The following is a 922,746-nucleotide window of genomic DNA, read 5'->3' as shown; positions in this document are numbered from 1 at the left end:
CATGAAAGAAACAAAAACAACATACAAACCAACATTAGAAGCCATTGAAGCTGCGGCAGAAAAATTAAGAGGTATTGCATCGGTTACTCCTTTAATCAAAAATATAAGGTATTCTAAGGAGTTTAATGCTAATATTTATTTTAAACGCGAAGATTTACAAGTTGTACGTTCTTACAAAATTAGAGGAGCCTATAATAAAATATCCTCGTTAAGTCCATCCCAAATTAAAAATGAAATTGTGTGTGCAAGCGCAGGTAACCATGCTCAAGGTGTGGCTATTTCGTGTAAATTATTAAAAATAAAAGGCACTATTTTTATGCCTTCACCTACACCAAATCAAAAGATCGAGCAGGTTAAAATGTTTGGTGAAGACTATGTCGATGTTGTTTTAGTTGGTGATACTTTTGATGATGCTTACCATGCCGCCATGCAGCAAAGCGAAGAGCTCAACAAAACGTTTGTGCACCCTTTTAATGACGAAAAAGTAATTGAAGGTCAGGCAACCGTTGGTTTAGAAATTATAGATCAAGCAAAAGCACATCCTATTCATTATGTTTTCGTACCCGTTGGTGGTGGTGGCTTAGCTGCTGGATTATCCTCTGTTTTTAAAATTCTATCTCCTCAAACAAAAATTATTAGCGTGGAACCAAAAGGCGCACCAGCCATGCTGACCTCTATTAGAGCTAATAAAAACACACAATTAGAAACCATAGATAGCTTTGTAGATGGAGCCGCTGTTAAACGTGTTGGTGACTTAAATTTTGCGATATGTAAAGAAACCCTACATCGAGTGGTTACAGTAGACGAAGGTAAAATTTGTCAGACTATCTTAGATTTATACAATAAAGACGCAATTGTGGTTGAACCTGCAGGTGCATTAAGTATTTGTGCCTTAGATCAGTTTGCAGAGGAGATAAAAGGCAAAAATGTGGTTTGTGTTATTAGTGGGAGTAACAATGATATTACGCGAATGGCAGAAATAAAAGAACGCGCGTTACTCTATGCCAATTTAAAACATTATTTCATTGTAAAGTTTCCACAACGTGCTGGAGCGTTACGTGATTTTGTGGTAGATATTTTAGGACCTACCGACGACATTACACACTTTGAATACACCAAAAAAGTTAATCGTGAAAATGATGTGGCCGTAGTGGGATTACAATTAAAATCACCTGAAGACTTAGAGCCGTTAATTGCAAAAATGAAGCGCCATAATTTCTTTGGAGATTACCTTAATGATAAACCCGATTTATTTCAGTTCTTAGTATAGCTTAACACAAACTTAACCTATTTAAAAAGCGCCATTTAGTATCTTTAGTACTTATAAATAAACAGTTCAAAAATAAGTTGATATGACTTCTACATTTACGGATATTCCCGAACAATTTCAAATTAAAAATTTAGTAAATCAAGATACTTATTTGGTAGATGGTGGACTTATACCTTGGCGAGGAGAAACATCTAATGTGTATTCTACAATTTCATCAACCGAAGATTACAAACCAACTTTATTAGGGAGCATTCCAACTTTAGGAAAAAAAGAAGCCATAAAAGCGCTCGATGCTGCTGTTACTGCGTATAATAAAGGACAAGGTTTATGGCCAACAATGAAAGTTGTAGACCGTATTGCCTGTATGGAAAAGTTTGTAGAGCAGATGAAAACCAAACGTGCGGAAGTCGTAAAATTATTGATGTGGGAAATCGGTAAAAATCTTCCAGATTCTGAAAAAGAATTTGATAGAACCGTTGAATATATTTACGATACCATTGAAGATTACAAACAAATGGATCGTGATAGTGCTAAATTTGTAAAAAGCTCTGGTGTTTATGCCCATATTAGACGAGGCCCTTTAGGTGTAGTGCTTTGTTTAGGCCCTTATAATTACCCGCTTAATGAAACCTTTGCACTATTGATTCCTGCTTTAATTATGGGAAATACTGCCATTTTTAAACCAGCAAAACATGGTGTTTTATTAATTTCACCATTACTTGAAGCTTTTAGAAATAGTTTTCCTAAAGGAGTGGTGAATATCATTTACGGACGTGGAAGAACCGTTGCCGCACCAATTATGCAATCTGGTAAAGTTGATGTTTTAGCATTAATAGGAAATAGCAAATCGGCTAATGCACTACAAAATCAACACCCAAAAAGTAACAGACTGCGTTTAGTCTTAGGCCTAGAAGCTAAGAACCCAGCAATTGTATTGCCAGATGCCGATTTAGATTTAGCCATAGATGAATGTATTGCAGGAACAACGTCTTTTAACGGTCAACGCTGTACTGCGTTAAAAGTTTTATATGTTCATAGTGATATTATAGACGAATTCAACAAACGTTTTGCCGCTAAAATAGATGCGCTAAAATTTGGAAACCCATGGGTAGACGGTGCAAAACTAACACCGTTACCTGAACCAGATAAGCCAGCTTACATCCAAGATTTAATTGATGATGCCACCGAAAAAGGAGCAAAAGTAATTAATGAAAAAGGAGGACAAACAACTGAAAATTATATTTTTCCAGCAGTTTTATACCCAGTTACCAAAGATATGCGTGTGTTTCAAGAGGAGCAATTTGGACCTGTAATCCCTATCGTTCCATTTTCAGATATTGAAGAACCTCTTGATGATATGGCAGAATCAAACTACGGTCAACAAGTAAGTTTATTCGGTAAGGACGTAAATACGTTAGCACCTTTAATTGATACACTCGTCAATTTAGTTTGTCGTGTTAATTTAAATAGCTCTTGCCAACGAGGACCAGACGTTTATCCATTTACAGGACGCAAAGATTCAGCAGTAGCGACATTAAGTGTGCATGATGCGTTGCGTTCATTTTCAATTAGAACATTTGTAGCATCCAAAGACAACGATTATAACAATACAATTTTAAAAGATCTATTAGATTCTAGAGCATCAAACTTTGTAAATACCGATTATATTCTATAATTAAAAAACGATTAAAGGGATTGAAAAATGAAATATCTACAGTTTTATTTTAAGAAATTATGAATTTCATAAATCTTTTAAAAAATGACTGAGATTAAGACCATTATCAAATAATAATTATAAATTTACACCATGTTAAGTCAAAAAAATAGAATTGAAAGACCCACACGCTTGTTATTAAACATGCGACGTCGCTAATGGATCTACCTTAAAACCATTTAGTTAATCAATTTTAATTTTTTTTTACCTTGAACACTTTACCACATTTATTCCCCTTTTTAATTATAGCAAAACCTAATACTAGGTTGGTTGCTGTACGCCGTATTTTTAGTCGTCGCCCGTAAGGGTACAATTCATATTAGGAACTAAGGTGTGTCCAGTTCTTCACTCAAAAAAATTAAAAAGTTTATAATTTAAAACTCAATAACAATGAAAATTGTCATTGCTGATAAATCACATAGTATTTACGCAGAAACGATCTGCAACACTATTGCTGATGCTGCTCAAGTTAGAGGTACAGGTATTGCCAAGCGTAAACCAGAATACATCGTCACCAAAATGGAAAATGGTAACGCAGTGATTGCTCTAGAAGGTGATAAATTTGCAGGATTCTGCTACATTGAAGCGTGGAGTCATGGCAAGTTTGTTGCCAATTCTGGGCTCATTGTACATCCAGATTTTAGAAATCTAGGTCTTGCCAAAAAGATTAAAAAAGTCATTTTTGAACACTCTCGAACAAAATATCCTAATTCAAAAATTTTTGGTATTACTACGGGTCTAGCTGTTATGAAAATGAATAGCGAACTTGGCTATAAACCTGTAACATTTTCAGAATTAACGGATGATCAATCGTTCTGGAAAGGTTGCCAAACTTGTAAAAATTTTGACGTTTTAACAAGAACCGAGCAAAAAATGTGCCTATGTACAGGTATGCTTTATGACCCAAATAAAGCCGAAGATTCAAAACCAAAAGAACATAATTACGATAACAAAGCATGGACAAGATTGAAAAATTTAAAACAATCAATGTTCCTGAAAAAAGATAAAAAAAATGAACCGAGCAATTAAATGCGAACACATTTTACAATTGAAAAACAATAAAAGCGAAAAATGAGTAAGAAATTAGTTATAGCATATAGTGGTGGATTAGACACATCCTATTGCGCAGTAAGTTTAAGTAAAGCCGGTTACGATGTTCATGCTGTAAGTGTAAACACAGGTGGTTTTACAGATGAAGAAATTAAAATCATAGAAAATAATGCCTACAAAATGGGTGTATCAACCTATAAAAACATTGACGCTATTGCTTCATATTATGATAAAGTGATTAAGTATTTAATCTTCGGAAATGTGCTTAAAAACAATACTTATCCCTTATCTGTAAGTGCGGAACGTATTATTCAAGCCATTGAAATTATAGAATACGCTAAAAGCATTGATGCAGAATACATTGCACACGGAAGCACAGGTGCTGGAAACGACCAAGTACGTTTTGATATGATTTTTCAAACCTTAGCGCCAAACATTAAGATTATTACACCAATTAGAGATGGCAGTTTAAGTAGACAAGAAGAAATTGACTACCTTAAAGAAAACGGCATCGATATGTCATGGGAAAAGGCAAAATACTCAGTTAACAAAGGGCTTTGGGGAACTAGTGTTGGTGGCTCTGAAACACTTACTTCAGAAAAACCATTACCAGAATCTGCTTTCCCTTCACAATTAAAACATTCTGAACCAGAAAAAGTAGTGCTTACATTTTCTAAAGGAGAATTAGTAGCATTAAATGGTATTAAAAACAATCCTGAAATCAACATTGAAGTATTAAATAATCTCGCTTCGGCGTATGCTATTGGTAGAGACATTCATGTTGGAGATACTATTGTTGGAATAAAAGGCAGAGTTGGTTTTGAAGCTGCCGCTGCTTTAATCATAATAAAAGCGCATCATTTACTAGAAAAGCATACGCTTACTAAATGGCAATTGCAACACAAGGATTATATGTCAAATTTCTATAGTATGCATTTACACGAAGGTCAATATTTAGACCCAGTATTGCGAGATATGGAGGCTTTTTTACAAAGTAGTCAAGACAAAGTGACTGGTGATGTTTTTGTAACCTTGAAGCCTTATCATTTCGATTTAGATGGCATTTCTTCTAAGCACGATTTAATGAATGCTAAATTCGGAAGTTATGGTGAAGAAAATAAAGGTTGGACAGCAGACGAAGCCAAAGGTTTCATTAAAATAGTTGGTAACCAAAATAAGATTTATCAGCAGGTAAATAATTAAGTAAGACCTCGCAGGTTTTTAAAACCTCGCAGGTCTGAACAAAGTGTAATCAAATAAAGATAGCCGTTTTCACGGTCATTAAGATGAAAAATTTAGAAATAGGAATCATAGGAGGCGCAGGTTATACAGCTGGAGAGTTGATAAGATTATTACTCAACCATCCAAAAACCAACCTAAATTTTGTATTCAGCACTTCTAACGCAGGAAACAAAATCTATAAAGTACATCAAGATTTAATAGGTTCTACTGAGTTGGAATTTACGAGTAACATTAATCCAGATGTAGATGTTCTCTTCTTATGTTTAGGTCATGGCAACTCAAAAGCCTTTTTAGAAAAAAACAACTTTTCAGACCACACTAAAATCATTGATTTAAGCAATGATTTTAGACTAACAAAAGATGAAGTTTTCAATGGTAAAACGTTTGTTTACGGCTTACCAGAATTGAACAAAGAAGCTATAAAAAAAGCAAATTACTTAGCTAATCCTGGTTGCTTTGCTACAGCAATTCAGTTAGCATTATTACCGTTAGCCAAGGCTAAAACCATCCAAAACGATGTACACATTAATGCTGTAACTGGTGCAACTGGAGCAGGAACCTCACTTTCTGCAACTACACATTTCACCTATAGAGATAATAATTTTTCACATTATAAAGCTTTTACGCATCAGCATTTAGGCGAAATTAATCAGACGGTAAATCAATTACAGTCTTCTTTTAATTCTGAAATAAACTTTATGCCAAATAGAGGTAATTTTTCAAGAGGAATTTTTGCTACGCTTTACACCAAATACGAAGGAACTTTAGAAGAAGCAAAAACATTGTACAACGATTATTATAAAGAAGCAGCCTTCACGTTTGTTTCAGATGAAGATATTCATTTAAAACAAGTGGTTAATACTAATAAGTGTATTCTTCATTTACATAAACATGAAGGCAAATTACTAGTAACAAGCATCATTGATAATTTACTAAAAGGTGCCTCAGGACAAGCCATACAAAACATGAATTTAATGCATGGATTTGAAGAAACCGAAGGTTTACAATTAAAGGCTAACTATTTTTAATATCCTGCAAGGTCTTGGAGACCTTGTAGGTATAGAACAACAATTAATACCTACAAGGTTTTTGAAACCTTGCAGGATAAATAACAACACCAATAATATGAAAATAGCAATCATAGGAACAGGAAACTTAGGAAAATCCATCGCAAAAGGACTGATTACCAATAATGCCATAACCACACTATACTTAACCAAACGTAACTTGGAGGATATTCAAGATTTGGAAGGTTATAAGAATGTCATATTAACAACAGATAATATTGAAGCGGTAAAAAATTCAGATATTTTAATATTTGCTATTCAACCAAGACATTTTGATAAAATATTAAATGATTTAAAACCGTATTTAACAGAAAAACACGTTTTAATTTCTACCATTACCGGATTTCTAATTCCACAGATTGAAGCTATTGTTGGTACTGACCAATTCATCATTAGAGCCATGCCAAATACAGCGATTGCTGTTGGTAAATCTATGACTTGCATGTGTAGTAATGAAAAAGGCGCTAAACGCATTCAAATCGCAGAAGCTATTTTCAATAGATTAGGACATACGTTGGCTATACCAGAATGTCAAATGCAAGCTGCAACTGTAGTTTGTGCAAGCGGAATTGCATTTTGGATGCGACTGATACGTGCTACAACCCAAGCTGCTATTCAGTTAGGTTTTGATGCTAAGGAAGCACAAGAATTAGCCATGTACACCAGTGAAGGTGCAGCGAGTTTATTAATCACCAACGGCAATCATCCAGAAGAAGAAATAGACAGAGTAACCACACCAAAAGGTTGTACTATAGAAGGCTTAAACGAAATGGAACACAAAGGTTTGAGCTCATCATTAATACAAGGTATGGTAGCTTCTTTCAATAAAATTAATAACATCAAAAAAGAGCAGATTTGATAAAGATTTCCTGCAAGGTCTTGGAGACCTTGTAGGTATAAAACCTAAAAATCATACCTACAAAGTTTTTGAAACCTTGCAGGATAAAGTAACAATAATATGAGTTTATTTAATGTATATCCACTCTTCGACATTACACCAGTAAGCGCAAAAGACATTTACGTTTACGATGCTAAAAATGTGGAATATTTAGACCTTTATGGAGGACATGCTGTAATATCAATAGGACATTCACATCCAAAATATGTAAATGCCATTTCAAACCAAGTTTCGACATTAGGATTTTATAGCAACGCAATTCAAAATCCATTACAAGTTGAATTAGCAGATAAGCTTGAAGCTGTATCTCGCTGCAAAGATTACCAATTATTTTTGTGCAATTCTGGTGCTGAAGCTAACGAAAATGCCTTAAAACTAGCATCGTTTCATAATGGTAAAACGAAAGTTTTATCATTTAAAAACTCGTTCCACGGTAGAACGTCTGCAGCTGTTGCCGCAACTGATAATCCAAAAATTGTAGCACCAATCAATGCACAACAAGACGTTGATTTTGTAGAATTAGGTGATTTAGAAGCGGTTGAAACCATTTTAAAACAAAACCAGACTTGTGCTGTTATTGTTGAGTTCATTCAAGGTGTTGGTGGTTTAGACCAAAGCACTACCGAATTTTACCAAGGACTAGAAACTCTTTGCAAACTACACAACACGGCATTTATTGCAGACGAAGTACAATCGGGATTTGGCAGAACTGGTGACTTTTTCGCTTACCAAAAACACAATATTACACCAGATATTATTTCTATTGCTAAAGGTATGGGAAATGGGTTTCCGGTTGGAGGGATTTTAATTCACCCTTCCATTAAAGCTTCTTTTGGATTATTAGGAACAACGTTTGGCGGCAATCATTTAGCTTGTGCTGCAACGCTTTCTGTTTTAGAAGTTTTGGAAGAAGAAAAGTTAATGGAAAATGCTAAAAACATATCAGAGTATTTTCAAGAGAAAGCAAAATCATTACCAAATTTAAAATCGATAAAAGGTCGTGGATTAATGTTAGGTATAGAATTCGATTTTCCGATTTCAGACTTACGGAAAAAGCTCATTTTTGACCATCATATATTTACAGGAAGTGCAAAGAATCCTAATTTAATTAGAATACTTCCACCATTAACGATTCAGAAAAAGCATATTGACATCTTTTTTGAATCGTTAGAAAAAGAATTAAATAAATTATAACATGAAACCGTGAAAAAACACCCCTAATGTCCCCTCAAGAGGACAATCCACTCAGACGAATTGGACAATTGTCCCCTTGAGGGGACTTTAGGGGTGTAAACGCAAAGAAAGTCAAACTAAAAGTCACCCACTTTCGTGGGCACGAAGATGAAAAACTACACCAAAATAAAAGACATTTCTAATCTATCAGAAATTATTAAGGATGCTATTTTATTAAAAATGAATCCCTTTGAATTTGAAGACTTAGGAAAACACAAAACCTTAGTCATGCTGTTTTTTAATTCGAGTTTAAGAACCCGATTAAGTACAGAAAAAGCAGCAAAAAACTTAAGCATGGAAGTGATGATTTTAAACATCAATGATGCTTGGAATTTAGAATTTGAAGATGGCACCATAATGAACATGGACAAATCTGAACACATTAAAGAAGCAGCGCGTGTTATTTCGCAATATGCAGATATCATTGCGGTAAGAGCATTCCCAACGCTACAAGACAAAGCTAAAGACGAATCGGAATACATTCTCAATAACTTTAAAAAATATGCTACAGTACCAATTGTAAATATGGAAAGTGCGACAGCACATCCTTTACAAGCACTCGCTGATGCCATCACCATTACTGAGCTGACAGAAAAAGCGAAGCCAAAAGTGGTTATTTCTTGGGCACCACATCCAAAAGCTTTACCACAAGCGGTTGCGAATTCCTTTGTAGAAATGATGCAAGATTTAGGAGTAGATTTAACCATTACGCATCCTGAAGGTTATGAGTTAAATGAAGCTATCACTAAAGACACACCAATAAATTACAACCAAGAAGAAGCCTTAAAAGATGCTGATTTTGTTTACGTTAAAAACTGGAGTAGTTATAATGATTATGGAAAAGTACTGAATCAAGATGAAAATTGGATGCTTACAAAAGCGAAATTAGGCCATGCGAAATTTATGCATTGTTTACCTGTAAGACGAAATGTTATAGTTGAAGATGCGGTTTTAGACAGCGAACAATCTGTAGTTATAAAACAAGCCAATAATAGAACGTATGCTGCTCAGATTGTATTAAAGCAAATTTTGGAAGATTTATAATTTCTGTCAGGTCGAGCGCAGTCGAGACCTCATTAACCTCTCGACTGCGCTCGAGGAGACAAAAGATTAAAAATGGAAACACTAAAAGTCATAAAAATAGGTGGAAACATCATCGATAATGAAGAAGCACTAACTGCATTTATCAAAGATTTTTCAACTTTAGCAGGTCCCAAAGTTTTGGTACATGGAGGTGGAAAATTAGCCACCAAGTTAGCGGCAAAAATGAATATTCCGGTTACCATGAATGAAGGCAGACGCATCACAGATGCCGATACTTTAGACATCATCACCATGGTTTACGCAGGTAAAATTAACAAAAATATAGTAGCGCAATTGCAAGCCAATAATTGTAATGCTGTTGGATTCTCTGGTGCAGATGGCAATACTATTATTTCCGAAAAAAGACCTATTAAAACTATTGATTATGGATTTGTTGGCGATGTAAAAAATGTTAATACAAACGTTTTAGAAATATTATTAAACAACGAAATTACACCTGTTTTTTGTGCCATAACTCATAATAAAAACGGACAATTACTAAACACCAATGCAGACACTATCGCTTCAGAATTAGCCATAGGATTGTCCTCAATTTTTAATACAGAATTATATTACTGTTTCGAAAAAAATGGTGTGCTCAAAGATGTTGAAAATGAAGATTCAGTAATTGAAAACATTGACACAGAAAGTTACCAGCTTTTAAAAGATAAAAATATCATTTTCGAAGGCATGCTACCTAAATTAGATAACTGCTTTCATGCTATACATAAGAACGTTCAAAAAGTTTGTATCGGTAAATCAGATATGCTTTTCAATATAAACAACAAACACACTACCATAACACAATGATTCAAAAACTAACAACAGAAGCCATTGCTTTATTAAAGCAGCTTATAGAAACGCAGTCATTTTCCTCTGAAGAGGACCATACAGCTTTGCTCATTGAAAATTGGTTTACAACACACCATGTACCTTTTAAGAGGAATAATCACAACATTTGGGCAACCAACAAATATTTTGACGAGAGCAAGCCAACCTTATTATTAAACTCACATCACGATACTGTAAAACCAAATAATGGTTACACCAAAGACCCTTTTAAAGCCATTGTAGACGATGGAAAATTATATGGTTTAGGAAGTAATGATGCTGGTGGATGTTTGGTGTCTTTAATTGCTACATTCACTTATTTTTACGATAGAAAAGACCTGAATTACAATTTAGTCATTGTCGCTTCTGCCGAAGAAGAAAGCAGTGGACCAAACGGATTAAATAGCATGTTACCCATCATCCCAAAAATTGATGTTGCTATTGTTGGCGAACCTACACTTATGAATTTAGCCATTGCTGAAAAAGGTTTAGTTGTTTTTGATGCCAAGGTAAAAGGAACGGCTAGTCATGCAGCACATCCAAATTCAGACAATTCAATTTATAATACCATTGATGTTTTAAAATGGTTTCAAGAGTATAAATTTGAAAGAAAGTCGCCAGTTTTAGGTGATGTAAAAATGACGGTTACACAAATTAATGCAGGTAAACAACACAATGCTGTTCCTGCAGAGGTAAATTTAGTGATTGATGTACGTGTGAACGACAAATATTCTAATCAGGAAATTGCAGATATTTTAACTCAGAAATCACCTTGTTCATCAATTACGGCCAGAAGTTTACGATTAAATTCGTCCTCAATTTCTAGTAACCATAAACTTGTAAAAGCCGGAATTGAATTAGGACGAGAAACTTACGGTTCGCCTACACTTTCTGACCAATCTGTTTTAACTTGTCAGTCTTTAAAATTAGGACCAGGCGATAGTACGCGTTCGCACACAGCCGATGAGTTTATTTATTTGGCTGAGATTGAAGAAGGTGTTGATTTGTATATTAAGTTGTTAGAAAAAGTATTGTAGAAATAACAGACCTAGCAGGTTTTTAAAACCTTGCAGGTCTAAAATTAAAAACAGATTCCTGCCGAAGTTTATCTTGAGCGATAGCCGAAAGGCAGGAATGACAAAAACGAATAAAAGATGAAACTTTGGGACAAAGGCTATTCCATAGATAAAAAAATAGAATTATTTACCGTTGGTAACGACAGAGAAATTGACATGCATATTGCTAAATATGATGTTGAAGCCTCAAGAGCGCATGCTGTGATGTTAGAATCCATCGGAATTATTACTTCGGATGAATTAGAACAACTAAAATCAGGTTTAAAGGTTTTAGCAGATTCTATTGAAGATGGTACTTTTATAATTGAGGATTCATTTGAAGATGTACATTCTAAAATTGAACATGAATTGACTAAAACTTTAGGCGACGTCGGAAAGAAAATCCATACGGCACGTTCTAGAAACGACCAAGTTTTAGTAGCCCTTCAGTTATACTACAAAGAGAATTTACAAATCATTAACGATAAAACTAAAACGTTTTTCGATACACTTTTAGGTCTTGCTGAAACTCACAAGACTAAACTTTTACCGGGTTATACACATTTGCAAGTTGCTATGCCTTCCTCTTTTGGGTTATGGTTTTCTGCTTATGCTGAATTATTAATTGATGATGTTTATGTGTTGAATGCAGTTTCAAAAATTACAGACCAAAATGTTTTAGGTTCAGCTGCTGGTTATGGAAGTTCATTTCCTATTGATAGAGATATTACTACTAAAGAACTTGGATTTTCGACTTTAAAATATAATGTGGTTGCAGCACAATTAAGTAGAGGAAAAAGCGAACATGCAATTGCAAGTGCACTAGGTGGTTTATGTAATACTATGGCACGTTTTGCCATGGATATTTGCTTATATATGAGTCAGAATTTTGGATTTATTACGTTTCCGGATGAGTTAACTACAGGAAGTAGTATTATGCCACACAAAAAGAATCCTGATGTATTTGAATTGATACGAGGTAAGTGTAATAAAATTCAAGCACTACATTCTGAAATGTTATTAATCACGAACAATTTACCAAGTGGCTACCACAGAGATTTTCAATTATTGAAAGAAAACATTATCAATGCTTTTGAAGATGTAAAAGATATTTTAGACATCTTTAATTATTCCATTCAACAAATTATAGTTAAAGATATTGACCTCAACGATGAGAAATACCAATACTTATTTACAGTAGATAGCATAAATAATTTGGTTGTTGATGGTATGAGCTTTAGAGAAGCCTATCAAAAAATCGGCAGCCAAGTACAAGCCGGAACTTATCAACCTGACTTAGGGAAAGAGCATTCTCATATAGGAAGTATTCATAATTTATGTTTAGATAAAATCAGTAAGAAATATCCAAATTAAGAGACTAAAGCAATACATAAATAGTTTAGACTTTAAGAATTTAAAAAATATTAACCTTTAAAAAATAAATAAAATGAGCGTAATTAGATTAGGTGATGAAGCACCAAACTTTACAGCACAAACTTCAGAAGGAGAAATAAACTTTCATGATTGGCTAGGCGATAGTTGGGGAATATTATTTTCTCATCCAGCAGATTACACGCCTGTTTGTACAACGGAATTAGGAACTGTTGCGAAATACAAAAGTGAATTTGAAAAAAGAAATGTAAAAACCATAGCATTAAGCGTAGATGGTCTTTCTTCTCACAAAGGTTGGATTAAAGATATTAATGAAACGCAAAATACATCTGTAGATTTTCCTATTATAGCTGATGAAGACAAAAAAGTTTCAAATTTATACGATATGATTCATCCAAATGCAGATAATAATTTAACCGTTAGATCTGTATTTATTATAGATCCTGATAAGAAAGTGAAATTAATCATTGTATATCCTGCTTCAACTGGTAGAAATTTTGAAGAATTATTAAGAGTTATAGATTCTTTACAATTAACAGCTTACCATAAAGTTGCGACACCTGCAAACTGGAAAAACGGAGACGATTGTGTAATTTCACCTGCAGTATCCAATGAACAAATCCCAGAATTATTTCCGAAAGGACACAAAGAGGTTAAGCCATATTTAAGGTTAACACCTCAACCTAATTTATAATTAATATTTCTATAAAAGGGCATCATTTTGATGCCCTTTTCAATTCTAGAATAATTAAATAACTGCAATTAATAGAACATATATCTTAAAGTTATATGAGAACTTTTTAACCACTTATTAGGACTCTAAACAAAAAGCATCTGTTTCCAGATGCTTTTAAATTTCTACTCTAATAAAAGACTACCCCTAGAATTTATAGCAGCAGAAGTATTTTTAGTCTTATAACGCAACCAAATCACCGTCAGGATTTTTAGTCGCTAAATCAGATTTACCCATTAAATAAATATCCACTTGGCGTGCAGCTTCTCTACCTTCGGAAATAGCCCAAACAATTAGAGATTGTCCTCTACGCATATCTCCAGCTGTAAATATATTTGGAATATTCGTTTGATACTTTCCGTAAGCGGCTTTATAATTAGAGCGCACATCGCGTTCTAAGCCTAATTTATCTGCAAGTGTAGATTCTGGACCTGTAAAACCTAAAGCTAACAATGCTAAATCGCATTTCCAAGTTTTTTCCGTACCAGCAATTTCTATTAGTTTTGGACGTTCGCCAGGAACCATTTCCCACTCTACGTTTACCGTTTTTATAGCGGTTAGTTTACCTTTAGCATTGGTTACAAACTCTTTAGTATTAATTAACCAATTACGCTCCACTCCTTCTTTATGAGACGTTGACGTTTTTAATTGTAAAGGCCAATACGGCCAAGGTGTTGCTGGTGAACGATGTCCTGGCGGCTTTGGCATAATTTCAAAATTAACTACCGATTTTGCACCTTGACGATTCGAGGTTCCTATACAATCACTTCCGGTATCTCCACCTCCAATAACAATCACGTTTTTACCAGTTGCTACCACTTGATCTTTTATTTTTTGCCCAAAAACAACTTTTGTTTGCTGCGTTAAAAAGTCCATAGCTTGTACTACGCCATCTGCATCAATGCCTGGTGTTGGTAAACTTCTTCTTTCAGTTGCTCCACCACAAAGAACCACAGCATCAAATTTTTTCAATTCTTCAACATCGTAATTGACACCGACATTCACATTAGTCTTAAAAACAATACCTTCTGCTTCCAGAACTTTTAAACGACGATCAATTATTCCTTTTTCCATTTTAAAATTAGGAATACCATAACGCAACAATCCTCCAATAGCATCATCTCGTTCAAAAACAGTAATTGTATGTCCGGCTCGATTTAATTGTTGAGCTGCAGCTAAACCTGCAGGACCTGACCCTACAATGGCAATCGTTTTTCCTGTTCGCGTTTTTGGCGGTTGTGGCTTTATCCAACCTTCTTTAAAAGCACGTTCAACAATACTTTTCTCAATGTTTTCTATGGAAACTGGGTCTTCAATAATCCCAAGAACACATGATTGTTCACAAGGTGCAGGGCACAATCGGCCTGTAAATTCAGGAAAATTATTAGTGGAGTGTAAAATCCAAGAGGCTTTTTGCCATTCACCTTGATGCACCATATGATTAAAATCAGGAATTAAATTACCTAATGGACAACCACTATGGCAAAATGGAATTCCGCAATCCATACAACGCGACCCTTGTTCGGTCATGTCTTTATCCTTTAAAGGTATAGTAAACTCATTATAATGTTTTACACGATCCTTTACGGGTTTATATGACTCGTCTTTTCTTTTAAACTCTTTAAAACCTGTTACTTTTCCCATTGTATTGCTGTAAAAGCAGGAGTTTTATCCTAGCTTTCTAATTTTAATTCTACTGTATTTTTATTTTTTCTAAACAAATTTGAATTACACAACCTCTAATTCTTCAACCATTTGTTCTTCGGTTTCCAAGCGCTTTAAAGCACGTTTATATTCTGTTGGCATAACACGAACAAAATGACTTAAACTTGTCTCCCAATCCGCGAGCAATTCGGCACCTCGCCTACTATCTGTATATTTCACATGTTTCTCTATTATAGCTTTTAATTCTTGCCCATCTTTTTTAAGAATTTTCTCAAATTCTATGGTTTCAGTATTACATAATCCGTTTACAAATGCTTTTTCGGGATCATACACATAAGCGATACCTCCACTCATTCCAGCTGCAAAATTTCGTCCTGTTTTACCGAGGACAATCACTTTTCCGCCAGTCATATATTCACAGCAATGGTCACCTACACCTTCAACGACAGCTATAGCACCAGAGTTTCTAACCGCAAAACGTTCTCCTGCAATACCATTGATAAACGCTTGGCCTTCCACAGCACCAAACAAACATACATTTCCGATAATAATATTCTCTTCAGCCTTAAAATCTGCTTTTAAAGGCTTTTTAACAATTAACTTTGCTCCAGATAATCCTTTACCTAGATAATCATTGGTGTTTCCTTCTAATTTAAAGGTTAGACCGTGTGCACCAAAGGCTCCGAAACTTTGTCCAGCTGACCCCTGAAAATTGATACTCAGAGTGTCTTCTGGCAAACCTAAATGACCATATATTTTTGAAATCTCATTACTTACAATTGCACCAACAGTACGATTTGTATTTTTAATTGGGTAAGACAATGTCATCTGTTCTTTACGATATAACGCGCGGTGCGAATCCTTTAATATTTTGAAATCGAGAACATTGTCTAAATTATGATCTTGCTTCTCAGTATTCTTAACAATCATGGTGCTATAAGCCTCCGATCGATGTAGTATAGAAGACAAGTCCAAACCTTTAGCTTTATAATGTTTTATAGCTCTATTGGCATTAATCTTATGCGTTTGCCCAATCATCTCTGCCATGGATCTAAAACCTAATTCTGCCATTATACCTCTTAGCTCTTCAGCGATATAGTAGAAGAAATTAATAACATGTTCTGGTGTCCCTTTAAAGTTTTTACGTAGTTCTTTGTCTTGTGTGGCAATCCCAACAGGACAAGTGTTTAAGTGACACTTACGCATCATTATACAGCCTGAAGCAACAAGTGGAGCAGTCGCAAAACCAAATTCTTCCGCTCCCAATAAGGCGGCTATAGCCACATCTCTACCTGTTTTTAACTGACCATCACATTCAACAACAATTCTACTTCTTAGATTATTAAGAACTAAGGTTTGCTGCGCTTCTGCTAATCCAAGTTCCCATGGTAAACCTGCGTGTTTTAACGATGTTAAAGGAGAAGCTCCTGTACCACCATCGTAACCTGAAATAAGCACTACATCTGCTTTTGCCTTTGCTACACCTGCCGCAATAGTACCTACACCAACTTCAGATACTAATTTTACATTTATTCTGGCTTCACGGTTGGCATTTTTAAGGTCGTATATTAATTGCGCCAAATCTTCAATGGAATAGATATCGTGATGTGGTGGTGGAGAAATTAACCCCACAAATGGAGTTGAGTTTCGAGCTGAGGCAATCCATGGTAAAACTTTTTCGCCTGGTAACTGCCCTCCTTCTCCAGGCTTTGCGCCCTGAGCCATTTTAATCTGAATTTCTTTAGCATTCGTCAAATAGTGCGAGGTCACACCAAAACGGCCAGAAGCCACCTGCTTTATTGCTGAATTCCGACTATCTCCATTGACATCGGGCTGAAAACGCCTACGATCCTCTCCTCCTTCACCTGAATTAGATTTACCTCCAATTCTATTCATAGCAATGGCTAAATTTTCATGCGCTTCACGAGAAATAGACCCATAAGACATGGCTCCTGTTTTAAATCGTTTTACAATTTCCGTCCATGGCTCTACTTCTTCAATAGGAATAGGATCAATGTTATTAAATTCAAATAGCCCACGGATAGTCATTAAATTTTCGGACTGCTCATTGATGGTTTTTGCATACAAATCATAACTAGCCTGATCACTTAACCTAACCGCTTGTTGTAATTTTGCAACCGTTGTAGGGTTAAACAAGTGCTTTTCACCATTTCGTCTCCAACGGTAATCACCACCTATATTTAATCCTAAGCGTTTATCGACTTCAGTATCTGGATACGCATATTTGTAGCGCTTATCAATTTCTTTTTCAATCTCATAGAGACCAATACCTTCAATTCTAGACGCTGTATACGGAAAATACTTTTCAACGAATTGAGAATTAAAACCTACAATTTCAAAAATTTGAGATCCTCTATAAGAACGCAACGTTGAAATTCCGATTTTGTTCATTACCTTAAGAATTCCTTTACCAATTGCTTTATTAAAATTATCTACCGCCTTTTGCTCATCCATATCAGTAATAAAGCCTTCTTTAACTTGTATTCTAATAATTTCATTAACCATATATGGATTTACAGCACTCGCACCATAACCAAATAATGTCGCAAAATGATGTGGTTCTCGAGGTTCTGCAGACTCTATTATAATATCAAAATACGAACGCTTACGTAAACGATTCATTTGATGACTAACATAAGAACATGCTAATAATGGTGGTATTGGAGCCTTTTCTTTACTCACTCCACGGTCTGAAAGAATTATAATATTTGTTTTTCTATCTAAAGCCTTTTCTATTTGTGTAATAATACCATCTAAGGCATCTTCTAAACCATTAAGACCTCTATCTTTATCATATAACATTTCAACTGTTTCAGCTTTAAAGCCCTCCACTTGAATGTTTCGAATTTTTGCTAAATCATCATTTGATATAACAGGATTTTGAATTTTTAATTTTCGACATTGACGCTCTGTGATGCTAAAAATGTTTCTATCTTTTCCTAAAGCCAAACTAATATCGGTCACAATTTCTTCCCTAATACCATCTAATGGTGGGTTGGTTACCTGAGCAAATAATTGCTTAAAATAGTTTGAAATGAGCTGCGGCTTATTTGACAAGACAGCCAAAGGAGTATCAATACCCATAGAGCCTAAAGCCTCTTTAGCCTTTTGTGCCATAGGTGTAATAACTTCCTGAATATCTTCGAAGGTATAGTTAAACAAACGCTGTCTGGTTTTCATATCCAGCGTTTCAATCGGACAGGTTTCGCCTGTATAAGGAATATCTTTTAAATGTAACCGTGTTTTATCTAACCATTCTTGATAAGGTCGTTCTTTTACGATTTTACTTTTTATTTCTTCGTCATTAATTATACGCCCTTGGTTCATGTCTACTAGAAACATTTTCCCAGGCTCTAAACGACCATGACTTTCAACATCTTCTGGAGCAATATCCACAACTCCAATTTCAGACGACATAATTAACTTACCACTTTTGGTTACCGTGTATCGAGAAGGCCTTAAACCGTTTCTATCCAACAGTGCACCAATATAGTTTCCGTCTGTAAATGGTACTGATGCTGGGCCATCCCAAGGCTCCATAATACAAGCATTATAATCGTAAAAGGCTTTTCGTTCTGGCGACATCGTTGCATGTTTTTCCCATGCTTCAGGTATCATCATCATCATTACCTCTGGCAATGATCTTCCCGTATGTGTTAATAATTCTACTACCATATCCATAGAAGCAGAATCCGATTTTCCAGGTAAAATTATAGGAAACAATTTATCGATCTGAGGACCAAAAACATCACTCTTCATAATCTCTTCCCGAACGCGCATTCTACTCACATTACCACGGAGTGTATTTATCTCTCCATTCTGACACATAAAACGGAAGGGTTGTGCCAATTCCCAAGTTGGCATTGTGTTTGTAGAAAAGCGTTGGTGTACCAAAGCTAAGCGTGTTACCAAATCATTTTCTTGTAAATCTTTGTAATATGCACCAATATCTTCAGGCATAATTATACCTTTATATATCAATGTATTCATAGACAAACTAGATACGTAAAAATAAGAGCTTTGCGACATCTTAGATTGACGAACTGTATGCTCTGTAATTTTCCGTGCAGCGTATAATTTTGCTTTAAAATCGGCCTCAGAAACCTCGTTTGATTTTCCAACAAAAAGCTGCTCTATATTTGGCTCTGATGCTAATGCTATTTCACCGAGTTGAGTAGAGTCTACCGGAACCTCTCTCCACCCAATAACAGTAAGCCCTTGAGCAATGATTTCTTTCTCAAAAGTATCCTTACAAAAACGGTATTGATTTCTGTTTTTTGGCAAGAACACCATACCCACAGCGTACTTTCCTCTAACAGGAACTTTAAAACCACAAACGCGTTTAAAATAAGCATGTGGTATATCAATTAACAAACCCGCTCCATCTCCAGTTTTTCCATCAGCACTTACACCACCACGATGCTCTAATTTTACTAGAATTTCTAGTGCATCATGTATAATTTGATTTGTCTTTTCTCCCTTTAGATTACAGATGAATCCTGCTCCACAATTTTCGTGTTCAAATTCTGGTAAATAGAGCCCTTGCTTTTTAAACATATTTTACAAAAAATTTCAAGGTTTTTACACCTTATTACTCCTCTAATATATATTCAAAAAATTGATTTAAAAAATACACGAAACACTTTTCCCATATCGATAGTTAAGTGCATTTTCAATGAAAATATTGCAATAATAACGTGTTTTATTAAAGAATAGCCAATATGAATTACGCAACAAAAATATCTATTCACTAACAAAACATCTAAAACTTAAACCAAGAAGTAAATTTTAATCATTTTTTATGCAATTTTTATGAATTTTTAAAAATTCCAATTATTGATATAATAAAAAAATCACAATATTTAATTTTAACCCTAAATTTTAGAGGGTATAAAATTAAATATTCATAAAAATTTCATTTTAACCCCAAAAATTTAGAGGGTATCAATAAAGATTATATAGATTTGAGCAGAACTAACTATTATTAAACACGTTATTATGAAAAAATTACTTACGCTTTCATTGTTCTTTATTGCATTTGGCTTAACTGCCCAAGAAGAAGAAACCGAAGAAACCAAATCTTTTACTATTAGCGGTAGCGTTGACGCCTACTACCAAACCTACCTCACTGCTTCTGATGATTCCGGACAATCTTTTGGGACCGCCTTCGCCGACCAAACAGGATTTGCCTTAGGTATGGGTAACCTAATTGCTAGTTACGAAAGCGGTAAAGTTGGAGCTGTTCTCGATTTAGTAACAGGACCAAGAGGTGGAAGCGCAACATTTAGTAATGATATTGTGGATGGCATAGTCAACCAAGCCTATGTATATTGGAATGTATCCGAAACAACTACGTTAACCATGGGACGTTTTAACACCTTTTTAGGCTATGAAGTTATAGCTCCTGCAGCAAACTTTAACTATAGCACATCTTACTTGTTCTCTAGTGGACCATTCTCTCACATGGGACTAAAAGCAGATTTTGCTATATCTGACGATTTTAGCTTAATGTTAGCTGTTATGAATCCTTGGGACACCAACGACACCTCTACAACTGGTGAATATTCTTTTGGAGCGCAACTCGGATACAAAGGACAATACCTCAACTTATACTACGACAGTGGAGCCAATGCTGGCTTAGGGTTTGAAATTGATTACACAGGTGGTTTTGATCTTTCTGATGATTTCTTCTTAGGAATTAACGCTGCTTACCAAACATCTTCTTATTACTACGATGACGAAGGAGCAGTACTTAGTGATGATTTTGAAAATGGCTTTTACGGAGCAGCTCTATATCCACAATACACACTATCTGAAGAATTTGCACTTGGATTAAGAGGGGAATATTACGGATTCCACGCAGAAGAAGGAGATGATTTACCTAGCGTTATCGGCCTTACAGTAACAGGAAGCTACATAGTAGACAGTAACTTAATTATTAAACCAGAAGTGAGATTAGATTCTTGGAGTAATAATGATGCCGCATACTTTGACGCTGATGGTGAAGACTCAAGTAGTTTAGAAGCATTTACTTTGGCTGCAATCTACACGTTCTAAACCATAATACTAACTAATACTTTTACATATGATACCTAATTTTTTAACTATACTCCCAACTCTAGCTGCAATACAAGACGCAGCAGAACCTACTGAAATTGAAGCAGCCGTTGCAGCTGTAAATGGTGACATGGGAATGCTTTGGATGCTCTTATCCGCTATCCTAGTGTTCTTTATGCAAGCTGGATTTACACTTGTTGAAACTGGCATGACACGTTCTAAAAATGCAGCTAATATCGCAATGAAAAACCTACTCGACATCTGTGTAGGCTCATTAACCTATTGGTTTGTAGGCTATTCTTTAATGTATGGTGACACTTCAAACGGATGGTTTTTCTGGAGTGGCCTAATGCAAGGTGAAGGAGCCGACTTACTATTCCAAACTATGTTTGCTGCAACAGCTGCCACTATCGTATCTGGAGCAATTGCAGGTAGAACAAAATACTCAACCTATGCTATTTTCTCAATTATAATGACTGCTTTAATTTATCCTATTGCTGGCGGATGGCAATGGCAGGGCTCTGGATGGTTAACAGAACTTGGTTTTATTGACTTTGCAGGATCTTCAATAGTTCACTCTGTAGGTGGATGGGCAGCTTTAGTAGCCGCTTACATGGTAGGTCCTCGTATTGGAAAGTTTATAGACGGAAAAGTAATGCCAATTCCAGGTCACAACCAAATTTTAGCAACCTTAGGTGTTTTTGTCCTTTGGTTAGGATGGTTCGGATTTAACGGAGGTTCTCAACTCGCTTGGGGAGGTGACGATGCTGTTGCCGCTTCAAATGTAGTATTGGTTACAAATTTAGCTGCTGCTGCTGGTGGTCTTGGCGCCCTAATTACCACCTGGATCTGGTACGGAAAACCCAATCTACCACAAACTTTAAACGGTGCCTTAGCTGGTTTAGTAAGTATTACTGCTGGCTGCGGAAACATGTCTGCTGGAGGAGCTCTTTTAGCCGGTCTTATTGGCGGTATCATTGTTGTATTCTCAATTGAGTTTATTGAGAAAAAATTAAAGATTGATGACGCTATCGGAGCCGCATCTGTACACGGCGTTGCAGGTGTATGGGGAACAATTGTAATTGGTCTTTGGGGCATTGACGGAGATACAGGAATTGGATTATTTAACGGAGGTGGATTTAGCCAATTAGGTGCACAAGCTACAGGAGCTTTAGCTTATGGTGTTTGGGCTGTTGTTTTATCTTTTATTGTTTTGAAAATTTTAAAATCTACAATGGGCCTAAGAGTAAGCGAAGAAGAAGAACTAGTTGGACTTGACCTTTCTGAGCATGGTGAAATTGCTTACCCAGGAAAAAGAGAAAGATAATTGAATTCTTTCATTTAAGTTTAAATTGATAATTAATTTAGTTGTTAGAATAGAAACCTTCGAAGCCTAACCTTCGAGGGTTTCTTTATCACTTATAACATCTAAATATTCAGCACAAAAAAATCCTCAGAAGAATAACAACTTCTGAGGATTTTTATTTTCTAAAACGAATGCTTTTTATGCAGAATTACGACTGGCATTAATATTACCAAATAATGATCTGGTTACCATTTTTTCAAAAATCTTAATCTGTGCTTCATCGCGCACCTCTGCTTTTTCAAGCTCTTGAATCTTTTTTAAAGCATACTGTTGAATTGTTAATAAAGGTAATACAATAGATTCTCTAACAGCTATCGAAGCTTTACCCGAAGGCTCCTCCTCCATTAGTTCCTTATAACCCGTAAGTTTTAAAATTAGACGTTTAGAAGTTTCGTACTCCTCATAAATCAGGTTCCAAAATTCACCGTATTCTTCATCTTCAGACATATAACGTGTTAAATCAAAAAATGATTTTGATAAAGACATCATACTGTTTTCAATTAAAGTCTTAAAGAAACTCGAAGTTTTAAACAAATGTTGTGCCTTATCAAATTCTCCAATGTCTTCATAATGCTTTAATGCCGTACCCACTCCAAAAAAACCAGGTACATTTTGTTTTAATTGACTCCAAGAACCTACAAAAGGAATAGCTCTTAAATCTTCAAAAACCAACCCTTCCGATTTACCTCTTTTAGATGGTCGACTTCCAATATTTGTTTTCGCATAATACTTAAGCGTACTCATATGCTCTAAATAAGAGATAAATTTAGGATGTGCTTTAAAAGCCGCATACGCCTCGTAACTACGCTTTGCCAAATCGGTCATAACCTCTCTGTTTTCGGGCTGCATTTTTAAATCCACATCACTTAAACTATTACCAATACCAGAACTAATTAATTGTTCTAAGTTATATTGAGAAGACTCTAAAGTACCGAAATTAGAACTTATGGTCTGACCTTGAATCGTTAATTGCACTTCTTCATCTTCTATAGTAGGACCTAGAGAAGCATAAAAGTTATGTGTTTTTCCTCCACCTCGTGCTGGTGGCCCACCACGACCATCAAAGAAAATGACCTTAATTCCATGCGCTCTGGACACCCTAGTTAAGTTTTCCTTAGCCTGATAAATTGCCCAATTTGCCATTAGATAACCACCATCTTTAGTCCCATCACTAAAACCAAGCATAATAGTCTGTTTATTTCCTCTAGATTTTAAATGTTTCGCATAATCAGGATTTGTATACAACTCTTCCATTACCTGCGGTGCATTTTCTAAATCAGTTATGGTTTCAAACAACGGCCCAATATCTACAGTTAAATCTTCGTGAAACGCCACTAATTTTAGCATCGCAAATAATTGCATAACATGCAACGTTGATTGATTATTACTTATAATATAGCGATTAGCTGCCTGTTCACCATTTGTTTCCTGAATTGTTTTTATAGCTTTTATGGTTTCTAAAGCTTTTAATGTTTCTTCATCCTTAATTAAAGACAAATTAACAGATCCTTTTACTTTAGAGAGAACTTTAATTTGCTCACTTTCTGATAAATCGTGATAATTGTTAGGAAAAACCTCACTACCACTCTCAATTAACGCATTCACCATATCATTAAAAAATTGCGCGTGCTTGCGGCTATCTTGTCTGATATCTAAATTTGCAAAGTGAAATCCAAATAAATGCGTTTTGTTAATTAAACTATTGAGCTCATCAACGTATAAAGACTGATGCTTATCGATAATGATTTGCTTCACAGCTTTTAATTCTGAAACAAAATATGCCAAAGTTAAATCGGATGGCTCATTAGTTATGATACTATATAGTTCTCGTTCCAAATTAATCATACGATCCTCAACACCTTGAAATGTTAATTTTCGCTTCAACTGTCTTACATTTCTATAATAGTTTTTAATAATTGAAAGCCTTAAACGATCTGCAACTTTTAATGTAATTTCTGGAGTCACAAAAGGATTTCCGTCTCTATCTCCTCCTGGCCAAAAACCTACATTAATAATATCGTTATCAATAGGTTCACCATCAAATATATTCTGTTGAATATAATCGTATATACTACCAAAGGATTTATAAAACACATTTTCTAAATACCATATGAGACTCACAGCCTCATCAAAAGGTGTGGGTTTCTTGTGCTTAAAAAATGGTGTTTTTCCTAATTGCGCTAAAAGGTCATTAATTTTTAATAAATCATTTTCACGAATTGCTTCCGTTAAATCAGTAATAATCCCCAGAACTGAACCTGGATAAAATTGTGTAGGATGCGCTGTTAAAACAATTCTAACTTTAAATTCTTCTAAATATTTTCGAAGCGTTTCTAACTTATTATCTGCAGAGACGGTTTCCTTCAAGCTTCGCAAAGTCCCAATACCATCCATATTATTAACTATAGGAAAAGCAGCATCTTCAATGGCATCGAATAAAACAACTTGTCTTTCGATATATTGAATAAATCGAAACAACAAATTCACCTGACTTTCAGAAGATCGCCTTGCTTGATATTTCTTAAAAAATGAATCTACTATTGCTGTGGGAGTATCTTTATTTGCAAATCCTTTTTGACAAGTTTCATGAAACAAAGGTAAAAGCGCTCCTGTTTTTGTAACGGCATCAAAAGGCAAAGTCATAAATATACTGTTGTATATCTGATACTTAGATAATACATTTTGATTGAATCGTGTTAATTTTGGTTGTGTAGGCATTATCTTAAAATTATATTATAGTGGACTGCCCTAAATGGATATTCTTAAAATTGAGATTAGTATCTTTTGGATTGTAGATAAAATCTTCAATAAAATCACCAACATTAGAGGTTGTCACCGTATTTACCACCGAATTTATATCTGGTGTTGTGATGTTTAATTTTAATGATTTTTCTACAGCTAACCTAATTAATTCTGCTTCATTATATAAATCAAAATGACTCAACAACATAGCAGCAGATAAAATGGATGCAATAGGATTAGCAATACCTTTATCAGCGGCCTGTGGATAAGAACCATGAATAGGCTCAAACATCGCATATTTATCTCCTACAGAAGCCGAAGCCAACAACCCTATAGAACCTCCGATAACACTAGCTTCATCACTAATAATATCTCCAAACATGTTTTCGGTTAAGATCACATCAAACTGTTTTGGGTTTAATATCATTTGCATCGCTGCATTGTCTACAAACAAAAAGTCGAGTGTAACCTCTTGATATTGTTGAGCAACTTCTTTTACTACCGCTCTCCAAAGCCTGGAGGTTTCTAAAACATTTGCTTTATCTACTAAAGTAACTTTATGATTTCTATGCTCTGCTGCAACGAAGGCCAAGTGCGCTATACGTTCTATTTCTTCACGTGAATAACGACATAAATCTGAGGCTTCATTTCCATCTTCAGATAATTGCTTTTCGCCAAAATAAATGCCGCCAGTTAATTCTCTATAAATAGAAATATCAGTACCTTGGATGATATGTTTTTTTAAAGGAGATTTCTCCAACAAGCTCGTATAAGCTTTAACAGGTCTTATATTAGCATACAACCCCAACTCCTTACGCAGTTTAAGCAAACCTTGTTCTGGCCTTACTTTTGCCGCAGGATTATTGTCGTATTTAGGATCTCCAATCGCTCCAAATAGAATTGCATCTGTATTTTTACACAAGTCTAATGTTGCATCTGGCAACGCATTATTATGCTTATCTATTGCAACAGCACCAACATCTGCAGTTGTAAATTTAAAATTATGATTAAATTCTGAAGCAATTGCTTTTAAAGCTTTTATAGCTTGATTTGTGACTTCTGGACCAATACCATCTCCTGGTAATACTGCTATATTTAATTTCATTGAAAAAAATTATGATTTCCGAATCCAAACGGAACTTTTACGTTTGTTAATTAGTATATTTTTTGAGCTTCAAAAGCTTCTATTTGTACTTTGTTATTAATGAGGTAGTCGATATCATCATAACCATTAATCATGCAAGTTTTTTTATAGGGATCAATGTCAAAATTTTCGCTTAAGCCCAAACCTTTTACCGAAATGTTTTGGTTTTCGAGATCAACTACTAATTCCGTCTCTGGATTAGACACAATAGCTTGCATTAAGTCACTTAAAAAGTCTGCCGAAACCTGCACAGGCAACAACCCATTATTAAGGGCATTTCCCTTAAATATGTCTGCAAAAAAACTTGAAACCACGACTTTAAAACCATATCCTGTAATAGCCCAAGCCGCATGCTCTCTACTAGAACCGCAACCAAAATTATCGCCAGCAACCAAAATACTTCCGGAATACCGTGAGTCGTTTAACACAAAATCTGTGTTAACTGTGCCGTCCTTCTGATATCTCCAGTCCCTAAAAACATTGTCTCCAAATCCTTTTCTATCCGTTGCTTTTAAAAAACGTGCTGGTATGATTTGATCAGTATCTACATTCTCAATATTTAACGGAATGCCTTTTGATTGTAATGTTGTAAACTTTTCCATTAATTTAATTGCTTTGAAATATCTATAATTTTACCTTCTACAGCGGTTGCTGCTGCCACAAGCGGACTTGCCAAAATGGTTCTAGAACCCTGTCCTTGACGTCCTTCAAAATTACGATTTGAAGTAGACACACAATATTCCCCTTGCGGTATCTTATCGTCATTCATGGCTAAACATGCCGAACAACCTGGCTGACGCAATTCAAACCCTGCATCATCAAAAATAGATTTCAAGCCTTCTTCTATAATTTGAGATTCTACTTGCTTACTACCTGGCACTAACCAAGCCGTAACATTATCGGCTTTTCGTTTTCCTTTAATATAATTTGCTGCCACTCTAAAATCTTCAATTCTAGAATTTGTACAACTCCCTATAAATACAAAATTAATAGGCTTATTAATTAGACTTTCGCCAGCTTCAAAATCCATATAGGCTAAAGATTTTTTAAACGACGGATTTTCATCTACTGGAATTGTTTCAGAAATTTTAATACCCATACCTGGATTTGTGCCGTAGGTAATCATAGGCTCAATATCTTCGGCATCAAAACTGTATTCCTTATCAAATGTGGCATCACTATCGGTTGGCAGAGTTTTCCAGTAAGCCACTTTCTTATCAAAAGCTTCACCTTTTGGCGCAAATTGCCTTCCTTTTACATATTCAAAAGTAGTATCATCTGGCGCTATCATACCTCCTCGCGCTCCCATTTCTATGCTCATATTACAAACAGTCATACGACCTTCCATGCTCATTTCTTCAAAAACATTTCCTGCATACTCACAGAAATAACCGGTACCAGAATTAGTTCCTAATTTTGAAATGATATATAAAATGACATCTTTAGGAAGCACTCCTTTTTTCAATTTCCCATTTACGGTCACTCTAAGACTTTTGGGCTTGGTAAGCAACAAGCATTGACTAGCAAAAACCTGTGCAACCTGACTGGTACCAATACCAAAAGCAATGGCTCCGAACGCACCATGTGTTGACGTATGACTATCACCGCAGACCATGGTTAAGCCTGGTTGCGTCACACCTAACTCTGGAGCCATTACATGCACAATTCCGTTATATTTATGTCCTAATTGGTATAGTGTTATATTATTTTTTTCACAATTTTCTGATAATTGCTCTAGTTGTTTTCTAGATAAAGCATCTCGTATCGGTTGATCTTGATGCATCGTCGGAGTATTATGATCTGCCGTAGCAACAATTTGGTTCGGCCTAAAAATAGGAATTCCACGATCTTCTAACTCATTAAAAGCTTGTGGACTCGTAACCTCATGTATTAAATGCTTGTCAATATAAAGAATTTGTGGCCCATTCTCAATTGTACTGACCACATGTGAATCCCAAACTTTATCAAATAATGTTTTACCCATCTATGCTGAAATTATTTGTTGATACACCTTACTTGTTTCAATGATTTGATGAATATCACTATCATTTATCTCCTTTTTTTGATCTGCAAAACGCAAAAAATTAGCATAGACATCATCTAATTGTAGCTTGGTAAGTTCGTAACCTACATTTTTTGCCCTATATGCCAAAGCTGCTCTTCCACTTCTTGCCGTTAAAACAATAGCAGATTCAGTTACTCCAACATCTACAGGATTAATTATCTCGTAAGTTTCTCGGTTTTTTATAACACCATCTTGATGGATTCCTGAACTATGCGCAAAAGCATTAGAACCAACAATCGCTTTATTTGGCTGAGTATAAATACCCATACTATCACTAACCAACTGACTCATACCATATAACATGGAGGTGTTTACATTGGTGTCTAAATTTAAATAAGGATGTTGCTTCAACACCATGACGACTTCCTCTAAAGCCGTATTACCTGCACGTTCACCAATTCCATTAATTGTGCACTCTATCTGGCGCGCACCATTAATAACACCCTCAATAGAATTAGCAGTAGCCAAACCTAAATCGTTATGACAATGACAAGACAAAATAGCCTTTTCAATACCTTTTACATTTTCTTTTAAGTACTTTATCTTAGCACCATACTCACTCGGCAAACAATAGCCCGTGGTATCTGGAATATTTAATACCGTAGCACCTGCCTTTATAGCCGCTTCACAAACTCTCGCCAAGTATTCATTTTCAGTACGACCCGCATCTTCTGCATAAAACTCCACATCCTCAACAAAGGATTTAGCATATTTTACAGCATCAAAAGCACGCTCAATAATAGCATCTCTGTTAGATTTAAACTTATGTAAAATATGTAAATCTGAAGTTCCAATTCCGGTATGAATTCTAGGCCTTTTTGCATATTGTAAAGATTCTGCAGCCACTTTTATATCATTTTCTACAGCCCTTGTTAAACCGCAAACCGTAGCATTTTTAACGATCTTAGAAATAGCGTTTACAGATTCAAAATCACCTGGACTAGAAACTGGAAACCCAGCCTCAATGACATCAACTCCAAGTAAATCTAATTGCTCCGCAATCACAACTTTTTGTTCCGAATTAAGTTTACAACCTGGTACCTGTTCACCATCGCGAAGTGTTGTATCGAAGATTTGTATGTTGTTATTTGACATATATCAAAATATATTTATAGTATTGTCTAACGAATATATGTTTTGAAATTGCTTTGAACCTGGTTAATAATGTAACTTTACGATGTTCAATAGACAAAATGCATTTTAAATTCTTGATTAACAGTCTTATAAATCTATTTTCAATTGATAACTAAAGACCAAAAAGATAATTTATTTTCACTTGTAAAGTCACTTACAAAGTCAGAAAAACGACAATTTAAGCTTTATGTAGGGAGACTTGGTGTAAATTCAGATTCTAAATTCTTAAATCTTTTTAACCTTTTAGACAAAGCCAAAACCTATAACGAATCTGCAATTATCAAAAGTGGCATCGTAAAAAAACAGCAATTAGCAAACGTTAAAGCACATTTATACAAACAAATTTTAATCAGCTTAAAACTCAACCCTTCGCATCAAAATGTACGCTTACAAATTAGAGAACAATTAGATTTTGCTTCCATTTTATATCATAAAGGTCTTTATAAACAAAGCTTAAAAATTTTAGACAAAGCAAAAGAACTAGCGATTGTAAACGAAGAAAAAAATTCGGCTTTTGAAATCGTTGAACTCGAAAAAGTTATTGAATCGCAATATATTACCCGTAGTATTAGCACACGTGCAGACGAACTCGCAATACAAGCCAAGGAATTAAGTTCTCTCAATGTTATTGCTAGTAAACTCTCTAATTTATCGCTTCAACTGTATAGTACCATTTTAAAAACGGGCTATGTAAGAAACGAGGAAGAAGCTCACATGATTACGGATTATTTTAACAAACAACTTCCTAAAGTTAAGCTCGAAAAATTAGGCTTTCGTGAAAAATTATGGTTTTACAAAACCAATCTTTGGCAGAGCTTTTTATTACAAGATTTTTTGAATTGCTACAAATACGCGTCAAAATGGGTGGATTTATTTTATCAAAACCCCAGCATGATTAACCTCAACCCTGTCTTTTTTTTAAAGGGCAACAATTACCTTTTAGAAGCTTTATTTTTTATTGGCAATAAACCAAAATTCCTTGAAAAGTTTTCTGAATTTGAAGCTACTATTCAAAATTCTAGCTTTCCACAAGACGAGAATGTTGCATCTTTAGTTTTCTTATACACCAATTTCCATAGTATCAATCAGCACTTTATTGATGGCAGTTTTGAAGAGGGTTTAGATTTAATTCCAAAAATTGAAAAGGCCTTAATTCCTTTTAATGATAGAATAGACCCACACCACAAAATGATTTTCTATTACAAATTTGCAAGTTTGCATTTTGGTGCCGGAAACAATAAAGCGTGTATAAAGTATTTGGATAAAATTATCTCAAACAAAACCCTTTCTATGCGCGAAGATTTACTCTGTTTTTCGCGCGTATTAAATCTTGTAGCGCATTACGAAGCTGGCTTAGACTATCATTTAGAAACGCTTTTACGAAGTACGTATAAGTTTTTAATAAAGATGAATGATCTCCACGAAGTTCAAAAAGAAATGATAAAATTCATTAGAGGTCTGCAAGATATCTACCCGCATGATCTAAAAAATGCATTTAGGAAATTACATCAAACGTTAAAGACTTTTGAAGACCACCCATATGAACGTCGTGCTTTTCTATATCTCGATATTATTTCATGGTTAGAAAGCAAGATTGAAAACAAACCCGTCGGAGAAATTATTCAAAATAAGTATTTTTCAAAGAACAATCAATAATTTTAAGAATTTCATAAAAAACTCACAAAATCAAGAAATTATTTGGATTTGTGATTTTTGTATTGCAATATTTGTGCTCACAAAGTTCAAACACTTACTGAAATGTTATCAAGAAAGGTGGAGGGAATGACCCAATGAAGCCTTAGCAACCCTTAGATTTACTAAGAAGGTGCTAAATTCTACTTAATTATTTGATTCATTAATCGAATAATTGGATAGATAACTCAAGACTAATTACCCATCTGTAATTAGCATTTTCTTTATAATATTTTTCTATTAAGTTCGCTTCTAACGAGGCTTATTTGGCTTTTGGTTTAATCTTTTATTAACTCAAAAACTTAGAAAAATGAGTACACAAAAATTTGCAACACAAGCGTTGCACGCAGGACACGACGTTAGTCAAACTTCAGGTACAAGAGCTGTTCCTATTTACCAAACTTCATCGTATGTTTTTAATGACTCGGATGATGCCGCAGGACGATTTAACCTTTCTGTTCCTGGCTACATTTACACCCGTTTAAACAACCCTACGAACGATATTTTAGAGCAACGTTTAGCGGCTTTAGAAGGTGGTATTGCAGCTGTAGCAACAGCCTCAGGAACCTCTGCAATCGCTACCACACTCCTTACACTTTTAAGAGCAGGAGATCATATTGTAGCATCGAGTAGTTTGTATGGTGGCACATACAATTTACTAAGTGTCACTTTACCAAGACACGGTATTACAACAACCTTTGTAGACGCTTCAAATCCTGAAGAATTTGAAAAAGCGGCACAAGAAAACACAAGAGCTTTTTTTGTAGAATCCTTAGGAAATCCAAAATTAGATGTCTTAGATCTCGAGGCCATTTCTTCTGGAGCTAAAGCACACAAAGTACCGTTAATAGTAGACAATACGGTTGCAACACCTTATTTATTAAACCCAATACAATATGGTGCTAACATCGTTATTCACTCCTTAACCAAATACATTTCTGGAAACGGAACATCTCTTGGAGGGGTTATCATTGATGCTGGTACATTTGACTGGACCAATGGAAAATTCACAGAATTCACAGAACCATCAGCGGGTTACCACGGATTGGTCTATAGTGAAGCCATTGGTGCCGCTGCATTTATCGCTAAAATTAGAGTAGAAGGTTTACGAGATTATGGTGGTGCGTTAAGCCCATTTAACGCATTTCAAATTATTCAAGGTTTAGAAACCTTAGAACTTCGTATTAAAAAACATAGCGAAAATGCTCTCGAACTCGCCAAATGGTTAGAAGAACAACCTGAAGTAAAATGGGTAAATTACCCAGGACTTGAAAGCAGTGCATATCACAGCTTAGCCAAAAAGTATTTACCTGAAGGTCAAAGTGGCGTCGTAACATTTGGTGCCATTGGTGGTTATGAAGCTGCAAAAACCATTGCAGATACCACCAAATTATTCTCTCTATTAGCAAATATTGGAGATACAAAATCTCTAATTATTCATCCAGCAAGTACAACGCATCAACAATTAAGTGACGATGCACAAGAAACTACCGGAGTCACAAAAGACTTAATTCGTTTGTCTGTAGGTATTGAAAATATTGAAGACTTGAAAGCCGATTTAAAAGAAGCTTTTGCTGTAGTTAATCAGAAAAAAGCACTTCAAAACTAAATTTAAATTGTGATGAAAAATGGATGTCTTTAATCCATAAAGGCATCTATTTTATTGTTTTCAACACTTAACAGATAAAAAAACATGAGTGATTTAAAATTCTCAGTAGTAGGAGACAGTACTTCTGCTACTCAATTTATAGCTAAAACAAGACAATTTTCATTAGTTGTAGATGAACCAGAAGCTTTAGGAGGAACAGATGAAGGTGCTAACCCTGTAGAATACATCTTAGCAGGTTTTGCCGGATGCGCTAATGTTGTTGGCCACCTTGTAGCAAAAGAATTAGGTTTCAAAATAAAACGTTTAAAAATTGAGGTTTCAGGTGAATTAAATCCTGATCGGTTTTTAGGCACCGCTACCAAAGAACGTGCGGGCTTTAAAAGCATTAATCTCAACCTTATTCCTGAGACTGACGCCAGCATTGAAGTCTTAACCAAATGGCTTCAGATTGTCGAAGATCGCTGTCCTGTAAATGACAATTTACAGCAGGTAACTCCTATAAAACTGTCCGTAGAAAAAGAATATACGGCTATATAATCAAATTGTTATGATAGACTTACAGTATATCTCAATTCGTAATTACACAACCGAAAGTGGTAAGACAATTAGTCCAAAATTGTCTTACCAAACTTTTGGCAAACCTTTGCATTCAGCACCTATCGTTTTGATAAACCACGCCCTGACCGGAAACTCAAATGTAGTTGGCGAACATGGTTGGTGGAATGATATTGTTGGAGACCATAAATGCATAGACACTAACACATACACCATTTTAGCGTTTAATATTTTAGGTAATGGCTATGACAACGATCCAACACAACTTATAGAAAACTATAAAGATTTTACGGCTAGAGATGTGGCAAATTTATTGGCATTAGCTATTGCTCAACTCGAAATTAAAAAATTATTTGCCGTTGTTGGAGGCTCTGTTGGAGGGGGCATTGCATGGGAATTAGCAGTACTACAACCACAATTAATTCAACATGTAATACCTATTGCAACAGACTGGAAATCGACCGACTGGGTAATTGCCAATTGCCATATTCAAGATGCCATATTAAACAACTCCGCGCAACCCTTAGCCGATGCAAGAATGCATGCCATGACCTTGTATCGCACACCCGAATCATTAACCCAAAAATTTGAACGCACCAAAGCATCTAGTAACTTATTTAATATAGAATCTTGGTTGAGCTATCATGGTAAGGCTTTAGAAAATCGTTTTCAGGTAAGCGCATATAAACTGATGAATCAAATTTTAAGAACGATAGATATCACTAGAGACCGAACACATTTTTTAGATGTGGCTTCAAAAATCGAGAGCGACATTCATATCATTACAATTAATTCGGATTTGTTTTTTAAAGCCGATGAAAATTGGAATACCTATGTGGATTTAAAAAGCGTTAAAGATAACATCAGTATTCACGAAATTAAATCAGTGCATGGTCACGATGCCTTCTTAATAGAGTTTGATCAATTAGCGCGCTTTCTAAAACCTATTTTTTCTAGTGTATCAAAATCTAATACCGCATTAAAACAACAAGTGGCGTAGATTTCCTTAGATTTAACTTATCACAAAAAAAAAGCCGGACAATGAGTTCGGCTTTTTTTTGTCATACCAAATTCACTCTTCAATTTACTTCTTATATTTAGTTAAAAATTAACTCGAGAGCGTTAATATTATTAGCAATAAAGACAATTATAATACTTTTACACGTATATCTTTGAGAATTTAAGATGACCGAAAACACAGCATCCCCAAAACCTAAAAAGCGAAAATTTCGTTGGTTACGCAGAACCTTACGTATTCTGCTCGGTATTTTGCTGTTTTTATTGTTGGTCGTACTTTTTGTCCGCAGTCCTTGGGGACAACGTATCATTGTAAATAAAGCTGTAAATTTTATTTCAGATAAAACAGGAACCAAAGTAGCTATAGAAAAGCTCTTTATTACATTTGACGGTGACTTACAACTTGATGGTTTATACCTGGAAGACAAAAAAAGAGACACTTTAATTTATTCTAAATCACTCGAAGCAAACATTCCGCTTTTTAAAATTATAAGTGGTAATGGTATTGGAGTCGATGCTTTAAATTGGGATGGATTGCGCGCCAATGTCATTAGAAAAGATAGTATTGAAGGTTTTAATTTTCAATTTTTAATTGATGCATTTGCAACCTCAGACACTACCAAAGTTGAAAAAGACACCACCTCTACTCCATTAAACCTAGTTTTGGGTCAGTTAAATTTCAATAATTTTGATGTGGTTTATGACGATGCTGTCACAGGAATTGATTCTAGATTTAAAATTGGCCACTTTAATGCTGATATGAAAACCACCAATATTGAAGCTATGATTTTTGATGCTTCAGCTATTGAACTTAACGACGCGCATATTAAATTTATTCAAAAACCTGTTGCAATTGATACTACCTCATCTAACGGTCCATTACCGCAATTATCAGTTGAAAATATTGCCTTAAACAACGTTGTAGCGTATTACGAATCCCAACCAGGTCAATTAATTGCAGATGTTACCATCTCAGAATTTGAAGCCACATCACCACTAATTAATTTAGTTAATAGTGAATTTAATCTCGATAGAATCACGCTTAAAAATTCTAAAGTGTCTTTAAATACTGAGTTTAAAATCAATGGTATCACACAGAGAACCGAAGACGTCACCACTACATCAGAAACCAATACTTCTGGTTTTGAATGGCCACAACTAAAGCTCAATGTCGCGGAAATTGATTTTGAAAACAATCAAATTAATTATGCCGTTGGAGAGGCCGAAGCTCAAAAAGAAGTGTTCAATCCAAATGCCATTGCACTTTCAAATTTTACGCTTCAAGCTAAAGCCATCGCATTACAAGATAAAAGTGCAACTTTAAATTTAGAGCAACTAAGTTTTAAGGAATTTTCAGGCTTATACCTAAATCAATTGGCGGTTAATTTTAAAGCCACAGACGAGCGTATGCGCTTGAATGATTTAGACTTCCGACTCAATAAAAATGCGATTTCTGGTTATGTCCATTTAGATTACCAATCTCTTTCAACTTTTATAGAATCCCCTGAAACGACTAAGATTGCACTAAATCTCCCATCATTTCAGCTTTCATTCTCGGAACTATTTAAGTTTCAACCCAATTTAAAAAACAATACTTACCTCAACACTTTAAGCAAAAAACCACTCAAAGGAAACATTAACGCCTCAGGCACTTTGGCCGCTATTAACTTAACAAATGCGGAATTAAATTGGGGAAATGCCACTAAAATTACCACCCAAGGAACCCTTCAAAATGTAACCAACACCGAAATATTACAATTAAACATTCCACAGTTTTTAGCAATCACAAAACGCACTGATTTAATTCAATTTTTTAACGAAACAGATTTGGGTGTCCATTTACCTAAAGATGTTCGGTTTACCGCTCAAATAGAAGGTACGCTCAAGGCTATTTCAACTACAGCAAAATTAACCACCACACAAGGTGTAGCTACGTTAGATGGCAGATATCAAAACACAAATAATATCGCTTTTAATGCCGACGTTGCCATTGAGAACTATAAACTAGATGAACTTTTAAATAACCCACAACTTGGCTCCCTAAGCCTCACCCTAAAATCGCAAGGAAACGGAAGTACCTTAAACACTTTAAATGCCGATTTAGAAGCTAAAATCTCGGAATTTCAATTGAACGATTACGCTATTAAAAATCTAAATATCAATGGTAACGTTGAAAATGGTAATGGTACCATCAACTCTCAATATAAGGATGATAATCTCAATGCGACGCTCAATGCTTTAGTGGTTTTAGACTCTATACAACCTGAAGCAAAATTAGAAGTGGACATTATAGGTGCCAACTTACAAGCTTTAGGTTTGATGAGCAGAAATGTTAAAACAGCCATGCACATCAATGCAGAATTTAAGGGTAACGGAGACCGCTACAATGCCAATGCTTTAGTAGATAACGGTGTGGTTGTGTACGATAACAATAGTTATTTAATTGGTGAAATTGACGCTTCCGCATTTGTAGCAAACGATACGACATCTGTGGCATTAACTAATAAAATGGTTCATTTAAACTTAGAATCTAACACCAATCCACAAACCTTTAGCAAAGCTTTAAAACGGCATGTATTAAGTTATTTTTACCGAGATGAAGCCGTGTCTGATACCATAACAGATTTCGTTAACCTAAAACTTAAGGGGAAAATTTCTGAATCTCCATTACTCAATGATGTGTTTTTAGTCAATGTACAAGATTTAGACACCATTGATGTAGCCATAGATTTTAAAGAAAGAGACCGTTTACTAACGGCAAATATCACAGCTCCGCACTTTAATTATAGTGGTAATACTATAGATAGTCTTGTACTTTCCATGGATACCGATAAAGATAATTTCAATTTCAATCTTGGCTTTAAAAATATTAATGCTGGTCCTTTAGACGTGCCTAAAACAATTATTAAAGGGAAACAATCAGATCATGAATTAGCTTTAGATTTTTTAGGTTATCATGACGATGAACAATTACTGAACGTCAACACAAAACTCACAGGAAATCGTGATCGTTTAGCATTTACTGTAAATCCTGAAAATTTAATTTTAAATAAAGAACCATGGACCATTCCTCAAGAGAATGAAATGATTATAACTGATAAGCATTTAGAATTTAACGCTTTTAAAATCACAAAAAACAGTCAGTCCATCACTCTAACAGACCAGTTAGAACGTATTGAAAATCAACATGTCGCCATAACCTTTGAAGATTTTGATATCAACGAAGTTTTTAATTACTTAAGTCCAACATCTGAACTAGCCAACGGTAGATTAAATGGTGATTTTATCTTAGAAAATCCTTTTGGAAACACTGGGATTCTAGCCAATATTAATATTGAAGAATTTGAATTATTAGATACAAATTTAGGCACTTTTAGTCTTAACGGAAATTCTATAGAAACAAATAATTATGCTTTTAATGCAGGTTTAAAAGGTGGTGATATCGATTTTGATCTCGCAGGTGACTATACGGTAACTGGTAAATCTGCAAACCTCGATCTCGATTTAGATATTAATACATTTAAGATGAAAGCACTCAATACCCTTTCATTGGGTGAAGTAAAAGAAGGAGAAGGTTATTTCACCGGTAATTTTAAGGTTACTGGCACCACTGCAGATCCACAGTACAATGGTTTTTTAAACTTCAAAGATGCCACATTTAATATTGCCAAACTCAACTCTGAATTTAGTATGGCTGATGAAAAATTGAACATTAACAATGCAGGTCTATCCATGACGGATTTCACCATTAAAGATGAAAATAAAAATGCCTTGGTACTCTCTGGAACGGTAGGTACAGAACGTTTTGTAAATCCAACTTTTGATCTCAATGTAAAAGCTACAAATTTTCAGGTTTTAAATGCCACTAAAGAAGATAATGAGAATTTTTATGGCAAAGCCTCTTTTAATGCCAACGCCAAACTTACGGGCGATTTACAAATCCCTAAATTAGATGCCAAACTTACTATAGGTTCTGATACCGATTTCACTTACGTTATGCCTGCTTCAGTAGCAAGCATTGAAGAACGCGATGGAGTTGTCACTTTTGTAAATCGTGAAAATCCTGATGCTATTCTAACGCAAACGGAAGAAGAAACAGCCACAATAAAAGGCTTTGATATTTCTTCTCAAATTAATATTGGTAAAAATGCAGCCGTAACAGTGGTCTTAGACGAAGAAACTGGAGACAATTTTAAAGCATCTGGCGAAGGTGAACTTCTTTTTACAATGACGCCAAACGGTCGTATTACACTTACCGGTTCTTACGAAATAATAGATGGCCATTACGAACTGAACTTATACAATTTAGTTAACAGAAAATTTTTAATGGCTTCAGGAAGTCGTGTTACTTGGTCTGGTGATCCCCTTGATGCCGAACTCGATGTTCGCGCCATTTATAATCTTGAAACCTCTGCTTCAGGATTAATGGCTTCTCAGATTTCGGGTTCAGACCCTTCTGTTCAAAATAAATTTAAACAAGTCTTGCCGTTTAATGTTTACCTTAATATCGATGGAGAATTACTGCAACCCAAAATAACCTTTGGTTTAGATATGCCAGAAGAAGAACAAGGAGCTATTGGAGGCCAAGTTTACAGTAGAGTGCAACAAGTCAACCAGCAAGAAGGCGAGCTTAATCGTCAAGTATTTTCACTATTAGTGCTTAATCGATTTTATCCAGATTCTGGTAGCGATGGTAGTTCTGGTGGTTTCGCTACCATTGCCAGAGACAATTTAAACGATGCTGTCTCTGACCAATTAAATTCATTTTCAGATAAATTATTAGGTCAATCTGGCATAGAACTCGATTTTGGACTTAATAGCTACACCGATTATCAAGGAGATGCACCAACAGATCGCACACAGTTGGATATTGCTGCTCAGAAAAAATTATTTAACGACAGACTAACGGTAAGCGTTGGTAGCGAAGTGGACGTGCAAGGCAGTAGCAGTACGGGAGAAGAAACACCGATTATTGGTAACGTCAGTTTAGAATACACTATTACTGAAGATGGCAGGTACCGATTAAAGGGCTTTAGAAAAAGTGAATTTGAAAACGTAATTGATGGCCAAACCATTGTTAGTGGCATAGGACTAATCTTTACGCAAGAATTTAACCAATTCAGTGAACTTTGGGAGGCTATTTTACGATCTAAAAAGAACAAAAAAGAACAAGAAGAAGCTGAAGAAAAACAAGAAGCTAAAGCAGCTAACACAGACCAAAGCATAGAACAAAAACAACATTAAATTTGAAACGATTTTTAAAACATAGTATCGCTCTCTTAAGCTTCGGGATATTGGTATACTCTTGCAGTATTACAAAATATATTCCTGAAGACGAAAAATTATATACAGGTGCTAAAATTGAAATTGAAGCAGATTCAACAGTTCAAGATACTAAGAATTTAAAAACGGAATTAGAAACCGTTTTAAGACCAGAACCAAATTCAAAGTTCTTGGGCATGTATTTAGGGTTATATTATTATTACAAATCGCAAAAAGAAAATCCAGGATTTATAAATCGATGGTTAAATAAAAAAATCGGAGAAAAACCTATTTACCAATCGGATGTTGAACCCTTTGAAGTTGAAGAAATCTTAAGAAACCGTTTAGAAAACAAAGGTTTCTTTTACAGCTCAGCAAGCTCAACCATCGTTGAAGGTGACACAAAAGCATCCGTAAATTACAATATCAATGTAGCACAACCGTACAAAATGGCGAGTTACCAATTAGATTCCATGCCTTCACCAATCCATGAAGAGGTTGCCAAAGAAATAAAAAAATCTCCTTTTAAAATAGGTTCAAACTTTGACCTTTCACATATGAAGTTAGAGCGTCAACGTATAGATGGTATCTTAAAAAAGAAAGGGTACTATAATTTTAATTCCGAATTTTTCACATTTGAAGCCGACACCAATCAGTACGATAATAAACGGTTCAATTTATTCTTAAAATTAAAAGCCGAAGTACCCCAAAAAGCGACCGTACCTTACCAAGTACGTCGCATAAATGTTTTTCCTAATTACGATTTACAAGATTCCACGCACACGTCGGTAGAACGTTTTAAAGAAAAAAACTATTACCAAGACACGCTTTTTATTAAACCAAAGTATCTCGACAAATACATCACTCTAAATGAAAACGACATTTACGACCCCCTTGCTTCAAAAAATACAGCAAGGCGCTTATCCTCTATCGGAGCTTACAAATATGTTAATATTCAATATAAAGAATTAGATTCACTTTTAACGGATAGCTTAGGCGTTTTAGAAGCCAACATATACTTGTCGCCTTTAACAAAACGTGCCGTTCGTGCCGAATTACAAGCAGTTACAAAATCTAATAATTTCACAGGTCCAAACCTCGCTTTAACCTATAGTAACCGGAATCTTTTTAAAGGAGGAGAAACACTTAATATTAGTGGAAATGTTGGTTACGAAACCCAATTTGGCAGTGGTGATAATGCCGGACTCAGCAGTTTGGAATTAGGTCTAAAAAGTGAACTTATTTTCCCTAGAGTTATCTTTCCTTATACTTTTAATGAAGACTTCTTTGAATACTCTATACCCAAAACAAAAACCAGCCTTGGTGTCGATTATTTAAGTCGAAGTAAATTATACACCCTATTATCTGGAAGTGCTTTATTTGGTTATGCATGGAATGCTAATCGTTACATTACTTACGAGTTTAATCCGATTTCGGTAAATTACACACAACTTCTAAAAACGAGTACAGAATTTGAAGCCATTTTAGACAACAACCCGTATTTAGAACTCAGTTTCGATCAGCAGTTTATTTCTGGTTTAACGTTTTCCTTTACTTATAATGAAATGGTAGACAGCAACGATGCAAATCAATTTTACCTCAACACCACTATAGATGTTGCCGGAAATTCCATTAGTCTATTAAGTAAAGATCAAGGCGCTGATGAACCTAAAACCTTCTTAGGATTACAATACGCACAATATGCCAAGGCTGATATGGATTTTAGATTCCATCTCAATTTCGGAAAAAACAAATCGCAAACAATAGCCACCCGTTTATTTGCTGGCTATGGGATGCCTTATGGCAATTCGGAAGTAATTCCATATGTGAAACAATATTTTTCAGGCGGACCATATAGTGTAAGAGCCTTTAGCATTCGCTCACTAGGTCCTGGAACCTATAACTCAGATGATTATACCGATAGTGACGGTACATTCTTTGATCAAACCGGAAACATTCGGTTAGAGGCCAATGCAGAATACCGTTTCCCTATATTTTCATTCTTTAAAGGAGCTATATTTGCCGATGCAGGAAATGTTTGGAATTCTAAAACCAATCCGAGTTTTAATGGAGAAGATAAATTCACCTCTAATTTTATTAATGAATTAGGAATGGGAACTGGTGTAGGACTTAGAATTGATGTGCAAGGATTTGTGATTCGTTTCGATTTAGCAGCACCATTTCACGACCCTTCTTTAGAAGAAGGAGACCGATGGAATTTTAGAATTGATGATTCCGTATTAAATTTTGCCATTGGCTATTCGTTTTAAATTTATTTGATTTTCTATATTCGCTTTTGGCACTTAAAAAGCCATTTGATACTTATAAACTAAATAATAGACTTTAATTACCTATGACAGATAAAAAGAAATTTATGAAAGAAGCCGTAAACGCGGCATTAAAAGGTATGAACAATAATGAAGGTGGCCCATTTGGTTGCGTCGTTGTAAAAGATGGAAAAATTGTAGGACGAGGAAATAACAAAGTTACCTCAACTAACGATCCAACGGCACATGCAGAAGTTACAGCTATTAGAGATGCTTGTAAAAATTTAGATTCATTTCAATTAGACGGTTGTGAAATTTACACTTCGTGCGAACCTTGCCCAATGTGCTTAGGGGCTATTTATTGGGCACGACCAGATAAAGTTTACTACGGAAGTAACCAAATAGATGCTGCTAATATTGGCTTTGATGACGAATTTATTTACAAAGAAATCCCCCTGCCTTACGAGAAAAGAAGTATCCCTTTTGAGCAATTAGCCAGAGAAGTGGCTTTAGAACCATTTCAGGAATGGACCAAGAAAGTTGATAAAACAGCCTATTAAATTGTAGAGTTTTCTTCAAAATTCTGTAATCTTTAAGATTTAACTTCGACAGAATGTAGTATATTGATTTTTTTAATCAAAATACAAACATATGTCAAAACCATATTATGATGCTGCGGACTTACGCAAATTTGGAAAAATTACAGAATGGAGCGAGGAATTAGGAAACAAATTCTTTGACTATTACGGAAAAGTATTTGAAGAAGGTGCTTTAACCGCTCGTGAAAAATCATTAATTGCTTTGGCTGTAGCACACACAGAACAATGTCCTTATTGTATAGACGCTTACACTAAAGATTCGCTTCAAAGAGGAGTCACCAAAGAAGAAATGATGGAAGCAATCCATGTTGGTGCTGCCATAAAAAGTGGTGCAACCTTGGTTCATGGTGTACAAATGATGAACAAGGTTAATAAACTAGATGGGTAAAAAAGCCCCTTTTAATTTTCAAAAAGGGGTAAAACCAGTACTCAATTAATTAGCAAGCATTCAAAACCCGAAATAGATTAATGGCGACAGCAACAAAATCCCTAAAAAAGCAAGGAAGCGATTTAGCACAAAGTAATAAACAAATAGAGATTCTTTCTAATGGTATTTTTCAGAATGGCGAATTACCAACGTTTAAAAACAAAATTTCCGAAACGAGTCAATTTCCTTTAAAAGCTAAAAAGCTTGAAATTCTACAAATCAACGTTGGCTATATGTGTAACCAAGTTTGTGACCATTGCCACGTAGATGCTGGTCCAGACCGAAAGGAAATTATGACTAGAGATACCATGAGACAATGTCTTGAGGTTATTAAAAACACAGGCGCACATACTTTAGATTTAACAGGAGGTGCACCAGAAATGAATCCCGATTTTAGATGGTTTGTTGAGGAAGCTGCCAAAGCGGGAATTAAAGATTTCATTGTACGCTCTAATTTGACCATAATTCGGGCGAACAAAAAATACTACGATTTACCTGAATTCTTTAAAAAACACAATGTACATGTGGTAAGTTCTATGCCTCACTGGACACGTGGAAAAACAGACAAACAACGTGGTGATGGTGTTTTTGATAAATCTATTAAAGCCTTACAAGAATTAAATGCGGTTGGTTATGGCATGCCAGGAAGCGATTTAAAATTAGATTTAGTTTACAATCCGTCAGGCGCTTTTTTACCTGGAGACCAAGCTGCGATGGAAAAGGATTTTAAAAAGGCCTTAATGGAAGATTTTGGTATTGAATTTCATAATCTATTTGCGATTACTAATTTACCTATCGCACGATTCTTAGATTATTTAATCGCTTCAGAAAACTACGAAGATTATATGTATTCGTTGGTTGAAGCTTATAATCCTGCTGCTGTAAAAAATGTGATGTGTACTAATACACTATCCATTAGTTGGGATGGCTATTTATTTGATTGCGATTTTAACCAAATGTTAGAATTGCCTGTAAATAGTAAGTCTAAACATATTTCAGAATTCAATGAAGAATTATTAGAAGGACGAAACATCGTCATTTCACAACATTGCTATGGTTGTACTGCAGGTGCCGGAAGCAGCTGCCAAGGTGTTGTTGCTTAAAACAAATTTAGATTCCTGCCTACGTAGGAATGACATATGAATAAAAAAACCGCCATATTAATCTTTGCAAATTCTGCAGAAAAAGAATTGATGTCTTCATCAGTTGCTTCTGCTGATTTTTTTGAATTGCTAGATTCTAAAACGGTAAAAACGGTTGAAAAAACAGGTTTACCTTATTTTCATTATTCTGAAAAAGAACAAATAGGAAACACCTTTGGCGAGCGTTTTACAAATGCTATTGATGCCATTTACAACAAAGGTTTTAACCAGGTTATTACGCTTGGTAATGATATACCGCATCTTACAGCCAATCATATATTAAAGGCAAAGGACAAACTAAATCATTCTGATGTTGTTTTAGGACCTTCTACGGATGGTGGTTTTTATTTAATGGGTTTCAAACAAACGCATTTTAATACCACTAAAATTCAGAATTTACCTTGGCAAACCAAACAACTTCGTCATTGTTTAAATGCGGAACTACAACAGCAACAAATAAAAACCGCTTATCTTGAAACTTTATCAGATATCGATGATGCTTCGGATTTTGAGCTAATCTTAGAAAGTTTCAAACCGTTAGATTTTAAGATAAAAAAGTTACTCTTAAAGCTTCGGAAAGCCATTCAAACAAACTCTAGTTTTACGGCTGTTTTTCATGATAAATCAATTTTCAAAAAGCACCATAACAAAGGCTCGCCTATTTTACTTCATATTTAAAACGGGAATTTAAATTGTTCTAATTCCCACGATTTTTTCATTCAAACCAAAACATCTCAAAAAAATCGCCACACATTGTGGTCTTAATATGAAGCACATTTACACAGGCTTACTGCTATGCTTATGCTTTTTCAGTAATGCTCAAATTACAATTACCGGAATCGTCACAGATGCGGTTTCTGCAACACCTTTACCGTTTGTAAACATTACATCAAACACAGGTTTAGGCACCACAACAAATGACGATGGAACGTACAACATTGTGGTTTCGTCTAACTCAGATACACTTACATTTTCGTTTTTAGGTTTTAAATCTCAAACTATTGTGGTTGGCGACCAAACCCTAATTAATGTTACTTTAGAAGAAGATTCTGCGGCTTTAGATGAAGTTGTTATTACAGCATTAGGTTTAGAACGCGATACCAAAGAATTGGGTTATGCTGTACAAGCGATTTCCTCAAAAAGTTTAAACGAGGTAAAAACCATTAATTTTTTAGACAACTTACAAGGCAAATTGGCTGGTGTAACCGTTACAAAAGGCGCAACTGGTGTTGGGTCGTCTTCTAAAATTACCATTAGAGGCGAAGCGTCTTTTTCTAATAACAATCCTTTGTTTGTGGTAGATGGTGTACCTATTAATAACGAAACTGTTTTTAATTTTACTAATGAAGCTGCTGCTGGATTTCAAGAAATTGATTTTGGAAATGGTGGTATGGAAGTAAATCCGGATGATATTGCGTCTGTTACCGTTTTAAAAGGACCAAGTGCTGCAGCTTTGTATGGTACAAGAGCCTCTAATGGTGTTATTGTTATCAACACTAAAAATGGTAGTAACAAAAGAGGCTTAGGCATTAGTATCAACACCTCATTGTTTGTAGATTCGGCCTTTAGATTACCTGATTTTCAAAATTCTTATGGTCAAGGAAATTCTGGTCAGTTTGAATATGTTGATGGTCTTGGTGGTGGCATCAACGATAATATTACCTATTCTTGGGGACCACGTTTAGATGCTGGTTTACTTATTCCGCAATTTGATAGTCCTGTGCAATTAGCAAATGGTTCTGTTGTAAGAGGTGGCGACACTGCACTTTATAACGGTTTAGACATTACTGCGACACCTTTTATTTCAAATCCAGATAACTTAAAAGATTTCTATCAAACTGGGACCACAACCATTAATAACATTTCAGTTTCTAATGGATTTGATTCCGGAAACTACCGACTGTCATTTACAGATTTAAGAAGTGAATCTATTATTCCTGGTGTTAATTTAGATAGACAAACCATTGCGGCAAAATTAAATTTTAATCCAAGTGAAAAGACCGAAATTAATGCGTCTATTAGTTATATAAATTCTAGTAGCGACAACAGACCTTCTAATGGTTACGGAAGTGAAAACGCCAATTATTCGCTTGTGGCTTGGGGACCACGTTCTTTAAATATTGAAAATTTAAAGGATTATTGGCAACCTGGTTTAGAAGGCACGCAACAATATTCTTTTAATTATACGTTTTTTGATAATCCGTATTTTATCTTGAATGAAAACACCAATGCATTTAATCGTGACCGCATTTTTGGGAACATTTCTATTACTCAAGAATTAGCCAAAAACCTAAGTATTTCATTAAGAACAGGAATGGATTACAGTACAGAAAAGCGTCAGTTAAGACGCGCTTATAGTAGCAATCGTTTTAGCAATGGTGCTTATGCAGAGCACGATGTAATGTTTAGAGAAGTGAATACCGATTTTTTAATCAACTATAAAAATCAGTTTAATGACTTTTCTGTGGATGTGTTTTTAGGTGGCAATAGACTTAACCAAACCGCAACCACAAATCAATCGCAAACTGTGAGTTTGGCGCAACCTGGAATTTACAATCTCAATAATGCAGCTTCGCCCATTGAAACGTTTCAATTTGAAAGTGAAAAACGCATCAATTCATTTTATGGCATTACAAAATTCGGATATAAAGATTTTCTGTTTTTAGATATTACAGGCCGAAATGATTGGTCTAGTGCTTTAGCAACACCATTTTCGGTAGATGGTACATCATTCTTCTACCCTTCTGTATCGTCGAGTTTTATTTTATCTAACGTTACGGAATTGCCAAGGATATTCTCTTTTGCAAAGTTAAGAGCGAGTATTGCCCAAGTAGGAAATGATACCAGTGCGTACCAAACTTCTGGCGCTTTTGTATCGCAAACGCCTTACAATAGCGAGCCAACCTTTAGCAACCAAGATTTTATTCCTAATTCTAATTTAAAACCAGAACGTACCACTTCTTATGAGTTTGGTACCGATTTACGTTTTTTAGATAATAAATTACGATTAGATTTTACGTATTACAATGCCAACACCGAAGACCAAATCATTTCGTTACCAGTCGCTATTTCTTCAGGTTACAGTCAGCAAGTGGTAAATGGCGGAAAAGTAAACATGCAAGGTGTAGAAATCATTTTAGGCATTACACCAATACAAACGGATAATTTTAACTGGAACACCACGTTTAATTTCGCTACAAACCGTTCAGTGATTAAAGATTTACCACAATCTGATGGACGCCTAACACTCGCTTACAGTAGAATTTATGATAGTTCTAACCAAACCGTTTGGTTTCAAGTGGAAGAAGGCGGACGTGTTGGCGATTTCTACGGAACAGCTTATCAGAAAAATGATAACGGACAATTTTTAATTGATGATAACGGGAATTACATTGCTGATGACAATTTAAAAAAGCTAGGAAATTACAATCCAGATTTCACTTTAGGATGGCGAAACAATTTCAATTATAAAAATTGGAACCTAAGCTTTTTATTCGATTGGCGACAAGGAGGCGAAATCGTTTCTAGAACACGCGCCTTAGGAAATGTTGGTGGCCAACTAGCCGAAACCAGTTACAGACCAGAGGACGGCATTGTGGCACAGGGTGTTAATGTTAATACTGGTGCAGCAAATACGGTTGCCATTACAGCAGAAAGTTATTACAGACAATTTTACGATAGAAACCATGAAGAAAACAATGTTTACGATGCGTCATTTTTAAAACTGCGTCAATGTGCCATTGGTTACACCTTTAATTTTAAAGATGGCTTTTTAGGCTTAAAAGAAGGTGCAGATTTAAACCTGTCTTTGGTAGGAAATAATTTATTCGCCATTACTGAAAATCCACATTTTGACCCAGAACAATTAGCCGTACAAGGCAACGGATTTGTAAGTGGTGTTGAAGATATGAGTTATGCCACAACACGAAGCATTGGTTTTAAAGCCGGATTTAATTTCTAAAATAGTACGATGAAAAAATTTATATATACCATTTCAATTTTAAGTTTAATTTTTACAATAAGCTGTACCAAAGATTTTGAAGATATCAATACCAATCCTAACTCGCCAAGTTCAGTACAACCGAGTTTGTTGCTGCGACAAGTGATTTATGATTTTGGCGAAAACATGAGCTACGAAGGTTTTGTGGCTGGCGACTTATTAGCACAACACAGAACCGCTTTAGATTTTAATTTATTTGATAGACATGCTTTAAAATCGCCACAATTAGGTGGTAATCCTTGGCCTATATTTTATACCAACTTAAGAGACAATGAAATCATTTTAAAGCAATCGCAAACTGTGGAGACTTTTGCGGTTTACGAAGGTCCTGCGTTAATCTTAAAAGCCTATATGGCTGCTGGTTTAACTGATTTATTTGGAGACGTACCGTATTTTGAAGCCTTTAATGGTATTGAAGGTTCCGTTACACCTAATTATGATTTACAGGAAGATATTTACCTGAATGAAAACGGTATTTTAAATAATTTAGATAAAGGTATTGCTGCCATTGAAGCCTATTCGGATGCCATTCCACTCGAAGGCGATATTTTATTTTATGGAGATTTAGACGCTTGGGTAAAATTTGCAAACGCTTTAAAAATCAAACATTTGCTTCGTATTTCAGATAAAATAGATGTATCTAATGATTTACAAACGCTTTTTGATGAAGGCAATTATATCACTTCAAACAGTGAGAATGCTATTTTCAACTTTACAAATACAGACCCAAACAGTTTTAGATTAGCACAATTACGCATTGGAGATTTCAACAACTTCGTGTTATCTGAAACAATGGAAGATATTTTAATAAATTTAAACGACACTAGAATTTCAAGTTTATTTCGTCCGTTTTCTAATTCAACTACAAATGAATATAACGGATTATTAAATGGCATCGATGCGTCTTCCACTTCTATTGCCTTAGCCGATTACTCGTTAGCAAGTACTGCTTTTAGAGAAGACACCTCTACTTTAGACGCTAATTTTATTACCGCTTGGGAAGTGCAATTTGCTTTAGCAGAAGCGGCTGCCAAAAACATAATTTCCGCAGATGCACAAACGTTATACAATAATGGAGTTACGTTGGCTTTTGAATATTGGAACACAGAATTACCAGCCGATTATTTAACTGGTCCTGCGGCTTACAATGCTTTTGGGTCTAATCCTATTGAGCAAATTTTAACTCAAAAATGGATAGCCAATGTGATTAATGGCTATGAAGGTTGGATAGAATTTAGAAGAACAGGTTTCCCTGAATTAAGAACCATTTCTGCGAGTTTAAACAACGATTTAATTCCGGTAAGAATGCCTTATCCTGCGGAAGAAGAAGCTTTAAATTTTGAAAATTATAGTCTTGCTGCATCTGCAACCGATAACAATAGTATAAATGTGCCAGTGTGGTGGAATGAATAAAAACGTATGGATATAATTGACTGGCAATGGCTTTTAATAGTCACATCGAGTGTTTTGCTCTTTGTGCTTTCGCCATTAGCTAAAACTACAGACCAATTTTTCAAGGCCGTTCATAAAAAGAAAGCGCCAAATGCTTTGGTGCTTACTGGTAGCCTTATTATTTCTTGGATATTTGCCAAGAGTATTACCAATGCTGCCAATTTAGGCTTAAGCTTTGGTATAGTTGGTGGTGTGGCTTATGCTGGTTATTATTTATCTTTTGCTGTAGCAGGTGTATTGATTTATAAAATTAGAACTGTTGGTGGTTTTAAGAGTATTCATGAATTCCTAACGAGTAAATTCGGCAAAGGTGCCATGGCTTTATTTTCAATTTTAATTGCTATTCGTTTATTTAATGAAGTTTGGAGTAACACCATGGTTATTGGAAGTTATTTCGGAGACATTGGAAGCTCAAATTATTATTGGGCCATTGTGGTTTTTACAGCCTTAACTTTAGCCTATGCGATTAAAGGTGGTTTAAGCAGTTCCATTTTTACAGATGTGATTCAAATGGTCTTATTTAGTGTTTTATTATTAGTCATCCTTTGGAAAATCTTTTCAGTGGAATCCTTTACCATTAATGATGTTACGTCATCAGGTACATGGAGTTTTGAGTTGGGTTTAAACTTATTTTTTGCTGCCTTTATTCAATCCTTCAGTTATCCCTTTCACGACCCAGTTTTAACGGATAGAGCATTTATAAGTTCGCCAAAAGTCACGCGTAAAAGCTTTTTGTGGGCAAGTTTATTAGGTGCTATTTGTATTATTTTATTTAGTATTATTGGTGTTTATGCACAAACACAAGGCTTTACTGGTCAGGCAGCAGTGCAAGTTGGTAAAGCATTCGGTGTTATTATTCTTTTAGTTATTAATTTTATAATGATTACCTCTGCAGCGTCGACATTAGACTCTACATTTTCGTCATTTTCTAAATTACTGGTTATTGATTTAGGCATGGTAAAAGACCTCACATTCGGACGTGCTTCCATGGCTGCCATTGCTATTTTAGGCACCTTACCCATATTTTTAAATGCCGAAATTTTATCTGCAACCACCATTTCTGGAACTATGGTTATTGGCTTAACACCAATTTTTCTATTCTGGAAAATGAAAGCCCCAAAAATCAGTTTTTATTTGAGTATTATCACAGGATTAATTTTTGGGTTCTTGCTGGTTTTTAATGTATTTCCTGAATCATTAATTTTCACGCAAGGTAAATATGCGGACTTGCTTTGGGTAAATATTTGGGGAATTTTAAGTTGTAATATTATATATTTCATTCCGAAATGGTTGAAATCAAAAAAATGAGATTTCCACTTTCGTGGAAAATGTTATGGATAAAAAAATAACAGACATAGGACATTTAACTGGTAAAGTATTACTATTTGGTGGTGTTTACAGTAATCTTCAAGCGCTAGAAGCTTTAATTGCTGTAGCAGAATCAGAAGGTATTCCGCCAGAAAATTGTATTTGTACAGGCGACATTATTGGGTACTGTGCTCAGCCAGAAGAAACCATTCAAACGTTTAAAAACTGGAACGCAAAAAGCATTGTTGGCAATGTAGAAATACAATTGCGCGATGATGAAGACGATTGTGGCTGCGATTTTAGAGAAGGCTCACGATGTGATAATTTTTCCCAACAATGGTATCCTTATGCTAAAAGTAAATTATCAAAGGATTCTTTAAATTATCTTGAAACGCTTCCTGACCATATTACTTTTACTATTGGGAATCAAAACGTGATGGTTGTTCATGGTTCTTGTTTTAATATTTCAGAATTTATTTTCAAATCTACAGATTGGTCCATAAAAGCTAAAAATTTTTCAGCCACAAAAAGTGATATCATCATTGCAGGACATTGTGGTTTACCTTTTTTAGACCAACAAGACGACAAACTTTGGGTTAATCCTGGCGTTATTGGTATGCCTGCCAACGACGGAAATCCTAGTGTTTGGTATGCTATCTTGGACGATTCCGAGCAATCGACTACAGTAAATTTCCGTAGATTAGATTACAATTATAAACGCACAAATCAACTGATGTTAAACGGATTATTACCAGAATCTTATGCAAAAACTATAGTCTCTGGTATTTGGGATAACATGGAAATTTTACCTGAACCCGAAAAACAATTACAAGGAAAAACCATACTACTGTAAGGTTAAGTAAATTATTTACACTAAAAGCACATGCAAAAAATTGTTATCCTATCGTTTTTACTCTTAAGCTATCTGGGACATAGCCAAGAAACGATTCATGAACTTTTAAAAACGCATAATAAAGAAAATATACCATACATTTCTGTAGAGGAATTAGCGATGCCAAAAACGGAAGCTATTTTGCTAGATGCTAGAGAACTTTCAGAGTTTAAGGTTAGTCATTTAGAGAATGCCATACACGTTGGTTATGAAGCGTTTAATTTAGAAGCCACAACAGCTTTATTACCAAATAAATCGGCAACTATTGTGGTGTATTGTTCGTTGGGCATTCGCTCAGAAGATATCGCAGAGCAACTTAAAAAGAACGGTTACACCAACGTATACAACTTATTTGGTGGTATTTTTGAATGGAAGAATACTAATTTCAAAGTTTATAATAAGGAAGGAGAAACAGAAAATGTACATGCATTTTCTCATCATTGGAGCCAATGGCTATTAAAAGGAAATAAAATATATGACTGATACACTCGTAATTGTGTTTGTAAAAAACATCACTTTAGGAACTGTAAAAACACGACTCGCAAAAACCATTGGCAATCTTGGAGCTTTTGAAGTTTACACAGAATTGGTTAAAATCACCGAAAACGCAACCGAACAATTACCTATAGATAAACGTATTTATTTTTCTAATACTGTAGTGGAATCGCAATGGCCAAACGATTATAAAACGGTACAAAACGGAAATGATTTAGGCGAACGTATGATGAATGCTTTTAAAGACGGTTTTGAAGCCGGTTATAAAAGAATAGTACTAATTGGTTCCGATTTACCAGATATTAATGCCACACATATTATGAATGGTCTAAAGGCTTTAGAAGCTAATGACGTTGTGTTCGGACCAGCGGAAGATGGTGGTTATTATTTAGTAGGCATGTCTCAGCTTGAAGCTTCCGTTTTTACAAATAAACCTTGGAGTCAACCCCATTTATTAACAGAAACGTTACAAGAGTTACAGAAAAATAATGTTTCCGTTAGTACCTTAGACACTTTAAATGATATAGATACTTACGAAGACTTAATTGCTTCAGATTTCTATAAATCGAATATCAAATTACAAGAAAAAATACAACAACTCAATGATTAAACAGATAACAGAAAGCACAGAATATTTACAAAGCAAAGGTTTTGACAACCCGGAAATCGGCATCATTTTAGGAACCGGTTTGGGACAATTAATTAATGAAATAGACATTATAGCCGAAGCCAGTTATAATCACATTCCAAATTTCCCCACAGCCACTGTAGAATTTCATAAAGGCAAACTTATTTACGGTAATCTTGCCGGAAAAAAAGTCGTTGTTATGCAAGGTCGTTTTCATATTTATGAAGGCTATACTTTACAAGATGTTACGTTTCCAGTTCGCATTATGGAAAAATTAGGGATTAAAACGTTGTTAGTTTCTAATGCTGCTGGAGCTGTAAATTTAGATTTCAAAAAAGGAGAATTAATGCTTATTGACGACCACCTAAATTTACAAGGAGGTTCGCCTTTAGCCTTTAAAGGAGTGTCTGAATTAGGTGAACGTTTTGCAGATATGAGCGCACCTTATGATGCAGACATCAATTCAAAATTTGAAAGTATTGCTAAAGCGCAAAACATCACCTTACACAAAGGAGTTTATGCTTCAGTGGTTGGTCCGCAGTTAGAAACACGAGCAGAATACAGAATGCTGAAAACTATTGGTGCAGATGCCGTTGGCATGAGTACTGTGCCCGAAATTATAGTCGCTAATCACCTTAAGCTCAAAGTCGCTGCAGTTTCGGTGTTAACAGATGAATGTGATCCAGACAACTTGAAACCTGTTGATATTTCTGAAATTATTGCTATGGCAGAAAAGGCAGAACCACATATGATTACACTTTTTAAGCAGTTGATAAAGACGCTTTAAAAGTTGGCAAGATACGGACAATCCTACAGAGCCTTTGAGGAAGACCTGCTAGGTTTCAAAAAACCTTGTAGGTCTAATAAAATGTCCAATAAAATAAAGAATCAATACCTACAAGGTTTTTAAAACCTTGCAGGATTAAAAATAAGATTCCTGCCTTCGCAGGAAGTTGCATGGAAAAATACCTAGACATATTCACCAAATCCTATTCCAATTACTGGAATTATTTAAAATATGAACTCATTGACCTTAATCATTGGGACAACTATTTTTATGGTCTTATTCTAATTTCAGTTTTAGTCTGGATTTTAGAAATTGCATTCCCATGGCGAAAAGAGCAAGCGCTTTTTAGAAAGGATTTTTGGTTAGACATTTTTTATATGTTTTTCAATTTCTTCATATTAAACCTTATTATACTCATTGCCTTATCTAATACAGTTTCAGAAGCATTTAATGATGTTTTAGGGCTGGTTGGTTTATCGGTTTCTAGTTTCCAGTTAGTCGATATTAAAGCACTGCCTAGATGGTTGGGCTTATTTATTCTTTTTATCGTTTCTGATTTTGTACAATGGAACACACACCGACTTTTACACCGTTTTGAATGGCTCTGGAACTTCCATAAAGTACATCACAGCATCAAAGAAATGGGCTTCGCAGGACATCTACGTTACCATTGGATGGAACCTGTGGTGTACAAGTCACTATTGTATATTCCTTTGGCAATCATCGGTGGTTTTGATGCGCAAGATGTAGCGATTGTATATTTCTTTAACATCACTATTGGGCATTTAAATCACGCCAACTTGGGGTGGGATTATGGCGTCTTTAAATACATTTTCAACAATCCTAAAATGCACATTTGGCATCATGTAAAAGAATTACCTAAAGGCGAACGCTTTGGTGTGAATTTTGGCATTACCCTCAGTTTGTGGGATTACATTTTTAAGACAGACTATATTCCACACGATGGTAGAGATATTGAACTTGGTTTTGATGATGATGAAAATTTTCCAAAAGACTTTATTAGGCAATCGGCATATCCTGCATTTCAGCAAAAACGTAAACCTCAACCCTAACAACATCTAAGATGAACTATCTATCAACATTACTTATCACCCTTATTTTCACATCGTCTTGTTTGGGTTTTCAAACCCCAATTAAACATCAAGACAACAATGTTGAAGTTCACCTTCCTCTGCCGCCTAAACCACCAAAGCAGTCTGAAAATTATAAGGAATCCATGCACAATAGATGGCATTCCATTTTACAAAAGCATGTTACCATTAATGGAAATGTGAATTATGAAGCCATAAAAAACGATTCAGAATTTGACGTCTACATCGATTATTTAAGTGAAACATTACCTGATGACACATGGTCTAAAAATGAAAAACTAGCCTATTGGATAAATGCTTATAACGCGCTTACCATAGATTTAATTCTTAGAAATTACCCTGTAAAAAGTATTAAAGACATCAAAGATCCTTGGGATCAACGCCTTTGGCAATTTGGCGGCACTTGGCAAAATCTTAATAATATTGAGCACAAGATTTTAAGAGAAATGAACGAACCTCGTATTCATTTTGCGATAGTTTGTGCCTCTATTTCCTGTCCGAAATTACAGAACGAAGCCTTTACAGCTTCAAATTTAGAAACACAATTAACAAAAGCGACTAAAGAATTCTTAAACGATGCTTCTAAAAATGAAATTTCAGAAGACCACATTAAACTGTCTAAAATCTTTAAATGGTTTAAAAAAGATTTTGAACATGATGGCGATTTAATAGACTTCTTAAATCAATATTCGGATGTAAAAATTTCACGTGCAGCTAAAAAAAGCTTTAAAGATTACAACTGGGATTTAAATGATTAAAAGTACATGCTCTAGTTTTTCGTAAATAGCTCTATGATAAGTATTATTATTCCTGTTTTAAATGAAGTTGATACTATTGGTAAATTATTATACCATATTAAACAAAATGTATCGGCTTCTAATATTTCGGAAATAATTGTTGTGGATGGTGGAAGTACAGATGGAACTTTAAATATTATTAGCGATTTCGTCACTTCGAGTGATTCTGAACAACGTGAAGAATTGAATCGAGAAGCTAATAAGAATGTTCTCGACACAAAATTCAAAAAAAGGAATTTCACTCGAACTGACGTTCAACTATGCAGCGATGTTATAGACACTGAACGAAGTGCAGACTTTCAAAATCAATCTAAAATTCTTTTAATTAATTCTAAAAAAGGCAGAGCCAAACAAATGAATTTAGGCGCAAAACATGCCACAGGAAATATCTTATATTTTCTTCATGCCGACTCGTTTCCGCCAAAAAATTTTGACCAACTGATTATTAATGAAGTTAACAAAGGAAATAAAGCCGGTTGTTTTAGATTGCAATTTGACAGTAATCATTGGTGGCTACAATTAGCGAGTTGGTTTACCCAATTTTCTTGGCGTGCTTGCAGAGGTGGCGACCAGAGTCAGTTTATAACCAAAACACTGTTTAATGACATTGGTGGTTATGACGAAAACTACATTATTTATGAAGACAATATCTTAATCAATGAACTCTACGCTCGAAATGAATATGTGGTCATCAATAAAAAAATTAAAACCTCAGCAAGACTGTACCGAAAACATGGAGTTTGGACATTGCAATATCACTTCTGGACCATTTATGTAAAAAAATGGTTGGGTGCCTCCGCTGATGACTTGTTAGCTTATTACAAGAAGTATGTGTGTTAAGTGATCTTATAATAAACACTTAATTGCATGGAATAAATGAGTAGAACCGACGAGTTGGGCAAATGTTTTAAGGCACCTTGTTTTCATCGCTATTTTTTATTTCGTCCTAATTCATCCGGATATAAATCTGTAAGCTTATCACTTTGAAACACTTCTTTAGTAGCAACATCTATTGCAGATAATTTACCTGTAAATGCGGATCCTGTATCTACATTCCAGACGTTAGCGACGTTAATAGGCACTTCAATATTGTAATTAATAGTTGGTGTATGCCCAATGTAAATTTCTGAATAATGTTTAAAACGCTTTGGAAATTTTTCTGATACAGGACTTAGAGATTCGTCCATTGCCATGGCCATTTCCCATAAGGTTCTATCATAATAAAAATTAGCATAATCAGATTCTTTTTTTACTCCGTGCATTGAGGTAAAACCAGCGTGAAGAAAAAGCCGGTTTTGAGCATCAATATGATACAATTTCATTTGTTCAAAAAATAACAGATGGATTTTACGCTGATTTTCACTAAAAGTCTTATAACTTTCTATCGTCTCTTTTCCGCCATGTTGATACCAAACATCGTTAACATTACCTGTAGATAGCCACTGCTCACACCACACATCATGGTTACCTTTAATAAATACGCAAGATTGTGTTTTAGACAATTCAATGATATAATCAATAACTTGTGCAGCTTCACTCCAACCATCAACATAATCTCCTAAAAAGATTAAGGAATCATCAGGCTTTAAATGTAGCTTATCTAAAAGCTGAATTAATCCTTTTAATCCTCCATGTATATCTCCCACAGCTAACGTTCTCATATTAATTTAATTTTTTCAAAGCTAAAATTTAATTTTCAATAATGTTTCGCTTCAATATTATTCTTAAAAAATCTTAAAGATGTTAAACTTAAGATAAATCTTACTTAACAAAAGTTTAAATCAATTTTCAATATTAATTCAATCTTCTACTTTGCTGACTATTAACCAATCAATCAAAAAATGAACATTAAATCAATCCTTATTGCGATATCACTATTGTTGGTATCGCAATCTTACGGACAGCAAACGTATTCTTCAACCTTATTAGATGCAAAGACAAAGCAAGTCATTCCTTTTGCAACCATTCAATTTAATGCTAAAACTGGAGTTATCAGTAACGATAATGGCGAATTTAATATTACCATAACGCGCCAAATAAAAGCGACAGACTCACTTCATATTAGTTGTTTAGGTTATGAAGAAAAACGAATAGCACTTCTAAATTTCAACAATGATAAGATATATTTAGAGTCTAAAACCGTCGATTTATCAGAAGTGTTAGTCACTAATAAAAATTACACCATTGACGAAATTCTCGATAATATAAAGGAAAATCTTGAGGTTAACTACGACTTTAACTACAACAAACGCAAGCTCTTTTACAGAACTTCATATTATAATGAAATGGATAAATATGATGTGAATTTAGAGGTATCTACCATACCAGAATTCAATCAGCAATTAATTGATAGTTTGTTGCAAATTATGCCTAAAACAAATAGTCATCACACCGAAATATTGGGCGAAATCTTTGGTAAAATTGACCCTCAATCCCCACAGAAATTAAACATTCTAAAAGCTTGCCGTTTATATGATAAATCTAAGGACATCAATATGGACAACTACGAAAAGCGATTCAATACTATATTTAAAAAATATGTAAAACGCGATTCGTATTTTAAGATTAAATCGGGCTGGTTTAGCGTTAAAGAAGATATCGATCCGTCGTTGTTTGGCGAGAATCAAGAAGAAGATCAACAAGCATCAGAAGTCTTACTTGCTGAACAAAAGCGAAAAGATTCCATACAAAAAATTGGTTTTTTACACTGGAGAAAGATGCAGATTCACAATTTTGAAAACAATAATTTTATTGATGAAGACAACGATCTTAATTTTATTCATAAATCGAGACGTTACGAATTTGAAATTGCAGATTACGCTTATATCAACGACATGTTTGTATACGTTATTCCTTTTAAGCCCAAGCGCAGTGAAGACTTTTCTGGAACAATGTATGTAAATACTGAAGATTTCGCCGTGGTAAGAGTCGATTACAAAAATGTAAAACCTTTAAGTAAGTTCTCATTACTTGGTATTTCCATGAAAAAATATTTAAAAACAGGGACTATCATCTTTCAGAAAAATGAAAATGAAAAGTACAGCTTAAAATACAGAGATGAAACATTAGGTCAACAAGTAGGCATCAAGCGGCCAATAAAAATTGTTGAAAAAAACAAACATGTAAAAGGCAGACGTAAACAAAATGAGTTAAAAGGCGACATCCATTTTGTTGTAAGAAATATTGAAAAAACAGAACTCATTGTTTTTGAAACCGATGCGATTACGGAATCCGATTTTAAAACCTTAACACAAACCGCCTTTACGGAGCCCACACAATTAAACCAATACGATCCTGAATTCTGGAAAGGGTACAACATTATAGAACCAAACAAAGCCATAAAAGAATTTAAAACTCTAGAAAGCGAATAGTCTTTTATTACAACGCGTTTTTATAGTGAGCTTTAATAATTTGCTCCACAGGTTTATTCTGCGGAGTAAATTGATTGTCTTCCAAACCACCTACGTCGTTATGATTAATAAACCACTTCCAAAGGTAACCACCTGCAAACCATTCTTCATTCCAAACGGTTTCAAATAGTGCTTGTGTAGCATTTTGCTGTGCTGTGAGATTTACAGAGGTCATTGACCTATCGTAGCGCCAAGGCTCTTTACCTGTGTAGTCTACACTTCGATATCCGTATTCTGTAAATACAATTGGGCGGTTTAATTTTTCTGAAAAGGCCTTAAGACCAGGTTTGTGCTTTTCCCATCCTTTAATACAATCTTCAATCGTTGGAGTTTGCATATCGCTCACAGGAAAATACGCATCGATACCAATATAATCTAATTCTGGCCAAAACGGTGTGGTCCAAAACTCGTCCCAATTCGCAGCGTAAGTTAATTTTCCGGTATAAATTGTTCTAATTTCTTTTATTAACTGATGCCAATATGCTGGTCTATTCTTTACAAATTCTTCTAGCTCAGTACCAATACAAAACACTTCAACATTTAATTCTTCGGCTAGTTCTGCATACGCTAAAATAAAGTTGGTATACGATGTTTCTAAAAGTTTCCAATCGGCTTCAGAATTCATTTTCAAAAAGCCTGTAAACTCTCCATGCCAAATCCAAATCTGAGGTTTTATCATAACTTCAATCTGGTCTTTATGCAATGTTTCTATGTATTGTTTTGCGCCTGCTCTTGTTTCTCCAAACCATTGACGGTCTGTGTTATGAATAATTTTAGGATGATTAACATCTTTTAGAAAGCCAAATGGCATAATAGCCGCAGCATTGGCATTAATACTAATAATCGGTTGGGTATGTGTCTGGTCAATAACATCTCTTGCCGCCACAAAACTAACACCATTAATTTTTGTAGGCTTGTATTTAGCAGCAGCACAACTAAAGACAATGAAACATAAAAGGAAATAGAAAATCTGTCGCATACTATAAAATAATGTCTAAATTTAAAGAAATTCGACTAATCGGTTAAGGTTTTAACAAAAGCTTCGACCTATTGGTTATATCAACAACATCAATTTATGGAACACATCGTTATTATTGGTAACGGCATTTCTGGAGTTACACTTGCGAGACATATAAGAAAGTTATCTGATAAAAAAATAACTATTGTCTCTGCCGAAACCGATTATTTCTTTTCTCGAACAGCGTTAATGTATGTTTACATGGGCCATATGAAGTTTGAAAACACGCAACCCTACGAAAACTGGTTTTGGGAAAAGAACAACATTATCCTTAAAAAAGGTTATGTAAATACGGTAGACACCAGCTCTAAAACACTACATTTTGAAGAAGGAGACACGCTAACCTATGACAAATTGGTCATTGCAACTGGCAGTAAACCCAATAAATTTGGTTGGCCAGGACAAGATTTAAAAGGGGTTATGGGCATGTATCACAAACAAGATTTAGAACAATTAGAACGATACGCACCTAATAATGAAATCTGTAAACATGCCGTAATTGTTGGTGGAGGTTTAATTGGTATTGAATTAGCAGAAATGCTAAATAGTAGAAGTATTCCGGTAACGTTTTTAGTTAGAGAAGCTAGTTTTTGGAATGGAGTTTTACCTAAAGGGGAAAGCGCTATGATTACTAGACATATTAAAAATCATCATATAGATTTACGATTATCGTCAAACCTTAGAGAAATTAAATCGGACAATAACGGTAAAGTAACATCTATCATCATTGACGAAACTGGTGAAGAAATACCGTGTAATGTGGTTGGTTTAACCGCTGGTGTGACTCCTAATATCGATTTTTTAAAAAATTCTGATATTGAGTTGGGAAGAGGTGTAAAAGTGAATCGTTTTTTAGAAACTAATATTTCTGATGTTTATGCCATTGGAGATTGTGCAGAACAGCATGAAGCCATTGGCAATCGAAGACCTATTGAAGCGGTTTGGTACACAGGTCGTATGATGGGTGAAACTTTAGCGCAAACAATTTGTGGCAACAAAATGGCTTATAATCCAGGTCATTGGTTTAATTCGGCGAAATTTTTAGATATCGAATACCAAACTTACGGGTGGGTGTTTGGTGAACGTGGACGCCCAGGATACGAACAGCATTTTCATTGGAAACATGACGATGACACCAAATGTATAACCATTGCTTACCATAAAAACACGAATGAATTTTTAGGCATCAATACCTTTGGGATTCGTATGCGTCACGAAGTTTTTGACCGTTGGCTTACCGAAAAACGCGATGTAGATTATGTTATACATCATTTACCTGAAGCCAATTTTGATCCTGAATTTTATTCAAGATTTGAAAATGATATTCTTAAAACCTACAAAAACACCTTACAAACTATATCCTAATGAGCAACAAATTAAATCACAGCATGTCTTTGGCTAAACCAGATGCCTTAGGTATTAACAACAAACAAAAAGCAGCCGTTGCCATTGGAGTTATTGGGTTATTTATATTAACCTTAGCCCTACTAAACACTAATTTCCCTAACCAAGGGGTATTTCTTACCTTAGCCTTAAGTGCCATTATTGGTGGTACTCTATGGTTTTCTAGAGAAGCATACCTCGCCAAGCATGAAGGTATAAAAAACGATGGTGTTTGGTTTAAATCTATTTCATCGCGTGGAATTTTAGGGTGGATTCTCGGAGTTGTTTTAACCACCTTCTATATTGTTCTATATTTTTTTCCAAAATATTTGGGTTTAGGTACAAACGGAGAAGCAAACACAGGATTAATTGCCCTTTTTGATCCCTTGAGTCAATTATTAAGCGGGCGTAATGCCAGTCAGTGGTTTGTGTATGGTACACTTTATACTGTTGCTATTTTGGCTTTTGGATATAAATTTATTTTGAAATACAGGCACAATCGTTACCAGCAATTACGTACAGTCTCAGTGATGTTTTTTCAATTGGGTTTTGCCTTTTTGATTCCTGAATTTATGTACGTTATGAATAATGATTTGCCCTACTACGACCTTAAAAGTATTTGGCCATTAAACTACTATATTTTTGATGAGTGGTCTGTAAAAGGGTTTTTATCTAGTGGTAATATTGGACTAGCTTTACTCATTTTTGGCATCCTATCAATTTTTGTTTTTACACCAATCTTAACCTATAAATATGGTAAACGTTGGTATTGTTCTTGGGTTTGCGGTTGTGGTGGCTTAGCCGAAACGGCTGGTGACTCTTTTAGGCAATTATCCTCTAAAAAAATGTACGCATGGAAAATTGAGCGTTGGTTAATCCATGTGGTATTAGTTTTTTCGGTGATTATGACCACAGCAGTCGTGTACACTTATCTCGGATACGATAAAAATGATTTTTGGCTTACGCGAGGTGTTTTCATCAGTTTAGTTATTGGTTTATTAACCTTAGTCTTTGCGGCGACTATGATATTTAAACGTCAGGAATTAGCAAAAGATGCAAAATACGGAGCTATTAGCTTCTTTATTGCAATTGCACTTTTGTTATTTATGCATTTTACAGGCACAACAGATCATCTTTTCTATATTAAAGCCGGAGCATTAAGAGCAGCATATGGTATCTATATTGGCTCCATCTTTTCTGGGGTAATTGGCACCGGTTTTTATCCAATATTAGGTAACCGCTCTTGGTGTCGTTTTGGTTGTCCTATGGCTGCTATTTTAGGCCTTCAGCAACGCTTATTTTCTAAATTTAGAATTACCACTAACGGAGGGCAATGTATTTCTTGCGGTAACTGTTCCACGTATTGTGAGATGGGAATTGATGTGAGAGCATATGCACAGAAGGGTGAAAATATTGTACGCTCTAGTTGTGTGGGTTGTGGTATTTGTTCTGCGGTTTGTCCTAGAGGAGTTTTAAAGTTAGAAAACGATAGCATGAAAGGTAGAATTAACTCAAAAGATGTATTATTAGGGAATGATGTTGATTTAATGGAATTGGTAAATCAGAAGTAAGGATTCATCACTTATCGTTTAAAAGAAACATCAGAACATTAGCATAATTAATTGCTGTCTTTGTTAGCTTAGATAAAACTTCCGGTGAATACCTAAGCTAATGCCTTTTCAAAATTGTATTATTGCATTTTTAATTGAATTAAATGCCCAACATAAAAGTTATTATTCCAGCTTATAACGAGGAAGCATCCATTCCTTTAGTTATAAAAGACATACCCTCAATAGTTGATGAAGTTATTGTGGTGAGTAATAATTCTACCGACAATACTGAAATTAATGCCAAAAACGCAGGTGCAACTGTACTTGTTGAGCACCAAAAAGGCTATGGTTACGCTTGTTTAAAAGGAATGGATTATATTTCTAAATTAGAAAAAAAGCCAGATATCATCGTTTTTTTAGACGGAGATTATAGCGATTATCCTGAAGAACTCACAAAAATCATTCAACCTATAGTAAAAGAAAATATAGATTTCGTAGTTGGTGCACGCGTTAAAAACTTACGGGAAGAAGGCTCTATGACCACACCTCAAATTTTTGGTAATTGGCTAGCAACAAGCTTAATGGCGTTATTTTTTCAATCAACTTTTACAGATTTAGGTCCTTTTAGAGCTATTAAGTACTCTAAATTATTAGGCCTTAATATGGAAGATAAAACGTACGGCTGGACGGTAGAAATGCAATTAAAAGTTTTAAAACAGAAATTAAGCTATAGAGAAATTCCTGTTAATTATAGAAACAGAATAGGTGTCTCAAAAGTTTCAGGTACGATAAAAGGTGCTATCTTTGCAGGCATAAAAATCTTAGGTTGGATTTTTAAATACAGTTTTAAAAAATGATTCTCGAATCAATCGTTATTGTTATCTACACCGTTGCCATTGTACTCATATTTATGTACGCTTTAGCGCAACTAAATTTACTTTACAATTATTTATCTTCAAAAAAGAAAAGACAAGATTGCGATATCTTTGATTTTTCTATTGCTGAAGAAATCCCATTTGTAACCATTCAACTTCCTGTTTACAACGAAATGTATGTGATGGAGCGTTTATTAGATAATATTGCGCTTTTAGAATATCCTAAAGACAAATTAGAGATTCAAGTTTTAGATGATTCTACAGATGAAACTGTGGCGACAACCAAAGCACATGTAGAGCAATTAGCAAAAACGGGTTTAGACATAAAACATATTACCAGAACTGACAGAAGTGGATTTAAAGCTGGAGCTTTAAAAGAAGGTTTAAAAATTGCAAAAGGTGAATTTATAGCTATTTTTGATGCTGACTTTTTACCACAACCAAACTGGTTAAAGCGTACCATTCCTTATTTTAAAAATGAAAATATAGGTGTGGTTCAAACGCGTTGGGGTCATATTAATAGAAATTATTCCTTGTTAACGAAGATTCAAGCTTTTGCTTTAGATGCGCATTTTACATTAGAGCAAGTAGGTAGAAATAGTAAAGGTCATTTTATTAATTTTAACGGCACAGCCGGAGTTTGGCGAAAAGCTTGTATCCTAGATGCTGGAAATTGGGAAGGCGATACCCTGACTGAAGATTTAGATTTAAGTTACCGAGCACAATTAAAAAATTGGGAGTTTAAATATTTAGAAGATGTTGAAACTCCTGCAGAATTACCAGTAGTCATTAGCGCTGCGCGTTCACAACAATTCCGTTGGAATAAGGGTGGAGCCGAAAACTTCAGAAAAATGCTTTGGCGCGTTATAAAATCGGACAATATTTCGTCTAAAACTAAAATTCACGGGTTATTGCACTTATTAAACAGCACCATGTTTTTAAGCATTTTTACTGTTGCTATTTTAAGTATTCCGATGTTGTACATAAAAAACGAATACGCGCATTTAAGAAATTATTTCTATGTGATGAGTTTCTTTGTAATGAGCACCATTATTTTCTTTGTGTGTTATTGGTTTATGTATCGCAACATCTATGGTAGTGGTTTTAAGAAATTCTTTAGTTATATAGGAATGTTCTTTACGTTCTTCTCAATTGCAATGGGCTTTTCGCTTCATAATTCAATTGCGGTAATTGAAGGTCATATTGGAAAACGTAGTGAATTTGTAAGAACTCCTAAATTTAATATTAGCACCATTAGAGATTCATGGAAAGGCAATAAATACCTCAGAAAAAAATTATCTCCACATGTGGTGATTGAAGGTTTTTTAATGCTCTATTTTGCTTTTGGTATGTATAGCGCTTTTATTGTAGGAGACCAAGGAGGTGATTTTGGTTTGTTCCCATTTCACTTAATGCTTTTTATTGGTTTTGGCTATGTATTCTTTAAGTCATTAAGCTCTAAGGTGTGAGTTTGCTTTGGAAATATCACAAAGTTCCTATCCTATTTTTTATTCTTAGTTGTGTTCTATACATTTGGTTTGCTTATGGCATAATGCGTGCAGACGCATTACCATTAATCGGTATTTATGTTACGCTCTTTATCCTAACTTTTCAGATTATAAAAAGACAATTAGATTTTAGACTTTTAATTGTTTTCTCTGTTGTTGTTCGCTTATTATTTCTGTGCGCGACTCCAAATTTATCTCAAGATTTTTACCGCTTTATATGGGACGGCCGTATGATTATGGAAGGATTTAACCCCTATCTATACACACCTGATTCTTTTATTCTCAACGGAAAATTTCCAATTGCGCAAGCACAAACCTTATATAATGGTATGGGAGCTTTAAGCGCTTCTCATTTTACCAATTACCCTCCCATAAATCAGTTATGCTTTACCATTGCAGCATTCTTCTCTAGTAAAAGTATTTTGGGAGCTGTTATTGTTATGCGTCTTCTTATCATTGCAGCAGACATTGGCACCATTTACTTCGGAAAAAAACTTCTGAAAGCATTAAACATGCCTGTTCATCGCATTTTCTGGTACTCCTTAAATCCGTTTATAATAATTGAACTTACAGGAAATCTTCATTTTGAAGGAGTCATGATTTTCTTCTTTATTTGGTCGCTTTACCTCTTACAAATTAACAAATGGAAATGGGCAGCTTTTATCTTGGCTTGTTCGGTTTCGGTAAAATTAATACCATTGATGTTGCTACCGCTGTTTTATAATTATTTTAAAAGAGCGGATACAAGCAAGATTTCATATTCAAAACTTATAATGTTCTACACCGTTATTGGACTCTCGCTAATAGCCTTCTTCTTGCCATTTTTCTCAATGGAATTTATAGACAATTATTCTAAAACGGTGGGACTTTGGTTTGGAAATTTTGAATTCAACGCAAGTATCTATTACCTTGCTAGAGCTATTGGCTATAGTATTACAGGTTATAATGAAATTGCAATAATTGGTAAAGTACTGCCGATTATTGCTATACTGATTATTTTAAGCTTTTCGTTTATAAAAAAGCATATGCAGTTACCACAATTAATAACTTCAATGTTATTGGTCTTAACATGTTACTTGTTTTTAAGCACCACAGTACATCCATGGTACATTGCTACACTCATTATATGTGGCATATTCACCAATTACAAATTCCCACTAGTTTGGTCCTTGGTCATCATTTTAAGTTATCTGGCTTACACAAACGCTTCAAATACCGAAAACCTATGGATTATAAGCCTAGAATATATCATTGTATTTGCTGTATTTATCTGGGAAGTACTTCTCAAAAAATCGTTATCAATAAAATACCTAAAGCTTGATTAATTTTATCTTTTAATCAGGTTGCTAACAAAAAAACTCAGCTATATGAGTTCTGCAAACAGAATTATAGCTGAGTAATAATTTATAGGATTTTAAAACGAAATTTTAAATTACTGTTTAGGTAAAATCGGCGTCTTCAGCACCTGGTTCTAATTCCGGATCTACCACTGCATTTGGATCATCATCTTCGAAATCTTCATAATCATCCTCGTCGTAATTTTCCATTGTTTGTTCTAGCTTGGTGCTTACTTTTACCAAATATTTGGTATCCTCGGTAGTAACTTCAACAGCTTCAACAATTTCATTTTTAGCATTTTTAAACGAGATAACATTATCATCGTCATATCCATCAGGATATTTTTCTACTAGAAGCGCTAATATTTCAGGGGTTAACTTTTTAAAGTCAACAATTACTCGTTTTAAATGGGCGTCTTTTGGTTTCATCAGGTAAATTTTATTTTTTCTATATGTCAGCTGTTATATCCATAATAAAAATGATGCTCCACAATAAGGGTTAAGATATGGCGACGTCATTTTCTCATAATATCTCTGAAGCTATTTTTTTTTTAAATATAATACTTATTTGTTTACACGTATAACATCGTAAACATCTTTTCTGCGATCTTTTAAATTTTTAACTGCTCCAAAGGAATGCAATTCTCTTAACAATCCCAAATCTATATCAGCAACTAATATCATTTCTGTATTAGGTGTAGTTTCTGCCTTTATGCCATTACTTGGAAAAGCAAAATCACAAGGCGTAAACACAGCAGATTGCGCATATTGGATATCCATATTATTTACATTGGGTAAATTCCCTACACTACCTGCAATGGCTACATAACATTCATTTTCAATCGCTCTAGCTTGTGCACATAAACGCACACGAGAATACCCATTTTGAGTGTCGGTTAAAAACGGCACAAATAAAATATCCATCCCTTCATCTGCTAACAATCTAGACAATTCAGGAAATTCGGAATCATAACAAATTAATACACCTATTTTTCCTGCATCCGTTTCAAATGTTTTGAGTTGATTACCCCTTTGCATGCCCCAGACTTTAGCTTCATCTGGTGTGACATGGATTTTCTCATAGCGCTCTAAACTCCCATCTCTTCGGCATAAGTAACCCACATTATACAAAACATCATCAACAATTTCTGGCATACTTCCAGAAATGATATTTATGTTATATGAAATGGACAATTGCTGCATCTTTTCTACCACAGTTTTTGTATAACCTGCCAGTTTTCTAATGGCTTGCGACTCATGCAAATGATTGTATTTTGCCATCAATGGTGCATTAAAAAACTCAGGAAACACAGCGAAATCTGAACGATAAGCAGACACACTATCTACAAAGTACTCCACTTGTCGCATGAGATCCTCTAAATCGTTATAAGGTCGCATTTGCCACTGAATCAACCCTAAACGCACCACAGTTTTAACACTACTCGCCTTTTTGTTCGGTTTGGTATAATAAATATTATCCCATTCCATTAACACTGCATATTCACTTGAAGCCGTATCGCCTTCTAAATATCCTTTAATGATTCGTATGGGATGAAAATCATTAGACATCTGAAAGTTTAAAACCGGATCGTGAATTTCCTTATACTTCACCTTCTGAATATATTCTTTAGGGGAATATTGTGCTTTATACTTGTAATAATTTGGCATTCTACCGCCAAAAACTATACCCTTAAGGTTTAGATTTTCACACAATTCTTTTCGGTAATCGTATAAACGTCGGCCTAATCGGAGACCTCTATATTCAGGTTTAATAAAAACGTCAATACCGTAAAGCACATCTCCATTAGGATCGTGGTTTTTAAATTTATCCCCTTCAATAATATCTGCATAAGTGTGGTTGTCATCAATTTTATCGTAATCGACAATTAAAGACAACGCACAACCAGCCAATTGGCCATCAATTTTGATAACCACTTGACCTTCAGAAAAAATAGAAGTTAAACGCGCAATATGGTCTTTTTTCCAATACGAATTTAAAACACCACCATAGGCTTCTAAGGTTGCCGATTTTAAGGCTTCAAAATCGTCAACCGTTAAAAAACTTAATTCTATGTTGTCTATTTTATGCTCTTCCATTACATATCTAAAAGATAAGCAAAAATCAATGGTGCAACAATGGTAGCATCACTTTCAATGATAAATTTCGGGGTATTAATATCTAATTTACCCCAAGTTATTTTCTCATTAGGAACCGCTCCAGAATACGAGCCGTAACTTGTAGTACTATCACTTATTTGACAAAAATAACTCCAAAATGGGGTCTCGGTACGTTCCATGTCTTGATATAACATAGGTACCACACAAATTGGAAAATCACCAGCAATTCCACCACCTATTTGAAAGAATCCAATACCATTTTCTGAATGATCGGTATACCAGTCCGCCAAAAAGGTCATGTATTCTATACCAGATTTCATAGTACTTGCTTTTAACTCACCTTTTAAAACATAGCTAGCAAAAATGTTCCCCATAGTGCTATCTTCCCAACCCGGACAAACAATAGGTAAGTTTTTCTCTGCGGCAGCATACATCCAAGAATCTTTAATATCTATTTCGTAATATTCTTCTAAAACACCTGACAACAACAACTTGTACATATACTCATGTGGCAAGTAGCGTTCACCTTTAGCTTCAGCGTCCTTCCAAATTTTTACAATATGTTCTTGTATTCGTCTAAACGCTTCCTCTTCTGGAATACACGTATCAGTAACTCGATTTAATCCTTTTTCGAGCAAATTCCATTCATCTTGAGGTGTTAAATCTCTATAATTTGGGACGCGTTTATAATGTGAATGCGCCACTAAATTCATAATATCTTCTTCGAGATTTGCTCCTGTACAAGACACAATTTGAACCTTATCTTGACGAATCATTTCGGCAAAAATCTTACCCAGTTCAGCTGTACTCATAGCACCAGCCAAAGAAACTAACATCTTTGCTCCAGAATTGAGTTGTTCTTCGTACCCTTTAGCGGCATCAACTAAAGCTGCAGCATTAAAGTGTAAATAATATTTTTCTATAAATTTTGAAATTTCTCCTTTAGTCGTTGTCATCTTCTGTGTTGAATTTAGTTTTTTTGTTTCCGTTTTGTGTTGAATTATGAAAGTTGCTTTCAAAATGATCTTCTATATTTTGATCTTGAAATTTGTAGCTCAACATTTTGTAGTACAATTTAGCCGCTAAAAAATCTGACGATTTATCAATCTCATTAGGACATAATTCTACAATATCAAACCCAACCACATTTTTTTCTTCGAAGACTTGTTTTAAAAATTCTAAGGTTTCGTAATACAATAAACCTCCTGGTTCTGGAGTTCCTGTGCTAGGCATAATTGAAGGATCAAAGGCATCCAAATCGAATGTGATAAATACATTATCGGTCATTTGATCAATTGCCGCATCCATCCAACCATCATCAACAGCCATCTCATGAGCGAAATAAGTTTTTTCTTCGTCCATAACGGTTTTCTCAATGCTATCCATTGATCGGATACCTACTTGAATTAAATTGGTGGCTTGACTCGCTTCATAAACCGCACAAGCATGGTTGCAGGTAGAACCTTCGTAGCTTTTACGTAAATCTGCATGCGCATCGATATGCAAAACCGTTATGTTCTCGAACATTTCATTGAAAGCTCTAATGGTGCCAATAGATATAGAATGTTCTCCACCAATTACAGTTACGAATTTGTTCTTCTTAATATACGATTTGGTGACTTTATGAACGGCTTCTACCATAGATTCTGGTGATGTATTCTCAGTAACAGCATCTGCCAAGAATACTCCTTGTAAATAGACTTCAGAATCTGTTTCAATATCATAGAGCTCCATATTAGCAGAAGCATCTAAAAAAGCATCAGGACCTTTGTCAGCACCTTTTTGCCATGTACTTGTACCATCATATGGTACCGGAATTAATACGATTTTAGCCGTTTCTAATTTGGCTAAATCTTCTGGAATACCAGCGTAAGTTTGTTTATTCATAATCTTTTCCCAGAGAAGTAGGATTTTATTAAATGTTATTCTTAAAACTTAATTCTTTAATTGTATTTTCATTGTTTTCTCGATTAAACCTTCTGGTTCATTCTATCTTCGATTGATAGTTTCGACTCAACAATTTTAGTTCTAGTTTATATTCTATTTTCTAACAGTTCAGCGGTCTTAGCTCTTGAGGTATTTGTCTCCTTCGACTCTGCTTCATACCCCAAAATGCTTAATAGATCTTCACTTTTTTGTTGTTCTGCAAAAACACGAGTGCTTAATTTCCCATCTTCATCCTTTTGTATTAAAACATGTTTAGGAGTTGGAATTAGACAATGTTGCAACCCTCCAAATCCTCCAATGGTTTCTTGGTAAGCTCCTGTATTAAAAAAACCGATATACAAATCTTTATCCTTATTGTATTTTGGTAAATAAATGGCATTAACGTGCTGCTCGCTGTTGTAGTAATCATCACTATCACAAGTTAAACCTCCCAATAGCACACGCTCATAGCTATCGCGCCAACGATTGATTGGCAGCATAATAAAACGCTTATTTATAGCCCAAGTATCTGGTAAAGTTGTAATAAATGAGGAATTAATCATGTTCCATTTTTCACGATCATTTTGTTGCTTTTGGTAAAGGATTTTATAAATAGCACCTCCACTTTCTCCAACGGTAAAACTTCCAAATTCTGTAAAAATATTCGGAGTGTCAACCTCTTCTTCATCGCAAACAATTTTAATTTGGTTTACAATTTCATCTACCATATAAGCGTAGTCAAAATCGAATGCGAGCGAGTTTTTAATAGGAAAACCTCCTCCAATGTTTAAACTATCTAAGGTTGGACAAATTTTCTTCAGTGACGTATAGACCTTTAAACATTTGTGCAATTCATTCCAGTAATACGCATTGTCTCTAATGCCTGTGTTAATAAAAAAGTGCAACATTTTTAACTCGACCTTCTTATTCGTATGAATTTGATTTTTATAAAAAGGTACAATGTTTTTATAACCAATGCCTAATCGAGAGGTATAGAATTCAAACTTCGGTTCTTCTTCAGAGGCAATTCTTATACCTACTTGAAATTTTCCGTTTATTTCTTCCGATAATAAGTCTATTTCCTCATAGTTATCTATGATTGGAATACAGTTTTGGTGTCCATCATTTATAAGAGCAGCGATATTAGAAATGTATTTTTCGCGTTTAAAACCGTTGCTTAACACATACGTTTTGTCAGTGATTTTTCCTTCTTTTTTAAGTGCTCTAACAATATCTAAATCAAACGCCGATGAGGTTTCAATATGAATATCATTAGATAGTGCTTCGTCTAAAACGTGCTTAAAGTGCGAACTTTTAGTACAATAGCAATACTTGTATTGTCCTTTATAGTTATACTTTTTAAACGCATCTGCAAACCATGTTTTAGCACGCTGAATGTTGTTAGAAATCTGTGGTAAATAGGTGAATTTTAAAGGTGCACCATAGGTTTCTACTAATGTCATGAGGTCTATATCATGGAAATGTAAGGTTTTATCCTCTAGCTTAAATTCTGGCTGAGGAAAGTCGAATGATTGATCAATGAGATCAATATATTTATTGTTCATGTTGTAAAAAAAATTCAAGTATAAATTAAAAAAATAGGGTCGTCATACAGCTCGTAATGACACTATATCATACTTGAATCTGGCTTTGTGTCGTAGGTACAAAACCATAAATATGCTGACTAGCAGCTATCGAAGATGCGGAAGTTAGCTCTAAAATTCGGTTACTTATCTTATAAGCAGCTTTTGAATATGACTTCCTAATTTTCAAAAGCCCGAACATAAAAACACGTTTCAATTGTTCAGCTAAAAATTGAAATTATAAATTAATACATGGTATCCAATTTTCGCAGCAAATGTAATTTATTTTTTAATACAATGATCTTTTTTTTATTTTTTTTAAATTATTTTTAACACAACTGATTACCAAAGATTTAAACCCACACCTCATTCAGAAAACATTGAGAATTTGCTATTGATTACAGATCATATAATCTACTCAATTCTGGTTTCACCGTATAGAAAAAAGATCTTTTTAGTTCTTTTTTTCGCTACTTGTTTAAGTCATTCCATAAAATTAGAACAACAATTGCATCCCAAAATCTATCCCTAATCCAAATCACTACTTTACGTACTTAAAGGATGACATTACTCAATTTAACTATAATATGGTAACGCTAGCATATAGATTTACTGTAAACAAAACAATTTAATATTATGATCTCAACATTAAACATCACTCAAAAACCAACTAGCAAGATTTTAAATGTATTTGGCCTACTACTACTGCTAACCGTTATGTCATTACATCCTATGTATGGACAAACAGCTACACGCTCAATTTCAGAAGTAACCTCTAGTGAAAAGGTTATTAAAGGAATAGTTAGCGATGAAACTTCAGGTTTAGAAGGCGTTAACATTATTCAACAAGGTACTACTAATGGGACTGTAACAAATGAAAAGGGGGAATTTACGTTTCCAAACACCTTAAAAGCTGGTGATATTTTACTATTTAGTTATTTAGGATATAAAACTCAAAAAGTAGAAATAAAAGATGACACGACCTTTATTACACTAATATTAACTGAAGATTTAATTGAAATTAGTGGCGCATTACAATCCGTAAAACCATATACATCTAAACGTAAAAATTAAAACGTATCTCTTGAAAATATATCTATTGATATGGCCCTTTATTTTTGTTACTCAGATTTACGCTCAAAGATCTGATTTTAATCATCTCGATTTTAAAAAATCAGATAGTATTGCTTTAGCTTACAAAGACGAAGGGCTTTCTAACTTGCCTCTACTTGCTTATAATCTTACGTCTCATTTAGATACAGAAGTAGAACGTTTTAGAGCCATTTACATATGGGTATGTCAGAATATATCTAATAATTACAATCTGTTTTTAAAACAAAAACGCCAACGTCAACGCTTTAAAAATGACAGCACTAAGCTCGAAAAATGGAATAGCAAATTCAGAAAAAAACTATTTAGTAAACTTCGTAAAGATCAAAGTACAATTTGTACAGGCTATGCATATCTCGTTAAAGAACTTTCACAACTGGCACATATAGAATGTGAAATTGTAATAGGCTATGGAAGGGTAAGTACTACAAATATAGATAAATTAGACCAACCTAACCATTCTTGGAATGCCGTAAAACTAGATAATAAATGGTATTTATGCGACCCAACTTGGGCAAGCGGATACCCAAACCCTAAAACCAATCGGTTTACATTTCAATATAATGATGGCTTTTTTCTAACCAATCCTATGTTATTTTCCGTAAATCATTTTCCTGTAAAATCAAAATGGTGGTTAATAGAAAAGAACCCTCCGTCTTTACATCACTTTTTAGACTCTCCAGTACTATACGGAAAAGCTTATACACTTCTAAATAAACATATTCTACCAGACAAGATGAATCAAACGGTTCTGCCTTATCAAAAAGTAAGGTTTGAATACGACTTAAAATCCACGGCCCAGATAAAAGGTATTAAACTTCTAATAGACAATGGATTTACGTCATGGGAAACAATACCTTTTTCGACATCAACTCTAAACGCTTCGCTTATAATTGAACATCAATTTAAAACCTCGGGTTTTTACGATGTACATGTTATAATCAATGAAGACTTCATCGCCTCCTATACCTTTAAAGTGAAATAGTAAAACGGTTATAGGTTGCCTTATATACCTAAAACGGATAAAACATTGTTGATATCAATCTCAACTTCAACACTTTCACAAGGAAAGGCTGTTAGCTCGATTTTATGACCTCCGTAATCAACATTATTAATAACAATGAGAATGTCATTATTTGGTAATTCTATCCATTCACTTTGATCGGAAATAGATAAATTTTCTTCATAAATCTCGCTGAGACCCTCTTGATTGTAAATAATTAAGTCGAAATTAACAGTACCGTTATTTGTGACTTTAACTTGTGGCAAATCGTCCACACAATTATAAGCTTCAACACTTAATTGATTTTGAGGTTCGAGTACACTAGATGAATCCGCTGTACAATTTACCATAAGTAGAAATACAAAAATGAGTATTACATTTTTCATAAGTAGGTTATTTTTAACTATTTGGGTTGGCAATATAGAAAAAACAACGAACCGACCGATAAAATGTAACATTTATTCGACGAACGGTAAGTTTTAAAAATTTTGTAAATTGAGGCTTAGCGCAGTGCCTATAGCATTTTCAAGGTATTTACCTCTTGTTCAGTAAGATGCTTCCAATGACCTCTAGGAATATCTTTTTTGGTTAAATGACCTATCGCTACACAATCAATTTTCACAATATCGTAGTTAAGATGATCAAAAATAGTGCGTAAAATTGTATTTCCTGTATTTTTAATTTTGATACCTACTAGATTTTTAGACTCATTTTGAATGTAGCTTACTTCCTCAACGGCAACAAGTTTACCTTCAATTTTAAATCCGGATTGAATCTTTTTTAAATCTTCAAACTTTAAATTTTTATCGAGTTCCACTTGAAATAATCTCGCAACTCCGTTCTTAGAGTTAGTAAATTTTTGAACAATAGTATCATCATTCGTAAATAAGAGTAATCCTAATGAATTTCTTCCTAATCTACCAATAGGTTTTATATTGGCATTCGTTGCATTGGCTACTAAATCCATAACTGTTCTACCTTTACCTTCAGCAGTTGTAGTTGCAAAACCTTTAGGTTTGTTTAATAAGACATAAACTGGTGGCTCTGGTGCGATGCGTTGACCATCAAAACGTACATCATCCGTTCGTTTTACTTTATATCCCATTTCTACGATAACTTTTCCGTTTACGGTAACTAAACCAATCGCAATATTCTCATCAGCTTCGCGACGCGAACAAATACCGCTATTAGCAATGTATTTATTTAAACGAATCTCATCTGAATTAGATGGTTCATTAGTAGCTTTCGCTTTCTTTTTTACTGGAGCATTACCTTTAGTAAAACTATTAGTTTTACTATTTGCATTTCCTCTCCCTGAAGTTTTCCCTTTTCCTTTGCTATGCTGATTTTTGCTCATGTTTAATATTTTTCGCAAAGGTAAACAATAGTTTACATCTTGCTATTATTAATTTTTGTTGTTTGGTTGATTTAATAACCTAATTGGTAAAAATCACAATTTCTATGACTAAATTCGGTTTAAGACTATGGAAACATCAATTAAAAGAATAGAAAACACACCACTTACAATGATGAATTTAAGAATGTTATGCAAAATTAAATAATGTGTTTTCTTATTCGATTTTAATAAAATTATAAGATATAAAATGATTAAAGCAATACTGAGGTAAAAGAAATAATACATATGACCTATTTTAAAAAACAGAACCAATATTACGGCTGAAATAATGGTACACACTGCAACAAGTGTTAACATTAATTTTGATACTTTCTCACCATAAATAACCGGAATTGTTCTATAATTAAGCGCTAAATCCCCTTTTAAATTCTCTAAATCTTTTGTGAGTTCTCTCATAGAAATCAATAAAAACAAAAAGAGGCCATGAGCAAAGACAACGGTTTCAAAATTTTGATAATAGATAAAAATGGCAAAAAATGGTGTTACTGTAAGTATGGCAGAGACCATGTTACCTACAATCGGCAGCTTTTTTAGGCGATGTGAATACAACCAAATCGCAAAAATGTACATTGAAAAAAAGATAACCGCTTTAAAAGACACATAGCTGGCAAATACAACAGATAAAAAGTTTAAAACAAAATAAAAGGATAGTTTTGTGTTTTGGCTTACTAAACGATCTAGCATCGTTTTTCTGGGCTTATTGATTAAATCTTTTTCAGAATCGTAAAAATTATTAATAATATAACCACCTGCAATAGTTGCTGAAGAAGCCAAAACTAACATGAGAAGATTAAGATCTAAAAGTACCGATTTAACAGGTTTATCGTGCGCAAAAATATAGACTGAAGCCAAGTATTGCGCCAATACTACCACTAGAATATTATAACCTCTAACTACAGAAAATAGGCTGAAAAATTTTAGAAGAATGTGTTTCTGCCGTCTTGATAACATTAGTTTAATTCTGTAAATTTCTGAAACAACAGTTAGCTCTAAGCGTAAAACTCAAAAGCTAAAAATTTAGAAATTATATACTACCTCTAATTTCTGACCTTTAAGTGCTTTCCTTGCAATGTCTATATTTTCAGTGAATCCTAAGATGTAACCACCTCCACCAGAACCGCAAAGTTTTAGGTAATATTCGTTGGTTTCTAATCCTTTTTTCCATAGCTCATGAAATTGAGCAGGAATCATAGGTTTAAAGTTATTAAGCACTACTTTAGATAGCTGCTTTGTATTCTTAAATAAAGATTTCATATCTCCTTTTAAGAAATCATCAACACAGGCATCCGTATGTTTTATAAATTGATCTTTTAGCATGCTTCTGAACCCTTCGTTTTTCATGCTCTCCATAAAGATACTAACCATTGGTGCCGTTTCTCCAACGATACCACTATCGATTAAAAACACTGCGCCTTTTCCTTCGGTTTTTTGAGAAGGAATACCTGTCGCTTCAATATTATCTTTAGAATTGATTAAAATAGGAAGACTTAAATAACTGTTTAATGGATCTAAACCAGAGGATTTTCCGTGGAAAAAGGATTCCATTTCAGAAAAAATGGCTTTTAATTTTAGCAATTTTTCGCGCGTTAAATTTTCTAAAACCGTAATTTTATCACTGGCATATTTATCGTAAATCGCAGCCACTAATGCACCACTACTGCCAACTCCATATCCTTGAGGTATAGAGGAATCAAAATACATACCTGAAGCAACATCTTCTTGTAACTTATTAATATTAAAGGTTACTAAACTATGGTCTAAACCTTCTAAATAGGCAGCAAAACGTTTTAAACTTTCGTTAGACTCTTGTGCTTCTTGGGTTGGATTCTCGTCACGCTTAAGCGCTCCGTTATAAAAATTATAGGGTATAGATAACCCTTTGGAATCTTTGATAATTCCATACTCGCCAAACAAAAGTATTTTAGAATAAAATAGTGGTCCCTTCATGTATAATTAGCAATTTCTTTAACAAATATACGTATTAAAATTCTATTTGGTTGGCGCCTAGACCAATTTGATCGCAAATATAATGTCCATTTTGGCAATAGCTAACCAATTCAGTCTTAATAAATTCTAAGATTGAAGCTTTTTCATTTTCAGGATACAATACATGAACATTGGCTCCTGCATCTAGGGTAAAACAAACTTTTGAATCCGTTTTTAATCTGTATGCCCAAATTTTATTAATAATTTCTAATGTATTTGGTTTCATAAGAATAAAGTAAGGCATACTTGTCATCATCATTGCATGAAGCGTTAAGGCTTCACTTTCTACAATTTTCACAAAAGCCTCTAAATCACCAGACGCTAAAATAGTTTTCAGTTTTGCTAAATTATCATGAGCTTGAGCAAAACGTTCTTTTGCAAATGGATGTCCATACATTAATTGATGACCAACAGTACTACTCACTTGTTTTTCACCTTTATCTACAAGTAAAATGGTATCTTGGTAATTTTGAAAGTTAGAATGTACCTCCTCTTCATATTTCACTCCATATAAATCTGAACTGCCTTCAAAAGTGTTGTTATTTCCCCAAACAACAAGTGTGCCTTCAACACTTCGGCATGCACTTCCGGAACCTAATCGAGCCAAAAACGATGCCTTTTGCTTAAAATAAGTCGAATTATAAAAACCATCTGGCGCATCTAAAGTACTGTAATTAGTTAAGATTTGTTCAATACTCATTAAGCACAGAGCAATGGCACTCATACCAGAAGCAGAAGATGCAATACCTGAGCTATGTGGAAATGTATTTGAGGTTTCAATCTTAAAATGATACTCCTTTAAAAAAGGTACATAATTCTCTATGCGCTTAAAAAACGTCTGAATTTTAGGCTTAAAGGCTTCATTTTTTATACCTTCAAAAAAAACATCGAAACTAAAGCCCTCACTTTCTTTCTTAGTAAAAGTTACTTCAGTAATCGTTTTACAGTTTGAAAGGGTAAAACTAATTGATGGGTTTTCTGGAATTTGATGTTCCTTTTTCCCCCAATATTTTACTAATGCGATATTGCTTGGTGATTCCCATTTTACAGATCCGTTTTCTACTGTGGTCTGGTAAGATTTAAGAATAAAGTCTTGTGCTGTCATTGCCTTTTAAATATCGGACAAAGATAATAGTTTTACCATAGTTTTATAGTTTCTGGCTGTAGCATTGACATTAAGTTTTCTCTCAAAATAATTCAGATTAAATTTTGAACGGCCATAACCTTTTGTACAGTGCAAGTAAATACAATCTTTTATAATAACATAAGTATCATCAGGATATGTTTTTTCTGACACTTCGTCGATATTTTTTTTAGGAGGATTATCGCTTAACAACACAAAATAGCTTTCCGTTTTTTTTTCATCGGCAAAAGGACAATTATTAAATATTGTTTTTAATTGTTGGTTGGTTCGTACCAAAACAGGCACCTCAAAACCAAACCCTCCTAAAATCAGCGACTTAACACTTTCTTCTAGTACAATTGTATCGGTTTTTAAAGATTGAAATGTTACATTTCCACTTTGAATATAGGTTTTTACATTTTCAAATCCTGATTTTGACAGCAATTCTCTAAGTTCCGCCATGGGCATTTTTTTATGACCTCCGACATTTATACCTCGTAAAAGAGCAATATACGTTTGCATGCGATATGTTTAAAATTAAAATGTAAATATAGCTAAAACAGATCTTCATATAAATAAACCCATAACCAATTAAACTACAATGTATTAAATAATTTCACAATATAAATTCAAAAAATTAACATTCTATAAAGTGCAAATAAAGCCGATTAAATGTTGCTCAAATAGATAAAAAGTTTAGTTTTGTCTCAATAATCCCCTAAAAGCATGTGTTTCCCCAAATCAAACACTGTTATTGTTTTGTTTATAGCGCTGATTACTAATGTCTTCTTTGCAAATGCACAAGAATCACTTGTAAACACAGATAGCAGTTCGTACTCGTTTAATAGTTATAAACTAAATTCTCTTGTAAGAAGCGATAGCCTATATGAGGCGGCCGTTCTTATTCATAATGCTATTGCATTTTCCAAAAAAAATGGATTAAAAAATATAGAAGCTGAATCTTATAATGCATATGGACAGGTCTTAACAAAAATGTCTAATTTTCAGAAAGCTGAAATATACCACACCAAGGCATTACAATTATATGATTCGCTAGATATTGATACAGGGCGCGACCTAGCTTATTCAGGTTTACTCAATGCTTTTGTATTAGCGAAAAACTATTCAAAGTTTGATAGTCTTTATCCAAAAGCTCAAGATATTTCTAAGAAACTCAATAGCGAAATATACTTTATTAATCTGGAGTATAAGATAAAAAAAGCCTACTACAGTTTTGATAATATAGGCATGCTCAACTCTAGTAATTTTGCTTTATCAAAATTAAAAAACTCGGATTTTATTACACTCAATCCCTCCCTTAATTATCCTATAAATAACCTCAAAGAAAATTTATTTCAATCTTACCAGTACTATAATGCTATTGCTCAAATTAAACTTTCAGATTTTGATGCTAAGGATTACGGTGCGTTGTTTGCAATAGAAGAAGACAAATTGAAAGCTTCTATTATTCTTACTGATGTTAACTCGTACAGAAAATTGGCCTCTCTAAACTACTATAAATATCTTTATTATACCAATAGTAAGAAGAACCTAGATTCAGCCAATAAATACCTTTTAAAATCTGACACTTACAAGTACCAAGCATTAAATCATTTAGAATATAAAATCATTAGAAATGGTGCTTTAGTGCATAAAATTATTAATGCAGAAGAACAGCTGGCTATAGCAAATGAGATTCGTAATAAAGCCGCACTTAACTCAAAAAGATTTGCAATAATAACAATTATAATGAGCATCACTTTAGCCATTATATTAACCAGTTTCTACTTTTATTTTAAAGCCAAGAAGAATATTACCAAAGTTAATGAAGCCTTAAAACAATCTAATTCTAAACTATTAGCCATTGATAAAGATCGACTAGAATTTTTCTCAATTTTAAGTCATGAATTACGTACACCAATTTACGGTATTAACGGTTTAGCTATACTTATCAATCAAGAAAATGATACTAGTAAAAAACAATCGTATTTAGAGTCATTGATATCTTCTAGTAACTATTTATCTATTTTAATAGACAATATTTTACAAGCCAATAGACTAAAATTTGAAAATAAAAATCTCCGATTAAAACCAGATAAAATTGAGAAAATCGTCAGCCATGTGGTGAGTACTATTGCAGTAGCCGCCAAAAATAAAGACTTAGAACTAAGAGTACATATAGACGAATCTGACGACAACGAATATATCTTAATTGACAAAGTAGCCTTTAGTCAAATCTTAATTAATTTGGCCTATAACGCTATACGATACACCAAGAAAGGCCATATTACCATCAATGTTTTTGAAAAAAGCAGAGAAAACGGCAACATTACATTACGCTTTGAGGTGAATGACACAGGCATTGGTATAAAGGAAGAACATCGCTCTATTGTATTTAGTGCTTTTGAAAACAAAACATTTTTAAATAAAAACAGTAGTGGATCTGGCCTAGGCTTATATATTGTAAAGACGTTACTAAAAAGTCATAATTCTGATATTGATTTTGTGTCCACTCCAAATGAAGGCACTAGTTTCTTCTTTGAAATAACGTTTCAGCTTTCTATGGCAACTACGCATTTAACAAGTGCTTCAACATCAGAAAAACGAAGCATGCATGTTTTAATAGTTGACGATAATAAAATTAACTTACTAATTACTAAAAAGAATATCGAAAAAATAGAAGGCTATACTTGTGTCACTATATCCAATGGAAAAGAGGCCATATGCTTAGCTAAAGAAAAGGATTTTGATCTTATCTTAATGGACATAAATATGCCAGATATGGACGGTTATGAAGTTACAAAACATGTAAGAATGTTTAATCCTAATATTCCAATTTTGGCGTTAACCGCTTTAAATTCTAGTGAAATCTCAACCAAAGCTGAAGCTGCTGGTATAGATCAGATTATTACAAAGCCTTATATTTTTGAAGATTTTAAAGCCATTATTACATCCTATCGCCATAAACGAAATCAAGGTAACGTAATAGAAGCTGAAGCCATATAAGCACTGGTCCATGCATTCTGAAAATTAAAACCACCCGTTACAGCATCGACATTTATAACTTCGCCTGCTAAATACAGGTTTGGAAGGCGTTTACTTTCAAAAGTTTTAAAATTAATATCTTTTAAGTCTACACCTCCAGCCGTTACAAATTCTTCTTTAAATGTGCTTTTTCCGGTAACTTTAAATAAAGCTTTGGTTAATTGTGCTGCTAAATTGTCGAGTTGCCGCTTATTAATATCCGCCCAACGTTCTTGATCGTTAATTTTAGAAGCTAAAACAAGTGTTTTCCATAACCGTTTTGGCAAGTCGAATTGCGCTGAGTTAAACACCGTTTTTTTAGCAAACTCTTGCTTAAAATTTCTCAGTTCTTCAACGCAGGTTGCAAAATCTTGTTGAATAAAATTAATTTCAATCTCAAAATTATAATTCAGTTTCGCTAATGCTACGGCTCCAAATGCAGACAATTTTAAAATCGCTGGTGCGCTCATTCCGACATGTGTAATCAATAATGGTCCATTGGATTCTAAATCTGTGCCAACCACTTTAACGTCCACGTGTTTGGCTACAACACCAGGAATACCTTTTATTCGATCGTCTTTAATATCAAAGGTAAATAAAGACGGTACCGGTGGAACAATACGATGACCTAAATCTTGAAGAATATCCCATATTTTAGGATTGCTTCCTGTGGCGAAGATTAATTTTTTAGCATAAAAATCGCCTTGAGAAGTGGTAATTGTAAAACCATGTTCTAAGGCTTTTACTGTTTTTACAGCATGATTATAAAGCACTTCAACCTTATGTTTTTCTGCCTCTTCTAAAAAGCAATCAATGATAGTTTGTGAGGAATTAGACATCGGAAACATTCTACCGTCTTCTTCAATTTTTAATGCCACACCACGTTCTTCAAACCAAGCGATGGTATCACCTGTCATAAACGTATGAAAAGGCCCTAAAAGCTCCTTTTCTCCTCTTGGATAATTTTGAACTAATTCAGATGGTATAAACTCTGCATGTGTCACATTGCAACGACCACCACCGGAAATTTTTACTTTTTGTAAACCTTCTTTTCCACGTTCTAAAATAGCAACAGATGCTTTTGGGTATCGTTCTGCAATGTTAATGGCAGCAAAGAAACCAGCCGCTCCTCCGCCAATAATGATAATATCCTTTTCCGTATTCAAACTGTTATATTAAGAAGATTTTGTGATTATTTTTTTGTGTGTTTTAATGACGAGCATTACTTTGAATCAAAGTATAAAATTACAATGATATACATCAAAAGACTAATATTTCTATTATTTATTGTGAGTTCTTGTCAATCTACGGGGCAATTAAAAATTGAAGCGCGTATTACTGAAGAACTAGAAGAAGTATCTGCCGCAGAATTTAGCAAAAATTCGGATCTTACTTGGGTCATTCAAGATGCTGGTAATGCCAATAACCTCATAGGACTAAACCAAAACGGACATATAGTAAGAAACCTCTATATTACCAATGCTAAAAATAGAGACTGGGAAGATTTAACCTCTGATGATCACGGCAATATTTATATTGGCGATTTTGGAAATAATAACAAAAAACGGAAAACATTTACCATCTATAAGGTAAACCCAGAGGATTTAAATGCAGCCACTGCCACTGCTGAGCGTATTGAATTCACACTGCCTAAAGATCAAAAATCTGAAGATTTTGAATCCTTTTTCATCTTTAACGACTCCTTTTATATATTTAGTAAAGAGCATAAGAAGTTTGTTGTTTTAAAAGTTAAAAATAGAACAGGAAAGCAGGTTGCTGAAGTGCATTCTAAATATAATTTGAAAGGCAAAAACAATAAAATTACCTCAGCCGATATTAGCAAAGACGGCAAAACTATAGTACTCTTAAATCATGATAAATTATGGGAACTTTCAAATTTTAAAGGCGATGATTTTTTCTCAGGAGATATTAGAGAAATTGAATTTGAACATAATTCTCAAAAAGAAGGCATTTGTTTTAAAACGGATTCAACCGTAGTTATTACAGATGAAAGAAAAGATTTTGAAGGAGGCTATATCTATACTTTTAATTTAAACTAGAAGTTATATTTCATATCCCGACGTATTTACTTGTCGCAAGCGTTCAATACAAGATTTTATAATGCCAATATCTGCTTCATTGGAATGATTATCCAAGGCATCTTTTTCGAGATTCTGTATTTCCTTAACCACAATTTGATGATATTTTTCGTCTAAGACCTCATCATTTTGCAGTAAATATTGCAGCATTAAAAATAATTTTTGCAGGATAATTATATCGTGTTTACAGTAAGTTCTTAATGCAGCCATCACATTATAAAGTAATTGCTCAAAACTCACGGTTTTAATAAAGATGAGTGCGTTTCCATTGTCATCAAAATAATAACTCTCGTCTTTTTTTGTCATGCGTAAAGCAAATAGCTCAGTGAGATAATCAATGGCATTAATACAAGTACCTGGATCGTTAATACCAGGTGACATGGCCTTTAAAGCAATCTCTGTTATTTGCTTAAACGCTAGGATATAGTTGTCTTCTATTAATTCGCTGTTAGAAAACGTGATGGTTTCTCCTAGCTTTTTCTCTAACGCTTTATCGCTATTACCTTTGTATTTCAGAATCGGAATACCTTTTAAAACATAGGCTCCTTTTATAGGCACAATCTCAATTTTTAATTGGTGTTCTTCCGCTAAATCAGCTAAAGCATTTAAGCTCATATCTTGTATATAACCTGTTGAATCTGCCATAACATGATTCCACTTTGAAGTATCCTCAAATGTGGTATCATGATGTTGTTCATTTTCAATGAGCGTTTCTAATCGGGTTTTAGATTTTTTATAAATCTTATCCATAATGGTATTCACTTGAATTTCTTGAGAAATCGAATGAATAAAATAAATAAAAGCAGCCAAACTAAGGGTCATAAAAACAATACTTAACAATACTGAAAACCCAGGAATTTGATATTTATCACCAGTTGGAGCAATTGAAACCAAGGTGAAAATGCAGTAAAGTAAGGTAGAATTATAAATGCCTAAAATTATCTGATGTCGTCTGTTTGATATTAATCCTGGTAATACTCTAGGTGAAAAATTACTTGAAGCTTGATTGAGAAGAATCATTACCAAAGAAAAACTAAATACCATGATTGAAATTAATCCGGCAATAAATGTGGTTAACAAACTTCTCGCAGTTTCGGTATTGTTGACTACTAAAATTGGTGCATGCTCCACCAAATATTTAGAAACACCTTGACTTTCTAAATAAATCATAAAAAAAGCAAAGACCAACCCTAATAAACTAATTATAGAAGGGTAAAATGCAATTTTACTTTCTAGCTTATCTAGCGATTCAAAGACTTTATATAGGTATTTTTTCACGGGTTGATGGTCAAATGATAGCATTGAAAAATACATTTTTCAACAAAGCTCTAAGAAACATCTTTAGGACATAAGTCCTTAACCCTTTTGCATTAGATTGTAATCCTTATCATTTTTGCCACAAACTATCAGTGAAATAATGTTTACAATCGAGAAAATTGTTTTCTACTTTAAATTTAGCGTGTTCAGCCAAATCGTTAATTTCCTCTAGTGCATACTTTTTTGAAAGTTCCGTCCAGATAAGTTCGTCATGGTCAAAATGGATATACTTATCTATAGCTTTAAGATGTACGGTTTGTTTTCTAAGACTCACTATATAGCTTTTTACGTCACCCGTTATTGGATTATAATGGCAATAAAAATCAAAATCATCAATCTTAAAATCGGCATCTAATGTTCTATTAATTCTCACCAACAAATTCAAATTAAATCGCTTTGTAATACCGTGTTTATCGTAGTAAGCATTATGAATGATTATTGGGTTTTTCTTAAGGTCAAAACCAATGAGCAACTTGTCACCACGTTTCATATTCTTATGAAACAAGGCCAATAATTCTTTGGCTTTATGCTCTAAATAATTCCCGATATTTCCACCTAAAAACAGTAATAAGCTTGGGTAATCACTTTGCCTGTTATCCTTTAAAATTTCAAAATAATCACCCACTTTTGGATCTATTTTTAATGCAGGTAATTTTTCCTTTAGGCGTCGGGTGAGGATATCTATCGCTTCTTGAGAAATGTCGATGGGTACATAATGAAAATCCACTTCGTTATTTACCAAATACTCTAAAAGCTTAAAGGTCTTAAAACCATCTCCAGCACCCAATTCTACGATATTAAATGGCCTAGAAAATTTTAAGGCTTCAATAATTTGTTTGGATTGCATGGATAAAATCTCAAATTCCGCATTGGTAGGATAATATTCTGGCATATTCATTATTTCCTGAAATATGCGACTCCCGTTATCGTCGTAAAAGTACTTAGATGGTAAGTGTTTATCCTTGGCCGTTAAGCCATCCACTATATCTTTGGTAAAGGTATCTGTCATTTATTTTGCTAATCTAATTCCTGAAAATAGCCAACGCATGTCTGGCTGAAAAAAATTTCTGTACGTTGGTCTACAATGATTTTTTGACGTCGCTACAGAACCTCCACGCAATACCATCTGGTTCACCATAAATTTGCCATTGTATTCACCAAGGGCACCATCTACTTTGGTATAATTAGGGTATGGTAAATAAGCACTATTTGTCCACTCCCACAACTGTCCAAAGTTAAATTTTGAGGATGCAATTTCCCATTCAAACTCTGTAGGTAAACGCATACCTTTCCATTGTGCAAAGGCAAATGCTTCGTAAAAAGTTATATGAGTAACAGGCAAATCGCCATTAACCTCAACAAAGCCATTCAGTGTATAATGCATCCATTTACCATCTACTTTATGCCAATATAATGGAGCTTCTAAACCGTTTTGCTGCACAAAATCCCAGCCTTCAGCATGCCAAAAGTTGAAGTTTTTATACCCTCCATCATCTATAAAAGTTATGTATTCTGAATTTGTTACCAATTGATTTGAAATTTGAAAATCATGCAAATAAACGTTATGCCTTCCTAACTCATTATCAAAACAAAATCCTTCGTCCTTATGACCAATTTCATAAACGCCTTCTTCAATTTGAAGAAATTGCTGCGGACCATGTTCTACTTCCAATTGAATTTTATAATCCAAAACGGGAAATGAAGGTTGATTTCCGAATATATATTTGATATCGTAAATTAATAATTCTTGATGCTGTTGCTCGTGCTGTAAACCGATTTCAATAATATTAAAAACAGCTTCAGTGGTTCCTTTGGATATAAATGCTGCCAATTCAGCGTTGACATAGGCTCTATAATCTAAAACTTCTTGTAAGGTTGGACGTGTCATTAAACCACGTTCGGCACGCAACACACGCTCTCCAACATTGTTGTAATAACTATTAAAGTAATAGGCAAAATCTTTATTAAATACTTTATAATTCTGTAGATATTCTGACAGCACAAATTGCTCAAAAAACCAAGTCGTATGTGCTAAATGCCATTTTGGAGGCGACACAAATTCTGCTGGTTGAATTGAAACATCTTCAGGTTGCAGCGATTGACAAATTAATTCCGTGTGATGTCTAACGTCTAAAAAACGTTCTTTTGAAATTTTATGTGTTGTTATAGTTTTCACGTCTAAATTTATAGTATTTCTGTTTCAAAAATGACTTCGCTTGCTAAAGTTTTGTGCACAGGACAACGCGATGATATGCTTTTTAAACGGTCTTTCTGTTCGGAAGTTAAATCACCTACAAACTTTAGTTTCTTGCTAATATGATCTAAGTATTTAGGTTTGTCCGATTTATCCTTCATATCTTCACTATGCTTTCTAGAATGTGTAATATAAACAAAGACTTCTTTTAAATCCCATTTTTTTCGTTCGGCATACATTTTTAAAGTCATTACGGTACAGGCTGCTAAGGCTGCATTGAGATATTCGTATGGAGACGGCCCAAAATCATTTCCTCCTACACTTGCAGGCTCATCGGCAATAAAAGTATGATTTGCCGTTTGAATAGAGGTGGTAAAATTGTCTTCAACACTATTGAGATGTCCTACCAATTGTTCTCCTTCGGTGTCTAATATTATATTTTTAACCTTTGGAAAATAACGCATTGCCCAAGTACCAATCATATGACCAACATACCGACTATCTTCTTCTTTAGTTAATAAATGATCTGCATTATCTAATGTTATAAAACTTTTGGGATGATGTGCTTTTTTATAAAGTTGTTCTGCGTTTTCAATACCTACAATTTTATCGAAAGGCGCATGCATAATTAATAAAGGCTTACGCAAATCTTTAACTATTGCAGGTAAATCTGTGTTATCAAACGCTTCTACAAAATCTTGATTAATAACAAATAGTCGACCACCAATATTGACTTCGATATCTCCTTTTTCTTCAGATTCTTCAACTTGATGCGAGAATAAATGCTTTACATGATTTACAGTTGATGGCGCACCTACAGTAGCAACCGCTTTTACGGTTTCAAGTTTTGAAGCCGCCACTAATACGGCTGCTCCGCCTAATGAATGACCAACTAATAAACTTGGTGCTTGGTAGTGTTCTTCCATAAATTTATGGACATCTAACAAGTCATCCACATTTGCGGAAAAATGACTGTCCGCAAATTCGCCTTCACTTCGACCTAAGCCTGTAAAATCGAAACGCAACACCGCAAATCCGTTTTGAGTTAATGCTCTACTCACATTTCTAACCGCACTTAAGCTACTACTACATGTAAAACAATGTGCAAAAATGGCATAGTAATTTGGTTTCTGATTGGCTGGTAATTCCAAATTGGCATTGAGAGTAATTCCTTTTCGATTTTTTATCTTGAGTTTTGTGCTTTTCATAACCTAATTTTAATCTTCAATTGTTACACCTCTCCAAAAAGCGACATGGTTTTTAATCCCCTTTGCCAATTCTGATACTTCTGGATAAAACCAAGCAGCATCTTTATTTTCTTTGCCATCAACTTCTATAGTATAGTAAGATGCTGTGCCTTTCCATGGACATACGGTGTGTAAGTCACTTGCTTTAAAAAATTCCTTTTTTATACTTTCGTAAGGAAAATAATGATTTCTTTCTATGACTATAGTGTCATTACTCTCTGCTATGACTTTATTATTCCAAATTGCTTTCATCTTTATTGTTTTTTATCAAACAGAAACTTGAATCTCGCTCCATTTGTGGATGCTTAATTTCTATCTGTATTCCGGGTTTTCAAAAGACCAATGTGTACCGCTATCCCATGCTTCTCTCGAGTTTCCATAATTACTATAGCCTTTATTTTCTTTCAATAGCTTTGCTAAATGTAAAAGATTGTAAGTCATAAATGTGGTATTTCTATTGGTGAATTCAGAATCAAAACCTACTGGTGGATTAATGCTTTTATCTTTCCATTCGGTATCACCATAACTTGGACCTGGACCAACTTCTCCAATCCAGCCACTATCGGCTTGTGGTGGAACTGAGTACCCAATATGCTGTAAGGAGTATAAGATGCCCATGGCACAATGTTTTACTCCATCTTCATTACCTGTTATCATACAACCGCCAACTTTACCGTAATAAACGTATTGACCTTTGTCGTTTGTTTTGCCACTCATAGCATAAAGACGCTCAATTAACTTTTGAGCCTCAGAAGACTTTTCTCCCAACCAAATGGGTGTGCCAATAATTAAAATATCGGCGTCTATTACTTTTTTGTAAAGCTCTGGCCAGTCATCTTTATCCCAACCATGTTCGGTCATATCAGGATAAACACCTGAAGCCACATCTAAATCTATAAGTCGAATGCTCTCAAAGGACACCTTTTCTTTTTCTAGAATATTTTGAGACAGCTTCATGAGTGTTTCAGTATGACTCACTGCTGGTGATTTCTTTAAGGTACAATTAATGTACACTACTTTAAGTTTTGAAAAATCCATATTCTAGTGTTTTTTTTAATTAAGAACTACAACTCAACATAGAGCACCCTACTTTATGTCTTGCCCATTCTGGGCGTTTAGCAAACCATTTTTCATGTTCAGGTTGCGCATCATAAGGTTTTTTAAGCAATTGAAATAATTCATTTACCACATCATAATTACCTTTATCTGCTTCATCTATGGCTAATTGTGCCATATAATTTCGAAGTACATATTTTGGATTAACAGTGTTCATCTTTTGTTGTCGCTCATCATCTGTTAATTCTTCTTTCTGTAACCGTTGGTCGTAAGATTTAAACCAAACTTTCCAAAGGTTAGGTTTTTCTTCGTTAAGCGCTTCTGGTTTATAAAAAGCATTTTCAATGAGCTCTAAACCATTTTCTGGATATCCTTTTTTGTAATTTGATAATAATCTAAAGGCTATAGTCATATCCGTTTCAGCTTGTAGCAAACAATCTTCAAAATCTCTAATTAGCTTTGTATCTCCATCCATTGCAACTTGAAGACCTAATTTAGATCGCATCATTTGAAGGGATTGATTTTCAAAATCAATTTGATACTGGTTTAAAATAGCTTCTATAGGCTCCGCTTCTTCAACTAGCGGATATAAAGCATTTGCTAGTTGTAATAGATTCCAAAGGCCAATATTGGGCTGATTACCGAAACGGTAGCGTTTGTTTTCGCGATCTGTAGTATTTGGCGTCCACCCAAAATCAAAACCTTCAAGCCAGCCATAAGGACCATAATCTATAGTTAACCCTAAAATAGACATGTTATCGGTATTCATCACTCCGTGCACAAATCCTACGCGCTGCCAATGTACAATCATCTGCAAAGTGCGTTGTGTCACGGCTTCAAAAAAACGGATATACGTTTCTTTTGATGGTGCTCCTAATTCTGGATAAAAGTATTTTATAGTGTAGTCAGTTAATTTTTTGAGGTTTTTAATATCGTTTCGTGCTGCAAATAGTTCAAAATTTCCAAAGCGAATAAACGTCGGTGCTACTCGTGCTACAATCGCCCCTTTTTCGTAATCCGCATTACCGTTATAAAGCATATCGCGTAGAACATCATCACCAGATAACATAAGACTTAAAGCTCTGGTGGTAGGTACACCGAGATGATACATGGCTTCACTACATAGATACTCGCGAATTGAAGAACGTAACACGGCCAAGCCATCACCTTGTCTCGAGTAGGGTGTTTCCCCTGAACCTTTAAGTTGAATAGCCCAACGGTTATGGTGATGCTCAACTTCAAATAAATTAATTGCTCTTCCATCTCCCAATTGCCCTGCCCAATTGCCAAACTGATGTCCGGCATAAGCCATAGCATAGGGTTTTGTTTTTGGATAAATTTTTGAACCCGAAAACACCTCTAAAAAATCTTTAGACATCAGACTCTCTTCCTCTAAACCAATAGCATGTGCAACCTCTTTAGAGGCATGAATTAGTTGAGGGTTCGAAGGCTTTTTAGGCGTTACATAAGAATGTGTCGCCTCGGCAACTTGACGCCTTGTATTATCCGTATTTGGATCGGAAGGCAATTCTTTATTAAACGTATCTTTTATATTAAGTTGCATGAAATTTCTAAATGTCGGTTGCATGAAATCTAGTTATACACGATTGCAATAAAACAATTAATAATTCTATTAATTATAAAAATACAGTTTGATGTTAACCCATTTACGAAATACTATAATATCGGTGACGCGTTTTCGTAATTTGAAAACGGAACAGAATTATATTTCGTTAAAAACCAAAACCGAGATTAAAGGCAAACCTTACTCCTTCCGTACTATTAAATGCTGATAAATTTAAAGTTACTTTATCTGCAGCAATGGCAAAAATTCCGCCTCCAGCAGAAGTATGCCAAAGGTTAGACTCGTCATTCGCTATCCAAACTCTACCGTAATCAAACCCTCCATATAAGCCTAATCGCACAGGTATCACACTGGTTTTAAATTTCTTAACATTCCATCTTAAGTCCGAACGTTGTACAAAAGCCGTTTTACCATTAAATCTGTTATTTCTATAAGCCCTTAACCCATTTTGAGCTCCAATGGTGGCACCTTGGTAAAACTCAAAATCATCTCCAAAATTAAAATGGCCTCTTAATTTTGAAGCCAATACTAAGGCTCCGCTAGGTACTAATTTATAATCTACCCCAAACTCTGATATAATATACCCGAAGCCTTTAGAAGTATCTATATTATTTCTGAAACCACCTTGAATATTGAAAAGCATCCCTAAGGTTGGAAACGTTTCGTTATCTGAGTGATCGAATTCAAATTTTGCATCAGTTCCGTAAAAGCTATTTCTAATTTCAGTGTTGTTCCCTATAAATTGATTGATATATCTATCGTCAGAAGCTTCAACTTCAATAGACTCGTAGGTGACACCGAACTCAAAACTAGATCCGTATCGGCCTTTCCACATTAAAGTTGGAGCCACTTTAAAGGTTTCAAGCTTTACTCTATTATAATCCATATTAACGTCTAATCCATCATTCTCATCCTCTTCAGGATTTAAAGATTCATTTCCAATTCCGAAGAAATTAAAAGCATAATTAGGACTGGTAAAACGTACATCTATGCCTAAATTAAACTGACCAATGACATTGGCAAATTCACCTTTATAATTAATATCGAAACCATGTGTGGCAAAATAATACGAGGCGGCTAACTGATGTTTAGCTGTAAAAGGATTCCTTTCAAAACCATAGGTGGTATAGGCATTAACAAATCCTACTCTAAGTCCATCATCTGGATTTGCTCCAATAGCCGGAATTAACTGATTGGTATTAGTTTTTAGTTTTTTATAGTCGTAAACATTGGTTTTATAATCGTCTGTGAGTTTTTGATGACCTTTAGTCGTTACAATGGTGTTGTTCTTTGATTTGTAATCGTAATACACCACGCGTTTACCATTATCTATTGTGTAAGTGTCATTGTTTTGTCCACCTATTAATCTCAGCTTTATTAAATGATCTCCCTCGCCTTTAACATGAAATACATCATCATCATCTAAAGCATAAATCCATATTTCCTTGGTGTCATCTTTTGTATAGGTACGCTCATGAAATATATCTGCTTTTTCATCTCCTTTAATACGATAGGCTGTGATTTTGGTTTGTCCATTAGGCAGACGCTCTACATCGAACCAATCGTCTTTATTAGTTCCCTTTATAACAGCATATTTATTAATTAGTGTGTAATACCGATCAGAAATCTTTTGAAGATTACTGCGTCTCGCTTTCAATAGTCGTTTCATTTCAGCAATAGAAGCTTTAGGCATCTCTTCTGGTAAATTTTGAAACGCTTTTTCTATAACAGCATCGGTGATATTTTGTTGAATAAGTTGTACTTGTGCATCCCAAACAGCTTTGCCAGATTGTGTTATAATTTCCATATCGATAGAATAGGGTTCAACATTAAGCCCTTTTACATCGACCAAATCCTCTGAATACGCTCTTAGTAAACGTGCCGCCGGAATTAACTTTACCGCAGCTCCAAATAGAAATCCATCGGACATCATTGAAAATGCTTGATCTCTATCTCTTGGCATTGGTCTATATACTTCCTTACCATCTTCTTTAAACTCAATCCATCTCCATTGATCGTGATGCCTATCCCAATCTCCAATAAGCATATCGAATAACCTGGCTCTAATATAAGCAGCTTCATCTACAACTATATCTTCATCCTTATGAATCTTCTTCATCATATCTTCTGTAGATACGAGCTCATTCTGAAAACCGAAACTCGCTTTATCAGCATGACCTTCAGAAGTATGTTCCTCAATCATGTATAATTCATCACCAAAATCATCATTATAATGCCCTAAGCGTTCTTGTTTTGGTACATAATACAATACCGGATTGGTATGATACACACCAATAGCATCTGCCAAATCACCAACAACAAGAGGAGCATAAGGATACGAACCTGTAAAAACGTCTAAGATTAGATCTTCGGTAGCTGTATCTTCAAACTGACCTTCAATATATTCATCCTTAAACATAACCGCTTGAAGGTATCTAAGCGCTTCTTTTCTCACGGCACGCATTACATATTGCGCTCCATTTTTATCTTCTAAACGCAACGATTTTGATTGATTTCCTCCACCTTTACGAACAGGAATTAAACCACCAAATAAAGTGTCTAATTTTACATTTGGGACTGTAACTTTGGTACTATATGCATCTCTATAACGTTCTCCCCAAAGTAATTTTCCAAAACCGCTCACCTTAGTTTCCTCTTCAGAATACACTGAGGCGGTTGAAAATGGACTATCATTTGCGTATTCGGTATGATTCTCTGGTTTATCTTCTGAAAAAACTTCTGTTTGAAAAACCTCAGTCTCCTTGTCAATCGCCACAAATGTAACATGCGATGACCCATCTTTATACACATTTAGTTTAGCATATCCTGGTGCTGCATAGCCAAAAACACCACTGCCTATATTGCGTACTGCTGATACTTTAGAACCCGAACCCGATACGATTTGATGTAAATTATCTTCTACCAAATATTGCATATTGTGCTCATGGCCAGACACAAAAATTACTTTATCATTAGCTTGAGCTAAAGTTACTAATCGTTTTTTAAGCTCATTATACATCTTATTCTGAAGATCTACATTGGCAATACCACTTGTTTTTCTAATTATATTTTTAAGGGTCCCTAAAATTGGAATCGGAGCCATATGACTTCTAAAACTAAATTGTCCGCCATGTGAACCATTAGAATACATAGGATGATGAATGGCAACAATGGTCGTTTTACCTCTAGCTTTTTTTATGAGACTATCAAACTCATCTAAAAATCGTTGTCTTGTTTTAATTTCACAATCATCATTAATGGTGGGTTGCTCATTCCAGTTGGTAATGTACCAATGAGAATCTATGATGATAAGTTCAATAGCATCTGAAATATGGATCTTATCAATAGGGCAGCCATCTTCTGGTAAAAAACTATCTTTCCCTAGCGCTTTTTCAACAATTTTTTCTTGAGCTTTTAAACCCGAGATATCGGAATACCAATCGTGATTTCCAGGAATAAATATAGTTTCCCCTTTAAAATCCTTAACAGCTTCGGTCTGAATTTCTATACGGTGTTTTGCTAAGTCATAGTCTTCGTCTGATTTTTTTGGAAGCCCAACAGGATAAATGTTATCTCCTAAAAAAATAGCTGTACTATTTTTACTAGCACGTTGCAATTCGGTTTTAAAAAATTTTAGCGCCTCAGAACTCTCACCTAAATCAGAATTTCCTGCATCTCCGATAAGATAAAAACTATGTTCAATCTCTTTTTGCGAAGGTCTGGCTTTTTCAGAACCTTCAATCATTTGCATTTTAAATGTAGCACAGGAGGTGTGCACTAAAATTAAAATCAATAGAATAACAAACTTGTAAGATATTCTCATAAAAATAGGGTTAGATATCAAAGGTACAAATTAGAATAACGACATACTTTATGATAGACAGAATTAAAAATATTAAAAATAATCCCTTCAATTTACAATAATTGCAATGAAAAGTAATTATATTCCATGTAAACCGACAAACTGTTTGTCGCTAAACTAGGATCGAGATTGCAACATTATAAATTTTAAGAAACGTTTATAAGTATTGATACGTAAGATTCCTAACAAAATTCCTTAATTTAGTCTCTTATTCCCACTTCATGGAAAACATTATTTTAAAAACCGAAAAATTTGTTGTTCAGCTTTTAAATGAACATTTAGATCATAATTATGTCTATCACAACCTTGCACATACACAACACGTTGTTGCAAGTATAAAAACGCTTTCAACAGATTTAGAACTTAATGATACCGATAAAGAACATTTAGAGTTAGCGGCATGGTTACATGACACTGGTTTTACAAAAGGTCATAAGGCTCACGAAAAGGAAAGCGTAAAAATAGCTTCAGACTTTTTAAAAGCACAGCAGTATCCGGATCCAGATATAGAAATTGTTCTAAATTTAATTTTAGCAACTGAAGTGAACCGCGAACCCACTCATCTTTTAGAAAAACTTATGCGAGATGCCGATTCTTCTCATATAGGTAGTAAAAGATACCTTGAGAGTTGCGAATTACTGCGAAGAGAATGGGAATTGACTTGCGATAAAGTTTTAACAGAATCTGAATGGCTAAAAGAAAACATCCATTGGCTTACAACACAACACAAGTTTTATTCTGATATTGCAGCGACAAAATGGGAAGAGCGCAAAAGTAAAAACCTCGCTCAATTATTAAAAAAACAAAATAAAGTAGAACGAGATAATATAAAGCTTCAGCAAAAAAAAGACCAGTTGAAATTTAAAAAAAACAAAATAGAACTTCCTGAACGCGGAATTGAAACCATGTTTAGAGTAGCCCTTAGAAATCATATTACTTTAAGCGATATTGCAGATACCAAAGCCAATATATTATTGTCTGTAAACGCCATTATCATTTCTTTAGTTATCTCTAATCTTATTTCAAAATTAGACAATCCGTCTAACGGCTATTTAATATTACCAACGGCTATATTTGCGTTATTTACAGTGGTTTCTATTGTCTTATCAGTATTGGCCACTCGACCAAATGTAACTAGAGGAAAATTTACAAAAGAAGATGTAGCTAATAAAAAAGTGAATTTATTATTTTTCGGAAATTTCCATAAAATGAAACTCGATGAGTTTGAATGGGCAATGAGCGAAATGATGCAAGACAGAGACTACCTTTATGGATCACTCACTAAAGACCTTTACTTTTTAGGACTTGTATTAAATAGAAAATACAAATTATTACGCATCACGTATACCGTCTTTATGGTTGGCATCATTGTAAGCGTTATTGCTTTTGTATTGGCCTTTCAGCTTTCTGGTATTGAAGCCAGACCAATAACATAATTATAGTGGCTAAAAAACTTTAGTGGCTCCTTGAATTATTTATTGATCTCCTGCATTAAATCTTCGTAAGTATAAAAAGATTTGTCATTCTTATCTTTGTGATATAACACACTTACGCGTATCGCTTTTAAACCTGTTACGGCTTGTAAATCCTGAAGTTCTACAATTTCAACATCCGTATCTAAATAGTGTTTAGACTGTAAGAATTTGATATATCTTAAATACTCTAACTCATCTTCTTTTTGCGAATATACAATGGTTATTTTGCCCTTTTCTGTGGCGCGTTTTTGGGTGCCTTTTACAAAAGCTTTATCAACACGTTTTTTTACAATTTCGTATCTCGCATTATAAGTGCCATCAACATCAAATTGCTTTTCATCCATTCTAAAACTTATAGATAATGGCTGATTAAAAACCAAGATCATAGAGGCCACATCTAATTTAATAGGAAAATCGGATTGCATCTGGTAATACCTATTTTCCATTTCTACCATAATTTGCAATTGCCACAATCTTAAATTATATAAGTAAATTGGACTAAAGGTATCCTCTTGAGTGATCGATTCACCGATATACATATTATGCTCAACACCATCTGTTTTAAAACGCTCAAAATAATGTGGATACATCAGTTGGGCTTCTATCTGCTTAAGGTCTAATAACGCTGCCATTTCTTTATTGATAGAAGCAATGGTATCATCGTAATTTTTTCTATGATGGTATAATACATTAACTCGATTATCTATAGACTCAAAATAGGCATCAATTTCATCTTTTAAAATATTTGCAGCATACAAATGTTGAAGAACAGGTTCTATTTCAATTTTAATAAAATTTGATATTTGATGCTCACTATCTACCTGAAAGTGTTCATCTATAGCACTGATAAAATCATCAATTTGAAAAATATACTGCGCATAAATTGGCAGATTTTCTTTTTCAATAGCGTTTTTCAGAATGTCTTTTAAAGTATTTAACTGTAATGATAAATCTTGTTGTGTAGCCCAGTTTCTAGCTTCGGAAGAGCCTTTTATGTCAATCTGACCATATAAAGGATAGATGTTTTCAAAAGCTATTTTATTAAAATTAGCATCTTTACCATCTATCTGATGTCTTATAAAATTTTTAGCTTCTTTTTTAAATCTCCATTTTACACTTGGATGAATAGAGGTACATTCTTTTTGAATTACAGCCTCTATTAAATTCGCTTCCTCATTTTTAGAACGCTCTACGGCTGCAATAATAAATGGCATTACATCCACTAATTTATTTGCGTTAATGCTATTTAAGACTTTAGGCGTACTAGAAACAATTTCTAAAATACCCAGTAAGCCGTTTTCATTAGCTATTGGTGCAAAAATGGCACTTTTAAATCCTTGCTTCTTTAAAACTTTAATATGTGGTGCCTCATCATTAGAACAGGTTAGGGATTTATCTACGTCGGAAACAGAGAAGAAATCATGTTCTCGTAATAGTTTATTATAAGACCATTCGCATAACACGTCGGCACATAATTTACTTTCTAAATCATTGAGCAAATAGCTATGTGTACCAACTCCATAAATCTGCTCAAACGTATCTTCTTCTTCATTGTAAATAGAAAAACCAACTTTTATGTTTTTCAATCCAAATAAAGACTGAAAAATTTCAACAAACTCTTCAACAAAACTTGAATTGGAGCGTTTTTCTTCTTTAATTAAATTCGATTTAATATTGGATATCGATTGATCATCTGTAACATCAAAAATATTAGAAATCACAAATCCTTTGAAGGTGTAACTATTTGGAGGAAACTTCTTTCTCCATAATTCAATATTATCAAAGTTATCTAATAACTCATCATAGTCTTCTTGAGTAATCTTTGGTGCATTTTCATTAGGAATGATTTCAGTAAAATCAGCATTATATAATATTTTATAGTAACGCGTTACACCATCATCATCTGGTATTTCGTAAAAAAGCGGACGCTTAACATTAAGATTATACCCATAACAGAAATTAAGAATCGCAGTACAAGCCATTATGTAGCGTTGATTTTCTGGTAAATTCTTCATTTCTAACTTAAAGTCGTCTCCAGCAATATTTAAAATAGACTTAAAGCGTTCTGAGGCATTAAATATAAAATCGTGATAAGGAACAGAGGCTGTTTTAATTTCATTCTTCGTTAAAACAGGACTGAATGTATCTTGTAATATGGATTTTATTTCTTTTTCATGCGTTTTAAATATAGTAGCATCGCTAAATCCATCCACAAGTATAGGATTCTCTTTAGCAATATCTAATACACGTTGCGCAGTGGCTGACACGTGTTCATCGCTATTCGCAATTAATTTTTCGTATTGCTTAACAAGCTTATTAAAGCTTACTTTAAGCAAAAGCGGTGATTCTATATTAGCGTTAATATCCAAAGTGTGTAATTTTTTATATAGGCAAAGTTATCGATTAAATAAATAGTCGACAATTACTTGAGCTACTTACAGCACTTTTTATTAAAAATTAAATGCTAAAGCGGCTCTAAAGCCCAATATGACCGTAGGTCCAATTGGCACCATCGCTTATAAAGATAAGTGTTTTTGTGATATCTCCACCATTATTGTCAATATCTGCAGTCATAATTACAGAGCCTAGTGGACCTTGACTATTTCTGCCATCACCGCGATAAAACTCTACACCAGCTCCAGATGTAGCATCCGCTCCGAAAGTATAAATTACCGCATTCTCTGCATCAGAGATGTTTCTAAGGATATAAATTCTACCAGGAACGAGACTTGCGTCGGGTAAGATAAACTCAACATTAGAAGCTGTTGGTACTAGATTAATATATACACCATCATCGATGGGAGTCGCTGCCCAACCTGGACCTCCGTTGTATTCAACTACTTTAACAGATAAATTACCATTAATATCTAGTGTACTCTTTGGATCTGTAGTATTAATACCAACCTGAGCAAATGCTGTATTAATAAAAAGAATAAATATCGCAATAATTATAGATTTCATAGTAAACTGGTATTATATTAATTCGTCTTTTTTAAGCTTATGGCAAACCCACCTCCTTCGGCAAGTTTCACTTTTAATTGTGAATCTTTATTAACTTCAATCGTCTCAATTTTAATATCCAACGGGTTGTTATCCCAATGAGCTTCCTCTCCATCCTTATAGATCGTAGCCTCATAGGTTTGATTTTCATCTAAAAAAGTGAATGCAATATTTACTGTTCTAGCATCTTCATCGGTAATACCTCCCACAAACCAATTTCCGGTGCCATGTTCTTTTCTGGCAATAGTGACATAATCACCAACTTCGCCATTTAAAACTTTAGTTTGTTCCCAATCGACACCAACATCTTTTATAAATTGAAGTGGTTCTGGATTCGCCTCATAATGCTCTACCAAATCTGCTGCCATTTGCACCGGACTGTAAATCACCACATACAAAGCTAATTGTTGTGCTATGGTTGTATTAACTTGATTGTCTTTTTTGTATTCATCAAATTTTATATTGAAAATACCTGGAGTATAATCTATGGGTCCCGATAACATTCTTGTAAAAGCTACAATTGGTAAATGTTCTGGTGGATTTCCGCCATCTGTAGCCCAAGCATTAAATTCTTGTCCTCGAAGTCCTTCTCTAGAAATGATATTAGGATACGTTCTACGCAAACCTGTGGCTTTTATCGGCTCGTGTGCATTGACTGCAACTTGATATTGTGCTGCTTTAATAGCCGCATTGTTATATTGATTCACCATATACTGCCCATGGTGATATTCGCCTTTAGGCAGAATTTTACCAACATAACCAGACTTTACAGCATGCATGCCGTATTTCTGCATTAACGCATAAGCCGTGTCTTGCTGTTTTTCGTAGGTTTCTGTTGCTGCTGAGGTTTCATGGTGCATTATAATTTCTACCCCTTTTTCTTTTCCGTAACGCACTACTTCGTCAATATCGTAATCAGGATAAGGTGTTACAAAATCGAAAACTCCTTCTCTATCTTCAAAACCAATCCAATGTTCCCAACCAGTATTCCAACCTTCAACTAAAACGCCTCCGATATTATTTTTGGCAGAGAAATCTATAAAATTCTTTACGTTTTCTGTAGTTGCTCCATGAGTTCCATTTGATTGTCCACCATCTGTCCAAGTACTCATATCTTGAGTCATGCCATAATCCCAAGAGGATTTACCCAAGTGCATTTCCCACCAAACACCTGTATATTTCATCGGTTTAAACCAAGATACATCGCCTAGTTTATTCGGTTCGTTTAAATTAACAATAAGTTTAGATTCAATTAAATCTGGCGCATTATCAGTAATTTGAATGGTTCTCCATGGCGTGTTAAACGGCATAGTTTTCTTCACCTTATAATCTCTATTTTCTGAGCCTACTAAATTGCTTTTTAAATCTAAGTTTTCGATATCTACTTTTAAAGTCATACCAGAATAGTCCACTAAAGCTGCCTCATGAAAGCTTAAATGTGTTCCATCAGCCCCTACCATAGTCACAGGTGTGTTTACAGCATTTTCAGGAATATGAGTTTGAGCCAAGTTTTTATGGTTTGCTAATTTTAAAGCATCAATTTCAGATAACTTCGTGGTGTTGTATAAATGCTCATAGATATCCCAATCTCCAGGAATCCAAAAGGTTTTATAATCTTCTGTAAGGTTGAATTCGGTATGCTCTTCTGTTATAAAAACGTCTCCCGTTAAGTTTGCTTGCTCCGGAAATTCGTATCGGAATCCGAGACCATCATCGTACACTTTAAAAACGATATTTAATTGTCGGTTTTGTTCAGAAGTTTCTTCGAGTTCAATCTTTAATTCGTTGTAATTGTTAACCACATCTAACTGCTCTCCCCAAGGCATTTGCCACGTTTCGTTAAACGTTGATGTGCTTGTGTTTTTAATACTAAAATTCTTATTAAAGGCTGGTTCATCTTTAAATTCAAAACCTAAATAAGAGGTATCAACAACAGTTTTGTTATTGAATTTCACGAGATAATAGAGTTGTCCTTCTTTATTAACGTTAAAATCGACTATCACTTTTTCGTTAGGTGATTTGATTTTTGTGGTTTGTTTTTTTTCTGAATTGCATGAGACTAATGCTAATGCCATTACTAAAATTGAAATGTAGATTTTCATGTATATATATTTTTAGTCCTATTAGATTTCACTATGACTAGTTGTAGTCGAAGTCGAATAGGTTAATTTTAGTTTATTTATTTTGCTTTTCTATGAGACCTGCTAGGTCTTAATTTCTTCAATTTATATTTAGTTTACACCCCTAAAGACCCCTCAAGGGGACAATCTTTCTTTTCATTTGAGTGCATTGTCCCTTTGAGGGGACTTTACGGATATTTTTTCTACTTTCAAGACCTGCTATAGGTCACTGTCTGTAATTAATCTATTCCTTCTCTAATAATACAACTTCAAAATCGGAATTTATAGTTACAGTTCCATTTTCTACCGTTGCTGTTTCTCCAGAATAGGCGTCACGCAGCATGACGCGTTCTTCAAAAACTTTAGAGACATCGATTACTTTTTTACCTTTTTCTAAATCTAAGCCAACAACTACATTATCCTTATAAGCACCTGATTGATAACTTCTAGAAAAATAATACGGTGAAGCTGATATCATTTGATGCGTTCCTGCACCAATTGAAGGATGCTTAGCTCTAAATTGACCTAATTTTTGCCAATGCGATAAGACTTCTTTTATTCTTTTTCTTTTGGCAATAGCATCCCAATTCATAAATGAACGTAAGGTTGCATCACCTTCCGTACCTGGAATTACTAGTGATCTAGCAGACTCATCACCATAATACACCTGTGATGTCCCAGGCGATAACACTAATTTATTTGCCGTTTCAAAAGGTTTTTGTCTGTTGGCATCAAAAGGACTACCATCGTCATGAGAGCTTAAATAATTTAAGGTTCCAAAACCTTTTAAATCGCCATTTAATACATTAGAATATCTACTAAACAACTCCTCATAATTCATTTCTTTTGAATTCCATTTAAATTCAAAATTAATTAAACTTTGAAAGCTCGGTGGATTAAAATAATTAACTTTTTTATCGCCAAAATCAAATTCTTGACCACTACTTACTCCGTAGTTATAAACTTCACCAACGAGATAGAACTGATTATCATCTAAAACCTTTTCTGGATGGTTCTTTTTGAATTGCTCGAAAGCGTAATCACATTCTTTTTTAAATTCTTCCCAAACATAAGCCTCGGTATGTTTAACGGTATCTGCACGGTAACCATCAACTCCAAATTCAGTGATGTAATCCGTTAACCATTTCATGATGTAAAAACGAGGAGCTCTTGGATGGCCGGTTCTTTCAAAAAAGGCATTGAGCTCTTGTACTTCTTGTTCGTAACGACCTTCGGCTTTCCATTTTTCGACTAATTGTGGTGGCAATGCGACATCTTCATTGCTTTCCGTTCTAATATCTGGCAAATTGGCAACTAAAGTACAGCTAACGGTGTTTTCATAATTATCGTAACTACATTGTTTATCTGTTCTTACCCATTCTTCTGGCCAAACCGGATCTTTATCCGTTACGGGGCCTGTGTGGTTTATAACAGCATCTAAAACGATACGAATACCTCTGGCATGTGCTTCGTTTACAAGCTCGTGTAAATCTTCTTTGGTTCCAAAATTTGGATCAATTTTTGTCCAATCTTTAGCCCAATAGCCATGAAAACCATAAGTAACCCCTGTACCTTCATCAGTACCACCATGAATTTGTTCAACGATTGGTGTCATCCAAATGGCATTGATACCTAAATCTGTAAAGTAACCTTCCTTTACCTTTTGAGTAATTCCTTTAATGTCTCCTCCTTCAAAACCACGAAGTTCTCCTGTTTCTTTGGTTCTATCGAAATTAACATCATTAGTCGTATCTCCGTTATTAAAGCGGTCTGTTAATAAAAAATAGAGATTAGCTCCTTCCCAAACGAAAGGTGTTTCCATAGTTTGTACTGGTTCTACAGTAGCGATTTTGTGTTCCGTCTCCTTATTTTTGCAGCTCAAAGTGAATAGGATTAGGGTTAATAAAATTAGTTTTTTCATGTGTTTTTATTATTACTTCTCGATACAAATTTGTTCATGCTTCACAAATTCACTCGAAGTGACGATTATTTATGATTTTAAGACCTGTCAGTTTTTAGAAACCTGACAGGTCTGTTGCGATTAACTACTATTCTTCAATTTTTAAAATTAATGACTCCAATGGTTTAATATCTATTCTTACCTGCGCTTTTCCGTTTTCAACTTTTAAGGTTGACGTATATTGATTATACAATTGGTCTTTTACGTCGTATTCACCATCTTGAAGTCCTAATTTCTGAACCAAATCTTCTGGTAATTGCAATTCGAAGCCATAGGTGTTTTCTGCATTGAAATTTGAAATAATAATCAATTTTTCATTATCGCTCCAACGCACAAACGACAAGACTTTATCATTATACCATTCTGTATGTTGATGATTGTAATGTTGAATATCTTGATAGTCGCCCATTAAAGCCGAACTATTTATCGTAAAATTCAACAGTCGTTTATAAAAATCACGAAGTGTTTTTTCTGCTTCTGTGGATTGCCCACCATCAAACTTTTTATCATTTACCCAACGGACTAAGCTAGGCACTGAACCATAATCAAAAATTGACGTTCTCGTTGGATCTCCAAAACCTAAATCTTCAGCGCCTGGTTCTCCGAATTCCTGACCGAAATAAATCATCGTTGGTGCTGTGGATGACGTTGCAGAAACGACCATTGCAGGTTTTCCTTTTTCTGCATTACCTGCAAAATCTGGACTTGCAATACGTTGCTCATCGTGGTTTTCTAAAAAGTGAAGCATGTTGTGCTCAATATCCCGTAAATCATCTAAAATTGGTGGCACATTATTGGTGCTACCGTGACCTTGCATCACGTGTTTTAAGGTATCGTATAACTGAACTTTATCGTAGAGGTAATCCATTTTTCCTTTTCGGATGTAATCGCGGTACAAACTTGGATTGTACACCTCTGCCAATAAAAAGGCATCTGGATTTTCCATTTTTATAGCTGAATTCATATAACTCCAAAATTCAACTGGCACCATTTCTGCCATATCATAGCGAAAACCATCAACGCCTTTAGCCGTCCAATACAAAGCAATATCTTTAAATTTTATCCAAGAACTAGGAACGGTTTTATCTTTCCAAAATTCGAAATGCTTTTTATAATCTTCACTGTCGAAACCATCTGCTAACTCATCAAAATCTTTTTGACCTTCGGGTGAAATTCCATAATTGACTTTTACTGTCTCATACCAATCATTCATATCGGGTTGCGATGCTCTAGAACCATTGCCTGTCCATTTTGCAGGAATTTCTTCAAACTTACTATCTGCTAATGGATGCTTCTCACCTCCTAAAGGCTGATAGCCATGTTTCCATTCTGGCACTTTAAAAGCCTCTCCTGGATTATAATAGAAATTGTTATTAACGACGTAAGTCTTAGTTTTATCATCGTCTGCACCAAAATCGGTTATCCCTTCAGGATTGGTTAAACTTTGGTAATTACGCGCCACGTGATTCGGAACGATATCTATAATCACTTTTAATCCGGCCTTATGGGTACGTTCAATTAAGGCTTCAAATTCTTCTAACCGGTTTTCAACATTTTCTGCTAAATCTGGATTTACATTATAATAATCCTTTACGGCATATGGTGAACCTGCACGACCTTTTACGATATCAGGATCGTCATTTGAGATGCCGAATTCCGTATAATCTGTAATAACATCATGATGTGGCACTCCTGTATACCAAATGTGTGTAACGCCTAAATCTTTAATTTCTTTTAGAGCTTTATCCGTAAAATCGTTGAATTTACCAACGCCATTTTCTTCTAAAGTTCCCCAAGGTTTGTTGGTGGTATTGGTATTACCAAACAGACGTGTAAACACTTGGTAAACGACTTCCTTTTTCTTCATTTGAGTTTTAATTTCTTTTGTTTTTGGCAACTCTTTTATGTCGTTTTTACAACTCACAAACACTGTAAAAACTAAAGGAATTAAGATAAGATTTTTTATATGCATTGCATTATTTTTTTAGTTTGATTTTGATTAGAGAATGTTCCCTTGGATTGCGCTCAACTGGGATTTTAAGCACTTTTGAATTTTCATCCCATTCAAATCGACGACTTGGTCCAACAATTACGCTTTTTGGTTTTTTATCTAGTCCATGAATTAGTAAATAAAATACGCGACCTTCTGTTTCAAGGTTATCACCGATAACGTCATTAATTTCAAATTGTAATCGATGTCCTTTTTTGCTCATATTAAACGAAAGCAATTCATAATTTTCATTTTGAATGGGACCTGAAGACATGCCATTATCTGTGTAAATTTGAGCTGAACTCGCAGTTACAGATTCATCATAGTAATAATGCACCTGATAATACGTATCCTTATAATCTATGGTGGTTTGCACCAACTCTGCTATTGGAATAAAAGCACCAGCTCTCACATACGTCGGAATTGAATTTTCTTTTAGTTGAACCGTTTTTGTTTGTCCACCTTCAATCTTTTCATGAGTATAAAAATCGAACCACACATTGTTCTTTGGAAAATAAACCTCCTGCTCTTTTTTACCAGCTTCCAAAACAGGCGACACCAAAATATCATTTCCCCATAAATAGGTTTTTGAGTAATTAAATAATTCAGGATTATCAGATTCTTCAAAAAATAATGGTCGCATCAACGGTTTCCCGAATTGGTTATTTTCATAAACCAAATTGTAATTGTATGGCAATAATCTGTAACGTAACTCAATCGCTTCTTTAGCTAAAGATTTTGCTTTCTCGCTTCTAAAAACAGGTTCGCTAGGCACATCTTCTTGAGCATGTGGTCTAAAAATAGGATTGAACACGCCGTATTGCAACCAACGCACATACAATTCATCATCTAAATTAGCACCCGCAAAACCGCCTAAATCAGAATGCATATACGCCAAACCTTGCATGCCCATTTGTAAGGCAATTTCAGGTTGTGATTGTAAACCTCCCCAAGTTCTATTCACGTCGCCAGACCATGGAATCATACCATAGCGTTGCGAGCCCGAATAACCTGCACGCATTAAAATGAAGGGTCTTGTGTTTGGGAAATCACGCTGATAACCTTCGTGAATTAACCGTGCCCAATCGTGACCGTAGATATTATGAACTTCGTCTGCAGAACCTGTGTGATGTTGTACCCAACTTGGATGCACCTCAGGTTCTCCTAAATCTCCCCAAATACCTGCAACTCCCATTTTGACAAGCTCTTTATAAATATTCCAGAACCACTTTTCGCCTTCAGGCTTGTAAATATCTATGAGTCCGGTGTTACCAAAATAGAAATCGTATTTGGCCGGATTCCCGACAGAATCTTTAGCCAACACATCTTTTTCAACAGCTTCATCCCATTTTTTAGACGTGGTTAAAACAAACGGTTCTGTGATGGTGATGGTTTTTACACCTTTATTGTTCAGACGTTTTACCATGCCTTCAAAATCTGGAAAAGAATCTCTAAACACTTCCAAATTTCCCATGGTGCCTTTTAAGTCTTTCCCGAACCAATATAAATCGAGAATAATAGCATCCACGGGAATTTCTTCGTCTTTAAATTTAGCGATCGTCATTTCTACTTCTTCCTGAGAATGGTAGCCAAAACGACTTGAGAAATTCCCCAACGCCCAACGTGGTAACATGGGTTGCTTCCCTGTTAAATCAGTGTAATTATTGGTAATGTCGTACCAAGAATCTCCAACAATCACTTGATATGTTTTTCGTCCTGAAATAGTTTCATACTTCAACGTATTATCTCCTTTGCTATCCAAATCTAAAAAGCCGATAGGTGCGTTATCAAAATGGATCATGTATTTGTTAGACGACAACACAATTGGCATGGTAAAGTTCATTAATTCACTATGGGTTTCGTAACCGTAATGTGCTCTGTTGTAGAGTTGCAGTCGATGTCCACGACGATTCATTCCTAAAGCTCTTGCGCCTCCTCCGTAAAGCACCTCGTCTTTGGTGAGGTTGAATTCTATAGTTTCTAGACTGTCGTTTTTAACATAACCTGCTTTTTCAGACGTGATGAGTTTGCCTTTGTAATAGTAGGAAATTTGAAATGGGGTTTTAGTGATGGTAACAGATAACTCATCATTAGTTGTTAGAATAATATCTTGCCCAATTTCTGAAATTTTAAACTTAGATGCATTTGGCTTTAAAATAACTGTATGAGATTCTGGTTTTAAAACTTCTCCATTCGGCACAAATGTGGTTTCTACAATATGAGAAGAAAATGGTCTAATTAAATAATAACCATCGCTCACTTTAATTGAAACCTGTGTCCCATCGTGAATATTTTCAGCATCTATAAACTTACGCGCTACATTTTGAGCCGAAATTGAAACCGTAAAAAATAGACTGAGGATTAAGAAAATATATGTTTTCATATTTAGCATTTATACCTAAAAGGTTTTAGACACCTTGCAGGATATGTTTCTGTGATACTATTTTAGATCTGCTAGGTTTTAAAAACCCGCTAGGTCAGGTCTAATTAATTTAATTAATTTTTACTTATCTAATAAAAATGTTAACGGTTGATCTAATCGTTTATTCCACGAATTTTCAGAATGATCTGTACCTTCAAAAAATAAATTTTTAGAATCCTTATCTGTATAGCCTTTGGCTTTTAAAATGACATCAACTCGTGGAGCGTATTGCGGATAATGTTCGTCTAAGGTTTTGTTACCATAATCGAAGTACAATTTGTGTTGTCCAGCTTGTGGTAAGTTGGCTTCCATGTATTTAAAAATGGCATCAGGATACGGATTATTAACCATTGGCATGGCGCCAACCCAATGGGTTGATAAACATGCTGCACCACCAAAAATTTCAGGATATTCTGAAATGGCATACATTGACATTAGACCTCCCATACTTGAACCCATAACAAATGTGTGTTCTCGTTCAGTACTTACAGAATATGTTTCATCTATTACAGGTTTTAACTCTTCAACTATAAATTTTAGATAGTTATCACCATTAAGCTGTATGTTCTTTTTACCTGCTATATCAACAAGCGAATCCTTAATGCGTTCATCTATAAAATCTATAGCTTTTTGCGGAAACAAATCTTGCCAACGGATTTCGGGTATATTATGAACGGCTACGACAATAAAATCTTTAGTTTTATTCTTCTCCATTAACTTTGAAGCCCAATCATCAACTTTCCATTCCTGTTTATTCCATGTTGTTTTAGCATCAAATAACATTTGTCCATCATGCATATACAAAACTTTATACTTCTGTGAATCCACATAATCTTCTGGCAACCAAACATCAACTGGTCTTGGTTGTATATACTTTGAAGGAAAGCTATCTACACGATGTATTTCGCCCTTATAAAGTTCGGTTGACTTTAAATGTTGAAATTTAACTGCTGGCACGTTGGTTTCAGTGTTCACCTTTTCAACTGGTTTTGTTTCGTTCTTACATGAAAACAATATCAATAAAATTAAAGCGTAGCATAGATTTTTCATCATTATAATTTTGTGGTCAGAATTACACTGCCTTTTTTATTTAGTTTTAAACTCTCATCCCAAACCATAGTATTTCCGGTGATCACATTCTTTAGGGTTTTGCCTTTTAACCCTATTTCTTCATAATAATTTAAATCAATCTCTATAGGAGTCTCATTTTTATTAATCACATGAACAATAGTTTCATTCTCGATAAATCTAGCTAAAACATAAACACCGTCTTGTGGTGCAAAATGCATAGTTTTTCCATTGTGAATGGCTTCACTCGTTTTTCTGTAATTCAATATTTTTTTGAGAAAAGACTGCATCTCTTTTTGAGCATCTGAAAGACCTTCTCCTGTAAAAGCATTAATCGTATCACCTTCCCAGCCACCAGGAAAATCAGTACGAATTAAACCATGGTCTCCAGGATTATCAAAATCGTCCATTAAGATTTCAGTTCCATAATAAATTTGTGGGATTCTTGGCAGCATTAATAAATAACTTAACGCCATTTTGGTGTTCGCTACATCACCATTAAATTCTGTAAACACACGACTCTTATCATGGTTATCTAAAAATGCCATAATATCTTTTGGTGACGTATAAGCAAAGTCGTTAGCTAAACCTTCATACATTTTAACAAGGCCTTTGTCCCACGACTCTTCTTCGTTTAAGGCATCAATTATATGTTTTTGCATGGCAAAATCCATAGTCGATTTTAAGTTAGAATCGTATTGATCCTTATTTTCATGGCCTTCTTGCCAGTACCCAATTAGTAGTGGATTATAACTCCATTCCTCACCTACTATAGAAAAATTAGGGTATTCGGTCATAATGGCTCCTGCCCATTGACTCATAAATGTTTTATCTGGATAAGGATAAGTATCTTGACGAATGCCTCCTAAACCTAATGTTTCTACCCACCAAATACTATTTTGAATAATATAGTTGGCCATAAACGGGTTGCGTTGATTTAAATCTGGCATACTAGATACAAACCAACCATCGGACATCTCGCGATGATCTATTTGAGACGCGTACGGATCTTGATTTGTAGTCCGTCTATGATTTGAGGTTTTAGTAACTTTCCAATCCCAGTTATCTATATTTTCTTCGTATAGATCTTGGTAATTTACCCAATCTTTAAATGGTAAATCTTTCATCCACCAATGCTCTAATCCACAATGATTGGCGACTTGATCCATGATGAGTTTCATATTTCGCGACCTTAAATCATCAGCTAAATTTCGATAGTCATCTAAGGTCCCAAACCGAGGATCGACTTTATAAAAATCCGTCATGGCATAACCATGATAGGATCCACTTGGCATATCGTTAATTAATAGTGGACACGGCCATACGGCAGTAAATCCTAAATCTTCAATATAGTTTAGATGCTCTGTAATTCCCTGAATATCTCCACCGTGTCTTGCATAATTATCTGTTTTATCAATGCCTTGTTGAAGTAATCCTTCTACGCTATCATTTTGAGGATTGGCATTCGCAAAACGATCAGGAGTGATTAAATAAATGGCATCTGAACTGTCAAAACCAACGTAATCTTCTGCCGGTTTTTCACGAGATTTTAGTTCGTAAGTTTGAATTAATTCTGAACCGTCCTCATGTTGGAATTTAATATTGAATTGCCCTGCTTTTGCCGTTTCAGAAATCTCTAAATCTAGAAAGAGATAATTAGGACTGTCTGCTTTATGAACTTTAATTATAGAAACACCTTGATAAGACATTTTAGGTGTAGCCTTCCCTATATTAGGATGCTTAACTAAAAGTTGAAGTCTTTGATTTTTGAAGCCAATCCACCAATGAGGTGGCTCAACTTTTTCGATGTCGTTTTGAATTTCTGTTACAGATTCTGAAACCTCTTTCACCTCAGATGTGGTTTCTTGACACGAAAACACGATTGCAACTAGTAGCGTTAATAGAGTTAATTTTAGTGTTTTCATTGTATTTTATTTTAAAAAAGAAACAAGTTGTTATCGTAACCTTAAACAAATACCTACAAGTTAGATACTGAATCAAGTTCAGTACATGCCTTGCAGGATATTTATTTTTTATTTTAGACCTTGCAGGTTTTAAAACCTGCAAGGTCAGTTAAATTAAACAGTAACCATATTATTAGGACTTATAGCCACTTCTTTTCCATCCACGTAAATGGTTAAATCTTTATCGCCTTCAAGCTTAAATTGTGTTTCATTCTGACTAACACTCACAGTAATAATTTGATGTCTAAAATTCACCTTAAACGAATAGCCTTCCCATTGTGCAGGAATTTTAGGTTCAAAAGATAAGGTGTCATTCTTTACACGCATACCACCAAAACCTTCAACGATACTCATCCAAGTACCAGCCATTGATGTAATGTGTAAACCTTCATGAACTTCGTGATTATAATCATCTAAATCTAAACGCGATGTTCTTAAATAGAACGTATAGGCTTGATCCATGCGATCTAACTTCGCTGCCTGAATACTATGCACGCAAGGAGAGAGTGAGCTTTCATGAACTGTGAATGGTTCATAAAAATCGAAATGACGTTCTAATTCTTCATTGGTAAATTGATCTTCAAAGAAATACATCCCTTGTAACAAATCGGCTTGTTTAATATAAGGTGAACGTAAAATCCTGTCCCATGACCACTTTTGATTAATTGGGCGTTGTGATTTATCTAAATCGGCTACTGTAATTAATTCTTTATCTAAGAAACCATCTTGTTGAAGATATACATTATGTTCTTCCGAATAAGGAAAATACATATTATCTGCAACTTTTTTCCAAAGTGCTAATTCCTCGTGTGTGATTTTTGTTTTACCTAAAATTCTTTCGTAATCATCAGCATAACCTTCTTTCACTTTTTCAATGGTTTCCAAAGTGTAATCAATACACCATTTAGCAATGTAATTAGTGTACCAATTATTATTAATATTGTTTTCGTATTCATTTGGTCCGGTTACTCCAAGAATTACATACTTATTCTTTTGTGAAGAGAAATTAACTCTTTGATGCCAAAAACGTGAAATTCCAATTAAGACTTCAAGTCCCATTTCAGGAATGTAACTAAAATCTCCTGTATATCTATAATAATTAAATATAGCAAAAGCAATTGCCCCATTTCTATGGATTTCTTCAAAGGTAATTTCCCATTCGTTATGGCATTCTTCGCCATTCATTGTTACCATAGGATATAATGCTGCTCCATTAGTAAATCCTAATTTTTCGGCGTTTTCTATGGCCTTTTGTAAGTGGTTATGTCTATATGCTAATAATTTTCTGGCTACGCTTTGATCTTTTGTAGCCATGTAAAAAGGAATACAATAGGCTTCAGTATCCCAATAGGTACTTCCTCCATATTTTTCTCCAGTAAATCCTTTTGGACCAATATTTAACGTTTCATCAGTACCAAGATATGTTTGGTTGAGGTGGAAAATATTAAATCGAATACCTTGCTGTGCTTTGACATCTCCTTCGATAGTAATATCTGCCATATCCCAAATTTGAGCCCAAGCTTGCTTTTGATCATCTAATAACTTTGAATAGCCAGCTGATTTCGCTTTGTCTAAGGTGTTTTTTGCAGCGGACACTAATTCATTTTTTTCGTGATCACGATCAACAGTATACCCACCAAATTTGTGAATGGTATAGGTTTCGTTTTGCTTTACGTTATACGAATATTTAAAAGACGCTAAATTGGCATCTGAGGTAAAATCTGGTTCTATTAAAACGGATTTACCGTCAATAAACACCTCAGATTCCATAAACGTACAGGTATAAAAATCGGTTTTCATGGTTTTAGCCTCTATAAAGGCTTGATGATTCTCATGGCTCACCTTTAAAGTATCCCAAAACTTATCGTCCCAATTGGTATCTTCATTTGTGATACCTGAATCTAAATATGGCTCAAAAGTAATTTCGGCATCCGAATTTAAAGGGGTAATATTATAGTTAATAGCACCTACTTCATCCAAATCTAGACTTAAGAAACGTTTAGTTTTAACTTCAACCTCGATATCATTTTGAAGCGTTGCAACAAAACTACGAGACAACCAACCTTCTTTCAGGTTTAATTCTCTACGGAAGTTTTTCACGTCTTTACAAGCAAATAAATCGAGTTGCTCGTTATTAACTGTAATGTTAATACCTATCCAACTTGGTGCATTTAATACTTTAGCAAAGTATTCTGGATAGCCATTTTTCCACCAACCAACTCTGGTTTTATCTGGATAATACACTCCTGCAATATAGCTTCCTTGAAATGTTGGTCCGGTGTATTTTTCTTCAAAATTAGCACGTTGTCCCATGGCTCCATTACCTATACTAAATAAGCTTTCAGATGCTTTTACATGAGTTGGTTCGAATCCTTCTTCTAAAATCGACCAGTTGTTTGGGATGATATAATCTAGGTTCATTATTATAATGTTTAAAAATCTCTAATTGAGATGTTTGACTTTTGATTAATTTTCTATTAGAGATTTTATAAAATCGTCTGAAATTTCAGTAAAATCACTGAATACATATGTTGCGTGTCCTAAGACGTCTTTACTTCCTATACCTATGGAAATCATATTTGCAGAATTAGCCGCTGTAACACCAGCTACAGAATCTTCAAAAACAATACAATCTTTAGGTGCTATATTAATCTGTTTGGCTGCAATTAAAAACACTTCTGGATCTGGTTTTGCTTTTGAAACATCGTTTCCATCTACAATGGCATTAAAACTAGACCTTAGATTAACACGTTCTAAAATTGTACGTGCATTTTTACTTGCAGAACCTAAGGAAATTGGCTGATCCATTTCTTTTAAAAGGTTTAAAACTCTAGGAACATCTGGTAAGATTTCGTTCTCGTCCATCTCAGCGATAAAGCTTAAATACTCTTCATTTTTTTTACCCATAAGTTCATTAAACAATTCTTGTGAAATGGTTTTATTTCCCCAGGCTAATATTTTTTCTAAAGAGCGCACGCGGCTAACTCCTTTTAATTGCTCGTTTTCTTCTTCTGTAAAATCAATATCTAGGCCTTTAGCGAGTCTCTGCCAAGCTAAAAAGTGATATTTTGCAGTATCTACGATGACACCGTCTAAATCGAATATGAATCCTTTTTTACTCATTTTTTTATTTTTGTACAACGTCGTCAACGTCTTTAACTTTTGATACTAATGCTGCTGCGATTAAGAAACTAATACCACTCATCATTAAAGCAAATATGGCTTGATTGCCATAAGCATATTTTACAAGAGGGCCACCAATTAAGGCATTGATAATTTGAGGAATTACAATGAAGAAGTTAAATATTCCCATATATACTCCCATTTTTTTAGGCGATATAGAACCTGCTAAGATAGCATACGGCATCGCTAAAATACTTGCCCACGCAATCCCTATTCCGATCATAGAAACGATAAGCCAGTTTTTATCTGGCATAATATAAATAGATAGTAATCCCAATCCACCAATTACAAGAGAAATGGCATGTGTACGCTTTCTCCCTAATTGCTTAGCGATGTAAGGCAATGCAAATGCGTAAAAAGCAGACACAAGGTTATAGACTCCAAAGAGAATACCAATCCAATCACCAGCGTCTTGATATGTAGAGCTACTACTATCTGTATGCGGCAAGCCATAAATATGTTGAGCGATAGCTGGTGTAGCAAACACCCACATACCAAAAAGCCCAAACCACGAAAAGAACTGCACCCAACTTAATTGACGCATTGTAGCAGGCATTTTTGTAAAGTCTTCAAAAATATCTAACAGGCTCGATTTTTCTTCCACAAGAATTTCTGTATTAGCAGAATCGAGGTGTTCATTATCGAAAGCCTGAAGTTCCTCTGGAGAATATTCTTTAGTAGTAATAACGGTTACTAGAATAGAGCCAATTAAGATTAGAGCTCCTATAATAAACGACCAAACGAGATTTAAAGGAACTACACCTGCTACTGTTACGTTTGACACTCCAAACCAATGGTTTAAAGCATAAGGTAACCAAGAGCCAATTACTGCTCCAAAACCAATTAAGGCCGTTTGAATACTAAAACCTGCAGTACGCTGATCGGTTCTTAAATTATCACCAACTAAAGCCCGAAAAGGCTCCATGGCAATATTAAAAGACGCATCCATAATCATTAGCATTCCGGCTCCAACCCATAGTGCTGGCAAAAATGCAATGAACATGTCGGCTTGTGGCATTAAAACCAAACCAATAGATGCCAAAATAGCTCCAACTAAAAAATAAGGTTTCCTTCGTCCTAGTTTTCCCCAAGTTCTATCACTGTAATAACCTACAATAGGTTGTACAATAAGTCCCATTAAAGGGGCTATAATCCAGAACCATGATAACTCATGGACATCCGCTCCAAAAATTTGAAGAATTCTACTTGCGTTGGCATTTTGAAGGGCAAAACCCATCTGAATTCCTAGAAATCCAAAACTCATGTTCCAGATTTGCCAGAAACTTAATCTACGCTTTTCCATTAAATAGTATAATTAAAGTTAATACTATTCTGACAAGCTTAGCTTATCAAAACTTATTTATTGAGAAGTGAAAATATAAGTTTTGAATATGCTACAAAGATATAAAAGATTTTAAAACAACAATGAAAAATTTCTATTTGGTGGATTCTCGCTCTATTAGCTCTGTATTAATTACAATGGTTTGAAATTGTTCTTCTTCAGTACTAAATTCAGATTCAATTTTATCAATTAAAAGGTCCGCAGCACGCTCGCCCATTTGTTGTGCATGCTGACTAACTGTAGTTAAACTAGGGGTTGAATGCTTAGACAGCACTCCGTCAGTGAAGCCAATAACCTGTATGTCTTCTGGCACATTTAAGCCTAATTTTCTAGCTACTTTCATAGCTGATAATGCGTACAATTCATTTACCGCAAACACACCATCAATCTTTTCATGGGCTTTAAATAGTTGTTCTATTTCAGCCTCTAATTTCTCTAAATGAACCTCGTAATCTAAAGTATCGTCCATTTTTAATATCAATTCGGCTTGCGGTGTAATATGATGTTCTTGTAATGCTTCGATGTATCCTTGTGTTCGTAACTTCCCAACACTAACGTAGTCTCTAGTAGTAATCAATGCTATGGATTTACATTTGTTGGCAATAAGCTTGTTTACTGCATTTTTTGCTCCGTTAAAATCATCAACAATCACTTTATCACATCTAATATCAGACACCACACGATCAAACATAACAATAGGCATCCCTTGATTCATGGTTTCGTTATAATGGTGATAATCTTGCTGCTGTAACGTTTCCTTGGACATAGAAAGAATAAAACCATCTATACTTCCATTGGCAAGCATTTCCATATTGATAACCTCTTTTGAAAAAGACTCATTAGACAGACCAATAATAACATTATAGCCTCTTTGGTTAGCGACCAACTCTACACCTCTAATAACCTTAGAGAAGAAATGATGCACAATTTCGGGAATAATGATACCGATAGTATTTGTTTTCCTGTTTTTTAAACTTAATGCAATATTGTTTGGTCTATAATTATATAGTTTTGCAAATGCTTGTACTTTTTGAATTGTATCTGCACTAATTTCTTTACTATTTCTTAAAGCTTTCGATACTGTAGAAATTGAAACATCGAGTTCTCTAGCGATTTGTTTTAGGGTAATTTTTCTTTTCATAACGGACACAAAATAGGCAACGAATATAAGTCAAAAATTAGATTCATAATTTGTAACTTCATAATTTTTAGGCAACTTTATTGAAAAAAGCACAATTTTTGATTATTTGACTGACAATCTCCCTGTTTAACAAAAAGTTCTTAACACGAAAACGTTTTCGTGACTTTCGTCATGTTATTTTAAAGTTAAATCAGATTAAATTTACATAGATTTATCCCGAGAAGTGAAAATATAAATCAAATAAACTAAGCAATTAATTTAAAAACATTTTATGAAAACAGTTTTAAATGCTTTACTACTCTGTCTCATTATGTTGCCTGCAACTTTGCTGGCGCAAACTACCGTTACAGGTACTGTTACAGATAAAGCAAACGCCATGCCTCTACCAGGTGTAAATGTTATTATTAAAGGTACTGCCAGAGGAACCTCTACAGATTTTGACGGTAAGTTTGCCTTAGAAGTTAGCCAGGGTGAAATTATTGTAGTTTCTTACCTAGGTTATACTACTCAAGAAATTGAGTATACTGGACAAGCTAGTATAAATATTGCTATAGAGGAGGATGCTTCTCAATTAGATGAAGTTATACTAATTGGTTACGGTACTACCACTAAGAAAGATGCCACAGGGTCTGTGGACGCTGTTACATCTAAAGATTTCACACGAGGAAATATTGTAACGCCAGAAAATTTATTAAGTGGTCGAGTTGCCGGAGTTACCGTTAATACAAGTGGTGCCCCAGGATCGGGTTCCGAAATTAAGATTAGGGGTGGTTCTTCGATTAATGCTTCAAATAATCCTTTAATTGTTATTGATGGATTACCAATTACTAATGATAACGTTGGTGGTTCTAGAGGTGTTTTAGCAAGTATTAACCCTAACGACATTGATTCCTTTACTGTGTTAAAAGATGCATCTGCTACTGCTATCTATGGTTCTCGAGCTTCAAATGGTGTTATTATTATTGTCACTAAAAAAGGTAAATCAGAGTTTAGTGTTGATTATGATGTACAATATACTTTTGGAGATATTGACGAACAAATCGAAGTCTTCTCTGCAGATGAATATCGAGAATTAGTTACTGCACAGAACTTACCAGATAACTTTGTTTCGCAACTAGGAGATGCTAATACAAACTGGCAAGATGAAATTTTTAGAGAAACAGTATCTGTAAACCATAACCTTACGCTAAGAGGATCTTTATTTAATGCGATTCCAGCACGTTTTTCTTTTGGTGTCACAGAACAAGAAGGGGCTATTTTAACCTCAGAATTTGAGAGACGTAACCTATCTTTATCTTTAAATCCAACGTTTTTTGATAATCATCTTAAAGTTAACTTAAACACCAATCTTTCATATGAGGATAATAGGTTTGGTGACTCTGGACAAATTGGTGCAGCAATTGGGTACGACCCAACACAACCAGTTTATGATTCCACATCGCCATTTGGAGGGTTTTACCAACACAGAAATGGAAATACACTTTTATTAGGGGGTTCTAATCCGGTCGCATCATTATTACAAACTAATAATATTGGAGATTCAGAACGTTTTTACGGAAACATCAATTTCGATTATAAATTTCATTTCTTACCTGAAATGAAGCTTGTATTGAATTTAGGTTACGACAAAACTGAGGGTATTACACGTAACAACTCTGTATACGCAACTAATGACCCAATTAAAGGTAATAGATCATTCAGTTACCAAGAAAGAACAAATCAGTCTTTAGATGGTTTCTTGAATTATAAAAAAGATTTTGGTTCAATTGGTACCGATTTAACAGCCGGCTATTCTTACCAAAAATTTACAAACGAAGGGAATTATACAGGAAACCAGATTGACCCAAATAGTTTTGGAGATACATTTGCCGATCCGGATACTGTTTTAATAGGATTCTTTGGAAGAGCTAATTTATCAGTAGCTGAAAAGTACTTAATGACGCTTACCTATAGAAGAGATGGGACATCACGTTTTAGTGAAGATAATAGATGGGGAGATTTCTATGCAGGAGCATTTGCATGGCAATTGAGCGATGAAGATTTTCTTAAAGATTCTAATACCATATCTAATTTAAAATTAAGAGTAGGTTATGGTATTACAGGGCAACAAGAAATTGGAGAACGCGATTTATTTTTAAGCCGTTATCAAGCGGGTCAAAACAATTCTCAATACCAATTTGGTAATGGTATAGTTTCTTCTTTAATACCTTCAGAAATAAATCCTGACTTAAAATGGGAAGAAACAAAAACATTAGAGATCGGTCTGGATTACGGGTTATTCGAAAACCGTGTTTCGGGTAGTTTAAATGTATTTCAAAAAGATTCTGAAGACTTACTATTTAATGCCCCTGTTCCAGATGGAAGTAACTTCTCAAACAGTATTGTACAGAATATTGGTAATTTGAGAATTCAGGGATTAGAGTTTACAGTTAATACAGACGTTATTAGAAAAGAAGATTTTAACTTAAACTTTAATTTTAACGCTACACTTTTAGATAGAGAGATCACTGAGTTAGCCTTTGGACAAGATGTAACTACAGGAGGGATTGCTGGAGGAACTGGAAACTTTGTTCAATTATTTAGAGAAGGAGAATCTCCAAACTCTTTCTACGTATTTAAACAACTACAAGATGGACAAGGCAACTATATTGAAGGTGCTTATGCTGATTTAAATGGTGACAATATAATTAATGATGAAGACCGTTACCTTAAAGAAAACCCAGATGCAGATGTTATTTTAGGGTTTCAAACTAACGTAGAATATAAAGGTTTTGATTTATCATTCAACTTAAGAGCTAATATTGGGAATTATGTTTACAACAATGTAAATTCTTCTCGTGCTCAATACGATTTATTGCGAAGTAACGCCGTATTAGGGAATATACCAACATCTGTATTAGATACTAATTTTCAAACTACATCTGATGTTATCATCTCGGATGTCTATGTTGAAAATGCTTCTTTCCTAAAAATGGATAACATTACATTAGGCTATACCTTTAAAAACTTATCAAAATTTATATCATCGATTCGACTTTGGGCTGGTATCCAAAATGTATTTACTATTACAGAATATAGTGGTTTAGATCCAGAAGTCTTTAATGGTATTGACAATACAATATATCCTAGACCAAGAAACATATTAATTGGTGCTAATTTCAAATTTTAACAACTATGAAAAGAATAATAAAAAATATTAGTGTCTTCACTTTATTAGCAGTGTTTTTATTGACATCATGTACTGATGACCTCAATATTACACCGAATGACGACGACACTTTATTAGGCATTGAACTTTACGAAGACGAGTCTGCCTACGAACGAGTAATTGCTGGTGTATATGCAAATCTTGCCTTAACAGGAACCAGTGGTCCGGAATCTTCAAATATTGAGGGTATTGATGCAGGAACAAGTCAATTTGGACGTGTATTAGTTTATTTACAGACGTTAACCGCGGACCAAATGATTTGGTCTTATGAAAACGACCCAGGAACAAGAGAACTTCAACGTAACATTTGGACAGCTCAAAACCCTTTAATTTTAGGAATGTACAGTAGATCTCATTTAACTATTGCTCTTGCAAATAATTTTTTGAGAGAAACTACCTCAGACAAGTTAGATGCCCGAGGTGTGTCTGAAACTACACGTGCTGAAATAGTAGAATATCGTGCAGAAGCTAGATTATTAAGAGCATTATCATATTACTACTTGATGGATCTTTTTGGAAAAGCAAACTTTGGTACAGAAGCAGATGCTGTAAACACTGTTTTACCAGTGGCTAACCGAACTGAACTTTTTGAATTTATTGAAAGTGAATTGTTAGATATTGAATCTGATCTAGTAGATGCAGGTCAAAACCAATACGGTAGAGCAGATAAGGGTGTAGCGTATATGCTACTCGCTAAAATATACCTTAATGCAGAAGTTTATACAGGCACACCAAGATATGCTGATTGTATGACGTATTGTCAACAGTTACTTAACTCTGGGTACGTATTAGCATCAGAATACAAACAAAACTTCCAAGCAGACAATAACTTAAATTCAGCAACAGGAGAAATTATTTTTCCTATTATTTCTGATGGAGTTACCATTCAAAACTATGGACCTACAACAGTAATGATTAATGGTTCTGTTGGAAGTCTTGAGGTTAATGGTGCAGAGGTTGGTGTATCAGAAGCAGCTTGGGGTGGAGCCTTACGAGTGAGAAAAGAGTTTGCTCAACTTTGGGAAGGTGGTGATTTTATAGATGACGATAGAAATACTATTATATCCGAAGATCGACCAATAGGTATCACAGATATTTCCGACCCAAATCAAGGGTATATTATCCAAAAATATTCTAATGTAAGTTCAGATGGTGTTGCAGGTGCAGATGAAACTTTTGTTGATACTGATTTTCCATTATTTAGATTAGCTGATGTATATTTAATGTATGCAGAAGCACACCTTCGTGGAGGTGGAGGAACTATCACCGAAGCTGTTAATTTAGTGAATGAGTTGAGAACTCGTGCCAATAACCCTAATATGATTGCTGCTTCTGATTTAACCCTACCTTTTATATTAGATGAAAGATCTAGAGAATTACATTGGGAAGGACACAGAAGACAAGATTTAATTCGTTTTGGATTATTTACTGGTGGAAATTACAATTGGGCATGGAAAGGAAATGGAAGTAATGGTATTGCTATACCAGCTCACTTAAACCTTTTTCCAATACCTAGTTTAAGTATGTCTTCTAATCCGAATCTTACTCAAAATCCTGGATACTAAAAAATAAAGCGATGAAAAAAATATTAAAACTTAAAGTTGTACTATTAACTGTGCTCTCTCTAGGATTCCTTGTGAATTCTTGTGAAGATGACACTTCAGTATTTACAGCTACAGAAACAGACCCAATTACCCTTGCAGAACTTCCTATTACAGTTATTGAGTTGGATGCCTCTAATCCTGGAAATCCTGCAATAACATTTAATTGGAATGAAGCAGATTATGGACAGCCAGCCTCAGAAAATTATAGCGTTATTTTTGCCGCTGATGAAGCGTTTACAAATCCTGTGGTAGCTACAACTATTACTGGAACAACATCAGCAACATTATCGGTTAACGAATTAAATTCTTCTGCAGGTGCTGTTGGCTTACCTCCTTTTATGTTCAGCACTTTATATGCTAAGGTAGAAAGTTCTATTGGAACTCAAAATGGTCTTCCGGTTAGCTCTAATATCATCAGTTTTCAAGTTCAACCTTACTTCAATTATGTTTTTGAAGAGTTTTATTTAGTTGGAAATGGAACCGCTGCTGATTGGAATAACAATAATAATAACCCTCCATTATTTAGAGATGGGGAAAACAGTAATATTCATACTTATACTGGTTTTTTCACTAAAGGAGCCGGTGGCATTGATGATGGTCGATTTAAACTCTTAGAAATAAGAGGTCAATGGCAACCACAATGGGGAACTTTAACACCTGAAGGTAGTGACGATATTATATTATCTACTGCTGAAGCTATAGCTGGAAACCCAGGAACTCAAGATGGTGATCCAGGTCGTTTTGGTGTGCCAAGTGATGGTTATTATACCTTTACCATTAACTTTTCGTCTAATACTTATATAACGGAAGCTTTTGATGCCTCAGGTGCTGCTAGCTATACAAGTATGACACTTCAAGGTTCAGCACTGAACGCTGATACTGCTTTAACACAATCTACTTTTGATAGCCATTTGTGGTATGTGAACAGTGTAAATCTTCAATCTGGAGATTTGCAAATTGTAACTAACACAGGTAGCTCTTGGGGAGGGTCAACATCATTTTCTGGTGTAGCCACTGATGGAGGCGGATCTATTCCTGTCATTGTTCAAGACGATTATGAGGTTTGGTTTAGCGACTTAACTGGAGATTATATATTAATCCCACTTAACTTATAAAAAAATAACACTATGAAATTCAATAAAATTAGTGCGCTTATATTAAGTCTATTCTTAGTTTTTGTAGCGTGCGAAACAGAAGAAAGTATTGATATTACGACTCCAGAAGCTTCATTTACACTTTTGGAGCCAGCGATATCTAATATCAATTTAAATTATAACCTTCCAAATAACGAAGCTTTCACTATTGTGTGGAATGACCAATTAGATTCTGGAGATAGTTACATCGTAGAGTTATCACCTGATGCTTTATTTGAAAACCCGACCGTAATTGGATCGTCTAGTACAGATCGCTTTACAATGACAGTTGCAGAATTCAACAATACATTGTTAGGTGCTGGAGCAGATGCTTTTGAGCCATTCACTGTTTTTATGAGAGTAACGGCTGGATCGATTACGACTAATAGTGTAAGCTTTAGTGTATCTTCATATTCTGAAGCTATTCCTGTAATTACTAGTCCTGATAATACCTTCGAAATCGTATTACTTGAGACGACTTTAAATGATGAGGCTATTGCAGTATCTTGGGAAGACCCAGACTTTGGAGAAAACACCACTGTCACCGTAAATTATGAAATACAATTTGCGCAAGCAGGAACAGACTTCGCTAGTGCAGTATCTGAAATCGCAGAAGGTATGACCTATACAAGCACGCACGAAGCCTTCAATGAAATTGTACTTAATGCAGGTCTTACGGCTGAAGAAGCGGCTAGTTTAGATGTAAGAATTAAAGCTACTATAGAAATGGATGGTGGCAACATGGAACGTTATTCAGATCCTATTACAATTACTGTTACTCCATTTAATATTGAGTTAGCTCCTGTGTTATATATTGTTGGTGCAGGCGCCGTAGATGCAGGATGGGATTGGGCAACTCCAGTAGAACTACCTTTACAAGGTACTAAGTATTCTGGAAACATCAATTTAATTAACGATGCCTTTAGATTCTTTACCGTGGCTGAAGATTGGGGCTCTGGATTAAACTATCCTTATTATGAAGCTGTAGGTTATACCATAGACTCTAATTTAGTTAATGCATTAGATGGTGACAGTAACTTTCAGTTTACCGGAACACCAGGTGAATATTTTATTGAGATAGATACTGAAGCTAAGACAATTACATTAGGACCACCCGTAGTTGGCCCAAACTGTAACTTTGATCAATTATGGTTAGTAGGTGCAGGTATTGCTGATGCTGGTTGGGCATGGGATACTCCTGTTGCTTTACCTTGTACAGGAAATGGAACCTACTCAGGAAATGTAGCTTTGATTAATGATGCTTTTAGATTCTTTAACGTCAATGGAGATTGGGGAACAGGTACTAACTATCCAACTTATGAAGGAATGGGTTATACTATAGATAGTAACTTTAGTAATGCTATGGATGGTGACAGTAACTTCTCTTTCAATGGTACACCAGGTACATATTTCTTAACTGTAGATGATATAAACAAAACAATAACATTAGGCCCTGAACAATTGCAATGCGAATATGAACAATTATATTTAGTTGGTGCTGGTGTCGTTGGAACTGGATGGGATTGGGCAAATCCAGCTATTTTATCATGTACTGGTGCAGGTATCTATTCTGGTGAAGTGGAATTCACTAATGACGCCTTTAGATTCTTTACCGTAAATGGAGATTGGGGAACAGGCACTAATTATCCAACTTACGAAAACGAAGGTTACATTATTGATGCTAATTTTAGTAACGCCATGGACGGAGATAGTAATTTCTCATTCGATGGCACACCAGGTACATATACTTTAACTGTTGATACCTTAAATTTAACGATAACACTAGATTAATTAATATATAATTATAAAAGAAGCTATGTTTCATGCATAGCTTTTTTTATTAAAAATTTTAACTATGAAAAAAACACTACTTATACTTTATATTTTATTTTCTTACGTCACTTATGCGCAAGTCAGTCTTAGCGTAAGTGCCATTGAAGTAGATGAACCAGTAACTATTACCATAGACGTTAATAGTACAGATAGTAACTGTAACGGATTAGATAACCCTACAAAAGTATATATGCATTCAGGTATAGGAAATAACTCTGATGCTTTTGGATATGGTGTTGTTGGAAATTGGGGATTTGATGATGGCGTTGGTGAAATGACAAATAATGGTGATGGTACTTTTAGTATCACTATTACTCCTCAAACATATTATGGTATTACACAAACTCAAGCAGATAGTGCAACCCAAATAGGGATGGTATTTAGAAATGAAAACGGGAGTCAAGAATTAAAAGATGATGGTTGCAACGATTTCATCTATCCGGTAGGTAAAGTGCTTATTAATATAGCACAACCTTCTAGTGAAATTGTTGTTATCAATTCTGGAGATGATTTAGACATAAGTGCTACAGTTATATACCAAGGCTCTACTACAGTAATGGGTAGTTTTGAAATATTTTATAACGAAGTCTCTGTAGCAACTGGCAGCTGTGGTTTTCCTTCATGTAATTCAACTCTTTCAAATATTACAGAAAGTGGTACTGTAAAATTCGTCGGTACACCTCCAGGCTCTACCGAAACTGGAGAAACTAGTTTTGAAGTCATCGTTGTACCCAATTTAATAACAGAAACAATGCCAGCTAATATGGTTGATGGCATTAATTACCATTCAGACGCTACAAAGGCGACACTAGTTTTAACAGCTCCTGGTAAAGAGTTTATTCAAGTTGCAGGAAGTTGGAACAACTACTCGCCAACCAATAGTGATGTAATGAAACGTGACCCTTCTACTGGTAAATATTGGTTAGAAATCTCTGGTCTAACATCAGGAGCTATAGAAACCTATCAATATTGGGTGTTTGACACCAACCCTATCGCAAATTCTCCTTCTATAGTTAAAGTTGCAGATCCTTATTCTTCTTTAGTTTTATCTCCTTTTGATGATCCTTATATTTCAGAAACCACATATCCGAATATCCCTGCTTATCCTGTAGGGCAAGAACGTGAAGTTACTGTTTTACAAACAGGTCAAACTCCTTATGATTGGGAAGTTCCTAATTTTATAAAACCAGCAGAAGAAGACTTAATTATTTATGAGGTCCTATTAAGAGACTTCGACACAGATCGCAATTTTCAAGATATTATTGACAAAATTGACTATTTCAAAAACTTAAATGTCAATGCCATTGAATTAATGCCAATCATGGAATATGAAGGTAACGAAAGTTGGGGTTATAACACGGCATTCCATATGGCTATCGATAAATATTATGGTACACAAGAAAAGTTTAAAGAGCTTGTAGATGTTTGTCATCAAAACGGTATTGCTGTTATTTTAGACATCGCATTCAATCATGCATTCGGCAGAAATCCTATGGTAAGAATGTGGATGGACGATCCTGATGGTGACGGTTGGGGAGGCCCATCTACTGACAATCCTTATTTTAATGTTTACCCAACACACTCATATAGTGTTGGTAACGATTTTGACCACAGTTCTGATTATACAAAAACATATGTTAAGCAAGTAGTAAGTTATTGGATTGAAGAATATAACATAGATGGGTTTCGCTGGGATTTAACAAAAGGATTTACGCAAAATTGTGGCAATGGTACATACGGTGGTGATGAAGGTTGTACTGGAAGTTATCAGCAAGATCGTGTAGATGTTTTAAAAGAATACGCAGATCACTCATGGTCTGTAGACCCAGATCATTATGTTATTTTTGAACATTTAGGATCAGACAACGAAGAAAAAGAATGGGCTAACTACCGTCTAAATGAAGGTAAAGGTGTAATGATGTGGGGCATTATGAATTCCCCCTACAGTGAACTCACTATGGCTCAAGGTGGTGATAAAAACATTAGCCGAATGGGACATAAAGCTCATGCAAACTTTAATGGACCTAGAGTTGTAGGTTATGCCGAAAGTCATGATGAAGAGCGCTTAATGTATAAAAATATTACCTTCGGAAATACAACCAACAGTAGTCATAATGTACAAGACTTAAATACGGCATTATCTCGAATGTCTGCATTAGGAGCCGTATCCGTAATGGTACCTGGCCCAAAAATGATTTGGCATTTTGGAGAATTAGGAATGGATATTTCCATTTTTACTTGTAACGATGGAAGTTATAATAATGACGGTTGTAAACTAGATACCAAACCTCAACCTCAATGGGCAAACAACTGGTTCACCGATGCGTTAAGAGGTCAGATTTATGAGGATTGGTCTAAGCTACATAAGTTAAAAATTGAAGAACCAGTATTTGAAGGCGATTATGCGATTACTTCTGGAGATTTAACTCCAAGAATTGATATTTTTGATACTTCAATTCCATCATCACAATTACGAAACGTAATTATTTATGCTAATTTCGATGTGGTTACTAGAAGTATAGACACTAATTTCCCTAATAATGTTACTACAACTTGGTATGACTTAATGGATGTGACTGGTAGTACAACCGTTAGTAACTCTAATTCTGCAATTACGATTCCAGCAGGTCAGTTTAGAATTTTAGGAAATACAACTTCAAATGCACTTAACGTCGATGATATAGCACTATCAAATTTTAATCTTTATCCTAATCCTTCTTCCTCAAAATTTCATATAAATACCAATGTTTCTAATATTGAAATTTATGATTTAACAGGCAAAATGGTTCAATCCTATAAAGGAGATTTTAACAGAATGGATCAATTTGATATCTCTAATTTAAATACAGGAATGTATATTGTTAAGGCTATCAATAATAAAAATCAAATAAAAACAACGAAGTTAGTCAAGCTCTAAATTTTTAAAATATTTATAGCGTATAGAAAAGAGTTTCTCACATTGGGAAGCTCTTTTTTTTTATACTTAAAATTCTTCCAAATCTATAGTAAGGCAGTTTCGAATTAACAAGAATGATAGGCTAGTTTTTCAATTTTCTTGATTTTTCTCATGCGATAAAATAAGATACTAAGCGCTACAATAGCACCCAAAAAGGCAAGAGCCGCTCCTACCAATGAAGAGGAAGATACACTATAACCAAAAGCTATAGGTAAACCTGCTAAATAAGCACCTAAAGCATTACCCATATTAAAAGCACTCTGATTCATAGAAGAACCTAGCATTTCTAATCCTTTTGCACTGTTAATAATTGCCATTTGTATAGGCGTTGAAATGGTAAATGCAATCATACCTACTAAAAACGTAAACCCTAAAGCTATAATAGTATTAGTAAGTAAAAAAGAGTTTAAAATTAACACTGTACTCATTGCAACGAGACTAATTGCTACAGCTCTTAAAGGCGAAAATATTTCAGCTAATTTTGCTCCAATAAAGTTACCAAAAAACATCCCCAATCCAGCCATTATCATGGCATAGCTAATCGCATTACTAGATAAGCTTACGGTTTCTTTTAATAGTGGTGCAATATAACTGTACCACGCAAAAAAACCACCTGTTCCTACAGTCGTTAATGCTATTAACGCCCATAATTCTAGATTTTTTAGTCCTTTATGATCTGGTGTAATGGTTTTCTTTTCAGTCTTATTAAGCTGTGGCATCCAATAGTAAATACTCACTAAGGTTATTAATCCTACAACACCTACCATAATAAATGAAGCGCTCCAATGATATTGATTACCTAGATATGTTCCAATTGGTACTCCTATAACATTAGCTACGGTTAATCCCGTAAACATAATAGCGATAGCCTGTGCAGATTTACCTTGCCTAGCAAGCTTTCCTGCGACCACTGCGCCTATTCCAAAAAATGCTCCATGTGGTAAACCTGACAAAAAACGCATCATTAGCATCATTTTATAACTTGGAGAAAACGCAGATAAGGTATTAAAAACGGTGAACCATAGCATTAAGAGCAAAAGCATGCGATGTGGTTCTATTTTACGGCTTAAGCTAGTAAGTAAAGGCGCACCAACAACAACCCCTAATGCATAAGCCGCAATAAAATGGCCGGCTTCAGGAATTGTAATATTTAAGGCATTTGCTACATTAGGTAAAATACCCATAATAACAAATTCGGTTAACCCAATACCAAAGCCTCCTATCGCTAAAGCAAATAATGCCTTTTTGTTAGAAATTTCATTCTTCATAGTTTACTACTGCTTCTAAAATTATACGTTGCAAATTTCGAAACAACTAGGTCTACAAATAAATGGTAACCTAACAAATAATTATAGTAAATTATCTTTCTTCTTTTTGTACTCTGAATTTAAAAGTATAAAACGCATAAAATAAACTAAAAAAGTCATACGGATACTTATTAAGACCCTACCTAAGCAGCTAATAAACGGGGTATTATAAAAACAAAAAGCCTCTCAAAATTGAGAAGCTCTTTTACTAAGTACAGGCGGAGAGACTCGAACTCTCACACCTCGCGGCACTAGATCCTAAGTCTAGCGTGTCTACCAATTCCACCACGCCTGCAACTATCCAATAAATATTGGGATGCAAATATAAACAATAGTTTGAATATACAAATACTAATTTTTCAAGAATTCTAAATCATTTCTTAAATTTTTGAGGAGATGAATTTATTCCTCTTTAAATTCCTATTTTTGAGTAAAATCAAACCGTATTATGCAATCCATACAATCTTATATTAATGACAATAAAGATCGTTTTCTAAACGAACTTATAGATTTACTAAAAATGCCATCCATTAGCGCAGACTCTGCCTATAAAGGAGACGTACTTAAAACAGCCGATGCCGTAAAATTAAGCCTCGAAAAAGCAGGCTGCGACCACGTTGAAATTTGTGAAACAGCAGGCTACCCTATTGTGTATGCCGAAAAAATAATTGACAAAAATTTACCGACTGTTTTGGTTTATGGCCATTACGATGTACAACCACCAGACCCTTTAGATTTGTGGAACTCACCTCCTTTTGAACCTGTTATTCAAAAAACAGAATTACACCCTGAAGGTGCCATTTTTGCCAGAGGTGCCTGTGATGATAAAGGTCAAATGTATATGCATGTAAAAGCCATGGAATACATGACAGCTAACAACGAATTGCCATGTAATGTAAAGTTCATGATAGAAGGTGAAGAAGAAGTAGGTAGTGTCAACTTATCAACATTTGTAAAAAATAATCATGAAAAATTAAAAAATGATGTCATACTGATTTCTGATACAGGAATGATAGCACCAGATGTACCATCCATCACAACCGGCTTAAGAGGTTTAAGTTATGTTGAAGTTGAAGTTACAGGTCCAAACCGAGATTTACACTCTGGACTTTATGGAGGTGCCGTAGCCAACCCAATTAATGTATTAACTAAAATGATTGCATCACTACACGATGAGAACAATCATATCACCATTCCAGGTTTTTATGATAAAGTTGAAAACCTTTCGGATGAAGAACGTGCCGAAATGGCAAAAGCTCCATTTTCTTTAGAGGGTTATAAAAAATCTTTAGATATCGATGCTGTTTATGGTGAAGCTGGTTATTCTACTAACGAGCGTAATTCTATTAGACCAACTTTAGATGTGAATGGTATTTGGGGAGGTTATACAGGTGAAGGTGCCAAAACAGTAATTGCCAGTAAGGCTTATGCCAAAATCTCTATGCGTTTAGTGCCTCACCAAGAATGGGAAGAGATTACAGACTTATTTAAAACGCACTTTGAAAGTATAGCACCAGATGGAGTAAAGGTTAAAGTTACACCTCATCATGGTGGACAAGGTTATGTGACTCCTATTGATAGTTTAGGTTATAAAGCAGCTTCAAAAGCATATGAACAAACGTTTGGAAAAACACCAATCCCTCAACGAAGTGGAGGAAGTATTCCTATTGTCTCGCTTTTTGAAGAAGAATTGAAAAGTAAAACCATTTTAATGGGCTTTGGTTTAGATAGTGATGCAATACACTCACCAAACGAACATTTTGGAGTGTGGAATTACCTTAAAGGTATTGAAACCATTCCGCATTTTTATAAATATTTTACAGAATTATCAAAATAAACCACGACGGACTAGAAGTCCGTAGCTTTGATAAAGAATGAATTTCTTTTTAAAAATCGTTTGTCATTCCTGCGAAGTCAGGAATCTAAAAATGTAGAATATTAATGGATTCCTGCCTTCGCAGGAATGACAAGTTGCGGTTAAAAGTTTATAGAAACTAAATTAACTGCAATGGAATTTCCGGGTTTTAATCTTTAATTAGTTAAGAAATGATAAGTGGTTCAGGATTGCTAAAACCTATTTAACGCAATACATTTAGACCAAAAAAAACAGAATCCGTTCCGCTTGAACGGATTTTTTTATTGGTATTTCAACTCTACACTTGTAGAATTAAAACATATACTCTACATTTGTAGAGTCAATTCTAAATATGTAGAGCATGCAACTTTCAAAAACCGAAGAACAATTAATGCAGTACCTCTGGAAGCTTGAAAAAGCTTTTATGAAAGATCTCTTAGATATCTATCCAGATCCTAAACCGGCCACCACAACAGTTGCCACCTTGCTTAAACGTATGATTGGTAAAGGTTTTGTAGATTATAAAACCTTCGGGAAGTCTAGAGAATATTATCCATTAGTAAAGAAAGAAGATTATTTCTCAAAGCACGTTAACGGACTCATTAAAACATTTTTTAATGATAGCGCTTCGCAATTTGCTTCCTTTTTCACGCAAAAAACCGATTTAACTAAAGAAGAGTTAGAAGCACTAAAGAAAATTATAGATACAGAAATAAAAAACCGATAATTATGGAAACGTATATATTAAAATTTTCGGCGTGCTTAGGTGTATTTTGGTTAGTCTATGTATTCTTTTTAGAACGGCAAAACATGCACCGTTTTAAGCGTTTCTATTTACTAGCTACATTAATTTTGGCATTAGTAATTCCTACGTTAACCATAACAGAATATGTTGAGCCTTTTGTTACCGGTTTTGAAACGGCTCCTGAATATTTTCCAATAGAATTAGCAATAGAAGAAGTAACTATTGAAGAAGTGCCTTTCTTCAATTTAGAAACCATACTTTGGTTAATTTACGGACTTGGCGTTTTAGTATTTACGTCACGATTTATTATAAATCTTATAAGAATGCAACGACGTATTTCTAAGAATGAAAACATCAAAACGCGTTCATTTATTTATGTTTTACTTCAAGAAAACACAATTCCACATTCCTTTTTTAGATATATCTTTTTTAATAAAACAAGATATGCATCTAACAACATTCCGAAAGAAGTCTTACTTCACGAAGAAACGCACTCCAAGCAGTTACACAGTTTAGATATTATTATTTTAGAGTTACTTCAAATTGCATTTTGGTTTCATCCCTTAATTTACATATTGAAACATCATGTAAAACTTAATCATGAGTTTTTAGCTGACCAAGCCGTTTTAAAACAAGGTGTGAACACTAAAACCTATCAAAACATATTATTACAATTTTCATCAAACACTCAAGACTATCAATTCTCGAGTGCCATCAATTATTCATCAATCAAAAAACGATTTACAGTTATGAAAACACAAACCTCCAAAACCCGAGTTTGGCTAAGTACCTTATTAGTATTGCCAATTATTGCGATTCTTTTTTACAGTTTTGCTGAAAAGGAATATGTTGAAAAAGAAGAATCATCCATTATTGACCATGTTGAACACATTAAAGATGAATTAAAAATAGTGGAGGAGTTGCCAATTCATTATGTAGACCAAAACGTTGTTGAAATCTATTTAAAAAAATACGACATCTATGAAGCGCTTAGAACTACTGAACCACATTACATCAACAAATTAAAGCAAGAACAAGAAAAGTTAGATGACTTATTTTCAGATTTAGGAGGTCTATATTATAGAATGTCTGAAGAAAATAAAGCAAAAGTAAAAAGACCTATTTCACCAATAAAACCTTATGTACAAATTACCCTTAATGGTATAACATATTACAAAAAACGCAATGAGTTAACAGCAGAAGAAACAGCTGCGCTTCTTCCACCTCCTCCACCTCCTTTATCTATTCAAAAGGCTAATTATAATCTGAAGGAAAAACCAATCATGGTAATTCTAATCAACAGAAACGGAGAATTATTAGTAGAAAACAATTATGCTTCTTTGGAGAGTATTGAGTGGAGATTAAAAACATTATCGAAGTCCTTTGATGAATCCAACTCAGTTTTCGTCAGAATCGATAAAAGTGATGCTTCAGAAAAGACATTAGAAAACGTAATCGCTTTGGTTAGAAAATATGACTTTAAGATTATTCAATCTGATGCACCCTCAATAGCACCTCCTCCACCTCCTATAAAACAAACATCTAAAGGAGGTCCAAACGCTGGTGACACCCAAAGTGTATATAATCCTTCGTTTTTAGAATATATTATTGAAATGGACAACGAAGATGCCACGTTCTATTTAGATGATGAAAAAATCTCTGCTAAAGAAGCAAAAGCTATTGCCATAAACAACAACGGCAAACGAACCAATATGACAACTCAAAAAGATGCTGACGGAAATTATTTAGTTAAACTTTCAAGTGCTGAGAAAAAAAAGATCTACGCAAGAAGTATTGAGTTAAAAGTTTTAAATGAAAATTCATATTTGATAGATGGCATAAAAGCAACAAAGGAAACATTTGTAGATGTATTTAATCAATTACATCAAGATATTACTCCTGAGCAGCGTAAAATTTATATGAATATTCATGTGAAATCTTCCAAAGAAATTTCAAATAAGGAAGTTTGGTTTATTTATAATTCGCTTCAGGATTACGGATTTTATCGTATTGTAGCACCTAATCAAGAAATAAATAGAGCAAAAGGTAATACGCCTTTTGCCATTGAGAGTCATTTTTCAGAACAAGAAATAGCAACAGATAAAGAAGTTGCAGAATACAATGCTTGGGCGAGGCAACTAAAAAAAGAAACACTGGCTGCTCAAGAAGACGAAAGCAACGGTAAAACAGCGAATTATCCAATTGTAAAACAAAAAGACTTAATAAAATATGTTGGAATCTATAAACGTATGACTTCAGCCCAGAAAGAAAATTCTGTAGAATTACCAATTGCGGATGATGAACTAAAGACAACGGGCTTAAAATTTCCACCTCCACCACCACCAGAAACTACATTAGATTTTATCGTTAGAATGGCAAAAGCAAACGCTAAATTCTTTAATCAAGGAAAATCTATTTCTTCAGATGAAGCCATTGCTTTAATAAAAACGAATCCTAAACTGAATGTTAATGCTCAAAAAACTGATACAGCTCGTCCTTTAATTTATATATCCAAAAAACCAATCCTTATCGGAGTGAAAGGAAAAGCTGATGAGCAACTATCTATTAATGTCATGGTTAATGGTAAAGCCATAAGAACATCGGAAATAGAAATGACAATAGAGACATTTAAAAATTTAGAACTTTCTACTAAAAACGGAAATATATCCTCGTTTAAACTCAAGATTCCAGGAAAAGCAACCCAATTTTTAAAAGGACATTCTATTGATTTAAATTCGGTAAAGCACATTAGTGATATTAATATAGGTGATCATCTTGTTCTATTTGACATTAAAGACGACTCTGACATAATAATTGAACCGCTAATCATTAAGATTACCAATTAAATACTTAAGAAGTATCAATATTTTTAGATTTTTATAAAAAAGGCCTCTTAATTGAGGCTTTTTTCATCTAAACATGTAACAAACAGTAAGTTTTAGCGTTTAATAGTCAATCAATCAGCCTAAATTTTAGGTCAATCAAAAAACAAACACTTATGTTAAAGCAATTCTTCATCCTTTGCTCTGGCGCTGACACCGACATTTTAAACGACTGCTCCATTGGCGAACAGAACAAATATGCAGGTATTGGAGCTACCGTTTTCTTTACCGCTGTTATGGCTACCATTGCAGCTAGTTATGCACTTTTCTCGGTTTTCGACAATCTGTATGCTTCAATTTTCTTTGGCCTCATTTGGGGTTTACTCATTTTTAATTTAGACCGCTATATTGTTTCAACGATTAAAAAGCGCGACAATATTTTAGATGAAATCCTTCAAGCCACTCCACGACTTTTCTTAGCACTTATTATTGCAGTAGTGATATCGAAACCTTTAGAATTGAAGATTTTTGAAAAGGAAATTAATCAAGTGTTATTAGAACAAAAAAATGATTTAACCTTAGCGAACCAAAATCAAATCGCTGAACAATTTAGTCCTAAAATTGCTGCGCTTGAAAGTGAAATTTCAGGCTTAAATGCTCAAGTTGATGCCAAAGAAACGGAAGTCAATGGTTTATATGATACTTATATTTCAGAAGCTGAAGGCACAGCGGGTTCTAAACTTTTGGGCAAAGGTCCTGTGTATAAGGAAAAGCGCGACAAGCATGATGCTGGATTAGCCGAGTTACAACAATTAAAATCTGATACTAAAACTAAAATCGAAGCGCTTGAAACCCAAATAGCAACGCTTCAAGACGATTATACAGCTCACGTTGAAACCTCACAACCTATTATTGATAATTTTGATGGTTTAATGGCACGTATCACCGCTTTGGGCGAATTACCTTGGCTACCATCCTTTTTTATTTTTCTATTGTTTTTAGCGATTGAAACCTCGCCAATCATAGCCAAACTATTAGCGCCAAAAGGGGAATTTGATTATAAACTGCAAGACCAAGAAACCGTGATTCAAGCCTGGACCATGCAAAAAGTTGCTGAGCGTCAACTCCTTTTAAAAACCGATAATGACATTAACAATAAAGTTTACACTGAAATTGCAGATGAAGAAGACGTGATGAACTATAAGCGGAAACAAGCAAAAATTCTTATGCAAAATCAAGCTGATGCGTTTTTAAAACAACAAAAAGGTATACTTTAGAAAATTAGTTGTTATTTTTAAATGATAAACAACAACCAATTCTTATGAAATATATTCTCGCCATTGCTATAGCCCTATTGTGTTTTAGCTGTATTAGCATTAAGGCTGATGTGACCACAGAAACCACTAACACTGATGATTCTACATCACTTGCTGAAGCTGGTATACACTTAGTAATGGAAGCACAAGAAATTGCTTGGAACAATCATGATTTAGAAGGTTTTATGCAAGGGTATTGGAAAAGTGATTCCCTAAAATTTTACGGCAGCAGAGGGCTAACATATGGTTGGGATCAAACTTTAGCCAATTATAAAAAAGGCTATCCTACAAAAGCTGAAAGCGGAACACTTCATTTTGTAATCAATGACATATCAAATATCGAAGGCGATAACTATTGGGTGATGGGTGAATACCATCTAAAACGCCAAGCAGGAGATGCCAACGGAGTCTTTATGATAATTTTTAAAAAGATAGATGGCGAATGGAAAATAGTCGCTGATATGTCTTGCTAATATTTAATTCAACAAGCATCAAAAATAAAGTGATTCCGAGACGACCTTCTATCACTATAAGGGCTTTAGAATCACTAAACCTCTATTACTTTATCAGACTTGTCTATGGTTAAGCTGCTACAACCTTACGCGGAGAAACTACAGTCTGTTTTGTTTCTTCAGTTTTAAAGTGCTGATACAACTCTTTACATCCAATACCAATTATAGATAATTGTTTTGATTTTGAAATGGATTCGTTATGTAATTTTGCTAAGGCCATTACACCTGCTCTATCAATACTATGAACCTGTTCAATATCCAGTAGGATACTATCCAGTTTATCAAATACGTTTGAAAAATGCGCATCGAAAGTTTTTAGGTTCAGCTTATTTAAAGCTCCCTTAATTTGAAATCGATTATTGTAATTTGTAATTTGTAAGTCCATAATAAATAATGTTTAAGTGTTGATACTAATTGAGGCTATTAATCAGCAAACTTTACGATATTATTTAGAGGGATTACCACAATATCGGATTTAACCATATGATTTTCAGTTATTTTCGACAAAGCGCCAATTTGCCTTGTTAACTCGAATTATTTGGTTGATAATCTCGATAAACAACATCGTATTAAATAAAAAAAACAAAGCCCGAATCAATTAAGAATCAAGCTTTTAAATTGTATTTATTTGATACTTTCTGTATCAAAACAACCTTTATTAGGTCTTCTTTACATAGTCCGTAATAATAACAATTTGTTGGCCATCTACTCTTCCTTCTATATAGGTTTCATTTTCATGATCTAACCTAATATTTCTAACAGCAGTACCTTGCTTGGCCACCATACTAGACCCTTTTACCTTAAGATCTTTTATTAAAACCACAGAGTCTCCATGTTCTAAAATGACTCCGTTAACATCTCTATGAATTAATTTATCATCCTCATCTTCACCGTCTCCAGAGGCCTTAGCTAATTCTAAAATATCATCTTCTAAATACATCATATTTAAAAGATCTTGGGTCCAATCTGCTTCAATTCTATTTAGCATTCTCCAAGCCATAATCTTTACGGCATCGTGCTCACTCCACATACTATCATTAAGACATCTCCAGTGATTGATGTCGATAGCATCAGAATCAGTCATTTGATTGACACACAGATTACAAGCATATAAGGCTAAATCTTTAGTGTCTGGCACTTCGTAAACAGATAGTTTCTCAGTATTACCACATAATTCACAGCAACCGTTACTTCTTTGTTGAAGTGTTTTTTCTATACTCATCTTATTATTTATTTTATGGATGAGCAAATATAGAATTATCTCTCTATTATTTTAGTCTAACCCCTTAGAATTATTACATTTCTAGGATCTTACAGTACAAGCTTAGTCGGTTAATAAATTTGAATTTCTATTACCTGGATTATCCTTATACCAATCTAAAGCCTGTGTTCCACCTGATTCTGCCCACTCATTAAAATAATTATAAGCGTCGTTAATTTTTACAGCTTCTTTTGGCACATTAAAATCGTGTATAATACTAATTGCCCAAGGATAACCATTACTAGATACGTAGTTTCCATTAGGATCGTTATTTAAACCTTCGATCTCAATACTATTATTACCCAAACTTGTAGGATTATAATAAGGCAAGTGTATTTCATTTTCACGAACCTTATTTGCAATAATAAACGGATTAAATGGTGCAACTCCCAACGCTTCTGTAGATACTGGTTCCGTAAATTTGATAGAAATAGTTGTTTGGTTCGTTAAATTAATAGCATTATCTGTTAATATCACAACCGCTTTAGCTTGATTGGTTTCAGTTCCATTGGTAGCTACTTGAATATAATTTTCGGTATAACTCGTTCCTGAGACACTTTCAATTTGATCACTAGTTAACCCTTCTATTTCTACTCCTATTCCATTTATATAACCTGCTGAATTTGATTTCACCTTAGCAATAAAGTCTATTTGTACTGCTAAATTATCGGAATTTAATACGGCGATTGCTTGATAATTTAAAGCCATATCGTTAAAATCATAATCACCATTAGAAGGCCATAGGTCTTCAAAAGCAATGGTTCCTGTACCGTATTTACTTGGTGTAAACATTTCAAAAGCCTTATCTGCTTCTTCTGGGTAGGCATCATCTCTATCTAAAATCCCATCTCCATCTGTATCGGTATTATCTGTATCTTCAGAATAAACTCTAAAGGTTGTAAGATCATTTATTGTCACTCCAAAATCAGTAGTATTATTGGCACTTACACCATAGGCATACTGCCAACCACCTGTTACGGTATCCATAATAATTAAATCTGAACTATTACCATTACTTGCCAACCATAATTCTTGATTAGAATCAAACGTCATAGAAGTTGGTGAGAAAGGTAAATTATCTGCACTAATACGATAGCTATCATATTCGCCATTAGCATTAAGTTCTAAACGGTACAAACCAGAGAACGTACATAAAAATAAGGTACCATCTTCAGCAAATGCTAAATCACCACCACTTGTATTATGTAAATCGTTAATGGTCCATATATTTAAGTTATTTCCATTTGCTGGATCAAATGTGTATAATTTATCTAAGTTAGAAAAATACAGTAAACCATCATTTTTATTGAAGTCTAATCTTGGTCCACCAATACCTAAATTAGCCACGGTTTCCCATGTATCATTTTCTATTGAGTATTTCATAAGTGGATGCGGATTACTTTTTCCAATAGAGTACAATACTTTATTTTCTTGGTCTATTGCACAAGTCCAACTTCCCATTGGCATATCTGATATATAGGTAAGCACTCCATCTAAAGGATTAACTTGAAATAACTCACCAGAACCATTAACGCAATATAAATAATCGTTTACAATGGTACTATCCGTAGATGATCTTCCTGAAGATGTAAAGTGTGTATAATTAACCTCATTGCTATAAATCTCTTCTATTGAAGACGTATAATTTAAATCCTTTACTCTTCGAATATACACTTTATCATAAAATGTAGGAATATTAATAGACTGCTTAAGAAGGCCATTCTGAGTTACTCCTGAAAAAATTAACTTGTTAATAATGTCATTTCTGTAAATATTTTCAGTGACCGTTTCATTAGATTGGTTAACAAACGTTTCACTTCCTAAAAAATAAGGATCTTCTATGTAAGCATAGACATCATATTTAGCAGATTCGTTATCATTAATTACAATATCTACGGTTCTATAGGTACTATAGTCAAAGCCTTCAGGAACATTAATACTATTATCCGTATCCGTTGAAGATGATCCATCTCCATTAATGTCTGGTTTAGCACAAGAGCCAAAAACAACTAAAAGCGCTAGGCTTAACACGTGTAAAATATTTATTTTCATAATAACTTGTTTTTTCATTTCTGTAAAATTACCTCGTAATTAGACGCGAGATTTATATTTTCTATATGTCGTATAGCACAAGGGCTAGAAAGCTATTTACTATCGACGAATTGCAGAATGTATTTTAACTTATCTTTTGAGACATTGCTAACACCTTATCTAGGTGTTTAGGTATTGAAAACAAACTTTGGTAATAAGTTTGTTTAACTTTTTTCGCAGCGATTTCTTCTTTAATTAAAGTGATTATAGTTTGCTGATGACTCTCAAATTTTTTTACAAATTCAAAACTCTCTAAACTTGAAAAATCAGCGATATAACCCACATATTTAAGGTTATAATGGTTATATACATATCTGGCTCCAGCTTTTACTGCGGAAGAAGTTGATTTGGTTCGTTTGGTACTTACAACAGCTATATGATCTCCGTGATAAGCGATCTCGTTAAGCTGCTCCAACACTATATCATCATTACTATTACAGACCAAACAAATCTTAATATTATGAAGTGCTTTGAGTGAAGTAATAAAATCTGACTTAAGCTGTGAATCCTTAAAATGATTAAATACAATGATGAGGCCTACGTGCATATTTGCTGAATTTTCTTTATTAAAATGCACTATTAGTGTGCTCTTTTTGCACGTTCCCAGTTTACCGATTGATTATTATTTATAAACCTAAAAAAACCGAGGACTACGGATAAATTCATGATAAAGAAATAGTAAGGTACAAATAGTATTTTAACACTTGTAGCATTATTTTCTAACAACCAACCTAATAAAGCACAGACATACATCAGTAATTGTGCCCAGAAAAATAGACTATAAAAATGAAGACTACTAAAACCAACGTTTGCTGCTAAAATCGCAGATATCGGAAGTAACAATAATAAACTAAGCGGAGTTACCGTCCAACGCAAAACACGATGCGATATATACTGAAATGATAAAACACCATATTTAAAAATATTAAGTAAAGCATGTAGTCTTATTACAGACTGTATACCACCTGCTGAAATTCTAACTTTTCGTTTTAATTCTTCTTTTACATTTGCAGAAGCTGTTTCTATAGCATAGGCTTCAGGATTATATTGTATGGTATAACCTTGTTGAGCAACTCTTAAAGAGATTATAAAATCATCTAACAACGTATCTTGTTCAACTTCTTGATACAACTCAGTTCTAATTGCAAATAATTCGCCAGCTGCACCAACAGCTGAATACAACTCTGCATCCCATTTTTTTAACATGGATTCATATTTCCAATATAAACCCTCTCCGGCTCCAGCTGCAGCATCACTAGTCTTATCCACAATTCTTTTTTCACCAGATACACAACCTACTTTGGCATCTTTAAAACAATTAACAATATGAATAATTGAATCTTTGCCGAGATCTGTATTTGCGTCACTAAAAATGACTATAGGCGTTTTTACAAAAGGCATTACGCGGTTCATAGCATTTATTTTACCTTTTCTTTCGTCTTTATGATAGAGCTCTACATTATCATATTGTTTTAAGCGAGCGTCCGTACCGTCATTAGATCCGTCTGTAACCCATACAATTTTCAATTTGTCTGAGGGATAATTCAACTGCATGGTGTTCTTCATCTTCTGGCTCACATAATCACTCTCGTTGTATGCTGGAATTAAAAGGGTGACTTCTGGCCATTCATCAGCACTGAAAGTATCCTCGGTCTTTCTTTTAAAAAGTCGTTTAATTTTCACCAACGCATACAGCACAACGCCATAGCCAACATACGTGTATATAATGATGATTAATAAAATCCAGAACAATACTTTTAAAGTTTCCATGACGTTGATTTTACCGTAAAATTAGACCGTCACTAGATGAATTTTATTAATTTTCTTTATGATGACTTTCTGTATAGACAAATCGCCGATTAGTATCGATAGACTGTTTCCTATCTTTACGCAAACGGCTTTAAATTGTTTTCTCCCAAAGTTGAGTTTCAGGATTATACTGTTTTAAAACTTTTGCCGGATTACCAACTATAACAGAATATGGTGGCATACTTTTAGTCACCACACTACCAGCTGCGACAATAGAATGTTTACCAATGGTAACACCTGGAACGATAACAACATTGGCTCCAATCCAAGATTCCGATTCTATAACTATAGGTTTTGTAGAAACACCTTGCTCGTGAATTGGACTCTCAATACCTTCATAGTTATGATTTAAACCCGATAACACCACATTTTGTGCCAACCTTACATCGTCACCAATGGTTACCGGACCAATAATAGTATTACTTAATCCGATACGAGTTCTATTCCCTATTATAACATCTCCTACTCCGTTATTTAACGCAGAAAAATCTTCTATAGTTGATGCGTCTCCTAAACTAAATTTACTCCAAGGCACTACATCGAGTCTTGTTCGTCTTCTAATACAAGAATTTTTTCCTCTATGATGAACAAAAGGGTTTACAAACCATTTTATCCATAAACGTGGTCTTGCTTGATTAGGTATAAGTATGGACCAATGCGCAAGTCGTTTTAAAGTCGGATTTGATTTTATTGCTGTTACAAAAGACATAACTAATTATTTTTTAATGAGGATTGCATAGCGTTATAAATAGCGTTAACACTATTGCTCCAAGTATGCGTATTTGCAAAATCAATTTGTTGTTTTGCTTTAATATCTGAATGTTCAGATAGTGCTTTTTCTATTAATTGCACATAATCTTCCTTTGTTTCACCTAAATAGGTGTAATCTTTAAACATTTGCATAGCCTTAGTGGTTGTGGCAACTACAGGTTTACCCATGGCTAAATATTCATCTATTTTTCTGGGGTAATTACCTATAGTAATTTCATTAACAACCTGAGGATTTATAGCAATATCAAAACCTTTTATATATGACGCTAATTGGTCTGCCGGCTTGTTCCCAAAAAAATAAACATTAGATAACTGATGTAAACTAGAAGCCTTAAAATTGTCATCTTCAGGCCCTACTAAAACGATATTCCAATCTGGTCGTTGTTGAGCTATAAACGTAATTAATTCAATATCTAAACGCAAGGTTGTTAGCGACCCAACATAGCCAATAACTGGTCCCTTGATGGCTGCAAACTCTTGTGGTATTTTTATAACCCCATCTTCATCGTTAAACATAGTGACATCGCAACCCTGACCTACCATAAAACTATGGGCATTATATTTTGAAGTATAATCTACATAGTATTCAGAATTATTAACCACAACATCTGCCTGAGCAATGACCTGAGGTTCTATGCGTTCTCCATGTTTTTTCCAATACGGAACTTTTATTAAATTATCTCTAACATAATATGTGTAGACATCAGGATTTAAATAGTTTTTTAAATAAAGCCCTAAGAACATGGAACTATCATTAAACAACAAAACATTGTTAAAGCCTAAACGGGTTGCAGCCGCTTTTATATCTTGCGCAAACAGTTTTGTATTACGTTTATTAAAAAAATCAAAGACAGATGCGTTATTAATCCAATTGATTGATTCTATTAATGTTTTTGGATACAGATTCCATAAGTTGTGCTCTATTTTTTGTAAATCAGGTGCTTCACCTTTCGCAATTTTTAATCGTTTCTGAATATGTTCTTCCTGTTTTTGCTTGTATTTGGTAATTCTGTCTAATGGTGGATTAACGTACAATACACGATTATGCTTAGCAAACTCTGCAGCAATGTTCTTACAATTACTGCCAATTTTAATATCCCAAGGTTGTATACCAATGACTATTATGTCTCTATCTTGTATCATAACGACTGACTATTTTTTTTATCGAATTGCTTATAAATTTCTAAAACTTTTTTTGCCGCATTTTCCCATGTAAATAATTGGTACTGCTTAAGTCCTTTTTTAATAAGCTCTTTTTTTAAGGTTGTGACTACACGTATTTTTAGAATAGCTTCAAAAATTTCTGTTTCATTTTTAGGATTTACTAAGTATGCCGCATCGCCCGCCACCTCTGGCATAGACGAAGTGTTTGAAGTAATTACCGGAACACCACAAGCCATAGCTTCAATAATAGGGATGCCGAAACCTTCGCGCAACGAAGGGAACAAGAAAACCTCAGCTAAATGAAATATAATGGGTAAATCTTCATCTAACACATATCCTGTAAGGACTATTTTATCTTTAAGTACTTTACCTAAACCAATTTGTTTTAATAGAGTGTTTAAAGTAGCTTCATTCAGTCCGACCAAAACAAGTTTAACATCATCTGTAGTAGTGCCAATATATTTATAAAATGCCCTTAGCACTCGTGCTGTATTCTTTCTAGGATCGGTATTGGCAAGGTGTAATAAAAAATTTTGAGGTAATTGATAGTTTTGTTTGACCCGTTCAATTTCAAACCTGTTAAAACTGGATACAAAATTTGTATTTACACCGTTATGAACCGTATTTATTTTTGATGTTTGAAGCTGATACCTATTGCTAATATTTTCTTTTTCAAAATTAGAAACTGTGATGAGCACGTCGCTTTGCTTTACAACTTTATTAACGATTAATCTTCTGTAAAAATTTCCGAATTTTTGATACCAAGAAGCGCTACTAATCAGTTGCGAAAAAACACTTGTTTCTTTAAAAATAATATCGTGAAGTGTTGTAACCAATGGCACATCTATAAATAAAGGTGCGGTATTACTGGTACAATGAAGCACATCGCATTGATGCGCTTTTACCATTTTTGGAAGTTTTAACTGTTCCCAAATAGGATAAGATGCGGCCTCTACTTCAACAATTTTAAAATTCTCAGTTTCCGAAATTACCGTGTTATCAGTATCAGGTTTCACAAAAATAACGTAATCGTTTTCTTTGTCTAAGACTTGCAAATTCTTAATCAACTCTAACGCTACTCTATCCATTCCGTGCTTATGCGGACGATATAATCGCTGGGCTTCAATACCAATTTTCATCCTCTAGTTTTTTGTGACACCGTGTGATGTATGAATAAATTTTGAATTTGCACCTTTTAAATTAAAAAGCAAACGGAACATCCTAAAGAACGCAGAAGGCATTGAAGCCATAGCTTTTAAGGTGTTTGCATTGTAAAATGATTTAGGCAAGGCTAAAACAAACGTAGCGATTAATAATGCGTAAGTAATTATCCAGTAATAGCTAGATATGAAGGTATTTACTTTAAATCCGAAATCGATTAATATGTAAATGAGCGTAATGATTGTGGTTACACCTAATAATAGAATTCTAGGTGGTACCATCATCTGAAACACTTTATCAAAGAAATTCATATTTCCATTGAGAAGTGCTTTAAACCCTAATTTATAATTGCGTTTAAAATAGATAAATTGTGTCGCTAACCAACGTCTTCTTTGATTAGAAAAGTCTGACGATCGCTGAATTTTTTCATCTAAAACTACGGTATCCTGAAGATATTCGATTGTAATGTTATTTTTTGCTAATTCAAATTCCAATTCTTTATCAAAACCACCAACAGCTGTTACAGTTTTCATAATTGATTGAAACAAACGGTACTCAAAGCCCATACCAGAACCAATTAAACCCGAAGACAATCCTAAAGCACTATGACCTTTTCTAAAAATATGGTTGTTAATTTCTTCGCTTGCAGCATCTAAAATAGCAAAAGATGTATTTAAATTTTTCGCCTTTCTATGAGCCTGAACTACCTGAAAGCCATGATTAAAGGCATTATTCATTTTATTTAGAAACTCGGCTTCCATTATATTATCTGCATCGAGAATGATGGCATAATCATAATTCTCAGATAAGCTATTAATTGCTGCATTTAACGCTTTAGCCTTTGTACTATTTTCAAAATCTACCTCTACTAATTTAATAGGAAGTTTTTTAAGATTAGTAAGCGTTTCTGCTTGTAATGAGTCTGCGATCACTATCACATCAAAATTAGCAGATGGATAATGTTGTTCTAATGCTGTTTTTGCTACACTTACAATCACAGCATCTTCCTTATAGGCTGGAATAAAAACAGCCATGCTATTTATATTTTGATTAGTAAAAACCTTTCGTCTTTTGTAGCCATGACCAGCTAAAGCAAAAAGTAAGACGTATACACTAGATACAGCAAAGTAAATGAGTATAATAACTTCAAAACTATTGATAATATATCTTATTATTTGATTCACAGTTTCCATGGATACAAGGTTTAAAAAAATTGAATAATTAATGAGACTTAAACTTTAGCTCTTTACGTTTTAACTTACCAAGCTTTGTTCTAAGTTGAAGTGCGGTTTCTCTTAAAAATGGTAAATACTTTCCACTTTTAATGTTATAAGTTAGAGATTCTGAGTCATAAATCATTTTAAAGTTTTCTGTACAGAACACAGGTTTTTTAGTCAGCTTATTGATCTCTATGGCTTGTCTTAAATCGCTTTCAATAAATAAGTTGTAAGTACTATTTTTATACTCTTTAGCTTTATGGCTACCATGACAATTAGCCTTTTGTCTCGCTTTCATATCTGGCAAGTCTAACATCACCAATTTGTCGTATTTAATGCCATGTTTTTTTAACCAGATTTCAGTTTCTTCGCGATATTTTTCTAACCTAGAAGTCACTAAAGTGCCTATTTTACTTCCTGGAATATATAATGGTGCTGCATTAAGTAAAAACGATTTATAATTAGGACCATCATCGTTTTGTTCTTTAGAAGGATCAACACAAAGCACACCGTCAATATCAAAACAAGCCTTATCTAATGTAGAATGGTTAAAGATATTCCATTGAAAATAGCGAGGTGTTGCTACATTTTCTAATGCAAAATCTACAGCCTTAGCTTTTTCTGGAGTTGCATAAACAACACAGTAACTAAAATTAAATTTTTGATTTAAATGTGCTAAGCTCTCCTTACATTCTGCTAATGCCGAACCCGATGCAATACTATCATCTACCACCAAAATATTTTTATATTCTGAAGCATCAAAAAATTGTTTTCGCGCTCCGGCTTTATACACAAAACCTTTAATAAATGAGTGAATATCTGTATAAGGTAAATTGAGGTAAAGGGACAAAAGGTTTGCTGGCATCATACCACTTCTTGGGACACCGACAACCAAATCAAAATGTCTCGGTATAACGTGAAGTTGTCGTAAAATAGTTTCGTTTAAATCGCTGATACTTCTAAAATTCATGACTTATTTTTTTATTGCTGTAATTGCTTTTTTATCTAATTGAGGTGCTATAAACATAAACACCATGGTGACGTACATAAGTATTCCTGTTGGCATTTGCCCAAAAACACCATTGCCATAAGAGGCCATCATAATACCTGCCATACCGCAGGTAATCGCGGTGATTTGTATTTTAAGGTTTTTATCTTTTATCTTAAACATGACGTTACGTGCTCCTGTAATAAGAATAAAGAATAGCATAAATAGGTAATATACCAATCCAACCACTCCTGTATCTGCCCAGATCATTACATACCAACTATCGGTAGCCGTATTGGCTAAAAAGCTTTGTGGTGTAAAACGTTGCCCCCAATTTCCTGTGGCACCAAGTCCTCCGCCAAATGGTCTTGTTGCCAAATAGCCTTTTAACTTTCTTTGGTTGGCCAATCGTACCTGCAAGGATGCTTCATTGGGATCAAAGGCGGTTCGCATTCTCCTTATTTCTGCATTTCCCTGGCCTATAGTGGTATGCGCAAAAAACACATAGACACCAATACCTAAGACAGCTCCCAGAATAAGAATTTTGATATTTTTTCTAAGAATTAAAAACATAAAACCACCAATAGCCGGAACTGAAATAGCACCTCTCGTCCCAGAAATCATCATTCCTAGAAGTCCAGCTAAAGCGACAGTGATAAAGAACAATCTAAGTTTTAAGCTCGATTTTCTAAACAAGGCTAAAATACCAAACACAACTCCGGCATGGCCTTGTGAAGCACCATACTGACCAGCATCTGAGTAAAATGAAAATACTCTTAATTTACCAAAAAGCACATGAGTTTCTGCACCTCCTTGATCTAGCCAGCGCTGCTCAAAAGGATCTACTCCAAAATAAAATTGCTGTAACCCCTTTACCGTTCCTATAACAGAAAGCACTCCCCAAATAATGAAAAAGTTATTGAGATCTTTCTGCTTATTAAATAACATAAATAGTAACGGAATTACTAAGAATTGATATAAGCCAACACCTCTCATAGCATAAAACCAAGCCTCTCTGCTCAATACTTCTGGGTTCCCTAATTGAAGAAAAACGTAAGCCATCCACAAGGTAACCACCACTGTTAAGCTAGATTTTGCTCTATACCATGGAATTTGTATCGCAAACCCTTTAAAAAAGAGAGCAACATAGACTAAAACTAACATTGCATCAATGGTTAATCCCCAAGGCGCTACAACATATCGAGAAGCACCTGTAACAAAAAAACCTAAAATAATAAGTAAGTAAATACCAAATTTAGGCGTCTTAAAAACAACATACACCAAACCTATTATTGCTAATAATCCCACACACAGTGCTAAACCTATAATCTGAGCTTTAACAATGACCAAACCTGAAATTAATAATAAACTAATTACTGCAATTATGGTATTACGATTTGTAATACGCATAGAACCAGATTTTGTTTCAAATGGGTTGATATGTTTATTTAAAGCATTCATTGTCAATAGATCAGACTTTATAATAGTCTGTTTATCACTACAAACATACTTTTCAATTAGAGAGAATTCTGTTAGATTTCGATGGATGAACCTTTAATGTAGACGAATAGTTAACTGGTATTGATTAAGTAATTTTAATAAGAAAGACATTTGGTACGGTAACTTTCGGCCATTGAAATAAGTTACACAAATAATGAAACACCTAAAGTAGATTCATATTCTATAACTATATAGTAGCTTGCTTACTTCTAAAGGCCTTAAATTGTAACCATAACGATTTGTAAAAGGAATTACCTTGCTTAAAAATTTCTAACAAGGAAATGCTGAAATTTTTATTGAGAAAATGGAAGCCTACAACTATCCCTAAGCTTGTAAACACTAGCGTAGACACCGCAACCATTTCAATAGACTTAAAAATATAGATGGCTATAAAATCTCCAATAATGTTAGCCGATAACATAATTAATACCTTTAACGCATTTATTTGTGGCTTATTAATGCTATCTAGCCCTATTCCCGTCATCCTATCAATAGGCAGCAAAACACCATAAACAGATAAAATTCTAACAATGGAAACAATATCTATACCCATAACCGATGATTCTAAATATTGATAACCAGATATGAGAATTACAAATTCTTTTGCAAAAACAAAAGTGATTAATGATAGTGCAAAAAACATATAAGTTAGTGCACCGGAATAGACTTCAAACAAAGCCTTCACTTTTTCAGTCTTCATTTCTAAACTGGCCTTAGACATTTTAGGAAATGCGGTAGCAGTAAAACTTCTTAAAGGAATTTGTTGAATTTCGGTAAGCTTTAATGGAATACTAAACAAAGCTACTGCGACATCTCCAAACGGACTAATACTAATGATAAAAATATCTGCATTACGTAATAAGTTTGTTCCTATTAAAGTAAATGTGCTGTATTTACCAAAGTTTAATAGGGTTTTAAAGGTGCTTTTATTAGCTCTTCTAAACAATGTTATGCCATCCCAAGATTTTAATATGCAAATCAGTGAAGTAAATGCATTAATGCCTATAAACACAAGGATGACATCTAATATCGATCGTTTTAAATAAAACGTATTCATAACTAAGAAAGAGAAAAACAAACCGCTATTAATTGCTTTAATTATTAAAATTTTGTCATACTTCATTTTTGCCTGTTGTACAACTAAAGCGTTATTAAATGGAAGATTAACAAATGCCAAAATAGGATACCAATTAAAAAATAGCGCGTATGATGAATTCGCTATAGTACTACTAAAAATTTGTTTAAACGCTATTAATATAAGAGCTATAACTATGGTTGCTAAAACACTAATAATAACATTAGCACCTATAAATTGGTCTCTACGCTCTGCCGCAGCACCAGATAAAAATCTTACCAATCCGTTGTTTGTAATACCGTAGCGCAACATTTCTACAAGTGAACCTCCGGAAATAAATAAAACCCATTGTGCAAATTCTTCTGTTTCTAAACTCCTTGCAAGCAAGGCAAAACCACAAAACCCTAAAAACGCAATAATTAGATTTCCTGATAAGGACAAGAAATTATCCTCTTTAATAATTTTATGGAGCAGTTTTTTCATGTTTTAAATATGGTTACTAGTATAAAACTGAAAGCGAAACATGTTTTTTAATCGCACTCTAGTTGCAGATCGCTCTTTAGGTAATTCGCCTATTACATTCTCTACTTCTTTTAGATCGACACCGTTAATGATAAATTTAACCTTACCTCCCAATAATGATTTTACCTGATCTAGCATTGTATTATCTGCATTAGACCACAATCTATTTGAGCGACACACCATTAATGCTAAATCTGATTTTGTCAATAATTCTGCAGGATAATTGCACTCTAACATACTTGGCAATTCGATTAAGATATAATCAGGTGTATTTTCACTTTCATTAATATCTATACCGAGGTCATTAACCGATTTAATATCTCTGTAATCTGCACCAACCGAATAGGTTTGATACTCTTCAGCCTCTAAACTATTATCCGTAACAGCGGTAAGAAAAGGATGTTTATAATCTATGGTAGGATTCTGATATCCAAAAAACTTATATAACCATGTATATTTAGGAGGTTTTGCAATGGATAGCTTTTCGTTTGAATGATTGATAACCTTAACCGAATGACCAGATGCCTTTATACGCTTAGCAATATTAGTTGTAATTACACTTTTACCTTCATACTTCCGAGTACTAAACACTGTAATAATTTTTGGAGATTTGGTTTTATCTTTAAATGTTTGATAAAAATTTTGCATTATAAAATCCATTAAACGCTCTTGAATTTTAACCATATCTAAATGTGGTTTAGCCACAAACAATTTAGGAAGCATTCCCAATGCAGGTAGATTAAGCTTTTGCTCTGCATTTTTTTGATTTTTTAAAGTATCATCAAAAAATTCCATAAATAAGATCGCGGCAAGAATTATAATTCCTGTGACTAATACCAATGCTATTACAATAATTTTACGTTTAGAGGGTATGGGCTTAAGTGGAAAAAAGGGAGGATCTACAGCTGTTAAATTACTAGACAATTGAGCATCTTGGAATTTCAGTTTTGCCAAATTAAGTCCATGTAATATTTCTAAATACTCCTGCTCTGCTACGTTAATCTCTCGTTCTATACGTTTTAAATTAGCTCCTGCAGGTGCATAGGCCGCAAACTGCTCATCTATGGCCTGACTTTGAGCATTCATCACAGAGAGTTTCGCTTTTAAATCTTCTGTTTCAACCTCTTTATCTACCCAATCTGGAAGCACTTTTTTAATAGGAACACCATCTGTTGAATTCTGAAACGTATACAATTCATCAACATTAGACTTTATTTTTTCTTGAAGTACTTTAGCCTGCTTATTTAATGTCTCTAATTTTTGCTTTGACGCTTCATCATCTCCAGCTTTGGCACTGTACATACCAATTTTGTAATTAAGATCTCCCAATTCCTTTTTACTATTTACAATGGCATTGTTCTTCTGCTGTATGGCTTCTTGAATGGCCAATTTCTTTTGTAATCGTTGTGCTGACGCCTCTGAACCTGCTAACTGCGCCATACCTTTTTTGTAGGCCACACCCATATCTTCTTTTACAATAGCTACGGCTTTACTTTGTTCGTAATAATTAATGATATTATTTTCCTGATTAAACTTTAATAATTTTTGTTCAATGGCCTTTAATTTTTTTTCAGATTCTGAAAGTTGCGCTTCAAAATATTTTACAACCGTATCCGATCCGCTCTCTTTTAAATCTTTATACTTTTGCTTACAGACTTCCGTATAAATCTTAAGGGTTTGCTGACAAATACCAGGATCATCAATTTCGTAGGTTAATTTTACAAGATCACTCGAAGAGATGCGTTCTACCTTAACTTTAGATATCGCTTCTAAGGAATAATGCGGATGGTCGTAACTTAACAAAGAATAGACAAAGTTTGAATTATCGCTGTTCATCAATTCTATTAAATATGCAACGGTAGCTTCATATTGAGATGCTGCATCTTGATTTAAGTCTACAGCTTTAGCCAAATCCAATTTTAAATTTTCTGGAAGAATGTCTTGTAGTTCTTCAAAAGCATTTTCAGATATAAATTTATGATTAGGCTGATCTAGTAATATGTGCTGACTCAACAATCTAACAGCCACTTCTTCTTGTGTATCTCTAGACTTTAATATATTTATAAGATTATCGAAGGCATTGTTAGCAGCCAAATAGTTAAAAGATTTATCCATTTCTATAGATGAACCCGAAGCTATACCAGTATATAATACCGTTTCTGAGTAGTAATTTCTTTTTGGGTTAGCCGTAAGTACCAAAGCCAAAACCCCAAACAAGAGTGGTACAACAATTAAAATTACCTTGTGTTTAAGTATTAGTTTTATAAAGTCTAGTGGTTTCATTATGATACGTCTTAAGGCTTAGTTGATTTTAATCCCTGTGTAATTTTCTAATAATTTTTTTGCAAGCAATAAATTAGATTTTGCTTTTTCAAATTCTGTAGCCACACCTGCTGTAATGTCAGAAATTCTAATGTATTCGTACATTTCTATTTGGCCATTAGTGAATTCTTTTTTAGCCATTTCCATATTAACCCTTGCATCGCTTAAGTTGATAGCTTGAATTTTTAAAATATTTTCTTTAAGAAGTAAATCTTCGTAATACCGAATTACTTTTTCTCTGATTTCATATTCTTGAAATTTTACAAAATTTTCTGCTTGAGAGATTTCGAATTTGGCTTGTTTCATTTCAGACTTACGATTAAATATATCGAAGACTGGAATTTTAAGATATAGTCCTACGGCATAGGTTGTTTGTGTGGTTGCACTAGTTAAGGTTACTGTTTCCGCTTCGCTAACACTATTTGAAAAGTTGTTATAATTACCATATCTGGTATCTGCTTGAATTCCAAAATTTCTAGTCCAATTACGACGCTTAGCTTTTAAGTTGGCCTTTTTTACTTCAATCTCATCCTTTCTATATGCTAACATACCATTATTAACTAAAGCCGAATCCATTAAGACTTCTAATTTAGGCACCATTAACTTTAGAGATTCTTCTTCTATGGTACTTGCTATAGAATCTTGCGCTAATAAGCAAGAACTAGCAAATACAAAAAGTACCGATGTTAGTATTATTTTTATTGTTTGTGTCATAGCTTGGGACAAATGGTCTCGATTATACTTATATTACTCGTACAAAACTACATGGAGCTTAGAGCGAATTCGGCTATATTTCGATGGATGGACAGTTAGTGTAGATGAGTTGAATGGGTACAATGATTAAGCTATGTTATTCCGTTAAAGATTGTTCCTTAAAAAAAAAAAAGCTACTATCTCATTCATATGAAATAGCAGCTCTCTCAACCAAAAATATATAAAACTAAACTGTACTTTTTTGAAATAATGCAGGCACGGTTCTTAATAGAATTTTTAAATCGAACCAAAGTGAATAATTATTTCCTGTAAAATAATCCGCATATCTATTATCTAATGCAATACGCTCTTCTTCAGACATATCACCTCCTTTACCTCTTAATTCCACTTGCCACAAACCTGTAATACCAGCTGGCGCTAAAAAACGCTTAGACATTTGATCTTGGGTTAGTAACTCGGCTTCGTAAACGGGAAGCGGTCTGTTACCTACTAAAGACATATCTCCTTTTATAACATTAATGAGTTGAGGTAATTCATCAATACTTGTATTTCTAATAATTTTTCCCACTTTAGTGATTCTTGGGTCATCTACTATTTTAATAAAGCTAGAGTTATTAGATTGGTCTTGCTTTTTGAGTTCCATATACCAATAATCACAAACTTTGTTTTCTTCTGCGTATTTAACTGGTGAACAAAATTCACCTTTTGGCAATGCATTACATCTAGGACAAGATGATGTTTCGGTTTTAGTTGTATCTGGAGTTTTACTGTACTGATTCTTTTCTTTAGCCAACTGCTTTAGTAACTTATCAGAACCATTATGCATAGATCTAAGTTTGTAAAAATCAAATGTTTTTCTGCCTACTCGTTTTGCAATGTAATAGACTTTGCCTTTGGACTCTATACGAATGGCAATAATGATAATTAGTAACAAAGGGGAAAGCATTAACAAAATAAAGGATGCTATTGTTATATCAAAAATACGCTTAGATATTGGAAATTTGTATGTCGCAGGTTTACTTGTACTATGAGGCACTGCGGTTTCTTTATTTTGGTGAGCTAATTGTCTCGTTCTTAAAATAATCTGCTCGATTGAAGTAGATTTCATTACAAAGTAATCATTGACGCCAGCTTTAAAAGCTTCGCTATAAATTTTAGGACTATGCTCTTCTAATAACAACACAAAAGGTATGGAAGATAGATTATATTCTTCCTTAAGTTGTTGATGCAAAAACAATCCATTATTTCCCGACAGATTGTATTCACAAATTATAGCGCCTATATCCTTTTGGGTTTTTAGTATATTAATGGCTTCTAGACCATTGTTGGAATACAAGACTGAGATTTCGGTGTTTTCGACACTCCATTGTACCTCATTCTTATTTTTTCCTATGTAGAGTGTTTTCATGTTTTCTGGGAATTATATCTACGTAAAAGCTTTACTTCTACCAGGCGTTAGCATAATGTATTGGGTACAAGTTTTTTTTCACTACTTCATCTAATTCTTCAGGATTAAATGGTTTTGTAAGATAATCTTGTGCACCGAGTTTATAGCATTTTACACGTTCTTTACTTTCTGCTCTACCCGACAGCATTATTACAGGTGTATGCTTTGTATAGCCTCTTAACCTAAACTGTTTTAAAAACTCAAAACCATCGAGATCACTCATTTGAATATCGCTAATAATTAAGTCTGGTAAATTACCATCTAACCATTTTAAAGCTTCTTTACCAGAATTGACAGTAACTACATCGTAATTGTTACCTAAAAAGAATTCTAACAAGGTTGTCATTGTTAGCTCATCATCTATAGCTAGTATTTTTTTCTTCATAATATTTAAATTAAAATGTATTTGTAGTTAGGGGCTTAAAATTTTATAACTGTTAATTTGAAATATTCTTTTTTAAGAACTTTAATTATAATCGGTTAGAGTTTTTATTTTTCTCTGGTACAAACTTAGCCGTGCGTTATGTGTTTTTAGCTTAAATTTCGATAGACTAACATTTAGTGTAGACCAATGACTTAAAATAATTGGTGTCTTGTTTTTAGATGTTTTGAAGCATTTACCTATTATTAAGAAAACACAGAAATAGCTTACAATGAGTGTATTTAAAAACAAAAAGGCAAAAACGAATGTTTCTGCCTTTTCCAAATTAGCTATTAGCTAGGGTTGTACTAAATGTAGGGTAGTACAAAATATTATGATAAATGTGATGAAGCTCTTTTTGAATACGTAATAAAAAGGACAAAATAACTTTGTCCTTTTTTCTTAACTACCAAACCTTAAAAATCATAACCACTTGATTTCTAATTCAAAATTAGTGGAAATGTTAATAGCGTTTGTAATATTTAGATAAGGTCTAAGCAGAACACTTTGAGTGTAAGTAATGTATCGACGAATGGTTTTACAACAAATTTAGTCGTTTCATTAATTTTGGTCTGTTAGATCTACTAACAGGAATGACATCTTTTTTAATTAGCACACTATTGTCTTCGATGTCAATAATCTTTTCGACGTTAATAATATAAGAACGATGAATCTTTAAGAAAATACTATCTGGTAATTTATCTTCAATTTTTTTCATGGTAGAATGTACCGTGTAGTTCTTCGTTTCTGTTTTTATTTGAATATAATCTCCCTTAGCTTCTATTAAATAAATAGTAGGTATATCTATTTTAATCAACCTTCTATCAATGTTTATATACAGATCATTCCCAGAACTTGTCTCTACCTCATCTGAAGCCCCAATGTCGTCTTTAACTTTATTTGGAATAGCCTGTGCTTTAATAATAGCTTTTAAAAAGCGCTCAGGAATAATAGGTTTAACGAGGTAGTCTACAATGCAATCGTACTCAAAAGCTTGAATTGCGAAATTTGGATCGGAGGTTGTTAGTATTATTTTAGGAGGATTTTTTATGGTTTCAATAAAATCGAAACCGGTAAAATCTGGCATATGAATATCTAAAAAGATAAGATCTACCTCATGTTGATTGAGGTATTTTATAGCTTGAATTGCATTAGGAAATTCCTCTAGCACATTTAAAGAAGATTCATTAGTACACAACTGACTAATGATCGCTCTTGCTGTTGCCTCGTCATCGATAATTATACAATTCATAACATAGTTTTAAAAGGTCTCTAAATAATCTGTGATTGTATCTAGAATTGCTTCAAAATCTTTCCGTCCGTCTTCTTTACCATTTAATAGGTTTTCTTCATAAGTAACTGCAATTCCGTAACTCTTTTCAAGTCCTAAAATACTAATTTTATGTTTAAGTTTATGAACATTATCTGCGGAGTCTTTATATTTTTTTGCTTCAATGTTATGTAAGTAGGTTTGTTTTTCTTTCGGATATTCAATTTTTATAATTCCCATTAACTTTTCTTCAAAGTCTTTATCTCCTCCAGACATTTGATTAATGTACGATAGATTAGGCTGTTCTCTCATGATTTTTTTGTATTGTAAAAAAGAAAGTTGTTCCTTTTTTTATTTCTGATGTTAACCAAATTTTACCACTATAAAATTCAATAATTTTCTTAACGATAGACAAACCAATTCCTGAAGATTCTGCAGTGTTTTCTAACTTTACAAAAGTTTTAAAAATCCGATCAAAATATATTTGGTCAATACCTTTACCATTATCTTTGACATAAAATTGCCAATATTCCCCAATATCTTTTCCTCCTATTTCTACTTGGCCTATTTCTTTATCGTTGTACTTAATGGCATTTTCTAATAAATTTTGAAACAGTTGAATTAATCGGCTCCTGTCTCCACTAACAATAGGTAGCGGATTTACTTTTATTTTAAAATCCTTTGGAACATTTATAGAAGCAATAGTATTTTTTATTAAGACATTTAAATCTACATCATAAAAATTCTTATCTCCCTTACATACGGTTGAATAACTTAAAATTCCACTGATTAAAGTATCCATTTTTTGAACATTGGTTCTAATCAATTGCAATTGGTTAGCTCCATGCTTGTCTAAATTATCTATGTGATCTTTTAATAGCCAAGAGGTCAGTGTATCGATATTGCGTAATGGTGATTTTAAATCGTGCGAGACCATATGCGCATAATCGCTCAATTCTTGATTTTGTTGGGATAAGGCACTAAGCAATGATTCTTTCTCTTTGCTCATTTCTATAATCTCTTTGGCCTGACCCTCAATAAAATCTACTAACTTTAACCCACTTATATCGGTGTTAGTAGTATTTTGGTTTAGATTACTATCCAAGACTCCAAGTTTGTTTATAAGACTTTTCAATTTTACAATGAGCTCTTTCTGTTCTTGAGCCTCTAAACGCAATTGTTTGTTTGCTGCAAATAATTCTTCTGAGCTAATAGCCATGGCTCTTTGAATCATTGCAGAATGCTCATCATAATTATTGTACGATCGATCAATAGCACTTAGAAATTCATCTAAATCTTTATTTTCTCTAAGTTCTTCACTTAAATATTTACGTACCTGTCTTTTTAATAGCGAATTCATTTATTCACTTATTAAAGTTATGGTCATGGTTTGGTTGTGCAATTGACAAGCCATTTCTCCATGAAAAGGTGCAATTTCTCCGTAAGAATAAAATCCTGAAATGGCGGTCTTTGGCCCTAGGACTTCAATAACTTCTTCTATTTCTTCTTCTACACGTTGGTCTAACACCAATTTTCTACCAATACAACTTACCAACATCGCCAATTCTGGTGTAGATGATCTTAGCTCAAGAGCCTGCCTTGCTGCTCGCTCAGACGCATTTGCAATTTGATCTACGTTGGTCATCATTAATTGTACTTTGGCTCCTTCTGCTATATCGCCTGCTAAAACAACTGCATTCTGGTCTTCATCTACACTAAGAATTGACCTTACTATAGATTGTTTTTCGGATAATAAAGTGACATTTAGTGGATACAAAAGTGCTGCGCTTGGCAAATCTTTAGCCTTATCACCTAAGTATGTTTTATATAAGTCTAGTGCTGGTTTACCATCTAATTCATAAAGAACATTACCTTCAGATTTAGTCACCGTACGTTCTGGTCCAAAAGGTGTCCAACCTCCATGAATAGAAAATGAAATCTCTAGTGAGTCTCCATAAAAACCAATAGCGACTATTTCTCCTTGTTTAGGATTTTCATTATATCCAGCAATAGTTTTCTCAAAACGCTCATCATCACCACAAAGTCCACCTGTTATTAAGATGTTCTTTTCAATAGCATCTCGCATCCCTTTTGTTAATTGACTACCGTTAACAAAACTACCTTCAGAAACTACAAATACATATTTTAAACCTTCTTTAGGAAACTGTTTAACTAAAGCGCCTCCGGTTTTGTAACTATCTAAATCTTTATTTAAAATATTACTCGTTTTAATTATAAAATGAGTTCGCTCAAACTCTATTGCTGTAATTGTAATACTGCCTTCGTTAACCGTAACCGATGAAATTTCTGCACAGGCAGAACCAAACACAATATCACCATCAGGAAACAACACTTTAATGTCTTCATAGATTGTAGGACACTCTAAAAGATGACGGTTTCCAAAAACTATCACCAATGGCTTTTTAAGCACATGCTTATCAGTAAGATATTCCCAGTCCTTTTGCCTGTACTTAACTAATTGAACTATTTTCATGATTATTTTTTTAAGGTGAAATAAAATGTAGTGCCAACATTCGGTGTACTTTCTAACCAAATCTTACCACTATGTAGTTCAACAATTTTTTTAACAATAGATAACCCTACTCCTGTTGAATCTTTACTTTTATTGAGTGCATGAAAAATTTTAAAAATTTTATCGTGAAAGCGTTTTTCTATTCCCATACCGTTATCTTGTATAGAGAACTCATAATAATCTGATAAATCTTTTACTGCAATTTCAATCCTTCCTTCTGGCTTATCAATAAATTTTACAGCATTGCTGATTAAGTTTTGAAATAACTGTTGCAATTTGGTTTTGTCTCCTGATATCGTTGGTAAGGGATGGCTTATTTTAATCTCAATATGATTAGGAACATATAATATTTTCACTAATCCTTCAACAAGATCATTTAAATCCACAGGTTTCTTTTGTGCCTGACTTGAACCAATACTTGAGTATTCTAGAATGTCTGAAATTAGTTGTTCCATCTTTTCTAAAGTTACTTCTATTAGGCTGATGTTTTGTAGACTTAATTCATCTAAACTATCTTTATTATCTTCTTTAATCCATTGCAAAAGCGCATCAATACTTCTTAGCGGAGATTTTAAATCGTGTGAAACAATGTGTGCATACTCTTGTAATTCGTTATTACTTTTTTCTAACTCTAAGAGTAGACTTTCTTTTTGTATTTGCAGTTCTTTTAATTCGGTAATATCATATATAATACCAATGGACCCAGAGATTTTTCCATTAACATTATAATTAGGTGCCCCACTTAATAACCAATGTCTTAATTCTCCTTTTTTATTTCTAATTTTTACTTCGTAGGCGTTGGTAACACCTTTTTTTCTTTTTTCCATTTGGGATTCTACCATATCTCTATCAGCTTTTGCTAATAAGATATCTTTCCCAACTTCTCCTATAATCTCATCTTCAGTATAGCCAGACATATTAAGATAACTTTGATTGGCCATTAAAACTCTACCTTCCTCATCAATTTCAACCAACCCAAGATGCATATTTGCAATGATACTTCTATACTTTTCTTTTTCTATTTCTATGCTTTGTCTATAATGTCGCTTTAAGGTGACATCTCTATAACTCCATAGATTTCCTTTGTATTCATTATCACTGATGATGGGTATAAAATCTCTTTCGAGTATATCTCCTTTTGTAGTGTTGAGTTCATCTCCTATAACCACTTTTTTAGATTTTAGAAGTACATTAACTCTGGTAATAAACCCTTTAGGAGCTCTAAAAATCGTTTTAGATTGTTCAAATATCTGTGCACTATCTTTACCGACCAATTCCTTTGGATTTAGCGCTAACCTAAACATATCACAGAACTTCTGATTTACGAGTATAATCCGTCTGTTTTCATCTTCTAATAAAATTCCTGTTTCTAGGTTGCTTATTAGTGTTAACAGTCGGTTTTCGGATTGTTTTAATTTGTCTTTAGCTTGTTTTTCTAGGGTAACGTCTCTTAAAATACCTTGAGCTGCTATGGGCTCTCCGTTTTCATTTAAAATAATACTAGCATTAACCTGTGTAAGGATTTGAGCACCACTTTTGGTGTTGAGTTTAACTCTAAAATCAGTTACCGATCCTTGCACCAGTAACACATCGAAAGCATTCATAACGTTTTCTACTTCAGACACGTCTGCAACGCTCAATAAATTAAAATCTTCGTAAGAATCAAAGCCCAACAAATTGGCTGCAGCCTCATTCATTTTAATAACATTACCCCACAAATCCATAACAATGTAGGCATCGATAATGTTTTCGAATACACCTTGCAACTCTAGTGTGCGTTCTGTAAGAATTTTTTGTAATTTGTGATTAGAGCGTTTTAGTTCTTGAGCCGTATTGTAGAGTTCTGTAGATTTGTCTTCAAGAATTTTCTCAGCTGCTTTTCGAGCTAATTTTTCTCGAGCAAGAGCTCTTTTATAGACTTCTAATTCACTATCGTTTGAGCTCATTATTTCTTTGTTATAAAAAACCGAACCTCAGTTCCTTCTGCATTGAGTTTTTCATAATTAATTTCAACAGGAACCTTAAAAAGTTTAAAAGTTTCTAACATTAAACCTTTACCTAATACGTAAAGTCCTTTGTCTGATTTATAAACCAGAACCATGTGTTGGTCGGTTTGCTCTTCAAGCTCAAAAGTAGGTAATTGAGCATCTGGATAGATTTTTTGAACTTCGACATGAATATGATTTTCAATTGAAGCTAAAAGTTTCATAGGATCCTTGTAATGCTCTACTAAATTTGGATGTGCCTTTACCAATGCTTTAAACAGATGTTCTGAGTACACCATGAGTAAATCATCTATAGAAATATCAGTGTTTTCACTGAGATGCGTTATGAGTTGTAACATTTCTGAAAACTCGTACGTTCCTACTGAGGTGTATGCTCCTTCAGATTCTAGGTTAGATTGATTAATAATTTTATCAACCATTCCTAACCCAAATTTCTCTTCAACTAAATCTAAAAACTCAGTAAATATTATACCTTTCATTATACAGTTATCAATTCATTTACACTCCAATATCTTAATATTTTTTCGATTTTAGAAATATAATCCTCGTATTTTAATGGTTTTAACACATAGCCAGCAATTCCAACTTCAAAACATTCTAGTAAATCTTTCTGATTACTAGAGGTTGTTAGGATAATTGTTGGTATATATCTTAATCGTTCATCGGCTTTTAAAATTTTAAGAAACTCAATGCCATTTATTTTTGGCATATTTAAATCTAGAAGAATAATATCTGGTAATTGATCTTTTTTCTTAAGTAACTCTAAAGCCTCCTCTCCATTATTTGCTTCAGTGATTTCGTGTGTTAACCCTAGAGAATTAATTGCTCTATTAAATTTCATAACCTCAATCATATCATCCTCTATAAGTAGTATATTAAGATTTCTCATCCCTAAAGTTTATTTTAAATTTAAGAATCAAAATTACAATAGTGTATGTGTTTTAAAGCCTAATTTTCGTTTAATTGGTAGGTAATATCGCTTATTTACATTTTAGTATCGACGAACGGTTATGTATCTAGAAAACACCTATGAATTTAAATATTCTTTTTTTAAAATTAAAGCACCCCAAACTACTAACTACCAATACTTTAGTCTCTATTTCACACAAAGCTAAACCCCTTTTTAACTCATTTGTTTTTTAAGATCTCTAAAATGGCAAAGCAGTGAGGTTACAAAACAGCCCAAATAAGCTTTTATTTTAATAATGCTTGTGTCTTTTTTGGTAACCCTTTCACTACCATATCATAAGAATGATCTATTAAATCTGTAATAAGTTTTGGAGAGAGTTCTCCTGTAAGGACATAAACGCTATTCCATTGTTTTTTGTGCATGTGGTAACCAGGCTTTACACTATCGAATTTGGCGCGTAACTCTTGGGCATATTCTGGATCGCATTTTAGATTGATAAAAGCTTCGCCATTTTCCCAACGTTTTAATGAGGCAAGTGCAAACATTTTATTACAGACTTTAAAAACTAGTGTATCATTATCAAAAGGAAAATGTTCTGTCACCTCCTTTTTATTTAGGCAATAATTTCTGTAGTCTTCTATATTCATTTCAACAATTTATTGTCCTCATCAGTTTCAATCTTTAGTGCTGAATAATCTAATTTCCATCCAATAGTTTCCGCTAAATTTTCTATAAGATTAATAGTTTCTAAAGCTTCTTGTTTAGCTAAATTAAACAAACCACTTTCTGGCACTTTATCCATAATGTGGGCTTTTGCTTTGGTGTGTAAATCGGTTAAATCCGATGCTTCAAACCGATTAAACATACCATCTTTTTTATCGTAATAATTAATGTTACTTTCTATAGATAACACTTCAGGTTGCGGAAATTTAGATAAAATAATGGTTTTAGTCTTAGCATTAGAACGCATTTCTACTTTACTAAAGTCAAAACCAACGTGAGCTTTCGCATTGATAACTACAAGCGCTTTTTTACGACTTAAAATTAGTTTTAAAAATTTCTCTTTGACATCTTCATAATGGTATATTTCAGCAAAATCTCCTTCAACAGTAATAAATTTACAAACCCGTTTTATTTTATCTAGTAAAATTACAGATTGAGAGTTTCGAACCTGCTTCGTTTTCCATTGTTTGTAAATGGTCACTAAACCCAAAGTCACCAAAACACTGATAATAATGATAAAAAATGTTTCCATAGTATGTAAATATATGACACTAAAAATAAGTTAATGTCACAGGCTATTTATCTATAATCTTATACAAAATAGGTTTGCTTGGGCTCGCATCATTCTCAAAAGGTGCAATCTGAAGATTAAGCATGTATTTACCATCTTCTATGTTATTAGATACGTATATTAACTCGGTTATTGTAGCATCTAAACGCAATTTTCCGCTAGTATTCCAAAAGGCATTATGAGCCAAAAGCGCTCCTCCATCTTGCTCTTTATCTACACTAGGCAAATCTACTAGCAAATGCTTTACACCTTTAGTCTTAAGGTAATTGGCTGCATCCTCTAAAAGGTAAGTAGGATTGGTATCCGAGTATTGTTTAGAACATTTTTCGCGTGTATTTGGCATGGTTCTAATTACAATAGCTTCACGTTTTTTATTACCTAAGGCAAATTGTAACTGTTTACGTGAAATGACATAATCATCTCCTAATTTTTCTGGCGCCACAGTAACAACCTCAGCGAGGAAGAAAAACTGTTTTAAACATTTGTTTATAGGATAACTTTCTTTAGTGATATGACCAACCGTTTCGGTGTGCGTACCATGAGAATGTGGGTTAAATTTTATGGAATTAAAGTTTACCACGGCTCCATCTGCAACACTTATGGTATCTCCATCTATAACTTCGGGTTGTATGGTTGGCGGCTCTAAATACCATGCATTTACATTGGTAGACTTTCCTGTTATAGGAATTGAGAGGTCTAACGGTTCTAATAAATCTATTTTTAATTTTCTGGATTTGTATTGAATAGTTGCGATCACGCTTTGTTAATTTTAAATAGTTCACTGGCAATACCATCACATAAAAACTGTCCTTTTTTAGTGACGCGTATATGCTTATCATCAATATACAATAATTGTTGATTTATAAAAATTTTGGACTGTTCAATTAAATAATCTTTATAATCTATACCAAATTCGTTTTCTACTTTTAATAGCGACACTCCCCAAATGGTGCGCAAACCAGTCATTACATATTCGTTGTACTGATCTGTTTGGGTTAAAGTTTCAACTTCTATTGGTAATTGCTGCTGCTGAAGGGCTTTTATGTATTTTGAATTATTACTCACATTCCAGCCACGTTGCCTTCCATTAAACGAGTGTGCCGAAGGACCAATTCCTAAATAGGATTTCCCTTGCCAATAGGCCGAATTGTTCTTGCTAAAAAAACCTTCTTTTCCAAAATTAGACAATTCGTAATGTACAAATCCTGAAGCTTCTAATTTAGCTTTCAACATATGAAATTGCTCATGCGCTTGCTCGTCATCAACATCGTCAATTATACCTTTTTTTATAAATGACGCTAAGGCTGTTTTAGGTTCTACCGTTAAAGCATAACTTGAAATATGAGGAACTCCAAAACGTAAGGCCGTTTCTATATTTTCTAACCACTGTGCGTTTGAAGCTCCTGGGATGCCATAAATTAAATCTAAAGAAATATTATCGAAGTGGCGCGTCGCCACAGACAAACATTCTTTAGCTTCGTTTGCATTATGTGCGCGATTCATCAATTTTAAATCGGCTTCAAAAAAGGATTGAATACCAATGGATAAACGATTTATGGGACTTTTAGAGAGCTCAATAATTCGCTCTTTAGATAAATCATCTGGATTGGCTTCAAGTGTAATTTCTGGGTTAGCTGAAACCTTATAATTTTTATAAACTGAATCTATTATAAATTGTAACTCAACATTGGTTAAAAGGCTTGGTGTTCCACCACCAAAATAAATCGTTTCTACGCTAGAATTTTTAAATTCATCTTTACGAAGTTTTAATTCTTGAGCTAAAGCATTTACAAGTTCATCTTTTTTCTTCAAGGATGTCGAAAAATGGAAGTCGCAATAATAACATGCTTGCTTGCAAAATGGGATGTGGATATAAATACCGCTCATTTTATTTTTAATATTCAGTCAGACTTTATTTTAGTCTTCAAATAAGTTATACAGGGTTAAAATTCGTAAATCGCAATAGCGTTTTAAAAAATTATAATACAACATATCAAATTGACTTCCATAAATTTCTCGTCTTGTTTCCCAAGATTCAAACCTTGGAAATTTCAATTTAAATTGCTCATCTACAAATAGATTCCAAAATTCTTCTGAAGTATCTAAAGCTGATATAAAGGTAGTGTCCTTACTATTTAGTTGTTTCAATTCACTAACTAAAGAATCTTTTATTTTCTGAGATTGATAATAATTTTCATAGGCAATATCATTCATTTCTACTTGTCCTTGACTAAAACTTAACAGGGACTGGCTAAATATTAAAAGTAAAATAATGTATCTCATTTACTATTTTTAACGGCATACTACAACGGTAAATTATTTACTTCTTTATGCGGTCTTCATTCTGCTTTACAAAGGCAGACCAGCCCGAATAGCTTTTACCAACTTCAACTCTACCTTCGTTATAAAAATGACAAACGGCTGCGGCCAAACCATCCATAGAATCTAAATTCTTTGGAATAGTTTTAAGACCTAACATGCTTTGTAACATTTTAGCCACTTGCTCTTTACTCGCACTTCCATTTCCGGTAATTGCCATTTTTATTTTTTTAGGAGCATATTCTGTAATTGGAACTTCTCGAGACAAACCTGCTGCCATAGCAACACCTTGAGCACGTCCTAACTTTAGCATACTCTGTACGTTTTTACCAAAGAAAGGAGCTTCAATCGCTATTTCATCAGGGTGATACGTATCGATGAGTTCTACGGTACGTTCAAAAATAAGTTTTAATTTAAGATAATGGTCATCGTATTTTTTTAGGATGAGCTCATTAAGCTGCATAAATTCCATTTTTTTACCTACAACTTTTATGAGTCCAAAACCCATAATTGTAGTTCCTGGATCAATGCCCAAAATAATTTTCTCTTTACTCATGCTTTTAATTACAGTATTCGCAACCACTTAATGAGACTGCCAATCCAAAGGTAAGGTTAAATACACTGCCATTAAAAGCTCCCAAGCCATTTAATGCCGGATTATAATTGTCTAAAGAAGTTAATCCGTAAATATAAGAAACGTCCGTATAGACCGAAACCTTCTCATTTATAGCATAGTTAAATTCCAAACCTCCTAAAAGATTCATAAAAGTTTGCTTATTATCACCCAAGGTTCCTAAAGGCTTTACAAAGGATACACCTGGTCCTGCATGAGCCACAGTCCGAAGTCGCATGGGTAAAATCCCGATAAGGTCAGTTGGGTCATAAACAAACTGCGCATTAACTCTTGTGTAATTAATTTTAAATTCTGGTGTCTCATCATCATTTTTAAAACGGTTAAAACCCAAATCTAATTTTATACCATATTGACGTTTTAGCATGTGTTGAATCCCTAAATTAACCGTTGGAAAATTTAATGACTGAGCATATGAGCCTTTTACAAATCCGTCTGTGGTTGGGTAATTGACTCCAACCGCAAACAGTGCTTTCCATTTTGCAGTGTCTTTTAATTGGGCTTCACTTTTAAACGTTATAAAAAGGATTACAAAAAAGAAAAGGTATTGTTTAAAATAGTATTGCATCTGTTAGTTTTTGATTTTATTTGTAGTATGCATAACAATGGATCTCACAAAATTAAACAATTCTTCTTTGTACTTATCAAGTTGATTATTGTTGTTGCAGCTTTTTATTTTATTTATACTAAAATTGTTGAAAACGAACATTTAGAATTCAACAAATTTGTCGTTTTTCTGAATAAAAATGAGGTTTTTTCATTAAAGAATAGCCTTGTTTTAATTATTTTAACTGGTTTTAACTGGTTTTTCGAAATTACAAAATGGCAACAGCTCGTTAAGGTAATTAAGGGTATTTCATTTATATCTGCTTTAGAACAGAGTTTAGGAGGGCTAACAGCCTCATTGATTACTCCCAATCGTATTGGTGACTATGGTGCCAAAGCAATTTATTATACCAAACCTTACCGAACTAAAATTGTATTATTAAACCTGTTGGGTAATATGGCGCAAATGATTATAACAACATTACTTGGCTGTATTGGTTTTACACTATTTGCAAGGCAATATGCTATAGCTATTAATTACACTAACATGATTACTATAGGCATTATTATTTTAATTATTGGACTCTTCACTGGTATGATATTATCAAAAAAACATTTTAAAATAAAAGGGTTTTCGCTTATTTCTGTCATTGATTTTATTAAATCTATACCACTAAAAACACATGTTTTAAACCTAATTTTATCTTGTGCTAGGTATCTTATATTTTCATTTCAATTTTACTTTCTATTAACTGTATTTAATATCGATCTTAATTATTACGATGCTATGCTAGTAATTACAAGCATGTATCTTCTCGCTTCTATTGTACCCACCATTTCAATTTTTGATGTCGTTATAAAAAGTAGTATTGCTGTGTTTTTATTTGCATATATTCCGGTTAATGAGTTTATTATTTTATCTATAACAAGTCTCATGTGGCTACTCAATTTTGTACTTCCAAGTGTTTTTGGCAGTTATTTTGTGCTCAACTTTAAACTTCCTAAATCCGTAGATTAATGCTGACCTATGTAGTTGTTTTTATCATTATAGCGTACCTCTGTATTATAGGTCTGCTTTGCTACGGATTTGACTTGGTAGATAATTTTAAGCTACGAGATATACCACCAAAGACAAAATTTTCTGTCATCATTCCATTTCGAAATGAAGCAAATAATCTTCCAAATCTGTTAGATTCTATTTTAAAATTAGCGTATCCAAAATCCATGTTCGAAATTATTTTAGTCGACGACGATTCTGAAGACAATTCTGTAGCCGTCATCAATTCAATAGTACTAAAAAACTCATTTAAATTTGCGAATGTTGACCTTCAGATTATAAAGAATATTAGAATTTCTAATTCACCTAAAAAAGATGCCATTACTGCTGCTGTTTCAGTTTCAAAATACAACTGGATTGTTACGACAGATGCCGACTGTAGTTTACCTAAGTACTGGCTAGATGCCTTGGATGAATGTATTCAATTAAAAAAACCTGATAGTATTGTTGCTCCTGTTACCTATCACGGTAAAATGACCTTTTTAAATCGTTTTCAGACTTTAGACATGCTGAGTTTGCAAGGAGCAACCATTGGTAGTTTTGGCATAAAAAAGCCCATATTATGTAATGGAGCGAATTTCTGTTATCGCAAAGAGTTATTTTATACCGTAAAAGGATTTAACGACAATAACACTATTGCCAGTGGAGACGATATATTCCTTCTTGAAAAATTTATAGCCCACGATGCTAAAAAAGTGCAGTATTTAAAATCTAAAAATGCTATCGTAACCACAAATCCTGCTTATGGCCTGAGCGCACTAATACACCAACGTTTACGCTGGGCCTCTAAAACAAGTGAAAACAAAAATAGATATACAAAAGGAACTGGATTCGTTGTTTTCTTTGGCAACTTAACGTGTTTAGGCTTGCTACCCGCTATTTATTTTAATAGTATAGCACTAGACATTGCTGTGGCCTTATACAGTATTAAATTCAGTATTGATTTTTTATTGCTATTTAAAACCACCCGTTTTTTTAAACAAGAAAATCTTTTATTATCCTATATCTTTTTGAGTATTATCTATCCAATATTTAACGTTAGTATCGTTTTTTTAACCTTTTTTAAATCTTATGAATGGAAAAATAGAACCTTTAAAGCCTAAAACTACTCAGTAAAAAAAATTATTTAATACGTACAATAACAGGTAACTCAAAAGCAGTGGTAACTTGCTGATTGCGCTTAATCGCTGGATAAATTTTGGGGACACCTTTTAGACTCTGTCGTAGTAAGCTGTCAATTTTTGGTATCTCTTGAATTGTTTCAGGTCGTATCTTAATAGATGTAACCTTTAATAAGCCTGATTTATCAATTTTTATTTTAAGTGTAATGGTATCGTTAACATCATTTGAAACGACAAAATTTTGAGCAGACAAATATTGATTAACGCTAGAAATTAAAGTATTTTGAAAACATAATTTATGAGTTTCCTTAGAAGTCATATGCTCACAATCCGTAAAGGTCGGATAGGTGTCGACCTCATTCCAGTTGAAAGTTTGCAATTCTTCTTCAAGCAAATCTTCAGGATAGACTTTCTTCTTTTCAAAATAATTGCAAGAGGTTGCAAAAAGCAAGATTAAAAGACAAACAATTCGATTCATTACTAGTGTTATGATAGCGAAAAGTACGATATTTTATTGAAAAAGAAGCGAGACTACTAGGCTTTTAGATTGAAGCGTAATATGGTATGATAATTTTTATTTTTACAAGGAATATTATTCGCCTTCTAAAAATTTTTCTTCTTTTAATTCTTTTAATCTGCCTTTAACATATCCTAAAAACGGACTTTTTTTATGCTTTTCAATAAACTGTTCGTACAATTTAATTTTAGAGTCAATGTCGGCATAATATTCATCTTTAGTTCGAAGTAGATAGAACTCAGACATCATGTTTGAAGGGTCTTCTTTTATTGATTTCTGAAAAGCTTTAATAGCTTGATCGTATTTTTTCTGCCGATTAAAAATAATTCCCAAACGCTGATATTCATCTGACAATGGCAGATCCTTTAATAATAAAGCCATTGTGATGTACTTTTCAGCCATTTCAAAATTATTTAAACTTTGATAATAAGACCCAATAGTGAAGATGGCATTGGCATCATTTGGACTATACTTTAAGGCTTGTTTTCGGTGATAAATAGCCTCGTCGTAATCTGAATTTTGGGCGTAACTCAAACTTAATTTTTCATGTATAAATTCGGAATTCTCACCTAAATCCAACAGTTTTTTAAACCAAACTACAGCATGGGTATAGTACTCTTGATGGTAATAGGCTTGTGCTTTTAAACTGATTAGCTCTATATTGTTTTCGTAGCTTTCTAGGCCACGGTCTATATATCTATGAGCTTCTAAAAAATTGCGTTTTTTTAAATGCTGTTTTGCAATTTTAAAAATCGCCTTTTGATGTGTTTCATCTAGTTCAAATGTTTTCTGAAATTGCCGTAATGCTGTAGTGTCTTTTTGTTTTTCTAAAACCACACCCAATTCATAATAGTAATCGGGGTTTAAACTATCGGCTGCAATTAAGTTTGAAAACAGCTGATTTGCCTTATCGTACTTTTTAGTTCGAGATAAAAGTTTAGCGTATTCATATTGCAACAGAAGGTCTTCTGGGTTGGCTTTAGTCGCTTTTTCGTAATTTACTATAGCTTCCCCATAATTACCTATGGCTATATAAGCCTTTGCAATCTCATCGTAAACGGGATCTAAATGATCTAGTGATTTATAGGTCGCAATGGCCTTTGTAAAATTGCCCGTATTATAAAGGTGATCTGCCTCTTCTTTAGAATTTTGAGCATGTATGCTAAGTGCAACAATAAAACATGAAAAGAAAAAGAATAGTTTCATACGGATTATAATTAGTCTTTTTTAATGTCATGAATTTGAAAAACAATAGGCAAAGCATACGATACTGCTACAACTTCACCTTCTTGTGTAGCTGGTCTAAACTTTGGCAATAACTTTAAAACTCTAATAGTTTCTTCTTCTAATTTAGGATGTGGTCCTCTTGCTACGATATTGGTAACGTTTCCTGATTTATCTATTATAAATTGTGTGAAAATTCGTTTTTTTCCTGCTGGTAAACCTAAAGAATTTGCAAGATCAGTATTAAAATTTTTTCCAACGAGCTTATTAATAGCATGAGCTAAACAATCTTTTAGTTCTATAGTGTTAGATAGCGATTCACAATCGGGATGAATTGGAGCAACTTCTACTTCGCTAAAGGGCACAGCTTCCGATCTTTCAATATCTTTTTCTAGTTTTTTGATTTCTTCTTTTAAAAATTCTACAAGTTCTTTTTTGTTACTTTTATTTGACGAATTATATAAAGCCTCCTTCAAGTTTTTTGTTTCATCAACATTTGTAGTATCAATTCCTTTACTTGCAACCTGAAAAACAATTGGTATAGAAAAAGGCACTATAACAGCTTTTCCTTTTTGTTTCCCTGGTATAAATTTAGGTAAGGTTGCGATAACACGTTTGGCTTCTTCCTCCAACATTGGGCTTGGCCCTCTCGCTACGATATCCTTAACACTGCCATCGGTATCAATTTTAAACTGTACAAAAACACGTTTTCGTCCTGGACTTAAATTATCTCCGACACTTGTATTGAAATTTTTACCAATGTGTTTATTAACAAATTTATTCATACAATTTTTTTGTTCGAAATTACTTTCTAAGTCTTCACACTCAGGTAATGTAGGACTTTCTTCTACAACAGAGAATGGAACTTCTATATGTTCTTCAACCTCTTGTATTATTTTGGACGTATTATTAGAAGTATACGAATCAATCGTAAACGTTTGTGTACCATCTGTAACCACTAGTTTTTTAAAATATGAATCACTTTCTAATTGCTTTAGCAAGCCATTAAATTTAGATTCTTCTTGCGCTGTTTTATTTGCTAAATCTTCTACAAACAATTTTAACACACCATCATGTGTACTTAATTCCCAATACTCTTTGGCTTCTTTTGTGTTTTTATAAGTTTTATACTCCTGGTAATCTCGATATTTTCTGTCCTTCATAAATTGAGAGAGATTAATATCATCTTGAGTTAAGGTTCCATCTTCTGATTTCCTTTGAATATTACCATCTGCAACAAACCTATTAAATGCAATTGATTTCAAAAACTCTTCTCTTGAAAGCATGTATTTCAACCGAGTTTCTTCAGAAAATCCTGCGTAATCTGAAACCTCAGTAAAATTAGCTCCAGCTTTCTTCATGGTTACTATTTCATCATAATACTTTTTAATTAGTTCTTCGTCTGTTCGTTCTTGACTAGCTGCTTGTTCTTGTTGTGTCTCCTTTTGTTGTGCTCTAACTTCTGTAGAGGTATAAATCAACATTCCAAAAACCAAAGGAATTAATAACGCATACTTAAGGAGATGAAGTTGTTTTGATTTTGATTTTTGTAACATTACGATTCGTTTTTTGATTAATGATTTATTAAAAAATGTATTGGTAAAAGACACCTGTTTAACATCTAATACCTGATTGAGTAAACTTGTATAATATTCCGCTTTACCACTTTGTTTTACAGCTTTAGCGTCGGCAATATATTCGTGTAATTCTTTAATTCTATTTTGATAGATAAAAACTAAAGGATTGAACCAAAATACTATTCGTAGCACTTCAAAAAATAATAAATCTACAGTGTGAAATTCTTTAATATGAACCAACTCATGCTCATAAATGGTTGGTTTTTCTGATTCTGAGATTTGTTCACCTAAAAATATGGTGTTGAAAAACGAAAATGCCGCACTACTTTTAATTAAGTTTACAATAAGAATATTGCCTTTCCAACGTCTTGGGTTTGTATGTTTCAACCAATATAATTTCGTGATTTTAATGAGAAATATCAGAGAGGCAATCACAATACCTGTTACGGCAATTATTTTCCAAAGTGGTGTTGGTGGCTCCTCTAAAATAATACCAGCTAGTTCTGCTGTTTGAATGTTATATGCCGTTGGTGTTTTGGTTCCGATAAACACTTCTGGTAAATGAATGACCATATCTTCTGTCGTCATCGTTTTTAATTGGGGAAATTTAAGAAATGGTAGTACAAGCGCTAATACAGACGTAATTATTAAATAAGCTCTGTTGTAATTGAAGAAAGTTTCTCGCTTTAAGAACATATCGTATATCAATAAAAACAAGGCCTGAAAAGCAATAATTTGAAGAATGGAATACAACATAATGTTTAAAGTCTATAATAGTTAATTTTTAAAATGAAGGCATTATTGCGGATTGTTCTTATTAATCTCATCCAATAGCGTTTCAATATCTTTAACATCGACATCATTTTTTTGAACAAAGAATGATACCATACTTTTAAAAGACCCTTGAAAATAATTGTCCACCAACTTATTAATAGACTGATTACTATACGATTCTTTAGCTACAATTGGAAAGTAAATATGCCCTTTTCCTTTTTTTTCGTAATCCACAAACCCTTTACTTTCTAAAATTCTAACGATGGTAGATACGGTATTATAAGCAGGTTTGGGCTCTGGTAAAATTTCAATGATAGATTTTACATTGGCTTTTTTTAGCTGCCATAAGGCTTGCATAATTTCCTCTTCAGCTTTTGTTAACTGTTTCATATAGCAATAACTTCTCTTTGTAATTAAACTTAAATTCCAGAATAAAAGTGGAATTGTTTATATAATTTATTATAAATCATACCGCTAATATAACTAAAATATTAGTTTGAACTAAATTTTTAGTTTATAAAAACGTAACATTATCACTTATTCAGCGTCTTATAAAAGAATTTAAGTATGATTTATGGAAATTTTTTTAGTGTGTATAGCACTAATTTTAATAGTTTTAGGCATATTAGGTAGTTTTCTTCCCGTATTGCCAGGTCCGTTAACAAGTTGGGCTGGTCTTTTAGTGCTTCATTTTACCGAAGGTGTAGAAATGAGTAGGACGTTTTTAATAGCAACTCTTTTAGTGGCTCTGTTAATTTATGTCTTAGATTATATTATTCCTGCTATAGGCACCAAACGATTTGGCGGAAGTAAAGCCGGTATGATTGGTACAACCCTAGGTTTAATTATAGGGTTATTCTCTCCTATTCCATTTGGCATCATCATAGGACCTTTTATCGGTGCACTTATTGGAGAAATGATACATCGTAACGATTTTAACAAGGCATTAAAAGCTGCTTTTGGCTCGTTTTTAGGTTTTATAGCTTCAACGTTTTTAAAATTTATTGTAGCTATAATTTATTTAGGCTTTTTTATTGTAAAATTATCCGAGCACAATAGCAGCTGGTTTTAATAGAAAAAACCTAGTCACATCTTATGTAACTAGGTTTCATTTCTTGCTATTAATTCAACAATTACTTAATAAGGGATTAATTAACTCTTGCTGACTTCGGTAAATATATTGAAGTCATTTAACTTTTTGCTGCGGAAAAACCACACACTTGCTGTGGAAAAACCATACTTTCCTTATTTTACGGTAGTTTCAAGAGGGTAAAAATCTTAAAAAAAGGCTATTTTTTACAAATTATTTTATAAATATCCTTTTTCTCGAGCTTCTTTTAACAAACTTTCATCTTTTCCGTCTTCAATACAGAACAAATTTTTAAGCTGTTTTTTACGTTTTTCTATAGCACTTGTAGAAATATCAATATACTCATTTAAGCTTTTAGTTTTTATACCTTGAGATAATAGATGCAGGATTTTTCGATTGATATCGTCGACATAAATATCACTAGAAATCGCTTTTTTAGTGTAATTACTCACAGTACTACTATAATAAGGTGGGGATTTTAGAATTTGCTGAAAACCATCTGCTAATTCCATTGACGTTAAGTCGCTTTTAATAAGAAAACCATCAGGATCAATTTCCTTTATAATATTATGGATTCTGAACGTTTCATTGAACATCGTAAGAATAACAATTTTAGTTCTTGGCATTAATCGTTTTGCCAAGAGCGCTAAGTCCTCACCAGAGGCATATCTACCATCCTCTGATCCGGGTAAACTAATATCAAAAAAGCAGATATCGTAAGGATATTTTTTAGAAGCCCGTTCAATCATTATTATAGCAGTATCGCAATTATTTGCAGTGTCTATGTATAAATTTTGATCCTCTTTTTTGGTTGCCATTAATACATTCTGATAGCCTTCTATAATAATGGGATGATCATCTACCATTAAAATTTTGATGTGATCCATTTTAAATTAGTTTGTATAAGGAATTTTAACATTAACTGTTGTACCAGTACCGAGTTGCGACGTAAAGTTGATAGTACCATTGATATCACTCACTCGTGATCTCATATTTTTTAAACCAATGCCTTTTTTACTTTTTGAAATATCAAAGCCAGAACCATCGTCTACAACATCTAAGCAAATTAAGTTTTTTTCTAATGAAACACAAATGGTAATAACATTAGCATTGGCGTGTTTATAGATATTCTGCATGGACTCTTGAATAATTCTATAAATATTTATTTTCACCTTGTTAGACACTAAATCCCAATTGATATCATCGGTATATGTAAATTTGTGTTCTAAATTATATGCATGCGTTTGTGATTCAATAAGTGTTGTAATAATACCCATAAAACTTGAGCCAGAGATAAAATCAGTATTTAATTCATGTGATATTTTCCTAATATCATGCTCAATAGTTTTAAGCTGACTAATATACTTAGCTCGCGCCATCATAGCCTCCTTACCTTCATTAAAATTAATACTATCTAAACTGAGACGCACTCCAAAGAGACTACCCAAAACGCCATCATGTAACTCTTTTGAAACTCGTGTTTTTTCTTTCGCTCTGGCTTCATCAACCTTATCCTGTTGACTTAACATAAGGTTATAAATATCTTCATTTGCTTTCTGCTGTACTTGTATCAACTTTAATTTTCTGTTTTTAGCACGTTGAGAAATTAAAACAAGAACCAAAATTGCAGTGACTAATAAACCTAACGACAGAATCACTAAATATAAATTCTCTTTAGATATTTGTTCATTTTCTGCAGCTAACTGATCGGTTTCGTATTCTATTCTAGCAAATTTATTTCTAACGTTTCGCTCAATATTAACTAAACTGTCGCTTAACCTTATATGCTCTTTTAAATAACGCTTACCTTCTTCTCCTTCTTTAATTTGAGAGAGTAACATAAGTGCTTCTAAAGTATAAGTATTGGCGTATAACTTTTTTGATATATCGTAAGCCTCCTTAGCATAGATATAAGCGGAATCATTCTTTTCAAATTCATGATAAAACTTAGACATATCAATATCTACTGCAATCCTAATAAGATCGTCGTCGTATTTTACAGCTAAATCATGTGCATCGTGAAATGTTTTGGAAAGTTCAGAGTAATTTCGATAACCATTTAGTAATTTGGTATGCCCAAGATTACTCATAATTAAAGCATAAAAAGTAGGATCATCCTCTTGGTACTTTGACCTTAAAGGCAACAAACTACTGTATAATTCTATGGCTTTATCATAATCTTTAATTTTCTTATACACAAAAGCCTTATTATGAATTGAGAATATACGATTAAGAAAACCATCGTTCATTTTATTCGCTATCACTATTGCTTTATCATGATACTGAATAGATTTATCAAACTGGTTTAACTCCGAAAATATCGCTGCAATTCTATTGTGTAACATCCACAAATCATCTAAATTATCTTCATTTTCAGGCAGATCATTCAACAATTTGATTGCCTGAATGGCGTTCGTCTCACTCGATGTATAGTCTTTCTCATTATATTGTAAGTCGGCAATACTCATTAAAGAATAAGCCTCTTCTTTATAATTCTTTAATGCTGAATAATATTTAAGTGATTTAGAAAAATAGAAAAAGGAGCTATCATTCACTTTAAAAAACTTGTAGTAACTCCCCAAATTCCCAGTAGAAACGGCAAGAGCAGAAGTATCTTTAAGTTTCTTTGCTAACTTATAATTATATTGATTAATAGAGATGTATTTATCATAGTCTTCTGCATAAAAATATTTTAAAGACAAATTACGATTGGCTTTTAATATCAAAGAATCACTTTTTGCAGATTTAGCGATTTCTAAAGACCTAAGACTGAGATCAAGGCGTTCTTTTTGCGAATAATTAGACTTTTTAGATTCTTCTATAAGGGAATCTACTTGAAACGCTACTATATTACGATCAGAGTTTTGACCATAAATTTTTGCACAAATAAATAAAATTAGAAATAAAGCCCTCAACGATATTATTATAAGTAATTACCCAAAGGTATATTAAATATATGGAAGGCAAAAAGCCCTAATCGTAATTAGGGCTAATTATTTATATATTTTTCGAAGGTTTATCCGTTGGTCTTTAACTTAGATTTTTCCTTTGTATGCGCCATTAAATCGTAATTCTCATACGTTTGATAAGTTGGTTCGTCGCTATTAGCTATAACAGATTCTGATTGTACTCCAGAAATAGTTAATAATAAAACAGCTAGTAATGCAAGAGTAATTTTTAGGGTTTTCATAAGTATTATATTTAGGGTTAAAATTATTCCATATCAAAATTGGTAACGCCAAGCGATACACTGAGGGAAGGGAATGGATTATTAATTATTTTAGGACTACCTAAAACAATACTAAAATTTAAAACGAGGGACGTTTTTAGGCCATAAAATGCCTGTAGTAAAATGGATTAAAATCGATGTTTTTAAGCGTTTTTAAGACTTAATTACATATGCAAATATAAACGTAAAATCGGAAAATCCTAACTAATCGTCGACAAAGTGTACACTTACATCGTCTAAAAGTATATTTTATGTTTATAACTTGTTGAAAACTTGATATCTAAACATTTATTTCGCTTTAAAAAATTATTAGTTTTCTACTCTATAAAATTCAAAAATTTGGCACAAAAAAAAAAGGGCAACAATTTCTTGTTACACCTTCTTTATAATGATTAATAGCATCTATAAGACACCACTTATTTCATAAAGTCACTGCGTTGTTAAAAAACATCTGAATTAAAACAAAAAAGCATCCCAATCTTCTAAATAAGAAAAAAGGAAAGCCTTTCATTGGATTACCAAATGACTTTGGTAAACTACTTCCCAAGATCACTCTTGGAACAACACAACATCTTTATATTGCTAAAAAAAAGCCTCAATTACTTGAAGCTTCTTTTGCAATTTTAGCGGTCTGGACGGGACTCGAACCCGCGACCTTCGCCGTGACAGGGCGACATTCTAACCAACTGAACTACCAGACCGTTGCTTAATTGCGAGGGCAAATATACACCTCATTTTTAATTTGACAAACAAAAAAGTAAAAAAATATATATTTTTCTAAAGAAATTTTTGACGCTCTATCATATAAGTCGTCAAAACACTATCAAATCCAGCATTAATATCGGCTTCTACATACTTAATTCGGTATTGACCACACTTCATTTTTAAGTCCGTAAAATACTTATTAACAGCTCTTTCGTAGTTATCTTTTATATTATCTGCATACAAATTAATGTAATCTCCAGTCTCCACATCTATAAACCGTTTTGGTCTATTATCAAAATCAAAAAATTGTTCTTTTTCTTTATCAAAAACATGAAATAAGACTACTTCGTGCTTATTATGCTTTAAATGTCTAAGCGCTTCAAACAATTTTTCGTCGTTTTCTGAGGTCTGAAACATATCTGTGAATACAAAAATTAAAGACCTACGATGTATCTTTTCTGCAATCTGATGTAAATACTTATAGGTTTCTGTAGTTTTAACTTCTGATTTTGAAACGACCGCAGCACTTAACTGATGTAATAACATTTGGTGATGACGTTCACTACCCTTTTCGGGTGCATAAAAATCATAATTATCACTATAGATACTTAACCCTACAGCATCACGTTGCTTTTTAAGAATAAACATCAAACAAGCACTCGCTAAAGCCGAAAAAGCAACCTTATTAAGATGATCTATAGAATTATCTGCTGTATCCGGATAATGCATAGAACTGCTGTTATCTAAAATAATATGGCAACGCAAATTAGTTTCCTCATCGTATCGTTTAGTATACAAGCGATCGGTTTTAGCATAGAGCTTCCAATCTATATGTTTAGTACTTTCCCCTGGATTATAAATTTTGTGCTCAGCAAATTCAGCAGAAAACCCATGAAACGGACTTTTATGCATACCAGCAATGAAGCCTTCAACCACTTGCTTGGCTAATAATTCGAGGTTTTTAAAACCACCTGTTTTGTTAAGTTCTTGCTGTAAATTCATATCATATCTAAACTAAAAAAGGTTCACCATATAGGCAAACCTTTTATCACTTCTTTTAGGATATTGACTATAATAATGCGTCAATAGCGTCAGAATACGCTTTTTTAGGAGCCACTCCTACTTGGCGACCAACAACTTCACCTCCTTGAAAAACTAACACTGTAGGTATGTTTCTTACACCATATTTAGCAGCAAATTCTTGATTAGCATCAACATCTACCTTACCAACTACAGCCTTTCCTTCATATTCTGTACTGATTTCGTCAATTACTGGTCCAACCATACGACAAGGCCCACACCAAGCAGCCCAAAAATCAACCACTACCGGCTTATCGCTCTTTAATACTGTTTCTTCAAAATTTGCATCTGTTATTTCTAATGCCATAATACTTATGTTTTAATTCTATTTTACTTCATTTTACTACCATTACATAGGTAGACTACAAAATTAGTCAAAATATTTCGCAAACCTTACAATCGCTATATATGTTTTGGTTATAGCTATATAGTTGACTTATATGTTTAATTTTATGGCGCATAAACCAGGCTGTCCATTATATCTTTTTTGCCTTTATGGGCAAAAAAGGATGCCATTACCATCCTTTGCGCAAACTCCAAATACTAATATGCCCCTATTTTAAAAATGAAGCCAACAACTTCTAATGCTTATTATTGATTTTTGCTATCTAACATTTGCATATGATGAAATTATCAGCAATTTCAATTTAATTCAACTTATACATCACATCATGCTCTTTTAAACTGTTTAAAAGCTCTTGTGAAATTTTAACCTTATTCTTACGACTAGGCATTTGCACTTTAATTTTTTCTGCATTGTCATAGACCACAAAATTTAAAGTCTGGCTTCCTTCATGATACTTAATTAAGTCATATAATATATTAACTTTTTCTCGTTCCAAATCTCTAATATTAAGCTGTATGGACAACTTTTTAGCGTAGGTATCCATTACATCATGCAACAGTTGAAAATTATTAAACTGTATTCTTGGCTCTCCTTTTTTTCCCGTATCTCTATTTACCCAACCTTCGCGCACAAAAGCTCTGACATAGACAAAAGAATTGATTACAAAGAAGTGTCTAAATTTTAAATAATCTTCACCAAAAATCCGAAACTCAAAACTATCAGTATAATCTTCAATCGTAAAAATAGCCCAACCTTTACCTTGTTTACTCACTCGATGTTGCACATCTGTAACCACACCTCCAAAGGTTACTTCCTTATTCACTATAGCTTCCAAATCGTTAAAATGCGCCACCACTCCGTTGCAAAAGGTTTTCATTTCAATGGCAAAATCGTCTAAAGGATGTCCGGAAATATAAATTCCTACCACCTCACGTTCTCGAGATAGCTTCTCCATTGTTCCCCAATCTTCACAGGGTGGCACTACAGGTTCTGCTATTTGAACATCGCTTGCGGCACCAAACAAACTCACTTGGGCAGAGTTTTCGTTTTCCTGATGTTTAGCTCCGTATTTTACTGCCTTTTCTAAAAATGTAATGCCGTCCCCATCATGAGCAAAATATTGCGCTCGATGGGTTTCTGGCCAACAATCAAATCCACCAGCGTTTGCTAAACCTTCAAAGGCCTTTTTATTAGCCGCACGCAAATCAATACGCTTAGCTAAATCGAAAATAGATTTATAAGCTCCGTCTTTTTTTCTGTTTTCTACAATGGTTTGTACGGCTCCGTGACCAACTCCTTTTATAGCTCCCATTCCAAAACGTACTGCATTGTCTTTATTTACAGAAAATTTATAAAAACTTTCATTAACACTTGGTCCCAAAACAGGTAGACGCATCCGCTTACACTCCTCCATAAAGAAGGTTACAGACTTAATATCATTCATGTTATTAGACAATACCGCTGCCATATATTCTGCCGGATAATGCGCTTTTAAATAAGCGGTTTGGTAGGCAATCCAAGCATAACACGTAGAGTGCGATTTGTTAAAGGCATAACTAGCAAAAGCCTCCCAATCCTTCCAGATTTTCTCTAGCTTCTTTTTATCTAAACCTTTGGCTCCCGCTTGCTCAATAAATTTCGGTTTCATTTTATCCAAAACCGCAATTTGCTTTTTACCCATCGCTTTTCTCAAGACATCGGCTTCACCTTTGGTGAAATCGGCTAATTTTTGAGACAACAACATTACTTGCTCTTGGTAAACCGTAATACCGTAGGTTTCTTTTAGGTACTCTTCCATTTCTGGTAAATCGTACACAATCTCTTCGTCACCATGTTTACGCGCAATAAAACTTGGAATATATTCCATTGGACCAGGACGATACAAGGCATTCATGGCAATTAAATCATCAAAAACCGTAGGTTTGAGATTCTTCATGTGTTTTTGCATTCCAGGAGATTCATACTGAAAGACTCCTACAGTTTCTCCACGTTGAAATAACTCATAGGTTTTTACATCATCTAAAGGAAAATTCTCCGGGTCTAATTCTATATTATGTTTAGCCTTAACAAGTTTTACCGTATCCTTAATTAAAGTTAAGGTTTTTAATCCCAAGAAATCCATCTTTAACAACCCAGCACTTTCTACTACCGAGTTATCAAATTGGGTTACATATAAGTCTGAATCCTTGGCTAAGGATACAGGCACATAGTTGGTAATATCACTTGGCGTAATAATTACACCACAGGCGTGTATTCCTGTATTACGAACTGAACCTTCTAAAATTCGAGCTTGATTTAATGTTTCGGCTTGAAGATCGTCTCCTTCAGAAATATTTAGTAGTTCATTAATTTTTTCTAAATCTTCCGCTCGGAATTTTTTAGCCAATTCCTTTTCATCTAACCCAAAAATCTTTCCGAGTTTAGACATTAATGGAATTAACTTTGCAATATGATCGGCTTCATTTAGCGGTAAATCTAATACTCTAGCAGTATCTCTAATAGATGATTTCGCAGCCATGGTTCCGTAAGTAATAATCTGAGCCACCTGATTGGCGCCATATTTTTCAATAACGTAATCCATAACACGGCTTCGACCTTCATCATCAAAATCGATATCAATATCGGGCATACTGACACGATCTGGATTTAAGAAACGCTCAAAAAGCAAATCGTACTTAATAGGATCTATATTGGTAATCCATAAACAATACGCTACTACAGATCCTGCCGCAGAACCACGACCAGGACCTACGGAAACATCCATTTTTCTGGCTTCGCGAATAAAATCTTCTACAATAAGGAAGTATCCTGGATATCCTGTTTTTTCAATTACGCCGAGCTCAAAATCAAGACGTTCTTCAATTTCTGGTGTAATTTCACCATAACGAATTTTAGCTCCTCTATAAGTAATATGTCTTAAAAAAGCATTTTCTCCACGTTTACCTCCGTCAATTTCATCTTCTTCATGTTTAAATTCATCTGGAATATCGAATTTAGGTAATAATACATCTCTAGCTAATTCGTAGGGCTCTATTTTATCAACAACCTCTTGGATGTTAACAATAGCTTCAGGCACATCTCTAAATAACGCCTTCATTTCTTCAGATGACTTAAAGTAATATTCCTGATTTGGTAAACCATAGCGATAACCACGTCCACGACCAATTGGTGTAGCTTGCTTTTCTCCATCTTTTACACACAATAAGATATCGTGTGCATTGGCATTTTCTTGGTCAACGTAATAGGTATTATTGGTGGCGACCAATTTTACATTATGTTTTTTAGAAAATTGAATTAATACCGGATTTACACGGTTTTCATCTTCCTGATTATGGCGCATGATTTCGAGATACAAATCATCTTGAAACGTCTCTTTCCACCACAACAAAGCTTCTTCTGCTTGGTTTTCGCCCACGTTTAACACCTTACTTGGTACCTCACCATAGAGATTTCCTGTTAAGCAAATTAAATCTTCTTTGTATTGTTCAATGAGTTTTTTATCAATTCGAGGTACATAATAAAAGCCGTCTGTAAAAGCGGCCGAAGATAGTTTTGCTAAATTGTGATAGCCATTTTTATTTTTGGCCATAAGCACAATTTGATACCCATTATCTTTTCGGGTTTTATCAGTATGGTCTTCACACACAAAGAACTCACAACCTATAATTGGCTTAATTATTTTTCCTTTCTTTTCTAATCCGGCTTCTTCAGCTTCTTGATGCTGTGCTTTTATTTTTTTATTATGACCAGAAACCGCACTTACAAAGTGAAAAGCTCCCATCATATTACCATGATCGGTCATAGCAACCGCAGGCATGTTTTGTTTGGCTGCTGCTGCAACTAAATCTTTAATACTTATGGTAGATTGTAAAATTGAATACTGCGAATGGTTATGCAAATGGGCGAAATCAGCATCCTTTAATTGAGAGGCCGCTTCTTTATCTACAATTACAGGTGCCTCCTCTGCTTGCGCTTTTTGAAGTCTTGCATTAATCTTAGCACTCTCTCGCTTTAGATTAATATGTTTAAGACCGATAAGCTGTATTTCAGCAGGATTTTCTTGTGTGAAATTCTCAAAATATTCTGGAGAAACATCAAGTTCCTCTTTAGTATATTGTTTACGACGAATTAATTCTAAAAAACAACGCGTTGTAGCTTCAACATCGGCTGTAGCATTGTGAGCTTCAGCAAAAGGCTGATTAAATAAATACTCATGTAACTCCGTTAAGGTTGGTAATTTAAATTTTCCATAGCGTCCACCAGGAATCTGACATAAACTAGCGGTATGCTCAGTACAGGTATCTAAAACAGGTAATTCTTGAAGTGGATTTTCTACGTCTTCACGCACAAACTCCGCACCCATAATATTTAAATCGAACTTTACATTCTGACCAACAACAAATTTAGTTTGAGATAACGCCTTATTGAATTTCTCTAAAACTTCAGCTAGTGGCACCCCTTGTTCTTGTGCTAATTCCGTTGAAATACCGTGAATTTTTTCGGCATCATAAGGAATATTAAACCCTTCGGGTTGCACCAAATAATCTTGATGGTCTATACAATTTCCCATACCATCATGCAATTGCCATGCAATCTGAATACATCTTGGCCAATTATCAGTATCAGTAATTGGTGCGTCCCAACGCTTTGGTAATCCTGTGGTTTCGGTATCGAATATTAAATACATGTAGTGTTCGGTCGTTTTGTTATTAAATGGCGTGATTTATAGCAAGAGCACTATAATATAAAACACTAATAATCAGTAAAAACTAAATATATATCCATTAAAAAGCTAGCTTATAAAATTACATAGAATTTAAACTTTTCTCAAATGAAATTACAAAGAGTTTTGAACATAAAAAAGTCAGCTGTACAGCTGACTTTTAATTTTATTATAAAGCAGACATTTTAAGAAATTAGCTCTTCTTGTACTTTTTCTGAGTTAATAGCGCCTTGAATAGCGTTTTTATGTCGTAACAACAACGCATCAATACTTGGTGGTAGGTTTCGTTCTATAATTAAATCGTTATAAACCTCCAAACTAGCTTCTTCACCTCTAATCGCTTCTTCCAGAATGGTTTCTTCATTGTTGGTACTAAATGTAGATTTTAAACTCATCCAATTTCTGTGCATTGCTCCTTTAAAACTTCCTGAATCTTCAGGTATTTCTCCATATTGTAAGATTTCGGTTCTAAGCTCTTTAGCAAATTCACTTCGTTCTGAAGCTCTACGTTTAAAAAATATCCTTAAGCGGTCACTATCCACATGGTTCACCGCATTTAAATAGCCTTTTTCAGCATCATAGTTTTTAACTAATAATTCATTTAATTTATCTGAAATATCTTCTGTAAACTTCATTGTATCATGTTCATTTTAAATTTCAATAATTTCTTTATGGTTGCTTATTGTTTTACAACCCTACCTAAATATAACAGAAGTATAAGCAACTGCCGTATTCATTAACATCTTTAACAAAGACTTATAAAGTCATTAACAAAAAAAAGCGCTACTTAATAAAAAGTAACGCTTCGTTAAATTATGTTTTAGGTTTTAAGCTTGTAAATAATCCGGTACACCATCTCCGTCAGTATCTAAAGCGTCGTCAGGATTACCGTCTCCATTTGGATCCGCATTTTCATTTATAGTTAATAAGGTGTCACCATCATCATCATTATCTAAATAATCAACATCACCATCACCATCTGTATCGAGAGGGTTTCCGTCTTCGTCTTTGGCTTCATATTGTGTTAATACACCATCACCATCATCGTCATTATCCATATAATTTGGTATTCCATCTGCATCGGTATCATCATTCTCAATATCACCATCGCCATTAAAATCTTCATAGGCATCTGGCACTCCATCACCGTCGGTATCACCACAATCTAACCCATCTATTTCAGCCTGAATACTACCATCAATATCACCACAAATCTCAATTTGTTCTTGCAAGTAAAATAAATATTGTGCACACTTTTCACTATAGTTTCCTATAGTAGCAGTCACATATTGTGAGTTTGCCTCTTCCACATTAGCCGTTGCAATCTCACATGAAATTTGACAATCACCCAAGCCATCTATAATAGCCTGTAATGATCCATCGGAATCTCCACAAAATGTTCGTTGTTCGGTTAGTGCATTAGCATACGCACTACAAGCAGCAGCAAAAGCATCACTGTCTACAAATTCTAAATCCGATGCATATGTTGCCTCATATGCTGATAACGCCACGTCTGCAGCAACTGTTACATCCATACACGTTATTGGGTCTGTAGGAAACTCACCTGAAACCAAAGGTACTTTATAAAAGATACCATTTGTAAATCCTACAGAGTTTAACCCAGAAGCATCAAAAGCTAAAAAACGATAGGTCCCAGTAAACGTTCCATTTACAACGTCTATTTCTTCGATAACAATCTCACCTAATTCAGGATATATTGATACACTTTCATCAGGTTCGTTAGTCGTAGAATATGTAGTACCAAAGGCATCAACATACTGTGCTTCAACAATATCTATATCACCAACAATAAACGTAGATTCAATTACAGAAGGTACAGTAAGTTTAACAGCTTCAACAGCATTTGTTCCTGTAATGGTTAGAAAGCCATTAACATCGATACTTGCCGAAAAGCCTTTAGCTCTCCAAAGTTCATTCTCACGGTCTCCCTGAAAAGCTGGTGTATTAAATTGTACTTCATCACCACAGCTGAATACTGTTAAAAAAACAAGAGATAAGAGGATTAGTTTTTTCATCATTTAAAAATGTCTTTTATCTATGCTTCAAATATAACGAAACAAGAATGCCAAAAGTATAATATTTTTTAATAATGAGCGTAAATCAATTTTGTCTTTTAGCTAAAGTGAAGATCATATGAGTTTAAATGATGTAAATAGTTATAAATTAAAAAAAATACAGTATCTTTGCGCCCGCCTTAACGACATTGACAACTTTGTCGGATTGGCTTTCATTAATAACCGAGGTCGTGAACCTCACTAATTAATTATTATGCCTGTAAAAATTAGATTACAAAGACACGGTAAAAAAGGAAAACCTTATTACTGGATCGTAGCAGCGGATTCTCGCGCTAAAAGAGATGGTAAATACCTAGAAAAATTAGGTGCTTACAATCCAAACACAAATCCTGCAACTATCGAATTAGACGTTGACGGAGCTGTACAATGGTTACAAAATGGTGCACAACCAACTGACACGGCAAAAGCAATTTTATCTTATAAAGGTGCGATGCTAAAAAACCATTTAGCTGGTGGTGTTAGAAAAGGAGCTTTAACTGAAGAGCAAGCACAAGCAAAATTTGAAGCTTGGTTAGAAGAAAAAGCAGCGAAAGTACAAGCAAAAACTGATGGCTTATCTAAAGCTGATGCCGATGCTAAAGCTAAAGCACTTGAAGCTGAAAAAGTAGTAAATGAAGCACGTATTGCTGCAGCTGCACCAGTTGTGGAAGAAGAAGCTGCAACTGAAGAGACTGCCGCTAACGAAGAAGAATAAAAAATATTTTTTTTATACTTTTAACCCAGACTAAATTTAGTCTGGGTTTTTTATTGGTTAAAATGTCGCTTTAAGCATAGTAAAGATGCATTATTTACAGCACGACATTATTATTTAATAGACTGTATAAATACTGACAATATACTCATATGAAAAAAGAAGACTGTTTCTATTTAGGAAAAATTGTATCAAAATATAGCTTTAAAGGAGAACTTCTGGCTAAGCTTGACACAGACGAACCCGATTTATACGATAATTTAGATGCTGTATTTTTAGACCTAAGAGGTAATTTGGTGCCCTTTTTTATTGAAACGTCGCAATTACATAAATCAGATTTACTACGTATAAAATTTGAAGATGTAGACAATGAAGCCGATGCCGATGCTTTAATTAAAACCGAATTGTACCTACCCTTAGAGATGCTACCAAAACTAGAGGGTGACAAATTCTACTTTCATGAGGTCATCGGATTTAAAATAAAAGACCTTAATTTTGGTGAGGTCGGCATCATAAAAGGGATTAATGATTCTACAGCTCAAGCGTTATTTGAGGTGGATAGAAATGGTATCGAAATACTAATCCCAATGAATGATGAGTTTATCACCAAAGTAGACAGAGCAAACCATACTATTGAAGTCAGTACTCCAGAGGGATTAATTGATTTATATCTTGAAGACTAAGCGTTATACCCTCAAAAATAAGCATCTTATAAAAGGGCTCTTAAACTCCGCTTTACCCCAATTATGAATAAACCATTTAAATTTAAACAGTTTACAGTTCTGCAAGACCAATGTGCCATGAAAATTGGTACCGATAGCGTGCTACTTGGAGCTTGGACTTCTGTAGAACATCATCCCCATAATATTTTAGATATTGGTTCTGGCACCGGAGTTTTATCTCTAATGCTTGCACAACGATGTTTTGCTGAAAATATTGAAGCCATTGAAATAGATAATGAGGCCTATGAGCAATGTGCCGAAAATTTTGAAAACTCACCTTGGGCAGATCGTTTATTCTGTTACCATGCAGGCATGATAGAATTTGTTGAAGAGGTCGAAGATAAATACGATCTCATTATATGTAATCCACCATTCTATTCTGAAGACTACAAAACCGAAGATTCATCTCGAAATTTAGCCCGATTTAATGACGCGATGCCTTTTGAACACTTAATTTATGCAGTTGTAAATCTATTGTCTCGTACTGGTATATTCTCAGTTGTAATTCCATTTAACGAAGAAGCAAATCTTATACACTTAGCCTTAAAACTTGGTCTATTTCCTAATCGTATTTTACATGTCAAAGGGAATGTTGATTCAGATATTAAACGTAGCTTAATAGAATTCTCTTTTGATGACACCGAAAGTAAAACTAGTAAATTGATCATAGAAACTGCACGTCATCAATATACAGATGATTATATTAATCTTACCAAAGATTTTTATCTTAAAATGTAATTCTAATGTTTGGCAATGCTAACGTTTTCGTTACTTTTGTGAAACTTATAAAATAACACCTTCAAATTTGATAAATTCTTAAAACGAGAAGGTATAAATATAAAAATCAGAATGAAACCAGATTTATTCGAAGCTCCAGATTATTACAACCTTGATGAATTGCTTACGGAAGAGCATAAATTAGTACGCGATGCGGCCAGAGAATGGGTAAAACGAGATATCTCTCCAATTATTGAAGACTATGCTCAAAAAGCTGAATTCCCTACTCAAATTGTAAAAGGATTAGCTGATATTGGTGCCTTTGGGCCCTATATTCCTGAAGAGTATGGAGGAGCTGGTTTAGATCAGATTTCTTATGGCTTAATCATGCAAGAAATAGAACGTGGTGATTCTGGCGTAAGGAGCACTGCCTCTGTACAATCGTCGTTAGTAATGTATCCGATTTGGAAATACGGTAACGAAGCACAAAGACAAAAATACTTACCAAAATTAGCCTCTGGTGAATGGATTGGCTCATTTGGATTAACAGAGCCCGATCATGGTTCTAATCCAGGTGGTATGGTTACCAATTTTAAAGACATGGGTGATCATTATTTATTAAATGGTGCTAAAATGTGGATTTCTAATGCTCCATTTTGTCAAATTGCAGTAGTTTGGGCAAAGAACGAAGAGGGTAGAATTCACGGTCTCATCGTGGAGCGTGGCATGGAAGGTTTTTCTACACCAGAAACACATAACAAATGGTCACTACGTGCAAGCGCTACTGGAGAACTTATTTTTGATAACGTTAAGGTACCTAAAGAAAACTTATTACCTAATAAATCTGGTTTAGGCGCTCCATTAGGATGTTTAGATTCGGCACGTTTTGGTATTGCTTGGGGAGCCATTGGTGCTGCTATGGATTGTTATGATACTGCTTTAAGATACAGTAAAGAACGTTTGCAATTTGGAAAGCCTATAGGTCAGTTTCAACTACAACAAAAGAAACTAGCCGAAATGATAACCGAAATCACTAAAGCACAATTATTAGCATGGAGACTTGGAGTTATGCGTGAAAACGGCACTGCAACTTCAGCGCAAATTTCAATGGCTAAACGCAACAATGTAGATATGGCTATTACTATTGCACGTGAAGCTAGACAGATGTTAGGCGGCATGGGAATTACAGGTGAATATAGTATTATGCGTCATTCTATGAATCTTGAAAGCGTCATTACTTACGAAGGCACTCACGATATCCACCTTCTCATCACAGGTTTGGACGTCACAGGTTTAAATGCTTTTAAATAAAAATTGCATCTCAACAGAAAATAATATTTATAAAAAATGCTTCCGCCATTAGGAAGCATTTTTTTTATTTAAATTTACTGCATGTCCTCTAGAACAAGATTAAATCGCGCTTATAAAAATGCCAAACGCCTCACGTTTGATAATAGCTCTAAAATAATATTGTTTAGCGATTGCCATAGAGGAGATAATAGTTTTGCAGATGATTTTGCAAATAATCGTAACATCTACTATCATGCTTTAAGGCATTATTACAATGAAGGCTTTGTGTATTGCGAACTTGGAGATGGTGATGAACTTTGGGAAAACTTATCTTTTGAATCCATTTTCAGCGCTCATAAAAACGTGTATATGCTAATGAAGCAATTTCACGATGAAGACCGTTTGCATATGATCTGGGGTAACCACGATATGGTTTATCGCGATCCAAAATATGTAGAAAAACATTTGTCTACTTTTTTTGATCCTAAAACCGGAAACGATGAAGATTTATTTTGCGGAATACAATATCATGAAGCGTTAATTTTAGAACATAAAGACACGCAACAAAACTTATTTTTAACCCATGGACACCAAGCAGACTGGTGGAATTATACCTTTTGGAAATGGAGTCGGTTTTTAGTGAGAATTTTGTGGAAACCTTTAAACGTTATGGGTATTGCAGACCCTACCACTCCTGCAAAAAATTATACGGAGCTTATTAAAGTAGAACGACGAACGAAACGTTGGATTATTGAAAACAATAACCTTATTACAATTGTGGGACACACCCATCGCCCTCGTTTTCCAGAACCTGGAGACATAGCTTATTTTAATGATGGGAGTTGCGTACACCCAAGAAGTATTACGGGTCTTGAAATTGAAAATGGAGCTATTTCTTTAATTAAGTGGCAAATTGTTACTACAGATGATGGCAATTTAAAAATTGATCGTTTTTTATTGGAAGGACCTACAAAATTGGCGGATTATAAAACGAACTAAATTAAAAAAACTTACAGTACGCTTGCAACAAGTAAACTTACGTGTCTTCTACTATTCTTATTTTTCCCTTGGAAACAAGATCTAAAAATCAATTATATTTCCAGAAAAGCAGATAATCTTAAATTGATTGAAGCAAAAAACCAAGATTTAAAAATCATTGACTTTTCAAAATACACATTTAATACTACAGATGGAAAACAAACCAAACTATCATTAGAGAAAGCTAAAATTTATATTCTTGATTTTTAGTATTTAGAATGTAAACCATGCGTAAAAGACCATCACCTTATTGCCGAATATATTAAAAACGGAAAAAATATGAACATTGAAATTATAGGAATGTCTATTGACAGAAGTAAAAGTAAATGGGCTACCTATTTAAAACTGCATCACTATAATTGGGCTAATTATAATCAGTTTGGTTATGACACATCACTCTATAAAGATTTAGAAATACAATTGTTTCCTACGTATTTAGTGGTCAATAGTAATCGGGACGTACTTTATAAGTCAAATCGATTTAATAATGCTTTGGATTTTACAGCGTCTACTAAATTTTAGACTATTATACATGCGTAATTTACTAAGAGGTACCTGTGTTTACAAGAATTTACGATTCTGGTGCTAGCTCCACTTTCAAACCTTCCATTTTTGGTGTAATTTGTATTTGACATCCTAAACGCGAGTTGTCTTTTACATAAAATGCTTCAGAGAGCATAGCTTCTTCATCGTCTTGCATTTCTGGTAATTCGGTGTCACTTAACACATAACATTGACAAGACGCACACATCGCCATGCCGCCACAAATTCCGATGGTGCCTTCTGGTGCTAATTCATAAGAGCGCACTACTTCCATAAGGTTCATCGCCATATCCGTCGGTGCTTCAATTTCATGCTTTACTCCCTCACGATCTATTATTGTGATGTTGACGTCTTGTTCCATTACATGTATTTAGTCTCAATTATATAAATTTACTCTATTGCCTTTACTACGGCTTTAGGCGCTTCCTTTCTAGTACCATCAAAACCATTAACTCCCGCTACTGTTGTATATTTTAACACGTAGCGTTTACCTGGATTAATAATTTTATAAGCCGATTGACACATCAGTGTTGCTTCGTGAAAGCCACAAAGAATTAATTTTAATTTACCAGGATACGTATTCACATCTCCAATAGCAAAAATGCCAGGAATATTAGTTTGGTAGTCAAGGGAATTATCAACTTTAATTGCATTTTTTTCAATCTCTAGCCCCCAATTTGCAATCGGTCCCAATTTAGGCGACAACCCAAATAAAGGTATAAAATGATCGCATTCAATTTCAAACTCCTTTTCAATATGTTGTGCCTGTTTTACAACCACACCTTTTACTTTCTTATCCCCTAATATGCCAACGACCTCTGCTGGAGTAATAAGGTTTATTTTTCCATTATTTTTAAGTTCCTGAACTTTCTCTACAGAATCTAAATGGCCTCTAAATTCGTTACGTCTATGAATAAGTGTCACACTTTTAGCCACATCACTTAAAAAAATACTCCAATCTAATGCCGAATCTCCTCCACCTGCAATTACCACATTTTTACCGCGATACATTTCAGGTTCTTTAATCATGTACTCTACACCTTTATCTTCAAAATCCGTAATATTATGAATTAAAGGTTTTCTTGGTTCAAAACTTCCAAGTCCACCAGCGATAGCAACCACGGGTGCCTGATGCTTAGTCCCCTTATTGGTCGTTACAATAAACGAACCATCTTCTTGTTTTTCTATGGTATCTGCACGCTCTCCTAATGTAAATCCAGGTTCAAATTGCTTGCATTGTTCCATTAATCTATCCGTTAAATCACCAGCTAAAATCTCTGGATATGCCGGAATATCGTAAATAGGTTTTTTGGGATAAAGCTCTGTACATTGACCGCCAGGTTGTGGTAAAGCGTCAATTAAATGGCATTTTAATTTTAAAAGTCCAGCCTCAAAAACTGTAAAAAGGCCTGTTGGGCCAGCTCCAATAATAAGTATATCTGTTGTAATCATGAATGTAAGATTGGATACAAAACTACTAATGTCGTGGGTATTGTAATGTGATAATTGTCACATTATTTTTCAACATTAATAACTTTTTCGATTTGTGGTGCGTATTTTTTAATGGTCATCTCTACACCAGATTTTAAAGTCATCTGATTAACACTACAAGACGTGCATGCACCAACTAATTGAACCTTTACAAGTTTATCATCATCAATAGACAATAAATTTATGTCTCCACCATCGCTTTGAAGAAATGGGCGGATTTCGTTCAATGCTTTTTCTACATTTAATTTAAGTTCTTCTGAGTTCATTTACTTTTTGTTTGCAGCAGAACATCCTGCCATTGTTGTTATTTTTATTGCCTCAGTAGCTGGTAATGCTTCATTTCTATTTACCACTTGTTGAACCACTTCTCTAGTAATGGCTTCAAAAGCAGCTTCAGTTGGAGTAGCTGTTTGCATGGCTGCTGGTCGTCCTAAGTCTCCAGCTTCTCTTATGCTTTGCACCAATGGCACTTCACCTAAAAACGGCACTTTTAAATCCTCAGCTAAATGCTTCGCGCCTTCTTTACCAAAGATATAATATTTGTTTTCTGGAAGTTCTGCAGGTGTAAAATAAGCCATATTTTCTATGATACCCAAAACTGGCACATTGATACTGTCTTGTTGAAACATAGCCACACCTTTTTTAGCATCGGCTAATGCCACATTCTGTGGTGTACTTACTACAACAGCCCCTGTAATAGGCAATGCTTGCATAATACTTAAGTGAATATCCCCTGTTCCAGGAGGTAGATCGAGCAGTAAAAAATCTAACTCACCCCAAGCGGCATCAAAAATCATTTGGTTTAATGCTTTAGAAGCCATTGGTCCTCTCCAAATTACAGCTTGATCTGGTTTTGTAAAAAATCCGATAGATAATACTTTAACTCCGTAATTTTCTACAGGCTTCATTTTCGATTTTCCATCGACATTTACAGATAATGGACGTTCATTAGCCACATCGAACATAATAGGAATTGAAGGACCGTAAATATCTGCATCTAAAACACCTACTTTAAAACCCATTTTAGCCAACGTTACGGCTAAATTTGCTGTTACGGTAGATTTACCAACTCCACCTTTTCCTGATGCTACAGCAACAATATTCTGAATACCTGGAATTGCTTTTCCTTTGATCTCATTTTTAGGTTGCGCAGCCTTAGCATCAACTTTTACATTGACTTTTATCTTTGCTTTTTCATAAACTTCTTTATGAATTGTTTGCAAAATTTCAACTTCAGTTTTTTTACGTGCTTGTAAGCTTGGATTTTTTATGGTGATATCTACAATTACCTCATCTGCAAAAGTAACCACATTAGTTACAGCACCACTATCTACCATATTTTCACCTTCTCCTGGCGCCGTTATGGTTTTAAGTGCATTAAGTATATCTTGTTTATTTAATTTCATATTGAATATAGACTTGAGAAATAAGCGTATAGATTGCTTTTTCTTATTAAGATTTATTCTAAATGCAAAGGTAGTGCTAAAAGTTTAGAATTTGAAGTGTTCAAATTGAATTGATTAATGCCTTAATTCGATTTTTAAATAGGTCTAACTATTTAGCAATATACAAGCGTTTTAAAACCAGATTACAATTCTTTTACTGGATCCCAATATACGCTTTCTAAATTCTGAATTTGGTTTTCAACTACAGTAACACCTTCATTTTCTAATAATTGTTGCATTAGATTAGTGCCTTCAAAATGATGTTTTCCAGTTAACAATCCTTTTCTATTAACCACACGATGTGCTGGTACGTCTTTACCATGAGAACCGTTCATGGCATAACCTACAATTCTGGCGCTTTTTCCTGCACCTAAATATTTTGCTATAGCGCCATAACTGGTCACTCTTCCGTATGGAATTTTCTTAGCAACTTCATATACTTTTTCGAAAAAACTAAGTGTTTCAGGTGGCATTTAGAATTCCTTTAAAATATTAATTAAGGTAATTAAAGACACAAGTCCTGTGATGATCCCTATACTCAAATTCATACTTTTTTGAGAAGAAAATTTTCGGTCTTTAATCTTATCAAAAAAGAAAATATAAAAATATAACATCACAAATGTACCTGTTGCAGCACCAGTGACATAAGTTACAATACTCAATTTTTGAAAATCCATTAATCCAAAAGACACCAGAGTAATGGTCATATAAGCTTGATACGGAATAGGAAAAATATTGAGCGCAGACAACAACATACCATGTAACAACCTGCCGTGTTTACTTTTTATTTCTGTCTCTTTTTTCAACTCTTCTTCTTTAGATGCTAAGACTAAAAAATAGATGGTAATTAAAACAAATATAACGAAAGCTACACGTCTTAAAATCTCAACGATATCTGAATGATTAGACAAATACCTAGCAAAAATAGCAGCCACATAAGTTTGAATGTACACGACGATACATACACCAGTTGAAAACATTATACCACGACCTGCGCCTTCCTTTAAGCTAATTCTTGCTGCTGTCATATTTAGCAATCCTGGTGGAATAACCCCAACCATCGCTACAAAAAGCCCAAGAAAAAAAATGATCGTAATACTCAAACTTTAGTTGATTTTGAATCTAATATACGTAATTGCTTTGGCTTTCTCTAAATATTGACTTTCATAAAATGTTTGTATTTCAGTAACTTCCTCCGGACTACCTTCTAATTTATAAACATTATGGTTAGCATAAAGCACCTCTAAGCCTAAACCATGCAGTAAACCCAAGGTGTAGCCATGCATAAATTCGCTATCTGTTTTTAAGTGCATTAATCCACCTGGTTTCAAGACTTTTTTATAACGCTCCAAAAACTGTTGGTTAGTCATTCTATGTTTTGTCCGCTGATATTTAATTTGTGGATCTGGAAATGTAATCCAAATTTCATCGACCTCATTTTCAGCAAAAACACGATCAATAAGTTCTATTTGTGTTCTTATAAATGCAGCATTAGGAATATCTTCTTCAATGGCCGTTTTTGCTCCTCTCCAAAATCGGGCTCCTTTAATATCAATACCGATGTAATTTTTATTGGCATTGCGTTTTGCTAAACCTACTGTATATTCTCCCTTACCACAACCCAATTCTAAAACTAATGGATTGTTGTTTTTAAAAACTTCGGACTTCCATTTTCCTTTGAGTTTATAGGTTGCATCCACCAACTCTTCTCGTGTTGGTTGATACACATTATGAAAGGTTTCGTTTTCCTTAAAGCGTTTAAGTTTATTTTTACTTCCCACAAATTATAGATTTATTAATAATTCGGTAAAATTAAGCAAACATTTTAGGTTTACCTTTGTTAAATACACCTAATCTAAAATTTTGAAATATAATTAGAAGTGAATGCTAAAAAAAGGATATTAGTTGCTCCTTTAAATTGGGGATTAGGGCATGCTACACGATGCATTCCTATTATAAATGCATTACTAGCAAATGGTTTTGAACCTATTATTGCTAGCGATGGTATAGCGCTAGAATTATTGAAAAAAGAATTCCCTAAACTAAGTGCCTTTGAATTGCCTTCTTATAATATTACCTACTCAAAAAAAGCGAATGGCTTTAAAATAAAACTAATTAAAGACTCTCCACATCTCTTAAAAACCATTAAACGCGAAAAAAAAGTAGTTGAAACCTTCGTTGAAACTGAAGCTATTGATGGTATTATTTCAGATAATAGATTTGGAGTAAGACATAAAGCTATAACTTCAGTATTTATAACCCACCAATTACGGGTTTTAAGTGGAAATACAACTTGGCTGAGTAGTAAATTGCATCAAAAGATAATTTCTAAGTTTAATGAGTGCTGGGTACCTGACCATCTGGGTGTAAATAATTTAAGTGGAGAGTTAGGTCATCCTAAAAAATTTGTAGCACCAATAAAGTATTTAGGAGCTTTAACACGTTTTAAAAAACAAGACATAGCTAAAGTATACGATTTAATGGTATTACTTTCTGGCCCAGAACCACAGCGTACCTTTTTGGAAGAAAAATTGATGAACGATCTGCAACAGTACAACGGAAACGTGCTCTTTGTAAAAGGAAAGGTAGAATCTGAGCAACAAAAAACAGTAATGAATCATATACTTATCTATAATTATATGACGAGTGACCAGCTTGAAACTGCTATAAATAAAAGCGAACTTATCCTTAGCAGGTCTGGTTACACAACAATTATGGACTTAGAAAAACTTGAAAAGAAAGCTTTTTTTATACCAACACCAGGACAATTTGAACAAGAGTATTTAGCCAAAAGACTATCATCTATAGGAATAGCTCCGTATTGCAATCAAAATGATTTTGAAATTAATATGCTGTCTGAAATGGATGAATTCAGTGGTTTTAAATCGCAAGAATATGAATTAAATTATAAGAAACTATTTAGTCTTTTCTAAAGTAAAAGAAAACTCACTACCCACACCCAATTCGCTTTCTATGTAAATTTTCTCTTCGTGAGCTTCAATAATATGTTTTACAATAGACAAGCCTAAACCAGAACCACCTTCTTTACGAGATCCACTTTTATCAACGCGATAAAAACGCTCAAACAAGCGTTGAAGATTCTTCTTAGCAATACCCTCTCCATTATCTGTAACTCTAATAATTGCCTTGTTTTTTATAAGGTTTTCTATACTAATTTCTGTCGTTCCTTTTTCGCGACCATATTTTATAGAATTCACCACAAGATTCGTCAATACCTGCTGTATACGCTCCTTATCTGCATAGACCATTATAGGCTCAGGATACTCCATATCGAACGTTAAGGTTATGTGTTTTTTTGCAGCTTTCATTTCAAAAAGGTCAAACACATTTTGAACCACTTTAACCATATCAAAATTTTCTTTTTCTAGACTTAATACACCAACTTCTAATTTGGTAATCATATCTAAATCTTTAATGATATACGTTAAGCGTTCGACTCCTTTAGTCGCTCTCGCTAAATATTTTTTTCTAATTTTTTCATCTTCAACTCCACCTTCTAATAAGGTAAGCAAGTAACTTTGTACGGTAAATAAAGGTGTTTTTAATTCGTGCGAGACATTACCTATAAATTCTTTTCGATACTCTTCTCTAATCTTTAGATTTTCAATCTCAAACTTTTTGTTTTTAGCGTATTTGTCAATTTCTTTTGTTAAGGTTCCCATATCTGTAGTTATGGGTTGTTGTCTTAGGCTTGTAGATTCTAAAAGCGTTAAATCGTCATAAATTTGCTTAACACGTCTATATATAAAACGCTCTACGCGATATTGAATAATAAAGAAACAAAACGGAAAACATATTATTGGAAAAAAAATAAAATGCCAATTAACTGCGTGGTAGTAATGTAAAAATATGCCCACAAGAAAACTTGAAAACAGCGTAACATAAAGTGCTGTTCGTAAAGCAAATTTATAAGATTTCTTAAGTGTTTTTTGCTGCATTAGTCTACAAACTTGTAACCAACACCTTTTACAGTTTTAAAGGACTTATCTCCTATTTTTTCGCGCAATTTTCTAATGTGTACATCGATGGTTCTTCCTCCAACAACAACTTCATTTCCCCAGACTTTATCTAGAATTTCATCACGCTTAAAAACCTTCCCTGGTTTGGTTGCGAGCAAAGATAATAATTCAAACTCTTTTCTAGGCAAAGCGGTTTCTTTACCATTAATTGTAATTTTGTATTCTTCTTTATAAATAACTAAATCACCTATTTTCATAACAGCTTCAGCACTGTTTTCAGAATGTTTTAAACGACGCAATAAAGCTTTTACCTTACTAATTAAAACTTTAGGCTTTATTGGTTTTGCGATGTAATCATCAGCACCCGCTTCAAAACCAGCAACCTGAGAATAATCTTCTCCTCTTGCCGTTAAAAATGTAATAATGGTTTCGCTTAGGCTAGGCTCTTCTCTAATGCGTTCGCAAGCCTCAATCCCATCCATTTTTGGCATCATTACATCTATTATTATTAAATGAGGCTGATGTTTCTTAGCTAATTTTACAGCTTCTTCACCATTTTCACCTTTTATAACTTGGTAACCTTCCGCAGATAGATTAAAACCTACAATTTCCAAAATATCTAGGTCATCATCAACCAATAATATTTTAATGTCTTTCTTTTTCAATTGAATTACGTTTTAAAATAAATGTAAATATAAATTATATCTATGTCACCTGCTTATAAATATGAAATTGATAACAATTCCCTAACATTGAAAACATAAATAATTGAGCCTTAGAACCACCTGACATTTACCGTGTTAACATATTGTAAAATGATAAGTATTAACTAAACTCATTCTTAAAACTCACTATTTGTTATTATATTTGTGTCTAACTTTTTATACAATTCAAATTATGAAAAAAATTTACTTTTTATTATTTACTTTACTAGTGGCTTCGTTCTCTTTTGGACAAGACCTAATAGTGAATGGTACTTTTGAGTCATGGGATGACGCTAATAATCCAACAGGATGGACTAAAGCGGAAAACGTAGACCAAGAATCTTCTGAGACGCATGGTGGTGATTACTCTGTAAAACACACTGCTGATGGCACAAAAGATTTGTCACAAACTATTTCTGGTATTACTCCAGGAAATACGTACACTCTTTCTATGTGGTACAAAGTTGAATCTGGTGATGGTACAGATGCCAGAATTTGGTCAAAATGGTCAACAGATGGTACTGTAGATCACGATACTGATGCAGATGTTTTGCAAGGTGTTGGCGAAACAGGATACTTTGATAATAATGGAAATGTTTGGACAGAATATTCTGTTGTATTAACTGCTCCTGCAGGTGTAAATGAATTTTATTTCGAAGTAAGATCATACGGTTCTGCTGTTGTTTATTGGGATGATTTCTCATTTGTACAACAAGTAGTTACAACTCCTTCTATTAGTATTTTAAGCCCTTCTAACAACTCTAGTTTTGCACCTGGTACAACTTCAGTAGATGTTGAGTTCTCTACGGTTAATTTATCTGGTAGCGAAAGTATTACTGTAACAGTAAATGGCACTCCGAATGTGAATGCAACAAGTCCTTTTACAGTACCTACAGCAGATGGTGAAACTTATGAAGTTACAGTTGATTTAATTGACGGAGGTACAACTATAGACTCTGATATGATTACATTTAGTGTAGGATCACTTAACCAAGTAGCCAACATTACTGAATTAAGAGCCGGTACACTTGGTGAAACTTTTGAATTAACAGGTGAAGCTATTATAACTTATATTGTTACAGATGGCACTAGAAACCAAAAATACATTCAAGATGGTGGAGCAGGAATCTTAATTGACGATTCAGCTGGCTTATTAAGCACTCCGTTTAATAATGGCGATGGTATCACTGGATTAAAAGGACAGCTTACTGAATTTGCCGGAACACTTCAATTTGTTCCTAGTCAGAATGTAGCATCTGCTTCTTCTACAGGAAATACTGTAACACCAATCGTTGTAAGCGTTTCTGATCTTTTAAATAATGGTGAAGACTACGAAAGTAGATTAATCACTATTAACAGTGCAACATTTGCTGATGCTGGTACGTTTGCGGATAACACAAACTACAACGTATCTAACGGAGGTGAAACTACAATTTGTAGAGTTGCTTTTGGCGATGAAGATTTAATTGGTACTGCTATACCTACAACTGCTGTAAGTATTACTGGTTTAGGTGGACAATTTAATGACGATTATCAAATTTTCCCAAGATACACTACTGATATCGCTGCACCATTAAGTGTTACAGATTTTAACGCTAACACTTTTAGCTTATATCCTAACCCAACAAATACTGGGTCTGTTTCAATCTCTTCTACAAATAGCGAAGCTATCTCTGTTCAAGTATTTGATATCTTAGGTAAGCAAGTTAAAAACCAAACATTAACTAACAACACGCTAAATGTTGCTAACTTAAAGTCTGGTGTTTACATCGTGAAAATTACTCAGAACAATGCTTCTACAACTAAGAAATTAGTGATTAAGTAAGCATAAGGTTTAATACTTTTTAAAAGCGTCTCGAAAATTATCGAGACGCTTTTTTATTTTCATATTTTTGCAGAATGATATCTAAAGACGCCATTTTTAATATAAAATCTAATGCAGAATTTGATGCTATAGCCTTGGATGTTTTTAAATTTCAATTTAAACATAATAAAGTCTATCGTTCGTTTTGCGACTTACTTTACAAGCATCCATCCGATATAAAACGCGTATCGGACATTCCGTTTCTTCCAATTCAGTTTTTTAAATCTCGTAAAGTTTTAAGTTCTAATTTACCAATAGAAAAAACATTTACCAGTTCTGGCACCACCGGAAGTATTACAAGTAAACATTTGCTTACAGACTTAAACCTATACGAAGAGAGCTACCTAAAAGCATTTAGGCACTTTTACGGTAATATTGAAGACTACGTAGTACTAGCCTTACTACCATCTTATTTAGAGCGCGATGGCTCATCGCTTATATATATGGTAAATGATTTAATTGAAAAATCCAAACAAGCCGAAAGCGGATTTTACCTCAATAATCATAATGAATTAGTGAACACTCTAAAGTCACTAGAGGTGAAACAGCAAAAAACACTACTTATCGGAGTGTCTTTTGCACTATTAGACGTTGTTGAAAAATTTCAACTCAATTTAAAACATACCGTAGTAATGGAAACGGGAGGGATGAAAGGCCGACGAAAAGAAATGATAAGGCAAGAATTACATCAAACGCTTAAAGCAGGATTTGGTGTCCACGAAATTCATAGTGAATATGGCATGACCGAACTTTTAAGTCAGGCGTATTCCCAAGGTAATGGGATATTTCAATGTCCACCATGGATGAAAGTATTAACACGCGATACTGAAGATGCTCTCACCATTCAAACGGCCAATAAAACAGGAGGTATTAATGTTATTGATTTAGCCAATCTTAATTCTTGTGCATTTATTGCAACTCAAGATTTGGGAAAAGTTAATAATCATGGTGAATTTGAAATCATTGGCAGATTCGATAATTCTGATATTAGAGGATGTAATTTAATGGCTTTGTAAGGAATTAAAATAACTCTCGACTTAATAATAGCTATGAAAAAGTAAGATTTTCAAATAGTTGATTGATTGGTTATTAAGTGCTCAGAAGAAATTTTGGGCACTTTTTTTATGTCATAAAAAAAGACCTGTTATCTTTAATCGATCGATAGCAGGTCTTTACATTTTACAGGAAATAAGTCTTAAACAATCTCTAAAATAAAGTTTGTTTTCTTCCCTCTACTAAGAATAATATATTTATCGTGAATAAGATCTTCTGAAGACAATTTATAATCTTCCTTAACTTTTTCCTTATTAACCGATACCGCATTTTCCTTCAGCGCACGTCTAGCATCACCATTAGAGCTTAAGAAACTTGTTTTTGCAGCTAAAGCACCTATCATATCTATACCTTCATTAAATTCAGCTTCTGAAATTTCAGCGTGTTTTACACCTTCAAAAACATCTAAAAATAAAGATTCGGAGAGTTGTTTTATTTCATTTTTAAAATCTTTACTAAACAATATTTGAGACGCTTTTACCGCATTATCATAATCCTCTTTACTATGTACAAAAACAGTAACTTCTTCTGCTAAACGTTTTTGTAATAACCTTAAATGAGGTGTTTCTTTATGTTCAGCAATTAAGGCTTCAATAGTTTCTCTATCTAAAAATGTAAATATTTTAATATACTTCTCAGCATCTTCATCTGTAGAATTTAACCAGAACTGATAAAATTTATAAACTGATGTTTTATCTGCATCTAGCCAAACATTTCCACCTTCAGACTTTCCAAATTTAGAGCCATCAGCTTTGGTAATTAATGGGCAAGTCATTGCATAGGCCTTGGCTTGGTCTTCACCATCGTGCATACGTCTTACCAATTCGGTTCCGGTAGTAATATTTCCCCATTGGTCACTGCCACCCATTTGTAATTTACAACCCATAGTTTTATACAAATGATGAAAATCATAACCTTGTATTAATTGGTATGTAAATTCCGTAAACGACATGCCAACGCTACCTTCATCTCCACTAAGACGTTTCTTTACAGAATCTTTAGCCATCATGTAATTTACAGTAATACGTTTCCCTACATCTCTAGCAAAATCGATAAAACTAAACGTTTTCATCCAGTCATAGTTATTTACTAAAACAGGTGCATTTTTAGTTGTAGAATTAAAATCTAAAAATCGAGATAACACACGTTTTATTCCTGCTACGTTGTGTGCTAAAGCTTCTTCGTTTAAAAGGTTACGTTCATCACTTTTTCCAGATGGATCACCTATCATGCCAGTTGCTCCACCAACTAAAGCAATCGGTTTATGACCCGCTTTTTCTAAATGAACCAATAATATTATAGGTACTAAGCTACCAATGTGTAAGGAATCTGAGGTAGGATCGAAACCAATATAGGCAGTAGTCATTTCATTATCTAGTTGCTCTTCTGTTCCAGGCATGATATCGTGTACCATTCCTCTCCAACGTAATTCTTCTACAAACTTATTTGCCATTGCTTTTTTAGTTTCAAATTGATTTGCGCAAAGATAAGTTTCCACCGTTAAAGAGAAAAGACAATTTTAACTCAATTTAGCACACACAATTTTTAAGCTCCTAAAAGGTATCAAAAAGGAAATTCGCATTTTAAAAAGGGATTAAAAAAGCGTAACTTTACACAATGATTCTAGTCACAGGAGGTACAGGTTTGGTAGGTTCGCATTTACTTTTTCAACTTTTAAAAAGTAATAACCGTATACGCGCAACATATAGACGAGAAGAGACACTTTCTCGGGTTAAACATGTTTTTTCATATTTTTCAGACAATGCTGAAAGCCTGTTTAATAGTATAGAATGGGTTGAAGCTGATGTAAATAATGTACCAAAACTTCAAGATGCTTTTAAAGATATTACACATGTGTATCACTGTGCAGCATTTGTCTCTTTTGAACCTGATAAATATAGAGTATTACGAAAAATTAATATTGAAGGCACCGCTAATATTGTTAACCTATCAATTAGTCATCAAATAAAGAAGTTGTGTTATGTAAGTACTATTGCTGCTATTGGTCATCATAATAATCCAGAACAGTTGATAGACGAACAAACCGATTGGAACCCTGAGGATGACAATAGCGTATATGCTATTACCAAATATGGAGCAGAACTCGAAGTTTGGAGAGCTACGCAAGAGGGTTTAGATGCTGTAATTGTAAACCCAGGTATTATTTTAGGAGCTGGTTATTGGAATGGTGGAAGTAGCGGTAGTTTATTTAAACGAATTTATAATGGTTTTCCATATTACACCACGGGAGTCACTGGTTATGTAGATGTTTGGGATGTGGTAAATGCCATGGAACGACTTATGAATAGCAATATTACAAATGAAGGTTTTATTTTAGTATCCGAGAATTTAAGTTTTAAAACTTTTTTAAGTCATACAGCACAACAATTAGATGTAAAAGCGCCGAGAAAAGTAGCAAAACCTTGGCTATTAGAGATAGCTTGGAGATTAGATTGGCTAAAGCATAAGCTATTTGGTAAACGTCGAAGTTTAGCTAAACAAGCAGCAAAATCTGCCACGAGCATCACTTATTATAATACTTCAAAAATACAAGCTCACCTCAATTTTAAATTTAAACCTGTCGATAAAAGTATAGAAGAGGTTAGCAATTTATTTCTTAAAGATCATTTATAGACTTCCTATTTTTTAAAGCTACCGAATCTTTAATAATATTAACAGCTTCTATTGGTGTTTTTTGCTTTTTAGAAATAGAATCTCTGCGTTTTTTTATGGAATCTGTCTCCTTATCTCTTATGGCTTCAAAATACTCCTTTTCAGACTCTAGTCGCTCCTTTACCTCATCTACAATTTCCTTATACGTTTCGGTATCAAAAGCATAATAATTATTACTTTCCGCAAACTGTGCACTATCAATATTGTACTTTTTTAAAATATAAATTTCTGGGTCTAGATTATTTTTTTCTAATGTAAGTCTATTGACTCCTTTAGCTGCATTTAGCACGTATAAATCGTATAACAAATCCGTCATTTTAGATTTTGATATTAGGTGATCTGGCTTTTTAGGCCGTTGCAAACCATTGCAGGCCAAAATGAGAATACCCAATACTAATATAATACTAAATCGCTTTAACATCTTATCTATCAAAAGTTAATCGTTGTCCTGCTTTAACGTCTAAAACATTAAAATTGTTATATACTAATTGTCCGTTAACAAAAGTATGAGTAATTCTGCTTTTAAAGGTGTTTCCTTCAAACGGAGACCAAGCACATTTATAAAGAATATTACTTTTATTAACCGTCCATGGACTTTGAGGGTCTATAATAACCAAATCCGCAAAATAGCCTTCCTTAATGTAACCTCGTTTTTCTACATTAAATAAAATAGCAGGATTATGACATGCCTTTTCTACAATCTTCTCTACAGAAATCTTTCCCTGATGATGTGCTTCCATTAAAGCTACTAAAGCATGTTGTACCAAAGGTCCGCCAGAAGGTGCGTTAGTATAGTTATTATTTTTTTCTTCTAGTGTATGTGGTGCATGGTCTGTTGCAATAACATCGATTCTATCATCTAACAATGCCTTCCAAAGTTGATCTCTATCTTTTGATGTTTTTACTGCAGGATTCCATTTAATATGACTTCCTTTTTTAGCATAATCCTCATCAGAAAACCATAAATGGTGTACACAAACCTCTGCAGTGATCTTTTTATCTTTTAAAGGAATTTTATTAGAAAATAATTTTGTTTCTTTTCCTGTGGATAAATGAAATACGTGCAATCTCGCTCCTGTTTTCTTTGCCAGTTCAATAGCTTTTGAAGACGACATGTAACATGCCTCTTCACTTCGGATTATTGGATGCATTTCCATAGGAATATCATCTCCGTATTCTGCCTTATACTTTGCCAAATTGGCCTTTATAGTAGCTTCGTCTTCACAGTGTACAGAAATCACCATATCAGTACTAGAGAATATTTTTTCGATTACCTTAGGATCATCAACAAGCATATTTCCAGTAGAAGACCCTAAAAATAATTTTAAACCTGCTACGGTTTTAGGATCTACTTTTAAGATTTCTTCTAAATTATCATTGGTACCACCAAACATAAACGAATAATTAGCATAAGATGAGGCTGCAGCGATAGCAAATTTATCTTCTAACTTTTCTACTGTTGTAGTCTGAGGGTTGGTATTAGGCATCTCAATAAAGGAAGTAATTCCTCCTGCAATAGCGGCTTTAGATTCCGATTCAATATTTGCTTTATGTGTTAATCCTGGTTCTCTAAAATGCACCTGATCATCGATCATACCAGGAAACACATACTTGCCTTCTGCATCAATGACATTAATGTCGGCAGATTTCACGCTAATAGACGTTTCAATTTCTTTAATAATCTGGTCTTCGATAAAAATATCTCCTTCAATGATTTTTCCTTCGTTGACTATTCTTGCGTTTTTTATGAGGGTATTTCGCTTCATATATATTTACTTAGTAAATAAGCTTTTAATTTTTAAACTAATAACTCCAAATATAGCTTCGGTAATAATACCTCCACTCATTTTAGATTTTCCTTTTATTCTATCCTTAAAAATAACTGGTATTTCTACGATTTTAAATTGTTTTTTGTGGGCCTTAAATTTCATTTCAATTTGAAATGCATAGCCTACAAATTTTATTTTTTTAAGATTAATGGTTTCTAATACTTCTCTTCTATAGCATATAAAACCTGCTGTTGAATCTTTAACTTTCATCCGTGTTATTAACCTTACATAACACGATGCTCCATAAGATAAGAGAATACGAGACAATGGCCAGTTTACTACGGTTATTCCTTTAACGTATCGCGATCCTACTGCAACATCTGCACCGTTTTTAGCACAGGCTTCATATAATCTAATAAGATCATCAGGGTTATGTGAAAAATCGGCATCCATTTCAAAAATATATTGATATGAATTTTCTAGAGCCCATTCAAATCCTGCAATATAAGCCGTTCCTAAACCACTTTTCTCTGTTCGTTCTAATAAAAATAAGCGATTTTTAAATTCTTCTTGTAAACATTTTACGGTATCTGCAGTTTTATCTGGCGAGTTGTCATCAACAATAAGTACATTAAAGTCCTTCTGCTGTGCAAATACAGCTCTGATGATTGATTCTACATTCTCAATCTCATTATAGGTAGGGATTATTACAATAGCGTCCGACATTAACTCACTTTTAAACACTCTTCGGAGTGACTTCTATAATTTGAACAAAAATAGAGTTTTTAATGGATTAAATCTCAGAATTAACTTTTTTGATAGATATGAATAGGTCTTATAATAGTCAACTCATTTTTTTATAATTTAGCAGCATGCGAAATTATATTACTCACGAGTGGTTTACTATTTTTACAATCGTAGGATTGTTTTCGGTCGTGATTGCAAAATATTTAAATACGCTTCGGTTTAAAGATTTCTTATATGTTATAGGCAATTCAAAATACCTAAAACTATATGTTAAAGATCAAAAATTTATAGATCAATTTGATAGTTTTCTATTTATAAATTTATCCCTTTCGCTAAGTACCTTCCTATTTTTTGCTTATAAAACGTTTGTAAACACTATTGATTTTGAACTTATTTCATTTTTAAAATTACTATTTGCGGTTTCTACCATACTTATTATTAAAACACTTTTAGAACGCTTAATTGGCAGCTTATTTGAAATGGATAGCTTAATTGACGACTATTTATTTCAAAAAACGACCTTTAAAAATTTTTCTGGTATTATCTTTTTAATCGCCAATTTATTTCTGCTCTACACCGACGTAAGTATGGATATAGTTATCATCTCAGCGGTTGTCATTGTTTGTCTTATAAATGCTATTGGATTTTTAACTTCATTTAAAACCCATCAAAAGTTAATTAATCCAAATTTTTTCTATTTTTTATTGTATCTTTGCGCTCTCGAAATTGGCCCTTATGTACTTTTATTTAAGGTAATTAGAGAATATAACGTTTAAAAATACCAAGTTTACGTATGAAAGTGAAAACAATTTTAGTGTCACAACCAGAGCCTAAAATAGAGAACTCCCCATACTTTGATTTGCAAGAAAAGCAAAAAGTAAAAGTAGACTTTAGACCGTTTATACACGTTGAAGGTGTGTCCTCTAAAGATGTAAGACAACAAAAAGTTGATCTTAGTAAATATACAGCCATTATACTAACAAGTAGAAATTCAGTAGATCACTTTTTTAGAGTCGCAGATGAAATGCGTTTTAAAGTACCAGATTCTATGAAGTATTTCTGCCAGTCTGAAGCAGTAGCTTATTATTTACAGAAGTATGTGGTGTATAGAAAACGTAAAATATATGTTGGGAAACGTACATTTGAGGATTTAATGCCTTTAATTAAAAAATATAAGGACGAATCATTTTTATTACCAACTACAGATAAAGTTAAACCTATTATACCTGAATTATTAGATAATTTAGGAGTTAACTGGAAACAAGCCACATTTTATAAAACGGTTATCAGTGATTTATCTGATTTATCTAATGTTACTTATGATATCTTAGTGTTCTTTAGTCCGTCTGGTATAGAATCTTTATTCCATAATTTTCCAGATTTTAAGCAAAACGAAACGCGTATTGCTGTCTTTGGTAATACAACAGTAAAAGCAGTAAAAGAAAAAGGATTGCGTGTAGATATTTCGGCACCAACACCTGAAACTCCATCTATGACCATGGCATTACAGAAGTATATTGATGCTGTGAATAAGGGGAAGTAATTCTTTTTTAAAAATATATTGTAAAAATCCCAATTAAATTTATAGTTGGGATTTTTTTTTGATTGTATTTAACCATAAAAAAAAAGCGATTCTAAAATTAGAATCGCTTTTTTAGTTTATAAGAATTAAGATCTAAAATGCATAACGCTGTGGGCCTCCACGTCTCACTTCTTCTGAAGCGTAAGATTCAAACTTTTTAAAGTTTTCTCTAAATGCATTAGATAATTTAAAAGCCATTTTATAATAGGCCTCATCATTATTCCAAGTTGTTCTTGGACTCAACACATCAGTTGGTACTCCAGGACATGTTCTTGGTTGTGCTACACCAAATACAGAATGTATATGATAATCTTCGTAAGTGTAATCTTGTAAATCACCATTTAAAGCTGCATTAATCATAGCACGTGTGTATTTTAATTTCATACGCGTACCAACTCCATAAGGGCCACCTGTCCAACCTGTATTAACCAACCAAACATTGACACCAGCATCTTTCATCTTTTTACTTAACATTGCAGCATATTCCGTGGGATGTAATGGCATAAAAGGTGCACCAAAACAAGCTGAAAAACTTGGTACAGGTTCTACTACACCTGCTTCTGTACCTGCTACCTTAGCCGTATAACCAGAAATAAAATGATAAGCTGCCTGACTTGGAGTCAATTTAGAAATTGGAGGCAACACACCAAAAGCATCAGCGGTTAAGAAGAATATATTTTTAGGATTTTTTCCTATGGAAGGTTTTCTAATATTATCTATATGGTAAATTGGGTAACTCACTCTAGTGTTTTGTGTAATCGATGTGTCAGCAAAATCCACGTTGCCTTTATCATCCATAATTACATTTTCAAGAATAGCTCCTTTTTTAATCGCACCAAAAATTTCTGGTTCTTGTTCTTCAGACAAATTAATAACCTTAGCATAGCAACCTCCTTCAAAATTAAAAACGGTATTTTCATTGGTCCAACCGTGTTCATCATCACCAATAAGGCTACGGTTAGGATCTGTAGAAAGGGTTGTTTTACCTGTTCCGGAAAGTCCAAAGAAAATAGCAGTATCATCATTCTTACCAACATTAGCACTACAATGCATTGGCAAGGTATTTTTATACACAGGAAGTATAAAGTTTAAAGCAGAGAAGATACCTTTTTTAATTTCACCTGTATAACCTGTTCCTCCAATTAAAGCAATTTTACGGGTAAAATCTAAGATCGCAAAATTGTGCTGACGTGTGCCATCTACTTCAGGATCTGCCATAAAACCCGGAGCATTTACCACGGTCCATTCTGGCGAAAACGTGTCTAATTCAGATTCTGTTGGACGTAAAAACATGTTATACGCAAACATATTACTCCAAGGATACTCATTAATGACTCTAATATTTAATTTGTAGTCCTCATCTGCACAAGCATAACTATCTCGTACATAAACTTCTCTGTCAGATAAATACTCAACGACTTTATCATAAAGTTTTTGAAATTTATCACTGTCGAATGCAATGTTAATATCTCCCCACCAAATTTTATCTTTGGTAATATCATCTTTCACAATAAATCGATCCATAGGAGAGCGACCCGTAAATTCACCTGTGTTAACAGCTAAAGCACCTGTTGAGGCTTCCACACCCTGACCTTTTGCAATGGTCTCGTTGTGTAATTCCTCTGAAGATAATTGATAATTAACTTTTGCATTTTTAATTCCATATTGATCTAACGAAATCGTTTTCGTTAATTGGGAATGATTTGCCATATTATTAGTGTTGTTTAGTGCCGCAAAATTAAAATATTATTTTGAAACAGCCTTGTAGATCGCTATTAATCCTTCTGTTTTCTTAGAATACCAATTAACATAACCACCCAAGCTATAATTAACAAGAGACCTCCCAGAGGAGTAATCATGGCTATGGTCTTAAAATCGAAGCTCGACAAGTTATTTGTGGCCAATCCATATATAGACCCAGAGAAACATAAAACACCTGCCAGTACCAAATAAAAGATGATATTCTTCATTTTTAAATTCACAAATGATGTACCACCAAGAATTAATAGAAAAAAACCATGATACAGTTGGTAACGGACACCTGTTTCAAACGATTTAATAGCATTGGCATCTACCAATTTCTCTAAACCATGGGCTGCAAATGCACCCAAAATAATTCCTAAAATTCCTAAAATTGATCCAGCAACTAATAGCTTTTTATCCATAATTAAAACGTTAATTCGGTTTCTAATGCATCATGTATTTGTTACATTCGTACAAAGAATTTTTGTAAATACCTTCAATCATCTAATACTAAAATGTTTACATAAATTCAATACAAAATTAGTTATATAAAGTCATTATGCGAAACATATTAATTATTGGAGCAGGAAAATCTTGCTCATATCTTATAAAATATTTACTCGATCATTCAAAAACCGAAAAGCTTCATATTACCATTGGAGATCTTAACGTAGACAATGCAAAAAAACTGGTTGGAGACCACCCTAACACAGAAGTTATACATTTAGACGTCTTTAACTCAGAGTCTCGCATTGCTGCTGTTAAAAATGCTGATATTGTGGTCTCAATGTTACCTGCTCGTTTTCATATCGAAGTTGCTAAAGACTGTATTACTTATAAAAAGAATATGGTGACCGCATCTTATGTTAGTAAAGAGATGCATGCTTTAGACGAAGATGCCAAAGCCAACAACCTTATTTTTATGAACGAAATTGGTGTGGATCCTGGAATTGACCATATGAGTGCTATGCACGTCATTGACCGCATTAGAGACAAAGGTGGTAAAATAATATTATTTGAATCCTTTACAGGTGGTTTGGTAGCACCCGAAAGTGATAATAATCTTTGGAATTATAAATTTACATGGAACCCAAGAAATGTTGTTGTTGCCGGACAAGGTGGAGCAGCCAAGTTCTTACAAGAAAATAAATTTAAATACATACCATATAATCGCTTATTTAGAAGAACAGAATTTTTAGATGTGGAAGGGTATGGCCGTTTTGAAGGTTATGCCAATAGAGATTCCTTAAAATACCAAGAGGTTTATGGATTAGAACATATTAAAACACTTTATAGAGGTACTATTAGGCGTGTTGGATTTAGTAGAGCTTGGAATGTCTTTGTTCAACTTGGAATGACGGATGATAGTTACACTATAGAAGACAGTGCGAATATGAGCTATCGTGATTTTGTGAATTCTTTTTTACCATACAGTCCAACGGATTCTGTTGAGCTTAAATTTAGACATGCCCTTAAAATAGATCAAGATGATATTGTTTGGGATAAATTTATGGAACTCGATATATTTAGTTCTGAAAAAATGGTAGAATTAAATCAAGCTACACCAGCTCAAATTCTTCAGAAAATCTTAATGGACAGCTGGACTTTAGATCCAGACGATAAAGATATGATTGTAATGTATCATAAATTTGGATACGAATTAGAGGGCAAAAAACATCAAATCGATGCCACAATGGTCACTTTAGGCAAAGACCAAACTTATACAGCTATGTCTAAAACAGTAGGTTTGCCTGTTGCCATTGCCACTTTAGCCATTCTAAACGGAAAAATTAAAACACCAGGAGTTCAAATTCCTATCACAAAAGAAGTGTACACTCCGATTTTAAAAGAGTTAGAGGCGTATGATGTTGTATTTAAAGAATATGAAGTTCCTTATTTGGGGTATAATACTTTAAACATCTAAAAGCGTCATTTATATAGATTAACACATTAAAGCGTTTCATTTTGAAACGCTTTTTCTATCTTTAACTTTCAATTTATAAGATTTTTGACTCATGAAGATTAATGACAACGGAATTTACATCGATGGTATTGATAAAAAAATACTACGCGCTTTAATGCACGATGCAAGAACACCAATCCTAGAAATTGCGAGAAATGTTGGAATTTCTGGCGCTGCCATACATCAACGTCTTAAAAAACTTGAAAAATCTGGACTTTTAGCAGGATCTAAGTTTATTATTAATCCAAAAGCTTTAGGGTATACCACCATGGCTTTTGTGGGAGTATATCTCGACAAAGCCATTAGTAATCCTGAAGCGGTAAAGCAATTGAAAAAAATCCCAGAGGTGATTGAATGTCATTACACCACAGGCAACTGGTCTATCTTCATTAAAATACTATCTAAGAACAATGAGCATCTAATGCATGTGCTCAATTCTGAAATACAAAGCATCAAAGGAGTTTCTAGAACAGAAACATTTATTTCGCTTCAAGAACAAATTAATAGACAAATTAAAATTTAATCCTTATGGTGCAGGATTAGGAATATCTGCATGTACAGTATTAATAGCTTCTATAATCTCATCGGATAACGACACATTAATACTCTCTATATTTTCTTCTAATTGTTTTAGATTCGTTGCACCTATTATATTACTGGTTACAAACGGCCTTTCGTTAATAAATGCTAAGGACATTTGCGCTAAAGACATATTATGATCTTCAGCTATTTTTAAATAACGCTTCGCTGCTTGGGTTGCATTTTCACTACTATATCTCGAAAAATGTGAAAACATATTCAGTCTAGCGTTTTTCTCAGCTGTTCCTTTAATATATTTACCAGATAATACACCAAATGCTAATGGCGAATAAGCCAATAAGCCTATGTTTTCCCGGTGCGCTACCTCTGCCAAATCACCTTCAAAGACTCTGTTAATTAATGAATAGGCATTTTGAATGGTACACATACGTGGCAAATCATGTTGTTTAGACGCTTCCATATAGCGCATGGTTCCCCACGCTTTTTCATTAGAAATTCCAATTTGCCTTATTTTTCCTGTTTTAATGATTTCATCTAAATTATAAAGAATCTCATTAAAATTATCTTCCCACTGGTCGTCTGTATTATACTTATAATCTCTAACACCAAACGTGTTGGTTTTACGCTCTGGCCAGTGTAGTTGATATAAATCTATGTAATCGGTTTGTAACCGTTTTAAGCTATCATTTACAGCATTGTTTAGCGCTTCTTTACTAAACCCATTAGTTCTAATATGAGCAGTATAATCTCCTGTTCCAGCTATTTTAGAACCCAATACGACCTTATCTCTATTTCCGGTTTTTGCAAACCAATTACCAATGATGCGTTCAGTTTCTGCATAGGTTTCTTTTCTTGCTGGAACCGGATATAACTCAGCAGTATCAAAGAAATTAACTCCTTTATCTAAAGCATAATCCATTTGTGCAAAACCTTCTTCTTGGGTATTTTGGTTCCCCCAAGTCATGGTGCCTAAGCATATTTTACTAACGTTTATATCTGTATTTGGTAATGTGGTATATTTCATAGTATTTACTGTTAAAACGAGAACCAGTTTTTAGTTCAATATTTAGTTTCTAAATTATTAGGTTTGGACTATGCTTAACCTAAGTGTACATATAAGAAGACCTCACATGTTTTTAGAATCAGCGAGGTCTAAAAAATTTAATTTGTCACCACATCGATGAAGGGTGTGGAGTTCCCATTAAATGAAAACATTACTCTTCCTCAAATTATGACATCGAGGAACAAAGCTTCATATCTAATGACGTTCCAATTTATATTTCGTTTAATAGCTTAGAAATCTCATCTAACTTCGGTGTTAAAATGACTTCAATACGTCTATTTTTAGCTCTTCCGTCTGCTGTATCATTGGTAGCAATTGGCGCAAATTCTCCACGACCTGCAGCGGTTAAATTCTCAGGATTAATAGCGTCATTTTCTCTAAGAATATTTACAATAGCCGTGGCACGCTTTGCCGATAAATCCCAATTACCACTTAGTTGTGCGTTACCTTTATAAGGCACATTATCTGTATGCCCTTCAATTAACACCGAGATTTCTGGATTTTCTGCCAACACACTACCTAATTGTCTTACGGCTTGTTTTCCTTGAGCGCCTACATACCAACTTCCAGATTCAAACAACAATTTGTTTTCCATAGAAATATAAACTTTTCCGTTACGTTGCTCTACAGTTAACCCTTTGCCTTCAAAATTAGTTAAGGCTTTAGAAATTGCATCTTTTAATTTGTTCATGGCAGCATCCTTTGAAGCAATTACGTTCTCTAATTCTGCTACACGTTGCGATCGACTTTCCAACTCTTGTTTTAAAGCTTTTAAACGCTCGTTTTCAACTGATAAAGCCTGTTCTTTAGCTTCTAATTGTGCCAAAAGCTCCCTGTTTTTCTGTGCATTTTTTGCAATGGATGCCGAACTATTTTCCTCTAAAGCTTTGTAGGAAGCTTTTAACGTTTCTAAATTTGATTTTGCAGCAGCATAATCTGCCTGAAGCTTATTGCGTTCTACTACAGCTTTATCATAAGAACTTTGCAATTGGTCTAGGTCATTGCTAAGCTTTGTTTTATCACTAGACAATGCCTCTAATTCATCAGATAAACTACGGTTTTCTTGTTTTAAATTGGCATATTTATCTTCAAGATCTGTGTAAATCTTTTTTGATACACACGATGACATTAGTGTAAATGTTACTACTAAAATTGACAATTTTTTAATCATGATTTTGAGGCTATTTTATGTTTATTTATTGATTTTTATTTTATACTTAAATTACAAATCGAGTTCGAGCATAATTGGACAATGGTCACTATGCACGGCTTCAGTTAATATAACGCTACGTTTTATTTTTTCTTGTAATGGAGTACTAACCATGGCATAATCTAAACGCCAACCTTTATTATTTGCTCTAGAATTTGCCCTGTAACTCCACCATGAGTATTCTTGACGCTCAGGATGTAAATACCTAAAACTATCAATAAAGCCACTCTCAATAAATTTTCCTAGCCATTCGCGTTCTTCTGGTAAAAATCCAGATACACCTTTCATTTTTGGATTATGAATATCAATTTCTTCATGGCATATATTGTAATCTCCACAGACCACTAAATTTTGTTTATCAGATTGAAGCTCTGTTAAATATTGCTGAATTAAATTCATGTATTCAAACTTATGGGATAATCTGGCATCATTGGTACCAGATGGCAAATACATACTCATTATAGAAACCTCATCATAGTCTACTCTAATATTTCTTCCTTCAAAATCCATAGACTCTATTCCGGTTCCAAATTCTATATGATTGGGTTCTTTTTTGCATAGAATTGCAACTCCGCTATAGCCTTTTTTTTGTGCACTAAACCAGTAATTAAAATTGTAACCCGCTTCTGTAAATAAACTTAAATCGAGTTGCTCTTCCATGGCTTTAATTTCTTGCAAACAAATAACATCGGGATCTGTTGCTTTTAACCATTCAACAAAACCTTTATTTACGGCCGCTCTAATACCATTTACGTTGTAAGAAACTATTTTCATATTTATACCAGATAGACTCCGATGGTTCTCGGATAGCATCTCTTTTTTTAGTTATACATTCGATTAACCGCTAAATTAAATAATACGCTACTTTTACACCATTATTTTAAGCATGTTTTAACGATAAAATATTTTAGACTTAAAACAGTTATTATTCTACATGAGAAATGCGATTTCCGTTTTACTAATTCTAAGTGCTTTTTGGGGCTTTTCTCAAGAGCAGAATGGTAATTATGTGATAAAGAAATTAGCCGTTTCAGATTCTATAAAAATTGATTCTGTGAGTATTAATCCATCTCAATTTAGTCTAAAAACCATAGACAACAAAACTATAGATTCTACTTTATACTCCATTGATTTCACTAACGCTCTTTTACAATTTAAAACACCTATAGCAATAGATAGCGTTGAAATTTCATACCTACGATATCCTAATTTTCTAACCAAAGTTTACAAGCAGTTAGATGATAGTATCATTATAGAACGTTCTTCTGAATTTCAGCAATTATACCAAATTCAAAACACCACATCTAAAAATGCGTTTACACCATTTGACGGTTTAACGACTTCCGGAAGCATATCGAGAGGTGTGACTATAGGAAATAATCAGAATTCTGTATTAAATAGTGAACTCGATTTACAAATTTCCGGCAAACTAAGCAACAAAGTATCCTTAAGAGCTTCTATACAAGATGCCAATATTCCACTACAAGAAAGTGGTTATTCGCAACGCTTAGATGAATTTGACCAAGTGTTTATAGAATTATTTAGCGACGATTGGAATATACGCGCTGGAGACATCGATTTAGAAAACACTAAAAGTTATTTCGCTAATTTTTCTAAGCGCGTACAAGGATTAATGGTGAATGCCAATTTAAGCGAGAAAACATCTGTGTATGCCTCAGGAGCTTTGGTCCGTGGGCAATTTACCACTACACAATTTACAGCGCAAGAAGGGAACCAAGGGCCATATAAATTACGTGGCTCTAATAATGAATTGTACGTTTTAGTCGTGTCCGGTAGCGAGACAGTATACGTTAACGGAGTGCCTTTAGAACGTGGAGAAAACAACGATTACATTATAGATTATAATGCTGGTGAAATTATTTTTAACTCTACGTTCCCTATTACTTCCGAAATGCGAATTACAGTAGATTATCAATTTAGTGAACGCAATTATTCACGTTTTACAGTATTTGGTGGTGCTAATTTTGAAACTGAAACTTTAAAATTAAATGTATCAATCTATTCAGAAAGCGATGCCAAAAATCAACCTCTACAACAAAATCTATCTACAGAACAAACACAAATTTTAGCAGATGCAGGTGATAACCAAGACTTGATGGTTGCTCCTTCCTCAACTCCTACCACCTATTCTGAAAATCGAATTTTATACAAAAAGGAATTCATTGGGTCGGAGGAAGTATTTGTGTTTTCTAATAATCCAGACGATGATTTATACAGCGTTAGTTTTTCTTTAGTTGGAGATAACCAAGGGAATTACATACTCAGCAACTCAAATGCCATAAATAATATTTACGAATATATTGCACCAATAGCTGGTGTACCACAAGGAAACTATGATCCGGTTGTACAGTTAGTAGCACCAGAACGCTTACAAATTGCTATTGTTAATGGCCAATATACGCCTTCTAAAAATACCAATGTCTTTTTTGAATTGGCAGGAAGTAAAAAGGATGATAATTTATTCTCGGATATAGACAACGCTAATAACGATGGTTTTGCCGGAAAATTCACATTAAAACAAAACATCGTTCAATCAGATAGTCTTTGGAATTTATCAGCCTTGGTTGATGCCGATTTCATTCAAAAAGACTTTGAAACCATTCAACGTTTATATAGAGCTGAATTTAACAGAGATTGGAATCTAGATAGTACCGAAGAAGCTGTTAATAGCACTACCAATTATGGCAATCAGTTGCTGTTTACAACTGGATTACGCCTAGCACATTCTAAAAAAGGTGTAGCTACTTATAATTTTGAACATTTAAATTATTCGGAAAACTTTACCGGAAACCGACATAACATTACCGCAAGCTTACATTTAGGCGATTTCAATATCTTTTCTAACTCTAGTCTTTTACACAATGAAAGCACCATAGATCGCTCTACTTTTTTAAGGACATTTAATCGTGTAGTATATAGCAAAAACAATAAATGGACTGGTATAAAGTTAGCGGCAGAAGAAAACGAACAACGCGTTATTACCACGGATTCACTAACACCTTTAAGTCAAAAATTTAAAGAATACGAGGCATTTATTGGAATTGGTGACAGCACCAAAGTTTATGCGGAGGTTGGTTTTATTAAACGATTTAACGACAGTTTGCGTAATAACACACTACAACGCGTTAACAGTTCTGATACTTATTACCTGAAATCGCGATTAATTCAAAACAAGAATACTACACTTCAATTATTTGTGAATTACCGAGATTTAAAATCGGAAGATCCAAACATCTCAAACGAACAAAGTTTAAATAGCCGTTTAAATTTTAATCAAAAATTATTCAACAATCTTATTTTATGGAATACTAGTTTTGAAACCAATTCTGGCAGCTTGGCACAACAAGATTTCACCTATGTAGAAGTAGAAGCCGGACAAGGAGCTTATACCTGGATTGATTATAACGAGAATGGTATTCAAGAATTAAATGAATTTGAAATAGCTCAATTTGCAGACCAAGGAAGTTATATCCGAGTACTCTTACCTAATCAGGTATTTGTGCAAACACACCAAAATCGGTTTGGGCAAACGGTCACTATAAATCCAAAAACATGGTCTGTTTCCGAAAATAAATGGAAACAGTTTTGGTCCCATTTTTATGACCAAGCCTCTTTTATTGTTGACAGTAAAAAATTTAAAGACAACAACTCATTTAATATTAATCCTTTTGAAGCTTTAAAAGACGATTTAGACATTGAAGATTTTGTATCCTTAAATTACAGTATTAGAAACGTGCTATTTTTCAATAGAGGTCAACAACATTTTACAACCTCGTACACCTTCTTAACCAATAAAAGCCGCAATTTATTATCAACAGGTTTACAGCAAAATAAAACCAATAGTCATCAGTTAAATTTTAATCATAAATTTAATACCAGTTGGTTGGTAAATACGCTAGCCAATTTAGGTAAAGAAGAAAGTAAAAGTCAAAATTTCACCAACCGTAATTACACTATTGATGAATATCAATTTAAACCAAAATTGAGTTATTTGTTTAATGAAAATGCACAGTTCGATGTCTTTTACCAGTATACTTCAAAAGAAAATACAACGGGTAGTTTAGAGACCTTGGCTCAAAACAATTATGGGCTGTCTTTTACATACAATAATGCACAAAAAATTGCATTAACAGGAGAGTTCAATTTCTTTCAAAACGAATTTGAAGGCAATGCCAATTCGCCTGTAGCCTACCAAATACTCGAAGGATTACAACCCGGAAAAAACTTTACATGGAGTTTATTAGCGCAGAAGAAACTGACTAAATATTTAGATTTGAATTTGAATTATTTTGGCCGAAAATCTGAGACTTCTAAAACAATTCATACCGGAACCATTCAACTAAAAGCTTATTTCTAGTTTTATCTTGACACATTCTTGTATAAAACCATCAAAAATGGTATTATGTCCCGATACCAACAAAACAAATTAATGAAGGACTTTATAATCATAGGTGCTGCACAAGCAGGTTTGTCTATGGCTTATTTTCTAAAAAAGGCACAAAAAGATTTTTTAATTATTGACCGGGAAGACCAAATTGGAGCATCTTGGCTTAACCGTTGGGATTCTTTAAAGTTATTTACTCCAACCGAGTTTAACCATTTACCAGGTATGGATTTTCCTGCTCCCAAAGGACATTACCCTAATAAGTTTGAAGTCGCATCGTATTTTAAACACTACGCGGAAAAATTTCAGTTCCCAATTCAATTAAATACGCTAGCTCAACGCATCAACAAAGCCGAAAATTACTTTATTATTTCTACCGATAAAGGTGACATAAAATGTAGACAAGTCATTGTTGCTACAGGACCGTTTCATATTCCGTATACACCAGAATGCCACAAAAACATATCTGATACGATTTATCAAGTTCATAGCAACTATTATAAAACCCCAAATCAGTTGCAAAAAGGGCCAACTCTCGTTGTTGGTGGTGGTGATAGTGGGTTTCAAATTTTAAATGAAATATCTCAAAACACCACAGAAACCACTTATTTTTCTGGAAGTACGGATATTAGAACTTTACCACAAGAGATTTTAGGAAAAACATTATGGTGGTGGTTTACCATCACCGGATTCTTAAGCTTTAGTAAGAATTCTTGGATTGGTAAAAAGATTAGCCACTCTAAACAACCCATTATTGGTACTGATGTAAAAAGCATAATAAATCGTGATAATGTTGAAGTTGTAGGACGTACCGTGAGTGCAGAAGATCACCATATCCAAACCTCAACTCAAAAACTTACCAATATTAAAAATATTGTTTGGGCAACAGGCTATAAACCCAATTTTAATTGGATTACAAATATAGAACTTGCCGAAGATGGCTATCCCAAACACCACAGGGGAGTCAGTACCACAAAAGGACTCTATTTTATCGGTTTACCATGGCTTCACACACGAGGTTCTGCCACATTGGGAGGTATAAAAAAAGATGCGGCTTTTTTGGCAAAGAATATTTGTAATTGCAATTAAATTTTAATTGTTTTCTAAACGCAACCTTTTCATATATTTGGTATCTTCAATAATAGAAGATCAACAATGCATTAAAATCAACCTATGAAATCTTTCCTTTTTGCCTTATTTCTCTTATGCTCCATTTTGAACCTCAGTGCCCAACAGCAAAACGACAGTATTGCTGCATTGTATAAAAAACAAAATGAAGTTAAACTTAATGCTGTTATGTTACTTGCTGGTGCATTTGAAGCGAGTTATGAAAGAAACCTTAATGAAGAATCTTCCCTAGGTGTTTCTTTTTTTACACCTTATGACAATGAAAATTTAGACGCCAATATTAACTATTACATTTCTCCTTATTATAGAATTTTCTTTGGAAAAAAATACGCAGCCGGATTTTTTGTTGAAGGCTTTGCGATGCTCAATTCTATAGACCGGGAATATGGAGTTCAAGACTCAGGAGGCTTCTATACTTATGAAGAAGAAAGTGTCACCGACTTTGCACTTGGTTTTGGTCTTGGTGGTAAATGGGTTTCTAAAAATGGATTTGTATTTGAACTCACTGGTGGCATCGGTAGAAATCTATTTCAAAATGATTATGATACTACCATAGTTGGAAAATTTGGATTCAATCTAGGTTATCGATTTTAATAGTTAAAATTATAACTAACCAAAAACGCCCAACTTATAAAGTTTGGGCGTTTTTTATTTAAAGGTGTAAAATGAAATTTAGTTCATTTTCATTAGCCAATGCTTTACATCAACCTCAGCTTTAATGATATCCTTTAAATCTTCAATCTTTACGCGTTTTTGCTCCATCGTATCTCTATGACGAATCGTTACTGAGTTATCTTCTAAAGTATCATGATCTACAGTGATACAAAATGGCGTCCCGTTAGCATCTTGTCTTCTATAACGTCTTCCAACAGCATCTTTTTCATCGTAAGTCACGTTAAAATCCCATTTTAAATCGTCAACAATCTGTTTTGCTACTTCTGGTAAACCATCTTTTTTAACCAATGGTAAAATAGCTGCTTTTGTTGGTGCTAAAACTGCTGGTAATTTTAAAACCGTTCTTGTGGTATTGTTTTCTAATTCTTCCTCAACTAAAGCATTTGAGAAGACGGCTAAGAACATACGGTCTAAACCTATAGACGTTTCTAATACGTAAGGTGTGTAACTTGCGTTATCTTCATGATCAAAATACTGAAGTTTCTTTCCTGAAAACTCTTCGTGTTGTTTTAAATCGAAATCTGTACGCGAGTGAATTCCCTCTAATTCTTTAAACCCGAATGGGAACTTAAATTCGATATCAGTAGCAGCATCAGCGTAATGTGCTAATTTTTCGTGATCGTGGAAGCGGTAATTATCTTCACCTAAACCAAGTGATTTATGCCATTTTAAACGTGCGTCCTTCCAATAGTCAAACCATTCTTTTTGTGTGCCTGGTTTTATAAAAAATTGCATTTCCATTTGTTCAAACTCTCGCATTCTAAAAATAAATTGTCTCGCCACAATCTCGTTTCTAAATGCTTTTCCGGTTTGTGCAATTCCGAAAGGAATCTTCATACGTCCTGTTTTCTGAACGTTTAAGAAATTCACAAAAATACCTTGAGCCGTTTCTGGTCTTAAATACAAATCCATTGCAGATTCTGCAGAAGCACCAAGTTTAGTTCCAAACATTAAGTTGAATTGCTTAACGTCCGTCCAATTGCGACTTCCTGAAACAGGACAAGCAATTTCCAATTCTTCAATTAATGCTTTTACATCGGCTAAATCTTCTTTTTCCAGAGATTGCCCTAAACGTTTTAAAATAGAGTCGATTTTTTCTTGATAACCAACAACTCGTCCGTTAGTAGAAATAAATTCTTCTTTATTAAAAGCATCTCCAAAGCGTTTCTCGGCTTTTTTAACTTCCTTTTCAATTTTTGCTTCAATTTTAGCACAATAATCCTCTACTAAAACATCGGCTCTATAACGCTTTTTTGAATCCTTGTTATCAATTAACGGATCACTGAATGCATCAACATGTCCAGAAGCCTTCCACGTGGTAGGATGCATAAATATTGCAGCATCAATACCCACAATATTATCGTGCATTTGTACCATGGCTTTCCACCAATAGTCTCTAATATTTTTCTTTAATTCTACTCCGTTTTGAGCATAATCGTACACTGCGCTTAGTCCGTCGTAGATTTCACTACTCTGAAATACGTAACCATACTCCTTTGCGTGAGAGATTACTTTTTTAAATTGATCTTCGTTTGCCATAATACTGCAAAAATAGAAAACCGCTCTGATTAACAGAACGGTTTTTTAAAAATTATATCGATAATTATACGTGTAGCTTATTTTAAGTTTAGACTGGTACTAGCTAGCTTCATATTTTCATGAAAAACATTGATAAAATAGTAGCCTTTTGAAAACGGCTGATCCTCATTACCAGCAACTATAGCGGTACATATTTCTAAATTATCTTGATTGTAATTAACCGTTTCTTTATGACTGTAATTTAAAGACGTATCTCCGTAAAATAATTCGCCTTTATCTGCGACAACATTTCCTTGTGGACTAACAATTTGTATGTAAATATCCTTCTTACCTTTATTAGCTAAAGGGTTTTCGTTTAAAGTTATACAAACATCAATAGCATTGACACGTTTTGCTTTATTAGTCAATCGTTTTTTACCAGACTTTAATTTATAAGATTCTACATTAATATTACTTCCTCTAATGGATGAGGCAAGCTCAATTGTTTCATATAGCGAGTCATTAGCTTCTTCTAAACCACTAATCGTTTTGCTGTTATTTTGTATTGTATTTAATGCTAACTGCTTTTCTGTTTTTAATTGCACATTAGCAGAATTAAGCGAATCCATAGCATTGAGCAGAACCGTGTTCTTAGATTTTAAAATAACTAATTGCTCCTTATATTTAGTGACAATTGACAAATCACCTTTTAATAATTTTAATGAATCTAATGCATTGCTAGCTTCTAACTTTGCATCTTGAAGCTGAGAAGTCAAATAATTATAGTCTTCGTTCAGATCATCATAACTTAGTAATAATTCCGATAGCTCTGTTTCTATCAAAACTTTTTCTTGTTCTAAGAATTCTTCGTAAGATTCAATGGATTTATACTTATCAAAGCTATAAACTCCTAAAACAGTTAAAACGACTAATAAAGAACTAATAATTAATCTATAATTAAATAGCTGAGGGTTAACTATCATTATTAATTTTATTAATTTAATGCGAAATTAGAGTTAATTGATGCCTAACGTTATTTTATTCGACTAAGTGATGAAAAACTTGTTAAACTTGTTCTTTCCTATGGTTTGTGAAGCCTGCAACAACGCTTTGGCAGACAATGAACAAGTGATATGCACCACTTGTAGACATCATTTACCTGTTACTAACTTCCATTTTAATAATGCAGAAGATGTAAAAAAAATAGTGTACGGTCGGGTTAAATTAGAAAATGCAACTGCCCTTTTACACTTTTCTAAAAAAGGAATTGTACAACAAATTCTACATAATTTAAAATACAGAGGTCATGAAGATATTGGGACCTTCTTTGGAAAATGGTTTGGAGCGGAATTAGCGACCTTAGAGCCTTACAAAGACATCGACGTTGTGATGCCAGTACCTTTATATAAGTCTAAACTACGTAAACGCGGTTACAACCAAGTCGCTAAATTTGGAAAAGAAATTGCCCAAGCTTTAGGAGCAGAATATAACGATACGGTTTTAATAAAAACAAAATCGACAAAAACACAAGTGTTTAAAGAACGTTTAACCCGTTGGAATGATGATGGAACCTTATTTGATATTTCTGAAAACACTACTCTAAGAGGCAAGCACGTTTTACTAATCGATGATATTATTACAACCGGAGCCACTGTTGAAGCTTGTGCTTCGGTTTTGTTAAAAATTGATAATATTAAGTTAAGTCTTGCGACAATGGCAATTGCAGATTGATTTTTTCGTTTCTAAATAAATTATATTGTTTCTTTGTGCTAAATTATTTTGAGTAGATGCGTTTATCATTACTGCGAGTTTTAAGTCTGATTTTAATTGCAATAAGCATTGCAAGTTGTGCTAATCGTGGCACGCCTACAGGTGGAGAAAAAGATATTTTGCCTCCAGAAATTACGAAATCCGTTCCCGAAAATTTTTCAACCAATTTTAAGGGTGATGAAATTAAAATCTATTTTAACGAATACGTCAAAATAAATGACTTAAGGAAACAACTCATTGTATCTCCTCCTATGGACACAGAACCTATTGTAACACCTGTAAGTGGAGCTAGTGAATACATTACCATAAAAATATTAGATACATTAGAAGCCAATACCACCTATGCTTTTAACTTTGGAGAAAGTATTGTAGATAATAATGAACAAAACCCCTATCCTTACTATCGCTATGTATTTTCAACAGGAAATACTATAGACTCCTTATCAGTGAAAGGCTATGTGGTTGATGCTTTAGAAGAAGAACCAGACACCTTTGTCTCTGTAATGTTATATGAAGTAGACTCTACCTACACCGACTCTATTATTTACAAAGAAAAACCAAGATATATCACTAACACACTAGATAGCGTTACAACTTTTAGCATTGATAATATTAAAGCTGGAACCTATAAATTAATTGCCTTAAAAGATCAAAACTCTAATTATTTATTCAACCAAAAAAACGATAAAATTGGTTATAAAGAAGAGTTTATTACAGTACCAAGTGATGATTCTTACGAATTAAAACTTTTTAAGGAAAAGGTAAATTACAAAGCCATTAAACCCTCTCAAGATGGTGAAACTCGAATAATATTTCCTTACGAAGGCGATTATGAAGCTATGCGTATTAAAGTATTAGGCGAGACTCCTGAAGGTTACAAAACCCGAATTGTTAAGGATCCAACAAAGGACACCTTGTATTATTGGTACAAACCAGAATTTGAAGTCGATACAACATTTTTTATCGTTACTAATGACAAGCAAATCGACACGTTTAAACATCGATTTAGAACCATTAAAGCCGACTCATTAACACTAAAACCAGTTACACAAGGTATATTGAATTTTAATGAAGATTTTACCATGGAATCCAATATTCCATTAAGTAAAATTGATACAACTAAAATCAGTATTATAGATAAAGATTCTTTAGCTGTACCTTTAAAAGTAAAATACGATTCTATTTTTAACACCTATAAATTCCCAATTGACAAACAAGAAGACCAAAAATACAGTTTTACAATGCTTCCTGGGACATTTACTGATTTTTATGACAATAGTAATAAGGACACCTTAAACTATTCTATTAGAACAAAACTAAAAGCGGAATATGGTAATATTAGAGTGAATATTAGAAATGCTAAATTTCCCTTAATTGTACAGTTAGTAAATGACAAAGGAGAAGTGATGTACGAGCAATACACAAAAGATTCGCCTGTTGTAGATTTTAGAAATTTAGTGCCTAGAAAATATAAATTACGTGCTATTTTTGACACCAATGGCAATGGTAAATATGATACAGGAAATTACTTACTAGGCATTCAGCCAGAACGCGTAAGTTATTCAGAACCCATTGAAGAGGTGCGATCTAATTTCGATTTTGTTGAAGAATTTACACTTCTAGACTAAAGTTATCTCTATCATTTAAAAAATTCAGTTTTTCACGGTATTTTGTAATTACATCTTTGTCTAAAATAACAATTTCCGTAGCCTCTTTGTTATCGGGAAGATTATCCATTCTATTTCCTAAAACGTCGTACGCCACGGAATGTCCACAATAATGGTGCTTATTCCCATCTTGTCCTACTCTATTAACACCAATACAGTAGGTCATATTCTCAATAGCTCTTGCTTTTAACAAAGCATCCCAAGCACTGATACGCACTTTAGGCCAATTAGCGACATAGATTAATAGATCATAATTTTCGGTATTTCTAGCCCAAACAGGAAAACGCAAATCGTAGCAAATTAAGGGACAAATTTTCCAGTCCTTATAATTTAGAATAACTTTCTCGGTTCCGGCTGTGTAAACGTTGTGTTCACCTGCTAATGTAAACGTATGGCGCTTATCGTAGGTAGTAATGGTACCAGAAGGCTCTACACAAACCATACGATTATAAAACTTGTTGTTTTCAGAAATAACAAGACTTCCCATAATTAGAGCTTGCCTTTGCTTGGCTTTAGAGCGCAACCAATTTAATGTTTCGCCTTCCATTGTTTCTGCAACAGCGGACGGATTCATGGTAAAACCTGAAGTAAACATTTCAGGCAGAACAATAACATCAACAGGACTTAAAATGGCATCGATTTTATAGCTCAGTAAACGTCTATTTTCTTCTGGATTTTCCCAGGTCAATTCCGTTTGAATAATAGCAACTTTCAATTCTCTACTCATACCCTAAAATTACAAATTTGATTTCAAAAAAAGATATAAAAAAAAGCAATCTAAAATGTAAACTCAATTGGTCATTTCATTTTAGATTGCTTTAAGTTATTTAAGTCCGTTTCGCTCCTATAATCTGCGTTTTGCTTTAGCCACTTTTTCTGTAAGTTTTTCTATTTTATCGAGCCATTTACGTTCATCTACAGGAGACAATTTGCCCTTAGCGTTTAGCTTTTCGTATTTTTTTTGTGCTTTATTTAAATTACTTTCTGCTTTTTCAAAATTCTTTTGAAGCTTTTCTTTTTTCTTTATTTCCTTTTCAGCCTTTTTTCGTTCTTTTTCTGCTTTTTTTTGTGCTTTCTCCGCTTTTTTATTCTCTTTTTCTAATTTCTTAGCAACTTCTTCCTTTTTCTTTAGAGCTTTTTCTTCTTCTTTTTTAATTTTTTCGGCATCTTTTAAAGCTTTTGATTCGGCCTTTTTAAGCTGTATGTTTTTTTGAGCTGCTGCTTCAATCTTCAATGTTTCAGTAATTGCTGCAGCTTCTTTAAAAATTAAAGTCTTTTTCGCTAAACTCAAGGTTTCAGTAATGTCTTCTCCATTTAGGAATATTTTTTCATTTTTAACCTCGTAAATTTTTCCTTCATTTGAAACTTCTTGTGTAAAACCCGAAAGCGAGAAGCTTAAAAATAAAACTATAATATAATATTTCATGATATAAATTTTGTGTTCATTCTTAAGACACACAAATCTTTAAAAAGTAACTTAAATTTTGCATAAAATTTCAGCTGCCTTTACCAAGGTATCATCGGTTTTTGCAAAACAAAATCGCAACACCTTGTCATCTCTATTATTTTCATTAAACACAGACAGGGGAATCGAGGCTATCTTAAAGGTTTTAGTGAGTCTTTTTGCAAAATCCACATCATTTTCATCAGTAATATCAGAATACTCTAAAATCTGAAAATAGGTACCTTGAGAAGGTTTACATTTAAATCTAGATTCAGAAATTAAATTTAAAAATAAATCGCGTTTCCTCTGAAAAAATGCAGGCAAGCCTAAAAAGGTTTCTGCCTCTTGCATATAATCTGCAATACCTTTTTGAGCAGGATGATGTACCGAAAACACATTAAATTGATGTACTTTTCTGAATTCACTCATTAAATGATCTGGCGCACAACAATACCCTATTTTCCATCCGGTAGTATGAAAAGTCTTTCCGAAAGATGCCGTTATAAAACTGCGTTGTTTTAAATCTTGAAACAAGCACACACTGTAATGTTTTGCCTCATCAAACACAATGTGTTCGTACACCTCATCACTCAACACCATAATATCGGTACCTTCAGTACATTTTTGTAGTTGTAGCATATCATCTTTGGACCAAGTAGTACCACTAGGATTATGTGGCGTATTGATGATAATCATCTTCGTTTTAGTCGATAGTTTTGAAGCTACCTCGCTCCAATTCACTTTATAATTTGGCGCAGATAATTGTATAGGAATTGTTTTTCCTCCATTAATTTCTATAGCGGGTTGATAACAATCGTAAGCGGGTTTAAAAATAAGGACCTCGTCATTTGGTCTTATAAATGCAGAAATTATGGTATAAATAGCCTGTGTTGCACCAGCTGTTACGGTGATTTCTCTTTCAGGGTGATAAGTGCTTTGGTGTAGCAGCTCATATTTGTGAGCAATTGCCAAACGCAATTCTATATTGCCTGCCATTGGAGCATATTGATTGTAACCGTTATTCATTGCCTTAGTAACCAAATTATTCAACTTTTTAGAACTCGGATAATTAGGAAACCCTTGCGACAAATTAATGGCATTATACTCTTGAGACAAAGCACTCATAACCGTAAATATGGTAGTGCCAACATTTGGTAATTTGGATTTTATTTTCATAAAAAGTGTGTTAATGTGCTAAATCACTAAAGATATAAAACAAGCTTTTCTATCTTTACAAAAACTAATAAAATAATAATGATGCGCTTTTTAAAAATTCTATTTCTTTTTGTTGTTTTTCAGGCTTCTGCACAGCAAGGTGGCATGTGGATTCCTTCTCTTCTAGAAGGCATGAACGAAGATGAAATGCAAAGCTTGGGCAGTAAATTAACAGCTCAAGATATTTACGACGTTAACAACTCTAGCTTAAAAGATGCCATAGGGCATTTTAACGGTGGATGTACAAGTGAAGTCATTTCTAACCAAGGCTTGGTACTGACAAATCACCACTGTGGCTATGGACAAATACAATCTCATTCATCTTTAGAAAACGATTATTTAAAAGATGGGTTTTGGGCCATGAATTTAGAAGATGAATTACCAAACAATGGTTTATATATTGAGTTTATTGTCAGTATACATGATGTAACTGATGTGGCGCTTAAAGGCATCACTGATTCGATGACTGAAACTGAAAAACAATCTCTAATTTCTAAAAACACAAATGCTGCGTTAAAAACCTGGCCAAAAGAATCTTGGCAGGATGTTAAAACTAAAGCGTTTTATGAAGGCAATCAATACTTCCTTTTTGTCACAGAACGTTTTAATGATATACGTTTAGTTGGTGCACCTCCAAGCAGCATCGGTAAATTTGGAAGCGATACGGACAATTGGGTTTTCCCTAGACACACTGGTGATTTTTCTTTATTCAGAATTTATGCAGATGCCAATAATAGACCTGCTGAATACAGCAAGGATAATAAACCTTACACACCAAAACACTACTTGCCAATATCGTTAGACGGTGTTGAAGAAGGAGATTTTACAATGGTATTTGGTTTTCCAGGTACTACAAGCGAATATTTACCAGCCGTAGCCATAGAGCATATCACCAAAGAATTTAATCCTACTAACATTGCTATACGTGAAGCAGCTTTAAAGGTTATTGATCAAAAAATGAAAGAAAGCGATGAAGTGCGAATTAAATACGCTTCAAAACAAGCACGTATTGCTAACGCATGGAAAAAATGGATTGGAGAAAACTTAGGTATCAAAAAAAGTAATGCTGTTGAAAAGCGTCGTGAGTTTGAAGCCACATTTACCAAAGCCTTAAAGGAAAAAAATCTTGAAGCTAAATATGGAAATATTCTTTCAGAGTTTGATAAATTATACAAAGACTTTGCTCCTATTAATATAAAGCGCAGAAACTTTATTGAAGTCTTTTTAGTAACTAACGAACTTATGCAAATGACTTTTAGAGCTTACCAAGTGGAACAAGCTTTAAAGGCAAACCCTGAAAATCTTGAACGCGGAAAATCCATTTTAACGGGTCAGCTAAAAAGCATTCATAAGAATTACGATGTAGATTTAGATAAAGGAGTATATAAAAATGTAATGCCTTTATATGGAAAACCAGTAGATGTTTCAATCTATGAAAACACGGCCTTTACCAACTTAGATTCTGCTTTACTATTACTAGAAGGTGATGCCGAAACCGTAATTAAAAACCTTAATAGCGATGCTGCATTTGCTTATGCTAAACCTATCATTGATGAGTTTTTTACCACCATTGATGCTGAATACAAAGCAAAGAACGCTCCAATAACCGCTTTACAAACACAGTACATGACTGCCTTAATGGAAGCATTACCTAACGAGCGTTACTTCCCTGATGCAAATAGTACACTACGTGTTACCTACGGACAAGTTAGAGGTTACTCTCCAAGAGATGCGGTATATTATAATCCTGTAAGTTATTTAGAAGGTGTTATAGAAAAATACATTCCTGGTGATTATGAATTTGATGTTCCTCAAAAATTAATTGATTTGTACGATGCCAAAGATTATGGACAATATGCCGACAAAAATGGAAAAGTGCCTGTGTGCTTTTTAGGAACTAATCATACTACAGGAGGGAATTCTGGAAGTCCGGCCATTGATGCTCATGGGAATTTAGTTGGATTGAATTTTGACCGTGTTTGGGAAGGAACAATGAGCGACATGAATTACGATCCGGAAATTTGCCGAAACATCATGGTAGATTTACGCTACGTACTTTTTATAGTTGATAAATATGCTGGTGCAAAGCATCTCATTGACGAGATGACATTAGTACATCCTAAACAAGATCTTTCTAAATCGAAGAAAAAGAAGAAGAAAAAACGCAAGAAGCGTAGTTAGTTGCTAGAGACTAAATGTTAGAATATAAGCCTCATCGTTTTTTAACTTTGAGGTTTTTTATATTTGGAATTTTAGCTTCTCGATACAATTTCTTCGTCCCTTACAAACTACTCGAAGTGACGTTGTGGATTCATTTTAGACTTCAAGATTACCAACAAAAAAACCCTCACATTTCTGCAAGGGTTTAATTAATTATTGCGTTTCAATTAATAAGATTCCTGCCTTCGCAGCAATGACAGATTAATATCTGTAATGCTCAGGCTTATAAGGACCTTCAACCGTTACACCAATATATTCTGCTTGGTAATCTTTTAACTCCGTTAATTCAACACCAATTTTTTCTAAGTGTAATTTTGCTACTTTTTCATCTAAATGTTTTGGTAACATGTACACATCGTTTCCGTATGCCTCTTTGTTATTCCAAAGCTCAATTTGCGCTAATGTCTGGTTCGTAAACGAGTTAGACATTACAAAGCTAGGGTGACCTGTTGCACAACCTAAATTTACTAAACGCCCTTCAGCAAGAATGATAATTTCTTTACCGTTTACGGTATATTTATCTACTTGAGGTTTTATAGTATCTTTAGTGTCACCATGAGTTTTGTTTAACCAATCCATTTGAATTTCATTATCAAAATGACCAATATTACAAACAATAGTTTTGTCTTTCATAGCTTCAAAGTGCTCAGCTCTTACGATATCTTTATTTCCTGTAGTTGTAATTACAATATCCGAATTACCAACAACAGTTTCTAATTTCTTCACTTCAAAACCATCCATAGCCGCTTGTAAAGCACATATTGGGTCAATTTCAGTAACCGTTACAATAGAACCTGCACCTTTAAAAGAAGCCGCTGTTCCTTTACCAACATCACCATAACCACAAACCGTAACGCGTTTTCCAGCTAACATAATATCTGTTGCTCTACGGATGGCGTCTACTGCAGATTCTTTACAACCATATTTATTATCAAATTTCGATTTAGTCACCGAATCATTAACATTAATTGCTGGCATAGGTAATGTTCCGTTCTTTACACGCTCATAAAGTCTGTGAACACCAGTTGTAGTTTCTTCAGATAAACCGTTAATGCCTTCAGCTAATTCTGGATATTTATCTAAAACCATATTCGTTAAATCACCACCATCATCTAAAATCATGTTTAATGGCTTTCTATCTTCTCCAAAGAATAAAGTTTGCTCAATACACCAATCAAATTCTTCTTCTGTCATGTCTTTCCACGCGTATACAGCAGTTCCTGCTTCTGCAATTGCTGCAGCGGCTTGATCTTGTGTAGAAAAAATATTACATGAACTCCAAGTCACTTCTGCTCCTAAAGCTTGTAATGTTTCAATTAACACAGCTGTTTGAATCGTCATATGTAAACAACCTGCTATACGTGCACCTTTTAAAGGTTGCTCGTTTTTATATTCTTCACGTAAGCTCATTAAACCTGGCATTTCTGCTTCGGCCAACTTAATTTCTTTTCTTCCCCAAGCCGCAAGCGACATATCTTTTACCTTATTAGGTACGTAAGCAACAGTTTTTGTACTCATATTTTTTTCTTTCTTTTTATATTTTAAACACCTTTGGGTTTAGCACTTAAATAGTTAAATTCGCCTAACTAAAAACACCAAATCTGCCTTAGGCAGTGCAAATGTAATCAATAACATTCAGAATTCTAAATGCCACTATATAAATCCATTAGTGTAAATTCACAAACTACTGTTAAAATCTGGAAGATAGAAGAATCATATGATACTCTATTTCAGCCTTTAGATTTAAAACCGCAAAGTTTAGAACGTATTTTAGGTATGAAAAGCGAACTTCACCAACGCGGATTTTTGAGTGTAAGACATTTGTTACGAGAATTCGGTTATACAGATAAAGATTTATTTTACGATGACAACGGAAAACCACATCTTAAAGACGGAAAACAGATCTCTATAACACATTCATTTACCTTTTCGGGTGTTATTGTTAGTGATAAAGAAGTCGGTATTGATATTGAAAAACAACGCGATAAAATAAAAATCATAGCACATAAATTTGTGGATTACGAATTCAGCTATTTAAATAGTATTGATGAAGATTGTATAAAAAGGCTGACGGTAATTTGGGGCATTAAAGAATCTCTTTATAAACTGTTTGCAACTCCTGGCATGTCTTTTAAAAAGCATTTTTTAGTGATTCCGTTTAGTGTTGAAGATAGAGAAACGATTGCTTGGATAGATTATATGGGTCAAAAACACAGATATACCACAGCATTTTTGGAATTTGAAGGTTTTACCTGTGCTTATGTGGTTCCGTAATGAATAATACAATTTATAAACATATAAACAGTGTAAAAGCTCGAGGTGAAAAATTGTTAGCCGTTTTAATAGATCCGGATAAAATGAAGCTTAACAATATTTCGGATTTCATCACTAAGGTACACCAATCTATCGCTACTCATATTTTTGTTGGTGGAAGCGAAGTTGATGAAGGTCTGACAGAAACGTTAGTTATAGCATTAAAAAAACACACCAGTTTACCAATTGTTTTATTTCCAGGTGACGTCATTCAAATTACAGATAAAGCAGATGGCATTTTGTTTTTGTCTTTAATTTCTGGTCGAAATCCAGATTATTTAATAGGTAAGCAAGTAGAAGCGGTTTCAAAATTGGCAAAGACCGATTTAGAAGTCATTCCAACAGGATATATACTAATAGAAAACGGAAGAGAAACAGCTGTAGAACGTGTAAGTAAGACAAAACCGATTGAACGAAAAAACATAAATATTATAAAGGATACGGCAAAAGCTGGCGAATTATTAGGCTTAAAACTCATTTATCTCGAAGCCGGAAGTGGTGCCACACACGCTATCTCATCTCATATTATTTCAGAAGTTAAGCAACTTTTAAGAATCCCGTTAATAGTAGGAGGAGGCATAAGAAGTAAAGCAGAAATGGAATCTGCATATGATGCTGGAGCAGATTTAGTTGTTATTGGAACCGCTTTTGAAGAAGATGAATCATTCTTTAATGAACTAAAAAAATAAAAAAATGGAAATATCAGTAGATCTTACCCTTTCCCCTTTGCAAAACGATTACGAAAGACATGTTATCAATTTTATAAAAGCATTACGCAATTCAGAATTTAAAGTTTTAGAAAATCCGTTGAGCACACAAATATTTGGAAACTATGACGCGCTTATGCCTTTCTTAACTGAAGCAATAAAACGTTCTTTTGAAGATGTAGATATTTCTGTACTTACAATGAAAGTCGTAAAAACCAACCGTAGCGATTATGAACCAAATTTTTGATTTCTTTTTAGAACCTTATCGCACAGCTTCTACGTTTCATATTACGATTGAAATTATAGCTGTAATTTTTGGTATTGCCAGTGTATGGTTTGCTAAAAAGGAGAACATATTAGTCTTTCCTACAGGAATTATTAATACGGTAATTTTCATCTATTTATGTTATGTTTTTACCCTTTATGGCGATTTAACTATTAATATTTATTACACTTTAATGAGCATTTATGGCTGGTATATGTGGAAGAGAACTATAAAAGGAGAAGAAATAGCCATTACAAAATCTACCTTAAAAGACTGGAAAACAGCAACAATAATCCTTACCACTACCATTATATTTGTAGTAAGTGTGTATTTATATTTTAATCGCTTCGATAGACTAACAGATTATATAGATACCATTACTACTGGTATTTTCTTTGCCGCAATGTGGTTAATGGCGAATAAGAAAATAGAACATTGGATATTGTGGATAGTTGCAGATATTATTTCGATTCCATTATATTTTGTAAAAGGATTAGGGTTTACAGGACTACAATTCATTGTATTTTTAATATTAGCAATTCAAGGCTATAACGCATGGAAAAAGCACTTAAACAACACCCATCAAACTGCATAAAAGTAGTTGTATTTGGACCCGAATCTACAGGAAAAACAACATTATCTCGCCAATTAGCACGGCATTATAATACTGTTTGGGTGCCTGAGTATTCTAGATCGTACTTACAAGAAAAGTGGGACAAAGAGCGAAAAATATGCGAACCAAAGGATATAATTCCTATTGCCAAAGGACAAATGAAACTTGAGAATGAATTGGCGCAACAAACAGACTCAGTTTTAATTTGCGATACTGATTTACTGGAAACTAAAGTTTATAGTGAGGCTTACTTCAATGGTACTTGTGACCCTGTTTTAAATACATATGCTCTAAAAAACACATATAACTTATACTTTTTAACTTATATTGACACTCCTTGGGAGGCAGATGATTTAAGAGACAGACCCAATGAGCGAGAGCTAATGTTTAACGCATTTGAAAAGGCTTTAAAAACCTACAAAAAATCGTATATCCTTTTAAAAGGAAATAAAAAAGAACGTTTAGCAACAGCAATTAAGTATATTGACAAATTATTAATTAACAAGTTATGAGTTTTACAGAAAACGACATTCAACAAATAGAAGCTAATAATTTAACATTATCAGTAGTAAATAAACAAATTGAAACTTTTAAATCTGGAATTCCGTTTACTAACATTTCTGAAGCAGCGACCTTAAATAATGGTATTACACCCTTAACCGATGAGAGTATACAAAAATATATCAGCTTTTTTGATAAAGAAAAAGATAAGAAGTCTCTGTTAAAATTTGTACCAGCTTCCGGAGCGGCAACAAGAATGTTTAAATTTCTATTTCGCTTTATTAGCGAATACAATTCTAACGAACAATCGTTAAATTCTTACATCAATAAAACCAATTTAAGAGAATTATCTCTATTTATGGTGGGCTTGGAAAAATTTCCTTTTTTCAATCTAGTAATAGAATTGCTTAAATCTAATGGTATCGATTATGATAACTTATCTAATCAAGAAAAAGTTTGGTACTTTGCCAAGGCCATGTTAGACGAAAACCAACTTAATTTTGGCAATCAACCTAAAGGTTTATTACCATTTCACTGTTATAAAAACAACCACATTTCGACAGCTTTTGAAGAACACTTGTATGAAGCTGCTTTATATGCCTCTAGCAATGGCGTTGCGAAACTACACTTTACAATTTCTGAAGTTTATAAAGATAAATTTAAAGAAGAGTTTAAAAATATTCAGAGTAAAATTGAACAAAAAACAGGAGTTAATTTTGACATTTCGTTCTCCTACCAACAAAAATCGACAGATACTATTGCCGTTACTTTAAAAAATAAACCTTTTAGAATTGAAGATGGATCATTACTGTTTAGACCATCTGGACATGGCGCATTATTAAAAAATCTCAATGCTTTAGATGCCGATATTATTTTTATAAAAAACATAGATAATGTCGTTGTGTATAAATACAAAGAAGAGGTCTCTAAATACAAAAAAGTCTTAGCTGGCATCCTACTAAAATTACAGAACCAAACATTCGAATACTTACATCAATTAGATTCAAAAGACCTAACGGCAGATCATTTAGCAACAATAGAACACTTTTTATCTTCCGAGTTAAGCATCAAAATATCCGAAGAGTATAAAAAATATACCGAATACTATAAAATTGAATATTTAAAAGAAAAGCTAAACCGACCTATACGTGTTTGCGGAATGGTTAAAAACGAAGGTGAACCAGGAGGAGGTCCGTTTTGGGTTAAAGACCACAAATCTAACTTGTCACTTCAAATAGTGGAGTCGTCTCAAATAAACCTCAAAGACCAAAACCAAGCAGATATTCTTAAAAATGCTACACATTTTAATCCTGTAGATTTAGTTTGTGGTGTAAAAAATTATAAAGATGAAAAATTCGATTTAGAAAACTACGTCGATCATAGTGCTGCTTTTATCACTAAGAAAACCAAAAATGGTAAGGATTTAAAAGCCTTAGAATTACCAGGACTTTGGAACGGAAGTATGGCGTATTGGACGACGATATTTGTTGAAGTGCCTATCATAACCTTCAATCCTGTAAAAACAGTTAACGATTTACTTAAAGCACCACATCAAATTAAAAACTAGTGGATACCAACTTACTTAAATCTGAATTAACCTATAAATACGTCCGAAGCTCAGGAAGCGGAGGACAACATGTTAATAAGGTGTCCTCTAAGGCCGAATTATATTTTGACCTTCAAAACACCAATGCTTTTAATACCGTAGAACAACAAAAACTACTCGAATTTTTCAATAATCGATTATCTAAAGATGGAATACTTATGTTATCTTGTGACGACAGTAGAAGTCAATTTAGAAACAAAGCCTTGGTTACCCAACGGTTTTTAGAATTGATTACTGAAGGCTTAAAGGAAGAGAAAATACGGATTCCAACCAGGATTCCAAGAGGAGTTAAAAAGAAACGCTTAAAAGATAAGCGTATTAATGCAGATAAAAAAGCCAACCGCAAGCCTCCAACAATTGAATAAATACTATTTCAATATATAAACCTATAGATTTTCAAAACCTTAAGCTTGCCTACCTCTAATTCTCATCGTTGAGTCTAAAAAAAATTAAAATTCCTCATTCGTAATTCTAAAATCCGTTATATCTTTGCCGCGTTCTCAATAAAGGGGTGCCAATAAGTGGCTGAGATCATACCCATTGAACCTAGAACAGGTAATGCTGTTTAGGAAACGAGCGTAAAGAAATTGTCCGTATGGATTTTTTTGACAAGCGTTATAAGGTTATCAATGTTTATTTTTTACGTCTGAATTTAAACCTTCCTATGGGTAGAAAAAAATTCAAAATAAAAGAAAAATAAGACCTAATAGTGTACGTTATAAGCTCACAATATTTAATTATTAACAAAGAATAATGACCTCTTTTTATTCGATTATAATACTATAGTCGTATGAAAATTTTATTCAACAATCTCTCAAAAAAAAGTAGGCAGAGATTAACACTTTCCATGACCTTATTAGGTCTTTGTTCAGCTTATGGACAAGAAAAACAACAAGATTCAACAAAAGTTGAAAAATTAGATGAAGTTTTAGTAAAAGCTGTAAGAGTAGATGCTAAATCACCTATTACACACTCTAATGTTACCAAAGAAGATTTAGCTAAACGTAACCTCGGACAAGATATTCCGATGTTACTTAACTTTCTACCGTCAGTTGTAACAACAACCGATGCAGGTGCAGGTATTGGATACACAGGTATTAGAGTTCGTGGCGTCAGCTCGCAATCTACTAACATCACTATTAATGGTATTCCGTATAACGATGCAGAATCATTAGGAACGTTTTGGGTTAACCTTGGTGATTTTGCCTCTTCTACAGAAAGTTTACAATTGCAACGTGGTGTAGGGACTTCTACCAATGGCTCTGGTGCTTTTGGAGCTAGTATTAATGTGTTAACAGATGCGGTTGCTAAAGAAGCTTCTGGAGAAATTTCTAATTCTTTTGGAAGTTATAATACCAGAAAACACACTGCCAAATTTAGCACCGGACTTATGAATGACCACATTGAAATTGCGGGTCGTTTGTCTAATATTGTTTCTGATGGCTATATAGATCGTGCTTCAGCCGATTTAAAATCGTATTTCTTACAAGGCTCTTTTGTTGATGATAATACCTTAATTAAAGCCATCACTTTTGGAGGTAAGGAAGTCACTTACCAGTCTTGGAATGGATTAGAAGATTTAGAGAAACTAAAAGACGACCGTACGTATAATACAGCAGGTGAATATACTGATGATAATGGAAATACACAATTCTACGATAATGAAGTCGATAATTACAGTCAAGATCACTATCAGTTACATTGGAATCAACGCTACAGCAACCAATGGTCTACAACGCTTGGCTTAAACTACACCAAAGGTCAAGGCTATTTTGAACAATATAAAGAAGACGAAAGTTTTGACGACTATGGCCTTAACCCGTTAGATTTTAATGGGGAAACCATTGATGAAACCGATTTAATTAGAAGACGCTGGTTAGACAATGATTTTTACGTTATCAATGCTAACGCTAGCTATAAAGACGACAATCTTAATCTAATTTTTGGTGGTTCTTATAGCCATTATGATGGTGATCATTTTGGTGAAATAATTTGGGCAGAATACGCCAGTCAAACTGAAATTAGAGATCGTTATTACGATGGTAACAGTATAAAAAATGACTTTTCACTTTTTACGAAAGCCAATTATAGACTCAATGAAAAAATAAGTTTATACGGAGATTTACAAGTTAGAAATGTTACATACAAGACAACAGGAACAACATCCGATCTTGTAGAATTTGCAGTAGATAAAGATTTCACATTTTTTAATCCAAAAGCTGGAATCACCTATTCTTTAAACACTAACAATGACCTCTACTTTTCTTATGCTAGAGCCAACAGAGAACCAAACAGAACCGATTTTGAAAGTAACAATACTATAGAGCCAGAACAACTCAATGACTTTGAACTAGGGTGGAGACACAGAAAAGGAAACTTTGTATTTAATGCAAATGTGTACTATATGCTTTATAACGAACAATTAGTACTTTCTGGACAATTAGATGATGTAGGTAACCCAATAAGAACCAATAGTGGAAAAAGTTACCGTTTAGGATTAGAATTAGAAGCCATTATTCCTGTAACTTCAAAACTGACTTTACAACCTAATGTAACACTAAGTACTAATAAAAATAGCGAAACCATCATTGATTTCGATGGAGAACTACAAGACCTAGGTAAAACCGACATTTCATTTTCACCAAGTTTAATTGCAGCTAATGCGATTGTTTTTCAACCTGTAAAAAACCTTCAAATGTCTTTATTAAGTAAATATGTTGGTGAGCAGTATATGAGTAATACGGAAGCCGACTTATCTAAATTAGATAGCTTCTTTATCAATGACTTCAATATTAATTATACTTTAAAAACAGCCTCCGTTTTTGATGCCATTGTATTTTCAGGTTTAGTTAATAATATTTTCAATGTAAAATATGTGTCTAATGGCTATTATTACACTTACGACGACACTTGGTCTAACCCAGGAAGTATCGCTACTATCGAAGGAGCTGGTTTTTACCCACAAGCAACGACTAACTTCTTAGTAGGAGTAACCTTAAAATTTTAATTACTAATTAAATAAGTGTTAGTTCCGGTGACCTCAACTCTGTACGGCTTTAATGTACATGGTTGAGGATCATCGCCTAATGCGGTTCCTGTAATTAAATTATATTCATTACCATCGTCACAACCACAAACAGCATTTAATCCTACTATAGTTAATTTAGAACATGAAGACGCTACATGGTTAGGATCTGCACCATCCCAAGCTAATATAGAATTAGCATTTGCTCTTACTAAAATGATACCGTTATTACCATAATTTTCAACTCTCATTGCACTGACAGGAAACAACAACTGATTAAATTGAGGAAAATTAAGATTCACAGACAAATTCACTCCAACATCTAATAAATAATTGCAATTGTAAGTAGAGTCATCTTTGCTACATCCAAAAAACACTACGCAACCAAACATTACTAATAATTTCTTCACAGGTCTACTCTTTTTTAATGATTTGAAATTTAACGCATTAAAATCCAAAATCGTTTGAAGCCACAAGAATACGGGCTTTTCGTATTAAAATTTAAATTATTAACATTTTTAATACATTCTAACTTCAAATTTTGTGGCGCAATTTACTATTAATTAAACAATACCGTAATAATTTTATATATTTGCATAGTAATCTCGTCAGCGCGAGGTTTTTTTTATGCTAACATTATAATTATAGAATAACGAACATTTAAGAAGCACTAAATATCTACAGTGATTTTTGAGCCTGTCTGATTTTCAGACAGGCTCAAAAATGATAAAGAAACGGCTTATTAAACACGCGTTATTTTTAAAACGATTAAATTATGAGTAAAGTATCTTATTACACAGCTGAAGGTTTAAAAAAATTACGAGAAGAGTTAAACCAGCTTAAAGATGTGGAACGTCCAAAGGCATCACAAGCAATTGCAGAAGCTAGAGACAAAGGCGATTTAAGTGAAAACGCAGAGTATGATGCTGCGAAAGAAGCACAAGGTATGTTAGAAATGAAAATTTCTAAAATGGAAGAAATCTTATCTGGCGCAAGAGTTATTGATGAGTCGCAATTAGACTTAACCAAAGCCTTAGCTTTATCTAAGGTTAAAATTAAGAATCAAACAAACGGTATGGAAATGACCTACACGTTGGTTGCTGAAAGTGAAGCTGATTTAGCCACTGGTAAAATCTCAGTAAATTCTCCAATAGGTAAAGGTTTATTAGGTAAATCTGTAGGAGACGTGGCAGAAATACAAGTTCCGAGTGGTATTATGAAATTTGATATTTTAGAAATTTCAAGATAAACTTTAATTGTAAAAGCAGTAAAATCAGAGATTATTAATAAAAAGATTCCTATTTAATGGGAATCTTTTTATATTTATGTAAATATCAATTGTGCGTAAATTTGAAAGCTGTTAAATCCATTTTCATATCACTGTCAAAGGGCTTTTCAACAACATTCAAAAAGGCTTATTTATAATCATTGCAACAGAAGTATTAACTTATGGCAACACTCTTCACAAAAATAATTTCAGGGGAAATACCTTCATATAAAGTAGCAGAAACTGAAGATTTTTTTGCGTTTTTAGATATCAACCCAAACTCTAAAGGCCATACGCTTTGTATTCCTAAGAAAGAAGTTGATAAAATTTTTGACTTAGATGAAGCCACTTACATCGCGTTAATGAAATTTTCGCGTCGTGTTGCTCTTGCCTTAGAAAAAGCTGTGCCTTGTGAACGTATTGGTATGTCTGTAATTGGATTAGAAGTACCACACGTGCATGTGCATTTAATTCCGTTGCACTCCATGGAAGATGCTCGTTTTACAAATAAACAGAACCTCTCACCTGAGGAATTTAAAGCATTAGCAGAAAAAATAGGCTCTAATTTTATTTAGAATATTCCTAAAACAAATAATACTACAGCAATTAAAATGATTATAGCAAAAGCTATAAAACCCCAAGCAATGGGCTTTAATTTAGTTGATTTTGGTTTAATTTTCAATCCTCTTTTGTGGTAATCCACAACACGTTCAATATCGTCTGTCCAACGGATTGGAAAGATCTGTACTTCGCAATTTAAACAGAGTAATTGGCATGTGGTTTCGCCTGTAATTGCCTTATATAGCTTCGTTTCTATAAGTTTTTGTTTGAACGTAAGTTCCAAACTATCATTAGAGTAACATTCAGGACAGTTATTACCTAACCGAGCTTCTTTTAAAGTAAAAAGTTTCGAAGAATTCATCCCCAAATTTAAACTATTTTTTCAATAAATTGACTTTGCATCTGCAATAGATTCAAAAGCGTAACTCTCTACCTAGCAAACAACTAAGCTGTCTTTAAAAGAATTTGCAAGGTAGTTCCTTTTCCTATTTCTGAGGTCAGCACTTTTATCTTGCCATTGTGATAGTCTTCCACAATTCGGCGTGCTAAAGATAACCCAAGTCCCCAACCACGTTTTTTGGTGGTGTAGCCAGGCTCAAATATTTTATGAAATGAAGATTTGTGAATGCCTTTTCCGGTATCAGATATGTTAATGTAAACTCTACTTTCTAGCTGCCTTAATTCAATTTTCAAATCCCCTTTACCTTTCATGGCATCAATGGCATTTTTTACTAAATTTTCAATCGTCCAACTAAAAAGTTGTTCATTCAATTGCACTGTAATTTCCCTTTCAGGAACTACAAGTTCAAAATTAATAAGTTTAGAAGATCTCGATTTTAAATAATCATAAGACGATTTAGTAACCTCAACAATATCCATTTTTTTAAGTGTAGGAGCCGATCCTATTTTACTAAAACGCTCTGTTATGGTCTGAAGTCTATCAATATCTTTTTCAATTTCTACAATGTAATCACGGTTTACATTTTCGGTTTTTAAAATTTCGGTCCAACCTACAAGCGACGATAACGGAGTCCCAATTTGGTGCGCTGTTTCCTTTGCCATACCTGTCCATAGTTTATTTTGCTCTGCAATTTTAGAACTTCTATAAAAGAAATACACTACGGCAGCAAAAAGGATAATAATGAGCAATAAGGCTAAAGGATAATATTTTAATCGGTTTAATAATGGAGAATTACCGTAGTAAATAAATTGTTTAGACGAAGTCCCCATATTCACTTCAATCGGAGTGTTTTCACTCTTAAATTTAGCAACAAGATTTTTAATAACATTAGAATCTGTTAAAAGCGATTCATCAACATTTCTAGAAGTACTAAGTTCCCCATCCTTGTCTATAACGATAACTGGTGTACTAATTATGGTCTCTGTGATAACATGACTTGTTACTTCATTAACCTCATCATTAGATTTTATAGTTCCAATATCTGTTAAGGCCACAGACCAAGTTTTCATTTTAGAACGTTCTTCTTGTTTAAAATCTTGAAAGAATGTGTAAGTATTCCAAAGAATAAGAGAAATAATTATAAAGGAGGTTGCTATAATAATCCAGCGGATTACATTTCGGTTAAAACTGAAGGTCATTAGTTAGGTTTAATTCATTTTTAAATATAATGTAAAATTGTTAATATTATTGTTCTTAGATATCCACTAAATACTTTTGTTGCCAAATCATTATAATTATATTTGTTGAAAATCAGCAAAATACATGGCATCATTTAACCCTCAAGATCTTAAAACTAGCGTTTTACATGGCTATTTATTAAGTGCCGTTTCGCCAAGACCAATTGCACTAGCAAGTACTATTGATGGAAAAGGCAATTCTAATTTATCACCATTTAGTTTTTTTAATGTGTTTAGCGCTAATCCTCCGATTTTAATTTTTTCACCTGCAAGGCGTGTTAGAGATAACACCACAAAACATACCTTACACAATGTTGAAGCGACCAAAGAAGTGGTTATTAATGTAGTTAATTACGATCTGGTACACCAAGCCTCTTTATCGAGTACAGAATACCCAGAAGGCACAAATGAATTTGAAAAAGCCGGATTATCCATGCTGCCTTCAGATAAAATAAAACCGTTTAGAGTAGCAGAATCCCCTATACAATTTGAATGTAAAGTCAACGAAATTATTGCTTTGGGCACCGAAGGAGGAGCCGGAAATTTAGTGATTTGTGAAGTTGTGAAACTTCATATTTCAGAAGAGGTTTTAAATGACAATCAAACCATAAATCAAGAAGCTTTAGATTTGGTTGCCAGAGCTGGTGGCAGTTACTATAGTAGAGCTAAAACCGGATTTTTTGAAATTCCGAAACCTTTATCATCTTTGGGAATTGGTGTAGATAATATGCCAGATCATGTAAAAAATAGCATGATTTTAACAGGTAATAATATTGGAATGTTGGCCAATGTAGAAATTTTACCAAATGCTAGCGATGTTAATAAGTTTATTGATGACATTAGTGAGCGCTATCCCGATATAAAAACAGCATCTCACAGAGAAAAACACAAATTAGCCCAAAATTATTTGAGCTATGGAGACGTAGAAAGTGCTTGGAAGTTATTACTTTCGTAGCCTGAATAAAATTAAGTAATAAAATTTATAGATTAAGCAAAATGGAAGTACAAGGACGTATTAAAATGGTAGGTGAGACTCAAACTTTTGGAAGTAACGGGTTTAGAAAAAGAGAAGTTGTAGTGACTACAGAAGAGCAGTACCCACAACACATTATGGTGGAATTTGTCCAAGACAAATGTGATTTATTAAATAGCTACCAAGTAGGTCAGCAAGTTAAAATTAATATCAACTTAAGAGGTAGAGAATGGGTTAACCCACAAGGTGAAACTAAATACTTTAACTCTATACAAGGATGGAGAATTGAAGGTGTACAAGCGCAGTCTGCAAGCGGTAATATGCCTCCAGTACCACCAACGGAAGCTTTTGAGCCAGTTAATGATGTAAACGAAGGAGATAACGACGATTTACCTTTCTAATTAAGGCAAATAACACATATTTAAAAGGCTTGTTTTTATATAAAAACAAGTCTTTTTCTGTATATGGCCTTAACAAAAAAGTCCTGATGGTTAATCAGGACATAATTTGGTTTTAGGTTAGACCTTTACAATTAAGCAATGATGAACAAAAAAATATAATATAAAGGTCTACTCAAATATCTGTAAAAATGTTTTAGCATCAAAGTTAAAGTCTTAATTTTAAATCCTTAATTGCCATTTTTATTGTAACTGATGCATTTTTTAACTGATAAAATAGAATTTCCTGATGTGTCTGAAGCCTCTGCAGAAGGGCTACTTGCTATTGGAGGCGATTTGACACCCGATCGTTTACTTTATGCTTATTCTAAAGGTATTTTTCCTTGGTTTCAGGATGAAGAACCGATACTTTGGTGGTCACCAGACCCGCGATTTGTTTTGTTTCCAGAGGATTTAAAAGTCTCTAAAAGTATGAGACAAGTGTTGCGAAAGGGCAATTTTAAAGTCACAATAAACAAAGCCTTTAAAGATGTAATAGCATCTTGTGCTGCCATAAAACGGAATGACCAAGACGGCACATGGATTACTGAAAACATGATAAATGCTTATTACAAATTACACCAACTCGGCTTTGCTAAATCTGTAGAAGTGTGGGAAAATGATGAACTCGTTGGTGGCTTATATGGTATTGAAATTAATAATTCCGTTTTCTGTGGTGAAAGTATGTTTACCAAAGTAAGTAATGCCAGTAAAGTTGGCTTTATAACCTTTGTACAAAATACAAATTACACATTAATAGATTGCCAATTACACACCAATCACCTCGAAAGTTTAGGCGCCAAAAACATCTCTAGGTCAGCATTCCTCAACTATTTTAAACCTGACGATATCTAAAGCACGTAACTTCATGGTCGTTTACCATACCTGTGGCTTGCATATACGCATACACAACAGTTGAACCTACAAATTTAAAACCTCGCTTTTTTAAATCTTTGCTTATAGTATCACTTAAAGGTGTATTTGCAGGAGCTTCTTTATAATATACAACCTCGTTTTTTATCGGTTTTCCATCTACAAAATCCCATATATACTTAGAAAACGATCCATAGTCGTCCTGAATTTTCATAAAAGCCTGTGCATTTGTAATCGTTGCTTTTACCTTCAACTTATTTCTTATAATCCCTGTGTCTCGTAAAAGGTCTTCAACTTTAGAAGTATCGTATTCTGCTATTTTTTTATAATCGAAATTATCAAAAGCTTTTCTAAAATTTTCTCGCTTTTTTAAAACGGTAATCCAGCTTAATCCGGCTTGAAATGTTTCTAAAATTAAGAATTCAAACAAGGTGGCATCGTCATATACCGGAACACCCCATTCATCATCATGGTAGTCTTCATATAACAAATCACCAACACACCAACCACATCTGTTTTTACTCATCTTGTAAGGAATTTTATTTCGTGCTACTAATGTAACAACAGTTGCACAAAAAACAGCAATAGATTATTATTTTTGTTCATATGAATACAGACACACTTCCTTTAGAAAACATCATTTTAGCTAGTCTAAAAAACAGTATGACTTACGCAGAATACAGAACCTTAGTTAGTACTTTGGCAGCAACCAATTCTACAACCGGTGAGAACCAAACTGAGGCTTTAGTTGCCTACACACAATTAAATGATAGACGGATGAAACGTTGGGATAAAACCGCTAAAGTTTCTGACGCTATGAAGGCTAAGATTGAAAGTTTTGATAAAAAAATCACTTGGTTAGTTATTTCAGAAAGTTGGTGTGGAGATGCCGCTCATATTATGCCTATTATTAACAAAGTCGCAGAGCTTAATGATGCTATAGATTATAAAATTGTACTGAGAGATAAAAATGACATACTCATGGATCAATTTTTAACTAATGGAGGAAAATCAATTCCAAAGTTAATCATGCTACATTCTGAGACTAATACTGTTTTAGACACCTTTGGACCACGACCAACAGTGGCAACAAAAATGGTGCAAGATTACAAAGCTGAACATGGTATGTTAACACCAGAATTTAAAGAAGATTTACAACGCTGGTATAATAAAGATAAAGGCCAATCTACCATTGAAGATTTGGTTAACTTATTAAAATAAGTCATGAATTTCGGTGGCTTAGCATAGTCGAGGCCACTCTTTTATTTCCCTTTAAACAAAAACGTAATTGTGCCTAATTGCTCACGCTTTTCTGAGGTATTAAATTGAACAGTTTCTGCATACGAAATAGCATGATTAATTAAGCACTGATTATTGGAGTTAGACGCACCATTAATATAAGCATCGATAACATCACCTGTGTTATTCACTCTAATACTTACCACTATTTTGCCACCATTTTCACATAAATAACGTGGCGTTTTATAATAAGTTATGGTTCTTCCCTTTAGAGAATACGTTAAGGTACTTTTAGTTTTGGCATGCTCATCTGCCTGCTTTTTATTCTCGAGACGCTGTTTTAACTCTTCTTGTAATTTTTTATAAGATTGCGTTTCATCTGAATTTAAAGCGTACGCATTACTACCTGTATAGGTTTTGGTAATACTTGCTTCCTCTTGTACCTCACTAGCTTTAGCTTCTGCCATCGCTTCTGTGGTACGTTCAAAATCATTAGCATCAACCGTTTTAAAATTGCGCATCATTTCTTTATACTCTTGGTCTTCGTTAAATGCTTTGTTGGTAGATTTTCCGTTGATATCTTCTATGTCCTGAAGGTCTTCTTTTGTGATTTCAGGTTCTGGTTCAATGAGATAATAGCTTTCTGAGACTAATTTTTCTTGAAGTGTAAGTTGAAAACTGAACATAGCAAACACTACAATTCCTGCAATAAGAAATGTAATTATGGCGGCTTTATGTCGATCAACAAAATTCAGTATACAATAGATTTAGACTACTAATAAATACGAATATAATGAAGAAATAGTTTAACTACCTATCTTAAACCGGTGTTAAATCACTCTTTAGAAGGAAGATTAGCGATAAAAACTTCAGGTGTTAAGGCGTCTTCAACTTTAAAATCACCAATCCGTGTACGACGTAACGAAGATAAATGGGCACCAGAATTTAAGGCTTTACCAAAATCATTAGCTAAAGACCTAATGTATGTTCCTTTGCTACAAACCACTCTAAAATGTAATTCTAAATTCTTAATCTCCGTGATTTCAAATGTAGTTATTTCTACTTGTCTCGATTTAATTTCAACCTCCTCACCTGCTCGAGCAAATTCATATAAACGTTTTCCATCCTTTTTTATAGCCGAAAACACAGGAGGAAACTGGTCTATTAAACCTATAAATTGCTGGGTGGTTTTATGAATTAAGTCTTCTGTAATATGATCTGTAGGAAAGCTTTCGTTTACCTCGGTTTCTAAATCATAGGATGGAGTTGTTCCTCCTAAAACAAACGTTCCTGTATACTCTTTTTCTTGACCTTGAAATGTGTTTATTTGTTTGGTCATTTTCCCAGTGCAAATTACCAATAATCCTGTTGCTAATGGGTCTAAAGTTCCTGCATGGCCGACTTTAATTTTTTTTATCCCAAAAGCCTGACGTATAGACCAACGCAATTTATTTACAGCCTGAAACGAGGTCCAGGTCAATGGTTTGTCTATTAATAAGACTTCACCTGCTTTATAATCTTCTTCTGTTTTCATCTATACTAAAGACCAAATTATAGCAACAATACCAACAATTGCACAATAGATTGCAAAATAAGATAGTTTACTCTTTTTTACGATAGCAATCATCCAAGTACAAGCAAATAAACCTGCAACAAACGCTGCTATAAATCCAACACTTAGTGCTGTAAAATTAGAACTATCGTAAGTTAATTCTCCGCCTAAAAGATCTTTAGCAATTTTACCAAAAATTAAAGGCACCACCATTAAAAATGAAAAACGTGCTGCTTTAGTTTTGTCGTTACCTAATAATACGGACGTGGAAATTGTTGCTCCAGAACGCGAAATACCTGGCAACATGGCAACAGCCTGTGAAACACCTATAATAAAGGCGTTAGAGAAAGAAACCTTTTTCTGCGTATCCTTTGCTTTATCTGCTAAAAATAATAAAACAGCAGTTATAATCAACATACAACCGACGAGCAGTATATTACCATTAAAAAGTTGTTCTAATTCTTCTTCAAAAAATACACCTACAATAACAGCAGGTAACATTGATAAGGCAATTTTAGACACAAATTGAAGGTCTTCGTTCCATTCAAATTTTAAAACTCCTTTTAGTAGTAATAAAATGTCTTTTCTAAAAATAACAATTGTGCTTAATGCTGTTGCAAAATGAAGTACAACTGTAAATAACAAGCTTTCTTTTGGTACAGAATTATCACCCAGAATTGCCTTACCCAACTCTAAATGACCACTTGAAGATACAGGTAAAAACTCAGTAAGTCCTTGAATAATTCCTAAAATAATTGCATCTATAATTTCCATGTGACAAAAGTATCAATTAACTTTATATACCTGTCAAAAATACGCAAAATGAATATTATTTTTTAAACCTTAAAAGTCGAGTCTCTTATTATTAAATTACTTCTAATTTCGACGGTTTTGTTAATAAGAGAAACATTAGGTTGATTTATTTCTTCTATTAAATATTTTACGGCCGTAGCTCCAATTTTTTGACCAGGTTGATCTATAGTGGTTAGCATAGGTTCTATAATTGTAGCATTTAAAGAATTACTAAATCCAACAACAGCTATCTCTTCGGGGATTTTAATATTAAATTTTTTTAACGTTTTAATGACACCAATAGCAGCTGTATCGGTTATAGCAAAAATAGCATCTGGCCGTTTTTTTAAACTTAAAAGTACATTCGCCATACGTTTGCCCTGAATTAAAGAAATATCATCTACACTAATTATCAGTTTGTCATCTATAGGTAAATTATGCTCTTTTAATGCTTTTAAATATCCCTCAAAGCGTTTTTCTGAATTATACGAATATTCAGTCTCCTTTATAATCGCTATACGTTTTTTACCAATATTAACTAAGTGTTCTACCGCATTATATGCCGACTCAGTTTCATTAATTACCACCTGTGTACATGGTATTTTATCAGAGGCTTTGTCAAACAAAATCAATGGTAGTGTATTTAGAACTTTTAATATAGAACTTACATCTCTTGTCATTTTAGAAATAGACATAAGCACTCCATCTACACCAAACTGAATCATGGTTTTAAGCATTTCAGTTTGCTTATCGATATCATTATTAGATTCCGAAACAATGACTCTATAGCCTTTTAAAGAAGCCTCTTCTAAAACTCCTCTTATTAATGTGGTTGTAAAATAATGCGTAATACTAGGTACAATGACACCTATGATATTCGATTTATGACTTCGAAAACCTTTTGCGAAAATATTAGGAATGTAATTTAGGTTATGAGCTAAATCATTCACTCTTTTTTTTGTGACATCGCTTATATCTGGATGATCATTCAATGCTCTGGAAACCGTAGAAATAGATAAATCTAATTTTTCAGCGAGCGCTTTTAATGTTGGTGTACGTTTTTTCAATCCTTTTTATTTTTCGCAAACGTTACCGCAAACGTTTGCTTAGTAATTTCTTAACATTTATGCTGCAAATTTAGTAATTTGATAATAAATTTACTTCATAAACAATAAATATATAATATCAATGAAAACATCTCTACTAACACTTGCACTTGTTCTAAGTGTATTTACCGCTTTTTCGCAAACCGAAATTAGCGGAACTGTAAAGGACACATCAGGGAATCCTATTATGGGTGTCAACGTCATTATTAAGGGAAGTACGTCTGGTACGGTCTCTGATTTTGATGGCAACTTTAATTTCACCACAGATCTCTCAGGTGAACAGACATTACAAGTTTCATATATTGGATTTGAAACTTTTGAACAACAAATTAACTGTGACGAAAGCACGCTTACAATCGATGTTATTCTAACCGAAGGAGGCAGCGCCTTAGATGAAGTTTTACTTACAGCAACATCTACGACACGGTCTCAAAAAGAAACTCCTATGTCTATTACTTCAATAGGCGCCAAAAAATTATCTACCGTTAATACAAGTAGTCAGGCTGATGTTTTAAGAAGTATTCCTGGAATTACTGCTGAAGGTGGTGGTGGAGAAGCTGCATCCAACATCTTTGTTAGAGGATTACCGTCTGGTGGGCAATACCAATTTAACCCATTACAAATAGACGGCATGCCTGTTCTAAGCACATTTGGTTTAAACTCATCGGCACATGATGTCTATTTCCGAAATGACATTGGTATGAAAAACTTAGAATTTGTCCGTGGTGGCTCTTCTATCCTATACGGTGTAGGTTCTGTGGCAGGTATAATTAACTACACAAGTGCTACAGGTTCTGCCATTCAAAAAAGTACAATTAGAACAGAAGTGGCATCTAACTCTAGATATAAAGCAGATTTTGCAACCAGTGGTCCATTAGGTGGTGAAAATTCAAATACCTACTATGCCCTTTCTGGTTTTTACAGATATGATGAAGGCCCTGTAAAAACAGGATTACCAACAGAAGGTTTCCAATTACGAGGAAATATTAAGCATGTCACAGATAAAGGATCGATTACTTTTTCTGGACAATGGATTGATGATACAGTTCAATTCTTTCTACCTTACCCATTAGAAGGTGGCTCTAGAAACAGACCTACGGGTAACGACGGTGAAGAAATTTTTACACTTCAAACGGCTGCAGCAGCAGATATTTCTTATGCCACACCAGATGGTATTTACAATTCACCAATTGAAGATGGTATTGCAACCAAAGGTGGTTACTTTTTAACCAATTTTAAACACAACTTTTCCGATGATTTAAGATTAGACGCTAAGTTTAGATACTCTAAGTACAAACATGAATTCAACCTATTTTTAGATGGAAGTGGTGTTAGCGGAGCAAAAGTTGTAGAAACCCAGGCAGAATATTTAGCTGCCAGAGGCTTAACTTCTGGTGACTTCACCTATTTAAACGGGCAACCTTTAGACTCTGATGCTTTGCTTTATGAAAATAGAATACTTGATCGTAGTCGACCATTACAAGAATTAATGGCCGATATAAAATTTACAAAAACAGCAGGAAATCATAATATTACCTTCGGAACATTTATGTCTAGATCTGAAGCTGGTGACTTTAATCTTATCACAAATTATTTAGGAGAATATAATGACAGACCAGAACTTGTTAATGTCTCTGGATATTCCATAAACGGTGTTACTAACAGAGGGACCTCGTATACTAACAGAAATATCTCTAGTAATAAAATAGCATTTTTCGTTGCTGATGAATTAAAGCTAGACCGATGGAATTTCGATTTTGGAGTACGTTATGAAAGAGCATCTGGTGATATTGAAGTCGAAGGAACAGAATCTTATACCGTAGATAATACTGGTATTACCAATTTAGATAATGTAATGTGGGGAAATGGTAGCTTTACAAGAGGACATGTTTCTGCAGATGATTTTGCATTTGTTGTAGCTGGATTATACAAAGTTAATGACGACTTAAGTGCTTACGGAAACTTTTCTAGTGGCTACTTCTTTCCAGAGTTACGAGCAACACAATTCAACGCACTAGGAGAACCATCTTCTTACGACACCGAAAAAATTCTACAAGGAGAACTCGGAATTAAGTACTCTAAAAATAAGTTTTCTGGTACTGCTGCCCTTTACACAGTGGGTCTTAAAGATAGAAGATCTATTAGCTTTGTCAATGCCTCTAACGGAGGTGTTACCGAAGAAGTAGACACACAAGATACTAGTACTTTCGGATTTGAAGGCACATGGAACTGGGCCTTTGTAGAACATTTTAACTTCGGAGGTTCTATCACTTACCAAGATCATGAAATCACTAAATCTGAAGCAGATTCAGATCTAGAAGGTAACGAGTTAAGAAGACAACCTAATTTAATTACAACCCTAGCCTTAGATTATTCAAATTCAAAATTTGATGCTGGTTTAGTCTACAATTATACAGGAGAAAAATTTTCTAACGATGCTAATACCATTGAATTAGATGCCATAGGTTTAGCTAATCTTAATTTTGGCTACACTTTTAATTTAAGTGAAGACAATGAAACCTTACGTTTAGGTGCTCAAGTTTTTAACCTGTTTAATTCAGACGGTATTACTGAAGGTTCTCCGCGATTAGGAAACAACCAAACTGAAGAAGAATTTTTTGTAGGTAGACCTGTTCTCCCAACTCGAGTTTTCTTCAACGCCACATTTAATTTTTAAATTGATTGATTAATAGCTTGATCGCATTGGCATTCTCATAACGAATGCCGATGCTTTCTTTAAATTTTCACCTTTCTACCAAAATGACAACAAAAGACAACTTAATAGAGAACGCCAAAACAGTGCTTAACTCTAATTTCGACGAAGACAAAGGATTTACAATTCCATGCGAAGGTTTATATCCATTTCAATGGAACTGGGACTCTGGTTTTATTGCTATAGGGTTTGCTCATTATGACACTGACAAAGCCAAAAGAGAAATAGAAGCCTTACTTAGTGCGCAATGGGAAAACGGGTTTATTCCGCACATCATTTTTCATAACGACAGTGATACGTATTTTCCTGGACCTGATTTTCACCTATCAAAACTGCATCCATTAGCTTCAAAAAGTCATAGAACTACAGGAATGACACAACCTCCTGTTTTAGGATTTGTACTAAAAGAACTTTATGAAATTGTAGAAGACAAAACCGATATTCTCAATTTTATTAAGGCAAAAATTGATAAAGTTTATCACAATCACGAACACTTCTATACACACAGAGACCCTAACCAAGAAGGTTTAGCCTTTATCTACCACAATTGGGAATCTGGCACAGATAATTCTCCGATATGGGATGATATCTGGGACACTATGAATCCTCCTAATTATAAGTTTGAACGTAGAGATACAACGCATGTAGATGCTTCTCAACGCCCTACAAATAGAGAATACGATTATTATTTACATCTCATAGAAATTGCAAAAGAACACCATTACGACGATGCTAAAATTGCAGAGTTATCACCATTTTTGGTACAAGATCCACTTTTTAATGCTATGCTCATAAAATCTAATGCGGCATTAATAGCACTTTATGAAATTATTGGAGATGCCGATGATAAAATTAGTCAATTAAAGCAATGGCAAACGAAAGCGATAGCCAGATTTAATGAGAAGTTATTTAACGAAAAACTAGGAGCGTACGTTCATTACGACCTTCGCAATGAAAAACAAATAGAACATGTATCCTCATCATCGTTTTCTCCTTTATTTGCTGATATTCCAGATGAAGCACGTGCCAATACTTTAGTTGAAACCATGACGACTAAATTTGGCTCAGAAAACAGATATCTCTGTGCCTCTTTCGATCCTGATAGCGATCGGTTTAACCCTAAAAAATACTGGAGAGGTCCTGTGTGGATTAACCTCAACTGGTTACTATATAAAGGCTTAAAATCTTACGGTTTTTACGACCTTTCTAATCGCGTTAAAGATGACTCTATTACCTTAATTGAAAAATATGGTTTTTATGAATACTTCGACTCTAGAAAAGAGGTTACTGAAAATGCAGGATATGGCGGAAACAACTTTTCGTGGAGTGCTGCTTTATTAATTGATTTTCTTAAATCTTAAAAATGAAAATTGGACGTTTTTACACGGCTATTTCTAAACATTAATGCGTATTTTAAAAGGCACATAAACCCATCGGTTAGAATACAAAAACATAAATTGACATGAATTGGTTAGACTATACAATTATTGCATTTTATCTTATTGCCTTTATAGCTATGGGCTATTTTTTTAAGGAAAACAACAACTCAAAAGATTATTTTCTGGGAGGAAAAAGTTTAGGGTGGTTTCCGTTGAGTCTCTCTACAATGGCTACCCAACTTTCGGCTATAAGTTTTATTTCTGCTCCAGCATTTGTAGGCCTCAAAGCCAATGGAGGATTAAAATGGTTAACATTTGAATTTGGAGTTCCTCTTGCCATGATTGGAATTATGTTTTTTGTAATACCTCCATTATATAAATCTGGTATTGTAAGTATTTATGAATATTTAGAGCGTCGCTTTTCAAAATCGACAAGAAAACTAATTAGTCTTGTTTTTCAAATAAGTCGAGCTTTAGGTACTGGTGTAATGGTATTTACCATGGCACTCATTATACAATCTGTAGTTGGTATTAGTTTTCATTGGACCTTACTCATAATTAGTGTCGTAACCCTTATATACTCTTATCAGGGTGGTATGAAAGCTGTGGTTTGGGGAGATGCCATTCAAATGCTCATCTTATTTTCAGGTTTAATTATCTGTTTAATTATAGGGTACTCATTAATTAAGGAAACAGGGTCTTTTGAAGGCTTTAATCCAGACCGTTTACAAGTTATAGATTTCTCCAATTTTGGTTTTTTTGAAGGAGAAGAATATGGTTTTTGGCCGATGCTTTTAGGTGGTCTATTTTTATATTTATCATATTATGGCACCGACCAAACTCAGGCTCAACGCCTATTATCTGCTAAAAATGAAGGTACCATTAGAAAATTATTATTGGCCAATGGTTTATTACGGTTTCCGGTAGTCCTCGTCTACTGCGTTATGGGATTAATTATTGGTTATCTCGTAAGTCATGTACCAGAGTTTTATGAAAGTATTAGAGAAACTACACGTTTGCATTTTCCTGCTGAATATGCCAAATCTGGTATTAAACCAGATTTAATGATTCCTGTTTTTATTACCAAATACCTACCAAATGGTCTAATAGGGATTTTAATGGTAGGGATTATGTCTGCCGCGATGTCTTCATTAAGTTCTACCATTAATTCATTAAGTGCTGTCACTATTGAAGATTTTTTCAACACTAAAGACAGAAATCTAAGCGAGAAAAATTACATGCTTCTCTCTAAAGGATTAGTTGTATTTTGGGGTGTGGTTTGTATTTTAACAGCTTATCTGTTTGGTAATAGCGAAAGCACAGTTATTGAACTCATTAATGCCATTTCATCATTATTCTACGGCCCTATTCTTGCGGCATTTGTGATAGCTATATTTCTAAAAAAAGTGAATCATATTGGTATGAACACTGCGATAATCACCGCTGTTGTTGTAAATCTTGTTTTTAAATATTTACCTGAATTAGTTTACTTATTTAATGAAGGTCATTTTTATTCTGGAAATAATTCTATACATATGGCTTTAGCCGAAATTGGTATTCACAATATTCCCGATTTATTTTGGATATGGTATAACTTAACTGGTTTTGTCATCGCAGTTATCTTAGCTGTCATAGTGAGTAAATTAACTCCCAAAATAGCTGCTAAGCCTATGGAAATAGTATACACGTTTAACCCTAAAGAACTCTTGCAGAAAGAAAGTATTATTCTCATAGCATTTTTTATCTTCATTTTAATCATTAGTTACTTTTTGCCTCAAATCTTAAGTTAGCCTAAATATGAAAATTATATTAGCACCCGATAAATACAAAGGCTCTCTCACTGGGCTAGAATTTTGCAACATTATCGCACCTATTTTGCAAACTTCTTTAAATGCTGAAGTTGTTAAAATGCCTTTAGCCGATGGTGGAGATGGCACTATCGAGGTCATCAATTATTACCTAAAAGGAGCTGTTTTAGAAGCAGAGGTTAATAATCCATTAGACCAACCCATAATAGCAACTTACCTTTATGCCGAAGCCTCTAAAATTGCATTTATTGAAATGGCTGAAGCTTCAGGTATGAAACTCTTGAATCCTAAGGATCAAAATTGTATGCTTACCAGCACTTTTGGTACCGGACAACTCATCCTCAATGCCATAGATAAAGGAGCGCAACACATTATATTAGGTATTGGCGGCAGCGCTACAAATGACTGTGGTATCGGTATGGCACAAGCCTTAGGGTATCGTTTTTTAGATGCGCAAAATAAGCCTGTAATTCCTATAGGGAAAGAACTTTACAACATTGATACCATAGACGTATCTAACGTAGACAAACGCTTAAAATCAATAAGTTTTCAAGTGGCTTGCGACGTCACTAATCCGCTTTACGGTTTCAACGGTGCAGCTTATGTGTATGCCAAACAAAAAGGTGCATCACCTCAAGATATTAAACATTTAGATATGGGTTTAAGACAATTTTCTAAAGTTCTTGATGCACAATTTAAACTCAATACTCAAAATATTTTGGGTGCTGGTGCTGCAGGCGGACTAGGTGCTGGTGCGGTCGCTTTTTTAAATGCCACCCTTTTGCCCGGAATAGAAGTCATTAAAGGCATTGCGTCATTTGATCATAGCATAGAAAATGCTGACTGGATTATTACTGGAGAAGGAAAATTAGATCATCAAACGCTTTCTGGTAAAACACTAAGTGGTGTACTAACTTCAGCCAAAAAAAGGGATACAAAAGTGGCCGCTTTTTGTGGAAGTATTGAATTACAACCTAAAGAATTACAACAAATGGGTATTGCTTATAGCGATTCCATTATGAATAAATCCAAAAATTTGGAAGACGCTTTGGCTCATACCAACACGTATTTACAAGAAATCACTAAATCTTTTGTGACGTTTTTAAATAACTAAAATTATTTCTTGTTGGGATTTAAAAGAATTGCATAAACCTGAATACCAAAACCTATTAAGACTAGTGTAGGTGCTAAACGAATACGTCTCCAACTGTAGATAGATTCGTCAAAAACATTAGGGTCGTCACTACCACCTCCAGACATTAAGATAAATCCAACAACAATGAATGCTAAACCTATAAACAAGAATTTATAGTTTTTCTTTCCGAAGATAAATTCGGATTTTGAGTCTTCTTTTCGTTTTTGTTCTCCCATTAGTCCTTAAATTCTGAATAGATTATTTGGTCTTCAACAGCTAGCTGAGCTATATGTTTTGATGGCCCATAAATCATTTTTGGTAAATGCAAAGTAACGGTTTTATTTAAAACTTTTGCGTTAAGAGTATCTAAATTTAAACCAGACTCTATACCTCTGTTGATATAAAAGGACTTTCCATCGTCTCCTTTAAACTGAATATCAAAAGTTGGCCCTTCTCTAAGTTCTATAATCTTAGAGCTTATTATTTTACATTCTGATGATTTGGGATTATGAATCACAAAAGATTTGTAGAAAAATAAAGGTGTTACCACTATTATGAGTATAACAAACTTTTTGATAGATATTTTCATAACTGAAGGTTTAAAATAAAAAGTCAAACGCTCTAAAGCAAGTACACTGAAACGTACATACGTTAATAATAGAGCTGATCCGTCTTCAAGTTTAAGAAACGTTGTGTGGCGATGAACGTACTAATCCAGGTAATTACAATCCCTAATAGAAAAATACCAACAAATAAACCTGCAATTAAAACGGTGTTTCTCAGTAATTCTAATTCCGGAAACGTAATATCTAAATAGTATAAAACAATTGCCATGCCTCCTAATGCAACCAGCGCACCTATAATACCAAGTTGCACACTTTTCCAAACAAATGGCCTGCGAATAAAGGTTTTGGTAGCACCAACCATTTGCATGGTTTTTATAATAAAACGCTTAGAATACACGGCTAATCGTATAGAACTATTAATTAATAAAACAGCAATTAACGTAAACAACCCACTAATAATTAGTACCCAAAACGTGATTTTTTTAACGTTGTCATTCATGAGTTCTACTAAATCATTATCGTATCTTATTTCTTCAATAAATGCTTTAGTAGAAAGCGCATCTGTAATTTCAGTTAGTTGTTCTGTGGTTACGAAATCAGCTTTTAAGTGTACGTCAATCGAATTTTTTAAAGGATTATAGCCCACAAAGTCCATAAAATCTTCACCAGTTTCGGCTTTCATAAATTCGGCAGCTTCCTCCTTTGAGACATAGAGTGCTTCTTTAGTGTAATCTGCCATCGCAAGACTCTTTTTTAACTGATTGACTTCGACCTCTTTTGCCGTATCATTCAAGTAAATGGTCATGACCACTTGTTCTTTAAAGTGATCAGCAACCTTTTTAGAATTAATGACTAAAAGTCCCAAACAACCTAAAAGAAATAAAACCAAAGCGATACTTATTACTACAGAAATGTAAGAAGATATCAATTTGCGTTTTTGATATTTGTCAAAAGATGATGCCATAAATGAATGTGGATTTATGCTGTAAAAATAATAAAGAATTTGCTTATGTTAACTATTACAACGGCGAACTTTTAATAGTGTTGTAAATGAAAACAAAAAGTGAGTCTAAGCCTCATTTATATCACAATTATAGCCGCAACTATAACGGTTTTATTTAAAAACAAGAGCCCTTTTATTTTGGTGCTGGCATAATATTTGTCTAATGCTGTACAATCAAATTAATCTTAAAAATCAATTATTATGAAAAAACTATGCTTTCTTGTCTTACTAGCTACATTCGGGTTAACACAAAAAAATTATGCTCAAGACATTGAGTTTGGTGCCAAAGCAGGACTTAACATCTCTAATTTTACAGGAGGAGATGCAGATAGAAATAGCCTCTTCGGATTTCATATTGGAGTTATTTCCGAAATCCCGCTGAGTGAAAAATTCTCACTTCAACCCGAACTTTTATACTCAACACAAGGTTCAGAAGCTCAAGATGTGGTTAAGATAAAAGTCGATTATCTCGCCATTCCAATTTTAGCAAAATATTATTTAGCAAAAGGTTTTAGCTTAGAAGTAGGTCCACAATTTTCGTTTCTAGTTAATGATAAAGGCGAATATATAGATAGTGATCTACCAGACGAAGACACAGATGCTTCTAGTGTAGATATTGGCGCCAATGTTGGATTTGGTTATAATTTGAGTTCAAATCTATTTGTGCAAGCACGTTATAATTTTGGTATCTCCACGGTAGCAGAAAATCCGGATATTAAAAATAGTGTTTTTCAGGCCGGACTTGGCTATAAATTTTAAACCACCCAAACTTAACCTATGCAAAGCATCTTGTATCTCACAAGGTGCTTTTTCTTTTATAATACCTATTGATTTTAAAATAGGCAGTTTAGATGGTTATTATTAAATTTGCGCCATTATTACAAGGAAAACAAGACAATGACATACAATTTCAACGACATAGAGAAAAAGTGGCAAGACTACTGGGCAAAAAACGAAACATTTAAAGCCTCAAACAGCAGCGATAAACCAAAATATTACGTTTTGGATATGTTTCCATATCCAAGCGGAGCTGGCTTACATGTTGGGCATCCTTTAGGTTATATTGCTAGTGACATCTATGCACGTTATAAACGTCATCAAGGCTTTAATGTGTTACATCCACAAGGCTATGATTCTTTCGGTTTACCTGCAGAACAGTATGCGATTCAAACGGGTCAACATCCTGCTGTAACCACAGAAGCGAATATAAAAACATACCGTCGTCAGTTAGACCAAATCGGTTTTTCTTTCGATTGGAGTCGTGAAGTACGTACCTCTAATCCTGAGTATTACAAATGGACACAGTGGATTTTCATTCAATTATTTGAATCGTGGTATAATAACGATTCTAACAAAGCCGAGCATATTGATACTTTAGTTGAAAAATTTGCTGCAGAAGGAAATGTAACGGTAAATGCCGCATGTGATGAAAATATTGAACCTTTTACAGCTGAAGACTGGAACGCTTTTACGGAAGTTGAAAAACAAGAAATTTTATTAAAATACAGACTCACCTATTTAGCAGAAACGGAAGTGAATTGGTGTCCGGAATTAGGAACCGTTTTAGCCAATGACGAAATCGTTAATGGTGTTTCTGAACGTGGAGGTCATCCTGTGGTACGCAAAAAAATGACGCAATGGAGCATGCGAATTTCGGCTTTCGCAGAACGTTTATTGCAAGGTTTAGATACGGTTGATTGGACTGACGCTTTAAAAGACATTCAGAAAAACTGGATTGGTAAATCGGTTGGAGCTTCTGTAACCTTCAATGTCATTCCTGCTGTCTCGTCGAGCGCAGCCGAGACGTCTCACAAAATAGACGTTTTCACTACAAGACCAGATACGATCTTCGGAGTCTCATTCATGACCTTAGCTCCAGAACACGAGTTAGTGTCACTAATCACAACTCCAAAACAAAAAGAAGCCGTCGACGCTTACATAGAAAAATCAGCAAAACGAAGCGAACGCGATCGTATGGCAGATGTAAAAACCATTTCTGGTGTGTTTACAGGTGCTTATGCAGAGCATCCGTTTTCTAAAGCACCGATTCCAATATGGATTGGCGATTACGTTTTAGCAAGCTACGGCACAGGTGCAGTTATGGCAGTGCCTTGTGGTGACCAGCGTGATTACGATTTTGCAAAACATTTTGATATTCCGATTCCAAATATATTTGAAGGTGTTGACATTTCTGAAGAAGCTTTCGCCTCTAAAGACAATGTAAAAATTACCAATAGCGATTTCCTTAATGGCATGAACTATAAAAAAGCCTCTAAACGCGCCATTTACGAATTAGAGCAAATGGGCCAAGGCGAAGGGAAAACCAATTACCGTTTGCGAGATGCTGTATTTTCACGTCAGCGTTATTGGGGAGAACCGTTCCCAGTGTATTATGTGAATGGTATGCCTCAAATGATAGAGGCTGAGCATTTACCAATTAAATTACCAGAAGTTGAAAAGTATTTACCAACAGAAGAAGGCGAACCACCGTTAGGACGTGCCGACGTTTGGGCTTGGGATACCGAAAGTAATTCTGTAGTTTCAAATGATAAAATTAACAATACAACCATTCATCCTCTAGAATTGAACACCATGCCAGGTTGGGCTGGCAGTTCTTGGTATTTCTTCCGTTATATGGAAGATGCTGCTAATAGAGATGGTGTTTTTGCAAGTGAAGAAGCGCTGAAATATTGGGAAAATGTAGATTTATATATTGGTGGAAGTGAACATGCTACAGGTCACCTACTCTATTCTCGTTTTTGGGTGAAATTATTAAAAGATCGCGGTTTTGTGAATGTTGAAGAGCCGTTTAAAAAGTTGATTAACCAAGGTATGATTTTGGGGACGAGTGCTTTTGTTTATAGAGTTGATCTTTTATCTCATTCATCTACAACATCAAAAGAATTTAAAGACCCTAGTTTAAATAAACCTATTTACATTTCATATGATAGCTTTAAGAAATATGAAGACTTATATAAATTTATATTAAATTCAAAAATTTCTGCAGAAGATAAGAACGCATTTGCCAATGGTAATGGTTTCACTAAAGGTTTAGCTAGTATTATTGAAGATACTGTGTTTTTCGATTTGTTAAACGAAGAGCAAAAAGAAACCGTAAGTGCTTTTCAAGAATTGTTTGAAACAGTTAAAAAAGATATCTATAGTCAAAATACAGGAGCTATTATTGAAGGTCTTAAATTTTCGCCAATTCACGTTAAAGTTCAATATGTAAATGCATCTGACGAATTAGATATTGAAGGTCTAAAAACTGACGGAGAATTTGGTGAAGATTTTAAAGACGCGGAATTTATTCTTGAAGACGGTGTTTACAAAGTAGGAAGAGACGTTGAAAAAATGTCTAAATCCAAATACAATGTGGTTAATCCAGATAAAATTTGTGCCGATTATGGAGCAGACAGCCTAAGACTCTACGAAATGTTTTTAGGTCCTTTAGAGCAATACAAACCTTGGAATACGGCCGGAATTACGGGTGTGCATAATTTCCTTAAAAAACTATGGAAATTATACATTGGTGAACATGGTTTAAAAGTCAAGGATGCTGAAGCGACCAAAGACAACCTAAAAACCTTACACAAAACCATAAAGAAAGTCCAAGAAGACATTGAAAACTTCTCGTTTAATACCTCTGTGTCAACCTTTATGATTGCGGTGAATGAGTTAACCGCTCAGAAGTGTACAAGTAAAGCTGTTTTAGAACCGTTATTGGTTTTAATTTCGCCATATGCGCCACATATTGCTGAAGAATTATGGAGTCAATTAGGAAATAACGATTCTATTTCTACGGCAGCTTTCCCTATTTTTGACGAAAGTCATTTAGTAGAAAGTAGTAAAAACTATCCCATTTCTTTTAATGGTAAAATGCGTTTTACTTTAGAGCTACCATTGGATATGAGTAAAGACGATATTGAAAAAACCGTAATGGCGCACGAAAAAACCATAGCACAATTAGATGGTAGAACACCTAAGAAAATCATTGTGGTGCCTGGTAAGATTGTAAATATTGTTGGGTAAACTTCTAAGATATATCATCATAACTTTGTTACCAATTATAGGTTGGTCTCAAAGTTATGTTGGTACTATTGGTAATTATCCTATTCATTTAGAGGTCACGAGTTATCCACATGAAAAAGATTCCACTTCCGGCGAATTAGGTGGCTATTATTTTTATGATTCTAAACTCATTAGTATTCCAATATCTGGTGATTTTAAAAAAGATAAAATCACGTTAATTGATGGCTATTTTTTTAGGCCTGAATCGGTTATTGATGCCGACGAAGTTTTTCAATTAACAAAAAAAGGCAATCAACTCACAGGTAATTTCAAATTAAAAGATAAAACGTACAACGTTGTTTTAACCGAAACACAACAAGAGCCTTTAGAAGACTTTAGAAATCCTAAACTGACCTTTATTAAAGATAGTATTGTTCAATATAAAGACAAGCAGTTAGTTTGGTTTCATGAAAAATATTCAAAACTGCCCTTATTTAGATTAGGAAATGGTTTCACTAAAGCACAACGCGCTAAATTCAATCCTATTTTAGACGCTATTCACCTTGAAGATGCCAAAGACAATTTAGATTGTAATTCTTGGTTTGAAATTTCATACCACATCAATCTCGTCAATGATAAATTTATAAGCTACTTAAAATATTACAGTGTTTATTGTGGTGGAGCACATCCTTCTCATGGTAATATTGCTTATAATTTTAACCTCAAAACTTTAGACGTTGTTAAGAATATTGAAAGCTTATACCCAAAGGTTGATTTTTTTCAGAAATTGAAGGATAAATACCAACATTTAGAAAACGATGTCCAAGACGAAGAGTGTGAAACTTTTGTTGACGATAGCTATTGGACATACAAAACATGGAGTTTAACTGCTGAAGGTGTATTACTTATTCCAAATTATCCGCATGCTATGTCTCCATGTGAAGACACCTATTTTCTAAGCTACACTGAACTTACGAACAAATAATGCTATGTACTTAGATACGCCAAATAACGAACCATTAAAAAAGCGAAAGCGCCTTAAAGATTATTTTGATTATCGTAATAATCAAATAAATCAAATGGGTTTAATTTTATTTTCTGCGTTTGTCATTGCCACGTCTTTACATTTCTTTTTTGAAAATCGATTTACAGAAGAACAATGGAAATCTCGCCCAATGACACGCCATAAAATGGTGGACGACCTTATTGATGATCATATTTTAATTGATAAATCGAAAGAAGATGTCATAAATTTATTAGGCGAACCCAGTTGGATTTTAAAATCTGATAAAGATATTATGCTATACGAATTAGGATTAGCACCTAACCGAGAGAACAATCAAGTGGAGCATCTTTATATTCAGTTTATTAATGATAAAGTTAATAACGTATCCTTAGCCGACTATACTTCAAAATAAAATTATTTCATGGCGGTTATATCATATTTCATTTTTTAATCAAACTTTTATTTTTGAAAGCGAACGTGTTATCAACGGATTTGAAACACAGCATTAACAACAGCTTATCAATACATTTTACTCGTCTCTTACAATTCACTCGAAATGACGTAACAGATTAAAAATTATATATTTCTTTGGCCTGTTCGAGTGAAATAGATTTCTAAAATTTTGTATAGCGACCTATTCAACATAACCAAGCCATCGCAACTATCTTTCTTTTAACGCATATCATATCGCTCTGAAAATCAGAACTATTTTTAGATTATTTCAAAATAAGTCCTTCAAAATAATAATTCCGTAAAAATGATTTCAAATACACATTCAAATTTGGAACATCAGATTTAATAATAGTAATTTTCAAAAGCTATTAATCTTATAAATCATTAAAAAATGAAAATCGGAGTCCCAAAAGAAATTAAAAACAATGAAAACAGAGTAGGTATGACACCTGCTGGAGTTTTTGAACTCACTAAAAACAAACATACCGTATACGTTCAAAAAGGAGCTGGCTTTGGTAGTGGTTTTTCAGATTTAGATTATATAAATGCTGGAGCTATAATTTTAGAAACGATTACGGACGTTTATACCTCTAGCGATATGATTGTTAAGGTTAAAGAACCTATTGAAGAAGAATATCCTTTAATACAATCGCACCATGTAGTGTTCACCTATTTTCATTTTGCCTCTAGCGAACCATTAACTAAAGCCATGCTAAAAAGTGAAGCTGTTTGTATTGCCTACGAAACCGTAGAAGATAAGGATGGCACATTGCCTTTATTAACACCTATGTCTGAAGTTGCCGGCAGAATGGCGATACAACAGGGAGCAAAATACTTAGAAAAACCAATTAAAGGTCGCGGAGTTTTATTGGGAGGAGTGCCTGGAGTACCACCTGGACGTGTTTTAGTTTTAGGAGCTGGTATTGTTGGAATCCAAGCCGCAAAAATGGCTGCAGGTTTAGGTGCACATGTTACTATTATGGATATCAGCATGAAAAAATTACGTTACGTTAATGATGTAATGCCTAGCCATGTAGTCACTGAATTTTCTAGTGAGTACAATATTAGAAAACGAATAAAAGACCATGACTTAATTGTGGGTGGTGTTTTATTAAAAGGCGCAAAAGCACCAAAACTAATTACTAGAGATATGCTAAAAGATATGCGTCCCGGAACCGTATTGGTAGATGTGGCCGTAGATCAAGGAGGTTGTATGGAAACCACCAAAGCCACCACACACGAAGACCCAACATTTATTATTGATGATGTGGTACATTATTGTGTGGCTAACATGCCTGGAGCGGTACCATACACTTCAACCCTAGCCTTAACTAATGTTACCTTACCTTATGTAATAAATTTGGCTAATCAAGGCTGGGAAAAGGCATGTAAAAAAGATAAAACCTTAGCAAAAGGACTAAATATTGTAAAGGGTAAGATTGTGTATGAAGAAATCGCGGAAGCCTTTAATTGGTCTGTGGATGCGATGTAAACCAAAGCATTGTCATTTAAATCCTGACAAATTTTCTTAACTCAAATTTGGCGCACTATTTGCAATTCATTCATTAAATTTACATGAATTAAAATTTTCAAATTATGAGTGGAATGATGGGATATTACGTACTAATTGGCGCCATTGCTTTAGTGAGTTGGTTAGTGAGTAATCAATTGAAAAGCAAATTTGCGAAGTACTCTAAAGTACAGTTGCGCAATGGTTTGTCTGGAAGAGAAATTGCTGAAAAAATGCTAGCAGATAACGGTATCTATGATGTAGAAGTTATTTCTACTCCTGGACGATTAACAGATCATTACAATCCAAAAAATAAAACCGTAAACTTAAGTGAAGCCGTATATAATCAACGTAACGCAGCTTCGGCTGCTGTTGCTGCTCACGAATGTGGCCATGCTGTGCAGCATGCCCAAGCCTATAGTGCCTTAGGTATGCGTTCTGCATTAGTACCTATTGTTAGTGTAACGTCTGGAATGTCGCAATGGTTAGTTATTGGCGGCCTCATTTTAGGTGCTACTGCCGGAGCTGGTTTAGGCTTTTGGGTTGCCGTTGCTGGATTAGTTTTTATGGGCTTTGCAACTTTATTTAGCTTTATAACCTTACCTGTAGAGTACGACGCCAGTAATAGAGCATTGGCCTGGTTAAAGAACAAAAATATGGTGACACCGGAAGAATACAAAGGTTCTGAAGACGCACTAAAATGGGCTGCTAGAACGTATTTAGTAGCAGCTATAGGTGCACTAGCCTCTTTACTATATTGGGCACTCCAAGTGTTTGGAGGGAGAGATTAAGTATTAGAAATAAATATAAAAAGCTCTGATTTATCAGGGCTTTTTTTGTGCTTTCTAAAGAAAACAACTACTTTAACATTTCTAAACTAAACAAACTATGGACAATCAATTCCCACAAAACACCTCAAACAAAATTCTTATAGAAAGTCTTTCTGATGTAGAACGCGCTGCCTTTTACAGAAAAACTTACGCGCATGTAGCAGGAGGAGTCCTTGCCTTTATTCTATTTGAATACCTTTTATTACAAAGTGAAACAGTTGTAGAATTTATGCTTTCCATGACCGAAGGTTATAAATGGTTACTAATGTTAGGAGGTTTTATGTTAGCTACCAGATATGCTGAAAGCCTCGCAATGAAAACCACAGATAAGAATACCCAATATTTAGGCTATGGTATTTATATCTTTTTTCAAGCATTAATTTTTGTGCCTTTAATATTTATTGCTGCTTTTTATATGGAGTCTGGAGGCGAAATCCTTTACCAAGCTGCAATTGTAACATTAGGATTATTTACTGGTTTATCTGCAGTGGTATTAATGACCAAATCTGATTTCTCATTTTTAAAAACAGGATTAACCATAGGTTTCTTTATCGCTATAGGGCTTATTATAGCAGGAACCATTTTTGGATTTAGTTTAGGACTATGGTTTTCAGTTGCCATGTGTTTATTGGCAGGTGGATCTATTTTATATCAAACTTCTAATTTGGTAAAAACGTATGGAGTAGATGATTATATTCCTGCTGCCTTAGGATTGTTTGCATCCCTTATGCTATTATTCTGGTATGTACTAAGCATCTTTATGTCTAGAGATTAAGCTCAATTTTTTAAATAAAAAAAGCCCAGCTGAATATTTCAGCTGGGCTTTTCTAATAGATATTATTTAATTTTGTCGCCATTTTTATCAAAAAAATGGTATTCAAGATATGTGTAAGCATCTCTAGGTAAAACTTTTACCCATTTTTTATGTTCAAAAAACCACTTTGAACGAACTGATGGAAACCCTTTGGTTAAAAAGGCTGCAATAAAAGGGTGTGTATTAAGAGTCACCTTTTTATGATTTTTTTTGAAAATACGCTGAAGGTCTTGATTAATCCGTTCTACCACTTTAATTGGTGCTTCGATTTCATCTCCTCCTATTAAGTTAGGATTTTCTTCTTTCGTTTTAATATTGCGTTCTGGCCTAACGCGCTGTCTGGTTATTTGCACTAAACCAAACTTACTCGGCGGCAATATTTTATGCTTTGCTTTATCATCTTTCATCTCATCTCTGAGATAATTATAAAGCTTTTTTCTATTCTCTGCTTTCCCCATATCAATAAAATCGATTACGATAATACCTCCCATATCGCGTAAACGCAACTGTCGGGCAATTTCTTGGGCAGAGATCATATTTACTTCTAAGGCTGTGTCTTCTTGGTTTTTTTCTTTGTTAGATCGATTGCCACTATTAACATCTACAACGTGTAGCGCTTCAGTGTGCTCAATAACCAGGTAAGCTCCTTTTGCCATAGAAACCGTTCTACCAAATGATGTTTTAATCTGACGTTCAATGCCAAATTTTTCAAAAATTGGAACACCATTTTTGTAGTACTTTACTATAGATTCTTTTTTCGGTGCAATTTGCTGCACGTAATCTTTTACTTGTACATACATTTCTTCATCATCTACAATAATACCAGAGAATGAATCATTAAAAATATCTCTCAAAATTGAGGATGCTTTGTTCATTTCTCCCAATACTTTTGTTGGGTGATGTGCTTTGTACATTTTTTTACACATCGCTGTCCATCGATCCAGCAAATTCTGTAAATCACTATCTAGCTCGGCAACTTTTTTGCCTTCTGCTACAGTGCGAATAATAACCCCAAACCCCTTAGGTGTGATACTTTTTACAAGTCTTTTTAAACGGTCTTTTTCTTCTTGCGATTCAATTTTCTGTGAAATTGAAATACGGTTGGAAAACGGTACCAAGACAATATATCTTCCGGCAATAGACAATTCTGAACTAATGCGTGGTCCCTTTGTAGAGATTGGTTCTTTTACGACTTGTACTAAAATGGATTGATTAGATTTTATGGCATTTGCAATACTGCCATTTTTATCTAAATCTTTTTCCATAGGAAAGTCTTTAAGGGTATAATCCCTTAATTTTCCTGTGCTTACACGTTTAATGAATTTTAAAAGTGAAGGCATCTGTGGACCAAGATCATGATAGTGTAAAAAACCATCTTTCTCATAGCCGACATTAACAAATGCAGCGTTTAAACCAGGAATAACTTTACGGATTTTGGCAATAAAAATATCACCTACCGCAAAGTTGTTATCCTCTTCATCTTTATGTAATTCAATAAGTTTTCCATCTTTTAATAAGGCAAAATCAACAATATCTGAACTCGATCTTACGATTAACTCCTTGTTCATAATGTTAATTTAAATCTAACTCTTAATTGAGATAGATGGATTTTACTAAATTATTTGACACAGGTATCCCGATTTAATTCGGGAATCCAACAAATTTAATAGCACTCTATTACATGCTATAAATTCTATATCAAAGAACGTTTCGTTAAAACTGAAAAAAGTAGTTTTAAAACTACTTTTAACAATTTATTTCTTTTTATGACGATTAGCGCGTCTACGTTTTTTACGCTTGTGCGTCGCTACCTTGTGTCTTTTTCTTTTTTTACCACTTGGCATAATAAATAATGCTTTTTTAGATTAATATTTTGTTTAAATGCTTTCTTAGTTAACCTCAACATTAGATTTTACTCCTTCTAAAAATACTTTAGCAGGCTTAAATGCAGGAATGTTGTGAGCAGGAATTTTTATTGTAGTATTTTTTGAAATATTACGACCTGTTTTTTCAGCTCTTGTCTTAATAATGAAACTTCCGAAACCTCTTAAATAAACGTTATCTCCGCTCTCTAAAGATGTTTTTACTTCTTCCATAAAGGTTTCAACTGTAGCTTGTACATCACCTTTTTCAATACCTAATTTATCAGATATCTTCGCTACTAAATCAGCTTTTGTCATTTTTAACTAGTTTTAGGGTTACTATAAATTCTAAGGGATGCAAATATAGGTAATTTAATTTCAATAGTTCAAACGTAATTAATTAAAATTTAACACAATAAACATTTAATTTTGCTTTTCACTAAAAAATTAAAATGGATTTTAGCACCAAACTAATTAACTGGTACTCAGTAAACAAGAGAGAATTACCATGGAGAGAAACTCGTAACCCATATTACATTTGGCTATCAGAAATAATTTTACAACAAACCCAAGTTAAGCAAGGATTACCTTATTATAACGCTTTTGTTAGCAAATTTCCAACGGTTTTTGACCTTGCTAAAGCCTCTGAAACCTCCATTTTAAAATTATGGCAAGGATTAGGTTACTATTCTAGAGCTCGAAACCTTCATCATTCGGCTAAATATATAGTAGACACTTTAGATGGTAAATTTCCGGACAATTATAAAGACCTATTAAAATTAAAAGGTGTTGGTGATTATACTGCTAGTGCAATAGCTTCTATTGCATACAACGAAGTCGCTGCTGTAGTAGATGGAAATGTATACCGTGTACTATCGCGCTATTTTGGTATTGACACTCCAATTAACTCCTCCACTGGTATTAAAGACTTCAAAACTTTAGCTTCAACTTTAATAGACACCAATCAACCTGCCACCTATAACCAGGCTATAATGGAGTTTGGCGCTATACAATGTAAACCTAAAAATCCAGATTGCACCGTTTGTCCTTTTCAAGATAGTTGTATGGCTCGCAAGAACCAAAGGGTTGATGTGCTACCAGTTAAATTGAAGAAAACCAAAGTTACCGTTAAATACTTTAATTTTTTAGTTTTTATTGATCATCATAAAAAGACGCTTTTTGAAAAGCGAACCACAAAAGGCATCTGGCAGCATCTTTATCAATTTCCTTTAATAGAATCTAAAAAAAGCTTAACGGCAGAAGAGTTTAAGCTGTTAAATTTTAAAGAACACTATCTAGAAATTGAAGTTTTGGATTACTCCTTATATAATGAGGTAGATATAGTTCATAAATTATCTCACCAGCACTTACATACTAAGTTCTGGATAATAGATGTAAAATCGCTTCCTAAAGACGCTATATTAATTAAATCGCTCACAAAATATCCCTCTCCTGTACTGATAAGTGACTTTATTGAGCAGTTCGGTTTTTAGAACCTTAAAGAAATCACATTTTTTTACTACTTTTAAAGTAGTGATTACGCAATTGAGTAACTTTGTAACGTATTAAAACTTAATTATTATGTCTGGAACCTTAAATAAAGTAATGTTAATTGGAAACTTAGGTGACGAAGTAAAAATGCATTATTTTGATGATAAAAATTGTGTAGGTCGTTTTCCGATTGCTACCAGTGAGACTTATACTAATAAGCAAACCAACGAGCGTGTATCTAAAACGGAATGGCATAATATTGTGGTTAGAAATAAAGCTGCTGAAATTTGTGAAAAATACCTCACCAAAGGAGACAAAATATATATTGAAGGACGAATTAAGACTAGAAAATGGACGGATGATAAAGGCATGGAGCGTTATTCTACCGAAATTCAGTGCGACGATTTCACATTCTTAACTCCTAAAAATGAGTCACAACAGCCAAAACAATCTAATACACCAACTACAAATCCGCAATCGCAATCTTCTACTCCTGCACCTAATAATGTAGAGCCTGATGATGATTTACCATTTTAACATTTAATATCGTATTATCTTGGACCCAGAACCCACGGTTTTAATTTCCTCTTTATTTATAACTAATACTTCCTTTATTTCAAGTATTATCATACTTGTCGTTCTATTATTATGTTCGGCCTTAATTTCTGGAGCCGAAGTGGCTTTATTTTCGCTTACCAAATCTAATTTAGATGAAGGTTTAGAAAATAAATCTCCAGCCATGCAAATTATTGCAACTCTTTTAGAACGTCCGAAAAAATTATTAGCAACGATATTAGTGGCTAACAATTTTATAAACATAGCCATTGTATTATTGTTTGCTTCTATAAGTGATACTGTTTTTGATGGTATTAATTACTCAATTAATTTTTACTTTTTTGAAGTTGAACTGGCTTTTTTTGTAAAAGTTATTTTGGCTACATTTTTAATTTTACTGTTTGGTGAAATTATTCCTAAGATTTATGCCAGCAGAAATAGTGTTAAGTTTTCGTCTTTTATGGCTCGGCCTTTAAAGGTTTTAGATGTTATATTTTCGCCTTTAAGTTTACCCATGAGATTTGTAACCCTTCAAATCCACAGCAAATTTGGAAAGCAACGTTCTAATCTTAGTGTCGATCAATTATCACAGGCTTTAGAATTAACTAATGATGACGATACAACGCAAGAAGAACAAAAACTCTTACAAGGTATCGTATCGTTTGGAAGTACAGATACGAAACAAGTGATGCGACCACGCATGGACTTGTTTGCGCTAAATATAGAAACACCTTATGAAACTATTATAACTGAAATTATAGACAACGGCTACTCTAGAATTCCGATTTATCAAGAGAGTATAGATACTATTATTGGCGTTCTTTATGTAAAAGACCTACTACCACATCTTAATAAAAAGACATTTGATTGGACCACTATTTTACGTGCCCCTTTCTTTGTACCCGAAAATAAGAAACTTGATGATCTTATGGTAGAATTTCAAACTAAAAAAGTACATCTTGCGGTTGTTGTTGATGAATATGGTGGTACCTCTGGACTGGTATCGTTAGAAGATATTATTGAGGAGATTGTGGGAGACATTAGTGACGAATATGACGACGATGACCTAATTTATACAAAATTAGATAGTCATAACTTCAGTTTTGAAGGCAAGACACCTTTAAAAGACGTATATAAAATAGTTGGTATTGATGAAGATATCGAATATTTTGAAGCTAAAAAAGGAGAAGCAGAAACACTCGCTGGATTTGTTTTAGAAATCTCAGGTGGATTTCCTAGAATTGGAAGTAAAATAAACTTCAAAAATTACGTTTTTACAGTAGAAGCTTTAGAGCGTAAACGCATAAAACAAATAAAATTAACTTTGTTAGATTCGTAGATTCCCTCTACCGATGAATAATTTAAAAAGATGCTCACTGCTGTGAGCAACACAATACATATGAAAAAATTAGTTTTACCCTTATTAAGCCTATTAATGTTAGGATGTGGAGACGACACTTTGCCTAAGCCTAAAGGATATCTAAGATTAGAATACCCTAATGCTGTCTATGAAAAAGCGATTGTTCCGTTGCCATTTTCTTTTGACAAAAACAAACTAGCAGACCCCATTAAAACGGTAAAATCTTCTGGTAACACCAATGGGATAGATATTAAGTATAGCTCACTTAAAGCCACTATCTACCTTACATATAAAGCCGTTAAAAATGACAATATTGATAGCTTACTAAGAGATGCTCAAAATCTTACTCAAAAACATACTATTAAAGCCGATGAGATTTCTCAGAAAGAATTTTTACGTCCCAATGATAATGTGTTCGGTATGTTGTATGAGATTGGTGGTAATGCCGCATCACAATCTCAATTTTATGTAACAGACAGCACCAAGCACTTTTTAAGTGGCTCTTTATATTTTTATGCAAAACCTAATTACGATTCTATTTATCCGGCTTCAGAATATTTAAAAAAGGATATAAAGCGCATAATGGAATCGGTTCAGTGGAAAAACGAATAACTTTAACAAAAATACTTTATAAAAAAAATGCCTATCGAAAAGTCGATAAGCATTTTTTATCCTTAGAAAATATAATTTACCCTTAGCTTTGGTAAACCCATTCTCCTCCTATTTTTATAACAGCAAAATCTTCTGTTGTATTACTACCGTTATAAACCTCAACAGTAATAACATACTTTTGCTCTTCTTCAGCAGAAGGGTCGATGTCATTTAAAACCACACTAATAGCATCTAATACCATGTCGTCAGTCCACTCAGCGGCATTACCAGCTCTTCTATCCATGTTACCATAGTTTTCCATACTATCAGTAGCTGTAGGATATTCTGAGCCAAGTTCAGATATTATTAATGCATAATCGTCACCAGTTAAGGTGTATTTAATTGTGTTATCTGGCAACCATGCTCCATCTTCGTAACCGAACTGTAATGTTGTAGTAATAGTTGACTCAAAGCCTGACCATTGACCACTAGTGTAAGTATAAAGGTTACCTCTTAATTGAGCTCCACTTGAACTAGATACATACTTATAGATAATTAAAATTTCATCTTCCTCTTGTGCGTATGGATATTTAATATCTAAGAACGTTGGTAAGTAATTATCCGCAGGTATTGAGCTACCAAAGTTGCTTAAGCCCATAGACTCAAAATCTTCTTCACTTAAGATATAAACACCTTCAGCTAATTCCCATTCACCATCAATATATGTATAATATACTTCTTTATTTACTGTAGCACCTTCTACACCAGCAACTTTAATTTTAGCTACTTCGATCTCCCAAGTTGCACCAACGTCTAAATCAGACTCATATTTAAAAGCAATATGAATGGTTTCTCCTTGGTAAGCAGATAATAAATAATCATCAGATTCTACAGCCGTCCAACTATCTCCTGCTGGTACCGGACTCACTTCTATAGTATCCCAAGTCGCTGCAGCTATATCACCATCATAATCTGAAGATATTAAGATATTGTAATAATCAGACTCATTAGCGTAATTTAAGATCTGAGTAACTTGAAATAAAGGGTTTACTTGATTCGTTAAATCAATTTCTGACGATATTAACCAATCTTCGTTTACGTTATTTACTGAATCTGCATAACCTGACATTTTAGATCCATAACTAGTTCCTTCCCAAACTTGATCTCCAGTTACGTTAACAGCAGTATAATCTAAAAGTGTACCAGCCGATGCAAAATCAGCTTCATAAATGGTAGCGATACCTTCTACTGGCTCTTCCGTATATTGCTTGTAAGATGCTAAGACAACCTGTCCTTCTTCAGGAGTAGGGTATTGATCTTCAAGAAGACCTGGAATAAAGTCTTCTGGGTTTTCGTTAGGGTAAAATGCAATAGCATTTAAAGCACCTTGAGGGTAATCTAAAATTTCTAATTCATATGTGTCTGCAGATGTGTAATCACTAAGACCTTCTGCATTTCCTACGTATAAATCGTAAGTCACGAATACGGTTGAACCTTCACCCCAAAAAGGATAATTGCTTTCTAATAATTGAGGAATTGAATCCTTAGCTTGTTGCTCGGAATTAAAGTTTCCGTATGTTAAATTTAAATCGTCGTAATCATCACTAGTTACTGTATAATAGTCAGTTCCCACGATAGGATCTGCTGACGTATCTAGACCTTCGTAAATGTCATCCATTGGGTTACAACCTACAACGGTTAAACCCAAAATTGCTAAACAATAAAATAATCTTTTCATATTCAATTTTTTTTAAAAATTAACATTTAATCCTACACTATATGTTCTTCCAGGACCAAAATAAACTTGAGCTGTTTCTGCAGTACCATCTAAATCGTTAGCATCAGAAACATACTCGGTATTAAATGCATTATTCACTTTACCAATTAGTGTTGCATTAAAAGAACCCATTTCGAAAGAGTGTCTTAAACCAACATCAAATAAACCAAAATCAGGAAGTTTCCATACATCTGGCAAATCATTACTTCCTCTATTTGTTACATCATATGAAGAGTAGTTATCACCAGCAAAGTTATAATCAATATATATGTTAGATTTAGCAGCAAGCTTGTAATCTACACCAAGAGCAAATGTTGTTTGAGCAACATCACCTACTTTTAAATCCTCGGCATACACTTCTACAACATCTACAACATCACCAGATTGATCTCTAATTTCTGAAGACACATTGCTCTTCCACTGCCAATCTCCTATCGATACCATACCTGTTACTGTTAAGTAATCCGTTGCGCTATATCTAAAGTCAACCTCAACACCTTGGTGTAAGGCATCAATACCTTGTAAGTTATAGAAAAACAAACTTTCACCTGTACCAATTGAACCTCCTAATGATTTATCTAACCATTGCGTATAATATACGTTAACATTAGCACTTAATTTTTCTCCACGGAAACCATAACCAAGTTCTGCACTAAATACTTTTTCATTAACAGCTTCTTCGTTAGGAATGATATTGTCTTCATCTAAAAATACATCATCTAAGAATGGTGCTTTAGAGAAATAACCAACATTAACAAATACATTATTATTCATGTCTAAGTTGTAGTTACCACCACCTTTAACACCGTATCCCAAGAAATCTACAGCTTCAGACTCTCTGCTACCTACGATAGTATTATTCATGTATTCTTTTTGCTTGTAAATACTATTTGAAACATCTGCTGCAACAAATACGTTTACAGACTCGTTAATTTGGTATTCTGCTTGTCCAAAAAGTCCATATCTTGTAACTACACCATCGTAATCTTTGTTGTATTTATCACCTACTTGTAATGGCTGACCGAAAGCGAAAGTATCACTTTCATTATCTAAAAAGAATTGACCTCCTAATAAATCTGTAACTTCATACCAGTGTGATCCTATGTAGTAACGACCATCAAATCCGGCAGACACTGTTAATTGATCATTAACTCTATTTTTATAACTCGATAAGATACCATACCATTCGTGATTATTTATAGATGCTGAAAGAATATCTGTAGAACCATTAACACCATTAGCACGGTTTTCTTCCACAACTTTATCAAAATCAATTGGTGTTAAGCCTGTAGAACCTAACCTGTATTCATCAGATCCTAGTTTAGAACCTTCATCTCTACGTCCACCTCCAGTACCAAACGACGCGTATGCTGCGGTTGATAAAGAAGATTGGTCATTAATATTCCAAAGGTGATTTATAGATAACTGTGGTTTGTGATAAAAATTATAAGACTGGTGGTAAACTTCACCATTTTTATAACCCCAATCTTTATTTGCTTTTTGAGGACCTGAATCTGTATCTTTTAACTCTGCTATTGTAGAGCGGTTGTAACGTTGTCCGTGTTGTTGTTGTGCTCCAAAAGCTGTAAAAGACAATCTATGTGCATCATTTATTTGTTGCGATAAACTTAAAAAATAATTATACCCAGAAAATTCAGTTCCATCTACGTAACCGTCACCATAAAGTTTAGCAGCACTCACAGTGGCTGCAAAACCCTTATCGCTTAATCCTGTTGAGTAGGTCATACCATACTTAGTATAGCCATCATTACCTAAAGTAGCACCAAATTGACCACCTTGTTCTGCATCAGTTGTTTTTGTAATAATGTTAATTGTACCACCTACTGAATTAACTGCTACTTTAGAAGCACCTAAACCTCTTTGTACTTGCATCGTTGATGTTACATCTCCTAATCCTGCCCAGTTACTCCAATAAACAGCTCCGTTTTCCATGTCGTTTACCGGAACACCATTAATCATTACAGCTACGTTTTCAGAACTAAATCCTCTAAGGTTAATTCTACTATCTCCGTAACCACCACCTTGCCTTGTAACATAAACACCAGGTGTTGTTTTTAAAATTTCAGGAAATTCTTGAGTACCCAACTTAATTGCAATTTCTTCAGCCTTAATTGTAGAAACCGCAACTGGAGTCTTTCTGTCAACTGCAACAGATGCCACAAGTAAAATTTCATCTAAGCCAACATTGCTAGACATTAATGTGATTGTACCTAAATCAGTATCACCATTAAATGCAATAGTTTGAGTAACATACCCTACATAAGAAATAACAACTTCACCAGAGCTAGAATTAGTAGTTAAAGTAAACGTTCCTTCAAAATCTGTAGTCGTTCCATTTGTCGTTCCCTTTTCGATGATGTTAGCACCAGGAAGCGCAGAGTTCATATCACTATCAATAATTTTACCCGTAATAGTGCTTTGGGCATATGCAAATGTTGCTAAACTAGTTAAAACAACAGTACATAAAAAAAGACTAAATTTTTTCATATAAAATTTAAGTTAATTGGTTTTTTATCAGCGCAAAATTACACAGCTATTATAGCTGTTAGATTAACTTAACGTTAACAATTGAGCCCAACTAAGATAAATATATATTTAGTAATTTTTATGCATGCATAATTAATTTTATTAAAACTTTTTAACAGTTTTTAACAGTTTTCCTTAAAAAATGACAATAGATTTTGCGTAGATCCATCATGTACTGCACTCTTGGCGTCATTATTAAGTTCGTTTAGAATAGATTTCGCTAACTGCTTACCGAGCTCTACTCCAAATTGATCATAACTAAAAATGTTCCAAATAATACCTTGTACAAAGATTTTGTGTTCGTACATAGCAATCAATTTCCCCAAACTTTCAGGTGTTAATTTCTGAATTAGTAATGAAGTTGTAGGCTTGTTTCCTTCAAATACTTTAAAAGGCAACAGCTTAGAAATCGCATCTTCTCCGAGTGATTGTGCTTTTAATTCCGAGAGCACTTCAGCTTCGGTTTTACCATTCATTAAGGCTTCGGTTTGTGCAAAGTAATTAGACATTAATTTATTATGATGATCTTTATTACCATGTAAAGACTCTACATAACCAATAAAATCGGTTGGAATAAGTTTTGTTCCTTGATGTATTAATTGAAAGAACGCATGTTGCGAATTGGTTCCTGGTTCTCCCCAAATTAATGTTCCGGTTTGGTAGTTTACCGGCTTACCGTCTCTATCTACACTTTTACCATTACTTTCCATAATACCTTGTTGAAGGTAGGTTGCAAATTGATTTAAGTATTGCGTATATGGAATTATAGCTTCACTTTCAGCTTTAAAAAAATTATTATACCAAATGGTTAATAAAGCCGATATTACAGGAATATTAGCATTAAAGTCTGCAGTTTTAAAATGCTCATCCATTTTATGAGCACCGTTTAGAAGACTTTCAAAATGCGTATAACCTACAGCTAAACTAATAGATAAACCAACAGCACTCCACAATGAAAAACGACCACCAACCCAATCTTTCATTGGGAAGATATTCTCCTCATCAATTCCAAAGTTTTTTACACTTTCAATATTAGTTGAGACTGCAACAAAGTGTTTAGAAACCGCTTCTTTTGGTTGCGATTCTAAAAACCATGTTCTAATTGAATTTGCATTAGATAAGGTTTCTTGAGTAGTAAAAGTTTTAGATACTACTACGAATAATGTAGTCTCTGGATTTAAGTTTTTGATGACTTCTTGATAATGATCTCCATCAACATTACTTACAAAATGCGTATTAAGATGATTTTTATAATATTGAAGCGAATCTACAATCATTGCTGGACCCAGATCTGAGCCACCAATACCTATATTTACGATATCTGTAATTGCCTTACCCGTATAACCCGTATGTTCACCACTTACTACAGAATTGGTAAATTTTTCAATTTTAGTTTTCACCTCATGTATACCTGGAATCACATTTTCCCCATCAACAAATACCGAAGCATCTTTAGGTGCTCTTAAAGCTGTATGTAAAACTGCTCTTCCTTCAGTAGCATTAATAATATCACCTTCAAAATACTTTGAAATAGCATCTTTTAAATCGAGTTCATTTGCTAATTCAACTAATAAATTAATTGTTTCTGTTGTGATTCTATTTTTAGAAAAATCAACATAAAAATCCTCCCATTGTACGGTAAGATCATTTGCTCTTGAAGCATCTGATTTAAATAAATCTTTTAAATGTTGAGATTTAATGGTTTCAAAATGTGCTTGTAATTTTTTCCAAGCGTTTGTGGTTGTAGGGTTGGTTGCTTTTAATGCCATTACTGTATATCTGTATTTAAATCTTCAGTTATTGTGTTTTCTGGTTGAATAGGGTCTGCATCTAAGAAAAAGATATTATCTAGACGCTGTTTAATAGGTTTAATTTCCTTTAAAAATTTAGTTTTTAAACTATCTGAAATTGGTTCGGCTTCGGGTAATTTTTGCTTAAATGGATCCACTTGTTTACCATTTTTCCAGAAGCGATAACAGACATGTGGCCCACCTGTGTTACCTGTCATTCCGACCCAACCAATGATATCTCCTTGTTTCACATATTCTCCTTTTTTTACATTTTGCCTTTGCATATGCAAATATTGGGTACTGTAGGTTGCATTATGCCTTATCTTAACAAATTTACCATTGCCTCCACGTCTCGTAGATTCTACAACTGTACCGTTAGCCGTTGCCATTATCGGTGTTCCTATGGGTGCTGCAAAATCGGTGCCTTTGTGCGGACGCACTTTATAACCGTAAACAGCTATACGACGTTTTAAATTGTATCGCGATGAGATTCTACTAAATTTAACTGGTGCTTTTAAAAAGGCTCGTCTTAGATTTTTTGCATCTTCATTAAAATAATCTACAATCCCTTTTATTGAATCCGTTTCAAACTGAAAGGCGTACAAAGAATCACCATTATGTTCAAAATAGGCTGCTTTTACATTGTGAACTCCGGCATAAATTGTATCATCAATATATTTATCTGTATATATAACTTTGAAACGGTCTCCCTTCTGTAGACGTCTAAAATCAATGGTCCAAGCATAAATATCATCTGCCATTTTATTGGCTAGTTTCTGACTTAATCCTTTTTCTTCAAGGGTATTAGAAATACTACTTTCAATAATTCCAGTGGCTGTTTTTTCAACATATTTAATTGGTTTTCTATCGGTATAAGCATGGATAGAATCCTTTAACCCAATAACCACATATTCTTCTTGGGAATTTTGATAAATAAACGTATTTGGACTAGGAAGACTATCGTTCTGAGAGTCTTTTGCGTATAATAAGGTATATGGTTTCCCTGGGTGTAATTTTGTAATATCGAAGGTGTCTTTAGTAGCTTCAGCAATTTCAAAAATAGCAGGATACCCAATATTATTGCGTTGCAAAATTTCACCAAAACTATCACCAGATTGAATGGTATCTCGTTTTACGATATAGTCGTTAATATCAAAGCCAAATTCTATTTTCTTTTCTTCTTGGGCAATTTCAGCATCACCTTTGTTAAATCCTACCTCTGCTGATTTATCCTCTTTACAAGCATATAAACTTACTGCAATTACAGCAATTGTTATAATTCGTTTTAATGGCATTAATTAAGCTAATTATAAATTATTTCCCCAGTTTTCTAATTCTTCTGCACTCCATAATTCCGGAAAGAAAATACGTTTCTGGTATTTAGGATGCATATATTTTTTCCAGTCACTTCCTCCTGTGGCTTCACCGTCTCCGATACCGCTATCGATATAATGTTTGGCCGCATTGTAATGTGCCATTACCCAACTCACATTAACGGTATAATCGTAATGACGCATCGCTTTTATAAGTTCTTCGTTTTTTTGGTCTTTTTCAGGAAGCTCTTTAAAACGCGTCCATAGATTTTTGGTATTATAAGTTTCCATAAATCTTAAAAACTCGTCTTTATAACGTTTTTCAAAATTAATTAAAAGTGTCGATTTTTTTCCTGTTTTATGGTCTTTTCCTGCCGCTTGCCAATATAAATGCTCAAAAGCATGTGTAAAGGGAGTATTTCGGTCAATATCTTTTCTAAACCTATAGTCAATAAGATTGATCAATTCCGTAGAAGCAAATTCGATAAGTCTGTATTGCGCACTTTGAAAACCACTTGCCGGAGTTAAAGTATATCTAAATTTCATGTATTGTTCTACATCCATACCTTCTCTCATAATATTGAAAGACGTGGACAACATATCAAAGTAACGACTAATACGCATCAATTTACTTTCAAAAAACGTAACTTCTATATCTTCTTTTTCGGCCACTTGAGCAATTTCCCAAAGAATCATTTTAAAAAGTAATTCATTAATTTGATGATATGCGATAAACACCATCTCATCTGGAAGTGTTGTACGCTGAATTTGAAGATTTAACAGTGCATCTGTTTGTATATAATCCCAATATGTAATGGGTTTACTATACAATAAACCGTATAAATGGTCGTCGGTGTCTTGGTCTATTTTTTGATACTTCTCTTCAAGCGCTTTTACGATTTTATCGTAATTAGGTTGGTCTGACATCATTAATCCTAAAATTCTATTTTAAAAGAGTGTTTTAAACCTTTAAATTCAATAAGGTCAGCACGTAGAGAGCCTACAGCTAAATCTGCTTTAATTTTTAAAGGAATTTTATTTTTATCGGCACTCACCCAAAGGGTTAAACTTTCTTCTTCTTTAAATACACGGCCAGCCATTACGTAGGGTCTAAACTTGAGTGTTTTTACTTTTAGTTTAGTGCCGTTAACATCGACTTTTATCGTTTCTTTTCCGAGATACTTAAGTTTAAAACCATAGTTTTCTTCATCAAAGAACATATTAGTTTTAATCTCATCACCAACATTTAAAGATTCTGCATCAATATTATTTCTTAGATAATAATACATTGACACCATATCTTGAACATCTTTTTCAGTGGTGATTTTTTTAGTTTCCTTGTGTTTTTTATTATGAACCTCAGCAATTTTATTCTGATGGTCAAATTTAATTTCTACGTCTTTAGTATGACCTCCTTCATTTATCTTTCTAATAAATTTATATGGAGCTCCAGTTTCTTTGTCAAAATAGCTCTCGTAACGATCTTTTACTTTAAAAAACCACTTAATAGCACCCGTAGTCCACCCTTTACCAACAACATGGTAAACTGGCTTTCCCTCTAGTTTCTTTTCATTAACTGAAAGTGTTGCATTTCCAGCTTTTAAAAAGCCACTATAACTCATCTCAAACTTAAACCATTCACCGTCCTGAAATGCAGATTCTTGATCCACACTAGAAGTTTGAAATCCTACAAAGAATAATATTATTGTAAATAAATGTTTCATAATCTCGAGTTTGTAAATATAAATAATGTAACGCATTTTTTACGTTACAATTATCTTAAATACAATTACTATTCCAAATGTATAAAATCTTTGAAATACCAATGAGCAACATCGTAGGCTCTACTCTGAAAATTATTTAGATATAAGTTTATATATACCTGTAAGTTTTGTCCTTTTACAAAGAGATATACATTAATAGAAATGCTAAAACCTATATAGCAAAAGAAAAGCGCGTTTATTAGAAATAAATAAACGCGCTTTTATGATTGTTAAAGGGTACCTCGCTTTTCCTGCTCTCGTTCTATAGACTCAAACAAAGCTTTAAAGTTCCCAGCTCCAAAACCTCGTGCTCCCATTCTCTGAATAATTTCAAAAAACAAGGTTGGTCGGTCTTCTACTGGTTTGGTAAAAATTTGAAGCAAATAACCTTCTTCATCAGCATCGATCATAATACCTAAACCTTTTAAGGTTTCAATATCTTCTCTAAGCGCATGACTATGCTCTTCTAATCTTCCAGGCACTGCTCTGTAGTATTCTTCTGGAGGAGTTGATAAAAACTCAACACCTCTCGATTTTAATTGGGATACGGTTTTAATAATATCATCTGTTGCTACGGCGATATGCTGCACACCTGCACCTTCGTAAAAATCTAAATACTCTTCAATTTGCGATTTTTTAGCCGCCTCAGCAGGCTCATTAATTGGAAACTTAATTCGTCCATTTCCATTACTCATTACTTTACTCATTAAAGCTGAATATTCAGTATGGATTTGTTTATCATCAAAGGATAAGAAATTTACAAAGCCCATCACATCTTCGTACCACTTTACCCACGTGTTCATTTCTCCCCAACCTACATTACCAACCATGTGGTCAATATATTTTAACCCTGTTGGTTCTGGATTATAATCACTTTTCCACTCTACGAAGCCTGGCATAAATGTTCCTGAATAGTTTTTACGCTCCACAAACATATGTACAGTTTCACCATAAGTGTAAATTCCTGCTCGTACTACTTCACCGTGCTCATCTTGCTCAACCGTTGGTTCCATGTATGATTTGGCTCCACGTTTTGTAGTTTCTTCGTAAGATTTACGTGCATCATCTACCCATAACGCCACCACCTTAACACCATCTCCATGTTGCACTATATGGTTATTAATTTCAGACTTACTATTTAGAGGAGTGGTAAGTACTAATCGTATTTTATCTTGTTTTAGCACGTAACTCACAGAATCCTTTGAACCCGTTTCTAACCCCTTATACGCATAGGATTGAAACCCAAATGCTGTTTTATAAAAGTGTGCAGCTTGTTTGGCGTTACCTACATAAAACTCCACATAATCTGTTCCTAAAAGCGGAAGGAAGTCTTGTGCTCCATCAAAAATTTTTTCTAAGCCGTAATTTACGTTTTCTACTTCTTTTGCCATAATGTTTATTTAGAATCGAGATATTAGAAAAAAGAGAAGTAACTCTTATCGCTTATTTTAAAAATCTTTGTCATCTTTAAAATTCTTCCAATATTCTTCGATTTTTGTTAGTTGTAATTGTGTTATATATTTTTTTAAATACTATAATCTATTTCTATTGTATTGAATCTAGATTAACAGAATCAACTTCCTGTTCAATAATATAGGTGTCATCGTCCCAATTTTCCGAATTCTCAGATTCTATAGTTGTTTCATATTCAGACTCGTCATAGTAATCGTCTTCAAAATCTCCGTTCTCTATACCGTCTAAAATAGCTGTAGACATTAATGTGCCGTAAAAAGCAAGCATCCCTAGTGCCAACAACAACACAAGTCCATTTAAAACCACAGCTATAATATTAATAATCCTTGCTGTATTAACATTACTGCGTGTTTGAACATTATAGGCCTCCGGATTTTCGCCATACTCTCGTAAACTTTTATTTGCCGAAATTAGACCAATAATAGCCAAAATTAAAGGTACAATTGCGGTTATACCATAACAGCAACAGCCTGCAATACCAATAACCAATGCTAATATTCCTAAAATAAGTGAAAGCGGATCTGCAGGTAATTTATTTTGATTCATTTATAATTATTTTCCTATTAATTAATGTTCTAACCACGATTTAAAATAATCTTCGTCAGCAATTTTTAAGGCGTCTTCAGTTACTTTTAAAGGCTTAAAGGTATCTACCATAACCGCTAATTCTTCGGTTTTAGTCTTCCCTATACTTTTTTCCATGGTTCCAGGATGTGGACCATGCGGAATACCGGCAGGATGCAATGAAATATGACCAGCTGCAATATCATTTCGACTCATAAAATCGCCATCCACGTAATACAACACCTCATCACTATCTATATTACTGTGATTATATGGTGCAGGCACCGCAATTGGATGATAATCGTACAAACGTGGTACAAAACTACACACCACAAAAGCATCGGTTTCAAAAGTTTGATGCACTGGAGGCGGTTGGTGCACGCGACCAGTAATCGGTTCAAAATCGTGAATTGAAAAGGCATACGGATAATTATAGCCATCATAACCTACCACATCAAAAGGATGCGAGGCATAGACCATATCAAAAATGTCGTCGTTCTTTTTTATTTTAATTAAAAACTCACCAGACTCATTATAGGTTTCCAATTCGTATGGCTGACGTAAATCGCGCTCACAGAATGGTGAATGCTCTAACAATTGCCCAAAATAATTACGGTAACGCTTTGGCGTGTAAATTGGTCGTCGCGACTCCACAATAAACAAACGGTTATCTTCGGTGTCAAAATCAAGTTTATAAATAACACCTCTTGGCACCAATAAATAATCTCCATATTTAAAATCTAAATTGCCGAGATGCGTTCTTAATTTCCCTGTGCCTTTGTGAATAAAAATTAACTCATCGGCATCGGTATTTTTATAGAAATAATCTTCTGTAGACTGTTTTGGAGCTGCTAATATGATATTACAATCGCTATTGGTGAGGACTATTTTACGACTGTCTAAATAATCGTTTTCTGGTGGTACTTGAAAGCCTCTAAAACGATACGATTGCATATTGTTCTCCTTGGCTACTTTTGGTGCAACACTGTATTGTTTTTTAATTTCCTTGACTTGTGTTGGACGTTGCTCATGATAGCTATTCGTGGACATACCATCGAAACCAATAGTACCGAATAATTGCTCGTAATAGAAATCGCCATTTGGTTTTTTAAACTGCGTGTGGCGTTTTGGTGGAATTTTTCCTAATTTATGATAGAATGGCATGTTTTTAAATGGTTTTAAATGTTACAAAAGACCTTTCGACTGCGCTCAAGGTGACACTTAACTAATAATTTTAAAGGTAATAAAATTTGAAGAGATTCCTACCAACGCAGGAATATGGCATATTTATTCTGGATTCCTTTTGATAAGGAAATGAAGATGCAATTTTATGTTTGCCCAGAATGGTGTCATAGAATCACAAATATCCATAAATTTTTGATATTTTTAAAGTATTAGAAAAAATCATTTAAAATGAAACAACGTATTACATTCGTTTTTGTATTTGTACTAGGTTCATTTTGTTTTGCCCAAACCTTAGACTTTAAAAAAGTAGACTTTAGTACTTCTTCATTTTCAAATGAAGAAGTAACTGCTTTTGAATTTACAAAAATCGCAACACCATTGGCTTTCGAATTTCAACAAAACGATTCTAAGTTTTCTATGTTGGAAGCTGACACTGATTTTGAGCTTAATTCTGAGGTATTTAATTCAAAACTATTATCCAACTTGAACCTATTTGAAAACAACTACCAAAATGATTTCAATTATTCTAGAGGTTGCGGCCCATTAGAAGATGGTTTGACTCACACAGTTAGTGGCAGTGATGTTATGATTTCGAGATTTATAGATTATGCGGTTAATGGTTATCTTAAATCTCTAATATTTAACGATTAATTTCATTCTTAATATCACAGCAACGCACTCACACACAAAAATTTAGTGTTAAAATCCAAACGCAAAACTGTTAAAGTTTTAATTATTTTATAGTTTCAATTACGGTTTTTCCGTAGTTAACATTTAAAGCGTTTTTAATTAGGTGGTTTCCATTTTTTTTTTTTTAGATTTACAGAGTTGAAAGCATTATATAGAGTAATGTAGAAGTCACTCTTAGGAATGTGGACGACAAAAAAATGTTAACATTATAGCTTGCGCAAGCTTTTTTATTTTTATCCCTGAGAATTAAAATTAATAGCGCAAAAAAAAGACTTCTAACCAAATGACTTCTACTTCTCATTCCCTTAATGAGAAAACAATTGACTTCTAATTAAAAGACTTCTATTTCCTAAATTTTAGGGAGACATTATTTATTAACCAACCTATCTTAAAAAATGTGATAGGTTTAAAATCTTAAATTATGAAGAATATCTTTCTCACATTATTTTTAGCTTTTAGTTTTATTAGTGCTGATAGCCCCATTAATATTGATAACTCTGAAGAAACTTCAGAATGTGAGTGTAAAACTGAGGACACTCCCGACTCTTGGTGTCGTGGTGTTGCTAATCGTGCTGTTTATGATTATTTTCAGGCTAATCCAAATGCAAGCCATGAAGATGCATGGAATTATGAAGTAGCAATTTATTCACTATGCAGATTCTTTGAGGATCAATATCAGATTGGAAATAACTAACTAAAATAGAGTGGGTTAAACGACCTGCTCTATTTATTTAAATTAAAATTATGAGTAGGCTTAATATTATTTTTCTTTTCGCTTTTCTAGTTGCTATGAATTCATGGGCGCAAAATAATCACAATTATAAAGTAACATATCAAACAAAAATCATAAAACCACAAAAGAAAAATAACACTAAAGAAGACAAGACCATAAGTGCTGAAGAAAAAGCAGCTAACAGGTATAAGGAAATTATTTTCAACGATTATTTATATTCTATGGTCGCCATTTCAGAACTAAAAATCATAGAGAATCAATCTACTTATAAAACCAGAAAGACTTTAGATGAAGATGAAATAAAAGCTAGTGTTCGAAATTTCTTCAATTCAATAACAAAAAACTCGGGCGAATATTACTATAATCTAAAAACTAATGAAGAATTATTAGCAAAAAACACTTTCGGTAAAGACTTTTTAATTTTTAATCAAAGGAATTCAATAAGTTGGACTATTACCAAAGATAAAAAAACTATTTGCAACTTTATTTGTTACAAAGCCACTGCTACTTTAAAAGTTAAAAATGCGGTTAATAAAGGTGCAAAAAAAAAGGTAACAGTGTGGTTCACACAATCAATACCTGTAAGTTTTGGTCCTTTTGACTATAGTGGATTACCTGGTTTGATTCTTGAAGTTAATGTAACTTCTAATTATGGTAGCATTTTAACTACTGCAAATAAAGTTGATTTAAATGTTAAAGAGCTAAAAATAAAAACACCCACTAAGGGCAAGAAAGTAAGTTTAGAAGAATATGAAAAGATAAGCCGTAATTTACTAAAAAAGGGTTCTTATTTAAATTAAAAATATAATTGAAGTTTACTTTTTTACTCATTGTAGCTATTTTATTTTGGCATTGTTCTTATTCTCAACAAGTCTAAATCTCTGGCAAAGTAACCGACACCATGCAAAACCCATTACCATACGCCAACATCCTCGCCACCCCAACAGCAGACGACCAAGACGTAAAATTTGCCATCACAGCAAACGATGGCAGCTACAAATTAGAAATAACAAAAAAGAGTATTCAAAACCTCCAATTCTCAAGGACTGATTACATTTTAAACACAACAGTAACTCGTTCACTTACAAAAACTTAGTGTTAAAATCCAAATGCAAAACTGTTAAAATTTTAATTATTCCACAGTTTCAATTACGGTTTTTCCGCAGTTAACATTTCTTTAATATTTAAAGTGTTTTTAATTAGGTGGTTTCCATTTATTTTTTTTTAGATTTACAGAGCTGAAAGCATTTTATAGAGTAACGTAGAAGTCGCTCTTAAGAATGTGGACAACATAAATGTTAACATTATAGCTTGTGCAAGCTTTTTTATTTTTTATCCCTGAGAATTAAAATTAATAGCACAAAAAAAAGACTTCTAACAAAAAAGACTTCTACTTCTCATTCCCTTAATGAGAAAACAAATGACTTCTAAATTTAAAAGACTTCTATTCCCTAAGTTTTAGGGAGACATTAGTTATTAACCAACCCATTTTAAAAATTTGTGATGGGTTTAAAATCTTAAATTATGAAGAAAAGAATGTTTAGCCTTTTGGCTGTGGTAATGTTTGCATCAAGTTTAATGAGTGTGTCACCAGCATTAAAGGCGCAAGAAGGAGACGATATATGTTACGAAATAGCTGGTAATTATGTTGATTATCTTATCGTTCATGATGAAGATATGCTATTTGATGACACTTTTTTATTAGATATGTATTTAGAAACCCTTCTTGACTGTCAATATGCATGGGATGATCTTTAGAAAAAATAAAGTTACAAATAAGTTTAAATTATTATTTGTATTATCACTTATTAGTTCTTTGGCTTATTGCCAAAGAACTTCTGTGGTTGGATATAATGTAGCCATTAAACAAAAAAAAACCACCGATTCTATAAATAAAGATTTTCAAAATAAAAAGGAAAAAATGATTCGCTCTATTGAACAAAGCAATTACGAACTTATTTTTAATGATTCTTTAAGTGTTTTCCAAGTCAATGAAGAAATGCAATTAGATGATGTTAAAAATATAAAGGTAGCATCTAGTCTAGTTGGTGGTAAAAACTACAAAAACTTAAAAGATTCTATAAACATCAAACAAAAAGAATTCTTTGGAGAGCTTTTTAATATATATAATCCATTTAATGAATATAATTGGAATATAACAAAAGAAACAAAAGACATATCAGGTTACAAATGTTATAGAGCTGTAACTGAAATCGTACAATCTAGTTTTATTAGAAAAAAAGACGTTAAGTATTTAGTAGAAGCATGGTTTACACCCGAAATACCCGCACCCTTTGGCCCTGCTGGAATTGATGGTTTGCCTGGTTTAGTGTTAGAAGGTTCTTCTAATAATGGTTCAGCTATATTTTACGTTACAACATTAAATTTGATTAATAACGATAAGTCTGTAAGTGATAATATAGATTTGAGTAAGGGAAAAAACATTTCTAAAAAGGACTACGATATCATGATAAGAGAAAAACATTTATCACTCAGAAATCAAAATTAAATTGAGATTAAAAATACTAATTCTCTATTTGACATTTGGACTTCCTATATTAATAATTGCCCAACAAATCAAAGTCCAAGGCAAAGTAACTGATTCCATACAAAACCCGCTAGCCTACGCCAATATTCTGGCCATACCAGAAACAGACGACATCGAGGTAAGGTTTGCCATTACGGATAACGATGGTGGTTACAAATTAGGGCTCTTTAAAAACCAAACCTACGAGCTTACGGTTAGCTATATAGGCTACAAACCACAAAAACTAACCATTACCACCACAGACCAAGATCTAACCAAAAATTTCATCCTAAAAGAAAATCCAAATCAATTAGACGAGGTAAACATAAAATACACACCACCAATTACGGTAAAAAAAGATACCATCACCTATGATGTTACAAAATTTGTAACTGGCGAAGAGCGAAAACTACGAGATGCCTTAAAAAAACTACCAGGCGTAGAAGTAGATAGAGAAGGTAATGTTACTGTGCGAGGTAAAAAAGTAACTAAGGTCTTAGTAGAAAGCAAAACTTTCTTTACAGGCAATAGTAAATTGGCTGTAAATAATATCCCAGCAGATGCGGTGGAGAAAGTTGAGGTTTTAGACAATTACAATGAGGTTGCTATGCTCAAAGGCTTACAAGATTCTGAGGATATGGCAATGAATATCTTGTTAAAAGAAGACAAAAAGAAATTTGTCTTTGGTGATATTGAAGCTGGTGGTGGTATTGAAGAACGTTATCTATTGCATCCCAATATTTTTTATTACAGCCCAAAAACCAATGTTAATTTTATAGGCGACCTTAACAACCAAGGAATAAAGAGTTTTAGTTTTCAAGATTACTTGGAGTTTGAAGGTGGTTTTAGCAAATTGCTAGATGATGCAAGTAGTTATTTTAGTCTCTTTAATAGCGATTTTACTCAATACCTTAACAACCAAGATTACACAGATAATATTAACCAATTTGGAGCCTTAAATATTAGACAATCGGTTTCAAATGTTACAGATATTAGTGGGTATTTAATTACGTCTAACTCTAAAACCCAAACGGCGAGCAATACGTTAAATGCTTACCAAAATATAGAGGACCCTTTTACAGAAGACAGAACCGTTACTAATAATCTTAACAACTTTTTTACTATTGGCAAGGTCACCGTTGATTACAAACCAAGTTATAACGAAGATTTTGCTTATAATGCTTTTGTAAAAGTGACCAATAATGATAGTCATGGTTTTGTAAATACAATTAACCCAGACCAAAACAATAGCATTACGACTTTAACAGATGTTACGGCACTTAATCTAAAACAAAATATTACTTACAGTCGTAAATTGTCTATAGCACATACAGCTACTTTAGAAGCGACTTATTATTTTCAGAATGATAAACCTATTACCGAGTGGCTCACAAATCAACAGGTTTTACAAGGCTTAATTCCTTTGGAAGATGCCGATGTGTATACTATTCTTCAAACTAAAAAATCAACGTCGCATAATTTTAATGCCATTATAAAAGATTATTGGGTAATTAATAATTTTAACCACCTTTATACAAGTGTTGGCATTAACACCTCTTTTAATGATTTCTACAATGAAGATGTACAATTGCTGAGTGATGGTCGTATTAATAATTTTAGTTCGGCTGGTTTTGGTAATGATTTTGGATATAGCTTTATAGATTCGTATTTGGGATTAGAGTATAAATTTCAAATTGGTATCGCTACGTTTAAACCTGCCGTTTTTTATCATGGGTATTTATGGCGAACACAACAATTTAATGATGCTGAAACGTTTTCTAAAAATTTGTTATTACCGCAATTCACCACTAAAGTAGAATTTAATAATAGCGAGAAACTCAATTTTAAATACAAACTGAATGCGCGTTTTCCTGGCATTAATCAATTGGCTAATAATTTTATACTTTCTAATTTTAATAGTGTTTACAGAGGAAACAATCAGTTAGAAAACCAATTGTACCATTCCGCAACCTTGAGTTATTATAAGTTTAGTTTGTTTAAAAATTTAAATCTCAACGTAAATACCAGTTTTAATAAACGTATAAAAAGCATCAAAACCGTTTCAGAACTTAATGGTATTGAATCCTTTAATACAGCTATAATGTTTGACCAGCCAGAACATAATTGGATGCTTAGTGGACGCGTTTCAAAAAAAATCAATAAAATTCGTTATAATCTGAGTAGTCGTTTTAGCTATAATGATAATTTTCAAATTCTAAATAACGAAACGAATCTTAATATTTCAAAGTCTATTTCTTCAACCATTGGCATAGAAACATCTTTTAAAAATTATCCTAACATAGAAATCAATTACACCAAAGACTTTAATAATTACAAAGCTTTAAATAACACCTCTAAATTTGAAAACGACCAATTAGAAGTCATCTTAGAATACGACTTTTTAAACGACTTTATCTTTAAAGCAGATTATACCTTTGATAATTACTCTAATAAAAGCCAAGCAACTCAAACCATTTTTGACACGGCAAATGCGTCCTTATTTTACCAAAAAGAAGATAGTCCTTGGGGATTTGAGGTTAATGCGACTAATTTGTTTGATGTGAAATTTAAACAACAAAATTCCTTTAATGCTTTTGTGATTAGTGATAGTAGAACATTTATTTTACCAAGAATTGTGATGTTTAAAGTGAGTTATAAGTTATAATTCTATTTGTAATCTTTAAAATAGCCTCAAAAACTAAACCTACAACACTAAGACCATTCCAATATAATTAGTTTTTAGTCAACTTCTTTTTACTTTTGCACCAAGCAAGACTACGCTATGCGAAATTTATTAAAAACATGGTTTGGTTTTAATGATAAAACAGAACACACAGAAGAAGATACAATGAAAAAATTCTTAATCGTTGGTTTAGGAAACATAGGCGAAAAATATACAAATACCAGACATAATATTGGTTTTAAAATCCTCGATTATTTAGCTAAATCCAATGACATAACTTTTGAAACTGTAAAGCTTGGCGATGTTGCTACACTAAAAATAAAAGGACGAACCTTAATTCTTTTAAAGCCAAGTACGTTTATGAATCTCAGCGGAAAAGCCATAAAGTACTGGTTAGAGAAAGAAAAAATACCATTGGAAAATCTACTTGTGGTTACTGACGACTTAAATCTACCTTTTGGATCACTTAGATTAAAAACGAAAGGCAGCGATGGAGGCCACAACGGATTAAAGGATACCCAAGATAAATTACAAACTGTAAAATATAACCGCTTTAGATTTGGTATCAGCGCTGAATTTAGCCAAGGACGTCAAGTCGATTACGTTTTAGGTGAATGGACCGAAGACGAAAATACACAACTGAAAGAACGGTTAAAGATTTCGGCAGATCTTGTTAAATCTTTCGCTTTAGCTGGAGTAAATACTACAATGAACCAATTTAATGGAAAATAAAATTTAGTTTTGTTTTCTAAGAGTTTACCATTGGTAAAAGCGCAATACATTTAGGTTTGAATTCAAAATCAGAAAAAGTAACAACCATTGGCACCTACGACGGTGTTCATATTGGACATCAAAAAATCCTTAAACAGGTGGTAGCTCTTGCTAAAAAGCAAGGTTACGTTCCTGTGGTTCTCACCTTGTTTCCGCATCCAAGAATGGTGCTTCAAAAAGACGATTCTATTAAACTTTTAAATACCATTGAAGAACGCATTGAATTACTAAAATCTCTGGGTATAGAAGAAGTTGTTGTCAAAAAATTCACCAAAGACTTTGCCAACCTTTCTGCTCAAGATTACGTGAAACAAATTTTAGTAGACGAATTAAACTCTAAACATATCGTAATTGGTTACGATCACCACTTTGGCAAAAATAGAAGTGCTAATATAACAGACCTTAAAGCATTTGCTAACCTCTATGACTTTAAAGTTGAAGAAATTTCAGCTCAAGATCTCAAAGACGTTACCGTAAGCTCTACAAAAATTAGAACCGCACTGAATAGTGGCGAAGTAGATTTAGCAAATTCCTATTTGGGTTATAATTTTTTTATAACTGGTACAGTTGTTAAAGGCAAAGAACTGGGAAGAACCATAGATTTCCCTACCGCAAATATTAACGTTACAGCGACCTACAAACTGATTCCTAGTGATGGCGTGTATGTTGTGAAATCTATAATTGAGAACAAAATAGTTTTTGGAATGATGAATATTGGCACCAACCCAACAGTTGATGGCAAAACGCGTTCTATTGAAGTGCATTTCTTTAACTTTAACCAAGATATTTATAATGCCGAATTAAAAATTGAGTTTTTAAAACGCCTGCGTAGCGAACAAAAATATGAGAATCTTGAAGCTTTAAAAATGCAACTTCAAAAAGATATGACAAATGCTTCAAATTATATACAAACCTTAAATGCATAAGTTTCTATTTAAACATATAGACAATTCCGGACTCATTGTATTCAGAATCATTTTTGGTCTATTGTGTTTTTTAGAAGCCTTTGGAGCCATTTTTACGGGTTGGATTAGACGCACACTTATAGAACCTAAATTCACCTTTTCTTTTATTGGATTTGAGTGGTTACAACCGCTTCCTGGCGATTGGATGTATGCATATTACGCCGTAATGGGAATTTTTGGACTCTTTATAATGTTGGGTTACAAATACAGATTGAGCGTTTTAATGTTTGCTGTAATGTGGACAGGAACGTACCTAATGCAAAAGTCGTCATACAACAACCATTATTATTTATTAATGCTATTAAGTTTTTTAATGGTGTTTTTTCCAGCAAATCGCTACGCTTCAATAGATGTAAAACTTAACCCTTCGCTTAAGAGCAATTCTATGCCTAGTTGGTGCAAATGGTTTTTTGTACTTCAGTTATTTATTCTATATAGTTATGCTTCTGCTGCTAAATTTTATCCTGATTGGCTAGATGGTACCGTAATGAAAATATTAATGCGAAGTAAAGCCGACTTCTATGTGGTTGGCGAGCTTCTTCAAGAAGAAATAGTGCATTATGTTTTAGCCTATGGAGGTATTTTATTTGATGGTTTAATAATTCCATTATTACTTATAAAACAAACTAGAAAATACGCCTTCTTTGCTTCTATTTTCTTTCACCTTTTTAATTCGTTTATATTTCATATTGGTATCTTTCCATATATGTCTTTGGCGTTTAGCCTCTTCTTTTTTGAACCAAAAACAATTAAGAATATTTTTTTTAAACGAAAGATCTATTATAATGATAACGCTGTTATAGTACCAAAATACAGCACTGTTTTGCTATCGGTATTTTCTATATATTTTATAATTCAGATAGCCTTACCATTAAGACATCACTTTTTTGAAGATGATGTACTATGGACTGAAGAAGGCCATCGTCTTTCTTGGAGAATGATGCTAAGAGCAAAAAGTGGCAGAACAAACTACAAGGTTGTTGACGCCAACACAGGTCGAGAGATCCCAATTAGACTCAGTCATTACTTAACCCGAAAACAACAACGTAGCGCCAGTACAAAACCCGATGTAATTTGGCAGTTTGCGCAACACCTAAAACACGATTTTGCTAATAAAGGGATTCCTGTTAAAGTGTATGTCAATGCATTTATTAGAGTAAACGGAAAGCCTAGAAAACAGCTTATAGATCCAAAAGTAGATCTTGCTAATGAAGAATGGCATCACTTTAAACACCACAAATGGATCTTACCTTCACAATAATTTGAGCTTGTGTGTATAAAAAAGTCAGTCTATAATTAACCCTCTTTCTTATTCTCTAAATTCACCGTATAAAATAGAACCTATATATTTTTTTGTGGGCTTTTTCTTTTTACTTTTGTGGCTTGTTTTTCGCATGCCAATTGGCATCATCCAAAATAAATAGATATGTTACAAGTTGCTTTTATACAAGAGAACAAAGAAGACATCATTGCGCGTTTAGCTAAACGAAATATTGATGCTACAGAAATGATTAATGAAGCCATTGCTTTTGACGAGGACCGAAAAGCCATTCAGACCAAGTTAGACAGTACTAAAGCAGAGTCGAATACATTATCTAAAGAAATTGGTCATCTTTACAAATCTGGCGAAGCTCAAAAAGCCAATATTTTAAAAGAAAAAACAACCCAATTAAAAGAGGTTACAAAAACATTAGAACAAGAACTTAATAATAAAATTAAGGCCCTTGCAGATGTATTATATAAAATACCTAATGTTCCAAATCCTATTGTACCAGCAGGAAACACAGATGAAGACAACGAAGAGACTTTAAGAGTTGGGGACATTCCGAAGTTACATGCAAATGCGCTTCCGCATTGGGAATTAGCAAAAAAATACAACATCATCGATTTTGAGTTAGGTAACAAAATTACAGGCGCAGGATTTCCGGTTTATATAGGAAAAGGCGCTAGATTACAACGTGCCTTAATCACCTATTTTTTAGATAAAAATACAGAAGCTGGTTACACCGAATACCAAGTTCCACATTTAGTAAATGAAGCCTCTGGTTTTGGCACTGGGCAATTACCAGACAAGGAAGGCCAAATGTATCATGTTGCTGAAGATAACCTTTACTTAATCCCAACCGCAGAAGTACCTGCAACAAATATGTTTAGGGATACGCTTTTAAATGAAAGTGATTTACCGATTCAAATTACGGGTTATACACCTTGTTTTAGACGCGAGGCAGGAAGCTATGGAGCACACGTAAGGGGTCTAAACCGATTACATCAATTTGATAAAGTTGAAATTCTTCGTGTTGAACACCCAGAGCACTCTTACAAAGCGCTAGATAGCATGGTAAAACATGTACAGGAAATTTTAGAAGATTTAAAACTACCTTATAGAATCTTAAGACTATGTGGTGGAGATTTAGGCTTTACTTCTGCATTAACCTATGATTTTGAAGTATTTTCAACTGCACAAGACCGTTGGTTAGAAGTATCTTCAGTATCTAACTTTGAAACATTTCAAGCCAACCGCTTAAAATTACGTTTTAAAAATAGTGAAGGTAAAAATGAATTATGCCACACCCTAAACGGAAGTTCTTTAGCATTACCGAGAATTTTAGCCGGAATATTAGAAAACTATCAAACAGAAGATGGCATTAAAATACCTGAGGTTTTAATACCATATACAGGCTTTGATATGATTTCGTAGTGCAAGCTTTAACGAAGACGCCGTACTAATTGTTAAATTTTAATGTATTATATCGATTATTTTAACCTTTCTGCGCTCAACATGTTAATTTTTTAGAACTTGCCGATTCCAAATTTAATCAACTTAACTATGAAGAATCTAAAGCGTATAGTATTGCTTGTTTCATTGATTGTTTTGGTAAGCAAAGTTTTATTTTAACTATTGAAATTCATTTATAGTCTTTTAATATCTAACGAAAGATTAAGGATTTCAATATAACCCATACATAACTAACTTAGCCAAAATAACTGAATCATATTTTACATAAATAATGGTTAATAGCACATTTATTTTGCTGGTGATGTGCCTAAACTTATGTTTAGGCATTTTTTTTATACTTTTTTTCACAAGATCTACTTGAAGCATTTGCTATATTTACACGTATCATTATCTTATATTCTTTCTAAAACATGAAACAGTGCTTTGTCGCTTTATTTTTTTTAGTCTTTACTTATTCTGGTTTCGCGCAGAACAGTGAAGATCTAGCTGAAAGCTATTATAAAAAAGCAGAGTTTAAAAAAGCAGCCTTGATTTATCAAAATCTACTGAAAGAAAAGCCTTTTAACTATAATTATATTAATAAGCTTGTAGACATCTATCAGCAATTAGAGCAATATAACGATGCTGAAACCATCCTCACTCAGCGCTTAGCACAAAGAAGAAATCCAGATTGGGTGGTGGCTTTAGGGTATAATTATCAGCTTCAAGACAGTATAGCTGCGGCAAATAAACTTTATGACGAAGCCATTGCTTTTGTAGACGAGCGACCAAACTATATTTATATAATTGCTAGAAGGTTTGAAAACTATTCTCTTTTAGACCAAGCCATTAAATTATACGAAAAAGGCAAAACGCTAACTCCAGATAAAAACTACAGTCTTCAACTCGCTCGTATTTATGGAGATCAAGGTGATGTAGAGCAGATGTTTGTAAACTATATAGACTATATTCATTACAAACCCAATTCTCTCAACAATGTGAAGCGTTCTATTAGTGGTTTTATTTCAGAACAAAGCGACAATGAAAATAATAGGTACTTACGACGTTTACTTCTAAAGAAAATTCAAGAAAGTCCTGAAACCTATTGGTATGAAATGCTGAGCTGGTTATATGTTCAAGAAAAAGCATATAGCAAATCGTTTATTCAAGAGAAAGCGCTTTATAAACGATTTCCAGAAAGCTTGGACCGGATATTCGAGTTGGGAGAAATAGCGCTTAACGACAATGACGACGACACTGCCAAGTCTATTTTCAACTATATATTAGATGCTACACAAGACCAAACGACGGCCTTAAAAGCACATCAATATATATTAGAGATTGACACAAAACATGCTGATGAAAAAACGTTAGCGCTTATAGATGATACCTATCAACATCTATTTGATGATTACGGTAAATCGAGACTCACTCTACCTTTACAATTAGCCTATGGAAAATTTTTGGCCTTTCATATGAAAGATACAAAAACGGCTACAAATTTCTTAAAGAAAAGTTTAACCCTAAACGTATCACGTCTAAGTAAAGCAAAAATTAAATTATTATTAGCAGATATTTTAGTTCTTCAAGAAAAGTTTAATGAAGCTCTTATTTTTTATTCTCAAATACAAACCGAGTTAAAAAATAGTACTATAGCACAAGAAGCGCGATTTAAAGTTGCCAAAACAAGTTATTACAAAGGTGATTTTGATTGGGCTGAGTCGCAACTTAAAATTCTAAAGTCATCAACCTCTCAATTAATTGCGAATGATGCCTTAGATTTAAAGTTATTGATTTCAGATAACAAATATGAAGACACCACACAAACGGCTTTAAAATATTACGCCAAAGCCGATTTATTTGCGTTTCAGAATAAAACTGATGATGCCATTTCACTTCTAAACAAAATTTTGGAAGAATACAAAGGAGAAAGTATTACAGACCAAGCTTTATACAAACAAGCAAAGCTTTACGAAAAGAAAAAACATTACACCAAAGCGGAAAATAACTACCGAAGTATTTTAAAAGATTACGGAGAAGATATTTTAGTAGATGATACGCTGTATGATTTAGCGGAACTTTATGTTAACTATTTAGCAAAACCTGAAGAAGCCAAACTACTCTACGAAAAAATTATATTTGAACATCAGGACAGTATTTACTTTATTGAAGCACGTAAGAAGTATAGAATGCTTCGTGGCGACTCTTTAAATTAAATTATAGTAATCCAATAATAATTTCGCACACATCGTTACGTATTGCAATACCTACTAGCAGCCATGCCATGTAATACTTATAAGTTTAAGTACAATTTTCATACTTTTGCAGCTTCAATTACACACTTAAAACAGAAACGATGATCATCTACAACGTTACCTTAAACATAGACAAAAGCATTACCCAAGAGTGGTTAGAATGGGTTAAAGAACACATACCTCAAGTGTTGTCTACTGGTAAATTTAAAGAAGCAAAACTCACTAAAGTTTTAGTTGACGATGACGAATCCGATACTTATTCTGTACAATACAGAGCGCATTCTAGAGCCGCTTTAGATTCTTATTACGCAGAACATGCAGAACGATTAAAGCAAGATGGTTTACAACGTTTTGGAGATAAAGTCTTATCTTTTAGAACAGAATTAGAAGTTGTTGACGAGTATGCTGTTACTTTTAAGTAAATTTTTATACCGAGCTTAGAGCAACAAAAGGTTTAACCTTACTTTTAACGGTCTACATTCAATATCTCTCGCAATTATTGAGATAAATAGAGATTATCTTTACAAGTCTGCGAATCTCTGTATATCTCAATGTATCTTTGTACCATAACATCTTACGCCACTTGGCATTGGTGAGAAAAATAAATACATGACAGTAAAAGCAAAAAAACATTTAGGCCAGCATTTTTTAGAAGACGAATCTATTGCTCAAAATATTGCCGATAGTTTATCGCTTGAAGGCTATGATGATGTTTTAGAAATCGGACCAGGAATGGGAGTGCTCACCAAGTATCTTCTAAAAAAAGATATAACAACACATGTTATTGAAATAGATACTGAATCGGTAGACTATTTAAAAAACAACTACCTTCATCTCGCTGATAGAATTATAGAAAAAGACTTTTTAAAATACGATTTAAATCTTGTTTTTAAAGATAAGCCATTCGCTATTATAGGTAATTTCCCTTATAATATATCGTCTCAAATTCTATTTAAAACTTTAGAATTAAGACATCAAATCCCTGAATTCTCTGGGATGTTTCAAAAGGAAGTTGCTAAACGCATCTGTTCTAAAGAAGGATCTAAAGTGTATGGTATCTTATCGGTTTTAACTCAAGCATTTTATGATGCCGAATATTTATTTACAGTACCACCAACGGTTTTTAATCCACCTCCTAAAGTAGATTCGGGAGTACTTTTACTAAAACGCAAAGAAAATTACACGCTGCCTTGCGATGAAAACCTATTTTTTAGAGTTGTAAAAACAGGTTTTCAACAACGAAGAAAAACATTACGAAACAGTTTAAAAACCTTCAATCTATCGGATAATTTAAAAGCAAATACTATCTTTGGGCAACGACCAGAACAACTGAGTGTTTCTCAATTTATTGAACTAACATCGTTGATAGAGAATGACACAAAATAATGTTCTCGGCTGTTAAATTTAGCCCAGTTATGATGCCATAAAAACAGCAAAAAAATTACGTGGAAGAAATTCAGGATAACATACAATTTCAACTTACCGATGAGCTTATTGAAAAGGTAGAAATCCTTGTCGACGAACTAAACGACAAAGCATTAAAGACCCTTTTAAAGGAATATCACCACGCTGATATCGCTGAGATTCTAGATGAATTAAACCTAGAAGATGCAGTCTATGTCATTAAACTTTTAGATTCTGAAACAACATCAGAAATCCTCATGGAACTCGATGAGGACATTAGAGAAAAGGTACTTAAAAATCTCTCTAACAAAGAAATTGCTGAAGAGATTGAAGAACTAGATACTGATGATGCGGCAGATATGATTGCTGAACTTCCTGAGGAGCGACAAGCCCAAGTCATTTCGCAAATTGAAGACAACGAGCACAGAGAAGAAATCCAAGAACTTTTAGCTTACGCAGAAGATACTGCAGGTGGACTTATGGCTAAAGAACTAGTGAAAGTTTACGAAACTTGGACCGTTGCTGGGTGTTTACGCAGAATTAGAGGACAAGCTAAAGATGTTACAAGAGTACACTCTGTTTATGTTGTTGATAAGAAAGATAAACTGATTGGCAGATTGTCTTTAAAAGATTTAATTATATCTAAAAGTGATACTAAAATCGCAGACATCGCTAAAGAAAACGTGGATTGGGTTCATGTTTCTGATGATGTTGAAGACGTCGCAAAAGTAATGGCTAAATATGATTTAGAAGCCATTCCTGTGGTAGATGATAACCAAATTTTATTAGGTAGAATTACCATTGATGATATTATAGATGTTATACGTGAAGAAGCTGATAAAGATTACCAATTAGCTGCTGGTATTTCTCAAGATGTAGAAGCCGATGACAGCATTTTTAAACTTACTAAAGCGCGTTTACCTTGGCTATTTATTGGTATGTTTGGTGGTCTTGGAGCTGCTAGTATCATTGAGCAGTTTAATGACAATCTCGGTACGTTTACAGCTTTATTAAGCTTTGTACCATTAATACAAGCTACAGCCGGAAATGTTGGAGTACAGTCGTCTGCTATTGTCGTTCAGGGTTTAGCTAATGGCACAATTGATGGTAAAATATTAAAACGATTATTTAAAGAGCTTTTACTGGGTATAGTCAACGGATTTGCCATATCGCTCGTAGCCATTCTAATTACTCATTTTGGGTTTGGCACTACTTATATCCTATCTTTTACTATTAGTATAGCCTTAATTGCTGTGATTATAATGGCAGCGTTAATTGGTACTTTTATTCCAATTTTTCTAGATAAAAGAGGTATTGATCCAGCTGTTGCTACAGGTCCATTTATTACCACAAGTAATGATGTTTTTGGTATTTTAATCTACTTCTTAATCGCAAAATTGATTTTAGGTATTTAACTACATAATGCCTTTTTATTTATTAACACTTGCCTAAACTAGTAGCCATGAAAATACTACACATAGACTCTAATCATCCGCTCCTTCTTAATCAACTTAATGCATTAGGATATACTAATCACGAAGATTATACAGCCTCTAAAGCTGCTATTGAAACCAAAATATCGACATACGATGGTATAATTATTCGAAGCCGATTTAGTATTGATAAATCATTTTTAGATGCTGCCACAAACCTCAAATTTATTGGCCGTGTTGGAGCCGGATTAGAAAATATTGACTGCGACTACGCTCTACAAAAAGGCATCTATCTCATTTCTGCACCAGAAGGCAATCGCAATGCGGTTGGCGAACATGCTTTAGGGATGTTATTATCACTTTTTAACAAATTGAATAAAGCTGATAAAGAAGTGAGACAAGGACAATGGCTACGCGAAGAAAACCGTGGTTTAGAATTAGACGGAAAAACGGTAGGACTTATAGGATATGGTAATATGGGAAAAGCTTTCGCTAAAAAACTAAGAGGATTTGATGTCGAAGTTTTGTGTTACGATATAAAAACCGGTGTGGGTGATGCAAATGCCAAACAAGTATCGCTTAAAGAACTACAAGCAAAATCTGATGTTTTAAGTCTTCATACACCTCAAACTGCATTGACCGTAGATATGATTAATTCAGATTTTATAAACGCCTTTAAACATCCATTTTGGTTAATTAATACCGCACGTGGAAAAAGCGTGGTCACTGAAGATTTAGTCAAGGCTTTAAAATCTGGAAAAATTCTAGGTGCAGGATTAGATGTTTTAGAATATGAAAAATCATCGTTTGAGAATTTATTTTCATCTCATGAGATGCCAGCCGCGTTTCAATATATAATTCATTCAGATCAGGTTTTACTCTCACCTCATGTTGCTGGCTGGACCATAGAAAGTAATATTAAACTTTCTCAAACTATAGTTGATAAGATAAAAGCAAAATTTTGCTAACTTAGACCACTTTACCATTTCCATTTAAATATGACATACAAAGCCACATCTCCTGAAGATTATATAAATCAAGTTCCTGAAGAGCGACAAAACGCACTCAAAACCTTAAGACAAGTTATAAAAGAAAACTTACCTAAGGACTTTGAAGAAGGCATTCAATACAATATGATTGGTTATTATGTACCACATTCGGTCTATCCAGATGGCTACCATTGTGATCCCAAAACCCCTTTACCTTTTATGAGTTTTGCTTCACAAAAAAATTCAATTAATCTTTATCATAGTGGCATCTATGCAGATCCCAAATTACACGATTGGTTTGTTAACGAATATCCCAAACACTGCAAACGTAAATTAGACATGGGTAAAAGCTGTATACGATTTAAAAAAATAGACGACATACCGTTTCAACTTATAGGTGAATTAGTCACAAAAATGACCTGTAAAGAATGGATTAGCCTCTATGAATCAGTGCTAAAAAAATAAACAGAATTATCTATAGATTTTCCGTTTATTATAACCCTATAATCAACTTAGAAAAAAAATGAAAAAACGTGTTACAGGAATTGGAGGTATATTCTTTAAAACTAAAGATCCAAAAGCAGCAAAAGATTGGTACCAAAAACATTTAGGTTTTAATACCGATGATTATGGTTCTACGTTTTGGTGGAAAGACAAGGAAGGCAAGGATTGCTCTACACAATGGAGTCCGTTTGCCAGTGATTCAAAATATTTTGAGCCTTCAAAAAAAGACTTTATGTTTAATTATAGAGTTGAAAACCTAAAGGAACTCCTCGAAACTTTAAAAGCTGAAGGCGTTACCATTGTCGGTGACATGGAAGAATACGATTACGGTAAATTTGGCTGGATTTTAGATAATGACGGTAATAAAATAGAGCTGTGGGAACCTGTGGATAGTGCTTTTAAGTAAATATAATAGGTTAAAACAGCGCTTTTGTCTTATTTAGAAATTCTTCAATCTTATAATCTCACAGTACTACACTGGTTAGCCATTGGAGCTGCTGTTTTTATTTTGGGTCTATCCAAATCCGGAATTAAAGGTATTGGTATTATTCTCATTGTGATACTCGCCTTTGTATTTGGAGAAAAAGCCTCTACAGGCATTCTACTTCCTATGCTTATTTGCGCAGATATTTTGGCCGTAATTTACTACAATAGACATGCAGATTGGGCCGTTATAAAAAAACTAATGCCATGGATAGTAGTCGGTATTTTAATAGGTGTATGGATTGGTAATGATATTTCAGAATACGTTTTTAAAAAACTAATGGCTATTATTATATTGGTTTCTGTAGGTCTTATGTTTTATCTAGAAAAGCGCAAATCTAAAGACTTACCTACGCACAAATTATTTTCTATAGGCATGGGACTTTTAACTGGTTTTACAACTATGATAGGTAATTTAGCTGGCCCTGTTTCCAATATCTATTTTTTAACCATGCGCTTTCCAAAAAATGAATTTATAGGTACTGCAGCATGGATATTTTTTATTGCTAATCTTATTAAACTTCCGTTTCATATTTTTATTTGGGAAACCGTAACTGTAGAAACTCTAGCTTTAAACTCCGTATTAATTCCTGCAGTACTCTTAGGGTTTTTATTGGGAACATCAGTTGTAAAACGAATTTCAAATGTCAATTACAGACACTTTATTTTAATTGCAACAGCTACTGGAGGTATTGTAATGTTGTTTAGATAATAAACTTTACAATGTATATTTTATAATATTTAATTAACTTTATAGTCTAACCAAAAACTTATAAAAAATGTCAGATGATAACAAAGATTTAGGCAATGATCTTAACGATATGCTAGACGACGCTAAGGATAATGCGCGAAAAGCAGGTGATAAAATAAGCCAAAAGGCGCACGAATTTTCTGATGAAGCTAAAGAATCCGCTAAGGAATTCTCCGATAGTGCTAAGGAAACGTTTAACACTGTTTCAGGAGAAAACAAAAAAGTTTTAGCAGGCATATTAGGAATTATTTTAGGATGCTTTGGCGTGCATAAATTTATCTTAGGCTATAATAAAGAAGGCGGCATTTTATTAGGAATAACATTATTAGGTATTGTATTATCTTGTATTGGAATCGGAGTTATAGTTGTATGGCTAACTGGTTTAGTGGGCTTAATAGAAGGTATCATTTATTTAACTAAATCTGACGAAGAATTCTATAGAACTTACCAAATTGGCAAAAAACCTTGGTTCTAAACAAACGGAATTATTATATACTAAAAACCCAGAACTCACATTCTGGGTTTTTTATTTTTTACTTTCAGCATTATACAAGTCTATCCTAGATTTTACTTGTCCTCATGGTTCTCCATGAACTTGCGCTCTAGCTCCGTTTGAAATTCTTCCATTACTGGTCTCACAGTACTTTCTGGCAGGTCTGCAATTTTTATATACATTAAACCATCAACCGCATTATTAAACAACGGATCTACATTAAATGCCACTAGTCTTGCATTTTGTTTAATATACTTTTTAAGCAATACCGGTAATCGCAATGCACCTGGTTCTACTTCATCTATTATTCTATCAAATTTATTTAAATCAGCTTCGGTAGCATCAAAGACAAAGTCCTTATCAGCATCTTTAAGTTTTACCTTAAATTCCTTTTTTGGATGTACATATTGCGCCACATAAGGATCGTAGTAATGTGATTTCATAAATTCAATCATCAAACTTTTTGAAAAATTAGAAAACTGATTACTTATACTTACACCACCAATGAGATATTTATGTTCAGGAAAACGCAATGTAATATGCACAATACCTTTCCAAAGTAAAAATAATGGCATTGGTTTTTGCTGATACTCTTTAATGATAAACGCACGCCCCATTTCAATGGACTGACTCATCATTTTATGTAATTCGGGCTCAAAACGGAATAAATCTTGAAGATAAAATCCATCAATACCAAAACGTTCATAAATCTTAGAGCCTAAGCCCATTCTGTAGGCACCAGCTATGAGATTTTTTTCGTTATCCCATAAAAACAAATGATGATAATACGTATCAAATTTATCTAAATCAATGGCTTCGTTAGTACCTTCTCCAACCTCTCTAAAGGTAATTTCTCTAAGTCGTCCTATTTCTCGTAAAATATTAGGAACGTCTTTGGCTGAGGCTAAAAACACTTCATAATTCTTACTCTCTAATAACCTGCAATCACTAACGCGCAGTTTATCTACTTCAGCAATCATGATTTTTGGAGCAATTGGAGTCACAATTCGTTTTGGCATTTTTGCCACTTTCAATTGCGACTGTAAATTGTCTAAAATTTTAGGTTTATCTTCAAAAGTCTTAGACAACATATATGTTTTTCTCCTTAAAAATTCTGAGAATTCCGGAAGTGTTGGATGTTCTTTCTGATCTTTAACAGATATAGGACGGCCTATCCTTACTTTAATGACACGTCTCTTCTGACTCAACAATTCTGAAGGTAATTTTGCTGTTCGTAACGTATCGCTAAGTTTAGAGAGTCTATAGAATAGACGACTATTTTTAGCATGAAAGTAAATAGGTACCACAGGGACTTCTGCTTTCTGTATTAATTTCATTGCTGCAACTTCCCACTCTTTATCAACAACTAATTTGCCATCTCTGTATGTAGAGACTTCACCTGCCGGAAACACACCTAAAGGGTGCCCATCTCTTAAATGTAAAATTGCATTCTTAAATCCGGCAATACTACTTGCAGCATCTTTTCTGCCTTCAAACGGGTTTACAGGCATTATAAAAGGTTTCAATGGCGCTATACGATGTAGTAAAAAATTGGCAATAATTTTAAAATCACTGCGCTGTTCTATCATTAACTTTAACAACAAAATGCCGTCAATACCACCGAGTGGATGATTAGAAACAGTAATATAAGGGCCATCTTTAGGCAAGCGTTTCATGTCTTCTTCAGGAATTTCAAATTTAATCTGAAATTCTTCCAAAATGGCATCTAAAAACGCAACATCACTTAGATGCTGATTGCGCTTATAAAACTTATTTAAGGTCGATATTTTTAGGACTTTCATCAAAACCCAACCAAGGAAGGTGCCTAAGAAACCATACTTATCAGCATGGATTGCTTTAGCAACTTCTTTTGCGGTTACTAAACCGTTATCAGATGATTTCCCCATAAAACAAATGTAACAACTATTTATTTAGTAACAACTTGAACTGTACCCTGAGCTAACTGCTTTAACAATACTACTTTATCTTTTTCTAGATCATTTATCGCATCATCATTATAATGTCTTATAGTATAAAGACTCACATTATTATGACAAACCACCTTAAACTTAGCCTTTAAGTGTTGTAACAATTTGTCTAAGTTATCAAATAAATTCTCAATGCAAACAGAAAAGCTAATAGCCGAATTCTGAATAACATCCACTTTCATTTTATAAAGGTGTAATAAACTAAAAATTTCACTAATATTTTCTTCCATAATATATGAAAAATCTAAAGAGGATAACGAAATTAAAGTTTGATTTTTCTTAACTATGAAACACGGTACTGTTGGATTAATACCTTTTTCTTTACTGACACAAGTCCCAGCGCCTTCAGGATTTAAAAACGATTTCACATATAAAGGTATTTCCTTTCTTTGTAAAGGTTGAAGTGTTTTAGGATGAATTACTGAAGCTCCGTAAAAAGCCAACTCAATAGCCTCTCTATAAGATATTTGATGTAATAATTGTGCATTTTCAAAATAACGTGGATCTGCATTTAAAACACCTGGTACGTCTTTCCAAATAGTTACACTATCTGCGTTTAAACAATACGCAAAAATAGCTGCGGTATAATCACTTCCTTCTCTTCCTAATGTGGTTGTAAAATTATTAGCATCACTCCCTAAAAATCCTTGAGTAATATTTAAAATACGCGCATTTAATTGCGATGATATATTTTCTTGTGTTTTTTCCCAATCTACATTAGCGCGTCTGTAATAATTATCGGTTTTAATGAACTCTCTAACATCAACCCAATTATTTTTTAAACCAATTTCATTGAGATAATGACTTATTATGGTGGTTGAAATTAGCTCTCCATAGCCAATAACTTGATCATAAACGTAGTTATAATCTGGAGACTTATTACTTTTAAAAAAGGTATTTAGTTCATCAAAAAGCGTCTTAACATCTGAAAAAACTTGATGACGTTTATTGTCAAATAAATCTATTAAAATATCATCGTGATATTTCACTACTTCATGAATAGAGCTCTGCAATTCGTGTTTGTTTTCAAAATAGTTTTTGATAACCAACTCCATTCTATTTGTTGTTTTTCCCATGGCAGAAACTACAACCAAAGTGTTATCATAACCTGTAGTTTCTAAAACCTTTGCTAAGTTTTTTATACCATTTGCATCTTTTACAGATGCACCTCCAAACTTAAAAATGCGCATTAGATTTGGTTTATATAATTTTTAATTCCTTGTTCGTCTAGATGTACAACATTCCAATCGCGTTTTACATCTGCTCCTTTACTTTCATAAAATTTTATGGCAGGCGCATTCCAATCTAAAACCTCCCAACTGATACGTTTTACACCACGTTGATTTCCGTAAGATACAACGGCATCTAAAAGTTGAGACCCTAAACCTTTGCCTCTACTGGCTTTGCTTACAATAAGATCTTCTAAATGCAAAATTTCGCCTTTCCATGTAGAATATCTAGGATAAACTAAGGCAATACCTTCTATGCGGTTTCCTACTTCACAAACAAAACAAGTAAACTTTGGGTTGGGTCCAAAACCATCATTTTCTAAATCAGATGTTGAAATTTCTACAGCATCTGCTTCTTTTTCGTAAGTTGCCAATTCTTGAATGAGTTCTAAAACTCTAGGCATATCTTCGATACGTGCTAATCTAGGTTGGTTCATTTTATTATAAAAGATTCAAAGATAATCTAAACTCGCTTTACAAAACAATTTTTTAAACTACGAAAACGTTATAGTATATTAAAAATATACGATATTTGTGGGCAATTAATCAATATTTCACTACATGTCAAAACCAAATCAAACTTTAGGTGAGTTTATCATCGAAAATCAAACAGCTTTTAAATACACTTCAGGAGAATTATCTCGACTTCTCAATTCTATTCGTTTAGCTGCCAAGGTCGTTAACCACGAAGTAAACAAAGCGGGTTTAGTAGATATTATTGGTAACGCTGGTGATACCAATATTCAAGGTGAAGATCAGCAAAAATTAGATGTTTATGCAAATGACAAATTTATACAAACCCTAACAAAAAGAAACATCGTTTGTGGTATTGCTAGTGAAGAGGAAGACGATTTTATTGCTATTAATAGTCAAGATGAAAACAATCAAAACAAGTATGTTGTTTTAATTGATCCATTAGACGGATCTTCTAACATTGATGTTAACGTTTCTGTAGGTACCATTTTTTCTATTTATAGACGTGTCACTCCATTGGGCACACCAGTAACTCTAGAAGATTTTTTACAGAAAGGAAGCGCACAAGTTGCTGCTGGTTATGTGGTATATGGCACATCTACAATGCTTGTGTACACTACGGGTTATGGTGTAAATGGTTTTACGCTTAATCCCGCAATTGGATCTTATTATTTATCGCATCCCAACATGCAATTTCCAGAAGATGGTAATATTTACTCTGTAAATGAAGGTAATTATTCTGATTTTCCTGTGGGCATCAAAAAATATATAAAATATTGTCAACAAGACGAAGATGAAAGACCTTACACCAGTCGTTATATTGGATCTTTAGTTTCTGATTTTCATAGAAATATGATTAAAGGAGGCATCTACATGTATCCTAAAAGTACAAAGAACCCAAAAGGAAAACTACGTTTACTGTACGAATGTAATCCTATGGCTTTTATTGCAGAACAAGCTAATGGTAAAGCCAGTGATGGATTTACAAGAATAATGGACATACAGCCCACAGAATTGCATGAACGTGTGCCTTTTATTTGCGGTAGTAAAAACATGGTAGAAAAAGCTGAAGAATTTATGCGTAATGAGCAATAAATAACAGATTTTACGTTGAATTATTCGCATTAAAAAAAGCGACTATCTTTATAATGATAGTCGCTTTTTATTTCATATAAAGACTGGTCACCTATTCATTCATAGACTTAATACCTGCAATAAATTCTTCTAGGCTCACTTTGTCGTAAGCCAAGGCTAAAGCTTTATCAGCAATATATTTTACGTTAGCGGAATTAAATCCTAAACCAACGCAAAGCTTTTCTAATAACCAATGTTGATTTGGTCCTTCTATATCATCTATCCATACCATACGTGCCAAATCATACAAACGCTCTAAACGTTTGTCGTAAGAAATGGGTGGGTTAATTGAATGAGAAGCGTAATCTTTAAGAATTGATTCATAATCGCTTTCGGTAATGTCTAAGCGTGTTGCTAAACGGTCTAAAAACGCTTTCTCCGTCTCATTAATAACACCATCACTCATTGCAACTCTTACTATAGCTGCAAAATGATCTGCATTACGTTTTTTAAATCCGCTTTCGAATAAATCTGAAAATGACATATATCTATTTTATTTATAATCTTATTATTAATTCTGAACAAATATAATTCTATTCAAAGAATTATCATTAGTGTACACTTCAAAAATTTTATATTTGCAACTTCAAACCAAGAAACTTGAGTAAAGTAGCTATTGCCGAAACATTTTTACAGACTTTGCAAATGCAAAATCTGCAAACCGCTATTGCCTCTTCTCAAACAAAAGCGCATTTAAAAGGCCTTGTCGGTTCTTCTTTTTCGATAACGGTTGCTGAAGCGTTTAAATCTGCAGATCATCCTTTTTTGTTAATTTTCGATGATAAAGAAGAAGCGGCTTTTTATCTTAATGATCTAGAACAGCTTATTAATGATAAAGATGTATTGTTTTATCCAGGAAGTTACAGAAGACCTTACCAAATTGAAGAGACTAATAATGCTAATGTTTTATTACGTGCCGAGGTTTTAAACCGAATTAATTCGCGCAAAAAACCCTGTATTATTGTAACGTATCCCGATGCACTTTTTGAAAAAGTGGTCACTAAAAAGGAACTTGAAAAGAACACCCTAAAAATAGCCGTAGGTAACGATTTAAGTATCGATTTTGTAAACGAAGTCTTATTTGAATACAAATTTAAACGTGTTGATTTTGTAACCGAACCCGGTGATTTTTCTGTTCGAGGAGGTATTGTTGACGTGTTTTCGTTTTCTCATGATGAGCCGTACAGAATAGAATTTTTTGGGGATGAAGTTGATAGTATTCGAACGTTTGATGTAGAAACACAACTCTCAACTGAGCGCATTAAAAAAGTGAGCATTATTCCAAATGTTGCCAATAAAATGATTGCCGAGCAGCGCGAAAGTTTTTTAAAATACATTTCGAATAAAACCGTCATATTCTCTAAAAATGCATCATTGACATTTTCTAGAATAGATGATTTTTATAACAAAGCAGAAGATGCTTTTAATAATTTATCGAGTGACGTAAAGCATGCCTCACCCGAAGTGTTATTCTGTAATTCAGACTTATTAAAACGACAGTTTTTAGACTATTCTCTTATAGAGTTTGGCTCGGAAGCCTACTTTGCACAACAACTCATTGCATTTTATACCAAGCCACAGCCTACTTTCAATAAACAGTTTAATCTATTAATTGAAAATTTAAATGAAAATCATGATAACGGTATAACCAATTATATTGCTTGCGTTAGTGAACAGCAGGCCAAACGTTTTCATGATATTTTTGATGATGCCGAGCAAACCGTACATTATAAAACGGTTGTGCTTTCGCTTTATCAAGGCTTTGTAGATACGGAGCATCAACTTGCGGTATATACAGATCATCAAATTTTTGATCGCTATCATAAATTCCACCTTAAAAATGGTTACGCCAAAAAGCAAGCCATTACTTTAAAGGAACTTACAAATCTGGAAATTGGAGATTACGTAACTCATATTGACCATGGCATTGGTAAATTTGGAGGTCTTCAAAAAATAGATGTTGAAGGCAAAAAACAAGAAGCTATAAAATTGGTATATGGTGAACGCGATATTTTATACCTCAGCATACACTCGTTACACAAAATCACTAAGTTTAACGGTAAAGATGGCAAACCACCAACCGTTTATAAACTAGGAAGTAAAGCCTGGAAAACGTTAAAACAGAAAACCAAATCGCGTGTTAAAGAAATTGCGTTCAATCTTATTAAGCTTTATGCTAAACGTCGACTAAAGAAAGGGTTTCAGTACGCGCCAGACAGCCATATGCAACACGAGCTAGAAGCCTCGTTTATTTATGAAGATACGCCAGATCAAATAACCTCTACAGCCAATATAAAGGCCGATATGGAGAGTGAGCGACCAATGGATCGCTTAGTCTGTGGTGATGTTGGTTTTGGTAAAACCGAAGTCGCTATTAGAGCTGCATTTAAAGCTGTAGATAACGGAAAACAGGTCGCTGTTTTAGTCCCGACCACAATATTAGCATATCAACACTCACGGACGTTTAAGGAGCGTTTAAAGGATTTTCCGGTAACCGTAGATTACGTTAACCGTTTTAGAACTGCTAAAGAAAAACGTGAAACGTTAGAAGGATTAGAAAAGGGAAGTGTAGATATCATTATTGGTACCCATCAACTGGCTAGCAAAAATGTAAAATTTAAAGATCTTGGTCTACTTATTGTTGATGAAGAACAAAAATTTGGAGTCGCAGTTAAAGAAAAATTACGGACTTTAAAGGAAAACGTCGATGTATTAACATTAACAGCGACACCTATTCCAAGAACACTTCAGTTTAGTTTAATGGCTGCAAGAGATTTATCGGTTATTAATACAGCACCTCCTAATCGCTACCCTATAGAAAGTCAGGTTATACGTTTTAACGAAGAAACAATAAGAGACGCAGTAAGTTATGAAATTCAGCGTGGAGGCCAGGTGTATTTTATTCATAATAGAATTGAAAATATTAAGGAAGTGGCTGGCATGATACAACGATTAGTACCAGATGCAAAAATTGGTATAGGTCATGGGCAACTCGATGGTAAGAAACTCGAAAATCTTATGCTTGCATTTATGAATGGAGAATTCGATGTTTTAGTAGCAACCACAATTGTAGAAAGCGGATTAGATGTCCCAAATGCTAATACTATTTTCATCAATAATACTAATAATTTTGGTTTAAGTGATTTACATCAAATGCGTGGTCGTGTTGGTCGTAGTAACAAAAAAGCATTCTGCTATTTTATTACTCCAGAATACTCAGCAATGACAACCGATGCCAGAAAGCGTATTTCCGCTTTAGAACAATTTACTGAATTGGGTAGCGGATTTAACATTGCCATGAAAGATTTAGAAATTAGAGGCGCTGGAGATATTTTAGGTGGAGAACAAAGTGGGTTTATTAATGATATCGGTTTTGATACGTATCAAAAAATACTAAATGAAGCCATTGAGGAATTAAAGGAAACTGAATTTTCAGATTTATATAAAGACGACCTCAAGCCTAAAGCGTATGTAAAGGATATTACTATTGATACTGATTTTGAATTATTATTTCCAGACGATTATATCAATAATATTACCGAGCGTTTAAACCTTTATACCAAACTCAACGACATTAAAACAGAAGAAGAACTCGCTAAATTTGAAACCGAAATTATCGACAGATTTGGCGAATTACCTATTCAAGTTTCAGACTTATTAGATAGTGTACGCTTAAAATGGATTGCCACAAAAATGGGAATAGAAAAACTCATTATGAAACAAGGTAAAATGATTGGTTATTTTGTACAAGACCAGCAAAGTGGTTTTTATCAAAGTGATGCATTTACAAAAGTGTTACAGTTTGTACAGTTAAATGCTCATAAATGTAAAATGAAAGAGAAACAAACTAGAAAAGGTTTACGTTTGCTTCTTACCTTCGAAAATATAACATCTACCAAACAAGCACTGGCAGCGTTATCCGATATTAAATGAATGAAAAAAGTCACTTAAATCATCTGTTACTGCTCATTATTGCAACTATTTGTCTCAGCACTTCTGGTCCTTTAGGAAAATTTATAGATATGCCTACACCTGTAATAATTTGGTGGCGCTCTATTATAGCAACAATCTTGTTATTTTTATTCTGTATTTATAAAGGCATTAATTTAAAAATTAAAACTAAAAAAGATCGACTCACTTTTTTTATCGCTGGTTTATTAATGGGTGGCCATTGGATTTTCTATTTCTATGCCTTAAAATTATCTAATGTGGCTATTGGGATGATTTCATTGTTTACGTTTCCTGTAATTATCGCCTTACTAGAACCCTTATTTTCAAAAGTTAAATTAGATCCTATACATATTGTTCTCGGCATAATGGTGTTGCTAGGCATTTATATTTTAGCTCCAGATTTTAATTTAGAGAGCAATCAATTACAAGGCGTGTTATTTGGTATCTTATCTGCACTATGCTATGCACTTCGTATTTTAATGCTAAAAGATCATATTACTAACTATAGTGGCATTATGCTTATGTTTTACCAAGTATTGATATTAACTGTGGTATTGGCTCCTATTTTATTTTTTATGGATACTTCTAATATTAAAACGCAATATCCTTACGTTCTATTATTAGCTATAGTAACCACAACCTTCGGACATACCATGTTTGTAAATAGTTTGCAATATTTTAAGGCAAGTACGGCGAGTATAATTGGTAGCACACAACCTATATTTGGAATTATTATTGCATTCTTTTTCTTAAATGAATTACCTTCCCCTAATACCTTTATTGGTGGGAGTTTAATATTGGCAACAGTAATTATTGAAAGCGTTAGATCTAATAAGAGTTGATACGCTATAAAAACACATTATAACATGAAAAAATTATTAATCCTATTTTTAGTTTTACCCTTACTAACACAAGCTCAGAGTGTAAAAGGTACTTTTTCACCTGCTGAAGATTTTAGTTATGCTTTTTTATATCATGCCACACCAGAAAGTGCAAACTATGTCGATAGAGGCCAATTAGATAGTATTGGTAATTTTGAAATACAACTAGATTCCTCGTTAACTCCTGGAATTTATAAAATTGTATATGCCATTCCGCCTGAAGAAAATAATTTCGATTTTATCTATGATGGTAAAGAAACCGTCGCTTTTAAATTTAGTAATGATAAAGGAGTTGAATTTACCAAATCTGAAGAAAATAAACTGTGGTCGTCGTACTTAAAAAGTATAGAAATGGTAAACCAAACTATTAGTAATTTTTACTCAAAGGAGAATAATGATAAAAAAGGGTTTACGGCTATTTTCAAAACCTTAAAAGACACGCAAACGGCTTACGAAGAATTGGCTAAAGATAAATTAGTGTTTCATTTTATTAAAGCAAATAGACCATACATTCCAAAAGAGTATGAGGATATTAGCACCTATTCCAAGCACCTTAAGCAACATTATTTGAGTCAGGTAGATTTTAACAATTACCTTCTACAGAGTTCATCTTACTTAATAGATCGTGTTACTGCTTATGTTTTTAATATGGTAGCTAATCCTAGCGAAGCAACTTATAAAGCACATATAGATGATGTTGCAGCAGCTATTAAAACTGACGATTTAAGTATTAAAACTAGTCTCTTAGAAATACTTTGGCAACGCTTTGCGGCTTTAAATAATACTACAATAGCTAACTATATTACTGATCATTATTTATTAGAATTAGCAAAATCTACTAACAATAAAGTTTTAGAAGACACAATAACTTCTTTTAAAAACACCTCTATTGGCACTACAGCACCCAATTTTGATATCACTTTAGATGATAAAAAAACCAGCTTGCATCAGTTAAAAGAAGCAGAACACTATTTACTCGTTTTTTGGAGTAGTGGTTGTAGTCATTGTTTAAACGAACTTCCAAAAGTAAAAACCTTAGTAGCTAACAAACCTCAGTTAAAAGTCGTTGCCTTTGGATTAGAAGATAATGAAAGAGACTGGACAAAAGAAAAAGATAATTATCCTAATTTTATTCACCAAATTGGCTTGGGTAAATGGGATAACCCAGTCGTGAATGCTTACGGTATTTCTGCAACACCAACATATTTTATACTCGATGCTTCAAAGCGTATTATAGCCAAACCTAACGAATTAAAGGATTTAGAAGTTTTATTAAAAGCGTTGTAAGCTTCTAACGTATTTATAAAATTATGATATATATATAATATAGCGGTTATGCTAAACAGAACCCATTAGGATTATAATACACATGCTTTACTCACTACTTCAATAAAATGAAAAAACGCCCAGTAAAAACAAGTGTTTCAACTGAGCGTTTTGAAACTAAATAACCAACCAAATTTAGTTTCATATGTATTGTTTTATGTATCAAAACTTAGATTTCGATTTAAACTTCTCGCGTACTAGTTCTAACATTATCTACCTTCTTCGTTTTTTGCTTACGCTTTTTAGTCCTTTGTTCTTCTGAATTAGATTTACCACCATCTAAGCTTTCACTTCTATAGTACTGAATATATCCAAGACCTTTAAACTCATAAACTGTACCAGAATTAGCGTGAAACAATTCTATTGTACTATCATTAATAACGCTAAGTTCGAAGTATTCATTGTTGAAGAAATCATAATCTAATGTTAATGTTTTTAAGTAGCTATTTCCTGAAACATTACTCACTGCATAATCTCCTGTAAAATCCCAATAAATGTTATTTGTATTATACATATTTGCATCTTGAGAACTTCTAAACGTAGCATCATTACCACCAGATAAAAATTGTAAATAATTCTCGTTATCAAAATCATTTAAAGCTCCATAATTACTGGTATATGATTTCTCCCACGCATCGTACTCTTGTAAGAAGTAATGAATATTGTCATAAAACACATAATCGTAATCAAAGTTAGAACGTTGATATCCATCTAAAAAATAAGACGTATCGTTATATGGATTATAGAGTTCAATGGTATTATTATCTATTTGATAGACATCAAAACTATCATAACCGTCAATAATATGGTTAACATCCAATATCATATCATAAGCATCGTAAGTACCTATTTCTACACCATATCCGTTTCCTTGACTCCCAATACCAACCAAATTGTTGTTAGCATACATCAACCCATTTTTAAATGAAACCGTAAAAGCAATTTGTAAAAATGGAGTTTCTCCATAACCTTGAGTGGCATTAATATCCACATACCACAAGTCATAAGAATTTAATAATTGATTTAATGAAACCGAAGGTTCTTCCACATAGTGAAGATCTTCTACATAACACGATGTAAACAGTGTTGCTATAAATGCAAATCCTAAAAGTAATTTTGTCGTTTTCATAATCTCTGCGTTTTTGGGTTGTTGTTTTCTAAAGATTTCAAAACACGTGCCAAAATTATATGTAGTATTAACTTCCCTGTGTATAAAGCCCTTAAAATGGAGGTAAAAAAATGAAAAACTTCTTAATAAATGAGTTTTTCAATCAACCTATAAACTTCATATAATTTGTGTATTTTTGATATAGAAAATTGACACAATCACTATGAGTGACACTATAAAATATGCGGTTTTTGGTGCCGGAAGTTGGGCTACTGCTATTGTAAAAATGCTTAGCGAAAATTTGGATGAAATTGGTTGGTATATGCGAAGCGTTTATGCTAAAGAGCACATTCTAAAAGAACAACACAACCCTAGTTATCTAAGTTCTGTTGAATTTCGTACTGAGCAACTTAAACTCAGTAATGATATGAATGAGATCGCAGATTGGGCCGATGTTCTTATCTTCGTGATTCCTTCTGCTTTTATTCATGCCGAATTAGAGAAACTAACGGTAGATATAAGTAAAAAAACGATTGTTTCTGCTGTAAAAGGTATAATGCCTGAAACAGGCAAACTGGTTGGCGAACAGTTTCATGACGAATATAATATTCCATTTGAAAACATTGCTGTTATTGCTGGTCCTTGCCACGCTGAAGAAGTGGCTTTAGAGCGCCTATCTTATCTAACAATTGCTTGCGACGATGTTAAAAAAGCACAAGCTATAGCTAACAATTTATCGAGCGACTATATTAAAACTAAAACCAGTGATGATATTATAGGTATTGAATATGCGGTAATGCTAAAAAATATTTATGCTATTGCAGCCGGAATTGCACATGGCTTAGGCTATGGTGATAATTTTCAGAGCGTATTAATGAGTAACTCTATTAGAGAGATGAAACGCTTTATCAAAAAAATGCACAAAATGAAACGCAATATTAATAACTCAGCATATTTAGGCGACTTATTAGTGACGGGTTACTCTATCTTTTCTCGAAACCGAATGTTCGGAAACATGATTGGTAAAGGCTACACCGTTAAATCTGCGCAAATGGAAATGAATATGATTGCCGAAGGCTACTACGCTACCAAAAGTGCACATCTACTCAATCAAAAAAATAAAAAGAAGACACAATTGCCTATTATAAATGCCGTTTACGACATTTTATACGAAGGAAAAGATGCTAAAAAGGTATTTAAGAAATTAACGGACAAGTTAGATTAGTTGGAATTTTAGCTATGTTTCTTACTTAACTAAAACACCACGCAATTGCATTAAAGGCAAGGTTTGCAATGCCTTTTCATTTATAGTATTTTTTCTAAAAACATAGGTTTTATCAAACATTTTATTGCCTTCAAAAAAGGTGACCTTAAAGGTATTGTTTAGTTCTAAAACCTTCTCTTGCAGAAACTCAATCTTGGCGTAACTACGTGCTGGTAATTTAGCAATAGTATGACGCATCGGTGGAGTTATTTTTGTTTCAGATTTCCCCTGAGAAACAATAAGAACGGTTTCTAAATCGGTATCACTATTGTTTATGATGTAAGCGTTCCAGTCTATGGTTTTATATTCTAAGTGTTTTTCTTGCACAACAGCAACGTGCACATTTTTTACTTCAGGAATGTCTATGTCTTTTTTCATACTGCAAAAGTAAATATTCTACTCAAAATAAGAATTAGAATACGCACTACTTATAATTCCTTTTAAATTATAAATCACAAGATGCTTAAAAAGTTCTTCTTCTGTATAAGATTTAAATAAATTACCCTCTTTAAATAATAGATAATCTACTCTATAAAAATAGAGTTTTACCACCAAAGCTACATTAACGTCCTGTCTAATGGCACCGGCTTTTTTAGCCTTAATCAGTAAGTCTGATATAATATCCTTACTTAATTCTTCTATAAAATCCTGATATAACTTATTGGCTTTAGGGTAGTATTTCTCAATACCAAAAAGAAAAGAAGGCTTGAAGTATTTTAAATACTCAAACCCTCTTTTGTAAATAAGTATAACGCTTAAAATTGGATCTGTACTATTGCTATTAATCAATCTATTGATATCGCCTTTATACTCATTTAGTAAACTTTCTACTCCACTTGTAACTAAATCTTCTTTGTTTTTAAAAAACGTATAAATGGTTTTCTTAGAGATGCCAAGCTCTTTTGCCAAATCATCTAAGGTAACATGCTTGCTACCAAATTGAGTAAATTTGGCTATGGCACATTGTAACAAGTCGTCTTTAGTAATCATTATATGTTATTTCCAACCTCCACCAAGAGCTTCATACAAATCAACAATAGCAACAAATTGCTGCAATTTGCTATCTATAATATTAAGTTCTGCACTTAATGCGCTTTCTCTTGCTGTTAATAAATCTAAATAATTGGCGTAACCGTTTTTAAGTAATTCTTCAGAGTTGGCTTCAGCAGTACGTAGTGCTTCCACTTCATTTTTTCTAAATTCGAACTTTTTAGTTTCGGCTTCGTAAGAATACAAGGCATTAGACACTTCATTTCCTGCCACTAATAAAGTCTTTTTAAACTGCAGTAAAGCTTGTTCTTGTTGTGCAATTGCGACTTCTTTTGCCGTTTTTAATTTTCTCTGATTAAAAATTGGTTGTGTTAAACCGCCAACTACAGTGGCAAACAACGAATTAGCATTTAATAATTTATCTAACTCTAAACTTTGAAATCCACCTGAAGCCGTTAACGTTAAAGACGGGTAAAAATTACTATTAGCCACATTTGTAAGTTCAAAGGACTGAATTAAACCATACTCCGCTGCCATAACATCTGGTCTGTTACTTAATAAAGTAGCTGGTACTCCGAGTACAATGTCTTGCTCAATATTTTGAGAATCTAAGCGACTTCTTTCAAAATGCTGTGCCGGTTTACCTAATAAAATACTTAAAGTGTTTTCCGTTTTAAAAATTGCAGTTTCAATATCTACTTGTAGTGCTCTAGCACTGTTGTATTGTGCAATATTTTGGTCTACAGCAACTTGAGTTACTTGTCCTGCCTCTTTTAGAGCCTTTATGGTTTTTACACCACTTTCTCTCGTGGCTATAGTCTGTTTCGTTATTTCTAACTGTGCATCTAAAGCTAATAAGTTATAATATGTGCTTGCAATGCTAGATACCAGCTGTGTTTTAATTAACTGATGGCCTGCAACACTTTGCAAATAGCCTGCTTGTGTGGCACGTTTATTACTTCTTATTTTCCCCCAAATATCGGCTTCCCAAGATAGGTTTGCAGTAATATCATAAGTATCTATACCTCCACTAAACAACGATCCAAATTGACTATTTTCTGATAGTTCTTGGTGCGTTGCATTAGCGCCAATACTCGCAGAAGGCAAATAACCTGCTTTACCTTGTTTGGCATAGGCTTCTGCAGCTAGCATTTGCTGCAGTGCGATACGAACATCCATATTGTTTTGCAGGCCCTCTTCAATATAATTTTGAAGGTATTGATCTGTAAATAACGTTTTCCAAGACACATCTGCCATAGACACGCTGTCCGTTGGTAGATTATCTGTTCTATATAGCGCTTCAGTTTCAGATTGTATATCTGGTCTTACGTAATCTTGTGCTACAAAACAGCTTTGTAATGTAACGCCAACAACTAGTAATAACGCTCCTTTGCTAAAATTTCTATGTTTTATAATTGATTTCATTATTCTTAGTTTTCAATTGTTTGTACTGCTGGTTTACTTGAAACTTTTTCTTGTAACCACTGAAATAAAATAAACAGAATAGGAATAACAAAGACTCCTAAAATAGTTCCAATAAGCATACCACCTGCAGCCCCTGTACCAATTGAGTTGTTTCCTTCTGCACCTACTCCATTCGCCAACACAAGAGGCATAAGTCCTAAAATAAAGGCAAAAGAAGTCATAAGAATAGGACGTAAACGTGCTTCCGCACCATGGATAGCAGCCTCTACAATACTTTCTCCATTTTTACGTCGCTGCAGTGCAAATTCTACAATAAGAATCGCATTTTTAGCCAATAAACCGATAAGCATAATAAGGGCTATTTGGAAATAAATGTTGTTTTCTAAACCGAAGAATTTCGTACTTATATAGGCACCAAATACACCAAACGGCAAGGATAATACCACGGCAAATGGCAATAAGTAACTTTCGTATTGTGCACTTAATAAGAAATACACAAATAGAATACTTAATATAAAGATAAAGGTGGTTTGGTTACCTGCATTGACCTCTTCACGTGTTAAACCAGAATAAGCCACTGTATAATTACTTGGTAATTTTGCCACTTCTTCTTCAATAACTCTAATCGCATCACCTGTACTAAATCCATCGTTTGTAGCTCCTGTTATACTTGTAGAGTTTAGTAAGTTAAAACGTGTTACCGATTGCGGACCATATACACGTTTTAAGGTAACAAACTGAGTAATAGGAGTCATTTCTCCACTATCTGTTCTTACATACATGCTATTTAATGCACTTTCATCTGCTCTGTCTTCTGGTAATGCTTGAATATAAACTCTAAATTGTTTTCCGAATCTCGAAAAATCTGAGGCATAAATTCCACCGATATAGCCTTGTAATGTCGAAAAAATACTAGTTACCGAAACTCCCTTTTCTTTAGCTAAAGGTACATTAACTTCCATTTCGTATTGTGGATAATTAGTACTAAAAGAAGATGTTGCGTACTTAATTTCTGGATGACTCATTAAAGCCATAGAAAAATCTTTATTCACTTTGTCCAAATCTGTGAATTCTCCACCATACTTGTCTAACAAATTAATTTCGAAACCTGAAGCATTACCAAAACCACGAATACTTGGTGGTGAAAAGAATATGATATTAGCTTCGGGAATAGTAGCTGCAATTCCAAATAATTTTCCTGTAATAGCTTGTGCGGAAAGTGAAGGGTCTTCACGGTCTGCCCAATCTTCTAATTTAATAATACCAAAACCATAGTTACTACCAGAACCAGAAATTAAACTTCTTCCTTTTATAAAGTTAACACCAACAATACCATCTATCCCTTCAATTTTACTGTATAACGTTTTAGCAACTTCATTGGTTCTATCTAAAGACGCTCCTGGAGGTAATTCAATATTTGCAAAAATAATTCCTCTATCTTCATTAGGTACAAAACCTGTTGGAGTAGTTGTCGATGCCCAATAAATACCAACTCCGGCAATAATTAATAATAATACCGAAACAAATTTTCTTTTGTATAAAAACTGAAGTGATCTTCCATAACGCTCTACAGTAGCATTAAATCCACGATTGAATAAGGTATAAAAACGTTTTAACGGACTTTTCCCTTTTAATTCTTCATCGTCTTTATGCTCTTTTAATAATAAAGCACATAACGCAGGACTTAAAGTTAAGGCATTAACGGCAGAAATAAGAATGGCAATAATTAAGGTCACACCAAACTGCTCGTAAAAAACTCCGGTTGGACCTGTAACAAACGTTACTGGTATAAATACGGCTGCCATAACTAAAGTAATGGAGATAATAGCTCCAGAAATTTCATTCATTGCTGTTAATGTTGCTTTTTTCGGGTTGTGCTCCCCTTCGTCCATTTTAGCATGTACGGCCTCAACAACCACAATGGCATCATCTACTACAATTCCGATAGCGAGTACTAATGCAAATAATGTTAAAAGGTTGATAGAGTATCCAAAAACATTCAAGAAAAAGAAGGTACCAATAATAGATACAGGTACTGCAATCGCCGGAATTAAAGTAGAACGAAAATCTTGCAAGAAGATGAATACGACTAAGAATACCAGTAAAAAGGCTTCTAATAGTGTACTAACCACTTTCTCGATAGAAGCATTTAAAAATAAACTTGTATCGTATGGCACAAATATATCGAGACCTTCAGGAAGATCGGCTTTTACATCCTCTAGAGTAGTTTTAATGTTTTCAATAATTTCTTGCGCATTTGAACCTTTGGTTTGAAAAATCCCCATAAACACTGCTGGATTTCCTAAACTCATAGCGTTAGAAGCATAAGATTGTGCATCTAACTCAATAGTTGCTATATCTTTAAGACGCAAAAATTCGCCATTTCCTAAAGCTTTGATAACGATATCGCTGTATTGCGCTTCATCTTTAAAACGACCGCTATAGGTTAAGGTATATGAAAATGATTCCCCATTATTTTCACCTAAAGACCCTGCGGCTGCTTCTAAATTTTGTTCGGCTAATGCAGCAGAAACATCTGACGGTATTAAGTTATAAGCGGCTAATTTTTGTGGATTTAACCAAATACGCATGGCGTAATCTTGTTGAGAAAACACACTTACATCACCCACACCACTGATACGTTGCATAGCAGGAATGACATTAATTTTTAAGTAATTCTGAATAAACGTAGCGTCATAATTTTCACTTTCAGAATACATGGCAATAAACATTAACGCACTAGTCTCTTGCTTTTGTGTTACAACACCTGTTTGAGTAACTTCCGCAGGTAATAATGGAGCAGCTCTAGCCACACGGTTCTGAACGTTTACGGCTGCAATATCAGCATCCATTTCTTGATCAAAATAGACCGTAATTTCTGCGGTTCCGGTGTTAGAAGCAGTAGACGTTATGTACGTCATCCCTTCCACTCCATTTATTTGTTCTTCAATAGGAACAATAACACTTTCTAAAACGGTTTCGGCGTTTGCACCTGTATAATTGGCTGTTACCTTAATTGTAGGTGGTGCAATATCTGGATATTCCTCTATGGGTAAGCTAGTAATACTAATCACTCCTAGCAAAACTATGATAATAGAGATTACTGTTGAAAGCACAGGTCTTTCAATAAATGTTTTTAACATGACTATTAAATTTGTAGGTTAATTAGTTTTTAAATAACGTTGGCACTTGCTTAATGGCTTCTTCAAAAGGTATTTCTTGAGGAGATATTGCCATACCATTTCTTAGTTTACCAATACCAGACACAATAATTTTATCTTTTGAATCTATACCAGACTCTACAACATATAAGTTATCTACGGTGCCTTTAACTTTTAAAATTGAAGTTTCAACTTTATTTTCTGCTCCAAGTTTAAAAATCATCACATTACCTTGTTGTTCAAACGTGGCAGATTGTGGTACAACAATAGCGTCTTTGTATTCTATTGGAAATCTTATTTTACCACTGTTACCATTGGTTAAAATTTCATTTGGATTATCAAATGCTGCTCTAATTTGAATGGTACCTGTATTTTGGTTAATCTGACCAGTACTGGTTTGAATACGTCCTTTTTCAGAATACGGTTTACCATTAGCCAATATTAACGTTAAGTCTGGTGCATTTTTAATACGTTCCGCTTTTGTTTTTCCTTCAGAGCGTTGTAAATGATCTATATATTGTGCTTCATTAAAACTAAAAAAAGCGTAAACTTCATCTATTTGGCTCACCGTAGTTAATGGTGTTGCATCACTTGGACTAATTAAAGCTCCTTCTCTAAAATTAATAGCTCCTACAAAACCATCGATTGGGCTTTTAATAGTTGCATACCCAATATTAGCTGTAACACTACTATAATTTGCTTTTGCTTGCGCTAAATTTGCTTTTGCTGTTTCTAATTGTACAGGACTAATAATGTTTTTTTCAACCAAAGGAATCAGTTTATTTACCTCAACTTGTGCTACATTAACTTGTGCTTTTGCCGCACCAGCATCTTGACTTAAAGATTGTGTTTCTAATCTAAATAGCACTTGGCCTTTACGTACTTTTTCTCCTTCATCTACATATACTTTTTCTATATATCCAGAAGTTTTTGCTCTAACATCACTATTTACTTTACCTTCAATAGTGGCTGGATAATCGGTATAACCGGTTACCGTTTTAGGTTGTAACTGTGTCACCGGAAAAGGTGCAGGTGGAGCTGCAGCTGCTCCAGACTGTGTATTCTCTTTATCACCACAGCTCACCACAATTAGAAATACACTAACGATGGTTAATATTGATACGATTTTATTTGTTTTCATTATTTTAAAGGTTGAATTTATTTTTAATTAGGTTTTCTTTAAGTTCTTTCATTGATGCCGAAGCATTTGCAATAAATTTGAGGTAATTAATATGGAATGTTAGATCAAATTTCTCATCTTCATCGGTAACATTCTCATTGATAGCTTCTTTGTAAGCTTTCATTTCAAGATGAAGCGCCTTAACCGATTCCCATTCTTCAATCATAGTATCAATGTGGTTTAATACTGAATCTTTATTAACTACAAAATACTTTTTACGGTCACCTGTTTTAGTGAAGTATTCTATTTTTTTTAAATCTTGTAAATGGTTTAAATGCGTAGAAATTGTGCTTTTACTTGCGCATAACACTTCAACCATCTCATCGAAAGTTGTACCTCGTCTGCCTGTTAAAATTACGTAAGCCATGATGCGTGCTGCAACAGGTGCTATATTATTTTTACTTTCTAAATGGACACCTAGCTTTTCTACAAGCGCCATTTTTTTACTGCATATCTCTTTCGTCATTATTACTTATTTTAATAATTACTTGGCAAAAGTAGAAATTAGTTCGGAACAAACCGAACTAAACGAAGTTAAATTGTTGTTAAATAAAAAAGCCAACTGTTAACAGTTGGCTTTTATTATATTATTTCAACGTTTACACGTACTATAGAGCAGATTTAAACTGTTCTAAAAAGCGTACATCGTTTTCACTAAGTAAACGAATATCACTAATTTGGTTCAGTAACATTGCTATTCTGTCTATTCCCATTCCGAAGGCAAAACCAGAGTATTCTTTAGAATCAATACCACAGTTTTCTAAAACGTTAGGATCTACCATACCACAACCCATAATTTCTAACCAACCTGTTCCTTTGGTAATTTTATAATCGGTTTCGGTTTCTAAGCCCCAATACACATCAACTTCAGCACTTGGCTCTGTAAAAGGGAAGTAAGAAGGACGTAATCTAATTTTTGATTTCCCGAACATTTCTGTGGTAAAATATTGAAGGGTTTGTTTTAAGTCTGCAAAACTTACATCTTTATCAATATATAAACCTTCTACTTGGTGGAAAAAACAATGTGAACGTGCCGAAATCGCTTCATTTCTATAAACTCTACCAGGTGAAATAGTACGAATTGGTGGTTGATTGTTTTCCATATAACGTACTTGCACAGAACTGGTATGTGTACGTAATAAAATATCTGGATCTGTTTGAATAAAAAACGTATCCTGCATATCTCTTGCCGGATGATATTCTGGTAAATTTAATGCTGTAAAATTATGCCAATCGTCTTCAATTTCTGGTCCTTCACTCACGTTAAAACCAATACGCGAAAAGATATCAATAATTTCATTCTTCACTATAGAAATAGGATGACGCGCACCAATGGAAATAGGTTCGCCTGGTCGAGACAAATCTCCATAAATCCCTTTCTCTTCTTCTTGTGTTTCAAGCGCCTCCTTTAAGCTATTTACTTTGGCTTCTGCTGTAGTTTTAAGCTCATTTATGATTTGTCCGAATTCTCTTTTTTGATCATTCGCCACATTTTTTAATTCGCCATAAAACGCCTTTAAATGGCCTTTTGAGCCTAAATATTTAATTCTAAAAGCTTCAACTTCTTCTTTAGATTGTGCTTTAAAAGCTTCTGCTTCTGCTATAAGTTCTTTTATCTTGTCTATCATGATTTCTAAAAGTAGGTGGCAAATTTAATGATTTTATCAACAAAAAACGCCTTCAAATTGAAGGCGTTTTTTATCTATTTTATAAAAAGAGCTTATTGCCTGATAAAAACGTCTTTATACGTTGTATCATCTGAAGTATCATTAGGTGTTCCATTATCATAAAAATCTTCAAAATAAAACGTATTGTTTTCAAAAATTATTTCTTGAGTAGCAACATCACCTTCTATATATTGCGTATAAAATCCATCTCCATCATTTGACCATGTTGATGAAATCGATTCTTCTAATAAGCAATTACCATCCATATCTTCTTCATAATATATATACTCAAATGTTCCATCTGAATTAAAAATAAAAGTTTCTTCTTTTTCACAATCAGTGACAGTTTGTTCAACTTCATTTTCGAAATATTTATGATATTTCCATGTTCCAACTATCGGATCTATTGAAGTGTCATCATCGTTATCACTACTACACGAAGCAAATACAAGTGCAAAAACACTTAAAAGTAAAATTACTTTTTTCATACTTAAATATATTTTTTAATGTTAATTGTTGAAATTAACATTTTTTAACACAAATCAAAGTAATTAATTTAGGTAATGTAATCTGATTCAACAAAATAATTGACAATCGCCTCTTTCATCAGTACACTTTGCTCACCAGCTTTAAGATGTGGTAATTGTGCCAACACTTTATAATGTGGCCAACCATCGTTATCTACATAATCGAATTCATAAAAACCATAAGGTTCCAAAACTTTACAAATAGCAATATGCATTAAATCTAGTTTATGGTCTTTTTTATACTCGCGATGTAGTTGTCCTAATTCTTGTACGCCAATGAGGTATATAATAGCATCAAGATCTAAAATATCTCCATCAGCAAATTGATTTGATAGTTTTTCTACTAACAAATCCCATCGTTCCTTTAATTGTTCGTCTCTTGCCATGCTCACTTCCCATCAAAAAGGGAATCTTATTAATTATTAAATTTTTTTTTTATTTCAAAATTTCGAATTCCTATTTCGAGTTCAAATTCTTTAAGTTTTCAAAGTTAAGAAACTAAAGCATCTTCATTTACGTTATTATATTAAAATGGCAAAATTCATGTACTTTTGTTTAAACCACTTGTTGTATGAGTATTATTGATATTATTTTAGCTGCCCTTTTATTATTTGGTTTTATACGTGGCTTATTTAAAGGCCTTTTTGTAGAAGTAGCCTCTTTATTGGCCTTAGTTTTGGGTGTTTGGGGAGCTATTCATTTTAGTGGCTTTGCGGCAGGTTTTTTGGAGCCAAAAGTTGATTGGACTGAAAAAACTATAAATATTGTCGCTTTTGCAATAACTTTTGTCGCCATTGTTTTAGCCATTAGCTTAGCAGGAAAAGCACTGACAAAACTCGCTGATTTTGCGGCCTTAGGTATAATAAATAAATTGGCAGGTGGTGTTTTTGGCGCACTTAAAATCGGACTGATTCTCAGTGTCTTACTAGGTGTTTTTCATAAAATGAATAATACATTGCCTTTTATGGAAAAGGAAGATTTAGACCACAGTATACTTTACCAACCGATAAAGGCTTTAGCACCACTAATTTTTCCGTCTATTATAAAGAGTGATGCAGAGGAAACTACGGATAATGATGCCCAAGAAAATTAGGTTGTTGTATAACTTTGCTTTTAATCGAGATGATAAATCTCCATAATATCCTTGAGATACTTTTCAAAGTCTATTTTTAAATCAATGAGTTTTCCTGTATGCACATCAAACACCCATCCGTGAACTTTTAAACCTCTATCTCTATAGGCTTTTTGCACGGCAGCTGTTTTAATTAAATTAACACATTGTTCTTGTACATTAAGTTCTACTAAACGATCGTACTTTTTATCTTCATTTACTATAGCGTTTAGTTCTTTACGATGCATTCTATATACATCTCTAATATTTCTTAACCAACCGTTTAATACACCTAAATCCGCTGATTGCATGGCTGCTTTAACACCACCACAGGCATAATGTCCGCAAACCACCACATGGCTCACTTTTAATTGCGTTACCGCATAATTAACCACAGACATCGCATTGGCATCGGTACCCACCACCATATTTGCAATATTTCTATGTACAAAGACTTCGCCAGGACCTAGACCCATGAGATCTTCTGCCGTAACTCTACTGTCCGAACATCCTATGTATAATAATTCAGGACTTTGTCCTTCTCCTAATGTCTCAAAATATTTAGGATCAACGGCCAATTTGGCTTTTATCCAATCACTGTTATTTTTAAATACATTCTCTAAATCCATAGTGTTCTAATGTACATCTTTCACATGAGATTTAATCCATTGCAGGCACATTTTAAAATCTTTGAAAATATGTTCATTTGGAATAAATTCTGGAATGATACCTATGCGCTCCATCATGTAACGTGGTTGTTTAAGCAAACCTACAAACAAGACTCTTACATCTTTCTTTTTTAAATCTTGAAGCATATCTTCCATAGCATACAGACCTGATTGATCCATATATTGCATACGACCTAGCCTTAAAATCACGGTTTTTGCCGTATCGGGAATTTGCTCAGTTAAAGCCTGAAAATCACTTGTAGATCCAAAGAATAAAGGTCCTTTAAGATGCTTAATAAAAACTTCTTCTTTTAATGCTGAAGGGAAATTACCTTCGTCATCCCAAGCTTCTTCTTTTAATGATTTAACATCGCTGCGTTCTGCTGTTAGATCTCCTATTTTTTTCATAAACATAAGTGATGCGATAACCAAACCAATACCTACAGCATAAATTAAATCCCAAAATGTAGATAAAAGTAATACGACCAGCATAATTAAGACTTCAGAACTTAATCTTACAGGTCCAAATTTGATGTCTCTTGGTAAACTTGGTATCGCTTTAAGACCTCTATAATCCATAACACCAATGCCAACTGTTATTAATATTCCGGCTAAAACGGCCGCAGGAATTTTTGATGCCACATCACTCAATGCCAACATTATTAATAATAACATGATACCTGCAATCATACCAGATAACTTGGTTTTTCCTCCAGCATTAATATTAACAACCGTTCTAATGGTTGCTCCTGCTCCTGGAATGCCTCCAAATACAGCCGCGATACTATTACCAATACCCTGACCAACTAATTCTTTATTAGGTTTGTGTTTGGTTTTGGTCATATTATCAGCAACGACACTAGTTAGTAGAGAATCTATGGCTCCTAATAAGGATAAAGTAAGCGCTGTAAAAATGTACGGAGTAATGCTCCCTAAACTAAAATTAGTGAACATTTCTAATCTAGGAATTGGAATTCCGCCTGGGATTTCTGAGATAGGACGATAACCTAAATTAAATCCATAGGCAATTCCCGAGACCACAACTAAAGCTACCAAAGTACTTGGAATCGCGGTGGTAATACGTTTAAAACCATAGATTATAATAATTGTTCCTAAAGCTAGCATAAGTTCTAACCAATTAATGTGCTTTAATGCTCTAGGCAATACTTTAATAGCTCCTACGGTACCAGATGCTTCTTTAGCCGCTAATGTTTGTGATTCATTTAAAATTTGTTCTGGTGTAATCTGCTGTGCACGGTCAATAGTTTCTTTAAAATTTTCAAGTACTAAAATGCCTTCACCAGCTTCTTCTTTTAAAATATTTTCTAGTATAACCTCTTCAGCTTGCGGCTTAAATTGTGCTACAAACTCTGCATCTTCTTTTGGGTAGTACCCAATTGAAGGTAATATTTGGGTCAATAAAATAATGACTCCGATGGCCGTCATAAATCCAGAAACTACAGGATAAGGAATGTATCTTATATATTTTCCCAAGCCTAAAAACCCCAGTCCAATTTGTATAAGACCTGCTAGGAGAAACACCGTTAATATTGCTGGTAAGGCTTTTTCTACACTACCATCATTGGCTGCCACAATACCAGCAATAATGACCATGCTCACCGCCGTCATTGGTGCTGTTGGACCCGAAATTTGAGTTGCAGTACCGCCAAAAAGAGCAGCAAAGAAACTTATAAATATGGCTCCATATAAACCTGCTTCTGGACCTAAACCTGAAGACACTCCAAATGCTAAAGCCAATGGCAAAGCAACAATTCCTGCAGTAATGCCACCAAATGCATCACCTTTAATATTTGAAAATAATTTCTTCATAGTTCAATAATTATTGGATTAAAATAGTCTAATTTTTACTTAAACCGAAACCCTTTCACAAAGTTTTGTTAGAAATTAACAAAAGCAATAATATTTATTTGATCCCTTCCTGAGGTTTCAAAAAACTGATTCATATATCCTAGTTCTAGTCTTAAATTATCCGAAAATGTATAACCAATACCACCAAATACGCGGTTTCTATCAAAAACAGAAGACTCAGTATTTAAAAAGATTTCATTATACAAGGATACGTATAAAGGGTTCTTAGCTTCTTCTTTATATTGAAGTGGTATTTTTACACCTAAGAAATATCTAAAACGCATTTTAAAATCATCTTCAACAAATCGCTGCTCAAATCTATAGCGATGACTTAAACCCACTTTACCAACCTTTTGTTTCGTTGTAAATTGCTGAAAAATTCGATGCTCATTTACAGCGGTTTTATCATCAGTATCATCTATGTAATTTTCTGACAAGATATAACCGTATCCTAATAAAATATTATCATTATTATCAGATAAATTATAGCCAACACCAGTTCTAAGTAGTAATTGCTCTAAATCACCAACGGCATTATAATTTCTATACTGCACTTCATTATGAATATTCCATTTAGAATTTAGCTTTTTGTTACCTATGTATATTAACCAATTTCCTAAATTACTATCTTGACTCATAGCAAAAAAAGGCAACACTAATGCGATGATTAGTGTTGCTATTTTACTCGTCTTTTTTAATTTAAATCGACTCATTTATATGTAAGTTATTTTTAGTAAAACTCTACTGCACCAGTATTAATATTATACATAGCACCAACAATTTTTATCTCACCTTTCTTTTCCATTTCTGTTAATATTGGACTTTCAGCATGAATTCTATCTATTGTTAATTCAACGTTTTTCTTAGAAACCTCATCAACAAAATCTAAATTTTTAGAGGTACGTAAACCTTCATCTTTAGGCTCTGTAACGGCATTTACTGCAGGTGTAATTTTTTCTATCAACTTTGTTAAATTACCCATTTCTGCATGATCACAAGCTCCTTTTACAGCACCACAACTGGTATGTCCAAGTACTACAATAAGTTTTGTTCCTGCTAATTTACATGCAAATTCCATGCTTCCTAAAATATCTTCGTTGACAAAATTACCTGCAATACGCACACTAAAGATATCACCTAAACCTTGATCAAAAACCAATTCTGCTGACACTCTAGAATCGATACAACTTAAAATCGTTGCAAACGGAAATTGTCCCTCACTAGTATCGTTTACTTGCTCTAATAAGTTACGATTAGCTTTTAAGTTATCTTGAAATCTTTTATTACCTTCTTTTAAATATTGCAATGACTTTTCTGGTGTCATTGTAGCTTGTGTTTCTTTTGTATGTGCTTTCATCGTATATGTTTTTATATTTTTATTAAAATTTGTGTTTGATTATGCTTCTGAAACTAATACCGAAACATTGATCTTATTGACTACCTCATGTAAAGGCATTTCTTGTGTGCTTTTCTTTTGTTTTTCATTTCTATCTACACACAATAAGTTAATATTACTTTTTAAAAGATAAGAAGATAGTGTGGTTAAAGTATTATCATTCTGCTCAAATTTATACTCAATCACTTTGTCTTCCATAACATCTAAAGCTTCTGCTTCTTCGTTTTGGCTACTTATAATTTTGAAAGATTTTAAAGGAGTTGCTGTATGTGTCATTAACGCTTTTGACAGACCTGTATTAAAAATTTTACGAGAACCATTTAACATTGCTAATGTCATTTTTTTGTCTGGTTCTAAGGCATTTTCATTTGAAGCAATCATCACAATTCCTTTAAACTTTTTTAGAATAAAACGGGTAACGCTATCTCCAATTAACTTAAATGATGAGGCATCTCGTTGTCCTAAAACAATAACATCTGGATTATAAAGTTCGATTTGTTTCTGTATTTCTTCCTTTATTTTTCCAAAAGCATAATTGCCACTAATATTTAAACCATAGGTATGTGAAAACGTTTCAACTAAATTATCTATTTGTTTTTTAGTATTGTTATGTTCTTCATTTAGACTTCGCATAGCAGAGAATTGATTCTCTCGCTTTACAATATCTATATGCTTTTTAACATGAAACAATTTTACTTCTCCATCAATCATTTTGGCCAAGCCAACGCTACTTTTCAATAATGTACTTTCCGACTTCTTTAGGTCGGAAAGTACTAAGATTTTATATCTATTATTTTTCATAGCGTTCTAACTTAAACTTAAACTAGATTTAGGTCTCAGTTGAAAAAACTCAATAAAACTTGGTGGATTTTCAACAATTCCACGTTTTGAAATTAATTTGATATCTATATTTCTCTCTTTGGCTTTAAAGGCAAAATCTTCAAGAATTTCTATAATATCATAATCGAGATATCTTGTTTTGGTGACATCAAATTCTAAATAGGTATCTCTTGGTAAACTATCTAATTCTTTTAAAATCGCACCTTTGTTAAAGAAAGTTACCTCTTCGGCAAGTGCCATCTTAATTTTATGTTTTCCATTACTGTGATCTTCAATATGCAAGAAATGAGAGTTTTGGTAGCTTTTTAATAAAATAACAATAATACCAACGACCAAACCTAAACCAATACCTACTAATAGATCTGTAAATACGATTCCAAAAACCGTAACAAAGAAAGGCACAGATTGTTTCCATCCTAACTTATACATTTTCACAAACAATGCAGGTTTTGCTAATTTATAGCCTACTATTAATAAAATAGCTGCCAATACAGATAAAGGAATTTTATTTAATAAAGTTGGAATTAAAATAACCGAAATTAATAGTAAAAACCCATGTAAGATGGTAGATAATTTACTCTTTCCACCAGATTGAATATTAGCAGAACTTCTTACAATTACTTGCGTTATTGGCAAACCACCGACCAAACCAGATAATATATTACCTGTACCTTGGGCTAATAACTCTCTATTTGTTGGTGTTACGTTTTTATCGGGATCTAATTTATCCGTTGCTTCAACACACAATAAGGTTTCTAAACTTGCTACGAGTGCAATAGTAAATGCTACAATCCATACTTCAGGATTTGTAATTGCTGAAAAATTAGGGAAACTAAATTGCCCAATAAATGAATCAAAACTATCTGGAACAGGCACACTAACCAAATGTGAATTTGCAATGGCAAGAGTCTCATTAGATTGTGTAACGATATAAAAAACAATACCAACAACCACAGCGACTAATGGTCCTTGTATAATTTCAAAAAACTTACCTTTTTTAACTAAGACATTACTCCACAACAATAAAATACCTAAGGCAATAAAGCCAACGACCATTGAACCAAGTATAAGGTTATCGAAAATATTAAGTAAAGCAGAAAATGTATTTTCTCCAGAAGCCTCAACAAAACTATCAGCTCCTTCTGGTTCTGCATCGTAACCAAAGAAATGAGGAATTTGTTTTAATATAATGATTATTCCAATACCTGTTAACATGCCTTTAATTACTGATGATGGAAAATAATACCCAATAATTCCGGCTTTTAAAACACCAAAAAGTAATTGAATTACTCCACCTAATACTACAGCAACTAAAAAGTTTTCATAACCACCTAAAGTTCCTATGGCAGTTAATACAATAGCAGCCAAACCTGCTGCAGGTCCACTAACTCCAATCTTAGAACCACTTAAGGCTCCTACTACAACTCCTCCAATAATTCCAGCAATTAAACCAGAGAAAAGAGGTGCTCCACTGGCTAAAGCAATACCTAAACATAAAGGTAATGCCACAAAAAATACAACGACACTTGCAGGCAAGTCGCTTTTTAATGTTTTAAACATTTGATATAATGATTTTATACTATTGAAGCGATTTCAATAGTGATTTTAATATTTTTTTTTTTGGGGGACACATGACGTGTCGGGCGAAAAAATATTAAATAAAATCGGGTGGTGGAGAAATTAAGTTGAGATGTGGCTTAGGATAGTTTTTAAATCTATAGCCTTCAAGATGTGTTACATCCTGATCTTCAATTAAAAATTCTGAATCTTGGTGATTTTTATCAAACAATAATTTAGCATGTGAATTCTCTTCTTCTTCAGTAATACTGAAAAAACATGCTACATCAATTGAATCATCAATAGACATAATAATTGTGGGTGCAGAGATAAGCGCCATAAATACTATGGTTAAAAAAACAGCGATTCTGTATTTGGTGCTTTTTTGCATAAGCGACAAATATAATATCTTCCAATTTAACTAAATGTTAAATTAGTTCTAAAAATGTTTCAATATTTTAATATCCTTGGACGGAATCCAACCTGTAGAATTATCCGATAGTTGAATTTTACTCCAATCTTCATAAGTTTCTAACACTTGTACTTTAGTGCCTTCATGCAGTCTAAACACCTCTTCACTTGTGGGATTTGGATCCGTTTTCACTCTACTTTCTTGAGAAAACACAATTGCAGGATTATCTTTTTTACTTAGCTCCTCCTTCTGAAATGCCATGATGATAGCTATACAAGCTACAAATAAACTAATAACACTGACAACAAAAGCAATTCGTTTTTTAGAACTGGTATAAGAAAAATGGTAGGCTAAGAATATAATTACAAATAATAACACACCACCTACTGCAATTCTTGCCCATGTATCTGCACTAAAAGTATTAACTATGTTATTTACAATTCTTGAAAATCCGACTGTAGGTACTTTGTCAATGGCATCAATCGTCATGTTTTGCGCAAAGGCCAGATTGTTCTCTATATCCTTATCATTAGGTGCCAATAGCAGCGCTTTTTCATAATAATAAATACTAGGAGCAATATTATTGAGCTTATAATTGGCATTTCCTAAATTAAAATACAACTCAGCAGAATGCACATCTGAATCTAAAATAGATTCGTATTTATCAATGGCTTCAGCAAACTTACCATCATTATACAGCGCATTAGCTTCGCTAAAACGTTCATCATTTTGCGAAAAACCAATAAGGTTAAAACAACATATAAGTAAAAAAGTAATGGCTCTCATATTATCTTAGCTGCTTATCTATTAATGAAATTGTTTTCGCCGCTTTATCATAATCATTCTGCATTGTTACTTGTGTAATTGGTGTATAACGTGCCAATTCACAATTCTCTAAAATTGAAATAAAATTTGAAACCACATCCGTTTCAACTTGACGTTCTCTTAGCAAATTTTCAATTTTCTCTTTATTAAAATCACTAGTTTCAATATTGAGTTTGGCTTTTAAATAATTATGAAGTGCTTTCTCTAATGCCAAGTAAAACGCTTCTTTTTTACCCATAGTTTTCTTAGCTTCTCCCAAATATTTCTTTGCTAAACGATCTGCTTTTCTTAAACGATTTCCCTGTACATCTGCATCGCGTTCATCCTTTTTACGTCTTACTACTATAGCCAGAGGAATTGCCAAAAATGGCACTAATAGCAATGACCAAAAGCCTGTGGATTTAAAAAATGGTTCTGTTGTGGTACTTACCCAGTTTGATGTCGTTTTTATAAAAGCAAATGTATTTGTATTGGGTTGCACTGATTGCTTTGTATTTGCCGTTGTATTTTCAGTATGACTTGCTGCTGCAGTAGGCCCTTCTACAACATCGATAACAATATCGTCTGAAGAAATACGCTTATAACTTTCCGTTTCTAAATCAAAATATGAAAATGAAATAGTTGGCACAGGGTATTTTCCTTTATACTGAGGTACGATAGTATAGGTATCTGAAATATTACCTTGCATGCCATAAATATTGGTTCGAACATTTTCTTGATGCTCTGGTTCGTAAACTTCCAATGAACTTGGCACTGTAAGTTTTGGCAATTCAAATAATTTTAGATTTCCTTTCCCTGAAACTTCAATTTTTGCCTGTAGTGATTCCGTGGCATTCAACTGCGTTTTAGATGTTGAAACTTTAAAATCAAATTTACCCACAGCTCCTTTAAAATCAGATGGTTTACCGTTTTCTGGCAAGGGTTTTACATTAATGGTTCTGCTTCCTGCTGTGACTTCTTTTGGAATTTTTGTCATTAAACGTCTTCCAAAGATATCAACTTTATCAGATGGCACTTCTGCCGTAATATCCATAACGAGTGGCTCTATTTTTAATGCTCCTGTTTTTTGAGGATATAGCACCGTTTTTCTAAGTACAACATAGCGATAGTTTTCTCCTTTAAACTCACCTTCTTGAACAGGAAGTCCTTTAATTTCGATATTCTGACTCCAAAAATCATTAAATCGTGGAATTTCTTTTTCTCGCCAATTACTACTCACTCCTATTTCTGTAGATACATAGAGTTTGTAAACGACTGTTATGGCCTCATTAAGATACGGATTTGTATTAGACACCTCAGCCACTAAATGTATTTTTTCTGAAGCAACATCAGAAGCCGCTGCATTGCCGTTGGGCGCACTTACAGCTGCCGTAACTTTTACTGTAATAGGAAAGGTTTTAAAAACCTCACCGTTAATCTCAATGGTCGCCTGTTTAATTGTAAAATTACCTTGCTTTTTTGGTGCTAAGAAATAACTATATGTTTTAGAATATGTTCGTTTACCATTTAAATATTTGTTACTCACAGACGTATTAGGACCTCCAACGACATCGAAATCAGCAAAACTTGGAGGCACAAAATTATCTCCATCTTGGTTCATTTCAAAGTCAATACGCAAACGTTCATTAACTCCTAGTTTTTTCTTGCTCACCTTGGCTTCAAATTTTACTTGTGCTGAGGCGATACTTGTAGCAAGTATTAGAAATAGAAGGGATATGTTTTTAATTACTTTCATTTATAATTTAGCATATTTCTAACTGAACAGCGTCAGCAAATTTACCAATCCTTATCTGTTTTTACTTTTGCTCCTTTTTGTTTTTCTGCATTCATTTTTTCCTGAACCTTTTGTTCTTGGTTTTGCATCGCTTCTAAAATATTCTTTATCTGCTGTGGAGACATTTGTCCTGGTTGTGGCTTAGGCTTTTGGTTCTTATCCTTATTGTCTTCCTTACCTTTGCCGTCGTCCTTTTTATCATCTTTTGGTTTTCCGTCATCATCCTTTTCCTTATCACCATCTTTTTTATCCTGGTCTCCTTCGTCTTTTTTATCTTGATCGTCCTTTTGGTCTTTATTGTCTTTATTCTCGTCCTCTTTCTTTTGCTCGTCTTCCTTATTTTGTTGGTCGTCTTTGTTCTCGTCCTTTTTATCATCTTCTCCTCCACCATCATCTTTTTGCTGATCGGCACATTCTTTAGCTAAAGCGTAGTTGTATCTCGACTCTTCGTCATTAGGATTGTTTCTCAATGCATTTTTATAAGCTTCTACAGCTTGTTTACATTGCTTATTCTGCATTAAGATATTGCCAATATTGTGGAATGCTCGGTGCTTTTCATCCTTTGTAATAGCATTATTAGCCGCTTCTTGACTTCTAAACAAAGCTTCGTCAAAACTTCCTTTTTTATAGTAAGAATGGGCTAAATTATAGGCTCCTGTTGCTTTAGACGGAGCTTGGGAAATGGCTTCTCTGTACGCCATTTCAGCCTCTACATAATTATCTTCACTAACCAACTCATTCGCTTTATAAACCAAGTTATTAGCCTTTTTTTCGACTTTTAACTGTTCTTTATTTAGATCTTGGGCACACCCAAAACCTCCAATTAAAACGGTGATAAATAGTATATAAAATTTCATTTGTATCTTTTAATTATGAAAACAACCTCTAAATTAGTAAAGCCCTTACAGACTATGCGTTAAAAAATATTTAAAAATTATAATCGTACATTTCAGCACCTTAGATATAGGTTTCATTGAATAAGTTAAGCTTCTTTAACCAACCCGTTTTTCGTTCTAAAAAGAAAATATCGATAAATAGTAATAGAATTCCGAAAGCCAAAAACCACTGAAATTGATCTTTAAAATCTGCAATTTGTTTGGATTCAAATTCCTGTTTATCCATTTTATCTAATTCTCCTTTAATGGCTTCTACAACCTCGGCTGTATTACTACCGTTAATATAGACACCATTGGCTTCTGCTGCGATTTCTTTTAATGTGGATTCATCTAATCTCGTAATTACGGTTTCCCCTTGGTTATCTTTTTTATAATTTAAAACCACGCCGTTGCGTTTTATAGGAATAGGACCTCCTTTGGTATTACCGACACCTACCGTTAATATTCTTATGCCTTGCTCTGCCGCTTCTTCAGCAATATTTAGGGCTTCGCCATCGTGATCCTCTCCATCTGAAATAATAATTAATACACGATTGGCTTGATCTTCGTTATCAAAATACGTTTTAGAAAGCTGAATAGCTTCACTAATAGCTGTTCCTTGTGAGGACAACATATCGGTATTCATATTTTGCAAAAACATTTTTGCTGAAGCGTAATCTGTTGTAATTGGCAATTGCGGAAATGCTTTACCTGCATAAGCGATTATACCGATACGATCGCTTACTAAGCTGTTTACAATTTGCGTGACTAACTGTTTTGATTTTTCTAAACGATTGGGAGCAATATCTTCGGCTAGCATACTTTTAGACACATCGACTGCAAAGACAATATCGACTCCTTCGCTACGAATTGTTTCTAACTTAGTCCCAATTTTAGGGTTTACCAAGGCTAAAGACAAACATGCAAAGGCACAACAAAGCACCACCACTTTTAAAACACTTTTAAATAGCGATTGATTTGGGCTCAAACGCTTTAATAACGTAGAGTCTGCAAATTTTTTCTGTGTTGAGCGCCGCCAAAATTGAAGCCACGCAAATAGCAAAATAATTACCGGAATTACCAATAACGTCCAAAACCATATGTTTTCATCGAGTCTAAACAAAGCTTCTAAATATTGTGTTTCTTAATACTAATTCTATCAATAATAATAAGCCTGCCAACAGCACTAATGGCCTATATTTTTCATCGTAATTATAATATTTTGTCTCTTCTACTTCTGTTTTTTCAAGCTTATTGATTTCTTTATAGATTTCTACTAACTTATCGTTATTAGTGGCTCTAAAATATCGACCTCCGGTTTCTGAAGCAATTTCTTTCAATAAACTTTCGTCGATTTCTACCTGCATTCTACCATATCTAAAACTGCCATTTGGGTTAAAACCAATTGGAGATAATGCCATACCATTTGTACCTAAGCCAATGGTATAAACTTTAATACCATATTCTACAGCCAACTCGCTTGCAATTTTAGGGTCTATAAACCCAGAATTATTAACTCCATCCGTTAGCAGAATAATAACTTTACTTTTGGCTCTACTATCTTTTAATCGATTTACAGAAGTCGCTAAACCCATACCAATAGCAGTACCGCCTTCAATAATAGAATTGTAATTAATATCTCGTAATGATCGTTTTACGATAGATTTATCACTTGTAATTGGTGTTTTTGTATAAGCTTCACCTGCATATTCTACTAATCCGATGCGATCATTAGGACGACCGTCAATAAAATCGGCAGCAACTTCCTTTAAAGCGTCTAATCTATTGGGACGTAAATCTTTTGCTAGCATACTTGCAGAAACATCAATGGCCATTACAATATCAATTCCGCTAGTCGTTTTTGTTTTTGTAGAGACATCTACTGTTCTTGGTCTTGCCAAGGCTGTAATTAAAAGAGCTAAAGCAATTAGTCGCAATGCAAAAAGCAGATGCCTAAAGTTTGTCCAGAAACGAGATGCACTTTTAAACCCTTTAATGCTCGACATTTTTAACTCTGCGGTCTGTTTACTATGTTTTAAAACATGCCAAACGATTGCTATTGGTAACAGCAGCAGTAACCAGAAAAATTCTTTATTTAAAAATTGTATACTCTCTAACATTATTCTTTCTCTTCTTCAGGTTCTTCAGATTTAAGTTCTATAGAGTTCGTTATACGTTCTATCATTTCATCAGCGTAAGCATCATCTTTAGACCATGTTATTACAATTTGCTGTAATACGTTGTCATTAGAAAAACATAGTAAGATATACTCTGCATCTATTAAATGCTCTGTTCCTGGCATTTTAAGATTTAACGTTCCAAATGTTTTTAAACCTTCGGCATTATTTGGGGTGATAAACTTATCTCTTTTAACCGTAATATCTGTGGCGCCTTTTGCTTCAAAACCTTTTATCGTTTGTTCTGATACTTGTACTAAATCAAACGTTGGCTTATCTGTGTTTTCACCCTGTGGCGATTGTTGTTTAGGAGTTTTAAGGGTCGTTGTATTAATCACTACACTAAACGCATCTAACATTGTGCCATATGCAAAAGTCGTCATGTTAACCTGAGCTTTTGCTTCCTCTGGAACTTGAGGTTCTACACGTTTTAAAACCTTTGGCGTTTCAATCCAAACTGGTGGAAATCCATAAGCGCTTTTTACCCATTCACCTTCTAAGAGTTCTTTACTTTCATGACCAATGATGGTATCTTTAACATAACCAAAGCCATATTTAATCCCAAAACCAACAAAGGTAGCGATGATTAGAAATAAGGAAATACCAACTGTAATCCATATTTTTCGGCGCTTCTTTCGACGCTCTTGGGCTTCTTTATATTTTTGATCTAATAATTTTTCTTCTTCAGAGGGCTCTGGTAAACTTACTTTTACATGATCTATAGCTTTATCTATAGTAGATTTATCCATCTCTGCTAGGGCTGTATCTGGTGCTGACTTGGCAAATTTAACTAAATCGGCACGTCGTAATATAGACTCAATATGTAAAATTGTTTCTTTAGAAAGCGGTATTTGGTTGCCTTCTTTTAACAAATTTAATCTTTCTATCAGTTCTGAAGTTGTGCTCTCTAAGGCACGATCGTACACCTTTTCGTCTAAGTATTTTCTAATGATAAACGTCAATTCAGAATAGTATTCCTTAACCTCAGCACGCATTAATAATTGACTTTCATCTAGTTTTTTCAATGCTAATTTTGCACGATCATAAGGAGGCAATAAAGCTATTTCCTCTTCCTCTGATAACGGTTTTGTTCTCCAAATAAACCAATACAATAGAAAAGCGACCAATCCAATGGCTAAAACGGCAATTAACAACCATTTCCACCAATCACTTCCACTTTCTTCAACTTCAATAATAGGCTTAATATCATAAAGTTTCTGTTTGGTTGTATCAACCACAATAGTATTAACCTCAACTTTTAAAGAATCCGTAAAAAAAGGTTTTTCGCCAATAATAACTTTTTGTCTCGGAATTGTATACGCACCAGAATCGAATTGTGTTAGCTTATAAATTCTTGACAATATAAATGTTGCTTGCCGCTTTGTGGTGTCTATTTTTAAGGCTTCAACATTTTCTAAAGGCATAAATGTTTGGCCTTCTGGAAATACTACTAAGTCTAATGAATCTGCCTCAACGTTTATTTTATAATTAATTTGCTCACCAACTCTTATTTTGGTGGTATCGATTTCTGTTGAAACTTGGGCTGCAGAGAAAAAAGAACCCCAAAAAAAGAACATAGAACACAATCCGAATACAGAAGATCGTAGACGGAAGACTGTTGCATCCTTTTTTTTAGTTAATATGGTGATTATATATTTTAAACTTTTCACTTTACAATTCTTACTTTACACTTTCTACTTCTTCATGATTCCTACTTTAAGCTTCGAACTTGTTAAGCTCTTCTTCTAAAGTATCCTAATAATTTTTTCACATAACTCTCATCTACTCGGCAATCGATGACTCCTGCTCCAGATTTGGCAAAACTATCTTTAAAATAGTGTACTTTTTCGTTATAGAATTTACTGTAATTCTGCCTCACTTTTTTAGAAGCTGTATTGACGAGCATTGTTTCGCCTGTTTCTTCATCTTCCATTTGTACCATGCCTAAATTCGGAATTTCTTCTTCACTTTGGTCATAGACTCTAATTCCTGTAATATCGTGTCTGCCAGATGCTATTTTCAGGGTTTGTTTATAATTGTCTGCCACAAAATCTGAAAGCACAAAAACAATTGCTTTCTTTTTTAAAACGTTAGATAAAAACTTAAAGGCTTCTGCAATATTGGTCTGTTTACTTTTGGGCTGAAATTCTAATAATTCTCGAATGATTCTCAGCACGTGAGAACGTCCTTTTTTCGGCGGAATAAAGAGCTCTATTTGGTCTGAGAATAAAATGAGTCCTATTTTATCATTATTCTGAGTGGCGGAGAATGCTAAGGTAGCAGCAATTTCCGTTACAATTTCATCTTTAAACTGATTTTTTGTCCCAAAGAGTTCACTACCAGAAACATCTGCCATAAGCATCATGGTCAGTTCTCGTTCTTCCTCAAATACTTTAATATGTGGTTCGTTGGTCCTTGCAGTAACATTCCAATCTATATTTCTAACATCGTCACCAAATTGGTATTGGCGCACTTCAGAAAACGTCATACCACGACCTTTAAAGGTTGAGTGGTATTCACCGCCAAATATATGATCAGACAACCGACGTGTCTTAATCTCTATTTTTCGTACTTTTTTAAGAAGTTCTTTAGTGTCCATTTTTTTGTTTTGTCATTCCGCATTTCATGCGAAATCTATCAAATTAAATATTCTATAAATGATAATGAGATTCCTGCCTTCGCAGCAATGACAAGGCTATGGTACTTCGATTTCGTTTACAATCTTGTTAATGATATCTTCTGAAGTAATGTTTTCTGCTTCAGCTTCGTATGTAATTCCTACTCTATGACGTAACACATCGTGCACTACCGCACGTACATCTTCTGGTATTACATATCCTCTTCGCTTAATAAAAGCATAACATTTAGCAGACGTAGCTAGGTTGATACTTCCACGAGGAGACGCACCAAAAGAAATTAAAGGTTTTAAATCTCCTAATTTATATTTTTCAGGGTAACGCGTAGCGAAAATAATATCTAGAATATACTTCTCGATTTTCTCATCCATATAAACCTCCTTCACAGCCTTTTGAGCACTTAAGATTTGAGCTATAGACACCACAGGATTTACTTTTTCGTATGCTCCTTTTAAATTGGCTCTTACAATTTGTTGCTCATCATCTATAGTTGGATAATCGATAACCGTTTTTAGCATAAAACGATCCACTTGTGCTTCTGGCAATGGGTATGTTCCTTCTTGTTCTACCGGATTCATTGTAGCCATTACTAAAAATGGTTTATCTAAACGAAAGGTTTCGTCTCCAATAGTAACTTGTTTTTCTTGCATGGCTTCAAGTAAAGCAGATTGCACTTTTGCTGGTGCTCTGTTTATCTCATCTGCCAAAACAAAATTTGCAAAAATGGGTCCTTTTTTAATGGTGAAGTCATTTTCCTTCATATTAAATATTAAAGTACCAACGACATCTGCAGGTAATAAATCTGGTGTAAACTGAATTCTACTAAATGTGGCATCGATAGCTTTTGAAAGTGTATTAATTGCCAATGTTTTTGCTAAACCTGGCACACCTTCTAACAAAATATGACCTTGACCTAATAAACCGATGAGTAATCGTTCTACCATATGCTTTTGTCCAACGATCACCTTATTCATTTCAAAGGTTAGTAAATCTACAAATGCACTTTCTCTTTCTATCTTTTCGTTAATTGACTTAATATCAACTGTACTCGTTTCTTCCATTATTTAAGGGTTTAAGAACATAACTATGTTTGTACCATTTTAGGAAATCTATCCCATAAATGGTAGTGTAATTTTTAGAGGATGCAAAATGTTAAAATTTTTCGTTAGTTGCTGTTAACAATTGGTTAAAAAAAGAAAGAGTAACACCTAAGTATTACTCTTTTATAAGTATCAATCATGGATTAGGATAATTAATATTCAATTTGTCTTATCTCTGTATACAATTTAGGATTTAATACCATCATATTATCCGACGCATTATAGCTAATAGATTCATCGAGATTAAGGTCTAATACAATGTCGTAAATATGATTTGCTTCAAACGCTGTATGCACTAAGTTAGAAGGTGTATCACTACCTTTATCAGTAACATCTAAACTTACTAAAGTCTGGTTAATATCCATAAAATTGTTATCTCCTAAAACAATTCTAATCTCATAAACGTAAGCAGATTCAATTTCTACAAAATCTACCAACTGCAATTGAGTATCATTATTTAGCGCGCTGATATTCTGCGCACCAGTATTAATAGCCTCTAGACTAACCCAATCATTAGCCGTACCTTCTTTTACTCTGATTTGCACATCTGCAATATCTAAGTAAACCTTGTTACTATCTTCAGTGGTACTTTTTAAGCTTACCGAAACTGCAGCTATTGATGTATTACCATTATCCGTATCCTCTTTAGAACAACTCATTGTGCTCGTTAAAATGATAAACGTAAAAACTAAAACTTTTAATGTATGTAAATGCTTCATGATTTGGGGTATTGAATAATTACAGGACAATGATACTTCATATGGTATGTTTTGAGTATTTTTATGCATGAATTGCATAAAAACCCATATAAACTGAAAATTAAGTGAAATATTCTCGATTAATTGCAGGTACAATGACCTGGGGAAGCTGGGGAAAACAGCTCTCAAACATAGAGATGGAAGCCTTGATCAACTTCTGTGTTTCTAACCGTATTACTACTTTTGATCACGCTGATATTTATGGTGCTTATACTACTGAAGCCGAATTTGGCAAAGCACTTGCAAGCTCTAGCATTAAACGAGAAGACATTCAGCTCATTTCAAAATGCGGTATTCAAATGCCTTGTGAGAACAGAACCGCCAAGCTTAAACATTATAATTACAGCAAAGATTATATTATATGTGCTGCTGAAGATTCCTTAAAACATCTTCAAACAGATTATCTGGATCTATTGTTACTACACAGACCTAGTCCTTTAATGCATGCTGAAGAAATTGCTGAAGCGATTACCATTTTAAAAAAAGACGGAAAAATTAAAGCGTTTGGTGTTTCTAATTTTACACCATCTCAGATGGACATGATTGGTTTGCGTATGGATATTGATGTCAATCAAATAGAATTTTCATTAACTGAACACACTGCCATGTATAATGGCACTTTAGATTTCATGCACGCTTCTGGTATAAAACCAATGGCTTGGTCCCCTTTAGGTTCGGTTTTTAAAGATGATAATGAACAAACGAGACGCATCCGTAAACAACTTGGTGCCTTAATGGATAAATATAACGCCACAGAAGATCAGTTGTTACTGGCTTGGGTTATGAAACATCCATCTCAAATTCATCCTGTGGTTGGCACTACAACACAAGAACGCTTAAAACTTGCCGTTGAAGCCACAAAGATTAACATAGATCTGGAGGATTGGTTTTTTATTTTAAAGGCCTCACAAGGACACGAGGTTCCTTAAGAAATTATAATAAAGGCTAAAATATTGCGATTTTAAAACTAAAAAACAATACATTAATAAAAAAGATTCTATCCTTACAAGAACCATTAACGATTATGGCTAAAACAGCATTAATTACAGGTGCAACTAGCGGAATTGGTAGAGCAACGGCTCGCGAATTTGCTCAACACGGCATCCACTTAATTTTATGTGGACGTCGACAAGACCGTTTAGATAGTATTCAAACCGAACTTTCTAAACTTACTGACGTTTATACTTTAAATTTTGATGTCCGAGATAGAGATCAAACTTTAAAGGCTATTGCTTCGTTACCAAAAGCATTTCAAAATATAGATATCTTAATCAACAACGCAGGAAATGCACATGGCTTAGATCCTATCCAAACTGGAAATTTAGATGATTGGGATGCTATGATGGACATTAATGTAAAAGGATTGCTCTATGTTAGCAAAGCAATTATACCAGGCATGACCGAGCGCAAATCCGGACACATTATTAACATAGGATCTTCTGCAGGAAAAGAAGTATACCCTAATGGGAACGTTTACTGTGGCAGCAAACATGCGGTTTTAGCAATAACGGAAGGCATGAGAATTGATTTAAATCCTTTTGGTATTAAAGTTGGAGCTGTTAATCCTGGCCTAGTAGAAACGGAGTTTTCTGAGGTTAGGTTCAAAGGTGCTTCTGCTGCCGACCAGGTATATAAAGGTTACAAAGCTTTGCAAGCAGAAGACGTTGCGGAAGTCATTTATTTTGCAATCTCTAGACCAGCGCATGTGAATATTGCCGATGTGTTGATGTTTTGTACGGCTCAAGCTAGTTCTACGATAGTAAAAAAAGATATATGAAACTTTGGTTAAAGCATTATTGGCAGGATTTAATTTCAGATTATGCTGATACTGCTTTAATGGATACATTATGGACCACGATTGTATCAAAATATACTTCTAAAAACAGACATTACCACAATCTGTCTCATATTTATACTATGTGTCTTCAATTAGAAGGCTTTACCAATGAAATTGAAGATTTAGAAAGCTTAAAATTAGCGATATGGTTTCATGATATTATCTACAAATCCACTAACATAGATAATGAAACCCTAAGCGCAGACTTTGCTGCTAAAGCTTTAAATAAACTACCAACCGATGTGTTCAATATTGAAAAGATTACAAATCTCATCATATCAACCAAAAAACACAAATGCCTTCTTACTGAAAACAATGATAATGCGTATTTATTGGATTTAGATTTATCAATTTTAGGCACTGACTGGAAAACCTATAGCACGTATCTTCAAAAGATTAGGAAAGAATATAAAATCTACCCAGATATTATTTACAAACCTGGACGAAAAAAAATCTTAAAACATTTCCTTGAAAGAGATACGTTATATTTTACTGAAAGATTTAAAACTCAATTTGAAAAACAAGCTCGTAACAATTAAATGAGGGAAATAAATACGCTATAATCCATGTAATCACAGTACGTAGAGTTATAAACATGATTAACAAAAGACTTCTCATAAAGCACTTACTTGCTCACAACGATGAGAACAGTTTTTATGACAAAAAGCGAAAAATAAATATTAGTCAGAAAGAAGGAAAAGCCAAGTTCTTAAAGCATGTATGTGCACTATCTAATAGCAACCCTAAAAACAATTCATTCATTGTTATTGGCGTAGAGGATGAAGATAATAGGATTATTGGTGTCGATTTTTTTGATGACAGTAAAATTCAGAATCTTATTAATGCCTATCTCAACAACCCACCGATTGTACAATACGAAAACATTCCTTTTCCTCATTTACCAGACGATAAAGTTGTAGGATTAGTAACCATAAGACCTAATGATGAGATTACATCCCTCAGAAAAAATATATGGAAATATTATGGTGGATCCGTGTTTTTTAGAGATGGTAGCATTAGCATGCCCAAGGTTTTTGATATTGAAATTAAAGATGTCAATTCTGAAATCGTAACAGCCATAGAAAATAATGCCCAAAATAGTATCGAATTAACACTTGACGGTGTTTTTGATTTTATGAATAAGCGTCAAGATTTTAATCCACAATACAAAGTCTTTAAAGAATATTTTGTGTTATGTTGGTCTGGTGTAAAAAAACAGGTAAAGAATGAAATCTTCTTTTCTAGAGTGGATATCGAATTAATTAACGAGCAAGTACGTTTATTTTATTCGGCTTTAGATGAAGTTTCTATTGCATTTACCGAAGACACCTTTAAGATTGTAGAATATGTGAGGCTTGGTCTACATCAATCTTATAAATACTATAAGCTTGAAGAAAAGATCATTCACTTTGAAGATAATGCCAACTATTCTATAGAAGTTAATCTTCTTTTTGAACCTCCACAATTTGATAAAAAGGTTTTACACCATATATATAATGCCAATAACGCTATTTTAAAAAAGCTTGAAAAAAAACAAGAACTAACCGTACACGAAACAAAAGATGTTAGGAATTTAGCTGCAAGTTACCTCATCTGTTACCTCAATGGATTTTCGGATGCCTTGATAAAATTAGAAATCATAAAGCCTTACCTAAAGAGTTACAATAGAGAATTCTACTATTCTTATAAAGAAACCATGCGTATATTAAGAAAAGTAAAATATAGTTAGTTCGTCGTAATTAATACGATTTTCGACCTTTTTTTTAGCATCTTATCGAATGAAATATCAAAACGATACTGATTATACATTTTTTTCTACCATTCATCATATATTTTGCCAACCACAGAAAATATTAGTCATATTTGTAATGCTATTAATCAATTATAAACCTTGTTTCTCTAAAGCCAAAAGCTCTATATTGAAACAAGGTTTTTTTTATCCCTCATATTAAATGCTCTAGGTTTCGAGGTATTATCATAAAATATTTGGTGAAATCTGCCTTCCATTAAAATAACATCTTCATACTTATCGAACAAAAGTGACAAAAGCATTCCAACTTGTAAAAAAGCGCTTTAATCACTATTTCCATTTATAGGTTAGATAGTATAATTTTACGCCTATTAGTCTACAAAACGAGAGATTAAATCGCGACTACCTATAGAAAAAGTAAGTCCTAAACCTACCTTATGGTAAGTGCCTTTACTAAAAAAATTATCTAATTCTGAAGGTACCATTATATCCATTTTACTCACATTATAGCTATAATCAATATATATCATAAAGTGCTTTGTCAATTCATACTGAAGATACAAACCATAACGATTTAATTTACCTGAATCATGTTGTTCTGCAATATTAGAATTGCTAAAGCCGTGATTTTTATAATCTAAATCGCTATCTACAGAGATATCAAGTCCTAACCGCAACTGATCCGTGGGGAAAAACTCATAACCAACATAAACGTAATTCTCTGCTATTCTTGATTTTCTATAATTACCTAAGCGTTCTTGGTTTGTAACATTAAAATAGCTTGCAGATGTTGCTAGCCCGACAAATAAATGTTTATAGATATACATTTGAACCTTAAAGTCTATTCCAGATTTGCCTTCTAAGCCTTCTCCCATAAAATTATCACCACTTGTAAAAGGCTTATGGCCACCAATCATAAATGCAAAAAAACGCTGACGCTCTTGTGAATTGAAAAACGAACTTTTGGTGTCTTCAGTAACCCCTTCTGGTTGTTTTTCTTGAGCAAAACCCAACGAACAACACAAGCCTAAACCAATGAACCATATGGCTTTAATAATTGAACGTAAAGTCATAATTTTCATCATTTATAATAATATACTCTGTTATCTCTGGTTGTTCATTTATGGTGTAAGTAAACGCTACAACCTCACCTAGTGGGACTTGCAATTGCCATTGATCATCAGGATTGTTATCATTTAAAGTTTGACTTATAGATCGCTCTTCGAAACAACTACTTTGATAGTTATTGAGGGTGGTTCCTTCATAATACTCTAAACAAAAACCTTCAACATAATTTATACTATAGGTTATGGTATTAAATTCACCACTCGTTCTTATAATATTAAAGTTAAAATTGGCTAACTTTTTCAACCTAACAGTTTCGAGATTAAAAGTTAAATCTAAAGGAGTAAAATTGAGCGTATTAGTTTTATAAACATAGGTCGTATAAGCGTCATCTAAACCCACTTCTATAGCAAAGTCTTCGTCTTTATCAAAAAAGGATATAATAGAAAAGCTCCCATCAGAAGCACTGAAACCTTCCCCTAATACATATGAATTTTCTCCTCCACTAAAATTTCCTCTTCTGGTAAGCACAGTTACTTTTGCCTCTGGGACAGGGATATTATTCTGATCCTCAACCGTTCCTTCTACTAAAATCCTGGTATTGTCTTCTAGTTGAACTTCACAACCTAAGACCGTCATTAAAAAACACGGTATTAAGAAGAATTTAAATAAAAGTTTCATATGTTGAAATAGATCGGTTACATAATAGATGCCATTTGTAAGAAAAGGTTGCGTACTACAATGTTAAAAAAAAAGCCACATCTTTCGATATGGCTTTAAAATATTTAAAAATTTAACCTTAGCTTAAAGATCAAACTTAATCCCTTGTGCTAATGGTAATTCATCAGAATAATTTACCGTATTGGTTTGTCTTCTCATGTAGACTTTCCAAGCATCTGAGCCAGACTCACGTCCTCCTCCTGTTTCTTTTTCACCACCGAATGCTCCACCAATTTCAGCACCAGATGTTCCAATATTAACGTTAGCAATACCACAGTCAGAACCAGCATACGATAAAAACTTCTCTGCTTCTTTCATCTCATTAGTCATAATGGCTGATGACAATCCTTGAGCCACACCATTTTGCTTTTCAATAGCATTTTCTACGTCTCCAGAATATTTCATTAAGTATAATATTGGAGCAAATGTTTCATGTTGAACGATTTCAAAATGATTTTCAGCTTCAATAATTGCTGGTTTTACGTAGCAACCACTTTCGTAACCTTCACCTTCTAAAACTCCACCTTCAACTAAAACGTTTCCGCCTTCAGATTTCGCTTTTTCAATAGCCGCTAAATAGGTTTCAACTGAATCTTTATCGATTAATGGTCCAACGTGATTATTTTCATCTAACGGATTACCAATCTTAATCTGTCCGTAAGCACCAACAATGGCATCACGTACTTTATCGTAAACCGACTCGTGAATAATTAAACGACGTGTAGAAGTACAACGTTGCCCACAAGTACCCACAGCACCAAATACAGCACCAGGTACCACCACTTTTAAATCAGCAGTTGGTGTAATAATAATGGCGTTATTTCCTCCTAATTCTAATAACGATTTTCCAAAACGTTCAGCTACTGTTTTACCAACAATACGTCCCATTCTTGTAGAACCTGTAGCAGATACTAATGGAATTCTAGCATCGGTAGTCATAAACTCACCGACTCTATAGTCTCCATTAATGATACAAGAAATACCTTCTGGCATATTATTCTCTTTTAAAATTCCTGCTATAATATTTTGGCAAGCCACAGAACATAATAATGATTTTTCAGAGGCTTTCCACACACACACATCACCACAAATCCAAGCTAAAGCAGTGTTCCAAGCCCAAACAGCTACCGGAAAGTTAAATGCTGAGATAATACCAACTACACCAATAGGGTGCCATTGTTCTCTCATCACGTGACCGGGACGCTCTGAAGGAATCGTTTGTCCGTTTAATTGACGTGATAATCCCACAGCAAAATCACAGATATCAATCATTTCTTGAACCTCACCGTAACCTTCTTGTAAAGATTTTCCCATTTCGTAAGAGACTAATTTCCCTAACGGTTCTTTTAGTTCTCTTAGTTTATTTCCAAACTGACGTACAATTTCGCCACGTTGTGGTGCTGGTACATCTCTCCACGTTTTAAATGCGCTAGTCGCTGCATTCATTACTTTATCGTAATCTTCTCTTGTGGTCGTTTTAACTTTTCCTATTAATTTACCATCTACTGGCGAATACGATTCAATAATCTCTCCATTAGAAAAATTGTTAGATCCTGTAGAAGACCCTTCATTTATATCTTTAACGCCTAATTGTTCTAGGGCTTCTTTTATTCCGAAATCGGTAGCTACGGCTTCCATATTTGCTTAATTTTTATGAATTATTAAAATTTTATGCGAAGTTACTAATAAATTGTTAGTTAGTCGCAGCTTGGCTTCCTTAAATTAGTTAGGATGAACTCTTATCTTTCCTAACTATGGGAAGTCTTAAAGCTAAAAATAAAAAACTGCAACATAGTCATCTTAATTCATTAGATTTAGCACAGAATTTATTTTTTTAGAATCCACGTAAGAACAAAAAGTGAATCCATATTTTATCAGAAAGCACACTAAAAATATCGTGTTGTCTTTAGTAAAAAAATCTCAATCTTATTAACTCATTCACTAACAATTCTTAACTTTAAGAACAATTTAACAATAACCTAAAGTCTAAACGTTTTAAAATTGCCGTACTTATTTAACAAGAATGTACTTACTCTTGTTTTAATCACAATTTAAACTAAAATCCATCATCATGAACATCAAAAAGCACCTCCTCCTACTCTTAATTCTCGTTTTTGTTGTGTCATGTAAAAAAACACCTGTAGAAACTGATAATATTTTTAAGTACCGAGATTACATCAGTTATACCACCTCAGGTTTAGTGTCCGTTGCCGATCCTATAAAAGTTAGTCTTTCAGATACGGTTAACGGATGGGAAATCGATAAAACCCTACCAACAGAACTTGTCAAAATAACACCTCACGTTCAAGGCCAATTAAAAGCCATGAACAATCACACCTTACTTTTCACACCAGATGAACATTTAGAACCTGCCACAGAGTACACTGTAAATGTTAAGTTAAATAACATTTATAAGAACGTTCCGAAAACATTTGAAGAATATACGTTTCAATTCAAAACCATCACACCAAGTTTTAATATCACCACCCAAAACCTACAATCCTATAGTAAAGAATGGCAGTATATGTTTGCGCAATTACGATCGGCTGATGTAATTTCACTTGCCGAAGCTAAAAAATTAGTGTCTGCTTCTCAGAATTCAAAATCATTACAATTAGTGTGGAATGACGCTGCTGAAACTTCAAAATTCTTCGAGTTTAAAATAGATAGCATCAACCGTTTAGTTGAGGACAGTAAAATTGATATCGCATGGGATGGATCTGCCATAAAAGCGGAAAATAAAGGTGAAAATTTTATTACTATTCCAGGCAAAAATAACTTTACCATTGTGAATACGGAGGTTGTTCAAAGTCCTGAGCAATTCTTATCCCTTAACTTTTCAGATCCTTTAGTGAAGCAGCAAAATTTCGCAGGCTTAGTGTCACTTCAGGGCGTTAAAAACCCTAAATATATTGTTGATGGCAATGTGTTGCGTGTGTATCCAGATTCTAAATTGGTTGGAGATATTCAGGTTGATGTCTTTACAGGCATTAAAAATACCGATGGTTTCAAATTAAAAAAGCCGTTTTCAGAACTGGTAACCTTTGAAGAATTAAAACCTGAAGTAAGACTTATCAGTAACGGAAGTATTCTTCCAAATTCAAAAGAATTAAAATTCAATTTTGAAGCGGTTAACTTGAGTAAAATCGATGTGAGAATCATTAAAATATTTGAAAATAACGTCCTTCAATTTTTACAAGATTACGACCTCAATAGCAATGACCAATATGCCATTAAAAAAGTAGGACGACGTATCGCCAAAGAAACCATCACCTTAATTCAAGAAGAACATCAAAACACCGGCAAATGGAAAGCCTACAGCATCGATTTATCTAAATATTTAAAAGCAGATCCTGGTGCTATCTATAGAGTAGAATTAAGTTTTAAAAAGGAGTATTCGCTTTACGATTGTACGTCAAACGCTGAAACAACAACTATTGATGAAGATGATTACTACGACGATTATTACGAGGAAGATGACTACGTTTCTGAGGAAAGTACTGAGGAAGAAGAAGACTTACGCGAAGAACGCTATTGGGACAATTTAACCTATAGCTACAGAAATACCAATTACCGTTGGAGAGATAGGGACAATCCATGTACCGAATCTTATTTTAACTACGGCAATCGTGTGGTATCTCAGAATTTAATCAGTTCAGATCTTGGTATAATTGCGAAGCAAGGTGCCGATAACACGTATGTATTTGCGGTGACTAATATTTTAACGACAAGCCCGGAAAGCGCTACAAAAATCACCTTATACAATTACCAACAACAAGAATTAGCCGATGGCATTACCAATAAAGAAGGCATGCTAAAAATCGACGCTAAACACAGAGCTGCTTTTGCCATTGCAATTAAAGGGAGCAACGTGAGCTATATTAAATTACACGATGGCATGTCTTTATCATTGAGTAAATTCGATGTGTCTGGTAACCGATTACAACGCGGACTTAAAGGGTACATTTACGCAGAACGTGGCGTTTGGCGACCTGGAGACAGTTTGTTTTTAACCTTTATGTTGAATGACGTTGCGAATAAACTACCAAAGCGTCATCCTGTAAAATTAGAAATCACAGATCCTGTTGAAAAATTGGTTTATAGAAAAATATCTACGGACAACCTTAATAATTTCTATGATTTCATTGTACCAACCTCAACCGATTACAAAACCGGAAACTATAACGCGAAAGTTTCTGTTGGTGGTGCTACATTTTCAAAAGGCTTAAAAATTGAAACCGTAAAACCAAACCGATTAAAAATTAAAATCGATTTTGAAGACGAAATCCTAACCAATAACAAACCACTTCAAGGCGACTTAAACGTCACGTGGTTACATGGTGCACCAGCGAAGAATTTAAAAGCTGAAATAAAAGCTAAATTCACATCAACATATACCAATTTTAAAGGCTATAAAGATTACGTTTTTAACGATCCTACACGCACATTTAATTCTGAAGAAACCAATGTGTTTGAAGGTAATTTAGACGCAGACGGAAATGCAACTATCAATTCAAAATTGAATATTGGTAAAAATGCCCCAGGTATGTTAACGGCTCAATTCCTAGTAAGAGCTTTTGAAAATGGCGGTGATTTTTCACTCGATGCCTTTACCATGCCTTATGCACCTTACGAGAGTTTTGTTGGATTACAATCACCAAAAGGCAATAACTACGGTTCCTATTTTACAGATGAAAATCACAGCTTCGATGTGGCAACCGTAACAGCTGAAGGGAAACCTATGAAAAGAGAGAAATTAGAAGTCAAAGTTTACAAAGTCGAATGGCGTTGGTGGTGGAATTCCTCTTACGACAATCTATCGAGCTACGTATCGAGCAATTACCACAGACCAGTGCAGTCCTTTTTAGTCAATACAGATGCTAACGGTAAAGCGAATTTCAAATTGAAAATTCCAGAAGACGAACGCGGACGTTACTTAATTAGAGTTGTAGATCCTGTTAGCGGGCATGCCACAGGAAGAACGGCGTATTTCTATAAAAACTGGTGGTCTTCAAATCCTTCAAACGATAAGGAAGCGGCTAAAATGTTAGTGTTTTCAACCGATAAAGAAAATTATAATGTTGGAGAAACTGCTAAATTAACCTTCCCTTCAGGTTCAGAAGGCAGAGCTTTAGTCAGTTTAGAAAATGGTTCGGAAGTATTGCAACAGCAATGGGTAAAAACGAAACCAGGTGAAACGACTATCGACATTCCTGTAACTTCAGAAATGGCACCAAACGTCTTTATCAACATTTCATTATTGCAACCACATGCCATAACATCTAACGATTTACCGATTCGTTTGTATGGCGTCATTCCGATGATGGTAGAAGATCCTGCAACCAAATTAGAACCTCAAATTAAGATGCCAGATGTTATTAGACCTGAGCAATCTTACGAGATAAAAGTATCTGAAAGAAACAACAAGGCCATGACCTATACCATTGCTGTGGTGGAAGAAGGCCTTCTAGATCTAACCCGATTTAAAACACCAAATGCTTGGGATAGTTTCTATGCACGTGAAGCATTAGGCGTGAAAACCTGGGATATTTTTGATGATGTTATTGGTGCTTATTCCGGTAGTATTGATCAAGTGTTTGCCATTGGTGGTGATGGCAGTGCGGCTGCTGGAAAAAACAAAAAAGCCAACCGTTTTAAACCTGTAGTGACGTATTTGGGCCCTTTCCTTTTAGATAAAGGTCAAACGAAAACACATCAACTTAAAATGCCAAATTATATTGGTGCAGTAAGAGCTATGGTTGTGGCAGGAAACAACGCCACAGAAGCTTATGGAAGCGTTGATAAGTCTGTTCAGGTGAAACAACCTTTAATGGTTTTAGCCACTTTACCACGTAAATTAAGTCCTGGTGAAAAAGTGACATTACCTGTAACCGTTTTTGCTATGGAAGACAAGGTTAAAAACGTCAATCTATCCTTAAAATTAAGTGATGGTATTAGTGCAAAAGGAAACGCGACACAATCCCTTTCATTTGATAAGCCAGATGAAAAAATGGTCTATTTTGAATTGGATGTCACCAAAGCAAAAGGCATCAATACCGTTGAAGTTATTGCGACAGGATACGGCGAAAAATCAACCTATAAAGTTGAAATTGACGTGGAAAACCCTAATCCATTTACATCGCGTGTTATGGATTATGAATTAGAAGCCAATGCCACTAAAAACATCGACGTGACTACCTTTGGAGTTGCAGGAACAAATTCGGCTACGGTAGAATTTTCAACCTTACCACCAATGGATTTCACAGGGAGATTGCAATATTTGGTTCGTTATCCTCATGGGTGTTTAGAACAAACCACATCTAGTGTATTTCCGCAATTATTCTTAGCTGATATCTTTGACTTAACGACTCAAAAGAAAAAAGAAGTTCAAAGTAATATTGAAAGTGGCATCAAACGTTTAGGGAATTTCCAAAAAGCCAATGGAGGCATGAGTTATTGGATGGGAGAAAGTACGGCCAATGATTGGAACACCAGTTATGCTGGCCACTTTATGATTGAAGCGGAGAAGAAAGGCTTCGTTTTACCATTAACGTTTAAAAGCAATTGGATAGCTTACCAACAACAAGCGTCACGAAACTGGAGACCGAGTTATAAAATCTATCATTCCGATTTAGCACAAGCGTACCGTTTATATACCTTGGCTTTAGCTGGAAGTCCAGATTTAGCAAGCATGAATAGATTGCGTGAGTTTGAAGAAATTTCAAACGAAGCCAAATGGAGATTAGCAGCAGCCTATGCTTTAGCTGGACAGAAAGAAGCGAGTGATGCCATTTCAAAAACGGCTAATATTAATTTTCAGCCACCAAAATCTAACTATTACACTTATGGTTCAGTGGATAGAAATAGAGCTATGGCTTTAGAAACCATGATTATCACTGGCAATCCAAAAGCTAAAGACTTAGCAAAATCTATTGCTAAAGATTTATCGAGTGACAGCTGGATGAGTACGCAAACCACAGCCTACAGTTTATTAGCGATGGGGAAAATGGTGATTAAAAATGGAGGAAAAGATTTAAAACTTTCCTACAGTATAAATGGTAAATCAGAAACTATAGATACTAAAAATGCCATTGCGCAACGCAGTATCCCTATTACTGATGGCAGCAATCAAATTACGATTAACAACGCCAAAGATAATTTAGTTTATGTACGCATTTTAAACTCTGGCAAATTAAAATTAGGCGAAGAATTAGCAGAACAACGTGGCTTTACTATTTCAACAGTATACAAAGATTTACAAGGCAACAAAATTGATGTTAAAACACTACAACAAGGGCAAGATTTTGTAGCGACAGTAAGTATTTCAAATTTAACCAATGATTATGTACACGATGTAGCGTTAACGCAGATTTTCCCTTCAGGTTGGGATATCGTAAACACCAGATTTACCGCTTTTGGCGATACTACTGTGAGCCAGGCGAGATATACCGACATTAGAGATGATCGTGTGAATTTCTATTTTGATATGAATCCAAAAGGGAAATATGGCACCAAAACCTTTACTGTTTTATTAAATGCTTCCTATTTAGGCACCTATTATTTACCAGGCTCTCAAGCTGAAGCCATGTATGATAATGATTATTTGGTTCGCAATAAAGGCAAATGGATCACTGTAGAGAAATAACGCAGAGACCTGCAAGGTTTCAAAAACCCTGTAGGTCTTAATTAACCTAAATAATAATAATAATAATAATAATAATAATACCTACAAGGTCGAAAAAAGACCTTGCAGGATAAGTCATCACAACTCTCGTCAGTTCGAGTGATTCTGACTTTTTCGTCAGAATTGTATCTAGAACCATACAAATTAAAATGTTTCTCGATACAAATTTCAAGCTAAAAAAATCTTAAAATTCACTCGGAATGACAACAATATAAAGACTAAAAACTACTGAAACTAGTTCAGCATAAACTAAAACTTGTCGGTCGACAGACAAGAATCCTAAAATACTATTTAGGCTTTGAATTTATTTGAAGTATAAAATGTAAATTTTTTGTAATAAACGAGGCATCAAAATCAAGCATAGCCATAGCTATGGTTTATTTTTATAACAAAGTGAAGTGCAAAAAAGAACATTTTTACCGAATAAATACAGGGTGTAAATGGTATCAAAAAACCGCTAATAATGTTTAACCCAAAAACAAAAAATTATGAACAATTTAAAACAGATTTTAGCGATTGTAATGTTATTAAGTGTAACAGCAGTAACAGCTCAACAAACGGCATATGTTGACGCAGAAAGCGGATTATCTCTTAGAGACCAACCCGACGTCAACGGAAAAATGTTAAGCAAATTGGCGTACGGACAAGCCATAGGTGTATTAGAAAAAACTAATAATAAACTTGTAGTCCTCGATGGTGGTAAAAAAGTCAGTGGTGAATGGGTAAAAGTTGAAACCCGAAACCATATTGGTTATGTGTTTAATGGCTATTTATCGTCAACAAAAATTTCTAAAACCATTAGATTGGATTTAGACAAATTGAATATTGAAATTAAGAATTTAGCGACTAGCGACCATAAAAGAACGCACAATTTGAAACAACAAGATTCCATTACAATTAATGTGGATCTCGGAGCTTCACCTGAAAAAAAACAAATTGTTTTAGTTGATAATGATTATAAGCATGTGAGTATTTTTCAACGTTACGAAAATAGCATTTCATTTATGAGTACAGATGCGCAATGCGACTCTAAGGATTGGAAACATTTTGATTTGGGATGGAAACCACTAAAACAAACTAGATCTAATACGTTTGAAACTTTAGCCTATACAGAAAACGACTGGAAGCACTTTATTGATACTTCAATTGAAGATTTAAAAACAGAGGTCATAGACCAATGTGGATCAGATTGGTTAGACTACTTTAAGACCATTAAGAATCGAAAAGATCAACCTATTGGAGTTGCCACAAATCGTGTGTTTTTAAAGTTTATACTCACCGATTTTGAAGATAATATCACTGAAAAAATAATTGAATTTGATATGCCTAAAGGCTGCTAAATTGAAATTGAACCTGACAGATTTTTGAAACCTGTCAGGTTTAATTTACTTATTTTATACTATTGTACTAACGTAAAAGAAACCCTAAGGATATTTTATAAAAAATGAAGTTAATAAACGACATAAAGCGTCACAAGATCAAGTCTGTAGTACTTGCTGCGCTTCTTGTAGCTTATTATTTCTGTTTACCAAAAGACCTCTTTAAAGACCCAACAGCGACTGTAATTACCAGTAGCAACAACACACTGTTAGGCGCAAAAATTGCAGATGATGGTCAATGGCGCTTTCCCAAAACCAATAACGTCCCAGAGAAGTTTAAAACATGCCTTCTCCTTTTTGAAGACGACTATTTTTACATTCATCCAGGGTTCAATCCGATTTCAATCTTTAAAGCTTTAAAAGAAAATATAAGTTCTGGCTCAGTAAAACGCGGTGGAAGCACACTCACACAACAGGTTATTCGTTTATCTCGAAAAGGCCAATCACGTACCTATTTAGAAAAACTAAAAGAACTTATTCTTGCCACACGTTTAGAGCTAAGATTAACCAAAGATGAAATTTTAAATTTATACGCAAGTCACGCTCCTTTTGGAGGTAATGTGGTAGGTATTGATGCCGCAGCATGGCGTTATTTTAATAGAGAAGCCTCTAATTTATCTTGGGCAGAAAGTGCCACCCTTGCCGTTTTACCCAATGCCCCTAGCTTAATCTATCCAGGTAAAAATCAACAACAACTCCTTAATAAACGGAATCGATTACTAAAAAAATTGTTAGACAATGGTACTATAGATCGTTTAACTTATCAGCTTTCAATTGCTGAAGCGTTACCACAGAAACCTTATCCTTTACCTCAAACAGCACCCCATTTACTACAAAAAGTAGCTAAACATAATAAAGGAGAACGCTTTAAAACTACCATTGATGTGGCATTGCAATCCCAAGTCAACCATATTGTAAAACAACACTACAATATTTTAAAACAAAATGAAATTTATAATATTTCAGTTTTAGTTTTAGATGTTAAAACTAGAAAGGTTTTAACTTACATTGGAAATTCCCCAACCGATAAAGCACATCAAAAGAGTGTCGATATCATTGACAAACCAAGAAGTACTGGCAGTATTCTTAAACCATTTTTATATGCAGCTATGCTCGATGCAGGTGACCTATTACCTTATACTTTGGTTCCAGATGTACCAACGCAGTTTGGGAGTTATCAACCAGAAAATTATAACAAATCTTATGATGGCGCCGTCCCGGCGAATGAGGCTTTATCTCGATCATTAAATGTGCCAGCCGTAAGGATGTTACAATCTTTTGGTCTGGATAGGTTTTATCATTATCTAAAAGCCCTGAAATTAAAAGATTTAACCCATAGTGCTAATCATTACGGCTTAGCATTAGCTCTTGGAGGTGCCGAAAGTAATCTGTGGGATTTGTGTAAAAGCTACGCCGCCATGGCCTCAACGCTTAATCATTTTAATGCTAAATCTAGCCGTTACTTTACAAATGAATTTTGTGAACCTACATTCAATTTTAAAACCACTATTAATTTTGGATCGCCTGTTGCAGAAAAGCAAATTTTTAATTCTGCAGCGATTTTTTACACCTTTGAAAGCATGAAGCAAGTTAATCGTCCTGAAAGTGACCTAAGTTGGGAGTATTACAATTCGTCTCAAGAAATTGCTTGGAAAACCGGAACAAGTTTTGGGTTTAGAGATGCTTGGGCTATTGGAACCACACCAGATTATGTTGTTGGTGTTTGGGTAGGGAATGCCGATGGAGAAGGACGACCAGGTTTAATTGGTGTACAAACGGCTGCTCCAATATTGTTTGATGTTTTTGATATGCTACCTAAAAGTGAATGGTTTGCAAAACCTTATGACGAAATGATAACAGTAGAAGTATGCAAGCAAAGTGGCTATAGAGCCTCTACCGTTTGCGAAACAACTACACTATTAGAGATCCCCATTGACGGACAAAAAACACCTCCTTGCCCATTTCATAGGCTTGTACATTTAGATTCACAAGAAGAATTTCAAGTGAATTCTTCTTGTGAATCTGTTTCAAACATACATCATAAATCTTGGTTTATTTTACCTCCGTTACAGGCACATTTTTTTAAACTCAAAAATCCCATATACAAGTCCTTACCTCCCTTTAGGTCAGATTGCGATGAACGTACAACTGTAGCCATGGAATTTATTTACCCTAATGAACAAAAAACCATATATCTTCCGACAGATTTTGATGGAAAAACCAATGAATTAATATTAAAAGTAGCACATTCAAAGCCAGAACTTCAAGTATTTTGGTATATAGATAGTGAATATTTAGGCAGCACTAAAACCCTTCATGAAATGGCAATGATACCAACTCCTGGTGATCATACCATTACCGTTGTAGACGAAATAGGAACAACAATAAAACGTAAAATTAAGGTTTTACAATAATGCTTTCAGCAGTAAATCCCTACTTTTGTAAAAATAATCAACTCATTACTTATGGAAATTGTACAGTTTATACATTCAAAATGGGCCTATTTAGTGCTCTTAGTCTTAATTCTTGCAACTTTAAATGCACTGATTAAATTTTTTGGTGACAAAGAATTTGATGCTAAAGATTTTAGAATTTCGCTATTTGCATTAATTACAATGCATATTCAATTGCTAATAGGCATTGTATTGTATTTTATGAAAGACTATTTCTCGGTTATAGAGCAAGTTGGTGGCATGGGAGAGGTAATGAAAAATTCTGCCTTAAGAAACCTCATTGTTGAGCATCCACTTACTATGATTATTGCCGTGGCTTTAGTGACTATTGGGTATTCTAAACACAAAAAGAAATTGACTTCTAGACCAAAATTTAAACTATTAGCTATCTTTTATACTATAGCATTACTTTTAGTATTGGCTAAAATACCTTGGAATCTTTGGTTCTAATTACTAATAATTATAACATAAAAAAAGCGTTAAGAAACTCTCTTCTTAACGCTTTTTTTTAGTTTTTAAACTGGCCTAGTCCACTTCTTTAACTAAGTATATGTATACTGGGAAGTGATCACTATAACCCCCTGAAAGTCCTGCATCAACCATTCGGTATGGGTAGCCTTTGTATCGTCCTTCTTTATTCGTTAAATACGATTCATTAAAAATACCTGCTTTATAAAATCTAAATGACGAATAATCTTTCTCTAAAAATGGTTTAGTAAATAAAATCATGTCAAATAAACTCCAAGCATCTCTATAACCTGTAGTACCTAATCCTTTTTTCTTGTATAGATTTTCATAGGGATTATATACTCCTTTTAGTTTCACCTTATCTTTGTCCGATTCTGTTTTAATTGATTTCTTCATACTATCATTAGTAGGATTATCATTAAAATCTCCCATGGTAATCACCTTTGCATAAGGATCTATAGACTGTAAAGAGTCTATTATTCTTTTGTTAAGTTTACCAGCAGCCACTCGTTTAAAACGACTTCTAGCTTCACCACCACTTCGCGATGGCCAGTGATTAACGATAATATGAATTAAATCACCTTCTAATTCACCACTTACCAGTAACTGATCTCTGGTGTACACACGTTTCCTTGTAGAATCGTCATAAATTAATAATTCATGAGAACTTGTATCAATTGGTTTAAATAAGTCTTTCTGATATAGTAAGGCTACATCAATTCCTCTTTTGTCTGGAGAATCAAAATGAACAATACCATAGTCTTTACTCAAAAGCTCTGGTTGATTTACTAAATCGACAAGCACTTGTCGGTTTTCAACTTCAGAAACTCCAATGATTGCGGGTGTGTTTTTAGTATCTTTAGAACCAATATCTGCAACAACCTTGGCCATGTTTTGTAATTTCTTTTTATAAGCTTCGCCTCTTAGAGCTTCACTCATTTCCATTATAGGACTTGCCTCGTCATACTTAGCGGTATCATTTATTGTATCAAATAAATTTTCTAAATTGTAAAATGCTACAGTATGTATTTTATACTTTTTCTTTTCCTGAGCATTTATACCTATAAAGGTCAAAACAAATAGTACTAATAAGCTGTGTTTTAATTTTTTCATCTAGCGCATGTTATGTTAACATTAATTACTTTACAAATCTTGAGCCAAAAGTAGATATTTATTATAAATAATGTAAATTTGCACGCCTTAAATAACTTTTATTTAATGTACCAAGATTATTAACTATAAATTATGATATGAAAAAAAGTTTAGTTATTTTATTATTTGGTGTTTTAACCTCCTTTACGATGATGGCTCAAAGCACCATTATAAAGGGTAGTGTAAAAGATGCTGCATCTTCGGAACCAATTCCAGATGTCACTATTACAATTGAAGAAACCCAGCAAACTACTTTAACCGATGGCTTTGGAGAATTTATTTTCTCTAGCAATGTACCTTTAGGCGAGCAAGTCTTAAGAATTTCTAAAGAAGGGTATATTACAAAGCGTTATCCTATTATTGTAAATGAAGGAAAAACTGTTGACATTACAGATATGATTTTAGACATAGATGTATCAGATGTACAGGATATGTTTACAATTACACTTTCTGATGATGAATTAAATGACGACACTAGTGGTGCCGATAATATTTCGGGATTATTATCATCATCATTAGATATTTTTCAAAGAACTGCAGCGTTTGAGTTTAGCTCTTCGTTCTTTAAAGTAAGAGGATTAGATTCTGAGAACGGTTCTGTTTTAATGAACGGAATTGAAATGAACAAACTTTATAACGGTAGACCACAATGGAGTAATTGGGGTGGATTAAACGACATGATGCGTAATCAGGTTTTAACTACAGGTCTAACACCATCAGATTACAACTTTGGAGGTATTTTAGGTACTTCTAATATTATTACTAGAGCTTCATCTTACAGAAAAGGTGGACGTGTTACTTTTTCATCTTCAAATAGAAGTTATACCAATCGTGCTATGGCAAGCTATGCTTCTGGATTATTAGAAGATGGTTGGTCTTATGCTCTTATGATCGGAAGACGTTGGGGTGAAGAAGGTTTTGTAGATGGTACTCTATATGACTCTAATTCATTTTTTGCTTCTGTAGAAAAGAAAATTAACGATAAGCATAGTATTAACTTCACTTCTGTATACACACCTAACAGAAGAGGAAAGTCATCTCCTAACACTCAAGAAATTTATGACCTCAAAGGAATTAAATACAATGAGTATTGGGGAAGTTTAGATGGAGAGCAACGCAACTCACGTATTAAAGAAGTTGAAGAGCCAATTTTTATGTTAAATCACTATTGGGATATCTCTTCTAAAACAAAATTAAATACTAATGTTGGTTACCAGTTTGGTAAATTAGGAAACAGTAGATTAGATTACAGTGGTGGTGGAAACCCTAGTGCTGCTTACTACCAGTTATTACCTAGTTACCATGTACAAAGAGGTGATCTTGATAAAGCTTATTTAGCGGAACAAGAATTTATTGCTGACGGACAACTAGACTGGAATCGTATTATAGATGCCAACCTTACTAATAACATAAGCGATACAAGTTCTGCATATGCTTTATATGAAGATAGATCTGATGATACACAGTTAACCGTAAATTCTATTTTTACATCTGAAATCACTGATAATATTATTATTAACGGAGCGGTTAATTACAAGAACTTAAAATCAGAAAACTTTGGTGAAGTTATCGACTTATTAGGATCTGATGTTGGTTTATTAAATGTAGATTCTTTTGATGGTTACGAATACGATAACCGTAATCCAGGTAGATTAGTAGGTGAAGGTGACAAATACCGATACAATTATAACTTATTTGCAGATGTACTTTCTGCTTATGCACAAGGTCAGTTTACTTATAACAAATTTGATTTTTATGTTTCTGGTAGTATTACAAACACTACATACCAAAGAGAAGGTTTATGGGAAAACAGTAGATTTGATGGTACAGAAGGAAGACCTGCATCTTATGGTAAAGGTGAAGAGCTTTCTTTTACAGGCGTAGGAGGAAAAGGTGGTTTTACTTATAAAATCTCTGGTAAACACTTAATAGATATTAACGCTGGTTATTTAACAAGAGCGCCTAATTTACGTAATACGTATTCAAACTCTAGAGAAAACCACAGTGTTGTAAGAGATATTACAGAAGAAACTGTAACTTCTTTTGATGCTAGTTACATTTTTAGATCACCAATAGTAAATGCAAAAATTACTGGTTTCTACACTAAGATAGAAGACGCTAATGAAGTAGGATTTTATTATGCAGATGGTATTAGTGGTGGAAACGACATTGCTGATAACGATACTTCTGCTTTTGTTCAAGAAGTATTACAAGGTATTGATAAGAAACATTTAGGTGTTGAATTAGGTATTGAAGCACAAGTAACTCCTACTATTAAATTAAAAGGTGCTGCTTCTATAGGTCAGTACACATATGACAACAACCCCAATTTATATTTAACTTCGGCGAGTTTTGTAACTGAAGACGGTTCAGGTATCATTGATTATGGAAAAGCAAACCTAAAAGATTATAAATTAGCGGGAGGTCCTCAGAGAGCTGCTTCTATTGGTTTTGAATATAGAGATCCAGATTTCTGGTGGTTTGGTGCTACAGCGAACTTCTTTTCTAATGCTTACATTGATGTAAACGCATTAACAAGAACACAAAACTTTTATTTAGCTTCAGATGGGTTACCAATCAATGACTACGATGAAGAGTTAGCCACTGAGCTATTAAAACAAGAAGAAATTAGTGATTACATGGTGGTAAACCTTGTAGGTGGTAAATCTTGGAAAGTAGGAGATTACTACATTAGTTTATTTGCTAGTGTTGGTAACGTATTAGATGAGATTTATAAGACTGGTGGTTTTGAGCAAGGTAGAAATGCTAACTACACTCAATTAAGAGATGATAATGCAAATGGTACTCCTAGATTTGGTCCTAAATATTGGTATGGTCGTGGTGCAAATTATTTTGTTAACTTAAATGTCAGATTCTAAAAAGAAAAAATAATAAATAATATTACGATTATGAAATGTGAAACATTCATGAGTTCTATAATTATAAATAAAAATGTTATGAATAAAACGATTAAATCTTTAAAATTAATTTTAATCTTAATGGCATCATTTGCTATTACATCTTGTGTGGAAGATGACGATTACACTATTCCTACAAACTTAGGAGATGAAGAAAACTATGCACTTCAAGAGCTATTAGATACTGCAACTGAAGTTTCATTTGATTATGCTAAAGCATTATATAACTCAGATCCTAATGGTGATGGAGATAACGATGATGCTATACCATATTTAGTAGAAAATGACATTTATATTAAAGGTTACGTTTCTTCTAGCGATAGAACTGGAAACTTCTACAAAGAATTATATATTCAGAATAGTGCAGAAAACCCAACTAGCGCTATGAAAATCATCTTAGACCAAGTATCTAACTACAACCAATTTAATAAAGGTAGAGAAGTTTATATTAAACTTACTGACCTTTATATTGGAGAAGAGCGTACAGGTAGTGGAATTTACACTATTGGTGGCGAACCAGAATTTGATCAGTTTGGTGGTACTGTAACTTCATTAAATTTCAATGAAATCGCTGAAAACATGTTACGCTCAGGAACAACTGAAGAAATTGTTCCTTTAAACTTAACATTCTCTGAAATTACAGACGATCACGTTGGTATGTTCATTCAAGTTGATAATGTAGAATTTGCTGATAACTTAAACGGATTACAGTATTTTGATCCTTCTGAAGTTTATGATACAGCAAGAACTTTACAATCTTGTACAGGTTTTAGTTATGAAACTTTTACGTTAGAGACAAGTTCTTTCGCAGATTTTAAAGCTTACGATTTACCAACAGGAAACGGTTCAATAAAAGCGGTTCTTAGCAAAACATTTGATGCTAGTAGTTTTGTTTTAGCCTTAAACTCTGTTGATGATGTAGATATGGATGGCGCAAGATGTTCTTTATTAGATCCGTCTGATTTTACAACTGTTTTTTCTGAGGATTTTGAAACTGCCACAAATAATACAGATTTAGATTTTACTGGTTGGACAAACTTTGCAGAAGAAGGTTCTTGGAAATGGAGAGAAAAAACTTTTAGTGGTAATGGTTATACTGAGTTTAGCACGTATAATTCTGGAAGTCCATCTAACATTGCTTGGTTAGTAACTCCAGGTATTGATATGGACGCACAAAACAATGAGTTCTTAAATTTTAAAGCCGCACAGCATCATCTAGATTCTGCAGATAATACTTTAGAAGTATTTGTATCTACAGATTTCAATGGCTCTGATGTATTAAGTGCAACTTGGATCCCTGTTAATGCGAGCTTACCATCTCAAGCAAACGAATGGTATGATTTTGTTGATTCTGGCTTAATTGATTTATCTTCTTACACTGGTACATTATATGTAGCGTTTAAAGTTGTAGGTTCTGGTACGGACACAACATTAGATGGTGCTTATCAAATAGATGATATTTCTATTATAGCAAACTAAAAACGGTAATATTTTACAAGAACCTGCTGATTTTATAATTGGCAGGTTTTTGTTTTTTTAATACACTACGCTATGGCCTCATTTACAGATACCAATTACATGTATATCTTTAATCATTATAAAAAGAAATACGGTAAAAAAAGTATCAATATTGCATTACTCTATGTTTGCTTATTAGAGTTTTCATTTATACTTGCTATAGGCTCATTTTTAAAAGCGTTTGCGAGCCAAATGAAGATGTCTGTACTATCTAACTCTAAGTTCTGGGTATTGTACACTATAATTGCATTGTTTATCATTTCTAAAAACTGGATGCGCTATAACGGCAGAAAACGAAACATTCTTAACGCCAAAAACAAACATAAAAAAAGTTCTATATTTTTACTTTGGATATTACCACTAGGTTGTATTGCTATCGCTTTAATACTGTTACAGGTGCCATAAAAAAAAACGCCATCCGTATTGGATAGCGTTTCTTCTATAATTTTTTATACTGAAATTATTCTACGTTCTCTACAGTACCAAATTCTTCTACTTTGTGCATGTTCTTTACTTTATAAATGTCTGCAACTTTAGTCACAGTTTCCTCTAAGGACTCTGGCGAAACTTTAGACTCATCATACTCTACCATAGCTAAACGCGAATCAAAGTCTACCTTGGCCGATTTTACACCTTCCATTTTAGCCATTTTCTTTTCAATGGTCTTAGCACAGCCCATGGCACACGTCATACCTTCAATACCAAATTCAACTTTTGCGTAAGTGGCATTAGGATTTAAAGCCGCTTTAGTTTCAGTTTTAGAAACTTCTATGTCTACAGTTTTCACTTCTGGCTGAGATTCATTTTTACAAGATGTAAAACTTACAGCCAAAATTGCTACTACACTTAAGGTCTTAAATATCTTCATTACTTTAACGGATTAATAATTTTGGTTAAATCTAAGAAATATTGTCGTTTCGCACGAGATAATTAACGAATTTTGTGATTCCTTAGTAACCAATTTGTATGAAAAATCCTAATCTCAAGTGGATCTATCTCTTTGTACTTTCCGTAATATGGGGAAGTTCTTTTATCTTAATTAAAAAATCGCTATTAGGTCTTACGGCTTTTCAGCTAGGAGCCTTGAGAACTATCATTACAGGTCTACTTCTTATTGGTTTTGGTTTTAATACCTTAAAAACCATGCCTAAATCTAAATGGAAATGGCTCTTGCTTTCTGGATTATTAGGTTCATTTATTCCAGCATTCTTTTTTGCCATTGCCGAAACGGAAATTGACAGTGCGGTAGCATCAATATTAAATTCATTAGTACCGCTAAACACTATATTAATGGGTTTTGCTATATTTAAAATCACCTCTACTAAACGACAAATTTTGGGTGTTATCGTAGGCTTTATAGGTACAGCCCTATTAATTTTAAAAGGGTCAGCTCTAAACCCTAATCAAAATTACTATTACGCAGGTTTTGTAATTCTATCTACCATAATGTATGCTGCGAACGTTAATATTATTAAACGTTATTTACAAGAAGTAAAACCCCTAGCTATTGCGGCTGGAAGTTATATCTTTATACTATTTCCGGCTATCATTGTATTACTCTGTAGTGACTTTTTTACTTCTGCGACTTTAAATAATCCTGAATTAATAAGTGCTTTATTCTACATCACTGTTCTTTCTGTATTTGGCACAGCTATTGCCAAAGTGGTCTTTTTTAAATTGGTACAACTATCTACACCTGTGTTTGCATCCTCTGTAACTTATATTATGCCAATCGTCGCTTTAATTTGGGGAATTATAGACGGTGAAACCTTTAGTTTACTTCAAGGTTTAGCAGCTTTACTAATTTTAGCTGGAGTCTATTTATCTCATAAAAACAAATAGTTAGCATAAAAAAACCGAAGCTTTCACTTCGGTTTTTGTATAGTTATCTATATCTGATTAATTAAAATCAGCATCAGTAATACCTTCGTTAATTTTAACTTCAGTAGTTTCAAAAGTTAAAACTTGAGGACCTGTTGCTATTTTCATAGTGTTTGGCAACATAATATCCCCAGTTTCTTTGTAGTTAGAATAATCAGTTACAGTAGTCAATTTTTGACCTCCCATTTCTGCTGTTTCTTCTGTTCTTACTAAAAACCCTGACTCCGTATCGTAATATCTGTAAGAGGTTGCCTCTCCATTAACCACTTTTACTTTATAAACATCAGAACCTTCGATAGTCATTACACTTTCTAACTCTACATTTGAAGGTTCTAAATATAATTCAGGAAACAATCCTTTTTCAGCTTTCTTAGCTGCTAAAGCCTTGTCGTCCATTACTGTTTTTTGACCTTGCTGAACCATGTAGCCAGTTTCACCATTGAAGCTTTGTTGCATAACTGCACCCATTCCTTCTACAACAATTTCCATATAAGATTTATTAGGAGCCATTTGTTTAACCGTTGCTTTTGGTTTAAATGGTGCACCTTGAATAGTAACATCAGAATTTACTAAAATTGTATTAATATTATTTAAATGGTCTTTACCACCAACAGCTTTGATATAGTTGTTAATAACAGCATCAGCTGTTAAACCTTCTGGTAATGGCTTAGAGAATACTGGCTTTTCAACCGGATTAGCATACGCGTCATAATATTTAATAGGAATTCCGGTTTTTTCTAAGTTTTCAATAACATCACTTCCTTTACCTACAATAACAATTCTAGCGTTATCAGTCTTAAAGTATTTGTTTGCTATTCTTTGAACATCCTCCACACTTACATCATTTATTTTCTGTAAATATGTGGTATAAAAATCTTCAGGTAAGTTATTTATCTTAATGTTTAACGCGTAATTAGCAACTGTTTGAGGACTTTCTAATCCCATTATAAAGTTTCCAACATATTTTGCTTTAGCATCCTTAAGGATTTGAGGATCTACCGGCTCTGTTTTAATACGATTAATTTCTTTTAAAGCCTCTACAACAGCGCTATCTGTGACCATATTTCTTACTTTAGCTGTCGCATTGAAACGACCTGCTCCGTATCTATTAGCTCTTAAGCTAGAATAGGCACCGTAAGTGTACCCATGCTCTTCACGAAGATTTTTAAATAAATAACCTTCACCACCACCACCTAAGATGTTGTTTGTGATTAAAGCAGCATGATAATCTTCATCATTCATTTTCAAATCTACATTGTTTGTAATGGCAATGCTAGACTGTGTTGCAGTTGGCATATCTACAAAGTTAATTTGAGTGTACTGCGCATCTGGATTTACTTTTGGAAGTGTTGTGGTAATTCCAACAGATTTTTCCCATTTACCAAAATGATTCTTTATTTGCTTCTTTACAGTTTTAAAATCGACATCTCCGATAACAACTAAATAGGCATTATTTGGATTAAAATATTTTTCGTAAAACGCTAATGCATCACCAAAAGAGACATTATTAATAGTTTCTTCTGTTACATACTCACCGTAAGGGTGGTTTTTGCCATAAGATAACGCATCACTTACTCTACTACCAATTGCATCAATGCTCTTTTCGTTTTGCTTTAAACTTTCGATAAGTTTAGTTTTTTCTTTATCAAACTCTTCTTCAGTTAATAACGGATTTAACGCTGCGTCTGCCATTAATTCTAAAATACGCTCAGAATATTTAGTTAACGAACTTGCAAAACCACCACTAAAACCAAAATTTAGTCTCGCTCCTAAGAAATCAATTTCTTCATTGAACTCATCTTTTGAAATGCTTGTGGTTCCGTTACCTAGCATACTACCAATTAAGCTTTCTACTCCTGCTTTTTTACCCGTAGCGATAGGTTTATTATCAATACGTAAAGAGTACGATACTCGTGGTAATTTATGATTTTCAACAACTAATACTTTTAAGCCGTTTTTTAGTTCAAATTCCTGAGGAACCTCTAATGTAATCTCTGGCTCTGGTCCAGCTTTAGGCTGTTTAGATCTATCTATTTGTGCATTTACACCTATAGTGACTAAAAACAATAGGATAAATGCAGATAATTTTGTTTTCATAATATATGTTGTTTTCATCTTACTGATCTTCTTTTTTTGGTAAATATTCTATTTCAACACGCTGATTTGGGCTTAAGTACTTTTTAGCTACAGCTTGAATTTCTTCTCTTGTAATAGATCTGTAAATGTCTATTTCTTTATTAATTAAATCTACATCATCATACAATAAATAATATGTTGCTAAAGAACTTGCAATACCTGCAATACTTGAGTTTGCATTTACAAATTGATTTTCAAATTGATTTAATAATTTTTGATGATCACGTTCTGAGATTAATTCATTTTGCATTTTAGCAACCTCTTCATCAATTTCAGTTAACAATGTATTTAATTCTACATCTCCTAAAGGAATAGCGAATAACGCAAATATGCTATAATCCATTTGAGCCAAGTTTACTGCTTGTACGGCTAAGGCTTGCTTTTGTTGATCGACTAATTTCTTGTATAAAACAGAACTTTTTCCACCACTTAAGTAAGTTGAAATCATATCTAAAATATAAGCATCGCGTGTACCGTGACCCGGAGTTCTATACGTTGCAATGATTGCAGGTACTTGAATATTTTTATCAAAAGCCTGTGCTTTTATTGTCTCTGTAATTGGTTCTTCTTTAGGGAAGTTTCTTACAACTTCTGGTCTTTTTTTAACAGCACTAAAATAATCTCTAACCATTTTTTTAGTGTCGTCAATGTTAATATCTCCAGCAACAACTAATACAGCATTATTAGGACCATAATATTTATCAAAATAGGCATTAAATTCTTCTAAAGTCGCTGCATCTAAATGCTCCATATATCCAATATTTGGATCTTTGTAAGGGTGTACTTTAAATAAGTTAGATCCGATAGCCTCTAAAATACCACCATAAGGAGAATCGTAACGTTGACGTTTTTCTTCTTTTACCACTTCATTTTGAGTATCTACACCAACCTGATCGATAACTGGGTGTAACATACGCTCAGACTCTAACCATAATCCCAGTTCTAACTTATTAGAAGGAAAAATCTCGTAATAATACGTACGGTCTTGAGACGTATTGGCATTAAAAGTTCCTCCATTAGCTGGGATAATTTTCATAAACTCTCCACGTCCAATATTTTCAGAACCCTCAAACAACAAGTGCTCAAAGAAGTGTGCAAAACCTGTACGTTCTCTATCACCATCTTTTCCTCCTACATCGTACATAACAGAAGTAATAACAACAGGTGCCGTATTATCTTGATGTAAGATGACGTGTAATCCATTGTCTAAATCAAACTCTTCGAATTCTACTTGTTGTGCTGTTGAATTAAATCCAACCAACAACAAAATAGCTAGAGTAAATAAGCCTTTTTTCATTATTAAGTGTGTTTAAATTTAAATTGTTTTAACTGTTTGTCTTTACTAAATGTATTTTGTTACATGTAGTCTCACAAAAATAAGGAATGATTTTACTTTTTAACATAATTATATCCGAAAACTAAAAATAGTCACTCCATAAAATAGTGATTGTAATTATATCGAGTGCTATTGCTATAATAAAACTGGTTGAAAAGCCTTAAAACGTTTGTAGATTAAGAATTTAGGAGTATATTTGCATCCGCTTTCTGAGAAGAAAGGTATTTATTTAATAAACAAATTAATAAAAACGTTACGCTATGTACGCAATTGTAGAGATAGCAGGGCATCAATTCAAAGTTGAAAAAGACCAAAGAGTTTTTGTTAACCGTTTAGCAACAGAAGAAGGATCGACAGTAGATTTCGATAATGTTCTTTTGATTGGTGATGGTAGCAATATTACTGTAGGCGCCCCAGCTATAGACGGAGCACAAGTAGGTGCAAAAGTCTTAAGACACCTTAAAGGTGACAAAGTAATTGTCTTTAAAAAGAAAAGACGTAAAGGTTACCGTGTAAAAAACGGACACAGACAATCTTTAACTGAAATCGTAATTGAAGGTATTACAGCTTCTGGAGCCAAAAAAGCGACTCCTAAGAAAGAAGCTAAAAAAGTAGAAACGAAAGCTAAAAAAGCGGCTCCTAAAAAAGCCACAGGAAAAGCTGACGATTTGAAAAAAATTGAAGGAGCAGGACCTAAAGCTGCTGAAGCATTAGTAAATGCTGGTTTAGATACTTTTGCTAAAGTGGCAGAAGCAAAACCTGAAGCTTTAAGTACAATTCTTTCTGAAGCTAGTTCTAGATTAGCACACATCGTTACTGATACTTGGCCAAAGCAAGCTAAATTAGCCGCTGAAGGAAAGTGGGACGAATTAAAAGAATTACAAGACAGATTAGACGGTGGAATTGAAAAGTAATTTTCAGTTACATTAATATTAACAAAATAAAACCTTAGATCATGGCTCATAAAAAAGGAGTTGGTAGTTCGAAGAATGGTAGAGAATCAGAATCGAAACGTTTAGGCGTTAAGATTTTTGGTGGACAAGCTGCTATTGCTGGAAACATTATCATAAGACAACGTGGTAACACGCACCATCCAGGTGAAAACGTTTATCAAGGAAAAGACCATACTTTACATGCTAAAGTTGATGGTTTAGTTAAATTTACTAAGAAAAAAGACAATAAGTCTTACGTTTCTATAGAGCCTTTTGAGGCTTAGGAAATTTTCCTTATCAAAGTATTAAAAACCCTTTCTATTTTATAGAAAGGGTTTTTACATTTTATAATATGAAGAAATGCAATACTTATTAAATAATCTCCATCTTCTTTAGTAAGAAACTCGCATTCATATTTTGGCAAACACCTTGTTTCAATTTATAATCGAAAAAGAGCTCATCATTAACGATTTCAGCATCAAAGTAGTAGTTTTTTACAGCTTTTAATTCGCTTTCAATTTCCGTGAGGCTTAAATCGTGTGTAGCTATAATTCCTGTAGCATTTTGCTTCACCAATTTTTCAACAAATTTTCTAGAGCCAATGGCCTTGTCTGTACTATTGGTTCCTTTTAAAATTTCGTCTAGAATTACAAAATAGTTTTTATCGTTTTCAATGGTATCTACTACAAATTTTAAACGCGTAAGTTCACTAAAGAAGTACGAACTATCATCGGTTAACGAATCCGTAGTTCGCATACTTGTAATTAACTTAATCGGCTTGTATTTGCTTTGTTTTGCACAAATAGGCAGTCCAACATTAGCCATAACAATATGAAGTGCCACAGTTCTTAAAAAGGTGCTTTTCCCTGCCATGTTTGCTCCTGTAACGATGAAAAATTGTTCTTCTTCAAGTTTTAAATCGCTATCAACACGTTTTTCAGGATTTAATAAGGGATGTCCTAAACCTTCTGCTAAAATAGTTACCGGTTCTTCTGTTAGAATTGGATAGGTAAAATCTTGATGATTAAAAGCATAATTTCCAAAACTATTAAAGGCATCAAAAAAAGTAACGACTTCAAACCAATCTTCAACCTTATCTCCGTATTGTGCAATCCACTTTTCAACGTTATAACTATTTCTGATGTCAATGAGCAAATAGCCGTTTCCAAAAATAGCAGAAATGAAATTATTTCTATTATCTAAGGCATCTAGTCTTTTTGAAAATTTTGAAAATATCTCGGAAGCTTTTAAGCCTTCTGATTGTATTAACTCTTGTTTCGACTTTAATAATTTTGATGTAAATTCAGCATTTTCAATAGCATTTAATAACCACGCATATTGTCTAAAGGTGTCTTTAGCACGCTCGGTATGCTGAGCTAAAATATTTATTTTCTTTAGATACATACTAGTAATACCTAAGCCCAACAACAACCAATACCCAATTATTGAAATTGGAATAATTTCAGCGACTCCAAACCCAATAATCACTAATGAGGCCACACTAAATGCTATCGTTAGCATATATTGGGTTTTACTCAAAAACGGTTTATATTCATTTATCCATGTAATAATGGATTTTGCAGAATGTTCTACTTCTATACCTTGAGCGACTGCTCTATAATTTTGCCTCCATTTTGGCAAGTTAGCTAATTCTTGTATCGCTTTTTGCCTAGTTTCTATCTGTGTAATATCATTTGAGAGTAAATATGAGGTAAGTTTTTGTGTGCCCTCTTTTAACCCTGTTCTATTTATAAATTGGAAAAAGGAACCTTTACCAAATAAATCGATATCTAAACTAAAAAAGTGCTTAGGATTTTGAAATTCTTCACCATCAGGCCTGTCATAAAAATCCCCTTTTGCTATGGCTATTTCTTCTTCATTAAGGGTAATTAATCGTTTGTGAAGATTTCTTCTCGCTTTTAAATCGGTATATTTAGATAATAAAAACAAGAAACTTGCCATACCTACTGCGGCAATTCCGGCTGCAATTTGCCAATTCTCATAGGTAAAATAAATACCAAATACAGTTAAAACAAAAATGGAAAGTCTAAGTATACTATATAAACTTAATTGCTTAAAAATTCGTTTAGATTCCGTTTGATTGTAATCTAATTGGGCTTTATAAAAAATAATAGGGTTTTGCATATTGCAGAATTAAAATCGAAATATAAGAAAAGAAAAATCCCAAGCTCAAAATTAACTTGGGATTTATATATCATTTAACGTAATACGTTATAGTCTATTGTAATATATTAGCCTTTTAAAGTTGCAGATAAATACTCACGATTCATACGTGCAATATTCTCTAAAGAAATGCCTTTAGGACATTCCACTTCACAAGCTCCTGTATTTGTACAATTACCAAAACCTTCTAAGTCCATTTGTGCCACCATATTTCTAACACGATCTGCTGCTTCTACTTGTCCTTGTGGTAATAACGCATATTGTGATACTTTAGCACCAACAAATAGCATGGCAGAAGAGTTTTTACAACTTGCTACACAAGCACCACAACCAATACAGGTGGCCGCATCCATAGCCTCATCTGCAGCATGTTTAGAAATAGGAATAGAATTTGCATCTTGAGTATTACCAGACGTATTTACTGAAATATACCCACCAGCTTGTTGAATACGCTCAAAAGCCATTCTATCTACTACTAAATCTTTTATTACTGGAAATGCTGCTGCTCTAAATGGCTCAATCGTAATGGTATCTCCATCATTAAACATACGCATATGTAATTGACAAGTTGTTACACCTCTATCAGGTCCGTGCGCTTCTCCATTAATGTACATAGAACACATCCCACAAATTCCTTCACGACAATCATGATCAAATGCAACAGGCTCTTCACCAGAATTAACTAATTGCTCATTTAAAACATCCATCATTTCTAAGAAAGACATATGTTCTGAAATGTCAGTTACTTTGTAATCGACCATTTGACCCTTAGCTTTTGAGTCTTTTTGTCTCCAAATTTTAAGTGTTAAATTCATTTGTTTAGTTTTTGGTTTCTAGTTGTTTGTTGTTAGTTAATGTGTCCATAAACTAACAACCATCAACCATCAACTATTTATAAGAACGTTGTTTCAGTTCAATATCTTTAAATTCTAATTGTTCTTTGTGTAATACTGCATCAGCAGGCTCTCCTTTGTATTCCCAAGCCGCAACAAATGCAAAATCTTCATCGTTACGTTTTGCTTCACCTTTTTGAGGACCATCTAATTCCGCAGATTCTTCTCTAAAGTGCCCACCACAAGACTCAGCTCTCATAAGGGCATCTTTAGCAAATAATTCACCTAATTCTAAGAAATCTGCCACACGACCAGCTTTCTCAAGTTCAGGATTCATCTCATCTGCTGTGCCTGGTACAGAAACGTCTTTCCAAAACTCTTCACGTATTGCTTTAATTTCAGCCATAGCTTCTGTTAAACCTTGTGCGTTTCTAGACATACCTGCCTTATCCCACATTACCTTTCCTAGTTTCTTGTGGAAATAATCTACAGATTTACTTCCCTTATTATTCACAAAGAAATTAATTCTATCAGTTACTTCTTTTTCGGCGTCATCAAATTCTTTAGTATCCGTAGGAATTTTTCCAGTACGAATATCACCAGATAAATAATCTCCAATTGTATAAGGCAATACAAAATAACCATCAGCTAAACCTTGCATTAAAGCAGAAGCACCTAGTCTATTTGCACCATGATCAGAGAAATTTGCTTCCCCAATACAGTAACACCCAGGAATTGTAGTCATTAAATTATAATCGACCCAAATACCTCCCATAGTGTAATGTACTGCCGGATAAATCATCATTGGAGTTTTATAAGGATCCTGATCTACAATTTTTTCGTACATCTGGAATAAGTTTCCATATTTAGCCTCTACAATGGCCTGACCCAATTCGTATATTTTATCTGCAGTAGGATTAGATATATTATGAATTTTTGCTTGCTCTTTTCCATAACGCTCAATCGCAGAAGCAAAATCTAAATACACAGCTTCACCAGTTTGGTTCACACCATAACCAGCATCGCAACGTTCTTTTGCAGCTCTAGAAGCTACATCTCGAGGTACGAGGTTACCAAATGCTGGATAACGACGTTCTAAATAATAATCGCGTTCATCCTCAGACAAATCTGTTGGTTTTTTACGACCTTCTCTTATTGCAATTACGTCTTCTAAATTTTTAGGCACCCAAATACGTCCATCATTACGCAATGATTCTGACATTAACGTCAGTTTAGATTGGTAATCTCCAGAACGCGGAATACATGTTGGGTGTATTTGTGTATAACAAGGATTTGCGAAATACGCTCCTTTTTTATGAATCTTCCAAGCTGCAGTTGCATTAGATCCCATGGCGTTCGTTGATAAGAAATATACATTTCCGTAGCCACCAGAACCTACAACAACAGCATGTGCTGAATGTCTTTCTACTTCACCAGTAATTAAATTACGAGCAATAATACCACGTGCTTTGCCGTCTACAATGACAACATCTAGCATTTCGTGACGGTTAAACATTTCAATCTTACCACGAGCAATTTGTCTATTCATTGCAGAATACGCTCCTAATAATAACTGTTGTCCTGTTTGCCCTTTAGCGTAGAATGTTCTAGATACTAAAACTCCACCAAAAGAACGGTTGTCTAATAACCCACCATAATCACGTGCAAAAGGGACACCTTGTGCTACACATTGATCTATAATATTTGCAGACACCTCAGCCAAACGATATACGTTTGCTTCACGCGAGCGGTAATCTCCACCTTTTACAGTATCATAAAACAGTCTATATGTAGAATCCCCGTCACCTTGGTAATTTTTTGCAGCGTTAATACCACCTTGAGCAGCAATGGAGTGTGCTCTACGAGGTGAATCTTGATAAGCAAATGCTTTAACATTATAACCTAGTTCTGCTAAAGTTGCAGCCGCAGAACCACCAGCAAGTCCAGTACCAACAACAATAACATCGATATGACGTTTATTGGCCGGATTTACTAAATCAATTTTATTTTTATAATCTGTCCATTTATCTTTAATTGGACCCTTTGGTACTTTTGAATCTAAAGCCATATTAGATATGTTTTTTAGTGATTAAAGTGATGAAACAATGCAATAAAAATGAATCCTACAGGAATAATAATTGCGTACGCTTTTCCAAATCCCTTTAACCCTTTTGTGTATTTATTATTTGCTCCAACCGATTGAAATGCAGAATCAAAACCGTGTAATAAGTGAAGTGCTAAAAACACAAAACCAACACAGTAAAGCGCAACACGCCAAATAGGAACAAATTTTTCTTGTAATTCGTGGAAGTATCTAAATTCACCATTGTACATACCAGACATATCACCAACAATATACTTTGTGTTTATTTCAGGAATCCAGAAATCAATAAAGTGAATAATTAAAAATGCTAAAATAAAGCCTCCACTCCAAATCATGTTTCTGCTCATCCACGTAGAATTCGCAGCACCATTATTTTTTGCATACTTTACACCATTGGCTTTGTTGTTTTTAATTTCTAGTACAAAACCCATTACAAAGTGAAAAATAACACCAATAATTAAAATAGGTTGAATTACATATTGAATAACCCAAAATGTACCCATAAAGTGCGAGATCTCGTTAAAAGTATCCGGACTTAATACAGAAAAAAGGTTAATTACAAAATGTTGTAGTACAAAAATCATGAGAAAGAGTGCCGAAAGTGCCATGGCAAACTTTCTTCCTATCGACGAATTTAGAATTCCGCTCATTGTAGTTCTAATTTATTTAGTGTAACAAAGATACTGCGCAATTAACTTTTACCCAACTACGAGGATTATTAATTAATTTATTTAGAATGAATTTAAGTAGAATGTTATCTACTTTATTTTAAGCATAGTATTCTCATTATCAATCTCAATTTTATACGTCCCTTTTGGCAAATAGTATTTTTTGTTTCCTGTTTCTCTAAACTGAATGTCTTTTTCGTCTTTCATTAAAGCCTTTTTTCCTTTATCTGTTAACTCTAAGTTATAATCCACGTAATTAAAACCTTTCTCTACCTTAATAGTGATACTATATAACTCAGCACCACTTTCAGATTGTATTTTTAGATGTTTTTGACCAGACATTGTACTGTAGAATTGAATTGTTATATTAGGCTCAAACGCTTCATTCCATGGACTCCATGAACTTCCCCAGCGCTCAGAATAGCGTATAGGTTTTACATCCATAAAGGTGATAGTCTTCTCAATAGTATTGGGGCTTAAAATTTGAAGCGCTTCAATATTCGTCTTATAAATACTTCGTCCGTGCGTACCTAATATCAAATCCTTAGCTTCAGGCTGTATCACAATATCATGAACAGCGACATTTGGAAGACCGTTTGAAAACGCTTCCCAAGAATTTCCTTTATCAAAAGACACGTAGGCACCATTATCTGTTCCTAAATACAACATGTTTTCGTTTGAAGGATCCTCCCTAATAACATTTACTGGTGATGCCGGAATCGTTACACCAATATCTTTCCACGTTTGCCCATAATCTTCGCTACTATATACGTACACTTTAAAATCATCCCAACGATATCCGTTTAATGTTACGTATACTCGTTCTTTGTTGTGCTGAGATGCAACAATCCTACTTACCCATAAGTCTTTGGGTAATTTTTTTGAAATTGTAGTCCAGTTGCCACCTCCATTTTTTGTTACACTCACCACACCATCATCACTCCCTGTATAAATAAGCCCAAATTGAAAAGGACTTTCGCTTATCGATGTTAATGTGCCATATGCTACATTACCTTTTTTTCCTCCATTGGTTAAATCATCGCTGATCGCTGCGAAATCATCGCCTCTATTCATAGAGCGCATTAATTTATTACCACCTAAATATAAAATATCTTGGTTGTGAGGTGACAATAAAATGGGTGTTTGCCAATTAAACCGGTAAGGAGTTTCACCTAAAGTATGTTTGGGCTGTATGTATTTAAATTCTTCAGATTTACGGTTAATTCTGTAATAATTTCCAAACTGATATCCTGTGTATACAATATTAGCATCTCTACTATCAATCTGAATTTGCACGCCATCTCCTCCCATTAATTCTTGCCAAGGATACTGTCCGCTCTGATGCCAACTTTTATCTTCTTTTGCATTATTTGCACCAACCCAAACACCATTATCTTGCAAACCACCATAGATATGATACGGTTTTTCATAATCTATATTAATCGCATAAAATTGCCCAACCGCCACAGCATTTAATTTTACCCAACTCTCACCATCATCATAACTCATATTTAATCCACCATCATTACCATCAATAAGGTGTCCTTTCATTTTGGGATTTACCCAAAGTGCTTGATGATCGGCATGTACATTTTCGCGACTAATAGATGTAAATGATTGACCTCCATCTTTAGATTTTAATAACGGCACTCCTAAAATATAAATGCCGTTTTCATCTTGCGGATCCACTCTTATTTCACCAAAATAGTAACCATAACTATAGTATAATCCATCAATGTAATCGTCATGTGTTTTTTGCCATGTTTTACCGCCATCTCCACTCTTATAAACCTCTGCACCAATAACAGGAGTATCAAATAACATCGCATTTGCATCTTCTAAATAGTGCGCCAAATCTATTGGCTTTACCGAGCCACTACTTACTAATTGTTTAATGTTGGAGGCACGATATTTTTCATGAAATCCATTGGTCTTTAAATAGGCATTCAGTTTTTTATCTTCAAGCTTCATAAACTCTAAAACATCCATCGTCTTAAAATCGTCTTTAGTTAAACCAGAATTATGTTTAGCATTAGACTTACTTGGCCTGTGAAACTGACTATCGAGCAACGCATAAATAATGTTTTCACTAAACATAGCAAGACCAATTCTCCCTACACCTTCACCCGCTGGAAAACCACTACTTTCGGTTGAAACCTTTTCCCAAGTATCACCTCCATCTATACTTTTATAAATCGCGGAATTATGACCACTTCCTGAAAAATTCCAAGCTTTTCGATCTCGAGTCCAAGAAGACGCAAAAAGCACATTAAAATTATCTGGTGCATGTTGCACATCAATAATGCCACTCATGGCATCCACAAATAAAGTTTGTTTCCAAGTCTCGCCTCCATCTGTAGTTTTATAAATGCCACGCTCGTCATTTGGCGAGTATAGATGCCCTGTTACACCAACAACAACTTCATCTGGGTTATTAGGGTGAATAAGAATGCGCCCTATATGATGTGAGTCCGTTAACCCAACATGTGTCCAAGTATTGCCATTATCATTCGATTTTAAAATCCCAATTCCCGAATAACTTGAGCGCGAACTATTATTTTCACCGGTACCTACCCAAATGGTTCTATTTTTCCAATCTACTGCAATATCACCTATATTCTGCGTCTCAGCATTGTCGAAAATTGAAGTAAATGTGATTCCATTATTAGTGGTATACCACACACCTCCTGAGGCATAACCCACATAAAACTCTGTTGGCATTTCTGGGTTCACAGCAACATCTACAACTCGCCCACTCATTACGGATGGTCCAATATTTTTAAAAGGCACATTTTTAACTAATGAGTTTTGTGCCATTTCTTGTTTTTGCAGCAAGGCTTTAGAAGTCCATTCTGCAGGCGTTGCCTTTTGTTGAGAAAAAACAAAAAGAGCACTTACAAAAAATGCGAGCGACAGGAGTTTTAACTTATACATGATGATTGTTTTTTATACTATGAAATTAGTGAATTCAGATTTAAACCTCATAAAAGTGTCTTAATTTTTAATAGATAATCTGCTTTCACTTTTGCTTGCGGTTTTGTTTGTTTACTTTTGAAATATTCAATAACTGCTTCTCGTTAAGTTGCCATTTCGACCATAACCAGTCACCTGAAACTTAATGATAAGTAACGTAAAATACGATTAAAACATGAAATACGATTTAATAGACAACAAGCTTTTTATAAAAAACCGCAAAAACTTTATGGCCCAAATGAAGCCTAATAGTTTAGCCGTATTTAACTCTAATGATATTTACCCAATAAGCGCAGATAGTACATTACCTTTTGCGCAACATCGCGATATTTTTTATTTAAGTGGTGTAGATCAGGAAGAAAGTATTTTGGTTTTATTTCCAGATTGTCCAAAAGCAAAGCATCGCGAAATTTTGTTTTTAAAAGAAACCAATGAGCATATTGCCGTCTGGGAGGGTGAAAAACTGACTAAAGACAAAGCCTTTGAAACCTCTGGTGTAAAAACCGTGTACTGGTTACAAGACATGGAAAAAGTTATGTTTGAACTGATGACGCAATGCGACACTGTTTACATTAACACCAATGAACATTACAGAGCAAATGTTGAAACAGAAACGCGTGAAGACCGTTTTACAAAATGGATAAGAGATAGGTATCCTGCACATAGTGTAGCCAAAAGTAATCCTATTTTACAACGCTTACGCTCCGTTAAAGACCCGCTTGAGATTGACTTAATGCAAAAAGCGTGTAATATTACAGAAAAAGCCTTCCGTAGAGTTTTAAGCTTTGTTAAACCTGGAGTATGGGAATATGAAATTGAAGCTGAAATGATGCACGAATTTCTAAGAAACCGCTCTAAAGGCTTTGCTTACACTCCAATTATTGCCTCAGGTAATAATGCCAATGTGCTGCATTATATTGAAAATAATCAGCAATGTAAAGATGGTGACTTAATTCTATTTGATACTGCAGCAGAATACGCTAATTACTCTAGTGATTTGAGTAGAACGATCCCTGTTTCAGGTAGATATAACGATAGACAAAAAGCTGTTTATAATGCTGTAAACAGAGTAAAAAACGAAGCAACTAAAATTCTAGTTCCAGGCACACTGTGGGAACAGTACCATATTGAAGTTGGCAAACTGATGACCTCCGAACTATTAGGACTTGGATTACTAGACAAAGCCGATGTGCAAAATGAGAATCCAGATTGGCCAGCCTACAAAAAATATTTTATGCATGGCACCTCTCACCATATTGGATTAGACACACACGATTATGGTTTATTACACGAACCAATGCAAGCCAACATGGTATTTACTGTAGAGCCTGGTATTTATATTCCAGATGAAGGCTTTGGTATCCGTTTAGAGGATGATGTAGTGATACAAGAACAAGGTGAACCTTTTAATTTGATGCGTAATATTCCTATTGAAGCTGAAGAAATTGAGGAGTTGATGAATTCTTAGTATTACAAGAAAATGTATAAAAAAAAGGTGCAATAATTTGCACCTTTTCCTTTAATGCACCACCACGCTTTCTTCAAACACATATCGTTGTAACTTCTTCAAGGTTTCTAACTTATCACTTGTATTGACTAAGAGCGAAATATTATTGTTACTACCTCCATAAGCAATCATACGCACATTAACATCTTGAAGCACTTGAAAGAGCTCTGGTGTATCAGGATGATATATAATTTGATTTCCAACGAGACAAACAATACTCATATAGTCATCGATTTCCACGGTGGCGAATTTCTCTAATTCTTCGGTTATCGGTTCTAAATGCGTGGTATTATCAATAGTTAGTGAAACCGCGATTTCCGAAGTCGTAATCATGTCTATAGACGTTTCGTATTTTTCAAAGATTTCAAATACTTTCTTTAAAAACCCATGCGCCAATAACATACGAACGGACTTTATTTTTATAGCAGTAATATTGTCTTTGGCTGCAATAGCCTTGATACCTTCTCCATGAGTTTGGTTGGTGATTAATGTACCATGTGCAGTAGGAGCCATTGTGTTTTTTAGGCGTAACGGAATGTCTAAACTTCGAACAGGCATTACGGTTTGCGGATGCAATATTTTAGCCCCAAAATATGCTAGTTCTGCAGCCTCATCATAAGATAAATGTGATAAAGCTTTAGTATCATTTACAAAACGCGGATCGTTATTATGAAAACCGTCAATGTCTGTCCATATTTGAACCTCATCCGCTGCTATAGCTGCACCAATAATTGTTGCCGTATAATCACTACCTCCACGCTGAAGATTAGTCACTTGCCCAACGGCATCGAGACATATAAATCCTTGTGTAATATAAATATCGGCATCTTGATTTTGAAGCATTAAACGCTCTAAATTTTGTTTAATATAAAATAGGTCCGGTTCGTTAGTTCTATCAATACGCATAAAGTCTAAAGCTGGTAATAAACCAGCCTTCAACCCTTCTTGTTGCAACAATCTACTAAACATAAATGTGGATAACAACTCTCCATTAGCCACAATGGTATTATGTAGTCCAATAGAATGAGGTTGATGCACTGTTTTCAATAAAGCAGAAAAAACAGATACCACATAGGTGGTTACTTCTCGACGCAATGCCTTATCAGAAATTAAATCTACAACAGTAGCATTATAGGTTTGCTGCAAAGCCTTAATTTTAGTTGTCGCCGTTTGCAAGGCATTTGCCTTAATCAGTTCAGAAATCTCTACAAGAGCATTTGTAGTACCTGACATAGCGGAAAGTACTACAACTTTTTTTTCTTTTGTATTAATAATATCCTTAACATGATTCATGTTAACAACCGAACCTACCGACGTTCCTCCAAATTTATATACTAACATTTTCTACATTTTAGATAGCAAATGTAGAAACGACAAGAGTGAATTCATTAAAAATATAAAATTTAGTATAACTTTATACAAAATGTTAAATATATAACATTTTAAATTTGACGTTAACCTTTATACCGAAACAAACGCTCCACAGCTTTTTTAGTGGAAATCGATTTAGCATGCCAGGAAAAGGTTGTTTTAGAGTCTTTTTCCCATATGCATTCAAAATCATCGGGTGCACTGTATTCACTTATAAAGACTTGGTGACCTGCTTGGCTCTGTAATCGACACCATGCCCAAAATGCTTCATGATTAAAAGCGTCTCGATATTTTGTAGTTAAAGCATAAGGTGGATCACAATAAACAATGCTATGATTAGGAATTACTAGCTCTGTATACGATTTACAAGATAAAATAACATCTTTTAACTTAGGCACTTGTTTGGTTATGTTTCTATAATGTTCTCCCCAATAATCACGTTTACCTTGCTTATCGCGTCTGTAACCGGCAAACCACTTTCCTCCGAAAGAATTAAACCCTACATAACCTACCAAATGCTTAGGATAGGAATCTTGATTGTATTTAATATGCTTGTAATCGTCTTCACTCACTAACTGAGGTGGATCCCAATTTTCATAAATTAAAGCCTGCCACATTGCCATGAGTTCTTCATGCTGGTCATTGGCAATTCTTATTCCATCAACCTTATCAATAATATTCATACCTCCGGCAAAAGGCTCAAGATAAGCCTGATTCTCTTTTCTATTTTTCAGAATAATTGGTAATAAATCTTTTGCAAAGCGCGCTTTGCTTCCCATGTATTTCATGCGTTAATCCCTATTCTTTTTCAACTGTAAATCACCAAAATCGAAACTAAAATCAGTTATAGGAGCTATATAGTCCATGGTTGCAGATACAGCCTCACCCTTCTCATTAAAAGTAAACTTTACATATACATCGGCATCATAGCTTCTATCATTCCACTTTACCACAAAGGTTGTAGCATTTAATGGCAACAAAGTCCCAAACAATCTAGAAGAACGAATGCTCTTAATTGTATATCCTGTATTTGTATTATAAGAAACAACAACATCACCAAACCAGTCATCTGTATAAGTACCAATTATGTGTTCCGGTTTTGGTATTATTTTTAATCTTTTAGCCTCTTCAACCTTAGCGTATACATCGGCTTTTATACTGTCGTTATACTTAATATAATTAGCATTTTTAGTTCCATAATTTTCTAACCAGTTTCGGTCATCATAACCCAAATACGTATCTTTAATGGTATTGGTAATAGTGTTAAATGCAAATCCATTCATTTGATTTGTTAATACCACAATTCCCAAATCTAAATCAGGAATCATAGTAAACTGAGTAACTGTACCCAACAATCCTCCTGTATGATATACTTGTTTATATCCGCCTTTAACATCCGCGACGAACCAACCTAAACCATACCCTTTAAAATTAGAATCATAGGCATCATTAGGACTTACATTTAATGGAGTTTGCATTTGCCATAACTCGTAAAATTGTTTAGCACTTAATAAGCGCTCTCCATTTTCGGTTACAGCATCATTCATTAGGAATTTTGCCCAAGTTAACATATCTGTAACGTTGCTGACAATTCCACCAGCGGGATTTGCGGTTTCACTCCAATCATGCGGAATCTGTACCAACTCACCGTCAGCCATAGTATGTGCGTCAATAATATTAGATCGATCCGTAACCCTATTATAAGAAGCTTTACTGTGCACCATCCCAATAGGCTTCATAATTTTGGTCTCTATAAACTCTTCCCAAGACAATCCACTGGTTCGCTTAAGTACTTCACCTGCAATAATGAACATATTATTATTGTATTGAAACTCGCTTCTAAAAGAACTTTCAGGTTCTAAATATTTTACATTATTGATAATATCATCAACCGTAAAATCGCTACCCTCAGGAAAAAACATTAGATCACCAGCACCAAGCCCCAAACCACTGCGATGTACCACCAAATCTCTAACAGTAAACTCTTCTGTAACCCAAGCATCTTGCAATTGAAATTCAGGAATATGCTTCCGTACTTTATCATCCCAGTTTAGTTTACCAGCATCTACCATCATAGCTAACGCAAAACATGTAAATCCCTTGCTATTAGACGCCACACCAACCAAAGTTTCAGCATTCATGTTCTTTTTATTGCTAAGAGACCGCACACCATGTCCTTTAGCATAAACAATTTGCCCATCTTTATAGATACCAACAGAAATTCCAGGGACTTTAAATGTACTTAGCGTTTCTTCTATTAATTTATCGAGATGTTTTTCTTTGATTTGCGCATTTAAGAAGAATGCACCAACCATAAAAAACAGTATGCAGAGCCGTTTTAAAACCATTATATTTATAATTAAAATTGAATGTTGCCAAAGATACTAAATAGTTACTATGATTGATGACGAGAACAACTTTCAAAATATATCTTTGCAGCTATGATTTTAGATTACAAAAATAGCAGTATTCATTATACTGTTGAAGGTGATGGTGAAGCCATTGTTCTGCTTCATGGATTTTTAGAAAACGTTGATATGTGGCAAGATCTAACATTACACTTTGTTAAACATTACAAGGTGATATGTATTGATTTATTAGGACACGGTAAAACGGATTGCATAGGCTATATACACACTATGGAAGCTATGGCAGAAGCTGTTTTCGCGGTTTTAGAACATATAGATATTAAAAAAGCACATGTCGTTGGCCATTCTATGGGAGGTTATGTAGCCTTAGCACTTGCCGAGAAACAACCAAATTTGTTTCAGGCACTTTGCTTAATGAACTCTACTTTTGAGGCTGATGATATTGAAAGAAAACAAATTAGAACGCGTGCCGCTGCGATGGCACAACAAAATTATGAAGTACTCGTAAAGATGTCTTTTGCTAATTTATTTGTACCAGAAAGCAAAATAAAATTTGATGATGCATACAATAAAGCACTTTCCATAGCACTAGACACTCCGATACAAGGCTATATCGCTGCACAAGAAGGCATGAAACGTAGACCAGATCGATTTGATACATTTCATAATTTAAAAAGCAAAAAATTAATTATTGTTGGCAGAAAGGACACCCTTATTGATATCGACACAATTAAAGAAAAAGTAAAAAATACAGACATTGATTTTACAGTCTTTTCTGAAGGGCATATGAGCTATATTGAGAATAAAAAAGAATTATCTTACAAATTATTACATTTTATCGAAAAATAAACCACTTAAACGTTCTGTGTCAAATATTTTTCTAAGTTTACTACAGAGATTATTTAATAAATTGTAAACCATGTTATTATGACACCTACCAAAATCTACTGTGATCTATTTGGACATAATTATCAAGTTACCAAAAACGTCACTAACCATGTAAAAGAGTATACTTGTAAATGCTGTAAAAAACAACTTACCACAAACAGCAACGGCACGCTTACAGAGTTAACGGCTAAATATCAAGATATTAATTCGGCATTAGAGCGTATATATAACAATAAATTGATGCGTTTAAAGCAAAAAAGACTCAGTTCGTCGATTTATTAATTGTTAATAACTTTTTAGAAGCTAATTTTCTTATATTTAAATCCCTACATAAAGTTGATAATATCTCTAAGAAAGCTAGTTAATGAAAAACCTTTATTGCTCATTATTTGGTCACGATTTTAAAGTTTCCAAAAATGTTACTTATCACGTTAAAGAGTATAAGTGTAAAAATTGTAAAACAGAAATGACCATTGATGGCAATGGAAAATTTATCCCTCTCACTCCAAAGTTTAAAGAAATAAATAGCGTATTACACCGTGTCCATAATAAGCGATTAGAAAAAGGACAAAAACTTTTTATGCTTGATCTTTAAGTGCATTCCAACCTTTAGCAATAATCGGTATTTTCTCATCGGCTCTTGTCACTAAGTGCATGCCTCTGTCTTCTTCTGTCATATAGCCAATAACTGTTAAATTTGGATTGCCCTTTATTTTAGGAAAATCTTCCTGGGAAATTGTCATCAACAGTTCATAATCCTCTCCACCATTTAAAGCAATTGTGGTACTGTCTATATTAAACTCCTCACAGGTCGAAATCACTTGAGGATCTAAAGGGATTTTTGCTTCATACAAATCTACACCAACCTTACTTTGTTTACATAAATGTATGACCTCAGAAGAAATACCATCACTCACATCGATCATACTTGTTGGTTTTACCTCTAACTCTTTCAATAATTCTACAATATCTTTTCGAGCTTCAGGTTTTAATTGACGTTCAATGATATAAGTATACATTGATAAATCGGGTTGATTATTGGGGTTTACTTTAAAAACCTCCTTTTCACGTTCTAAAACTTGCAATCCCATATAAGCACCACCTAGATCACCTGTAACAACTAACAAGTCATTTGGCTTAGCGCCAGACCTTAATACTTCAGCTCCCTTTTCGACCTCACCAATTGCTGTGACCGAAATAATTAAACCAGAATTGGAAGACGTTGTATCACCACCTACAACATCGACGTTATATATTTGAGCAGCAGTAGTAATCCCTGCATAAAGTTCTTCTAATGCCTCTAATGGAAAACGATTAGAAACAGCAATAGAAACTGTTACTTGCGTTGCTACAGCATTCATTGCATAGATATCAGAAAGATTAACTACCAAAGCCTTATAACCTAAATGCTTTAAAGGTGCGTAACTCAAATCAAAATGGACACCTTCTACAAGCAAATCCGTAGAAACAACGACTTGCTTTTTATCAAAATTTAAGACAGCAGCATCGTCACCTATACTTTTTACAGTAGATTTATGAGTCACTTTAAAATGATCCGTAAGATGCTCAATTAACTTAAACTCTCCTAATTCACTTAAAGGAGTACGACGTGGGTTTTTATCTTCAATCATAGTGCAAAAATATTATGCTTTTTTTGAATAGATTGCATATAAAGAATTATTTATTACTTATTTAACTCAAATATAGTAATCCAAACCCAAAAACATTTTGTTTCCCACCTCGTTACTAGACTAATAAGACCATATTTTTAATTGGTTTTTTGTAAAAAATAGTGCTAAAAAACTCAGATTTTAAAATATTACATGCATTTCATCGAAAAATCGTGTATTTGGACTTGTTTTAGATATCATTTTTTAAATTGCCCTACCCTAAGTTTACGAAAATGAAACCAAACCCTACTAAAGTACTACCGTGTGCCATTTTTGGCCATAATTATCAAAGATCTAAAACCAATATCGATCACACAATAGAAATGACATGTTCGCACTGTGATACGGTTGTAATGACAGATCGCCACGGAAATTTTGAAACTATTACAGTTTCTAACACGCAAATTGCAGATACTTTGCAAGAATTATACCGTCTTACGAGACGTTTATCCAAAGAAAAAGTTGCGGTATAATTTTACCCTCTTCTTGTTATAGCTGATATAGCTAAACACTATGAAACCATATGCTAATATAATGTTAGTACCTATGGTAAAACCCTTGTTATATCGTATATTTGCATTCTATTTAGAACAAATCTTGTTAAACGATATGATTAAGGTATCTGATCACGCAAAAAATAAAGTCATAGAACTTATGACTGACGATGGCTACGACCCAAGCACAGACTACGTTAGAGTAGGTGTAAAGAGTGGAGGCTGTTCTGGTTTGTCATATGATTTAAAATTTGACAAAATACAGGCTGAAGACGATAAGGTATTTGAAGCAAATGATATTAAAATCATTGTTGACAAAAAGAGCTTCCTTTACCTTATTGGCACTACTCTAGAATATTCTGGAGGCTTAAACGGAACTGGTTTCGTTTTTAATAACCCTAATGCCAACCGAACGTGCGGTTGTGGTGAATCCTTTTCACTTTAAAAAATTCAAACAAAAACATGTCAAAATATACTGAAGACGACTTAAGGGAAGAGTTAAAAACCAAAGAATATGAATACGGTTTTTATACAGATATTGAATCTGAAACATTTCCTGTTGGACTTAATGAAGAAATTGTAATTGCCATTTCTAAAAAGAAGGAAGAACCAGAGTGGATGACCCAATGGCGTTTAGAGGCGTTTAAAGTTTGGAAAGAAATGACTGAGCCAGATTGGGCTAATGTAAATTATGACAAACCAGATTTTCAAGCTATCTCATATTACTCTGCACCAAACAGCAAACCAAAATATGATAGTATAGATGAAGTAGACCCAGAATTATTAGCCACTTTTGAAAAACTAGGTATTTCTTTAGATGAGCAAAAGAAACTGGCTGGTGTTGCAATGGATGTCGTTGTAGATTCCGTTTCTGTAGCTACAACATTTAAAGAAACTTTAGGTGAAAAAGGTATCATCTTTATGAGTATTTCTGAAGCTATTAAGGAGCACCCTGAGTTAGTTAAGAAATATCTCGGTACAGTTGTACCACAAAAAGACAACTTTTATGCAGCATTAAATTCTGCGGTATTTAGTGACGGCTCATTTTGTTACATTCCAAAAGGTGTACGATGCCCAATGGAATTATCTACCTACTTTAGAATTAACCAAGCAGGAACAGGACAGTTTGAAAGAACACTGGTTATTGCAGACGAAGGTAGTTACGTTTCTTACTTAGAAGGTTGTACAGCACCAAGTAGAGATGAAAATCAATTACATGCAGCAGTTGTAGAACTTATTGCCCTAGATGATGCTGAAATAAAATACTCAACGGTACAAAACTGGTTTCCAGGTAATGCCGAAGGTAAAGGTGGTGTATTTAATTTTGTAACCAAAAGAGGACTTTGTGAGAAAAATGCAAAAATCTCATGGACCCAAGTTGAAACTGGCTCTGCAGTAACTTGGAAATATCCAAGTTGTGTATTAAAAGGAGACAATTCAGTTGGAGAGTTCTACTCTATTGCCGTAACCAACAATTATCAGCAAGCTGATACAGGCACTAAAATGATTCATTTAGGAAAAAACACTAAATCAACCATTATATCTAAAGGTATTTCTGCAGGTAAATCACAAAACTCATACAGAGGCTTAGTACAAATTAACGCACGTGCAGAAAATGCACGAAACTTTTCACAGTGTGATAGTTTGTTAATGGGTAATGAATGTGGAGCGCATACTTTTCCTTATATCGAAGCCAAGAATAAAAGTGCCATGATTGAGCATGAAGCTACTACAAGTAAAATTGGAGAAGATCAAATTTTTTACTGTAACCAACGTGGTATAGATACCGAAAAAGCGATTGCACTTATCGTCAATGGTTTTAGTAAAGAGGTTCTAAACAAATTACCTATGGAATTTGCGGTAGAAGCTCAAAAATTATTAGAAATCAGCTTAGAAGGTTCTGTCGGATAATCTAATTGAATTATTATAAAATGAAAAAAATCAACCTCATTATCATTTTAGCGTTAACAATTTTCGCTTGTAAAAACGAAACCAAACAAAATGTTGACTTAGAAGAAAATAGAGCCAAGTCTTACGACCAAAATGATGGATTCATTACCATAAAAGGAGATTTTGTATACTTCGCAGATGCCGCCGTTTTACAAACACCAAAGGAAATTTATGGTGTTGTAATCGATGAGAATATGCACGTTTTAAACAAGCAAGCCAAAGCATTTAAATCCGAACCAACAGATATGGTGCCCGTAACAGTAAGAGTTAGAAAATTTAAAAAAGAAAAAAACGAAGAGGGCTGGCCATACCGCGTAGAAATTAAAGAAATTTTAAAGGTGGAAGCACCAGACCCTAATAAAGAAGACGTTATAAAATTAGCAAACTAAAACTATGTTAAAGATCAATAACTTACATGCAAATGTAGAGGACAAAAGTATATTAAAAGGTATCAATCTTGAGGTAAAACCAGGAGAAGTTCATGCTATAATGGGACCTAATGGCTCAGGAAAAAGTACACTAGCTTCTGTAATTGCAGGTAAAGAAGAATATGAAGTTACCGAAGGTAATATATTGCTAGACGATGAAGATATTGAAGAATTATCAGCAGAAGAACGCGCTCATAAAGGAGTCTTTCTATCATTTCAATATCCTGTTGAAATTCCTGGAGTAAGTGTCACTAACTTTATGAGAACAGCTATAAATGAAACTCGTAAAGCAAAAGGCTTGGAAGACATGCCTGCAAAGGATATGTTAAAAATGATCCGTGATAAATCTGAACTTCTAGAAATTGATCGTAAATTTTTATCGCGTTCACTCAATGAAGGGTTTTCTGGTGGTGAGAAAAAGAGAAATGAAATCTTTCAAATGGCTATGTTAGAACCAAAATTAGCCATCTTAGATGAAACCGATTCTGGTTTAGACATCGATGCACTTCGTATTGTTGCTAATGGCGTTAATAAATTAAAATCTAAAGATAACGCAGTTATAGTCATTACACATTACCAAAGATTACTAGATCATATTGTTCCAGATTTTGTTCATGTATTATACAACGGAAAAATTGTAAAATCAGGAGGGAAAGAATTAGCCCATGAGCTAGAAGCAAAAGGTTACGACTGGATAAAAGAAGAAGTAAACGCCTAAATCTCTGTTTGTCGTTCTTGCAAATGCAGGAATTCATCCGAGATTTAACGTAAAATTAAAAAGATTCCTGACATCGCAGGAATGACAGAAATATGGAATTAAAAGAAAAATTAGTATCATCATTTATGGCATTTGAGGACACCGTAGACGTGCACTCAACCATACATGATATCCGTACTGAAGCTATAAAGAGTTTTGAAGCCGAAGGATTTCCTACTAAGAAATTAGAGGATTGGAAGTACACTTCGTTAAATTCAGTTTTAAAACATGATTACAGTGTGTTTCCTAAAAATGAAAACGCACTAGAATTTAAAGACATAAAGAAATATTTTATTCATGAAATTGATTCATATAAAATCATTTTTGTCGATGGTAAATATTCTTCACATTTATCTCAAACCACACATGATGGCTTAGATGTTTGTTTAATGTCTGCAGCGTTAACAAAACCTAAATACAAAGTAATAATTGATAATTATTTCAATAAAATTGCTTCTAAAGATGGCTTAACCTCTTTAAATACGGCATTCTCCCAAGAAGGTGCGTATATTAATATCCCAAAGAATAAGGTCGTTGAAAAACCAATTCAGATTATTCACTTTTCAACAGGAAATGAAGCAGCATTAATGTTACAACCGCGTAACTTAATTGTGGTGAATGAAAATGCACACGTTCAGATTATAGAACGTCATCAAAGTTTAACAGACCACCCAGTTTTAACCAACTCTGTAACTGAAATTTTTACCAACAAACGCGCCATCGTAGATTATTATAAAATTCAGAATGATCAGCAGAGCGCTTCTTTAATTGATAATACGTATGTTAATCAAAAACAAGAAAGTTTAGCGAAAGTGCACACGTTTTCATTTGGCGGTAAATTAACTCGAAATAATCTTAACTTTTATCAAAATGGTGAGCGCATAGACTCTACCATGAAAGGAATTACCATTATTGGAAATAAGCAACACGTAGACCACAATACTTTAGTCCATCATATTGAACCTAATTGCGAAAGTCACCAAGACTATAAAGGTATTTTTGATGGAAATGCAACAGGAGTGTTTAATGGCAAAGTGGTCGTTGAAAAATTAGCACAGAAAACGAATGCATTTCAGGCTAATAACAATATTTTAATCAGCGATAAAGCTACAATTAACACTAAGCCTCAATTAGAGATTTTTGCAGATGATGTAAAATGTTCTCATGGTTGTACCATTGGGCAATTAGATGAAAGTGCCATGTTCTATTTACGTTCAAGAGGTATTCCTGAAAAAGAGGCGCGCGCTTTATTGATGTTTGCTTTCAGTAATAACGTTTTAGATTCAGTAAAAATTCCTGAAATTAAAAATAGAATTACTAAGATTATTGCTAAGAAATTAGGGGTGAATATTGGATTTAATTTATAAAGTATAAATATGAATTGTTAGTGTTACGCACTAGCGACACTTATTTACTTAAAATTTTAATAAAAAAAACCTCAAAGACTTAAAAACCTTTGAGGTTTCAGTTTTAAAGAAACCTATGATAGACGTACAACACATAAGAAAAGACTTCCCAATCCTTAACCGAATAGTTAACGGGAAACCACTCATCTATTTTGATAATGCTGCAACTTCGCAAACCCCTCAGCAAGTCATTGATGTTATTGTGGATTATTACAGTAATTACAATGCGAATATTCACAGAGGAGTCCATAGTTTAAGTCAAGAAGCTACGGATGCTTATGAGCAAGCACGAATAAAAATTCAGAAGCATTTTAATGCTAAACATCCTCACGAGATCATCTACACGTCTGGCACAACAGATAGTATTAATTTAGTTGCTAATGGTTTTTCGTCATTATTAAAAAAAGACGATGAGATTATAGTATCTGCCTTAGAACATCACAGCAATATTGTACCTTGGCAAATGCTTTGCGAACGCACAGGCGCAAGTTTAAAGGTGATTCCTATGAATGAGGAAGGCGAATTAATCTTGTCTGATTTCGATGCGCTTTTAAATGACCATACAAAACTGGTTTTTGTAAATCATATTTCAAATGCTTTAGGCACTATAAACTCAATTGAATACATTATAGACGAAGCTCACAAGGTTGGTGCCGCTGTTTTAGTTGATGGTGCCCAATCGTGTCCGCATATAAAACCAGATGTTCAAGCCTTAGATGTTGACTTTTACGTGTGTTCTGCTCATAAATTATGTGGACCAACAGGTGTAGGTATGCTCTACGGAAAAGAAGACTGGCTAAACAAACTACCACCATACCAAGGTGGAGGCGAGATGATTGCAGAAGTTTCTTTTGAAAAAACGACCTACGCAGCCTTACCTCATAAATTTGAAGCTGGTACACCAAATATTTGTGGTGGTATTGCCTTTGGTGCTGCTATTGATTATATGAACTCTATTGGTTTTGATAACATTGCCAAATACGAACATGAACTTTTAGAATACGCAACCGAACAATTACAAAAAATTGAAGGTTTAAAAATCTACGGAACGGCCAAAGAAAAAACCTCAGTGATTTCATTTAATGTTGGTAACATTCACCCTTATGATATTGGAACTATCTTAGATAAAATGGGAATCGCTGTCCGTACAGGTCATCATTGTGCGCAACCAATCATGGATTTTTATAACATTCCTGGAACTGTAAGAGCATCCTTTATGTTTTACAATACCAAAAAAGAAATTGATACCTTTATTGTTGCGCTTAAAAAGGCAGTTATGATGCTATCATAGACTTTGGCATTAAACGTGTATCTTACTGATTATTTAAAACAATGCAACATGAAGTTTATAATTAGCTTATTTACTCTTTTATTAACCGTTAGCTCTTGTGACTCCTTTAAAAAAGGGATTGAAAACAGTGCAACTATGCAAGATACACTTTCAAGAACTTATTACATCACTCAAATGGGAAACACAGATGTTTCGCTTAACAAACTCGTTATTTCATTTGATGAAACAACAAATAAAGTAACTGGATTTGCTGGTTGCAATAGTTTCTTTGGAAGTTATTCTTTAGAAAATAACAGTATAACATTTAGCAATATTGCAACTTCAAAAAAAATGTGTCAAAAAGACATAACAACAGTTGAACGTCAATTCTTAAAAACTTTAAATTCAACAAATTCGATTTCAATAGACCATACTACTATTTCATTTTCAGAAAATGGTAATACCTTATTTAAAGCAACAAGCCATATGGTTGCCTCAAAAAAAAGCGCGACTTCAAACGACAGCGACACCTATAAAACCGCTGTAAAATATAAAACATTAACACGAGGAGCGTTTGATTTTATATTAATTTCAAAAGACGAAATTTTAATTTCAACTGATCAAAATCTTCAAACTATTACCACTCACGGCATTGCTCCTTCAGATTGGGCCGTTCTTAAAACCTTAATAGAGGCTGTTAATTTAGAAACGCTTCAAAAATTAAAACCACCTTCTCAAAACTATCAATTCGACGGATCTCCTCAAGCGACTTTAACTATTCAAATAGGAGATATAGAATATCCATCAATTGCGTTTGACCATGGAAATCCACCCAAAGAAATCAAACCTTTAGTTAATAAAGTGTTATCGATAAAAGAAAAAACTGTAAAACAGTAGCTATTTTGTAATTTTGTAGAAAAGAATGAGACTATGACCATTGAAGACGTACAAAACGAAATTATTGATGAGTTCGCTATGTTTGAAGATTGGGAAGAACGTTACCAATACATGATAGACCTAGGTAAGGACTTACCATTAATAGACGAAAAATATAAAACTGAAGATAATATTATAAAAGGTTGCCAAAGTAAGGTATGGGTCCACGCCAATATGGTAGACAACAAGGTAAACTTTACTGCAGATAGCGATGCTATTATTACCAAAGGTATTATAGCCATATTAATTAGAGCTTTTTCTAATCAACACCCAGAAGCTATCATTAATGCCAACACCGATTTTATAGATAAAATAGGTTTAAAAGAACACTTATCGCCTACGCGAGCTAATGGCTTGGTAAGTATGATAAAACAATTAAAACTATATGCGATTGCATACCAAACACAATTAAATTAGTGTATAACATTATAAAAGCCTTTGCTTTAACAAAACAGTTATATATTTAAAACTATACACATGAGCGACACAACTATAGATACAGCAGTATTAGGAGAAAAAATATTAAGGGTTATAAAAACAATTTACGATCCAGAAATTCCAGTAGATATCTATGAATTGGGATTAATCTACGATGTTTTTATTAACGAAGATTACGAAGTTAAAATTCTAATGACCTTAACAACTCCAAATTGTCCTGTAGCTGAAACACTGCCACTTGAGGTTGAAGAAAAAATAAAATCTATCAACGAGGTTAAGGATGCTGAAGTAGAAATCACCTTCGATCCACCTTGGTCTCAAGAATTAATGAGTGAAGAAGCCAAGTTAGAGCTTGGGATGCTTTAACTAATACTTATAAATGCCAAGACGCAATCCTACCTCCATAAAAGACGATAAAAAAAAGAGCATTAAATCTTCGTTTGATGCTCTAGTTTATATTCCTAGATTCTTTAAGGAAATATGGAAAGTAAATAAAAGTCTTTTTCTATTATCTGCATTTTGTAGACTCATAGGCGCATTGCTTCCTGTTATTATTTTATGGATAGGTAAACTCATTATAGATGAAATTGTTTTACAAATTTCATTAGATAATCCAGACTACTATACACTCTGGACCTATGTTGCTGCAGAATTTGGCTTAATCATTCTTTCCGATTTAATAAGCAGAGCTATTGCTTTAACAGATGGTTTACTTGGTGATGAATACAACATTGCTACTTCAGTAACTATTATAAAAAAAACCAACCAGATTAACATAAGCCTATTAGAGGACTCGGAATTCTATGATAAATTAGAACGTGCCAGAACCCAAACCACAGGCAGAGTTGCCTTAATGTCTAACGTTTTAGGACAAGCACAGAGCACCATTTCTATTACTACGCTTATTGCTGGTTTAATTTACTTTGAACCGTATTTAATTATATTACTTGTACTGAGTATTATTCCATCGTTTATAAATGAAATCCGTTATAGCCAAAGACAATATTCATTAGCCCGAAGCTGGACGTCTGAGCGTCGTGAGTTAGATTATTTAAGATTTATAGGGGCCAATGATAAAACAGCTAAAGAGATTAAACTTTTTGGACTCACTGATTTCGTAGTAGATCGATTTAAAAACCTTTCAGAGGAATATTACCAACTGAATAAGACCCTTTCGATTAAGCGATCTGCCTTGGGCTTTTTGTTTAATGTATTAGGATCATTAAGTTACTATGGAGCGTACGTGTTTATCATATACCGTGTGCTTTCTGGCGCAATTACACTAGGTGAATTAACCTTTTTATCAGGCTCTTTTAATCGCTTAATGCGTAACCTTCAAGACTTCTTTTCTAAATTCACTCGTATTTCTGAAAGCGCGTTGTATTTAAAGGATTATTTCGATTTTATCGATATTTCAGTCAAGCCCAAAACACAAGAAGATTTACCTTTACCACAACACATTAAAACTGGTTTTGAATTTAAAAATGTTCACTTTGCATATCCAAATTCTGATAATGAAATCCTAAAAGGCATTAACTTTGAGTTAAAGGCTGGAGAAAAACTCGCTTTTGTGGGACAGAATGGAGCCGGAAAAACCACGTTAATTAAGGTGTTATTGCGTTTCTACGAACCAACTTCAGGCGAAATCTTATTGGATGGCGTTAATATTAACCGTTTTAATTTGGCTGAATATCAAGAGTTTTTCGGAGTCATTTTTCAAGATTTCTTTAGATACGAATTTACTGTAAGAGAAAACATAGCCATTGGAAATATTGACGAATTAGATAATCAATCAAAAATAGAAAATGCTGCAGAATTAAGTTTAGCCAATGATGTTGTTGCAGAGTTAAAGCAAGGCTACAATCAGCAACTTGGAAAACGTTTTTCTAACGGGCAAGAATTATCAGGTGGACAATGGCAAAAAGTAGCCTTGGCCAGAGCCTATATGAAAAGCGCTGAAGTTATGATTTTAGACGAACCAACTTCAGCTCTAGATGCCAGAGCAGAAAGTGACGTTTTTGGTCGTTTTATCGGTTTAACCGAAGGCAAAACAAGTATTATTATTTCGCATCGATTTAGTACGGTTCGTCAAGCCGATAGGATTCTGGTATTAGAAAATGGCAAAGTATTAGAAATCGGTACCCATGAAGAACTCATGAAAAACGAAGCCTTATACGCAGAATTGTTTACACTACAGGCAGAAGGCTATCAGTAAATCAATTACCTTTGTATTATGAAAGAAGAGATAATTAATAGAGTTGCAAATAGCAAACTAAAAGTTATAGATTTAGAAGACTACTACCCTAAAGGAGAACGGGTTCTTTTTGATATTAAAGATTGGTTGCTAGAAGGTTTAGTTCTTAGAGAAAAAGACTTTAGAGTGTTTGTTTCGGAGCACAATTGGGAGCAGTATAAAGATTGCTACGTAGCCTTACATTGTTCTACCGATGCCATAGTACCAGATTGGGCATATATGCTTATTTCTATTGCCCTTAGAGACCATGCTAAGCTTACTATCATTGGATCGCTTAATGATTTAGAATCCATTTTATATACGCAAATTATTAGCAATTTGGAGGTAAGTGAATATAAAGACTTACCTGTAATAATTAAAGGATGCTCTCATAAACCTGTCCCATCAAATGCGTTAATATTACTCTCTCAAAAGTTAAAACCTTTTGCAAAATCTATTATGTTTGGAGAAGCGTGCTCATCGGTTCCTTTATATAAAAAACGCTAAAATCTTTAAAACCTTAAAGTTTTATTAAAAACTATTTTGGTGTTTGCTCTATAAAAAGAAACAAAATAGTTTTACATTTTAGAGTTCTTAAAAGAAGTAAAAAAAGCCTTTAGAATGTTTTATGTAACGCTTATAAAATGTGACCTCATTTAATAAGCCGTGTCTAAGAATAAAGTAAGTTAATTAATGTAACCTAAAACAACTAAAAATTAAAAATTACTTATTATGAATATGAATAAAAAATTACTTTTATCAGCATCTTTAATGTTTGCCGTTAGCTTTGGTTTTTCTCAGACAAAAGAAGAACTTCAAGCTCAAAAAGCCGAGAAACAAGCTCAAGCGGACAAATTTCAAGGAGAAGCCAATGCACTACAAGCACAAATTGATGCCTTACCAGGTTGGAGAGTAGGTGCTTTTGGTACTATTGGAGGAAGCTTATCTGAATTTAACGATTGGTACTCACAAGGAACACCAAATAATAGTTCTGGTAACATTGGTGTGTCTTTTAATGCATTTGCTAATAAAATTGAAGCAAAATATTTTTGGAGAAACGCATTAACTACAAATTTTGCATGGGTAAAATTAGATGATAAAGATGACGCAACAGACAGTGATTCTTTTGAATCTACAACAGATGTTTTTAATATCTCTTCACTTTACGGTTATAAATTAACTGAAAAAATTGCAGTTTCTGCATTAGGTGAGTATAGAACAACGGTATTAGACAACTTTAATGACCCAGGATACTTAGACCTTGGTGTTGGTGCGACTTGGACTCCAATAGAAAATTTAATCGTAGTAGTTCACCCATTAAACTACAACTTCGTTTTTGCTGATGATGATACTATTTTTGAATCTTCTCTAGGTGCTAAAATTGTAGCAGATTATACAAGACAAATTGGTGCTATCCACTTTAAAACTAACTTATCTGCATTTCAAAGCTATGAATCTTCAGATTTATCTAACGTAACTTGGACCAACTCATTTAGTTACAAGTTATGGAAAATGATTGGTGTTGGTTTTGACTTTGGTTTACGTAGCAACAAGCAAGAGGCTTTAGATTACTCTATTAATACCTTAGGTAACACTACTGAAACATTTGATTCTGTAGATAACAAAATACAATCTTACTATACTGTTGGTTTAACTTACGCGTTCTAACATTAGTTTAAATAAAATAGAAAAACCTGTCTAGATTAAAATTTAGACAGGTTTTTTTTGCTTAATCGTTAACCTAGTTAAAGGTTTTCTTCTTATTCTTCTTTTTAAAGAGTCGTTTAATAAAACCATCACGTTTTGTAGGCTCACAATCTAAATCACTTAGCACTTGTTCTGAAGGTTTTTCAAATTGCGCTTTAGTAATAGAATTAAAGTCTGTGTCTTTATTTAACTTTTGATAGAACTTAGCAAAAATCGGCAAAGCGGAATTAGAACCTTGACCCAAGCTTGTAGACTTAAATCCTATAGCGTGATTGTCGTTACCAACCCAAGTAATAGTCACCAAATTTGGTGTTAATCCAACAAACCATCCATCCTTGTTATCTTGCGTTGTTCCTGTTTTTCCTGCAATTTCATTTTCTAACCCATAGGTACTTCTTAATCGTCTTGCTGTTCCTTTATTCACAGTAGACTTCATCATTTCTAAAAGAACCTGTCTGGTATACGCGCTGTAGGCTTCTTCTTTAGAAATTTCGGGTTCAAAAGTTGCTATAACATTTCCAAATTTATCCTCTATTTTAGTAATATAATAAGGCTTTACAGATTTTCCTTTGTTGAGATAACTCGCATAAGCACCAGTTAAATCCTTTAAACTTATTTCTGCCACTCCGAGTGCTAATGACGGTTCGTTGGGTAGTGTTTTAGAAATTCCTAGTTTTTTTACTTGCTCTAAAACTTTAGGGATACCAATTTCTTCTAAAACTTTAACAGAAATGGTATTTACCGAATTGCTCAAGGCATTTTCTAATGTATAATTAATATATGGGTCTTCTTCTCCGCTTCCAGAGTTTGTGGGTGTCCAATTATCATAATCAGTATAAGTCACTTTATTTAGTGAAAAGTATGTACAAGGGCTTAGATTATTATCAATCGCAGCCGTATACACAAAGGGTTTAAAAGTAGAACCTACTTGGCGCTCACTTTGCGAAATATGATCGTATTTAAAATATCTGTAATCTATGCCGCCAACATACGCTCTTACTGCACCCGTGGTTGGCTCAATTGATAACATGCCAGTGTTTAAAAACTTTAAATAATGTTTTAGACTGTCTATGGCTGACAAATTTTTAATCGTATCACCTCTCCAGCTAAACACATCGATAGGACGTTTTAGCTGTAACGAATCTTTAATCTGTGTTTGAGACCACCCTTTTTCTTTATAATACTTCACCTTGGCCAGTTTAGAAATGGCACTTTCTAGAAGTTTCGAATTTTTGTTCCACGGAGAGTCATTTCCATACGAAATTTCAAAATCAGCTTGAAGCTTACTCATGTGCTCTTTCATGGCCATTTCTGCCAATTGCTGCATTTTAAAATCTAAAGTGGTATGCACAATTAGGCCATCTTTATAGAGATCATATTTTTCTCCATCTGGTGTTTTTAATGTATCTATAATTGACTCTAATTGCTTTTTTACTTCGGCTCTAAAATATGGAGCTATCCCCAAATCATGATTAAAGGAACGGTAATCTAAACGTTGTTCTTGCTTAGAATAATAATCTAATGAATCTTTAGAAAGGTACCCATAATTAACCATTTGTTTTAAAACAACATTTCTTCGATTTCTACTGCGCTCTATATATACTCTTGGATTGTAATAGGTATTAGCTTTTAAGGTACCTACTAAGGTTGCTGCTTCATTAATAGAAATATCATTAACCGACTTATTAAAGAATTTAAGAGAGGCACTTTCAATACCGTACGTGTTATCTGAAAACGGAACTGTATTGAGATATAATGTTATAATCTCTTCTTTAGAATACACAGACTCTATACGTTTGGCCACAATAGACTCTTTAAATTTATTGATTAGCATGCTAAATATTGCATAGTGCTTTCTGCCGTATAGATTTTTAGCCAATTGAAGTGTAATTGTACTTCCACCTCCCGCAGATTTATCTCTTAGAATTAAACTCTTTACAAACACACGCATTAAACTGATATTATCAATACCATCGTGTTCGTAAAAACGAGAATCTTCAGTAGCCACCAAAGCGTCGATAAGGTGTTTTGGTAAATCGGTATATGCAATAGGTTGCCTATCGAAAATATAGTATTTGCCAATTAAGGTTTGGTCTTTATCTAATAATTGGGTGGCTTGCTCTTGCTTTATAGAGCTTATATCGTCTACGGTTGGTACTTTTCCGAACAGACCTAGATATATACTAACATAAAGACCTATTAAAAAAAGAAGGATAAGAGAGCTAACTATAACAATCCATTTTATCCATTTATTCCGAAAAACTTTTTTAACTGAACTGATATATGTACTCATAAAGATTATAAAAACTTCGTTACTCTATATCCTCAACGTCTGGATATAGAAAATGATTGTATGGAAAACGTGTAACATGAATTTCTCTCACTTCTTGATAAACGCGTTTTCTAAATTCATCCATATTCTCTTTATTTAATGCAGAAATAAATAAAGCATTTCCATCTAACCTAGACATCCATGTTTTTTTCCATTCTTCAATGGTATAATTGGCTTTGGTACGTTCTTCTACTAAATCGTCCTCATCAAACGGCTCCGCTTCATAAGCATCAATTTTATTAAAAACCATAATTGTAGGTTTATCTTTACTATCTATTTCATCCAAAATCTGATTAACAGAATCTATATGTTCTTCAAAATTGGTATGCGAAATATCAACCACATGAAGCAGCAAATCGGCTTCACGCACTTCATCTAATGTACTTTTAAAAGATTCAACTAACTGCGTTGGTAGTTTTCTAATAAATCCAACGGTATCACTAACTAAAAAAGGCAAGTTTCCAATAACTACTTTTCTAACCGTAGTATCTAAAGTTGCAAACAACTTATTTTCTGCAAAGACCGCACTTTTACTAATCACATTCATTAAGGTAGATTTACCTACATTAGTATAACCTACCAATGCTACACGTACCATTTTACCACGATTGCCACGTTGTACAGACATTTGCTTGTCTATGGTTTTAATTTTAGCTTTTAACAGTGAAATTCTATCGCGAACAATACGTCTATCTGTTTCTATTTCAGTTTCTCCCGGTCCTCGCATTCCAATACCACCTTTTTGACGCTCTAGGTGTGTCCACATTCCTTTTAATCTTGGTAGTAAATATTCGCATTGTGCCAATTCTACTTGGGTTCTAGCATAACTAGTTTGTGCGCGTTGTGCAAAAATATCTAAGATAAGGTTTGTTCTATCCAGAATTTTGCAATCTAAAATCTTACTAATATTTCGTTCTTGAGCCGGAGTTAATTCATCATCAAATATTACAGTACCAATTTCATTTTCCTTTACAAAGTCTGTAACATCTTGCATTTTACCCGTACCAATAAAAGTCTTAGGATTTGGCATGGTCATTTTTTGAGTAAATCGTTTAACGACTTCACCGCCTGCTGTAAATGTTAAAAACTCTAATTCATCTAAATATTCTTTAGATTTTTCCTCATCCTGATCTTGGGTAATGACACCTATGAGTACTGCTTTCTCTAATTCTATATCTTTTTTTTCTATCATAATTAATCAAAGTACAAAGTTAAGCAAATGGTTGCGTCCTATTATTATTATAAAACCTATATTTAATCCTATGAATAATTCTACAGTTTTTTACACCATTGCGTTCTATAATATCGAAAATTTATTTGACATAGAAAACGATCCGCACACAAATGATGACGATTTTTTACCAACTTCGGCAAAACGATGGACCAAGAAACGTTATCAAAACAAATTAATGAAGCTAGGAACAGTAATTTCAAAAATAGGAACACAAGACACAAACATCGCTCCTGTTTTAGTTGGTTTAGCAGAAGTTGAAAACAAAACCGTACTCTCAGACCTCATTAATAGCAAAAATTTAATAGACGAAAACTACGATTATGTACATTTCGACTCTTTAGACGAGCGCGGCATTGATGTAGCATTACTTTATAAGAAAGATGATTTTAAAGTTCTACATTCAGAAGTGTTTCCGGTACATCTTATAAATGAAAAAGGGGAACAAGATTACACTCGAGATATTCTTTTAGTACAAGGCAAATTACATAACGAACTAATTACTGTTATTGTTAATCATTGGTCATCTCGAAGAGAGGGGGAAAAAGCAACAGCATACAAACGCATAGCCGCTGCAAACAAGGTTAATTTTATAATCAATAATCTCAAAAAAGCAGATCCAAACACTAAAATCATAGTAATGGGAGATTTTAATGACAATCCAAATAGTGAAAGTTTACAAATATTAGAAAAAGAAGGTCACCTCTTTAATCCCTTTAAAACGGTTTGGTCTCAGGACAACGGAAGTCTGAGCTATAATTTTGAGTGGAATCTATTCGATCAAATATTATTCTCAACAAACTTTTTTGATAGCACTAATTCAAATTTAGTCTTCAGTCAAGCAAAGATATTTAATAGTAAATTTCTTACACAATACAGAAATAAATATAAAGGGCAGCCCTTTAGGACCTATGTTGGGCTTAAATATAAAGGTGGATATAGTGATCATTTCCCTGTTTTTATACAATTGAAAACTTCCTTAAAAATTACCAAACCCTTTATCGATTAATACGGTAGTTAATCTATTTTAGCAATGTTAACAACATGTTAATAGCCATTTTTTATATATTCGAGTTCGCATAGTTAAATCGTACCAACCAACGTTAACCATGCGAAATACATCACAATTTTTCTTAGAAACTAACGAACCACTTTGTAATCAAAGGATTATAAAGCGATATAAATAATTTTTAACAAACCGATTAATAATGAAAAAAATTACTCTATTTTTAATCATGCTAGGTTCTTTCCTTACAGCTAGCGCTCAATATGATTTTCCACCTATAGTGGGACCGATAAATGTAGTATCGGGAGGAAATGCAAGTATCAACATTAATGATGCAGCTAATACAGCAGGCGCACCTGCATCTTCTTCTGGGTCATACTTATCGTTTTCGGTATCAGCTGACTGGACTGCAGGAGAAGGATTCCCTTACAACATTGAAGCACAACTAACAGTGTCGACAACCGCTGGAGATGTATTTATAGAAGAGCCAACTACTGGCGCAGGCTTCAACGCTGATGATACAACACTAACTTTTGAAGGTGAGCTACCTGCTGGATATGACCCTACAACAGATGGTTTTTTAGAAATTATACCTAATCAAGATTACGATGAGTCAGATGCCAATTGGTCAAATATTGTAGTAACACTTTTTGAAAGTCCAACATGTATTACACCTTCAAGTATGGTAACTACAACATTAACAACAACGGACGTTGATTTAGCTTGGACTTCAGGTTTTTCTGAAACCACTTGGAATATAGAGTATAATAGTTCAGCGGATTTTACACCGGGTTCTGGTGAAGAAGAAGTTGCTTTAAGTGTTACAGGTACACCTGAGACATCAATATCTGGATTATCCGAGTACACTACTTATTACGTGTATTATCAAGCAGATTGTGGTACGGATGATGGACTAAGCGAATGGGCTGGTCCATTTACTTTTTATACAGGTTATTGTGAATCAATGCCTAGCTCAAATGATGGTCAAGGTATTTCACAAGTAGAATTTGGAACTGAGGTTTTGACCTCAGGAGGTGATCTTACTTATGAGGATTTTACAGCAACAACAGTTGATTTGGCTGCGCAAGTAACTTCAAATTTACAAATCACTTTTACAACTGGCCCAACATACAACACCAATGTTTGGATAGATTTCAATAATGATTTAGTGTTTGATAATGAAACAGAAATCGTATACCAAGGAACAAGTGAAGCAGACAACCCAACAGTACTTAATGCTTCGTTTTTAATGCCAGATGTACCATTAGGATTGTATAATATGAGAATTGGTACTGCAGATATTAATCAAACTGCAGATGCACCAGACCCTTGTTATAGTGGCACTTGGGGAGTTACAATGGATTTTACAATCAATGTTACAGCTGCTCCAAATTGTATTCCACCTAGTGAATTAACAGCTACTAACATTCAAGCGATAAGCGCAATACTTGGTTGGAATCAGGTAGGTGATGTAGATGAGTGGAATATTGAAATTGTACCTGCAGGTACTGAACCAACAGGAACAGCAACAGACACAAATATTTCTAACCCATACAATGCAACTGGTTTAGAAGGTGTAACAAGTTATGATTTTTACGTACAAGCCAATTGTGGTAGTGAATTAAGTGAATGGACAGGGCCTTATACGTTTACTACACCATGTGATGTGTTTACTCCAGACTATATGCAAAACTTCGAAGATGTTACTTTCGCAGTAGCACCTGAGTGCTGGGATGAAGCTAATGACGGTGACCTTACATCGGGTCCTACCGATTTAGGTGCTAGTTCTTGGACAGCTGATGGATTTCTTAATGACGGTACAACCGGAGCATATAAAATAAATGTATATGGTACTTTTTTAAATGATTGGATTTTATCACCTCAATTTGACTTAACAGGTGGTCCTTTTCAAGTTGAATTTGATTTTGGTATTACTTTATGGGGTAATGCTAATGCAGGAACTTTAGGTTCTGATGATATGATACAATTTTTAATATCAACCGATGGTGGTACGACATGGACAACTCTATTAACTTATGACAGTTCTTCTACTGTCCCAGCAAATGGAGCGCATCCTGTTGTAAACTTATCTGCATATAGTGACCAAACAGTTCAATTTGCAATTTACGCAACAGATGGAACAGTTGATGACAGCAATGATGTGGATGTTTTTGTAGACAATTTTCAAGTAAGAGCAGTACCTGAATGTCCTGAACCAAATGACTTGGCCGTAACAGATATAACGTCTGAAGGTGCGGAAATCTCTTGGACTGAAGCCGGAACTTCTGACATTTGGAATATAGAAATAGTTGAAGCCGGAGCAACACCTACAGGTACACCAACAGCTACAAACGTTTCAAACCCTTATATGGCTTCTGGTCTCGATGCTGTTAGTTCTTATGATTTTTATGTACAATCAGATTGTGGTGGTGACTTTAGTGCATGGACAGGTCCAATTTCGTTCACAACATTATGTGATATCTTTATTCCAGATTACATTCAGAACTTTTCAACTATCACTCCCGATTGTTGGGATGAAGCCAGCAACGGTGACTTAACTACTGGTCCTACGGATTTAGGTGATAGTTCATGGGCAGCTGACGGATTTCTTAATGATGGTACAACCGGAGCATATAGAATAAATGTTTACGGAACAGCTATAAGTGACTGGATCTTATCACCTCAATTTGACTTAACAGGTGGTCCATTCCAAGTAGAATTCGATTTTGGAATAACAACTTGGGGTAATTCAAATGTTGGAACATTAGGTGATGATGATTTAGTAGTGTTTCTAATATCTACTGATAATGGAGCTACTTGGTCAGAATTAATAACTTATGACAGCACATCTACAGTATCTGAGAATGGTGAACATCCAGTAATGGATTTAACAGCCTACAGTGGTCAAGTTGTACAATTCGCATTTTATGCTACAAGTGGAACTACTTCTGGTGGTGATAACGATATTTTTGTTGATAACTTTAGAGTAAGAGGTATTCCTACATGTCCTGAGCCTACAGACTTAACAGCTACTAATTTAAGTTTAACGTCTACTGAATTAAGCTGGACAGAAAGCGGATCTGCTTCTGAATGGAACATTCAATATGGTGAAGCTGGTTTTACACTAGGTTCTGGTACATTTGAATATAATATCGACACCAACCCATATATTTTATCTGATTTAACATCTGATACTAATTATGAGTATTATGTACAAGCTATTTGTAGCCCTGGAGACGAAAGTTCATTTAATGGTCCTTTCCAATTCTACACTGGTTATTGTGAATCGCAACCATCAAGTAACGATGGTGACGGTGTTATTAATGCCACTCTAGGATTAACTGAATTTCCTAGTGCCGGTGATGTAACTTATGAAAACAATACCTCACCAGTAGTAAATGTCTTCCAAGGTCTAGATACTAATCTTGAACTTGAGTTTGGTCATTCAGCTACTTATAATACTAACGTATGGATTGACTTTAACGACGATTTAGTATTTGATGAAACAGAACTTGTATATCAGGGTGTTTCTGAAGGTGGTGATAATCCACACAATCAAAATGCTTCATTCTTAATGCCAGATACTGCTCCTCTAGGAGAGCACAGACTGCGTATTGTTACGACAGATTTTGAACAAACACCTGCTAACCCTTGTTACAATGGTTCTTGGGGTGTAACCTTAGATTTTACAGTTAACGTACAAGAATTAAACTGTACGCTGGCCAATGCAGAATATACAGTGGTACCTGACTGTGATAACGATCAATTCTCAATTGATGTTAATATTTTAGACTTTGGTGATGCAACTTCTTTAGAAATTTCAAACACGCTTAATACGGATACGGAAATAGTAACAAGTACTGATGTGTATTCGGTTGGTCCATTTGATTTTGGAACAGACGTTAGAATATTTGTTACAAATGAACAAGATAATAACTGTGTTATTAGCAGTGAAACGTTTGAAGTTTTGGCCTGTCCTCCAAGTAATGATGAATGTAGTGGTGCTATAGATGCCGTAGTAAATGATGGCGCATTATGTGACAGCGTAACACCTGGTACAATTCTAGCAGCTACTCCTTCAGGGATCGACGCAGGATCTTGTAATGGAACACCTAACGATGACGTATGGTTTACTTTTACAGCGTTAAATGAAGTACAAATTATCTCAATTATTAATATCACAGGAGGTACATCTAACATAGACCATGCAGTCTACGAAGGTGATTGCGGTACATTAACTGAATTGTATTGTTCATCTGATGACTCAAGTGTTACTACCTCCTTAACAGTTGGAAACACATATTACATTCGTGTATTTAGTGGTGGTAGTTCAACTGAAACTTCAACATTTGATTTATGTATTAGAGAAGCACCAAGCAATCTTCTTTGTGAAAATGCTGAGAACTTCTGTTCTGAAGATGGTACCCTAACTACACCAAATATTGTTGGTATCGAAGGTGTTGGACCAGTAGCTTGTTTAGCAACAACTCCAAACCCAGTTTGGAATATTATTCAAGTAGGCGAAGATGGAACCATTGAAATGGAAATTAACCAACAAGATGATAATGGTAATGGATTAGATGTCGATTTCGTAATTTGGGGTCCATTCGATTCAGTTAATAACGCTTGTATTGACATTGCAATAGAGGATTGTCCTTCTTGTCCTAACAATACATCAAACTCTGATTTCTATCCTTTTGGAAATATTGTGGATTGTAGCTACTCTGCCTCAGCAACTGAAAATCTTACAATTAATGATGCACTAGAAGGTGAAGTGTATATCTTATTAGTGACTAACTACAATGGTGGCGCTGGTAATATTACTATTGAGCAAACTAACATCGGAGGTACGGACAGTGGAAGCATCGTTGCAGAAATAGAAGCAGAAATAGAGAGCCAAGAAGTGTATATTGATCCAAATAACGATCCAACAGAAGATGATGAAGTTTCAGTTTGTGGATTCGACTCTGTAACCTTAGAAGCTAATTCACCATTTGCAGATGAATATGTTTGGTTCGAGGATAATTTTGTGATTCCTAATGAAACTTCTAGTACATTGGTAGTACCAGATGGAGGTTTTGGTTTAGGTGCCACTAACTACTTAGTGCAAGCAATAGATGATCAATGTGGTGTAAGCACATACTCTCAATATGTTACAATAAATATGTATGACGACCCAGATCCATTAGCACCTCAAACACTTGAAATGTGTGATGGCCCAGAATCTGATGGAACAGAGTCATTTGATTTAGATGCCTTTACTGCATCTCTTAACCTTGACGGATTTTCAGTAAGTTATTATTTAAATCCTACTGATGCATCTCAAGCTATGAATGCTGTAACATCTCCTTACGATTCTACAGGCGAAGTACTTATTATAAGAATTGAAGATGAAGATGCTGTAGCTGATGGGTATCTAGGTTGTGTAGAATTATCTCAATTAGAATTAATTGTAAATCCTCGACCTGTTATCAATCAACCAGCTGATTTTGTCGTGTGTGACGATTTGGATGGTGCAGTAGATGGTATGACTGATTTCGATTTAGTTTCAATAAACGATGAAATTACAACTGAAGCTGATGTTGCTATTACTTACCATACGTCTTTAGATGCAGCAGAAGAAGGAACAGGCGCATTAACTAGTCCTTACAATAGTTCAGGAGAGACTTTGTTTGTAAGAGCAGAGAACACTATTACAGGCTGTTATGAAACTACATCTTTCAACTTAGAAATTAATATTGTACCACTAGCTGAATTTGATTTAGATTACAACTACATTGTATGTCCTAACGCAACAGTACCAATTACTATTGGCATCACTCCTTCTAACTTTTCGGATGCAGATGTTACTGTAAATTGGTCGTTAGATGGCAACCCAATAAATGGAAGTGGAACCACATTAGATTCTGTATTGTTGCCAGGTGAATATTCGGCTATTATAACATTTAATGATACAACATGTTCTAATACAATTAGTATTGATGTAGTAGAAGCTGAGTCTTGTATATTCCCTGAAGGTATTTCACCAGGTGTTTCTATAGGTCAAAATGATACATTTGATTTAAGTAGCTTTAATGTTACAAAACTTGAAATATTTAACAGAAACGGAACACTTGTCTATTCAAAAAATAATTATACAGATGAATGGCATGGACAAACCAATGATGGTGATGAGTTACCTGTAGGTACATATTTCTATACTGTGGTTTACGAAGGTGGAGCAAAGACTAAAAGTGCTTGGGTATATATTAACAAATAATCAACTAAAAAAAATCAACTTATTATAATGAAAAAACTCTCTATTATAGCGGTTTTGCTTTTCGCGTTTCAAATGCATGGGCAACAAGACCCACAGTACACACAGTACATGTATAATATGAATATTATGAACCCTGCCTATGCAGGATCAAGAGAAAATCTTTCTTTTGGATTATTATACAGAAATCAATGGTCAAAAATTGATGGTGGACCAGAAACAGGTACGTTTTTCGGTCATGCACCAATTGGAAGTAATCTTGGGTTAGGTGTCTCAATTATTGCAGACCAAATTGGGCCTGTAAAAGAAACCAATACTTATGTAGATCTTTCATATACTCTTCAATTAGGTGGAGAACACCGATTAGCATTTGGAGTAAAAGCTGGAGCTACGTTTCATGATATTGGTTTAAATTCTGGTGTCAATGTGGTAGATGACACTGATCCATTTTTTGCACAAGATGTGAACACTACAACACCTAATATTGGAGCAGGTTTCTTTTACTATACTAATAAGTATTATGTATCATTATCCGTTCCAAATTTATTGTCATCAGTACATTTAGATGCTGATGGTTATAAAATAGGTTCTGAAACACAACACTATTTCTTAACTGGTGGTTACGTGTTTGATTTGTCACCAAATACAGAACTAAAACCATCTGTAATGGTAAAGTCTGCATTTGATGCTCCAACATCTTTTGATGTTAATGTTAATGCAAGATTTTATAAGAAATTTGAAATTGGTGCGTCTTATAGACTCGACGATTCATTTTCTGGCTTAGTAAATTTTGCTATATCACCATCTGTAAGGATTGGTTACGCATATGATGCTATATCTTCTGATATTAAAGCATATGCGCCAGCATCTCACGAGGTCATACTATTATTTGATCTTAATTTTTCAAAACGTGTTTCTCGTTCACCAAGATACTTTTAATCAGTTAAGCTAAAATCAATTATGAAAAACTTTAAAATATTATTATTAATTACGTTGATGAGTAGTTTTTGCCTAACTGCTCAAAATAAAGACACTAAAAAAGCTGATAAGCAATTTTCGCAATTTCAATTTGTAAAAGCCATAGAGAGTTATAATAAGCTTATTGACAATGGTAAAGGTGATGCTTATGTCTATAGTCAACTAGCAGAAAGTTACTATAACATTTTTAATACTGAAGAAGCTGAACGTTGGTACGCTAAAACTTTAGAAACATCGAATGATGCTGAAATAGTATATAAATACGCGCAAATGCTTAAAGCTAACGGCAAATATGAAGCCTCTAATGAGCAAATGGATAAATTTGCATCTATGCGTCCTTCTGACCATAGAGCTGCGGCTTTTAGAGAAAACCCTGATTACCTTCCTAAAATTTTAGAACAAGGTAAAAAGTTTAACGTTCAGAATGCTGATTTCAACTCTGAACAATCCGATTTTGGTGGTACTATGAGCGATGGTAAATTATACATCACTTCTGGACGTAATGATAGCCGTAAAACTTATGGTTGGAACGATCAACCATTTTTAGATATCTATACGATCACTAAAAATTCTGATGATACTTATCAAGAAGCTGAGTTAGCTAATAACAAAATTAACACTAGATTTCATGAAGGCTTAGTGTCATTTACTCCAGATGGTAAAACCATGTATTTCTCTAGAGAGAGTTTTTTTGAAAGAGACTTTGAAAAAGATTCTACCAGCAGTGCTAAGTATAGCCAATTATATTTATTTAAAGCCACAAAGCTAGGTGACGATTGGGATACTGTAGAGAGCTTAGCTGTGAATAGCGAAAATTATTCTGTAAAGAATCCATCAGTAAGTGCAGATGGTAAAACAATATACTTTGCTTCTAATATGCCAGGTGGTTATGGTAATTTCGATATTTATAAAGCTGCTATCAATGCAGATGGTACTTTAGGTGATCCAGAAAACCTTGGCCAAAAAGTAAATACAGAAGGACAAGAAATGTTCCCATATATTAGTAGTAATAACACTCTATATTTTTCATCAAACGGTCATTTAGGTCTTGGTGGATTAGATGTATTTTACACAAAAGAAATCGATGGTAAATTAGCGCCAATCCGTAATGTAGGTATTCCTATTAATAGTAATTCAGATGATTTCGCCTTTTCTATTGATGAAGAGAACGACGAAGGATTTGTATCTTCTAACAGAACTGGCGGAAAAGGTAGTGACGATGTATACACATTTAAAAAACTACAGCCACTATGTGACGTATTAATCAGTGCTACTGTACTAGACGATACAACACGCGAGCCAATTAGTGGTGCATCTGTTTCTTTATATGATACAGAAGGTAACAAAGTAGTATCTAAAACAACTAACGAAGAAGGTGTTGCTGAATTTATTGTAGAGTGTGAAGAAGATACAGAACTTGAAGTTCTTATGGACGGTTTTGATAGTAAAAAAGTACAAGTAAAAGGTTCTAATGAAGAAGAAAATAATATTCAAATTTCTTTAGACCCAATTGAAAAACTTATCGCAACAGAAACAATTGATTTAGAACCAATTTTCTTTGAATTTGATAAGTCTAACATTACAGCACAAGCAGCTTTTGAGTTAGATAAACTTGTTCAAATTATGAATAAATATCCAGAATTGGTTATCAAGGCAACATCACATACAGATAATAGAGGGTCTGAAACATATAACGAAGCCCTTTCTAATCGTAGAGCAGAAACAACCGTGCAATATGTAATCTCTAAAGGTATTGACGAATCTCGTATATCTGCTGAAGGTAAAGGAGAAGGAGAACCTAAAGTTGATTGTGGTTCTAGTTGTACTAAAGAACAACATGCTGAAAATAGACGTTCGGAATTTATTATTGTAGACGGAACATCTGAATCAGAGTAAACAACTCATCACATTTAATACTGAAAAAAGCCTATTCAATTATTTGAATAGGCTTTTTTTATTCCCATTCTTTAAATGGACGCTTACTTAACATCGAGTTATAGTACCTAATATCTCCAGTCACTTCTTTACCCAACCACTCTGGTTTTAAAAAGGTTTCAGATTCGGAGTTTAGCTCAACTTCTGCCATAATTAAACCTTCATTCTCACCATAAAATACATCAATTTCAAAAATATGTCCATGCTTCGTCACTTCAAATCGCGTTTTATCAATTATACCTGGTTCACACAGTTTTAAGAGTGCTTCGGCTTCTAACTTAGATATTTCTGTCTCCCATTCAAATCGAGACAAACCGTTAGCCGAAGATTTTCCTTTTACAGTTAAATAACCTTTGTCATTTTTTAATCGAACTCTTACTGTTCGTGCTTTATCACTGTTTAAGAATCCTTGTTTTATAATATAATGCGTATTGGCCTCCGCTTTAAAAGCATCAGAATTGACTAAAAATTTTCGTTCTATTTCAATCATCACAGGTTTTATTGATTACTACTAAAAGGTATTAAATGTTTAAATTTACAGTATGATAAACGATTTACCAATAAGAAAGATAATTCATGTCGATATGGATGCATTTTACGCTTCTGTAGCACAAATGGATCATCCAGATCTTAAAGGTAAACCTATTGCTGTTGGAGGCGGTGGAAATCGTGGTGTAGTTAGTGCCGCAAGCTACGAAGCAAGAAAGTTTGGTGTAAAAAGCGCCATGTCTGGCCGGTTAGCTATAAAACTGTGTCCCGATCTCATTTTTGTAAAAACAGATTTTGAACGTTATAGGGAAATTTCAAACCGGATTAGAAAGATATTTCTTGAATATACAGATTTGGTAGAACCATTATCTCTTGACGAAGCCTATTTAGATGTCACAGAAAACAAAATAGGACTACCTAGCGCATCTTTAATAGCCCAAGAAATAAGACAACGTATTTTTAATGAAGTAGGCTTAACAGCTTCCGCAGGCATTTCTATTAATAAATTTATTGCAAAAGTAGCGAGTGACTATAATAAACCTAATGGCCAGAAAACTGTAAACCCAGAAGATCTACTATCGTTTTTAGAAGATTTAGACATTAGAAAATTCTACGGAGTAGGCAAAGTCACCGCTGAAAAAATGTATTTAAAAGGAATTTTTACTGGGAAGGATTTAAAATCTAAAAGTTTAAGGTATTTAGAAGATAATTTTGGCAAATCAGGCAGTTATTATTATCATGTGGTAAGAGGCATTCATACAAGCGAAGTAAAACCAAACCGAATTAGAAAATCGTTGGCCGCAGAGCGCACGTTTAGCAAAAACTTATCTTCTGAAATTTTTATGTTAGAAAAATTAGAACAGATTTCTGAAGAGGTGGCAAAACGGCTCAGAAAAAATAACATTTCTGGAAAAACAATTACTTTAAAAATAAAATATAGTGACTTTTCTTTACAAACGCGCAGCAAATCCTTACCATATTTTATTAGTGATAAATCAATTATACTAGAAACGGCTAAAGATTTGCTTTATCAAAATAAACTAAACAATTCTGTTAGACTCTTAGGCATAGCATTATCTAATTTAAACACAGAACAACCAAAAACATCAAAATCTTTACAAGCAGATAACTTAGAAATAAATGTTCAATTAAAATTTAGCTTTTAATAAATATACCACGTAAAAATAAGAATGCAGTATAATTAATAAACCATACTGCATTTCAATAATTATTAAAGTCTTATTTGAAGTTTAGAAACTACAACTCTCTATTTCAGACACACGTAAAGTATTCACCATACCTTTCTCTTGTATAGGCATAGCGGCTAAACTGATAAGCATATCTCCAACGTCTAAATATCCTTTTTTACAAGCAATGGCATTAACATCTTCGATAGTTTCATCTGTACTTACAAATTTGTCGTAATAAAACGCCTTTACACCCCAAAGTAAACTAAGTTGCGTTAATATACGTTTGTTTGAAGTAAATACTAAAATATGAGCTGAAGGCCTCCAAGCGGAAATCTGAAAAGCGGTATAACCACTATTTGTTAATGTTGAAATGGCTTTAGCATTAATTTCATTGGCCATATTAGCCGCATGGAAACAAATAGCCTTAGTAATATAACGTTTAGTACGAATATGCGGAGGAGACTGTGGCACTTCAATAAGTGGAGAATCCTCTACGCTACGAATAATATTAGACATTTGGCGTATAACCTGAACAGGATATTGCCCAACAGATGTTTCTCCAGATAACATTACAGCATCTGCACCATCCATAACAGAATTGGCAACATCATTAACCTCAGCACGTGTAGGTGTTAAGCTCGTAATCATGGTTTCCATCATTTGAGTTGCGATAATTACTGGAATTCTAGCACGTTTTGCTCTAAGCACCAATTGTTTTTGAATTAATGGCACCTCTTCCGCAGGTATCTCAACACCTAAATCACCACGAGCTACCATTAAACCGTCGCAATATGCTACAATTTTATCAATGTTCTCAACAGCTTCAGGCTTTTCAATTTTGGCAATAATTGGTATCTTATGGTCACTATGCTCATTAATTAATTGCTCTAACTGCATTAAATCTTCAGCATGACGTACAAAGGATAATGCAATCCAATCAACTTGTTGCCCTATTGCAAAAATTGCATCTTCAATATCTTTTTCTGTTAAGGCTGGTTGCGATATATTGGTATTTGGAAGGTTAACACCTTTCTTAGATTTTAATGGTCCTCCTTGAATAACTCTTGCTTTAACCTCAGAAACTTTATCTGTAGAAACAACTTCAAAAATCAATTTTCCATCATCTAATAATATGCGTTCACCTGGTTGCGCATCTTGAGGAAAATTATCATAAGTCATGTAAACACGCTCTTTAGTTCCTTCAAAACGTTCTCCGGTTGCAAAAATAATTTCGTCACCTTCGTTAACAATAACTTCACCTTTCATGGTACCTACGCGCAATTTAGGACCTTGAAGATCTCCTAAAATTGAGGCGTTATATCCATACTCCTCGTTTAGTTCTCTAATCATTTTTATACGTTCTTCAACGTCTTTATAATCGGCATGAGAGAAGTTAATTCTAAATACATTACACCCTTCATCTAGCATGGATTTTAATACTTCTTTAGTGCTTGTTGCGGGACCTAATGTGGCTACTATTTTTGTTTTCTTGTTTGTTGACATCAATTCAAAATATTAAATGGTCTTTCGACTTTATTTTTAACGGATCTACCGTATAACTTGTTATTATTTGTGGGATAGCTTGTAACTTATTTAGGATAAATTTCTCGTCTACATTTTGTATCTCGTCTGAAATTTTTATGAAATAATCTACTTTCTTATATTCGGAAATTAAATGAAATGTTTTGAGTACTTTTTCAGTATTGCTAAACAATGTTCCTGTACTACTTAAACTATCCTCTTCTTTTTTACATACATTAGAAATTAAATTCCATAATACGTACTCCGTTTCATTATCCCATTCAAAAATACTGTATGAAGACTCTAAATATTTAAAGTCTATATCTTTATCCTTACGTTCTAACTTCAGCTCTAAATGCTTATTAAGCAAATAAGCCAATCGATAATCCTCTAACCTACAATGAATCGCAATTAGTTTATAGGCATCATCATAGAAATCATTTACCTGAAGTTTGTGTAAAGCCATACTATTATAACTTTGAACGGTAAATATAGTACATTAATCGCTTATGTTTATTAAGAATATGCTAAGATTAGGCTTTAAATTCTACGAAAACGTTATAGTAAGGTTGAAAAAATTTAGTTAGAAAATAAATCTTAGGACAGCTTAGTGATTTGATTTTGAAATGCAAAAAAGGCACGTTTAGACGCTTTCTCTTCTGCCTTTTTCTTAGATGTGGCTCGCGCTTTAGAAACCACTTTATTATTAATAGTGAGCTTTACAGAAAAATGTTTTAATTCATCTTTACCTGTATCTTCATATACGTCGTAATTGAAGGTGTGCTTTTCTTTTTGACACCACTCTATTAATAAACTCTTATAACTAATAACCTTACCTTCTAACGCCTCAATATCTACATGCGGATTGATAACACGTTTATAAATAAATTTTTCACAGAAACTATAACCTTTATCTAAGTAGATTGCACCAACTAAGGCTTCAAAAAGGTTACCGTGAATATTATTTCCAAAATTTGATGTTGGAATCCTACTTTCAACAAAATTAATAAGTCCTAATTCCTCACCTAGCTTATTAAGGTGTTCTCTGCTTACCACTTTAGAACGCATTTTGGTAAGATATCCTTCGTCTCCATGTGGTACTTTTTCATATAAATAAGCTGCAATTACTGAACCGAGAATTGCATCACCAACGAACTCTAAACGCTCATAATTAATGGTATTACCTTTATCGTCTTTTAGATTCATAGAACGATGCGTAAATGCGGTGATATATAGCGACTTAGACTTAGGTTTGAACCCAACAATCTCTTTCATTTTTAAAAAAAAATTCCCGTCTTCTGGAGAACGGGAATTTAATATGTTACGAATGAAGCTCATTCAGGATTTAATCTAGTTTTTTAAATAATACACAAGCGTTATGTCCGCCAAATCCAAATGTATTACTCATTGCGACTTTAATATCTCGTTTCTGAGCTTTATTGAGTGTTAAATTTAATTCTGGATCTATGTTTTCGTCAACCGTTTCGTGGTTAATTGTTGGTGGCACAATACCATGTTCCATAGCTAAGATAGAAGCAATAGACTCAATAGCACCAGCAGCACCTAACAAGTGTCCGGTCATAGATTTTGTAGAATTAATATTTATATTTTTAGCATGACTGCCAAACACTTCAGATATAGCTTTCAGTTCGGCCACATCACCTAATGGTGTTGATGTACCATGAGTATTAATATGATCTACATCTTCAGGTTTTAAACCAGCATTTTCTAAACAATTTTTCATCACTGCAACAACACCAATTCCATCAGGATGTGGAGCTGTCATATGATACGCATCTGAAGATAAACCTCCACCTACTACTTCTGCATAGATTTTAGCTCCTCTTGCCTTTGCGTGTTCATACTCTTCTAACACAATCGCACCTGCTCCTTCACCCAATACAAAACCATCTCGGTTTGCATCAAATGGTCTAGAAGCCGTTTGTGGATTATCGTTACGAGTACTCATAGCGTGCATAGCATTAAACCCTCCCATACCAGCAATAGTAACGGCAGCTTCACTTCCTCCTGTAATTACAACATCACATGTCCCTAAACGTATTGTGTTTAAAGCATCGATCATTGAATTTGCAGAAGAAGCACATGCAGATACTGTGGCATAATTAGGTCCCATAAAACCATATTTTATAGATATGTTTCCTGGTGCTATATCAGCAATCATTTTAGGTATAAAGAATGGGTTAAATCGAGGTGTTCCGTCACCAGCAGCAAAGTTTAACACTTCATCTTGAAATGTTTCTAAACCACCTATACCAGCACCCCAAATAACTCCTACTCTCAATTTGTTTACAGCGTCTAGATCTAATTTTGAGTCTACAATAGCTTCATCAGAAGCGACCATTGCATACTGCGAAAATTTATCCATTCGCTTAGCTAACTTTCTATCAATAAAGTCAGTAACTTCAAAGTTTTTTACTTCACAAGCGAACTTCGTTTTGAACTTTTCTGGATCAAAATGTGTGACCGTTGCGGCACCACTTTTTCCACTAATAAGAGCGTCCCAATATTCATCTTTGGTATTCCCTATTGGTGTAAGTGCACCTAAACCCGTTACTACGACTCGCTTTAATTCCATAAAAATTGAGTTATTATTTTGCTTCTTCTATGTAAGAAACCGCTTGACCAACTGTTGCTATATTTTCAGCTTGATCGTCTGGTATTTGAATATCGAATTCTTTTTCAAATTCCATTATTAATTCTACAGTATCTAATGAATCCGCTCCTAAATCGTTTGTGAAGCTTGCTTCAGTTACAACTTCGTTTTCATCAACACCTAATTTATCTACGATAATCGCTTTTACTCGTGATGCAATGTCTGACATAATTTTTTAATTTTAAGTTTTAATTAGATGGCAAAAATAAAAAACTTTATTTGAATAATCATCTTTACAGTTAAAATGTGTTTGTAATTTAGTAAAAATAAATATAAAGTATTTTTAATTTACTCTAATTGTTAATTATTATTCTTTTTTTTGTTCGAATAATTAGAAGTGCTATAGCTGTATATGAAATGGGCTTGTTATAAAGGTTGCATTGCATTCTGTAATTTTAATTAGCAGAGTCCATCGAATAATAATTTAAAATATAAACCTATTGATGAAACGTGTTGTAATTTTTGCTTCCGGAAGTGGCTCTAATGCTGAAAATATAATTAAGTTTTTTCACAACAGCGATACGGCGTCTGTTATTCAGGTATTAACTAACAATCCTCATGCCAAAGTTATAGATCGCTGTAAAAAACTAAATGTAAGCGCATTATCATTTAATAGAATAGCCTTTTCTAAATCTAATGATGTCTTAAATATTTTAAAAGCATCGCAACCAGATCTTATTATTCTAGCTGGCTTTTTATGGAAATTCCCTGAATTTATATTAAAAGAATACCATAATAAAGTGATAAATATACACCCAGCGCTATTACCAAAATACGGCGGAAAAGGCATGTATGGTATGCATGTTCATAATGCTGTTGTCAACAACAAGGAAACAGAAACAGGCATCACCATTCATTATGTAAATGAAAATTATGATGAAGGTGCTATAATTTTTCAGGCTAAATGTGATGTTTCTCCTCAGGACACTGCAGAAGATGTTGCCAATAAAATCCATTTATTAGAAATGGAGCATTTTCCTTTAGTGGTTAAAAAAATATTAAATAAATAGCTTTTTAATAAGCTTGACGAAGCCTCTTTAATAGATTCTCGATATTATTTAAATAACACATAGAGACTCCCGTTTCAGGGAAAGCGAACATGAGTAAAAAGAAAAAAAAATACTATACTGTTTGGAAAGGTCATAAAAAAGGGATTTATGACACTTGGAATGCCTGCAAAGCTCAAATAAAAGATTACCAAGGCGCTCAATACAAATCATTCACAACTCGTGATGAAGCCGAGAAAGCACTAAAAGGGAATTACTTTGATTATATAGGAAAAAACAAAACTTTTTCAAGTGGGCTTTCCGATGCAGAACTAAAAAAAATAGGTCTACCTAACTACAATTCTATTGCGGTTGACGCTGCTTCTAGCGGAAATCCTGGTATTATGGAATATAGAGGTGTGGATACGAAGACAAAAAAACAACTCTTTCATCAAGGACCATTTGAGCAAGGCACAAATAATATTGGTGAATTTTTAGCATTAGTTCATGGTTTAGCTTTTTTAAAACAACATAATAGCGACCGCATTATGTACACAGATTCTAGAACCGCTATGAGTTGGGTACGAAAAAAAACATGTAATTCTAAGTTAAAACGTAATCTAAAAAACAAACCTGTTTTCGATTTAGTAGATCGGGCCGTACACTGGTTAAAAACTAACGATTATAGTACTACTATTGTAAAATGGGAAACCAAAGCTTGGGGAGAAATACCAGCAGATTTTGGAAGAAAATAATACTAAATATACCACCTTTCTTATTTTACTATACTATTAGTTCCAGAAATTCATTAGGATAAAAATTCAAAAAAAAATGGGTTAGTAGTTAAATCTTTATTTAACTACTAACCCATTTCTAAAATGATTTCTTTTTCTTAAAATTACTTAAGTATAACTTTTTTAGTAAGCTTCTGTTTACCATTAGTTAATTTAACGATGTAAATACCTGTGCTTAATTGTGTCGCATCAATTTCATTTGCATTAGATCCTGTTTCTAAACTAGAACCCATTACTAAACGCCCTAAACTATCATAAACACTCACTTGCGTTGTTTCTAATAATTGTCCTTTTACAAAAATTTTCTGATTAGCTGTATATAAGTTAAGACTATTGACTTCATTGTCTATTTGAGATAAGGTTACATTACCTAATCGCAAATAAAACCTTCCAGTTCCTGAGATTTCGGTATTTGCCACAAACGTATAGTTACCATCATTTAATAAGGTAAATGTATTTGTTAAATTATCTTCAAGATATACTTCAATATCGCTTGATAAAGTAGAATTCTCAATACTAAACGTTACTTGTTCACCTTCTGCAACCTTAAGCCCAAGCGGAATAGCCACTTCTTCATTTAAAGTTTCTAAACTTTGGATTGCCATACTAGCCCCTTCGTTATCTTCTACTAAATGAGAAAATAATGAAAAACTTAATGATGCCTCTCCAAACAATTTAGCATCATAACCAGGATCTAAACCTTGAGTAGAAAAATTATTAAAATAAATCTCTGTAGCAAAATCTGCATTTGCATGTTCTGCCTTTAATCTCAACATTTGCTGAATGTTGTCGTTTCTTCCTGCTATAAAATCATCTTCACCACTAAATAAGCGCATTGCTGTGGTAAAATTAATATCGTGGGCTGTAGTCCCAGAGTTAGCCAATAAAAATCCTTGACCAGGTGCTATATTTAAAGATGTATTTGTTAAATAGTTTATTATGGTAAAATCACCTATTGTTCCAGGTCCAGATCCTGCACCATTATTATAAGCATATATTGCCGTAGATGCTGGGTCTAAATTCGATTCATTTGCAGTTAAGAATGCTTGAGAATCTATATAAGTAGGATATGGATTTCCAACCGAGTTCCATTTGTAATCGTCAACTGTAGTAATACTTACTGTTTCTGTCTCGGTAGAAATTGTACCTGTAAATCTTAAAGTCTGACCACTATTTGTAGCCGCTCTGTATCCGACAGCTCGTTCTAGAGAAACTGCCAAGTCTGTAGCTGCATTATAATTTATGTAAGCTTTTTGAACATTACTGTATGGACCAAAAGCATATATCGTACCCGAATTAGCCATATACTCAGAATTAGCTGTTGTTGTAGTACCATCCGTGTTATAGTCTAAAAAATCACCAAAAGTAGCACCCGTAGCTTTCACTGGCAACGAAATTAAATCATTACCACCACCTGCACTAGTCCCTACAACATTAACATACCTATCATAATTAACCACAGTTCCAGAAGAAACACTTCCTGTTTCATCTAAAACAGTTGCAAAACGATCTGAAGTTGATTTAAGGTTTAATTCACTAGCATCTAATGAGGTGCCAGATTTTATAATCATAGAGGTACCAGCAGTAACAGTCATTGTGCGAGACAAGTCCTGAGCACTAATACTTAAACAAAAAATTGATAGTAATGCAAGAAAACGATATTTCATTTTAATCCGTATTTAATAAGGTAACACGCAATAAACACCAATAATTTTTAATTTTCAAGAAAATAAACATAAAATTCATAAATTAATATGATTGAGATTAAGTTATAGTTATGATTTAATACTTAACAGCGTTATCATTAAAAAAAATAACACTTAAAAAAAAACATTATAACAAAGCCTAACCACCACACTCTATAAACCTAATAACTATATAGTTACCAATGTCCATAAATAGATTATGTTCTTAAAACGCAACCTCATATTATCACTTCAAAATTATTAAATTAGATATTTTACAAATTTTAATGTTAATTTGTCTTTATATTAAAGTTAATTAATTTAAAGTTATGAAATCCATTTTAAAATTTTTAGGCGCATTTTTAATATGCACCACTGCAAGTTTTGCCCAAGTTGGTATAGGAACAGAAGACCCAGCTGAGTCTAGTATTTTAGAGCTACAAAGTACAGATAAAGGCCTATTATTGCCAAGACTTACAACTGCACAACGTGATGGTATTTCATCACCAGCAGAAGGTCTTACTATTTACAACACAACTACAGAGAGTCTTGAGGTCTACGAATTAAGTTCAACAAGTTGGAAACGTTTATCTAAAGAAGAAAATGGCACACCATCTTTAACGATGTATAGAGCTATGAATGGAGCAAACCTTACAACATCTAGTAATTCTACTAATTTTGATCAATTCCCTTTAGATGCTGATGACGTCACTGAAATCGATTCAGAATATTTTGAAGTTGTAAGTAATGGTAAAATAAAAATCCTTAAAGCAGGAACCTATTCAATCAATGCTAGTTGGGCAACTAGAGATCTAGAGTCTGGAAGTGTAAAATATATTTTTGCTGTATTTAAAAATGGAACTCGCACTGGGTATATGACTAGAGGTGTAGTTAATCTACCTACAGATGATTATTTTGGTGCTTCTGGAACATTTCAACATGTATTTGCTGAAGACGATATCGTAGATATCAGTTATTATATTGGTAACACTGCAAGTAACGTGCCTGGAGATTTATTACATATTGGTATGGTTAAATTATAATATCCCTTAGACTTAAGTTATTCTTACAAAAAGCTGCAATTTTAAAAATTGCAGCTTTTTTTTATACTCATCTCTAAACAACGAATTAGTTTCTGAGTTCATATCATATATCGCCATAGCTTCTTCTAAAACATAACACCTCTACGTATTGTAAAATTTCATGTTTCACAAGGAATTATTTTTACGTAAATTTGCGCTTTAATTCAAAATACTTCTATGAGTAAATTAGTAATTGTTGGCACTGTAGCCTTTGATGCCATTGAAACACCTTTTGGTAAAACTGATAAAATCCTTGGTGGCGCAGCAACTTACATAGGTTTATCTGCCTCAAATTTTAATGTTGATTCTGCTGCAGTTTCTATAGTTGGTGGAGATTTCCCACAAGATTATTTAGATCTTTTAGAAAATAGAAATATAGATATTGAAGGTATAGAAATTGTAAAAGATGGTAAAACATTCTTTTGGAGTGGAAAATATCATAACGATATGAACTCTCGAGATACTTTAGTAACAGAACTCAATGTCTTAGAGCATTTTAATCCTAAAGTACCAGAAAGTTACCAAGATGCAGACGTGGTAATGTTAGGAAATTTACATCCAGCAGTACAACAAGGAGTATTAGACCAAATGACTAAAAAACCAAAATTAGCCATTTTAGACACTATGAATTTTTGGATGGACATTGCTTTGGATGATTTACTTTCTGTAATTAAAAACGTAGATGTTATTACTATTAACGACGAAGAAGCTAGACAATTATCTGGTGAATACTCTTTGGTGGTTGCCGCAAGAAAGATTCACGAAATGGGTCCAAAGTATGTTGTAATTAAAAAAGGAGAACATGGAGCACTATTGTTTCATAATGGTAATGTGTTTTATGCTCCTGCGCTTCCATTAGAAGAAGTTTTTGATCCTACAGGCGCAGGAGATACGTTTGCCGGCGGATTCGCAGGTTATTTAGCTAAAACCGGAGATTATTCTTTTGAAAACATGAAAACAGCCGTTATCTATGGCTCAACCTTAGCCTCGTTTTGTGTTGAAAAATTTGGTACAGAACGCATGCAAAATTTAACAGACAAAGAAATTTACAAACGCTTAGACCAATTTAAGAGTCTAACCCAATTTGATATCGAATTAACATAAACTAACGCGCTCAGAAATTGAGCGCGTTTTTTATTCCATTATAAAAAATTAATAGCGAAAAATTAATCATGAGTGATGCGTTAAAACATGAGTGTGGAATTGCACTTATTAGACTTTTAAAACCATTAGAATACTATAAAGAAAAGTATGGAAGTGCTTTTTATGGCGTTAATAAAATGTATTTAATGATGGAAAAACAGCACAACCGTGGACAAGACGGAGCTGGTTTTGCAAGCATTAAATTAGACGTAAAACCAGGTGAGCGCTACATAAGCCGTGTACGATCTATTGCCCAACAACCCATACAAGATATTTTTGCTCAAATTAATGAACGTATTAATGATGAGTTAACAAAGCATCCTGAATATCAAAATGATGTTGAATTACAAAAAAGTAAAATTCCTTATATAGGCGAAGTACTCTTAGGACATGTACGTTATGGCACCTATGGAAAAAATAGTGTAGAAAGTGTTCATCCGTTTTTAAGACAAAACAATTGGATGCACAGAAACCTCATTGTTGCTGGAAACTTTAACATGACTAACGTTAACGAGCTTTTTGACAACCTTATTGAAATTGGACAACATCCAAAAGAAAAAGCAGACACTATTACGGTAATGGAAAAAATCGGTCATTTTCTAGATGATGCGGTTTCAAAAATATATAAAGATTTAAAAAAAGAAGGATACAATAAAAACGAATGTTCTCCATTAATTGCTGAGCGGTTAAAAGTAGGTAAAATACTAAAACGTGCTGCTAAAAATTGGGATGGCGGTTACGCTATGGCAGGTTTATTGGGGCACGGAGATTCTTTTGTATTGCGAGATCCTTCTGGTATTAGACCAGCATATTATTACAAAGATGATGAAATAGTTGTGGTAGCATCAGAACGGCCTGTGATTCAAACGGTATTTAATGTACCTTTTGAAGCGGTTACAGAACTAGAACCAGGACACGCCATCATTACTAAGAAATCTGGTGAAACTCGAATAAAGAAAATATTAGAACCTTTAGAACGTAAAGCCTGTTCTTTTGAGCGTGTCTACTTCTCAAGAGGTAGTGACGCAGAGATTTACAAAGAACGTAAAATGCTAGGACGTTTATTAATGCCTAAGGTGCTCGATGCTATAAATAATGATACGCAAAATAGCGTATTTTCGTACATACCAAATACTGCTGAAACCTCATTTTATGGAATGATTGAAACGGTTGAAGACCATCTCAATGAAAAGAAAACAGCATCAATATTAAACGGCAATGGCCAATTATCTGCGGAAACGGTTACTGAAATTTTATCAGAGCGTCCAAGAATTGAAAAAATTGCCATTAAAGACGTTAAACTGAGAACTTTTATTACAGAAGACAGTAGTAGAGATGATTTAGTAGCACACGTCTATGATGTAACCTACGGAGTTATAAAGCCAACAGATAATTTAGTAATTATTGACGACAGTATTGTAAGAGGTACAACATTGAAGAAGAGTATTATTAAAATGATGGACCGACTAAACCCAAAGAAAATTATTGTAGTGTCATCGGCTCCACAAATACGCTATATTGATTGTTACGGTATTGATATGGCAAATCTCGAAACACTTATTGCTTTTAAAGCCGCATTAGCGTTATTAAAAGAACATAATCAATATCATATTGTAGAAGAGGTTTATCATAAGTGTCTAAAACAGGTTAACATGAAAGATAAAGATGTTGTAAATCATGTTAAGGAGATATACGAACAATTTACAGACGAACAAATTTCCAATAAGATTTCAGAATTATTAGGTGGTGAACATATTAATGCTGAAGTTAAAATTATTTTCCAATCGGTTGAAAACCTACATAAAGCATGTCCTAAAAACTTAGGAGATTGGTATTTTACAGGTAATTATCCAACAGTTGGCGGGAATAGAGTTGTAAATAGAGCTTTTATTAATTTTTATGAAGGCAACAATAGACGTGCGTATTAAAACACAGGTTTAAAACACGTTTAATCCGATTAAACAAGTGTTTTATCGGATTAAAATGTATTTCGTCCGATTATTGATTTATTTTAACAAATTAAATATACATTGGTATCACCATAACATAAGTAGGTTAAGTTCATGGTAGATTTGGGGCAAAAAAAGGTGAACTTCGTTCACCTTTTTTTATACCTTATTTTCAAAACAGCACCTTAAGCGCTGTAATTCAATAAAATGCGTTTTCTGGCTTAAAATCTCTTAATTATTACACTTTCCACGCTTAGACTAATATATAGGTCGTTTATCCAAAAAATGCAATACTTACAAAATTGTCCTCTTATATTTGACTCACCATAACATAAGTAGGTTAAGTTTATGGTAGATTTGGGGCAAAAAGGATGAACGACTGTTCATCCTTTTTCATTTTTTATGACCAAATAAATCACTACCGAGCACACCAAGACATTAATACTTATCCAAAAATTAGGATTCTATTAATATTATTCTGTCACAAGTATATCAGACTTTACAACTATAATTCAGTCATATTCGTCTATATTTTTTTATTTATACACATAAATCAGGTGATATTTTGCAGCATTAAGAAGATACTACCAATTCTCGTTAAATGGCTAACGGCTAGTTCCATCAACTATAAAGATATTAAAAAATGAATTTCTTGATCTTCCTTTAATTCATCATGATGTTCTATAAATATAGTTTCTGATCTATAATTTGCTTCAATCAGCCACGAATTACCGTTAAAATAAGATTTATTTACTGTGGCTTTTAGATGAGATTGCGCCACAATTTGAAGCTGATGAGCATACACAATACCATAAGGCTCTATAACATTAAATTCCCCAAAAAACGAGGCTATTAGAGGTGTTTTTGGATTATTATAAATGCGTTCTGGAGTATCTTTTTCTATGATTTTAGAATCGTGAATTACCAATAGTTCGTCTGAAAAACCAAGGACATCATTTTTATCGTGTGTAGCAACCACACAGGCAATATTATTGTCTTTTAGATATTTAAAAACGCTTCGCCTCAGCGATTGTTTTTTAAAATTATCAATATGGCTAAAGGGTTCATCTAACAACAAAATTTCTGGTTGCTTTGCTAATGCTCTAGCAATAGCGACACGTTGTTTTTGACCTCCACTTAAAAATTTAACTTTGGTTTTAGCAAAGGCTTCAAGTTCTACAACCTTAATAAGTTCATCTGTTCGTCTTTGCTTCTCTTCAGGATAAAAACGCGATAAATGTTTACCAATATTTTCTTCAACTGTAGTTACAGGCATTAAATCAAATTCTTGAGTGACGTATTTCATAAATTCGTATCCCACAACTAAATTGTATTTTGGACCAAGTATTTCTTCATCTTTCCAAAAAATATGACCTTCCTTTAAATCGTATTCGCCATAAATAAGTTTGAGAAGAGTACTTTTCCCCGAACCACTTTCTCCAATAATAGCAAGGTTTTTGCCTTCTTCTACTTTAAATTCAATAGCCTCTAAAACCTTAGTTTTAGAATAGCCGAAAGTGACATTTTTTACGTGAAGCATATTACAAAAGTACTATATCATTACAGAATTGTCATAAAAAAACCGCTTGATTTCTCAAACGGTTTCTTATACTAATTATAGATTAAAAACTATTTCTTAACAAATTTTCGTTTTATAATTTTACCTTCAGATTCTAATCTTAAAATATAAATTCCACTGCTTAAATTTGAAACATTTATGGTGTTATTTTTAAGTCTCTGATTTAGTATGCGTTTACCGTTCACATCGAAGATTGTTGCAATTTTATTTATAACATCTCCTTTAGTCTTAATCGTGAGTTCTGCCTCTACAGGATTAGGATAAACAGTGAGATCTATCAAAGTTTCATCTATAACAGTAAGAGCTGAGCCTTCTATAATGGCATGTGTTGTATTAATCTCTGGATCTGCAATAAAATCTACAGTACCAGATGGCCAATAAATGGTAATACTATTAATAGTGGCATCTGTACCAATACCAAAATGTGTATTTAGCGAACTCATAAACTCAAACCCTTCACCACTTCTTACATCTCGTATTTGTGTTCCTGAAGGAGTTTCTATTTCTACTCTAGCTCCAATGCCATTAATATTACTTAGTGTCCCAATGGTATTGATTTTAATCCAATTGTTAGCATTGGTATTATTTAAATAGATGTTTCCGTTTCGAAAAACATCTAAAAAGCCATCGTTGTTAGTATCGCCTATTGCACCACTTGGCGGCATATAATTAGAGTAATTTGTAAACGTAAAATCACCGTTGTTGAACAAAATATCACCATTACTTAATATATCTACATAACCGTCATTATCAAAATCTGCTGGAGCATTTTCTCTTCCTAAAGAGGCATCTAAAACTCCAGATCCAACGGTGACATCTGTAAATGTACCATCACCGTTATTACGCATTAATTTAGAATCACCATCTACCGTACTGCTTGCTCCAACATACACATCCATATCTCCATCATTGTCAAAATCCGCCCAAGCAGAAGACCAAGTTTGCACTAAATCTCCCAAGTTAGAAGAATTATTATGACCTACGCTTGGATAATTAGTATTGTGCCACCCATTACTATCTGCAATATTAACAAATACACCATTCCCATCGTTTCTCCATAGCTCATTGATACTAATAGAGGAACCACCTCTACACTTTGCGATAAATAGGTCCATGTCTCTATCATTATCAAAATCGATCCAAACGGTACCGTAATTACCACCACCAGGTACTAAACCAAGACCATTTGGTAGTGCTGTACTTTGACCTTGATAAAACGTTAAATCACCCGTTCCGTCATTAATATAATACACATTAGCTTGTACATCGTGGCAAACAAAAGCATCTAAATGACCGTCGTTATTGATATCAACAAAATTAGAACGCTGAGAAAACACATATTCGGATCCAGATATTTCGGTATAACCCGTGCCAGTATCGTTAGCTTTCATAAATGTAACTCCACCATAACCTCCGTAAACAAGATCGTTATAACCATTGCGATCAAAATCACCTGCTGCCAAGCTCCAATCTGGTGTGTTTCCTACTACTGAAGTCGCAATATTACTTATATTAAACCCTCCTGACGTTAGTTGATAATGTACATTTATATTATCGGAACTCACTGAAACTACATCATCTAAAAAATCACCATTTAAGTCTACAAGCGCAATATCGAAAGCTCCTGTTGTGCTTATAGGGTTTGCTGTAAACGCAACAGGGTAAGTAGATAGATCTATTCCGGTTGTAAAACTTTGACCGACCCAATTACTATAACCTCCAGCATTACAATTTGCTCTTACATACGCTATATAATTAGTTTCAGGAGATAAATTATTTAAATTAGAAGTCATTGTATTAACGGTATTTCCAGAAGTTGGAAGCCCTTCAGAAGCTAACATTACAGCAACTTCCCAAGACGTTTCTGACGAACCTGCTTCCCAATTCAATATAGCACTTACAGCATTAATATTATTTACGGACAATGAAGTTACATTGGGACAAGCAGGAGGAGACGCCGAACTTATTGAGGGAGAACTTACGCAAAATCCCCAACCATATGTATTATTATCGTTATAAAATATTCGATATTTAAATCCAGTTAATTGCGCAGTCGTAAACGACGAGATATCTAAGCTTTCACTTAAAAAACTAGATACAGCATCGTTACAAAAATTGACAGAAACCGTAGAATTGTCATCAAGTTCATTTCCCCAATTTACCCATTCGTTAGAGCTTGCATCCCAATACTGAAGACGTAAAGATTGCCCATTCTGCCATATATTTAAAACATAAGGAAATACAACCTTTAACTCAGTTTCATTTGCTGTATAAGCGGCACTAATATCTATAACCGGAGACTCTGCTGAAATGGTGTTATTAGAAGCTCCTCCAGCTAAATTATCATCAAATGAAAATAATCCACTCGTTGAAGATGTAGGATCTTCAATTAAATACGCTCCATCATAACTGCCTGAAAGCGTCCATTGCGTATTGGGCCAATTAGCATCTTGATTTAATTGTTGCGCATTACTATGAGCACAAAACCAAGGTAAAAGTAATGTAAAGAGTAAAAGTTTTTTCATATCCGTTTTTTTTAATTACAATTAATATCTAATGAGTTGATCCATTCTTCAATTAGCTGAACGCCTTCTGTGTGTACTATTGTGCGAGCCAACAAAGGCATTCTGGTTGAAGGAGCTATAGCGCTTATTCTAAAATGCATTACAGAATTCCTAGCATCTCCTGGTTCTACAATATGTCCGAGACCAAAACCAAGATCTGTATCAGCCTCAACGCAAACACCTATATTAGTTAGGTCTTCGGTAGATATAAAATCTAATCGCATTGGTCTATATGAACAATGCGTGCTTTCCGAATGGCAATGTGCACAATTAATATCTAAATAAGCTCTTACCCTTTCTTCATAAGTAAAACTGTTGTCATTATAATCTGGAATACGCGATATTAGTTCTGGTAATGTGTTTTCTAAATACCCAAGGTTCACTAATTTTTCTAACTGATTTGCCATTCCATCGCTATACTCATAACTTAGATTTAAGTTTCTAGGTTTAGGACCAATAGGATTAGCTATTTCTGAAACCTTATGACATGTATGGCATTCTGCTTCCGATGGAATTCTATATTCTACAGATTTCGTTACGCCGTTTTGTTCCCATTGTAAATCTACATAACTGCCATTCATATCTAAAACGGCTTCCGATTGTTCTTCGTTCCATGCGTAATTTGCAAACCGCCAACCTTCTTGTTTTTTAATTAGTAAACGGGTTTCTAATATTTGAGTGGTATTCTCTGGAAGGACATTATCGTAGTAAAAATTCTTTATTAAAATTGTACCAGTAGGAAATTCTAAAAGTTCATTTTCATTTATAAACGATGCTTTACTGTTATTTGGCATCCAAACAAAACGTTTTTTCTTAGCATAATCGCTAAATAATGTAGCATTTAAGGTATATGGTACAACACCAGATGTCGGTTGTAAATTTTTTAAATCTCCTTCAAAAAACTGATACTCTGATAATGTTGAAAAAGGCATGTTTTCTAATTCGTAAAGTACGCTAGAACTCGTCGTTATTGTAATTGTTACTATTTCTGTTTTACAATCACTATCACCAACACTGCTACATATGGTATATTCAAAACTATCTACACCTACTTCATTCGGATTTGCAGTATATAATATATAATCGTCGCTTGGATTATTTGGTGTAGTATTTGGATCTACAATTGTAACATTTCCTTTAGTAGGTTGACTTATTGATAACTCTCCTAAAGAAGGAATATTAAAATCGTTTAGAAATATAAAAATTTCAATTTCTGAATTTTGAAGAATAGTTATACTATCCGCTGTAGTTTCAATAGGTAATGGTGTTAAACCGTCGTCACTACCACATGAGAACAGAATTAAAAATGGAATAAAAAATATAATGTAGTTTTTTTTCATAGACAATAGCAGCACTCTATTAATAAGACAACTTAATTCCAAAAAGCCCTACAAAAGTTTAAAAAAAGACAAAATTTACTCCGAAAACAAAAGGTTTACACCCTTATCACTTCATAGTTACTAATGTAAGCACTATACCAAATAAACTAATTTAAATACTATTATGCTAATAATTAGCCCCTTACTTTTTCTTCAATTTTACTCGGTAGCACTTTAAATCCCATATTATAAAGTGTAAATCCAAAAATATCTGCGTACTGCTCAATAGTTTTACTCACAGGAGTACCAGCTCCATGGCCAGCATCCGTTTCAATTCTAATAAGCGTTGGGTTATTACCTGTTTGTTTACTTTGTAATTCTGCAGCAAACTTAAAACTATGTGCAGGCACCACTCTATCATCATGATCACCTGTGGTTACTAGGGTTGCTGGGTATGCCACACCTTCTTTTACGTTATGTACAGGAGAGTAACCTTTAAGGTATTGGAACATTTCTTTGCTATCTTCAGCAGTTCCATAATCGTATGCCCAACCAGCACCTGCTGTAAATGTATGATAACGAAGCATATCTAAAACACCCACAGCAGGCAAAGCTACTTTCATTAGTTCTGGGCGCTGTGTCATTGTGGCACCAACTAATAAACCACCGTTAGAACCACCTCTAATAGCCAAATAATCTGACGAGGTATATTTCTCTATAATTAAATATTCTGCTGCCGCGATAAAATCATCAAAAACATTTTGTTTTTTAAGCTGAGTACCTGCATCGTGCCATGCTTTTCCGTATTCACCTCCACCTCTTAGGTTTGGCACAGCAAAGATGCCGCCTTGTTCCATCCAAACTGCATTAGCAATACTAAAGTTAGGTGTTAGGCTAACATTAAACCCGCCATAACCATACAGAATTGTTGGGTTTTCACCATTGAGCTTTAAATCCTTTTTGTGTGTAATAATCATTGGTATTTTTGTACCATCCTTAGAATTATAAAACACCTGTTTGCTTTCGTAATCGTCTGGATTAAAATCAATAGCAGGCTTTTTATATAACTCTGATGTACCGTTTTCTATATGATATTTATAAATACTACCTGGTGTTACGTAATTGGTAAAGGAATAATATAATTCTTTTTCGTCTTTCTTTGCACCAAAACCAGACGCCGTACCAATACCTGGTAATTCAACTTCTCGTATTAACTTTCCATTATAATCATATTGTAAAACTTTAGAAACAGCATCTACCATGTAATTAGCAAAAAAATAACCTCCACCAGTTGATGGGCTTAAAACATTTTCAGTTTCAGGTATAAAATCTACCCAATTTTCTGGAGTAGGGTTCGAAGCATCTACGGTTACAATTTTTTGATTTGGAGCGTCCAAATTCGTCATTATATAAAGCTTAGAACCAACATTTTCAATAATGTTAGAATCACTATCGGTATGATCTAAAATAGTAACAAGTTTACTATTAGGATTGGATAAATCCTTAATAAATAATTTATTTCCTGAGGTAGAAACACTCGCTGAAATAATAAGATATTTGTCATCTTCAGTAACTCCGGCACCAATGTATCTGTGTTTTTCTTCAGGTGTCCCTCCAAATATTAAAGCATCTTCGGATTGCTTTGTTCCTAATTTATGATAATATACTTTATGCTGATCTGTTTTTGCTGATAATTCGCTCCCTTCTGGCTTGTCGTAACTTGAGTAATAGAACCCTTCGTTTTTATACCAAGACATGCCACTAAACTTTACATCAACCAATGTATCTTCAATAATTTCATTAGTTTCGACATCCATTATAAGAATTTTTCTCCAGTCGCTTCCTCCTTCAGAAATTGTATAAGCTAAGGTTTTACCATTTTTAGAAAAGCTTGTACCACCTAATGAAATGGTCCCATCTTCATTAAAGGTATTAGGGTTTAAAAATACCTCAGCTGTTTTAGGGTCCTCACCTGTTTTGTATCTATAAATAACATATTGGTTTTGTAAACCATCATTCTTATAGAAGTAAGTGTAATCACCTTCTACAAATGGAGCTCCAATTTTCTCATAATTCCAAAGTTTTCTTAGGCGTTCTTTTAATTCTTCTCGATATGGAATTTGGTCTAAATATCCAAACGTAACTTCGTTTTGAGCTTTTACCCATGCTTCCGTTTCGTCACTTCTATCGTCTTCTAACCAACGATAAGGATCCTTTACGTCCTCACCAAAGTAAGTGTCAACGGTATCAATTGTATGGGTTTCTGGGTAATTTATAGTAGTCTTTTTCACGGTTTCAGTTTCATTTTTACAAGACACAAAAAATGTTAACACTAAAGCAGAAAGAAGTAATTTTCTCATAATTAGATGGATTGAAATAAAACAATATTACTTCAAATATAAGCTTTTAGTTATTTTGATTTGATTAAACAACTAAAAACTTACCCTAAGTATGGTACTAAAATACAGAAAGCATTTCAACCAATTTTATTATTAATTTGTTGAAATGCTTGATTATATCTCTAATCTTAAAATCTATGAGAATACGTTTTTAGTACTAAACCAAACCGTTTTTTATAAGATATTCTCCGATTTGAACCGTATTTGTTGCGGCACCTTTTCTAAGGTTATCACTTACTACCCAAAGATTTAATGTGTTGGGTTGTGAACCATCGCGCCTAATACGACCTACAAAAACATCATCTTTACCGTGTGCATACATTGGCATTGGGTATAAATTGACATCTAGATTATCTTGAAGCGTTACTCCATCAGTTTCACTAAGTAATTGTCTTACTTCACTTAAATCAAAATCTTCTCCAAATTCTACATTAATAGCTTCACTATGACCTCCTGCTGTTGGTATTCTCACTGCTGTAGCTGTTACTGCAATAGTTTTATCATTAAGAATTTTTTGCGTTTCGTTTACCAACTTCATTTCTTCTTTGGTATAGCCATTATCTTCAAAGACATCGCAATGTGGAATCGCATTTTTATGAATTGGGTATGGATAGGCCATTTCTCCTTTTTTACCAGCAATTTCATTTTCCATTTGCTCAACTGCTTTTACACCTGTACCAGACACGGATTGATACGTTGACACAACGATTCGTTTAATTTTATATTTTTTATGAAGTGGCGCTAATGCCATTACCATTTGAATCGTAGAACAGTTAGGGTTAGCAATAATTTTATCTGTATGAGTTAATGTATGCGCATTAATTTCTGGAACCACAAGTTTTTTAGATAAGTCCATTCGCCAAGCAGAAGAATTATCAATAACTGTTGTACCAACCTCAGCAAATTTTGGTGCCCATTCTAAGGACGTATTACCACCTGCAGAAAACAATGCAATATCTGGACGTTTTTCAATAGCAGAAGGGATACTTATGACTTCAATCTCTTTTCCTTTAAACTTTAATTTATTACCTACAGAACGCTCTGAAGCCACTAATAATAGTTCATCTAAAGGGAAATTACGTTCCTCTAATACTTGGAGCATTACATTACCTACCATGCCTGTTGCACCTACAATTGCTACTTTCATAAATCATTTATTTAGAACTTTCAAAATTATAATATTTCTTTAAGTAAATGCTGTTAATAGGTCTTAAAAATGTAATAAAAATAAGATCCTTTAATTATTAATTTTACAATACAAAAAGAAACCCAGACCGTTACGGCCTGGGTTTAGTTAAAATTTAAGTAGTGTAGCGGTGACGCTATCTATAAATTATTTCTTTAAAGAATCTCTGATTTCTTTTAGTAAATCTATTTCAGATGGACCTGCAGGTGCTTCTGGAGCTGGTTCTTCTTTCTTCTTCATTTTATTAACTCCTTTTACAACGAGGAACATTACAAATGCAACAATTATGAAGTCTATAACATTAGTTAAGAATGTACCATATTCTAAGAAAACTGCTCCTACTGTTTCACCAGCCTCATTTAGCGTTCCCTCTTTTAATTGGTACCTCAATGCTTTAAAGTCTGAATCGAAAATCATACCAATTAATGGAGAAACAATACCTCCAGTAAATGCTGTGACTACTTCTTTAAAAGCAGCACCCATTACAAAACCAACTGCAATGTCTATAAGGTTGCCCTTCATTGCAAATTCTTTAAATTCTTTTAACATAATCTCGTGTTTTTAATAGTTAGTTATTAAGTTAATAAGACACAAGGTAATTAAAAAAGTCACATTTTAAAAAAACGATTTCCTATTCGGGCTTTACAATACGCTTTACACGTTGGGAAATGGCTGTTAAAATTTCATAAGAAATGGTTTGCGCTGATTCTGCTAAGTCACTTGCAGGATAAGTCGCATCGAAAACAACAACCTCATCTCCCTCCTTACAAGCTATATTTGAAACATTTACCATTATCATATCCATACAAACATTGCCAATAATAGGAGCTCTTTCGCCATTAATAATAACGTAGCCTTTTCCATGGCCATAAATGCGGTTTATTCCATCTGCATGACCTATCGGAATAGTAGCAGACCTCTCAGAGCCTTCTGATACATAAGCCCTATTGTAACCTACTGTTTCCCCTTTTTCAATCTCGTGAATTTGAGAAATCACAGATTTTAAGCTAGCCACTGGCTTTAAGTTTTTATCTTCTTTGGTAGAATTACCAAAACCGTAGAGTCCAATACCAGAACGGACCATACTAAAATGTGCTTCAGGATAATTTAAAATACCAGAGGTATTACATAAGTGCATCCAGGGTTGATACCCTATTTTTTCTTCAAAGGTTTTAGCAATAGCATTAAATCTTTCTATTTGAAGTTTAGAAAAATCTTTTTCATTACTGTCTTCGCTGGCTACCAAATGTGAAAATATAGATTTCACTTCCACTGCTGTTGTATTTTTAACTTTAGACGTAATGGACTCAATATCGCTTTCTTTAAAACCAAGACGATTTAACCCAGTATTAAATTTGATATGAATTGGATATCCCTTTTGCGATAAGCCTTCTGCAATTTTTATAAATTCATCGAGCACATGAGCGCTATAAAGATTTGGCTCCAAACAGCGATCAATAAGTGTTTTAAAATTAACAGACTGTGGATGCAGTACTAAAATCGGTGTGGTTACACCAGCATCTCTTAAAGCCACACCTTCTTTTACATAAGCAACTGCAAAATAATCAACATCCAATTTTTCGAGGTGCTTTGCTATTTCTGCAGAATCGCTACCATAGGCAAAGGCTTTTACAACAGCTAAAAATTTTGTTTGTGGTTGAACCTTCGACTTTAAATAATTGAAATTATGTGTAAGTGCACCTAAATCAATTTCGAGTATGGTTTCTAAAGCATTAGACATTAGGATTTTCGTCTTTAGAATCAATTTCCTCGGCATCCTTTACCTTCATTTGTCTTATTTTTTCGCGTTGCATGCATTTATAATATGCTGCTCGGCTTAACGGTTCGTATTCATCAACTTCTCCGAGTAAAACCAAATCGTCACTTAGCGCTTTTCTATAGCTGTATTGTGCCAAATTTCCGGTTTTAGTACAAACGGCATGGACTTTAGTAACGTATTCTGCTGTTGCCATTAAATTAGGCATTGGCCCAAACGGATTACCTTTAAAATCCATATCTAAACCAGCCACAATGACTCTAATACCTTTATTGGCTAAATCGTTACAGATGCGTACAATTTCGTCATCAAAAAATTGAGCTTCATCAATACCTACCACATCACAGCCATCTGCTAGAATTGGAATATTTGCTGCAGCTGGTACTGGTGTAGAACGAATTTCATTAGCATCGTGAGAGACAACCATATCTTCATCGTAACGTACGTCGACAGCCGGCTTAAAAATCTCCACCTTTTGTTTTGCAAATTGCGCTCGTTTTAGTCGTCGGATTAACTCTTCGGTCTTACCTGAGAACATGGATCCACAGATGACTTCAATCCACCCAAATTGTTCTTTATGATTTACTGTATTTTCGAGAAACATTTTGTAATTTTAGCACTAAATCGGAGTCTAACTCCGTTTTTATAAAGGTCACGCAAATTTATTAAAAATCAAAAGCAAAACTTACGAAAAGAGAATAAAGAAATTATATTCCTTCGATATTAGAATTATAAGTTGATTTCCAATGCTTGGTGAACACAATAATTCTTCAATAAAAAATAATTAGAACTATGAAAAAGAAATTAGAGTCCGAATTAGTTAGTATTGCCCATAGAATTCTAAAATTAAAAGGTAGAGAAGATATTTATAAAATGCATGAGGAAGTTGCCGTGTTGTATGAAAAACTAACCGTTTTAAAATTTGCTCAAGAAAATTTTGAAGACCGAATGCCAACGATAGGCCATGACTCCTCCTTTTTTGATATGCTAGATACAGCCTTTAACAATAAAGTAAGTGATAACGTTGAAGTTGAAGATAGAACGTATATTAATGTAGACGAGGTTAAGGACGATGACATCATGGAACCTGTAATGTCTAAAATTAAAGACTTAGTGGCACACATGCCAGAGGAAGAGACACCAAAAGATCCTATTTTAGAAAAAGCCATACCTACTGAAAAAAATCCTTCATCTCCTTCTTCTTCAGATTTTGAATCGATTACCTCTGGTTTTGATACCATACCTGAATTTGAACCTATTGATGAAGCTAAAAAACGGGAATCTGAAACTGAAAAAAAATCCCTTAACGATAAGCTAAAAGGTAAACGCTTAAGTATAGGTCTCAACGACAAACTAGCCTTTACAAAGCATCTATTTGAAGGTAAAAGTGAAGATTATGATCGTGTTATTTCTCAAATTAACACAACACCTACACTAGGTGAGGCTAGAAAACTAATTTTAGAAATGGTAAAACCAGACTATAATAATTGGGAGGGAAAAGAAGAGTACGAAGAACGTTTTATAGAACTTGTTGAAGGCCGATTTAATTAATAATTTAGATACACATACCCTACAAAAGGTTGTTGTATACCATTAATCTCTAACACATAGAAATAGGTGCCTACTGGCAACATCTTGGAGCTTTTTAAAAGTCCCATATTGGCTTTGCCATCCCAGGTGTTTACATAATTTTTTGCTTCGTAAATTTGCGTGCCGTATCGATTATATATTTTAAATGTATTCTCGGAGTAATCTTCTATACACGGAATCACGAGTTTATCATTTTTGCCATCATTATTAGGTGAAATACCTTCAGGTATAATTAAGCAATTAGAAATTTCAACCGTAGCCTCATCTTCATTATTGGTTAAATCTCTATCGATTTCATTAACATGCTGCAATACGGCTAAATTAGTAAGGTTATTCGAAGACAAGACCTTAGCCGATATGGTAAGCGTCTCTGAGAAATTAGATTCTAAATATGGAATATGCCACATAAACGAAGCTTCATCAAAAACTCCAAAACTAACGGTTGCTGACACAAATTCATAGCCTTGAGGCAACATATCAATCACCTCGATTAAAGTTGCTGTCGTTGTGCCTAAATTTGTTGCGGTAATTGTAAAATACACCTCTTCACCAAAAACGACATCAGTTGGAGTTACCGTTTTAATAATTTCAATATCAACATCAGAGGCATCAACAATTACATTTAAAGTAGCGCTGGTTTGAGATGTGTCTATATTATTGTTATCAGAGAAATTCTGAAAATTATTGAGATAAGAACCTGCAAATTCCGAAGTTACCATTACCGAAAACGTACAGCTTTCAACTCCCTCTGCAAAAACTAAATTTTCAACACCGACGAAAGTATCACCTATGGCACCTATTAGTGTAGCTGTGCTTCCATTAGACTCAATCCAATTGGGTACACTCGAAAGTAAAACACCATTAGGTAAATTGTCTGTGAAAGAGATTTGGGTTTGGGCTGGATTAGAAGCAATATTATAAATTGTAAATATAAGCTCGCTTTCACCTCCTTCAAAAATAGTTTCTGGCACAAATGACTTTTGCAAAACAGGAGCTATAACTTGCACGCTGTTTATAGAAATGTTAGTCTCAGGTGTTAATTCTTCGTTATTCTCAGCACTAGGTATAGCTTCCGCTATATTATTAAAGGCTCCACCAAAACTTGGAGCAGATACAGGAATAACAATTTTAACTGTGGAACCGGCTTCCATATTAGGAATTATTCCCGAAACAAAATTTCCTGTAATCTCAAAATTTGAGATACATGATGCTATCCCTGAAGCAACACTGCAAGTAGGATCTCCAACGATAGTAAACGCGTCATTAAGTGTATCTTCAAAAAGAACATCTGTAGCGTTAGAACTGGTTGCACTATTACTTATATCGATAACCCAATTAAATATTTGATTTGTATTCACCTGTGTAAACTCTGGGTAAGTTTGGGTTACTAAATCTACACAAGGAGCAAAATAAGTATCAACGTCGGCTTCATTGTTTGTAATAATACTATCAATTATATCATTCACATAATAGGCAGAAACGCGATTAGTCGCCTTAATAGCACTCGTTGAACACTCAGGCAACCAATCTACAGTTACATTAAAACTAACAGAACTATTTGCTGGCAACTCCCAATTATCTTCAGGTATAATTTGCCAAAACGTATCGGCGACTCCGTCTTCAACTACTCCATCTAATAACTCACCAACATTGACATGCTCCATATTAAAACAAGATGCTGTGCCTGTTGTACCTGAACATTCTACAGAAATTAACCGTCCATATATAGAAACGTCCTCACTATTAACACTTGGCATGAAATCTCTAACTTCAATAATGGCATCGGCATCTCCGTCATTGTAAACCGTTATCTCATAAGACACTGAACCCCATTCTATGGTATTACTGGTGGAACTGCCGTTTGGTAATTCTGGGCTTGTTTGCACTTTAGTTACTTGCAAATCAGATGCAACACAAGCATTAAGAACAGGAGGTAATTGTAATTCATTTGAAAAATAATTGTTCATCGGGTTACTATCCACCAATTGTGAGTCTAAAATATTAGTACCGCTTCTTATAACTACAGGAATAGGTGAAGCATTTGTATTACATTCTGGTTGAACATATTCTATTACGGTCTCTATAGTAATGGTCGTGTTGGGTTGTAACATAAAACTATTACTCGTCCAAACTTGTCCTTCAGTAGTTAGAGTAAAGTCACCACATGAAACAGGCCCAGATGTGCCCATGCAATTAACAGACACAATATTCCATGTCACTATAGGATAACTTAAATTCTGAAGAAAAAACCGCATTGGTGTTTCTACAGAACCCATATTACACACAGTAGTTATTAACGTAATTTCCTGGTTATAATCTATAGTAGCATTAGGCACAGGATCCACCTGAACAGTTTCAATACAAATATCAGTTTCTGGACATAAGTTGGCCTCTAATAAATGCGTCGTTACAAAATTTGAATTTACTGATGAGAGCATTTGATGATTTATCGAAATCTTAATAAAACTATTCACCTGAATTGGCATAGGATCTACAGAACACGAAAAATTTGAGTAGCGATAAACCATTTCAAATGTTATACTTCCACCAGATGTTATTTCAAGTTCAACATCATTGAAAAATAGTGTGGTTGGAAGTGACGAACTTGAACCAGAAACAGTTGCAGAAGTACCTAAGACATCTGATAAATCAGGACACACCGTGCCGTTACTTGTCCCAATACATTCTAACGACATAAATTCCACAAAGGGCTGACCATTCTCATTTGGCGATACTAAAATCAAATTACCTTGAATCTCTGTTAGCGGAAAATCAATAGCACTATTATTTGTAATTGTAAATTGATAAGTCACTGAATCACCCCAAGCATTAATCGCTGTTCCTTCTTGCGGTATAAGTTGCGTATGCGTAACCTCAAAATCAATATCTATATCCAAAACATCAATAGATATTATAGATTGATTATTGCTTGTGTTAATATCTTCAACGCTGTCTGGAGGACTAATTGTTCCATTTGCGGCAATACCGCCTAAATTAGTAGGAGCCGTAAGCAACACCAACAATTCCACACTCGAATTATTAGGCATTGTTGCTATCGAAGCTGTTAAAACATTATTTACAATATTAATATTGTTAATATCAGATGCTCCATTCATATTGTTCTGAGAAGCATATGAATTAATCGTTAAATCCGTATCAAAATTTATAGATATTGAAGCGTTATCAACCGAGTTTCCAGAATTCAATACGGTAATCACATATTGAAAATCTTCATAAATATTCACCTGTGAGACCGCTGTTCCATTTAAATTTTGGGCTTCAATTGCAATGGATAAGTCTGCAGTTTGACTATACGACAGACAAATATTAAATAGTAAAACGAGTAAGATATTAAGCGGTTTTAACACAGATAGTTTTTTATATAAGATGTAGATTCTTACAATTGGTTGCGTTAAGATATAGAAAAGATTGTAAATTTGATATTAAGTTTATTGAAACATGAAGCTATACCTTGTTCCTACACCTATTGGAAATTTAAAAGACATTACATTTAGAGCAATCGACGTTTTAAAAGAAGTCGATTTAATATTGGCTGAAGACACAAGAACGTCTGGAAAACTTTTAAAGCATTTTGAGATTACTACACAGATGCAAAGTCACCATATGCACAACGAGCATAAAACGGTGAACCAATTAATTGAAAAACTAAAAGCAGGAATGACTATCGCAGTCATTAGTGATGCTGGTACTCCAGCCATTTCAGATCCTGGTTTTTTATTGGTAAGAGCGTGTGTAGAACAAGGCATTGAAGTCGATTGCTTACCAGGCGCTACTGCTTTTGTTCCAGCTCTAGTCAATAGCGGATTACCAAACGATAAATTTGTTTTTGAAGGCTTTTTGCCTGTCAAAAAAGGACGACAAACACGCTTACGACTTCTAGCCGAAGAAACAAGAACCATCATCTTTTACGAAAGTCCGCATAAACTAATTAAAACACTCAGCCATTTCTGCGACTATTTTGGAGACAACCGCTTAGTCTCTGTATCTCGTGAAATAACAAAGTTGTACGAAGAAACCATTAGAGGCACTGCAAAAGAAGTTTTAGAATACTACACCAATAAGCCACCAAAAGGCGAAATTGTAATTGTTGTCGCAGGGAAACACAAATAGACTTATGACTTTAAACGCTTTTTTAACTCAGTTAAAATCTAATCCTGGTGAGATTGAATTTTCTGAAACGATGCAAATTATAGAAGCCCATTACAATTTTACACCAACAGCTTTCACCAATGGAACTTTAGAAAATGCTAAAAATCAAAATTCAGGTTCTTGTAAATTGTTTGCTTTTGCTATGGATCAAAAATTAACTGTAGAAGAAACCTTAGCTTGTTTTGGCAAGTATTATTTTGAAGATGTTTTAATAAATCCGGATGGAAAAGGACATCAAAACATCCGAAATTTTATAAAAACAGGCTTCAACGGGCTACATTTTGAAACTTTTCCTTTACAAAAAAAATAAAGATACCTTTAGCAATTGGGTTAACCTTTAAAGCTACAGCATCAGTCGTAATCTTTTACTTTCTTTAATTTTCTACTTCAAATTAAAATTATGGAGACTAAACATTATAACGTATTTGTAATTGGCAGTGGTATTGCAGGACAAACCACAGCTACAACATGTGCAAAAGCTGGATTAACTGTGGCAATTTCAGACAACCGTAAATTTGGAGGTACCTGTGCCACACGAGGTTGCGATCCTAAAAAGATACTTATGCAATTTGCAGATTTAGTAAAACACTCCCATCAACTCGAAGGTTTAGGAATAAAAAAAGCACCTAAAATTAAGTGGAAAAAAGTTCAAAAATTTAAAACTTCTTTTACTAAACCCATACCATCCTCGACCGAAAATGACTTAATAGATTTGGGTATTGATTTATACCATCAGTCTCCAAAATTTATTAGTAAAAATGAAGTTATCGTTGAAGGTAAAACCATCTCTGCTGACAAGTTTGTTATTGCTACAGGTTATGTTCCACGGTCGTTAAAATTTAAAGGATCGGATTTATTAAAAACAAGCGATGCTATTTTGAAGTTAAAAAAAATACCGAAATCAGCGATTTTTATAGGTTCAGGATATGTTGGTATGGAATTTTGCTACATGCTTTCTACACTTGGCTGCAATGTAACCATGGTTGAGGTTGGTGATACGGCATTAAGTCAATTTGATTCTTATTTGGTTAAGAAATTAATGAAGACTTTAGAAGACAATGGAGTCACATTTATGTTTAAGACCAAACCCATCTCAATAGAAAAGTTGAAGAAAAACTTAAAACTGACGTATGAAAAAGACGGTAAAACAAAAGCGATAAAGGCTAGAAAAATTTTTAATACGGCAGGTCGTGTACCAGCTACAGAAGTTCTAGATTTAGAAAAAGCTCAAATAAAAAGTGATGAATCTGGAATTATAGTTAACGATTTTATGCAAAGCACAAGTAACGATAATGTATATGCCTGTGGAGATGTTTCTAGTAAATCTTTGGCTTTAACACCGCTTTCAGGACTACAAGGGCATATAGCAGCACACAACATAATCCAAGGGAATACTAAAGAATTTGAAAACCCATTAGTACCATCAGTTGTGTTTACAAAACCGCAAATAGCAAGTGTTGGATATTCAGAAGAAGAAGCCCAAAGCAGATATAAAAATGTAAACATTTATAAAGAGGATGCTTCCGACTGGTACAACGCTAAAAAAGAAAATGCGGCTGCCTACGCTTATAAAATTGTAGTTAACGAGCGTACTCAAAAAATAGTTGGAGCACATTTATTAAGCGCACAGGCCAATGAAACCATTAATATATTTACTTTAGCCATAAACAAGGGCTTAACGGTTAATGAATTTAAGAAGCTAATATTTACCTATCCATCCTATACTAACGATTTAAAAAACATGCTTAACGATGTCGATTAAAACATGAAAGGATTACTTCGCAACATCAGCCAATGTACCCTCTGTAAAACCTGTTTACCCTTAGGACCGAGACCTGTGGTAACCGCAAATCCAAAATCTAAAATTGTAATAATTGGCCAAGCACCAGGCAAAAAAGTACATGCTTCGGGCATTCCTTGGGATGATCAAAGTGGAAAAAAATTAAGACAATGGCTCAATGTTACAGAAGAAGAATTTTACGATACTAATAATTTTGCTATTATGCCTATGGGATTTTGTTATCCAGGAAAAGGTAAAACAGGAGATTTACCTCCAAGAAAAGAATGTGCACCACAGTGGCACAAAGCCTTGTTAGATAAGATGCCTCATGTTGAACTAATTCTTTTAATTGGAGCTTATGCACAAAACTATTATTTAAAGGATAAAAAAACGCTAACAGAACGTGTTGGCGATTATCAAAACTACTTACCTACATATTTTCCTATACCACATCCATCACCAACTAACCGGTTTTGGCGCGCTAAAAATCCTTGGTTTGAAGAATTAGTAGTACCTCAACTAAGAGAAAAAATTTCAGAATTATTATAAGATCTACCTATTTCAAGTACTGAAAATATTTCATCGCAGCATCTGGATTCGCTTTTACATCAACTCTTAAGATTTCATCTCCATTATCATCGAGTTCTAAAATATAAAAAGTTCCATTTACTTCCTCTTTTTGCAGATAAATCTTAGTACTTCCATCCTCATTAAAAAACTTTATAGTTTCGTAACTGTCATAATTAGAAGACACCATTTCCGAATAAATTTTACCCTCTACAATTCGTTGTGTAATTGTTCTACTATCCTTTATAAAGCGCTGAGAAACAATATTTCCTAATAAATTATAATGAAGTGTTTCAACCGATTCACCATCTACAACTTTAGATTCGGACTGTACTTTTCCGCTATCAAAATAAGAATACTTATTTCCTACTAAAACATCATTTTTATAGGTCTTTTTACTATTTAAAACTCCATTAGGATAATACATCAGTTCATCTCCATTTTTTTTACCGTTAGAATATTTTGTATGAGAAAACATTTCGCCATTAGGATGAAAAACAATATAATCTCCATTTAATAAACCGTCTTTAAATTCAAATTCTTCCCATTTAGACATCTTATCACCAACAACGTAATAACCATCCATAAACTTTTGAGTTTCATTTAGTCTATAATATTCTAATCCATTATACACATTAATAGTATAGGCATTTCTTCCAATAAAAGTAAAAGAATCATCATTCTTATCCTTTTCAGAAGATTTACAACCAAGTACCAATAAAACATGTATTAAAAATAGAAAAGTAAGCTTAGATAATTTCATAGTTAGATGTCGTTAAATTAATACAGAGATCCATCGTGCTTTCCAACAGTAAACCCATGTTTTCCTAAGTATTGATTGCCGCTTTCTACAGCACCTTCTTCAATAGTGGTTCCCATAGAATCATTCCAGCGGTTAAGGTAACCAAACAACGAAATAACTCCTAACATTTCAACAATTTCACCTTCATCCCAATATTGATATAAACGCTGTTTAATTTCTGCATTAACAGCATTGGGCACTTGGCTTGCGGCTAAGCTAAAATCTAAAGCTGCACGTTCTGCGTTGTTAAAAGCAGAATGTGTTCGGTACTCCCATATATTATCTAGCTGTTCTTGTTCTGCTCCATACCGTTCTGCAGCTCTAATGGCATGCGCTTGGCAATAGCGACAACCAGTAGCATTACTACTCACCCAAGCAATCATTCGTTTTAAGGCCGAAGTTACGCGTCCTTCATTAGCCATAACCGCTTTATTCAAATTAATAAAAGCTTTACTTATAGCGGGTCTGCGTTGCATAGTTAGTACTGAGTTTGGACAAAACCCAAGTGTTTCATTAAAAAATTCAGCTAATTCTTTGGTCTCAGGATCGTGCTCAGCAGATAATGGAGTTACTAATGCCATATTTATTTTTTTTAAGTCGTATTTTTGAAGTAACAAGATAATACTTATAACGTTTTAAACTATACATTATGCAACATAAAATCACAACAAGTTGGAAAGGCGGATTAACCTTTGAATCTGATAATCCAAGTGGAAAAACCGTCCTTATGGATACGAACATCGCTGGTACCGATCACAGAAATGGGCTGTCACCAAAAGCCATGATGTTATCGTCTTTAGCAGGATGCTCTGGCTTAGATGTTATTTCTACTTTAGATAAAATGAAAGTGGTAATTGATGATTTTAAAATGGATGTATCAGGAGAATTAACCGATGAGCACCCAAAGTATTATCATACTGTGGTTGTAGATTATCATTTTTATGGAGCAGATCTAAACCAAAAAAAATGTGAACGTGCTGTAACTTTATCGGTTGAAAAATACTGTGGAGTTATGGAAATGTTTCGTCGTTTTGCTAAGGTCGAAACACATATTCATTTTCATAATAATTAAACGAGAATTCACTGGTCGAGCGCAGTCGAGACCTTAAATTCATATTAAATTAACCGCTCGACTGCGCTCGAGGGGATATCAAAGATGCGTTGGACACTTAAACCAAAACCCGATTCAGAAAAAGTTGAAGCTTTAAAAAAAGCACTTCAGGTAGATGATATTGTTGCTACTTTATTATTGCAACGAGGTATAGAAACTTATGATGCTGCTAAAATGTTTTTCAGGCCTAGTATTAAAGAACTTCACGATCCTTACCTCATGAAAGATATGGATAAAGCTGTTACCAGAATTGAAAAGGCTATTGAGGTAGGTGAAAATATAATGGTTTATGGTGACTATGATGTCGATGGCACAACGTCTGTGGCTTTAATGTCTTCCTATTTAAAAACAAGAACGGATACGGTTGCCACTTACATTCCAGATCGATATAACGAAGGGTACGGTGTGTCTTACCAAGGCATTGACTTTGCAGATGATAATGGCTTCTCGCTAATAGTGGCCTTAGATTGTGGTATAAAAGCTATAGATAAAGTCGCCTATGCCAAAGAAAAAGGTATAGATTTTATAATCTGTGATCATCATAGACCAGGTGATAAAATTCCAGAAGCTGTTGCGGTTTTAGACCCAAAACGCGACGATTGCGATTATCCATTTAAAGAATTATGTGGTTGTGGAGTGGGTTTCAAATTAATTACCGCTTTAGCCTCAAACCAAGGGCAAACGGTAGAAGATTTAACCGCATATCTCGATTTGGTTGCTACAGCCATCGGAGCAGATATTGTACCTATTGTAGGAGAAAACAGAGCCTTGGCTTATATGGGATTAAAGGTTATAAATACAAACCCTAGACCAGGAATGAAGGCCATTATTGCAGAGGTTAAAAAAGACCTACTAACCATAACTGATGTGGTGTTTATCATTGCTCCAAGAATTAATGCTGCAGGCCGAATGAAGCATGGCAACCATGCTGTAACTTTATTAACCGAAACGGACTTTAATCTTGCCGCAAAATATGCCGTAGAAATCGATAATTTTAATACCGACCGTCGAGAAACCGATAAACGGATTACGGAAGAAGCTTTGATACAAATAGAAGAAAACAAGGAACAAGAGGGGGTTACTACGGTTGTTTACGACGCATCATGGCATAAGGGAGTAATTGGTATTGTAGCATCGCGCTTAATTGAAACCTATTACAGACCGACTCTTGTTTTTACAAAAAGCGGAGATAAGTTAGCTGCTTCTGCTCGATCTGTAAAAGGCTTTGATGTGTATAATGCCTTGGAAGCTTGCTCTGAACATATAGAACAATTTGGCGGTCATAAATATGCTGCTGGCTTAACCTTATTACCTGAAAAATATGACGCGTTTAAGGCCAAATTTGAAAGCGTTGTTAAAGAAACTATAGACCCTAAGTTATTAACACCAGAGCTTAACGTTGATATGGAAATAGAACTGGGACAAATCAATGATAAATTAATGCGAATTCTAAAACAATTTGCACCTTTTGGCCCTGGTAATATGTCACCAACCTTTATGTCTCAAAATCTTAAAGACACAGGTTGGGGAAAATGCGTCGGTGAAGACAATAAACATTTACGCATTACCGCAACGCAATCTTTTAATGATAAAATGGTTTGTATAGGTTTTGGCTTAGGTAATAAAATAGAGATTATTAAAAGCAAAAGACCATTTAGTGCTGCCTACGCTATTGATGAAAACCATTGGAATGGCAATGTGAGTTTACAATTGAAACTGAAGGATATAAAAGAATAATAAATCTTTCAAGTTTTTTGAAACCATGAAGATTTAAAATATAACACACCTTTTTTCCGTTAATTGAACATGAAACAACTAATCGTATTGCTCTTACTTTTTTGTGGTTTTATAGCAACGGGTCAAAACTTAGTTGAAAATCCAAGCTTTGAGGATTTCTACGATTGCCCAAATGGCATCAGTTTTTTTCATAGAAATGTAAAAAATTGGACGATTCCTAATAATGGTACAACAGATTATTTTAATTCTTGTAGTGAGAAAATGGGAGTTCAAAACTTCAATGGTTATCAAAAAGCTAGGACTGGAAATGGCTATGCTGGAATATATGCGTATTTTAAGAAAGACTATAGAGAATATATTCAAGGTACCTTAAAATCTACTTTAGAACGAGGAAAGAAATATCAAGTAAAATTCTATATCAGTTTAGCAGAAAATTCAAGATACGCACTTAAAGAATTGGGAATGATGATGACTTCCGAAAAATTCAATGCATCCAAAAGTAAAACAAGTATCAATGCAAGAAACTTTGCGAAACGAATTCCTAATTTAACATTTCGACCAACTTTCCACAAAGAGTTTTACGATAACGACAAAGACTGGATGGAGGTTTCCTTTGTGTATACTGCACACGGTTTTGAAAATTACTTTGCTATAGGAAATTTTAATACGAATGCCGACACTAAAAAAAGTAAAGCTAGACAAACTAAATATGAATCGTTTTCCTATTACTATATCGATGATGTTTCAATAGAACCCTTAGTAAAAGAAGAAGAGTACGTTAAAAAAGAAACTTTAGAAACGGTTGAAGAACCTACCATTAAAACCAACGAAATCTACACCTTAAAAAATGTATTATTCCACTTTGACAAAGCTGAATTGTTAGAGGAATCAATAGAAGAACTCAATCAGTTATATTCACATTTAAAAAGAAATCCTAATTTTAAGGTGGAAATTTATGGTCATACAGACGCTATAGGTTCAGAAAATAGAAACCAAGAATTATCTGAGCAACGTGCAAAAGCTGTGGCAGATTATTTAATTTTACAAGGTCTAAATACTTCGAGAATAGAATCTTTTGGTTATGGAAGTTCGCAACCTGTGTCTACCAATGACACAGAAGAAGGTAAACAACAAAATAGACGTGTAACGTTTAAAATAATAGACTAGAAATTGGCAAAAAACGACCCTTACGCAGCCTTAAGAATCAAAGAGTTTAATATATTTCTGCTAGTTAGATTTGCCTTGGTGTTTGGTTGGTCTATGCAATTTATTGTTATTGAGTGGCAAGTATATGCATTAACTAATGATAAATTAAGCCTTGGCATCATTGGCCTGTGTGAATTTCTACCGGCATTTTTATTCGCTCCTTTTGCGGGTCATATAGTTGACAAAAAGGAAAAGCGCAACTTATTCACCATTTGTATAGCCTTATTCTCATTGATAAGTTTTGGACTGTTTTGGCTCACTTCAGAAACTATTGAAAGTTCGCTAAAAGTAAACTATATTCTATACTGCATCTATGGTTTAGTGTTTTTTGGTGGTGTTTTAAGAGCCTTTTTTGGGCCTACTATTTTCTCTCTTATTGCACTTATAGTTCCAAAAAAAATATATCCTAATGCGGCAACGTGGAGCAGTAGCACATGGAAAGGAGCCAGTGTATTTGGAGCTTTATGTGGAGGCTTTTTAATTGCTTGGATTGGTGTGCATCATACCCTCGGAATTATATTTCTTTTAGTAATGCTGTCCTTAATCTTAGTTTTTGGTATTAAAAAGAAACCTATTCTCAATAAAAGAACGGACGAATCGGTTTTGGATAGTTTAAAAGTGGGGCTAAAATTTGTCTTCAACGATAAAGTGGTTTTAGGAGCTTTAACCTTAGATATGATTGCTGTTCTGTTTGGTGGAGCTGTTGCTATATTTGCCGTATTTGCAAAAGACGTTTTAGACGCAGGTCCCAGAGGATTCGGGTTTTTAAACGCTGCACTTTCTTCTGGAAGTATAATTACCATGGTGGCTACCACCTATCTTCCGATTACACGAAACACGGGAAAAAAACTTTTAATTTCAGTGTTTTGTTTTGGAATCTTTATGATTGTGTTTGGAGCTTCAAAACTATTATGGCTTAGTCTTATTGCTTTATTTTTATCTGGTGTATTTGATGGAGTATCTATGGTGATTCGTCAAACGATTCTTCAACTTAAAACTCCAGATGACATGAGAGGACGGGTCGGTGCTGTAAATTCTATGTTTGTTGGGTCTTCTAATGAGCTTGGTGCGCTTGAAAGTGGTATTGCGGCAAAACTATTTGGTGCTCCTTTAGCGGTAATTCTTGGTGGTACAGTAACGCTTATTACTGTGACAACCATGAGTATTAAAAACACTTCTTTACGCGAACTCGATCTCTCTAAAGATATTGAGGAACACGAAAAAGATGGAGTGTAAAATCACTTTTAAGCCTTGTCAATTTTACTACTTTTGCCATCAAACTTTTAATAGTTCATTTTGCATGATTCTAAAACTGCTTAAAATAGCATTGGAAAAAGATATCGTTATCTCTTCAATTAAAGTCGCAATAGTAGTGGGTTGTATTTTAAATATTATCAACCAAGGAGACTTGTTATATCATCTCAATTTTGAAAAAGTAAATTGGTTAAAACTTGGCTTATGCTTTGTGGTGCCTTATTCTGTATCGACCTATGCTTCTGTTAAAGTAAAAACAGGACGGAATTAATATTTCTTCAGCTCAAATTTTTCACCATCAAAAACACCATAAGTGTAATAGTGAATCCAGTCGCCTAAATTAATATATTTAGAAGTTTTATTTAATTGAATTTCTAAAGGTAAGTGTCTATGACCAAACACAAAGAAATCACGATGTTTATCTTGTAGTTTACGTTTACAATACGCCACTAACCATTCATTATCCTCACCTAAAAATTTAGCATCATCATCACCTGAAATCATTTTGTTTTTTACAGACATATATTGCCCGATTTTAATCCCAATATCGGGATGCATCCATTTAAAACACCATTGAAAAAAAGGATTTGTAAACACTTTCTTCATGCGTTTGTAGCCTTTATCTCCCGGACCTAAACCATCACCATGACCTACAAAAACGGTTGTTTGGTTAAACGTAAATTCTTCAGGTTTATGGTATACCGTAATTCCGAGTTCTTCTTCAAAATAGCCACTCATCCATAAATCATGATTGCCTACAAAATAATGAATTGGAATCCCAGAATCACTAATTTCGGCTAGTTTCCCCAGCGTTCTTGTAAATCCTTTAGGGACGACGGTTTTATATTCAAACCAAAAATCAAAAAGGTCTCCCATTAAAAAAATCGCAGCGGCATCTTCTTTTATTTCGTCTAACCAAGCCACAAATTTTTTTTCACGTGGCTTTGACGCTTCAGATGTTGGAGCTCCTAAATGGTTATCGGATGCAAAATAGATTTTTTGCCCCTTAGCGATTTGTATGTGTTTAGATTTATGCATTGTCACTAGCATACCATTCTGCGTAAGAAGACGCTGTTTCAGACAATCTTAAGGAATGTAGTTTTATGTTTTCTGGTAAACGGTTTTTAATTTTTTTAGCAAAATCAATAACCATCATTTCACTTGTAGGTTGGTAATCTACCAACAATACATTGTGGTCTCTATCAGCTAATTCTTTAGCCAGCTCCACGTGAGGTGTGTTCTTGTTAAAAACGGTAGCATGATCAAAAACATCAACAATTTCTTCCTTTACGATTTTCTTCAGATCACCAAAATCAATCACCATGCCGTATTTCACATTTGAAGTATCAGCTATTGGAGTACCAATAACCGTTACGTGTAAATTGTAACTATGGCCATGCACATTTTTGCACTTCCCATCGTAACCGTAAAGGGCGTGGCCTGTTTCAAAAGAAAATTGTTTTGTTATGCGAATTTTGCTCATGTAGTTCTAAATTATCTTGCAAAGATATTATAAATGTAAAAGGAATGGCTTTTTAGATTACATTTGCGCACTTTTTTTAAATATATTTTGAAATATGATTCTATTAAATTTCTTTAGAAGTCACGGTGAATAGCCTTTTTGAAGCTATTCCGTTTGTTGAAAATCCGCTTTATGAGCGAATAATTTCAGACATTTCATCGCAAAAATATAGTATTGTTGATGATTTTTTTTCAGAAGATGAAGTGATTGCTTTGCGGCATTCATTGCTTCTAAAATATGAAGAAGATGCTTTTAAAAAATCGGCAATTGGAAATAAAACCAATGCATTGATAAAAAAAGCAGTCCGTGGTGATATTATCCTTTGGATTGATGAACATGTGGTAAATACTGCTGAGAAATTATTCTTTAATAAAATCAACGATTTAAAAGACTATCTTAATCGTACCTGTTTTCTCGGGATTAATCAGAAAGAGTTTCATTATGCAATTTATCCTAAAGGCACTTACTATCAACGTCATTTAGATACGTTTCAAAATGATGACAGACGTCGATTGTCTTTTGTATGTTACTTGAATAGTGAGGATTGGCAACCTAAAAATGGAGGAGAATTAGTACTTTATTTAGATCGCGAAGACCAAGTAATTTATCCTTTTCCTGGGAAAATTGTTATTTTTGAAAGTCAAGAATTAGAGCACGAAGTAAAACCTGTTAATACCCAAAGACTAAGTATTACAGGTTGGTTAAAAACAAGATAAAGCTGTATTAACGTCTTTTATATTTGTTATAAAAAAATACAATTATTAGAACTAACCCTAATAAAAGGAATAAGCCGTTTCCGCCTAAAAAACTTAGAATATCCATACTATTCGTCTTTAAATCTGTTTTTGTTATATCTATAAATTAAAAATGCTATTATAACCAATACTACAAATGGTAAGAGTGTACCAATAAAAACACCAATACTATAGGCATTATCTGGCGCATTCTTTAATTTTTCGTCTATATTAACGTCTTGTAAAAGTGTTATTAGAAAGCTCATTTATAGAATTTAAAATACGAATCAAATTTAAGTGTTTTGCGCTAGAGGAATAAATGTTTTTCTAAATTTTATAATTAGAGGCAAACCACGTGCTACCATCCAAAAAGTAAAGGCAATAAAAATGCCATACAATTTATAGTCCAACTGATCGGTTAAAAATATGATAGGAATAAAAACGACTAAAGTTGAGAATAATAATACGTTTCTTAGATATTTCATTTCTCCTAAACCTTTAAAAACTCCGTCAAAAATAAAAGCTAAGGCGCATAGCGGTTGCATGGCTAATATTATCCAAAAGATCTCATAAAACTTAGATAATACCGCTTGGTCATTACTAAAAAGTCGCCCCAAAGGATAATAGATAACGGCTCCGATGGTTCCAATTATAAGTCCAACGATAATACCGTACTTAATTAATTTATTACTAAGAGCAATTAGGCTTTTATAATCTTTTGCACCCAGTAATTTTCCCGATAAAATATTACCAGCACTGGCATAACCATCAATTAAGAAGGCTCCTAAAAACCACAAGTTAATAGCAATGGTATATGCTGCAATATAACTACCTCCGTATTTTGTGGCAAAACTAGTACCGAAATACAGCGCAATATTCAGAGCAATGGTTCTTACAAATAAATTAAGAATCATTAACGTAAAACGTTTCATTTCAGGATTGAAAGGAAATTTTACAATCAACGGAATGTCGGTTTTTTTTAATAAATAATACGCAGAAAGTAAGGCCATAATAAGTTGTGCAAAAACGCTGGCATAAGCTGCTCCTTCAATGTGCATAGCTGGAATAAAACCTTCTATGCCATAAACTAAGATAACATCAAAAATAATATTTGCTGAAGCTCCAGAAATAGCTATAAGCATGGGAAAATACGTGTTTTGAAGTCCTCTAAACGTTCCAAAAACAGCAATAGTGAATAAGGTAAATGGAAAGCCAAAGACACGAATGCGGTAATAATCTACGCTATAATTTAAAATGGCACCATCGGCATTATAAAGCTTAAAAATATGTGACGCTAGCGGATATGTCACTGCGATAATTAAGAGGCTTAAGGTGGTAATAACAAAAATAGCTTGACCAGGAAGATTTTTTACAGCTTCTATATTTCCAGCACCCAAATATTGAGATATTATAGAAGAGATAGCGCTTCGTGTTTGTCCTAAAACCCAAATTAACATGGATAAAAATGTGGTTACAATACCTACAGCGGCTAAAGATGTTGTGGCATTGGCTTCCATATTTCCAATAATGGCCGCATCTGTTAAAGACAAAATAGGCTCAGACACACCTGCAATTAATGCCGGAATCGCTAATTTGTTAATTTGTTTTAAGGTTATAGAAGTACTCACAATACTAATTCGTAACAATGAAAAGGAAAATCACTTTGCTTTGGAAAGTAAATATCTCCTAATCGTTTATAACCGCGAAGTTCGTAAAACTTTTGGTTTCTTTTGTTTTTTGAAAAGGTATCTAATCGAATAGAACTATAGTTATTGTCTATTGAAAAATGTTCCGCAAAGTCCATAAGCTGCTGGGCATAACCTTTGCCTTGATATTTTGGATGAACCGCTAACCGATGAATATAAATATTGTTTTCGTTAAGGGTTAACCATTTTATAGGTTTATATTCGGAATCCATAAAGGTGGAAACAACAATGCATCCAACGATATTAGACTCTTTTTCTAAGACATAAAGTTCATTTCGTTTTATATCGTTTTTAAAAGCCTCAGCATTTGGATAGTGCGCATTCCATTGAAAAATACCTTTATCTATCATCGATGTTGCACAGGCTTTTGTAATTTCTAAAATAAATGTAATATCTTTTTCTTCTGCTAAACGAATCATTATATTGTTTACTTTTACAATCGTAAATGTAATTATAATTTGGGGATGTAGCTCAGTTGGCTAGAGCGTTTGACTGGCAGTCAAAAGGTCGTCGGTTCGAGCCCGATCTTCTCCACAAAAGCGTGTTTAGTGCACGCTTTTCTCAGTTATAAACTTTAGTATAATTTCTACCACCAATTTTAATTCGTTAGTCAGATCTTTTTTATCCCAAGGGTGCTTGGTGTTAAATACATGATCAGCATTTTCGACAATGGTGAGTTGGCTATTTGGCTGCCATTGATGCAAAGCTTTAGCTTCACTAATATTTACCGAAGAATCTTTATCACCATGAAGAATTAAAATAGGAATTTCAATCTGTTTTATAGCAGCTTCTATGTTAAGGCTATTTTCATTAGCTTTAAAATCTTCAAAAAATTGATAATAATGAGGCATTTGTTGTTTGGTTCTTCCATTTACAACATATTTAACGCCTTCTTCTTTCCAAGTTTTAATAGCTTCTTCAGTACCAAATCTATTTTCAAAATTACTTACACTGGCTAATGTTATAAGTTGTGCTATTCTTGTATCTATTGAAGATTTAAGTATGGCAATACCTCCACCACGACTGTGGCCTATCACACTTATGTTATTAATGTTTATAGTTTTATTAGATGCAAAACGATTTTGAGACCAAGTTATAACAGCGTCCAGATCTTCTAATTCTTTGGAGTAATTGTTATTTCCGAAAGCTTCTAAGTCTGGAAAATCAATTGGGTTTTCCATTGTGCCTCCGTTGTGTGAAAAGTTAAATTTTATAAAGCAGCAGCCCAATTGTGCAAACATTTCTGCCATGATGTTCCAAGCTCCCCAATCTTTAAAACCTTTATAGCCATGACAAAATATAACTATTGACTGGTTGGTTAGATTTTTGGAATAGAAGGCATCAATAAGTATTGGTTTTTTAGTCTCTCTTTCTAATATTATGTTTTTCTCAATTGTCATCAGTCAAGTTCTTTTTCAATAAAATTAAGCTTAGAATTACAAATTTCAGAAATGAGTTTCTTGAGTTCTATTTCAAAATTATCTAAAGTTTCATCTGTTATTAAGTGATCTTTCTTTCTGGAGTGCGATGAAGGCTTTTTACCAAATTTCAGAAAGCCTTCATTTAGATTTTTAAATGAAATAATTCCGGCTTCTATCGGTAATTTTATACGGTTATTTTGTCGCATCATATAAGCGTAACATAAAATCTGAAATGGCTTACTGTACTTAATGTAGTCCGTAGTGATATCTTCCCAATCGACTATTTCAACCTTATTCTGTTCGACTTTGCCAGACTTATAATCAATAACACGTACCACACCATCAAACATATCAACTCTATCAACTTTACCTTTTAGTTTAATCGGAAAATCTAATCCGTCTATGGCAATGTCTATACTTTCATCTGATTCTATAGATAAAATTTTTATTTCACGACCTTGATTAAGGCTTTCTATTTCTAAGTTTAAAAAATTTAAAATATAACGTTGGGCAATTTCAAAAATGATAAGATTTTTTCCTTGTGAGAATCCTCCTTTATTGTATAAGTTTTCAAAGTGCTTAGTCACCATAGCTTTAGTACATTTTTTGAAATCCTTAAGGTGATCTACAGTTAATATGGAACCCTCTAATGGTTTGTAAAAATCTTCAAGCGAATTATGAATCACGGATCCTAACGTATTCGCGGCGATGTTTTCTTCAACCTCATCGAATTCTTTAATACCTAATATTTTATCGTAATAAAAATCTATTGGGTTTCTAATGTAATTGGTTAAGGACGATGGCGAATACCCTTTACCAGACAATTCTTTTATTTGCTCAATAACCGAAGGTGTTTTAATTATTTCAGTTAACTTTTGTTCTATAATTGGAACATCGGGTGATATAATTCTACTTTTAATATCATGAATACCTTCGACTTCTAACTGTGTTAAAAAACGACTTTTCTCACCACCTTTTAGAGCATCAATTTCTGTATTATACAAGATATACACGTTTTTTGCACGTTGTAAAAGTCTATAAAAGTGGTAGGTATAAACAGCATCCTTCTCCTTGAATGTCGGTAGATGATTTTCAATTTTTACATCGAACGGAATAAAAGAATTATTGGTTTTTCCCGAGGGCAAAATCCCTTCATTGACAGAACTAATAATAACGGTTTCAAAATCTAGAACACGCGATTCTAACATTCCCATAATTTGAAGACCTTCTAAAGGTTCTCCTTTAAAATCTAAAGTTTCAGAACTTAATAATTCTCTGTAAATTGATTGTAATGCTACAATGGATTTTAAATATTTATAAGTTGATTCTAATTGAGAAAGTTGGTTAAATAACGTATTAAAACGATATAAATATTCTAACTCTAAACTGTGGTTTTGTTTATCATCTTCAAAATTCCATTTCATTTTCAAAATAAGTTCCGAACAATGTTCTAAAGCTTTTCTAGGATTATCATTCCAGGAACTGAAGAGTAAATCTATAAGTTTTGAATGCGACGTTGTAAGCTGATTTAGCTCACCTACTGTCATGTACACAATATTGTTTTTTTGAATATATGCTACAATATCTTCTGAAACATTACTGGTTTCAGCATCAAACAGCGGGTAAATAGATGGGTGAGATAAAATTGAGATAACATCCTTATAGTAAAACTGTTTCGGATTCGTTTTATGGATACTTAATAATTCTTCAAAAAAAGAAGCTAATGGAACAAATTGCAAAGGTAAACCCATGGTAACATTCAACTTTGTGATGTGATTAGGGATTGAATTTAAAACTGGTAGTAATAAATGCTCTTCTCCTAAAACCACGGCAATGTTAGAGACATTGGAATCTTTTTCTGTTAGTTCATCTAAAAGTTGCCCAATATATTTTGCTTGTCCAACTAACTTAGGAATTCCGATAGCCTCTATCTGCTTGGGCTCCGTATAGTGCTGAGTTACCCAATTAAAAGATTGTGATTTAAAATAATTCCATTTTGATCTGTGTTGTCTTGTAAACCAACCAGCATCATGTACATTATCATCAATAAAAGCTTTATCTATATCCCAATAGATATGTGCTAAATCATTTTTTAACAAGCCTTGAATAATCTGAGATTCTGCAGTGTTTAAAGCATTAAAACCGAGGAAAACATGTGTCATAGCTTTACTGTTTTCCATGTAAGATTCTAAATTATCCACGGCTTCTCTATAAATTAAACCTTGATAGCCTTGTTTAGACGTTAACAAATTTTCAGTAAAGGCCGTATAGTAGCTTTTAAGGTGTTTCCAGAACTTTAAATGGTTTTTAATAAGATCTGTTTGCTCTGGCTCCAAAGACCAATGATTAAGCTCTTTTATAGCTTTTAGGTAATCGAAAATATGATCTTGTGGTATAAGGTAACGATCTATTTCATTAAAGTCTTGCAGTAGTATTTGTGCCCAAGTAGAAAAAGATTCAAAAGACTCTTGGTCTTCTTTACTTGTTAATGAAATATACGTCTCGTACAGTCTAAATATTAAATCTGTATTAGGTAGGTTTTGTAAACCAGAAAGTTCTTCAACAAATTCTTCACTACTCAGTATGTGAGGAGCAAATATTGGATGATCTATTAGTGTAGAAAGGTGATGTTTAAGAAAAACACCAGCGCGTTTACTGGGTAAAATAAAATAGAGATCTTCTAGGTTTAAGCCTTTTTTCTGAAGATCTATAAGTACAGATTTTATAAAACTTATCATTTTATAAAAATAAAAAACGCCCCGAATATCGGAGCGTTTTTTTTATATATTTTAGATGTGATTAGTTTTTCAACTTCACCTCTACACGTCTGTTTTCTTTTTTACCAGCACTTGTTCTGTTGCTAGCGATAGGATTAGACTCTCCGAAACCAGCAGCTGTTAATCTCTCTGAACTAATACCATTAGCGATTAAGTAATCTCTAACTGCATTCGCTCTTCTTTCAGATAAAGCCTGGTTCATTGATTTAGATCCATCAGAATCTGTGTGACCTTCTAAAGAGAAGTTAGCTTGTGGATATTCTTTAAAGATCGCTACCATTGACTGTAATACTTGGTCAGTTTGCTTTTGGAAAGTTGCTTTACCAGAGTTAAATAAGATAGATCTAGAGTACTCATTTAAAGTATCCATTACTTCTTCAGTTGGCTTAACTTCAGGACAACCGTTGTTTGCTACTGTACCAGCTTCGTTAGGACATTTATCATCTTTGTCTAACACACCGTCACCGTCAGTATCTGGCCAAGGACATCCACTATTTGCAGCAGGACCTGCTTCGTTAGGACAGTTATCATCAGCATCAGAAACACCATCACCATCAGCATCTGGACAACCAGCTAAAGTTTTTAAACCAGCAACGTCTGGACATTTATCATCTTTATCCATTACACCGTCACCATCAGAATCAGGACAACCGTTAAACTCAGCTAAACCAGCAGTATTAGGACAATCATCTTTAGAATCTTGAATACCATCGTTATCAGAATCAGGACAACCATTGAAGATCTCTAATCCAGCTTCTTCTGGACAAGCATCGTCTTGGTCATAAACACCATCACCATCAGTATCAGTACCACCAAACTTAAAAGTAAGACCTACTGAATGTTGGAAATGAGTTGGTAAATAATCTTCAAAAGCGTGCTTATAAGTAGATTGAACATCTAAACCTAATTTTTCAGAAAACCAAACTTTAAATCCTAAAGTTCCGTTTACAGTTCCAGCTCCGATGTCATCAACCCAAGTGTAACCACCACCAACACCTAAATAAGGGTCAATTGTTTTAGAATTAATGATATCCATAAAGCTATAAGAAACTCTACCGTCTAAACCGTAATATGTTAAATCATCAACATTATTAGTTGATTCTTCTCCAGTAATTGGATCAAAGTTAGAACCAAATTTATCTATTCTGTTGATAGACCCTTTTGCAGTAAATGTAAAACCATCACTCAAATACCTTGATACAGATAGTGTTGAAATTGAAGGAAGTATGTTCCAATGATCAGATACATTGAAATACTCGTCAAAATATTCTCCTTGAGGTGTGTCTTCTCCTACTGGGTAAAAGTCAACTGCGTTGGCTCCAAAAGTAATGGCCCATGGATTGTTCTTGTCTTGTGCATTAGATGTGCTAAAGCTTGCGATAAGCACTGCGACAAAAAATAATCTGCTAAGATTTTTCATATTCTAATTAATTTAATTTTAAGTGTTAATTGTTGGCAAAAATAAGTTGTTATACTGTATAAACAAAGACAAATATATAAAAATATTGCAAAAATGCCCTAAAATAGAGCGTTTGAGTTAATTTTATGTCCATTTCAGATAACATTTAGTTCCTTTCCAACTTTAGTAAATGCTGCAATAGCTTTGTCGAGTTGGCTTTTATCGTGAGCCGCAGAGAGTTGCACTCTAATTCGAGCTTTATCCCTTGGAACTACTGGAAAAAAGAATCCAATCACGTAAACACCTTCATGTAGCAACCTATTAGCCATGTTTTGAGACAGTTTAGCGTCATAAAGCATCACAGGGACTATAGCAGAATCACCATCCACAATATCAAAGCCAGCATCCTTCATACCTTGTTTAAAATATTGCGTATTCCATGCTACTTTATCTCGCAGTGTGGTATCGTTTTTAAGCATATCAAACACTTTAATAGAGGCACCCACAATAGCAGGTGCTAAAGAGTTTGAGAACAAATAGGGTCTAGAACGTTGACGTAACAACTCTACAATTTCTTTTTTCGCCGTGGTATAGCCTCCCATGGCTCCTCCTAAAGCTTTCCCTAAAGTTCCTGTAATAATATCTATTCTACCTAATACTCCTTTCTCTTCAAGAGTACCTATTCCTGTTTCACCAATAAACCCAGTGGCATGGCACTCATCAATCATAACCATAGCATCATACTTATCCGCTAAATCACAAATTTTATCTAATGGCGCTACTAAACCATCCATAGAAAACACTCCATCGGTTACGATAATTTTAAAACGCGCACCCTTAGCATTAGCCTCAATTAATTGTGTTTCTAAATCCGCCATATCATTATTTTGATAACGATATCTTGCCGCTTTACATAGTCTCACTCCATCAATAATTGATGCATGATTTAGTGAATCTGAAATAATAGCATCTTCTTTGGTAAGTAAAGGTTCAAAAACCCCTCCATTAGCATCAAATGCTGCGGCATATAATATGGTATCTTCAGTACCATAGAAATCTGCAATTTTCTGTTCTAATTCTTTATGAATATCTTGTGTTCCACAGATAAAACGTACTGAAGACATACCAAAACCATGCGTATCCATTGTGTCTTTGGCTGCTTGCACAACCTCTGGGTGTGATGATAAACCTAAGTAATTATTAGCACAAAAATTTAGAACTTTTTGTCCTGTATTTAGAGTTATTTCAGCACCTTGTGGTGATGTAATAATGCGCTCTTCTTTAAAAAGACCAGCCTCTTTTATAGATTCTATTTCTTGTTGTAAATGTGTTTTTATATCTCCGTACATACGACTTTGTTTTTAAAAAGTTAAACAAAGATACTATGAAAAATTAGACTTCAAGAACTTCGATTGTATCATTTATATAAACGAGTAATTTACCTATTACTTTCAAATTCATATTATTTAATACAGCTTCATAAGCCTTCAATTGAGTTCTATGAGACGCTGCCACATCGCCTGTTTTGTAATCGATTATAACGACTTCATTCTTAGAGTTGATATTAAGTCTATCTGGTCTTAAAAGCTGCCCAGAATTGGTAATAATATCGCGTTCATTATAAACCTTAAAACCATTAGCATAATACGGTTTTAATTTTGGATGCTCTACAACGTCCTCAACTAAAGATTTAAGTGTATACAAAGCCGATTCAGTTATATCTCCTGAAATCAGCAAATCATTAAATGCAAATTCTATATCATCACTAGTTTTAACTTTAGATAATACCAAATGTACTAGATTACCCCTTTCAATAGCTACTTCTTGCTGTGTATCCCAAAGCAAACCAGATTTGGTAACAATATTTAAGTTATGAGCTTCTTTAGGAACAGAAATTAATTTTAATGGTTTAGTCGTTATGTCCTTTTCCACTCGGTTTTGGTTTGCTTTTAATATTCCAAAACTATAATTCAATTCGCCTTCAACCCATTTATTTTGTTGCTGTAAGAAGTTAATAAACATACCGGCATATGTATTATTATTTACAATACCTTTAGAGCTTATATCCTTTTTTGAAATAATATACAACTGCTCTACCGCTCTAGTTAATACCACGTAAAGCAAGTTAATATTATCTAACTCTAATTGCGACTGGTGTGTATTGTAAAGTAGTGATCCTGTTTCTCCAAAGTGTGCTACATCTTTATTATAATTAAGTAGCAAAGTCCCAAAAGCGTTATATTCTTCCGCTTTAACAGGAAACCAAACTTTAGGCTCTAATTCTCTGTAAATATTAAGATCTGCATATGGAAATATAACTACAGGAAACTCTAGTCCTTTAGATTTATGAATCGTCATAATCTGAACAGCATTCATGTTTTCAGGTGTCACTACGCTTAAATTATCTGCTTTCTTTTCAAAATAATTTACAAATGCCGCAACATCCGCATTCTGTTTTTGCGTAAATTCTAAAACGACATCTAAATAAAATTGTAAATAGGCATCAGACGTTTCATTAAGATTAAACAACCTCACTATATGCTCTACCAACTCATATAGTGGTAGTTGGAGGCATTGATTTTTATCGATGAAGATGTCTAGTTTTTTTAATTCTGAAAACATTTCATCTAAATTATTTTTCAGATATGTAATATAAAACAGATGTTTATCTTCCGTTTGAAGTTGTTCTGCTAGATAGGATAACACTTCAACTTTTAGCGTGTCATTATTGGGCTGAATAAGTAACTTTAAGAACGAATTGATAAAAATAACCTTATCCGAATTTTTTAAAAGCAAGGTCTCGGAAGAGGTTATTTTAATACCATGTTCATTGAGATAATTAGCAATAGTAACACCTTCTTTTCGTTTTCTAACTAACACACAGATATCATCTAAAGGAAAGCCATTGGCCTGACATTCTTGTATGGTTTGAAGCACTCTATTCGCATACATTTCATGCACATCATCATCTTTCTGAGGATCTAAAAAATTAAGATTTACATAACCCTCTGACTCACTATGTGTTTTTTGCTTTGCCATCTCATAGAGATTTGCATACGCCGTTTCACTAAAGGCTGTAGTACTTAAAAACTTAAAAAATGAGTTATTAAAATCAATAACCGCTTTAGCACTTCTGTAATTGGTATCTAAAGCCAAAACTTCAGCTCCCAGCTGAAAAGGATTATCTATCTTATTATACAGCTTTATAAACTGTTCTGCTTCTCCTCCTCTCCAACGGTAAATAGCTTGTTTTGCATCTCCTACCAACATAGCAGAACCATTAGCCGTCGAAAGAGCATTCTCTAATAAAGGCACTAAATTTTCCCATTGCATGTTAGAAGTATCCTGAAATTCGTCTATAAAATAGTGTTTAAACTTTTCTCCCAAACGCTCATAGATAAAGGGTGTAGGCTGATTTTTAATTTCATTACTAATTATGGTATTAAATTCTGAAATCAACATTTTATTCTGATCCGCTTTTAGGACCTCTAACTCATTTTTAATAGCGTTTAAAACGGATAATGGAGTTACATTTCTATACAACCCTTTTTTTAATTTAATAGCAAATATTGCTGCTTTAGATTCCTCAAAACACGAGGCCAATTGAGATTGAATATTTTCTATAGTCGAAGCGACACTATCATCCACACGCTTTGGGTACAATGTTTTACCTTCTATTAAATCGTTTTGCCAAGCTGCATCAAAACCTACAGAGAATTGACCTGTACTCAATTTCTCAAAATGTTTTGGTAGAGAGCTCCTATTAAAATCATTAAACTCTAATCCCGATTCTGCTATTAAAGTTAAAGCCGTCTGGGCGGTACTCACAATTTTCTCTTCGAGTTTAACAATCTCTTGAGATAGCTGTTGTTTTAAAACTCTAAAATCATCAAGTGTTTTTTCTTTTAAAGTCCCAATAGCAAAAACATCATTTTCATTCACTAGCAATTTGGAGATCTTGTTAAAATCATAACTAATGTCCCAGCTTTTGTCATCATCAGCTTTTTCTATTGCAAAATCCACTAGGACTTTTGTTAAGATTTTATCACTTCCGGCCTTGGCAATTAAACTATCCACAGCTTCATTTAAAAGTCGTTCTTGGTCTAATTCTACTTCAAAATTTAGCGGTAATTTTAAATCGTGAGCAAAAGTTCTAATTACACGATGTGTAAAACCATCTATAGTAGAAATATCAAATGCACCGTAATTGTGTATAATATGTTTTAAAATGTGCTTAGACTTCTCATGAAGCGACTCTGGTGCTATTTGTAATTCGTCACAAATAGCAATAAACATAGGATGTGGCTTCACTAAGCTTTGGTCTGCAGAAAACGATGTAAGCATATTTATAATCCGCTCTTTCATTTCACCTACAGCTTTATTAGTAAATGTAATTGCCAAAATAGACTTAAATTGATCTAAGCTTTTAGATTGAATTAATATTTTCAGATAAGCTTTAGCCAGTGTAAATGTTTTTCCACTACCGGCAGAAGCGTTGTATATTTTGAAAGCTGAGTTTTGCAAAAGATAATTTTTATACCAAAATAGGGAATCTTAATAATTTATTAAGAGAAAATCACCCACAATATTGTAAATTTGGGTTAAGACAATTTTTAAATTAACTAAAACAATACTATTATGGCTTTCGAATTACCGAAATTAAAATATGCTTATGATGCTTTAGAACCAAATATTGATGCTCGTACTATGGAGATTCATCATACTAAACATCACCAAGGCTACACTAATAAATTAAATGCAGCTATTGAAGGAACCGATTTAGAAGGAAAAACGATTGAGAATATTCTAATCAACTTAGATATGGATAATAAAGCCGTGAGAAATAATGGTGGTGGGTTTTACAATCACTCATTATTTTGGGATGTTATGAATCCTGAAGGAAGAGGTCGTTTGTCTGGAGATTTAAAAGATGCCATTGAAGCTGAATTTGGTTCGTTTGAAGCTTTTAAAGATGAATTTTCTAAAGCTGCTGCAACGCAATTTGGTTCTGGTTGGGCTTGGTTGTGCGTTCACGAAGGTGGTAAAGTTGAAGTATGCTCTACTCCAAATCAAGATAATCCATTAATGCCAGGTGTAACATGTGAAGGTACGCCAATTTTAGGATTAGATGTTTGGGAACATGCCTATTACTTAAACTACCAAAACAGAAGACCAGACTATATAGAAGCGTTCTTTAACGTTATTAATTGGAACGAAGTTGAGCGACGTTATGCTGAAGCAAAATAATAAATAACAACGTTATTTATAGATGAAGAAAATCTGAATCCACTAAGGGTTCAGATTTTTTATTATATAATTTCAATGATTTTAAATTTTTGAGTTCTGAATACAACCTCATCTCCAATTTGTTTAGACAACAATAGTTGTGCTATTGGTGTAGCAGAAGAAATCGCAAAATAAGACGTGTTATTGATTGTAAATTCACCAGCACTAACGGCAATAAAATAATTAAATTGTGTGGTTTTAACGACACTACCAAGACCTACTTTACTAGATTTTGTTCCGATATCAATTTTCTGAAGAACATGTTGTTGCTTTTCTATTTCTGCCAATTGACAACCTGCTTTTTCACGTTCTAATTGTAACATAGCTCTACCTGTTTCATGCTTATCTCCCGCACTGCTTTTAGTTTCGGATTGTAATGATGTCTGAATATCCAAAATGGTATTTCTTACCGTTATCAAGCGGTTTTCTAAAAATGCGGAACAAGACTGATATAAGGCTTCTTTTACAGTCATTTTTTCTTATTTAAGTCTAATTTACCGTAGTATCTCATTTGCTTTACTATCCATGTTTTTCGATTATGAATATATGTCGTTGCAGGATTTGCGCGATATTTTCTTGGATTGGGTAAAACTGAAACTATTGCAGCAGCTTCAAGTGCTGTTAAATTAGCGCAAGACTTTTTAAACCAATATTGAGAGGCGGCTTCTGCACCATAAATTCCTGGTCCCATTTCAATACTATTTAAATACACTTCAAGAATCCGTTCTTTACTCCAAAGGGTTTCTATTAAAAATGTAAAATAAACTTCTAACCCTTTTCGTAACCAACTGCGCTCTGGCCATAAAAACACATTTTTTGCAGTTTGTTGACTAATAGTACTTCCGCCTCTAATACGCTTGCCTTCCTTATTATATTTATAAGCTTTTTCAATAGCTTCTATATCAAAACCATTATGGGTTACAAACTTTTGATCTTCACTACAAATAACAGCAAGTTGCATATTTTTCGATATATTTTCGATAGGAACCCAATTATGCTCCCACGAATTTGATTTTTCAGTATTTTCAAAATACCTTATCACCATAAGTGGAGTTACAGGTACAGGAACATACTTAAAAAGTAGCACTAACCCAATAGAGATTAGTAAACTCCAAAAACATAATTTCATTACAAATCGAAAAAACCACTTCATCCTTTAATCTAATAATTCTGCTAATTGTTTCCCTATAGAACTACCGATTGCAATACCCATGCCTCCCAAACGTACGCCACAAAACACATTATCCGAAACCCGATTTACAATAGCTTTTTTCTGTTTACCAACACCCATAATTCCAGACCATCGATGATCTATTTCAAAATTAGTATTTGGCAAAATTGTAGTTTTTAAAAGGTTTTTGAGTTTATTTTGAACAATTTCTGTTTCTCCAAATACAGTAGTTTCTTCAGTTTTAAAATCGAGATTCCGTCCACCTCCTAACAAAACTCTATTATCGATATTTCTAAAGTAATAATACCCTTCATCTAAGTGAAACGTTCCTTTAATATGCAAATTATCTATTGGCTTTGTTATTAAGACCTGAGCTCTTGCTGGCTTCACTTTTGATATATTGAGTTGCTTTGCAAAACCGTTAGTAGCAATACATAGTTTTTTGGTTGTAAGATCGAAATGATCTGTTTCAATTTTTACCGAATTTAAAGTTTCAGAAAAGGCTTTGACAGTAATATTATTTAATATTTTTACACCTAAAGATTGTACTTTTTGTAATAAAGCATCCATCATTTTTCCCGTATCTATCTGTCCTTCGTAAGGGTTAAAGCAGTGTTTAGATTTTATCTTTTTAAAGCCGAGATTGTTTACTTTAAAGGAAAACACCTTAGTATTAAATAGTGGCTGTAAAAACTGATTGATGTCGTCTTGCCTATCTATACATGAATCATACAAGGCATCATCAGAATCTAAAAACAACTCATAACCACCAAGATTTTGATAACCTATAGCTTTATCTCCAAGTGTTTCACGCAGTAATTGAAGTCCATTAATTCGCTTCTTAATTAAATCTAATACCTCAATTTCCGAGTGGTGTTTTAAGTCGTCGATAATTTCACTTATACTACCAAAACATGCAAAGCCTGCATTTTTAGTACTTGCGCCTTGTGGTAGCATTCCTTTTTCAAGCACAAGAATCTTAGATTTAGGAAATCGCTGTTTTAGCCGTAAGGCACAATTAAGCCCTACAATACCGCTTCCAACAATCACATAATCGATGTGAGAAAGCCAATTTTTTATTTCCCAATATGATAAATTCATAACATAAAAAAAGCTCCTTAATTAGGAGCTTTTAAAGTAATAAAATAAATTTTTAATCTACTATTATTTTCTTAGTGACTTTTTGTGTACCATCAATAATCGTTAACAAATAGACGCCTGATTGTGCATTATTAAGTTGAATTGCTTCGTTAAATCGACCAACACTATCATAGTTTTTTGCATAAATTGATCGTCCTCTAATATCATATACAGCAACAGAAATAGCTTCACCTGATTTGGAATTAAACTCAATATTGAATTCTCCATTATTTGGATTAGGATAAATACTTAATTGGTCTAATTCATTTTCTACTATGCTTAAAGATTCTACACAGAATTCTAGCGACCAATTTTTTAATTCACCCGTATCACCTTGAAAAAAATCTGCAATTAAAATAGTCCAATCACCTTGAGAATTAAGACCTGTAAAGGCAGATAAAGGCTCTGCCGGAGCATAGGTATTACCAGCACCAGTTAATGAACAATCGATGTCTGGCGAGTTATCTTCAAAATCAATAAGTATATTATCATTACTAGTACAATTACCAGACCATACATTTACTTCCGTAGTCCCATTAGGATGTATTAATCTTACTAATAAGTCACCGACATAAGTATGTTCTATATCTAAGTTAAACTTAAGAGATTCAATAGTAAAGTTATCAGGTACATTTATTGTTCTTATCAAAGGAGTTCCATTTATAGGTGTGGTTGTACCTGTACCATCTGCAATTGCTGTATTAACATTGTTATCACTATAAGTGTTGCAATCAACACTAGCGCCTATAAAGAAATTATTACTATTAACATTAAAAAATATTCCATTTGCTGCTTCTACCATGATTCTACAATTAATAGAAGAAAGATTAGGCACAACTATACTATGTGATCCATCATTAGGCACATTTGAAGCCAATACGGTATCAAAAGTAACACCTCCATCTGTAGATAACAAAATATTGACATTAGACTCATTAACACCATTTCCTGTTGTGCCAGCAACATCCCAAGTCACGGTTTGAGTAGAACCGATATCCCAAGACACTCCTGCTGTATTTTGTGACGTCACAGTAAAAGGACCTGCCGCAGTAGTTACTGTAGCTACCATTTGGTCGGCATCAGTTTGTCCACCACGTGCATCATTATCTCTTACAGTTAGTACAAAATTTAAATTTCTATTTACTGTTGCCAATTTTTCCCATGTCGTAGATGTGCCTCCATTTATTAAAACATCCGAAAGTCTAGGCACATATCTTACTGGGTTTTCAGTACCTTCAAAAGACCTAACTAATGGTCCTGTTACTGAAGTTTCAGTCGGCAGTCCTGCTGTACCTAAATCATATTGTTCCCAAGTATATGTTAGTGTAGACATTCCATCTGCATCAGATGAGCCACTCCCATCTAATTTATAAGGAGTTCCTTGAGGAATAGTATAATTAGCTCCTGCATTTGCTACTGGCTCAGTATTGCCTGTAGAAGTTCTATCTACTGGACAAGCACCTGCATTAGTAACGTGAGACCAAATTTTATTAATACTATTTTGGTGAAAATATGCATCACTTCCTATTTGAATATTATCCGAGCCACAAATTCCGGCATATGCCATAATTGTAGAGCCACTCCCAGGCTCGTAAGCATTTGCTGCAGATCGGTTACCTCCTGAACAGTTACCAACAGTACCATTAAAGGTATGTGGTGCACCAAACTGATGTCCTATTTCATGGGCCACATAATCAATATCAAAGGCATCTCCCACAGGCTGACCAGAACCTGTAATTCCACTAGCTTTAAGGTTACTATAGCACACTCCTTGACTTGCTAAACCACCACCACCAGTACTAAAAGTATGCCCAATATCAAAATTAGAAGCACCAATGATATTTGTAATTTGAGTTTGACTTTGATTGATTAAGATATTCGCATTGTTATTATTAAAAGGATCCGTATCCGCATCGGTAAAAATTATACTACTATTATTGTTTACTAAAGTCATTGTGATAGAAAGGTCTCTTTCATAGACACTATTAACTCTAGTAATGGTTACGACAATTGCTGCTAATGCACCCGTTGTAGTTCCCCCATGGAACGCAGTGTATTCACCTGTACATGCTATAGCAATACGATAGTTTCTTAACGTACCGTCATTAGCATTTTTTGCCTGTATATTATCATTATTAGATTTACCTATGGTATCTTCAAATCCACACTCCATAGTAAAATCTAATGGCTCTAAATTCTTTTTCGCATAAACGGTATAAATATTAGCTGTTTTAGAGTATGGATCAATAAATTGAGTACCGTTAGACGTCCCTAAAAACATAGCATGAAAACCTTTAGGAGTGATACTAAATCTAACTATCTCAGTAGGATTATCAATACCTTGACCAGCATATGATCTCATATTTGGAAACTGGGCTTGAAGCTCGGGCTCCATAACTGAAGCTTCAAAAACTCTAAATTTATTAAGTTGACCTTCTGCATTAGGAAAAGTTACAATGGTATTACCTGGGTTTTCTCTATCTCCAACATTAACCAAGGCACTTTTTAATTCTTCAATATTTAACTGATAAAATCGTTCGGTCTTGAGCTCAATTTTTCTTAAAACTTGTTCTGATTGATTAGCCTTTGTTGCACTAATTGGCGCCCATAATTCGGTAGAGTTTTGACTTTGAGCAGACATTGAAATAAGCACAATAGCAACTGTGCTTATTTTTAAAATGTAATTCTTAAGCATAATTTTTTATTTAATTTGTAGCTTATAAAGTTACACTAATTAAATTAAAAAACGTCTTAAGCCCTAAAAACGCTGTACAATTTAACAACCTTTAAAACTAAAAAAACCCAAACATAATGTTTGGGTTTTTATTTATTCTTCAATTTGTTTATCTAACTTAAAGTCTTCCATGAACTTAGTAGTATAATTTCCTGCTAAGTACTCTGGATGATCCATTAGCTGTCTATGAAATGGAATGGTGGTTTTAATACCTTCAATCACAAATTCATCTAATGCACGCTTCATTTTGTTAATTGCCTCTTCTCTTGTTTGAGCAGTTGTAATTAACTTAGCAATCATAGAGTCGTAATTTGGAGGAATACTATAACCAGCATACACATGGGTATCTAAACGAACTCCATGACCACCTGGTGCATGAAGTGTTGTAATTCTACCTGGTGAAGGTCTAAAATCATTAAACGGATCTTCAGCATTAATTCTACACTCTATTGAATGTAGGTTTGGTGTATAGTTTTTACCAGAAATAGGTACTCCTGCAGCTACTAATATTTGCTCACGTATTAAATCGAAATCAATAACTTGTTCCGTTATTGGGTGTTCTACTTGGATACGCGTATTCATTTCCATAAAGTAGAAATCTCTATGCTTATCTACCAAAAACTCTACTGTACCTGCTCCTTCATATTTAATATACTCAGCAGCTTTAACAGCAGCTTTACCCATTTTATTCCTCAACTTATCAGTCATAAATGGAGAAGGCACTTCTTCTGTTAACTTTTGATGACGTCTTTGGATAGAACAATCACGTTCTGATAAGTGACAAGCCTTTCCTCTAGAATCTCCAACAATTTGTATTTCGATATGTCGAGGCTCTTCAATAAGCTTTTCCATATACATATCATCATTACCAAATGCAGCTTTGGATTCTGAACGAGCAGACTCCCATGCATTTTGTAAATCTTCTGGCTTCCATACGGCACGCATACCTTTACCTCCACCACCTGCAGATGCTTTTAACATTACAGGATAACCGGTTTCTTTAGCGACTTTTACACAATCTTCAAACGTTTCTATAATACCATCGCTACCTGGTACACAAGGCACACCTGCAGCTTTCATTGTCGCTTTGGCATTAGCCTTATCTCCCATTCGGTTAATCATCTCTTCAGATGCTCCGATGAATTTTATTCCATGCTCTTCACATATTTTTGAAAACTTTGCATTTTCAGATAAAAACCCGTAACCGGGATGTATGGCGTCTGCGTTAGTTATCTCAGCAGCAGCTATGATATTAGCTATTTTAAGATATGATTCGCTACTAGGAGCGGGTCCAATACAAACGGCTTCGTCAGCAAACTTAACGTGAAGACTTTCTGCATCTGCGGTAGAATACACCGCAACAGTTTTAATGCCCATTTCTTTACAAGTTCTAATAACACGAAGTGCTATTTCCCCTCTATTGGCAATTAATATTTTTTTAAACATAACTTTTAAGTATTTAAAATTTCAAATTCCAAATTCCAACGGGTTGGGATTTATGTTTTGGAATTTTAAATTTGGTTATGATGGATCTACCAAAAATAATGGCTGATCGAATTCTACTGGAGATGCATCATCTACCAATACTTTTACAATTTTACCAGAAATCTCTGATTCAATTTCATTAAATAATTTCATGGCTTCAATTACACAAAGCACATCACCTTCTTTAATATCAGTACCTACCTCTACAAATACAGGTTTGTCTGGTGAAGGTTTGCGGTAAAATGTTCCAATGATAGGAGATTTAATCGTTATATATTTTGAATCTTCTGTTGCAGGAGCTGCTGTTTCTTTAACTGGTGCGGCAGCAGGTTGTGCTGGCACTTGTTGTTGCATAACTGGTGCTGCTTGCATTGGCACTTGCTGTACAATTGTAGTCTCGTTTTCTGAACCTGTTCTAATAGTGATTTTAACATCGTCCATCTCTAACTTAACCTCGTTTGCCCCAGACTTGGCAACAAATTTTATTAAGTTTTGAATTTCTTTGATATCCATAATTTTAGATATTTTGATTAGTTAGTTTTAATTAGGAGTTATAAGCCCATTTAAAATAAATAGAGCCCCAAGTAAATCCGCCACCGAAGGCGGCAAATATTATTTTATCACCTTTTTTAAGTTGTGATTCGTAATCAAACAATAATAATGGCAACGTTGCAGAAGTGGTATTCCCATACCTCTGTATGTTCATCATTACTTTATCGTCTTCTAATTTTATTCTATTAGCTGTCGCATCAATAATACGTTTATTAGCTTGGTGTGCTGCTAACCATGCTATGTCATCGTTTACAAGATCATTTCTTTTCATAATCTTTTCTGCGACATCTGCCATATTAAATACGGCATTTTTAAACACGGTTTTTCCGTCTTGGAAAACATAGTGTTTCCCTTCCTCAAAGGTATCTTTATTTATAGGGTAAGAAGAACCTCCATAGGTTGCTTGTAAGAACTCTCTCCCTTCTCCATTACTGCGAAGCAATTCATCTTGAAGACCTAAACCTTCCTCGTTAGGTTCAAAAAGTACAGCACCTGCACCATCACCGAAGATAATACATGTTGCTCTGTCTTTATAGTTTATAAATGATGAATTTTTATCGGCTCCTATTAAAAGGATTTTTTTGTAACGACCAGATTCGATATAAGCAGATGCCGTAGACATACCAAAAAGAAAACTAGAACAAGCTGCTTCTAAATCGTATGAAAATGCATTTACCGCTCCGATTTCTGTTGCTGTGTAAGCTGCTGTTGAAGCCGCTTTCATATCGGGAGATGCGGTACAGACAATAACCAAGTCAATTTCTTTTGGGTCTAATCCTTTTTTCTGAATAAGGTCTTCGGCCGCTTTAATGGCTAAATACGAAGTTCCTTTTCCATCTTCTTTAAGAATTCTACGTTCTTTTATCCCTGTTCTTGAGGTGATCCACTCGTCGTTAGTTTCGACCATGGTTTCGAGGATTTTGTTCGTTAAAACATATTCAGGAACATAGCCTCCGACAGCTGTAATTGCCGCTGTGATTTTACTCATTATTAGCTTTTAGATTAATTAAAAGTATGAAAAATTGATAAAAAAAGTAATGTTTAAATCAATTTTCCCCGTTTTTTGGCAAATAGTAACGCAAAGTAAGTGGTTTTTGCTGTATTCAAAAAATAATAACAAAAAAAACGCTCACATAGGAGCGTTTTCTTGTATGCGTGCATAATACTTATGCTACGTTTTCTTCTTCAACTGAGTTGTCAATAAGCACTTGACCTCTGTAATATAATTTACCTTCGAACCAGTGTGCTCTATGGTATAAGTGTGGCTCACCAGTAGTTGGGCAAGTTGCTATTTGAGGTACAGAAGCTTTGTAATGTGTTCTTCTTTTATCTCTTCTTGTTTTCGATATTTTACGCTTTGGATGTGCCATTTTAAATGTTATTTATCCGTTAATAGTTTTTTTAAATTATTCCAACGAGGGTCTATATCCTCAGATGATTTTTCTTTACGGTCCTCACTTGGACTTAGTTCTTCTAATTTTGAAAGTATATCAGACTGTAATGTACCATCTTCTATACCTGGATGAATCCTTTTAATAGGAACCGCTAAAATAATGAGCTCATATATATATTGAGCGACATTAATTTCATATTCGCCATGTGGTATAATTAAGATATCTTCGTTATCATCATTATACTCATTACCAAACTTTACAACTAATTTAAAATCGTCGTTAATCGCTTGATCATAAGGTTCATTAGTAATATCACAATTTACATTTACTGAACCTTTAGCCGAAAAAAACAACTCTAAAAGTGTTGATTTTTTTTCGAATTCTAGGTCAATTTTAACGTCAACTGCATTAAATTCATCATATTCAAAATGCTCAAAGAACTCATTATCAATTTGAAAATCAAAATGATGCATTCCCACCTTTAATCCTACAAAAGGGATAGTATAAGATTTTAATGCCTTCATTATCACATTCAATTTGAGCGTGCAAATATATAACTTTTTCCTAATTTAACGCCTAGATATCAACAAATTTTGTTTATAACTATCTAGATCCTTTTTTTAAAGGGTTTTTACTGTAGTAATTATACTCTTTTCTGTGTCTAAAAATTTCAATTGCCAGAACTATAGCTTGTTTCATAGAGCTTTCATCGGCAAGTCCTTTACCCGCAATCTCATAGGCTGTTCCATGATCTGGCGAAGTTCGCACCTTATCTAAACCTGCAGTATAGTTAACTCCTTTCCCAAAAGCAATGGTTTTAAAAGGAATTAAACCTTGATCGTGATAAGACGCAATTATAGCATCGAAATTTTTATATGTATTAGAACCGAAAAAGCTATCTGCTGAGTATGGCCCATAAACTAAAGTCCCTGTAGATTTAATTTTTTCTAACGTTGGTTTCAATACCGTATCATCTTCATTACCAATAACACCATTATCACCAGCATGAGGATTAATAGCTAAAACTGCTATTTTAGGTTTTCTAATTCCAAAATCGGCGATTAGAGATTTCGTAACCGTGGTTATCTTCTCTTTAATGAGATCTACCGTTATGGTCTTACTTGCATCCTTAAGTGGCACGTGGTCTGTTAATAGGCCTACACGTAACTCATCAGACACCATAAACATTAAACTTTTTCCATTTAAAGCTTTCGCCAAATAATCGGTATGACCTGGGAAATTAAATGTCTCAGACTGAATATTGTGCTTATTTATCGGAGCTGTAACCAAAACATCAACCGTACCTTCCTTTAAAGCTTTGGTGGCAGCCTCGAGAGACTTTATAGCGTATTGTCCAATTTTTTTATCTTCTTTTCCAAATTCAATTTTTACAGGTTCGTTCCAAACATTAACAACATTAACTTTTCCATGAACCATTTTATCTGGAGTGTCTATACTATAAAAATTAATTTTACTTTTAAAATGATTCTTAAAGAACTGCATGGTTTTCGCCGAGGCAAAAATTACAGGTGTATTTAATTCTAAAGCCCTAGGATCTTCGTATGTTTTAATGACTATTTCTGCACCAATACCATTAAGATCTCCGATTGAAATCCCAACAATTATCTTTTCGTCTTTTTTCATTTTTTGTCTTTAACTTTGTAACTGCAAATTTAACTAAATAAAGTACAAATTATGTTCACAGGCATTATAGAAGATCTTGGCACCATAAAAAGCTTAAATAGAGAGGGAGGGAATCTTCATATTACAGTACAAAGCTCTATAACAAATGAATTAAAAATTGATCAGAGTGTTGCTCATAATGGTGTGTGCTTAACGGTTGTTGGTATTGAAGGAGATACTTATACCGTTACAGCTATACAAGAAACCCTAGACAAGACAAATTTAGCATTACTTACACAAAATGAAGATGTTAATATTGAACGCGCAATGAAACTTGGTGATCGCTTAGATGGACATATTGTTCAAGGCCACGTAGATCAGACTGCCATATGTATTGATAAAAAAGATGAAAATGGCAGCTGGATTTTCACTTTTGAGTATGATAGATCTCTCAATAATATTACTATTGAAAAAGGATCTATTACAATTAATGGAGTGAGTTTAACGGTCGTACACTCTCAATTAAATAGTTTTTCTGTAGCTATTATACCTTACACGTTTAATCATACAACGTTTAAATCTCTAAACATAGGTGATACTATTAATTTAGAATTTGATGTTATTGGAAAGTATGTAAAGCGATTAAATGACTTACGCAACTAAGCTGCTCGTTTAGATAATTTATACGTTTTATATACACCAAAGCTTAAAGCTAGTAAAAATAAAACGACTATACCGCTATCTATGGGAAGACCAGGTGGATTTGGTGGTGCAGGCGGTGGAGGTACATTTCCTGTAGTACCTTGAGCCATAGATGCAAAACCAACGAAAAAAACTAAGACAGAGGCAAACATATTTTTCTTATGCATTCTATTTAATTATGGTGTAAAAGTATTAAAAATATTGAGTTGACAAAATTAAAATTACTAAAAAACATCTTCAAACGGTAAATTTAATCGATAAAATGCATAAAATGGGGTTAAATTAGGGAAGTTACCTACATTTTTCATTACTATTTAATGCAAATATAATATTAAAATTATATAAAGGACACACTGAACTCGCTCAAATCACAAAATAAGCGTTTAACTACCAACAAGTTCAATATAAAAAGTAAAACATTGCCATAAAAATTATTCTGAAAATTCCAGATAATAAAATGACCAGTAATGGAAATTTACATACTAATAATAAGCGACTTGAGATTAGATATTCTAAAAAAGGTTGAGAACGTTTATAGCCCCTTAATTTAAATCTATTTTTACATTATCGTAAGCCAATTTTACCTCAGCTTCACCATATTTTCGTTCTAATCGTCGTACGGTAAAATGTGCAGTTGCCATATTTTGAAAATGATTAACAAAGACATAATTTAACCCACCACCTCCAATAGCACCAGCAATTGGCACAGCTTGTGCCAAAAATTTTTCGCTAATAAGAAGACTTAATCGTGTAGTAATTTTTGACAAAAAATTGCTTACCACATTAGACCCTAACGTACCAACTCCTTTTACTAAACTATCTATACCCATTTTTATGCTGGCGACTGATACATTATTCAAAGCGGAATTTAATGCCATACGTGTCGTGTAATAACTCATTTCCATACCGTCATCGTCCTTAGAGTCACCACCAAGAGCAAAAACTTCTAAACAGGCCATTTGTCCTTCTATAGTGTAAATATCCTCACCTTCACTTCGTGCGATATCCATTATAGTTCGCATTAAAAACTTAGTTGTTATAGCGACTTCGGAAGCAAATATAGCAGTTCCGAAACCTGTAGACGCTCCAAAAAAACCACTAACCGCTCCTGTGCCTGTCACTATACTTTTATAAGTCGTTTTCGAAGGCTTTTTAAATGTTTTATGTTTTTGAATGGTAAGCAAATTGGCTTTTATAATCTGAAGTAAAACTTTTTCCGTAATCTTTTCCACTTTCACTAGCACTTTTTCAGGAACGTAAGAAATCCCAGTTTCCACGGTATTACCAATTTTATTCACATTACGAATGGCCCAACCTAAATTTTGCATGTTCGATTTTGCACGCATTAAGGCAGCTTTATCTTCTGGCGTTATAATATTTGTTTGCAAATTCAAGGATTGTTATTTATTAATATGTGTCGATAAGTTAAGGGAAAGGTTACAAAATTCCGATGCTCTCATAATATAAAAAATAATTTTAAATCAGTTATTACATGAAATCACAAAAATCACTACATAATTCGAAGCAACTTTGTATTTTTATATCATGAATATAGGTTTAGTCCTTTCTGGTGGTGGTGCTCGAGGCGCAGCGCATATTGGTGTTATTAAGGCCTTAGAAGAACACGGCATTTTTGCCACACACATTTCTGGCGCCAGCGCAGGTGCCATTGTTGGAGCTTTATATGCTGCGGGAGTTCATTGGTCAGAAATATTAACTTTCTTTAAAACCATTCCTCTTTTTCACGCTAAACGCTTTGCGCGAAAAAAACCTGGTTTCTTAAATTCAGAAAATTTTTATGATGATCTTAAAACCTATTTACCGAAAGATAGTTTTGAAGATTTAAAAAAACCTTTATTTATTCCTGCGGCCAATATTATTGATGGCACTTCAACCATTTTTAGTAAAGGTCCTCTGATAAAGCCCATCATTGCATCTGCATCTTTTCCAGGTGTGTTTACTCCGACCGAAATTGATGGCAATTTCTATGTTGATGGTGGAACTTTAAATAATTTTCCGGTAGAACCATTAAAAAATAAATGCGACAAAATTATAGGTGTTTGTGTTAATCCTTTAAAAACAGTAAGCATAAAGGATCTGAGACATTCTTATTCCGTTATAGAACGCGCATATAAAATTAAAGTTGCCGCGGAGTCCTCTAATAAATTTCCTGATTGTGATATGGTTATTTCACCTCAAGAACTGGTTAAGTATAGTACTTTTGGGATGAGTAATATGGATGTTATTTTTAATTTGGGCTATACGGCAGCTGTAAAAGAACTTCAAAATCATAAGGACTTATTTACATCTTAAAGTTATTATTATTCTACTGCCACTACACAGGTAAATCTTTACTTAAACGTATAAATTAGTGAAATAAATTTTCAATGGAATGAAATAATTTCAAATGAAAGTAACTATTTAATTTTCTTCAAGTATTTTTAACTCAACATAAACGTATTATGAAAAATCAATTTGTTTACACCTCGTTTTTACTATTGATAATTTCAATGGCTTTTGGCTGTAAAAATAAGACTAGGCAGGAATCGAAAGAAATAATAAAAATTTCTAAAATAGAAGCACCTGAAGGTATGGTTTGGATTGAAAAAAAAACCTTTTTAAAAGGTGCTAAAGATTCTGACACCCATGCAATGCCAAGAGAAAAACCTGCTCATCTAGTCACGGTAGATGGCTTTTTCATAGACATTACTGAAGTTACCAATAAACAATTTAAAGCGTTTGTTGACGCAACAGGTTATGTGACTATTGCAGAACGTAAGATTGATTGGGAGGATATGAAAAAAGAATTACCTCCAAATACACCAAAACCCCACGATTCTATTTTGCAGCCAGGTAGTTTAATTTTTAATAAAAATGTTAATGCAGTTGTTAACATGGAAAACTATGGACAATGGTGGACCTGGAAAACAGGTGCTAATTGGAGACATCCTGAAGGTCCCGAATCTACTATAGAAGGTAAAGACAATTATCCAGTAGTACATATCGCTTACCAAGATGCTCTCGCTTATTGTAAATGGGCCAACAGACGACTACCAACTGAAGCGGAATGGGAATCTGCCGCTCAAGGAAAAAACACTAACACTATTTTTACTTGGGGAAATGACATAAATCAACTAAATACAAATGCCAATACATGGCAAGGGGTTTTTCCAACAATTAATGAATCTAAAGATGGTTTTGAATTTATTTCACCCGTAAAATCATACCCACCTAATAGTATTGGCTTATACGATATGACTGGAAATGTATGGGAAATTACTAGTGATTATTTTAATGTAAAATATTACCAAGAATTAGACACCACTACACCTATTAAAAATCCAAAAGGAGCTGCTTCACCTTTTAATCCTAATAATCCTTATCAGGTAGAACATGTAATGAAAGGTGGTTCATTTTTATGTCATGCCTCTTACTGCGCGAGTTTTAGAATTTCTGCAAAAATGGGTGTTTCCTTAGATTCTGGGTCAGACCATATGGGATTTAGAACTGTAGCCACACCAAGTATGTTAAATCTGAAAAAATAATAGAGTATTTTATTTGAAGCATTTCACTATTCCCTTTTATTATTTAAATACTATACTCCGATCACTCGCTATGCAATCAAATAAAGTCTATTTTATCAGACGATACAAGTACATTTTTTTATAGACGCTATACACTTTCAAACTTCAACTTTACATAAAGTTGTTAAAAGAACATCGTTATAGTTAAATGAATAATTGGCCAATATTATTATTCATTAACACCTCCATACTCACTTCAATTTAATTCGAGTAATAAGATTTATACAATCTGATTAATTACTTGTTTTATTTGTCTTTTATGATAGGACAGGCTCTGTTTACCCTAGGATTAGTGGGCTATTTATGTACTTTTGAGAAGAGTCGAAGTTTTTTAAACCTGTAAAAAACGACGCTTTTCTAATATACAAACCCACAAATATGTCAATAAAAAATTACCGTTATGTAGATTATCTATGGGACGACACCAAAGTAGAAAAAATAAAAAATGATGAAGTCGCACAATTTTTATATCGTTCTAACATCTTAGGTAGTGATCTAAGAATTACCAATTACGGTGGAGGAAATACAAGTTGTAAAACCATTGAAAAAGATCCTTTAACAAATAAAGATGTTGAAGTTATGTGGGTAAAAGGTTCTGGAGGAGATATTGGCACCCTAACAAGAAGCGGAATTGCAGGCTTATATACCGATCGCTTAAGAGACTTAAAAAAAGTATACAGAGGTGTTGCCTATGAGGATGAAATGGTGGCACTTTTCAATCATTGTATTTTTGATTTAAACAGCAAAGCACCATCAATAGATACTCCACTTCACGGATTGTTACCCTTTAAGCATATTGATCATTTACATCCTGATGCTTTAATTGCCGTAGCTGCTGCAAAAGACAGTAAAAAAGTAACCAAAGAAATTTGGGGAGACACCATGGGTTGGGTGCCTTGGAAAAAACCAGGTTTTGAATTGGGTTTAATGCTTGAACAATGTTTAGCAGACAACCCAGGCATTCGAGGCATTGTTTTAGGTTCCCATGGGTTATTCACTTGGGGAGATACCTCATACGACTGCTATATCAACAGTTTAGAAGTCATAGAGATGGCATCTGCTTATATCGAAAACAAAATTTCTGAAAATGGAGAGGTTTTTGGCGGCCAAACAGTTGAAAGTCTTCCAAAAGAAGAACGCCTAGAAAAAGCAGCCGTATTAGCACCAATACTAAGAGGCTTATGTGCTTCTGAAAACAGAATGATTGGCCATTTCACAGATGACGATAAAGTTTTAGATTTTATAAATAGTAAAGATTTGCAACGTTTGGCTCCCATGGGAACGTCGTGTCCAGACCACTTCTTAAGAACCAAGATTCAGCCATTAGTACTCAATTTAAGTCCATCAGAAGATGTAAATAACACGGAACTCATTTTTGAAAAACTAGAGCCTGCATTTGATAGTTATAGAAAAGAATATGAAGCCTATTACGAGACTTGTAAAAACGACACAAGTCCTGCAATGCGAGATGCAAACCCAGTCATTATTTTGTATCCAGGCATTGGCATGTTCAGTTTTGCAAAAAATAAGCAAACAGCTCGTGTAGCGAGTGAGTTTTATATAAACGCCATTAATGTGATGCGTGGTGCTGAAGCCATTTCAGAATACACATCATTGCCTAGACAAGAAGCCTTTGATATTGAATATTGGTTATTGGAAGAAGCTAAATTACAACGCATGCCAAAAGAACGAGCATTGTCTAGAAAAGTAGCCTTAATAACTGGTGCTGGTGGAGGCATTGGTAAAGCCATTGCCGATAAGTTAGCTGCAGAAGGTGCCAATGTTGTACTTACGGATTTATCAGAAGACCGCTTAAAAGAAGCCATCGCAACGTATAAAAATGATACAGCAATTTATGTTCAAGGAGATGTTACAGATAGCAATTCTATTGCAAACACTTACAAACAAGCTTGTTTAGCTTTTGGAGGCGTAGATATTGTAGTGCATAGCGCAGGATTAGCAATTTCGAAACCACTAGAAGAAACCACAGATAAAGATTGGGATATTTTGCAAAATGTATTAGTTAAAGGTCAGTTTGAATTAGCAAAACAAGCTGTTACTATTTTCAAAAAACAAAAATTAGGTGGAGATATTGTAAATATAGCTAGTAAAAACGGTCTCGTTTCAGGGCCTAACAATGTAGGTTATGGTACAGCAAAAGCAGCACAACAACACATGTCTAGATTATTAGCTGCAGAATTAGGGGCAGATAAAATAAGAGTGAATGTTGTGAATCCAGATGGTGTTATTGTTGGCAGTAAAATATGGGAAGGCGAATGGGCAAAAGGACGCGCTGAAGCCTATGGCATTACAGTTGAAGAATTACCTGCACATTACGCCAAAAGAAATTTATTAAATGAAATTATTTATCCGGCTGACATTGCAAATGGTGTATTTTCTTTAGTTGCTATTTTAGATAAAAGTACAGGAAACATTATTAATGTAGATGGAGGCATGGCAAATGCTTTTGTGCGATAATCAGCCTTTAAAACTATAACAATGCAAATACATCAAAATCAAATAGTAGGCTTAAATAAAGATTTATTAGTTGAGCATAAAGAAAATTTGACACAATTGTCAAAAAAACACGACAATTTAGAACATATAATTGATACCATTTCAAATTATAATATAGCCATACCAAGCTGGGCATTAGGCGCCGGAGGCACACGATTTGGAAGATTCGGTTTTGGAGGTGAACCTAGTACTTTAGAACAAAAATTAGAAGATATTGGTGTTATTAATGCTTTAACCAAATCTGCAAATGCAGTGTCTTTACATATTCCTTGGGATATTCCTGAAGATGCTAATGCCATTAAAGAAAAAGCAAAACATTTAGGGCTTCATTTTGATGCCATGAATTCTAATACGTTTCAAGATCAAGACAACCAAGAATACAGTTACAAGTTTGGATCTCTGTGTCATACAGATAAAAAGGTTAGAGATCAAGCCGTGGCGCACAATAAAGCCGTTATTGATTATGGAATTGCCTTAGGTTCAAAATCTTTGACTGTATGGTTAGCAGATGGATCTAATTTTCCCGGACAGCTCAATTTTAGACGTGCTTTTGAAAACACCTTAGCAAGTTTAAAAGAAATTTATGCTCATCTACCAGCTGATTGGAAACTATTTATAGAATACAAGCCTTACGAGCCAAATTTCTATTCTATGGTCATACAAGATTGGGGAACATCTCATATGTTGGCTAAAGATTTAGGTGAACAAGCGTATACCTTGGTAGACTTAGGTCATCATTTACCAAACACAAATATTGAGCATATTGTAGCCACATTAATGACAAGAGGCATGTTGGGTGGTTTTCATTTTAATGATAGTAAATATGGTGATGATGATTTAAGTGTTGGTGTTATGAAACCTTATCAGTTATTTTTAATATTCAATGAATTGGTTTTTGGAATGGAAAACAATCCAGCTAATAACCCAATTCCCGCTTGGATGATTGATGCAAGCCATAATTTAAAAGACCCTTTAGAGGATTTAATTCAGTCTATTGAAGCCATTGAAACGGCTTATGCAAAAGCATTGTTAATTAACCAAAAAGCACTTGAAGAAGCACAATTGAAAAATGATGTTGTAACTGCACAACGCATTTTACAAGATGCTTTTAACACAGACGTAAAAACAATTTTAGCAGAAGCCCGATTAAGGAATAATGGAGCCATTGATCCTATTTCAGCATATAGGTCGCTTGATGTTAGAAATGTATTGATTAAAGAAAGAGGAATGAATTCTACTGCAACAGGTTTGTAAAAACACTATGAGTACTCCAATAAAACAAGAGGTTATAGCAATATTCGATATAGGGAAGACTAATAAAAAGTTTTTCCTATTCGATACTAATTATAACGAAGTCTATAAAGAGTACACCACTTTAGAAGAAATTGTTGATGAAGATGGGTTTCCAACAGAAGATATTCATGCGCTTCAAAAATGGATACAATTAGTATTTAAAAATATTTTAGATTCCAACACATACACTATTACAGCTGTTAATTTTTCTACATACGGAGCAAGTCTTGTTCATTTAGATAAAAACGGGGATCTACTAACACCGCTTTATAATTATTTAAAGCCTATTCCTTCAGATATCTTAGAACAGTTTAATAACACGTATGGAGATATTTCTATAGAAACAGGTGCACCACCATCTGGCATGTTAAATTCAGGAATGCAGTTGTATTGGCTAAAATATAAGCAACCAGACGTATTCAAAAACATTTCGTATTCCTTGCACTTGCCACAATATCTTAGTTATATGTTTACAGGTGTTCCGCTTAGTGAATTTACAAGTATTGGCTGCCACACCTCACTTTGGGATTATGGTAAAAAAGATTATCACAGTTGGGTTTATAAAGAAGACATTGACCAAATACTTCCTCCAATTGTTTCAACTGAAACATGTATTTCTAAATACTATAATGGAAAACGTATAAAAATTGGAGTGGGTATTCATGATAGTTCTTCAGCACTCATACCTTATTTAAAAGGGTCTAAAAAACCATTTGTTTTGGTTTCTACTGGCACTTGGAGTGTATCACTTAATCCGTATTCCGACGTATCATTAACCAACGAAGCCCTTCAAAATGACACCATTAATTACATGAAGGTTAATGGTAAACCTGTGAAATCGGCAAAATTGTTACTAGGAAAAGAATACATACATCAAATTACACAATTAAGTCAATATTTTGATGTGCCACTAGATCAACATAAATCGGTAGCATTTAATAGCCAAATTTTCGACAGATTATCACATAATTTTGATCCATGTTTTAAGTGGAAATATATAGACAACACTGAAACACCAGAGAAAACGAACCTCAAATTTGACAATTATCAAGACGCCTATCATCAATTAATGATAGAGCTTATTGATCTACAAATACAAAGCATAAAAACCACATTAGGCACTAACAGTTCAATAAAACGATTGTATATTGATGGAGGGTTTAGCGATAATGATGTATTTATAAAATTATTGACACATCGTTTACGTAACCTGAAAGTGAGATCAACTTGCTCTTCATTAGGTTCGGCACTAGGAGCCGCTATAGTAATTATGGATGGTAAATTAGATTCTAATTTTTTAAAAAAGAATTACGGATTGAAAAAACATATACCCTTTATTCTAAGGTAAAACACGATGAATTTGAAGATAAACACGAAATATCCGTCGGTTATTGACTTAAGGTTAAAAGCCCAAAAAAAAATACCAAAATTTGCTTTTGAGTATTTAGATGGTGGCTGCAATGAAGATGTCAACCTGCACCGAAATACATCTGAGCTTAGAGACGTACAATTAAAACCTAATTATTTAAAAAACCACTCTGGTGCTTCTTTAAAAACGAAACTTTTTGGAATAGAATATGATGCTCCTTTCGGCATTGCACCAGTTGGCTTACAAGGTTTAATGTGGCCAAATTCCCCTGAAATATTAGCAAAAGCGGCATTTAACCACAACATCCCGTTTATTCTCAGTACAGTTACCACAACAAGTATTGAGCGTACTAGTGAGCTTACGGAAGGTAAAGCATGGTTTCAATTATATCACCCAACAGAAGATCGATTGCGAGATGATATTATTAAACGTGCGGAAGCTGCACATTGCCCTGTGCTTGTTATACTATGTGATGTTCCAACGTTTGGATTCAGACCTCGTGATATCAGAAATGGTTTAGCTATGCCACCAAAAATGTCTGTTAAAAATATTTTACAAATTTTAGGAAAACCACATTGGGCTCTAGAAACTTTAAAACACGGACAACCCAGTTTTGAAACGTTAAAACCCTACATGCCAAAAGGTTTAGATTTAAGACAATTAGGTAAGTTTATGGATCAAACCTTTAGTGGACGATTAAATGAAGAAAAAATAAAGCCTATTAGAGATATGTGGAAAGGAAAACTCGTTTTAAAAGGTGTCGCCTCTGAGCATGACACTGAAGAGGCCATACGATTAGGCTTAGATGGCATAATAGTCTCCAATCATGGTGGACGACAACTAGACGCAGGACAATCCACTATAAAACCGCTAAAAACCATTGCTCAGAAATATGGAGATAAGATTGAGGTTATGATGGACAGCGGTCTTCGTTCTGGTCCAGATGTGGCTAGGACTTTAGCTTCTGGTGCAAAATTCACCTTTTTAGGACGTTCATTTATGTATGGTGTTTCGGCATTAGGAAAACAAGGAGGAGACCATACTATATCGTTATTAAAAACGGAATTACAACAAGTAATGGAACAATTGAACTGTGAAAAAACAGAAGATTTTCCGAATTTTTTAATCAACCAATAACGTTTAATTACTATGAAAACTTACGGCTACTTCTTTCTTTTCTTCTTATTCGCACAAGCGACCTACGCAACTGATTTCTATTGTGACCCGGTAAACGGGAATACAAATAACGACGGAAGTAAAGCTAATCCTTGGGGAAGCTTAGAAAGTGTTTTTGGAAAAGGAATAGAATTTAAAGCAGGTGATGCTATATTCTTACTTTCCGGAAATCATGGAGACGTTAAAGTTATAGGCCAAAACGAAAAATATATTACTATTTCCGGACTTACAGGCCAAAATCCTACAATAAATGCTATAACATTTGGAACTGAAGAATCTCCTGCATCCAAGTGGATTCTTAATAACATTACTTTCAATGGAGCCCTACATTCAAATACTGTTTTTATACATCAAAATAGTTCTAAGATCAGATTAACGGAAAATAATTTTATTTCAAACGCCAACCATTACACTGCGATTGAGATCAAAGGTAAGCAATGTAAAATAGAAAGTAATGTCATTTCGAATTACAAAAACGGCATTATAGTTTCTGGTGAAAAAACTCAAATTCGGAATAACCGTATCGAGTTTTTCAGCCATAATGCCATTACGATTTTAGCAGATTATAATTTATTAGAATACAACTTAATTAAAGAAAGTATAGCCACAGATGCTGAAGTAAATTCTGGTATATATTTTACCGAGAAAGAAACAAAAGGTAACATTTTTAGAGGTAATACAATTATCAATTTCACCAAATCAAATAGAGCGCAAATAGGAGTATTAAATGGTATTTATGGATTGAAAACCATTATTTCAGAAAGTATATTTGAGAATAATGTTATTATTACAAATGGTATAAAAGGGATATCTCTTACTGGTCAATTGAACAATCTAAAAATCATTAATAATACAGTTGTAAATCCCTATTTTGGTTTAAATTTCAACGATAAAAGCGAAACAAATGCACCACTTGCCATACAGATCATTGGCGAAAATGATTCTTCAAATCTGTTTATAAGAAATAACCTGTCTAATGATGTCCTATTTAAGAACATAAAAGGGATTGCTGATTATAATCTAACGCTTCCTGTCTCCGTACATGATTATGACAAATGCTTTAATAATTGGGCTTTGTTTGATTTCTCTTTAGGCCCTAATTCAAAAGCTCTGAACAGTGGAACATCGGATATGGCACCAAATTTAGACGCAAGTCAAAACAAACGGTCCTTAGGTTACTTTGTTAATATTGGAGCCTTTGAGTATACTAAAATTGATGAGGCTAATCAGGTTTTTGAAATACCTTCGGAAGCTTCAGATAGACAGATTCACTCCAAAGGTAAAGGAGACTGGGATGGCCAACCACAAATTCGTATTGGAGGTGTTGGCGAAAATATTGACGGTGCTGGAGTCTTCCCATTTAAGCTTCCAGAAATCCCTGGAGGCAAAAAAATTCTATCTGCTAATTTTAAAGTGTATTTGTCTAAAATAGATAATCAACCAGAAGGAGGCATTGATTTATATGCGTTGCCTCCAAAATCAAATTTTTGGGTTACTGAAGACCTCTATTATCAAGGTACTTTTGGACAAGATGTTTCGGCAAGACCCATTCAGAATAATTTTGTAGACTCCAATATGTATTCTGGAGACATTAAAACAAATAACCTTGGGCAAAAAGGACTCAAAGATTACTTGAACACCATTTTTGAAGCAGAAACAAACTCTGAGGCCTATATCTTTTTAAGAATGAACCCAAACTCCAAGGATGTTTCAGATTATAATAGATGGAACTTTGTAAGCGCTAACGGTAACAAAAAAGAAAACCAACCAACACTTGAAATTACTGTTGGATACCCTGAACTTAATGAAGAGGCCACCAACAATATCGAATCTATTAAAAATAATGTCGTTATTGCACCAAACTCTATGTATAATGGAGAATTTAATGTTTACTTCTTAGGTTTTAAACAAGGTAAAACTGTACAACTTAAATTGCTGAATTTTTCAGGTGAGCAGGTTTTTGAACAGACTATAAATACTTCTGACCTTTCAGGCGATGTTTTTCGAAGTGAAAAATTACAACTACCTACTGGCAAATACTTATTAGAATATACTACTGAAGGTGAAACAAAAAAACAAATTTTCTTCGTTTGGTAATTGATGATGTTACATAATTAAATTTTAACAAATTACACTTAATCACACCTAAAAGTTATTAAATTGACAATTGATTTTGCAAAATTTAAATTTCTCATAAAAATTATCTACATTTCACCAATTATTCTCAAAAAGCACAATTGAAGTTTATACTATCTGTTTAATTGTTTGTTAGTTTTGTCTGTTTTATTGAGCTAAGCACGGAAAACACTAGGATTAGTCAGCTATTTGTATTTATATTTGAGAGTAGCGCTTTCTGTTTTTAGCCATATCTATATCAAACACAGAAGCAAATAATAATTCCCAATAAAAATCAAATGTTTAAAAAAAATATTACCCTTTTCGTCTTCTTAATGATTTTCATACAATCGATTGGACAAAACACTTTTAATCTCGATCCGGCTGTCGGAACAAGGTTTACAGTAACAGATAAAGTTTGGCCAGAAGTCGTAGGTGAAGGAGATGTCTGCTTATGGAATGATGACAAATTAGCCGCATTCACAATCACCATTGATGATAATAACGAACAAGATATTCCTTTTTGGACATCGATGATTGCTGAATATGGGTTCCATTTTTCGTGGTTTGTGATTACTGAGGCAGATCCGGCATATAATGTTCAAGATTGGAGTCTTTATAATGACCTTGCGGCTTTAGGAAGTCAAATAGATGGACACGATGATAGAAATTGGTATACTAACCCAGCAGAAGGAGAAACCAACCTGTCTGATGCGGATTATCTCGCAAAATTACAAGCCACAGTTGCCACTATTGATACAGAAGTAACTTCTGGCTCTAATAAATGTTTAACCTATGCCTATCCTTATGGAGAAGGTAATGAAACCATTGCTAGAACACAATTTATTGGAATTAGAGGCACCCAAGGCATTCTAAATCAATCTAACACTGTTAATTATTTAGATGTTAATAGCATTTCTAATGTTCATATTTACGGTAACGATACAGACCGAGACCAGTATATATTACCACTTTTGGACAACGAAAATACATTATACGGCACAAATTACTATCGTGGTTGGGGCAGTACACATTTCCATGGTCTAGATGAGGCTGGTGAAATTACCACTAATGAATTTTTACAATACTTAGCAAACAAACCAGAATTGTGGGTTGCCGGATTTACAGAGGTTACACAATACTCTCAATCTTTTGCAACGCATAATTTAACCATAGATAATGTTTCAGAAAGTGAAATAAAATACACATTAACAGACGACATGTTAGACGCCGCTTTTTATTTTCCTTTAACTGTTAAAATAAGAATTGACAATAGTTGGGTCAATGTTACCGCCATACAAAATGGAGAGCCTATAGACTCTGAAATCATAACACATAATGGTAAAAAATATACGTTAGTAAAAACTGTACCAGACGCAGGTCAAGTTACAATAGCAGGTGTTGCAGATTCGGACCCTGCAATAATTTCTCCTTCTATAGAAAATCAATCTATGGTTGAAGAAGCTACATTACAATTAGATTTTTCAGCAGCTACAGTTGGTGATGATCCCATTTCTTTTACAACATCTAACCTACCAAGTTTTGGAGTCTTAACTGACAATGGCGACAATACTGGAAGCATTATATTTTCACCTGCACTTTTAGATGCTGGTGATTACCAAGATATTACCGTCATTGCAGATAATGGAAGGAGTATCACATCACAATCTTTTAACTTAACGGTTAGTCCTGATTCTGGTGGAGAACCAACGACAGAATACATAATAACACCTACTGGTGATGGTATCATATCTGATGTTGTTAATTTAGAAGAGGGTAGTACAAATCCATGGCTTAATGGAAACGACATCGATGGCACCAAAGTCTTAAAAGTTGGAGCAAGTGCATCAACTGGTGGTGGATTTACAACAAATGCTATAATTCCTTTTCAATTACCTGTTCGTCCACCTGGTAAATTAGTAACAGCCGCTAATTTAAATGTGAACATTGCCTACATAAGACACTGGATTTCTTCTGACATCGACTTATACGGATTACCATATAATAGCTCTAACACTATATCTCCAAATGATTTTTATGATGGCTCTTTTGCTAACACCACAGGAACAGCAACAGGACTACAAGATGGATTTATTGTTAGAGATGTAGATGGCAATGAACCTGTTGGCACCTTAATTTTAACAGACCGACAAGTAGATACGGATTCGGAAGGTGATACCAACCTAGCAGCATACATAAATGCGCAATACGATGCAGGTGCCGTTGCAGGAGATTACATTTTTTTAAGGTTAAGTGTAGATGCTACAGCAGGTTCTACAAGTGCCCATTATTACGGTATAAGTGATGAATCAACAGAAGAAGCACCCACTTTAACGTTAGAAATTGAAAATGTTTTAAGCGTTGATGCTTTCGATCAATCAAATGTAAGCCTTTATCCAAATCCAGTAACAGAAGGCAAATTAACCATCGTATTAAAAGGATTTAAATCAGAAAACACGAAACTAAACATCTATTCTTTAACAGGTAGTTTAGTTCATAGTGAAATAATTACAAGCAATTCAAGTTCAAATTTTGAAACAAATTTGAATTTAAATGCTGGGCTATATCTTCTTAAGATATCCGATGGTATAGCCCAAAAAACACAAAAACTAATCATACAATAAACTAATTCTTTAAAACAATAAACTATGAAAACAACGCTACTAAATTCTTTATTGGGAATTGCATTAGGTGTGACACCATTTGCATTACAAGCCCAAACAACATCCTATGATGTTACACCAGAAATTGTTACAGATCAATCCTATCATGTCGATGGTATTGTTTCTGATATAACTGCTATGCCTGCAAATAACCCTTATTTAAATGGAAATAATGTAGGCGGAATAAATTCGTTAAAAATAGGAGCAAGTGCTGCAGACGGAAGCCCAAATACAACAAGTGCCATCATACCTTTTAAACTACCTGTGCGCCCAGAAGGAAAATTAGTAGTTAATGCGAATTTAAAAGTACATGTCAATTATGGTCGTGAATGGATATCTTCCAATGTCGATTTATATGGACTTCCTTATAATGCGGCTAGCACTATTTATGCTGCAGACCATTTTGATGATGCCTACCCGGATGCTACAGCTGATGTTACAGGAATTCAAGATGATTACTTTTCAAAAAATGTTGACCCTGGATCTTTAGATACAGCACGTTTTGAAGAGACAAATGCTGGTGGAGATACCGCTTTAGTGGACTACTTAAATGCACAATATGATGCTGGTGCGGTTGCAGGCGATTATGTGTTTTTAAGATTAAATGTAGATGACCCAGCGACTACTGGAGCTCATTATTTTGGAGTTGATGATGGTTCAACTGCAAACGCACCAACATTAACTATAGAAGTAGAAGATGCTGAGGTAAGCCCAACAACAGATTATGATTTGGTGCCAGAGATGGTTTTAGATCAAGCTTACCACGTTGATGGTATTGTTTCTGATATAACTGCTTTGCCTGCTAACAATCCTTATTTGAATGGAAATAATGTTGGCGGAATAAATTCGTTAAAAATAGGAGCAAGTGCTGCAGACGGAAGCCCAGTTACAACAAGTGGTATTATTCCATTTAAATTACCTGCGCGTCCATCAGGTCAGTTGGTAGTTTCTGCAAATTTAAAAGTACATGTCAATTATGGTCGCGAATGGATATCTTCTAATGTCGATTTATATGGACTTCCTTATAATGCGGCTAGCACTATTTATCCTGCAGACCATTATGATGGCGCGTATCCAGATGCTACAGCTGATGTTACAGCAATTCAGGATGATTACTTTTCAAAAAATGTAGATGCTGGATCTTTAGATACTGCACGTTTTGAAGAAACAAATGCTAATGGAGATAATGCTTTAGTAGACTATTTAAATGCGCAATATGATGCTGGTGCAGTTGAAGGTGATTATGTGTTTTTAAGATTAAATGTAGATGACCCAGCAACTACTGGTGCTCATTATTTTGGAGTTGACGATGGTTCAACTGCTAATGCACCAACGTTATCAATTTCTATAGATGGTGAATTATCTGTAGATAGCGTAGAAAAATCAACTTTAAAATTATATCCAAACCCTGTAACTGATGGTAAGTTAACAATTACATCAAACGGATTTAGTAATGATTCTAAATTAACTATTTTCTCAATAACAGGTCAGTTAGTCCATTCTGAAAAAGTTGAAGCAAATTTGGCAAATTCTTTTAACACAACATTAAATTTAAAATCAGGTGTGTATATCGTTAAACTTCAAGATGGAACGCGTTCTAAAACACAAAAATTAATCATTCAGTAATTAATAGCAATTTTTGAAAACGAGGGATTAATATATGCCCTCGTTTTCTATTTAATAATTATTATTTAAGTAATCTAGTACTTCCATGTTCTAAAATAGGAACTTCTCAAATAACCGTTTAAGGATTAAAAAGTAAATGCAGCAAACAAATTGACTTAATTAAACCTATCTAACCTTATAATTAAGTGAAGTATTGGCATAAAATACAAAAGGGATTAAGAAATATTACTATTGATAATTTAGTGTAGCCTCAAGCAAAGTGTTATCAAATTTTTAAAAACATTTTCACAATAATACAATCGATTGTCTAACTAAAAATAGTTTATTATGAACATCATAAAATTTCAATATGCATTTATAATGATATTAATAGGAATTATATCTGCAGAGGCACAAAATTCTCAAATTATTTCAGCGCATTCAGACGATATTACCATTAAAAACGATAACACCTCTTGGGGATGGGTTGGTCAAACAACCGCAAGGTTAGGCCATAATAATGCACAAGCCTATATTATTCCATTTCAATTACCTGTTTTACAACCTGGAGAATCTATCACAACTGCAGATTTAGCTGTTGAAGTTATTTCTTATAGTAACCAACCAAGTAATACAAATATCGATTTATACGGTCTACCCTTTAGAACAACATCTACCGTAGATTTAAATACTGATTATTTTGTGGGAGCATTAGATACTTCAGCAACATTAATTCAAGATAATATATTCGAAGATAATGTCACTGGATTGGTAAATTTAGACTCCAATACTCAGCAAAATTTAGTTTCATATTTAAATGCTCAATACTCAGCTGGTGCTGTAGGAGGGGATTTTGTTTTTATTCGTTTTAGTGCAGACGCTAATAGTTCAGAAACATGGAATTTAGCTTCGCAAGATAATGGAACTACTAGTAATAGGCCTATTTTGGATATCGCTATTTCCAATACCTCGAATACAACACCCACACTTACTTTTATTGGCAATCAAAATGTTCAAGAACAATCAACTTTAAATGTAAACATTAGCGCAAGTGATATGGATGGTGATGCACTTTCCATAACGTCTAGCACCTTACCAAGTTTTGCAACTTTAATCGACAATGGTGACGGTACAGCTGTCATGTCTTTAAATCCACAACTTGGAGACGCATCAACATATTCAGTAACCATTACTGTTAGTGATGGTATTGAAACGGTTACTGAAACTATTTCTATTGTCATATCAGCATACCAAACACCTGTGGCTGGAGTTTATTATTGTGATCCTATAAACGGAAATATCAACAATGACGGTTCACAAGCAAACCCATGGAGCACGCTAGCTGCAGTAGTGTATACAAATAAACCCCTTAATTCTGGTGATATAATTTACTTAATGTCTGGTGATCATGGAGATCCATATATTAACAATATGTCTTTTAACGACTACGTTACGGTAAAAGCTTTAAGCGGAAATGCTCCAGTAATCAAATCAATTCAATTAGTAAATTCCTCGTATTGGGCTTTTGATGGTATTAAGATTGATGGTACAAATAATAATAAAACTAAAGAACAAGTTTTATTTTCTTCGGATGTAAATTCGCATCATACTAAAATCGTAAACTCAACAATATCCTCTGCAGAAAATATAGAAACGTGGACCAAAACAGATTGGTACAATAATGTGACTAGTGGTATTCAAATAAGAAGTGACTACGCTTTTCTAGAAAATAATGTAATAAAAAACACGTACCACGCTTTAGAAGTGAGAGGTGAGTTTACAGAAGTACATAATAATTTAATTGATAATTTCGCTGGAGACGCTATACGTAGTCTAGGTAGTAATTCTACATATGAAAACAATACTGTTAGAGATTGTTATATTAACGATTACGCTATTCAGCATGATGATGGTTTTCAAGCTTATAACTTACAAAGTGATCCGAAAATTTCAAACATTACACTTCGTAACAACGTGTTTATGTTATTTGCAGATCCAGTAACTCCTTTTGTTCAATCAAATAACTTAATTGGAGGTTTAATGCAAGGAATAATAATTACCGATGGTTACGCTGATGGTTGGATTGTAGAAAATAATATTGTTAGTAATAATCAAGATCATGGTATATCATTATACGGCGCGCGTAATTGTAAAGTACAGAATAATACTGTGGTTCAATCACCTCTATATTCTGATGCTGATCATGTCCCATGGATCATGTTAACAGATCAAACCAAAACAGGTCAGACTAATTTTAATAATGTCATTAGAAATAATATTTCAGCAAAATATACAACATGGACGTATGACACAACCTCAACAGTAGAACATAATATAACCATAGATGGTAGTAATTATGCTAACTATAGTAATTATTTTGTTGATTATGTAACTAATGATTTTCATTTATCAGCTACGAGCCCTGCTATAGATGCAGGTGTTGATACAGACCTAGCTGTAACAGATTTAGAGGGCAATCCTAGATCTATGGGAACTAGTGTAGATGCTGGAGCTTACGAGTATACAGGCACAGTAGCTCCTCCAGCAAATAATGCCCCTATTTTAGCTTCAATTGGAGGCAAAACAATGAACGAACTTGAAACCTTAGAAGTCTCAATTTCTGCTACTGATTCAGATAATGACACCTTAACTTTCTCAATAACAAACGCACCAAATTTTACAACGTTTGTTGATAATGGAAATGGTACGGCTTCATTAACTTTATCTCCACAAATAGGAGATGCTAATTCTTATAATATAACCGTTTCTGTAACCGATGGAACGGATTCAATTGAAGAAATTATTCTAGTAACTATAAACCCAGAGGGAACGGCTCCCTTGAATAATGCTCCTATAATTGCTAATGTAACAAACCAAGCTGTCGAAGAAGATAATATACTTAATGTAAATATTTCGGTAACCGACAGTGATAATGATACCTTAACAATAACATCTACAAGCTTACCAAATTTTGCAACATTTACAGACCATGGTGATGGTACAGCCTTATTTGAATTTACACCTTCTGAAGGTGATGCAGGGACTTATACCATTGATGTTCAAGCATCAGATACTATAGATACTACCACATTGAACTTTGTTGTTAGTGTTTCTGAAATAATTAATGTAGCCGGAACGGCCTATTATTGTGATCCAATTAATGGATCTATGAGTAATCCTGGAACACTAGCTAGCCCATGGAAAAGCTTACAAGACGTATTTACTGCTCAAAAAACGTTTAATTCTGGTGATGTAATTTACTTACTCTCAGGGGCTCACGGAAGCCCTTATATGACTGGTACGCATTCAGATTATGTAACTATAAAGCCGTTAAGTGGAGAGCATCCAGTTTTAGCCTCTGTCCAAGTTGAAAATGGATCTTATTGGGCATTTGATGGATTAACATTTTCAACTGATGGATCTGGCGGTAATTTCGCAAGAGATTACATGTTTTTAACAAAAGACGATGCCACGTATTTAAAAATTGAAAACTGTACGTTCTCTAGTGCAAATGATTCTTCAACTTGGTCTAAAAACGATTGGTATGCAAATTCTGAAGATGCTGTTATTATTCGTGGGGATAATATAATCTTTAATAACAACACCATCAAAAATGTGTATTTTGCATTACAAATAGAAGGTGATTATGCTGAAATTAGAAATAACTTAATTGATAATTTTGGCGCAGATGCTATTAGGGCATTAGGTTCGCACGCTATTTACGAAAATAATATTATTAGAGATGCTTATATCGAAGATTACAATATAAATCATGATGATGGTATACAGATGTACGACAAGGATAATGTTGCAGCAGGAACCATAGAGGATGTCGTTATTAGGAATAATAAAATATTCAACTTTGCAGACCCTATAACTCAGGCGATGGTTAATGATAATTTAATAGGGTATTCCATGCAAGGTATTATTATTACCGACGGTCATACCGAAAATGTCATTGTGGAAAATAATTTAGTCGTTTCCGATCACTATCATGGCATTACCCTTACAGGAGCTATTAATTGTAAAATTCAGAATAATACAGTTTCTAAAACCCCTACGTCCTACAATCCTGTAACCGATGCCATTCCTTGGATACAAATAAAAAATGATAAGCAAGGTAACGGAAGTACAGGGAATATTATAAGAAATAATATAGCCGCAAAATATACACCATGGACTTATGATGAAACAACTAATACAGTAGAATATAACATTGTAGTATCTGCAATTGACGCTATCAATACTTATGAGGATTTTAATAATTTGGACTTTAATTTAAAAGCCGGAAGTTCTGCAATTGATGCTGGTGTTAATGCAGGTCTTACTACTTTAGATATTAATGGAGACCCAAGATCTGTTGGTGCAGCAGTGGACTGTGGCGCATTTGAACTTCAAGCAAGTGCAGATATAACTTCGCCGGTTATTGTAAATGCAAATAATACGTTTTTTAATGATGAATTTGTTATTGTTTTTAGCGAAAGTGTGACTAACGCTTCTTCAGAGTTGCCAGGAAATTATACTTTAAGCGGAGGTGCAACTATAAGTTCAGCCTCTTTATCAGAAGATAATAAAACGGTAACATTAACCTGTTCTGCTTTAAATGGGAATACGACCTATACAATTACAGCCAACAATGTAGAAGACTATGCTGGAAATACAGCTTCTAATTCTTCTGCTACTTTTATTTATGAATGTGATACCAATTGGGCAAGTACTTATCAAGATGATGAATGGGCATATAATCCTTCATCAAATGCTTTTGATGGAGATAATCAAACAAAATGGGCTGCTGAGGGTAATCAGTGGATACAAAAAAGCTTTTGCGAAATTGTTACAGTTCAATCAGTAGATATTAGCTTTGGTTTAGGTGATGAAAGAGCTTATAGTTTTGTAATCGAAGTTTCAACAGATGGACGTAATTTCACTCAAGTACATTCAGCTACGAGTACAGGAACTACAACAGCTGCGGAACATTTTGATTTTGTAGATGTCTCAGCAAAATATATTAGAATAGTAGGTTCAGGAAGTGATGTTAATGGGTGGAATAATTATTCTGAAATTGTTATTAATACATCAGGGTATACACCGCCAACAAATACCGCTCCTGTTTTATTACCAATTGGAAATCAAACCATCACTGAAGGTGACATTTTAAATATAATTGTTTCTGCTACAGATACCGATGGAGATACATTGAGTTTTACAGCAAACAATTTACCTTCATTTGTAACCTTTATAGATAATAACGATAATACGGCTACATTAACTATTGCTCCAGCTATTGGAGATGCATCAACAAATAATATTTCTATTTCTGTAAACGATGGTACTACTATTGATACTGAAACCTTAAATATTATAGTTAATAATGACTCAACTACGGCTAATAATGCACCTGTATTGTCTACTTTAGTAAGTCAAACTCTAAATGTTGATGACGTTAAAATCATAAATATATCTGCAACAGATGCTGATGCTGATGCATTATCGTTTGCAATCAACAATGCACCTGGATATGCAACTCTTGTTGACAATGGAGACAGAACAGCAACAATAACACTATCTCCTATTTCAGGAGATGAAGGTACTTCAAACATAACTGTTACAGTTTACGATGGGGAATTAAATGATAGCGCTATCTTAAATATACAAGTTTATGCTTTACCTCAACAAAATAATTACATCGTAGAGGCAGTTATGGATGACCAAACGGTTTATGATAATGGAGGAATGCAGTGGGTAGGATATCATACGCATAGAATAGGGTCAAACAATAAAACATCTGCTATAATTCCTTTTCAGATTCCAACGTTAGCACAAAACGAAAGGCTTACCTCTGCTACCTTAAATTTTCACCTATTACAAAATGGTGGAAACCTAGCGCATAAAGTCGATCTTTATGGGTTGCCATATAGAAGTAGTAGTACTATTTTAAGTACCGATTATTATGCAGGAGTTTATGATACAGACCTAACAGCTACGGCAATAGAAGATGATATTTTAGATTTAAATTCACCACAAGGGAATCTTCAAAGTTCGTCGTCTCAAAATATTGTTAACTATATCAATAATCAATTAGATAACGGAGCTGTTACAGGAGACTTCATATTTTTCAGATTTAGTTTAGACTATAATGGATCAGGGAATTATAACTATTGGGATATCGCATCTCAAGACCATACAACATCAAGTTATAGACCTGTTTTAAATTTTGATACAGCCTTCACTCTAGGAAAAGCTTATAACAATAACACAAAAGAAATACTTGAAATAGAAAATTCAACTGTAAGTGTTTACCCAAACCCTATTAATGAAGGTAAAGTTACTATTTCTAGTCGTATGTTAAATCAGAAATCTACTCTTGAAATTTATTCATTAACAGGTCGTTTAGTATTTAAACAGCATGTGCAGCCAACACAATCTAATACAATGCATGCCGACATACAATTGAATTCTGGAGTATACATTCTGAAATTAAGAAATACATCAAAAATATTTACTCAAAAATTAATCGTTAATTGATTAAGAAGTATATTTAAAAATGAAACAAATCCCTAATAGCACTTTAACTTCATCTCAAGAAGAGAGAAATATAGACCACAAGGCTGAAAACGAATTAGCCATACCTACTACAATTTCTGAAGAGGCCAAAACGATGTTAAGAAATTGGACAATTGAAGGTAGAAACGCTGGAGCAAATTTACCAAAATATGATGCTCCAATTTCAGCGTGGGTGGAGAGACAACGGGAGTTTCAAATTGAAGCAGAAAAACCTTTAGCTAAGTTATTAGAAGTATATCAACCTAGTGTAGAAACCATATTTCTTGATGGCATTAGAGCAATTGACATTAAACCGAAGAATTACCAAGAATCCGACAAAGTCATTATCTACATCCATGGAGGAGGTTTCGTTTTTTATCCTGCTGATGTCACTTTATTATCAAGTGTTCCGTTAGCAGATACAAGCAACTTAAGAATCATAGCCATTGATTATACCTTAGCACCACAAGCAAAGTTTAATCAGATATTAGATGAAGTTATTACAGCTTATAAAGCATTATTAAAAACTTATAAAGCAGAACATATTGCCATATATGGTGATTCCGCTGGAGGCACAATTACTGTCGCTTCAATTTTAAAAATGCGAGATTTAAAAATAAATTTACCAAGTTCAGTTGTATTATGGTCGGCTTGGTTAGATTTAGATGAGATAGGAGACTCCTATCATACATTAAAAGACACAGACCCGACATTAATTTATAAAGGATTTTTAGAAAATTGTGCAGAAGCTTATGCCCCAAGATCGGAATGGAAAAACCCATACGTTTCGCCAGTGTATGGCGATTATTCAAAAGACTTTCCCCCTACTCTAATTCAAGTGGGAAGTAAAGAAATATTTTTAAGTAATTCCCTTAGAATGTATCGACAACTAAAAGAAAACAATAAAGATGTAGAGTTAGATATTTATGAAGGGATGTGGCATGTTTGGCAAGGTCATTATGATATTCCAGAATCAAAAATAGCAGTTAAGAACACAAAAAACTTTATCTATAAACACTTAGGGATTACCAAATAGTAGAATTATGAAAAATACAATCTTATTTATAGTATTCTTTAATGGCATTATGCTGAATGCTTGTGCTCAGGAAAGCGTTGAGGATTACAATGAAGACCCACAAACACCTATTGCTGAAAATATAATTTTTGAATTAGATTTTGAAACCGCAGCACAAGGAACCTATACAACACAAAATTTAATAAGTGAAGGAGGAGATATCCGTTGGTCTTTACTTGGTGATAACGCCAATATTGTTGATGATCCTGACGGAGAAAAAGGACACGTTTTAAAAGTAGATTATCCTGAAGACACTGTTGGACCAGAAACTAATGGTGTTCAATTCATTAAAACCTTACCAGCTTCAAATGAATATTATTTGGACTATTATGTATATTTCGAAGAAGGGTTCGATTTTAGAGAAGGTGGTAAACTACCTGGTTTAACCAGTGGTGGTTCAACGTACACGGGTGGAAATCATCCCGACAATGGTGAAGGCTGGAGCGCACGATACATGTGGGTCAATAGAAATGCTGGCGTTGAAGCCATAGTCTATTTTTATTATATGGATATGACTTCAGAATATGGAGATTCTGTAGATTCTGGAATATATTTTGAAACCGGAAAATGGTACCGCTTAACCCAAAGAATAAAATTAAATCAAAACAACTTACCAAACGGAATTATGCAGGTTTGGATCGATGGCGTAAAAGTAATTGATGATACAGAAGTCCGCTATCGTTTATGGGATCAAGGTGATATTGATTCTTTTTATTTTTCAACTTTTCACGGAGGCGCTACAGAAGATTGGGCTCCACAAAACGATTCCTTTGCGTTGTTTGATAAGATAAAAGTGACAACATTAAAACCCGAATTTTAAGTAAGACATACTCCCTATTTTATGAAAATTAAAAATGTTTCTTTTTTCATTTTTCTAAGTTTTTATTCCATTTTTTTAGGTGCACAAAGCAATTTTAAAGTGGATCCTGTTTTTTCTAGTCACATGGTTTTGCAAAGGCATCATAACATCCCTGTTTGGGGAACAGCAAAGCCAAATACTAAAATAGTTGCAACTTTAAAAGATATCACAATTCACACTATAGCTAATAGTGAAGGTCACTGGAACGTTAATTTTGAGGCATTAGAAGCTGGAGGTCCGTACCGTTTAAGTATTGAATCCACAAATGAATCTATTCAACTCACAGATATTTTAATCGGTGACGTTTGGTTAGCTTCTGGGCAATCTAACATGCATCTCGATTTAAAACGCACTTTAAATGGAGATAGCATTGCAAAAAATGCAAACAATCCGAACCTAAGAATTTATAACATGAAACCCACTTACCCAACTGGTAAAGACGGTGTTCATACCTTAGAAGAATTAAATAAAATTCAAAACAATCACTATTTTAATACTAAAGGCTGGGTAAAAGCAACTCCTGAAGAGGTCTTGTATTTTTCTGCTGTAGGATATTATTTCGCGGAAAAGCTACAAAGTGAATTAAATATTCCCATCGGTATTATTCATAATGCCGTTCCGGGTTCTCCCATTGAATCTTGGTTGTCTAAAAAAGAAATTGAACAAGATTCTACCATGTCAAGTTTTATAAAAGAACGTTGGAAAGCTAAAGAAGACGAAAAGGATGCGATGATTTCAGTAGCAAAACATCAAATATCATTAAGTGAAAATCCCAATCAGAAACACCCATGGATGCCAAGTTATAATTATGAGAATGGCATATTACCTATAAAAAACATCCCCATCAAAGGAGTTATTTGGTACCAAGGCGAGTCCAATGCAGAAGCTCCTATTTTGTACAAAGCTATGTTTAAAAAAATGGTGGCTTTATGGCGATCAGATTTTAATGAAGACTTCCCTTTTTATTCTACACAATTAACTAGTAGAGAAGATAGACCTGCATGGCCAGAGTTTAGATTTGCGCAAAGCGAATTATTAAATGAAGTCCCAAATTCTAAAATGGTTGTTATAACTGATGTTGGTGATCGGCAAGACACACATGCAAAAAACAAACAACCTGTTGGAGACAGATTGGCACTCTTAGCACTCGGAGACACCTATAAAGTAGCTAATGATTATGAAAGTCCGGTGTTTGATAAAATCACCTATTCTAACAACACTTATACGATTCATTTTAAAGGGGAGTTTAGTAGTTTAAAAACAAAATCATCAGAAGCTATTATTGGTTTTGAAATAAGTACGGACAACAAACATTTTGAAAAATTAGAACCTAGAATTGAAGGCAAAACAATAGCGTTTAGCTTACCAAATAAACACAAAAAACCATTTTATGTAAGATACGCCTGGAAGCCCTATACAGAAGCTAATTTAACCTCAAATAAAGGATTGCCTGTATCAACTTTTCGAACGAAAATAGATTAATTATTAATCCTCTTTCAGGAACTTTAATAAAAGATAATATTGAAAATAAATATGATAAACCCAGAGTCTACAGTAAAAGTTAATGGGTCCGGTAAAGATATTAACTTGCTTAAGCATACATGGAAAGCACAATGGATTACACATCCCAGTGCATCAACGCTAGACTATGGTGTGTTCCTTTTTCGACATGTATTTACTCTCGAAGAGAAAATGAGTGAGTTCATCATTTTTGTATCTGCCGATAACCGTTATAGACTTTATGTTAATGGAGAACGTGTTTGTTACGGACCATCCATTGGAGATAGAGCACACCAACGCTATGAAACTCTAGATATAGCGCCTCATTTAAAGGAGGGTAAAAATGTTATTGCTGCTGAAGTCGTAAATTTTGGAGAGTACAGAAGTGTGTCACAAGTGACTTATCAAACGGCTTTTATTTTACAGGCAGACCGAAACCTCAACTTAGATATTAATACAGGAAGTGCCGATTGGAAAGTGATTAAAAACCATGCATTTTCACCAGTTAAGATTACAAGCGAGATGATGAATGCTTATTATGCCGCCGGACCGCGTGACCATGTTGATGATTCAAAATATCCTTGGAGTTGGAACCAATTACAGTTTAATTATGACAACTGGTTGAACCCTAAAAGTACAACAACGGAGTTCGCTGTTGGTAGAGGTTTTTTATATGGAGGAGCTTGGCATTTAGTACCGAGAACCATCCCTTTTATGGAAGAAAAAGTAGAACGATTTCCTGAAATTATTCGGGTGAGTGGTATTGAAAAGAATGACGGTTTTCTAAAAAACAAAGCCTCAATAATTCCTAAAAACTCACATGTAAAAATCCTAATAGATCAAACACATCACACTACAGGATATCCAGAACTAACGTACAGCCATGGAAAGAACAGTGAACTAAAAATAACCTATGCTGAGGCTTTGGTCAAAGATATAAATCCAGATGAAACAGTTTCTGACGGTAATTTAAATCTCGTTGATTTAAAAGGTAATCGCAATGATTTTGAAGAGAAATCCATATTCGGGTATTATGATATGCTCTTTCCAGATGGAGGAGAGAATAGATTTTACAAGCCGCTTTCACGACGAACGTATCGTTTTGTAGAACTAGAAATAACCACAAAAGAAGAAGCTTTAATTCTAGAAGATTACCATGGTGTTTACACAGGATACCCATTTGAAGAAAAAGCAAAAGTAGAAACAGGAGATCCTTCTCTCACTAAAATTTGGGATGCAGCATGGAGAACATTACGCAATTCTGCAGACGAAATGTATTACGATTCCTATTATGAGAATTTACAATATATAGGCGACACCAAAATAGCATCGCTAATCTCAATTTATGTATCTGGAGATGATCGGTTAATGCGAAAAGCCATACAACAATTTGACGACTCACGCACCTCAGAAGGGTTAACCCAAAGTCGATATCCTTCAAACATAATTCAAATTATACCACCGTTTTCATTGATTTGGGTCGATATGATTTATGATTATTTCATGTATCGAAATGATCCTGAATTTTTACGTCAATTCATTCCAGGGATTAAATCGGTAATAGATTGGTTTGCCTCTCGTGTTGATGAAACTGGTATGGTTACCAATTTAAAATGGTGGAATTTCACAGATTGGACTATCGATTTTCCAAGTGGCATTCCACAAGGTGCAGACGATGGTTATTCCGCAAATATTGCCTTGCAGTTTGCAAAGACCTTAGATCATGCCCAAGCTGTATTCCGTTATTTTAATTTGGAACATGAAGTCGATTCGTATCAAATACTGTCTAAACGAATTAAAAAGTCCGTTTTAGAACGCTGTTTTGATACAAAAAAGGGACTTATTGCCGAAACACCTGATAAAAAAGAATTCTCACAGCACACAAATATCTTAGGGATATTAACCGATACATTTAAACAAGATATTCAATCTGACATAATGAAAAAAGTACTTGAAGACGAGACCCTTTTTCAAGCTACCATTTATTTCAAATTTTATCTATTTAGAGCCTTACAAAAGGTTGGTTTAGGAGATTTGTATTTCGATTTATTAGGATCTTGGAGAGGTATGATTGATGATGGTATGACGACCTATGGAGAAACGGATATTAATCCACGTTCAGAATGTCATGCGTGGAGCTCGAGTCCCAACTTCGATTTTCTTCATACTGTTGCTGGCATATATCCAGGCGAACACGGTTTCAAATCAGTTATAATAGAACCAAATTTAGGAAAATTAAAAACACTTAATGTCGAATTCCCGCATCCTCAGGGTATGATCACAATTCGCTATTCAAAAAATGACAATAATATAAATGCAGAGATTTCAATGCCAGAAGATCTTACAGGTGAATTTAAATGGCAAGGACAATCGGTTTCGCTTGTTGGGGGAAAACAAAACATAGCATTATAAAAATTTAGAAAACAGTAATATGAAATACGGTAGTTATATAAATAACGGACTTGAATATAAAATAACAAATTCACAACCTCCTCGCGATTGGTTTAACATGTTGTGGAACCCAAAATACTTAGCCAGTGTAGGACAAAACCTTAATGGCTTTTCGCTATATCAAAATGAAGCAGGCGTTCTTACTAACCTATTTGGAAAACAAGATGATAGAAGTGCGCCACGACATATTTACTTAAGAGATAATGAGACGAACGACGTATGGTCCGTTGCACCAAATACAACTGGTGTTGAATTAGATGACTATAGTTGTACTCACGGATTGGGATACACTGTTTTAGAGAGTAAAAAAAATGGCATCAAAGTATCATTTCAAATATTTGTACCTCGTAAGGAAGCAGGAGAAATTTGGTCTGTAAAGGTATTGAATGAGTCAGGTAGACCACGAAACATATCTGTATTTAGCGTAGCAAAAGTGATTTTAGATGGAGTAAATCTAACCTATGGGTATAATTCTGCCGTTGATGGTTATCACGATAGAGAAAAACAACGCTTGTTTTTTAGAAACCGATCGGTAAGTGTTATGACAGAGAAATATCGTGCATTTACGTATACCGATGTGCCTTTTGATCACTTTGATATTAGCCGAGATGTGTTTTTAGGTCACAACCTTAGTTTTGAAATGCCAGAATGTATAATTAAAGGACAATTAAGTGATAGTGATGCTTCAACAGAATATATGGTGTCTGCCTTACAGCACAATTTGAATCTGAATGATGGAGTTGAACAACGTATCAATATTGTCATGGGTATTGTATTTGATGAAGCTGAAGCCGATGAATTTACGACTTTATATGCCAATAGTGCTCGTATTGATGCCGAACTTGAAACTATAAAACAACAAAATATAGCGAGATTAGGCCTTACAGAATTAAACACTCCCGATGCCGATTTTAATAACCTCTTTAATGTTTGGATGAAACATCAGTTACATCTTATGGCAGATTGGGCTAGATTTTATTTTAAAGGCTATCGCGATACACTTCAAGATGCCGCAGGCGTTGCTATTATAGACCCTGACCGCGCTTTAAAAATGTTAGAAAAAGCGTTAGAAAATCAAAAAAGTAATGGATTTTGTCCAAGAGCATTTAGAGTATCTTCTATGGAGGTTGCAGCAGCAGATAAACATTATTCTGACTCACCAAGTTGGATCAGTCACGCCACATATTCCATACTTCTAGAAACTGGAGATCTTAGCATGTTAGATAAAGTTGTCTCCTATTCTGATAACGGAGAAGATACCATCTGGAATCACAACTTAAAAGCTTTAGATTTTCTTTGGAACGACAGAGGAGAGCACGGCTTAGCATTAATAAGACATGGAGACTGGAATGACCTAATGGACCGCGTTGGTGCTGAAGGAAAAGGAGAAGGAGTTTGGATGAGTATAGCTCTTGCTAAAGCGCTTAAAGTTGTTGAAGAAATTGCAGCTTGGAAAGGTGATACCAAAATAGAAGCACAATGTGCAGAAAGATATCATGAAATTAAAGCGAATATCTTAAAATACGGTTGGGATGAAGATCACTTTATCTACGCTTACACGGATGCCGGAAATAAGGTCGGTGATAATGCCTCAGAAGAAGGGCAAGTTTTCATAAATCCGCAGTCATGGGCTGTACTTGCAGGCATTATTGATGCTGAAAAATATAAGGATATCATGAAAAAAGTGGAACCTATGGTAGATACACCTGTTGGTCCTGTTCATAATTGGCCACCATTTACAAAATACAATAAAGACATTGGCTCTATAACTGGGATTCCACAAGGTAATTTTACCAATGGAAACGTCTATTGTCATGCCGCATCATTTAAGATTGCCGCAGATTATGCCGCAGGACGAAACGATAAAGCCTTTGAAACCTTTAAAAGAATTCTACCTTCTGAGGAGAAATCAGAACCTTATGCACAACCCAATAGTTATGTAGGACCTTCGGCATTACGAAAAGATAGACACGTCTCTGACGACCCATGGCGAACAGGTACTGTAGCTTGGAATATGCTCAACTGTTTTGATAACCTTTTAGGCTTTAAACGAACCTTAAAGGGAGTTACAATTGATCCTCAAATTCCTTCATTTTGGGACAATGTAACGTATACAAGAGTTTTCAGAGGAACCACATTCAATGTCACCATAAAACGAGGTGATCTACAAAATATGTTGGTTGACGGGAAAGAACAAACAGATAATTTTATTGAAGTACCTGAATATGGACTCAACAAAAAGGAAATCTCTATAGATTTTCAAATCGGAAAAACTAAAACGAATTAAATGGAGTTAGATAAACAAAATATTGGTGTAGAGGAAAATATATCGATAAAAGAAAAGATTGGTTTTAGTTTAGGCGATACAGCTTCAAATCTGGTGTGGCAGACCTTAATGATTTTTCAACTGTATTTTTATACCGATATTTTTGGCTTGCCAGCAGCTGTCGTAGGAACCATGTTTTTAATAACAAAAATATGGGATTCCATAAACGATCCTGTAATGGGACTTATTGCCGATCGCACCAATACAAAATGGGGAAAATTCCGTCCTTTTCTTTTGTGGTTAGCCTTACCATTTGCACTGGTAGGTGTACTCACTTTTACAACACCAGATTTTAGCCTAACAGGCAAAATTATATACGCCTATGTAACCTATACGCTTATGATGATGGTATATACGGCTATAAATATTCCTTATTCTTCATTGATGGGAGTTGTTTCTGCAAGTCCTTCTCAGCGCGCTAGTTTTTCACAATACAGATTTATGTTTGCGTTTACTGGCGGATTGCTTGTGCAAGCCTTAACACTTCCATTAGTCAATAGTATCGGTGGAGATAATACCAGTGTGTTTTCAGCAGAATTAAATACCAATCAAATTGTGATTACTGAACATGGTGTTGGAGCTTCAAAATTAGTTTTAAATGCAGATATAGGAGAAGAAGACCTGTTAACTAAAAACGTTACCGTAATCGTTTATAAAAATGATCTAAAAAATGAAATAGATGATACAACAGATATTTTATATCTCGAAGAAGGTTTTGGAACCCATACTTTAAATCCTTCAACCTATTTTGACGAAACTATTTCATCTAAGGAAATATCAGTTCAGGTGGTTAATGAAGCTAAAGGCTTTCAAGGGGTCATGATTGTATTTGGAATTATGTCCATCATCATGTTTCTAACCACATTTTATACCACTAAAGAGCGTGTTTCGCCTCCCAAAGAGCAGAAAACAAATATCAAAAATGACTTTAAAGACTTATTTAGCAATAAGCCTTGGTTGGTGCTTTTAGTTATTGGAGTGATAAGTTTGGCGTACGTTGCCATTAGATATGGGTCCGTTATGTATTATTTTAAATACTACATAGAAGATGAATCACTAGTAAGTTCGTTTCTAGTGTCAGGAACTATAGTCACTATCATTGCTATTTCTTTTACAGAGAAACTATGCAACCGATTTGGTAAAAAGAAAGTTGTAATTGCCTGCCAACTCATTGCTGGTACGTTTACAGCCCTATTCTTCTTTGTAGATAAATCTAATATTACTATGATATTCGCTCTTAATATCATTGTAAGTTTAGCTTCAGGTCCACCAGCACCAATCTTATTTGCGATGTATACGGATACGGCAAGTTATTCTGAATGGAAAAATAACAGACGTGCTACTGGCTTAATTATGTCGGCTTCTACCATGGCTCAAAAATTTGGACTTACTATTGGAGCAGCGCTCGCAGGTTGGATATTAGCTTTTTATGGATTTAAGGCTAATACAGTTCAAACAACAGAATCTGCTTTTGGAATTCTTTTAATGGTAAGTTTAATTCCTGCTGCTGGTAGTTTCCTTGTTGCTGGTATTATGAGTTTCTATCCACTTGATAATAAAACCATGGATAAAATTGAGGGTGAATTGAAATCGAGAAGAGCCCTAACAGAAAAACAATAAATTTTGTAAAAAATTAAAAGACTATGACATTGTCAATAAGATTTATAGCGATCACAATTTCGATTTTAGTTTTAACATCGTGTAAAAATAAAGTTGAAGTTAAAGAACACACTGAGGAAACAAAGCAAGAACTCGTGAAACGGGTTTTTTCGTTAGCAGAACATCAGTATGATTATTTAATAAATAAAATAGATACTATTTCACCATTATTGAACCCTAGAAGTTTAAACAAGGATGGGTCGCTTAGAATGGCTTACAAACAAGACTGGACTTGTGGTTTTTTTCCAGGTTCACTATGGTATTTATACGAGCAAACAAATGATAATAAGTGGAAAATAGAGGCCGAAAAATTTACAGAGGCCTTAGATTCTGCTCAATTTGTAAAATGGAATCACGATGTTGGATTTATGATACAAAACTCTTTTGGACAAGGCTATCGTCTTACCGGAAATGAAACTTATAAACAAGCCGTTGTTGATGCAGCAAGATCTTTAAGTACACGTTACCGACCTGTTGCAAAAGTCATCCAGTCTTGGGATACAGATGCCCCATGGATTCAAGGTAAAGGGTTAGATATGCCTATTATTATTGATAATATGATGAACCTGAATTTACTATATCAAGCCACTAAGCACACGGCAGATTCAACGTTTTCAAATATTGCAAATGCACACGCAACCACATCGATTAAAAACCAATATCGACCTGATTATAGTTGTTATCATATTATAGACTACGACCATATTACAGGAGACGTACGTAAAAAAGTAAATTTTCAAGGCTACGCTGATGAGTCTGCTTGGGCACGTGGACAGGCATGGGGTTTATATGGCTATACGGAAGCTTATAAAGAATCGGGACATAAAATATTCCTAGAGCACGCTAAGAAGATAGCTAATTATATAATGAATAACGATAAAATTCCTGATGATAATATTCCTTATTGGGATTATGATGCCGAAAGTACAGAAGAGATTCCTCGAGATGCCTCAGCAGCAGCTATAGTGGCATCAGCATTATTGGAATTACAAGCATTTGATTCAGCGCGTAAAAATGAATATTTAGATTACACCGAAACCATCTTAAGAACGCTTTCATCTGATGACTATTTAGCTCAAAAAAATGAAAACGGAGGCTTTATCTTAAAACATTCTGTAGGCAATTTTCATGAAAATAATGAAACCGATGCTCCACTAAATTATGCTGACTACTACTATTTAGAGGCTTTAATTCGATGGTCTAATATATAACGGTATCATTTAAAAACGGAAATTTATACATACTGCTCAAACCTTTATAAGTTTTGTCTTTTATTCATTGCTGAGCCGTATAATATTATGAATTTAGAAGTTTTTATATATATATTTGAGAATACTATAATAATTAGCTATTATATTACTAACAACTAACTTTTTGGGGTACTTTTTTGACGTTTCTTTAAAAGCCTTATAATTCTAAATTCAATTTTTTATGGGAATTAAACATTTTAAACTCTCTACGTTTCTCTGTGTTTTTATAATTACATCATTTTCAATTTTACATGCTCAAGAAATTCAAATAACTGGAAAAGTGACTTCATTAGAAGATGAAATGCCTATGCCAGGTGTATCGATCATTGTCGTAGGTAAGAACAAAGGAACGAATACTGATTTTAATGGTGATTATTCAATAGACGCAGAAAAAGGAGACGTACTTCGCTTTAGCTATATTGGCTTCTCTGAACAGAAGGTAACTATAGGAGATAATACCGTTATTAATATTCAATTGGTTGAATCTGTTGAGGCACTTAACGAAGTCGTGGTTACTGCTTTAGGAATTTCACGTAAGGAACAAGCTTTAGGCTATGCTATATCTAAGGTTGATGGAGAAGAACTCGCTGAAATAAAAAGTATTAATGCAGTCAACTCATTAGCTGGTAAAGTTGCCGGTGTAGATATTGCCCAACCAAATACAGGATCGGGTGGTTCATCTAAAATTATTATTCGTGGAAACACAAAATTTAATGGCTCTAATCAACCGCTATACGTCATTGATGGTGTACCAATGGATAACAACTCTTTTGGGCAAGCCGGACAATATGGTGGTCAAGATTTAGGAGATGGTATCTCTTCTGTAAACTCAGATGACATAGAAACGATATCTGTTTTAAAAGGCCCTGCAGCAGCAGCGTTATATGGTTCTAGAGGTGGAAACGGTGTCATTTTAATTACAACAAAATCGTTTAAAAAGAATTCGAAATCTAAATTTAATATTAATTTTTCAACAAACTCTACGTTTGATGAGGTCATAAGTGGATACGAAGATGTTCAACATGTGTATGGTCAAGGTATCGGAACACCTCCAAGAGATATAGGTGACGCTACAGGTATGTGGAGTTGGGGTGGTAAAATGGATCCAAATTTACAATTCATCTCTTTCGATGGACAGTATAGAGATTATGGTGTAAAAAAAGATAATATTGAGTCCTTTTTCAGAACAGGTTATACCATTCAAAATACTATCTCTTTATCTGGTGGTAATGAATCTGCCAACTTATTATTTTCTGCATCAGATGTAAAAATGGAGGATATTGTTCCAAATAGCGGTTTACATAGAAATAACTTCACTTTAAAAGGGCATATGAAAATGTGGGAGAAATTAACTTTAGATGCCAAAGTTAATTTTACTCTAGAAGATGTAGATAATAGACCTTATTTGGGTTATTCTGGTGCAAATACGGCATTAGCACTTTTGGGCTTACCAGGAAATATTGATCAGCAATGGTTACAAGATAGTGCAACGGATGTCAACGGTGATTATGTGTTTTGGAATTCTGCAACACGAATTATCAATCCTTACTATTCATTGTATAACATGAAAAATGAATCTAATAAGAATAGAGTTTTAGGATATGCCTCTTTAAACTATCATATCACAGATTGGTTAGATTTCAAATTCAAATCTGGTATAGATACATTTACATATGATTATTATAATTATTCACCAAGAACAACACCTTTAGCTGAATGGGGAGAACTAACAAAAATAGACTCAAGAACTACTGAAATTAATACTGAATTTCTACTTTCTGCGAATAAAGAGCTTAACGATAATTGGACCGTTGGAGCAAGTCTTGGTGGAAACATTATGAATTATGAAAGTTCAACAAATAATATACTTGGAAAAAATCAAGGTTCAGAAGATGTAATTTCTATAAATAATTATAACGAATTTATTGTAGGACGAGAAAACCCAAGAAAGGAAGTAAGGTCTTTTTATGGCTTTGCCAATGTTAGCTATAAAGATTATGCCTTTTTGGATGTCACGGGCAGACAAGATTGGTCTTCTACATTAAAAAAAGGAAACAATGGCTATTTTTATCCATCATTTACAGGTGCTTTAGTCTTAACCAAGGCCATAGAAAATTTAAGGTCGAAAACGATATCTTATGCAAAACTAAGAGCTTCCTATGCTGAAGTTGGTGGTGATACAGACCCATATGCATATAATACTTTTTTCGATTACCCGTATTCGTCAAACGGAGCAAATTTTTCAACCGTAAATGATATCACCTATTTTACCAATATTAATCCCTCAAGAACAAAAGGATATGAATTTGGATTAGATGCAAAACTTTTTAATTGGAGAGTTGGTTTAGATGTCACATACTACAATCAAACTACCTATGACGAAATAATGAATATTCCTATTTCTAATTCAAACGGTTTTGAATCTGCTAGTATTAATGCAGGTGAAATCAACAATAAAGGATGGGAGGTTATGGTAAATATCGTACCTATTAAAACAGATGATCTACGTTGGGATTTAACATTCAATTTTGCCAATAATGAGAACAAAATTGTAAAATTACATGAAGAAGCAAAAACACAAACCATTGCAAGAGCAGATTGGATCAGCTCATTGATTACTGCAGAAGAAGGCGGTTCTTATGGAGATATTGTAGGATACGACTTTAAACGTACTGAAGATGGTACTCCTATTTTAGGTGCTAATGGATTACCGATAAGATCAGACGAACAAGTGTCTTTAGGCAATGGGCAATATAAATTCACTGGAGGTATAACTAACGGCATTCAATATAAAGGATTTAGGTTAAGAGCTTTAATTCAAATTAAATCTGGCGCAGATATATTATCCATGACTAATCAGAAGTTATATCAACAAGGAGCACATATTGGAACCTTAGAAGGACGAGAAGGATGGGCACTATCCGAGTCAGAACGAGAAAGTGCTGGTGAATTACCTAGTAGTTGGGTTGCCACAGGTGGTTATCTAGCACAAGGTGTTATTGAGGATGGCGTTGGCGCAGATGGAAACCCAACCTATAGAGCCAATGATGTTTATGTAGATCCTAAAGATTATTGGGGCAGTATTGCAAATTCACATATTATAAAACCATTCATTTACGATGCGTCGTACGTAAAATTAAGAGAAGTTTCTTTGTCTTATTCATTAAGCCCAGAACAATTGAAAAACATTAAATTCCTAAATGGTTTAACCTTTTCTATTATTGGTAGAAATTTATGGTTAATTCATTCAAATGTACCTAATGTCGATCCAGAGTCAACTTACAATATTAGTAATGGGCAAGGCTATGAATATGGTTCTTTACCACAAAGACGAAGTTACGGATTTAACTTAACTGCAAAATTTTAAAAAATGAAGACAAGTATAAAGATATTAATATTACTAGTGTCTACTTTAACACTAACCACTAGTTGCGAAGATTTTAACGACTTAAATGTTGATCCAACAACCTCAACAATTGCCAATCCTAAAACCTTAATTTCTAAAGTACAAACAAGTTACTCTGGAGATCGAGAAACGCAATGGAGGTCTCTAGCTGCGTATCACATGTCTATTACGCAAATGATTTCAGACGGGTGGACGGTATCACATGGGCAAACTTACAAGCTCGATATAAGCTATATGGAGTATATGTGGAAAAGCTCTTACCGTGAAATCAGTGATTTAACATACGCTATTCAAGAAGCTGAACAGAATCCAGAACTTGTAAATTATGAAGCCGTAGCAAGAATATTAAAAGTCATGATTTTCGCTCAACTCACAGACACCTATGGCGATTTACCATATTTTGAAGCTGGTGCACAAGCAGAAGAGGATAATTTACATCCAGCTTATGATAATCAAGAAGATATTTATAATGATTTCTTTAAGGAATTGAAAGAAGCTGCCGCTCAATTAGATGACTCTAAAGCTTTAGAAGGTGATTTAATGTATAATGGTGATGTTGAAAGATGGAGAAAATTTGCAAATTCTTTAAGGTTAAGATATGCCATGAGATTAGTCAATGTTAATTTGTCTAAAGCTGAAACAGAAGCCGTATTAGCCATTGAAGACGGTGTAATGGAAAATGTTGATGACGCTGCAAAAGTAGAACATGGCGATTTTACGGTGAGTACAAGTGGTGCCTCAGAAATAAGAGGAAATGGATTTTCACAAGTCCAAAATTTTTCAGAGGAAATAATGGTGGCCTGTGAGACCTATATCTCGTACTTGCGAGACAACGATGACCCTAGACTCTTAATGATGTTCGGAATGTACGCTGCTTACCAAGAAGATGCCACATCACGTTATAATTCTAAATCTTCAACAGAAACAAGTGTAGAGATTACAGATGAATATTTAGCAACTTACGGAGTTATTGAAGGCTATCCACCTGGATACTTCTTATTTGAAGCCGCTGAAGATGCACCGGCCGATGTTTGGTCTCCACGCTTTGTTGAAAAAAATGGAAGAACCGTTCAAATTGATAAATATTTTAAATCACTTCAAGTAAGAAGAGACTTAACACGTATAGATTTGCCATCAATATACCAATCCTATTCTGAAGTAGAACTTTGGCTGGCAGAAGCAGCACAGAGAGGTTGGAGTAATTTTGGTGGTGATGCTAAAACCCATTATAAAAATGCCATTTTTGCTAACATTGATGAACTAGTAACAATATTAGGTGCTGAACCTAATTTAGATATCAATTCAGATGTTTATGCTGAAAATTTATGGAACAATACTTCAGATAAAATGGAGGCTATAAACATGCAACATTATATTAATAACTTTTATAACGGTATAGAGGGCTTCGCAAACTGGAGAAGATCAGGTTTCCCTGTACTTAAACCAACAACTGACAACCCTTATACGGACCAAACACTAAATGGTTTAATTCCTAGAAAATTACCATATCCTAATAGTGAAATGAATTTTAATCGCGACAATTTAGAAGCACATTTGGATAATGGTGTGAATTTTTGGGGAGCACCTGTTTGGTGGGATAATAGTTTAACAAGAGGAGTTGATTTATAAAAAAACAGATTATGAAAATAAAGAATTATAGTGCCTATATTTTTAGTCTTTTATTACTTCTTACATCATCTTGCAGTCAAGACGATGTAAAAAACCCAACACTATCTGACACGGATTTAACCGTTTATTTTTGGGGTGAAGGAGATAATATAACCGGTATTGCATGGGAGGGTTATGATGTTTTAATAGGAGAAACATTAGACTTAAACCTACAAGTATCACCTAGTGAAGACACCATGGTACAATGGGTGGACGATGAAACTGGTGAAGTATTAAGTAATGACTTAAACTATACTTACGCTCCTACCGAAGAAGAGTCCAAAAGGGTTAATTTTATTGCGACCCGACCTTCCGGATATGAAAAAACAGTAGTCTTTAATTTTAGAGGTAATCTCGATGGTTATACGAGTAGAATTAACGAATGGCAATCTATTCCGATTCCGCAAGGCACTCAAACAGGTACATTTACTGTTGAGTTTGATATGATTCCTAGTAAAGACATCATGGATGGTGTTGTTGGTATTTTAGATGGTATCGCAACAACGTATTCAGATAACTCATGCATTGTAAGATTAAATCCTTCAGGAAAAATAGATGCTTATGATGATACTGGATACGCAGCAGATAACGAGCTAGAATATCATGCAGGCGTAACATATCATGTAAAAATGGATGTTGATGCTGTTACAATGACTTATGATATATACGCGAATGAGCAAGGTGGAGAGGTTGTTCAAATTGGCGAAAACTATAAATTTAGGCGTAAAATTACACACCAAGATTATTGGTCTATGGTCGCTGGTAATTTTAATTTGGATGATCCTGGAACGCATAGAGTTTTAAATATGGAAATCACGACACTAACACAAAATCAAGCTCCAGTTTTTCTAGCTGTGGATGATGTTGTATTAGCGGAAGGAGCCGTTCTAGACGTAGAAATTGAAGCTGTGGATCCTTTAGGTGGTAATATTACTATGGAAGCCAACGATTTACCACAATTCGCAAACTTTGTGGATAACGGCTTTGGCTCAGGCGTTATAACTTTTGATCCTTATACGAATTGTGGAGGATGTGATTTAGGCATTTACGATATTACCATAGTTGCGACCAATGGCGTAGAGTCCTCTGAGTTAACTTTCACGATTGAGATTGTGGATCCAAATGCAGCCTTCGATGTAACTGCGGACATAGGAGATGCTACCATTTGGAGTGGAGGCTCTGTGGATGCTACATGGACTCAGTTATTTGGTGGGCATGTTGCCACAGGCATAGGAGGCGATGATCAGGTCGTTGGAGTGATACCATTTGCTTTACCGGAAATACCTGAGGGCAAACGAGTAAAATCAGCCGTATTAAAGGTCAATGTCATTAATAATAATTCATGGGAGGTTGTCGAATACGATATATATGCTATAGCATCTAGGTCAACTTCCGAAGTTCTTTCGACAGACTATTTTGCAGGAGATTATGACACCGATGCAAATGCTACTGCAATTCAACAAGGATTTATTACAGATGGAGATGCTCTTGGAGAATATGTTATGGACGATCCATCAGGGATAGACTTAGCATCCTTTATGAACGACCAATATGATAATGGCGCAAGTGCTGGAGAATTTATGTTTCTTAGAATTGGTGCTAACAGAAATGACATGCCACTTTGGGCACATCTACAATTTGACAGTGCTGAATCAGGGGCAACCGCTCCTATTCTAACAGTAACTTTAGAAGATGAGTAAAAGCCGTAAACGACGCTCATCACTTGAGTAATTTACTAAAAAACCTCCATTACAGATTTATAAATTTGTAATGGAGGTTTTTAAATTATATGCTTTCTAGTAAAACATTAATTTAATGTTTTACTAGATAAATGAGCCGATTTTATGCAGGTTCAAAATCTTTTTTCAATACATCTTTGGCCAGTTTTAATTCAGTTTCTGTAAATGGCTTCGCTTCTGAGGCAGAGACTGCACCTTTTAACTCACTTATATTTTTGGCCCCTGATAAAACTGTTGAAATCCCTTTTTGATCTAAAACCCAACGTAATGCTGCCTGTGGCATATTTTTAACGTCATCTCTCAATAAAAACTTAAAAGCCTCTACTTGATCAACGCGCTCTGCAATGTCTTCACGCGAATAACGTGCATTCAATGTACCTTCTGCAAATCTTGTATCTTTTGTAATAGCTCCTGATAAAAACCCGTTAGCCAAACATTCTCTCCCAAAGACTCCTATAGGGTATGTTTGTAATTCTTCAATTAATTGCTGAGCTTCTTTATTCATTAAACTCAATACCACTTGAATAACGTCTATTTTACTTTCTTTTGCCCATTGACGTGCCATATTTTCGGTCTGATGAAACATGGAAATAGAATGCCCAATAAAACGTACTTTACCCTGTTTTTTAACGTGTTCAATTCCTTCCCAAACATCATCATTGATTTCTTCAGGAGAAAAAGGGGAATGAAAAAATAGCACATCTATATAGTCGGTTTGTAACCGTTTTAAACTCTCTTCTACAGAGTCTACAATACGCGATTTATAGAATTGAGATGCTCCATTTTTAATAGTCGGATTTCGTCCAAATTTTGTAGAGATATGCACCTTATCACGTTTGCCTTTTAGTGCCTTTCCTAGAACTATTTCGGCAACACCATCTTGTTCTGGAGTACCATATTGAGGTGCTGTATCAAAAATATTTATACCCATATCAATACCTGCATGAATGGTATTTATCCCATCTTGTTCATCAACACCACCATAAACTTTATTACCAAAAGCCCAAGTACCTAAACTGATTTCACTAATTTCTATACCTGTTCTTCCTAATTTTCTATACTTCATAAATATTTTCGTTTTAACTCTTCTATAATTAAAGATGCATTTCTTAAAAATAATTTTACAATCTTTTCACCTAGCGCTTTGGTTGATAATCGTGGATCTTCACCAGAAACAGCATCTAGTTCTAGGGTAATTGACCTATCCTTTGGTAAGGTCTCTAAATCTACCGTTTCAGATGCGTAGTATAATTGTAAAGATGTTTCACCTATAGCCGAATGGTTAGCGACCAATACATCATCTGGTAAAATATCGAATTCTGCCAATGCCCAAAATCTCCTATCTGGATATTTATTATTAAACGTTTCTGCTACAGTTTTTAAAATGGTGAAATGAGGTTCACCAGCATGTCCAGATAATAAAACAATAATTTTAAAACCTTGTATAACCAGTTGTTCTAAATATTCTTCACAAGCAAGCCTAATGAGGTTCTCTGAAAATTCAATAGAATGCTTAGGGAAGTTGACACCAGGATAGGATTTAATTAAATTAGCAGCCAAACTAACAACAGGAAAAACAAGACCTCCATTTTTTTCTGCTAAGTCTTTGCACATACTGAACGCTTTTATGCTATCAAGACCAGTAGGATTATGACTTCCATGATATTCAATGGCTCCCCAAGGCAAATAAGCGATAGGTGTTTTCTTTTGAATCGCTTCAATTTCCTGAGGTCGCATTTGGTCGTATAGTCCCCATTTAGAAGCTGTATTTATTGTTTCATTAACAATGTTCATATCGTTCAGTATTAAAACTCATCAAAAGCAATTTGATGACTTGTCACCCCTAATTGCGTCAACATTTTGGTACAGGCCTTAATCATCTTTGGTGGACCACATAGATAAAACTCTATAGCTTTTGGATTAGGATGCGTTTTTAAATAATTGTCAAAAACGACTTGATGAATAAAACCCGTTTGTCCTTCCCATTTATCGTCTTTTAATGGCTCAGAAAGTGCTATTTGAAAATTGAAATTAGTATGTCTATCTTGAATACTTTTGAAATAATCATCGTAAAAAATTTCTTGTTTAGAGCGTGCTCCATACCAGTAACTCACTTTTCTATGGGTAGATTCATTTTCGAATAGATGAGCAATATGAGAACGGATTGGCGCCATACCAGCTCCACCTCCAATATAAACCATTTCTCTCTGTGTCGGTTTTATATGAAAATCCCCAAAACTACCAATAGCTGTTACACGATCACCTGGTTTTAGATTAAAAATATAACTAGAACCAATGCCTGGAGGACAATCTTGACCAGGTGGAGGAGTTGCTATACGAACATTAAATTTAAGTGTGTGTTCTTTAAGTCCGTTATTGGCTAATGAATAATTATTGACACGACCAACCTCTGTATTACTACAACTTAAATCAAACATTCTTTGATGATTCCAAACGGCAGCATAAGGCTCTGGAATATCAAATTGATTGAATGGTATTTTATTATATTCTGGAATGTTAATTTGCATATAATCTCCAGGCACAAATTCTATTTTTTCATTCGTATTTATAGGTTCAAGAATAAGTTCCTTTATAAATGTTGAAACATTTTGGTTACTAATTACTTTTAAATCATAGCTTTTTTTCTTGCGCGCTCCTGCTCCACCTGCCTTTTCAATATTAAGCCAGATTTTATCATTTCGAGTTTCAATGGGATAAGTTGCCAATCCTTGACAAATAGGAGCACGAGCAGGAGAGCCATCTTCGATATTAAAACGTCCATTATGTTTTGGACATTCTATGATTTTACCTTTAATTAGGCCTTCACTTAAGTGCGTATTGCCATGTGTACAAATACCATCTGTAGCATATAGACAGCCTTGGTTATCTCTAAAAAGGGCAAAGGTTTTCTTTACATGATCGAATCTAATAATGTCTTCAATCTCCAAATCTTTGTTTGCACAAACCTCTAACCAACCTTCAGAATCGGGTAATACATTAGATTTCACCAATCCTTCTGGTGCTACACTTTTTGCTTCCGGTAATTTACGTTTCACGTAATAACCAGGTTCTTTAACTTGTCTTTTTATGGCAGGTAGTATTTCACTCCAAGCGGCGTAAATAGACGTATACACTGGCGGACAGTCGTCTTTTATAAGTTCGTGTAACTTGGGAAGCGCATGGTAAGGCACAAGCGGAAACATATGATGCTCTGTGTGGTAGTTCATATTCCAATAGATAAACCTGCTTATTGGATTCATATAAACGGTACGGCAATTTAAACGATGATCCAAAACATTTTCTGCTAAGCCAGCATGTTGCGTTGTGTTGTGCACAATCATGAGCCAAGTCCCAAAAATTTGAGGTAATACAAATAGAAATATGGGAATCCAAGTCTGTAAAATTATGGATGTACAAATCACTACAGCATATATGGCTAAGTAAATACGTGCGATTTTAAATATTTTCCCAAATTCAGTTTCTGGAATATAGGTTTTTTCGGATGCTGTAATTTTTCCAAATGCATGCCGAATTAAACTTGGAAAGAATGTTTTGTAACCTCCCCAATTAAATAGAGACAAAATAAGATTCTTGATATTTGGTGGACGTGGTATTTGAATTTCTGGATCGCGTCCAACAATAATAGTATCACTGTGATGACGTGTATGACTCCAACGCCAAACTACAGATTCTCTCATCACCATAAACGAGGCTACTTCATAAACAACATTATTCATCCAATCGGTCTTAAACGCTGTTCCATGGCTACACTCATGCCATCTAGAGTCTGAACTTGTACTATAAAATACAGCATAAATAAGATAAGGAATTATAACCCACCAAGTTCCCCAAAGTAAAATGGTAGCTACCGCAGTACTGACTAAAATAGCAACTAAAAGTATGGTATCCATAATGGCAGGTCCATCTTTTCTTACCAATAATTTTCGCATTGTTTTGCGAGGCACAGGAGTTTGGTACCAATCTGCCTCAGCAAGTCCTAATTCTATAGCTCTGGCAGTATTTTTCCCTGTTAATGAATAGTCTAATTCAATTTGAGGATTTGACATAGACGTTTCATGAGCCAAAGTCTTTTCTTTATGTGTTTTTTGTATTACAACCTTTGGTTCTAGATCTATCATTTTAATTTTTTACTGTTTTCATACCTTATGTCAAATTTGCAAACGGTTAATTTTTGCTCTTTTAAATTGACGCGATGAAAATTGATTATAGCGCCTTGAGAAACACTTTATTCAATATGGGTGATTTACAAACTTAGAGGAATCACCTATTCCAAACAATAGACGTTTTGTTGGTTTTGTTGTTCAAAATGTCTACATTTGATTAGATATGGACAGTTTTTTTCACTATTTAGCTGACGACCCTGAAGCCGAGGTTTGGGGTGTTTATGTGCCTACTTGTGGGTATCAACATATTTACCCTGGAGCTCAATACCCATTAGAAGGTCACCCAGATACACATGACTTTCAACAAGCCATGGGAAGAACGCTACCTGGATGTTATCTTGTGTATGTGCCTACAGGAAAGGGTACACTAGAGACAAAATCTGGTAAATGGGAAGTGAACTCAGGAGATGTCATGTTATTATACCCAGGAGAATGGCATAAGTACAAACCCGATGAAGACACAGGATGGGAAGAATATTGGATGGGAATACGAGGTGAGGTTTTATCGAATAAAATACTTAAAGATTTATTTCCTAATAACACGTCCTATGTGAAACAAATGGGATATCAGGATGAGCTCATATTTTTATTTAATCAATCTATAAAATTAGTTAAAAGAAATAGCCCAGGATTTAGAAAAATTTTAGCAGGCATCGTTTTACAGTTGGTAGCTTATGTTATTTCTTATGAAAACCAAGAAACTGGTAATCGAGAAGAAGAGCTTTGTAAAAAAATAATTGATTTTATTAGAGAGAATCTTAATACTGAAGTAGACTTCAAAAAACTTGCTAGTGAGCATCACTTAAGTTACAACAGATTTAGAACGGTTTTTAAAAATAATACAGGTGTTTCATTACAGCAATATCTTATTCAAGAACGACTAGAACATGCGAAACGACTTATGGTGAATACCACGCTTTCTTTAAAGGAAATTTCAGCTAAAACAGGATTTAATTCGCTATTCTATTTTTCAAAAGTATTTAAAAATAAAATGGGATATTCTCCAGGACAAATTAGAAGAAAGCCATAGCTTTAATGTTGTAAAACTATGGCTTTAAGTTTTTTTTAATGTTCTGAAATTAAACCATACTTCAATAAATTATCTTCAATGAAACAAGTTTAAACTCCTAATGACATCTGATTAATACTCTACTTATTCAAGCTAATTTCCAAAGGGTTGTTTACACATTTTGAAAATGCAGCTATATAGTCTTCCCACGCTTTCTCAGACGTAAACTGACCACTTTTTTTCCACCCAAAACCAGCGTAATAAATAACGTTATTGTCTTTAACATTAAGATGCGCATAGGCATTACTAAGGTCTTTTATATTACTATTATAAGTCTCAAAATCATTAAAATAATCTTTAGAAGCGATAATAGCAGTTCCTAATTCTGAATCGGCATGAGGCTGCCAATAACTCACCCAGCCTTCTTCTTTATTACCAGAAACTTCACCATCTTTTTCATGCAAGGTTAAACCAGCTGAAATGTTTTTCACACCTTCTAATGACACATTAAATTTTGAAAAATTCTGACCTAAATCTAAACTGATTACTTTTGATTCTGTAATAGTGTTTCCTCCGACATCCCAATTTTCATATTCCAAATAAAAACTAGTTCTAAGAGGACCCGTTGTTATTGTACGCCAATTGGTAAAGTTTTTAGCGGTATAATACGTCGTATCCGCTTTAACAGCAATACCACCTACTCCACGACTAGCACCAACATGAAAATCGTCTAATCCTTCTCCTGAATCGATATGATAACTTCCATCTGTTTCAGTTTCTTTTTTGTACCATTTATTAATAATGGGATATTCAACTCGTTTTAACCACGCATCAACACCACTAGAAAGCGTACCTCCTGGAACACTATCTTCAACCATTTGTTGTGCCGTTGGTCCATATACACGAAACGCGACTTTATCATTTTCCCAAGTATAATCATCGGTTCGTTCTGGTACAAAACGCGAATAACACAAATCTGCTGCTTTAGGTTGTTCTTCTTCGGTAATTGTCACCACCTCAAATTTAGCTACAGATTTTGAAGTCACTTTAGGTTGAAATAAAATGACATCCATAGTGCCATCTCCATCATTATCGACTAATTGGGTCACTTGAAGCTCACCTGTATTCACATCTTTTATACCAATATTTGATGAATTTTCTACATCTAATGACGTTATATCAATCTCTACCGTCTCAAAAGAGCGTTCAAAATCTAATGTGTTTTTCACGCTAATAACGGTACTATTTTTCTCTTGCGCACAAGCATATAATAGCACTATCAATACTAAAGCAATAGGTTTTTTTATGATTCTCATAATAATATTAGATTTATTAATCTTCGTTGGCTGGCTTCCCAATCGTTGCAAGGATTCCTCCATCAACATACACAACTTGACCATTAACAAAATCACTAGCTCTAGAACTTAAAAATATAGCCGCACCTTGTAAGTCATCCGGATCTCCCCATTTACCTGATGGTGTTCTATTAACAATAAAATCATTAAAAGGATGACCATCTACTCTAATAGGTTCTGTTTGACTTGTGGCAAAATACCCAGGACCTATTCCATTAGTTTGAATGTTGTGTTTAGCCCATTCTGTAGCCATATTTTGTGTCAGCATTTTAAGTCCACCTTTTGCAGCTGCATAAGCACCTACAGAATTTCGACCCAACTCGCTCATCATGGAGCAAATGTTAATGATTTTGCCAGTTTTTCTTTCAATCATTCCTTTCACAACATGTTTAGAAACAATAAAAGGAGCGACTAAATCGACATCAACAACCGCTTTAAAATCAACCACCTCCATGTCTACTAATGGAGTGCGTTTAATAATCCCTGCATTATTGACTAAAATATCAATGGGACCAACTTCTTTTTCAATCTTTTCAATATGTTCTTTTACAGCAACCTCATCTGTAACATCAAAAAGATAGCCGTAGGCCTCAATACCAGATTCTTTATAATTTGCAACAGCTTCATCTAATTTTGTCTGTGACGAATTTCCGTTTACAACAATTTTAGCACCAGCATTTCCAATACCTTTAGCCATTGCCATTCCTAAACCATGCGTAGCTCCGGTTATTAATGCTATTTTCCCTGTTAAATCAAATAAGTTAATTGACATAATTACTGTTTTTAATTAATTATTTTAACTCATTGATCTTACAGTGATCCATATCTCCGTAGTCTAAATTTTCTCCAGCCATACCCCAAATGAAAATATAGTTACTCGTCCCTGAGCCTGAATGTATAGACCAAGGTGGAGAAATTACAGCTTGGTTATTGGCCATCCAGATATGTCTTGTTTCTTCTGGTTCTCCCATAAAATGACAAACAGCCTGATCTTCTGGCACCTCAAAATAAAAATAAACCTCCATACGTCTATCGTGTACATGAGCTGGCATAGTATTCCAAACACTTCCTGTTTTTAACTCAGTCATACCCATTTGTACTTGACATGTTTCAACCACACTGTTTACAATTAGTTTTCTAATCGTTCTAGCATTAGCAGTTTCTAATGCTCCTAGTTCTACAACTTCGGCATCTTCTCTACTAATTTTTTTAGTTGGAAACGTTTTGTGAGCAGGTGTAGAGTTTAAGTAAAATTTTGCCGGATTTGTAGCATCGTCGCTACTAAAACTAACGTCTTTAGTCTCTCTACCTATGTATAGTGCCTCTTTATAATCTAAATTATAAGCTACAGCATTAACAGAAACAGTGCCTTTACCACCAACATTTATAATTCCTAATTCGCGTCGTTCTAGAAAATAATCTGCTTTTAAGGGCTCTATGGATTCAAGTTTTAATTCATTTTTCACTGGAACTGCTCCTCCAGTTATAAATCTATCATAATGCGAATAAACTAAATTTATAGCATCATTTTCCATGACGTTACTAATTAAAAATTCATCTCTTAATCTATTCGTATCGTATTTTTTCACGTCTTGTGGTGATGCCGCATATCGTGTTTGATAGTGAGTTGTCATTGCCAAATATATTTAAGTTAATTTTTGTAAAAGTAATAAAAATATCCAAAATACAATCGATTGTATTTTGAATATCATATATTTGTTATATAATATTGCTTGATTACAGCTAAAAAATTACGTAATCTAGGAGGCGCAAACTATTTACCAAAACGTATTCAAATGCAAAACAATAAGGTGACCATACACGATATTGCTAAGGCCTTAAATCTCGATAGCTCAACCGTGTCTAGAGCTTTAAACGATAGCCCAAGAGTGATACAAAAAACTAAAGATATTGTTTTAGCTAAGGCTGCAGAAATGGGTTACCAACGTAACCATTTAGCCTCTAGTTTAAGAAAAAGTAAAACAAATACCATTGGAGTTATTGTACCAAGAATTTCGCGTCATTTCTTTTCATCTGTAATTAGTGGTATTGAAGAGACCGCATATGAAGCGGGCTACACGGTAATTATTTGTCAATCTTTAGAGCAATTCAATCGTGAAAAAAAAATTATAAACACACTTTTGGGGCAACGTGTTGACGGTGTGCTCATGTCCATTTCAATGGAAACTAAAGACTATAAGCATTTAGAAGTCTTAAAAAAGCAAGGCATTCAACTCGTTTTTTTTGATAGACATTGCGACATTCCTAATTATTCTAATGTATTAATTGACGATTTTAATGGTGGTTTTGAGGCGACAGAACATCTCATTTTAAAAGGATGTAAACATATCGCTCATTTTTCTGGTCCGCAAAACCTAGAAATTTATAAAAACCGATTTAAAGGTTATAAGCATGCCCTTTCAAAACATAATTTGCCCTTTGAAGAAGCACTTGTATTTCCATCAAAATTAATGGAAGAAGATGGTAGGAAAAATTCTGAGAAATTATTAGCTCTACCAAATCCCGTTGATGGTATATTTTCTGCAAACGATGTGGCTGCTATTGGAGCCATGAAATATTTAACTGACAACGGTGTTAAAATCCCTGAAGATATTGCAATTGTTGGCTTTAGTAATGAACCAATTTCTACAGTTATTAATCCTGCTTTAACCACGATTAATCAGCCAGGAATTGAAATAGGTAAGGCTGCCACAGAATTGCTTTTGAAACATATAACGACTAAAAATGGTGCATTAGACGCACAAACCATCATAATGGATTCGAATTTAATAGAACGTCAATCATCAAAAAAGTGAAGGCTTAAATTAAAATGATTTCAATGAAAACAATTGTACCAATATTTATTTCATTTCTATTAGTCTTGACTTTTACGTCCTGTGAAACATTACAAGACGAGAAAACGATCAAATTAGCTCACGGATTAGACACGAATCACCCTGTACATAAGGCCATGATACGTATGGGTGAAGAGCTCGACAAAAATTCCGAAGGAAAATTAACCTTAGAAATATATCCAAACCAGCAATTGGGCTCAGAGCGTCAATGCTTAGAATTGCTTCAAATAGGAAGTTTAGATATGACTAAAGTATCTGCAGCAGTGATGGAAAATTTTTCACCAGATATGAAAGTGTTTGGTCTCCCTTTCATTTTTAAAGATCGCGAGCATACGTTTAATGTTTTAGATGGTGCTATTGGGAAGGAATTATTGGATGGTGGACAAAAATATTGGCTGAAAGGTTTAGGCTATTATGATGCTGGAAGTCGCAGTTTTTACACTAAAGAAAAAACCGTTGAAACTCTAGAAGATTTAGAAGGCTTAAAAATCAGAGTTATGGAAAGCGTTACAGCCATGCGCATGGTTACAAGTCTTGGAGGCTCTCCTACTCCAATATCGTCAGGAGAATTATATACCGCTTTACAGCAAGGTGTTGTAGATGGTGCAGAAAACAATCCTCCGACATTTTATCTTTCAAGACATTATGAAGTCTGTAAGTATTTTTCTTTAGATGAGCATACTACGATTCCAGATGTATTAATTATCAGTACGCATTTGTGGGAAACCTTGAGTGCTCAAGAAAAAGAATGGCTACAATCAGCTGTAGATGTTTCTGTAACATACCAAAGAAAGCTATGGGCAAAAGCAGAATTAGAAGCCTTAAAAGCTGTAAAAGAAGCGGGAGTTACCGTTATTCAACCAGATAAAACGATTTTTAAAAATAAGGTAGAATCTATTTATGAATCTTATAAAGATGATGCACAGATGTATAGCCTTATTAAGCGAATTCAAGAAAGCCAATAATTATGAAATTAAGACAAAAAGTGGATAAAGTATTGGGCACATCACTTGCACTAATTATGGGCGTAATGGTTATAAACGTTTTGTGGCAGGTATTTACAAGATTTGTCATGGGCACTCCAAGTTCATTTACAGACGAATTAGCACGATATCTCATGATTTGGGTCGGTGTTTTAGGAGCTGCTTATATTTCTGGAAAGCGACTACATGTTGCCATAGATTTATTGCCATCGCGATTGAGTAAAAAAGGACAAACAAATTTAAAGGTGGTTATTAATTGGGTTATTATTGTTTTTTGCTTTGCAGCACTTGTAATTGGAGGATTACGTTTAGTATATATCACCTTTACATTAAAACAGTCTTCGCCTGCATTACAAATTCCATTAGCTGTGGTTTATGCGATAATTCCTATTAGTGGCATCTTGATTATTTATTACAAACTTTCTGATATTATAAACAAACAATTATAATGGAATATCTACCTATACTCGTTTTAGTATTAAGTTTTATTGGTTTATTATTACTAAGTGTTCCTGTAGGATGGAGTATTGCCATTTCATCATTATTAACAATGATGACAAGTATAGCCGTGCTTCCTGCGTTAACCACTGTATCGCAACGTATGGCCACAGGTTTAGATAGTTTTGCTTTGTTAGCCATACCGTTTTTTGTACTCTCTGGTCAACTTATGAATAAAGGAGGTATAGCACACCGTTTAATCGATTTTGCTAAAACACTTGTAGGTGCGCTTCCCGGTGGATTGGCATTAATTAATGTCATTGCCGCCATGTTAATGGGAGCCATAGCAGGATCAGCCATGGCATCTGCATCAGCTATGGGAAGTATTTTAGGACCCGAAATGGAAAAGGAAGGCTATTCAAAAGAATTTGGAGCAGCTGTAAACATTACATCTTCCACTACAGGACTAATAATTCCACCAAGTAATGTGCTCATTGTATATTCCTTAGCAAGTGGAGGTGTCTCTATCGCTGCCTTGTTTTTAGCAGGCTATATTCCCGGAATTTTAACAGGATTATTTCTTATGATTGTTGCTTCTTTTTGGGCGAAAAAGAAAGGGTACAATGTAGGAAAGAAAAGTTCATTAAAAGACGTTGGACGTACATTTTTTAGAGCTTTTCCTAGTTTAATGTTACTTGTCGTTGTGATTGGAGGTATTGTAGCCGGTATTTTTACAGCCACAGAAGCATCTGCTATTGCTGTTCTTTATACGTTAATATTAGGCTTTTGGTATAAGGAGATCACCCTTAACGATTTACCAGAAATATCGTTAGAAGCTTGCGGCACTACAGCGATTGTAATGCTTTTAATTGGTGCGTCTACGAGCATGTCTTGGGTCATGTCTTACGAGAATATTCCAAATGATATTAGTACAGCTTTATTAGGAGCAAGCAATAACCCTATAGTGATATTACTAATTATTAATTTGATATTATTGGTAGTTGGTATATTTATGGATATGACACCAGCAATACTCATTTTTACTCCAATATTTTTACCTATCGTAGAAAAGCTTGGCATGGATCCTGTACATTTTGGTATCGTTATGATTCTAAATTTATGCATTGGCCTTTGTACGCCACCTGTAGGGTCGGTATTATTTGTAGGAGTTGGTGTAGCAAATACAACTATAGAGAAAGTGGTTAAGCCACTTTTACCGCTTTTTGCAGCCATGATCATTTCCTTACTCTTGGTTACGTATTTTTCAGAATTAAGCTTATGGTTGCCAGGTTTATTTGGATATTAAACTGTTTTTTAGGAAATATTCTTCTGAGTTTATAAATAATTAGACACGCTATCACTTAATATCCTATTATAGGAAAAATGGATCATGATACCATTATAATATCCATCTTATTACTATAATCTCATAAAAATAAAAAAGCCCTACATCTCTGTCAGGCTTTTTTATTTACGATTCTATATGATATAGTAAAACTGCATAATATGGAGTAAAATTGGGTTTTAAATATAGATGTATGGCACATTATATGTATATAAAACTTTGTATCAATTGACGTTTTGATTAAATCTCTAATTACTCTAATTAAAGAATTCGAACTTACATTTAACTCTATTGAAAAAAAATTTGAAGCCAAATATTTGACTAACAGATATAATATAGTTATAAGATTATATAAGTTTTTTATCCTTTAAGGATATTTTCAATTGATTATGATTTTCCCAGAATCTATCTTTAATTTTTTGAATAACTTCATCATAGTCGGGATGGTGTTTTAAGGATTTCAACAGTGGGTCTTCTTCAAGAAACAATAAAACCCAATATTGATAGTTATTTTTAGTCGCAAACAACTTTAATTGCTCAATAGCGCGATTCTGGTTACCATCGTGTAAATATTTCATAGCCAAACTAAGTGGTTGGTATATAGATTGATCATTTTCACAATATTCTGCATAGGCTCTATAAAAGTCTTCAACTTTCTCATGAAAGTCCATTTTATCGTATACTATTCCAATTTTTAGATTTTCTTGTGGATATACATTGAACTCATTAATTTCCTTGATTTTTTCAAATTTATCATAGTAATAATAAGCACTATCATACTTTTCTTGAAAATAATAGAACTTTGCCACTTCCTGCATTATATCTAAACGCGTTGTATCTTTTTTCCATAGTTTCACTAATGCATCTGTAGCCTTTTCTATATTTTGATGCTGTGCGTATTGTATAAAAACTTTTAAAAAAGGAGCATAATAATTCTGTGGATTATAATCTAAAGATAATTTTAAATACTTCTGTGCTTCATCTGTAAAACCATTTTGAACAAAAGCATTGCTTAATGCCAAATACATAAAACTTTTATTTATTGAATCATTTGCCTCAATATCAAGCTGTAAACCTTTTAGCGCATACTGTAAATATTTACCTGTATCAGGAGTGGCGCGTGAATACAAATCGGCAAGTATTTGAACTACAGAACTTGAATTTGGATTATATTCTAAGGCTTTTTCTAAATGCGGAATCGCCAATCTATATTCATTAACATTAATATAATAAAGTGCTTTTGCGATAAGACTCTTAGCAGATTTAGAATCATAAAGCAACGCTTTATCTGCATTGTTATTTATAATATCTGTATACCGTTTTTCAGCTTGGTTTAAGTCTAAATAATAATATGTTATCGCAATCTGAGAATACGCGAGCGCAAATTCCGTGTCTTGTTCGATAGCTTTTTCAAATAAAGCAATAGCAAATTCTAAGCTCTCCTTAGTTTCTTCTTGAAGCGATTCGAGCCCTTTTAAGTAATAATCATAAGCCAACAAGTTTTCTGTTGGTTTTTTATCAATTTGTTGTATTTCTGCTGGTGTTACTGTCGCTTTTATAGATTCAGTAATCTTTTTAGCCACTTCGTTTTGTACAGAAAAAATGTCTTCTGTTTTGTGGTTGTATTGTTGTGCCCATATAGGTGTATCGTTCAATGCGTCAATCAATTGGATATTTAACACCACCTGATCATCAACGCGTTGTCCACTTCCTTCAATTAAATAATTGACGTTGAGCTCATCTGCTATTTCCGAAACCGTTTTATTTGTATTTCTATATTTTTCGACAGAGGTTCTACTGATTACGCGGAGATCTTCAATCTTTTGTAAATTGTTTAACGTCGACTCCATTAGTCCGTTTACGAAATACAGATTATCAGAATCACTACTCATATTTTTAAACGGCAATACTGCTATCGATTTCTTAAGGTTGACGACATTTTTTTCAGAATTGATTGTTTCTTTTGGAAGAAGCAAAAATAGTACTAGTACTATAACCAAGACCATTCCTACTATTATCTGAATACGGTACTGTTGAAAAAAACCTTTCTTAGTAACTTCAATAATCTCTGTGTTTTGGTGATCTCCTTCAACTTCAAATTCATCTTCAAATTCTGTTTGTTCACCTATTTTTTTTCTGGCCTCGCCTGGGGAATACCCATAATAGTCTTTAAAGCATTTGATGAAATAGGAATTATTACTAAACCCAACCACATAAGAAATTTCAGAAACAGTAAGCTCCGTCTCTTTTAACATCGTCATCCCTTTTTGAAGTCGAACTTCACGAATAAATTGACTTGCACTACCTTGTGTTTGTTTCTTAATCTTCCGCAACAAATTTGATCGGCTCATATTCATGAGGTCTGCCAATTCTGAAACTCCAAATTGCTCATTAGAGATATTCTCTAAAATAAGCGACTGAGCTTGCTCAATAAATTTTTCTTGATGTGAGATGTTAGACATGTTGCTTTGTACTGTTCCAAAAGTAGAAATTTTTATTTAAACACTATGTCGCTTATAGTTGAAAGTTCTTTATCAAAAAATGAGTTTTTGCGTCATAATTTATACTCCTGCGTCATAATTTTCAATCTCTCACCAAACTTGACACAACAGGCTTCATGCGGATTATCAACCAACTAAGTTAGTATCGCATCTTTGTAGAAACAAAAATCAAATTATTAATTATTATAAATTTAAATTATGAAAACACTTAAAATCACTTCAATTAGAATGACTATTCAAATGTTATTCTTCACGCTTTTAATAATGAGTTCATGCGCACAATCTAACAAAGAAACAAGTTCAAATGATTCCGCTAAAGCAACAAAAACAGTAAACGCACCTGATATAGATATTCACGGAGCTGTTTTAACGGGAAATTTGGATGCAGTTAAGCAACATATTGAAGCTGGGACTGATATTAATCAAAAAGAGGCCATGTCTGGTTCTACACCTTTAATGTCTGCAGCCACTTTTAATAAACCTGAAATCGCTAAAGTATTGATCAATGCAAATGCAGATTTGTCTATAAAAAATAATGATGGTGGTACAGCTTTACACACGGCAGCATTCTTTGGACGAATCGAAATAGTACAATTACTTATTGATGCAAAAGCAGATAAAACGGTTCGTAATAATTATGGAGCTACAGCAAGAGAAACAGCAATGGCAGATTTTGCTCAAATGAAACCTATCTATGAAATGTTAATTCAGCAATTAAAACCAATGGGATTTACATTAGATCTTGATGAATTACAAAAGGCACGTCCTGTTGTTGCAATGATGCTACAATAAACATAAAACAAGATGACAACAGAAAGAAGATACGATATTGATTGGCTTAGAGTCATTGCTATAGGTTTATTACTGATTTACCATATAGCGATTATATTTCAACCTTGGGCCATGTTTATAGGGTTTATAAGAAGTGAAGACGCTTTAGAAGGACTTTGGAAACCAATGACCATGCTCAATGTTTGGAGGATACCCTTACTGTTTTTTGTATCGGGAATGGGCTTATATTTTGCAATGAAAAAAAGAAATTGGAAGCAATTATTCATAGAGCGCAGTAAACGAATTCTTTTACCCTTTGTTTTCGGTATTTTAGCTATCACTCCGTTACATTTTTTAGTCTTTCAAAACTACTATAATATGCCATTGAGTTATTTTCCGCATATGGGACATTTATGGTTTTTAGGAAACATTTTTGTCTATGTCGTAGTGTTGTCACCTGTGTTTTACTATTTGAAGACTAACGAAGAAGGAAAATTTAAGAAAGCCATTTCAAAAGTGATGACCTATGCTTTAGGACCATTATCAATATCCGTATTTTTTATGATAGAAATAGGTTTTGTTAAACCTCAGCTATTTGAACTGTACGCTCAAACTTGGCATGGGTTTTTTATAGGGCTACTTGCTTTCTTTTTTGGTTTTCTTTTTGTGTATAGTGGTAAAGCATTCTGGCTAACCGTTTCTAAATGGAAATGGTTATATATAGGCATAGCGTCTGTTTTATTTGTTATTCGGTTTACAGGATATGAGTCCATATCAAATATGTATATCACCACTATAGAATCTAATACTTGGATATTGGGTTTATTTGGAATAGGATACAGTTACCTTAATAAACCAAGTGCCTTACTAAGCTATTTGAGTGCAGCTGTCTATCCTGTTTATATTATTCACATGTTTGTATTATATGCAGGTGCATTATTTATTCTGCCTTTAAACCTTCATCCTATACTAGCGTATATAGGAATCACGCTATTTACGTTTATAGTCTGTTTTCTTATCTATGAATTCATCTTAAAAAGAATTACAATTTTAAGACCATTATTTGGACTTAAGTGGAAATTTAAAAGCGTCGTACAGAAAAAATCAAATAGGATTCAAAATACCACACAAAACACTGTTTTTCAATGTGATAAACCAGGAAACCATGATAAAATTATTTAGAAAAAATAGACAAAAAATGCTCTCCAAAAATAAGTTCGCCAACTATTTTGCTTATGCAACTGGAGAAATTATTCTTGTTATTCTCGGAATCCTTATCGCACTGGCAATCAACGAGCATTCAAATGATAAGAAGAGATTAGAGTTACGAAATTCATACCTAATTCAATTGCATGATGAAGCAGATCGCAACCTAAAAAAGTTAACGCTTCTAGACGATGAGGCATTGCAAATGCTCAAAGAATTAGATACAGTATTTAAAATTTTATTATATAAAGATTATGATAACCCAAAATTATCGACAAAATCATTCTATTTAATCATGTCTAAAAAGTTTTATCCAGTTATGATAACCTATGAAAATTTAAAATTTTCTGGTGATTTAAAATTATTTGATGATCTGAACTTACGCAACGCTATCTCTGAAACATACGAGACATTCAACCCTATAGGAAAACTTGAAGCTTCAGAACAACAAGCAATTGAAGCGTATTATGAAAACTTTTTAATGCGAAACGTTAAATTTAGGGATATGGGCATTTCTTCAGACACTTACGGAAAAGACATTTATTTTGAAAATATGGTCTTAACAAGAATGACTACGATTGCGCAAAATCGAGAAGCTTACGGTAACGGCATTGAATCGTTAAAGAAGCTAAAAGACACTTATACAGAACTTCAAAATAAAAATTAAACAATTTAGAACTATAGAATCATGAAAAAAATTAAATCAAAAAAGAAAACGCATCCGTTTTGGAGTTTTTTCTGGCTAACATTTCTTGTCGTATCACTTTGGTATGCTTGGCACTCATTTTATGCACCCTCAAATGATATTACTTGGAAAGATAACTTGGAATCTGCTCAAAAGCTCGCATATAATTCTGATAAAAATATTATGGTATTATTTACTACGGAATGGTGCTCTCCTTGTCGCATTATGAAGCGTGAAGTCTTTGCTGATAATGAAGTTACGAAAGCTATGGACGCTAAAGTTGTATCACTAGAAATTAATATTGATGACCCGAATTCTGAAACTCTAGTAAAACAATACAATATTGGTGCTACACCAACAACAATTTTCATTGATCCTGAAGGAAAAGTCATTGATTACGCGGTAGGAAAAGTTGGGAAAACAAAATTCCTTGAAATGCTTCTTAACATTTAATTAAAAACAGAAATCATCAATCGAAAAACGAACAATTCATGCTATTTAATGGAAAAACACAAGTCCTAAAGCTTTAAAACTACAACACTTCAACATCCCCTATCAAGAAGAATGCGTAAATAGTGTAGTAAATGTCCAAATTATCGATTTGTTTATAGTCTTATTTTCTTTTATATCTAAACTTAGTTAATAAACTGCACAACAATCGTTGGCTCTCATAGTTTTAAAGTTTTAATTTTATAAATTTGTGTGATTAATTCATCATTTTGATCAACGAGAAATCTATTGCTGTCTTACCTTTTGTCAATATGAGTAATGATATTGACAACGAATCTTTTTGTGATGGTATTACTGAAGAAATAATTAATGCCTTATCAAAAATAAATGGCTTAAAGGTTATTGCAAGACGATCTTCATTTGCATTTAAAAATAAAAATATTGATGTTCGACATATTGGAAATCAATTAGGTGTGGCTACTGTTTTAGAAGGAAGTGTTAGAAAATCAAACAATAGCATTCGCATAACAGGTCAATTAATAGACACAAAATATGGTACACAATATTGGTCTAAAAAGTTCGATAGAGAATTAGTAGATATCTTCGAATTGGAAGATATAGTGAGTCTTGCCATAGCAGATGAAGTCCGAAACAATTTTGGGCATTTTGAAGTACAAGACCATTTAATTAAACAACCTACAAATAATGTCGAGGCTTATCAATTATTTTTAAAAGGGCGTTCATTACAATTAAAATGGACACCAAAAAGTCTAAATCAAGCAATATCATATTATAATCAAGCTATTGACTTAGATAAAAATTATGCTAAAGCTTATTATGCCAATTTACAATGCTATGGGTTATTGGCCGTTTGGGGTTATATGCCTTACCAAGAAGCTATGGATTTAGCCGTTAACAATCTATTAATAGCTAAAGAAATAGAAACAGCACTACCCGAATATCCGCTATCCTTTGTAGGGAAGTTTCTTTGGGGTGAATGGGATTTTAAAAATGCATATATACATATAGAAAAAACTTTAGATATTAATTCTAATTATATTGATGGATTAGAAGCTATGACAGAGCTTTCTATAGCGCTTGGCTTTTTTGATAAGGCTTTAACGTATGCAAACAGATTATTAGAAGTAGATCCGCTATCCGCAAATAACCATTACACATTAGCTAGCATTTACTACTACCAACGCAAGTTTGATAAAGCATTAGAAAATGTAAACTACGCTCTAACACTTAATACTGATTTAGCATTAGCACATCATTTGAAATGTTTCTGTTTAATATGGCTAAACAAAAGTCAACAGTTTCAATATTTTATTCAGGACACTACCTTAGAAGAGGAGAAAAATCTATTATTTCAACTCATCAACAATAAGGATGTTGAAGTTCCGGAGCAAATGATGACAAAATGGTTACAATTTCAAAACGAAGAAACGATGCCAGTCCCCTATGATGTTTTTATTTTAAGCAATTCAAGTTATATAGAACAAGGGTTTACACGCTTAAAAGAAATGATTGAGCAAAGACGTGGACAAGTGATAAACTATAGACAAGAACCTTTTTTACAACCCTTACATAATACCAAAGCGTTTTCCGAGCTACACAAGTCTAATTTGTCCATTGAAGACGTTAATTACCATCAAATAGACGAAGAAAAACCATCATCAATCATTTTAGATGCTCAACAAATAGAAACGCTTAAAGAAGAATTACGTTCTTATTTTGAAGAGGACGAACCTTTCTTAAATCCACAATTGAGTTTAAAATTCGTGGCTGATGTGTTTGAATTAAATACTAATAAAATATCCTACGTAATAAATAAAGCTTTTCATCTTAATTTTAATGACTTTGTAAATTCATATCGCTTAAATCATTTTAAATCAATAGCCATAGACCCAAAAAACTCACATTTAACTATTCTTGGCTTAGCTTATGACAGTGGTTTTAATTCTAAAAGCGTATTTAACACGTACTTCAAAAAAACAGAGGGCACTACACCTAGTAAATGGGTAAAATCTAATACTAAATAACGTAAAGTTACAAGTCCTTTATCTCAGTTAATAGACGTTAAATTAATTTTTAGATGCATTATTCTTACTTAATATTTAGATTTTAAAATTATTTTACTCCTATACACCACTAGAGTTTACCTAACAAATTTAAAATTCAAACAGCTTTCATTTTCATACTTGAATTCGTCCGAAATTATAATCTCGGACGTTTACAGTCTTCTTATATCTCAAATTTGCACCATCAAAAAACGAACAATCATGAAATCAATTATAATGAAAACAATCAAAAAGCAAATTTTATTAAGAACGGCTTGTGTAGTCTTTGCATTAGTATCTAGTTTAACATACGCACAAAACAACACAAATACAGAAACAACAACTCAACGAGAAGGCTTTATCATTGAATTTTCAGTAGGAGGAGGACTAATCAGTTTAGAAGACAGTGCAGGCATTCAAACCTTCGACAAATCTCAAGGAACGTTTGTTTTTCCAGATTTAAAGTTGGGATATATGTTAAATGAAAATCTTGCCATTACTGCCGCTATACCAGGAAATATTTATGAATTTCAGGATAATGACAGACACTTTGGTGGCTTTATTCCTTCTGTACAATATTGGGTAAAAGATCGTTGGTGGATTCATGGAGGAATAGGTTTAGCCATAGATTCGCCAGCACTATATGATATTGAAGACGATGTAAATGACGATTGGAACTTTGGTTGTGCTGTTATGGCAAGCACAGGTTACGAAATTTATAAAAAGAAAAATTTCGCACTTAATGTTCAGTCTAAATTAGTTTTGGGTCGTACGTCTTTAACAGGAGATGCACATAGAGATGCAGTAATCTTTAATGTAGGGTTAGGGTTTAGTTGGTTATAAAAATTTATCTATTGCATATATTCTACTGTTACCAAACATATAAAGCAAACTATGAAAAATTTGACATTTGTAATTTTATATATTCTTCTTTCAGGAGTACAAACCACATTTGGACAGAATGAAACAGATATTATAGTAGGAAGTAAATTCGTTATTAAATCTAATATTTTAGATGAAGAAAGAACCTGTTTAATAAGTCTTCCTGATTCATACAATAATTCATCTGAAATTGATAAAAAATATCCGGTTATCATAGTATTGGATGGATACACTCATTTTAAAACAGCATCTGGAATAGTACATTTTATGAGTTCTAATAGGAATCGAAACAATTTAATGCCTGAAAGTATTATTATAGCCATAGAGAATGTTGACCGAGAACGAGATTTTACAGTTACAAAAATTAAGACCAAACGACCGAATACTATGGGAGGTGGAAGGATTTTTTTGAATTTCATTGAGAAAGAACTAGTACCTTATATTGATAAAAAGTATAAGACAGAACCGTTTAGAACTCTTGTTGGGCACTCTTTAGGAGGACTACTTACACTAAATTCCTATATGGATGAAAATAGCGTTTTCAATGCTTACATTTCTATAGACCCAAGTATTTGGTGGAATGAGGAGATGATGAAAAACAAAGTTGATTCTATTTCCTCAATATCATTAGATAAAAAATTGTATATCGCTACTGCCAATCAAGGAGAGGCTAATTACGAAAGGAATAAACAAAGACACGACTCTCTTTATACTTTAATAACAAAGAAATCGGATAAACCTCTAAATATCGAAATAGAATATTTTGAAAAAGAAAACCATCGCTCTGTACCATTAGTAGCTTTATACGAAGGGTTAAAATATATTAATCGAGAGGAATGATTTCGAAGCTGGTAATATCAACAAATACACTTGGTAACACTGTCTATAATTTATTGTTAGCTTTTTGCCTATTTGCGAAAGTCCTTGCGGACTTTCTTGGTCGGTAATTAGTTGCTTAAAACACGTAACAAACCATATATAAACACGTTGAGTGCCATTAAGGCAAAACTTTAACAATTACCCTTTTACAGAGTCAGAATTAGTATAAAATAATAAAAACAAGTAATCTATGATTGCAAATACAGAACAGAAAAATTTAATTAAGACCGCTAGAATAACTGGCTTATGGTATTTAATGATGGCTATTACAGGAATTCTAGGGTTTATGGTCTTTCATTCTCAAATATTTGTGTCTGGTAATCCTGAACAAACGCTAACAAATTTAGTAGAATTAGAATCTACAGCAAGAATTAGGTTGCTATTAGAATTTGGCATAGTAATTTCTCAGGCTCTTACCGCAGTTTGGTTTTTCAAATTATTTAAAGATAATTATGAATGGGAAGCTTGGACTCTAGGTATATGGGGAATGGTAAATGCTTTAGCCATTATGATAAGTGCAATTTCAATCGCCTCAGCAATAGGTATTGCAAATTCTGAAATAAGTGCTATGGAAGACAAAGTTTTACTAATTCAGGTTTTTCAAAATATTATTTCGAATGCTTGGGGTATTGGTGGCCTATTTTTCGGGTTATGGCTATTTCCAATGGGATACATAGTTATCAAATCTAAAAGGTTGCCTGTCTGGTTAGGAAGAATAATTATTTTAGGTGGTATAGGCTATCTAATTTCTACAGTTATACACTACATAGGAATTGATTTTAGCTACAATAATTTTCTTACCCTACCTGCAACCATTGGAGAATTTTGGATGATTGGTTATTTGCTAATTTATGGAATTAGACCTAGCGATAATTAAAATTAAATTAAACGGAACACAACAGTGACTATAAGTAATTGCTTTTCTATCCTACTTCTGAAAATCCTCACAGATTTTCAGCTTGGTTTATACTTGCAACGTTAAGTGCTTATCCAAGAAACTACTCATAGCCGAGATCGTTGGCGTTCATTAGCAACAAAATGAAAAAAATTATTAACGAAAGAAAAATATTTTATTAATCAGTCTAATATTAACTATGAGTTGCTCTAGTAAAACCAAGTCAGAAAGAATCTCGACAACATTGGAGAATCAAGAAAATTTGATTGCAGTTCTCGATACCATTTGGAAAGCTGAACAGCGACCAATCACCTTAAGAGATTCACTTATGAAAATATATGGAACTGAATCGGATTTAGTTAAAGAACAACAGGCAATCTATGAGAAGAACCATATCGTCAATGAAAGAAAAGTAAAGAATATTCTAGATAAATATATGGATGGCCTACGAAAGAAATGGCAGGTGAACGTGGCAATTGGACGATATGCAATGTTATTCAACATTCAGATAATGAAGTTCGATTAAAATACTTGCCAATGATGAGACAGGCTGTAAAAGACAAAGAATTAGAACCACACTTTTTGATTTGATTTTGAATGGAATCTCGAAGAACAAATAAAGCGAAAGGAAGCATTTCAAAAAAAAAAAATAACTAAAACTATTATTTAATTCAACTTTTTCAAGAAGGTAAACTTCATACAAATATCAATCAATAATCATCATTAATTAAAAAAACATCATCATGAAGAAAACTTTACTTACTTTGACTTTGTGCGGACTAACACTCATCACCAAAGCTCAAAACACAAGTGTAGAAAAATCAACATTCGGATTACAAACTGGAGTTTTAGGCATCTGGGCATATAATGAAACAAAACTATCAAATACCGTGGCACTGAGAACAGAGATTGGTTTTGATTTTGGTGTTTGGGAAACTACTTTTTATGACGATTATGATTCTCCATTTCTACTAACACCTGTTATAGTTGTGGAGCCAAGATTCTATTACAATCTCAAAAAACGCTCTGAAAACTCAAAAAGGATTGATGGAAATAGTGGCAATTTTATTGCTTTAAAAATGGGTTATCATCCAGATTGGTTTGTCTTGTTCAATACAGACAATGCTCCTATTGTAAGTGATTTTTCCATTATACCCACTTGGGGAATTAGACGACATATAGGGAGACATTTTGATTTTGAAGCAGGTCTTGGAGCAGGATTTAGTTACACATTTGCTAAACGCGCTGGTTACGTAAAGAACAAAAGTGAAATGGAATTAAATATGCACTTGAGAATAGGCTATAGATTTTAGCTAAATTAACAGCTAAACTACAGTATTAAGGATACGTCAAATATGGTGCTTAATTCAGACCCAAAAAATAAATTATTTTTTATAAATAAATCATTAGCCTGTAATAATTCGTAATTTAAGACACTAACCAGTAAAACATCACTCTTGAGTAGCGATTTTTATAAATCATCCATTTTACCATTTGCAGGAATAATTATCAAATTATGTCGAGCGTATACTAACTCGCAAGAAGATTTTGAAGATTATTACCAAGAAGTATGTTTACAAATTTGGAGAAGCAAAGACAACTTTCGCGAAGAATCACAATGGAGTACGTGGATATATCGCATTTCATTAAACGTCTGTTTAACATTACTTAAGAAGAAAAAAAATAATGTTCAACATTTTGTATCTGATTCTATAACTGCTGAAGAAACCGAAAACAACTACGCTTTTCCAAATGAATCTCTAAATTTATTATATGATGCTATAAGAAAACTATCGGAAATAGATAGAGCCGTTATCATGCTTTATTTAGAAGAAAAATCACAAAAGGAAATTGCTGAAATTATAGGAACAAATCCCAATAATATTGGTGTCCGTGTTAGAAGAATTAAAATTAGATTAAAAAAAATACTAGATGGAAAAATCAATTGAAAACATATGGAGAGAAGGTTTTGTAGAAAGCGATGCATTAGTAGCACCAAAAATAAACAACCTATACAACCAAAAATCAATTCATATTATTGATAAATTTAAAAGAATGTTTAAAATAAATTTGATTGCTATTGTCGTATTCTCATTTGCTTTTTTATTTATCTCATTTTTTGTAGGCATTCCCATAACTGGTATCATATTTTTTGTTACCCTTTCAGCTCTTGTTGTTATTAATAAAAAGTTATTAAATGATTTAGAGAAAATTGATATTGGCATTAGCAGTTATCAATACTTAAAAGCATTTAACCAATGGATAAATAAGCAGATTTCCATCAATAAAAGATTTTCAAAATTTTTGTACCCAATTATATTCATGTCATTGGTTTTAGGCTTTTGGTTTAAAGATGCCGAAGGTGAGCCCTTGGGAGAAAGACTTGTTAGTAAAATACTTACTGGTTTTCCCGAAACGTATCTCGTATTTGGAATTCCCGCAATAGGAATCGTTATAGCATTAATAATAATTGGTTTACTAGCCCTTTTTGGCGGTCAAATTTATAAATGGGATTTAAAACTAGTCTATGGAAGAATATTCAAAAAACTAGGAGAATTGATGACTGATATAGAAAGTTTAAGAAGTTAAACGCCCAAAATTAGGGAACGTTATTACGATATTTAAAGAATATAAACTTTAAGTGTAATAAATTTTATGTTCTTCCACTAACCAATAAAATACTAAAAATTATGACACTTAAAAATACCATTAACTTTTTTGAAAGTCTAAAGGCTGAATCCTCTAAAAAATCTGAAATTAAAGTTTACAATGAATTTATTGAAATTCTTAAAAAATTAGAAAACAGAACATTCACCACTGATGAAATTCGGTCTATAGAAACAGAGCTTGAGCGTTTAAATTTAAAATCAAATTTAGAAAATAGAAAAAAACACCTTAAACAAGCACTAAATAAATTTAAAAAATATTTAAAGGAGACATTATACTTAACTACCAAAGGGCATTACGCTCGTTTATATGGTAGCTTAGGGTTAGTCTTTGGTCTGCTTTTTGGAGTTGCAATTTTATCAAATCTAGAACGTTCGTTAGGCATTTCTCTAGGATTAATTGGAGGAATGGTAATAGGTTCTATAATGGGTCGTGGCAAAGATGCTCAAGCTAAAGAATTTGGAAATATGCTTTAAGGATGATTTATACACCTAAAATAAAAATATTTTTTTGTGATTTTTTGAATACTTCAAATACTAATAGAGTGTAATTAATCTTTAGATGTATACAAAAAGAGAATTTATAAGAGCTATCAAAGAGAATGAAGGCATTATTTATAAAGTGGCAAGGCTTTATACCAATAGTACCGAAGATCAAAAAGATGTATATCAAGACATTGTATATCAACTTTGGAAATCTTACCCTTCTTTTAAAGCCACCTCTAAAATTAGCACTTGGATGTATCGTGTTGCACTAAATACTGCAATCAGCAATTTAAAAAAAGAAAAGAGAAAAGGAACTCGAGTATCCATAGACAATTTTCTTTTGAATAAAATCGATCAGGTGGATACAGCTATGGAAGAACGAATTACACTTTTATATGCGCATATAAAAAAACTTAGTATTGTAGAAAAAGGAATCATACTGCTTCATTTAGAAGGAAAAAACTATGACGAAATTGCTACCATCACAGGCTTTACAGTGACCAATATTGGGACACGTTTAGCCAGAATAAAAAACAAATTAAAATCACAAATTAATAAATAACATTAATATGGAACTTGAAGAAATAAAATCTTTATGGGAGGATATGAGTCAGAAAGTTGACCAACAAAAAGTATTGACAGATCAATTAATTAAGGACATGACCAAAGAACGCTTTGATACTAAAATGCGATCTATCTCAATTCCAGAATCAATAACTGCATTCATCTGTTTTGCTGCTGTAATTTATATTATTAGTAATTTTTACTCATTAAATATGTGGTATTTACAACTTACAGGTATGATTGCAATCATCACTTGTTTGGTATTGCCTGTATTGTCTTTAAAGTCAATTCAGAAAATGAAGTCTGTGCACATATCTAAAAGCACGTTTAAAGAAACTGTTGAAGCATATGCTAAAGAAAAAGCCAGGTTTATGAAAATTCAAAAAATAAGCTTTTACGCAAGTTTTCTGGTGCTTATAGCTTTGATTATTGTATTTGGCAAAATCATGAAAGGCATTGATGTATTTACCATTTCAGAAAAACTGAACTGGCTGGTGCCTTCTGGAATTGGGGTCTTGTTTATATTCTCACAGTGGGTTCTAAAAAAATATAAGAAAGCAACTAATTCGGCAAACGATATACTAAAGGAATTAGAATCATAATCTTTTTTATTATCATCATCATCTTTTAATAGCAAACAAATCTATAATTTTTTAAAAATTAATAGTCGAATAGTACTCGACAAGAAACAAACAACCTAAAATGAAAATTATTTCAACATTTATAATCGTATTTATACTATCAATAGTAAACTTATATTCTCAAGATATATCTGGGGAATGGAGCGGAAAAGCCAAAAGAGGAGATAAGGAAATCACTTTTGTATTTAATATTAAAAAAGAAGGCGCAAACTATTCATCTGTAATGAATGTACCAACGTTCAGAATTTCAGGTATGAAACCATCAGTTACAACGTTTACAAACGGAAAGCTAACAATTGATGGTTCAAATTTAGGAATGTCCTATATAGCAAACTTCAATTCAGAATTGCAAGAATTTGAAGGGACTTACAAGGAAGGTGGAATAGAAATGCTACTAAATTTAAAAAAAGGTGCTGTAAAGATTGCAGACCAACGTAGACCACAAGAACCTGTAAAACCCTACCCTTACTATGAAGAAGAGGTAATGTTTAAAAATAACGAAGCAAATATAACCTTGGCTGGTACCTTAACGTTACCTAATAAAAACGGCATATTTCCAGTAGCAATTTTAATTAGCGGAAGTGGTCCGCAGGACAGGGATGAAACCTTCATGGGTCACAAACCCTTTTTAGTTCTGGCAGATCATCTTACAAAGCAAGGTATTGGTGTATTGCGTTTCGATGACCGTGGTCAAGGAGCATCTACTGGCGATTTTGGTAGTGCAACCACAGAGGATTTTTCTAAAGATGTACTAAGCGCCATCGCTTTCTTAAAAACTAGAAAAGAAATAGACCAAAAGAATATTGGTTTAATTGGACATAGTGAAGGTGGTATCATTGCACCATTAGCTGCTAATAATACAAACGATGTTGCCTTTATGGTCTTGCTTGCTTCTACTGGAATTTCTGGTACAGAATTATCGGTAATGCAATCTAAAACGTTACGTCAATTTCCGGTGAAAGACGAAAAAGCGTTTGAGGAAAATTCAAGAAAAGCCATTGCTATTGTTACCTCTGATAAAAGTGAAGAAGAAATTAAAACAAAATTAACAGCGCACTATAACAATTTTTTAAGACCAATATTAAGCAATTTAAATGTGCCAAAGGAAAATATAAATGCATTTATAGATAGTCAAGTAAACACCAGTATTAAACCTTGGTCACGTTACTTTTTACAATACAATCCAGCTGATGAAATTGAAAAATTACAAATCCCTGTATTGTCTTTAAATGGTAGCAAAGACACACAAGTTAACGCCAAAATAAATCAAAATGGAATACGTCAAGCTTTGACTAAAGGTGGTAATCAAGATTATAAAATAGTAGAATTAGAAAATTTAAATCACTTCTTTCAAGAGTGCGAAACAGGAAAGATGGATGAATATCGAAAAATAGAACAAACGTTTTCTCCAATTGCTTTAAAAGAAATTTCTAATTGGATTTTAGAGCATATAAGGTAAATTATTACATATATAAACTAAAAACAAACACTAATCCTACTCTATATATTTGGAAAGTGTAGCAAGGAGCTTTAGTTTGATAAAACCCCTTTTTGCATCATAATTTATATACCTGCGTCATAATTTTCAATTAATCATGAAACTTTATACTTAAGGCTACATAAGGATTTAGAAGTAAATCACCTATTAACAGATCTTTGTAAAAATTAAAATTGTGCGATTAACAATAAAAATCAAAGAATAAGAAATAACACTCTTTGCTCCTTACAAAATTCAAAAAATACATCAATCATATTCATTAATCAAAAAACGAGCAATTATGACATCAATTAAAATGAAAACAATCAAAAAACAAACTTTATTAAAAATGGCTTGCGTAGCTTTTGCATTAGTATCAAATATAACATACGCACAAAACACAAATCCAGAAACCTCAACAGAGCGAGAAGGATTTATTATTGAATTTTCAGTAGGAGGAGGTCTCATCAGTTTAGAAGATAGTGCAGGTATTCAAACGTTTGACAAATCGCAAGGCGCATTCAGTTTTCCAGATTTAAAATTAGGTTACATGTTAAACGAAAAACTTGCCATTACTGCCGCAATACCAGGAAACATTTATGAATTTCAGGATAATGACAGACATTTCGGAGGTTTTATTCCATCGTTACAATATTGGGTAAAAGACCGTTGGTGGATTCATGGAGGAATTGGTTTAGCAATTGATGCGCCAGCACTATATGATATTAAAGACGATGTAAATGACGATTGGAACTTTGGTTGTGCTGTTATGGCAAGTACAGGTTACGAGATTTATAAAAAGAAAAATTTCGCACTTAATGTGCAGTCTAAATTAGTGCTTGGTCGTGCAAATTTAGATGGAGATGACCATAGAGATGCAGTAATTTTTAATATAGGATTAGGGTTTAGCTGGCTTTAAGACAAATATAAATAATTAGCAAAATGAAATCACTAAAAAACCATCTATTACTATGTATTCTACTATTATGTTCTACTATCATAGCTCAAACTAAAATAATTTCTTTTGAGAACGTAAATGTAATTCCTATGAATATTGATACATTAATTACTAATCAAAGAGTAATTATTGCGAATAGTAAAATACTGAAAATAGAACCAGTATCTAAAACGATAACCAATCATATTGATATTACAATAGATGCTTCAGGCAAATATTTAATTCCTGGATTAGTAGAAACGCATTACCATCTACAAAATAATATTGAAAATGAATTCAAACTTTTAATTGCTAACGGAATCACTTCTGCAAGAAATATGGCAGAATACAAGGGGCAGAACCATATAAAAATAAGAGAACTTGCACAGAGTAATACTATTTTGTCCCCTCATTATTATTCAACCGGACCTTATCTAAAGCGACATGATTTTAAGCATATTGATTCTGTTGATGTCATTGTACGGTATCATAAAAAAAGGGGTTATGATTACTTAAAAATTGCCGATAATCTTCCAAAAGATATTTATCTGAAATTATTAGAAACAGCAAAAAAAGAAAATATTGAAATTGTTGGTCACGGACAAAGAGAATTACCATTAGAATTTTCTTTGAGAATTAAATCTATTGCGCATGTTGAAGAGTTTATGAATATTTTTTCAAAAGAGGAAAGAAACTCTATTGCCTATCTACAAAAAGCAGCAAAAGAAATTAAAACAAGTGGTATTTATGTGTCGCCTACGCTTGGAATTTTTGAAATGATAAGTAGGTATGCCGATAAAGAGAAATCAAAGTTATTGAATAGCAACAAAAACATTAAATATCTACCAAAACATTATTCAGATTATTGGAAATCAGATAGCATTAATTACAGAAAACATTCATGGTTTACAGATAAAGAGTCGTTAATCCGACTTGAAAATGAATTAGAGTGGCAAAAGAAATTTACATTACTACTTCATAAACAAGGTATACCATTAATGGCCGGAAGCGACACCTATGGTTTATTCCTACCTGGTTTTTCTTTGCATCATGAGTTAGAATTAATACAAAACTCAGGCCTTTCAAACTACGAAACACTTAAAACAGCAACAGTAGTTCCTGCTAGGTATTTTAATGCAATCTCTCAAAGCGGAACTATTTCTGAAGGAAAATTAGCCGATTTAGTTTTATTAGATAAAAATCCATTAGAAAATATTAGTAATACTAGAACTATATCTGGAGTAATGATTAAGGGACAATGGTTTGATAGAGAAAAATTAGATAACCTATTATATGAAGTTGAAAGTTCTAACAAGTAAAACGAGCTGCAATGACTGGTATAATTAATGACTTCTGAATTTAAAAAACAAAAATTCAAAGGAATTTATTAGATGATGTAACAGTTCAAAAAACTAATGAAATAATGAAATATATTTTTATAATCAGTTTAGTAATAGTAGTGGGATGTACTAATTCATCCAAGCCTAAAAAGGCATCAATAAAAAAGGAGTCACCAGTAAATCTAATTGCCGTTTTAGATACAATCTGGAAAGCTGAACAGCTTCCAATAAGATTACGAGATTCTATTGGTAGAACACAAGGTTTTGAATCAGAGGCTTTTAAAACACAAAATGAGATTTATCACAAAAATCATGACATAAACGAGACAAAAGTTATGCAAATCTTAGATTCTATGGGTTGGCCTAGTAAAAAAATAATTGGTGAACAGGGTAACTTAACTATTTGTAATGTATTGCAACATTCTAGTTTAGAAGTACGCGAAAAATACTTGCCCCTAATGCGAAAAGCGGTTAAGGACAAAGAATTGTCAGCGCGTTTTTTAGTTAGGGCAGTAGATAGGATAGCAACCGATAAAAATGAACTTCAAATTTATGGCGGACAAATGAAATACTATCCAGAAACTAAAAGTTTTAATTTTTGGCCAATTAAAGACCCAAAAAATTTAGAGAAAAGAAGAGCGGAAATGGGTATGGAAACAATATCAGAATTCTTAAAACGTAAACGCGTAGATTTAGAATGGAATTTAGAAGAGCAGATTAAGCGAACAGAAGCATTTAAATTAGCAAAGCAAAATGGAAATAAATAATTATACGCGTGTTAAAACAGCGAGTGTTATAGTTGCTTTATTTATAATTGGCACGCTTCTAAACATTCCATTTAGTAGAGAATTAAAACGATTAAAAATTGAAGCTGGTAATACTCAAGTAAAACTATCAGGTTCAGTAACTACTGAGATTGTACAAACAGGAATATATGGCCTTATTTTAGGTTCAATTTTAGTTTTTGTTGGCTTATGGTTATCAAGAAAAGCAAAGTTGGGAGCACCTGTAGTAGAAAGTTTTTTTTCAAATAGTGAAAAAATAAAATATCCATTTTTCACTAAAAAACTTTTATATTCTATCGGTCTTAGCGTGTGTTTAGCACTGGTAATACTTTTTATTCATAAATTAGTTAGGGCTCACTATCCTGTAACGAGTATTATTGAAAGACCTTCTAAACTATTTTATGCTATCGTATCATTTTCTGCTGGTATTACAGAAGAAATTATGTTCCGATTAGGATTAATGTCTCTAATTATAGCAATAATTCAATTTTTTAAAAAGGAATTTAAACCCTCAACAATCGTAGTTTGGATAGGTATAATTATTACGGCAATATGTTTTGGTTTAATCCACTTACCATTATCAAAAAACTTTTCAAATCTCACTTTTGTAACTGTTAGCACTACTATGATTGGCAATTTTATTACAGGGTCTTTCTTTGGTTGGGTATATTGGAGACGTGGTTTATTAGTTGCTATAATTGTTCATGTTGTTTGGGATTTGGTTTTTCATGTGGTTGGCTCACCCTATTTATAGAAATTGTGTCCGCTTATAAAACACAAACCTTTATTAATTCAATTAAAATCAACTTTGCTAAAAATACAATAATTATGAAAGCAGCAATTTATACAAAATACGGTTCGCCAGAGGTTATTCAGATAGTTGATGTTGAAATTCCCTCACCCAAATCCAATGAGGTTTTAATAAAAATTAAAGCCTCTTCTGTAACTAGAGCAGATACAATGATGCGCCAAGGTATACCAAAATTTGGCAGATTGTTTTTAGGTTTATTTAAGCCAAAAAACACAGCTTTAGGAACTGGTTTTTCAGGTGTTGTAAAAGCTATAGGTTCGCAAATCACAAAATTTAAAGTAGGTGATGAAGTTTTTGGAGAAAAACTATTTAGTACTGGTAGTAATTCGGATTTCCTATGTATGAGCGAAAATGAACTTCTAGAAAATAAACCAAAGAATATTTCTCATATAGAAGCAGCACCAATTTGTGATGGTTTTTTAACCTCATATAACTTCTTAAAGGAGCATGCCAAACTTAAAAAAGGTCAGCATGTTTTAATTAATGGAGCTTCTGGTAGTTTAGGTTCAGCTGCAGTACAATTGGCAAAAATAATGGGTGCAAAAGTTACAGGTGTTTGCAGCACTAAAAATATTGATTTTGTACTATCGTTAGGTGCAGACGAGGTATTAGATTATACTATAATAAAAGTGAATGAGCTGCAAAGTAAATATGATGTAGTATACGATACTGTTGGTAAGCTTTCTTATAGCAACACTAAAAATGTATTAAAAGCAAATGGTATTTTTATGACACCTGTATTACGTGTTGGATTACTATGGCAAATGTTACGGCATCCAAAAAAAGTAAAGTTTGAGGCTACTGGTATAAAGAAGACCGAAGATTTAAAACGTTTATTAAACGATTTAGTAAATTTCTTTAAACAAGGAAAATTGCATACACATATCGACAAAAAATATCACCTTATGGATATAAGATATGCACATCAACATCTTGATACAGGTCGTAAAGTAGGTAATGTAGTTATCATCAATCCATAAATCATTAATCTATACATGAAAAACAAAAGTTTTGAAAAAGCAAAAGAGCAAAGCAAGTTATTAGAAAATGATTTGTATAAGAATCCTCAAAAGTACCGCGTATTAACGGGAGATAGACCTACAGGTAATTTGCATCTTGGACACTATTTTGGCTCAATTATAAACCGATTAAAATTACAAAGCTTAGGAATTGAGACTTATATTTTAATTGCTGATTATCAAGTGTTGACAGATAGAAATGTTTTTAATGAAATTTCAAAATTCACCTATGAACTAACTTTAGACTATTTAGCCTGTGGATTAGACCCTGAAAATTATAAAACTCATATTTTTCCACATAGTCATATTCCTGAATTAAATCAACTAACTATTCCATTTCTGACATTAGTTTCCAGTTCAGAATTAAACAAAAACCCAACTGTTAAAGAAGAAATTACTGCTTCAGGACTGAGTAATATTAATGCAGGAATGTATATCTATCCCGTTCATCAAGCTGCTGACATTTTGTTTTGTAAAAGTAATGTGGTTCCTGTTGGAAAAGATCAACTTCCCCATATAGAATTAACTCGGAAAATTGCAAAGCGCTTTAATACCAAATTCAATAAAAATATTTTTACCGAACCAGTTGCATTTTTTACTGATACCCCTACTATTCTTGGGTTAGACGGTATTCAAAAAATGAGTAAAAGTCGCAACAATTCAATTATGATAAAGTCAACAGCAGACGAAACAGCAAAACTAATAAAATCTGCCAAAACTGATTCAAGTCGTTACATATCTTACGACCCCGAAAACAGACCAGAGGTTTCCAACTTACTTAAGTTAGCTTCCTTATGTTCAGATAAAAGTCCAACAGATATTGCTGATAAAATTGGCGACCAAGGTTCAGGAAAACTTAAAGAGTTAACAGCAGAAGCAATAAACACATATTTTGAGCCTATTAGAAAAAAAAGAATAGAGCTTGAAAAAAATAAAGACTATGTCAGAGATATTTTTCTTAAAGGTATAAGTAAAGCGAGAGAAACAGCTATTGAAACGTTGAGTGAAGTCACTGAGGCGATGAATATGAAAATATAATAGGACTACATCCAGCAAAGAACTAAAATCGGACACGATTCAATCTTTTTGTTTTGAAAGAGCAGATTTGATTTTAAATGGAATTTCGACAAATAAATCAAGAAATTATCAAATGAAAAAGTATAGCAAAACAACCCAATTTATAAAATCAAGAGTTATTGGTGTTTTATTCCTTTTGGCTTTTTTATTTTATGGTATTGGGCGAAGTTTATTTGAAAGTGAGTTAGAGATCCAAAAACACATAGGTTCTGTACTAATCTTCATAAATTCAATTGTCGTATTGTTTATTGGTTTCTTTCTGAGAAAAACCATAATCAAGGGTAATCTATTAATAGGAAACACTTACTTCTTGTCAAGAGTAATCGAAGCATTAGCACTTAGTAGTATTCTTTTAAACCTAATTCCTGCGGTCAATATTTCTTTAGACTTTGGTTATTTTATTGCAATGCTTTTTTTAGGAATTGGTAGTATCCCAATGTGTTATATATACTACAAGCACAATTTTTTACCAAAATGGCTGGCTTTATGTGGGCTTATTGGATACACTGTTATGGCCTTTGGCTTTTTAATGGAGTTGTTTGGCAGAGAATGGAGTATGTACTTACTAATATTGGCAGGATTCTGGGAAGTAACTTTTGCTATTTGGTTAATCATGAGAAAGGAACAAAATCAAAAATAAAAACCGCAACAACTAAGTATCTCTACGAGATATAGTCCGTTGTTTAAATTTATACAAATGAAAATAGTAAAACGACTTTTAAAAATTGTCTTCGCTATCATCGGCTTACTTGTGCTACTAGGAATCATTATACTTTGGATTGATTCATCAGAAACTAATTATCTAGAGATCAATAAGAATGAATCAGCATCCAATAATTCTTACCTCATTAAGAATGTCAATATCATTCCAATGAACCAAGATACTGTTTTAGCAAATAAAATGGTGTATATAAAAGAGGGGATTATTCAAAGGATTGCAGATACAATCAAGGTCAATGGAATTCAAGTTTTTGATGCTGAGAACAAATATCTAACACCAGGTCTTATCGATATGCACGTTCATGTGTGGGATAGATATGAACTCGGACTATACTTGTCCAACGGAGTAACAGCAGTTAGAAATCTTTGGGGTATGCCTATGCATTTAAGAATTAAAGAAGATGTCAAGGAAGACAATATTTTTTCACCATCGTTTTTTACTACAGGCCCAAAATTAACGGGCTCAGAATTTATTGGTGATGACAATTTAAATCTAAGTAATCCGAGTGAAGCTAAAAACAAGGTGATTTCATATAAAGACAGAGGTTACGACTTCATCAAAACGTATTATGGATTAGATAAAGCGATTTTTGATGCTGTTATTGAACAAGCTAAGGTTTCTGAAATAGATATTATTGCTCACCCTTCTCAAAAAGTACCATTTTCATATCATTTACATCCAAAAATCAAATCCATTGAACATGCTGAAGAAATTGTCCAGCAACCTTTACAGTTTGATTTAGACATCCCTAAGCTTCAATTTGTTATTGACTCTATTTCAGCGTCTAAACATACAAGTTATAGTCCTACACTTACGGTCTTCAACAATATCTATCAAATGATGATGAATGATGACATTTTAGATTCAGAGCCATTGAAATATATGAATCCACTCATTATAATGGACGATAGCAAAAGACAATTTGAGCGTTGGTATAATGCCAAGCAAGAAGACCCTTCGACAATTGAGCGGATAAAAAAACAGCACGATTTTCACATGACCATTGTTAAAAAACTACATGAAGCGGGTGTGCCTATAATTTGTGGAACTGATGCAGGAATTGGGGTTACACTTCCAGGTATTTCAATTCATAAAGAACTGAATTTTTACAAAGAGGCTGGACTTTCTAATTACGAAGTTTTGAAAACAGCTACTGTAAATGCCTCTCAAGCGCATACAATGATGAAGCAACTAGGAACTATAGAAGAAGGCAAAATTGCTAACTTGATATTAGTAGATAAAAATCCGCTTGAGGAGCTGTCGTCACTACAAAATCCCAACTTTGTTTTTGTAAAAGGACGAAAATTAAATAGAGAAACTTTAGATTCTTTTAATGAAAAGGCTAAAAACCGAAAGAACCTAATAGCTACTGCGCTTAGGTATTTAGAAAACTTAATCATTGAAAAATAAAATTTAGGCTAAAAAGTATTAAATTAAAAATAGCCACATATCTTTTAAAGAAAGAATTACAATCATCAATCAAAAAACGAACAGTATATGTTTTTCAAATCAAAAGAAGGAAAAGACAAAATTTTATCCCTTTACAACCAGAAGTTAAATGAGCTCAATATTGAATATTCCGAGGAATCGGTGGAAACAAAGTTTGGCGTTACAAATGTTATTATTACAGGAAACGTAAAAAAAACACCACTACTCCTTATTCATGGTACAGGTGGTTGCTCCCCTCTAATTTTAGAATCATTCCCTAATTTATCCTCAACATACTGTGTTTACGCCATAGACGTGCTTGCGCAACCTAATAAAAGTGCTGAAAACAGGTTAGATATGAAGTCTCTAGATTATGGAGAATGGTTAACGGAAGTTATTATTTTACTAGGCTTAAAAGACGTTACTTTAGTTGGATTTTCATTTGGAGGCTTTATTTCTCTCAAGACTTTAGAATTTAACCAAAGACTCATAAAACACGTTTTTTTAATAGCGCCAGTTTACATCGTAAATGGTAATCCTTTTGTAGGCTTATTTAAGATGTTTATTCCTTTAAAGAAATTCATAAAAACGGGTAATGATGACTATCTAAAAAAAGTCATAAAAGTTCTTTTTAGTGAAGCTGATGATTTTGCCATCCAGTTTATGGGAACCACTTTTCAAAATTGTAATATGGACTTTTCACCATTACCTGTAATAGCTAAAAAATCTGCTCAACAAATAGAAACACCTATTACTATTTTCGCCTGTGAAAACGATATTATGTTTCCTGGTAGAAAATTGATTAAGAGAGCCAAACGAATATTTTCTTCTATAGAAGACGTTGTTTTGATTGAAGATGCTAAACACGTACCAAGTTCAAAGAATTTCAAAAAAATAGAGGATTTAATTATTGATAAAAACGGATACTAAAATGATAGCAGAAATAAAATCTTTAGAATTCCCTAATCCAAATATAATTTCAATAAATGGAATTGAGTTAGAAGTATTTGAAGCAGGTAAAGAAAATATTGGTAATCCAATTGTCTTTTGTCATGGTTTTCCCGAACATGCCTTTTCATGGCGTTATCAAATCCCAGCACTTGCTAAAGCTGGTTATCATGTCATTGTTCCAAATCAAAGAGGATATGGCAATTCATCATGCCCTAAAGACGTAACAGCATATGATATCACCCATTTAACAAGTGATTTGGTGGCTTTACTTGATTATTACAACTACAAAGATGCTGTTTTTGTGGGTCATGATTGGGGTGCAAATGTAGTATGGAACCTTGCACTCTTACATCCAGAGCGTGTCAATAAAGTCATAAATCTTGCATTGCCTTATCAAGAACGCGGCAAAAAACCATGGATTGAGTTGATGGAAGCGTTTTTTGGAGACGATTTCTATTTTGTTCATTTTAATAAACACCCAGGAGTTGCAGATGCTGTATTAGAAAACCATACAGAAAATTTTCTTCGTAATTTATTTCGTAAGAATGTACCTCTTGCACCACCAGAGCCAGGAATGTTAATGATAAATCTTGCAAAAGCAGTAAAGCCTCTTGGTGATCCTATTATGAACGACGATGATTTGTCTGTTTTTGTAAAGGCCTTTAACAATTCCGGATTTAATGGCGCTATTAATTGGTATAGAAACCTCGACCGGAACTGGCACTTATTAGCAGATATTAACCCAATCATCAAACAGCCTACACTTATGATTTATGGTAATCTAGATATGATACCAAAATTTGAAAGGCTACAGGATTTTGTTCCGAATTTAGATGTGATTAGTTTAGATTGTGGCCATCACATTCAACAGGAATTACCACAAGAAACAAATCAATCAATTTTAAAATGGTTGGCAGAATTTAATAGTTAAAAAAAGAAGTAGGAACAAGAATGGTAATTTTATAGAGAGGGATCAGAATTTGCTAGAGACTATAAAACAAGCATTAATTTTTGAATCTATTTTATAAATGTAAACTCATTAATAAGTCTCTCTTCAATAACTTCAATATTTTATATTATGAATATAAACGATCAACTTAAAACCATAAAAGACTATTATTCTCCTAAAATAATAGGTGAAGTAAATGATGTTTTTATAAAACTTGTAAAAATACAGGGAAACAAAGTGCCTTGGCATCACCATAAAAATGAAGATGAATTATTTTATGTGCTTAAAGGAAGTCTTGTTTTTGAAATAGAAAACCAAGAACCATTTACAATGAAAAAAGGGGATTTGTTCATTGTAAAAAAAGGAATTAATCATAAAGTCAGTTCTAAAAAGGAATGCCATTTAATGCTTATTGAAAATAAATCAGCTTTGCATACAGGAAATGTAACTCATGAGATTACAAAATCTATTAAATATCAATTAGATTGATTTTTCAGTTTAATTTGGATTACATAACCCTGAAACACGACTCGACTTACAAGTTAGATATGAGGTATGTTATTCAACAAGCTAAAATTGCTAATTCCTTATAAAATTCTGTTATATATCGCTTTTCATATTTTTCAAATCAAAATATGAATATTTTAGCTTTAGGTTTAACGTTATGAAAAAAATTTATACATCGCACTAACACATTAATATCAATTATGAAAGCCAAAATAAGAAGGGTTAAAGACAATTACATGACCAAAGGATTAAAAATAGTATTGACAATAGGACTCCTTATTGTCTTTCAAGAAATATCGGCACAATCGAAGTTGAATCAATCGAGTGAATTTCAAACAGAAATTATTGATTCTGTTTATTCAGAGGTATTCAAAGAATATCGAAAGTTTTGGGTTAAATTCCCTGATAATTATAACCCAAATAGTAGTGTAAAATATCCTGTTGTTTATTTATTAGATGGATTTTCTCTGAGAGAAAATTTAGAAGAAATTTATGATAATTATTGGGGACATTATTTGCCTCATATGATTCTAATTGGAATTTCTAACAAAACTAACAGGATACGGGACTTAACTACTTCTCAGATTAAAATGAGGCGTGGGCAAGCAATGAATAAAGAAACTGGTGGTGCGGAAAACTTCACCCAAAGTATTGAAAAAGAACTAATCCCATACATTGACAATAAATATCCAACCACGACCTATCGTACCTTAATTGGGCATTCTTATGCAGGACTGTTTACTATAAATATGCTGGTTAATCATAAACATCTCTTTCAAAACTATATAGCCATAGATCCAAGTTTGGATTGGGACCACCAAAAATTATTGAAGGAGGCAAAAGAAAAGCTGAGTTTAGAAAGTTATAAAGGCAAATCTCTTTATGTGTCTTTAGCAGCAGAACAGCTACATATGTGGAATGAAGAAATAACCATGGATAATATTATGGACGACGCTTCAGAATTCACTTTGTTTGCACGTTCAATCATTGACTTTTCAACTTTTGCGACCTCTCAAAAACAGAATGGATTAAATTTCTCATGGAAGGTGTACAATGAAGATTTACATGGTACTGTTCCGCTCCCAACGATGAGAGATGGATTGATTTTTCTTTTTAAATGGTACCAGTTTAAATCTCCGCAAAAATATAATAATCCTGAAACAAAAGTAGAAGAATTGGTTAAGCTATTGGAAAAACAAGAAGAAATCTATTCAACGCATTTCGGTTATCCCTTCCCTCCAATGATTGAGGAAATGTTTAGTGGCTATGGCTATATGAATTTAGAAGTGGGGCAACCTGAAAAAGCATTTATGTTTTTCAAATCGAATATTGATTATTACCCCAACAGCGCAAGTGCCTATAATTCAATGGCAGACTATTATGAAGCACAAAATGATATTACTAATGCACTAAGGTTTGTGCAAAAAGCTGCTGAATTAAGTAATGACGAATACTATAAAAACAGAATTCAAGAACTAAAAAACAAATAACAAAGGCTAACATTTTGTATAACCTATGCATTAGAACTTTGTTATGAGAATCAAAAACACAATAAATCAGGATGTTAGATTTGAAAAGCATAGCATAGCTATGGTTAGAGAAGATAACGAAACGAAGTGGCTGATTTGCAGTATTTTTGGTTCGTAATAGATTTTCTAATTCATGATGCGGGTTTAAGTAATACCAAAGTAGAAGTAGAAGTATTATTAGGAAACTACCACGTAATCTACCACTACTCATGCAATTTATCGTTCGCACTTATTTGAGAAAAAAATGAAACGATTAATAAAATTCATAGAAAAGAATATTTCAGGCAAAAAGGTTTTAGGACTTTTTATCTTGACCAATCTAGTTTACACCTTTATGCTGACAGTCACCATTCCCAAAACAATGGAATTCTCTAACGGAATGAAATTATTGGATATGATGCCCACAGGATATGATTTGAAATATGTCAATGAATTATTCATTTCGCTTGGAGAAAATGGCCGTTTGACGTATCTGACCAATCAAATACCTGTTGATATGATTTACCCACTGCTATTCGGACTTTCTTACTGTCTGCTTTTGGGTTATTTCTTGAAAAAATTAAACAAATTAAATTCTCCATATATTTATCTCTGCGTAATTCCGATAATTGCCGGAATTGCAGATTATTTGGAAAATATCGGGATTATTACAATGTTAAAAAGCTATCCTGATTTGACAGAGATTTCAGTAGAAACGATTAACATATTTTCAGTTATAAAAAGCATTTCAACAAGTATATTTTTTATTGCATTAATAATAATCTTAATAACACTTGGAATTAAAATATTAAACAGAAAAACAGGTGCTTAAACACGTAACGAATCTTATACAATCGCATTAGGCACAATGTAACAAAACTACGAATTCATCGTCTCTAATTAACACACCAATCAAAAACTTAAATGCAAAAAAAATCAACGGAACGAAAAGAAACTTGGAAAACAATCTTTCTATTCCTTTCAATCGTTTTTCTTCTTACTTCACCTTTCCATTATGCCATAGTTAATTTATATCCATCACGAATATATGTTGGAGCAATTATGTGGTGTCCTGCAATTGCCGCATTTATTACCTTAAAAATAAAAGGGCGTAAAATTTCATCTTTAAATTGGAATTGGGGAAATTGGAAATATATCCGATTGTCTTATTTCATTCCTGCCTTATGTGGGTTAATCACTTATATACTAATCTGGAGTTTCGGATTTGGAAGTTTAGCAAATGAAGAAGTAATTATAGACTGGGGAAAAGAACTTGGTTTGTTTGGAATAGGAACATTAAATCCAACGGCAATAACAATAATAGCCATTATTTTAATAGGTACTGTAGAAGTAATAAGAGCCTCAGCAACAACTTTAGGAGAAGAAGTTGGGTGGAGAGGGTTTTTTATCTATGAATTGAGAAAGGTGCTTTCCTTTACTGGTGTATCTATTTTTAGTGGATTTATTTGGGCTGCTTGGCACTGGCCGCTGCTTGTTTACTATAGTAATAATGTATTATTGGAATTTATAACATTCTTCATCGTAATTATTTCTATGTCTTTTATTATGACGTATTACACATTTAAATCTAAAAGTCTATGGCCAGCAGTAATTTTTCACGCCGTAAGCAATGTATATATTCAAAAAATATTACCTGAATTAACCATTAAAAATGAAGGAACGGAACATTGGCTTGGCGAAAACGGAATTATGTTTGCAATTGTGACTTGCGTTTTTGGAATTTACTTTTGGAGAAAAGCAATTAAAGAAAAATTATAACTGAAAAACACAGCGGCTAATACCGTGTATAATTGCTTCGCCAGTTCGCTGAGCTCGTGTCTATCTATGATTTGTTTGTTAAATCAGGTGATTAAACACGCAACGAATCTTATACAATCACATTAAAGCCATTATAGATCAACATATGAAAACAAAAATCACAATCTTACTATCAATACTAACTTTGATTTTGTCATGCCAACCATCATTCGAAGACACTGTTGATTTAAAGGTTCAAAATTGGATTCATGGTTCTGAAAACTGTGAAGATAATATGGACCCACCAATTCAGGTCGTTAAGTACAATAGCCATACTTATATTTTACGTCAAAATAAGTGTACAAATTATGAAGCGCCTTTTATGTTTTTGTTTTTTGGTGAGAACAAAGCGCTATTAATGGATACTGGAGCTACTCAAGAAGATGATATTTTTCCGCTTTATAAAACTGTAAATACAATTATTAACGACTGGTCTAAAAAGAATGGAGAAGTTGAATTAATTGTGGCTCATACGCATAAGCATGGAGACCATTATGCTGGCGATGCACAATTCAAAGGAAAACCAAACACTTCTGTAATCGGTCTTGAGGTTAACGATGTACAAGATTTTTTTAAGATAGCAAACTGGCCCGAAGAAGTTGTAGATTATGATTTAGGAAATCGCATGATGAAAATAATACCAATTCCTGGACACCAAGCGTCTTCAATTGCGGTTTATGATACTTCGACGAAAATTCTCTTGACTGGAGACACTTTTTATCCTGGTAGACTATATATAAATGATTGGATTGCTTTTAAAATGAGTATTGAAAGACTTGTAAAATTCACCGACATTAATGAGGTTTCAACCATACTTGGAAATCACATTGAAATGACTCAAACAGCTGGAGTTGATTATCCCATGGGAAGTATCTACCAGCCTAAAGAACACCAACTTCCGTTAAGTGTGCTCACATTAAAAGAACTTTCAAATGCTCTAACAAAATTGGGAGATACACCGACAAAACAAATACATGATAGCTTTATAATATATCCAGTAGATTAAAAATACTGACACTAACAGTGTGCAGTTTGCGTAAGTATATCAATAGACGGTAAATACCTTTTCTTTAGCAGAAATGTAGGTTCAGACGATTTTGAAAATGTAGATATTTTTTGGGTAAGTACAGAAGTTATAAAAAAACTAAGGTAATAAAACAACATCTCCTGTCTACACCGTATACAAAAATTAGCGCAATCCTCTACTGAGACTATCATGAAGAAAGACAATCTTTAAGTCATAAATTCTCTTGTCTTAAATCTGTATTTTTTTTAGCAATTAATCCAAACCTTAAATATTCCATAGCCTAAATTCCTAAAATAAATAACAAACGCTTATCGCTTGTTATTCGCGCTCATGTATTTCTTTTTTCTATTTTTAAAGAAAATACGTTGCTTTGCTGTTCATATGAGTTTAAGTTATACCAATAAAATATCAAAAACCCGTTTATATTGGCTTTGCCAATTGATGGGCTGGTGCTTGGTGTCAACTTATTGGGCATACACCGTATATACCAGAGATAATTATGGAATTGTCTCTACATTTTCAAATTATGTTTTAGATGTGGCAATTGGAATTTTCTTAACACATATGTATAGAATATATGCATTAAAAGCTAACTGGAGTCAGTTGCCAATTAAAAAGTTACTTATTCGTGTTATTCCAAGTATCCTTTTGTTAGCGCTTCTATACGTGTTAATAAACAACTTAAAATGGTATACGTATTGGACTTTTATTGCAGGCGAGGATAAAAATTTCTTTGAAGCCATCATGTACTGGGATCCAATTTTACTGACAGGACTGCGACTAATGTCTATTTGGATATTGGCGTATCACTTGTATCATTATTATCAAAAAGAAGTGGTTACGGCAAGAGAGAATGCGCAACTTTCCTTAATCGCAAAACAAGCCCAGTTAGATAATTTATCAGCGCAATTAAATCCGCATTTCTTATTCAACTCTTTAAATTCTATTAAATCATTAGTCATCGAAAACCCAAACGTTGCAAGAAGAGCTATTGATTTATTATCAGATTTGTTGCGTTCATCATTATATGAAAAAGACAACGGTTTAACACCCATTAAAAATGAATTGGCTTTAGTTTATGATTACATTGAATTAGAAAAGCTGCGTTTTGAAGAACGACTGCAACTCAAAACGAATATTGATGAAAGCCTTATTAATTATAAGATTCCTACATTAAGTATTCAGTTATTAATAGAAAACGCCATTAAACATGGCATTGATTTAATAGTAGATGGTGGTATTATTTACTTAAAAATTAAAAAGAAGGATAGCCATATTCATATTACAGTTGAAAATCCTGGAATAATTAATCAAAATAAAAGTGTTGGATTAGGTCTCGAAAATTTAAAAAAACGCTTAGAAATTCAATATAAAGGTAAGGCTGGTTTTAGTTTAACAGAGACTGAAAATAACCATGTCTGTGCAGCACTCATAATTCCAATGCATATAAACGATGAAAAGATATAAAACCATAATCATTGATGATGAACGTTTGGCGAGAGAAGAAGTAAAACGTGCATTAGAAAAACATAAAGAGTTTGAAATTATAGGCGAGGCTAGTCATGTAGATGAAGCCATAACTTTAATTGAAGATTTACAACCAGACCTATTGTTTTTAGATATTCATATGCCTGGGAAATCTGGGTTTGATTTACTGGAAGAACTAACCAATGTGCCTGACGTCGTTTTTACAACGGCCTATGATCAATATGCTGTAAAAGCGTTTGAGATGAATGCTTTAGACTATTTAGTAAAACCTTTAAGAGATGAACGTTTTTCTAAAACTATTGAAAAGGTAAAGGAAGAACTTTCTAATAGGGTAAAATTAGAACCTACAACATTACCGATGCATCAAAAGATATTTATAAAAGATGGTGAAAAATGTCATTTTATTCCACTAACAGATATTTATTTTATTGAATCTTTAGAAAATTATGCACGTCTTTATTTTGGTTCGGATAAAGCAATGATAAAGCGTTCTTTAAATTTATTAGCAGAAAAATTAGACCCTAAAGTCTTTTTCCGTGTGAATCGAAGTCAAATGATTAACATACACTACATCAAAGAGATTCACCCTTACTTCAATAATAAATTACAAATTATATTAACCACTGGTGAAAAAGTAGAAGTGTCTAGCAGGCAGTCTGTTAAGTTTAAAAACTGGAATAGTTTATAAAGAAAAAATTACTAAGTTTTCTAACGTTCATTGACTTTTATTTACGCTCATGTACTTTTCCTTTTTTGATAGAAACAGACGTCTTTACTTTGTACGAAATTAATTTAAAAACCTTATTATGAAGTATTTAAAAGCAGTATTTAATATAGAAAGAATCGTATATCTAGTGCTAATTTCAGTGTTGATATCTTGTAATGAAAACACTGTTTCAGTAACAGAACAACCAACCTTAGCCGATTATAAAGTGGGAGAAAAATGGACTTGGAAGTATAAAGGCGTAACCACTGAAGGCGAAGTACGTTCAGAAGGCGAAGATACAAGAGAAATAGTACATATAGCTGATGGTTTAGGTATGGTCATTGCAAAAGATACGATTCCAGTTTCGGACATTGTAAAGCCAGAAGAAAGCGAAACACCAAGATACAAATGGCCTTTAGAGGTTGGTAAAACATGGCGATATGAAAAAAACTGGACAAGTCAGGATGGTACCACAGGAACACAAAGTCAAGATGCAAAAGTGTTATCCTACAAAGAAGAAACAGTAGACGCTGGAACCTTTATGGCGTATACCATAGAATACAAGGGAACAGTTTCTAATTCTAGAGGATACAACGCACAAACGGATGAAGTTTGGTTGTATGCACCAGAAATAAAAAACTTTATTAAAATGACGCAAATTCAAGATGGCTTTTTGTACAATGAAGAGTTAATCCAGTACATAGACCCAAATACCAAATAGTTTAGATTTCTATCAAAAATGAAACAATGAAAAAATTAGTCCTGGTATTATTTCTAATCGCGATTAGCACGACTTCTTTTGCACAAGAATTGCCATTTAAAAAGGAGGTACCATCAGATTCAGTAGCACTTGAAAATCAAATGCAGCAATTAGCCTCAATCTGTGATACTCAAAATTTATCAGAATTAGACCTGTTTAAATTCCAAGTAATTAGAGGTGATTATAAGGATGCATTACATACCATTCAAAAAAAAATAAAAGAAACACATCAAGAAGAACGCATCTATTTGGATTTATATCGACACTATGTAGAAGCGAAATTGTCTAATGACTTTAAAGAAACATTCAAAGATGCTTATCAAAATTATTTAATAGAATCTAATGATGTTCAGGTCATTAATTTAGATAAAATATTAATTCTTAGAGATGGAACTGATTATTTTATTTCTAATTTTAATGATACCTATAAAAATATTACCGCTAAAGAAATTTCAAATGTTACAGCTCAAGACTTATTAAAAAAATATTTTTTAAGCACTGTATTTTCATCAACCAGAGACATTTTCTTTGAAGAAATAAAACAAGATCATAAGCGCAGGTATGCCATAAATGATAGTATCGTCATTCCTATGAAAGATGGTGCAGAAGTTTCAATGGTAGTCGTTCAACGAAAGGGAAATTCAACAGCTAAAAAATCTGCCATACTAGTGTCCTCTATTTACGCAGGCACCAATGAAGCTTCTGCTATATTATCAGCATCTAAAGGCTATATAGGCGTTATTGCCAATACAAGAGGAAAGAGATTGAGTAAAAGCGACATAAAACCTCTTGAATATGAACATACTGATGTCTATGAAGTGATCGATTGGATTAGTAAACAAGCCTGGTCCAATCAAAAAGTAGCCATGGTTGGAGGTAGTTACAATGGCTTTACACAATGGGCTTCTATGAAACACAAAGTGCATCCAGCTTTAAAAACCATTGTACCCATGGTTGCTATTGCACCAGGAATTGATTACCCGATGGAAAATAATGTCCTTCACAATTATTCGTATTCATGGAACTATTATGTCACCAATAACAAATTTTTAGATTTTGAGGCTTCAAATGATTTTAAGCGTTGGAATACCTTAAAAAATAGCTGGTACAAAACAGGCGTTGCGTTTAACAAGTTAGATAGTTTAGATGGACGGACAAATACATTATGGAACACCTATATGCAACATCCTAGTTATGATGATTTTTGGAAAAAAATGATTCCATACAAACAAGAATTTGCTAAAATTGACATTCCTATTTTAACAATTACAGGGTATTATGACGACTCACAACGAGGCGCTATGTATTATTACAATCAACATCACACATATGCAAAAAATCCGAATCATTATTTGTTAGTTGGACCATATGACCATTGGACTGCCCAAACCAAACCCGAAGAAAGCCTAAGAAATTACAAATTAGATAACACTGCTTTGATAAACATTGAAGAAGATCTAATTTACCAATGGTTTGATTACATTTTAAAAGGAAAATCAAAACCCAGTATTTTAAAAGATAAAGTCAACTTTCAGGTGATGGGCACCAATACATGGATGCACAAACCAACTTTAAGTGCTATGACCAATGATACCTTAACCTTTCATTTAAGTGCTGATAAAACATACGATTTTTATGCTTTAAAATCGAAAGCAAATAATTCAGAAATTAAAATGTCTGTTGATTTTAAAGATCGTAAAAACATGACCAACACAGACTATTACCCTTGGCCATTAGAAAAGGAGAATATCAATTTTAAAGATGGGTTAATTTTTAAATCTGAACCTTTAAAAGAAGAAGTTATCATCAACGGTTCTTTTTTCGGGAATCTTGAATTTTCAATCAATAAAAAGGATGTTGATTATTCTGTGATTGTATATCAATTAACACCTGAAGGGAACTATTTTCATTTAAGCTATTATATAGGCAGAGCGAGTTATTCTAAAAATCGTGAACACAGACATTTACTTACACCGAATCAAAAGACGCAAATATCTTTCGACAATTCGAAACTAATCAGTAAAAAATTAGAAAAAGGGAGTCGCATTGTAGTGGTGGTTAATGTCAATAAAAACAATAATGCTCAAATTAATTATGGTACTGGAAAGGATGTTAATAAAGAATGTATTAAAGATGCTGAAATTCCATTAGAGATAATTTTTACAGGAAACAGCAGTATTTCTTTGCCAATTTGGAACTGATTTCAATACCTGTTATAATCTCATCTCTTAAGTAAAATAAAGTTTAAATGTGCCTTTATTGAAAGGAATAAGCGCAGATGTCATAAAGATGTCATAAGCTTGGCGCAAGTGTCAATGGCTAATGTATTTAATTTTGTTCACTGAACATTAAATACAAATCAATGAATAATTTTTTTACAACACTCACTTTTCTTTTCATTACATATTTTAGCTTCAGTCAGAGCTATGAATCAAAAATTGACTCTATAGTTTCTTTACAATATAGCGCTAATGAGCCAGGTATTACAATTTTGGTAGCTAAAGACGGTAAAGCCATTTATAAAAAAGCCTTAGGGAAATCAAATTTGGAATTAAATATACCTATAGAGGTTAATAGTGTATTTCAGATTGGTTCAATCACAAAACAGTTTACTGCAGTTTCAATTTTAATGCTTGCAGAGCAAGGTAAGCTCAATATCGAAGATAAAATTGGAAAATATATTCCCGAATATATTGAGGTTGGAAGAGATATTACCATTCATCATTTATTAAATCATACTTCGGGAATAAAAAACAAAACGCCTTTAAGTGAAAAGAATTATACCTCGAGAATGGATAGGTCTCCAAAAGAACTTATCACCTATTTTAAAGATGAACCATTGGCATTTATGCCTGGTGAAAAATTTAAATACAGTAATGCAGGTTATATTTTATTGGGACAAATTATTGAAACAATTTCTAAGCAATCTTATGGTCAATTTATTCAAGAAAATATTTTTGATAAAATAGGAATGACGTCTTCATATTGTGGAGATATGAAACAAGTTATTCCAAACCGATCTACGGGCTATATCATTAAACAAAATGAATTTGTAAAATCAGATTATATGAACTTGTCATTAGCATATTCTGCAGGAGCTATATTATCTACCACAGAGGATCTTTTAAAATGGCAAAACGCATTACTTCAAAACACTCTTTTAAAAGAGTCTAGTATAAAGCAAGCTATGACACCAACCCTATTAAATAGTGGAAAAAAAATACCTTACGGTTATGGCTTTCGGTTTTCAAGATTGGGAAATTCTCCTGTAGTTGCGCACACAGGAAGTACGAAGGGTTTTACCAGTATTGCTCTGTTTTTACCTCAAGAAAACATGTATATTACTGTATTAACCAACTGCAATTGTAAAAATGCAAATAACGTTGCAAAACAAGTTGCGGAATTATTTGTTACTAGCCCTGACGTAAATAAAGTTTCAGCAGTCACTAAAACCATTGAACAAGAAAAGAAGTCAATTGCTGTTTCGGCCGAAATATTGAATAACTATACAGGTACTTATGAGGTTAAACCAAACGTAAACCTTACAATCGGTTTAGATAACACAAATCAATTATATTTATTAGCACCGGGTCAAACTAAAAAGGTTGAACTTTTTGCTGAAACTCAAAATCATTTTTTTGTAAAAATTGTAGATGCAGAAATCACGTTTAATAAAAATGAAACGAATAATGTTATTAGCTTAACAATGAATCAATCTGGTCGTAAAATTATCGCTAAAAAGAACTAGTATGAAAAATAACGAAAAAACGACTTTACAACAAGCCATATATTATGCTAAAGCACCCATAATAATTGCACTAATCCTAACACCTGTTAGATACTGTTTAGAATTATTTGGATTGCCTGAAAATGCAATTTTTATTATTGGCCTACTTTGGCTTACCTTAGGGTTTTCGATATATTTAGGTATTAAAATAGCTAACCATAAACAAGCATTCAAGATTCTTTTATTAAGCTTACTTATTTACTCGCCTATTTCAAGGATTCCTGTTGCGATACTTTGGTGGGTAGATACAAAATGGGAAATAGGTACACATTATGGATTATATTTTGATAATTTTGGACAAGCGCTATTAAATCATGTTATATATGGTTCGTTAGTTCAATTGATTCCTGGGTTTTTATTAGGAACATTAACCATTGCAATAATGAGGTACAGAAAAACTTTAACTAAAAACAAACCTGTAGAAAATGGATAATAGCTATTTGGCTTTAAGAGTAAAAGAATTAAGAAATCAGAAAGGGATGTCACAAGAATTTCTAGCCGAAGAATCTGGTTTAAGTTTACGAACAATACAGCGTATTGAAAAAGGGGAATCAAACCCCACAGGTGAGTCATTGAAGCGATTAGCCAATGCCTTAAATGTAAGTCCAGATGAGTTGATAGATTGGTCCGTAAAAGAAGATAAAAAGTATTTAACGTATCTCAATCTCTCTGCACTGTTATTTCTGGTCTTTCCATTGCTAGGGGTTTTAATTCCATTTATACTTTGGACATCAAAAAAAGGTAAGATAAAAAACAGTAATAAGCTGGGTAAAGATTTAATCAATTTCGAAATCACGTGGACCATTCTGTTATTTTTTATCCCTATAGTATTGTTCACCATATCAAAAATTGGACTCACAGACCAAATAACGTTAAGTACATTTTTTATGGTTATTGGCTTTTTGTATGTCGCCAATTTAATTTTAATATTGATCAATACACTGAGAATAAACAATGATAAAGAGGTGATATATAGACCTCGATTTAAGTTTTTAAAATAAAAGGCAATGAATATCAGCGTTAATCTTTTACAGCCATATAGTATCAACTCAAAAAATATAAAACTATGAAATACAAATGTCCGAAGTGTGATAATACCACTTATGAAATTGGAGAAATGAGAGCCACAGGTGGTACGTTGTCGAAAATATTTGATGTACAGAATAAAAAATTTACGTCAGTGACCTGTAAAAAATATACTTATACTGAATTCTTTAAAGCAAAGACGGGTGCTTTGAGTAATATTTTCGATTTTTTCACGAATTAAAATAGTTTTGCTGAAGCACCAATTTTTTAAATGAATCTTAAAGATTATTTAAAAAGTTGATTAATATTTGTTTTATATAGCTTACCAATAGGTACAATATGGTAGCCAATATAAATTCTATTACCTTCTACCCTATCGATGTGCTTTTTTGCAACGGCAAATGACTTATGAACTTGAAGAAAATCATTATCAGAAAGCAATTGGATGGTATCCGATATTTTTTCACGAATACTTATGGTATTGTCATTAGTAACAACTTTGGTATAATTACCTGAAGCTTCAATAAATAGAATATCATCTACATCTACCTGAATATGACTATTATTCTGTTTTAAAAAAATATGTTTTCCTTCAGGCTTTGCAACCTCTTTACTTTCTTTTCTTATTGTAGTAGTATCAGAAGAGTTCACTTTATTAATAGCACTTAAAAAGCGTTCAAAACTAAACGGTTTTAACAAGTAATCAACAACGTTTAATTCATAGCCTTCAATCGCGAATTCACTATACGCAGTGGTTACAATAACTTTTGGTGGTGATGAAAGTGTTTTTAAAAATTGAAAGCCTTTTAATTTAGGCATGTTCAAATCTAAAAAAATAAGATCTATATCATTTTTGCTTATGTAGTCGATAGCTTCTATAGCATCGTAACAATCTGCTTTGAATTCTAAATTTGGTAGCATATCACAATAGCCTTTTATAATATCATGTGCAATATGTTCGTCGTCTATAATGATATATGTAATCATAAGCCTTTAATATTCAATGTAGCGTTATAGATGGTATCTGTTTTAGATAGTGTTAAGGTATGCTTTTTTGGGTATACCAGTTCTAATCTTCGTTTTAGGTTTTTTAATCCAATTCCTGTCTCAGGATTATCTTGTGCTTCATCAAAATTATTTTCTATTTCAAAGGTCACTTCATTATTATGCGCTGTTAATGTGATATGAACATACGCATTTTCCCTTAAATTTTCCACACCATGCTTAAAGGCATTTTCTAAAAGAATAATAAACAGAAGCGGCAGTATTTCATAATCAGTATCGTTTGTATCAATGTTGAATTGTATATCAATCGCTTTATGATAACGCATTTTATGAAGTTCGATATAATTCTCGAGATAGATAATTTCTTCAGACAATAAAACCGTTTCTTTTTCGCCATCATAAATACTATAACGCATCATATCAGAAAGTTTTAGAATGAGCTGTTGAGCTTTCTTAGAATCCTTATCCACTAATCCATAAAGGTTATTAAGCATATTAAAAAAGAAATGTGGACTCATTTGACTTTTTAAATGCATTAATTCTGTTTTTGCCTTTTCGTTCTTTAATCGGATAAGTGATTTGATTTGTTTAAATAGCCAATGTACAATGGTAATAAACACAAGGATAAAGTACAATGCAATAAATTCTACAAACCCTTCTAGTTTTCCAAAAATGTCATTAAAAATGACGACGACTAAGCCTATAATAACCAGCGCTATTTTATATAACCGCTTGATAGTTTTCTTTTTTCTGTCTGATAAATTCAATTTCATAAATCAATATTAATTAAATAAAACACCTCAGACAAATTAGTTGACAAACAGTATCTATTCAGTGACAAACAAACATAAATGTGTTTTGAGGAGTCTTTATAACTTAAAAAAATGTGTTTGTCACCAGTACAAGTACTTGTGTCACTAACACTTTTTAAAGGCTAAAAACACTTATATGTTTGTCTCAATCAATCAAAAAACGAACAGTATGGAACTTAGAATTGACAATCTATCAAAGACGTATTCAAACGGAATTAAAGCTTTACAAAACATTTCATTAGAAATACCTACAGGAATGTTTGGTTTGTTAGGTCCAAATGGTGCAGGCAAGTCTACGTTAATGCGAACTATTGCAACACTGCAAGAAGCCGATTCTGGTTCCATTGTTCTTGGAGACATCGATGTCTTACAACAAAAAAATGAATTGCGACAGGTTTTAGGGTATTTACCTCAACAATTTGGTCTGTATCCAAAAATATCTGCCGAAGTTTTACTCAATCATTTTGCAGTCCTTAAAGGCATCACTCAAAAAAATGAACGCAAAGAATTAGTGAAAGCGCTTTTACATAAAACAAATTTGTATGAGGTGCGACAACAAAACCTGAAAGGATTTTCTGGTGGAATGAAGCAACGTTTTGGCATTGCACAAGCTTTACTTAACAATCCGAAGTTACTTATTGTAGATGAACCAACAGCAGGATTGGATCCTGTTGAACGCAATCGATTTTACAATGTTCTCAGCGAGCTCGGAGAACATACCGTGGTTATTTTATCCACACACATTGTTGACGATGTCAAAGAACTCTGCACAAATATGGCCATTATTAATCAAGGGCAAGTATGCTTAAAAGGGCAGCCGTTGCAAATACTAGAAGGTCTAAAAGACAAAGTCTATAAAAAAACAATCGAAAAATCAGAATTGAACCTATATAAAGAAAATTATCAGGTCATCAGTGAACGATTATTTCTTGGAAAACCAACCATTCATATCGTAAGTGATACAAATCCAGGAGACGGTTTTTCGCTTATTAATGCCGAATTAGAGGATGTCTATTTTTCGGAAATATTCAATACTACTAACCTTAAATCTAATTAGTTATGTGGTATACTATTTTTAAGTTCGAAATACAATACCGAATTAAACGACCAGACACGTATGTGTTCTTCCTTTTTCTATTTCTATTTTCAATTGTTGGTGTTGACTTTATTTTTCAAGGTTCAGAAATGGGTCTTATGAAAAAAAACTCACCCATAGTGATTGCAAAAACTATGGGAGCCATTACCGGTATATTTATGATTTTAGCGTCAATGATAATGGGCGTTTCCGTACTAAGAGATTTTGAATACAATATAGAATCATTGCTATTTTCTGCACCAATCAACAAAGAAGATTATTTACTAGGTCGATTTTTAGGATCGTTTGCAGTTTTGCTATTTGCATTTACAGGTATTTTATTTGGCATGATGCTAAGCGAATTTATGCCATGGCATAATCCAGAAGATCTATTAGGGTTTAATGCCATTGTTTATATAAAGACGTTTTTAATGGTAACGCTGCCAACGTTGTTTTTTGGAGCTTCCTTATTTTTTGTTACAGGTGCTTTAAGCAGAAACCTGGTGGTAGTCTATACACAAGGTATTATTTTATTTGTGATTTTTATGCTAACCAAAGCTATCACTAATGAATTTTGGCAAGCCATTCTAGATCCATTTTCGCTAACAACAACCACTTTTGCGACAAAGTCTTGGTCAGCTTTAGAAAAAAGTACACAAGAACTTCCTTTTATTGGAGCATTGCTGTATAACAAACTATTTTGGATATCTCTAGGAATACTGGCGCTAATCTATGGGTATAAAAAATTCAATTTTAATGTTGTTAAAGAAAAGCAATCAAAGAGAAAGCAAGTTGAAAAATTAGTTAGTAAAAGCACTAGTGTTGTTAGTGATATAGAAATTCTTGAAGCTAGAAAGCAATATGGATTACTTTCAAAGTGGAATCAATTAAAACAATTTTCTTGGTTTTACTTTATCAGTATTTGCAAGCAAGCATCATTTTGGGGAATTGTTATTTGTGGGATGATTATTATTCTCATTAATTCCGTAAATCTTGGAACTGTATATGGTGTTGATAGCTATCCAGCAACCTATTTTATTGTTGAAGAACTCAAAGAAACATCTATTTATTTCTTCATAATAATTTTAGTGTTTTATTCAGGTGAATTGGTATGGAAAGAGCGAGGTGCTAAATTAGATTTAATCTATGACGCAACACCAATGTCTAGTTTTATCAAACTAATGGGTAAATACATTGGATTAAACGTAGTGTATGTAGTATTAATGCTCGCTTTAATTGGTTCAGGAATTCTATTTCAAACATTAAGTGGGTATTACAAATATGAATTCCAAGTCTATTTTTATGGATTCTTCTTAGAGATTTTACCGTTTTTAGCACTGTATACATGCATTGCATTTTTTATTCAATCTGTGGTAAACCATAAGTTTGTAGGCATAATGTTGGTGATTATATTTTTTATAGCCAATGTTGCTTTAGGTTTATTCGGGTTTGATCACGATTTATATTTTTTCGGAGGAAGTGCTTTAGGAACGTATTCTGATATGAATGGTTATGGGCATTTTTTACAACCCTATCTGTTAATTAAATCATATTGGTTTCTCTTCGGAATACTATTATTAATCATAGGATCTTTAGTTTCTGTTAGAGGAAATGAAACAAATTTGATAAAACGAATAAGAATTGCCAAGTATAAGTTCAGCAAACCGCTCATAAAATTTACTGACATCATTCTTTTTGCTTTTATCATTATTGGAGGGTTTATATTTTACAATACGAATATTTTAAATGAATATTGGAGCAATTCTGAAGCTACCGAATTTAGAGTAGCGTATGAAAAAGAACTCAAACAGTTTGAATATATACCACAGCCCAAAATAGTAGATGTGAATTTAAAAGTGGAATTGTATCCTTCATCAAGAGATTATACTGCGGAAGGGTATTATATATTAAAAAACACCAACGCGCAACCCATTAATGAGATTCATATTCAGAAACTAATCGAAGAGAATATCACATTAGATGCTGTCACTTTTGATAGAGGTGCAACAGAAAATAATACATACACTTGCTACGATTATACCATCTATCAGTTGCATAGCCCTTTGAATCCTGGAGATTCAATTAAAATGAACTTTAAGCAATCATTTACTACGAATGGATTTGAAGCAGGTAATTCAAATGCTAATATTGTTGAAAATGGAACATTCTTTAACAATAAAGACTTTCCAACATTAGGTTACAACAGAAAATATGAGCTAAGTGATAGGGATGAACGTTCAGAATATAATTTGCCTGAAAGAACCAATAGAGCTAATAGAAATGACCCTAAAGAATTAGTTAATGCAAGATCTGGTAGTGATTCTGATGGTATTAATTTTGAAATGATTATAGGAACAGACATTGACCAAACAGCATTAGTTCCTGGTAATTTGTTGAGGGAGTGGACAGAAAATAATCGCAATTATTTTCATTATAAAATGGAAATTCCAATGATTGATTTTTACTCAATTGTTTCAGCAAGGTATGACATAAAAAAAGACAGCTGGATTTCAAAATCTGATGCTATTTCGAAACAAGTAGATTTGGAAATCTACTATCATAAAGGTCATGAGTACAACATAGATAGAATGATGACGGCTATGAAAGCCTCATTAGATTACTATAGCACAAATTTCAGTTCGTATCAATATGAACAGTTGCGTATTATGGAATTTCCACGTTATGCGCAATTTGCACAATCATTTCCGGGCACTGTTCCATTCTCAGAGTCTATAGGTTTTGTTTTAGATATTGATGATGAAACCGATGTAGATATGGCATTTTATGTAACTGCACATGAAATTGCACATCAATGGTTTGCTATGCAAGTAGAAGCCGCAAATGTAAAAGGGCAATACTTTATTTTGGAAACGCTTTCTCAATATGCTGCCATGATGGTTCTACAAACGCACTATCCAAAAGACAAGGTTCAGCAATTTTTAGAGTTGCAATTAGAGAAATACGAAGAAGGGAAACTCAGAGAATCTGGAGCAGAACCAACGCTAGCATTAGTAGATAATCAAGACCATATTTATTATGCTAAAGGTGCCATTAATATGTATAAACTTCAGGAAATCATTGGAGAAGAAAAAATAAATACAGCGTTAAAGAGATTTCTTGGAGATTGGAATACTAGAAATGGAAAACTAAAAACTAAAACGAACAGGTACGCAACAAGTAAAGATTTACTTAACTATTTTAAAGAAGTTACACCAAGTCATCAACAGCACATAATTAAGGAACTTTTTGAATCTATAGGTGAATTAATAATGAATTGATTTAATTAAGAATTGTCAGGCTTAAATACTGAATAGCTTAAATACTGAATAAAAAATACTTTAGTTACATAACAAAAAAAGCCCTTCATCTCTGTAAGGCTTGATTTTAAAAGTGGTCCCACTTGGACTACTTGAATACTTATCTTGTTTTACTGTATTTTATTGTATTTAAGCACCTTAAAACCTATAAACAGTAGATTTTAAAGTAAAGCTAAATAAGGCTAAATTAAGCTAAATTAAAATTATTCGTCCCCTCATTCGTCCCCTAGATATACTTTTTTAATATATTTGGGCATGGCAAAAGCAAAGTTTATACTAAAAGAACCGAACGCAAAAACAGATACTTTAATCTATCTAGTTTACAATTACCAATATAGTAGATTTAAATATTCTACATCTGAAAAAATAAATCCGAAATTTTGGAATAAAAATGACCAACGTGTTAAATCATCCAAAAGCTTTCCAGAGCATCCCGAATTTAATGCAAGATTAGACAAAATTGAAAACGGAATAAACAACGCTTTTAGAAAATTACTAAATGATGGAATTCAGCCGAATAACAAGAAACTAAAAGAAGCTTTAGAAAAGGAATTATCAGACCATATCTTAAAACCGAAGAAAACTACTTTTTTAGAATTTATTGAAAATTATATAGAAGAAAGTAAATTGAAAAAATCAGAGGGAACAGTTAAAGTTTACAATACCACACACAAGTATTTAAAAGAATATTCCAAAAAACATAACCTAGACTTTGAAAATATAACCCTCGAATTTTATAGTAATTATATTACCCATTTAAGTCTAAATTATAATCTAGCATCAAATACAGTAGGTAAACATATTAAAACAATTAAATCCTTTATGAATGAAGCTACTGATAGAGGATTAAACGATAATCTTGATTTTAGAAAACGAAAGTTTAAAACCATACGCGAAGAAGCTGACACGGTCTATTTGAGTATTGACGAACTTAAACAAATTGAAAAACTGAATTTATCTGCGAGCCCTAGACTTGATAAAGTGAAAGATTTATTCTTAATCGGCTGTTATACTGGTTTAAGGTTTTCAGATTTCACCCAAATTAAACCCGAAAACATAACTTCGAATAATTCACTTATTGAAGTAAGAACGAAAAAAACAAGTCAACGAATTTCAATACCACTACACAAAACAGTAAGAAATATTTTAAAAAAATATAATAATAATTTACCTAAAGCCTATGCAAATCAAACCATGAACGGATATTTAAAAGAAGTTATAAGCTTGGCGGGAATTAAAGATTTAATTGAAACATCAATAACTAAAGGCGGTAAAATTGAACGAACGGTTTTACCAAAATATAAATTAATTTCTACTCATACAGCTAGACGAAGTTTTGCGACTAATTTATATTTGGCAGAAATACCAACTATTTCTATCATGAAAATAACAGGTCATAAAACGGAACAATCCTTCTTGAAATATATAAGGGTTACCCAAAAAGAAAACGCAGACAAATTATTAACACACCCATTTTTCAACTAATTATGAATAACACCCCAAATCCATTTATAGAAGCCTTTACAATTGAATTAGAAAAAACGAAAAACTCTATTTTTTTAATTGAAAATGAAATTAAACAAATTGAAACATTTACAAGTTCAAATGATACTCCGTCAATGTTCTCAAGTCTTGCATCTGGCATGAGTAGATATGATAATTCAACGAATAGCGTCTTTAACGGAAGTACTTTACCCTCAAAAAACATTTTCAATAAATCATTTTTCGAATACAATGCTTTTGGTAAGATTGACTTAAAGAGTAATTTATTAAGACCTGAACAATATAAAAAAACTGTTATTGAGTTTAGCGAATATTATTATTGGCTTAAGGAACTTCAAATAAGTCCAAAAAAGAAAAAAGGAACAAGCAGTTTAAGTCATAAACAAAAAATGTTAGCACTTCATTATTTAGGTTTAGATGTTAGACAATACGCTGATGTAAAAGCAGGAAATGTAATTGCTCAAATATTAGACCTTGATAACCATAACACTAGAACAAATCTTCCTTTCGTATATTTTAATTCAAAAGATAATAAAGTTAGGACAAAACAAAACCTTGAAAGGCTATTAGTCCTTTTTGAAGACAATGATTTTGAAGAAATAAAAGCTCAAATCACAACAGACTTACAATCAATAAAATAGAAAGTTGTAGTTACCTCTTGTAGTCACTACAGTAGTAAAAAACGCTAGTCTTACTTCTAATTTTGCACCATTATTAACGTAAAAAACAATAAAATAATGGTAAATGCAGACACAAACAATTCAAACAAATCAAATGTCGATTTTGATTTTGACACAGCAATAAGAAATGCTGTAAAAAGGGCAATTATTGAACATTACTGTCCTCCTAAATCGTCGGATTCTGACATGTTCACTAGAAAGCAAACTGCAAAAAAGCTTTGCATATCTCTTCCAACTCTCCACGATTGGACACTTGAGGGCTTAATACGAGCTTATCGAATAGGTAGTCGAGTTCTCTATAAATTAGAGGATATTGAAAACGCTTTGACTTTAATTAATCCAAGAGTAAAGAGAGGGGGCAAATCATGTTAAAAGGTAAAAATGATTACTCTGTTATTGTCTTCTTTGAGAACGAAACAAAACCAAAGAAATGGGAATATGTGCATAAGCTAAATGGCTTTGCAATGTTCTTAGACAAAAAACACTCTAGTTGGCTGTATATGAACGTTTATAATCGTCGTTCGGGACAGTTTATGAAACAACTAAAAAAGGGAATATTCATTCCCCAAACTCTCAAGTAGTTTTTCTTTTTTTTAACCTTTAAAATACCTTTAAGTAAAACCTTTAATAAATAACCTTTAAATGGTTTTAATTAATGTGCAACGATTCAGATTATGATAGTAAAAAATACATACGGTTCAAGCGTCGCTTTTTCAACTAAGCAATACGGCAGAATTCCAAAACATGAATTTACTGGTTCAGCACTGCAACGTCAAAAACCCGTAAAAAAGAAAGATACTAAAGCAAAAAAAAAGGAAAGTAAAGGCAAGGTGACAAAAGAGCGCACCTTGTCTCCGCGCTCAAAACGAAAGATTCGTAAAAAGATTACTTGCTTTGCTCGATGCTACAAAAGATTAAGCTTTGTCACACTCACTTTTTTAAACAAAGTGAGTGATGAACAAGCTATAAATTTATTACGCAAGTTTGTGGATAATGCTAAGAAACGTAGTGATGATTTTCAATATGTTTGGGTTGCAGAACGACAAACTAAAAATGATGTCTTTGAGGGTAACGTTCATTTTCATATGATTACCAACAAGTATTGGAAAATTGATAAATGGTGGAATTATTGGATTGACTTACAAGAAAAAAACGGAATTAAAGCAAGGGACAAAGATTACAGACCTTCATCTGCTTTTGATGTTAGGCAATTAAACTCAAAAAACATACGCTCTATCGCTTCCTACGTAACAAAATACGTAACAAAGAACGACTCAAGTTTTAAATGCCAAGTTTGGAACTGCTCAAAGCGTATTTCAGAACTTTACACGGACTTTTACACCACGACTGAGTTTACAGACCAGTTTAAAAAAATGGGGGCTGTATTAAAGGAAATTGAGATTAAAGACCAAAACAAACATCCTTTCTTAAATATTAAGATGATTAATCTAAATAGACAAACATTGCCAATGTATAAACGATTAGATGATAAAAATCAGAAAATATTAAGTGATTCTATTTTAAAATAGAACTGTTTTCTTTCCAAAACTCTTCTAATTGAACTTTAAGGTTATCTACTTCTATTATAGTCTCAGGATTCCAATTAGGCTCAGAGTAATTAACACCTGCCGATATAAGTCTTTTTAGCTTGGCTGGTTTAGTATTGACAAACTCAGTTCGTGGAAGGTTTGTACCAATTTTCCATTTTTCCCAATCCATTTCTTGGTCAAAACTATTCATTATTGAGTAGCCACATGATTTAAAAGCTTTCTTAACCTCCTCTTCGGTGAATTTCATCTTTTTATCAAATTGCTTCCTCGTAACTTTATTAATATCTAAAGTAATGCCACGGATAGTGTTTCGGGAACTTCTTCTTTTAACAGATTGCTCTAAAAAAAGTTTAATAAATTTTTTTAAAAACTTATGCCTATTGCTCATAATTGGGGGTAAAAAATTATACAGACAAATCTTACCAATGCTTAATAGATTTGTTCAAATAATTAAAAAATGATACATAAAACTAAAATTGCATAGCTAATTGATTATTGGATGGCTCCTCGACTGCTACTTTAGACATATAATTCCAAACAGATGCATCAAGAGAAGAGCGAGGTATTTCAAGTAAGTCTGCAGCAAACTCAAATGTACGTTTGGTATAATAATAACTTACATGATGAAGACCAGCTGTTTCCAAAAACCCAACAATATGCCTATCAACTGCGATAGTGTCAAAATTAAGTAATTTCATTAGGTAATCGAGTGTCTTGTCTCCTATTCCCTTAATGCTTAGAAAAGTTTTTCTATTATGAGATTTATTCAAGAAGCTTTTTAGATCATCAGTTGTGTTAATTTCATTTTTATGGCAAAATATTATTAAAAGCTTGTAACGGTCTAATTTTGTTGGGTGAGACCAATTGAGAAATTCATTTAATGAAACGGAATCAAGTATTTTCTCTAAGTTTTCTATATTATACGCTTCAGGGTAGAGAGTTTTAACTCTTATAACTCTTGGTTGTACAACACTTCTATAATTTAACCCTGCCTGAAGAACTATATCTGTAAATAATGCTCCTACGTGATTATTCTCATAATACCTTCTTTCAGATAATAAGCTAATTTCTTCATTTGACTTAATAAATTCTGCTAAATTCCTCGCTGATTCAATTATTTGCATACAAATATTTTTTAAAGTTTTCTTATCGCTTCTAATCTATCAACACAATTCGGACATGCTCCACATGGTATAATCGATGAAGCTTGACAGGAAAACGTCTTTCCAATTGGCGCTTTCACTTCTATACCTATCTTTGCAACATCAAGTTTAGACATTTCTAAAAAAGGCATTTTAATTTTTACGGAACCATATTCACCTAACATATTTTCCATCTTAGAAAAAAACTCCTTAGAACAATCTATTTCCTTGGCATGATTACTATTTATAAACGCAGAATAAACCTCACCTACGTCTATTGATTGAGCGAAAGATGCAGCAATAGTTAGTATCAAAATATTCCTATATGGAATATACAAGTCATCCGCAGTCATTTCATTTTCCCAAAGATTTTTTTCATTTATAAAGCTACTTTTCGAATATTTATAAACATCGGAAATATTTAATATTTCCACTTTTTCTTTCAAGGATTTTGGCAATACTTCAATCAATGTTTCATATTCTGTATTAACACAATGTTGCCCATAATTAATAAAAAGCGGCACAACGTCATAACCTTTATCTATTAACCAATATGCCATCGTTGTTGAATCTAAGCCACCTGATGCCAATAAAACTACTTTTTTACTCATTAATTTTTGAAATTAAATTAAATACTTCAGATATAATTACATCTAACTCACTAGACACAGTGTTTGGTATTTCAATTAACATATTATTTTTAGCTTTACTAAATGGGTCATACAACAAACAAGGTATACCATTAGCTCTTGCATAACCAAGTTCAATCATCGTACCTGGGTCGTCATTCATATAAATTGCTATTAATATTTTGCACTCAGCAATTAGATTTATATCCTCAACAAATGCTAATCCACGTTCTTCTCGTGTACTATTCTCTGAAATTTGCCCATTCTCCTTAATAGGTCTTCTAGGTCTGAAATTATGATACTCGAGTGCAGAAACTAAGTTATCAATTATCGTTGTGTCTAAATAATCGAAATCGGGTGCGGCAATATAAATTGAACATGAATTTCTATTCTCCCAAGGCAATGAGCACCCTCCCATAGAAATAAGATTTTTTATCTGTGCCTGTAAAACTCTAGCTATATTTTTCTTAAAATCATCTGGAAACGTTGTTAAAGCGTATTCTGATGCAACCCAAGAAGCTAGATATCCAGCATGCTCAATTCCTTTCTTTTCATAATGGGAAACATAACATGCATTATAAACATCACCAACTCCTACTGAGTGCACTATAGGTTGTGTAATTGACGGGATTTTATAATTCTGTTTAGATACAAAATCATATATTCTAGAGCCTCCTCTATTTTCTTTTAAGACCAATACATTGCAAAATTTTTCAAATAAACCACAAAAAGCCTCAAAAGAATCATTGTAGTTATCTAAAAACAGATTAGATGAAGTTGATATAAATATCGTCTCAAATTTACAATTAGGAATATCTGAGAATGTATTTATATTATTACTTAAATCGATATGTAATTTAGACTTTTTATAACGCTTTTCTATTAATTCATAGACGTCATAATTACCCGCAATGAAAAGAATATTATCGTTATTTTTTGTGGTTTTTAAGGATGCATAATTATATTCTATTTCAACCTTTTCTCTTAGTAAAAAATCATATTCTTGGTCTCCAGTTTCTTTAACACTACCAATAAGAAAAACATAAGGTGCACCAATAACAGTTCCTAATTGCTCTATTTTATCGAATCCATGATGTTTTGAAAATTGAATTACTTCTTTATTTAAAAATTCAGGAACAAAATAACTTATTACACACTCTCTATTCAATGCCCAAAATCCCCTCATCGCATGAGCAATACCACCAAGTCGCATTTTTTTTTCCGCATTATCAAATAAAGAAACATCTATGACGATATCTCCAACTAAATAAAATTTAGAATCCATATTAACTAAACAGGTACAACATCAATACTAACTGACGCTATAACTCCCCGCATAGACCTTACAACACGACCTGAGTAATTTACCCCATCATCCATGCAAAGTTTAATATAATTATATTTTGTAGGTAAATAACCGATTATTAATCCTCCTTCTGATATAGCTGTCGGTCTGTCATTAAAACCAATATTGACAATATCGCCAACACTTGGTAATGTCTTATTAGTTAAATAGTAATCACACCTATTAACCTCTTCAAGCATTGTAGAAAATGCCTTATCGCACTTATTTTCCCCACTTGTACCGCCTGTTTTCCCATTTCCAGACGAACCTTGTGAAGAATAGTCACTAAAATTTCCAGTACCTGTACTTCCCATATATTAATTGATTAGTTTACAGCAAAATAAAAATAATCTTCCGAATCACACTTAAAAATATAAATTATTTAATTTTTTTCGTCCCCTAATTCGTCCCCTAAAATAAAAAAACCTCACAAACTTAACGTTTACAAGGCTTTACATTCTTAAAAAGTGGTCCCACTTGGGCTCGAACCAAGGACCACCTGATTATGAGTCAGGTGCTCTAACCAACTGAGCTATGGGACCAATTAACATTGCTGTTAATTATATCTCTTATTTAAAAGAGTCTGCAATATTACTACATATTTTAAAACTGTCAAAGAATTTTTAGTCCTTTATATCTTGACACAACTCAATTAAAACTCCATTAGTAGATTTTGGATGTAAAAAAGCAATTAATTTATTATCGGCTCCACGCTTTGGTTGGGTATGAATCATAGTGAAACCTTCATTGGTTAAACGCTCTATTTCTGCTTCAATATCATCAACAGCAAAAGCCATATGATGAATACCTTCTCCTTTCTTCTCTATAAATTTTGCAATCGGACTCTCGTCATTAGTGGCCTGCAATAACTCAATTTTATTTGGACCACATTGAAAAAATGATGTTTTTACGCCTTCGCTTTCAACATCTTCTATTTTATAATGAGCCTTTCCTAATAAGCTTTTAAAAAGACTATTAGATTCCTCGATATCTTTAACGGCAATTCCTATATGTTCAATTTTATTCATGAAAAATTTTTAAGTTTTATTCTCTATTTAATGCGATAAATCCGTTTTTATTATGGTAAAAGCAATGTTCTCGCTAATAATTTGCTCTCAAAAATAAGATAATACTTAAATAACCTCTACTTTTGCAGATGATTAGTTATAATAATCATCATGGAAGAATTTACACAAAGACAGAAAAAAATAGGAGGTATCCTTCAACAAGATTTAGCAGACGTTTTACAAAAAGCGGCAACTGATGGTGGTTTACGAGGTGTTATCATCTCAGTAAGTAAGGTTAATGTTACTACAGATCTCTCTATGGCAAAGGTTTATCTTAGCATTTTTCCGAATAAAGAAGCACAAACCTTATTAGAAGGTATCAAATCTAATAAACCTTTAATTAGACACGAGTTATCACAGCGTACACGTCATCAATTACGACGTATGCCACAATTAGAGTTTTTTATAGATGATTCTCTAGAATATATTGATGGTATTGAACGTTCTTTAAAAGGAGAAGACAATCCATTAGAGAATCCTGACTTATTAGGCAAGCGTAAAAAATCTTAAGTGAATTTCCCTTTATATATAGCAAAACGTTATCTGTTTTCTAAAAGCAGTAATAATGCTATTAATATTATGACTTTAATTGCTTCGGGTGGAGTTATTATTGCTTCAGCTGCGCTGTTTATTGTATTATCGGTTTTTGCCGGTTTAAAAGATTATAGTCTTAATTTTTCCACATTTGTAGATCCAGATTTAAAATTAATTCCTACTTCTGGAAAATCATTTCAATGGACGGATAATGATAACGCTTCCCTTTTAAATATTGAAGGTATCGTGGCTGCTTCAAAAAGTATTGAGGAACGTATTTTCATTAAATCCGATAACAAAAATCATATCGCAACACTAAAGGGAGTTGATGAAAATTACCTCAATGTTACACGCATAGACTCTATGGTTACTAAAGGCAGTTGGATTACTCCTAACAGTAATGAAGTCGTAGCTGGTTGGGGCATCTCTAATAACCTTTCTTTTGGTGTTTTAGATTATTTAAAACCACTTTCGTTTTATGTTCCTAAAGTAGGAAAGGGTCAAGCAACATCAATACAAGGGTATTACAATTCGGTTTATGTAAGTAATGTTGGTTTATTTAATATAAATGAAGAATTAAATAATAACTATGTGTTTTCGGACATTAAACTCGCCAAAAAATTACTAAATTATAAAGATAATCAACTCAGTGCTATTGAAGTTAAATTGAAGCCTAAAGCTAATGAAGATGCCATAAGAGCCGAGATTAAAACCGCCTTTGGAAATCGATTTAACATTAAGAATAGAGCCGAATTAAATGATGCTTTATTTAAAATGTTGAATACTGAAAACCTTGCCATTTACCTCATCTTCACTTTAGTGATTATCATTGCCTTATTTAATGTTATTGGTGCCATTATCATGATGATTTTAGATAAGAAAAAATCTATTAATACCCTTTTTAATATGGGTACAGAAACTAAAACCATTAAAAACATTTTCTTCTTACAAGGTAGTTTAATGACTATTGTAAGTGGACTTATTGGTGTTACAATAGGATTACTAATTGTATTTATACAACAATCTTTTGAGCTTGTAATGTTAACTCCAGATTTAGCTTATCCTGTTCGAATTAACTTTTTGAATTTATTGATTGTCTTAGCTACTATTTTTGCTTTAGGAATTGTGGCTTCTAAAATTGCTTCGCAACGCATTACTTCTGGATTAATACAGAGTGAGGCTTAAGAACACCTCTTCTACTAATACACGCTTACTAATGCATTAGTTTTTTCGGTATTCTTCTGTATAACGATATCTTAGTGATTTGGACTCTACTGAAACTGATAATCCGAAAACTTATCTAAGACCTCATCAAAAGCCGCAAATACATCTTTAGAGTCATCGCTAGTGACCATTTTCATGCGGTATTCTTTAAAGTGTGGAATACCTTTAAAATAGTTGGTATAATGTCTTCGGGTTTCAAAAACACCAAGAACCTCACCTTTCCAATCAATAGCCATTTGTAAATGTCGTCTCGCGGCTTCTACGCGTTCTGCTAAAGAAATTGGAGGGAGATGCTCTCCGGTTTCAAAAAAGTGCTTTACTTGTTTGAAAAACCAAGGATTGCCAATTGAAGCACGACCAATCATAGCGCCATCTAATCCATAAGAATCGCGCATAAGCATTGCTTTTTCGGGCGTATCCACATCACCATTTCCAAACACAGGAATATGCATACGAGGATTATTCTTTACCTCAGCTATCAGTTTCCAGTCGGCTTCGCCTTTATACATTTGCGCTCTGGTTCTGCCATGAATTGAAATGGCTTTACAACCTACATCTTGTAGACGTTCTGCCACTTCTACAATCTTTATAGAATCGTGATCCCAACCCAATCGGGTTTTTACCGTCACTGGCAAATTGGTACGTTTTACCATTTCGGCCGTTAACTGTTCCATAAGACAGATATCTTTTAAAATACCTGCTCCTGCACCTTTTGATACTACTTTTTTAACCGGACAACCAAAATTGATATCGATGATATCTGGATTCGATTTTTCGACAATATCTATGGTTTGCAACATGCTTTCCATATTAGCCCCAAAAATCTGAATGCCAACTGGTCGTTCTCTTTCGTAGATGTCTAATTTCATAACGCTTTTTGCGGCGTTACGGATTAAGCCTTCACTCGATACAAATTCTGTATACACCACATCGGCTCCTTGCTCTTTACAAAGTGCTCTAAATGGTGGATCGCTTACATCCTCCATAGGTGCTAAAAGCAGTGGAAAATCTGGTAATTCTATGTCGCCTATTTTAACCAAGTGTATAAATTTTGATGCAAAATTAAGGTTTTTATTAATCTTTGTTTAGTGCTTTTACAAACTATATAAAAAATGGATTATTTTTTAATTCGTATTTTTAACAAAAACCTACATATCATGAAAAAGACCCTACTTTCATTTTTCATAGTATTTGCTATGCTAACCAGTTGTGATGTTATTGATGAATTAACTAAATTCGATTTGGATTACCAAACAAATTATTCCATTGCTCCCACAATTTTAATCGATACTCCATTTAGTTTAGATACACCTGATATAACTACAGACTCAGAATCTTCTTTTGAAAATAATAACACGCATAAAGATTTAATTGAGAGTATAAAATTGAAAACTATAAAAATGATTATAGAGAGTCCTGAAGATGGTAATTTCAATTTTTTAAAAGAAATCTATGTGTATATCAATGCCGATGGACTAGAAGAAACCGAAATTGCGAATACCGTTATTCATGATAATACAAATTCTAATGTTATAGAATTAGATGTATTAGGCCAAGAATTAAAAGCCTATCTAAAAGAAGATAATTTTAATCTAAGAATTAAAACAATCACCGACGAAACCATTAGCGAAACTCATAATATTGTAGTTGATACAAAGTTTAGAGTAGATGCTAAAATTTTAGGGGTTTAAATTCAACTTTAGTTTTTAAAACCGCACCTTAGTATCAATTGTTTCCTCTCCGCGTTTCACGGTAATAGCAGCTTCATCTCCATTGTCAAACACAGATAAGGCTCGCATATAACTCATCATATCTGTAATAGTGCTATCTCCTAATTTTGTGACCACATCTCCTTTTTGTAAACCTGCGTTAAAAGCTGGAGTATCTTCTCGTGTGCCATCGATTCGCATGCCTTTTCCATCGTATAAATAATCTGGAACCACACCTAATCCCACTTTAAAACGTGGTGTTTCTTCACTTTCATTCTTTGTTTTACGGAACGCCAATTCTCCATTATCATCCAAATCGTTAATAATATTATAGATGTAATCTGAAATTAAATCCATGCCTTCATAATTCAACTTTTCAGCATCATCACTTGGTTTATGGTAATCTTCGTGCTGACCTGTAAAGAAATGTAACACCGGAATGTCAATTAAATAAAAAGACGTATGATCGCTAGGTCCTACTCCACTTTCATTTTCAACAATTTTGAATTTATCATTATTAGATTTTAATGTTTGCTTAAACATTGGAGAAGTCCCTGTACCATAAACCGCTAAAGTACTATCGGCTTTCATTCTACCAACCATATCCATATTTATCATATAGTTAATAGATTCAGTATCTAATGTTGGGTTTTTCGAGAAATAATTAGAGCCTAATAAGCCCATTTCCTCACCAGAAAATGCTAAAAATAAATAGTTGTTTTTGTCCTTAATTTCAGACTGGTCATTTTTCACTTTTAATCGGCTTGCCAGATTTAGCATTACAGCAACTCCACTCGCATTATCATCAGCTCCGTTATGTATGGCTTTATCTTCACCACGATATAAAGACCCTTCACCTCCAAAACCTAAATGATCGTAATGCGCACCAATAACGATAGTGGTTTTAGCATTATTATCTATATACCCAATAACATTATGACCTGTAATGGTGCTGTCTGCATTTGTTGTAAACTCTACTTCTTTATGCGGATCTGTTTTAGGTTTAAATGAAAACGATTGTAAATACCCGTCGGTACCTTTGGGTTGTATTCCAATCGCTTTAAAACGTTTTATAAGATATTCCGACGCTAAAACTTCGCCTTGGGTACCCGTTTGACGACCTTCTAATTTATCATCGGCTAAAAATGCTACATCTTCTTTAATGTTGTTTTCGGCAACTTTAAGTTCATTTTTACAAGATAGAAATCCTAATAAAATGAATAAAATCAATACATTTTTCATGTCAGAATATATTTTTAATGTTTTATGAGAAAGCGGTTTTGTAGTCGAACAGTGAATTATTTATCCGCTTTATTTCGTCGCGTATTTCACCATTAAATCTTACTTTTGCACAAAATTAGGCATTAAATATCACTTATTATAATTCTTTATTATGAACAGAATCATTGCTGTTTTAATTCTATTGGTTACGTTTTCATCTTGTAAAAATGACCGCTCTAAAACATCTAATGGCACCGTTGAAACAACATCGGGAGCGACTAAAAAATATGATTCTTTAATCTATCCAGAAGAAGTCCATTTTAAATCGATGCGACAAGTAACCTATGGTGGTGATAATGCAGAAGCGTATTGGAGTTTTGATGACAAACAGTTGGTGTTTCAGTCTAATAATACCAAATGGGATGTGGAATGCGACCAAATGTTTTTAATGGATGCTAACCAAACGTTTACAGATAGTATTGCACCTCCTATGGTAAGCACCGGAAAAGGTAGAACCACATGTTCTTATTTTATGCCAGATAACAAACATATTATCTATGCTTCTACACATCTTGGTGATGAAGAATGCCCAGATACACCACTTAAGAAAAACGGAAAATATATTTGGCCAATTTATGATAGCTATGATATTTTTGTTGCCGATTTGGAAGGTAATATCGTAAGCCAATTAACTAACGAAGTAGGTTATGATGCAGAACCAACCGTATCTCCTAAAGGCGATAAAATTGTATTTACTTCTACTAGAAGTGGCGATTTAGAACTATATACCATGAATTTGGATGGCTCTGACGTTAAACAAATTACACACGAATTAGGTTACGATGGTGGAGCCTTCTTTTCGCCAGATGGCAGTAAATTAATCTTCAGATCTTCGCGTCCTAAAACCGAAGCAGAGATTAAAGAATATAAAGAATTATTGGCCGAAGGCTTGGTACAACCAACGCAAATGGAATTGTATATCTGTAATGCCGATGGTTCAGATTTACGTCAATTAACCGATTTAGGTAACGCCAATTGGAGTCCGTTTTTCCATCCTTCTGGTGAGAAAATTTTATTCTCTTCTAATTTTGAATCTGAACGTGGTTTTCCTTTCAATTTATATATGATTGATATTGATGGAAAGAATTTAAAACGTGTTACACATAGTACTACTTTTGATGCTTTCCCTGTGTTTTCTAACGATGGAAAATACTTAGCGTTTTCTTCTAATCGGAATAATGGTGGAGGCCGTGATACTAATTTGTTTATTGCAGAATGGCAGGATTAACCAATATATTGTACCTAAAGGCACAATTGTAAAAATCTTAAAAGCACTTTAAACGTTTATTGCCCTACTGCATATCTTTAAGGCGTTGACGCTCTTCAGCACTTGTAGTACGCTCATTAGTGCTGAGTTTTGTATTACCAAATTTATAACGAAACCCTAATTTTATATATCTGGTATCTCTATCTATAAAACTGGAACTCGACTGATTTAAATAATGTGTAGAGGCTTCATAGTTTTGGAGATTAAAGAAATCTTCAACAGCGAGAGATATCACACCTTTTTTCTTAAAAACAGTTTTTGATAAACTCAGCTCAGAAACTAAACGATCTTCAACCGTTTGAAATTGTTGTAAATTTTTACCAATCCAAGTAAACGTTAGATTTGCCGTTAAACTTTGATCTTTTAAGAAAGCAAAACTATTTGATAAAACACTATAGTTAGACCATTGGTTTTGCTCTACAAATCCTTCTCCGAAATCAGATTCTTCTAAACTATTATAAAACGAAGTTACAAAATAAAGGTTCCAGGTACTGGTAGGATAATAATCAAAGATAAAATCAAAACCGTATTCTACTTTTTTATCTAAATTGATAGGTGTATAAGCGATTTCGTTAGTTTGGTTATCTTGTCGAGGTAGCTCTACAATATCACCATCATAATTCATGTAATAAGCTTCGACCGTAAAATTCTCTAAAAAATTAGTACCTATTTTAAAATGATCAACATACGTTGGTACTAAATTAGGATTACCTAATACAACTGTATTTTCATTTAAGAAAAACGTAAATGGGTTTATGTCCGTATAACTAGGTCTAGAAATACTACGTTTATAATTTCCATATATCAAAACGTTTTCGAGCATCTGATGAGATAAACTTACATTAGGAAACCAATCTAAATAATCTTGTGTGTTAGACTCATTCATTGTTAATGATTCTCCCTTAATGTCACTATGTTCTAATCTTACACCGACATTCAACTCCCATGCCTCCCAAGATTTAGCATAGTTAGAATATGCAGCAAAAACTGTTTCATTATACTTAAAAGCATCTGTATTATTAAGGTCAATAACTTCTGAGTTTCCAACAACATCTAACTTTTCAATATCACTCTCTGTATTAACAGTAGAAAATTTAACACCAACATCAAAATTAGAACTGTCATTAAGAGGTAAACTATAATCTATTTTACCTGTAATAATATTGGTTTTCTGGTTAGCAGTTGAGTTAAACTCTGAATCTCCACTAAACATATTATTATCATTAAAATTGTTGGTAAGTACATTTTGGTCACGCTCATAGTCATAAATCGTATAATGTGCATTAAATGTAAGGTTGGCACTATTATCAAAATCGTGTCTAAAAATTAAATCCGTGCCAATATTATACTTATTATCTCTAGATAAATTATTGCTAGAAAAGCGTCCTTTAAAAACGGAAGTATTATCTCTAATATCTGTATTGTTTCTAATAAGATATTTAAAATACGGTGTATATAGGCCTGTACTTGTGAGACTTAAAGTGTTTTTATCATCAATATAATAATCAAAATTAAGATTAAGATTATGAGTTTCGGACCACGTGTTTCTATTAATATTAGAGGTCCAAATTTCTTCTATGTTATTTGAATTATCTAAATAATTGACTGTATCCTCTTGGTCTCTATTAATTTTGTTCTTTGTGAAACTATAATTAAGATTAAGATTTACCTTATTGTTTTTAAAATAATGGCTTGTACCAGCATTATATCTCGGAAAGACACCTTGGGTATAATTGTTAAATACACTTCCTCTATAACCAGTGACTAGGTTTTTGCTCATTACAATGTTTATTACTGAGCCAGAATCAGCATCATAACTTGCTGGTGGATTTGTAATAACCTCAACCGATTTTATACTATTGGCTGGCGCACTTTCTAACAAAGTAATAAGTTCTTCGGAGGTTAGTTGTACTTTACGATTGTTAATATATACGTCAGCTGGATAACTTTTAATATTAACACCACTTTCTGTCACAATAACTCCTGGTGTATTTTTTAGCACACCTAACGTCGAGCCTTCGCTTAAAGCAGTATTTTCAACATTAAAAATTAAACGATCTGGTTTGCGTGTTATGGTTGGCTTTTTAGCAATTACAGTGACTTCATCCAAACCCTCTGGAACTTCATGAAGTTGAATACGCTTTAAATCTAGATGACCTGTTAGAATAATTTTTTGTGTAAAATCTTTAAAACCTATAAATTTTACTCTAAGTATATATGTCGATGAAGAAAGGTTATTAATTATAAACTGTCCGTTATCATCTGTTGAAGTCCCAGTATAAAATGTACTCCCATCTTCTGCTAAAACAATCACATTAGCCAAAGCTACAGGTTCATCATTTAAGTCCACAACCTGACCTAAAATTGAAAAGTCTTGTGCATAACCGACAATACACAGGTTTAAAAAAAATAGAATAAAATAATACCGTAGGCAAACAATCATGAAATAGGTTTATATTGCAATATATAAATAGTTTTTAACTTTTTATTGAGGTTTTTCCGTAATAAAACCATAATTACTTCTATTACTCAGCTCTTTTTATTATGCTTTTTGATGTCGCAAAGCACAAGAAATCGATTATATTTGCCAATTAGTTGTTTCCTTAGAAAATAAACATGAAAAACATACGTAACTTTTGCATTATTGCACATATAGATCACGGAAAAAGTACTTTAGCTGATCGTTTATTAGATTTTACAGGTTCTGTAACCGCTCGCGAACAACAAGCACAACTTTTGGATAGTATGGACTTAGAACGCGAACGTGGCATTACCATTAAATCGCACGCCATACAAATGGATTATGAACTTAACGGCGAAAAATTTGTACTTAACCTTATTGACACTCCTGGACATGTCGATTTTTCCTATGAGGTTTCTAGATCTATTGCAGCATGTGAAGGTGCTTTATTAATTGTGGATGCTGCTCAAAGTATACAAGCACAAACCATATCTAATCTGTACTTAGCTTTAGAAAATGATTTAGAAATAATTCCGGTTTTAAACAAAGTAGATTTACCAAGTGCAAATCCAGAAGAAGTTACTGACGATATTGTTGACCTCTTAGGCTGTGACCCAGAAGAAGTTATCCATGCCAGTGGTAAAACAGGTTTTGGTGTCGAAAATATTTTAAAAGCCATAATAGAACGTATTCCTGCACCAAAAGGAAATGTAGATGAGCCATTACAAGCTTTAATTTTTGATTCCGTTTACAATACTTTTAGAGGTATTGAAACCTATTTTAGAGTGTTTAATGGTGAAATTAAGAAAGGACAAAAAATTAAATTCGTTGCTACCGATAAAGAGTATTTTGCAGATGAAGTTGGAACATTAAAACTTAATCAGGTACCAAAACAAAGTGTAAAAGCTGGTGATGTAGGCTATTTAATTACAGGAATAAAAACGGCTAAAGAAGTTAAAGTAGGTGATACTATTACCGATTTCGCTAATCCTACAACCAACGTCATTGAAGGATTTGAAGATGTAAAACCAATGGTTTTTGCTGGTATTTATCCTGTAGACACCGAAGATTATGAAGAGTTGCGAAACTCCATGGAAAAATTACAACTTAATGATGCCTCATTAGTCTTTCAGCCCGAAAGTTCTGCAGCTTTAGGATTTGGTTTCCGTTGTGGATTTTTAGGGATGTTACATATGGAAATTATCCAAGAACGTTTAGAGCGCGAATTTGATATGACGGTTATTACAACCGTACCCAACGTATCTTACCACGCCTACACCAATAAAAATCCTGATGAAGCTTTTATTGTTAACAATCCTAGTGATTTACCAGAGCCAACAACGGTAAATAGAGTTGAAGAGCCTTTTATAAAAGCGACCATTATCACAAAATCAGATTTTGTTGGTAACGTCATGAGTCTTTGTATAGAAAAACGTGGTATGATTGTTAACCAAACGTACTTAACTACAGAACGTGTAGAGTTGATTTTTGAAATGCCTTTAGCGGAAATTGTTTTTGATTTTTACGATCGTTTAAAAACTGTTTCTAAAGGTTATGCTTCTTTTGATTACCATCCAATAGGAATGAAAGTCTCTAAACTTGTACGTTTAGACGTTTTGTTAAATTCTCAGCCTGTGGATGCCCTTTCGGCATTAATACACGCAGATAACGCACATAACATAGGTAAAAAGATGTGTGAGAAGTTAAAAGAACTTATACCGAGACAACAATTTGATATTCCGATCCAGGCTGCTATTGGAGCAAAAATTATTTCTAGAGAAACGGTAAAAGCACTGCGTAAAGATGTTACTGCCAAATGTTATGGTGGAGATATTTCTCGAAAACGTAAGTTACTTGAAAAGCAGAAAAAAGGTAAAAAACGTATGCGCCAAGTGGGTAATGTTGAAATACCGCAACAAGCATTTATGGCAGTATTAAAACTGAACGATTAACAGTGTTTACAATTACATACTAATATTATTATAAATTAAAAAAGATTCCTACATAAGCAGGAATCTTTTTTAGTTTAAAAGGTACAGATTATTTTACTCTTCTTTTGCTACTTTTTCAACATCAAAAGGTTTTCCCAAGTACACCAGTTTAAAATCTTGGCCTATCTTATCCTCTTTTCTGTTGTGTACTGATATAATATGAAGTTCTCCTTCATCATCTTTTAAAAATAATGGTATCATATATTTATCCTTGCGCGCCATTTCCATAAGACTAGCATAATGCTCTTTATTATCTATTTCAATTTCTTGGATTGCTGGATATTTACGAGTAACCTCCATTAAATTGATATAATCATCAGTTGGAGAAAATAAACCTTCTTTTGGGCTTTTTTCAGGGTGATTCATTTCATCTGAAGTCACTAGTCGGTACGACCCATTTTCACCAAATTCTTTACTGAATTTTTCAATGGCATAAGCGTTAATATCCGAATTTCCAGTCATAGCCATGATATAACCGATATCATTTAACTCAATGTTATCGGAAAGCGTATCGGCATAAATATTACTACTTAAGGCTTCAAGTCCTAATTCTTCAGCCTTATCAATGTTATTTTGATTACTATCAATAAGCACAACGTGCCTACCGTTACTCACTAAATAATGTCCTAATAAACGAGAGAGCTTAGACGCTCCTACAATTAATATTCCATTAGATTTTTTCAAAAATACTCCTACTAATCTTGCAAATAAACGGGCTGTGGTGGCGTTTAATAAAACGGTTCCTAAAACAATCATAAACACTAAAGGTGTAATGTATTCAGCACCTTCTACTCCTTGTCGCATTAGCTTACTACCAAAAAGCGACGCAATACCTGCTGCAACAATACCACGAGGTCCTACCCAACTTATAAATAGTTTTTCATTTAGGTTTAATTTAGAACCCTGAGTACTTGCAAAAACGGCAATAGGTCTTACTACAAAAACAACAATTGCAAAAAGAATAGCTGTATTCCAAGTGTAGAGTAACATTAAATCTTCAATATCAATATTTGCCGCTAAAAGGATAAATAAAATAGAAATTAACAAGACGCTAAGCGACTCTTTAAAATATAACAACTCCTTTAGGTTATCTAGTTTACTATTTCCTAAAACCATTCCCATAACAACAACTGCTAATAAACCAGACTCGTGCGCAAATAATTCAGATTCTACAAACACTAGTAACACTGTTGACAATGAGACTACATTTAATAAGTAATGCGGAATTAATTTTTTATTTATAGCAAAAGCTAAGGCATGTGCAAACGTGAAGCCAAAGGTGGTACCAAACAATACAATTTTACCAAATTCCATTAAGGCTGTTTTAGTAAAACCACTATCTCCACCAACACTTATAAATTCAAAAACCAAAACGGCCACTAAGGCTCCGATCGGATCTATGAGAATACCTTCCCATTTTAAAACCGTTGACACATCTTTTTTAAGAGGAATGTTTCGTAAAATAGGTGTAATTACTGTTGGTCCTGTTACAATGATAAGACCCGCAAAAAGAAACGATAAATCCCAACTTAAATTAAATGTGTAATGTGCAACAATACCAGCACCAAAGAATGTAATAGCAGAACCTACAGTTATAAGTTTGGTAATTACAGGGCCTACATTTTTTATTTCAGCACGCTTTAAGGTGAGACCACCTTCAAATAAAATTATACTTATAGCTAAGGAAACAAAATAATATAAGCTATCACCTGGAAATAACCCTTTTGTACCATTCCAAATCGGTTCTATCCATTTGGTTTTATCTTCACTTAAAAATTCTGCTGCAATAGGACCAACTAATAATCCTATTAATATCAAGGGTAAAATAGCCGGAATTTTAAATTTCCAAGCCACCCACTGTGCCAATATACCAAGGATTATAATTCCTGCGAGTTCTAACATCTAAAATACTTTTTGCGTGAAAATACTAAATTCTCTTTTTATAAAAGGCTTTAATTTCACAACTCTTATGTATCTTATTACGGTTTAAGACGTTTTTTAAAACCTTAGCTACCTTGTGTTTATTAAAATACATTAACCCTCTTGGTCGTTTGCGTCTTTTTCTTCAGATTTATAATACACACGTTTTAAACTTTTTTTCAGTAAAGTAAATCTATAAATACCTATAACAAAAAAGACCACACTAAATACTATGGCTGTCAGTGCCAAGTACTTAAAATTAGCAAACTCTTTTAATTGGTATAAGGCAATGGCTCCTAGTAGCAAATATAATGACGAACGAATATAAGATAAAAGTGTGCGCTCGTTGGCCAATCTGGTACGCTCTATTGCTAAATAATCTCGTAAAATAACTTGCTGATCTGGTTTAAAATCGCGACCAAAACGCAAGAGTTTAATTTTCTTCATTTTTAACGGTGACTTCGATATTCGTTTCATTACTAATTTATTTTACCTTTCTAAAAGTAAATATTTTTTAGAATAGAATAGAGAATATACAAAGCTTAATTGTTAAATATCCTCTAATTTATGAAGACTAACAACAATTAGTCTTAAAGCTTTTAGTAATTTGCAAGACTTACAAATTAAAATCTAAAATGCAGTTATATCCAATCCAATCTGGCAACTTTAAACTCGATGGAGGCGCAATGTTTGGTGTTGTACCAAAATCTATATGGCAACGCACCAATCCTTCTGATAACAATAACATGATAGATATTGCAGCACGTTGTTTGTTAATTGAAGATGGAAATCGTCTTATCCTGGTAGATACCGGAATGGGTAACAAACAAAGTGAAAAATTCTACGGTTACTATTTTCTCTATGGAGACGATAGTATAGATAAATCTTTAGCATCTCACGGATTTCACAGAGATGATATTACCGATGTTTTTATGACACATCTGCATTTTGATCATTGTGGTGGCAGCATTCAATGGAACAAAGACCGAACAGGTTACGAACCTGCGTTTAAAAATGCACACTTTTGGAGTAATGCAGACCACTGGAAATGGGCAACAGAACCAAATAGGCGTGAAGTAGCTTCATTTTTGAAGGAAAATATTTTGCCAATGGAAGACAGTGGACAGTTAAAATTTACTTCAGTGCCTGATGATCGTATTTTAAAAAATTCGGAACTTGGTTTTGATATTTTCTTTGCCAATGGACATACAGATAAACAAATGATTCCGATGATTCATTACAAAGGAAAAACCATTTGTTTTATGGCAGATTTATTACCCACAGTAGGGCATTTACCACTTCCTTTTGTAATGGGTTATGATACCAGACCATTATTAACGCTTGACGAAAAAGAGTTGTTTTTAAATAAAGCTGCAGATAACAATTTCTATTTATTTCTAGAACACGATGCACATAACGAAATTATAACCGTAAAACACACGGAGAAAGGAGTAAGACTTAATGAAACCTTTACTACAAACGACCTTTTTAACTAAAATTTTAATAACAACTATAAATTAAGACATGAAACAAACATATCTTACTTTTGATAGCCAAAAGCAAACAGATATGAATGGAACATGTAACCATTAAAAACAATAAATAAAAACATGAAATTTAATTACAGAGTAATAGCTTATTTAGGGTTTGCAGGAACCCTATTCTTAGGATGTAGCACAGGAAAAATTCTTTCTACTCCAATTGAAAATATAGATTCAGCTCCTTTAAAAGTTACAGAATTAACGGAAGCCGAAGCAAAACATTGGGGACATTTAGATCTTGTAAAAGATACGATTCCTGGTATGAGTGTTGATAAAGCTTATGATGAAATTATAAAGAATAAAAAAGGTAAAAAAGTTATTGTTGCTGTTATCGACTCTGGTATTGATATTGATCACGAGGATTTAAGAAACGTAATTTGGACCAATGAAGACGAAATTCCAAACAACGGAATAGATGACGATAAAAATGGTTATATCGATGATGTACATGGTTGGAATTTTTTAGGAGACGGTTACGATGAACAGTTAGAATATGTACGTTTGGTAGCAAGTGGAGACACTTCTAATCCACGTTATGATGAAGCTATAGCTTTGCAAAAAGAAGAATATGATACTTATATGGGAGCTAAAACTCGCTATGAGCAAATATTAAACGTTATTAAAAATGCCGATGAATTGTTAGCCGCTCACCTTGGTAAAAAAGACTATTCTATAGAAGAAGTTAAGGCAATAAAAACAGAAGATGAATCATTAAACCAAGCCATTCAAATTGCACAAAACATCAATGCAAATGGTGGTACTTTTGAAGAAGCTAGTGCAGAAATTAGTGGACAATTAGAAAGCTTTAACGAACGTTTAAACTATAATTTAAATCCAGATTTCTCAGGTCGTACTACTAATGATGATATCAATGATTTATCTGATATCGGTTATGGAAATGGAAACGTTAAGCCTGTTAAAAAATCAGAGTCTCACGGAACTCATGTTGCAGGAATCATTGCTGCTGAACGAAATAACGGACTTGGTGCAAATGGTGTAGCAAATAACGTAGAAATTATGTCTATAAGAGCTGTACCAAATGGTGATGAATACGATAAAGATGTTGCTTTAGCGATTCGTTATGCTGTAGATAATGGAGCAAAGGTAATCAATGGAAGTTTTGGTAAATCATTTTCTCCTCATGCTGATTGGGTAAGAGATGCCATTAAATACGCTTCGGATAATGATGTAGTATTTGTACACGCTGCCGGGAATTCTAGTGAAAATATTGATGTAGAACCTAACTTTCCTGATGATAATGTTGATTTCGTTGAAGTTTCAAATTCATATATTAGAGTGGGTTCTTTAACCTCTAAATACGGTTCTAAAATTGTTTCAGGGTTTTCTAATTATGGAAAACAAAATGTAGATGTTTTTGCACCAGGATCTGCCATCTATTCAACGTTTCCAGAGAATGACTATAAGAGTATAAGTGGAACTTCTATGGCATCGCCTGCTGTTGCTGGTGTAGTAGCTTTAGTACGCTCTTATTACCCTAAATTAACTGCGGCTCAGGTAAAACAAGTTATTTTAGAATCTGGACTACCATTAACAACAAAAGTAGTCGTTGGTGGAGATGCTTCTAACGTAAAACCATTTTTAGATTTATCAAAAACTGGTAAAATTGTTAATGCATACAACGCCTTAATTATGGCTTCAAAATTATAATAATCCTTTTTGGATTTCATTACAATAATTGGGTTATTTAGTTGAATATCTAGGTAACCCAATTACATATAACGTCTTTATATTAAAAAAACAATTGGTATGAAACATTCTATTCTTGGTCTTCTTTCTATTTTAATTTTAATCTCTTGTGGATCTACTGAACAAGCTTTTAAAAGCACTAACTCAGCAAATAATGCAACAAATGGCTATTGGCAACAACACGTGGATTATACCATGGCAATAGACATGGATGTTAATAATTATCAATATAAAGGGACTCAAAAATTGGTATACACTAATAACTCACCAGATGTGCTTAATCGCGTATACTACCATTTGTATTTTAATGCTTTTCAACCAGGAAGTGAAATGGATGTACGCTCTCGTACTATCGATGATCCAGACCGTCGTGTGGGAGATCGTATAAGTAAACTTCAACCCAATGAAATTGGTTATATAAAGGTTAATTCTTTACTACAAAATGGAACTTCTGTTTCTTATAAAACTGTCGGTACCGTTTTAGAAGTGCAATTAGACAAGCCTATTCAACCTGGTGAAAAAATCACTTTTAATATGGATTTTGATGCTCAAGTACCTGTTCAAATTCGTCGTTCTGGTAGAAATAATGCTGAAGGAGTAGCCTTATCCATGTCACAATGGTATCCAAAATTAGCAGAATACGATGATGAAGGTTGGCATGCAGATCCGTACATCGGAAGAGAGTTTCACGGTGTTTGGGGTGATTTTGATGTTAAATTAACTATAGACAAAGATTATGTAGTTGGCGGAACAGGATATCTTCAAGGAGAACCCACTGAAACTTCTGATAAAAAAACGTATCATTTTATAGCTCCTAAAGTACATGATTTTACTTGGGCTGCTGATCCTGATTATATTCACGATACGTTTCAAATGCCAAATGGACCAACCCTTCACTTCTATTATAAGAGTACATTAGATAAAGTGTATTTAGATAATTGGAAAAAATTACCAGCAGATACAGCGTTATTAATGGACTTTTTTAATGAGCATATTGGAGAATATCCTTACGATCAATATTCTGTAATCCAAGGTGGAGATGGAGGTATGGAATATGCCATGAGTACTTTAATCACCGGTAAACGTAAATACGGTAGCTTATTAGGTGTTACAGCACACGAGTTAGCACACACTTGGTTTCAATTTTTGTTAGCTTCTAACGAATCTAAACACGAGTGGATGGATGAAGGCTTTACAAGTTATATTTCTAACTTAGCTATGCATTCACTAAACGGAAATAAAAATTCTAATCCACTTTCTGGGTCGTATAGAGGTTATTATGCGCTCGCTAATTCTGGAGTAGAACAACCCTTAACAACGCATTCTGATCGTTACGCTTCAAACAGGGTGTATGGAGCAGCTGCGTATAGCAAAGGTGCAGTATTCTTAGCGCAATTAGGTTATGTTATTGGTGACGCTAATTTAGATAAAACCATCAAAAAATATTATCAAGATTTTAAGTTTAAACATCCAAAACCATTCGATATTATTAGAACTGCAGAACGTATCACAGATTTTGAACTCGATTGGTATTTTACTGATTTTGCACAAACTACAAATACTATTGATTACGGTATCTCTTCGGTTGATGGTAAAAAAATTACCTTAGAGCGCATAGGTCTAATGCCCATGCCAATAGATCTTACTGTAACCTATACAGATGGTACTACTGAAGATTTTTATATACCATTGCAAATGATGCGCGGAGAAAAGCCGACTTCAGCAACCATTATTAACGATTGGGCTTGGGCAATGCCTACCTATTCTTTTGATGCAAAAAAGGTTGTAAAATCAGTAGAAATTGATAGTTCTCAAATGATGGCAGATGTAGACCGAACTAACAATGTGTTTACAAAATAAGTCACAGTCGCAATATAAATGAATCAAAACCGCATCATGTTGATGCGGTTTTTTATTTTTGTTAAACTAGATGAACAAAAAGTGAACTTTAAGTATTCAAAAAAAGATAAACTAAAAAGTAAAAAGCTGATAGAGCAACTTTTTACAGAGGGTAAAGCCGTAACCGCTTATCCGCTAAGGTTGGTATATCTTAAAACCACCTTTATAGATGGCTCGCAACTTAAAACAGGTGTATCCGTAAGCAAACGCTTGCATAAAACGGCTGTGTCTAGGAATCAAATTAAACGCTTAATACGTGAAGCTTATAGGCTTAATAAACCGCTTTACTTTAACAATAGTTCAGCATCTTATGCGTTTATGATTTTATACCTCAGTAAAGATGGAACAACTTTTGATAAACTAAATCACAGCATTAAATTGTTGTTTAAAAAATTTTTAGCTAAAAACGAACCTTTAGAAAAACCATCAGATTGTAAAATTTCTGAATAATAAACACATGAAAACACGTTTACAAAAAAAAATATTTATCCCTGTTTTAGCTGTGCTTATTTTTTTTAGCACCACAGCTTTTAAAAACGACTTCTTTGAAATAGCAAAACAAATTGAAATCTTTACTATGCTATTTAAAGAAATTAATATGAATTATGTGGATGATACCAATCCTGGTGATTTAATGGACACCGCTATAAAAAGTATGTTAGACGATTTAGATCCCTATACTCAATTTTATAACGAACAAGATGTAGAAGCCTCTAGAATTAACAATGCAGGCGATTATACTGGGATTGGTGCTAAAGTATTAACCTTACAAGATAAATTGGTTATTGTTGAGCCTTATAAAAATTATGCTGCTGATAAAGCCGGACTTAAAGCAGGCGACGAAATTATAAAAGTAGATAAGGTAAGCGTTGCCGATTTTAAAGATGATGCGGCCAACTTATTACAAGGCGCAGCAGGTACAGAAGTTACTGTAACTTATAAACGACAAGGAAAAACCAATACCGTAAAAATTATTAGAGAATCGCTAGAAATTAAAGCCGTACCGCATTATTCTATGGTCGATGAAAAAACGGGTTATGTAGTACTGAGAAAGTTTAATGATAAAGCCTCTTCAGAAACGATTAGAGCTATTAAAGCACTAAAAAACCAGGGAGCAACCCAATTAATTTTAGATTTAAGAGGAAATCCTGGTGGTTTATTGCACGAAGCCGTTAATGTTACCAACATATTTGTACCTAAAGATCAGTTGGTTGTCACCACAAAATCTAAAGTAAAAAAATATAATAAAACGTATTATACCCAACGTGAAGCAATAGATACCGAAATTCCTTTAGTTGTTTTAATCGATGGTAAAAGTGCATCGGCAAGCGAAATTGTATCTGGGGCATTACAAGACATGGATCGCGCTGTAATTGTTGGGACCAGAAGCTTTGGAAAAGGATTGGTACAAAGACCAAAACCTTTAACTTATGGTACACAAATGAAAATCACAATTTCTAGATATTATACACCTTCTGGTCGCTGCATTCAGGCACTAGATTATTGGAATCGTGATGAAAACGGTAATGCTACAAGAACACGACAAGAAAATTATAATGCCTTTAAAACCAGAAATGGACGCAACGTATTTGATGGAGGTGGAGTAGAACCAGATATAGAAGTTGAATATTCTAAACTCTCAACCATTACTAAAGCCATATCAAATGAAAATTTAGTATTTAATTTTGCCACAAATTATTACTACAATAATCAAATTGAAGATTTAAAGAGCTTTACACTTTCGGATGCTGACTTTAGAGCGTTTAAAAATTATATTAAATCTAGCGGTTTTAATTTTGAAACCAAAACCGAAACAGCTTTACACAATGCTATTCTCATTGCTAAAGAAGAAGCATTAGATACAGAAATTGATTCGGAATATAAAGCCTTAACTAAAGCTTTACAAGCGTATAAAACAAATGCTATAGACGATAATAAAACCCAATTAAAAGCGCTGCTTACAGACGAGATTATAAAACGCTATTTTTATAGTGAAGGTTTATATACATATTACACTGCTAATAATGCAGAAATCAAAAAAGCCTTAAGCGTTCTTAATAACCCGTCACAGTATGCGAGTATTTTGAGATAGCGTTAAAATTATTTATATTTAACGTCATACTTATTTTCTATAAGTGCGAAAATTATAATTTAAGATGAGACCCCTAATTATCCTTTTATGCCTAATTTTTCAACTTTCTTTTGCTCAAAAAGAATTGAAACACGAGGTGTATTTTGAAACTGATCAGCATGTTATTCCTGAAACTGAGCATAGTAGGTTATTACTTTTTTTATCAGAAATTGAAGATATTGACATAGAAAAAGTATCAATCTATGGCTTTACAGATGATAGAGGAAGTGATAATTATAATCTTGTTTTATCACAAAATCGTGCGGATGCCATTAAAGAAGTCTTTTCAAATAATGAGTTTGATGAGACTAAAATGACTAATGTGGATGGAAAAGGTAAAATTTTAGTCAATATTATTAAAGAAAATGATTTAAACAAAATACGTGGACTTAACCGTAAAGTTGAAATCATTGTAACTCCTGTTTTTCCACCGAAACCTGTAGAAGAAAAGCCAGTTGTAAATACCACCGAAGACTTATTAAAAGGAGAATTAAAAGAAGGAGATAAAATTTTACTCGACAACTTATTGTTTAGAACTGGTTATAGTTACTTAACTAAAGAATCTAAAGTTGTACTCGATAGAATTGCAGAAATTTTAGTTGAGCGTACTAATGTTTATTTTACAATTGAAGGACATGTGTGTTGTACACAAGGTCAGCGAGATGCTATAGATCGTAAAACCAAAAAACGTAATCTATCTGTAGCACGTGCCAAATACATCTATGATTATTTAGTAGATAAAGGTGTTAAACACTACCGTATGAAGTTTGTAGGCATGCGCAGAAAGCAACCATTAGGTGGTAAGCCCGAACTAGATAGACGTGTAGAAATACTAGTAACACGTATCTATGAGAAATAGTTAGGATTTAAGCATATTAATATGAGGAATACCATCTTCTAAATAGTCTTCCCCATCTTCTATAAATCCTAGATTATTATAAAACTGTTTTAAATATACTTGTGCAGATATCCTAATAATGGTATCATTATAATGCGTTTTAATAGCATTTATAGAAGCTTTCATTATATCGTAGCCATATTTAAATTTCCGCTCTTGTTGTGCCACGACTACTCTGCCAATACTAGCTTCTTTAAAATAATCGCCTGCTTTAAAAATACGAGTATAGGCTACTATTTTATCATTCTTATAACCAAAAATATGTAGTGCTTTTTGGTCCTTACCATCTATGTCTTGATAAACACAATCTTGCTCAACCACAAAAACTTCGCTTCGTAATTGAAGTATATTGTAAAGTTCTTGTGTAGTTAAAGCATTAAACTTTTTAGTTGTAATATGTATCATTAATCTTGTACAATAACCTCTTTCGGGTCTTCTTTATTAAATTCTGGTTGAATAGTAACATGATTTATATTAAACTTTTCATGCAAAATCGTTTCAATATCTAGAAGTAAACTATTAAATGCTGTGGTAGAAATATCTTCCTTTAAATCTAAGTGTGCTTCTAAATGCAACTCATGGTCACTTAAATTCCAAATATGCACATGGTGTAATTTATTAACTTTAGGTAATTTATTTACCGCTCTTACAACGTCTTTAATATTAATATTTGTAGGAGTAAACAACATTAACATACCTGTAGATATTTTAAGTAAATCGTAACCTACCCAAATTAAATATAATGCAATTAATAAGGTGAGTAAACTATCTACCCAAAATACTTGGTAATATTTCATTAATAATCCACCAACTAAAACAGCTACGCTTGCTAACATATCGGTAAATAAGTGTAGATATGCCGAACGCATATTAATATTATTTTTAGAGTCTTTTCTTAATAATAGAACACTTAAACCATTTCCTATAATCGCAACAATAGAAAGCCAAATCACTAAGCCAGATTCTACTTCTTCGGGAGTTTTAAACCGCTTTACAGCTTCAATAATTAATAATACAGCAACGACAATTAAAGTACTTGCGTTAATAAAAGCAGCTAAAATTTCTGCACGTTTATACCCAAAGGTTCTATTTATTGAAGCCTTTTGCTTTGTTAATAGTGAGGCTATATAACTCACAATTAACGATATTACATCGCTAAAATTATGTAAAGCATCGCTTAATAATGATAAGCTTCCAGAAACTAATCCACCAATAACCTGAGCTACTGTAATAACAATATTTAATACTATTGATATTAACAGTTTCTGGCCTTTTAAATCCTTATGATCATGAGCGTGATTATGAAGATGGGAATGACTCATTTAACATGATGCTGGAATTTTATCCACACGGTTTTGATGACGACCACCTTCAAATTCAGTATTTAAAAATGTATCTACCATTTTAATAGCTTGTGGAATCGATGTAAAACGCGCCGGAATACAAATAATATTAGCATTATTGTGCAAACGTGTTAATTCGGTAATTTCGTTTGTCCAACATACTCCAGCTCTTACATGTTGATACTTATTAGCTGTCATAGCAACACCATTAGCGCTTCCACATATAAGAATACCAAAATCTACTTTTTTAGCTTCTACGTCTTTAGCCACTGGATGTACAAAATCTGGATAATCTACGCTATCTAAACTATCGGTTCCATAATTAGTAATGGTATGTCCATTGGCTTCTAAATGCTTAACGATTGCAAATTTATAATCTGGTCCTGCGTGATCGTTTCCTATTGAAATAGTCATAATTGCGTGGTCTTTGTTATTAAACTTCAAAGTTAACAATTGATTATAAGTAAGCATAACTAATAATGTTATACTTATCCATAAGTTTTAATTTTGATGTGTCCGTTTTTAGTTGACGTTATTAAACGATGTTAATAAGTATCACTTCTAATGATAACTAAATGTTAATAACTGTTCACAACTCTTGAAAATAAAAATTAGGATTATCCACATATTTTTCCAAACCAGAATAGAAAGTTAAAATCCTAATTAGTTAGCCATTTTTTTAAAATAAGTTATCAAACTAAAATTTTATGAAATCAACAGTATTTTTAAAAATACATATGAGTCAATTCTATTAACAATCGTTATTAACAGATGTTAATAGCTTTCTAAGGAAGCTTAGAAATGAAGCGATTAGATGTAAATTTAATGTTAACTAAAATGTTGTAAAATGTAAACTACGAAGAATCAAAATAAAACTTCAAAAAGTTATAGCCACTATTAACAGACTATAATAACCACTATTTATTTTTTAAAATTTTAAAAGAAAAAAGATGATATGTATATATATGTTGATAACATCGTTTTTTATTAATTTAACCTTAGCTAAACACTATTAAATAATTTAACCGTAACTTTGTAGTAAACTTAATCTCCTCTCTTCGCTTTTATTAAGTTTTAAATAAGAATTCCTATCACTTATAGGAAATGAATATGATTACAATTATACATGACAAAAAAGAAAAAAAGGAAATCTAGAAGTAATAAGATTTCTAACCTTACAAATACAATTCTTAGTATTTTAAAAAAAGATAGAAACCAATCCTTTAATTATAAACAAATTGCTGCTAAACTTGGTGTTAACGATGCTAGTAGTCGCAATCAAATTATAAAGAAACTACAACAACTCAAAGCTAAACAAGAGATTGAAGAAGTAGATCGTGGTAAGTTTAAAGCTATTGTTAATACCGAATATCATACTGGTATTTTAGATGTAGCTTCTAAAGGGAATGGCTATGTAATTTCAGACGATTTTGAAGAAGATATATTCATCGCTTCAAACAATATGAACAAAGCTTTACATGGTGACGAAGTAGAATTCTACGCTTATAAAAGAAAACACAGAGGCAAACAAGAAGGAGAAATTACCAATATTATAAAGCGTGCTAAAACGGAATATGTTGGAAGTATTCAAATTCATGATAAAAAGAATTTTGCCTTCGTTGTTGTTGAAAGTAGTAAAATGTACACCGACATTTTTGTTCCAATAAACAAAACTAATAAAGCAGAAGATGGAGATATTGTGTTGGTATCATTAGAAGATTGGCCAGAAAAGGCTGATTCTCCTAACGGAAAAGTCATAGAAGTTTTAGGAAAACCAGGTGAGCATAGTACCGAAATTCATGCCATTTTAGCAGAATACGGATTACCCTTAGAGTTTCCGCACGAAGTGGAAGCTTTTGCTAATAAGATTGATTTAGAAATTAAACCTGAAGAAATAGCGAAACGACGTGATATGCGTAAAGATTTAACCTTTACGATAGATCCTAAGGACGCCAAAGATTTTGATGATGCTTTATCCTTTAAAATTTTAGATAATGGCTTATATGAAATAGGCATCCATATAGCAGATGTATCGCATTATTTACAGCCAGGAACGGTTTTAGATGATGAAGCTTACGAACGTGCTACATCCATTTATTTAGTAGATCGTGTTGTACCAATGTTACCAGAAATATTGAGTAATGGAGCTTGTTCACTGCGTCCACATGAGGAAAAATATACCTTTTCTGCTGTGTTTCATATGAACGATAAATGCGAAATTAAAAAAGAATGGTTTGGTAGAACCGTGACCTATTCTGATGCGCGATTTGCCTATGAAGAAGCACAAGCCATAATTGAAAATAATGCGTCGCTTAATAACGTTGATGTATTAAAACATAAAGAAAAAATAGATACAACAATTCCTACTGAGGTTTCATTAACTGGTAAAAGTTATCAAACAGATATAGATATTGCACAAGCTATTACAAAAATGAATCAATTGGCTCGAAAAATGCGATCGGTACGTATGCGAGAAGGAGCTATCTCTTTTGATAAAGTTGAAGTAAAATTTAACTTAGATGAAGAAGCTAATCCAATCGGTATTCATTTTAAAACTAGTAAGGATGCTAATAAGATGATTGAAGAATTTATGCTATTAGCTAACCGAAAAGTATCTGAGTTTGTAGGTAAACAAAAGAAAACATTTGTGTATCGTGTTCACGATGAACCTGACGAATCTAAATTAGCACAACTTCAAACCGTTGTAGCACGTTTTGGACATAAATTAAATTTTAAAGATAAAGGCAGTATTGCATCCTCTTTAAATAATTTACTAAAGGATGTTGTTGGTAAAAAAGAACAGAATTTAGTAGATACTTTAACAATTAGAACCATGTCTAAAGCGGAATACACAACACATAATATAGGGCATTATGGTTTAGCGTTTGAGTATTACAGTCATTTTACTTCACCAATTAGACGTTATCCAGATGTCATGGCACACCGTTTATTACAACGTTATTTAGATGGCGAAAAATCTGCCAATGAAGACATTTATGAAGAACGTTGTAAGCATTCTAGTAACATGGAATATTTAGCAACTAAAGCAGAGCGCGATTCTATTAAATACATGCAGATTCGCTTTATGCAAGATCATCAAGATGAAGAATTTTTGGGTGTTATTTCTGGAGTTACCGATTGGGGAATTTATATTGAAATTATTTCTAATAAATGTGAAGGCATGGTAAGTGTTAGAGATTTAAAAGATGATCACTATCAATTTGACCAGGATCAGTATGCTATGATTGGTAAAAACACTGATACCATGTACCAGCTTGGTGATGAAGTCGTTGTTAAAGTTAAAAATGCAGATTTAGCTAAAAAGCATCTCGATTTCTATATGGTAGGAAAACCTGAAACTAGTGAAGAGTAACATCTTTACTAAAAATAAGACTTATAGTAAAACGTTTATCATATGATTCTTACAACAACTAATTCTATAGAAAACCATAACATCATTGACTATTTAGGTATAGTAACTGGTATTTCTTTTAATTCTACACATTCTTATAAAGGGAAAAGCATGTCTTTTAAGGATATGTTTAGTTCACAAAAATATTATGATGCCTATGCTAAAGGTTTAGAAGTTGTAAAAGAAGAAGCGTTTCAAAAACTTCAAGATAATGCAAAAGCTATAGGTGCTAATGCCGTTGTGGGTGTTCAAATTGATATAGAAACACTAGCAACTACAAATACTTTAATTGTTTCAATTACAGGAACAGCTGTAAAAGTTGCTGTTTAAATAATATACACATGAAAACAAGTACAAAAGCTGGCTTATACGTTTTTATAATATTCGCCGTTATTTATATCATAGTAAGATTTAGTATTCAAGCTATTTTTACAGATATTAACCAAATGATTTTAGCAGTTTTATCTGCTGTAATTACTGTGATTTTAACTCCACAACGACGAATTGCTAAAAAACAATCTGGTGATGAAATTCAATTAAAATGGTTGTTTAGTAAAAAGATAATTATCTTAAAATAAAATATACACATGAAATATAATATCCTCATACTCGCATTAATACTTGGTTTTACAAGTTTTGCACAAGATGCTATTGAAAAAAATGTTGGTGAATTTTCTACTGTTAAAGTGTTCGATTTAATTCATCTTAAAATGATTGCCTCTGACGAAAATAAGGTTGTAATTTCTGGTAAGAACCGCAAGGATGTTGAAATTGTTAATAACAATGGTAAGTTAAAAATCCGTATGAATCTTAGAGAGAGTTATGATGGTAATGATACTGTAGTTTTACTGTATTTTACAGCTGTAGATGAAATTGATGCTAATGAAGGGGCTAAGGTTACGGTAAAAGAGACAATTAAACAATACGAAATAGATTTAAGAGTACAAGAAGGAGCCGAAATCACCACTGATTTAGAAACGAGTTATGCAAATATAAGAGCCGTTACAGGTGGTATTATTAATATTACCGGAAGTTCAAAACATCAAGATATTTCTATTTATACTGGTGGTAATGTAAACGCTAAAGCATTTATAACTGAAAATGCTGAAGTGAGTATTAACGCTGGAGGTGAAGCTTATATATATGCTACAACATTAGCCAATGTAAGAATTAAAGCTGGAGGTAATGTTTATATTTATGGAGATCCAAAAGAGATAGATGAAAATACAATTCTTGGTGGACGAATAAAACGTATGTAATTTCCGTTGAGTTTCTTACATTTGTGTAAATCGCAAGTTTTACATGTTAGACGATATCTTAACAGCCATTCCCTTCGGAATAATTTTAGCCTTTACCATTGGACCAGTTTTTTTCGTATTACTCGAAACTAGTGCTACAAAAGGGTTTACTAGTGCTGTGCTATTTGATCTTGGTGTTATTTTCGCTGATATTGTTTTTATTTTCGTCATTTTTAAAAGTACCGATTCGCTCTTAGAAAAAATAAAAGACGATCCAAAATTGTTGGTTTTTGGTGGGACTTTATTGGTGATTTATGGACTTATTAGTTTTATAAAAACGTCTAAATCATTTCGTTCTATTGTAAGAGAACATCATAGAATTGAGTTACCTAAAAAAGATTATGGTAAGCTATTTATTAAAGGGTTTCTGCTTAATTTTATCAACATTGGTGTCTTATTAGGTTGGTTAGGTTTTATTGTTATTGGAACGTCTATTACAAGTTCTGAAAACGGTGTTTTTATCTTTATTGTAACCATGTTAATTTCTTATTTTTTAACGGATCTCGTTAAAATAGCGGCTGCCAAACGACTTAAAAATAAATTAACGCCACGCCGTATTTTTAAAACCAAAAAAATAGTGGCCTTAGTGATTTTAGTTTTTGGTATTATACTATTAAGTCAAGGACTTTTTCCGGATCTTTATGAAAAGGGGATTGAACAGATAGAGAATGTTAATCCGCTTGATTAATAAAATCTATAAATGAATTCTAAAATCTTAACTTTTCCCTTACGTCTGGCCATTATTAGCTTAATTTTTGGTGCCTTATTCAAAATTATGCATTGGCCTTTTTCATATAGTTTAATGTTGATTGGTGGATCTTCAGTTGGGTTGTTATATGCTATTCGCTTTGTTTATAAAAAAGAGAAATCTATTTTAGATTATACTAAATTGGCTATGATTTTAATTTGGGTTTTCAATTATTTAGGAAATGTATTCCATATTTTTTATGTTCCATATATCTTTGAAATACTACTTTTTGTACTCTTTATTTATTGGTTTTATGTAGAAGGTATTTCGTATTTTAAAAATAGAACATTTAGGAAGCATAAATTTTTAAAAGCAGTCTACTATATTTTGATTGGATTAACAATTTTTACATTAGTATTCGGAATACTTTTTAAAATTCAACATTGGCCTTATGGATCGTTGTTGTTTACGTTTGGAGTGTTATTACTTAGTATTTTTTTAATTTTCGATTACTTCATAGTCGATAGAAGAAATACGATACAACTAGAGCAAGAGAATATAAAATAAAAAAAGAGATACTTTTTAAGTATCTCTTTTTTGAGGTGTCGAGCGGATTCGAACCGCTGTAGATGGTGTTGCAGACCACTGCCTAGCCACTCGGCCACGACACCTTTTAGTCGTCTCATTAAATTTAACGAGAGCGCAAATATAAAAATTATATATGTTTTAGCCTAAATAGGTTTGCTTTTTTCGCTTTTGACTCATTTTTATAGTAACCATCTCAACGTCACCACCTATCGGAGGATTAATTTTACTAACGGCAATTGTTGCCTTAGTAATTAAGGCTTCTTCGTTAAAAACACGGTTTAAAATACGCTTTGCAACGGTTTCTAAAAGCTTTGAAGGTTTTGCCATTTCTTCTCTAACAATTTTGTTTAGTAATACATAATCTACCGTATCACTTAATTCATCAGATGAAGCTGAAGTTTGTAAATTAGCTTTTACTTCAATATCTACCCGATAATCACTACCAATAGCGGTTTCTTCTTTTAAACAACCGTGGTTAGCAAATACTCTTATATTTTCTACTTTTATTATTCCCAAAACATTTAATTTTTAGCAAATATATCAATTCAATTTCTGTCTCATTATAAAATTAAGATACAAAAAAGATAGATTTTTTAATCAGTTATCACTACAGAAATTTTAGAATTGAAGGTTATTTTAGCTTATAATAATATTCTAATTTGTGAATAGGTCAAAAATATTACTTAATGCACTTGTTTTGGCTTTATAAAATTCAGTATAACGACATCTTTTACAAGTCACAGAGCTAAATTTTTTATTCTGAATATCAAATATTTTAGATAACGTACCACCTGTTGCTCTCATTTCTCCAACTTCATAAGTTGTGTTATCACATTTTGGACATTTATAATTCATTTTAAATTGCATTTAAGGATTCACACTATCAGTCTAAAATGATGTATAAATGTTACATTTTGCTTAATTTTACCAACGATTAAGTGAAGTAGGATATTAGCCTCAATCTTAATCCCTATTTTTTAATATCCAATACATGTCAGAAGAAACAAAGTCACTCAATTTTATTGAGCATATCATAGAAGAAGATTTGGCCAATGGTTTACCTAAAGAAAAATTGCGTTTCCGTTTTCCACCAGAGCCAAATGGTTATTTACATATTGGTCATACCAAAGCTATAGGCATTAGTTTTGGACTAGGAGAGAAGTACAAGGCACCAGTAAATCTTAGATTTGACGATACCAATCCTGCGAAAGAAGAGCAAGAATATGTTGATGCTATAAAAAAAGATATCGCTTGGTTAGGTTACCAGTGGGAAAATGAATTATATTCTTCAGATTATTTTCAGAAGTTATATGATTGGGCAGTGCAATTAATTAAGGATGGAAAAGCCTATGTAGATAGTCAAACTTCAGAAGCCATTGCAGAACAAAAGGGTACACCAACACAAGTTGGAACTCCTAGTCCGTATAGAGACCGTAGTATCGAAGAAAATTTAGATTTATTCCAACGTATGAAAGCTGGAGAATTTCCTGCTGGTACACATATTCTTCGTGCTAAAATCGATATGGAAAGTCCTAATATGTTAATGCGAGATCCTATGATGTACCGTATTATGCATACCGAACACCATAGAACTGGTAACGATTGGTGTATTTATCCTATGTACGATTGGACCCATGGAGAAAGTGATTATATAGAGCAAGTGTCTCACAGTTTGTGTTCTTTAGAATTTAAACCACATAGGGAGCTTTATAATTGGTTTAGAGATCATGTTTACCACTATGCAAAAGAAGCCTTACCATTGCCTCCAAAACAACGCGAATTTGCACGTTTAAACCTTAGTTATACCATCATGAGCAAACGTAAATTATTACGTTTAGTAGAAGAAGGTATTGTATCTGGTTGGGATGATCCACGTATGCCTACCATTTCTGGTTTACGTCGTCGTGGTTACACACCAAATTCAATTCGAAAATTTATTGAAAAAGTAGGTGTGGCTAAACGCGAAAATGTCATTGATGTTTCACTTTTAGAATTCTGTATTCGTGAGGATTTAAACAAAACAGCCAACCGTGTTATGGCCGTTTTAGATCCTATAAAAGTAGTGATTACTAACTATCCTGAAGATAAAGAAGAATGGTTAGAAGCAGAAAACAACCAAGAAGATGAGGCTGCTGGATATAGAAAAGTACCGTTCTCTAGAGAAATTTATATTGAGCGAGATGATTTTAAAGAAGAAGCAGGAAGTAAATATTTTAGGTTGAAACTTGGAGGTGAAGTAAGATTAAAAAATGCATACATCATCAAAGCAAATGATGTTGTAAAGGATCAAACTGGTCAAATACTAGAAATTCAATGTACCTATGATGAGGATACGTCTAAAAAAGTAAAAGGAACACTTCATTGGGTGTCCTTAAAACATGCGATTACTGCTGAAATAAGAGAATACGATCGTTTATTTATGCACGAATCACCAGATAGCCAAAAGGATAAAGATTTTATGGAATTTGTAAACCCGAAGTCTTTAACTATAAAAACGGGTTACTTAGAACCAAGTTTAGCTGATGTTGAAGTAGGAGAGCGGTTCCAATTTCAACGTTTAGGCTATTTTAATGTGGATGATGATTCTACATCTGAAAAGTTAGTATTTAATAAGACGGTAGGTTTAAGAGATAGTTGGGCAAAACAAAAGCCTAAACCTCAGAACAATCAAAATCAGAATAAAGGAAAAGCGCAACAACAAAAACGCTCTGCTATTAGTTTAATTCAGCAATTTGGTAAAAAATACACCAATTTAAATGAAGAAAAACAACTAAAAGTGAAGTCCGAAATACAAGCACTTGCCAATGAAGTGTCTTATGATGAATTAGAGCCGTTATTTGGAACCGCTGTTAAAAAAGCAGGCACACGTATAGCAACTTTAATTACATTAAAAGAAATGCTTAAAAATGGCTTAGAGCGCAATGATGCCATTGATGCGTTTATTGCAAAAGCTAAAGAAGATAAAAATCAATTATTAGTTACTGAGGCTAATGAGGTTTAAATGCTTTTTAAAAAATAATAAGTAGTAAATATTTATTAAAAAACCTCATAATTTTAGTTATGAGGTTTTTTTTTATTTAATCTGTGATAGGTTCTACTTTTAGGTCGTCATCAGGAATTTCCAAAGCCGTTTCAAAATTTGGTAAAATTTGATTGGTTAACGCTTCGTTTTTTAATTGTTTAGCTTCAATAAACCACCAATATTTATCGACTTTATTATAAATGCCTAAAAGATAACTTTTAGAGGAAATACGTTGATTAGACATTACCATTTGGTTATAACCTTCTACCACACAGCGAAATTGTCCTTGTTCTTTTACAATATCTGAAACTCCATTGATATCTGCTTTTTCAAAAACAAATCCTTGAGATTTCATCCCTTCAAAAGTAGAAGAGATAACTTTTAAAGCCGCTTCTTTTCCTCCCATCATGTCTAACACGGATGGTAGGGTATATTTTAAAACGGTTTCAAAATCCATATTTAAACTAGCTGTAGAGGTGAGCTGAGCATCTCTTAAAGCATCCGTTTTAGTTTGCGCAAATAAATTAAAACTAGCCGTTATTAAAAGGCATATCAGCGTATTTTTTAGATTATTCTTCATCGTTAGCATTCTTTTTTTTCGAATTTTTCATAGCTTCTCCAATTTGGTTACTCGCCGTAAAACTTGCTACCATATCATTAAGCATTTGACTTCCCGCTTGTGGAGAATTTGGTAATAATATGAGATTACTATTTGTTTCTTGGCCTACGGCTTGTAACGTATCGTAGTGTTGCGTAACTACAATTAGGGCAGAGGCTTCTTGCGAGTTGATACCAACCCTATTAAGAACATCTACAGATTCTTCTAAACCACGAGCAATTTCACGTCGTTGATCTGCTATACCTTGACCTTGTAATCGTTTACTTTCGGCTTCAGCTTTGGCTTTTTCTACAATTAATATTCTTGCAGCATCACCTTCAAACTGTGCTGCTGTTTTTTCTCGTTCTGCCGCATTAATACGGTTCATCGCTTCTTTCACTTGTGCATCTGGATCAATATCAGTTACCAGTGTTTTAATAATATCAAAACCATAATCGAGCATGGCATCATTTAATTCGGCTTTTACAGCAAGTGCAATATCATCCTTTTTTACAAAGACATCATCGAGTTTCATTTTAGGGACTTCAGCACGTACCACATCAAAAACATAAGAGGTAATTTGCTCATGTGGGTAATCTAGTTTATAAAAGGCATCATACACTTTTTCACTAATGACACGATATTGCACGGACACTTTTAAACGCACAAATACATCATCTAAAGTTTTAGTTTCTATAATAACATCTAATTGCTGAATTTTTAAACTTAATCGTCCGGCAACCTTGTCTATAAGTGGTATTTTGAGTTGTAACCCAGATTGTCTGATACTTTGAAATTTACCAAATCGTTCTATGATAGCTGCGGTTTGTTGCTTCACTACAAAAAAGGAAGAGATAAAAACGACCAGTACAATAAATAAAATTGGAATTAAAAGAAAATTGCCCATAGTGAGTTTTTTAATTAAGATTGATTAGGAAGCTAAATTTAAGTAAAATTTATTCAGGTCTAAGATTAATATTTAAAAATTCAGTATATTAGTGAAAATCAATTTTTTACATTTTTTTATGAAAGAAAATAATACGCATAAAAGCAGGGCTTTCATAAAAAATTATTTTGACTTGTATTCAAGTAGAAACCTTGAAGTCATTCCACTATTTGATGATAATTTTATAGGTTTAGATGGTATAAGTCAAAATATCTACAATAAAGAAGGCTGGATAAAAGCCCTTCATGTAGATTATAAACAAATAAACTATCCATTTGATATCAGCATTGTCGATTTTGAAAAACGAGAAACTGAAAATGGGTTATTAATTATCGCTGTTATTACATTTTGGGATTTACCTTTTTTTAAAGATTTTCCAGAAATTGATAAAATGCGAACGGTATTTATACTTCAACCTCACCAAGCGTCATTTCGTATTGTTCACATTAGCAATTCTATTGGCTTAGTCACCGTAAATCGTACCGATGTGTATCCTAAAGGCTTAATAGAAATACTTAGAAGTTTTAGATAATCTTATATAATAGAATTTATGCTATTAAATTTTCAATACGTTTTACGGTTTCTGCTTTTCCTATCATAAACATAATATCAAACACATCCGGACCTTGTAATGCACCAACTAAAGCAAGTCTTAAAGGCATCATTACTTTACCAAAACCAATGTTGTTATCCGTTATCCAACCTTTAATGTTTGTCTGAAGGTTTTCAACTGTAAATTCATCAGTGTTATTTACAAGTTCTATCACCTTCGTCATAAGGTCGGTTGTACCTTCTTTTAATGCTTTTTTAGACGCTTTTTCATCATAAGATGTTGGAGCTATAAAGAAAAAGTGGCTCAGTTCCCAAAAATCACTTACAAAATGAGCACGTTCTTTTATTAAACCAACAACGAGTGCGATGTAGTTAATATCAATATCTTTTAGTAAAATATTTTTAGCTTTAAATTGTTCGGCTAAATCCAAATCTAATTGCTGTTGCATATAATGATGATTAAACCATTTGGTTTTATCCGGATCAAAGCGTGCACCTGCTTTATTTACTCTCGCTAAATCAAAATCAGCAACCAATTGCTCTAAACTGAAAATTTCTTGTTCTGTACCAGGATTCCATCCTAAAAACGCTAAGAAATTAACCACAGCTTCTGGGAAATAACCATCTTCTTTGTAACCTCTAGAAACGGTTCCGTCTGGTGCTGTATATTCTAATGGAAATACTGGGAATCCCATTTTATCACCATCACGTTTGCTTAATTTTCCTTTACCTGTTGGTTTTAAAATTAGTGGTAAATGTGCAAATTCAGGTGCTTCCCAACCAAAAGCATCATATAATAATTGATGTAGTGCTAAAGATGGTAACCATTCTTCACCACGAATGACGTGTGTAATTTCCATTAAATGGTCATCTACAATATTGGCTAAATGATAGGTGGGCATACCATCACTTTTAAATAAAATTTTATCATCTAAGACATTGGTATCAATTTTAATATCGCCGCGAATAATGTCTTTTAAGTGTAAGGTTTCATCTTGTGGAGATTTAAAACGAACCACATAATGTTCACCAGCATCAATTTTCGCTTTTGTTTCTGCTTCTGTTAATACTAATGAGTTTACTAAACGCCCTTTTTCACGGTTGTGCCAGTTATAGATAAATGTTTTGCCTTCAGCTTCATGGCCTTTTCGTTCTGCATCTAATTGTTCAGCGGTATCAAAAGCATAATAGGCCTTCCCATTAGCAATTAATTCATCGGCATATTGTTTGTATAAATCTTTACGTTCACTTTGTCTGTAAGGACCAAATGTTTCATTCTTACCTGGACCTTCATCAAAAGAAATACCGCACCATTCTAATGATTTTACAATATAATCCTCAGCGCCTTCTACATAACGGTTTTGGTCTGTATCTTCAATTCTTAATACAAAATCACCATGGTGTTTTTTGGCAAATAAATAGTTGAATAAAGCAGTTCTTACACCACCAATATGTAAAGGTCCTGTTGGACTAGGTGCAAAACGCACACGTACTTTTTTAGACATAACGTAAAATAGAAATTGTTTGTTCTTCTGAATTTATTTCAGAATCTCGCGCAAAGATAAAATTATAGATTTTAAGAAGGAAGAACGAAGTGCTAAGTTTTCTATAAATTGGAATGCTGCTTACAAAATGGTCTGTTAAACCGAAATTAACATGAAATACGGCAGATATTAACAGAATCTTACCAATTTTTCAGAAATTACATTTAAAATAAAATCGTAGTTTAGTCAGTTAATAATAATGTTGAGTAATTAGTCCAGCGCTAATCACTAAAGCCTAAGAGCTAAAATCAGAATGAGCAATTTCCAAACCATAAAGCAAAAACTAGAACAGTTTATAAAAAGGTACTATACCAATGAACTGCTTAAAGGAGCCATTTTATTCTTCTCCATGGGTTTGCTATATTTTATAATTACCCTTTTTGTAGAATATGTGCTTTGGCTTAATCCAACGGCTAGAACTATTTTATTTTGGACATTCATTGTTGTAGAATTAGCCTTGTTTGTAAAATTTATTGTCATTCCCTTAGCCCATTTATTTAATTTAAGACAAGGCATAAATTTTGAAACAGCTTCTAAACTCATCGGAAATCATTTTCCTGAAGTCAATGATAAATTATTAAATGTACTTCAACTTAATCAAAATCCACAACAATCCGATTTGCTATTAGCAAGTATAGAGCAGAAGTCACAAGAGTTACAACCCATTCCTTTTAAATCTGCAATTAACTTTAAATCTAATACCAAATACTTAAAGTATGCTGCAATTCCTGTGGCCATACTTTTATTATCTTTTATTTCCGGAAAAATAAACTGGTTTAGTGATAGTTATGAGCGGGTAGTAAATTATAAAACTGCTTACGAACCACCCGCACCTTTTCAATTTTTTGTATTAAATGAATCTTTGCAAGCTGTTGAAAATAAGGATTTTAAATTACAGGTTTCTACTGCCGGAAATGTGATTCCTGAAAATGCTCAAATTAAATTCAATGGACAATCTTATTTTTTACAACAAGTGGCACCAGGAGAATTTCAGTATACGTTCAGCCTTCCAAAAGAGGCTATAGAATTTACTTTATCTGCAAATGGTATTAGCTCCAAACCATATAAACTAGCTGTATTAAACACACCTAATTTGGTGAATTTTGAAATGGTTTTAGATTATCCTGTACATACTAAAAAACAAGATGAGGTAATAAAAAGTACGGGTTCAGCGGTGATTCCTGAAGGTACCAACGTAACTTGGAGAGCAACCACGAAATCTACAACCAATGTTCAGATTTATGCAGAAGATACTTTAAATTTTAAATCTGGTGAGAAGGGTAGTTTTGAAGCTTCAAAACGATTGTTTAAAAATTTTAATTACAGCATTACTACCAGTAATAATGACCTGAAGGATTATGAAAATCTTGCATACAATATTAATGTTATTAAAGATGAATATCCTGAATTATCCATCAAGGTACAAAAGGATTCTATAGATCAGCAATCGCTTTATTTTTATGGACAAGCGACTGATGATTACGGTTTAAGCAAACTACAATTAGTGTATTATCCAACAGAAGACGACTCTAGAAAGATGGTGGAACCAATTCCAATTTCAACTTCTAATTTTTCTGAATTTGTCAGTGCGTTTCCTAATCAGTATAATTTAGAGGAAGGAGTCAGTTACCAACTCTATTTTGAAGTATTCGATAACGATGCACTTCATAATTATAAACGTTCCAAAAGCTCAACCTTTAGCTATAGAAAATTAACTAAAGATGAAGAAGAGCAGAAGCAACTTAATGAGCAAAATGAAACCATAAAAGATATTAGTAAAACCTTCGATAAGCTTAAAGAACAAGATAAAAAGCTCGAAGAATTATCTAAAACACAAAAAGAAAAAGAAAGTCTGAATTTTAATGATAAAAAGAAATTTGAAGAATTTTTAAAACGTCAGAAAAATCAGGAACAGTTGATGAAAAATTTCAACAAAAAATTACAAGATAATTTAGAGGAGTTTCAAAAAGAGGAAGAAAAAGAAGACCAATTTAAAGAAGACTTAAAAGAGCGTTTAAAAGAAAATGAAGCGCAACTTAAAAAAGATGAAAAGCTATTAGAGGAACTGGAAAAATTACAGGACAAAATTAATAAAGAAGAGTTCACTCAAAAACTTGAGGAACTAGCTAAGCAAAATAAAAATAAACAGCGCAGCATGAAACAGCTATTGGAATTAACCAAGCGTTTTTATGTGATGAAGAAAGCTGAAAAGGTTTCTATTGCGTTAGAAAAACTATCTGAAAAGCAAGAAAAATTATCTGAAAAGGATAAAGAAAACACAAAAGAAGCTCAAGAGAAATTGAATGAGGAGTTTGATAAACTTCAAAAAGATTTAGAAGATTTAAAGCGTGAAGATAGACAACTTCAAAAACCAATGGATATTCCTAGAGATGCGTTTTTAGAAGACGAGATTAAATTTGACCAAAAAGAAGCCAAAGAAGCTTTGGAAAAGAAGGAAGGTAGCGAATTAATATCGCAACCTCAAGAAGCTCAATCACAAGGTAAAAAGGCTAAAGAAAAGCAAAAGAATGCTGCAAAGAAAATGCAGCAAATGAGCGATATGATGAAAAAAGCCGCAAATGGAGGCGGAGGAGGAGGTGAACAAATGGCTGAGGATGTTGATGCCTTAAGACAGATTTTAGAGAACTTATTGTTATATTCTTTCGATCAAGAGGAGCTTATGGAAACTTTCGATAATATTGGTACTAATAACAATAAATACGGTAAGTACATTATAGCTCAGAGTAATCTCAGAACCCATTTTGAACACATTGACGATAGCTTATTTGCGCTGTCTTTAAGGCAACCTAAAATTTCAGAACATGTAAATTCTCAAATTACAGAAGTTTATTTTAATATCGATAAAGCATTAGATAATTTAACAGAAAATAGATTATATCAAGGAGTGGGTGCACAACAATATGCGGTGACTGCAACTAATGAATTAGCGAGTTTCCTAAGTGATGTTTTAGATAATATGGAAATGGAAATGAATCCTTCTCCTGGTGCGGGTCAAGGTGGTGAACAACTGCCTGATATTATTATGAGTCAAGAAGAATTAAATAAACAAATGGAAGAAGGGGTTAAAAAAAATGATGAAGGAAAAGATGGAGATAATGGAAAAGAAGGTGAGGGGGAAAAACCTGGTGAAAAAGGAAGAGAAGGAGAGCAAGGTAAAGGTGAAAAACCTGGTGACAAAGGTCAATCTGGTGATTCAGGGCAAAAGGGTGAGTCTGGTAAAAATGGTGAATCGGGAAAGCAAGGTAACGAAGGTAGCCAATCTGGCAAAGGTGAAGGAAATGGAGAGCAATGGGATAATGGAAATAATGGAAAGGGTGGAAAAAATGGTGCTGAAGGAAAAGATGGTGAAGGTGATGAGAATTTAGGTTATGGTGAAGGAGGAAGTGAAGAACAGAATGCTGAACTTTATAAAATCTATCAACAACAAGTTAAATTACGTCAGGCTTTAGAAGATCGTTTAGCTAAAGATGGAAAGATTCAGTCTGCAGGACAGTTAATTCGACAAATGGAGGATATTGAATCTGATTTGCTTAATAGTGGATTCACAAATAAAACTTTACAAAAGATGATGGATTTACAGCATAATCTTTTAAAATTAGAAAATGCAACCTTTATGCAAGGGCAGGATTCTAAACGGAAGTCTGAAACGAATAAGGAAGAATTTAATACTACAAGTCCAAGTCAAATCCCTACGGCAAAACAATATTTCAACACGACTGAAATTTTAAACAGACAAGCACTACCTTTGCAAAATCATTTTAAGAAGAAAATTCAAGAGTATTTTAAAAGCAGCAATGATTAGTTTTAACTACGAAACCGATTTTATATTAGAAAACAAGGACCAGTTAGAAAGATGGATTTCTAATACCATCACAGAAGAAAACTGTAGGGAAGGAGAGATTAATTATATCTTTTGTTCGGATGATTATTTGCATAAATTAAATGTAGATTTTTTAGACCATGATACCTTAACGGATGTCATTAGTTTCGATTACTCAGTAGGAAAAGAACTACATGGCGATATTTATATTTCTGTAGATCGAGTGAAGGAAAATGCATCAGATTTTCAAGTGTCTTTTAACGATGAAATAGCGCGTGTAATTATTCATGGTGTATTGCATTATTGCGGTTATAAAGATAAGACTGATGCGGATGAAAAAGTGATGCGTTCTAAAGAAGACCACTACCTAGCGAAGCGATAATAAGTACTTCTTTTTCATTGTATATTTGCAAATTCAAAAATGAATTAGGTATTCTTCTAACAAAGAAGAATAAATATAATATTAGGGTTCCTGTCTTATCAGGAATTTAATTGTTCCACGTGGAACAAAAATTAATAACGATATGTTTAACGAAGTTTATGACGTTATAGTTGTTGGTGCTGGTCATGCTGGTAGTGAAGCTGCTGCTGCGGCTGCAAACATGGGTAGTAAAACCTTGTTGATTACAATGAATCTTCAAAATATTGCACAGATGTCTTGTAATCCTGCAATGGGAGGAATTGCTAAGGGGCAAATTGTAAGAGAAATTGATGCTTTAGGTGGTTATAGTGGTATTGTATCTGATACGTCTGCTATTCAATTTAAGATGTTGAATAAATCTAAAGGTCCTGCAATGTGGAGTCCTAGAGTACAATCGGACCGCATGCGTTTTGCTGAGGATTGGAGAATGCTGTTAGAAAAAACAGAAAATCTAGATTTTTACCAAGAAATGGTTTCTGGTCTTTTAGTAGAAAATCACAAAGTTGTTGGTGTTAAAACCTCACTTGGTATCGAGGTAAAAGGTAAGTCGGTTGTATTAACCAACGGAACATTTTTAAATGGATTAATTCATATCGGAGATAAAAACTTCGGTGGAGGTAGAGCAGGTGAAAGAGCGGCAACCGGAATTACAGAACAGCTGGTTAATTTAGGCTTTGAATCTGGTAGAATGAAAACAGGAACACCACCACGAGTGGATGGTCGTTCTTTAGATTTTTCTAAAATGATAGAGCAACCAGGTGATGCAGATCCACAAAAATTCTCCTATTTAGATATTACCAAACCTCTAACGGAACAACGCTCTTGTCATATGTCTTACACGAGTGAATTGGTTCATGATTTACTGCGTGAAGGCTTTGATCGTTCTCCTATGTTTAATGGTAGAATTAAAAGTGTAGGACCACGTTATTGTCCTTCAATTGAAGATAAGATTAATCGTTTTGCAGATAAAGATAGGCATCAATTATTTGTTGAGCCTGAAGGTTGGAATACCTGCGAATATTATATAAATGGGTTTTCTACATCCTTGCCAGAAGATGTTCAATTTAAAGCATTGCGTTCTGTAGTGGGTTTTGAAAACGTGAAATTCTTCAGACCTGGTTACGCTATTGAATATGATTACTTTCCTCCGACTCAATTGAAACATACCTTAGAAACTAAATTGGTCGATGGCTTATATTTTGCAGGACAGATAAACGGAACAACGGGGTACGAAGAAGCGGCTTCTCAAGGTTTAATGGCTGGTATTAATGCAAGCTTAAAAGTACAAGAAAAGGAGGTGTTTACCTTACAACGCGATGAGGCTTATATAGGTGTTTTAATTGATGATTTAATTACAAAAGGAACAGAAGAACCTTATAGGATGTTTACATCGCGTGCTGAGTACAGAACGCTTTTAAGACAGGATAATGCAGATTTTAGATTAACTCCAAAAGGTTATGAACTAGGATTGGCTTCCGAAAAACGTTTAAAGCGTATGGAAGAAAAGCAATCTAAATCTGAAGCTTTTGTTGAGTTTTTTAGAAACACTAGTGTAACTCCAGAAGAGGCTAATCCGGTTTTAGAAGCAAAGAAATCTGCTACTGTTAAACAACAAGATAAAATGTTTAAGTTATATGCGCGCCCTAATATTACTATTGATGATGTGCGAAAGTTTGAAGCTGTATCGCAATATATTGATGAGCAAAATTTGGATACTGAAGTGATAGAGCAAACGGAAATTCAAGTGAAGTATGCAGGTTATATCGAGAAGGAAAAAAATAATGCTGATAAGCTTAATCGTTTAGAGAATTTAAAAATTCCGACTGATTTTGATTATTCAAAATTGAAATCTATGAGTATAGAGGCTAGACAAAAATTAACAAAAATTCAACCAGTAACTATTTCTCAGGCTTCAAGAATTAGTGGAGTTAATCCTAATGATATTTCTGTTTTATTGGTTTATTTGGGTCGTTAAATTCCTGCGAAAAAGGATATCCAAGATTCAGCGAAGCTAATCTCATGAATCATTATTTTAATGTTCCACGTGAAACAATTGTTTTATTGGTGCAAATAAACACCCCTAAAGTCCCCTCAAGGGGACAATGGTTCTAATAATATTTAGTGCTTCTGATTGTAAAAATTTGTTTTAAATACACCTTTTATTATCAATTAATAAAATTTTTAAAATATAAATTGTCCCCTTGAGGGGGACTTTAGGGGTGATAGAAAAACGATTAATAATATAAGAATAAATTTATTTCAAGTTCAAAATTACTATTTGATAAATCATAATTACCTTCTAATTTGTGGCAAACAAAAAACAAACATACTTAACCCTAAAAGATCACTCCGTTTCAAAAGAAGAGTTTCAATTATTATATAATGAAGAACTCGATATGTTAGAAACATTTCCTCAACCTCAAGGCGAAAAATTGTCTGAATATTATAAAAGTGAAGACTATATTTCGCACACCGACACGAAGCGAAATCTATTAGAATTTGTATACCACAAAGTGAGAGAAATTTCATTAAGGCGAAAACTTAAGCTTATTAATTCATTTCAGTCAGAATCCAAAACACTTTTAGATATTGGATGTGGAACAGGAGATTTTTTAGAAACAGCTTTAAAAGATAATTGGAAAATTACCGGAATAGAACCCAACGAAAGTGCTAGACAAATTGCAAATTCTAAAACTAATAATGCTGTTTTTGAAACCGAAGAATTGTCAAAATTAAAATCGAACAGTTTTGATGTTATCACCCTTTGGCATGTTTTAGAACATTTGCCAAATTTAGAAATGCATACGGCATTGTTAAAATCACTTTTAAAACCAAATGGTACTTTGGTCATTGCTGTTCCTAATTATAAAAGTTACGATGCGGAGTATTATAAAAACTTTTGGGCAGCATATGATGTGCCAAGACACCTTTGGCATTTCTCTAAAAATTCGATTTCAAAATTATTTAGTAAAGAACAGATGGAATTGATGAAACTGTTGCCAATGAAATTTGATGCCTATTATGTATGTCTACTTTCAGAAAAATATAAATCTGGTATTATGAATCCAATGAAGGCTTTTTGGGTAGGATGGCTATCTAATCGTAAAGCAAAGCGTACTAATGAGTATTCTTCGCATATTTACGTATTAAAGAATGTTAATTATTAAAATAAAGACGTTTATTAAAGGATATTTATTCGAATTAACCCAAACTAAGTAAAATCTTAGAACTACGCTTAAATCGCTTTATTTAAAGCTATTTTTAATAGATTATAAAAATAACCGAATTATATTTAATTGAAATTATCAATAGTTTAAAAATTAGGTAAATCACAATCTAACTTTTATACATTTGCACAACTTAATTAAAAATGTAATCACAAAGGGCTTTTAAAGCTCAACAATTATTTAAACAAAATAAAAAAACATGAAAAAAATAATTTTAAGCGTAGCGATTTTAATTTCTGCGGCATCTTGTCAAGAGCAAGAAAAAATTGGATTTATTGATAATGGTGAAATTATCAACGCATATCAAATGAAAATAGATATTGAAGATAAGTTTAAGGCTCAAGATGAAGCCTTCACTAAACAAAGAGATAGTATTGCGCGTGTATATCAAATGGAAATGCAATCAATTCAACAACGTTTAAGTACATTGTCTCCTCAAAAACAACAAGAGGAATCTCAAGCATTTTCTCAAAAATGGCAACCTGTACAACAACAAATGCAAATGCAACAACAGCAAATGGATCAGATGTATAAAACTGAGATCGATTCTGTGCTTTCAAAATTTAATGCTTTTGTTGAAGATTACGGTAAAAAGAACGGATACACGTTTATATTAGGAAAGAATCAGGCCGGAAGTGTAGTTTATGGTGATGAAACCAAAGATATTACTGAAGAAGTAACTACTGCGCTTAACGCTGCTTACGGTGAAAAAGATGAAGCTAATTCTAGTGAAAAAGCTGTAGACACTACAACCGAAAAATAGTAACTTTTATCTCGTTTTTATAATAAGCCAAGCCTAAGATGCTTGGCTTTTTTTATGCAATAAACGAGTTAACTTAATCGATAAATCTGTAAGAATAATCTTAGAATTTCCGTTACGTTCTATATGATAAATAGCATCTTGTATTTCATTTGAGATGTCTAAAATATTAGAATCATGAACAAAAGGAGCAAATTTTTCGAGTTTGAAATCTTCAGATTTTGGTTCTAAATATACTAAGCTATCGGCTTTATAGTTGAGTAATAATGCTTGTCTAAAGTAATCTAAACAGAAGTTAAGAAACTTTTTTTGCGTTTCTCTTCCCGTTTTAGCGATGTCTTCAGACCATGATATTAAATCGTGAATAGCTGCTTTATTACCTCTGGCTTTAAAGGCGGATCGGATCCAGAAAACAAACCATTTTTCAAACTGAATGTCTTCACTATCGTGGTAAATGAGGTCGCAGGCTTTATTATAATTACCATTAGATTGATGCGCAATTTTAATTGCTACAGACTGCTCAATATGATAATTTTTAATTAAAGCTTCAGAAATAGCTTCTTCTGCAAGCGGTGGAAAATGTAGAATCTGACATCGTGAACGAATGGTGTTAATAATCTGTTCTTCGTCTTCAGCTATAAGAATAAAGATTGTTTTTTCCGGTGGCTCTTCTATAAGTTTTAGGAGCTTATTTGCGGCTTGGGTATTTAATTTTTCAGCCATCCATATAATCATCACCTTATAACCTCCTTCATAAGATTTTAAAGTTAAAGATTTTACGATATCAAGAGCTTCATCGACACCTATCTGTCCTTGTTTATTATCCACACCTAGAAGCTTATACCAATCAAAAAGATTTCCGTAAGGTTGTTGGTCTAAAAGTTGTCTCCATTCTTCTAAATAGTATTTAGAAACAGGCTTACTTTTTACTTTATCACTAGTGGTTACAGGGAAGGCGAAGTGTAAGTCTGGATGCGAAAAATTCTGAAACTTTATGTTACAAGATTCATTTCCTCCTCTATTTTCACCATTTGTATTGCCGCATAATATGTATTGTGCGTATGCCAATGCCATGGGAAGTGTGCCAGAACCCTCAGGACCTACAAATAATTGCGCATGGGCAATTCTACCTGCATCTACACTTGTAGTGAGGTGATTTTTTATGTGTTTTTGACCTAAAACTTTAGAAAATTGCATAAAGCAAAACTATATAAAAAAATTCTGTTTCTAATCTTTATATTTGTGTTTCAAAACTCAATAAATATGAAGACACTTAACGATTTTAACTTTCAAGATAAAAGAGCATTAATACGCGTAGACTTTAATGTGCCCTTAAATGATGATTTTCAGGTTACTGATGCGACAAGAATAGTTTCTGCAAAACCGACAATTATTAAAATTTTAGAAGATGGCGGAAGTTGTGTTTTAATGTCGCACTTAGGTCGCCCAAAAGGTGTTCAAGATGAATTTTCACTGAAACATATCATTCCAAAAATTGAAGATGTATTAGGAGTTGAAGTAAAATTTGCAAGTAATTGTGTAGGAGCAGAGGCAGAAGAAAAAGCTAATGCCTTGCAACCTGGTGAAATATTATTGCTAGAAAATTTACGTTTTCATGAAGAAGAAAAGCAAGGAGATAAAGATTTTGCAGAGCAGTTGTCAAAATTAGGAGATATATATGTTAACGATGCCTTTGGTACTGCTCATAGAGCGCATGCTTCTACAACCATTGTGGCTGAGTTTTTCCCTGAGCATAAATGTTTTGGAAACCTATTAGCTCAAGAAATTGAAAGTATTAAAAAGGTTTTAGAAGATGGTGAAAAACCCGTGTTAGCAGTACTTGGTGGCGCTAAAGTGTCTTCTAAAATTACGGTGATAGAAAACATATTAGATAAGGTAGACCACTTAATTATTGGAGGTGGAATGACTTTTACGTTTATAAAAGCTAAAGGTGGAAAAATAGGAGATTCTATTTGTGAAGATGACAAAATGGAATTGGCCTTAGATATTTTAAAACAAGCTGAAGCTAAAGGTGTTAAAATTCATTTACCTGTAGACGTCATTGCAGCAGATGCATTTAGTAATGATGCTAACACGCAAGTATGCGATGTCACTGAAATTCCTGATGGATGGCAAGGATTGGATGCTGGTCCGAAATCGAGAGAAAATTTTGATGAAGTTGTAAATCAGTCTAAAACCATACTTTGGAATGGTCCTTTAGGTGTTTTTGAATTAGAAACCTTTTCTAAAGGAACCATTGCTCTTGGTGATTCTATTGCAAATGCAACCAAAAACGGAGCATTTTCTTTAGTTGGTGGTGGTGATTCTGTTGCTGCGGTAAAACAATTTGGTTTTGAAAATAAGGTAAGTTACGTCAGTACAGGCGGTGGAGCTATGTTAGAAAGTCTTGAAGGTAAAACCTTACCAGGTATTGCTGCGATTTTGAATTAATAAAGAACCATGAGAATATCTAAAGTTTTAATTATTGCTGCCATAATGACCTTGTTGGGTTGTTCTGGCAGTGATGATGGAAACTCCGAAGCGGTAGATTCAAGGTATAAAGTTCTATTTAATTATGAAGGAGATGTTGTATTTATTGGAGATCAAACGAATAAAGTCATTTTTGAAAGCTTTTCTATAGACTATTATTTAAGTATATTAGGTTATTATCACGATGCATCCACTAATTCTCTGTATTTTATTGCACGGAGTGATTTTTATTCGGGTTTTAAATTGCATCATATTAATTTGCAAGAGCTTTTTGAAACGAGAGATTATTACTATTCGGTTACATCTGTAGATATCAATTACAATTCAGACGATTATTTAATGTCTGGAGCCATGATGGAATCTGAAAATAGATATCATTTTATAGTAACGGAAGACGATTACAATATCCTTTTAAAAACTTACGAAAATGGATCATTGGTTGAAACGCATAACTTAACAACCACCTTTGATTTTGTTAACTTTGGTGTAGAAGGAATTGATTATTTACAGGCTTCTAATAAGCTAGTGTTTATTCAAGATGTGTTTAATTCTTCTAGTAAGAAAACGAGTATTATTGATTTGAGTACGCTTAATTTAATAGGAGAACACACCAGTTTTAACTATAATTATTTTGGTAGTTTTGGAAATGAACAAGATCAATTTTTAATAGGAAGAAGAGAATCTGGTTTTGAAGTTCATGAGTATTTAACAGATATTCAAGGAAATATTATCTCTAATAATACAGATCGTTATTCATTTGTAGGTCGTGCATCTATTGGTTATGATGCTAATGATAATGCCTTTGAATATTTTGTAGAAGGAGATGCTAGAGAAGAAGTGGGCACAATAAATACCACTACTGGTGAGTTGATAAAGGAAGGAATAGAAGGAGAACCTCACTCCAGAAATTCACCAATTTTTTATTTTACACCCAATTAACACTTTATTTTATAAAGCTTAACTAATGCTGTTTTAATATGTTACGATACATAATATTATGTTTTTTTACAATTGTTTTTGGTGTCAATGCATATGCACAAAACACTAATGATAGTATTGTAAAAAAATCATCGGACGTCGTTTCTTCAAAAGATACAGTTTTAGATGGTAAACTTTTTAAATCTGAAAATAAGATTGAAGCTATAATAGATTCAGTTGATATTAAAAGTCTTACAGATTTGCCTGAGGTCGCAGAGCTCGATAAAAAATGGCTCGATGAGTTGTATAGCAATTCGCTTTTCGATACCATCTATAAATCTGTTACAGAGCTAAACTATGAACCTGTAGATTACCCAGAACTTTCTACCGACACATTAAAAGCGCGGTTAGAAAGACTTAATACTAGAACACCGTTTAATGTAGAATATAACGCGTCTTTAGAAAATGTGATTAAAAATTATCTTAAGCATAGACGGAATTCTTTAGAGCGTTTAATGGGTTTAAGCCATTTCTATTTTCCAATGTTTGAGCAAGAATTTGACAAACATAACATTCCTTTAGAGATGAAATATTTAGCGATTGTAGAATCGGCATTAAAACCAAGAGCACGTTCTAGAGTGGGTGCAACAGGAATTTGGCAATTTATGTATGGCACCGGAAAAGAGCACAAACTCAGTGTTAGTAGTTATGTCGATGATAGAAGTGATCCTATAAAATCTACGACTGCAGCAGCAGAATACTTAAATAGAGTATATCGTATTTTTAACGATTGGGATTTAGCCTTAGCTGCTTATAATTCTGGTCCAGGTAATGTTAATAAAGCGATTAGAAGGTCTGGAGGTTCTAAAAATTACTGGAATATTAGACATAATTTACCAAGAGAAACAGCAGGTTATGTGCCTGCTTTTTTGGCCACAATGTACATTTTTGAATACGCAAAAGAACATGGGTTTAAACCAGAGCGTCCTCCTTTTCAATTGATACAAACCGATACTGTGCATGTAAAACAAATGATTTCGTTACATCATGTTTCTGAAGTAACAGGCATTAAAATTGAAGAATTACAGTTTTTAAATCCATCATATAAATTAGACATTATTCCTAAGGTTAAAGGTAAAACGTATGCTTTAAGATTACCTCGTGAAGCCATTGGTAAGTTTGTAACTCATGAAGATAAGATTTACGAATATGCAAATACGGAATTTAATAAGCGAGAAAAACCTTTGCCGAAGCTAGTTAGTGACGATACTAAAATTAGGTATCGTGTAAGAAGTGGTGATTATCTTGGTAAAATAGCTAGGAAATATGGAGTGAGAGTAAGCCAATTAAAACGATGGAATAACCTAAGAAGTAATAACCTTAGTATCGGTCAACGCTTAACGATTTATCCTAGAACACATGGTGGATCTAGTCCTTCTACACCTGTAAAAAAAGTGGTGAATAGCGCTGGAAAACAAACCTACACAGTAAAGTCTGGAGATTCTCTTTGGACCATCTCTCAAAAGTTTTCTGGAGTTTCAGTTCAAAATATTAAAGATTGGAACGATATTAGTGGTAATAAACTAAAAATTGGAATGACGCTTATTGTGTCTAAATAATAAACCAACAAAAATTATAAATTTATGAAAGCGCTATATACTGTATTGATTTGTGTGTTGTTATTAGCATGTGGAGATAAAAAAGAAGCCGATAAATCCATCTATCTACCAGCTTCAAACGGAAATTTAAATTCCATTTCTGTTGTCGCAGATAATCTAGTCTGGGAAGGAGGAGTAGGAGAACGCGTGCGAGATATTTTTGCAGCTCCATTAGACGGCTTACCTACTGAAGAACCATTGTTTAATATGAGGCAAATCCCTACTCAAGTATTCGATGGCTTTGCTGCAAGAAGTAGAATTGTACTTAAAATTGAAAAAGGAGATATTGAAGCTACAACAAAAATTGTCACAGACGCCTTTGCTAAGCCACAGACCGTTGCTGTTGTTGGTGGTAAAACGGATAAAGAGATTATCGCTCAATTAGAAGAAAATAAGGATAAAATTATTGATGCTTTTACAAAAGAAGAAGTGAAAGAAAAGCAACGTCGTATCGATTTGTCGTTGTTAGAGGATAAACAAATGGAAAATAAATTGGGTATTACAATACATATCCCTTCAGTGTATAGAATTAGTAAAGCTGACGAAGATTTTTTCTGGGTTCGTAAAAACCTTTCTAATTCTAAGACGATGGAGTTAATGTTTTATGAAGTACCATTAGAAACTATTTCTAAAGGAGACAGCACTATTGTAGATATCGTGAAAATGAGAGATGAGATTACAAAATCTAAAATTCCAGGTGAAGATGGTATTTATATGGCTGTAGAAGATGCTTATGCTCCATCTATGTTTAAAACTATAATAGACAACAAACCTGCATACGAAATAAGAGGTATGTGGGAAATGAAAGGTTATACCATGGCAGGTCCATTTATAACGTATGCAATAGAAGATAAAATAAACAATCGTTACTTAATTGCAGATGGGTATGTATATGCACCTTCTTTAGAAAAACGAGATTATATTTTTGAATTAGAATCTATTATTAAATCTATTACTATAAAGTAGTTTTTTTTAATTATCCGATATATCAAAAAAGGTCATCTAAATAATTATATTTTAGATGACCTTTTTTATTATGTGCAATGGAATCTAATCCATTGTTTCTACTTAATTATTCTCTTTATTGTCAGCAGATTCGTCTTTGCTTGCGTCCTTAAATTCTTTAATACCGCTTCCTAATCCCTTCATTAATTCCGGAATTTTTTTACCACCAAATAATAAAAGAATTGCAAGACCAATAATAACCCACTGCCATGGACCAACGAATAAAGGTATAATGCTTAAATTCATAATTTTTTAATTTAGACTGCAAAGTTAAGTAATTATAGTTTAATAATAGCGTTGTTATAGCAACTTTAAGACTTTATCATGATACTATTTCAGTATTTTAATTAATTTTGTTTTGATGGCAAAGAAGAAAATAAAAGAGAAAAAATTTACAAAAAAGTTACTTCATAAGTACCGTTTGGTCATTTTAAATGAAGATACTTTTGAAGAACGTTTTGCTATTAAATTAACGCGATTAAACGTTTTTATTTTGTCATCACTCTCAGCTATTTCATTAGTGTTTTTTACGGTATTATTAATTGCATTTACTCCATTGAGAGAATATATTCCTGGGTATTCTTCAGCCAAATTAAAAAAGAAGGCTACCATGCTAAATTATAAAACAGATTCTTTAGTACAAGAATTAGAATTAAATAAACGGTATTACGCATCTATAAGAAAAGTACTCACAGGTGATGTAGCTACGTTAGATTTTGATAGAGATTCCGTTATAGAAGCTGCTAAAAATGATTTAGATATTTTACAGGTACCTACAAATAAAGAGGATTCACTTTTACGAGAAAAAGTAGCAAAGGAAGATAAATACAATTTGTTTGAAGTTGCTGGTGATGATTCTAGTTATATTTTATTTCCACCAGTAAACGGTACTATTTCCGAAGGCTATAATTTAGAAGAAAAACATTATGCTGTAGATGTTGTTATACCTGTAAATACACCAGTAAAAGCAACTGCAGATGGTACCATAATATTTGCAGAATGGACCGTAGAAACAGGTTATGTTGTAATTATTGAGCACAACAGAGAATTGATTTCGGTTTATAAACACAATTCAGCTATTACTAAATCTCAAGGAGATGTTGTACAGTCGGGTGAAGTCATTGCCATGTCTGGTAATGCAGGAGAGCTCACCACAGGACCACATCTTCATTTCGAGTTATGGAGTAAGGGATATGCTGTAGATCCAACTAATTTTATCAATTTTGAATAATGCCTTCATTTAAAGCTGCACTTTCTAAACCGTTTGCTAAATATGTGGCAAAACGGATTCAAAAATGGTCTACGAGACCTGTTGAAACACAACAAAAAGTTTTCGAAAATTTAATATCTAAAGCCAAGCATACAGCATTTGGTAAAGATCATAATTTTGAGAGCATAACGACGTATGCCGAGTTTAAAAAGAACGTGCCTATAAGGGACTACGAAGAATTAAAACCTTACGTAGAACGCGTTGTCGCAGGTGAAGAAGATATTCTTTGGAAAGGCAAACCATTGTATTTTGCTAAAACCTCTGGGACGACTTCTGGTGCAAAATATATTCCTATTACAAAAGAAAGCATGCCAACACATATTGAAGCAGCCAGAAATTCGATTTTAATGTATATCTATGAAACAGGACATTCAAAATTTGTAGATGGCAAAATGATTTTCCTTCAAGGCAGTCCCATTTTAGAAGAAAAGAACGGTATTAAGTTAGGGAGGCTATCGGGAATTGTAGCCCATTATGTCCCTAAATATCTTCAAAAAAATAGATTACCAAGTTTAGAGACCAACTGTATAGAGGATTGGGAAACAAAGGTTGAAGCTGTGGTAGACGAAACTATAAATGAAGACATGAGTATCATTTCTGGGATTCCATCTTGGGTACAAATGTACTTTGAAAAACTTATTGAAAAGTCTGGAAAACCAGTAGGAGAACTATTTAAAAATTTCAACTTATTTATTTTTGGTGGTGTTAATTACGAGCCTTACCGAGCTAAGTTCGAAAACCTAATTGGGAGAAAAGTAGATAGTATAGAATTGTATCCGGCTAGTGAAGGCTTTTTTGCCTATCAAGATAAACAGCAAGAGCGAGGGATGTTACTTCAGTTAAATTCGGGTATATTTTACGAGTTTATTGAAGCCGAACATTTTTTTGATGAGAACCCTAAACGGATCACCATTGCCGATGTAAAGTTAAGCGTAAATTACGTCATGATTATTTCTACAACCGCTGGCCTTTGGGCATACAATATTGGCGATACAGTAGAGTTTACATCATTAAAACCTTATAGAGTGATTGTAAGCGGACGCATAAAACATTTTATTTCTGCCTTTGGAGAGCACGTTATCGGAAAAGAAGTAGAGCAAGCCTTAAAGGATGCTACCGCCAAAACATCAATTTCTGTAAATGAGTTTACGGTGGCTCCTCAAATAAGTCCGGAAGAAGGCTTACCGTATCACGAATGGTTAATTGAATTTGAAAACGAACCTGACGATGAAGCCACACTTATTGAAGCTCTAGATCAGTCTTTACAGCAACAAAATAGTTATTATTTAGATTTAATCGAAGGTAAAGTACTGAGACCGTTAAAAATTACAAAAATTAAGAAAGATGGATTTCAAACCTATATGAAATCTATAGGGAAATTGGGTGGTCAAAATAAAATTCCACGACTTTCTAATGATAGAAAAATTGCAGATAGTATGCACCAACTTAAATTAACCAAATAAACCTATATTTGTAGGTCAAATTAAGATATGATTACGAACAAAAAGAAACAAGGAAGAACGAGAGCTCAAGAGAGTTCTAGCGCTATAGAACGCATGTATATAACGATGAGACACCTCTTCAATCGTGGGTTTTATAAGCCTATGGGAGTTTCGGGAGAAACCTTACGAGAAGCGTTATTGTTATTACGACCAGAAATCTATGGTTCTATCGGAGAAGAAAAAGCAGAATTGGAAGGGTTGCTTTATGTTGTAGATCGTTTACCTCAAGGAATAGAAGAATGTACGTTTATAAACCTCACCAGTGATGAAGGTTATGGCAATTCACACTTTAAAGCTATAATTCCTCCAAAACGAAGACGTAATTGTTATCGTATTGACGATGAACAAATGAATATTGAAATCACTAGAGGTCGCTCAGAGATTTACGATATATTAACACACCTTACATTTCTGTTTGTAGAGTCTCATAAAATAAGCAAACGCGTTATAATTAGTGAAGATGGTTCTACGGTTAGAGACTGGCAAAAATTAGAGAGCGCTGTACTTTCTACAAAAAAGTTAACACAAAAAGAACGCGAAATAGCCATTACGCATACGGCTAATATTTTAGGAAGAACATTTAACGAACTTACTGAGGCCTATCCTAAATTTGCAATTGAAGGGCAGCCAGAGCGCTTACTCCATATTGTATATTGGTTAGGAAAATTGGCAATAGAAGAAACCATTAATAACTCTAAACGTACCATTACTTTTAGCCCTGTCTTAAGAGAGCGTTTAGGGCACCATATACATGGTGAGGTTTGGGCAGATACTATAAAATCTGAATTACATAAACATGGTTTGTTAGAGCGTCCGATTCATATTATCAGTGCTAATATGCATAGTGTTATGAACTCTTTATTTGCTAAAGGAGCGCTTAAAGGTGCTAATGCTAAAAAAGATATTTTTGAAACTTATGAGGCGTTAAGTGATTCCAAAAACTCAGACCTACGTAGTAAAGTTGAAAAGCTAGCTGTACAAAATGGAATGATTCAAATCAAAGACACCTCAGGAACGAATATAGATATTCAGATTTTTGACACGGCTAAAATTGATTTTTCTAAAACTGAATTTAAATATTTAGAAGAAGTTAAGGAAAATAAAGCTGTTATTTTTGTCATGGATTATGCTTTTGGAGAGCAGGCTTATGAAACTTTAGATGAATTTTTAAAACCTATAAATGTAGATGGTAAATCGGTTCATTTAGACGTAAAATCGATCTCTATTATGGGTAAAGCTGGCATCTTAGAAGGAGGTAAGGGAGATGTTATGATTCCTACAGCACATATTTTTGAAGGTACAGCAGATAACTACCCTTTTAAAAATGAGCTGAGCAAAAAAGATTTAACCGACTGTGGTGTGTCTGTTTACGAAGGGACTATGGTGACCGTTTTAGGGACATCGCTTCAAAATAAAGAAATTTTAAAATTCTTTAAAAAATCGACATGGAATGTTATTGGTTTAGAAATGGAAGGAGCGCATTATCAAAAAGCCATACAAGCAGCCTCTAGAGTTAGAGGTAGCATAAACGAAGATGTTAAAGTAAGATATGCGTATTATGCCAGTGATAATCCTTTAGAAACAGGAGGTACATTAGCCTCTGGAGGTTTAGGTACTTCTGGAGTGAAACCAACATATGTTATTACAAAAAAAATACTAGAACAAATATTTAATTCATAAACAATGAGTGAGAAATTACCACAACAACCCGACAATGAAGAGGTTGATTTAGGGCAATTATTTAATGCAATCGGTAGAGTATTTGAAAAATTCTTTGCTTTTATTGGTCGTATCTTTAAGGGGATTTTTTCGGCTATTATATACACTATAAAGCCACTAATAGTTTATTTTAAATTCGTTGCAGTAGGTCTCTTAATAGCAATTATACTTGGTTTTATTTTAGATAAAAAATCAGGTCCTATGTATGCCTCCAAAATGATTGTTGAAGCGCATTTCGATTCTAAATATGAATTAGTTAGTAGTATCGATTATTTTAATGCTTTAATTAAATCGAATAATATTGCGGAGTTGTCAGAGATCTTTGAATTAGATAGTGCATACACAAGTAAATTAAAGGGTTTTGAGTTAGATGCTGGCCCTGTAACACAGAATGATTTGTTTGTAGAGTACGACACTTATTTAAAATCTATTGACACCTCATTAGTAGATCAATTAGAATATGAAGAGTATGTTAGTAATAGAGATTTGTTATCTGGTAGTATTTATACTATTACTGCAAAAGCAAATAAGCAAGATATATTTTTGAAGCTTGATGAAGGATTTAGAAAAACATTTGAAAATGATTTTTCAAAGCGACAAAAACGAATTAGAGACACTTTAGCAGACATTGAAAGATTAACGTTAACAACAGAATTATCGCGTTTAGATAGTATTCAAAAAACATATCTGGAAGTCTTAATGAACGAATCTAAAAAGAAAGATTTATCGTTTGGAATAAACACAGGACTCCCTCTTCAAGAAGAAAATTCAATAACTAAGGAGTATGATTTGTTTTTGAAAGAACAAGAAATTAGAAGAAACCTTAATTATTTAAATAAGAAGGTTGCTGAAAAAGATACTTATTTTGATATTGTTTCACCTTTTGATAAATTGGGTGTTGAAGATAAAAAACTGCATACACGTTACTATGTTATATTTCCAATTTTAGCCATTTTACTATTTATTCTAGGCTTTATGGTCATCAGAGTATTTAAATTTATAAAAGATTATGAATAAAACACAATCTGTATTAATTACTGGTGGAGCAGGTTTTATAGGGTCAAATTTTATAGTTTATTTTTTAGAAAACAATAAAGATATTAAAGTTGTTAATTTAGATAAGCTCACATATGCAGGTGAGCTTTCTAATTTAAAGGAAATTGAAAACAATGCTAATTATACGTTTGTTCAAGGAGATATTTGTGACTCAGAGCTGGTAAATGAACTTTTTAATATTTATAACTTTTCTGGAGTGATACATTTTGCTGCAGAATCTCATGTAGATAACTCTATTAAAAATCCAGATGCTTTTATAAAAACAAATGTTAACGGCACATTTAACCTATTAGACATCGCAAAGAAAAATTGGATGGAGGCTCCGTTTAAATTTAAAGACGGTTGCGAGAATAATAGATTTCATCATATATCTACCGATGAGGTTTATGGAACATTAGGTAAAATAGGTCTATTTACTGAAACTACTCCTTATGCACCTAATAGTCCTTACAGCGCATCAAAAGCATCATCAGACTTTATCGTAAGAAGTTATTTTCATACTTATGGCATGAATGTGGTTACTACCAATTGCAGTAATAATTATGGCCCAAAACAGCACGATGAAAAACTGATTCCAACTATAATAAGAAAGGCTATACGTAATGAGCCTATTCCTATCTATGGAGATGGAAAGAATATTAGAGATTGGCTATATGTAGAAGATCATTGTAAGGGTATTGGTTTAGCATTTAAATACGGAACTGCTGGAGAGACTTACAATGTTGGAGGTAAGAATGAACGCGATAATTTATATATCGTTCATAAAATTTGCGAAATATTAGATGAGATAAAGCCTAGAGAAAACTCGAGTTCTTATGCCGATTTAATAACTTTTGTTAAAGATAGACCTGGACATGATTTTAGATACGCTATAGACGCTTCAAAATTAGAAAACGAACTAGGTTGGAAAGCCAATGAGAATTTTGAATCTGGTATATTGAAAACGATAAACTGGTACCTCAATAAATATAATAGTTAATATGAAAGGAATTATACTTGCTGGTGGATCTGGTACAAGATTGCACCCATTAACTTTGGCGGTCAGTAAGCAGTTAATGCCTATCTATGATAAACCGATGATTTATTATCCTTTATCGACTTTAATGTGGGCTGGAATTAAGGATATTTTGATTATTTCGACACCTCAAGATTTGCCTTTATTCAAAAAATTGCTAGGAGATGGTAAACAGTTTGGCTGTAACTTTGAATATGCTGTACAAGAAGAGCCAAATGGTTTAGCACAAGCCTTTATAATCGGAGAAGATTTTATTGATAACGATAAGGTGGCGTTAATACTGGGAGACAATATTTTTTACGGTACAGGTTTAGCTGAATTATTACAACAAAATAACGATCCAGATGGAGGTATTGTATATGCTTATCACGTGCACGATCCAGAGCGTTATGGTGTTGTTGAGTTTGATAAGGATGATAATGCAGTGTCTATAGAAGAAAAACCCAAACATCCTAAATCTAATTATGCTGTTCCCGGAATTTATTTCTATGATAACTCAGTAGTAGACATCGCTAAAAATATTAAGCCAAGTAAACGCGGTGAGTTAGAGATAACGGATGTTAATAAAGCCTATTTAAGTCAAGGAAAATTAAAGGTAAGTGTACTAGATAAAGGAACAGCTTGGTTAGACACAGGCACGTTTAAATCTTTAATGCAGGCTTCACAATTTGTACAAGTTATAGAAGAGCGTCAAGGCTTAAAAATAGGGTCTATTGAAGAAGCAGCATACAGAATGGGATATATTGATAAAAAACAATTTATAAAAGTGGTGAAACCGTTAACAAAAAGTGGTTATGGTAAGCACTTATTAAGTTTAGTTTCTGAATAATATGAATGTAATAGAGACGACGTTAAAAGGCTGCTTTATAGTACAACCTCAAGTTTTTAAAGACAAACGCGGTTATTTTGTTGAGAATTACAATCAAAAGGAGTTTAATAATGCATTGGGTTTAGAGGTTAAGTTTGTTCAAGATAACGAATCGCAATCCTCTAAAGGTGTATTAAGAGGCTTACATTACCAATTAGGAGAATATGCACAAGCGAAATTAGTTAGAGTCATAAAAGGCAGGGTTTTAGATGTTGTTGTAGATTTAAGAGAACATTCAACCACATTTGGTGAACACTTTTCTGTTGAACTATCTGAAGCAAATAAAACACAATTATTTGTTCCAAGAGGTTTTGCACATGGGTTTATTGTCTTAGAAGATGAAACTATTTTTAGTTATAAGTGTGATAATTTTTATCATAAAGCCTCAGAGGCTGGTATCTTGTACAATGACGAAGACCTAAATATCGATTGGCAATTGCCAAGTTCAGAATTTATACTTTCCGATAAAGATATTCTATTGCCTAAATTTAAAGATGCACAACTATGATTCGTGTACTTGTAACGGCAAAGAACGGTCAATTAGGGCAGTGTTTTCAAAATTTGGCACCTCAGTATGCTGATATTGAATTTGTGTTTAAAACATCTTCTGAATTAGATATTACAAACAAAGCTAAAATCGAAGGAGCATTTGGTTCACATTCATTTGACTATTGTATTAATTGTGCCGCTTATACAGCTGTAGATAAGGCCGAAGAAGCAATAGAGTTAGCAGATAAGGTAAATCATATAGGAGCAAAACTATTAGCAGAATCTTGTAAGAAATTTAATGTCACTTTAATTCATGTCTCTACAGATTTTGTGTTTGATGGTAAAGCAACAGTACCGTATTTAGAAGGTGATATTACTAATCCCTTAGGTGTATATGGTAAAACGAAGCTCAAAGGAGAACAAGCCATCTTAAAAACGCTAAAACACTATTTTATAATAAGAACCTCTTGGTTGTACTCAGAATATGGTAATAATTTTTTAAAAACGATGTTGAGGTTAGCTGAGCAACGTGATGAATTGGGTGTCGTTGGTGACCAGGTTGGTGGTCCCACATATGCTAAGGATTTAGCAGAAGCTATATTACAAATTATTGAGTTGAAAACAACTCACTATGGTATTTATCATTATAGTAATGAAGGAGAGATCAGTTGGTATGAATTTGCAAAAGAAATATTCAGACTTAGCGGAAGTAGTGTAAAGCTCAATAAAATAGAAACCAAGGATTACCCAACACCAGCAATACGACCTAAATATAGCATTTTGAATACAGATAAAATAAGTCGATTACTATCAATTAAAATACCTAATTGGAAAGTGAGTTTAGAAAAAGTATATTCTAATCTTTTAAAACAAAAAGTTTAAATCACATTTTTATATATGTTATTCAATTCCCTCGATTTTGCTATATTTTTCCCTATAGTTTTTGCACTCTATTGGCTTGTGGCAAGAAATCTCACGTTAAGAAATGTTCTGATTCTTGTGGCTAGTTACACTTTTTATGGTTGGTGGGATTGGCGTTTTTTGTTTTTAATTGCTGTGAGTACAATAGTCGATTTTTATGTCGGCAAGCAAATGCATAAAGTAGAAGATAAGGGAAAACGAAAACAGCTGTTGCTTGTCAGTTTGTTCGTCAATTTAGGGTTTCTAGTTTATTTTAAATACACTAATTTTTTTATAGAATCGTTTGTAGATTCGTTCCGATTATTTGGTAATGAACTAGAAGTGTCTACATTAAATATCATTCTACCTGTAGGTATCAGTTTTTATACGTTTCAAACATTAAGTTATACTATTGATATTTACAGAAAACAATTAAAACCAACACATGATATTTTAGCGTTTAGTGCTTTTGTATCGTTTTTTCCTCAATTAGTAGCAGGTCCTATTGAAAGAGCCTCACATTTATTACCGCAATTTTATAAAACTTATACCTTCAACTACAAGTTAGTAAAATCTGGTCTATTGCTAATGGCTTTTGGCTTGTTTAAGAAAATGGTTATTGCAGACAGAGCTGCGCTTTATGTTAATCAAGTTTATAATAATGTGGATGATTATGGAGGTGTAGGTTACATATATGCTACAGTCCTTTTTGCATTTCAAATTTATTGTGATTTTTCTGGGTACTCGGATATTGCCATTGGGTTAGGGAGAACTATGGGCTTTGATTTAATGAAGAATTTTGACAGCCCTTATATTTCAAAATCACTAACTGAGTTCTGGAGACGATGGCACATTTCGTTATCTACTTGGTTTAGAGATTATCTTTATATTCCTTTAGGAGGTAATAAAAAAGGTAAATTTAGGACCTATGCTAATATTTTTATTGTGTTTGTAGTAAGTGGGTTGTGGCATGGAGCAGCTCTGACGTTTATAATTTGGGGAGCAATCCATGGTGTAATATTAATGATAGAAAAGGGTACTTTTAAGATAAGAAAAAACATATTTAATAAATTAGGATTACTAAAAAACAACTTTTCAAATCATCTTTTCTTTGGTTTAATTATTTTTAGTATTGTATGTTTTGCCTGGGTGTTTTTTAGAGCGAATTCTTTAAGTGATTCCTTTCAAATAGCGTCAGGGTTTTTCAATGATTTTAATTTAGGAGATATATTTAAAAAAGACACCTATTTAATAGGTTTTAAACCTAATGAGTTTAAGATAATTAGTATTGCTATTTTATTGTTGTTTATGTTTGAATATCTGCAGAGAAAGCATAATATTATAACGTATCTAAATAATCAATCAACGGTATTTAGATGGTTGTTTTATTTAAATATTGTGTTAACAATAATTGTGTTTGGTATTTATGGTGACAGAAATATTCAAGAGTTTATTTATTTTCAGTTTTAAAATATAAATATGAAAAAGTTAGTTTTAAAAGTGTTTTTATTTTTAGGGATTTTACTTTCTCTCTTGTTGTATGTAGATTCTTTTTTTCTTAAAAATCAAAACACTTATGTAAGTACATTTAATTCGTTATATCAATCTGAAAAGAATTCAACTGATGTGCTTTTTTTAGGAAGTTCTCATCTCAATAAAGGCATTGATACTTATATAATTGATGCAAAATGTAATGTTAATTCTATTAAAATATCGGCAGGAGGAATTAATATAGTTCAGGTATATTACAATTTATTAGAAGCTTTAACAAATCAATCACCTAAATTGGTCGCTATAGAGATATGGCCAATAATTGAACCAACAAATATAAATAATACGCTCTTTGACTCAAATAACCGATTGTTAGTTCACCCATTTAATGGAGAATATTTTAAGCGATTTGGAGTGCCGAAGTATAAGGAAATTGGTTCGATCTATCCAGACAACAAGATGTATAATATGTTCAATTTTTTTAGATTTCATGAAAATTGGTCAGATTTAAGTAGTATTTCTCAATCACTAGAGAGTAAGTTATCTCATAAAGGAAAAAAACTTAATTATAATTTTAATAAAAGATTGTGGGTTTTACCATCACACAAGATACAGGAATTTGAGTCTAAGACATTTGACTATGATGACATGTATTTGTCTGCTCAAGAAGAAGTTTATCTTAATAAAATTATAGAATTATCAAATGATCACAAATTTAAATTACTATTATTTTCAACTCCTGTTTATGATAAGTATTATAATAAAACAAAACCCGGATTTGAAAAAATAGCGACTACCTTGAAGAATATTGAAAAAGATAATAGTAATGTACGGTTCTTTGATATTAATAGTGAATTAGGTGGTCTAAATTACACTTACGTTATGGATGGTAAAGTATCACAGAACCAACATTTAAACTATAAGGGGATAATTAAAACGAGCAATTTAATGGCCAATTATATTAATAATGAATATGATTTAGAGAATAAATCTATTACTAATTTAGAGCCACTTTATCCAGAAAAATTGCTTTATAATAAAACAGAGTTTGAAAAAGATTCTACGTTTTTAGGTGAAGTATATCAAGTAAAAAACAACAAAATTATTAAGGTAAATAACCAAAATGAAATTATCATTAATGAACACGACAAGATGATTAATATTGAAGGGTGGATGTATAAAAATGACATAAATCTAAATCATTCTAAAAAACTATTAGCCTTAAAAAAAAATGATGATTTTATTTTTTTATCAGGTAAGGAAATGAAAGAAAGAGTAGCTCATCATAATATCAATAAATATGGCAATGATTATAAAAAAAGTGGTTATAGCTTTAGCATTAACAAGCTATTTTTAGAAAAGGGTAAGTATAAGATTTTTCATTTAATTGAAAGTTCTGACAAAGAACTATTTGTACAAGATATGTGGAAATGGATTGTAGTAAAGTAAACCTATAACCAAGAGTACTGGTTTTAATTTAACCCTTTAATTTTTGTAGTACTAATAGCTTTGTTATTAATATATTTTTTTAAACAAAGATTTTAATTCTATCAACTATTGCAACAAACCTAATTAAGAGCATACAACACTTCATAATGTAAGTCTTTAGAAGTATAAATAAACTATTCTTTATAAGCTAAACCAATTGGTTAAAACAAAGGAAGTGGATATAATGAATAGGATATACTTATAGTTTCCATTACTTTCGCATATCATTTTAATAAGAACCTTTATAAACTTCATTTCAACAAATAATTATAGGCATCAAATTATGAAACTTAATAACCTATAAATAAAAACACTCTTTAGAATTCAAAATTATTAATATGGTTAAAGGTATCTTAAAAAGACTTAAGGATAACGATCTTGCAAATAAGAGTTTTCAAGTACTTTCTATTAGGGTATTTGGAGTTGTTTTGAGTTTTACAACGCTTTTATTAATAACCAACAACTTCCAAGAAGATTTAGTAGGTAAATATAATTATCTAAACTCTATTTTAGTCGTATTAGGCTCAATTAGTTTATTGGGTATGAATAGTTCTTTTTTACAGTTTTCTGGAATGCTTGATGCTCAGAACGAGTTTCAAGAGGTTGTAAATATTTATAAAAAGAAAATAAAAATATTAATTATCTCTTGTGCTGTATTAATTAGTATATATCTTTTAATTAAACCGCTCATTTCTGAATATTTAAAGGAAATTCAAATAAATGTGATTTTGGAAAAAGCATTTATTGGATTGTTTTTTTATGCCATTAGTTTATTAAATTATGAAGTTGTTCGTGGACTTAAAAAGCTAATACAATCAGAATTTTATAGAAATATTTTAAGATTTGGAACTTTGTTTGTTGTGGTAATTATCTTAATCTATTTAGATAGGGAAGATCTTTTTTTAGATTTATTTATAGCAACATTTATCCTCACGGCTATAATAACAAGTATCAATGTTATAATTATACTAAAAAAAATTACATCTAAAAAAGCTGTTGGAGAGACTAGAATAAGTTATAAGAAAATTTTATCGGTTTCCTTACCAATGACAATTAGTTTTTTGGCACTTTTAATTATGCAAAGTATAGATGTTATAATGCTTAAAAATTATTATGAATATCACATTGTGGCTTACTATGGCGTTGTTATGAGAGTTTCTTTTTTAATAAGCATAGTTTTAATGTCTATCAATGCCATAATTTCTCCTTTAATTTCTAAATTGTTTTTTTCAGAACAAAAACGAGATTTGATAGAATTAATGAACAAATCTATAAAGTTAAATTTCCTACTTACTCTCCCATTAATCTTACTTTTACTGATTTTCCCCAAGTTTGTATTAAGTTTTTTTGGGGACAATTATCAAGACTCTAGTAATGTTTTAATAATAATCTTATTAGGTCAAATTATTAATGTTTTTTCTGGGTCAGTTGGAGTATATTTGAACATGACTGGAAGGCAACTCGTATTTCAGAGAATACTTTTAGTTACATTAGTTATTAACGTGCTTTTAAATTTAACACTAATTCCTGTTTATGATATGGTTGGTGCAGCAATAAGTACGTCGATTAGTTTAATTGTTTGGAATATAACGGGTGTAATTTATATCTACAAAAAGGATAAAATTTTATTATTTATTAATAGATCAGTTTTTTATGGTTCAAAGTAATAGTTTTAATAACAAAATAATACCTAATACATTTTTAATTGGTGCGCAAAAATGTGCAACAACATCTATATATGATTGGGCTTCACAACACCCAGAAATTTGTGCTCCCTTATCTGTTAAAGATTATGAATACTTTACAAGAAAGGAGTTTTACAGTAATAAGGACTTATTGTCTAGTTTTTACGAAGAGGTTTACAATGATGAAAAAATAATATTTCAAGGAAGTGTACATTATATTTATTTTAAAGAAGCCTTAGAAAGAATTAAGATTGCTAATCCAGACTCAAAGTTTGTATTAATTCTTAGAAATCCAATAGAAAGGGCTATATCTGCTTATAATTATGCAGTAAAGTTTAATTATGAAGATCTTCCTATTGAGGAGGCTTTCGATATGGAGGACCAAAGAATTGAAACGGGTGATATTAGAACTTTATCTGAGCTAACATATAAAACTCACGGTTTGTATTATAAACAAATTGCTGAGCTTCTTAAAATTGTTAATAGAGAGCAAATACATATTATACTTTATGAAGATATAACTGAAAATCCAGAAAAAGTAGTAAAAGATTTATTTAGTTTTTTAGACGTTAATAATACGTTCTTACCCGAGTTTAGAACCTTAAACAATACAGGGCAGATTAGAAATAAATGGATTCAAAAAATCGGATTTGGTGATAGCCCTATTAGAAATTTCTTTATAAGAAAAGTTCTACGAGTTTTTCTTTCCGAAGAAAGGTGGGCCAAATTGCGCTTTTTTGTCATTCATGCAAATACAAAAAATGCCAAGACAAATTATGAAAGTATAATTAGTAAAGAGACCAAAAATGAATTGGATGCATTTTTCCGAGAGGATATTGATAATCTTGAAAGATTTTTAGGAAGAGATCTATCAACTTGGAAATAAATTTTAAATGAATATGGTTAAAAAAGCCTACATTTTCTTTTTTGTTTTAGGAGTTTTTTTTCTTCCGTTTAACTCTCAAATCCCGAAATGGCTTGGGTTCCTTGGGGAATATAGCTCAGATTCATCACCAATATTTTTTCTTATATCATTTTTATTTCTAATATTCTATAGTTTATTAAAAGGTAAGATATATATACCATTAAAGTCTTTAGAGTATAATTTATTCTTAATATTTTGTCTCTTGTTGGGACTTGCAACTATAATTAACTTACCCCATATTTTAGATTATTATTTTAAGCAAACTACAGGAATAAATAGATTTATAAGGCAGCTGTTATCTCTTTTAATGATAAGTGTTGTTTTCTTTATTGTCTTTATAAATGTATGTAGAGAATATGGTGTAAGTAAGTTTTTCTTTATGCTAAGAAAAATATTTTTTATAAGTTTTATAATCGTATTTAGTTGTGGAATAATAGAGTTTATTATTATAACTTTTAATCTAAAAGAATTAATTCCTGTTGTAAAACTATTTGATTATCTGCCGTTTGTGGATATCTATTTAGATTTTAGACTAGGAAGGGTGTCGTCTACTACTTTTGAACCTCCTGCATTAAGCTCGTATTTATTAACGATATCTGGGTTTATGTTTAGTTACATATTTACTTCAAAAAAACCATTGAGATTTTTACCCTTTTTAATGGTTGTGCTTTTAGCACTTTTAACCAAGTCAAGAACAGCATTCGTAATTATAATAGTTCAGATTGTTTTTGGGGTGTATTATTCGTATAATAAGTATCCTAAATTTAAAACACTTTTCACTAAAGCCATGATGTTAGGTATGGTTGTTTTGGTATTAGGTGTTGTTTTTAAGGGAAAAGAAATTGCCTCTAGTATTGAAGAACGAATAGAGGCTTTGAATTTTGCGAATAATTTAGAGTTTAAATCATCAGAGAATGCTGTTTCTAATAAATCGAGGCTTGGTATTCAATATGCGAATTTTCAAGTATTTAAGGAAAATCCTGTTTTCGGGACTGGTTGGGGACAGCAAACGTTTCAAGCATTAGATCATTATCCTGATTGGGCATTAAAACACAACTATGAGTTTAAAACCATGTATTTAAATGAAGAGGTGAAATCTTTTCCACCAGGATATAATATGTATTTACGGATACTAACAGAAACAGGTATCGTAGGTTTTATAGGTTTTTCACTTTTTTTATATGTTATTATTAAGAGGATATTTATCTATTATAAAACCATTAAAAGATACAACTATATTGTTATAGCATTAATCATTAGTTTCTTTGGTTATTTTTTAAATTGGCTGCAAATAGATTCATTTAGACTTTATGGATTTTGGATTTGCTTGGCAATATTAATTATGCTAAAAAAAGAGAAAAATGACTAAGATTATAGTTTTAATTCCGCATTATAATAATTTTGAAGATTTAATCCTGTCAATTAAATCTATTAATGAAAGCATTAATGTCGATATTTTAATCGTGGATGATGGTAGTAAAAGTAGCGTTCCTGTAAAATCGGAATTAGAGAATTTTTATCAGCACGGAAAAATATTTTTAGACATTTTAGAAGAGAACAAAGGCATAGAATTTGCTCTAAACAGAGGATTAGAACTTATAGAATCCATGGACTACGAGTATATTGGTAGATTAGATAGCGGTGATTTTTGTATAAAAGATAGGTTTAAAAAACAAATATCGTATTTAGAGACCAATAAGGACACTTATTTACTTGGTACATGGGTAAATGTCATTAATGCAGATAAAGAACTATCTTATGTTTTAAAACACCCTATAAGTTATAATGAAATAAAAAAGAAAATGTTTACGAACAGTATGTTTGTTCACCCATCTGTTGTTTTTAGAAAATCGATTTTAAAAAATGTAGGATATTATCCTACAAACTATAAGGCTGCAGAGGATTATGCGTTTTTTTTCAGAATAGTAAACAATTATAAATCTGAAAATTTACCAGAGGCACTTTTAAATTATGTAATTGATGATAAGTCTATTTCATCAACAAAAAGAAAATTACAAGTAAAAAGCAGAATTAGAGTTATATTATACAACTTTAGGTTTGGTTTTTATCCGATTTATGGTTTGGTAAGAAACGTCTTGCTTTATTTTATTTCTCGAAAAACAAGTCATAATATTAAACGTATTTTTAGGGCTTGAAAAATATCATTATTAAATATTACGAATATTTATTCTGTTTTTTAATTTTCTTTTTACCACTAGAAGGAGAATTAAGGGTAGTGCCTAATATCATATTAATATTACTTGGTTCTCTATATTTTTTTGTTATTAAGAAAACAGATTTTAAACCATGTAAAAATTCTATTTTCATTACTTTTTTAGCGTTTCTTGGCTATCTTATTATTAATATTTTATGGACTCAAAGTTTAATAGAAAACATATTTATTGTTGAAAAGTTATTAATAATTATTGTTATTTACTTACTCTATTTACCAATAAATATCAACTTAAATGTAAAGTTTTCGTTTATTTTAGGGGTTTTGGTCGCCATTCTCATATCTGTATTTAATATCTGTGGGTATATCCTTAAAACTTCAGACTTTAATTTTTCGGAAGGTGGCATTGTTACTGAGGTTTTAATTACTGAACGAATTTATTTGGCGCTTATGGCAGTGCTTAGTTTTGTGTTTTCACTTGATTTAATTAGAACATCAAATAAAACAAAAAAGGCATTCCTTATCGCTAACTGTATAATGGTTGTTTTTTTTATTTTGTTAGTTTCAGCTCGTATGGCACTACTTTCACTAGTTTTTATCGGAATTTATAATTTAATCATTCTAAGAAAATATAAAATCCTACTCGTAGGTATAGTTTTAAGTTCTGTAGTGTTAAGCGCTTCGTTTATGTTAAATGAAAACCTGAAACATAGATTTTTATATAATAATAAACAGTCCACTTTTATTGAAAATTTTAAAAAATGGGAACCTAGAGTTGAGATTTGGAGCTGTGTATACACTATATTTAATGAACAATCTATAACTGAAAAAGTTTTTGGTTATGGTTCGTTTAAACGAACAAATAGAGCTCTTGAGAATTGTTATTCTACGTCTATTGAAGACCTTACTAAAAGAAAATGGTTTTTAAAAACAAAGTATAACACACATAATCAATTTTTTGATGTTTTAATATCTATAGGTTTTATAGGTTGCTCTCTTTTTACTGTATTTTTAATAGTAAGTTTGTATCGAAATAGAAAAGATAGAATCAATGTCTCCATTATACTTACATTTATATTTGTCTTTCTTGTAGAAAACTGTTTTCATAGACAGGTTGGCGTTTATTTGTTTGCTATGGTATTAATTTTAATCTCTAGAAATCCAGAAGCAGTGAGGTGTTTAAATTGTCATAATGAAGAAAATTAAAATTATTCATATTCTACACTCTGTGGGAGGTGTAGATACTTCGCTTAGAGTGTTAATTAATGCTATGGATGCCTCAAAGTTTGAGCATGTTGTAATACATGGTACAAAAGACAGTTCTAACTTTATAGATGCTACAAATACAGCTGTTAAAGAGTATAAAATTCCCATAGAACGCGATATTCACTTTGTTAAAGATTTTAAATCTATAATTGAGGCTTATAAAATTGTAAAAAGAGAAAAACCAGACTTAATACATGCACATAGTGCTAAGGGCGGATTAATAGGTAATACAATAGGTTTTTTTATTGATGGAATTAAAGTTTTACACACTCCGCAAGCGTATTCTTTTTTAAGTACCAAGAATCGTCTAAAACGGCACTTTTTAGTCTTTATAGAGCGCATTCTTAAAAATAGAAATTCAATATTACTAGCATCATCTAATTCAGAATTAGAAAGAGGATTAAATGAAGTAAAATATAAAAGATCGAAAACAGCACTTTTTAATAATTGTATTTCTCCAGTTGTACTCAATCCGAAGTTTAGTGATTTATCTAGTTACAACCTTCCCTCTGAATATATTTGTACGGTCGGAAGACCATCGTATCAAAAGAACATTGAAATGATGATCGAAGTCTTACGAGAAATAGTAAAAGAAATACCAGATATTCATCTAGTTATTATGGGTGTGGGACTCGTTAGTCCAAATACCGAAAATGTTAAACGACTTATTAAAAAGTACGGTTTAGAGTCTAACACAACCATGATTGAATGGATTGAGCGTGAAAAGATATTTCATATCATTTCTAAATCAAAACTATATATTTCTACGGCACGTTACGAAGGCTTACCATATGCGGTTATTGAAAGCTTATCATTATCTAAGGCCATTGTGGCAACGGATTGTGACGGCAATAGAGATTTAGTAACAGATCAAAAAAATGGTTTTTTATTAGACTTAGATGCTGTTGTCTTAATGAGTAACAGAATAATAGAGTTAATTAAAAACGATTCGAAACGATTAAATTTTGAAGATAATTCTCAAAAAATTTTTAATGAAAGGTTCAATTTAGATAATAATATAAAGGCATTAGAACATTTATATTTAAGTTACTGTCGTAAATAACAATAATGCACTGAGCCTAAAATAAATCAATCGGAATATTTATATTTGCTCATCAATTGCGATAGATTATTCATGATTAAAAAAGGAAGATTTTCATACTTAATAAGACCAGCGCTTTACGTCTTAGATTTATTGATTATTTCGTTGCTGTCATACTTCTTTTTAACGAGTAATTTAATCTATATCACTTGTTTTGTTTCTTTTTGGTTTATTTTATCCATCTCTTTTTCATTTTATGAGGTTTATAGATTTACAAAACTGATAAGAATAATTTCTTTACTTTTTAAACAGATTTTTTTATTTACTCTGGCAATATTATCTTTCTTATACATTATAGATGCAAGTATCGGCCCTCGCATCGTTTTAAAGTTTTTTGTTTTAATTTTTCTAATACTTAATTTTTGGAGGATTTCTTTGTTTTTTCTTTTCAGAAAATACAGATCCATTACCGGAAGTAATTACAAACAAGTTGTAATAATAGGTGCAAATCGTTCTACTAAAAAGCTTCAGGAATTTTTTAATAAAGAAGTTGGATTTGGCTACAGGTTTAAGGGATTCTTTACAGATTCATCAGATTCTAATAAATTAGGTTCTGTAAGTGAGAGCTTTGAGTATATTCTATTACATAATATCGATGAAGTTTACTGTTCTATTAAAGAGTTATCTAATAATAGCATAAAAGAATTTATTGAGTTTTGCGATACTAATTATAAAACTTTAAAATTTATTCCAGATAATAAAGGGCTCTTTGCGAAGAATCTTCACTTAAATTATTATGATATAACTCCCGTTGTATCCTTAAGGCAAATTCCATTAGAAGATCCTCTTAAAAGTGGATTTAAACGCCTTTTTGATATTGTTTTTGCGTTATTTATAATCTGCTTTTTATTGTCTTGGCTCATTCCTATCGTCGGTTTAATAATTGTTTTAGAAAGTAAAGGCCCTATATTTTTTCATCAAAATAGACCAGGAATTAAAGAAAAGGGCTTTTTGTGCTATAAGTTTAGATCCATGACAGTAAATTCAACGACAGAGGAATCAGCAACTCGAAATGATGCTAGGGTAACACGAGTGGGCAAGTTTATTCGTAAAACGAGCATAGATGAATTACCACAGTTTTTTAATGTACTTTTTGGCTCTATGTCTGTAGTAGGTCCAAGGCCTCATCTGTGGAGACAAAATGAGATGTATGGTACTAAAATATCAAAATATATGGTAAGACACTATGTTAAGCCTGGTATTACAGGTTTAGCTCAAGTCCGTGGATATAGAGGCGAGATTGAAACTAGAGATGATATCGTAAACAGAACAAAATACGATATTTTTTACATTGAAAATTGGTCTCTTTTATTAGATATAAATATTATTGGTCAAACGGTTTTAAACATTTTTAAAGGAGAAGATAAAGCATATTAATCATAACACACTAAACATTGATGAGGTGATTTTAATTAAGCTTCATTTAAAACCGCTTTAATGAAGTCTTAAGACGATTAAATAGATATGGAATTTATAAGAGGAAGATATTCATGGATTTTAAGGCCGTTTTTGATTGTTTATGATCTCTTTATTATAAACTGTCTTGCATTCTATTTATTAAATTTTAATAGCCAAGAATTATATTTTTTCTCTTACGAATTCTTCAATAATAAAAATATTTTATATCTCTTTTATTCTATAGTTTTTTGGCTTTTATCTACACATTTTATAAATTTTTATAAGGTCTATCGGTACACGTCGTTGTTAAATATCCTTTCCTTAATTTTAAAACAATTTTTTGTTTACAGTATACTGGTTTATGCGTTTGAAGGATTTTTTAGAAGTATAAATATAGAAGTTTCAGTAACGCTTAATTATCTTATATATACATTTTTAGCTATAAGCTTTGTAAAACTATTAAGCTATTATATTTTAAAAAGTATTAGGGTATATCTCAAAGGAAATTTAAGAAATATTATTGTCATAGGAGATGGAGAAAGTGTTAATGCATTAAAGAAAATATTTAGAGAAAAGAAAGAATTAGGTTATAATATAAAGGCTGTGTTTAGCAATACTCAAGATGAAAATAATTCAGGAGATATTGAAGATAGTTTTACTTATTTAGCGAAGAATAATGATAATATAGATGAAATATACTGTTCAATTGCTGATCTGTCAGAGAAAGAACTCAATGAATATGTAAGATATGCTAATATAAATCACTGTAACATTAAGTTTATTCCTAATACTAAAAAGCTAATCAATAAACGTTATAAAACTGATTATTACAATTACATTCCTGTATTATCTATACAAGAGGTTGCTCTCAACAATGAAGTAAACAAATTTATTAAACGTGTATTTGACATTGTTTTTGCTCTGCTAATAATCATTTTTATATTACCTGTGATTTCTATTATTTTGTTTGTTTTAATTAAGTTAGAGTCTAAAGGACCATTGTTTTATAAGCATAAACGAACAGGTATTAATTACAAAGCATTCTATTGCTATAAATATAGGTCTCTTACCACAACCCAAGAGTCTAAAGGTACTTACGTAAGACAAAATGATACGCGTGTGACTACGATAGGTAAATTTATTAGACGAACAAGTATTGATGAGTTACCACAGTTTGTAAATGTATTAAAGGGTGAAATGTCTGTTGTGGGTCCAAGACCACATATGTTAACCTATACCGACGATTATTCTAAGAAAATTAACAAGTATAATTTTATCTATAGACATAATGTAAAACCAGGTATCACTGGTTTAGCTCAAATTAAAGGCTATAGAGGAGAGATTAAAAGAGACGAGGATATTATTAATAGAGTAAAATACGACAATTTTTATATAGAAAATTGGTCGCTATTATTAGACCTTAAAATTATTGGTCAGACTATTATTAATGTCCTTAAAGGCGATGAAAAAGCATATTAAAGCACCTGCTTTAACGATGCTAACTGTTTCTCAAAATCAAAATGTAGTCTTGCTGTAGTTTGTATGGCTGATTTTAGACCATAATTTAAATCAGCTTTAGAAATAGATCTAAGTATGGTGTTTAAATACTCATAATCCCCTTCTTTAGCAACCCATCCTAATGCGTTTTCCTCAATAACGTCTTCTCCTTCACCTCCTCCAAAATATAGCATTGGCAGCCCTAATTTTGCATATTCAAAGATTTTAGAAGGTACTGAGCCGTAAATTCTGTTTAAAAGTGGAATAATGGTAAGGTCATAATTTAGAAGTACCTGATGTAACTCGGTCCGATCAACACGACCGTGAAAGTACAACGGCAAATCATTCCTTGATGCAATGAGTTCTTTAATCGCTGTTTCTTCTGCACCTGATCCATAAATATGAAATTCTATAGTTTTATAGTCAATTTCATTACATAGCTTGTAAATTCCTTGTGCTACACCTAAAAGTCCAGCATAAACTAATTTTATTTTACCGTTAGAGGATGTACTTTCTGTAAGTTGTGGAAATTTAATTTCAGGAAAATTTCTATAAAGAAATAATTTCGGTGTGGTAGTGATGGTTTTAATATGAGCCAAAATTTCGTTGCTTTGCCCCAAAATAAGATTTGCTTTTTTATAGTTAAAGGCTTCTAGCTTCTTTAGCATAGAATAGGCAAAACCTTCTTTTAAAGCGCCTAATTCTAAACCAGCACTTGGCCATAAATCACTTACATTCAGAATCAATTGTCGTTTTCTAGATCTTAAGAAAAACATGCAAGTAAAAGATACTAAAAGTGGAGGAGATTGTACAATAACTTTTTCAGGAATCTTGTTCCATATAAAAAACCACAACAAACTAAAACTATAGGAAAGCATAGCGATTAAGCGCAAAAATTTATTTCTAGAAACCGAAGCATAAATCCATAAACGGTTTATAGTAATTCCATTTTCTTTGGTTTTAGATTTGAATTTACCTTTGTAATCATCAAAAATCTTTCCAGTTGGATAATTTGGGAGTGGAGTCACAACGCTTACATCGTAATCTGTTTTCAAACCTTCAGCCAAATGAAAAATACGGTTAGAAGCCGCACCAATTTCTGGTGGAAAATAACTAGTGATGATCATTAATTTTTTCAAAAATGCTTTATTTTAAATGTGATGTAAATTGTTTTAATTTTCCAGAAGTTGAGCGTTGGAGCTTTTCAAGCCACTCAAAAGTAATGGTAATATTAGGTTCTAAATAACGTATAACTTCATTAGTAATAACTGTTTTCTTTGCTTCAGAAAGCTCTGATTTACCAACATAACTAATTTTAAAAGCATCTAAAAACGTTTGTTCAACTACAAATTCTGAGACATTTCCATCGTTTTCTATGACGCTTTTGGTAATGTAATAAAAGGTCAGTCCAGCAGCCTTTTTACCACTCGGCAAAACGATAATGTCATTTGTTCTTCCAATTAGTTTTTTTAGAATTGGTTTTCTAAATGTACTGTCTTTAGATAACACACCAATATCTCCAAGGTCGTATCTAATAAAAGGGTGTGATATATTGTAAAAAGAGGTGATGACAATTCTGCCCTCTTCACCATAAGGTAAAACATTATCATTAGTATCTAAAATTTCTATATATAGTGTTTCACTATTAACTTGCCATTCATCCTTTAGGTTTTGAAACGCGATAAGATCTAATTCTGAAGCTCCATATTCGTTCACTACAGGCACACCAAAATAAGTTTCCATAAGAGATTTATCATCATCAAATAACATTTCTGAAGTCACAATACAAACTTTTAGATTTGGGCAAATTTGACTTAAAACCAAATCTTTTTGTTTTAAAAATTTAGCAAATTGAACTATTGAACTTGTATAGCCATTGATGAAGTCAAATTCAGATTTTTTAAATTTTGCTAAAGCTTTTTCAAAAGCAGCATCACTCAAATCAAATACAGAAAAGCGGTAGCGATTACTAAAATAATCTTTTATGCGTTCCTTGTAATAGCTCTTTTTATTTAAAGGAATCCCATAAAAACGCGCTTGTTTCGATGTATTAAAATCTATACCATACCAACCAAACCGGTTCATAATTTCTGCCCAAGTGAGAGCATGGCACCATTTGTCTTTTGCAAAAATAAAAGGATCACCAGAGCTACCAGATGTTTTATTTATATAAACATTTTTTGGTGTAAATCCATCACTCAAACGTTGTTCTAACGGTTGTTGTAAATGACGTTTGGTAATTATTGGTACCGAATCCCAATCATTAATATCAATTGATGTTCCTAAGGTTTTATAAAATGAATTATGCTCTAAATGATAGGTAATAATGGCTTTTTTCTGATCTTCAATATAGGTCTCAAAATCCAAATCACTTTTCGCTTGAATTTCAGCTAAGACCTTTTTAGCCTTGTCAATATCAAAGCCATTAACTTTTAAAGAAAAATCGAATAATCGCAAAGTGTTTTTTTTGCCTTTAAGGTTTCCGTAAATTAATTGTTTTTTAAACTTAAAACCAATTATTTTTGCTCAAACAATTTTTTAAGATGAATATTTTAGTACTTGGCTCTGGCGGAAGAGAACATACATTTGCATGGAAATTAGCACAAAGCGATCGTTGTAAAGCACTTTTTGTAGCTCCAGGAAATTCTGGAACACAAGCTATTGCTACCAACCTAAATATTGGTGTTACGGATTTTCAAGCCATTAAATCAGCCGTTATAGAACATAACATTGATTTAGTAGTTGTGGGTCCAGAAGACCCTTTGGTACAAGGTATTCATGATTTCTTTTTGGAAGATGAGGCATTGAAAAATGTTGCTGTAATTGGTCCTCAAAAAGCGGCAGCAGAATTAGAAGGCAGTAAAGAATTTGCAAAAGAATTCATGATGCGTCATAACATTCCTACAGCGGCATACCAAAGTTTTACTGCAGATAATGTAGAAGCAGGTTATGCATTTTTAGAAACGTTAAATGCGCCATATGTGTTAAAAGCAGATGGATTAGCGGCTGGTAAAGGAGTTTTAATTTTAAATGACCTACAAGAAGCTAAAGACGAACTAAAAAGTATGCTTGTTGATTCTAAATTTGGAGCGGCAAGTACCAAAGTAGTTATCGAAGAATTTTTAGATGGAATTGAACTTAGTTGTTTTGTATTAACTGATGGTAAAGATTATAAAATTTTACCTACAGCAAAAGATTATAAAAGGATAGGTGAGGGAGATACAGGATTGAATACTGGTGGAATGGGTGCGGTTTCTCCGGTGCCTTTTGCAACCCAAGAATTCTTAGATAAAATAGAAACCCAAATTGTAAAACCTACTGTCGAAGGATTAAAAAGTGATAACTTACCTTACGTTGGGTTCATTTTTATTGGTTTAATTAAAGTAGGAGACGATCCTAAGGTGATTGAATATAATGTAAGAATGGGAGATCCTGAAACCGAAGTCGTTTTACCAAGATTAAAAACAGATCTCGTCGCTATTTTTGAAGCGATGGCGAATCAAACACTAAGTAAAGTATCTATAGATATCGATGAGCGCGCGGCTACAACTATAATGCTAGTATCTGGTGGTTACCCTGAAGCGTATGAAAAAGGTAAAGAAATTACTGGAGTAGAAACAGTTTCAGATTCTATTGTGTTCCATGCAGGAGCAATAGAAAAAGAGGGAAAAGTGGTGACTTCTGGTGGTCGTGTTATGGCGGTGACTTCATACGGTAATACATACACAGAAGCCATAAAAAAATCTTATCAAAGTATAGAAAATCTACATTTTGATAAGATGTATTATCGTAAGGATATCGGTTTCGACCTATAAATAAGAATGGGAAGAGATACTTTTATCTTCTTCTCCGTTCTCATTGTATTTTTTAAGTTGTAGCATCCAATATACAAATGCAACAAAACCTATAAGAATAAATATCCAAGAAATGGTGTTAGCAGCAAACCAGCTTTCTAACTCTAATGCTTTAAGTGCGTCAAATGGTGCAAATAACACATTTACAAATAAATCCGCTATTCCGTTAAAGAAATCATTCATAACTTTATAAATTTACACCAATTCTAATTTCGAATTGGGATTGAGCAGCAAAAATACAAAAAGAGTTAATGATTACAAGTATTTTTAGTAAATCTAAGCCTATAAACTTCATCTTTGTTGCAGTTTATGTTTGTCTGCTATTTATAGTAACTAACTACTCGCTACTTTTTTTAGATCTAAATAGTTCTTTAACAATCCTTTTTAAATGGGCTATTACATTATTTTTAGTATTCTTACTCGACTTTATTGTTTCTAAAAACAAGTTAACACAAAGAAATAGTTATGCAATTATGACCTTTGGTTTGCTGTTTGGTATGTTTCCAGAGGCGATGAAACATACTAGTCTTTTAATTGCTAACCTATTTATTGTCTTTGCTTTACGGCGTTTAATTAGCCTGCATTCTAATTTGCATATTAAGAAAAAGTTGTTTGATGCAGCATTTTGGATTGCACTTGCAGCCTTATTTTATTTTTGGTCTATTCTATTTTTTGCTCTGGTAATTGTGGCATTAATTTATCATTCCCAAAATGATTTTAAGAATGTTGTAATTCCATTTATTGGAGTAGCCGCCGTTTTTATGTTGCTGTTAGTTTATAATATTATTGTAGATGATGTATATCTCAAACCTAGTAACTTTAAACGTTATGCGAGTTTGGATTTTACGTCATATAATAGCAAGGATAATATTTTAAAATTTACAGTGTTATTTACTTCTTATATCTGGACGCTAGTTTATTATTTTAAAAATTTGCCTGATAAAAATAAAAAATTAAAACCCTCTTATTTCCTAATTGCTTGGACTTCAATAATAGCTGTTTTGGTAGCTGTTATTGCTCCTTTAAAAAATGGAAGTGAATTTCTCTTTTTGTTCGCACCATTTTCAATTATAATGGCAAATTATATTGAAATCATTTCCGAACGTTGGTTTAAAGAAGTATTTGTAGCCTTGTTACTTCTAGCACCAATTGTAAGCTTACTGCTGTAATTTGTTTCCAAATGCCAAATCACCTGCATCGCCTAGTCCAGGAATAATATAGCCTCTGTCGTTTAGGGTATCGTCAATAGCTGCGATCCATAATTTCACCTCTGGTCCAAAAGCTTTAGACACATAATCAACACCTTGCTGAGCACCAATAACACTTGCTAAATGTATTTCTTTTGGCGTGCCGAATGGCTTTAAGGCTTCGTAAGTTGCCACCATAGACTGACCTGTGGCAAGCATTGGATCTGCTAAGATTAAAGTTTTGCCATCTAAACTTGGGCAGGCTAAATATTCGACTACAATTTCAAAGCTTTCAGGGTTGTGTTTGTGTTGTCTGTAGGCAGAAATAAAAGCATTTTCAGCAGCATCAAAATAATTGAGTAAGCCATTATGAAGCGGTACTCCCGCACGTAAAATTGAACAAAGAACAATATCTTTTTTGTGTAAAACCGTTTCCGATTTACCGAGTGGAGTTTCAATGGTGTGTGGGTTAAATTGTAATGATTTACTGAGCTCATAACCCATAATTTCACCAATACGTTCAATATTTCTACGAAATCGCATGCTGTCTTTCTGAACTGTTTTATCTCTTAATTCAGACATAAAGGTGTTTAATATTGAAGGTGTTTCAGAAAGGTTGTGGATTTGCATAATATGTAAATTAGTTCGGTCGATAAAGTTAATAATTCAAACTATATTTGTAAACAATAAATCGATTTCATTATGTTTTCAGAAAAAGCAAACTCCATATTTCAAGAGGTTATTAAAACCTATAAAGTGTTAAATACTGTAGATCAACCCTTTATAAATAAATACAATAAGGACGAAGATTTAATCGCACATTTACTCTATAGAAAATGCTGGATCGATACGGTGCAATGGGCTTACGAAGATATTATTAGAGACCCAAACATTGACCCAGTAGCAGCGTTAAAATTAAAGCGAATGATTGATGCGTCTAATCAAGATAGAACGGATACTGTTGAATTTATAGACAGTTATTTCCTGGATAAATATAAAGACGTTGAAGTAAAGCCTAATGCTAAAATTAATTCTGAAAGTCCGGCTTGGGCTATTGATAGACTTTCTATTTTGGCCTTAAAAATTTACCATATGCATCTCGAAACTGTAAGAGAAGATGCTAGTGATGCTCACAAAGCAGCTTGCCAAACAAAACTAAACGTCTTATTAGAGCAACGTGTAGATTTAAGTACTGCTATTGATGATTTGCTTAACGATATTTCTAATGGAGATAAATACATGAAAGTGTATAAGCAAATGAAAATGTATAATGACGATGAACTAAATCCTGTTTTGAGAGGGCAGAAATAGTTCGTAAACCTGTTGGGCTTTTAAAGCCCGACAGGTTTGTACATCATTATGTCACAACCCAAACACATATTAGTTCTTAGGTTTTCTGCCATGGGAGACGTAGCAATGACAGTACCTGTGTTGCGAGCATTAACCCTACAACATCCAGGAATAAAAATTACTGTTGTTTCTAGAGCGTTTTTTAAACCTTTTTTTCAAGATTTAGAAAACGTAAACTTTTATGAAGCCGATTTAAAAGGAAAGCATAAAGGTGTGTTTGGTTTATACAAATTAGCCAAGGCATTAAGAAAACTTCATTTTGATGCCGTTGCAGACTTACACAATGTACTACGTAGCAAAATTTTAAAATCATTTTTCTTCGGAAAAAGAGTGGTGCAATTAGATAAAGGTAGAGCTGAAAAAAAAGCACTGACTTCAGGCGCTTCGTTTCAACAATTAAAAACCACGCATCAACGCTATGCGGAGGTTTTTGAAACCCTAGGTTATTCTATCGATTTATCTCATCCGACGTTTCCAAAACCTCAAGTTTTAACAGATAAACTGAAGGCGTTTATTCCTAATAAAAATTTTAAAACAATCGGTATTGCTCCTTTTGCTGCGCACCATAGCAAGATGTACCCTTTGGACCAAATGGAAAAGGTTATTGCCGAAATGTCTAAAGCATACAATGTTATCTTATTCGGAGGAGGCGTAAAAGAAATCACATTTTTAAACACCTTAGAAGCAAAATTTGAAAATGTAAGATCTATTGCCGGAAAATTAAATTTAAACGAAGAGCTTGCGCTTATTTCAAATTTAGACCTTATGTTGGCTATGGATTCTGGAAATGCCCATATGGCTGCCATGTTGGGTAAAAAAGTAATCACTATTTGGGGAGTAACGCATCCTTTTGCTGGTTTTGCTCCTTTCAATCAACCTATAGATTTTGCGCTCACAGCAGATAGAAACGAGTTTCCGTTAATACCAACGTCTGTTTATGGCAATAAGTTTCCGGAAGGGTATGAGAATGCCGCAAGTAGTATTTCTGAAGCTGAAATCATTTCAAAAATTAAAGCAGTTTTATAATACGTTTTGTTACTATTATTGCATGGATCAAAAATCACTTAAGTAATCTTAATTCAAGTTAATTTTTTCTTTTACAATTTAGTCTAAAGACCTTTTAGAAAACAAAAAGACCTTTCAGGATTTTACAATCTGAAAGGTCTTCATGTCTAACCACTAAAATCTTTCTTTAAACATCATCATAATCTACAGCAATAGAAGCTGAGGTTGGATGTGCTTGGCAAGTTAATATGAGGCCTTCTGCTACTTCGCCGTCTGTTAGAATATTGTTTTGTCGCATCTCTGCAGTGCCTTCTGTGACTTTTGCAATGCAACTACTACAAATACCACCTTGACAAGAATATGGTGCATCAATATCTTGTTTTAATGCAGCTTCAAGGATGGTTTGCTTTTGAGGCATATTAAATTCAAATTCTTCTTCGTCCACCACAACTTTAATCTTGGTTTCACCTGATGGTAAATTGGTCGTAGTTTCGGCTGTGGTTTCTACAGGAGCTGTAAATAATTCAAATTTAATAGCTTTTTCTTTAATGCCATTTTCAATCAATACGTCTTTCACCGTATGGATCATTTGTTCTGGTCCACAGAGGTAGAAATTTTCAATAGTAACACCTTTGTACTTGTTTTTTACAATGAGGTTTACCGTACTTCTTTCTATGCGGCCTAATAATGCACCTTCTTCGCGCGCTTGACTGTAAATAAAATGAACATGAAAACGGTTACCATACTGTGCCTGTAATTCTACCAGCTCTCTAAAAAACATGGTGTTTTTAGACGATTTGTTGCCGTATACCAAAATGAAATTACTAAACGGTTCGTCTTCCAATAGCGTTTTAGCAATACTTAAAACAGGAGTAATGCCACTTCCGGCAGCGAAAGCAGCGATGGTTCTTGTTTTGGCGGCATTGGCTTCAAAAGTAAAACGACCATTAGGAGCCGCAACATCTAAGAGATCACCCGCTTTTAAGGTAGTGTTGGCATAAATAGAAAATGTGCCGTTTTCAACTGCTTTTACAGCTACGGTAATAGCTCCACTATTTTGAGAGGCACAAATAGAGTAATCTCTACGAATGTCCTCGCCATTAATAGTTGTTTTTAAAGTGATGTATTGTCCGGCTTTAAAACTAAATGTTTCTTTAAGATTTTCAGGAATATCAAAGGTAATAGCAACAGATTGATCTGTAACCTTAGCTATCGATTTTATAGTGAGTGCGTGAAATTGTGACATTAAAAATAATTTTGTGCAAAGATAATGATTTCTATTACAGACCTAACAGATTTTAAAGCTTGTCAGGTCTTTTTTTAATACACAACATACCTAAGTTTCTTATACATAAGAAAATTATGTATATATTTGTAGTACGATGAGCAATTCAAAATTATATAAAGGGAGTTTAACGACTATCATTCTCAAGCTATTAAATGAGCACGATAAAATGTATGGTTACGAAATTACCCAAAAGGTAAAGGAGTTAACTAAAGGAGAGTTAAAAATCACAGAAGGTGCCTTATATCCGGCATTACATAAGTTAGAAGCAGAAGGGTTGTTAGATGTTGAAGTGGCCAAAGTGGATAACCGATTGCGTAAATATTATAAGCTTACCGAAACCGGAACCAAAGAAACCGTAAATAAATTAGAAGAATTAGCAGACTATATTAAAACGATGCAAGCTTTAGTGAACCCTAAATTAGCATAAATACGTATCCTGCAAGGTTTCAAAAACCTTGTAGGTATTAAAATTTAAAATGAAACTAACCAAAGAAGACATAAAATTTATAGATGATTTTCTCAAAAATAAAAAGATAAAACATCTAGATATTAGAGTTGAGTTAATAGATCATTTGGCCACGGAGTTCGAAGAACGTTCTGCCTATGTATTTATTGAAGATTTTTTATTAAGTAAAGTAGACTTTATATTAGAGTTCGATAAAAAACAAAAAAAGGCTATTCACTGGAGTTATCAAAGGTTGCTTTGGGTTCAGTTTGCAAAGTTCTTTTATCAATTAAAATTTATAGGAATACTTATTGTATTAGCAATTATTGGATATACGGCATTTAACGTTTTTAGTTTAAAGACCTTTAGTTTCTTCTGGTTAACTATACAGGCAATTTTGATGCTTTATCCTATATATTATCAAATGAGGTATTCTAAAACATTAAAAAAAGTTCAATCTGTACAATCATTATTTACCATAACGTCACTTCCTTCTGTATTTTTATATACGTTTGGTGTTTTAAAAGATTATTTATTCGAAACACCGATGGTATTAGTCTTATACTTTAGTGTCTCAATTTTATTAAGTCTTTCTGCGGTAATTGTAATTGAAAACAATAGAAGAAAAATTATAGAGAAATATACCCAACTTGTAAATGAATTATGAAACTAACCGAATCCCAAATACAAGACCTCTACGCTTTTACAAGACAACATTTTGTAGAGCATTATGATTTACAAACCGAACTTGTAGACCATTTAGCGAATGATATAGAAATGATGTGGAAGTCTGAACCTAAACTTTCATTTGAAGAAGCCAAAAACAAAGCCTTTAAAAAATTTGGCATTTTTGGCTTTATGGATGCCATTGAGCAGAAACAAAAGGCCATGAATAAGCGTTACAGAAGTTATTTGTGGTATGAAATTAAAAAATGGTTTGAGATGCCACAAATCGTTGCAACGATAGCATTGTATGTGTTTTTTTATATAACGTTTTCTTCAAAATTTACCGCCATCTTTTCCCTCATTTTTTACATTATAATTTCAGGATGGTGTATTTATAAAAGCACACAATTAAACAGGCAATTTAGAAAACGAAAAGAAATCTCTAATAAAAAATGGATGTTAGAAGAGCTTATTTTTAAGCAAGCAGGTGCTGCATCTTTAATCTTTATGTCGCAACTCTATAATGTGTTTACAATTCCCGATAAGTTTGAAATAAACACGTTGTTTTTGCTGCTCTTTTCTTTAGCTTTTACCGTCTTAACATTAATAAATTATATCAGTTTAGAAGTGATTCCAAACAAAGCCGAAAAACTACTCAACGAAACCTACCCAGAATTTAGTTTGTAACAAATTTCTGTTTTTCAACACCTATTACATAAACCAACCCATCATTACATTATGATAAAACATTTTCTCAATCTCGAATGGAAACAATATTTCCGTTCGTCTTATTGGCAAAAAAATATAGCGATTAACATCTTTATGGTGTTTTTTGCGCTTTATTTTATTGCTGTTTTTCTAGGATTAGGTATTGGCTTGTTCTTTTTATTAAAAGAAACTTTTCCAGATCAAGATCCATTTGTTATTGCAAATAGCTATCTGTTTTACTGGATTATTGGCGACTTATTAATGCGCTTCTTTTTGCAAAAGCTACCAGTAATGAGTGTAAAACCACTTTTAACGCTTCCAATTAAGCGATCTACCGTGGTGAATTATGTTTTAGGGAAATCAGCGCTTTCATTTTTTAATTTTTTACCCTTATTTGCTATCATTCCGTTTAGCATCGTACTTATCAATCAAGATTACGATACCGCTATGGTCCTCACTTGGATGTTGGCCATGATTATAACAGTGCTCATTATTAACTTCCTGAATTTTATAATTGAAGCCTTTTCTACAGAATCAGAATTGTCATTTCTGCCTATTATGGTAGTGGTCAGTGTTTTGTTTGGATTAAATTATTTTGAAGTTCTACCAATGACGTCGCTCATAGGTAACGGATTTTTAGCCATTGCGAATCATCCTATTTTTATTCTAATTCCTATTGCAATTTTAATTGGTTGTTATGTCTTTAACTATAAGACATTAATTAAGAAACTGTATTTAGATAGCTCATTAAAATCGAAAGTCGCTGAGGTGAATGCTTCCGATTTATCATGGACCGAACGTTTTGGAGACATTGCACCATTTATGAAGCTCGATTTAAAATTAATCTGGAGAAACAAGCGTACAAAATCAATGGCCTTTTTGTTATTAATAGGGGTGCTGTATGGTTTGTTTTTCTATCCACAACCCATGTATAGAGAAATGACCTTTATGTCAGCATTTATTGGGATTTTCTCAACAGGATTTTTTCTAATCAACTTCGGCCAATTCATTCCGGCTTGGGATAGCGGTTATTACAAACTGCTAATGAGTCAGAATATTAAATACGAGCAGTATTTACGTTCCAAATTTATTTTAATGGTGATTAGTGTGGTGCTACTTTTTGTCCTCGGTATTCCATATGTGTATTTCGGATATAAAATTTTAATAGCACATTTTGCTGCAGCCATTTACAATATTGGCGTTAATACGCACGTCATACTTTGGGGAGGCTCTTATAATCGTAAAAAGATAGAGTTAGATAAAAAAGCAGCCTTTAACTATCAAGGTACTGGCGCTGTACAATGGTTAATTGGTATTCCACTTATGTTAGTGCCTATGGGATTATTTGGATTGGTAAATTGGCTTGCAGGTTTTGCTGCAGCAATAGCTTTATTAATTGTTCTCGGAGTTTTAGGTATTGTATTTCATAAAAAATTAATGAAAGGCATTACTCAAAAATATCTCAATTCAAAATACAAAATGATTGACGCTTTTAGTCAAGATAATTAATTAACCTTTAAGATTACACATCATGATATATACAAAAGACCTTTCAAAAACATATAACGGAACCACAGTTTTAAATATCGAAGAATTAACCATACCTAAAGGCCAAAGTTTTGGTTTGGTTGGGAATAATGGCGCAGGAAAAACAACGTATTTCAGTTTATTACTCGATTTAATAAAACCAACCACAGGAAACATTACAAGTAATAACGTTGTCGTAGATGAAAGTGAAGACTGGAAACCTTTTACATCGTCGTTTATTGACGAAAGCTTCCTCATTGGCTATTTAACACCAGAAGAGTATTTCTATTTTATTGGAGAGCTTCGAGGTCAGAATAAAGCTGATGTCGATAATTTAACATCAAAGTTTGAAGATTTTTTCAACGGCGAAATCATCGGTAAGAAAAAATACCTGAGAGATTTAAGTAAAGGAAATCAAAAGAAAGCTGGTATTATAGCGGCACTTATCGGAAATCCTGAAGTGATAATATTAGATGAACCCTTCGCTAATTTAGATCCAACAACTCAAATCCGACTAAAACAAATCATTAAAGATTTAGCCGAAAAACAAGGAGTTACCGTTTTAGTCTCTAGTCACGATTTAATGCATGTCACAGACGTTTGCGAGCGTATCGTTGTGTTAGAAAAAGGAAATGTGATTAAAGATTTAGAGACCAATCCTGCCACATTAAAAGAATTAGAAGCGCATTTTGGAAGTACTGCCATGGCTTCTCAAGAAGAAGAATAAGTGTTAAAATTAATACTATAAAGCTCGTTAAGAACTAGGTCTTCACGAGCTTTTTTGTGCGCTCACCTTTGGTGTTACCTCGAAAAACTTCGAAATAACATTAGAAATTCAAAAAGATGCTTATTTTTACCATCTAACACACTAAATAAGGTGTTTTTCAGTTATCTATTAACCAAATAGAACCAACGTTTGAAAACCGATTATAAAATAATACTACTGTTTTTTTGCACTATAATGCTTGTGCAAAGCTGTTCTACTAAAAAAGATAAATATATCAATAGACAGTTTCATGCCTTAGGCACCAAATATAATGTGTTGTATAATGGCAATATCGCTTTAGAGCGAGGAAAAGATGGAGTAAATAATGAGTTTACCGAAAATTTCTGGGAGCTTCTGCCTGTAGAACGTATGAAGGTAGATGACGAGGATATTTTTTTACCAGGACAAACCAAAAATGCAGATTTTGAGCGTGCTGAAGAAAAAGCTATTAAAGCCATCCAAGTACATGGAATGAGTTTTAATGGAAAAGAAAAAAACCCTCAGATAGACGAAGCTTATTTACTTTTAGGCAAAGCACGATATTTTGATAAACGTTTTGTGCCTGCGATGGCGGCTTTCAATAATATTTTAAATAAATATCCAACAAGCGATAAAATTAACCAAGTTAAAATCTGGCGCGAAAAAACTAGTATGCGTTTAGATAATGACGCTGGTGCTATTGAAAAGTTAACGCGCCTATTAAGAGAAGAAGAAATAGAAGGGCAAGATTTAGCCGATGCATCTGCAGCTTTGGCTCAAGCTTATATCAATATAAAATCTAAAGACAGCGCCATTGCACAACTTACAATTGCGGCCGAGAACACAAAAATTAAGCGAGAAAAGGCGCGCTACCATTTTATTAAAGGGCAGTTATATAATGAATTCGGAAAAAAAGATAGCGCTAATTTAGAATTTGATGCTATTATAGATATGCATCGCCAGATTCCTAGGTCGTTTTATATCAATGCACATATTGAAAAATCGAACAATTATGATGTCTTAAATGGAGATCAGGTTGAGTTTGAAGAATACCTCACGGACTTAGAGGAAAACAGAGAGAATAGACCATTTTTAGATAAAATTTATTATCGCATCGCAGAATATCATCGCAAGCATACATCAGATAGTCTAGCAGAAGTGTATTATAACAAATCGCTTAGAAAAACAACGTCAGATAAATATTTAAAAGCTCTTAGTTACGAAACTTTAGGTAATATGTATTTTGATAAAAATATATATAAAACAGCAGGAGCGTACTACGATAGTACAATGACAGCCATGGTGGTAAACACCAAGCCCTACCGAATCATAAAAAAGAAGCGTGAAAATCTTGATGATGTTATTTATTACGAAGGTATTGCGCAAACCAATGACAGTATTCTCAAAATGGTGAGTCTCCCGAAATCAGAGCAACTTGCCATCTATACAACATATGCAGAAGAATTAGAAAAAAAGGCGTTAGAAGTGCAGCAACAGCGAGAAGAAGCATTGAAAAAGCAGGGTAATAATACAGCTCCTGCAACACGCTTAGATCAAAGTAGAAAATCAGCGTCTCCGGCCAGAAGTATAGGAGCATTGACAGGAAATTCTAGAAGTCTTCAGCCTAACGGAGCGAGTAATAGTAATTTTTATTTTTATAATACAACGACAGTTGCTTATGGTAAAAATGAATTTTTAAAACTTTGGGGAGACCGTAAGCTTCAAGATAACTGGAGGTTAAATAACCAACGTGCAGACGCTGCTCAAGAGATTACTGGTGAAGGAGGTGAATTGGCAGGAGAAACGGTTAAGGACAAACGTTTTGACCCTGAAACGTACTTAGCATCATTGCCAACCGAACAAGTTGAAATTGATAGTATCGCTAAAGAACGAAATTATGCATACTACCAATTGGGAATTATATATAAGGAAAAGTTTAAAGAGTTTCAGCTAGCTAAATCTAAACTAGAAACCCTGTTGGTTAACAATCCGGAAGACCGTTTAATTTTACCTTCCAAGTATAATTTATATCGTATTTATGTAGAATTAGGTTTAAATCATGAAGCCGAAACTATGAAGACGGCAATTATTAAAGGATATCCTGATTCGAGGTATGCGGAAATTTTATTAAACCCACAATCCGAATTATCTAAAGACAAAAACAGTCCAGAATTTATTTATACTAACCTATATCAACAATTTGAAAATGAGGAATATGCTGCCGTTATTGCAGAAGCGGAAGCGCAGATTAAGCGTTTTGAAGGTGATGATTTTGTGCCAAAGTTCGAAATTTTAAAAGCATCTGCAAAAGGTAGACTGTATGGCTTTGAAGCTTATAAAGAAGGAATCAACTATATTGCCTTAACCTATGCTGATACCGAAGAAGGTAAACGTGCAAAAGAAATAATAAAGGAAGCTTTTCCTGTATTGCAAAAAAAGGAATTTGTGGCTGATGAAGATGCTCAAAAATTTAATGTTATATTTCAATTTGAAAACAATTCAGGTGAAGATATTGACGCTTTTATAAAAACGTTAGATGAAGAAGTTGCAAAAATAAAGTACTTTGATCTTACAACATCAAAAGATCTTTACGATGAAAATACTACATTTGTTGTGGTACATGGATTAAAAAGTATAGGTGGAGCTAAGGGGTTTGGAGAATTGCTTAAATCTGGAGAAAAAGACAAAAGAGGGCGTGTGGTAAAACCAAAAATTACCCGACCTTATTTTGCTATATCGTCTTCAAATTATGCAATTATTCAACGACATAAAAACTTAAATGCGTATTTAGAATTACAGTAATTTAAAACCAAATCAACATGTTTTCTCCAGATAGAAAAAAAACAAAACAACATTCAATTATGGAATCAACTACTCAACAAAATGTTATAGCACAAGGCACTAAAATTGTAGGAGACATTGCAAGTCAAGGCCCATTTAGAATCGACGGAACTGTTGAAGGTAACGTAAAAACATCTGGTAAAGTTGTGGTAGGTAAGTCTGGTTACATAAAAGGTACTTTGCAAGGTGAAAATGCGGATTTTGAAGGTAAATTTTCGGGTAAGCTTATTTTGTCTGGTACATTATCTTTAAAATCTACAGCACATATTGAAGGAGAGGTACATATAAGTAAGTTGGCTGTAGAACCTGGTGCAACGTTTAATGCAACTTGTAGCATGAAAGGGACAGTAAAATCGTTATCTAATGAGCCAGCTAGAATAGAATCTGTTAAAGCCCAAAGTGTCCAAAGCAAATAAAGGACCTAACAAATTTATTAGGTTTACATCCGTTGCGTTTCAGATGGGAGGCACTATTTTTCTTGGAAATTATTTAGGTCAATGGCTAGACGTTAAGTATCACAAGGATTATTTAGAAACAACCATCACACTTCTCTCTGTATTTATTTCCATGTATTTGGTGATTTCCCAAGTTATAAAAATGTCTAAAGACGATGATTAAATCTTTTATTGTATATGTAGTATCTTTTTTTGCACTACTCGTCATTGTTCATTTTTTGCAAGAATTTATAATCAATCAAACCAACAGCATTATAAGATTTAATCTTTGGGATACTAACCTTTTTATGGCTATCGCCTCTTTAATGATATGTGTACATTTTCAGGTTTTTTCATTAGTTAATAGTTTAAAAACGCAGCTCGGATTCATTTATTTACCCACACTTTTCATTAAAGGAGTGCTATTTTATGTGGCATTTAAAGACACGGTTTTTAATATTGAAGTTTTAAATACACCCGAGCGGTTAAGCCTTGTAATCCCAATTCTCTTATTTTTAGTATTAGAGGTGTTTTTTATTGTGAAAATCATATCAAAAATGGGGTTTAAATATTAGATTCAAAAAAGACATTGTTATTTTAATAAATTGCGTACTTTTGCACGGAATTTGAGAAGAGGTTTTTTTTATTTTATTAGAATGAAGATAGTTAATCAAAGTTTTAAGTTTTTAGTACTAGCCGTTTTGATGTTTTTACCAACATCTAATTTTGCGTTTAATGCGGAAGTAGATGGAGGTCAAGTTTCTGGTAAACAAGAGGTAGAAGAATATATTGTTCACCACCTTAAAGACTCGCACGACTTTAATTTGTTTTCGTATACCAACGATGCTGGTGAGCGTAAACATTTTGGTGTGGCGTTGCCTGTAATACTTTGGACGTCTGAAGGTTTAGTGACTTTTATGTCTTCGGAATTTCACCATGATGACAATGGGCAAGTAATTGTAGAAAAAGACGGTCAAAAATTTACAAAGATTCACTCTAAAATCTACGAATTAGAAAAAGGAGCTACAGCGGTTAGTTTTGATGCTGATCATCATGCGACTAACGCTTCAAAGGTTTTAGATTTTTCTATTACTAAAAGTGTTGTCGGTATTTTATTAATAGGGCTTTTAATGTTATTCTGGTTTTCTAGATTAGCAAAACAATACAAAACAAAACAAATTCCTACTGGTTTTGGTCGTGTTTTAGAACCACTTGTGCTTTATGTAAGAGATGAAATTGCAAGACCAAATATTGGAGAAAAACACTACCGTAAATTTACAGGTTACCTTTTAACAGTATTCTTTTTTATATGGATTTTAAACTTAGCTGGTTTAACACCTTTAGGATTTAACGTTACTGGTCAGTTAGCCGTTACCGCATGCTTAGCCATATTTACATTAGTCATTTATACCGCAAGTGGTAATAAAGATTATTGGATGCACATTTTATGGATGCCAGGAGTGCCAATTTTTGTAAAACCAATACTAGCAGTAATCGAATTGGTAGGTGCTTTTATTATTAAGCCATTTTCGTTATTAGTACGATTGTTTGCAAACATATCAGCAGGTCATATTGTATTAATGAGCTTAATAGCCATTATGTTTACACTTAAAGATTCTTTAGGTACTGTTGGTGCAACAAGCTTATCGTTTGTATTATCATTTTTCTTGTTACTTATTGAATTATTAGTAGCGTTTTTACAAGCGTATATTTTTACAATGCTTTCCGCTTTGTTTATAGGTATGGCTGTGGCAGAACACGACCATGAACATGAAGATCATGGTCATGAAGTTTCTTCGGATGTAGAAGACGTTAGAGGAGATTTTATTTAAGACGAATTTTTTTAATTTAATTTTATATATCAATTTTATGGAACCAGTAACTTACAATTTAATTGGAGCAGGGTTAATCGTAATCGGAGCAGGTATCGGACTTGGTCAAATCGGTGGAAAAGCAATGGAAGGTATTGCTCGTCAGCCAGAAGCAGCAGGTAAGATTCAAACAGCAATGATTATTGTTGCCGCTCTTTTAGAAGGTTTAGCATTTGGTGCTTTATTCTTAGGAAAATAAGAACCGAATTAAATTACAAGAACACAAACCTGCAACGGTTGGTTGCAGGATGTGTTTTTAAATTAAAAAAAGACAAAACATTTAATTATTTAATAGAATGGAAACATTATTAAACGATTTTTCACCAGGTTTATTCGTAGTATCAACAATATTAATGTTGGCTTTAATTGCCCTTATGGTGAAGTTTGCTTGGAAACCAATCTTAAGCTCTTTAAATGAAAGAGAAGAGGGTATTCAAGGTGCTTTAGACGCTGCTGAAAAAGCAAAGCGTGAAATGGCAAATCTTCAGGCCGATAACCAAAGGTTATTACAAGAAGCACGTTTAGAAAGAGAAACGATGCTTAAAGAAGCACGTGAGTTAAAAACTAAAATGATTGCTGATGCTGAAGAAGAAGCAAAAATGCAAGCTAATAAAATGATTGCACAAGCTCAAGAAGCTATTGTAAGTGAAAAGAAAGCGGCTATGGCAGAATTAAAAAGTCATGTTGCTGGATTATCATTAGATATTGCAGAAAAAGTAGTGCGTAATGAATTATCTAATAAAGACAAGCAACTAGAGTTAGTAGAGTCTATGTTAGGTGAAGCAACTTTAAACTAGTAAGAGATGTCAGGATCAAGAGCGGCAATACGATATGCTAAAGCGGTTTTAAGTTTAGCAACAGATCAAAAATCTGCTGATGCAGTGAATAGTGATATGAAATTAATCATAAACACTATTGCTGAAAGTAAAGATTTAAATCAAATGCTTCAAAGTCCTGTTGTAAGATCTTCAGATAAAAAAGCAGTATTATTAGCAGTATTTACAGATTCTAATGTAGCAACTACTAATTTAATCGATACTTTAATTGCTAATAAAAGGTTATCTTTATTAAATGACGTCGCATTAAGTTATGTGCAGTTATACGATGAGTTAAGAGGTCGCCAACTAGCATCAGTTACAACAGCTGTAGCATTAACCGAAGAGTTAAAAGTAAAAGTATTAGCTAAGGTTAAAGAACTTACAGGAAAAGACGCAGAAGTAAAAAATATTATAGATGAAACCATTTTAGGTGGTTTTATCTTACGAGTTGGAGATATTCAGTATAACGCTAGTATTGCTAATAAACTCCATAAATTAAAAAGAGAATTTACACTAAATTAATATAGTTTTAGATACGCCCAAAAGGCGAACAGCTAAAAGCTAAAGACTAAAAAAGATGGCAGAAGTAAAACCAGCTGAAATATCAGCAATCTTAAAACAACAACTTTCAGGTTTTGAAGCAGGTGCTTCATTAGACGAAGTAGGAACAGTATTAACTGTAGGTGATGGTATTGTACGTGCTTACGGATTGGCTAATACGCAATATGGCGAATTAGTTGAATTTGAAGGTGGTGCAGAAGGTATTGTATTAAACCTTGAAGAAGATAATGTAGGTATTGTACTTTTAGGAACTGCAATAGGAATTAAAGAAGGTTCTACAGTAAAACGTACTGGACGTATTGCCTCTGTAAAAGTAGGTGAAGGTATTGTTGGACGTGTTGTAGATACTTTAGGAAATCCAATTGATGGTAAAGGACCAATTGTTGGCGAAACTTATGAAATGCCATTAGAGCGTAAAGCACCTGGTGTTATTTATAGAGAGCCAGTAACAGAACCATTACAAACTGGTATTAAGGCTATTGATGCCATGATCCCTGTGGGTAGAGGTCAACGTGAGTTGGTAATTGGTGACCGTCAAACAGGTAAAACAGCGGTTTGTATCGATGCTATCTTAAACCAAAAAGAATTTTACGATGCAGGTGAGCCTGTTTATTGTATATATGTTGCTGTAGGTCAAAAGGCTTCAACAGTAGCTTTAATTGCTAAAACACTAGAAGAAAAAGGAGCTTTAGCTTATACAACTATTGTAGCTGCTAATGCCTCTGATCCTGCTGCTATGCAAGTTTGGGCACCAATGACAGGTGCTTCTATTGGTGAATACTTTAGAGATACTGGTCGTCCGGCTTTAATTGTATTTGATGATTTATCAAAACAAGCAGTTGCTTACCGTGAGGTATCTTTATTATTAAGACGTCCACCAGGACGTGAAGCATATCCTGGTGATGTATTTTATTTACATTCAAGATTATTAGAGCGTTCAGCTAAGATTATCGATAATGATGAGATTGCTAGAGAGATGAACGACCTTCCAGAAGTTTTAAAACCTATGGTAAAAGGTGGTGGTTCTTTAACAGCTCTACCAATTATCGAAACACAAGCAGGTGACGTTTCTGCATATATCCCAACTAACGTAATCTCCATTACAGATGGTCAGATTTTCTTAGATGGAGATTTATTTAACTCTGGTGTGCGTCCGGCAATTAACGTAGGTATTTCTGTATCTCGTGTTGGTGGTAACGCTCAGATTAAGTCAATGAAAAAAGTATCTGGTACTTTAAAATTAGATCAAGCTCAGTTCCGCGAATTAGAAGCGTTTGCTAAGTTCGGATCAGATTTAGATGCCGTGACTTTAAATGTAATTAATAAAGGTAAGCGTAACGTTGAAATTTTAAAACAAGCGCAGAACGATCCATTTAAAGTAGAAGATCAAGTAGCTATTATCTATGCAGGTTCTAAGAACTTATTAAAAGATGTTCCTGTAGAAAAAGTTAAGGAGTTTGAGCGCGACTATTTAGAATTCTTAAATGCTAAGCATAGAGATACTCTAGATACGCTTAAAGCTGGTAAATTAACTGATGAGGTTATTGATACATTAACAAGTGTAGCAAAAGATCTTTCAGGAAAATATAGATCATAAAGTTATTAGTTTAGAGTTATGAGTTAAAATTTAGCTTACTCATAACTCTAAATTTCAATTATTAAGCTAATGTCACTCTGAGCTTAGGCAAAGAGTCTTTATCATATAAAGATGGCGAATTTAAAGGAAATTAGAAACAGAATATCATCGGTATCTTCGACGATGCAGATTACAAGTGCCATGAAAATGGTATCTGCTGCGAAGTTAAAGAAAGCTCAAGATGCTATTACAGCAATGCGTCCTTACTCTAATAAGTTAACCGAATTGCTACAGAGCTTAAGTGCAACTTTAGATGCAGATTCTGGAAGTAAGTATGCAGAGCAACGTGAGATACAAAAAGTACTTATTGTTGCGGTCACTTCTAACAGAGGTTTGGCTGGTGCATTTAATTCTAATATCATTAAAGAGGTTACTCACCTTACTAATGAAACATATGCGACTAAAGAAGTCTCTTATTTAGCTATAGGAAAAAAGGCAAACGACGCCTTTAAAAAAACGAATAAAGTTATAGCTGATAAAAGTGATTTATACGATGACTTAACGTTTGATAATGTTTCGGAAATAGCAGAGATGCTTATGGAAAAATTTGTCTCTGGTGAGTTTGATAAAATTGAGGTGGTTTACAATCACTTTAAAAATGCAGCTACACAAATTGTTATGACAGAGCAGTTTTTACCAATTGTACCTGTAGAAACTGACGATAATGTAAATTTAGACTATGTTTTTGAACCGTCTAAATTAGAAATTGTTGAAGAGTTGATACCAAAATCATTAAAGACACAATTGTATAAAGGTATTAGAGATTCTTTTGCTTCTGAGCATGGTGCACGTATGACAGCGATGCATAAAGCAACAGATAATGCAACCGAATTAAGAGATCAATTGAAGTTAACTTATAACAAAGCGCGTCAGGCAGCAATTACAAATGAAATTCTTGAGATTGTTGGTGGTGCAGAAGCTTTAAATAACTAAAGATATTTGATTGATAGGCATTTTTAGTCTAAACCTAAGCAATTATTTATAATATTAAAACCTAACTTTTAGAGAGTTAGGTTTTTTTTATGTCTTAAATCACCTTTTATAATGAGAGAATTTTCTAAAATTTCTTAAAATTTGTAAGACTTAACTTTCTTTCTGTTACATTTTGTCTGATAAATATGTTTTTAATATAGGTGGTTTGGATAATTTTTTATATTGCAGTCCCAAATCTAAACCTACATTACAATGAAATTACTAAAAAATGCGGCTTACGCCATTGTTTTTATTGTTGTTTATGGAACTACTAATTTTTGTGTAGCCCAAAACAGCAATGCTCGAATTACCATTCAGAAACAAGCACCATTTAAAGTTAATTCTGCTTCTTTTCAAGAATGGTATGCAGGAATTAAAGTTGGTGGAACAGGAATAAATATTTTTCTTCCTATTACAGATGTTGCTCAAAATGTCGAAATCACCCATGTTTATTTTAGAAACCTTACAGGCGAATTGATTAAAATAAAGGGGACGTACTCAGCACAGCTTAAAACTGACTCACCGTATTATACGTTTACAAAGCCTGAAGCTCCAGCAGATTATCCCTTTAAATTGAAGGATAATGAATGCGTTGTAGCTTATAACGAAAACGGTAAGGCCAAGTATTTTAAAATAACAAAAATTACTGAGTTCGCAGGAACGTATTACGAAAATGGCCCTCCAGCCATTTACGCTAGGAAAAATGCAAAAGATATTGTGGCTATAGAAGACGAAAATATTGACAAATAGTTACAAACATTAGGTACTAATTGAGCCTTGCTTTTATAGCAAGGCTTTTTTATTTCAACTTAGAAAAAGGTTCATTTATATTTAATACTTTTGAAGTCTATAATTATTAGCCCAATTGAGCGGATTCAAATCACTTTTTAAACAAACATTCATTTATGGCTTGGCCACTGTGCTTCCTAGGATGTTGAGTTTCATTTTAGTGCCTCTATATACCGATCCTAATGTGCTTTCTGTGGAAGAATACGGACGTGTGTCATTTATCTTCGCGTACTTCGTGCTGTTTAATGTTATTTTAGCATATGGCATGGAAACTGCCTTTTTTAGGTTTTTCAATAAAGAAGAAGACCAAGAAAAGGTCACTAGCACATCTGCAATTTCAATACTTATTAGCGCTTTCGGCTTACTCGGCACCGCTTTTCTATTGCGACATCAAATTTCAGACATCATTAATATAGAACTACAATACCTCAATTTAGTCTTTATTATTCTACTATTGGACGCTTTGGTTATTATTCCATTTGCTTGGTTACGTGCCACAGCTAAACCAATGCGATATGCTGTTGTTAAGATCTTAAACGTTGCTGTTAATCTTGGTCTCAATGTGTTCTTATTATTGTACTTAAAAGATGTTGCAGAACATCATTCGGTTTTTAATAGCATTTATATACCTGATTTTGAGATTAATTATATCTTCATTTCTAACGTTATTGCAAGCGCATTAACACTTTTTATTTTGTTGCCTTTTTATGTGCAATTAAAATTTAAGTTCAATATCCAACTTTGGAAGACCATGATGCATTATGCTATGCCAGTGCTTATTGCAGGTATTGCATATTCGGTTAATGAAACCTTTGATCGTATTCTGCTAGAAAAATTATTGCCGGCAAATATAGCAGATGAACAAGTGGGTATGTACTCAGCATGTTACAAATTGGCGTTATTTATGACTCTGTTTGCTACCGCGTTTCGTTTGGGAATAGAACCCTATTTTTTTAGTCATTCTAAAACAGATAACCCACAAAAAAATTATGCTAGAATTTTAGAATATTTTGTGGCTTTCGGTGCCGTTATCTTTTTAACTGTAGTCGTTTTTGCAGATCTTTTAAAACCCTTTATTATAAGAAGTGAAGCGTATTATGAAGCCATGTGGATTGTACCGTTTATACTTCTAGCTAATTTTTGCTTAGGTATTTATCACAACCTTTCTGTATGGTATAAAATTACAGACCGAACAAAGTTTGGGGCTTATATATCCATATTTGGTGCGCTTACCACACTTATATTAAACTATGTCTTAATTCCTGTTATAGGGTTTAAAGGTTCTGCTATAGCTACGCTTTCAGCTTATTCTGCAATGATGTTATTGTCTTATTATTATGGGCGAAAGTATTATCCCATTCCTTATAACTTTAAAAAAATAGTATTGTATTTAGGGGTGTCTACAGTGTTTTCTATGTTGTATTTCTATAATTTTAGAGGAAATTATGTTATTGGAATTGGTGCATTAATTGTATTTTTAACACTTGTTTTTCAGCTTGAAAGAAAAGAACTAAAGCAATTATTAAAACGAAATTAATCTGCGATAAGCACAGAGAATCTGATTGAGATATGAAAATTAAAATAATTAATAAATCTAATCACGCTTTACCACATTACGAAACCATTGCATCGGCAGGTATGGACTTACGTGCAAATTTATCCGAATCGAGGGTTTTAAAACCGTTAGAACGCAGTATTGTGGGCACTGGATTATATATAGAATTACCGGTAGGACTAGAAGCTCAGGTAAGACCGAGAAGCGGTTTGGCTGCTAAAAAAGGTATAACAGTATTAAATGCACCAGGAACTATTGATGCTGATTATAGAGGTGAAATAGGTGTTATTTTAGTGAATCTCTCTAATGAAAATTTTGAAATTCAAAATGGCGAACGTATTGCTCAATTAGTTATCGCAAAACACGAACGTGCTGAATGGGTAGATGCCATAGAGTTGTCTGAAACGGATAGAGGTGATGGTGGTTTTGGGAGTACCGGAACAAAATAGCTAAAGCTTAAGCTGGAGTAAGGGATCAAAACCTTGTTTATAAATTAAAAACAAGAGGAGGTTGTAATAGATAGCCTCATTTAAAATATTAATAAATAGATTTCCATTTTAATGGAAACGAAACACAATTTTTCGATGAAAATAATAGTACCAATGGCAGGACGTGGTTCTCGCTTAAGACCACATAGTTTAACTGTTCCAAAACCTTTAATTCCAGTTGCTGGTCAACCCATAGTGCATCGTTTAGTAAAAGATATTGCTAAAGTTTTAAAGCAACCTATAGAGGAGGTCGCATTTGTGCTCGGTGATCCTGCATTTTTTGGGGATGATGTTGTAGAAAGTTTAACTGAACTTGCAGAAAGTTTGGGTGCCAAAGCTTCCATTTACAGACAAGACAAACCCTTAGGTACGGGTCATGCTATTATGAGTGCAAAACCCTCGCTTTCTGGGCCTGCTGTAATTGCTTATGCTGATACATTGATTAGAGCAGAATTTGATTTAGATCCCAAGGCAGATAGTGTTATCTGGACAAAATGTGTTGCAAATCCTGAGGCTTATGGTGTTGTAAAATTAAATGAAGATCAAAACATTGTAGAATTGGTTGAAAAACCTGAAACCTTTGTGAGTGACCAAGCAGTTATAGGCATTTATTATTTTAAAGATGTAGCCGTTTTAAAATCTAAATTACAAGAGGTTTTAGACGAAAATATAATGAATGGCGGTGAATATCAAATTAATGATGGTATTAAACGAATGATGGCAGACGGAAAAATCTTTAAGACAGGTACGGTAGATGAGTGGATGGATTGTGGAAATAAAAATGTTACTCTAGATACTAATGCTAAAATGTTAGGGTTTTTAACGGCCGATAATGAAGAACAATTAATTGACGATTCTGTAGTTTTAGAAAATTCCAAAATCATTGAACCATGCTATATTGGAAAAGGAACGATTCTAAAAAACACTACTGTAGGACCTAACGTATCTATAGGTAAAGATTGTGTGTTAGAAAATACAACCGTTAAAAATAGCTTAATACAAAACCAAACAACTATTAAAAATGCTAACTTAGATGAAGCTATGATTGGCAATCATGTAAAGTACAATGGTGAGTTTACTAAGATTAGTATTGGTGATTATACTTTGATGGAATAAAAATAGATTCAAAAAAAAATATCTCAGTATTTTAAATACTAGTAGGACTTTGGAATAACTTTTGAAAACAATTACAGAAGTGTCAAACGTTAAGAGCTACAAAAGCAAGTTTTTTAACTAGAATAAAAGATGTATACCATATTGTACACAATAAAGATTAAACCTAATCAAGAAGAAAAGTTTATTAAGGCTTGGAAAGAGTTAACTACGTTGATATACAAATACGAAGGCAGTTTTGGATCTAGGTTACATAAAAAGGATGCATTACATTTTTTTGCTTATGCACAATGGCCAGATAAACATACGTTTGAAAATGCTGGTGGTAATTTGCCAGAAGAAGCTCACCATTGCAGAAATCGAATGAGAGAGGCTTATGAAAAATTTGAAGTATTAGATAAATATGAAATGATTGAAGACTTGTTAAAGCCACAACGTAGTGAATAAAACAACGGTTTTGATATTGGTTTTTCTCTTCGGAATATTAATTGTTCCGCAGGTTTCGTACGCCCAAGTTGATTTTAACAAACGCCCAGATGACGATTTAGGCAATGTAGAAGACGAGTTTCAGGAACATTTTTTTGAAGCCTTAAAACAAAAAGGAATTGAAAATTATGATCGTGCTGTAGAAGAACTTCAAAAATGTTTGAATTTAGATAGTAAAAATCCTGTTATTTATTTTGAATTAGGTAAAAACTATAACAAACTCAAAAACTTTGGTGCTGCAGAAGAAAACCTAAAAGAAGCTATTAGCATGCAACCGGATAATGCGTGGTTTTTAGATGAACTTTACGATGTTTATTTTCAGCAAGATGATATTAAAAATGCTTTAAAAACCATTAAACAATTGGTAAAGTATCACCCAGATTACAAAGAAGATTTAGCAGCACTGTATGTAAGAGAAGGGAAATACAAATTGGCTTTAGAGCTGTTAGATGAATTAGATGCAGAATACGGTTTAAGCGAATCTAGAGATGGCATGCGTAACGATATTTATAGTATTACTGGTAATGCTGATGACCGTATTGATAATTTAGAACAGCGTATAGCCAATAACCCTAACAATGAGGATAATCACTTAAAGCTTATTTATAGATATAGCCAAACTGGAGATCGAAAAAATGCCTATAAAGCGGCTAAACATTTATTAAAAGTAAAGCCCGATTCTAGATTTGTGCATTTGGCCTTATATAAATTTTATCTTCAAGACAATAAGGTAGACAAGGCAATCAGTTCTGTAAAAACCGTTTTAACCAGTCCTGAAATCAATGCAGATGCAAAAGCGAAGGTACTTAAAGACTTTGTGGCTTTTGTGGCTAGAAATCCTGAGTACCAAACCGATTTAATAGACATTACATCATTAGTAGATGGAGACAAAGATGCGCAAACGCATAGTGATTTAGGTCAATATTATTTAAAAGCTGGAGACAAAGCAAAAGCACTTTTGAATTTTAAGGAAGCATTAAAACAAAGCCCTAAGGATTTTAAACTTATAAAAGATGTCTTATTACTTCAGTTAGATGTAAAGGATTATAATGCGGTTATAACAGATAGCGAGCGTGCTTTAGAGCTATATCCTGCACAACCTATTTTGTATTTAGTTAATGCGGTGGCAAATAATAATTTGAAAGTACCCAAAAAAGCTATAGAGAGCTTAGAAATGGGATTAGATTTTTTAATAGATAACCCTAAAATGGAAGCCGATTTTTATTCCGAATTAAGCATTGCCTACAAAGCCTTAAATAATATTAGTAAATCTGAAGCGTTTGCTAAAAAGGCAAAAGATTTAAAAGCCCAATAAGTAATGAAGTCATTTCCAACATATAAAATTTTTAAAAACACATTAGGCGTACTTCTCATAGCAGTTGCTTTTAGTTGCAGTTCCGCTAAACGCGTTATAGCCTCTGGTGAAGCTAGTGAGCAATTGTCGGTTAAACAGGTCATAAAACAGCATCAAAAGAATGAGACGGACTTTAAAACCTTAAAAGCTAGATTAAAAATTGATATTACACAAAATAATCGTTCACAAGGTGCTGGTTTTACACTGAGGATAGAAAAGGATAAAGTGATTTGGTTAAGTGAATCCATCTTAGGTATGGCACGTATGATGATTACTCCAGATAAAGTAAGATTCTACAATAAAATAGATAATGAATATTTTGACGGAGATTACAAATTATTGAGTGATGTTGCTGGTATTGATCTCGATTTCATGAAAGTTCAAAACATCCTTTTGGGTCAAACTATCCATAGTCTTAATGATAAGCCTTATCAAGTTTCGGTTAACAATAACTCTTATGCCGTAAGTCCGAAAGAACAAAATGCACTGTTAGAGTTATTTTATTTAATTAACCCTTCGCATTTTAAAATGGATAGCTTACAATTGCAACAAGTCTTAAAGAGGCGATTGCTTCAAGTGGATTATGCCGCTTATCAAGAAGTAGATAAACAAATCATTCCTAAAAACATCAGTATTGTCGCAGTTGAAGATACTGATGAAGTTGGTATAAGTATGGAGTTTAAATCGGTATCTTTGAATGATGAAGTCCGTTTTCCGTTTAATATTCCCTCGGGCTATAAAGAGATGGTGATAAAATAACAGATGATATCACTTCGCTTTTAAATGTAGAAAATTAGACAATTTTTTAACTTTATAAGTAATAGCGAAACGATATTAAGAAGTATACTTTTTTTTAAAAACACGATAAGAATAAAATGAATTACCGTTTTTATATCCCTTTAATTATAGGACTTTTATTGTCCGGTTTTTCAGGTTATGCACAAAGCGCAAAGCAAAAGGAGCTCGAGGCACAACGTCAGCAAAAGCTTAGAGAAATTAAGCAAATTAACGCTTTGTTGTCTACAAAAAAGAAGGAGGAGAAGTCTGCAATTACACTTATTGAAGACATCAACTTAAAAGTGAATGTTAGAAAAAACTTAATCAGAATTACCAACGAACAAGCCAATTTATTAACGCGAGAGATTAACGCCAACCAGAAAGAAATTACAAGTCTAAGAACGCAATTGCAGGAGTTAAAAGATGATTATGCTGCGATGGTAGTAAAGTCTTATAAAAGTAAATCTGAGCAGAGTAAGGTGATGTTTTTATTATCTTCTAGCAATTTTCAGCAAGCTTATAAGCGCCTTCAGTATATAAGGCAATATAGAGACTACCAGAAAGAGCAAGGTGAAGCCATAAAGCTTAAAACAAAAGAATTACAAGAATTAAATATTCAACTATCAAAGCAAAAAGAAGACAAGCAGAAATTAGTTGAAGAAAATAGAATTGCTAAACGTGAATTGGAAGGTGAGTTAAAGGAACGCGAGATTTTAATGGCTTCTATTAAAGCTGATATGGGTAAGTTTGCGTCTCAGATTAAACAGAAACAAAAAGAAGCAGATCAGTTAGATAAAGAGATAGACCGTTTAATTGCTGAGGCGATTGCAGCATCGAATAAAAAGGCAGGTAATAAATCATCGGCAGGAAAATTTGTCTTAACACCTGAAGCTAAAAAGCTAGCCTCGAGCTTTGCTGCAAATAAAGGAAAGTTAGGTTGGCCAGTAGCCCGTGGAGTTATTAAAGGTAAATTTGGAAAAACACGCTCGTTAACCGATAGTTCCATAGAGGTGAATCATTCAGGTGTAAAAATAGCCACTGAGAAAAATGCCGAAGTTAAAGCCGTGTTTAATGGTGTTGTATCTTCAATTCATATCATGAAAAGAGGAAATCCAACCATTTTAATTAGACATGGTGATTATTTAACTATTTACCACAATTTGTCAAAACTGTATGTTAAAAAAGGAGACAAAATTACAACAGGACAGGTGATAGGTGAGGTATTTAGTAATAAAATTACAGGAGAGACACTTCTAGATTTTAGAATCTACAAAAATAATTTAAAGCTAAATCCAGAATCGTGGTTAGCTAAGAATTAAACCCTTACAATTACATAACCCTTTCTAGTTTTTTTGTAGTGTTTACCATTAAAAAAGTAATAGCGCTTTCCTTTTATTCTAACAACTTTATATGATCTTGGTAGTTGTTTTACTACAGTAACCGTTGTGGGTTGTGCGACAACGACACGTTTTGCACAAGAATTAAAACTTAAGGCAAATCCTAAGATTAAGGTATACATAAAATATCTCATCACTAATATATTTAATTAATGCTAAGACTAAAAATACATTTAAAGGTTTAAAATAATTGAATAACAAATGTTGTCTATCTTTTATTTTAAGACCTGTGTTTTAGAATTCAATGTGTTCATTTAGAACGGTATTACTACAGAAATCGAAGTTTGGATTAGAGTCTACTATTCAAAAAGTGCTTTTAACTCAGTTGCATCAGCAGGTTTCATTTTTCCAGCCAATACTAAACTCAATTGTTTACGACGCAAAGCTGCATCAAAACGTTCTTTTTCTAATTCGGTTTCAGGGATAAGATCAGGAACTTTTACAGGTCTTCCTGTTTCATCTACGGCAACAAAGGTGTAGATGGCTTCATTGGCTTTTACACATTCTCCAGATTCTCGGTCTTCGATCCATACGTCCATATACACTTCCATAGAAGAAGTGAAGGCACGCGATACTTTTGCTTCTATCATTACCACGCTTCCTAATGGAATAGATCTGTTAAAAGCCACATGATTTACAGACGCTGTAACAACGATGCGTCTAGAGTGTCTTCTTGCAGAAATACTAGCTGCTCTGTCCATACGCGCTAATAATTCGCCACCAAATAAGTTATTGATAGGATTAGTTTCGCTTGGTAATACCAAATCGGTAACAATAGTTTTAGACTGAAATGCGGTTCTAGAAGGCATAGATTATTAATAATTTGTGCAAAGATAGAACGATTTTAGTACGTAGGAGTGAAAAAGTAATAAAAAACCAATGGAATGTAAAGACAACCTTAAGTGACTGGTATTATTTAAGTTTTTTAATTAATAACCAAGCGTCACGGTTATACTCTCGACGAATCTTAGAAAGTTCATTTTGGGCTTCAGCTCTGGTTTCAAAACTACCATAAACAACTTCGTGCAACCCGTAACGGTTTACACCAATTTGTCGTGCTCTAAACCCTTTTTCTCTCAGTTGGTTAACTTTTTTCTTAGAATTAGCTTCCACTCTAAATGCACCTGCCACAATATGGAAATTACCATGCTGTTTTTCTACAGATAATGTTGCTGCAGGTAAAGGATTACTGATAACAAATGTTGCCTCTTGCACTTTAGCATCGAGCTGCTCATTAGCTTGCTCTTGTGCTAATTGGTTGTGGTCTTTTATTGTATTGTTGTAATATGTTACACCACCAAAGCCAACTAAACCTAGCATTACTACAGCGGCAGCTGCGTATTTAAACCAGTTTCGGTTAGAGCGTTTTTCAGGCGTCATTGTTATAGGCGCTGTTTCTTCAATGGTTTCAACAGTTTCTTTGTACACTTCACGAGTAACGTCTATAGAAGAAAAGTGTGATAAGCCAAAAGAATCAGTAAGGTAATTAATTTGACTAGATGGATCAAATTGAATTTTTCCATCAGCATTTAAAGTCAATTCTCCAATGTTTTTCAATTGAATGGTTTCCCCTTCAACCAAATATGATTTTATAGACTTTATGTGTTTTGAGATTTTACTTAGAGCTGTTGCGTAGGGTATTTTTTCAACCTCAGCAATATAGTTAGCCAATAAACCATCGTTTTGTTGTAATTGCTCATTAAAGGACAACGCCTTTTTTGGAGGATAAAACGTATGTGTAGATTGGTGAATTTGTGCCGAAACACGACGTGTTAAAAAAGCACCAAATTCTGGAACAGTAACACAATCGTATCGATATAAAAGGTCGCTAATGTAAGTCTCTAACTGCATATGAAAGCAAAGTTATAAATTTTTGTTTTCGAAAAAAGTGAACTATCGTTTATTTATTAACATCAATTAAAGTTATTTTCTATCTCTTTGATTTTCATAATATACTATTTTGAAAAAAATAATTAATGATTTTTAGATGAACTTAAGGTCTTATCGGTACATTTATGTAAGTCTTTATAGGATGTTTAAGTTTTAATCTATTAAGAATTAAATAATTATATTCGTAAATAGTAGATTAATGACTTTAAGTATTTCGATTGTAATGACAGATCAACAACTTATGTATGCTTTAGCCTTGCAACATGTTCCAAAAATTGGGGCTACAACTGCAAAAAAGCTTATTAGTCATTGTGGATCTGCAGAAGCCGTTTTAAAAGAGAAACATGCAACCCTTCTAAAAATTGATGGTATAGGAACCATTACGCTGCAAAGTCTTTTTGATAAAATCCATCTCCAAGAAGCTGAACAGGAATTACAATTTATTAGAGACAATAAAATCATTACGCATTATTTTACTGAAGAAACCTATCCAGAGCGATTAAAACATTGTATTGATGGTCCTATTGTGCTTTTTCAATCTGGCAATATTAATTTAAAGCAACAACGTATTATAAGTATTGTTGGTGCACGTAAAATTACAACAAGTGGTATCACTTTCTGTGAAAAATTAGTTGAAGCCTTATCCTCGTTTAACCCTATAATTGTATCTGGCTTTGCCTACGGAACAGATATTACTGCGCAAAAGGCAGCAGTAAAGCACAATTTACAAACTATTGGTTGTTTAGCACATGGACTTAATCAGATCTATCCTAAAGTGCATAAAAAGTACGTGGCAGATATTGAAAATCATGGTGGTTTTTATACCGATTTTTGGAGTACAGATGCCTTTGATAGAAATAATTTTTTAAAACGAAACCGAATAATTGCAGGACTCAGCGAAGCAACTATTGTTATAGAATCTGCAGAAAAAGGCGGCAGTTTAGTTACTGCCGATATTGCAAATTCTTATAATAGAGAAGTCTTTGCTGTACCAGGAAGGACTACTGATAGCCAAAGCGTGGGTTGTAATAATTTAATAAAATTCCAGAAAGCACATTTATTATCTCACCCTTTAGATGTCCCTTATATTTTAAATTGGGACGTGGACACCAATAAAAAACCAACGGTACAACAAGAGTTGTTTGTAGAGTTAGATTCCGATGAAACGATAGTCTATAATTACCTTAAAGAGCATGGTAAAACGTTGTTAGATGTTATTGCTCTACAATGTGAAATGCCAACTTATAAGCTTGCAAGCCTATTACTTAACATGGAATTAAAAGGAGTGATTAGACCTTTGCCAGGGAAATTGTTTGAAGCAATCTAATACAATGTATTACGCTTAGAGACAGTTGATTCTTACCTTATTAGTGCTATTTGTCGAATTTTTTAAACACTTTATCGTGTTTTTATTTTTTTAATTCAAGTTTATTTTATAATATTGGGCCTTCCCTCAGTAGAATAAATAAAATAATACGGTTTTATCTTATACTATTTTTTTTGATAAAACTTAATAAATTATAGAGCTTATGAGGTTGCCATCTACACAACGTTTTAAATCCAATCCTGTTTTGGAGTCTTTCCTATTAAAAGTAAAAAAGGGATTAATAATTACAGTAAGAACATTCATTATATATATAAGGTTTAAAAGTAGGATATTTTGTAACCCTATTGCTAAACCTAATTATTAAAGCGAAACAAAAAAAGAATTGAATAATCTAACAATAACTGTTAATGTTTTGGTAAGGGGTGTCTGTTTTTACTGGTATAAATCACACCGATTGTGCAAGTTACAGTGAGTAAAAGTGCACTTAAAAGAGGAATGTTTACACCTTGGCTAATATTTTTTGCGCATCGTTTAATCTACGTGACCTTTGTAGTGTTAAACCCAAATTTACACTGAATTCTTATATAAGCATTGTCTAGATAATGTTAAAATCAATTCAAAAGATTTATAAAAATTAAACCTATGAAAACAATAATTACTTTCGTTTCTTCTAAAAAAGTATTGACGACGTTTTTACTTTTGTTAAGTGCTTTATCTTTTTCTCAAGTTGTTACGGATATTTTTCCTACCCGTGTTACTAATGGTAGTGTTATAACTATTTTAGGTACTGGTTTTTATGATGGTCTAGAGGAGCATATAGATTCCGGATATTCAGGTCAATCAGAAGCCACATTTGTGAGCTCTACTGAAATGACAATTAAAATTACAGTTAATCAAAGTTCTGATTATACACGGCAATTAACTGTTGATGGAGCAACAATAAACTCTGGTGTAGATAATAATATACATTATGTAGGGCCAACTAACAAAACGTTGACAACCACTAGTAGTTTTAGGATTGTTGAGATGTATACCACATGGGATCACGATGGAGATGGAGAAGGTTTTTGGAAATCTTCATATTTTAACTCAAGTGATAAAAGTACTTGGCCAAATGATAGACATGATTTACTTGGTTTTAAAATGAATTATGGTAGTGGTGATATTATTTTTTCTACTGGAGTAGATGACGAATTATTAGAAGATAAATTAGTAGACGAAGGAATTGATATTACAGATCCTACTAAATACATTAGTCAAGAATTTAAAGCCTATTCTTCCAGAGGAATTACTGGTAAACCTCATTCTTCAAACTTTTTAGCAATGGCAGATTTAATTGACGGTGTAGAAAATGGAAGAGTTCTTAATAGTAACGTTTTGGCTACGGTGTATGATGTTATTATCGATGGTGTTAATGGTTTAGATTTAGGCACAGGAATTACAAATTTTAACAAAGATGCCGAAATTAAATTTTATAGTGGTAATGGTAATGTAGGAGCAATTGATACCGTTCCAGATTTAGTAATTACGCAAATGGCTCAGCCAGGAGGTAGTGGTGCTAGGGATATTTATTATTACGCAGATGTGCAAGGAAACGTTGTGGGTAGACCTATAAGATTACGTATTGATTCCAATTCACAAACACGTATTTACGAATGGGAATTAGACTTATATCGTCTAGATTTGTCATCTTCAGTAACCTACGATAATGCTTATCCTAACCAGTCGTCTTTCGGAACACGAGAACATAGACCATTTACTATGGTAGCCTTTAAACTTCAAGATTTTGGTATCGATGCTACTAATATTGAAGATGTTAATAACGTAAACATGGCGGCAGGCGGTTCTTCTGATATGGCATTTATGGCTTATAATAAAGCAGCATTTGAAATAAAATCTCCAGTGATTACAGATGCTCCAGTATCACGTTACTTTTGTAGATTTCCTACAAGTTCAAATATTACCTTTGAAGCAACAGGTGCTGTAGAAGGCGGTTATTCTACACCTGCCGATTCAGATGAAACCATTACTTATCAATGGTTTGAAAACTTTGCACCTATGTCTGCAAAAAGTGAAACTATAGATGCATATACTTTTGCATCGGGATTAACGGAAGCGCAAATAGAAAACAAAATTTTTAAAGTTAGGGTTGAAAATGCGTTCGGTGCTATAGATATTCCTTTTACTATTAGTAAAGGAGGAACACCAACGTATTGGGATGGTTCTGATTGGATATTGGCACCAATTTACGACGGATTAACCATTAAAGATGAGGATAAAAGTTTAATTTTTTCTAATAATTATTCAGAGTCTGCAGATTTATTTGGTTGCGATTGTACAGTTTCTGCAGGTAAAGTTGTAACGATACCAAGTGGATCTAAAATGACGCTTGTAAATACGCTAACTGTAGAAGAGGAAATTCCAGAATTTATAGAAGATGGCGTTACATCACCTGCCGTTGATGCCGGTATCTTCACTTTAGAAGATGACGCGAGTTTAGTTCAAATTAATAATGTAGAGAATAGTGGTGAAATCATTAAGAAAAGAACGGTAGACGGCACGACACTAAATGGTAATGATTACATCTATTGGTCATCTCCAGTTGAAGATGCGTCTTTTTCTTCCATACCTGGAAATGTAACTTATGAATGGCATACTAATGGGGCAAACTCGATTTCTGGAACGAGTGGCAACTGGGCAAGTGCCAGTGGCACAATGTCTGTGGGTAGAGGCTATATTGCTCGTGTACCACAAGCTATAGATTATACAGCGACATTTAATGGTGTGCCTAATAATGGAGAGATTAACTGGTCTGTATATAGAACAGGTAGTGTTGGGTCTATGAAGCCAGTGGAAATCGATTGGAATTTAATTGGAAATCCTTATCCTTCTTCTATCAACGCCATAAAATTCTTAGAGGACAATACCGATATAGAGGGTAGTGTGTATTTATGGACACATAATCGAGCCGCTACTAGTTCAGAAAGTGATCCTTTTTATAATGACTCTTATGGTATCAATTATGGAGATCAATATGTAGCATATAATGCCTTAGGTACTTCAGATCCTGCAGGTGAATTTGATGGAAATATAGCTTCTGGACAAGGTTTTTTTGTTCAGATTAATAAAGAGATAAGAAATAATACGAGTAGTTTTGGGGTTACATTTACCAATGACATGCGTTACGATGCTAATGAAATAGGATTTGATAATTCTCAGTTTTACAGAAGCAGTTCTGACGAAACTATAGTATTAGAAAAGCAATTGATATGGCTAAGTCTTGTAAATGAGAACAATAAAGCAATGAGTACTTTAGTGGGCTACACAAACGGCGCTACAGAAGGAAAAGATAGACTTTACGATGCGTATACCAATAACGAAGGTTTTAATCTCTACTCATTAATTTCAGAAGACGAAAAATTAGTAATTCAAGGGCTTCCTTTACCATTTGCAGATTCCAATACAGTACCTTTAGGTATTGAAATAGAAGACAGTGGTATTTATCAAATTGCTATTGGTAAAGTAGAAGGAAACTTATTTGAAGAGCTAGAGCAAGATATTTATTTAGAAGATACATACACAGGTGTCGTTCATGATTTAAGATCATCACCTTACAGTTTTACTGGTGAAGCGGGCGAGTTTAATGATCGTTTTATCTTAAGATATACTAACTCTTCTACGCTTTCTACTACTGAAGTTGCTGTGTCAGATACCTTTGCTTATATAAATAATGCAACGCTTTACCTTAAGTCGTCTAGCCTTATTAAGTCTGCAACCCTTTATGATATGAACGGTAAACAGATTACGAATTATAATGTAAATAATAATGATAATTCTTTTATTACAGAATTTAGGTTCTCTAAAGGAATATATATCGTTGCGATTACATTAGATAATGGCACTGTAGTAACTAAAAAACTAATAAACTAACCCCTTTATATTTTAAATACCTCCCTAGGTTTAAGTAGCAATAATTTTCATTTTATTAAATCAAACCGAATCTCTAAATGTATTAGAGACAGTACTTTCATTTTTTAAACCTTAACGTATGAATTTAAAATTTACTTTCAATTTAAAACCGCTTAACACACTTAAACTGACTGTTTTTGCGCTTTTTTTAACTGCTACAGCTAATATATTTAGCCAAACAGTGACCGAAGTCTTTCCTTCGAGAATTACTACAAACTCTAAAATTACGGTTCTAGGAACCGATTTTACAGAGAGTACTTCTATTAGTATTAATGGTATTAATATTAATAACAGTAGTATCACTTTACTGAGTGATACTGAAATGTTATTTGCTATTTCACATACAGGCAGTTCAGATGTAACTGGCGAGCTTGTTGTGGGTGGTGTCTCTACCGGAATTAATATAGATTATATTAGTCCTACTCACAAAACGCTTAAAAATGGTGAAACGAGTAATGTCACTAAGATTACTGAAATATTTACAACATACAATGGATTTTGGAGATCGTCTCAATGGAAAGCTGATCCTACAAACAACAACTTAAAACCTAATACTAGTCACGATTTGTTGGCGTTTACATATAATGGTGTAACATATTCTACAGGTGTAGATGACCAATTACTTACCGATAATGGAGTTTCATTTAGTTCACAACTATTTTATGCTTATACAACTAATGGTGTTGATGGTACCACATACGGATCTAATTATTTGGCGATGGCCGATTTAATTGATGGAGAAGTGGGTGAAGGCACCTCAATTATCTCAGAGGACATTTTAGGAACAAAAATTTACGATGTGTTAATTGATGGAGTAAATGGATTAGATATTGGTACAGGTGTTACTAATTTTAACGCTACTACGGATGTTGAGTTTTATAGTGCAGGAGGGCAACTAGGAGCGTTAGATGATGATATTCCAGATTTTTTAATATCACAAATAGCAATGGCAGGTAGTACAGACATTTATTACTATACAGATTCAGAAAAGAATGTGGTTGGTAGACCTGTAAAGCTTACTATTTTAGATGAAACTGATTTACAAGGAGATGCTTTATTAGCACAATGGAGATTAGATTTGTATGACTTTACTCCAGGTGTAAATTATGGTGTAGCAACACCTCAATCTAGAGCTTTTTCTAACAACGAACAGCGTCCGTTAAGAATGGTTGCTTTGAAGTTTGAAGATTTTCAAATCACAGACTCTAATATTACAGATATCAATAATGTCAATATGGTAGCTGGTGGTACGGCAGATCTTGGTTTTCTTGCTTATAACAGAGGGTCTTTTGATATCAAAACGCCAGTATTTACAGAATATCCAGCGGCTAGATTTGTATGTCAATTACCTAGTGATGCTAATATTTCATTTACAGCTACTGCTACAGTTTCGGGTGGAGCAACAGGAGCTCCAGAAGAAGCCTTATCTTACCAATGGTTTAAGTATAACGACCCTATTGCCGGAGCAACATCTAACACTTATACACTTCCTAGTACTTTAAATGATGAAAGCTTAGGGATTTATAAATTAAGAGTTAGTAATTCATATGGAGCAGTTGTGGTGCCTGTCAGTCTTTCTTTAGGAGGAACTCCGGTGTATTGGAATGGATCTGAGTGGGAATTACCTCCAGTGTACCAAAATGCTGGCGTGGTGGTAGAGCCACAAGATAGAGGATTAGTGTTTTCTTCTAATTATAACGAGGCTGGAGATATAGAAGGGTGTGATTGTTTAGTGCCAACAGGAAGTAATGTTACAATACCTTCAGGTTCTACACTTAAACTATATGGTGAAGTTACTGTGGAATCTGGTGCCTCATTAACATTTCAAGATAGTGCCAGTTTAATTCAAACTAAAGAAGTTGAAAGTAATGAAAATAGTGGTTCTATTAAAGTGAAACGTGAGGTTACCGATTTACATGATAATGATTATTTATTATGGTCTTCACCAGTAGCTAATTTCGATGTTTCCGATATTACCACTGCATTTTCTACTGATGCCTTTAATTGGAGTGTAAATACTGCTAATTCTAATGGTATATCTGGTGATTGGGCTCTAGTAACGGGAACTATGGATTCAGGTTTGGGGTACGCTGTTAATGTACCAGCAGATCTAGTTTCTACAGGGTTTACAACAACTTTTATCGGAACACCAAATAATGGTGATATCTCTGTTGATGTATATAAATCAATAGGAAATCTTCCAAACCTTGAAGCTAGACATCGTAACCTCATTGGAAACCCATATCCTTCTGCAATTAGTGCAGAGCAGTTACTCATAGATAATACTATTTTAGAAGGGCACATAAAAATATGGGCTCATAATTCTGCTATTCCAAATGCTGCAACACCTTTAACTAGTGCAGCATACCAAGCTTTAAATTATAATTATGGAGAGCAATATGTAAGTTATAATTTTACAGGTGCAAATCCGCCTGCAAGTACCAATGGTTATATCGGATCTGGTCAAGGCTTTTTTGTACAAGTTGATGATAGTGCTTCTGAAGGAGCAGTAACCTTTACAAATGCTATGCGTTCTGATGATGCCGATGTGGCTCACGATAATACAGAATTCTATAGAGGTGTTAACAATGCTCAGGATATTGAAAAGCACGTGTTGTGGTTGAGTTTAATTGATGATACAAACACCTCTGCAAGTACTTTAGTAGGTTATGTTGATGGAGCAACCTTAGCAAAAGATAGACTTTTTGATGCGTATTCTGATGAACATACCATGCGTATTTATTCATTAGTCGACAATGCCGAAATGGTGATTCAAGGACGTCCATTACCATTTGTTGATACTGATGTTGTGCCTCTAGGAGTTGAATTACCTGAAAGCGGAATTTTTAAAATTGCAATAGGTGATTTTGATGGAAGTGTGTTTATGGATACTAGCGTAGGCATTTATCTTGAAGATACGGTTTTAAATATTGAGCATGACTTAAGAGAATCTCCTTATTCTTTTTCTGGAGTACAAGGAAAAATTAATGATAGATTCAACTTACGTTATATAACTACGTTATCAATTGACGATAATTTAAGATCTAACACTTTTGCTTATGTAAAGGATAATATGTTAAATGTAAGATCTGAATCTGGTATTAGAGATATTAAAGTATTTGATATCAACGGAAGAGAAGTGATGCATTATACATCTAACGGTGAAGCTCACACTATAAGTGAAGGTTTTCAGTTTTCTAAAGGAGTGTATTTAGCAAGTATTACTTTAGAAGGAAATGTTACAGTTAGTAAGAAACTTATAAATTAAGGTGATTACATTTTAATTCTTAAACTAAAAAGACCTCTATTGCGAAGATAGAGGTCTTTTTTTATTATAATAACTAATGAAATATTAGTAACCTACTTGTTTTCTCACACGCTCTAATACTTCGTTTGCAACTACTTTTGCTTTAGCCGCACCTTTCTCTAATGCTGCATCAATTTCATCTAAGTTATTCATGTAGTATGTATAACGTTCTCTTTGTTCAGCAAAACGCTCTAAAACTAGTTCGTACAAAGCTTGTTTGGCATGACCATACCCATAGTTGCCACCTTCATAATTAGCTTTCATTTCGGTTATTTGAGCTTCAGAAGCCAGTAAATTGTAGATAGCAAAACAGTTGCACGTTGCCCAATCTTTTGGTTCTTCAAGAGGCGTGCTGTCAGTTTCAATAGACATTATTTTTTTACGTAATTTCTTTTCCGGTAAAAAGATATTGATAAAATTATTACGACTCTTACTCATTTTTTCTCCATCAGTACCAGGAATGAGCATTCCGTTTTCTTGAATTTTACCTTCTGGTAATACAAAAGCCTCACCCATTTTGGCATGAAAACGAGAAGCTACATCTCGCGTCATCTCAATATGTTGTAATTGATCCTTACCAACCGGAATAATTTCAGCATCATACAACAAGATATCTGCAGCCATAAGCATGGGATACGTAAATAAACCAGCATTGACATCTTCTAAGCGATCGGCTTTATCTTTAAACCCATGAGCCAGCGTTAAGCGTTGATAGGGGAAGAAACAACTTAAATACCACGATAATTCTGTGACTTGTGGTATATCACTTTGTCTGTAAAAAACTGTTTTTTCAATATCTAATCCACAAGCAAGCCACGTGGCAGCAACAGAATACGTATGGTTTCTAAGTGTGTCTGCATCCTTAATTTGCGTTAGCGTATGCAAATTTGCAATAAATAAAAACGACTCGTTTTTAGCATCATTAGCCATTTCTATAGCTGGTAAAATTGCACCTAAAATGTTTCCTAAATGTGGTGTTCCTGTACTTTGTACTCCTGTTAGTATTCTTGCCATGTTCACTTCCTGCGTGAGCAGAAATCTTTTTAAATTAAACTTCAATTTGTAATATTAAACAAAGGTAAATTTTTTAGCAGAACTATTAGAAGTCATTTAATTTAATTAATTAGTTTTGACTATGTCATTTTTCAAATATCCATTTTGGCTTTTATATCGTGTTTGGTTCTATATCTTGGTAGCTATTCCGATTATTGTATTATTTCCTCTTTTGATTATTTCAATCTCTAGAGAAGAATGGTATCGGTATTTTTTTATGCTCGCTCGTATTTGGTCTAAGTTTATATTAATAGGAATGGGTTTTGGATATAAAATTATAAGAGAAGAAACTCCTGATCCTGATAAAAGTTACATGTTTGTAGCGAATCATAGCTCAATGGCTGACATAATGTTAATGTTAGTGGCTGTGAAAAATCCGTTTGTTTTTGTCGGAAAACAAGAATTAGCAAAAATCCCGTTATTTGGTTTCTTTTATAAGCGTACCTGTATCTTGGTAGATAGAAGTAGTCCTAAAAGCAGGCAAGCGGTATTTTTAAGAGCTCAGCGACGTTTAAACCAAGGGGTGAGTATTTGTATTTTTCCTGAAGGAGGAGTGCCAGAAGAACATATCTTGTTAGACGAATTTAAAGATGGAGCGTTTCGTTTAGCAATTAACCACCAAATACCAGTAGTTCCAATTACTTTCTACGATAATAAAAAACGATTTTCTTATACTTTTTTTAGTGGTAGTCCTGGCAGAATGCGTGCTAAAATACTTCCTTTTGTATCTACAATTGGTTTAACTAGTACAGATACTAAAGCTCTAAATGCTAAAACACGAACGTTAATATGGGATGAATTGACGACGAATCAAATCACAAAAAAAAGCTACCCTAACCAAGAGTAGCTCTTATCATCATTGCATTTTCATAGCATTTCTATTGCAATAACCTAACCTAAAACTTATAACTTAATCCTGTATATAACCCTATAAAGAAAGGTTTAAAATCACCAGTGGTATTGTTAAAAGTATTTATTTGATACTTAAATGTTGGTTCTAAGTTTATATTCCATTGTCTAGAAATACGGTAATCCATACCTAAACCAAAGTTGGCACTAAAACTGGTGTCATTGATATTATTGGCCTCTCCAATTAATTCAGATCTTCCATTAATATCGGCGTAAATTTCATTTTCACTTAAAAATAGCGTGCTAAATCCACTAATAATATTAATACCAAATTTAGTGTCTAACAAACGGTATTCTATCTCTAAAGGAATTTCTATAAACCCAAAACGTTGATCTATTTGACCAGCAATTTTTGTGTTAAAAAGTTCAGGTGTAGATGATCTATTCATCATTTTTGCACTCATAAGTGATACCTGCTGCGTTTCATTACTTGTGCTAAATGCAATATTATTAAATGAGGCATCATTACTTCTAGCCGCTGTTTCTGGCCCTACAAAAGCAAATACATCTGAAGTGGTTTGATTGAGATTAACACGATTAATACCAGCTCTAATTTTTATTTTTTTAGAAATAGCATAGCTACCAGCAATACCGTAACTCATATTCACATCAGAATTTTTAGAGTTTTCGTTAAACTGTTTGTCTAGAGAAGACCCTTCGCCAAAGGCATTAAAATAAACAGGTGCAACATTTGGTGCAATGCTCCACCTGCTTCTGTCATCTTCTTTTTCTTCTTCACTTATAGTTTCATTATTTTCAGCAATAGCATCTTCAATAGTCTCCTCTTCTAAATTTTCTGATATTAATTCCTGTAGTTCTGTGTCATTTATTTCTGAAGTTTCATCGTTGTACTCAGAGGCTGCTGTAGTAGTTTTTGTGCGCTCTGAAACAATTGTTTTAGAGTCTATAAGGTTCTTTTTAAGTACAGATTGTTTTTCGATTTCTGAAGCCAGTTCCGTGCTGTTATCTTCTTTTATATGCGAAGTAGACGTTTTTGTCTGGTTTACAATTCTTACAGCTTCAGGTTCATTAGAAACGGTGGTGTTTTTAACACGCTTATCAGTTTTATTTTTAACTTTATTATTTGTGGTATTAGCCACTGCATTCGATGTTGTATTCGAATATTTAGGTGTTGTTAATCGATGAGACGCTTTGGTGTTTTGCTGAGGTTGTTCTTCAGAATCGTTTACTTTAGAGTTTTGTTCAGTACTTATATTAGTATTAGCTGTAGTGGTAGATTCTTCTTTAACCTTATTAAACTCATGCTGACTATTATCCGTTGCAGTATTTGTAGGGTCTTTTTCTAACGGAGTATTTTTATCTTCTGAATTTACAATAGGAAATTCTTGAATATTATTATCAGTATTAAATACCGTAACGCCAACAGTAAACAAGAGTGCTATAGCTGCGGCGACACCACCTATCTGCCACCAAAGTGCAATTACTCTACGCTTTTTCTTTTTATGAGGGAGACTTTCGTTTATACGATCCCAAAGTGCGTCATTTGGTGCGACTTCAAAATCTTTAAACTTTTCTTGAAAAAGTCTATCTATGTTTTTTTTATTATTCATTTTATAAACTCTGCGAACTTGGGGTCGCGTTGTAGGTTTTTATTTTTTCTTTTAAAATCAATCTCGCTCGTGCCAAATTAGATTTTGAGGTACCTGTTGAAATTTGAATTAATTCACTAATTTCAACATGAGAATAGCCATCTAAAACGTATAAATTAAATACCAGTCTATAGCGATCAGGTAATTCTTGTATGATCTTTAATAAAAAATCAATACTAACATCCTCTTCATTAATATCCACAGAAACATCTTCAATATTACCTTCATTGATAATATCAAAAACACCAACGTCTTCTCTATAGCGTTGCAATGATGTATTAATTGCAATGCGTTTAAGCCAGCCTTCAAAAGACCCTTTATTATTATACTGATCAATTTTACTAAATATAGTTATAAACGAATCATGCAGATTATCCTCTGCTTCTGCATAATTTTTAGAGTACTTAAGACAAAGCGAAAATAATTTACTTGCAAATTGCTTGTATAATTGGCCTTGGGCTTGAGCATCTTGTTTAATACATTTTTTTATGAGCTTGTCTAAACTCACATTAGTAAAGGGATTAATTAATAATTAGTCGTTTATTGCATATTCAGAAACCGGACGTTCATTAAGCACAGGAACTTCAACTAAATAATATTGCTCTTCCCCGTTTTCATCATGTCCTTGAAAAAATTTAAACAAATAAGTTTCTGTACTAGTTACAATAAAATTTAAACTCACAGTTACAGATTCAGTTTCTTCAATACAGTCTGTACCTGAATATACGGTATTAATTACAGCAACAGTACGTTCGTTCTCATTGATGTCGTAGAAAAAATTATAGAATTGATAACAATTAGAAGGTCTGTTATAAGTGATTAAAATTTCATACGTTTCTCCATTAACAAAAGATTCTGGCATTTCAACACTTTCTATAGGCAAAGTTATTGTGCCTAAATAATTATTATCAGTCCCATCATCAGGGCTACAGGACGTAAGCACTGTGATAAAAGCAAAGACTAAAAGGGCATATTTTTTCATAATTAAAAATAATCAATTTCACCTTGTAGATGTAGAAAACCTAAAAGGGTTGCGTCTAAAAGCAAAAAAATCCTGATTTTGATTCAGGATTTTTTTTAAGAATAAGGTTTAGGACTCTTTAATGAGTGTTCTTACTTTCTCTTCTAGTTCGTCCATAAGATCAGGATTATCTTTAATAATCATCTTTACAGCATCTCTACCTTGACCAAGTTTAGTGTCTCCATAGCTAAACCACGATCCGGCTTTTTTAACGATATCATGTTCTACGGCTAAGTCTAAAACTTCACCGACTTTAGATATACCTGCTCCATACATAATGTCAAATTCTGCCAACCTAAATGGAGGTGCAACTTTGTTTTTTACCACTTTAACTCTGGTTTTATTACCCATAACGTTGCTATCGCTATCTTTTATTTGTGTAGAACGTCTTATGTCTAAACGTACAGAAGCGTAAAATTTTAAGGCATTACCACCAGTTGTTGTTTCTGGGTTACCAAACATAACTCCAATTTTTTCACGTAATTGGTTAATGAAGATTACCGTACAATTTGTTTTGCTGATAGAAGCTGTTAATTTTCTAAGCGCCTGAGACATTAAACGTGCATGTAAGCCCATTTTAGAGTCTCCCATCTCACCTTCAATTTCACTTTTAGGTGTTAAGGCAGCAACAGAATCGACAACAACAATATCGATAGCTCCAGATCTAATTAAGTTATCTGCAATCTCTAAAGCTTGTTCACCATTATCTGGTTGAGATATAATTAAATTATCGATATCTACATTTAACTTTTCTGCATAGAAACGATCAAAAGCATGCTCAGCATCAATAAATGCAGCAATACCTCCTGCTTTTTGAGCTTCAGCAATAGCGTGAAGTGTTAAAGTTGTTTTTCCCGAAGATTCTGGTCCATATATTTCGATAACACGTCCTCTTGGATAGCCACCAACGCCTAATGCAATATCTAATCCTAATGAGCCAGAAGAAATAGCATCTACATCTACAACAGCTTGATCGCTCATTTTCATTACTGTCCCTTTACCGTAAGCTTTATCTAACTTGTCTAAAGTTAATTTTAACGCTTTTAACTTTGCATCTTTTTCATTACTCATATGTTCTGTTTTCTAAGATTTTTTAAAATATTATTCAAAAATACCACTTATTTTAATTAATAACATTTCTAGTTTCAAATTACTACAAACGGAAGTAATGTTTTTAAAAATAATACACATCGATTTATTTTTGTTTATGCATATAAGGTATAAAAAAACCAGAACAAATCGTTGCTCTGGTTTTATTTATAATTCGGTTAAGTTGTTTTAAAACAATCCAATGTATGATGCATCTGTTGTACCTGTTTGCAATACCGCACCAGTAGTGTAACCATCTGCACTTGTAGAGCTTGGATCAAAAATGTAAACATTACCAACACCGCCTAAAGACGCTAAAGCCATATATAATTTGCCATCAATAACGCTAGCCCATTGGTATTGACGTAACCATAGATCGATTGGAATATTCATTTCTACTGCTGTTTTGTTATATACATCTATACGTATAACTTTCCAGTTAGAACTAGAATTATCACCCAAATCGGTATTTAAAACAGGAACGTATCCAATACCATTTCCTACGTAAAACCATCCTGTGTTAGCTTCTGCATTATAACCTAATAGTGAGCCAATGTCGAATTTATTATAACTTGTATCGTAAACACCGTTGCTGATTTTCATAATAGTTGCAGATCCATTAGTAACCATTTGGTAGGTGTCTCCATTCTCATCTATATGAGCTACTGGTGTTCTATAGCCATTTGTTGATCCTTGTGCTATTGTAGATACAATTGTAGTTTCATTTTCTAAAGATGGGTAATCTACAACAAGGGTTTCAATATTATCGTAAACCATTGTGCCATTTTCACCTGTTAAGGCATCATAGAATCTCTTTGCTGCACCATAATAAAGTTTGCCATTAGCAATGACAGGAGCATCTATACGGAAGGTATGAATACCTTCTTCAGAATTGTCTTCGTCATAAGGAAATTGAAAAGATCTGTTTTCTAAAACAGTCATTGTATTTAAGTCTACTCGTGCTAATGTTACTGTAGCATCCGTTCTTAGGTATGGAGAATTTTCATCGTCTGGATCTTCATAAATATGCTCTGTAGTTACATTGTGCAGCATGGCATAGTTATCATCAATTTTTGTCCAACGAGGATATAACGTTCCCATAACAGCTTGAATATCGGTTGTTAAAAGTAAGTCGTAGTTTTGTCCGCTGATATAATCATATTTGGCAATATCACCACCGCCATAGTTTAAATTGTAAACCGTTTCTCCATCATTAGAAGTATATAAACGTGCCGTACGCGTAGACGGAACTTCTCTGCCATAACCATTAAAGGTATACGTTTTATTAGGATCATTAAGTTCTTCTACTGTTGTTCCTTGTATATAGGTTTCAGATTCACCTGTTGGACTAGACCCAATTACTAAATGATAAGGTCTGTAATCCGAAGAATTTGATGGCTCCGAAGACGGAGAATCATCCTCACTACAAGAAAATGTCATTAATGATAAAGCTGATAAACAAGCGAATCGAGATAAATATTTAAAATTCATAATATTAAATTAATTGATTTATAAAATTGAAAACGTTAGTTTGCCATAAAATCCTCTTCCAGGTTTTTGAAGGGCATAATTGTCGAATAATTGGTTGTTAAGAATGTTTTTAACATCAAAACTTAAAGAGACTTTATTTTTAGGAAATGTGTAAGCAAAACCAGCGTCAAATGAAACTTGAGACGGAATTACTATTTTACCAGAACCACCCAGTACACTACTATGTCTAAAAAACTCGTGTACATACAATAAGTTTGTATAAGTAGATAAACGCGATCCTTTTTGAATAAAATTTTGCGTATTATATTTTAGATTATAGTTCATTGTAAAATATGGTGTATTGGCTAACCTTTCGTAAGTTGGTGTTATAGGGTTACCATCTACATCATAAGTTACATTGTAGTCTCTCGCATTAAAAAATGAGGTATTCGCGCTAAAGAATAAACGTTCTTTAAAGTTATAATTTAGTGTAAAATCTACACCTTCGGTATAAATTTTTCCAACGTTAGAGTTTTCAAAAAATTCTTCGGTGCTACCTGTCGGAAACTGCATAATTAAATCTTCCGTATCTCTTATAAATACATTTGCTGTGACACCAAAGTTGTGTTGTTTAAATTGAATATCATCGTAAGTAAATCCTAAATTGTAATTATTACTGTGTTCTGGTTTTAGGTTAATGGAGGCATTTAAATTTGCTGCTACATTACCAAAAACTTCATTAGCTTCTGGTAGTCTAATGGCTTTTTCTGCAGAACCAAATACGGTGATCTTAGGTGAAAAGGAATACGAAATTGAACCACCAAAACCGAAGTCATTAGAACTAATGTTGTTTTCTTCAATAAATATGGTAGATGTAGAAGTGTTAGAACTTCGGGTACGTAGCTTAGATGTTCTATCCATATAGTACGATTTTCCAAAAACAGAAGTTCTTAATTTTTCATCAAAAGCTTTATTTTCAAAGGACAACGTTAAAATTGATTTTAAATATTCACGCTCCTCTCTTAAGGCATTTTCTGCAGCTGGAAGCATAGGGTCATCAGAATCTCTTGTAAACGTATTAAGTAGATGATTAATTTGAATGGTGTTATAATCATTAATATGATACGCAACATTAGTTCGTACATTTATCGTTTCATCTATATCTTTTTGAAGTGTAGGGTCACCAGCCTCAGCACCAGTGGCCCAAACATCCGGATCATTATAGTAACTTGTAGGATGACCTAGCCAACTGTATTGTGTAGCAATAGTGTCTATCGTTTTTCTGTTGAGACGAGAGTACGAAGCAAAGGCGCTTACATCTATATGCTTTAGCACTTCCTTTTTAGCGTATTCTAAGCTATACATTTTGGTGTTTTGCTCGGTAAACCGGTTACCATAAACGATTTCCATGGTGGCACCTGTTTGAATTTGCTGATCCATATTAGAGAGTAATACTCCTGCTAGTAGTTTATCTGCCCAAGAGACATTGGTATAACCAAATTCTGCTTTTCCTCCTTGCGATCTATAACGATCATGAAAACGTTTAGCACGTATGTACACATCTGGTGTGCCTGCAGAGAGGGCTACTGCTACTTGGTCTCCCCAAACCTCATAATCGTTGTCGGCATAATTTACAAAAGCAGAGCCTCGAGCTGTAAACCCATTTTTGTTATTTCTGTAGCCACCATTTATATCGGTTCTATAGGTGCCAAAAGATCCTGCAGAAACAGACGCTTTTAATTCATTTTTAGTAATTCCGTTGAGCACAATGTTGATGGCTCCACCCATAGCATCATCAGATAAATGAGGTGGTACAACTCCTTTGTAAACTTCAATACGTTTTATAAGTGAAGGTGGAATGCTATTTAAAGAGAAGGAAGGTCCAAAATTTCTAATAGGCACTCCATCGATGAAAATTTTTACAGAGTTTCCGGTCATTCCATTAAGGTTATAATGTGCATGAGATCCAAGACCTCCCGACTGTCGCACTCTAACACCAGCAGATTGATCTAATAACTCATTTACTTGTATAGATTGAACAGCAGCTTGTTTGGTTTCAATAACATTTACAGCAAAACCTTTATCTTCTATTTTTTGTTGTACTGTTTTAGACTTTACAAATACTTCGTCTAATGCTGCGACTTCTAGAGTTACATTAACTTCTTTATTTTTTTCATTCAATACAACGGTCACCGTTTTAGGCGTATCATTTAAAGCATAAAAAGCGATTGTATACGTGCCGTAAGGAATATCTTTAAAATTAAACGCGCCATTTATATTGCTATTAGTTTCTTTAGTGAGCGCTTTTCCTTTTAAAACAATAAAGGTAGAGACAGCGGGTTCATTTGAATTGTATTTCACCTTTCCATAAAAATTCCCATTCTGACTAAAAGCTGAAAAACTACAGAAGACTAACAAAAAAACAGAAAATATTTTGATTTGAAACACGTATAAATTTTTGACAAAAATATCTCTATTTTTATTCATTCCAAATAAAAATAATGTTTTTTAGTGCATTATTTTTTTAAGGCATTAAAAAACCTCCAATACGATTGCAAAACCTTATAAATGATCTTAATTGTTATAAGAAAAATAGAATATAGTTTTAGTGGTGTATTACATTTATAATGAGTTGATTATTTGCGTTATGCTACCGTCGGTTTAAAGTCTAATTTTTTTTTTTTTTTCAATTTTATGACGCAACCATTTTACACTTTCTACATCTACTAAATGAAAAAGGAAAAAATTGCTATGAAAAACACTACTATCAACTCTGAAGTTCATTTTAGAGTTGAGTAGCCAATTTTTTCTAAATGTTTTAGTTAAAACTAGGATGTCTTCTATTTAATAGGGATATTATAATATTTGGTGTTTCAGTTACCGTTTGTTTTGCCTCAGTAATTGTGAAGCCGATGAAGATTAACTTTTTAAGTTAAGTTTTAAGTTAGTAAGTTAATCTAAAAGCACTTTGATTTATCAATGTGCTTTTTTTTGTGCCTATTTTGAAGCCTTTTCATTAAAAACAATACCTTTGCAGCTTATTATTTATTTAATTCTTTAACCTTAAAAATTAGTATAGCATGCAACTGTACAATAACTTAAGTGCAAAAGAGAGAGCAGAACTTATTGAACAAGCGGGAAAAGAACGCTTAACCATCTCTTTCTACAAGTACGCCAAAATTAACAATACCGAAATTTTTAGAAACCACCTGTTTTTAGCTTGGGACCAATTAGAGGTCTTAGGAAGAATCTACGTGGCAACAGAAGGTATTAATGCACAGCTTTCGGTCCCAGCCGAAAATTTTGAAGCTTTTAAAAATCATCTCGATACCATTTCGTTTTTAGAAAATGTGCGATTAAATATTGCGATTGAGCATAATAATTTTGCCTTTTTAAAATTAAAGGTTAAAGTCCGTAAAAAAATTGTAGCAGATGGATTAAATGACGAGACATTTGATGTGACTAATAAAGGTGTCCATGTCAATGCCAAAAAATTTAATGAGCTAATCGAAGATCCAAACACTGTTTTGGTCGATATGAGAAACCACTATGAAAGTGAAATCGGACATTTTAAAAATGCAGTAACTCCAGATGTTGATACCTTCCGTGAATCTTTAGATTTAATTGAAGAAGATTTAAGAGAACATAAAGAAGATAAGAAACTTGTAATGTATTGTACAGGTGGTATTCGTTGTGAAAAAGCCAGTGCTTATTATAAACACAAAGGTTTTAAAAATGTATTTCAGCTCGAAGGCGGTATCATTAATTACGTAAGGCAAATTGAAGCAGAAGGTTTAGAGAATAAATTTTTAGGCAAAAACTTTGTTTTCGACGAGCGTAGATCTGAGCGTATTTCAGATGATGTTATAGCCAATTGTCACCAATGTGGTGAGCCCGCAGATTTACATACCAACTGTGCAAATGAAGCTTGTCATTTATTATTTATTCAATGCGATTCATGTAAAGAAAAGATGGAAAACTGTTGTTCTACAAATTGCATGGAAATAAATAGATTACCATACGAAGAACAAAAAGCCTTAAGAAAAGGACAAGGCAATAGTAATGATATCTTCAAAAAAGGACGTGCAGATCACTTACCCTATAAAAAAGACTTAAGAAATATTTTTGAGACTTTAAAAACGGATAAAATCTAAATTTCGATGCAAAATATTGAATTAATGGCACCAGCGGGAAATTTTGAATCCTTGCAGGCTGCTTTAGGTAATGGTGCTGATTCTGTATATTTTGGTGTGGAACAGCTCAATATGAGAGCGAGAGCTTCCATGAATTTTACTTTAAACGATTTAAAAGATATTGTAACGCGTTGTAAAGCCAAAAATGTTAGAAGTTACCTTACCTTAAACACCATAATTTACGATCACGACTTATCTATTGTAAAAACCTTAATCAAAAAAGCAAAAGAAGTAGGTGTTACGGCTGTAATTGCAATGGATCAGTCGGTAATTAATGTCGCCAGAGAGCACGGCATGGAAGTGCACATCTCAACCCAAATTAATATCACCAATATAGAAACTGTAAAGTTTTATGCCCTGTTTGCAGATACAATGGTCTTAAGTAGAGAATTGAGTTTGCGGCAGGTGAAGCACATTACAGAGCAAATTGAAAAGGAGCAAATAAAAGGACCCTCTGGTCGATTAGTAGAAATTGAAATATTTGGACATGGTGCGCTTTGTATGGCTGTTTCTGGTAAATGTTATTTAAGTCTGCATGCTCATAATTCTTCGGCAAATAGAGGTGCATGTAAACAAAATTGCAGAAAAAAATATACCGTAATTGATCAAGATTCTGGTTTTGAAATAGAGCTTGATAACGAATATATTATGTCTCCAAAAGATCTGTGTACTATAGATTTTTTAAATGAAATTGCTGATGCTGGGATTAAAGTATTAAAAATTGAAGGACGAGGGAGAGCGCCAGAATATGTTGCTAAAGTCATTAAATGCTATCGCGATGCTATAGATAGCGTTAAAAATGAAACTTATAGTAAAGATAAAGTCATTGCTTGGATGCAAGATTTAGAAAAAGTTTACAATAGAGGGTTTTGGAGTGGTTATTATCTGGGTCAAAAATTAGGTGAGTGGAGTACAGGATCTGGTTCTCATGCAGTGCAAAAGAAAGTGTACTTAGGAAAAGGCACTCATTTTTACCCTAAAGCTAAAATAGGAGAATTTAAAATTGAAGCCTTTGATATCACAGTGGGCGATACCATCTTAGTTACGGGTTCTACAACTGGTGCTAAAGAAATACAAGTTACAGAAATGATGGTTAATGGTACAAAAACCGACAAAGGAACTAAAGGAGATTTGGTAACATTGCCTTTAGACTTTAGAATTAGAGCGTCAGATAAGCTCTATAAAATTGTTGAAAATAAAGTTGAAGCCTAATGGTTATTGTAACGTTACAGCGTCATAAATGCATTGGTTGTAATTATTGTGTAGAAATGGCTCCAGGTCAATTTCAGATGTCAAAAAAAGATGGTAAAACTGTGCTGTTAAATACCAAGGAAAACAAAGGTTTTTTTACTTTAAAATCTAATGATTATGAGATTTTAGAAGCTTGCGAAAATGCTTCAAAGGCTTGTCCGGTAAACATCATATCGGTAAAGCTAAGTTAACTGTAAGTATACGGTTTTACAAGGGTTTTAGAAATTAGGATATTGGTAATATCAAATCAGATTTTAGCTAACTCAGGAAATAATCTTATCTTTACTCATTAATTATTTACGAATCCTCCATCTAGGCTTAAATGATCTAGATTAATATATAAAATTTTTATGGCTTGTAACAGTTGCACAACTGGAAATGATAGCCAACCAAAAGGATGCAAAAACAATGGTACTTGCGGTACAGATAGCTGCAATAAACTTACCGTTTTTGACTGGTTAGCTAATATGTCGCTTCCAAACGGACAACAACCCTTTATTGGTGTTGAGGTGCGTTTTAAAAACGGCAGAAAACATTATTATAAAAACACAGAAAACCTTACATTAAGCATTGGAGATATAGTGGCAACACAGGCAAAGTCTGGTCACGACATAGGTATGGTTACCCTTACTGGCGAATTAGTTAGAATACAAATGAAACGCAAAAAAGTAAGACTAGATGATACCGAGAATGTTTTAAAAATATACCGAAAAGCTTCACAAAAAGATATTGATATTTGGTCCGCTTCTAGAGATAAAGAAGAGCCAATGAAGGTGAAAGCACGCCAATTTGCTATAGATTTAAATCTGAAAATGAAAATTTCAGATATTGAATTTCAGGGCGATGGCAGTAAAGCAACATTTTACTATACTGCAGAAGAACGTGTAGACTTTAGAGAGTTAATTAAAGTTTTTGCTCGCGAGTTTAGAACACGAATCGAAATGAAGCAAGTAGGATTTAGACAAGAAGCTGCTAGGCTGGGAGGCATTGGTTCTTGTGGTAGAGAGCTCTGTTGCTCTACGTGGCTAACAGACTTTAGATCCGTGAGTACTTCGGCAGCACGATACCAGCAACTCTCTTTAAATCCCTTAAAGCTTGCAGGTCAGTGTGGAAAATTAAAATGCTGTCTTAATTATGAACTAGATTCTTATTTAGACGCTTTAAAAGCGTTTCCAAAATCAGATACTAAATTGTATACTGAAAAAGGAAATGCCGTATGTCAGAAAACAGATATTTTTAAAGGTCTAATGTGGTATGCTTATGAAGGTGAATGGATGAATTGGCACATTATCACTACAGAGCAAGCCAATGAAATTATTAGTAAAAATAAGAAAAAAGAGAAGGTAGCTAGTCTAGAAATGTATGCGGTAGAGCATATTGAAGACACTAAAAACGAGTTTGAGAACGTTGTAGGTCAAGATAGTTTAACGCGTTTTGATAATCCAAAATCAAATAAGAAACGTAAAAACAATAGAAATAACAGAAATAAGAATAAAACTCGAAATCGTAAGCGCAATCAAAATTCTAATGTAAAGTCAAAGTCAAAGCCAAATGCTAAGAAAAATTAATGGGTTATTTTTTGTAGTTATTAGTTGCGTCTTATTCACCAACTGTGATGCTAATGCTGTCTTTGATACGTATAAATCTGTGCCTAGCGAATGGCATAAAGATTCCATTGCAACTTTTAATTTTAAAGCACCAGATACTTTAAAAAAGTACAATTTATATGTTAATCTAAGAAATACTAATGCTTATAAATTCAGTAATTTATTTCTTATTGTAGAGATGAACTATCCAAACGGAAAAGTAGTAAAGGATACTTTAGAATATAAAATGGCAGCACCAAACGGTGAACTTTTAGGTACTGGTTTTTCAGATTTAAAAGAGAACAAACTCTGGTATAAAGGGTTTAAAGATCCATTTGTTTTTAAAGAAGAAGGTGATTATACTGTTAATATTCAGCATGCTATGCGAAAAAATGGTGTTGTTAATGGTGTAGAGAAATTACAAGGCATAACTGAAATTGGTTTTAGAGTAGAACAAGCTCAAAAATAGTAGACATGGCAAAAAAGAAAACAACGAAATCTAAAACGGATACTTTAGATTTTTCAAAATATGTACGATGGTTTTGGATCGTGTTTTTAGGAGGCATCTTAGCCGTCGTATTTATATTTTTATTAGCGTCATGGGGAGCTTTAGGTGAAATGCCAGATCCTTCGAGATTGGCAAACCCTGAAACTAATTTAGCTTCAGAAATTATTTCTTCAGATGGAGAAACCTTAGGGAAGTTTTATTTTGATGACAATAGAACCCCAATCGGTTACGAGGATTTGCCAAAAAATCTTGTAGATGCATTGATTGCAACTGAGGATGTGAGACATTTTGATCATTCAGGTATTGATGGTAGAGGAACATTGAGAGCTTTTGTTTATCTCGGAAGAAAAGGAGGTGCAAGTACCATATCACAGCAGCTCGCAAGGCAATTATTTATTGGTTTTAGAGATAAGGAGAGCACTACAAATGCCATAATTCAAAAAATACAAGAATGGGTTTTAGCTATTCGTTTAGAACGCCAGTATACCAAAGAAGAAATTATTGCCATGTATTTTAACATTTACGATTTTGGTAACAATGGAGATGGTATTCGTTCTGCATCACGTATTTATTTTGGTAAGGAACCAAGGGACCTAGAAACAAAAGAGTCTGCTATGCTTGTAGGCATGTTTAAAAACTCTTCATTATATAACCCAAGACCGCATAAAAATCCAGTTGGTGTTAGAAATAGGCGTAATGTCGTATTAGATCAAATGGCTAAATACGGTTATATTACTGAAGCTGTCAGGGATTCGCTTCAACAAACGGAACTAGATTTAAACTATTCACCAGAATCTCATAGAGAAGGAATTGCAACATATTTTAGAGAATATCTTAGAGGGTTTATGAAAGAATGGGCTAAAGATGACAGCAATAGAAAACCCAATGGTGATAAATACGATTTGTATACAGATGGACTTAAAATCTATACCACAATAGATTCTCGAATGCAACAATATGCGGAGGATGCTGTAGGAAAGCATATGCCAAGATTACAAGCTGAATTTGATAATCAAAATACTCCAGAACGAAATAAAACAGCACCATTTCTAGATCTTAGCACATTAGAAATAGATAAGTTATTGAAAGATGGTATGAGACGCGGTGAGCGTTGGAGAATTATGAAAAACCTAGGGAAGTCGGATAAAGAGATAGAGGCATCATTTTATGAGCCAACTGACATGAAAGTTTTTAAATGGATAGATGGAGAAGCAGGTGAGGTTGATACGATTATGAAACCTATCGATTCCATGCGCTACTATAAGTCTTTTTTACGTCCTGGTATGATGTCTATGGATCCTCATACGGGTCATGTTAAAGCATGGGTCGGAGGGATGAATTACAGGCATTTTCAGTACGATATGGTAAAGCAAGGTAAAAGGCAAGTCGGTTCTACTTTTAAGCCTTTTGTATATGCTACAGCAATCGACCAATTACAATTATCGCCTTGTGATGTTTTTCCAAGAACACCAATTACTATTGAGGCTAATAAGTTTGGAAATCCAGAACCTTGGACCACTAAAAACTCTGATGGTAACTATTCAGGAGAGCAGTCCTTAAAAGATGCTTTGGCCAGTTCTACAAATACCATTACTGCTCGTTTAATGAATGAGGTAGGTCCACAACCTGTTGTGGAAATGGCAAAGAAATTAGGTGTAACTTCAGATATTTTGCCAGTTCCAGCGATTGCATTAGGAACCGCAGATATAAGCGTTTATGAAATGGTTGCAGCATATGCCACCTTTGCTAATAAAGGTGTTTATAATAAACCTGTAATGGTAACGCGCATTGAGGACAAAAATGGAACCATTCTATATCAATTTGTACCTGAAAGTAAAGATGTTTTAAGTGAAGAAGTGGCTTATGTTACTGTAAACTTAATGGAAGGAGTAACCAGAGCTGGTTCTGGAGCACGATTAAGACATAATTCAGAATGGTTAAAAAAATCGGCGATGTATAAGGAAGTAATGACGGGTTATCCTTATGAACTTTCTAATCCAATTGCAGGAAAAACAGGAACAACGCAAAATCAAAGTGACGGCTGGTTTATGGGTATGGTACCCAACCTAGTTACTGGTGTTTGGGTTGGAGCAGAAGATAGAGCAGCGCATTTTAAATCAATTACTTACGGACAAGGAGCTTCTATGGCTTTGCCAATTTGGGGATTGTATATGAAAGCGTGCTATGCTGATGAAACCTTAAATGTGTCTCAAGAAGAATTTGAGAAACCTATAGATTTAACCATCGATATAGATTGCACCGCTAAAGATGAAGGTGATATAACTGATGAAGCTGATTCTAACGAAAATATTGAATTTGATTTCTAGAAACTACCAATAATCACACCCTTATTTTATGATTATTAATTATAAGATTTGGACATAGTTTTGTATTTTTCAAAAGCAAAATATTTCTAAATATGATTAATAAAAAAGTGGCTAATATTACTGAAGCCTTAGAGGGTGTCAGTGATAATATGACCTTTATGTTTGGTGGTTTTGGTTTATCTGGAATCCCAGAAAATGCAATAGCTCACCTAGTAAAACGTAATGTAAAAGGACTGACCTGTATCTCTAATAATGCAGGAGTCGATGATTTTGGTTTAGGTTTACTGTTACATCAAAAGCAGATTAAAAAGATGGTATCGTCTTACGTCGGTGAAAATGATGAATTTGAACGTCAGATGCTCTCAGGAGAGTTAGACGTAGAATTAATACCACAAGGTACATTGGCAGAACGATGTAGAGCCGCTCAGGCTGGTTTTCCTGCAATATATACACCTGCTGGCTACGGAACCGAAGTTGCCGAAGGCAAAGAAACCCGAGAGTTTAATGGTAAAATGTATGTCTTAGAACATGCTTTTAAAGCTGATTTTGCTTTTGTTAAAGCTTGGAAAGGTGATACTGCCGGAAATTTAATTTTTAAAGGAACGGCAAGAAACTTTAATCCGGTAATGTGTGGTGCTGCAAAAATAACAGTGGCTGAGGTTGAAGAGTTAGTGCCTGTGGGTGCGTTAGATCCAAATCAGATTCATGTGCCGGGCATATTTGTGCAACGTATTTTTGAAGGCGAAAAGTACGAGAAAAGAATAGAGCAACTAACAGTAAGACAAAAAGCATAATTATGTTAGATAAAAACGGAATAGCAAAACGAATTGCCAAAGAAGTGCAAGATGGATATTACGTCAACTTAGGGATTGGTATACCGACTCTGGTGGCTAATTATGTAAGAGATGATATAGAAGTAGAGTTTCAAAGTGAAAATGGTGTTTTGGGAATGGGGCCATTTCCTTTTGAAGGTGAAGAAGATGCAGATATCATCAACGCCGGAAAACAAACCATAACAACATTACCAGGAGCTTCATTTTTTGATTCTGCTATGAGTTTTGGGATGATTAGAGGGCAACATGTTGATTTAACGATACTTGGAGCTATGGAAGTGTCAGAAAATGGTGATATAGCAAACTGGAAAATTCCTGGAAAAATGGTAAAAGGAATGGGTGGAGCAATGGATCTAGTCGCCAGTGCAGAGAATATTATCGTTGCTATGATGCATACCAATAGAGCGGGAGCGTCTAAGTTGTTAAAAACCTGCTCATTACCTTTAACTGGTGTGGGTTGTGTAAAGAAAATTGTAACAAACATGGCGGTTATAGAGGTGACACCAAAAGGGTTTAAACTTTTGGAACGAGCTCCCGGAGTTTCAGTAGAAGCGATAAAAGATGCTACTGAAGGGGAGCTGATTGTTGAAGGAGATATTCCTGAGATGAAATTGTAAAGACTTGAAAAACATTAAGTAAGAGCCGTTATAAAAAAACGGCTTTTTTTGTACGGAAATTCTTCATATTATCTGTGAAATGTTAAAAATAAACGCATTTCATCGATTTATAATGTATTTAAGCTGATTAGATCAAAAATATATGTCATATTGCAGCATACAAATGAAACTAATTTGTTAACCTGATTTTTATAACATAAACCGAAATTTACCTTTTTGCCCTAAATCTACCATAAATTACAGCTTATGAAAACTAAATCAAATCTACCAGAACCTACTTTAAATGAAGATCACGGATTTTCAGGATTAGAAAGCACTTTGGAGTTAGTCTCAAATGTTTTTAAATTAGCCAAAAGAGTATTCATGCTATAGTCCTTTTGGAATAGCATGAATAAGCTTTTTTGTGTAAGCTTGTTTTGGAGATGCATAGATAAGATCTGCTTCTCCAATTTCTTCAATTTTTCCGCGATTCATTACTAATAATTGATCAGCCATATATTTTACTACGGCTAAATCGTGAGAAATAAATATGTAGGTGAATCCAAATTGAGATTTTAAATCATTAAGTAAATTTAATACTTGGGCTTGCACAGAAATGTCTAAGGCCGAAACAGACTCGTCACAAACAATAAGTTGCGGTTCTAAAGCAATTGTTCTTGCAATACCGATACGTTGGCGTTGACCTCCCGAAAACTCATGTGGGTAACGGTTATAAGCTGAAGCATCTAAACCTACTTTTTCTAAAATAGTTATTACTTTTTCTTTTCGTGCAGTATTAGAACTACCAATATTATGAACAATCATAGGTTCAATAATAGCATTTCCCACTGTTAAACGTGGATTTAATGAAGCAAAAGGATCCTGAAAAATAATCTGAATATCTTTGCGTATCTCTCGCATTTCCGAACGTCTTAACTTAGTAATATCTTTTCCCTTATATAGAATATGGCCAGATGTAGCTTTATCTAATTGTAAAATAGCATTACCAAGCGTTGATTTACCACAGCCAGATTCTCCAACCAAGCCTAAAGTTTCGCCAGGGAAGACCTTAAAACTCACGCCATCTACAGCCTTAAATTCTTGGTCTTTAGAAAACCATCCCGTTTTTGAGAAATAGGTTTTTCCCACATCAATCACTTCTAATAAAGCGTCTTGCGTATATAAGTTTTTATGATGTTCAGCTCTTTCAGTATCAGTAACAATAGTTTTGTTAACGTTATCAGTCATAAAATCTGAAATCGTTGGTAATTGTTTTAATCTGAATTCGGTTGATGGTCGTGCGCCAATCAATGCTTTTGTATAATTATGTTCTGGGTGATTGAATATCGTATCTGTGTTGCCTTGTTCGACAATTTCACCGCGATACATCACTAAAACCCGATCCGCTAATTCTGAAACCAAAGACAAATCATGTGAGATAAACAATACACTCATTTTTGTTTCAGTCTGAATGGTTTTCAGTAATTCTAAGATCTCTTTCTGAACGGTTACATCTAGTGCTGTTGTTGGTTCATCTGCAATCAGCAATTTAGGTTTGCAAGCTATTGCCATTGCAATCATAACACGTTGCTTTTGGCCACCAGAAATCTCATGCGGATAAGCTTTATAAATACGCTTTGGATTTGGTAATTTTACTTTTTCAAATAGATGTAATACTTCAGATTTTATTTCCGAAGTCGATAGTTTGAAGTGTTGTTGTAAGATTTCTTCAACTTGCTTACCACAACGCATGGACGGATTTAAAGAACTCATTGGTTCTTGAAAAATCATAGCAATGTCGTTTCCTCTAATCGCTTCGAATTCTTTTTCGGAAAGTTCAACGAGATTTTTATCTTCAAATAGAATAGAACCCGACGTAATTTTTGAAATCTGTTTAGGTAATAAACCCATTAAAGCCAAAGAAGAAATAGATTTACCAGATCCAGACTCGCCCACCACAGCCACAATTTCGTTCGTTTCAATTTGATACGAAATGTTATTTATGATTTGCTTTTCAAGCTTATCCTTATAGAAGGAAATATGCAGTTGATTTACACTAAGTAAGTTTGCCATAATTAAAGTTTTCAATCTAATGCGCTAAATTACACATGCTTTATTTCATTATCATGAAGCAATTCGTCTCCGCGCAATCGAAGGAAAATTTGAGCTACAGCAATAGTGTCTTTTTCACAATAGACTATAATACGGTCTATTTCTTTTTCTTTATAATACACACGATAAACTTCGCTGCCGTCAATATCATCTTTAGGAGAAGGAATGCCTAAAACGTTGGTTAATAATTTTAATGAAGTGTACGTTTTATAATCCCCAAATTTCCATAGTTCTAGAGTGTCTAAGTGTGGTACTTCCCAAGGTTTTTTGCCAAATAGGTTTAACTTATAAGGCAATTCTATATTGTGAATGATCATACGTCTTGCGATGTAAGGAAAATCGAATTCCTTACCGTTATGCGCACACAATAAGTGTTTGTTAGAGCTAAAATGAGAAATTAATAAATTTTTAAAGTCTTTTAGAATTTTGATCTCGTCTCCAAAAAATGAGGTTACTCTAAAGGTTCGAGATTCGCCTTCCATTTTAAAATACCCAACAGAAATGCAAACTATTTTTCCGAATTCTGCCCAAATGCCTGCTCTGTCGTAAAAAGCTTCTGCAGTATACTCATCTTTACGTTGGTATCTCGATTTAGCTTCCCAAAGGCCTTGTTTGGTCTCGTCTAAATCGGAAAAGTGTTCTGTTTCCGGAACCGTTTCGATATCCAAAAAAAGAATATGTTCTAAGTTGAGTTTTGAAATCATAGTTATTAATTTTCTATATCTCAAAAAGATTTAAATAGTCTAAGAGATTTTAATAAGATTATTTTTTGAGCATTGCATAAGCCTCATCAATATAAACATAAAAATCCGAAGGGAAAAAATTAACTTTTTCAGGACTTCTATGATGTCCTAATCTAACGATGATAATGTTATCTTCAGGGATCGTAATAACATATTGTCCTAAAATCCCGATCATTGCAAAAGTGTGTTTATTATTATAGTTGCTCACCCAAAATCCATAACCATAAGGTTCTCCTTTAAATCTAGATTGCGTTGATTTTGCAACAAAAGTAGAGTCTAAAATTTGTTTGCCATTCCATTTTCCGTGGTCTTTATATAACTTTCCAAAACGAGCAAAATCACGTGCATTACTAGAGATACAACAAAAGGCTTTAGCCAATTTATTTTCGTCATCGTCTAATTGCCACAAGGCGTCACTCTGTGCGCCTAATGGTTTCCAAAAGCTTTCAGAAAGATAATCTGCCAATGGTTTTTTTGTCGCTTTTTTAATCACCATACCCAGAAGTTGCGTGCTTCCACTTAAGTATTCAAACTCTTTGCCTGGTGTTTTAACTACTTTTAAATTTAAAATGGTTGCGGCTAAATCATCATCGTAATTGGCTCTAGCGGTAATAGAAAACGGACTTGTATACGACTCAACCCAGTCTAAGCCAGACGACATGGAAGATAGGTCTCCAACGGTTGTTTTTGTGCCTTCAAATTCTGGAAAAAAATCACTAATTGGTTGGTCTAAGTTTTTTATATAACCATCCATAATTGCTTTACCAAGTAGAGCTGAGGTGATACTTTTAGCCATTGAAAATGAATTAGTTTTAGAATCTTTACTGTAATCTTCTGCGTATTTTTCATAAAAAATACTATCATTTTTTATAATTAAATAAGCGATTGTCCCATACTTTTCATTTAACACTTGTAATCGGTCTGTAGCATCTTTGGAGTTGTACTTTTTGTGTAATGGCCATGTATCTGTTGTGGGACCTTTCTTAATGGTATCATTTTCAAAATAAGGATAATCATCAATAAATGCTGTAGAATGACCTGTAAAATACACGACACGTATACCTTTTAGAATGTAATCATAATCGAAAATATATGACGCAATAACGAGTATAACAAGGATGCCTACGAGCCATTTAAATATGTTTTTGATGAATTTCATGTAGAAAATATTTAGATTTTTTTCAGTATTTAAAACTGTTTATAATATATGTTGATTTATAGGGTACCGTTGAACGTTAAATATAGTAAAAACCTGACTAAAATAAGGATTGTTGCTTGTGTTCACTTTCATGATTAAGTAACCATTGTTTTCTGTATAATCCACCTGCATAGCCAGTAAGACTGCCATCACTTCCTATGACTCTATGGCAAGGTATAATGATCCACAATGGATTTTTGCCATTTGCACTTGCAACAGCTCTTATGGCTTTTGTATCACCCAGTTGTTTTGATAATTGTAAATATGAAATGGTTTTACCAAACGGTATGTTCGCTAGAGCATTCCATACTTTTTTTTGAAATATAGTGCCTTTAGGATTCAGTTTTAAATTAAAAACGCTATGGTTTCCATAAAAGTATTCTTTGAGTTGCGTTACGCCGTCAAGTAAGGGTTCAGGTATGGGATTTGTTAGGTCTTCAAGCGTATCTATAATTGAAATAGAAACGATGCCGTCTTCGTTGCCGCTAATTTTGGCATGTCCTAACGGAGTTTCAATATAGCAGGTTTGTAGACGTGGCTGTTGCAATACTACGGTTAATTTTCAGGAGGGTCGTTATCTATAATGCCTAATCGTTTTGCTCTAGTCTCCCAACTTCGTCGTGCTAACAGTTGTAAATCGGAGACGTTATCACTTTCATCCATAATTTCTAATCCTAGAAGTGTTTCAATAACATCCTCCATAGTTACTAAACCACTTACAGATCCGTATTCGTCAACAACTAAAGCTAAGTGATTTCTGCTTTCTACAAGTTGCTCAAATAAGGTAGGGATAGGCAAGCTACGATTTACAATTATAATGCTTCTTTTTATATCAGCTAATAATTTAGATCCGTTACCCAATGCCATTTCTTTAAAAACTTCAGCCTTTAAAACGATACCAGTGATATTGTCGGCATCTTCTGTGTATACAGGGATTCTTGAAAATCTAACATTAGAATTGGCTGTAAAAAATGCTTCAACCGTCATGTTTTCATTTTCAGTCTTCATTACAGTTCGAGGTGTCATCACATCTTTAGCGTGTACTTCCTTAAAATTTAGTAGGTTTTTAATGACCTTACTTTCATTTTCTTCAAAGACACCTTCTTCTTGGGCAATTTCGGCCATAGCGGCAAAGCTTTCCCTATTTAAAACACTACCGTGTCCTTTGCCTCCAATTAACTTTGTGGTTAGCTGAAGGATCCACAATATGCCAGTATATTTTAGCGGAAAGATTAAGATATTAAGTGCTTTTGATGTGAAGTTTGCTAATTGTCTCCAAAAAGTAGCACCAACTGTTTTAGGGATAATTTCAGAAGCTACTAATATAAGAATGGTCATAATCGTAGATACGATTCCTACCATTAAATCTTCTGTAAATGGAATACCTAATACCGATCTTTCAGTAGAACCATAAAGTTCGGCATAAGCAACTTTAGCTTGAACACCAACTAATATGGCTCCAACGGTGTGTGCAATGGTGTTTAATGTAAGAATGGCAATTAAAGGACGATCGACATCCTTTTTTAATTCTTCTAATTCAACGGCATAAGCTTTGCCTTCTTTCTTTTTTATATTAATAAAAGTTGGTGTAATACTTAAAAGTACAGCTTCTAGTATAGAACATAGGAATGAAAAAAAGATGGAAATGACAGCGTAAAAAATGAGTAAGCCCATTAATAAATAAAAATTTAGATATGGCTAAGTTACAAAATGAATGTTGAATTGTAGATATATTTTATTTAGCTTCCAATAATCGACAATAAATTACTTCATATCTAAAAATACTCCTATACTGTATGATGGGTTTGCCGCAATAATTTTTCCACTTAAAAGTGAAGCATAATTAAATGAGAAGCCTAATTTTTTTGTTAAGTAATACGAAACTTCTCCGCCTAAGCCAACATATTCAATGTTGTTAGCAAATATGCTTCCTTGTGAATTTTGAGCATTTAAACTTCCGTTGTGTAAAGATTGAACAGTATTTAATCTTCCTATCAACCAAAATTTATCCTTAATTAACTGTGTACCTAACTCTAATCCCGTGGTTAATTGATCTGAAAAATCATTGGTTCTATTATTAAAACCGAAATACAATTTTCCATAAAAAGATTGCTTGTACAACTTAAATGATTTCCCTAAGTTAAGCTGTAATAATTGATTAAATTCTCCATCACCTGTTTGAAAACTACCATCAGAACCGCCTTCACTTTTTCCAGTTGGTAATCCTAATTTTAACGAGGCAGATAAAGCCCAAGAATTTTTATGAAAAATGCCGTAATTGACACCTAAATCTATATCTCCAATAGAATTTATAGCTTCACCTTCGGTTAAAACTTGTCCTGTTGTTCCAGAAACAGCATCGTTTTGAGTTGTTCTAGCAAAAAAGGGAATGTATGCAATTAAATCCCATTTTTTAGTCAGGCCATATTGCCCGTAAAAATTAAAATTAAAATTTGTTCTTGTGGCATTAGGATCTTTATCTCCAGTATCTGTGTAATGTTCGTCAGATTCTAAATACCATGCCGAAACCTTATAATACCCTTTACCTTTATCTTTTGTCCATTGAGAGAAAGAAAATTGAAAACCTAGAATTATGATTGCTAATGTAGCAACTGATTTTTTTATAGTCATTGTAATTGTCTAAAATGAATTAATCTAATATTTCGCCTGTTCCTACTTTTACTCCAAATGGTTGACACCAATAAAGTAAATACGTGTAATCGTTAATATTGGTACCAGGAATAACGTAACTGTGAGCACCATTAAAAACACTAACAGGTCCTACGCTATACGCACCAGAAATAGAATTGGGGTTATTAGTTAAGTACAAATACAAGCCTGGTAAACTTGTTGTAGCTTCATAATCACTGTTTACTGAAATTAGTAAATCGTTTGAGTTATCTTGTGCTTCTATTGTAAAAGTTCCTGTTAATAAATAGCTACTAGTCGTTACAATTGTTCCCGATTTAATTACGGGTTCTTCAATAATTACTGTGCCATCCTCAGAGATAGTTACCGTAAAACTTTCTATTAATGATACATCGTTATTTTGAACACTTGCAGATATTGTTGTTGTGCCCTCAGCAACTGCAGTCAATAAGCCAGAAGTATTAATTGTAGCACTACTAGTGTTAGAACTGTTCCATGTTATGGTAGTTTCTTCTTCAATGCCAATGGTATTAAAATAAGTTGCATTAAATTGATAGGTTTCAGGAACAGGTAAAGAACTAATAGGATTAATAATTCTTAATTCAGGTTCTACAAAATCATTAATAATATCTTCACCAATACAACTTGTGAATAAGATAAATAATGACATTAAGAAATATGTACACTTTCTAATCATAACTAAAAGATTTATGAAGAGGTGGTCTACAATATTTTGAAGTACTTACAAAAAACTGTTAAATATTTAATTATTTTTCAGGATTTGTTTTGTGTATTTACGGAATATGTAATCTTTAATGTTGGTTTTTGTGGTTGATAATCATTGGGTTAATGGTGTTTTAGAGGTTCGTTCTAAAAATATTAAATAAAAAACTCAGTTTTAGAAATAACGTTAAATTCCTGATTGATTGAATCCGAATTATAACGAAAGAAGAGATTATAAAGTGTCTGTTAACTTTATGCTACAAAGAAATGGATGAGGTTTACCCAATCAATGTCACCACATTCTTGGCAACCTTTCGACTACGCTAAAAATGACAAATTAATATAAAATTTAATGCTTATCTAACCATTAATAATTTTAACGACATCCTTAGCAAAATAACTAGCAATAATATCTGCACCAGCACGCTTAAATGCCATGGTGGTTTCTAACATTATTTGATCGTGATTAAGCCAACCTTTTTCCGCAGCCGCTTTAATCATAGCATATTCACCAGATACTTGGTAAACTGCAACTGGCACATCAACTTCGTTTTTAATTTCTCTTAGGATATCGAGATAAGAAAGTCCTGGTTTTACCATAACAATATCGGCACCTTCTTCAATATCTATCAACGTTTCTCTCACCGCTTCTATTCTGTTACCAAAATCCATTTGATAGGTTTTTTTATCTTTTGGAACATCTGTCATATCTACTGGTGCGGAGTCTAAAGCATCTCTAAAAGGGCCGTAGAACGATGAAGCATATTTAGCAGTATAGGCCATAATACCAGTGTTTATAAAACTTTCCTGTTCTAATAATTCTCGAATTTTTAATGTTCGTCCGTCATTCATGTCACTTGGAGCCACAAAATCAGCTCCCGCTTGTGCATGTGTTAATGCCATTTTTGCTAAAACTTCAGCGGATTCATCGTTAATAATCATCCCGTTTTTTACAATGCCATCATGACCTACAGAAGAATATGGGTCTAAAGCCACGTCGGTCATTATTAACATTTCAGGACAGGTATCCTTTATTGTTTTAATGGCACGTTGCATTAATCCATTTGGGTTAAGGGCTTCTGTGCCTTTATTATCTTTTAAGTTATCAGGAACTTTTACAAAAAGTAAAACTGATTTTAAACCTAAACTCCAAAGTGTTTTTACTTCGTTTTTGAGTAAATCTAGACTGTAACGGTAGTAGTTGGGCATAGATGCAATTTCTTCTTTTACTCCTTTGCCTTCAACTACAAAAAGCGGAACCAAAAAATCATTTGGTGTAATATTAGTTTCTCTAATTAAACTTCTAATGGTTTCGTTGGTTCTTAGTCTTCTATTTCTTCGTAATGGAAACATGTTTTTATCTTTTAGACCTATTAGGTGTTGTACTATATTTAAATCAGTATCTAAAACCTTTCAAGTTTTAATGTATGAGGATTATGATTGTTTTTATAGCATACAAAGTTAACCAATAAAACCCACTTTAGGGTTTTCAATTCGCTAGATGATTTAGAATTTATTTTTCCAAGGTGAAGCTAGCAGATCTAAGTTTTAAAGTAACTAGAAAGGAAAAATCTGTTTTTTTGTACGTAAAGATGAAGATCACAAAATGCTTTTAAAGCACGATTGTTTCATGTTTGTAATGCGTTTAAAGAAGTAAATAAAGAGCTTATGGTTTGGAAGTGATATTATGATTATCATGCAGACCTGCTAGGTTTTTAAAACCTGCAAGGTCAGGTCTTAGTTTTAATGTCTATTCACTCAATCCTAAATAAAACCAACGATTATCTTCTTTTACAAAAGCTGATTTTTCGTGAATGATATCTACTTTTCCGTTTTCAAAAAAATAGGCATTAAAAGTCACAGTACCTTCAGTATCATTCTCAGAACCTTTAGTTGTTTCTAAAACTTCAAGTTTAATCCATTGTACAGATTTTGCCCATTTTACAATCGCTTTTTTCTCTTTTATTGGTCGTGTCGATTGATGATGCGTTGCCATAAGATAATCGCCATTGGCAAGTACAAAAGCACTGTAACGAGAACGCATGAGTTGTTCGACTGTTTCTGTTTTCCCGTTGTTGAGATGGAAAACTTCGCAGCAGTTTTGGTAAGTTTTGTCATTTCCGCAGTAGCAGTTCATTGTTTAGAGAGTAAACCTACAAGGTTATTGAAACCTTGCAGGATTTAAGTTGGTTATAATATTCAATTTTACAAAATAGACCTGCAAGGTTTAAAAAAACCAGCTAGGTCTGAGTCTTTAAACCCAATCCACAGGATTTTGTAATACTTTAATCAGTTTTTCTTCCTCACTTCCAGCTTCAGGATGATGGTCGTAAACCCATTGTACATGTGGAGGTAAACTCATCAAAATACTTTCTATGCGTCCGTTGGTTTTTAATCCGAATAACGTACCTTTATCATGAACGAGATTAAATTCTACGTAACGTCCTCTTCTAATTTCTTGCCAATCACGCTGAGGTTTGGTGTATTCTAAATGCTTTCGTTTTTCAACAATTGGCACATAAGCTTCAAGGAAACTGTCGCCAACTTCGGTTACAAAGTCGTACCAGTTTTGCATGCTCATCTCGTCTGTAGCTTTACAATAATCAAAGAATAAACCACCTAAACCACGACCTTCATTTCGGTGTGCATTATAAAAATATTCATCGCAACGGGCTTTGTATTTTGGGTAAAACTCTGTGTTATGCTTGTCGCAAGCGGTTTTGCAAGTTTGATGGAAGTGTTTGGCATCATCTTCAAACAAATAGTAAGGCGTTAAATCTTGTCCACCACCAAACCATTGGTCTACAATGTTTCCTTCTTTATCATACATTTCAAAGTATCTCCAGTTAGCATGTACAGTTGGCACCATCGGATTTGTAGGATGCAAGACTAAACTTAGTCCACAAGCAAAAAAATCGGCATCTTCTACTCCAAAGTATTTTTGCATAGAATCTGGTAATTTGCCGTGAACACCAGAGATATTGACACCTCCTTTTTCAAAGACATTACCATTTTCTATAACGCGTGTTCTTCCGCCTCCTCCTTCAGGGCGTTCCCAAAGGTCTTCTTGGAATTTGGCTTTACCGTCGACTGCTTCTAGTTTAGAAGTGATAGTGTCTTGTAATTGGTGGATGTAATTGAAGAATTTATCTTTGATAATTGTATTTGGTTTAAAACCTTCAGGCTCTTTGGTTTCATGACCTGCGAGGTTTTCGAAACCTTGTAGGTCTTCATCCTTAAATTGATTATGCATATATTTTAGATTATTTATATTATCAAATAACTTTAAGCTATAAGTTTTATCTAATGAAAAATATTTAGGTGTATTTTCATTCATATAATAATGGAATGAAGAAAACGTATAATGTTCCCAATCTTTAATTGGATTATGATGAATGTAACAAAAAACGGTTTTGAAATATGCCTCTGTATCTATTTTTTTTCGTTTGAAATGTTTTTCAAAAAGGCTTCCTGTTCTATTGTTTTGTTTGTTGAATGCTTTCGAATAGGAATTAAAAAGATTTGAAAAAGCTTGGGTTATCTCTTCGGTTTTGCAATTTACGTGAATTAAAAAATGAAAATGATTATCTAGAAGGGCATAAGCAGAAATATTGGCTTTTTCATTTAGATACTTTCCTGTTAATTGAAGAAAATAACGTTTGTTCTCATCTGAATTGTATATGTTACAACCATTGATTCCTCGATTGTAGATATGATAATAATGGTCTTTTTCTAAATTCTCTAATTTCATTTTCAGTTCTAAAGTTTTCGTTACCTTATCCTGCAAGGTTTCTAAAACTTTGCAGGTGTTTATATAGGTTATACTTGTTTCTATTAATTGGATTCATTGGTTGGTAAATAACAAGTGTATAATAATATCTTATGATTTATATATTTAATTTAGTTTTTATACCTACAAGGTTTTAGAAACCTTGCAGGATTGTAATGTTTGTTAGCTGGTTTTTAAAACCTGCTAGGTCTTATAGGTGCCCAAACAATTTCTTTTTATTAATTCTTCATTGATAAATTCTACTTAGTTATTGTCATTTGGGTTAATTCTTGTCAGGTTTTAGAAACCTTACAGGAATCAGAAACTAATTCGTAAAGTTCCATATCCAAAGGCGCTTCTCCTGTTGGTGTAAACCCATTAACCAATGTTTTAACCCACTTAAAATCATTTTTCAACGCTACCTTCACACTTCCTAAATTGTCTTTATGTGCTATAATTTGAAGTGTTTCTAATCCTAAATCTTCAAAAGCATGTGTTGATAAAAGTTGAATGGCTTTAGAGGTTAAGCCTTGTTCTTCAAAAGCATAACCAATACAATAGGCAAATTCGCCTTGTTTCGTGTCCCAATTAAGTTCTTTGAGATAGATTAAACCTGCGAGTTCTCTGGTTTCGGAATGTTTTAATGTGTATAAAAATTCATCTTTGTTTTCAAAAGCTTTCACTTTAGATTCTACAAAGTAATTAGACAACGTTGGATTAAGATTCTGCTCTAAAGTTTTAGGGAAATAGCGTTTTAATCGGTCTTCATTGGCAACACAGAAATTACAAACTTTCCATGCATCGCCTAAGTGGATTGGGTTAATCTCGAAACCATTAAATTGCGCCATCATTACACTACTACTGTATTTTGATTTAGAGTTTTTTGCTGTTCAATTAATTTTACGGTATTAAGTGAAGACGCAGTAACACTCATTGGTAATACTAGAATCACTCCAACTACAGGAATCAATAAAAACAACATAAATACAATCCCATTACCTATGGCAATACCCTTATGTCTGCCAACAAAATTGATACTCTCTCTGTATTTATAATGACGCTCTAAGGTATAATCCATGTTTCCAAAACCTGCATAATAGGCTTGAAGTAAAAACAACAAAATAGTTGAGAATATATTTACCACAGGAATAAACTTTAATAATAGCAAGGGAATGGTAAATAGCATTTCTTTCCCTAAATTTCTAATGTTTATTCTTATGCCTCGCCACAGCTGTTCTTGAAACGTGGTGTTTCTGTGATTGTGTGGTTTTATTCCTGTTAAATGATGTTCAATTTTTTCTGAAACCGGACTCATAAATGGCGCAGAAAATGCCATGATGATGTGTTTGTATAGGATTAAGCCAATTACAATAACAACAATACCTCCTATAAAGGTTGAGATAGCTGTAAAGGTTTCTTTTCCCCAATCCCAAAACCAAATTTTTGCAATAAAGCGCCCTATATTATCTGATAATCCGTAAGCGGAAAGTCCGATAATAAATGCCGTTACAACACTAATGATTATTGGAATAGCAAAATATTTCCAGAGTTTTAGTTTTGAAATTAAAGTAAAAGTACCTGTGTAAGCTTGTAGTCCTTTTAGAATATTTTTAATCATAACTAATGGTTTATAATTCATATTTCTTACATGACGGAAATAGGAGCTTCAAGTTACAATAATTACGATAAATCTTATTTTGCTTTATATCCTTTTACTGCATCAATAAATGCCTTCGCATTTTCTAAAGGAATATCTGGTAAAATACCATGCCCTAAATTTACAATGTACTTATCTTTTCCAAATTCGTCTATCATTTGGGTTACCATATCTTTAATCTTAGAAGGTGAAGAATATAGACGTGTTGGGTCAAAATTACCTTGTAAAGTAATGTTTCCTCCAGTTAAATAACGTGCGTTTTTTGGTGAGCATGTCCAATCAATTCCTAAAGCCGAAGCTCCAGATTTTGCCATAGTATCTAATGCAAACCAACAGCCTTTTCCAAAAGCAATCACTGGTGCATCTTCTTTTAAAGCATCGATAATTTGCTGAATGTATTGCCAAGAAAATTCTTGATAATCTACAGGCGATAACATACCTCCCCAAGAATCGAATACTTGTACGGCATTACAACCGGCTTTTACTTTTCCTTTTAAATAAGCAATCGTGGTATCTGTAATTTTTTGAAGCATTTGGTGTGCTGCTACCGGATTGGTAAAACAGAATTTCTTGGCTTTATCAAAGTTTTTAGAACCTTGACCTTGCACACAATAGCAAAGGATGGTCCAAGGTGAACCCGCAAAACCAATTAACGGAATCTCATCGTTTAGTTTTTCTTTAGTCGCTTTTATAGCTTCGTAAACATAATTTAAAGCCTCTTTTACATCAGGAACGATGACATTATCCACATCTTTTTGAGAGCGAATAGGGTTTGGTAAATAAGGTCCGAAATTGGGTTTCATTTGTACCTCAATATTCATCGCTTGTGGAATGACTAGAATATCTGAAAACAGAATGGCTGCATCCATACCATAACGACGTATGGGTTGTACGGTAATTTCGCTTGCTAATTCTGGAGTTTGGCAACGTGTAAAGAAATCGTATTTCGCTTTGATTTCCATAAACTCAGGTAAATAGCGACCTGCTTGGCGCATCATCCAAACTGGTGGACGCTCTACTGTTTCGCCTTTTAATGCCCTAAGAAATAAATCGTTTTTTATCATGTTTCTGTCATTCCTGCGAAGGCAGGAATCTATTTAATTGTACTTTATTATTTTGGATTCCGGCCTTAGCAGGAATGATAACAGTGGTGCTAACTGCTATTGCTCATAAAACTTATTCACCAACTCAACAACACTCTCTACCAATGGCACTTTAGCCACGCGTACATCTTTATAATACTTTTTGGCCTCTGTTGCTGTCGTTTCACCTATACAGAAAGCAATTCCATTTGCTTTATTCTGTTTTAAGAAACTTTGAACGGTAGAAGGGCTGTAAAACATTACACCATCTAATTCACCTTCTACTTTTTCTGCATCAAATTTAGTTTCGTAGGCTTCAATTTCGTTGACTTTAATATTATTTTCCTCTAAAATATCTGGAATAGTATCTAATCTTAAATTACTACAAAAATAGGTCACTTCGGTACCATCCATATATTCTACCATGTAATTGGCTAAATCTTTAGCGTATTGTTCAAAGTGTTTCACTTTACCAATGCGTTTTTCAACCATACGTTTGGTTTTTCGACCTACACAATAAATGTTTTTGAATTGTAATTCTGGAGCCGAAAAGTTAGTTAGTAAGGCTTCAACAGCATTTTGACTAGTGATAATAACATTTTCAATTTCATTTCTAATGATACTTTTATTTAACCGGTTAGGATTAATTTTTATTGCATCGTTACTTTGAGCGACCACAGCGTCATGAAATTTCGCCACCTGATCGTTCGTTAGTTTTTTAGTGGAGTAGATGTTAGTGATTTTATCACCTTGTGTTAGTTCGTCAATTAGAACTTTACCTCCTTTACCAATAATATAATCGGCACAAAATTCAGCAACTTCCTCATGTTTTCCTAAAGGGACTACTTTGGTGACTTCTATTTTCTTGCTGCCATCTTTACTTAAAAGGACCCCTTTAAAATTAACTTCTTCCTCTTTGTTAATATAGCAAATGGCTCCAATTGGTGCGGTACAACCTCCTTCTAAACGGTTTAAGAATTCGCGTTCGATTGAGGTACAAATCTGTGTAACTTCGTCATTAATCTCAGAAAGAATTTCTCTTGTTTGTTCGTCTGATTCTAGAGCGGTTACCATTACCGCGCCTTGCGCTGGAGCAGGAATCATCCAACTTAAATTAATGGAGTTTTCTGGTGTAATCCCTAAGCGACCTAAGCCTGCACCTGCAAATATGGCTCCATTCCAATCTTCATTAGTTTCTAGCTTTTCTAATCGAGAATTTACATTGCCTCGTAAGCCTACAATGGTATGCGTTGGGTAGCGATTAAGCCATTGTGCTCGTCGTCTTAAACTTCCTGTGGCTATAATAGCATCTCTAGCAGATAAGAACTCTTCATTGTCTTTAAACACTAAAGTGTCATTGATGTTGCCTCGTTTTAAAACTGCAGCTTGTACAATACCTTTTGGTAAAACAGTTGGCACATCTTTTAACGAATGCACAGCAATATCAATACTGCCATTAAGCATGGCAATATCTAAAGTTTTAGTGAAAATTCCTGTGATTCCTAGTTCGTATAACGGTTTATCTAATACTAAATCTCCTGTAGATTTTACAGGTACAAGAACGGTTTTATGACCTAAATGTTCAAGTTGTGATTGAACGGTCTTTGCTTGCCACATAGCGAGCTGGCTGTCGCGTGTGCCAATGCGAATTATTTTAGACATTATCGGTAGTTTCTAACTGAAATATTTTTTTGATAAGCTCTATGCTTTCATCTGAAGTATTGCCATCTTCTCTAAGATGGTGTGCAAATTGATTGGTGATTTTCTGAATGATATTATTACTAATCAATTCGGCTTGATCCTCATTAAAATCAGCTATCTTTTTGCGCTGATTATTGAGTTCAGAGTTTTTTAAATCGGTCAACTTGTGCTTTATAGCTTGTATGGTTGGTACAAATTTTAACGTATCTAACCAAGCATTAAACTCTGCTGTAATTTCTGAGATAATTACTTCTGCAGCAGGTATAAATGATTTGCGTTTTGCGAGTGTGTCATCCGTAATTTTAGCTAAATCATCTAAATGAACCAAGGTAATATTAGAGAGGTCTCTAATATCTTCATTTACATTCTTAGGAATGGATAAATCTAAAACCAATAAAGGTTGATCTGTTGAAATTAAAGATTTATAAACGGTAGGGTTTTGAGCACCTGTGGCTACAATAACAATATCTGAAGCATTAAGTTCTTGTGATAAATTTTCGTAATCTTTTACAATTAAGTTGAATTTACCAGCAACTTCCTCAGCTTTTGTTTTAGTTCTATTGATTAAGGTGATATGTGGATTCTTAGTGTGCTTTACTAAGTTTTCACAAGTGTTGCGTCCTATTTTTCCTGTTCCAAAAAGTAAAATATTCTTTTCAGAAATGTTTTTAACATGCTTCATAATATACTGAACCGAAGCAAATGACACTGACGTCGCGCCAGAAGATAATTCCGTTTCGTTTTTTATGCGTTTACTGGCTTGAATAACCGAGTTAACTAAGCGTTCTGTAAATGAATTGAGCATGCCTACATCTTTAGAGGCTCTTGCTCCTGCTTTAAGTTGAAATATAATTTCAAAATCACCTAAAATCTGACTGTCTAGACCAGAACCCACACGAAACATATGATTAATGGCATCCTTGTTCTTATGAACGTAGGCAACATCTTGAAATTCTTCAACGGTTCCTTTAGTGTTGTCACATAACAGTTGAATGAGTTGGTATGGATGCTCTGCAAAGCCGTACATTTCTGTACGGTTACATGTTGAGACTACTAAAAGACTCTCTATTCCGTTTTGTTTAGCTTGTGCCAAAACATTTTGTTTAGCTGTATCGCTTAAACTAAAATGACCACGCACTTCCGCATCAGCTTTTTTATAGCTGAGACCTATAGCGTAAAAATATTTGCTTTTATTATGCATGTGTTGCGTTCGCTCGTTTACCTGACTTTGGAAAGTAACAGCGCAAATGTAATTTTGATATTTATAAAAAAACAACGCTAGAGGAACTTAAAGTGTCGTTTCGGGTTTTTTAGGAATGATTTTCACTAAAACATGATAAATATCATACTTTTGTAGTAAAATCAAGGGCTTTTTGAGCTTTTGTTTAGAATCAGTCTAAATAAAATAAAAATGAATTTACAGAAATCGGGTTCAAAAAGTATCGCTACAAGAACTTTTGAAGAAACGCCTATTGAAGAAGGCTTTATTGTGTTGACCCATAAAAATGAAACGGATGCGGTAGAAAATCTTGAACGTGAGATTGATAGCAGTTATATTCAATTTCATTTTTGTACTAAGGGCACAGCGGCATTTAAATTTAATCAAGGGAGTTACACGCTGAATATAGATGAAGAAACCTCTTTGTTGCTATACAATCCGCAACGTGATTTACCGATTCATTTAGAAATTCAACCGCATTCTTGGTTGGTTTCTTTGGTGATTTCTATTAAAAAGTTTCATGGTTTGTTTTCTGAGGATGCTAACTACGTTACGTTTTTAACCGATGATAATAAGGATAAAAAGTATTATAAGGACGGGAAAATCTCGCCTTCCATGGCTGTAGTTCTCAACCAATTAATCAGTTTTAATTTAAACAATTCCATTAAACCCTTATACTTTAAAGGCAAAGCTTATGAATTATTGAGTCTGTTTTTTAACAGAAGTGAGGATGCCGATATTGAACAATGTCCGTTTTTAGTTGATGAGGTCAATGTGGCCAAATTAAAAAAAGCAAAAGACATTATGATAGCAAATATGGCTGAACCACCAAGTTTGCAAGAACTTGCCGATGAAATAGATTTAAGTCTAAAAAAATTAAAAGAAGGTTTTAAACAGATTTATGGCGACTCGGTTTTTAGCTTTTTGTTTGACTATAAAATGGAAGTGGCACGTAAGCTTTTAGAGTCTGGCGATTATAATGTTAACGAAGTTGGACTAAAAGTAGGTTACAGCACAGGAAGCCATTTTATTGCGGCTTTTAAGAAGAAATTTGGGACCACGCCTAAGAAGTATATTCAGGCGTCTAGTTAAACTTAATAATCGTAATACCCGTCGTTAGAGCTCGCTGTTACACGTTTACGGTCTTTGTAAATCGTTAGGTTCAAAATTTCCGCATACTGTTCTTCTATTTCTTTGGTTTTGTCGACAATCGTTCCATAATTTTCAGATTTAGAATAGTAATCTACAACCAATTGATTTGGGTCTCTTGGCTTAATAAAAGAAATGTAATGTAAGGCTTCAACCTTACCAGAGTATTCATCGTCTTTGTCAATTTTAAAGAAATAGATTTCTGCATTTTTACCTTTGTCGGTTACAAAATCGCGTTTAAACAAAAATTGAATAGAATCGGTTTCTTTGTCATAGTTGGCATCAGATAAGAGTTTTGATTTGGCAAATTGTTGCTGATTAATATGAGTCGATTTTAGTTTGCTTAAGAGGTTAGCTTCATCTAATTTTTCTAAAAGTAAATACTGGTTTTCTTCATCTTTAACCAACTTTTCTGTTAATTGAGTAGGAATTGCTTCGTTTTCTTTGGTTAATAATACATAGTACTTTACAAGAGCATTGGTGTCATCTACATTTAGTAGTTTTTCAAAGAAATCTTGAGCTTTGTTTTCCTTTCTGTATGGAAAAATCAATCTTACATAGGTTGCTAAATTATGAGAATACGAATTATAACCGTAATTATTAGTATTTCCTAAATTGCGCTTTATTTCCATTTTAGCATCATTTATCAGCTGACTTTTATACTTTTTATAAGTTTTTGGTTTTACCAATCCGCTGTCTTTTACTTTTGCTAATAAGGTGTAAAGGGGTTGTTTATATTCAGAAATAGTGCTGTATTCTAATATTTTAGGAAATAAAGATGCTTTTAACGCTAATGAGTCTTTTCTATTGTAATTATAAAACATTCCGCCTACACTTCCTAGAGGTAAATCGCGCTCCATAAGCTCTAATGCGATTTTATAATTTTCTTTTTTATTTGAATCTAACAAGCCTTCTAAAATAGCTGTTTGAGTTTGAGGGTCATAATAACTATCGTGATAGAGCTGTTTTATAAATGGTAAATTGTTTTTTAAATCGATTTTAATAAGTTGTTCTACGAGATAGGATTTAATGTTTAGTCGTTCTTTGTCAAATTCAAAATCTTTAAGAACTGAAACAATATCTTTACTATTATGTTTTTTGAATTTAATGAGGTCATAAGCTTCAAAGACCAAACTGTCATTAGCCTGCAATGCTTTAAAAAACAAATTGGTTTTATCAGTTAATACACTTTTACCCAATAGCGTGTCTTTTGGTGTAAAGGATTCGTAGAATTCGGTAACAAACGAAGATGGACCACTAACAGAATCTACCAATGTTTTTAGTTCGTAAAGCACACCTTCTTTTAAGATGTTTTTTACTAAAACGTGTTTGGCACTTAATGAATCTGAATAGGTAAATTGATGCGTGTATATCTCACCCTTTTTTGAAGAAGAGCGCTTGCTAATGTGGTAAGCTTTTTCAGACTTATAGTATTTTGATTTGTTATTGATTTTGTCTTCTAAATTTTTCCATAGGCTATCTACATTGTGAAACATTTGTAAATCGTGAAACTTGGTTCTCGATACAGAAATTTCCTCATTGGCATTTGTAGAATAAACGGTTTCGTTTATGGTCTGTTCATAATCCTTGGCTTTTTTTCCGTTGTAATTGTAATTATAAGGATTTGGTAGCGGTGCTTTTCCATTTGTTTTTACTGAAAAATGTAAGGAGGTGTCCTTAACTATTTCAAATCCAGAATAGTCTGTTTTGTTAAATGTAAAAGATTTGAAAAACTGAGATTTACCGGCCTCATTTGTGCCAACATAACCCAATAAGTAGTAGCTGCCATCTTTTACAATGGTTTTTAAATAGAGTCTTTTGTTACTGTCTTGGTCTAAAATGGCATTAGATTCGTAAGTTCTGTAATCTCCTGCTTTAAAACCACCTTCGGCTTCTGTTAACTTGTAGTTTTTATATAAGGCATGATGAAAGTATTTGGCTTCAAAACTATCTTCTTCAATATAGGTTAGGTCGTTTAAAACGGCTTCTTCAACAAAATAGTAAGCACCATTTTTATAGCCTTCGAGTAGCTTCTTTCCGTAGTTGTGCATATTACTAGTAATGTAATATTTAGGAAATTTAACTTGAAATTTTTTCTTGGGTGATACAAATAAAGTTGTACTGTCGGAAGGTTGCTTTAGTGTTAAAGTGTTGAATATTTTACCTTCATGTTTAAGTACAAAATCGCTACGTCCTGCAAATTTTATAATAATTATTTCTAAAGGTGTTTCATAAATATGATACTTCTGAAACTCTCCTTTTTTTGTTTTATTAACGATACTAATCCCAGGATAAGGATGTGTTAAGGTTTCTTTTTTAACAATGTCACCAGGAATGTCTTCGTATAATAAATGGTCGATATCTTTAAGTGTAATGTTCGTTTTATCATTAGGCAAATAGGTAAATCGGCTAATTCTATTTAACGTTAAATAAGCACCATTAGTCATGTCTGGATCTAAGTAATATTTTTGTCCACCATAAGAAAATTCACGGAGCTCATCATAAGTATTAATGCTGAGAAACCCGTCTGGAGTGCTGCGTTTTTGTAGTTCTGGGGTTACAAAAAGACTATCGAGTTTTGTTTTTTCTGTTCTGCTGTAATCGGTTTGTGCGGATGTTAAGGCTTTTACGGTGTAGCCGCGTTGACGCAACATATTAATCATGCCATGCTCTCCTGGTAAATGTGCGGCTCCCACTCCGGCAAATACGGATTGTGTTGGCATTAATTTTATGAGAGAAACTACCATATTTTCATTTCGGATATAGAGCATGTTTTCTCTAAAGAATTCGGTATTTACACCAGCACCTATAGAATCTAACAAGTCTAAGTTTCTGTCGCGATATAAGTTTTCTTGAATTAAATAGGCATTTTCTTTAGCGTATAATTTTTGAATCCAAGGATCTAATTCTTTTTTGTTGGCGTTATATGCGGCTTTTGTAGTTAAGTATCTTGACTCTTCTAAATCTTCTAAAGCGTATATTTTTTTGTTGTTTTTCTTTCCAGCTTGAAAAATAAACATATCTAAATACGTTTCTTCTTCAAAATTATCTGAAGACCCACTTTTTCTGTACAGATAGGCATTTACCGCATTATTGTCCATACGTACCGAACCTCTTATTGCCATTTCTTCAGGATGGGTAAGTTTAAAGAGGTTGGTGTAAAAATCTTCGTTGTAATTATTGTAAGCTGCCATTTGGCCTTGCATCATGTCGTAGTTAAAACCTGGCCATGTGGTTGGGTCAGATTCTAAAGCTATGCAATCGCTGTCATTTAAAGCTTTGTAAAACACATCGTCTAACCTAAAGGCTACTTTTTTGCTTACATGCATAGTGCCGTAGAGGTAAGATGGTTGTTCTAAGCCATTTCCGGTAATTTTCCACAGTAAGCTCTGGTATTGCTGTTGGGCAAAAGATAACGAAGAACATAAAATAAGAAGTATGTATGCGGTTTTTTTCATAATAAAATTTCGTCAAGGCTTGTAAAGATATTTAAATCCTTTTAACAGCCCTATAGAATAATTTGAAACGCGATTAAAAGTTCAAAATAAAAATATCTTATGTAGAGCATATAACTGTAAAGCCTATGAAATATTTTAAAATAGTAGCATAAATAAAAGCAATACAATCCATAATTAAGAATTGCCATTTGTATCGTACTTTTGTAATTGAAAAGAAAAAGCATGTCAAAAGGAATTTTATTAGTCAATTTAGGGTCTCCGGATAGTCCAAGTCCAAAGGATGTAAAGAAATATCTCGGTGAATTTTTAATGGATGAGCGGGTTATAGACGTTCCGCTTTTAGCACGTACGTTATTGGTAAAGGGTATTATTTTGAATACCAGACCAAAAGCCTCTGCAGCAGCTTATCAGAAAATTTGGTGGGATGAAGGTTCTCCGTTAATTGTACTTTCAGAACGCCTTCAAGAAAAACTTCAGCATAAAGTAGATTATCCTGTAGCATTAGCCATGCGTTATGGTAGCATGACGATTAAAAAGGGACTACAAGAGTTGGTAGATAAAGGGTGTACCGAAATTAAGACCATTCCACTATATCCGCAATTTGCTATGGCAACAACCGAAACGATTGATGTTAAGGTCGATGAATTGGTTGCTGAACATTTTCCAGAGGTGAAAATTACCCGTACACCTGCGTTTTACCATCGTGAAGATTATATCAACGTGCTTTCAAAAAGTATTGGTGAAGTTTTAAATGATTTAGATTACGAGCATATTCTTTTTAGTTACCACGGAGTGCCAGAACGCCATATTAGAAAAAGTGATATCACGAATGGTAATTGTAAAATGAATGGGAAATGCTGTTTCAAAAAAGGCAGTAAACAACATGAGTTTTGTTACCGTCATCAGTGTGAAATCACCACAGTAAATGTAGCGAAAAAATTAGGTTTAAAAAATGGAACGTATTCCACTACTTTTCAATCTAGACTTGGTTTTGATCCATGGTTAAAACCTTATACCGACCGTACAATTGAAAGAATGGGTAAGGAAGGCATTAAAAAAATGGCTATTGTAACTCCGGCTTTTGTAAGTGATTGTTTAGAAACTTTAGAGGAAATTGCGATGGAAGGTGAAGAAATCTTCCACGAAATGGGAGGTAAAGAATTTACGGTTATTCCTTGTCTTAACGATCGCGATGATTTTGCTGAGGTATTGGCCAATATTACTGAAGAATGGGCAACCGCTGAAATTAAAGCCGAATAATGGCAAAAGTATCGTCAAAAGATTTAGGAACACAACCAATAGGTAAGTTGTTAATTAAGCAAGCCGTACCAGCATCTATAGGTATTTTGGTGATGTCGCTTAACATTTTAGTCGATACGATTTTTGTTGGTAACTGGATTGGTCCTACCGCGATAGCTGCCATAAATGTGGTGCTACCAGTGTCGTTCTTTATTGCGGCATTGGGTATGGCGATTGGTATAGGTGGTTCTTCTATTATATCTAGAGCTTTAGGAGCTAACAATATTGAAAAAGCGTTAACCACCTTTGGGAACCAGTTGACTCTAACATTTTTGTTCACGGTTACTTTTGCCATATTTGGATTGTATTTTGTTGATAGTCTTATTCCGGCGTTTGGAGGAAAAGGAAATATATTCGATCCAGCGAAAATATATTATGAAATCATTCTATATGGTGTGCCAATATTAGGTTTTGTAATGCTAGGGAATAATGTTATTAGAGCAGAAGGTAAACCTAAATTTGCCATGTATGCTATGTTTATTCCATCCGTAGGGAATTTGGTTTTAGATTATCTTTTTATAAATGTATTAAACTATGGTATGGCTGGTGCAGCTTGGGCTACAACTGGGTCTTATGTGGTTGCTTTTCTATTTATATTATGGTATTTTTTATCAGAAAATTCAGAATTAAAAATTACAACCTCTCAATTTCGGTTAGATAAAGCTATTGTTTTTGAAATAGGCTCATTAGGGTTTGTTACTTTAGCCAGGCAAGCTGTTGTTAGCGTCACGTTTTTATTGGTTAATAATGCCTTGTATAATTTTGGTGGAGAAACTTCAGTAACGGCTTATGCTATTGTAGGCAGAATGATGATGTTTGTCTTATTTCCGGTGTTTGGAATGACACAAGGCTTTATTCCTATTGCAGGCTTTAATTATGGTTCAGGAGCTTATGAGCGTGTTAAAGAAACTATTTATACAGCAATTAAATATGCTACGATTTTAGGCACTATTGTATTTATTGGTTTAATGTTGTTTCCTCAAACAATTACAAAATTATTCACAAGTGATGCCGATGTCATTAGAGAAACACCGAGTAACTTGCGTTGGGCATTTGCGGCTGTACCGATTTTGGCCTTGCAGCTTATTGGTGCAGCATATTTTCAAGCCGTTGGTAAGGCCTTGCCTGCTTTATTGTTAACCTTAACCAGACAGGCCATTTTCTTTATTCCTCTGATGTATATTCTTCCCTTATATTTCGGTGAGTTAGGAATTTGGATGTCGTTTCCAATATCAGATGTGTTATCTACTATTGTTACTGGTTATTTTCTAAATAGAGAAATTAAAAAGACATTAGTTGCTAAAATTTAGCCTTATGGAATACTACAATTATATAAAATCATTACACCTCATTTTTGTCATTACATGGTTCGCTGGATTGTTTTATATTCCAAGATTATTTGTGTATCAAATTGAGTCTTTTCACAAACCCTCACCTGAAAAGGAAATTTTAGGAAAACAATTAAAATTAATGGCCAAACGCCTTTGGTATATTATCACTTGGCCGTCGGCTATTTTAGCAACTTTATTTGCTGTGTGGCTAATGATTTTAATGCCAAGTTGGTTGCAACAAGGGTGGATGCACATAAAATTATTATTTGTATTGTTGTTATTTGTCTACCATTTTAAAACCCATCTATATTTTAAACAACTACAACGAGATGAAGTGAAAAAGACCTCTAACTTTATGCGTATTTGGAATGAAGGAGCCACCTTTATTCTATTTGCGGTGGTATTTCTCGTCATTTTAAAAAGCACTATTAATTGGGTATTTGGTGTGCTTGGTATTATTGTTTTGGGTATATTAATTATGCTTGGATTTAAACTATATAAGAATATCCGTTCTAAAAATCCAGACGCGTAATGACGCCTTAAAATGGTGAATTTCCGTTTTGTTGAATTTCAAATTTTACATAGCTGTCTTTGGTTTGATTATTGCTATATTTAAAACTTAGAATTTACATGATAATTCTACCTACAAGACTAATAACATGAATAAAAAACGTCTTTCCTTAAGAGCGCGTATAAATTTAGCGATGATATTGTTGGTGCTTGTAGCTTCAGTTTTAATAGCTGCGGTTACAATTTATCAATACAGTGAAGAGGCTAAAGAATACCATAGTGAGCGCTTAGAGCGAAAAGAAAAAGCCATAAAACAGAGTATTAATTTTGTTATTAGAGAAACGACTTATCCGGTTACTACGGAGAATATTCCGCTAATATTTAAAGATGAAATTTTTGAAATTGATGCCATTCATAACCTACAGATTAATCTGTACGATTTAGACGGGCAATTATTAAAAAGTTCAAAACGAACCATTCAAAGAGATTCTTCAGACCTGTGTTTAGATGCCGAAATATTAAACACCTTATCCAACACTTTAGAGCATCGTTATGTATTAAAAAATAAGGTTGCAGGTCAAACATTTCAGTCTTCTTACTCTTATATTATGGATGAGAAGTTTAAAACTTTAGGGATACTCAATTTACCATATTTAGAAAACGATGACTTTTTTAATAAAGAGCTAAAAGAATTTTTAACCCGATTGGCTTACGCATATTTGCTATTGATTTTAGTAGCTATTATTATTGCTTATTTTATTTCTAAATACATTACCAAATCGCTTCGGACTATAAGTGATAAAATGAATGAAACACGACTAGAAAAGCGCAATAAGAAGATACAAATTGAATCTTCTAGTGAAGAAATAGAAAGTTTAGTAATTTCATACAATAGTATGATTGATGAGATTGAGGCTAGTGCTGTAGTTTTGGCAACTAACGAAAGAGAGCAAGCATGGCGTGAAATGGCAAAACAAGTAGCGCATGAGATTAAAAATCCACTTACTCCAATGCGATTAACCGTGCAAAGCTTTGAACGCAAATTTGATCCTAATGATCCCAATATTCTTCAAAAACTTAAAGAATATAGTAAAACATTAATTCAACAAATAGATACTTTGAGCTCTATAGCCTCTGCGTTTTCTAATTTTGCTAAAATGCCAGCACAGCAAAGCGAAGAGTTAAATGTGGTGCTTATCGTAAAATTAGCTCTCGATATTTTTAATGAAGATTATATTCATTTTTATGCAGAACAAGATGAAATTATAGCAAAATTCGACAGAACCCAACTTATAAGAGTAGTCACTAATTTGGTTAAAAACGGCATTCAGGCGATACTAGAAACGACTGAAGAACCAAAGATTGAAGTTCGTGTTTTTACTGAAGGAGAGAATGCTGTTATTACAGTTGAAGATAATGGATCAGGAATAGCAGAAGAAACTCAAAATAGAATATTTGAACCAAAATTCACAACCAAATCTAGTGGTATGGGACTTGGTTTAGGAATGGTAAAAAATATTGTGGAAACCTTTAATGGAAGTATTACCTTTACCTCTCAACTAGGAAAAGGAACGATTTTTAAAGTTACATTTCCTAATAAATAATAGCAACTAAATGTTACATTGAGTTAGTCTCAATGTCTATAAAATTAAATAATTTATGTCTTACAATAACATTTTATCCGATCACCAAAATGGTATTACAACGATTACCATAAACCGACCAAAGAAGTTAAACGCCTTAAACAAAGCGACTATTCAAGAATTACACGATGCGTTTGATGCTGCCGATAACGATGAAAATACTAAAGTAATTATCATTACCGGAAGTGGAGAAAAAGCCTTTGTTGCAGGAGCTGATATAAGTGAGTTTGCAGATTTTAATGTAGAACAAGGAGGGCAACTAGCCGCCGAAGGTCAAGAATTATTATTCGATTTTGTTCAAAATTTAAGTACTCCAGTTATTGCAGCAGTCAATGGTTTTGCTCTTGGTGGTGGCTTGGAATTAGCAATGGCAGCACACTTTAGAGTGGCAAGTAGCAATGCCAAAATGGGATTACCAGAAGTGTCACTTGGCGTAATTCCTGGTTATGGAGGTACACAACGTTTACCACAATTGGTAGGTAAAGGTAGAGCTATGGAAATGGTAATGACCGCTGGTATGATTGATGCTGAAACAGCTTTAAATTATGGTTTAGTAAATCATGTGATTGAAATAGAGGAATTATTGCCTTTAGCAGAGAAAATAGCGAGCAAAATTATGCGAAATTCATCGGTTGCAATTAGTGAAGCAATCCATGCAATTAATGCTAATTACGAGGCTGGTGTCAATGGTTTTAATGTAGAGATAGAAGCCTTTGGAAACTGTTTTGGTACTGAGGACTTTGTAGAAGGTACTACGGCATTTTTAGAGAAGCGTAAAGCTGATTTTCCAGGGAAATAGAGGTATACTTATTATTTTATAAATGTACGACTGCTTTGGGTTGACGGATAAGGTCGCTCAATTGTGGTCGTTTTTTTATACTTTTTTTGAAGAACCGATGATGTTAAAACTACAACCTGTAGCCACGTTCAGTCGGTTTTCATACTAATTTTATAGTATGATACATCCCAAATCAAATATTAAAGGTAGAGGCGCACAACAAAATACACACAACAAATTTTTTGAATTATCTCACGAAATGCGTGAAGATTTCTTAGAATTTTGCCATAAAGAAGGTGAAACTGTTGATAAGAACAAAACCCAATATCTTAACGTATTTCCAAAGACGATTGTCAATAAAGTAACGAGTCCAGATGTTGGTATGGCTTATTCCATGAATATGTACCAAGGTTGCGAACATGGTTGTATTTATTGTTATGCACGGAACTCACACGAATTTTGGGGTTATAGTGCAGGCTTAGATTTTGAACGTAAAATACTAGTTAAAAAAGCAGCTCCGAAACTATTAGAAACGCATTTAAAAAAGAAAAGCTGGAAAGCTCAAACCATCGTGATGTCTGGTAATACGGATTGTTACCAGCCCGCAGAACAGCAATTGGAACTCACTAGGCAATGTTTAGAAGTGTTTTTAAAATATAAACATCCTGTTGGTATCATTACCAAGAATGCTTTAATCTTACGTGATATAGAGATTTTAAAAGCGCTAGCTAAAGATAATTTAATAGCGGTAAATGTTTCTATCACTTCAGTTTCAGAAGATACTAGGCGAATATTGGAACCTAGGACAGCAACTATTAAAAAGCGACTTAGAGTGGTAAAAGAATTAAGCGATAATGGTATTCCTGTAAATGTGATGTTGGCACCTTTAATTCCTTCTATAAATAGTCATGAAATCTTACCTATGGCAAAAGCTGTTTCAGAAGCAGGAGCTTTGAGTATTGGCCATACCATTGTAAGATTAAATGGAACTATCGGAGAAATTTTTACGGATTGGATTTATAAAACCATGCCAGACAGAGCAGCTAAAGTGTTAAACCAAATAGAAAGTTGTCATGGTGGTACGCTTAACGAAAGTCGGTATGGAGTTCGGATGCGAGGCGAGGGCAAAATAGCTCAACAAATTAATGATTTAGTGCAGTTGGCAAGATTAAAATATTTTAAGAACAAATCAATGCCTAAGTTAAATACAAACTTGCACGAGGTTTGTAAGGATGGTCAAATGAAACTTTTTTAAACAAAAAAAGTGGGCTCTCTACAACCCACTTTTAACTAAATAAACTAATAAATAAACAATAATCTAAATTTTAAAATCTTCAACAAATACACGGTCATTTGCTCTTATAATTGCAGTGTAGTTGCCTTTAAGGTTCGGATCTAATTTGTATACACGGTTTAGAATCTCTTTTCCTTTAATAGTTTCTTGGTGAATAAGGTCGTCTTCAAAATATAATTCTATAGCCATTTCATTAGTGTCAATAGCTAATTTTGAAATCATAACTTTAGAATCTTCAGATCTAAATACTGGTTTAAAAATCTTTTTGCTTGAAGTCTCTAAATATGTAACCTGGTGATTTTTTACTTGAATTGCATTAATTTCAATTTCAAAATCTTTATTTACTTCTACTGTATAAATACCATCTTCCAGTTGAGAAAAATCATACAGCTTTTCAATGTTTCCGTTGTAGTTAATGCGTCCACTGTAAAGTACTTCACCTGCTCTGTTAGATACAGAGATATGATCTCCCTTGCGTAAGCTTTTAGAAGAAGGTGTTTCGTTTATAGTTGAATTGGCGTAACCTGTGCATGTTCCTAACAGCACGGCTAATACTAAAATGTTTTTAAAAAGTGTTTTCATAATTTTTCATTTTAATCGTGTCAAAAGCTGAATTTAAGATTTAGGGAAAATAGCTTCAGCTTTTAAACGATTTGATACTACAAAGTTAGAGTAGATAGAGCTGTCGAAAAACAACGATATTGGTAAGTTTATATACTAAATTAACCTCAAGATATGGGTGTGTAGATAAGTAGGTTAAAATAGTATATATTGTTGTTAATTTGCTATAGGTTTTATAAGGCGTAAGTGTATTGATATTCTAAAAAGTAGATTTTAAATACTGCTTATGCGCTTTTATATACGGTTTAAGTCGTATGGTTAATGTATTTAAGAATAAATGATAACGACAACAGTCTTAATGTGATAACAAAAAAAAAGTGAGCAGTTTAGTGCTCACTTTCAAATTAACAATTAAAATTCAAAAATTTATATTCTGAAGTTTTTCGCGAAGACTCTACCGTTAGATTTAACAACTGCAGTATATTCTCCTTTTATTGTATCGTCGAGTTGATATACTCTGTTTAGGATTTCACCACCTTTTACAGTTTCAGCATGGATTAATTCATTACCATAGTATAGTTCAACTTCCATTTTTGGATAGTCTAAGGCCATTTTAGAAATCAATAGCTTATCGTTTTCGAGTCTAAAAACCGGTTTAAAGATTTTTTCACTTCTTTTGTTTATGAAACTAACTGTGTTGTTTTTAACTTCTACAGTACTAATTTCAATTTCAAAATCTTTATTAACTTCTATAATATAGGTACCGTCCTTTAATTGTGAAAAATCGTAGAGGTGACTAATATTGCCATTAAAATTTATAAGACCACTAAAAACAATCTTTCCTGACGCATCTGTTACAGAAATTGAGTTTCCTTTCTTCACACTATTAAAAGTAGGTAGAACTTCTAAAGTTGCATTGGCGTAGCTTGTGCATGTTCCTAACATCACAGCTAATACTAACATGTTTTTAAATAATGTTTTCATAATGTTTCATTTTTTGGGTTACCACTAATATGTAAAATCTGTGCTATATGTTTTTTTAAATATTAAGTCACAAACTTTTTATATCAGTTTAAATGATTTCACAATACAAAGGTATGGTGGTTAGTTCTTCTGAAAAACATGGATTTTGGCATATTTATATGCATAATTATCTTTATAGGGCATATTATTATTATATTAGGTTAAAATGGTATATATTAATGATAATCTGCTATAGGTTTTAAAATTTAATAGATTTAACTTTGTACTTATTGTTGCATTATGAATACAAGAAAACCTACTTTAGAAAAAATAAGTCCTGATTTTGGAAATTCCATATTAGTACGTAAGCACAAAAAAGATTCTTATAAAGGTGAAAAGAAACCCTTTTGGCATTTTCACCCAGAAATTGAATTGGTCTATGTTAATAAAGGTCAGGGTAAGCGTCATATAGGAAATCACTTATCTTATTTTAATAATAGTCAATTACTATTGTTGGGTTCAAATTTGCCTCATAATGGTTTTACAGATCGTTTAACTGTAAACGGTTCAGAGACATTAGTGCAGTTTAGACCAGAATTTTTAGGAGATCGTTTTTTTGATATTCCCGAAATGGAAGCGATTAACAAAATGTTTGAGCTATCTAAAAAAGGTATTTTATTTGGTGTGAAAACCAAACAGAAATTAGGAAAGAAAATTGAAAAATTAAATGAAAAAGAAGGGTTTAAGAAAATCCTCATTTTATTAGAAGTATTACATGGTTTAGCAAAATCTGAAGATTATACAATATTAAATGCAGACGGCTTTGCTTTTGAAACCGAGCCGCAAGACAGTGCTAAGATTGATGTTATTTTTAAGCATGTCAATCAAAACTTCCAAGAACATATTAGTTTAGATGAGATTGCTAGTAAGGTAAGTATGACGGTTCCGGCGTTTTGTCGTTACTTTAAAAAAGTTACAGGTAAAACGTTTACTAAATTGGTAAACGAGTATCGTATTGTACATGCTACGAAACTACTATCAGAAAGTCAGATGAGTATTGCGGATGTAAGTTTTGAGTGTGGCTTCAATAATTTTTCGCATTTCAATAAACTGTTTAAAGAATTTACTGGTAAGAGTGCTTCTAAATATAGAAGTGAGTTAAAGTTAATGGTGCAATAATTATAATTCTATTCTTACGGATGAGAAAATTGATACAGCAATACAATATTATTCTAAAAAAGGCCAAGATATTTTAAATATTGTTAACTCTAAAACAAATTTATCTGCAGATGAAATCATTCATTATGGAGAAGAAATGGCTGTTATTGAATATAAATTAACAGCCTTAGAGGTGGCTAAAGGGAATTAATTCTATTTATTTTTTGCCTTCCCATTCTGCTAAGAACTGATTGAGAAAGCTTTCCATATACTTATGGCGTTCTTCAGCAAGTCGTTTGCCTGTTTTAGTGTTCATCTGGTCTTTAAGTAACAATAACTTTTCGTAGAAGTGATTTATGGTTGGTGCTTCTGAGTTTTTATATTCAGCTTTTGTCATCTTAAGATTAGGCTTTATGTCTGGATTGTAAAGCGGGCGATTTTTAAAACCTCCATAATTAAAACAGCGTGCAATGCCAATGGCTCCAATAGCATCTAAGCGGTCTGCATCTTGAACAACCTCCATTTCTTTAGACGAAAATGATGTCTCTAAATCAAATGAATTTTTAAAAGACATGTGCTCAATAATTTGAGTCACATGTTCAATCACAGTACTATCTACATTATTCTCTAAAAGAAATTTTCGTGCCTTTTTTGGACCTACAGACTCATCTCCATTATAAAATTTAGAATCAGCGATATCGTGTAATAGGGCTGCTAAACCTACAATAAGTTGGTCTACGGGTTCTTTGGTTGCTATTAGCAAGGCGTTTTTATAAACGCGTTCTGTATGGAACCAATCGTGACCACCTTCAGCCGTTTTAAGCTCTTGTTTTACAAAGGCAATCGTTGATGCTATTAAAGGATTGGTGGTTATCATAAGAGATGTTGGCTTTAAACAGGATCTACCCATTTAAATTGATACGAGTTTTCCGGAATTTTCATGCGTTCAGATAAACGATACATTCTAGGAGGTAATTTCATTAAGTAATCTCTGGCTTTTTCAGCTTCCTCATTTAATCCGGTTATATTTCCTAATTCCCAACGGTCAATTAACTTTTGCAAAATATCCACATAATCGTTAGAGGTGTATACTCCGATACGTTGCGCTGTGTTAGAAAATTCTTCAAAGGCTGTACCAATACTTTCACCAGATTCTCTTAAGAAATGTGCTGGCATCGCAATTTTACGCTTCATCATATCGTAAAAAGCCATCATCATTTGGTTCGGATCAATCTCAAAAATACGTTCTACAAATTCAGAGTAGGCATGGTGATGACGCATTTCATCTCCAGAAATAATTTTACACATTTTAGCAAGTCGTTTGTTGCCTTTTTGCTTGGCAATTTTAGCGACTCTATTATGTGAAATGTAAGTTGCTAATTCTTGGAAGCTTGTGTAAACAAAGTTTTTATATGGATCGCGGTCCGTTCCAATATCAAAACCGTCGTTAATTAAATGTTGTGTGGTTTTTTCTATTTCTTTCATATTAACACGACCCGAAAGATATAAGTACTTATTAAGTACATCTCCATGTCGGTTTTCTTCACCTGTCCATTGTCTTACCCATTTAGACCAGCCATTATTCTCTACCTGGTCTACACCAACGACATCCATTAACCAAGATTCGTAAGTTGGTAAAGCCTCTTCGGTAATCATATCACCAACTAAAACCACCCAAAAATCATAAGGTAGTTCTTTAGATAGCTCTCTAATTTCTCTAATATCCTCATAAAAGGTATCTTTAGTAGAGTCTGGCAAAAAATCGGTAGGTTGCCAAATTTGTTCAACAGGAATTAAATATTTTTGAATAAGCGCATCAACATCTTTTTCAAGGTGTTGCATCACTTCTAATCTTACATTTTTTAACGACATTTTAGACGTTTTAAGGGTTACTTTTTTATACCGTCAACAATAGTTTGTTCAACATGTTGAATTAATTCGGTCTTATCTGTAAAGTTAATAATTTCTACGGGCTTATGTACGGTAAAAGTCATATGATTTCCTATGCCCATTGGAAAATTACCGTAGCGTAACATTTTCCAAGAGTTGTTAACGGTGATAGGAACAATAAGTGCAGAAGGTACTTTTTTTATCAGCATTTCTAGACCTTTAGTTTTAAATGGTCTCGGAACACCCGTTTTACTACGTGTACCTTCGGGGAAAATAACGGCTGCTCTTTTGGTTTTTTCAATATAATCTCCAAAGGTCATCATTGCAGATAAGGATTGTCTAGGATTTTTTCGGTCTATTAAAACCGAGCCACCATGTCTTAAGTTATATGAGACGCTAGGAATACCTTTGCCTAATTCTTTTTTCGATACAAATTTTACGTGGTGTTTGCGCAAATGCCACATAATTGGTGATATGTCAAACATACTTTGATGATTGCAAACTATGATTAAAGGTCGGTCTGTACTAATTTGGTATGGGTTGTAAAAAGAAATTCTTGTCCCTAAGAGATTAAGACAGCGCATAATAAAAAACTGCAACCAATCAACACTTATTTTAAGCGCTTTATAACCAAATGCATTAAAGCTAATCCATTGGATAATATGAAATACAACTAAGGTTAATCCAAAGCATAAATAAAACACAACCGAAAGCGGATAGGCTAGTAGTTTTCTCATGTGGCAAAGGTAATCAATGCGGTTTAGGAATAAAAAAACCACGATAAAAATCGTGGTTTAAATCTATAAGTTTTTAAAAATCTTAGGCTTAGCAATACTCGTTGTAAGCATCTTTAAGGTTCTCTGCAATTAATTCTGCAGGTCTTCCTTCAATATGATGACGCTCCAACATATGTACTAATTCCCCATCTTTAAACAATGCCATACAAGGCGAACTTGGAGGAAAAGGAACCATGTGAGCTCTAGCAGCATTCACCGCTTCTTTGTCTACACCTGCAAAAACAGTTACCGTATGGTCTGGTGTTTTTTCGTTCTGTAAACTCGATTTCGCTCCTGGTCTTGCATTGGCAGCTGCACAACCACAAACTGAATTTACAACCACTAAAGTTGTACCTTCTTTTGCAATTGCATTTTCTACAGCTTCTGGCGTATGTAATTCTTCAAAACCTGCGCTGCTTAAATCTTCACGCATTGGTTTTACTAATTCTGCTGGATACATATTTTTAAATTTTAATTAATCTAATTTGAATTGCAAAGATAATGAAAATATGTCGGCAGTCCTTAGTCTTCAGTTAGCAGTTTGAATTGTGGTATTTTGGTTTTCAATAGTACTAATAACGTCGAAAAAAACTAAGACTATTTATTAAAAGTATATTGAAAACCGTCAGAAACCATCCCTTCATCTAAAATGAGTTGATTTGTGGTTAAGCTTATAATTCTCAAATCTGTATTCTCAATAACTACAATGGTGTCATTAGGGGTTGTTTCGATTTCATAACTATAGGTTCCAGAAGGGTAGCCACTATGTACTACCTCAGTTGTATTAGTATTGGTAATTGTAATCTCCGAAGGGTTATTAGTAAAGTTCCACAGAATTACTCCGTCGTTAAAATCATCATCAACACCAGCAAAACCGCCAGAAACATTTACTAAAGACCAAGATCCAATTAGCGTAGGATTTAAATTTTGGTCTGCGTCGTCATCGCTTTTACAGCTTAGTGTAAGAAGCATTAAGGCTAGAAAATAAAAATAAGTTTTCATGATATTAAGGTTTTGGTTATGCTTATAAGATAGATATTTATACAAATGGTTGCGCACAAAACGTAACAAATTCTATTTTCATCCCACTAACATATAGTATCTTTACAGCTTTAGAAAATCAAAAATAAAATATGAGTTTTGCAAAATGGATTGGTGGTGCTTTAGGGTGGTCATTTGGTGGCCCAATTGGTGCTATTTTAGGATTGGCTTTAGGTAGTTTTGTCGATAATTTAACCGATAGCGGTACGCCTTTAATTGGCGATCGTCAATCTGGACGACAACGCGATACTTACCGTACCCAACCCAATTATGGACAAAGAACGTCTCGACCACGAACACAGTCTGGTGATTTTGAAGTGAGTCTTTTAATTTTGGCATCTATTATTATAAAAGCGGATGGAAAACAAGATCAGCGCGAATTAGATTTTGTACGTCACCAATTTACCAACATGTACGGTAAAGATAGGGCCAATAAAGCTTTTGAGTTGTTTAAGCGTATTAACAAACAAAATATTTCTACACGACAAGTGTGTTTGCAAATTAAGCAAATGATGGACCATGCATCGCGTTTACAATTGCTTCATTTTTTATTCGGAATTGCTAAAGCAGACGGTATCGTTACTGAAGATGAATTACGCCAGGTATATACAATAACGGGTTATCTTGGTATTAGCAATAGAGATTTTGAAAGTATTAAAGCGATGTTTTATAACAGTAGTGATAATGCTTATAAAATATTAGAAATTGATAAATCCGTTTCAGATGCTGAGGTGAAAAAAGCGTATAGAGCGATGGCTAAAAAATACCATCCAGATCGTGTGGGCCACTTAGGTAAAGAACATCAGGAAGGAGCAGAAGAAAAATTTAGACAAGTGCAGGAAGCTTATGAGCACATTCAGAACGAGCGAGGGTTTAAATAAAGCTTCGTCATGTTGAAAAAGTAGATTAGGCTTGAAAAGTTTATTTCTTCTTTTCTTTCTCATTAAGGCGTTTTTCTACATGTTTAAAGTAACGTTGCGTTTTATATTTGTTATAAATAAAGACACATAACACCACAAATCCTATAAGGATTAATCCGTTTTTACCGGTAAGATAGTTGAGTAGATTCATCATAATTTTGCAAACATAATAATCTGAGTCGAAATAAACTTAGAGGTCTTTCAGTTTTAACCTCTAAATAAGAAAAAATCATCCTTCATATCTTCAATTTGAGTGTCTTCGTTAGTGATGATATAATTAATAGCCTTAGAGGTAAAATTGTTGCCCTTTTTAGTAAGGGAAACAATATTATTTTCAATATGAATCATATTGTTTTTTAAAGCCAATTCTAATACCGTTTTAGAGCGTACTTTTTGCCAGTTAATGTGTTCGTTAAGGTGATTGACGTGGCGTTCTTCAATTTCATCATGATTTTTTAGGTGTAATAGAAATGTGAGTAGTGATACTTCGGTGCGTTGCTGTTTTTCTCTATACATCACAGCAATAATACCTTTTGAAGGTGCAAATAAATACACTAATAAAAATACGAATCCAAGAACGGTTGTTATGGATCCAGCAATAGAGGCATCTAACCAATGTGCTACCCAATACCCCAAAATGGCACTAAAAACTCCAAAAGTAATTGCTAAGGCAAGCATTTTCTTTAAATCTGTGGTCAATAAATAAGCTGCAGCCGCAGGTGCAATCATTAAAGCGACGACCAAAATAGCACCAACGGCATCAAAAGCTCCTACTGTAGTTATAGACGATACTGACATTAATCCGTAATGGATTATCGCTGGAGAAAACCCTAAGGAAGCCGCTAAACCTTTGTCGAACGTGCTTAGTTTTAATTCTTTAAAAAATAGAATGAGCAAAGCTATTGTAACAAGAAGAATTGTACCGATAACCCAAAGTGATTTTGGACCAACATCTGTACCTCCAATAAGTAATCTATCAAATGGAGCAAAGGCTAATTCTCCTAACAAAACAGCGTCAACATCTAAATGTACGTCATTGGCATTTTTAGCAATAAGAATGACACCGATACTAAACAATGCCGGAAACACTAAGCCAATAGCAGTGTCTTCTTTTACTAAACCTGTTTTCTGAATGTATTCGACTAGAACAACCGTAATAATTCCGGTTAAAGCGGCCAACAAAATTAATATAGGCGAATTTAAATCTTGAGTAATAAAAAAACCGATCACAATACCAGGTAAGATAGAGTGACTAATGGCATCACTTATCATTGCCATTTTTCGCAGTACTAAAAACGTCCCAGGAATGGCACAAGCCACGGCAACTAAACTTGCAATAAGTTGTATTTCTAGTTGTGCGTTACTCATCTTCAGTAGATTGTTTAGTGTATAAATTAGAAGCGACCTCAAAACCTGTTTTGGTTAAACTCCACATATTGCCATGAAGTTGAACGTAATTTTTATCTACTAACTTTTGAAGTGTAGAACGGGTGTACCCTTGAAAATTATTTAAAAGTTTTACTGCGTGTGGGTGAGAAATGTCTTCATGAGTTTCGGCAATATGATGCATAAATGCTAGTGTTTTATGCAGTTCTAAGTCGCGTCGGTTTTTGATAAAACGTATTTGTTTAAATAGTAAACCGCGATTTGGTGAAAATATAAATGAAAACACCACAAAAACACCAGCTACCAAAACAATCACAGGACCTGTAGACAAATTATCTTGACTCGCACTAATCGCTGTACCAAAAACACCCGAAAACGCTCCAAATAAGGCGGCTAATACCACCATAACCGATAAACTATTGGTCCATTGTCTGGCAGCAGCAGCTGGTGCTAAAAGCATAGCGCTCATTAAAACAACACCCACAGTTTGTAGTCCGAGTACAATAGCCAAAACAATAAAAGTTGTAATGAGGATATCTATAAATTTGGTGTTGAAACCTAAGGTTTTGGTGTAATCGGCATCAAAAAGTAGGATTTTAAACTCTTTCCAGAAGGTGAGCATGACTATTAAACAAATACCTGTAATAATAGCCATTAGCCATACGTCGCTTTCTACTAAAGTAGCTGCTTGCCCAAAGAGGTACTTGTCTAAACCCGCTTGGTTGGCATTGGGTTGTTTTTGAATAAAAGTGAGTAGAAGCATTCCAAAACCAAAAAATAAGGATAGAATTAAACCTAAAGCGGTATCTGATTTTAAATGGGTTTTAGTCACAATGCCTCTAATCCAAAACGTACCGATTAAACCACTGATTAATGCACCAATTAATAAGGTGTTGCTGTCCTTTGCACCTGTAATTAAAAAGGCAATAGCAATACCTGGTAAAGCCGCATGAGAAATAGCGTCACCTAATAAACTTTGCTTTCTAAGTACGGCAAAACTACCTAACATTCCCGTTACAGCACCTAAAATGGCTGTGCCGAGTGTGATGGTTCGTAAGGTGTAGTCGGTGAAGACGAGCTCTATGTATTTTGTTATGTCCATTGTTTTTGTAGTAGCAAGATTTTTGCTCTTACAATCGTTATTTGTTTTATTTGTCATTCCTGCGAAAGCAGGAATCCACTCTTAAAATTTTAATTAATTCAGATTCCTGCCTTCGTAGGAATGACAGTTACTCCTGAATACTCACCTGATAATTAATACCATAAGTCTTCGTTAAATTATCGTCATTAAAAATATCTCTTACAGGTCCTGTGGCAATTTTCTTCACGTTTAAAAAGGTCACCCAATCAAAATATTCAGGAACCGTTTGTAAATCATGATGGACTACAATTACAGTTTTGCCTGCCTTTCGTAATTCTTTTAAGATATTAATGATGGCGATTTCAGTGGTTGCATCCACACCTTGAAATGGTTCATCCATAAAATAAATAGATGCGTTTTGCACTAATGCGCGCGCTAAAAATATACGTTGTTGTTGTCCACCAGAAAGCTGGCTGATTTGTCGATTTTTAAAGGCTAACATACCTACTTTTTCTAAAGCTTCCAATGCTGCTTTTTTTTCTTTTTGTCCAGGGCGTTTTATCCATCCCAAACTGCCATAAGTTCCCATCATTACTACATCTAATGCCGTAGTTGGAAAATCCCAATCCACACTACCTTTTTGAGGTACATAAGCGACAAGTTGTCGTTGTTTTTCATAGGGTTTACCGTAAATACTAACGCTACCAGCAATAGGTTTTAAAATGCCTAAAATTGATTTTATAAGTGTCGATTTTCCTGCTCCGTTAGGTCCTACTATAGCCATAAGAACACCTTCGGGAATTTTTAAATCAATATCCCAAAGTACGGGCTTGTAGTTGTAGGCAACTGTTAAATCATCAACTTTTACGGCTATTTTATTCATTATTTTAAAGCATTTACAATTGTATTCACATTATATTCAAACATGCCAATATAAGTGCCTTCTACTGTGCCAGCATTTCCAAGGGCATCAGAATATAAAGTGCCACCAATTTTAACGTCGTGTCCTTTAGATTTTACTGCCGCTTGTAAAGCTTCTATGGTACGTTTGGGTACAGAGCTTTCTACAAATATGGCTTTAATTTGTTTTTCGATAATAAATGTAGCTAATTTTTGAACATCTTGAACACCTGCTTCAGTAGCTGTTGAGATGCCTTGCAGACCAACAACTTCAAAACCGTAGGCTTTTCCGAAATAATTAAAGGCATCGTGTGCTGTAACAAGAATTCTTTTTTCTTTTGGAAGCGTTGCTATAACCTGATTTATTTTAGTTTGAAGTGTATCTAATTTGGATATGTAAGTGTTTTTATTTGCTTGGAAGCTTGCTGTATTTTCAGGATTTTTTTCAGATAGAATTGTTGCAACTTTTTCTGCAAATTGTTTGAAATAGCTAATATCAAACCATACGTGAGGATCAAAATTAGAGGCAAAATATTCCGAACCAATAAGTGTGTTTTTATCTAAGGCATCAGCTAGTGCTATAGGTGTTTTGGTTTGACTTCCCATTTTTTCAAAAACTTCTACGAGCTTTCCTTCTAAATGCAAACCATTATAAAAAATGATATCAGCGTTGACCAATTTGTTGACATCGCCTTCACTGGCTTTGTATAAGTGAGGGTCGACTCCAGAGCCCATTAAGCCTTCAATATTCACCATATCTCCTCCAATATTTTTTACTAAATCGGTAATCATGGTGGTGGTGGTTACGATATTTAGTTGGCCATTATCCTTAGCTTCATCTTTACAGTTTGTAAAAATCAAGGTGATAGCTATTAGGAAAATTATTTTTTTCATACATCTAAATATTTATTGCGAAGTTACTAAAAATTGAAATACTTGTATTGTGGTTTGAGGCTGAATTATTAAACCCATGTCAAACTGCTTTTCTTTGGTTAAAACTAATGGTTCTGCTCATTATTTGTTACGTAGGTTTAATATGCTTTGAGTGGTTTAGTTTTGTTCGACTTTCTGTTGAATGATGAAATTGCGATTAAAAATTAAAGTTACTGTGAGCGTAAACTTGGTCAATAGCGTTTTCAAGTTTAGACTATGTTTTTTAGTGAATTTTAAAATCTGATTGGGCCATGATGATTTGTACTATAAAACTTATTTGTATCGTGAAAAGAACAGGCTTCCTCATACATTCGTTTTTAAAAATCACCAAATTTGAGCCCAATAAAAATGGTGCGTGGCCTATTAGGTCCGTAGATGTAGGTTGAATCTCTATCTGCACCAGAGTCGAAATCACTTTGATAACGATCTAAAAGATTTTGAACCCCTCCACTCAATTCTACATGAAAGTTAGGTACAGGATCAAAATGATAAGTGAGTTTGGTGGTGATATCAAAAAAGGATTCCGTTTCATTTAAAGTTACAAAACCAGAATCACTTACAACAAGAGGAACAACCATAGTACCTGTATAATTTCCTGTAATATCTAATTTTAAAGATTCGCTGATTTGCCAATTGCTTGTAATAAATCCATAAGTATTAGGTGTTCTAATAAATTTATTGAGTGCGACATCATGTTCTTCAGGTAGGCTTTCATCGGCTTCAAACAAAATTTGATCGCCTTTATAGATTGATTTTTGTACAGTTACACCTGCTTGAAAAAACAAATCCGGACTTGGAGAAATACTTAATTCAATATTCGCTCCTGCGACATAAGCACCAGCACCATTTCTGGTTTCCTCTAAAATAGAACCGTTAGTTAAAACAGCACCTGTACTTACAATGGTAAACGGGTTTTCTAATGTGGTGTAAAATCCTTCTAATAATAAATTGGTTTGTGTGTTGTTGAAATCTTTGTAATAATCAAGAGATGCTGTGTAGGCGTTTGAAAATTCACTTTTTAGGTTATGAGATAAGATAACAAAACGCTGTTCGCCACCAACAGAAGAAATATGTAAGTCTTCATTAAAGGCCTGAGGTGCTCTAAACCCACGTGCATATCCACCTCTTAATTGAAGTTTGTCGGTTAGGTTGTAGAGTAGCGTAAGCCTGGGACTTAATACAGTTTCTGAAACATTTGAAGTGCTTTCAACGGTTTCAATAGTGTAATATCCATCAACCGTTACATGGTCTAAACGTGCTCCGATAAGTGCAGAAAATTTAGCTGTAGGTTTCCATTCATATTGTCCATAAAGACCAATGCTATTTACTGTCTGATCTACAAGTCGGTTGTAACCCATAATAGCATCATCAGTATCGTTTAACTGATATTCTAATCCTGTAGTGATGATATCACTATTATTAAATGTATGGTTGAATTTTGCACCAGTAACAAAAGCTAAATCCTTAGTGTTTCCGAAGGCATTATTTGCCACGGTGGAATCTTCAGCGGTTCTTCCACCTCCAAGTCCGCCGTAATAACTATCTCTATTGGTATGTTGAATAGAGGTGTAAAGGCTTATAGTTTGTGTGCGTTTGTCGTTAAAGTGTTCGTAATCTAAACCTGAAAATATAGTGTTGTGGTCTAGAGCTTCGGTAACATCTGTAAACTGTGGTGATAAATTTAGTTTATTTCCACCGCGTCTATTCTCGCGTATGGCTGTAAAATCGAGACCAATTCTACTATTGTCATTGGGTCTTAAAAAGGATTTCATTCCTAAAGAATTATTGGTTAATTGGGTAATTTCACTAAATCCATCTCCATTTGCATCGTAAGCGTCTCGATCTCTGAAAATTCCATAAACGGTAACTCCACTTGCTAAATCTTCGCTAACTACAGAGCCGTTAATATTAACATTACGATCTGCAGTTTTACCATCTATTAAGGCAAGTGTAGAATTTATTTCCCACCCATCAGTAACAGGTTCTTTAGTAATGACGTTAATTGTCCCAGCGATGGCATTAGAGCCGAAGAGGGCAGAACCGCCACTGCGGACAACCTCTACACGGTCTATGACACTTACAGGAATTTGCTCTAAACCATAAACGCCATTAAGTGCACTAAATACAGGTCTACTATTGACTAATATTTGGGTGTATTGCCCTTCTAAGCCATTCATGCGAACTTGCGTAAAGCCACAGTTTTGGCAATTGGTTTCTACACGCACGCCAGGCTGATAATTTAAACCATCCGCTAAAGATGCGGATTGTGTGGCGTTAAATAATTTAGGACTTAATACTTTAACAATCACCGGAGCTTCTTTTTTACTGATTCGATTTCGGGTAGCGCTAACCACAACTTGATCTAATCCAAGGACATCTTCGGTTATGTTAAAATTGATTATTTGAGAATTACCTTCGGTTAAGTTGACTAATTTTTCTTGAGTTCGGTAACCTTGGGCTTGAACCACGAGTGTGAGTTTTTCTGCGTTTAGGTCTAATTTATAATAGCCGTTTTTATCTGTGTCTGTTCCTTGTGTACCGCTTTTTACATAAATACTGGCATAAGGTATGGGTGCGCCTGCTGAGGTTATTTGACCAGAAATTGAAACTTTACCGTTTTGTGCAGATACTATATTAATGATAAAGAAGCTGAGTAAGGTTATATATTTCATATAAATAAATATTTGTTTAGTTTTATTTAAATTAAAATTTAGACAAATCTAAAAATTATATTGTTGATAAAAAAAATTATCTTTGTGTAAATTAGAAATTAGTGACATTAGCAGAAGAAAATTACCTCAAAGCCATTTACCATTTAGAGCAGCAATTTCCAAAAGGAGTGTCGACTAATGCTCTTGCTGAAGAAATGAAAACTAAGGCATCGTCGGCCACTGACATGGTAAAGAAATTAGCAGAAAAAAATATGCTTACACATATTCCGTATCAAGGCGCTACGCTTTCTGATGCTGGTCGGGATTATGCGGTAAATGTGATTAGACGTCACCGTTTGTGGGAAGTGTTTTTAGTAGAGAAATTGAACTTTACTTGGGATGAGGTGCATGAAGTGGCCGAACATTTAGAGCATATTCAATCTGATAAATTAATTGATGAGCTCGATGCGTTTTTAGGCCACCCAACCAATGATCCGCATGGAGATCCGATACCAGACAAAGCAGGAAATTTTAAGCATATTGAAAAAATTGTTTTGGCGAAGGCAGAAGTTGGTGCAACTTATAAGTGTGTGGGAGTTGATGATTCGTCTTCTAAGTTTTTAAAGTATTTAGACAGTAATAAAATTGCATTAGGAACGGTCATCACGATAAATCATAAAGAACCTTTTGATAATTCTATAAAAATTTCATTAGAAAATTCTGAAATTGTGGTCTCACAAAGCGTGGCTAAAAATTTATATATAAAGAAGGTTTAATTAGTAAAGTTTAGTAATTCTATTAAAAAAGCTAAATTTATCTTAAAAGCATAAAACCTTAGTCTTGGTGTGGGTTTTAAAGCTAATTTTGAACTAACGCTCATTAAAAAATAATAATTATGTCTTATATGTTAAAATCTGGCCTTATTGGTTTACTACTCTTAACACTTGTAGTAAGTTGTAAAAACGAAAAAAAGGAAACGAAAGCTGTTGAGATCACTGAGTCTGCGGTAACAGAAACAGTTGCTTTAACACCAGTAGAAACCATTGAAAAAGCTTATAACAAAGAAGCATTTTTGTCTCATGATGCGATAAGTCTAGATATGGTTATCAATTTTGGCGGTAATGAGCGATTAAATGGAAAAATGACGTTTCTTACCAATTCTACTAAAGGAAAGATTGAGTTAAATGATGGTGCTTCAATTTATTATGATGGAGCAAAGGTGTTTCATTCTAAAAATCTTAAAAATGAAAAAGCAGCACGATTTGATGCTTACACATGGATGTATTTTTTACTATTTCCTAATAAGTTAAGCGATGACGGTACAATTTGGTCTGATGTTGAAACACTAAATCTTGATGATACAGCGTATAATGCACAAACATTAACGTTTGAAGCAAACACTGGAGATGCACCAGATGATTGGTATATTGTGTATAGCGACCCTAAAACACATATGATTGATTATGTAGCATATATTGTAACGGTAAATAAATCGAAAGCAGCTGCTGAGTCAGATCCTCATGCTATTGGTTATACTAATTATAAAATGATAGAAGATGTGCCTGTAGCGCACCATTGGGAATTTTATGAATGGTCTAAAGACAATGGTTTAGGTAAAGTTATCGGAAATGCAACCTTAAGCAATGTAGAATTTGTGAAGGCAGATGCAGATACTTTTTCTATTCCTGAAGGTTTTGTAGAAAAGTAAATACAGACTCTAAATTATATCTTACCGTGACTTGTTTTGCATAAATCCTTTTAATGCAAAAACAATACTAATTTCTATAGCTATGAGGCAAACATCATAGACGAAGGTAAAGTTTAATAAAAAGACCAATACAAGGGCAGGAATAAAAAGACAAATACTAATGCTACTAAAGCTGTCTTTTATAAACACAGCTTTGTCATATTTATAATCAAAATAATAAGCAATAAAAATAAGGTTTAGTGGCATCCGCAACCATCGTCACCACCACAAGCTTTTGTTGTTTTTTTCTTAGGAGTCCAAATAAATTTTCGCACTAAAAAAAGTAATGCCATGGCTAATGCTAAGAAAACTAATATGTTTTGAATTATGATATTCATAAATTTAATTTTTTAAAATTCTAAGCGATTATATTAATAATTGATAAGCCACCAATGCTACAATATAAGCAAAACCACTCATGATTACTAATTGGTAGATAGGCCATTTCCATGAATTCGTTTCTTTTTTTACAATGGCTAGTGTACTCATACATTGCATTGCAAAGGCATAAAAGAGCAATAAGGAAATTCCGGAAGCAAAATTAAAAAGCGGTCCACCTAAAATAGGATTTACTTCGCCAGCCATTCTATTTTTAATGGTTTCCTCTTCGTCGTTTCCTACACTATAAATGGTAGCTAAGGTGCCAACAAATACTTCTCGTGCAGCAAAAGAACTTACAATAGCAATACCAATTTTCCAGTCGTAACCTAGAGGTCTAATTGCTGGTTCTATGGCATGACCTGCGATACCAATAAACGAATGCTCTAATTTGTGTGATGCTATTTTTTGTTCTAATTCGTCGTCAGATAAATTTTCTGAAGCGTAGCGTTCTGTAACAATAGTTTCTGCATTATTAAATTTATCACCAGGACCATAAGACGCTAAAAACCACAATACAATAGATATTGCAAGGATTATTTTACCCGCTCCAAATACAAAAGCTTTTGTTTTCTCTAAAACGGTTAAAGCCACATTTTTAAATAAAGGCAATTTGTAATTGGGCATTTCTACCACAAAGAAACTCTTCGTTTTAATTTTTAACACTTTATTTAAAATCCATGCAGACCCTACTGCGGCTCCAAAACCAATAAGGTACAACAGCATTAAAGTAAGCGCTTGGTAGCTGAGAATACCCAGAAAACGACCTTCTGGAATTACTAAAGCAATAATAATGAGGTAAACCGGTAATCTGGCCGAACAGGTAGTAAATGGTGTGACTAAAATGGTGATTAAACGCTCTTTCCAACTTTCAATGTTTCGGGTTGCCATGATAGCCGGAATCGCACAAGCAGTACCAGAAATTAAGGGCACTACGCTTTTTCCGCTAAGTCCAAATCGTCGCATAATTCTATCCATTAAAAAGACAACACGACTCATATAACCACTTTCTTCAAGAATGGAAATAAACAAGAATAAAAAGGCAATTTGAGGAATAAAAATTACAATTCCACCCAATCCAGAAATAATACCTTCGGCTAATAAATTGGTAAAAGCACCTTCGGGTAAGGTGTTCTTTGTCCATTCACTTAGAGCCGCAAATGAACTATCAATAAAGTCCATTGGAACGCTAGACCAATCGTATATGGCTTGAAAAATTAAGAGTAAAATGATACCAAAAATTAAATAACCCCAAACTTTATGAGTTAAGATGCGGTCGAGTTTAATGCGCAAGTCTTTTGCCGAATTCAAATCAATTGTCTGCCCTTTTTTTAGCGTTTTATTGATAAACTGGTAGCGCTTTATGGTTTCTTTTTGCTGAAGTCGTTTTAAATCTGCGTTAGATTTGGTTTTGAAGTCTTCAACAGCTTCAAAGGTCTGACGGTCTGTTTTTCCGAAATTGACATCTTGAGTAATCACCAACCACAATTTATATAATAATTGGTTTGGAAAAGCTTTTCTTAAATTATTAAAGTAAGCTTCGTCAATAGATGAAGCATCCAAACATGGTTCGGTAGGTAGTTCCTTATAATGTGTTATGAGTTCTTTAAGCGCTTGGATACCTTCGTTTTTTCTGGTACTGATGAGCGCTATTTTAGTATTTAATTCTTGTTCTAAATACCCAATGTCTAATGAAATACCCTTATAAGCCATTCTATCGGACATATTAATGACTAATATGGTCGGAATTTCTAAATCTTTAATTTGGGTAAATAATAAAAGATTTCGTTTTAAATTTTCGACATCACTTACTACAATAGCAACATCAGGGTAATCTTTATCCGTTTTATTAAGAAGTAGTTCTATAACAACATTTTCATCTAGTGAAGACGCATTTAAGCTATAGGTTCCGGGTAAATCAATAATGTGTGCTTTAACTCCACGAGGCAGTTTGCAAATACCTTCTTTCTTTTCAACTGTAATACCAGGATAGTTTCCTACTTTTTGGTTTAAACCCGTAAGCGCATTGAATACAGATGTTTTTCCTGTATTTGGATTTCCTATTAACGCAACATTGATTTGCTTACTCATGCGCAGTTTCTATTAAAATATGAATAGCCGTTTCTTTTCTAATAGCCAAGTGTGTACCGTTAATGTTTAAGTACATTGGATCTGCAAAAGGAGCCACCTGAACAAGCTCTACACTGTTGCCTGGCAAACACCCCATTTCGAGAAGTTTTAAAGGAATATGAATAGAAGATACATCTATAATGATGCCTTGTTGTCCGCGTTTTAATTCTGCTAATGTCAACTTTTGCTTATTTAGAATAATTTTAAAGAAGCAAAAGTAATGGAAATTTATTAGTGTAAAAAGCGAGACAATGAATATTTAAAACTTCTAGGTTAAACTAGGATCCGCCGAAGTATTTTAGGGTTTCAATATCTTTTAAAAGTTGATTGATATCCTCAGGATTTGTGCCGTCATAAAAGCCTCTAATTTGACGCTTTTTATCAATGAGCATAAAATTTTCTGTATGGATCATGTCGTACTGATCACCATTACCATCTGTTTTTACAGCTAAATAACTTTTTCTGGCGAGTTCGTAGATTTGTTTTTTATCACCAGTCACTAAATTCCATTTTCTATCTATAACACCTTTTTCTCTGGCGTATTTTTTTAATTGTGCAACACGATCAATTTTTGGTGTTACGGAATGTGAGAGTAGCATTACTTCATTATCATTAATAATTTCGTTTTGGATTTGTTCCATATGATCTGTCATAATGGGGCAAATAGTCTGGCAGGTCGTAAAAAAGAAATCGGCAACATAAATTTTGTCTTTATAGTTGTTTTGCGTTACCGTTTCTCCATTTTGATTGGTTAAACTGAAATCTGCAATTTTGTGATATTTTAATTTGTATTGAATGGTGCTATCTACAAGCTCTTCGCTCACCATACCGGGTTGATAAATTGGTAAAGGTTGTTTAACATTTAAGATGTTATAGATAATTGTTATGATGATTATACAAAGGATGGTGAAGAATATGCCGAAGTTTTTGTAACCTCTAAAAAATGAAAGAAAAGACATCAGGTATGTATTAAAAGATAATTGTGGTGTAAAAATACGACTGAAACTCAAGAAAAGCTTTATTTTTAACATTAAAACGACTATTGTGAAGCCATTTATTATCTGTTTACTTCTATTATTTTCTATACAATTAAATGCACAAGATTACCACGAGACTTTAAATGCCATTCGTTCGTCTGAAGCCAATACAGCATTGCGCCAAATGATGAATACTCAAAATTTTAATACTGGAAATTATGATGTTAAATATCACCGGTTAGAATTGAACATTGATCCCTCCGTAGCAGAGATTTCTGGTGATGTAACCACGTATTTTGAAGCGAAAGAGGCGATGACGGAAATTACCTTTGATTTGGCTGATAATATGATGGTTTCTCAAGTACTTCAACGTGGCACGAGTTTAAGTTATAGTCAAAATTCGGATGACGAGTTAATTATAACCTTACCTACCGTTCAGGCTGAAGGGATTATAGATTCATTAACCATAAGCTACTCTGGAAATCCTGTTAGTTCAGGTTTTGGTTCTTTTGAGCAAACTACACATGGTTCGGATAATGATCCTGTAATTTGGACGCTGTCAGAACCATATGGAGCCAAAGGTTGGTGGCCTTGTAAACAAGATTTAAATGATAAAATAGATGCTATAGATGTCTATATCACTACTCCTGTATTAAATCCATTAAACAAGGAGTATGTTGCTGTATCCAATGGCGTAGAACAAAGTCAGTTGATAGATGGATCTGAGAAAACCACACATTTTAAACACGGTCACCTTATTCCGGCATATTTAATTGCTGTTGCGGTTACTAATTATGATGTCTATTCACATGAAGTGCCAAATAATGGCAATCCTTTTCCTATTGTAAATTATGTTTATCCTGAAGATTTAGCTTATGCCCAAGCAAACACAGGAGTTACGGTAAATATTATGAATCTTTTTACAAATTTGTTTGAAGAATATCCATTTGCAGATGAAAAATATGGTCATGCACAATTTGGTTGGGGAGGTGGTATGGAGCATACTACAGTTTCATTTATGGGGTCTTTTAATAGAGGGCTTATTGCGCACGAATTAGCACATCAATGGTTTGGAAATAAAATAACCTGTGGAAGTTGGAAGGATATTTGGTTAAATGAAGGTTTTGCAACCTACTTATCTGGTTTAGTAATTGAAGGTTTAGACGGAGCTTCAAGCTTTAAATCCTGGAGACAGCAGACTGTATCTAGTATTACCTCGCAACCAGGAGGTGCTGTCTATCTAACAGATCAAGATACCACAAGTGTAAATAGGATTTTTAATAGTCGTTTATCTTACAATAAAGGTGCTATGGTTTTACATATGTTAAGACAGCAACTAGGTGATGCAGACTTCTACCAAGGCTTGCAGAATTATTTAGATACGCCAGAATTAGCATTTGATTATGCCAAGACAGCAGATTTTATAAATGTTATGGAGGTAACCACAGGTGAAGATTTAAGTGGTTTTTTTGAGGATTGGATTTACAATGAAGGCTACCCAAGTTATACAGTAAACTGGCATCAAGATAATAATCAATTACAGTTAGAAGTGTTGCAAACCCAAAGTGATCCGTCGGTTTCTTTTTTCGAAGCTCATCTTCCCATTAGAGTTATAGGAACCTTAGGTGAAACCTTAGATCTTGTTTTAAATCACACCGTTGATAATCAGCAGTTTTTTGAAACGGTTAATTTTACAATTCAAGAGGTGTTAATTGATCCTGATTATCATTTAATTTCAAAAAACAACGCAGCAACTTTAAGCGTACCAGACGTTGATTTTACTGCCAATATTTTAGTTTACCCTAGTCCTACAAACTCAATTTTACATTTTGAAAAGCCAGAGCATCTAGAAGTGAAAACGATTAAGGTTTATAATAGTTTGGGGCAGTTATTGTTACAGGATCGTTGGAGGTCTCAAGTTAATTTAAGTACAATCGCACCAGGTTTACTATTTTTAAAAATTGAAACCGAGAATAAAATAATTAATAAAAAGGTTATAAAAATATAGATAAGGTACTACTTTAACGTATTGCTAAGTTTTTTTTGAATATACGTTTGAGATAAATACATTACTTTTGCAAATCGAAATTTGAAAAAAATTACATGGAATTTATTATAAAAATATCTCAATTTCTACTCAGTTTGTCTTTGCTGATTGTGCTTCATGAGCTAGGGCACTTTATTCCGGCAAAACTTTTTAAGACTAAAGTTGAAAAATTTTACCTCTTTTTTGATGTTAAGTTTTCATTATTTAAAAAGAAAATTGGTGAAACTGTATATGGTATTGGGTGGTTGCCACTTGGAGGTTATGTTAAAATCGCCGGAATGATTGATGAGAGTATGGACAAAGAGCAAATGGCTCAACCACCACAACCTTGGGAATTTCGTTCTAAACCAGCTTGGCAACGTCTAATTATTATGCTTGGTGGTGTTACGGTGAATTTTATTTTGGCATATGTTATTTATGTGGCCGTTTCATTTACTTATGGAGATACTGATGTTACAACAGACAGTATGAAAGATGGTTTTTGGATTGAAAACGAATTGCTTCTAAACGTTGGTTTTAAAAATGGTGATAAAATATTAGCTATTAATGATGAGAAGGTAGACACCTATTATGACGTAAAGAAAAATTTAGTTAATGGAGAGAAGTATGCGATAGAAAGAGCAGGTGAGAAGAAGGAAATTGTGCTTCCAAAAGATTTTTTAGGCCAGCTATCATCTGCCGAAAGAAAGAATGGAACTTTTAAGTTAAGAATTCCATTTATGGTTGGTAGTGTGCCAGATTCATCCTTAAATAAAGGAGCTAACTTAGAAAAAGGTGATATTTTACTTTCAGTAAACGGTAATGAGTTACGTTATTTTGATCAAGTTGAGTCAACCTTACTGAATTATAAAAATCAATCCATAAACGCTACGTTTTTAAGAGGAGAAGAAAAAGTAAATACGACGCTAAAAGTTAATGGAGATGGTAAAATGGGTGTTTTTCCTGCATCGCATAATTCTAGATTTGCAGAGTTAGGATATTTTGACATCATTCATAAAGACTATACCTTTTTAGAAAGTTTTGGTGGAGGTGTAGATAAATTTAAAGAACAGGTTTCTGGTTATTTTGATCAATTAGGAAAAATATTTACACCAAGTACAGGTGCATATAAAGGTGTCGGTGGCTTTAAAGCGATTTTCGATGTGTTCCCTGATCAATGGATTTGGCAAGATTTCTGGGGTTTAACGGCGTTTTTATCTATTATGTTAGGGATTCTTAATTTATTACCTATACCTGCATTAGATGGTGGTCACGTGGTGTTTTTATTATTTGAAATGATATCTGGCAAGAAGCCGAGCGAAAAGTTTTTAGAGCGTGCACAGGTCATTGGATTCTTTATTTTAATAGCATTAGTGCTGTTTGCCAACGGTAATGATATTTTTAAAGCACTCACAAATTAATTTTTTTAAAAAAAAATAATAATTCATTTTGTATAAATGAAAATACTGTATATATTTGCATCCGCTAACGCGAAAAATAACCTTCCTCTTTAGCTCAGTTGGTTAGAGCATCTGACTGTTAATCAGAGGGTCCTTAGTTCGAGCCTAAGAAGAGGAGCTTATTTAAATTAAAAGCCTTTACAGAAATGTAGAGGCTTTTTTGATTATTGTATTGAAGAGAAAAGTTCTTTTGATAATTGCGATTTGGGGACTTTGTCAATTACTCTTTATTTATCTGAATCAGTTAGATGTCTTCTATGTAAGGGTGTCTATTCTAATTTTTCTGCGATAGTGATTGATTTCAGCATTCTTTATTCTTTTTAAAATAAGCTTGGCTGCTTCAGTGCCTAGGTTTTCAGTTTCCAAGTGGTCTATGATTGTATTATTATCAATCATTTCATGAGGTCTATCAAAAGTTAGTACAGGTTTACGTTTTTTAGTGAATAAGTCTATATGACTATAGTCGTTGCGTAATTCAGTCTCTTTAGTTGTGTAGATAATTATACCATCCACAGAACCATCACCCATTTTTGTTAGATTTTTTGATTCTTTTTCAATTGATTCGTCAGATATAGATACAATAAGTTTATAGTTATTTTGATCTAAATATTTCTCAATGCCGATGAATACTTTAGCATAAAATGGGTCTAATATGGTGGGTATAATTATGCCTATAGTTTTGGTATAGCCTCTTCTGCAACTTGTGGCAAAATGATTGGGAACATAATTGCATTGTCTGGCAAATTCTTGTACCCTTTTCTTTGTAGTTATACTTATTTCTGCACTATCTGACAGTGATTTTGAGATTGTAGATACAGATAGATTTAGTGCTTTTGATATTTCAGATAATGTTGTTTTAGGTTGAATCATAATTGCTATTAATTTTCATTTCTCAGGTTTTGTTCCCAAGTCCAAGAAGAACTTATCATATCATCTAAATTTTTTACCGCGGTCCATCCTAACTTTTCTTTAGCTAGATTGGTAGCTGCGTATAGTTGAGGGACATCTCCGTCTCGTCTTTCTGTAATTTCATAGTTAAGTTTGCAACCTGTTGCGTTCTCAAAAGTATTTATAACATCTAAGACCGAATAACCAATGCCTGTGCCGAGATTAAAATATTCAAGTGGCTTTTCTTGTTGATGATTTATTAAACGTTTTACAGCAAGGACGTGAGCTTTTGCTAAATCTACCACGTGTATGTAATCTCTAATAGGAGTGCCGTCCTTTGTAGGATAGTCATTTCCGTAAACCATGAGTTTTTCTCGTACTCCTGCAGCGGTTTGTGTGATGTAAGGCATCAAATTATTGGGGATTCCGTTAGGTAGTTCGCCAATTTCGCCAGAATCATGTGCGCCTATTGGGTTAAAGTATCTTAATGAAATTGCAGAAAATGAAGTGTTACTTTTTGTGAAGTCATCTAGTATTTCTTCTGCTATTTTTTTAGTGTTTCCATAAGGTGAAAAAGGACGCTGTGTGTCGTTTTCTTCCGTTATAGGTAACGTATTGGGTGTGCCATACACCGTCGCTGAAGATGAAAATATAAAATTACTAATACCTAATGTGCTCTGAGATTCTAAAGTGTTTATTAAAGAGTAAAGATTGTTTTTGTAGTACATTAAAGGTTTGTTAACAGATTCGCCTACCGCTTTATGTGCAGCGAAATGAATAACACCATTAGCGTCTTTATGAGTTTCAAAAGCTTTGAACGTAGCGTCGTAATCTTTTAAATCAACCTCTATAAAGGTTGGAGCTATACCTGTAATTTTAAAAATGCGTTCAAGGGTTTGTTTAGAAGAATTAGAGAAATCGTCAAAAATAACGACGTCAAATTGCGATGTAATTAATTCTATTACAGTATGTGAGCCAATATAGCCACAGCCTCCAGTTACAATAATTTTAGTTTTCATTTGGTTTATGTTAAAAGAATGAGGTCACTAATTTATAAGGTATATTTAAAAAAACATACTAGTACCTACCAGTTTGTTTTATTTGAAATTTATTTTATATTTGTTTCATGGGAATTGTGTCAATAAAAGAAAATACAGGTACACCTAAGTACAAGCAAATAATTGCATCAATTGAAGATGCAATTATTAATGGTACTTTAAAAAAAGGCGATAAGCTGCCTTCCTTAAATAGTGTAAAAAACCAGTATGCGCTTTCTAGAGATACAGTGCTTTATGCTTTTAATGAATTAAAAATAAGAGGAATTGTACAATCTGTAGTGGGTAAAGGATACTATGTTGTAAGTGAAGATATAGGTGTGAGTCAGAAGATTTTTCTACTATTTGATGAACTTAATTCCTTTAAAGAAGATCTTTATAATTCTTTTCTTGCTGCTCTTGGTGAAAATGTACAGGTAGATATATTTTTTCATCATTTTAATCCTGATGTCTTTAATAAATTAATCCATGATAATGTTGGTGAGTATAGCCATTATGTAATTATGCCGGCTAATTTAAAAGACACTGAGAATTTCATTAATCACCTTCCGACTGATAAAGTGTATATTTTAGATCAGACTCACAAAGGGTTATCTCGATACCCTTCAGTACATCAAAATTTTAAAAAGAATATATATCAAGGTCTCACAGAAGGACTTTCGCAAATTAAAAAATATAATAAAATCATTTTATTATTTGCTGATAAAAAGCAGCCTGAAGGCATTAAAGAAGGATTTGAAATGTTTTGTTCTCATCATAAATTTCAATTCGAAATTATAAACGATTTAGTTGGTAGAGTATTCTCAAAAGACGAATTGTATATGCTTTTAGATGATAGAGATTTGATAAGGGTGATAAAACAACTTAAAGAAGATCACTTGAAAATTGCTAAAGATGTCGGCATTATTTCTGTAAATGATTCTTTGTTAAAGGAAATCGTTGAAGGTGGAATTACGACAATTTCAACCGATTTTAATTTGATGGGTAAACGTTTAGCTCAGATGATTTTAAATAATGAATTTGCTCAGATAGAAAACCCCAATAACTTAATAGTTAGAAAATCACTGTAATCAATTGTATACAATAACACACATAACAAAGGACGGTTTAGACTATGTAAGGTTGAAAAGTCCCAACGGAAAAACAGCGGCTAATATTTGTCTCACCCAAGGTGGCAGATTAAGTCAGTTTATTTTTGAAGAGGTTGAGGTCATTTCGGAGATAAAACCGGAAACCTATAAAGATAATTATGCGTCTTCAATTTTGTTTCCTTTTGCAAATAGAATAAAGGATGGAAACTACAACTTTGATGGTGTAGCGTATAATCTACAATGTAATGAAGCGGATAAAAACAATGCGCTACATGGTTTAGTGTATAATAAATACTTTTCAGTTGTAGATAAGCATTTTACTTCAGGTGAGGCGACATTAACATTAGGCTATATTGAAGACTATCCTACAACTGGATTTCCATTTAAATATGAAATAAAAATAACGTATGTGTTAAGTTCAGAAGGCATAAAAATTAAAGTTGATATTTTAAATAAAGATAAAAAACCATTTCCATTCACTTTGGGGTGGCATCCTTATTTTACGAGTTCCAATTTAACTGAAAGTTTTATGGATTATAGTAGTAGTAAGTGTTTTTTACAAGACCATCAGAATATCACAACAGGTACAGCAGATTTTAAAATGGTAATGCCATTTCAGGTTAAGGATAAAAAATTGGATGATGCCTATGCGCTTGAAAATAATGTTATAAAATTTCTAACCCCTCAGTATAATGTAATTATTAAATCCTCTAGTGAGGAGAATTTTTTACAGCTATATACACCAAATGACCCTAATATTATAGCCATTGAACCTATGACAGGTGTTTCAGATAGTTTTAATAATAAAACAGGACTGCAAGTGCTGAACGCAAATGACAGCTATAGTTTGGAGTGGAACGTAATGATTAAGAAAGTCTAGTACGTCATTTTCTCAATCAACAAATCATCTAGTTATTATGAGTAAAAAATTAATAAAAGAAGTTAAGCAGAGTTTTGAAAAACAGTTCAGAACCGAGCCCATATTAGTGTTTTCACCGGGAAGAATTAATCTTATAGGTGAGCATACAGACTATAATGATGGCTTTGTGTTTCCTGCTGCAATAAATAAGGGTATTGGTTTAGCGATACAACAGAGTTCGTATAACACCTCTAAGGTATCTGCTTTAAATAAAGACGAGAGTTTTGAATTTAGTTTAGATGATATTAAACCTGTTGAGAATGGTGGTTGGAGAAACTATATCCTAGGTGTCATTTCAGAGTTACAAAATCTTGGGCTTAAGATCGGTAATTTCAATAGCGTTTTTGCAGGTGACATCCCAGGAGGAGCTGGTATGTCTTCTTCTGCAGCTCTAGAAAATAGTTTTGTCTATGGTCTTAATACGTTATTTGATTTAGGACTTTCTAAAGCTGAAATGATTCTTGTTTCTCAAAAAGCAGAACATAATTATGCCGGAGTAAAATGTGGTATCATGGATCAATATGCCAGTATGTTTGGTGTGAAAAAAAGTGCCTTGCTTTTAGATTGTAGAACGGTAGCATCAGAACCTTTTAAAATCGATTTTGGTGATTACAGATTAATGTTAATCAATACTAATGTAAAACATGACCTTTCAGAATCTGCTTATAATGATAGAAGGTCGGTGTGCGAAATGGTTTCAGAAAAACTTAATATAAAAGCATTGAGAGATGCTACTCTAGAAGATTTAGACACTTTAAAGCCTGAAATTACCGAGGCAGATTACCAAAAGGCATCTTATGTTATAGAAGAAAATAATAGGGTGCAATTATTTTCTAAAGCGATTAAAGAACACGATTTAGAAGCATTAGGTGCATTGTTATATCAGTCTCATGATGGCTTAAGTAATAAGTTTAAAGTGAGTTGTGTGGAACTAGATTTTTTAGTCCAAGAAGCAAAGCAAAATAAAAACGTTCTTGGTGCTAGAATGATGGGTGGAGGTTTTGGTGGTTGTACGATTAATCTCATTTTGAAGCACGATTTTAAAAAGTTTAAAAAAGAAGTTTCTAAAAAGTTTCAATCAGAATTCGGACGCTCATGTTCCGTATATGGTGTAAAATTATCGCAAGGCACACACCTTGTTAACTAAACAATGTATTATGAATACAGATTTGCAAGATTACTCACATAAACGATATAATATTTTAACAGGAGAATGGGTTTTGGTATCTCCGCATAGGGCAAAACGACCTTGGCAAGGACAAAATGAAGAGATTTCTGCCGATGACCGTCCAGCGCATGATCCAAGTTGTTATTTATGTGCTGGTAATACAAGAATTAATGGTGAGCAAAACCCTGATTATAAAGATGTATTTGTATTTACTAATGATTTTGCTGCGCTTCAATCTACCTCCAAAACGTTTTCTGTAAATGATGGCTTGTTTAAGGCGGAAAGCGAACAAGGCATTTGTAAAGTCATTTGTTTTAGTCCAGACCATTCTAAGAGTTTGGCAGATATGGCTGTAGAAGATATAAACAAGGTTGTTGCAACCTGGCAAAAAGAATACACGGTTTTGGGTGCTGAACCTATAATCAACTATGTGCAGATTTTTGAAAATAAAGGTGCAGTCATGGGTTGTAGTAATCCACATCCACATGGGCAAATATGGAGCCAATCGACATTACCAAACGAGGTTGAAAAAAAAGACCACCAACAACAAGCATATTTCGACAAAAATCAAACAAGTTTATTGGGAGATTATTTAGAACAAGAACTCGAGGTTAAAGAACGCATCATTTTTGAAAATGAACATTTTGTTGTGCTTACACCCTTTTGGGCGGTTTGGCCATTTGAAACCATGATTGTTCCTAAAAGATCTCAAAAAAATATTACTGAATTATCCGAGGATGAAAGCTTAAGTTTTTCAGAAGCAATTTCTAAAATCACTAAAGCGTACGATAAGTTGTTTAACTGTTCTTTTCCTTATTCTAGCGGAATTCATCAGGCTCCAACTAATGGAAAACCAAATGCACATTGGCACTGGCACATGAGTTTTTATCCACCATTACTAAGAAGCGCTACAGTAAAGAAATTTATGGTGGGTTATGAAATGTTTGGATCTCCACAAAGGGATATAACAGCAGAACAGGCTGTTGCTAGACTCAGAGATTTAATAGTGTAAGTGTCAATTATTTTGTCTGGCTTTTTTTGTAATCTCTTGGTGATTTTCCCATGAAATTTTTAAATATTCTCGAAAAATAAAGTGGATCATCAATACCGACTTTAAAGCTTATTTCTTTTATACTTAAATCTGTGTAGTTTAAATATTCGCAGGCTTTCTGAGTTTTTTTCAAATTAAAAAATACCATAATAGAATAGCCCGTGTTCTTTTTAAATTTAGTGTGTAAATACGATTTTGAATAATTAAACTTAGCCGCAATTTCATCTAGTGTAAAACTTTTATCTAAATTATTTAATAAGTGATTTTTTATGGAGTCAATTAAAGTGTTGCCATGGTTAATTTCAATGCTAGACTCAAAATCATGGTAAATAAAGGAACTAATAAAATTTAGACTTAGTAAATTGGCGTATTCTATTTGATTCTCTAAATAATTCCTATTAAATAAACTGAATATTTTATCAAAAAGCTCAATCGTATCTAGATTAAAAGGCACATTTTTATAATTGTTGGTATTTGTTGAGATATAGCGTTCATATAAGTCGGCAGCCATGGTACCGTCAAAATGAAACCAATAAATACTCCATGGGTCGGTTTCGTCGGCACGGTATTCGTGTCCTATCTTTTTAGGGATGATAAAAAACTGGTTAGGACTAATAAGTGTTTTTGTTCCGTTTAATATGATTTCTCCATGGCCTTTAGTACAGTAGATAAAGATGTATTGATTAGCTCCTTTTTTTCTTGTTCGATAATGGTGGTTAGCCTTAGGATAATAGCCTAAGTCGGTGATGTAAAACTTTTTTGTTATACGGTTGTTTTGAGCTATAGTTTTAATAAACTTTGGGAGCGCTATCATCTTTTGCCCAAGAAATCCTTCTTTTAGTACTATATTTTCCATTTTATTTTTTAGTGATTTTGATTAAAAAAGAAACTAATGATTTTAAATTTGGTGAGAATGTGTGCTCACCTGCGTTAGTAATTTTAACATGTATTTACACATATAGATTATATTCTTTATAACGGTTAATTAATTTAGTAGTCTACTCACTATTCCAGTTTGTTTAGAATCAAAGTCTTGTGCGATTATACTATCCCTTGTGTTTAAATAAAATTATCAATAAAAAAAGTAATATCGTCCATGTTTTAGGTTTTTGTGTCTATTTTTAGACACCTAATAAATGATAGATTTGTAAATAAATGTAGTTATAATTTATTTTTTGACAAAAATAAGATGTAAATAATACTATTATATCATTTTTGTTGAATATTGAAAAAATGACTTATTGATTAGGTGAGTCAATTAAAAGAATAATTATCTATGTTTTGACTAAATAAAATAACTAATATATCAACAATGAAAACAACAAAAACAATTTTATTGCTTATTATCAGCTTTTTTGCGCTGCTAATAGGTTGTAGTGATGATGATTCTGTAGATGTAGATTCGGTTCCAGAATTTGAATCGTTATTAGAAGAGATCTCGTCCCTACCTGGACAAACTTTAACGTTTCAAGGAGTGTTTAGTGATCCGGCAGGTATTGAGACTATTAATATTAAATATGAGGATTGGTTTTTAGATAAAACCATTATTAAAACGGATTCCTTATATACAGAATATGTATTGTCTTACGATTTTTTAGTGCCTGCAGAAGCTGAACTGAATAGCGTGCACACGATTCCTATTACAATTGGAAATTCAGGAGGTGTAACAAATACGAGAAATGTTGTGGTAACTCTAAACCAAGATATTTCAAGTCCTATTGTTACCATAGATAGTCCAGCTAATAGTTCAACAGTCTTAATTGGTGATGGAGACGAAATAACGCTGAGTTTTACAGTTACCGACGATGAATTATCAGAGGTTATTATTGAAAGTAGTTTGGTTAATGAAACGATAGCGGTAACCGAAAATACATATAGTTATTCTAACGCATTCGATATCACTTCGCCAGACACCTATACATTTACAATTACAGCAAGCGATGCCTCAGGAAATACAACCATAGAAACCGTGTCGGTAAATGTATTTAACGAACTCTTGTTTGATGTTATGTATATTACAGATGTCACTACAGATGAAGCTCTTAATTCTGATATTTTTGGTATCCCATTTGCAACAGCAGCTAGCGAAGTTGTCGGTGAAGATGGGTATGTATTTACGGCTAAATATTATGCTCCAGAGGCCAATACTGAGGTTAGATTCTTACCTCAAAAAACCTCTTTTGCACCTTATGCATTTGGGGCTAACCCAGATGTTGCAGGTGAGCTTGCTCTTGGTACTGATGCTACTGTAAATCCAATTGTACTGCCAGAAATAGGGTATTATGAGGTTACTATGGATTTAAACGCTCAGACTTATGCAATTACTCCATATACACCAACAGATGATGTTTATGATCAGGTTTATATACTTGGTCGAGGTGTCTTTACTGAAGATTCTTCAACATGTATTTCTAACGTTGATGGAAGTAACCAATGTTGGCACTTTAATTCTGGGCAACCATTTGAAGCAGATTCTAATTCTCCTTACTTATGGACCATAGATGTTACTGTAGATGATCAACCAGATGATGAAGGTGAAAATGGTTTTATCTTGAATGCAAACCCAAGTGGATGGTCACCGTTTTGGAGAGTAGACAATGCAGACGACCCTGAAGCTACTGTTCCAGGAGGAGGAGCTAATTATGTTTTTCCAGATTCAGCATTGGGAGGAGAATATACTTTTATATTCGATACCCATTTGAACAGAATTTCAGCGATTCCAAGATAAATTATATATCAAACTAAATCAATTCTTACATGAAATACAAGATTTTATTTATTACTAGTTTGTTGTTAACTAGCTTCTCGTTAGTGGCACAAAACCTAGTAACAGGAACCATTACAGATGAAACTGGGCAGCCAATCCCAGGTGTAAATATATTAGAAAAGAATACCACAAATGGAACAGTTTCTGATTTTGACGGTAATTATAGTATTAAGGTTAATGACGACGCTACAATAGTATACAGTTATGTAGGGTTTAAAACTCAAGAAATCCTAGTTGATGGAAAAAATATCATCAAGGTAGTTTTATTAACAGACGATTCGCAATTAGAAGAAGTAGTCTTAATTGGCTATGGTTCTGTAAAGCGCGATAAAATTACATCTTCTATTTCTTCTGTAAAGGGAGAAGAGATTGCTAAAGTGGTAGCGAGTAACCCAGCGGAAGCTTTGCAAGGAAAGGCAGCAGGTGTACAGGTATTGTCATCTGGAGGTAATCCTGGTGCATCACCTCAAATATTAATTCGTGGAATTACAAGTAATAACGGTAGTCAACCGCTTATTGTGGTAGACGGTGTTATGTTGCCAAGTGGATCTTCATTAAACTTTATAAATCCAGGAGATATTGAGAATTTTCAGATTTTAAAAGATGCCTCTGCAAGTGCCATATATGGTTCTAGAGCTTCTAATGGTGTTGTTTTAATTACCACAAAGCGAGGTAAAAAAGGTAAAGCTGTAATTAATATAGATATATCTCATGGTGCGCAGCAATTAGAAAAAATTAATATGGCTGGAGCGGAAGAATACATTCAAGTTGTTAATCTACGAAGAACCAATGATGGTAATCAACCACTTTATGATCCTAATGATATTACAACAGATACAGACTGGTGGGATGAGGTTATTGAAAATTATGCTCCTATAACTAATGTGAATGTTAGAGCTTCAGGAGGATCAGAAAAAATCAACTATGCAGGTAGTTTAAGTTTCTTCGATCAACAATCTAACTATACAAAAGGTTGGTATCAAAAAGTAACAGGAAGATTTAATGTAGATTTTAAAATTTCTGATAAAGTGACTTTAAAACAAGATTTAAGTCCAAGAATGGAGCGTTACGAAAACACACCAAGCATTTTGTATAATCTTTTAAGAATAGATCCTTTAACGGATGTATATCTGCCACAAAGCGAACGTGTAGGTCGTAACATTTACAGTATTTATGCTCCAAGTAATAATAGTGTGCCTAATCCTGTAGGAACAGTTGCTCGTAGTTTTAATGAAACTAGTTTTTTTGGGTTTTTCTCTAACACCCAATTGGATTACGACATTACACCAGAACTGACGTTTTCATCTCAGTTTGGACTTAATATTTCACAATCTGGAACAGATGCGTTTCAACCAGAGTATTATACCACTCCAAATCAACAAAATGAAATAAATACAGTGTATAGAAACACGAGTCAAAGTTTAGACTATGTAGTTAATAATACCCTTAATTTTACGAAGACAATTAATGAAAAGCATTATTTAAATGCCTTAGTTGGATTATTATACGACTCTCAAAATTACAATTATCTTAATGGCTCTAGAGAAGGTGTGCCAGATAGCGAGAATCAAGATTTGTGGTACATTGATGCAGCAACTGGCGAAGGGATAACGGTTAATAATAACGAGTCAACCGATAATATTCTATCTGGTATTTTTAGAGCGATATACAGTTTTGATAATAAATATTTTATAACGGCTTCTACAAGGGTTGACCAATCTTCAAGATTTCCAAAAGATAATAGAACAGGAGTTTTTACTAGTACATCATTTGCTTGGGATGTAGATTCTGAAGAGTTTTTTGAAAGTAATGTTATCGATAACTTACGTTTAAAAGTTGGTATTGGAGAAGTAGGAAACCAAAATATCAGTAGAAATGGACAATTCTTCTCTGTAGGTTCTGATAGCTTTGTTTTTGGAGATGAAAGAGTTGTAGGTAGTTACCTGTCTCAATTTGGAAATACCAGATTAAAATGGGAAACTGTTGAAGATCAGAATTTAGGTCTCGAAATGAGCTTTTTTGATAATGCGCTAGATTTCTCAGTAGAAGTTTATAAAAGAACTTCTAAAGATTTATTATTTAATGTAGAGTTACCTAACTATACAGGTATTCCAGGTTTAGTGGCTCAGAATGTTGGTAGCTTCGAGTCTAAGGGTATCGATTTTCAGATAGGTTATAATAAAACTATGGGAGATTTTACTTTGGGACTAGATCTTAATGTATCTACCAATGAGAGTAAAGCCAAAACACTTGCACCAGGTAACGAACAAATATTTGGTCAGAATAGATCAGATTTAGGGAATAGATTTATTAAAATAACGGAAGAAGGAGAAACAGTTGGTTTATTCTATGGGTTTAAAACAGACGGTATTTTCCAAAACCAAACCGAGATAAATTCACATTCATCTGAGAGTGGAGATCTTATTCAACCCAATGCGCAACCAGGAGACTTAAGATTTGTGGACGCCAATAATGATGGCGTATTAAATGATGATGACTTACAAGTTATTGGAAATCCATTTGCCGATTTCTACGGTGGCTTAACAGTTAATATGGGTTATAAGAATTTTGATTTATCAATGCAATGGTATGGTACCTATGGTAATGATGTTTTTAATTATCCTACAACCTTTTTATACTCTGGTCTCCAGGACGTAAATGTTATAGAAGGAGCATTAGATAACGTCTGGTCTTCAACAAATACTGGTGCTGAATATCCAAGATTAACACAGCAAGATCGTAATGGTAATTATCAACGTCCTTCAGATTTATTTATCGAAGATGGATCGTATTTAAGATTACGTAATATTCAATTAGGATATAACTTTAATATTAAAGGATTTCAAAAGTGTAGATTGTATGTGTCGGGTCAAAACCTTATTACAATAACTAATTATTCTGGGTTCGATCCAGAGGTTGCAGCCGGAGGAAATGTAATTAATGATTTCGGTATAGACTATGCAAGAAACCCTATAACAAAAACCTATTTATTAGGTCTTAATTTAACATTATAAAAATTATGAAAAAGTTAGTTTTATTAGTAGCAATCTTTGCAGTTCTATTAAACATAAGCTGTAATAAAGAAGATTTCTTAGATCAACCCTTAACTGGGCGACAACAATTAGATGATTATTTTTCAACTGAAGAAAACTCAGTAAATTTTGTAAATGGTATCTATAAAAAAGTAAATGGGGAAAGCTGGTGGCAAGCTATTTTTCCACGTCAAATAAACGACATGGCTACTGACGATAATTGGTCTGGAAACACATTGCAACCTAGACCCGATATTACAGGTATAGCTGCTTATAATGTTTTTCCAGGTTCCACTTATTTTAATTCCTTTTGGGAAAACCACTACATTGGGATTACCAGAGCAAATATTTCTATAGAAAGAATTCCAGATGTAGAAATGGACGAAGACCTTAAGCAAAGGTTGTTGGGTGAAGCTAAATTTTTACGTGCTTTTTTCTATTTCGATTTAGTAAGAAGCTTTGGTGGTGTACCAATTGTTACAACTTACACAGAATTACTAGAACCTGCGATTAATGACAAAGTGCGTGCTTCAGTTGAAGAAGTTTACGAACTTATAGAAGCGGATTTATTAAGTGCAGCAGAGGCATTACCATTTAAAAGTCAATATGCTTCTCAAGATTTAGGTAGAGCTACCAAGGGAGCGGCACAATCTTTATTGGCAAAAGTGTATTTAACACAAGAAAAATGGAGTCAGGCTCAGACAATGGCAAATAATGTTATGATGTCTGGGGAGTATAGTTTAGAGCCAGATTTCGCTGATATTTATAATGTAGAGAACCATCATGGTGTAGAATCTATTTTTGAAATAGGATACATTAATAACCCGCTTTATAACGAAATTGGAGGTCAGCTTTCCATAACTAATGGTAGTCGTGGAGACCAAGGTTGGGGCTGGGGCTCACCGACAAGTGATTTAGAAAATGCCTTTTTAAGCGAAGGAGATAATATACGTCTTCGATCTACAATAATTAAACATGGAGAGCCAGTGTATGGAGATCCTGATGTTACTGAGTTTAATGGAATGCCAAGTGAAAATAAATCGGGTAGAACAAATAGAAAAACTTATGTGCCAGTAGCGCAACGCCCTGTGCCTTACGAAAGAGGTCAGATTCCTTTGCAAGATATTCACTTAAGATACGCAGACGTTATATTAATGCATGCAGAGGCATCTTATTTTGTAGGAGATGAAAATGCTGCTAAAGCATCAATGCAATTAGTAAGAGATAGAGTAGAGCTTTCTACAGATATGTCATTAACTGGTACAGCGCTAAGAGATGCCATCTGGAAAGAAAGACGACTAGAGTTAGCGTTAGAGCACGAGAGACTTTTCGATCTTAGAAGGCAAAAGATTAATGGTGTACCAAGAATAGCATTAATAATGGGACCAAATGGTTCGTTTGTTCATTATAATACAGAGGTGAGTACAGATCCGTTTGAAACTTCAAACCTAAATGAGCCTCAAGATAAAGGAGTCTTTTTTGATCCAAGTGCACATTTATTATGGCCAATTCCTCCTGAAGAAATACAGCTTTCGAGAGGGAATATCGTGCAGAATCCTGGTTACTAATAAATTTAATAAGTAAAAGATGAACAAAATTTATAAAAGATTTTTTTTAGTACTAGCCGTATTCGGACTTGTTACAGGGTGTGATAAGGATAATTTTACAGATCCAAATGACCCAAGATATGGTTCTGCAGATGTTGGTATAGTACTTAATTTAGATAATACATACCAAGTAATAGATCACTTTGGTGCGTCTGGTGGATTTCAAGACCAATGGATAGGTCAGTGGACGAGTACTGCAAAAGAGGACATAGCTAAACTATTATTTAGTTCCGAAACAGATGGGCAAGGTAATCCTGAAGGTATTGGGCTTTCGTTATGGCGAACTGTTATAGGTGATGGTGCTGCAGATCAATCTAATAGCGGGTTTGCATCTTCCTCTTGGTTTAGAGAAACAGAATGTTATTTAGATGCTAATGGCGATTACGATTTTACCAAACAAGCTGGTGAGCAGTGGTTTCTATCAAAAGCCAGAGAATATGGTGTGCCAAAATTTGCGGCTTGGGCAACTACGCCTCCGTATTTTATGACAAAAAATGGCTATACCTTTAGTACTAGCGATGTTGCTACGTTGAATTGTGAAGAATCAAATTATGCAGCCTATTCAAAGTTTATTGCTGATGTAATGAAAAATTATGAAAATCTTGGCTATAATTTTGAAACTGTTTGTGCTTTTAATGAAACTCAGTATGAGTGGAATGCTGAGGTAGGTAGCGCTTCCCAATCAGGAACAAGAGCAACAAATGCAGAGGTGGCAGCAGTAACAAGAATTATGGATGCAGAGTTCACAACTCAAAACATCAATGCCAAAATAATGATTCCTGAAGCAGCTCAACTCAAATATTTATACGAAGGAACAGGTAATACAACCAATCAAATCAATGATTTTTTTGATTCATCAAGCCCAAATTACATTGGTGATTTAACTAATTTATCACATCATATTGCTGGTCATAGTTATTTTAGTAACGGAAGCACTAGTGAGTCACTAAATCAACGTAATTCTCTAAGGACAGCCTTAGCCAACGCAGGTCATGGATTAGATTACTGGCAAACGGAGTATAGTTTGTTAGGAGCCGACTATCAGCAAGGTAGAGATGTTGCTAGTTTAACAGAAATCGATTATGCATTGTGGTTAAGTCGCATTATTCATACCGATTTAGTATTTGGTGATGCAACTGGATGGAGTTTTTGGACCGCTTTAAATCAATCGACTTATGGCGATCACCCGTTTAGATTTAATCTTATTTTATATCAACCAAATTCTAATAGTCCATCGCATACAGATGGTACCTTCTATGATGTTAAAAACCTTTGGGCGCTGGGTAATTTTAGTCGATTTGTTAGACCTGGTATGGTGCGTTTTGAAGTTATCGATCCAGATTATAATGATACGACCTCTGTAGAGAATTTTATGATTTCGGGCTATAAGAGCACGACTTCTAATGAAGTTGTAATAGTTTGTGTGAATGCTACGGATAGTAATAGAGAAATTTCATTCGAAAATTATGGAGAAGATTTTGAAGTAGTTGGCGGATCATTTGATATGTACACCACTTCTAGCAATAGTAATTTATCAAAATCTTCAGCACCTTATGATGCCGTTGTGATTCCTGCAAAATCTATCGTAACTCTTACGGCACAGCTAAACTGATGATTTAGGTTAAACCATGGCAAAATTTAAGGTTGTCTTTGTGGTATAACCATTAATAAAGAAAATATCGAATTATGTTTTTGAAAACAAAATACCTAATCATTTTAGGGCTTATAACAATTTTTAGTTCGTGTAGTACTAATGACTTTACGGATCCTAATGATGCTAGATATGACGATTTAGACGACATTGTTAACGTGCCTTCAGATGTGTCATTATCTGTTGATGCTACCGATGCGGTAGAAATTAATTCTGAATTATTTGGAATTAACAACGATTGGAGACAAATCCCTGATAATACATTTCCAAATTTTACAAACACCTTAGAAAATATCAATTACCAATTGGTGAGATATCCTGGTGGTTGGGAATCTGAGTTTTACGATTGGGAAAATAATACAACTCCAGGTTGGGATAATACACCAAGTACACCAGGTGCATCTGTTGAAACGTTGAAAAATAATGCTAATAATTATAGTATCGTCATACCTACAACTGTGGCGATGGATAGATCTATGGGTTCTGCCCAATGGAATGCAGCGATAGAAGCTTTAAAACTCGAAGCTAATGATGCTATAACTAATTCAAACATTGGCGATGGTATTGTAGAGATTGGTAATGAGTGGTGGTTACAATATGCTGGTGGATCAGATAGAGCAGGTAAATTAACAAAATATGTAAATGTTGCTATGGAACTAGCAGCATACATAGAAGAAGAATTTCCTGATCATACGTTTAAATTGCTTATTAATGGAGATTACACGCATCCAGAAGAATTTACAACAATGAAAAATTTATTTGTAAATGCTTATGATGTTATAGATGGCGTGGCTTTGCATACCTATGTGGGCTACGATAGCGATACACATAACATGGCAGATTTAGAACAACGGATCACGGATTGTGCTAATAATTTTAATCCTAACAATAATTTCATTTATCTGTCGGAATGGATGCCGTCCCGTTTATACAATGATTATGCATTGTATATGGAAGCCGCTAACATAATACCAGATATTATTCAGATTTATGCACGTGCTGGTGCAAATGCAGGAGCGTATTGGCCACCGATAAATAGTTCGGTACCTGGTTTAGGAATTACCAACTGGAATTACTCTAAAGTTTTTCCAGTGGGTCAAATTATTGGAGACCTATCAGAATCATTTAGAGGTAAAGCGCTTAAGACAACGTCTAATGGTTTTCATTTAGCTGCAGCATTACAAGACAATGAAACAATGGTGTTGTATGTAACTGGTGGTGATCAAAATTCTGCAGATGTTGGTATAAGTGTCGAAGGTTTCGACATTCAATCTATAGAGAGTGTAACCAGATTTGTACCTGCTGATTATTCAGAAACGAGTATCGCAGAGCCTTATGTTACGGAAACTTCAGAAGCAACTTTAAATAGTAGTAATGAAGTGGTTGTAGAGGTGAATAAGGAAGGGAAGTATCAAATTTATAAAATAGTATTAAAAGGAAATTAAAATAAGATGTTATCTCAGATACTTAAAATATCGGTTTATCTCATAAAGCTTTTAATAGTAACAGCTTGTTTGTTTTCAAATTATAGTGAAGCACAATCAATTAATGTTAGTATTGATAAAAATAAAACGTATCAGCAAATTGAAGGTTTTGGAGCTTCAGATGCTTGGCGTTGTCAATTTGTGGGTCTAAACTGGCCAGAAGAAAAAAGATCTCGTATAGCAGAATTATTGTTTAGTAAAGCATTAGACGATAATGGTAATCCTTTAGGTATTGGCTTATCGTTTTGGAGATTTTATATCGGAGCAGGTACAACAGAACAAGGTGAAAATTCAGGTATCAATAATCAATGGCGACGAGGAGAATCTTTTATTGATGCTGAAGGAAATTATGATTGGACAAAGCAAAAAGGCCAACAATGGTTTCTTAATAAAGCTAAAGATTATGGTGTAGAAAACTTTTTAGCCTTTTCAATTTCTGCTCCTGTACAGTGGACCAAAAATGGAAAAGGATATAACGGTGAAAATAAGGATGGAGAGATAAATTTAAAAGCAGATAAATTTGATGATTATTCAAAATTTATGGTTGAGGTTTTAAAGCATTTCAAGTCTCAGGGCATCCATTTTAATTATTTAAGTCCAATTAACGAACCACAATGGGATTGGGATACAAAAACCCAAGAAGGTACTCCTGCAACCAATAAAAACATCCTGGAACTTACAGAATTACTCGATGAGGATATAGAAAAAAATGGTTTGTCTACAGAAATCGTAATTGCAGAAGCTGCAGATTTAAGATGGTTGTATTCCGATCATGGAAAGGCAAATAGAGGAAGTCAAATAGATTATTTTTTTAATAGAGATACTTCTTTTAAAAACTTAAAAAATACAATTTCTGGGCATAGTTATTTTACGACTTGGCCAGTAGATAGTTTAATCGCTATTAGACAGCAATTAAATAATAAACTAGAGCAGAGAAATCTTAATTACTGGCAAAGCGAATTCTGTATTCTCGAAAAAACCGATGATATCGGAGGTGGCAGAAAACGAGATTTAGGTATGGATACGGCTTTGTATGTGGCACGTGTTATACATGCAGATTTAACGCTAGCTAATGCCAGCTCTTGGCAATGGTGGACCGCTTTAACCAATGCAGATTTTAAAGATGGATTAATCTATTTAGATACAGGTAATGAAGACGATTTGTTCAATTTAGATGCTATGATGACAGATGGTGATTTCCATGATTCTAAGTTGTTATGGGCTTTTGGTAATTTTTCCAGATTTATTAAGCCGAATATGGTGCGAATAGCAATTCAAGATGATATAGAGAAAAGCATCGAAGCACAGTACAAAGACCTTATGCTTTCAGCGTATTTAGATACTAAAACAAACGAAATAGCTATTGTAGCAATCAATTATAGTCATAACCACAAAAATTTAGATTTTTCTGCTTTTGATATCAAAAGCAAATACGAAACATCAGTATCTAAAAACTTAGAGTTTAAGGCTTTAAATAGTAATAAAATAAATTTATCACCAAGATCAGTAACCACATTAATAGGATATTTAAAATAATGAAATTAAATCATAGTACATTGTTTAGATTAGTCAGTTGTCTTTGTTTTACAGCCTTTATTGGCTGTAAAGACAAGGCAACAAATTCACCTGAAGAGGTTAAAACCAAAAAACCAAATATTGTCTTCATTTTAGCAGACGATTTAGGGGCTCACGATTTAAGCTTTGCAGGAAGTAAATATTACGAAACACCCAATATTGATGCTTTGGCAAGTGAGGGAGTAGAGTTTTCTCAAGGTTATGCAGCGGCCCAAGTTTGTAGTCCATCTAGAGCTAGTATCTTAACAGGGCAATATACGCCACGTCATGGTGTAACGGATTGGATTGGTGCTGCATCGGGTCAGGATTGGGCAGAATACTATAATTCTAAAGTTGCACCACCAGAGTATTCACACTATATTCCTGATGAGCGTATTACAATAGCAGAAGCACTAAAAGAGGGTGGTTATAAAACCTTTTTTGCCGGAAAATGGCATACCGGAGCAGAACCGCATTCACCAGAAAATAACGGTTTTGATATTAATATTGGTGGTTGGGAAGTTGGTGGCCCTAAAGGAGGTTATTATGCTCCTTGGAAGAATCCAAAATTAGATTACAAATACGAAGGTGAAAATTTAACTAAGAGATTAGCCTTAGAAACTGCCGATTTTATAGCAGAGAATAAAGATGAACCATTTTTTGCATTCTTGTCTTTTTATGCGGTTCATGGTCCAATTCAAACTACAGAAGCCAAATGGAGAAAATACAGAGATAAAGCTGAAGCGCAAGGTATTCCTGAATCTGGATTTGAAATGGAGCGCAACTTACCTATTAGAACAGTTCAAGACAACCCAATATATGCAGGTTTAATTGAATCTATGGACGATGCTATTGGTGTGGTATTAGATAAGCTGAAAGCACTTGGTTTAGATGAAAATACTATTATTGTATTTACTTCAGATAATGGTGGTGTGGCAAGTGGTGATGCATTTTCTACAACTAACTTTCCGCTTAGAGGTGGTAAAGGTTACCAATGGGAAGGTGGTATTAGAGAGCCTTATCTTATAAAAGCTCCGATGATTAAAAACACACCAAATGTGGTAGATTATCCTGTGTCCGGAATTGATTTTTACCCAACATTATTAGAATTAACAGGCTTAAATAAGCCTGAAGATCATATTATAGACGGTGTTAGTTTGGTGCCTTTATTAAAAGGAGAATCAGTAAACAAAAGAGCCTTGTATTGGCATTATCCACATTATGGAAATCAAGGTGGAGAACCGGTAAGTATCATTAGAAAAGATCACTGGAAACTAATTCATTATTGGGAAGATAGACATGATGAATTGTATAATCTAGACACGGATCAAGGAGAGGCAAACGATCTATCTGCTGAAAAAGAAGCGATTACTACACAAATGAAAAATGAGCTTTTTACTTTCTTAGAAAGTGTTGATGCAAGATTTCCAGAAAATAATGCTTCCTACGATGAAGAAAAAGCAAAACAACTATACGAGAATCGCAAAACAAAGATGAAAGAGCGCTTAGAGAAACAAAGAAAAGAGTTTTTGAATAAAGAATTTGATCCAAACAACAACTGGTACGATAGTAATTTAACTAAAGACTAATTTTTTCATAAGCTTAAAATTCAACCTTAATATAACATGGAAAATAAAACCAAATTTAATTTTACATACTTACTTTTTCTAGCCTTAGTATCTGCAATGGGAGGATTCCTATTTGGTTACGACTGGGTGGTAATTGGTGGTGCAAAACCATTTTACGAGTTGTATTTTGATATTAGTGAGATGCCAACCTTACAAGGTTGGGCTATGAGTAGTGCACTTATTGGTTGTATTTTTGGTGCAGTTATTTCTGGCTTTGTTGCAGATCGATTTGGACGTAAACTGCCTTTAATTTTGGCAGCAACACTTTTTACAATTTCTGCTTTTGGTACTGGTTATGTAGATCAGTTTACTCCATTTATAATATATCGTCTCATTGGTGGTTTGGGCATTGGTTTAGCGTCAACATTATCACCTATGTATATCGCAGAAATAGCTCCAGCTAAGTATCGTGGACAATTTGTAGCTATCAATCAACTAACCTTAGTGATAGGAATTTTGGTCGCTCAAATTGCAAACTACTTTATAGCAGAAGCTATTCCAGATCAAAGTACACCTGAGATGATTTTAAGTTCTTGGAACGGTCAAACGGGTTGGAGATGGATGTTTTGGGCAGAGCTAATTCCGGCAATTTTATTTTTTGGTTTAATGTTTATGGTGCCTAAGAGTCCAAGATTCTTAATGAAAATCAATGCCGATAATGCAGCGAAAAAAGTGTTATCAAAAATTGGAGGAAGCACTTATGCCGAAGAGGAATTAAAGAATATAAGATTAACACTTAATCAGGCAGGAACTGCGAAAATTAAGTTTTCAGATTTTAAAAACGCTAAAGTAAAACCAATTTTAATTATCGGTGTGGTGCTCGCTATTTTTCAACAATGGTGTGGTATCAATATTATCTTCAATTATGCTGAAGAAATTTTTACTGCAGCAGGTTACAGTGTGGGAGATATGCTGTTCAATATTGTAATTACAGGTAGTGTCAACTTAATCTTTACGCTGGTTGCCATGCGCACAGTAGATAGTTGGGGACGACGTAAGTTAATGCTTTTAGGTTCCATTGGTTTAGGTGTTGTGTATGCCATTCTAGGAGGAGCTTATTACATGCAATTTACAGGTTGGCCTGTTTTGTTACTTGTAATTATCGCTATCGCTATCTATTCTATGTCATTAGCACCAATTACGTGGGTTGTTTTGTCAGAGATATTTCCTAATAGATTACGAGGTGTAGCGATGTCTATTGCAACTTTCGCACTATGGATAGCATCCTTCATTTTAACATTTACATTTCCAATTTTAAATGATGCTTTAGGAGCGTCAGGGACATTCTGGGTGTATAGCTTTATTTGTGTGGCAGGATTTCTATTTATTAAAAACAGGCTACCTGAAACTAAAGGAAAAAGCCTAGAGGAGATTGAATTAGAACTAACCGATACAAAGAAATAGTACTATAAATATGAATTTAAAAACACATATCATATTACCGATTTTGGCTATTCTATTTGGTCTTAACCTAAGCATAGCTCAAGAAAATAATGCTTCTAATCATTACTTAGATAGTTTAAAAAAAGAGTTAAAAGTTAAATGGCCAAATAACAGAACAGTAAACTTAGTATTTCATGGACATTCTGTTCCTACGGGTTATACGACAAGAGGTGTGGTAGATCGTACTGATTCTTACCCATATCGTACACTCAAAAAAGTGAATGATTTTTATCCCTATTCAGTAGTAAACACGATTACGACTTCAATAGGTGGAGAACAAGCCGAACAAGGTGCAAAGCGCTTTAAAGAAGACGTTCTTATTTACAAACCCGATGTACTGTTCATTGATTATGCATTAAATGACAGAAGTATAGGTTTAGAACGTGCTAAAAAAGCCTGGTCTCAAATGATTGAAGAGGCTTTGGAATACGGTACAAAAGTTATTCTATTAACGCCAACACCAGATTTAAAAGAAGATATTTTATCTGCTGATGCAGAGCTAGCAAAACATAGCGAACAAATAAGAGCGCTGGCTAAAACCTACAACGTTGGCTTGGTGGATAGCTATGCCATATTCAAAAAACTTGCAGAGACTGAGACGCTGCAAGGGTATATGTCTCAAAATAATCATATCAATCAGAAAGGCCATCAGTTTGTGGCAGATGCTATTTCAGAATATTTCATTACAACATCTAAAGACTAACTATTACAATTTTAATGATAACTCCTAATCCTATAAAGCGACTTTATGTATGCGCACTCATCTTTACATTATTTGCATGTAAAAATGAAGTGAAGCAAAGCATAGACCTGTCTGGCCAATGGAGTTTTAAAATGGACGCATTAGATCTTGGTGAAGACGAAAAATGGTTCAATCATAAATTTCAAGAAACAATTGAGTTACCAGGTTCCATGGCTGAAAACGGGAAGGGGAATGATATAACTGTCAGTACTAATTGGACGGGTAATATGTGGAATGATAGCTTATGGTACAAAGACCCTAAAATGAAAAAATATAGGGAAAAAGACAATGTAAAAGTACCGTTTTGGCTAACGCCTAATAAGCATTATGTCGGAGCTGCTTGGTATCAGAAAACAATACAAATTCCGGAATCCTGGGCTCATAAACAGTTAGAACTGTACTTAGAGCGCGTGCATTGGGAATCTACAGTTTGGGTCGATGGTAAAAAAATAGGAAGGCAAAATAGTTTAGGAACAGCACACCGATATCTTATAGAAGATAAATTAAAAGCTGGTGAACACACCTTAACCATTCGAGTGGATAATAGTGTTAATGATATCGATGTTGGTTTAGATGCGCATAGCATTTCAGATAATACACAAACCAATTGGAATGGTTTTATTGGAGACATAAGGCTGTCGGCTAAAGCGAAAGTTACCATTGAAGACGTCAAGTTATATCCTAACATTTCAGATCATACGGTGAAAGCAGTCATTAAGATTAATAATGATGCTGAGGAAAATATACAAGGACAATTAACGCTTCAGGCAAAATTAAAAGGCGAAAACCATCAACTCGTAGCTGAATATACAGAAGCGATTCAGATAGGTGAAACTCAAGAATTCATAGTTAACTATAACATGGGTAAAGATGCTAAGCTTTGGGACGAATTTAATCCTAATGTTTATGAAATGAAGCTCACCTTAGAGACCGATGCTGGTGTAGATACAAAGCGTGTGGATTTTGGGATGCGTAATTTTAAAGCAGACGGGACCATTTTTACCTTAAACGATAGACCTGTTTTTTTACGAGGTACCTTAGAATGCGCCATTTTTCCACTAACCGGTTATCCGCCTACAGATGTCGATTCTTGGGATCGCATATTTAAAATTATAAAGGAGCATGGGTTAAATCATATGCGTTTTCATTCATGGTGTCCACCTAAAGCTGCTTTTGTGGCTGCAGATAAGGCAGGTGTGTATTTACAGGTTGAAGCTTCAGCTTGGACCACCATTGGAGATGGGCAACCAATTGACCGTTGGTTATACAAAGAAGCACAAGACATTATTGATGCCTACGGAAATCACCCTTCATTCGTAATGATGGCTTATGGCAATGAGCCTAGCGGCGAAAATCATAAGGCTTATTTAAAAGATTTTGTGGCTCACTTTAAAGCAGTAGATGATAGAAGAGTTTATACAGGTGCGGCAGGTTGGCCATTTATTGATAATCTCGATTTTTACAATAATAGCAAACCACGAATACAAGGATGGAACCAGAATCTTAATAGTATTATTAATGCCAAACCACCACAAACGGAATTTGATTATAGTTCTATCATAAACAGTACTCCAATGCCATATGTAAGTCATGAAATTGGCCAATGGTGCGTGTATCCAAATTTTAAGGAAATGTCTAAATATACAGGTGTTTTAAAGCCGAAGAATTTTGAGATTTTTAAAGAAACACTACAGGAAAATGGAATGGAGAAATTAGCAGATAGTTTTCTGTTAGCATCGGGTAAATTGCAGGCCCTATGTTATAAAGCTGATATTGAGGCGGCATTACGAACCAAGGGTATGGCTGGTTTTCAACTCCTAGATTTACATGATTTCTCAGGTCAAGGAACCGCGTTAGTTGGTGTATTAGATGCGTTTTGGGACGAAAAAGGTTATGTATCTCCAGAAGAATATAGTTCATTTTCTAATTCAACCGTACCGTTAGCACGATTTAAAAAACGCGTGTTCTTAAATACAGATACATTACACGTGTCCACAGAAGTTGCGCATTTTGGAGAAACAAGTTTAAAAAATGTAATTCCGAAATGGGAGATAACCAAATCAGATCAAACCATTTTTGCTAGTGGTACATTTAACACACAGGATATTAAATTAGGGAATGGTCTAGCATTAGGCACCATAGAACAAAGCTTATCCGCAATTAAAAAAGCTGAAAAATTAACACTTTCTGTTTCATTAGAGAATTATAAAAACACTTGGGATTTTTGGGTATACCCATCCAAAGTAGAGCCTATTTCTAATGAAAACGAATTGAGAGTTGTGAGTAAATTGGATAATGCTTCCATAGACTATCTCATTAATGGAGGTCATCTCCTCTTAAATGTAGACAAAGGAGATATAACGGCAGATAAAGGAGGTGATATTGCAGTAGGGTTTTCTAGTATCTTTTGGAATACCTCATGGACCAAAGAACAAAAACCACATACTTTAGGTATTCTCTGTGATCCAGAACATCCTGCACTTTCAGAATTTCCTACCGAATTTCATTCTAACTGGCAATGGTGGGATGCTATGAGTCATTCTAATGCCATAATACTAGATGATTTACCAGAAGGATTAAATCCTATTGTAAGAGTTATAGATGATTGGTTTAAGAATAGAAAAACAGCCTTAATATTTGAAGCTAAAGTGGGTAAAGGCAAATTAATTATGTCTGGAATTGATTTGCACACCAATCTAGATAATCGACTTGAAGCAAAACAACTATTACACAGCTTAAAAACTTATATGGCTAGTGAAAATTTTAGCCCTCAAACAGAAGTACCAGTTAATAAAATTAAAGACCTATTAAATTATAAATAACCATCTGCAATATCGTAGATTAAAAGTATTATAGATATGAGAGTTGTAAAAGCTTGGAAAGAAAAGGTGATTATACCTACATATGAAGTTGGAACACCTGAAAAATACCCTGTTTTTTTAGAAAAACGTGTGTATCAAGCAAGTAGTGGTGCGGTATACCCAAATCCAGTAATCGAAAAAATTAGTGATACCAAAGTAGATAAAGAATGGGATGCCATCTTTATTGAAAATGATTATATAAAAATCATGGTTTTGCCTGCCTTAGGAGGAAGAATTCAAATGGCTTACGATAAAATTAGAGAACGTCATTTTGTGTATCATAACCACGTTATTAAACCTGCATTAGTAGGTTTAACGGGACCTTGGATTTCTGGTGGAATCGAATTCAACTGGCCACAGCACCATAGACCTAGTACGTACGACCCAACAGACTTCTATATCGAGGATAATGAAGATGGAAGTAAAACAATTTGGGTTAGTGAGTTAGAACGTATGTTCCGTACTAAAGGTATGGCTGGTTTTACATTGCATCCAGATAAAGCTTATTTAGAAATAAAGGCACAATTATATAATAGAACTCCGCATCCTCAAACATTTTTATGGTGGGCAAATCCGGCAGTAGCGGTAAATGACCATTACCAATCGGTATTTCCACCAGATGTTAATGCGGTTTTTGATCATGGAAAACGCGATGTTTCTGAATTTCCAATTGCTAAAGGAGAGTATTATAAGGTAGATTACGCTCCAGGAACTGATATTTCTAATTATAAGAACATTCCTGTGCCAACAAGTTATATGGCCATAACTTCAAAATACGATTTTGTGGGAGGTTATGAAAACGATACGAAAGGTGGTTTGTTGCATATTGCAGATCATAATGTATCTCCAGGAAAAAAGCAATGGACTTGGGGAAATGGTGATTTTGGTAGAGCTTGGGATAGAAACTTAACTGACGAAGACGGCCCTTATATAGAGTTAATGTGTGGTGTTTACACGGATAATCAGCCAGATTTTACATGGATGCATCCTTACGAAGAGAAAAGTTTTAAGCAATATTTTATGCCATATTACAATGTTGGCATGGTTAAAAATGCTACAAAAGAAGCACTAGTTAATCTCGAAATTATAGAAGGTAAAGCCTTAATAAAAGTGCATGTTACTGCTGAATATAACGACAGTAAAATTATCTTGAAAGGCAAAGATGTAACGCTGTTTGAAGAGATTGTTCAACTTTCGCCAGAAAACGGTTTTGAAAAAGCCGTTGCAATTGAAGGGTATCAATTTGAAGATTTAACAATTTCAGTATTAGACAAAGGTGGTAATGTATTAGTGTCTTGGACACCAGATAAAGACTTGTCTATTGATATTCCTGAGCCAGCAAAAGCTGCAAAAGCACCTAGTGAAATAGAAACTGTTGAGGCTCTATTTTTACAAGGATTGCATTTAGAGCAATACAGACACGCTACTTTTAATCCAATGGATTATTACGAAGAAGCCCTACGAAGAGCGCCAAAAGATGTGCGTTGTAATAACGCTATGGGACTTTTATTTCTTAGGAAAGGACAACTTGAAAAAGCGGTTTCATATTTTGATACAGCAATAGATACTTTAACAAACCACAATCCAAATCCTTATGATGGTGAGCCCTATTTTAATAAAGGAGTGGCTTTAAATTTCTTGGGAAAAAAGGAAGAAGCTTATGCTAGTTTTTTCAAGGCTTGTTGGAATGCACAATGGCAAGATGCAGGCTATTTTAACTTAGCTCAAATAGATTGTTTTAGAGGAGATTTAGATAAAGCTTTAGATCTTGTAGATAGAGCGTTAATAAAGAATTGGCATAACCACAAAGCAAGACATTTAAAGGTAATTATCCTTAGAAAGTTAGGTAGAATAGAAGCGGCAAAGAATTTAATTCATGCATCTTTAGAAATCGATAAATTTAATTTTGGTGTTTTATACGAACGTTATGTCATCTCTAATAATCCAGAACATTTAGCTGAATTTGAGAACTTATTAAGAGGCTATGCACATAACTATATTGAATTCTCATTAGATTATGCTATGGCAGGTCAGTACGAAGAAGCTATTGCCTTGCTTAAAGTTCATACAACAAATAAAGAATCAGTTTACCCAATGGTTTACTATTTTATGGGTTGGTATTACAATCAAAATGGAGATAATGCTAATGCTTTAGCATGCTTTGAAAAAGCAGCAGCGATGCCAGAAGACTATTGCTTTCCTAATAAGATAGAAGAAGTTTTAGCACTACAAGCAGCGTGTAAAATCAATCCTTCAGATTCAAAAGCTTTTTACTATTTAGGGAATTTCTGGTATGCTTCTAGACAATATACAGAGGCTCAAGAATGCTGGGAAACTTCTGTAAAATTAGATGATTCGTTTGCAATAACACATCGTAATTTAGCCTTACTGTATTTCAATAAAGCGAATCAAAAGGAATTAGCAAAGCAACATTTAGAGCGTGCTTTTGCTTTAGATAATTCTGATGCACGATTGTTAATGGAATTAGATCAATTTTATAAAAAAATTAATGTATCGGTTGATGAGCGCTTAGCACTTTTAGAAAAGCACTTAGAGCAAACAAACTCTAGAGATGATTTGTATTTAGAACGTGTGAGTTTATATAATTTAAAAGGTGATTTTCAAACGGCTAAGAATCTGATCCAGAACCGCCAATTCCATCCTTGGGAAGGTGGTGAAGGTAAAGTACCGTTTCAGTATTTAACATGTCAAATTGAATTGGCAAAGAATGAAATTAACCTTAAAAATTATCAAAACGCTATCGATTTATTAAACGAAGCAAAAGTGTATCCTCATAATTTGGGTGAAGGAAAACTACTTGGAACCGTAGAAAATGATATCGATTATTGGTTAGGATGTGCTTATAAAGGATTAGAAAATGAAGCAGAAGCTAATGCTTATTTTGAGAAAGCATCAGAAGGCTTAAGCGATCCAAGTCCAGCTATTTTTTATAACGATCAGCAACCAGATAAAATATTCTATCAAGGATTGGCGCTTCAAAAATTAGATAAAACTGACGAAGCAAATGTGCGTTTTAATAACTTGTTGAATTATGGAGAAACACATATGAATGATGAAGTAAAGCTTGATTATTTTGCAATCTCATTACCAGATTTATTAATATGGGAAGAAGACTTAAACGATCTCAATAAAATTCACTGTAATTACCTCATTGGACTTGGGCAATTAGGATTGGGTAATCATAAAGCAGCAATAGACGCTTTTACAAAAGTTACAGAAGCCAATTTGTTTCATATTCCAGCACATATTCATTCAAAATTAGTAGAGGTTTCACTTTAAATCAATAGAAAAACTATGGTTTTTAAATCAATATATAAACAAATAATTTTGACGCTTTTTCTAGTCGTTAATAGTTTGGTTTTTGCACAACAGCAAAAACCAAACATTGTTGTTATTTATGTTGATGATTTGGGATATGGTGACATTGGAGTTAATGGTGCTGTTGGCGTTAAAACACCTCATGTAGATGCGCTTGCTAAAAATGGTTTAAACTTTACAGATGCGCATAGTTCATCGGCAACATGTACACCATCTCGTTATTCGCTTTTAACAGGCAGTTACGCCTTTAGAAATAATGCAGCAATCTTAGAGGGAGACGCACCATTAATTATTGATCCAAACAAGGAGACTTTGCCAGGCATGTTACAGAAAGCAGGTTATAAAACTGGTGTTGTCGGGAAATGGCATTTGGGTTTAGGAAGAGGAAAAATTGATTGGAATAAAAAAGTACCATTAGGTCCAGAAGAACTAGGGTTCGACTATAGTTTTTTAATTCCTGCCACAGGAGATAGAGTGCCTTGTGTGTTTTTAGAAAATCAAGAGGTGGTTGGTTTAAATCCAGAAGATCCTATTTCTGTAAGTTATGGTACCAGAATAGATGGATATCCTTGGGGATTTCAGCATCCTGAATTATTAAAAATGCATACAGACCCTTATCATCAAGGTGCCATTATCAATGGAATTAGCCGAATAGGGTATATGAAAGGTGGTGAAGATGCACTTTGGGTGGACGAAGAAATTCCTTTTGTATTGTCAAATAAAGCCACTGATTTTATTCAAGAGAATGAAGATCATCCTTTCTTCTTATACTTTTCCTTGCATGATATTCATCAACCAAGAGTGGCCAATATTAAGTTTGTTGAAAGTAGCACTATGGGACCTAGAGGAGATGTTATTGCTCAGATGGATTGGTGTGTGGGTCAGATTACAGAACAATTAAAAACAGCGAATCTCTTAGAAAATACCTTAATCATTTTTACAAGTGATAATGGTCCTATTTTAGATGATGGTTATTTAGACTATGCTCGGGAATTAGTTGGTGAACACCAACCAGGAGGTGAGTTTAGAGGAGCTAAGTATTCAGTTTACGAAGCTGGTACAAGAATGCCAACCATTGTACATTGGCCAAATGAGGTGAAACCAGGCACAAGTGATGCATTATTGTCTCAAGTAGACTTGTATCGTTCTTTAGCAAAACTGGTCAATCAAAAGGTAGAAAAAGGAGCGGCACCAGATAGTGAAAATTATTTAGAAGCTTGGTTAGGTAAATCTGAAAAAGGACGTGAGTTTTTACTCGAAGAAGCCTATACATTTGGTTTAAGAATGGGGAAATGGAAATACATAAAGCCAAAAGAGGCTGAGGTACCACGCTGGATAGCTCAAAAATTTGTGGATCCGGGATTTCGAGAAGAAGTACAGCTATTTAATCTCGATGAAGACCCATCGGAAACTAACAATGTTTACAAAGCATTTCCTAAAATAGTGAAGCAAATGGAAAAACAATTAGAAAAAATATTGAAATAATGATGTTCAAAGTAATCAGACGTGTTTTTCAATTGTTTGTATATATAGGTTTTGTGACTAACGTTTCAGCACAAGACCAACCAAATATTTTATGGATAACCATAGAAGATACATCTCCACAATTTATTGGTTGTTATGGCAATGAAAACGCCGAAACACCGGTTATGGATTTTATGGCTAGCCAAGGAGTTAGATTTGAAAATGCATTTTCTAAGGGTACCGTTTGTTCTCCTAGTCGTAGTGCTATAATTACAGGTGTACCCACTTATAAAATGGGAAGTGGTAACCATAGAAGTAATTTCCCAATTCCAGAAGAAATTAAGGGGTTTCCTAAATATTTAAAGGACAATGGTTATTATGTAACCAACAATAGTAAAACGGATTATAATATTGCTAATGTTAATCAATTTACAAAAGAGACATGGCACGAAAGTTCTAATCAAGCCGGATGGTGGAACCGCAAGAATGATCAACCGTTTTTTTCGGTTTTTAATATTCCAGATTCGCACCAATCACGTACTATGAGTATGCCTTACGAATGGTACGAAAAAAATGTAATTCAATATTTGTTACCTAAGCAAAAAGCCACTAACAATTCTGATGAAGATTTACCTAAAAACACAAAATTAATTCCGTTAAAACCAGAAGCATTAAATAGATTTCATACAAAACATGTTATTTCAGATAAGGCTTTTGAAATGCCACCAATATATCGCGATACGGATGCTATGCGAAAACAAGTGGCGAGGGTTTATAATTCCATAAAACTAACTGACCTTAAAATGGGGAATATTCTTCACCGACTTCACGAAGATAATCTCATGGATGATACCATAGTTTTTATATTTGCGGACCATGGCGAAGGTATCCCTAGGGGTAAAACAAACGGTATTGGTTTAGGTTATAGAGTGCCTTTTATTATTTGGTTTCCCGAAAAATACAAGCATTTGTCACCTTGGGGAACAGGTGGCATTGTAACGGATGATATCATTGATTTTGAAGACTTAGCACCGACATTGTTGCAAATCACAGGAATTGAAATTCCAAATTATATGAAAGGGCGTCCTTTTTTAGGAGAGCAACCAAAACCTAAAAAGGAATACACTTACCTTTCTACGGATAGAGCAGATAATGGATTAGATATGACGCGTACCATTACGGATGGTAGGTACTTATACTCAAGAAATTTTATGCCCTTTTTTCCAGAGGTAAAATACATACATTACATAGATATTGGAGAGATTACCCAACACATGCGAGAAGATTATGATAACGGTAAATTGAATGAATTTCAAAATAGTATGTTTAAGAATAAACCTCCTGAAGTTTTATATGACCTAAAAAATGATACATGGGAAGCATTTAATTTAGTTGATTCTGAAGCACATCAAGAGATTTTAAAAACTATGCGAGCGCGTCTTAAAACTGAAATTCTAAAGGAAAGGGATGTTCATTTTTTACCAGAATTCGAATTAGGAGAAATTTCTAGAAATAGTACACCATATCAGTTTAGGATCGACGAAGAACAATTTGACTTAAAAAATATCTTTGAAGTTGCTAATTTAGTTGGTGTGGAAGACGATGCGTTTCAATTTTTGAAATATCTAAAAAATGAAAATGAAATTATTAGATATTGGGCATCTCTAGGTTTATATCATTTAAGGAATGACTTAAGTACAGAAGTTTTGGAGCAAATAAAGCCTTATTTAAAGGATGCTTATGCACCTGTTTTAATTAATATCGCAGCGACAATTTACGCTAATAGTACAGATAATAAATCTAGTGAAATTCTCAAAACTTATATCACTAACGAGAATCCTCATTTAGCACTCTCTGCCATTAATTATACACTTTATTTTGATGATAGAAGTGAATTTCGGTCGCATGTAGCACAAACGTACAATACGACTTCGGTTTATAAAGTAAAGGCATCTTGCTTAGATTTTATGAGTTTAGAAGGTATCGTGGATAATGATAAACAATAACAGATAAATTATATAAATTCAATACAATGATTCAAAATCAATTGAACAAAAAGCAATTCATACTTACTAAAAATAGAGGTTTTATTTTATTACTCGCATTACTGTTGAGTATAACGTCTTGTAACGATGAAAACATCACAGATATAGATTTATCTGGTACTTGGGAGGTTAAATTAGATTCCACTAATATTGGAGCTTCAGAAAATTGGTCGGCTACAAAGTTTGAAGGCTCTAAAATAGAATTGCCAGGCACCTTAGATGATGCTGGTTTAGGAAAGCCTAACACCCTAGAGCCTGCCATTAACAACTATGTAATGTCTAATTTAACAAGAAAGCATCAGTACATTGGTAAAGCTTGGTATCAAAAAGAGATTGAAATTCCGAGTGCATGGAAAGACCAAAATGTGGTGTTGAGTTTAGAGCGTATTATTTGGGAATCTACAGTGTATTTAGATGGACAGAAAATAGGCTCTGCAAATAGTTTAGTGGGTAACCATGAGTTTGAATTAGATCACAACGTCACTCCAGGTACACACTTGTTAACTATTGTAATAGATAACTCTAACAAGTTTCCAAATATCAATGTTGCAGGTACAAAATATCCAGATAAGGTAAACCAAGATATGGCTCATGCCTATACAAATCACACGCAAATAAAGTGGAATGGTATTCTTGGTGACATTGAGTTAAAGGCTTCAGGAACAAATCAACCTAAAAATTTGCAAGTGTATCCTAATTCAGCATTGAGTAAGTTAAAAGTTACGTTTCAGCAAGATATAAAAGCGGGTGAAACTGTGCATTGTACTATAAAATCTATAAAAGGAGAAGATGTGTTTAATCAAGATGTTAAGGTCAGTAAAATGCAAAATGGTAACGTCGTTTTCGAAATTGATAGACCCGATAATTTAGAACTGTGGGATGAATTTAATCCTAATTTATACAACGTTGAGGTGACTACAAATTCTGGAAAAGTTGACACTAATTTTGGTTATAAATGGGTGAGTGCTAAACATGGTGATTTATTACTAAATGATAAACGTATCTTTTTAAGAGGGAATTTAGAATGTGTAATTTTTCCACTTACAGGATATCCACCAACAGCAAAGGCAGATTGGGCAAAATTAATAAAGCAAGCCAAAGATTACGGTCTTAACCATTTACGCTTCCATTCTTGGTGCCCGCCAAAAGCGGCTTTTGAAGCGGCAGATGAAGCTGGTTTTTATTTTCAAGTAGAATTGCCACATTGGAGTTTAGTGGTAGGTGAAGATGCAGCGACTACAGAGTTCTTAAAAGAGGAATCACAAAAAATAATCAACGATTATGGTAATCATCCTTCATTTATTTTTATGGCAATGGGTAATGAATTGCAAGGCGATATAAGTGTGCTCAATGATATGGTTGCTGATTTAAAAGCAAAAGATAATCGTCATTTATATGCTACAACGGCATTTTCGTTTCAAAAGCCAACAGGAACACGCCCTGAAGTAGAAGACGAGTTTTTTATTGCACAATGGACAGATAAAGGTTGGATTAGAGGTCAAGGTATCTTTAACTCAAAACCTCCACATTTTAATGCGGATTATACTTCTGGTTCAGCACACATAGAGGTGCCTTTAATTTCTCATGAAATAGGACAATATTCTGTGTATCCGGATATGAGTGAAATTGAAAAATATACAGGACTTCTAGAGCCTTTAAATTTTATTGCTGTTAAACAAGATTTAGAGAAAAAAGGACTACTAGAGTTGGCGCCAGATTTTACGCATGCTTCTGGTAAATTGGCAGCGCTGTTGTACAAAGAAGAGATAGAACGCGCATTAAAAACACCAAGTTTTGATGGGTTTCAATTATTACAGCTTCAAGATTTTCCTGGTCAGGGAACGGCTCTTGTAGGATTGTTAAACGCCTTCTGGGAATCTAAAGGTGTAATTTCAGCCGAAGAATTTAGTCAGTTTAATAGCGAAATAGTACCGCTAATTCGATTTGAAAAAGCTGTATATGAAACTGGAGAAACGTTTGAAGCAAGTATTGAAATTGCTAATTTTTACGAGCAAAAAGCAAATCAGACTATTGATTGGACCATTACGGATCAGAAAGGAAATCAAGTAGAAAATGGAAGTTTTAATCAGGTGGATTTAAAGATTGGTAACAACACCAATTTAGGATCTATAGTTTTTCCTGTGAAAGTGTCAGAAGCGCAGCAACTCACTGTAACTGTAAGTTTAAAAGATACAAAGTACAAGAACAGTTGGAACATATGGGTATATCCAAAAGATGTGTCTGTAGAGGCATCTCAGATTTTAGTGACGACATCATTTACCAAAGCTGAAGCAGCTTTAAAACAGGGTAAGACTGTTTTATTAAATCCAGATTATAAAACTTTAGAAGGTATTGAAGGTCGTTTTGTACCTGTGTTTTGGAGTCCTGTGCATTTTCCAAACCAGCCTGCAACAATGGGAGTATTGTTAGATGAAGAGCACCAAGCGTTTAATAGTTTTCCGACGAGTATGCATACAGACTGGCAATGGTGGGATTTATGTATCAATTCAAAATCGGTTATAACAGATTCATTGGATGTGACTCCTTTGGTTAGAGTTATTGATAATTTTGTGACCAACCATCATTTATCAAATGTGTTTGAAGCTAAGGTTGGTAACGGAAAATTAATTTTTTCTTCTATTGATTTAACGTCGAAATTAAATGAACGACCTGTAGCAAGACAATTGCGTCACAGTCTTCTAAACTATATGAACAGTGAAGCTTTTAATCCTTCAAAAACTATAGAATTTGAAGCGCTTAAAACTGTTCAGCTAGATGCAACTAAAGATAGTTTCTCAACAACAGATATTTATGATGAATAGTATTAATGTTATGGATTAAGTTTTGTTTGTCATCGTCCGTTTGTAAATTTTATAATACCGATGGTGACAACAAAATAATCTATTTATTATATTGAGTTGCAGTTGCTTTATGTGTAATTATATCAGTTAGTTAGATATGATATTTGAATTTGGTTTATAATGTTTTAAAAAGAAATATTGTCCATGTAGTGGTTATTATAATCCATTATAAAGGCTATAGAATCTATTAACTTCCTACAGAATAAACTAAATAAATTCTAATACAATCTAAATTATTACATTATGAAAAAACTTTTACTTTTAGGTTTGTCATTGGGTACTGCATTTGCATCGTTCGGACAAACATTAGTTAACGATTTTGAGGCTGGTTCTGATGCCTTGCTCAATACAGGAGGTGGTATAACCGCTGCTGTTGTCGCTAATCCGAATATGACCGGATTGAACACTACATCAAACTGTTTACAATTAAATAGAACTGGTGCGCAGTGGTGGATTTTTGCTGGTGTTGATGTAGAGGATTTGACGATAACCGATACCGAAACCAAATACTTAAGTATGATGGTTAATTTTCCGGCACAATCAGATTTAGGGATTCGTTTTGATGCTACTGCAGACGATAATAATGGTAATGAAGTTGTACGACCTTTAAATGAATATGATGCTGCAGCGTCTGGGGAATGGCAAGAAATCGTTTTTGAAATAAAAGATAATCCAACAGCAACAGCGTTTACTTTGGGAACCTTGTATAGACTATCTATTCATCCTGATATGGGTTTTGAAAATGATCCGGTTGGGCAAATTCTTAACGATACAGATATGTTTGGCTATATTGATGAGATTCGTATTTTGGATGCTAACCCTTTACACGTAAGTAGCTTTGAGTTGGATACTAATATTTCAATTTATCCGAATCCAACACAGTCTACCTTTAATATAAAAGTTACAGATAATAGTTCTATTTCTGACGTTTCAATTTATAATATTTTAGGAGTGCAAGTTATGCATGTAAAACCTAATACTAGTGAAGTAAGCTATGATATTAGTCATTTTGTTTCTGGAATGTATCTTGTAAAAATTTCGGATGAAAATGGTCATACCGTTACAAAACGTTTAATGAAACAATAGCGATGTATAATTTGTCAATTGGGTAATCTCATCTTAGATTATCGATTGAGAATACAACATAACTAAAGCTGTGCAAATCTATTTTTGTACAGCTTTTTTGTTTATGGTTTTTAATTTCAATTTTCTTAGATATTCATTTCTTGCTAGTTTATTAATAGAATCAATTTTCTGATTTTTCAAACGTCATAATTAAAACACCACTCTCGGTCATTCTGCGCAATTAACAATTACTTAATAATTCCTTGTCAATCTCTTGATGTCAATCACTGAGGGTATTTTCTAATTTTCTACTCATAGTAGTAAAAGGGAATACTCCATGACGGAAATGACTAAAAATGAAAGAAAATGCGTTCGATATTTAACGCAGGAATTGTCTACAGCAGCTAAAGCGATATTCGAAATAGAGCTGACTTTAGATCATGAGTTAAAAGCAACCTTTGATAACTACAAACTTATTTGGGATAACTATCCTGAAAGTTTAAAAGCCTATGAAGCGCAAAAAGACTTACAATTAGAATCCCAAAATATTCTTAGAACTCAGCGTTCAAAACCAAATGTTATACGTCGGGTTGCCTATAGTTTGGCGGCATGTGTTGTACTTTGTTTAGCCTACGGTTACTTTTCGCATTCCGATGAATTAAGCTATACAAACCAAGTCACTACAAGTAAAGGACAGCGACAAACTGTATATCTTCCCGATAGTAGTTTGGTGATTTTAAATGCATCTAGCGAAATCCAATACAACTCAGATTTTAATATTAAGCGTCAGGTTTACGTCAAAGGAGAGGCGTATTTTGACGTTACGCATAACAAAGAAATTCCGTTTGTTGTCCATACAGAGGATTTAAACATTACCGTTTTAGGAACCGCTTTTAACGTTAATACCGTCTTAGATAATAAGTCGGTATCCTTAGAAAGAGGTAAGGTCAATGTCCTCATTAAAGAGTCTCAAAACAGTCTTAATTTATTACCAAGGGAAGAGCTAATTTATAACACCAAAACCTCGGATGTTACTAAAAGAAACTTCAATGTTACTAAGACTTTAGCGTGGAAAGATAACATGTTAATTCTCGATAATTTAATATTCAAAGACGCCTTATATAAAATAAATAATTTTTACGGAGTAAGCTTCAAGATTACTGATGAAGAAATTAATCAAAAAAGGATCACAGGTGCTTTTAAAGAACAAGATCTAGAGGCATTTATTCACTCCATAGAATTCATCGCTGATGTTGAAATAAAGAAGGTAAATCATAACGAATATCTAATAACTCAAAATCATGAAGATTAAAAGCATTCGTCATTCAATCATCCCAAGTGAAGACCTTTTTCTATTTGAACAAATTCAAGAAGGTGATACCAAGGCACTCGATGTGTTTTTTAAAAAATACTATGACAAACTGTGCAGATTTGGTGTTTTGTTCGAGTCTAACATTCATGTTATAGAGGAAAAAGTAGACGATGTTTTTATTCAATTATGGTCTAATCGAGACCAACTTAATAAAATTAAAAATCCAAAATCATATATCTATGCGATACTAAAAAACGATCTCCTAAGAATTAAGAACAATTACCAAACAAGACCACTACAAAACGACGACCAGTTAAATAGCAGTAGCCTATATCCAAGTATAGAGGATGAAATCATTGCTAACGAACAAAAAGAAATTAATAAAAATGTCATTAAAAATGTTTTAGAATCCATACCAAAACGTACCCGTCAAATTTTTGAAATGAGCAGAATTGACGGATTTAAATACAAAGAAATATCAGAACTATTAGACATAACCCCTAAAACCGTAGAGAATCATATTGGGTTAGCCCTCAGGCATATCAGCTCTAATGTAAGCAAGCTAAAGTAGAACAATACACTATTGAGCAATGTTAGCTTATGCTTTTAATCCCTTAAGATTATATCAATCACAACTAAACAATAAAAAAATCACAACTTTATGAAACACCAAAAATTCATATTAAGTACTGTCATCATCTTGGCAAGTTTATTAAATGTTTACGGAAGTACACATACAACATACAATATTGAGCATTATAATATTAATACTAACACTATTAATTTACAGTTAAAAGAAGCGTCTTTAATTCAGGTGTTTAATTTAATTGAAAAACAAACAGATTTAAAATTCATTTATATTTCTAACGCACTTTACCAAAACACAAAAGTTGATTTAAATGTCAATAATCAACCTTTAGAAACCGTGTTAAAGACGTTAAAGCAAAAATCGCCAATCGATTTTAAAATTACAGATAATGGCATTTTAGTTAAGCCGATAACCCAAACGGTTTCTAAGATTAATCAAGAGAATATTACCATAAAAGGTGTGGTGTACGACGAGACTAATACGCCTGTGTTAGGAGCTAATATCTACGCTACAGCGTATAATATTGGTGCTGTAACGGATTATGATGGCCAGTTTACAATTACCGTTCCTGCGGATACGAAGATGTTAAAAATCACTTACATCGGATACGAAGACGTCGATTTTCCTTTAGATGGTCAATTAGAAATTGTAGTGAATTTAAAACCTCACTTTGCAGCACTGAACGAAGTTGTTATTACAGGACAAGGTGCTAGTGTACAACGAAAACGGTTATCTAGTAATGTTGAAGTGCTTAAGTCTGAAGATTTAGCCGGTTTGCCATCGCAACGTATAGATCAATTGATTGCCACCAAATTACCAAATACGCAGATTAATTTTACCGGAGGCCAGTCGGGAGCAACTACATTAATTAGATCTCGAGGTATTAATTCAGCCTTTCTCAGTTCAACACCAGTATTTTATATCGATGGTGTGCGTATGGATAACTTAAACACCACTAGTGCTTTAGGTGGTGGTAGTGCACAAGGTGCTGCTATGAGTTCTATCGCAGATATTCCAATGGATAATATAGAGCGTATTGAGTACATTAATGGTGGAGCCGCAACCACATTATACGGTTCAGATGCCGCGAACGGAGTAATTCAAATTTTTACCAAAAAAGGAAGCTCTAGAGGAACACAAATTACAGCTTCAACGCAAATGGGAATCATAGCGCCAACTGCAGATTTCCTTTATTTTGATCGCTCTAAAGACTTATTATTTGAAACAGGAACTTATCAAAAATATAACTTAAGTATAAGTGGAGGTAACTCTGAAGGTTTTGGTTATAGTTTTTCTGGAAATTTTTTAGATAACACCGGAGCTCAAATTGCAGAAAATAACGCCAACAAGAAAATAGATTTTAGCACTGGTTTTAAAGCGAAATTAGGAGATAAAGTAACCTATAATAGTTCTTTTATTTATGTGAATAATACGTACAACAGAAACCGAAATGGTAATCAAGGAGGATATACAGGTTTATGGTTTGCAGAAAGTGGTGCTTCGGTTTTAAAAGGGTTTAACAATAGGTTAGACGACCTTAGTGCTGCCGAGTTTAGTGAAATTAAAGATTTTGTGAAAACTGCAGAAGAACTACAAGACAACGAAATTTCAATAAATAGATTTACAACCTCTCAAAGTTTCGCTTACAAACCTGTAAATAATTTTGAAGCTAAATTTGTTGGAGGTATCGATTATAGAGTTCAGAACGATCAAACCATTCAAACCAACGAGTACTTATCACATACAACTCAAACTCGTGTTACAGACGAAGGCAATATAACCAATGTAGAACGTAAATATTTTGGTATTACTTTAGAATTAAGTGCACAACATAAATTTGAAACGGGTAACTTTTCGTTTATCTCAACTCTAGGTGGCCAGTTGTTTAGAAACTCAGATCATCAAATTCAGTACACTGGTACAAATATTAGAGATGGAGCCGAAACGATTAGCGATGCGGCTATAAAAACAAGTGAAGAATATTTAGCAGAAGTGCTTAACTATGGTTTCTATTTTCAAGAAAATATAGGGTTTAAAGATAAGTTGTTCTTCGACTTAGGTATTCGTGGCGACCGTAACCCCTCATTTGGTGATAATATCGGTACACAATATTACCCTAAAGCTGGTGTGTCTTATTTAGTAAGCTCAGAACCTTGGTTAGAAAATGCAACAGCTATAAATTCTTTACGATTACGAGGAAATTACGGTGTCGCAGGTAATTTACCACCTGCTTTTGTAAATGAAAGAACTATAGATTTTGATGGTTTTTTAGGAGAACAAGCCGCCTTTTTTGGACAATCTGGAAATCCGGATTTAAAACCTGAAAAAACCACAACTTTCGAAGTTGGAATAGACGCAGCCTTGTTTAATAACAGAGTAAACTTATCGGTAGGCTATTACAATGCAAATACCAAAGATGCCTTGTTCTACGTGCCGCCAACACCATCTAGTGGCTATGCAAGTAGTCAATTGTACAATATCGGAGAGATCGAAAATAAAGGATGGGAAATAAACGCCAACTTTATTCCTATTCAAACCGAAAATGTAACTTTATCGCTTAATGTATCTATAAATACTTTAGATAACTTAGTCGTAGATTCCGGAGGTGTGGCGCCATTTAATATCAATGGATTTAGTGCTAGAACCATTCAAACGGTAGTGGAAGAAGGGTATCCTATCGGCTATATTAGAGGAAACTATGGAACTTTTGATGAGAATGGTGTTTTAGAGTCTACAACGGCACAATCGTATTTAGGGACTACGATTCCAGATTTATTTGGTAATCTAGGAATGAACTTCGCTTATAAGAACTTCAGTTTCTATGCCAATGGTAGTTACCAAAAAGGAGCTTACGCTAATAGTTTCGATCAACAGTTTAGATTTCTATATGGTGCTTCAGATGATATTGTACCAGCTGCTGAGGTTGAAGCTAACGGCACTTCAAATTGGTTGAATTTTACAAACTTATTTACAGAGAAGACTGATTTTATAAAAATTAGAACCATGGGAATAAATTACAATTATATCCCTAAAAACACCAAAACTATTAAATCCGTATTAATTGGTTTTAGTGTGAATAATCCACTCAATTTTACAGCATCGTCATTTGATCCTGAAGCTACCATTAGTGGTTCAGCAACGGGTCAAGGTGGTGCTTCTACTGGTGGTATTTCTTACGCTACGTACTCTGCGCCTAGAGAATTTTTAACCTCATTAAAAATAAACTTCTAAAAACAAATAACATGAAAACAGTATATATATACATCACCGTTTTGTTTCTGACACTTACCGCATGTGTCGATAACCCTAATGTTACCGAAGAGGATTTCTTGGATAATACTAACTCTGCAACGAGTTGGATTATGGGAATTAAAAGACAACTTGCCTTAACCATGAATGAGATCGTCATCAATTCTGAAATGGTATCGGATAATTATTTTAACAATTATACACTTTATAATAAAGTCTATGATATTCCTCAAATTGATTATACAGATATCGATGGGAATAGTATGCAAGTTGAAATTGGAGCCTTAAGAGAAATGGCAGAATATGCTTTAGAAACGGTATTGCCTAGCGATCCAGATGCAACAGCACAACAATGGTCTTATGCTTATTTTGCTAAAGCTTACGCCTTAATATTATCTGGTGAAAATTTCACGGGTTTACCAATGAACAGTAATGGTGAGGCTTATTCGCCAAGCGAATTATTAGACGCGAGCCTTAGTTATTTAGATCTTGCGATTGAAAACGAAAGTGATGCTGAAACCATTTCAGCGTACCAGTTATTAAAATCTAGAGTGTACCGTAGTTTAGGAGATAGAGCGAATGCAAAATCTTTTGCTCAAACTGTAATTAGCAATACTAGCTTGTTGTTTACTGTAGAATTTGATGGCACCAATGGTGTTTCTAATGAAATTCAAAATGCCACGTTTACAGCTAGCGAAAATAGATTTGCACCATTACCAAGGTTAGACTTTTTAGACCCTAAATTTTTTGATATAGGTACGGCTGCAGAAGATCAAAAACCAATGGCTCTTGCTAAAGTAGAAGAAGCGTATTTAATTTTGGCGGAAGCGTATACGGCTGAAAATAATTTGGAAATGGCAACCGCTACATTACATGATTTAATAGACAATGTGCTAAGTGCGAGACCTGTGATGTATTTAGATGATAGCGAGGAATTAAGAAATGGAACCAACAGACAAGATTACCCAACCACAGCGGTAGATGTTCGTTTTGAAAGTGGACAAGAATTTAGATCGGGTTATGTCTTAGATAGACAAGCAGATCTTATTCCTGTTTACACTGTTTCTGGAACAAGCGTTTCGCATCTGGCTATTGATGCAGCCGAAAATATAGATGATGTATTATACCTTATTTATTTAATGCGTCAAGAGATTTTTATCAGTGAGGGTAGACGTTCAAACGACTTAGGTATTAAGTTTCCTGTGTCTCAAACCGAACAGTTAAACAACCCTAATATTTCAGATGAATTTACAGTGCCTGTGATTCCTAGTTTTATTCCTATGGAACTTGGTTTAGATGATTTTACTGTAGATGAAACGACAGGAAATGTGACGATGCTTTACGATATGAATCGTGTGTTGGTCGCCAATAAAACGTCAACTCACGTATTGCCTTTTAATTAATTTAGAAATATGAAAAAGCAATTGAGATATATTTATGTTCTGATATCAGCGTGTTTTGGCTTCAACCTTATCGCTGCACAAGAGGCAAAGCACTTGGTGATTATTAGTATCGATGGGTTTAGACCAGATTTTTATTTGCAAGACCAATGGCCCACTCCTCATATTAAGGATTTAGCTCGTAATGGTATTGCAGCTAAAGGGGTTAATGGCATTTTTCCAACGGTGACCTATCCATCACATACCACTTTAATTACGGGTGTAGGTCCAGATAAACATGGGGTTTATTACAATACTAAAGTTTCGGAAGAAGGTACAACAGGTAACTGGTATTATGATTTTAATTCTGTAAAAGCGGAAACCTTATGGGAAGCTGCTAAAAACGCCGGATTAAAAACAGCTTCTGTGTCATGGCCTATTACAGTAAATGCCAATGTTATTGATTATAACATCCCCGAAATTTGGTCTTTTGATAATCCGAGAGATCGACGTGGTGCGACTCAAAAATATGCAACGCCTAAAGGTTTGTTTGAAGAGGCTATAGCGAACGCAACAGGTAACTTAGACGTGAATGATTATAACTTAAGTTCCTTGAGTATGGATCAAAATTTGGGTCGAATAGCTGGCTATATTATCAGAACCTATATTCCAAATTTATTAACGATTCATTTACCAAATACCGATGGAGCACAGCATAGAAATGGACGTGATGGTGTTGGTGTCGAAAAGGCAATTGCTGGAGCCGATCAAGCTGTCAGTACGATAATGGATGCTTTAAAAAAAGCTAATATTTTAGAGCAAACCAATATTATTATCACTGGAGATCATGGTTTTTACACGGTACATTCTAGTATTGCTGCCAACCTATGGTTAAAAGAATTAGGGGTCTTGGATAAAGACACCTTCTTTATAAGTACTGGTGGTTCGGCTTTCTTACATATGAAGGATAAAAACGATACCAAAACATTAGAAAAAATTGTAGATAAACTCGAAGGTTTACCTTTTAGTATTAAACAAGCGTTTCGAATTATCTCAAGAGATGAGATGACTTCTAGAGGAGCTAATCCGGATGCTGTTTTGGCTTTATCTGCAAACGATGGTTTTAGTTTTAATAATGATAGAGAAGGAGATTTGATTAAACCGGCACATGGTGGTAAACATGGTCAGTATCCAGATACTAAAAATATTCAAACGGGTTTTGTAGCCTATGGTCCAGATTTTAAAAAAGGTGTGGTGTTTTCTGAAATTCAAATGGAAGATATTGCAACTATAGCTGCTTATGTTCTTGGAACGCAATTAGAAGCTTCTCATGGAATTGTATATAAGAGCATGCTAAATGATAGTCGTAAGGATTAATAATACCAATTATTAAATTTTTTACAATAAAAAAGCAAGAGTTCGGTTTCTCTTGCTTTTTTTATGCGATTATATTTTATTTTAATGTTATGACTGATACTTTTTCTTTAACTGCGTTAGCATTTCTGAAGTCATTTTTTTAAGATCAAAATCGTGGGACCAGTTCCAATCCTTTCGCGCTACGCTATCATCTATAGAAGTTGGCCAACTGTTTGCAATGGCTTGTCTGAAATCTGGTTTGTAGCTCATTGTAAAGTCTGGCATTTCAGTTTTAATACTTTCTGCAATCTCTTTTGGTGTAAAGCTCATAGCCGCTAAATTGTAAGACGATCTGATGGTAATATTTTCAGAAGGTGCTGCCATAAGTTCAGTGGTCGCTTTTATAGCATCATCCATAAACATCATAGGTAAGTTGGTGTCTTCAGCTAAAAAGCTTTCGTATTTACCTTCTTTTATCGCTTCGTGATAAATTTCAACAGCATAATCCGTAGTTCCTCCTCCAGGCATAGCCTTATGGCTAATAATACCAGGATAACGAATGCTTCGTACATCTACACCATATTTGTCGTGATAATATTCGCACCAACGTTCACCGACTTGTTTGGTAATACCGTAAACGGTTGTTGGCTCACAAATGGTATGTTGTGGTGTGTTTTTGTTTGGTGTAGTTGGTCCAAAAACAGCAATACTGCTTGGCCAAAATACTTTTTTGATTTGTCCGCCTTTAGCTAAATTAAGCACATGGAATAATGAATTCATATTGAGATCCCATGCTTCCATCGGATATTTTTCGCCTGTAGCACTAAGTAAAGCAGCCATAAGATAAACCGTATCTACATTATGATTAATACAACAATCTTTAATGGCATTAAAGTTTTTAGCATCTAAAATTACAAATGGTCCAGCATTAACCAACTCTAATTTTCTAGTATTAATATCACTTGCAATAACATTATCTACACCATGAATGTCTCTTAACTTAGTCGTTAATTCTGTTCCTATCTGCCCACAGGCACCAATGATTAATATTTTTGAAGACATGTGCTCTTTTTGAATTTTCGCCAAAAGTAATAAGAATTTAGGCGTCGTAATATTAAAATTTTCAGAAAAAGAGAGCGTTATTAAGAATTCTTCAATTTAGTTTCTGTAGCACATACTAAATCATTACAATTGATAGTTTAGTATATTTACAGTCAAAATTAGTTCCGCTATATGAAAATTAAATTCGTTGTTTTATTATTATGTGGTGTTATAGTTATGAGTTGCGATGACTCTGGTAATAGCACTACAACAGATATAGAAGCCACAGAAATCCCACAAGAGCGCAAAAAAATTACAGCTAAAACTATTGAGAGCATTGAGTATATGGATTATGCACTGAGTAGCGAAAGCGAAAATGCAATTGCGGCTTGGGACAGATATCACGAACTAGCAACACAAATCGGTTATTTAAAGAAAGCAGATTTTTCTTTTTTTAATGGTGATTTAGACCTCCTAAAAAAGTTTATAAAAGAATTTAAAACGCAGATGCCAGAGCAGTTTAAAACTAATTTAATTATTTCAAGAAATGCTATCGTTGAAACAGAGCTTTTAAAGCTTAACGAAAACCTAACGATAGATAATATTAGTAGAGAGGAAAAATTATCAAATATAAAAGCCCTTTTTATAGCTTTTTCTAATCTTAATTATCTCATTAATAAAAAGCTTGAAGGTGATTTTTATAATCAAATTCAACCAGAATAATTATAAAACTAAAAAAGCAACTCATTGAGCTGCTTTTTTTGATTATGTTCTAATATAAAGTATTATTCTTTTTTCTCAGCAGCACGTTTAGCACGTTGAGCTTTCTGAGCCTCTAACGCTTCTCTACTAATCTTGGCAAGATTAAAATTAGGATCTATAGCTAAGGCATCGTTCATAAATTTTAAGGCAGCATCCATATTCGTTTCTTTGTTCTCAGTAAATGTTAATAAGCCTTTAAGGTACATTAATGCTGCTTTCATAGATGTTTCATAAGGTTGTTGTTGCTCGTAAAACGCACGCTTCATGTCTTCAGTAACATTAGCCATGGCGTAATCAATGTTTAATCGTGCGCCAACTAAGTCCTTAGTTTGAATTTTCATTTCAGCCATCTCATAAGCCAAATACACATTTGGGTTGCGCTTATATAATACTTCAAAATGCTCTAAAGCCATTTCTATTTGATTAAGATTTTTTAATGCTAAAGCTTTTACCTCTACATTCATGTCCGAATCTGTTGGGTTTTTCTCTACACCAATGGTGTTTAAAGCTTGCATATATTGTCCTTCAGAAAGATAGATATAAGCCAACGTATCTTTACGTGCTACAGAAGGTTCTAAAACATCGAGATGTGTCATGGCGTTGATAACACCTTGCTTATCACCTTGCTTTTTCATTTGCTTGTAATAGGCTTCATAATGTTTTTTTAACTCTGTATTTGTCTGTGCAAATACAGCTACTGAACATAACATAAGTATTGCAGTTGTAATGGTCTTCATTTTTTTTAGTTTATTGTTCTTTGATTATTTTAATTTTAAAGTGCTAAATCTATAAAAATTAATAAGAAAGGGTCTTAAAAATCTATTAATTTCTAGGGTATCTCCTTAAAGGTGTACTTTAATAGTTGGACCAATAGTGAGCTATCGATGAGTTTTCCTTTGCTTTTTGTTACTGAGTTAAACTCAGGTAGTGGTAAATTATGATGTTGACAATAATCTATATAATATGTTTTTTTACTTGGATGTATTGGGTATGCAGCGTTTAAGGCTACATTCCATAGTTCATTTTTAAGTATTGTACTGATGATCGCTATACAGTCGGTTTTATGAATTAAATTAATGGGAGCTTCAGGATTTGGGATATTGGTTTTTCCAGATAAAAATTTAGAAGGATGACGGTCCTTATCCACCAAGCCGCCAAAACGTAGAATAGTCGTTTTAAAATTAGGGTTGGTGCTAAGCATTTGTTCAATGGCTATAAGTTGTTTACCACTTTTGGAGGTAGCATTTGGAACTGTGTTAGACCTTATAATAGGATAGTGAAAATTATCTTTATAAACGGAAGTAGAACTAATGTATAATACCTGTTTGATGTTGTGGTGTTCTATAGCATGCATAAGATGCTTTATCTCTGCCACGTGATTTTTATTTGGCTGTTTCCTTAAACCAGGAGGAATATTAATAATTACGATATTACTTCCGATTAAAAACTTGGAATAGTCCCCTGAAATTGTGGTTTCTGATAAGGTGACTAAAAACGGTTGAATACCATTACTTTTTAAAACACTCAACTTATCTGTTGAGGTCGTAGAGCCATTTGTGGTATAGCCTTCTTTAATTAATTGTTGAGCTAAAGGAAAGCCTAACCAACCACAACCAATGATGCTTATTTGTGTATTCAAATTTTTATAATAAATGTTTTGGGTAAAAATACGGAATATATGTGCTTTTGTGTTTTGATTTTTTTAAATGGTTAATTTTCAGTATTTTTAGAACAATCTCTAACCTTTAAAATTATAACGTTATGGCCATAAAAAGTTTTCAAGGATCTCGTAAGCAACAAAATACTAGCGATGTTACACAGTTAAAAGTAAAAGATTATATGTCTACAAAACTTATAACGTTTAGACCTGACCAAACAGTTCAAGAGGTGGTAGAGGCTTTAATAAAACATAAGATTTCTGGTGGACCTGTGGTAAATGAACGGCAAGAGCTAGTAGGTATTATTTCGGAAGGAGATTGCCTAAAGCAGTTAAGTGAAAGCCGGTACTATAATATGCCACTTAAGCACGATAATGTAGAATTACGGATGGCTAAAGGAGTCGAAACTATTGATGGTAACATGGATGTGTTTGATGCTGCTAATAAGTTTTTAAATTCTAAGCGACGACGTTTCCCAATTGTAGAAAATGGTAAACTTGTAGGCCAAATTAGTCAGAAAGATATTTTAATTGCTGCGCTGGAGTTGAAAGGCGAAAATTGGAACAGTGCTACAAAAAAAGGTAATTAATCATCGCGTTTAACCAAGGCGTAATATTCCCCTTCAAGAGGTAAGTAACCTTGGTCATACACAAAATAATAGATGGTGCCAGCTTTGGTTGTGTAAGTGCTAGTAAAATAATTAAAATCGAAACCTTTTTCAACCATTTTAGCTCTAGAGCATTTCATCTTCTTATGAGGATTTAATGCTTCTAAAATTCTGTAATTTTTGCGCAATCGGTTATTGGTATTTCTAATAAGATTTTTAGAATCTTTATTTAGACGATTATTTTGTGCATTTCTACAGCCATCGCTGCAGTATTTTTTATCTATTCTACCTACGATTACATCACCACATTCCGGACACTTTTTTCGCATAACTTTAAATTAACTTCTTACAATATACTAATTTATAACGTTATAGGGAATTGGTAATAACAACAGTATTGGTGTTGTTTACTTTTTTGTATACATCAACTTTATAGACTTTTGTTTTAAGGTAGTTAATGAGGCTTTCAACGTTAGTTATATGAGATTCTTTAACAGAGGCATTAAAAAGTAAAGATCCTTTAGAAGATTTTGTTTTTAGAATATAATCCCAGAATGCTGTGCTTAAAAACTGATCTGGTACTAAAAGATCGATATACAGGTCAATTATAATAAGGTCGAAAACTTTGGTATTGGTTTCAACAAAATGAAACGCATCTGCACAATGGATTTTGAGATGGTCGTTTTCTACAATTCCAAATTCAGATTTTGCGATGTCAATAATAACAGGATCTATTTCTACAGCTTCGATAGAGTTGGTATAATTAAAGTGGTTTCTAAGTGTTTTAATCACACTACCTCCACCCATGCCTAAAATTAAAATAGAATTGATTTTAGAGAATTCAACCTTCTCTAGTCCAAATTTTAATATGCGCTGTAAAGACCCATAACTGTAATTGGCATTTTTAGAATTGAGGTGTTTTTTTCCATTATACCAAGTAATCTCTAGTGTTCCACTGTATTTAGATTCTATGGTTTTGGTAATAGGATAAATGTAACTGAGCAATGGCTTCATCGTTACCAAGAATTGGTTTTTGGTTTTAAGATGGGCTCTCCTCTTTATTTTTATTGTACTTTGTATAGCTTATATTTTTCTTTTCTAGAATAGCATAAAACTTGCGTGGTGAGATTTTTAAGTCCTTAGTGACCTCGCTTACTTTTTTCTTCCCTTTTTTATAAAGTTTTAAATTTTCATTGACTTTTTTGTTGAAGTAATAGTCTTTCAGTTTGTCAACAATTTGTAATTCTGTTAAGTTAGAGTCACTCGCATAGTTGTCAATTTCTGCTTTAATAATTGATAGTTTACTTTTCATAAGTGGTATTTTTTCTTCTTCTTCTTCTTTCTGTTTTACTACCTATTGCAGGTGGCTTTCTTTTGTACTAAAATAAAAAATAAATATTAAACCATAAATACCGTAAGGCTTCACATTAACCATGGTTAGTGATAAAGTTCTTATTGTTAGAAATTTAAAATGACGATAAGTATCTTCATTTTTGATATACATTTTATGGTCTGTTTTTATTCATTTAACATCCAGTCAATTAAATTTTGAGTATCTACAATGGCCCAACTATGTGGATGTCGATCTCCATTAGAACGATAGCCTTTATTTTGTGTAGGAATATAAGAGACGTCTTTAAAGTTATGATTTTGCAACGATTGAGAAAGCTTTTTTATATAGTACGCATTTAATTCGTTGTATTTGGCCATCATGGTGTTTTTCCACCATAACGTGTCTGGTTCTGTATACAATCTAATCTTAGTGTTTTTAAGATTTTTAATGTTGTTGAAGTTGTTGGTCTTAGACGTAAAAACAGCATACTTTTCATAACGTGATAGACTATCATTTGGATGACCAAATGTAGAATTTAAAGTTTTAAGCAACCAAGTGCTTTCTTGCACTGCAGCATTAGAGACGTTACGATCAACGTTTGTTTGTGCAGTGTTGTACAAGGCGACTAAATCGATTGGTGAATCTACAATAAAAACACCCTTAGGAATAATGTGTGCTTCCTTATCTGTTAATGCATTGCTAACTAAAAGGGCCATATTACCTCCACTTGAAAATCCACCAATGTAAACATTGTTAACCGATAAATTATGCAATTTAAAAATGCTGTGAAATTGTTCTGTTAATTGGGTAAGTTCTTGTTCTTTTAACCATATTTTTCGATTGTAATTCATGTACAAAACTGCGATATTATGGTCTTTGGCTTTTTCAAGAATTTTAAATTCGCGTTTAATGTCTGATGCATTCTCTGGAAAGCCACCAAAAAGCACTAAAACAGCATTTGCAGGTTGAGATGATGTATGTAATTCATAGTCTTCTTCTATAATATCTTTAAATATAATCGGTGTTACGGTCGTTTTCGTTTCGTCGTTATTATTCTTACAAGAAAAGTTAAGGTTAGCAAAGATCAATAGGCATAACAATTGTTTTAAATAGCGCATGGTAGTTTTTTTAATTCAATTATAATCTAAGACTCCAAATTTCGTGTATAGGATCTCCTTTGCTCGAGAAACCTGTATGAATCCATTGATCATTTTCAATTTTAAAATTGAATTCTAAAGATATACCAGCCTTAGATGTATCTTTTGAAAAGAATTTTATATGCTCGGTGTATATACCGTTTTTGGTAGTATAGGTGCCTCCTCCTGTTCCTAGAAATTGTTTGGTTTTCGTATTGTAAGCAATCCATTGAAATCGTGTGCCAGATAAAATTTTCATCGTTTTCCTTGGTCTACTAATATCTCTTAATTGTGTCTTTCCGTTTCTTACTCTGCCAGACATCAGCCAGGCCCCTTGCAGTTGTCCTGGGCTTCCGTTATCTATTTTTACAAATTTTAATTGACTCTCAACAATTTGAAAAGCATCTGTAGTTAACTTCACTTTATAATCTACTTCAGCACCTACTAGTTCAGGATTATCAGTGTTAAACTCTATGGTTTCAGTAATGGTATTATCCATTATAGACCAAGAACCTCCATTACTTTTTATAAATTCTCCGGTTGAAGTATTATAGGTTGTAGAGACTTGGTAGGCTTCTGTAAAAATAACGACGGTTTCTAACTGGTCTCCTTGGGCTGTTGTGGTTGTGTTTTTCCAAGCTCCAATAAGGCTTTGGGCATCAGAGGAAAAGGAGACTAATATGCAAGTGAGGACTATAGCAATCTGTTTCATGTTTATCTTAATTTGTAAACGTATGTTTATTTTAAATTGTAAACGTACTTTACAACCGTATGTGGTACGATTTATATGCTAAAATAATAGTAGGAAAGTGGATTTTATAGGGATCTGTAGCCTTAAAGATACGGATATATTTGGATTATTCTTCAATTTTTCATTCTCGTTTGGTCATACGTGAAATGAAAGTTGGAGTTAAAATCTTAAGAAAAGTGTGCCTTTCAGGCTTTATTTTAAGTGTTCAGAAGAGTTATGGGGTTAACTATAGGTGAAATGAACACATTGTTGTGAGTAGTTATTTTATTTTTTCATTTTTATTAAAATCGGGTATTTCTTTCCACTTATATAAGTCCAACCTGCTACTAAAATCCAATTATCGTGAATACTTAAATTTATCTCCAGATCATTGTGTTCCATAAAATATAGAGCTGTTTCATAATCGTTTTGATTTTTTTCGTTGATTACTATCTTATTCTTGTTTCCAAGGTCAATTTCGCGAGCATAAAATTCAGGTGAATAAAGTCCATATCCGAATTCAAAATCATCGTTTTCGCATAGATTTTCAAAAACATTTTCATCCGCTTTGATTGTTAAGTCAAAAATTTTATTTCCGTCAATTTGTATGGTTGTATTACCGGAATCAATTTTAAAGTCAAATTCTCCAATAGTGAACTCTTCTTTTATTTCTTCCTGTTTCTTTTTAAAGATATTTATCATTTTCTCAAATTACCTACAACGTGTTTATGTAAGATTAGTTGCGCGTTTAAGTAACTAATTTAGCCAATAAAAACCGAATAGCATATTCCGCAAGAATATTCGTAAATAGGCTAGAACTAGCAATGAATTATACACGGTGTTGTGAGCAGTTATTTTATTATTAATTCACTTAAAGGTTTGATGTCTATAGAATTTAGCTTTAATTTTTCCATAGCTTTATTCTCAACTTTCTTACTTGAAAAACTAATAAGCAAGTCAGAATTTGATATTTCTGGATACCTCAAAGAAGTTCCTTTCGATAATTCAATAAGTTCTTGATATCTATCTTCATTCTCTCTAACAAAACCTTTTGGTACTTGGTTAGGGCTTAACCAAATCCAACTTCCATCTAATTCACTTCTATACTCGTCATATCCGTGAGCAAAATTATCTGGTTCTTCAAATTCGATATTTAGTGTTTTTTCAAGTTCTTTAGAGATTTCCGTAATAGTTTTATTTGTTCTGATAACTAACTCATCATCTATGTCATAATCAAGTTGAGTTAAATATTCCGAGAAAGATTCCGCAATTAATCTTTAACTATCACTTTCTACACTGATATAAGTTATCTGTGGATTTTCTTTGTTTTTTCTATAATCAAGACATATATGCCAATGTCCATCGCCATCAAACGGGATTAATCCGTTTAGTTCAAAACTTACCCAATCTTTATAATCTGTCCAGTCTACATCTGTAAGAGAAGGGAAATGCGGACCAATTCCATAAATTTGTTCGTTTAGAGATTCCTTAAGTGTTTTTCTGATGTAACCTCCGTTTTGAATTTTCAATAATTCAACAAGCTCTTTAGGTAATTTATATCCTAATTTTATTTCTGCATTTTCCAAAATTTCATCAGTCAATTTAGGTTGCAAATATGGAAGGTAAATAGGCTTTTGCCAGATTAATTCTAATTCTATCATTCTCGGTTTTCTCTAATTACACACAACGGTCTCGTATAACCGTCAGTTACGGATAAATATACGGAGTTTTTCGGTTAAGCACTGACGTTAGCAATTCCGAGTGGATTCGGACGTAATCGAATTCGCCGTAATTGCGGTTATACATTGTTGTGCATAATCTTAAATCATTAATATTTCCTTCTTAATTTCAAAGTATCATTAAGTTTAATAATTCCTTGACCTTCATCATACTTAATGTAGGTAAAATGTGGGAAAATTAAATTTGAGTCTATCATTCCGTTTTCATAATCAAGCGTTGGAATATTATTCAAGTTTTCAAATTTGCTTTTATTCATTGAGATATACATAATTGAAAAGTCTCCTGAATCTAATCGTTTTGCTTTATAAACCATTGTTTTGAACTGAAGGTCTTTAAGATTAATCGAATCTCCAAACTCTTTTCTTTCTTTTATGTAATCAAGTTCAAATACATTTGGGATAAAATGTACACTTGTTTCACCAGGAACGACTATCTGAATTACAATATTATTCGCTCTAGATTTTCCATTATTTACAATGGGATAAGCAAGTTCAATATTTTTTGGTCTAAAAGGATCTAAATCTGGATTATTTTGATGAATTTCAATTACCGGTAATAATTCAGCTTCTATCCCTTTTTTATAGGTTTCATAATATGGACTTTGTAAATAAACTCCATAAATGGTAACCGCACCAATGATAAATCCACCTATCCATTTTGATAAGGAATTCAGAGTTTTTATAACTTGTGATTTTCTTTTTTTCTTCTTCTTACCCAATTTTTTTCAGCTTGTGCCCAACGGTTTTGTGTATGGTTAGTTGCGTGGTTAGGCAACTAAATTAGCAAACTTTTACGAACCCGAGAAAATTCCGCAGGAATTTTCGCAGGTAAGCACATAAAAAGCAATTAATTATACACGGTGTTAGCCACTGCAATTTTTGTTAATCAGCTATTAATTTATCGTATTCCTCAGAGCTTTTATAATTTTTAAATCCCTCTAAAGAGTTGATTTTCCATTTCAAATCTATCTTTTTTGCTGTTATCTCATAATTCATAGAGTGATATTGGTTTCCTGTTTTCCAATTTAAGTTGAAAGTTGCTAAACCATTATTAATTTTTAAATCATCTATAATTATTGTTTCCCAGTATCTGTCGGGAAAATCTTGACAATTACACCATTCATCTGCTTCGTATGCCCAAATTGGAATTCCGTCATTTATGTTTCTCCATTCAGTTCCAGCTTTTTTAATAGATTTATCAATATTGGACGCAATGTTCTTGTGGTAAATTATAAAATCGTTTGTAAAGAAATTTGTTTTGTTGAGTATTTGTACATTCTTATCGTATGTATTCCAATCAATTCCAATAAAAATACTGTCATTCCCTTTTTCATAATTTAGAGGTAAGTCTGGAAGATAAGTTTCAGAATGCCAATAGTATGCTTTTCTCATTAACTTAATTAGCTCTGTGCTATCATTTTCGATTATGTTAATTATTTCAGCATCATCAGTTTTTATTTCCTTTTGATTAACCTTAGAATTTTGCTTTTTCGATTCAGAACAATTGGTCAAAAAACCGAAACCAAGGAATAGAATTATTATGTGAAATTTCAAATTCATATGTAGTTTTTTCATTGTTGTGGCTAACGGTATTGTGTATGGTTAGTTGCGTGTTTCAGCAACTAATTTAGTAAACAAAAACGAACGCGAGAAAATTCCGAAGGAATTTTCCAAATAAGCAACGACCAAAGCAATTAATTATACACGTTGTTAGGCACAGTATTTATTTTATTCCGCTTTGTTCAATTAAGAAAATGATATTGGTTCCAGTCAAATTTAAACCATATCTTGTCATTTCATTGTCAACTATTTGCGGTGTTTGTCCTTGTCCATGTCCACCTAATTTGTTTCGAATTGTAGGGATTCCACTTTCAAGTAAGTTCTTTAAAGATGTAAATTGATTTTGGGTGAAAGTCGGAACTAATTGATTTTTAAAACAGATTTGTATTAAAGTTTTAGCTGTGTCAGTCTGTTTATAAGTCCATCCTTTTTCAGAACAAATAATCTTCATTGTACTTTCAAAAGCTTTCAAACATTCGGTTAAACATTCTTTATTTCTTCCGTGTCTATAATGTTCATGAGCTTTTAAATATTCCTCATTTGCTCCATCAAATTTATTATTCCATAATAGCGAAATCGTTGGTTTTGTTATTTCAGCATGAGTATAGGTCGAATCAACTCTTATAATTTCACTTCCGTCAAAAGAATAACCAATTCCATGTTCTTTAAATCGTTCATTTAGTTCTTCTATAGCCTCATCTGGTTTAATTTTAATTTCAGTATTCCATTCATATTCATCAAAAGATTGTTTTATAATTCTATCTATAAATTTAAACGAGAGTTCAATTACATCAATTGCTTTTTCAGTATCTTCAGTTGATAAAAGGAAGTTCAAAACGTGATCTTCATCATTTTTTGAATATCTATCTCCTAAACTAAAAATCCCATATTCACGACAAAGAGTTTGGTGTATAAAGTCATAAGCTTCTTCAGGTTTATCTTCATGTCCATGTTTCCTAATTCCAATAGCATCTTTTATGATGTGAATAATCTGAACTCTTAAATGTTGTGGAATATTATCATAAGTATAAATTTCAGGAAATTCGCCTCTTAATCTCTTTTGTCTTTTAGAAAATAAATCAAATATTGCCATTTATTTATTGAATTGAAGTTGGTTTGGTCATATTGTGCCTAACGGTTTTGTGTATGGTTAGTTGCGTGTTTAAGCAACTAATTTAGTAAACAAAAACGAACGCGAGAAAATTCCAAAGGAATTTTCCAAATAAGCAACGACCAAAGCAATTAATTATACACGTTGTTGGCAAATCGTTTTTTATTTCAGTTCATATTCTTTTTTAAAAACAAACTCAATCGGTTTGTCTTTCATTTCCATTCCGTTGTATTCAAAGAGCGTTTCATTTGTTGCGTTTTCTCCATTTTCTCCAAATAAGAACGAAATCGAATTCCGAGTTGTTAAATCTCTATTTTTTAATTCTGCAATAAGTTCGTCGAAAAAATATTCAGAGTCGAGTAAGTCGTCTTTATATTCCGTCAGTTTATTCAATTCCAGTTTGCTAAACCACCAACTTTCCATAAAATCCTCATCATAATATTCTAATTCAGAATCTTTGGCAAATTCAGATTCGGGATTGTCGTCGTTTTCATAATCAAAATTAAGATAGTTTTTGTAGAGTTCGTCTTCAGATTCAAAAGTTCCAATCCAAACGCAAATTATCTTTTTAGTCATAAATTCTTAAATGTTTGCCAACGGTCTCGTATAAGATTAGTTGCGTGGTTTAAGCAACTAATTTAGCAAATAAAACCCGAATAGAAAATCCGCAAGGATTTTCGTAAGTAGGCTAGAACCAAGCAATTAATTTTATACATTGTTGGCAGTAGTTATTTTTTTATAATATCAAATTCCTCAAGTTCTTTAATTGTTAGCATAGTTTTATTTTGTTGAGCTTTTCCTTTTATGCGAATAGGCCATTCGTTTTTATGAGCTTCTATGGCTTCAATATATTCATCACTTCTAAGAATAATTTTAATTGTTTCTGTATTTCCAGAAACATCAGCATCAATAGTAACTTCATTTTTGGTCGAATGTAGAGGTGATGAAGAAGAAAGTCTTTTAATGTATCCAATTGCCTCTAAAGGAACAACCTCAAGTAAAAGCTTTTTTACATCTCTTAAATATTTTGTAAAATATGGAATACTTTTTTGAACTCTTTCAGTTTCAATTTTTCTAATTCGGTTGTGCGATGATAATTGATATTCTAAATTATTAATATGTGATTTTGTATAAATATTTTTTATGGAATTGAATAACTCATAATTTAAAATGGGTGAAATATCTTGAAGATAATTTTCTGTAATATCCATTTTAATTTTAGCATTAAATATATTCTCCTCTAGGTATTCTAAAGTATCAAAAAGTTTATCATTTATGTCTTCAGTTTCAATTTTAGAGAAAGCTGTATAAATTGTGTCGTTTGGAATTTCTAACCTTGTTACATAACTTCCCTTTTCGGTTTGTAAGGCTCTACAGCGATTTAAATAGCCTTCTACTTCATATTTTGCGTCTCCAAAAATTGGTTTATTAGTAGCTGTAAATATTACTGCTTGAGATAAAACTTTTTTAAAGTTTTCTAATGAGTCAATATGTTTCTGAAATGAAATTGTTCCGTCAGATGAATCAGCGTCAAAAATTCTATATTTTAAAATTGAATTCTCTTTACTAAATAATATTTTTAAGTCCTCTTCATTCGATTCCGTTGGTAATGCAAATATTAAGTCTTGAATTAATCTTTCAATGTAATTATCAAAACCTTTTTGGTTTTTTGACATTTTAGGTAATTCCAATAAATAATCATTTGGTAAGCCAATATTTTTAGGCGGTGAAAAATAACCAAAAAGATTTCCTTCTCTCTCAAGTTTCCAACCTCTAGAGATAAAATAATTTCTTATAAATATTTCTTTATATCTGCTCATTAGTCTAGTGCTGAAAATTGAACATCATAAAAGTCCATCGCAATTCGATTAGCTTTTGGAATATCAATTGTAACTGTGTATTTATTTTGCGAATGTAATTCTCCTGAAGGAATTTGAAACCAAAAAGCACATTTTTTTAAAATCAGTTCTTCCGGTTTTAAATTGAGCCATTCATTCTTGGTTTCAGGCATTATAAATACAGCTAAAATTAAAGGAATAAAAGAACCATTTTCATTAGCTCGGTCAATTAAATCATTATAGTTTTTGACTTCAAGGTCATACTTGACAAATGTTTTAGATGTATCGTCATAATCACGAACATACTTTTCAGAAACAGCTTTTACTTGGATATCTATAGCTTTTCCTGTTGTCAAATACCTCTTTCTGATAGGACAAAGTTTCGCTTTTCTGATACTTAAATCTGTACCATAGTCGCGATGTATGGAATTAAAATATCCATTTCTACTGGCTATAAGTTCTAAATAGCCCTTAGATATTTCTTCCATTATATCATTATCTGTCATATCTTTTTTTTAATTACTGCCAACTATCCATTATCAAAACTTCAAATAGTGTTCTCTAAAATACAACAAAACCAAAGAATATCAACAATTAGTCATTTTCAAACGAAAACAAATATTTACAAACGTATGTAAAAGGGTAACTACCGTATAGTGCTTGGAGGTCATCTCATATTTGCAGTGTCGAAACATAAGAACTCGATAGTATTAACTGTTTAACCATTAAAATTTAGAAATTATGAACACACTTAAAAACAAAGTACAGTTGATTGGTAACTTAGGACAAGACCCAGAAATCACCAATTTTGAATCCGGAAAAATCCTAGCAAAATTTTCTATTGCGACAAACGATAGTTATAAAAATGCACAGGGCGAAAAGATTACAGATACGCAATGGCACAATGTTGTAGCTTGGGGGAAAACGGCTCAGATTATTGAAAAATTTGTTACAAAAGGTAAAGAAGTAGCCATAGAAGGGAAGTTAACTTCGAGATCTTGGGAAGATAAGGATGGTATAAAACGCTATATTACGGAAGTGGTTTGCAACGAACTTTTAATGTTAGGCAAATAATCCGTAATCTCAATTTATATAAACTAAAAAGAGCAGCCTTATGGCTGCTCTTTTTTTATAGTATTAATCAGTGTAATTTACTCGACTGTTAATGTGTATTGAGGTGTAGGATTTAATGGACAGAAATAGACATATTCTCCCTTGGTTAAGGTGGTCACGTTACTAGAGGCCTTAGTGTTATTTTCTACAGCTTTGGTCACGTATGCCGTTTTAATATGATTTTCGGGTTTAGTGGCATCTTTTCCTTTAGGGACTAATACAAAACCAACTTGGTGCCCAACGTTGTTGTTAGATATTTCAAAAATGTAATCTCCTTCTTCTAAGGTCACTGATTTTTCGGTAAATGCTCCTTTTGTTTGTTCTAAAGATACGGTTGTCGCTTTAGTTTTCATGTGGTCTTGTGCATGCCCTGTTAAAGTAAAGGTTAATGCGAACGCTACAATGGCTACGATAGTTTTCATTTGTTTTTAATTTTAAATTATTATTAATTATAAAGTTTCTAATTCTAATGGTTGTGCTAAAGGAAAATCTACAGGTACTTGGGTTGTGCTATGTATATAATTAGAGATGGTTTTTTCTCCAACTAAAGCAATGGTGTCGATTAAATTTCCTGTAGTATAACCAGCATTGAAGAAAAGTTCTAATGCCTCTGTATCTGTTTTTCCTCTGTTTTCAGTGATGTTTTTAGCTAATTTAGCTAGAGCATCAAATTTGCTGTTTATCGAAGAAAAACCTGCTCGTAATTCTAATATTTGTTGATCGTTAAAACCATTCATTTTGGCAATTGCAGTGTGAGCAGAGAGACAGTAAATACAATTATTAACTTCACTTACTGCTAAGTTAACGACCTCTTTTTCTTTTGCAGATAAGGACGTTTTTGCATTGGCGAAATTCAAATAATTTTCTAAAGCTGTATCACTGTGCGCGTAAGTGGCATATAGATTTGGGACAAAGCCTAAAGTTTTATTTAGGTTGTCGAAAATAGCTTGGTTGGTACTGTTAACGTCTTCTTTAGTCGGAATATTAAATGTAGTATTCATAATGTAAATGTTTGTTCTGAAATATGTTCAGGTTATTTATTTAGTTGTTGTTATATTTGGTGAGTACAAAGTTGCGCTATAACACCGTGAGAAAACATGCTAGTATTGCCCTAAAGCATGTCATTTTTTCCCTTTGGTGTATTTTAGCTTACAAATGGCTTTTCGGCATCACAATAAAAATCGTGAAGGTGTTTTTGTTCGCAATGCGTTTTTGTATTAATAGTGTTACCTATTTTTTTTGGACTGTTTGCAAATATCTCTATGAGATTAAATATAGATTTGATTTTTAGTTTCATCTTATTATTGTTTTAATATTACAATGCAAAGATGCGCGAGCAAGAGGTGTATTAAAATGAAGAATTTGCCCTAAGACATGTCAATTTTTCCTAACTAGAGCTTTTTAAACGTTTTTTGTAATCTGAAGGAGACATCGAAGTCATTTTTTTAAATAAGCGACTTAAGTGGGAAGCGTCTTCAAAACCGATATCGTATGCAATTTCTTTAGTTGTTTTATCTGTGTACACTAATTGTCGTTGCGTTTCTAATACAATACGATTATGAATAATTTGTAGAGGACTTTGGTTTAATTTGGCAAAATTATTAGATAAGGTCTTGGGTGATTTAAATAATTTTTCAGCATAAAACGCAACACTGTGTTCGGTTTTAAAATGTTGTTCTACTAAAAAATTAAAGGTTCTTAGTAAATCGACTTTAGAGCTTTTAGGAGAGGACACAATCCCTTCTTTAGCTTTTAATAAACGTGTACTTTTAATAATAAACCGTGCCATTAGCATTCTAAGCATTTCAGCTTGTATATTATCTTTAGTATCCAATTCGTCTATAAAAACGTCGTGTAAGGTTTTATACTTTTGTTGTTCGGTTTTGTCTAAATGAATCACAGGAATATTAGTATTTCCAAAAAAGAGAATGCCTACACAACTTACCTCTTGGTCGTGATCTTTAATACAGTAAAATTCACTATTAAATTGATAGATTATAATGTCATTACCACTGTTGTATTGAAGATATTGAATAGGCGTTAAGGCTAAAATACTATGTGGCGGAACAGTAAAAGGTACATTATCAATAACGAGATCGATCGCTTCAGATTTTGCCCAAATAAACGTATATAACTCACACTGTTTTCCTTTTGAAAAGGGGAGAAGATCGGTTTCATTTCCAATATTGAAAATAGCATTTGTTGAAAATTCTTTAAATGTATGAGTCATAGCTACTGAGTCTCATAACAAACCAAAAAATTACAAAACAAGGATACGAATGCTATAATTTTGTAGTTCAGCGAAAAAACTTCTTACTTTTAAATTTATTACAAAAGGTGTATTTTGAAGCTTTTTAGATGTCATGAAACATTCTCACTTTTCTGGCCAAATAGTTTTAAATTCTTCACAAACGATGAGCATATCTTCAGTAGGTGTTTCACCACTTTCTACCATAGAACTTGTAAAAAAGTCCCAATGTGCTTTTTTCCATTTTTGTAACGGATTAGTTGAGATGCCCATATCTAAAGCAGCATAGCTTTTAGGAATCTTATTAAAGGGAATAGTATCTACTTTTGTAATTTCAATGATAGCTTTTGCAGCGCCATTAAAATTGGTTACAATATGTTTAGTGCCTATTTTAGGTAAATCTGCATTAGCATCCTTATACCAGGTATATAGGCCTGAACTCGCTTTCTTTTTTCCACTTAAAACCAATGCAGCTAAGCGATTTGCATCGTCCCTATTATCATGGAAATACCAAGATTCAGGAAGCTCGTCTTGTGGCAACTCGGGATGGGATTTGAGGTATGCTTGCCATATCTCATAAACGGATTTGTCTATGGATTTTTCTTGTTGTATTCTAGTTGATGTTTCGCTTTTACAAGCTGTTATTAGTATAAGTAGAACGCATATTAAGTTTCTAAAGTACTAAAAAAACAAAAACAGCAACCTTATCGGTTACTGTTTCTGGATTATAAATCTTATACAGGTTTGAAGTTCGTAATATATTTAAGCTACTTTTTTTAGTAAATCAAAGCAAGGGCATTTTTTACAGCGCTTATTTTCCGCTTTCTTATATTTTTTACAACACTTGGATTTTACTTTACCTAGGGCTTCTACACCAGAGGCCTCAAGTATTTTTAAGCGTTCTTTTTTTAACTTTTTATTTTTCTTCTTTTTACCCATCTTTAGTTTCCTCTTTAAAGGGAGGTTGTAAGTATTAAGAGCAAAAATAGTTATTTGTATTTAATCTAAATAAATCTTTAACATTTTAGTTTTCAGGAGTGTCAGCTGCTGAACTTACAGTTAATTGTTGTATGTCTCTATCAAATAAATACAATCCACCTTTATCATCTCCAATCATCTTTACTTTATCCAAGATGGTTCTAGCCATAGCTTCTTCTTCAATTTGCTCAGATACGTACCATTGTAAAAAGTTATGGGTGGCATAATCTTTTTCTTGTAATGAGATGTGTACTAGTTCGTTAATGCTTTCGGAGACAAAAATTTCGTGTTCCAAAAGTTTTTCAAACATAGCTTTATATGAAGAAAAGGTTACACTTGGTGCTTTAAGTTCAGATACATGTGCGTGGCCGCCACGTTCATTAATAAACTTTACCAGCTTTAACATGTGTTCACGTTCCTCATCAGATTGGCTGTACATAAAATTAGAAATACCTTCTAAGCCTTTTACTTCGGCCCAAATAGCCATGGCTAAATAGGCTTGTGAGGATTCTGCCTCGATTCTTATTTGCTTGTTTAATGCCGCTTCAATAGACTTTGATAACATAATTTGTAGTGTTTTAAACAAATATAAGCATAGTTAAATCAGTTTTGAAGCTTTTCTTCTTTAGAAATTAACTCTAAAAGTAAATGTCTTGTGCTGTGCGAAACGTATTGGCATGGGCAGTTACAATGGTTTTAATGTCTGGAGAATAACCGCCTCCCATGCTGCACATTACTGGGATTTGATTTAATTTACATTGCTCTAAAACAAAACGGTCTCTGGCTTTACAGCCTTCTAAAGTTAAGCCTAGTTTTCCTAATTTGTCGGTTTTAATGACATCTACACCGCACAAATAATAAATAAAATCTGGTTGCTGTTGCGCTATAAGATTTGGTAAGGTGTCTTTTAAAAGGTTTAAATAGGCGGAGTCGTTAGTGTCATTTTCTAGAGCGATATCTAGATTACTGGTTTCTTTTTTAAATGGATAATTGCTTTTGCTATGCATAGAAAAGGTAAAAACCGAATCGTCATTTTGAAAAATTTCTGCTGTGCCATTGCCTTGGTGCACATCTAAATCGACAATTAAAATTTTATCAACGAGACCTTTATGTTGAAGATAACGCGCTCCGATGGCTTGGTCATTAAGCATACAAAACCCTTCTCCACGATTGGTAAAGGCATGATGTGTGCCACCTGCAATATTCATGGCAATGCCATGTTGTAAAGCAAATTCACTCGCTTTTATGGTGCCATCTGTAATTCGTATTTCACGTTCTACTAAAGTGCGACTTAAAGGAAAGCCTATTTTTCTGGCAGCTCGCTGATTGAGTGTGAGATTAACTAAATCGTAATAATATTCTGGGTCATGGACCGCAAGAATATATTTATCGTTAGGTATTTCTGGTTCAAAAAAGTTAGGATGACTACAAGTGCCTTCATGCAATAATTGCTCTGGTAGTAGCTCGTACTTTTCCATAGGGAATCGATGTCCTGCAGGTAAATAGTGTCTGTATATTGGGTGAAAAGCTATTTTTAACATCACTTATGCAATTTAAGCTGAATCCGTTTCCGTGCCACATCTACCTCCAAAACCTTCACAATAATTTGCTGGTGCAAATGCACATGTTCATTAACATCTTTTACAAAGCTATCCGATAAATTGGACACGTGAATTAAGCCACTTTCCTTAATTCCAACATCTACAAAACAACCAAAATTGGTAATGTTATTAACGATTCCTGGTAATAATTGTCCTTCATGTAAATCGGTAATGGTTTTTATGTTTTGGTTGAAAGTGAATACTTTTGCTGTTTCTCTGATGTCTAAACCTGGTTTTTCAAGCTCAGTAATGATGTCTTGAAGCGTTAATAAACCAACACTTTCAGAAACATATTTTTTTAAATCTATCTTTTTAAGCGTGGTTTTATTTCCAATTAAATCTTGAAGCGAAATCCCTTCATCTTTTGCCATTTGTTTTACAATTGCATAGCGTTCTGGATGCACAGCCGAATCATCTAAAGGATTTTTAGCTCCTTTTATTCTTAAGAAAGCAGCACTTTGTTCAAAAGCTTTGTCTCCTAATCGTGGCACTTTTAAAATGTCTTTTCGAGATTTAAAAACACCGTGTTCTGTTCTGTATTCAAAAATATTTTCAGCCAATTTAGGCCCTATTCCCGAAACATAACTTAATAATGACGTGCTTGCCGAATTAATATTAACACCAACCGCATTCACACAATACTCAACTACTATATCCAATTGTTTTTGCAATTTAGTCTGATCTACATCGTGCTGATATTGGCCAACTCCTATAGACTTAGCATCAATTTTTACTAGTTCCGCTAACGGATCTTGTAGTCGTCGTCCAATAGAAACCGAACCTCTAACCGTAACGTCATAATCAGGGAATTCTTCACGTGCAATTGTTGAAGCTGAATAAATACTTGCACCAGCTTCACTAACTACAAACACCTGAATCTCGTTTTTAAACTGAATTTTACGAATTAAGGCTTCTGTTTCTCTTGATGCTGTTCCGTTTCCAATCGCAATGGCTTCAATTTTATAAGCTTCGGCTAAAGATGAAATCTTTTTTATAGCTCCAATACTATCATTTTTTGGAGCGTGTGGATAAATGGTTTCGTTGTGTTTTAATGCGCCTTGGGCATCTAAACACACGATTTTACAACCCGATCTAAACCCAGGATCGATTGCTAACACGCGTTTTTCACCTAATGGAGACCCTAACAACAACTGCTTTAGATTTTTAGCAAATACTGTGATTGCGGCATCATCGGCTTTTTCCTTAGCATTGTTGAGGGTTTCTTTACTCAACGACGGAAATAATAAACGCTTATAAGCATCAGAAATGGCTAATTCAATTTGGTCTGCACAAGCATTTTTACTTCTAATGATTCTATTATCTATATGTTCCAACGCGCGTATGTCGTCAGTTTCAATTTTAATGCGGATAAAACCTTCGCTTTCTGCTCTTAAAATGGCGAGTAATCTGTGCGATGGAATGCGATTTAACGATTCTGACCAGTCAAAGTAATCTCTAAACTTTTGTGCTTTTTCATCGTCTTTTTTAGTTTTAATAACTTTTGTTGAAATTTGAGCATAACGTTCTAATTGATGACGTAGATTATTTCTTATATCGGTACGTTCGTTTAGCCACTCGGCAATTATATGCCTGGCACCTTCTAAAGCCTCTTCAACGGATGAAAGATCTCCTTTTACATATTTATAGGCAATAGATTCAACATCATTAGCCTTTTGGCTCATGATGATTTTAGCCAAGGGCTCTAAGCCATTTTTACGAGCAGTTTCGGCTTTTGTTTTCCTTTTTTTCTTGAAAGGCAAATACAGATCTTCAAGTGTGGTGAGGTCTTGCGTATTCTCAATTTTTTGTTTTAAGGCTTCGGTTAAAACCCCTTGGTCTTCTAGAGCTTTTAAAATGGCGATTTTTCGCTTTTCTAAAGCTTCAAATAACTCTTTGTATTTAACAATATCAGCAATCTGTATTTCATCTAAATTCCCTGTGACTTCTTTTCTGTAGCGCGAAATAAAAGGAATAGTACAGTCATCATTTAGTAGTTGAATGGTGCTTTTTACTTTTTTTTCGGCTAATTGGGTACGCTTAACTATATATTTTATCATCATAAAAAAAGACCTTATAAATTTAAAGATATAAGGTCTGTAATATATTTAACTCTTCTGTAATTGCCGAATAGTTTTAATAAAACTTATTCAGTTGTCTCAGCTTCTTTTTCTGCATTTTCTACCATAGTTTCATTAGGTACAATGGCTATATTAACACGTCTGTTTTTAGAACGTCCTTCAGCTGTAGAATTATCATACATAGGTTTTTCTTCGCCAAACCATTTGGTAGTAAATCTGCTACTATTTAAACCTTTTCCTGTTAAGTAATTGGTAACGGCTTGTGCTCTGTTTTTAGATAAGGTCATATTGTAAGCATCGTTACCAGAGCTGTCGGTATGCCCTACAACTAAAATATTAGTCTCTGGATATTCTGAAAATACGCTAGCAAGCTTGTTTAATGTTTCTTGAGATTTGGCATTGATATTATATTTTTCGGTGTCAAAATAGACGCCACTTTGTTCATCGAAAGTAAGCACAATACCATTATCAACACGTTCTACGGATGCTCCTGGGATTTCTTGTTCAATTTCCTGAGCTTGTTTATCCATTTTTTTTCCAATTAATACTCCGGTGGTACCTCCAACAACGCCTCCAATGACGGCACCTAGCTCACTGTTGTTGCCATCGCCAACGTTATTACCGATAATGGCACCTAAAAGTGCACCACCAGCAGTACCAATTACTCCTCCTTTTTGTTTGTTGTTGGCATTGTCTACAGCTTTGCAACTTGTCATCAAAACTAAAAGTAATGATAGGGTTATGACTAAATTTGTTTTATAATGTAATAGTTTCATAATTTAATATTTTGAAAAGTTCATAGAAATGGTGATGGGCTTTCCATCTAATGTCACTACCTGTTGCCATTGCATGGCAGTTTCAGAAAGTGATGTTAATTGTAATCGAAATCCAGAATTGGTTTCAGATTTTCCTTTGGCATCCGTTGGTTTTAATAGGAAGTTATACAAACCCGTATCTTCATTAATTTCATCTATGGTAAATGTGAAATAACGTTGGTCTGTATTGCAATTCATCCCAGATAAACTGTAAATTCCGGTATTGTTATTTGGAATAAACTGCCAAGAACTATTTTTAAAACACGACGCTTCTGCATCGTTGAGTAGTGATATTTTTAGATCGCCAATGGCTGAAGATTCTACCGTAGTTAATGTCCAATTTCCTTTTATTGTTTTTTTAGATTCGCGGACTGTTTTTGAACTACCGCAAGCTAAAAAACAAAAGGTAAGACATAGTATCGCTAATTTTTTCATTGTCTCTTGCTATATTGATTCTTTTCAAAATTAGCTAAAGAGCAAGGTGAGGATTACTTGAAATGAAAAAAATATTGATGCAATAGCAAAACTATAAATCTAAAAAAAGAGGTTTCACTATCTGTAAAACCTCTTTTTCTATAACGTTAATGAAGGGTTAACTAATTTGAAGCCCGTTGCTTACATTGTCTTTATCCGGATTAACAAATACTAAATTTCCACCTTGGTCTTCAGTCATTAAAATCATACCTTGACTCTCTACTCCTCTTAATTTTCGTGGAGCTAGGTTTACTAAAACGGTGACGCGTTTGCCGATTACTTCTTCTGGTTTAAAGCTTTCTGCAATACCAGATACAATGGTGCGTGTATCTATACCAGTATCTACTTTTAAGACCAAAAGCTTTTTAGTTTTAGGCATTTTTTCAGCTTCAATAATGGTACCAACACGCAAGTCTAATTTGGTGAAATCTTCAAAAGTGATTTCTTCTTTTTGAGGCTCAACGGCTTTATTAGCCGCTTCATTTGCTTTTTTACTTGCAATAAGCTTCTCTAACTGGGCTTCAATTTGTGCATCTTCAATTTTAGAGAATAGTAAATCTGCTTTTCCGATTTTGTGGTTGGCAGGTAGCAGTAACTCTTTAGAGCTGATATCATCCCAAGTAGATTCCGCATCAAGTGCGGAATGACAAAGAATTGATTTTAATTTATTAGACGTAAACGGTAAAAACGGCTCTGACAACACAGCAAGTGCCGAAGCGATTTGTAAAGCCACAAACATCACGGTTTTAGTACGTGCTTCGTCGGTTTTTACAGTTTTCCAAGGTTCTTCGTCTGCTAAGTATTTGTTTCCTAATCGTGCTAAGTTCATAAGTTCTTGGCTCGCTTCTCTAAAACGGTAACGTTCTATAGAACTAGAAATTACAGCAGGATAGGCTTTTACAGCGGCTAAAATTTCTTGGTCAATAGCACTGTAATCTGAAGGTTCAGGAATAATGCCGTTGTAATATTTGTTGGTTAAAACCACTACACGATTGATGAAGTTTCCGAAGATGGCTACCAATTCATTATTATTTCTGGCTTGAAAATCTTTCCAAGTAAAATCGTTATCCTTCGTTTCTGGTGCATTAGCTGTTAGAGCATATCGCAATACATCTTGCTGATTTGGGAAATCGATTAAATAATCGGGTAACCAAACGGCCCAGTTTTTAGAAGTCGATAATTTCTGTCCCTCTAAATTTAAAAACTCATTGGCAGGTACATTTTCTGGTAAAATATAAGAGCCTTCAGCTTTTAACATCGAAGGGAAAATAATACAGTGAAAAACAATATTGTCTTTTCCTATAAAGTGCACGAGTTTAGTATCTTCGTCTTTCCAGTAATCTTCCCAATTTTTACCTTCGCGTTCAGCCCATTCTTTGGTTGCTGAAATGTAACCAATGGGTGCATCAAACCATACGTAAAGTACTTTACCTTCTCCACCTTCTACAGGCACCGGAATTCCCCAATCTAAATCTCTAGTTACGGCACGTGGACGCAAACCATCATCTATCCAAGATTTTACTTGACCGTAAACATTAGGCTTCCAATCTTTTTTATGACCTTTTAAAATCCACTCACGTAAAAATTCTTCATGCTTATTTAGTGGTAAAAACCAGTGTTTAGTTTCTTTTAAGGTCGGTACATTACCAGTTATCGCCGATTTAGGATTAATTAAATCCGTGGCATTTAAGCTTGTTCCGCAGCTTTCACATTGGTCACCATAGGCTTCCTCATTTCCACATTTTGGGCAGGTTCCGGTTACAAAACGATCGGCTAAAAACTGATTTGCTTCTTCATCGTATAATTGTTCTGTGACTTCTTCTACAAACTCGTTTTTGTCGTAAAGTGTTTTAAAGAACTCTTGAGCGGTATCGTGATGAATTTTGGCCGTCGTACGCGAATAGTTGTCTAGTGAAATACCAAAGTCCACAAAAGATTGTTTAATGATGGCATGGTATTTATCTACAATATCTTGTGGAGTGACTCCTTCTTTTTTGGCTTTAATAGTAATGGGCACACCATGCTCGTCACTTCCACATATAAAGGCAACATCATTTCCGGTTAATCTTAAATATCTAGCATAAATATCTGCAGGCACATAAACACCTGCCAAGTGACCAATATGAATTGGTCCATTAGTATATGGTAATGCTGCGGTTATGGTATATCTTTTAGACATGTGTATTAGTTTTTTGAATCTACAAAAGTAAGCATTTTGTAGTGTGTATTATAATGAAATGTAGAATCGCTTCATCGAAAAATTTTAACATTTTTTTAGTAGGAAAATAATTTAATTTACATTTAGAGCTTAATCAAACAAATTTATTAAAATGAAGAATTTAAAATTACTTTTTTTATTAGTATCAATTGGTCTCGTGTCTTTTTCTTGTGGAAATGATGACGATGGTGACGGAGGATCTAACACAGGTTCAGGTGTATTAATCTATGGAGAAACAGAATATCAATTAAAATCAGGAGTAATCGCAGATTACGGCGAATATTTTGATGGAATATATAATTTTGATATTTCGTTAGTGGACTCAGGATTAAGAACTGTAAATGGAGAAACGATACCTACTAATGATACATTTTCTGGAGTGTATTTTGAATTATATACATCAAACTCACAGGATTTGGAAGAGGGAGTTTATGTCTTTGGAAATAATACTGAAGCGGGAACCTATACTTATGCTGAGGTAATTATTGATGCTACATTTGATGATGATTATAATTACTTTGATATTAATTCTGGAACGTTTACCGTTTTAGATGATGGTTCTTCTTACGAGTTTGAATTTGAAGGAACGGTATCAAACGGAACATCATTTTCAGGGTATTATACAGGTTCTTTAGTCTCTGTTGACTATTCTTCTGATTTAGGTAGACCAGCAACATCTAATGCAGTTAAAACTAAAGCGTTATTTAATTAATAGGTTTATCTGCTAGTTTATAAAAAAGATGGTCTTATTTTTAAGACCATCTTTTTTTTATGTCTTAATCTTATTAAAGATGAAACAGGACGATGTCTCGATGGATTTTCATAAGTGTTATTCGCTAGTTAATTTCATTGGCTTCCATATTTCCTTTTTATATTTACAAAAACTATATTATGATTTTTAAAAGGTACGTGTCATATCTCATATTACTTTGCATAATGATTATGAATACCGACGTTAACGCACAACTAGAAACCCATTTAGCTAAGAAAATGACTTCAGAATGCATTCAGCCACCATATTTGAAAAAAGGAGATACAGTGGCCATTGTAGCTCCTTCTGGGATTTTAAAAAGTAGAGAAGGGGAAGTTCAGCAAGCGGTAGCGCTTTTAAAAAGTTGGGGTTTACATGCCGTTATTGGTAAAAATGTGTTTAAACAAGGACATCATTTTGCTGGTACTGACGACGAGCGCTGTGAAGATTTACAAAAAGCTATGGACGATCCTAAAATAAGTGCCATTTGGTGTGCTCGTGGTGGCTATGGTACTGTTAGAATTTTAGATAAGTTAGATTATACTACATTTAAGAAAAACCCAAAATGGGTTATCGGCTATTCTGATATTACAGCGTTGCACAATCAATTGCATAATGAAGGAATTCAGTCTTTGCATGCCTTAATGTGTGTAAGTTTAACTAACGATCTGTCTAAGATTTCGGAAACTGTAGAAACGTTTAAAGCGGCTTTATTTGGAAATCCATTTAACTATACTTTAAAAGGATCGGATTACAATAGAGTAGGGGAAACTTCAGGAGCTTTAATTGGAGGTAACCTTACCATTTTACATACCATGCTGGGTTCTAAAGAAAGTTTGGATACCAGTGGTAAAATTTTGTTTATAGAAGAAATTGGTGAGTATAAGTATCATATAGATCGGATGTTGCAGAGTATGAAACGTGCTGGCTATTTTGATAATTTAAATGGATTGGTTGTTGGAGATATGTCTAAATTACGAAAAAACACAACCCTTTGGGGAAGCTCTATAGAACAATTAATTTTAGATGCATTGTCGGATTATGATTTTCCAATTGCATTTCATATGCCTGCGGGTCATGAAAAAGATAACCGTGCTTTGGTTTTGGGGCGTAAGGTGGAGTTAAAGGTTGGCAAAGGGCAGTCGACTTTAAAATTTAAAAATTAAAATCGTATGAGTAAAGCTTTAAATATTCTAGAGGCCAATGAATTGATGCGACATTTAATCCTGTTTAAATTGTATATTGAAAGTGAAGGTAGAGCAATGAAGCGCGTTGATGATATAAAGAAACCCATAATGGAATTGTATGGTTCTGACTTTAATAATGAACTCTTTCGTGATTCTATAAGATATCTATTTATTAACAAAAAATTTGTGGATAGGTATGCAAACGAATTGACATATGAAGGGGTAGATTATTTTGAAAGTTGGCTAAAGTCTTTTGAAAATGTGACTAAGGAGGAAACTGATGAATTGAAACGTGAATTACCACAACCCATTTTCGATTTTTTTAACTTTACAAAAAATTCAACAACTCTATTAAGCTTTTTGAATCAGATTTTAAAATTATCAGATAAGTTTTAACTAAACACTAAACTTTGGCACAACACAACGAACTTGGTCAATTAGGTGAGCAACTCGCCACAGAATTGCTGTTAAAAAAAGGCTATGAAATCGTGGTTCGTAATTACGTGTTTCAAAAAGCAGAAATCGATATTATTGCCAAGCATAATAATACCATGATTTGTGTTGAAGTCAAAACACGAAATTCTGATTTTTTTGGTGATCCGCAAGAATTTGTAACTCCAAGCAAAATAAAATTATTGGTAAAAGCGATGGATGCTTTTATTCTTGAACATGATATAGAATTAGAAACACGTTTTGATATTGTTGCAGTATTAAAGAATAAAACCACGGAACAATTGACACATTATGAAGATGCTTTTTATCATTTTTAAATTCCCGTGAAAACGGGAATCCCATAAATTATTACAGAATTTTAAATGTTTAGACTACTGCTTTCAAAAAGTTTGAGACAGATTATGTTTAAACTTTAAGAATATAGGGTTTTCTTCATGAGATTCCTGCCTTCGCAGGAATGTGTTACCTATAAAAATTCATTTCGTCAATAAATTGCCAAACATTTCCCGATAACATCGGACGTACATTTTTACCGTCTTTTATTTCATTTCTAATAAAAGTTGATGACAGTTCCATAATAGGTGCATCAACTTTTATAATTTTAGGATGATTATTAAATTGAGTGTCTATCGTACCTTTAGATAGTCTTGGGTAAACATAAATGTTATGATTTTCTAAAATAAGCTCGTAGTTTTTCCATTTATGAAGACTTTTTAAATTGTCTTCTCCCATAATTAAAGCAAACTCATAATTTGGATGTTTCTCAAAAAGATACGTGAGTGTATCAATAGTGTAGTTGGGCTGTTTTAATCCAAATTCAATATCACTTGGTCTTAAATTATCATAATCTTGTGTTGCTAAATGCACCATTTCTAGTCGGTGGTAATTGTCTAGTAGACTGCTTTTCTTTTTAAAAGGGCTTAGCGGAGTAACTACAAACCAAACCTGGTCTAAATCGCTATGTTCTGCTAAATGATTGGCAATAGTTAAGTGACCAATATGAATGGGATTAAATGTTCCGAAATATAAACCTATCTTCATTATCTTTTATCCATTTTTGCAAAGGCAAGTCTATTTTTTTATAAAGTCTGAAACTAATTTATAAGCGTTCTCTAATGCTTCATCTAAATTAGAGTTTATAACAATTTCATCAAATAAAGGGGCTGTGGCTAATTCTGCAGGTGCTTTCGCTACACGCATGCTAATTTTTTCTGCACTCTCTTCACCACGTTCTTTAAGCCGTCTTACCAGTTCATTTAAATCTGGTGGTTTTACAAAAATAGCGATGGTCTGATCTGGGAATTTTCGTTTTATACGTAAGCCGCCAGAGACATCGATATCGAAAATAACATGCTTTCCTTTTGCCCAAATACGTTCGATTTCAGTTTTTAAAGTGCCGTAAAAATTATCTCTGTATACTTCTTCCCATTCTAAAAACTCATCGTTTTTAATGCGGTTTTTAAACTCTTGAAGCGACAAGTAATAATAATCTTTTCCGTTTACTTCATTACCACGTTTATCGCGTGAGGTTGCAGAAATAGAAAATTCTAAATTGAGTTCTGGCTGTTTTAGTAAATGACGAACTATAGTTGTTTTTCCAGATCCAGAAGGTGCTGAAAATACGATGAGTTTGCCTTGTACTTCGTTTTTAATTTCTGACAAAATAAATTGTTTTACTTTTTACTGTATACTGCGACTATAACGGTCAGCAAATTTAGAGTACGTTTAATAATTGTTCTTTAATTTTTTCAAGCTCGTCTTTCATCTGAACGACTAATTTTTGCATAGGTGCATAATTAGATTTTGAGCCGATAGTATTAATTTCTCTTCCAATTTCTTGAGAAATAAAACCTAATTTCTTTCCGTTAGAGTCTTCTGAATCTAAGGCTTTGATAAAATAATCTAAATGATTCTCTAGTCTTACTTTTTCTTCTGTAATATCAAATTTTTCAATATAATAGACGAGTTCTTGTTCAAAACGGTTTTCATCTACTTTCTCTTTAATATCCGCAATACCTTTTTCTAAACGCGCTCTAACTCCATCAATGCGCTCAGGATCCATAGTGATAACCTCTTCTAATAGACGTCTAAGTGTTGCAATTCTATCTTCAAAGTCTTGCTTTAACGTGGCACCCTCGTCTTGTCTATAAATGACAATATTAGCAATGGCATTGTTAATTTCTTTACTGATTAGAGTCCATTCTTCTTCATCTATATCGTCGCGTTCTGTAGTTACAGCATCTGGTAAACGAATGGCCATTTTTAGTAATTCTGTAGCATCACCATCTACAACCTCTTTAAGTTGTTTAATGTATTCTTTTACAACCGTTTTGTTTATTTTAGAACTTGTATCCTCACCTGTAATTTCTACAAATAGCGAAAAGTCTACTTTACCTCTTACGAGGTTTTTAGCAATTAGTTTTCTTATGTCTAACTCCTTGGCTCTGTACATGGAAGGCATGCGAGCATTGAGATCTAAGTTTTTACTATTTAGAGATTTTAATTCTATTGAGATTTTTTTGGTTGGGAGCTGTAGTACAGATTTCCCATAACCTGTCATGGATTGTATCATTAAAACATTACAATTAAAGTTGCGCAAAGGTACAAAATTGAATGGTTTTAAATAGTTTAGAAAGCGTCATGTTCTTAATTAGACTTTTATAACTTTGTAATTCTAAATCGAAAGTAAACTTATGTACAAAAAACAATTTGAAATTCGCTGGAGTGACGTTGATGCTAATGGCCATTTGGCTAATTCTGCTTATACCAATTTTATGAGTCATGCTAGGATGGCTTTCTTTACTGAGAAAGGATTTACTATGCCAGAGATAATGAAGTTCAATGTTGGTCCGGTAGTGTTTTATGAGCACATGTATTACTTTAAAGAGTCTTTTCTTGGGACTCCAATTACGGTAACCATTGAAGTCTCTGGTTTAAGTGAGGATGGTATGTTGTTTATGTTTGAACATAATTTTTATAATCACAAAGGCGAAAATTTAGCATATTGTGAAATGCAAGGCGGCTGGATTGATTTAAAAGCTAGAAAATTAACCCGCTTACCTGAAACCTTATTAGATCTTGCTCATAAATTCCCTAAGTCCGAAAGCTTTAAGATATTAACTAAAGAAGACACGCGTAAGCATGGAGTGCGACCAAAACCTATGCAGTTGTAATGTATCCTAAATAGCATATTTTGTTTAGGGTAGGTTGGTTTATCTTTATCTATAAATTTAAGACCAACAGGGCTACGTCCAAACAATGCTTTAAAATTAGTGAGCAGCAATTTGTACACTCTTAAGACGATTGCGGCTTAAGCTTCATTATCCATACATTGCAACTTCATTGATTTTATAGATTTGAGTGCAACTAAATATACGCCTTAAAATTTAAGAAGCATAGCTGTTACTTTTAATAGAGCACTATTTGTCCATGTTCACATAAAATAGATAAAGCCTCTACTAGTCGTGAATAGCGCATTTTGCAGCCTCAACCGTTTTTTTAGAATTACCTATAAATATTTGATCGTTATATATAATTACTGGTCGCTTTAAAAATGTGTAATGCTCTAAAATGTAATTTTTATAATCATCTTCAGTAAGAGATTTGTCCTTTAAACCAAGTTCTTTATAAAGTCTGGCGCGTTTGCTAAATAAATCTTCGTAACGCTCTGTAAGTGCTCTCATCGCTTCAATTTGAGACACAGTAATAGGATCTGTTTTAATGTCCTGAAGTTGAAAATCTTCGGGCAGATGGAGTTCTTTAATAATTCTGGTACAGGTATTACAACTACTTAAATAATAGATTTTATTCATAATGAAAGGGATTAATTTTCAAGATGCAAAGAAACCGTATTTATAGCGAATTTTATTATTTTTAAGCAAAATATGATTTTATGGATTTTGCATTTGACATGTCAATTAAAAATAGAAAACTATTAAAGAGTTTTATTGAAAATCACACTTTAGAAGAGTTAAATAAAGTCCCAAAAGGGTTTAAGAATAATATCATTTGGAATATTGCGCATACCATTGTGACACAGCAATTATTGGTTTATAAATTATCTGGATTACCAATGGTGATTTCTAATGAAATGGTGGAAACTTTTAAAAAAGGAACTAAAACCGAAAGCGATTTATTGCAGTCTGAAGTCGATACCATAAAAGGATTATTATTTTCTACTATTGAAAAGACAAAGGAAGACTACAATAATAAAATATTTCAAACCTATAATCAGTACACGGTAACCACAAAAAGTACGTTGAGTAATGTGGAAGAGGCCATTGATTTCAATAATTTTCATGAAGGTATACATTTAGGGTATATTTTAGCACTTAGAAAATCATTATAATTATGGATTATTATTCAATTGCGACTATCTTAATCGTTTTGTCAGCGGTTTTTGGCTATATCAATGAGAAGTTTTTAAAATTGCCAATTACCATAGGTTTAATGGTTATTACTATTGTGTTCACGGTAGTTTTGGTTGGTATTGCTCAGTTTGACGATACCTTATTGGTGCAAGAACGTGCGTTTATTTCCCTTATAGATTTTGAAACGGTACTCTTAGATATTATGCTGAGTTTTTTACTGTTTGCCGGAGCGTTACATACCAATTTTAATCAACTTAAAGTTCAGCGCTGGCCAATTATGGCATTTGCTACAGTAGGTGTTTTGGTATCTACTTTTTTAGTGGGTATAGTGATGTTTTATGTTTTGAAAATAATGAATTTAAATGTAGATTTCATCTACTGTCTGTTGTTCGGAGCTTTAATTTCGCCAACCGATCCTATAGCTGTTTTAGGAATTTTGAAAAAAGCTGGTGCTCCAAAAAAATTGGAAACCAAAATCGTAGGAGAGTCATTGTTTAATGATGGTGTAGGTGTTGTTGTGTTCTTAACTATTTTTGCTATTGCAGCAAAACCCGATGCTGCGATTGAGATTTCAGATATTGCAACTTTATTCGGACAAGAAGTGATTGGTGGTATAGTACTAGGCCTTTTTCTTGGTTGGATTACCTATCGTTTAATGCGTTCTATTGATAGTTATGAAATTGAAGTTATTTTAACACTCGCAACTGTTATGGGAGGAACTATGGTGGCACATCAATTTCATTTGTCAGCGCCTTTAGCAATGGTAACAGCCGGATTAATTGTAGGTAATGATACAGTAAGGAATTCTGCCATGTCCGAAACGACAGAGCTCTACGTAGACAAGTTTTGGGAGCTAGTAGACGTGCTTTTAAACACCATTTTATTTGTAATGATTGGTATGGAAATGCTAGTGTTGTCCTTAGACGGAAAATTTATTTATGCAGGTTTATTGGCTATTCCATTAATTTTAATGTGCCGTTACATCTCATTATGGTTGCCAATTAAATTCTTTGAAAAACGATTAGATTTTGTGCCAAAAACCAATTTAATTATGACTTGGGGCGGCTTAAGAGGCGGTATTTCTATTGCATTGGCACTAAGTCTCACAGATGCCATGCATAGAGAATTATTTTTAGTAATTACTTATGTTGTTGTGGTCGTCTCAATAGTAGGGCAAGGGCTATCCGTTGGTCCTATTATAAAACGATTAACTAGGAAAGCGTGAGCTTAATGTATAGTTAAATAAGCATCTATCTCTTCAAAAGGGATCATAAATTCAGTATAACCGAAGTCGTATGATGCCACCTCATAAACGTTATAGATGAGCACTAAGCCTTCTTCGCTAAAGCCAATATTTTCTGGTAAATGAAATGGTTTTCCAAAGAAGAAATTTTCAATAGTGAGCTCTGCTTTATTTTGCTCTAAGGATTTAATAAAGTACGTTTTGGCTACAGATGTAAAACCCTCAATATCATTTATAAAACCTTTAAGTGGTATGATTCTTCCCGTTTTGGCATCGAGATTTAATAATTTTATTTTGTCGTTACCATGGGCACCTCCTTTAAATTCATAGGTGCTAATAACAATAGTAATAATTTCCTCAGACTGATAAATGCGTTCCGTTTCAATATGAAGTTCCCAAACGGGTTCGTCTATTTCTGAATAACTTGTTTTAAAATTTAAATATTCTTCATTAAATGCTTTTAAAATCGCTTTCAAATCACCTGTTGTTTCCGTGGTATTAAGCGTTTTTACAATAGCGTTTTCAATGTTTGTGTTGATAGTATTGCTAAGTTCTGTGTTTCCGTTAGCCTTACTATAAATTGCTGAGATCTCAGCTTCAAAAGGGTCTTCGATGGTAATGGTATTAAATGTTACTGGTTTAAATTCCGAAGTACAAGAATTTAATAGAATAGCAAACAGAAATAATGAGATAAGGCGTTTCACAAGCATTGAGGTTATAAATATTTAGAACAATAAAGGTATTATATAGATTTGAATAGAACGAATTATCCGTTACATTTGTTAAGATTCAGAAGCGATAATTCTATTCATATAATAAAGAGTTACGTCTAAATTTAGTGGTATGAAATTTAATACTAAAACAATTCATGGCAAACAAAAACCAGATGCCGCTTATGGATCTGTAATGCCTCCAATTTATCAAACTTCTACGTTTGTACAATCGACTCCTGGTAAACATAAGGGGTATGCATATGCGCGCTCTAGTAATCCAACGCGTCATGCATTAGAAGACTCTTTTGCAAGTATTGAAAACGGCCATTATGGTTTAGCTTTTAGTTCAGGTTTGGCGGCTATTGATGCGGTTTTAAAATTATTAAAACAAGGAGATGAAGTTATTGCGACTCATGATTTGTATGGTGGGACATATCGTTTATTCACAAAACTATATGAGAAATTTGGGGTGAAATTTCATTTTGTAGATATGCAAAATGTAGAATCTATTGAAGCTTATATCAATAGCAACACAAAACTTATTTGGATAGAATCACCCACCAACCCGATGTTAAATATTATTGATATTAAATACACAGCAAAGATTGCCAATAAACATAAGGTAGTATTGGCCATGGATAATACATTTGCTACACCTTATTTACAGCGACCTTTAGATTTGGGTGCAGATATTGTAATGCACTCTGCTACTAAATATTTAGGTGGACATAGTGATGTTGTGATGGGAGCCTTAATTGTAAATGATAAAGAATTAGCAGAGCGCTTATATTTTATTCAGAATTCTAGTGGTGCAATTTGTGGTCCTCAAGATGCCTTTTTAGTGTTAAGAGGTATAAAAACACTTCATGTCCGTATGCAGCGGCATTGTGAAAATGCAAAAGCCGTTGCAACATTTTTAGCAGATCATCCTAAAATTAAAAATGTGTATTGGCCAGGTTTTAAGACCCATCCTAATAATAATGTTGCAAGAGTACAAATGAAAGATTTTGGTGGTATGGTATCTTTTACTACCAAAGAAAATGACTATAAGGCAGCGATAAAGATTGTGGAGAATTTAAGGATTTTTGCATTGGCAGAATCGCTTGGTGGAGTAGAGTCGTTGGCTGGTCATCCGGCAAGTATGACGCATGCGAGCATTCCTAAAGATGACCGGGAAAAAATGGGAATTGTAGATTCTTTAATCAGGTTGAGTATAGGAATTGAAGATGAAGCGGATTTAATTGCAGATTTAAAACAAGCGATAGGTTAATACATAGCCTCAATTAAAAAAGACCAAATTGTTAGATTTGGTCTTTTTTTAATATATCGTTTTAGACTATTTTAGTCGAACATAAATATGTAGCCTACATTTAGCCACACTAGCCAGTCGTTTGTTTTGTTAGAGTTTAATTGATGATCTAAACCATCGGTACGATCGTCAAAAAAACTTTGTATTCTTAAGTCTACCATAAAGTTAGAAATAGGGCTATAATTATATCGCACTCCCAAACTCCCAACTACAGACCAAGTACTGCCGTTTTGTGCATCTACAGAACCAGGTTCCCATTGTGGGTAAAAATTATTGGGATCATTTGGATTTTGATCTCCGTATGTGGTTTCTACATCTGGATTGAAAGACACATAGTGCACACCTAAACTTAAAAACGGTGCAAATTTATCTCCACCACGAGATAATGCTCTAGTGGTAAGGGGATAGTATTCTAATTGTGCTCCGATATCAAAATTTTGAGATTCTCCAGAATGTGCTCTTAACTTCTCTGCAGAAATGCTTGTTCTATCTGGGTCTACCCATTTTCCGTAATGGTTTAATTTTGTTTTGTTCCAAGAAATTTCGGCGCGTACTTTAAAGTGGTTTGTAAAGTAATTTCGTCTCGAATAGGAGTAGTAATTTGTTAAGTATTCAAAATTCATATAGTAAACAAGACCAATACCAAAGCCAATGTTACCAGAATTGGTTTCAAAATCATAACGCTCACCAAAGTCAGATTGATAGGCTACAGGACCAGCAATAATTCCTACCTCATGCGTAAAGGACTGCGAAAACGTCAATTGCAATGTTAGAAGCATTACAAATGCAAGAGTTAATTTTTTTAATTTTAGTGTCATGTAATTCTGAGAATTGATGCTTTTACCAAGCAAATATATAAAAACTCGATAAACTACCAAATAAAACCGACAAAATGCATGTTTTTGTATTTCTCATAAAATTAAACCTGTCTTTTGTATTGTATGAAAATAATTTCAATATGACTTTAAAAAAAAGATATATGCCTAATTATTAAAGCGATAAGGGTGCACAATATATCAAAATATTCTTACAATTACTTGTTAAAAATAAAATATCCTATTTTTTGACAAAAATAGATTATTATTTAGAATTGGTCAATGAATTATTTAATTTCGATATTAAATAATTATTATGAAAGATACCATTAATGCGTTTTTAGCCGAAGTGCAAAAAAGAAATAGTCATGAACCAGAATTTCTACAAGCTGTTAAAGAAGTTGCCGAATCGATAATCCCTTATATTGCTCAAAATAAAATATATAGAGGTAAGAACATTTTATTGCGAATGGTAGAACCCGAACGCTTAATATCCTTTAGAGTGAGTTGGATTGATGATAACGGAGAGATACAAGTTAATAGAGGGTATAGAATTCAGATGAATTCTGCAATCGGACCTTATAAAGGCGGTTTGCGTTTTCATCCGTCCGTTAATGCTAGCATTTTAAAATTCTTAGCATTTGAGCAAGTTTTTAAAAATGCTTTAACAACACTTCCAATGGGAGGCGGTAAAGGTGGTTCCGATTTTAATCCTAAAGGAAAATCTGATGATGAAATAATGCGTTTTTGTCAAGCGTTTATGAGCGAATTATATAGACATATAGGGCAGTTTACAGATGTGCCTGCTGGAGATATTGGTGTAGGCGGAAGAGAGATTGGCTATTTGTTTGGGACTTATAAAAAACTCAAAAATGAATTTACAGGTGTTCTTACGGGTAAAGGTATCACTTGGGGAGGTTCTTTAATACGTCCAGAATCTACAGGATATGGTACTGTATATTTTACTCAGAATATGTTAAAATTACATAATGAAAACTTAGAAGACAAACAGATTGTTATTTCAGGCTCTGGAAATGTAGCGCAATACGCCGCAAAAAAGGCGATAGCATTAGGCGCTAAAGTACTTACAATGTCAGACTCTGGTGGCTATATTTATGACAGCGAAGGTATTGATGCTGAAAAGTTAAAATTTGTAATGCATCTAAAAAACGTTAAGCGTGGACGTATTAGCGATTATGTAGAGGCTTATCCACATGCAGAATATTTTTCTTCAGAAAGACCATGGTCTGTAACTTGTGATATTGCCTTACCCTGTGCTACGCAAAATGAGTTAAATGGTGAGGAAGCAGAACTATTAGTTAAAAATGGTTGTATGTGTGTCGTTGAAGGAGCAAATATGCCATCTACGCCAGAGGCGATTCATGTCTTTCAAAAAGCCAAATTATTGTTTGCGCCAGGTAAGGCGTCTAATGCAGGTGGTGTTGCGACTTCAGGATTAGAGATGAGTCAAAATTCATTGCGTTTAAGTTGGACAAAAGATGAAGTAGATACGCGTCTTCAGGGGATTATGGAAGATATTCATAACGCCTGTGTTCACTATGGAAAAAACGAAGATGGTTCTATAGATTATATCAAAGGGGCAAACATTGCGGGTTTTGTTAAAGTTGCAGATGCCATGTTAGCTCAAGGAGTTATATAGCTAAATTTAAAACCTATAAACAAAGCGACCGTATTTAGCCAAGCGCTTTTTTAAGACATTATATATGATATGCCTATAATTATCGTTAGTATTAAATATATTTGAGCAAAACTTATCTTTTAATGAGTAACACTGTTTTTAAAATTTTTATTTTGCTATTTGGGCTAACAACATCATGTTATAGTCAAGATTTCTCATCTTTATGGCAAGGGCATTATTCCTATAATGATATTGTTGATGTGGTAAGTGGTGATCAAAAAATATATGCAGCCGCCCAAAATGCTGTGTTTAGATATGATACATCTACCAACGAATTAACTACAATCACCTCAGTAGAAGGACTCTCAGGTGAACAAATTACAACGATATATTACAGCTCGCTTTATCAATACCTACTTATTGGTTACGAAACAGGCTTAATAGAGGTGTATTCAGAAACTGAAAATTCGGTATTATCGGTGGTAGATATTTTAGAGAAGGTAAATATTACTCCGGTTAATAAACGAATCAACCATTTTTTTGAACATGAAGGACAAATTTATATTTCTACAGATTATGGCGTTTCTATTTATGATTTAGATCGTTTAGAGTTTGGAGATACTTATTTCTTAGGCAATGGTGGCGCTCAAGTTTCAGTAAAACAAGTCTCTATTTTAAATAATGACATATATGTAGCGTGTTTAAATGGTAATGGAATAAAAAAAGCGGACTTAAGTAATCCTAACTTAATAGATTATCAGCAATGGCAAACTGTGATTATTGGCAATTATCATACAATGCAAGCTATTAATAATAAATTGTATACCGTACGCGATAACAAAGTGTTGTATGAAATTAATGGCACAGCGATAAATACTTTATTTACATTACCGCAATTACCATTAGATGCTGATATGTCAGCAACGCATCTTGTATATGCCACGCAAAATGCAATTTATGTATATGATGAAAATATACAATTGGTTAATACCTTTCAACCTACCGAAGATTATGATACTAATTTTACTTCAGCTATTAGTTTAGATAACAATATCTACATCGGGACAGATGCTTTTGGTGTATTAAGTAATTCTATTTCGGTTGTGGGAGATTATATAGAGATTAAACCCAATGGCCCTTTATTTAATGAGACGTTTAGACTCAATGCAGAATCTGGTGTAGTATGGTCTAGCTTTGGGGATTATACTGAAGACTTAGTACCAGAGCCTTTACGAAAAAGAGGATTAAGTTATTACAGAAATGAGGCTTGGGAGAGTATTCCTTATGATAGCCTGTTTGGAGCGAGAAATTTAGCGCAAATTTCTATTAATCCGTTTATTCAAAACCAAGTCTTTGTGAGCTCATTTCATGATGGTCTCATAGAATTAAATAATTTTGAACCCACTGTTTTATATGAAGAAGATAATAGCGGATTAGAATCTTTAGTTTTAGAAGGTTCTCCTAATTATAAAAGTATTAGGGTTTCTGCAACACAATTTGATAGTAATGGTCTATTGTGGTCTATGAACTCGTTAGTATTTGAACCTTTAAAATCTTACGATCCTATTTCTGGTAGTTGGAAAAGTTATGACTTTTCGAGTATTATACAAGATGCTATTAGAGATGAATTTGGTTATTTTGATCTGGCCATTGATAATAATGGTACCAAATGGATTGGAGCATATACAAACGGAATTTATGCCTACAATGAATCTATAAGTGATACTCCTCTTAGAAATATTCGTACCGAGGAACAAGGCTTGCCATTTCCTAGAGTAAATGCCGTTGCTGTAGATAACAGAAATCAGCTTTGGGTTGGGACCTTTACAGGACTAAGAGTGCTTTATAATACTTCAGGGTTTTATGAGGATTCTAATCCCACCTTAAGTTCAATCATTATTTTAGAAGAAGGTATTGCTAAAGAATTGTTAGAAGGAGAAACCATCACTGATATTAAGGTTGATGGTTCTAATAATAAGTGGATAGGTACAGTAGATTCTGGTGTGTTTTATCTCTCACCAGATGGGCAAACAACGATATATCATTTTACTAAAGACAATTCTCCGTTGCCTTCTAATAGAATTAACGACATTTCTGTAGATGGCAATAATGGTATTGTTTATATCGCTACTATCAAGGGCTTATTGGCTTTTAAAGCTGGAGGTTCAAAAACAGCATCTAGCTTAGAAGATGCTTTTGTGTACCCAAATCCGGTACGGCCAGAATATGATATTCTTGGTTTTAACGACCTTAATGATATTAATAAAGGTGTAAAAATTAGTGGACTTACAGAACGTGTAAATATTAAAATCACGGACATAGAAGGGAACTTGGTAGCAGAAGCGCAATCTAACGTCAATTTAAGATCGTCTAATACCAGTTATAATTTTGCAATAGATGGTGGAACCGCTGTATGGAATGGTAAAAATCTAGGTAATAATGTGGTTAGAACAGGTGTTTACTTAATCTTAATTTCCGATTTAGATTCATTTGAAACTAAAGTGCTAAAAGTCTTAATTGTCCGTTAGAGCATGCTTTCAAAAAATAACAGCATTGTACTCTCTAAATTAAAATACAGAGACAACGACCTTATCGTAAAATGCTATACCGAGCAACGTGGTGTGGTGAGTTATCTGTTAAGAGGTGTTTTAAAATCTAAAAAAGGCCTTTCTAAAACGGTTTATTATCAAGAATTATCGCAATTGGAAATAGAGGAGAACTACAAACCCAATCAGTCGCTTCATTTTATAAAAGAAACCAAGTTTAACTACATTTATAAAAGCCTTCATACCAATATCTATAAAAGTGCGATTGTTTTGTTTATAGCCGAAATTCTTTCCAATGTTTTAAAGGAGGAAGAACAGAATACAGATCTATTTCATTTTTTATCAGCGGCATTACAATACCTAGACAATGAAGATCAGTTTGCTAACTTTCATTTATTGTTTCTTTTAAAGCTAACACGCTATTTAGGTTTTCTGCCAGAAAATTTAGATAATGACCACGCGTTTTTTAATTTAGAATCTGGAGTTTTTGAAGCATCTAATCATGGAATTTACTCTGTTTCAGGAGAAAATTTAACACTCTTAAAACGGTTGTTAGGCACAAGTTTTGATGCTTTACATACCTTGACAATTAGTTCGAGACAACGCCAAGAGTTTTTAAATATGCTCTTATATTATTTTGAATTACATTTGGGAAGTTTTAAAAAACCAAAATCATTACAAGTGCTCAACGAGGTATTTCGTTAGACAACTTTGCCGATACTAAACATTTGCCAATACTAAACATTAATGATAGTGAGTTCATATCTGAAGCGCATTAGTGTGCCTATTATTTTTATATTTCTTTTTTTGCGGCTGAGCACTGCTCAAACCATTACAGTGCTGGATGCCGAAAGTCTATTGCCAATTCCTGGTGTAGCTTTGGTGAATAAAAATAAAAGCAAAACAATTATTACTGATACTAAAGGCGAAGTGTCGTTGTCTATTTTTAACGCTAACGAAGTCATCTTTTTTAAGGATTTCTTATACGAAGAACAAGGCTTAACCAAATCTCAAATCGTGAAGAACAAAGGTGTTGTTTACCTCTTTCCTAAAGTAGAAGGTTTAGATCAAATATTAATTTCGGCCTCTAAATTTGAACAACATAAACGCGACATTCCGCAAACGATAGTTAATGTTAGTGCCAAAGATATTGTGCTTGCTAACCCTCAAACGAGTGCGGATTTATTAGAAGGTACAGGCCATATTTACATTCAGAAAAGTCAATTGGGAGGAGGAAGCCCTATGATTAGAGGCTTTTCTACAAATCGACTTTTAATTGCTGTCGATGGAGTGCGGATGAATAATGCTATTTTTAGAGGAGGAAATCTTCAGAATGTCATTTCAATAGATCCGTTTGCTGTGCAACATACAGAAGTGACACTTGGTGCAGGCTCTGTGGTATATGGTAGTGATGCTATTGGAGGAGTCATGAGTTTCTACACTAAAAAACCACAGTTTTCTGAAACCGATGCTTTAGATTTTAGTGCTACCGCTTTAACCCGATTTGCTACTGCAAATAAAGAAAAAACAGGTCATATAGATTTTAATTTGGGTTATCAAAGATGGGCCTTTCTAACCAGTGTTAGTTATACCGATTTTGATGATTTAAGAATGGGAAGTCATGGTCCGGATGATTATCTAAGAACGGAATATGTTACCCAAGCCAACGGTGAAGATCGTATTGTGGCTAATTCTAACCCTCAACTACAAACACCAACGGGTTACAATCAAATAAATTTGATGCAAAAGTTACGTTATAAGTCTTCAGAATACTTAGACTTAGATTTGGGCTTGTATTATTCTACCACATCCGATTATTCGCGGTACGATAGGTTAATCCGATATCGCGATGATGCGTTGCGTTCGGCAGAATGGAATTACGGACCACAGCAATGGTTTATGGGGAATTTTCAACTTACTAAACGAAGTAGTAGCTCTAATCTATACGATAAAATTCAGACGACTTTAGCCTTTCAGAATTTTAAAGAAAGTAGAGAGGATCGCGATTTTCAATCTGAAATACGATCCGTAAGGGCAGAGTCTGTTGATGCTATTTCTTTTAATCTAGATTTAGAAAAAAGCTTGAATTCAAAAACGAGTCTTTTCTATGGTGTAGAGTATTTGCATAATACGGTACACTCTAAGGGCCATGATTTAAATATAGAAACAGGTGCGCAAGAGGTGAGTGTTACACGCTATCCTGATGGTGCTACATGGCAGTCTATAGCGGCATATGCTAGTTTTAAATACAAGCCTCATCCCAAATTTGTGTTTCAGACGGGATTGCGGTTTAATCAGGTGATGGCAAAAGCGGATTTTACAGCTAATAATGTCTTTTTAAATTTACCTTTTGATGCCGCTGAGGTTAATACAGGAGCCTTAACAGGTACTGCTGGTATTACTTGGTCTCCAAGCGATTTTATACAATGGAAACTCAATGCCTCAACTGCATTTAGAGCTCCTAATATAGATGATATCGGTAAGGTGTTTGATAGTGAGCCAGGTGCTGTTGTGGTGCCTAATAAAGACTTAAAAGCGGAGTATGCTTATAGTGGTGAACTGGGGTTAAAACTTCAATTTAATAAACATATTATTTTAGATGTGGCTACTTATTACACGTTTCTAGACGAGGCTTTAATTAGAAGGGATTATGAACTTAATGGTGAAACCGAGCTTGTTTATAATGGAGAATTAAGCACTATTCAAGCCATACAGAATGCTTCTAAAGCTTGGATTTATGGTTTTGAAGCCGGCTTAGAACTTCACTTTTCAAAATATTTACAACTACGTTCGCAATACAATGTTATTGGAGGTACGGAGGATAATAATGGTGTTGAGGAACCTGTAAGACACGTCGCTCCAAATTTTGGACGTACCCATTTGCGTTGGAAAAAAAAGAAGGTGCTCTTAGATGCCTTTATGGTGTATAATAATGCATTATCATTTCAGCAATTATCACCTTCAGAAACGTCTAAAGATTATATTTATGCTTTAGATGCTAATGGTAATCCGTATGCGCCTGCTTGGCATACCTTTAATATTAGAACACAATATCAGTACAGTGATCAATTGAGTTTTACGGCTAGTTTAGAAAATATTACAGATCAACGTTACCGACCATATTCATCTGGTATCTCTGCGGCAGGTCGTAATTTTATTCTCGCTTTAAAATATACGCTTTAGTTCTTTAGTGTTTTTATTATAAGCCTTTTATATATGATGGTTATTTGCTTTTTAGCAAACCGAAATATTAACGGAGGTACATACGCATCCTAGACGGTTTATATCCGAGGGAGGCCTGGAGTAGATACGGGGAAGACCCGAAGTAAACACGGGTGAACCTCTCTTATCATTCCTATTTTATCCGAATATTACCTAAGGTCATTATGGGTGCACGCTTATGAAGCTTTGGTTGTGATTTTTGTTGCGACTTTACCACCCTGGCTTAAAACAAAATAAGCCGCATTATTTAAATACGACTTATTTCACAACATATATAGCATGTTTATTTAGTTCTGTTTAATCGCTTTTTTACTGATGACCTGTCCATTGGATAGGGTAATTTTAGCAATGTAAGTGGCGATACTTAATTTTGATAAATTATAAACCTCAGTAGAAGCATTGCCTTGTAAGCTGTAAATGATTCGTCCTGTAACGTCTATAATAGCCACGTGTTTTATGGTATGGGCATCGCCCACACTTATTTTAACATCTCCATTTTGTAATTCGGTAATGGTTACCTCATTAGAAGCGATAATGTTATCGTCTATAGACAGTGTGGTTGGTATAAACACAATTTCGAAACGCTCATTGAAGTCTCCTGCTTCTGAGGTAAAGGTGTAATCTGAGTTTTTAAGATTGTGTGTTGTGTTCGCTAATTTATCTTTAATATAGATGGCATTTTCTGTCATAAAAGCCCCTTGTAATTTATATATTGAAATGGTATACAACGTAGGTTCGTTTATGGTCGATGTAAAGCTTAATGGTATCACTTCATTTAGCGTTAAGCTATTTGGATCTTTACCTTGGATAACAAATTGTCTGCTATCTGAAGTTTGAAGACGCGAGTAAATAGCTGCATTAACTTCGGTAGATATATTGCGTTGTACATCGTAATACATACCATCATCACTGTCTGTTGCACCAGGCACATAAGCCATTAATATTTGATTAAATGCTCCGTTATCGGTATTAAAGTTTAACCATAATTTATTGTTTTCACTTGAGTTAGTGCCTCTAAAAAACAGATCGTTATTGCCGTTAACTCTCATACTGTTGTTAAATACGACATCGGCTGTTTTAACATCACCACTATGAACCGAAGCTGTTGCCGCATCATCCATAGTAACAAAGAAGGATTGACCAGACGGAATAAATCTATGAGGATCTACACCATCACCACCAGCCGTTTCACCAGAACCATTAATGATAGCGTAATCACTTTGTGCATAGTTTTGATTTTGATTTCCATTGGTTGTGTCAGATGCCGGAGTATCATGGGACCAGAAGAAAATCGCTCCGCTGAGTGCACCTGTAGTTTCACCCACGGCAGCATTTGCAGCCAAAAAGGCGTCTGCATCTACAGCAGAAGGGTAAGGGTTACCAACGAGATTCCAGTTGTTATCATTGGTTTCTGAATCGTTTCTATAAATAGGAATGTTGTAAATACCATTGTTAAAAGGTCCTTCAAAAACATAGTCTATTTGCGTTGGGAACGGTGCAAAATTATTTTGCGTTGCGGCATAGCCTACACCAGGTTGCATAATGGTAGCTCCATTAACATATAGCCAATCGTCACCATTATCATCAATATCGTCTTGGCCAGCCACGGTGGCTCCATTGTTGTTGGTCTCTGCAGTAGCATCTAAGAAATTTTGACCTAAGTAGGCGTATCGTCGTCCTGTATTGGCTTCTGCAAGTCCATCTCCAATGGTTTCGCCAAATACAGGTGCACTCCAGTACACGTACTCATGGCGCGACTCTAATACAGGTGTTTTTTTATACACTTGTATTTTGGTTTTATCTGATAAGACATTACCTGTTACGGTACCTGCGTTATTAACTTGTACAAAAGCGCCGTAAGGTTGCACTACTATGCTACCATCTACAACAAGATTGTTTTCTACTTTTACATAGGTATTGTCAGCAATTATTAATTCATTGCCCGCTGTAATTTCACAGCTACAAGCTTCGAAGCTTGTTTCTCCATCTGTAGTGACACCTGTGTCGTACGGGCCATTTATAACTACAAATTTATCGGAAGCGGGAGCTGTAGACCAAGTAGTGCCATCCCAAGAGGCTGTGACTGCGTCTAACTTTACAGCATTACTAGCTTTGAAACACGTAACGTCATCTTCTCTCACTTGGCAATAGAATTGATACTCTAAATAAGCTATAGGGTTTAAAATATCTAAAGTTGCTGTTGCTACATTATTAAAATCAGTATTATTAGGTACAGCTACAAATGTTGTTGTACTTGGTTCTAAATAAAACCATTGGTACGTTAGACCTGAGCCAGAAGGCACACCTTCAGTGCCCGTAACTCCTATTTGAATCGTGTTTAAACAATTAAATACAGGAGGTGTTAATACTGAAACCGATGGTGGTGTTGCTAAAGCAAAATCGTACACTCCAAAATTACTATAATCAGAATCGTTACAATCTGTCCAATCTGTAATATCCCAATCTGCAAGGTCAAACGTAGTGGATGGCAATGCACTTGCTGTATTAAGTCTGCTGAAATTAATACCGTTTTCACCTGTACCCAAACCGTTAGACCAATTATCGCTGCCAAAAACTCCAAAAACATCTATTGAAGTGGATGTGGAACTGTTATATAACTCTATTAAATCTGAACTATCATTTTTAAAGTTAATACCATTAGCACTATTAAAAGATTGGTGCGGAAGACTACCATCTAAACCTGCTGCTGTAAAATCACAGGATGATGTTCCGATACTAATAACGTGTATACCACCAGAAGCGATTGTTCCTGTTAAATTTAGAGTAGACGATGCAGAAGCATTTCCGTTATTAAACACTCGAATGCTGTAGTTGCTGAGGTTAATTGCTGATGCAGTACCGTTAAAAATTTCAACTAAAGACGAACTTCCGGTAGTTGCATCAGATATTTGGCTCATAAATAAATCCGTAGGCGGTGTCGATACAGCTGTAGTTTCACAGGTAGAAATATCATCACTTATAACGGTAAACGCATTTTCAGAAGAACAACCTGTAGAAAACAATACTGTAATGTCTCCGTCGGTAGATCCTTCTGGTAACAGTACAACTAACTCTGAAGCAGATGTAGATATTGAAGTCATCGCTAAACCATTAATAGTCGCCGTAGCCCCTGTGAGGTCATTAGCAGATGTAATCGTTATTTCTGTATTTTCAGGTCCTTCAGTCGGCCACACAGAGCTCGTTAAAACAGTGCTACAGACAGCAGAACCTTCGATGTCGAATATATAAGGGTCTTCGTCGCTATCTGAATTTTCTATACTTACTTGTGCGGTACGCACTCCATCTGAGGTTGGGTTAAACTCTACTCTGAATTCTGAGCTAGATCCTGAACCCACAGTTGCGCTAGGTTGCAAGGTGACGGTAAAATCACTTGCATGGGCACCGATAATTTCAACTTTTGGAGTCCCAGTTAAATTTAAAGTGGATGCTCCAATGTTTTCTATAAAAAAGGCTTTTTCAGGGCCTGTATCTCCCACGTTTGTTGAGGCAAACAATGTGTTGTTTAATCCGTATGGTGCGTTAAACCCATTTTCTATAGAGATATTATTTCCTTTAACATTAATCTCAGCATCAACCGGCTGTACGATATTAATGGTATAATCTTCAACTTCACCGTCAAAACTAGTTTCGCAAGGAGTTGGTGGGTCTATAGGATAATCTGTATCGTAGTATTTTGTAGAAACGCGCATTCTTGTTGCAGCTATAACAGCATTAGACGGTATTTCGATAGAGAGCGGACTTTCGTCTGTAGATCCATCTACGGCATTGTATGCTACACCTAAGTCGTAATCTTCATTAGCATCTGAAAAATCACCATCGTTGTTCCAGTCAAACCAAACCATTGTGGTTGTAAAGTATTCCCCATCGGTATTTACTCTCACTTCTAAATTATAAGTTTGCCCAATTGTAACTGTTGTAGATATGGCCGTATAATCTGAATAAGCGTTATCCGTATTATCCGAAGCATTATTGATAGTGTTGAATTGCACATTGTTGGTAAGTGTTAGGAAAGTGTCACCACCATCTCCATAGGAGTCGCAATAGGTTAACGACGGAGTTGCACATACTTCTACACCTTCTGTCCATGTGGTTCCTCGTCTAATAAATATTTTAAAACAATAATTAGTCCCATTGGTTAAACCCGTTATGGCTTTGGTGGAAGCGCTAGAGGTGGTTTCGTATACTAATTGATTTGCGCTTGCGTATACATCGTTGTCATTTCCGGTATATGCAGAACCGTCTCCAGTTGGTGTAAATGTTACCCCTCCTTGATTAGCAACGATGATTAATTGATCATAGCATGCCGTTGGTAAAGGGTTGTTCCAGTTTAGGGTTACTTGATTTGTTAATGGTGTTGCTGTAAGGTTGGTTATATCTCCTTGTGCTAAACCATTTGTCACCGTACTTCCGGCAGTGCCACCATTGGCCCATCCTGTTAGTGTTTCACCAACGTAAGCGTAAACTGTAAATGAATAGTTGTTATCTTCGGTTAAACCTGTAATTGTAGCTGTAGTGGCTGTTCCTTTATATACTACTCGCCCTAAAGATGCTGGTGTCACAGGTGTTGCTGCGGAAAAGTCTGTATTTGGAGTATAGGTGTTAGCGTCGTCTTTTGTACCTGTTGGGTCTGTACCACCATCTCTTGCAAATACCATATACCCTGTTGGAGTTATTCCAGATGCTGGTGCGTCCCAATTTAAAGTAACGGTTGTATCTTCAAAGCAACCTTCAATATTTCTTACGTTATTTGGCGCTTCGTTACTTAAATTTAACGTTACGGCATTAGAGGTGGTGTTCCCACAGATATTTGTAAGGATACAACGGTATTGGTTCCCATCCATTGGTGCAGATGTTGCTGCTGTGGTGTACGTATCTGTAGTGGCGCCAGACCCTCCGGTAACATTGGTCCATCCTGAGCCTGTATTCACTTGCCATTGGTAGCTGTCTGTGTCCGAAGAACTGACCGAGAATGTTGCTGTATCTGGTATAACTTCTATTTGGTTGGTAGGTTGCGTTAATGTTGGTACAGCATCTTCAATGACTACCGCGTAACTTAATGCATTATCTGACCAACAGGTACCAGCTGTATCATAAGCTCTTACATAGTAAGTGCCAGAAGTCGTTGCCGTGTAAGTTGCTGTAGCGTTGTAGGTTTCGTCGGTACCTGTAGGGCTTGTTTGCCAATAATTAATAGTCCCAGCTGCCGCAGTCCCAGAATAGCTTAAGGTTGTTGATGCACATGCCGGTGTGGTTCCTGTGATGCTTCCTATTGGGTCTGCTGGTGGTGAGCAGAGGCATGCTTCACCGGATAAAATGATATCGTCAACATAATAATATTCACCACCGTCTAATCCTACGGTTCTTAATTTGACTCTTATTTGTGTTTCTACATCAGCAATATTCACTATCCAAGGATTGGTACTAACAGTAGTAGGGTTGTAAGCATTTGTACTCCCCATATTTATATTAGCATTACTGTAGCCATCAACAAGTTGTTCTGAACCTGTTCCTGTCCAGGTTGTACCATTATCATAAGAAATCTCTAAATATAAGTCTTCATTAGAGTCAGCTCCATAAGAAGCAAAAGCAACATTTAAAGTTACATTCGTAAACGCACTTATATCTACATTTTCTGTAGTAAGATTATCACTACCATCTAATCGATAAGAAGCAGTGCCAAAATATTTATTCGCTGTCGAATTTACTGTTCCACCACCAGTGTAAGTGAAGTTATCTCCACTTTCAAAAGATAATGTTTTAAATGCTCCATTAACTCCATCATCATCAGTAACACTCAGTGTCGTTTCATCATCACTACCTGCTGCGGCACTATCTCCTCCAGCTACGTTTTGAAGCTCAAACGTATAATCGGTGCTATCGCTACAGTTGGTGTTGTCTGCAATAGTTACAGTAACACATTGTTGCGCAGTGCTACTGGCAGGAAACGTTATATTTTGTGTGGTGTACGACAAGTGTGGTGCAGTGCCCGACGTTAATACCACTTGTGCTGTGGTTGGCGTGGCGCTAGGATTGGTAATGTCTACACAAAGATCTACAGAAGTGCCGTCTTCGCTTTCGGTATAGGTTGTAGATGCAAAGTTGAGTGTTGTATCTGTAGAGGCCAAAAGTCCTTCAATTTTAGCATCATCTATAATCCACGTTTCGTTGCCTGAGTTATTTTTAAAAAGTATTCTTATTTTAAGATTAGTAACACTTGGTAAATCTGTAATTATAATTTCATTGATACCCGAATTTCCATCTCCTCCTGCTACAGATGTAAAGTAACCACTTGGGTTATAGATGTTAGATTCTGTAGAGCCTTGGCCAAAATGCCATAGTGCATTTCCCGACCCATTAACTTCAGCTTGTTGCGTCCATGTACTTCCTCCATCGTCACTAACCTCTACAATAACATAGTCACTACTGTCAGCACCATTTCCACTTGAACCTCCAAAAGAGGCTAGTTTAACTGAGAAGTCAATATCAGTGTATGATGATGTATTGACATTGCTAAATTCAATGGTTGTTGTTGCGTTTGTAACTTTTCTACCTTGAGAACCACTTACAAAGTTATCTTGTCCTGAAGGGTAAGGTCCTGTACCTGTAGCAATACTACCACCTGTAAAGGTCATAACGGGAGCGGTAGGTGTTGTTTCAAAATCTTGTTGTGCAATGGTTACTTGCCCAAAACCAGACAGGCTAAAACATAGGAATGCTATAAAAACGAGGGAGTATTTTTTTATCATCGGGATATAGAGGGATAATTAATCTGTTACTACCGTCCAAAGATATATTAAATAGTCTGTAGGTCAGTGTCTTGAAAAGTAGGTAATTATTAACAAATTGTTAAGATTTCTTACAAATTCTCTTTTAAGTACTTAAAATACCGATAAAATGTTAATATTGAACACGATGCCTTATTATAGCTTCCTTTTTATTTATAAGATTTAAACGGTGGTTGTTTTTACATTCTATTGTATTTTTGAAATGTATGGATGTGAAAAAAACATATACCGTAGACGAAGCCCAAAAGAAACTAGAGCATTATTGTGCCTACCAAGAGCGTTGCCATAAAGAGGTACGGCAGAAACTACGCGATATGCGTATGATTCCGGAAGCTATTGATGTTATTATGGTGCAGTTAATTTCTGATAATTTTTTGAATGAAGAACGCTTTGCTAAGGCCTTTGTAAGTGGGAAATTCAGAATTAAGAAATGGGGAAAAAACCGTTTGGTGCGCGAGTTAAAGTTTCGGGAAATTTCTAAATATAGTATTGATACCGCTTTAAAAGAAATTGATCTGGATGATTATTATAGCACCTTAGATGACTTGATACAAAAACGTATGGCTCAGGTTAAAGAGCCTAATGTGTATAAGAAGAAGAAAAAGGTCGCTGATTATTTGTTGTATCGTGGTTGGGAATCGGCTTTGGTTTATGAGAGGTTGAATGACTATTTTGGGTGATTGAGGGGGATAGGCATTAGGGATTAGGCATTAGGGATTAGGTATTAGGTTTGAGGTATTAGGTATTAGGTTTGAGGTATTAGGTATTAGGTATTAGGGATTAGGGGTTAGGTATTAGGTTTGAGAGGGTGAGTTTGAAATAAGGACGTTGATTTAGGGGGTTAATGTTCGTTCTGGGTTGGATTAGTTCTAAAAAAAAAGCCTTAACACGTGAATGAAAAGGCTTATTCTATTTGTTTTAGGCACTAGCTAATGGCTAATTGCTCAAGGTTTTATTATAGGTTGAAAACAGCACCGATATTTACCGTAAATTGATTGTGTATGTCAATGATTTCGTCTTTGTCGTACTTGGCTAATGGGAAATTAGCTTCTGTAAATACACCAAAACCTTCAGAAAAGAAATAACGTGCACCGACATGACCACCAAAGTTTTTAAGGCTGAGGTTTAATCCTGGGTAAAGGTCAAAGTTTTCGTCGATATTAAGAACGTTTCCTAAGTGCGCATTAAAACGCCCTTTTAAGTCGAAGCGATCTCCAAAATCTAAGTCTTCTATTCCATCAGCACCACCTAAGGCGTAAGATGAGGATACACCAACCGAGATATTTTCTCCTAAACCGTGATCGAAGCTTACATTAATACCTGAGGCGTGGTCTTGAAGATTAGCACCCACTTGGAATTTTTGATCTCCTTCTCCCATAAAAGCTTGTGCATTACCAAAACTAAAGGCAAGTAAAGCGACAACTAGTAAAATATTTTTCATGTTTTTCATTTTAAAAATAAGGGTCAAATATACAAATTGTATTTCATTTACTGTCAGAAATTTAATTGAACCGATTTGTGTTTGCAATGGCTTTTTTGTTTTTCCAGTCAATCCATTTTTGTCCTTTGAGGCGTCGCATAACATTATCGAAGTTGCGCATAATCAACAGGTTGTAAATGGCTTTGCTGAGGTTTTTAGGATTTCGGGCAATAGCACGCAAACTCATAGAAAATCCTGGTGTAATGTAACGCATGTAATGCCAATAGCCTTCTGGCATATAGAGGACTTCTCCGTGGTTTAATTCGCAGGTCCAGCCTTTTGCTTTTTTTAGCGCTGGCCATTTTTTTAAATCGGGATTTGCGAAATCAATATCCTCTCTCGTAATTAAAGCGTGTGGTACTTTATAGAGGTATTTGGTTTGGTCTTGGTCGAATAATATGCATTGTTTTTGACCTTCAAAATGAAAATGAAAGATATTGGCAAGGTCGATATCGTAATGCATAAAGGTGTAAGAATCGCGTCCGCCAAAGAATAGCATAGGAAGCTTTTTCATGAGTCGGAGTCCAAAATCTGGAAACTTAAAATCTTTTTGAAGTTGTGGTACTTCTTTTAAAATGTTCCATAAGAAAATGCGGTATCTGGTAGGTTCGCGTTGAAGTAAATCTACGTAATCGCTCATTTTCATTTCGGCATGGGCTTGGTTAAAGCCGTCTTTATAATCTACAGGTCTGTCGTCGTACAGCGGAACGGTTTTGTCGCCTGCAATGGTTTTGATGTAATCTAAACTCCATTTTGAATATGCTGGCCAATCTTCGATACAATGCTCTATCACCACAGGTTTTTGTGGTTTGAAGTAATGGGTTATAAAATCCTCTTTTGTAATGGTTTTTACGCGAGGTATGTCTTGAAGATTTAATTGCAACAGTTAAAACTTTAGAAGGCCAAAGTTAAGAAAACGTTACCAATTGGTTTAAATTGTATGATAAAAAATAACTTATTACTGATTAGTAAATCCTATAGCGAAAAGATAAAACTGTATAAAAAGTTAAGATTTTGTCAATCTGAATTTGTTTCAGATTCTAAAAAAAATAAAATGAGTTCATTGAGATTCTGAAACGAGTTCAGAATGACAGACTATCATAATTTTCAGACAACCTCTTGTATTTATAATAATATTTTATTTTTTGTCTAAAAATCCTTGCCTCAGTATTTCTTTTATACCTTCAATATTATCTGTAAAGTCAGCCATTTGTGCTATAATTTGCGACATTTGGTTTTGTCCACCTAGACTATTCAACTTATTGTTTTTTGCAAAAATCACTTTAATGTCTTCCCAACGCTGTTGCTCTTCTTCGGTTAGCGAATTGCTTAATTCCTTAAACTTTAAGAGGTTGGCTTCTGCAGCGCTAGTTAAAGTTTGTGATTCGTTTTCGTAATGCGATAATACTGAGGTTTGCAATTCTTTATCATCCATTATAGGCACTACTTTGGCAACCAACTTATTCATGTCTCTGTACGATCCTTGTAGCTTAAAGCTAGGTTCTGTGCGATAACTGTCTTCCATACCAGCACTGGCAATATAGGTTTCGTTAACCTTGAGGACTGTGTTTCTTATTTTAATGACTTTTTCAATCACAGAAACATAATCGGCAACCTCTTGGTTACTATGATTGCCCTTAAGTTCTGCGTCTGCTGTGTTATGCTGTACACGGTCAATTAAGGTGTACACATCATCAAAATATTTGGTGCTTAATTGTTGTAAAACAGGATTGCTTGTTAAGGCATTTTCGATAAGGCTTAACTCAAACAAATGGGCTGTATCTCCGATAATGTCACCCAAATTATAGATGTCTGCACGGTTGGCAAGCATATCTGGAATTTGGAATTTTTCTCCACTCTCTGTATACGGATTACCAGCCATAATCACACAAAACTTCTTACTTCTTAAATCGTAAGTTTTAGGTTTACCTTGGTAAACGCCTTCAATTTTACGTGTACCATCAGATAGACTGATAAACTTCTGTAAAAACTCAGGATTGCAATGCTGAATATCGTCTAAATACAGCATCACATTATCACCCATTTCAAAAGCTAAGTTTAATTTTTTAAGCTCTTCTCTGGCAGCAGAATTATTTGCAGCTTCAGGATCTACAGAGGTAACTTCGTGGCCTATGGCAGGACCATTAATTTTCATAAATATTAAGCCAAGTCTATTGGCTACATATTCCATTAAAGTCGTTTTACCATAACCAGGTGGTGAAATTAGTAACAATAGACCCATTCGGTCTATACGCTTGGTATCTCCAATTGTACCTAATTGCTTTGCTAAATTATCTCCAATAAGTGGGAAATACACCTGATTAATAAGTTTGTTTCTAACGAAAGAACTTAGTACGCGAGGTTTAAATTCATCTAATCTCAATTGTTCCTTGAGTTGTTCTATAACCTCATGTTTAGCCGATTTAAAAGCTGAAAATGCAGGAACTTTTACACTATTAAAATGCTCTAGTTCTTCAGAGAATTTATGATAGCTAAATTGAAAGGTGCCATCAATAGTACTAGGATGAACGCCTTTTAAATCTTTAATTTCAGTTTCTGCAACAGCAGTATTAGAAGCGCTATCGTTTTTATACAAAATACAAGCCACACATTCATTTACATAAGGAACCAACGTGTTTTTATTTGCCTTTGCAAATGCCGAAACCCAATGCTTTACCAATTCTATGCGATCTTTTTGTGTGGCACTATCGTTAAGACGTTGTTTGAATTTTTCGGTAGCTTTTTGCGCTTTTAATTCCTTTTCAAAAGCATCTTTTAATTTTATAGCTTCGCTACTAACCGTAAATGTGTCATTGTCTTTGAGTTCGTTAAAAAGATATTCGGCAATAGTTTTGGCACTACTAGCCTCAATTTTTCTTGAAGTTTCAATGTCTTCAGCTAACGCATCAATGATAAAATCATATTCCTTACTGTTTGGAAAAACAGCCAAAACTTCACCAGCACTTTTTAAATCATGATTATATGCTTTTAGGCTTTCTTCTGAAAGATTATTCCAGAAAAATTGTGCTTCGGCTCGTACGTTTGGTGGGTAGATTAATAGATCTAATTCCTGATGTTTTTGTAAAAGAACCTTTAGGAATTTTGTGGCATCAAAATCATGAACACCTTTAACATAACCACCTGAATAATCACCACTAATGTAATCTTGTACATGGCTGAGTAACTCAGCATCATTTAGTTTATTTAGCGCTGTTTTATCACCAGTAGAGAACATCTTGTAGGCAAGGTATGCAGCTCTATAGACTTGTTGGTCTTCAGAAATTAATTCTTGATTCCAAATGTCCTTTGAGTTGTTAAGTACATCATGATTTAGTTTTTGATAAAAATCGGTACCTGTTAGATGATAGTATAATTCATCATTTTTAAAAACGATGGTTACATCTAGTTGCTGCTTATTAACACCAAACTTGTGCTTTCCTAATTTTATAACGTTGTCTCCATCTTCGTAGAGTTCGTTTTTATCTTTTAGTTTTCGTAATGCATCTTCACGCGCGACTTTAAGTGCTGTTTCTATGGCTTCAGATTTACCAATATCGCCAAGGTCTTTTAATTGACCAATGATGTCTCGTACCTTATTTATCATAAGGTCACTGGCAAAATAGCCATTTATAGCAGCAATATCTTCTAAAGATTGTGCCTTTTTTTGTGCACCATTTATAATGCGTTGCGCAGCATTTTGTAAGGCAATTGTTTTTTTATTTCGAGCTTCTACAAGGCTAGATTTGCGATTATCAAAAGCCGAATAAACCTCTTCTCGTTTTTCTATGATTTCTGAAATGTAATCTTCAAAATCTGAAAATTTGCCTTCTAATTCTTCAAGTTGAATAGAAACCTTCGTGAGAAATTCATCACATTTTTCAGGTGTGTTGGCAATATCAATATAGTTGATGATACTTTGGTCAATAAGTTTGAGTTGCGCAGTAAAATCGGCCTGCGCTTCTTTTTTGCCAACAGCTTTTAATTTGTTTTTTATTGCTGCTTTAACCTGATTAATTGTCGCAAAAATCAAAGAGATATTCTCAATAATTTTAGTGGAGTGTGAGGTGTCTTCAATATCGAGATTTGATACAATGTCGATAAGCAGCTCTAAATCTTCTGCAATTTTATTGACCTCTTCCTCTAAGGCTTTTATCTCTATGACCTTTTTTAACTCCTCTAGTGTGTTTTGCTTTTCGTTAATAGCATTGTGATACGGCTCTAAAGCTTTATCATCTAAAAGAAATGTTGTTGCACGCCTAGAAATGGTGTCGTTTTGCTCTAAGATTTGGGTTTCAATGCCTTTAATGAAATCATGATCTACATAACGAACTTCGTACAATCCAATAGCCTCACCTCTAATAGAACGCAATTGTGTTAGCAGATTTACAAAATCGTTAATAGATTTAAAAGATGTACTTTTTATCTTACTGAATAACTCTTCTGACTTCTTAGAAATAGAAAGGGTTTCTTGCTCAGCTTGTTTGCGTAATTGTTTTACCTTTTCAAATTCATCTATAGCAGCATTAGAGGCTTTGTTGATTTCAGCCAAAGGTATATTTAGTTGTTGGGTTTCTTCTTTAGAAATCCAATAATAAGCATCTAAAATGTCTTTAGATACTCGTGCAATATCATCATACAACCCGTCATAACTATCTTCTTTATTGAGTAGAGTGATAAGTTCATTCGTTTCGGCCATGGCCTTAACAATATCCTTATTCCCAATTTTGTAAAGTAACGTGTCTTGATGCTCAGAAGGCATAATATCGCCTTTTAAATATGGTGTTTGCCATATTTGCATCATATGATGTTTGGTTTGTTCTTCTTCAGTGCGGAAATAACACAGTTCACCATTATCTAAAATTGTAAATCCATTACAGATAATAGGTGTTTTGACTTCCTGCTCAATAACGTTGTAAGACATTAAAACATAAACACCCTCCTTAGGATCGTAGTAAATATAAAGATGATCTTCTCCGTTAGGTGAGGTTATTTTTTGTTGAAATTTTAATTGATACGTTGTGTTTGAAAACACATTGTATTCACCAGTTTGTAGATAGTATCCACTTGGGAAAATAATACCTTGATCGTCTGGTAACAAAACAGCAGATTGTGCAATGGAATCCACTTTTTCAACAACTTTAAGTTTATGGTTGTAAACAAAATATCGTGGTTGTTCTTGAAATGGTTTTATTTCTAAAACAATAAGATTTCCCAAATCGGCATAACGATATTGACCATCATCTAGTGTTTGATCTTTATGCTCAACATCTTCACTGTAAATACCTTTGCCGTCGTCTGTGTTATCTTCGACTTTAATAGTTAAATCTCCACCAATAGTTTCTACAAAAACCTTATCTAATATAGAAACGTGTGCATGTTTTCCATTGCGTTGATGATCACGACCTGCTTCATTCCAGATAAAATCGTATTGCTTAGGGTATTTGTATTCGTGCTCGCTACGATTATCTACATATTCTAAAGTATTACCATTAATAAGCCATTTGAATGTTTTTATATCCGAAACCGATTCGCTTAACTGAAATACCATGTGGAGGTAATTCCCAATAATGGCAAACTTTGAAAAAATGGTATTTCGATAATATTTATATAGATTTTCGAAGTCGTTTTTAAACACAGGATCATCAATAATTTGTAATCCTGTCGGACTTTCTTCAAACCTGAAAGAATCATCGTGTCGCTGAAACTGATAAACACTAAAAACATCACTCAAAGAAATAGACGTACGCAGTCCAAAATGTACGTTATACCCAAATAAGCTTTGGTTTTCTATAGATACGATATCTCTGGCAATACAGTTGTTCTCCGTATTGATACGATCGTTAGCAATAAGTTGTGTTTCTAGGGATCCAAAAACGGTTTTACGCGCTTCGTTAAGGCGATGTAAACGGTTTTGTAAATCGTTTTTTTGCTTTAGTAAACGACTCTGAATGATTTCGTAAGTTCCAGAATCTAAAGCTGTGTTATCATCAGTTTGGTTGTCTGCCATTTTTTATAAAAGTTCTTTATAGTACATTCAAAATATCATCATAAATTTGATGTCTGGTCGAGCCCTTCGTCTGCGCTCAGGATAAACTAAAGTCGCGACCTAATAATGTTTAAAATTTTAATTAAAATCTCTCGACTGCGCTCGAGGAGACATAAATAACTACGCGTCTCTCAAAGGTTTGTAAAAGGGCTGTTTAAAAAATAGAACTTTTTTAAACAGCCTTACAACTTTTATAAATCATTCATCTTTTTGTTAGATAATCCCATACCTTTTGCCAGGTTGAATAGATTACTTAACATGGTTTGTTCACTTTTATCATCAGATTTGTCTTGTAGATTGCTCAATAAATTAGCAATGGTTAAGTTTTTAATATCCTCTGAACTAATACCATATTTGTCTGCAAAGGATTTTACTTTATCGAGTAGGTTTCCTTTTACATCATCGCTACTTAGTATAGCATCTTTTACTTCGCTTACAGTTTCTGAGTGCTGTACCAAACGATCATAACCCTTGGCTTTAGTTATTTGTCCTATAATTTGCTCAAAGAACATAGTCTCACCACCAACAATATCAATTTTAGCAGCTCTTAAGGCTTCACCAATTACTTGAGCTTGTGCATCAGCGATTTCTTTCTGAATATTGATTTTAGCCAAGTCAACTTGTAATTCTTTATCAAGTTTAAGTTTGAATTCTTCGTGTTCTTTACCAACACCATCTAACTTCTTCATAGCTTCCGCTTTTTCTTCAATTCCTGAAGCATCTGCCATCGCTTTTTCTTTAATAACTTCAGCTTCTGCCAACCCTTCTAAACGTTTAGCTTCCGCTTTAGCAGAAATTCCACTCGCTTCCGCTTCTGCCTTCTTCTGAATGATTAAAGCATCAACAACACCTTGTCTTTCGCTAGCTTCCGCTTTTGCATGCATTACTTGTGCTTCAGACATACCAATTGTAGCTTCTTCTTTTGCTTTTGCTTCCGCAAGTGTTTTACGAGCTTCCGCTTCTTTTTCACTCGCTTCTTTTTGCGCTTGTGCTTCTATGTTTAATTCCTCAGCTTTTTGTTTTGCAGCTTCTTTCTGTGCTTCAGCAGATTTAATCGTTTTTATTAAGTCTTCTTGTGCAGCCGCTTCAGCGTTAGTTATTGCCACTTGTTTTGCTCTATCAGCAGTTTTGAAAGCTTCGATATCTTTCATGTTTTCCTGCTCTTCAACCACACCTTTTTCTAGCGTAACACGGTCTCTAATAACATCTTGAATGTTCTTTTTCTCAACTTCTACAACCTTCTCTTTTTCAATTTGAGCCAAGGTTACAATACGCTCTTTTTCGGTTCTTTCTAATAAACGATCTTTCTCTACACGTTCTATTTCAACTGCTTCTGTACGCTGCTTATTCTTTTCAGCTACGACGATTTGTCGTTGCATATTTTCTTCGGCAACTTTTACTTTTTCTTCAGTTGCAATACGAGCCGTTTCAGATTTTAAACGCTCTTCTTCAGCTACTTTTAATGTTGAGGCTTCTTCACGGGCTTTTATGTTAGCAATTTCGCGTTTTTGTTGTTCTTCTTTTTCAGCTAATTGCTTATCCAATTCTAATATAGCTTCTTGCGCTTCTACATCTTGTTTGCGGATGATTTTTTCTTCATCACGCTTTATTAAATTGGCTTTAATATTTTGCTCAGCTGTAAGATCAGTAATCTTCTTAATACCTTCTGCATCTAAGATGTTATCTGGTTTTAAGAATGAAACTGCTGTTTGCTCTAAATAATCGATAGCGCAGTCTTCTAGTGTGTAACCGTTAAGATCTGTACCAATAATATCCACGATTTCGTCTCTAAATTCGCGACGCGCTTCATATAACTGGATGAATTCAAACTTCTTACCAACTGTTTTTAAGGCTTCAGAGAATTTTGCTTCAAAAAGATCTTCTAAAGTTTCTATGCGAGAGGCACGATCTACACCTATAGTTTGTGCTACTTTCTTAATGTACTCAACTTCATTATTTACACGAACGAAAAAGGCAACTTTAATATCTGCACGCATATTGTCTTTACAGATAAGACCTTCTGTGCCCAAACGTTCTATTTGAATTTTCTTTACTGAGACATCCATAATCTCCACACGATGAAATACAGGAACCACGTACAAGCCTTTGTCTGTGGCTACTTTTGTGCCGCCAAAACCTGTTCTGACAAGTGCTTGTCCTTGTGGTACTTTTTTGTAAAACATCGCAATGATTGCGAAATACACAATGATTAGGAATAAAATTATTCCCAGTCCGGTTAAAATAAGAGGTAAGATTCCTTCCATGGTTTTTATTTGGTTTTTAAATGTTAATTAAGGTTCGGTTTTGCAACGAAATAGTAGTTTTTGTCTTCGGATTGTTTAATTATTAGTGCTTTTTCATGAAATTTAAGTTCTGACGTGTCTAAAGATTTTACATAAATCGTCATAACGTTTCCATCGACTATAACTTCGGCATTGCCCATTTTTTCTCCTGAAATAGTAGATAGAAGTTTTGCTTCTAAACCTATGAAGTCAATTGCTTTGTCACCATCTTTATTTAAATTTTTAAAGAAGGATTTAAATGGTACTGTTACGATTTTTGTAAGAAACAATGATGGTAGTATTGCCAGTAAAACAATAGCATATCCAAAGCTGGTATTATAATTATTGGTTAGCGTTGTTGTGATGACAGATATGAGCCACCAGTTAAAAATCCAGAAGGTAAAGGTGAACATAAATGGTAAGCCAACAAAGTTGAAATAGATTAACACAACCTGCCACCACTTTAAATTTCGAGTTCTTTTATTTACAACGTGCTGACGGTCTACCTCTACATTGCTAACATCTTGAAAATCTATGTTGCCACTTTCCAGACCGCTTTCTACTTCCATATCCACATCTGCATCAATGTCAACATCGACATCTAAGTCGAAATCAATACCACTAAACATGGTAACGACCCAATATAAAATCAGGAGGATTAACAAAATGCTGAGCGTAATGTTAACATGTGAGAATACGATGTCTAAATACTGTTCCAATGGTTTGTGGTTTTAAAGTGAGCTCATTTTGAGCGCGTGTTGTAAAATAACTGATTAATTACTGTTTTTTATGCCTAATTGTTCTTTTAATTTTTTTAGTTCTTCGTTAGCTTTAGATACGCTATCATCTAGTGTGAAATCTATAGCGTCGTCTAAGTTTATATAATTATCTGGTTGCGCTTTTATGTCTTGAAATTCTTGTGTTTTTTCTTTTAAAAACTTCAATCTGTTATAAATACTTTGTGCATCTAGATGTATCATTTGTTTGTTTATGTTTTGTTCGGCTTCAATTATTTTAATTTCAGCCTTTAAAGTATCAAGCTCTTTTTCCCAGTCTGAAATGTTTGATTCAATCACAGCTACATTTCCTTTTAACAGTTCAACTTTATAGTCTAATTTATCGCGTTTTGCTGTTGTAGCTTTCATTTTTGCTAATAATGCTTCTTTTTTTATCAAAGCTTCTCTGGCTAAGCGATCTCCTTCATAAACATCAATTTGGTTAAGCTGTACTTTTTTTAAAATAGCAACAGCTTCATTTTCGCTTTTTTTTGCTTTAGCGGCATATTCGTCATTGTCATTTTTTACACGAATTGCGAGCGCTTTCACTTTATTTAAATGTTCCGTAGCATGAGAAAGTTCTTCTTTTAAGTGATTCAGTTGTTCTTTAATGGCGTCTTCAAGCTCATACTGATTATCTATCATAGTATTAGCTTTAGCCTGAAAAAAATTGAATAGCTTTCTAAAGATGTTCATAGCGTTAAATCTAGTACTTTTAATTGAAATACCTTACAATAAATTCTAAACTAAAGGATACATTTTTAAAAGATTAAAGCCTTGATAAGAATGTAATGGTTGAATTTTATCGCTATTCCGGATGTAGCGATAAGCTTACATATAATATGTAGCACTTATTTGAGTTTTGTTACAGTAGCAACAAAAAAATCCTGTCGGTTAGGACAGGATTTATAGTGTGATATGTTGTTTTTTATCTATTTAAACGTATATCGCATACCAAATAAGACATTACTCGGTGGCATTGGCGTAAAACCTGATTCGATATAATCGGCATCAAAAATGTTGCTTGCCGTTACTGATAATTCTACTTGTTTTAATTGTAACATAATTGACGCATCCCAAACGTTATAGGTTTGTCCTGTGGTGCGTTCGGCATATTTGTAAATGATACTTTGACTCAGGTTTTTAAGTAATTGTGTGCTTAATCTTGTGGTGTAATGATGTTTTAAGGTGTTTAAGGCGTAGCGCGATAACTCTTCGTTTTGCTCTAAAATATCATCTTCTAAATAAGAGTAACCGAAGGCAAAGGTTTGATTGAAGTTATTGATTTTAAATTTATAGGCCACATCTACTTCTAAGCCTTTGGTATTGACTTCTGCAATGTTAGTGGCTGTAAAGATTTCTTCGATGGTGTTTGGCCTTACATAATCAATCAAGTTTTGGGCATCACGATTAAACACAGATAGGCTTGCTCTAAATTTTAGGTCGTTGTATTTAATTCCGATTTCTTGAGCAAAGGCTTCTTCGGGTTCTAAGTCAGCGTTACCGTTGGTTCTTGGGTCCGTATAATACAAATCGGTATAGGTTGGTATGCGGTAGGTGAACCCAATGTTTCCATAAGCTTTAAGATTGTTGGTGATATCGAATCCTATATCAACACCAGGAAAGGCATTGAATTTAAAATCTGAAAAATAAGTCATCGCCACACCAGGAGTAATGTCTAAACGGTTGTTTGCCAGTTGAAAACGGTGCTCTAAGAATGCCGTTGCCATAAAGCGGTTATGTTGGCCTAAGTTATTGCTTCGTAAATAGGTTTGGGATAGATCGATGCCAAAGCCTGTAATTCCAATAGTAGAAGTGTAAGAAGCGTTGGCTTCGGCACCAATTTTATTTGAGATATGTATATTTCTGAAAAATTCTGGTTCAAAACGTTTTAGAAGAAAGATGTCTTGATTGCGTTTCCAGTAAATGCGTGGCTGGATTTTTAGGTTGTTAGATTTGAAGGTCGTGGTGAAAGCTACCAAACTGTTTTGTGTTTCTTCGTATTCGTTGAAAGTAGGGTTGGTGGTATAAAAATTTTCAGCACCAAATTTTCGTTCAGAAAAGGTGGTAATCATTTCAATAGCTTGCTTGTTTTTATTAAAGACGCTTTTGAGAAAGAGATTCGTATTGTCATAATCGGTATTATTTCGGTAGCCTTCTGAGGTCATTTTACCGATATGAATAAGGTGTGACGAGTTTTCTAATTTAGAACCAGCAGTTATCGAACCGTTAAGTTGACCAAAGGATCCGGTTTCAAGATTTGCAGAAACCGAATTGTCTACATTAGATTTTGTAACGATATTAATAGCGCCTGTAAAGGCATTTTGACCAAAGACACGTGCTGCAGGTCCTTTAATAACTTCGATACGCTTTATAATTTCTAATGGTAAAGCAGCATTTAAGGTATGGTGACCCGTTTGTGCGTCGTCCATTTTAATACCATCTATTAATAACAGTGTTTGGTCGAAACCACCACCTCTTATAAATAAATCGGCCTGACTTCCTCCGGTGCCACGACGTCTAACATCTACACCTGCGATTTGTTGTAATACCTCTGAAACGGTTACGGCAGCGCTACGTTTAATGGCCTCTGAGGACATGATATTGATGGTTCTAGAATTTTCTTTGAAAGGTAAATCGATACGCGTAGAGCTGATGATAACCTCTTTTAAAGAATCTGTCTTTATAATAGGCTGTTCGGTTTGAGCTGTAAGTTGGTTAGTAGCTACTAAAATGAAGCTAATAAGTAGGGTTATACGTGTCATTGTTATATAATTTGTAAAACTTTGTTTGGTATGATTTTATTTTGAGATGACAAAAGTCGTAACTTTCCGGACGATTAAACTAGTCCAGTTTTAAAAGAATGAATAGTCCGGTTAGTCAATTACTAAAACAACTCATTACTTTCGATAAAAGTCTTGTGCAGCCAGTGTATGTTCAAGTAGCACAACAGATTGTAAATGCGATACAGCGTGGCTATCTGGAAGAAGGTAGTAAATTACCAGGTACACGTGTGTTTAGTGAGTTGCTCGCTATTCATCGTAATACTGCAGTTGCAATTTATGAAGAGTTAGCCTCACAAGGTTGGGTAGATATTGTGGCCAATAAGGGGACTTTTGTTTTGATGCCTCAAGAATCTACAGCAAAAATTAAAGCGAAGACGGAGCATTTACAACAAGCTTACATGTATCCTAACGTGGCAGGTTTCCCGTTTCAAAAATCGTTTCACTTGGCTTCAACCAACCAAAAGACAATAGCTAAATACGCTATAAATGATGGTAAACCCGATTTACGTTTGCATCCTGTACATCAATTTTCGAGATGGTATAGTGCCGCTATGAAACGTAAAACGTTGCTTCATAAATGGAATAGAACCACCACATTAACTCCTTCGGTGTTTAGTACGCAATTGTGTAATTATTTGAATGCTTCACGCGGGTTTCATATTACTCCGAAGCATCTTATAAATACACGGAGTACGGAAATGAGTCTGTATGTGGTTTCTCAATTGCTCATTAAACAAGGTGATTTGGTATTGGTTGGGGAGTTGAGTAATTATGCTTCTAACATGATTTTTCATGAAGCGGGAGCGACCATTAGAACCATTCCGGTAGATCAAGAAGGTTTAGATATTAGTTATATTAGAACTCATTTTCTAAAAGGAAGTATACGCTGTGTGTATGTGTGTGCTCATAGAGATTACCCAACAACGGTGATGTTGAGCGCTAAACGCAGAGTGCAATTAATGCAACTGGCTAAACGTTATGGCTTTGCTATTATTGAAGATGATTACGATTACGATTTTCAATTTGAAGGCTCTGCCATGCTACCCATGGCCAGTGCAGATGCAGATGGTATGGTCATTTATTTGGGTAAGTTAGGGCAGTCGTTGTTTCCTAGTTTTCATACTGGTTTTGTGGTGGCACCAGAGAATTTTATTGCTGAAGCCAAAAACTATTTGCAATTGTTAGATCAGCAAGGAGATTTAATACAAGAGCAGATGTTGTCTGAGCTTATTTCTGAAGGAGAAATCTACCGACTAAAGAAAAAACACATTATAACCTATAAACAGCGACGTGATTATTTGTGTATGTTTCTTAACCACTATTTTAAAGGCATTATTACTTGGGAAATTCCTTTAGGAGGATTGGCGTTATGGCTGCAATTTGTAAATACCATATCCTTAGTAAAACTGGCTGAAGAAGCTGAAAAGCTCGATTTGTTTTTACCAAAAACGATTTTATATCAAGATAAAACGACTTGTGCCATGCGTTTTGGTTTTGGTCATTTAAATGAAGATGAATCGCACATTGTCATTAAAACGCTGAGACAAGCTTATGATAATGTGCTTAAGTTGTTGTAGGGAATTCCGTTTTACAGTCTTCGCATTTGTATTGGTAGCGTGTACTAAAAGGTAAGGTAAAGAACAGGAGACCAATAAGAAAAGACATCAAGGATTTAAAATTAGTAATGGTGGAGTACATTTTAATATGTTCACCTTTGCAATTGGGGCAAACCATAGGATGTCCTTCATTATCTACAGAATAAATCTTGATTGATTTTAGAATGGCTCTAGCTTGTTCTCCGTCTTTAGCCAGTACTTTAAGTTTTACACCACCAATGGCCTGACTTACTAAAGGGTCGGTGTCAATGGTAATATTGTCTTTTAGAAATACTTGAATACCATCAGACTCCAATCGGCCTTTTATGATTTCGGCTTCTGTAGAATATTGAAATTTAGCTATAGTAATGAAGGTGTTTTGCATGTTGTAAATATAACTAGACCTTTCAGGCTTTCAAAACCTGACAGGCTTGAGTGGAGTTAATTAATCACACCTGAAGCTATTTTAGCTTTCCATTCTTCTTTATTCACCCATTTAAAATTATTGGGTTCTGTAGCATCTAATAAATCGATATTTAATTGTTCTGAAAGTTCAAAACCAATGAGGAATGCTTCTTTGTAGTTATCTTCTTCGTATAATTCAAAATGTTTATTGTTATCGTACCAAAGGTTGACTTCAAAAACATAATTACCATCTACAGTAGGTTGATGAAATACGGAAACATATTGATAGTTTTTAATGGTTTGCCATGAGCCTATTTTTACAGGGCCAATATGGTATGTGGGTCTAAACCTAGAGTTTTCGATGTCAATATGAATACTTTTTGTTAGGGTAAATCCTATCCCAAAAGACACGGATATAATACAGGGTTCAAGTCTGTGTAAAAATAATATGAATCCTTTTTCTGAAAGTTGTATATTGTATAGAGCAAATAATAGTATAAAGGTCGCCATTGTAAAGAATAGGGCTGCAATGGGCATTTGCCAAATAGGTCTAGGACTTTCTGAAATAATAGTGTTAGACTTCATGTTTCAAATATAAGAAAAAGACCTGCTAGGTTTTTAAAACCTTCTAAGCCTACTATTGAAATCATATTTTTAATAATAAATTATTGTTTATCGATAATTTTCATATATTTGTTATCGTAAAACGATAATTATTTAAAATGCGAAAATTAATAATTTTAAAAAGCTTAATCGATTTTGTGTGGATAGTAACCTGTATTCCTGGAATTTTGATATGCTTATTTTTAGCCGTTTATATGTTTGTAGCGCCTGAGTCTCTAAACCTGTTTCTTGATGCAGACGATTCTATTATTGAAACTTCAGTATTATCTGTTCAGTTGTTTGGCTTGGTCTTTATTGTTTTGGGGTTTGTGACTATTTATTGTGTGTATTTATTTAGAAAAACCTTACGTTATTTTCAGAGGGTAAAGCCTTTTCACGCTGATGTTATAACAAATTTTTATAAGATTGGTTATTTGCTAACAGGTGTTGGGATTATTGCTTCAGTATTAATTTTTTTAGGCCAATTGGTTTTTACAAGTCAATTAAAAATAAATCTTGGGTTAAGTCCATACCTTATGCTCATCTGTTTGGGCTTATTTTTTATGGTATTAAGTGAGGTGTTTAAGGTGGCGAAAAAGGCAAAGGAAGAAAATGAATTAACGGTTTAATTATGAAAAAAATAAGGTACTCTATAATATTGTTGTTTTTAGCGCTTGTTGTTTCAATTGTTGGTAATTTGACGATTTCAACATTGGCATTATTTTTTGATACTTATATTTTGCATTTGCGACAAGGTCAACCTTCTCTAGCAACACAAGGTATATTTGTAGCTAAAGCCTTGGCTTTGCTAATTTTTGTGTATGGTGTATTCACGCTAATTTCAAACTTAAAAATATTTGCAACAGGTGATTTTTTTAATTCGAAATTAGTAACTACATATCATAAAGCAGGATCTCTATTTTTAGCCTCTGGAATAATTGGCATTGTGATTTCGCTTATTTCCATATTTTTTATGATGAACTATGGTGATATTCATAACCAGATTTATCTTAATATAGACTCAAAAGGCTTATATATTCTACTTATGATTTTAGGATTATTCTTTAGACTTTTTTCTACTGTTCTTAAGAAAGGAAATATAATTCAACAAGAAAACGATTTAACTATATAACCATGCCCATAATAGTCAACTTAGACATCATATTAGCCAAACGTGGCATGAAGAGTAACGAACTTGCAGAACAGGTTGGGATCACAACCGCAAACCTTTCTATTTTAAAAACAAGAAAAGCAAAAGCCATTCGGTTTTCTACTTTAGAAGCGATTTGTAAGGCTTTAGAGTGTCAGCCTAGTGACATTCTAGAATACGTAGAAGATTAAAGGTTTTAAAAATTAGTATCTTGGGTGTCTAAAAAATTGAATAGATGCGAAGCCTAATTTTATTACTGTCTTTTTTATGTTTAGTGAATTGCAAAGACGACAAAACTTCTGAAACAGAATTAACAACTACAGGAAGTTCAAGTTATACCATTTCGTTTGAAAATGCAGCACATCATGAAGCTGAAATCACTGCCACTTTTAAAGGTTTAAAATCCGGTGAAGCTGAATTTAGAATGTCTAGAAGCTCACCAGGACGCTATGCTATTCACGAATTTGCTAAGAATGTTTATAACGTAAAGGTTACAGATACTAAAGGCAATGTTTTAGAAACAACACGCCCCGATCCGTATTCTTGGATTGTGAATAATCACGATGGCACTATCATAGTCAATTACACCTTATATGCCAATCATGGAGATGGAACCTACGCACAAGTTGATGAAACGCACGCGCATCTTAATATGCCAGCAACCTTTATGTATGCTCCGAGTTTGGAGAATGACACCTTCAATATTGAATTTAAACCTCGTGAAGATCTAAACTGGAAAATTGCAACGCAGTTAAAGCTCGTAGAAGGCAACAGGTATTCCGCTGAAAACCTACAGTATTTTATGGATAGTCCAACGGAAATTAGCGACCATATGGTACGTTCGTTTGAGGTTGATGGTCAAAAAATCAATTTTGCATTGCACCATAATGGCACCGCAGCGGAATTTGATGATTATTTTGAAAAGGTTAAAAAAACAATCTTACAACAAAAAGCAGTTTTTGGCGAATTACCAACTTTCGATTACGGAGAATACACATTTTTAGGCTGTTATATTCCTAATGCCACAGGAGATGGTATGGAACACCGGAATTCTACTATCGTCACCAGCACACGAAGTTTAGCTGATGGAGCCGATCGTAATATTGGTACTGTTAGTCATGAGTTTTTTCATTGCTGGAATGTAGAACGTATACGACCAGAAAGTTTAGAGCCTTTTAATTTTGAAGCCGCTAACATGAGTGGCGAGCTTTGGTTTGCTGAAGGATTTACCAGTTATTATGACGATTTAACCTTAACCAGAGCCGGACTTATCACACAGGAAGATTATATAAAAGGGCTTACAGGAACTTTTAATTACGTGTGGAATTCTCCAGGACGACAGTTTTTTAATCCTATTGAGATGAGCTACCAAGCTCCGTTTGTAGATGCGGCACGTTCGGTGGATGATATCAATCGCGATAATACTTTTATTTCCTATTACTCGTATGGAAGTATGTTGGGTTTGGCTTTAGATTTATCGCTTAGAACGCAAAACTTGAATCTAGATGATTATATGACATTAGTCTGGAACACCTACGGAAAAACGGAAACCTATTATACCATTGCAGATTTACAGCAAACGTTAAAGGATTATGCTGGTGCTGAATTTGGTGACGATTTTTTCAATAATTACATCTATAAAAGCGGCATGCCCGATTTTGAAACCTTATTTAAAACGGTTGGTGTTCAGTTACAACAAAACACAGCGCAGCCTGCTTTTGGATTGCGTTTGAACAATCAAGTGATTACAAGTAATACATTAGTCGGTTCTGGAGCTTATACCGCAGGACTCGAAAAAGGAGATAAATTACTTGAAATTGATGGTGTTGCACTCAATGGAACCTCAGACTTAAATAAAATTTTAGGAACCGTAAAACCGCATCAAACCGTTGATGTGGTTTACGAGCGCTTCGGAAAGCAACATACTGTAAAACTCACTTTAGATGCTGATATGTCTTATACTATTTCAAGTTTTGATGAATTATCTGAAGGAGAGAAAGCAAATCGTGAGGCTTGGTTAGGAAGCAAGTAGAATTTTGAAGAACTTATGTGTCTTAAGGTTTCTAATAGCCTAAGGGTTCTTGTTTTGTATGACGAACACGAAGTATTCTAATTTCCGATTTGGTTATTTGATAGGCTATACGGTAACTATAAATTTCAAAAGCTCTAAAGGTGCCATCGTTATTTTTGCGATACTTGTCTAAAGGATAAATTTCAGGATTGTATTTTAAATTATCTGTTGCAGAAAAGATTGTGTTTCTTACGTTTTCAGCAGATTGTAAGGAATCTTTTTTTATATAATCGAAAGCTTCTTTTAGTTGTAGTAGTGCTAATTTCCGCCAAACAATTTTTACCATTGATCAGCTATTTTCTTAGCCTCGTTTTGGGTATGAAATTCCCCTTTTTCGATATCTTCAATTGCTTTATCAATCTCTTTATTATAGTCTTCTAGAGTAATTCTTTCTGAATTTTGTAATCCGTTTTTTAGGACGTATTCTAATTTATCTAAAAGTGTTTCATTGACTTCAGATAGCTGTTGTATAAACTTGTATTTTCTTGCTTCTAAATCCATCTTTTTAATTCTCTTATGTTATAAAGATACAATTTCTCTTTCATATTTTTTGTTTTTCGAATTTTTGTCACCTGAGAGGTTGTAATTTCTAGCGACGTCGATTAGCCAATAAAGGAGGGGGTTCTCCATTAAAAGGATTAAAACGGCTAATGGTTTTAGCTTCTAATCCGGCAGCACTCATAACAACTCTATCTCCATAACGTTCGCGCATTTTGTCCATAGCATTGCTGAGGTTAAGGTGTTTTTCATTGTCTTCAAACAGGTTTACTTGATGGCCTCCTTCTACTAAATGACTAAATTTCACACCAATTAACCGTACTAAAAGTCGGCGATGGTATAGTTTTTTGAATAAATCTAAGACTACAGGAATAAGCATATGGTCCATAGCACTATATGGAATGCGTTGTTGTTGTGTGTAGGTCTGAAAATCTGAATACCGAATTTTAAACGTCACACAAGCCGTTAGTTTATGACCACGACGGAGTTGGTAGGCTAAGTTTTCTGCCATAGCAACAATCATCCCTTTTAATTTGGCAACATCTGTGGTGTCTTGATTAAACGTTCGTTCTGTAGAAATGGATTTACGTTCTTGGTATTGCACTACTGGCGAATTGTCTATGCCATTGGCTTTTTTCCAAATAACAAGGCCATTTTTACCCAATACTTTATGCATGAGTTCCATGGGCATTTCTTGTATGGTATGAATGCGTTTGACTCCCAAATCGCACAAGGCTTTGTAAGTGACATTACCCACCATTGGAATCTTTTTAATCGACAGTGGTGCTAGAAATGGTTTTTCGTCACCAGAGAGAATACGGATTTCGTTATTGGGTTTGGCTTCACCAGTCGCAATTTTAGACACCGTTTTATTAAGCGATAAGCCAAAGGAAATAGGTAAACCTGTTTCTCTAATAATTTTCTGACGTAATTCTGAAGCTAGTTTGTGACAACCAAAAAACTTATCCATTCCGGTGAGATCCATATAAAATTCATCGATTGATGTTTTTTCATAAAGCGGCACACTTTCTTTAATCACATCGGTAACGTCATTTGAAAATTTAGTGTAAATCCCAGAGTTGCCTCTAAGCACAATGGCTTCTGGGCACAATTGTTTGGCCATACGCATTGGCATGGCAGAATGCACACCAAAGGAGCGCGCTTCGTAACTGCAAGACGCCACCACACCTCTGTCGCTTGTGCCACCAATGAGAATCGGTTTTCCATTGAGACTACTATCCATGTGTCTTTCGCAGGACACAAAAAAGGTGTCTAAATCCATATGTACGATGCTGCGGTTGTTGCTCATGTTTGATTTTGGGTTTTATGCGAGGTTTTTAAAACCTTGTAGGTATTTAAGAGATGATTTTTTTGACAAGGTCAAAAAAAGACCTTGCAGGATTTGTTGTTTTTATAATTAATGTCAGTTCGCGTGGCAATTTTTGTAGCCAAAGCGGAAAAAATTGTTGTATCGAGAACCTTATGATTAATGAAAGCTTCTCGATACAAATTTGCTCGTACCTCACAAATTCACTCAAAGTGACGTCATGTTATTCTTTAAAATGTTTTTAGTTATACCTACAAGGTTTTAGAAACCTTGCAGGATAAAATGCTTCTCGATACAATTTACTCATGCTTCGCAAATCACTTGAAGTGACGATTTATTGTTTTTAAAATTCTTTAACTGATGGCTCTTTTCAAATCTGTAAAACTTCGTTTATTTTGAAACGTAGGATTCAAAGATTTTACCGAGTAACGCGGATCTTCAATAATGGCCAAGCGTTCCATTTTTGAAACTTCAATCGTAACACAATCAAATTCTACCATGACTTTGCCTATGATGCTATAAATCCCTTTGCCTCTAAATGGATACTTGGAGACAATAGGAGGGAAGTGAACGGTGTCTATAAAATCACCATCACGATCTAAGAACGTGCCAAAATGCATCATTTTCCCATTCGATGTTTTGGTATTTTTGGTGGTAATCAAGTAACCTTCAATGCTAATGAGTTTGTTTTCTAGTTGTGTTAAGTGTTTAGCACGTAAATTACTAATCGAAGGCTTTTCTAATAAATAAAATGGATTACAAATGGGAAATCCTAATAATTCAATGGAATCGAAAGCATTTTCTAAGTCTGTACTTGGTAATTCTGGTGTATTATAGTTAATCCGTTGGGTTTTAAATAATGTCATCACCTCGTCTTGTACTACCGTTTTACTAATTTTTAAATGCGCTTCCCAAAGCAATTCGCGTTTGTTAATTGTTGTAAACCGAAAGGCATTGATTTTAATTAAAATGGAAATCTGTTCAATGGAAATTGGCACACGTTCTATAAAATCATCTAGTGATTGAAAGTGGCCATTTTTTTCACGTTCATTCAGTATGCGATTGATGGTTTTAGATTCTAAAGATTGTAAAAACATAAAGCCTAAATAAATGGTTTTCTCTTTTATAATCGCTTGATGAAAGGAGTGATTAATACAAGGAGCTTCAATGATGCCGTTGTGCATTCGGGCTTCGTGAACATAGAGTTCTGTGCTATAAAATCCACCAAAATTATTAATAGTTGCGGTCATGTATTCTAAAGGGTAGTAAGCTTTTAAAAATAAGCTTTGATAACTTTCAACAGCATAAGAAGCTGAATGCCCTTTAGCAAAGGCATAGCCAGCAAAACTTTCAATTTGTCGCCAAATATCCGTCACTAAAGCTTCGGGTTTGCCATCGTTTATACAATTGTCAAAGAATTTTTGTTTCACTTTATCAAACTCGTCTCGCGACCTAAATTTTCCAGACATACCACGACGCAACATATCTGATTCGCCTAAATCTAAACCACCAAAAAGGTGTGCGACTTTAATGACATCTTCTTGATAGACCATAATACCGTAGGTTTCGGGCATGATTTTCTGCAAAATAGGATGGGCTTCTTTTCGTTTTTCGGGATAACGATAACGCAAAATATATTCGCGCATCATGCCACTTTTAGCCACGCCAGGTCTAATGATAGAACTTGCCGCGACTAAGCCCAAATAATTATCGACTTGCAACTTTTTTAAGAGCATGCGCATGGCTGGTGATTCTACATAAAAACAACCAATCGCTTTGGCATGTCGTAATAAATCCTTTATCCGTTCGTCTTTTTTAAACCCTTTTATATCATGAATATCAATAGGCGGTTGATCGCTGTAATTTTCGTCAATAATTTCTACCGCTTCTTTTATTTTTCCTAAACCACGCTGACTCAGAATATCGAATTTATATAAGCCAATATCTTCAGCAACGACCATATCAAATTGTGTGGTGGCAAACCCCTTTGGAGGCATAAATGTGGCACAATAGCAATGAATGGGTTGTTCTGAAATTAAAATACCTCCAGCATGAATGCCTAAATAATTAGGGAAACCTTGAATGTACTGAGCATATTTAATAACTAATTGCGAGAGTTTATCGAGTTGATTAATGTTATATTTTCCTCGGGTTAGTTTATCCATTTCCGCTTTTGGTAAGCCAAAAACCTTTCCTAATTCGCGTACCGAAGCTTTAAATTTAAAAGTATTATAAACCGCAATAAGCGCTGTATGTTTAAAGGTTTTGAAAATGTAATTGGTAATATCATCTCTGTCTCGCCAAGAAAAATCGAGATCGAAATCTGGTGGATTCTGGCGAAATAAATTAATAAAACGCTCAAAATATAAGTCGAGCTCAATAGGGTCAACATCAGTAATTCGCAATAAATAAGCAATAATACTATTGGCACCACTGCCACGACCAACGTAGTAATAGTCTTTATTGCGCGCGTATTCTAAGATTTTCCAGTTGATAAGAAAATAAGACACAAAGTTTTGTTGTTTTATAATGTTAAGTTCCTTTTCAATGCGGTCATACACTTTTTGTTCTACGTTAGTTCCATAACGATACGGAATGCCATCGTAAGTCAATTGTTTTAAGAGTTTATAATCTGAAGTTTCATTTTCAGTGAGGCATTTTTGGTTTTTGGGTGTGGTATTTTCAAAATCAAACGTGGTGGTACAATCTTCTAAAAGCTTCTCAGTATTACTGATGAGGTTGGGGAATTCTGAGTAGGTTTCGCACAGGTCGTTATAAGGAAGCATTCTGTCGTGTTCGTTGCCTTCTTCGGACTTTGGAAGTTTGCTTAACAAGGTGTTATTTGCAATAGCACGTAATAAACGGTGTGTGTTAAATCCTTTTTTATTTTGAAAGGACACTGTTTTTAAGACCACGAGTTTATGTTTGAATTGATTCCATTTTGAAAATTTAAGTCGATTAAGGTCTTGAGGTGTAATGCCTAAAAACTCATTAGGTTTTAATTCGAAATCTATGTCGTTTTGATATGGATAAATCACGAAACAATCGTCTAAATTTTCATCTGGTCGTTCGGGAATTTGCAAATCATGATTATGTAGAAATTTAGACAGATATGCATTGATGTTTTTAAAGCCTTCATTGTTTTTAGCAATAAGAATAAATTGCTGTTGCACACCATTTCTAAAATCGACTCCTAGCACTGGTTTTATTTTATATTTTTTTGATAAACGCATCACATCTAAACATGCAGATGTACTATTAATGTCCGTTAAGGCAAGGGTTTGAACACCGTTTTCGGATGCAATAGCAAGGAGTTGTTCTGGTTTTATGGTTCCATAACGAAGGCTGTAATACGTGTGACAATTTAAATACATAGTGAAAAAACGTTGGTTTTTTGATAATAGACCGCTTTGCTTTTAGAATCAAGAACAAAGACTAAGTTTTAATTAACTGATAAAGAGACACCTATAGGTTGATAAAACTATATGGGCTCTATCCTTGATTATTTTTAAAAGCTAGACTGTAAAATTAGCTACTATATGTAGTTTGTATTGCTTATATTTGTAGTAATTAATGTTAAATAAAATAAGATTCCCACTTTCTTGGGAAATAAATATGAAACCAATTCAGACCAACATAAAGCATTTACGCGCTCTAAAGAAAATGTCTCAAGAGCGTTTTGCAGACGAACTTAACTGGACACGCTCAGTTGTGGGATCCTATGAAGAAGGCCGTTCTGAGCCACCAATAGACCGTTTAGTCGATTTGTCTAATTACTTTAGTATACCTATTGATATTTTGGTAAAAAACGATTTGCGCAAAGCCAATGACACCTCATTTATCGAAGTAGGGAATAAGCGGGTATTATTTCCTGTCACTGTAAATGAAGATAACGAAGATTTAATTGAAATTATACCAGCAAAGGCCTCTGCAGGATATTTATCTGGTTATGATGATCCGGAATATATAGAGCAACTTCAAAAAATTAAATTACCATTTTTACCAACAGGCACACACAGAGCATTTCCTATTAAAGGAGATTCTATGTTGCCCGTAAAAGATGGATCGTTTATAGTAGCAAAGTTTGTGGACGATATTACAGATGTTAAAAGCGGACGTACATACATAGTACTAACCAAAGATGATGGTTTGGTGTATAAACGGGTTTATATTCCCGAAGACGATACTTTAAATTTATTATTAAGTTCAGATAATAAGTCTTATCAACCGTATTTGGTAGCACGTGAAAATATTTTAGAACTATGGGAATTTACCTGTTGTATCAACACTCAAGAGTATGATGAAAAGGAATTAAAATTGAGTAGTATTATGATGTTGTTTCAAGAATTGAAAGTGGAATTAGAAGCGGTAAAACGATTATAAGATCTTATGAAAGACAGTATAAAATGGGGTATTATTGGCTGTGGTGATGTTACAGAAGTTAAAAGTGGTCCGGCATATTCTTTAGTGGATGGATTTGAGTTGGTGGCTGTAATGCGTAGAAACTTAGAATTGGCTAAAGATTATGCTAAACGGCATAAGGTGAAAAAATATTATAATAATGCTGATGCATTAATACAAGGTAATGAAGTTGATGCTATTTATATTGCTACGCCTCCAGATAGCCATCATATGTATGCTTTAAAAGTAGCTAAAGCTGGTAAGATTTGCTGTATCGAAAAGCCGATGGCACCAAGCTATAATGCGTGTCTTGAAATATATACTGCTTTTAAAAATAAAAACTTACCATTGTTTGTAGCGTATTACCGTAGATCTTTGCCTCGTTTTAATAAAGTGAAAACATTGTTAGAGACCGCATCTATTGGTACCGTGCGATATATAACTTGGGAACTGTCTAGAACACCAAGCCCTATAGATAGGTCTAAGGATTACAATTGGCGTACGGATGCTAAGATTGCTCCCGCAGGATATTTTGATGATTTAGCAAGTCATGGCTTAGATTTATTTACCTATCTACTGGGTGATATAAAAACAGCTCATGGTGTGGGTTTAAATCAGCAACACTTATATACAGCCAAAGATGCAATTTCGGGAAGTTGGTTGCATGATTCTGGTGTTATTGGTTCTGCTTGTTGGAATTTTGGGTCTTACAAGCGGGTAGATGAGGTAAAGATTGTGGGAAGTGAAGGAGCGCTTAATTTCTCTGTTTTTGGTGAAGATCCAATTGTATTAACGACTAAAACAAAGACAAAAAGCTATATGATAGATCATCCTAAACCTATACAAATATACCATGTAGAACACATGAAAAAACAACTAGAGGGTGATGCTATGCATCCTTCGACGGGTAAGAGTGGTTTGCATACAGCTTGGGTTATGGATAAAATTTTAGGGCATATATAAAACAAAAAACGCGAAGTTTATACTTCGCGTTTTTAATATGATAATTAAAATGATTAATCTGCTAAAATAATTAGCTTGTTATCTTTCATTTCAAGTGTTCCAGAATTAATAGCTAACCAAACTCCTTTATCTGATTTAGTGAATTTACTTTCCACTTCATCTTCTAGTTGAATATTGTTTCCAGCCACTTTAACATTTCCTTCTTTAAGTATAGAAACGATAGGTGCGTGATTAGTTAACATTTCAAATTCACCATTTACTCCAGGAACAGTTACAGAAGTAACTTCTCCGCTAAATAATGTGGCTTCTGGTGATACTATTTCTAAATACATATTCTTTTAGTTGTTTGTTATTAGTATATAATTGTTGGAAAAATTACTGACCATCAACTACAAACTATTAACTCATTTATGCTTCTGCTAACATTTTTTCTCCTGCTTCAATAGCTTCTTCGATAGAACCTTTAAGGTTAAATGCCGCTTCTGGTAAGTGATCTAATTCACCATCCATAATTTGGTTAAAACCTTTAATCGTTTCTTTAATATCTACTAATACACCAGGTATACCTGTAAATTGCTCAGCAACGTGGAAAGGTTGCGATAAGAAACGTTGTACACGTCTTGCTCTACCTACAGCCATTTTATCTTCTTCAGATAATTCCTCCATACCTAAGATGGCAATAATATCTTGTAATTCTTTGTAGCGTTGTAATAACTCTTTTACACGTTGTGCGCAAGCGTAGTGCTCATCACCTAAAATATCAGCCGTTAAAATTCGCGACGTAGAATCTAATGGATCTACCGCAGGATAAATACCTAACTCTGCAATTTTACGAGATAATACTGTAGTGGCATCTAAGTGAGCAAAGGTTGTTGCTGGAGCCGGATCCGTTAAATCATCCGCAGGTACGTAAACCGCTTGTACAGATGTAATAGATCCTCTTTTTGTTGACGTAATACGTTCTTGCATCGCCCCCATTTCGGTTGCTAATGTTGGTTGGTAACCTACCGCAGAAGGCATACGACCTAATAATGCAGATACCTCAGAACCAGCTTGTGTAAAACGGAAGATATTATCTACGAAAAATAATACATCTTTTCCTTGGCCTTCACCAGCACCATCACGGAAATATTCTGCTATAGTTAATCCTGAAAGTGCTACACGAGCACGAGCTCCAGGAGGCTCATTCATTTGTCCGAATACGAAAGTCGCTTTAGAATCTTTCATTCCAGATTTATCAACTTTAGATAAATCCCATCCTCCTTCTTCCATAGAATGCATAAAGTCATCACCATATTTAATAATACCAGACTCTAACATTTCACGAAGTAAATCGTTTCCTTCACGTGTTCTTTCACCAACACCAGCAAATACAGAAAGTCCACCGTGACCTTTTGCAATATTGTTAATCAACTCTTGGATTAATACTGTTTTACCTACACCGGCACCACCAAATAAACCAATTTTACCACCTTTTGCATATGGCTCAATTAAATCGATAACCTTAATACCAGTATATAAAACTTCGGTAGATGTTGATAAATCTTCAAATTTAGGTGCTTGTCTGTGAATTGGTAAACCAGCATCTCCAGCCTTAGGTAAATCTCCTAGTCCATCAATAGCATCTCCAATCACATTGAAAAGACGTCCGTAAACATCTTCACCAATTGGCATTTGGATAGGAGCACCAGTTGCAACAACTTCTGTCCCTCTACTTAAACCATCTGATGAATCCATAGCAATTGTACGTACGGTATCTTCACCAATGTGAGATTGTACTTCTAATACTAATTTAGAACCATCTTGGTTGTTAATTTCTAACGAATCATAAATCTTAGGAAGCTCTGCGCCAGCAGCGAATTCTACATCGATAACTGGGCCTACGATTTGTGCAACTTTACCTGTAACTTTTGACATTACTTATATGTTTTTGTTTTGCAATAGTTTAAATATGAAAAACAGCTTTCTCAATTAAGTTGAGTACCTGTGTTTTTCGCGCTGCAAAGATAAGGGTTTTAATTTTAATATTATATGAAAATTTGTCGCTTTTTTAAGCACAAAAAACGCCCTCAATATGAGAGCGCATTTTTTAATCTAAAATATGTTTTTTACGGTAATTGAGGCGGGTAATTTGTTGGATAATTACCAATATCTAGTAAATTACCTGAAGCTTCAAAATTAGAACCATAGGTTTCATCAATTTCTTTCATGAATTCATTTGCTAATAGCGCATAACCTCTTGCTGTTGGATGAACACCATCTAAAGAAAAGGCTCCTCCAGTGACTAAACTAGAAGTTAATATAAAGTTGCCATCAGAATAACCACCATTATCTAATTGTTGCATTAAGGAGTTAGCATCAACAAAAGCGAAACCTGCAGAAGTTGCTGCCGCTTCTAATGTTTCATTAAAGCTGTCAGTTGCAATTTGTAACTCATCTTGCTCAGTTGGTATTAACACCCACTTGTCTTCTAAAGGTAGTGACACACCTTCTACAGAGAACTGACCAGCCAAGGCCTGAGGAAGTCCTTGGTCCATTAAAGCGGCCACGGATTCCATATTAACTGTTCCTATTATACTACTACTTGGTAACACCAATAAATCATTGGCATTAGCTTGTCTTGTTTGTCCATAAGTTGCCCCTAAAAGGTTAGCTACTAATGGTGCTGCTTCAGCAGGTAATCCGAATTGCGCTATAAATCCAGGGAAAGTAGGACTAGCATTTAATGCGGCAATTATAGTTCCTGAAATGTTATCTAAACTTTCATCTTTTATTACTACTGCACTGGCCTCCGTTTCTGAGAACACTATGGCTCTATTAGGATCAACAGCATTAAAAATTGGATTTAAAGCACCAAAAATAGAGTTTAATAAAGGTATTTGTGGACCAAAATCTGGATTTGTAGGATCTAGTGGGTTGTAAGGAACTGTTGTAAAATGTGGAATAGTGGTAACATAAGGTATATTAGCCATAACGCCTTGTACATTTGCTGCCTGTAAGGCTCCAACAATCGCATTGATAGAACCTTCAAAAGTTGCTTGAGGTGTAATTGCAGCCACTGTTTGATCTCCACCAGATGTTGCATAACCTAAAACATCATTATTGCCAATCCATAAAGATACAAACGTTGGTTGTTGTGCCAAAGCATCTCCTAAAATCGTGGCGTTTGGTGCAGATGCCATACGTACATAATACGGGTTTGCAGTAGGAGGATCCGTCAATAAATTGGCAGGATTACCATAACCATCATATAACAAGTGAAAACTTGCAGCACCAGGCACTCCCATATTGTTTTGAGAACCTAATGAAGGTGCAAATGCTTCTGTTGATGACATACCAGGCAAACTTGCAGGCCCTGAACCATCAAAGTATAATCTGGGACCGAAACTACCGTCTTCGTTTTGGTTACCTCCAAATAATAAACCACCAATATTGTCGTCCATTAAAGGTTGTGTAAATGTACCACCACCTGCTAAAGCAAATTTTTGTGCCAACATATTTGGCATAGAATTTTCTTGACTTGCTATAAACAAAGCATTATCCGTGAAACCAGCCGTTAATGAATTACCAATAGCTACATAATTAGAAAAATCTGCCGTACCAGGAGTTAGGTCTGGATATACAACCTCTTCTGTTGGGTTGTCTAATTGATCTTCAAAATCTTCTTCGTCATTACAAGCTGTAAAACCAACAAGGACAGCTGTTAATAATATATATTTAATGTTTTTCATTTTACTGTTTTTATAAGTTATTAATTGTCCATGAAGCGTAATACATAGAGCCGATGTAGCCAGACCCGAATACAGTAAAGTATTCCTTTCCGCCTATATTAGTACCACCAATCTTAATCGTAGATTTTAAGGTCGGAATGGTGTAGCTAATTTGTGCATCTACAGTATGGAATTCTGGTACAATACCGTCTCCAAATGTTGCTTCCCAGAAATAATCATCGCTAAATTTATAGGCTACGTTGAATCCGAAATTTTTAAACAATTCTGTGTTACCAAAATGCGCTTTAAATTTGTGCTCTGGAGTGTTAAAGTTGGTTTCGAAATTTGGATTTGCTGCTTGGTCAAAATCTTGCTTTGTAAAAGTGTAACTTCCGCCTAAATCGAAATCACTCAAAATTTTAGTTGATATACCAATTGATGCACCATAAGAATTAACATCTACATCAGAGTTTGTATATGTACTATAAGTGGTATAATCACTATTGGCTATTGCTGCAACTCCTGAAGCATCTGACACAGAACCATATAATGGTGCTATCACCACTTCTGAAGAAATAAAGTCTTTATATTTATTATAATAGGTACTAAAATCTATGGTTACTTTGTCAAATTTTCCTCTATAACCCACTTCTACTGAAGAAACTTTTTCTGGTGATACAAGGTCTGGATTGGCTACTGTTAAAACAGAAGGATCACCAGTTGCGGCCAATTGTTGCACCGAAGATGCTGTATAAGAGTTGTTATATGCAGCAGCACCAGTTTGTGTATAAACAGTACCATTACTAGCTGTGAAATCTCTAGAATATCTATCTAAATTATCTGGAGCAGAGCCCACTAAGATTGCTCTACCAGCATCTAAACCAATAAATAAATCCTGTGTAGTTGGGTTTCTAAAACCAGTTTGAGCAGAAGCTCTAATATTATGATTTTCATTTAAGGTTAAGCCTAATGATATCCTAGGCGATATAAATCCATCAAAAAATTCTGATTTGTCATAACGTGCTGAAGCCGTTATTTTTAAATTCATATCTTCATTTAGTTCAACTTCTTTTTGAATTTGTGTATATACCCCATATTCACTATAGTCAATTTCTCCGTCATAGTCTGTGTAGATGGAACCAAAAGAATTGAGTTTATATTGTCTATAAGACCCACCAACTTGGATGTCTGCAAAATCTATTAAATCACTGAAGTTATAGTTACCATCAGCATGGTAGTATTTAGAAGCATCACGGAATTGTGAACCTGTAGCTAAATCTGGATCTTTAATGATTCTATTGAAGGCGTTATTAAACTCTGCTGAGCCTGGCTCAAATCTTCCCGTTTCTGCAGCTGCTCTTGCTGCTGCGTGCGCTTGCTCGTCTGTGGCACCACCACCTAAGGTTGCAGCGACGTAGGTGTTTATGTAATCTCCAAACCAGTCTTCATCACTTTTCCATGCTCTGTTGATATTGATTCCTGTAAATACCATATCGTAAGAGTCACCAGCTTTATCAGCTACAACATACCCTCTTACGAAAAAGTTGTCGTTCTTTACTTCTAATTTATGTTGTTCTTGAAAGAATCCATCAATATTATAACGGTTAGTTCCTTGGTATATCGTTGTACCTGTACCTACTTTACCTACATATTGAATTTCGAAATTACTATCCTCTATTGGGCGGTAATATAATCCCCAATCGGCTTTAATACTTTGAGCTTTATGTTCTGTTAAATCACGTTCGTTATATCCCGTTCTACTCACAAATACATCTGGAACAATACCAGTACCACCAGCTAAGTCATTAATATTTGCTGAGACTTCATCACCATATACGTTAATACCGTTGTAGTTTAGGTTAGTTGCTCTTGTACCTCCTAAGACATCGCTATCGACTTCGCTAGTTGCGGCCCAATCTGTACCATTTAAATACCCAAAGTTAACCTTGGCAGCAAATTTATCACTGAACTTATAAGCCATACTAAGGCTTATGTCTGTATATTCATTATCTCCAGCAGCTTCTTGAGTAGTTATACCTTGCTTAACTGAAGCTCTAATACCTTGGTGATCAAAAGGATTTTTACTTCGCATAAATAAAATACCGTTAAACGCATTTGCACCATATAAGGCTGAAGATGCACCAGGTAATAACTCCACACTTTGAACATCTGTTTCTACCATTCCAACGAGGTTACCAATTGGGAAGTTTAAAGCCGGTGTAGAATTATCCATACCATCAACTAATTGCATAAAGCGCGTGTTGGCTGTTGTGGCAAAACCTCTTGTGTTTACAGATTTAAAGGTTAAACTACTCGAATTGACATCGACGCCTTTTAAGTTTTCTAAACCTCCATAAAAATCGGCAGAGGCTGTATTTTTTATTTCTTTAAGACCAAAACGTTCTACGGTTACGGGTGACTCAAAAATACGTTCTGGAGTACGTGAAGCAGAAATAACCACTTCGTCTAACTCGTTACCTTCTAAAAGGGTAACATTGACGGTTTGGTTGTTGGTTGTGATTTCTATGGTTTGCGCTTCGAAACCAGCATAACTCACGCGTATTGATAAGGGTAGTTCTAGAGAAGTGGTTAGGGTATAGTTTCCGTCAAAGTCAGATACTGTACCTGTACTAGTTCCTACTACTACAATGTTTGCACCTGGTAGAGGTAACCCGGTATTGTCAATAATTTTACCTTTTACTGTGGTTTGAGCAAATGATACCACACAAAAAAGCATAGTGAAAAGCTTTAAGATTGTCTTCATGTTAGAGATTAGTTAATTTATTAGATGAGCAATTTAATTAAATATATGAAAATTCAATAAGAAATTCTCATAAAATTATGCATGCATAGCAATTTGTGACAAAAAAATAACCTAAAAATTGATAATTACACAATTTTTAGGTTATAAAATATGATTTTGGTAATGGAATTTGCTATTCCACTGTCACGGATTTCGCTAGGTTTCTAGGCTGATCGACATTTTTATTTAGCATTACAGCGATATGATAAGATAATAACTGTAATGGAATTGTAGTTAGTAAAGGAGTTAGGCACTCTAGAGTTTCTGGCACTTCAATAACATGATCTGCCAATTCCTTTACACTTGTATCTCCTTTTGTAACAATACCGATGATTTTACCTTTTCTAGATTTAATTTCTTGTATGTTACTCACTACTTTTTCGTAATGGCCTTTTTTAGTGGCTATTACCACAACTGGCATTTGCTCATCTATTAATGCAATAGGTCCATGTTTCATTTCTGCAGCAGGATAACCTTCGGCGTGGATGTATGAAATTTCTTTTAATTTCAAAGCTCCTTCTAAGGCTACAGGGAAATTAAACCCACGACCTAAATACAAGAAATTTTTAGAGTCTTTATAAATATCTGATACGGTTTTTACATAGGCATCAGATTTTAAAGCTTCTTCAACTTTATTTGGTATTGTTTCTAGTTCAATAAGGTGATGTCTAAATTCTGAACTAGACATCGTTCCTTTAGCTCTTGCTAAACGTAATGCAATTAATGTTAACACCGTAATCTGTGTTGTAAATGCTTTAGTTGATGCCACACCGATTTCTGGGCCTGCATGTGTGTATGCCCCTGCATCTGTTTCTCTTGCGATTGTAGATCCTACAACATTACAAACACCAAAAACAAAGGCGCCTTTAGATTTTGCTAATTTAATAGCGGCTAATGTATCTGCAGTTTCACCAGATTGAGAAATGGCAATAACCACATCTTTTTCCGTTATAACGGGATTTCTATATCTAAATTCTGAAGCGTATTCGACTTCAACCGGAATTCTTGCTAGGTCTTCAAAAATATATTCTGCAACGAGGCCAGCATGCCATGATGTTCCACAAGCTACTATGATTATACGATCTGCAGCTAGGAATTTTTTCATGTTATCTTCTATTCCTGCCATTTTAATTATGGCTTCGTTGCTTAACAACCGTCCTCTAAAAGTATCTAAGATGGCGCTAGGTTGCTCATAGATTTCTTTGAGCATAAAGTGTTCATAGCCTCCTTTTTCAATTTGTTCTAAATTAAGTTGAAGTTCTTGAATATAAGGGTCAACAAGTGTATCATTTTTAATTTTACGAACCTTGATTTTTTTGCCTCTTCTTACAATGGCCATTTCTTCATCTTCTAGATAAATGGCATTTTTAGTATATTCTATAAATGGAGAAGCGTCACTTGCAATAAAAAACTCATCATCTCCAATACCAATAGCTAAAGGACTACCCAGTTTTGCGACTACAATTTCATTAGGTTTATTTTTATCGAAAACAGCAATAGCATAAGCTCCGACAACTTGGTTTAACGCAATTTGAACTGCTTTACCTAATTTTAAGTTTTCATTTTTCTTTATATCTTCAATAAGATTAATTAAAACTTCGGTGTCTGTTTCAGATTGAAATGTATAACCTCTTTTAATTAATTCTTTTTTTAGAGCATCGTAATTTTCAATAATTCCATTATGGATAATTACTAAATCTCCAGAATTAGAGTAGTGTGGGTGAGAATTTACATCGTTTGGTATACCATGTGTTGCCCAACGCGTATGTCCTATGCCTAGAGAGCCTTCTGTAGAAATTTCATTTTCTATTTTGTTTTTAAGGTCTGAAACCTTCCCTTTGGTTTTTGATAGTTTAATATCGTTTCCATCGTACAATGCAATACCTGCACTATCATAGCCTCTATATTCTAATCTTTGAAGACCTTTAATAACAATAGGATAAGCCTCACGATGGCCAATGTATCCAACAATTCCGCACATAGTTTGTTTTTTTACTAATTTGGTTCTGTATAAAATATTTCTAAGTAAACACGTTTATCTTCATCAGATTCTGATGTGTTATTACCGTACAAAATTGTTCCTCTTGGTGATAGGATAGAGCTGACTGGTACTGTTAAATCTAAATCGTCATCAGTTTGTACTTTATTCTGAGAAATACTAACGCTAGGGTCTTCAATATTTACGTTAAGTGACACTGCTAAACCGAGTTCAACATTTGTAGAGTCTCTTATTAATAAATTATTGATATGTTCTGTAAGTCTCAATTTGTATTTAACACCTTTATTGGTCGGCTCTTCATCTACTCGTTGCAAAGCACCAAGATGACTAATCTTAGAATACGAAGGTAAACTGGTATTAGTGACGTCTAAATAATAATCGATTAACGGCGTTTTATTGTCTAAGTCATACAAATACAGTCTGTTAGGTTCGTTTTCTGGGTCTTGATTTAATAAATCTAATTGATCTCTATCCACATAAAATACAAGATTTGCTTCGTTAACTAAGCGTTTTGAACTACTATATTTATCATTTTCCAAATTGACAAAATCATTTCTAAATTTATCAAAATTGCTCATGCCAGCTTCTTCGTTAAAGCCATCAAATAATTTGATGCCAGCAATAGCACCTTCTCCTCCTTTTAAATAAATTCTACTATCTCCGTTTTCTGAACTTCCATCAGCGATTGGTAAAGTATAATCGTTTTCAAGAAAATTAATTTTATTTGTTCCAAAGTTAAGTACATAAGTAGAATTGTCTCTTAATTCTGGGTCGTCTGTAGTAGATGCTGTTAGCTTCGAGTAATAGATGGTAACATTGGCATTATTGGTACTCCCTGTGTTTAAAATAAGAAAACTTCCATCGTCATTTACAGCTTCTGCTTTAAAATAAAGACCTCTAAAGTATTCGGTGAAATTGTTTAAGTTGCTTAAAACGGCATCTCCTTCTTTAGCTAATATTTTATCTTCCCAAAAAGTAGGTTCTAGCATTACTCTTATACATGGTGGTTGAGTTGCTAATAAGGTTTTATCACCATTATCATCTAGCTCATTTACATCTTTTAAGTTATAGCCTTTGTTATTTATGTCTATTATATTATCGACAACGGTCATATTACTTCCAGTTGGGTCATCATATTCAACGAATGAAAATTCTGTCCCTTCTAAAGCCGTTACAGGTATAGTTTCTGAAGTTGAAGCTGTTTTGTTAGAATAATAGGCTTGTCCTTCATTAAAGTCACCTGTTGGATCAAAATCTCTAATGAAATAATTATTTTCAAATATGCGCAGTCTTATATTACTGTAATCCTCAGTTTTAGATATCACAGAATCTAAACTGTACGTAATGTTTCCGTCATCATCTGTACCAGTTGCTGTACTAAAATAGGGAAGAGTCACTACAACGGAATCTACTTTTGCTTCATCTCCAAATGATGGACTATACGTTGAAGGTGTTAATTGAGTTACAAAGCTTGCGGTTACTCTACCGTAAGCATCATCATAGATTCCTAGAGTTGTTAGTCCAAGGCTATTGGTTTGTACTGGTGCTAAGGCCTTAGTATAAGCAATAACATCGTATTTACGTGAATCAATATCAAAATTGGTTGCAACACCACCATTTATAACATCGGACTCTAGAGATACAAAATCATCATCACAAGCAATAATACTGAGAGCAATGAGGCTAAATGATAAGATTTGTAAAGCAATTTTATTTTTTTTCATAAGTAATATTAACTGTTTAATACAGCGTTATTGTAAAACTCTGTGTAAGGATCTGCAAATTCTTCAATTGGATAATAATCCAATACAGGTTTTGTTAAGTCATTTAAATACGTGTCTAATTCATCTGGCAATGCTTCAGACCCTCTGATAATAGCATCAGAATTATCTATGGCAACCTTCATTAAATTAATGTAATCTGGTTGTTTTAAGAGTTCTGTGGTTTCGGCATCTAAGCCGTCAAAGTTTACTTTTGAGATCATGTCTTTATCTAACGTTCCTTCAAAGTTTTGATTGTATACAGAAGTGACTATTTTGCTTTCTGTAAAAAGAGGTTCAGTTTTATAGAACTCTTTTAAGTATAAAGGCAATAAAGAAGCCAACCATCCATTAACATGAATAATATCTGGAGCCCAATTTAGTTTTTTTACCGTTTCAATAACACCTTTTGCAAAGAAAATGGCGCGCTCGTCGTTGTCTGCAAATAATTTTCCATCTTCATCGGTTAAGGTTGCTTTTCTCTTAAAGTAATCTTCATTATCTATAAAATAAACTTGAATACGTTCTTTAGGAATAGAAGCTACTTTAATAATCAATGGCATGTCTAAATCATTAATCACCAAATTAATACCAGAGAGTCTAATTACTTCGTGGAGTTGATGTCTTCTCTCGTTAATATTTCCAAAGCGAGGCATAAATATTCTAATCTGACCTCCTTGTTTGTTTACCATTCGAGGTGCTTCAAAGGACATTGAAGAAATCTCTGTTTCAGGTAAATATGGAACAACTTCCGAGGACACATACAATATTCGTTTATCTTTCATAAATCTGCTGCTTTTGAAATTAATAGTAAAAAACATGCAAAATTACAAAAATTTGTGCAGATTGCTAGTATTATATTATGTTTGCATGCGTTAAATTTTTGTTACGGCATTGAAGAACTTTCAGAATAAAACAGAATTGTCAAATCACATTAGTGCTTTGAAAGCCAAGGGGAACTCAATTGGGTTTGTGCCAACAATGGGTGCTCTGCATGCAGGGCATGTGTCGTTGGTGAAAAGAGGATTGAATGAAAACAACTTTGTTGTGGTGAGCATTTTTGTTAATCCGACCCAGTTTGATAATCAAGATGATTTAATTAAATATCCAAGAACTTTAGAGGCAGATGTTGCCATGTTAAAGGATGTAAGCGATAATTATATTATTGTTTATGCACCAAATGTTAAGGATGTATATGATGATAGTATAGAAGCCGATTCATTTGAATATGATGGGTTAGAACACCAGATGGAAGGAGCTTTTAGACCAGGCCATTTTGACGGAGTGGGTACAATTGTGAAGCGTTTGTTTAAAATTGTAACTCCTGATTTCGCATATTTTGGAGAAAAAGATTTTCAGCAGCTACAAATTATTAAAAAGTTAGTAGCGTTGCATCACATACCAGTTACCATTGTTGGTTGTCCTATTCTTAGAGCAGAAGACGGATTGGCAATGAGTTCTAGAAATGCAAGATTAACACCTCAACATAGGGAGATTGCTCCAGTTATTTATAAAACACTACAAACTGCCAAAACAAAGTTTGGCACAAAAAGTGCTAAAGTAGTGTCGGAATGGGTTGAGAAGGCATTTAAAAATCAGTCGCTCTTAGAGCTCGAGTATTTTATAATTGCAGACGAATCAACCTTAAAACCGGTAAAACGAAAATCAACAAAAAAATCATATAGAGCTTTTATAGCTGTATATGCAGGCGATATAAGATTGATAGACAATATCGCTTTAAATTAATTATCTTTGTGGTATGCAAATACAAGTTGTAAAATCTAAAATTCATCGTGTAAAGGTTACAGGTGCCAAGCTTAATTATATTGGTAGTATCACTATTGATGAAGATCTAATGGAAGCGGCCAATATTATACAAGGCGAAAAAGTTCAGATTGTTAATAACGATAATGGAGAACGCTTAGAAACCTACTGTATTCCTGGTCCTCGCAATAGTGGCGAAATTACCCTTAATGGAGCCGCAGCACGTAAAGTAGCTGTAGGTGATACGCTTATTCTTATTACTTATGCTATTATGGATATTGAAAAAGCCAAGGTGTTTAAGCCCTCTTTAGTCTTTCCGGATGAAGCTACGAACCTCCTAAAATAATCAGGTGGCCCAAGCTAAATCCATTCTAAAAGTTGGTTTACCATTGCTCTTAGGAGTGGGTTTGGTATGGTATTCTTTATCTAAAATTTCTATTGAAAAATTAGTTCAGTACTTTAAGGATGCTGACTATACATGGATTATTCTTGGTGTGAGTTTGGGGATGCTTAGTCATATTTCTAGAGCCTACCGTTGGTTGTTTATGGTTGAGCCTTTAGGTTTTAAGCCTAAATTTGGAAATAGTTTAATGGCCGTATACGCTGCTTATCTTATTAATTTTACGATTCCAAGAGCAGGTGAAGTTGCAAGAGCTACAATATTAAAAAACTACGAAGAGCTTCCGTTCGATAAAGGTTTTGGTACCATCGTTGCAGAACGTGTAGCCGATACTATAATGTTGCTTACCATTGTAGTCTTAGCATTTTTTTTAGAGTCTGAGTTTATCTTTGATTTTTTTTTACAAAAATTTAATATAACTTCTTTAATTTTAGGTGGTTCCGTGTTATTTTTGGGAGTGCTAGTATTGTTCCTTTTTATTAGAAAGGGCAAATCTAAATTTGCAATAAAAGTAAAAGGTTTTGTCATAGGGCTATTAGAGGGAGCGCTTAGCATTTTTAAAATGAAGAAAAAGTGGGCGTTTATAGGGCATACTTTATTTATTTGGGTAATGTATGTGCTTATGTTTTATGTAACCACATTTGCTTTACCCGAATTACAGCACATAGGCTTGGCAGCAATTCTTATTGGGTTTATCCTTTCAAGTTTTAGTATTGCAGCTACCAATGGAGGTGTGGGTTCGTTTCCAGAAGCGGTTGTTCTTGCATTTTCGTTATTTGGTATAGCCGATGATCCGAGTAGAGCGTTTGGGTGGATAGTTTGGTCTACGCAAACCCTAGTTATTATTGTTATTGGTGGTTTATCATTATTATATTTACCTATTTACAATAGAAAGAAAACAACATTATAAAAATTTTAGTTATTTTAAATTCGTAATTTATCTGTCATATGAAGAATTTTTATCTACTTCTAGCGCTTTTTATAGGTCTAAATATGCAATCTCAAGCCATCTATAAAACCATTGATTCTTATAAATTGGATGGTGAACGCGAATTGAAAATTCAATTACCAAGAAATTACAATCCCGACGAAAAAAGGACTTATCCTTTAATTATTGTTTTAGACGGAGATTATTTGTTTGAGCCTATTGCAGGGAATATAGACTATCAATCGTATTGGGAAGATATTCCAGATTGTATTGTTGTAGGGATTAACCAAGCCACAACAAGAGAAAATGATTTTTATTATGATAATGAGACTTTTTTTCCTGCGCATGATGGTGCTGCATTCTACGAGTTTATGGCAGCAGAGTTATTACCATTTATAGAAGATAAGTATAATGCTTCGAATTTTAGAATTATTGTAGGACACGATTTAAGTGCTAATTTCATAAACTATTACTTGTTTAAAGATGAGCCGATATTTAGAGCGTATGTGGCGTTGAGCCCAGATTTTGCAACAGAAATGATTAATAGATTACAACAGCGCTTATCTATATTAAACGATGAGATATTCTATTATATGGCGACCGCAGATGCGGACATTAAAACCATGAGAGCATCAATTTTAGAAGCTAACACGGTTATTTCGTCTATTGAAAATGAAAAATTCTTATATAAATTTGATGATTTTGAGGATGCTAACCATTATTCATTAGTGGGAAGAGGGATTCCTAAGGCATTAAATCAGATTTTTACACTATTCAAACCTATTAATGCCAAAGAGTATTCAGAAAAAGTTTTAACATTTGAAGGTTCTCCCTACGATTATTTAGTGAAGAAGTACGAAGATATTGAGCATTTCTATGGTTTTGAAAAAAAATTAATTGAAAACGATATTAGGGCTATTGCAGCTGCGAGTAATAAGAAGGACGATTTAGAATCGCTTGAAAAATTATCCAAACTAATTAATAAGAATTTTCCAAAATCAATGCTAAGTGCTTATTATTTAGGGATGTATAATGAGAAAGAAGGCAATTTGAAACGTGCTTTGCAACGTTATAAAGCCGGATTGTTATTAGAGCCATCTCAGTCAGTGGATAAAGAAATGATGCTCGATAAAATGTATGAAATTCAAGAAAAAATGAAACGATAATGTATTTCATCGAAAAAAATTGACAACTTAGCGATAATTTAGTATGTTTGGAGTCCCAAATCTAAACCTACTCATCATGAAAAAAACTATTTTTGTAGTTCTTACATGTCTAATTTGTGCTTCGTCATTTGCGCAAATCACTTACCAGGAAATATCTTCGGCAAAACTCAATGCCGTTCGTAAGCTAAAAGTTAAACTACCTAAAAATTACGATGCTGATGCTGATGAAAAGTATCCAGTTATTATTGTGTTCGATGGAGATTACTTATTTGAGCCAGTAGTAGGTCAGGTTGATTTTCAGTATTATTTTGACAATATGCCAGGTTCTATCGTGGTGGGAATTATGCAAGGAGAAAATCGCTTTTACGATGGGTACTATGATCCCGCTACAGGTTTGCCTACAGAGTCGGGACTTCGATTTCATAATTTTGTTTCCGATGAGTTATTGCCTTATATAGATAAAAAATACAATACAAGTAAGTTTAGAGTGGCAGTGGGCCATGATAATATGGGGAATTTTATTAATTCTTATTTATTTAAAGAGGCTTTAGAGTTTCAGGCTTATGTGTGTATCAGTCCAGATTTTATTGGATCGTTAAATAATTTTATAGCTAAGCGATTAGCACTTTATAAAAAGGATATTTTCTATTACTTAGCAACAGCAGAAAAAGACATTCCCCATTTACGTCACAACATACTTTCTGTCGACGGACAGATTAAGGAAATCGATAATCAAAACGTAACGTACTACTTTGATGATTTTAAAGAAGAAACGCATTACACTTTAGTAACAAGTGCATTGGCACGTTCTTTCGAAAAGATTTTTGACATCTATAATCCACTTAGAGAGAAAGAGTTAGAAGAAAAAGTTTTGCCTTATGAAGGTACCTTGGATAATTATTTAACGGATAGGTATAAACGAATTGAGAAGTTATTTGGTATAAAAAAAGAAATTAGTGTAGAAGAAATTGAAAAAGTTGTTAAAATTGCGGAACAACGTGAAGATTTAAAATCACTGAATAAATTAGGTGCGCTGGCAAATAAACTTCATCCAGAATCCTTAATGGGTACCTATTACTTAGCACAATACGCAGAAAAATCTGGGAAAACTAAAAAAGCTAAAAAATTATACGAGTCTGCTTTAACATTAAATGATGTTAGCCATATTAATAGAGAATATATCTTTTCTAAAATAGATGAATTAACAGTGGCAGATTTAGACGAAGAGATTGATGATAATGAAGATGACGATGAAGAAAACTAGAAAACGCAGGCTGTCCACAGATTACTTTTTTGAAGCTTTATATGGTAAAACCAAAACATTTTTGTTTTCTAATATGCCTTCAAAATTAGCAACTTTAAAAGTTTTAGCTATTATAGCATGGTTTAAAGACATCAACTAAAATTGTTTTAATTTTGTCATATTTATAATTTAAAGAGATTTCCGTTGTACGGAAAATAAATATGGCTAAAGTAAAAACAACGTTTTTTTGTCAGAATTGTGGTAGTCAATATGCTAAATGGCAAGGGCAGTGCACCTCTTGTAAAGAATGGAATACAATTGCAGAAGAGGTTATTCAAAAACCAGAAAAGAGCGATTGGAAAACTCCGACATCTACTACAAAACGAGTTTCAAAACCTTTATTAATTAATGATATAGATACGTCTCAAGAAGCGCGTTTAGATATGCGCGATGGCGAATTTAATCGTGTATTGGGTGGCGGAATGGTTCAAGGTTCTTTAACATTGCTAGGTGGTGAACCAGGTATAGGAAAGAGTACGCTATTACTTCAAATAGCATTAAGATTACAATACAAAACTTTATATATTTCTGGTGAAGAAAGTCAGAAACAAATAAAAATGCGTGCAGAGCGTATTAATCCAAATAGCAATAATTGCTATATTCTTACTGAGACTAAAACTCAAAATATTTTTAAACAAATTGAGGCTTTAGATCCCGATATTGTGGTGGTAGATTCTATTCAAACATTACATAGTGATTACATAGAATCTTCAGCAGGAAGTATTTCTCAAATAAAAGAATGTACCACAGAGTTAATAAAATTTGCTAAAGAAACGTCCACACCTGTTTTATTAATTGGGCATATCACTAAAGATGGTCATATCGCTGGACCAAAAATTTTGGAGCATATGGTGGATACCGTTTTACAGTTTGAAGGAGATCGCAATCATGTATTTAGAATTCTAAGAGCTAATAAAAACCGTTTTGGATCCACAAATGAACTTGGTATTTACGAAATGCAAGGTTCTGGGCTACGGGAAGTATCTAATCCATCGGAAATATTAATTTCAGAAAAAGATGGTGAGCTTTCTGGTAACGCAGTAGCAGCAACTTTAGAAGGTTTAAGACCACTTATGATTGAGATACAAGCCTTGGTCAGTACAGCAGTGTATGGTACGCCACAGCGTTCAGCAACTGGTTTTAATGCCAAACGACTCAATATGCTTTTGGCAGTTTTAGAAAAACGAGCAGGTTTCCGCTTAGGAGCAAAAGATGTATTTTTAAACATTACAGGTGGTATCACAGTTGATGATCCGGCTATAGATTTGGCGGTTGTGGCATCCATATTATCCTCTAATGAAGATGTGGCCTTGCCAAGTGATTATTGTTTTGCTGCAGAAGTTGGATTATCTGGTGAAATTAGACCCGTTCAACGTGTAGAACAGCGCATTCTTGAAGCTGAAAAATTAGGATTTTCAACCATTTTTGTATCTAAATACAATAAAATAGCCTTAAAAAATACAGGTATAAAGATTCAGCTGATTTCTAAAATTGAGGATTTAGTTGGGTTTTTGGTTTGATTATTGTGACGATGATTCTAAAATGAATTTATGAAACCACGCTTTCTCTTTTTAGCTATTGTATGTTGCTTATCGTGTAATGAAAAAGAAAAACAATTAGAGAAGAAGCTATTTCAACTAGAGTTAAAAAATCAAATATTGATTTTTCAGTTAGATTCTTTACAAAATATTTCGGCTATAAAGTTTGAAGCATTATTAAGTGAAGATGTCCTCGCGGATTCGCTACGTAGAAGTCATGTAAATGACTATATTCCCTATTATAAATTAAATCAAATAAGAGCTGAAGATTCCCTATTAATTGAAAAATATATAACTTTTGCCAAGGAAAACCAAGTATCTTATTTATCAACGTATGCGTTAGACCGAATACAAGATATAAAATTTAAAAGAAGTCAGATAAAGATCAATGGTATTGTTGGTAGTTGGCAATGGGAAGGTATCACAAATCTAATGTTTCCTTATAAAGGGAATAAAAATGAGCGAATTGAATTTCGTAAGGATGGAACAGTTCTGTTTTACACTAACGATAAATTGGTTGCAGAAGACACGTTTAAAATTCAATATCCTTCTAGTTATCCTGTTGGTAATTACATTACATTCTCAAAACTAGGAACCTATGCAATGTCTTTGAAGAAAAATAATAGACTAACACTCACCAAAGGAAGGGGAATTTGTATCGATTGCGGAACAAATATTTATAAAAAGCATTAGTTGCCATTTCGGAAGTATTTATTATTCCATTTCCCTAAAATTCTTTAAATTCGCACCTCGAAAAGAAAACAGAATAATGAGTACAAAGTTCCCTGAATACAAAGGACTTAACTTGCCAAACGTTGCAGATGAAATCGGTAACTATTGGGAAGCTAATAATATCTTCGATAAAAGCGTTACAACCAGAGAAGGAAAACCACCATATGTGTTTTTTGAAGGACCTCCTTCAGCTAACGGATTGCCTGGTGTACACCACGTTTTAGCACGTGCGATTAAAGATATTTTTCCACGTTATAAAACCATGAAAGGTTTTCAAGTGAAACGTAAAGCAGGTTGGGATACACATGGTTTACCTGTGGAACTCGGTGTTGAAAAGGAACTTGGAATAACCAAAGAAGATATCGGTAAAAAAATCACCGTAGAAGAATATAACGAAGCTTGTAAGAAAGCAGTAATGCGTTATACAGATATCTGGAATGACCTTACCCAAAAAATGGGATATTGGGTAGATATGGACGACCCATACATTACCTACAAATCTAAATACATGGAAACGGTTTGGTGGCTGTTAAAGCAGATTTACGAAAAAGACTTAATTTATAAAGGCTATACCATTCAGCCGTATTCGCCAAAAGCAGGTACCGGATTAAGCTCACATGAGTTAAATCAACCAGGAACGTACCAAGATGTTACTGATACAACCGTTGTAGCACAGTTTAAAGCCAACGAAGAGTCATTACCAGATTTTTTACAAAATGAAGGTGATATTTTCTTCTTAGCATGGACGACGACACCTTGGACGTTACCGAGCAACACAGCGTTAACCGTTGGCCCAAAAATCGACTATGTTTTAGTAGAAACCTATAATCAATACACGTTTCAGCCTATGAATGTGGTTTTGGCTAAAAATTTAGTCAATAAACAGTTTGATGGAAAATATAAACAGGTCGAAACCAAACCAGAATTGATAGAATACAAAGAAGGTGATAAAAAAATCCCTTACTATGTGGTGAAAGAATTCGTTGGAAAAGATTTAGTTGGTATTACATACGAGCAGTTACTTCCATACGCTTTACCAAATGATAATCCCGAAAATGCTTTTAGAGTTATTTCTGGAGATTTTGTAACGGTTGAAGATGGTACCGGAATTGTACATACAGCTCCAACCTTTGGTGCAGATGATGCTTTGGTAGCAAAACAAGCATCGCCAGAAGTACCACCAATGTTGGTAAAAGATGAGAATGGAAATTTAGTGCCATTAGTAGATTTACAAGGAAAATTTAGACCAGAAATGGGTGAATTTGCGGGTAAATATGTGAAGAATGAATATTACGATGATGGTGAAGCACCAGAACGTTCTATCGACGTTGAGTTGGCTATTAAATTAAAAACAGAAAATAAGGCTTTTAAAGTCGAAAAATATAAGCACAGTTATCCAAATTGTTGGAGAACTGATAAGCCAATTTTGTACTATCCTTTAGATTCGTGGTTTATTAAAATCACAGATGTAAAAGGTAGAATGCATGAGCTTAATACTGGAATTAACTGGAAACCTGAATCTACAGGGACTGGACGTTTTGGTAATTGGTTAGCAAATGCAAACGACTGGAATTTATCGCGTTCCCGTTTCTGGGGAATTCCATTACCAATCTGGAGAACAGAAGAAGGTAAAGAACAAATCTGTATTGGTTCTGTAAAAGAATTAAAAGCAGAGATGGCGAAGTCGGTTAATGCTGGTTTTATGACAGAAGATATCTTCAAGGATTTTGAAGTTGATAATATGTCTGAAGAAAACTACGAGACCATCGATTTACATAAAAATGTAGTAGATAAAATTGTATTAGTGTCTGCGTCTGGGCAACCCATGCGTCGCGAGAGTGATCTTATTGATGTGTGGTTCGATTCTGGTTCAATGCCTTACGCACAGTGGCATTATCCTTTTGAGAATAAGGCAAAAGTTGAGGACACTTGGAGAAAAGCAGATTTTATTGCAGAAGGTGTAGATCAAACAAGAGGTTGGTTTTATACCCTTCACGCCATTGCAACAATGATTTTTGATGATGTGGCATATAAAAATGTGGTTTCCAACGGACTCGTTTTAGATAAAAACGGACAGAAAATGTCTAAGCGTCTAGGAAATGCTGTAGATCCTTTTGAAACGTTATCTAAATATGGTGCAGATGCTACACGTTGGTATATGATAAGTAATGCCAATCCATGGGATAACTTAAAATTTGATAGTGAAGGGATTGCTGAGGTGAGTCGTAAATTCTTCGGTACACTTTATAATACCTATTCTTTCTTTACGCTTTACACTAATATTGATGGGTTTAAATACAGTGAAGCAGATATTCCATTACAAGATAGACCAGAAATAGACCGTTGGATTTTATCAGAATTAAATACCTTAATTCAGAAAGTTGATAAATTTTATGCGGCTTACGAGCCCACAAGAGCAGCAAGAGCTATTTCAGATTTTACCCAAGACTATTTAAGTAATTGGTATGTGAGGTTAAGTAGAAGACGTTTTTGGAAAGGAGATTACCAAACCGATAAAATTTCGGCCTACCAAACATTATATACGTGTATGGAGACTATTGCTAAATTAGGAGCGCCAATTGCTCCATTCTTTATGGATCGTTTGTATTTAGATTTAAATGCTGTAACTAAAAAGGAAACTTTTGAAAGTGTCCATTTAGCTGATTTTCCAATCGTAGATGAAAGCGCTATAGATAAAGTTTTAGAGCGTAAAATGGAAAGTGCACAAACAATATGTTCTCTAGTATTATCGTTAAGAGCTAAGGAGAAAATTAAAGTGCGTCAGCCACTTCAAAAAATAATGATTCCTATTGATAGTAAAGAACAAACAGAAGAAATTGAAGCGGTTGCAGATCTCATTAAACACGAAGTTAATATAAAAGAAATTGAACTTTTAGAAGACGCTTCGGATATCTTAGTGAAACAAATAAAACCAAATTTTAAGGCACTTGGACCTCGGTTTGGAAAAGACATGAAGTTAATTGCAAATGCCATTAATGGCTTATCTGCAGACGACATTAAAACTATTGAACAAAAAGGTCATTTAGAATTAGTTATTAACGAAAAAACTATTACCTTAGAGTTGGAAGATGTAGAGATAACATCGCAAGATATTGAAGGATGGCTTGTAGCGAATGAAGGGGCTTTAACAGTGGCTTTAGACGTTACTATCAGTGAAGCGTTGCGTAAAGAAGGGATTGCTAGAGAGCTCGTAAATAGAATCCAAAATTTACGTAAAGATTCAGGTTTTGAAGTTACGGACAGAATTGACGTGCAGCTTCAAAAAGATGACCAAATTGTGGAGGCTGTTTTTTCAAATGAAGCGTATATTAAATCTGAAACCTTAACCGAAGAATTACAAATTATGGACACCGTAAATAATGGTATAGATATTATATTTGACGACGTCAATACCAAATTATTTATTCAAAAACACAAATAGTATGAATACAGATACCAAAAACAGATATTCTGATAAAGATTTAGCAGAATTTAAGGCCATACTTCAAGATAAGATAAATAAGGCCGAGCACGATTTAGAGTTAATTAAAAGTGCTTACATGAATGATTTTGATAATGGTACCGATGATACATCACCAACGTTTAAAGCCTTTGAAGAAGGAAGTGCTACCATGAGTAAGGAAGCAAATTCGGCGTTAGCTATTCGTCAAGAGAAATTTATACGCGACTTAAAAAATGCAATTATCCGCATTGAGAATAAAACTTACGGAGTGTGCCGTGTAACAGGAAAATTAATAAACAAAGAACGTTTAAAGTTAGTGCCACATGCTACGTTGAGTATTGAAGCTAAAAATATGCAGTAATACTTTTACGAACGTAAAACCTTTATTATTGCCATTCTATTTTGAATAAAAACAAAATCATAAAGCCTTGTAATATTAATTTCAAGGCTTTTTTTGTGCTTGTTATTCTCATTTTTTTAAGCGTGCAGTTAACGGCTCAAAATAGTTTAGTAAAAGAAATTACAGCCCAAAATATAGATGCCATTTCTATAGATGCTAATCAAATTTTTAACATTTCAGTTACAACATCTCAAACCAGTAACATTAAGATCACCTCTACTCTAGATGGCGAATATCAAAATGAGTTTCAAGTTGTGGTTAGTGAGAAAAAGCAGACGCTTCAATTAAGTTTAGAACCACTACCTTTTCATAGCATTCCAGATGATAAACGTAATGCTCACAAAGTCATTGCTGCAACTTTACAATTAGAAATCCCAGAAAATCGTACTGTAGATATAGTTAGTGATATTGGATCGGTAGAGGTCTACGGCCAATTTAAATCTTTATACATTCAACTATATCAAGGACAATGCTATGTTGAAGCAAATTTAGAAACAGCCACTATAAATACTTTTGATGGAGATATAAAGGTTATGACTAAAAAGGCTTCCGTTAAAGCACAGTCAAATCATGGAGAAATTACTTTAGATGAATACGCTAATGCTAATTCAATATGGAATTTGAAGTCTATTAAGGGCAATATTACTGTTGCAAAGCCAGATTAAACCTTTATTTTTGTTTAAAACCTTTTGATGTCTTTAAAGAAAGCCTCACTTATTATAGTTATTATTTTATTGGTAGATCAAATCAGTAAAATTTATATTAAAACCCATTTTCAATTAGGTGAGGATGTTACTGTGTTTTCATGGTTTAAAATTGCCTTTGTAGAAAATGATGGTATGGCTTGGGGAACAAAATTGAGCGATTTTATAAGTTTTATTTCTGATGAAACGGCTAAACTAATTCTTACCTTATTTAGAATTGTTGCTGTTACAGGAATTGCATTTTGGTTATTAGATGTTATAAGAAAAGAGAAATCTAAAATTTTAGTTTTTGCTATTTCTATAATTTTTGCTGGTGCATTAGGAAATATAATAGATTCTGTATTCTATGGTGTGTTGTTTGATGATAGCATAATGCAAGTCGCTTCCTTTTTACCAGAAGAAGGTGGTTATGCCAAGCTATTTCACGGTAATGTTGTAGATATGCTTCATTTTCCTATTTGGAGTGGAGTTGTACCAGACCGACTGCCATTAATTGGAGGCAAATATTTTTCATTTTTTGATCCTGTTTTTAATGTGGCTGATATGGCTATAAGTACAGGTATAGGGATTTTAATTGTGTTTAATAAGAAAGCTTTTGGAGACATTTCTAAAATTGAAACACCTCACTTGGAGTCACACAATAATCTAGCCTAACATCATCTATTGAAGCTTTAAATATGGCATTTTCAGCTGCAAAAAAGGACAATCCAATTTTTACCGTTTCGGGTTTACACTGTATTAAAAACCTATCGTAGAAACCTTTGCCGTAACCTATTCTATTTCCTGTTTTGTCATAAGCTAGAAGGGGAATAAATACCACTTCTAATTGTGAGGGTTGTATAGCTATACCATCAACAGGCTCTGGAACATTATACTTACTTTTTTTTAGCTTTGTATTGTCGGTTAAGAGAAAATGAGACATGCTGTAATCTTCAAAATGACTTTTTGAAATTATGATATTTTTATCCTTACCAGCTAAAATATTAAGAATATAGTCTGTGTTAATTTCCTTTTGCTCTTCAATCGTTAAAAAAACATGATAAAAAGACTTGTCCCAAATGTCTAGCGTTAATAGTTGGTTAGCAATAGCTAAGCTATAATCGTCAATTTGAGAATGAGATAATTCCTGACGTAAGGTTTTATATTTTTGTCTTAACAATGCTTTATTCATGAGTTTTCGATCTCAGTTGAAATGTGAAAAATAGCATCTCCTTGATAGATTATTGGGGATTCATTGACATTAAATACATATCCTGAATGTGGTGCTTTTACAAAGTAATTGAAACTGCCATAAGGATCTGTAATATTACCGAGAACATCACCTTTATTGACTTTAGCATTGATTGTGGCGGTAGCCTTAAACATTCCGGAATATTTAGCTCTTAACCATTTACTTTCTTTAATTACCACAGCATTAACCTTAGGGCTAGACACGGTAAACTTAGTTTTTAGCATACCTAAATGATGCAAAACGCGTTTTACACCATTTACACCTGTATTTGTAATGGTATTATGAATATTAAAAGATTTACCACCTTCAAACAATAACATAGGTATTCCGGCTTTATCGCAGGCGTTTCTAAATGTTTTATTTAAATTTTGAGAATAATAAATAAATGGTGCACCAAAAACATGTGCTAATTCTGTGAGACGTGGATTATCCTTTACAATTCTAATCTGAGCAGCATTAAACCGATCTGATCCTCCAGTATGAAAATCCATTGCAAAGTCTACATGTGGTACTAATTCCGTCATTACAAAATGAGCCACTCTGCTTGCTAAAGAGCCATTAGAGTTGCCAGGAAAAACACGGTTTAAATCTCGACCATCTGGAAAAAGTCGATTCATATTTAAAAACCCAAACACGTTAATAACTGGAACACAAATAGTAGTGCCACTCTTAGGTTTATTAATACCTTTTGCAATAATTTGTCGAACAATTTCTACTCCATTTACTTCATCTCCATGGATGCCGGCAGTCATTAAAACTGTTGGGCCAGGTTTTTTAGAACGTTCAATAATTACAGGAACTTCTAAAGTATTTCGGGTGTGTAATTTTGCAACTTCAAATGTGAGTGTAACACTTTTGCCAGGAGCGATTTCTGCTCCTAAAATATTTAAAATGTCTTTTGCCATGCTTATCTTCTGTTTCGTTCTATAAACGTAATAATAGCTTTAGCAATATTTTTTTTAGTAGCACTTTCTATACCTTCAAGGCCAGGAGTAGAGTTAACTTCCAGAAGTAATGGTCCACGAGAAGATTGTAGCATATCTACACCACACACCGGAAGTTTTAAAACCTTAGCCGCTTTCATAGCTAATTTTAGTTCATCTTCCTCTAATTTTATAATGTTAGCTGAGCCACCACGATGCAAATTAGATCTAAATTCTCCTTCTTTTCCTTGTCGTTTCATGGCACCAACAACCTGGCCATCTACAACTAGAGCTCTTAAATCGGCACCTTTGGCTTCCTTAATAAATTCTTGAACAATAACTCTTGCTTGCAAACCGTTAAAAGCCTCCAATACTGATTCTGCGGCATTTTTAGTTTCAGCTAAAACGACACCAAGTCCTTGGGTACCTTCTAATAATTTGATAATTACTGGCGTTCCACCTACATAGTTAATAACTTCTTCTACATCTCTAGAATAATTAGTAAACACTGTTTTAGGCATGCCTATACCAGCTTTACTTAAGCGTTGTAGGCTTCTTAATTTATCTCGAGACCGTGTTATAGCATCTGATGGAGCGATAGTAAATATTCCCATTTCTTCAAACTGACGTACCACAGCACAACCGTAAAACGTAATGGATGCACCAATCCGGGGAATAACAGCATCTACATAATCGAGGTAGCGATCTTTATAATAGATGGTCGGAATTTCTTTTTCTATAATGATATCACATTTTAGAGGATCGATGATTTCTACAGAATGACCTCTTTTTATACCTTCTTCAACCAATCGTTGTGTAGAATAGAGTTCTGCATTACGCGAAAGAATTACAATGTTCATTTAATTTCGTTTTGTTTATAGGATTGATTTTCTAAGTCTACATCAACCAAGAATTTATGCCTCAAAAATTGGCGACCAATTAATACAGGGAATTTCATGTCGTCCCTAGTGCTTAAAGTTAAGTTAATCTTATACCTTTTTCCAAAGAATAAAACGGTTGTTTTAATTTTGTAGCGGTTTTGCTTCATACCATTACTACTTTTTACATCTGTAGAGGTGTAGGTATTAAACACAATTTCTTCACTTTTAAAGTTAGGATGCTCTTTACTTTCAAAAATACAATAGAGTTTACCATCTTCTTCTCTAATTTTAGAGCAATGAATAGTGGAGGTATAAGCACCAGTATCGATTTTAACATCAATAGTGCTTAGATTTAATTCAGGAAAGTCAACCTTATCAACACGTCCTAAAATTTTTTTTGTCATAATTTAAATATATAAAAAAGCGACGCAATGTAGTGATAAAGTACATTAAAAATACATGAATATTTTCTCGAATTATTACCTTTGGTTAAATGCCAGAATCTACACTAGACATACAAATAAAAACGCTTCCACATCAACCAGGTGTTTATCAGTATTTTGATGCAGACGAACGTTTAATATACGTCGGAAAAGCAAAAGATATTAAAAAACGGGTGAGTAGTTATTTTACGAAGCACCACGATTATGGTAAAACACGTGTTTTAGTAAAAAATATAGCATCGGTAAAACACATTGTTGTAGAAACCGAAAATGATGCCTTATTGCTAGAAAATAATCTTATAAAAAAGTACAAGCCTAAGTACAACGTACTATTAAAAGATGACAAATCTTATCCTTGGATTTGTATAAAAAAAGAGCGTTTTCCGCGTGTCTTTTCTACACGACGTATTATTAAGGATGGTTCAGAATATTTTGGACCTTACACCAGTATGAAGACCGTAAAGACACTTTTAGGCCTTATAAAAGGATTATATCAACTGCGAACATGCAATTATGATTTATCTGAATCTAAAATTGAAGCCGGAAAATATAAAGTCTGTTTAGAATACCATTTAGGCAATTGCAAAGGGCCTTGTGAAGGGTACGAAACAGAAGAAGAATACCAAGCCAATATAGTGGCTATTAGAGAAATTTTAAAAGGAAATTTTAAAGATTCTTTACAACAATTTCGAATACAAATGAGACGTCATGCAGAAGCTATGCAATTTGAAGACGCTCAAAAAATAAAAGAAAAGTTAGAGATTTTAGAAAATTATCAAGCCAAATCTACCATTGTAAATCCTAAGATTAGTAACGTAGATGTGTTTTCAATAGTAAGCGACGAAACTTATGCGTACGTTAATTTTTTACAATTGAGTTATGGCTCTATCATTCGCTCGCATACGCTAGAACTAAAGAAAAAATTACAAGAAACTGATGCGGAGCTTTTAGAATTGGCAATTACTGAAATAAGGCAGCGTTTCAACTCAAACTCAAGAGAAATTTATGTACCTTTTGAAGTGAATTTGGGTGACGATATTAAAGTCACAGTGCCCAAACTTGGAGATAAAAGAAAAATTTTAGATTTATCGATTAGAAATGCCAAGTATTTTAGAATGGATAAGTTTAAACAGGTAAAACTTGTAGATCCAGATCGCCATGCCAACAGAATAATGGCACAAATGAAAGCAGATTTACGATTAAGTGAAGAGCCAAGACATATAGAATGTTTTGACAACTCTAACATTCAAGGTACAAATCCGGTTGCGGCTTGTGTAGTTTTCAAAAACGGTAAACCGAGTAAAAAAGATTACCGTCATTTTAATATTAAAACCGTTGAAGGGCCGGATGATTTTGCATCCATGGAAGAAGTGGTTTATAGGAGATACAAACGTTTATTAGACGAAGATGAGCCACTGCCGCAACTTATTATTATTGATGGAGGAAAAGGGCAGTTGTCATCGGCTTTAAAAAGTTTGGATGTTTTAGGACTAAGAAATGAGATTGCAATTATTGGAATCGCAAAACGATTGGAAGAATTATTTTATCCAGATGATCCAATTCCATTATATTTAGATAAAAAAAGTGAGACTTTGAAAATTATTCAACATTTACGAAATGAGGCTCACCGTTTTGGAATAGAACATCATAGAAATCGCAGAAGTAAAGGAGCATTAACCACCGAGTTAGAAAATATTCCAGGGGTTGGAGAGCAAACGATTGTTGATTTAATGAAACAATTTAAAACCGTTAAACGAATTGCTAATGCAAAGTTAGATGAGCTAGAAGCTGTTATCGGAGTTTCTAGAGCAAATAAAGTATATAATTATTACCATAAGGACTAATTAAGGCATCAAATAGGCTAACAATGACACTAAAAAATAGCTTGCTCATTATATTAATTACTGTATGTTTTTCAATACAAGCACAAAATACCGAAGTTCAGTCTAAGCCTAAAGTAGGTTTAGTTTTAAGTGGAGGTGGTGCCAAAGGCTTTGCTCATATTGGTGTGCTAAAAGTTATTGATAGTTTAGGTATAAAAATAGATTATGTAGCAGGTACTAGTATGGGAGCTATTATTGGTTCTTTATATGCATCAGGATATTCTGGAAAGCAATTAGAAGATATCTTCCGAGAACAAGATTTTGATGTTTTAATAAATGATAAATTTCCTAGAGCTTCTAAGTCCTTTTATGAGCGTGAGAATGCTCAAAAATATGCGGTAACACTACCTTTTGATAAATTTAAAATCTCACTACCTTCGGCATTGTCTCGTGGACAAAATGTTTATAATTTGTTATACCATCTAATGCTTCCTGTAAACGATATAAGAGATTTTAGTGAGTTGCCAATTCCTTTTTTCTGTATTGCCACCAATATAGAAACAGGAGAATCTTTAATAATGGATAAGGGTAGATTGGCAGAAGCGGTTACAGCAAGTGGAGCTTTACCTTCTTTGTTTCAACCTGTAGTTATCGATGGAGATATACTAATTGATGGTGGAGTTACTAATAATTTTCCGGTTGAAGAATTACGAGCCAAAGGTATGGATGTAATTATCGGTGTAGATGTACAAGATGGATTAAAGGATCGTGAATCTCTAAAATCAGCACCTGATATTTTAATGCAGATTAGTAATTTTAGGACCATCAATTCCATGAAAAATAAATCTAGTTTAGTGGATATTTATATTAAGCCAGACATTACCGATTATTCTGTAATCTCGTTTGATGAAGGCAAAGATATTATTACACATGGAGAAGAAGCCGCAAGAACACAAATTTCAGAGCTTACAGCTATAAAATTAACACAACCAAAGACTAAGGAAAATACAGGTTTAAACTTATTAGATAGTCTGAGAATTAAAAACGTGTCTTTAACAGGGAATAAACGCTATACCAGAGCATTTATGATTGGTAAATTAAAGCTGAAAGATGATGAAAAGATTAGCTATTCAGATTTTAGGCAAGGGATCAATAACTTGGTAGCTACTAATAATTTTGATGCGCTAAGGTATTCTTTAGAGCCTACAGGTAAGGCATCAGAATTTAATCTTATAGGGGACATTAAAGAGTCTGAAATTACAACATTCTTGAGGCTAGGTATACATTATGACGAACTGTACAAAAGTGCCTTATTGGCTAACCTCACAAAAAAGAAATTGTTGTTTAATAATGATATAGCATCATTAGATATTATTTTAGGAGATAATACCAGGTATAATTTTGACTATTTTATTGATAAAGGATTTTATATTAGTTTAGGTTTAAAATCACGTTACAATCAATTTAATAAAAATGTGAATCCTAGATTAGCGTTAGATGAAGACTCTCCTCTGTTGGACGGATTAAATAAGATTGATGCCGAATTGTCGGATTTCACCAATCAAGTTTACATACAGACTCTCTTTAGAAAAGATTTTGCGCTACAGTTAGGAGTAGAACATAAGCGACTGAAAATAACATCGGAAACCATTTTAGATGACGATGACGAAAATAGTATTGTGTTTGAAAATACAGATTATTTCAGTGTTTTTGCAGATTTAAAATTTGATAATTATGATAACTTTCATTTTCCTAAAAACGGATTTTATTTCAATGGAAACTTTCACTTATATCTAGATGCATCGGGTTTTAATGAAGATTTTTTAAATTTTTCGATAGCCAAAGCAGATATGGGCTATGCTTTTAGTTTTAGCGATAAACTATCTTTTAAAACAGAAGCTCATGGAGGTTTTAAAATTGGAGATGATAATACCAGTGCATTAGGATTTGCAATTGGAGGTTACGGAGTTAATTTTATTAATAATTTTTATTCGTTTTATGGTTACGATTACTTAAGTCTAACCGGAGATAGTTTTGTTAAAACGACTTTTACTTTAGATTTTGAAGTGTATAAAAATCACCATATTATAGCCGCAGCAAACTATGCTAATATAGATGATGATATTTTTGAAACTGGAGATTTCTTTGACGCTTCAAGATATAGTGGTTATGCTCTTGGGTATTCCTTAGAAACATTTTTAGGGCCTTTAGAAGGTAAATATACTTACTCGCCAGATACTGGTGATAGCCATTGGTTTTTTAACCTTGGATTTTGGTTTTAATACTTTTAAAATAGAGCATAAAAAAAAGAGACAATCTGTTTAGAAAGTCTCTTTTTAATATTGTAAATAGTATTATCTATTCTTTTACTGCAGCTACGTCGTCAGTTTCAGTTGCTGGTACATCACCTGCTTCATCCTCATCATCGTCATCAGCATCTACAACAGCTAATCTACTACGTCTTACTTGACAAACAACAGTGTTGTCTGGGTGTAAAAATTTGTAATCTTCGTTTGCTAATTCTGTAATGTAGAATTTACTTCCAATTTTTAATGGAGTAATATCGATCTCAATAAAATCTGGTAATTTAGAAGGAATCGCTTTTACTTTAAGTTTACGGTAAGGCATTCTTAAGTTACCACCATTCATTACCCCTTTAGAAGATCCTATTGTTTTCACTGGGATTTCCATTGTAATCGCTTTGTTTTCGAAAATTTGATAGAAATCTACGTGTGTAATTCTGTCTGTTACAGGGTGAAATTGAATATCTTGCATTACAGCATTGTATTCTTCACCGTTATCTAAAACAATCACAACTGTGTGTGCGTTAGGTGTGTATACAAGTTTTGAGAAAGCTAATTCTGGTGCTGAGAAATGGAATGCTTTGTCTCCTCCGTACATAACGCAAGGAACCTGACCAGCATTACGTAAGGCTTTTGTTGCTTTTTTGCCCACGCTTTCTCTTTGAGATCCGTTAATTGTAATTGATTTCATTTTTGAAATGTTTAGTATTAAATTTTAATTCCCTCATTTTGAGGGCTGCAAATTTAGAAATTTTATATGAAAATACTAGTGTTAGTCCACTATTTTTTAATACCACGGCCTTAATAAGAGCATAGTCTGTGATTTTAACTGTAAAAAAAACTGTTTTAGCCCAGATTACATTACAAATTTATTACTTATAGATTTGTTATGATGTACATTGTACATTACCTCTGCAAACAAATCCGAACAACTTAAGACTCTAAGTTTTTTACTTTCTTGCTTTAAAGGAATAGAATCGGTTACAATTAACTCTTCAAGTTTTGAGTTCTCTAGTTTCTCGTAGGCGTTTCCAGATAAAATAGGGTGAGTACATATTGCTCTTACACTTAGAGCACCACGCTCCATCATTAAATCTGCAGCTTTGGTTAGTGTACCAGCGGTATCTACCATATCATCTACTAAAACTACATTTTTGCCAGTCACATCTCCTATGAGTTCCATATGAGAGATAACATTAGCTTTAGCACGTTGTTTGTAACAAATAACCACATCGCTTTTTAAAGCTTTAGAATAGGCATAAGCACGTTTAGAACCTCCCATATCTGGGGATGCTATAGTTAAGTTATCTAAATTTAAACTTCTTAAGTATGGTAAAAAAATGGTTGAAGCAAATAAATGATCTACCGGTTTTTCAAAAAAGCCTTGAATTTGATCGGCATGTAAATCCATGGTAATAATCCTTGTGGCTCCTGCAGCTTCTAGCATTTTAGCTACTAGTTTTGCAGCAATAGGAACTCTAGGTTTATCTTTTCTATCTTGTCTTGCCCAACCAAAATAAGGCATAACTGCTGTAATATGTCTTGCAGAAGCACGTTTTGCGGCATCAATCATTAGTAACATTTCCATTAAATGCTTTGGTCCTGGATGTGTAGAACCGATAATAAAAATTCGTGTACCTCTTATGGATTCTTCGTATGAAGGCTGAAATTCACCATCGCTATAAGTAGAGGTAATGACGTTGCCTAATTTAACTCCGTAGGTCTTCGCTATTTTTTCTGCGAGGTAAGTACTTTGTGAACAAGCGAAAATTTTTGCTTCTGGCATTTCGTATGGCATTTGATATCAGTTATTTAGTTAGTGTAGCGATGGGTTTTTTATAAGGTTCAAATTTAGAAAATTATTTTACTACAAAAAGCATAAAACCTACTAATTTTAGTGCGTTCTCAAAAATATTTTTTCTATTTTTGCAATCCGAAAAATGCTCAAGTGGTGGAATTGGTAGACACGTTGGATTCAAAATCCAATGTCGCAAGACGTGCGGGTTCGATTCCCGCCTTGAGTACTAGGTGAAACCGTAAAAAACTATTAATGAGTGTTTTGCGGTTTTTTTTATTTTATATTTATGTAGTTTTTAGTCATTATTTAGTCAAAACTATCGATTATCACTACTCTTAAATGTGTGGGTTGCGTCCCTTCAACTTTCCCAAATAACGCGATATAAATCATTTATTTACTCATATTTATTTATATTATTAACCTAATTATATGCATAATTAACCTTAATAGGTTTCATAATCTGAAAATTTATCTTATTTTTGGTTAACCAGATTGGTTAACCAGTTTTTGTTCGTGCAAAAAAGAACCTTTTGCCAACTTAAAACTATACATCAAAAACATAAAGAAATATATAAATGAAAAAATTTCTATTAGTTATCGGTTTTCTATTAATGCTTTTATCATGTGGTAAAAAAACAGAAATTAATACCAATTCAGATCAATTAATTTCTAATCCTAAAGAATTAAATGAGGCGATAAAAAATGCGCAACCAGGTGACCATATCGTTTTAAAAAATGGTGTTTGGAGAGATGTTGAAATAAAATTCACAGGACAAGGAACCAAAGACAATCCTATAATCATTAAAGCAGAAACGGAAGGTAAGGTTTATATTGAAGGAGTTTCAAACTTAGCCTTTGGAGGAGAGTATTTAGAAGTTAGTGGGTTACATTTTAGAAACGGATACTCACCAACGGAGAACGTAATTGCGTTTAGATTAGACAAAAATACGGTCGCTAATCACTGTAAAGTTATCAATTGTGTAATTGTAGATTTTAATAAACTACAACGCGATGACGATGATCTTTGGGTGCAGTTTTATGGTAGACATAATGAGTTAAGTCACTGCTATATTGCCGGAAAAACTAATGGTGGACCAACGGTAAGGGTGGATTTGAAGGGCGTTCAAAGTATTAGAAATTACCATAAAATTACAAATAATCACTTTGGACCTCGACCTAGAAAAGGGGGAGCGAGAGGAGAAACAATTCAGCTAGGCAGTAGTTTTACGTCCATGAGTCCAAGTAATACAACCATTGCAAATAACTTGTTTGAAGAATGTAATGGTGAAGTTGAAATCATTTCAAGTAAAACAAATAACAACATAATTAAGAACAATGTTTTCTATAAAAGTGAAGGTTCTGTTGTAACGCGACATGGCAACTATGTGACTATTGATGGTAACTATTTTATTGGTGATGGCGAAAATGAAAACTATGGTGGTATTCGTATTATAAACACAGGACATTGGGTAACTAATAATTATTTCTTCAATTTAAAAGGAAACAGTTTTAGAAGTCCTTTAGCGGTAATGAATGGGATTCCAAAATCACCATTAAACCGTTACAATCAAGTTACAGACGTTGTGGTAGCTTACAATACATTTGTTAATTGTAGTTCTCCATGGCAATTTGGTGTAGGTACCAACATTACTCAGGCAGATGTTTTACCAAAATCAGAAATTCGTTCTGCTAGAGCCATAAGAACAACATTTGCTAATAATGTAATCTACAATGAAAAGGGATTAAAACATATTGTTATAGAAAATGACAAGGCGGATGGAGTACTTTTTAAAAATAATGTAGTTGATAATAAAGGAGTCCCTTTTAAAGACTTTGATGGAGGTATAATTCCTGCGTCGTTAGAATTGAAAGAAGTGTCTGAGAATATTATGATTCCCGTAGGAGTTCCAACGGAGGTTGAGATTTACAATGGATTTGATTTTGAAACTATTAAAAACGATTTATTTGGCAATTCTAGAACAAACAGTAAAAGCTTAGGTGCTGTGGTTGGTGTTGATTTTAATAATCCGCATATTTTAGATAAAACCAAGTACGGAGCGTCATGGTATTCTAATGTTATTGAAACCAAAGATCCAGTAATACATACCATAACTAAAGCTGAAGATTTACAACCGACTATTGATGCAGCTCATGATGGAGATATTATTGCAATAGCCGATGGATCGTATTCAATTTCTCAATCTTTAAAAATAGCAAAGACACTTACAATTCAGTCAGATGGTGATACGGAACTAATTTTTTCTGGTGCTTCAAAAACCCCATTATTTTCTTTACAACCTAGAGGGAAACTAACGGTGAAAAGTTTGAAATTAAAGGGTGATGGTTCTAATTATGCCTTTGCGAGTTTAAAAAAGAATATGTCTAATCATTTTGGATTAATGGTTTCTAATACAGAAATCAATGATTTTAACTATGTTTTAAAAGTATACAAACAATCTTTTTCTGAACGTATAACTTTTGAAAATACGTCTATTTCAAATTGTGAAAATGGCATAGAATTATCTGAAGAAACAAATGATAGAGGAGATTACAACACCGAATATTTAACTATTAACAACTGTAACTTCAATAACGTAAAACAAAATGTTGTCGATTATTATAGAGGTGGTTATGACGAGTCTACTATTGGAGGAAACCTTTTAATTGCTAATAGCACTTTTACAAATTGTGGTGCTAAAGAGAAAAACAAAAGATTATTTAATCATAATGGTATTGTGAATGTAAATATTACCAATAACACATTTAAAAACAATCCTGTAAAATTTGTATCCATACTTTGGGGAGCAAAAAATAATGAGGATTCTGAAAATATTCTTATCAATTCTGGCGAGATAAAAACAGAAGAAAATTTAGTAATGACCTTAATGTATTAATGAACACTTATGTTTTGTATTACTGTTGCTATGTTCTATTTATAGTATAAAATTTAATTCATGAAGAAAATATCGGGTATTAGCATTTTGTT

The 922,746-nt window shown here is 33.7% G+C and carries 775 protein-coding genes, 7 tRNA genes, 2 pseudogenes and 1 riboswitch (1 of these 785 cut by a window edge); of the genes and pseudogenes, 420 read left to right on the top strand and 364 right to left on the bottom strand.

Annotation, left to right across the window (positions count from 1 at the left end; all coding sequences use genetic code 11):
- Position 1: 1 nt before the first annotated feature.
- The 12 genes from ilvA to C8N41_RS05445 all read left to right on the top strand — a co-directional run bounded on the left by ilvA (position 2) and on the right by C8N41_RS05445 (position 13,529).
- A complete protein-coding gene (gene ilvA / locus C8N41_RS05500) occupies positions 2 to 1,270 on the top strand; it encodes a threonine ammonia-lyase IlvA (RefSeq protein WP_115838492.1) in 1,269 nt (422 codons plus the stop codon).
- Between the two features lie 82 nt (positions 1,271 to 1,352).
- Positions 1,353 to 2,945, top strand: a complete 1,593-nt coding sequence (locus C8N41_RS05495; protein ID WP_115838491.1) for an NADP-dependent glyceraldehyde-3-phosphate dehydrogenase — start codon at positions 1,353 to 1,355, stop codon at positions 2,943 to 2,945.
- 429 nt (positions 2,946 to 3,374) lie between these two features.
- Positions 3,375 to 4,013: a GNAT family N-acetyltransferase gene (locus C8N41_RS05490; RefSeq protein WP_115838490.1), complete on the top strand. Its 639-nt coding sequence runs from the start codon at positions 3,375 to 3,377 to the stop codon at positions 4,011 to 4,013.
- A gap of 42 nt (positions 4,014 to 4,055) precedes the next feature.
- Positions 4,056 to 5,237: an argininosuccinate synthase gene (locus C8N41_RS05485; protein ID WP_115838489.1), complete on the top strand. Its 1,182-nt coding sequence runs from the start codon at positions 4,056 to 4,058 to the stop codon at positions 5,235 to 5,237.
- An 83-nt stretch (positions 5,238 to 5,320) separates the two neighbouring features.
- Positions 5,321 to 6,304 carry an N-acetyl-gamma-glutamyl-phosphate reductase gene (gene argC / locus C8N41_RS05480; RefSeq protein ID WP_115838488.1) on the top strand — a complete coding sequence of 328 codons (984 nt, stop codon included), beginning with the start codon at positions 5,321 to 5,323 and terminating at the stop codon, positions 6,302 to 6,304.
- 97 nt (positions 6,305 to 6,401) lie between these two features.
- Positions 6,402 to 7,202, top strand: coding sequence for a pyrroline-5-carboxylate reductase (proC, locus tag C8N41_RS05475; RefSeq protein WP_115838487.1), 801 nt, complete (start codon positions 6,402 to 6,404; stop codon positions 7,200 to 7,202).
- Positions 7,203 to 7,301: 99 nt separating this feature from the next.
- Positions 7,302 to 8,435 carry an aspartate aminotransferase family protein gene (locus C8N41_RS05470; protein ID WP_115838486.1) on the top strand — a complete coding sequence of 378 codons (1,134 nt, stop codon included), beginning with the start codon at positions 7,302 to 7,304 and terminating at the stop codon, positions 8,433 to 8,435.
- 147 nt (positions 8,436 to 8,582) lie between these two features.
- Positions 8,583 to 9,518, top strand: coding sequence for a Rossmann-fold NAD(P)-binding domain-containing protein (locus C8N41_RS05465; protein WP_115838485.1), 936 nt, complete (start codon positions 8,583 to 8,585; stop codon positions 9,516 to 9,518).
- 72 nt (positions 9,519 to 9,590) lie between these two features.
- Positions 9,591 to 10,367, top strand: a complete 777-nt coding sequence (gene argB, locus C8N41_RS05460) for an acetylglutamate kinase (protein ID WP_115838484.1) — start codon at positions 9,591 to 9,593, stop codon at positions 10,365 to 10,367.
- On the top strand, positions 10,364 to 11,425 hold the full coding sequence (locus C8N41_RS05455; protein WP_115838483.1) for a M20 family metallo-hydrolase: 1,062 nt from the start codon (positions 10,364 to 10,366) through the stop codon (positions 11,423 to 11,425). Before argB ends, C8N41_RS05455 begins: the two co-directional genes overlap by 4 nt.
- Positions 11,426 to 11,542: 117 nt before the next feature.
- The gene (argH, locus tag C8N41_RS05450) at positions 11,543 to 12,817 is read left to right on the top strand and encodes an argininosuccinate lyase (protein WP_115838482.1); all 1,275 of its coding nucleotides are present in this window, start codon (positions 11,543 to 11,545) and stop codon (positions 12,815 to 12,817) included.
- A gap of 73 nt (positions 12,818 to 12,890) precedes the next feature.
- Complete coding sequence (locus C8N41_RS05445) at positions 12,891 to 13,529, top strand: peroxiredoxin (RefSeq protein ID WP_092444986.1); 639 nt, start codon at positions 12,891 to 12,893, stop codon at positions 13,527 to 13,529.
- Positions 13,530 to 13,748: 219 nt separating this feature from the next.
- Here the strand turns inward: C8N41_RS05445 and C8N41_RS05440 are convergent, their stop codons facing one another.
- Positions 13,749 to 15,212 carry a glutamate synthase subunit beta gene (locus tag C8N41_RS05440; protein ID WP_115838481.1) on the bottom strand — a complete coding sequence of 488 codons (1,464 nt, stop codon included), beginning with the start codon at positions 15,210 to 15,212 and terminating at the stop codon, positions 13,749 to 13,751.
- Positions 15,213 to 15,296: 84 nt separating this feature from the next.
- Positions 15,297 to 19,811: a glutamate synthase large subunit gene (gltB, locus tag C8N41_RS05435; protein WP_115838480.1), complete on the bottom strand. Its 4,515-nt coding sequence runs from the start codon at positions 19,809 to 19,811 to the stop codon at positions 15,297 to 15,299.
- A gap of 441 nt (positions 19,812 to 20,252) precedes the next feature.
- Between gltB and C8N41_RS05430 the strand changes: the two genes are divergently transcribed.
- On the top strand, positions 20,253 to 21,311 hold the full coding sequence (locus C8N41_RS05430; RefSeq protein WP_092444991.1) for an outer membrane beta-barrel protein: 1,059 nt from the start codon (positions 20,253 to 20,255) through the stop codon (positions 21,309 to 21,311).
- Positions 21,312 to 21,339: 28 nt separating this feature from the next.
- Positions 21,340 to 22,638 carry an ammonium transporter gene (locus C8N41_RS05425; RefSeq protein WP_115838479.1) on the top strand — a complete coding sequence of 433 codons (1,299 nt, stop codon included), beginning with the start codon at positions 21,340 to 21,342 and terminating at the stop codon, positions 22,636 to 22,638.
- Positions 22,639 to 22,815: 177 nt separating this feature from the next.
- Here C8N41_RS05425 and C8N41_RS05420 read toward each other — a convergent pair whose 3' ends face one another.
- Genes C8N41_RS05420 through C8N41_RS05400 form a run of 5 tightly spaced genes read right to left on the bottom strand, consistent with a single transcriptional unit; the run spans position 22,816 to position 29,723 of the window.
- Entirely contained in the window at positions 22,816 to 25,395 is a 2,580-nt protein-coding gene (locus C8N41_RS05420) for a phosphoenolpyruvate carboxylase (protein ID WP_115838478.1), read from the bottom strand.
- Between the two features lie 10 nt (positions 25,396 to 25,405).
- Positions 25,406 to 26,524 carry a 3-isopropylmalate dehydrogenase gene (gene leuB / locus C8N41_RS05415; RefSeq protein ID WP_115838477.1) on the bottom strand — a complete coding sequence of 373 codons (1,119 nt, stop codon included), beginning with the start codon at positions 26,522 to 26,524 and terminating at the stop codon, positions 25,406 to 25,408.
- Between the two features lie 50 nt (positions 26,525 to 26,574).
- Positions 26,575 to 27,165 carry a 3-isopropylmalate dehydratase small subunit gene (gene leuD, locus C8N41_RS05410; protein WP_115838476.1) on the bottom strand — a complete coding sequence of 197 codons (591 nt, stop codon included), beginning with the start codon at positions 27,163 to 27,165 and terminating at the stop codon, positions 26,575 to 26,577.
- Entirely contained in the window at positions 27,165 to 28,547 is a 1,383-nt protein-coding gene (gene leuC / locus C8N41_RS05405) for a 3-isopropylmalate dehydratase large subunit (protein WP_115838475.1), read from the bottom strand. The genes leuD and leuC overlap by 1 nt, the downstream gene beginning before the upstream one ends.
- Positions 28,548 to 29,723, bottom strand: a complete 1,176-nt coding sequence (locus tag C8N41_RS05400) for a 2-isopropylmalate synthase (RefSeq protein WP_115838474.1) — start codon at positions 29,721 to 29,723, stop codon at positions 28,548 to 28,550. It abuts the gene before it with no gap.
- Positions 29,724 to 29,870: 147 nt separating this feature from the next.
- Here C8N41_RS05400 and C8N41_RS05395 point away from each other — a divergent pair, with 147 nt between their 5' ends.
- The 20 genes from C8N41_RS05395 (at position 29,871) to C8N41_RS05300 (ending at position 56,643) form a co-directional block, all read left to right on the top strand.
- Entirely contained in the window at positions 29,871 to 31,418 is a 1,548-nt protein-coding gene (locus C8N41_RS05395; protein ID WP_170137101.1) for a hypothetical protein, read from the top strand.
- 102 nt (positions 31,419 to 31,520) lie between these two features.
- A riboswitch (SAM riboswitch) is annotated at positions 31,521 to 31,644 on the top strand.
- A gap of 120 nt (positions 31,645 to 31,764) precedes the next feature.
- The gene (locus C8N41_RS05390; RefSeq protein WP_115838472.1) at positions 31,765 to 33,063 is read left to right on the top strand and encodes an O-acetylhomoserine aminocarboxypropyltransferase/cysteine synthase family protein; all 1,299 of its coding nucleotides are present in this window, start codon (positions 31,765 to 31,767) and stop codon (positions 33,061 to 33,063) included.
- Between the two features lie 84 nt (positions 33,064 to 33,147).
- The gene (locus tag C8N41_RS05385) at positions 33,148 to 33,600 is read left to right on the top strand and encodes an OsmC family protein (RefSeq protein ID WP_115838471.1); all 453 of its coding nucleotides are present in this window, start codon (positions 33,148 to 33,150) and stop codon (positions 33,598 to 33,600) included.
- 10 nt (positions 33,601 to 33,610) lie between these two features.
- A complete protein-coding gene (locus C8N41_RS05380) occupies positions 33,611 to 34,618 on the top strand; it encodes an alpha/beta fold hydrolase (RefSeq protein WP_115838470.1) in 1,008 nt (335 codons plus the stop codon).
- Between the two features lie 185 nt (positions 34,619 to 34,803).
- Positions 34,804 to 39,879, top strand: a complete 5,076-nt coding sequence (locus C8N41_RS05375; protein ID WP_115838469.1) for a translocation/assembly module TamB domain-containing protein — start codon at positions 34,804 to 34,806, stop codon at positions 39,877 to 39,879.
- 2 nt (positions 39,880 to 39,881) lie between these two features.
- A complete protein-coding gene (gene tamL / locus C8N41_RS05370; RefSeq protein ID WP_249033244.1) occupies positions 39,882 to 42,167 on the top strand; it encodes a translocation and assembly module lipoprotein TamL in 2,286 nt (761 codons plus the stop codon).
- Positions 42,168 to 42,250: 83 nt separating this feature from the next.
- A complete protein-coding gene (locus tag C8N41_RS05365) occupies positions 42,251 to 42,724 on the top strand; it encodes a nucleoside deaminase (protein ID WP_115838467.1) in 474 nt (157 codons plus the stop codon).
- 91 nt (positions 42,725 to 42,815) lie between these two features.
- On the top strand, positions 42,816 to 43,151 hold the full coding sequence (locus tag C8N41_RS05360) for an arsenosugar biosynthesis-associated peroxidase-like protein (protein ID WP_092445017.1): 336 nt from the start codon (positions 42,816 to 42,818) through the stop codon (positions 43,149 to 43,151).
- Between the two features lie 80 nt (positions 43,152 to 43,231).
- Positions 43,232 to 44,293, top strand: a complete 1,062-nt coding sequence (gene arsS / locus C8N41_RS05355; protein ID WP_115838466.1) for an arsenosugar biosynthesis radical SAM (seleno)protein ArsS — start codon at positions 43,232 to 43,234, stop codon at positions 44,291 to 44,293.
- 36 nt (positions 44,294 to 44,329) lie between these two features.
- Positions 44,330 to 45,010 (top strand): TIGR04282 family arsenosugar biosynthesis glycosyltransferase, encoded by a 681-nt coding sequence (locus tag C8N41_RS05350; protein WP_115838465.1) that lies wholly within the window; start codon positions 44,330 to 44,332, stop codon positions 45,008 to 45,010.
- An 88-nt stretch (positions 45,011 to 45,098) separates the two neighbouring features.
- Positions 45,099 to 48,293, top strand: a complete 3,195-nt coding sequence (locus tag C8N41_RS05345; protein WP_115838464.1) for a SusC/RagA family TonB-linked outer membrane protein — start codon at positions 45,099 to 45,101, stop codon at positions 48,291 to 48,293.
- 9 nt (positions 48,294 to 48,302) lie between these two features.
- A complete protein-coding gene (locus C8N41_RS05340; RefSeq protein WP_115838463.1) occupies positions 48,303 to 49,745 on the top strand; it encodes a SusD/RagB family nutrient-binding outer membrane lipoprotein in 1,443 nt (480 codons plus the stop codon).
- 6 nt (positions 49,746 to 49,751) lie between these two features.
- Positions 49,752 to 51,092 carry a sodium:solute symporter family transporter gene (locus C8N41_RS05335; RefSeq protein WP_115838462.1) on the top strand — a complete coding sequence of 447 codons (1,341 nt, stop codon included), beginning with the start codon at positions 49,752 to 49,754 and terminating at the stop codon, positions 51,090 to 51,092.
- A 25-nt stretch (positions 51,093 to 51,117) separates the two neighbouring features.
- A complete protein-coding gene (locus C8N41_RS05330; RefSeq protein WP_115838804.1) occupies positions 51,118 to 51,945 on the top strand; it encodes a metallophosphoesterase family protein in 828 nt (275 codons plus the stop codon).
- Positions 51,946 to 51,975: 30 nt separating this feature from the next.
- The gene (locus C8N41_RS05325; protein WP_092445029.1) at positions 51,976 to 52,467 is read left to right on the top strand and encodes a rhodanese-like domain-containing protein; all 492 of its coding nucleotides are present in this window, start codon (positions 51,976 to 51,978) and stop codon (positions 52,465 to 52,467) included.
- The gene (locus C8N41_RS05320) at positions 52,460 to 53,089 is read left to right on the top strand and encodes a TIGR04282 family arsenosugar biosynthesis glycosyltransferase (protein ID WP_092445031.1); all 630 of its coding nucleotides are present in this window, start codon (positions 52,460 to 52,462) and stop codon (positions 53,087 to 53,089) included. The genes C8N41_RS05325 and C8N41_RS05320 overlap by 8 nt, the downstream gene beginning before the upstream one ends.
- Positions 53,082 to 53,894, top strand: coding sequence for a purine-nucleoside phosphorylase (locus tag C8N41_RS05315; RefSeq protein ID WP_115838461.1), 813 nt, complete (start codon positions 53,082 to 53,084; stop codon positions 53,892 to 53,894). Before C8N41_RS05320 ends, C8N41_RS05315 begins: the two co-directional genes overlap by 8 nt.
- 170 nt (positions 53,895 to 54,064) lie before the next feature.
- Positions 54,065 to 54,967 (top strand): sterol desaturase family protein, encoded by a 903-nt coding sequence (locus C8N41_RS05310; protein WP_115838460.1) that lies wholly within the window; start codon positions 54,065 to 54,067, stop codon positions 54,965 to 54,967.
- Positions 54,968 to 54,978: 11 nt separating this feature from the next.
- The gene (locus C8N41_RS05305; RefSeq protein ID WP_115838459.1) at positions 54,979 to 55,764 is read left to right on the top strand and encodes a DUF547 domain-containing protein; all 786 of its coding nucleotides are present in this window, start codon (positions 54,979 to 54,981) and stop codon (positions 55,762 to 55,764) included.
- Between the two features lie 33 nt (positions 55,765 to 55,797).
- Complete coding sequence (locus C8N41_RS05300; protein ID WP_115838458.1) at positions 55,798 to 56,643, top strand: TIGR04283 family arsenosugar biosynthesis glycosyltransferase; 846 nt, start codon at positions 55,798 to 55,800, stop codon at positions 56,641 to 56,643.
- 89 nt (positions 56,644 to 56,732) lie between these two features.
- Here C8N41_RS05300 and C8N41_RS05295 read toward each other — a convergent pair whose 3' ends face one another.
- Positions 56,733 to 57,464, bottom strand: coding sequence for a metallophosphoesterase family protein (locus C8N41_RS05295; protein ID WP_115838457.1), 732 nt, complete (start codon positions 57,462 to 57,464; stop codon positions 56,733 to 56,735).
- Positions 57,465 to 57,644: 180 nt separating this feature from the next.
- Between C8N41_RS05295 and C8N41_RS05290 the strand changes: the two genes are divergently transcribed.
- On the top strand, positions 57,645 to 59,174 hold the full coding sequence (locus C8N41_RS05290) for a carboxypeptidase-like regulatory domain-containing protein (protein WP_115838456.1): 1,530 nt from the start codon (positions 57,645 to 57,647) through the stop codon (positions 59,172 to 59,174).
- Between the two features lie 7 nt (positions 59,175 to 59,181).
- On the opposite strand, the gene C8N41_RS05285 is transcribed toward C8N41_RS05290, so the two are convergent.
- A complete protein-coding gene (locus C8N41_RS05285) occupies positions 59,182 to 60,192 on the bottom strand; it encodes a glycoside hydrolase family 113 (protein ID WP_115838455.1) in 1,011 nt (336 codons plus the stop codon).
- 96 nt (positions 60,193 to 60,288) lie between these two features.
- Between C8N41_RS05285 and C8N41_RS05280 the strand changes: the two genes are divergently transcribed.
- The 5 genes from C8N41_RS05280 to C8N41_RS05260 all read left to right on the top strand — a co-directional run bounded on the left by C8N41_RS05280 (position 60,289) and on the right by C8N41_RS05260 (position 66,872).
- The gene (locus C8N41_RS05280) at positions 60,289 to 61,596 is read left to right on the top strand and encodes an NAD(P)/FAD-dependent oxidoreductase (protein ID WP_115838454.1); all 1,308 of its coding nucleotides are present in this window, start codon (positions 60,289 to 60,291) and stop codon (positions 61,594 to 61,596) included.
- Positions 61,596 to 63,185, top strand: coding sequence for a 4Fe-4S binding protein (locus C8N41_RS05275; protein WP_115838453.1), 1,590 nt, complete (start codon positions 61,596 to 61,598; stop codon positions 63,183 to 63,185). The genes C8N41_RS05280 and C8N41_RS05275 overlap by 1 nt, the downstream gene beginning before the upstream one ends.
- 143 nt (positions 63,186 to 63,328) lie before the next feature.
- Complete coding sequence (locus C8N41_RS05270) at positions 63,329 to 64,021, top strand: glycosyltransferase family 2 protein (RefSeq protein WP_092445053.1); 693 nt, start codon at positions 63,329 to 63,331, stop codon at positions 64,019 to 64,021.
- Positions 64,018 to 65,508, top strand: a complete 1,491-nt coding sequence (locus C8N41_RS05265; protein WP_115838452.1) for a cellulose synthase family protein — start codon at positions 64,018 to 64,020, stop codon at positions 65,506 to 65,508. The genes C8N41_RS05270 and C8N41_RS05265 overlap by 4 nt, the downstream gene beginning before the upstream one ends.
- 83 nt (positions 65,509 to 65,591) lie before the next feature.
- The gene (locus C8N41_RS05260; RefSeq protein ID WP_249033243.1) at positions 65,592 to 66,872 is read left to right on the top strand and encodes a mannosyltransferase; all 1,281 of its coding nucleotides are present in this window, start codon (positions 65,592 to 65,594) and stop codon (positions 66,870 to 66,872) included.
- A gap of 114 nt (positions 66,873 to 66,986) precedes the next feature.
- On the opposite strand, the gene C8N41_RS05255 is transcribed toward C8N41_RS05260, so the two are convergent.
- The 5 genes from C8N41_RS05255 to C8N41_RS05235 all read right to left on the bottom strand — a co-directional run bounded on the left by C8N41_RS05255 (position 66,987) and on the right by C8N41_RS05235 (position 72,493).
- Positions 66,987 to 67,313 (bottom strand): hypothetical protein, encoded by a 327-nt coding sequence (locus tag C8N41_RS05255; protein WP_092445059.1) that lies wholly within the window; start codon positions 67,311 to 67,313, stop codon positions 66,987 to 66,989.
- 135 nt (positions 67,314 to 67,448) lie between these two features.
- Positions 67,449 to 68,981 carry a carbon-nitrogen hydrolase family protein gene (locus C8N41_RS05250; RefSeq protein WP_092445061.1) on the bottom strand — a complete coding sequence of 511 codons (1,533 nt, stop codon included), beginning with the start codon at positions 68,979 to 68,981 and terminating at the stop codon, positions 67,449 to 67,451.
- Complete coding sequence (locus C8N41_RS05245; RefSeq protein ID WP_092445063.1) at positions 68,981 to 69,958, bottom strand: deoxyhypusine synthase family protein; 978 nt, start codon at positions 69,956 to 69,958, stop codon at positions 68,981 to 68,983. Before C8N41_RS05245 ends, C8N41_RS05250 begins: the two co-directional genes overlap by 1 nt.
- Positions 69,945 to 70,889, bottom strand: coding sequence for an agmatinase (gene speB, locus C8N41_RS05240; protein ID WP_115838450.1), 945 nt, complete (start codon positions 70,887 to 70,889; stop codon positions 69,945 to 69,947). Before speB ends, C8N41_RS05245 begins: the two co-directional genes overlap by 14 nt.
- A gap of 146 nt (positions 70,890 to 71,035) precedes the next feature.
- Positions 71,036 to 72,493 carry an arginine decarboxylase gene (locus tag C8N41_RS05235; protein ID WP_115838449.1) on the bottom strand — a complete coding sequence of 486 codons (1,458 nt, stop codon included), beginning with the start codon at positions 72,491 to 72,493 and terminating at the stop codon, positions 71,036 to 71,038.
- A gap of 654 nt (positions 72,494 to 73,147) precedes the next feature.
- On the opposite strand from C8N41_RS05235, the gene C8N41_RS05230 reads away from it, so the two are divergent.
- Complete coding sequence (locus C8N41_RS05230) at positions 73,148 to 73,585, top strand: carboxypeptidase-like regulatory domain-containing protein (RefSeq protein WP_092445069.1); 438 nt, start codon at positions 73,148 to 73,150, stop codon at positions 73,583 to 73,585.
- Between the two features lie 10 nt (positions 73,586 to 73,595).
- Positions 73,596 to 74,606, top strand: coding sequence for a transglutaminase domain-containing protein (locus C8N41_RS05225; RefSeq protein WP_115838448.1), 1,011 nt, complete (start codon positions 73,596 to 73,598; stop codon positions 74,604 to 74,606).
- A gap of 20 nt (positions 74,607 to 74,626) precedes the next feature.
- Here the strand turns inward: C8N41_RS05225 and C8N41_RS05220 are convergent, their stop codons facing one another.
- The 6 genes from C8N41_RS05220 to C8N41_RS05195 form a co-directional block, all read right to left on the bottom strand.
- Positions 74,627 to 75,010 carry a hypothetical protein gene (locus tag C8N41_RS05220; RefSeq protein ID WP_147298931.1) on the bottom strand — a complete coding sequence of 128 codons (384 nt, stop codon included), beginning with the start codon at positions 75,008 to 75,010 and terminating at the stop codon, positions 74,627 to 74,629.
- Positions 75,011 to 75,138: 128 nt separating this feature from the next.
- Positions 75,139 to 75,981 carry a pseudouridine synthase gene (locus C8N41_RS05215; protein WP_115838447.1) on the bottom strand — a complete coding sequence of 281 codons (843 nt, stop codon included), beginning with the start codon at positions 75,979 to 75,981 and terminating at the stop codon, positions 75,139 to 75,141.
- A 108-nt stretch (positions 75,982 to 76,089) separates the two neighbouring features.
- On the bottom strand, positions 76,090 to 76,992 hold the full coding sequence (locus C8N41_RS05210) for a geranylgeranylglycerol-phosphate geranylgeranyltransferase (RefSeq protein ID WP_092445077.1): 903 nt from the start codon (positions 76,990 to 76,992) through the stop codon (positions 76,090 to 76,092).
- Positions 76,993 to 77,058: 66 nt separating this feature from the next.
- Positions 77,059 to 77,988 carry a mevalonate kinase family protein gene (locus C8N41_RS05205; protein ID WP_115838446.1) on the bottom strand — a complete coding sequence of 310 codons (930 nt, stop codon included), beginning with the start codon at positions 77,986 to 77,988 and terminating at the stop codon, positions 77,059 to 77,061.
- 34 nt (positions 77,989 to 78,022) lie between these two features.
- Positions 78,023 to 79,132: a diphosphomevalonate/mevalonate 3,5-bisphosphate decarboxylase family protein gene (locus C8N41_RS05200; protein ID WP_115838445.1), complete on the bottom strand. Its 1,110-nt coding sequence runs from the start codon at positions 79,130 to 79,132 to the stop codon at positions 78,023 to 78,025.
- 6 nt (positions 79,133 to 79,138) lie between these two features.
- Complete coding sequence (locus C8N41_RS05195) at positions 79,139 to 79,672, bottom strand: DUF1697 domain-containing protein (RefSeq protein WP_115838444.1); 534 nt, start codon at positions 79,670 to 79,672, stop codon at positions 79,139 to 79,141.
- Between the two features lie 204 nt (positions 79,673 to 79,876).
- On the opposite strand from C8N41_RS05195, the gene C8N41_RS05190 reads away from it, so the two are divergent.
- The gene (locus C8N41_RS05190; protein ID WP_115838443.1) at positions 79,877 to 82,156 is read left to right on the top strand and encodes a hybrid sensor histidine kinase/response regulator; all 2,280 of its coding nucleotides are present in this window, start codon (positions 79,877 to 79,879) and stop codon (positions 82,154 to 82,156) included.
- On the opposite strand, the gene C8N41_RS05185 is transcribed toward C8N41_RS05190, so the two are convergent.
- On the bottom strand, positions 82,123 to 83,340 hold the full coding sequence (locus tag C8N41_RS05185) for a BaiN/RdsA family NAD(P)/FAD-dependent oxidoreductase (protein WP_115838442.1): 1,218 nt from the start codon (positions 83,338 to 83,340) through the stop codon (positions 82,123 to 82,125). The genes C8N41_RS05190 and C8N41_RS05185 overlap by 34 nt on opposite strands.
- 84 nt (positions 83,341 to 83,424) lie before the next feature.
- Here C8N41_RS05185 and C8N41_RS05180 point away from each other — a divergent pair, with 84 nt between their 5' ends.
- On the top strand, positions 83,425 to 84,234 hold the full coding sequence (locus C8N41_RS05180; RefSeq protein ID WP_115838441.1) for an SdiA-regulated domain-containing protein: 810 nt from the start codon (positions 83,425 to 83,427) through the stop codon (positions 84,232 to 84,234).
- Positions 84,235 to 84,237: 3 nt separating this feature from the next.
- On the opposite strand, the gene C8N41_RS05175 is transcribed toward C8N41_RS05180, so the two are convergent.
- The 8 genes from C8N41_RS05175 to C8N41_RS05140 all read right to left on the bottom strand — a co-directional run bounded on the left by C8N41_RS05175 (position 84,238) and on the right by C8N41_RS05140 (position 95,495).
- A complete protein-coding gene (locus C8N41_RS05175; protein WP_115838803.1) occupies positions 84,238 to 85,551 on the bottom strand; it encodes a DUF2254 domain-containing protein in 1,314 nt (437 codons plus the stop codon).
- A gap of 109 nt (positions 85,552 to 85,660) precedes the next feature.
- Positions 85,661 to 86,599 carry an L-histidine N(alpha)-methyltransferase gene (locus tag C8N41_RS05170; protein ID WP_115838440.1) on the bottom strand — a complete coding sequence of 313 codons (939 nt, stop codon included), beginning with the start codon at positions 86,597 to 86,599 and terminating at the stop codon, positions 85,661 to 85,663.
- A complete protein-coding gene (gene egtB, locus C8N41_RS05165; RefSeq protein WP_317124566.1) occupies positions 86,600 to 87,766 on the bottom strand; it encodes an ergothioneine biosynthesis protein EgtB in 1,167 nt (388 codons plus the stop codon).
- An 8-nt stretch (positions 87,767 to 87,774) separates the two neighbouring features.
- Positions 87,775 to 88,992: a bifunctional alpha/beta hydrolase/OsmC family protein gene (locus tag C8N41_RS05160; RefSeq protein ID WP_115838439.1), complete on the bottom strand. Its 1,218-nt coding sequence runs from the start codon at positions 88,990 to 88,992 to the stop codon at positions 87,775 to 87,777.
- Between the two features lie 9 nt (positions 88,993 to 89,001).
- On the bottom strand, positions 89,002 to 89,283 hold the full coding sequence (locus C8N41_RS05155) for a DUF427 domain-containing protein (protein WP_115838438.1): 282 nt from the start codon (positions 89,281 to 89,283) through the stop codon (positions 89,002 to 89,004).
- A 60-nt stretch (positions 89,284 to 89,343) separates the two neighbouring features.
- A complete protein-coding gene (locus tag C8N41_RS05150) occupies positions 89,344 to 90,069 on the bottom strand; it encodes a flavodoxin family protein (protein WP_115838437.1) in 726 nt (241 codons plus the stop codon).
- A gap of 19 nt (positions 90,070 to 90,088) precedes the next feature.
- Entirely contained in the window at positions 90,089 to 91,651 is a 1,563-nt protein-coding gene (locus tag C8N41_RS05145) for a protein adenylyltransferase SelO (RefSeq protein ID WP_115838802.1), read from the bottom strand.
- A 169-nt stretch (positions 91,652 to 91,820) separates the two neighbouring features.
- Positions 91,821 to 95,495 (bottom strand): metallophosphoesterase, encoded by a 3,675-nt coding sequence (locus C8N41_RS05140; RefSeq protein ID WP_115838436.1) that lies wholly within the window; start codon positions 95,493 to 95,495, stop codon positions 91,821 to 91,823.
- Positions 95,496 to 95,755: 260 nt separating this feature from the next.
- On the opposite strand from C8N41_RS05140, the gene C8N41_RS05135 reads away from it, so the two are divergent.
- The gene (locus C8N41_RS05135) at positions 95,756 to 96,970 is read left to right on the top strand and encodes a Pycsar system effector family protein (RefSeq protein ID WP_092445101.1); all 1,215 of its coding nucleotides are present in this window, start codon (positions 95,756 to 95,758) and stop codon (positions 96,968 to 96,970) included.
- Positions 96,971 to 97,005: 35 nt separating this feature from the next.
- On the opposite strand, the gene C8N41_RS05130 is transcribed toward C8N41_RS05135, so the two are convergent.
- From C8N41_RS05130 to C8N41_RS05075, 12 genes are all read right to left on the bottom strand, one after another.
- Complete coding sequence (locus tag C8N41_RS05130; protein ID WP_115838435.1) at positions 97,006 to 99,378, bottom strand: GAF domain-containing protein; 2,373 nt, start codon at positions 99,376 to 99,378, stop codon at positions 97,006 to 97,008.
- Between the two features lie 106 nt (positions 99,379 to 99,484).
- A complete protein-coding gene (locus C8N41_RS05125; protein ID WP_115838434.1) occupies positions 99,485 to 99,970 on the bottom strand; it encodes a hypothetical protein in 486 nt (161 codons plus the stop codon).
- 17 nt (positions 99,971 to 99,987) lie between these two features.
- Positions 99,988 to 102,111 (bottom strand): glycoside hydrolase family 97 protein, encoded by a 2,124-nt coding sequence (locus tag C8N41_RS05120; protein ID WP_115838433.1) that lies wholly within the window; start codon positions 102,109 to 102,111, stop codon positions 99,988 to 99,990.
- Between the two features lie 262 nt (positions 102,112 to 102,373).
- Positions 102,374 to 104,050, bottom strand: coding sequence for an alpha-amylase family glycosyl hydrolase (locus C8N41_RS05115; protein WP_115838432.1), 1,677 nt, complete (start codon positions 104,048 to 104,050; stop codon positions 102,374 to 102,376).
- Between the two features lie 127 nt (positions 104,051 to 104,177).
- The gene (locus C8N41_RS05110; RefSeq protein ID WP_115838431.1) at positions 104,178 to 106,061 is read right to left on the bottom strand and encodes an alpha-amylase family glycosyl hydrolase; all 1,884 of its coding nucleotides are present in this window, start codon (positions 106,059 to 106,061) and stop codon (positions 104,178 to 104,180) included.
- A 4-nt stretch (positions 106,062 to 106,065) separates the two neighbouring features.
- A complete protein-coding gene (locus C8N41_RS05105) occupies positions 106,066 to 108,462 on the bottom strand; it encodes a glycoside hydrolase family 31 protein (protein ID WP_115838430.1) in 2,397 nt (798 codons plus the stop codon).
- Between the two features lie 120 nt (positions 108,463 to 108,582).
- Positions 108,583 to 109,551 carry an alpha/beta hydrolase gene (locus C8N41_RS05100; protein WP_115838429.1) on the bottom strand — a complete coding sequence of 323 codons (969 nt, stop codon included), beginning with the start codon at positions 109,549 to 109,551 and terminating at the stop codon, positions 108,583 to 108,585.
- A gap of 2 nt (positions 109,552 to 109,553) precedes the next feature.
- Entirely contained in the window at positions 109,554 to 111,494 is a 1,941-nt protein-coding gene (locus C8N41_RS05095) for a glycoside hydrolase family 13 protein (RefSeq protein WP_115838428.1), read from the bottom strand.
- Positions 111,495 to 111,647: 153 nt separating this feature from the next.
- On the bottom strand, positions 111,648 to 113,954 hold the full coding sequence (locus C8N41_RS05090; RefSeq protein WP_115838427.1) for a glycoside hydrolase family 65 protein: 2,307 nt from the start codon (positions 113,952 to 113,954) through the stop codon (positions 111,648 to 111,650).
- A gap of 45 nt (positions 113,955 to 113,999) precedes the next feature.
- Complete coding sequence (gene pgmB / locus C8N41_RS05085; RefSeq protein WP_115838801.1) at positions 114,000 to 114,656, bottom strand: beta-phosphoglucomutase; 657 nt, start codon at positions 114,654 to 114,656, stop codon at positions 114,000 to 114,002.
- 4 nt (positions 114,657 to 114,660) lie between these two features.
- Positions 114,661 to 116,019, bottom strand: a complete 1,359-nt coding sequence (locus tag C8N41_RS05080) for an MFS transporter (RefSeq protein WP_115838426.1) — start codon at positions 116,017 to 116,019, stop codon at positions 114,661 to 114,663.
- 133 nt (positions 116,020 to 116,152) lie between these two features.
- A complete protein-coding gene (locus tag C8N41_RS05075) occupies positions 116,153 to 117,199 on the bottom strand; it encodes a LacI family DNA-binding transcriptional regulator (protein ID WP_115838425.1) in 1,047 nt (348 codons plus the stop codon).
- A 271-nt stretch (positions 117,200 to 117,470) separates the two neighbouring features.
- On the opposite strand from C8N41_RS05075, the gene C8N41_RS05070 reads away from it, so the two are divergent.
- The 5 genes from C8N41_RS05070 to C8N41_RS05050 all read left to right on the top strand — a co-directional run bounded on the left by C8N41_RS05070 (position 117,471) and on the right by C8N41_RS05050 (position 127,894).
- Positions 117,471 to 120,368 (top strand): SusC/RagA family TonB-linked outer membrane protein, encoded by a 2,898-nt coding sequence (locus C8N41_RS05070; RefSeq protein WP_092445124.1) that lies wholly within the window; start codon positions 117,471 to 117,473, stop codon positions 120,366 to 120,368.
- Between the two features lie 5 nt (positions 120,369 to 120,373).
- Positions 120,374 to 121,972 (top strand): RagB/SusD family nutrient uptake outer membrane protein, encoded by a 1,599-nt coding sequence (locus tag C8N41_RS05065; protein ID WP_092445126.1) that lies wholly within the window; start codon positions 120,374 to 120,376, stop codon positions 121,970 to 121,972.
- An 11-nt stretch (positions 121,973 to 121,983) separates the two neighbouring features.
- On the top strand, positions 121,984 to 123,126 hold the full coding sequence (locus tag C8N41_RS05060) for a SusE domain-containing protein (protein ID WP_092445129.1): 1,143 nt from the start codon (positions 121,984 to 121,986) through the stop codon (positions 123,124 to 123,126).
- 12 nt (positions 123,127 to 123,138) lie between these two features.
- A complete protein-coding gene (locus C8N41_RS05055) occupies positions 123,139 to 124,935 on the top strand; it encodes a SusE domain-containing protein (RefSeq protein ID WP_092445132.1) in 1,797 nt (598 codons plus the stop codon).
- A 64-nt stretch (positions 124,936 to 124,999) separates the two neighbouring features.
- Positions 125,000 to 127,894 (top strand): alpha-amylase family glycosyl hydrolase, encoded by a 2,895-nt coding sequence (locus tag C8N41_RS05050; protein WP_115838424.1) that lies wholly within the window; start codon positions 125,000 to 125,002, stop codon positions 127,892 to 127,894.
- A gap of 104 nt (positions 127,895 to 127,998) precedes the next feature.
- Here C8N41_RS05050 and C8N41_RS05045 read toward each other — a convergent pair whose 3' ends face one another.
- Both C8N41_RS05045 and C8N41_RS05040 read right to left on the bottom strand, forming a co-directional pair.
- Entirely contained in the window at positions 127,999 to 129,201 is a 1,203-nt protein-coding gene (locus tag C8N41_RS05045; RefSeq protein ID WP_115838423.1) for an MFS transporter, read from the bottom strand.
- Positions 129,202 to 129,453: 252 nt separating this feature from the next.
- Positions 129,454 to 129,535: transfer RNA gene (locus C8N41_RS05040), tRNA-Leu, on the bottom strand.
- A 153-nt stretch (positions 129,536 to 129,688) separates the two neighbouring features.
- Between C8N41_RS05040 and C8N41_RS05035 the strand changes: the two genes are divergently transcribed.
- The 5 genes from C8N41_RS05035 (at position 129,689) to C8N41_RS05015 (ending at position 136,451) form a co-directional block, all read left to right on the top strand.
- Positions 129,689 to 131,077, top strand: coding sequence for a dipeptidase (locus C8N41_RS05035; RefSeq protein ID WP_115838422.1), 1,389 nt, complete (start codon positions 129,689 to 129,691; stop codon positions 131,075 to 131,077).
- A 379-nt stretch (positions 131,078 to 131,456) separates the two neighbouring features.
- Positions 131,457 to 131,822 carry a BlaI/MecI/CopY family transcriptional regulator gene (locus tag C8N41_RS05030; RefSeq protein ID WP_092445140.1) on the top strand — a complete coding sequence of 122 codons (366 nt, stop codon included), beginning with the start codon at positions 131,457 to 131,459 and terminating at the stop codon, positions 131,820 to 131,822.
- Between the two features lie 2 nt (positions 131,823 to 131,824).
- Entirely contained in the window at positions 131,825 to 134,686 is a 2,862-nt protein-coding gene (locus C8N41_RS05025; RefSeq protein WP_115838421.1) for a M56 family metallopeptidase, read from the top strand.
- Positions 134,687 to 134,838: 152 nt separating this feature from the next.
- Positions 134,839 to 135,939 (top strand): DUF4407 domain-containing protein, encoded by a 1,101-nt coding sequence (locus C8N41_RS05020; RefSeq protein WP_092445144.1) that lies wholly within the window; start codon positions 134,839 to 134,841, stop codon positions 135,937 to 135,939.
- A gap of 44 nt (positions 135,940 to 135,983) precedes the next feature.
- The gene (locus tag C8N41_RS05015; RefSeq protein ID WP_115838800.1) at positions 135,984 to 136,451 is read left to right on the top strand and encodes a YybH family protein; all 468 of its coding nucleotides are present in this window, start codon (positions 135,984 to 135,986) and stop codon (positions 136,449 to 136,451) included.
- Positions 136,452 to 136,560: 109 nt separating this feature from the next.
- On the opposite strand, the gene C8N41_RS05010 is transcribed toward C8N41_RS05015, so the two are convergent.
- From C8N41_RS05010 to C8N41_RS04865, 30 genes are all read right to left on the bottom strand, one after another.
- Entirely contained in the window at positions 136,561 to 136,875 is a 315-nt protein-coding gene (locus C8N41_RS05010) for an STAS domain-containing protein (RefSeq protein ID WP_115838420.1), read from the bottom strand.
- A gap of 273 nt (positions 136,876 to 137,148) precedes the next feature.
- A complete protein-coding gene (locus C8N41_RS05005) occupies positions 137,149 to 137,712 on the bottom strand; it encodes a PhnA domain-containing protein (protein WP_092445148.1) in 564 nt (187 codons plus the stop codon).
- 102 nt (positions 137,713 to 137,814) lie between these two features.
- Complete coding sequence (locus tag C8N41_RS05000) at positions 137,815 to 139,803, bottom strand: LruC domain-containing protein (RefSeq protein WP_170137091.1); 1,989 nt, start codon at positions 139,801 to 139,803, stop codon at positions 137,815 to 137,817.
- Between the two features lie 124 nt (positions 139,804 to 139,927).
- A complete protein-coding gene (locus C8N41_RS04995; RefSeq protein WP_092445154.1) occupies positions 139,928 to 140,389 on the bottom strand; it encodes a hypothetical protein in 462 nt (153 codons plus the stop codon).
- 32 nt (positions 140,390 to 140,421) lie between these two features.
- Positions 140,422 to 141,612: a glycosyltransferase family 2 protein gene (locus tag C8N41_RS04990; RefSeq protein ID WP_115838418.1), complete on the bottom strand. Its 1,191-nt coding sequence runs from the start codon at positions 141,610 to 141,612 to the stop codon at positions 140,422 to 140,424.
- 130 nt (positions 141,613 to 141,742) lie between these two features.
- Positions 141,743 to 142,360 carry an acyltransferase gene (locus tag C8N41_RS04985; protein WP_115838417.1) on the bottom strand — a complete coding sequence of 206 codons (618 nt, stop codon included), beginning with the start codon at positions 142,358 to 142,360 and terminating at the stop codon, positions 141,743 to 141,745.
- Between the two features lie 2 nt (positions 142,361 to 142,362).
- Complete coding sequence (locus C8N41_RS04980) at positions 142,363 to 143,565, bottom strand: glycosyltransferase (protein WP_115838416.1); 1,203 nt, start codon at positions 143,563 to 143,565, stop codon at positions 142,363 to 142,365.
- Positions 143,562 to 144,725 carry a glycosyltransferase family 4 protein gene (locus tag C8N41_RS04975; RefSeq protein WP_092445163.1) on the bottom strand — a complete coding sequence of 388 codons (1,164 nt, stop codon included), beginning with the start codon at positions 144,723 to 144,725 and terminating at the stop codon, positions 143,562 to 143,564. The genes C8N41_RS04980 and C8N41_RS04975 overlap by 4 nt, the downstream gene beginning before the upstream one ends.
- Positions 144,726 to 144,728: 3 nt before the next feature.
- Positions 144,729 to 145,940, bottom strand: coding sequence for a glycosyltransferase (locus tag C8N41_RS04970; RefSeq protein ID WP_115838415.1), 1,212 nt, complete (start codon positions 145,938 to 145,940; stop codon positions 144,729 to 144,731).
- 28 nt (positions 145,941 to 145,968) lie between these two features.
- Complete coding sequence (locus tag C8N41_RS04965; RefSeq protein WP_115838414.1) at positions 145,969 to 146,934, bottom strand: phosphoribosyltransferase family protein; 966 nt, start codon at positions 146,932 to 146,934, stop codon at positions 145,969 to 145,971.
- A 3-nt stretch (positions 146,935 to 146,937) separates the two neighbouring features.
- A complete protein-coding gene (locus C8N41_RS04960) occupies positions 146,938 to 148,413 on the bottom strand; it encodes an O-antigen ligase family protein (RefSeq protein ID WP_211318181.1) in 1,476 nt (491 codons plus the stop codon).
- 226 nt (positions 148,414 to 148,639) lie between these two features.
- Positions 148,640 to 150,010 (bottom strand): lipopolysaccharide biosynthesis protein, encoded by a 1,371-nt coding sequence (locus C8N41_RS04955; protein ID WP_115838413.1) that lies wholly within the window; start codon positions 150,008 to 150,010, stop codon positions 148,640 to 148,642.
- Positions 150,011 to 150,013: 3 nt separating this feature from the next.
- Positions 150,014 to 152,332, bottom strand: coding sequence for a GumC family protein (locus tag C8N41_RS04950; protein WP_115838412.1), 2,319 nt, complete (start codon positions 152,330 to 152,332; stop codon positions 150,014 to 150,016).
- An 18-nt stretch (positions 152,333 to 152,350) separates the two neighbouring features.
- Positions 152,351 to 153,085 carry a TolC family protein gene (locus C8N41_RS04945; RefSeq protein ID WP_092445174.1) on the bottom strand — a complete coding sequence of 245 codons (735 nt, stop codon included), beginning with the start codon at positions 153,083 to 153,085 and terminating at the stop codon, positions 152,351 to 152,353.
- A 226-nt stretch (positions 153,086 to 153,311) separates the two neighbouring features.
- Positions 153,312 to 154,493, bottom strand: a complete 1,182-nt coding sequence (locus C8N41_RS17120; RefSeq protein ID WP_115838411.1) for a sugar transferase — start codon at positions 154,491 to 154,493, stop codon at positions 153,312 to 153,314.
- Positions 154,494 to 154,530: 37 nt separating this feature from the next.
- Complete coding sequence (locus C8N41_RS04935; protein WP_092445176.1) at positions 154,531 to 154,917, bottom strand: response regulator; 387 nt, start codon at positions 154,915 to 154,917, stop codon at positions 154,531 to 154,533.
- Between the two features lie 574 nt (positions 154,918 to 155,491).
- Complete coding sequence (locus C8N41_RS04930) at positions 155,492 to 156,205, bottom strand: LytR/AlgR family response regulator transcription factor (RefSeq protein WP_115838410.1); 714 nt, start codon at positions 156,203 to 156,205, stop codon at positions 155,492 to 155,494.
- Positions 156,206 to 156,214: 9 nt separating this feature from the next.
- Positions 156,215 to 156,535, bottom strand: coding sequence for an Hpt domain-containing protein (locus C8N41_RS04925; RefSeq protein ID WP_170137090.1), 321 nt, complete (start codon positions 156,533 to 156,535; stop codon positions 156,215 to 156,217).
- Positions 156,519 to 157,583, bottom strand: coding sequence for a sensor histidine kinase (locus tag C8N41_RS04920; protein ID WP_115838409.1), 1,065 nt, complete (start codon positions 157,581 to 157,583; stop codon positions 156,519 to 156,521). Before C8N41_RS04920 ends, C8N41_RS04925 begins: the two co-directional genes overlap by 17 nt.
- Positions 157,584 to 158,717, bottom strand: a complete 1,134-nt coding sequence (locus C8N41_RS04915) for an FIST signal transduction protein (RefSeq protein ID WP_115838408.1) — start codon at positions 158,715 to 158,717, stop codon at positions 157,584 to 157,586.
- 2 nt (positions 158,718 to 158,719) lie between these two features.
- Complete coding sequence (locus tag C8N41_RS04910; RefSeq protein ID WP_115838407.1) at positions 158,720 to 160,702, bottom strand: PAS domain-containing sensor histidine kinase; 1,983 nt, start codon at positions 160,700 to 160,702, stop codon at positions 158,720 to 158,722.
- Complete coding sequence (locus tag C8N41_RS04905; RefSeq protein WP_115838406.1) at positions 160,702 to 161,241, bottom strand: heme NO-binding domain-containing protein; 540 nt, start codon at positions 161,239 to 161,241, stop codon at positions 160,702 to 160,704. The genes C8N41_RS04910 and C8N41_RS04905 overlap by 1 nt, the downstream gene beginning before the upstream one ends.
- Positions 161,241 to 161,651 (bottom strand): response regulator, encoded by a 411-nt coding sequence (locus C8N41_RS04900; protein WP_092445189.1) that lies wholly within the window; start codon positions 161,649 to 161,651, stop codon positions 161,241 to 161,243. The genes C8N41_RS04905 and C8N41_RS04900 overlap by 1 nt, the downstream gene beginning before the upstream one ends.
- Positions 161,652 to 161,956: 305 nt before the next feature.
- Positions 161,957 to 162,319, bottom strand: a complete 363-nt coding sequence (locus C8N41_RS04895; protein WP_115838405.1) for an MmcQ/YjbR family DNA-binding protein — start codon at positions 162,317 to 162,319, stop codon at positions 161,957 to 161,959.
- Positions 162,316 to 162,927, bottom strand: coding sequence for a DUF4230 domain-containing protein (locus C8N41_RS04890; protein WP_092445193.1), 612 nt, complete (start codon positions 162,925 to 162,927; stop codon positions 162,316 to 162,318). Before C8N41_RS04890 ends, C8N41_RS04895 begins: the two co-directional genes overlap by 4 nt.
- Before the next feature lie 43 nt (positions 162,928 to 162,970).
- Positions 162,971 to 163,723: a cyclase family protein gene (locus C8N41_RS04885; RefSeq protein WP_092445195.1), complete on the bottom strand. Its 753-nt coding sequence runs from the start codon at positions 163,721 to 163,723 to the stop codon at positions 162,971 to 162,973.
- Positions 163,720 to 164,853, bottom strand: a complete 1,134-nt coding sequence (gene hemW / locus C8N41_RS04880) for a radical SAM family heme chaperone HemW (protein ID WP_115838404.1) — start codon at positions 164,851 to 164,853, stop codon at positions 163,720 to 163,722. Before hemW ends, C8N41_RS04885 begins: the two co-directional genes overlap by 4 nt.
- A gap of 30 nt (positions 164,854 to 164,883) precedes the next feature.
- The gene (locus tag C8N41_RS04875) at positions 164,884 to 165,249 is read right to left on the bottom strand and encodes a hypothetical protein (protein ID WP_115838403.1); all 366 of its coding nucleotides are present in this window, start codon (positions 165,247 to 165,249) and stop codon (positions 164,884 to 164,886) included.
- Between the two features lie 37 nt (positions 165,250 to 165,286).
- Positions 165,287 to 165,841 (bottom strand): crossover junction endodeoxyribonuclease RuvC, encoded by a 555-nt coding sequence (gene ruvC / locus C8N41_RS04870; RefSeq protein WP_115838402.1) that lies wholly within the window; start codon positions 165,839 to 165,841, stop codon positions 165,287 to 165,289.
- Between the two features lie 4 nt (positions 165,842 to 165,845).
- A complete protein-coding gene (locus C8N41_RS04865; protein ID WP_115838401.1) occupies positions 165,846 to 166,484 on the bottom strand; it encodes a cell envelope biogenesis protein OmpA in 639 nt (212 codons plus the stop codon).
- Between the two features lie 27 nt (positions 166,485 to 166,511).
- Here C8N41_RS04865 and C8N41_RS04860 point away from each other — a divergent pair, with 27 nt between their 5' ends.
- Positions 166,512 to 167,480, top strand: a complete 969-nt coding sequence (locus tag C8N41_RS04860; protein WP_115838400.1) for a lysylphosphatidylglycerol synthase domain-containing protein — start codon at positions 166,512 to 166,514, stop codon at positions 167,478 to 167,480.
- Complete coding sequence (locus C8N41_RS04855) at positions 167,480 to 168,622, top strand: glycosyltransferase (RefSeq protein WP_115838399.1); 1,143 nt, start codon at positions 167,480 to 167,482, stop codon at positions 168,620 to 168,622. Before C8N41_RS04860 ends, C8N41_RS04855 begins: the two co-directional genes overlap by 1 nt.
- 19 nt (positions 168,623 to 168,641) lie before the next feature.
- On the opposite strand, the gene C8N41_RS04850 is transcribed toward C8N41_RS04855, so the two are convergent.
- The 4 genes from C8N41_RS04850 to C8N41_RS04835 all read right to left on the bottom strand — a co-directional run bounded on the left by C8N41_RS04850 (position 168,642) and on the right by C8N41_RS04835 (position 173,122).
- Entirely contained in the window at positions 168,642 to 169,118 is a 477-nt protein-coding gene (locus C8N41_RS04850) for a hypothetical protein (protein WP_115838398.1), read from the bottom strand.
- Between the two features lie 114 nt (positions 169,119 to 169,232).
- Entirely contained in the window at positions 169,233 to 170,363 is a 1,131-nt protein-coding gene (locus C8N41_RS04845; RefSeq protein ID WP_115838397.1) for a tetratricopeptide repeat protein, read from the bottom strand.
- A gap of 11 nt (positions 170,364 to 170,374) precedes the next feature.
- Complete coding sequence (locus C8N41_RS04840) at positions 170,375 to 172,654, bottom strand: energy transducer TonB (RefSeq protein ID WP_394364693.1); 2,280 nt, start codon at positions 172,652 to 172,654, stop codon at positions 170,375 to 170,377.
- Between the two features lie 102 nt (positions 172,655 to 172,756).
- Positions 172,757 to 173,122: a BlaI/MecI/CopY family transcriptional regulator gene (locus tag C8N41_RS04835; protein ID WP_092445216.1), complete on the bottom strand. Its 366-nt coding sequence runs from the start codon at positions 173,120 to 173,122 to the stop codon at positions 172,757 to 172,759.
- A 184-nt stretch (positions 173,123 to 173,306) separates the two neighbouring features.
- On the opposite strand from C8N41_RS04835, the gene C8N41_RS04830 reads away from it, so the two are divergent.
- The gene (locus C8N41_RS04830) at positions 173,307 to 173,804 is read left to right on the top strand and encodes a DUF456 domain-containing protein (protein ID WP_115838395.1); all 498 of its coding nucleotides are present in this window, start codon (positions 173,307 to 173,309) and stop codon (positions 173,802 to 173,804) included.
- A 236-nt stretch (positions 173,805 to 174,040) separates the two neighbouring features.
- Here the strand turns inward: C8N41_RS04830 and C8N41_RS04825 are convergent, their stop codons facing one another.
- The 9 genes from C8N41_RS04825 to C8N41_RS04790 all read right to left on the bottom strand — a co-directional run bounded on the left by C8N41_RS04825 (position 174,041) and on the right by C8N41_RS04790 (position 185,941).
- Positions 174,041 to 174,709 carry a response regulator gene (locus C8N41_RS04825; RefSeq protein ID WP_092445221.1) on the bottom strand — a complete coding sequence of 223 codons (669 nt, stop codon included), beginning with the start codon at positions 174,707 to 174,709 and terminating at the stop codon, positions 174,041 to 174,043.
- A gap of 6 nt (positions 174,710 to 174,715) precedes the next feature.
- Entirely contained in the window at positions 174,716 to 176,737 is a 2,022-nt protein-coding gene (locus C8N41_RS04820) for a tetratricopeptide repeat-containing sensor histidine kinase (RefSeq protein WP_115838394.1), read from the bottom strand.
- A 101-nt stretch (positions 176,738 to 176,838) separates the two neighbouring features.
- Positions 176,839 to 177,012 (bottom strand): hypothetical protein, encoded by a 174-nt coding sequence (locus tag C8N41_RS16905; RefSeq protein ID WP_170137089.1) that lies wholly within the window; start codon positions 177,010 to 177,012, stop codon positions 176,839 to 176,841.
- Positions 177,013 to 177,678: 666 nt separating this feature from the next.
- A tRNA-Asp gene (locus tag C8N41_RS04815) sits at positions 177,679 to 177,752 on the bottom strand.
- A gap of 76 nt (positions 177,753 to 177,828) precedes the next feature.
- Complete coding sequence (locus C8N41_RS04810; RefSeq protein ID WP_115838393.1) at positions 177,829 to 178,758, bottom strand: DUF58 domain-containing protein; 930 nt, start codon at positions 178,756 to 178,758, stop codon at positions 177,829 to 177,831.
- Between the two features lie 67 nt (positions 178,759 to 178,825).
- Positions 178,826 to 179,143, bottom strand: a complete 318-nt coding sequence (trxA, locus tag C8N41_RS04805) for a thioredoxin (RefSeq protein WP_092445227.1) — start codon at positions 179,141 to 179,143, stop codon at positions 178,826 to 178,828.
- Positions 179,144 to 179,483: 340 nt separating this feature from the next.
- Positions 179,484 to 183,869: a DNA polymerase III subunit alpha gene (dnaE, locus tag C8N41_RS04800; protein ID WP_115838392.1), complete on the bottom strand. Its 4,386-nt coding sequence runs from the start codon at positions 183,867 to 183,869 to the stop codon at positions 179,484 to 179,486.
- 221 nt (positions 183,870 to 184,090) lie between these two features.
- Entirely contained in the window at positions 184,091 to 184,540 is a 450-nt protein-coding gene (locus C8N41_RS04795; RefSeq protein WP_115838391.1) for a ferritin-like domain-containing protein, read from the bottom strand.
- Positions 184,541 to 184,732: 192 nt separating this feature from the next.
- Positions 184,733 to 185,941: a DUF6252 family protein gene (locus tag C8N41_RS04790; RefSeq protein ID WP_115838390.1), complete on the bottom strand. Its 1,209-nt coding sequence runs from the start codon at positions 185,939 to 185,941 to the stop codon at positions 184,733 to 184,735.
- A 253-nt stretch (positions 185,942 to 186,194) separates the two neighbouring features.
- Between C8N41_RS04790 and C8N41_RS04785 the strand changes: the two genes are divergently transcribed.
- The 6 genes and pseudogenes from C8N41_RS04785 to C8N41_RS04760 form a co-directional block, all read left to right on the top strand.
- The gene (locus C8N41_RS04785; RefSeq protein ID WP_092445236.1) at positions 186,195 to 186,695 is read left to right on the top strand and encodes a 30S ribosomal protein S16; all 501 of its coding nucleotides are present in this window, start codon (positions 186,195 to 186,197) and stop codon (positions 186,693 to 186,695) included.
- 149 nt (positions 186,696 to 186,844) lie between these two features.
- Positions 186,845 to 187,375 carry a ribosome maturation factor RimM gene (gene rimM, locus C8N41_RS04780; RefSeq protein WP_115838389.1) on the top strand — a complete coding sequence of 177 codons (531 nt, stop codon included), beginning with the start codon at positions 186,845 to 186,847 and terminating at the stop codon, positions 187,373 to 187,375.
- Between the two features lie 63 nt (positions 187,376 to 187,438).
- The gene (locus C8N41_RS04775) at positions 187,439 to 188,152 is read left to right on the top strand and encodes a tRNA1(Val) (adenine(37)-N6)-methyltransferase (protein ID WP_115838388.1); all 714 of its coding nucleotides are present in this window, start codon (positions 187,439 to 187,441) and stop codon (positions 188,150 to 188,152) included.
- 111 nt (positions 188,153 to 188,263) lie between these two features.
- Positions 188,264 to 189,442 carry an acyl-CoA dehydrogenase family protein gene (locus C8N41_RS04770; RefSeq protein ID WP_092445243.1) on the top strand — a complete coding sequence of 393 codons (1,179 nt, stop codon included), beginning with the start codon at positions 188,264 to 188,266 and terminating at the stop codon, positions 189,440 to 189,442.
- Between the two features lie 81 nt (positions 189,443 to 189,523).
- On the top strand, positions 189,524 to 190,420 hold the full coding sequence (locus C8N41_RS04765) for a metallophosphoesterase family protein (RefSeq protein ID WP_115838387.1): 897 nt from the start codon (positions 189,524 to 189,526) through the stop codon (positions 190,418 to 190,420).
- Positions 190,421 to 190,687: 267 nt separating this feature from the next.
- Positions 190,688 to 190,981, top strand: a pseudogene (locus C8N41_RS04760) (thioredoxin-like domain-containing protein); the annotation flags it as partial.
- A 49-nt stretch (positions 190,982 to 191,030) separates the two neighbouring features.
- Here C8N41_RS04760 and C8N41_RS04755 read toward each other — a convergent pair.
- From C8N41_RS04755 to trmB, 7 genes are all read right to left on the bottom strand, one after another.
- Positions 191,031 to 191,363 (bottom strand): 2Fe-2S iron-sulfur cluster-binding family protein, encoded by a 333-nt coding sequence (locus tag C8N41_RS04755; RefSeq protein ID WP_115838385.1) that lies wholly within the window; start codon positions 191,361 to 191,363, stop codon positions 191,031 to 191,033.
- A gap of 29 nt (positions 191,364 to 191,392) precedes the next feature.
- Entirely contained in the window at positions 191,393 to 192,454 is a 1,062-nt protein-coding gene (locus tag C8N41_RS04750; protein ID WP_115838384.1) for an NAD(P)/FAD-dependent oxidoreductase, read from the bottom strand.
- A gap of 62 nt (positions 192,455 to 192,516) precedes the next feature.
- On the bottom strand, positions 192,517 to 192,759 hold the full coding sequence (locus C8N41_RS04745; RefSeq protein ID WP_092445253.1) for a NifU family protein: 243 nt from the start codon (positions 192,757 to 192,759) through the stop codon (positions 192,517 to 192,519).
- On the bottom strand, positions 192,760 to 193,899 hold the full coding sequence (locus C8N41_RS04740) for an Mrp/NBP35 family ATP-binding protein (RefSeq protein ID WP_115838383.1): 1,140 nt from the start codon (positions 193,897 to 193,899) through the stop codon (positions 192,760 to 192,762).
- A gap of 182 nt (positions 193,900 to 194,081) precedes the next feature.
- Complete coding sequence (locus C8N41_RS04735) at positions 194,082 to 194,411, bottom strand: MGMT family protein (RefSeq protein WP_115838382.1); 330 nt, start codon at positions 194,409 to 194,411, stop codon at positions 194,082 to 194,084.
- On the bottom strand, positions 194,412 to 195,041 hold the full coding sequence (locus C8N41_RS04730; RefSeq protein WP_092445260.1) for a lysine transporter LysE: 630 nt from the start codon (positions 195,039 to 195,041) through the stop codon (positions 194,412 to 194,414).
- Between the two features lie 3 nt (positions 195,042 to 195,044).
- A complete protein-coding gene (gene trmB / locus C8N41_RS04725; RefSeq protein ID WP_092445262.1) occupies positions 195,045 to 195,719 on the bottom strand; it encodes a tRNA (guanosine(46)-N7)-methyltransferase TrmB in 675 nt (224 codons plus the stop codon).
- A 99-nt stretch (positions 195,720 to 195,818) separates the two neighbouring features.
- On the opposite strand from trmB, the gene C8N41_RS04720 reads away from it, so the two are divergent.
- Complete coding sequence (locus C8N41_RS04720) at positions 195,819 to 196,871, top strand: glycosyltransferase (protein WP_092445264.1); 1,053 nt, start codon at positions 195,819 to 195,821, stop codon at positions 196,869 to 196,871.
- Here C8N41_RS04720 and C8N41_RS04715 read toward each other — a convergent pair.
- Complete coding sequence (locus C8N41_RS04715) at positions 196,854 to 197,897, bottom strand: sensor histidine kinase (RefSeq protein WP_092445267.1); 1,044 nt, start codon at positions 197,895 to 197,897, stop codon at positions 196,854 to 196,856. The genes C8N41_RS04720 and C8N41_RS04715 overlap by 18 nt on opposite strands.
- Positions 197,897 to 198,583 carry a response regulator transcription factor gene (locus tag C8N41_RS04710; protein WP_092445269.1) on the bottom strand — a complete coding sequence of 229 codons (687 nt, stop codon included), beginning with the start codon at positions 198,581 to 198,583 and terminating at the stop codon, positions 197,897 to 197,899. The genes C8N41_RS04715 and C8N41_RS04710 overlap by 1 nt, the downstream gene beginning before the upstream one ends.
- Positions 198,584 to 198,815: 232 nt before the next feature.
- Between C8N41_RS04710 and C8N41_RS04705 the strand changes: the two genes are divergently transcribed.
- Positions 198,816 to 200,447 (top strand): T9SS type A sorting domain-containing protein, encoded by a 1,632-nt coding sequence (locus C8N41_RS04705; protein WP_115838381.1) that lies wholly within the window; start codon positions 198,816 to 198,818, stop codon positions 200,445 to 200,447.
- A 74-nt stretch (positions 200,448 to 200,521) separates the two neighbouring features.
- Positions 200,522 to 201,502 (top strand): LuxE/PaaK family acyltransferase, encoded by a 981-nt coding sequence (locus C8N41_RS04700; protein WP_115838380.1) that lies wholly within the window; start codon positions 200,522 to 200,524, stop codon positions 201,500 to 201,502.
- Positions 201,503 to 201,681: 179 nt separating this feature from the next.
- On the opposite strand, the gene tyrS is transcribed toward C8N41_RS04700, so the two are convergent.
- Complete coding sequence (tyrS, locus tag C8N41_RS04695) at positions 201,682 to 202,992, bottom strand: tyrosine--tRNA ligase (protein ID WP_115838379.1); 1,311 nt, start codon at positions 202,990 to 202,992, stop codon at positions 201,682 to 201,684.
- 164 nt (positions 202,993 to 203,156) lie between these two features.
- Here tyrS and C8N41_RS04690 point away from each other — a divergent pair, with 164 nt between their 5' ends.
- Complete coding sequence (locus tag C8N41_RS04690; RefSeq protein WP_115838378.1) at positions 203,157 to 204,173, top strand: NAD-dependent epimerase/dehydratase family protein; 1,017 nt, start codon at positions 203,157 to 203,159, stop codon at positions 204,171 to 204,173.
- Here the strand turns inward: C8N41_RS04690 and C8N41_RS04685 are convergent.
- From C8N41_RS04685 to C8N41_RS04675, 3 genes are read right to left on the bottom strand one after another with little or no spacing between them, the layout of a single operon-like run.
- Positions 204,157 to 204,645, bottom strand: coding sequence for a DUF4296 domain-containing protein (locus C8N41_RS04685; RefSeq protein ID WP_147298930.1), 489 nt, complete (start codon positions 204,643 to 204,645; stop codon positions 204,157 to 204,159). The genes C8N41_RS04690 and C8N41_RS04685 overlap by 17 nt on opposite strands.
- Positions 204,635 to 205,978 (bottom strand): dihydroorotase, encoded by a 1,344-nt coding sequence (locus C8N41_RS04680; RefSeq protein WP_115838376.1) that lies wholly within the window; start codon positions 205,976 to 205,978, stop codon positions 204,635 to 204,637. The genes C8N41_RS04685 and C8N41_RS04680 overlap by 11 nt, the downstream gene beginning before the upstream one ends.
- 6 nt (positions 205,979 to 205,984) lie before the next feature.
- Positions 205,985 to 206,707, bottom strand: a complete 723-nt coding sequence (locus C8N41_RS04675; RefSeq protein WP_115838375.1) for a polyprenol monophosphomannose synthase — start codon at positions 206,705 to 206,707, stop codon at positions 205,985 to 205,987.
- A gap of 146 nt (positions 206,708 to 206,853) precedes the next feature.
- On the opposite strand from C8N41_RS04675, the gene C8N41_RS04670 reads away from it, so the two are divergent.
- Together C8N41_RS04670 and C8N41_RS04665 are read left to right on the top strand one after the other, a co-directional pair.
- Positions 206,854 to 207,504, top strand: a complete 651-nt coding sequence (locus tag C8N41_RS04670; protein WP_092445287.1) for a DUF4271 domain-containing protein — start codon at positions 206,854 to 206,856, stop codon at positions 207,502 to 207,504.
- Positions 207,505 to 207,521: 17 nt separating this feature from the next.
- Positions 207,522 to 208,271 (top strand): uroporphyrinogen-III synthase, encoded by a 750-nt coding sequence (locus C8N41_RS04665; RefSeq protein WP_092445289.1) that lies wholly within the window; start codon positions 207,522 to 207,524, stop codon positions 208,269 to 208,271.
- Between the two features lie 132 nt (positions 208,272 to 208,403).
- Here C8N41_RS04665 and pckA read toward each other — a convergent pair whose 3' ends face one another.
- On the bottom strand, positions 208,404 to 210,020 hold the full coding sequence (gene pckA / locus C8N41_RS04660) for a phosphoenolpyruvate carboxykinase (ATP) (RefSeq protein WP_115838374.1): 1,617 nt from the start codon (positions 210,018 to 210,020) through the stop codon (positions 208,404 to 208,406).
- A 65-nt stretch (positions 210,021 to 210,085) separates the two neighbouring features.
- Entirely contained in the window at positions 210,086 to 210,475 is a 390-nt protein-coding gene (locus C8N41_RS04655; protein WP_115838373.1) for a DUF423 domain-containing protein, read from the bottom strand.
- 137 nt (positions 210,476 to 210,612) lie between these two features.
- Between C8N41_RS04655 and C8N41_RS04650 the strand changes: the two genes are divergently transcribed.
- Both C8N41_RS04650 and C8N41_RS04645 read left to right on the top strand, forming a co-directional pair.
- Positions 210,613 to 211,977, top strand: coding sequence for a saccharopine dehydrogenase family protein (locus C8N41_RS04650; RefSeq protein WP_115838372.1), 1,365 nt, complete (start codon positions 210,613 to 210,615; stop codon positions 211,975 to 211,977).
- Between the two features lie 91 nt (positions 211,978 to 212,068).
- Positions 212,069 to 212,539 carry an Lrp/AsnC ligand binding domain-containing protein gene (locus tag C8N41_RS04645; RefSeq protein ID WP_115838371.1) on the top strand — a complete coding sequence of 157 codons (471 nt, stop codon included), beginning with the start codon at positions 212,069 to 212,071 and terminating at the stop codon, positions 212,537 to 212,539.
- Positions 212,540 to 212,542: 3 nt separating this feature from the next.
- Here the strand turns inward: C8N41_RS04645 and C8N41_RS04640 are convergent, their stop codons facing one another.
- The 3 genes from C8N41_RS04640 to C8N41_RS04630 form a co-directional block, all read right to left on the bottom strand.
- Positions 212,543 to 213,580 carry an aldo/keto reductase gene (locus tag C8N41_RS04640; protein WP_092445298.1) on the bottom strand — a complete coding sequence of 346 codons (1,038 nt, stop codon included), beginning with the start codon at positions 213,578 to 213,580 and terminating at the stop codon, positions 212,543 to 212,545.
- A gap of 250 nt (positions 213,581 to 213,830) precedes the next feature.
- Positions 213,831 to 214,790 carry an OmpA family protein gene (locus C8N41_RS04635; RefSeq protein ID WP_115838370.1) on the bottom strand — a complete coding sequence of 320 codons (960 nt, stop codon included), beginning with the start codon at positions 214,788 to 214,790 and terminating at the stop codon, positions 213,831 to 213,833.
- A gap of 51 nt (positions 214,791 to 214,841) precedes the next feature.
- On the bottom strand, positions 214,842 to 215,603 hold the full coding sequence (locus C8N41_RS04630) for an exodeoxyribonuclease III (protein ID WP_115838369.1): 762 nt from the start codon (positions 215,601 to 215,603) through the stop codon (positions 214,842 to 214,844).
- A gap of 160 nt (positions 215,604 to 215,763) precedes the next feature.
- Here C8N41_RS04630 and C8N41_RS04625 point away from each other — a divergent pair, with 160 nt between their 5' ends.
- From C8N41_RS04625 to C8N41_RS04615, 3 genes are all read left to right on the top strand, one after another.
- Positions 215,764 to 219,207 carry a hypothetical protein gene (locus tag C8N41_RS04625; protein ID WP_115838368.1) on the top strand — a complete coding sequence of 1,148 codons (3,444 nt, stop codon included), beginning with the start codon at positions 215,764 to 215,766 and terminating at the stop codon, positions 219,205 to 219,207.
- Between the two features lie 72 nt (positions 219,208 to 219,279).
- Positions 219,280 to 220,323, top strand: coding sequence for a flavin-containing monooxygenase (locus tag C8N41_RS04620; protein WP_115838798.1), 1,044 nt, complete (start codon positions 219,280 to 219,282; stop codon positions 220,321 to 220,323).
- 84 nt (positions 220,324 to 220,407) lie between these two features.
- On the top strand, positions 220,408 to 220,956 hold the full coding sequence (locus C8N41_RS04615; protein ID WP_115838367.1) for a DUF3575 domain-containing protein: 549 nt from the start codon (positions 220,408 to 220,410) through the stop codon (positions 220,954 to 220,956).
- A 78-nt stretch (positions 220,957 to 221,034) separates the two neighbouring features.
- Here C8N41_RS04615 and C8N41_RS04610 read toward each other — a convergent pair whose 3' ends face one another.
- Positions 221,035 to 222,576, bottom strand: coding sequence for a glycine--tRNA ligase (locus tag C8N41_RS04610; RefSeq protein WP_115838366.1), 1,542 nt, complete (start codon positions 222,574 to 222,576; stop codon positions 221,035 to 221,037).
- 77 nt (positions 222,577 to 222,653) lie between these two features.
- The gene (locus C8N41_RS04605; protein WP_092445322.1) at positions 222,654 to 223,538 is read right to left on the bottom strand and encodes a hypothetical protein; all 885 of its coding nucleotides are present in this window, start codon (positions 223,536 to 223,538) and stop codon (positions 222,654 to 222,656) included.
- Between the two features lie 70 nt (positions 223,539 to 223,608).
- Between C8N41_RS04605 and C8N41_RS04600 the strand changes: the two genes are divergently transcribed.
- Complete coding sequence (locus C8N41_RS04600; RefSeq protein ID WP_170137087.1) at positions 223,609 to 224,286, top strand: ComF family protein; 678 nt, start codon at positions 223,609 to 223,611, stop codon at positions 224,284 to 224,286.
- A gap of 56 nt (positions 224,287 to 224,342) precedes the next feature.
- Entirely contained in the window at positions 224,343 to 225,953 is a 1,611-nt protein-coding gene (locus C8N41_RS04595) for an Ig-like domain-containing protein (protein ID WP_115838365.1), read from the top strand.
- Here the strand turns inward: C8N41_RS04595 and C8N41_RS04590 are convergent.
- The 3 genes from C8N41_RS04590 to C8N41_RS04585 form a co-directional block, all read right to left on the bottom strand.
- Positions 225,937 to 226,719, bottom strand: coding sequence for an amidohydrolase (locus C8N41_RS04590; protein ID WP_115838364.1), 783 nt, complete (start codon positions 226,717 to 226,719; stop codon positions 225,937 to 225,939). The genes C8N41_RS04595 and C8N41_RS04590 overlap by 17 nt on opposite strands.
- A gap of 117 nt (positions 226,720 to 226,836) precedes the next feature.
- A complete protein-coding gene (locus C8N41_RS16805; RefSeq protein WP_147298929.1) occupies positions 226,837 to 227,418 on the bottom strand; it encodes a hypothetical protein in 582 nt (193 codons plus the stop codon).
- Positions 227,419 to 227,469: 51 nt separating this feature from the next.
- A complete protein-coding gene (locus C8N41_RS04585; RefSeq protein WP_115838363.1) occupies positions 227,470 to 228,612 on the bottom strand; it encodes a methionine aminotransferase in 1,143 nt (380 codons plus the stop codon).
- A gap of 81 nt (positions 228,613 to 228,693) precedes the next feature.
- Here C8N41_RS04585 and C8N41_RS04580 point away from each other — a divergent pair, with 81 nt between their 5' ends.
- Positions 228,694 to 230,832: a S46 family peptidase gene (locus C8N41_RS04580; protein ID WP_115838796.1), complete on the top strand. Its 2,139-nt coding sequence runs from the start codon at positions 228,694 to 228,696 to the stop codon at positions 230,830 to 230,832.
- A gap of 240 nt (positions 230,833 to 231,072) precedes the next feature.
- Here C8N41_RS04580 and ahcY read toward each other — a convergent pair whose 3' ends face one another.
- Positions 231,073 to 232,389, bottom strand: coding sequence for an adenosylhomocysteinase (gene ahcY, locus C8N41_RS04575; protein ID WP_115838362.1), 1,317 nt, complete (start codon positions 232,387 to 232,389; stop codon positions 231,073 to 231,075).
- A 129-nt stretch (positions 232,390 to 232,518) separates the two neighbouring features.
- Between ahcY and C8N41_RS04570 the strand changes: the two genes are divergently transcribed.
- The 8 genes from C8N41_RS04570 (at position 232,519) to C8N41_RS04535 (ending at position 239,883) form a co-directional block, all read left to right on the top strand.
- A complete protein-coding gene (locus tag C8N41_RS04570; RefSeq protein ID WP_092445334.1) occupies positions 232,519 to 233,145 on the top strand; it encodes a 4'-phosphopantetheinyl transferase family protein in 627 nt (208 codons plus the stop codon).
- Positions 233,145 to 233,873, top strand: a complete 729-nt coding sequence (locus C8N41_RS04565) for a geranylgeranylglyceryl/heptaprenylglyceryl phosphate synthase (protein WP_115838361.1) — start codon at positions 233,145 to 233,147, stop codon at positions 233,871 to 233,873. Before C8N41_RS04570 ends, C8N41_RS04565 begins: the two co-directional genes overlap by 1 nt.
- A 4-nt stretch (positions 233,874 to 233,877) precedes the next feature.
- Positions 233,878 to 234,138, top strand: a complete 261-nt coding sequence (locus tag C8N41_RS04560) for a thiamine-binding protein (protein WP_115838360.1) — start codon at positions 233,878 to 233,880, stop codon at positions 234,136 to 234,138.
- Complete coding sequence (gene pnuC / locus C8N41_RS04555; protein ID WP_092445341.1) at positions 234,122 to 234,751, top strand: nicotinamide riboside transporter PnuC; 630 nt, start codon at positions 234,122 to 234,124, stop codon at positions 234,749 to 234,751. The genes C8N41_RS04560 and pnuC overlap by 17 nt, the downstream gene beginning before the upstream one ends.
- Positions 234,712 to 235,281: an AAA family ATPase gene (locus C8N41_RS04550; RefSeq protein ID WP_115838359.1), complete on the top strand. Its 570-nt coding sequence runs from the start codon at positions 234,712 to 234,714 to the stop codon at positions 235,279 to 235,281. The genes pnuC and C8N41_RS04550 overlap by 40 nt, the downstream gene beginning before the upstream one ends.
- The gene (locus C8N41_RS04545) at positions 235,278 to 236,837 is read left to right on the top strand and encodes a DUF4301 family protein (RefSeq protein ID WP_092445345.1); all 1,560 of its coding nucleotides are present in this window, start codon (positions 235,278 to 235,280) and stop codon (positions 236,835 to 236,837) included. Before C8N41_RS04550 ends, C8N41_RS04545 begins: the two co-directional genes overlap by 4 nt.
- Positions 236,837 to 237,241 (top strand): alternative ribosome rescue aminoacyl-tRNA hydrolase ArfB, encoded by a 405-nt coding sequence (gene arfB, locus C8N41_RS04540; protein ID WP_092445347.1) that lies wholly within the window; start codon positions 236,837 to 236,839, stop codon positions 237,239 to 237,241. The genes C8N41_RS04545 and arfB overlap by 1 nt, the downstream gene beginning before the upstream one ends.
- A gap of 425 nt (positions 237,242 to 237,666) precedes the next feature.
- Positions 237,667 to 239,883, top strand: a complete 2,217-nt coding sequence (locus tag C8N41_RS04535; protein WP_115838358.1) for a TonB-dependent receptor — start codon at positions 237,667 to 237,669, stop codon at positions 239,881 to 239,883.
- On the opposite strand, the gene C8N41_RS04530 is transcribed toward C8N41_RS04535, so the two are convergent.
- Positions 239,880 to 240,311 carry a Rieske (2Fe-2S) protein gene (locus tag C8N41_RS04530; protein WP_147298928.1) on the bottom strand — a complete coding sequence of 144 codons (432 nt, stop codon included), beginning with the start codon at positions 240,309 to 240,311 and terminating at the stop codon, positions 239,880 to 239,882. The two genes, C8N41_RS04535 and C8N41_RS04530, sit on opposite strands and share 4 nt — an antisense overlap.
- A gap of 365 nt (positions 240,312 to 240,676) precedes the next feature.
- On the opposite strand from C8N41_RS04530, the gene greA reads away from it, so the two are divergent.
- Both greA and C8N41_RS04520 read left to right on the top strand, forming a co-directional pair.
- The gene (gene greA, locus C8N41_RS04525; protein WP_092445353.1) at positions 240,677 to 241,150 is read left to right on the top strand and encodes a transcription elongation factor GreA; all 474 of its coding nucleotides are present in this window, start codon (positions 240,677 to 240,679) and stop codon (positions 241,148 to 241,150) included.
- 200 nt (positions 241,151 to 241,350) lie between these two features.
- Positions 241,351 to 241,743, top strand: coding sequence for an HIT family protein (locus C8N41_RS04520; protein WP_092445355.1), 393 nt, complete (start codon positions 241,351 to 241,353; stop codon positions 241,741 to 241,743).
- On the opposite strand, the gene C8N41_RS04515 is transcribed toward C8N41_RS04520, so the two are convergent.
- Positions 241,740 to 242,090 (bottom strand): hypothetical protein, encoded by a 351-nt coding sequence (locus C8N41_RS04515; RefSeq protein ID WP_092445357.1) that lies wholly within the window; start codon positions 242,088 to 242,090, stop codon positions 241,740 to 241,742. The two genes, C8N41_RS04520 and C8N41_RS04515, sit on opposite strands and share 4 nt — an antisense overlap.
- Positions 242,091 to 242,173: 83 nt before the next feature.
- A complete protein-coding gene (locus C8N41_RS04510; RefSeq protein ID WP_092445359.1) occupies positions 242,174 to 243,328 on the bottom strand; it encodes a sensor histidine kinase in 1,155 nt (384 codons plus the stop codon).
- Positions 243,329 to 243,452: 124 nt separating this feature from the next.
- Between C8N41_RS04510 and C8N41_RS04505 the strand changes: the two genes are divergently transcribed.
- The 3 genes from C8N41_RS04505 (at position 243,453) to aat (ending at position 245,632) form a co-directional block, all read left to right on the top strand.
- Positions 243,453 to 244,322 carry a flavin reductase family protein gene (locus tag C8N41_RS04505; protein WP_115838357.1) on the top strand — a complete coding sequence of 290 codons (870 nt, stop codon included), beginning with the start codon at positions 243,453 to 243,455 and terminating at the stop codon, positions 244,320 to 244,322.
- A gap of 41 nt (positions 244,323 to 244,363) precedes the next feature.
- Positions 244,364 to 244,741, top strand: coding sequence for a DUF3127 domain-containing protein (locus C8N41_RS04500; RefSeq protein ID WP_092445363.1), 378 nt, complete (start codon positions 244,364 to 244,366; stop codon positions 244,739 to 244,741).
- A 252-nt stretch (positions 244,742 to 244,993) separates the two neighbouring features.
- On the top strand, positions 244,994 to 245,632 hold the full coding sequence (gene aat / locus C8N41_RS04495; RefSeq protein WP_115838356.1) for a leucyl/phenylalanyl-tRNA--protein transferase: 639 nt from the start codon (positions 244,994 to 244,996) through the stop codon (positions 245,630 to 245,632).
- On the opposite strand, the gene C8N41_RS04490 is transcribed toward aat, so the two are convergent.
- On the bottom strand, positions 245,613 to 246,176 hold the full coding sequence (locus tag C8N41_RS04490) for a DNA-3-methyladenine glycosylase I (RefSeq protein WP_115838355.1): 564 nt from the start codon (positions 246,174 to 246,176) through the stop codon (positions 245,613 to 245,615). The two genes, aat and C8N41_RS04490, sit on opposite strands and share 20 nt — an antisense overlap.
- A gap of 80 nt (positions 246,177 to 246,256) precedes the next feature.
- Between C8N41_RS04490 and C8N41_RS04485 the strand changes: the two genes are divergently transcribed.
- Positions 246,257 to 246,871 carry a thioredoxin family protein gene (locus C8N41_RS04485; protein WP_115838354.1) on the top strand — a complete coding sequence of 205 codons (615 nt, stop codon included), beginning with the start codon at positions 246,257 to 246,259 and terminating at the stop codon, positions 246,869 to 246,871.
- Positions 246,872 to 246,912: 41 nt separating this feature from the next.
- Here the strand turns inward: C8N41_RS04485 and C8N41_RS04480 are convergent, their stop codons facing one another.
- The 4 genes from C8N41_RS04480 to C8N41_RS04465 all read right to left on the bottom strand — a co-directional run bounded on the left by C8N41_RS04480 (position 246,913) and on the right by C8N41_RS04465 (position 250,300).
- Positions 246,913 to 247,575, bottom strand: a complete 663-nt coding sequence (locus C8N41_RS04480) for a hypothetical protein (RefSeq protein WP_115838353.1) — start codon at positions 247,573 to 247,575, stop codon at positions 246,913 to 246,915.
- 149 nt (positions 247,576 to 247,724) lie between these two features.
- Positions 247,725 to 248,423: a tRNA pseudouridine(55) synthase TruB gene (truB, locus tag C8N41_RS04475; RefSeq protein WP_115838352.1), complete on the bottom strand. Its 699-nt coding sequence runs from the start codon at positions 248,421 to 248,423 to the stop codon at positions 247,725 to 247,727.
- The gene (locus tag C8N41_RS04470) at positions 248,424 to 249,215 is read right to left on the bottom strand and encodes an undecaprenyl-diphosphate phosphatase (protein WP_092445375.1); all 792 of its coding nucleotides are present in this window, start codon (positions 249,213 to 249,215) and stop codon (positions 248,424 to 248,426) included.
- Positions 249,216 to 249,277: 62 nt separating this feature from the next.
- Positions 249,278 to 250,300: a LacI family DNA-binding transcriptional regulator gene (locus tag C8N41_RS04465; protein WP_092445377.1), complete on the bottom strand. Its 1,023-nt coding sequence runs from the start codon at positions 250,298 to 250,300 to the stop codon at positions 249,278 to 249,280.
- A gap of 121 nt (positions 250,301 to 250,421) precedes the next feature.
- Between C8N41_RS04465 and C8N41_RS04460 the strand changes: the two genes are divergently transcribed.
- The 4 genes from C8N41_RS04460 (at position 250,422) to C8N41_RS04445 (ending at position 257,353) form a co-directional block, all read left to right on the top strand.
- Entirely contained in the window at positions 250,422 to 253,016 is a 2,595-nt protein-coding gene (locus tag C8N41_RS04460; RefSeq protein WP_115838351.1) for a TonB-dependent receptor, read from the top strand.
- An 83-nt stretch (positions 253,017 to 253,099) separates the two neighbouring features.
- A complete protein-coding gene (locus C8N41_RS04455; protein ID WP_115838350.1) occupies positions 253,100 to 254,413 on the top strand; it encodes an MGH1-like glycoside hydrolase domain-containing protein in 1,314 nt (437 codons plus the stop codon).
- 101 nt (positions 254,414 to 254,514) lie between these two features.
- Entirely contained in the window at positions 254,515 to 256,221 is a 1,707-nt protein-coding gene (locus C8N41_RS04450) for a sodium:solute symporter family transporter (RefSeq protein ID WP_115838349.1), read from the top strand.
- A 7-nt stretch (positions 256,222 to 256,228) separates the two neighbouring features.
- Positions 256,229 to 257,353 carry a glycerate kinase gene (locus C8N41_RS04445; RefSeq protein WP_115838348.1) on the top strand — a complete coding sequence of 375 codons (1,125 nt, stop codon included), beginning with the start codon at positions 256,229 to 256,231 and terminating at the stop codon, positions 257,351 to 257,353.
- A gap of 2 nt (positions 257,354 to 257,355) precedes the next feature.
- Here the strand turns inward: C8N41_RS04445 and C8N41_RS04440 are convergent, their stop codons facing one another.
- From C8N41_RS04440 to C8N41_RS04430, 3 genes are all read right to left on the bottom strand, one after another.
- Positions 257,356 to 257,610: a DUF3098 domain-containing protein gene (locus tag C8N41_RS04440; protein ID WP_092445387.1), complete on the bottom strand. Its 255-nt coding sequence runs from the start codon at positions 257,608 to 257,610 to the stop codon at positions 257,356 to 257,358.
- The gene (locus C8N41_RS04435; RefSeq protein ID WP_115838347.1) at positions 257,610 to 257,963 is read right to left on the bottom strand and encodes a hypothetical protein; all 354 of its coding nucleotides are present in this window, start codon (positions 257,961 to 257,963) and stop codon (positions 257,610 to 257,612) included. Before C8N41_RS04435 ends, C8N41_RS04440 begins: the two co-directional genes overlap by 1 nt.
- A gap of 62 nt (positions 257,964 to 258,025) precedes the next feature.
- Complete coding sequence (locus tag C8N41_RS04430) at positions 258,026 to 258,904, bottom strand: cell division protein FtsX (RefSeq protein ID WP_115838346.1); 879 nt, start codon at positions 258,902 to 258,904, stop codon at positions 258,026 to 258,028.
- 240 nt (positions 258,905 to 259,144) lie between these two features.
- On the opposite strand from C8N41_RS04430, the gene C8N41_RS04425 reads away from it, so the two are divergent.
- The 7 genes from C8N41_RS04425 to C8N41_RS04395 all read left to right on the top strand — a co-directional run bounded on the left by C8N41_RS04425 (position 259,145) and on the right by C8N41_RS04395 (position 267,528).
- Positions 259,145 to 259,702, top strand: coding sequence for a porin family protein (locus C8N41_RS04425; protein WP_115838345.1), 558 nt, complete (start codon positions 259,145 to 259,147; stop codon positions 259,700 to 259,702).
- Positions 259,703 to 259,840: 138 nt separating this feature from the next.
- Positions 259,841 to 262,975 (top strand): leucine--tRNA ligase, encoded by a 3,135-nt coding sequence (locus C8N41_RS04420; protein WP_115838344.1) that lies wholly within the window; start codon positions 259,841 to 259,843, stop codon positions 262,973 to 262,975.
- Positions 262,976 to 263,000: 25 nt separating this feature from the next.
- Positions 263,001 to 263,939, top strand: a complete 939-nt coding sequence (locus C8N41_RS04415; RefSeq protein ID WP_115838343.1) for a polysaccharide deacetylase family protein — start codon at positions 263,001 to 263,003, stop codon at positions 263,937 to 263,939.
- A gap of 4 nt (positions 263,940 to 263,943) precedes the next feature.
- Entirely contained in the window at positions 263,944 to 264,372 is a 429-nt protein-coding gene (locus C8N41_RS04410; RefSeq protein WP_092445398.1) for a hypothetical protein, read from the top strand.
- Between the two features lie 432 nt (positions 264,373 to 264,804).
- Positions 264,805 to 265,905, top strand: coding sequence for an alanine dehydrogenase (ald, locus tag C8N41_RS04405; protein ID WP_115838342.1), 1,101 nt, complete (start codon positions 264,805 to 264,807; stop codon positions 265,903 to 265,905).
- Positions 265,906 to 266,018: 113 nt separating this feature from the next.
- Positions 266,019 to 266,714, top strand: coding sequence for a zinc metallopeptidase (locus C8N41_RS04400; RefSeq protein ID WP_092447741.1), 696 nt, complete (start codon positions 266,019 to 266,021; stop codon positions 266,712 to 266,714).
- Between the two features lie 97 nt (positions 266,715 to 266,811).
- A complete protein-coding gene (locus C8N41_RS04395; RefSeq protein ID WP_092445402.1) occupies positions 266,812 to 267,528 on the top strand; it encodes a Bax inhibitor-1/YccA family protein in 717 nt (238 codons plus the stop codon).
- A gap of 62 nt (positions 267,529 to 267,590) precedes the next feature.
- On the opposite strand, the gene C8N41_RS04390 is transcribed toward C8N41_RS04395, so the two are convergent.
- Both C8N41_RS04390 and C8N41_RS04385 read right to left on the bottom strand, forming a co-directional pair.
- Positions 267,591 to 269,135, bottom strand: a complete 1,545-nt coding sequence (locus tag C8N41_RS04390) for an Rne/Rng family ribonuclease (protein ID WP_092445404.1) — start codon at positions 269,133 to 269,135, stop codon at positions 267,591 to 267,593.
- Positions 269,136 to 269,456: 321 nt separating this feature from the next.
- The gene (locus tag C8N41_RS04385; RefSeq protein ID WP_008270198.1) at positions 269,457 to 269,747 is read right to left on the bottom strand and encodes an HU family DNA-binding protein; all 291 of its coding nucleotides are present in this window, start codon (positions 269,745 to 269,747) and stop codon (positions 269,457 to 269,459) included.
- Positions 269,748 to 269,881: 134 nt separating this feature from the next.
- On the opposite strand from C8N41_RS04385, the gene mutY reads away from it, so the two are divergent.
- The 4 genes from mutY to gldD all read left to right on the top strand — a co-directional run bounded on the left by mutY (position 269,882) and on the right by gldD (position 273,447).
- Positions 269,882 to 270,922 carry an A/G-specific adenine glycosylase gene (gene mutY / locus C8N41_RS04380; protein ID WP_115838341.1) on the top strand — a complete coding sequence of 347 codons (1,041 nt, stop codon included), beginning with the start codon at positions 269,882 to 269,884 and terminating at the stop codon, positions 270,920 to 270,922.
- Between the two features lie 88 nt (positions 270,923 to 271,010).
- Positions 271,011 to 271,457 (top strand): single-stranded DNA-binding protein, encoded by a 447-nt coding sequence (locus C8N41_RS04375; protein WP_092445408.1) that lies wholly within the window; start codon positions 271,011 to 271,013, stop codon positions 271,455 to 271,457.
- A 19-nt stretch (positions 271,458 to 271,476) separates the two neighbouring features.
- The gene (locus tag C8N41_RS04370; protein ID WP_115838340.1) at positions 271,477 to 272,814 is read left to right on the top strand and encodes a gliding motility-associated protein GldE; all 1,338 of its coding nucleotides are present in this window, start codon (positions 271,477 to 271,479) and stop codon (positions 272,812 to 272,814) included.
- A 60-nt stretch (positions 272,815 to 272,874) separates the two neighbouring features.
- A complete protein-coding gene (gene gldD / locus C8N41_RS04365) occupies positions 272,875 to 273,447 on the top strand; it encodes a gliding motility lipoprotein GldD (protein WP_092445413.1) in 573 nt (190 codons plus the stop codon).
- Positions 273,448 to 273,529: 82 nt separating this feature from the next.
- On the opposite strand, the gene C8N41_RS04360 is transcribed toward gldD, so the two are convergent.
- From C8N41_RS04360 to C8N41_RS04320, 9 genes are all read right to left on the bottom strand, one after another.
- Positions 273,530 to 275,164 carry a choice-of-anchor J domain-containing protein gene (locus C8N41_RS04360; RefSeq protein ID WP_092445415.1) on the bottom strand — a complete coding sequence of 545 codons (1,635 nt, stop codon included), beginning with the start codon at positions 275,162 to 275,164 and terminating at the stop codon, positions 273,530 to 273,532.
- A 12-nt stretch (positions 275,165 to 275,176) separates the two neighbouring features.
- A complete protein-coding gene (locus C8N41_RS04355) occupies positions 275,177 to 277,711 on the bottom strand; it encodes a TonB-dependent receptor (RefSeq protein ID WP_092445417.1) in 2,535 nt (844 codons plus the stop codon).
- Between the two features lie 161 nt (positions 277,712 to 277,872).
- Entirely contained in the window at positions 277,873 to 279,519 is a 1,647-nt protein-coding gene (gene pgi, locus C8N41_RS04350; RefSeq protein ID WP_115838339.1) for a glucose-6-phosphate isomerase, read from the bottom strand.
- The gene (locus C8N41_RS04345) at positions 279,519 to 280,835 is read right to left on the bottom strand and encodes a peptidoglycan DD-metalloendopeptidase family protein (protein ID WP_092445421.1); all 1,317 of its coding nucleotides are present in this window, start codon (positions 280,833 to 280,835) and stop codon (positions 279,519 to 279,521) included. The genes pgi and C8N41_RS04345 overlap by 1 nt, the downstream gene beginning before the upstream one ends.
- Before the next feature lie 12 nt (positions 280,836 to 280,847).
- Complete coding sequence (locus C8N41_RS04340; protein WP_092445423.1) at positions 280,848 to 281,780, bottom strand: tryptophan 2,3-dioxygenase family protein; 933 nt, start codon at positions 281,778 to 281,780, stop codon at positions 280,848 to 280,850.
- Between the two features lie 8 nt (positions 281,781 to 281,788).
- On the bottom strand, positions 281,789 to 282,577 hold the full coding sequence (locus C8N41_RS04335; RefSeq protein ID WP_092445425.1) for a DUF3108 domain-containing protein: 789 nt from the start codon (positions 282,575 to 282,577) through the stop codon (positions 281,789 to 281,791).
- A gap of 269 nt (positions 282,578 to 282,846) precedes the next feature.
- A complete protein-coding gene (hppD, locus tag C8N41_RS04330) occupies positions 282,847 to 284,007 on the bottom strand; it encodes a 4-hydroxyphenylpyruvate dioxygenase (RefSeq protein WP_092445427.1) in 1,161 nt (386 codons plus the stop codon).
- 154 nt (positions 284,008 to 284,161) lie between these two features.
- The gene (locus C8N41_RS04325) at positions 284,162 to 284,635 is read right to left on the bottom strand and encodes a CCC motif membrane protein (RefSeq protein ID WP_092445429.1); all 474 of its coding nucleotides are present in this window, start codon (positions 284,633 to 284,635) and stop codon (positions 284,162 to 284,164) included.
- 21 nt (positions 284,636 to 284,656) lie between these two features.
- Positions 284,657 to 285,817, bottom strand: a complete 1,161-nt coding sequence (locus C8N41_RS04320) for a homogentisate 1,2-dioxygenase (RefSeq protein ID WP_115838338.1) — start codon at positions 285,815 to 285,817, stop codon at positions 284,657 to 284,659.
- A gap of 249 nt (positions 285,818 to 286,066) precedes the next feature.
- Between C8N41_RS04320 and C8N41_RS04315 the strand changes: the two genes are divergently transcribed.
- From C8N41_RS04315 to C8N41_RS04220, 19 genes are all read left to right on the top strand, one after another.
- A complete protein-coding gene (locus tag C8N41_RS04315) occupies positions 286,067 to 286,489 on the top strand; it encodes a hypothetical protein (protein WP_115838337.1) in 423 nt (140 codons plus the stop codon).
- A gap of 460 nt (positions 286,490 to 286,949) precedes the next feature.
- Positions 286,950 to 287,222: a hypothetical protein gene (locus C8N41_RS04310; RefSeq protein ID WP_092445436.1), complete on the top strand. Its 273-nt coding sequence runs from the start codon at positions 286,950 to 286,952 to the stop codon at positions 287,220 to 287,222.
- A 50-nt stretch (positions 287,223 to 287,272) separates the two neighbouring features.
- Positions 287,273 to 288,061, top strand: coding sequence for a GLPGLI family protein (locus tag C8N41_RS04305; protein ID WP_092445438.1), 789 nt, complete (start codon positions 287,273 to 287,275; stop codon positions 288,059 to 288,061).
- 736 nt (positions 288,062 to 288,797) lie between these two features.
- Entirely contained in the window at positions 288,798 to 289,019 is a 222-nt protein-coding gene (locus C8N41_RS04295; RefSeq protein WP_147298927.1) for a hypothetical protein, read from the top strand.
- Positions 289,009 to 289,770, top strand: a complete 762-nt coding sequence (locus tag C8N41_RS04290) for a GLPGLI family protein (RefSeq protein WP_170137086.1) — start codon at positions 289,009 to 289,011, stop codon at positions 289,768 to 289,770. The genes C8N41_RS04295 and C8N41_RS04290 overlap by 11 nt, the downstream gene beginning before the upstream one ends.
- Before the next feature lie 28 nt (positions 289,771 to 289,798).
- Positions 289,799 to 292,453 (top strand): TonB-dependent receptor, encoded by a 2,655-nt coding sequence (locus C8N41_RS04285; protein WP_249033240.1) that lies wholly within the window; start codon positions 289,799 to 289,801, stop codon positions 292,451 to 292,453.
- A 117-nt stretch (positions 292,454 to 292,570) separates the two neighbouring features.
- A complete protein-coding gene (gene pth / locus C8N41_RS04280; protein ID WP_115838332.1) occupies positions 292,571 to 293,203 on the top strand; it encodes an aminoacyl-tRNA hydrolase in 633 nt (210 codons plus the stop codon).
- A 56-nt stretch (positions 293,204 to 293,259) separates the two neighbouring features.
- Positions 293,260 to 294,168 carry a bifunctional riboflavin kinase/FAD synthetase gene (locus tag C8N41_RS04275; protein ID WP_092445449.1) on the top strand — a complete coding sequence of 303 codons (909 nt, stop codon included), beginning with the start codon at positions 293,260 to 293,262 and terminating at the stop codon, positions 294,166 to 294,168.
- The gene (locus C8N41_RS04270) at positions 294,161 to 295,468 is read left to right on the top strand and encodes an HTTM domain-containing protein (RefSeq protein WP_115838331.1); all 1,308 of its coding nucleotides are present in this window, start codon (positions 294,161 to 294,163) and stop codon (positions 295,466 to 295,468) included. Before C8N41_RS04275 ends, C8N41_RS04270 begins: the two co-directional genes overlap by 8 nt.
- Positions 295,469 to 295,633: 165 nt before the next feature.
- A complete protein-coding gene (gene serS / locus C8N41_RS04265; RefSeq protein WP_115838330.1) occupies positions 295,634 to 296,905 on the top strand; it encodes a serine--tRNA ligase in 1,272 nt (423 codons plus the stop codon).
- Positions 296,906 to 297,354: 449 nt separating this feature from the next.
- Entirely contained in the window at positions 297,355 to 299,139 is a 1,785-nt protein-coding gene (locus tag C8N41_RS04260; protein ID WP_115838329.1) for a tetratricopeptide repeat protein, read from the top strand.
- 140 nt (positions 299,140 to 299,279) lie between these two features.
- Complete coding sequence (locus tag C8N41_RS04255) at positions 299,280 to 299,600, top strand: DUF4286 family protein (protein ID WP_092445457.1); 321 nt, start codon at positions 299,280 to 299,282, stop codon at positions 299,598 to 299,600.
- A 187-nt stretch (positions 299,601 to 299,787) separates the two neighbouring features.
- Entirely contained in the window at positions 299,788 to 300,564 is a 777-nt protein-coding gene (gene rsmA / locus C8N41_RS04250; RefSeq protein ID WP_115838328.1) for a 16S rRNA (adenine(1518)-N(6)/adenine(1519)-N(6))-dimethyltransferase RsmA, read from the top strand.
- Between the two features lie 59 nt (positions 300,565 to 300,623).
- A complete protein-coding gene (gene mgtE, locus C8N41_RS04245) occupies positions 300,624 to 301,997 on the top strand; it encodes a magnesium transporter (protein ID WP_172837588.1) in 1,374 nt (457 codons plus the stop codon).
- Positions 301,998 to 302,044: 47 nt separating this feature from the next.
- The gene (locus C8N41_RS04240; protein WP_115838327.1) at positions 302,045 to 302,983 is read left to right on the top strand and encodes a 2-hydroxyacid dehydrogenase; all 939 of its coding nucleotides are present in this window, start codon (positions 302,045 to 302,047) and stop codon (positions 302,981 to 302,983) included.
- A 30-nt stretch (positions 302,984 to 303,013) separates the two neighbouring features.
- Positions 303,014 to 303,469 carry a DUF1801 domain-containing protein gene (locus C8N41_RS04235; RefSeq protein ID WP_092445463.1) on the top strand — a complete coding sequence of 152 codons (456 nt, stop codon included), beginning with the start codon at positions 303,014 to 303,016 and terminating at the stop codon, positions 303,467 to 303,469.
- Between the two features lie 58 nt (positions 303,470 to 303,527).
- Positions 303,528 to 303,914 (top strand): VOC family protein, encoded by a 387-nt coding sequence (locus C8N41_RS04230; RefSeq protein ID WP_092445465.1) that lies wholly within the window; start codon positions 303,528 to 303,530, stop codon positions 303,912 to 303,914.
- Between the two features lie 24 nt (positions 303,915 to 303,938).
- Entirely contained in the window at positions 303,939 to 304,703 is a 765-nt protein-coding gene (locus C8N41_RS04225) for a sulfite exporter TauE/SafE family protein (RefSeq protein ID WP_115838326.1), read from the top strand.
- A 67-nt stretch (positions 304,704 to 304,770) separates the two neighbouring features.
- A complete protein-coding gene (locus C8N41_RS04220; protein ID WP_092445469.1) occupies positions 304,771 to 305,217 on the top strand; it encodes a TM2 domain-containing protein in 447 nt (148 codons plus the stop codon).
- 92 nt (positions 305,218 to 305,309) lie between these two features.
- Here the strand turns inward: C8N41_RS04220 and C8N41_RS04215 are convergent, their stop codons facing one another.
- The 3 genes from C8N41_RS04215 to C8N41_RS04205 are packed head-to-tail and all read right to left on the bottom strand — an operon-like array spanning position 305,310 to position 308,889.
- Positions 305,310 to 307,142, bottom strand: a complete 1,833-nt coding sequence (locus C8N41_RS04215; protein WP_092445471.1) for a GNAT family N-acyltransferase — start codon at positions 307,140 to 307,142, stop codon at positions 305,310 to 305,312.
- Positions 307,143 to 307,162: 20 nt separating this feature from the next.
- Positions 307,163 to 308,413, bottom strand: a complete 1,251-nt coding sequence (locus tag C8N41_RS04210; RefSeq protein WP_115838325.1) for an aspartate kinase — start codon at positions 308,411 to 308,413, stop codon at positions 307,163 to 307,165.
- Positions 308,413 to 308,889: a GNAT family N-acetyltransferase gene (locus C8N41_RS04205; protein ID WP_115838324.1), complete on the bottom strand. Its 477-nt coding sequence runs from the start codon at positions 308,887 to 308,889 to the stop codon at positions 308,413 to 308,415. Before C8N41_RS04205 ends, C8N41_RS04210 begins: the two co-directional genes overlap by 1 nt.
- A gap of 124 nt (positions 308,890 to 309,013) precedes the next feature.
- Here C8N41_RS04205 and fbp point away from each other — a divergent pair, with 124 nt between their 5' ends.
- Positions 309,014 to 310,021 (top strand): class 1 fructose-bisphosphatase, encoded by a 1,008-nt coding sequence (gene fbp / locus C8N41_RS04200; RefSeq protein ID WP_092445478.1) that lies wholly within the window; start codon positions 309,014 to 309,016, stop codon positions 310,019 to 310,021.
- Between the two features lie 91 nt (positions 310,022 to 310,112).
- Here the strand turns inward: fbp and C8N41_RS04195 are convergent, their stop codons facing one another.
- Entirely contained in the window at positions 310,113 to 310,544 is a 432-nt protein-coding gene (locus tag C8N41_RS04195; protein WP_092445480.1) for a tellurite resistance TerB family protein, read from the bottom strand.
- A 161-nt stretch (positions 310,545 to 310,705) separates the two neighbouring features.
- Between C8N41_RS04195 and mfd the strand changes: the two genes are divergently transcribed.
- The 3 genes from mfd to C8N41_RS04180 are packed head-to-tail and all read left to right on the top strand — an operon-like array spanning position 310,706 to position 316,179.
- Complete coding sequence (gene mfd / locus C8N41_RS04190; protein WP_394364692.1) at positions 310,706 to 313,993, top strand: transcription-repair coupling factor; 3,288 nt, start codon at positions 310,706 to 310,708, stop codon at positions 313,991 to 313,993.
- Positions 313,990 to 314,853, top strand: coding sequence for a DMT family transporter (locus C8N41_RS04185; protein WP_115838322.1), 864 nt, complete (start codon positions 313,990 to 313,992; stop codon positions 314,851 to 314,853). The genes mfd and C8N41_RS04185 overlap by 4 nt, the downstream gene beginning before the upstream one ends.
- A 24-nt stretch (positions 314,854 to 314,877) precedes the next feature.
- Positions 314,878 to 316,179, top strand: coding sequence for a TlpA family protein disulfide reductase (locus C8N41_RS04180; RefSeq protein ID WP_115838321.1), 1,302 nt, complete (start codon positions 314,878 to 314,880; stop codon positions 316,177 to 316,179).
- Between the two features lie 220 nt (positions 316,180 to 316,399).
- Here the strand turns inward: C8N41_RS04180 and C8N41_RS04175 are convergent, their stop codons facing one another.
- A complete protein-coding gene (locus C8N41_RS04175; protein WP_115838320.1) occupies positions 316,400 to 317,347 on the bottom strand; it encodes a nicotinic acid mononucleotide adenyltransferase in 948 nt (315 codons plus the stop codon).
- A 202-nt stretch (positions 317,348 to 317,549) separates the two neighbouring features.
- Here C8N41_RS04175 and C8N41_RS04170 point away from each other — a divergent pair, with 202 nt between their 5' ends.
- A complete protein-coding gene (locus C8N41_RS04170) occupies positions 317,550 to 318,551 on the top strand; it encodes an NAD(P)H-dependent glycerol-3-phosphate dehydrogenase (protein ID WP_115838319.1) in 1,002 nt (333 codons plus the stop codon).
- 21 nt (positions 318,552 to 318,572) lie between these two features.
- On the opposite strand, the gene C8N41_RS04165 is transcribed toward C8N41_RS04170, so the two are convergent.
- From C8N41_RS04165 to C8N41_RS04125, 9 genes are all read right to left on the bottom strand, one after another.
- A complete protein-coding gene (locus C8N41_RS04165) occupies positions 318,573 to 318,968 on the bottom strand; it encodes a hypothetical protein (RefSeq protein ID WP_092445492.1) in 396 nt (131 codons plus the stop codon).
- Between the two features lie 18 nt (positions 318,969 to 318,986).
- Positions 318,987 to 319,580 carry a TetR/AcrR family transcriptional regulator gene (locus C8N41_RS04160; RefSeq protein ID WP_115838318.1) on the bottom strand — a complete coding sequence of 198 codons (594 nt, stop codon included), beginning with the start codon at positions 319,578 to 319,580 and terminating at the stop codon, positions 318,987 to 318,989.
- 6 nt (positions 319,581 to 319,586) lie between these two features.
- Positions 319,587 to 321,005: an efflux transporter outer membrane subunit gene (locus tag C8N41_RS04155; protein ID WP_115838317.1), complete on the bottom strand. Its 1,419-nt coding sequence runs from the start codon at positions 321,003 to 321,005 to the stop codon at positions 319,587 to 319,589.
- Positions 321,006 to 321,010: 5 nt separating this feature from the next.
- Positions 321,011 to 324,148, bottom strand: coding sequence for an efflux RND transporter permease subunit (locus tag C8N41_RS04150; protein WP_115838316.1), 3,138 nt, complete (start codon positions 324,146 to 324,148; stop codon positions 321,011 to 321,013).
- Between the two features lie 22 nt (positions 324,149 to 324,170).
- Positions 324,171 to 325,307 carry an efflux RND transporter periplasmic adaptor subunit gene (locus C8N41_RS04145; protein WP_115838315.1) on the bottom strand — a complete coding sequence of 379 codons (1,137 nt, stop codon included), beginning with the start codon at positions 325,305 to 325,307 and terminating at the stop codon, positions 324,171 to 324,173.
- A 4-nt stretch (positions 325,308 to 325,311) separates the two neighbouring features.
- Positions 325,312 to 325,812 (bottom strand): GbsR/MarR family transcriptional regulator, encoded by a 501-nt coding sequence (locus C8N41_RS04140; RefSeq protein ID WP_092445501.1) that lies wholly within the window; start codon positions 325,810 to 325,812, stop codon positions 325,312 to 325,314.
- A 142-nt stretch (positions 325,813 to 325,954) separates the two neighbouring features.
- Positions 325,955 to 326,974: a phenylalanine--tRNA ligase subunit alpha gene (gene pheS / locus C8N41_RS04135; protein ID WP_092445503.1), complete on the bottom strand. Its 1,020-nt coding sequence runs from the start codon at positions 326,972 to 326,974 to the stop codon at positions 325,955 to 325,957.
- A 92-nt stretch (positions 326,975 to 327,066) separates the two neighbouring features.
- Complete coding sequence (locus tag C8N41_RS04130; protein WP_092445505.1) at positions 327,067 to 327,501, bottom strand: lipocalin-like domain-containing protein; 435 nt, start codon at positions 327,499 to 327,501, stop codon at positions 327,067 to 327,069.
- A gap of 68 nt (positions 327,502 to 327,569) precedes the next feature.
- On the bottom strand, positions 327,570 to 327,926 hold the full coding sequence (locus C8N41_RS04125) for a hypothetical protein (RefSeq protein WP_092445506.1): 357 nt from the start codon (positions 327,924 to 327,926) through the stop codon (positions 327,570 to 327,572).
- 185 nt (positions 327,927 to 328,111) lie between these two features.
- Here C8N41_RS04125 and C8N41_RS04120 point away from each other — a divergent pair, with 185 nt between their 5' ends.
- Complete coding sequence (locus C8N41_RS04120) at positions 328,112 to 328,633, top strand: CvpA family protein (protein ID WP_115838314.1); 522 nt, start codon at positions 328,112 to 328,114, stop codon at positions 328,631 to 328,633.
- Positions 328,634 to 328,653: 20 nt separating this feature from the next.
- Here the strand turns inward: C8N41_RS04120 and C8N41_RS04115 are convergent, their stop codons facing one another.
- The 16 genes from C8N41_RS04115 to C8N41_RS04040 all read right to left on the bottom strand — a co-directional run bounded on the left by C8N41_RS04115 (position 328,654) and on the right by C8N41_RS04040 (position 345,499).
- Positions 328,654 to 329,280 carry a carbonic anhydrase gene (locus C8N41_RS04115; RefSeq protein WP_115838313.1) on the bottom strand — a complete coding sequence of 209 codons (627 nt, stop codon included), beginning with the start codon at positions 329,278 to 329,280 and terminating at the stop codon, positions 328,654 to 328,656.
- Positions 329,281 to 329,286: 6 nt separating this feature from the next.
- A complete protein-coding gene (locus C8N41_RS04110) occupies positions 329,287 to 331,149 on the bottom strand; it encodes a SulP family inorganic anion transporter (protein ID WP_115838312.1) in 1,863 nt (620 codons plus the stop codon).
- 68 nt (positions 331,150 to 331,217) lie between these two features.
- Complete coding sequence (locus C8N41_RS04105; protein ID WP_092445514.1) at positions 331,218 to 331,901, bottom strand: DUF2490 domain-containing protein; 684 nt, start codon at positions 331,899 to 331,901, stop codon at positions 331,218 to 331,220.
- A 17-nt stretch (positions 331,902 to 331,918) separates the two neighbouring features.
- Positions 331,919 to 332,545, bottom strand: a complete 627-nt coding sequence (locus tag C8N41_RS04100; RefSeq protein ID WP_092445516.1) for a carbonic anhydrase family protein — start codon at positions 332,543 to 332,545, stop codon at positions 331,919 to 331,921.
- Positions 332,546 to 332,584: 39 nt separating this feature from the next.
- On the bottom strand, positions 332,585 to 333,385 hold the full coding sequence (locus C8N41_RS04095) for a universal stress protein (protein ID WP_092445518.1): 801 nt from the start codon (positions 333,383 to 333,385) through the stop codon (positions 332,585 to 332,587).
- Between the two features lie 6 nt (positions 333,386 to 333,391).
- Positions 333,392 to 334,984 (bottom strand): SulP family inorganic anion transporter, encoded by a 1,593-nt coding sequence (locus C8N41_RS04090; RefSeq protein WP_092445520.1) that lies wholly within the window; start codon positions 334,982 to 334,984, stop codon positions 333,392 to 333,394.
- Between the two features lie 94 nt (positions 334,985 to 335,078).
- Complete coding sequence (locus tag C8N41_RS04085) at positions 335,079 to 335,372, bottom strand: hypothetical protein (RefSeq protein WP_244266724.1); 294 nt, start codon at positions 335,370 to 335,372, stop codon at positions 335,079 to 335,081.
- A gap of 48 nt (positions 335,373 to 335,420) precedes the next feature.
- On the bottom strand, positions 335,421 to 336,179 hold the full coding sequence (locus tag C8N41_RS04080; RefSeq protein ID WP_115838311.1) for a tetratricopeptide repeat protein: 759 nt from the start codon (positions 336,177 to 336,179) through the stop codon (positions 335,421 to 335,423).
- Between the two features lies 1 nt (position 336,180).
- Positions 336,181 to 337,953, bottom strand: a complete 1,773-nt coding sequence (locus tag C8N41_RS04075; protein ID WP_115838310.1) for a BatD family protein — start codon at positions 337,951 to 337,953, stop codon at positions 336,181 to 336,183.
- Positions 337,954 to 337,994: 41 nt separating this feature from the next.
- Positions 337,995 to 338,849, bottom strand: coding sequence for a tetratricopeptide repeat protein (locus tag C8N41_RS04070; protein ID WP_115838309.1), 855 nt, complete (start codon positions 338,847 to 338,849; stop codon positions 337,995 to 337,997).
- Positions 338,850 to 338,949: 100 nt separating this feature from the next.
- Positions 338,950 to 339,990 carry a vWA domain-containing protein gene (locus tag C8N41_RS04065; protein ID WP_092445530.1) on the bottom strand — a complete coding sequence of 347 codons (1,041 nt, stop codon included), beginning with the start codon at positions 339,988 to 339,990 and terminating at the stop codon, positions 338,950 to 338,952.
- Positions 339,983 to 340,987: a vWA domain-containing protein gene (locus tag C8N41_RS04060; protein ID WP_115838308.1), complete on the bottom strand. Its 1,005-nt coding sequence runs from the start codon at positions 340,985 to 340,987 to the stop codon at positions 339,983 to 339,985. The genes C8N41_RS04065 and C8N41_RS04060 overlap by 8 nt, the downstream gene beginning before the upstream one ends.
- Positions 340,987 to 342,621: a hypothetical protein gene (locus tag C8N41_RS04055; RefSeq protein WP_394364691.1), complete on the bottom strand. Its 1,635-nt coding sequence runs from the start codon at positions 342,619 to 342,621 to the stop codon at positions 340,987 to 340,989. The genes C8N41_RS04060 and C8N41_RS04055 overlap by 1 nt, the downstream gene beginning before the upstream one ends.
- A 155-nt stretch (positions 342,622 to 342,776) precedes the next feature.
- Positions 342,777 to 343,643: a DUF58 domain-containing protein gene (locus C8N41_RS04050; protein WP_092445534.1), complete on the bottom strand. Its 867-nt coding sequence runs from the start codon at positions 343,641 to 343,643 to the stop codon at positions 342,777 to 342,779.
- Positions 343,644 to 343,739: 96 nt separating this feature from the next.
- A complete protein-coding gene (locus C8N41_RS04045; RefSeq protein ID WP_115838307.1) occupies positions 343,740 to 344,741 on the bottom strand; it encodes an AAA family ATPase in 1,002 nt (333 codons plus the stop codon).
- Between the two features lie 191 nt (positions 344,742 to 344,932).
- A complete protein-coding gene (locus C8N41_RS04040; RefSeq protein ID WP_170137085.1) occupies positions 344,933 to 345,499 on the bottom strand; it encodes a DUF4382 domain-containing protein in 567 nt (188 codons plus the stop codon).
- 104 nt (positions 345,500 to 345,603) lie between these two features.
- Here C8N41_RS04040 and C8N41_RS04035 point away from each other — a divergent pair, with 104 nt between their 5' ends.
- The 4 genes from C8N41_RS04035 to C8N41_RS04020 all read left to right on the top strand — a co-directional run bounded on the left by C8N41_RS04035 (position 345,604) and on the right by C8N41_RS04020 (position 349,104).
- Positions 345,604 to 346,467 (top strand): aldo/keto reductase, encoded by an 864-nt coding sequence (locus C8N41_RS04035; RefSeq protein WP_249033238.1) that lies wholly within the window; start codon positions 345,604 to 345,606, stop codon positions 346,465 to 346,467.
- Between the two features lie 95 nt (positions 346,468 to 346,562).
- On the top strand, positions 346,563 to 347,315 hold the full coding sequence (locus C8N41_RS04030) for an SDR family NAD(P)-dependent oxidoreductase (protein WP_092445543.1): 753 nt from the start codon (positions 346,563 to 346,565) through the stop codon (positions 347,313 to 347,315).
- Positions 347,312 to 347,914 carry an HD domain-containing protein gene (locus C8N41_RS04025; RefSeq protein ID WP_249033237.1) on the top strand — a complete coding sequence of 201 codons (603 nt, stop codon included), beginning with the start codon at positions 347,312 to 347,314 and terminating at the stop codon, positions 347,912 to 347,914. Before C8N41_RS04030 ends, C8N41_RS04025 begins: the two co-directional genes overlap by 4 nt.
- Before the next feature lie 56 nt (positions 347,915 to 347,970).
- On the top strand, positions 347,971 to 349,104 hold the full coding sequence (locus C8N41_RS04020) for an ATP-binding protein (RefSeq protein ID WP_092445545.1): 1,134 nt from the start codon (positions 347,971 to 347,973) through the stop codon (positions 349,102 to 349,104).
- 392 nt (positions 349,105 to 349,496) lie between these two features.
- On the opposite strand, the gene C8N41_RS04015 is transcribed toward C8N41_RS04020, so the two are convergent.
- The 3 genes from C8N41_RS04015 to amaB all read right to left on the bottom strand — a co-directional run bounded on the left by C8N41_RS04015 (position 349,497) and on the right by amaB (position 352,548).
- Positions 349,497 to 350,198 (bottom strand): porin family protein, encoded by a 702-nt coding sequence (locus tag C8N41_RS04015; RefSeq protein WP_147298926.1) that lies wholly within the window; start codon positions 350,196 to 350,198, stop codon positions 349,497 to 349,499.
- Positions 350,176 to 350,871 carry a carboxypeptidase-like regulatory domain-containing protein gene (locus C8N41_RS04010; protein WP_147298925.1) on the bottom strand — a complete coding sequence of 232 codons (696 nt, stop codon included), beginning with the start codon at positions 350,869 to 350,871 and terminating at the stop codon, positions 350,176 to 350,178. The genes C8N41_RS04015 and C8N41_RS04010 overlap by 23 nt, the downstream gene beginning before the upstream one ends.
- A 123-nt stretch (positions 350,872 to 350,994) precedes the next feature.
- The gene (gene amaB / locus C8N41_RS04005; RefSeq protein ID WP_115838302.1) at positions 350,995 to 352,548 is read right to left on the bottom strand and encodes an L-piperidine-6-carboxylate dehydrogenase; all 1,554 of its coding nucleotides are present in this window, start codon (positions 352,546 to 352,548) and stop codon (positions 350,995 to 350,997) included.
- Between the two features lie 433 nt (positions 352,549 to 352,981).
- Between amaB and C8N41_RS04000 the strand changes: the two genes are divergently transcribed.
- The 4 genes from C8N41_RS04000 (at position 352,982) to C8N41_RS03985 (ending at position 362,876) form a co-directional block, all read left to right on the top strand.
- Entirely contained in the window at positions 352,982 to 358,555 is a 5,574-nt protein-coding gene (locus tag C8N41_RS04000; RefSeq protein WP_115838301.1) for an alpha-2-macroglobulin family protein, read from the top strand.
- A gap of 527 nt (positions 358,556 to 359,082) precedes the next feature.
- Positions 359,083 to 359,934, top strand: coding sequence for an SH3 domain-containing protein (locus C8N41_RS03995; protein WP_115838300.1), 852 nt, complete (start codon positions 359,083 to 359,085; stop codon positions 359,932 to 359,934).
- Between the two features lie 104 nt (positions 359,935 to 360,038).
- Entirely contained in the window at positions 360,039 to 362,387 is a 2,349-nt protein-coding gene (gene pbpC, locus C8N41_RS03990; RefSeq protein ID WP_115838299.1) for a penicillin-binding protein 1C, read from the top strand.
- Between the two features lie 51 nt (positions 362,388 to 362,438).
- Positions 362,439 to 362,876 (top strand): hypothetical protein, encoded by a 438-nt coding sequence (locus tag C8N41_RS03985; protein WP_170137084.1) that lies wholly within the window; start codon positions 362,439 to 362,441, stop codon positions 362,874 to 362,876.
- Between the two features lie 75 nt (positions 362,877 to 362,951).
- Here C8N41_RS03985 and C8N41_RS03980 read toward each other — a convergent pair whose 3' ends face one another.
- Positions 362,952 to 364,007: an endonuclease/exonuclease/phosphatase family protein gene (locus tag C8N41_RS03980; protein WP_092445558.1), complete on the bottom strand. Its 1,056-nt coding sequence runs from the start codon at positions 364,005 to 364,007 to the stop codon at positions 362,952 to 362,954.
- A 137-nt stretch (positions 364,008 to 364,144) separates the two neighbouring features.
- Between C8N41_RS03980 and C8N41_RS03975 the strand changes: the two genes are divergently transcribed.
- From C8N41_RS03975 to C8N41_RS03965, 3 genes are all read left to right on the top strand, one after another.
- Positions 364,145 to 366,925: a carboxypeptidase regulatory-like domain-containing protein gene (locus C8N41_RS03975; RefSeq protein WP_115838298.1), complete on the top strand. Its 2,781-nt coding sequence runs from the start codon at positions 364,145 to 364,147 to the stop codon at positions 366,923 to 366,925.
- A 78-nt stretch (positions 366,926 to 367,003) separates the two neighbouring features.
- Entirely contained in the window at positions 367,004 to 368,443 is a 1,440-nt protein-coding gene (locus C8N41_RS03970; RefSeq protein ID WP_115838793.1) for a DUF5689 domain-containing protein, read from the top strand.
- A 72-nt stretch (positions 368,444 to 368,515) separates the two neighbouring features.
- Complete coding sequence (locus tag C8N41_RS03965) at positions 368,516 to 368,887, top strand: hypothetical protein (protein ID WP_092447747.1); 372 nt, start codon at positions 368,516 to 368,518, stop codon at positions 368,885 to 368,887.
- 55 nt (positions 368,888 to 368,942) lie between these two features.
- On the opposite strand, the gene C8N41_RS03960 is transcribed toward C8N41_RS03965, so the two are convergent.
- Positions 368,943 to 369,350 (bottom strand): cation transporter, encoded by a 408-nt coding sequence (locus C8N41_RS03960; RefSeq protein ID WP_115838297.1) that lies wholly within the window; start codon positions 369,348 to 369,350, stop codon positions 368,943 to 368,945.
- Between the two features lie 98 nt (positions 369,351 to 369,448).
- Between C8N41_RS03960 and C8N41_RS03955 the strand changes: the two genes are divergently transcribed.
- Positions 369,449 to 370,324 carry a DMT family transporter gene (locus C8N41_RS03955; protein ID WP_115838296.1) on the top strand — a complete coding sequence of 292 codons (876 nt, stop codon included), beginning with the start codon at positions 369,449 to 369,451 and terminating at the stop codon, positions 370,322 to 370,324.
- Positions 370,325 to 370,381: 57 nt separating this feature from the next.
- Here the strand turns inward: C8N41_RS03955 and C8N41_RS03950 are convergent, their stop codons facing one another.
- Together C8N41_RS03950 and C8N41_RS03945 are read right to left on the bottom strand one after the other, a co-directional pair.
- Positions 370,382 to 372,460, bottom strand: a complete 2,079-nt coding sequence (locus tag C8N41_RS03950; RefSeq protein ID WP_115838792.1) for an insulinase family protein — start codon at positions 372,458 to 372,460, stop codon at positions 370,382 to 370,384.
- A 19-nt stretch (positions 372,461 to 372,479) separates the two neighbouring features.
- Positions 372,480 to 373,796, bottom strand: a complete 1,317-nt coding sequence (locus C8N41_RS03945) for a M16 family metallopeptidase (RefSeq protein WP_092445566.1) — start codon at positions 373,794 to 373,796, stop codon at positions 372,480 to 372,482.
- 299 nt (positions 373,797 to 374,095) lie between these two features.
- Here C8N41_RS03945 and rplU point away from each other — a divergent pair, with 299 nt between their 5' ends.
- Both rplU and rpmA read left to right on the top strand, forming a co-directional pair.
- Positions 374,096 to 374,749, top strand: coding sequence for a 50S ribosomal protein L21 (rplU, locus tag C8N41_RS03940; RefSeq protein ID WP_092445568.1), 654 nt, complete (start codon positions 374,096 to 374,098; stop codon positions 374,747 to 374,749).
- Positions 374,750 to 374,790: 41 nt separating this feature from the next.
- Complete coding sequence (rpmA, locus tag C8N41_RS03935) at positions 374,791 to 375,051, top strand: 50S ribosomal protein L27 (protein ID WP_013869859.1); 261 nt, start codon at positions 374,791 to 374,793, stop codon at positions 375,049 to 375,051.
- Between the two features lie 88 nt (positions 375,052 to 375,139).
- On the opposite strand, the gene C8N41_RS03930 is transcribed toward rpmA, so the two are convergent.
- The 5 genes from C8N41_RS03930 to C8N41_RS03910 form a co-directional block, all read right to left on the bottom strand.
- Positions 375,140 to 376,912, bottom strand: a complete 1,773-nt coding sequence (locus tag C8N41_RS03930) for a MutS-related protein (RefSeq protein WP_115838295.1) — start codon at positions 376,910 to 376,912, stop codon at positions 375,140 to 375,142.
- 107 nt (positions 376,913 to 377,019) lie between these two features.
- A complete protein-coding gene (locus tag C8N41_RS03925; RefSeq protein ID WP_092445572.1) occupies positions 377,020 to 377,766 on the bottom strand; it encodes a succinate dehydrogenase/fumarate reductase iron-sulfur subunit in 747 nt (248 codons plus the stop codon).
- A 73-nt stretch (positions 377,767 to 377,839) separates the two neighbouring features.
- On the bottom strand, positions 377,840 to 379,852 hold the full coding sequence (locus C8N41_RS03920) for a fumarate reductase/succinate dehydrogenase flavoprotein subunit (protein ID WP_115838294.1): 2,013 nt from the start codon (positions 379,850 to 379,852) through the stop codon (positions 377,840 to 377,842).
- Positions 379,853 to 379,866: 14 nt separating this feature from the next.
- Positions 379,867 to 380,538 (bottom strand): succinate dehydrogenase cytochrome b subunit, encoded by a 672-nt coding sequence (locus tag C8N41_RS03915; protein WP_115838293.1) that lies wholly within the window; start codon positions 380,536 to 380,538, stop codon positions 379,867 to 379,869.
- A 108-nt stretch (positions 380,539 to 380,646) separates the two neighbouring features.
- Positions 380,647 to 383,490, bottom strand: coding sequence for a VPS10 domain-containing protein (locus tag C8N41_RS03910; protein ID WP_115838292.1), 2,844 nt, complete (start codon positions 383,488 to 383,490; stop codon positions 380,647 to 380,649).
- A gap of 214 nt (positions 383,491 to 383,704) precedes the next feature.
- Here C8N41_RS03910 and C8N41_RS03905 point away from each other — a divergent pair, with 214 nt between their 5' ends.
- Positions 383,705 to 384,997 (top strand): aminopeptidase P family protein, encoded by a 1,293-nt coding sequence (locus tag C8N41_RS03905; RefSeq protein ID WP_115838291.1) that lies wholly within the window; start codon positions 383,705 to 383,707, stop codon positions 384,995 to 384,997.
- A 51-nt stretch (positions 384,998 to 385,048) separates the two neighbouring features.
- On the opposite strand, the gene C8N41_RS03900 is transcribed toward C8N41_RS03905, so the two are convergent.
- From C8N41_RS03900 to C8N41_RS03890, 3 genes are all read right to left on the bottom strand, one after another.
- Positions 385,049 to 386,377 (bottom strand): aspartate kinase, encoded by a 1,329-nt coding sequence (locus tag C8N41_RS03900; protein ID WP_115838290.1) that lies wholly within the window; start codon positions 386,375 to 386,377, stop codon positions 385,049 to 385,051.
- Between the two features lie 113 nt (positions 386,378 to 386,490).
- A complete protein-coding gene (locus tag C8N41_RS03895; RefSeq protein WP_092445584.1) occupies positions 386,491 to 387,195 on the bottom strand; it encodes a DNA adenine methylase in 705 nt (234 codons plus the stop codon).
- Between the two features lie 3 nt (positions 387,196 to 387,198).
- Positions 387,199 to 388,755, bottom strand: a complete 1,557-nt coding sequence (locus tag C8N41_RS03890; protein WP_115838289.1) for a serine hydrolase — start codon at positions 388,753 to 388,755, stop codon at positions 387,199 to 387,201.
- A gap of 93 nt (positions 388,756 to 388,848) precedes the next feature.
- Between C8N41_RS03890 and C8N41_RS03885 the strand changes: the two genes are divergently transcribed.
- The 3 genes from C8N41_RS03885 (at position 388,849) to C8N41_RS03875 (ending at position 390,259) form a co-directional block, all read left to right on the top strand.
- Entirely contained in the window at positions 388,849 to 389,625 is a 777-nt protein-coding gene (locus tag C8N41_RS03885) for an alpha/beta fold hydrolase (protein ID WP_115838288.1), read from the top strand.
- Positions 389,626 to 389,703: 78 nt separating this feature from the next.
- Complete coding sequence (locus C8N41_RS03880; protein WP_092445590.1) at positions 389,704 to 389,946, top strand: hypothetical protein; 243 nt, start codon at positions 389,704 to 389,706, stop codon at positions 389,944 to 389,946.
- An 82-nt stretch (positions 389,947 to 390,028) separates the two neighbouring features.
- Complete coding sequence (locus tag C8N41_RS03875; protein WP_092445592.1) at positions 390,029 to 390,259, top strand: hypothetical protein; 231 nt, start codon at positions 390,029 to 390,031, stop codon at positions 390,257 to 390,259.
- Here C8N41_RS03875 and thiL read toward each other — a convergent pair.
- Positions 390,243 to 391,295 (bottom strand): thiamine-phosphate kinase, encoded by a 1,053-nt coding sequence (gene thiL / locus C8N41_RS03870; RefSeq protein ID WP_115838287.1) that lies wholly within the window; start codon positions 391,293 to 391,295, stop codon positions 390,243 to 390,245. The genes C8N41_RS03875 and thiL overlap by 17 nt on opposite strands.
- A 272-nt stretch (positions 391,296 to 391,567) precedes the next feature.
- Between thiL and C8N41_RS03865 the strand changes: the two genes are divergently transcribed.
- From C8N41_RS03865 to C8N41_RS03805, 13 genes are all read left to right on the top strand, one after another.
- Positions 391,568 to 391,807, top strand: coding sequence for a hypothetical protein (locus tag C8N41_RS03865; RefSeq protein ID WP_092445596.1), 240 nt, complete (start codon positions 391,568 to 391,570; stop codon positions 391,805 to 391,807).
- A gap of 136 nt (positions 391,808 to 391,943) precedes the next feature.
- Positions 391,944 to 392,273, top strand: coding sequence for a HesB/IscA family protein (locus tag C8N41_RS03860; protein WP_092447749.1), 330 nt, complete (start codon positions 391,944 to 391,946; stop codon positions 392,271 to 392,273).
- Positions 392,274 to 392,290: 17 nt separating this feature from the next.
- Entirely contained in the window at positions 392,291 to 393,739 is a 1,449-nt protein-coding gene (sufB, locus tag C8N41_RS03855; protein ID WP_115838286.1) for a Fe-S cluster assembly protein SufB, read from the top strand.
- Positions 393,740 to 393,759: 20 nt separating this feature from the next.
- A complete protein-coding gene (locus tag C8N41_RS03850) occupies positions 393,760 to 394,167 on the top strand; it encodes a hypothetical protein (RefSeq protein WP_092445599.1) in 408 nt (135 codons plus the stop codon).
- Between the two features lie 4 nt (positions 394,168 to 394,171).
- Positions 394,172 to 394,924 carry a Fe-S cluster assembly ATPase SufC gene (gene sufC / locus C8N41_RS03845; protein WP_115838285.1) on the top strand — a complete coding sequence of 251 codons (753 nt, stop codon included), beginning with the start codon at positions 394,172 to 394,174 and terminating at the stop codon, positions 394,922 to 394,924.
- 92 nt (positions 394,925 to 395,016) lie between these two features.
- The gene (gene sufD / locus C8N41_RS03840; protein WP_115838284.1) at positions 395,017 to 396,330 is read left to right on the top strand and encodes a Fe-S cluster assembly protein SufD; all 1,314 of its coding nucleotides are present in this window, start codon (positions 395,017 to 395,019) and stop codon (positions 396,328 to 396,330) included.
- Positions 396,331 to 396,445: 115 nt separating this feature from the next.
- Positions 396,446 to 397,660, top strand: a complete 1,215-nt coding sequence (locus C8N41_RS03835) for an aminotransferase class V-fold PLP-dependent enzyme (RefSeq protein WP_115838283.1) — start codon at positions 396,446 to 396,448, stop codon at positions 397,658 to 397,660.
- A gap of 48 nt (positions 397,661 to 397,708) precedes the next feature.
- Positions 397,709 to 398,536: an META domain-containing protein gene (locus C8N41_RS03830; RefSeq protein WP_115838282.1), complete on the top strand. Its 828-nt coding sequence runs from the start codon at positions 397,709 to 397,711 to the stop codon at positions 398,534 to 398,536.
- A 33-nt stretch (positions 398,537 to 398,569) separates the two neighbouring features.
- Positions 398,570 to 398,992 carry a SufE family protein gene (locus C8N41_RS03825; RefSeq protein WP_092445617.1) on the top strand — a complete coding sequence of 141 codons (423 nt, stop codon included), beginning with the start codon at positions 398,570 to 398,572 and terminating at the stop codon, positions 398,990 to 398,992.
- Positions 398,993 to 399,052: 60 nt separating this feature from the next.
- Entirely contained in the window at positions 399,053 to 399,379 is a 327-nt protein-coding gene (locus tag C8N41_RS03820; protein WP_092445619.1) for an iron-sulfur cluster assembly protein, read from the top strand.
- A gap of 13 nt (positions 399,380 to 399,392) precedes the next feature.
- Positions 399,393 to 401,228 carry an ABC transporter ATP-binding protein gene (locus tag C8N41_RS03815; protein ID WP_115838281.1) on the top strand — a complete coding sequence of 612 codons (1,836 nt, stop codon included), beginning with the start codon at positions 399,393 to 399,395 and terminating at the stop codon, positions 401,226 to 401,228.
- Between the two features lie 18 nt (positions 401,229 to 401,246).
- Entirely contained in the window at positions 401,247 to 401,753 is a 507-nt protein-coding gene (locus C8N41_RS03810) for a DUF2480 family protein (RefSeq protein WP_115838280.1), read from the top strand.
- Between the two features lie 231 nt (positions 401,754 to 401,984).
- Positions 401,985 to 402,914, top strand: a complete 930-nt coding sequence (locus tag C8N41_RS03805) for a DUF3078 domain-containing protein (RefSeq protein WP_115838279.1) — start codon at positions 401,985 to 401,987, stop codon at positions 402,912 to 402,914.
- Between the two features lie 73 nt (positions 402,915 to 402,987).
- Here C8N41_RS03805 and C8N41_RS03800 read toward each other — a convergent pair whose 3' ends face one another.
- Complete coding sequence (locus tag C8N41_RS03800; protein ID WP_170137083.1) at positions 402,988 to 405,246, bottom strand: transglycosylase domain-containing protein; 2,259 nt, start codon at positions 405,244 to 405,246, stop codon at positions 402,988 to 402,990.
- A 19-nt stretch (positions 405,247 to 405,265) separates the two neighbouring features.
- Positions 405,266 to 406,477 carry a GTPase HflX gene (hflX, locus tag C8N41_RS03795; protein WP_115838278.1) on the bottom strand — a complete coding sequence of 404 codons (1,212 nt, stop codon included), beginning with the start codon at positions 406,475 to 406,477 and terminating at the stop codon, positions 405,266 to 405,268.
- A gap of 70 nt (positions 406,478 to 406,547) precedes the next feature.
- Here hflX and C8N41_RS03790 point away from each other — a divergent pair, with 70 nt between their 5' ends.
- From C8N41_RS03790 to C8N41_RS03775, 4 genes are all read left to right on the top strand, one after another.
- On the top strand, positions 406,548 to 407,525 hold the full coding sequence (locus C8N41_RS03790; protein ID WP_115838277.1) for an endonuclease/exonuclease/phosphatase family protein: 978 nt from the start codon (positions 406,548 to 406,550) through the stop codon (positions 407,523 to 407,525).
- A 199-nt stretch (positions 407,526 to 407,724) separates the two neighbouring features.
- The gene (locus C8N41_RS03785) at positions 407,725 to 413,781 is read left to right on the top strand and encodes a GEVED domain-containing protein (protein WP_115838276.1); all 6,057 of its coding nucleotides are present in this window, start codon (positions 407,725 to 407,727) and stop codon (positions 413,779 to 413,781) included.
- A gap of 27 nt (positions 413,782 to 413,808) precedes the next feature.
- Complete coding sequence (locus C8N41_RS03780; protein WP_092445631.1) at positions 413,809 to 414,717, top strand: PorP/SprF family type IX secretion system membrane protein; 909 nt, start codon at positions 413,809 to 413,811, stop codon at positions 414,715 to 414,717.
- Positions 414,718 to 414,738: 21 nt separating this feature from the next.
- Positions 414,739 to 416,652, top strand: a complete 1,914-nt coding sequence (locus C8N41_RS03775) for an OmpA family protein (protein ID WP_115838275.1) — start codon at positions 414,739 to 414,741, stop codon at positions 416,650 to 416,652.
- A 58-nt stretch (positions 416,653 to 416,710) separates the two neighbouring features.
- Here C8N41_RS03775 and C8N41_RS03770 read toward each other — a convergent pair whose 3' ends face one another.
- On the bottom strand, positions 416,711 to 417,181 hold the full coding sequence (locus tag C8N41_RS03770) for a CYTH domain-containing protein (RefSeq protein ID WP_115838274.1): 471 nt from the start codon (positions 417,179 to 417,181) through the stop codon (positions 416,711 to 416,713).
- A 52-nt stretch (positions 417,182 to 417,233) separates the two neighbouring features.
- Here C8N41_RS03770 and dinB (C8N41_RS03765) point away from each other — a divergent pair, with 52 nt between their 5' ends.
- Positions 417,234 to 418,346, top strand: coding sequence for a DNA polymerase IV (gene dinB / locus C8N41_RS03765; protein ID WP_115838273.1), 1,113 nt, complete (start codon positions 417,234 to 417,236; stop codon positions 418,344 to 418,346).
- Positions 418,347 to 418,430: 84 nt separating this feature from the next.
- Here the strand turns inward: dinB (C8N41_RS03765) and pyk are convergent, their stop codons facing one another.
- The 5 genes from pyk to C8N41_RS03740 form a co-directional block, all read right to left on the bottom strand.
- Positions 418,431 to 419,873: a pyruvate kinase gene (gene pyk / locus C8N41_RS03760; protein WP_092445638.1), complete on the bottom strand. Its 1,443-nt coding sequence runs from the start codon at positions 419,871 to 419,873 to the stop codon at positions 418,431 to 418,433.
- A 4-nt stretch (positions 419,874 to 419,877) separates the two neighbouring features.
- The gene (locus C8N41_RS03755) at positions 419,878 to 420,357 is read right to left on the bottom strand and encodes an IPExxxVDY family protein (protein ID WP_092445641.1); all 480 of its coding nucleotides are present in this window, start codon (positions 420,355 to 420,357) and stop codon (positions 419,878 to 419,880) included.
- A gap of 131 nt (positions 420,358 to 420,488) precedes the next feature.
- Positions 420,489 to 421,229, bottom strand: a complete 741-nt coding sequence (gene rnc / locus C8N41_RS03750) for a ribonuclease III (protein WP_115838272.1) — start codon at positions 421,227 to 421,229, stop codon at positions 420,489 to 420,491.
- 7 nt (positions 421,230 to 421,236) lie between these two features.
- Positions 421,237 to 422,487, bottom strand: a complete 1,251-nt coding sequence (fabF, locus tag C8N41_RS03745) for a beta-ketoacyl-ACP synthase II (protein WP_092445646.1) — start codon at positions 422,485 to 422,487, stop codon at positions 421,237 to 421,239.
- A gap of 13 nt (positions 422,488 to 422,500) precedes the next feature.
- Positions 422,501 to 422,734, bottom strand: a complete 234-nt coding sequence (locus tag C8N41_RS03740; protein ID WP_013750595.1) for an acyl carrier protein — start codon at positions 422,732 to 422,734, stop codon at positions 422,501 to 422,503.
- A gap of 274 nt (positions 422,735 to 423,008) precedes the next feature.
- Here C8N41_RS03740 and purN point away from each other — a divergent pair, with 274 nt between their 5' ends.
- Together purN and C8N41_RS03730 are read left to right on the top strand one after the other, a co-directional pair.
- Positions 423,009 to 423,575, top strand: a complete 567-nt coding sequence (gene purN / locus C8N41_RS03735) for a phosphoribosylglycinamide formyltransferase (RefSeq protein ID WP_115838271.1) — start codon at positions 423,009 to 423,011, stop codon at positions 423,573 to 423,575.
- An 89-nt stretch (positions 423,576 to 423,664) separates the two neighbouring features.
- A complete protein-coding gene (locus C8N41_RS03730; RefSeq protein WP_115838270.1) occupies positions 423,665 to 424,306 on the top strand; it encodes a ribonuclease H1 domain-containing protein in 642 nt (213 codons plus the stop codon).
- 143 nt (positions 424,307 to 424,449) lie between these two features.
- Here the strand turns inward: C8N41_RS03730 and C8N41_RS03725 are convergent, their stop codons facing one another.
- On the bottom strand, positions 424,450 to 426,012 hold the full coding sequence (locus C8N41_RS03725) for a T9SS type A sorting domain-containing protein (RefSeq protein ID WP_115838269.1): 1,563 nt from the start codon (positions 426,010 to 426,012) through the stop codon (positions 424,450 to 424,452).
- Positions 426,013 to 426,359: 347 nt separating this feature from the next.
- On the opposite strand from C8N41_RS03725, the gene C8N41_RS03720 reads away from it, so the two are divergent.
- The 3 genes from C8N41_RS03720 to C8N41_RS03710 all read left to right on the top strand — a co-directional run bounded on the left by C8N41_RS03720 (position 426,360) and on the right by C8N41_RS03710 (position 430,183).
- Positions 426,360 to 427,073, top strand: a complete 714-nt coding sequence (locus tag C8N41_RS03720; protein ID WP_115838268.1) for a hypothetical protein — start codon at positions 426,360 to 426,362, stop codon at positions 427,071 to 427,073.
- Between the two features lie 216 nt (positions 427,074 to 427,289).
- The gene (locus C8N41_RS03715) at positions 427,290 to 428,216 is read left to right on the top strand and encodes a PfkB family carbohydrate kinase (protein ID WP_115838267.1); all 927 of its coding nucleotides are present in this window, start codon (positions 427,290 to 427,292) and stop codon (positions 428,214 to 428,216) included.
- A gap of 68 nt (positions 428,217 to 428,284) precedes the next feature.
- Positions 428,285 to 430,183 carry an amidophosphoribosyltransferase gene (locus C8N41_RS03710; RefSeq protein WP_115838266.1) on the top strand — a complete coding sequence of 633 codons (1,899 nt, stop codon included), beginning with the start codon at positions 428,285 to 428,287 and terminating at the stop codon, positions 430,181 to 430,183.
- Positions 430,184 to 430,829: 646 nt separating this feature from the next.
- Here the strand turns inward: C8N41_RS03710 and C8N41_RS03705 are convergent.
- The 8 genes from C8N41_RS03705 to C8N41_RS03670 all read right to left on the bottom strand — a co-directional run bounded on the left by C8N41_RS03705 (position 430,830) and on the right by C8N41_RS03670 (position 441,632).
- Positions 430,830 to 431,744, bottom strand: coding sequence for an ABC transporter ATP-binding protein (locus tag C8N41_RS03705; protein WP_115838265.1), 915 nt, complete (start codon positions 431,742 to 431,744; stop codon positions 430,830 to 430,832).
- 89 nt (positions 431,745 to 431,833) lie between these two features.
- Positions 431,834 to 434,308 (bottom strand): FG-GAP-like repeat-containing protein, encoded by a 2,475-nt coding sequence (locus tag C8N41_RS03700; RefSeq protein WP_115838264.1) that lies wholly within the window; start codon positions 434,306 to 434,308, stop codon positions 431,834 to 431,836.
- 11 nt (positions 434,309 to 434,319) lie between these two features.
- Entirely contained in the window at positions 434,320 to 435,687 is a 1,368-nt protein-coding gene (locus C8N41_RS03695; protein ID WP_115838263.1) for an Ig-like domain-containing protein, read from the bottom strand.
- 173 nt (positions 435,688 to 435,860) lie between these two features.
- Entirely contained in the window at positions 435,861 to 438,026 is a 2,166-nt protein-coding gene (locus C8N41_RS03690) for a prolyl oligopeptidase family serine peptidase (RefSeq protein WP_115838262.1), read from the bottom strand.
- 196 nt (positions 438,027 to 438,222) lie between these two features.
- Positions 438,223 to 439,212: an aspartate-semialdehyde dehydrogenase gene (locus tag C8N41_RS03685; protein ID WP_115838261.1), complete on the bottom strand. Its 990-nt coding sequence runs from the start codon at positions 439,210 to 439,212 to the stop codon at positions 438,223 to 438,225.
- A gap of 186 nt (positions 439,213 to 439,398) precedes the next feature.
- Positions 439,399 to 439,800, bottom strand: coding sequence for a large conductance mechanosensitive channel protein MscL (mscL, locus tag C8N41_RS03680; protein ID WP_092445670.1), 402 nt, complete (start codon positions 439,798 to 439,800; stop codon positions 439,399 to 439,401).
- A gap of 82 nt (positions 439,801 to 439,882) precedes the next feature.
- Entirely contained in the window at positions 439,883 to 440,992 is a 1,110-nt protein-coding gene (gene alr / locus C8N41_RS03675; RefSeq protein WP_115838260.1) for an alanine racemase, read from the bottom strand.
- Positions 440,985 to 441,632, bottom strand: coding sequence for a thymidine kinase (locus C8N41_RS03670; protein ID WP_092445674.1), 648 nt, complete (start codon positions 441,630 to 441,632; stop codon positions 440,985 to 440,987). Before C8N41_RS03670 ends, alr begins: the two co-directional genes overlap by 8 nt.
- 188 nt (positions 441,633 to 441,820) lie before the next feature.
- Here C8N41_RS03670 and C8N41_RS16900 point away from each other — a divergent pair, with 188 nt between their 5' ends.
- The gene (locus tag C8N41_RS16900) at positions 441,821 to 442,579 is read left to right on the top strand and encodes a hypothetical protein (RefSeq protein WP_092445675.1); all 759 of its coding nucleotides are present in this window, start codon (positions 441,821 to 441,823) and stop codon (positions 442,577 to 442,579) included.
- On the opposite strand, the gene C8N41_RS03660 is transcribed toward C8N41_RS16900, so the two are convergent.
- Positions 442,576 to 445,986: a DUF7933 domain-containing protein gene (locus C8N41_RS03660; protein WP_115838259.1), complete on the bottom strand. Its 3,411-nt coding sequence runs from the start codon at positions 445,984 to 445,986 to the stop codon at positions 442,576 to 442,578. The genes C8N41_RS16900 and C8N41_RS03660 overlap by 4 nt on opposite strands.
- A 91-nt stretch (positions 445,987 to 446,077) precedes the next feature.
- Here C8N41_RS03660 and rsmI point away from each other — a divergent pair, with 91 nt between their 5' ends.
- The 4 genes from rsmI (at position 446,078) to C8N41_RS03640 (ending at position 449,117) form a co-directional block, all read left to right on the top strand.
- Entirely contained in the window at positions 446,078 to 446,749 is a 672-nt protein-coding gene (gene rsmI / locus C8N41_RS03655; RefSeq protein ID WP_092445679.1) for a 16S rRNA (cytidine(1402)-2'-O)-methyltransferase, read from the top strand.
- Positions 446,750 to 446,753: 4 nt separating this feature from the next.
- Positions 446,754 to 447,098 (top strand): HopJ type III effector protein, encoded by a 345-nt coding sequence (locus C8N41_RS03650; RefSeq protein ID WP_115838258.1) that lies wholly within the window; start codon positions 446,754 to 446,756, stop codon positions 447,096 to 447,098.
- A 90-nt stretch (positions 447,099 to 447,188) separates the two neighbouring features.
- Positions 447,189 to 448,550, top strand: a complete 1,362-nt coding sequence (locus tag C8N41_RS03645; protein WP_115838257.1) for a dihydrolipoyl dehydrogenase family protein — start codon at positions 447,189 to 447,191, stop codon at positions 448,548 to 448,550.
- Between the two features lie 3 nt (positions 448,551 to 448,553).
- Entirely contained in the window at positions 448,554 to 449,117 is a 564-nt protein-coding gene (locus C8N41_RS03640) for a uracil-DNA glycosylase family protein (protein ID WP_115838256.1), read from the top strand.
- Between the two features lie 7 nt (positions 449,118 to 449,124).
- Here the strand turns inward: C8N41_RS03640 and C8N41_RS03635 are convergent, their stop codons facing one another.
- Together C8N41_RS03635 and C8N41_RS03630 are read right to left on the bottom strand one after the other, a co-directional pair.
- Complete coding sequence (locus C8N41_RS03635; protein ID WP_115838255.1) at positions 449,125 to 449,898, bottom strand: toxin-antitoxin system YwqK family antitoxin; 774 nt, start codon at positions 449,896 to 449,898, stop codon at positions 449,125 to 449,127.
- 17 nt (positions 449,899 to 449,915) lie between these two features.
- On the bottom strand, positions 449,916 to 450,518 hold the full coding sequence (locus C8N41_RS03630) for a carboxymuconolactone decarboxylase family protein (RefSeq protein WP_115838790.1): 603 nt from the start codon (positions 450,516 to 450,518) through the stop codon (positions 449,916 to 449,918).
- A gap of 68 nt (positions 450,519 to 450,586) precedes the next feature.
- Here C8N41_RS03630 and C8N41_RS03625 point away from each other — a divergent pair, with 68 nt between their 5' ends.
- The 5 genes from C8N41_RS03625 (at position 450,587) to nrtS (ending at position 455,516) form a co-directional block, all read left to right on the top strand.
- A complete protein-coding gene (locus C8N41_RS03625) occupies positions 450,587 to 451,009 on the top strand; it encodes an OsmC family protein (protein WP_092445688.1) in 423 nt (140 codons plus the stop codon).
- Between the two features lie 84 nt (positions 451,010 to 451,093).
- Complete coding sequence (gene recJ, locus C8N41_RS03620) at positions 451,094 to 452,785, top strand: single-stranded-DNA-specific exonuclease RecJ (protein ID WP_115838254.1); 1,692 nt, start codon at positions 451,094 to 451,096, stop codon at positions 452,783 to 452,785.
- A 69-nt stretch (positions 452,786 to 452,854) separates the two neighbouring features.
- On the top strand, positions 452,855 to 453,952 hold the full coding sequence (locus C8N41_RS03615; protein ID WP_115838253.1) for an OmpA family protein: 1,098 nt from the start codon (positions 452,855 to 452,857) through the stop codon (positions 453,950 to 453,952).
- A gap of 3 nt (positions 453,953 to 453,955) precedes the next feature.
- Complete coding sequence (locus C8N41_RS03610; protein WP_115838252.1) at positions 453,956 to 455,227, top strand: MFS transporter; 1,272 nt, start codon at positions 453,956 to 453,958, stop codon at positions 455,225 to 455,227.
- Positions 455,228 to 455,291: 64 nt separating this feature from the next.
- Entirely contained in the window at positions 455,292 to 455,516 is a 225-nt protein-coding gene (gene nrtS, locus C8N41_RS03605) for a nitrate/nitrite transporter NrtS (RefSeq protein ID WP_092445697.1), read from the top strand.
- On the opposite strand, the gene C8N41_RS03600 is transcribed toward nrtS, so the two are convergent.
- Together C8N41_RS03600 and C8N41_RS03595 are read right to left on the bottom strand one after the other, a co-directional pair.
- Positions 455,513 to 456,265 (bottom strand): UDP-2,3-diacylglucosamine diphosphatase, encoded by a 753-nt coding sequence (locus C8N41_RS03600; protein ID WP_115838789.1) that lies wholly within the window; start codon positions 456,263 to 456,265, stop codon positions 455,513 to 455,515. The two genes, nrtS and C8N41_RS03600, sit on opposite strands and share 4 nt — an antisense overlap.
- A 10-nt stretch (positions 456,266 to 456,275) precedes the next feature.
- Entirely contained in the window at positions 456,276 to 456,728 is a 453-nt protein-coding gene (locus C8N41_RS03595) for a 6-pyruvoyl trahydropterin synthase family protein (protein ID WP_115838251.1), read from the bottom strand.
- 125 nt (positions 456,729 to 456,853) lie between these two features.
- On the opposite strand from C8N41_RS03595, the gene C8N41_RS03590 reads away from it, so the two are divergent.
- Complete coding sequence (locus C8N41_RS03590) at positions 456,854 to 457,483, top strand: 2OG-Fe(II) oxygenase (protein WP_115838250.1); 630 nt, start codon at positions 456,854 to 456,856, stop codon at positions 457,481 to 457,483.
- A 107-nt stretch (positions 457,484 to 457,590) separates the two neighbouring features.
- On the opposite strand, the gene C8N41_RS16895 is transcribed toward C8N41_RS03590, so the two are convergent.
- The 3 genes from C8N41_RS16895 to C8N41_RS03580 are packed head-to-tail and all read right to left on the bottom strand — an operon-like array spanning position 457,591 to position 459,626.
- Positions 457,591 to 457,767, bottom strand: a complete 177-nt coding sequence (locus C8N41_RS16895) for a hypothetical protein (RefSeq protein ID WP_170137082.1) — start codon at positions 457,765 to 457,767, stop codon at positions 457,591 to 457,593.
- Positions 457,768 to 457,794: 27 nt separating this feature from the next.
- Positions 457,795 to 459,129 carry an MATE family efflux transporter gene (locus C8N41_RS03585; RefSeq protein WP_092447754.1) on the bottom strand — a complete coding sequence of 445 codons (1,335 nt, stop codon included), beginning with the start codon at positions 459,127 to 459,129 and terminating at the stop codon, positions 457,795 to 457,797.
- Complete coding sequence (locus C8N41_RS03580; protein ID WP_092445702.1) at positions 459,126 to 459,626, bottom strand: GNAT family N-acetyltransferase; 501 nt, start codon at positions 459,624 to 459,626, stop codon at positions 459,126 to 459,128. Before C8N41_RS03580 ends, C8N41_RS03585 begins: the two co-directional genes overlap by 4 nt.
- Before the next feature lie 41 nt (positions 459,627 to 459,667).
- Here C8N41_RS03580 and C8N41_RS03575 point away from each other — a divergent pair.
- A tRNA-Ala gene (locus C8N41_RS03575) sits at positions 459,668 to 459,741 on the top strand.
- Positions 459,742 to 459,752: 11 nt separating this feature from the next.
- Here the strand turns inward: C8N41_RS03575 and C8N41_RS03570 are convergent.
- The 5 genes from C8N41_RS03570 to C8N41_RS03550 form a co-directional block, all read right to left on the bottom strand.
- Positions 459,753 to 460,607 (bottom strand): alpha/beta hydrolase family protein, encoded by an 855-nt coding sequence (locus C8N41_RS03570; protein ID WP_115838249.1) that lies wholly within the window; start codon positions 460,605 to 460,607, stop codon positions 459,753 to 459,755.
- Positions 460,607 to 463,366: a PD-(D/E)XK nuclease family protein gene (locus tag C8N41_RS03565; RefSeq protein ID WP_115838248.1), complete on the bottom strand. Its 2,760-nt coding sequence runs from the start codon at positions 463,364 to 463,366 to the stop codon at positions 460,607 to 460,609. The genes C8N41_RS03570 and C8N41_RS03565 overlap by 1 nt, the downstream gene beginning before the upstream one ends.
- A gap of 61 nt (positions 463,367 to 463,427) precedes the next feature.
- Positions 463,428 to 464,825: an OmpA family protein gene (locus tag C8N41_RS03560; RefSeq protein WP_115838247.1), complete on the bottom strand. Its 1,398-nt coding sequence runs from the start codon at positions 464,823 to 464,825 to the stop codon at positions 463,428 to 463,430.
- A 134-nt stretch (positions 464,826 to 464,959) separates the two neighbouring features.
- Positions 464,960 to 466,153 (bottom strand): glycine C-acetyltransferase, encoded by a 1,194-nt coding sequence (kbl, locus tag C8N41_RS03555; protein ID WP_115838246.1) that lies wholly within the window; start codon positions 466,151 to 466,153, stop codon positions 464,960 to 464,962.
- 43 nt (positions 466,154 to 466,196) lie between these two features.
- A complete protein-coding gene (locus C8N41_RS03550) occupies positions 466,197 to 469,328 on the bottom strand; it encodes a UvrD-helicase domain-containing protein (protein WP_115838245.1) in 3,132 nt (1,043 codons plus the stop codon).
- Between the two features lie 114 nt (positions 469,329 to 469,442).
- On the opposite strand from C8N41_RS03550, the gene C8N41_RS03545 reads away from it, so the two are divergent.
- On the top strand, positions 469,443 to 470,051 hold the full coding sequence (locus C8N41_RS03545) for a superoxide dismutase (protein ID WP_092445714.1): 609 nt from the start codon (positions 469,443 to 469,445) through the stop codon (positions 470,049 to 470,051).
- Between the two features lie 62 nt (positions 470,052 to 470,113).
- Here C8N41_RS03545 and C8N41_RS03540 read toward each other — a convergent pair whose 3' ends face one another.
- From C8N41_RS03540 to pdxA, 10 genes are all read right to left on the bottom strand, one after another.
- Entirely contained in the window at positions 470,114 to 470,563 is a 450-nt protein-coding gene (locus tag C8N41_RS03540; RefSeq protein WP_092445716.1) for a GreA/GreB family elongation factor, read from the bottom strand.
- Positions 470,560 to 471,243, bottom strand: coding sequence for a monofunctional biosynthetic peptidoglycan transglycosylase (gene mtgA / locus C8N41_RS03535; RefSeq protein ID WP_115838244.1), 684 nt, complete (start codon positions 471,241 to 471,243; stop codon positions 470,560 to 470,562). The genes C8N41_RS03540 and mtgA overlap by 4 nt, the downstream gene beginning before the upstream one ends.
- 3 nt (positions 471,244 to 471,246) lie before the next feature.
- Positions 471,247 to 472,362 (bottom strand): NAD(P)/FAD-dependent oxidoreductase, encoded by a 1,116-nt coding sequence (locus tag C8N41_RS03530; protein ID WP_115838243.1) that lies wholly within the window; start codon positions 472,360 to 472,362, stop codon positions 471,247 to 471,249.
- Between the two features lie 52 nt (positions 472,363 to 472,414).
- Positions 472,415 to 475,096, bottom strand: coding sequence for a zinc-dependent metalloprotease (locus C8N41_RS03525; protein WP_115838242.1), 2,682 nt, complete (start codon positions 475,094 to 475,096; stop codon positions 472,415 to 472,417).
- A gap of 132 nt (positions 475,097 to 475,228) precedes the next feature.
- The gene (gene accC, locus C8N41_RS03520; protein ID WP_092445725.1) at positions 475,229 to 476,581 is read right to left on the bottom strand and encodes an acetyl-CoA carboxylase biotin carboxylase subunit; all 1,353 of its coding nucleotides are present in this window, start codon (positions 476,579 to 476,581) and stop codon (positions 475,229 to 475,231) included.
- Positions 476,582 to 476,656: 75 nt separating this feature from the next.
- Positions 476,657 to 477,133: an acetyl-CoA carboxylase biotin carboxyl carrier protein gene (gene accB / locus C8N41_RS03515; protein ID WP_115838241.1), complete on the bottom strand. Its 477-nt coding sequence runs from the start codon at positions 477,131 to 477,133 to the stop codon at positions 476,657 to 476,659.
- 31 nt (positions 477,134 to 477,164) lie between these two features.
- A complete protein-coding gene (locus C8N41_RS03510; protein WP_115838240.1) occupies positions 477,165 to 478,160 on the bottom strand; it encodes a beta-ketoacyl-ACP synthase III in 996 nt (331 codons plus the stop codon).
- Between the two features lie 178 nt (positions 478,161 to 478,338).
- Complete coding sequence (rpmF, locus tag C8N41_RS03505; protein ID WP_092445730.1) at positions 478,339 to 478,542, bottom strand: 50S ribosomal protein L32; 204 nt, start codon at positions 478,540 to 478,542, stop codon at positions 478,339 to 478,341.
- Positions 478,543 to 478,550: 8 nt separating this feature from the next.
- Positions 478,551 to 479,090: a YceD family protein gene (locus C8N41_RS03500; RefSeq protein WP_115838239.1), complete on the bottom strand. Its 540-nt coding sequence runs from the start codon at positions 479,088 to 479,090 to the stop codon at positions 478,551 to 478,553.
- 79 nt (positions 479,091 to 479,169) lie between these two features.
- Positions 479,170 to 480,210, bottom strand: coding sequence for a 4-hydroxythreonine-4-phosphate dehydrogenase PdxA (pdxA, locus tag C8N41_RS03495; RefSeq protein ID WP_115838238.1), 1,041 nt, complete (start codon positions 480,208 to 480,210; stop codon positions 479,170 to 479,172).
- Positions 480,211 to 480,261: 51 nt separating this feature from the next.
- Here pdxA and C8N41_RS03490 point away from each other — a divergent pair, with 51 nt between their 5' ends.
- Complete coding sequence (locus C8N41_RS03490; protein WP_115838237.1) at positions 480,262 to 480,852, top strand: riboflavin synthase; 591 nt, start codon at positions 480,262 to 480,264, stop codon at positions 480,850 to 480,852.
- On the opposite strand, the gene C8N41_RS03485 is transcribed toward C8N41_RS03490, so the two are convergent.
- The gene (locus tag C8N41_RS03485; protein ID WP_249033236.1) at positions 480,849 to 481,058 is read right to left on the bottom strand and encodes a hypothetical protein; all 210 of its coding nucleotides are present in this window, start codon (positions 481,056 to 481,058) and stop codon (positions 480,849 to 480,851) included. The two genes, C8N41_RS03490 and C8N41_RS03485, sit on opposite strands and share 4 nt — an antisense overlap.
- Before the next feature lie 375 nt (positions 481,059 to 481,433).
- The gene (locus C8N41_RS03480; RefSeq protein ID WP_147298923.1) at positions 481,434 to 482,279 is read right to left on the bottom strand and encodes an EcsC family protein; all 846 of its coding nucleotides are present in this window, start codon (positions 482,277 to 482,279) and stop codon (positions 481,434 to 481,436) included.
- Positions 482,280 to 482,436: 157 nt separating this feature from the next.
- On the opposite strand from C8N41_RS03480, the gene C8N41_RS03475 reads away from it, so the two are divergent.
- From C8N41_RS03475 to C8N41_RS03380, 20 genes are all read left to right on the top strand, one after another.
- The gene (locus tag C8N41_RS03475; RefSeq protein WP_092445739.1) at positions 482,437 to 483,204 is read left to right on the top strand and encodes a patatin-like phospholipase family protein; all 768 of its coding nucleotides are present in this window, start codon (positions 482,437 to 482,439) and stop codon (positions 483,202 to 483,204) included.
- A gap of 149 nt (positions 483,205 to 483,353) precedes the next feature.
- The gene (locus C8N41_RS03470; RefSeq protein WP_115838235.1) at positions 483,354 to 484,436 is read left to right on the top strand and encodes a formylglycine-generating enzyme family protein; all 1,083 of its coding nucleotides are present in this window, start codon (positions 483,354 to 483,356) and stop codon (positions 484,434 to 484,436) included.
- A 417-nt stretch (positions 484,437 to 484,853) separates the two neighbouring features.
- Positions 484,854 to 486,953: a bifunctional aldolase/short-chain dehydrogenase gene (locus C8N41_RS03465; protein WP_115838234.1), complete on the top strand. Its 2,100-nt coding sequence runs from the start codon at positions 484,854 to 484,856 to the stop codon at positions 486,951 to 486,953.
- Between the two features lie 21 nt (positions 486,954 to 486,974).
- Positions 486,975 to 488,246 carry a TIM barrel protein gene (locus C8N41_RS03460; protein ID WP_115838233.1) on the top strand — a complete coding sequence of 424 codons (1,272 nt, stop codon included), beginning with the start codon at positions 486,975 to 486,977 and terminating at the stop codon, positions 488,244 to 488,246.
- A gap of 7 nt (positions 488,247 to 488,253) precedes the next feature.
- Positions 488,254 to 489,633 (top strand): FGGY-family carbohydrate kinase, encoded by a 1,380-nt coding sequence (locus C8N41_RS03455; RefSeq protein ID WP_249033235.1) that lies wholly within the window; start codon positions 488,254 to 488,256, stop codon positions 489,631 to 489,633.
- Positions 489,634 to 489,639: 6 nt separating this feature from the next.
- Complete coding sequence (locus C8N41_RS03450) at positions 489,640 to 490,791, top strand: alpha-hydroxy acid oxidase (protein ID WP_115838232.1); 1,152 nt, start codon at positions 489,640 to 489,642, stop codon at positions 490,789 to 490,791.
- 12 nt (positions 490,792 to 490,803) lie between these two features.
- Positions 490,804 to 492,927 (top strand): right-handed parallel beta-helix repeat-containing protein, encoded by a 2,124-nt coding sequence (locus tag C8N41_RS03445; RefSeq protein WP_115838231.1) that lies wholly within the window; start codon positions 490,804 to 490,806, stop codon positions 492,925 to 492,927.
- A 353-nt stretch (positions 492,928 to 493,280) separates the two neighbouring features.
- The gene (locus C8N41_RS03440) at positions 493,281 to 495,569 is read left to right on the top strand and encodes a T9SS type A sorting domain-containing protein (RefSeq protein WP_170137081.1); all 2,289 of its coding nucleotides are present in this window, start codon (positions 493,281 to 493,283) and stop codon (positions 495,567 to 495,569) included.
- A gap of 24 nt (positions 495,570 to 495,593) precedes the next feature.
- Entirely contained in the window at positions 495,594 to 497,234 is a 1,641-nt protein-coding gene (locus tag C8N41_RS03435; RefSeq protein ID WP_115838229.1) for a T9SS type A sorting domain-containing protein, read from the top strand.
- A gap of 327 nt (positions 497,235 to 497,561) precedes the next feature.
- Positions 497,562 to 503,738, top strand: a complete 6,177-nt coding sequence (locus tag C8N41_RS03430; RefSeq protein WP_115838228.1) for a choice-of-anchor Q domain-containing protein — start codon at positions 497,562 to 497,564, stop codon at positions 503,736 to 503,738.
- Between the two features lie 19 nt (positions 503,739 to 503,757).
- On the top strand, positions 503,758 to 504,792 hold the full coding sequence (locus C8N41_RS03425; RefSeq protein WP_115838227.1) for an alpha/beta hydrolase: 1,035 nt from the start codon (positions 503,758 to 503,760) through the stop codon (positions 504,790 to 504,792).
- Between the two features lie 7 nt (positions 504,793 to 504,799).
- Positions 504,800 to 505,651 (top strand): polysaccharide lyase, encoded by an 852-nt coding sequence (locus C8N41_RS03420; RefSeq protein WP_115838226.1) that lies wholly within the window; start codon positions 504,800 to 504,802, stop codon positions 505,649 to 505,651.
- 21 nt (positions 505,652 to 505,672) lie between these two features.
- A complete protein-coding gene (locus C8N41_RS03415) occupies positions 505,673 to 507,172 on the top strand; it encodes a sialate O-acetylesterase (RefSeq protein WP_115838225.1) in 1,500 nt (499 codons plus the stop codon).
- 51 nt (positions 507,173 to 507,223) lie between these two features.
- Entirely contained in the window at positions 507,224 to 509,602 is a 2,379-nt protein-coding gene (locus C8N41_RS03410) for an alpha-L-rhamnosidase-related protein (protein WP_115838224.1), read from the top strand.
- 19 nt (positions 509,603 to 509,621) lie between these two features.
- Complete coding sequence (locus tag C8N41_RS03405; RefSeq protein WP_115838223.1) at positions 509,622 to 511,928, top strand: GH36-type glycosyl hydrolase domain-containing protein; 2,307 nt, start codon at positions 509,622 to 509,624, stop codon at positions 511,926 to 511,928.
- Positions 511,929 to 513,587, top strand: coding sequence for an MFS transporter (locus C8N41_RS03400; RefSeq protein WP_115838222.1), 1,659 nt, complete (start codon positions 511,929 to 511,931; stop codon positions 513,585 to 513,587).
- Positions 513,588 to 513,610: 23 nt separating this feature from the next.
- On the top strand, positions 513,611 to 514,837 hold the full coding sequence (locus tag C8N41_RS03395) for a glycoside hydrolase family protein (protein WP_115838221.1): 1,227 nt from the start codon (positions 513,611 to 513,613) through the stop codon (positions 514,835 to 514,837).
- 220 nt (positions 514,838 to 515,057) lie between these two features.
- Entirely contained in the window at positions 515,058 to 518,243 is a 3,186-nt protein-coding gene (locus C8N41_RS03390) for a SusC/RagA family TonB-linked outer membrane protein (protein ID WP_115838220.1), read from the top strand.
- Positions 518,244 to 518,246: 3 nt separating this feature from the next.
- Positions 518,247 to 519,911, top strand: coding sequence for a SusD/RagB family nutrient-binding outer membrane lipoprotein (locus C8N41_RS03385; protein ID WP_115838219.1), 1,665 nt, complete (start codon positions 518,247 to 518,249; stop codon positions 519,909 to 519,911).
- A gap of 11 nt (positions 519,912 to 519,922) precedes the next feature.
- Positions 519,923 to 521,650 (top strand): hypothetical protein, encoded by a 1,728-nt coding sequence (locus C8N41_RS03380; protein ID WP_115838218.1) that lies wholly within the window; start codon positions 519,923 to 519,925, stop codon positions 521,648 to 521,650.
- A gap of 142 nt (positions 521,651 to 521,792) precedes the next feature.
- Here the strand turns inward: C8N41_RS03380 and C8N41_RS03375 are convergent, their stop codons facing one another.
- Genes C8N41_RS03375 through nqrF form a run of 3 tightly spaced genes read right to left on the bottom strand, consistent with a single transcriptional unit; the run spans position 521,793 to position 525,828 of the window.
- Positions 521,793 to 522,755: an aldo/keto reductase gene (locus tag C8N41_RS03375; protein ID WP_115838217.1), complete on the bottom strand. Its 963-nt coding sequence runs from the start codon at positions 522,753 to 522,755 to the stop codon at positions 521,793 to 521,795.
- Positions 522,752 to 523,483 (bottom strand): creatininase family protein, encoded by a 732-nt coding sequence (locus C8N41_RS03370; protein WP_115838216.1) that lies wholly within the window; start codon positions 523,481 to 523,483, stop codon positions 522,752 to 522,754. Before C8N41_RS03370 ends, C8N41_RS03375 begins: the two co-directional genes overlap by 4 nt.
- Positions 523,484 to 523,494: 11 nt before the next feature.
- Positions 523,495 to 525,828, bottom strand: coding sequence for an NADH:ubiquinone reductase (Na(+)-transporting) subunit F (nqrF, locus tag C8N41_RS03365; RefSeq protein WP_211318180.1), 2,334 nt, complete (start codon positions 525,826 to 525,828; stop codon positions 523,495 to 523,497).
- A 208-nt stretch (positions 525,829 to 526,036) separates the two neighbouring features.
- Here nqrF and C8N41_RS03360 point away from each other — a divergent pair, with 208 nt between their 5' ends.
- Entirely contained in the window at positions 526,037 to 526,903 is an 867-nt protein-coding gene (locus C8N41_RS03360) for an AraC family transcriptional regulator (RefSeq protein WP_115838215.1), read from the top strand.
- Positions 526,904 to 527,022: 119 nt separating this feature from the next.
- Here C8N41_RS03360 and C8N41_RS03355 read toward each other — a convergent pair whose 3' ends face one another.
- The 3 genes from C8N41_RS03355 to kduI are packed head-to-tail and all read right to left on the bottom strand — an operon-like array spanning position 527,023 to position 529,871.
- Positions 527,023 to 528,198 carry a DUF4861 family protein gene (locus C8N41_RS03355; RefSeq protein WP_115838214.1) on the bottom strand — a complete coding sequence of 392 codons (1,176 nt, stop codon included), beginning with the start codon at positions 528,196 to 528,198 and terminating at the stop codon, positions 527,023 to 527,025.
- Positions 528,199 to 528,214: 16 nt separating this feature from the next.
- Positions 528,215 to 529,009, bottom strand: a complete 795-nt coding sequence (locus C8N41_RS03350; RefSeq protein WP_115838213.1) for a gluconate 5-dehydrogenase — start codon at positions 529,007 to 529,009, stop codon at positions 528,215 to 528,217.
- Between the two features lie 19 nt (positions 529,010 to 529,028).
- The gene (gene kduI, locus C8N41_RS03345; protein WP_115838212.1) at positions 529,029 to 529,871 is read right to left on the bottom strand and encodes a 5-dehydro-4-deoxy-D-glucuronate isomerase; all 843 of its coding nucleotides are present in this window, start codon (positions 529,869 to 529,871) and stop codon (positions 529,029 to 529,031) included.
- A gap of 162 nt (positions 529,872 to 530,033) precedes the next feature.
- On the opposite strand from kduI, the gene C8N41_RS03340 reads away from it, so the two are divergent.
- From C8N41_RS03340 to C8N41_RS03325, 4 genes are read left to right on the top strand one after another with little or no spacing between them, the layout of a single operon-like run.
- A complete protein-coding gene (locus tag C8N41_RS03340; protein WP_115838785.1) occupies positions 530,034 to 531,053 on the top strand; it encodes a LacI family DNA-binding transcriptional regulator in 1,020 nt (339 codons plus the stop codon).
- 23 nt (positions 531,054 to 531,076) lie between these two features.
- A complete protein-coding gene (locus tag C8N41_RS03335; RefSeq protein WP_115838211.1) occupies positions 531,077 to 532,057 on the top strand; it encodes a TRAP transporter substrate-binding protein in 981 nt (326 codons plus the stop codon).
- A gap of 2 nt (positions 532,058 to 532,059) precedes the next feature.
- Positions 532,060 to 532,524, top strand: a complete 465-nt coding sequence (locus C8N41_RS03330; RefSeq protein ID WP_115838210.1) for a TRAP transporter small permease — start codon at positions 532,060 to 532,062, stop codon at positions 532,522 to 532,524.
- Complete coding sequence (locus C8N41_RS03325; RefSeq protein ID WP_115838209.1) at positions 532,524 to 533,819, top strand: TRAP transporter large permease; 1,296 nt, start codon at positions 532,524 to 532,526, stop codon at positions 533,817 to 533,819. The genes C8N41_RS03330 and C8N41_RS03325 overlap by 1 nt, the downstream gene beginning before the upstream one ends.
- Before the next feature lie 386 nt (positions 533,820 to 534,205).
- Here the strand turns inward: C8N41_RS03325 and C8N41_RS03320 are convergent, their stop codons facing one another.
- Entirely contained in the window at positions 534,206 to 536,320 is a 2,115-nt protein-coding gene (locus tag C8N41_RS03320; RefSeq protein ID WP_115838208.1) for a helix-turn-helix domain-containing protein, read from the bottom strand.
- A 237-nt stretch (positions 536,321 to 536,557) separates the two neighbouring features.
- Here C8N41_RS03320 and C8N41_RS03315 point away from each other — a divergent pair, with 237 nt between their 5' ends.
- The 39 genes from C8N41_RS03315 to C8N41_RS03125 all read left to right on the top strand — a co-directional run bounded on the left by C8N41_RS03315 (position 536,558) and on the right by C8N41_RS03125 (position 572,910).
- Positions 536,558 to 537,151: an ankyrin repeat domain-containing protein gene (locus C8N41_RS03315; protein ID WP_115838207.1), complete on the top strand. Its 594-nt coding sequence runs from the start codon at positions 536,558 to 536,560 to the stop codon at positions 537,149 to 537,151.
- A 12-nt stretch (positions 537,152 to 537,163) separates the two neighbouring features.
- Positions 537,164 to 538,312 carry an acyltransferase family protein gene (locus C8N41_RS03310; protein WP_115838206.1) on the top strand — a complete coding sequence of 383 codons (1,149 nt, stop codon included), beginning with the start codon at positions 537,164 to 537,166 and terminating at the stop codon, positions 538,310 to 538,312.
- Positions 538,296 to 539,003 carry a hypothetical protein gene (locus tag C8N41_RS03305; RefSeq protein WP_115838205.1) on the top strand — a complete coding sequence of 236 codons (708 nt, stop codon included), beginning with the start codon at positions 538,296 to 538,298 and terminating at the stop codon, positions 539,001 to 539,003. Before C8N41_RS03310 ends, C8N41_RS03305 begins: the two co-directional genes overlap by 17 nt.
- A 21-nt stretch (positions 539,004 to 539,024) precedes the next feature.
- The gene (locus tag C8N41_RS03300) at positions 539,025 to 539,474 is read left to right on the top strand and encodes a thioredoxin family protein (RefSeq protein WP_115838204.1); all 450 of its coding nucleotides are present in this window, start codon (positions 539,025 to 539,027) and stop codon (positions 539,472 to 539,474) included.
- Between the two features lie 266 nt (positions 539,475 to 539,740).
- A complete protein-coding gene (locus C8N41_RS03295; protein WP_249033234.1) occupies positions 539,741 to 541,516 on the top strand; it encodes a helix-turn-helix domain-containing protein in 1,776 nt (591 codons plus the stop codon).
- Positions 541,517 to 541,756: 240 nt separating this feature from the next.
- A complete protein-coding gene (locus tag C8N41_RS03290; protein ID WP_249033233.1) occupies positions 541,757 to 542,377 on the top strand; it encodes a hypothetical protein in 621 nt (206 codons plus the stop codon).
- A gap of 51 nt (positions 542,378 to 542,428) precedes the next feature.
- The gene (locus C8N41_RS03285; protein ID WP_115838202.1) at positions 542,429 to 543,256 is read left to right on the top strand and encodes an alpha/beta hydrolase; all 828 of its coding nucleotides are present in this window, start codon (positions 542,429 to 542,431) and stop codon (positions 543,254 to 543,256) included.
- A 229-nt stretch (positions 543,257 to 543,485) separates the two neighbouring features.
- Positions 543,486 to 544,172 (top strand): DUF4386 domain-containing protein, encoded by a 687-nt coding sequence (locus C8N41_RS03280; protein WP_115838201.1) that lies wholly within the window; start codon positions 543,486 to 543,488, stop codon positions 544,170 to 544,172.
- 280 nt (positions 544,173 to 544,452) lie between these two features.
- The gene (locus C8N41_RS17110; RefSeq protein ID WP_249033232.1) at positions 544,453 to 544,716 is read left to right on the top strand and encodes a hypothetical protein; all 264 of its coding nucleotides are present in this window, start codon (positions 544,453 to 544,455) and stop codon (positions 544,714 to 544,716) included.
- A 217-nt stretch (positions 544,717 to 544,933) separates the two neighbouring features.
- Positions 544,934 to 545,503: a hypothetical protein gene (locus tag C8N41_RS03270; protein WP_092445761.1), complete on the top strand. Its 570-nt coding sequence runs from the start codon at positions 544,934 to 544,936 to the stop codon at positions 545,501 to 545,503.
- A gap of 144 nt (positions 545,504 to 545,647) precedes the next feature.
- The gene (locus C8N41_RS03265) at positions 545,648 to 546,139 is read left to right on the top strand and encodes an RNA polymerase sigma factor (RefSeq protein ID WP_092445763.1); all 492 of its coding nucleotides are present in this window, start codon (positions 545,648 to 545,650) and stop codon (positions 546,137 to 546,139) included.
- Positions 546,123 to 546,779 (top strand): hypothetical protein, encoded by a 657-nt coding sequence (locus C8N41_RS03260; RefSeq protein ID WP_115838200.1) that lies wholly within the window; start codon positions 546,123 to 546,125, stop codon positions 546,777 to 546,779. Before C8N41_RS03265 ends, C8N41_RS03260 begins: the two co-directional genes overlap by 17 nt.
- A 101-nt stretch (positions 546,780 to 546,880) precedes the next feature.
- Positions 546,881 to 547,333 carry a hypothetical protein gene (locus C8N41_RS03255; RefSeq protein WP_092445767.1) on the top strand — a complete coding sequence of 151 codons (453 nt, stop codon included), beginning with the start codon at positions 546,881 to 546,883 and terminating at the stop codon, positions 547,331 to 547,333.
- 85 nt (positions 547,334 to 547,418) lie between these two features.
- On the top strand, positions 547,419 to 547,904 hold the full coding sequence (locus tag C8N41_RS03250; RefSeq protein WP_115838199.1) for an RNA polymerase sigma factor: 486 nt from the start codon (positions 547,419 to 547,421) through the stop codon (positions 547,902 to 547,904).
- 7 nt (positions 547,905 to 547,911) lie between these two features.
- Entirely contained in the window at positions 547,912 to 548,508 is a 597-nt protein-coding gene (locus C8N41_RS03245; protein ID WP_115838198.1) for a hypothetical protein, read from the top strand.
- Between the two features lie 100 nt (positions 548,509 to 548,608).
- Positions 548,609 to 550,006, top strand: a complete 1,398-nt coding sequence (locus C8N41_RS03240; RefSeq protein WP_115838197.1) for an alpha/beta hydrolase family protein — start codon at positions 548,609 to 548,611, stop codon at positions 550,004 to 550,006.
- 319 nt (positions 550,007 to 550,325) lie between these two features.
- Positions 550,326 to 550,943 (top strand): hypothetical protein, encoded by a 618-nt coding sequence (locus C8N41_RS03235; RefSeq protein WP_249033231.1) that lies wholly within the window; start codon positions 550,326 to 550,328, stop codon positions 550,941 to 550,943.
- A 23-nt stretch (positions 550,944 to 550,966) separates the two neighbouring features.
- Positions 550,967 to 552,280 carry an amidohydrolase family protein gene (locus C8N41_RS03230; RefSeq protein ID WP_115838196.1) on the top strand — a complete coding sequence of 438 codons (1,314 nt, stop codon included), beginning with the start codon at positions 550,967 to 550,969 and terminating at the stop codon, positions 552,278 to 552,280.
- A gap of 104 nt (positions 552,281 to 552,384) precedes the next feature.
- Positions 552,385 to 553,068: a DUF6624 domain-containing protein gene (locus C8N41_RS03225; protein ID WP_115838195.1), complete on the top strand. Its 684-nt coding sequence runs from the start codon at positions 552,385 to 552,387 to the stop codon at positions 553,066 to 553,068.
- Complete coding sequence (locus tag C8N41_RS03220; protein ID WP_115838194.1) at positions 553,055 to 553,840, top strand: CPBP family intramembrane glutamic endopeptidase; 786 nt, start codon at positions 553,055 to 553,057, stop codon at positions 553,838 to 553,840. The genes C8N41_RS03225 and C8N41_RS03220 overlap by 14 nt, the downstream gene beginning before the upstream one ends.
- Positions 553,841 to 553,914: 74 nt before the next feature.
- Complete coding sequence (locus tag C8N41_RS03215) at positions 553,915 to 554,877, top strand: NAD(P)-dependent alcohol dehydrogenase (protein WP_115838782.1); 963 nt, start codon at positions 553,915 to 553,917, stop codon at positions 554,875 to 554,877.
- A 15-nt stretch (positions 554,878 to 554,892) separates the two neighbouring features.
- Positions 554,893 to 555,954, top strand: coding sequence for a tryptophan--tRNA ligase (trpS, locus tag C8N41_RS03210; protein ID WP_115838193.1), 1,062 nt, complete (start codon positions 554,893 to 554,895; stop codon positions 555,952 to 555,954).
- 112 nt (positions 555,955 to 556,066) lie between these two features.
- Complete coding sequence (locus C8N41_RS03205; protein WP_092445785.1) at positions 556,067 to 556,633, top strand: DUF4386 domain-containing protein; 567 nt, start codon at positions 556,067 to 556,069, stop codon at positions 556,631 to 556,633.
- 57 nt (positions 556,634 to 556,690) lie between these two features.
- Positions 556,691 to 558,124: an amidohydrolase family protein gene (locus C8N41_RS03200; protein ID WP_092445787.1), complete on the top strand. Its 1,434-nt coding sequence runs from the start codon at positions 556,691 to 556,693 to the stop codon at positions 558,122 to 558,124.
- An 87-nt stretch (positions 558,125 to 558,211) separates the two neighbouring features.
- On the top strand, positions 558,212 to 559,072 hold the full coding sequence (locus C8N41_RS03195; protein WP_115838192.1) for an alpha/beta fold hydrolase: 861 nt from the start codon (positions 558,212 to 558,214) through the stop codon (positions 559,070 to 559,072).
- 1 nt (position 559,073) lies between these two features.
- Positions 559,074 to 560,024, top strand: coding sequence for an alpha/beta fold hydrolase (locus C8N41_RS03190; protein ID WP_115838191.1), 951 nt, complete (start codon positions 559,074 to 559,076; stop codon positions 560,022 to 560,024).
- Between the two features lie 147 nt (positions 560,025 to 560,171).
- Positions 560,172 to 560,531 (top strand): cupin domain-containing protein, encoded by a 360-nt coding sequence (locus tag C8N41_RS03185; protein ID WP_092445791.1) that lies wholly within the window; start codon positions 560,172 to 560,174, stop codon positions 560,529 to 560,531.
- A 218-nt stretch (positions 560,532 to 560,749) separates the two neighbouring features.
- On the top strand, positions 560,750 to 562,039 hold the full coding sequence (locus C8N41_RS03180) for an alpha/beta hydrolase (protein ID WP_249033230.1): 1,290 nt from the start codon (positions 560,750 to 560,752) through the stop codon (positions 562,037 to 562,039).
- Positions 562,040 to 562,322: 283 nt separating this feature from the next.
- Entirely contained in the window at positions 562,323 to 562,889 is a 567-nt protein-coding gene (locus C8N41_RS03175; RefSeq protein ID WP_115838190.1) for a hypothetical protein, read from the top strand.
- Positions 562,890 to 562,981: 92 nt separating this feature from the next.
- On the top strand, positions 562,982 to 563,836 hold the full coding sequence (locus tag C8N41_RS03170; protein ID WP_115838189.1) for a CPBP family intramembrane glutamic endopeptidase: 855 nt from the start codon (positions 562,982 to 562,984) through the stop codon (positions 563,834 to 563,836).
- Positions 563,837 to 563,981: 145 nt separating this feature from the next.
- Positions 563,982 to 564,881, top strand: a complete 900-nt coding sequence (locus C8N41_RS03165) for an MBL fold metallo-hydrolase (protein WP_115838188.1) — start codon at positions 563,982 to 563,984, stop codon at positions 564,879 to 564,881.
- Between the two features lie 402 nt (positions 564,882 to 565,283).
- Complete coding sequence (locus C8N41_RS03160; protein ID WP_115838187.1) at positions 565,284 to 566,369, top strand: sensor histidine kinase; 1,086 nt, start codon at positions 565,284 to 565,286, stop codon at positions 566,367 to 566,369.
- The gene (locus C8N41_RS03155) at positions 566,356 to 567,078 is read left to right on the top strand and encodes a LytR/AlgR family response regulator transcription factor (RefSeq protein WP_115838186.1); all 723 of its coding nucleotides are present in this window, start codon (positions 566,356 to 566,358) and stop codon (positions 567,076 to 567,078) included. Before C8N41_RS03160 ends, C8N41_RS03155 begins: the two co-directional genes overlap by 14 nt.
- A 118-nt stretch (positions 567,079 to 567,196) precedes the next feature.
- Positions 567,197 to 567,817, top strand: coding sequence for a hypothetical protein (locus C8N41_RS03150; RefSeq protein WP_115838185.1), 621 nt, complete (start codon positions 567,197 to 567,199; stop codon positions 567,815 to 567,817).
- Between the two features lie 26 nt (positions 567,818 to 567,843).
- Positions 567,844 to 570,057, top strand: coding sequence for a CocE/NonD family hydrolase (locus tag C8N41_RS03145; protein ID WP_211318179.1), 2,214 nt, complete (start codon positions 567,844 to 567,846; stop codon positions 570,055 to 570,057).
- 161 nt (positions 570,058 to 570,218) lie between these two features.
- Positions 570,219 to 571,604, top strand: a complete 1,386-nt coding sequence (locus C8N41_RS03140) for a serine hydrolase (RefSeq protein ID WP_115838184.1) — start codon at positions 570,219 to 570,221, stop codon at positions 571,602 to 571,604.
- 1 nt (position 571,605) lies between these two features.
- Entirely contained in the window at positions 571,606 to 572,076 is a 471-nt protein-coding gene (locus C8N41_RS03135; RefSeq protein WP_115838183.1) for a hypothetical protein, read from the top strand.
- Positions 572,069 to 572,644, top strand: coding sequence for a helix-turn-helix domain-containing protein (locus tag C8N41_RS03130; protein WP_092445809.1), 576 nt, complete (start codon positions 572,069 to 572,071; stop codon positions 572,642 to 572,644). Before C8N41_RS03135 ends, C8N41_RS03130 begins: the two co-directional genes overlap by 8 nt.
- Positions 572,645 to 572,709: 65 nt before the next feature.
- Positions 572,710 to 572,910, top strand: coding sequence for a zinc ribbon domain-containing protein (locus C8N41_RS03125; protein WP_115838182.1), 201 nt, complete (start codon positions 572,710 to 572,712; stop codon positions 572,908 to 572,910).
- 44 nt (positions 572,911 to 572,954) lie between these two features.
- Here C8N41_RS03125 and C8N41_RS03120 read toward each other — a convergent pair whose 3' ends face one another.
- Together C8N41_RS03120 and C8N41_RS03115 are read right to left on the bottom strand one after the other, a co-directional pair.
- Entirely contained in the window at positions 572,955 to 573,656 is a 702-nt protein-coding gene (locus C8N41_RS03120; protein WP_115838181.1) for a LytR/AlgR family response regulator transcription factor, read from the bottom strand.
- Positions 573,653 to 574,447, bottom strand: a complete 795-nt coding sequence (locus tag C8N41_RS03115) for a sensor histidine kinase (RefSeq protein ID WP_115838180.1) — start codon at positions 574,445 to 574,447, stop codon at positions 573,653 to 573,655. Before C8N41_RS03115 ends, C8N41_RS03120 begins: the two co-directional genes overlap by 4 nt.
- A 208-nt stretch (positions 574,448 to 574,655) precedes the next feature.
- On the opposite strand from C8N41_RS03115, the gene C8N41_RS03110 reads away from it, so the two are divergent.
- The 6 genes from C8N41_RS03110 to C8N41_RS03080 all read left to right on the top strand — a co-directional run bounded on the left by C8N41_RS03110 (position 574,656) and on the right by C8N41_RS03080 (position 582,590).
- Complete coding sequence (locus C8N41_RS03110; RefSeq protein WP_115838179.1) at positions 574,656 to 575,543, top strand: ABC transporter ATP-binding protein; 888 nt, start codon at positions 574,656 to 574,658, stop codon at positions 575,541 to 575,543.
- Positions 575,544 to 575,545: 2 nt separating this feature from the next.
- Positions 575,546 to 578,839 (top strand): ABC transporter permease/M1 family aminopeptidase, encoded by a 3,294-nt coding sequence (locus C8N41_RS03105; RefSeq protein ID WP_115838178.1) that lies wholly within the window; start codon positions 575,546 to 575,548, stop codon positions 578,837 to 578,839.
- A 294-nt stretch (positions 578,840 to 579,133) separates the two neighbouring features.
- On the top strand, positions 579,134 to 580,363 hold the full coding sequence (locus C8N41_RS03100) for a site-specific integrase (RefSeq protein WP_115838177.1): 1,230 nt from the start codon (positions 579,134 to 579,136) through the stop codon (positions 580,361 to 580,363).
- 2 nt (positions 580,364 to 580,365) lie between these two features.
- Positions 580,366 to 581,022 (top strand): hypothetical protein, encoded by a 657-nt coding sequence (locus C8N41_RS03095; protein WP_115838176.1) that lies wholly within the window; start codon positions 580,366 to 580,368, stop codon positions 581,020 to 581,022.
- Between the two features lie 96 nt (positions 581,023 to 581,118).
- Entirely contained in the window at positions 581,119 to 581,433 is a 315-nt protein-coding gene (locus C8N41_RS17245; protein ID WP_394364687.1) for a helix-turn-helix domain-containing protein, read from the top strand.
- Positions 581,434 to 581,735: 302 nt separating this feature from the next.
- Positions 581,736 to 582,590 carry a rolling circle replication-associated protein gene (locus C8N41_RS03080; protein WP_115838174.1) on the top strand — a complete coding sequence of 285 codons (855 nt, stop codon included), beginning with the start codon at positions 581,736 to 581,738 and terminating at the stop codon, positions 582,588 to 582,590.
- Here C8N41_RS03080 and C8N41_RS03075 read toward each other — a convergent pair.
- The 7 genes from C8N41_RS03075 to mce form a co-directional block, all read right to left on the bottom strand.
- On the bottom strand, positions 582,577 to 582,858 hold the full coding sequence (locus tag C8N41_RS03075; protein WP_147298922.1) for a hypothetical protein: 282 nt from the start codon (positions 582,856 to 582,858) through the stop codon (positions 582,577 to 582,579). The two genes, C8N41_RS03080 and C8N41_RS03075, sit on opposite strands and share 14 nt — an antisense overlap.
- 223 nt (positions 582,859 to 583,081) lie before the next feature.
- Positions 583,082 to 583,735: an HhH-GDP family DNA glycosylase gene (locus C8N41_RS03070; protein WP_115838172.1), complete on the bottom strand. Its 654-nt coding sequence runs from the start codon at positions 583,733 to 583,735 to the stop codon at positions 583,082 to 583,084.
- A gap of 11 nt (positions 583,736 to 583,746) precedes the next feature.
- On the bottom strand, positions 583,747 to 584,364 hold the full coding sequence (locus C8N41_RS03065; RefSeq protein ID WP_115838171.1) for a 7-cyano-7-deazaguanine synthase: 618 nt from the start codon (positions 584,362 to 584,364) through the stop codon (positions 583,747 to 583,749).
- Entirely contained in the window at positions 584,357 to 585,667 is a 1,311-nt protein-coding gene (locus tag C8N41_RS03060; protein WP_115838170.1) for a nucleoside 2-deoxyribosyltransferase, read from the bottom strand. Before C8N41_RS03060 ends, C8N41_RS03065 begins: the two co-directional genes overlap by 8 nt.
- Positions 585,668 to 585,672: 5 nt before the next feature.
- Entirely contained in the window at positions 585,673 to 586,041 is a 369-nt protein-coding gene (locus C8N41_RS03055; RefSeq protein WP_115838169.1) for a hypothetical protein, read from the bottom strand.
- A 154-nt stretch (positions 586,042 to 586,195) separates the two neighbouring features.
- Positions 586,196 to 586,269 (bottom strand) — tRNA-Ile (locus C8N41_RS03050).
- Between the two features lie 81 nt (positions 586,270 to 586,350).
- Entirely contained in the window at positions 586,351 to 586,755 is a 405-nt protein-coding gene (gene mce / locus C8N41_RS03045) for a methylmalonyl-CoA epimerase (RefSeq protein ID WP_115838168.1), read from the bottom strand.
- A gap of 150 nt (positions 586,756 to 586,905) precedes the next feature.
- On the opposite strand from mce, the gene rbfA reads away from it, so the two are divergent.
- Complete coding sequence (gene rbfA, locus C8N41_RS03040) at positions 586,906 to 587,304, top strand: 30S ribosome-binding factor RbfA (protein WP_092445823.1); 399 nt, start codon at positions 586,906 to 586,908, stop codon at positions 587,302 to 587,304.
- Positions 587,305 to 588,513, top strand: coding sequence for an ABC transporter permease (locus tag C8N41_RS03035; protein WP_170137080.1), 1,209 nt, complete (start codon positions 587,305 to 587,307; stop codon positions 588,511 to 588,513). It begins immediately after the preceding gene.
- Between the two features lie 86 nt (positions 588,514 to 588,599).
- Here the strand turns inward: C8N41_RS03035 and dusB are convergent, their stop codons facing one another.
- Entirely contained in the window at positions 588,600 to 589,592 is a 993-nt protein-coding gene (gene dusB / locus C8N41_RS03030; RefSeq protein ID WP_115838167.1) for a tRNA dihydrouridine synthase DusB, read from the bottom strand.
- 117 nt (positions 589,593 to 589,709) lie between these two features.
- Between dusB and C8N41_RS03025 the strand changes: the two genes are divergently transcribed.
- On the top strand, positions 589,710 to 590,243 hold the full coding sequence (locus C8N41_RS03025) for a hypothetical protein (RefSeq protein WP_115838778.1): 534 nt from the start codon (positions 589,710 to 589,712) through the stop codon (positions 590,241 to 590,243).
- A 15-nt stretch (positions 590,244 to 590,258) separates the two neighbouring features.
- On the opposite strand, the gene C8N41_RS03020 is transcribed toward C8N41_RS03025, so the two are convergent.
- Positions 590,259 to 591,503 carry a M28 family peptidase gene (locus tag C8N41_RS03020; protein WP_115838166.1) on the bottom strand — a complete coding sequence of 415 codons (1,245 nt, stop codon included), beginning with the start codon at positions 591,501 to 591,503 and terminating at the stop codon, positions 590,259 to 590,261.
- Positions 591,504 to 591,654: 151 nt separating this feature from the next.
- Between C8N41_RS03020 and C8N41_RS03015 the strand changes: the two genes are divergently transcribed.
- Complete coding sequence (locus tag C8N41_RS03015) at positions 591,655 to 592,770, top strand: TolB family protein (protein WP_115838165.1); 1,116 nt, start codon at positions 591,655 to 591,657, stop codon at positions 592,768 to 592,770.
- 64 nt (positions 592,771 to 592,834) lie between these two features.
- Here C8N41_RS03015 and C8N41_RS03010 read toward each other — a convergent pair whose 3' ends face one another.
- Complete coding sequence (locus tag C8N41_RS03010) at positions 592,835 to 595,252, bottom strand: TonB-dependent receptor domain-containing protein (RefSeq protein WP_115838164.1); 2,418 nt, start codon at positions 595,250 to 595,252, stop codon at positions 592,835 to 592,837.
- Positions 595,253 to 595,425: 173 nt separating this feature from the next.
- On the opposite strand from C8N41_RS03010, the gene lepA reads away from it, so the two are divergent.
- Positions 595,426 to 597,222: a translation elongation factor 4 gene (lepA, locus tag C8N41_RS03005; protein WP_092445835.1), complete on the top strand. Its 1,797-nt coding sequence runs from the start codon at positions 595,426 to 595,428 to the stop codon at positions 597,220 to 597,222.
- A 93-nt stretch (positions 597,223 to 597,315) separates the two neighbouring features.
- Here the strand turns inward: lepA and C8N41_RS03000 are convergent, their stop codons facing one another.
- A complete protein-coding gene (locus tag C8N41_RS03000; RefSeq protein WP_092445837.1) occupies positions 597,316 to 599,163 on the bottom strand; it encodes a cation:proton antiporter in 1,848 nt (615 codons plus the stop codon).
- Between the two features lie 132 nt (positions 599,164 to 599,295).
- Positions 599,296 to 599,628, bottom strand: coding sequence for a DUF202 domain-containing protein (locus tag C8N41_RS02995; protein WP_249033229.1), 333 nt, complete (start codon positions 599,626 to 599,628; stop codon positions 599,296 to 599,298).
- Between the two features lie 188 nt (positions 599,629 to 599,816).
- On the opposite strand from C8N41_RS02995, the gene C8N41_RS02990 reads away from it, so the two are divergent.
- The 6 genes from C8N41_RS02990 to C8N41_RS02965 all read left to right on the top strand — a co-directional run bounded on the left by C8N41_RS02990 (position 599,817) and on the right by C8N41_RS02965 (position 607,318).
- The gene (locus tag C8N41_RS02990; RefSeq protein WP_115838163.1) at positions 599,817 to 600,677 is read left to right on the top strand and encodes an MBL fold metallo-hydrolase; all 861 of its coding nucleotides are present in this window, start codon (positions 599,817 to 599,819) and stop codon (positions 600,675 to 600,677) included.
- A gap of 114 nt (positions 600,678 to 600,791) precedes the next feature.
- Positions 600,792 to 602,390: a S8 family peptidase gene (locus C8N41_RS02985; RefSeq protein WP_115838162.1), complete on the top strand. Its 1,599-nt coding sequence runs from the start codon at positions 600,792 to 600,794 to the stop codon at positions 602,388 to 602,390.
- 99 nt (positions 602,391 to 602,489) lie between these two features.
- The gene (locus C8N41_RS02980) at positions 602,490 to 604,289 is read left to right on the top strand and encodes a M1 family metallopeptidase (protein ID WP_115838161.1); all 1,800 of its coding nucleotides are present in this window, start codon (positions 602,490 to 602,492) and stop codon (positions 604,287 to 604,289) included.
- Between the two features lie 42 nt (positions 604,290 to 604,331).
- Positions 604,332 to 604,778: a ribonuclease P protein component gene (gene rnpA / locus C8N41_RS02975; protein ID WP_394331433.1), complete on the top strand. Its 447-nt coding sequence runs from the start codon at positions 604,332 to 604,334 to the stop codon at positions 604,776 to 604,778.
- 7 nt (positions 604,779 to 604,785) lie between these two features.
- Positions 604,786 to 606,420: a S41 family peptidase gene (locus tag C8N41_RS02970; RefSeq protein WP_115838160.1), complete on the top strand. Its 1,635-nt coding sequence runs from the start codon at positions 604,786 to 604,788 to the stop codon at positions 606,418 to 606,420.
- 64 nt (positions 606,421 to 606,484) lie between these two features.
- Positions 606,485 to 607,318, top strand: coding sequence for an OmpA family protein (locus tag C8N41_RS02965; RefSeq protein WP_092445847.1), 834 nt, complete (start codon positions 606,485 to 606,487; stop codon positions 607,316 to 607,318).
- Here C8N41_RS02965 and C8N41_RS02960 read toward each other — a convergent pair whose 3' ends face one another.
- The 3 genes from C8N41_RS02960 to rpiB are packed head-to-tail and all read right to left on the bottom strand — an operon-like array spanning position 607,319 to position 609,114.
- Entirely contained in the window at positions 607,319 to 607,762 is a 444-nt protein-coding gene (locus tag C8N41_RS02960) for a GNAT family N-acetyltransferase (protein ID WP_115838159.1), read from the bottom strand.
- Complete coding sequence (locus tag C8N41_RS02955) at positions 607,762 to 608,679, bottom strand: cation diffusion facilitator family transporter (RefSeq protein ID WP_092445851.1); 918 nt, start codon at positions 608,677 to 608,679, stop codon at positions 607,762 to 607,764. The genes C8N41_RS02960 and C8N41_RS02955 overlap by 1 nt, the downstream gene beginning before the upstream one ends.
- Positions 608,680 to 609,114 (bottom strand): ribose 5-phosphate isomerase B, encoded by a 435-nt coding sequence (rpiB, locus tag C8N41_RS02950; RefSeq protein WP_115838158.1) that lies wholly within the window; start codon positions 609,112 to 609,114, stop codon positions 608,680 to 608,682.
- Between the two features lie 712 nt (positions 609,115 to 609,826).
- On the opposite strand from rpiB, the gene C8N41_RS02945 reads away from it, so the two are divergent.
- Genes C8N41_RS02945 through C8N41_RS02920 form a run of 6 tightly spaced genes read left to right on the top strand, consistent with a single transcriptional unit; the run spans position 609,827 to position 614,665 of the window.
- The gene (locus tag C8N41_RS02945; protein WP_115838157.1) at positions 609,827 to 612,073 is read left to right on the top strand and encodes a ribonuclease R family protein; all 2,247 of its coding nucleotides are present in this window, start codon (positions 609,827 to 609,829) and stop codon (positions 612,071 to 612,073) included.
- Between the two features lie 42 nt (positions 612,074 to 612,115).
- Positions 612,116 to 612,442 (top strand): YbjQ family protein, encoded by a 327-nt coding sequence (locus tag C8N41_RS02940; RefSeq protein WP_092445855.1) that lies wholly within the window; start codon positions 612,116 to 612,118, stop codon positions 612,440 to 612,442.
- Positions 612,443 to 612,453: 11 nt separating this feature from the next.
- Positions 612,454 to 612,690, top strand: a complete 237-nt coding sequence (locus C8N41_RS02935) for a hypothetical protein (RefSeq protein WP_115838156.1) — start codon at positions 612,454 to 612,456, stop codon at positions 612,688 to 612,690.
- A 9-nt stretch (positions 612,691 to 612,699) separates the two neighbouring features.
- Entirely contained in the window at positions 612,700 to 613,371 is a 672-nt protein-coding gene (locus C8N41_RS02930; RefSeq protein ID WP_249033228.1) for a head GIN domain-containing protein, read from the top strand.
- A 43-nt stretch (positions 613,372 to 613,414) separates the two neighbouring features.
- Positions 613,415 to 614,098 carry a LysE family translocator gene (locus C8N41_RS02925; RefSeq protein WP_092445859.1) on the top strand — a complete coding sequence of 228 codons (684 nt, stop codon included), beginning with the start codon at positions 613,415 to 613,417 and terminating at the stop codon, positions 614,096 to 614,098.
- 12 nt (positions 614,099 to 614,110) lie between these two features.
- Positions 614,111 to 614,665 (top strand): GldL-related protein, encoded by a 555-nt coding sequence (locus tag C8N41_RS02920; RefSeq protein ID WP_115838155.1) that lies wholly within the window; start codon positions 614,111 to 614,113, stop codon positions 614,663 to 614,665.
- Positions 614,666 to 614,698: 33 nt separating this feature from the next.
- Here C8N41_RS02920 and C8N41_RS02915 read toward each other — a convergent pair.
- From C8N41_RS02915 to C8N41_RS02905, 3 genes are all read right to left on the bottom strand, one after another.
- Positions 614,699 to 614,769 (bottom strand) — tRNA-Cys (locus C8N41_RS02915).
- Positions 614,770 to 614,824: 55 nt separating this feature from the next.
- Entirely contained in the window at positions 614,825 to 615,202 is a 378-nt protein-coding gene (gene folB / locus C8N41_RS02910) for a dihydroneopterin aldolase (protein ID WP_092445863.1), read from the bottom strand.
- A 138-nt stretch (positions 615,203 to 615,340) separates the two neighbouring features.
- Positions 615,341 to 615,541: a zinc ribbon domain-containing protein gene (locus C8N41_RS02905; RefSeq protein WP_394364686.1), complete on the bottom strand. Its 201-nt coding sequence runs from the start codon at positions 615,539 to 615,541 to the stop codon at positions 615,341 to 615,343.
- Between the two features lie 136 nt (positions 615,542 to 615,677).
- Between C8N41_RS02905 and C8N41_RS02900 the strand changes: the two genes are divergently transcribed.
- Positions 615,678 to 617,687, top strand: coding sequence for a glutamine--tRNA ligase/YqeY domain fusion protein (locus C8N41_RS02900; RefSeq protein ID WP_115838153.1), 2,010 nt, complete (start codon positions 615,678 to 615,680; stop codon positions 617,685 to 617,687).
- 76 nt (positions 617,688 to 617,763) lie between these two features.
- Here the strand turns inward: C8N41_RS02900 and C8N41_RS02895 are convergent, their stop codons facing one another.
- Positions 617,764 to 618,288, bottom strand: coding sequence for a hypothetical protein (locus C8N41_RS02895; RefSeq protein WP_115838152.1), 525 nt, complete (start codon positions 618,286 to 618,288; stop codon positions 617,764 to 617,766).
- Positions 618,278 to 619,213 (bottom strand): SPFH domain-containing protein, encoded by a 936-nt coding sequence (locus C8N41_RS02890; RefSeq protein ID WP_092445870.1) that lies wholly within the window; start codon positions 619,211 to 619,213, stop codon positions 618,278 to 618,280. The genes C8N41_RS02895 and C8N41_RS02890 overlap by 11 nt, the downstream gene beginning before the upstream one ends.
- Before the next feature lie 172 nt (positions 619,214 to 619,385).
- Between C8N41_RS02890 and C8N41_RS02885 the strand changes: the two genes are divergently transcribed.
- The gene (locus C8N41_RS02885; RefSeq protein ID WP_147298921.1) at positions 619,386 to 619,784 is read left to right on the top strand and encodes a hypothetical protein; all 399 of its coding nucleotides are present in this window, start codon (positions 619,386 to 619,388) and stop codon (positions 619,782 to 619,784) included.
- 16 nt (positions 619,785 to 619,800) lie between these two features.
- Here C8N41_RS02885 and gltX read toward each other — a convergent pair whose 3' ends face one another.
- Positions 619,801 to 621,309: a glutamate--tRNA ligase gene (gene gltX, locus C8N41_RS02880; protein ID WP_115838151.1), complete on the bottom strand. Its 1,509-nt coding sequence runs from the start codon at positions 621,307 to 621,309 to the stop codon at positions 619,801 to 619,803.
- A gap of 292 nt (positions 621,310 to 621,601) precedes the next feature.
- Here gltX and C8N41_RS02875 point away from each other — a divergent pair, with 292 nt between their 5' ends.
- The 5 genes from C8N41_RS02875 to C8N41_RS02855 all read left to right on the top strand — a co-directional run bounded on the left by C8N41_RS02875 (position 621,602) and on the right by C8N41_RS02855 (position 629,600).
- Complete coding sequence (locus C8N41_RS02875; protein WP_115838150.1) at positions 621,602 to 625,171, top strand: DUF4175 family protein; 3,570 nt, start codon at positions 621,602 to 621,604, stop codon at positions 625,169 to 625,171.
- Positions 625,164 to 625,571 (top strand): rRNA maturation RNase YbeY, encoded by a 408-nt coding sequence (gene ybeY, locus C8N41_RS02870; RefSeq protein ID WP_115838149.1) that lies wholly within the window; start codon positions 625,164 to 625,166, stop codon positions 625,569 to 625,571. Before C8N41_RS02875 ends, ybeY begins: the two co-directional genes overlap by 8 nt.
- 142 nt (positions 625,572 to 625,713) lie before the next feature.
- A complete protein-coding gene (gene mnmG, locus C8N41_RS02865; protein WP_115838148.1) occupies positions 625,714 to 627,585 on the top strand; it encodes a tRNA uridine-5-carboxymethylaminomethyl(34) synthesis enzyme MnmG in 1,872 nt (623 codons plus the stop codon).
- 331 nt (positions 627,586 to 627,916) lie between these two features.
- Entirely contained in the window at positions 627,917 to 628,777 is an 861-nt protein-coding gene (locus tag C8N41_RS02860; RefSeq protein ID WP_249033227.1) for a class I SAM-dependent methyltransferase, read from the top strand.
- A 259-nt stretch (positions 628,778 to 629,036) separates the two neighbouring features.
- Positions 629,037 to 629,600 carry an OmpH family outer membrane protein gene (locus tag C8N41_RS02855; protein WP_115838147.1) on the top strand — a complete coding sequence of 188 codons (564 nt, stop codon included), beginning with the start codon at positions 629,037 to 629,039 and terminating at the stop codon, positions 629,598 to 629,600.
- Positions 629,601 to 629,633: 33 nt separating this feature from the next.
- On the opposite strand, the gene C8N41_RS02850 is transcribed toward C8N41_RS02855, so the two are convergent.
- Positions 629,634 to 630,794 carry a DNA polymerase III subunit gene (locus tag C8N41_RS02850; RefSeq protein ID WP_115838146.1) on the bottom strand — a complete coding sequence of 387 codons (1,161 nt, stop codon included), beginning with the start codon at positions 630,792 to 630,794 and terminating at the stop codon, positions 629,634 to 629,636.
- A gap of 66 nt (positions 630,795 to 630,860) precedes the next feature.
- Between C8N41_RS02850 and C8N41_RS02845 the strand changes: the two genes are divergently transcribed.
- The 4 genes from C8N41_RS02845 to C8N41_RS02830 are packed head-to-tail and all read left to right on the top strand — an operon-like array spanning position 630,861 to position 635,629.
- Complete coding sequence (locus tag C8N41_RS02845; RefSeq protein ID WP_115838145.1) at positions 630,861 to 632,048, top strand: phosphoglycerate kinase; 1,188 nt, start codon at positions 630,861 to 630,863, stop codon at positions 632,046 to 632,048.
- 9 nt (positions 632,049 to 632,057) lie between these two features.
- Positions 632,058 to 633,026 (top strand): hypothetical protein, encoded by a 969-nt coding sequence (locus C8N41_RS02840; RefSeq protein WP_115838144.1) that lies wholly within the window; start codon positions 632,058 to 632,060, stop codon positions 633,024 to 633,026.
- A gap of 38 nt (positions 633,027 to 633,064) precedes the next feature.
- Positions 633,065 to 634,624 (top strand): LysM peptidoglycan-binding domain-containing protein, encoded by a 1,560-nt coding sequence (locus tag C8N41_RS02835; protein ID WP_115838143.1) that lies wholly within the window; start codon positions 633,065 to 633,067, stop codon positions 634,622 to 634,624.
- Between the two features lie 24 nt (positions 634,625 to 634,648).
- Positions 634,649 to 635,629, top strand: coding sequence for a DUF4837 family protein (locus C8N41_RS02830; RefSeq protein WP_115838142.1), 981 nt, complete (start codon positions 634,649 to 634,651; stop codon positions 635,627 to 635,629).
- Positions 635,630 to 635,731: 102 nt separating this feature from the next.
- Here the strand turns inward: C8N41_RS02830 and C8N41_RS02825 are convergent, their stop codons facing one another.
- Positions 635,732 to 635,914: a twin-arginine translocase TatA/TatE family subunit gene (locus tag C8N41_RS02825; RefSeq protein ID WP_092445899.1), complete on the bottom strand. Its 183-nt coding sequence runs from the start codon at positions 635,912 to 635,914 to the stop codon at positions 635,732 to 635,734.
- A gap of 115 nt (positions 635,915 to 636,029) precedes the next feature.
- Here C8N41_RS02825 and C8N41_RS02820 point away from each other — a divergent pair, with 115 nt between their 5' ends.
- The 18 genes from C8N41_RS02820 to C8N41_RS02735 all read left to right on the top strand — a co-directional run bounded on the left by C8N41_RS02820 (position 636,030) and on the right by C8N41_RS02735 (position 657,494).
- Positions 636,030 to 636,899: a M23 family metallopeptidase gene (locus tag C8N41_RS02820; protein WP_092445900.1), complete on the top strand. Its 870-nt coding sequence runs from the start codon at positions 636,030 to 636,032 to the stop codon at positions 636,897 to 636,899.
- Complete coding sequence (locus C8N41_RS02815) at positions 636,899 to 638,401, top strand: GH3 auxin-responsive promoter family protein (RefSeq protein WP_115838141.1); 1,503 nt, start codon at positions 636,899 to 636,901, stop codon at positions 638,399 to 638,401. The genes C8N41_RS02820 and C8N41_RS02815 overlap by 1 nt, the downstream gene beginning before the upstream one ends.
- Positions 638,402 to 638,428: 27 nt before the next feature.
- The gene (locus tag C8N41_RS02810) at positions 638,429 to 640,120 is read left to right on the top strand and encodes a DUF6909 family protein (RefSeq protein ID WP_115838140.1); all 1,692 of its coding nucleotides are present in this window, start codon (positions 638,429 to 638,431) and stop codon (positions 640,118 to 640,120) included.
- A 3-nt stretch (positions 640,121 to 640,123) separates the two neighbouring features.
- Positions 640,124 to 641,176: a hypothetical protein gene (locus tag C8N41_RS02805; RefSeq protein WP_115838139.1), complete on the top strand. Its 1,053-nt coding sequence runs from the start codon at positions 640,124 to 640,126 to the stop codon at positions 641,174 to 641,176.
- A complete protein-coding gene (rfbB, locus tag C8N41_RS02800) occupies positions 641,169 to 642,194 on the top strand; it encodes a dTDP-glucose 4,6-dehydratase (protein ID WP_115838138.1) in 1,026 nt (341 codons plus the stop codon). The genes C8N41_RS02805 and rfbB overlap by 8 nt, the downstream gene beginning before the upstream one ends.
- 1 nt (position 642,195) lies before the next feature.
- A complete protein-coding gene (rfbA, locus tag C8N41_RS02795; protein WP_115838137.1) occupies positions 642,196 to 643,059 on the top strand; it encodes a glucose-1-phosphate thymidylyltransferase RfbA in 864 nt (287 codons plus the stop codon).
- A 1-nt stretch (position 643,060) separates the two neighbouring features.
- Complete coding sequence (rfbC, locus tag C8N41_RS02790; RefSeq protein WP_115838136.1) at positions 643,061 to 643,606, top strand: dTDP-4-dehydrorhamnose 3,5-epimerase; 546 nt, start codon at positions 643,061 to 643,063, stop codon at positions 643,604 to 643,606.
- Entirely contained in the window at positions 643,603 to 644,469 is an 867-nt protein-coding gene (rfbD, locus tag C8N41_RS02785; protein ID WP_115838135.1) for a dTDP-4-dehydrorhamnose reductase, read from the top strand. Before rfbC ends, rfbD begins: the two co-directional genes overlap by 4 nt.
- Positions 644,470 to 644,484: 15 nt before the next feature.
- Complete coding sequence (locus C8N41_RS02780) at positions 644,485 to 645,957, top strand: MBOAT family O-acyltransferase (RefSeq protein ID WP_115838134.1); 1,473 nt, start codon at positions 644,485 to 644,487, stop codon at positions 645,955 to 645,957.
- Between the two features lie 9 nt (positions 645,958 to 645,966).
- Positions 645,967 to 647,427, top strand: coding sequence for a hypothetical protein (locus C8N41_RS02775; RefSeq protein WP_115838133.1), 1,461 nt, complete (start codon positions 645,967 to 645,969; stop codon positions 647,425 to 647,427).
- 377 nt (positions 647,428 to 647,804) lie between these two features.
- The gene (locus C8N41_RS02770; RefSeq protein WP_115838132.1) at positions 647,805 to 649,133 is read left to right on the top strand and encodes an MATE family efflux transporter; all 1,329 of its coding nucleotides are present in this window, start codon (positions 647,805 to 647,807) and stop codon (positions 649,131 to 649,133) included.
- Positions 649,120 to 650,037, top strand: a complete 918-nt coding sequence (locus C8N41_RS02765; protein WP_115838131.1) for a sulfotransferase family protein — start codon at positions 649,120 to 649,122, stop codon at positions 650,035 to 650,037. The genes C8N41_RS02770 and C8N41_RS02765 overlap by 14 nt, the downstream gene beginning before the upstream one ends.
- Positions 650,038 to 650,050: 13 nt before the next feature.
- Positions 650,051 to 651,445: an O-antigen ligase family protein gene (locus C8N41_RS02760; protein ID WP_211318178.1), complete on the top strand. Its 1,395-nt coding sequence runs from the start codon at positions 650,051 to 650,053 to the stop codon at positions 651,443 to 651,445.
- Entirely contained in the window at positions 651,438 to 652,232 is a 795-nt protein-coding gene (locus C8N41_RS02755; RefSeq protein ID WP_115838129.1) for a glycosyltransferase, read from the top strand. Before C8N41_RS02760 ends, C8N41_RS02755 begins: the two co-directional genes overlap by 8 nt.
- Positions 652,229 to 653,455: an O-antigen ligase family protein gene (locus tag C8N41_RS02750; RefSeq protein ID WP_115838128.1), complete on the top strand. Its 1,227-nt coding sequence runs from the start codon at positions 652,229 to 652,231 to the stop codon at positions 653,453 to 653,455. The genes C8N41_RS02755 and C8N41_RS02750 overlap by 4 nt, the downstream gene beginning before the upstream one ends.
- Entirely contained in the window at positions 653,442 to 654,578 is a 1,137-nt protein-coding gene (locus C8N41_RS02745; RefSeq protein WP_115838127.1) for a glycosyltransferase, read from the top strand. Before C8N41_RS02750 ends, C8N41_RS02745 begins: the two co-directional genes overlap by 14 nt.
- A gap of 72 nt (positions 654,579 to 654,650) precedes the next feature.
- Positions 654,651 to 655,994 (top strand): undecaprenyl-phosphate glucose phosphotransferase, encoded by a 1,344-nt coding sequence (locus C8N41_RS02740; protein WP_115838126.1) that lies wholly within the window; start codon positions 654,651 to 654,653, stop codon positions 655,992 to 655,994.
- 87 nt (positions 655,995 to 656,081) lie between these two features.
- Positions 656,082 to 657,494 (top strand): exopolysaccharide biosynthesis polyprenyl glycosylphosphotransferase, encoded by a 1,413-nt coding sequence (locus tag C8N41_RS02735; protein ID WP_115838125.1) that lies wholly within the window; start codon positions 656,082 to 656,084, stop codon positions 657,492 to 657,494.
- On the opposite strand, the gene C8N41_RS02730 is transcribed toward C8N41_RS02735, so the two are convergent.
- The gene (locus C8N41_RS02730) at positions 657,491 to 658,651 is read right to left on the bottom strand and encodes a glycosyltransferase family 4 protein (protein WP_115838124.1); all 1,161 of its coding nucleotides are present in this window, start codon (positions 658,649 to 658,651) and stop codon (positions 657,491 to 657,493) included. The genes C8N41_RS02735 and C8N41_RS02730 overlap by 4 nt on opposite strands.
- A gap of 7 nt (positions 658,652 to 658,658) precedes the next feature.
- A complete protein-coding gene (locus C8N41_RS02725) occupies positions 658,659 to 659,969 on the bottom strand; it encodes a phenylacetate--CoA ligase family protein (protein ID WP_115838123.1) in 1,311 nt (436 codons plus the stop codon).
- An 86-nt stretch (positions 659,970 to 660,055) separates the two neighbouring features.
- Between C8N41_RS02725 and purD the strand changes: the two genes are divergently transcribed.
- The gene (gene purD, locus C8N41_RS02720) at positions 660,056 to 661,327 is read left to right on the top strand and encodes a phosphoribosylamine--glycine ligase (RefSeq protein WP_115838122.1); all 1,272 of its coding nucleotides are present in this window, start codon (positions 660,056 to 660,058) and stop codon (positions 661,325 to 661,327) included.
- Here purD and C8N41_RS02715 read toward each other — a convergent pair.
- Positions 661,322 to 661,549 (bottom strand): DUF6341 family protein, encoded by a 228-nt coding sequence (locus tag C8N41_RS02715; RefSeq protein ID WP_092445949.1) that lies wholly within the window; start codon positions 661,547 to 661,549, stop codon positions 661,322 to 661,324. The two genes, purD and C8N41_RS02715, sit on opposite strands and share 6 nt — an antisense overlap.
- Before the next feature lie 68 nt (positions 661,550 to 661,617).
- Here C8N41_RS02715 and C8N41_RS02710 point away from each other — a divergent pair, with 68 nt between their 5' ends.
- Positions 661,618 to 662,535, top strand: a complete 918-nt coding sequence (locus tag C8N41_RS02710) for a DUF6427 family protein (RefSeq protein ID WP_115838121.1) — start codon at positions 661,618 to 661,620, stop codon at positions 662,533 to 662,535.
- Here C8N41_RS02710 and upp read toward each other — a convergent pair.
- Positions 662,524 to 663,183, bottom strand: coding sequence for a uracil phosphoribosyltransferase (upp, locus tag C8N41_RS02705; protein ID WP_115838120.1), 660 nt, complete (start codon positions 663,181 to 663,183; stop codon positions 662,524 to 662,526). The two genes, C8N41_RS02710 and upp, sit on opposite strands and share 12 nt — an antisense overlap.
- Positions 663,184 to 663,255: 72 nt before the next feature.
- Here upp and C8N41_RS02700 point away from each other — a divergent pair, with 72 nt between their 5' ends.
- Positions 663,256 to 663,864, top strand: a complete 609-nt coding sequence (locus C8N41_RS02700; RefSeq protein WP_115838119.1) for a DUF4254 domain-containing protein — start codon at positions 663,256 to 663,258, stop codon at positions 663,862 to 663,864.
- Positions 663,865 to 663,912: 48 nt separating this feature from the next.
- A complete protein-coding gene (locus C8N41_RS02695) occupies positions 663,913 to 664,929 on the top strand; it encodes a glycosyltransferase family 9 protein (RefSeq protein ID WP_249033226.1) in 1,017 nt (338 codons plus the stop codon).
- Positions 664,930 to 665,095: 166 nt separating this feature from the next.
- Here the strand turns inward: C8N41_RS02695 and C8N41_RS02690 are convergent, their stop codons facing one another.
- The gene (locus tag C8N41_RS02690) at positions 665,096 to 666,154 is read right to left on the bottom strand and encodes a ferredoxin--NADP reductase (RefSeq protein WP_115838118.1); all 1,059 of its coding nucleotides are present in this window, start codon (positions 666,152 to 666,154) and stop codon (positions 665,096 to 665,098) included.
- A gap of 136 nt (positions 666,155 to 666,290) precedes the next feature.
- Between C8N41_RS02690 and C8N41_RS02685 the strand changes: the two genes are divergently transcribed.
- From C8N41_RS02685 to C8N41_RS02575, 23 genes are all read left to right on the top strand, one after another.
- On the top strand, positions 666,291 to 666,623 hold the full coding sequence (locus C8N41_RS02685) for a PadR family transcriptional regulator (RefSeq protein ID WP_115838117.1): 333 nt from the start codon (positions 666,291 to 666,293) through the stop codon (positions 666,621 to 666,623).
- Positions 666,624 to 666,672: 49 nt separating this feature from the next.
- Positions 666,673 to 667,308 (top strand): hypothetical protein, encoded by a 636-nt coding sequence (locus C8N41_RS02680; RefSeq protein WP_115838116.1) that lies wholly within the window; start codon positions 666,673 to 666,675, stop codon positions 667,306 to 667,308.
- Positions 667,305 to 667,994: a hypothetical protein gene (locus C8N41_RS02675; RefSeq protein ID WP_115838115.1), complete on the top strand. Its 690-nt coding sequence runs from the start codon at positions 667,305 to 667,307 to the stop codon at positions 667,992 to 667,994. The genes C8N41_RS02680 and C8N41_RS02675 overlap by 4 nt, the downstream gene beginning before the upstream one ends.
- A 51-nt stretch (positions 667,995 to 668,045) precedes the next feature.
- Positions 668,046 to 669,524 carry a DUF5687 family protein gene (locus C8N41_RS02670; protein WP_115838114.1) on the top strand — a complete coding sequence of 493 codons (1,479 nt, stop codon included), beginning with the start codon at positions 668,046 to 668,048 and terminating at the stop codon, positions 669,522 to 669,524.
- 22 nt (positions 669,525 to 669,546) lie between these two features.
- Complete coding sequence (locus tag C8N41_RS02665; protein ID WP_115838113.1) at positions 669,547 to 670,269, top strand: ABC transporter ATP-binding protein; 723 nt, start codon at positions 669,547 to 669,549, stop codon at positions 670,267 to 670,269.
- Between the two features lie 234 nt (positions 670,270 to 670,503).
- Positions 670,504 to 673,089, top strand: a complete 2,586-nt coding sequence (gene porW / locus C8N41_RS02660; protein ID WP_115838112.1) for a type IX secretion system periplasmic lipoprotein PorW/SprE — start codon at positions 670,504 to 670,506, stop codon at positions 673,087 to 673,089.
- 17 nt (positions 673,090 to 673,106) lie between these two features.
- On the top strand, positions 673,107 to 673,544 hold the full coding sequence (locus C8N41_RS02655) for a bactofilin family protein (protein WP_092445973.1): 438 nt from the start codon (positions 673,107 to 673,109) through the stop codon (positions 673,542 to 673,544).
- Positions 673,528 to 673,746: an AtpZ/AtpI family protein gene (locus tag C8N41_RS02650; RefSeq protein ID WP_244266745.1), complete on the top strand. Its 219-nt coding sequence runs from the start codon at positions 673,528 to 673,530 to the stop codon at positions 673,744 to 673,746. Before C8N41_RS02655 ends, C8N41_RS02650 begins: the two co-directional genes overlap by 17 nt.
- Positions 673,739 to 674,137, top strand: a complete 399-nt coding sequence (locus tag C8N41_RS17240) for a DUF6168 family protein (protein WP_115838111.1) — start codon at positions 673,739 to 673,741, stop codon at positions 674,135 to 674,137. The genes C8N41_RS02650 and C8N41_RS17240 overlap by 8 nt, the downstream gene beginning before the upstream one ends.
- A gap of 81 nt (positions 674,138 to 674,218) precedes the next feature.
- On the top strand, positions 674,219 to 675,394 hold the full coding sequence (gene atpB, locus C8N41_RS02640) for a F0F1 ATP synthase subunit A (RefSeq protein ID WP_092445980.1): 1,176 nt from the start codon (positions 674,219 to 674,221) through the stop codon (positions 675,392 to 675,394).
- Between the two features lie 37 nt (positions 675,395 to 675,431).
- Positions 675,432 to 675,632: an ATP synthase F0 subunit C gene (gene atpE / locus C8N41_RS02635; protein ID WP_020896353.1), complete on the top strand. Its 201-nt coding sequence runs from the start codon at positions 675,432 to 675,434 to the stop codon at positions 675,630 to 675,632.
- Positions 675,633 to 675,729: 97 nt separating this feature from the next.
- A complete protein-coding gene (locus C8N41_RS02630; protein ID WP_092445982.1) occupies positions 675,730 to 676,230 on the top strand; it encodes a F0F1 ATP synthase subunit B in 501 nt (166 codons plus the stop codon).
- 6 nt (positions 676,231 to 676,236) lie between these two features.
- Positions 676,237 to 676,773, top strand: coding sequence for an ATP synthase F1 subunit delta (gene atpH, locus C8N41_RS02625; protein ID WP_092445984.1), 537 nt, complete (start codon positions 676,237 to 676,239; stop codon positions 676,771 to 676,773).
- Positions 676,774 to 676,828: 55 nt separating this feature from the next.
- Entirely contained in the window at positions 676,829 to 678,409 is a 1,581-nt protein-coding gene (gene atpA / locus C8N41_RS02620) for a F0F1 ATP synthase subunit alpha (protein ID WP_092445986.1), read from the top strand.
- A gap of 111 nt (positions 678,410 to 678,520) precedes the next feature.
- Positions 678,521 to 679,381 carry an ATP synthase F1 subunit gamma gene (atpG, locus tag C8N41_RS02615; protein WP_115838110.1) on the top strand — a complete coding sequence of 287 codons (861 nt, stop codon included), beginning with the start codon at positions 678,521 to 678,523 and terminating at the stop codon, positions 679,379 to 679,381.
- 252 nt (positions 679,382 to 679,633) lie between these two features.
- The gene (locus C8N41_RS02610) at positions 679,634 to 680,170 is read left to right on the top strand and encodes a hypothetical protein (protein ID WP_115838109.1); all 537 of its coding nucleotides are present in this window, start codon (positions 679,634 to 679,636) and stop codon (positions 680,168 to 680,170) included.
- 115 nt (positions 680,171 to 680,285) lie between these two features.
- On the top strand, positions 680,286 to 681,746 hold the full coding sequence (locus C8N41_RS02605) for an oligosaccharide flippase family protein (protein WP_115838108.1): 1,461 nt from the start codon (positions 680,286 to 680,288) through the stop codon (positions 681,744 to 681,746).
- A gap of 32 nt (positions 681,747 to 681,778) precedes the next feature.
- Positions 681,779 to 682,213, top strand: coding sequence for a dUTP diphosphatase (gene dut, locus C8N41_RS02600; protein WP_115838107.1), 435 nt, complete (start codon positions 681,779 to 681,781; stop codon positions 682,211 to 682,213).
- 135 nt (positions 682,214 to 682,348) lie between these two features.
- The gene (locus C8N41_RS02595; RefSeq protein WP_115838773.1) at positions 682,349 to 683,368 is read left to right on the top strand and encodes a sugar phosphate nucleotidyltransferase; all 1,020 of its coding nucleotides are present in this window, start codon (positions 682,349 to 682,351) and stop codon (positions 683,366 to 683,368) included.
- Positions 683,369 to 683,497: 129 nt separating this feature from the next.
- A complete protein-coding gene (locus C8N41_RS02590) occupies positions 683,498 to 683,812 on the top strand; it encodes an antibiotic biosynthesis monooxygenase family protein (RefSeq protein ID WP_092445996.1) in 315 nt (104 codons plus the stop codon).
- Positions 683,813 to 683,822: 10 nt separating this feature from the next.
- Entirely contained in the window at positions 683,823 to 685,166 is a 1,344-nt protein-coding gene (locus tag C8N41_RS02585) for a tetratricopeptide repeat protein (protein ID WP_249033225.1), read from the top strand.
- 3 nt (positions 685,167 to 685,169) lie between these two features.
- A complete protein-coding gene (locus C8N41_RS02580; RefSeq protein WP_092446000.1) occupies positions 685,170 to 685,964 on the top strand; it encodes a DUF4292 domain-containing protein in 795 nt (264 codons plus the stop codon).
- Positions 685,965 to 686,080: 116 nt separating this feature from the next.
- Positions 686,081 to 687,301: a murein hydrolase activator EnvC family protein gene (locus C8N41_RS02575; protein ID WP_092446002.1), complete on the top strand. Its 1,221-nt coding sequence runs from the start codon at positions 686,081 to 686,083 to the stop codon at positions 687,299 to 687,301.
- On the opposite strand, the gene C8N41_RS02570 is transcribed toward C8N41_RS02575, so the two are convergent.
- The 3 genes from C8N41_RS02570 to C8N41_RS02560 form a co-directional block, all read right to left on the bottom strand.
- Complete coding sequence (locus tag C8N41_RS02570; protein WP_244266748.1) at positions 687,298 to 687,513, bottom strand: DUF6515 family protein; 216 nt, start codon at positions 687,511 to 687,513, stop codon at positions 687,298 to 687,300. The genes C8N41_RS02575 and C8N41_RS02570 overlap by 4 nt on opposite strands.
- A 165-nt stretch (positions 687,514 to 687,678) precedes the next feature.
- A complete protein-coding gene (locus C8N41_RS02565) occupies positions 687,679 to 688,188 on the bottom strand; it encodes an acyl-CoA thioesterase (protein WP_092446006.1) in 510 nt (169 codons plus the stop codon).
- 103 nt (positions 688,189 to 688,291) lie between these two features.
- Positions 688,292 to 689,230, bottom strand: coding sequence for an HU domain-containing protein (locus C8N41_RS02560; RefSeq protein WP_115838105.1), 939 nt, complete (start codon positions 689,228 to 689,230; stop codon positions 688,292 to 688,294).
- Positions 689,231 to 689,492: 262 nt separating this feature from the next.
- Between C8N41_RS02560 and dprA the strand changes: the two genes are divergently transcribed.
- The 3 genes from dprA to C8N41_RS02545 all read left to right on the top strand — a co-directional run bounded on the left by dprA (position 689,493) and on the right by C8N41_RS02545 (position 697,833).
- Positions 689,493 to 690,596: a DNA-processing protein DprA gene (dprA, locus tag C8N41_RS02555; protein ID WP_115838772.1), complete on the top strand. Its 1,104-nt coding sequence runs from the start codon at positions 689,493 to 689,495 to the stop codon at positions 690,594 to 690,596.
- 642 nt (positions 690,597 to 691,238) lie between these two features.
- Positions 691,239 to 694,526 carry a T9SS type A sorting domain-containing protein gene (locus tag C8N41_RS02550; protein WP_115838104.1) on the top strand — a complete coding sequence of 1,096 codons (3,288 nt, stop codon included), beginning with the start codon at positions 691,239 to 691,241 and terminating at the stop codon, positions 694,524 to 694,526.
- A 118-nt stretch (positions 694,527 to 694,644) separates the two neighbouring features.
- Positions 694,645 to 697,833 (top strand): T9SS type A sorting domain-containing protein, encoded by a 3,189-nt coding sequence (locus tag C8N41_RS02545; RefSeq protein ID WP_115838103.1) that lies wholly within the window; start codon positions 694,645 to 694,647, stop codon positions 697,831 to 697,833.
- A gap of 84 nt (positions 697,834 to 697,917) precedes the next feature.
- On the opposite strand, the gene trpS (C8N41_RS02540) is transcribed toward C8N41_RS02545, so the two are convergent.
- Positions 697,918 to 698,886 (bottom strand): tryptophan--tRNA ligase, encoded by a 969-nt coding sequence (trpS, locus tag C8N41_RS02540; protein ID WP_092446014.1) that lies wholly within the window; start codon positions 698,884 to 698,886, stop codon positions 697,918 to 697,920.
- A 121-nt stretch (positions 698,887 to 699,007) separates the two neighbouring features.
- Between trpS (C8N41_RS02540) and C8N41_RS02535 the strand changes: the two genes are divergently transcribed.
- Positions 699,008 to 699,772: a lysophospholipid acyltransferase family protein gene (locus C8N41_RS02535; RefSeq protein WP_115838102.1), complete on the top strand. Its 765-nt coding sequence runs from the start codon at positions 699,008 to 699,010 to the stop codon at positions 699,770 to 699,772.
- Between the two features lie 49 nt (positions 699,773 to 699,821).
- On the opposite strand, the gene C8N41_RS02530 is transcribed toward C8N41_RS02535, so the two are convergent.
- From C8N41_RS02530 to C8N41_RS02505, 6 genes are all read right to left on the bottom strand, one after another.
- Entirely contained in the window at positions 699,822 to 701,405 is a 1,584-nt protein-coding gene (locus C8N41_RS02530; protein WP_115838101.1) for a hypothetical protein, read from the bottom strand.
- A 1-nt stretch (position 701,406) separates the two neighbouring features.
- Positions 701,407 to 701,952, bottom strand: coding sequence for an RNA polymerase sigma factor (locus C8N41_RS02525; RefSeq protein WP_115838100.1), 546 nt, complete (start codon positions 701,950 to 701,952; stop codon positions 701,407 to 701,409).
- 24 nt (positions 701,953 to 701,976) lie between these two features.
- Positions 701,977 to 702,426 carry a hypothetical protein gene (locus C8N41_RS02520; RefSeq protein WP_092446022.1) on the bottom strand — a complete coding sequence of 150 codons (450 nt, stop codon included), beginning with the start codon at positions 702,424 to 702,426 and terminating at the stop codon, positions 701,977 to 701,979.
- Positions 702,427 to 702,534: 108 nt separating this feature from the next.
- Positions 702,535 to 703,536 (bottom strand): recombinase RecA, encoded by a 1,002-nt coding sequence (gene recA, locus C8N41_RS02515; RefSeq protein WP_092446024.1) that lies wholly within the window; start codon positions 703,534 to 703,536, stop codon positions 702,535 to 702,537.
- 207 nt (positions 703,537 to 703,743) lie between these two features.
- Positions 703,744 to 705,045 carry a hypothetical protein gene (locus tag C8N41_RS02510; RefSeq protein WP_147298920.1) on the bottom strand — a complete coding sequence of 434 codons (1,302 nt, stop codon included), beginning with the start codon at positions 705,043 to 705,045 and terminating at the stop codon, positions 703,744 to 703,746.
- 18 nt (positions 705,046 to 705,063) lie between these two features.
- Positions 705,064 to 707,385 carry a TonB-dependent receptor gene (locus C8N41_RS02505; RefSeq protein WP_172837591.1) on the bottom strand — a complete coding sequence of 774 codons (2,322 nt, stop codon included), beginning with the start codon at positions 707,383 to 707,385 and terminating at the stop codon, positions 705,064 to 705,066.
- Positions 707,386 to 708,104: 719 nt separating this feature from the next.
- On the opposite strand from C8N41_RS02505, the gene trhO reads away from it, so the two are divergent.
- The 8 genes from trhO (at position 708,105) to C8N41_RS02465 (ending at position 716,339) form a co-directional block, all read left to right on the top strand.
- Complete coding sequence (gene trhO / locus C8N41_RS02500; protein WP_092446030.1) at positions 708,105 to 709,178, top strand: oxygen-dependent tRNA uridine(34) hydroxylase TrhO; 1,074 nt, start codon at positions 708,105 to 708,107, stop codon at positions 709,176 to 709,178.
- Between the two features lie 6 nt (positions 709,179 to 709,184).
- Positions 709,185 to 710,429 carry a peptidase U32 family protein gene (locus tag C8N41_RS02495; RefSeq protein ID WP_115838097.1) on the top strand — a complete coding sequence of 415 codons (1,245 nt, stop codon included), beginning with the start codon at positions 709,185 to 709,187 and terminating at the stop codon, positions 710,427 to 710,429.
- The gene (locus C8N41_RS02490; RefSeq protein WP_115838096.1) at positions 710,429 to 710,659 is read left to right on the top strand and encodes a ferredoxin; all 231 of its coding nucleotides are present in this window, start codon (positions 710,429 to 710,431) and stop codon (positions 710,657 to 710,659) included. The genes C8N41_RS02495 and C8N41_RS02490 overlap by 1 nt, the downstream gene beginning before the upstream one ends.
- Before the next feature lie 159 nt (positions 710,660 to 710,818).
- Positions 710,819 to 712,036: a PSP1 domain-containing protein gene (locus C8N41_RS02485; RefSeq protein ID WP_115838095.1), complete on the top strand. Its 1,218-nt coding sequence runs from the start codon at positions 710,819 to 710,821 to the stop codon at positions 712,034 to 712,036.
- Positions 712,020 to 712,523 (top strand): gliding motility lipoprotein GldH, encoded by a 504-nt coding sequence (locus C8N41_RS02480; RefSeq protein WP_092446038.1) that lies wholly within the window; start codon positions 712,020 to 712,022, stop codon positions 712,521 to 712,523. The genes C8N41_RS02485 and C8N41_RS02480 overlap by 17 nt, the downstream gene beginning before the upstream one ends.
- 5 nt (positions 712,524 to 712,528) lie before the next feature.
- Positions 712,529 to 714,889: a penicillin-binding protein 1A gene (locus tag C8N41_RS02475; RefSeq protein WP_115838094.1), complete on the top strand. Its 2,361-nt coding sequence runs from the start codon at positions 712,529 to 712,531 to the stop codon at positions 714,887 to 714,889.
- A 92-nt stretch (positions 714,890 to 714,981) separates the two neighbouring features.
- Entirely contained in the window at positions 714,982 to 715,683 is a 702-nt protein-coding gene (locus tag C8N41_RS02470; RefSeq protein ID WP_092446042.1) for a CoA transferase subunit A, read from the top strand.
- Between the two features lie 2 nt (positions 715,684 to 715,685).
- Complete coding sequence (locus C8N41_RS02465; protein ID WP_092446044.1) at positions 715,686 to 716,339, top strand: CoA transferase subunit B; 654 nt, start codon at positions 715,686 to 715,688, stop codon at positions 716,337 to 716,339.
- Between the two features lie 366 nt (positions 716,340 to 716,705).
- Here the strand turns inward: C8N41_RS02465 and C8N41_RS02460 are convergent, their stop codons facing one another.
- From C8N41_RS02460 to hemA, 15 genes are all read right to left on the bottom strand, one after another.
- Entirely contained in the window at positions 716,706 to 718,391 is a 1,686-nt protein-coding gene (locus C8N41_RS02460; protein ID WP_115838093.1) for an ABC transporter ATP-binding protein, read from the bottom strand.
- 29 nt (positions 718,392 to 718,420) lie between these two features.
- Positions 718,421 to 719,134, bottom strand: coding sequence for a 3'-5' exonuclease (locus C8N41_RS02455; protein ID WP_092446048.1), 714 nt, complete (start codon positions 719,132 to 719,134; stop codon positions 718,421 to 718,423).
- A 58-nt stretch (positions 719,135 to 719,192) separates the two neighbouring features.
- Positions 719,193 to 720,332, bottom strand: a complete 1,140-nt coding sequence (locus tag C8N41_RS02450) for a serine hydrolase domain-containing protein (RefSeq protein ID WP_115838092.1) — start codon at positions 720,330 to 720,332, stop codon at positions 719,193 to 719,195.
- Positions 720,333 to 720,429: 97 nt separating this feature from the next.
- Positions 720,430 to 720,918 carry a methylated-DNA--[protein]-cysteine S-methyltransferase gene (locus tag C8N41_RS02445; protein ID WP_115838091.1) on the bottom strand — a complete coding sequence of 163 codons (489 nt, stop codon included), beginning with the start codon at positions 720,916 to 720,918 and terminating at the stop codon, positions 720,430 to 720,432.
- 8 nt (positions 720,919 to 720,926) lie between these two features.
- Complete coding sequence (locus tag C8N41_RS02440) at positions 720,927 to 722,045, bottom strand: CNNM domain-containing protein (protein WP_092446054.1); 1,119 nt, start codon at positions 722,043 to 722,045, stop codon at positions 720,927 to 720,929.
- Between the two features lie 90 nt (positions 722,046 to 722,135).
- The gene (locus tag C8N41_RS02435; protein WP_092446056.1) at positions 722,136 to 723,002 is read right to left on the bottom strand and encodes a hypothetical protein; all 867 of its coding nucleotides are present in this window, start codon (positions 723,000 to 723,002) and stop codon (positions 722,136 to 722,138) included.
- A gap of 19 nt (positions 723,003 to 723,021) precedes the next feature.
- Positions 723,022 to 723,717, bottom strand: a complete 696-nt coding sequence (locus C8N41_RS02430; protein ID WP_115838090.1) for an Ig-like domain-containing protein — start codon at positions 723,715 to 723,717, stop codon at positions 723,022 to 723,024.
- 386 nt (positions 723,718 to 724,103) lie between these two features.
- A complete protein-coding gene (gene hemB / locus C8N41_RS02425; RefSeq protein ID WP_115838089.1) occupies positions 724,104 to 725,096 on the bottom strand; it encodes a porphobilinogen synthase in 993 nt (330 codons plus the stop codon).
- 397 nt (positions 725,097 to 725,493) lie between these two features.
- Complete coding sequence (locus tag C8N41_RS02420; RefSeq protein WP_115838088.1) at positions 725,494 to 725,880, bottom strand: YchJ family protein; 387 nt, start codon at positions 725,878 to 725,880, stop codon at positions 725,494 to 725,496.
- Positions 725,881 to 725,997: 117 nt separating this feature from the next.
- Positions 725,998 to 726,900 (bottom strand): oxygen-dependent coproporphyrinogen oxidase, encoded by a 903-nt coding sequence (gene hemF / locus C8N41_RS17105; protein ID WP_092447770.1) that lies wholly within the window; start codon positions 726,898 to 726,900, stop codon positions 725,998 to 726,000.
- Between the two features lie 905 nt (positions 726,901 to 727,805).
- Positions 727,806 to 728,363 (bottom strand): GNAT family N-acetyltransferase, encoded by a 558-nt coding sequence (locus C8N41_RS02410; protein WP_115838086.1) that lies wholly within the window; start codon positions 728,361 to 728,363, stop codon positions 727,806 to 727,808.
- The gene (locus C8N41_RS02405) at positions 728,363 to 729,130 is read right to left on the bottom strand and encodes an EI24 domain-containing protein (RefSeq protein WP_115838771.1); all 768 of its coding nucleotides are present in this window, start codon (positions 729,128 to 729,130) and stop codon (positions 728,363 to 728,365) included. The genes C8N41_RS02410 and C8N41_RS02405 overlap by 1 nt, the downstream gene beginning before the upstream one ends.
- A gap of 74 nt (positions 729,131 to 729,204) precedes the next feature.
- A complete protein-coding gene (gene hemE, locus C8N41_RS02400) occupies positions 729,205 to 730,233 on the bottom strand; it encodes a uroporphyrinogen decarboxylase (RefSeq protein WP_115838085.1) in 1,029 nt (342 codons plus the stop codon).
- 96 nt (positions 730,234 to 730,329) lie between these two features.
- Entirely contained in the window at positions 730,330 to 731,913 is a 1,584-nt protein-coding gene (hemC, locus tag C8N41_RS02395; RefSeq protein ID WP_115838084.1) for a hydroxymethylbilane synthase, read from the bottom strand.
- Entirely contained in the window at positions 731,906 to 733,153 is a 1,248-nt protein-coding gene (gene hemA / locus C8N41_RS02390; RefSeq protein ID WP_115838083.1) for a glutamyl-tRNA reductase, read from the bottom strand. Before hemA ends, hemC begins: the two co-directional genes overlap by 8 nt.
- A gap of 210 nt (positions 733,154 to 733,363) precedes the next feature.
- Between hemA and C8N41_RS02385 the strand changes: the two genes are divergently transcribed.
- Positions 733,364 to 734,263 carry an AraC family transcriptional regulator gene (locus C8N41_RS02385; protein ID WP_115838082.1) on the top strand — a complete coding sequence of 300 codons (900 nt, stop codon included), beginning with the start codon at positions 733,364 to 733,366 and terminating at the stop codon, positions 734,261 to 734,263.
- Between the two features lie 2 nt (positions 734,264 to 734,265).
- Here C8N41_RS02385 and C8N41_RS02380 read toward each other — a convergent pair whose 3' ends face one another.
- On the bottom strand, positions 734,266 to 737,778 hold the full coding sequence (locus C8N41_RS02380; protein WP_115838081.1) for a TraB/GumN family protein: 3,513 nt from the start codon (positions 737,776 to 737,778) through the stop codon (positions 734,266 to 734,268).
- A 222-nt stretch (positions 737,779 to 738,000) separates the two neighbouring features.
- On the opposite strand from C8N41_RS02380, the gene hemH reads away from it, so the two are divergent.
- The 6 genes from hemH to C8N41_RS02350 all read left to right on the top strand — a co-directional run bounded on the left by hemH (position 738,001) and on the right by C8N41_RS02350 (position 744,594).
- Positions 738,001 to 739,038 carry a ferrochelatase gene (hemH, locus tag C8N41_RS02375; RefSeq protein WP_092446085.1) on the top strand — a complete coding sequence of 346 codons (1,038 nt, stop codon included), beginning with the start codon at positions 738,001 to 738,003 and terminating at the stop codon, positions 739,036 to 739,038.
- On the top strand, positions 739,038 to 740,387 hold the full coding sequence (locus C8N41_RS02370) for an MATE family efflux transporter (RefSeq protein WP_115838080.1): 1,350 nt from the start codon (positions 739,038 to 739,040) through the stop codon (positions 740,385 to 740,387). Before hemH ends, C8N41_RS02370 begins: the two co-directional genes overlap by 1 nt.
- 4 nt (positions 740,388 to 740,391) lie before the next feature.
- The gene (locus tag C8N41_RS02365; RefSeq protein ID WP_115838079.1) at positions 740,392 to 740,940 is read left to right on the top strand and encodes a CopD family protein; all 549 of its coding nucleotides are present in this window, start codon (positions 740,392 to 740,394) and stop codon (positions 740,938 to 740,940) included.
- Positions 740,941 to 741,067: 127 nt separating this feature from the next.
- Positions 741,068 to 742,522 carry a sensor histidine kinase gene (locus C8N41_RS02360; RefSeq protein WP_249033224.1) on the top strand — a complete coding sequence of 485 codons (1,455 nt, stop codon included), beginning with the start codon at positions 741,068 to 741,070 and terminating at the stop codon, positions 742,520 to 742,522.
- A 55-nt stretch (positions 742,523 to 742,577) separates the two neighbouring features.
- Positions 742,578 to 743,360: an enoyl-CoA hydratase/isomerase family protein gene (locus C8N41_RS02355; RefSeq protein ID WP_115838078.1), complete on the top strand. Its 783-nt coding sequence runs from the start codon at positions 742,578 to 742,580 to the stop codon at positions 743,358 to 743,360.
- A 157-nt stretch (positions 743,361 to 743,517) separates the two neighbouring features.
- A complete protein-coding gene (locus C8N41_RS02350; protein WP_170137077.1) occupies positions 743,518 to 744,594 on the top strand; it encodes a PA0069 family radical SAM protein in 1,077 nt (358 codons plus the stop codon).
- Between the two features lie 63 nt (positions 744,595 to 744,657).
- Here the strand turns inward: C8N41_RS02350 and C8N41_RS02345 are convergent, their stop codons facing one another.
- Together C8N41_RS02345 and C8N41_RS02340 are read right to left on the bottom strand one after the other, a co-directional pair.
- Positions 744,658 to 745,215 (bottom strand): hypothetical protein, encoded by a 558-nt coding sequence (locus C8N41_RS02345; RefSeq protein ID WP_115838077.1) that lies wholly within the window; start codon positions 745,213 to 745,215, stop codon positions 744,658 to 744,660.
- 405 nt (positions 745,216 to 745,620) lie between these two features.
- Positions 745,621 to 746,178 (bottom strand): hypothetical protein, encoded by a 558-nt coding sequence (locus C8N41_RS02340; RefSeq protein ID WP_092446094.1) that lies wholly within the window; start codon positions 746,176 to 746,178, stop codon positions 745,621 to 745,623.
- A 279-nt stretch (positions 746,179 to 746,457) separates the two neighbouring features.
- On the opposite strand from C8N41_RS02340, the gene C8N41_RS02335 reads away from it, so the two are divergent.
- Positions 746,458 to 747,336 (top strand): AraC family transcriptional regulator, encoded by an 879-nt coding sequence (locus C8N41_RS02335; RefSeq protein ID WP_092446096.1) that lies wholly within the window; start codon positions 746,458 to 746,460, stop codon positions 747,334 to 747,336.
- 196 nt (positions 747,337 to 747,532) lie between these two features.
- Here the strand turns inward: C8N41_RS02335 and C8N41_RS02325 are convergent, their stop codons facing one another.
- The 5 genes from C8N41_RS02325 to C8N41_RS02305 all read right to left on the bottom strand — a co-directional run bounded on the left by C8N41_RS02325 (position 747,533) and on the right by C8N41_RS02305 (position 750,983).
- Entirely contained in the window at positions 747,533 to 748,192 is a 660-nt protein-coding gene (locus C8N41_RS02325; protein ID WP_115838076.1) for an HD domain-containing protein, read from the bottom strand.
- 14 nt (positions 748,193 to 748,206) lie between these two features.
- Positions 748,207 to 749,187: an acyl-ACP desaturase gene (locus C8N41_RS02320; RefSeq protein ID WP_092446101.1), complete on the bottom strand. Its 981-nt coding sequence runs from the start codon at positions 749,185 to 749,187 to the stop codon at positions 748,207 to 748,209.
- Between the two features lie 17 nt (positions 749,188 to 749,204).
- On the bottom strand, positions 749,205 to 749,942 hold the full coding sequence (locus tag C8N41_RS02315) for a lysophospholipid acyltransferase family protein (RefSeq protein ID WP_115838075.1): 738 nt from the start codon (positions 749,940 to 749,942) through the stop codon (positions 749,205 to 749,207).
- 88 nt (positions 749,943 to 750,030) lie between these two features.
- Positions 750,031 to 750,441, bottom strand: a complete 411-nt coding sequence (locus C8N41_RS02310) for a BrxA/BrxB family bacilliredoxin (RefSeq protein ID WP_092446106.1) — start codon at positions 750,439 to 750,441, stop codon at positions 750,031 to 750,033.
- A gap of 137 nt (positions 750,442 to 750,578) precedes the next feature.
- Positions 750,579 to 750,983: a hypothetical protein gene (locus tag C8N41_RS02305; RefSeq protein WP_092446109.1), complete on the bottom strand. Its 405-nt coding sequence runs from the start codon at positions 750,981 to 750,983 to the stop codon at positions 750,579 to 750,581.
- A 131-nt stretch (positions 750,984 to 751,114) separates the two neighbouring features.
- On the opposite strand from C8N41_RS02305, the gene C8N41_RS02300 reads away from it, so the two are divergent.
- The gene (locus tag C8N41_RS02300) at positions 751,115 to 751,903 is read left to right on the top strand and encodes a TerB family tellurite resistance protein (RefSeq protein WP_115838074.1); all 789 of its coding nucleotides are present in this window, start codon (positions 751,115 to 751,117) and stop codon (positions 751,901 to 751,903) included.
- Positions 751,904 to 751,943: 40 nt separating this feature from the next.
- Here the strand turns inward: C8N41_RS02300 and C8N41_RS16880 are convergent, their stop codons facing one another.
- The 6 genes from C8N41_RS16880 to C8N41_RS02275 form a co-directional block, all read right to left on the bottom strand.
- Positions 751,944 to 752,096, bottom strand: coding sequence for a hypothetical protein (locus tag C8N41_RS16880; protein WP_157724042.1), 153 nt, complete (start codon positions 752,094 to 752,096; stop codon positions 751,944 to 751,946).
- Between the two features lie 53 nt (positions 752,097 to 752,149).
- The gene (locus tag C8N41_RS02295) at positions 752,150 to 753,310 is read right to left on the bottom strand and encodes a metal ABC transporter permease (RefSeq protein WP_115838073.1); all 1,161 of its coding nucleotides are present in this window, start codon (positions 753,308 to 753,310) and stop codon (positions 752,150 to 752,152) included.
- A complete protein-coding gene (locus C8N41_RS02290; RefSeq protein WP_115838767.1) occupies positions 753,303 to 754,430 on the bottom strand; it encodes a metal ABC transporter permease in 1,128 nt (375 codons plus the stop codon). Before C8N41_RS02290 ends, C8N41_RS02295 begins: the two co-directional genes overlap by 8 nt.
- Before the next feature lie 127 nt (positions 754,431 to 754,557).
- On the bottom strand, positions 754,558 to 755,292 hold the full coding sequence (locus C8N41_RS02285; protein ID WP_115838072.1) for a metal ABC transporter ATP-binding protein: 735 nt from the start codon (positions 755,290 to 755,292) through the stop codon (positions 754,558 to 754,560).
- Positions 755,292 to 756,203 (bottom strand): metal ABC transporter solute-binding protein, Zn/Mn family, encoded by a 912-nt coding sequence (locus C8N41_RS02280; protein ID WP_115838071.1) that lies wholly within the window; start codon positions 756,201 to 756,203, stop codon positions 755,292 to 755,294. The genes C8N41_RS02285 and C8N41_RS02280 overlap by 1 nt, the downstream gene beginning before the upstream one ends.
- 356 nt (positions 756,204 to 756,559) lie before the next feature.
- Positions 756,560 to 758,914: a TonB-dependent receptor gene (locus C8N41_RS02275; RefSeq protein ID WP_211318177.1), complete on the bottom strand. Its 2,355-nt coding sequence runs from the start codon at positions 758,912 to 758,914 to the stop codon at positions 756,560 to 756,562.
- A gap of 101 nt (positions 758,915 to 759,015) precedes the next feature.
- Here C8N41_RS02275 and C8N41_RS02270 point away from each other — a divergent pair, with 101 nt between their 5' ends.
- A complete protein-coding gene (locus C8N41_RS02270; protein WP_115838069.1) occupies positions 759,016 to 759,669 on the top strand; it encodes a metal-dependent transcriptional regulator in 654 nt (217 codons plus the stop codon).
- 119 nt (positions 759,670 to 759,788) lie between these two features.
- A complete protein-coding gene (locus tag C8N41_RS02265; RefSeq protein ID WP_115838068.1) occupies positions 759,789 to 760,601 on the top strand; it encodes a DUF6503 family protein in 813 nt (270 codons plus the stop codon).
- Positions 760,602 to 760,837: 236 nt separating this feature from the next.
- Here C8N41_RS02265 and C8N41_RS02255 read toward each other — a convergent pair whose 3' ends face one another.
- The 4 genes from C8N41_RS02255 to C8N41_RS02240 form a co-directional block, all read right to left on the bottom strand.
- Positions 760,838 to 760,978, bottom strand: a complete 141-nt coding sequence (locus tag C8N41_RS02255; protein ID WP_092446125.1) for a FeoB-associated Cys-rich membrane protein — start codon at positions 760,976 to 760,978, stop codon at positions 760,838 to 760,840.
- A gap of 28 nt (positions 760,979 to 761,006) precedes the next feature.
- Positions 761,007 to 763,109 carry a ferrous iron transport protein B gene (gene feoB / locus C8N41_RS02250; RefSeq protein WP_115838066.1) on the bottom strand — a complete coding sequence of 701 codons (2,103 nt, stop codon included), beginning with the start codon at positions 763,107 to 763,109 and terminating at the stop codon, positions 761,007 to 761,009.
- Positions 763,102 to 763,329, bottom strand: coding sequence for a FeoA family protein (locus tag C8N41_RS02245; protein ID WP_172837595.1), 228 nt, complete (start codon positions 763,327 to 763,329; stop codon positions 763,102 to 763,104). Before C8N41_RS02245 ends, feoB begins: the two co-directional genes overlap by 8 nt.
- Before the next feature lie 97 nt (positions 763,330 to 763,426).
- Positions 763,427 to 764,107, bottom strand: coding sequence for an SCO family protein (locus C8N41_RS02240; protein WP_115838065.1), 681 nt, complete (start codon positions 764,105 to 764,107; stop codon positions 763,427 to 763,429).
- A gap of 85 nt (positions 764,108 to 764,192) precedes the next feature.
- On the opposite strand from C8N41_RS02240, the gene C8N41_RS02235 reads away from it, so the two are divergent.
- From C8N41_RS02235 to C8N41_RS02225, 3 genes are all read left to right on the top strand, one after another.
- On the top strand, positions 764,193 to 766,133 hold the full coding sequence (locus tag C8N41_RS02235) for a M1 family aminopeptidase (RefSeq protein WP_170137076.1): 1,941 nt from the start codon (positions 764,193 to 764,195) through the stop codon (positions 766,131 to 766,133).
- Between the two features lie 95 nt (positions 766,134 to 766,228).
- Entirely contained in the window at positions 766,229 to 767,572 is a 1,344-nt protein-coding gene (rseP, locus tag C8N41_RS02230) for an RIP metalloprotease RseP (RefSeq protein ID WP_115838064.1), read from the top strand.
- Positions 767,573 to 767,655: 83 nt separating this feature from the next.
- A tRNA-Asn gene (locus C8N41_RS02225) sits at positions 767,656 to 767,729 on the top strand.
- Positions 767,730 to 767,866: 137 nt separating this feature from the next.
- Here C8N41_RS02225 and C8N41_RS02220 read toward each other — a convergent pair.
- Together C8N41_RS02220 and galE are read right to left on the bottom strand one after the other, a co-directional pair.
- Entirely contained in the window at positions 767,867 to 768,481 is a 615-nt protein-coding gene (locus C8N41_RS02220) for a LacI family DNA-binding transcriptional regulator (RefSeq protein WP_115838063.1), read from the bottom strand.
- A gap of 8 nt (positions 768,482 to 768,489) precedes the next feature.
- Positions 768,490 to 769,518 carry a UDP-glucose 4-epimerase GalE gene (galE, locus tag C8N41_RS02215; RefSeq protein ID WP_115838062.1) on the bottom strand — a complete coding sequence of 343 codons (1,029 nt, stop codon included), beginning with the start codon at positions 769,516 to 769,518 and terminating at the stop codon, positions 768,490 to 768,492.
- A gap of 107 nt (positions 769,519 to 769,625) precedes the next feature.
- Between galE and C8N41_RS02210 the strand changes: the two genes are divergently transcribed.
- From C8N41_RS02210 to C8N41_RS02195, 4 genes are read left to right on the top strand one after another with little or no spacing between them, the layout of a single operon-like run.
- Positions 769,626 to 770,624: a GntR family transcriptional regulator gene (locus tag C8N41_RS02210; RefSeq protein ID WP_115838061.1), complete on the top strand. Its 999-nt coding sequence runs from the start codon at positions 769,626 to 769,628 to the stop codon at positions 770,622 to 770,624.
- A gap of 52 nt (positions 770,625 to 770,676) precedes the next feature.
- Positions 770,677 to 771,525, top strand: a complete 849-nt coding sequence (locus tag C8N41_RS02205) for an aldose 1-epimerase (protein WP_170137075.1) — start codon at positions 770,677 to 770,679, stop codon at positions 771,523 to 771,525.
- Between the two features lie 37 nt (positions 771,526 to 771,562).
- A complete protein-coding gene (gene galK / locus C8N41_RS02200; protein ID WP_115838059.1) occupies positions 771,563 to 772,711 on the top strand; it encodes a galactokinase in 1,149 nt (382 codons plus the stop codon).
- 10 nt (positions 772,712 to 772,721) lie between these two features.
- Complete coding sequence (locus C8N41_RS02195) at positions 772,722 to 773,744, top strand: UDP-glucose--hexose-1-phosphate uridylyltransferase (protein WP_115838058.1); 1,023 nt, start codon at positions 772,722 to 772,724, stop codon at positions 773,742 to 773,744.
- Between the two features lie 7 nt (positions 773,745 to 773,751).
- Here C8N41_RS02195 and C8N41_RS02190 read toward each other — a convergent pair whose 3' ends face one another.
- Complete coding sequence (locus C8N41_RS02190; RefSeq protein WP_115838057.1) at positions 773,752 to 774,639, bottom strand: AraC family transcriptional regulator; 888 nt, start codon at positions 774,637 to 774,639, stop codon at positions 773,752 to 773,754.
- 456 nt (positions 774,640 to 775,095) lie between these two features.
- Here C8N41_RS02190 and C8N41_RS02185 point away from each other — a divergent pair, with 456 nt between their 5' ends.
- The 20 genes from C8N41_RS02185 to C8N41_RS02090 all read left to right on the top strand — a co-directional run bounded on the left by C8N41_RS02185 (position 775,096) and on the right by C8N41_RS02090 (position 811,232).
- Complete coding sequence (locus C8N41_RS02185) at positions 775,096 to 776,511, top strand: Ig-like domain-containing protein (RefSeq protein WP_115838056.1); 1,416 nt, start codon at positions 775,096 to 775,098, stop codon at positions 776,509 to 776,511.
- Positions 776,512 to 776,540: 29 nt separating this feature from the next.
- Positions 776,541 to 779,564, top strand: coding sequence for a SusC/RagA family TonB-linked outer membrane protein (locus C8N41_RS02180; RefSeq protein ID WP_092446171.1), 3,024 nt, complete (start codon positions 776,541 to 776,543; stop codon positions 779,562 to 779,564).
- Positions 779,565 to 779,569: 5 nt separating this feature from the next.
- A complete protein-coding gene (locus C8N41_RS02175; protein WP_115838055.1) occupies positions 779,570 to 781,150 on the top strand; it encodes a RagB/SusD family nutrient uptake outer membrane protein in 1,581 nt (526 codons plus the stop codon).
- Positions 781,151 to 781,169: 19 nt separating this feature from the next.
- A complete protein-coding gene (locus tag C8N41_RS02170) occupies positions 781,170 to 782,801 on the top strand; it encodes a glycoside hydrolase (protein WP_115838054.1) in 1,632 nt (543 codons plus the stop codon).
- A gap of 74 nt (positions 782,802 to 782,875) precedes the next feature.
- Positions 782,876 to 784,285, top strand: coding sequence for a hypothetical protein (locus C8N41_RS02165; RefSeq protein ID WP_115838053.1), 1,410 nt, complete (start codon positions 782,876 to 782,878; stop codon positions 784,283 to 784,285).
- A gap of 6 nt (positions 784,286 to 784,291) precedes the next feature.
- Complete coding sequence (locus tag C8N41_RS02160; protein ID WP_115838052.1) at positions 784,292 to 785,860, top strand: glycoside hydrolase; 1,569 nt, start codon at positions 784,292 to 784,294, stop codon at positions 785,858 to 785,860.
- The gene (locus tag C8N41_RS02155) at positions 785,860 to 787,467 is read left to right on the top strand and encodes a sulfatase (protein ID WP_115838051.1); all 1,608 of its coding nucleotides are present in this window, start codon (positions 785,860 to 785,862) and stop codon (positions 787,465 to 787,467) included. The genes C8N41_RS02160 and C8N41_RS02155 overlap by 1 nt, the downstream gene beginning before the upstream one ends.
- A gap of 36 nt (positions 787,468 to 787,503) precedes the next feature.
- On the top strand, positions 787,504 to 788,910 hold the full coding sequence (locus C8N41_RS02150; RefSeq protein WP_115838050.1) for a sugar porter family MFS transporter: 1,407 nt from the start codon (positions 787,504 to 787,506) through the stop codon (positions 788,908 to 788,910).
- 10 nt (positions 788,911 to 788,920) lie between these two features.
- On the top strand, positions 788,921 to 789,652 hold the full coding sequence (locus C8N41_RS02145; RefSeq protein WP_115838049.1) for an SGNH/GDSL hydrolase family protein: 732 nt from the start codon (positions 788,921 to 788,923) through the stop codon (positions 789,650 to 789,652).
- Between the two features lie 14 nt (positions 789,653 to 789,666).
- A complete protein-coding gene (locus C8N41_RS02140; protein ID WP_115838048.1) occupies positions 789,667 to 792,513 on the top strand; it encodes a sugar-binding domain-containing protein in 2,847 nt (948 codons plus the stop codon).
- A gap of 36 nt (positions 792,514 to 792,549) precedes the next feature.
- Complete coding sequence (locus C8N41_RS02135; protein ID WP_115838047.1) at positions 792,550 to 795,852, top strand: DUF5107 domain-containing protein; 3,303 nt, start codon at positions 792,550 to 792,552, stop codon at positions 795,850 to 795,852.
- Positions 795,853 to 795,900: 48 nt separating this feature from the next.
- Positions 795,901 to 797,376, top strand: coding sequence for a sulfatase family protein (locus C8N41_RS02130; protein WP_244266648.1), 1,476 nt, complete (start codon positions 795,901 to 795,903; stop codon positions 797,374 to 797,376).
- Positions 797,376 to 799,361 carry a sulfatase family protein gene (locus C8N41_RS02125; RefSeq protein WP_115838046.1) on the top strand — a complete coding sequence of 662 codons (1,986 nt, stop codon included), beginning with the start codon at positions 797,376 to 797,378 and terminating at the stop codon, positions 799,359 to 799,361. Before C8N41_RS02130 ends, C8N41_RS02125 begins: the two co-directional genes overlap by 1 nt.
- Before the next feature lie 26 nt (positions 799,362 to 799,387).
- Entirely contained in the window at positions 799,388 to 802,222 is a 2,835-nt protein-coding gene (locus C8N41_RS02120; RefSeq protein WP_115838045.1) for a sugar-binding domain-containing protein, read from the top strand.
- 282 nt (positions 802,223 to 802,504) lie between these two features.
- Positions 802,505 to 803,347, top strand: coding sequence for a T9SS type A sorting domain-containing protein (locus C8N41_RS02115; RefSeq protein WP_115838044.1), 843 nt, complete (start codon positions 802,505 to 802,507; stop codon positions 803,345 to 803,347).
- A gap of 370 nt (positions 803,348 to 803,717) precedes the next feature.
- Positions 803,718 to 804,638 (top strand): FecR family protein, encoded by a 921-nt coding sequence (locus tag C8N41_RS02110; protein WP_170137074.1) that lies wholly within the window; start codon positions 803,718 to 803,720, stop codon positions 804,636 to 804,638.
- Positions 804,628 to 805,209 carry an RNA polymerase sigma factor gene (locus C8N41_RS02105; protein ID WP_115838042.1) on the top strand — a complete coding sequence of 194 codons (582 nt, stop codon included), beginning with the start codon at positions 804,628 to 804,630 and terminating at the stop codon, positions 805,207 to 805,209. The genes C8N41_RS02110 and C8N41_RS02105 overlap by 11 nt, the downstream gene beginning before the upstream one ends.
- A 90-nt stretch (positions 805,210 to 805,299) precedes the next feature.
- Positions 805,300 to 808,458: a SusC/RagA family TonB-linked outer membrane protein gene (locus C8N41_RS02100; RefSeq protein ID WP_115838041.1), complete on the top strand. Its 3,159-nt coding sequence runs from the start codon at positions 805,300 to 805,302 to the stop codon at positions 808,456 to 808,458.
- Between the two features lie 11 nt (positions 808,459 to 808,469).
- The gene (locus C8N41_RS02095) at positions 808,470 to 809,879 is read left to right on the top strand and encodes a RagB/SusD family nutrient uptake outer membrane protein (protein WP_115838040.1); all 1,410 of its coding nucleotides are present in this window, start codon (positions 808,470 to 808,472) and stop codon (positions 809,877 to 809,879) included.
- Between the two features lie 9 nt (positions 809,880 to 809,888).
- Positions 809,889 to 811,232, top strand: a complete 1,344-nt coding sequence (locus tag C8N41_RS02090) for an alkaline phosphatase family protein (protein ID WP_115838039.1) — start codon at positions 809,889 to 809,891, stop codon at positions 811,230 to 811,232.
- Positions 811,233 to 811,319: 87 nt separating this feature from the next.
- Here C8N41_RS02090 and C8N41_RS02085 read toward each other — a convergent pair whose 3' ends face one another.
- Positions 811,320 to 812,273, bottom strand: a complete 954-nt coding sequence (locus tag C8N41_RS02085; protein ID WP_115838038.1) for an NAD-dependent epimerase/dehydratase family protein — start codon at positions 812,271 to 812,273, stop codon at positions 811,320 to 811,322.
- 171 nt (positions 812,274 to 812,444) lie between these two features.
- Here C8N41_RS02085 and C8N41_RS02080 point away from each other — a divergent pair, with 171 nt between their 5' ends.
- Complete coding sequence (locus tag C8N41_RS02080; RefSeq protein WP_115838037.1) at positions 812,445 to 812,975, top strand: hypothetical protein; 531 nt, start codon at positions 812,445 to 812,447, stop codon at positions 812,973 to 812,975.
- A gap of 62 nt (positions 812,976 to 813,037) precedes the next feature.
- Here C8N41_RS02080 and C8N41_RS02075 read toward each other — a convergent pair whose 3' ends face one another.
- Both C8N41_RS02075 and C8N41_RS02070 read right to left on the bottom strand, forming a co-directional pair.
- Entirely contained in the window at positions 813,038 to 813,751 is a 714-nt protein-coding gene (locus tag C8N41_RS02075; RefSeq protein ID WP_092446214.1) for a hypothetical protein, read from the bottom strand.
- A gap of 92 nt (positions 813,752 to 813,843) precedes the next feature.
- Complete coding sequence (locus C8N41_RS02070) at positions 813,844 to 814,653, bottom strand: NAD(P)H-binding protein (RefSeq protein ID WP_249033223.1); 810 nt, start codon at positions 814,651 to 814,653, stop codon at positions 813,844 to 813,846.
- Positions 814,654 to 814,775: 122 nt separating this feature from the next.
- On the opposite strand from C8N41_RS02070, the gene C8N41_RS02065 reads away from it, so the two are divergent.
- Complete coding sequence (locus tag C8N41_RS02065) at positions 814,776 to 815,261, top strand: CBS domain-containing protein (RefSeq protein WP_092446219.1); 486 nt, start codon at positions 814,776 to 814,778, stop codon at positions 815,259 to 815,261.
- On the opposite strand, the gene C8N41_RS02060 is transcribed toward C8N41_RS02065, so the two are convergent.
- The 13 genes from C8N41_RS02060 to C8N41_RS02000 all read right to left on the bottom strand — a co-directional run bounded on the left by C8N41_RS02060 (position 815,258) and on the right by C8N41_RS02000 (position 825,232).
- Positions 815,258 to 815,608, bottom strand: a complete 351-nt coding sequence (locus C8N41_RS02060; protein WP_092446221.1) for a hypothetical protein — start codon at positions 815,606 to 815,608, stop codon at positions 815,258 to 815,260. The genes C8N41_RS02065 and C8N41_RS02060 overlap by 4 nt on opposite strands.
- Before the next feature lie 40 nt (positions 815,609 to 815,648).
- Positions 815,649 to 816,293 (bottom strand): spermidine synthase, encoded by a 645-nt coding sequence (locus C8N41_RS02055; RefSeq protein WP_092446223.1) that lies wholly within the window; start codon positions 816,291 to 816,293, stop codon positions 815,649 to 815,651.
- Between the two features lie 25 nt (positions 816,294 to 816,318).
- Positions 816,319 to 816,591 carry a hypothetical protein gene (locus tag C8N41_RS02050; protein WP_092446225.1) on the bottom strand — a complete coding sequence of 91 codons (273 nt, stop codon included), beginning with the start codon at positions 816,589 to 816,591 and terminating at the stop codon, positions 816,319 to 816,321.
- A 206-nt stretch (positions 816,592 to 816,797) separates the two neighbouring features.
- Positions 816,798 to 817,730, bottom strand: a complete 933-nt coding sequence (locus tag C8N41_RS02045) for an alpha/beta hydrolase family protein (RefSeq protein ID WP_115838035.1) — start codon at positions 817,728 to 817,730, stop codon at positions 816,798 to 816,800.
- A gap of 19 nt (positions 817,731 to 817,749) precedes the next feature.
- Positions 817,750 to 818,460, bottom strand: coding sequence for a DUF4488 domain-containing protein (locus C8N41_RS02040; protein WP_115838034.1), 711 nt, complete (start codon positions 818,458 to 818,460; stop codon positions 817,750 to 817,752).
- Between the two features lie 303 nt (positions 818,461 to 818,763).
- Positions 818,764 to 819,180: a hypothetical protein gene (locus C8N41_RS02035; protein ID WP_092446231.1), complete on the bottom strand. Its 417-nt coding sequence runs from the start codon at positions 819,178 to 819,180 to the stop codon at positions 818,764 to 818,766.
- A gap of 575 nt (positions 819,181 to 819,755) precedes the next feature.
- Entirely contained in the window at positions 819,756 to 820,139 is a 384-nt protein-coding gene (locus tag C8N41_RS02030; protein ID WP_115838033.1) for an SMI1/KNR4 family protein, read from the bottom strand.
- Between the two features lie 167 nt (positions 820,140 to 820,306).
- On the bottom strand, positions 820,307 to 820,936 hold the full coding sequence (locus tag C8N41_RS02025) for a hypothetical protein (RefSeq protein ID WP_115838032.1): 630 nt from the start codon (positions 820,934 to 820,936) through the stop codon (positions 820,307 to 820,309).
- Between the two features lie 163 nt (positions 820,937 to 821,099).
- Entirely contained in the window at positions 821,100 to 821,792 is a 693-nt protein-coding gene (locus C8N41_RS02020) for a DUF3828 domain-containing protein (RefSeq protein ID WP_115838031.1), read from the bottom strand.
- A 148-nt stretch (positions 821,793 to 821,940) separates the two neighbouring features.
- On the bottom strand, positions 821,941 to 822,870 hold the full coding sequence (locus C8N41_RS02015) for an STM4504/CBY_0614 family protein (RefSeq protein ID WP_115838030.1): 930 nt from the start codon (positions 822,868 to 822,870) through the stop codon (positions 821,941 to 821,943).
- 180 nt (positions 822,871 to 823,050) lie between these two features.
- Positions 823,051 to 823,464, bottom strand: coding sequence for an immunity 22 family protein (locus C8N41_RS02010; RefSeq protein WP_115838029.1), 414 nt, complete (start codon positions 823,462 to 823,464; stop codon positions 823,051 to 823,053).
- Positions 823,465 to 823,616: 152 nt separating this feature from the next.
- Complete coding sequence (locus C8N41_RS02005) at positions 823,617 to 824,708, bottom strand: hypothetical protein (protein WP_115838028.1); 1,092 nt, start codon at positions 824,706 to 824,708, stop codon at positions 823,617 to 823,619.
- The gene (locus tag C8N41_RS02000; protein WP_115838027.1) at positions 824,708 to 825,232 is read right to left on the bottom strand and encodes a DUF4365 domain-containing protein; all 525 of its coding nucleotides are present in this window, start codon (positions 825,230 to 825,232) and stop codon (positions 824,708 to 824,710) included. The genes C8N41_RS02005 and C8N41_RS02000 overlap by 1 nt, the downstream gene beginning before the upstream one ends.
- 235 nt (positions 825,233 to 825,467) lie before the next feature.
- Here C8N41_RS02000 and C8N41_RS01995 point away from each other — a divergent pair, with 235 nt between their 5' ends.
- Positions 825,468 to 825,800 carry a single-stranded DNA-binding protein gene (locus tag C8N41_RS01995; protein ID WP_092446236.1) on the top strand — a complete coding sequence of 111 codons (333 nt, stop codon included), beginning with the start codon at positions 825,468 to 825,470 and terminating at the stop codon, positions 825,798 to 825,800.
- Positions 825,801 to 825,877: 77 nt separating this feature from the next.
- Here the strand turns inward: C8N41_RS01995 and C8N41_RS01990 are convergent, their stop codons facing one another.
- From C8N41_RS01990 to metG, 12 genes and pseudogenes are all read right to left on the bottom strand, one after another.
- Complete coding sequence (locus C8N41_RS01990; RefSeq protein ID WP_115838026.1) at positions 825,878 to 826,261, bottom strand: cupredoxin domain-containing protein; 384 nt, start codon at positions 826,259 to 826,261, stop codon at positions 825,878 to 825,880.
- 27 nt (positions 826,262 to 826,288) lie between these two features.
- Positions 826,289 to 826,840 carry a carboxymuconolactone decarboxylase family protein gene (locus C8N41_RS01985; RefSeq protein ID WP_115838025.1) on the bottom strand — a complete coding sequence of 184 codons (552 nt, stop codon included), beginning with the start codon at positions 826,838 to 826,840 and terminating at the stop codon, positions 826,289 to 826,291.
- Between the two features lie 143 nt (positions 826,841 to 826,983).
- The gene (locus tag C8N41_RS16875) at positions 826,984 to 827,136 is read right to left on the bottom strand and encodes a hypothetical protein (protein WP_157724059.1); all 153 of its coding nucleotides are present in this window, start codon (positions 827,134 to 827,136) and stop codon (positions 826,984 to 826,986) included.
- A 90-nt stretch (positions 827,137 to 827,226) separates the two neighbouring features.
- On the bottom strand, positions 827,227 to 828,069 hold the full coding sequence (locus tag C8N41_RS01980) for a helix-turn-helix domain-containing protein (RefSeq protein WP_092446242.1): 843 nt from the start codon (positions 828,067 to 828,069) through the stop codon (positions 827,227 to 827,229).
- A gap of 144 nt (positions 828,070 to 828,213) precedes the next feature.
- Positions 828,214 to 828,627: an ASCH domain-containing protein gene (locus tag C8N41_RS01975; RefSeq protein WP_249033222.1), complete on the bottom strand. Its 414-nt coding sequence runs from the start codon at positions 828,625 to 828,627 to the stop codon at positions 828,214 to 828,216.
- Between the two features lie 222 nt (positions 828,628 to 828,849).
- Positions 828,850 to 829,026, bottom strand: coding sequence for a hypothetical protein (locus C8N41_RS16870; protein ID WP_170137073.1), 177 nt, complete (start codon positions 829,024 to 829,026; stop codon positions 828,850 to 828,852).
- Between the two features lie 85 nt (positions 829,027 to 829,111).
- Complete coding sequence (locus C8N41_RS01970) at positions 829,112 to 829,630, bottom strand: ferritin (RefSeq protein ID WP_115838023.1); 519 nt, start codon at positions 829,628 to 829,630, stop codon at positions 829,112 to 829,114.
- A gap of 73 nt (positions 829,631 to 829,703) precedes the next feature.
- Positions 829,704 to 830,606 carry a histone deacetylase family protein gene (locus tag C8N41_RS01965; protein WP_115838022.1) on the bottom strand — a complete coding sequence of 301 codons (903 nt, stop codon included), beginning with the start codon at positions 830,604 to 830,606 and terminating at the stop codon, positions 829,704 to 829,706.
- Positions 830,606 to 832,723, bottom strand: a complete 2,118-nt coding sequence (locus C8N41_RS01960) for a Tex family protein (protein WP_115838021.1) — start codon at positions 832,721 to 832,723, stop codon at positions 830,606 to 830,608. The genes C8N41_RS01965 and C8N41_RS01960 overlap by 1 nt, the downstream gene beginning before the upstream one ends.
- Positions 832,724 to 832,809: 86 nt before the next feature.
- Positions 832,810 to 833,520: an OmpA family protein gene (locus C8N41_RS01955; RefSeq protein ID WP_092446251.1), complete on the bottom strand. Its 711-nt coding sequence runs from the start codon at positions 833,518 to 833,520 to the stop codon at positions 832,810 to 832,812.
- Positions 833,521 to 833,523: 3 nt separating this feature from the next.
- Positions 833,524 to 833,994 (bottom strand): lipocalin family protein, encoded by a 471-nt coding sequence (locus C8N41_RS01950; RefSeq protein WP_115838020.1) that lies wholly within the window; start codon positions 833,992 to 833,994, stop codon positions 833,524 to 833,526.
- A gap of 157 nt (positions 833,995 to 834,151) precedes the next feature.
- Positions 834,152 to 836,227: pseudogene (metG, locus tag C8N41_RS01945) on the bottom strand (methionine--tRNA ligase); the annotation flags it as partial.
- A 136-nt stretch (positions 836,228 to 836,363) separates the two neighbouring features.
- Here metG and C8N41_RS01940 point away from each other — a divergent pair.
- From C8N41_RS01940 to C8N41_RS01925, 4 genes are all read left to right on the top strand, one after another.
- The gene (locus C8N41_RS01940) at positions 836,364 to 836,963 is read left to right on the top strand and encodes a hypothetical protein (RefSeq protein WP_115838018.1); all 600 of its coding nucleotides are present in this window, start codon (positions 836,364 to 836,366) and stop codon (positions 836,961 to 836,963) included.
- Between the two features lie 230 nt (positions 836,964 to 837,193).
- A complete protein-coding gene (locus C8N41_RS01935) occupies positions 837,194 to 838,168 on the top strand; it encodes a S66 peptidase family protein (protein ID WP_249033220.1) in 975 nt (324 codons plus the stop codon).
- A gap of 6 nt (positions 838,169 to 838,174) precedes the next feature.
- Positions 838,175 to 838,585: a hypothetical protein gene (locus C8N41_RS01930; protein WP_115838017.1), complete on the top strand. Its 411-nt coding sequence runs from the start codon at positions 838,175 to 838,177 to the stop codon at positions 838,583 to 838,585.
- Positions 838,586 to 838,599: 14 nt separating this feature from the next.
- The gene (locus C8N41_RS01925) at positions 838,600 to 838,959 is read left to right on the top strand and encodes a YraN family protein (RefSeq protein WP_115838016.1); all 360 of its coding nucleotides are present in this window, start codon (positions 838,600 to 838,602) and stop codon (positions 838,957 to 838,959) included.
- A 145-nt stretch (positions 838,960 to 839,104) separates the two neighbouring features.
- Here the strand turns inward: C8N41_RS01925 and nadD are convergent, their stop codons facing one another.
- Genes nadD through C8N41_RS01910 form a run of 3 tightly spaced genes read right to left on the bottom strand, consistent with a single transcriptional unit; the run spans position 839,105 to position 841,214 of the window.
- A complete protein-coding gene (nadD, locus tag C8N41_RS01920) occupies positions 839,105 to 839,683 on the bottom strand; it encodes a nicotinate (nicotinamide) nucleotide adenylyltransferase (RefSeq protein ID WP_092446261.1) in 579 nt (192 codons plus the stop codon).
- Between the two features lie 30 nt (positions 839,684 to 839,713).
- Entirely contained in the window at positions 839,714 to 840,304 is a 591-nt protein-coding gene (gene gmk, locus C8N41_RS01915; RefSeq protein ID WP_092446263.1) for a guanylate kinase, read from the bottom strand.
- A gap of 52 nt (positions 840,305 to 840,356) precedes the next feature.
- On the bottom strand, positions 840,357 to 841,214 hold the full coding sequence (locus tag C8N41_RS01910; protein ID WP_092446265.1) for a YicC/YloC family endoribonuclease: 858 nt from the start codon (positions 841,212 to 841,214) through the stop codon (positions 840,357 to 840,359).
- A gap of 121 nt (positions 841,215 to 841,335) precedes the next feature.
- Here C8N41_RS01910 and C8N41_RS01905 point away from each other — a divergent pair, with 121 nt between their 5' ends.
- On the top strand, positions 841,336 to 841,815 hold the full coding sequence (locus C8N41_RS01905) for an acyl-CoA thioesterase (protein WP_092446267.1): 480 nt from the start codon (positions 841,336 to 841,338) through the stop codon (positions 841,813 to 841,815).
- 285 nt (positions 841,816 to 842,100) lie between these two features.
- Here C8N41_RS01905 and C8N41_RS01900 read toward each other — a convergent pair whose 3' ends face one another.
- Entirely contained in the window at positions 842,101 to 842,454 is a 354-nt protein-coding gene (locus C8N41_RS01900; RefSeq protein ID WP_092446269.1) for an arsenate reductase family protein, read from the bottom strand.
- 80 nt (positions 842,455 to 842,534) lie between these two features.
- Between C8N41_RS01900 and C8N41_RS01895 the strand changes: the two genes are divergently transcribed.
- Positions 842,535 to 842,990, top strand: a complete 456-nt coding sequence (locus C8N41_RS01895; protein WP_092446271.1) for a DinB family protein — start codon at positions 842,535 to 842,537, stop codon at positions 842,988 to 842,990.
- A 2-nt stretch (positions 842,991 to 842,992) separates the two neighbouring features.
- Complete coding sequence (locus C8N41_RS01890) at positions 842,993 to 844,237, top strand: cation:proton antiporter (RefSeq protein WP_092446273.1); 1,245 nt, start codon at positions 842,993 to 842,995, stop codon at positions 844,235 to 844,237.
- Between the two features lie 2 nt (positions 844,238 to 844,239).
- Here the strand turns inward: C8N41_RS01890 and C8N41_RS01885 are convergent, their stop codons facing one another.
- On the bottom strand, positions 844,240 to 844,959 hold the full coding sequence (locus tag C8N41_RS01885; protein WP_170137072.1) for a DUF3298 and DUF4163 domain-containing protein: 720 nt from the start codon (positions 844,957 to 844,959) through the stop codon (positions 844,240 to 844,242).
- 139 nt (positions 844,960 to 845,098) lie between these two features.
- Here C8N41_RS01885 and C8N41_RS01880 point away from each other — a divergent pair, with 139 nt between their 5' ends.
- On the top strand, positions 845,099 to 846,238 hold the full coding sequence (locus tag C8N41_RS01880) for a cystathionine gamma-synthase (protein ID WP_115838014.1): 1,140 nt from the start codon (positions 845,099 to 845,101) through the stop codon (positions 846,236 to 846,238).
- Between the two features lie 71 nt (positions 846,239 to 846,309).
- On the opposite strand, the gene C8N41_RS01875 is transcribed toward C8N41_RS01880, so the two are convergent.
- Positions 846,310 to 847,095 (bottom strand): THC0290_0291 family protein, encoded by a 786-nt coding sequence (locus C8N41_RS01875; protein ID WP_092446279.1) that lies wholly within the window; start codon positions 847,093 to 847,095, stop codon positions 846,310 to 846,312.
- A 313-nt stretch (positions 847,096 to 847,408) separates the two neighbouring features.
- On the opposite strand from C8N41_RS01875, the gene gdhA reads away from it, so the two are divergent.
- The 4 genes from gdhA (at position 847,409) to C8N41_RS01855 (ending at position 854,460) form a co-directional block, all read left to right on the top strand.
- Entirely contained in the window at positions 847,409 to 848,752 is a 1,344-nt protein-coding gene (gene gdhA, locus C8N41_RS01870; RefSeq protein WP_115838013.1) for an NADP-specific glutamate dehydrogenase, read from the top strand.
- A 122-nt stretch (positions 848,753 to 848,874) separates the two neighbouring features.
- Entirely contained in the window at positions 848,875 to 851,259 is a 2,385-nt protein-coding gene (gene porZ / locus C8N41_RS01865) for a type IX secretion system anionic LPS delivery protein PorZ (protein WP_115838012.1), read from the top strand.
- A 3-nt stretch (positions 851,260 to 851,262) separates the two neighbouring features.
- A complete protein-coding gene (recO, locus tag C8N41_RS01860; RefSeq protein WP_115838011.1) occupies positions 851,263 to 851,982 on the top strand; it encodes a DNA repair protein RecO in 720 nt (239 codons plus the stop codon).
- A 42-nt stretch (positions 851,983 to 852,024) separates the two neighbouring features.
- Positions 852,025 to 854,460, top strand: coding sequence for a TonB-dependent receptor plug domain-containing protein (locus tag C8N41_RS01855; protein ID WP_115838010.1), 2,436 nt, complete (start codon positions 852,025 to 852,027; stop codon positions 854,458 to 854,460).
- A 326-nt stretch (positions 854,461 to 854,786) separates the two neighbouring features.
- Here the strand turns inward: C8N41_RS01855 and C8N41_RS01850 are convergent, their stop codons facing one another.
- Complete coding sequence (locus tag C8N41_RS01850) at positions 854,787 to 861,266, bottom strand: GEVED domain-containing protein (protein WP_115838009.1); 6,480 nt, start codon at positions 861,264 to 861,266, stop codon at positions 854,787 to 854,789.
- Between the two features lie 245 nt (positions 861,267 to 861,511).
- Here C8N41_RS01850 and C8N41_RS01845 point away from each other — a divergent pair, with 245 nt between their 5' ends.
- Positions 861,512 to 861,985 (top strand): regulatory protein RecX, encoded by a 474-nt coding sequence (locus tag C8N41_RS01845; protein WP_115838008.1) that lies wholly within the window; start codon positions 861,512 to 861,514, stop codon positions 861,983 to 861,985.
- A 275-nt stretch (positions 861,986 to 862,260) separates the two neighbouring features.
- Here the strand turns inward: C8N41_RS01845 and C8N41_RS01840 are convergent, their stop codons facing one another.
- The 7 genes from C8N41_RS01840 to C8N41_RS01810 form a co-directional block, all read right to left on the bottom strand.
- Positions 862,261 to 862,746 (bottom strand): DUF6646 family protein, encoded by a 486-nt coding sequence (locus C8N41_RS01840; RefSeq protein WP_092447777.1) that lies wholly within the window; start codon positions 862,744 to 862,746, stop codon positions 862,261 to 862,263.
- Between the two features lie 61 nt (positions 862,747 to 862,807).
- Positions 862,808 to 863,668, bottom strand: coding sequence for a cupin-like domain-containing protein (locus C8N41_RS01835; RefSeq protein ID WP_115838007.1), 861 nt, complete (start codon positions 863,666 to 863,668; stop codon positions 862,808 to 862,810).
- 255 nt (positions 863,669 to 863,923) lie between these two features.
- On the bottom strand, positions 863,924 to 868,792 hold the full coding sequence (locus C8N41_RS01830) for a DNA repair ATPase (protein ID WP_115838006.1): 4,869 nt from the start codon (positions 868,790 to 868,792) through the stop codon (positions 863,924 to 863,926).
- A 230-nt stretch (positions 868,793 to 869,022) separates the two neighbouring features.
- The gene (locus C8N41_RS01825; RefSeq protein WP_115838005.1) at positions 869,023 to 871,095 is read right to left on the bottom strand and encodes a flotillin family protein; all 2,073 of its coding nucleotides are present in this window, start codon (positions 871,093 to 871,095) and stop codon (positions 869,023 to 869,025) included.
- 23 nt (positions 871,096 to 871,118) lie between these two features.
- A complete protein-coding gene (locus C8N41_RS01820; protein WP_115838004.1) occupies positions 871,119 to 871,832 on the bottom strand; it encodes a hypothetical protein in 714 nt (237 codons plus the stop codon).
- Between the two features lie 54 nt (positions 871,833 to 871,886).
- Positions 871,887 to 872,585 (bottom strand): PspA/IM30 family protein, encoded by a 699-nt coding sequence (locus tag C8N41_RS01815; RefSeq protein WP_115838003.1) that lies wholly within the window; start codon positions 872,583 to 872,585, stop codon positions 871,887 to 871,889.
- 236 nt (positions 872,586 to 872,821) lie between these two features.
- Positions 872,822 to 874,654: a TonB-dependent receptor plug domain-containing protein gene (locus C8N41_RS01810; protein ID WP_115838002.1), complete on the bottom strand. Its 1,833-nt coding sequence runs from the start codon at positions 874,652 to 874,654 to the stop codon at positions 872,822 to 872,824.
- A 98-nt stretch (positions 874,655 to 874,752) separates the two neighbouring features.
- Here C8N41_RS01810 and C8N41_RS01805 point away from each other — a divergent pair, with 98 nt between their 5' ends.
- Entirely contained in the window at positions 874,753 to 876,252 is a 1,500-nt protein-coding gene (locus C8N41_RS01805; protein WP_115838001.1) for an aminotransferase-like domain-containing protein, read from the top strand.
- Here C8N41_RS01805 and C8N41_RS01800 read toward each other — a convergent pair.
- Positions 876,239 to 876,655, bottom strand: a complete 417-nt coding sequence (locus C8N41_RS01800) for a putative signal transducing protein (RefSeq protein ID WP_115838000.1) — start codon at positions 876,653 to 876,655, stop codon at positions 876,239 to 876,241. The two genes, C8N41_RS01805 and C8N41_RS01800, sit on opposite strands and share 14 nt — an antisense overlap.
- A 56-nt stretch (positions 876,656 to 876,711) precedes the next feature.
- A complete protein-coding gene (locus tag C8N41_RS01795; protein ID WP_115837999.1) occupies positions 876,712 to 877,260 on the bottom strand; it encodes a hypothetical protein in 549 nt (182 codons plus the stop codon).
- A gap of 137 nt (positions 877,261 to 877,397) precedes the next feature.
- On the opposite strand from C8N41_RS01795, the gene C8N41_RS01790 reads away from it, so the two are divergent.
- From C8N41_RS01790 to C8N41_RS01775, 4 genes are read left to right on the top strand one after another with little or no spacing between them, the layout of a single operon-like run.
- A complete protein-coding gene (locus tag C8N41_RS01790; RefSeq protein WP_092446317.1) occupies positions 877,398 to 877,907 on the top strand; it encodes a DUF2975 domain-containing protein in 510 nt (169 codons plus the stop codon).
- A gap of 2 nt (positions 877,908 to 877,909) precedes the next feature.
- Positions 877,910 to 878,410, top strand: a complete 501-nt coding sequence (locus C8N41_RS01785) for a DUF2975 domain-containing protein (protein WP_115837998.1) — start codon at positions 877,910 to 877,912, stop codon at positions 878,408 to 878,410.
- Positions 878,411 to 878,412: 2 nt separating this feature from the next.
- Positions 878,413 to 878,619 carry a helix-turn-helix domain-containing protein gene (locus C8N41_RS01780; RefSeq protein WP_115837997.1) on the top strand — a complete coding sequence of 69 codons (207 nt, stop codon included), beginning with the start codon at positions 878,413 to 878,415 and terminating at the stop codon, positions 878,617 to 878,619.
- Positions 878,620 to 878,663: 44 nt separating this feature from the next.
- A complete protein-coding gene (locus tag C8N41_RS01775) occupies positions 878,664 to 880,460 on the top strand; it encodes a M61 family metallopeptidase (RefSeq protein WP_115837996.1) in 1,797 nt (598 codons plus the stop codon).
- Positions 880,461 to 880,491: 31 nt separating this feature from the next.
- Here C8N41_RS01775 and C8N41_RS01770 read toward each other — a convergent pair whose 3' ends face one another.
- From C8N41_RS01770 to C8N41_RS01755, 4 genes are all read right to left on the bottom strand, one after another.
- A complete protein-coding gene (locus C8N41_RS01770) occupies positions 880,492 to 880,785 on the bottom strand; it encodes a type II toxin-antitoxin system RelE/ParE family toxin (protein WP_115837995.1) in 294 nt (97 codons plus the stop codon).
- Positions 880,779 to 881,000, bottom strand: a complete 222-nt coding sequence (locus C8N41_RS01765; protein WP_115837994.1) for a hypothetical protein — start codon at positions 880,998 to 881,000, stop codon at positions 880,779 to 880,781. Before C8N41_RS01765 ends, C8N41_RS01770 begins: the two co-directional genes overlap by 7 nt.
- 88 nt (positions 881,001 to 881,088) lie before the next feature.
- Positions 881,089 to 882,306, bottom strand: coding sequence for a DNA polymerase IV (dinB, locus tag C8N41_RS01760; protein ID WP_115837993.1), 1,218 nt, complete (start codon positions 882,304 to 882,306; stop codon positions 881,089 to 881,091).
- Between the two features lie 371 nt (positions 882,307 to 882,677).
- Positions 882,678 to 885,698, bottom strand: coding sequence for a DNA polymerase III subunit alpha (locus C8N41_RS01755; protein ID WP_115837992.1), 3,021 nt, complete (start codon positions 885,696 to 885,698; stop codon positions 882,678 to 882,680).
- Between the two features lie 241 nt (positions 885,699 to 885,939).
- Here C8N41_RS01755 and C8N41_RS01750 point away from each other — a divergent pair, with 241 nt between their 5' ends.
- A complete protein-coding gene (locus C8N41_RS01750; protein ID WP_115838764.1) occupies positions 885,940 to 886,707 on the top strand; it encodes an XRE family transcriptional regulator in 768 nt (255 codons plus the stop codon).
- Between the two features lie 6 nt (positions 886,708 to 886,713).
- A complete protein-coding gene (locus tag C8N41_RS01745; protein WP_115837991.1) occupies positions 886,714 to 887,688 on the top strand; it encodes a Gfo/Idh/MocA family protein in 975 nt (324 codons plus the stop codon).
- A gap of 53 nt (positions 887,689 to 887,741) precedes the next feature.
- Here the strand turns inward: C8N41_RS01745 and C8N41_RS01740 are convergent, their stop codons facing one another.
- The 7 genes from C8N41_RS01740 to C8N41_RS01710 form a co-directional block, all read right to left on the bottom strand.
- Positions 887,742 to 888,020, bottom strand: a complete 279-nt coding sequence (locus C8N41_RS01740; RefSeq protein ID WP_092446331.1) for a F0F1 ATP synthase subunit epsilon — start codon at positions 888,018 to 888,020, stop codon at positions 887,742 to 887,744.
- Between the two features lie 76 nt (positions 888,021 to 888,096).
- A complete protein-coding gene (gene atpD, locus C8N41_RS01735) occupies positions 888,097 to 889,605 on the bottom strand; it encodes a F0F1 ATP synthase subunit beta (protein ID WP_115837990.1) in 1,509 nt (502 codons plus the stop codon).
- A gap of 191 nt (positions 889,606 to 889,796) precedes the next feature.
- A complete protein-coding gene (locus C8N41_RS01730) occupies positions 889,797 to 891,419 on the bottom strand; it encodes an SGNH/GDSL hydrolase family protein (protein WP_115837989.1) in 1,623 nt (540 codons plus the stop codon).
- Positions 891,420 to 891,429: 10 nt separating this feature from the next.
- Positions 891,430 to 894,162 carry a TonB-dependent receptor gene (locus C8N41_RS01725; protein WP_115837988.1) on the bottom strand — a complete coding sequence of 911 codons (2,733 nt, stop codon included), beginning with the start codon at positions 894,160 to 894,162 and terminating at the stop codon, positions 891,430 to 891,432.
- A gap of 172 nt (positions 894,163 to 894,334) precedes the next feature.
- Entirely contained in the window at positions 894,335 to 896,182 is a 1,848-nt protein-coding gene (glmS, locus tag C8N41_RS01720; RefSeq protein ID WP_092446336.1) for a glutamine--fructose-6-phosphate transaminase (isomerizing), read from the bottom strand.
- Positions 896,183 to 896,196: 14 nt separating this feature from the next.
- Positions 896,197 to 897,924 (bottom strand): DUF4270 domain-containing protein, encoded by a 1,728-nt coding sequence (locus C8N41_RS01715; protein WP_115837987.1) that lies wholly within the window; start codon positions 897,922 to 897,924, stop codon positions 896,197 to 896,199.
- An 8-nt stretch (positions 897,925 to 897,932) separates the two neighbouring features.
- Positions 897,933 to 898,745: a glycogen/starch synthase gene (locus C8N41_RS01710; protein WP_115838763.1), complete on the bottom strand. Its 813-nt coding sequence runs from the start codon at positions 898,743 to 898,745 to the stop codon at positions 897,933 to 897,935.
- 109 nt (positions 898,746 to 898,854) lie between these two features.
- Here C8N41_RS01710 and panC point away from each other — a divergent pair, with 109 nt between their 5' ends.
- The 12 genes from panC (at position 898,855) to C8N41_RS01655 (ending at position 911,012) form a co-directional block, all read left to right on the top strand.
- The gene (gene panC, locus C8N41_RS01705) at positions 898,855 to 899,706 is read left to right on the top strand and encodes a pantoate--beta-alanine ligase (RefSeq protein ID WP_115837986.1); all 852 of its coding nucleotides are present in this window, start codon (positions 898,855 to 898,857) and stop codon (positions 899,704 to 899,706) included.
- A 13-nt stretch (positions 899,707 to 899,719) separates the two neighbouring features.
- A complete protein-coding gene (gene panD / locus C8N41_RS01700) occupies positions 899,720 to 900,070 on the top strand; it encodes an aspartate 1-decarboxylase (RefSeq protein ID WP_092446344.1) in 351 nt (116 codons plus the stop codon).
- Positions 900,071 to 900,074: 4 nt separating this feature from the next.
- Positions 900,075 to 901,034, top strand: coding sequence for a lysylphosphatidylglycerol synthase transmembrane domain-containing protein (locus C8N41_RS01695; RefSeq protein WP_115837985.1), 960 nt, complete (start codon positions 900,075 to 900,077; stop codon positions 901,032 to 901,034).
- A 38-nt stretch (positions 901,035 to 901,072) separates the two neighbouring features.
- Positions 901,073 to 902,218 carry an alpha/beta hydrolase gene (locus tag C8N41_RS01690; RefSeq protein WP_115837984.1) on the top strand — a complete coding sequence of 382 codons (1,146 nt, stop codon included), beginning with the start codon at positions 901,073 to 901,075 and terminating at the stop codon, positions 902,216 to 902,218.
- Positions 902,219 to 902,294: 76 nt separating this feature from the next.
- Positions 902,295 to 903,482, top strand: a complete 1,188-nt coding sequence (locus C8N41_RS01685; protein WP_170137071.1) for an alpha/beta hydrolase — start codon at positions 902,295 to 902,297, stop codon at positions 903,480 to 903,482.
- Positions 903,469 to 903,621 (top strand): hypothetical protein, encoded by a 153-nt coding sequence (locus C8N41_RS16865; RefSeq protein WP_170137070.1) that lies wholly within the window; start codon positions 903,469 to 903,471, stop codon positions 903,619 to 903,621. Before C8N41_RS01685 ends, C8N41_RS16865 begins: the two co-directional genes overlap by 14 nt.
- Before the next feature lie 61 nt (positions 903,622 to 903,682).
- On the top strand, positions 903,683 to 905,041 hold the full coding sequence (radA, locus tag C8N41_RS01680; RefSeq protein ID WP_115837982.1) for a DNA repair protein RadA: 1,359 nt from the start codon (positions 903,683 to 903,685) through the stop codon (positions 905,039 to 905,041).
- Between the two features lie 30 nt (positions 905,042 to 905,071).
- Positions 905,072 to 905,752 (top strand): hypothetical protein, encoded by a 681-nt coding sequence (locus C8N41_RS01675; protein WP_115837981.1) that lies wholly within the window; start codon positions 905,072 to 905,074, stop codon positions 905,750 to 905,752.
- 76 nt (positions 905,753 to 905,828) lie between these two features.
- Positions 905,829 to 909,233, top strand: coding sequence for an isoleucine--tRNA ligase (gene ileS, locus C8N41_RS01670; protein ID WP_115837980.1), 3,405 nt, complete (start codon positions 905,829 to 905,831; stop codon positions 909,231 to 909,233).
- 1 nt (position 909,234) lies between these two features.
- A complete protein-coding gene (locus C8N41_RS01665) occupies positions 909,235 to 909,615 on the top strand; it encodes a TraR/DksA family transcriptional regulator (protein WP_092446357.1) in 381 nt (126 codons plus the stop codon).
- Between the two features lie 122 nt (positions 909,616 to 909,737).
- Positions 909,738 to 910,319 (top strand): DUF4097 family beta strand repeat-containing protein, encoded by a 582-nt coding sequence (locus tag C8N41_RS01660; protein WP_147298918.1) that lies wholly within the window; start codon positions 909,738 to 909,740, stop codon positions 910,317 to 910,319.
- A 27-nt stretch (positions 910,320 to 910,346) separates the two neighbouring features.
- On the top strand, positions 910,347 to 911,012 hold the full coding sequence (locus C8N41_RS01655) for a lipoprotein signal peptidase (RefSeq protein WP_092446361.1): 666 nt from the start codon (positions 910,347 to 910,349) through the stop codon (positions 911,010 to 911,012).
- Here the strand turns inward: C8N41_RS01655 and C8N41_RS01650 are convergent.
- Genes C8N41_RS01650 through C8N41_RS01635 form a run of 4 tightly spaced genes read right to left on the bottom strand, consistent with a single transcriptional unit; the run spans position 910,966 to position 913,797 of the window.
- Positions 910,966 to 911,529 carry a 5-formyltetrahydrofolate cyclo-ligase gene (locus C8N41_RS01650; protein WP_115837978.1) on the bottom strand — a complete coding sequence of 188 codons (564 nt, stop codon included), beginning with the start codon at positions 911,527 to 911,529 and terminating at the stop codon, positions 910,966 to 910,968. The two genes, C8N41_RS01655 and C8N41_RS01650, sit on opposite strands and share 47 nt — an antisense overlap.
- Positions 911,526 to 912,494, bottom strand: coding sequence for a succinylglutamate desuccinylase/aspartoacylase family protein (locus C8N41_RS01645; protein ID WP_092446365.1), 969 nt, complete (start codon positions 912,492 to 912,494; stop codon positions 911,526 to 911,528). The genes C8N41_RS01650 and C8N41_RS01645 overlap by 4 nt, the downstream gene beginning before the upstream one ends.
- Positions 912,495 to 912,496: 2 nt before the next feature.
- Positions 912,497 to 913,372: a 30S ribosomal protein S6--L-glutamate ligase gene (gene rimK / locus C8N41_RS01640; protein WP_092446367.1), complete on the bottom strand. Its 876-nt coding sequence runs from the start codon at positions 913,370 to 913,372 to the stop codon at positions 912,497 to 912,499.
- Positions 913,369 to 913,797 carry an ATP-dependent zinc protease family protein gene (locus C8N41_RS01635; RefSeq protein ID WP_115837977.1) on the bottom strand — a complete coding sequence of 143 codons (429 nt, stop codon included), beginning with the start codon at positions 913,795 to 913,797 and terminating at the stop codon, positions 913,369 to 913,371. Before C8N41_RS01635 ends, rimK begins: the two co-directional genes overlap by 4 nt.
- A gap of 89 nt (positions 913,798 to 913,886) precedes the next feature.
- On the opposite strand from C8N41_RS01635, the gene uvrC reads away from it, so the two are divergent.
- Both uvrC and C8N41_RS01625 read left to right on the top strand, forming a co-directional pair.
- Positions 913,887 to 915,680 carry an excinuclease ABC subunit UvrC gene (gene uvrC, locus C8N41_RS01630; protein WP_115837976.1) on the top strand — a complete coding sequence of 598 codons (1,794 nt, stop codon included), beginning with the start codon at positions 913,887 to 913,889 and terminating at the stop codon, positions 915,678 to 915,680.
- A 23-nt stretch (positions 915,681 to 915,703) separates the two neighbouring features.
- Entirely contained in the window at positions 915,704 to 917,941 is a 2,238-nt protein-coding gene (locus C8N41_RS01625; RefSeq protein ID WP_115837975.1) for a patatin-like phospholipase family protein, read from the top strand.
- Between the two features lie 76 nt (positions 917,942 to 918,017).
- Here the strand turns inward: C8N41_RS01625 and C8N41_RS01620 are convergent, their stop codons facing one another.
- Together C8N41_RS01620 and C8N41_RS01615 are read right to left on the bottom strand one after the other, a co-directional pair.
- The gene (locus tag C8N41_RS01620) at positions 918,018 to 918,653 is read right to left on the bottom strand and encodes a 50S ribosomal protein L25/general stress protein Ctc (RefSeq protein ID WP_092446375.1); all 636 of its coding nucleotides are present in this window, start codon (positions 918,651 to 918,653) and stop codon (positions 918,018 to 918,020) included.
- Between the two features lie 165 nt (positions 918,654 to 918,818).
- Positions 918,819 to 919,760, bottom strand: coding sequence for a ribose-phosphate pyrophosphokinase (locus C8N41_RS01615; protein WP_115837974.1), 942 nt, complete (start codon positions 919,758 to 919,760; stop codon positions 918,819 to 918,821).
- 144 nt (positions 919,761 to 919,904) lie between these two features.
- Between C8N41_RS01615 and C8N41_RS01610 the strand changes: the two genes are divergently transcribed.
- From C8N41_RS01610 to C8N41_RS01600, 3 genes are all read left to right on the top strand, one after another.
- Positions 919,905 to 919,986, top strand: a tRNA-Leu gene (locus tag C8N41_RS01610).
- A 349-nt stretch (positions 919,987 to 920,335) separates the two neighbouring features.
- Positions 920,336 to 922,654 carry a chondroitinase-B domain-containing protein gene (locus C8N41_RS01605; RefSeq protein WP_115837973.1) on the top strand — a complete coding sequence of 773 codons (2,319 nt, stop codon included), beginning with the start codon at positions 920,336 to 920,338 and terminating at the stop codon, positions 922,652 to 922,654.
- A gap of 60 nt (positions 922,655 to 922,714) precedes the next feature.
- Positions 922,715 to 922,746, top strand: the 5' end (the start) of a protein-coding gene (locus tag C8N41_RS01600) for a polysaccharide lyase family 7 protein (RefSeq protein ID WP_115837972.1). Its footprint extends 994 nt past the window's final position; 32 of the gene's 1,026 nt are visible here — the first part of the coding sequence; its start codon is at positions 922,715 to 922,717; its stop codon lies beyond the right edge, outside the window.

The sequence above is a fragment of the Winogradskyella sediminis genome (assembly GCF_003387355.1).
Taxonomy (GTDB): Bacteria; Bacteroidota; Bacteroidia; order Flavobacteriales; family Flavobacteriaceae; genus Winogradskyella; species Winogradskyella sediminis.
Note: the sequence above shows the minus strand (reverse complement) of the source record. Positions and strands in the feature narration are given on the sequence as shown.

Coding starts and splice junctions, on each gene's coding strand:
- C8N41_RS05235 (WP_115838449.1), bottom strand. CDS start 72,493: ATGAACAATAAATATATTGATCTCATTGATCAATCATTCGACTTTCCT.
- C8N41_RS04115 (WP_115838313.1), bottom strand. CDS start 329,280: ATGGATTTAGAGAATGTATTTAAAAATAACAGTGATTGGATAAAAGCC.
- C8N41_RS03460 (WP_115838233.1), top strand. CDS start 486,975: ATGCAAATACATCAAAATCAAATAGTAGGCTTAAATAAAGATTTATTA.
- atpH (WP_092445984.1), top strand. CDS start 676,237: ATGTCAGGATCAAGAGCGGCAATACGATATGCTAAAGCGGTTTTAAGT.
- trxA (WP_092445227.1), bottom strand. CDS start 179,143: ATGGCATTAGAAATAACAGATGCAAATTTTGAAGAAACAGTATTAAAG.
- C8N41_RS04130 (WP_092445505.1), bottom strand. CDS start 327,501: ATGAAAAAAGTAATTTTACTTTTAAGTGTTTTTGCACTTGTATTTGCT.
- mscL (WP_092445670.1), bottom strand. CDS start 439,800: ATGTTAAAAGAATTTAAAGAATTTGCAATGAAGGGCAACCTTATAGAC.
- C8N41_RS05445 (WP_092444986.1), top strand. CDS start 12,891: ATGAGCGTAATTAGATTAGGTGATGAAGCACCAAACTTTACAGCACAA.
- C8N41_RS01635 (WP_115837977.1), bottom strand. CDS start 913,797: ATGACAAAAAAAATTTTAGGACGTGTTGATAAGGTTGACTTTCCTGAA.
- pckA (WP_115838374.1), bottom strand. CDS start 210,020: ATGGCAAATCATTCCCAATTAACGAAAACGATTTCGTTAGATCAATAT.
- hemH (WP_092446085.1), top strand. CDS start 738,001: ATGTCAAAAGGAATTTTATTAGTCAATTTAGGGTCTCCGGATAGTCCA.
- C8N41_RS03435 (WP_115838229.1), top strand. CDS start 495,594: ATGAAAACAACGCTACTAAATTCTTTATTGGGAATTGCATTAGGTGTG.
- C8N41_RS03075 (WP_147298922.1), bottom strand. CDS start 582,858: ATGAAATTCACCGAAGAGGAGGTTAAGAAAGCTTTTAAATCATGTGGC.
- serS (WP_115838330.1), top strand. CDS start 295,634: ATGTTACAAGTTGCTTTTATACAAGAGAACAAAGAAGACATCATTGCG.
- C8N41_RS04570 (WP_092445334.1), top strand. CDS start 232,519: ATGCCACTATATAAATCCATTAGTGTAAATTCACAAACTACTGTTAAA.
- rbfA (WP_092445823.1), top strand. CDS start 586,906: ATGGAAGAATTTACACAAAGACAGAAAAAAATAGGAGGTATCCTTCAA.
- rpmF (WP_092445730.1), bottom strand. CDS start 478,542: ATGGCACATCCAAAGCGTAAAATATCGAAAACAAGAAGAGATAAAAGA.
- C8N41_RS04165 (WP_092445492.1), bottom strand. CDS start 318,968: ATGAAAAAAGACATAGACATTCCTGAAGTAAAAAATGTGCACGTTGCT.
- nqrF (WP_211318180.1), bottom strand. CDS start 525,828: ATGATAGATCTAGAACCAAAGGTTGTAATACAAAAAACACATAAAGAA.
- C8N41_RS02085 (WP_115838038.1), bottom strand. CDS start 812,273: ATGTCTTCAAAAATATTAATCATTGGTGCCTGTGGGCAGATAGGAACA.
- C8N41_RS03785 (WP_115838276.1), top strand. CDS start 407,725: ATGAAAAAAATTACTCTATTTTTAATCATGCTAGGTTCTTTCCTTACA.
- C8N41_RS02740 (WP_115838126.1), top strand. CDS start 654,651: ATGATTAAAAAAGGAAGATTTTCATACTTAATAAGACCAGCGCTTTAC.
- C8N41_RS04145 (WP_115838315.1), bottom strand. CDS start 325,307: ATGAAAACAAATAAAATCGTATCAATATTAACCATCGTTAGTGTATTT.
- C8N41_RS03830 (WP_115838282.1), top strand. CDS start 397,709: ATGAAGTTTATAATTAGCTTATTTACTCTTTTATTAACCGTTAGCTCT.
- C8N41_RS01765 (WP_115837994.1), bottom strand. CDS start 881,000: ATGGATTTAGAAGCAAGAAAATACAAGTTTATACAACAGCTATCTGAA.
- C8N41_RS05270 (WP_092445053.1), top strand. CDS start 63,329: ATGCCCAACATAAAAGTTATTATTCCAGCTTATAACGAGGAAGCATCC.
- C8N41_RS03740 (WP_013750595.1), bottom strand. CDS start 422,734: ATGTCAGACATTGCATCACGAGTAAAAGCGATTATCGTAGATAAATTA.
- C8N41_RS04915 (WP_115838408.1), bottom strand. CDS start 158,717: ATGAAAATAGTTCAATTAGTTAAGTACAGGCAAAAGGACTGGGAATAT.
- leuD (WP_115838476.1), bottom strand. CDS start 27,165: ATGGAAAAGTTTACAACATTACAATCAAAAGGCATTCCGTTAAATATT.
- C8N41_RS03160 (WP_115838187.1), top strand. CDS start 565,284: ATGAGTTTAAGTTATACCAATAAAATATCAAAAACCCGTTTATATTGG.
- C8N41_RS02850 (WP_115838146.1), bottom strand. CDS start 630,794: ATGCAATTTTCTAAAGTTTTAGGTCAAAAACACATAAAAAATCACCTC.
- C8N41_RS03175 (WP_115838190.1), top strand. CDS start 562,323: ATGAAACGATTAATAAAATTCATAGAAAAGAATATTTCAGGCAAAAAG.
- C8N41_RS05290 (WP_115838456.1), top strand. CDS start 57,645: ATGAACATTAAATCAATCCTTATTGCGATATCACTATTGTTGGTATCG.
- C8N41_RS05200 (WP_115838445.1), bottom strand. CDS start 79,132: ATGACAGCACAAGACTTTATTCTTAAATCTTACCAGACCACAGTAGAA.
- C8N41_RS02190 (WP_115838057.1), bottom strand. CDS start 774,639: ATGGAAAATATAGTACTAAAAGAAGGATTTCTTGGGCAAAAGATGATA.
- rimK (WP_092446367.1), bottom strand. CDS start 913,372: ATGAACATTGTAATTCTTTCGCGTAATGCAGAACTCTATTCTACACAA.
- C8N41_RS02840 (WP_115838144.1), top strand. CDS start 632,058: ATGAGAATATCTAAAGTTTTAATTATTGCTGCCATAATGACCTTGTTG.
- C8N41_RS04990 (WP_115838418.1), bottom strand. CDS start 141,612: ATGGAAACTTTAAAAGTATTGTTCTGGATTTTATTAATCATCATTATA.
- C8N41_RS05145 (WP_115838802.1), bottom strand. CDS start 91,651: ATGCAACTTAATATAAAAGATACGTTTAATAAAGAATTGCCTTCCGAT.
- C8N41_RS03105 (WP_115838178.1), top strand. CDS start 575,546: ATGTGGTATACTATTTTTAAGTTCGAAATACAATACCGAATTAAACGA.
- C8N41_RS04535 (WP_115838358.1), top strand. CDS start 237,667: ATGAAAATTTTATTCAACAATCTCTCAAAAAAAAGTAGGCAGAGATTA.
- hppD (WP_092445427.1), bottom strand. CDS start 284,007: ATGGCAAAAGAAGTAGAAAACGTAAATTACGGCTTAGAAAAAATTTTT.
- C8N41_RS02575 (WP_092446002.1), top strand. CDS start 686,081: ATGAATTACCGTTTTTATATCCCTTTAATTATAGGACTTTTATTGTCC.
- C8N41_RS03810 (WP_115838280.1), top strand. CDS start 401,247: ATGAAAGAAGAGATAATTAATAGAGTTGCAAATAGCAAACTAAAAGTT.
- C8N41_RS02305 (WP_092446109.1), bottom strand. CDS start 750,983: ATGAAAACTTATTTTTATTTTCTAGCCTTAATGCTTCTTACACTAAGC.
- truB (WP_115838352.1), bottom strand. CDS start 248,423: ATGAAAACAGAAGAAGATTATAAAGCAGGTGAAGTCTTATTAATAGAC.
- C8N41_RS05255 (WP_092445059.1), bottom strand. CDS start 67,313: ATGAAACCAAAAGACGCCCATTTAAAACGAGTAATTGTTGACTTTAAA.
- C8N41_RS02940 (WP_092445855.1), top strand. CDS start 612,116: ATGATTCTTACAACAACTAATTCTATAGAAAACCATAACATCATTGAC.
- C8N41_RS16865 (WP_170137070.1), top strand. CDS start 903,469: ATGAAGAAAACTAGAAAACGCAGGCTGTCCACAGATTACTTTTTTGAA.
- C8N41_RS02325 (WP_115838076.1), bottom strand. CDS start 748,192: ATGATAACCACCAATCCTTTAATAGCATCAACGATTGCCTTTGTAAAA.
- pheS (WP_092445503.1), bottom strand. CDS start 326,974: ATGATAGACAAGATAAAAGAACTTATAGCAGAAGCAGAAGCTTTTAAA.
- C8N41_RS02365 (WP_115838079.1), top strand. CDS start 740,392: ATGGAATACTACAATTATATAAAATCATTACACCTCATTTTTGTCATT.
- C8N41_RS02080 (WP_115838037.1), top strand. CDS start 812,445: ATGAAAATTAAATTCGTTGTTTTATTATTATGTGGTGTTATAGTTATG.
- C8N41_RS04400 (WP_092447741.1), top strand. CDS start 266,019: ATGATGGGATATTACGTACTAATTGGCGCCATTGCTTTAGTGAGTTGG.
- C8N41_RS01840 (WP_092447777.1), bottom strand. CDS start 862,746: ATGAAAAATATTTTACTAGTTGTCGCTTTACTTGCCTTTAGTTTTGGT.
- C8N41_RS03755 (WP_092445641.1), bottom strand. CDS start 420,357: ATGGCTTTACACAAACTTCAGGTAAATGATTTCTATGATGATGCCTAT.
- C8N41_RS03110 (WP_115838179.1), top strand. CDS start 574,656: ATGGAACTTAGAATTGACAATCTATCAAAGACGTATTCAAACGGAATT.
- C8N41_RS16880 (WP_157724042.1), bottom strand. CDS start 752,096: ATGATGAATCTACTCAACTATCTTACCGGTAAAAACGGATTAATCCTT.
- C8N41_RS02355 (WP_115838078.1), top strand. CDS start 742,578: ATGTCTTACAATAACATTTTATCCGATCACCAAAATGGTATTACAACG.
- C8N41_RS01800 (WP_115838000.1), bottom strand. CDS start 876,655: ATGCAAAACACCTTCATTACTATAGCTAAATTTCAATATTCTACAGAA.
- C8N41_RS05115 (WP_115838432.1), bottom strand. CDS start 104,050: ATGAAAAAACTAATTTTATTAACCCTAATCCTATTCACTTTGAGCTGC.
- C8N41_RS04395 (WP_092445402.1), top strand. CDS start 266,812: ATGGACAATCAATTCCCACAAAACACCTCAAACAAAATTCTTATAGAA.
- C8N41_RS03170 (WP_115838189.1), top strand. CDS start 562,982: ATGCAAAAAAAATCAACGGAACGAAAAGAAACTTGGAAAACAATCTTT.
- dinB (WP_115838273.1), top strand. CDS start 417,234: ATGATAAACGATTTACCAATAAGAAAGATAATTCATGTCGATATGGAT.
- C8N41_RS04835 (WP_092445216.1), bottom strand. CDS start 173,122: ATGAAACAGTTAACAAAAGCTGAAGAGGAAATTATGCAAGCCTTATGG.
- C8N41_RS02255 (WP_092446125.1), bottom strand. CDS start 760,978: ATGAATATCATAATTCAAAACATATTAGTTTTCTTAGCATTAGCCATG.
- C8N41_RS03710 (WP_115838266.1), top strand. CDS start 428,285: ATGAGTGATGCGTTAAAACATGAGTGTGGAATTGCACTTATTAGACTT.
- C8N41_RS03230 (WP_115838196.1), top strand. CDS start 550,967: ATGAAATCACTAAAAAACCATCTATTACTATGTATTCTACTATTATGT.
- C8N41_RS02735 (WP_115838125.1), top strand. CDS start 656,082: ATGGAATTTATAAGAGGAAGATATTCATGGATTTTAAGGCCGTTTTTG.
- sufB (WP_115838286.1), top strand. CDS start 392,291: ATGTCAAAATATACTGAAGACGACTTAAGGGAAGAGTTAAAAACCAAA.
- C8N41_RS04705 (WP_115838381.1), top strand. CDS start 198,816: ATGAAAAAAATTTACTTTTTATTATTTACTTTACTAGTGGCTTCGTTC.
- C8N41_RS03125 (WP_115838182.1), top strand. CDS start 572,710: ATGAAATACAAATGTCCGAAGTGTGATAATACCACTTATGAAATTGGA.
- C8N41_RS03440 (WP_170137081.1), top strand. CDS start 493,281: ATGATTTTCATACAATCGATTGGACAAAACACTTTTAATCTCGATCCG.
- C8N41_RS01775 (WP_115837996.1), top strand. CDS start 878,664: ATGCGAAGCCTAATTTTATTACTGTCTTTTTTATGTTTAGTGAATTGC.
- C8N41_RS04360 (WP_092445415.1), bottom strand. CDS start 275,164: ATGAAAAGATTATTTTATTGTTTAGCAATTTTGGGTTTAACCGTTGTA.
- C8N41_RS03530 (WP_115838243.1), bottom strand. CDS start 472,362: ATGAATTTATCATATTGGGAAATAAAAAATTGGCTTTCTCACATCGAT.
- C8N41_RS02760 (WP_211318178.1), top strand. CDS start 650,051: ATGGTTAAAAAAGCCTACATTTTCTTTTTTGTTTTAGGAGTTTTTTTT.
- C8N41_RS04170 (WP_115838319.1), top strand. CDS start 317,550: ATGAGTGACACTATAAAATATGCGGTTTTTGGTGCCGGAAGTTGGGCT.
- pdxA (WP_115838238.1), bottom strand. CDS start 480,210: ATGAAAAAAGACGAAAAGATAATTGTTGGGATTTCAATCGGAGATCTT.
- C8N41_RS05315 (WP_115838461.1), top strand. CDS start 53,082: ATGATTAAACAGATAACAGAAAGCACAGAATATTTACAAAGCAAAGGT.
- C8N41_RS04355 (WP_092445417.1), bottom strand. CDS start 277,711: ATGAAAAAATTTAGTCTTTTTTTATGTACTGTTGTTTTAACTAGTTTA.
- C8N41_RS02180 (WP_092446171.1), top strand. CDS start 776,541: ATGAAATACAAGATTTTATTTATTACTAGTTTGTTGTTAACTAGCTTC.
- C8N41_RS03695 (WP_115838263.1), bottom strand. CDS start 435,687: ATGAAAAAAAACTACATTATATTTTTTATTCCATTTTTAATTCTGTTC.
- C8N41_RS01750 (WP_115838764.1), top strand. CDS start 885,940: ATGAAACCAATTCAGACCAACATAAAGCATTTACGCGCTCTAAAGAAA.
- C8N41_RS04155 (WP_115838317.1), bottom strand. CDS start 321,005: ATGAAATCAATTATAAAACATAGAAATTTTAGCAAAGGAGCGTTATTA.
- C8N41_RS05385 (WP_115838471.1), top strand. CDS start 33,148: ATGAGTGATTTAAAATTCTCAGTAGTAGGAGACAGTACTTCTGCTACT.
- C8N41_RS02955 (WP_092445851.1), bottom strand. CDS start 608,679: ATGAGTCATTCCCATCTTCATAATCACGCTCATGATCATAAGGATTTA.
- C8N41_RS17245 (WP_394364687.1), top strand. CDS start 581,119: ATGGTAAATGCAGACACAAACAATTCAAACAAATCAAATGTCGATTTT.
- C8N41_RS02465 (WP_092446044.1), top strand. CDS start 715,686: ATGTTAGATAAAAACGGAATAGCAAAACGAATTGCCAAAGAAGTGCAA.
- fbp (WP_092445478.1), top strand. CDS start 309,014: ATGTCAAAACCAAATCAAACTTTAGGTGAGTTTATCATCGAAAATCAA.
- C8N41_RS02890 (WP_092445870.1), bottom strand. CDS start 619,213: ATGGGCAATTTTCTTTTAATTCCAATTTTATTTATTGTACTGGTCGTT.
- C8N41_RS01805 (WP_115838001.1), top strand. CDS start 874,753: ATGAATAGTCCGGTTAGTCAATTACTAAAACAACTCATTACTTTCGAT.
- C8N41_RS03205 (WP_092445785.1), top strand. CDS start 556,067: ATGAAAAAGTATAGCAAAACAACCCAATTTATAAAATCAAGAGTTATT.
- C8N41_RS01795 (WP_115837999.1), bottom strand. CDS start 877,260: ATGAAGTCTAACACTATTATTTCAGAAAGTCCTAGACCTATTTGGCAA.
- C8N41_RS02075 (WP_092446214.1), bottom strand. CDS start 813,751: ATGAAGACCATTACAACTGCAATACTTATGTTATGTTCAGTAGCTGTA.
- C8N41_RS05120 (WP_115838433.1), bottom strand. CDS start 102,111: ATGAAAATCTACATTTCAATTTTAGTAATGGCATTAGCATTAGTCTCA.
- C8N41_RS01930 (WP_115838017.1), top strand. CDS start 838,175: ATGAGTAAAGCTTTAAATATTCTAGAGGCCAATGAATTGATGCGACAT.
- mtgA (WP_115838244.1), bottom strand. CDS start 471,243: ATGAAGTGGTTTTTTCGATTTGTAATGAAATTATGTTTTTGGAGTTTA.
- galK (WP_115838059.1), top strand. CDS start 771,563: ATGAGTAAAAAATTAATAAAAGAAGTTAAGCAGAGTTTTGAAAAACAG.
- C8N41_RS04900 (WP_092445189.1), bottom strand. CDS start 161,651: ATGAGAAATCTTAATATACTACTTATAGAGGATGATATGATTGAGGTT.
- C8N41_RS03355 (WP_115838214.1), bottom strand. CDS start 528,198: ATGAGAATCATAAAAAAACCTATTGCTTTAGTATTGATAGTGCTATTA.
- C8N41_RS03960 (WP_115838297.1), bottom strand. CDS start 369,350: ATGAAGATATTTAAGACCTTAAGTGTAGTAGCAATTTTGGCTGTAAGT.
- dnaE (WP_115838392.1), bottom strand. CDS start 183,869: ATGTATTTAATATTCGATACCGAAACCACAGGATTACCAAAGCGTTGG.
- C8N41_RS04615 (WP_115838367.1), top strand. CDS start 220,408: ATGAAATCTTTCCTTTTTGCCTTATTTCTCTTATGCTCCATTTTGAAC.
- C8N41_RS02265 (WP_115838068.1), top strand. CDS start 759,789: ATGTCTTATATGTTAAAATCTGGCCTTATTGGTTTACTACTCTTAACA.
- upp (WP_115838120.1), bottom strand. CDS start 663,183: ATGCAAATCCACAACCTTTCTGAAACACCTTCAATATTAAACACCTTT.
- C8N41_RS01965 (WP_115838022.1), bottom strand. CDS start 830,606: ATGTTAAAAATAGCTTTTCACCCAATATACAGACACTATTTACCTGCA.
- C8N41_RS03235 (WP_249033231.1), top strand. CDS start 550,326: ATGACATCAATTAAAATGAAAACAATCAAAAAACAAACTTTATTAAAA.
- purN (WP_115838271.1), top strand. CDS start 423,009: ATGAAACGTGTTGTAATTTTTGCTTCCGGAAGTGGCTCTAATGCTGAA.
- C8N41_RS03770 (WP_115838274.1), bottom strand. CDS start 417,181: ATGATTGAAATAGAACGAAAATTTTTAGTCAATTCTGATGCTTTTAAA.
- accC (WP_092445725.1), bottom strand. CDS start 476,581: ATGTTTAAAAAAATATTAATTGCCAATAGAGGGGAAATAGCACTTCGT.
- argH (WP_115838482.1), top strand. CDS start 11,543: ATGAAACTTTGGGACAAAGGCTATTCCATAGATAAAAAAATAGAATTA.
- C8N41_RS04150 (WP_115838316.1), bottom strand. CDS start 324,148: ATGTTAAAAACATTTATTGAAAGACCTGTGCTTTCAACAGTAATCTCT.
- C8N41_RS02595 (WP_115838773.1), top strand. CDS start 682,349: ATGAAAATAATAGTACCAATGGCAGGACGTGGTTCTCGCTTAAGACCA.
- C8N41_RS04830 (WP_115838395.1), top strand. CDS start 173,307: ATGGAAATTTTTTTAGTGTGTATAGCACTAATTTTAATAGTTTTAGGC.
- lepA (WP_092445835.1), top strand. CDS start 595,426: ATGAAAAACATACGTAACTTTTGCATTATTGCACATATAGATCACGGA.
- C8N41_RS03545 (WP_092445714.1), top strand. CDS start 469,443: ATGGCTTTCGAATTACCGAAATTAAAATATGCTTATGATGCTTTAGAA.
- C8N41_RS02480 (WP_092446038.1), top strand. CDS start 712,020: ATGCTAAGAAAAATTAATGGGTTATTTTTTGTAGTTATTAGTTGCGTC.
- C8N41_RS04560 (WP_115838360.1), top strand. CDS start 233,878: ATGGAAATATCAGTAGATCTTACCCTTTCCCCTTTGCAAAACGATTAC.
- C8N41_RS03190 (WP_115838191.1), top strand. CDS start 559,074: ATGATAGCAGAAATAAAATCTTTAGAATTCCCTAATCCAAATATAATT.
- C8N41_RS04450 (WP_115838349.1), top strand. CDS start 254,515: ATGAATTGGTTAGACTATACAATTATTGCATTTTATCTTATTGCCTTT.
- ahcY (WP_115838362.1), bottom strand. CDS start 232,389: ATGAGTACAAAAACTGTTGCTTACGTACCTAATAAGGTAAAAGATATG.
- greA (WP_092445353.1), top strand. CDS start 240,677: ATGAGTAAAGTATCTTATTACACAGCTGAAGGTTTAAAAAAATTACGA.
- C8N41_RS01685 (WP_170137071.1), top strand. CDS start 902,295: ATGAAAAAAACTATTTTTGTAGTTCTTACATGTCTAATTTGTGCTTCG.
- C8N41_RS02290 (WP_115838767.1), bottom strand. CDS start 754,430: ATGGACATAACAAAATACATAGAGCTCGTCTTCACCGACTACACCTTA.
- ruvC (WP_115838402.1), bottom strand. CDS start 165,841: ATGAGTAAAGAGAAAATTATTTTGGGCATTGATCCAGGAACTACAATT.
- C8N41_RS02335 (WP_092446096.1), top strand. CDS start 746,458: ATGAATACAAGAAAACCTACTTTAGAAAAAATAAGTCCTGATTTTGGA.
- C8N41_RS02105 (WP_115838042.1), top strand. CDS start 804,628: ATGAAGATTAAAAGCATTCGTCATTCAATCATCCCAAGTGAAGACCTT.
- atpB (WP_092445980.1), top strand. CDS start 674,219: ATGAAGATAGTTAATCAAAGTTTTAAGTTTTTAGTACTAGCCGTTTTG.
- galE (WP_115838062.1), bottom strand. CDS start 769,518: ATGAAAACTAAAATTATTGTAACTGGAGGCTGTGGCTATATTGGCTCA.
- C8N41_RS04080 (WP_115838311.1), bottom strand. CDS start 336,179: ATGAGAGCCATTACTTTTTTACTTATATGTTGTTTTAACCTTATTGGT.
- C8N41_RS02370 (WP_115838080.1), top strand. CDS start 739,038: ATGGCAAAAGTATCGTCAAAAGATTTAGGAACACAACCAATAGGTAAG.
- C8N41_RS05125 (WP_115838434.1), bottom strand. CDS start 99,970: ATGAAATCTATAATTATTGCGATATTTATTCTTTTTATTAATACAGCA.
- C8N41_RS02925 (WP_092445859.1), top strand. CDS start 613,415: ATGTTAGACGATATCTTAACAGCCATTCCCTTCGGAATAATTTTAGCC.
- ilvA (WP_115838492.1), top strand. CDS start 2: ATGAAAGAAACAAAAACAACATACAAACCAACATTAGAAGCCATTGAA.
- C8N41_RS02715 (WP_092445949.1), bottom strand. CDS start 661,549: ATGAATGATTTCTTTAACGGAATAGCGGATTTATTTGTAAATGTGTTA.
- C8N41_RS03825 (WP_092445617.1), top strand. CDS start 398,570: ATGACCATTGAAGACGTACAAAACGAAATTATTGATGAGTTCGCTATG.
- C8N41_RS05490 (WP_115838490.1), top strand. CDS start 3,375: ATGAAAATTGTCATTGCTGATAAATCACATAGTATTTACGCAGAAACG.
- C8N41_RS02135 (WP_115838047.1), top strand. CDS start 792,550: ATGAGAGTTGTAAAAGCTTGGAAAGAAAAGGTGATTATACCTACATAT.
- C8N41_RS02125 (WP_115838046.1), top strand. CDS start 797,376: ATGATGTTCAAAGTAATCAGACGTGTTTTTCAATTGTTTGTATATATA.
- C8N41_RS03690 (WP_115838262.1), bottom strand. CDS start 438,026: ATGAGAAAATTACTTCTTTCTGCTTTAGTGTTAACATTTTTTGTGTCT.
- C8N41_RS04865 (WP_115838401.1), bottom strand. CDS start 166,484: ATGCAATACTATTTTAAACAATACCTTTTCTTTTTTGTAATCCTTTTT.
- rimM (WP_115838389.1), top strand. CDS start 186,845: ATGAAAAAAGAAGACTGTTTCTATTTAGGAAAAATTGTATCAAAATAT.
- C8N41_RS03055 (WP_115838169.1), bottom strand. CDS start 586,041: ATGGGAAGTACAGGTACTGGAAATTTTAGTGACTATTCTTCACAAGGT.
- C8N41_RS02095 (WP_115838040.1), top strand. CDS start 808,470: ATGAAAACAGTATATATATACATCACCGTTTTGTTTCTGACACTTACC.
- C8N41_RS03705 (WP_115838265.1), bottom strand. CDS start 431,744: ATGCTTCACGTAAAAAATGTCACTTTCGGCTATTCTAAAACTAAGGTT.
- C8N41_RS01675 (WP_115837981.1), top strand. CDS start 905,072: ATGAAACCACGCTTTCTCTTTTTAGCTATTGTATGTTGCTTATCGTGT.
- C8N41_RS02380 (WP_115838081.1), bottom strand. CDS start 737,778: ATGAAAAAAACCGCATACATACTTCTTATTTTATGTTCTTCGTTATCT.
- C8N41_RS02565 (WP_092446006.1), bottom strand. CDS start 688,188: ATGCCTTCTAGAACCGCATTTCAGTCTAAAACTATTGTTACCGATTTG.
- C8N41_RS03835 (WP_115838283.1), top strand. CDS start 396,446: ATGATAGACGTACAACACATAAGAAAAGACTTCCCAATCCTTAACCGA.
- C8N41_RS03540 (WP_092445716.1), bottom strand. CDS start 470,563: ATGACTGTAAAAGAAGCCTTATATCAGTCTTGTTCCGCATTTTTAGAA.
- sufC (WP_115838285.1), top strand. CDS start 394,172: ATGTTAAAGATCAATAACTTACATGCAAATGTAGAGGACAAAAGTATA.
- C8N41_RS01960 (WP_115838021.1), bottom strand. CDS start 832,723: ATGATAAAATATATAGTTAAGCGTACCCAATTAGCCGAAAAAAAAGTA.
- C8N41_RS02535 (WP_115838102.1), top strand. CDS start 699,008: ATGTCATTTTTCAAATATCCATTTTGGCTTTTATATCGTGTTTGGTTC.
- C8N41_RS04290 (WP_170137086.1), top strand. CDS start 289,009: ATGATCTTTAGAAAAAATAAAGTTACAAATAAGTTTAAATTATTATTT.
- C8N41_RS04230 (WP_092445465.1), top strand. CDS start 303,528: ATGAAAAAACGTGTTACAGGAATTGGAGGTATATTCTTTAAAACTAAA.
- mfd (WP_394364692.1), top strand. CDS start 310,706: ATGCAAAATCTGCAAACCGCTATTGCCTCTTCTCAAACAAAAGCGCAT.
- C8N41_RS04675 (WP_115838375.1), bottom strand. CDS start 206,707: ATGTCGGACGCTATTGTAATAATCCCTACCTATAATGAGATTGAGAAT.
- C8N41_RS01690 (WP_115837984.1), top strand. CDS start 901,073: ATGAAGAATTTTTATCTACTTCTAGCGCTTTTTATAGGTCTAAATATG.
- C8N41_RS04410 (WP_092445398.1), top strand. CDS start 263,944: ATGTACTTAGATACGCCAAATAACGAACCATTAAAAAAGCGAAAGCGC.
- C8N41_RS04610 (WP_115838366.1), bottom strand. CDS start 222,576: ATGGCAAACGAAGATCAATTTAAAAAAGTAATCTCTCACGCAAAGGAG.
- proC (WP_115838487.1), top strand. CDS start 6,402: ATGAAAATAGCAATCATAGGAACAGGAAACTTAGGAAAATCCATCGCA.
- C8N41_RS04095 (WP_092445518.1), bottom strand. CDS start 333,385: ATGAAAAATAATAGATATAAAATCTTAGTACTTTCCGACCTAAAGAAG.
- C8N41_RS05155 (WP_115838438.1), bottom strand. CDS start 89,283: ATGAAAGCAATTTGGAATAATAAAGTCATAGCAGAGAGTAATGACACT.
- C8N41_RS04620 (WP_115838798.1), top strand. CDS start 219,280: ATGAAGGACTTTATAATCATAGGTGCTGCACAAGCAGGTTTGTCTATG.
- C8N41_RS02700 (WP_115838119.1), top strand. CDS start 663,256: ATGTTTTCAGAAAAAGCAAACTCCATATTTCAAGAGGTTATTAAAACC.
- recO (WP_115838011.1), top strand. CDS start 851,263: ATGCTTTCAAAAAATAACAGCATTGTACTCTCTAAATTAAAATACAGA.
- hemA (WP_115838083.1), bottom strand. CDS start 733,153: ATGCATAATAAAAGCAAATATTTTTACGCTATAGGTCTCAGCTATAAA.
- C8N41_RS01980 (WP_092446242.1), bottom strand. CDS start 828,069: ATGACTCATACATTTAAAGAATTTTCAACAAATGCTATTTTCAATATT.
- C8N41_RS04595 (WP_115838365.1), top strand. CDS start 224,343: ATGCGTTTATCATTACTGCGAGTTTTAAGTCTGATTTTAATTGCAATA.
- pnuC (WP_092445341.1), top strand. CDS start 234,122: ATGAACCAAATTTTTGATTTCTTTTTAGAACCTTATCGCACAGCTTCT.
- C8N41_RS04025 (WP_249033237.1), top strand. CDS start 347,312: ATGAAACTTTGGTTAAAGCATTATTGGCAGGATTTAATTTCAGATTAT.
- C8N41_RS03980 (WP_092445558.1), bottom strand. CDS start 364,007: ATGAAAAAATTAAAACACAGCTTATTAGTACTATTTGTTTTGACCTTT.
- C8N41_RS05440 (WP_115838481.1), bottom strand. CDS start 15,212: ATGGGAAAAGTAACAGGTTTTAAAGAGTTTAAAAGAAAAGACGAGTCA.
- C8N41_RS03850 (WP_092445599.1), top strand. CDS start 393,760: ATGAAAAAAATCAACCTCATTATCATTTTAGCGTTAACAATTTTCGCT.
- C8N41_RS04445 (WP_115838348.1), top strand. CDS start 256,229: ATGAAAATTATATTAGCACCCGATAAATACAAAGGCTCTCTCACTGGG.
- C8N41_RS03315 (WP_115838207.1), top strand. CDS start 536,558: ATGAAAACACTTAAAATCACTTCAATTAGAATGACTATTCAAATGTTA.
- C8N41_RS02855 (WP_115838147.1), top strand. CDS start 629,037: ATGAAAAAAATAATTTTAAGCGTAGCGATTTTAATTTCTGCGGCATCT.
- C8N41_RS03150 (WP_115838185.1), top strand. CDS start 567,197: ATGAAGTATTTAAAAGCAGTATTTAATATAGAAAGAATCGTATATCTA.
- C8N41_RS03340 (WP_115838785.1), top strand. CDS start 530,034: ATGCAAAACAATAAGGTGACCATACACGATATTGCTAAGGCCTTAAAT.
- C8N41_RS02895 (WP_115838152.1), bottom strand. CDS start 618,288: ATGAAGAATAATCTAAAAAATACGCTGATATGCCTTTTAATAACGGCT.
- C8N41_RS04305 (WP_092445438.1), top strand. CDS start 287,273: ATGAGTAGGCTTAATATTATTTTTCTTTTCGCTTTTCTAGTTGCTATG.
- C8N41_RS01745 (WP_115837991.1), top strand. CDS start 886,714: ATGAAAGACAGTATAAAATGGGGTATTATTGGCTGTGGTGATGTTACA.
- C8N41_RS04455 (WP_115838350.1), top strand. CDS start 253,100: ATGACAACAAAAGACAACTTAATAGAGAACGCCAAAACAGTGCTTAAC.
- C8N41_RS01780 (WP_115837997.1), top strand. CDS start 878,413: ATGCCCATAATAGTCAACTTAGACATCATATTAGCCAAACGTGGCATG.
- C8N41_RS03965 (WP_092447747.1), top strand. CDS start 368,516: ATGGCCTCATTTACAGATACCAATTACATGTATATCTTTAATCATTAT.
- C8N41_RS02965 (WP_092445847.1), top strand. CDS start 606,485: ATGAGACCCCTAATTATCCTTTTATGCCTAATTTTTCAACTTTCTTTT.
- C8N41_RS01710 (WP_115838763.1), bottom strand. CDS start 898,745: ATGAAAGATAAACGAATATTGTATGTGTCCTCGGAAGTTGTTCCATAT.
- C8N41_RS05190 (WP_115838443.1), top strand. CDS start 79,877: ATGTGTTTCCCCAAATCAAACACTGTTATTGTTTTGTTTATAGCGCTG.
- rfbD (WP_115838135.1), top strand. CDS start 643,603: ATGATTCGTGTACTTGTAACGGCAAAGAACGGTCAATTAGGGCAGTGT.
- C8N41_RS03815 (WP_115838281.1), top strand. CDS start 399,393: ATGCCAAGACGCAATCCTACCTCCATAAAAGACGATAAAAAAAAGAGC.
- C8N41_RS02510 (WP_147298920.1), bottom strand. CDS start 705,045: ATGAATTTTAAATATTTATCTCGATTCGCTTGTTTATCAGCTTTATCA.
- C8N41_RS02900 (WP_115838153.1), top strand. CDS start 615,678: ATGTCAGAAGAAACAAAGTCACTCAATTTTATTGAGCATATCATAGAA.
- C8N41_RS02960 (WP_115838159.1), bottom strand. CDS start 607,762: ATGATACATATTACAACTAAAAAGTTTAATGCTTTAACTACACAAGAA.
- C8N41_RS03350 (WP_115838213.1), bottom strand. CDS start 529,009: ATGTCAATTAACTTATTTGATTTAACAGGGAAAATAGCATTAATAACC.
- C8N41_RS04345 (WP_092445421.1), bottom strand. CDS start 280,835: ATGCCATTAAAACGAATTATAACAATTGCTGTAATTGCAGTAAGTTTA.
- C8N41_RS03700 (WP_115838264.1), bottom strand. CDS start 434,308: ATGAAAAAACTTTTACTCTTTACATTACTTTTACCTTGGTTTTGTGCT.
- C8N41_RS02455 (WP_092446048.1), bottom strand. CDS start 719,134: ATGATTTCAAAACTCAACTTAGAACATATTCTTTTTTTGGATATCGAA.
- C8N41_RS04775 (WP_115838388.1), top strand. CDS start 187,439: ATGAATAAACCATTTAAATTTAAACAGTTTACAGTTCTGCAAGACCAA.
- C8N41_RS02350 (WP_170137077.1), top strand. CDS start 743,518: ATGATACATCCCAAATCAAATATTAAAGGTAGAGGCGCACAACAAAAT.
- C8N41_RS02820 (WP_092445900.1), top strand. CDS start 636,030: ATGGCAAAGAAGAAAATAAAAGAGAAAAAATTTACAAAAAAGTTACTT.
- C8N41_RS04490 (WP_115838355.1), bottom strand. CDS start 246,176: ATGAGTAAAAACAGATGTGGTTGGTGTGTTGGTGATTTGTTATATGAA.
- rnpA (WP_394331433.1), top strand. CDS start 604,332: ATGCGGTTTTTTATTTTTGTTAAACTAGATGAACAAAAAGTGAACTTT.
- C8N41_RS02665 (WP_115838113.1), top strand. CDS start 669,547: ATGATATATACAAAAGACCTTTCAAAAACATATAACGGAACCACAGTT.
- speB (WP_115838450.1), bottom strand. CDS start 70,889: ATGAATAAACAAACTTACGCTGGTATTCCAGAAGATTTAGCCAAATTA.
- C8N41_RS02280 (WP_115838071.1), bottom strand. CDS start 756,203: ATGAAAAAAATAATTTTCCTAATAGCTATCACCTTGATTTTTACAAAC.
- atpD (WP_115837990.1), bottom strand. CDS start 889,605: ATGTCAAAAGTTACAGGTAAAGTTGCACAAATCGTAGGCCCAGTTATC.
- C8N41_RS02825 (WP_092445899.1), bottom strand. CDS start 635,914: ATGAATTTAAGCATTATACCTTTATTCGTTGGTCCATGGCAGTGGGTT.
- C8N41_RS05485 (WP_115838489.1), top strand. CDS start 4,056: ATGAGTAAGAAATTAGTTATAGCATATAGTGGTGGATTAGACACATCC.
- C8N41_RS02340 (WP_092446094.1), bottom strand. CDS start 746,178: ATGAAAACATTATTTAAAAACATGTTAGTATTAGCTGTGATGTTAGGA.
- C8N41_RS03820 (WP_092445619.1), top strand. CDS start 399,053: ATGAGCGACACAACTATAGATACAGCAGTATTAGGAGAAAAAATATTA.
- C8N41_RS01650 (WP_115837978.1), bottom strand. CDS start 911,529: ATGAATAAAGCATTGTTAAGACAAAAATATAAAACCTTACGTCAGGAA.
- C8N41_RS04505 (WP_115838357.1), top strand. CDS start 243,453: ATGGCATCATTTAACCCTCAAGATCTTAAAACTAGCGTTTTACATGGC.
- C8N41_RS04795 (WP_115838391.1), bottom strand. CDS start 184,540: ATGAAGTTTACAGAAGATATTTCAGATAAATTAAATGAATTATTAGTT.
- C8N41_RS03010 (WP_115838164.1), bottom strand. CDS start 595,252: ATGATTGTTTGCCTACGGTATTATTTTATTCTATTTTTTTTAAACCTG.
- C8N41_RS02055 (WP_092446223.1), bottom strand. CDS start 816,293: ATGAAGCCATTGCTCAGTTACATTTATCCTATTACCAAAACCATAGAA.
- rseP (WP_115838064.1), top strand. CDS start 766,229: ATGGAATTTATTATAAAAATATCTCAATTTCTACTCAGTTTGTCTTTG.
- trpS (WP_092446014.1), bottom strand. CDS start 698,886: ATGGCAAGAATACTAACAGGAGTACAAAGTACAGGAACACCACATTTA.
- C8N41_RS04160 (WP_115838318.1), bottom strand. CDS start 319,580: ATGATTACTAAAGACGACTTGTTACAATGTGCCATAGCCAAATTTACT.
- C8N41_RS05335 (WP_115838462.1), top strand. CDS start 49,752: ATGGATATAATTGACTGGCAATGGCTTTTAATAGTCACATCGAGTGTT.
- C8N41_RS03115 (WP_115838180.1), bottom strand. CDS start 574,447: ATGAAATTGAATTTATCAGACAGAAAAAAGAAAACTATCAAGCGGTTA.
- C8N41_RS04000 (WP_115838301.1), top strand. CDS start 352,982: ATGAACATCAAAAAGCACCTCCTCCTACTCTTAATTCTCGTTTTTGTT.
- C8N41_RS04925 (WP_170137090.1), bottom strand. CDS start 156,535: ATGAGAGAACAGCCTAATCTATCGTACATTAATCAAATGTCTGGAGGA.
- C8N41_RS04325 (WP_092445429.1), bottom strand. CDS start 284,635: ATGAATCAAAATAAATTACCTGCAGATCCGCTTTCACTTATTTTAGGA.
- C8N41_RS04120 (WP_115838314.1), top strand. CDS start 328,112: ATGAGTATTATTGATATTATTTTAGCTGCCCTTTTATTATTTGGTTTT.
- ybeY (WP_115838149.1), top strand. CDS start 625,164: ATGATTAGTTTTAACTACGAAACCGATTTTATATTAGAAAACAAGGAC.
- C8N41_RS03245 (WP_115838198.1), top strand. CDS start 547,912: ATGGAACTTGAAGAAATAAAATCTTTATGGGAGGATATGAGTCAGAAA.
- C8N41_RS02765 (WP_115838131.1), top strand. CDS start 649,120: ATGGTTCAAAGTAATAGTTTTAATAACAAAATAATACCTAATACATTT.
- C8N41_RS03305 (WP_115838205.1), top strand. CDS start 538,296: ATGATAAAATTATTTAGAAAAAATAGACAAAAAATGCTCTCCAAAAAT.
- C8N41_RS04425 (WP_115838345.1), top strand. CDS start 259,145: ATGAAAAAACTATGCTTTCTTGTCTTACTAGCTACATTCGGGTTAACA.
- C8N41_RS03560 (WP_115838247.1), bottom strand. CDS start 464,825: ATGAAAAATCTTAGCAGATTATTTTTTGTCGCAGTGCTTATCGCAAGC.
- C8N41_RS03420 (WP_115838226.1), top strand. CDS start 504,800: ATGAAAAATACAATCTTATTTATAGTATTCTTTAATGGCATTATGCTG.
- C8N41_RS04390 (WP_092445404.1), bottom strand. CDS start 269,135: ATGAACAAGGAGTTAATCGTAAGATCGAGTTCAGATATTGTTGATTTT.
- C8N41_RS02630 (WP_092445982.1), top strand. CDS start 675,730: ATGGAAACATTATTAAACGATTTTTCACCAGGTTTATTCGTAGTATCA.
- C8N41_RS01730 (WP_115837989.1), bottom strand. CDS start 891,419: ATGAAAAACATTAAATATATATTATTAACAGCTGTCCTTGTTGGTTTT.
- C8N41_RS03455 (WP_249033235.1), top strand. CDS start 488,254: ATGAGTACTCCAATAAAACAAGAGGTTATAGCAATATTCGATATAGGG.
- C8N41_RS03895 (WP_092445584.1), bottom strand. CDS start 387,195: ATGAAATACATGGGAAGCAAAGCGCGCTTTGCAAAAGATTTATTACCA.
- recJ (WP_115838254.1), top strand. CDS start 451,094: ATGCGTTGGACACTTAAACCAAAACCCGATTCAGAAAAAGTTGAAGCT.
- C8N41_RS04215 (WP_092445471.1), bottom strand. CDS start 307,142: ATGGGGAAATCATCTGATAACGGTTTAGTAACCGCAAAAGAAGTTGCT.
- C8N41_RS03865 (WP_092445596.1), top strand. CDS start 391,568: ATGAAACCAAACCCTACTAAAGTACTACCGTGTGCCATTTTTGGCCAT.
- C8N41_RS01895 (WP_092446271.1), top strand. CDS start 842,535: ATGGATTTTGCATTTGACATGTCAATTAAAAATAGAAAACTATTAAAG.
- C8N41_RS05075 (WP_115838425.1), bottom strand. CDS start 117,199: ATGAAAAGAAAAATTACCCTAAAACAAATCGCTAGAGAACTCGATGTT.
- C8N41_RS01715 (WP_115837987.1), bottom strand. CDS start 897,924: ATGAAAAAAAATAAAATTGCTTTACAAATCTTATCATTTAGCCTCATT.
- C8N41_RS03995 (WP_115838300.1), top strand. CDS start 359,083: ATGAACAATTTAAAACAGATTTTAGCGATTGTAATGTTATTAAGTGTA.
- C8N41_RS05380 (WP_115838470.1), top strand. CDS start 33,611: ATGATAGACTTACAGTATATCTCAATTCGTAATTACACAACCGAAAGT.
- C8N41_RS02440 (WP_092446054.1), bottom strand. CDS start 722,045: ATGGGCTTACTCATTTTTTACGCTGTCATTTCCATCTTTTTTTCATTC.
- C8N41_RS05080 (WP_115838426.1), bottom strand. CDS start 116,019: ATGGAAAAGCGTAGATTAAGTTTCTGGCAAATCTGGAACATGAGTTTT.
- C8N41_RS03200 (WP_092445787.1), top strand. CDS start 556,691: ATGAAAATAGTAAAACGACTTTTAAAAATTGTCTTCGCTATCATCGGC.
- C8N41_RS03320 (WP_115838208.1), bottom strand. CDS start 536,320: ATGTCTAACATCTCACATCAAGAAAAATTTATTGAGCAAGCTCAGTCG.
- gltB (WP_115838480.1), bottom strand. CDS start 19,811: ATGTTTAAAAAGCAAGGGCTCTATTTACCAGAATTTGAACACGAAAAT.
- C8N41_RS02450 (WP_115838092.1), bottom strand. CDS start 720,332: ATGAAATTCATCAAAAACATATTTAAATGGCTCGTAGGCATCCTTGTT.
- C8N41_RS02150 (WP_115838050.1), top strand. CDS start 787,504: ATGGAAAATAAAACCAAATTTAATTTTACATACTTACTTTTTCTAGCC.
- C8N41_RS03380 (WP_115838218.1), top strand. CDS start 519,923: ATGAAAATAAAGAATTATAGTGCCTATATTTTTAGTCTTTTATTACTT.
- C8N41_RS01725 (WP_115837988.1), bottom strand. CDS start 894,162: ATGAAGACAATCTTAAAGCTTTTCACTATGCTTTTTTGTGTGGTATCA.
- ileS (WP_115837980.1), top strand. CDS start 905,829: ATGAGTACAAAGTTCCCTGAATACAAAGGACTTAACTTGCCAAACGTT.
- C8N41_RS04840 (WP_394364693.1), bottom strand. CDS start 172,654: ATGTTCTTAAAGCGAGAAACTTTCTTCAATTACAACAGAGCTTATTTA.
- C8N41_RS01890 (WP_092446273.1), top strand. CDS start 842,993: ATGGATTATTATTCAATTGCGACTATCTTAATCGTTTTGTCAGCGGTT.
- C8N41_RS02035 (WP_092446231.1), bottom strand. CDS start 819,180: ATGATAAATATCTTTAAAAAGAAACAGGAAGAAATAAAAGAAGAGTTC.
- C8N41_RS03225 (WP_115838195.1), top strand. CDS start 552,385: ATGAAATATATTTTTATAATCAGTTTAGTAATAGTAGTGGGATGTACT.
- C8N41_RS04315 (WP_115838337.1), top strand. CDS start 286,067: ATGAAACAACGTATTACATTCGTTTTTGTATTTGTACTAGGTTCATTT.
- porZ (WP_115838012.1), top strand. CDS start 848,875: ATGAGTAACACTGTTTTTAAAATTTTTATTTTGCTATTTGGGCTAACA.
- C8N41_RS03485 (WP_249033236.1), bottom strand. CDS start 481,058: ATGCATAAGAAAAATATGTTTGCCTCTGTCTTAGTTTTTTTCGTTGGT.
- gdhA (WP_115838013.1), top strand. CDS start 847,409: ATGAAAGATACCATTAATGCGTTTTTAGCCGAAGTGCAAAAAAGAAAT.
- C8N41_RS03100 (WP_115838177.1), top strand. CDS start 579,134: ATGGCAAAAGCAAAGTTTATACTAAAAGAACCGAACGCAAAAACAGAT.
- C8N41_RS03800 (WP_170137083.1), bottom strand. CDS start 405,246: ATGAGTACATATATCAGTTCAGTTAAAAAAGTTTTTCGGAATAAATGG.
- C8N41_RS04460 (WP_115838351.1), top strand. CDS start 250,422: ATGAAAACATCTCTACTAACACTTGCACTTGTTCTAAGTGTATTTACC.
- C8N41_RS01955 (WP_092446251.1), bottom strand. CDS start 833,520: ATGAAACTATTACATTATAAAACAAATTTAGTCATAACCCTATCATTA.
- C8N41_RS04185 (WP_115838322.1), top strand. CDS start 313,990: ATGAATGAAAAAAGTCACTTAAATCATCTGTTACTGCTCATTATTGCA.
- pgmB (WP_115838801.1), bottom strand. CDS start 114,656: ATGAGTAAAAAAGGATTCATATTCGATTTAGACGGTGTCATCGTAGAT.
- sufD (WP_115838284.1), top strand. CDS start 395,017: ATGGAATTAAAAGAAAAATTAGTATCATCATTTATGGCATTTGAGGAC.
- C8N41_RS02090 (WP_115838039.1), top strand. CDS start 809,889: ATGAAAAAGCAATTGAGATATATTTATGTTCTGATATCAGCGTGTTTT.
- C8N41_RS02770 (WP_115838132.1), top strand. CDS start 647,805: ATGGTTAAAGGTATCTTAAAAAGACTTAAGGATAACGATCTTGCAAAT.
- C8N41_RS04655 (WP_115838373.1), bottom strand. CDS start 210,475: ATGGATAAAAAGCTATTAGTTGCTGGATCAATTTTAGGAATTTTAGGA.
- C8N41_RS04020 (WP_092445545.1), top strand. CDS start 347,971: ATGATTAACAAAAGACTTCTCATAAAGCACTTACTTGCTCACAACGAT.
- C8N41_RS03780 (WP_092445631.1), top strand. CDS start 413,809: ATGAAAAAACTCTCTATTATAGCGGTTTTGCTTTTCGCGTTTCAAATG.
- C8N41_RS05330 (WP_115838804.1), top strand. CDS start 51,118: ATGGATAAAAAAATAACAGACATAGGACATTTAACTGGTAAAGTATTA.
- C8N41_RS03255 (WP_092445767.1), top strand. CDS start 546,881: ATGACACTTAAAAATACCATTAACTTTTTTGAAAGTCTAAAGGCTGAA.
- C8N41_RS04965 (WP_115838414.1), bottom strand. CDS start 146,934: ATGAATTTTAGAAGTATCAGCGATTTAAACGAAACTATTTTACGACAA.
- C8N41_RS01830 (WP_115838006.1), bottom strand. CDS start 868,792: ATGGCAGACAACCAAACTGATGATAACACAGCTTTAGATTCTGGAACT.
- C8N41_RS02755 (WP_115838129.1), top strand. CDS start 651,438: ATGACTAAGATTATAGTTTTAATTCCGCATTATAATAATTTTGAAGAT.
- C8N41_RS04010 (WP_147298925.1), bottom strand. CDS start 350,871: ATGAAACTTTTATTTAAATTCTTCTTAATACCGTGTTTTTTAATGACG.
- C8N41_RS04945 (WP_092445174.1), bottom strand. CDS start 153,085: ATGACACAAACAATAAAAATAATACTAACATCGGTACTTTTTGTATTT.
- C8N41_RS02980 (WP_115838161.1), top strand. CDS start 602,490: ATGAAACATTCTATTCTTGGTCTTCTTTCTATTTTAATTTTAATCTCT.
- recA (WP_092446024.1), bottom strand. CDS start 703,536: ATGAGTAATGAAAAAGATGCAAAGTTAAAAGCGTTAAAATTAACTTTA.
- C8N41_RS03410 (WP_115838224.1), top strand. CDS start 507,224: ATGATAAACCCAGAGTCTACAGTAAAAGTTAATGGGTCCGGTAAAGAT.
- C8N41_RS05210 (WP_092445077.1), bottom strand. CDS start 76,992: ATGTTATCAAGACGGCAGAAACACATTCTTCTAAAATTTTTCAGCCTA.
- C8N41_RS03135 (WP_115838183.1), top strand. CDS start 571,606: ATGAAAAATAACGAAAAAACGACTTTACAACAAGCCATATATTATGCT.
- C8N41_RS04075 (WP_115838310.1), bottom strand. CDS start 337,953: ATGAAAGTAATTAAAAACATATCCCTTCTATTTCTAATACTTGCTACA.
- C8N41_RS03465 (WP_115838234.1), top strand. CDS start 484,854: ATGTCAATAAAAAATTACCGTTATGTAGATTATCTATGGGACGACACC.
- dut (WP_115838107.1), top strand. CDS start 681,779: ATGAAAATTAAAATAATTAATAAATCTAATCACGCTTTACCACATTAC.
- C8N41_RS04970 (WP_115838415.1), bottom strand. CDS start 145,940: ATGGAAACTGTGAATCAAATAATAAGATATATTATCAATAGTTTTGAA.
- C8N41_RS05280 (WP_115838454.1), top strand. CDS start 60,289: ATGGAACACATCGTTATTATTGGTAACGGCATTTCTGGAGTTACACTT.
- C8N41_RS04270 (WP_115838331.1), top strand. CDS start 294,161: ATGCATAAGTTTCTATTTAAACATATAGACAATTCCGGACTCATTGTA.
- amaB (WP_115838302.1), bottom strand. CDS start 352,548: ATGGAAGCCGTAGCTACCGATTTCGGAATAAAAGAAGCCCTAGAACAA.
- rfbB (WP_115838138.1), top strand. CDS start 641,169: ATGAATAAAACACAATCTGTATTAATTACTGGTGGAGCAGGTTTTATA.
- C8N41_RS04680 (WP_115838376.1), bottom strand. CDS start 205,978: ATGAAGCGAAATACCCTCATAAAAAACGCAAGAATAGTCAACGAAGGA.
- C8N41_RS02470 (WP_092446042.1), top strand. CDS start 714,982: ATGATTAATAAAAAAGTGGCTAATATTACTGAAGCCTTAGAGGGTGTC.
- C8N41_RS01995 (WP_092446236.1), top strand. CDS start 825,468: ATGAACACACTTAAAAACAAAGTACAGTTGATTGGTAACTTAGGACAA.
- C8N41_RS04590 (WP_115838364.1), bottom strand. CDS start 226,719: ATGAGTAGAGAATTGAAAGTTGCTATTATTCAAACGGAATTGACCTGG.
- C8N41_RS17120 (WP_115838411.1), bottom strand. CDS start 154,493: ATGAAAACACTCTACATAGGAAAAAATAAGAATGAGGTACAATGGAGT.
- C8N41_RS02115 (WP_115838044.1), top strand. CDS start 802,505: ATGAAAAAACTTTTACTTTTAGGTTTGTCATTGGGTACTGCATTTGCA.
- C8N41_RS16875 (WP_157724059.1), bottom strand. CDS start 827,136: ATGAAACTAAAAATCAAATCTATATTTAATCTCATAGAGATATTTGCA.
- C8N41_RS05000 (WP_170137091.1), bottom strand. CDS start 139,803: ATGAAAATAAATATTTTACACGTGTTAAGCCTAGCGCTTTTAGTTGTT.
- C8N41_RS04335 (WP_092445425.1), bottom strand. CDS start 282,577: ATGAAACATTTATTTACAATAATATTATTCTTTGTAGGATTTCAAACT.
- C8N41_RS03790 (WP_115838277.1), top strand. CDS start 406,548: ATGAATAATTCTACAGTTTTTTACACCATTGCGTTCTATAATATCGAA.
- C8N41_RS02275 (WP_211318177.1), bottom strand. CDS start 758,914: ATGAAATATATAACCTTACTCAGCTTCTTTATCATTAATATAGTATCT.
- dinB (WP_115837993.1), bottom strand. CDS start 882,306: ATGAGCAACAACCGCAGCATCGTACATATGGATTTAGACACCTTTTTT.
- mnmG (WP_115838148.1), top strand. CDS start 625,714: ATGTTTAACGAAGTTTATGACGTTATAGTTGTTGGTGCTGGTCATGCT.
- C8N41_RS04435 (WP_115838347.1), bottom strand. CDS start 257,963: ATGAAAATATCTATCAAAAAGTTTGTTATACTCATAATAGTGGTAACA.
- C8N41_RS03715 (WP_115838267.1), top strand. CDS start 427,290: ATGAGTAAATTAGTAATTGTTGGCACTGTAGCCTTTGATGCCATTGAA.
- C8N41_RS04640 (WP_092445298.1), bottom strand. CDS start 213,580: ATGAAATATACCACATTACCAAATACAGATATAAACGTTAGTAAAATA.
- radA (WP_115837982.1), top strand. CDS start 903,683: ATGGCTAAAGTAAAAACAACGTTTTTTTGTCAGAATTGTGGTAGTCAA.
- C8N41_RS05110 (WP_115838431.1), bottom strand. CDS start 106,061: ATGCATATAAAAAATCTTATCTTAATTCCTTTAGTTTTTACAGTGTTT.
- C8N41_RS02015 (WP_115838030.1), bottom strand. CDS start 822,870: ATGGCAATATTTGATTTATTTTCTAAAAGACAAAAGAGATTAAGAGGC.
- C8N41_RS03325 (WP_115838209.1), top strand. CDS start 532,524: ATGGAATATCTACCTATACTCGTTTTAGTATTAAGTTTTATTGGTTTA.
- C8N41_RS03730 (WP_115838270.1), top strand. CDS start 423,665: ATGAGTAAAAAGAAAAAAAAATACTATACTGTTTGGAAAGGTCATAAA.
- C8N41_RS05070 (WP_092445124.1), top strand. CDS start 117,471: ATGAAAACAGTTTTAAATGCTTTACTACTCTGTCTCATTATGTTGCCT.
- C8N41_RS03860 (WP_092447749.1), top strand. CDS start 391,944: ATGATTAAGGTATCTGATCACGCAAAAAATAAAGTCATAGAACTTATG.
- C8N41_RS02045 (WP_115838035.1), bottom strand. CDS start 817,730: ATGCGCTATTTAAAACAATTGTTATGCCTATTGATCTTTGCTAACCTT.
- C8N41_RS03775 (WP_115838275.1), top strand. CDS start 414,739: ATGAAAAACTTTAAAATATTATTATTAATTACGTTGATGAGTAGTTTT.
- C8N41_RS05180 (WP_115838441.1), top strand. CDS start 83,425: ATGATATACATCAAAAGACTAATATTTCTATTATTTATTGTGAGTTCT.
- C8N41_RS05245 (WP_092445063.1), bottom strand. CDS start 69,958: ATGACAACGACTAAAGGAGAAATTTCAAAATTTATAGAAAAATATTAT.
- C8N41_RS02430 (WP_115838090.1), bottom strand. CDS start 723,717: ATGATTAGAAAGTGTACATATTTCTTAATGTCATTATTTATCTTATTC.
- C8N41_RS02140 (WP_115838048.1), top strand. CDS start 789,667: ATGATAACTCCTAATCCTATAAAGCGACTTTATGTATGCGCACTCATC.
- C8N41_RS05055 (WP_092445132.1), top strand. CDS start 123,139: ATGAAATTCAATAAAATTAGTGCGCTTATATTAAGTCTATTCTTAGTT.
- C8N41_RS05060 (WP_092445129.1), top strand. CDS start 121,984: ATGAAAAAAATATTAAAACTTAAAGTTGTACTATTAACTGTGCTCTCT.
- C8N41_RS03400 (WP_115838222.1), top strand. CDS start 511,929: ATGGAGTTAGATAAACAAAATATTGGTGTAGAGGAAAATATATCGATA.
- C8N41_RS05325 (WP_092445029.1), top strand. CDS start 51,976: ATGCAAAAAATTGTTATCCTATCGTTTTTACTCTTAAGCTATCTGGGA.
- C8N41_RS05195 (WP_115838444.1), bottom strand. CDS start 79,672: ATGCAAACGTATATTGCTCTTTTACGAGGTATAAATGTCGGAGGTCAT.
- C8N41_RS04985 (WP_115838417.1), bottom strand. CDS start 142,360: ATGTCTTTTGTAACAGCAATAAAATCAAATCCGACTTTAAAACGACTT.
- leuB (WP_115838477.1), bottom strand. CDS start 26,524: ATGAAATTAAATATAGCAGTATTACCAGGAGATGGTATTGGTCCAGAA.
- C8N41_RS04950 (WP_115838412.1), bottom strand. CDS start 152,332: ATGAAACCACTAGACTTTATAAAACTAATACTTAAACACAAGGTAATT.
- C8N41_RS03060 (WP_115838170.1), bottom strand. CDS start 585,667: ATGGATTCTAAATTTTATTTAGTTGGAGATATCGTCATAGATGTTTCT.
- C8N41_RS02120 (WP_115838045.1), top strand. CDS start 799,388: ATGATTCAAAATCAATTGAACAAAAAGCAATTCATACTTACTAAAAAT.
- C8N41_RS05140 (WP_115838436.1), bottom strand. CDS start 95,495: ATGAGAATATCTTACAAGTTTGTTATTCTATTGATTTTAATTTTAGTG.
- C8N41_RS17240 (WP_115838111.1), top strand. CDS start 673,739: ATGATTAAATCTTTTATTGTATATGTAGTATCTTTTTTTGCACTACTC.
- C8N41_RS02210 (WP_115838061.1), top strand. CDS start 769,626: ATGGGAATTGTGTCAATAAAAGAAAATACAGGTACACCTAAGTACAAG.
- C8N41_RS03885 (WP_115838288.1), top strand. CDS start 388,849: ATGATTTTAGATTACAAAAATAGCAGTATTCATTATACTGTTGAAGGT.
- C8N41_RS04910 (WP_115838407.1), bottom strand. CDS start 160,702: ATGAGCTCAAACGATAGTGAATTAGAAGTCTATAAAAGAGCTCTTGCT.
- C8N41_RS04700 (WP_115838380.1), top strand. CDS start 200,522: ATGATATCTAAAGACGCCATTTTTAATATAAAATCTAATGCAGAATTT.
- C8N41_RS05220 (WP_147298931.1), bottom strand. CDS start 75,010: ATGAAAAATGTAATACTCATTTTTGTATTTCTACTTATGGTAAATTGT.
- C8N41_RS05010 (WP_115838420.1), bottom strand. CDS start 136,875: ATGGACTTACAAATTACAAATTACAATAATCGATTTCAAATTAAGGGA.
- C8N41_RS05470 (WP_115838486.1), top strand. CDS start 7,302: ATGAGTTTATTTAATGTATATCCACTCTTCGACATTACACCAGTAAGC.
- C8N41_RS04905 (WP_115838406.1), bottom strand. CDS start 161,241: ATGAAAGGTATAATATTTACTGAGTTTTTAGATTTAGTTGAAGAGAAA.
- C8N41_RS02690 (WP_115838118.1), bottom strand. CDS start 666,154: ATGTCACAATTTCACGCACTCACTATAAAATCGATAGCTAAGGTTACA.
- pth (WP_115838332.1), top strand. CDS start 292,571: ATGCGAAATTTATTAAAAACATGGTTTGGTTTTAATGATAAAACAGAA.
- C8N41_RS02580 (WP_092446000.1), top strand. CDS start 685,170: ATGAAGTCATTTCCAACATATAAAATTTTTAAAAACACATTAGGCGTA.
- C8N41_RS03985 (WP_170137084.1), top strand. CDS start 362,439: ATGGAAATTGTACAGTTTATACATTCAAAATGGGCCTATTTAGTGCTC.
- C8N41_RS04105 (WP_092445514.1), bottom strand. CDS start 331,901: ATGAGTCGATTTAAATTAAAAAAGACGAGTAAAATAGCAACACTAATC.
- C8N41_RS01665 (WP_092446357.1), top strand. CDS start 909,235: ATGAATACAGATACCAAAAACAGATATTCTGATAAAGATTTAGCAGAA.
- C8N41_RS02010 (WP_115838029.1), bottom strand. CDS start 823,464: ATGACTAAAAAGATAATTTGCGTTTGGATTGGAACTTTTGAATCTGAA.
- C8N41_RS03405 (WP_115838223.1), top strand. CDS start 509,622: ATGAAATACGGTAGTTATATAAATAACGGACTTGAATATAAAATAACA.
- C8N41_RS02920 (WP_115838155.1), top strand. CDS start 614,111: ATGAATTCTAAAATCTTAACTTTTCCCTTACGTCTGGCCATTATTAGC.
- rpiB (WP_115838158.1), bottom strand. CDS start 609,114: ATGACTATTTCAATAGGAAACGATCACGCAGGACCAGATTATAAATTT.
- gltX (WP_115838151.1), bottom strand. CDS start 621,309: ATGTCTAAAAAAGTACGTGTGCGTTTTGCACCTAGTCCAACAGGACCT.
- C8N41_RS01935 (WP_249033220.1), top strand. CDS start 837,194: ATGAATACCGACGTTAACGCACAACTAGAAACCCATTTAGCTAAGAAA.
- C8N41_RS03430 (WP_115838228.1), top strand. CDS start 497,562: ATGAACATCATAAAATTTCAATATGCATTTATAATGATATTAATAGGA.
- pbpC (WP_115838299.1), top strand. CDS start 360,039: ATGAAGTTAATAAACGACATAAAGCGTCACAAGATCAAGTCTGTAGTA.
- C8N41_RS04240 (WP_115838327.1), top strand. CDS start 302,045: ATGAAAATACTACACATAGACTCTAATCATCCGCTCCTTCTTAATCAA.
- C8N41_RS03415 (WP_115838225.1), top strand. CDS start 505,673: ATGAAAATTAAAAATGTTTCTTTTTTCATTTTTCTAAGTTTTTATTCC.
- hemW (WP_115838404.1), bottom strand. CDS start 164,853: ATGAGCGGTATTTATATCCACATCCCATTTTGCAAGCAAGCATGTTAT.
- C8N41_RS02185 (WP_115838056.1), top strand. CDS start 775,096: ATGAAAACAACAAAAACAATTTTATTGCTTATTATCAGCTTTTTTGCG.
- C8N41_RS05390 (WP_115838472.1), top strand. CDS start 31,765: ATGAGTACACAAAAATTTGCAACACAAGCGTTGCACGCAGGACACGAC.
- C8N41_RS02710 (WP_115838121.1), top strand. CDS start 661,618: ATGATTACAAGTATTTTTAGTAAATCTAAGCCTATAAACTTCATCTTT.
- C8N41_RS04040 (WP_170137085.1), bottom strand. CDS start 345,499: ATGAAGCATTTACATACATTAAAAGTTTTAGTTTTTACGTTTATCATT.
- C8N41_RS03635 (WP_115838255.1), bottom strand. CDS start 449,898: ATGAAATTATCTAAGCTTACTTTTCTATTTTTAATACATGTTTTATTG.
- C8N41_RS01970 (WP_115838023.1), bottom strand. CDS start 829,630: ATGTTATCAAAGTCTATTGAAGCGGCATTAAACAAGCAAATAAGAATC.
- hemC (WP_115838084.1), bottom strand. CDS start 731,913: ATGTCTAAAATAATTCGCATTGGCACACGCGACAGCCAGCTCGCTATG.
- C8N41_RS02315 (WP_115838075.1), bottom strand. CDS start 749,942: ATGAGAAAACTACTAGCCTATCCGCTTTCGGTTGTGTTTTATTTATGC.
- rsmA (WP_115838328.1), top strand. CDS start 299,788: ATGACAGTAAAAGCAAAAAAACATTTAGGCCAGCATTTTTTAGAAGAC.
- argC (WP_115838488.1), top strand. CDS start 5,321: ATGAAAAATTTAGAAATAGGAATCATAGGAGGCGCAGGTTATACAGCT.
- C8N41_RS03140 (WP_115838184.1), top strand. CDS start 570,219: ATGAATAATTTTTTTACAACACTCACTTTTCTTTTCATTACATATTTT.
- C8N41_RS02020 (WP_115838031.1), bottom strand. CDS start 821,792: ATGAAAAAACTACATATGAATTTGAAATTTCACATAATAATTCTATTC.
- C8N41_RS03905 (WP_115838291.1), top strand. CDS start 383,705: ATGAAATACGATTTAATAGACAACAAGCTTTTTATAAAAAACCGCAAA.
- C8N41_RS02680 (WP_115838116.1), top strand. CDS start 666,673: ATGAAACTAACCAAAGAAGACATAAAATTTATAGATGATTTTCTCAAA.
- C8N41_RS01990 (WP_115838026.1), bottom strand. CDS start 826,261: ATGAAAACTATCGTAGCCATTGTAGCGTTCGCATTAACCTTTACTTTA.
- dprA (WP_115838772.1), top strand. CDS start 689,493: ATGACAGATCAACAACTTATGTATGCTTTAGCCTTGCAACATGTTCCA.
- trhO (WP_092446030.1), top strand. CDS start 708,105: ATGCAACTGTACAATAACTTAAGTGCAAAAGAGAGAGCAGAACTTATT.
- C8N41_RS03725 (WP_115838269.1), bottom strand. CDS start 426,012: ATGAAATATCGTTTTCTTGCATTACTATCAATTTTTTGTTTAAGTATT.
- rplU (WP_092445568.1), top strand. CDS start 374,096: ATGTACGCAATTGTAGAGATAGCAGGGCATCAATTCAAAGTTGAAAAA.
- C8N41_RS16905 (WP_170137089.1), bottom strand. CDS start 177,012: ATGAAAACCCTAAAAATTACTCTTGCATTACTAGCTGTTTTATTATTA.
- C8N41_RS01625 (WP_115837975.1), top strand. CDS start 915,704: ATGACACTAAAAAATAGCTTGCTCATTATATTAATTACTGTATGTTTT.
- C8N41_RS05465 (WP_115838485.1), top strand. CDS start 8,583: ATGAAAAACTACACCAAAATAAAAGACATTTCTAATCTATCAGAAATT.
- hemB (WP_115838089.1), bottom strand. CDS start 725,096: ATGTTTCCATTACGAAGAAATAGAAGACTAAGAACCAACGAAACCATT.
- C8N41_RS02550 (WP_115838104.1), top strand. CDS start 691,239: ATGAAAACAATAATTACTTTCGTTTCTTCTAAAAAAGTATTGACGACG.
- C8N41_RS03475 (WP_092445739.1), top strand. CDS start 482,437: ATGAATATAGGTTTAGTCCTTTCTGGTGGTGGTGCTCGAGGCGCAGCG.
- C8N41_RS03335 (WP_115838211.1), top strand. CDS start 531,077: ATGAAAACAATTGTACCAATATTTATTTCATTTCTATTAGTCTTGACT.
- C8N41_RS03595 (WP_115838251.1), bottom strand. CDS start 456,728: ATGAGCAAAATTCGCATAACAAAACAATTTTCTTTTGAAACAGGCCAC.
- C8N41_RS04205 (WP_115838324.1), bottom strand. CDS start 308,889: ATGAACCAACCTAGATTAGCACGTATCGAAGATATGCCTAGAGTTTTA.
- C8N41_RS04600 (WP_170137087.1), top strand. CDS start 223,609: ATGAAAAACTTGTTAAACTTGTTCTTTCCTATGGTTTGTGAAGCCTGC.
- C8N41_RS05020 (WP_092445144.1), top strand. CDS start 134,839: ATGTTAAAGCAATTCTTCATCCTTTGCTCTGGCGCTGACACCGACATT.
- C8N41_RS03930 (WP_115838295.1), bottom strand. CDS start 376,912: ATGCAAAACCCTATTATTTTTTATAAAGCCCAATTAGATTACAATCAA.
- C8N41_RS02935 (WP_115838156.1), top strand. CDS start 612,454: ATGAAAACAAGTACAAAAGCTGGCTTATACGTTTTTATAATATTCGCC.
- pgi (WP_115838339.1), bottom strand. CDS start 279,519: ATGGCATTAAAAGCAACCAACCCTACAACCACAAACGCTTGGAAAAAA.
- C8N41_RS05015 (WP_115838800.1), top strand. CDS start 135,984: ATGAAATATATTCTCGCCATTGCTATAGCCCTATTGTGTTTTAGCTGT.
- C8N41_RS03395 (WP_115838221.1), top strand. CDS start 513,611: ATGACATTGTCAATAAGATTTATAGCGATCACAATTTCGATTTTAGTT.
- C8N41_RS05295 (WP_115838457.1), bottom strand. CDS start 57,464: ATGAGAACGTTAGCTGTGGGAGATATACATGGAGGATTAAAAGGATTA.
- C8N41_RS03095 (WP_115838176.1), top strand. CDS start 580,366: ATGAATAACACCCCAAATCCATTTATAGAAGCCTTTACAATTGAATTA.
- C8N41_RS04855 (WP_115838399.1), top strand. CDS start 167,480: ATGCTGACCTATGTAGTTGTTTTTATCATTATAGCGTACCTCTGTATT.
- C8N41_RS04975 (WP_092445163.1), bottom strand. CDS start 144,725: ATGAAAATTGGTATTGAAGCCCAGCGATTATATCGTCCGCATAAGCAC.
- C8N41_RS04955 (WP_115838413.1), bottom strand. CDS start 150,010: ATGAAAAAACTGCTCCATAAAATTATTAAAGAGGATAATTTCTTGTCC.
- C8N41_RS05345 (WP_115838464.1), top strand. CDS start 45,099: ATGAAGCACATTTACACAGGCTTACTGCTATGCTTATGCTTTTTCAGT.
- C8N41_RS04175 (WP_115838320.1), bottom strand. CDS start 317,347: ATGAAAACGACAAAATTACTTTTAGGATTTGCATTTATAGCAACACTG.
- C8N41_RS04510 (WP_092445359.1), bottom strand. CDS start 243,328: ATGACCTTCAGTTTTAACCGAAATGTAATCCGCTGGATTATTATAGCA.
- C8N41_RS03080 (WP_115838174.1), top strand. CDS start 581,736: ATGATAGTAAAAAATACATACGGTTCAAGCGTCGCTTTTTCAACTAAG.
- C8N41_RS03130 (WP_092445809.1), top strand. CDS start 572,069: ATGGATAATAGCTATTTGGCTTTAAGAGTAAAAGAATTAAGAAATCAG.
- C8N41_RS02360 (WP_249033224.1), top strand. CDS start 741,068: ATGAATAAAAAACGTCTTTCCTTAAGAGCGCGTATAAATTTAGCGATG.
- C8N41_RS02065 (WP_092446219.1), top strand. CDS start 814,776: ATGGCCATAAAAAGTTTTCAAGGATCTCGTAAGCAACAAAATACTAGC.
- C8N41_RS04770 (WP_092445243.1), top strand. CDS start 188,264: ATGAAACCAGATTTATTCGAAGCTCCAGATTATTACAACCTTGATGAA.
- C8N41_RS04385 (WP_008270198.1), bottom strand. CDS start 269,747: ATGACAAAAGCTGATTTAGTAGCGAAGATATCTGATAAATTAGGTATT.
- aat (WP_115838356.1), top strand. CDS start 244,994: ATGCATTTTTTAACTGATAAAATAGAATTTCCTGATGTGTCTGAAGCC.
- C8N41_RS03720 (WP_115838268.1), top strand. CDS start 426,360: ATGAAATCCATTTTAAAATTTTTAGGCGCATTTTTAATATGCACCACT.
- C8N41_RS04980 (WP_115838416.1), bottom strand. CDS start 143,565: ATGATACAAGATAGAGACATAATAGTCATTGGTATACAACCTTGGGAT.
- C8N41_RS03370 (WP_115838216.1), bottom strand. CDS start 523,483: ATGAACATTGTTAATGAAACAATAAATACAGCTTCTAAATGGGGACTA.
- C8N41_RS05310 (WP_115838460.1), top strand. CDS start 54,065: ATGGAAAAATACCTAGACATATTCACCAAATCCTATTCCAATTACTGG.
- C8N41_RS03445 (WP_115838231.1), top strand. CDS start 490,804: ATGAAAACTTACGGCTACTTCTTTCTTTTCTTCTTATTCGCACAAGCG.
- C8N41_RS16805 (WP_147298929.1), bottom strand. CDS start 227,418: ATGAAATATTATATTATAGTTTTATTTTTAAGCTTCTCGCTTTCGGGT.
- C8N41_RS05400 (WP_115838474.1), bottom strand. CDS start 29,723: ATGTCAAATAACAACATACAAATCTTCGATACAACACTTCGCGATGGT.
- C8N41_RS02875 (WP_115838150.1), top strand. CDS start 621,602: ATGAGCAATTTCCAAACCATAAAGCAAAAACTAGAACAGTTTATAAAA.
- C8N41_RS04045 (WP_115838307.1), bottom strand. CDS start 344,741: ATGGAAGAAACGAGTACAGTTGATATTAAGTCAATTAACGAAAAGATA.
- C8N41_RS01755 (WP_115837992.1), bottom strand. CDS start 885,698: ATGTATTTAAATTGTCACACGTATTACAGCCTTCGTTATGGAACCATA.
- C8N41_RS03685 (WP_115838261.1), bottom strand. CDS start 439,212: ATGAAAGTAGCAATTGTAGGTGCAACAGGCATGGTAGGTAATGTAATG.
- C8N41_RS03120 (WP_115838181.1), bottom strand. CDS start 573,656: ATGATTACATATATCATTATAGACGACGAACATATTGCACATGATATT.
- C8N41_RS03270 (WP_092445761.1), top strand. CDS start 544,934: ATGAAGAAAACTTTACTTACTTTGACTTTGTGCGGACTAACACTCATC.
- kbl (WP_115838246.1), bottom strand. CDS start 466,153: ATGTACGGAGATATAAAAACACATTTACAACAAGAAATAGAATCTATA.
- C8N41_RS03260 (WP_115838200.1), top strand. CDS start 546,123: ATGGAAAAATCAATTGAAAACATATGGAGAGAAGGTTTTGTAGAAAGC.
- C8N41_RS04875 (WP_115838403.1), bottom strand. CDS start 165,249: ATGAGATACATTATTTTACTTTTAATATTTAGCCAGTCCCTGTTAAGT.
- nadD (WP_092446261.1), bottom strand. CDS start 839,683: ATGAAGATAGGTTTATATTTCGGAACATTTAATCCCATTCATATTGGT.
- C8N41_RS03880 (WP_092445590.1), top strand. CDS start 389,704: ATGACACCTACCAAAATCTACTGTGATCTATTTGGACATAATTATCAA.
- C8N41_RS02590 (WP_092445996.1), top strand. CDS start 683,498: ATGTATACCATATTGTACACAATAAAGATTAAACCTAATCAAGAAGAA.
- C8N41_RS02240 (WP_115838065.1), bottom strand. CDS start 764,107: ATGTCTTTTCTTTCATTTTTTAGAGGTTACAAAAACTTCGGCATATTC.
- C8N41_RS05350 (WP_115838465.1), top strand. CDS start 44,330: ATGAATAAAAAAACCGCCATATTAATCTTTGCAAATTCTGCAGAAAAA.
- trpS (WP_115838193.1), top strand. CDS start 554,893: ATGAAAAACAAAAGTTTTGAAAAAGCAAAAGAGCAAAGCAAGTTATTA.
- C8N41_RS03180 (WP_249033230.1), top strand. CDS start 560,750: ATGAAAGCCAAAATAAGAAGGGTTAAAGACAATTACATGACCAAAGGA.
- hemE (WP_115838085.1), bottom strand. CDS start 730,233: ATGATAAAAAACGATTTATTTCTTAGGGCATTAAAAGGCGAAACAGTA.
- C8N41_RS04340 (WP_092445423.1), bottom strand. CDS start 281,780: ATGTCAGACCAACCTAATTACGATAAAATCGTAAAAGCGCTTGAAGAG.
- C8N41_RS02570 (WP_244266748.1), bottom strand. CDS start 687,513: ATGAGATATTTTATGTATACCTTAATCTTAGGATTTGCCTTAAGTTTT.
- C8N41_RS04515 (WP_092445357.1), bottom strand. CDS start 242,090: ATGAATTCTTCGAAACTTTTTACTTTAAAAGAAGCTCGGTTAGGTAAT.
- C8N41_RS02490 (WP_115838096.1), top strand. CDS start 710,429: ATGGTTATTGTAACGTTACAGCGTCATAAATGCATTGGTTGTAATTAT.
- C8N41_RS04755 (WP_115838385.1), bottom strand. CDS start 191,363: ATGGAACAAGACGTCAACATCACAATAATAGATCGTGAGGGAGTAAAG.
- C8N41_RS04740 (WP_115838383.1), bottom strand. CDS start 193,899: ATGAAATTAAATAAACAAGATATACTTAATGCACTTAAAACCATAACG.
- C8N41_RS02545 (WP_115838103.1), top strand. CDS start 694,645: ATGAATTTAAAATTTACTTTCAATTTAAAACCGCTTAACACACTTAAA.
- C8N41_RS04060 (WP_115838308.1), bottom strand. CDS start 340,987: ATGTTAGAGAGTATACAATTTTTAAATAAAGAATTTTTCTGGTTACTG.
- C8N41_RS01790 (WP_092446317.1), top strand. CDS start 877,398: ATGCGAAAATTAATAATTTTAAAAAGCTTAATCGATTTTGTGTGGATA.
- C8N41_RS04785 (WP_092445236.1), top strand. CDS start 186,195: ATGCCTGTAAAAATTAGATTACAAAGACACGGTAAAAAAGGAAAACCT.
- C8N41_RS04520 (WP_092445355.1), top strand. CDS start 241,351: ATGGCAACACTCTTCACAAAAATAATTTCAGGGGAAATACCTTCATAT.
- C8N41_RS03900 (WP_115838290.1), bottom strand. CDS start 386,377: ATGTTAGTATATAAATTTGGAGGAACGTCGGTAGGTTCGGTTGTTAAC.
- C8N41_RS05095 (WP_115838428.1), bottom strand. CDS start 111,494: ATGAAAACACTAAAATTAACTCTATTAACGCTACTAGTTGCAATCGTG.
- C8N41_RS04790 (WP_115838390.1), bottom strand. CDS start 185,941: ATGAAAAAACTAATCCTCTTATCTCTTGTTTTTTTAACAGTATTCAGC.
- C8N41_RS04670 (WP_092445287.1), top strand. CDS start 206,854: ATGCGAAATTATATTACTCACGAGTGGTTTACTATTTTTACAATCGTA.
- mce (WP_115838168.1), bottom strand. CDS start 586,755: ATGAATAAAATTGAACATATAGGAATTGCCGTTAAAGATATCGAGGAA.
- C8N41_RS05090 (WP_115838427.1), bottom strand. CDS start 113,954: ATGAACCTAGATTATATCATCCCAAACAACTGGTCGATTTTAGAAGAA.
- C8N41_RS02295 (WP_115838073.1), bottom strand. CDS start 753,310: ATGAGTAACGCACAACTAGAAATACAACTTATTGCAAGTTTAGTTGCC.
- C8N41_RS03360 (WP_115838215.1), top strand. CDS start 526,037: ATGGACAGTTTTTTTCACTATTTAGCTGACGACCCTGAAGCCGAGGTT.
- C8N41_RS01740 (WP_092446331.1), bottom strand. CDS start 888,020: ATGTATTTAGAAATAGTATCACCAGAAGCCACATTATTTAGCGGAGAA.
- C8N41_RS05230 (WP_092445069.1), top strand. CDS start 73,148: ATGATCTCAACATTAAACATCACTCAAAAACCAACTAGCAAGATTTTA.
- C8N41_RS01905 (WP_092446267.1), top strand. CDS start 841,336: ATGTACAAAAAACAATTTGAAATTCGCTGGAGTGACGTTGATGCTAAT.
- C8N41_RS04220 (WP_092445469.1), top strand. CDS start 304,771: ATGTCAGATGATAACAAAGATTTAGGCAATGATCTTAACGATATGCTA.
- C8N41_RS03250 (WP_115838199.1), top strand. CDS start 547,419: ATGTATACAAAAAGAGAATTTATAAGAGCTATCAAAGAGAATGAAGGC.
- C8N41_RS04765 (WP_115838387.1), top strand. CDS start 189,524: ATGTCCTCTAGAACAAGATTAAATCGCGCTTATAAAAATGCCAAACGC.
- pyk (WP_092445638.1), bottom strand. CDS start 419,873: ATGTCAACAAACAAGAAAACAAAAATAGTAGCCACATTAGGTCCCGCA.
- C8N41_RS04825 (WP_092445221.1), bottom strand. CDS start 174,709: ATGGATCACATCAAAATTTTAATGGTAGATGATCATCCCATTATTATA.
- C8N41_RS04960 (WP_211318181.1), bottom strand. CDS start 148,413: ATGAATGCTTTAAATAAACATATCAACCCATTTGAAACAAAATCTGGT.
- C8N41_RS05045 (WP_115838423.1), bottom strand. CDS start 129,201: ATGAAGAATGAAATTTCTAACAAAAAGGCATTATTTGCTTTAGCGATA.
- C8N41_RS04810 (WP_115838393.1), bottom strand. CDS start 178,758: ATGAATTTACAGCAAGAACTTAACAAAACAGGTGGTTTTAAAAACCTC.
- C8N41_RS04125 (WP_092445506.1), bottom strand. CDS start 327,926: ATGGCAAGAGACGAACAATTAAAGGAACGATGGGATTTGTTAGTAGAA.
- C8N41_RS03890 (WP_115838289.1), bottom strand. CDS start 388,755: ATGGTTTTAAAACGGCTCTGCATACTGTTTTTTATGGTTGGTGCATTC.
- C8N41_RS05025 (WP_115838421.1), top strand. CDS start 131,825: ATGGAAACGTATATATTAAAATTTTCGGCGTGCTTAGGTGTATTTTGG.
- C8N41_RS02435 (WP_092446056.1), bottom strand. CDS start 723,002: ATGACTATAAAAAAATCAGTTGCTACATTAGCAATCATAATTCTAGGT.
- C8N41_RS02530 (WP_115838101.1), bottom strand. CDS start 701,405: ATGAATAATAAAAAAAACATAGATAGACTTTTTCAAGAAAAGTTTAAA.
- C8N41_RS03155 (WP_115838186.1), top strand. CDS start 566,356: ATGAAAAGATATAAAACCATAATCATTGATGATGAACGTTTGGCGAGA.
- C8N41_RS03470 (WP_115838235.1), top strand. CDS start 483,354: ATGAAAAATCAATTTGTTTACACCTCGTTTTTACTATTGATAATTTCA.
- C8N41_RS05160 (WP_115838439.1), bottom strand. CDS start 88,992: ATGAAAAGCACAAAACTCAAGATAAAAAATCGAAAAGGAATTACTCTC.
- panD (WP_092446344.1), top strand. CDS start 899,720: ATGCAAATACAAGTTGTAAAATCTAAAATTCATCGTGTAAAGGTTACA.
- mutY (WP_115838341.1), top strand. CDS start 269,882: ATGGATTTTAGCACCAAACTAATTAACTGGTACTCAGTAAACAAGAGA.
- glmS (WP_092446336.1), bottom strand. CDS start 896,182: ATGTGCGGAATTGTTGGATACATTGGCCATCGTGAGGCTTATCCTATT.
- C8N41_RS04420 (WP_115838344.1), top strand. CDS start 259,841: ATGACATACAATTTCAACGACATAGAGAAAAAGTGGCAAGACTACTGG.
- C8N41_RS05375 (WP_115838469.1), top strand. CDS start 34,804: ATGACCGAAAACACAGCATCCCCAAAACCTAAAAAGCGAAAATTTCGT.
- C8N41_RS03565 (WP_115838248.1), bottom strand. CDS start 463,366: ATGATAAGTTTTATAAAATCTGTACTTATAGATCTTCAGAAAAAAGGC.
- C8N41_RS02835 (WP_115838143.1), top strand. CDS start 633,065: ATGTTACGATACATAATATTATGTTTTTTTACAATTGTTTTTGGTGTC.
- C8N41_RS01845 (WP_115838008.1), top strand. CDS start 861,512: ATGGATGTGAAAAAAACATATACCGTAGACGAAGCCCAAAAGAAACTA.
- C8N41_RS01880 (WP_115838014.1), top strand. CDS start 845,099: ATGAAATTTAATACTAAAACAATTCATGGCAAACAAAAACCAGATGCC.
- C8N41_RS02310 (WP_092446106.1), bottom strand. CDS start 750,441: ATGTATCCAGCAGAATTAGTAAAACCAATGCGTGAAGATTTAAGCAGC.
- C8N41_RS04895 (WP_115838405.1), bottom strand. CDS start 162,319: ATGAATATAGAAGACTACAGAAATTATTGCCTAAATAAAAAGGAGGTG.
- C8N41_RS02300 (WP_115838074.1), top strand. CDS start 751,115: ATGAGTTTTGCAAAATGGATTGGTGGTGCTTTAGGGTGGTCATTTGGT.
- C8N41_RS03290 (WP_249033233.1), top strand. CDS start 541,757: ATGAAATCAATTATAATGAAAACAATCAAAAAGCAAATTTTATTAAGA.
- C8N41_RS05030 (WP_092445140.1), top strand. CDS start 131,457: ATGCAACTTTCAAAAACCGAAGAACAATTAATGCAGTACCTCTGGAAG.
- C8N41_RS05205 (WP_115838446.1), bottom strand. CDS start 77,988: ATGAAGGGACCACTATTTTATTCTAAAATACTTTTGTTTGGCGAGTAT.
- C8N41_RS03165 (WP_115838188.1), top strand. CDS start 563,982: ATGAAAACAAAAATCACAATCTTACTATCAATACTAACTTTGATTTTG.
- C8N41_RS01910 (WP_092446265.1), bottom strand. CDS start 841,214: ATGATACAATCCATGACAGGTTATGGGAAATCTGTACTACAGCTCCCA.
- C8N41_RS03280 (WP_115838201.1), top strand. CDS start 543,486: ATGATTGCAAATACAGAACAGAAAAATTTAATTAAGACCGCTAGAATA.
- C8N41_RS02100 (WP_115838041.1), top strand. CDS start 805,300: ATGAAACACCAAAAATTCATATTAAGTACTGTCATCATCTTGGCAAGT.
- C8N41_RS02930 (WP_249033228.1), top strand. CDS start 612,700: ATGAAATATAATATCCTCATACTCGCATTAATACTTGGTTTTACAAGT.
- hflX (WP_115838278.1), bottom strand. CDS start 406,477: ATGATAGAAAAAAAAGATATAGAATTAGAGAAAGCAGTACTCATAGGT.
- C8N41_RS02695 (WP_249033226.1), top strand. CDS start 663,913: ATGTCACAACCCAAACACATATTAGTTCTTAGGTTTTCTGCCATGGGA.
- C8N41_RS01770 (WP_115837995.1), bottom strand. CDS start 880,785: ATGGTAAAAATTGTTTGGCGGAAATTAGCACTACTACAACTAAAAGAA.
- C8N41_RS03950 (WP_115838792.1), bottom strand. CDS start 372,460: ATGAAAACAAAATTATCTGCATTTATCCTATTGTTTTTAGTCACTATA.
- C8N41_RS01940 (WP_115838018.1), top strand. CDS start 836,364: ATGAAGAATTTAAAATTACTTTTTTTATTAGTATCAATTGGTCTCGTG.
- C8N41_RS03240 (WP_115838197.1), top strand. CDS start 548,609: ATGAAAATTATTTCAACATTTATAATCGTATTTATACTATCAATAGTA.
- C8N41_RS04630 (WP_115838369.1), bottom strand. CDS start 215,603: ATGAAAATAGTTTCTTACAACGTAAATGGTATTAGAGCGGCCGTAAAT.
- C8N41_RS04015 (WP_147298926.1), bottom strand. CDS start 350,198: ATGACTTTACGTTCAATTATTAAAGCCATATGGTTCATTGGTTTAGGC.
- C8N41_RS04180 (WP_115838321.1), top strand. CDS start 314,878: ATGAAAAAATTATTAATCCTATTTTTAGTTTTACCCTTACTAACACAA.
- C8N41_RS05285 (WP_115838455.1), bottom strand. CDS start 60,192: ATGCGACAGATTTTCTATTTCCTTTTATGTTTCATTGTCTTTAGTTGT.
- C8N41_RS05250 (WP_092445061.1), bottom strand. CDS start 68,981: ATGGAAGAGCATAAAATAGACAACATAGAATTAAGTTTTTTAACGGTT.
- C8N41_RS02170 (WP_115838054.1), top strand. CDS start 781,170: ATGAACAAAATTTATAAAAGATTTTTTTTAGTACTAGCCGTATTCGGA.
- rfbA (WP_115838137.1), top strand. CDS start 642,196: ATGAAAGGAATTATACTTGCTGGTGGATCTGGTACAAGATTGCACCCA.
- C8N41_RS03640 (WP_115838256.1), top strand. CDS start 448,554: ATGAAAGGATTACTTCGCAACATCAGCCAATGTACCCTCTGTAAAACC.
- C8N41_RS04565 (WP_115838361.1), top strand. CDS start 233,145: ATGAATAATACAATTTATAAACATATAAACAGTGTAAAAGCTCGAGGT.
- C8N41_RS04295 (WP_147298927.1), top strand. CDS start 288,798: ATGTTTAGCCTTTTGGCTGTGGTAATGTTTGCATCAAGTTTAATGAGT.
- C8N41_RS03385 (WP_115838219.1), top strand. CDS start 518,247: ATGAAGACAAGTATAAAGATATTAATATTACTAGTGTCTACTTTAACA.
- C8N41_RS03625 (WP_092445688.1), top strand. CDS start 450,587: ATGCAACATAAAATCACAACAAGTTGGAAAGGCGGATTAACCTTTGAA.
- C8N41_RS03645 (WP_115838257.1), top strand. CDS start 447,189: ATGGAGACTAAACATTATAACGTATTTGTAATTGGCAGTGGTATTGCA.
- C8N41_RS03975 (WP_115838298.1), top strand. CDS start 364,145: ATGAAAAAAAGTTTAGTTATTTTATTATTTGGTGTTTTAACCTCCTTT.
- C8N41_RS02165 (WP_115838053.1), top strand. CDS start 782,876: ATGTTTTTGAAAACAAAATACCTAATCATTTTAGGGCTTATAACAATT.
- C8N41_RS05320 (WP_092445031.1), top strand. CDS start 52,460: ATGACTGATACACTCGTAATTGTGTTTGTAAAAAACATCACTTTAGGA.
- C8N41_RS05065 (WP_092445126.1), top strand. CDS start 120,374: ATGAAAAGAATAATAAAAAATATTAGTGTCTTCACTTTATTAGCAGTG.
- C8N41_RS02610 (WP_115838109.1), top strand. CDS start 679,634: ATGAAATTACTAAAAAATGCGGCTTACGCCATTGTTTTTATTGTTGTT.
- C8N41_RS02985 (WP_115838162.1), top strand. CDS start 600,792: ATGAAATTTAATTACAGAGTAATAGCTTATTTAGGGTTTGCAGGAACC.
- C8N41_RS04645 (WP_115838371.1), top strand. CDS start 212,069: ATGAAGATTAATGACAACGGAATTTACATCGATGGTATTGATAAAAAA.
- gldD (WP_092445413.1), top strand. CDS start 272,875: ATGAAAAAATTAGTTTTACCCTTATTAAGCCTATTAATGTTAGGATGT.
- C8N41_RS04995 (WP_092445154.1), bottom strand. CDS start 140,389: ATGCACGTAGGCCTCATCATTGTATTTAATCATTTTAAGGATTCACAG.
- C8N41_RS04550 (WP_115838359.1), top strand. CDS start 234,712: ATGGAAAAAGCACTTAAACAACACCCATCAAACTGCATAAAAGTAGTT.
- C8N41_RS02405 (WP_115838771.1), bottom strand. CDS start 729,130: ATGATTAAAAATATTCTAAAAGGACTACAAGCTTACACAGGTACTTTT.
- tyrS (WP_115838379.1), bottom strand. CDS start 202,992: ATGGCAAATAAGTTTGTAGAAGAATTACGTTGGAGAGGAATGGTACAC.
- C8N41_RS05420 (WP_115838478.1), bottom strand. CDS start 25,395: ATGCCTACACAACCAAAATTAACACGATTCAATCAAAATGTATTATCT.
- C8N41_RS02060 (WP_092446221.1), bottom strand. CDS start 815,608: ATGCGAAAAAAGTGTCCGGAATGTGGTGATGTAATCGTAGGTAGAATA.
- C8N41_RS02410 (WP_115838086.1), bottom strand. CDS start 728,363: ATGATGGCGCAATTTAATGGTTTCGAGATTAACCCAATCCACTTAGGC.
- C8N41_RS02520 (WP_092446022.1), bottom strand. CDS start 702,426: ATGAAAAAATATGCCCTTTTAGTCTTTGCTTTTATCACAGTGCTTACG.
- C8N41_RS04850 (WP_115838398.1), bottom strand. CDS start 169,118: ATGAATCGAATTGTTTGTCTTTTAATCTTGCTTTTTGCAACCTCTTGC.
- fabF (WP_092445646.1), bottom strand. CDS start 422,487: ATGGAATTAAAGCGAGTCGTAGTAACGGGTTTAGGTGCACTTACACCA.
- C8N41_RS04195 (WP_092445480.1), bottom strand. CDS start 310,544: ATGTCATTTTCAGATTTATTCGAAAGCGGATTTAAAAAACGTAATGCA.
- C8N41_RS04480 (WP_115838353.1), bottom strand. CDS start 247,575: ATGTTCAGTTTTCAACTTACACTTCAAGAAAAATTAGTCTCAGAAAGC.
- C8N41_RS02000 (WP_115838027.1), bottom strand. CDS start 825,232: ATGACAGATAATGATATAATGGAAGAAATATCTAAGGGCTATTTAGAA.
- C8N41_RS03145 (WP_211318179.1), top strand. CDS start 567,844: ATGAAAAAATTAGTCCTGGTATTATTTCTAATCGCGATTAGCACGACT.
- C8N41_RS04745 (WP_092445253.1), bottom strand. CDS start 192,759: ATGAACTCAGAAGAACTTAAATTAAATGTAGAAAAAGCATTGAACGAA.
- C8N41_RS02220 (WP_115838063.1), bottom strand. CDS start 768,481: ATGATTCAACCTAAAACAACATTATCTGAAATATCAAAAGCACTAAAT.
- C8N41_RS03425 (WP_115838227.1), top strand. CDS start 503,758: ATGAAACAAATCCCTAATAGCACTTTAACTTCATCTCAAGAAGAGAGA.
- C8N41_RS03920 (WP_115838294.1), bottom strand. CDS start 379,852: ATGGCTTTAGATTCAAAAGTACCAAAGGGTCCAATTAAAGATAAATGG.
- C8N41_RS05150 (WP_115838437.1), bottom strand. CDS start 90,069: ATGGATTTTTCAAAACTTAAAGTAGTGTACATTAATTGTACCTTAAAG.
- nrtS (WP_092445697.1), top strand. CDS start 455,292: ATGATTCTAAAACTGCTTAAAATAGCATTGGAAAAAGATATCGTTATC.
- C8N41_RS04485 (WP_115838354.1), top strand. CDS start 246,257: ATGAATACAGACACACTTCCTTTAGAAAACATCATTTTAGCTAGTCTA.
- C8N41_RS04650 (WP_115838372.1), top strand. CDS start 210,613: ATGCGAAACATATTAATTATTGGAGCAGGAAAATCTTGCTCATATCTT.
- C8N41_RS04930 (WP_115838410.1), bottom strand. CDS start 156,205: ATGAATTGTATAATTATCGATGACGAGGCAACAGCAAGAGCGATCATT.
- uvrC (WP_115837976.1), top strand. CDS start 913,887: ATGCCAGAATCTACACTAGACATACAAATAAAAACGCTTCCACATCAA.
- C8N41_RS04890 (WP_092445193.1), bottom strand. CDS start 162,927: ATGGAAACATTTTTTATCATTATTATCAGTGTTTTGGTGACTTTGGGT.
- C8N41_RS03300 (WP_115838204.1), top strand. CDS start 539,025: ATGAAAAAAATTAAATCAAAAAAGAAAACGCATCCGTTTTGGAGTTTT.
- C8N41_RS05340 (WP_115838463.1), top strand. CDS start 48,303: ATGAAAAAATTTATATATACCATTTCAATTTTAAGTTTAATTTTTACA.
- C8N41_RS01615 (WP_115837974.1), bottom strand. CDS start 919,760: ATGCCATACGAAATGCCAGAAGCAAAAATTTTCGCTTGTTCACAAAGT.
- alr (WP_115838260.1), bottom strand. CDS start 440,992: ATGTCTAATGCTTTAGAAACCATACTCGAAATTGATTTAGGTGCACTT.
- C8N41_RS05360 (WP_092445017.1), top strand. CDS start 42,816: ATGTCAAAACCATATTATGATGCTGCGGACTTACGCAAATTTGGAAAA.
- C8N41_RS04580 (WP_115838796.1), top strand. CDS start 228,694: ATGCGCTTTTTAAAAATTCTATTTCTTTTTGTTGTTTTTCAGGCTTCT.
- C8N41_RS02745 (WP_115838127.1), top strand. CDS start 653,442: ATGAAGAAAATTAAAATTATTCATATTCTACACTCTGTGGGAGGTGTA.
- C8N41_RS03450 (WP_115838232.1), top strand. CDS start 489,640: ATGAATTTGAAGATAAACACGAAATATCCGTCGGTTATTGACTTAAGG.
- C8N41_RS05265 (WP_115838452.1), top strand. CDS start 64,018: ATGATTCTCGAATCAATCGTTATTGTTATCTACACCGTTGCCATTGTA.
- C8N41_RS03490 (WP_115838237.1), top strand. CDS start 480,262: ATGTTCACAGGCATTATAGAAGATCTTGGCACCATAAAAAGCTTAAAT.
- C8N41_RS03220 (WP_115838194.1), top strand. CDS start 553,055: ATGGAAATAAATAATTATACGCGTGTTAAAACAGCGAGTGTTATAGTT.
- C8N41_RS04715 (WP_092445267.1), bottom strand. CDS start 197,897: ATGCAGCAAAAAACACTTAAGAAATCTTATAAATTTGCTTTACGAACA.
- C8N41_RS01605 (WP_115837973.1), top strand. CDS start 920,336: ATGAAAAAATTTCTATTAGTTATCGGTTTTCTATTAATGCTTTTATCA.
- C8N41_RS04470 (WP_092445375.1), bottom strand. CDS start 249,215: ATGGAAATTATAGATGCAATTATTTTAGGAATTATTCAAGGACTTACT.
- C8N41_RS03650 (WP_115838258.1), top strand. CDS start 446,754: ATGACTTTAAACGCTTTTTTAACTCAGTTAAAATCTAATCCTGGTGAG.
- C8N41_RS04430 (WP_115838346.1), bottom strand. CDS start 258,904: ATGGCATCATCTTTTGACAAATATCAAAAACGCAAATTGATATCTTCT.
- C8N41_RS03020 (WP_115838166.1), bottom strand. CDS start 591,503: ATGAAAAATGTATTGATTTTATTCATTTTATTAGGATTTCTATCTTGT.
- C8N41_RS04375 (WP_092445408.1), top strand. CDS start 271,011: ATGTCTGGAACCTTAAATAAAGTAATGTTAATTGGAAACTTAGGTGAC.
- C8N41_RS02780 (WP_115838134.1), top strand. CDS start 644,485: ATGTTATTCAATTCCCTCGATTTTGCTATATTTTTCCCTATAGTTTTT.
- C8N41_RS04085 (WP_244266724.1), bottom strand. CDS start 335,372: ATGCAAAAAAGCACCAAATACAGAATCGCTGTTTTTTTAACCATAGTA.
- leuC (WP_115838475.1), bottom strand. CDS start 28,547: ATGGGTAAAACATTATTTGATAAAGTTTGGGATTCACATGTGGTCAGT.
- C8N41_RS05430 (WP_092444991.1), top strand. CDS start 20,253: ATGAAAAAATTACTTACGCTTTCATTGTTCTTTATTGCATTTGGCTTA.
- C8N41_RS01985 (WP_115838025.1), bottom strand. CDS start 826,840: ATGAATACTACATTTAATATTCCGACTAAAGAAGACGTTAACAGTACC.
- C8N41_RS03195 (WP_115838192.1), top strand. CDS start 558,212: ATGTTTTTCAAATCAAAAGAAGGAAAAGACAAAATTTTATCCCTTTAC.
- C8N41_RS02675 (WP_115838115.1), top strand. CDS start 667,305: ATGAAACTAACCGAATCCCAAATACAAGACCTCTACGCTTTTACAAGA.
- C8N41_RS02655 (WP_092445973.1), top strand. CDS start 673,107: ATGTTTTCTCCAGATAGAAAAAAAACAAAACAACATTCAATTATGGAA.
- C8N41_RS05365 (WP_115838467.1), top strand. CDS start 42,251: ATGACAGATAAAAAGAAATTTATGAAAGAAGCCGTAAACGCGGCATTA.
- C8N41_RS04100 (WP_092445516.1), bottom strand. CDS start 332,545: ATGAAAGCACATACAAAAGAAACACAAGCTACAATGACACCAGAAAAG.
- C8N41_RS04750 (WP_115838384.1), bottom strand. CDS start 192,454: ATGATTACAACAGATATACTTATTATTGGAGCTGGCCCAACAGGCCTT.
- C8N41_RS16870 (WP_170137073.1), bottom strand. CDS start 829,026: ATGGGTAAAAAGAAGAAAAATAAAAAGTTAAAAAAAGAACGCTTAAAA.
- C8N41_RS02945 (WP_115838157.1), top strand. CDS start 609,827: ATGACAAAAAAGAAAAAAAGGAAATCTAGAAGTAATAAGATTTCTAAC.
- C8N41_RS03310 (WP_115838206.1), top strand. CDS start 537,164: ATGACAACAGAAAGAAGATACGATATTGATTGGCTTAGAGTCATTGCT.
- C8N41_RS03215 (WP_115838782.1), top strand. CDS start 553,915: ATGAAAGCAGCAATTTATACAAAATACGGTTCGCCAGAGGTTATTCAG.
- C8N41_RS02810 (WP_115838140.1), top strand. CDS start 638,429: ATGATTACGAACAAAAAGAAACAAGGAAGAACGAGAGCTCAAGAGAGT.
- C8N41_RS03670 (WP_092445674.1), bottom strand. CDS start 441,632: ATGTTTCTCGAAAATACAGTAAATCATAAAGAACAATTTGGGTGGATT.
- C8N41_RS04440 (WP_092445387.1), bottom strand. CDS start 257,610: ATGGGAGAACAAAAACGAAAAGAAGACTCAAAATCCGAATTTATCTTC.
- C8N41_RS01900 (WP_092446269.1), bottom strand. CDS start 842,454: ATGAATAAAATCTATTATTTAAGTAGTTGTAATACCTGTACCAGAATT.
- C8N41_RS05260 (WP_249033243.1), top strand. CDS start 65,592: ATGCGTGCAGACGCATTACCATTAATCGGTATTTATGTTACGCTCTTT.
- C8N41_RS05305 (WP_115838459.1), top strand. CDS start 54,979: ATGAACTATCTATCAACATTACTTATCACCCTTATTTTCACATCGTCT.
- C8N41_RS03065 (WP_115838171.1), bottom strand. CDS start 584,364: ATGAGTAAAAAAGTAGTTTTATTGGCATCAGGTGGCTTAGATTCAACA.
- accB (WP_115838241.1), bottom strand. CDS start 477,133: ATGGATATCAAAGAAATTCAAAACTTAATAAAATTTGTTGCCAAGTCT.
- C8N41_RS01875 (WP_092446279.1), bottom strand. CDS start 847,095: ATGACACTAAAATTAAAAAAATTAACTCTTGCATTTGTAATGCTTCTA.
- thiL (WP_115838287.1), bottom strand. CDS start 391,295: ATGATTGAAGATAAAAACCCACGTCGTACTCCTTTAAGTGAATTAGGA.
- C8N41_RS03630 (WP_115838790.1), bottom strand. CDS start 450,518: ATGGCATTAGTAACTCCATTATCTGCTGAGCACGATCCTGAGACCAAA.
- atpG (WP_115838110.1), top strand. CDS start 678,521: ATGGCGAATTTAAAGGAAATTAGAAACAGAATATCATCGGTATCTTCG.
- C8N41_RS01850 (WP_115838009.1), bottom strand. CDS start 861,266: ATGATAAAAAAATACTCCCTCGTTTTTATAGCATTCCTATGTTTTAGC.
- C8N41_RS02040 (WP_115838034.1), bottom strand. CDS start 818,460: ATGAAACAGATTGCTATAGTCCTCACTTGCATATTAGTCTCCTTTTCC.
- C8N41_RS02005 (WP_115838028.1), bottom strand. CDS start 824,708: ATGAGCAGATATAAAGAAATATTTATAAGAAATTATTTTATCTCTAGA.
- C8N41_RS05455 (WP_115838483.1), top strand. CDS start 10,364: ATGATTCAAAAACTAACAACAGAAGCCATTGCTTTATTAAAGCAGCTT.
- C8N41_RS03910 (WP_115838292.1), bottom strand. CDS start 383,490: ATGTATAAGTTAAAACTCCTGTCGCTCGCATTTTTTGTAAGTGCTCTT.
- C8N41_RS04090 (WP_092445520.1), bottom strand. CDS start 334,984: ATGTTTAAAACATTAAAAAGCGACTTGCCTGCAAGTGTCGTTGTATTT.
- C8N41_RS03970 (WP_115838793.1), top strand. CDS start 367,004: ATGAATAAAACGATTAAATCTTTAAAATTAATTTTAATCTTAATGGCA.
- C8N41_RS02995 (WP_249033229.1), bottom strand. CDS start 599,628: ATGAAGAAAATTAAACTCTTGCGTTTTGGTCGCGATTTTAAACCAGAT.
- C8N41_RS04625 (WP_115838368.1), top strand. CDS start 215,764: ATGAGAAATGCGATTTCCGTTTTACTAATTCTAAGTGCTTTTTGGGGC.
- C8N41_RS02905 (WP_394364686.1), bottom strand. CDS start 615,541: ATGAATTATAAATGTCCAAAATGTGATAACACAACTTATGAAGTTGGA.
- atpE (WP_020896353.1), top strand. CDS start 675,432: ATGGAACCAGTAACTTACAATTTAATTGGAGCAGGGTTAATCGTAATC.
- C8N41_RS05135 (WP_092445101.1), top strand. CDS start 95,756: ATGGAAAACATTATTTTAAAAACCGAAAAATTTGTTGTTCAGCTTTTA.
- C8N41_RS04500 (WP_092445363.1), top strand. CDS start 244,364: ATGGAAGTACAAGGACGTATTAAAATGGTAGGTGAGACTCAAACTTTT.
- C8N41_RS04070 (WP_115838309.1), bottom strand. CDS start 338,849: ATGAAATTTTATATACTATTTATCACCGTTTTAATTGGAGGTTTTGGG.
- C8N41_RS02320 (WP_092446101.1), bottom strand. CDS start 749,187: ATGTCGTTAAAAAATGTAAGATTAGAAGTGATGCAACACCTTGAAAAA.
- C8N41_RS03500 (WP_115838239.1), bottom strand. CDS start 479,090: ATGAAGGCATTAAAATCTTATACTATCCCTTTTGTAGGATTAAAGGTG.
- C8N41_RS01645 (WP_092446365.1), bottom strand. CDS start 912,494: ATGGCAAAAGACATTTTAAATATTTTAGGAGCAGAAATCGCTCCTGGC.
- kduI (WP_115838212.1), bottom strand. CDS start 529,871: ATGACAACTCACTATCAAACACGATATGCGGCATCACCACAAGACGTG.
- C8N41_RS02970 (WP_115838160.1), top strand. CDS start 604,786: ATGAAAACACGTTTACAAAAAAAAATATTTATCCCTGTTTTAGCTGTG.
- C8N41_RS02420 (WP_115838088.1), bottom strand. CDS start 725,880: ATGAACTGCTACTGCGGAAATGACAAAACTTACCAAAACTGCTGCGAA.
- C8N41_RS04935 (WP_092445176.1), bottom strand. CDS start 154,917: ATGAAGAAAAAAATACTAGCTATAGATGATGAGCTAACAATGACAACC.
- C8N41_RS02990 (WP_115838163.1), top strand. CDS start 599,817: ATGCAGTTATATCCAATCCAATCTGGCAACTTTAAACTCGATGGAGGC.
- C8N41_RS02195 (WP_115838058.1), top strand. CDS start 772,722: ATGAATACAGATTTGCAAGATTACTCACATAAACGATATAATATTTTA.
- C8N41_RS03875 (WP_092445592.1), top strand. CDS start 390,029: ATGAAAAACCTTTATTGCTCATTATTTGGTCACGATTTTAAAGTTTCC.
- C8N41_RS02685 (WP_115838117.1), top strand. CDS start 666,291: ATGAGCAATTCAAAATTATATAAAGGGAGTTTAACGACTATCATTCTC.
- C8N41_RS01825 (WP_115838005.1), bottom strand. CDS start 871,095: ATGGAAGGAATCTTACCTCTTATTTTAACCGGACTGGGAATAATTTTA.
- C8N41_RS05050 (WP_115838424.1), top strand. CDS start 125,000: ATGAAAAAAACACTACTTATACTTTATATTTTATTTTCTTACGTCACT.
- feoB (WP_115838066.1), bottom strand. CDS start 763,109: ATGAGTAAGCAAATCAATGTTGCGTTAATAGGAAATCCAAATACAGGA.
- C8N41_RS04030 (WP_092445543.1), top strand. CDS start 346,563: ATGGCTAAAACAGCATTAATTACAGGTGCAACTAGCGGAATTGGTAGA.
- C8N41_RS04110 (WP_115838312.1), bottom strand. CDS start 331,149: ATGAAGAAATTATTTTCAAATATTAAAGGTGATGCATTTGGTGGCATT.
- C8N41_RS03525 (WP_115838242.1), bottom strand. CDS start 475,096: ATGCTTAAGAATTACATTTTAAAAATAAGCACAGTTGCTATTGTGCTT.
- C8N41_RS02385 (WP_115838082.1), top strand. CDS start 733,364: ATGAATTTACAGAAATCGGGTTCAAAAAGTATCGCTACAAGAACTTTT.
- C8N41_RS05105 (WP_115838430.1), bottom strand. CDS start 108,462: ATGAAAACATATATTTTCTTAATCCTCAGTCTATTTTTTACGGTTTCA.
- C8N41_RS04260 (WP_115838329.1), top strand. CDS start 297,355: ATGAAACAGTGCTTTGTCGCTTTATTTTTTTTAGTCTTTACTTATTCT.
- C8N41_RS03805 (WP_115838279.1), top strand. CDS start 401,985: ATGAATAAAAAATTACTTTTATCAGCATCTTTAATGTTTGCCGTTAGC.
- C8N41_RS03580 (WP_092445702.1), bottom strand. CDS start 459,626: ATGATTCGTTTAGCAGAAGAAAAAGATATTACATTTATTTTAGAAATT.
- C8N41_RS04210 (WP_115838325.1), bottom strand. CDS start 308,413: ATGCGCATTTTTAAGTTTGGAGGTGCATCTGTAAAAGATGCAAATGGT.
- C8N41_RS02155 (WP_115838051.1), top strand. CDS start 785,860: ATGAAATTAAATCATAGTACATTGTTTAGATTAGTCAGTTGTCTTTGT.
- C8N41_RS03615 (WP_115838253.1), top strand. CDS start 452,855: ATGAAACAACTAATCGTATTGCTCTTACTTTTTTGTGGTTTTATAGCA.
- C8N41_RS01655 (WP_092446361.1), top strand. CDS start 910,347: ATGTCTTTAAAGAAAGCCTCACTTATTATAGTTATTATTTTATTGGTA.
- C8N41_RS04690 (WP_115838378.1), top strand. CDS start 203,157: ATGATTCTAGTCACAGGAGGTACAGGTTTGGTAGGTTCGCATTTACTT.
- C8N41_RS05495 (WP_115838491.1), top strand. CDS start 1,353: ATGACTTCTACATTTACGGATATTCCCGAACAATTTCAAATTAAAAAT.
- porW (WP_115838112.1), top strand. CDS start 670,504: ATGCTTGTGCAAAGCTGTTCTACTAAAAAAGATAAATATATCAATAGA.
- C8N41_RS02815 (WP_115838141.1), top strand. CDS start 636,899: ATGCCTTCATTTAAAGCTGCACTTTCTAAACCGTTTGCTAAATATGTG.
- C8N41_RS02460 (WP_115838093.1), bottom strand. CDS start 718,391: ATGGCAAACTTACTTAGTGTAAATCAACTGCATATTTCCTTCTATAAG.
- C8N41_RS02285 (WP_115838072.1), bottom strand. CDS start 755,292: ATGAATAAAATAGCCGTAAAAGTTGATGATTTAACAGTTGCCTACAAC.
- C8N41_RS04320 (WP_115838338.1), bottom strand. CDS start 285,817: ATGCCATTCTATCATAAATTAGGAAAAATTCCACCAAAACGCCACACG.
- C8N41_RS02830 (WP_115838142.1), top strand. CDS start 634,649: ATGAAAGCGCTATATACTGTATTGATTTGTGTGTTGTTATTAGCATGT.
- C8N41_RS03015 (WP_115838165.1), top strand. CDS start 591,655: ATGAACAGAATCATTGCTGTTTTAATTCTATTGGTTACGTTTTCATCT.
- C8N41_RS05300 (WP_115838458.1), top strand. CDS start 55,798: ATGATAAGTATTATTATTCCTGTTTTAAATGAAGTTGATACTATTGGT.
- C8N41_RS03375 (WP_115838217.1), bottom strand. CDS start 522,755: ATGAAGTATAGAAAATTAGGAAGAACAGGTATAGAAATTAGTGAAATC.
- rpmA (WP_013869859.1), top strand. CDS start 374,791: ATGGCTCATAAAAAAGGAGTTGGTAGTTCGAAGAATGGTAGAGAATCA.
- C8N41_RS03285 (WP_115838202.1), top strand. CDS start 542,429: ATGAAAAATTTGACATTTGTAATTTTATATATTCTTCTTTCAGGAGTA.
- C8N41_RS02485 (WP_115838095.1), top strand. CDS start 710,819: ATGGCTTGTAACAGTTGCACAACTGGAAATGATAGCCAACCAAAAGGA.
- C8N41_RS04050 (WP_092445534.1), bottom strand. CDS start 343,643: ATGGACACTAAAGAACTTCTTAAAAAAGTACGAAAAATAGAGATTAAG.
- ald (WP_115838342.1), top strand. CDS start 264,805: ATGAAAATCGGAGTCCCAAAAGAAATTAAAAACAATGAAAACAGAGTA.
- C8N41_RS02475 (WP_115838094.1), top strand. CDS start 712,529: ATGGCAAAAAAGAAAACAACGAAATCTAAAACGGATACTTTAGATTTT.
- C8N41_RS02775 (WP_115838133.1), top strand. CDS start 645,967: ATGAAAAAGTTAGTTTTAAAAGTGTTTTTATTTTTAGGGATTTTACTT.
- C8N41_RS01810 (WP_115838002.1), bottom strand. CDS start 874,654: ATGACACGTATAACCCTACTTATTAGCTTCATTTTAGTAGCTACTAAC.
- C8N41_RS03070 (WP_115838172.1), bottom strand. CDS start 583,735: ATGCAAATAATTGAATCAGCGAGGAATTTAGCAGAATTTATTAAGTCA.
- C8N41_RS02175 (WP_115838055.1), top strand. CDS start 779,570: ATGAAAAAGTTAGTTTTATTAGTAGCAATCTTTGCAGTTCTATTAAAC.
- C8N41_RS01815 (WP_115838003.1), bottom strand. CDS start 872,585: ATGAACATCTTTAGAAAGCTATTCAATTTTTTTCAGGCTAAAGCTAAT.
- C8N41_RS04735 (WP_115838382.1), bottom strand. CDS start 194,411: ATGCCACCTGAAACACTTAGTTTTTTCGAAAAAGTATATGAAGTTGCT.
- C8N41_RS02670 (WP_115838114.1), top strand. CDS start 668,046: ATGATAAAACATTTTCTCAATCTCGAATGGAAACAATATTTCCGTTCG.
- C8N41_RS04665 (WP_092445289.1), top strand. CDS start 207,522: ATGAAAGTGAAAACAATTTTAGTGTCACAACCAGAGCCTAAAATAGAG.
- C8N41_RS05425 (WP_115838479.1), top strand. CDS start 21,340: ATGATACCTAATTTTTTAACTATACTCCCAACTCTAGCTGCAATACAA.
- rnc (WP_115838272.1), bottom strand. CDS start 421,229: ATGAGCTTCATTCGTAACATATTAAATTCCCGTTCTCCAGAAGACGGG.
- C8N41_RS04585 (WP_115838363.1), bottom strand. CDS start 228,612: ATGAAAATAAAATCCAAATTACCAAATGTTGGCACTACCATATTTACG.
- C8N41_RS02560 (WP_115838105.1), bottom strand. CDS start 689,230: ATGCAGTTAGAGACTTACATTAGCGACCTTTTATATCGATACGATTGT.
- arsS (WP_115838466.1), top strand. CDS start 43,232: ATGGCGACAGCAACAAAATCCCTAAAAAAGCAAGGAAGCGATTTAGCA.
- C8N41_RS01620 (WP_092446375.1), bottom strand. CDS start 918,653: ATGAAATCAATTACAATTAACGGATCTCAAAGAGAAAGCGTGGGCAAA.
- C8N41_RS01950 (WP_115838020.1), bottom strand. CDS start 833,994: ATGAAAAAATTAGCGATACTATGTCTTACCTTTTGTTTTTTAGCTTGC.
- purD (WP_115838122.1), top strand. CDS start 660,056: ATGAATATTTTAGTACTTGGCTCTGGCGGAAGAGAACATACATTTGCA.
- C8N41_RS04255 (WP_092445457.1), top strand. CDS start 299,280: ATGATCATCTACAACGTTACCTTAAACATAGACAAAAGCATTACCCAA.
- C8N41_RS03330 (WP_115838210.1), top strand. CDS start 532,060: ATGAAATTAAGACAAAAAGTGGATAAAGTATTGGGCACATCACTTGCA.
- C8N41_RS04635 (WP_115838370.1), bottom strand. CDS start 214,790: ATGATTAAAAAATTGTCAATTTTAGTAGTAACATTTACACTAATGTCA.
- C8N41_RS16895 (WP_170137082.1), bottom strand. CDS start 457,767: ATGAGCTTTCTAATAACACTTTTACAAGACGTTAATATAGACGAAAAA.
- C8N41_RS04235 (WP_092445463.1), top strand. CDS start 303,014: ATGACATACAAAGCCACATCTCCTGAAGATTATATAAATCAAGTTCCT.
- C8N41_RS05170 (WP_115838440.1), bottom strand. CDS start 86,599: ATGACAGATACCTTTACCAAAGATATAGTGGATGGCTTAACGGCCAAG.
- C8N41_RS03915 (WP_115838293.1), bottom strand. CDS start 380,538: ATGAGCGGAATTCTAAATTCGTCGATAGGAAGAAAGTTTGCCATGGCA.
- C8N41_RS03510 (WP_115838240.1), bottom strand. CDS start 478,160: ATGAGTAAAATCACAGCGGCAATTACAGCTGTCGGAGGCTATGTTCCT.
- C8N41_RS03925 (WP_092445572.1), bottom strand. CDS start 377,766: ATGAATTTAACACTTAAAATTTGGAGACAAAAAGACTCAAAAGCTAAG.
- C8N41_RS02345 (WP_115838077.1), bottom strand. CDS start 745,215: ATGAAAACACTTTTTAAAAACATTTTAGTATTAGCCGTGCTGTTAGGA.
- atpA (WP_092445986.1), top strand. CDS start 676,829: ATGGCAGAAGTAAAACCAGCTGAAATATCAGCAATCTTAAAACAACAA.
- C8N41_RS04545 (WP_092445345.1), top strand. CDS start 235,278: ATGAGTTTTACAGAAAACGACATTCAACAAATAGAAGCTAATAATTTA.
- rfbC (WP_115838136.1), top strand. CDS start 643,061: ATGAATGTAATAGAGACGACGTTAAAAGGCTGCTTTATAGTACAACCT.
- C8N41_RS02495 (WP_115838097.1), top strand. CDS start 709,185: ATGCAAAATATTGAATTAATGGCACCAGCGGGAAATTTTGAATCCTTG.
- C8N41_RS05215 (WP_115838447.1), bottom strand. CDS start 75,981: ATGAGCAAAAATCAGCATAGCAAAGGAAAAGGGAAAACTTCAGGGAGA.
- C8N41_RS03570 (WP_115838249.1), bottom strand. CDS start 460,607: ATGACAATTGAGAAAAACATAATATTAGAAAGAGAGACTAAAAAACCA.
- C8N41_RS01785 (WP_115837998.1), top strand. CDS start 877,910: ATGAAAAAAATAAGGTACTCTATAATATTGTTGTTTTTAGCGCTTGTT.
- C8N41_RS02805 (WP_115838139.1), top strand. CDS start 640,124: ATGAGTGAGAAATTACCACAACAACCCGACAATGAAGAGGTTGATTTA.
- C8N41_RS02050 (WP_092446225.1), bottom strand. CDS start 816,591: ATGAAAAGTAAACTATCAATTATTAAAGCAGAAATTGACAACTATGCG.
- C8N41_RS05275 (WP_115838453.1), top strand. CDS start 61,596: ATGAGCAACAAATTAAATCACAGCATGTCTTTGGCTAAACCAGATGCC.
- C8N41_RS16900 (WP_092445675.1), top strand. CDS start 441,821: ATGAAAAAGAAATTAGAGTCCGAATTAGTTAGTATTGCCCATAGAATT.
- C8N41_RS04845 (WP_115838397.1), bottom strand. CDS start 170,363: ATGAAACTATTCTTTTTCTTTTCATGTTTTATTGTTGCACTTAGCATA.
- C8N41_RS01855 (WP_115838010.1), top strand. CDS start 852,025: ATGATAGTGAGTTCATATCTGAAGCGCATTAGTGTGCCTATTATTTTT.
- C8N41_RS04140 (WP_092445501.1), bottom strand. CDS start 325,812: ATGACGAAAGAGATATGCAGTAAAAAAATGGCGCTTGTAGAAAAGCTA.
- C8N41_RS04860 (WP_115838400.1), top strand. CDS start 166,512: ATGCATAACAATGGATCTCACAAAATTAAACAATTCTTCTTTGTACTT.
- C8N41_RS05100 (WP_115838429.1), bottom strand. CDS start 109,551: ATGAAAAATCTATGCTACGCTTTAATTTTATTGATATTGTTTTCATGT.
- C8N41_RS02030 (WP_115838033.1), bottom strand. CDS start 820,139: ATGATAGAATTAGAATTAATCTGGCAAAAGCCTATTTACCTTCCATAT.
- C8N41_RS05035 (WP_115838422.1), top strand. CDS start 129,689: ATGCAATCCATACAATCTTATATTAATGACAATAAAGATCGTTTTCTA.
- C8N41_RS03955 (WP_115838296.1), top strand. CDS start 369,449: ATGAAAAATCCTAATCTCAAGTGGATCTATCTCTTTGTACTTTCCGTA.
- argB (WP_115838484.1), top strand. CDS start 9,591: ATGGAAACACTAAAAGTCATAAAAATAGGTGGAAACATCATCGATAAT.
- C8N41_RS02160 (WP_115838052.1), top strand. CDS start 784,292: ATGTTATCTCAGATACTTAAAATATCGGTTTATCTCATAAAGCTTTTA.
- C8N41_RS03945 (WP_092445566.1), bottom strand. CDS start 373,796: ATGAAAAAAGGCTTATTTACTCTAGCTATTTTGTTGTTGGTTGGATTT.
- C8N41_RS03390 (WP_115838220.1), top strand. CDS start 515,058: ATGGGAATTAAACATTTTAAACTCTCTACGTTTCTCTGTGTTTTTATA.
- C8N41_RS04055 (WP_394364691.1), bottom strand. CDS start 342,621: ATGTTCTTTTTTTGGGGTTCTTTTTTCTCTGCAGCCCAAGTTTCAACA.
- C8N41_RS04605 (WP_092445322.1), bottom strand. CDS start 223,538: ATGATAGTTAACCCTCAGCTATTTAATTATAGATTAATTATTAGTTCT.
- C8N41_RS02845 (WP_115838145.1), top strand. CDS start 630,861: ATGAAGACACTTAACGATTTTAACTTTCAAGATAAAAGAGCATTAATA.
- C8N41_RS03185 (WP_092445791.1), top strand. CDS start 560,172: ATGAATATAAACGATCAACTTAAAACCATAAAAGACTATTATTCTCCT.
- C8N41_RS05005 (WP_092445148.1), bottom strand. CDS start 137,712: ATGAGTATAGAAAAAACACTTCAACAAAGAAGTAACGGTTGCTGTGAA.
- C8N41_RS04920 (WP_115838409.1), bottom strand. CDS start 157,583: ATGAATTCGCTATTAAAAAGACAGGTACGTAAATATTTAAGTGAAGAA.
- C8N41_RS03025 (WP_115838778.1), top strand. CDS start 589,710: ATGAAAAAGACCCTACTTTCATTTTTCATAGTATTTGCTATGCTAACC.
- rsmI (WP_092445679.1), top strand. CDS start 446,078: ATGAAGCTATACCTTGTTCCTACACCTATTGGAAATTTAAAAGACATT.
- C8N41_RS04310 (WP_092445436.1), top strand. CDS start 286,950: ATGAAGAATATCTTTCTCACATTATTTTTAGCTTTTAGTTTTATTAGT.
- C8N41_RS03000 (WP_092445837.1), bottom strand. CDS start 599,163: ATGTTAGAACTCGCAGGAATTATAATCCTTGGTATATTGGCACAGTGG.
- C8N41_RS02145 (WP_115838049.1), top strand. CDS start 788,921: ATGAATTTAAAAACACATATCATATTACCGATTTTGGCTATTCTATTT.